Here is a 769,371-nt window from a genome sequence, read left to right on the forward strand (position 1 = left end):
CATCCCGATCAGGCCGGTCCCGCCGCCGGTCGGATAGAAGATGACGTCCGGCAGTTCCCAGCCATATTGCTCGGCCAGCTCCAGCCCCATTACCTTCTTGCCCTCGGCGCGATACGGCTCCTTGAGGGTCGAGACGTCGAACCAGCGGCCCGCCGCGGCGCCCTCGCCGACCAGCCGGCCGCATTCGTCGATCTGCCCGTCGGCGACCAGCACCCGGGCGCCATAGGCCTCGGCCTCGGCGATGTTGATCGGCGGGGTTTCCTCAGGGCAGATCACCGTCGCTTCGATCCCGGCCGCCGCGGCGTAGGCCGCCAGCGCCGCCCCGGCATTGCCATTGGTCGGAAGCGCCATCGCCGTCGTTCCGAAGTGCCTGGCCATGCTGACCGCCATCGCGAGCCCGCGCGCCTTGAACGATCCGGTCGGCAGCCGCCCTTCGTCCTTGACCATCAGCGGGCGCACCCCGGCCCGATGCGACAGGCGGGTGAGCGGAAGGATCGGCGTCTCGATCTCGCCCAGGCTGACCGGCTCGGCGCCCTCGGGCAGCGGGAGCAGTTCGCGCCATTTCCACATCCCCGGCGCACGCCCGGCAAGAATTTCCCGGCTCAATGCCTTGCCGACCCGGTCGAGGTCGTAGCGCACCAGCAAGGGCCGCCCCGCGCGGCTGAGATTGTGGATTTCGCCGGCGGCATAGGGCTCCCCGGTCAGCGAGCATTCGAGATGGGTGACGAACATGCCGGCCGACTAGCGCAAGCCACTCGACAAGACGACCCCGCCCGGCGACCAATGGCCGGCGCGACCTTGCGATGTTGTATCATCCGGCCTACGTGCCCGACAGCTTTTCCCAACCGGATCGACCTTCTTCATGTTCGAATTGCCCCTGGCCGTGCTGCTTGCCGCCACCGCCTCGCCCACCGTTCTCGCCTCTGCGCAAACGGCGGCCCAGCCGGCCGCTCGCAACAGCGACCATGACGCCACGCAGAACCAGGACATCGTGGTCACCGGCATCCGCCGCAATCGCGAGGACGTGCTCGGCGGGATCAGCGTGGTGTCGGGCGAGGAGCTTCAGCGCGACCTCCGCTCGACCATCGGCGAGACCCTGATTCGCCAGCCGGGCGTGTCGGCGACCAGCTTCGGCCCCAACGCTTCGCGTCCGATCCTGCGCGGTCTCGGCGGTGAGCGCGTCCGCGTGCTCACCGACGGCATCGGCAGTCTCGACGTATCGACCTCCAGCGTCGACCACGCCGTCGCGATCAATCCGCTGACCGCCGACCGGATCGAGGTCCTTCGCGGCCCCGCGGCGCTGCTGTTCGGAAGCTCGGCGATCGGCGGCGTCGTCAATGTCATCGACAGCCGCATTCCGCGCAGCATGCCGGAAAGCCCGCTTCACATCGACGTCCTCGGAACGCTCGGCAGTGCCGCCGACGAGCGCTCGGCCAATGCCCGTATCGACGTGCCGGTCGGCCAGAACATCGTGCTTCACGCCGATGGCAGCCTGTTCAAGAGCAACGACGTGCGCACCGGCGGCTACATCCTGTCGCCCGCCCTGCGCGCCGAAGCGGCGGCCAGTGCCGATTCCGAGATCCGCGAACTCGCCACCCTGCGCGGCGACCTCCCCAATTCGGCGGCCAAGTCCTCCGAAATCGCTGGCGGCGTCGCCTATATCGATGGCGGCTTCAACATCGGCGCCTCGATCGCTCGCTTCGACAATCTCTATGGCGCCCCGGTCCGTTACTCGCTCGATCCCGAAGCCGAGGCGGAGGAGGTTCGCCTCGACCAGAAACAGACCCGCTTCGACATCCGCGCCGAAATTCCGGTCGGCGGGTTCCTTGACCAGGTGAAGCTGCGCGGCGGCGCCGTCCGCTATCGCCATGACGAGCTGGAGGAAAGCGGCGAGATCGGCACCACTTTCCGCAGCCGCGGCGAGGAAGGCCGGATCGAGGCGGTGCAGCGGACGGTCGGCGGCTGGGGCGGCGGTTTCGGCGTCCAGCTTCTCGATCGCCGGGTCAGCGTCGTCGGCGAGGAAAAGTATCTCCCCGCCAACCGGCAGCGCCAGCTGGGCCTGTTCACCCTGCAGAATTACGAGACGGGCCCCTACCGGGTCGAAGTCGGCGCCCGGGTCGAGCGCAGCCGCCTCACGGCCGAGGCCGACGCCGACCTCGGCAATCCGGCGCTGAAGCGCAATTTCACCAGCTTGGCCGGATCGATCGGCGGCAGCGTCGCGGTCGCCCCCGCCACCCGCGCCGGGCTCAACCTTTCCTATTCGCAGCGCGCGCCCTCGACCGACGAGCTGTTCGCCAACGGCCCGCATGCCGGCACCCAGGCGTTCGAGATCGGCAATCCCGGCTTCGGCAAGGAACGCAGCCTGTCGGTCGAAGCCAGCCTGCGCCGCTCGTCGGGGCCGCTGACCTTCGGGGTGAACCTCTATCACACCCGCTTCACCGACTTCATCTACCTCCAGCCGACCGACCAGGTCGAAGACGATCTGCCGGTCTATTTCTATCGCCAGAGCGATGCCCGCTTCACCGGGTTCGAGCTCGAAGGCCGGGCACGGCTGGGGACCTTCGGCGGGGTCGAACTCGCCGCCGATGCGCAGGCGGATTATGTCCGGGCGACCGTGAAGGGCTTCGGTCCCGCCCCACAGATCCCGCCGCTGCGCCTGCTCGGTGGGCTCGATGCAAGGGCCGGTGCGCTCGACGGCCGGATCGAGGTGGAGCACAGCTTCGCCCAGAACCGCAACGCCCCGGTCGAGACCGACACCGCGGGCTTCACCCTGCTCAACGCGTCGGTGAACTGGCGCCCACTGCAGGAGCGTCCGCAGCTTACCCTCGCGCTTCAGGCCAACAACCTGTTCGACGTCGAGGCCCGCCGCCACACCAGCCTGCTCAAGGACTATGCCCCGATCGCCGGCCGCGACTTCCGCGCAACCGCGCGTCTCGCGTTCTGACGCTCAGGCGTTGCGATCGATGAAGGCGATGATCTGACTAAAACGAAGTGAAGCGAGCTCCTCGGCTCGCTTCACCTTCTCGGCAACCTGCTCCCTTTTCTCCTGCGTGCCCTCGTCAGAGTTGAGGATTTCCGACGCGACTTCCTCGAGCCTTTCCAGCGTCATGGTGTGTTGCTGGTCGACCATCCGCTTAAGCTCGATCCTGATGGCCTCATCAGGGAAGTCGGGAGCAGGACCACTCAAAGGTCGATCCCGCTGGCGATCGCCTCCAGTTTGCGGATCCGGGCCTTGAGGTCGGCCAGTTCGATCCGGTCAGTGCCGCTGGCTCCCGCAGCGGCGACCGGTTCGTCGGCCTGGGGCCGGCCGCTCGCCAGTTCCAGCTTGCGCACCTCGAGCCAGCCGAACCAGGCGCGGGAGGCGAACATCCCGGCGACCAGCAGCCCGGTCAGGACCAGGGTTCCGGTCAGTGCGATGAGGGACAAGTTGGTCATCATGCCTTCTCCGTGCGAAGCGCCTCGATCTCACGGGCAAGCGCGTCGCTTTCGCTGTTGTTGATGTGGTGGTCGATGGCCATCATCCGGCGGTCGGTGGTGTCGAGCTTTTCGCGCAGGTCCTTGACGCTGGCGCGCGGCGCCTCACCCATCCGCTCATAGTCGCTCCGCCGTCCCTTGAGCTTGCTCATGGCGGCCGCTCCGACCAGCCCGCAGATGAAATAGGCCAGCAGCGCCTGCCACACCGTGACGAAGGTCAGCAGCGGAACCGCGACAAAGGCGATCCGGACAAAGGTGGGATCGACATTCAGCGAGCGGCCGATGCCGGCACAAACACCGATGAGCTTGCGGTCGCGGCGGTCGAGGCTGAAGGCGGGGCGTTTCATGGTCGTGGTCCTCGAAAGGAGGGGGTGGGAGGCGATCAGGCTCTAGCGCTTGATCAGGTTGAACAGGCTTTGCAGGGTTCCGGCGAGCCAGATGTCGACGGTGTCGAGCACCTGGCCGACCGGTCCGAGTTCGGCCGGGGCGGCGGAGATCGGTCCGAGATATTCGAACCGGGCACCGGCCTTGGTGACGACCGGCTCAAGCATAGAAGGCGATCTTCACCGGGGCGGCGACGGCGACGCTCGCCGGGGCGATGGCGGATCCGACGGCGAGGCCACTGACCAGCAGGGCGGCGACGGCGGAGAAGAGAGTGGTCTTGATGTTCATGATCTGGCTCCTTGGATCTGGTTGCCGGCCGTTCGACCGGTCATGCCGTTCATGATGCAGCAAGCGTGCCAATCCCGGTTTTCCTTCATTCTTTTAGCGGTACGCCACTGATTGTGAGCTGGGTTGGTGGGATTTCCCACGTGGCATGGTGTCCCGTCCCAAGTTGGTCGTCGGAACCCGCGCGGCGGTCGCGCGTCATTCCCGCAACAACAGTCACAATCACACAAAGGGTGGACCATGCTGGGCAAGATCGCAGGCGCAATCATCGGAAATCGTATCGCTGGCCGCAACGACGGGGTGAAGGGCGCGCTGCTCGGCGCTGCGGGCGCTCGCCTCGCCTCGCGCGGGCTGGGGCCGCTCGGCACCGCGCTGGCGGTCGGCTACGGCGCCAAGAAGCTCTATGAGTGGAACCGCGCGCGCAAGGCCAACCCGCGCTATCCGTCGGACGCGACGCCCGCGCAGCGCTCGGTCCGCACCCACGGCGTCTGAACCTTAGGAAAAAGAAAGAAGGCGTCGCTCCGGGGTATCCGGCGCGGCGCCTTTTTCTTGTGCTTCAAGGAAGAGGAGCGAGATGCCGCAACGGCACCGCGGCTCACTTGTCGTCGGCAGCCTCGCTGTCGTCGCTCGCCGCAGCGTCACCCTCGGCGGCACGCTCGTAATAGGGCTCGACGGTTCCCTTCAATTTGATCGTCATCGGCTGACCGAACCGGTCGCGGCTCTTTCCGGCGGCGACCTTGATCCAGCCTTCGGACACCGAATATTCCTCGACGTTGGTCTTCTCGACGCCGTTGAAGCGAATCCCGACTCCGCGGCGCAGAAGCTCTTCCTTGAAGAACGGGCTGCGCGGATCGAGGCTGAGGCGGTCGGGCGGGGTATCGGTGATCTCGGACATGGGGCTCGCCCTGCCCTCGCCGCGGCCCTCAAGTCAACCGCCATGCCGCAGTGCAGGATTGCCACGCAGCCACCCTCCGGCCTAAGCGCTGCGCCGATGAGTGAGCCCGCTTCCCCGACGCTCCGCAACGCCCCGCGCCTTGCGCTGCACGTGCCAGAGCCGACCTACCGGCCCGGCGACACGCCCGACTTTTCCAAGGTCGTGGTCCCCGCCGCCGGCTCCGCGCCGCGTCCCGACAGCAGCGCCCCCTCGGCCGACAGCCATCCGCTGGTCAATCACCTGGTCCGGGTCCTCGACGAGGACGGTCGCGCGGTCGGCCCGTGGGACCCGCGCCTGTCGCCCGACATCCTGCGCAAGATGCTGGCCGACATGGTCACCGTGCGGGTGTTCGACGACCGGATGTACCGCGCCCAGCGCCAGGGCAAGACCAGCTTCTACATGAAGTGCACCGGCGAGGAGGCGATCGCGGTCGCCGCCGCCACCGCGCTCGACCGCGACGACATGTGCTTTCCGACCTACCGCCAGCAGGGCCTGCTGGTGGCGCGCGGCTATCCGCTGGTCGACATGATGTGCCAGATTTATAGCAACGCCGGCGACAAGCTCCACGGCCGCCAGCTGCCGATCATGTATTCGGACAAGCCGCACGGTTTCTTCTCGATCTCGGGCAACCTCGGCACGCAGTATCCGCAGGCGGTGGGCTGGGCGATGGCATCCGCGATCAAGGGCGACAGCCGGATCGCGATGGGCTGGATCGGCGAGGGCGCCACGGCCGAGGGCGATTTCCACTCCGCCCTGACCTTTGCCGCGGTCTATCAAGCGCCGGTGATCCTGGCGGTGGTCAACAACCAGTGGGCGATTTCCAGCTTCTCCGGCATCGCCGGGGCCGAACAGTCGACCTTCGCCGCCCGCGCGGTCGGCTATGGCATCGCTGGCCTGCGCGTCGACGGCAATGACGCGCTCGCCGTCTATGCCGCGGTGCAATGGGCGTCCGAGCGCGCCCGCGCCAACGCCGGGCCAAGCTTGATCGAGTTCTTCACCTACCGCGCCGAGGGGCACAGCACTTCGGACGATCCCACCGGCTACCGCCCGGCCGGCGAAGCGCAGCAATGGCCGCTCGGCGATCCGGTCGAGCGCCTGAAAGCGCATCTCGTCGGGCTTGGCGAATGGGACGACGAGCGCCACGCCGCGCTGGTCGCCGACGCCGACAAGGCCGTCCGCGCCGCGCAGAAGCAGGCCGAAGCGCAGGGCATCCTGCCGCAGCAGGGCTTCGACCGCATCGGCTCGATGTTCGAGGACGTCTATTCCGACACCCCCTGGCACCTCGCCGAACAACGCGACGCCGCGCTCGGCGAAGCCCGCATCTTCCTCGGACGGGACGTCGCCTGATGCCGACCAAGAACATGATCGAGGCGATCAACGACGCCCACCGCGTGACCATGGCCGCCGATCCCGACATCGTCGTGTTCGGTGAGGACGTCGGCTACTTCGGCGGCGTGTTCCGCGCCACTGCCGGCCTCCAGCAGGAGTTCGGCAAGACCCGCTGCTTCGACGCGCCTATCAGCGAAGGCGGGATCATCGGTGCCGCGGTTGGCATGGCCGCTTATGGCCTGAAGCCGGTGGTCGAGATCCAATTCGCCGATTACATCTATCCCGGCTACGACCAGATCGTCTCCGAGGTCGCCCGGATGCGTTATCGCACCGCCGGCGAGTGGACCATGCCGATGGTCATTCGCTCCCCCTATGGCGGCGGCATCTTCGGCGGCCAGACCCATAGCCAAAGCCCCGAGGCGCTGTTCACCCACGTCGCTGGCCTCAAAGTCGTCATCCCCTCGACCCCCCTTGACGCCAAGGGCCTGCTGATCGCCGCCATCGAGGATCCGGACCCGGTCCTCTTCTTCGAGCCCAAGCGCATCTACAACGGTCCGTTCGACGGCCACCACGACCGCCCGGTGACCCCCTGGGCCAGGCACCCCGACAGCGAAGTGCCCGACGGGCACTATACCGTGCCGCTGGGCAAGGCGCGGATCGTGCGACCCGGCAACGACCTCACCGTCATCGCCTATGGCACGATGGTCCACGTCGCGCTTGCTGCGGTCGAGGAGAATGGCATCGACGCCGAGGTGATCGACCTGCGCACCCTCGTTCCGCTCGACATCGCGACGATCGAGGAAAGCGTGAAGAAGACCGGCCGCGCGCTGGTGGTGCAGGAAGCGACCAAGACCAGCGGCTTCGGGTCCGAACTCGCCACCCTTATCCAGGAGCGCTGCTTCTACCACCTCGAAGCGCCGGTCGCGCGCGTGACCGGCTGGGACACGCCCTACCCCCACGCCTACGAATGGATCTACTTCCCTGGCCCGATCCGGATGCGCCAGGCTCTCGAGAAAGTGATGGCCGAGTAATGGCGACCTACCTCTTCAAGCTCCCCGACATCGGCGAAGGCATTGCCGAGGCCGAGATCGTCGCCTGGCACATCAAGGTCGGCGACCGGGTCGAGGAAGACCAGCAGTTGGCCGACATGATGACCGACAAGGCGACGGTGGAGATGGAATCGCCCGTCGCCGGAATCGTCCGCAAGCTGGCAGGCGAAGTCGGGGACCAGATCGCGATCGGTTCGGTGCTGGTCGAGATCGAGACCGACGGCGCGGCTGCCACTGCAGCCCCGGCTGCGACTGAGGAAGTGCCGCTGGCCGATGGTGCCGCCGTGCCGACCGAAGCGCAGGAAGAAGCCAACCCGACGCTGGAAGTTGCCGACGAGCCCGCTCCGGTCGCAGCGCCAGCGCCGCTGCCCGAGCCTGCCACTCCCGCCGCGCCTGCGGCGGAACACAAGACCCAGGTCCTTACCACCCCCGCTGTCCGTGCCCGCGCGCGCGACCTCGGCATCGACCTTGCCCAGGTGAAGCACCAGGGCGAGCACATCCGCCACGCCGATCTCGACGCCTATCTCCTCTACAACGGCGGGCAGGTCTCTGGACGCGCCACCGGCGCGCTGCGCGCCGACGAGCAGATCAAGGTCGTCGGCCTCCGCCGCAAGATCGCGGAGAATATGCAGGCTGCCAAGCGCCGCATCCCGCACTTCGCCCTGGTCGAGGAATATGACGTCACCGCGCTGGAGGAAACCCGCGCGATGATGAACCGTGATCGCGGCTCCAACCCCAAGCTCACTCTGCTGCCGTTCCTGATCACTGCGCTGAACAAGGCACTAGCCGACTTCCCGATGATCAACGCCACCTACGATGATGAGGCCAACGTCATCACCCGCCACGGCAGCGTCCACATGGGCATGGCGGCGCAGACCCCGAACGGGCTGATGGTCCCGGTGATCCGCAATGCCGAGCGGCTGTCGGTGTGGCAGCTCGCCACCGAGGTCGCCCGCCTGTCGGATGCCGCAAAGACCGGCAAGGCCACGCGCGAGGAGCTCAGCAACCCCACCTTCACCATCAGCTCGCTCGGGCCGATGGGCGGGGTCGTCTCCACCCCCGTCATCTCGCCCCCGCAGGTCGCCACGATCGCGGTCAACAAGGTCGAGGAGAAGGTGGTGCCGGTGAACGGCGAGCTGGAGATCCGCAAGCGGATGAACCTGTCGCTGTCCTGCGATCACCGTGTGGTCGATGGCTGGGACGCGGCAAGCTTCCTCGCGAGCCTCAAGCCGCTGATCGAGAACCCGCTGCGCCTGCTTGCCTGAGCAGAGGCTGGCGCGGCGGCCTCAATCGCGGCCGATCTCGCGCCAGCTCTTCTCCGTGACCTCGACGTCGAACTTCTTGGCCGCGGCGAGGATGCGCTTCCACGCTTCGTCGCGCTCCTTGTCGCTGACGCCCTTGACCTGATTGAAGCGCGCGATCGCGTTGCGGACGTGCTTTGCGTCCTCGATCGGCTCCTTGCGCTGCTCCTGGAAGGCGAACTGGCGGGCGGACAGGTCGTCGCGATCTTTTTGGTCGAGCTTGGCCATCATGGGTCTCCTTCGCCGGGAAAACGCCCCGGCGAAGGACCTGTGCCGTACTACGCCGCCAGCAGATCGACGTCGCGCAGCGCCTGTTCTACCGACTTGGCCTTCACTTCCGGCCCGAGGTTGATCCCGTCGGCGCGGACGAACTCGGGGACGATCCCGATGAAGCCGAAGAATGCCTTCAGATAGCTTTCGAGATGCTCGAAGTCGGCATTGCCCTGCTCGGTGCCGTAATAGCCGCCGCGCGATAGGGCGATGATCACCCGCTTCGGCCCAGCCAGCCCCTCGGGCTTGCCCTCGGCCGTGTAGCGGAAGGTGCGGCCGTTCACCGCCAGCCGGTCGATCCACGCCTTGAGCTGGCTCGGCAGCGTGAAATTATACATCGGCGCACCGACGACCACCGTGTCGGCGGCGAGGAACTCGTCAAGCACGCTCGCATCGGCGAACTGGTCGAGAGTGAGATGCGCGATCGGATCGGCGACGAGATCGCGGTCGATGACGCGCGCGTCCGGCCTGGTGGCGAGCTGCTGTTCGACGATACGGCTCGTGATCTGCCGACTAACGCTATGCTCGCCGGTGATCGAGCTGTCGACGCGAAGGATGGTGGACCCTGACATTGTATCTCCAGTCACAAATGATTACCTGGACACCATAGGTAACCAGCCGTTCGGATAAAAAAAGACGGCACATGAAGGGTATCAGGTCACATGCATGATACTGATTTCGCAGACGCTTCCGGCCAGACTCTCGAGGGGGCCTCGGGCCTCAAGGCGGCCGGCTGCCGCAACGTCACGCCGGTGCTCAATCGCATCGGCGACAAATGGTCGGTGCTGATCGTCATGATCCTCGCCCGCCGCGCGCATCGCTTCAACGAACTGAAGCGGGAGATCGACGGGATCAGCCAGCGGATGCTGACGCTGACCTTGCGCGGGCTCGAGCGCGATGGCCTCGTCAGCCGTTCGGTCGAACCGACCGTGCCCCCGCGTGTCACCTATGCCCTGACCGAGCTCGGCGTCAGCCTGATCGAGCCGGTCGAGGCGCTCGGCCGCTGGGCCTTTGCGCACATCGCCTGCATCCGCGCCGCGCAGGAGCGGTTCGACGCGGCGAATGCGCCCGAGGAACCGGCGAGGGTCGCCGTTTCGAACGACCTCGCCATGACGGCCTGAGGCCGCTAACCGCCGGCGCATGCCTACCGATCTCGCCGCCCTCGGCATTCTCGAAGAACGCCTGCGCTATTTTGCCGCCAACATCATTCACCATGCCAACCACGTCCGCAACAGCGCGGATGGGCTGAAGGTCGGCGGTCACCAGGCGTCCAGCGCGTCGATGACGGCGATCATGGCTGCGCTCTATTTCGATGCGCTGGGGCCCAACGACCGGGTGGCGGTGAAGCCCCACGCCGGCCCGGTGCTCCACGCCATACACTACCTGCTTGGGTCGCAGGATCGCGCCACGCTGGAGAACTTCCGCGGCTTCGGCGGTGCGCAAAGCTATCCCAGCCGCACGAAGGACCGCATCCCGGTTGACTTCTCCACCGGCTCGGTCGGACTTGGGGTCGCCATCACCCTGTTCGCCAGCCTGGTCCAGGACTGGCTCTCCGCTCGCGGCGCGCTTCCCGACGACCAGCGTGGCCGCTTCGTCGCGCTGATGGGCGATGCCGAACTCGACGAAGGCAACATCTACGAAGCCCTGATCGAGGGCCACAAGCATGACGTCCGCAACCTGTGGTGGATCGTCGACTACAACCGCCAGAGCCTCGACGCGACCAGCGCCGACCGCATGTTCGAGCGCTTCGACGACATCTTCGCGACCTGCGGCTGGCGGGTCGAGACGCTGAAATACGGCCGCCTCCAGCGCGACCTGTTCGAGCGTCCCGGCGGTGAAGCGCTGCAGATCTGGATCGATCGCTGCCCCAACGTCGATTATGCTGCGCTCACCTATGGCGGCGGTGCGGCCTGGCGCACTCGCCTCCAGGCCGACCTAGCGGGCAATGCCGACACGCTGAGCCTGGTCGCCGGCCTCGACGACGAAGCGCTCGGCCGGCTGATGACCAACCTTGGCGGTCACTGCCTCGAAACCCTGGTCGACGCCTTCCGCCGCAACGAGGACGACCAGCCGACCCTGTTCATCGCCTACACCATCAAGGGCTTCGGCCTGCCGTTCGCCGGCCACAAGGACAATCACGCCGGACTGATGAACCCGACCCAGTTCGCCGCCTTCCGCGACTCGCTCGGCATCGCCGCAGGCGAGGAATGGGAGCCGCTTGCCGGTCTCGGCGGCAATGCCCGCTCGGGCGTCGAGGCGTTGGTCGAAGCCACCAAGGTCCGCCGCGCGAAGGAACCTCGCAACTTCACCGGCTGGCCGGTCCCCGTCCTCCCCACCCCCTCGGGCGAAGAACAGAGCACGCAGGCGGCGTTCGGCCGCATCCTCCTCGACCTCGCCAAGTCGGGCGACCCGCTCGCCGACCGCATCCTCACCACCTCGCCCGACGTCACCGTCTCGACCAACCTCGGCGCGTTCGTGAACAGCCGCGGGCTGTTCCACCGCCGCGACATCCGCGACGTCTTTGCCGAAGCCAAGATCCCCTCGGCGCAGAAGTGGGCCGCGAAAGACGCCGGCCAGCATGTCGAGCTCGGAATCGCCGAATCCAACCTGTTCCTGATGCTTGCCGCCGCGGGCCTGTCGGGTGACCTGTTCGGCCACCGGCTCGTGCCGATCGGCACCCTCTACGACCCGTTCATCGCGCGCGGCCTCGATAGCCTCAACTACGGCTGCTACCAGGACGCCCGCTTCCTGCTGGTGGCCACCCCGTCGGGCCTGACCCTCGGGCCCGAAGGCGGCGCGCACCAGTCGATCAACCCGCCGCTGATCGCGCTCGGCCAGCCCGGCCTGCGCCATTACGAGCCCGCCTTCGCCGATGAGCTCGCGCTCTTCATGCGCGAGGCGATCCGCCTGATCGACGACCCCGCCGGCGAATCGACCTACCTCCGCCTTTCGACTCGCAGCCTGCGGCAGGAATCCCGCACCTCCGACGACTGGCAGGCCGATGCGCTCGCCGGCGGCTACTGGCTGCGCGAGCCCGGCCCGGGCGCCGAAGCCGCCATCGTCGCGATGGGCGCGATCATGCCCGAGGCGCTCGCCGCGTTCGATGCGCTCAAGGACGACGTCCCCGGTCTCGGCCTGCTCAGCGTCACCAGCCCCAACCTCCTCCACCGCGGGTGGAGCGCCGCCGAAGCCGGCCGCTGGAACAGCACCAACCAGCCGAGCCACGTCGCCACCCTGCTCTCGCGCCTGTCGCCCACAGCCCGCCTCGTCACGCTGTGCGATGCCGCGCCCGCCTCTCTGTCCTGGCTAGGCGCCGTTCTCGGCCACCGCGTCGCTCCGCTCGGCGTCGATCGCTTCGGCCAGACCGGCAATCTCCCCGACCTCTACGGCGAATATCGCCTCGACGGGGAGGCGATCACCGAAGCGATGGTGGGGCTTCTCATCGGCTGAACCGAAGCCTAAGCGTCCCCCATGCCCGGACGCCCATATGACGAGTGGAAGGAAGGCGACACCGTCGCGCACGCCCTCCGCCGCACGGTGACGGAGACCGACAATCTCCTCATCTCGACGCTGACCCACAATCCCCAGCCGCTGCACCTCGACGCCGAAGCGGCCAAGGACACCGAGTTCGGCCGCATCCTCGTCAACAGCTGCTTCACTTTCAGCCTGCTGGTCGGCGCGTCGGTCGCCGACACCACCGAAGGCGTGCTGGTCGCCAACCTCGGCTTCGACGAGGTCCGCCTGCCCTCCCCCGTCTTCATCGGCGACACGCTGCACTTCGAAAGCAGCTGCGTCTCGAAGCGCGACAGCAAGTCCCGCCCGACCGCCGGCCTCGTCACCTGGGAACATCGCGCAATCAACCAGCATGGGGCAACCGTCTGCACCATGAAACGCACCGCGCTGATCCAGAAAGCCGCCGTATGAACCGCCTGCCCCGCTCCTGGCTATTCGTCCCCACCGACAGCGAAAAGAAGATCGCCAAAGCCCTCGAAAGCGAAGCCGACGCCCTGATCTTCGACCTCGAGGACAGCGTCGCCGCCGCCAACAAGGCGCTCGCCCGCGACCTCCTCCGCAACCTCCCCGCCCGCTCCGGCGGCCCGCAATGGTGGGTCCGCATCAACCCCTTGCGCACCGAGGATCACCGCCTCGATCTCGAACTCTTGGGCAAGGCCGACATTCACGGCCTGGTCCTGCCCAAGGCCGAGAGCGGCGCCGACATCACCGAGCTTGCCCACCGCTCGGGCTCGATCCCGATCCACGCCATCGTCACCGAAACCGCCGCCTCGCTGTTCGGCCTGCTCACCTACCGCGACGTCAAGGATAGCCCCCTCGCCGCGATGAGCTGGGGCGCCGAGGATCTTTCCGCCGCGCTCGGCGCCGCCTCCAACCGGGACGGCAAGGGTCGCTACACCGCCCCCTACACGCTGGCCCGCACGCTCACCCTCGCCGGCGCCGCCGCGGCGGGCGTCCAGCCGGTCGACGGCGTGTTCGCCGACTTCCGCGACGAGCCGGGGCTGATCGACGAAGCGCTCGACGCCGCGCGCGACGGCTTCACCGGCAAGCTCGCGATCCACCCGGCGCAGGTCCGTCCGATCAACGAGGCCTTTTCCCCAACGGACGACCAACTCGCCCATGCGCGTGCGATCGTCGCAGCCTTTGCCGCCGAACCCTCGGCCGGCGTGTTGAGCGTTGACGGCCGAATGGTCGACAAACCCCATCTGATCCAGGCCCAGCGCACGCTGGCCCGCGCAGGAGAATAAGCATGCCGACTACCGCAAAGGGCTGGGGCACCGACGCCGCCGACCAGCCGCTCCGCCCAATGGAATTCGAACGCCGCGATCTGCGCGCCAATGACGTGGCGATCCAGATCACCCATTCGGGCATCTGCCATTCCGACCTTCACACCTGCCGCAACGACTGGGGCGGAAGCCGCTATCCCGTCGTCCCCGGCCACGAAATCGTCGGCACCGTCACCGCGGTCGGTCCCGACGTCACCAAGCACAAGGTCGGCGACACCGTCGCGGTCGGCTGCATGGTCGACAGCTGCATGGAATGCGACCAGTGCCTCGAGGGCTGGGAAATCTTCTGCCGCAAGGGCGCGATCCAGACCTACAACAGCAAGGATTACCACGACGGCACCGTCACCAAGGGCGGCTATTCCGACCACGTCGTGGTCCGCGACCATTTCGTCTGCAAGGTGCCCGAGGGCATGGACGTCAAGCGCGTCGCGCCCTTGCTGTGCGCCGGGATCACCACTTATTCGCCGCTGCGCCAGTACAATGTCGGTAAGGACACCAAGGTCGCCGTCGTCGGCCTCGGCGGTCTGGGCCACATGGGCGTGAAGCTTGCCGCCGCGATGGGCGCCCATGTCACGATGATCACCACCACGCCTGAAAAGGGCAAGGACGCGCGCGAACTTGGCGCGCACGACGTGATTGTTTCGACCGACCCCGAACAGATGAAGGCCGCGGCTACCCGCTTCGACTTCATCCTCAACACCATCCCCGTCAGCCATGAGATCGACGGCTATCTGCAACTCCTCGGCCGCTCGGGCAGGATGGTGATCGTCGGTGCGCTGACCCCGATGCCGGGCTTCGTCGGTGCCAACCTCATCTTCTGGAACCGCGCGGTCGGCGGCTCGGCGATCGGCGGCATTCCCGAGACTCAGGAAATGCTCGAATTCTGCGCCACGCACGGCATCTATCCCGAGACCGAGCATATCAAGATCGATCAGGTCAACGAAGCCTACGAGCGCCTGCTCAAGAACGACGTCCGCTACCGCTTCGTCATCGACATGGAGCAGAACGCCTAAATGACCCCGACCGAGCTCGCCGCGCTGCATGAGGCTCACGCCTCCGATCCCCACGCCTTCTGGCTGGAGCAAGCGCGGCGGCTCGATTGGGAGCGAGTTCCGGAGCGATCGGGGGACACGTCGTTCGATCGCTCCGACTTCCACATCCGCTGGTATGAGGATGGCAGCCTCAATCTGTCGGCCAATTGCCTCGACCGCCACCTGCCCGAGCGTGCGAACGACACCGCGCTCGTTTTCGAACCGGACGAACCGGGCGCCGGCCGCTCGGTCACCTATGCCGAGCTGCACGATCTCACCTGCCGCCTCGCCAACCTCCTGAAGGAGCGCGGCGTCGCCAAGGGCGACCGGGTGATGATCTACATGCCGATGGTCCCCGAAGCGGCGGCGGCGATGCTCGCCTGCGCCCGGATCGGTGCGGTCCATTCGGTGGTGTTCGGTGGCTTCTCCCCCGAAAGTCTCGCCGGCCGGATCGACGATTGCGGCGCTCGCGTCGTCGTTACCGCCGACGAAGGCGTGCGCGGCGGCAAACGCATTCCCCTGAAGGCCAATGTCGACGCCGCCTGTGACCTGTCTGGTGCGATCGACACAATCATCGTCGTCACCCGCACCGGCGGCGAGGTGACGATGCGCGAAGGTCGCGACCTCCGCTGGGAAGACCATTGCGAGCGCCTGTCCTCCGACTGCCCGGCCGAGCCGATGGCCGCCGAAGACCCCCTGTTCATCCTCTACACCTCTGGATCGACCGGAAAGCCCAAGGGCGTGGTTCACACCACCGGCGGCTATGCCGTGTGGGTCGCCACCACCTTCGAGTGGGTATTCGATCCGCGGCCCGGCGACCTCTACTGGTGCACTGCCGACATCGGCTGGATCACCGGCCACAGCTATACGCTCTACGGGCCACTGATGACCGGCACCCCCACCGTCATGTTCGACGGCGTGCCCACCTACCCCGATGCGAGCCGGCTTTGGGAAACCATAGACCGCTTGGGCGTCACCATCCTCTACACCGCCCCCACCGCCATCCGCGCCCTGATGCGCGAGGGCGACGAGCCAGTCCGCAAGCACCGGCGCGACAGCCTGCGCTTGCTCGGCACCGTCGGCGAACCCATCAATCCCGAGGCCTGGCGTTGGTACCATGACGTGGTCGGCGACGGCCGCCGTGCAATCGTCGACACTTGGTGGCAGACCGAGACCGGCGGCGTCCTCATGACCCCGCTTCCCGGCGCCACCTCGATGAAGCCCGGCAGCGCCACCCGGCCCCTCCCCGGGATCGAACCGCTCCTCGTCGACGCCGAAGGCCGCGAGATCCGCGGCAACGACGTCAGCGGCAACCTTTGCTTGCGCGGGTCATGGCCCGGCCAGATGCGCACCGTCTGGGGCGATCCGCAGCGATTCATCGATACCTATTTCGCCACCTACCCCGGCCTCTACTTCACCGGCGACGGCTGCCGCCGTGACGAGGACGGCGATTACTGGATCACCGGCCGGGTCGACGACGTGATCAACGTGTCCGGCCACCGCATCGGCACCGCCGAAGTCGAAAGCGCGCTGGTCGCCCACCCCCTCGTCGCCGAGGCCGCGGTTGTCGGCGCGCCCCATGACCTCAAGGGCCAGGGCATTCACGCCTTCGTTACATTGAACGCCGGCGAAGAGGGCGGCGAACACATCGTTCGCGAACTACACGCCGAAGTCCGCAAGCATATCGGCGCGCTGGCCATCCCCGAACGCATCCAGTTCGCTCGCGGCCTGCCCAAGACTCGCAGCGGCAAGATCATGCGCCGAATCCTACGCAAGATCGCCGAAGGGCAGCTCGATCAGCTTGGTGACACCAGCACCCTGGCCGACCCAGGCGTCGTCGATGCGCTTGTGCGTGACCGCTAGACTCGCCGCGCTCGCGCCGGCGCTGGCATTCGCCGGCTGCGCCCAGTCCGAACTCCCGGCCGGTTCCGCGCCGCTCGACCCGGTTGCCTTCTTCACCGGCGACAGTCGCGGCACGGGAATGCTCGATCCGGTTGTCGGCAAGACCGTACCCATCCGGGTTGAAAGCCGCGGCATCCGACGAGGCGATACGCTGAACCTTGTCCAGCGCATCACCGAAGGGAGCAAGCCGCAGCGAACCCGCGTGTGGCGGTTCCGCACTCTTCCCGGCGGCGGCTATCTCGGAACCCTTACCGACGCGCAGGGCGTCGTCGCCATGGACCTGCAGGGTCCCCGCGCCTTTGTCAGTTACACCACCCCGAGCGGGATGAAGATCCGCCAGCAGCTCGCGCTCCAGCCCGATGGCCGAACCATCCTCAACCGGTTGGAAGCGTTCAAATATGGCATCCGCCTCGCCGTCCTGAACGAGACCATCCGCAAATAGCGCCCGCCTAGCTTTGGCCGCACTTTTCGGCTAACGGCCCCGCTCCCCATGGCAACAGTACTTCCCACCCCGCCGCGCGTCGGCATGGTCAGTCTCGGCTGTCCCAAGAACCTCGTCGACAGCGAGCGGATCCTCGGTCAGCTGCGCTCGGACGGCTATCAGATGAGCGCCGACTATCAGGGCGCCGACGTCGTCCTGGTCAACACCTGCGGCTTTCTCGACTCTGCCAAGGAAGAAAGCCTCGAAGCGATCGGCGAAGCGCTGGCCGAGAACGGCCGCGTCATCGTCACCGGTTGCATGGGCCGCGAGGCCGAGGTCATCCGTGCCCGCTTCCCGAACGTCCTCGCGATCACCGGTGCCCACGCCTACGAGGACGTCGTCGCCGCGGTGCATGACGCCGCCCCCGCGCCTCGCTCGCCCTATCTCGACCTCGTCCCGCAGGCGACGCCCAACCTCAAGCTGACGCCGCGGCACTACAGCTATCTGAAGATCTCCGAGGGCTGCAATCACCGCTGCGCCTTCTGCATCATCCCGCAGATCCGCGGCGACCTCGTCTCGCGCCGCCCGGACGCCATCCTGCGCGAGGCCGAGAAGCTGCTCGCCCAAGGTACCCGTGAGTTGCTGGTGATCAGCCAGGACACCAGCGCCTACGGCCTCGACCTCAAGCACGCCGCCTGGCCGTGGAAGGGCGGCGACGTTCGCGCCCACATGACCGACCTCGCCCGTGCGCTGGGTGAGCTTCGCGCCCCCGACGGCACCCGGCCGTGGGTCCGCCTGCACTACGTCTACCCTTACCCCCACGTCGACCGGATCATGCCGCTGATGGCCGAAGGGCTGGTCCTCCCCTACCTCGATATCCCCTTCCAGCACGCGAGCCCCAAGGTGCTGAAGGCGATGCGCCGTCCGGCGAACGAGGCCCGCGTCCTTGAGCGGCTGGTCCAGTGGCGCCGCGAAGTCCCCGATATCGCCATCCGCTCCTCCTTCGTGGTCGGCTTCCCCGGCGAGACTGAGGAGGACTTCGACTACCTCCTCCAATGGCTGGCCGAAGCCCGCCTCGACCGCGTCGGCGCCTTCCGCTTCGAGCCTGTCGAGGGCGCCCCCGCCAATGATCTGCCCGGCCACGTGTCGCCCGAGGTCAAGGAAGAGCGCTACGCCCGAGTGATGGAGCTCACCGCCCGCATCTCGGCCGATAAGCTTGCCGCCAAGGTCGGACAAAGCATCGACATCATCATCGATGCGGTCGACCCCGAAACCGGCGGCGCCACCGGCCGCAGCAAGGCCGACGCGCCCGAGATCGACGGCGAGGTCCACCTGCGCGATGCCGGCCATCTCGTCCCCGGCGACTTTGCCACCGTGCTGGTCGAGGAAGCCGACGAACATGACCTGTTCGGCGTCCCCGTACAGGAGCAGGCGAATGAGGCGGCTCGAGGATAAGCTGTGCATCGTCACCGGTGCCGCCCGCGGCATCGGTCACGCCATCGCCCTGCGCTTCCATGAGGAAGGCGCCCGCCTGGTCATGACCGACGTCGATCAAGACGCCGGAATGGCCGCGGCCGAAGCGCTCGGTGGCGATTTCCTGCTGCTCGACGTCCGCGACGAAGAGCATTGGGCCGAACTCGCCCGCCTTCACCCCACCTGCGACGTGCTGGTCAACAATGCCGGCATCACCGGCTTTGAGCAGGGCGCCGGCCCACACGATCCCGAGAACGCCAGCCTCGCCGAATGGCACGCCGTCCACCGCACCAACCTCGACGGCACCTTCCTCGGCTGCCGCTATGCGATTCGCGCGATGAAGGCCAAGGGCGACGGCTCGATCATCAACATCTCCTCGCGTTCGGGCCTGGTTGGCATCCCCGGCGCCGCTGCCTACGCCTCGTCCAAGGCCGCGATCCGCAATCACAGCAAGTCGGTCGCGCTCTACTGTGCGCAGCATGGTTGGCGGATCCGCTGCAACAGCGTCCACCCCGCCGCCATCCTGACCCCGATGTGGGAAGCGCTGATCGGCGACGGCCCCGACCGCGAGGCGAAGATGGCGGCGATGGTCGCCGACACGCCGCTGCGACGCTTCGGCACGCCGGAAGAGGTGGCCGCGCTGGTCGCCTATCTCGCCGCCGACGAGAGCGCCTACGTGACGGGGTCCGAGTTCACCATCGACGGCGGACTCCTCGCCGGCTCGGCCGCCAGCCCGGGCGACTGAACAAAGCCGCTCCCTGCTTCGTAGTGGGGCCATGAGCAGCCCCGGCATCTTCCCGACCTTCTTCCTGTCCGGCTTTGAATGTTCGACCTTCGAGTGGAAAGACCGCGGCCGCCGCGACCTTTCGGCCGAGCTTCAGCATTACACCCACGCCGACGAAGACTACCGGATGCTCGCCGAACTAGGCATCGGCGTCGCCCGCGAGGGCATTCCCTGGCCGCTCGTCGACAAGGGCAATGGCGAATACGACTTCTCGTCGATCGACGTCTTCCTCGACGCCCAACGCCGCCACTGCATCCTGCCGATCTGGGACCTGTGCCACTACGGTTACCCCGACGGCCTCGATCCCTGGTCGCCGGCTTTCGTCACCCGCTTCGCTGCCTATGCCCGCGCCGCCGCCGCTTATGTCGCGGAGCGCGCCCACCACGGCCCGCTCTGCTTCACCCCCGTCAACGAGCCGACCTTCTGGGGCTATATGGGCGGCGAGTGGGGCTGGTGCGCACCGTTCGGCAAGACCGCCGAGGACCGCCGCCGCTGGACCACCCAGCTTGCCACCGCCGACATCGCCGCGGTGAAGGCGATCCGCGCCGACCACCCGGACGCGCGCATGGTCCACATCGACCCGCTGATCTGGGTCGTCCCACCGCGCGACCGTCCCGACCTTGCCGACGAAGCCCACCGCGAAAGCTACGAGGACGCCTACATCGCCTGGGACATCATCTCGGGCCTCAAGCATCCCGAACTCGGCGGCAGCCCCGAAGTGATCGATATCCTCGGCTTCAACAACTACAGCTTCGGGCAGATGGAATATGCCGGCGGCGGCAAGCCCAACCAGCCGCTCGAGCCCGACGACGACCGCATCCGAACGCTCTGCTCGCTGATCGAGGAAGCCTGGGCCAAATACCGCCGGCCATGTATCATCGCCGAGACTTCTGGCCTTCACGGTGGCCGGGTAAACTGGCTCAACGACCTGATGACGGAGGCGCTGTCGGCGGTGAAGCGCGGCGTCGATCTCCACGGTACCTGCCTGTTCCCGGCGGTCGACATGACCGACTGGAACACCGGCGAGTGGCTGCACATGGGCCTCGCGGACGTCGAGCCGCTTCCCAGCGGCGCCCTGATGCGCAAACCCTACCTGCCCTACGTCGACGCGCTCCACCGCTGGCAGGAACGGCTCAAGCGCTCGACCAAGCTCGACGAAGACCCCTTCGACACCCCAGTCGACCTAGACGACGTCCGTGATGCTGCCGAGCGGATCGCGGCCACCCCCGACGCCAACTGGCACTAAGACCTGCCTTCCTGCGCGGCGATCTTGTCGGCTAAGGCTCCTGCATGACCGATTTCGCCACCCTCCTGCGCCCCGACCGCGGCGAGCCTGCCCGCCTCCTCCACTTGGTCGATGCGACCCTGCTGCCCGAATGGCTCAAGGCCCACGCCGGCCCCCGCCGCCAGCTGGTCGAGGCCGCGCGCTTCGAGGGCAAGGCCGGGCAGTTCCTGCTGGTCCCCGGCAACGCCGCTGGCGAATGGGAAGCACTGGTCGGCGTCGCCAAACTGTCGGTGCTCACCCCATGGTGCCTCGCCACCGCCGCCGAGCGCCTGTCGGAGGGCACCTACCGCCTCGCCGGCGAGATGGTCCCCGGCGCTGCCGCGCTCGGCTGGCTGCTCGCCCAGCACCGCTTCACCGCATACAAGAGCAAACCCGACACCCCCGCCGGCCCCCGCGTCTTGCTTAGCGGCGAGCCGGCGCGGATCGACGCGATGGTCCGGCTGGCCGACGCCTCTGCACTCGTCCGCGACCTCGTCGACACCCCGGCCGCCGATCTCGGCCCGGCCGAGCTCGAACGAGCCGTTCGCGACTGGGCGAAAGGCTCGGGCGCGGAGGTCGAGGTCACCAAGGGTGACGCGCTGGAAGAGGGCTATCCCCTGATCCACGCGGTCGGCGCCGCCGCTTTGCCGTCGCGCGCCCCGCGGCTGATCGAGGCGCACTGGGGCGATCCGGCCAATCCCCGCCTTGCGATTGTCGGCAAGGGCGTGGTGTTCGACACCGGCGGCCTCAATCTCAAGCCCGGCGCCGGCATGCGGCTGATGAAGAAGGACATGGGCGGCGCCGCCCACGCCCTCGCCTTGGCCCGGTTGATCGTCGCCGAACGCTGGCCGGTACGCCTCCACCTGCTCATCCCCGCGGTCGAGAATGCGGTGGCTGGCGGTGCTTTCCGCCCCGGCGACATTCTGACCAGCCGCCATGGCCTCACCGTAGAGATCGACAATACCGACGCCGAGGGCCGCCTGATCCTCGCCGACGCGCTGTCTCGCGCCGGAGAAGAGGGCGCCGCGACCATTGTCGACTTCGCCACCCTGACCGGCGCGGCTCGGATCGCGCTCGGCCCCGACCTCCCCGCCACCTTCAGCAACGACGACTCGCTTGCAGCCGACCTGCTCGCCGCCGGGACCGAGGTTGCCGACCCCCTGTGGCGCCTCCCCTTGTGGGACGGTTATGACGACATGCTGAAAAGCGATCTCGCCGACCTGGCGAACAGCGCCGACTCGCCGCTCGCCGGCACCATTACCGCCGCCCTGTTCCTTCGCCGCTTCGTTCCCGAAGGCACCGCCTGGGCTCATCTCGACACTTTTGCTTGGCGTCCGGCGCCGCGTCCGGGGCGCCCCAAAGGCGGCGAAGCGCTCGGCCTGCGCGCGGTCCATGCCGCTCTATCCCGCCGCTTCCGTCGCGCTTAGCGACTGTTTTTCGGTCCAAACGTCGCACGGGCGCAACATTTCGGTTCCTCGCCGGTTAATCGGGCACGCTAGGCAGGCGAGGAGTTTTCCAGTCCAATGAGCGATGCATCGCTAAGCGGGTGGATGCGAGCCCTTGTCGCATACGTGAGATCCGGTGAGCCGGATCTGACGAACCGGCAGATGGCTCTGCTGATGATGGTCTATCTGACGCCTGGTCCCCATACCGTCCGCGGGCTCGCTCGTGTTCTTGGTGTTTCCAAGCCGGTCGTGACCCGCGCCTTGAATACCTTGGGTGCCCTCGGCTATCTGCGCCGCGAACGAGATCAGGACGACCGTCGAAACGTGTTCGTCGTCCGGACCAGCAGCGGGGCCGATTTCCTTGAAGGGTTCAAGCGTAACATCCGGGGCAGCGAACGCGGCGGCGACCGCGATCCCGACCGGCGGCCGGCCCTCGGGCAACTCGCCCACGCCCATCGCTGAGACTCCGGCGGGCGGTTTTCCCCTCGCCGGCCCGTCGCTCCATCCCGACCCACGTACCAGCGCCTATCGCCAGGACCTGGCCGATATCGCCCTGGCAGGGACGGTCATCGCCTCGCACTATGCCGAGCCGCTGCAATGCCACCTCGCGCATGGCGCCTCGCTGATGGCCGGCCCCTCAATTGATTCCGAGACACTGGCCGAGCTTGAGCCGGGTGCATCGATCCGGATCCTCGACAAGAGCCGCGGCTGGGCGTGGGGCTATGCCGGCGGTCTTGTCGGCTATGTGTCGGCCGCCGCGCTGCGGGCATGATCCGGCTCCTCTTCGGCGCGATCGTCGCGGGGCTGGTTGCTGCGGCCGCCGCGGTGACCTTGTTATGGTGGTCGGGCGGCTCGGCCAAGGCGGAGACGGTCACCGTCACCGAAGGCGCCACGCTCACTCGCCTTTGCCCCGAACTTGACCGCCGCGGGCTCATTGCGGGCAATTGCACCAGCTATCGCCTATTCGCGCGGCTGCTCGGTTCGCCTGACGGCATCCAGGCCGGTGAGTTCGAGATCCCTGCCGGCACCAGTGGCGCCCGATTGCTCGACATCCTCCAGCACGGCCAGCCGGTCCAGCGCCTGGTCACCATTCCCGAAGGCACGCCAAGCATCCTCGTCGCCGAGAAGCTCGCCGCCGTCCCCTACCTCACCGGCCCGGTGCCCGCGATCGCGGAAGGCTCGGTCCTTCCCGACAGCTACAGCTTCGCGCGCGGAGAACCCCGTGCGGCTGTGGCGGCGCGGATGAAGGCCGCGATGGACCGCACGCTGGCCGACCTGTGGCCCAAGCGGAAGGTCGGCACCTGTCCGGTCGCCACTCCGCAGGAAGCTGTCACCCTCGCCTCGATCGTCGAAAAGGAAACCGGCAAGCCGGCCGAGCGCCGTGCGGTAGCCGGCGTCTACTGCAACCGGCTGAAAATCGGCATGAAGCTCGATGCTGATCCGACGGTCATCTACCCGGTCACTAAGGGCAAGCCGCTTGGTCGCCGGATCCTCCGCTCGGAGCTCAACGCCGACACCGGTTACAACACCTATCGCCGCGCCGGCCTGCCGCTCGGCCCGATCGCCAATCCCGGCCGCGCCAGCATCGCCGCGGTGCTCGACCCCGAACCCCACCAGTATATCTACTTCGTCGCCGACGGCACCGGCGGACACGTGTTCGCGCGTACGCTCGCCGAGCATAATGCCAACGTCCAGAAGTGGTTCGCTATCCGCCGCGCTCGCGGCGAGATGTAGAGGCTCCGGCCTCGCCGGAGCCCGTCCGATCAGATCGCCTTCATGATCAGCGAGGCGTTGGTCCCGCCAAAGCCGAAGCTGTTGTTCAGCACCGCGGTCACCGGCCGCTTCTTGGCATGGTGCGGAACCAGGTCGACGCCTTCGGTACCCTCGTCAGGCGTGTCGAGGTTGAGCGTCGGCGGCACGATCTGGTCGCGGATCGCTAGGATGCAGAAGATGCTCTCCACCGCCCCCGCGCCGCCCAGCAGGTGGCCGATCGCCGACTTGGTGCTGCTCATCGATGCGCCGCCAAGATCGTCGCCGAACACTCGCTTGGCAGCGGCGAGTTCGATCGTGTCGGCCATGGTCGAGGTGCCGTGGGCGTTGATATAGTCGATATCGCTCGGCTCCATTCCGGCCTTGCGCAGCGCCATGCGCATGGCGTTCTCCGCCCCCGCGCCATGGGGGTGCGGAGCGGTCACGTGATAGGCATCGCCCGACAGCCCGTAGCCGACCACTTCGGCATAGATGGTGGCGCCGCGCGCCTTGGCATGCTCATATTCCTCGAGCACCACCACGCCCGCGCCTTCGCCCATGACGAAGCCGTCGCGGTCCTTGTCGTAGGGTCGGCTGGCCTGCTCGGGCCGGTCGTTATAGCTCATGTTGAGCGCGCGGGCCTGGGCGAAGCCGGCCACGCCGATTGGGCAGATGGTCGCCTCGGCGCCGCCCGCGACCATGATGTCGGCATCGTCGTCACGGATCATCCGCGCCGCGTCGCCGATCGAATGCGCGCCGGTCGAGCAGGCGGTGACCACCGCATGGTTCGGACCCATCAGTCCGTACTTGATCGACACCTGGCCCGAAATGAGGTTGATCAGCCGCCCGTGGACGAAGTGCGGCGAGACCCGTCCCGGTCCCTTCTCTGCCAGCACCAGACTCTCGCTCTCGATCCCCGGAAGCCCGCCGATGCCGCTGCCGATCGAGCAGCCGGCGCGAAGCTTCATCTCGTCGCTCATGTCGGTCAGCCCGGCATCCTCGAGCGCCTGTCCGGCCGCGTCGAGGCCGAAGATGATGAACGGGTCAACCTGGCGCTGGATCTTGTGATCGACGCGCTTGCCCGGGTCGAATCCATATGGGTGGTCGGCCGGCTTCACCTCGCAGGCGATCTGGCACTTGTATTCGGAAGCATCGAACCGCGTGATCGGCCCCGCGCCGCTCTTGGACGCAAGGATGTTTTTCCAGGCGGTTTCGACATCGCAGCCAAGCGGCGTCACCAATCCCAGACCCGTCACCACGACACGACGCATAAGCATTCCCCTTCGAAAACAAGACGAGGCCCGGATACGAGAACAGGCCCGGCAACGCCGAGCCTGTCCTTATCGCCTCGGCGAACCCGTGGGTTCGAGCTCAGCTCTGATGCTGGTCGATGTAGTCGATCGCATCCTTGACGGTGGTGATCTTCTCCGCCGCGTCGTCGGGAATTTCAACTCCGAACTCTTCCTCGAACGCCATCACCAGCTCGACGATGTCGAGGCTGTCGGCGCCGAGATCGTCGATGAAGCTCGCCTCTTCCGTCACCTTCTCGGCTTCGACACCGAGGTGCTCGACAACGATCTTCTTCACCCGTTCAGCGGTCTCGCTCATCTCAACACTTTCCTTCCGTGAAACCTTTGGCCAGTGCGTTAGCGAGACGCCCGCGCGTTGCCAAGAGCCCGCGAGTGCCAAGAGGATGTGTCCGATGTCGCCCGCACGCTGCCTGACCCGAGGCGAGATCGAGATGGCACGATCGGTGTTCGGCGACGGCGTCGATTACCCTTCCGTCCAGCTCGTCCGACGCAAATGGTGGCCCTTCCAGCCACGCGGGATCGTCATGGCGCCGTGCGGCCATATCCACTTCCATCCCGACGATCCCAATTGGCGTGACGATTTCAGCCGCGCCGACTGGGCCCTGCAGGGTCTTTTCATCCACGAGATGACCCACGTCTGGCAGACCGCCCGCGCCGGGCGCTTCTACCTGCCGCTGATGCGCCACCCCTTTTGCCGCTACGCCTACCGGTTCGAGGAAGGCCGGCCGTTCCTCCGCTATGGCCTTGAACAGCAAGCGGAACTGGTCCGTCACGCGTTTCTCCAGCGCCACGGCATCAAGCCGGTCAAAGCTGCCGACCTCGCCAGAATCGAGCCGATTCTGCCGTTTTCCGCCACTCGCGGAGTTGTTACATGAACGCAACAAGGGTGTCGCAATAGTCTCCTGAAGCGATCCTTTCCCTCGCGAATGACGTCAGTTGGCGATAGCCTCCCCGGCACAATCAGAAGGGGGATCTCCATGCGCCTGCCCGTCAGCACCACCCGAACCCTGCTCGCCACCACCGCCTGCCTCGCCTTTGCCGTTCCGGCAGCGGCGCAGACGACCGGCGAGGCCCAGGCGCAGGCCGCGAATTCGACCGCTTCCGATCCCGCCCCCGACGAGGACGAACGCGGACTTGGCGACATTATCGTGACCGCGACCAAGCGCGCGTCCACCGTCCAGGACGTCCCCTTCTCGATCAATGCCCAGACCCAGGAAGACATCCAGCGCGCCAACGCCTCGACCATCGAGGACATCAGCCGCAACGTCGCCGGCCTCCAGGTCCAGAACCTCGGGCCGGGGCAAAGCCAGGTCAGCGTTCGCGGCGTGTCCGCCGGCCAGATCGTCCGCGACCAGCCCGGCGTGAAGGAGCAGGTCGGCGTCTACCTCGACGAAAGCGTGATCTCGCTGTCGCTGTTCACGCCCGACTTTGACCTGTTCGACTTGAACCGCGTCGAAACCCTGCGCGGGCCGCAGGGCACGCTGTTCGGTTCGGGCAGCGTCGGCGGCACCATCCGCTACATTACCAACCAGCCGCGTATCGACCGCACCGAGGGGCTGATCGAGGCCAATATCAATACCCTCGCCGACGGCGGACAGGGAGGCCACCTCAAGGGCGCGATCAACCTGCCGCTCGGCCCCACCGCCGCGCTTCGAGTGGTCGGCTACGGAACCAGGTTCGCGGGCTTCGTCGATGCGGTCGGCCCCGCCGCGGGCAAGGACGTCAACGACGGCACCCGCGTCGGCACCCGCATCTCGCTGCTGTGGGAGCCCGCGCCCGGCATCCGCCTCACCCCGCGCGTCGTCTATCAGGAGATCGAGGCCGACGGCTTCAACCGCCAGGAGATCTTCAACCTCTATTCCAACCCGTTCACCGTGCCCCTGCGCGTCTATGAGGAGCGCCAGCAATACCTCCTCTTGCGCGAGAAATTCCGCGACAAGACGCGGCTTGCCGACCTCACCGCCAGCGCGGACTTCGGCGGCGTCGAGCTGACCTCGGTCACCAGCTATATCGACCGCGACATCCTGGTCAGCCGCGACGCCTCGGCGCTGACCGGCTCGGTGTCGGTCGATCTGGGCTTCCCGAACGCGGCGGTGAACCTGCCGTCGAACCTAGTCGACACCACCGACCTCAAGCAGTGGAGCCAGGAACTTCGCCTGTCCTCGACCGGAGCCGGGCCGTTCAGCTGGGTCCTCGGCGGCTTCTATTCGAAGGTCGATCGCAAATATACGCAGCGCCTGCCCACCCCCGGCTATGACGCGGCGACCGACGCCACGCTGGGCGCCGGAACCGCGGTCGCGGTACGCAACGGCTTCCCGGCCAACTCGCCCTACAACGCCGACCTGCCGTACGACATCAAGCAGAAGGCGGTGTTCGGCGAAGCCACCTACGACTTCGGCCTGGTCAAGCTGACCGGCGGCGGGCGCTTCTACGATTTCTCGGAAAGCCGCGACTTCATCTCCGGCGGCCTGTTCGCCAACGGCGACCGCCGGATCGGCGACAAGACCAAGTCCAACGGCTTCAGCCCGCGCGCCATCCTGTCGTTCGAGCCCAACCGCAACCTCACCTTCAACCTCCAGGCGGCCAAGGGCTTCCGTCTCGGCGGCGTCAACGACCCGCTCAACCTCCCGCTCTGCGACGGTGGCGCGCCAAACGGGCCGGATCGCCAATTGTTCGGCGGCTTCCAGGACTATGATGACGAAACGCTGTGGAACTACGAAGGCGGCGTGAAATTCAGCCGCGGTCCGGTCACCTTCAACGCCGCGGCCTTCTACACCGATATCAAGAACCTGCAGGTTACCCTGGACGCCGGCAGCTGCTCCAGCCGCGTGGTGTTCAACGTCGCCAAGGCCCACACCAAGGGTCTCGAGGCGGAGTTCAACCTGCGCCTGCTCGAAGGCCTGGACCTGAGCTTCGCCGGCAGCCTTCTGGAAGCCGAATTCGACACCACCATTGGCGGGGCGCTCACGGCGGCCACCGGTATCCGCGACGGCAACCGCCTGCCAAGCGTACCCAAATATCAGTTCGCTGCCTCGGCCACTTATGGCAGCCGCTTCAGCGACAGCAGCGAATGGTATGTCTCGACCAGCTGGCAGCGGGTCGGCAACCGCTACACCCAGCCGGCCGACCAGGAGAACAACCCGCGCACCTTCGTCTCGGGCCTGGCGTTCAACGGCGCTCCGGCGACCGCCTCGACCCGGGTCAATCTGCTCCTGCCGGCCTATGACCTGGTCAACCTGTCGGCGGGCATCGACTTCGACAGTGGCCTGGGCGTCCAGCTCTACGCCAACAACCTGTTCGACGAGAACGCCCTGCTGTCGTTCGACCGCGAACGCGGTGGACGCGCCCGCCTCGGCTACAACATCGGCCGTCCGCGGGAGATCGGGCTGACGTTGCGCTACAAGTTCGCCTCTCTCCGTGAGGAAGCGGCCCCGCTGCCTCCTCCTCCGCCGCCGCCCCCGCCGCCAGCTCCTCCGCCGCCGACCCAGACGTGCGGCGATGGATCGGTGATCCTCGCGACCGACGCCTGCCCGGCGCCGCCTCCGCCGCCTCCGCCGCCGCCAGTGGAACCTGTGCGGGGGTGAGTGACCCGACTCCCGTCGTGACGGTAACGCGCCGCTCGCTCCTTCTTGGAGCGGGCGGCGCTGCCGTCTCGGCCCCGGCGATCGTGCGCGCCGACAGCATCGGCTCGGCCCCGCGGGTCGTCGTGCTCGGCGCCGGGGTGTTCGGGACCTGGACCGCCGAACAGCTCCGCCGGCGCGGTGCCCGAGTAACCCTGCTCGACGCCGCGGGCCCCGCCCACAGTCGCGCCAGCAGCGGCGGCGAATCGCGCATGACCCGGGCCGGCTATGGCAAGGACGCCATCTATGCCCGCATGGCGGTCGCCAGCCTGGCCGAATGGAAGAAGCTGAGCGCGGTCGCCGGCCTCCCGATCTTCCACCCGACCGGCGTGCTGTTCTTCTTCCAGGGCGACAACCCGTACTTGACCGACAGCCTGCGCGTGCACCGCGAGCTCGGCCTGCCGACTCAAGCGCTTTCCCAAGCCGAAATGGCCAAGCGCTTCCCGATGATCGACTTCGCGGGTGTCTCGGCAGGCATGTTCGAGCCCGGCTTCGGCGCGCTGATGGCCCGCCGTTCGGTCCAGACCCTGGCCCAGCGCTTCCAGGCCGACGGCGGAGCGTTCCAATCCTTCGCCGCTGCTCCACCCCGCTCGGCAGGCGACAGGATCGAAGGCCTGCACTCCACGGACGGCAAACGCTTCGAAGGCGATCTCTTCATTGCCGCGGCCGGGCCGTGGATGCCCAAGCTGTTCCCCGACGTCGTCGGCCCGCGCATCGTCGCCACGCGGCAGGAAGTCTTCACCTTCGCGCCGCCGCCGGGCGAGCACGCCTACCGCCCCGGCGCAATGCCCGGCTGGGCCGATTTCAACGGCGGCGACGTCTACTACGGCTTCCCCGACCTCGAGGGCAAAGGGGTCAAGTTCGCCCACGACACGCATGGGCCCGACGTCGATCCGGATCGCAACGATCGCCGCTTCAGCGACGCCGCTTTGGCCGAAGTCGTCGCCTTCCGCGACCGCCGTTTCCCGGGGCTACGCGGCGCGCCGCTCGCGACCGCCGAAGTCTGTCAGTATGAAAACAGCGCCAACGGCGACTTCCTGATCGACCGCCATCCGCGCTGGAAGAACATGGTCCTGGTCGGCGGCGGATCGGGCCACGGCTTCAAGCACGGCCCGGAAGTCGGACGCCTCGCCGCCGAAGTGGCGCTCGAAGGCAAGCAGCCCGACCCGCGGTTCAGCCTCGCCGCCAAGGGGACAAAGCCGAACCGCGCCGTCATCTGAGGTCAGCCGGCCTTGTGGCCACCCCGACCAGCGCCGGACGCAGCAGACGGTCCTTGAGCACGTAACCGGCCTGCATTTCCTCGATCACCGTACCGGGTTCGGCATCCGACGGAATCTCGATCATCGCCTGGTGGCGATTGGGATCGAGCGGCAATCCCTTGGCCTCGACCCGGGTGACGCCGTTGCGGCTGAACACCGAATCCAGCTCACGCGCGGTCGCCTCGATCCCCTCGATGAAGTTCTTGAGCTCACCTTCGCGGGCACCTTCCGGAATATGCGACAGCGCGCGGTCGAGATTGTCCTTCACGCTCAGCATGTCGCGGGCGAAACCCGTGTTGGCATAGGTCACAGCCTGGGTCCGCTCCTGGTCGGCCCGGCGGCGCACATTCTGCACCTCGGCGGCGGCGTACAGTGCCTTGGCCTGCGCTTCCTCAAGCTGCGCCTGAAGCTCGGCAAACTGGTCATGTTCCTGTAATTCGGGGCTGTTCTCCGCAGTTTCCGCGCGGATTTCCTCGGCCTCGTCGTGACGATCAGTCATTCTTATCCCATCAATCTGGTGAGTGCTTGCGCCGTATAATCAACCATGGGAACGATCCGCGCATAGTTCAACCGCGTCGGCCCGATCACTCCCACCACGCCGACCACCCGGCCTTCGGCCCCGCGATAGGGCGCGGCGATCACGCTCGATCCCGACAACGCGAACATCCGGTTCTCGGACCCGATGAAGATCCGGCAGCCCTCGCCCTCGCGCGCGCTTTCGAGCAGGCGGACGATTTCCTGCCGGTCCTCCAGTTCGTCAAGCAAGCGGCGCACCCGGTCGAGATCCAGGGCCGCGGCCTCGTCCAGCAGATTGGCCTGTCCCCGGACGATCAGGATCGGCCGCGCCGGCCCGTCTTCGCGCCATTCGGCCAGCCCGGTCGCCACCAGCTCGGCCGCCGCCGCGTCCAACGCCTCTCGCCGGTCCCTGATCTCCTGCCGCAACCGGGTCTCTGCCTCGCCCAGCGTCAGCCCGGCCAGCCGCGCGGTAACATAGGCCGCGATTTCGCTCAGCGCCGAAGCGGTCAGCCCCGGCGGAAGCGCGACCATCCGATTTTCGACGCTGCCGTCTTCGCCGACCACCACCGCCAGCGCCTGCGCCGCGTTCAGGGGTACGAAGGCCAGCTGGCGAAGCCGCCGCTCGATCTTGGGCGCGACCACCACCCCCGCACAGGCCGAAAGCCCGGACAAGGCGGCGGTGGCATTGGCCAGCGCTTCCTCCAGCGGGCGATCCTTGACCTGCCCCTCGATCGCCGCCCGCTCCTCCGCGCTCGGCAAGTGCGACTGCATGATCCCGTCGACGAACAGCCGCAGCCCGGTCTCGGTCGGAAGCCGCCCGGCCGAAGTGTGCGGGTGGGTCAGCAGCCCGCGATCCTCCAATTCGGCCAGGACCGAGCGGATCGACGCCGGCGACAGGTTCACCGCCCCGCTCAGCGACTTGGACCCGATCGGTTGCCCACGCTCCAGATAGGCCTCGACCACGCGGCCAAAGATGTCGCGCATCCTGGTCGTCAGTTCGGGCAGCGGCGGGGTCATGGGTGGCATGTAGGCGGAGATGCGCCCGCTCTCAATCGCCGTGCCTCGACTTGCGCTCCCACATGCGGGTAAGGGCGCGCGAACCATTATCAGGAGTGACAAACATGCGCCCATCCGGCCGCGCCCCCGACCAGATGCGCGAATTGCGCTTCGAACCCGGCTTCACCAAGCACGCCGAAGGCTCCTGCCTCGTCAGCTTCGGCGACACTCGCGTGCTGGTTACCGCCAGCCTCGAGGAAAAGGTCCCGCCGTTCCTGCGCGGCAAGGGCCAGGGCTGGGTCACCGCCGAATATGGCATGCTCCCCCGCGCCACCCACACCCGCGGCGCGCGTGAAGCGGCCAAGGGCAAGCAGTCGGGCCGTACCCAGGAAATCCAGCGCCTGATCGGCCGCTCGCTCCGCGCCGTCACCAACCTGCAACTGCTCGGCGAGCGTCAGATCGTGCTCGACTGCGACGTGATCCAGGCCGACGGCGGCACCCGCACCGCCGCCATCTCGGGCGCCTGGGTCGCGCTTCGCCTCGCGGTCGACGGGATCATGAGCAAGCTCTCCGCCGACCCGATCCGCACCCAGGTCGCCGCAGTCAGCTGCGGGTTCCACCAGGACACCGCGGTCCTCGACCTCGACTATCTCGAGGACTCGACCGCCGGCAGCGACGGCAACTTCGTTCTCACCGCCGACGGCGCGATCGTCGAGGCACAGCTGACCGCCGAAGGCGCGACCTTCGATGAGGAAGGGCTGCTGCGCCTGCTCCGCCTTGCCCGTATCGGCTGCGGCGATATCTTCGCTGCTCAGCTTAAGGCGTGCGGGCGGTGAACGCGGTCGGGCCGAAGCTGGTCATCGCGACTCATAACGAGGGCAAGCTGCGCGAAATACGCGCGCTGGTCGCGCCGTTCGGGATCGAATGCCTCGGTGCTGCCGAACTCGACCTGCCCGAGCCCGAGGAGACCGGTACCAGCTTCGTCGCCAATGCGGAACTGAAGGCCCGCGCCGCTGCCGACCTGACCGGCCTCCCCGCCCTGTCCGACGACAGCGGCCTCAGCATCGACGCACTGAACGGCGATCCCGGCATTCACTCCGCCCGCTGGGCCGAGGATGAGGCCGGCAACCGCGACTTCGGTCGGGCGATGCAGAAGGTCGAGCAAGCGCTGCAAGCCGCCGGACCCGAGGCCGGCCGCGACGCGCATTTCACTTGCGCCCTGTCGCTTGCCTGGCCCGACGGCCGCACCGAAAGCTTCGAGGGCAAGGTGTTCGGCCATCTCGTCTATCCGCCGCGCGGGGCCAACGGCTTCGGTTACGATCCCATCTTCGTGCCGCATGGCCACGAGAAGACCTTCGGCGAGATGGAGCCGGAGGCCAAGCACGCCATGAGCCACCGCGCCAAGGCGTTCGAGCAATTGGTGCAATGGCTGGCGACCTAGCCCTCTACCTTCACTGGCCGTTCTGCGTCAGCAAATGCCCCTATTGCGACTTCAACAGCCACGTTCGCGAGTCGATCGACCAGCAGGCGTGGCGTGATGCGCTGCTCGCCGACCTCGCCTATGAGGCGGGCCTTCTCCCGGGTCGCCGCCTCACCAGCATCTTCTTCGGCGGCGGCACTCCATCGCTGATGGACCCGGCCACTGCCGGAGCGCTGATCGAGGCTGCCAAGAGCCACTGGTCCGCTTCCGACGATGTCGAGATCACGCTTGAGGCCAATCCTTCTTCGGTCGAGGCCGCGCGTTTCGCCGACCTCGCCGCCGCCGGCATCAACCGCGTCAGCCTCGGTCTCCAGTCTCTCGACGACAGCGCCCTTCGTTTCCTCGGCCGCGCCCATTCGGCGCGCGAGGGCCTGGCTGCGCTCGACGTCGCGCAACGCCACTTCGGCCGCGTCAGCTTCGATCTCATCTACGCCCTGCCGGGGCAGACCATCGCTGAGTGGCAGGCAATGCTGGACACGGCTCTCGCGCTCGGCACCGGGCACCTTTCGCTCTATCAATTGACGATCGAGCCCGGCACCCGCTTCGCCGCGCTGCACGCCGCCGGCAAGCTCGCGCCGCTCGATACCGACGAGGCGGCCGACATGTTCGAATTGACCGGCGAGGTCACTGCCGCTGCGGGCCTCCCGCTCTACGAAATCAGCAACCACGCCCGCCCGGGCGAGGAAAGCCGCCACAACCTCACCTACTGGCGCTACGCCGATTATGCCGGCGTCGGCCCCGGCGCGCACGGCCGCCGCCACGGCCAGCGCACCGTTCGCCACAAGAAGCCAGAGAACTTCTTCTCCGGCCTCGCCCGCAACGGCCACGGCATCGTCGAGGAAGCGCCGCTGTCGCCGATCGAGTCCGCCGACGAGGCGCTGGTCATGGGCTTGCGGCTGGCCGAGGGTATCGATCCGGAAGCGATCCGGTCCCGCTTCGGTCTCGACCGCCTGATCGACGATCGCGCCGTCGCCCGCCTCGTCGCCAGCGGCCACCTGTCGTGGACCGGCGACCGCCTCCACACCACGCCGGCAGGCCGGCTCCTACTCGATCACATCCTCGGCCAGATCGCCGACCCTCACCCGCCGTCGGCGGTGATCCGTTCGGCATAGCTGGCGACGTAATCCGAAATCTGCTGGTCGGCGTCGCTCTCGGCGGGCTTACGCGGCCTGCCGTTGCGCAGGTCGATCGCCACCAGCGCCGACTTGAACGCCGTCATCTGCGCCGTGCAACCGGCGCGCGCCAAGCCGTCGAAATCGGCCGATGTCTTCTTGTCCTTCTGCGCCTGCTCGACCGTCGTGCGCAGGCAGGTCACGAACGCCTTGCGCTGCACCGCCCCATCCGCCTGCATCGCTGCCGCGGCGCCGATCAGAACCAATCCTGTAAGCATCACCAAGGCCCCTCCCCAAGTGGTTGCACCTTGCAGGATGACTCGATTCGCGGGGCTTTTCCAGCCCCCCTCAGAAGCTGGTCGGCGCCGGTGAAACGAGGGTCGAACCCGATGCGGTCAGCGCCCGCACCTCGAAGGCGCGCTGCGCGACATTGTCGGAGCGGAAGCGGAAGATCCCGTCGACGCCGGCAAAGCCTTCGCGGTCGTTGATCGCCCCCAGCGGAAAGCGCCGCCCGGGCTTCCATGTGCGCGCCGCCCGTGCGGCCAGCAGGACGGCATCATAGCCAAGGCTGGCGATACGCGGCGGGTTCTGGCCGGGATAACGCGCCCTGTAGCGCCCGAGGAATTGGCTCCAGCGCCCCTCAGTCGGTGCGGCGAACCACGCACCGCGAAGCCGTGTGCTCGCCCCAGCACTACTCGTTGCCCACAATTCGGTCCCGAGGATCCGCGCTCCGGCAGGTACCCCGGGCGCGGCAAGGCCGGCCGTCCGGACGTTGTCGGCGATGAGGATCGCATCGTAAGGCCGTGACGACAGCCGCCGTACTGCCGCCCTTGAAGCGCCAAGCGAATCATAGGTTTCGACCCCGACCACCTGCCCCCCGGTCTGCCCGACGGCGGCGGCTAGCGCCTGGACCGAACGCTGGCCATATTCATTTGCCCGAGCGATCGCAGCGAAGCGGCGGCTGCCCCGCGCAGCAGCTTCCAGCACCACCCGCTCGACAGCCTGGCTCGGTGTGAAACCGAGGATGTATGTCCCCGGCGCGGTCGCCTCGCGGTCGTTGCTGAAGGCGATCAACGGCACCCGCGCTCGCTGCGCCAGCGGCGTGGCGGCGCGCACGTCGGCGCTGAGCAGGGGGCCGAGGATCAGGCCGTGATTGCTCCCGATCGCCTGCTGCGCCGCCGCAGCCGATCCGCGCTGGGCGGTGTCGAACAGCGTAAGCTCGAACGCCTTGGTGCCGGTATCCAACATCGCCAGCCGGGCCGCATTACCCAACGCGCGGCCGACGACGGCGTCGGGTCCGGTAAGCGGCACCAGCACCGCCACCCGGTTGACCCGCGAATTGCCGGACCCGGGCCGATCGAGCGGGCGGCCGGCGCAACCCGCCAGCAGCAATGCGCCAAGTGCGGCGGTAAGAAAGGTGCGGCGGCCTTGTGCCATGCTGGCGGAGAGTGCCATGACGGTGCTGCTTTCTATGAACGATCCCCTGACCCCCGGCCTCTACATCGTCGCGACCCCGATCGGCAATCTTGGCGACCTGACGGTGCGCGCCGCCGACGTGCTTCGCCGTGCAAACCTCGTGCTTGCCGAAGACAAAAGGGTGAGCTCGCGGATCATGGCGCATGTCGACGCGCATGTCCCGATGCGGACCTACAACGACCATAGCGACAGCGCCGATCGCGACGCCATCGTCGCCCGGCTGGGGCAGGAGGTCGTCGCCCTGATCAGCGATGCCGGCACCCCGCTGATCAGCGATCCCGGCTACAAGCTGGTGCGCGAGGCACGGGCTGCGGGGCATAATATCGTCACCGTCCCGGGACCGTGCGCGGCGGTAGCGGCGCTGACCCTCGCCGGCTTGCCCACAGACCGCTTCCTGTTCCTCGGCTTCCTTCCCGCCAAGGAAAAGGCCCGCGCCGACGCCATCGCCGAAGTGGCCGCGATCCGTGCGACCCTGGTCCTCTACGAAAGCGGCCCCCGCCTTGCCGCGACTTTGGGCGCGCTTGCCGGCGGTCTCGGCCCGCGGGAGGCGGCGGTGGCGCGGGAATTGACCAAGATGCACGAGGAGTGCGTGACGGGCGCCCTCCCCGAGCTTGTCGCCCGCTACGCCGATGCCCCGCCCAGGGGCGAGATCGTGATCGTCGTCGCGCCGCCGCCCGAGGCCGAAGCGCCCAGCGTCGAAGACCTGGACGAGGCCTTGCGTGCCGCGCTTGCCGCCGGGGAAAGCGCGAGCCGTGCGGCTGCTTCCGTCGCACAGCGCCTCGGGGTCAGGCGCAAGCTCGCCTACGAACGCGCACTGGAACTCGTCCGCTGACCGAGGCCCGCGCCGAAGCCGAGCGGCGGGGGCGCCGGGCGGAAGATTACGCGGCCTGGTATCTGCGCTGCAAGGGCTGGACGGTGCTTGGCCAGCGGGTCCGGACGCCGGTCGGCGAGATCGATCTCGTCGCTCGCCGCGGCAAGGTGCTGGCGTTCGTCGAGGTCAAGGCGCGCGCCACCCGCCAAGCCGCCGAACTGTCACTTGACACGCCGCGACTAAGGCGCGTCGCCGCCGCCTCAGAACTGCTGCTGCCGCGCTTCATCGGGCAGGCCGAGGAAGTGCGCATCGACGTCATCTACATCGTCCCGGGCCGCCTGCCGCAGCATCTGGTCGATGTCTGGCAAGGATGACAGGCAGTTGGCGGGTCACTAAGGCGGCGGCTCAGTCATCGTCGGAGCCTTCATGAGCCTCATCGTCGCGGTCCAGATGGATCCGCTCGAATCCATCGACATCAAAGGGGATTCGACCTTCGCGCTGATGCTGGAAGCGCAGGGGCGTGGGCACCGCCTGTACGAGTATCCGGCCGAAGCACTGACCTACGAGGACGGCGCCCTGCGCGCGCTCGCCCGGCCCGTGACGGTCAAGCGGGCCGAGGGCGATCACTTCGCGCCGGGCGAACCCGCCGCCCTCAACCTGGCCGAGGACGTGGACGTAATCCTGATGCGTCAGGATCCGCCGTTCGACATGGGCTACATCACGGCTGCGCACCTGCTTGAACGGCTCGAGGGAAAGACCCTGGTGGTCAATGACCCCGCTAACGTCCGCAGCGCGCCCGAGAAATTGTGGGTGCTGGATTTTGCCCGCTTCATGCCGCCGACCCTGATCACGCGCAGCATGGACGAACTGACTGCCTTTCATCGCCGGCACGGCGAGATCGTGATCAAACCGCTTCACGGCAATGCTGGTGCTGCGGTGTTCCGGATCGGTCGCGACGGATCGAACATGCGCGCGCTGGCTGAGTTGTTCTCCGAAACCTGGAAGGAGCCTTTCATCGCCCAGGCCTTCCTTCCCGCAGTCAGCGAGGGCGACAAGCGCATCATCCTCGTCGATGGCGATCCGATTGGCGCGATCAATCGCGTGCCAGGCGCTGGCGAGATTCGCTCCAACCTCGCCGCCGGCGGCACCGCGCACCGAACCGAGCTGAGCGAGCGCGAGCGGGAGATCTGCGAGGCGCTTGGCCCCGAACTCCGCCGCCGCGGGCTGCTGTTCGTCGGGATCGACGTGATCGGCGGCATGCTGACCGAGATCAACGTGACGTCGCCGACCGGCCTCGTCGCGCTCGACCGCTTCGAAGGGATCAACAGCGCCGGGCTGATCTGGGACGCGATCGAGCGCAAGCTTGGCAAGTGTGCCGATCATGGGTGATTGGGTCATCCGCCTGATCGAACAGACAGGCTACCTCGGCGTCGGCTTCCTGATGTTCCTCGAAACCATCTTTCCGCCGATCCCTTCCGAAGTGATCATGCCGGTCGCGGGGGTCGCCGCGGCCAAGGGGCAGATGAGCCTTGCCGGGGTCATCGCCGCGGGAACCACCGGGGCGATGCTCGGCAATATCGTTTGGTATCTCGCCGCCCGGGCGCTCGGGATCATTCGCCTCAAGCCCCTGATCGACCGGTTCGGCCGCTGGATCACGATGGACTGGAATGAAATGCAGCGCGCGGAGCACTGGTTCCGGCAGAACGGCACCTTCTTCGTCTTCCTCGGCCGCATGCTTCCGACCGTGCGGAGCCTGGTGTCGGTCCCGGCCGGCCTGCTCAAGATGCGCTTCAAGACCTTCTTCATCGCGTCGACCATCGGGACGGCAGGATGGACGTCGGCCCTCGCCTATGCCGGCTTCAAACTGCGCGAGCAGTTCACCGAGGTAGACCAGTGGCTGGGTCCCGTCAGCAACGCGATCCTGGTGACACTCGTCCTCGGCTACCTCTGGCGCCTGATCCGCTATCGCGCGACGAATTGATCCACTTCGGTTGATGTCATTAGGTAGACCTATACGAACATCCAACCGTTCCAGATCTTTAGCCCCGCGTTAACCCGCCGGGGCCTTTGTCCAAGTGGTCGAGGCGGCCGGTCAAACCCACAGCCGGTCGCCTTGACAGCTCATCGTCAGGAACGCGGGTGCGCGGTGCGCCAGACGTCGAGCATGTGCGCCGCATCCACCGCTGTATAAACCTGCGTCGAACTGAGGCTGGCATGGCCGAGCAGTTCCTGGAGCGAGCGCAGGTCAGCTCCGCCGGCGAGCAGGTGGGTGGCAAAGCTGTGGCGCAGCGCATGGGGCGTGATGCGATCGCTCAGCCCAAGCGTCCTGCGCGCCGTCGCCACCGCCCGCCGCACCACGTCGCCGCTGAGCGGCCCGCCCTTGGCGCCGCGAAACAGCGGCTGCCCGGGTTCGAGCGGCCAGGGGCATAACGCGGCGTAATTCGCCATCGCATCAGCCACCACCGGGAGGATCGCGACGATCCGGGTCTTGTTGCGCTTGCCGGTGACCCGCAGCGTTTCGCCTAGCGGGTGCGCTTCCGCCGGTAGTCCCAGCGCCTCGGAAATGCGCAGGCCGGAGCCGTAGAGTAACAACAGCAGAGCGGTGTCGCGCGCCGCAATCCACGGCTCGCGCGCCAAGGCACCAGTCTCTTCCGCGAGCGCCATTGCATCAGCTGGAGCAGCCGGACGCGGCAGGGTGCGGGGGCGCTTGGGACTGGCGATACGAGGCAGCGCCAGCGCCACCCCCTGCTGCTCCGCGGCGAACCGCAGAAAGGCCCGGACAGCAGACATTTCGCGCGCTGCGGCCGACGGACCCAGCCCCTCCCCTCTCCGCCGGGCGAGGAAGGCCCGCAGGTCCGTCGCTTCGACCTGGGTCAGTTTGGCAGGGCTCGGCAACTCGCCAAGATGCACCGCAAGAAAGTCGATCAATCGATGGGCCGTAGCGACATAGGCGCGCGCGGTGTGCGGGCTGGAACGGCGGTCTAACCGCAACTGGGCGTCGAACCTGGCGGCGAGGGACCGCGCGTCGGTGTTCAGGGGTTCAGCGTCCACCGCTGCAGCATAGCGCCGAGGCTCGCTCCGAGGAACAGCAGCAATTCGGAGCCATGATGGCCGTCGAGCGGCTCGGCCCCGCGCTGTCCAAGCAGAAGGATGGCTTCGGGCAAGGCGGCGGGCAGCCGGATCAGCGCTTCCGCCCCGATCAGGTCACAGGCCGGCCCGAACAGCGCATGGCCCCGCGCCACGCTACGGACCTCGACCGGTTCGCCGCCACTCACCCACTGGCGCAGCAATGCGGCTTCGCAATGCTGCACGCCGCTCGAATCGACCCGGAAGCCCTGCGGACCGACGACCAGGCCAAGCGCGACGGCATCGAGGCCGAGGATCAATGGCCATTCCTGCACCACGACATGCAGCAGGTGATCGAAATCGGTCGCGTCGAGGGCGGCAAGCACCGCCTGGTGGATGGCGGCAACAGCGCCCGACTGGCCGCGGGCAAAGGCGAGCAGATCCTCCCGCGCCTCTTCGGCGGCGGCCACGCGCTCACGCAGCCGCGCCAATGCATGATCCTCGAAGGAGAGGAGCTGTCCCATGGCGGCAGTGTATGCCTGGGAAGGTTAACGTCCAGTGCCTGGAGGCAACGGTCTTAGCCGATCTTCTGCCCGGTCGCTTCCCAGTCCTTGAGGAAGGCGGCTATGCCCTTGTCCGTCAGGGGGTGCGAGAAGAGCTGGCGGATGACGCTGGGCGGCGCGGTCATCACGTCGGCGCCCAGCTTGGCGCTTTCGTGAACATGGATCGGGCTGCGTACGCTGGCGACCAGGATCTCGGTCCCGAAATCGTAATTGTCGTAGATCATCCGGATGTCGGCGATCAGCTCCATTCCAGGATAGCCGACGTCGTCGTGGCGGCCGACGAACGGGGAAATGAAGCTCGCCCCCGCCTTGGCCGCCAGCAAAGCCTGGTTGGCCGAGAAGCAGAGCGTCACGTTCACCATCGTGCCATCGCTGGTCAGCGCCTTGCACGTCTTCAATCCGTCGATCGTCAACGGAACCTTGATCGTGATATTGTCGGCGATCCGGCGCAGCACCTCGGCCTCGCGCATCATCTCAGCATGGTCGAGCGCGATGACTTCGGCCGACACCGGCCCCGGGCAGATGCGGGCGATCTCGGTGACCGTTTCGATGAAGTCGCCGCCCGATTTCTTCACCAGCGACGGGTTGGTCGTGACCCCGTCAAGCAGACCGGTGTCCATCAGCTCGCGGATGTCGGCGAGGTCGGCGGTGTCGGCGAAGAACTTCATGGCGATACGATCCCAAGTGCAGTTGCCCTGCGCTTAGCGGCGCGGCACACAGGCGTCCATGACCGACCACGTCCTGCACGAGCGCCGCGGCGCCCATCTCCGCCTCTCGCTGAACCGGCCAGAGCGGCGCAATGCGATCACCGTCGCCATGTACGCGGCGCTGGCCGATGCGATTACCGCCGCGCAGGACAACCCGGACATCCGCGTCATCACGCTGGAGGGTGAAGGCGTCGATTTCACCGGCGGGAACGACCTCGCCGACTTCATGAAAGAGATGCCGCAGGACGGGCAGACCGACATCCCGGTCTGGCGGCTGTTGCGGGCGCTCGCGACGAACCAGCTCCCGTTGATCGCCGCGGTACATGGCAATGCGGTGGGCATCGGCACCACCATGCTATTCCATTGCGACCTGGTGGTCGCCGAGGAGGGTACGCGCTTCAAAATGCCGTTCACCGAATTGGGGCTCGTTCCCGAGGCCGCCAGTTCGCTGATCCTTCCGCGCCTGGCCGGCCGCCAACTCGCCGCCAAATATCTCCTGCTGGGCGAGTCCTTCGGGGTGGAGGAGGCCGAGCGCTTCGGCCTTGTCACGCACCGTGCCGCGAGCGGCGAATTGGCCGAGCGCCTGGAAGCCGTGGTCGCCACCCTCCTCTCCCGCCCGCCGGAGGCCACGCGGCTGACCCAGCGCCTGCTCCGCGGGACGTCGCACGATGAAGTGCTGGAGCGGATGGACCTAGAGAACGGTCACTTCTCGGAGCGGCTGACTTCGGACGAGGTCAGGGCCGCGATCAGCGCCTTCTTTATGTCGCGGCAGCGGGCATAGGAGCGCCGGTCACGTAGACGCGCTTGGTACGGGTGAAGACCATCACCGGACCATTCACGAAGATGAGGTTGGTCGGCATCCGGTAGATCACCTGCAGGTCGAGATACGGGATCGTTGCGGTGGAAGGACTGGGGGTGACGGTCGGCTCATCGAACGTGCCGTAGGTCGATGAGAATCGCCGCAGCTTGATGCGAGCGATGATGTCCGCATTGGACGGGCGTCGGCAGCCGGTCGCCAGAGTCGGATTGACACAGAGAGTGGCGAAGCGAGCGCCTTCGCCAAGCGCGTTCTGAATGCCATTGTTGGCATGCATGGCGAGACCGAATTGAGTGATGCCCCAGATCATCGTGAGGAGGACCGGGAGGGCAAGCGCCGTCTCGACCATCGCGCCGCCGGTTTCGTCCCGAAGAAGAGTGCGCGCGATGCTCATCATTGAACCCTCAGTGCCGCGCGTGCCTTGACGACCACCTTGCCCTGCGAGTTCGCCTGGAGCCACGGCATCTTGAATGTGGGATTATAGGCTTTTTCCAGGCTAACCTGGAGAAAGCGGCTGTATTGCACGCCTGGATCGCAGACCTTCTTGTAGTCGTCATCCATCTTGGCGAAGGTGGTGAACTGCGAGGTGCCATTGCACTCAAGCCAGTATTTCACCACGACCGCGCTGGAATCGATTCCGGCCTCGGTCGCGGCTTCGGACTTCAAGGTCGCGTAGATGCCGGTTTGCGGATCGGCCTGAACCCCCTGCATCGCCTTTTCGATCGCGCGCTGCGCGACCTGTTCGAGCAGGAGCTTCTCGTTGTAGCCCTTTCCAAGGTCGACGATGGCGAACAGCACGCCGGTCAGGATCGGCGCGATCAGCGCGAGTTCGACAACCGATGAGCCGGACTCGTCCTTCCAAGGCAGGCGAAACCAGATCACGCCACCAGCCTCACGTGACGGCCGAGGATCGCATTCGGGTCCGAGCCATCATTGCAGCTGTTGTTGATCGTGTTGGTGATCCCGCTGTTACCGGAGAACTCCACCGTCCAGGAGACAAACTGGGCGCAGGTGAACCTGAGCCCGGCGTTACCGTTGATGTTGAGGTGGGTGCGGGGAAAATACATTGCTCCGCCGAAGGTCGAAGTCGACGTGCCGTTGATATGATTCGCGTTGTTGTTCGTCGGGACGGCGCGGCGATCCTGGTAGAACAACAAGCCGCTGTAAGGGCCCGAAGACGGCGCCGTCATGTTCGCATTGGCCTGAGCGTTCATGGTCACCCGGCCGATGTCGGTCGACGTCGCGTCGCTGTTGCTCAGGATGATTGTGCAGCCGGTGCAACTGATGTTGGCGTTGGAGCCGAGATCGAAGTTGCCTCCGTCGATGTAGTAGGTCGCCGACTGCAGCTTTAATGTGCCGTTGACTGACATGTCGCTGACGCAGACGACGCTGCCAGCCGTATCGACCGTGGTGCGGTCGACATTGCCATTGTTCGGGACGTCGAGCTTGTTGGAATTGCCCTTGCAGGGTGAGACCGTCGGGGGGCTGATTCCGGCGTAGGGATCGTCCTGCTTGACCGTGAACGGCAGCAGTTCTGCGCCGTTCCAGTTGTTGCTGGCTGGCACTGCCCCCACCGCCGCGACTGGGGAGGCAAAGACGTCGGATGAACCGGTAGCGATCGCGGCGGTCAGCGACGTCGAATTGGTGATCATTCCGCAGCCGAGATTGATGTCGCCGTTACCCGTCGCGGTGATCCCGGTTGCCGCAGTGTTGACCAGGCTGACGACGCAATAGACCCCGGTGCGGATAGTCGCGGCGGTGGCGCCTGCGGAGATCGTCAGTTGCGGCAGGAACATCGACGAAAAAGCGGGGATTTGAGTGCGGGTCAGTTCGACCCTGACAGGATTGGCCCACCCGGCGGCCGCTGGGAAGCTGACGGCAACATCGGCGGCAGTCAGCGGAAGGCCCGTCGCATTGCGACTGTTGGGATTGTTGCCCGAGATATTGAGTTCGTAGTCGACTGCCTGGCTTGCGGTCTGAGACGCGCCCTGCACGGTCGCATAGACACCAGCGAGCGCGGCCGAGTCTGCAGCGCGCTGGAGCTGACGCTTGGTCAGCGCCCATTGCACGGTGTCCACGGCCAGGCCGGCCGATCCGATGATCAGCGGCATGGCGAATCCCGCCAGGATCAGCACGTTTCCGCGCTCGTTGCGCTGGAGCTTCTTCAGCAGTCGCAGCATCGAATGGCCTCAATTCCTCTGAACCGGACGAGTCTTAGACGAAGCACGGTAAGCAATTCCCTCCGGAACGAGGTTAACGACACCTTGACCCACCGCCGCCTTGAAGCGCCGCTGTATCAGCCATATCATACACTCGCTTCTTGCACCGGGGCCCAGCGGCGGCCATGTTCGCAGGCAAGAAGGGGATGAAGGATATCATGGCTACCGACCCGACCGAGACCCAGACCGCCTCGCCGACCGCGACCAAGCTGAAGCTAGACCCGCCGGCAGCGCTTCAGGCAGTCGTGCCGCAGGAAGCCGCTGGCCTGGTGCCGCTGAAGGAGACCGAGCGAACCGAGCTCGAGAAAAAGGTCGACGGCTTCGTCGATGAGCTCGTCGCGCTGGACAGCAATTCGCCTGAGTTCGGCCGGAAGGTCGATCAGCTGACGGCCATGGGCCGCAAGGAGATTTCGGAGGCGGCCGGGGCGTCGAACCGCTTCCTTGACCGGCCGGTCAAGGCGATCGACAGCGATACCGGCATCGGCGCCGACCTGACGCAGCTGCGCACCACCGTCGAGGCGCTTGATCCCAAGCGTAACGGCGCCCTGACCCCGACCAAGAAGCTGTTCGGGCTGATCCCGTTCGGCAAGTCGATCAAGAACTACTTCCGCCAGTATCAGAGCGCGCAGGGGCACATCAGCGCGATCCTGGCGCGGCTGCAAAGCGGCAAGGACGAGCTGTTGATGGACAATGCCGCCATCGACACTGAGCGTGCCAATCTGTGGAAAACGATGCACAAGCTCGAGCAGATGATCCACATCTCCAAGGCGCTCGACGGCAAGCTGGAAGAGAAGGCCGCCGAGCTCGACGCGACCGAGCCGATGAAGGCCAAGGCGATCCGCGAGACCGCCCTGTTCTACACCCGCCAGCGGACTACTGACCTGCTGACGCAGATGGCGGTGACCGTGCAGGGCTATCTGGCGCTGGACATCGTCAAGAAGAACAATGTCGAGCTGGTGAAGGGCGTCGACCGCGCGTCGACCACGACCGTTTCGGCGCTCAGGACCGCGGTGACGGTCGCGCAGGCGCTGACCAACCAGCGGCTGGTGCTGGAGCAGATCAGCGCGCTAAACACGACCACCGCGGGAATGATCGATTCGACCGGTCAGCTTCTCAAGAGCCAGTCGGCGAGCATCCACGAGCAGGCGGCGAGTTCAACCATCCCGCTCGACACGCTGCAGCGGGCGTTCCAGAACATCTACGATACGATGGACTCGATCGACAGCTTCAAGCTGAAGGCGCTCGAGAATATGAAGCAGACGGTGAATACCCTCGGCAACGAGGTGGAGAAGAGCCGCGGCTATATCGCCCGGGCGGAGGGGGCCAATAGCGGCGGCGGGAAGCTGGAAGCCAGTTCGCCTTTCGCGACGATCGAGGCCAAGTGAGCGAGACCGACGACAAGGTGTCCAAGGCGCTGGCCCGGTTCGACCGGGTGATGGCGGTGGTCGACGAAAAGCAGGGGCCAGTTGCGACGCAGGCGCGCCAGGAGCGGCAGCGCACCATCCGCCGTTATGGCAAGGCGACCCGAAATGCGGCGCTGGCGCTGCTGGCGGTCAGCATTGCGACGATCGGGCTGGGCATCGTGACGCCGATCGGGCTGTTCGGCTTTCTCGCGGCAGTGCTGCTGGCGGTGGCGATCGCCGGGCTGCTGTTCGTGTGGGGTGCGCGAGAGGAGCCGATGACGTCGGTGCCCAAGGACCTGCCCAACGGCGAGATGGTGCAGCGGTTCGGAAGCTACCTGTACCAGAACCGCCGCGCCCTGCCCGCCCCTGCGCAGGAAGTGGTGGACTCGATCAGCGGCAGGCTCGGCACGCTCAAGCAGACGCTGGAACGCACCGACCCGATGGACCCCGACGCACAGGACGCGCGGCGGCTGATGAGCATCCACCTGCCCGGCCTGATCGACCGCTACGCTAAGGTTCCGCCCGCCTATCGCGGCGAGGCCGACGGCGAGGGCAAGACCATCGACCAGCGGCTGGTCGAGGGACTGAACGCCACGCGCACCGCGCTGGGCGAAGTCAGTGAGCGCTTGGCCAAGCGCGACGTCGATGCGTTCAGCACGCAGGGGCGCTTTATCGAGAGCAAATACGGGCAGGCCGACTGAGCTCCAAGGTTGGAAAGTGTTCCTTTGCATGCACCGTTGCGGCGATCACAATAGTTTAAGTCCTAACCGCTGGTTGTGAAGCAAAGCGGATAGGCAGTCGTGATCCGCTATGGCATTTCTGCTTCGCATGACGAGTACCAGCGAGGCCCGCGCTCTGCTGAGCGAGCGAGAGAAAGCGGTCCTGCGGCTCTTGGCGAATAGTCATGATGCGAAATCGATCGCGCGCGAGCTGGGGCTGTCGGTGCATACCGTCAACGAATATCTCCGCTCGTCCCGGCGCAAGCTTGGCGTGTCCAGCAGCCGGGAAGCAGCGCGGCTGCTGTCGGCCGAGGAAGCAGGCCTGCCCAATTATGCTGTGGACAGAGAAATTGGGATCGATGAGTCCGTCGCCGCGGATAGAAACTGGGATAACCGGACTGAGCGCAGATTCACGGCCCGGCATCTCGCTTTCGCGGTTGGAGGTACGTTCGCCATGTCATTGGTTATCGCAGCAGCTTTGTTCACCTGGTTCACCGGATCGCCCGCCACCGGTCCGCTGTCCAACTGGAGCACCGCCGCCTCGGCGCCCCGATCGAAGACCGTGGTAATCAACCGGGTCCATCTCGACGGGCGGAGCCTACTGTGGAACGGGATGCCGATTTCAGAGCTTCAGGCTCGCCAGTATCTGGATATCACCACGCAGTTGTCGCCGCAGCCGCTGCTGGTCTTCAGCACGTCGCAGACCGCGACCGAAGGGGGCAGACAGCGGGCGCGAGACCTGATCGACAAGAGGTTGAAGTGCACCCCGAGCCTTTGCCTGGAGATCGTCGCCCCCGCAGCCTAGCCGGAATTCCCTTCAGGCAGGCTCGATCGTGTCGATGGTCAGGGTCTGGCCATCGGCAAGCGTGACCTCGTCGCCTTCGACGCTGCCGAGCATGGCGCGGACCAGCGGCGCGGTGAAGCCGATGCGGTTGGTATCGGGATCGGCTTCGTCGTGGCCGACGATCAGGTTCGTGCGGGTCTGGCCGTCGCGGCAGTAGGTGACGCGGGTGCCGATCGCGACCTCTTCGCCATCGGGGGTCGGCACGACCTGCGCGGTGGCGCGGCGGGCGTGCCAGTAACGAGCGTCGCGCTGGACCTTCTTGCGTGCTTCCTCTTCCATCGGCTCGGCGAGCTGCGCCTCGAGCTCGGCAACGCGCTGCTCGATCTGGGCGAGCCCGCGATCCGTGACGAGATTGGGGCCGGGCGGGATCGGCAGCTCGTACTTGGGTTCGAGATGCTCGTCGTCGCTCTCGCGGCGGAAGGCGACGCTCATGGCTGGCTCAAACGGTTGGTCATGACTTCATGAACCGCCGAGGACGGGTCTTAGTTGCCGCGGGTGGCGTCGGTGACATTACGGTCGTGGCCGCTCTTGTCGCTGAAGAAAGCGGCGGCGAACAGGCCGCAGCCGAGCAGGACCGAAATGAAGACGCCGCCAATCACCGCGACGACCATGTGGAGGTAGAGTTCGCCGGTCGCACCGAGATAGGCGAGCGCGCCCATGGTGAAGATGATCCCTGAGATGAGGATCAGCTTCATCACGCGCCGGAAATCGGCGCTGGCCTGCTGGCGTTCGGTGGACATGCAACGGCTCTAGCCCGCGCTGTCACCGCGCGCGATTGGACAGATTGTCCGACCGGTCAGCCGAGTTCGGCGAGAATTTCGTCGGTGTGCTGCCCGAGACGCGGCGGCGGGCGGTCGCTGTCCATCCGCTGATCGTCGAGGCGGACGGGGCTTCCGACGAGGCGCATGCCGTCCATCTCGCGCAGCATCGCGCGGTGGGCGGCCTGCGGGTCGGCGAGCGCTCCGGCGATGCTGTTGATCGGGCCGGCGGGGATGCCGGCGCGTTCGCAGGCTTCGTACCAGCGAGCGGCGGGAGCGGTGCGGGTGATCGCCTCGATCGCGGCGACGAGTTCGGTGCGGTGGGCGATGCGGGCGGCATTGGTGGCGAAACGCTCGTCCGTCGCCCAGCCGGGGTGGCCAAGCAGAGCGGCGAAGGCGGCGAACTGACGGTCGTTGCCGACGGCGACGATCAACGGCTGATCGGCACAGGCGAAGGGCTGGTAGGGGACGAGATTGGGATGGCTGTTGCCCTGTCGCGGCGGGCTTTCGCCGCTGACGAGATAGTTGGATGCCTGGTTGGCGAGCATGGCAAGGCCGCAGTCGAGCAGTGCGCTGTCGATCCTTGCCCCCTCCCCGATCGTGCCGCGACGGACCAGCGCGGCGAGAATGGCGTTGGCGGTGTAGAGGCCGGTGAACAGGTCGACCACCGCAACCCCGGCGCGAAGTGGGCCGCCATTCTCCACCTCGTCGGGGAGGCCGGTGATGCTCATCAGCCCGGCCTGGCCCTGGATCATGAAGTCGTAGCCGGCCTGTGCGGCGCGGGGGCCGTCCTGGCCGAAGCCGGTGATGCTGGCGTAGACGAGACGCGGGTTGCGCTGCCGCAGGGTCGCGGCGTCGAGGCCGTATTTCGCAAGCGCGCCGACCTTGAAATTCTCGACCACCACGTCGCTGCGGTCGGCGAGACGGCGGACCTGTTCGGCGCCTTCTTCGGAAGCGAGATCGATGGCGGCGCTGCGCTTGCCGCGATTGGCGGCGAGGAAATAGGCCGCGGTGCGGGTGCCGTCGTCATGCTCGATCCATGGCGGGCCCCAGTGGCGGGTGTCGTCGCCCTGCCCCGGCCGCTCGATCTTGACGACGTCGGCGCCGAGGTCGGCGAGGAGTTGGGTGCACCACGGTCCAGCGAGGACCCGGCTGAGGTCGAGGACGCGGATGCCGGCGAGGGGCCTCGTCATGCGCGGCGCTTCCACGGGCGGCGGTCGGCGAGGACGGCTTGCGCGGCGTTGTGGCCGGGGGCGCCGGTCACGCCGCCGCCCGGATGCGCGCCCGAGCCGCACAGGTAGAGGCCGGGGAGCGGCATGCGATAGTCGGCGGCGCCGATCATCGGTCGGGCGCTGAACAATTGGTCGAGACCCATCTTGCCGTGGAAGATGTCGCCGCCGACCAGACCGAAGCGGCGCTCGAGATCGAGGGGCGAATGGATCTGGCGGCCGATGACGCTCCTGGCGAAGCCGGGGGCGTGGCGGTCGACGGTGGCGATGACATGATCGGCGACCTTGTCGCGCACCTTGTCCCAATGGAGAGGCGCGGGAAGCTGGTAGCGGAAATGCTGGCAGAACAGGCTGGCGACGTGCTTGCCTTCGGGGGCGAGCGAGGGATCGAGGGTCGAGGGGATGAGCATCTCGACGATCGGCTGTTTCGACCAGCCGTCACGCTTCGCGTCGTCATGGGCGCGGTCCATGTAGGCAAGGCTGGGGGCGATGATGATCCCGCCGGTAAGATGGTCGCCGGCTTCCGGTTTGGCAGTGAAGCGCGGGAGTTCGGACAGCGCGACGTTCATCCGGAAGGTCGCGCTTTCGCAGGCCCAGTTGGTCATGTGCAAATGGGTCTGTTCGGGCACCGCGCCCGTGGGAACGAGCTTGTCGAACAGCAGGCGCGGATTGATTCCGGCGATCACCTGCGGCGCGCGCCACGCCTTGCCCTTGGCGACGACCCCGACCGCGCGTCCCTTGTCGACGATGATCTCTTCCGCCGGCGCGTTCAAGATGATGTCGACCCCGGCCTCGCGCGCGGCTTGGGCCATGGCGCGGGTGATCGCGCCCATCCCGCCGATGGCGTGGCCCCAGGCGCCCGGGACGCCGGCCGCTTCGCCGAACAGGTGGTGGAGGAGGACGTAGGCGGTACCTGGTGTGTAAGGCGAGGCGAAGTTGCCGACCACGCCGTCGAAGCCGAACAGCGCCTTGGCGAGATCACCCGTGAAATGGCGGTCGAGGATGTCGCCGGCCGAGCGGGTCACATAGTCGTGGACGATGCGGATCTGGTCGGTCGACAGGCCGACGAGGTCGCGGCCGAGGCCGAGCATGGTGGGGAGGCCGGCAAGTCCAGAGCCGGCTTCGGGCGGGGCTTTGAGGATCCACTTGCGGAGCAAGGGCACAACCGTCTCGAGCTCGGCCATGTATCGATCGTAGGCGGGGCCGTCCGCCGCATGGTGGCGGACGATCTCGCTGCGGGTCAGGCCGCCGCGGCCGCTGAGGAGATAGTCGCCGTTGTCGCCCGGCAGGAAATTGTCGGTTTTGCGCAGGACGACCTTGAGCCCGTGGCGGGCGAGGTCGAGGTCGCGGATGACCTTGGGCTGGAGCAGCGAGACGGTGTAGCTCGCGGCAGAATTGCGGAAGCCTGGAAGGAATTCGTCGGTGACCGCCGCGCCTCCGACCTGCGGCTGGCTTTCGAGGAGAAGGACCTTGAGGCCCTTCTTCGCGAGGTAGAAGCTGCAGACGAGGCCATTGTGGCCCGCACCGATGATGATCGCGTCGTAGGTTTTCACAGTGCGCGCGTAGCACTCCCCTCCCGCTTGCGGGAGGGGCCGGGGGTGGGACTGGTCGGATCAAAAGCTCGCTTCGCTCGAACCCACCCCTAACCCCTCCCGCGAGCGAGAGGGGAACAGAGCCTAGCGCATCAGCACCAGTTCTTCGGCCATCGTCGGGTGCAGCGCGAACGTGGCGTCGAAGTCGGCCTTGGTGAGCCCCGCCTTCACCGCGACCGCTGCGCCCTGCAGGATCTCGGGGGCGTCGGGACCGATCAGGTGGACGCCGACGACCTTGTCCGAGCCTTCGTCGACGACGATCTTGTAGAGCGCGCGCTCGTTGCGACCGGCGAGAACGTATTTCATCGGGCGGAAGTCCGAGGTGTAGGTCCGGATGACGCCGAGCTTGTTCTTGGCCTGGCTTTCGGTGAGGCCGACCGAGCCGATCGGCGGGTGCGAGAAGACCGCGCTCGGGATATTGTCATAGTCGACCGTGCACGGCTTGTCGCCGAACTGGGTGTCGGCAAAGGCGTGGCCCTCGCGGATGGCGACGGGGGTGAGCTGGATGCGGTCGGTGACGTCGCCGACGGCAAAGATCGAAGGGACGGTCGAGCGATATTGCTCGTCGACCTTCACCGCGCCGCGCTCGGTCAGTTCGACGCCCAGTTCCTCGAGCCCGAGCCCTTCGGTGTTGGGGATGCGGCCGATGGCGAAGAGGACCTGGTCGGCCTCGATGTCGTCGCAGCCCTTCATCTTGCAAAGGATCGACCCGTCCTCCCGCTTCTCGAGCGAGTCGAAGCCGGCGTTGAAGCGGAAGTCGATGCCCTTGGCGAGGCTGGTCTTGACCAGGCGGTCGACGATCTGCTCGTCATAGCCGCGCAGGATGGTGTCCGATCGGTTGACGATGGTGACGTGGGCGCCGAGCTGGTGGAAGACGCCGGCGAATTCGTTGGCAATGTAGCCGCCGCCGGCGATCACGACGCGCTTGGGCATCTCCTCGAGCTCGAACACGTCGTTGGAGGTGATGGCATGCTCGACGCCGGGGATGTCGGGCAGCGCCGGGCGGGCCCCGGGGGAGAGCAGGATCTTGCCGGCGGTGACGGTGCGGCCGTCGGCGATGCGGAGCGATTGGGGGCCGGTCACCACGGCGCGGGTCTTGAGCACCGTCACCTGATGGTTGGCGAGGGTTTCCCCGTAGAGGCCCTCGAGCCGGCCGACCTCGGCCATGACGTTGTCGCGCAGGACCGGCCAGTCGAATCGGCGGCTGGGGATGTCCCAGCCGAACATGGCGGCATCGTCGAGGTCCTCGGCAAAGTGGGCGCCGTAGACGAGCAGTTTCTTGGGCACGCAGCCGCGGATGACGCAGGTCCCGCCGACGCGATGCTCTTCGGCGACGGCGACACGGGCCCCGTGGCCGGCGGCGATGCGCGCTGCGCGGACCCCGCCCGAGCCGGCGCCGAGGACGAACAGGTCGTAGTCGTAGGAAGTGTCAGTCACAGGCCAGCCTTCTCGATGAGGGCGCGGGTGGAGGGGTCGAAGGCGGCGCGGGTGTCGGGATCGTCGATGGCGCGGGCCATGTCCTTGCCAAGTTCGACGCCGAACTGGTCGAACGGGTTGATTCCGAGCAGCACGGCTTCGGCGAAGGTGCGATGTTCGTAGAAGGCGAGCAGGGTGCCGAGCGCCGAGGGATCGAGCTGGTCGAGGAGGATGGTGGTCGAGGGGCGGTCACCAGGATAATTGCGATGCGGATCGTCGGACCCGCGCCCGGTCATCAGCGCGGCGCCTTGGGCGAAGCAGTTGAGCAGTAGTTCGCGGTGGTGGGCGGGGTCCTGCTCGTCGCTGGCCTCGGCCACGGCGATGAACTCGACCGGGACGAGGTGGGTGCCCTGGTGGAGCAGCTGGAACACCGCGTGCTGGGCATCGGTGCCGGTGCCGCCCCACAGGATTGCGGAGGTCTGTCCCTCGACCGGCGAACCGTCGAGGTGCACCCGTTTGCCGTTCGATTCCATCACCAATTGCTGGAGATAGGAAGGGAGCAGCCGGAGCCGTTCGTCATAGGCGAAGATCGCCCGGGTCGAGGCGCCGAAGCCCTGGGTGTAGGTGAGGTCGGCAAGCGCGGCGAGCAGCGGCAGGTTGGCGTCGGCCGGTGCCTCGGCGACATGTTCGTCGACCATCGCGGCGCCATCGAGCATCGCTTCGAACGCGTCGGCGCCGAGCGCGAGGGCAGCGGGGAAGCCGATCGCCGACCACAGCGAATAGCGGCCGCCGACGCTGGGCGCGAAGGACAGGACGCGGGTTTCGTCGATGCCATATTCGATCGCCTTGTCGGGCGCGGCGGTGATGGCGATCAGGCGGCCGTAGGGATCTTCCACCCCCGCCTCTTCGAGCCAGGCCAAGGCGGCATCGGCATTGCGGAGGGTTTCGGCGGTGGTGAAGGTCTTGGAGGCGACGGCGACCAATGTGGTGGCGGGGTCGAGCCGGCCGAGCGCCTCGTCGACCGCCTGGCCGTCGATGTTGGACAGGATCTCCACCCGGTAGCGCCGCTCGGTCCGGCCGAGCGCATCGACCAGCAGCGCGGGCCCGAGCGCCGAGCCGCCGATTCCGATGTGGAGGATGCCGGTGATGTCGCCGAACGCGCCGGCCTCGATCGCATCGACCATCGCGCGCATCCGGCCGCGGCGCTGCGCGGCGAGCGCGACGGCGTCGGGAGAGCCGAAGCCGCGTTCGGCCGGATGCTCGGCAGCGCGGCCTTCGGTCGGGTTGACCACCTCGCCGGCGAACAGGCGGGCCAGCGCGTCGTAATAATCCTCGGTTTGGAGCGCAGCGACGGCTTCGCGGGTGAGGTGGGTCTTTGACAGGTCGAAGCGGATGCCGCCGAGATCATGGCTGAAGTCCTCCGCCCGGGCCGGATCGGCGGCGAACAGGTCGGCGAGGGTGGACGGGGGGCCGGCGCCGAGGAAGGCGAGCGAAGTCGGGGGGGAAGGCATGGTGGGGACATAGCGACGGCGCCCGTGAAATCCACCCTGCCCTGCTTGACCGCGAGCCCCGCCAAAGCCCAAGGCCGTTCGCAGAATGGCACGAACGAAGAACGACAAGTCGAAACAGGAAGGCGGCGGCGGACTGCTGCGCGGCCTGCTGATGATCCTGGTGCTGGCGTGGATCCTGCGCAGCCTGATCGCGGCGCCCTTCAGCATTCCCTCGGGATCGATGCTACCGGGGCTGTATGTCGGCGACTATCTGATCGTGTCCAAATGGAATTACGGATACAGCCGGGCGAGCTTCCTGTTCGGGGTCCCGCCGATCTCGGGCCGGCTGCTGGCCAAGCTGCCCGAGCGCGGCGATGTGGTGGTGTTTCGCGGCCCGGCCGGCAACGACGTCATCAAGCGGGTGATCGGGCTGCCGGGCGACAGCGTCGGTACGATCGGCGGCCGGGTGATCCTGAACGGCCAGGCACTGGCGACCAAGCCGCTGAGCCCCGTCGGCATCCCGGTCAGCGTCAACAGCCCCTGCCGCGCGGTGCGACCGCAGATGCAAGGCAACAGTTGCATGTTCTCCGCCTTCCAGGAGACCCTGCCGGGCGGCAAAAGCTATGTCGTGCTGGACCAGGTCGACAATCCGGTGGTCGACGAATTCGCGCCGGTGCAGGTGCCGGCGGGGCACATCTTCCTGATGGGCGACAATCGCGACGACAGTGCCGACAGCCGCATCCCGCCCGAGATGGGGGGAATGGGCTTTATTCCGATCGAGTCGCTGGTCGGCAAGGCCCAGGTCACCTTCTGGTCGACCGACGGCACTTCGTCGTGGCTGCTGCCGTGGACCTGGTTCAGCGCGGCGCGGAGCGAACGGATCGGATCGTCGCACTGATGGCGGACGTCGGCGCCTTTGTCAGCGAGCGGCTTGGCCATCGTGCCAACGACCCCAAACTGTTCGAGCGGGCGCTGACCCATGGCAGCGTGGGTCGCGACAGCTATGAACGGCTGGAATTTCTGGGCGACCGGGTGCTGGGCCTGGTGATCGCGCGGTGGCTGTACGAGCGCTTTCCCGACGAACCCGAGGGCAAGATGAGCCGGCGCTACAATGCGCTGGTGGCGCGTGAAACCTGCGCCGAGGTCGGGCGAGACTGGGGCGTTCCAGCGCTGGTCAGGCTTGGCAAGCAGGCGCGCGAGGATGGCGCGCAGCTGTCCGACAATGTGGTCGGCGACGTGGTCGAAGCGCTGCTTGGCGCGGTGCTGCTGGACGGCGGACTAGATGTGGCCGAGCGGCTGGTGCGGGCGAGCTGGAGCGGGTATCTCGACGTCCAGAAGAAGGCGCCGCAGCATCCCAAGTCGCAGCTGCAGGAAGTGGCGGCGGCGCGGGGCCTCAAGGCTCCGGTCTATGAGCTGCTGGGGCAGTTCGGGCGGCACCATGCGCCGACCTTCCGGGTCAAGGTGAGCGTCGGCGGGGCCGGCGAGACCGAGGCCGAAGGCGCGAGCAAGCAGGAAGCGGAAACGGCGGCTGCGGCTGCCTTGCTGGAGAAGATCAGTTGAGCAAGCGGTGCGGCCTGGTGGCGGTGATCGGTGCGCCCAATGCGGGCAAGTCGACGCTGGTCAATGCGCTGGTCGGGCAGAAGGTAGCGATCGTCAGTCCCAAGGCGCAGACCACGCGCGCCCGGCTGATGGGGATTGCGATCGAGGGCGACAGCCAGATCCTGCTGGTCGACACTCCCGGCATCTTCTCGCCCAAGCGGCGGCTCGACCGGGCGATGGTCAAGGCAGCGTGGGAAGGTGCGGAAAGCGCCGACCGGCTGGTACTGGTGGTGGATGCGGCGGCGAGCATCGGCCAGCGCGCCGAAATGGTTTTGCAGGGAATCGAAGGGCGGCCCGAGCCCAAGATCCTGGTGCTGAACAAGGTGGATATCGCCGACAAGGGCAATCTGCTGAAGTTCGCGACCGAGCTGAGCGGGCGCCTGTCGCCCGAGCAGGTATTCATGGTCTCCGCGACCAGCGGCGATGGGGTGGCGGACGTTAAGAACCACCTGGCGGCGGCGATGCCGGAAGGGCCGTGGCATTATCCCGAGGACCAGCTCAGCGACGCGACCGACCGGATGGTGGCGGCCGAACTGACCCGTGAGCAGCTGTATCTGCAGCTGCACGCCGAGCTGCCTTATGCCAGCGCGGTCGAGACCGAGAAGTGGGAAGAGCGCAAGGACGGGTCGGCGGTGATCCACCAGCAGATATTGATCGAGCGCGACAGCCAGAAGGCGATCGTGCTGGGCAAGGGCGGGTCGAAGCTGAAGGCGATCGGGGCGGCGGCGCGCGAGGCGATCGGCGAGCATCTCGGCCGCAAGGTGCACCTGTTTCTGCACGTCAAGGTCAACCCGCGGTGGAGTGAGGACAAGGGCCTGTACGAGGATATCGGGCTCGACTGGTCGAACTAGGCGAGCAGTTTTTCCACCCAGGCAGGCACGAGCTCGGACGCTCGTCCGAGTCGCGTTTCGTCGAAGAAGATGCTGCCCTGGCTCGGGTCGAGATTGAGCTCGAGGCAGTGGGCGCCGACGTAACGGGCGGTCTGGACGAAGCCGGCGGCCGGGTAGACCGCGCCCGACGTGCCGATCGAGACGAACAGGTCGCAGCCGCGTAGCGCTTCGTCGATGCGGTCCATCTGGTAGGGCATTTCTCCGAACCACACGATGTCGGGCCGGACCTCGTCGCAGGTCGCGCAAGAGGGGCAAAGCGCCCCCTCCCCCATCGTTCCTGACCAGGCGAAGCGATCGTCGCAGGCGAGGCACCAGCCGCGTTTCAGTTCCCCATGCATGTGGATCAGGCGGGTGGAGCCGGCGCGTTCGTGGAGGTCGTCGACGTTCTGGGTGACCAGCAGGAAGTCGCCGGGCCACTCGCGCTCGAGCCGGGCGAGGGCAAGATGACCGGCATTGGGCGCGACGGCGTCGAGGTAGGCGCGGCGGGCATCGTAGAAGGCGTGGACGAGAGCGGGGTCGCGGACGAAGGCTTCGGGCGTGGCGATGTCTTCGACCCGGTGGCCCTCCCACAGCCCGTCAGCGGCGCGGAAGGTCGGCACGCCGCTGTCGGCGGACATGCCGGCACCGGTGAGGATGACAAGGCGTTCGCCATTTTGTCCGCGTTCGGCAACCATCCTGCAACCTTTTTGTTTACACTATTATCAGCAAGCGCTGATCATAGGATAATCACGCCATGTACCGCCACGAGATCGGCATCGATCCTTCCGACATCGACCACATGGGTCATGTGAACAACAGCGTCTACCTGAAGTGGGTTCAGGAAGCGGTGGTTCGCTATTGGGAGGGGGTCGCCCCGGCCGACGCGGTGACCCGGCACCTGTGGGTGGCGCTGAAGCACGAGATCGAGTTCAGGCGTCCGACCTTCCTCAACGACGTGGTCGTGGCCGATGTGATCGCCGAGCGGGTGCAGGGCGCCAAGGCGCTGTTCACGACGGTCATCCGCCGCGGCGAGGACGTCTTGGCGGAAGTGAAGAGCACCTGGTGCTGCCTCGATGCGACGTCGATGCGGCCGGCTCGCCTGGCCAAGGACATCGTGAGCCGCTTCGTCCCGGCTTGAGTCCGGTTGCTTCGGCCCGGACGCGCCGCCAAGGTGCGCCGATGCGCCCGACCTCCCAGCCGCTTCGCCTGACGCTCATCGCTCCCGAGGGAAGGATGGGGAAGGCGATCGCCGAGGCGGTAGCGGATGATCCGAGCTTCGCGATCGATCCCGACCACGGTGACGTGATCGTCGATTTCTCGGCGCCTGAAGCGCTCGCCGCCTCGCTCGATCGCGCGACCCGGGCGGTGATACCCATTCTGATCGGGACGACCGGGCTGGACGATCTGGCTGATCGGCGCATTGCCGAGGCGAGCCGATCGGTCGCCGTGCTGCGTGCCTCGAATACGTCGCTCGGGGTGGCCCTGCTGGAGGAACTGGTCGAGCGCGCGGCCCGGGTTCTGGGGAACGGCTGGGACGTGGAGGTGCTGGAGATGCACCACCGCCGCAAGCGGGATGCACCCTCCGGGACGGCGCTGACCCTCGGTGAAGCGGCGGCGCGCGGACGCGGCACGCCGATGCGGCGGGAGGACGCCCGCAGCGGGCGGCAACTGGAGCGGGAGGAAGGCGCGATCGGCTTCGCCGCCTTGCGCGGAGGGACCGTGGTCGGCGACCACGACGTGATCTTCGCTGGGACGGACGAGCGGGTGGTCTTTTCCCACCGGGCCGAGAGCCGGATGATCTTCGCTCGCGGCGCACTGGCGGGAGCCCGCTTCCTGGCCGGTCGGGCGCCCGGCCTCTACACCATGCGCGACGTTGTCGGGGCGCTATGAAGAAAGCGCAGGCGGCCGAACTCTACCTGCGCCTCGCCGAGCTCAACCCCGAGCCGAAGGGCGAGCTGGAGTGGACGAGCCCCTACACGTTGCTGGTGGCGGTGGCGCTCTCGGCGCAGGCCACCGATGTCAGCGTCAACATCGCGACGCGGCAGCTGTTCAAGGTAGCCGACACGCCGGAGACGATGCTTGCTTTGGGCGACCAGGGCATCCGTGAGCACATCACGACGATCGGCCTATTCAACACCAAGGCGAAGAACCTGGTGATGATGGCGACCCAGCTGATCGAGCGGCATGGCGGAGAGGTGCCCGCCGACCGGGACGCGCTGGAGCAGCTGGCCGGGGTGGGCCGCAAGACCGCCAATGTCGTGCTCAACATCGCCTTCGGGATGCCGACGATCGCGGTCGATACCCATGTCTTCCGGGTCGCCAACCGTACCGGACTGGCGCCCGGCAAAACCCCGCTCGACGTCGAGCGCAAGCTCGCGAAGGTCACTCCTGCCGAATACCTGCTGCACGCCCATCATTGGTTGATCCTGCACGGGCGCTACATCTGCAAGGCCCGGGCGCCCGAATGCTGGCGATGCCCGATCGTCGAGCTCTGCCGCTACCGTGACAAAAGGCTGGTGCCGCCTAAATCCAGGTCCGCTGGAAGCGCCGCCCCAGCCCCGTGAGAAGCTCGTATTGCGAGATTCCGGTTTGCAGAGCAGCCTGCTGAAGGTCGAACTCCAGATCGACCCAGTCGCCCTCGCGAAGCCCGGGAGCGGCGCTGGCATCGAGAGTGACGAGATCCATCGAAACGCGGCCAATGACGGGCAAGTCGGCGGCGTCGAATACTGCATAACCAAGTGAAGAAAATGCGCGTCGGTAGCCGTCCGCGTAGCCGATGTTGATGATAGCCACCGTCATGTCGCGCGGAGCGGTGAATGTGGCATTGTAGCCAACACCACTGCCGGCCTCGACCCGCCGCAACTGAATGATCTGAGCACGCGGTGTGCAGACCTGCTCTATCTCGGATGCGGCAGGACAAGGGATGCCGCCGTAGAGGGCCAGGCCAGGACGGACGAGGTCGAAGGCATAGTCCCGACCTAGGTAGATGCCGGCACTGTTCGCCAAGCTGTATCTGCCAGCGCTCACCGCGGTCCGAATCTCGCAAAACCGGTTGAGTTGGATCTGGTTGAGAGGATGCGTTTCGTCTGCGCAGGCGAGATGGCTGTGCAGCGTGTGGATCGTGAGGCCGTCGAGGCAATCAAGTTCCGCAAATCCAAGCCCGAGCCGGTTCATGCCGGTATCGACCATGACGTCGCACGGCTCGGAGGCCCAGGAACTGGCCTTCCACCTCGCTACCTGCGCCGGGCTGACCAGAACCGGCCGGACGCCACTGCGAGGCTCGTCGTCCGGCCCGAGACCATGCAGCACCGACAGCAAGCCCGGCTCGAGGAAGCCGAGTTCGGCCGCTTCGCGCCAAGTCGACACGAAGAAGTCGCGACAACCTTCCGCTAATAGCAGTCGCGCGACTGCTTGTACGCCAAGGCCATAGGCGTCAGCCTTTATGGCAGCCCCGGCAACTGTGCCGGAACGGGTACAAAGATGATGATAGTTGGCCGCCAGCGCACTCTTGCAAAGCCGCAAAGCGAGGGGAGAATGCATCGGCGAGCCTTAGCGTCCGCTGCTTCTCAGGTCGAGTGACCCGGCCTCGACGATCGCCGAGACCGGGTCATCATGAGTTCAGCCGCGAACCGGCTCGACAGGCGGTCGAGGCGGAGGCGGAGGCGGTGCCGGGCATGTATCGGTTGCGAGGATCACCGTGCCATCCGGGCAGGTCTGGGTGGCCGGCGGTGGCGGCGGCGCAGGTGCCGGCTCCACGACCGGCGGCAGCGGCGCGACGGGCTCGCGACCCAGATTGAAAATCAGGCTCGCCAAGATCGAATGCGAGCGGAACCGGCCTTCGAGGCTTTCGACCGCTGACAGATTGGCCGCGTCCTGCAGATCGACCTTAGAACGGAAATACCGATACTTGAGGCCGAGATCGACGTTGTAGCTTACCGGAACGCGCATGCCGGCGATCAATTGCCAGGCGAACGACCGGTCGCTGCCGCTGACACCACGACCCGCGGGCACACCCGGCCCTGAGATGACGTTGTTCAGCGCCACGCGGGCAAGCCCAACACCGCCGCCTGCATAGACCTGCAAGGCGTCATCGCTGCCAAAGTCGAGCAGGAGGTTCGCCATCGCCGACCGGACGTTGGTCCTGCCATCGATGGTCAGCGGGCCAGTGTTGTTGAACTGGATCGCTGGAGCGACTGACACGCCCGTGGGCACGGCCCGCTTCCAGCCGAGCTCCGCTTCGGCGCGTACCAGACCAAGATCATAGCCGGCGATGAAGTCGAGATCGAAGCCGGTCTTGTGCTCGATGGCGATTCCGTTCGGAACCTCCAGAGCACGCAGCTGATAGTCGAGCTTGAGCTTCTCCGGCTTTACCGCGCCCCCTTCGAAACCGACATACGGCAACCCATCGCGCGCATAGGCCGCAGATGGAGCAAGCGCCAATAAAGTAGCGGCGAGCAGAGCAGATTTAAACGGCATACGTCCCCCTCTTGGACAAGTTGGGGTCCATAATAGGAAGGCGGTCGCCGATGTTCCTATCATTGTTTTACCGCCGCCTCGAAAAGAGAGGCGTGTGGCTTTCAAGCCGCACTACGCTGATGCGATCAGACCATGGTTGCGCAAGGCCGTCAGCACCTGAGCCAGCGCACTTCGCGCCTCACTGTCGACGACATTTCCTCCTGAAATGTTTGCGATTGGAGGCTGCTGATTCCTTAGCACACGTAACCCGTCGATCTGAACCTCGCTGCCGTTGATGATCCCTGTCGACCACTGACCGGCCAGATACCGCCATGTACGGCCATTGGCTCGATCGACCAGTTGCAACCCGTCGAAGGGAGCTATGAACCTCCACCCGCTTTCCGACCAGCAAGCGATTGCATTTGGGCGACCGGTCCACACGCCACCCGGTGCGCTGCCCACGAGGTATGAGAGGCCTTGCTCTGGCGTCTGTGGTGCGGAGTTGATGGGAGGGCCTGCGCAGCAGGCATGAACAAGTGCATCCAGGAGGATCGTCGCGTAAAAGTAGACATAAGGCTTCTTAGAATAGGGATCGCGAAGGATGCTGGTCTCGGCTCGCTCGGTGATGATGTAGCCGGCCTTGAAGTTGCCAAAGGCGATCGACAGGCTGTTCGCGGCCACGTCGGGCATGTCCTCGGCCTCGATGACCGGATAGCCGAGCAGGGTCGAAGGCTGACCCGCTACCATGCCGCTCTGCCAGATGAAGGCGCCGTCCGTGGTCTTCATCTTTCGGACCAGCGCCGCAGTGGCCGAGTTCATCACGAACACGGCACCCTGGCGGTAAGGCTGGCGCAGCGACTGGACCAGATCGACCAGCTTGTCCTGCGGATTGGTCGCCGGAAAGGCTGCCGACACGCCGGTGCCGATTGTCTGCAGCGTCCCGATCGGACGAACGCCGTCCGCAGTGGTCGCGGTCGGCGAGGACAAAAATCCGAGCGGCTGGTTGGCGCCCGTCCCCTTGACGAAGGCCGACCCCTCGGCGCGGGCAAACTCGGTCGCGATTTCATTGGCAAGCCAGGCTTCGACGTCGAACATCGCATCGTCGAGCATGTGTTGCGACGCCGCCGGGTTGGCGTAGAGCTCCCCCGAGGCCGGGACGATCTCGGTAAAGGTCGGCGTAGCAGTTTCGGGCCGAAGCGCCTCGAAGCCGACCCAGCCCGCCGGCGTTCCGCCAGAGGAGATCAGCTTGCGATAATTCGAGCTACCGATCTTCACCACATTGGCGATACGGCGGATCGGGGAGATCGCTACCAGGGTCCGGTCGATGACCTCGTCGATCTCGCGGGGAATGGCGTGGCCGCCCGCGCCGACGCTCGCATTGTCGACCGACTTGCCTTCGAACCCGCTATCGCCGGTCCGGAGGAAATCGCCGAAGCCTTCCTGCACCGCGCTCTTCTGCTCGGTGCCGAGGTGCGGACGACCCGCCTCGACGAGATTGCTGCGAAGCTTCGCTTTGAGATCGTCGATCTCAGCCCGAAGCCCGCTCACGCCTTCCTGCCCCTGCAGAGCCGTGAACGACTCTGCAAGCGAATCAGCCTTAAATTCCATGCATGTTCTCCAGTGTGGAAACGTGGCTCCGCAACCAGAGTGGTTACGAAGCAACCTTGTGGACGCAGGCGAGCGGCTGCATTGGCCGCCGCACCAGACTGACTTCCAGAAGTTCTAGGTCGCGGATCTCGCGGGCCGAGGCACGCTGCTCCGCCGACCTCACCCGGTAACCGAAGCTCAGTCCCGATAACCGCCCATGTTCGATCTCGCGGGCCAGCAGTCGCCCAAATTCGTCATCGTTCAGCCGCCCGATGACCTGCAGTCCCCGCGCATCCTCGGCCAGATGTTCGATCTGGCCGACTCGCCGCCCTGCCTGGTGCTGCCACAACAGCGGCACGGTGCCGTTCCGCTTCAGCGACTGCCGAAAGGCGCCGGCGCGCACGATGTCGCCGCCCCGGTCGACGCGGTCGAACACCGACGCATAGCCGGCGAAGCGCAGCCCCTTGCGAGCTCGCTCGATGCGCATTGCTCAGTTCCTCAGCAGGTCGCGAAGGCTGGACTGGTAGGCGATCACCACCATCAGGCCGGCCAGGCAAATCCGGACCAACCACCTGGCAACCGTTTGCCAGGCCGATTTCTTGACGTCGCGCCAGGCGCCCAGCAGTTCGCGCAGCTCGTCCATGTCGCGCCGCGCCGTCTTGTCCTCCAGCCCAAGGGAGGTGAGCGCCCGGCACGCCCCCGCGTTGCTGGCCTCTTCGACCATCGCCTGCAGGATGACGAAATTGACCGGCTGACCTTCCGCGCTGGCAATCAGCTGGGCCAGCAGTTCGTCGGAATCGCGCCGGATCAACCTTGCCGCCCCCCGCGCTCGAAGCCGAGCATCTCGCGCTTTTCTTCGGCGGAGATGAAGTCGGCCTGGGCGACCATCTGCCACAGTCGCTCGCGATCCTCTGCAAGCTCGCTGATCGCATCGGTGTCGACCGCCAGCTTGACCGGCCCGACCCAGTCACGCAGCGCCTCCGACACTTCGCCCAGTATGCGCTCGGCAAGCGGCAAAACAGTCTGCCGATACAGGGCTCTCCCCGCCTCACGCATGTTGCTGTAGGCCGTATCCCCCGGCAGCCCGAGCAGCACCGGCGGCACTCCGAAGGCCAGCGCGATGTCTCGAGCGGCGGCTTCCTTGACCGCGACGAAATCCATGTCAGTCGGGCTCAGGCCCAGCGATTGCCAGCGCAATCCGCCTTCGAGCAGCATCGGGCGGCCTGCATTCAGGCTCCCGCTGAACTGCTTCTCAATCTCCTCGCGCAGCCGCTCGAACTGCGGCCCGCTCAGCGGCGCGCCGTCCGGCGGATCATAGGTCAGCGCACCCGAAGGCCGCGCCGCATTGTCGAGCAAGGCCTTGTTCCAGCGGCTCGCCCGATTGTGGATCGACGCCGCCGCGCTTGCTGCCTCCAGACAACCCAGCCCGTGCTGATCCTGCACCGGGTTGAGCGACTTGATGTGGATGAGCTGGACCCGCTCCAGCGCGTCGTGGCGATTGATCCTGACCGGCTTGCGCCCTGCCTTATAGACGTAGGCATGCGGCCAGCCACGCTCGTCGGTATCGATGGTGACCCGATCCGGCTGAAGCAGGAACAGCTCCGCCGGCGCACCAAGCGCCTCCACCAGCTGGAGATAGGCATTGCCGTGCAGCAGCAGTGAGGCCGCCGTCTGCTCGAGCAGGCTCGACCGCCCGATCAGCGAAGCCGCTGTCTCGTCGCCTTCGATCGCGTACACTTTGAGGGCGCCGACCGCTCCGGCGATCATCCTGACCGCCCGTTGACCGACCGGATTGCCAAGGAACACTTCCTTCAACTGCGCCTGATAGCCGCTGGGGAAAAGGCTGCGTTCGCTTGATGCCGGATATGACAGGAACAGCGGCGGGACGTCCGCCGACTTGCGTCCGAACCACCGCATTTCAGATCCTTTGATGATCGGACCAACCGCCTTGCGATTCGTCCCAGTGTTCACTTATGTGCCAGAACAGCGTGACGATGTCAAGTGTTTTGTGCCGTATGGGTTCGCACCTTGCTCACGCCCGGGCACGACACTTGCAAGCGAAGCCCACTTGTGCCAAAGGCCCGCGTCCGTTCCCGCAGACCTGTTTGCGTGGCGGACATCAGGAATACCGAAGACAGCCGGAGGGGCGTTCGCATGGGGCGATCGTCAGCGATCGGTCAACATGAGAGATTTGCATGCCGCTTTACGAGCATGTCTTTCTCGCAAGGCAGGATCTGGCTCAAGCCCAGGTCGACGCTCTTGCCGAGACGGCAACCAACATCATCAACGAACACGGTGGAAACATCGTCAAGGCCGAGACCTGGGGTCTTCGCGGCCTCGCCTACCGGATCGCCAAGAACCGCAAGGCTCATTACGTGATGCTCGACATCGACGCGCCGGCCGCTGCCATCGCCGAGCTCGAGCGCCAGACCGGCATCAACGAGGACGTGATCCGCTACATGACCGTGCGCGTCGACGCCCACGAAAAGGGTCCGTCGGCAATGATGCGCCGCCAGGAGCGTGACCGCAGCGAACGTGGCGACCGCGGCGATCGTGGCGACCGTGGCGACCGTGGCCCCCGCATGGACCGGGGCGATCGTCCTGACCGTGCCCCGCGCGAAGAGATGGGAGCGTAACCGATGGCCCGTGCATTTTTCCGCCGCCGCAAGTCGTGCCCCTTCTCGGGCAAGGATGCCCCCCAGATCGACTACAAGGACGTCCGTCTGCTCCAGGGCTTCGTGTCCGAGCGTGGCAAGATCGTCCCGAGCCGCATCACCGCGGTGAGCACCAAGAAGCAGCGCGAGCTGGCCAAGGCGATCAAGCGCGCCCGCCACATCGGCCTGCTCCCCTACGTGGTCAAGTAAGGAGCCTGATCGATGCAAGTCATCCTGCTTGAGCGCGTCGAGAAGCTCGGCGCCATTGGCGATGTCGTCACCGTCAAGAACGGTTTCGCCCGCAACTTCCTTCTTCCCCGCAAGAAGGCGCTTCGTGCCAACGAAGCCAACCGCAAGCTGTTCGAATCGAACCGCGCCAAGATCGAGTCCGACAATGCCGAGCGCCGCTCGGTTGCTCAGGATTCGGCCAAGGGCGTCGACGGCAAGACCGTTCAGCTCATCCGCCAGGCGTCCAATACCGGCCAGCTCTATGGTTCGGTCAGCGCCCGTGACATCGTCGACGCCCTTGAGGCCGACGGTGCCAAGGTCGCCAAGAGCCAGGTCGTCCTTGATCGTCCGATCAAGTCGATCGGCATGCACGAAGTGCGCGTCGTCCTCCACGCCGAGGTTGCAGTCACCGTCAAGGTGAACGTGGCCCGCTCGCCCGAAGAGGCCGAGCTACAGGCGCAGGGCGTCGATGTCATGGCGCAGATGTTCGAGCGTGATAACGCCGGCTTCACCGAGGCCTACGACCCTAACGCCGAGCCTGGCACGATTGCCGAGGAAGGCGAAGCGGAGGCGGAGCAGGCCCCCGAAGCCTGATCTCCACCACTGCTTCTACGGGATTGGGGCCGTCCGGTATCACCGGGCGGCCCTTTCCTTTTGTCGCAACGACTTCCGTCTGCCGCACAGCCACGGAACGCTCTTCGTCGCTGGCTATTCTCTTTCCCAAGAGCACGGGCACTCGGAGGAGACATCAGATGAACGGTGACGAACGCACTCCCGGTCAAGGCAATGGCCAGAAGAGCCCCCAGGACCGGTCCCAGCAGCAGACACAAACTGAGCAACGCGGAAGCCAAGACGGCGGTATGTCGACCGGCCAGGCCTCCTACGGCAACAGCGGCGATACCGCCTCGAGCGCGCCGAGCCAGAGCACCACGCTCGATCAGGAAAGCGACATGGGTCAGTCGGGCGGCGGCGAGCAAGGTCGTGAGACCAGGCTATTCACAGGGTCGGACGACGACATGGGTAGCAGCACCGGGACGGGTCGCAGCGGTATCGAAGGCAGCGCCGACAATCCCGACCAGCCGGACGCCGGTCTTGGCGGAAGCACCGGCCGCTCGGGTATCGCAGGCAGCCTGGACGACAAGGGTGAGGCCATCAGCCAGGACGCCGACGCCCAAAGCTTCGCCGACCAGGGTCAGGGTGCCTTGAACGAGGACCTGATGGGTTCGAGCGGCGACAGCGACAGGACCGATATCGAAACCGAACGTTCGCAAGGTCGCGAAACCGACATCGAGGGCAGCAGCTTCTAGGAGTTCTGGGGAGCGCACCCGCGTGCGCTCCCCAGAACTTTGCATCGTCACCCCTTTGGCGAGAACACCTAACGAATGCGATAATAATCCGCGACCCGGTCGAGTGCCATCTTGAGCACCAGCTTGCCCGCTCGCGCCGGCCAGCCGAGCGCCGTTTCGGCGTCCCTCATCCCCTCCCCCGCGCACACGATCCGCCACAGGATATCGGACATGCCGGTCCCGGCGGCCTGCAGGGCATCGTCGAACCTTGCCTTTGCGATCGCCTGCAATTCGGTTCGCTCCAGCTTCTGGCAGCGACCCTGTCGACTTGCCGATGCCGATGCCGGATCCCAGCGCATCGTCATGCAAGGCGACAGGTTGGCGCGCTCCCAATCGGCCCGGAGCTGTTCCCCCGCGTCGAATTGCCGGCGATCGAGGTGACCGTGACGATGAAGCCATCCAAGCGGTGACTCCACCTGATTGACGGTGACCGATCGGCGAACCCCACGGGTGACCTTGCCGCCGTCCTTGACCGCTTGTTCGACTAACAGGCGCTTGGCCATCCGAGAACTCCCCTTCCGCTTCCGAGTCGATGCCCACTTGCCAGATCGCAGCGAATGTAGGACAGAAGAAAACACCTAAAAGGTTCGCAGGGGGAAGTTCATGATCACGCGCATCCGCGAAGTTCGCAAAGCCAAGCGCATGACGCTCGATGACGTGGCGCGGGCCTGCTCGCCCGCAACGACGCCACAGACCATCGGGCGGCTGGAAACCGGCATGCGTACCGTCTCGATCGGTTGGCTCAACCGTATCGCGGATGCCTTGGGCGTTTCGCCCACCGACCTTGTCGATCATCCTGCTGCCGAGAAGCTGGAAGTCATCGCCCTGCTCAACGGCGACAGTGCGGTCGCCCCACGCAAGGCCCAGGTTGTCCTTCCCCCGCGCCCCGAACCTGCGCAGGTGGCGATCCTCGTCACCGCCAGCATCGCCGATTATCGCACCGGCGACGAATTGTGGTGTGATCGCCTGAACCCGGAGCAGTTCGGACGCGCCCTCAACCGCGACGTCCTGGTGCCAAGGCCCAGCGGCCGCTTCCAGTTCGGCCGCCTGCTCGCCCGCGAGGAAGGCAAGCTCCACCTCCTGCCGCTCGGCAGCGGTGCCCGGCAGGTGGTGGTCAATGATCCGGCCTTCCTCGCGTTGCCAGCCAGACTGGTTCGAAAGGTCGGCTGAAGTCATCTTCTACGGCATGCACCGTCTCAGGGTCGTCGCGCCAGAATAGTGAATAGGCGCAGGGAGAGTGCCTGAAGCCCCTCGCCCTCAGCCCCTGACCCAGCCGCCCCTCAGTTCTCCTCAAATAGCCGATGCGGTTGACCAGCCATCAAAAGACTGGAAAAGGCGCCGTTCCCCTGGCGTGGGGCGCTTAGCTCAGCTGGTAGAGCGGCTCGTTTACACCGAGTAGGTCGGCGGTTCGAACCCGTCAGCGCCCACCATTCTTCGCTTTCCTGGGCGCTCTATCCATTGCCAGGGTCTGCGTCAGCAGCGCCCTCGCGCCCTAAACCGCCGCCATCCCGACTTCATGGAAATAGCGACGTAGTCCGGCGCTGGTCGCCGGGGCCATCTCGATGAAGACACGCCGGCCATCATGTGGATCGTCCCGGCGCACCAGCAGGCCCCGATCGGTCATCGACTTGATCCAGCGTAGCGCCGTGGTCGCCGGCACGGCCGCAGCGATGCATAGGCTCGACACGGGGACTCGGTGCTGCACGATCTCGGCCTGCAACAGGTCCAGCAGCATGTCCCACGCCGGGTCCGCGAACAGGTCGGCTGGGAGGAAGGTGGAGCGGAGCCGCCGCGCGCGGATCATAGCCCGGAGCGCTTCGGCCGAGACGTTGGGCACGTCCGAACGCGGCGGCGCCATCGTCGCGGGGGACAGCGGCGGGCCGGCCGATGCCGTACTCAACCGCGCCAGGGTCGAGGCGATACGGCTCACTTCCTCGCTCAACTGCCGCAGGCGGGCCGCGCTGGCGTCGGAGGCGACGTCGCGCGCGGCACCGATGTGCTGCGGCTGGATCGCCAGCGAGAGGGTGGCGAGCCGTTCCATGTCGTCGGCGTTGACCAGCAGATCGACGTTCGCATCGGCAAGCTGCGCCAGCACTTCATCCACCTGCTCCAGCCGGGTCGCGACGACGACGCCGAAACTCTTGCGCGCGGCCTCCCGACCGGCTCGGTCGAGCAGGCGGCGAACGGGAAGCGTCGGCTCGTCGTCGAGCTCGATCCACAAGGCGGACAGCGTAGCCCGTTCCTCGAGTGCTTCGACCGCTTCGGCCGGGCTGAGCTCCGACAGGGTCCGAAGGCCGCTCAGCTCGGCAGTGGTGCGGGCACGCTGGCGCGCGGCGGGCGTGTCCCCAACGACCATGATGGGCGCGCGGATGGGTTCTGCATTGTCGTAAATGAAAGGAGACGTGGCAACGGTCATGACACCATCCTGTGGGAGCCAATGTAACCGAGCCCGAGCAGACTACACTGCAAATCGGCGCCATGTCAGCGAAATCTTTCTCCGCTTCGGAGATGACCATCATCGGGCAGCAATCAGAAAAGGTGTCTGGGAGAAAAAACGGCAGCTAAGGCGACGGCGACATGACCAGAAATGACAATGATGGCACGTGGTACAGAGGCACGGTCCTGATCAACCTGCGCCATGGTCTTCGCCAGTCGTCACGCCTTGCCGAAGAATTGGCGAGCGACATGATCGTCGGCAGCGAGGCGCGCGGGCTGCTCTGCCGCCTCAAAGCGATCGGTGCCGAATTGGATGATCTCGCCTTCAGCAATCCGGATGTGAGGCGCGCTCATAACGATCCGCTTTGGGAACAGCCGCCGCACCCGTTTCGCAACGCGACCTTCTAGTCCGGCATGTAAGGCGCGAGCAAAGGGCCTCGCCATCCGGAAGAAGCAGCAAAGCCGGGATTGAGGAAACTGGGCTTGCCGTAGCCGAGCGGCGAACCATCCGGCGCATCGACGCGGCCACCCGCAGCAAGCAGCACTGCGTGGCCGGCCGCCGTATCCCACTCGGACGTCGGCGACAGGCGCGGATAATAGTCGGCTGCACTCTCCGCCAGCAGGCAGAATTTGAGGCTCGATCCGACCGACACCAGTTCGGCCTCGGGGACCTCGGCCGCCAGGAAGTCACGGGTCGCCTGGTTCATGTGCGACTTGGAGGCAACCACGGTCAGCCGCTCGCCAGGGACACGTACCCTGAGCGGCTCGCGCGTTCCGCCCGCTTCCTCGACCCAGGCATCGCCGCCGACGATGCCCGCCCACAACCGCCCCTGTTCGGGAGCCAGGACCAGGCCCAGCACCGGCGAGCCCCCCACCACCAGCCCGATATTGACGGTATAATCGTCACCGCCGCGGACATATTCGCGGGTGCCGTCGAGTGGGTCGACCAGGAAGAAGGCGTCGGCGAGATCGGGAATGCGCCCCGCCGCCGCTTCTTCCTCCGCCACCACCGGGATACCCGGGGCATGTCGCGCAAGTGCCGCCAGGATGATCGCCTCGGCGGCGTGATCGGCCTCGGTCACCGGCGAAAGATCGCCCTTGTGCGCAACGTCGAAGCCGCGCCGCCGGACCGCCCGGATCGCCTCCCCAGCCTCGCGGCAGGCAAGCCCGAGCGGCTCCAGCAGTGCGGCCAGATCCACCTTACTTGGGCGCCATCCGGATGCCGCCGTCGAGCCGGACATGCTCGGCATTCATGTAGCTGCTCTCGATCATGAACACCGCGAGATTGGCATATTCCTCCGGCCGGCCGAGCCGCTTGGGGAACGGCACCTGGGCGCCCAGCGCGTCCTGCACCTGCGGCGGCATCATCGCCACCATCGGAGTCTTGAACACGCCGGGCAGGATGGTGTTGACGCGGACGCCCTCGTTCATCAGGTCGCGGGCGATCGGCAGGGTCATGGCGAGCACGCCGCCCTTGGACGCAGAATAGGCGGCCTGGCCGATCTGACCATCCTCGGCGGCGACCGAGGCGGTGTTGATGATCACGCCCTTCTCGCCGTCCTCACCCGGCTCGGCATCGACCATGCCCGCCGCCGAATGCGCGATGCAGCGGAAGGTCCCGACGAGGTTGATCCCGATCACCAGCTCGAACTGGTGGATCGGATATTTCTTTACCGCCTTGGTCTCGCGGTCGCGGCCGACGGTCTTCACCGCATTGGCGACACCGGCGCAGTTGACCAACACTCGCTCCTGACCGTGCGCGGCGCGGGCCTTTTCGAAGCCGGCGGCGACAGTGTCGTCGTTGGTGACGTCCACTTCGCAGAAGATGCCGCCGATCTCGGCCGCGACCTTTTCGCCCTGCTCCTGATTACGGTCGAAAATGGCGACCTTGGCGCCCTTGGCGGCAAGCGCCCGCGCAGTCGCTTCACCAAGGCCGGACGCGCCGCCGGTAACCACTGCCGCAATGCCGTTGATGTTCATGATCGAGCGCTCTCCCGAGAAGAAACCGATAGCGTCCACTTGTTCAGCTTCGGACGCCTGCATAACTGCAGCGCGTCTACCCAAACGCCGGGCGGTAGGACAGGATTATTCGGCCTCGACGCGCGCCAGCACGGCCTCGACCTGCACCTGCGCTCCCGCCTCGACATTGAGTTCCGCCACTACGCCGTCGAACGGTGCGAGCAGGGCATGCTCCATCTTCATCGCCTCGAGCGTCAGCAGACGCTGGCCCTTCTCGACTCGCTCACCGGCGGCGACGTCGACGCTGGTGACCTTGCCCGGCATCGGCGCGAGCAGGCTGCCACTGCCAACGCCGCCGGCATGGCTACCCCGGGCGCGGCGGTCGAAGGCATAAACCTGTCCCCCTTCGAACAGCACGACCCGTTCGTCGTCGGCAAAGCCCGACGCGGGGGCATATTCCTCGGCATCGTCGAGCAGGATGCGGCGGCGGTCGGCACCGAAGCTCAACACCGCGGAAGGCGCCGACGGCGCATTGAGCCGGAACCCCGCCAGCGTCGGCTGATCCTCGGCGGCGAGCGCAACCACCGCTGCGGCGCGCCACAGAGCATCATCGGGCTCGTTGTCCGGCACCAGCGTGTCGAGGCGGCGGGCGATGAAGCCCGTGTCGAGCTCGGCATCCTCGAAAGCCTCGTCGAGCAGGCAGTTGCAAAGGAAACCGGCGTTGGTCCGCACCGGCCAGACCTCGACCCCGTCGAGCATGCTCGCCAGCGCGTCGATCGCCTCCTCGCGGTCGTCGCCGTGGGCGACCAGCTTGGCGATCATCGGGTCGTAGAAGGGAGAGATGGCGTCGCCCTCCTCCACCCCGGTCTCGATCCGGCCTTCCTCGCCGAGATCAAAATGGTCGAGCCGCCCGGTGCTGGGCAGGAATCCGGTCGAAGGATCCTCGGCATAAAGCCGGGCCTCGATCGCATGGCCCGAGATCGACAGCTCGTCCTGGCGCTTTGGCAAGGGTTCGCCGCTGGCGACACGAAGCTGCCATTCGACCAGATCCTGGCCGGTGATCTCCTCGGTCACCGGATGCTCGACCTGCAGGCGGGTGTTCATCTCCATGAACCAGATGCGGTCGGCGCGCAGGCCCTCGCTGCCGTCAGCGATGAACTCGATCGTCCCGGCGCCCTCGTAATTCACCGCCTGGGCCGCGCGTACGGCCGCGCCGCACACCGCTTCGCGAGTCGCCGCGTCCATCCCCGGCGCCGGGGCTTCCTCGATCACTTTCTGGTGACGGCGTTGAAGCGAGCAGTCGCGTTCGAACAGGTGGACGGCATTGCCATGGCTGTCGCCGAACACCTGCACCTCGATATGGCGCGGGCTTTCGATCCATTTCTCGAGCAGCACGACGTCGTTGCCGAAGGACGAGGCCGCCTCGCGCCGGCAGCTATCGAGCGCGTCGGCGAATTCGGCAGGCGCATCGACCTTGCGCATCCCCTTGCCGCCGCCGCCGGCGACCGCCTTGATCAGCACCGGATAACCGATCGCATCAGCCTCGGCCTTGAGGCGTTCAGGCGCCTGGTCGTCGCCCATATAGCCCGGCGTCACCGGCACGCCGGCCTCGGCCATCAGTTTCTTGGCGGCGTCCTTGAGACCCATCGCGCGAATGCTGGCGGGCTTGGGCCCGACCCACACCAGCCCGGCGTCGAGCACCGCCTGCGCGAAGTCGGCATTTTCGGACAGGAAGCCGTAGCCGGGGTGGATCGCCACGGCGCCGCTCTCCTTCGCGGCGGCAATGATCCGCTCGCCGACCAGATAGCTTTCGCGTGCCGGCGAGGGACCGATGTGGACTGCCTCGTCCGCCATGCGAACATGCAGCGCCTGCGCGTCGGCATCGGAATAGACCGCCACCGTCCGAATCCCGAGCTTCTGCGCAGTTCGGATGACGCGGCAGGCGATCTCGCCGCGGTTGGCGATGAGGAGCGAGGTGATCATGCCCAATCGCATAGCCAAGCCGGTGGCCGGGTAACAGGGCTTACTCGGCCGCTTCTGCCACGCGCATCGGCTCCGCGGCCTGCATCGGCGTCAGCCCAAGCTTGGCGAACAGCGCGGCGTCCTTGCTGTCGCCGGCATTGGCGGTGGTCAGCAGCTTGTCGCCGGTGAAGATGCTATTGGCCCCGGCGAGAAAGCACAGCGCCTGGGTCGCCTCGCTCATGCTTTCGCGCCCGGCCGACAGGCGGACCATCGAGCGCGGCATGGTGAGGCGCGCGACCGCGACGGTGCGGACGAACTCGATATCGTCGATCAGTCGCTCGCCCGCGTACATGTCGCCAAGCACCGTTCCCTTGACCGGCACCAGCGCATTGACCGGCACGCTCTCGGGATGGCGCGGCAAGGTGGCGAGGGCGTGGAGGAAGCCGACACGGTCCTCACGGCTTTCGCCCATCCCGACGATCCCGCCGCAGCAGACGCTTATCCCGGCCGCGCGGACTTCCTCCAGCGTGTCGAGCCGCTCGGCGAAGGTGCGGGTGGAGATGATCTCGCCATAATGTTCGGGCGAGGTGTCGATGTTGTGGTTGTAATAGTCGAGACCGGCGGCCTTGAGTTGCCGCGCCTGCTCGCCGCTGAGCATGCCCAGCGTCATGCAGGTTTCGAGGCCCATCGCCTTCACGCCCTCGACCATGCGGCAGACCGCGGCCATGTCGCGGTCCTTGGGGCTGCGCCACGCCGCGCCCATGCAGAAGCGCTGCGAACCAGCCGCCTTGGCGTCAGCGGCGGAAGCAAGGACTGCGTCGACGTCCATCAGCTTCTCGGCCTTGAGCCCGCTCTCTGCGAACGCCGACTGCGAGCAATAGCCGCAATCTTCGGGGCAGCCGCCGGTCTTGATCGACAGCAGGGTGCAAAGCTGCACCTCGCCCGCAGCGTGATGCGCGCGGTGGGTTTCAGCGGCGCGGAACAGCAATTCGGTGAAGGTCAGGTCGAATAGCCCCGCAATTTCTGCGCGGGTCCAGTCTTGGCGGACAGTCGAGGACAAGGTGGAAATCTCCAGAAGTGTTATGGGATCAGAAGCGAACGACGGGCAGCCAGGGCTCGCCTAGCACCACCAGCGCGGTGCCGAGCGACGCCCCGATGTAGGCGCCGAGGTACCAGCGCCAGCCGAGACGCTTCTCGCGCAAGGCAAACGCGGTGAGCAGCGCGAGGAGCAGGATCACGGCCCCGAACAGGGTCCATTTGCCAAGTCCAAGCGCGATCGAAATACGCGCTTCGTCGTTGGGATAGTTGAGACTGGCGGCTGCCGCGATGAGGCGTGACGCCAAGGCGGCGAGGACGATCCCCGCAGCCAAGATCGAGCCGCGCCGCGCATAGAGGAAGGCGACTAACGCAATAGCAATGGTTACCAGCGGTCCGGCGGCCGCCATGGTCAGGCCGTCGGCGACCGAGTCGAACCGGCCCGACGCGATGGTGGCATGATTGGTGCGCACGATGACATCATAGCCCATCGCCTTGCCGGCGAAGGCATGCCCCGCCTCGTGGATGAGGTTCAAGACGACGACCACCACGAAGCCGATGAGGGCGATGAGCAGGATAGCCTGCAGCCCGGTACGCGATGACGCCACGAAAATTCCTTACAGGCTATGGAGAACGGATGTGGCCGAGGCCTACATCCGGAAGACGCCGAACCGCGGGCGCTCCGGCATCGGTGCGTTAAGGCAGGCGGCAAGCGCCAAGCCAAGCACGTCGCGGGTCTGCGCGGGATCGATGATGCCGTCGTCCCACAGCCGCGCGGTGGCGTGCCACGGGTTGCCCTGCGCTTCGTAATCGTCGCGGACGGGCTGCTTGAAGGCTTCGGCCTCCTCCGCCGTCCACTTGTCGGCGTCGCGGTGGACGGTGGCGAGCACACTTGCCGCCTGCTCGCCGCCCATCACGCTGATCCGGCTGTTGGGCCAGCTGAACAGGAAACGGGGCGAGTAAGCGCGGCCGCACATGCCGTAGTTGCCGGCGCCAAAGCTACCGCCGATCAGAACCGTCAGCTTGGGCACCTGCGCGGTGGCGACGGCGGTGACGAGCTTGGCACCATGCTTGGCGATACCCTCCGCCTCATATTTGCCGCCGACCATGAAGCCCGAGATGTTCTGCAGGAACAGCAAAGGCACGCGGCGCTGGCAGGCGAGCTCGATGAAGTGCGCGCCCTTGACCGCGCTCTCGCTGAACAGGACGCCGTTGTTGGCGAGGATCGCGACCGGCTGGCCGTGGATGTGGGCGAAACCGGTAACCAGGGTCGAGCCGTAGAGCGGCTTGAACTCGTGAAATTCGGACGCATCGACGATCCGGGCGATGACCTCGTGCACGTCGTAGGGCGCCCGGACGTCCTCGGGGACGATACCGTACAGCTCCTGCGGGTCGTGGGCGGGGTCGCGCGGCTCGACGCCTTCCAGCTCGGCATATTGCGGCGGCAGGGTGCTGACGATGTCGCGGACGATCGACAGCGCATGCTCGTCGTCGTCGGCAAGGTGGTCGACCACGCCGGACCTGCGCGCGTGGAGGTCGCCGCCGCCCAGCTCCTCGGCGCTGATCTCCTCGCCGGTCGCGGCCTTCACCAGCGGCGGGCCGGCAAGGAAGATGGTGCCCTGTTCGCGCACGATGATGCTCTCGTCGCTCATCGCGGGGACGTAGGCGCCGCCGGCGGTGCACGATCCCATGACGCAGGCGATCTGCGGGATGCCGAGCGCGCTCATATTGGCCTGGTTGAAGAAGATCCGGCCGAAATGGTCGCGGTCGGGGAACACCTCGGCCTGGTGCGGCAGGTTGGCGCCGCCGCTGTCGACCAGATAGATGCACGGCAGCCGGTTGGCCTCGGCGATCTCCTGCGCGCGCAGGTGCTTCTTGACGGTCAGCGGGTAATAAGTGCCGCCCTTCACCGTGGCGTCGTTGCAGACGATCATCACCTGCCGCCCGGACACCCGTCCGATGCCGCAGATGATCGCGGCGCCGGGCACCTCGCCCTCGTACATGTCGCAGGCCGCGAGCTGGCCGATCTCGAGGAACGGCGAACCGGGATCGAGCAGGCGTTCGACCCGCTCGCGGGGGAGCAATTTGCCGCGCGCGACGTGGCGTTCGCGGCTCTTCTCGTTGCCGCCGAGCGCGGCCTTGGCGACGTCGGCGCGAAGCCTGTCCGCCAGCGCGCGATTGTGCGCGGCGCGGGCCTGGAAATCGGCGCTGTCGGGCTGAACCCTGGTCTCGAGGCGCGGCGCGCTCATGCGTTTGGTGATCCCGTTCGTCGAAAACAACTCTCGACTCCGCGCCTAGCCGCGCCCGGGACGCTTGCAAAGCGGGGGCGACCGTCGCAGCGCGTGCCGCATCGCAATCACATACGAGGTACTCGATGGTTCGCTCGCCGCTCCTGCTCGCCGCATCCCTGCTCGCGTTGTCGCTTGGCGGCTGCAACGTCACGACCAAGGACGGCAATACGGCGGAAGCGAACACCGAGGCGGCCGCGGCCGGGACCGCGCTCGGAATCAACCCGGCGGCGCTGGACCGGTCGATCGCACCGGGTGACGATTTCTACCAATTCGCCAACGGCGGATGGATGAAGACGACCGAGATCCCGGCCGACCGGTCGAACATCGGCGCTTTCTACATCGCCGACCAGGTTCGCGAGAAGAATACCCGGGCGCTGTTCGACGAGCTGCTCAAGGCCAACCCCGACGCCGCATCGGACGGAGGCAGGATCGCCAACTACTACAAGGCGTATCTCAACACCGACGCGATCGATAAGGCGGGCATGGCCCCGGCCAAGGCCGACCTCGATGCGATCGCCGCCATCGCCGACAAGAGCGCGCTGTCAGCCGCGATCGGCTCGACCCTCCGGGCCGACGTCGATCCGCTCAACGCGACCAATTACCAGACTGACAATCTGTTCGGGATTTTCGTCACGCAGGGGCTCAACACGCCCGGCGAGACGCTGCCCTACATCCTGCAGGGTGGCCTCGGCATGCCCGAGCGCGAATATTACCTGTCGGCCGACGGCAAGATGGCCGGCCTGCGCGACAAGTATCGTGCTTATGTCCAGCAGGTGATGCAGGCCGCCGGCAATCCCGACCCGGCCGGCGCCGCGGGCCGGGTGCTGGCGCTCGACACCAAGATCGCTCAGGCCCACGCCACCCGCGAGGAGAGCGAGGACTTCAGCAAGGCGGCCAAGGTGTGGACCCGGGCCGAGTTGGAGAAGAATGCGCCCGGGATCGACTGGGGCGCGCTGCTTGGCGCCGCGCAACTGGGCCAGGCGCCCAAGTTCCAGGCCTATCATTCGACCGCGATTCCCAAGCTCGCCGCGCTGGTCGGCTCCGAGCCGCTCGACGCGTGGAAGGACTGGCTGGCGTTCCACACGCTGAACCAGCAGGCAAACGTCCTGCCCAAGCCGGTCCGCGACGCCAGCTTCGCCTTCAACAGCACCGCCCTCCAGGGCACGCCGCAGCCGCGCCCGCGCGACATCCAGGCGCTGAACGCGACCAGCAACGCGCTGCAGGACGCGGTCGGCAAGGCCTATGTCGAGAGGTATTTCCCCGCACCGGCCAAAGCCGAAGTCCAGGCGATGGTCGACAACATCAAGGCCGCCTTCGCCAAGCGGGTCGAGGCGCTCGACTGGATGGCGCCGTCGACCAAGGAAGAGGCGCTGGCCAAGGTGAAGTCGATCGTGGTCGGCGTCGGCTATCCCGACAGCTGGCGCGACTATGGGTCGGTGACGATCGCGGCCGACAATGCCTATGCCAATCAGAAGGCGGCGGGCCTTGCCGAATACAAGCATCAGATCGCCAAGATCGGCAAGCCGATGGACCGCAGCGAATGGTGGATGCCGCCGCAACTGGTCAACGCGGTCAACCTGCCGGTCCAGAACGCGCTCAATTTCCCGGCCGCAATTCTGGTCGCGCCCTTCTTCGATCCCAAGGCCGATCCGGCGTACAACTATGGGGCGATCGGGAGCGTGATCGGGCACGAGATAAGCCACAGCTTCGACAACAATGGCGCGCTGTTTGACTCGACCGGCCGCCTGCGCAACTGGTGGACCCCGCAGGACTTCGCCCGCTTCAGCCAGGCCGGTGACGCGCTCGCCAAGCAATATAACGCCTACGAGCCGCTGCCCGGGCTGCACGTCAACGGCAAGCTGACGCTGGGCGAGAATATCGCCGACGTCGCGGGCCTCGCCGCCGCCTACCAGGCCTATCACGACAGCCTCGGTGGCAAACCCGCGCCGACCATCGACGGCTTCTCCGCCGACCAGCGCTTCTTCATCGCCTATGGTCAGGCGTGGGCGACCAAGATGCGCGAGGAGACGCTACGCGGCCGGATCTCCACCGACGGGCATGCGCCAGGCCAGTATCGCGCCCAGACCGTGCGCAATCTCGATCCGTGGTACGGCGCGTTCGACGTCAAGGCAGGGCAGAAGCTGTACCTGGCGCCCGACCAGCGGGTGAAGGTCTGGTAAGTCACTCCCACTCGCTGTGCGGATGAGCTAGCGGGGCGTCATGCCGACGATCCTGCTGCTCATCTGCTCCAACATCTTCATGACCGCCGCCTGGTACTGGCACCTGAAAGGCGGGATGAGCAAACCGATCCTGCTGGTGATTTTCATCAGCTGGAGCATCGCACTGGTCGCATATTGCTTCGCCGTACCGGCCAACCGGATCGGCTATGCCAACGGCTGGACCGGCGCCCAGCTCAAGATCGCGGAGGAAGCGATCACGCTCATCGTGTTCGGCGGGTTCATGGTCACCGTGCTGGGCGAACCGCTCCACTGGCGGCACCTCGCTGCGTTCGCCTGCATCATGGCCGCTGTCGGTTTTCTGTTCGCCGGCAAGTAAGGCGCGCAACCGCGACTCCATCGCGGACGTTCACCACCCGACTCAACTTTCAGGAGACGGGCGTGTTCATCGACTTCAACCGCGACAATCAGGTGCAGGACAACGAAGCGAGCCAGGAGCAGGTCGAGAGCATCGTCAATCATCGCCTCAGCCGCCTCGACGGCAAGGTGACCAGCGCCCAGGTCCACCTCGCCCACGTTCGCGAAACCAAGTCCAGCAACCCCGATTATCGGTGCTCGATCGAGATCAGGCCTGAGAACCTATCGCCTGTCGCTGCCTCGGCCGAGGGTGCCGGGGTCGACGCCGTGGTCCGCGCAGCCTGCGACAAGGTTCTGCACGCGTATGACAAGGTGGTCGGCAAGCAGGGCGCGCGCTGAGGGTGGACCGCTTCCCTTGTCATTCCCTTAAAGGGTATTAGCCAAGAGGTATCATTGTCAGGCTGCGGCGAAGGGCGAGCATGTCTTACCGATTGCCGCACGAACGATCGGGTCCGATCACGGTCGAGGAATTCTGGAGCGCGCTGAGCCCTGCTCAGCGCCTCCTCCTCGCCGGAGCGATCGCGAACTTTTTCCTGTTCCTGCTCGGCTACCTGCTGATCGGCGGTGACGCGCTGCAGGGGCATCAGGCAGGCGGACGTTATTGGGTGGCCAACAAAGGCGATCTCAGCGAAGTCAGCAAGCTCACCTACCACTACAGCAGCCTGCACGTGATGAGCCTGCTTTTCTCGCATCCGCTCGCCCTCGGCATGATCATTCTCGGTCGAAGCCGTGCCAAAGGCGCGCGCGATGAACCAGCCGGCGACTAGACCCCGATCAACTCGCGCCCAATCAGCATCCGGCGGATCTCGTTAGTCCCCGCACCGATGTCGAGCAGCTTGGCATCGCGCATGAAACGTTCGACCGGCCAGTCCTTCGTATAGCCCGCGCCGCCCAGTGCCTGGACCGCTTCGCCCGCGACCTTGAACGCGCTTTCGCTCGCGAGCAGGATTGCGCCTGCGGCGTCGAAGCGGGTGGTCTTGCCGGCATCGCAGGCCTTCGCGACTTGGTAGACGTAGGCGCGGGCGCTGTTCAGCGCGACATACATGTCGGCGACCTTGGCCTGCATCAGCTGTTGCGACCCGATCGGCTTGCCGAACTGCTTGCGCTCGCGGACGAACGGGATGACCACGTCCAGGCAGGCCTGCATGATGCCGAGCTGGATTCCGGCCAGCACCGCGCGCTCATAATCGAGGCCGCTCATCAGCACGCCGACGCCGCCATTCTCCGGGCCCATGACCTGCTCGGCCGGGACGAAGCAATCGTCGAACACCAGCTCGGAGGTGGGCGAGCCGCGCATGCCGACCTTGTCGATCTTCTGACCGATGGAGAATCCCTCGGTCCCCTTTTCGATCAGGAAGGCGGTGATGCCGCGGCTGCCAGCCTCGGGCGACGTCTTGGCATAGACCACCAGTACGTCGGCATAGGCCCCGTTGGTGATCCAGAACTTCGTCCCGTTGAGGCGATAACCGTTGCCCGACTTCTCGGCCTTCAGCGTCATCGACACCACGTCGGAGCCTGCATTGACCTCGCTCATGGCCAAGGCGCCGACGTGCTCGCCGCTGATCAGCTTGGGAAGGTATTTGCGCTTCTGCTCGTCGTTGCCCCAGCGGCGGACCTGGTTGACGCACAGGTTGGAGTGGGCGCCGTAGCTCAGGCCCACGGAAGCCGACGCACGGGCGACTTCCTCCTGCGCGACGACATGCTCGAGATAGCCAAGACCGAGGCCACCCCATTCCTCCTCGACGGTGATACCGTGAAGGCCCAGCGCACCCATCTCCGGCCACAGCTCGATCGGGAAACGGTCGTCGCGGTCGATCTCCGCCGCCAGCGGCATGATCCGGTCGGTCGCGAAGCGCTGGGTGGAGTCGCGGATGGTGTCGGCCATCTCGCCGAGGTCGAAATCAAGCGTGGGTAAGGACATGGCCGAGCGCTAGCAGAGCCGCGGAGGCTTGGACAAGGCGGCCCGAATGCTTATTGCAGTGCAACATTCTTACACCGGAGTCCGCTTTCATGGCCACCGCATCCGATAACGTCGTCATCCTTTCCTTCGCCCGCACCCCCATGGGGGCGATGCAGGGCGCGCTGGCCGACGTCAGCGCGACCGATCTCGGCGCCACGGCGGTCAAGGCAGCGGTCGAACGCGCCGGCGTGTCGGGCGGCGACATCGACCGCATCTACATGGGCTGCGTGCTTCCCGCGGGCCTGGGCCAGGCCCCGGCGCGTCAGGCCGCGATCAAGGCGGGGCTTCCGACCAGCGTCCAGGCGACCACCGTCAACAAGGTGTGCGGCTCGGGCATGCAGACGGTGATCATGGGCGCAGAGGCAATTCTCACCGGCAATGCCGACGTCATCGTTGCGGGCGGGATGGAGAGCATGACCAACGCGCCCTACCTGCTCAAGAAGCACCGCAGCGGCGCGCGGATCGGCCATGACAAGATCTACGACCACATGTTCCTCGACGGGCTGGAAGACGCCTATGAGGAAGGCCGCGCCATGGGCAGCTTCGCGCAGGCCACCGCCAACGACTATCAGCTTACCCGCGAAGGCATGGACGCCTATGCGATCGAAAGCCTCAACCGCGCCAAGTCGGCGATCGACGGCGGCGGGTTCAAGGATGAAATCGCTCCGGTGACGGTGAAGAGCCGCGCGGGCGAGACGATCGTCGACACCGACGAGGCGCCGGGCCGCGGCCGCCCCGACAAGATCCCGCAGCTGAAGCCCGCCTTCGATAGGGAAGGCACGATCACCGCGGCGACCAGCTCGTCCATCTCCGACGGCGCCGCCGCGGTGGTGCTGGCGCGCGAATCAGACGCTTCGGCCAAGGGCCTACAGCCCGTCGCCCGGATCGTCGCCACCGCCGCACACGCCCAGGCTCCGGCCGAATTCACGATCGCCCCGATCGGCGCGATCCACAAGGTACTCGACAAGGCCGGATGGAGCATCGGCGAAGTCGACCTGTTCGAGGTCAACGAAGCGTTCGCCTGCGTCGCCATGTTCGCGATGAAGGACCTCGGCATCGGCCACGACAAGATCAACGTCCACGGCGGCGCCACTGCGCTCGGTCACCCGATCGGCGCCAGCGGCACCCGGATCATCGTCACGCTGCTGAATGCGCTGAAGCAGAAGGGCCTGAAGCGCGGCATCGCCTCGCTGTGCATCGGCGGCGGCGAAGCGACGGCAGTGGCGGTCGAGCTGGTCTGATCCAGCTCACTGCGTCGGTCAGCGCGGGCGCAGCAGCCCGCGCCGGCCGACCGCAATGAAAACCGCGAGCAGGTAGATCAGGAAGTAGCCGGCGACGAATAGCAGAGGCTCGAACATCGGTACTAGCCCGAGTTGTGCCGCGCCGGCCCAGATACCGAACACCAGGAAGATGAGGTTGGTGGTGGCGACGCCTGCGTCCTTGGCGGCGGCGCGCATCATCTCGTCACCGTGGTTACGGTGGAGGATCGACCAACCGATCAGTCCAAGTGTCGCGCCCGCCGCAACCAGCGTTGCAGTGACCGCGGCAATCATCCCGGTACCAGCCGCCGCAAGCACGCCAACCAGAGCCGCCACCAGCACGAAGCTGACCGCCCCGATGACCAGTACGGAACGCTGCTCTTCCAGCTCCTCGCGATCCTCGACATTAAGGGCGCGAGCGCCGATTCCGGGCGCCATCGCCCCGAGAAGCACGATCAGAGCCATTAGGCCATAGATGAGCGCGGTGCCGATCGCGACCGCGTCGACCGGCCTTACCTCCGCCCCGCTTCGTCCCTCGAACAAGGTCAGCGCGGCGAACATGCCGACACCGCCGCAAATTCCTCCGACGACCAGCTGGAGCAAGATCTTGCGACCCTTGCCGCCAGCGCTCAACGCATTCGTTTCGCTCATGCTTCCGGCTCCCATGCATCGAGGAACAACTGGTCGACTGGCTGGCCGAACAATTTGGCCATGCGCAGCGCCAGCGGGAGGCTCGGGTCGTATTTGTCGGTCTCGACCGCATTCACGGTCTGGCGCGAGACGCCGAGCCGCCGGGCAAGTTCGCCCTGGCTCCAGCCGCATCGTTCGCGATTGTCTTTGACCCGATTCTCCACGGGCCTTTTGTGCTGTAAAGAGCTCTTGTCAGTCAAGAACTCTTTACAGGTTCAATCCTCGACCGTCTCGCCCGGCTCCACGCCCCACAGGTCGGCGACCTTGATGTGGCCTTCGCGGTTGCCGATCTTGATGTGGCACCAGCCTTCGCTGCAGTCGTCGATGCGGCCGACGACGCCGGGCTGGGCGAGGTAGCGGACCCGGCTACCCTCGTCGGCCTTGGTGTGGACCGGACGCGGCGCGCTTCCCCGGACGATCGCGGTGCGGGTGTCGCTGAGCATGGTCCGCAGCATCCAGCCGCGGGTGCCCTCGCTGTCCTCGATCAGGCGCCAGTTTTCATGCAACTTGAGGACCCGGATCGGCAGGTCGCGGCGCTTGTAGAGCCAGATGCCCGGATAGGTGCGGGCGGGCCCCGTACGCATCATCGCCTCGCCGCTCTGGATCGACGCCCAGTAAGGCACGGGGCGGTCCTGCGCCGACGCGCTCGCCGCCAGTCCCAGCAGCGCCAAGCCGGCGAGCCGCTTCATCACGCGCCCGACCGGATCCGTTCCACGAGCTGACCGACGGTGGGGACGAAGCCGTTCGAGTAGAAAGGATCGGTCTTGAACCGGAACGCGGCATGGCCCGCGAACATCAGATTGTCGTCGACCGGTCCGCCGTGCGCGATATCCTGCAGCGTCTTCTGGATGCAGAAGCTGCGCGGATCGGCCAGCCGCCCCGTCGAATTCTTCTCATTGTCGGCCCAGCTCGAAAAGCTGCACTGCGACAGGCAACCCATGCAGTCGGCCTGGTCCTTGCGGATGATCTTTTCTTCGTCCGGCGCGACGAACACCAGCGTGTCGTCCGGCGTCTTCATTGCTTGCGTGTAGCCGGCGCCAAACCATTCGCGGGCGTGCTGCAGATCGCCCTTGGTCACCCAATAATTCTTCTTGGTGCCGATCCCGACATCCAGTTCGAAGGCGTGATCGCCGACCTGCTCGCGCGTGTAGGCGATCTGGCGCTGCGAGCGCGCCTCGAGGTTACGCAGGAACGGCGTCCGCACGGCCGAGCTATAGAAGCCGGTCGGCGAGAATTTGTGAAGCAGGACGTCGCCCTCTTCCAGCGTCGTCAGCCGCGCCTTCCATTCGGGCGGGATCGGGCTTTCCTGGGTGAGCAGCGGGCGGGTGCCGAACTGGAACATGATGCTCCCCAGCTCGGGATTGTCGATCCAGTCTTCCCACTCGTCCAGCCGCCACACGCCGCCGGCCATGACGATCGGCACGCTGTCGGGAACGCCGCATTCGCGCATCATGGTGCGAAGCTCGGCGACCCGCGGAAGCGGCGCCTGGGGGACCTTGGGATCTTCGGCATTGCTGAGGCCGTTATGCCCACCGGCGAGCCACGGATCCTCGTACACCACACCCGACAGATAGTTGGCGAACTTGGAATAAGCCCGCTTCCACAGCGCTCGGAAGGCGCGGCCGGAGCTGACGATCGGCAGGTAGGACACGCCGTAGGAGGCAGCGATCTCGGACAGCTTGTAAGGCATGCCCGCGCCGCAGGTGACGCCCGCCACCTTGCCGCGAGTGCGCTCCAGCACGCCGTGGAGGATCGGTTGCGCGCCGCCCATTTCCCACAGCACGTTGATGTTGATCGCGCCCTTGCCGTTCGACATCTCATAGGCCCGCTCGACCTGCGTCACCGCGCCGTCGATGGCATATTTGATCAGCTCTTCGTGGCGCTCGCGGCGGGTCATGCCGTTGTAAACCTGCGGGATGATCCGGCCTTCGGGGTCGTAGCTGTCGGCGTTCACCGCGCTGACCGTCCCGATGCCGCCGGCAGCGGCCCAGGCGCCCGAGCTCATGTGGTTGGTGGCCGAGACCCCCTTGCCGCCTTCGACCAGCGGCCACACTTCGCGACCGCGGTAGTTTACTGGCGACAAACCCTTGAACACGACATCACTCCTGGCTCTTGCAGTGCAGCGCCTATACTCCGGCCCACCGCAGCCCCAAACGAAAAAGGGGCTGCTGGACCAGCGCCCAGCAGCCCCTTCCCAAGCGACGCCCCTCGCTTAGTAGCGATACCCGTAATTGTAGCCATTGTTGCGGCGGTTGCAGCTGTCCTTGTCGACCTTGCGGCCGAGGAGAGCGCCTACCGCGCCGCCGATGATGGCGCCGGTCGCACCGCTGCCACCGCGGCGGTTGCCGTAATAATCGTAGCTGCGACGGCCACCGGCGATCTTGCTTCCGACCACCGCGCCGGCGACGCCCCCGACGATGGTGCCGGTGGTGCCCGAACAACGATTACCGTAGTAGGTCTGGCCGTTGTAGCCGCCCTGATAACCGCGTTGGTAACCGCGCTGGTAGTTGTTGTTGTAGCCGTTGTTATACCCGCCGTAGCCGGGATAATATTGCGCGCTGGCTGCGCCCGGAATGGCGACGAGCGAGGCGGCGGCGGCAGCGAACAGAAACTTCTTCATGAGCTGGGCTCCTTTGCGTTGGAACCCTTCTGGCCGAGTCGCGGTGTCGCTTGGCTGAACCGCGATGTTGGCGTTCGTTCAGCTAGGCGAGCGCGAAATCGAGCCCGATATCGACCGCCGGCGCCGACTGGGTGATCCGCCCGACCGACACATAAGTTACCCCGGTTTCGGCAATCGCGCGGACGGTGTCGAGCCTGACCCCGCCCGAGGCTTCCAGCGGTACCCGCCCCGCGACCAGCGCTACGGCTTCGCGCAACACCGGCGGCGGCATGTTGTCGAGCAGCAGGCGGTCGGCGCCCGCGGCCAGCGCGGGCTCGATCTGCTCGATCCGATCGACTTCCACCTGAACCGGCAGGCTGGAGCCATAGGCCCGCGCACGCGCTACGGCGGCTTCGACCGAGCCGTTCACCGCGACATGATTGTCCTTGATCAGCAGCCCGTCGTCGAGCCGCATCCGGTGGTTCTGCGCCCCGCCCATCCGCGCCGCATATTTCTCGGGCACGCGAAGGCCGGGAATGGTCTTGCGAGTGTCGAGCAGGATCGCACCCGTCCCCTCGATCGCGTCGACGTAACGGCGGGTCAGGGTGGCGATCCCCGACAGGTGCTGCAGCGTGTTGAGGGCGGAGCGTTCGGCGGCCAGCATCGCGCCGGCCCTGCCCTCGATCCGCATCAGCACCGTGCCGGCCGGAACGCGGCTGCCATCGGCTACGTCGCAATCGAGTGTCACGCCGTCGTCCATCCGGCGGAAGAAGGCGGCGGCGATCTCGATCCCCGCAACCACAATCTCCTCGCGGCAATTCATCGTCGCGGAGAAGCGTGCCTCGGCCGGAATGGTCGCGGCGGAAGTGACATCCCCGCCCTCGCCCAGGTCTTCGGCCAGGGTGCGGGTGACGTATTCGTCGAGGTCGAAGCCGTTGATCATGGCGTTGCTCATGGAGCGGGCGGCCCGCCGGCTCAAGCCTCGGCGGGATCGGCTAGCACTTCCGCCTTGTGCCAGCCGCCGTCGTCCTTGGTGAAGCGGGTCGGCTCGGCGGTCTCGAAGGCGGCGCCGGTCCACCGCTTGAGCCCGAGCGTCACCGACCCTGCTTCGACCTCGAGGATGTTGAAGCTCTGCTCCTCCTCGCGCAGCCGGACCGAGGTGGCGGTGCCGGCCTGCACCACCAGCGCCCCGCCCGCGCGGGTGACGAGATCGCGGGCCTGATGGGTCGAGGCGCGATGGTTGTGCCCGGCCAGCAGCAGGTCGATGCCAAGCTCGTTCACCACGTCGAGCGCCTTTTCCTGCCGGCCGATCGGGCGGCCGAGGATACCCTCGTCGCTGACCGGCAGCGCGAACAGCGGGTGGTGGGTGACCAGCACCTTGAGGTCGCCGACCGGCGCCTCGGCGAAATGGCTGCGGACAAAGTCGCGCTGCTCCGAATTGATCCGCCCATCCTTGATGGTCAGCGACCGCGCCGTGTTGAGGCCTAGCACCGACACGCCGTCGAGCCGGTGCCACGGGCAAAGCGTGTCATCGATATATTTCTTGTAGCGGGCCAGCGGCGACAGGAAGCGGCGGAACACGTCGTACAGGGGCACGTCATGATTGCCCGGCACCGCCAGCATCTCGTGCCCCGCATCGCGCAGCTTGGCGAGAAAGCGGCAGGCTTCCTGATATTGCTCGGTCTTCGCCCGCTGGGTGAAATCACCGCTGATGATGACGAGGTCGGGCGCAGCGGTGTCGACCTCCGCCAGGACTGCGTCGACGATCCTGTCGTCGTGCGCGCCGAAGTGAAGGTCAGAAAGATGTACGAGACGGGCCATGGAGGCTTAATGCGCCGACAGGGCGGCTTGTTTCGTGCGGCCTCGCGCTTAGGGTGCCCAGCCCATGGATCGCACCACCGCAAACACCGGCACGCGCGAGGTGTCCGAGCGCCTCCGCTTCGACGAGACCGCGCTTCAAACCTGGCTGGAAGCGCATGTCGACGGCTTCGTCGGACCGCTGACGGTCAGCCAGTTCAAGGGTGGCCAATCCAACCCGACCTACAAGCTCGACACGCCGTCGGCCTCCTATGTCCTGCGCCGCAAGCCGCCGGGCAAGACCCTTCCGGGCGCCCATGCCGTGGACCGCGAATATCGGGTGATGGAAGCGCTGGGAGGCCAGGGCTTTCCGGTCCCCCGCGTCCACGGGCTGTGCGAGGATGACGACGTGATCGGCACCGCCTTCTTCGTGATGGACATGGTGCCGGGGCGGATCGTGTGGGAAGCGCAGTTTCCCGGCCTGACCCCCGAAGCCCGCGCCGCCCATTTCGACGCGATGAACGCCACCATCGCCCAGCTCCACGGCTATGATCCGCCCGCGATCGGACTTGGTGATTATGGCAAGGCCGGTGGCTTCGTCGCCCGCCAGGTCGCGCGCTGGTCGAAGCAATATCAGGGCGACGTCGAAGCGGGCCGCAACGCCGACATGGACCGGCTGGTCGGCTGGCTGGAGACGCACCTGCCGGCGGACAGCGGCGAAAGCCGGGTGATCCACGGCGACTATCGCTGCGACAACATGATCTTCGACGCCGCCGAGCCGCAGGTGCGGGCGGTGCTGGACTGGGAGCTGTCGACCCTCGGCGACCCCGAAAGCGACTTCGTCTATCATTGCATGATGTACCGCATGCCCGCCGGGCTGTTCACCGGCCTCGCGGGGCTCGACCTGCCTTCGCTCGGCATCCCCAGCGAGGAGGATTACGTCGCCGCCTACTGCCGCCGCACCGGGCGCGAGGGCATTCCGGCGTTCGACTATCTGATGGTGTTCAACCTGTTCCGGCTTGCCGCGATCATCCACGGCATCAAGGGCCGCCTCGCCCGCGGCAGCGCATCCAGCTCGCATGCCGCGGAAAGCGCCAAGGTGCTCGAGCCGCTGGCCGCCATGGCCTGGGCCCAGGCAGAGCAGGCCCGCCTCTAACGAAAAGGCCGCCCCGGTCATCCCGGAGCGGCCCCTTCGATTTAGTTCACCGGGAAGCCCCGGCGCTTCAGCAGCGCCGTCACGTCCGGGTCCCGCCCGCGGAACTGGCGATAGGCTTCGGCCCGGTCGGTCTGGCTACCGGTCGACAGCAGGATCGTGCGGAAGCGATCCGCGATCTGCTTGTTGAACGGATCGCCGGTCTCCTCGAACGCCGCCCAGGTGTCGGCATCCATCGTCTCCGACCACAGGTAGCTGTAATAGCCCGCCGAATAGGCGTCCGAGCTGAACAGGTGTCCGAACTGCGGCAAGCGGTGACGCATCCGCATCTCCTTGGGCATGCCCAGTTCGGCCAGCGTGTCGCGCTCGAATTTGTCGGCATCGACCACCCCGCCCGGCTGCAGGTGCAGCTTCATGTCGACCAGCGCCGAGGACAGATATTCAACCGTCTGGAAACCCTGTCCGAAGGTGTCGGCCCGCTCGATCTTGTCGACCAGGCTCTTGGGCATCGGCTGCTTGGTCTTGTAGTGCAGCGCGAAGCGGTCGAGCACCGGCCGGGTCAGCAGCCAATTCTCGTTCACCTGGCTCGGATATTCCACGAAGTCGCGCTGCGACCCGTTGAAGCTCGGGTAGCGGACGTCCGACAGCAGGTAGTTGATGGCGTGCCCGAACTCGTGGAACAGGGTCGAGGCATCGTCCAGGCTGACCAGCACCGGCTGGCCGGCTTCGGGCTTGTTGAAATTGTTGTTGTTGCTGACCAGCGCCGGGTCCTGGCCGGTCAGGCCGCTCGGCAGGCGATAGCTGGTCATCCACGCGCCCGAGCGCTTGCCCTCGCGGCCATAGGTGTCGAGGTAGAACAGGCCGATGGTCTTGCCTTCGCGGGTGACCTCGAAGGTGCGGACGTCGGGGTGAAACACCGGGACCGACCCGGTATTCTCCTTGAACTGCATGCCGTAGAGCTGCCCGGCGCTCCAGAACATGCCCTGCACCAGATTATCGAGCTGGAAGTAGGGTTTGATCTCCTCTTCCGACAGGTCGTACTTGGCCTTGCGCACCTTCTCGTTGAGGAAGCGCGTGTCCCACGGCTCGACGGTCGAGATTTTCGCCGCGCGGGCGAACGGCGCCATGTCGGCGATCTCTTCCTTGGCCCGCGCGACCGCCGCTGGCCACACCCGCATCATCAGGTCCATGCCCCGCTCGGGGGTTTTGGCCATCGTATCCTGCATCCGCCAGTGGGCGTGGGTCTGGAAGCCGAGCAGCTTGGCGCGATCGGCGCGCAGCTTCACGATCTGCGCGATGAGGCCGTTGGTGTCGTTGGCATTGCCGTTGTCGCCACGATTGACGAACGCGGTCCACACCTTCTGGCGCAGCGCGCGGTTGGTGCCGAAGGTCAGCACCGGCTCGAACGCCGACCGCGTGTTGCGGATCGCGTAGGTGCCGGCAGGCAGGCCCTTGGCCTTTGCGACCGACGCGGCAGCCGCCTTGATGTCGGCCGGAACGCCGGCCATCTCGGCCTCGCTGGCTTGGGTGAAGGTGCCCTCGTCGGCCAGCAGGCGCGCATTGAAGTCGCTGAACAGCGACGCCAGCCGCTGGTTGTAGCCGCTCAGCTGCTGCTTTTGCGCCGGATCGAGCTTGGCGCCGTTACGCACCCGCGCCTCATAGGTCCGCTCGAGCAGGCGCAGCTGCACTGCGTCGAGACCGAGGCTGGCGCGATTGGTGTAAAGCGTCTCGATCCGGCTGAAAAGCTTGGGATCGAGCGTGATCTCGTCACCCGCGGCCGACAGCTTGGGACTCCACTCCTTGTCCAGCGCCTGGATTTCGGGGGTCGACAGATTGTCGGTGTAGACACCGAAGATGCTGCCCACGCGGTCGAGCCGGTCGCCGGCCTTCTGCATTGCCTCGATGGTGTTGGCGAAGGTCGGAGCCTCGGGATTATCGGCAATGGCGCGATATTCGCGGCGCTGCTCGTCAATCGCAAAGGTCAGTGCTTCCGGAAAGTCGCTGGCCTTGACCCGGTCCCACGGCGGAACGCCGCCATAGGCGCCGGTCCAGTCGGCCAGCAGAATGTTGTTCGGGACGGCCGGAGCCGCCTCGACCGGCGCCGCCTCGGCAACCGCGGCAGGGGTGGCGGCGGGCTCAGCGGCCGGCACGGTCGCGCAGCCGGCGAGAAGGATCAGGGAGGAACCGGCAAGAAGGGCAGATTTCAGCATCAAGGAACGACCTCATGGTGGTTGCGAGGGCGTCACTGCCGCCCTTCCCCGTGCCCGCCAAGGCTAAGTTCGACAGACGGGGGTGCATTGGGCCGCACAATAGGCCGTGCCGCTTAACCCAGCATGGCCAAGTCCTTGATCAGCCAAGCAGAAATGGCGCGAGGGGAAGCAGCAGCTTGACGTCGACCGCGACCCCGGCCGCGCGGCGGGCGGCGACGAAGCGAGCCAGATCGTCCCCAGCGACGAGGTGCACGGTGATGTCCTCTTCGCCCGCCACCCCGCCACCCTCGCCGATCCGGCGAACGTCATGGACGCGAACCAGGGTAAAGCTTTCGCTCAGCATGCCGGGCGAGGCGTGGAAATCGCCCAGCCGCTCGACCCTCCCGGCGGTGAAGCCGGTTTCTTCCTCCAGCTCCTTGATCGCGGTCTCCTCGACCGTGGCGCCATCGCCATGGTCGCCGACTAGCCCCGCCGGAAGCTCCAGGCACGGCCCGCCGATCGCAGCGCGGGGTTGCTCAACCAGGATCCACTTGCCGTCATGCTGGGCTAGCACCACCACCGCACGGATACCGCCGACCCGGCCGGCATATTCCCACTTGCCCTTGCGCTGGGCAGTGACGAAGCGGCCCGCCCACATCGTCTCGGGCGGTAGGTCGAGGTCGGGGTCGTGGCTCACAGTTCGATGAGTTTGTCGGGGATCTCGTTCACGTCTTCGCTGGTCTTGGGGAAATGGCGGGTCAGCACCTCGCCCACTTCCTCGACCGCCAGGGCAAGGCCATTGCCGGGCCGTCCTTCGCGAATCTCGCCAATCAACTCGGCCATTGCATCGCCCCAGCATTCGGGTGTTGTGACCTTGGTTACCGCCTCGTCGGCGACGATCTCGGCACGATGCTCGACCAGGCTAAGGTAGATCAGCACGGCGGTGCGGCCGACCGTGCGGCTCTCGGCGGCGGCGCGGAACAGGGCGATCGCCCGGCGGCGCACCCGGCGCTCCTTGGTCGCACCTGGGGTCAGCGCTAGCCGCACCGGCCGCCACTTGAACAGCAGCAGGGCAAGCAGGAAGCCGAGAACCGCAAGGACCATCGCCGAGAACAGCACCTCGCCCGCGCTGGCCGTTTCACCCCAGCCGAACAGGCCTTCCCACGCGCTCGCCAGAACGGCCGACTGCCAGGCGCAGAATGCCAGCACGCCGATCATCGCCGCCACCGCCCAGTGGAGGGCGACATCGTGATAGCTGTCGCTGTCGGCCGACACGATGGTCAGAATCTCGCCGTCGCTGGCGCGTTCCGCCGCGGCGATCGCCTCGCTCACCTTGCGGTGGTCGTCGGGTTCGAGCCGGAGCGTCACCATGATCCCGACGCTCCGCCGCCGCCAAAGCCGCCGCCCCCGCCGGAAAAGCCGCCGCCTCCCCCGAAGCCACCGCCGCCGCCGCCACCGAAGCCGCCGAACCCGCCGCCGCCCTGGCCGCCGCGGGCCGCATGGCTCAGCACGTCAAGGCCCCACAGCACGACCAGCGGATCGACCCCGCCGCCACGCCGCCGCTTGCCGCGATATTTCCGGCCCTGCCCGCGCCGCGCGAAGGACAGGAAGACGAAGCCCACCACCAGGCCCCAGAAGACGATCGGGAAGATCCCGGCGCCGCCTCGCGAACTTTGCCTCGGTGGGGCCTGCGCCTGCTTCTGCGCGGCCTCGACCGCGGCGCGCTCGGCGGCCTCGGGAGGCGCCTGCAATTGCGCAATCAGCGCGTCGGTACCAGCACCGATCCCGCCCGGAAAGTCGCCTGCCTTGAAGCGCGGAATGATCGTCTCTTCGATCACCCGGTTGGAAAAAGCGTCGGTGAGGATCGGTTCGAGCCCGGTGCCGACCTCGACCCGGACCCGGCGCTGGTTGGGCGCGACCAGCAGTATCGCGCCATTGTCGCTCTCCTTCTGCCCAATCCCCCAGGCACGCCCCAGCCGATAGCCATAATCCTCGATCTCGTAGCCGCCGAGGTCGGGCACGGTGGCAACCACCAGCTGGCGGCTCGATTGCTTCTCCAGCGCCTCGAGCTTGGCGGTCAGCGCCGCTTCCTCGGCCGGCGGAATGATGTTCGCGACATCGACCACGCGGCCGGTCAGCTTGGGAAAGTCCTGGGCATGGGCCGGCAGCGACACGCTCAGGACAAGCATCACCAGCAATCCGCGAAGCCAGCTCATGCCGCGCTCCGTCCAAGGGCCATGACCTGGTCGAGGCCGCGCGCGACGCCCGACGCCACCCGGCCTGCCTTGACCTCGGGCGAAATGGCGCGTGCGATCGCCGCGGACTGCGCGGGGTCGCTCAGATTATCGACGCGGACCGAACCCGATCCGACGTCGACCACCAGCATCATCGGCCCTTCAGTGCCGGCCTTGGGCGCGATCGCCCAGGTAACCTGCTCCATCGACTGACCCTCAGCCGGGCGAAGCAGCACGATCGTCAGCTTGCGACCGGTTGCCTCGGCGATTTCCACAATGCGCCTCGCAAGCGACGCCTTGTCGGCAGCGGAAAGGACCTTCGCCTGGTCGATCACCGCCGTGCCCTCGTGCACGGTGACGCGGCGCTCCGGCGTCACTTCCGCGCCGGTGCCGTCGAATTCGCGCACGGTCTCGCCCGCACTGCCCGGCTTGTCGCAGGCAGCGAGGGCGAGCGCCGTCAGCGCGAGGAGCGGCAGCGATCCGCGCACCTTACGACTGGTTGAAGTCGATCTTCGGCGCGACCTCGGCACCCGGAGTGACGGCCTCGAACGGCACCTTGGGCTTGGCGCCGTGGATGATCTTGGCGCCGATCGCGTCCGGGAAGGTGCGGATGGTGGTGTTATAGCTCTGCACCGCCTCGTTATAATCCTGGCGCGCGATCGAGATGCGGTTCTCGGTCCCTTCGATCTGCGCCTGCAGGTCGCGGAAATTGGCGTTGGTCTGAAGCTGCGGATAGGCCTCCTGCAGCTGGCGGAACACCACCGGCGGGGCAAGCCGGGCCTGGGCGTCGGCATAACGCTGTACCGCCGCCGGATCGGACAATTGCTCGGGTGTCAGGCGGATCGAATTGGCCTGCGCGCGCGCTTCGGTGACTTCGCGCAGCACCGTGCGCTCCTGGTTGGCGGCGGCCTGCACTGTCGACACCAAATTGCCGTACAGGTCGGCCCGGCGCTGATACTGATTCTGGACGTTGGCCCACTTGGCGTTGACGTTCTCCTCGGCCGTCGGGACCGAGTTGAGGCCGCAACCGGCGAGCGACAGGGCGGCGAGCGGCGCAAGCAGGCCGAAGCGACGAAGGGTCTTCATGGTCGGTGTTCCCCCTGAGGAAGTTCTGCTGGTGCCTTACGTAGGTGGGACACCGGCCGGCTGCAATGCTACTTCGGCCGGCCGGTATAGCCCGCCGCCTGGCGCAGCGCGTCGCCGTCCATCACGACCCCGTCGCTGACCACCGTCAGCACCCGCCGGAGCGCGCCCAGGTCCTGGCTGACGTCGCCGTCAACGAGGATCATGTCGGCCTCCTTGCCGACCGCGATCGAGCCGGTGCGCTCCGCCGCGCCGACCATCCGCGCCGGGTTGATGGTTGCGGTCTGCAGCGCCGCCGCCTTGCTGAGGCCGCCCTGCTCGTAGAGTTCGAGCTCGCGGACCAGTTCGCGGCCCTCGCCGTCGGTTCCGGCGACGATCGGGACGCCCGCCTTGTGCAGCGCGCCGGTCAGCTCGACCAGCTTGGCCATGCTCTTGCGATAATCGTCGCGGGTGAGGTTCTCGATCAACGGATGGCCGCCGGCCCGGAAGCCGCGGGCGACCAACGGCGGGACGCTGTCGGCATAGGCCGCGACCGGGGCCTGGGGCACCCCACCCTCGCTCGACAGGGTGGATTCGAACACCACCAGGCTAGGGTCGACCCAGGTGCCTTTCTGCTTCAGCTCGGCCAGCATGGCGCGCGCCTCGGCGCTGGTGAGATCGAGGTTGCGGGCATATTTGGCCGGGCCCTCGATCCGCGCCGCGGTATTGGCCTTGTCGACCACCGCCTGCGGCATCAGCTGCATGACGACGAAGTTGATATGGGTGAGCTCGTCATAGCCCGCGCGCACCGCCTCCAGCGGTCGCATCCGCGCCGGCACGTGGCCGTTGACGTGAAGACCGAGCTTCTTGGCTTCTGCCGCCGCGGGGGCGATCCAGGCCGGGTCCATCGAGGTGTAGAATTTCACCCCCCACAGGCCCTTGGCCTTGATCATCCGCACCGCTTCGACCGCCTCGGCCGCGCTTGACACGGTGGTCGCGCCCTGCGCCGCCAGCGGGTCCTTCTTGTCGACGATCGCCTGGAACCAGCCTTCGCCGCCCAGCAGGGTGCCCGCCTTTTGCGCGGCCATCAGGCGCTCAGCATCCTCGATACTGCTGCCGGGGCTGCGATAACTGGTGATCCCGGTCGCCAGATTGGCGATCAGCGCACGCTCGCTGCCGGCGTGGCGGTGGGCGTCCCACAGGCCCGGCACCAGGCTTTTGCCCTGGCCATCGACCGTACGGCCGCCGGCCGGCGCCTTGAGCGATCCGGCCCGGCCGATCCTGGCCACCTTGCCGCCTTCGACCAGCACCGCCTGCGCCGGCAGGAAGCGGCCGCGATCGGCATCGAACAGGGTGACGTTGTCGAACAGGATCGGAGCGCGATTGGCGGGGGCCAGAAAGCTCGCCGCGACCGCCTTGACCTGGCTGCGCTCAAAGTCGCGCTGGATCGGGCGAAGGATCTTGGGCGCAGCTTCGTAGCCGGCGGGAACGAAGGAAATCCACCCGATCGACCCCCACGGCTCGCCCTTCTCGTCGACCCACGCCGACGACGGCGCCATGCCGAACCCGCGGGTCTGGATCAGCCGCAACGTCTTGGGCCCCGCCGGTCCCTGGACGGTCGCGGTGACCGCGGTCTGGTCGAGATAGGCGCGGCCGACGGGCAGCAGCGGCACGCCCGCCGCTCCGTTCTTGCGCAACGCCGCGGAAAGCGCCGATTCCATCAGGAACGGCGGGGCGCCATTATTGACGTAGAAGCCATTGAGTGGCGCCGATCCGCTATCAGCGGCGGCCTTCCATGTTGCCTTGCCGTCGGGACCGACGCTCATCGTCTCCGCGGCGTCGCCCTCCGGCGACACCCCGCGCACCACCAAGGATGTCGGTAATCCGGCCTCGTTCAGACGGACGACGCCGTCGGTCTCGGTGATCCAACCGCGTAGCGACATCGAGAAGCGGCCGGCGCGGCTGCCGTCGGGCTGGTCCCACAACCAGGCATCGCCATGCTTGGCCGAATCGGAGACGACCACGAAATGCTGGGCTCCGGCGGGCGGCACCAGCAGCTTGTCCTTCGGGAGCGGTACGGTGCCGGGGCCCGGCGGATCCTGCGACAGACCGGCGTGGACCCGTCCGTCGAGTTCCTCGCCTGGGTGGGCGAGCGCGGCGCTCGAGGTCGTGATGAGCAAAGCGGCAGCGGCAAGTGCAAGGCGCATGGAATTCCCCCAGATGATGGCGAGAAGCTGGCACGGCGCGACTGCAAAGAAAAGGTGGGAGGCTTCTGTTGCCCGGTGCCTCCCGTACCGCTGGAATCCGATTCTGTTGCCCGGTTCGGTCCAACCGCGCTTAAGCTTTGTAACGTCTGACCGTTAGGCCGTCAGTTACGCAGCAATCGCGAGCGCCTCGTTATCGTTGGCACTTGTGAGAATGACGGTTTTAGGGCCTGTCCAAGCCCGCTGGCAGCAAGCACTTTACTACGCTCGTCGATCCTGTTTCGCCCCCATCAGCGAGACCGCTGGCGCTTGGCCGCGATCCCGGTGGTGGAGGCGCCGGGGTACTGCCCCCCGGGTCCGAAACGCTTATTTCTACCTACACTCTACCAGCATAGCCGGTTGCCCGGCACCGCCAATGTAGGCGCTTGCCGGATGCATTCCAAGTGATGCGTGACGGAACCGAAAGGAATAGGCTGGCGTTGGGCGCCCTCAAGCGGGTAGAGAACCGCGGGTCACAAGAACCACAAGGGGAGTACCACTATGAAGAAGCTTTCTTTCGCGCTCGTCGGCGCCGCCAGCCTCGCTCTCGCCGCTTGCGGCGGCAAGGGTGACGATTCGCTCGGCGACAACGTCAACGACAACTACGAAGCCGCTGCCGACAACCTGGAAGCCGCTGCCGACAACGCCGCGACTCCGGCTGAGGCCGCGACCCTCGAGAACCAGGCCGATGCGCTTGAAGCCGAGGGCGATCGCAAGGAAGACGCCATCGACGACGCCGACGTCAACGCCGCCAACGGCGCCGGTGCGGCTGCTGCCGTCAACGCGATGTAATCAATCGCTTTCGTAGCGATTGGGACGGGCCGGTCTCCCCTTGCGGGAGGCCGGCCTTTTCTTTTGCCCGCCCGCCCCTCATCATGCCGGGGCATGACCGACAACCCAGCCATTCCCGCGGCGACCCTGGTGGTGATCCGCGAGGTCGCGGTCGGCCCGCCCGAACTGCTGATGGTGGAGAGGCCGCGGACCATGGCCTTTGCCGGCGGGGCGATGGTGTTTCCCGGCGGGCGGATCGACCATAGCGACTGGCACGACGCCGATTCGCTGGACCAGGCCGCCGCCCGCGCCGCCGTGCGCGAAACGGCCGAGGAGACCGGGCTCCGGGTCACGCCCGGCAGCCTGCTGCCATTTGCGCGCTGGCGGCCCGACAATGTCCGCCACCGCCGCTTCGACACCTTTTTCTTCATCGCCCCCTGCCCGCCCGACGCCGGGCCCCTGCTTCCTCAGCCCGGCGAGTGCGAGCGCGCGCTGTGGATATCCGCCGCGGCGATGCTGGACGAGATCGCCGCCGCTCGGGCCAGCGCCATCTTCCCAACGATCCGCAATCTCGAACGGCTCGCGCAATTCGCCACCTTCGGCGAGATCCGCGACCATGCCGAGGCGCATCCGGTCGAGGTGATCAGCCCCTGGATCGAGGAGCGCGAGGGAACCCCTTTCCTCGTCATCCCCGACCACCTCGGCTATCCGGTTACGGCCGAAAGGCTGGACCGCGCGATGCGGGCCTGATCCGCCCCAAGCGCGTTGGTGCCGGCAATGCGCAGCGCGATCCGGATCTTCCTTGCCTTCACCGTCCTTGCCGTGCTGATCATCGAAGGGCTCGCCCTGATGCGCAGTCATTCGCAGGACCTGCCCTGGGCCGAACTCGACCTTGCCGCACCGCCCGGCCGGTTCACCGCCGCCAAGATCGCCGAACTGGGCGAGGATGCACCGCGCTGCCGCGCCCTGCTCGCCGCCGCTGGTAACCAAAGTCGTCCCGCTCCATCTCGTTCCGAAGGCGAAAGCTGCGGTTACGAGGACGGAACCCGAGTCTCGCTCGGCATCGCCCCCAGCCCCGGCGGGCTCATCACCAGTTGCCCGGTCGCGGCGGCCTTAGGGGTGTGGGAACGGCAGGTGCAGGCCGAAGCGCTACGGCTGCTCGGGACCGGGGTGAGCCGCTTCGTCCACGCCGGAAGCTATTCGTGCCGGCGGCTCTACAATCGCGGCGACGGGCCGTTCAGCGAACATGCCACTGCAGACGCGGTCGACATCCTGGAGTTCGAACTGGCCGACGGACGCCGGATCTCGCTGCTGCGCGACTGGAACGGCGCGCCGGCCGACGCCGCCTTCCTGCGCGCCGTCCGCGACGCCGCCTGCCCGGTGTTCAGCACCGTCCTCTCGCCCGACTATAACGAGGCGCACCGCGACCACCTGCACTTCGACACCGCCGATCGCGGCCGGGCCGGCTGGCGCGCCTGCCGATAGGATCGGCCACCCGGCGAATCAATCCATTTTGAGGACTGAATCGTCCCAACGAAAAAGGGCCCGCCTCACGGCGAGCCCTTCGTCAGCAGCAGCGTCCTGGCGACGCGCTTACGACAGATGCTTGGACAGGTGCTTGTTCATCTCGAACATGGTGCAGCGATCCTTGCCGAAGATTTTCTTCAGCTTGTCGTCAGCAACGATTTCGCGCTTGTTCTCAGGATTCTGCAGGTTGTTCTTGCGAATATGGTCCCACACCTTCGACACGACTTCGCTGCGCGGCAGCGGATCCTTGCCGACGATCTCCGCCAGATCTGGCGAAGGTTGAACGGGTCGCGCAAGACCGCCCCCTGCCTTACGTGCTGTCCCGCTCGCTTCCTTTGCCATACGGCCCTCCTGTTGGTTCGGTTTGGAGATAGAGCGCAAAGCGCGCCCCTCTGCAAGAGGCTGCTACGAGTGAGCGCCGCCACTGTTCCGCAGGGGGAAGGGCACGATCCGATTGCCGCTATCGTGACCGATATCGGCGCGGCCCCCGTAGGGCACCCCCGATCGCTCGCACCAGTGCCGCGCGACCGCTTCCAGTTCTGCCCCGAACGGCCGGTCATTGTCCTTGAGCTTGCACCGCCCGAGACGCAGCTGTCGCACCTTGCCGAACCCCGGTTGGCTGCTGACGTGAAACAGGAAGCGGTCGATCCGGTACAGCTCCTCGTCCACTTCCTCGATCAGCATCTCGGCCCCGCTGAAGTCGGGCTCGAGATCGGTTCCCATCAGGCTCGACAGCACCACCAGGTTGAAGGCGAAGGCGGGTCCGTCGAGGCCCGGCTCGACCCCGGCGAAATCATTCCTGGCGAGCCAGCGCAGCGTGCGCAGCACCGCCTCCTCGCCGTCCTTGCGAAGCACGTCCTGGACCATCGGCCCGTGCGCCACCGCAAGCCCGGCCTTGTGCAGCGCCGCCAGCAGGAACCCGCCGTCACTGTATCCGACCACCCGCTTCCATCGCGCGCCTTCCGGCAAGTCGCGCAAAACCTCGGCCGCGATCCGATTGGAGCCGTAGCCGCCGCGGGCGAACCAGACGGCATCGATCTCCGGATCGGCCAGCATCTCGCGCAGCGCGCCCAGCCGCACCTCGTCCGGCCCGGCGAAATGGCCGTCCTCCAGGAAGCATTGGGGGTGGATAACGAGGCTCGCGCCGACCTGTGCCGCCAGCGCCTGGACCCGCTCCGCCGCCTCGACCTTCAACGGGCAGCTTGGCGCCACCACTCCGATCCGCATGGTTCCTCCGATTGCCACCTGCCCGCCGCCTCAATAGGGGCAGCGCCATGATCTCTTCCAGCACCTTCTTCTGCGGGGTCGGGGGCAGCGGCATGCTCCCCCTGGCCTGCATCGTCCGGGCCCGCGGCGGCGCGGTCGCCGGCTCCGACCGCGCGCTCGACGCCGGGCGCCTCGGGCCCAAGTTCGCCTTCCTCCGCAAGGCCGGCATCGCCCTCTTCCCGCAGGACGGCAGCGGGCTGCAGCCGGGGATGACCCTGGTCACCTCGGCCGCGGTCGAGCCGACCATCCCCGACGTGGTTCGCGCCCGCGAGCTTGGCCTCCCCCACCTCACCCGTCCGCAGCTCCTCGCCGAGCTGCTCAACGCCGCCTCGGTCAGCGTCGCGGTCGGCGGGACCTCGGGCAAGTCGACCGTGACCGGCATGATCGGCTGGATTCTCCACCACGCGGGCCGCAAGCCGACGGTGATGAATGGCGCGGTGATGAAGAATTTCGTCTCGCCCGAAGCCCCCTTCGCCAGCGCGCTGGTCGGCGATCCCGAGCTGTTCGTCAGCGAGGTCGACGAAAGCGACGGCTCGATCGCGCTCTACCGCCCGCAAGTGGCCGTGCTGAACAACGTCTCGCTCGACCACAAGGAAATGGACGAGCTGCGCACGCTGTTTGGCGGCTTCCTCGCGGCGGCGGGCACGGCGGTGGTCAATCTCGACGACGAGGAAAGCCGAACACTTGCTCCTGCCGGCACGACCGGCTTCGCGTTCGAGCAGGAGGCCGCGGTACGCGGTTCGGGCCTGATGCTAAGCGACGAGGGCAGCCGCTTCACCGTCACGGTCGGCGAGACCTCGGCCGAGGTGCGCCTCCCCCTGCCCGGCCGGCACAACGCCGGCAATTCGCTCGCCGCAATTGCCGCCGTTCATGCACTCGGCGTGCCGCTGGTCGAGGCCGCCGAGGCGCTCGGCAGCTTCCAAGGGCTGAAGCGCCGGCTCGAGACGGTCGGCACTGCCGGAAGCGTCACGGTGATCGACGACTTCGCGCACAATCCGGACAAGATCGCCGCCACGCTGGCCACCCTGACCGCGCGGTCCGGACGCCTGATCGTGATGTTCCAGCCCCACGGCTACGGCCCGCTGGCCAAGATGGGCGACGAGCTGGCCGCGACCTTTGCGCGCGGCCTGCGGGCGGACGACGTGCTGATCCTCTCCGACCCGGTCTACCAGGGCGGCACGGTGGATCGCTCGCGCGGGTCCGAATGGCTGGTCGAGGCGGTCCGCGCCCAAGGCGGTCGGGCCGAGCATCTGCCCGAACGCCCCGCCATTGCCGCGCGCCTCCTCGCGCTTGCCGCGCCGGGCGACACGATCGCCATCCTTGGCGCGCGCGACGACACGCTGACCGAGTTTGCGGCCGAGCTGGTCGGGAACCTCGACGCGCGCGGCTGATTGACCCTGCCATGACCAATGGCTGGACCCTCGATCGCGGCGAGCGCGACACACTGCTTCGCGACCACCCGCCGCGCTATGCGGAGGTGGTGGCCGATCACGTCACCCTCGACGTCAGGGGAAGCGAGCCTCCGCATGCCGTCAAGGCCGCGATCGTCGGGCGCACTGATGACGACAGCGGAGTCGAGGCATTGGTGGTGACCATCGACGGCAGCGTCGACCGCCCCGACGGCTCGACCTATCACATCACCTGGTCGCTCGAGCCCGGCCGCAAGGCGCGCGAAAGCAACGATGTGCTGAAGGAGCGCGGCTGGAAGGAACTCGACCATCCGGTGCCGATCACCCTCAGCCCGGCCCGGCTCCGGTGAGCGACCCGAGGCTGTTCCTCGACTGTGACGGGGTGCTGGCGGACTTCGACGCCGGGGTGCGCCGCCTGCTTGGCACCGATGCAAAAACCTTCGAGGCGCAGCGCGGCAAGGGCGAATTCTGGAAGCGGCTCGCGCGCGCCGGTGATTTCTATGCCGCCCTGCCCAAGATGGCCGACGCCGACGAGCTGTTCGACGCCGTGCGGCATCTCAACCCCACAATCCTCACCGGCCTGCCAATCGGCAAATGGGCCGCCCCACAGAAGGAACAATGGGCGGCGACCCATTTCCCCGGCGTGCCGATCATCACCTGCATGGCCCGCGACAAGCACCGCCACATGGACGGCCCCGACGTGCTGGTCGACGACAGCGAGCGCCACATGGCGGCGTGGCAGGGCGCGGGCGGGATCTACATCCTCCACACCAACGCTCGCGACAGCATCGCGCAGCTGGCGGAGATCTATCCGAGCGTAAAAGCCTGACGTCGTACCGGCGCAGGCCGGGACCTCAGGCGGCTGGAAGAGGAACCCCCGCCTGCGCCGGGGCGACAAAAGGCCTCAGGCCGCGTCCGCCATGTCGACCTTCTCGACCCACTCCGGCCAGAACACCGGTTCGCGGTTCGACCAGCCGGGCGCAGTGGCGGCGCTTTCGCTGATCGACTGCAGCAGCAGGCGGCGGCGATCGGGGTGGAGGTGCGGCAGCGCCGAAGCAGCGCAGAACGCCGCCGGAAGCCACGGCCGGGCACTTGCACCGAGCAGCCGCTCGTACAGGAAGCGGAACGCCGCGAAATTGGGAATGCGATCCTGGCCAAGGTCGAACGCGGTAAGCGTGATCAGCACGCCCATGAAGGGATCGATGGTGTCCAGCCCGCTGTCGTCGGGCACCTGCATCCTCAGTGCGTCGAGCTGCTTGTAGAGCCGGCCCTGGGCACGGATCGAGGCGGCCTCGCCTTCGTCGCGGGCCCAGCATTCGAGCGCGTCGCGGCGGCCGAAGGCGATGTCGAGACTACGGCGAAGGTAGCGCTGGGTCGCCTTAGGGAACCCTGCGAACTCCTTCATCTCGCTCAGCAGCAACGCTCCACCGGCAGGCTGCGTCGAACGCGTCGTCATGACACCAGGCTCCTCACACTCGGGCTGGTAGATATGCCGATGCAAGCGTTGCGAAGTGCTTAACCATCGGCCCAACCTCGGTTCATATTCAAACCGGATCGGACGGGGATTGCACGTGCTTAATAGAACAGCCGCGAGATCACTCGCGGCTGTCGCAATCGTGCAACGGGGTGATCAACTCACCTTGACGGTCAATTCAGCGATCCGTGGCAGGAAATCCGCTCGACGGAACCGGCTCGTCGCTGCAGCCCGGCTGCGAACTCGACGGCGGGTCCGACGCATCCATCGATTCATCGCTGCCGACGTCGACCTTGGCATCGTCGTTGCCCGGATCGCGGCGCAGTTTCTTCTCCAGGTCACCATCCGGGTCGGCAATATGCACGGCCGGCGGCGTATCCTTACCCCTCACTTCGCTCATTCGATCATCCTTTCGCCAACACAACGTTTTCGCTGCCACCGGCGTTCCGCTTCGACCAATGGCCGCCGCTGTTCGGCAACCGGTGACGGCACGCTTGCGCGGCGGGTCGGCGCCCGGCACGATGCCGCGCATGAACATGCCTCTCAGCAGCGACCGGCTCGTGCTCGGCAGCAGCGCGCTGGCTCCGCGCCGCTTTGCCGACTGGCAGCTGGCGATGACGACGATCCTCGGCTTTTGGGCCATCTACAGCGTCACCGTCGTCGCCCGCGCCTTCCTTGGCGACGATCCCGGCACCATTCTCGTCAACAAGGTCCTGACGCTGACACTCGGCGTCCTGCTGACCGCCCTCCTCTACGGCGCCATCGCCACCTTCGCGCGCGGCCGCTCGATGCAGCGCAAGGCAGTGATCGCGGCCATCGGCTGCGTCGTGACATCCACCGCACTGGCCACCGCGCTGGTGCTCAGCGAAAGCCAACTCAAGACCAGCCGCGAGGAATTCCGCTTCCAGGCCCGCGAAGGCTTTGTCGTGATCCAAAAGGGCGACCAGGTCCGGATCGAACGCAATGCCGCCGACCCGGTGGTGGTCACCATGCCCAAGCTCAAGGACCTCAAGCATCGCGACCAGTTCCGGGTCGCCGCCGACACCGCCGTCGTCTGGCTGTTCTTCTTCGCCGCCTGGTCCGCCGTCTATCTTGCCGCGGTCAGCCAGCGCCAGGCGCTCGACCTCCAGAAGCGCGCCGCCGCCGCCGAGAGCGCGGCGCAGGTCGCCCAGGTCCGGGCGCTGCGCTACCAGGTCAATCCGCACTTCCTGTTCAACACGCTCAATAGCCTGTCGAGCCTTGTGATGACCGGCCGCCCGGAAGAGGCCGAGGAGATGATCCTCAAGCTGTCGACGTTCTTCCGGTCCAGCCTGTCGCTCGACCCCACCGCCGACGTCAGCCTGGCCGAGGAGATCGACCTGCAGCGGCTCTACCTCGATATCGAGCAGGTTCGCTTCCCCCGCCGCCTCAAGGTCGAGATCGACGTTCCCGAGGCCCTCGCCTCGGCCCGATTGCCGGCGCTGATCCTTCAGCCGATTGTCGAGAATGCGATCAAGTATGGCCTCGGCAAGACCCGCGACAAGGTCACCCTGCGCATCGCGGCCGAAGAGCCCCTTCCCGGCCGGCTGCGGATCGAGATCAGCAACTTCGGCGGCACGGTGCTGAAATCCCCGCGTAAGCCGGTGCCGCCGGCCGGAACCAAGGTCGGCCTCGCCAACGTCGCCCAGCGTCTCAGCGCCCGGTTCGGACGCGCTGCAGGGGTCGAGCATGGACCGCTTGACGGCGGCGGCTACCGCGTTGCCTTGACCCTCCCGACGAGCCGCACCGATGGATGATTTGCTTCTGAAGACCCTGGTCGTCGACGACGAACCGCTCGCCACCGAGCGGCTGCAGTTGTTGCTGGCACGGCTGGGCGGGATCGACCTCGTCGGCACCGCCAGCGACGGCGAGGCCGCGTGCCGGATGGCCGAAGCCCTTCGCCCCGACCTCCTGCTCCTCGACATCGCCATGCCCGGCATGGACGGGATCGACGTCGCCCGCGAACTCGGCCGCTCGGCCGGTCGCCCGGCAGTGATCTTTGTCACCGCCTTCGACCAGTTCGCGGTGTCCGCGTTCGAGGTCGAAGCGGTCGACTATCTGGTCAAGCCGGTCGATCCCCAGCGGCTCGAGCGAGCCCTCGAACGCGCCCGCGCCTATCTCAGCCGCCGCGATGCCGGCGGCGAGGAGGCCGCGCCGCCGCCGGGCAGCTATCTCGAGGAATTCTGGGCCTCAGACCTCAGCGGCCTGGTCCGGATCCGCGCGATCGACATCGACCGTATCTCGGCCGAGCGCGACTATATGCGGCTTCACGTCGGCAGCCGCAGCTGGCTGATCCACCACAGCATGGCCGCGCTCGAGGAGGGGCTGGAGCCGGCACTGTTTGTCCGCCTCCACCGCTCCGCCATTGTCCGCCGCGACTTCATCAGCGGTTTCCAGCGCAACGCGTCGGGACGCTGGATCGCGCGGCTGGCGGACGGCACCGAACAGCCGGTCGGCCGCCTTTACGCCGATTGCGTACGAGAAATTGCCGGACGCTAGGCCGCTAGCTCTTCGGCTTCGTCCCCGCGCTCCGACACCACCCCGGTCACCGCTACATCGAGCACGACGTTGCCCAGCGTGCGGAAGGTGTCGGGAATGGTTTCCAGCGCCAGCAGCAGCGCCAGCGGCTCGATAGGCACGCCCAGGGCGACGCTGATCGGCGCGATCGAGGTGACGAAGCTGACCTGCCCCGGCAGGCTGACCGCACCGATCGAGGCAAGCGCAGCCACAGCAATACCCCCGGCATAGCCCGCCGGAGTGATCTGCACCCCCAGCCAGTGCGCGACATACAGGGCCACCCCGATATTCATCGCCGGCCCGGTGGCGCGGAACAGCGCGACGGCCAGCGGCAGGGCGACGTCGGCATCCCGGCGGCGGACCCCGAGGGCATCTGCCGCGGTCAGCATGGCGGGCAGCGAGGCGAGGCTCGACCGCGTCGCCAGGGCCACCGCCGACGGCCCGCTGATCGCCCGCAGGAAGGCGCCCGGCGCAAATCGGGCAACGAAGATCGCGATCAGGAAGCCGGCCGCGGTCAGGATCAGGCCCAGCGCCGAGATGATGATCACATAATGGGCGATCGCGCCCAGCGAGGTGGCACCGGCCCCCGCGCCGAACGAGAAGGCGAGCGCGAACACACCGATCGGCGCCAGCGCGAGCACCCAGCCGATCACCAGCAGCATCGCGTCGCCGACCGCTTCGAAGAAGCCCAGCGCCGGTGCGCGCCGCTCCGCGCTCAGCCGAGCCAGCGCGAAGGCAAACAGGGCGGTGAAGATGACCAGCGGAAGGATCTGGTCCTCGGCGGCGGCCGCAACCGGATTGCCGGGCACCAGATTCTTGAAGAAGTCGCCGATCGCCGGCACCGTAACTTGGGTGGCGCTCTGGTCGACCCCGGCCAGGCCATTGCGAAGCGCTTCTGCTGCCGCCTCCGGCAACGGCCACAGCGCCAGCAGGGCCGGCGTCATGACTGCCCCGAACACCGCCGAGAAGACGTAGAAGCCGCCGAACCACAGCACCGCCTTGGTCGCCAGGCCGCCGGCCCGCGCGGCATCCGACCCACTGACGACGCCGATCACCAGCAAGGCGATGATCAGCGGGATGACGGTCATCTTGAGCGCGTTGAACCACAGACCGCCGATCAGGTCGGCGACATAGACGGTCGGCCCCTTGATCCCCTCGCCCATTCCCGCGGCGACGATGCCGAGGGCCAGCCCGACGATCAGTGCCGCCATCAGCAGCAGCGCACTCTTGCCGCCGAGGCCGGAAGAGCGCTCGGCAGGCGCAGCGGTTGCGTCAGTCATCAAGGCAAACTCCAGGCGCGAGCACGCGGGCTCTGCCTAGCGAAGCGCGGCCGGCGTGCAAGTGCCGTCAGTTGGCCATTTGCCAGCGGATACGGGCAGTAACCCGGTCCTTGGCCGGCTTACCCTTCGCATCCTTGGCAGGAACGAAGCGCGCTCGCCGCGAAATCAGCGCGCAGGTCTGCGTATCCAGGCTGGCCTGTCCGCTGGTCGCGGTGACGGTGCAGTCGGCGATCCTGCCACTCTCGTCGATCAGCAACGCGAACGCGGTCGTTCCGGACAGCGCATTGCGGATGGCGTCGGCCGGATAATCATCGTCCGTGACATAGGTGGCGAGATTTGCGGTGGCGCGGCTTCCCACACCATCCGCCGGCGGGCTCCACACCTTTTGCAGGTCGTCGACACAGGTCTTCATGACTTTGGCCAGCGCCGGCATTTCCGGGATAGCATAGTCCCGCTTCAGGGCGCCGATCCTGAACGACAGCGACGGAGACCCGGAAAGCCGCTGAAAGTCGGCCACTGACATATTGATCATGCGGATGCGTTGCGGAGGTTTGCGAGTGGTCGCCCAGAATAGGGCAGTTCCTTCGAACGCAGGGCCGGCGTCCGGGCTGACCTGCGCAACCACTTGCGTGGGAGGACCAGCAGTGCCTGGCTCGATGATTCCGAACTGGACGACGTCACCGAGTGGCGAAGCCTTGAGAAAGAGTTGCGACGCACCGTATTCCCGCGACGCCACGCATCGCGCATCGGCAAAATCGACCACCCACTTGGCGGTCGGCGTGACCGGCGCAGAAGCGCCCTCCGTCGAAGCCGTGATCAGGGCAAGGGCGACGAGAGGTTCTCTGAAACGCATGGCTGGAGACTATCAGCGCCGCTCCGCCTGGCAACAGCCGGCCTCACCCTACCTTAAATATCGCAAGCCGATCCGAACTAGTCGGGCCCGCCCTGCGTTGGCCCGCAATATTCGTTTCACTGCAAGGAGAAGCAGAATGATCGGTTCGGACAACAAGGGCGTGGGTACGCTCGAAACCCTCACCACCACGCTCATCGATAGCGTCAACGGCTATCGCGACGCGGCCCAGAACGCCGAGGGCACCAAGTTCCAGGAGCTGTTCCGCCGCAACGCCGACGAGCGCAGCCGCATCGCCGAAGAGCTTCGCGCCGAAATCCGTCGCCTGGGCGGCAATGCGCCTGACGACGGCAGCTTCCTCGGCGCCACCCACCAGCGTTTCCTCGACCTCAAGGCCGCGGTCACCGGGCGTGACGACAAGGCGATCATCAACGAGGTTGAGCGCGGCGAAGACTATCTCAAGGAGAAGTTCGAAGCGGCGCTCAACGCTACCGACATCGCGCCGGAAACCCGCTCGATCATCGAGCGCGCCTATCAGTCGGTGCGGCAGGGCCACGACCAGATCAGCAGCCTGAAGCACGGCCTGGAGGCCTGACGCCATGGGGATCTTCGACAAGATCAAGGGCGCCATCTTCGGCCACAAGGATCCGGGACCGGGCAATCGCCCGACCATCCCGGCCGGAATGGCCGGCGGTCCGCCCGCCCAGCAGCAGCCGGCTCCGCAAGCGGGTCAGCCGGTCGGCCAAGGCACCACGCAGACCCAACCCGCGCCCGCCCCGGTGACGCAGGAAGTCGACGTCGAGCAGGTTCTGGCACAGATCAGCCGCGATCGCGGCAATCCCGACCTCAACTACAAGACGTCGATCGTCGACCTGATGAAGCTGCTGGGCATCGATTCCAGCCTCGAGAACCGCAAGGAACTCGCTCAGGAACTGGGGTATACCGGCGAGCGCGACGGCTCGGCCGAGATGAACATCTGGCTCCACAAGGCGACCATGAAGCAGCTCGCTGCCAATGGCGGCCGGGTGCCGGCCAGCTTTATCGACTGAGAAGATGGAAGGGATCGGCGGGGGCGCAAGCAGCTCCCGCCGGCCTTTTCCGTTCAGCGCGGCGCCGTGTCCGCCAGCGCGGTGTAGATCACCATCCGCATCTCGCTCGCTCCTGCCGCCGTATACTGCCCGACCCTCGACCCCACTACCGAGCAGGCCCGCATCATCGGTGCGGCGAGCGGCCGGTGGTCGAGCACCGCGCACCCCACCACCTGCCCGCCCGGAGCGACCTGCAGGCGCGCCATCTCGCGCGAGACCACCCGCCGCCCCCGCTGATCCAGCACCGGCCAAGGCGCCGCCGCGTCGCGGATCAGCAGGATTTCGATCGTGACCTGCGTGGCGACACCCTTGGCTTCCTGTTTGATCGCCTCGAAATACGGGCCGCTCGGGCGCGCGTGGGTGCAGTCGGGCGACAGACGCCGCTCGGGATTCCCGTTCAGGGTTACTTCCATGCGGCAATCGGTCGTGCTGCCGTCGGCGGCGAGGGTGAAGGCGGTGGTGACCCGGTCGGGAATCGGTCGGGACAGAGGCAAGCGCCAACTGATCCGCGCCGACATGGTGTCGCTGGTCGGCTTGCGCGCACTGTCGAGGGCTGGCGTGAAGCGCGCGCGGCTGCGCATGATCCGGCAGGTCGCCGCGTCGAGCGACGCCGACCCGCTCGACTTCTCGATCAAACAGTCGGTGATCCGCCCGTCAGGGCCGATGGTCAGCTTGAACCAGGTGGTCCCTTCCTGTCTCGCTCGAATGGCGTCCGCCGGATAGTCGCTCGAGGTAACATAGCTCGCAAGGTTGGCGCGTGCCCGCGACCCGCTCAGGCCGACCTGCGGGGCCATGCCGGGGGCGACCGTCGGGGCGGGGACATCCTGAGTCCGGATAAGCGGCGCGGGCTGGGTAGCTCCGAGCAGGGCGAGCAGGAGCATGGTCATCGAACGCCCTCACGCACGCGCAAGGGCAGAACGCCGCCCGCGACGGCCCAGCCTAGCTCCGTCACGCTCCCAGACAAGCCTCAGTGCTTGGCCGGGTCGTGCCCCCAGTTCTTGAGGCTGGCCTCCCAGCGCGAGCCGTCGGAATGCGCCGGCTTCTGCTTGAGGTGGCGATGGACGTAGCTGGTGACCTTCTTCATGTGCGCCAGGTCGTCGGCATCGAGATCGGTGACCTTGGTCCGCAACAGGTCGACGATCCGCTTGCCCGACTTGTGGCCGACGCTTTCGCCCCTGCCCTTGCCGTCTTCGCCCTTCCAGCCGACTTCCTTGCTTTCGTCGGTGTCGAGCCACTTCTCGAGCTCGGAAGGGGTCATGTTGACGGCGTCGTTAAATTCCTTGCGGATGGCGGTGCGCTCGTCGGCGTCGATGGTGTCGGCCATGAAGTTTCTCCTCGTTGCCCGAAGAACGAGGATCGGCGGTCGCGGTTGCGGGACCTGCCCCAAAGGCGGCTTCAGCGCGCCGCGCCGCATCCAGGAAGCACGCCAGGCCCGTACAACAGAAATGGGGCCCGGCATTGCTGCCGAGCCCCACTGCGCCGAGCTGGGGATTGCCGGTGTTCGGTTCGTGCCGAAGGCTCCATCCCGAAGGAAGAGCTTTGGCCCTCCACGATCCTTGCGCACCCGCTCAGGCGTCGCGTCGGTCTCGATCGGCTGCCCGGTCTCCCGGGCTGCTTCCCCGGATCTCCGCTCCTGGATTGCCTTGCGGCCTCCACTCGCTTCCATCCGGCTCTGCCGTCGCTTCCCGGATCATCGGCTCCGGTCCGAAGACCCTTGCCCTTTCACCGTTCCGCTTCGGCGGTCCCGGTCCTCGCCTCCGCCTGTACGCGACCACTTTCTTGCGAAAGCATCCCGCCCAGGCTTCGGTCCAGTCCTGGACCCGCCTTCCTCACCCGGTCCTGGCAAGCCAGTTCCAGCTTCGGTCGGCCACCTACCGTCCGTTCGCGGCCCTTCTTGGGATGATCGGTCCTTCGCGCTGCCCTGACTGTCCCTTGCGGAACGGTCCGGCCTGCGGCGGCGAGACGATCACCTCTTCCGGCGCCTCTTGCCGGCTTCGCTTCGAAGATCCTTCGACCGCTCCGTCCGGGCATCCTGGGGAGGCCCGATCATCGCAGACGAATTCCACTTCGTCGCCGTGCCGGCGGAGATCGGAAGTTCCTTTCCTTTCCTGCCGTCAAACCCTTGCGGGTCCTTCGGAGGAGAGGGCCGGTTGCCCCCCGATCACCATTGAAAGATGACTCTTTTTTTGATTCGCGCAAAGCGGATTCGACAGCGCGATGGCTGTGGATAACGGGGATATCGGGTGCAATCGTTTCGCCGCCGTCCCGCTCCACGCTGTTGCCGTTCCGTTCTCCTCGCCCTAACTGCTTGATCCGTGTCCGAATCCGCTGCCCTGTCGCCCGAGCCGGCCTATCTCGCCAGCCTCAACGCTCCTCAGCGCGAGGCGGTGCTGACCACCGAAGGCCCGGTGCTGGTGCTGGCCGGCGCCGGGACCGGAAAGACCGCCGCGCTGACCGCGCGACTCGCCCACCTCATCGCGACTCGCAAGGCGTGGCCGAGCGAGATCCTGTCGGTGACCTTCACCAACAAGGCCGCGCGCGAGATGCGCGAGCGGATCAGCCGGATCAGCGGCGGCGCGATCGAGGGGATGCCGTGGCTCGGTACCTTCCACTCGATCGCCGCCAAAATGCTGCGCATCCACGCCGAGCTGGTCGGTCTGCAGAGCAATTTCACCATCCTCGACACCGACGACCAGCTGCGCCTGATGAAGCAATTGATCGTCGCCGCCGAGCTGGACGAGAAGCGCTGGCCCGCGCGCCAATTGGCCGGCTGCATCGACCGCTGGAAGAACAAGGGCCTGACCCCCGATCAGGTCGACGCGGGCGAGGCCGAGGCCTTCGCCAACGGCCGCGGCGCCGACCTCTACGCGCAGTATCAGGCCCGACTGAAGGCGGTGAATGCCTGCGACTTCGGCGACCTGCTGCTGCACATGCTGGTGATCTTCCGCACCCACGAGGACGTGCTGGAGCGCTACCGCATCCGCTTCAAATATCTGCTGGTCGACGAATATCAGGATACCAACGCGGTCCAGTACGAATGGCTGAAGCTGCTTGCCGAGCCGCGCCGCAACCTGTGTTGCGTCGGTGACGACGACCAGTCGATCTACTCTTGGCGCGGGGCCGAGGTCGCCAACATCCTCCGCTTCGAACGCGACTTCCCGGGCGCGGCGGTGATTCGGCTCGAGCAGAATTACCGCTCGACCCCGCACATCCTCGGCGCCGCCTCGGGCCTCATCGCCAATAACTCGGGCCGCCTCGGCAAGGACCTGTGGACCGAGATCGATACGGGCGAGAAGGTCAAGGTCGTCGGCGTTTGGGACGGCCCGGAGGAAGCCCGCCGCGTCGGCGAGGAAGCCGAGCAGCATCAGCGCCGCGGCAGTCTCAGCGACATCGCCATCCTGGTCCGCGCCCAGTTCCAGACCCGCGAGTTCGAAGAGCGCTTCATTGCGATCGGCCTCCCCTACCAGATCGTCGGCGGCTTCCGCTTCTATGAGCGGGCCGAGATCCGCGACGCGCTGGCCTATCTGCGCCTGGTCCAGAGCCCGTCCGACGACCTCGCCTTCGAACGGATCGTCAACACCCCCAAGCGCGGGCTCGGCGACAAGGCGATCGCCAACATCCACCGCTACGCCCGCGCCGCCGGCCTGCCCTTGCTGCTGGCGGCGGCGCAGATGCTCGATTCGGACGAGCTGACACCGCAGGCCAAGCGCAGCCTCGGCCGCTTCGTCGGAGATCTCGCGCGCTGGCGGCAGATGCACCTCGCCGCCGCCGATGCGGCGCCCTCGCCCGGCGCCCCGCCGCCCCATGCCGAACTCGCCCGCCAGCTGCTCGACGAGTCGGGCTACACCGCCGCGCTCCAGGCCGAGCGCACCGCCGAGGCCGCCGGCCGACTGGAGAACCTCGCCGAGCTGACCCGGGCGATGGAGGAATACGACAACCTCCCCTCCTTCCTCGAACATGTCAGCCTGGTGATGGACAATGACGCCGACAAGTCGGGCGACAAGGTCACCATCATGACCATCCACGCCGCCAAGGGGCTGGAGTTCCCGATTGTCTACCTCGCCGGGTGGGAAGAAGGCGTGTTCCCCTCTCAGCGCGCGCTGGACGAAGGCGGCACCGCGTCCCTCGAGGAAGAGCGCCGCCTGGCCTATGTCGCGATCACCCGCGCGCGCGAAAAGGCGACCATCTTCCACGCCGCCAACCGCCGCATCTACGGCCAGTGGACCTCGTCCATCCCCAGCCGCTTCGTCGCCGAGCTTCCCAAGGAGCATGTCGAGGAAGAGACCACCATGACCGGCGGCGAATCGCTGTGGCGGGCGCAGTGGAGCGAGAATGGCGATCCCTTCGCCCATGTCGCCGCCCAGCGCCCCGACCGCCTCGCCACCCGTGGTCCGGGCTTCGGCCGCGCCGCCCAGACCTTCACCCCCGTGCCGCAGCGGATCGTCGAGGCGCGCGCCTCGGCGGTCAGCCTCGGCAACAAGGGCCGCGACGACCTCAGCCTCGGCCAGCGCGTGTTCCACGGCAAGTTCGGCTACGGCCTGATCGCCGCGATCGAAGGCAACAAGCTGGAGATCGACTTCGAGCATGCCGGCCGCAAGCGGGTGCTCGACAGCTTCGTCAGCCTCGGCTGAGCGGAACCGGTTCCGCGCCATCCCGGTTGTCACCGGCATGTCCGAGACAGCCGAAAAAACCGACCCCGCCCTGTGGGAGAAGGTGAAGAAACGCGTCACCGCCGGCGACAAGGGCGGCGACAAGGGCGAATGGTCGGCCCGCAAGGCGCAGCTCACGGTCGCCGAATATAAGAAGGCCGGCGGCGGCTATCGAGGGGGCAAGGATCCGCACAATCATCTCGCCGAATGGACCCGCGAGGAGTGGGGCACCAAGTCCGGCAAGCAAAGCGGCAAGACTGGCGAGCGCTACCTGCCCAAGAAGGCGCGCGAGGCGCTGACTGACACCGAATACAAGCGCACCACCGCCAAAAAGCATGCCGACACGGCCAAGGGCAAGCAATTCTCGTCCCAGCCGACCGACGTCGCTCGCAAGACTGCAGCCGCCCGCCATGGCGAGCCGACCAAGGCCGAGCTGATGGCCGAGGCCCGCAAGCGCGACATCAGGGGCCGCTCGACCATGACTAAGTCCGAACTCGCGAAGGCGCTCGCTGCCAGCTAGGGTCTAGCGGCGCTCCGGCCGCGGACCGCGTGGTCCGAGTCGCGGGCGCGGCGGGCCACCGCCACCTGCATGATGCTCGTCAGGGCTGGTGCTCGGTTCGACCAGGATGCCGTCCTGCGCCATCGCCGGCGAATTCTTGCGCAGCGCCTTGACGAAGGTCTGCACCGCGCGCGGGCTGACCTCGAAGAAGCTTTCGGTCGCCGCGACCTTGATCGCGCCGATCTCGCTGCGCGGAACGTGGCCGATCCGGCAGATCAGCGGCAACAGCCACTTGGGATCGCCGCCCTGACGCCGCCCGGCGTTGATCTTGAACCAGCCCGCGCCTTCGAAGCCGCCATGCCGCGGCCCATCCTCGCCCGGACCTTCCAGCAGGTCCTCGGGCGCGGGAAGGTCGGAAGCGAGCGCCTTGACCAGCGCCGCCGCGACGCCCTCGGGCCCCAGCTCGGCCAGCAGCTCAGCGGCGAAAGCCTTGTCAGCCTCGTCAATCTCGCCCGGCTCGCGCAGTTTCTCGAACAAGCGCGTGCGGTCGCGGGCGCGGATGTCGTCGGCGGTCGGCACCGCGGTCCACTCGACCGGTATCCGCGCCAGGCGCAGCATCGATTCGACCCGGCGGCGGCGCATGTTGGGCACGATCAGCATCGCAATGCCCTTGCGCCCGGCGCGGCCGGTCCGGCCCGATCGGTGCTGCAGCGCTTCGGCGTCGCGCGGCAGCTCGACGTGGATGACCAGGCTGACCGAAGGCAGATCGATCCCGCGCGCGGCGACGTCGGTCGCGACCAGAACGCGGGCGCGCTTGTCGCGCAGCGCCTGCAGCGCACGGTTGCGATCGGCCTGGCTATGCTCGCCCGACAGCGCGACGGCGGTGAACCCGCGCTCCGACAGGCTGCCGTGCAGGCGGCGCACCGCATCGCGCGTCGCGCAGAACAGGATCGCGGTCTCGGCCTCGTGGAAGCGGAGCAGGTTGACCACCGCATGCTCGACGTCGGTCGGGCGCACGGTCACCGCCTGATAGGAGATGTCGCCATGGCCGGCGCTGGTCTCCACCGTGCTGATCCGGAGCGCGTCGCGTTGGTAGCGGCGGGCCAGGGCAACGATCGGCTTGGGCAGGGTGGCGGAGAACAGCAGGGTGCGTCGCTCGGCAGGCGCGCCGTCTAGGATCTCCTCCAGCTCCTCGCGGAAGCCCATGTCGAGCATCTCGTCGGCCTCGTCGAGCACCACGACCTTGAGGCTCGACAGGTCGAGCGCACCGCGTTCCAGATGGTCGCGCAGGCGGCCCGGCGTGCCGACCACGATGTGGGTGCCGCTCTCCAGCGCACGCCGCTCGCGGACCGGGTCCATCCCGCCGACACAGGTCAGCACCCGCCCGCCGGCATCCTGGTAAAGCCATTGCAATTCGGTCGAGACCTGCAGCGCAAGCTCGCGGGTCGGGGCGATGACCAGCGCCATCGGCGCCAGCGAATAAGGCAGCCGCTCGGCCTCGCCCAGCAGGTCGCCGGCCATGGCCAGGCCGAAGGCGACGGTCTTGCCCGACCCGGTGCGGGCGGACACCAGCAGGTCGCGGCCGGCCGCCTCGGGTGTCGAGACCGCGTCCTGGACTTCGGTCAGAGTTTCATAGCCGCGCGTTTCGAGCGCTCGGCCGAGCGCCGCGGGAAGATGTTCATGAAGCATGGCGCCGCCCATAGGCCGAATCGTTGCGAAAGACCACCGGGGTGGAACCGGGGGCCTCATCCGGGCGCTTGCCTAGTCCCCCAAGGAGACTGCCAAGCCATGCCTACCGCCCAGATCACCCGGATGGTCCTGCCCGACCATGAATGCCCGTTCGGACGCCGCGCGCTCCAATTGCTGCGCGACCACGGCTTCGAGGTCGAGGAGCATCAACTCACCACCCGCGAAGAAACCGAGGCGTTCAAGGCCGAGCATGGCGTATCGACTACGCCGCTGATCACCGTCGACGGGGTCAAGGTCGGCGGCTGCAGCGACCTGGAGAAGTTCCTGGTCGCCCACGCCTGACCAAGGGTCGTCCCGGCCCGCGCCGGGACGACCTACCCTTATTCCGCCGCGACCTTGGTTTTCTTCAGCGCCGCCAGGTGCACTTCCGGACCGTTCTTGGCGATGTCGGCTTCATAGCCCGCCTTGGCCTCCGCCAGCGTGACGCCCAGAGCGTCCATGTCGACGCCGTGGCGCTTGGCCTGGCTGAAGATGCCGGTCAGCCAGCGCTCTTCCTCGCCGACGTGATGCTCGATCTCTTCCTTGAGCACCTTGACCTTGGCCTCGGCGAAATCGTCGCCCTTGGGGCTGGCGAGGATCTCGGCGATCAGGACGTTAGCGGCGTCATGCTCGACATAGGCTTCCTTAAGGTCTGCCTCGTCGACCTTTCCTTCGCAGGCCGGATAGAAATGCTCGTTCTCGATCCGGGTGTGGACGATCAGCGAGACCGCGATCTTGTCGGCGATCTTGGCCTTGGCCGCCGGCGTCGCGGCATCCTCATATTCCTTGAACAGCTCTTCGACCGCGCGGTGGTCGTCTTTGAGCAGGGTGATCGCGTCGGGGGCGGTGTCGGCCATGGGTAAGCTCCAGCAGCAGGAATTAGCGTGCTGGGGAAACCGGGGGCCGGTGACGATTGTTCCGCTCGGGCACTGTCATCAAACTGTCACGAGGAAGGCGATGCGCGGTCTCGGTTATCTCATCTCCATCGTCAGCGTGCTGCTTCTTGGCGCCGTGGCGTGGCCCAGTCCTGGCGAGCCACGTTGGCACATGACGGCACTGCTCGCCGGCATGGCCCTGTCGATCGGCGGCATGGGCCTGCGCTGGCTGGCAAGCCGCCAGCAGAAATCCGAACTGCACTCGGTCGAACGACGCGTCGGCCTGCGCCAACCTGCCGAATAGCTCTACCGCCGGTCCCCGCTGCCGACCGTCGCGATTTCCTCGCTCGCCGGTTCGGGCGGTGGGCCGCCGACCTTGTCGAGCTCCATCCAGTCCCGGAACTCGAGCCCGTGGAGCATGTCCATCACCTCGAACTCCAGCCCGCCCGGTTGGCTGGTGTTGCTGTTCCACAGCGCCACCACACCGCTCTTCAGCGCAGGATCGAACAGGATCAGCGAGCGATAGCCGTTGACCCCGCCGCGATGGCCGATGATCCGCCGCCCGGCATAATCGTAATTGCGCCAGCCGAGGCCGTAGGTCGCCTCGCCGACCCGCTCCAGGAACTTGCGCAAACGCGCCCGCTCGCCGGGTGTCTTGACGAGCGGGGCATGGACCTTGTCGAGCAGCGCCTGGTCGAGCACCGCCGGCATGCCGCCCATCTGGGCGATCATCCACAGCGACATGTCCTTGATGTTGCTGTTGACCCCGCCCGCCGCCGGCACCCGGTAATAAGGCTCCAGCACCTCGAGCGGCCGGCGGCCCACCGTGTGCGGCCTCGCCCAGCTCTTGGCGCTGACCAGCCCTTCGCGGGTCAGCGTCGCGCTGGTCATGCCCAACGGTCCAAACAACTGCTGCCGCACCGCTTCCTGATAGGTGGTGCCAGTGGCCCGCGCGACCATGTCGCTGGCGCTGTCGAAGGCGATGTTCTGGTAGGACCAGCAGGTGTCGGGCGGGCAGATCGCGTTCAGCGTCCCCAGCTGCGCCCGCAGCACCTGCGGCGACTGACCCTCCTCCAGCTTGTTGTCGAGCGCGTTGCGGTAAAGGCCGAGGCGGTGGCTCAGCACGTCGGTGACGCTGGCCCGATATTCGTTGCCGGCCGGAAGCTTCAGTCCCGGGGCATAGTTCACCACCGGCCCGTCGAGCTGGATCTTGCCCTGCTCCGCCAGCTTGGCGACCATCGTCCCGGCGACGCCCTTGCTGACCGAGGCCCAGCGGAACACCGTGTCAGCGGTGACCTCCTCGCCCGATCCTTCCAGCGTTTCGCCATAGCCCGACAGGAAGGTGATGCGGCCATTCTCGACGATGCCGACGGCCATCCCGACCATCGTCGGCTTCTCGGCCAGCCGCTTCAGCCGCGCGTTGAGCCGGGCATAGTCGATCCGCTGCCGCGCGGTCGGCTGCACCTTGGCCAGGCGCAGGCTTGCGGCGCGCACGTCGGCCGCCTGGCTTTGCGCTGTTCCGAAGGGCTCGACGACCCGGATGCTGGCAATGGCGGCGCCCATCAGCAAGACGGCGCCCGCGCCAGCGATGACGCGTTTCTTCAGTGACCTATCCTCCCCGCAACCGGCTTGGAGGCAGCGCGGCGCAGGCTCAACTGTACTCCTCGAGTGACTGCGGCGAAACGACGGTCTTCAGCGACGAACAGGCGACGAGTCTGGCCAAGGGGCGCTGCCGTCTCTAAACCCGCTCCCATGCAGTTCCTGCGGACGCTCTTCTGGGTCGTGCTGGCCGTGTTCCTGGCGATCATCGCCCGCAACAACTGGTCGGACGTGACGATCAACCTGTGGGGCTCGCTCCAAGCCGACGTGAAGCTCCCGCTGCTGGTGCTGATTGCGGCGCTGCTCGGCTTCCTCCCGACCTTCCTGTGGCTGCGCGCGCGGCTGTGGCGGCTGAAGCGGCGGATCGCCATCGCCAATCCTCCGGCCGCTCCTGCTGCCGTGATCGAGCCGGTCGGCGCCGACGCAGGTCTGATACCATGACCAACCCGATCTACGTTGCCATCGACACCCCTGAACTCGGTCAGGCCAAGGCACTGGCCGCAGCCGTCTCGCCCCACGTCGGTGGGCTGAAGCTCGGCCTCGAATTCTTCGCCGCCAACGGACCGGCCGGGGTCGCCGCGCTGTCCGCGGCAGGCTTGCCGATCTTCCTCGATCTCAAGCTGCACGACATCCCCAACACCGTTGGCAAGGCTGTCGCCGCCCTCGCCCCGCTCGCGCCCGCGGTACTGACCGTCCACGCCGCCGGCGGCCGCGCCATGCTTGAAGCGGCGAAGGCCGCCGCGTCTCCTGGCTGCAAGGTCGTCGCGGTGACCGTCCTCACCAGCCTTGATGGCGACGACCTCGCGGCGATCGGCGTGACGTCTGACCCGGCCGATCAGGTCGAGCGGCTCGCCGACCTCGCCCGCTCGGCTGGCTGCGACGGGATCGTCTGCTCGGGCGAGGAAGTCGCCGCCGCCGCCGAGCGCTGGCCCGGTGGCACCTTCGTCGTTCCCGGCCTGCGCCCGTCCGGCAGCGACCTCGGCGACCAGAAGCGCGTGCTGACCCCCGTCGATGCTTTGGATCGCGGCGCCTCCCTGCTGGTTATCGGTCGTCCGATCACCGCCGCCGCCGACCCGGCCGAGGCCGCCCGCGCCATCGCCGCTTCCCTCCTCTCGTCCGCCGCGCTACCCGCCGGCGCCTGACGCCCATTCCAAGGACACATCATGAGCTGGCTCAGCCGGGTCCGTAATTCCATTTCCTTCCTGCCAAAGCGGCAGGTCACCGACACGCTCTGGCACAAGTGCAAGAACTGCAACGCCATGGTGTTTACCAAGGAATGGGAGGACAATCTCCAGATCTGCCCGCGCTGCGACCATCACGATCGCATCCGCGCCCACACCCGCTTTGGCCAGGTGTTCGACGACGCGCGCTACGACCTCATCGCCACGCCCGACGTGCGCGAGGACCCGCTGCGGTTTCGCGATACCAAGCGCTACGCCGATCGGATCAAGGCCGCGCGCGCCGCAACCGAGGAGAAGGACGCCCTGCTCAACGCCCGTGGGAAGATCGACGGCCGCGCCGCCGTCGTCGGCGTGCAGGACTTCGCCTTCATGGGCGGGTCGATGGGTGTGGCGGTCGGTTCGGCCTTCGTTGCCGGGGTCCAGGCCGCGATCGCCGCCCACGCTCCCTACATCATCTTCACCGCCGCGGGCGGCGCGCGGATGCAGGAGGGCATCCTCAGCCTGATGCAGATGCCCCGCGCCACCGTCGCGATAGAGCTGCTGCGCGAGGCGGGCCTGCCCTACATCGTGGTGCTGACCGATCCGACCACCGGCGGCGTCACCGCCTCATACGCCATGCTCGGCGACGTCCAGATCGCCGAGCCCGGCGCCCTGATCGGTTTCGCCGGCCAGCGGGTGATCGAGCAGACCATCCGCGAAAAGCTGCCCGAAGGCTTTCAGCGCGCCGAATATCTGCTCGAACATGGAATGATCGACATGGTCACCCACCGCCGCGACCTGCGCGCCACGCTTGGCAGCCTGATCGACTACCTGGTTCCGGCGCGGGAAGCGGCGTGATCCCCCGCCCCCTCCCGCCGGCGGGAGGGCGGCTTGGCTGACTTCGCCCGTTCCGACCATCCAGGTGTCGCCGCCCAGCTGGCGCGGCTGGAGGCGCTCAGTCCCGGCGGCGACCGGCTCGGGCTGGAGCGCATCACGGCGCTGCTGCATCGCCTCGGCGACCCGCAGGACCACCTACCGCCGGTGTTCCATGTCGCCGGGACCAACGGCAAGGGCTCGACCTGCGCCTTCCTCCGCGCCGCGCTGGAAGCGGCCGGCCACCGCGTCCACGTCTTCACCTCGCCCCACCTGGTCCGTTTCAACGAGCGCATCCGGCTCGCCGGACGACTGATTGAAGACGAAGCGCTTGCCGCCCTGCTCGAGGAAATACTCGACGCCTCGGACGACATCGCGCCAAGCTTCTTCGAAGCCACCGCCGCCGCCGCCTTCCTCGCCTTCGCCCGCATCCCCGCCGACGCCTTGGTGCTGGAAGTCGGCATGGGCGGCCGCCTCGACGCCACCAACGTGGTCGAACGCCCGGCAGTCACGGGCATCGCCGCACTCGGGCTGGACCACCAACAATGGCTCGGCACGACCCTGACCGAGATCGCGGTCGAAAAGGCCGGGATTGCCAAGCCCGGCATCCCCCTCGTGACCCTCGCCCAACCCGGGGCGGCCGCCGCCCAGCTGAGAGAGGTAGCGGCCCTCCGCAACGCGCCGCTTCTTCGGCGGGGCAGGGAGTGGCACAGCGCGCTGGCTGGCGATCGCCTCCACTACAGCGACGCGCAAGGCAGCCTCGACCTGCCGCTTCCCGCCCTCCCCGGCCCGCACCAGGCCGACAATGCCGCCCTCGCCGTCGCCATGCTGCGCCATCAGGACGCGGTCAGCATCTCCGACGCAGCCCTCGCCCGCGCCATGACAGAGGTACGCTGGCCTGCCCGCCTGCAGAGGCTCCGCCCCGGCCCGCTGATCGGCACCCGCGACGCGTGGCTCGACGGCGGCCACAATGCCCAGGCGGCCGAGCTGCTGGCGCGAAGCATCGCCCCGCTTGCCGCGGGCCGTCCGATCCACCTCGTCGTCGGTGCCCTCACCACCAAGGACGCGGCCGGGCTGCTGGCGCCGTTCCGCGGCGTAGTCGAGCAGGTTCACGCCATCGGCTTTGACCACCCGCTGGCTATGACCGCCGCAGACCTCGCCGCCACCGCGACCGCCCTCGGCCTACCTGCCGAGCCCGGTCACGACCTCCAGGCCGCCATTGCCAACGTCCCGCCGACCGCCGCCCTCCTCATCGCCGGCTCGCTCTACCTCGCGGGCGAAGTGTTGGCGCTCAATGACGAGGTGCCCGACTAGGCCGTGTCGCCTTCGGCAGCCCGCGCCGCGTCGGCCGCCGGCACCGGGCCATTGGCGCGCTCTCGCCGCCCATTCCAGCTGGTCCGCGCCCATTCCAGCGCCACGAATGCCACGGCCACCAGCCCGATGGTCGCGGTCAGGTAGAAGACCGGCGCATAGCCGACCTGGTCGATCATCTCGCCCAACGCCGCCCGGCCGAGCGAGCCGATCAGGAAGGTCAGCGAGGACAGCAGCGCATATTGCACCGCGCTGAATTCGCGGCTGGTGATCGACGACAGGTAGGCGACGAACGCGGCCCCCGCGAGGCCGCCGGCAATATTCTCACCCGAAATGGCGATCAGCAGCCGCACCATCCGCAGGTCATGGCCGAAGGCATCGAGCCCGAAGGTGCGCGCAAAGGCGTCGATATAGACCGCGCCCGAAGCAAGGTCGGCGTAAAGGAGGTTGCTTGCCGCCGCGACGATGGCGCCGACCATCAGCGTCGGCATCCGCCCCACGGTCGCGAACATGATCCCGCCGATCGCGATCCCAGCCATGGTCATGAAGACGCCGAAGATCTTGGACGCGAACGCCACCTCGTCGCCCGTGTACTTCAGCTCCTGGAGATAGAAGGGAAAGGCGAAGCTGCCCCAGATATTGTCGGTGATGCGGTAGCTGAGGATCAGTCCCAGCACGACGATGACGCCCCAGCCCATCCGCCGGACCAGCTCGGCCAGCGGCAGGATCAGCGCGCTATAAGCATGATCCGAGGCGCGCTCGAGCCCGCTCGACGCCGGCACGTCGCTTTCCAGCACATAGCCGGGGCGCGCCGCTAACCAGTTGAACACTGCAGCCACGATGGCCGGCACCAGGACCGTCGCGGCGACGATCAGCGGACCATAGCTTTTGGTGAAGTCGCCGACGCTCGGCGGCTTCCCGGTGGCCGGGTCGATCGCGCCGCCCAGCATGTTCGCCATGAAGGCGCCCACCGTCCAGATCGCCCACGCCCAGCCCAGCCCGACGATGGCCAGGCCGATCGCCCGCAGCTTGGGGGCGGTCGCCCCGGCCCGACGGAGCGCGCTCTGCTGCTCCTCCAGCGCGGTGCGGGGGGTGTCGGGGGCCATCAACGTCGCGATCAGCGTCAATGCCATGAACAGGCCCATCACCGCATAGACAGCGGGCCAGCTCATCCGCTCGGATAGCACCAGCGCCAAGGCGCCGCCGATCAGGGCCGCGATGCGAAAGCCGAGCTGGTAAATGGAGGACAGGATCTCGACCGGCGCCGCTTCGTCGGCGACGTCGATCCGCCACGCGTCGATCACCACGTCCTGGGTCGCCGAGGCAAAGGCGCCGATCACCGCAATCAGCGCAAAGGTGCCGAGCGCCAGCCGCGGATCCGACAGCGACAGGCCAAAGAAGGTCAGGGTAAGGATGACCTGGCACAGCAGAAGCCACCCGCGCCGCCGCCCCAGCCGCTCCAGCCCCGGCAGCCGCACCCGATCGACTAGCGGCGACCACAGAAATTTGAAGGCGTAGGCAAGGCCGATCCACGACAGTACGCCGATCGTGGCAAGGTCGATCTGCCACTCGCCAAGCCACGCGTTCAGCGTACCGATCAGCAAGGTGAACGGCAGCCCCGCGCCGAACCCGAATGCCAGCATCACCGCAGTCTTGCGGTTGGACAAGGCGGTCCGGATCAGCCGCCACCCCTTGGGCTGCGCCGTCACCGCCGTCTCGCCCGCTGCTGCCGTCGCCGTCGCCAAGGACCGGTTCCTCCGATTGTCGCTAGCCCATCGTCTAGCAGCAGCGCTGCGCCTGAACAGCCCGTGAGTGCTTGCGCCCGCGCGGCCCGGCGCGCACTCTGCCGCGATGGACGCACCGCTCAAGTCGACCCGCCCGACCCCGGGCCAACTCGCGCTGGCGGAGTTGCTGGCAAGCGGCGGCGAAATGCTGGGCGAAGGGATCGCCCGCCTCCCCGCCTCGCCCTACATCGACGATGACCGCTTCGTGACCGAGCAGGACCGCTTGTTCGCGCGGGCACCGCTGGTCCTCGGCCCGTCGGCCATGCTGCCCTCCCCCCGCACCGCGGTCGCGCATGACGGCTATGGCGTTCCGCTGATCGTCAGCCGCGACGGCAACGGACAGGTCCATGTCCTCGCCAACGCCTGCCGCCACCGCGGCACCCGGCTGGTCGAAGGCAGCGAGGTCGTTCCTGCCGCCCGGATCGTCTGTCCCTACCACGCCTGGGCCTATAGGCCCGACGGCGCGCTCGCTGGCCTGCCCCGCGCCGACTGCTTCCCCGGCCTCGACAAGGCCGCGATGAGCCTGCGCGCCTTTCCCGCGGTGGAGAGCGGCGGCCTGATCTGGTTCTCGCGCGATCCGCAAGCCGACTTCGCCCCGGCCCAGGCCCTTGCCGAGGATCTCGACGCCTTCGGCCTCGCGCATCTCCACCTCTACCGCCGGCGGTCGCACGAGGTCGCTGGCAATTGGAAGCTGATCGTCGACGCCTTCCTCGAAAGCTACCATGTCCAGCGGCTACACGCCGCCACCATCGCTTCGTTCTTTGCCGACGGGATCACCGTCGCCGACCGCATCGGCCCGCATCAGCGCGCGGCGGTTGGCCGGACCGACTATCTCGGCCGGATCGATCGCGGCGACTGGCGGCAGCTGCGCAAGGCGGTCACCTACACCTACCACCTTTTCCCCAACGCCATCCTGATCATGAGCCCCGATTACCTAAACCTGCTCACTTGCTGGCCGCAGGCGGCGGGCCGAACGATCGTCGAGGACATCATGCTGATTCCTCAGCCGCCCCGCACCGCGGAGGAGGAAGAGCATTGGGACAAGAGCTGGACCCTGCTCGATGCCGGCACCTTCGCCGCTGAGGACTTCCGCGCCGCGGCGCTGTGCCACCAGGGTCTCGCCAGCGGGCTTGTCGACGAGGTCACCCTTGGCACGCTCGAACATGGCGTCGCCGAGTTCCACGCGATGATCGAACGGGCCCTCGGCCGCTGAGGATCAGGCGGCGAGCGGCCGGTTGTAGAGGATCACCCCGGTCGGTGCCTTGACCTGGGCATTGCCGGCGATCAGCTCCTCGACCGCCTTCAGCGCTGCCTTGAGCCGCCCTTCGTTGTAGGGCTTGCACAGGACGCCAAGCGCATTGCCTCCCCCATCTTCGGGCGGGTTGGCGGTCGCGAAAAGCACCGGGATGCCGCGCTGCGTCGCCTCGGCGGCAAGGTCGATTCCGCTGCGCCGGCCGGTCAGCGTGATGTCGCTCAGGATGAGGTCGATTCCCCGCTCCGGAGCGCCCTCGTCCTCATCGCCCGGGTGGCCGACTTCGCGATCGAGGATTGCCAGCGCTTCACGGACGCTATCAACCGTGGCCACGACCGTGTAGCCGGCGTTGCTCACCATTGTTTCATTGTCGAACGCCACCAGCGGCTCGTCCTCCACGATGAGGATGCGCTTGACGTGACGTTCCCGTGTGCCGAACAGCATCGCTTAGCCTTGGAAGAGGAAGAACACTTGCCCCCTCAACGACCGACGGGAGGCCGCGGTCCCCGCCCGCCGCAGCAATCGCGCGATAAATCTCCACGCCGTGCTCCGCCCGCCACAGGCCCGAGCGCATCAGGGCCGCGCCCGACCGGTCCGCGCGGCAAGCCCCCGGGCCCGCCGCGTGAAAGCGGCCCGCAGCGCATCGCCAAGCTGCTCGCCCGCGCCGGGGTCGCCTCGCGCCGCGATATCGAGCGAATGATCGCCGAGGGTCGCATCGCGCTCGACGGCACCGTGCTGACTACCCCAGCCACCCTGCTCGAGGACCTGCGCGGGGTGACCGTCGACGGCAAGCAGGTGGCGCCGCCCGCCGCCGCTCGCCTGTGGCGCTTCTACAAGCCCGCCGGTTGCCTCACCGCCGCCAACGATCCCAAGGGCCGCCCGACCATCTACGACCGACTGCCCGCCGGCCTGCCGCGGGTGATGCCGGTCGGCCGGCTCGACTTCATGACCGAAGGCCTGCTGCTCCTCACCAACGATGGCGAGCTGAAGCGCCAGCTCGAGTTGCCCGCCACCGCGGTGGTCCGCCGCTACCGCGCCCGCGCGTTCGGCGATGTCACCCAGGCCCAGCTCGAGGAACTTGCCGACGGGATCGAGATCGACGGCATCCGCTACGGCTCGATCGACGCCAACCTCGAACGCCGGACCGGCCGCAACTGCTGGATCGAACTGTCGCTGACCGAAGGCAAGAACCGCGAGGTCCGCAACGTCCTCGCCCACCTCGGCCTGCAGGTCAGCCGCCTGATCCGGGTCAGCTACGGCCCCTTCGACATGCTTGATCTCGACCCCGGCCATATCGGCGAGGTCCAGCGCGAGGATCTGTTCCGCTTCCGCCAGACACTGAAGACGCCGGCTGCGAAAGAACCTCGTTCGCCTTGAGCAAAGTCGAAGGGCGCCTGCGCTGGCGTGCCTCGACTTCGCTCGGCACAAACGGAACGGTCGCGATTTGCCATTTGACCCCACCCGCGCTATGCGCCCGCCCGCTCCTGCATGGTCATCCCTGGAGGCGTGGGGAGCGTTCTACTACCTCTTTTTCAAAGGAATGCACGTATGAGCGAACAGCTTTCGCTGACCGCCGAGACGCGCGACCGGGCTGGCAAGGGAGCCTCCCGTGAGCTGCGTAACCAAGGCCGGGTCCCCGCCGTTGTCTATGGCGCCAATCAGGAGCCGCTGAGCATCCACGTCGAGGAAAAGCTCCTCGCCAAGATGCTGTCGACCGGCCACTTCATGAACTCGGTCGTGATGATCGACGCCGGTGGCAAGACGACCCGCACCTTGCCTAAGGACGTGCAGTTCCATCCCGTCAGCAGCCGCCCGGTCCACGTCGACTTCCTCCGCATCAGTGAGCACAGCAAGGTGACCGTCAACGTCCCCGTGCGCTTCACCGACGAAGAGGAAAGCCCCGGCATCAAGCGCGGTGCGGTGCTCAACATCGTCAAGCACGAGATTGAGTTCAGCTGCGACGCGGCCGAAATCCCCGACGACATCGAGATTAGCCTCAAGGGCCTCGACGTCGGCGATTCGATCCACATCTCGAACGTCACCCTGCCCACGGGCGTCGAAGCCACGATCACCGATCGCGACTTCACCATCGCCACCATCGTCGCTCCGTCGTCGATGAAGAGCGATGCCGGTGACGCCGAAGAAGACGCGGCGGAAGCTGCGACCGACGCCGAATAATCGGCTCCTCCCCTCCCGCGCCCTGCGGGAGGGGAGCTTCGCTTCATGCAAATCTGGACCGGCCTCGGTAATCCCGGCGCGCGATATGCGCTGCACCGGCACAATGTCGGCTTCATGGCCGTCGACACGATCGCCGAAATCCACGGCTTCTCGCCCTGGCAGAAGAAGCATCGCGGCTTGGTCTCGGAAGGCCGCATCGGCGGACAGAAGGTCCTGCTGCTCAAGCCCCAGACGTTCATGAACGACAGCGGCGACTCGGTTCAGCAGGCGCTGCATTTCTTCAAGCTCGACGAGACCGCCCTCACCGTCTTCCATGACGAGCTCGACCTGGCCCCGATGAAGGTCAAGGTCCGCGTCGGCGGCGGGCTTGCCGGGCATAACGGCCTGCGCTCGATCAATGCCTCCCTCGGCCCCGACTTCCGTCGCGTCCGGATCGGCATCGGCCACCCCGGCCACAAGGACCGGGTGACCGGCTACGTGCTGGGCAATTACGCCAAGAGCGAGATGGATTCGCTCTCCGATCTCCTCGCCGCCCTCGCCTCCGAAGCCGACTGGCTGGCCAAGGGCGACGACGCCCGCTTCATGAGCGACGTCGCCATGCGGCTGCATCAGGACTGACGATGCGCCAGCTGTTCGCCACCCCGCTCTACGAAGCAGATCTCGCCCTCGACCTCGCCGAGCTCGCCCACTCGATTCGCAGCCTCGCCGAAGACGATGGAGCCGGTCGTCGCTGGGCGAAGGAGCATGGCTACAAGGGCTATACCAGCTACGCCTCGCTCAACGACCTCCCCCGCCGCGATCCGGTGTTCGCCGACCTCGCCAAGGCCCTCACCCGCCACGCCGCCACCTTCGCCCGCGACCTCGCGTGGGAGGTCAAGCCGAAGCTCGACAGCCTGTGGGTCAATGTCCTGAAGCCCGGCGGCCACCACAGCGCGCACATCCACCCGCACTCGATCCTCTCGGGCACGCTCTACATCGATGTGCCCGACGGAGCCGGCGCCATCCGCTTCGAAGATCCGCGCCTGCCGATGATGATGGCCGCGCCGATCCGCGGCGCCGACGCGCCCGAGCCTCTCCGGCCCTTCGTCACCCTGCACCCCCTCCCCGGCCAGCTCCTGTTGTGGGAAAGCTGGCTGCGCCACGAGGTGCTCCCTGGCAACGCGCGCGGCGAGCGGCTGAGCGTCAGCTTCAACTTCGCTTAGGCCGCCAGCAGCAGCTGATCACGTCCGCCCTGCTTGGCGCGGTACAGCGCCTCGTCCGCCGACTTGAGTGCGGCAGCCAGGCCATCGGGACCGATCGGCGCCACGCCGCCGCTGACGGTGATCTGCACCTCGGCAATCCTGAGCGTGCCGCTCACCTCGCGCCGGATCCGCTCGCAGATTTCATACGCCTGCCCGATCGAGGTGTCTTCGAACAGCAGGCCGAATTCCTCACCGCCGATGCGCGCGAGCATGTCACCCGGGCGGGTCAGCTTGAGCGCGACTTCCGCGAACCGCTTCAACACGTCGTCGCCGGCGTCATGGCCAAAGCGGTCGTTGATGCTCTTGAACCGGTCGAGGTCGAACAGTGCCACGCAATCGGCCCCGACCGCACCGGCGGCGATCCGTCCGTCCGCGGCCCGTTCGAAGGCGCGGCGATTGTGAAGGCCTGTCAGGCTATCGGTCAGCGCAGCCTGTACCCATTCGCGCTCGTCGGCCTTGGCGCCGGTGATGTCGCGGATGTAGGACAAGAGCTCGATCGGCTCGCCATATTCGTCGAGCAGTGCGCGGCCGTGGGTCGAGAACCAGCGCTGCTCTCCGCTGCTGACTATCGTGCGATAAGCGTAGGTCCGGGGCTCGCCGCCCGCCGCGAGGGTGGCGCGATGCTCGTCCCGGACGCGCGCGAAATCCGCCGGGTCGATCAGGACACGACTATGCCGCCCAACCAGTTCGCTTGGATGATAGCCGGTAACCAACTCGACCGAGGGCGACGCGTAGAGGATTTGGCCATCGATCGAGATGCGCATGATGACGTCGGTGCAATGGTCGGCCAGCAGCCGAAATTCCGCCTCGCTTCGGCGCAGACTGCGATTGAGCTTCTGGCGATTGTGCAGGTCGGCGGCGATCGGAATGACCGTCAGAACCGTCGCCGCCAGGTAGAATTGGAAGAATTGCATCCGGTCGCCAAGCGTCGCGCCGGTTAGCGATACCGGCCCCATCCCCTTGGCGGTCAGCAGGCCCCCAATCCCGGTCAAAAGCGCAAGGCTGACCGCGGCACCGAGACGGCCGAGTCGGAAAGTGACCAGCACGACCCACATCACCGGCAGGAACAGGATTGGCCAATCCGACTGCCAGAAGGTGAAGAAGACGATCAGGCCAACCGTCGGAAGCAGCGTCAGCGCCGCCTTCTTGTGTCGCTTGAATATCCGCCGCGTCTCCTTCCGGGCGGCACGGCCGGTCATCATGTAGGCGATCGGAGTCAGCGCAAGATTGCCCAAGGCGTGGCCGATCGCGAAATGCTTCATGGTCGCAACGAAGCTTCCGTCGAAGGCCCACAGGACCGCACCGGCGACTGGGGCCATCAGGACAGGTCCGACGAGCATCGCAATCACGAACCGCCCGAACCAGCTTAGGCTCGCCATCAACTCGCCGCTGCTTCGGTCGCGCTTCAGGAGATAACCCGCGATCACCGCCTCGCCCATGTTGGCGATCAGCAGGAATGGCGCCACCGCCCAGCCGAGCCCGAGGAAGCCTGTCACGAGGAAGCCGACCACCGAGCAGGTGACAAGCGGCGCCCACCAGTTGCGCATCGAAGTGCGCACCAGCGCGGCGATCAGCAGCGCGCTCGCCCCCCACAGGAACGCGACCCCGCCGTCGAAGCGGGTCAAGGTCACCGCCAGCGCCGCTAGCAAGGCATAACCAAGGGCCAGCATCCACTGGCGGGCAAGCATCATCGTCGAACTCATCGCGTGGAGTGGTGACCGATCAGCATTAAAAACGGGTGAGGGATAATAACCATTTCGGAGGAGACGCCAGCCAACGTTGCCCGCGCGGCGGCTGCGGGCTAGAGGGCCGCCAGCTTTCCTTCACATCCGAGACACTTTCCATGGGCTTTCGCTGCGGTATCGTCGGCCTGCCGAACGTCGGCAAATCGACCCTTTTCAATGCGCTCACCGAAACGCAAGCGGCGCAGGCGGCCAACTATCCGTTTTGCACGATTGAGCCCAACGTTGGCCAGGTCGCGGTGCCCGACCCCCGCCTCGACAAGCTGGCGGAGATCGCCAGGTCGGCCAAGATCATTGCCACCCAACTGGGGTTTGTCGACATCGCCGGGCTGGTCAAGGGTGCCAGCCAGGGCGAAGGCCTTGGCAACCAGTTCCTCGGCAACATCCGCGAGGTCGACGCGATCGTCCACGTCCTGCGCTGCTTCGAGAACGACGACATCCAGCACGTCGCCAACAAGGTCGACCCGCTGGCCGACGCCGAAGTGGTCGAAACCGAACTCCTCCTCGCCGACCTCGAAAGCCTCGAGAAGCGCGTCCCCAATCTCGTCAAGAAGGGCCAGCAGGGCGACAAGGAAAGCAAGATCGCGGCCTCGGTCCTGTCCCAGGCGCTGGAGCTGCTGCGCGAAGGCAAGCCCGCGCGCTTGACCGAGCCCAAGGACGAGGAAGAAGCCCGGGTCTTTTCCCAGGCCCAGCTGATCACCGCCAAGCCGATCCTCTACGTTTGCAACGTCAACGAGGAGGATGCCGCCAACGGCAACGCGCTGTCCGAGCAGGTGTTCGCCAAGGCCAAGGCGGAAGGCGCCAATGCGGTCGTCGTCTCGGCCGCGATCGAATCCGAGCTGACCGGCATGGACGATGCCGACAAGCTGGAATTTCTCGGCGAACTCGGCCTGACCGAGACCGGCCTCGCCCGCGTGATCCGCGCCGGCTACGACCTCCTCCACCTGATCACCTTCTTCACCGTCGGCCCCAAGGAGGCCCGCGCGTGGACGGTCGAAAAGGGCGCCAAGGCCCCGCAGGCGGCTGGCGCCATCCACTCCGACTTCGAACGTGGCTTCATCCGCGCCGAAACCATCGCCTTCGACGACTATGTCGCGCTTGGCGGCGAAGCAGGCGCGCGCGACGCCGGCAAGCTGCGCCAGGAAGGTAAGGAATATGTCGTCGCCGACGGCGACGTCCTGCACTTCAAATTCAACGTCTGAACAGGCTCCGGCAGGAGCGGCACAGGGCCGCTCCCGCCCTTCACGTCAGCCGAGCCCGCTGTCCCACAGCAGGATGATCGAGGTGATCGTCAGCAGGGCGACCAGCAGCAACAGCAGCTGGTTCTTCCGGCTTGGGCGAAAGAAGCCCGGATGGTCGCCGCGAAAGCGCTCGACCTGTGTCCAGGCCGTCGGATTGGCCGACAACAGCCCCATGTCGAGCGGTCCAGTCCGCCGCAGCAATTTGCCGGCTTCGCTGACTTCCTCCGCGCTCAGCTCGGGATAGCGCATCAGCAGGCTTTCGACGCGCGTCAGGGATTGGGGGTCGTCCGCCACGCGGGCGCGACCCACCAGGTCTTGGGTAAGCATGGGTAAACTCCAGTGGCGCAGGAGCGGATTGTCGCCCGCTCCCGCGCCGTCATTCGTGAAAAGGGGAGGCGCTCGCCTAGCGGCTGAATAGCCGCCGGAAGCGCAGCCTCAGCGCCTCGCGCGCACGGCGCAGGCGGAACACCCGAAGCGCATTGGGCGTCCGCTTGCCCATCTCGCCGGACAGCGCGCGTTCGATGTCATAGCTCAGCGCGCTGAGCCGAAGTGCCTGTGTGGACATGGCATGTCTCCTTATCTGCCGGCAGCCCTCGAGGCTGCGGCATCGCTGATCGATTGGAACGTATTCGATCAGGCGGCTGGAGGAGCCCTTGCCCGATAGGGCGACGCGCCGCGCGCGGCCGCGACAGCCTGCACCGCAGCCGTCGCTTCGCCCGAAGGCCGGACAACCAGCAGGACGACCGGCGCCGGATTGGAAGGAAGCAGTGCGGGACCGGGTGTCGCGCGCTGGCCCTTGAGCGCGACCTTGCCGCCCTTGGCGGTCGCCGCGAGGATCGCGTGACCGTCGCGCACCATGCTAGCGGCATGGGGCTGGGCCTGAACCGGCATCGGCGCAAAGGCCCCGCCGGTGAGCACTCCGTAGAAGAGCGCCAGCAACAGGGCCAATCCGCGGCCCCGGGTCAGTCTATGCTCGTCGCAAGGTCCCATGGTCCCGCCATTCCAGATGGTTCGGCAACGCCGGCCCGCAACCCGGAAAAGGATCGGATGGGCCCCCAATGTGGTCGGCCGAGCCTAGTGGCCCGCGAACGCCAGCAGGCTCTGCGTCTCGATCCCGTCCGTCTGGAGCTTCGCCGCGCCGCCGAGGTCGGGCAGGTCGATCAGGAAGCGCGCGCCGGTCACCCTCGCCCCGGCCCGCCGCACCAGCCGCGCCGCGGCCAGCGCGGTCCCGCCGGTCGCGATCAGGTCGTCGGCCAGCAGCACCGCCGCGCCCGGCGCGCAGGCATCGACATGCATGGTCAGCCGATCGGTCCCATATTCAAGCGCATAATCCTCGCCGATGGTGGCGCCCGGCAGCTTGCCGTCCTTGCGGATCAGCAGCAGCCCCGCGCCGAGCTTTAGAGCCAGCGCGGTTGCCACCACGAAGCCGCGCGCTTCCATCCCCGCGACCAGGTCGGGCCGCCCCGGCACCGTCCCCGCCAGCGCCTCGATCGCCGCCGCAAAGCCCTCGGCGTGCAGCAGCAAGGTGGTGACGTCGCGGAACAGGATCCCGGGCTTGGGATGGTCCGGAATGGTCCGCACCAACGCACGAAGCTCGTCTCGCGTCATCTCGTCACTCCCAAACGAGAAAGGCTCCCGTCCGTGGACGAGAGCCTTTCCTGTTGCCTCGATTGGCGCGGATCGCTCAGCCGGCGATGCCGCGCTCGGCCTTCTGCTCGTCCATCCGCTCGCGATAGTCCGGATCAAGCGGACCGTGGGCGCCCACCTCGCGCTTCGCGTTGGCCCAGATGTTGCGATACGCCAGATAGGCGAGGACCGTCGCGATCAGCAGGAAGATGATCACGGCCCAGCCGGTCCGGTGCCGATTCTCCAGCGTCGGTTCGGCCGTCCACACCAGAAACGCCGCGACGTCCTTGGCCATCTGGTCCTTGGTCGCCTTGGTGCCGTCGGCATAGGTCACCTGACCGTCCGACACGATTGGGGCCGGCATCGCGATGTTGAGGTTCGCGAAATAGGGGTTGAAGTAGAGCCCCGGCGGGGTCGCTGCGTCCGGGAATTCCTTCAGCAATTCCTTGCCTTCGGAATTCTTATAGCCGGCCTGGTCGACGTAGCCCGTCAGCAGCGAATAGACATAGTTGGCGCCGTCGTGACGGGCCTCGGTGATCAGGCTGAGGTCGGGTGGATAGGCGTTGTTGTTGGCCGCGCGCGCCGCCGTCTCGTTCGCATAAGGCGACGGGAAGCGGTCGGAGACCAGCGCCTTGCGGGTCGCCGCTTCACCCGTGTCCGGGTTCACCGACGGCACCTCGATCGCCCACTGATTGGCGATCGCCTTCACTTCGGCTTCCGAATAGCCGAGGTCGGCCAGCTGGTAGAAGCTGACATACTTCAGGCTGTGGCAGGCGGCGCAGACTTCCTTGTAGACCTGGAAGCCGCGCTGCAGCTGCTGGCGGTCGAACTTGCCCGCCATGCCGTCGGACGGCAGCTCGGCCTCGCGCGGGTCCTTGTGGAAGTAATAATAAGCGGCGTGTTCCGGCGGGTTCCGGAAATAGTCGACGCCGTTCACGACCAGGCTGATCAGCAGGACGCCGACAAAGCCCAGCCCGACGAAGAAACCGATGATGCGGACCATGGGTCTGTGTGCTTTCTTATTCGGCCGGCTGCGGCGCGGTGGTCGGCCCGGAGGGAGCGAGGCCGTAAGGCCGGCTCTCCGCCTTCTCACCGTGGAGCACGCTCTCGGAGATGCTGTTGGGGAGCGGCCGCGGCTTCTCGAACTTCGAGACGAGCGGCAGGATGATCAGGAAGTGGGCGAAGTAATAAGCGGCGGCCAGCTGGCTGAGCGCGATATACGGCTGCTCTGCCGGCATCACGCCGCAATAACCCAGCAGCATGATGTCTGCCACCAGCACCCAGAAGAAGATCCGGTAGACCGGGCGATAGCTGGTCGACCGGATCGGCGACCGGTCCAGCCACGACAGGAAGAACAGCAGCAGGATCGAGCTGAACATCGCCAGCACGCCCCACAGCTTGGCCGGCAGGATGAAGTCCACCGTGAAGGCGCGCAGGATCGCGTAGAACGGCCAGAAATACCATTCGGGGACGATGTGCGCCGGGGTCACCAGCGGGTTGGCCTCGACGTAGTTGTCGGGGTGGCCCAGGCTATAGGGGAAGAAGAACACCACCAGCGCGAAGATCAGCAGCGCAACGCCGATGCCGAAGCCGTCCTTGGCGGTGTAGAACGGGTGGAACGGCAGCGTGTCCTTCTCGTCCTTAACGTCGACGCCCGTCGGGTTGCTCGACCCCGGGATGTGCAGCGCCCAGATCTTGAGGATGGTGACGCCCGCGATCACGAACGGCAGCAGATAGTGGAGCGAGAAGAAACGGGTCAGTGCGGCCTGGTCGGGCGCGAACCCGCCAAGGATGAACACCCGCAACGGCTCACCGACCACCGGAATGGCGGAGAAGAAGCCGGTGATGACCTGCGCTCCCCAGTAGCTCATCTGGCCCCACGGCAGGACGTAGCCCATGAAAGCGGTCGCCATCATCAGCAGGTAGATGACCAGGCCGAGGAGCCACACCATCTCACGCGGCGCCTTGTACGAGCCGTAGTACAGCCCGCGGAAGATGTGAATGTAGACGATCGCGAAGAAGAAGCTTGCGCCGTTCTGGTGGACGTAGCGCAGGACCCAGCCCGCGTTGACGTCGCGCATGATCCGCTCGACGCTGTCGAAGGCGGCTCCGGTGTAGCTGTAATAATGCATCGCCAGCACGATGCCGGTGATGATCTGGATCATCAGCGCGAGGCCGGCGAGGACCCCGAAGTTCCAGAAGTAGTTCAGGTTGCGAGGCACCGGATAACCGCCGCCGATCGCGCCATAGACCAGGCGCGGCAGCGGCAGGCGCTGGTCCATCCAGCGCATGAACGGCGAGGTGGGTTCGTAGGGCTTGGCCCAGGCAAAGCTCATTGTGTCAGTCCTCAACCGATCCGGACAACGGTGTCGCTAGCGAATTCATAGTCAGGCACGGCCAGATTGGTCGGCGCCGGGCCCTTACGAATGCGTGCCGCAGTGTCATAGTGCGACCCGTGGCACGGGCAGAAATAGCCGCCGAAGTCACCCTTGGTCTCCCCCTCGCCGATGCCGAGCGGCACGCAGCCGAGGTGGGTGCAGACGCCCAACGTCACCAACCACTGGCTCTTGCCGGGCTTGGTGCGGTCGGCAAGGCTCTGCGGATCGCGAAGCTCGCTGACCGACACGTCATTGGCGGCCTGAACCTCCTGCGGGGTCAGCTGCTTGATGAACACCGGCTGCTTGCGCCAGCTGGTCTTGATGCCCTGACCCGGCTGGATCTTGGAGATGTCGACTTCGATCGACGACAGTGCGCGGACGTCGGCCGACGGCGCGGCCTGCATCAGCAGCGGGGCGATCGCGGTGACCGCGCCGACCCCGGCGAAGCTTACCGCGGCGATATTGATGAAGTCGCGGCGACGCACGCCCGGGTCGCCGGCCTCGGCCGCGCTTGGCTCGCCGGGCATCACCGGCTGGGTTTGTTCGACGGTGGCCATCAACGGGTCCTTGAGCTCGCTTATTCGCACCGGTCGGGTGCATGACGTGGGTACCGCGCCGGCTGGGCGGAGCGGATGATCGCGCGCCTGATAGCGGGCCGTTCATCGCTCCTCAAGGGTCCATTGGTCGGTGAGGCCCCCGAAACGATCCTCCTTTGATCTCGATCATTGGCGTGTCCGGCCCGAGCCGCTAGCCTCCACCCCCATGCAAGCCCTCGACGAGCAACAATCCGCCGCCCGCGCCTGGTTCGAAACCCTGCGCACCCGAATCTGCGCCGCGTTCGAGGCGATCGAGCGCGAAGCGGGCTCGGACGCCACCTTCGACTATCTGCCGTGGGACCGCGAGGATCCGTCGGGCGAGCCTGGCGGCGGCGGCGTGCGCGGACTGATGAAAGGCAAGGTGTTCGAAAAGGTCGGGGTCAACGTTTCTACCGTCGGTGGGACCTTTTCCGAGGAATTCGCCAAGTCGATTCCCGGCAGCGCGGAAAACGGCAATCGCTTCTTCGCCACCGGGATCAGCCTAGTCGCACACATGGCCAACCCGCACGTTCCCGCCGTCCACATGAACACCCGTTTCCTGTGCACCGCCCGGCGCTGGTTCGGCGGCGGGGCCGATCTCAACCCGGCAATCCCCTACCCCGACGACACCGCCGCCTTTCACGCCGAACTGAAGGCAGCGTGTGACGCCCATGGCGCCGACTATTACGAACGCTATTCCAAATGGTGCGAGGAATATTTCTGGCTCCCGCACCGCAAGGTCGCGCGCGGGGTAGGCGGCATCTTCTACGACCGGCTGGAGGGCGACTTCGACGCCGACTTCGCCTTCACCCGCGATGTGGGCGAGGCCTTTCTCGCCATCTTTCCGCAGATCGTCCGCCGCCGCATGGGTCAGGACTGGAACGAGGCCGAGATGGACCGTCTGCTCGAATTTCGCGGCCGCTATGCCGAATTCAACCTGCTCTACGACCGCGGCACGATCTTCGGCCTCAAGACCAACGGCAACGTCGACGCCATCCTGATGAGCTTGCCGCCGCTGGCGAAGTGGAGCTGAGCTGAGCCTCAGTCGCCACCGGCGTGCGGGACCGACGCCACGGTGCCGCCGCCGGTCGCCTGGACGTAGAGCCGGCACACCACCACGACGAACAGGACCGAGACTATCGCCGCCAATCCCTGCTGGATCAGTGCGACCAGCGCGGCGCTGACGTTACCGGCCGCGATCGGGCCCAGGGCGACAAGCACGACAGTCGAAAGCGCGCTGCCGAGTCCCCAGACCAGCAGTGCGGCCACCAGCGCCATGATCAGGATCAGCCCGAGCAGCTTGAGGAAATGGCCGCGTGACAGCTGCCAGGCCTCCTTCAGAAGCGCGATGGGTCCACCGCCGCGGTCGGCGGCAAGCGGGGTCAGGAACAGCAGCCGGATCAGCACGAAGATCCCGACCAGCAGGATCAATGACACTGCCCCGGCCAGGCCCGGCGGCACCGTGGCGGGTGTGAGGTCGGCGCCCTGCGACATGCCGAGCGCGGTTAGCATCAGCGCAAACGGCAGGATCGCCAGCAGCAGAGCCCCGAACAGCGCCGGTAGGCGGCGAAAGGCCAGCGCTAGCACCTCGCCGACGGTGGCAGGGTAGCCAATGGCGATGCGACTGATCGCAATCTGGCTGGTCAGGCTGAGCAGCGCCGAGATAAGGCCGAACAGGGCGATCCACCACGGCACTTCCTGAGAGCGCAAACCGGAGGGTGAAATGGTCTCCAGGATTGCGCCCGGAAGCACCGTCAGCGCCAGCGCCACGGCGAAAATCGCCTTTCCGTCGGCCCGGAAGACGCCCTTGGCCTCGTCCCACGCCTGACCGATCGACAGCTTCATCCTTGACCCACCCTTATGTTGCATAGGGCGAGATGTAGCCGCCCTCTTGCCCCTTGGCCACTTTTCATGGCTGGGAGGGCTCATGCGCAGCATCGACGGCATCGAATGGCGGGTCAGCGACGGCCTGATCCCCTACCCCCAGGCCCTTGCCGACATGGAGGAGCGCGCCGCCGCGGTGCGCGAGGGGACCGCGCCCGAACGGGTCTGGCTGCTCGAGCACCAGCCACTGTTCACCGCCGGCACCAGCGCCGACCCCGCCGAGCTGTTCAATCCGCAGGGCTTTCCGGTGTTCGATGCCGGACGCGGCGGCCGCTACACCTATCACGGCCCGGGGCAGCGGGTCGGCTATCTGACGCTCGACCTCGCCGCGCGCGGCCGCGACATCCGCTGCTTCGTCCATGCGCTCGAAGGCTGGGTGATCGACGCGCTCGCCGCGCTGGGCGTGTCGGCGCATCGCTCGCCGGGGCGAATCGGGATCTGGACCGGCGAAGGCGCGGCCGAGGCCAAGATCGGCGCCATCGGGGTGCGGGTAAAGCGGTGGGTCACGCTGCACGGCTTTTCGATCAACATCGCGCCCGACCTCACCCACTTCGGCGGCATCGTTCCCTGCGGAATCGCCACCCACGGAGTGACCAGCCTCGCCGCGCTCGGGCTCGCCGCCGACATGGCTGCGCTCGACCGTGCGCTCGAAGCGGCGCTGCCGGTTTTCCTGTCCAGACTAGGCCGTTCGGCACCCCTCTTGGCGGAAGCTTGACTAGCCTCTACACAGCGCGGTGATTTGCGACGTGGAACTGCCACGCCAGATCTCATTTTCTAGGGAGTGAATCAAAATGCGTGCTCTGATCCTGGTCGCCACTGCGGCCCTCGCTGTCTCGGCTTGCAGCAGCAATGAAGCCGCCAACAACACCGCCATGGAAGAGAACATGGCCGTCGACACCAACGCCGTCGCCGACATGAACGCGATGGACGCCAACATGACCATGGACGCCAACATGACCATGGACAGCAACATGGCTGCCGACAGCAACATGATGATGAACGACACCAACATGATGTCGAACGACAGCAACATGATGATGAACAACGCGATGTAAGTCGCTCCGGGCTCCCTCGGGAACCCGGGAGTTCTAAGGAAAGGGGCCACCGGCATCATGCTGGCGGCCCCTTTTCTGTTGCCGCCAAAGCGGCTAGCCACGCGGCCATGTCGCGCACCCTCCTTCCCCTCGCCCTCGCCCCGCTCCTCCTGCTTGCAGGGTGCGGCGATCAGCAGCCCGCCACGGTCAATGAAAGCGTCGGCGACGCCGGGCTGGAGCAGGAGAATGTGGTGTCGGGCGACGTCACCGCGATCGACGCCGCGACCGCCGACGATGCGCGCATGGCGAACGACCTGCCCGCGCCGGACTTCGACGCAAACGAGGCCGACCTTCCGTCAAACGAATCCAACGAAAGCGATAACGAGGCCTGAGTTCGCCTCAGGCCAGGCCCACCATCTTGTGGGTCTGCAGGCTCAGCCGCCAGCGCGGTCGGTCCATCGCCACCGCGATCGCCTCCGCGACGCTTCCCTCCGGCCCGTCCATCGGCTGAATCAGCAAGTGGCGGAAGTCCCAGCCTTCGAGCTCGGCGAGGTCGATCCCCGCCTGCGGCCAGACCAGCTTCAGCTCGTCGCCCGACCGCTGCACGACCTGCGTCCCGGCCTTGGGACTGATGCACAGCCAGTCGATCCCCGGCGTCGCGGCGAGCGTCCCGTTGCTTTCCGCCGCCACCCGGAACCTGCGCCGATGCAGCGCATCGATCAGTGCGGCGTCGAGCTGCAGCATCGGTTCGCCGCCCGTCACCACCACCAGCCGCTGCTCAGGTCCCTCGCCCCACAGACGCTCGACCAGATCGGCAAGCGCTTCGGCATCGGCGAACTTGCCCCCGTTAACCCCATCGGTGCCGACGAAATCGGTGTCGCAGAAGCGGCACTGCGCGGTGGCGCGATCGGCCTCGCGCCCGCTCCACAGGTTGCAGCCGGCAAAGCGCAGGAACACCGCCCGGGCGCCGCTCTGCACGCCCTCGCCCTGCAACGTCAGGAAGCATTCCTTGATCGCGTAGGTCACGGCGCCGCCGCATAGCGGGTCGGATCGGGCAGCCCCGCCTGCTCGAAACCCATCGCCCTGAGGCGGCAGGCATCGCACTCGCCACACGCGCCGCCGTCGGGGCCCGGGTCGTAGCAGCTGTGGCTCAGCCCCGCGTCGAGCCCTAGGCGGGCCGCTTCGCGCGCGATGTCGGCCTTGGTCATGTCCTGCAGCGGCGCATGGATGGTGAACGGATCGCCCTCGACCCCGGCCTTGGTCGCCAGATTGGCCAGCCGCTCGAACGCCGCAACGAAGTCCGGGCGGCAGTCGGGATAGCCCGAATAATCGAGCGCGTTCACCCCCACGAATAGATCGCGCGCGCCGCTTGCCTCGGCCAGGCCCAGCGCCAGGCTGAGGAAGATGGTGTTGCGGGCCGGCACGTAGGTGACTGGAATGCCCTCGCCGACGCCGTCCTTGGGCACCGCGAAGTCGGCGGTCAGCGCCGAGCCGCCGAATGCGCGCAGATCGAGCGGCAGGATCACGTGGCGGTCGGCAAGGTCCGCCGCGATCCGCTTGGCGGCCTCGAGCTCGACCCGGTGGCGCTGGCCGTAATCCACCGTCAGCGCGCAGACCCGGAAGCCCCGCTCCCGCGCCAGCGCGGCGCAGACCATGGAATCGAGCCCGCCCGAAAGAAGGACGACGGCAGTGGAAGGGGTGCTGGGCATGGCGGCGCGCCCATAGGACGGGGGCGTCCGAAACGCAAAAATCGGAGGCCCTGGAAAAGAAGGGCCGCCCCGAAGGGCGGCCCAGGTTCGGGCTCAAAGGCCCGTCAGGGAGGAAAGCGTGCCGAACCATCGGTCAGGCACAAACAAGCCCTAGCAGCTTATGGTTAAACAACGCCTTAACGTCGACCGGAAATAGGACATTCTCCGACCCTTCGGGCATAAATACTGAGGTCATAAGGCTCGCCGCGGTGAAAGCCCTGCGTACTGAGCTTGAGCGATCGCGGCGTGGTGACGGTGATCTCCGAGCGACCGAAATCGCCCGGCCCGCAGTCCAGCGTCATCAACAGCCGCCGCGGCGAGTTGGCAAGGATCGTCCGTTTGCAGCGATCCCCGGCGTGGGCATAGGTCGCCAGCAATTCCATGTCGGGCAGGCAGCCGCGCCGGGCCCCGCGCCCGGTCGCGTCGCGGCTCACTTCCCACAGGCCGGGCTCCACCCCCGGCAACACGGACGGCGCCCGCGCGGCCTCGGCGAACCCGCCGGCCAGGGCCGCAAGCAGCATGAAGGGCGCGACTCTGCTCATCCCGCCGCTTTTATCACGCTTCCGTTTCAATCGAAGACCAGGGGAAAGCTGGTCGAGCAGAATTCGCAGTCGACGCGGATCACGCCCTCGTCATTCTTCATCTGCTCGCGCTCCTCCTCGGGAAAGCGGGCAATGACCGAGCGGACATAGTCGGGATCGCAGCGGCAGCCGCGCGACAGCGGGGCTCCGGGCAACACCCGCACTTCCTCTTCCTCGTGGAACAGGCGCCAGACGAGGGCATCGAGCGACAGGGTCTCGTCGGTCAGTTCCTCGGGGCGCACCGATCCCGCCAGCACCGCGACATGGTCCCAGTCGGGATGGTCGAGCCGGGTGTGCAGCCGCTCGCGCCCTTCCTCGCCTTCGGGCAGGTGCTGGAACAGGATTCCGCCCGCGACCCAGCCGTCGGCCTTCTTTTCGGCCGCCAGGCGGACGATTGAGGGAATCTGCTCGGACTGGGTGAAATAGCTTTGCGCGGCCTCGGCCAGGCTGTCGCCTTCCAGCGGAACGATGCCCTGGTAGCGCTCGTCGGTGGCGGGCTGGTCGAAGGTGATCGCCAGATAGCCTTCGCCGAACAACGTCTTGAGCGTCGGGGCGTGGGCGGCATCCGCCAGCTTGACCGGATCGTGACGAACATAGCCACGCAGTTCGCCACCTTTGTAGTCGCACACCAGCAGGTCGACCACGCCTCCTTGGGTCTGCGCCTGAAGCGTCAGCTGCCCGCCGGGATCCTTGAGCAGCGAGCCAAGCAGCGCGGTCAGCGCCAGCGCTTCGGCCAGCATCCGCTCGATCGGCGGCGGGTAGGCATGGGCGGAAAGGATGCGGCGCAGCGAAGGGCCGATCCGGGCCGCGCGGCCGCGGGCATTACGCGCCGGAACGGTCACGCCAAGCGCGGCATCGAGAGTAAGAATGTCGGGGGTCATGCAGGGGAGATAGGAAGCCCCCCTGCCGACCTCAACCGCCCGTCCCGTGTCCCGGCAAGTGCCGGGGCGGGTCGTCAGGCGGAGCGCGCCTCGCGGGCGGCTTCGTTGGCATCGCGGTGGGCGTTGGTGCGGGTCAGGCGCTCGGCCATGGCTTCCCAGGCCTCGGCGGCTTCCAGGTTGCGGCGCTTGACGTTCTCGAGGCTGGCGGCGTCGGCGTCGCGGCGGCACTCGGCGGCGCGCTCGGAATAGAATTGGAGGGTGGACATCGGGGGCTGTCTTCCTTCGCTAGGGTTGGCAGGAGAGAGAAAGAAAGCGGCCCGCACGCCATCACACAAGCGGGCCGCTCTCTCTAACTCAGGCTCAGGCGCTCTGCAGGTTCACAGCGCTCGCGCGGCCATCACGGCCGCTCTGCAGCTCGTACTGGACCTTCTGGTCGCGATCGAGCGTGCGCATGCCGGCCGCTTCAACTGCCGAGATGTGGACAAAAGCGTCGCCGCTTCCATCCTCGGGCGAGATAAAGCCATAGCCCTTGTCGGCGTTGAAGAATTTGACGGTTCCGGTGATCATGGTGGTAGTCCTTCTCGTAGCGCCACCCGAAAGCCGGGCAGCACGCTAGGAGCAGCATGGAGAGAAGGAGTAAGGAGCCGCAAAGCGCCGTAGACCGTCAAAACTTGCGACTGATAGCCATCTCCATATGCGCCCGAATGGCCGGAATTACAACTGTGGCCCCCGCGGACCTTCGCGGGCGGACCGCGCGGAGAGCAATTGAGGGCCGGGTCACAACCATGTGCCTTCTTGCCAGTCGACCCGGGCACGCGCAGTTACGTGGTTACGAAAGAATACCATGCAACAGGAGCTTCGATCCCATGCACAAGAGTCTCGCCTTCGTCGCCGCCCTCGCCCTTGCCGGCACCGCCGCGATCGCTGCTCAGCCCGCCCCGCAATCGGCCGCCGCCGCCGCCCGTTTGGTGCAGGCCGGCCGCTACACGGTCGACGCCAACCATACGCAGGTCGTCTGGTCGGTCGACCACTTCGGCTTCAGCCGCCTGTACGGCATGGTCGGAGCGATGAGCGGGACACTCAACATCGATCCCGCCAACACCCGCAACGCCAAGGTCGCGATCGACATTCCACTGTCGGGCCTGACCGTCACCTCGCCCGGCTTCGCCAAGCATCTCGCCACCGCCGACCTGTTCGACACCGCCAAGTTCCCGACCGCGCGGTTCGTGTCGCGCAGCGTCACCGTGCGCGGCACCCAGGCGACGATCGCCGGCGACCTCACCCTGCGCGGAGTGACCAAGCCCCTCACCCTCGACGCCCGCCTCCACGGCGCCGGCGCCAACCCGATGAACAAGAAGCAGACGGTCGGCTTCTCGGCTACCGCCACCCTGAAGCGCAGTGACTTCAACCTCGGCTATGCCGTTCCGGCGGTGTCGGACGACGTGAAGCTCGAGATCACCGCCGCGTTCGAGAAGTAAGGCCGCGCCCCCGCCACCTCCTTGTCCCCGCAGGAAATGACGCTATATTGCGTCAAAGGAGGTGGCACATGGGTTTGGCACAATATGCGGAAGGCGGCCTGTTCGCACCCGGCAAGATCGCGACCCTGCTGCGCACCACCAGTCAGGAAGTGGCGGCCTCGGCCGGTCTCGCGCGCGACGCCGTACAGCGGCAGGAGCGTCTCCGCTCGCCCCGCACCCAGGGCCGGCTGCGCGAGATGGTCGAGATCCTGAACAAGGTCGAGCCGCGCTTCGGCTCGCCGCTGATGGCCTTTGCCTGGTACCGCTCGGAGCCGCTGCCGGGCTTCGCCAACCAGACCGCGATGACGCTGGTCCAGCAAGGCCGCGCCGGGGACGTGCTGGCCTATATCGATGCGGTCGACGCGGGCGTGTTCGCCTGAGTGGACTGCGCTTAGGTGGACTACAGGGGCACGCTCTACCGCTCGCTCAACCCGCTCTACGCTCGCCAACCGCTTTCGGGCGAAGGCGCCGCACGGTTCGGCGGGCGCTTCAATCCGCGCGGGGTCCCGGCGCTCTACACCGCGCTGACCATTGCCACCGCCATCCGTGAGGCCAACCAGGCCGGCGATCTCCAGCCGACCACCCTGGTCGCCTATCGCGCCACGTTCACCAACCTGTTCGACTGCCGCGACGCCGCGGTGCTTGCCCGTTTCGAAATGACCGCCGAGACGCTGGCCGACCCGGCCTGGCGCGAAGCGATGCGCAAGGACGGCCGCGCCCCGACGCAGGACTTCGCTCTCGCGCTGATCGCCGCCGGCCATCCCGGAATGCTGGTCCGCAGCTTCGCCCGCGGCGCTGCCCCGGACGACCTCAACCTCGTCCTCTGGCGCTGGACCGGTGACGGGGCTCGATTATCCGTCATCGACGACGAGGCCCGGCTTGGCTGAAGCGGGGCTCTCGACGACCGGCGGAAACATCTCGTCGGCGACCTTCAGCAAAGGATCGGCAGGATCCCTCCGGCGCGCTTCGTCGAAGTCGAGATCGGCGCGGGCACAGTCCCCCGCCAGGCGATAGGCAATCCCCCGGCCCGCCAGCGGCCGTGCCTCGCCGGGCAGCCGTTCGATCGCGCGGGTCAGATGGGCGATAGCGTCCGGAAACCGCCGAAGTTCAACCTCGACCATCCCGAGCTCGAACCAGCCATCACCCCGGTCGGACTCTAATTGGGTATGGGCGAGAAACGCCTCACGCGCCTGCTCGAAGTCGCCAAGCTGCCGCATCAGCACGCCGCTGTTCCAATGCGCCGCGCTGTCGGAGGGATAGCCGCTGAGGGAATGGCCATAGGCCCCGACTGCCGCCCGCCGCAGACGGGTCGCCTCCACCTCGTCACCCACCCGTGAGAAAGCGTCAGCCTGCGCACTCATCGCCAGGCCCTTGTCGAAGGAGCTCGCGCGCACCGTCTGCAGCCAACGATTGCATGCTGCGATCGTGTCGGCCGGCGGAAGCGCGGGCTTTTCGGCCACGCAAGCGTCGCGAAACGGCTTTTCGCGCGCACTCACCCGCTCCCCCACGACCATCAACAGCCCGGCGAGGACAAAGAAGAACCCGACGACGCAATTGTAGACCAATGAAGCCGAGTATCGCCGTGGGTGAAGGCCACGGTGATAGGCTCGTTCCGGAAGGTGCGGAGGAGAGGCTTGATCCGCCCCCGCCGCAATCCAACGACGCAATAGACCAGCATGCCGGCGCCCATGCCGGCCCCGGCCAACCCGAAAAGCCAGGGCTCGAGGTCGACGCTCAAGCGGCCTCGGCCGGCACCTCATAGTCCGCCGACGCCGCGCTCAGCCCGTCGACGAAGGCGCGGATGTCATTGTCGTCGATGATCAGCGGCGGCAGCACGCGCACCACATTGTCGCCCGCCGCCACCGTCAGGATGCCGCGGGTGCGCAGGTAGCCGACGAACGCCCGGCTGTCGGTCTTCATCTTGATGCCCAGCATCAGGCCCATGCCACGCACGCTTTCGAACAGCCCGTCATGGTTGGGGATCATCTGCTCCAGCGCCGAGCGCAGGCGCTGGCCGGTGTCGCGCACCCGGGCCAGAAATTCGGGGTTGGCGACCACGTCCAGCACCGCATTACCCGCCGCCATCGCCAGCGGATTGCCGCCGTAGGTGCTTCCGTGGGTGCCGATCACCATACCGCTCGCGGCCTTCTCGGTCGCCAGGCAGCAGCCGAGCGGGAAACCCCCGCCGATGCCCTTGGCGCTCGCCAGGATGTCCGGCACGATTCCGTACTGCTCGTAGGCGTAGAGCGTCCCTGTCCGCGCGACGCCGCACTGCACCTCGTCCAGCACCAGCATAAAATCATGCTCGTCGCACGCCTTCCTGAGGCCGGTCATGAACTCCTGGCTCGCCGGACGGATACCGCCCTCGCCCTGAACCGGCTCGACCAGGAAGCCCGCGGTGGTCTCGTCGATCGCCGCCAGCGCGGCGTCCAGATCGTCGAACGGGACCACTTCGAACCCCTCCAGCAACGGTGCAAAGCCGTCGCGCAGCTTCACCTGGTCGGTCGCGCTGATGGTCGCCATGGTCCGCCCGTGGAAGGCATTGGAAAAGGTGATCAGCTTGTTCTTGTGCGGATTGCCCGCGGCATGGTGATAGCGCCGCGCGGTCTTGATGGCGCATTCCACCGCTTCGGCGCCCGAGTTGGTGAAGAATACGGTGTCGGCAAAGGTCAGCTCGACCAGCCGGCTCGCCAGCGCTTCACCCTGCGGAGACCCGTACAGGTTCGACACGTGCATCAGCGTTTCGGTCTGCTTCTGGATCGCGCCGATCAGATGCGGGTGGCTGTGCCCCAGCAGGTTGACCGCGATGCCGCTGGCGAAATCGAGATAGCGCTCGCCCCCCTCGCCGATCAGCCACACGCCCTCGCCTCGGACCGGCCGCACCTCGCAGCGCGGATAGACGGGCATGAGCGGCGTGATGGCCATGAACGGGCTCCTGGAGGACAGACAAGAAAAAGGGCGCGGCTCCCGGGTGGAAGCCGCGCCCTCTTAGCGGGAGCGGAGGGGAAGGTTAACCCCTCCGCTCGTAGCCTTAGCGGCGATAGGGGTAGCCCTCGCGGCGATCGTCGACACCGTTGCGGTTGTTGTCGATGAAGCCCTCGCGGCGATCGTCGATACCGTTACGGTTGCGGTCGACCCACCCATCGCGGTTGTCGCGAACACCGTCCCGGTCACGGTCCCGACCGCCGCCGACACCGCGGCCATAGCCGTTGCCGTAGCGGTTGTTGCCGTCACGGGCCTGCACCACGATCCGCTGCTGCAGCTGGGCGATCCGAACGTCGAGATCACGCTGCTCGCTGGCATTGATGCCATTGCGGGCATAGCTGCGAGCACGGTTCTGCAACTCGATCGCCTGGCCACGCAGACGGTCCGCCTCACGCGGGCTCAGCCGGTTGCGGCTGTCCACCTGAAGGCGAAGCTGATCGGTCCGCTGCAGGTAGAACTGCACCAGCTGCTGCTGGTTGGCGTAGCCGTAGCCCTGGTTGTAGCCATAGCCCTGGTTGTAACTATAAGGCTGCTGACCCTGATAATATTGCGCGCTGGCCGGAGTGGCGGCGGCAACGGCCGCAAGGCCGGCGGCGGCGAACAGGAACTTCTTCATGCTTACTCTCCCTCATCGAGGCTTGATGAGAGAAGTTCTAGGCGCTGCCCGAGTTCCACAGGCTGAACACGCCCGTTATCTGCCATTCACCAGCCGAAACGACCAAGTGACTGAAAAGTCTAGTTCTTGATCTTCCACCCGCTCTTCAACAGGCCATAACAGAGCGCGAACAGCCCCAGGTTGAGCACCAGCAGCAACATCGCCCCGAATAGGATAGGCGAATCGGCTTCCGACAGGAAACCATGACGGAAGCCCGAGATCACATAGAAGAACGGGTTGGCGTGGCTGATCCCGCGGAACAGCGGGCTCAGCGCCTCGACCGAATAGAAGGTGCCGCTCAGCAGCGACAGCGGCGCCACCACGAAGTTGGTCACCGCCGCCGCATGATCGAACTTCTCGGCCCAGATGCTGGTGATCAGTCCGAGGAAGCTCAGCAGCAGCGATCCCATCAGCCCGAACCAAATCACGCTCAACGGGTGGATCACCGTGACCTCGACTCCGGGCCACAGCGCCATTGCCAGCCATACCGCGCAGCCGACCAGCAGCGCGCGGGTCACCGACGCCCCGACCAGCCCGGCGATCAGCTCGCCCACCGACAGCGGCGGCATCAGATAATCGACAATCGTGCCCTGGATCTTGCCGACCAGCAGCGAGAAGCTCGAATTGGCGAAGGCGTTCTGGATCATCGCCATGATGATCAGGCCTGGGGCGATGAAAGTCGGGAACGGCACGCCCATCACCTGCCGGTTCGCCCCGCCCAGCGCGATCGAGAAGATCACCAGGAACAGCAGGGTGGTCACCGCCGGCGCCCAGATGGTCTGGGTCTGGACCTTGAAAAAGCGGCGTACCTCCTTGACATAGAGGGTCCTGAGGCCGCCCCAGTTGACGCCCCGCAGGCGCGCCTGTCCTGGCGCGGTGCGAGTGGATGAGGGCTGGTCGTTCACGCGATCAGCGCCTATCGGCTGCGGGCTGGGACGGCAACCGGTTAACCCGAAGAAGCAAAGCGACGCAAAGAATGAGCTGGACTGACGAACGGATCGAGCGGCTGAAGGCGATGTGGGCCGAAGGCAAGACAGCGAGCGCGATCGCGGATGACCTAGGCGGCGTCAGCCGCAACGCGGTGATCGGCAAGGCGCACCGCTTGGGCCTCGATTCGCGTCCCTCCCCGGTCAAGCCGGGCGAGGACAAGGGCGCCTCGGCACCCGCTGCCGCGCCAGCCCCCTCGGTCGCTCCGGCGTCCGAGCGTGCCGCCCCGTCGCGAGTCAAGGAGAAGCCGGCGATCGCCGCCATCCTCGAAAGCGCGGCGCCGATGCCCGACGACGACCTCCCCGCGGCACCGGCTGCCGCGCCGGCGCCGGCTCCTAGCACTCCGGCTCCCGCTAAGACCGGCGAAACGGTGATGGTCTATCGCTCGATCGGCCCGGGCGGCTTCGTTCGCCAGGGTCCTGGCGACCAGCAGCCGCCGATCCCGCCGGCCCCGCCGCGCCGCCTGATGCCGGCCAAGCCCGCGCCCGAAATGGCCGACAAGACCGGCCTGCTCGACCTCAACGACCGCATCTGCAAGTGGCCGATGGGTCACCCGGGCGAGCCCGATTTCCACTTCTGCGGGCAACAGGCCAATCCCGGCTATCCTTATTGCGTCCAGCATTGCGGCGTCGCCTATCAGGCGCAGTTGCCCCGCCGCGATCGCCGCCCGCCGCCGCCGCTTCCCTACGGCGGCCCGCGGGTCCGCTGAGCTCGCAAACCCGACAAAAAGGGCTCCGGAAGCATTCGCCTCCGGAGCCCTTTTCTCGTCAGCCGGAGCGGGTCAGGCCTCCGCGCCCTCACGCTCCCCGGCTGCGGCCTCGATCCGGTCGTGCCGCGGCTGGGCCGTCCCGCCGATCTCGATCCGGCGCGGCTTCATCGCCTCGGGGATCTCGCGCTTCAAGGTCAGTGCCAGCATGCCGTCGGCCAGGTCGGCGCCGGTCACGTTGACATGGTCGGCCAAGGCGAAGCGCCGCTCGAAGCTGCGGGTAGCAATGCCGCGGTGGATATAGTCGGCCCCACCCTCGTCAGCCTTGCGACCGCGGATGATCAGCACATTCTGGTGGCTGGTGATCTCGATCTCCTCGCGGCGGAAGCCGGCCACGGCGATCTCGATCCGATATTCATGCTCGCTGGTGCGAATGAGGTCGAACGGCGGGTAATTCTCGCCCGCGCCCGAGGCCGCGCTGCTTTCCAGCATGTCGAACAACCGGTCGAACCCTACCGCGCTGCGGCGAAACGGGGTGAAGTCGAATGCACTACGCATGTCTTGTCCTCCTGATGAGTTGAGCAACAAGGCGGGCGGGAGCGACAAGCTCGCAGCCCGTCACCGGGCCCTCAAGCGGCGCCCGGCAAGACACATGTTGGAAGCAGCATTTTCCGGTTCAAGAGGGGTACAGCGCCCGCAGGCCTCGATCATTTCTCCACTCAGCCCTTGGCCATTTGTCGATCGACGGATCGGCAACGCCGCTTTCGGGACCTTAGTTCGCTGGCCATCGTTCCGCCCCCGTGCCTGTTCGCCCGCCCCCGCCCCCCGCGAGGCTGCCCGCCCCCGCGAGACCGCCTGCGCACGCCTCGGCGCGGGTGCTGACCAATCGCCAGGTGCCATGGGCGACCAGCCAGCTGCAGCTGCGCCGCCGCTCGCGCTACGGGACCGCGACCCAGCTCGCCATCCGGCTGGCGATCATGGCGCTGCTGCTGGCGCTGATCATCGGCTTCCACTGGATCGAGCGCGACAGCCTCAAGGACACCCACGACGGGTCGATCAGCCTCGCGGACATCATCTACTTCACGATGATCAGTGCCACCACGACCGGATACGGCGACATCGTGCCGATCACCGAACAAGCCAGGCTGTTCGACGCGCTGGTGGTAACGCCGATCCGCATCTTCTTCCTGCTGATCCTCGCCGGAACCGCATACAGCTTCTTCATCAAACGCCTGTGGGACAAATATCTGATGCGCCGACTTCAAGCAGGTCTGACCGGCCACATCATCGTCGCCGGCTTCGGCAGCAGCGGCTCGGAAGCGGTGGCCGAACTGGTCGCCCGCGGCAGTGAGCCCTCCTCGCTAGTCGTGATCGACTGTGACGAGGAAGCCCTCACCCACGCCCACGATTATGGCTGCATGGTGCTGCAGGGGGACGCCACCCGCGACGCCACGCTGCAGGCGGTCCATGTCGAACGGGCCCGCGCGCTGCTGGTCACCGCCGGCCGCGACGACACCTCGATCCTGGTCTGCCTGACCGCCCGCCACCTCGCTCCCGACCTCAGGATCACCGTCTCCGTACGCGCGTCCGACAATGAGCTCCCAGCCAGAGCCGCCGGGGCGACCACCGTGATCAACCCGGTCAGCTTCGCGGGGCTGCTGATGGCGGGCTCGGCAGCGGGCTCGGGGGTCGCCGATTATCTTGCCGACCTCGCTTCAGCCAAGGGCCGGGTCCAGCTGCGCGAGCGGACGGTCGAGGCGAATGAGGTCGGCCGCCAGCTGGCCGAGATCGACACCGGCGTCGGCCTGCGCATCATCCGCGACGGCCAGGCGATCAGCTTCGAGGATCCCGGCGCCTGCACCCTTCAAGGCGGCGACCGGATCATCGAATTGTTCGGCGAGGGTGCACCCGGCGATCATGCGCGAACCGCGGCGGGAGCAAGTCGGGGTTCAGCCTTGCCGGTCTAGGACGCTCGACGCCATGCGCCGCCAGCTTGCCACCCCGGCCGACCGGGTCCGTTCCGTCGGCCTCGCCGCGCTGATCCACCTCGGGATCGGCTATGCCCTGCTGACCGGTCTCGGGGTCACCCCGGTCCCGGCCAAGCTGGCCGAGCCGCTGACCCTGCTCGACATCACCGAGCCGCCCGAGCCTGAGCCGCCCGCCGTCCCGATGCTCCCCGAGCCCGCGCCAAAGCCGACTGAGCGCGCCGCCGACCCCGAAGGCGCCGCCGCTCCGCCTGCGCTGAAGAACACCCCGACGCCCGTCGTCGCTCCGCCCCCGGTGGTCCGCCTGCCCGTTCCCCCGCCGCTTCCCGCGGCGCCGATCGCTGGCATCGGCACCGCCCCCAACCCCGGCGCCGCGCCGTTCGACGGCCCTGGCACCGGACGCGGCGGCGAAGGTGAGGGCCTTGGCGCCGGCCGTTCCGGCAACGGCACCGGCGGCGGAGGGTCGGGTGGGGTGGCGCAGGAGCCTGAATATCTCAGCGGGTCGATCGAATGGCGTGACGTACCGCCCGCGGTTCAGGCCCAGGGCCCCCGCGGCATCGTCCGCTTCCGCCTGCTGGTCGGGACCGACGGCCGCGTCCGCGACTGCCGGGTGACGCGCTCCAGTGGCTATCCCGGGCTAGATGCCGCGACCTGCACGGCGGCGATCCGTCGCCTCCGCTTCGCCCCCGCCCGCGATACCGCGGGCCGGCCGGTCGAAGCTTGGTCTCCTGGCAGCAATGAATGGAACCGCCGCCCCGGCGCCGACCGCTGGGTCGATCCGGTCGAGGTCCGCGACTAGAAGTTCACCGGGGCCTGGACATAGCCATACCAGCGCACTTCGGGCCGACCCTGGCCGTCGAGCGCCGGGCGGAAGCGCACCCGTTCCTCGACCAACCGGCAGGTCCACTGATCGACGATCGGATTTCCGCTCGACCGATTGACCTTGCAGTCGGTGGCGCGGCCATCGACCTGGACCCGCACCGCGACGAACACCCGCCCGCCCCGCGGCCACACCCTCAGCACCTCGCGCGGATAGCTCCGCCCGGTCAGCGTCGTCGCCTGGATCACCGACGGCCCGGCGCCCTCGCCCCCGTCCCCGCCGCCGCCCGGACCCGACCCGGCGCCGCCCGACCCGGTGCCGCTGCCCTGGCCCCCGGCCCCGCTCCCCGTACCGTCGACCGGCGCAGCGCCCGCACTCGGCGCGCTCCCGGCACCGAGGGTCGGCGCGACAATCACCGGCGGCGGTGTCGGCGGAAGTTGCACCACCGGCTCGACCTGCTTGACCGGCGAAGCCTCGGCCTTTCTTGCCGGCGGCGCGGCGGCCCCCTCCTCCTTTGGCACAGCGCGGCTCTCGACCACGACCGGCGGCGGCCGTGGCGGAACCGGCTCTTCCGGCGGCACGACGTCGAAAATCTCGAGCGGCCTTTGCAGGCTATGCGTCAGACTGGCCGACGACCCCAGGGTCAGCAGCCCGGCAAGCACCCCGGCGTGGACCAGGATCACCAGCGTGATCGCACCCGCACGGTCGCGAGAGTTGAGGGGAGAGGGCTGCATCGCCAGTGCTTTAGCGGAAAAGGTCCAACTGCTCCGTTAACCGAAAATCCAGTCGAGGCTCATCATTACCGCCAGCCCGACCATCAGCGCAAAGGTCGCGGTCCCTTCCTGGTGGTCGCGGTGCGTCTCGGGGATGATCTCGCTCGACACCACCCAAATCATTGCCCCGCCGGCAAAGCCCAGTCCCCACGGCAGCAATTCGCTCGACAGCGAGATGGCCGAGATGCCGAGAAAGCCCCCGACCGGCTCGATCAGGCCGGTCAGTACTGCGATGAAGAATGAGAACAATCGCCCGTAACCGACCGCCGCCAGGCTCACCGCCACCGCCAGGCCCTCGGGTATGTTCTGCAACCCGATCCCGAAGGCGGTGGCATAGCCGGCGGTGTGGTCGGGGCTTCCGAAACTCACCCCTACCGCCAGGCCTTCGGGAAAGTTGTGCAGCGAGATGGCGATCACGAACAGCCAGATCCGCGACAACTTGCTCTTCTCCGCCCCGCTCATCGGCCCAGAAATGAAATGCTCGTGCGGCGCGACACGGTTCAGCAAATGGAGCGTGCCGGCGCCAAGCAGGATCGCCGATCCGACGATCAGCGCGGCCACCGTCTTGTTGCCACCGTGAAGGTCGCCGGCGGCATTGAGCCCCGGAATGATCAGCGAAAAGAAGCTCGCCGCCAGCATGATCCCGGCGGCAAAGCCGAGGAAGATGTTCTGCGTGCGCTGGCTGATCCCCTTGAGGAAGAAGACCGGAAGCGCGCCGAGCGTCGTTGCCTGCCCGGCCAGGAAGCTCGCGAGCGTTCCTGCGGCGATAAGGTCGGACGCCACCTAGGAAACCAGCCCCAGCCGCAGGTCGAGACGCATCTCTTCGCCGGGCTCCAGAACCCGCAAGCCAAGCTCGCCCCAACGCTCCTCCGGCTCGTTCAGCGCGGCATTGGCGTGGGTCACCGGCTCTGCGACGAATATCCCGCCGCTTTCCGGCGAGTAGAGCTGGAAGAAGCCGGCATCCGGGCTCGAAAGACGAAGCAGCGCCGGCCATTCGGGATCAGTCAGACGGGCCTCGCCGCCCCAGCCGCCGAACCCATGGTCGAGCCCCTGCCCGCACGCCGCCCGCTCCCGTAGGTCGAAGCGACCGGTCGCCGCCACCTCGCCGGTCGGCAGCACATGCTCGTCGATCTCGAACGCGCTGCGGACCTCGGTATCGATCCGGGTCTCGGCGGTGCAGGGAAAATAGGGATGCTGGCCAAGGCCGCACGGCATCGGCTCGCGGTCGAGGTTGCGGCAGTGCAGCTCCAGCGACAGTCCGCGCTCGTAGAGCGAGACGACCTGCTTCGCTTCATACTTCCACGGCCACTCGCCGGCTTCATGCATGAAACGCAATTCGGCATCCTGCGCGCCGGCGCTCTCCACCGTCCATGGCGCCAGCCAGCCCTGGCCGTGCAGCGGCGAGATGTCGCCCGCCATGTTGGGCTTGATCACCACCTCGCGACCACGGAAGCTGAAATGTCCGTCCCGGATGCGGTTGACATAGGGCACCAGCGGGAAGCTCGCCATGTCGAGCACGCTGTCCGCCCCTTCGCGGGTCGGCCGCAGCAGCGGGACGCGGCGTCCCTCCCCGGTCCAGGTCAGGTCGCGGATCGCACCACCGAGCGCCGGGCTGAGCACCAGCTCGAGATCGCCCGCGCGGAGCGTGAGATTGTGTTCGGCCTGCAACATGAACCCGTTCTTGGCCATTTGTTCAGACCATCGCAACTGATCTGGGGATAATTACCTCCCCGGCGCTTGCGATGTTGGAATCAGGGCGCGAAACAACAGCCCCGCTCCGGGGAGGGATGCGATCATGCGCACACGGGTTAAAGACTATATCGAGGTCAGCGAGTACACCTCGCTCGACCGGTTGATCACCACGTTGAACGCTATTCGCGACAGCCTGCCCGAAACGGCCGAGCCCGAGCTCAAGATGCGCGGCGACGACGTGTTCGGTCGCCGCCTGTCGATCAGCTACTGGCGTGAGCTGACCGCCGAGGAGCAGGCCGCCGACGCCAAGTACAGCGCCGACGCCGCAGCCGGCGAGGCGATCGCCGCCATCGCTGCCCAGCTCGACGAGGTGCCGTTCGAGCAGGCGGCAAGGGCAAAGCGCCAGGCCGCCTGAACCCGGCTCGTCCCGGTCACGGCCGGGACGAAAACCTCACCATTCCGCGAAGCTGCCGTCCTTGTGGCGCCAGATCGGGTTGCGCCAGCGATGGCCTTCCTTGGCCACTTCGCGCACCTTGGCTTCGTCGATCGTCACGCCGAGGCCCGCACCCTGCGGGATCGGCAGATAGCCATCGACCGGGGTCAGCACCTCCGGATCGGTGACGAACTCCAGCAGGTCGTGGCCGACGTTGTAATGGATGCCGAGGCTCATCTCCTGGATCGCGACATTGGGCGCGTTGGCGGAAAGCTGGAGGCAGGCGGCGAGCGCCAGCGGTCCCAGCGGGCAATGCGGCGCCACCGCCACGTCATAGGCCTCGGCCATCGCTGCGATCCGTCGGCATTCCGAGATTCCGCCGGCGTGGCTGAGGTCGGGCTGGATGATATCCACCGCACCGCGTTCGAAGAACGGCTTGAAGTCCCAGCGCGAATAGAGCCGCTCGCCGAGCGCGATCGGGGTCGAGACCAATGCGGCGATGTCGGCGAGGCCCTCGGGGTTCTCGCTGAGAAGCGGTTCTTCGATGAAAAGCAGGCCGAGCGGTTCCAGCACCTTCGCCAGCTGCTTGGCCATCGGCCGGTGCACGCGGCCGTGGAAATCGAGCCCGACGTCGAGCCCGGCCGCCTGCGCCGCCTGCACCCGCTCGATCACCTCGTCGAACAGGCGTGGGGTGCCGATCCAGTCGAGGTCGGCGGTGGCGTTCATCTTGACCGCGCTGAATCCCTGCGCCTTGCGCGCCTTGGCGGCGTCGGCGATCTCGTGTGGGCGGTCGCCGCCGATCCAGGCATAGGCCCGGATCCTGTCGCGCACCCTGCCACCCATCAGCTCCCACGCCGGGACGCCAAGCGCGCGGCCCTTGAGGTCCCACAGCGCCTGGTCGAACCCCGACAGCGCGCTCATCAGCACCGCGCCGCCGCGATAGAAGCCGCCGCGATAGGCGATCTGCCAAATATCCTCGATACGCCGCGCGTCATGCCCGATGAAGCGGTCGCGGATCGCCTCGAACGCGCCGTTCACCGCTTCCGCATGGCCCTCGAGACTCGCCTCGCCCCAGCCATGCGCACCGTCGACCGTTTCGACCCGCACGAACAGCCAGCGCGGCGGTACCAGGAAGGTCTCGATCCGGCCGATCTTCAGTTCGGGAAGGGCCATCATGCCGCCTCCGGCGTCTGTTGCGACTGGTTGCCCAGCGCCAAGCCCTTGTTCTCCGGCTCGACCCGCTCGCCCGAAGGAGTGTCGCGTGGCGGCCAGCAATCCTGGCCGAGCGGCTTGACCGGCACTGCCAGGCACACCGACGAAGCGGGAAGCACATCGCGCCAGTCCTTGATCAGCTGCTTGTATGCCTTGCCGACGTTGCGGATGTTACGGTTGAGATCATACAGGCCGAGCGGATTAACGTTGCCGTTCTGCTCACGCAGCGCGGTGTCCCAGTCAACCTGGTCGGTCAGCGAATACCAGGTGAAGCCGACGGTGGGGATGCCGACGTTGCGCAGCCGCAGCACATTGGCCCATTCCTTCCACAGCCACTGCACCGCTTCCTGGCCGGTCGGACCTTCGCGCAGGTTGGTCTCGGTGTGCATGATCGGGAGGCGGTAGCGATTGTGATATTGCCGGGTGATCTCGCAATAACCGAAAGTCTCGCCTGCCGCCTCGGTCCGCCCGTTGGCGTGGACCCGGTGCTCATTGGTCCAGTAATAATCGTTGCCGAGGATGCAGTGCTGCTTCAGCCGGTTGCCGAGGAAGAAATGATATTCCTCCCGGGTCATCCCGTTATCCATCAGATATTCGTACATCTCGCTGTCGACCCGCCGCCCGTAATTGAGGTCGAGCGTCAGGAAGCGGCGGCTGTTGAGCACTTCGGCCGGACCGATCGCGGCCGGGCTGTCGGCATGGAAATATTCGGATGATTCTGACTGGATGAAGATAGCGTCGGGGCGCCGCTTCAGGATCTCCACCATCGCCAGCACATTGGCCTTCACGATGTGCTTGATCGCGGTGACGAAGCCGAGGTCGGTCTTCAGCTGCTCGTTCCACCAGCCATATTTGGCGCTGAACGCGGCGCAGATAAACATCTCGTTCACCGGCGTGTAAAGCTGGATCCACGGATAGCGTTCGGCGAAGTCTGCGGCGTAATTGGCGAATTGCTGGCTGAAATCGGGGTTCTGGAAATTGCCGATCCAGTCCGGCACGCCGAAGTGGCACAGGTCGACGATCGGGGTGATGTCGCGCCGCTTGAGGTCGTTCAGCGTAAGATCGGCGAACTCCCAGTCATATTTGCCCGGCCCGAGGAAGGTCTTGTGGATCGGCGGCCCGAAACGGAGGTAGTGGATCCCCAGATCCTCGACACAGTCGAAATCCTCGCGCCAGCGGCGATAATGGTCCGAGGCCTCCATCTGATCGACGCGGGTCTTACCGCCGTTGATCGTGGGGATGCTGTTCTCGATCCCCGTGGCAAACATGAAATTGGCGATTGTTGCCTCCTGGCAAATACGGCAGGTCGAATAACGCTGAGCGGGTTCAGCCCGCGAACGGTTGCTCCGCCAGACCGACGACGCCGGGTACCGTCATAAACAGTCCGCCGGCATAAGGTTGCGAAGCGAGTTGCTCCGCGTCGAGCCCGATGCGGGCGGAAGTGATGAAAAGACGGTCGAGCGAGCCGCCGCCGAACGCACAACTGGTCGGCCGCTGCACCGGCACGCGGAGCTCCTGCAGACGCTCACCCTTGGGCGACAGCCGGCGCAGGCACCAGCCGTCCCAGAAGGCGATCCACAGGCAACCCTCGGCATCGATCGTCATCCCGTCGGGATAGCCCTCGCCCTCGCCGTAGCGGGCAAGCTCCAGCTTGTTGAGCGGGGTGCCATCGGGCGCTAGGTCATAGCGATAGGTGACCTGCAGCGCGCTGTCGTTGGCGTACATGGTCTTGCCATCGGGGCTGAACGCCGGCCCGTTGGTGACCCGGAAGCCATCGTCGATGCGGGTGCAGGCAAGGCTCTTGTCGATCCGGTAGAAGGCGCCGCTGGCCTGCTTCTCCTCGTCGTCCATGGTCCCCGCGAACAGCCGTCCGTTGCGATCGACCTTGGCATCGTTGAAGCGATTGGTCTCCCGGTCCTCCTCGGGATCGAACAGCAGTTCGAACCGCTCGAGGTCGTGGTCGACGTGCGCGATGCCGTGCTCGGTCCCGGCGATATAACCGCCGCTGGCCCGCGGGATCAGGCTGCCGATCCGGAACGGCGTGCTGACTTCCTTAAGTTCGCTATGGCTCCGGCTCCAGCTCACGACGCCTCCCAGCAGGTTCCTGCCCTCGTGTTCGCCGCTCCAGCGGAAGAGTCGCCGGCCCTTGATGTCGACAAAGGTAAGTTGCTGACGCTCGGGGTCCCAATGCGGTCCCTCGCCCAGCAGCGCTTTGACGTCGGCTATGCAGGTGACTTCCATCGCACCGCCCAAAATACAGTGGTGAGCGCACTTGGGTAGGACCCTTGTCGCCCTTTGTCGCTTTTGTTGGCATGAGCACGGGGATGTGGACAGACGGATATATTGCGGTCGACTGGGGCACCACCAATCGCCGCGCCTGGCGGGTGGTGAACGGCGCGGTCGAACAGGAATTCGCCGACGACCTCGGCTTCACCAGCGTTCCCCCCGGCGGCTTCCCGGCCGAGGTCGCCACCATCCGCGAGCGTCTCGGCGACCTGCCGTTGCTGATGGCGGGCATGGTCGGCGCCCGCGGCGGGTGGGTGCCGGCGCCCTACATCCCCTGCCCGCTCGATCTCGCCACCCTCGCCGCCTCGCTGATCGAAGTGCCCGAGGCCCGTGCCTTCATCGTCCCCGGCGCCTCGTTCGTCGACGGCCTGCGCGGCGACGTCATGCGCGGCGAGGAAACCCAGTTCTTCGGCGCGGTCGCGGCCGGCCTGTGTCCGCCCGACGGCCTGATCTGTCACCCCGGCACGCACAACAAATGGGCGCTTATGCAAGGCGGGAACCTGGTCTGGTTCCGCACGGTCATGACCGGGGAGATGTTCTCCATCCTGAAAGCGCAAAGCCTGCTCAAGGCGTGGCTCGAAAAGCCGGCCCACCCGGGCAAGGTCTTCGCCGAAGGGGTCGCCCGCGGCCTTGAAGGGCGGGCGGTCACCGCCGACCTGTTCACCGTGCGGGCGCGCGTACTGCTCGGTAGCCTCGTCGAGGCGGACGTAGCGAGCTTCGTCAGCGGCCTCCTGATCGGGGCCGACGTTCGCACCGGGTTGAACGGCATGCCTCAGGGCGAGGTGATCGTCATGGGTCGCGGCGCCCTTACCCAGCTCTATGCGGCGGCCCTGACCCAGTTCGGCCGGCCCAATCGCCAGGTCGACGGCGAAGAAGCCTTTCTTGCCGGAACCAACGCCATCGTGGAGCGACTGTCATGACCGCCGAAGAGGACTTCACCCGCTACCTGGCCGAGTGCCCGCTGATCGCGATCATCCGCGGCGTCACCCCTGACGAGGTCGTCGCGATCGGCGAGGCGATCCTGGCCGGCGGGATCCGCATCATCGAGGTGCCCCTCAACAGCCCCCACCCGTTCGAGAGCATCGACCGCCTGGCCAAGGCGATCGGCGACCGCGCGCTGGTCGGCGCCGGCACCGTGCTCGACACCTTGAGCGTCGCACGGGTCAAGGACGCGGGCGGCCGGTTGATCGTCGCGCCCAACACTAACGCCCAGGTCATCTCCGCCGCGGTGCAGGCCGAGATGGTCGCCGCGCCTGGCTACTTCACCCCGACCGAAGCCTTTGTTGCGCTCGACGCCGGCGCCCAGGCGCTGAAGCTGTTCCCGGCCGAAGGCGCTACCCCCGCGATCCTCAAGGCACAGCGCGCGGTGCTGCCGCGCAAAGTCCCGGTACTGGTCGTCGGCGGCGTCCAGCCCGACAACATGCGGCCGTGGCTCGACGCGGGTGCCAACGGCTTCGGCCTCGGCTCGGGCCTCTACGCCCCCGGCCGCAGCGCCGACGACGTCCATGCACGCGCCAAGGCCTATGTCGCCGGGTGCCAGGCATGAAGCCGATCCGCACCGCCATCATCGGCTTCGGTAAGATCGCCGAGGACCAGCACGTCCCCGCCATCGCCGGCAACCCCCGCTTCGAGCTTGCCGGCAGCGTCAGTCGCCAGGGCAAGGGTCCCGCGCCAAATTTCACCTCCGCCGAGGACTTGCTTGCCGCCGTGCCCGACCTGCAAGCGGCGGCGATCACCACCCCGCCGAGGCCGCGCTTCGACATCGCCCGCACCTGCATCGCGCGCGGGCTTCACCTGCTGCTGGAAAAGCCGCCCTGCGCCACGCTGGGCGAGATCGAGGAATTGCGGCGCCTGGCCGAGGCTGCCGGCACCACCCTGTTCACCACTTGGCACGCCCAGCATAACGGCGGCGTCGCGGCGGCGAAGAAGCTGCTGGCCGACGCCCGCATCCGCTCGATGAAGATCACCTGGCACGAGGATGTCCACAAGTGGCACCCGGGCCAGCAATGGGTGTTCGAGCCCGGCGGTTTTGGCGTGTTCGACCCGGGCATCAACGCCTTCTCGGTCGCCACCGCCATCCTCCCCGCGCCGCTGTTCGTACGCGAAGGGACATTGTTCTTCCCCGCCAACGCCCACACCCCGATCGCGGCCGAGCTCAGCTTCACCTCGCCCGCGGCCGACGGCCCGCTCAGCGCCAGCCTCGACTGGCGCAAGACCGACGGCGAAGAATGGACCATCGACATCGAGACCGCCGACGGCTCGCGCCTGCAATTGCTCGATGGCGGCGCTCGGCTGCTGCTCAACGGTGACGAGGTGGCGACCAGCGGGATCGGCGAATATCCCGATCTCTACGCCCGCTTCGCCCAACTGATCGACTGCCGGGAAAGTCTGGTCGACGTCGAACCCCTTCGCCTGGTCGCTGACTCATTGCTGGTCGGCAAGCGCGAGACGGTGGAGGCAGTGACAGTCTAGCGCCGAATCACTGGCGCCGGCTGCGCCGAACTGGTCGGGCTCTTGCCGGCAATTTCCGGCCAGCCGCCGCGCCACTCCAGCCGATCCATCAGCATCACCCGCCGAGTATTCACGTCATCGGCGGGCTTGGTCCGCGGGCGCCGCGCGTCGACCCCATGGTAGAGGATCCAGTCGGTTCCCGCATCGTCGCGGATGACGCTGTTGTGCCCCGGCGCCACCCATCGCTCATTGGCCTCCAGCACCAGGTAGAGCGGCCTTGTCCGAACCTCGAACGGTCCGGTCGCCGACCGGCTGCGCGCCACCATGGTCGCATAATGCGCCTTGGGTCCGCAGCAATTGTCGCCCGAGAAGAACAGGTAATACCAGCCGTCGCGGACCGTCACCCACGCGCCCTCGACCAGCCGGCGATACTCGCGCGCATCCTCGGTCCTGATCACCGGCACCAGCTCGACCGGCGTGCTGCCCGGCGCGAAGGACATGCCGTCGGCCCCAAGCTCCTGCACCTTGATCGGCTCGAAGCCCGAGCCCCAGTAAAGCAAGGTCTTGCCCGTCGCTGGATCGTCGAACACGAACGGGTCGATGTTCACGAACCCTTCGCCGCACAGCAATGGCTTGCCCATGTCGGTGAACGGCCCTTCCGGCCTGCTTGCGCTCGCCACCGCCAGGCACAAGCCGCGCTTGTCGTCGCTCAGGGCCGCGTCGGGTTTGGCCGAATAAAAGAGCAACCAGCGGTCGCCGCGACGATACACGTCGGGCGCCCAGAAATCCTGCGTCCGGCTGGCCCACGCCGGCTTGACTGGCAGGACGTCGGGCAGTTGCGTCCAGGTGACCAGATCGCTCGACCGCGCCGCCTGGATGTTGCGCATCGGCTCCCCGCCCTGCGTCGCATAGACGTAAAAGCTTCGGTCGGGCGCCCGCACCACCGCGGGATCGGGAAAGTCCTGGTCGATTGCGGGATTCTGATAGCTCGCCGGGGGTGACACCGTCGCACAGGCGGACAGCAGCAGGGCTAGGCCGGGGAGGAGCATTCTCATCGGCCGCCAGCCTAGGCCCCTCCCCGCGCCCTTGCCTAGTAGGATCGCCGCCGCCATGGTCGCGCCCGATCCCAAGCTCATGGAATCAAACGAAGTGGACGGTATGGCCTTTTCGCCCGGCACCCCCCTGCTGACCTTCGCCGTCGAAGCCATCGAGGAGGGTGAGGGCTTCGCGCTCAACGTCTCGCCCAGTGACGGCAGCGGCGTTCGCTCCTATCGCGTCGAAGGACCCGAGCCCGAAGCCTTTGCCGCGATGTTCGATGCGCTGCACGCCGACTTCGGCACTCGCCGCCCTCATCATGCCGAGCCGCCGCAGGACTATCCCGCCCCGCCCTGGCGGCCGCTGATCACCGGCAACCTCCATCCCCGCATCCTGTCGGGCTATGGGGACCCGGCCGTTCTGCGCACCGACGATGGCTGGTGGCTGGTCGCCACCTCCAACGACGCGCCCGACGCCTTTCCCATCCTCCACTCGACCGATCTCGAGACCTGGGACCCGAAGGGCTTCGTGTTCGAGAAAGGCCGCACCCCCGCCTGGACCGCCGCCGGGCTGAAGGTGGGTGACTTCTGGGCGCCCGAAATCGCCCGGGTGGGCGAGGAATATTGGCTCAGCTACACCGCCCGTGCCGCCGATCGCACCCTGTCGATCGGCCTCGCCCGCGCCACCCATCCCGGCGGTCCGTGGACCGACAATGGCGAACCCTTGCTGACCGGCACGGTCATCGACAGCCACGTCCATGTCGACGCCGAAGGCACCCCCTGGCTGCTGTGGAAGAAGGACAGCAACAGCCACTGGCCGCGCCCGCTCGCCGCCCTGCTGCGCGAGAATCCCGACCTCATCCCGGTCCTGTTCGACGAGGAAGGCGACCGCCGCACCGCCGCCTTCTGCGCCGCGATCCAGCCCTTCGCCAACACCCGCCGCCCGATGGAGCGCTTCTTCCTGATGCAGCCGCTGATCCGCGCGGCGCTCGCCAATTGGCGCAAGGTCAAGTCGGCGCTGGAGGCGAGCGGCCTCGCCGCCCACGTCACCGAAAATATGGCGACCCCGATCTACGCCCAGCAGCTCGGCGCCGATGGCCGCAGCCTCGTCGGAGACCGGCACCTGCTACTCGCCAACGATCTCGACTGGGAAGGTCATCTGATCGAAGGGCCCTACCTTACCCACCGCGACGGCCGCTATTACCTGTTTTACGCCGGCAACGACTTCACCTCGCCCAGCTACGGCATCGGCTATGCCGTCGCCGACCGGATCACCGGGCCGTGGCGCAAGGCGGAGCAGCCGTTGCTCCGCTCGCATCCCGACTGGTCGGCGCCGGGTCACGCCTCGGTCTCGGTCGGCATCGACGGCGAGCCGCGGCTGTTTTTCCACGCCTTTCATCCCGGCACCGGCGGCTATAACGTGTTCCGCGCCTTGATGACCGTTGGCTTGGCGTTCAGCGGCGACGAGGTAACGCTGGTCCCATGACGGACCCGATGGGGAGAGTAAGCGTGCGGCGACTGGCTTTGATTGCGTTGATCCTGGCAAGCACAGCCGCCTCGGCCCAGCAGCAGCCGATCATGGAGCCCGTGCTGCGCGAAAACTTCCCCGACGCCTTCGTCATGGCGGAAGGCAATGGCAGCTTCATCGCCTACGCCACCAACGACGGCGCGAACGTGCCGATGGCGGTCAGCCGCGACCTCATCAGCTGGACCCCGGTGCGCGACGCTGCCGGCAAGAAACAGGACGCCATGCCGACCCTCGCCCCGTGGGTGAAGCCCGGCTTCACCTGGGCGCCTGAAGTGATGAAGGTCGGCGCCAATTACATCCTCTATTACACCGCCAATCACCGCGCCCAGGACAAGCAATGCCTTGGCGTCGCGGTCAGCGCCTCGCCGCGCGGTCCGTTCGTCGATCGTTCGGCCGAACCGATGGTCTGCCAGTTCGACCTCGGCGGCTCGATCGACGCCAACCCGTTCCGCGACAAGGACGGCAAGCTCTACCTCTACTGGAAGGCCGACGGGAACCGAATCGGCAAGCGCAGCCGCCTGTGGGGAGCCGAGCTCACCCCTGATGGCCTCAAGCTTGCCGGCGCGCCCAAGGATATCGGCCTGACCGACGAAGACCCGTGGGAGCAGCGCGTGATCGAAGCGCCGACCATGCTTCGCGTCCCCGACGGTTATGCCATGCTCTACTCGGGCGGCTATTTCGGTTGGAACGACGACCAGCGCCTCTCGCCCTACGCCATGAACTGGGGGCGCTGTTCGGGTCCGCTCGGCCCCTGCAACGACGGCGGCGCGACCCCGATCCTCAACAGCTATGCGCGCCCCGGCAAGGAAGGCTGCCTGTCAGGTCCCGGCCATCAGTCGGTGTTCCGCGCCAACGGCGGCACCTTCATCAGCTTCCACGGCTGGTCGACAACCAAGGGCTGCCGCAAGGGGGAGGGCAAGCGCTTCCTCTACGTCGCACCGTTCGGGTGGGAGAATAACGCCCCCGCCATCGCGCCGAGCCTTCGCCCGGCCCGCTAGGACGAGGGCTCCCGCAAACTACGGGAGCCCTCTCTAGCGATCAGAGGCGGGCGCGAATGCCCAGGCTGAACGTCGTCTCGTCGTAGCGCAGGAAGCGGATGTAGTCCGCTCGCGCCGCGCCATTGCGGGCCGAGCTCAGATATTCGCGATACGGCTTCTCGAGGATGTTGGTCCAGTCGCCGAATACCGTCAGGCGGTCATTGATCGTGTAGCTGGCCGACAGGTCGAGACGGCCCGACGGCTTGCCATATTGATAGTAATAATCGCCGCCGAAGTTGGCCGGATTGTTGTTGTCGCGGATGTCGATGAAGCCGAGAAACTTGCCCCGCTTGTTGTAGCTGACCCGCGCCGAGAAGCCGGCATTCTCGTACATGCCGACGAGGTTATAGGTCCACTTGCTCACCCCGTAGATCGCCCGCTGACCGATGATCGTGTTGCCATCTGTAATCTCGGTATCGAGATAGGTCAGGTTGGCCTGCGCGCCGAAGTTGCGCAGGAAGCCGGGCACGAACCCCCAGTCGAAGAAGCTCGAGAATTGCACCTCGGCACCATCGATCTGCGCCGCGTTGGTGTTGATCGGCGCGGTCAGCTCCAGCGCGCCCAAGTTGGGGTCGATGTAGCGGAGCGTCTGGTTCTGGAAGAAGCCCTTGAGGTCGCGGCGGAACACCGCGGCGGCCACGAGCCCGCCCCGCCCGAAATAATATTCGAGGCTGGCGTCATAGTTGTTCGAATTGAACGGCTGCAGGAACGGGTTACCGCCGCCGCCGCGCCGGACGCAATCGAACGGGTTGGAGGTCGTCGACTGACCCGCGGCATTGCACTGCCCGGTCGGCGCACCCGTATCCGACGCCGGATTGAGATCGCCGAAGGTCGGCTTGGTCCGGGTCTGGGTCGCCGACAGCCGCAGCTGCGCGCCCGGCAGGAAGCGCCAGCGCACCGAGGCATTGGGCAGCCAGTCGGTATACTTGTTCCCGACGTCGACCGGGGTGAAGACGTTGTTGATCCGGCTGGTGCCTTGGACCTGGCTTTCGGTTCGGACTGCACGAAGACCGATCACGCCGTCGAGATTTTCACCGAAGGCGAAACGGCCCTGCACGTAACCCGCGAGCGTGTCCTCGCTGGCGGTGTAGCGCGAGCGCGGATCGGCTGCGACGGGATCGAGGGTGTAGCTCGCGCAGCCGTTGCCGGGATCGCCCGGCAGGATGCTTGGGCAGCGGCTGATGATGAACTGCCGCAGCTCACCAAGGCTGTCGCGGACGCTGCCGTAAGTCGGGGTCAGCCAGCTGCGGAAGCCCTGCACGTCCGTCCCGCGAAAGCCCGGCCGGTTGAAGGCATAATCGATCGGAAGCGCGCTTGCCGGAATGTCGAGCGGAAGCAGGAAGGCGTAGCGATTGCCGAACCGGCGCGCGGCGTCGCGGGTGGTGTAGCGCGCACCCGCCTCAAGGGTCGGAAGGAAATCGAACCCGGTCTCATATTGCGCGTCGGCCCGGAACTGCCAGTCGTCGCCCTGCGACTTCTGGTCTTCTTCGTACAGTCCGCGGAAGCGATAGTTGGCGACATTGTCGAGGCCGGGTAGCGCGCCGTAGCTGAACTCGGGAACCTCGTTGTTGAAGTTGACGCTGAACGTTCCGGTCGGGCGGAACACGGTGTCGACCGACTCCGTCGAACCCCGGAAGGTCGAGCGGGTGCGGGCGACGTCGGCGGTCAGCCTCAACCGGCCGAGGTCGGCGCTTCCGCCGGCGGCGAATTGATAGGTGTCGGTCTTGTTGTAGGTCGCGCCCTGGAAGCTGAAGATGTCACCACCGGGATTGGTGACGGTGCCGCTGGAAAGCAGATCGGTGCCGGGGCGCAGCACGACGTTCGACAGCGTGCCGCCGTACAGTGGCTGTTCCCACTGGCGATCGCTGATCTTGTTGCGGAAGCCCTGCCACAGGCCCTCGACATAGAATTGGACGTCGGGCGAGACCTTAAGCTGGATCGCCCCGTTGATCGACGGGCGAACGCGGTTGCCGCTGCGATAATACAAGCGCTGGATGTCGGGGAAGCGCCCGGCCGGCCCGGGAGCGATGAAGTCGGTGTTGCTCGGTTCGCTGTCGAGATAATCGAGCTCGGTCCGGCTATAATTCAGCAATACGCCGATCTCACCGCCGTCACCGAAGCCCCAACGATTGGAGACCAGCAGGTTGACGTTCGGATTCCACTTGCCCGCCTGCTTTGTATACAGTCCCCAAGCCGAACCCGCGACCTCGAAACCCTGGAAGTCGAACGGTCGCCGCGAGCGGACGTTGACCTCGCCCGCCAGGCCGGCCTCGACCAGATTGGCGGTGGTGGTCTTAAACACTTCCAGCGCGGCGATGTTGGCACTTGGGAAGTCCTGCAGCGCGACGACGCGGGTTTCGGCGGTAAAGATTTCCCGCCCGTTGTAGGTGGTCGCGAAGTCGGGAAGACCGCGGACCAGCACGGTGTCGGCTTCGCCCCCGCGGCGGGTCACCTGCAGACCGGGAATGCGCGCGGCGGTTTCTGACACGGCGATGTCCGGCAGCTTGCCGATATCCTCGGCGACGATGGCGTCGATCTGCTGCTCGCTGTTGCGCTTTAGATTGACCGCCGACTGGAGCGAGCGGCGAAGGCCGGTGACGACGATCGTCTCGTCCTCGGCGGCAGCGGCGTCGGACTCCTCGGCCGTCTGTTCGACTGCGGGGTCGGCTGGCTGCTGCTGGGCGGCGGCCGGGGCGGCAACCGCCAACGCGGTAAAGCTCGCAGATGCGAGGGCGAATGTCCGGATGCGCATATGTTCCTCCCCAGGCCTCCTGGCGCTGGGAACACCCAAACGCCCCTGTTGAGGCGACGCTACACCCGCTTTCGCCGCAGCGACAATGAGAGGGGTAGTTAACTTCGGTATCGTCGGGCCGCTGTTGCAGAAAGGTGACTACTGCACCTCGGCCAGGAACTCGTTCACTCGTCGCTCGGCATCGGCCAGCGCCTGGGGCACCGGCTTCTGCCCGGTGATCGCCGCCGCCATCTCCTCGCCCACCAGCCCCTCGATCGCATTCTGCCGAAGCACCCCGTCGGGAAGCGCACGGCCGATGGTCGCGACCACTGCAAAGTTCTGGCGATGCGGCAGGGATCGGAACGCCGGACCATCCACTTGTGCCTGCACCGCCGGCAGATGCCCGGTCCGTGCCCAGTCGCCGTTGCGCGCCGCCATGAAGCGGAAGAAGTCGGCGATGGCCTGCTTCTCCGCCGCTGTCCGCTCACGCTTGGGCACCACCCAGGCGTGCCCTGACACGAACATCAGGTTGCGCGCAAAGAGTTGCGGGAAGGGCTGCACCGAATAGCTTTCGAACAACGGCCGCCCGCGGGTCTTCTCTTCGGTTTCGAACTGGCCGATCATCCAGGTTCCGGTGGCGTAGACCCCGCCCTCACCGCTTATGAATGCGGCGATCGCTGCCGGCGTATCCATGTTGCTGGTGCCGATGCCTTCGCGCGTGATCTCGCGGAACAGTTCGGCCACGCGTCGGCCTTCGGGCGTGTTGAGGCGAATGTGGCGGGGATCGCTGAACAGCGGCGACCCTTGCGCCATCATGTAGGTGTAGAGGATGCGCGCCGCCCCTGCCGGATCGCCGACCAAGCTCTGGATCAGATAGGGCTTTCCGGTCCGCTCGCGGAATTGGCGGCCCTGACGCAGCAACTCTTCCGGACTGCGCGGCAGGATCGGCCTTCCGTCCGCACCGACCAGCCCGGCCTTGCGGAACAGCGCCAGGTTGATGTGCCACAGCCCGCCGTGGGTGTCCCACGGCAGGCCGTACATTCGGCCGTTCCACGTCACCCCCTGCCGCGCGGCGGGGGTGAAGATGCCCGGCGCCAGCCCGGCCGCTGCCAGGTAAGGCTCGACCGGTTCAAGCAGCCCCTTGCCGGCATAATCGGGAACGATACCGCTGTGCATCGTCACCAGATCGGGGGGTTGGCGGGCGGCAAGTTGCGCGGTCAGCTGCGAATAGCCAGGCCACGCCACCACGTTCTGACTGACCCGCGTCTCCGGATGCGCCGCGCGGAAAGCGTTGATCATCGTCGTGACGATCCCGCACTCCCCCTCCGCTTTTGCGACGTCGGTCGCGGTACCATGGTCGCTGGTGCACTCGCCGAAGAAGCGCTGGATGTAGAGCCCCTGCCCGCGCTCGTCGGGCGAGCAACTGCCGAGCAGCAGGGCCGCGGCCAGCACCAGCGCGCGCCTCACTTTAGTGCCGTCCCGGCCATCGCCGCGATGATCTGTTTCTGAAAGATGAGGTAGACGATAAAAATCGGAAGCGAGGCGAACACCGCCTGCGCCATCAGGAAACCCAGCCCGCTGGTCTGGGCATAATTCATCTGCGCCGCCGCCAGTCCCACCGTCAGCGTGTACATGTCGCTGCGCGTGGCCGAGATCAGCGGCCACCAGTAATCGTTCCAGCTGCCGAGGAAGGTGAACACCGCCAGCGTCGATTGCGCCGGCACCGTCAGCGGAAGGATGATGCGGGTGAAGATGCGCCAGTGACTTGCCCCGTCGAGCAGCGCCGCTTCGTCCAGTTCGCGCGGGATCGCCCGCATATATTGCGTCATGAAAAAGACGCCAAAGCTGGTGGTCAGGCCGGGCAGGATCAGTCCCGGATAGCTGTTGTGAAGGTTGGCCCAGGCGAACAATTGGTGCTGCGACAGGATCACCGCTTGCCCTGGAATGGCGAGGCCCATCAGCACGAACAGGAACAGCAGCCGCCGCCCGCGAAACTCCAGCCGGGCGAAGCCATAGCCGGCCAGGCTGGTCAGGATCAGCACGCCCAGCGTCGTTCCCGCCGATACGATCAGGCTGTTCAGCAGCCAGCGCAAGGTCTGCCCATTGCCCATGATCGCGCCGTAATTCTCGAGCGTCCACGGCGGGGACAGCGCCGCACCGCTATTGCCGACCAGCGCCGCGTTGGACTTGAAGCTCAGCGCCAGCGTCCACAGCAAGGGCGCCAGCATGATCGCCGCGCCGATGCCCAGCGCGATCGCTGCCGGCAACGGCAGGCGCGTTCGGGCGGCTACCGCATCAGCGGCCACCGTCGCCCTCCCCCGCCCGGCCGGTCAGCCAATATTGGGTCAGCGTCACCACCAGGATGATCGCGAACAGCACTTCGGCGGCGGCCTGCGCATAGCCCAGCTCCCAGCGCCCGAACGCGACTTCGTTCATGAACAATACGACCGTCCGCGATGCTCCGCTCGGACCGCCCGCGGTCAGCAATTGCGCTTGTCCGAACAACTGCAGTTGCGCCGCGGTCTGCAGCATCACGACCAGGATGGTGGTGCGTTTGAGCGATGGGACGGTGATCGAAGCGAAGGTCCGCCAGCGGCTCGCCCGGTCCAGCGCCGCCGCCTCGTACAGGTCGGCAGGCACCTGCTGCAGCCCGGCCAGGAACAGCAGCATCGGCAGCCCGATCGACCACCAGATGGTGGTGATCGCCAGCGCCCACAGCGCGAGGCTGGGCGAGGACAGGAACGGTAGCGGCTCGGCCCCCAGCGCCTGCGCCGCCTCGCCCAACAGACCGGCGTCGGGCGCGAGGATGAAACGCCAGATCAGGGTCACGATTGTGACCGACAGCACCGCCGAACTGAAGAAGATTCCGCGCAGCACTGCAGCACCCCGGCTCGCCCGGTTGAGCGCCAGCGCCAGGGCCAGCGCAATCGCGGTCAGGATCGGCACCACCATCAGGGTGACGACAAAGGTGTTGATCAGGCTCTGCCCAAACACCGGGTCGGCCAGCAATCGTCCGTAATTGGCCAAGCCCGCGAACCGGCCATCACCCCAGATGTCGACGATGTGCAGCGACAGCCACATGCCGTGCAGCGTCGGCAGGATCAGGACCGCGCAATAGATGAGAAGAAACGGCCCGACGAAGGCGAGCCCTGGATCGCGGCGGACGGACCGGAGCCCGCTCACTCCGCCGCCCGGTGGAAGCCGCTGCCGTCGGGCCCGAACAGATGCGCCGACTGCCCGTCGATCGCCAGCATGATCTGGTCGCCCGTCTTGAGCGACGTGGTGCCGACATCCTCGCCGGTGATAGCACCGCCGTCGGCCAGCTTGGCATAGACCAGGCTGCGCTCCCCCAGGCGCTCGACCAGAACGACCTCTGCGGCCACCCCCTCCGGGGCGACCCGGACATGTTCGGGGCGAAGGCCGAGTTCGATCGCACCGCTTTGCGGCAATCCCGCGCGCGGCACCTGCGTCTCGATTCGCGTACCGTCGCCCAACATCACCGCCGCATATTCGCCGCCGTCGACCAGCCGCACCGGCAACATGGTCATCGCCGGCGATCCGACGAATTGCGCGACGAAGCGATTGGCCGGCCGCAGATAGATTTCCATCGGCGCTGCGACCTGCTGGATCTGGCGGTCGTGGAATACCACGATGCGGTCGGCCAGCGTCATCGCCTCGGCCTGGTCATGCGTAACCATGACGACGCCCGCGTCGACCCGGTCGCGCAGCTGCGCCAGTTCGACCCGAGTGCGCAGGCGCAGGGCGGCGTCGAGGTTGGACAAGGGTTCGTCGAGCAGGAACAGTTGCGGCTTCTTGACGATCGCGCGTCCGATCGCGACCCGCTGGCGCTGTCCGCCCGACAATTGTGCCGGCTTGCGATCAAGCAGCGGCTCGATCTCCAACACCCGCGCGGCGTCGGCGATCAGCGCGTCGATCTCGGCTTGCGGGACCTTGGCGTTGCGGAGGCCGAACGCCATATTCTCGCGCACGCTCATGTGCGGGTAGAGCGCGTAGGACTGGAACACCATGGCGACGTCGCGCTCGCCCGGGCCGAGTGTATCGATCCGGCGATCCTCCAAGATCACCTCCCCGCTGTCGGCGGTTTCGAGCCCGGCGATGATCCGCAGCAGGGTGGTCTTGCCCGACCCCGAAGGCCCAAGGAAGGCGATGAATTCGCGCGGCGCGATGTCGAGATCGACCGCCTCCAGCACCTGGGTTCCCCCAAACGACTTTGACACGCCGCGAAGCTGAAGACCTGGCACGACGGGCAACTTAGCGGTGAGTCACGTCCCTGCAACAACCATTATCGGGAAAGCAGCTCCACCGCCTGCTCAAACAGCGTTGGGGTCGCCGCCGCGACGATCGCGCCCGGCTCAAAGTCGGTTCCGCCCCGCCAATCGCCAATCACCCCGCCAGCGCCGCGCACCACCGGCACCAGCGCCGCCCAATCGTGCCGCTTCAGTCCGCTTTCGACCACTAGGTCGAGATGCCCGGCAGCCAGCCGCGCATAGGCCAGCGCGTCATACCCGTAGCGGGTCAGCCGAACCGAGCGGCGCACCCGGTCGAAGGCTTCGGCCTCGGCGCCGGAAAAGAGATGCGGATCGGTCGACGACAGTCGGGCCTGCGCCAGGCTGGTGCAGCTCGAAACCCGCACCGGCTGGCCATTGAGGGTCGCCGCGCCCGGCATGCCGATCATCAACTCGTCGAGCGCGGGCGCATCGATGAACCCGGCGATCGGCTCGCCGTCCTCCAGCAGTGCGACAAGGGTGGTCCAGCTCGGCAGGCCGCAAATCAGCGCGCGCGTCCCGTCGATCGGGTCGAGCAGCCAGCGCCGCGACGATTGCTCGCGGACGAGGCCATATTCCTCGCCCTCGATCCCGTCCTCGGGGTGCGCTGCCTCGATTTCCGCCCGCAACGCCCGCTCCGCCGCGCGGTCCAGTTCGGTGACCGGATCGTAGGCGCCCTCCCCCGCCTTGTTGTCGGCATCGGGAACCGCCGCACCGCGCGTCATCGCGCGCGCGGTTGCAGAAAGCTGGTGGAGGAAGGGAAGAAGGTCAGCCATGCGCCGGCCTTAACCCACTCCTCCGCTCTCGCGAAGCGGGCTGGCACAAGTCCTTCGGCCCAGCCGGTCAGGCCTCCCGGACCCTCAGCGTCGCAAGCGCGGCCAGCCCCATCACCGCCGCCGCAAAGGCCATGGTCCAGATCGGCTCGCCGGGGAAAAAGGCCTTCATGATCGAACCCATCACCGTCGCCACCAACAGCTGGGGCACGACGATGAAGATGTTGAACAGCCCCATGTAGGTGCCGAGCTTGGCCTGCGGCAGCGCGCTGGCGAGGATGGCGTAGGGCATGGCGAGGATCGAAGCCCAGGCGATGCCGACGCCGATCTCGGCCAGCAGCAGGTGCTGCGGATCGCGCAGGAGGAAGAAGCTGGCGTAGCCGAGAGCCCCGGCGCCGAGGCACAGGGCATGGGTTCGGGCCTTGCCGATCCGCTTCGCCAGCGCGGGCAGGACCAGCAGCGCAGCGATCGCCGCGACGCCATTGTAGACGGCGAACAGCACGCCGACCCAATTGCCCGCCTCCTGATAGAGCGCGCTGTCGGGGTCGCTGGCGCGGAAGAAGTTCTGGGCGACCACCGGGGTGGTATTGATCCACATGATGAACAGCGCCGACCAGCTGAAGAACTGGACCAGCGCAAGCTGCTTCATCACCGGCGGCATGCCGGAGAAATCGCCGACCAGGCTGCCGAGCATCCCTGAGCCGCGGCCGCGCTTAGCGGCGGCGATGGCGAAGGCCGACAGCGCGCCATAAGCGACCAGCAAGCCGCCCAGCAGGTAAACCTCTTTCTCGAGCCCGAGTTCGGGTACCAGCGCGATCACCAGCCCGCCCGCCGCGCCCCATACGAAGGGGACGAGCATCGAGCGGCTGGCCAGGGCCGCGCGGCTGTCGTCGAGCGCGTGGCCAGGCGCTTCGCCGAAGCTGAGCATCTGCTCCGGTGAATATTCGCGGGTGGTCAGCACCGTCCACATCACCGCCAGGAACAGCGCGGCGCCTCCGGCCCAGAAACTCCATTTGACCGTGTCGGGAATGGCACCACCGGCGGCGACGTTGCTGACGCCCCAATGTTCGAGGAGGTAGGGGAAGATCGAACCAATCACCGCCCCGGCGCCGATGAAGGCGGTCTGCACCGCATAGCCGGCGGTATGCTGATCGCGGCGAAGCTGGTCGCCGACGAAGGCGCGGAACGGCTCCATCGAGATGTTGAGGCTGGCATCGAGCATCCACAGCAGGGCAGCCGCGGTCAGCAGCACGGGAGCGAGCGGCATCAGCAGCAGCGACAGCGCCGCAAGCAGCGCGCCCGCAACGAAGTACGGACGGCGCCGACCGAACCGGCCGAGCCAGGTCCGATCGCTCATGAAGCCGATGATCGGCTGGACCAGCAGACCGGTGAGCGGCGCCGCGACCCACAGCGCCGGCAGGTCGTCGAGGCTGGCGCCGAGCGACTGGAAGACCCGGCTCATGTTCGCATTCTGGAGCGCGAAGCCGATCTGGATCCCGAAGAAGCCGAACGAGATGTTCCACAGCCCCGCCCAGCTCTGCCGCGGCTTTTCGAGCCGGCCCGTCACCTGATCCATGCACACTCCTCCTGGCGGCGCAGACAAGCAGGAAAGGGTGGCAGTGCCAATGCTTGGTGCAGTGCAGCAGAATAGGTATTCACAGGTGACAGGAACGTGGGCGGCGCTAGCGTCCCGGGCCAGTACCTAGGGGAGTTCGGATGGCCGTAGCCGCACCAGCAGATGTCAGCAGCAGCGAAGCCGCAGACGGCGTCGATGCGCCTGAGCTGCGCTATTTCGTCTTCGCTTTGTTCTTCATCTTCGGCGGCATCACCAGCCTCAATGACGTCATCCTGCCCAAGCTGAAGGAGCTGTTCACGCTCAACTACACGCAGGCGATGCTGGTGCAGTTCTGCTTCTTCACCGCTTATCTGGTGATCGGAATACCGGGGGCGCAGCTGGTCAAGCGGATCGGATACATGCGCGGGGCGATGACCGGCCTGCTGGTGATGATGGCCGGCTGCCTGCTGTTCATCCCGGCCTCGCGGACGGCGACCTATGGCCTGTTCCTGTTCGCGCTCTTCGTGCTGGCGAGCGGCGTCGTCGTGGTGCAAGTGGTCGCGAACCCACTGATCAGCCTGCTCGGCAAGGCGCAGACGGTGCACAGCCGCCTGACCTTCGCACAGGCGTTCAACAGCCTCGGCACGACCGTGTTTCCGATCGTCGGCTCGGCGCTGATCCTCGGTGGCTTGGCGGGCGTCAGCGCGTCGGACTTCAGCGGCGCGGAGCTCGCGGCCTATCGCACTGCCGAGACCCAGGCGATCAGCAACACCTACATCGGCCTTGCCGTGGCGCTGCTGGTCATTGCAGGCGCGGTGTTCCTGTTCCGCAACCGCCTGCCTAACGAGAGCCACGAGAAGAGCTCGCCGCTGGCCGGTTTCTCGCTGCTCGGCCGCAAGCGGTTCGGTTTCGGTGCGCTGTGCATCTTCCTCTACGTCGGCGCCGAGGTCTCGATCGGGTCGCTGATCGTCAATTATCTGCAGCAAAAGCACGTTCTTGCCCTTTCCGAGCAGGGCGCCGGCAGCCTCATCTTCCTCTACTGGGGCGGGGCGATGGTGGGGCGCTTCATCGGCAGCTGGTTCCTCCGGATCATGAGCCCGGGCCTGATCCTCGCAAGCGTGGCTATCGGAGCGATCGCCTTGCTCGCGATCTCGACCAACAGCACCGGGGCGGTTGCTGCCTACAGCCTGCTGGCAATCGGCCTGATGAACTCGATCATGTTCCCGACCATTTTCAGCCTCGCCTGCGAGAAGCTGGGCGCGCGCGCGGCGGACGGGTCGGGGATCATCAATATCGCCATCTTCGGCGGCGCGGTCATCCCGCTGCTGACCGGCATGCTGGCCGACGCGAGCGGTAGCCTGGCGATCGCCCTGCTGCTGCCAACCGCCTGTTATGCGGTGATCGCGGGCTACGGCTTCTACGCCCGGCGGCCGGCGTCAGACCTGGCGTAAGCACCCGCTTGCCGGATGCGTCAGACCTGGCTTGAGCCGCGCACCTTGAGGCTTACGGGAAGCAGTCGCGGTTCGCCGTCGCGTCCCTCGATCCGCTCGATCAGCGCTTCGACCAGCGCCGAGCCGGCGGCGCGGGCGTCCTGCGCAACGGTGGTGAGCGGCGGACTGGCATAGCCGGCGGCGGCGAGGTCGTCGAAACCGACCACCGCGACGTCCCCCGGCACCTGGCGGCCGCGCTCCTGAAGCGCCTTCATCGCGCCGATCGCGGCAAGGTCGGAGGCGGCGAACAACGCGTCATAGGCAATGTCGCGACGTTCGAGTTCGGCGACCGCGGCGCGGCCCTCCTCCTCGCTCGGTCCCGCATCGACCCGCAACCTGTCGAAGGCGGGCAGATTGGCTTCGTCATGCGCCTGGACATAGCCACGGTAGCGATCGAGGAATTCGGGATAGCCTTCGCTGACGGTGCCGACGAAGCCGATCCGGCGCCGACCCAGCGCGATCAGATGCGCAGTCGCCTCGCGCCCGCCGGCCTGGTTGTCTGAGCCGATCATCGCCCCGAATTCATTGGCGCGCGGGTTGCCCCAGCAGACGAAATGGGTGCCGCGGCGAACCAGAGCCTCGAGCCGCGGGCGATATTGGAGATAATCGCCATAGCCGAGCAGGATGATGCCGTCGGCCTTGCGGCTGTCCTCGAAATCGACGTGCCAGTCGTCGCTCAATTGCTGGAAGCTGATCAGCAGATCGTAGCCATGCCCGGCGCAGGCGCGGACCATCGATCCGACCATCGACAGGTAGAAGGGATTGATCAGCGTTTCGTCGGGGGTCGGATCCTCGAAGAACAGCAGCGCGAGCGTCCGGCTCTGCTGGCGGCGCAGGCCCGAGGCATTCTTGTCAACCTTGTAGTGGAGCTGTTCGGCGGCAGCGAGGACCCGGGCCCGAGTCTCGGCGCTGACCGCGGGATTTCCGGACAAGGCACGGCTGACGGTCGGCTGCGAAACACCCGCCAGGGCCGCGATGTCGAACGATGTCGGGCGCCGCTGCGTCATTGCGGCCACAGTGTAGCGGGCTGAATACGTATGTATAGCGGGACGGCATTCTAGCCACTCCGCCAAACCCCGCATAATCTTTCGGGATTGGTGACGTGATGCGCGCTTGTTCGCCGCGCCCGTTCGACCAGGAGGGGTGACAACAGATGACGAATTCTTCGAGCAATCGCCGATTCTGGCTTGCCGCGAGCCCGCTGGCGCTGTGCGCCGCACTGATCGCGACGCCCGCTGCAGCGCAGGATGCGACCGCCAGCAATCCGGCGGTTCCGTCCCCGATCGCGCCGGCACCAACCGCCGACCAGAGCAAGGACGAGGCCGACGCCGCGGCACAACAGGCTGCCGCCGCACCGGTCGACGACACCATCGTCGTCACCGGCCTGCGCGCCTCGATCCGCAATGCGGTCAACCAGAAGCGCAACAACAGCTCGATCGTCGAAGTGATCGCGGCCGAGGACATCGGCAAGCTGCCCGATGCCAGCATCGGCGAAGCGCTGTCGCGTCTGCCCGGCCTCACCAGCCAGCGCTTCGATGGCCGCTCCAACAAGCTTTCGGTGCGCGGCCTATCGCCGGACTTCACGACCACCACGCTCAATGGGCGCGAGATGGTCAGTTCGGACAGCAATCGCGCGGTCGAGTTCGACCAGTTCCCGTCCGAACTGCTGAACGGCGCTGTGGTCTACAAGACGCCCGACGCGGCGCTCACCAACCAGGCGATCGGCGGCACCATCGACCTGCTCACCATCCGTCCGCTCAGCCAGAAGCGCCGCACGGTGGCGATCGGCCTGCGCGGCGAGCTCAACGACAAGGGCCGCCTCAACCGCGACACGCAGGACAAGGGCTATCGCTTCAACATTGCGGTGGTCGACCAGAATGACGCCGGGACCGTCGGCTGGGCGCTCGGCTATGCCCGCATGATGCAGCCGATCCAGGAGCAATGGATCCAGGCCTGGGGCTATGGCAACAATGTCGGCGGCAACGCCGCGCTCGAGGGCATCAAGCCCTACGTCAAGTCGAACGAGCTGACCCGCGACGGCCTTGCCGGGACGCTGGAGTTCAAGCCGGTCGACAATTGGGTCAGCCGCCTCGACCTCTTCTATTCGCGCTTCAACGACGAACAGACCCTTCGCGGGCAGGAGATCGCCGGCTACACCGCCAGCAGCTTCACCCCGGTGACGACCGCCGACGGGCTGGTCACCAGCGGTCGCTGGAACGGTATCCGCACCCAGTCGCGCAACGACTTCACCGATCGCAAGGTCAACACCTTTGCCATCGGCTTCAATAACGTCGCGAGCTTCACCGACCGCTTCCGGCTCGAGCTGGACGCGAGCTACAGCCGCGCCGACCGCAAGTTCACCGCGGCCGAAACCTACAGTTCGACCGGCCGCGGACAGACCGGCCGGACCGACAACATCACTTATACGCTGGGGGGCCCGAACGGCATCAGCGTGGCGAGCGGCCTCAACTACGCCGACCCCAATCTGTGGCGGCTTGGCGACAACCTCGGCTGGGGCGGCCCGTACTGCACCGAGGCCTTCGGATTCCAGTGCGCGAGCCAGGACGGCTATATCAACCGCGAGGCGTCGACTGACGACCTGGCCGCGATCAAGCTGGCCGCGTCCTACGAGTTCGGCGGACCGATTTCCGACATCCGCGTCGGCGCCCGCTATGCCTCGCGCGAAAAGACGCAGACCAAGACCGGCGAATTCCTGACGCTGGACGTCTACCCGGCGATCCTGCCGATCCCGGCCAATCGCCTGGTCGCGCCGGCCGACCTCGGCTTCCTCGGCCTCGGGCCGACGATCGCCTATGACGCCCGCCAACTGATCGCCGACGGGGTCTATTTTCAGACCCCGAACGATCTGCTCGGCAGCGCCAAGGCCAGCTGGGACGTGTCGGAAGACATCTTCAACACCTATGCGATGGCCAATATCGACGCCGATCTCGGCGGGATGGAGCTGACCGGCAATGCCGGCGTGCAGCTGGTCCACACCGACCAGAGCAGCGTGGGCAATGTCGTCAGCTTCAACACCGCGGGCGGGCTGGTCATCACCCCGCGGCTCGATGGCGACAAATATTGGGACGTGCTGCCGAGCATGAACCTCAGCCTCGGCCTCGCCCGCAACCACAAGCTGCGCTTCGGCGCCGCCAAGGTGCTGTCGCGCAGCCGCATGGATGACATGAACGCCAGCCGCGACGTCAACTTCGTCGCCGCCAATGCGTTGTCGACCGACATCACCCGTTCGCCGTGGACCGGCGGCGGCGGCAACCCCAAGTTGCGCCCGTGGCGCGCCTGGCAGGTCGACGCTTCCTACGAATTCTACTTCGGCAACGGCGGCTACATCGCGGTCGCGCCTTACTACAAGAAGCTGCTCAACTACGTTTACACCGAGAACGTGCTGACCGACTTCAACGGCATCGTCGCGCCGGGGCCGATCCAGCCCGTCCTTCGCCAGGGCTTCATCAGCGCTCCCGCCAATGGCCGCGGCGGCCGGATCTACGGCCTCGAACTGTCGGCTTCGCTGCCGTTCGGTTCGTTCGTCCCCGCGCTCGAAGGCTTCGGCGCGATCGGCAGCGCGTCGTTCACCGACAGCAAGGTTCGTCGCACCGCCACATCGGCTCCGGAAGACCTGCCGGGCCTGTCGAGGCGCGTTCTGAACGGCACGCTCTACTTCGAGCGCGCAGGCTTCGGTGCCCGGGTCAGTGCCCGCCACCGGTCCAAGTTCCTGGCGGAAAGCTTCGCGCTTGGCCTGACCAGCGAATTGCGGTTCGCCAAGCCCGAGACGATCCTCGACGCGCAGGTTAGCTACGACTTGACCAACATCGGGTTCAACGGCCTGTCGTTGTACGTGCAGGGGTCGAACCTGACCGACGAACCCTTCATCCAATATTTCGGGGACGACGAGCGTCGCGTCCGCAACTACCACACCTACGGCCGCAACTTCATGGCCGGCGCGACCTGGAAGTTCTAAGGCCGCGCCTCAGGTCGGGACCGGTCGCGTGCGGCGGCCGGTCACCACGTCACAGGCGGAACAGGAAGCTTTCCCGTGCAGCGGATAAGCAAGGTGGTGATCGTAGGCGGCGGAACCGCCGGGTGGATGAGCGCAGCGCTGCTTGGCCGCACCTTCGGCCGCACGCTCGACATCACGCTGGTGGAAAGCGACGAGATCGGCACCGTCGGCGTCGGCGAGGCCACCATTCCGCCGATCCTCGTCTTCAATCAGGCGCTCGGCATCGACGAAGCCGAATTCCTGCGCGAGACGCGCGGCACCATCAAGCTGGGCATCGAGTTCCAGAATTGGGGCGCCCTCGGCCACCGCTACATGCATGCCTTCGGAGACGTTGGTCACTACCATGGCCTGTCGCCGTTCGTGCATTACTTCCTGCGCGCGAAAGCGGCCGGGCTGGCCGACCGGCTGGGCGACTATTCGCTGGGCGAACGGGCGGCCTATGCCGGGCGCTTCGGCCACTTGCCGCGGGTGCCCAACACCCCGCTGGCCGGATTGAATTACGCCTATCATTTCGACGCCGGTCTCTACGCGCGCTATCTGCGCCGGATCGCTGAGGGGTATGGGGTCAAGCGCCACGAAGGCCGGATCCGGTCGGTCGAGCGCGATGGCGAAAGCGGCCATGTGCGCTCGGTCACCCTGGCCGACGGATCACGCGTCGAAGGCGAGCTGTTCCTCGATTGCTCGGGCTTCCGCGCGCTGCTGATCGGCGAGGCGATGGGGGTCGGCTACCAGGACTGGACGCGCTGGCTTCCGGCCGACCGGGCGTGGGCGGTCCCGACCGAGAATGTCGGTGAGCCGCGCCCCTACACCCAGTCGATCGCGCACGAGGCCGGGTGGCAATGGCGCATCCCGCTGCAGCATCGCACCGGCAACGGGCATGTCTTTTCCTCCGCCTTCACCAGCGAGGAAATTGCCCGCGACGTGCTGCTGGCGAACCTCGAGGGCAAGCCGATCGCTGAACCGCGGCTAATCAAGTTCACCACCGGGCGGCGCGAAACGTTCTGGGAAGGGAATGTTGTCGCGATCGGGCTGTCGAGCGGATTCCTCGAACCGCTCGAATCGACGAGCATCCACCTCATCCAGTCGGCGGTGGTGAAGTTGTCGACCCTGTTCCCCGATGCCGGCTTCGAGCCCGCTTACCGCGACGAATTGAATCGCCAGATGATCGCCGAATTCGACGGCGTGCGCGACTTCATCATCCTCCATTACCACGCCAACAGCCGGACCGATGCGCCGATGTGGACCGCCTGCCGCGAAATGACGGTGCCCGACAGCCTGAAGGAGCGGATCGACCTGTTCCGCGACACCGGCCGGATCTTTCGCCACGGCCAGGAACTGTTCCATGAGGTCGGCTGGCTGCAGGTGATGCTGGGCCAAGGCATCGTTCCTGAACGCTACGACCATATGGCCGATGCGCTGTCCGAAGCCGAGCTCGACAGCTTCCTCGCCAATCTGAAGACCGTCATGGCCGGCACCGTCAGCCGCCTTCCCACCCATCGCCAGTTCCTCGAAGGAACCGGCGCCAAGCTTGAGGCCGTCGCCGCATGAGCCTGATCACCGCCCTTGCTCTCGTCGCCGCGCAGCCGGCCCCTGCCGCGGACTTCCGCACCAGGCTGCCGGAAGACGAGGTGATCTACTTCCTGCTGCCCGACCGGTTCGACAATGGCGACCGCAGGAATGATACCGGAGGGATCACGGGCGGCCCGCTGCAGAGCGGATTCAACCCGGCCCACAAGGGGTTCTACCATGGCGGCGACCTCAAGGGGCTTATCCGCCGCCTCGATTACCTGCAGGGCATGGGCGTCACCGCCATCTGGTTCGCGCCGGTGTTTAAGAACAAGCCGGTGCAGGGCGGCAAGGGCCAGGAGAGCGCGGGCTATCACGGCTATTGGGTGACCGATTTCACCCGCGTGGACCCGCATTTCGGCGAGAATGCCGACTTCAAGGCCTTCGTCGACGCCGCCCACAGGCGCGGGATGAAGGTCTACATGGACATCATCACCAACCACACGGCCGACGTCATCAAGTTCGCCGAGTGCGAGGCGGCGAATGCCTGTCCGTACCGCTCGATCGCCGACTATCCCTATCAGCGCCGCGGCGGCACGGGCGGTGCCCCGATCAACCCGGGCTTCCTGGGCGAGACCGTCCGCACGCCGGACAACTTCGCGAAGCTGACCGATCCCAATTACGCTTACACGCTGAACACCGACGCCAAGGAGCGGAACGTCAAGGTGCCGGCCTGGCTCAACGACCCCCTGCTCTATCACAATCGCGGCGACAGTACGTTCACCGGAGAGAGCTCGACGCAGGGCGATTTCGTCGGGCTGGACGATCTGATGACCGAGCAGCCCAAGGTCGTGGCCGGCATGATCGAGGTATACGGCAGCTGGATCGACCGGTTCGGAATCGACGGCTTCCGCATCGACACCGCGCGGCACGTGAATCCCGAATTCTGGCAGCAATTCGTGCCGGCCATGCTGAGCCGCGCCAGGGCGCGCGGCATTCCGAACTTCCATATCTTCGGCGAGGTCGCCAACGACGACTTCAGTCCGGGCTTCCTCGCCAAGCATACGGTCGAGGACAAATTGCCCGCAGTGCTCGACTTCGCCTTCAAGCAGGCCGCGTTGCGCAGCCTGGCCAGCGGACAACCGACCGAGATCTGGCGCGAATTTCTCAATCAAGACGTGCTTTACGCCGGCGGCAAGGCGAGCGCGCGGCAATTGCCGACCTTCCTCGGCAATCACGACCAGGGCCGCTTCGCTTTCTATGTCCGCGAAGGCAATAAGGCGGCGAGCGCGGACGAACTGCTGGCACGCGTGAAGCTCGGTCATGTGCTGATGTTCACGTGGCGCGGCGTGCCGACGGTCTATTATGGCGACGAGCAGGGCTTCGTCGGCGATGGCGGCGACCAGGATTCGCGCGAGACGATGTTCCCGTCGAATACCGCGACATATCTCGACAACAAGCTGCTCGGCACCACGCGCACCAACGCGGTCGAGAATTTCGACACCGCGCACCCGCTCTACAAGCTGATCGCCGAATTGGCCCGCATCCGCACCGGCAGCGAGGCGCTGCGCCGCGGTGATAGCCGCCTGCTCGCGGCCGAGGACAAGCCCGGGCTGCTCGCCTTCAGCCGCCGCATGGTTCCGCCGCTTGTGCGCACCGTCTCGCTGGAACCGGCCGACCGCTACGAGGAAGTCATCGTCGCGGTGAATACCTCGGCCCAGCCGATCACCCGCAATGTCGCGGTCGCCGCCGATATCAGCGGCCTCGCCTCGCTGTCGGGCCCGTGCCCCGCCGCCCCGGTCGTCCCGGGGACTATCCGCGTCACCTTGCCCGCGTTCGGCCATGTCATCTGCCGCGCCGTTCGCTGAGCCGCCGGTGCGGGCCAAGCCGGCCTCTGCCGAGCCCTGGTGGCGCGGCGCGTCCATCTATCAAATTTACCCGCGCAGCTTTTGCGACAGCGATGGCGACGGGATCGGCGATTTGCGGGGGATTACCGCCCGCCTGAGCCATGTCGCCGACCTGGGGGTCGATGCGGTGTGGGTGTCGCCCTTCTTCACCTCGCCGATGAAGGACTTCGGCTATGACGTCGCCGATTATCGCGACGTCGATCCGACCTTCGGGACGCTGGCCGACTTCGACGCGCTAATCGCCCGTGCCCACGGGCTCGGGCTCAAGGTGCTCATCGACCTCGTCTTCTCGCATACCAGCGACCAGCATCGCTGGTTCGTCGAAAGCCGGTCCAGCCGGACGGCCGAGAAAGCCGACTGGTATGTGTGGGCCGATCCCAAGCCGGACGGGTCACCTCCGAGCAACTGGCAGTCGGTATTCGGGGGGCCGAGCTGGACCTGGGACGCGCGGCGTGAGCAATATTACCATCATAACTTCCTGAAGGAGCAGCCGCAGCTCAACGGGCATCATCCGGCGGTGCAGCAGGCGTTGCTCGATATCGTGAAGTTCTGGCTCGACCGCGGGGTCGACGGTTTCCGCTTCGATGCGGTGAACTTCATGATGCACGACCGGCGGCTGACCGATAATCCTCCGGTCGCGGAGCCAAAGCAGCGGACTCGGCCGTTCGACCTGCAGCATCATTTCCATAACCAGTCGCAGCCCGAGGTCCTGCCGTTCCTCGAGCGGATCCGGGCACTGTGCGACGATCATGGCGCCGCGTTCGCACTGGCCGAGGTCGGCGGCGAGCAGGCGCGCGAGGAGATGGCGGATTATACCGCGCCCGGGCGACTCCACAGCGCTTACGGGTTCGATTTCCTGTACGCCGACCGGCTGACCCCGGCGTTGGTGGCGGAGAGCGCGCGGCGCTGGCCCGACCGGCCGGACATGGGCTGGCCAAGCTGGGCGTTCGAGAACCATGATGCGCCGCGCGCGCTGTCGCGGTGGGTCGACGAGGCCCATGCGGCGCAATTCGCCCGGACCAAGATGCTGCTGCTGGCGGCGCTCAGGGGATCGATCATCCTCTATCAGGGCGAAGAGCTTGGCCTGACCCAGGTCGAAGTGCCGTTCGAACTGCTGCAGGACCCCGAGGCGATCGCCAATTGGCCGCAGACGCTGAGCCGCGACGGGGTTCGCACTCCGATGCCCTGGTCGCGCAGCGAACCCGGGCTTGGCTTTACCGGCGGTTCGCCGTGGCTGCCTTTCGGCCAAGACCATCCCGCCTTGAGCGTCGATGCCCAGGCTGCCGATCCCGGCTCGCTGCTGCATTTCACCCGCGCGGTGATCGCGCTGCGCAATTCGCATCAGGCGCTGCGCTGGGGCTCGCTCGAGGTGATCGAGGCAAGCGAGCAAGTGCTGGTCTTCGAGCGTGTCCGTGGCAATCAACGGCTGCGTTGCACCTTCAACCTGTCGGCCTACCCTGCGGGCTTCGTGCTGGCGGGCGCTACCATCTTCTCCACCGGCGAGCGTGCCGGCGGAGAACTCGGGCCCTATGCGGCCCTGATCGAGGAACTCTGATCCTATGCGTATGCTGCTTGCCCTTGCCGCCCTGTCGCTGTCGGCGCCGGTTGTCGCGCAGACGACCGTGGCGACCGCTGCCTCACCCTCCGGCACGCTGACGCTGACGGTGACCACCAATGGCGAGGGCCGGGTCGGCTATGCGGTAGCGCGAGGGGCCACGCCAGTGATCGGCGAAAGCCACCTCGGCTTCCTGTTCAGCGACAGCCGCCAGATGCTCCGCAACATGGAGCTGAAGGGCAAGACCGAAGCCAAGGTCGACAGCACCTGGGAGCAGCCGTGGGGCGAATGGCGGCAGGTCCGCGACCACCACAATGAGGTGGCGCTGACCTTTCAGGAGAAGGACAAGCTGCGCCGCACCATGCGGGTGCGGTTCAGGTTGTTCGATGACGCGGTCGCCTTCCGCTACGAGTTCCCCGAACAGGAGAACCTCAAGACCGCCAACATCGTCGAGGAGCTCACCCAGTTCCGGGTGCTCGGGCAAGGCCGCGCGTGGTGGGCACCGGCCTATGAAAGCAACCGCGAGGAATATCTTTACAACAATACCCCGATCACCGGGGTCGGTACTGCGCAGACGCCGTTCACCATCCGCCGCGACGACGGGATCCACGTCGCGATCCATGAAGCGGCGCTGGTCGACTATTCGGGGATGAACGTCGCGCATGTGCAGGGCGGGCTGATGAAGGCCGACCTGACGCCCTCGTCAAGCGGGCCCAAGGTTGTGCGCGACACGCCGTTCGAAACGCCTTGGCGGGTGATCCTGATCGCGGCGGATGCGCCGTCGCTGTACCACGCCAACAAGGAAATCCTGAACCTCAACGCGCCCAACAAGCTGGGCGATGTCAGCTGGGTGAAACCACAGAAATATGTCGGCGTGTGGTGGGGGATGCACATCGAGACGCAGAGCTGGGCGTCGGGCCCCAAGCATGGCGCGACCACGGCCTACACCCGCAAGATGATCGACTTCGCCGCCAAGCACGGCTTCCGCGGCGTGCTGGTCGAGGGCTGGAATAAGGGCTGGGACGGCGACTGGTTCGCGACCGGCGACGAATTCAGCTTCACCGAGCCCTATCCCGATTACGACATCAGCAGCCTCGCCGCCTACGGCAAGCGCAAGGGCGTCCACCTCATCGGGCATCATGAAACCAGCGCCAACATCGCCAATTACGAGCGGCAGCTCGAGCCGGCGCTCGACCTTGCGCGTGACATGAACATGGAAGCGATCAAGACCGGCTATGTTGCCGATGCGGGCGGGGTGCAGGCGCTCGATACCAACGGCCGCAAGGTATTCGAATGGCATGAAGGCCAGGTGATGAGCCGCCACCATCTGAAGGTGGTCGAGGAAGCGGCCAAGCGCCGCATTGCGATCAACCCGCACGAGCCGATCAAGGACACGGGCCTTCGTCGCACCTATCCCAACTGGGTCAGTCGCGAAGGCCAGCGGGGCATGGAGTATAATGCCTGGGCAGAGCCCAAGAACCCGCCGCACTACGACACCGAATTGCTGTTCACCCGGATGCTTGCCGGGCCGATGGACTTCACCCCCGGCATCCTCAGCCTGATGGGCCGCGGCAACACGCCGATCCCGTCGACCCTGGCCCGCCAGCTGGCCTATTATGTGACCGTCGCCTCGCCGATCCAGATGGCGGCTGACCTGCCCGAGAATTACGAGAAGAACCCCAGGCCGTTCCAGTTCATCAAGGATGTCGCGGTCGACTGGGACGACACGCGCATGCTGGCTGGCGACGTCGGCCAATATGGCGTGATCGCCCGCAAGGAGCGGGGCGGGCCCAACTGGTTCCTCGGCGGGATCACCAACGAGGAGGGCCGCGACCTCGACCTGCCGCTCGGCTTCCTCGAGGCGGGTCGCCGCTATCGGGCGGAAATCTACCGTGACGGCGAAGGCGCCGACTTCCGCACCAACCCGCGGGCAATCGCGATCGAGAAGCGCAATGTCACTGCCGCCGACCGGATGGCGCTGCGAATGGCGCCGGGCGGCGGCTTTGCGGTGCGCTTCGTGAGGCTCGGCCGCTGATGCGCTGGCTGCTCGCCATTGCCGCGCTGATCTTCGTCCTGGTCTCGCCGGCTGGCGCACAGGGCCGCTTCGTCGAGTTCGACCAGCCGGCCGACATCGGCCAGGTCCATGTCACCGTGTGGGTCCCGCCGGGCTACGACCGCGAGCCCGGGCGCCACTATCCGGTGCTGTACATGCACGACGGGCAGAACGTCTTCTTCCCCAAGCGCTCGGGCTTCAACAAGGTGTGGGCGGCGGACAAGGCGGCGCTGAAGCTGATCGCCGCGCGCAAGGTGGCGCCGTTCATCATTGTCGCCGCCGATCATCCGGGCGCGCCGCGCTACTTGCGTTACTTCCCGACCCGTGTCGCCAATCCCGAATTCGCCAAGGGCATTGCTGGCTTCGCCAAGGGCAAGCTGGCGGGCGACGATTACCTGACCTTCCTTGCCGAAACACTCAAGCCGCGGATCGACCGGGAGTATCGCACCCGGTCGCAGCCGCGCTTCACCGCGGTCGCCGGAAGCAGCATGGGTGGCCTCATCAGCCTCTACGCGCTGACCGAGCGGGCCGACGTGTTCGGCAAGGCGGCGGCGGTGTCGACCCACTCGCCGCTGGTCGATCCCGGCCTGCTGACCCAGCAGCCGCAGATGGCCGAGATGGTGAAGGCCGACTGGCGGCGCTACCTGTCGACCCGGCTCGGCGCCCCGGGCGGGCGCAAGCTGTGGATGGATCACGGCACCGAGACGCTGGATGCCGGCTACGCCCCCTATCAGGCGGTACTGGACGAGGGCGTGGCCAAGGCGGGATGGACCCGCGGCAAGTATTTCGAAAGCCGCGTTTACAAGGGCACCGCGCATGAGGAGAATGCGTGGGCAGCACGATTGCCGGAAATCCTCGGCTGGCTGCTCGCAGACTGGAAGCGTTAGTGCCCGACCAACCTGGCAAACAGACCAAAGCGACGACCCTGATCCTGTTCGGCGCGACCGGCGACCTCGCCGCGCGCATGCTCCTGCCCTCGCTCTACGCGCTTCACCGTGACGGCCTGCTGCCCCCGGACCTGCGGATCGTCGCCACTTCACGCTCGGCGCATGATGATGCGAACTTCCGCGAGCATGCCCGCGCCGCGCTGACCGCTCATGTGCCGGCGACCTTCGTCGACGAGAGCGCGGTCGAGGCGTTCGTTGCCCTGCTGACCTACGTCACCTTGGATGCGACCGATGCCGGCGGCTACCAGCGGCTGGCCGCAGCGGTGCCCGAGGGCAGTGAGACCGCCATCTTCCTGTCGACCGCGCCGTCGCTGTTCAAGCCGACCATCGACAACCTCGAGGCAGTCGGGCTGGCCGGGCCGCACGTCCGCCTCGCGCTCGAGAAGCCGCTCGGGTCCGACCTCGCTTCGAGCCGGTCGATCAACGATGCCGTCGCCGCCGCCTTCCCCGAGGAGCGGACCTTCCGGATCGACCATTACCTGGGCAAGGAAACGGTTCAGAACCTCCTCGCCCTGCGCTTCGCCAACCTGCTCTTCGAGCCGGTGTGGAGCACTGCGCATATCGATCACGTCCAGATCACGGTCAGCGAGACCGTCGGGCTGGAGGGCCGCGCCGATTATTACGACGGTGCCGGCGCGCTACGCGACATGGTACAGAACCACATGCTGCAACTGCTGGCGCTGGTGGCGATGGAGCCGCCATCGCAACTTGACGCGACCGCGGTGCGCGACGAGAAGGTCAAGGTGCTGCGCTCGTTGCGGCCCATCAGGTCCGAGGACAGCGTCACCGGGCAATATGTCGCGGGCGCGGTCGGCGGCAAGCCGGTCCCCGCCTATGGCGAGGAGCTGGGCAAGGCGAGCGGGACCGAGACCTTTGTCGCGCTGAAGGCCCATGTCGACAATTGGCGCTGGGCCGGCGTCCCCTTCTATCTGCGCACCGGCAAGCGGCTTCCCGACCGGCGGACCGAGATCGCCATCCAGTTCCGCTCGCTGCCCCATTCGATGTTCGCGTCGCGCGGGGCCAGCGCCGCGCCCAACCGCCTGATCATCGCCATCCAGCCCGAGGAGAACATCACGCTGGAGCTGATGGCCAAGCAGCCCGGCCTCGACCGCGGCGGAATCCGCCTGCGCGAGGTCGAGCTCGACATCGAGCAGGCCGATGCCTTTGCCGACGTGCGGCGACGCATCGCCTACGAGCGGCTGCTGCTTGACCTGGTCGAGGGTGACCCCACCTTGTTCGTGCGCCGCGACGAGGTGGAAGCCCAATGGCAGTGGATCGACGGGATCCGTGCGGTCTGGGAGGGGGCCGGCACCAGTCCGCGGCCCTACGCCGCCGGCAACTGGGGCCCCTCCGCCGCGATCGCCTTGATCGAGCGCGACGGGAGAAGCTGGAATGACTAGGCTCGATCCGCGCATCGCGGCGGTGACCGATCGCGTCATCGAGCGCTCGAAGCCGGGGCGGACGCGCTACCTCGAACTGATGGCGCAGCAGGGCGAACGCGGCATTTCGAGGAGCCGGATGAGCTGCGGCAATTTCGCGCACGGCTTCGCCGCGGCGGAGGGCGACAAGGACCGGATCCGTGACCAGGCCGGGCCGAACATCGGCATTGTCACCAGTTACAACGACATGCTGAGCGCGCATCAGCCCTATGCCCGCTTCCCCGAGCAGATGAAGATCTACGCCCGCGAGGTCGGCGCCACGTGCCAAGTCGCGGGCGGGGTCCCGGCGATGTGCGACGGCGTGACGCAGGGACAGGACGGGATGGACCTGTCGCTCTTCAGCCGCGACGTGATCGCGATGAGCACTGCGGTGGCGCTGAGCCACGGCATGTTCGACGGCGCGACGCTGCTCGGCATCTGCGACAAGATCGTGCCGGGCCTGCTGATCGGCGCGCTGCGCTTCGGCCACCTGCCGATGCTGCTGGTGCCGGGCGGGCCGATGCCGTCGGGCCTGCCGAACAAGGAGAAGCAGCGGATCCGCCAGCTCTATGCCGAGGGCAAGGTCGGGCGCGACGAACTGCTGGCGTCGGAAAGCGCGAGCTATCATTCGCCGGGCACCTGCACCTTCTACGGCACCGCCAATTCGAACCAGATGATGATGGAGCTGATGGGGCTGCATGTCCCAAATAGCGCCTTCACCCAGCCGGGAACGGGCCTGCGCCAGGCACTGACCCGCGCCGCGGTGCATCGGGTCGTCGAACTGGCCGCCGCCAAGGAGCGACCCCTGGCGACGTGCGTCGACGAGCGCGCGATCGTCAATGCGATGATCGGGCTGATGGCGACCGGCGGGTCGACCAATCATGCGATCCACCTGCCGGCGATCGCACGGGCGGCGGGAATCCACATCGACTGGCAGGACTTCGACGATCTTTCCGCCGCCGTTCCGCTGCTGGCGCGGGTCTATCCCAATGGGTCTGGCGACGTGAACGACTTTCATTATGCCGGCGGGATCGCCTTCGTCGCGCGCGAGCTTGGCGCAGCGGGGCTGCTGCATACCGACATCCTAACGGCCGGCGCCGACGACTTCGGCACCTGGACCTCGCACCCCGAGATGGAGGGGGAGCAACTGGTCTGGCGTGAAGTGACGGAAAGCCGCAACGACACCATGCTCCGTCCTGTGACCGAGCCGTTCCTGGCCGATGGCGGCATGCGGCTGGTCAAGGGCAACCTAGGCCGGGCCACGCTCAAGACCAGTGCGGTGGACCCGTCGCGGTGGACGATCGAGGCCCCGGCCCGCGTCTTCTCCGATCAGAATGAGGTGCTGAGGGCGTTTGGGGCGAGCGAGCTCGACCGCGACGTGGTGGTAGTGGTCCGCTTTCAGGGCCCACGCGCCAACGGCATGCCTGAGCTCCACAAGCTGACCCCGCCCCTCGGCGTGTTGCAGGACCGCGGCTTCCGGGTCGCGCTGGTCACCGACGGCCGCATGAGCGGCGCCAGCGGCAAGGTCCCGGCCGCGATCCACGTCTCGCCCGAAGCGCTGGGCGGCGGTCCGCTCAGCCGGGTTCGCGATGGCGACCTCGTCCGGGTCTGCGCCAATCGCGGCATGCTCGAAGTGGTCGACGTCGACTTGTCCGCGCGCGAGCCGGCCCCGCCGCCGCCGCCGCCGGTCGGCACCGGTCGCGAGCTGTTCGCGCTGATGCGCGGGACTGCCGACGATGCCGAGCGCGGCGCCTCTGCGATGCTCCACGCGATGGACGCCGAAGCCCTATGACCCGCCGCATCGTCAGCGCCGACATCGGCGGCACCCATGCCCGCTTCGCGATGGCCACTCTCGATGGCGACCGCGTCGTCGCCATGGACGAGCCGGTCACGCTGCGGACCGCCGATCATGGCAGCTTCCAGCTGGCGTGGGAGGAATTCGCCCGGCTCACCGAGGAGCCGCTGCCCCCTGCCCTGGCAATCAGTTTCGCAGGGCCGGTCGGCGGCGAATTGCTGAAGCTCACCAATAACCCGTGGGTGATCCGCCCCGCGCTGATCCCCGCGAAATTGGGCGTCAGTGATTATGTGGTGGTGAATGATTTCGGCGCGGTGGCCTCGGCCGTCGCGGCGTTCGACGGCAGCGCCTACACCCACCTTTGCGGGCCCGACGAGCCGCTTCCGGACGAGGGGATGGTCACCATCCTCGGGCCCGGCACCGGGCTTGGTGTCGCCGGCCTGCTGCTGGGCAAGGGCGGCGCGCAAGTCATCGAGACCGAGGGCGGGCACATCGACTTCGCGCCGCTCGATTCGCTCGAGGACCGGATCCTGGCCGAGCTGCGCAAGAGCTTCCGCCGGGTCTCGGTCGAACGCATCCTGTCCGGGCGCGGGTTGATGAACCTCTACGAAGCGCTCGCCAGTCTCGAAGGGCGGCCGGCCACCATCCATGACGAAAAGGAGCTTTGGGGCGCCGCGATGGAGGGCCGCGACAGCCTGGCCGCCGCCGCGCTTGACCGCTTCTGCCTGACCCTCGGCGCGGTCGCTGGCGACCTCGCGCTCGCGCAGGGCGCGGTGGCAGTCGCGATTGGCGGGGGCCTTGGATACCGCCTCAAGGACCACCTGCCCCGCTCTGGCTTTCGCGACCGCTTCATCGCAAAAGGTCGATTCGAGCGACGGATGGACGCGCTGCCCGTCAAGCTCATCACCCACCCGCAACCGGGCCTGTTCGGCGCCGCCGCGGCCTTTGCGAGGAAATTCGCATGACGCTCGAAGAGGTGATGCACGCCGCGCCGGTGATCCCCGTGCTGGTGCTGGACGGCGAGCATGATCCGGTGGCGCTGGCGGAAACGCTGGTCGAGGCGGGTCTTCCGGTGCTCGAAGTCACCCTTCGAACCCCGCAGGCGCTGGGCGCGATACGTGCAATGGCGGGGGTCAAGGGCGCGATCGTCGGGGCCGGCACGGTGCTCAACGAGTGGCAATTGTTCGAAGCGCGCGAGGCGGGAGCGCGGTTCATCGTCGCGCCGGGCCTGACCAAGGGCTTGACCCGCGCCGTTGCCTCGACTGGGCTCGCCTATCTGCCCGGAGTTGCCACCGCGGGCGATATCATGCGCGGGCTCGACCTTGGCCTGACCCGCTTCAAATTCTTTCCGGCCGAGGCGTCGGGCGGCCTTCCGGCGCTCCGTGCTCTGTCCGCCCCGTTCGGGGCCGTTCGCTTCTGCCCGACCGGCGGAATCACCGAGGCGAGCGCGCCCGAGTGGCTGGCCGAGCCTGCCGTCACCTGCATCGGCGGAAGCTGGATGGTGAAGAAGGGCATGAGCCTGGCCGAGATCGGCGATGCGGCGGCACGCGCCGCGTCCCTCGCCCGGAGCTGACCGGGCAGCGCTTTCTAGCCCGCGCCCCCTTGAGCGCTCTCTCACCCTATGCTGAAAGGCGGGGGTGAACCGCTCATGGTCGTTCGCCATCGACCGGGGTGGCACCTTTACCGACGTCATCGCCACCAGTTCGGATGGCCGGCAACGCATACTCAAGCTGCTGTCAGAGCGGCCCGACCGCTATGACGACGCCGCGCTGGAGGCCATCCGGCAGGTGCTGAACGAAGAAGGCGGAAGCCTCGCCTCGGTGCGGATGGGGACCACGGTCGCGACCAACGCGCTGCTCGAGCGCAAGGGCGAACGGACGGCGCTGGTCACCACGCGCGGCTTCGCCGATGTGCTGAGGATTGGGACGCAGGCGCGGCCGGAGATTTTCGCTCGCCACATCGTGCTGCCGTCGATGCTCTATACAGCGGTGGCGGAAGTGGCCGAGCGGGTCGCGGCGGACGGCGCGGTGCTTCTGCCGCTCGACGAGGAGGCGGCGCGGGTCGTGCTCGGCGAGCTTCGCGACCGGGGCTTCGACAGCCTCGCCATCATCCTGATACACGGCTGGGCCTATCCCGCGCACGAACAGCGCCTCGCCGAACTGGCGCGGGAACTTGGTTTCGCGCAGGTGTCCGTCAGCCACGAAGTCGCGCCGCTGATCAAGTTCGTCAGCCGCGGCGATACCACGGTAGCCGACGCCTATCTGTCGCCGGTGCTGCGCCGCTACGTTGACCGGGTCGCGGCTGGGCTGGGCGAGGCTGCGGAGCTGAGCTTCATGCAATCGAATGGCGGTCTTGCCGCTGCCCACGCCTTTCGCGGCAAGGATGCGATCCTGTCGGGCCCTGCCGGCGGCGTGGTGGGAATGGTCGCGGCGGGGGCGGCGCATGGCGAAGAGCGGCTAATCGGCTTCGACATGGGCGGCACCTCGACCGACGTGTCGCATTATGCCGGCGCGCTCGAACTGGCGGAGGAAAGCCTGGTTGCGGGCGTCCGGGTCCGCGTGCCGATGATGCAGATCCATACGGTGGCGGCGGGCGGCGGGTCGATCTGCCGGTTCGACGGCATGCGCTTCCGGGTCGGACCTGAGAGCGCCGGAGCGCAGCCGGGGCCGGCCTGTTACCGTGCCGGCGGGCCGCTGACGGTGACCGACTGCAATTTGGTCCTAGGTCGGATCGTGCCCGAGCTGTTTCCCGCGGTATTCGGGCCTAAGGGCGACCAGACGCTCGACCGCGAGCACGCCTTCGCTCGCATCGAAGAGGTGGCGGAGGCGGTCCGGACCGCGAGCGGCAAGCACCTCTCGGCGGAGGAGATCGCCGAGGGTTTCCTTGCCATCGCCAACGAGAACATGGTCGCCGCCATCCGCAAGATTTCGGTCGCGCGCGGGTATGACGTCAGCCGCTACACCCTGGCCTGCTTCGGCGGGGCGGGCGGGCAGCATGCCTGCTCGGTCGCCGACCGGCTGGGGATGGAGCGGATCCTGATCCACCCGCTGGCGGGCGTGCTGTCGGCGTTCGGGATCGGACTGGCCGAGCGCAAGGTCATTCGTGAGCGAAGCTGGCGGCAGCCACTCGGGGTGAGCCATGCCGAGGCCATGGCCGAATTGACCAGCGAGGCGCGGCAGGCGCTGGAGACCCAGGCCGTCGCGCCGGACAGCATCAGGGTCGCCGAACGGGCGCGGCTCCGGCTGGAAGGCAGCGACACGTCGATCGAGCTGCCCCTTGCCGGGCAGGAGGCGTTGGCGGCGAACTTTCACGCCACGCATCGGCAGCGGTTCGGCTACACCGACGAGGGCTCGCCCGTCATCGTTGAAGCGCTGGTCGCGGAAGCGGTCGGCGGGTCGGGGCTGCCGACGGCGCTGGCGCAGCCCGCAGGTCCTGGCGCCGAAGCGACGGTTCATGGTGCGTGGTCCTGCTATCGGCGCGACGCGCTGGCCGAGGCGCAGGAGGTCGCCGGCCCGGCACTGATCCTCGATGCTTCCTCGACCACGGTGGTCGAGCCCGGCTGGGTCGCGAAGCGGGCGCATGACGGGACGTTAATCCTGTCCCGCACGCAGCCGCTGCAAGCACGCCGCACGATCGGCAGTGAGGTCGATCCGGTCCGGCTGGAGATCTTCAACAACCTATTCATGGCGGTGGCCGAGGAAATGGGCGTGGCGCTGCAGGCCACCGCCACCTCGGTCAATATCAAGGAGCGGCTCGATTTCTCCTGCGCGCTGTTCGACGCCGAAGGGGCACTGATCGCCAACGCGCCGCACATTCCGGTACACCTGGGATCGATGGGCGAAAGCATCCGCACCATCATCGAGGCGCGTGGCCAAGGCCGCGACGGTCGCGGGATCCGGCGCGGCGACGCTTACCTGCTCAATGACCCCTATCGCGGCGGCACCCACCTGCCCGACATTACCGTGATCGTGCCGGTGTTCCTGGACGAGGGCGACGCGCCGACCGGTTTCGTCGCCGCACGCGGCCACCATGCCGACGTCGGCGGGATCGCGCCCGGGTCGATGCCGCCCGAAAGCCTCTCGATCACCCAGGAAGGCGTGCTGATCGACAATGAATTGCTGGTCGACGAGGGTCGCCTGCGCGAGGCGGAGATGCTGGCGCTGCTCGGCAGCGGCGAGTGGCCGGTCCGCCGTCCCGACCGCAACATGGCAGACCTCAAGGCGCAACTTGCCGCGTGCAGTCGCGGTGCCGACATGCTGGGCCGGATCGCCGCCGACTATGGGCCGACGGTCGTCACCGCCTACATGGGCCACGTCCTCGCCAATGCCGAGGAGAGCGTGCGGCAGTTGCTCGGTGGCCTGGAAGACGGCGCGTTCGCCTACGAAATGGACAATGGCGCGGTGGTGAAGGTAGCGATCCGCGTCGACCGGGCCGCGCGATCGGCAGTGTTCGACTTCACCGGCACCAGCCCGCAGCGGCCCGACAACTTCAACGCCCCGCGCGCGATCGCCCGGGCCGCCTCGCTCTATGTCGTCCGGACTCTGATGGACGACGACATTCCCTTGAACGACGGCTGCCTCAGACCGGTCGAACTGGTGCTGCCGGAGTGCTCTATGCTGTCGCCCGAATTTCCCGCCGCGGTTGTCGCCGGCAATGTCGAAACCAGCCAGGTCGTCACCGACGCGCTGTTCGCCGCCACCGGGCGGCTGGCGCCGAGCCAGGGCACGATGAACAACTTCACCTTCGGCAACGCGCATCACCAATATTACGAAACCATCGCCGGCGGGTCGGGCGCGGGCCCGGACCATGACGGAACGGATGCGGTGCAGACCCACATGACCAACAGCCGGCTGACTGATCCCGAAATCCTGGAGACCCGGTTGCCGGTCCGGCTCGACCGCTTCGCCATCCGCCGCGGATCGGGTGGCGCTGGCCGTCACCATGGCGGTGACGGAGTGGTGCGCGAGATCACGTTCCTTCAGCCGATGCGGGCCAACATCCTCGCCAACCGGCGGCGGGTAGCACCCGCAGGGCTGGCCGGCGGCGCCCCTGCCCAGCCCGGGCGCGACTGGGTCGAGCGGGCGAACGGCGCGGTCGAACCACTCGGTGCGACGGGCAAGGCCGACATGGCACCCGGCGACCGCTTCATCATCGAAACGCCGGGTGGCGGCGGGTTTGGAGAGCGCCCATGAACTATTGGCCCCTGCTCGGCATCCTGCTGGTGGTCGCCGGCTTTGCCTTGCGGCTGAATCCGATGCTGGTGGTCACCGCCGCGGCGCTCGCCACCGGGCTACTCGCCGGACTCGACCCGCTGGCGGTGATCGCCACCTTCGGCAAGGCGTTCAACGACAACCGGATCATCGCCATTGTTTGGATCGTGCTTCCGGTGATCGGCATGCTGGAACGGTTCGGACTGCAGCAGCGCGCCGCCGCCGTGATCCGCTCCATGCAGCGGGCAACCACCGGCAAATTGCTCCTGCTCTATCTCGGCTATCGTCAGATCACCGCCGCCATCGGCCTTCATTCCACCGCCGGTCACGCCCAGACGGTCCGGCCGCTGGTCGCCCCCATGGCGCTGGCCGCGGCCGAAAAGGAGCATGGCGAGCTGGACGAGAAAACCGCCGAAAGGGTGAAGGCGATGGCGGCAGCCACTGACAACGTCGGAGTGTTCTTCGGCGAGGACATCTTCTTCGCTATCGGCTCGATCGTGCTGATCCAGGCGACCCTGGCAACCTATGGCATTGACCTTGCCCCGCTGCAGTTGGCGGTGTGGGCGATCCCGACCGCGATCCTTGCCTTCCTGGTCCACGGCGCGCGCCTGCTGCTGCTCGACCGCCGGCTGCGGAAGCCGCGGCGATGATCACGCTGCACTGGCTGTACGTCCTGGCGGGCGCGATGTTCGCAGGCTTCGCGATCCTTAGCGCCGCCGACCGCAGCAACGGCAAGAGGTGGGGCAATGCCGCCTTCTGGGGCTTGATGGCGCTGAGCCTGCTCGCCGGCGACCTGATCGGCGACCTTGGCAACGGGTTGCTGGTGCTGGGACTGGCGGCGCTTGCCGGCTTTGGCCTGGTTGGACGCGGCAATCCGCCGACCACCAGCATCGAAGAGCGCGACGCCTGGTCGGCAAAGCTCGGCAACAGGCTGTTCCTGCCGGCCCTGATCATCCCGGTGACCGCCTTGTTCGGGACCTTGCTCTACACCTACACGCCGCTTGGAGCATCCGGCCTGTTCGAAGCCAAGCGCGAAACCTATATCCTGCTGGGCCTCGGCGTGCTGCTGGCGCTGCTGACCATCTTTGTCTGGCTCCGGCCGCCGCTGCTGACCCCGCTGCAGGAAGGACGGCGGCTGATCGACTCGATCGGCTGGGCCGCGGTCCTGCCGCAGATGCTGGCCGCGCTGGGCGTGCTGTTCGCCGCCGCGGGCGTGGGTGACATCATTGGCGGCCTGACGCGCGCGGTGATCCCGGAAGGCAGCATCTTCCTGACCGCGGCTGTGTTCGGGGTCGGCATGGCGCTGTTCACGATGATCATGGGCAATGCCTTTGCCGCCTTTCCGGTGATGGCCGCAGCGGTCGGCGTACCCTTGCTGATTCAGGACTATGGCGGCGACCCGGCAGTGATCGGAGCCGTTGGCATGCTGGCGGGTTTCTGCGGAACGCTGATGACCCCGATGGCCGCCAACTTCAATCTCGTCCCCGCTGCGCTGCTGGAGCTCAAGGACCAATATGGGGTGATCAAGGCGCAGGTCGCGACCGCCCTGCCGCTGCTGGTCTTCAACATCCTGATCATCTCCGTGGCGGCCTTCCGGTGAGCGGGCTGACGCGGGAGACGGCGGCGCGGTTCGCCCGAATAGCCCTTGGTCACGTCGCCCAGGAATATCCTCACAAGCTAGATCATGTGCTGCTGAGCGACGGCGACGCGGTGCCGCCGCGCGTGCTCCACCCGATCTTCTTTGGCAGCTTCGACTGGCACAGCTGCGTCCATGGCTGGTGGACCCTGCTGACCCTCCGCCGGCTGTTCCCGGACCTGCCCGAGGCCGAGCGGATCACAATTCTGGCGGACGACAGCTTCACCGCCGACAAGGCAGCAGCCGAGCTTGCCTATCTCTATCGCCCGCAATCGGGCGGGTTCGAGCGGCCCTATGGCTGGGCCTGGGTACTGGCGCTGCACGGGGAGGCTGAGCGGCACGAGGATCGCTCCTGGGCCAGCCGCCTCGAACCCCTCGCCCGCGCCTTTGCCGAGCGTCTGAGTACCTACCTCGACAAACTGACCTACCCGATAACGGTCGGGACCCATTTCAACACCTCGTTCGCGCTGACGCTGGCGCTCGAGTGGGCGCAGTCGCACGATCAGGAGCTGGCCGAGGTGATCGGCGGCTGGGCCGAGCGCTGCTTCGCCGACGAGCGCGACTATCGCGGGTGGGAGCCTGGCGGGGACGAGTTCCTGTCCCCTGCCCTCAGCGTCGCGCTGCTGATGTCGCGAGTCCGGAGCCGGAAGGCGTTCGCGCCGTGGTTCGAGGGCTTCCTGCTCGACAACGGGGTACTCGAGGCGCGTTTCGATCCGGCGTTCGTATCCGATCGCAGCGACGGCAAGACCGCGCATCTCGACGGGCTCAACCTCAGCCGGGCCTGGGCCCTGCGCTCGATCCGCCGCAGCCTTGCTCCACATCCGTCAGAGCCCGTGCTGGAACGCCTCGCGGATGCAAACTTCGCTGCCGCCCTGCCCTATCTCAGCGGCGACTATGCCGGCGAGCATTGGCTGGCGACCTTTGCCCTCCGTGCCGTGATGGCGGGCCAGGTCGTGACGGACTAGATCGCAGGAGTGCGGCAGCGATGCTACCTTCTATCCGCGCCTGTTTGGCTGCTTATCGCACTAAGCGACACTGCCCTTATCGTGGCAATCTCTACCGTGCGGACCGCATAAGCCACCAACCTTGAGGATGTCGGCGCGGAACAGCGCCGACCGGACCTCGTTTGGCTGCTATCCGGCGCGTTCGGTCGTCAGCCAGTTCACCGCACCTTTGCAGCGCGAGGATCATGCCCTTACCCGCACCACCGACGAATCTGTTAAAAGACTCCGTCCTCTTTCTGGACTTCGACGGGACGCTCGTGCCGATTGCCGAACGCCCCGACGCGATTACCGTAGACCCCGACCTTCTTCCTCTGCTTGAGCGGCTTTGCGACAAGCTCGAAGGACGCCTCGTCCTTGTCAGCGGGCGGGCGACGGCCGACGTCAGGCGATGGCTGGGGTCCGACCGGCTGAGGGTCGTCGGAAGCCACGGGCTGGAACGCGATGGGGTCGAAATACGCCGGTCTGCCGCACTGGACGAATGCATGCCCTTTCTCCACGAAGTGGAGACGCAGCACGCCGGCGTGATCGTCGAGGAGAAGCCGTTCGGGGCGGCGATCCATTTCCGCAATGCCCCGGAGGCCGAGACGGCCTGCCGGGTGGCGGCGCTCCATGTCGCCGCGAGCGCCGACATGCGCGTGCTGCCGGGCAAGATGGTGTTCGAGATCAAGCCCGCCAATGGAAACAAGGGAACAGCCATCGTGGCGATGATGACCGAGCCCGAACTCGCAAAGCGCCGGGCACTATTCCTCGGTGACGACATTACCGATGAATTTGGCTTCGTCGCCGTCCGCGGTCTGGGCGGCGCAGGAATTCTGGTCGGGGACGAACGGGAGACGGCAGCGACTTACCGGTTGGGGGGTGTCGACCAAGTGCATCGCTGGCTCGCCGAGGCATGCGAGGAACTGCCATGACCACGCTCGATCTCTGGCCGATCGGCAACTGCCAGGTCAGCGCCCTCGTCGACCGGACGGGTGCGATGGTCTGGGCGTGCGTCCCCCGGGTCGACGGCGACCCGCTCTTTTCCAGTCTCCTCGGCGGTGAGCAGCCAGCGCAGGGACAGTGGGCCATCGACCTCGATGGGGAGGTCGAGGTCGAGCAATCCTACCAGCGCAACACGCCGATCCTCGTCACCCGCAAGACGGACGCAGTCGGCAATGCGATCGAGATCGTTGACTTCTGTCCGCGCTTCCAGCGGCTCGGACGCACCTATCGCCCGGCCGCCTTCGTGCGCCTGGTCCTCCCGGTGAGCGGCAGCCCGCGCATCCGCGTTCGGCTGCGCCCGACGCAGAACTGGGGCGAGGCGGCCGAGCCGTTGCCCGGCGGATCAAACCACATCCGCTACGACCTCCCCGCCCTCCCGATGCGGCTGACGACCGACGCCCCGGTGACGCTGGTGCGGGAAGAACGGCTGTTTCGGCTAGAACGGCCACTGGTCTTCTTCATGGGCCCCGACGAGCCGTTCACCGACGACCTGTCGCGCGCCGCCAACGAGATGCTGCGAAGTACGTCGGCCGAGTGGCAGGAATGGGTGCGCGGCCTTGCGACACCGGTCGAATGGCAGGAGGCGGTGATCCGCGCCGCCATCACCCTCAAGCTCTGCCAGCATGAGGAGACCGGAGCGATCGTCGCCGCGCTGACGACCTCGATCCCGGAGCATGCCGGATCGCAACGCAACTGGGACTATCGTTACTGCTGGATCCGCGACGCCTATTACACCGTCCAGGCATTGAACCGGCTGGGCGCGCTCGACGTCCTCGAAGGCTATCTCAGCTACCTGCGCAACATCGTCGATGAGGCGAAGGGCGGACACATTCAGCCCTTGTATGGCCTGAGCGGCGAGGCCCGGCTCGAGGAGCGGATGGAGGGAGGCCTTGCCGGCTATCGCGGCATGGGACCGGTGCGGGTCGGCAACCAGGCTTACGAGCAAGTGCAGCACGATGCCTACGGCCAGATCGTCCTGTCCAACGTACAGGCCTTTTTCGACCAGCGCCTTTTCCGAATGGCGACCGCGGAAGACTTTGCGGCGCTAGAAAAGGTCGGGGATCGCGCTTTCGAATTGTTTGACCAGCCCGACGCCGGGCTGTGGGAGCTTCGCACCCGCAAGCATGTCCATACCTATTCGGCGGCAATGTGCTGGGCGGCCTGCGATCGTCTGGCGCATGCGGCCGAAGCACTCGGGCTCGATGACAAGGCCACCCACTGGTCGGATCGAGCCGACCACGTCCGCGCCCGGATCGAACAGGCGGCGTGGCGCGAAGACACTCAGCGGATCTCGGCGACCTTCGAAGGCGACGACCTCGACGCCAGCCTGATCCAGTTGCTCGACCTGCGCTTTTTCACCCCCGACGATCCGCGCTTCAGCGGAACGCTGAAAGCCGTCGAGGAAGGGCTGCGGCGCGGATCGCACATGCTCCGATACGCCACCGAAGACGATTTCGGCCTGCCCGAAACGGCCTTCAATGTCTGCACCTTCTGGCTGATTGAGGCGCTCCAGGCGACCGGGCGGGAGGCTGACGCGCGGGTCCTGTTCGAGGAAATGCTCTCGCGCCGCACCGGCGCCGGGCTTCTGTCGGAGGATATCGATCCGCAGACCGGCGAGTTGTGGGGCAACTACCCGCAGACCTATTCGCTGGTCGGCACCATCAATTGCGCTGTCCTCCTCAGCAAACCCTGGAGCTCGGTCCGATGAGCCGCCTTATCGTCATCTCCAATCGGGTGTCCGCGGCGACCGGCGGAGCGACCGGCGCGCAGGGCGGCCTCTCGGTCGCGCTGACCTCCGCGCTGCGCGAAAGCGGCGGCCTGTGGTTCGGCTGGTCGGGCAATGTCACCGAGGAATTTTCCGGTCAGATCAGCTTCCACCGCGAGGACGGGGTCACCACCGCGACGGTCGACCTCGAGGAACAGGACGTCGAGGAATACTATAACGGCTACGCCAATCGCACCCTGTGGCCCTTATTTCATTACCGCGTCGATCTCGCCGAATACCGCCGCGGATTTGCCGACGGATATCAGCGTACGAACGAGCGCTTTGCCGAGACGGTGTTTCCCCTGATCGAACCCGACGACATGGTCTGGGTGCAGGATTATCACATGATCCCGCTCGGCCAGGAGCTGCGCAAGCGCGGGTGCGACAATCGCATCGGCTTCTTCCTGCACACGCCGTGGCCACCGCGCCGTCTGCTCCTGACCCTGCCCGAAGCCTCGGATCTGGTCGCGACGCTATTCGCCTATGACGTCATCGGCTTTCATACCGACGAGTGGCTGCAATCGTTCGTGGAATTCGTCGTGTTCGAAAGCGGCGGTGTCTACGAGGACGGCATCCTCAAGCTCGAAGGGCGGCAGATCCGCCTGATCATCTGTCCGATCGGGATCGACAGCGACGAATTCGCCACGCTGGCCACGGGGAAAACGGCGCAGCAGACCTTCCGCCAGATGCGCGAAAGCGCGAATGGCCGGGCGATGATCGTCGGCGTCGACCGGCTGGACTATTCCAAGGGACTGGAAGAGCGCTTCCTCGGCTACGAGCGTTTCCTGGTGGAAAGCCCCGAAGAGCGGAAGGAGGTCTTCCTGCTTCAGATCGCGCCGCCGTCGCGGGGAACGGTGGAAAGCTACAAGCGCATCCGCAGCACGCTGGAGGGACTGTCGGGCCGTATCAACGGGGCCCATGCCGACCTCGACTGGGTACCCATCCGGTACGTCAATCAGGGCTATCCTCGCGCTGTCTTGGCCGGCGTCTACCGGGCCGCCCGGATCGCGCTGGTGACCCCGATCCGCGACGGCATGAACCTGGTCGCCAAGGAGTTCGTCGCGGCGCAGGACCCCGAAGATCCCGGCGTCCTTATCCTGTCACGCTTCGCCGGTGCCGCCGTGCAATTGACCGAGGCCCTGCTGATCAACCCCTACAGCGCCGAAGAGATGGCGGACGCGATCCGCACAGCGCTGGCCATGCCCAAGGCCGAGCGCATCCGCCGCTGGCAGGCGATGTTCGAAGTGGTCTGCCAGCAGGACGTGCTCTGGTGGCGAGTCCGGTTCACCGATGCCCTCACGCAAGGCCATGGCACTTGAAGCTTGCTGTCCGGCGCGTCGGCATTCTGCGGAGTGGCCAATAACTCCGGAGTTGGTGCAGCCGTGAGATGCTCCTCTTGAGCAGCCACCGTTCCTGAAGCATTGCGCCGCAAGTTCAGCGACTTCGGCCGGGTTTCTGGCTTGCCCTCTTCGCCACGCCGCCTGTAGGTTCGGTGATCCTTCGCCCGGCTGCCGGGCCGGTTAGGAGTGGTTCACATGGCTAAGTTCGTCGGCACCTCCGGTAATGATGTCATCGACGGCACGAGTGGCAATGACGTGATCGAAGGCGGCCGTGGCGACGACCGGCTCTCCGGCGATAGCGGGACGGACCACATCGAAGGCGGGGACGGCGCAGACCTCATCGATGGCGGCGATGGCGGGGATTTTCTGTACAGCGCCTACGGCATGTCCTCGCCGATCATCGAATTTGTCGACGGCGCCTACCGACTATCGAGCACGGCCCGCTTCGACACGGGCACCGAGCATGATGTCTTGATCGGCGGGACGGGATGGGACCATTTGTTCGTCGGCTACGGCGATGACGCTGCGGGGGGAGACGGCGGCTATCAAGGTCCGGTCGGTCCCTTCTACCCCGACATCGACTCACTCAACATCAGCTTCATGGGTGCGTCGTCGGGGATGACCGTCGACTTCACCACCATCAACCAGACCATCGCCGGTGGGGTCATCAGCGGATTCGAAAAGGTTGCCGCGATCCAGGGGACCGGCTTCGACGATGACATCAACGCCGGAAGCACCGGTGAGGTGATCCTCGGCATGGGCGGCAATGATCGTATCCGCATCAGCGCCGAAACGCGCTACGCGGACGGCGGCGACGGCGACGATGTGCTCGATGGAAGCAACGTTCTTTTGTCCACCTACACCGGCACAACCATTGCCGGCGGCGCTGGAAACGACACCGTGCTTGGCGCACGCCTCGGCGGATTCACGGTATTCGGCGGTGACGGCGACGACCGCATTTTCGTCAAGGGCACCGTCCATGGTGGAAACGGTAACGATCATATCGAGTCCGATAATGCAACCATCTACGGCGACGCGGGCGACGACTACATCACCTACGCGGGTGAAGGCGGAAGCCTGCGTGTTGCTGGTGGTAGCGGGGCCGACACGATCATCGGTTCGCGTTCCGAAGATTATCTCTCCACGGGCGACGCGATAGAATTCACCCGCGCTCTTGGGGGGTTGGACACGGCCGTTCCGCTAGACGATCTCGGATCCGAGCATGATGTCATCAGGGCAGACGGTGGCAACGACGTCGTCTCAGGCGGCAGTGGCGACGATCTCGATGGTGGTGCCGGCATCGACCGATTGCGGCTTTCGCTCGGAGCGCAGACGACGGGTGTCGTGTTCGATGCCAATAGCATTGCCAATGGCCAGGCTGCCGTAATCCTTGGCGGGACCATTCAGGGCTTTGAAGAGCTGAGCTACCTGCGAACGTCCGACTATGACGACACTATCACGCTGGCGAGCCAGACGGGGACGGATCCCTACCGCAATTTTGCGCGCGACCTGCCGATTGAAGTTTATGCCGGCGGAGGAAACGACGTCATCACCGCCGGCGGCACGATTGCCAATGTTCGTGGCGAAGCCGGCGACGATCGCTTCGTCAGCGGCAGGGCTCCCGATTATTTCGACGGCGGCACAGGTTCGGACACGATCGATTATTCGGCCTACGATCTCGACGCCACGGTCTCGCTTGTTGCTGGCACCGGAGCCGATGGCGATCTATTCGTCAGCGTCGAGAATGCGATTGGCTCGGTGTACGACGATAGGCTGGTCGGGAGCGCCGTCGCCAACAGGCTGAGCGGTGGCGCCGGGCGCGACCTGCTGGACGGCGGGAGCGGAGACGACGAACTCGACGGCGGTTCGGGCAATGACGTCCTGATCGGCGGGCTCGGCGCCGATCGGCTGATCGGCGGGAGCGGCAATGACGAGTTCCGCGACACGATCGTCGGCCATTCGGGCGACCTGATCGTCGACTTCGAGGCCGGCGATTCGATCGTCTTCACCGACGCGTCACTGGCGACCTTCACTTACTCGGTGACGGGCAACACCCTCAGCTTTGCCGGGAGCTCGCTGACCCTTGGCGGATCGGCATCGAAGAGCTTCGTCGCCAGCGCCGTCGCCGGGGGCGGGGTCAAGCTGACGCTGGCCGCACCGGGCCAGCCGACCCCCTTCTTCCAGGCGGCGGGCAGCCCGCTTGTCGCCAATTTCAACCCGGCCAACGGCTGGGCGACGCAGACCGCCACTCCGCGCCAATTCGCCGACGTCAACGGTGACGGGCGCGCCGACCTGCTTGGCTTTGGCAGCGCCGGGCTGCTGGTATCCTACAGTTCGGCCAGCGGCAGCTACGGCCAGCCGGGACTGGTGATCGCCGACTTCGGGCGGGCCACCGGCTGGACCGACGACAATCTCTTTCACCGTCTTGCCGCTGACGTGAATGGCGACGGCCGGGCTGACATCGTCGGCTTCGGCAAGGCGGGTACGCTAGTCTCGCTAGCCAGGGCCGACGGCGGCTTTGCCGCGGTCCAGTTCGCGCTCGGCGACCTCGGCACGAACCAGGGCTGGACCAGTCAGACCGCCTTTGCCCGTCTTGCGGGAGACGTGGACGGCGACGGCAAGGCCGATCTGGTCGGCTTCGGCGCTGCCGGGGTGCTGGTGGCGCTGAGCAAGGGCAACGGCAGCTTCGAAGAAGTAGCCGCCGGACTGTCGAACTTCGGGGTCGCCCAGGGCTGGGTCGACCAGGACAAGCAGACCCGTGCGCTGGCCGACGTCAATGGCGACGGCAGCGACGACCTGATCGGCTTCGGCACCGCGGGCACCTACGTGGCCTTGTCCAACGGCGACGGGACCTTCGCTGCCGCAAAGTTGGTGCTGAGCGAGTTCGGCGCCGACCAGGGTTGGGTCTCGAACGACGCCCGCCCCCGCCTGGTCGGGGACGTCAACGGCGACGGCATCGCCGACATCGTCGGCTTCGGGCAAGCCGGAGTGGTCGTTGCGCTCGGTACAGGCGATGGCGGGTTCGCGCCGGGCCGCCCCGACGTGGCCGACTTCGGCACCGCACAGGGCTGGCGATCGGACGACGTGCAGCATCGCGCGCTGGCCGACATCAACGGCGATGGCTATCTCGATATCGTCGGGATCGGTACTGCGGGCGTTCTCGTCGGGCTCAACGCCTTTGGCCTCGTCGCCTGACGCGCACGGCGGCGGCGGGTAGGTCGATCAGCTGCTGCCTTCTCCCCTGCAGGAGAAGATGACTGAAGACGTCGGAGCGTCGTTGATGGGATCAGGCGGCGGAGAGGGTGGGATTCGAACTGGACGAGCCTCGCTCTCTACGTGATCTAGGGCAAGTGCGTGGCGCTCTCTTGCGATGCCCCCGCCAATGCCCCCAATATAGCTCCCACCCTCATTCTGCGTATCGAGCCTGAGGTGGCGGCAATGCGGCTCGTAGGATCAGGCATTGGTTTGATAAGCCCTGACGTCTGAAAGGACCCACTTGCTGACGTTCAGGGCAGCCTGCCTGCCGCCCGTAAGCGGACGATCGTTCATCAAGGCAGGGGCGGCCGGAAAGACCCACTTGCTGACGTTCAGGGCAGCCTCGCTCAAGCCCGTAAGCAGACGCTCGTTAATGTGCGCCCTAGGGCTGAAATTGGCCGTCAGGAGACCGTCCGGTTTTCGCGGCAAAGCATGGGAAGCGGCCGCTCGTTCAGCTGCCGGACTTATGTCCGTTTTCGACCCGTTGCGGACATAGCGCTGGGCTGCGACACCTCCCTGATGACCTTGATCGCTTACCTTGCAGCTGCGCTCGCCGAGATCGCCGGATGCTTCGCTTTTTGGGCCTGGCTGCGGCTCGACAAATCAGTCTGGTGGCTGGCCCCCGGCACAGCGAGCCTTTGCCTCTTCGCTTATCTGCTCACCCTTGTGGATGCGGAACACGCCGGTCGCACCTACGCTGCGTATGGCGGAGTATACATCCTTTCGGCATTGCTCTGGCTATGGGTAGCGGAGGACGTGAAGCCTGACCGTTGGGATGCAATCGGCGCGGCGGTTTGCCTTCTGGGTGCTGCGATAATCCTTTTGGGACCAAGGCCAAGCTGATGTCCGCTTTGGGTGCAAAGCGGTCTTCCTGCCATGGCTGCTTTTCGTTGAGACGTGAGCAAGCCGGCCATCTGGATTGGCTTGGTTGCCGCCCTTGCAGAAACCTAATAGGCCGCACTGAGGCTCCTATGATGGCGCGAGGTCAACGACGATGACTCCTGAACAGAGCCGCCGTTATGCGATCATAACTGCGGCACTGATCGTGCTTGGTTTCCTAGTTGCTTTCGTTCTCGGCCTGCAACGGCGAGGTTGGTGATGCAAACGGCTTCCTGTCCCGCGCGTTTCACCTAGAGCCCTAATCTAGTGCCCCATCATACGCCCCTGATCGCCACCATAGTTGCAGCTCTCGTAACCGCCTTCATCATGGGAGCGCTGGCGCAACGCCTACGCATCTCACCGATTGCAGGTTACCTGCTGGCTGGAGTCCTCGTTGGACCCTTTACACCGGGCTTCGTTGCCGATGCAGACCTTGCTGCGGAGTTGGCCGAAATCGGCGTAATCCTCCTGATGTTCGGGGTAGGCTTACACTTTTCATTCCGAGACCTGCTGTCGGTCAGGAAAATCGCTGTTCCTGGAGCCGTGGCGCAAATTGCGGCCGCTACTGCCATGGGCATGGCCCTTGCCTGGTGGCTGGGCTGGAGCCCCCTTGCTGGCTTCGTGTTTGGTCTCGCACTTTCGGTAGCCAGCACCGTTGTTCTGCTACGTGCCTTGGAGAGCCGGAACCTGGTTCAGACTGAGCGGGGTCGAATTGCCGTCGGTTGGCTGATCGTCGAGGATCTCGCGATGGTTCTGGCACTGGTGCTTCTGCCGGGTCTTGCGGCAGCTACGCAATCTCAGGGCACAGCCAGCGACATCGCCTTCACGCTTGTCAGCACGCTGTTCAAGGTTGCCGGCTTTGTTGTTCTTATGCTGGTCGTCGGTCGCCGCGTCATTCCCTGGGCGCTGCACTGGGTCGTGCACACCGGTTCCCGCGAACTGTTCCGCTTGGCGGTTCTGGCTATCGCACTTGGAGTCGCAGGTGCAGCCGCATTCCTCTTCGGCGTGTCCTTCGCACTTGGCGCATTCTTCGCGGGCATGATCCTTGGCGAGACCCAGCTCAGTCGCCGGGCCGCTGAAGAGACCCTTCCGCTCCGTGACGCGTTCGCGGTGTTGTTCTTCGTGTCGGTGGGCATGCTCTTCGACCCGGCAGTCGTGGTCGAACAGCCCCTTCCGCTACTTGCAACCGTGGCAATCATCGTTTTCGGCAAGACCGTCGCTGCCTTCGCGCTGGTTCGGGCATTTGGCCACGACAACCGCACTGCACTGACTGTGGCCGCCAGCCTTGCGCAGATCGGCGAATTCTCGTTCATCCTCGCTGCCCTTGGGACAAGCCTAGCGATCCTCCCCGCAGAGGGCAGAGATCTAATCCTGGCCGGTGCGATCATCTCGATCCTGCTCCATCCCCTCGTATTCACGCTGGTGTCCGGCCAAGCGACCAGCAAAGCGCCCCCGACCGAGAAGCAACGGGTCACGATCGAAGAAGAGCGGGAAGAGGCTCGCGCTGACCATATCATCCTGGTCGGTTATGGACGCGTCGGTAAGCTCGTTGCCGCCGGATTTCGAGAACGTCAGTGCGGCTTCGTGGTCATCGAGGATGAGCCCGACGTCGCGCGCGAAGCGGAAGCGGACGGCCTCACGGTCATTCGCGGCAACGCCACGGCACGCGACGTCCTCGCCACTGCCGGCATTGATCAAGCACGATTGCTCTTCCTAGCCATTCCAGAAGGCTTCGAGGCCGGTGCCGTCGCTGAGCGAGCCAAGCGCCTCCAGCCTGAGTTGAAGATCATCGCGCGGGCGCATTCCGATGAAGAGGTTCTGTATCTTGAACGCTTCGGTGCCGATCAGGTCATCATGGGAGAGCGAGAAATCGCCCGCGTGATGCTGAAAGCGCTCACGTAATCAGGACACCCAAGGAGGTTAACTTCCCATGCGCCGAGGCAATCCTCAATGCATTGAAGGGATGACGCCATAGGGTTTTTGCGCCCGAACGATCATTGCAGCGGTAACTAGGCACGTGCAGTCATTGCCAGCCGAACTAGATCGGAAAGCGTCTTTGCCTGCATCTTGAGCATGACGTTGGCGCGATAGACTTCAACGGTCCGGGCGCTGATGCCGAGGTCATAGGCGATGACCTTGTTGGCCGCGCCGGCGACCAGCGCGTCCATGACTTCACGTTCTCGGCCCGATAGGGTGGCGATGCGGTCGAGTATGGCTTGGCGTTCGGCCTGTGCAACCTGCCCTTCGGCTTGCTGGGCAAGAGCTTTCCGGATGGCGGATAGAAGGAGTTCGTCGTCGAAAGGCTTCTCGATGAAGTCGCTGACGCCGACCTTCATCGCTTGAATAGCTAGCGGCACGTCGGCGTGGCCGGTGATCATCAGTACTGGGACAGTGGCGCCGCGCCGTTTCAGTTCCTCGGCGAGTTCCATCCCGCTGGTACCTGGCATGCGGACGTCGGTGACGAGGCAGGCGCCGACAAGCGGCGGCCAAGCACGGAGGAAGGCGTCGGCCGAAGCAAAGGAGCGAACCTTGATGCCGGCACAATCGAGGAGGAATTCAAGCGAGTCTCGCGCACCTTGATCGTCGTCGACGACGTAGACGATGGCGTCAGCGTCCTCACTCGTCATGATGCAAATCCTCTTCACGAACGCGCTGCAGGGTAAAACCAAACTCCGCGCCTCCGCCATCGCGCGGCAATGCCCAGATGCGCCCGCCATGCGCCTCTACGATGGTTCGCGATATCGACAGGCCGACACCCATGCCGGTTCTCTTGGTGGTGATGAAGGGCTGAAACAAGCGATCTGCGACTTCGGGGTCGATACCCGGACCGCTGTCGGACACCGTGACGCGTGCCACCTCCGCATCGGCGGGTTCGATTGCAATGATCAGGTCGCGCTCGGGTGCCGAACGTTCGGACATGGCATCGACAGCATTGCGGACGAGATTGAGTACCACTTGCTGGATCTGCACCTTATCGGCGAGCACTAGGTCGACATCCGGCGCGAACGCATAGCGCACTTTGATGCCATGCTCCTTCGCGCCGACCAGCGCGAGGGCACTCGCCTCCTCGACCAGCTTGGGGAGGCTTTCGATGGTGCGCTCGGTCTCGCCTCGAGCAACGAAGTCGCGCAGGCGCCGGATGATGTCGCCGGCGCGGAGGGCCTCGCCGGCGGCCCGATCAACCGCATCGGCGACCCTAGCCTGCGGGACCTCGTCGCGGGCGAGGAGCATCCGGCTGCCCTTTAAGTAATTGGCGATGGCTGACAGCGGCTGGTTAAGCTCATGCGCGAGCGCGGAGGCCATCTCCCCGAGCGCCGTCAGCCGGGACACATGGACCAGCTCGTTCTGCAGTTCCTGGAGCCTGGCCTCGGCCTGCTGGCGCTCGGTCAGGTCGCGGATGAAACCGGTGAAGAAGCGCTCGCCACCAGCTTTCATCTCCCCAACCGAAAGCTCGAGCGGGAAGGTCGATCCATCCTTGCGCTCGCCGACAACGACCCGTCCGATGCCGATGATGCGCTTTTCGCCCGTGTCATAGTAGCGGGCGAGATAGCCGCCGTGTGCGGCACGGTGTGGTTCGGGCATCAGCAGGCTGACGTCCCGCCCTGTCACTTCGGCAGCGCTCCACCCAAACGTGCGCTCGGCAGCGGCGCTGAAGTCGCGGATTTGCCCCGCCTCGTCGATCACGACCATGGCGTCCGGCACTGTGTCAAGGATGGAGCGGAGGTGCGCCTCGCGCCGCGCTAGGCTCGCGGCGGCGGCTTCCGTTTCCCCCCGGGCTCGCTGAAACCACTCGCCCCCGGTCGCCACGGCCAGTCCAATGACGATGAAGGCAGCAGACGCGATCAGGGTGCCGCCGGAGATTGGACCTGTCAGCCAGTCGCACCACAGGCCCGCGAGCGCGCCGATGAGCGCTGCCAAGGCACCGGCCCTGACCCCGGACAAGGCGCTCGCCACCACCACGCCGGGCACGAAGAAGATGAAGGTGGCCCGCTGCCCGAGCTCGTCGGCGAACAGCAGTCGGATTGCCACCGCGCCACCAATTGCCACCAACGCAATGACGAGCGCCACCGGCACTGACAGTCGCGGCAGGAACCGGCTGGCGAAGAGCGCCGAGCGCGCCTCCGGTAAAGCCCTTAGGGGCAGTCCCGTAGGGACATCATCCAAATCGCGTCGCTCCCATCAGGCGCCTAGTGCCCACCTATCGGCGGCACGACAGACCATAAAGCCGCGAGTTGGAGAAGTTTCCATGACTGCACCGTTCATCGACCTCAGTGTCCACCATCAACCTAAGGGCGTGTCGGACCGGATTGCATACGGCTTCACGAAAGTGCTCCGCTGGACCGCCGACACCTTTTTCGCCGAGCGGTACGGCCACCGTGCAGTCGTTCTAGAAACGGTTGCGGCGGTTCCGGGAATGGTCGGCGCGACCATCAACCATCTCGCCTGCCTGCGCCGCATGTGCGACGATAAGGGCTGGATCAAGACGCTCATGGACGAAGCCGAAAATGAGCGCATGCACTTGATGACCTTTATCGAGATTTCCAAGCCCACGGTTTTCGAGCGGGCGGTGATCATCGGGGTGCAGTGGGTCTTCTACCTGTTCTTCTTCGCGCTCTACCTCGTCAGCTCCAAGACCGCGCACCGGGTGGTCGGTTACTTCGAGGAGGAAGCGGTGATTAGCTACACCCACTATCTCGCCGAAATCGACGAAGGCCGCAGCGAGAACGTGCCGGCACCCGAGATTGCCAAGCGCTACTGGAGCCTGCCGGATACGGCGACCCTGCGCGACGTGGTCCTGGTAGTCCGGGCCGACGAAGCCCACCACCGCGACGTCAACCATGGCTTCGCCAACGAGATCGCTGGCCTGCCGGTGGGGAAGATCGCCGAATGCCCGCCGCACGCCGAGCTACAGCCGAACTGGAAGCAGGCGGCCTGATACAACGACCAACGGGAGGACAGGGCATGCTGCAGACGCCAGAGATCCATCTCTTCGTCGCCGATGCGGCAGTCCTGTCCTCGCTCGAATTCGCTCTTGCCGTTCAGGGCTTCCGAGCCCTGGACGGCTCCTTGCCCGATGACGACCTCTCCACCGCGGCGGCGATCGTCATTGATGCGGCAACGGTACCGACCGCGCTTCAGCTTCTGCAAAGACTGCGCTGCCAAGGCTGCTTTACCCCCGCCTTGTTTCTTGTCACCAATCCGACAAGGCGAGACCGGAAGCAGGCGCAGGCAAAAGGCGTCGTCATTGTCGAAAAACCCCTTCTTGGTGATGATGTAAGCCGGGAGCTCCACCATCTCCTCAAGCTCGAAAAGGCCGCCTGACATGACCGATCACGTCGTCACTGAGCAGGACATCGCCCGCCTTGTCCCGGAGTTCTACGCGCGGGTCCGAAGAGATGCCCTGCTCGGCCCCATCTTCGATGGCGCCATCGACGACTGGCCGCACCATCTCGCCAAATTGCAGGACTTCTGGTCGTCGGTGATGCTGACCAGTGGCCGCTACAAAGGTCAGCCCATGGTCGCCCATGTCCGGCACGAGCAGCAGATGAGCAAGGAAGCCTTTGCGCGCTGGCTGACGATCTGGGCCGAGACCAGCCGCGAGCTACTGTCCGAAGAGGTCGCCGCCGCTTTTCAGGACCGCGCCGCGCGGATCGCGGAAAGCCTGCAACTCGGCATCCAGTTCTATCGCGATCGGAGGGCGGCATGAACGCGCTCCCGAGCGGGCTCGAAGCGTACAAACGCACTCCGCTCTTCACAGAAGAAACGGTGCCAGCGGGCCTGCTGAAGGATCATTCCACTAAAGACGGGACGTGGGGGCTGATCCACGTCGAGGAAGGATGCCTACGTTACGTCGTTACGGACCCAGCCCGTCCCCCGTCGACCGTGGACCTCGAGCCCGAAGGACCAGCAGGCGTGGTCGAGCCTACCATCGTCCACCGTGTCGAGCCTCTCGGTCCCGTGAGATTCTGGGTCGAGTTCTGGCGGTGACTAGCTCCGTGACTGCAAGATCTTAGCTGAGCGCAGAAACGCTGCAATCATTGAGCTTTGGCGCAATTACACGCTTGAGCTTCGCCCAGCTTGGTGCCCCTCGTGCGGCGAGCCGAACTGCACAGCTCAGGACTTCGCTGGACTCACCTGATATTAAAGCAGATTATTGTCCTAACGGCAGAGTCGCCACCATTCTTGCTTGGGGAAGCGAAGATGGAAGACCTCGAATACCTGCGTACGCGCCTGCGCGAAGAGAGCGAAGCAGCAAGACACTCCACGCAGGCTCGCGTGCGGCTTCGGCATCTCGAGCTTGCTGCTGCTTACGAGTTCCGCATCTCATCGATCATCCGCATGTCGAGCCCGCACATGCCGGTGCTCCATGCGATCTAGGCGTGTTTAGGATGAAGGGTGAGACTGCGGAGCAAGTCGCCGAGCGGATCCGGTCCATCGCTTCCTCGATGAGCGAGAAGGGCGATGCCGCCGAGATCGTGCGCTATGCCGATTGGCTCGTAGGGCGACGGCCTGGTGGTTCGAGCAGCGAGCCGCCCGCCTTCGGGTCATGGCCAGCCAACTCTGCGAAAGCGCCTACCGACGAGCCCTAACCCTGGTCACCGATCAGGTTGCCGCCGATCCATTCCAGTGTCGCCAATTCCTGCGTGCAGCTAGTCGCACGATCGTCGCCACGGTCACGAGACCGCCAGAAATAATGGTAGCAAGACGGATGAGGTCCTGCTCATCGCCTGCAGCCGCGTGAATGCCTGCGAGGGCCCACAGGAAGACAGCCGCATACCAAGGGTTGCCTCGACCCGGCCACAGCGTTGCAGCGGCAATCAGCCCGCCGACGATCACGACAGCCGCTGCAGCCAACCCCGCGTCGTCCAGGGTGAGGCCATGATATTTCAGGCTGGCGCTTACGTTCACGATCGTGGCTGCGGTCAGCCATGCCGCAAGAGCGCTGAGCGGGAGCGCGACGAGATACTTCTCGCCGACGGAAAGTGAGCCTGGATCGACAAGAGCCCTGAACACCGAGAGCAGGCAAAGAAGCGTGAATATGATGATTAGCGAGGAGAGCACGTCCAGTCCCGACAATTGCGCGTACAATGCCCACATGGCGTTGCCGAAAAACGCTCCAGCACTTGCCCAGCCGATCCGCGCAAGAAGCATGTTCTGCTTCTGCGAGGGCAGGATTTGGTAGATTGCGTAAGCGAAGCTGCCCGCGAAGAGCGGTCCCCAGATGGAGAACGCCCAACCGGCGGGCGTGATGAGCGTCCGGACGCGGTCGGACTGTTCACCGATCGGATCACCGACACCAATCACCGGCAGGGAGGAGAAGGCAACCTGAAGGATCGCACCAAGCAGGATCGCGCCACGCTGAAGAAGGCTACGGTAGATGTTTCCCCCTTTCACTGCAGTAGCAGTTTCTGTAATCCGCTCGCCACGCAATGGCGCGGTTGCTGGGCGATGCGCGTCATGACCTGGGCCTCTTCGGCGATGTGCCTGGACAGCAGCGCGGCAAGCGCCCCGCCGCCCGTAAGTGTGATACCGTCTTCCAGGATGTCTTCCGACAATTCTGGCGGGGTCTCGCTGAGAGCCTGCCGAACCGCGCGCCCGATCTGCTCGACCAGCTTGATCCAGACCGGCCGGCACTCTTCAGCGGAAAGCGTCAGGGTCTGCGGAAGGCCCGTGGAGGTGTCGAGGCCGCGCACGGAAACGACTGCATCCGTTTCACCAGCCCCGAAGAGCTCGGAAAGCCGCAGCTTGAACTTCTCGGCTTCACGCTCGCCGATCTGGAAGCGATGATGAAAGGCCAGATGATCGAGCAAAGCCTGGTCGAGCGCATCTCCACCGCCGCGCACCGATTTGCTGAGGCAGATCGATCCTAAGGAGATAACGGCGACTTCGGTCGTGCCGGCACCGCAGTCCACCACCATGCGGCCTCTCGCCTGATCGACGTCGAGCCCGGCCCCGATCGCCGCCAGCAGTGGCTCCGGAACCAGCTTTGGCGCACCGAAGCCTGCATCGACCGCCGCAGTCTCAAGCGCTCGCTGCTCGCTTTGCGTCGCGTCCGCCGGCACCCCGATGATGGGCTGAACAAGGTTCAGCCCACGGCGCTTGCCGATTGAACGCCGCGCGAAGTGCAGCAGCTCACGCGTCGCCCGCATGTCGCTCAGCACGCCGTTGCGAAGCGGGCGGACGATCTTCAGCGGCTTGGAAATGCGGCCGACGTATCGGCTGGCTTCGTAACCGGCGGCGATCAAACGCGGCGCAGCATCGAAGCCCTGGAAGCAGCACACGGTTGGTTGATCGAAGACGATCCCGTTACCTGCTGCGACCACGATCGTGTTGGCCGTTCCAAGATCGATGCCGATCGGCGAGGTGGAGCGTGCGTTGAAGAACATGGCTTAGGCGTAGCACATGGTACCTGCGCACCAAGGATAACATTTCCTAGCAGCGGCTCTATGCCGCCATATCAAAACTATCGGCGCGCGCGAGCTTCCATGCGGCGCTGTAGAAATCGCGATTGTGATCGTCCCTCAGCAGTTCGCCGTCCTCAAGGAAGATGTGGAGCTGCGAGAACATCCGGATCTCGGTCAGGCTGACCCGGCGGACCAGATGATGTGGGCCGATCTGGCTAGGGTGCTCAAGCCCAGCCGCAGCAAGCATGTCGGCAAGGGCGCTCAGCGTGTTGCGATGAAAGTTGAAAACGCGTTCCGCCTTCTCGGGAACTACCAGCGCTCGCTGCCGGAGAGGGTCCTGAGTCGCGACGCCGACGGGACAACGGTTGGTGTGACAGGACAAGGATTGGATGCAGCCGATCGCGAACATGAATCCCCGCCCAGCATTGGTCCAATCGGCGCCAAGCGCCATGACGGCAGCGATGTCGAAGGCACTGACGATTTTGCCGGCGGCTCCCACTTTGATCTTCTCGCGCAGGCTCGCTCCCACCAGCGTGTTGTGCACGAACAGCAGGCTTTCGCGCATCGGCATGCCGAGGTGGTCGGCGAACTCGAGAGGTGCAGCGCCAGTGCCGCCCTCGGCGCCATCGACCACGATGTAGTCGGGTAGAATGCCGGTGGCGCGCATCGCCTTGACGATGCCCATGAACTCCCATGGCTGCCCGACACAAAGCTTGAAGCCAACCGGCTTGCCACCGGAAAGCCGTCGAAGCTGTCCGATAAATTCCATCATTTCCGTCGGTGTGGAAAAGGCCCTGTGTCGCGCCGGCGAGATACAATCCTCACCCTCGGGAACGCCACGAGTAAGGGCGATCTCAGGCGTGACCTTGCTGCCGGGCAAGATACCACCGTGCCCCGGTTTAGCCCCTTGGCTCAGCTTGATCTCGATCATCTTGACCTGTGGATCGGCAGCCTGCTCGGCAAAGCGTCCAGCATCAAAGTTGCCGTCTGCCGTCCGGCACCCGAAATAGCCGCTTCCGATTTCCCAGATGAGATCGCCGCCATGTTCGCGATGATAAGGGCTGATGCTGCCTTCACCGGTGTCGTGGGCGAACTCGCCGAGCTTCGCGCCTTTGTTCAGCGCTTGGATCGCATTGGCACTGAGCGAGCCGAAGCTCATTGCCGAGATGTTGAAGATGGAAGCGAGGTATGGCTGCTTGCAATCGTCTCCGCCGATCAGCGTGCGAAAGATCGCCGGATCCGCGGCGTTGGCCGGACGCGTCGAGTGCGCGATGAACTCGTACCCATTGTCATAGACATCGACGAGCGTGCCGAACGCCCGGTCGCTGCTTTCATTCTTGGCTCGGGCATAGACAAGGCTTCGCTGTGCACGGGAGAACGGCACCTTGGCCTGATCATCCTCGATCAGATATTGGCGGATTTCAGGCCGGATCTCCTCGAAGAACCACCTCATCCGTCCGATAATCGGATAGTTGCGGCGCACCGAATGCACCGGCTGCATCAGGTCGTGAACGCCAAGGGCGCTGAGCGCCACGGCGACGACGAACATCGGAACGGCCCAGACGGCAGGCAAGTAAGCGCCAGAGACCAGCAGCGCGACGAGACTTAAGCCGAAGACGGTGAAGCGGGTAAGAAGCAATGGTTTCTCCATGCGGCACGCCTCCTCGAAGGAAGCGTAGCTGGCGCTCGGGAATTGAAAAGGTGCGTAATCGCCGAATCAGGCGGGAGGCGGCGAAGGCGGCAGATTGTCGTTCGCGGAACAAGCCACCGACCCGCCGCTAGTACCGAACACCGCCTGATGCCTCGGCGACAAAGTGTCCGCTAGCGGCGGCCTCGGGATGTTGAAACAATCTGCCAGGCTTCTCAGCAACGATCGCTCGGTCGGCCGTCGTGCGATCGAGACGCTGATGGAAGGGAAATGGCGAAGCTCGGCCGCGCAAGCTTCCGACAAGCACACTACCGTGCCTTTCCAGCAGGTCCTTTCGATCAAGCTGGCAAGCTAGACGACCTGCCTTCGGCGAGTGAACCAGAACACCGTCCACGCCCGAGTTGCCAGCTAGCAGCAGATCAGCGCCTTCGACGCACGGCTCAGTTTCGTAAACGGGTACGTGCATGGCATCGAAGCCTCGTCTAGAGAGATAGCCTGCGAAGTCGCCGGCTGGCTCGAGCGCACCGAAGTGGATGACCCGCGAACCGGATGTCGCCGAACGGAGAGCCAGCGTTTGCAAATCTGCCACCGCGCCCCCGGCGGAACGCCCTTCCAAATAGCCGCTCCGGCGCACCGCTGCTGCCGTGGTATCGCCTACGGCAAGCACGGGGACATCGGCCCATTCGCTATCGAAGGGGTGATGACGCACCCCGTGCACGCTGATGAATGCCAGCATTTCGGGGCGTGCCAGAGCCTTCTCGCAAGGCAATTGCCGCACCTCCAGCAAGGGAACCGTGATCACGTGGAAACTCATCCCCCGCAGCCGTTGGGCCGTGAGGAGGTCATAGGGTGCCGAACGCGTCACCCAGATCGAGGGAGGCTGCTTTCTCATGACTGCCGCTCAGGCACTTGCTTGAGGCGCCGGCTATGCTGCCGGGCGCGTTATTCGAGTGCGCGAGCGCGCGGGTAGATACGGCCTTCCAGCCCTTCGAAGGCAGGGTCAGAAGTGAAGAAGCGAAAGCCGCCGGTCACCCGAACGGCGACCCCAACGACATGACGATCGGCTTCGACCGCAAAACGGTCAGTCACGGCACTCTCCCGGAGGCTGTAGATAAACTTCTGCCGTCCCGCAGCGAACTGATGCTTGGAGAAGGCGAAGTCAGCCGAAGCTACGCGGAGCAGGCTGCAAGGCGCCGAATGATCGTGTCGCTTCGGCGGACACGATCAGGCGCCTAGGAGCGTGCGGTGCTGCTGCCGGGATGAAGCTCGGAACGGTCGAGGGTGAAAGTGCGAGCCATTGCTCGGCTCATCTGGACCTCCTGCAACGGAAGTCAATGGCGCCGCCCCAGCGAAGCGACGCAGGCAGTCAGATGGAGACGGGGTAACCGGTGAAGACCTTAGGCTTGCTCATGGTGACGTGGGTGATCACCCGCTCAATGGCTAGGTCGGCGCTGGTGAGATGCTCGGCCAACTTCGTCCAGGCGTTCATGTCGGGCACCGCCACCTTGAGCAGATAGTCATAGGCGCCGGTGACGTGCGTCGCTTCGACGATGGCCGGTATGTCCTGGATGGCTCGCTCAAACGCGGCGAGTTCCTGCGGCCGATGATCCTTGAGCGTGATCTCTGCAAAGATGACCAGCCCGACCGCCAAGGCGAATGGGTCGACGCGGGCGTGATAGCCCCGGATCACGCCTCGCTCCTCAAGCCGCCGTACCCTCACCAGACAGGCACTGGGCGAGAGCGCCACCCGTTCGGCGAGCGCCTGATTGGAGAGGCGCCCATCTGCCTGCAAGGCAGCAAGGATCCTCCGGTCAATCCGATCGAGCGCAGAAGCTTCGGTCATGGGCCCGAAGCTCCGCAGAAACTGCGCAAAAGGTCAAGCAGTTCAGGGGCACCTTCGCTGACATATCCATTAGAAGATCAGGCAGAAGGAGTAACAACATGACAAAAGCAAAAGCGCGGGCACCGCTTACTCGGAAAGACAAAATCGAAGGCTGGGCATTTGCCATTCTGTTCGTCGTTGTCCTTCCCGGATTGATGATGATAACCACTTGGGGCGCTCGCACGTGACATGAAGCCGTTGGCTTTCAATCGTTCTGGATGGAGAGAAGATCATGACTGAGTTTGCGATGCTCCACCCCGGCAGCAGTACCGCACGCGGGTTGAGCCCGTGGCCGGGCGATTGACGAGCCGGTCCGGCCTACGGTGAACGACTAACAGGAAACTTGCGCCCTCAATCACGGGCGCATTCCAAGAGCGGCTCGTCTCCTCACTTCCAAGGAACGAGTTCGTGTATCACGACATGCGAATGAGCAGCAGCGCGACGGCTGCCCTCCAAAACGGTGCCGCAGCCGAGGTGTCGTCCCTCCTGGCGCGCTACCCCAATCTTGGCGAAACAGCACTCGCCCGGCTGATCAATCTTTATCGCGGCCTGCCCCTGCTGGATTCCGCGTTTCTGATGACCGACCAGGCGCTCGCCCCGCGCCTGGACGCCTTCGTCGCCGATCATCGATCAGCCCTGCGCTCTCCCATTGCGGACTACGTGGCGTTGCTCCTCCTGGCGGGAACGGCGGCCGCGTTGTTGATGACGTTGGTGTTTCGCTCATGACCAGCGACATGACCCGTCCTCCCGGATGGTTTCGGTGGGCCATCTTCGCCGGCTGGTTTGCCTTCAGCATCGTCCTTGGCGCGCTTGGTGGCGCCTTCTGAGTCTGCGGCGCGAGCAGCCGACGTGTCCGCATAGCTGCGAATAGAAATGAGAATGAGATGACCCAAGAGAACCAAAATATCGGCAAGCCTTCGATTCACCTGCTTGCCTCAGAGTCCGACATGGTTGCAGACATGGCGCTGAGAATCGAACACGACCGCCCGGTCGTGGCTGCCATGCTGCTCGGCGAGCTCGAACGAGCCGATCTCCATGACCTCAATAGCCTCCCCGCGCACGCGGTCAGGATAGGCTCGACGATCGAATATCTGGACGAAACGACGCGCTGCGTTCGGACCGTGACTCTGGTGCTCCCACGCGACGCCAACATTACCGAAGGACGCATTTCGATCCTCACTCCTATGGGCGCGGCGCTCTATGGGCTGCTTGCAGGCAGCTCCATCAACTGGCCTACGCTCGATGGCGAAGAGCGCTGCCTTTCGATCCTGAGCGTTTCACCACCGATCTCGGCCGAATAAACTGCAGTGACCATGATGGAGGCGCGACAATGACGCGAATGCCCGCACTGTTCATTGGCCACGGAAGTCCGATGAACACGCTCGAAAGTAACGACTTCACCAAGGCTTGGGCGGGCATGGGCCGCGATTTTCCGCGCCCTCGCGCAGTTCTGGTGATCTCTGCGCATTGGTTCATTGGTGCAACCGCCGTTACTGCGATGGCGAGGCCCCGCACCATTCACGATTTCTACGGCTTCCCGCCGGCTCTCAATGAGTTCGACTATCCCGCGCCTGGCCTGCCGGACCTCGCATCGGAGGTAGCTGAAGAAGTGAAACCAACGTGGGTGGGCCTCGATCATGACCAATGGGGTCTCGACCACGGCACGTGGAGCGTTCTTGCCCACCTCTACCCCCAAGCGGACGTTCCAGTCGTCCAGCTCTCCATCAATGCCCTGAAGCCGATGGACTATCACGTCGAGCTTGGCGCCAAGCTGTCCGCCTTGCGGGATCGCGGCGTGATGATCCTTTCGAGCGGCAACGTCGTCCACAATCTGCGGCGCGTGCAATGGAATGATCCGGATGGCGCATTCGATTGGAACGAGCGCTTCGACCGCGAAGTCGAGCGGCAGCTCGCCTACGACCCTGCGTCCATTCTGCGGGTGACGGAACATGCTGACTATGCTGAGGCCGTGCCAACACCCGACCACTTCATACCACTGCTCTACACCGCCGGCCTTGCCGCAGAAGACGGCCAAGCCAAGGCGCTGGTTCGCGGCTACGCCATGGGTTCGCTGTCGATGACCTGCTACGGCGTAGGCGTAGATGCGGAGTGCCCCAAGGAAGCCGATGGCGCAGCGACCATCCCGAGCAACGTGCCGGCCGACCAGAGCAACATGTAGGCGCTGATCTAACGCAGAGCGCCATTGCACCCGAAAGGAGCGCCTTAACGTGACCCGCACCCTGTCCCTTCTTGTACTCGCACTTGGTGGCTGCGCCACTTTATCAGTTGGGCAGAGCAATAGTCGAACCACCTACTGGGTCTGTGGCGGAGCAACGCGGCTGGACATCGCCCACGATGGCCAGTCCGCAGTTGTCCGTAGCTCCAATGGAAAAGCGATGACGCTCCGCAGATCGGATTCTCCGCTCGGCACGCGCTACGCGGCCAACGGCATTTCAGTCCTGCGCTCCGGCGATAACTACGTCTTCACCGGGCCCGATGGCACGGCGACGAGTTGCTCGCTCCTGCAGAGATGACTTTGGTGCCTCCAGTGCAGAGGGCAGCGACAACACCGGCACGTCTACTTGTCGGTGGCGACCTTTCCTCGTGGAGCGACCGATATGGCGCTAGCCTAACGTCTGGAAGTGGCGGTCTCAGCCAAGAAAGCGCAGGAGCGGCCCTTGTAAAGAAGTCGCTCGACTAACGACTTGATCTTTCAGCCAGCAGGCCGTGCAGGGCTTGGTCAAGCCGGTTCCCACATGTCGCGAAAGCATCAGCCACAGCTTCCAGCTCCGATAGCGTCCATTGGTCGCCATGCCGGAAAAGGGCCTGCTCGCCATCGTGAGCTGTTTCCGGCTTAGCATGGACGAGGTTGTTTCTCGCGCCAACGAGAGCACGAAATTCCAATGCCCCACTCTCCAAGTCACTTTGCTTTGCAGAGTGCTCGAGACCTTGCACAAGATGCACCAGCGTATCAGCGACGCGCCCTGCGGTGCGATCTGCCAAGTCTTCCATGCTGCCGGGTTCAATCCGTTCACAGCACCAAACAGCGTTCCACTCCAAGCCTGCGAAGCAATAGACTGCCAAGCCGACGGCCGAAGCGTATTCAGCGCGTACTGGCACATCAAGCCGATCGTTCTTCATGTAAAGCAGCTCGACACGTGCAGAGCCTTACCAGCCGATGCTGAGATCAAACAGTCGAAGGTCAAGGCCTGCGGCGCAACTCGTCGCGGATCTCCGCGAGAAGCTCGACCTCGGTCGGCCCGGCGACCTCGTCCGCCCGCCTCATCACTTTGTTGGCCGAACGGACCAGCATGAAGATGATGAACGCGAGGATCAGGAAGTTGATCAGGACTGTGACGAACTGACCCCACCCCAGCACGGCTATGCCGGCGGTCTTCAGATCCGTGTAGCTGCTCGGATTGCCCTTGAAGCCGTCCGGGATCGGTCCGAGCACGGTGAAGTAGTTTGCAAAATCCAAGCCGCCGAAGATCGAGCCCACCACGGGCATTATGATGTCGTCGGTGAGGCTGGCAACAATGGTCGCAAAGGCCGCACCGATGATCACGGCTACAGCCAGATCAAGCACATTGCCCTTTGCTATGAATGTCTTGAACTCAGAAAACATGCTGGCCCCCATAACCTGAAGCAACGACAGTAACCCATCTCGAGGATTTCGCACTCTTTATCCGGTTGCTAGCGATCAACTCGCAAGAATGCTCTTCAAACCGGCAATTCGCTCGCCGACGGTGCACATCTGTGCATTCAGATCGTCCAGCTGCTCAAGGGTGAAGGCCGTTTGTGATGCTCTCAAAGAGGCGATGCCACTCTCCGAGGCATATATCACCGTTGTCCCATCTGCGGTTCTTTCCACTCCCACAAAGTGGTGGGAAATCAGGTTGCGGGTTCGGCAGAGCTGTTCCGCCAGCTTGCCAATCTCAGCCACCTCGCGGGCCGCTTCAGGGTTGCGCCGCGACTTGAGGCTGACGAGGGCACGCCACTCTGCCAAGCGCTCATTGAAAGAGCCCTGAGCTCGTGCGGTCGTCATTCCGCTGTCTCCGTCGGACAGGCGCAGCCGCTTGATGTCATCGATAACTGCGCGTTCCAGCATGCTCCAGTTCAGCAGCAGGTAGCCGAGCGCCTTCATGAGAGTGTCGGTATCGGAGTCGACATCGGTCGCTTTTTTCACGCGGTCTGATCCTTCGCCAGGCAAGCGATAGACTACATCAGCTCCAATGGCAGTGCAGCCTTCATCGTTGGAGCAAGTCGGGCTGCCGCTGGCGTTGACTTTAACACATGTTAGGCGCTCCCTCGGGGAGAAGGAGACAAATGATGGCCGTAGCCAAGACCCTCGAGATTATTTCTAGCTCCACGGAGAGCATCGAAGCAGCCGTGCGCGAAGGCATCGCCAAGGCCGGCGAGACTATTCACGACATTCAGGAGGCGTGGGTCCAGAGCACCAAAGCCTTGGTAAACGACAACAAGGTTGTCGAATGGCGAGTGACCCTGAAGATCACTTTCATCGTCAAATAGCCCTCACGGCCATTCATCTTGCAGGCACCCACAAACACGGAGCTGCCCGCTTCCGACGAGGAGAAATCACTTGGACGTCAATCAGATGCTACAGCAGACTGGCGCTGTGGAAGCTCTATCGCGTGAACTCGGCGTCGACGCGTCGACCGCTCAGGCAGGCGCCGCCGCACTCTTGCCGTCGATCCTCTCCGGATTTCAAAATCCAGTAGCAGCAAGCGCCGCCCCAGCTGCTTCTCAAGCACCTTCGGCACTTGGTGGATTGGGAGGGCTGCTCGGAACGATCGGTGGATTGGGTGGGGGCGCGCTCCTCGACAACGTCACTTCGTCACAGTCCACCGAGGTAAACAAGGGCAACGAGATCCTTGGGCAGCTGTTCGGGTCAAAGGACGGTAGTCGTGCCGTGGCCGCAAGCGCTGCGGCTCAATCGGGCGTGGAACCGTCATTGTTGAAGAAGATGCTGCCCGTTCTTGCGATGGTCGCCGCCGGCTATGTCATGAAGCAGGCGAGCCAGGGCGGAGGTGGATTGGGCGGAGCACTTGGGAGTGTGCTGGGTGGTCAGGCTTCTGGCGCCGGTAGTTCGGCATCATCGCAGAACACACAGGGTGGCGGGTCGGCCGACATCCTTGGCGATCTGATTGGAGCCGCCGGCAAGTTCTTGGGACGATAGATCAAGATACTAGGAGGCATATGCCATGAGCATTTTCGGCAAGATCAAAGACGCGATTTTCGGCAAGAAGTCGGCGCCGGCACCGGCACCGTCACCTACCAGCGGCGGAACGCTACAGCCGCCCTCTAACTCAGGCGCCGCTACAACTTCTCCCACAAGCCAGACCAGCCAACCTCAACCCCAAAGCCAAGTTGACGTTGAGCAGGTCCTGACCGGGATCGCATCGTCGAAGGGCAACCCCGATCTGAATTGGCGGACGTCAATCGTCGACCTGATGAAGCTACTCGACATGGACTCCAGCCTTGCAAATCGGAAGGAGCTCGCAACCGAACTCGGCTACACGGGTGAGAAGGACGGCAGTGCCGAGATGAACCTGTGGCTACACAAGGAAGTGATGCGGCAGCTGGCCGCTCATGGCGGCAAGGTGCCCGCCAATCTTACCGACTGACACGCGGAGTCCGCGAGGTGCCAGAAGAGGGAGACTCTACCGACTGGGTCAAGCGAGCAGATCGCGACCCTGTGTCAGTCGCTGCCTCTCTGGCACTCGCTGGGCGGCACTTACCCGTTCTGGTTACCGACGTTTCGGAAGATGGCTGCCGAATTACGTGCGAAGAGACTCTGCCAATCGGATCCGCTGTCTCGATCACGGTGGATCTCGTCACCGTTGCCGCAACAATCAGATGGTCTCTTGCCGGCAGCGCTGGACTACGGTTCGTTAGCTAGCAAATTCGAGAGAACGCCGCTTGCAAGCCGGGGGCGGTGCTGAGAACGACTGAGATGCGTTGGAAGCGGTCAATCATTGACCACGTGGCCGGCTGCCAAGCTATGAACTATTAAGTACGGCAAAGCTCCTCGGCGCCAGAGGTGATCGCGACCTCGGACCACTCCTCAGACGTCTCGCGGTGACCGTCTCCGTCGGTGCGGCGCATGATAACTCCACTCCGCCGAATGCCGTTCTCCTGAATACCCTTCGCCTGGACCGGACCAAGTGAAAGCTTTGACCCAAGTGCCACGCCGTGCGGGCTTACCTGCTTCCCAACTCGTGACCGTTGATGCTGCTGTTTCCCGGTGACCATCTCGGTGCCAGCGATGTTCACCAGATAATGGCTTTCTTGAACCCCGCCGTCTCCGCATGCGACCCTGAGGAGGCCAGCATCGAGATGACCATCAGCGTCACTATCGACACTCGATTCTAGTTCCAAGTAGCGGGTCGTGCCGTCGCTGTAGGTGCCAGTCACCGTGAAGTTCGGCGGCACAGCAATCCGATCTTTCGTGTTGCTTTTGGTCGTATTCACGATCGATTGCTGCTGCCGCGCGGAAGACGGCGTCTGTGCCTGGGCGCTGGATGCAGCAGACGCGAACGCTAGCCCTCCCAATGCAACCGTCCGCAGAAGACCCAATGCACCCCGAATTCCTGCGCCAGAATGCTTCATCGTGCGTCTCCAGTTGCGAGGATTACGCGTATACGTCTGATGCTGACCCGTCAGCAGCATGCCAAGATAACCACGGCTATACTTCTCTTCCGGCAGCGTAACAACTCGTAGCCTCCTCCTCGACGGAACGGCGAACGGCGAACGGCGAACGGCGAACGGAGGCTTTCTGCAAAATCCGCAACGACTTGGAAGAAGACATCAGCAGTCGTAGCGCAAAGTCCGGAGGTCAGGGTCGTCGGCCCGGTCGCTTGCTTGGCCTGAACAAACAGCCGCCCCTCCGCGTTTGGGGCTGCTGCAGAGCGATGGTGCTGCGTGTTGCTCCGCGCGTTCGACCATGTGAGCTCTACCGTTGCTGACAGCGGCGTCAGCTGTGGCGCTTGGAGGATCGGATGGTCTGGCACATTGCGAGGGCGGAAGCGCTGGCGGACCCGCTGGCAGCTCGCCTCAAGATCATGGAAAGGCTCAGGCGCCTAGCCGAGCTGGACGATCCTGAGGGCACCGTCGTGCAGATCCTGATCGATGCAATCATGCTGGTAGAATCTTACCGAGGGGCGCGGCATCAGATTACATTCCTTCCCGAACTTACACGAAGTATCGATGAGCTACTTCGAGAATTCGAGATTCTGGAAAAAGCGGAGAAGATGGCGACCGAGTGAAACGCTGAATTCGGAGGTTCTCGAGGTCCAGCAAGACAGGTTTGCGTGTGGTTAGGACAACTGGGCCAACGACGAAGCGTGCCATCACAAGCGAACCTAACTCTACCAGTGGCCAATGATGGCCCCGTAAGCCGACCAGTGCCCGCTCTGGAGGTAGACCTCAGCAAGAGGACTTTGCTGACGCTGTTCCACGAGACCACTGCAACATTACTTCGGTAATCAGCAGTGGCCCCACCCAAGCAAGCCAGAGCATGTCGGCTTCGATTGGTTGTAGCGCCTCGGGCGCAGACCGGGACCAGAAGCGGCAAAACACGAACGTCCACGCAGCCACATAACTCCTGATCATCCAGTCTCGATGCTGGTCGAAGCGGCGGTTACGAACCGCTCTGTATGCCATTGCAGAGAACATTAGCCAGACGACTGCCAAGACGCCGGTGGCCATGCCTGGCGAATGACCCACATCGAACGAGCGAACGAGAGCGGTCACAGAAGCCAGAGTGCCCCAAAGTAAATAGGTGTAGCCCGCCCCTTTGTGCCACCGGAACCACTCTCGGGTCATACCAATGCGCAGCGCCACCGCACCTGCGAATAGCATCACGATCCCGCCTGCTACGTGCGCCCAAAGCATCGGCACATGCCCGATGTGAGCGGCCTGCCTTGCAGGTCCGAAAGCGGGAACGGCGATCAGCCAGATAAAAACGGCAGAGGAAACGGCCGCAGCGCCGATCCAAGCGTCGACACGTGCATGCCGATAGGTGCGCTTAGTGCTAGTGGCAGGCTGATCCACGGTGCTTCCCCCGAACCGCTGACTTCGGTTTAAGCCGAAGATGCTATCGAATCTCCACCCGGGCAAATGCTTGTTTTGGTGGCAAGGTGGGCATCAGCTACTCAGCTGAACGAACGTCCTTTTACGGGTGCAGGCGGCGTTGCTCGCCATGACCGGGATGGGCGCGAAGCAGACCTCCCCTGCCCTGCGACCACTTATGGCCGCAAGGAGGCCGTCCGGTCTTCGCGACGAAGCTTGGCAAGCGGCCGCTCGTTCAGGTGCCGGCTGACATCGGCTTCAGCGTGTCTGCCTCTCGATCTTCCAACCAAGTTTGATGTGCAAAGCGCAGCAGCCGGTCCGATCTACCTGGCCCAATCAGCATTAGGACAACTCTGCGGATGCAGGGTCTAAGCGGAACGAGCGTGCCGCCTGAGGGTTTGATGACCCGGCGGATCTGCTGCTTCCATCCTCTAGCTCGAGCAGATCGTAAAGGGCGAAGGCGAAAGTTGTGCCGCGTGGCTGAACGTTCTTCTCATCTCGCTCGGCCTGCAGGTTTCGACCCTGACAACTTCATGGCTCGTCCGGCGCTTCTACGCGAGTTGATCAACATAATCGACGACGCAGTGATTGTCACTTCGCCTGACCTCGCAGAGCCAGGCCCCTATATTGAGTACGTCAACTCGGCGTTCGAGCGAATGACAGGCTATTCAGCCAACGAGGCGATCGGTCGCTCACCACGGTTTCTGCAAGGGCGTAGCACAGATCGGTCAGAGCTTGATCGTATGGGCCGCGAGCTTCCATCTACTGGGCACTTCGATGCTGAGATCATCAACTACCATAAGGATGGAACACCGTTCTTAGTCAAATGGCGCATCAAGGCGCTTCATGACGAGGCTGGTGACCTTGCAGGGTGGCTGTCTGTGCAAAGAGACATCACAGGCGAGCGTGATGCGATTGACAAGCAGCGCCGGCTCGCGCGCGAAGTCGATCACCGTACCGGAAACGCGCTTGCACTTGTTCAAGGGATAGTGCGGTTAACCTGCGCGGAAGAGCCAAAGCGCTATGCTGAAGCAGTACAAAGCCGCGTTGACGCTCTTGCAACGGCTCACGCATTGCTCTCTGAAATGAGTTGGCGTGCCGTCACACTGAAACGACTTGTCGACGCAGAGCTTGCCCGGAGCAATTCTGCCGGCAAGGCAGTAATCGCCGGAGAAGATATCGAACTGACTGCGGACCTTGTTCAGCCGGTCGCATTACTGCTGCACGAGTTAGTCTCCAATGCAGTGAAGCATGGGTCACTTAGCGCTAGCGAGGGACAGCTTCTCGTGGACTGGGCGGTGGTCAACAGCGAGCTCGTCCTCGGATGGAAGGAGAAAGATGGTCCGTCTCCTCCAGCTGAACGCCCCAAAGGTTTCGGGCTGCCGATGGTCGAAGCGATTACTGCGCGCCAGCTTGGAGGCAAGGTCAGCCTAGATTGGAGGGCTGAAGGACTTGCCGCAGAGCTTCGTGTGCCGCTCCGCAGGGCTCGATCCGAGCGCTAAGCTCGACGGGACTGCCTCAGGGAGGAGCATGGATTTCGTGTTCCGTTGCCACCCTCGATTTATGGGCAACTACTGCTCAAGCCTGTCCCGCCTTATGCGGACGGTCACAACCAACCCGCTTTTCTGCCAATCATAGGTCAGCTCGCCACCAAGCTGGCCCGAAACACTGCGGGCAATGAGCTTACTTCCGAAGCCCTCAAGAGCCTTAGCTTCGCCAATCGGAGGTCCGCCGGTCTCAGTCCAAGCTACCAGGATATAATCGCCATCCATCTTGCTTGAAACGTCAAGAAAGCCAGTGTCGACGGATAGTGATCCGTACTTTACTGAGTTCGTAGCGAGCTCGTGAATGATCATAGCGAGCGCCGTCGCCGCCTTCTCACCCACGCCCATTCGGGCGACAGCAACGCGAATGCGACCAGAGAATGCCGCCGTCTCATCGTAGGGGTTGAGAATGATCGAGATCAGGTCTCCGAGTAGCGCAGCCTTCCCTTGCTCGTTTGGCAAAGGCCGTACAAAGTCGTGCGCACGCCCAAGCGCAGTGAGCCGCTGAGTCAAGTTCCCGGCCATTTCTTCGACAGTTTTGGCGGAGCGTGCAGTGATCTGAGTTAGCCCCGTTGCGATACTCAGCAGATTTTTGACCCTGTGGCTCATCTCTCCTGCCAGCAGCTCGCTGCCTTCTTCAGCCTGCTTGCGACCTGTGACATCCAGAAAGATACCGTGCATGACACGGCCAGTGATGCCATCATCGGCACCTCTGCCCCGTGCAGCAATCCACCGCACTTCGCCTTCCAGGCAAATGCGAAAGTCGATTTCGTACGACCCCTCGATCGACCGCGTCGCGTTGAAAGCGGCCCGTACCCTGTCGCGATCAACCGGATGGATCCGAACCGACAATTCTTCGAACGTAACTTCATCAGCCTGAGGCAAGCCCCAGAGCTCGAAGGCGCGTTCATCCATTGAGAACTTGTCGGAATCGACATGCCACGCCCAGACCGCGACACATGCTGCTTCGACAGCGACCTTCAGCCGTTCCTCAGGTCCCGCTAACACTTTCGAATCGTTGGCTGCCAACGGAATGCCCCTCAGGTTGGTGACGTCATTTGGTTAGCGGATAGAAGGCGCCGTTCAAGCCCGCCTAGACGCTCAACTCGGGAGCACGCGCGCATGGGGCAACGCAGAACTGAGGCTGAGTTGAAGAGGCGTCTGCTTCGGGGGGGCGCTGCTCGTCGTCGTACTCGCGCAAGTAGGGCTAAACTTCAGGAACTTCAGGGAGAGCGCCGCGACCTGACTTGAGGTAGCTTCCGGCTTCCGAACAGCAGTCGCCCCAGCGTCGGGCGGATGAAGTATGCCAGCACGCACATCAGTAAGAGCGTCAGCCAACCGACGACGCGAGGGGGGAACCCCATCCCAACAGCCACCAAGGTAGCAAAGACCGGCACGCCGAAGGCGACGGCAACGATGGCGAGCGCTGCAGCAATACTGCGAACCTTGGGCACGATCAGACCCAAACCGCGTCGATCGCGTCCAAAACCTCACCGGGAACCGCATAATGAAACAGGTGCCCCTGGTGGGGCACTACCCGTAGTTCCCCATTTCTCAATTCGGACACGAGCCGCTCAGAATGCTTGTCCTTGTGTACGATGAGATCACCCTCGCCGGCCATCGCGATTACTCGCATCTTCAGGTCGGCGTAACGCCGGCTGAGATCAATGGCACCGGGCACCATCATCGCGGTGTCAGCAGCCGTTGCTCTGATTTGTGAAGGCCGAAACGTCATCTCCAGGGGGAACGACTTGAAGTTCTCCGAGACAGGCGCGGGATGGAAGCTCGCCTTGATTGCTCCCGGGCTCATCAAGCGACCCGAGAGTGGCGAGATGGTGTGGGCCAAGATGTCGCCGACAAAGGGTATCGCGGGGGCGGACATCGGCACCACGTCGGGCCGTGCGGTCCCATAGTAATAGCCGGACAGCAGCACGAGGCCCTGCACCAAGGCGGGCTCCTCAAGCGCGATAGCCAAGGCCACCAACGTGCCCCAGCTATGGCCGACAACCACCGCGCGCTGAACTCCAAGCTGCTGCAAGGCCTGTATGATCAACCCGCCCTGCTCGAGCGGTGTCCAGACACGCGAGCGCGGGCGATCGCTGTAGCCAAAGCCCGGCCGGTCGAAGGCGATTACCCTGTGGCTTTTCGCGGCAAGGGCGAGAACGCCGCTGGCCTTGAAGTCGTCTAGTGACACGCCGTTGCCGTGAAGCAGGACCACTACCGGCCCGTCACCCCGATCAACGTAGTGAAGCCGAACATCATCGACCTCGATGAAATTGCCCTCAGGCGGCGTATTTGCCTTCGCCTGCTTAGCAGCTGCACGGTTAAATAGTGCGGCTCCGACCAATGCCGCCGCCGCCGCGACGCCGCTTGCTGCCCAACGTCCGCGGAGGGCCGTCGAACGACCGCCAGGTTGCCCATCGGCTTGGCCGATCGCTTGGGTGGTTGGTGCGCTGCTCGTATTTGTCATGGACTACTAACCGCTGCGCGCCCGCACTAGTTGCACCGCAACATTCGCCAACAGCCTTCAACGATGACAATCGAAGCTTAGGGCTTTGGTCGGTGATCCATCTTAGCAAAGCGTTCCTTACCGACTGCCTCCGCCGCACCTTCAATGAGCCGATTGCCAGTTTCTAGAGCAGCGTCCGGTGTCAGTGCGACATCAACCCCGTCCGGCCCGTCGAGCAGGACTCTGCCTTCTTCGGTAGTCACCTCAGTGGCCTCGTCGTAGGTCTGGTTTCCTTGGTCATGCCTCAACAGCGATGGCCGTCGTTCTTGGTTCCCCCCAAAAGGATGCTTCGCGCTTGCTCGCGTCACGCCAACGATCGGCCATACAGACGCTGAGATGCCCTCATCCCGCGTGCCGCCGGCCGCCTCCCACGCCCTGGCTAATCCTTCTGACGAATGACACTGCACGGGACCTAGGCAACGCTAGCCGGGAAGATGAACGAGTGTCTGTCTATTGGCCTCGCCAGAGAGCTCTGAAAGTCCGCTTTGGGCGCATTGTCGCCGCGACGGCGGGTCTGAACCAAGGTCCGCTTCTGCCGATTGGACGCCGGCAGCGGCACTTCCGCTTCCCACCAGCAGCAGACGATCAATATTACCTCTGCAAGCCCGCAGCACCTTCGTGAACCACTACGCCGTCCACTACCGTCAGCAGGCTTACCGTTGCCGGCAGTCTATCTAGAGGCACGGTCAGGACATCTTGGCTGAGCAATGCCAAGTCTGCCTTCGCGCCGACTGCGATGCGACCCTTCTGGTGCTCCTGCCCTTCGGCGAAGGCGCCGCCGGCGGTGTACGCAGCTAGAGCCTGTTCGCGCGTCAGCGCCTCCACGGGGTTACGGTCGTAGCGGACCGCAAACATCATGTTGAGGAATGGATTGGCTGCTTCGCCGCCTGCATCCGAGCCAAGGCTTAGCGGAACTCCGGCGCGCAGCAGCGAGCGGAACAGCAGGAACCTCCGGGCACGCTCCTCGCCCAGCCTGTTCTCGAGCCAAGGCCGACCAGTCTCATCCTTGTCGGGCAGAATGTGCAACGGGTTCTGCACGACGACCACACCCAGCCGCTTGGCCGCCGGTAAGAGATCGGCCGTGATGCCGTCACCATGTTCTATGCGTACGCGCTTTGCTCGCCAGCGGGCGGCCGGCGCAATCTTCTCCATCGCCGTGAACAGCCGCTGCACCTCGGCATCTCCAACGACGTGCAGCGCTAATTGCTGCGACCCGCGTAGGCCGCCCTCAAGAATCTGACGCAACTCGGCGTCGGAATAATTGGAACGACCGCGCTGGCCTGGACGATCGGCATATGGCGTACGCTGAAACGCATCACGTTCGATTGGAGTTGAGTCCAAGATCCACTTGATGCCAGCGAGCCGCGCACTCGCTGGCATCAATGGCGGTGAAGCAAATTCCGCCCAAGCGTCGCGTGGCTGCCGCTCGGGCGAAGCCCACCCATAGACGCTCCACCTCAGCGATGGCTGTGCCGCGTGAAGCGTAGCCGTGATCTCGCCAACTCGATAATTGTGCGCCATCTGGTGGATAGTTGTTACGCCCCACTTGGCATACTGCGCAGCTGCCTCGCGAAAGGCAGTCACGCCAGCGCTGAGGGGAGCGCGCTTGGTCAACTGCATCGCGACCAGAACCTCGGCTTGCTCACGGACAAGCCCGTTGAGCGTGCCGTCGGCTCTACGGCCATACCAGCCCCCAATCGGATCAGGAGCGCGATCAGAGATACCGAGTTGACGGAGGGCGGCGCTGTTCAGAAGCGTGCCGTGTCCCCACCAGGCGCGCAAGCGGACCGGCCGTCCGCCGGCCACCGCGTCCAACTCGCTTCGCCAGTCGCGTTCGCCGCTCAGGGTGGCAGGTCCGATCGTGCCGCTGATCCAGCCGGTTCCGGAAGCAGCAGCGGCACGTACCGCTTGGATGGCTTGGGCGGCGCTCGGGCCCGGCCACATCAAAGCCGGCATCGAGACTTGCTGCCCCGGAGACTCGGGCCCGAGGTGTGTATGTGCCTCGATTAGGCCTGGCGTGAGAAGCCGTCCGCCGGCATCGATGATCCTGGCATTGGGTTGCGACCGCGCTCTAGCGGCGGTGGTGGAACCAACGAAACTGATGCGGTCTCCGGTCACCACGACCGCTCGCGCTTGCGGGTGTACGCCACTTCCCGTGAAAATTTTCGCGTTGATGATGACTACGTTGTCCGCCGACGCTGTGGTGGGGATAACCAGTGCGCACCAGGCGGAAGCCAAAAGCACGAGTGTTTTCGAGTTCATCGGACGGCTCCACCAATCTTCTGAAGAGCTAAGCAGTGCGGCTGCTGAGGGCTCACCCGGTTGGCTTCGAGGCGCCTTGGCAGCCTCGAAAACCTAGTCGAAAGCACCCTCCCTTGGCCCGGCCGTCGGCATAGCGCTTGCCACCGCGGCGAGCACTACAACTGCGAGGAGGACGCCTCCAATAATCAGCAAAGTGCTCTTCGGAATGCCTTTGCGCCTCGGCACATCTGTTTGTTCAGACGCGACCTGCTGGCTTGCCGCAAGTGAGATGCTCGCGGATGCGATCACGGGGGCTCTTACCGAAGCAAGGTCGAACTGGACTCTGGCGGGTCCTGCGGCATTCGCAGGCCTTGTGACTAGAGCCGGGCCACCTTGGGGGAGCGCCCCTAGGCATGGTTGAGAGGTAATCCCTGAAACCGCCGCAAGCGCCGCCAACCTCGTTGCAAGTTTCATCGAATGCCTTTCGACTTGCTGCCTGCCGCAAAAGTGCTGAGTAGGATTGCGAATTGGCGCCTCGCTCTGGCTTAAGTCAATAAAGTTGGTTGAGCTCTGTGCCCGCGCCCTGGCTGTCGGCTGGGATCGAACGCGAACGTAGCCCGGTCAGATGCTTGAGCACCTGAGCGCGAGACGATCTGCAACAGGCCGTCCTAGGTGCATCAAAACGCGTCTGTGTCCCCTCACCTTTTCCCTCTGCGTACGCTCTTGCGTCAAAACCGACGCGGAAAGCACGCGGGCGAGGCGCGGGGGCCAGTGCGGCGCGCCAGCAAGCACGCCCCTCCCCCATCTTCTTTGCGCCCATCTCGGTCATTCCGAGCTACGCAGCCAGAACCAGTGAGCAGACGATCCTTAAGCTAAGTACCCGATGTTCGGCTTCGGCCGAATGACAGCTCATGGGTGCCGCCTTCGTGATGAAGGAACCAGGTAGCGAGGCACTCGGAGACGCGCACAGGGCGCGTCTCTCCGGATCTGATAAACTGCGTGTTAGGCCGACTTGAGGTTCGTAGCCTTCATCTTCCCGCGTTGGTCTTGCTCTACATCGTACGACACCCGATCATTCTCGCGCAGTGTGTTCATGCCGGACCGTTCGACATCGGAAATGTGAACGAACGCGTCCGCTCCTCCATCCTCAGGCTGGATGAAGCCAAAGCCCTTGGACTCGTTAAAGAACTTGACTGTTCCTGTGGGCATATTGTGCAATCCTTATGTCATACGCCCCGAGTGCCGGGTCGTAATCAGTACGGCTAACGACACAGGCCCGCAAACGAGCCGTGTCTGAACAGCAGAAATGAGCGGCGGCACGAGATTACAGGTGAACTCGCGGTTTCGTGGCTCGATCTCCGCGGATACCTCGTTCGATGGATTCGTTGATGTGAGATGGATCAGCTTCCAAATTCGGAGGTAGCCGTCTCGCCTACTCTGGCGCAGATGGAGCAATCGCTCGTGTGATGCTGTTTGACCAAGAGCTAATTCCCGGCCTTGTCACCCGCGACGAACTGGTGACCCCCGTGGAAGAAGCGGAGCTGATCGCCCACATTACAACGCTCAACCTCACTCCGTTCCGTTTTCAGGGCTTCACCGGCAAAAGGCTGACGACCAGCTTTGGCTTGGCTTACGATTTCGAGGCTGGCCGCATCACGCGCGCCGAGCCGATCCCCGAGTGGCTCGATCCGCTGCGCCGCCGCGCTGCCGACTTCGCGGGGCTTCCGAGCGGAGACCTCGTCCAGGCTCTGGTGATCCGCTATAATCCGGGTGCGGGGATCGGCTGGCATCGCGACCGTCCGCAGTTCGGCCAGGTGGTCGGCATTTCGCTTGGTGCGCCGGCCACACTTGCCTTTCGCCAACGCACCGCGACCGGCTTTAAGCGGGTGAAGCTCCCGTTGTCTCCACGCAGCGCTTACCATCTCGCGGGCGAAGCGCGCCTCACCTGGGAGCATGGCATTTCCGCCCATGACGCGCTGCGTTTCTCGATCACCTTTCGCAGTGTCGGTGCCCACATCGACACTGCGGTCACGCAAGCAAAGGGCTGATTACATACCATGGCATCGACAAGTGACGCACTCCGCTTAGGATCTGACGCGCTCTCCGAACGGCCGAACTTGGCCGGCAGGAGACCGTCCGGTCTTCGCGGCGAAGCCTGGAAAGCGGCCGACCATTATCTGCGGGTTCACACGACTTTGGGGTCGGATCTCATCTTGACGCGCCTGTCGGATGCCATCGCCGCGATCGGACCTGATGCAGGTCTTCAGGTGCACAGGAGCTGGTGGGTGGCTCACGATGCCATTGTAGAGTTCGTCAGGTCGCAGCAACGAACCTACCTCAAGCTGAACAATGGACTGCTGGTACCGGTTGGTCGCACCTACTCGGCTGCTGTTCGCGAGCGAACAGCCCATCTTAGGGTCAAAGCTTAGCTGTCACCGCCATCACTTCCGCCCCTCCGCCAGTACTGATCGGCATGATCCCGAAGGGACAGATGAGCGCTTGCGCCCATCGTATGTCCGCTTTCCACCCAAAGCAGACATAGGCTGTGGTCAGATCATCATCATTCGGCGCATATCACTATACCCCCCGGGGCTTAACCCGGGGTCTGCCTTCGTCCGTGCCACGCGTGCGGATCGGAGGCAGGTGAATCCCGGGTCGAGCCCGGTATGACGAAAGAAGGCAGTCGGCCCTAGCGTTTGCCGCCAAGCATCCCGCCGAGGATCTGGCCGAGCGGGTTGCCGCCCGCCGTGCCGCCGCCAATCGCGCCCCCGAGCAGCGAGCCGAGCACGCCCCCCATACCCCCGCCGGCGCCCCCGCCGAGGGCCCCGCCGAGCGCGCCGCCCAGTCCGCCTCCAGAAGATCCGCCGCCGGCCGCATCGCTACCAGCCTGCTTGGCAAAATAGCCCGCCGCGAGCATCGCCACGATCGGCAGCATCTTCTTAAGCAGGTCGGGCGACTGGCCACTCGTGCCGGCGGCATGCTGCGCCACCGCGCGGCTGGTGTCTTTGGACCCGAAGATCGACCCCAGCACCTGATTACCAGGTTCGACCGGAGTCGGGTCGGGCGAGACCGCCCGGTCGAACATCCCCCCGCCGCCCATTCCGCCGAGCATCCCCGCAAGCCCGCCAATCCCCTGCGGATGCGCGCCCGCCTGATTCTGCATGCCGCCGAGCACCGCTGGCAACAACGCGGCAAGCCCCGTCTGCGCGGTCGCGGGGTCTACGCCCGTATCGCGCGCCAGCGACTGCGCGGCGCCGGCCTTCAGCAATTCGTCGAGCATCTGCATGTCGGTCCCTCTCAAAGTTTCTCGAGAAGCCCAAAGGTCCGAACCCGCGAACGTTCCCGCGACCACGCCAGCTCAATGACCCAAAGCGCCAGTTCTCGATTCTCCACCCTTCGCAGACAACTCGCGGCCCTCGTCTGCTTTCGACCCGAAGCAGACATTTGAGGGCAAGCTACCCTATCCGCTCATCGCGTTGACGCTCGCTTGGCTCCTCCACTACGGCAAGGAGGGCGAGACGTTGCCCAGGTTGCCTCTTGAGACCTCTTGGGAGGGGCTGGGAAACGAGCGCCTGCGTAACCGCTGGTCCGCGGTCAACGCTGCGACCAACGTAATCTATCTTGCGCTCGGAGAATCAAGGAGCAAGAAGCTGCAATCCTCGTTTGAGCAAGCAGCGTTGCGACAAGGCCGGGCCACAGTGGAACGCGACCCAGCATCCTAAGCGATGGACATCAGCCGACTTGGAGGAGTCGCCTAGCGCCCGAGCGACGTCGCCGCATGCTCGCGCCGACGACGCCGAAGCCAAGCAGCATTGTCAGCCAGCTTCCGGGTTCGGGGACCGGGCTGGCCACCGTTCCGCCGGGAGGCACCTCACTAGTTGGCGGGGCGCTGCCGGATGGCGGGGGCGGTGGCAGCAGGCCGCCGCCACCGATGATCGGGGACCCACCGCCGATGATCGGCGATCCGCCACCGAATGGTGGGGCGCTTGCGATCAGACTTGCGGCGTTGATGACGTCGGCAGCCGTTGGCGGGACTAGCGGGGTGACAGAAGGCATGATCTCGAGAGGAGTCGGCGGCGCGGGAATGACCACCTCCGCCAGTTGCTCTATCGGTGAGGGCTTGGGCGGGAAGGTCTTGCCTAGCGCGCGCTCACGCGGAACGAACGCCAGCCGCTTCTTGATCTTAGTCTGGGTCAACGCGCCCTGCTCGCGTTCGCCGGGCGAACGGGCATTGAGCAATGCCATCACTTTATGCGCGGAACTTACGCCTGGGATCTCAAGGCCGCGCTGGCTCATGGTGGTAAGCGCGAGGGGCGCGGATACGACCGCAATCAAACCTGCAAACCCGACCGCTACAAAACGGAGCGCAAGTGCGCGGGTCGATCCCAATCTCACTTTCCAAGTAGTCATTCCATACACAGAACAGTTAAAGCGCTATTAAGTTCTGGGCGACTTGGAGGTTTTTTTTGGTCCCTATGCGGGACGGCCGTCTCCCGAACCTTGGGAGCTGGCCGTTGCGTAAGGAAGCTGATTGCTAGCGGGCCACAACGATCATCAAAAACGCGTCGTTGTGGCCTCCCACCAGCCCGTTTCGCGCACACGCAGCTCTTTGCCACTTACGCTGTGAGGAACGGCGCGTCTTTACCGAGAAGTAAGACATCGAGGGCACTCAGGCGAAGTGACCACCTTCCAGTCTCTCGCGCTGCTCGGGATCTCGCTCATAGTTCTCAGCTCTCTTACCGCCGCGTGGCAGGTCGAGAAGCTCCGGCGAGAAGTGAGGCACGCTAATGACCTGCTCAAAAGCCTCCTCATGACGATGCGTGACCGCCTTTAAGTCGCCTCTGCCGCCTTGCTCATCTCACCGAAGCGAACGCCAAGCGTTTCGTCTCGGACCCATTTTACGGTAGCGAGGACCTCAGCTCCGAGCTCGAAGATGACAAGGGTGATCTCCTCATCTGCCGCGATGTTATCGTGAACCTTGAGTTGGCAGCCGTCATAAGAGAGATCTGACATCAGAACCCCCAAGCGCTTGCCATCCTGACGGTATGCAATAGCCGGTATCTCAACGCCGCGGCGTTCTTCTGCTCGAGCCCAATCCATGAACTTGTCGTGCATACGCTTACTCCGAGCCCCCGCTCGTACGCTCCGTTTACGCCAGATTGGTGTGCAGAGTGTAAGCCGCTAAGCTTACCGCACGGTTCACCAGCGCCCCAAAGATCGAGGGTCGCTAGTCTCAGTACGCAGCTGGAACAGCATATCCCATCGTCGGTTTCACAGCCGCGTCTCTGTGGGGGCCGCATAGTGGCGCGCTGAATGTGGGCTCGTTCGGCTTTGCTTGGGCGAGCCCACTTGCTGCTTTAATCTTCTCGATCCATGTGAAGACCGGCGGCTTGGACGGGTTGCTCCCTGCGCCGAGCCGCCAACCGGAACTTATCCGAGGTCAGACGGTCTTACAGGTACTCCCCCCAAGGATGCGTACCTGGCCCGTCTCTTCACTCGAGAGACGGGTCCTGTTTTGGTCCTGTGTGGGTGAGACCCGCATCTAACCACGGGGGGACCTCGGATCAAACGACGAGTCTCCACTCCTCAATAGCGGGCTGGCTTGTAGAGCCAACCCCGACAGTTTGGCCCATTTGTTGGCGTGTCGCTGTGGCTCGCTCGCGTATCCACCCATTGCGGACATGAGGAGGCAACGCTGCCGAATTATCTATTTGGCTGGATTCCAGGCTGACCGGACACCCCGTCCTTGGTTGAACCGCTCACGAAGCTGCCTCCTGGTGCCAAGGCCGCCAAGATGAAATCTCGATATTATCGTAGCCTTCAGCTCGCAAACGCTTCTTCAGCTCTGTCATAGTGCCGCATTCGGGCGCCAGCTCGAAGGCTCGTGGTAGCGGGCTCGACATCCGAGGATATTTACACAAGCCGCGTTAAAAACAGATGAGAGTACTGTTAAGGAAAGGCGAGGGGCCCGCCCAAGCAATGCCGGACGAGCCCACGACAGGGCGCCTCTATACGCCCCCAAAGAGACGCAGCGATGCAAGCGGCTGCAAAAAACTTGTTCCGATCCGTGGAAAATCGGTGGCTCAATCACGCCGAGGCCCAGTCCCCCTGAGGATCAGCGGCCATCGTCCGCTTTCCACCCATAGCAGACACTCAGCGCCGGACGTCTGTTTGCGACTCAAAGCGGACGTTGAGCAGCCGAGGCCAACATCGACACAGCGCCCTTTGCGGTTCTTCCGAGCTACGGCGCCTCTACCTGGAAGCGGACCTTCGCTCAGCTAAGTGCCTATGTAGAGGCGAGGCGCTAGGAGACGCGCACAGGGCGCGTCTCCACGGAACTGATATAGTGCGAGTCAGGCCGACTTAAGATTCGTAGCCTTCATCTTTCCGCGCTGGTCTTGCTCGACATCGTACGACACGCGATCATTCTCGCGCAGTGTGTTCATGCCGGACCGTTCGACGTCAGAAATGTGAACGAATGCGTCCGTTCCTCCATCCTCAGGCTGGATAAATCCAAAGCCTTTGGACTCGTTGAAGAACTTGACTGTTCCCGTAGGCATATCGTGCAATCCTTCTGTCATGCGACCCGAATGTCGGGTCATGATCAGTACGGCTAACGACACAGGCCGCCAAACGAGCCCTGATAAACCAGCAAACTCGTCCAAGTAGGGCGCTAGGCCGGCGTCCGGTGTGCATGGAGGACGTCAGCTATCCACCTGCGCTCACCCGAAAGCAGGCCTTTCGCTATCCACCGCGCCCTGATGTTCGAGTTTTAGCCACCCTGAGCGTCGGCTATTTGCCATCAGGAGACCGTCCGCTCTTGGCGGCGAAGCCCGGGAAGCGGCCACTCGTTCAGCTGCCTACCTGAGGTCCGGAATCGACCCTAAGCAGACACTTGCCGCTCTCGTCTAATGCCCTTGTTCCACGCTACTTTGTAATCCAGTCGCCCAGTAGGTCGGCGTTGAGCCTCGCTGAATTGGTGGTCGGAAAATAACCTGAGCTCCAGGAAGATCATCGCCAGCCAACATTAGTGACGAAATGATTTCCGCTGCTCAAACTGCTATCGGGGAACGCTTCGGACAGCTAGTCTTCTGAAATGTCAGCCGAACAGCGCTCGTGGGTTCAAAGGGAGAGTACGCCCGGGTCCTCTGAAAGGCATGAGAATGTCAGCCAAGGCTTGAAGCGGGCCTTTCCGGTTCCCTCGTCAGGTTCGTTTGGTGACCTCCTCGCAGCGATAGATAAAGCATCAGCAAAATCTAAGCGCTGAGCGTGCAATCAGTATCAATATCTTTGCTGCTTGTCACAGCACACCAAGTCGCCGCGAATCGAGATTTAGACGCCATCTTGCTCTGGCCACGTGACCAGCTCGCTTACTTCCTGAGCGTCCGGGTGGGCTTCCAACCAATCAGCATATAATCGAATGGCCTTGGCATCGGCAGGATTGGTCAGACCGGCTGCCACCGCCCGCATTCGATCTGCGATCTCCTTTGGCGTCTCGTTCAAACACTTCACAGCGGTCACCTCGGCTCCCCCCGCGGCATCTTCAAAATAGTAGTGGCAGCTTGCTCGCGCCTTAACCTTGGTCAACCGCTCCGTGGGATGCGTATTGCTTCTTCGGACGAACTTAGTCGGCCCACGAAGGCATGTGGGTTCGCCCGGAGAACGCCGGACGAGGTCAACCCAAGAGCGCCTCTGTGCATCCCTCAGAAGCGCTCCGAGAAAGCGACCTTTGATCTGCTCACTGCTGTTTGCCCGAGGATAAAAGCTCTCCGGCCACCAAGGACAGCACGCCGTGTTCGTCAGCAGCGATAACAGGCACCGCTACTTTCTTTGGCAAACTCCGAGGATCTGAGGGCGCAGGCTGATTGAGCGCTTGGGATTTTGACGCAGGCAAGAACGCGAAGTGGCTATGATCATTTTCGTCCAACGACTCGTGCGGTGAGTAACCCGCACGACGAAGCGCTGCCTCAATTGCTTTGTGAGTGACGCCGGCATTCCGACGCAGATCAAATGCATAACCAGCTAAGTGGTAGCTGTTGGGAACGCCACCCACCCGCCTGTTATGATCTACCGATCTTACAATGCTCGTTACCGTGCCAAGAGAGGCAACAAGCTGGATGGGACCTCTCAAATGTGGCTGAAATGCTGATTTCCTGGCACTGCTCTCCAGATTGGCTGCGCTCGACACTGCCGAGACGCCTTGCACCGGAGCAATCACGCAGAGTGTCGCAATCCCCACGTACGCCAATCGGCTGAAAGACAGTTTGATTGAGTGCATCGACGCGCAAACGCGAGGTGACTGCCACGCGTTCCGCGCGTGATCGCCGGTTCCTCATCCCAAGCCGAGCCGAATGTCTGCTCCCGACCCAAACCAGACGTTCCCGCCGACGTGCCAAGGACTGGAAAGCGGACGCTTCTTTCTCGATGACGCCCATGCTCGCAATCGAACCGGCACACGGATCGTAGGAAAAGCGGAGGCCTATAATTTATGACTGCCGAATTAGAGCGCGAGCGCGTCCTTCGGGGAGGAATGAAATTCCCCGGCAAACAATCCGCTTGCGTCGGGGTAGAGTAATTCGAGCAGCCGTTCGGAGCAGCGGCCGAGCAGGCGCTCGATCAACGCGGCAAGCTCCTCGCGTGGCATGTCCTTGGCCCGGGTCCAGATCTGGCGGATGGCATTTCGCTCGTCGTCCACCCGCTCCTGCACGGCAGCCTGCCAGCTGGTCGGGTGCTCGGCTTCTTCCCAGTCCCCGCGTCCACGACCGTAATGCGCGATCGCCAGGTAGCGAAGCAAAGCGGAGCGCACGAAGCCAGTGAAGGCTTCTTCGGACCACCGGGCAGCGTTGGTCTGTTCGCCCCGAACCATGTTGTAGCCGCGAGCTGCGCTTCCTGCACCAAGCGCGCCGAGGAGGCTCCCGATCAGCATTCCGCCGCCGAGCGTCAGACCGCCCGCCGCGAGATCGGCGGCAAGCCCTCCTGCCGCGCCCGAGGCAAGGCCGCCGAGGATCGCCGAAATGCCTTCGCGTGCCGGCGCGCTTTCGGTGTAATCCTTGCGCAGGCGAGTGAGGATCTCGTTGCTGGCGCCACCCGACAGGCCGTGGAGCCGGATCAGCGCGTCGGTGCTTTCACGGATGCGTTTGTCGAGCCGCTCGCCGAGCTTGCCGATGGCCCGCTTGCCGGCCGCCGACATCTCGCCACCGGTCGGATTGAGGACTGCCCCGGTAACTCGGTCGTGCCACTTGCGATCGCCGATCTCCTCGCGGTCGGCAACGGTGGTGGCCAGTTGCTCGGCAAGGGTCTGCATCGAACGCTTGAAGCGCTCGAGATTGCGTTCCGCCCAGGCTTCGATCAGCGCCCGCATGGCAACCTGCTTTTCGACCGGAATAAGTGGCTCGACCACCTGCAGGAGGGTCAATTCTTGGACCCAGCAGCGGGCGAAGGCGTCCAGCGTCAAGCTGCCGCGGACCAACCCGGCCGACCCAAGATGCTGGTTCCAGCGCTCCTCTTCGCTCACGCCATCGGCACTTGGTGGACCGGCTTGGTTGAGGAGCAGCACGACTGGCTTGCCGATGAAGGACAGCACCTCCATTTCGAGGGGCACATAGGCCGCGCCGACCGGATCCTCGCTGGCATTGACGAGGTAGAGGATGACATCCGCCTCGTCGCGCGCGTTGCGGACCGCCTGCTGGCTCGACCACAATGGACGGTCGCGGTAGCGGTCCCAAACCTGCCCCAGCAGCCAGCCGATCGGATTGCCCGCCAGCCGCAGGCGGCGCACCAGCCGCGCCGTGTCGCCGAAGCCGGGCGTGTCCCACAGCATCAGCGCGTCGTCGCCGGCCTGCACCATGAGGTACCCGGTCGCGACCTGGGTCACATGCGCCGCGTCGCGCACTTCGCCGACGTCCTGCTGGAGGACGGTGCGGGCGAGCGTCGTCTTGCCGGCGTTGGTGTGGCTGATCAGGCTGAGGTTGACGGTGGTCATGTCAGCGTACCGCCGCTGGGGTGCGAAGCAGGCCGCATTCCAGCGCCCGCGCCGCTTCGTCCTCGCCCGCGCCGTCCAGGGAGACCAGGGTCGGCTCGACTCCCGCGCCTGCAAGGACAGCGTTCCAGGCCTGGACGCGCTCGGCGATGCGGCGGTCGGTACTGGCGGACGCTTGGAGGCGGGCTCGCAGCGCGCGTTCCTCGAGCAGGACGATCAGGCTGGCCGGTCCGCCCGCCAGCCGCTCGCGCATGGCGCTGGCGAAGGCGCCGTGGTTCTCGGCCTCGGGGGTGGAGGACAGGCTGAACAACAGGATGAGATAGTCGCTTTCCGCCAGCGCGCCGGCGTTGTCTGATAGCCACTCGTCCTCGCTGCCGTAGGCCACCGGGACGTCGAAGCTCGGGCTGACTTTCTCGCCCAGCACGGCCCTCAGCATCCGCTCGAGGCGCTGGCGCCGTTCGCCGGTCAGATCGACGCCATAGGCGACGACACGCGCCTTGCCTGGCTCGCCCAGGGCATCCCGCAACAGGCCCCGGAAATAGAAGTCCTGCCGGATCGCCAAGCTGCGCCGGAGGAACTCGGCCCTTAGGCCGCTCAGCAGCGCCAGCAGCAGCCGGGGCAGGATCACAAACAAGGTCCCCGTCACCGCCCACAGCAGGAGCCAATTGCCGGCGTTCTGGCCGCCTCCGCGAAGCTGCAGCAATTGCTCGGCGGTCGGAAGTGGCAGCCCGGTGAGCAGGCTGGCGGGTCCGAGCACCACGCGAAGCAGGGTCGCGATCTCCCGCTCGGCTCCGGCCCAGGTCCCAGACCAGCCGGCCTCATATTCGGCCATGTAGCGCGCACGGATAAGCATGGCGGCGATCACCCCGAGGGCGAACAGGGCGGCGCCAAGGTGCAAAGTTCGGTGGAGGCGGGCGTCGGTCACCTCGCCAGACGCATCCGCCCAGTCGCCGGCGAAGCGCACCAGTCCTCGCTCAAGGGTCGGTTGGCCGGCGAGGCGGTCGCTTCTGGGCTGGGTGATGCGACGGATGAGATTGCCGAGCCATCCTTTCGCTTCCTTCTTCGGTCGCACCGCCTTGGCCAACCATTGGACAGGCAGGACGGCGAAGACCACCAGATTCCAGGAGATCAGGCCAAGCAAAGGAAAGGCGACGATGTTGAGCCGCTTTCCGGCAAAAGCGTCGGTGGACAGGCCAAGCAGCAGCGCTCCGAGGGGTATTCCGAGGCTCAGCCAGACAGGCCAGCGAATATCCGTGACATATTTGTTCAGGCTCGGAAAACGCCCTTCAAGCCGTTCAAGCGCGATGTCCGCCCGGCGGGAAAGGAAGCGTGCGGCTCCGTTCCGAGTGCCTGGCCGACCATGCAGTTCAGACTGGGCTGCATGGGAAGCATAGCGACGGTCGTCCGCCGTCAGCAGGACGGCGTCGCGGTCCTCAGTCTCAATCGCTCGAACCAGTAATAACCTGCTCGCCTTGGCTTCTCCGATGCGGATCGTATCTGGAAGCAAGTGCTGTACCCTTCGATTTCACGGGACAAACCCGCAGACGCGCATAATGATGCACGGCGCCCTTGAGCTTCTTCGCAAACATGACGCCAGGGCAGGGCAGTCTCACCTCGGGCCAGACACGATCATTTGCATGAGTTGGGTTTCAGCCTCGGCGCATATTCGGCCACGAGCCGTGCCAGGGCGACAATGGTCCAAGTTGCGCCCTCACCGGACGCTCCCGTTGGTCTCGCCGCCACCCGTGATCGGACGTTTGTTCAGCTAAGTTGCTACTGTCGGGAATCGACCCAAACCAGATCCTCAGCAGGCCAGAGTTGTGGCATTGAACACATATCTGCGCGGCCGGAGGATCTCCGGCGCGAGCATTGCAGATAAGTTTGCACCTCACTCGAAGGAGGGATCGCAGTGAGTGGCGGCGATCTCGGTGCCGAACAACATTCCGCCAAGCATAGCGAGAGCCTCGAGGATGCCGGCACCCTGAGTAAAGCTGGCACCAAACCCGATGCAGCTGGTGCCGCCAGCGACCGGTCGTGCAATTGCCGGTGAGGCAGTTGCAACCGATGCGATGAAGATCAAGGCTATGGCTTGCTTCTCGAAGCTACGCATTGAACCAACTCCCTTGGGCGCTCAATCCAACGGCGTTTCGAGGGACGCCCTCCCGGTCGATGCCGCACTCTTAGGTTTGAGAAGGACTCCTAAGCTTGAGCAAGCTGAAGAACGAATCTCGCAAGGCTCGATCGACCTTACCAGACACCCCCTCGATTGGAGAGCCACCAAGCATGTGCGCCCATTATGTCGGCTAGAGCTGGACGACCCCCACGCCCACCAAACCAAGTACCGCATTGAGCAGCCGCTTATGTCCGCTTACCACCCAAGGCAGACCTTTAAGGCTTGAGCTGGAGCACGCCAATTTGCTGTAGCTGCCGCTTCGCTGTCGCCATCCGAGCGATGCGGTATGCCGCGAAGAAGGATGATAACAGGGCTGCGAAGCCGATCATGCCAGCACCTGGAGCGTCGTCGCTCTGGCCGATGAACAGCCAGCCGACGCAGGCGAGCGCTCCCAGAAGAACGGTATACGCTGCTAGCAGATAGTTTTGGGTGATCTTCATTCCGATGGTCCATTCCAGCTATCCGGATCACTGCGATGCGCCTCATTGAGTCCCTCGGCATGACGGACAGGTGAGGAGTTTATGATCCTCCAGTGACTGAGCACTTGAAACCAGCTGCCCTCGACCAGCCACGGTCCGCTTTCCACCCAAGTCAGACACTCGGCTGTCAGCTAGGCTGCCCGTCCGGGGCTTGATCCCGGTGAGTGGCAGTGCTGAGAGGCGCTGTGCCTATCATCGTTCATCATCTCGAGAACTCCCGCTCGCAACGAGTGCTGTGGCTGCTGGAAGAACTTGAGCTCCCTTACATCGTGCAGCGGTATGAGCGCGATAAGCGCACCATGCTTGCTCCGACGGAGCTCAGGCGGGTTCATCCCCTCGGCAAGTCGCCGGTGATCGAAGACGAAGGCTTGGTCGTGGCCGAGACGGGCGCGATCATCGAATATCTGGTTGCCAAGGCGGGCGGCCGCCTGGGGGCTCCGGCCTCGCGGGAAGGTGCGCTACTTTACCGGCACTTCCTTCACTACGCGGAAGGCTCGATGATGCCGCCCCTGCTGGTCAAACTGGTGCTCGCCCGCATCCCACTCTTTGGCAAAGCCAGCCAGCGCAGGTTCCAGCCGATGATTGATTTGCACCTCGACTATGTCGAGAGCGAGCTTACCAAGAGACCCTGGCTCGCGGGAACCGAGATCAGTGCCGCGGACATCATGATGAGCTTCCCGCTTGAGGCTGCCGCCTCACGCGCCGGCGCTCGCCAGGGTCGTGATCACCTTGCTGCCTGGCTTGACCGAATCCACGCTCGTCCAGCGTACCAGGCAGCCCTCATACAAGGCGGTCCGTACGCTTACTCTTAGTGGAACGGGCGTGCTGGGAGAGCTCCATGCGTCTGGCCTGAATGTCCGGAATGGGTGAAAAGCGGACGTTGAACCTGATCGTCCAACGGCCGGAGAGCGAATACGCTGCGCTAAAACAATCGCCCGACAAAGGCGCCTGAGGGCGAGTTTGACAATCAAGTGTATTGCCTCAATAACTCACTTCATGAAGATTGTAACCCTATGAAGATGCTCCCTCTTGTGATGATGATTATCGGCGTCGTTCTGGGTGTGCTCACAGACCACATACTCTGGGGCTTTTGGGGAGGGCTGCTCACTGCCTTAACCACCATTGCCGCCCAAGTGCGGATTGCTCGACCGGGGAGTTAGCGGCATCCGCCTCTCAACTGTCCGCAATGGGTGAAAAGCGGACCTAGGCCGCTTCCTTCCATGCCTCCGCGAGCCGCGCTCGGACAAACAAATCGATGTCGGCAAGCAAGCGGAGTTCCAGGTGGTGGGTGAAACGGCCTGGACCAGGCTCAATGATCTCTTTCCACCTCAACGAGGTGTCTCGATGCCTGAGATAGACACTCAAGATGAGCGGAGCGGTTTCGCCACTGAGATACTGGCCGGGCCTCCATGTCGCAGCGAAGGGATGATGGCGGTAGAAGCCGACCTGGCTTTTCAACACCACCACTTTTGCCGGTACGATGCTCATGATGGCGGCTTCCACCTTCTTGTGTAGAGCGAGCGCCTCTGGATGGCCGCTCAAGAGGTCTTCCGCAGTCATTCGCTCCTTATCGCACGGGGTTCGGCGGCTATCCAAATGTCCGCAATGGGTGGAAAGCGGACCTACTCGTCGCGCTGCTTGGTAGCGTCCGTGACGTTCTGATCGTGTCCGCTCTTGTCACTAAAAAAGGCTGCGGCGAACAACCCGCAACCAAGCAGGACCGAGATGAAGACACCGCCGATGACAGCCACGACCATGTGAAGATAAAGCTCGCCGGTAGCTGCGAGGTAGGCCAGAGCGCCCATCGTGAAGATGATGCCGAAGACTATGATGAGCTTCATCACGCGCCGGAAGTCGGCAGCGGCGTTGTCGCGATTTGTAGGCATTTGCAGCTCCTACCAAGCGATTTGATCGATTGGCATTGGACGTAGTGTCCTAACCCTAGGGCCCAATTGTCTGCTTTGGGTCGAGAGCGGACATTAGCTACTTAGCTGTAGACGTCCGCTTTGTGATGCCGGCGGCGTAGCTCGGAATGACCGGGATGGGCGCTAAGCAGTCCTCCCCTGCCTTCGACCGTATGTGGCCGTTTTTAGCATTACTGCTAGCTGATTGACCGACGGCAGCGGTAATTCGGTCTAATCGCTTTCGCCCCGGCTCTGCGGCGAGCCTGCAACGTCGGGTGCTTCATCGGCGGCGATGTCAGCCCTGTTCGGCCGACGGCCTGATCAGATGCCGAGATTACTCATGTCGAACAAGCTACCGCTGCCGAACTGATCTAACCCTCCAGGCGTTCATCAAGATCAGAGGCAATCATGTTCGGGAGAGTTTCAACATGACCGACGAAAGGATCTACTGAGTGACACTGAGCAGCGCCGCGATCGTGCCGACGCCAAATGCCAGCCGCTACCTCCAGCAACTTTGCAAGCATTGGGCGCACAACCTCACGGTCGACTACACCTTGGATCGAGGGACGGTCGTATTCCCGAAGGACGCCCGCGGGGCAGCGTGGCCAGCGGACGCAACCTTGACGATGACGGCTCAAGCGGACGCGCTCGAGTGCAGGATTGATGCTAGCGCCAAGGAACAGCTGGAAGGTCTCAAGAGCGCACTCGCAAGACATATCGATCGCTTCGCTTTCCGGGAGGGACCTCTTAGCTTCGACTGGAGCAATGACTAGGGTCCACCGAAAACTGGCCCCGAGCTATAGCACGTCGCCTTTCTGACTACGTGGGAGTGCGCCCTAGAATGACCATTAGCACGTGCGGTTCTGGCGCCTTGGTACCCGTCGCCGCAAGGGGCAAGCACCTCGTTGTCGACATCCATTGCCATCTCGGTATCCCCGCCGCGGACGCGATCGTGCGGGCCGCAGGAACTGTGTCCACGGCTGCCATAAGCCAATTTACCAGCGCAAAGACCAGCGAAGTAAATTGCGCCATGTTCGCCAGCATGGGCAGAACTCTAAACACCGTCGATACCCGCATCGCCGACATGGACCGGCTCGGGATCGACCTTCAGGCGCTCTCGCCCAGCCCGGGTCAATATCACTACCATGCCGACCCGGAGACCGGCCGGGCCGCTGCGCAGGCTGTCAACGACGGCATTGCCGAGGCGGTGGCTGGTAATCCAGACCGCTTCGTCGGAATGGGTACGGTTCCGCTGCAAGATGTCGGGATGGCGGTCACCGAGCTACGACGCTGCGTTCGCGAGCTCGACCTGCGCGGGGTCGAGATCAGCTCCAACGTCAACGGCGTCGATCTGCACGACCCGCGATTTAAGCCTTTCTGGGCGGCGGCAGAGGAACTTGGACTGCTCGTCTTCCTACATCCGCTGGGCTTCACTCATGGTCAGCGGATGAGCGAATATTACTTCAACAATCTGATCGGAAATCCACTCGAATCAACCCTTGCAGTTGGGCATCTCATCTTCGGCGGCGTGCTCGACAGGTTTCCCGGTCTTAAGATCTGCGTAGCGCACGGCGGCGGCTACCTGCCTGGGTATTGGGGACGGATGGACCATGGCTGGCGCGCCCGCGCTGACTGCTCTGAACACTGCCTTCACGAGCCGTCGAGTTACCTGCGTCAGCTGTACTTTGACACGTTGGTGTTCGACCCCGACCAGCTAGCGAGTCTGGTGCGGACCCATGGCGCCGACCGATTGTGCCTCGGTTCGGACTACCCCTTCGATATGGCCGAACCTGACCCGGTGGGATTCCATGCGCAATTGTCCGAGGATGACCAGGCGAAGATATTGGGATCAAACGCGGCGAGCCTGCTCGGACTGACACGATCAGAGGCTTAGCCTACTCGGCTATCACTGTTGCTGATGCTTCAGCATCAACCATATCGATTTTCTATTATGACTTGGCCGCTCTACGCTCGCCCCACATCAGTTTGGGGGAGGAGAACCACATGCGAAAGCCAGCCTTGTTAGGCGTCGCCCTGTCAGCAATCGTGGCGGGCACGAGTGCCAATGCGCAATCGCAAGCCGCCGACGCAAATCCCGCTCAGCCAGCGGCACCAGCCGCCGGGAGCGACGCGTCGACGCCGGAGCAGGAGACCCAGGGTCTCACCGACATCGTCGTAACCGCGCAGCGGCGCTCGGAATCCTTGCAACGCGCGGCCATCGCGGTGACGGCGGTGAGCAGCGACACGCTGATCAACGCGGGTGTCAGCGATCCTACTCAGCTGACCAAGCTTGTCCCGGCGCTCACCGTCCAGCCGGTTGGCATCTCGTCGAGCTTCTTCATTCGCGGCGTTGGCGCAACGGCGATCAACTCCTTCCAAGAAAATGCGGTCGCTTTCTCGGTCGGCGGCGTGTTCTTTGCGCGCCCGACAGCACCCTCAGGTACGTTCTTCGATCTCGACCGCGTCGAAGTGCTGAAGGGCCCGCAGGGAACACTCTATGGTCGCAACGCCACGGGCGGCGCGATCAATCTCATTCCGCGGCGCCCGCAGCTAAACAAGTTCGGCGCCGATGCCGTGGCCGAGTATGGCAACTACGACACCTTCAAGGCTCAGGCAGCAATCAACGCACCGCTCGGCAGCATCGCTGCCATCCGCATCGCCGGGCAAGTCGTCGACCGCAAGGGCTATCTGTCCGATGGCTATGACGACGAGAAGATCCAGGCGATCCGGGGCTCGCTGCTGCTCACGCCGACCGATCGCTTCACGCTGCTGCTGAGCGCGGACTATGTGCATCAGGGCGGCAAGGGAATCGGCGCGGTGCTCGTTCCGACGCCGCAGACGCCGACCGCACCGTCGCCTAGCGAGCGGATCGGTGCGTCGGACCCGCGCATCACCACGATCCTGCAGGATCGCACCTTCAGCATCTTCCGGTTCGTGCCGCCATTTTCGTCGCTGCCGGTCAACACGATCCGCAACGTGGTCACGGTGCCCCGCGACGACGGCTTTCAGGACAGCAGCTTCTGGGGCGTTTCCGCCACGGCCGACAACGACCTCGGTTTCGCCAACCTCACGACCATTCTCGCCTATCGCAAGAGCAAGCCGGACATCCTAACCTATGCTCCGGGGTTCCCCGGACGCTTGAGGGAAGATGACGATCAATATTCGGGCGAAATCCGCCTGTCCTCGAAAGACGATACGCGGCTCCGCTATGTTGTCGGCGCGTTCCTGTTCCGGGAAATGCAGGACGGTTACAACAACTACAACCAGGGATTGCTCGCCAACACGGAATATCTGCCCAAGCTGACGACGACCAGCAAGGCGGTGTTCGGGCAGTTGACCTATTCGCTGGTGGACAGCTTCCGCCTGGTCGCCGGCGGCCGCTACACCAAGGAAAACAAGACGCTGACGGGAAGCACCCGCAACAGCAGCTTCTTCGTCCCCAATCCGCCGTCCGTCCCGATCAGCGGCGACCTCGATTTCGGCAAGTTCACCTACAAGGCCGGGTTCGAGTGGGACGCGGCGCCGCGTTCTCTGGTCTACGCAAATATTTCGACCGGCTTCAAGGCGGGCGGCTTCTATCCATCGGCCGGCCGCAACACCTACAAGCCCGAAACGCTGACCGCCTACACTTTGGGCGCCAAGAACCGCTTCCTCGACAATCGCCTTCAGGTGAACCTCGAGGCCTTTTACTGGAACTACCGCGACCAGCAGATCAGCTATGTGGGACCTATCGAAGCGACGCCCGGCAATTTTGCCCAGGCAGGTGTTACTGTGAATGCTGGCAAGGCGCGGATGTACGGCGCCGAAGCCGAACTGCTGCTGAGGGCTACGCCGCGCGATACATTCGGCGCAACGGTGCAGTACCTCAATTCCAGGTACCAGAGCCTCGTCTACAACGCGATTTCTACCAACGGCTCGCCGTTGATCACGTCTTGCGCAGTCACCAATGATACGCGGACCGCGACGCCCCCGATCCGGCTGTTCATCGTCGATTGCTCGGGCAAGCCCAGCGTCTACTCACCCAAGTGGACGGCGAACCTCAGCTATGAGCATCGCTTCTCAGTCGGCTCCGATTACGAGCTGGTGGCGGGTGCGCGCAGTCGTCTTGAAAGCTCGGCCTGGCTCAACCTCGACTATCTGGATTACCAGAAGCGCGGCGGATCGCGAACTTCGGACGCTTATCTGAACTTCTCGGCGCCGGGCAATCGTTGGTCGGTCGGTGCCTTCGTCAACAACATCGAGGACAGCACCGTCTATGCCGGCGGTCTGACCAGACCAATCATAAACGCGACGTTGCTAACGCTGCGTCCTCCGCGGACGTACGGCATCCGCGTCGGATTTCATCTTTGAGTACTGACGGGTCGGAATTTCAGCGCGGCTGGCCAGTAGTGCTGGCCGCGTCGTCCGGCGTCGGGCTCGGCATCGCCGGTCTCCTCACCTACACGGCAGGTGTCTTCGCCAAGGATCTGGCGGTCGGCATCGGGCTCAGCCGAACCGCTCTTGGCGCCGCGTTCTTTCTTTCCACCGTGGCGCTGGCGCTGGCGCTGCCGCTAGTCGGCTGGCTGATCGACCGCTTCGGCCCTCGCTGGCCAGCGATAGGCGGCGCACTTGGATTGGCGCTTGGCTTCGCTCTGCTTGGAACGGCGGTTCACTCGGTCGCAGCCTACATGCTGGTGATGACGGGCATCGGCTTCATCGCCGCCGCATCCAGTCCCGTCGCGCATACCCGCGCGGTCAATGCCGTCTTCGTCCGGTCGCGCGGGCTGGCCCTCGGCTTGACGCAGCTTGGTATCGGTCTCGCCGCGATGATCGTCCCGCCCGTCGTCGCGGCCGTCATCATCGGCTATGGCTGGCAAGCCGGCTATCTCGCACTTGCCGCCATTGCCGCCTTCGGTGTCATTCCCGCAGCGGCGCTGCCAAGCGGCCGCAATGAAACACGGCGATTGGACTCCGCCTCGTCGGCCGAGGAACTGCGCTCGCCTACCTTCCGGCTGCTGCTTCTGTCGTTCGGCATGATGGCCCTCGCCTTCGCCGGCCTGCTCCCGCACTTCGTCCCCATGCTCCGCGAAGCAGGGCTCGGTGCCGCTCAGGCAGCCGGGCTGGCATCGATCATCGGCGCCTCGGTGATCGTCAGCCGCATACTGGTGGGCTGGCTGGCAGACCGCATCTCGGCCCCATTCATTGCGGCGGCGTCGTGCGTCCTGTGCGCAATTGGCTGCCTCGCGCTTGCCTGGAAAGGCGCCGCACTTGCCTGGCTGGGGGCAATCGCGCTCGGCTCGGCAATGGGCGCGGAGGCCGACCTTATCGGATATCTCACGGCGCGTTACTTCAGGCTCGCCAACTATGGCCGGCTTTATGCGATACAGTATGCAGGGTTCATGCTCATGGCAGGCCTGGGGCCGCTGTGGGTCGGCGCGCTGGCCGATGCTACCGGAGGTTACCGCACGCCCCTGCTCGTCACGGTCGGCGGCCTGGTCGTCGCGATCGTCCTGTTCCTTAGGCTGCCCCGCGTGGAGCGCGCGTCTCAGGCCTGAACCACCAGCTGATCGAGGGTTCCGAATAGCGGCTGGCCGTCGGGCCCGACGGCTTCCATCTGGATCCGGTCGCCAAAGCGCAGGAAGTCAGTCTTAGGCGCGCCCTGTTCGATCATCTCGATTCCACGGCGCTCCGACACACAGGTTGAACCATGCGTCGCATAATCGTCGTTCGACACCGTGCCGGAGCCGATGATGGTTCCGGCCGGCAGGGACCGCGTCAGCGCCGCATGCGCGAGCAGCTCGTGAAATCCGAACGCCATCTCGCTCCCATTCGGACGGCCAAAGTCCTCGCCGTTCCAATGCACGTGCAGCGGCAGGCACACCCGTCCCTTGCGCCACGCAGCACCAAGCTCGTCCGGCGTCACTGCGACGGGAGCGACGCTGCACGCCGGCTTGGCCTGAATCCAGCCGAAGCCCGTCTTCATCTCACTCGCGGCAAAGGTGCGCAGAGACCAGTCGTTGATCTGCACCACCAACCGGATGTGATCCATCGCCGCTTCGGCCGTGACACCCATGGGAACGTCGTCGGTGATGACGCCGAACTCACCCTCGAAGTCGATGCCATGCGCTTCCGACGGCAAGCGAACGTCTGCGCAAGCAGAAAGAAAGGTGTGGGAAAGGCCCTGATACATCAGCGGCAGATCACTCTCGATCGGCGGCATCTTGAACGCCCGCTGCATCAGCGCGCCGTGACTGGTGAAGGCCGACCCGTCGAGCCACTGCCACGAGCGGGGCAAAGGTGCGAGCAGCGCTGCGATGTCAAGCTTTTCGCCCGCACCCTCGTCAAGCGCCGCAGCTGCACCACTCAGCGCATCGACGTGTGAATGCCACTCCTCCAGCAGCTGCTGAAGCGTCGCAACCGGCCCCGGCAGAAAACGCTCGTGATCCTTGGAAACGATCACCAGTCGGCCGTCACGGCTGCCGTCATCCTGTGTGGCGAACATCATGCCGCTTGGCTCTCCGTCTCGTCGTCGATGATTGCCACCGCTCGAGTCCAGCCCGCCGAAGCGCCGCGGATCTTGTGCGGAAAACAGCTTACGGTGAAGCCGTGAGCGGGAAGCGCTTCGAGATTGTGCAACTTCTCAAGGTGACAATAACCGATGTCGCGTCCGGCCTTGTGGCCTTCCCATATGAGCGACGTGTCGCCAGTTTCGGCAACCCTCTTGGCGGTGTAGCTGAACGGTGCGTCCCAGCTCCAAGCGTCGGTGCCCGTGACCCGCACGCCACGGGTCGTCAGGTACATCGTCGCCTCATAGCCCATGCCACAGCCGATGTGGACAAATTCGGGATCGCCGAGTGCTGCGCCCGCGCGGGTGTTGACGAGCACGATGTCGAGCGGGCGCAACTCGTAGCCGATGCGTTCGAGCTCCGCCTCAACATCCCCAGCGGTCGCCACATAACCGTTCTCGAACTGGCGGAAGTCCAATTTCACGCCCGGCCGAAAGCACCAGTCCAGTGGCACCTCGTCAATCGTGATCGCCCGCTTCCCGCCATCCATGGTCGGATGGTAATGCCACGGAGCATCGAGGTGCGTGCCGTTGTGCGTTGTCAGCGTCACATTCTCCGCCGCACCGAAGCCCATCCCCCCGGGCAATTGCTCGGCGGTAAGGCCCGGGAAGAAATGCTGCATGTCGGCAACGGTTTCGAGATGGGTTTGGTAGGTGATCCTGGGCCGCATGAACGGCGGGTCGGTGATCGTCTCATTGTCGAGAGTGATCGACAGATCGACGAAGCGCCGGCTCACGAACGCGCTCCGGCGGTCACTGTCCCCATTGCAGCCAAGGTTGCTCCGACCGAGATGGGCGTGACGATCATCGACAGGATGGCGGCGTAGACCAGCTTGATGACCAGTGCGGGCACTGGCTGGAGGCTGCCGACCCGGGCGAACAGCCACCAGCAAACGAAGCCGATCAACAGCGCTCCAAGAGCGAGCAGCACGGCTCGAACGACCACCGGCGGGATGCGCGCTGCGCTGCCGCGCCGCACCAGCAGACCGGGGATCAGCGCTCCCATCAAGGCCACCATGAACGACTGCGGCAGGAAGTCCTTCCCGTATGCCGCGCCGTCGATCGGACCACTCAGGCCGAACAGCGCGAAGAAGAAGCCGGCCGTGATGGCCATGTTGATGACGATGCTGACCATCGTCTCGCGAAGGATAATGACGTGGCGGTTCATGCGGTGCGTCCGCCCAGTTTTTCGGCGAACCAGTCGGCGATGTAGTCGCGCCCGAAGCTCATGTTGTCGGCACCGACATGCTCAACCCCGCCCTCACGCGCGGTGAAGATCTTGAGCTGGCGAGCGGGGCTGGAGGTCAGCTGATCGAAGCTCTGGTGGGCATAGCCAAGGTCGATCTGGCGATCCTTTTCACCGTGCGTGACAAGGAACGGCACCTTGATCCGGTCGAGCACACCGTCGAGCGTCATGCCCTGCGATTTCTCGAGAAAGTCGTCCATGCTTTCCGCGCCGAAAACCCAGTGTACGTGGGCCCAATAATGCGGAACGGGGTTCTCGCCCTCTCGGCGAAGACGTTTCTGCTGCACCTCGGCCCAATTGTGGTTCGCGCCCCACACCGCTCCGGCGGCAAAGCGCGGCTCGAACGCGACCGCGCGCGGCGCGAAATAGCCGCCAAGTGAGATACCGGTCATTCCCAGCCGGGATGCGTCGACGAAGGGCTGTGTCTCGGCCCAATCGACCCACTTCGAAGCCCATTTCTCGGCTTCAGGCGTGACGGCTAGATTGTGCAGCCGGATCGCTTCGCCGGTACCCGGCTGATCGACGCAGAGAGTCGCGATACCCCGCTTCGCCAGCGCCGCCGGAAGCCAGGAGAAATACAGCAGCTCCTTGGTGCTATCGAGGCCGTTGCAATAGATCACCAGCGGGGCCGGCCCATCGACACCCTTGGCCCGTGTCAGATAGGCCGACAGTTCGGTGCCTTCATAGGGGATGGTCACGCGGACGACATCGTCACCGCTTTGGTTCGTCCCCTTGGCGAAACTGTCGAGCGCCTTTGCGTAGGTGGCCTCGCGCCCCGGCGAGCCATGCGCCTGCATCCGCTCGGCGACGCCATAATAGAGCGAAGCGCGCTTGAGTTTCTCGCCGGCGGAGTAGGCCCGGCCGAGCTCCTCATCCTCTCCGGCGAGGTCGACCAGCTTGTCGGCCATCTTGACCCACTCGCGCATGAACGCCGGCGTTCCGGCATCCCCGCCGTTAGTGGCGGCATCGCGGATCGGCTGACACATGTCGACAATCTCGCCAATGCGACCTCCGCTTTCGAGGGCGATCGCGACGCTTAGATTCCAGATGTAATTGGGAAAGGGATCGAAGAGCGCCATGGATCAGGCGCTTGCCGGCTGGAACAGGCCTGCGTCTGCTTCAGGATGCGGCATCGTCTGCGGCCCGCCGACGCCAACGCCCCACTGATCCATCACGCCCGGTCCCGGCGGATGCACCTTGTCCTCGTGCGTGTCGAAATCGACCTCGTCGAGCTCAGACGAATACTCGACGGCAAACCCATTCGGCGTTGTGAAATAGCTGAAGGTGTTGTTGCCTGCTGTATGACGCCCCGGTCCCCAGCGAAGGTCGGTGCCATGCTTCTTGAGGCGCGAGATCCCAGCCATCATGTCGTCAAGCGACAGCATGTCGTAAGCGACATGGTTGAGGCAGGGCGGCCCAGGCAGGATTGCCAGCCGGTGATGCGCACTGTTGCAGCGCAGGAAGCACATAAAATCGCCCAGCCAGTCCGACACCTTGAAGCCGAGCACGTCGACGAAGAAGGCAACCATCGCCTTGTGGTTGGGCGAGTGCAGGACGATGTGGCTGATCTTCTGCGGCACCGCTTCCCAGCGGACCATCTCGCGGGCCTGACCTCGCTTGACGTCGCTGGAGACTTCGAACGGCAGTCCATCTGGCGAGAAGAAGCGAAAACCATAGCCGCCGCCTACAGATTGGAGCTCGCACGGGCCGAAGATCATGCGGCATCCGGCGGCGACGACCTGCTCATGAAGCTGATCGACGTCTGCGCGGTCGGTAGCCGCCAGCGCGATGACATCGATCCGGCGATCCTCGGCGGGGCGCAACCGCACGACGTGATGCTCGTCATTACCGTGACAGGCGAAATAGGCCATTTCGTCCTGCTCGCCGACCTCGCGCAGGCCCCAGACGTCACGATAGAAATCCCGCTCCGCGGCGAAATCTGGAACACCATATCCGACATAGCGGATGTCGTTCACTCGAGCCATTTCAGTACCTCCGGGATATTCAGATGGGTTGGGACACGACTTCAAACATGTCCTTGGTCGCGGTTGCCTGATCGACTCGGGTGCCAGAAAGCTGCGCCTCGCAGATCCTGACCGACGCCTCGACGATGTAACGGCAGCGCTCGAAGCGCCGGTGGTGAAATGCGGTCAGCGCGGCCTCGATGGCGCCGCCCTTGGCAAGCTCGTCGGCCAGCACCAGGCTGTCCTCGACCGCCATTCCTGCGCCCTGGCCGAGATGCGGGGTCGTGGCGTGCACGGCGTCCCCAATCAGCACCACGCGACCACGATGCCACGGGCCAGCGACGAAGATCACTTCGAGTGGCTTGTAGACCACGCCGTCATCGTCGGTGATCTCGCCGGCGAGTTCCTGGATCTGCGGGGCCGGTACGCCGCGAAGCTTGTCGCGCATCACCTTGGCCAGCCCTTCGCGTGGATAGCGAGGGCAACCCGGCTCCGGCGTCGTCACGAACATGTACATCTGGGTCGGCGACGTTGGGACCAGGCCTAGCCCCGTAGGCCCTTCGAAGACGGACATGCTGCCGACGTCACCCGACAGCGGGAAGTTGTAGCGCCATACGCCCTGGCCGACAAAGCGCGGATCTGCGGCGTCGGGCATAATGCTTTGACGTACCTGCGAATATAGTCCGTCGGCCCCGATCACGAGATCGTAGCGCTCCGTCATCCCATCGGAGAAGGTGACGTCCACCCCTTCCCCGTCGTCGTGCCACTCGGTCGCGGTGACACCCAGCCGGACGCTCGCCCCCGCCGCACGGGTCCGATCGCCCAACACCTTGTGGAGCGCAGGTCGGCCAATCCCGACGTTTGCCGGATAGCCATCGATCAGCTTGGGCGTGGGGACCGAGGCTACCTTCTGCCCGGTAGGGATATAAACGTCGACGCGGTCGAACGCGCAGGCCGCGTCGAGGTAATCATCGAGGATGCCCAGTTCCGCCATAGCGCGAATGACATTAGCCTGTTGGATGATCCCAACGCCGTAAACGGACCAGTTCGGGTCACGCTCGATCACGTCAACCGCGAAGCCTTTTTGCCGAAGCGCGATCGCAGACGTTAGCCCGCCGATGCCCCCGCCAATGACCAAGACCCGCATCACGCGCGCGCCCTTCGAAGCCTGCCACCCATGTCGCCAATCTCCTCCTCAGCCATCCTATCTGTCGACAGGAACTCCGAGAAGTTGATTATACTGATGCCTTGGTATCAGCTTCGCTTATACTGTGCCCGTCCGTCTTCGATGAGGATTTTCAAGAATGCGGTTCAAGGGCCTCGACCTAAATCTAGTGGTCGCGCTTGATGCGCTTCTCGAAGCCCGTAGCGTGTCCCGCGCGGCCGAACGTCTGCACCTAAGCCAACCTGCGTTGAGCGCCGCCTTGGCGCGACTGCGTGTCTATTTTGCCGACGATCTGTTGGTGCCACTTGGCCGGACGATGGTTCCAACCCCGCTGGCCGAGGAGCTTCAGCCGCTCGCTAGACAGCTCATGGAAGACGCGACGGTCTTCATCGGTACGTCGAACGTCTTCGACCCCACAACCTCCCGCCGGCGGTTCCGGATCGGCACTTCGGACTATATTACAACCGTACTGCTCAGTCCTGCCCTCCGCGCGATGCAGAGTTGCGCTCCGCACATTCAGATCGACGTCTACCCGACAGGCCCGGGAATCCAGGACAAGCTCGATCGCGGTGAAGTAGACCTCGTCATCGGCCCAGAAATCTACCTACCCACAGGTGCTTCGGCCGAACTTCTGTTTGAGGAACGCCATGTCGTGATCGGCTGGAACGGCAACCCGGCCTTGAACCAGCCGCTGACGCTCGAGGCTTTTCTCGATCTCGGTCAGGTGGCCGTCAGGATCGGCATGGATCGGGCTCTCTCCTTTGCCGAAGACCATATGCGCCGGTTCGCCGACCAGCGAAGGATCGAGGTTACCACCACTCAGTTCACCTCCGCTCCAATGATGCTGATCGGCACTTCTCGAGTGTCGGTCCTACAGAGCCGCCTGGCGAGGACTTTCGTCGAGCAGCTACCCCTAGCGATGCAGGAGCTTCCTTTCGAAATGCCTGCGCTAAAGGAATTCGTGCAGTTTAACAGAACCAGGCAGGGTGACACCGGCATCCGCTGGTTGATGGACCTTCTCCGAAGGCTGAGTTCAGCGGGATGACGACCTTACTAATTCAAACGAGAAAGTGTCCAGGCAAGAGTAAGTCGCTCCATGGCATTCGCCAATTCTCGGATAAAGATGCGATAAACTGAGTTGACGCTCTCTCTGTAGCGGAGCTGAAACCAAGCAACTTAGATAGATTAGCGTCCGCTTACGGGTGCTTGCGGAACGCGTGGGATCGTCCGGAATGGGCGCTAAGCAGACTTTCCCTGGTCTAGGGCTGCTTGTTGCCGTCACGGGACGGTCCGGTCTCACACATTGCATCGAAGAGCCGACGACGCTTGTCGTCACTTAGACCCTCGCGCCTCAGAACGTCTGCCGAGCCTCTCAGTGCTCAGCAAGCGACGTGGCGAAGGATCTCAGGCAGCCGCAGGAATCACGCGGAAAGCCCGCCGACTAAGACGCCGTGCGCCTCCTCAGAATTACTAGGAACGCGATTTCGATCGAGCAGTTGATTCCGCGTCATTATGGAGGCGACGATGGCTCAGAAGGGTGCGGGTGGAAACGCGGGTGCTGTGACGAAAAAGGGCGGCGACAAGGCAAGCGGAAGTACTGGGACTGGCCGCGGCGGAGGCAACAAGGGCAACGCCTCTAAGAAAGGCTAATTGCTCGTCGGAGCCCGTCAACGCAGCTGGCTCCTTCTGTTCTGCCTGCTGAGGATGTCTCATGCGTGCCATGAATTATCGCGGACCGTATCGTGTTCGCGTCGATGAGAAAGCAATGCCTCGTATCGAGCACCCCCGCGATGCGGTGGTGAAGGTGACAAGGAGCTGCATCTGTGGCTCCGACCTCCATCTCTACCATGGCATGGTGCCAGACACCCGTGTTGGCCAGACCTTCGGTCACGAGTTCTGCGGCATCGTTGAGGAGGTCGGGCCCGAGGTGGAGAATCTCAAAGCCGGCGACCACGTGCTCGTGCCCTTCAACATCGCCTGTGGCCAGTGCCATTTCTGCAAGCAGGGTTTGTTCGGCAACTGCCACGAGTCCAACCCACAGGCGACGGCGGTCGGTGGTATCTTCGGCTACTCGCACACTGCTGGCGGCTATGACGGCGGGCAGGCCGAATATGCCCGTGTTCCCTATGCCGACTTCGGCCCGACGATCATCCCCGACTGGATGGATCCGGACGACGCCGTTCTCCTCACCGACGTGGTGCCGACGGGGTACCAAGCCGCCGAGATGGCCGGCATCCAGAAAGGCGACACAGTCGTCGTGTTCGGCGCTGGGCCGGTCGGCATTCTGGCCGCCCGCAGTGCCTGGCTGTTCGGCGCAGGCCGCGTCATCGTTATCGACCACATCGACTATCGGCTTGAGTCCGTGAAGAGCTTCGCTCCGGCCGAAGTTTACAACTTCAAGGAGCTGGATGACGTCGTCGTCTTCATGAAGAAGACGACCGATGGGCTCGGCGCCGACGTGTGCATCGACGCTGTCGGAGCCGAGGCGACCGGCAGCATGCTGCAGACCATTCTGGGCAAGCGTCTCAAGCTCGAGGCCGGCTCGGCAATAGCGCTCCACTGGGCGATAAATTCCGTCAAGAAGGGCGGCGTGGTGTCGATCGTCGGGGTTTACGGCCCGACTGGTAACATGGTCCCGATCGGCAACGTCGTGAACAAGGGCCTGACCATTCGAGCCAACCAGGCGAGCGTAAAGCGGCTGCTGCCAAAGCTCATCGAGCATGTGAGGACTGGCAACATCAACCCGAAGGCGATTATCAGCCACCGGGTGCCACTCGATGACATCGCGGACGCCTATCACATCTTCTCCGACAAGCTCGACGAGTGCATCAAGCCCGTCCTGCTTCCCTCGGGCGCCTGAGGAGCATGGGCATGAGTGACACCAACCTTGCACTGCGGATCAGCAATCCGTCGAAAGCAGTGGACACGCAGTCGATCGTTGGCTGGGGCGTGGACGCCGATCCCCAGAACGACCCCACATACCCCTATCGCAATCGCACGGAAGATAATCACAGCGGCGAGTGGCGGCGGCCGACCCAGCAGGAGGCTCAGGTCGAGCTCCTCAAGTCGGTTGAGCACAAGTGGCTGCCGGCCGTCTTCGGCACCGCCAGTCCACCCAGTGGCGTTAGCGGGTCGATGCGCCGCCTCGCCTTTCGCTGGAGCGAGTCTAACTGGGCACATTGGCTGCTGCTTATCGCCGCCGACCGCGTGAACATGATCGAGGGCTTGGTTGAAGACCTAGGCCGAGGCCACGTTCCAAATATCCCGAAGGAGATGGGGGTGCCGGCCGAGTGGCGCCACAACAAGGCCGGCCTCCTGAAGAAGCTCGCGGTGGCTGCAGCGATCGGCGGCACGGTTACGGGGCTGATCGTTGCCAAGAGGAACGCTGGGAAGCGCGAGCCGTCAGCCAGCTGAGGATCGTTGATGTGCAACGATTACGCCAATCGCGTCGCCTTCGCCGAGTACCAGGCCGCTTTGCGCGATGCCGGCATGCCGATCGTCTCGCCGCTCGGCCCTCCGAACCTCGAGCCGCGCGACGACATCTGGCCGAGCGAGAGTGCACCAGTGTTCCGCGCGGCAGAAGGAGGCGTCGAGCTGGCGCCGCTGACCTGGGGCTTCGAACCGAGCTCCCCCAAGGGCCGGCGGGTGATCAACTTCAAGTCAGAGGGCCGTTCCTTCGCGAACAGCAAGCGTTGCCTCGTTCCTGCTTCGCACTTCTACGAGTTTAAGGGCTCCAAGCCGCCTAAGTCCAAGTACAAGTTCAGCCTGGTGGGCGAGCCCTGGTTCTGTTTCGCCGGGCTCTGGCGGAGCGGCGATCAAGAAGGTGCAAACAGCTCATTCACGTTGCTGACCACTGCACCGGGCCTTGACGTTGCTCCTATTCACGGCCGGCAAATGGTCGTGCTTCGGCAGAGCGATTGGAGAGCCTGGCTGGAGCTGACCAAACCAGAGGCCGAACTGCTCGCGCCACTGCCGGCAGGATCTCTCCACGTCGAGCAGGTCCGCTAGGGGCTCGGACTGCATGTAATCAGCACCGGTTACGCCGGGCCGCTTGGTCGGTAACCTGACAAGTCGTCTGCTCTGCATTCCGCGCCGATGTCCGCATTGGGTGCATAGCAGACATGGCGCGCCAGCTAAGCTGATTGGCGAGATGCTTGCCCCAAGGATGCCGCAGCCTCGGTACCAATGATGTGCAGCTGGAAGAGAGTTAAGCCACTCTCGTCCGCAACGCTGAGTAGCCACTCCTCGCGGTCCCAGAACGCATTGGCAGCGTCGCAGATGTGTCGAGAAGCGAAATCCAGTGCCTCGCACTTGGCAGCAGCCAAGTCAGGGAGATCAAGCCCTTGCTCGTCGCGCTCACCATCAAGATGGAAGTGGAACTTTGGCATCGTTGGTCCTCGTGGCAGGCGGGAGCGCGAAGGTCTCTCTGTCGTCGGAAGCCTGCGGGCATGTTCAACGATATGTCGCCTCTACTACATAGCACCCTTGATGTCTGAGGTTGTTTCGCCTGCAGGTAAAACGCCTGAATGCATGGCATCATGGCCCTCTACTTGCAGCGCGCTTTGCGCCAGCTGGAAGCCGTAGGCATCTCCCCCTGCCTGAGCTACAGGCTTGTTGCTCGTGAACCATGGGCAGTTCACCACTCATGAAATGGAGCGGCAGTGTTCGCAGGAGACTCCCCGCTTCAGGTTTGGGGCCCTGACCATCTTCGTCTGGCGGTAGATGCCGCTTGCGTGTCGCTATGGTCGTGGAACTTGGCCGACGACCGGTTCGCCATGGACGAGCGAGCCTTTCAGCTGTGGGGCATGCCCTGGGCTGAAGCTGTGAACTTTGCAGACCTTTCCGCGCATATTCATCCGGCTGATCGCGACCGTGTGCAGGCGGCTTTCACAGCCACTAGGTCGGTGCCAGGTCCGTACGAGATCGACTTTCGCATCATGGTTGGCGCTGACATCCGCTGGATCTCGGCAAGAGGTCAGGCTGCAGAACTCGAGGAGCCGGACGCGCCGATGTTTGGCATCTTCCTGGATGTTACTGGCAGGAAGCAGGCCGAGGAAGGCAGCGAGTTGCTTGCCGGTGAGATGAGCCACCGGGTCAAGAACCTGCTGGCGATCGCAGCCGGCCTTACTCAGATCACCTCGCGCTCCGTTTCTTCGGTCGAAGAAATGACCGGCCAGCTGACCCAGCGGCTCATCTCACTTGGACGCGCACATGACCTCGTGCGCCCATTGCCCGGAGAGCAGGGAAAGGCCGCTCTACTTGGTGACCTCATGGCGATCCTGCTTTCACCTTATGAAGACACTGGAGCCTTCTCCGGGCGCATTCGAGTTGCCGTGCCGCGAATGGGGGTCGGTGAATCGACAGCCACCACTCTTGCTATGGTGGTGCACGAGTTAGCGACTAACTCGGTCAGGCATGGTGCGTTATCGGCATCAGCGGGAACCTTGGACGTCAGCGGTCGCACTGAAGAGGGCGAGGTGCACATCACGTGGGCAGAGACAGGTGGTCCAGAAGTCTGCTTCCAGCCTGAAATGACCGGCTTCGGAAGTCAGATGATTCAGCGCAGCGTAGTTTCGCAGCTTGCTGGATCCTTATCCTACGACTGGCAGCCATCCGGCTTGGTTGCGACATTGGTCATGCGAAAAGATCGTATGGGCCGCTAAGGGAGCCGAAGGTACTCTTAAGGCTCCTGTACTTCGGCCTGGTCACTAAAGCAGGGAGGTGTCCGTGACACGCGATGATCTGATTGCTCAGGAGCGACAGGCGTTGAACCTACTGGCGGCTTACGAAGCAGGTAGCCTCATGAATCTCAGTGACGAGCCCGCCGGCGATCTAAACAACCAGCACACCGAACAGAGTATCGTGGTACTGAGAAGTAGGATCGCTGAGCTTCAGCGTCGCATTGCCGGCCATCCTGACGCTGGCGACAAGAACTGATCGTGAGACGTCGGGTACCGCTCTAAGGCAGACATCCGGACAGAGAAGGCTGCTGCCCTACGCTTCCAAATTCGCGATGCTGACAGTGACTAGTCGTCGAGCCACCACACGGACCTCATCGGAAATCACCACCTCGATATGTGGTAAGCTCTCTCCACTCTTGAGCAGCTCTTTAGCGAAATCGAGAGAAGCAAAGACTGCAGCGGAGGTAGCTTCCTCCACCGACTTAAACTCCACACCATCGTCAATCGAGTCCGCAACCGCATTGATCAGGCGGGTGTAGTAGCAAGGCATGGTGAGCGCCGGTACCGTGTCAGCATCAAAGCTACAGCAACATGTGTTAAGCCGGTTTCCAGGACTTCTGCCTGCCGCGGCTAAGGTGAGAAGTAGCTCCTCTCTCCGTCTAGAAACCGAAGAAGTCGTAGGAGCTCAACGTCCGCTTTGCGTTGGAAGCGAACATTAGCCACTTAGCTGAACAACCGTCCGCTTACGGGTGCCTCCGTTGTAGCCTGGAACGACCGAGATGGGCGCATAGCGGACGACCCCTGCCCTATTTCCGTTTGTGGCCGTCAGGAGACCGTCTGGTCTTAGCGATAAGGCCTAGAAAGCAGCCGATGGTTCAGCCTTCAGGCTAATGTCCGCTTTCGACCCAAAGCAGACATACAGCAGGGAAAGGGATGAGTCGGCTTAGCCCCCAAAGCAGCCGCTAGTACGAGCCGGTGAGCTTCCCAACAGCGGACACTAACGCGCAGGCAGGGCTCGTGCGGCCGCACGCGCTTCGCGAATCTCGCTACGATCCGCATCGCCGCTTCTCGTAAGCTGCACGAGACGGGCGTAGTAATCGCGTGCTTTTGGCTGATTTCCAGCAAGGCTCGCCGCTCGTGCGGCACCAGACAAGCCATTAAGGCGCAGCGGGGTACGCTTCAGCGACGCCTCAAACTCTAGGAGCGCTTCGGCGGGCCGTCCCAAGTCGAGCAGCAGTTCGCCAAGCTGTTCACGCGCGGGGAGGATCGCGCCCGGTGTCACCGGATGCTTCTCCACAGCGTCGTCAAGTGTTGCCGCTCCGTGCATTAGCCGCAGCGCCTCGTCGTTTCTGCCGTCGGCCCGTGCAAGCCAAGCGGCAGCGATCTGACGGCTGACCCCGACTTGGGTCTTCCAGTCATAGCTACCGGGAGGAACCTGCAGCTTCTGCTCGATGTCGGTCAGCTTCGCTAATTCAATCTTTGCCGCGGCGGTATCGCGGCTGCGCGCAGCCCCAAGCGCACGTGCAAAATGGACGTGCGCTGCAGCCCACTGGAAGCTTTCCAGCGGAGCAAGCTTCATGACGTTTGCCGGCAGTTCGAGATTGGCTGCCTCTTTCCACTGCCGCCGCTCGAGGACGAGCCGTGCTGGGATAGCCGTTGCCGCATAGGCAACGGAAAAGATCGGTTCATCGACGCTGTGCATCGCATTCAGCTTAGCGAGCACTTTCCTGGCCTTAATGTCCTGCCCTGTCTGCAGGTAGGCGTAAGCCAGATAATCCATCGCGTGCAGCTCTTCGCGCGAACCGCCCAGGAAGTTCTTACGCCGCATCAACGCTCGGGCTGCCGCTTCCGACTTTAGGTTGGAGGCAATAGATTCCTCCCACATGCCGAGACGCGTGAAAATGTGGGAAGGCATGTGCTGGGCGTGCGCAGAAGCCGGCGCGAGGTCAGCATAGCGCTTTGCGGATGGGACGGCGAGCGCGGCCAGCGACGGATAGTCGAAGCTGTGAATCAGATAATGCGCGACGCCGGGATGATCAGGTTCGGCCGCAAGGACCGCATTAAGTATCTTGGCCGCGCTCTTCTCGCGGGCAAACGTCGGGTCCGTATCCAGGGTCCCCACAGCCGTTTGCGACAAGGCGTAGAAGACGGCAGCTTCGCGATCGGCAGGATAGCGCTCGTGAAGCGCCTTCATCGCCGAGTTATAGGCTAGCGCGCGCGTCTTGTGGTCGAGCTTGTGGGAGTCGCGGTAGAAGGCAGCGATTGCGTCCACATAGTCCTTCTCGCGCTGGGTCTTTGCCGGCGTTTCGAGCGCCCGTGCAACAGCGGCCCGTGCCTTCGCGAGCTCTGCGGGAGTCGGCGGTGCCCATAACGGGTGGTAGAGGCTCATGGCGACGCCCCAGTGCGCTATCGCACAGGATGGATCAGCGGCGGCAGCTTGGCTGAACTTCGCTTCTGCCTGCTCATACTCGAACGAGTGCAACCACCCGATACCCTGCAGGAAGCTCGGTTGCGCCGCGAGGCTACAACTCGTCTGGAACGCCACAGTGCCGAGCTTGTCAGAATGCGCCTCGTGTTGATGCTGCGCGGGCTGAGCAAGCGAGAGAGCCGACACGAAGATGAGCGTTTTCATGGGAGCAGCCTCCTGCCACCTTCAGTATCACAGCGGCAGCGGATTGTCCTCGTGCGCATGCAGCGGAGCGTCAAACCCTCGCCCGGTGCCGGCACCGGCCGTCCAGAGATGACCTCTGCTTACGGCCACACGCATCTCGGAGCAGGCTACGTCCGCTAGGCGCCCAACCCGGTCATTCCGAGCACCGTTCTGTTCACTCGCATGCGGTCGTTCGTTCAGCTAAGTAGCTTATGTCCACTTTCGACCCAAAGCAGACAGAGAGCTTTCAGCCTTGGGACGCTGATCCCTCACCGCGATGAATGAGAATTTCCTCACGAGCGACGCGCGTGAAACCGGAAATGTCGGCTGTCATGAGAACCCCGCGATCCCTCCACGCACCTCCAAGCGCTTCCGCCGCCCGCTGCTGCAACATCTCATCGACTGTGGGGTCCCGTGCCATCGCGATCAGATCGGGGAGAGCTTCGTCGAGGGTTCCGATCATCAGGGCAGCACAGTCCCGCTCCCAATCCTCCGCCTCCGGACTGCGGAACACTTCAAGCGCCTCCCTTGGCGTCCGTGGCACTGGTAGCATCGGAACATCTCCTCCGGGTCCTAGCGCTATCCTGTTCCGCCTTCTCACTTTGGTCATGCTGTCTTGCAACGTCAGCTTTTGACCCATTGCGGACATTCGCTGGGTTGCTAGATCCACCAACTTACAACTCGTCCGAACGCTTGGATGCTGTGACCTAAGAACAGTACGGCCCATGATGGAAGCCATATATGCAGATGTTCGATGACGAGTTTGTCGGCGGCACGATCTACTCTGCGGTCGCGCCTGTTACCGCCGAGTGGCTCGCTCGGGTTGGGGATGCTCTCGACTGTGCTGGAACATGGCGACCGACACGTGGCGGGGGGCGTGATCCTGGACGCTCGAAAGTGTCTAGCACCTCAGTCGCGCTGACGGAGTGGTTCGATAGCTGGATCACTAAGCGTGATGGCATGTGGTTCTACAGTGACGAGAAGAACGAGATCACCGGACGGATTGATGCCTTTGCAATCGACCCCAGTTGCTCGCGGCGCCCACTTTTCCAGCAGATCAAGTTCAACGCTCAAGAGACATTGTTCAGAGATCCCAATGCTTGCAATCATTACGCCAGCACCTTCGCCGCCCTTTGCGATGCTTCCGATGCCTTCCTCGGATGGGCCGCTTATACCCCGATGCTGCGTCGATCGGTGGAGAACTCGATGCGTCTGCGACAGACCAAGGGTGCCGCTCCCGCCAAGGTAGCCGAAGACGCACATCATCTTGAGTACAGATTGCCGGATGTGCGTTGGCTCAACTACTTCGGTCCTTCTTTCATCGAGCGCTACGGGCCCGGCATCAAGGGCTTAGGGGTTCGGTGCGACCGAACGGCAAACGGCGGCGCCATGGTCTGGGCTACCCCGACTCCATTCGTGTTTGAGGAGGGTGCTACAAGTTTCGGCGACTATCCTTGGAAGCGCCCCTTCTACGATGCTCTCGGCGCGGCCTTCGTGAGTGACGATGCGGTGCCAGGTGGTCGCGGCGAGCATGTGCCCAGCTACGCCGACCACCTTCGCCACTTGTCACTTTGACTGCGGGCCAGCCAACGTCCGCTTCCCACCCATCACGACATTTCCACCGAGCCGGGGCTTGAGCAATTGTAGAGCTCGCCCGTCGTTTGCATGTCCTACCGGATTGCAAGCCAGGCCTCGCTGCAGACCATTATGAGCTCCCGTCTTGCCGCAGGTATCTTCAAGTGTTCCTCAACCGCACTTCGATCTTCTTCTGCTAATCGCCGAATAATCGCTGCGACGCTGCGGCACTGACCTGATCGGGCAAGAGCAAACGCACGTTCAACAGGTGCAGGCCTCGTCATGAGCCAAGCCTAGCTCAGCGCGACGCTCGATGCGAATGTCTGCTTACGACCCAAAGCAGACATTGGCCGGATTCTCTACGGAGCCGTCAAGGCGGCCATCAGTGGGCCTGTGTCGACGGCCTCCCAATCCGCCCATAACTTTCCGCCGCAGACCTGATGCACAATCATAATGGGGAGCTTCGCAATTCGACCGGTCGCTTTTTCACCGGCGATGCTTCCCCGGTGCGTGCCTGAACCTTCAATGACAACAACAACTTTGTCTCTTTCAGCTATTGTCTGCATGATCACGTTGCGCCAGTCTGGGAAGGCGGTCCGCAAGTGCTTGTTCCCGCGCTTGAATGCGTCCCAAGTAAGGGCTCGGAAGCCATCGGTTCCCGTCACGTAATGGCGGTAAGCGGCACCAACGAAAGCATCCGCTGCCTCCCAATCTTGGCGGTTGATCGCGTCGTGGAAGCGCCGCACCAATGCGGTGTTTGCCTGCTCCACTCGTTGGTAGCCTCGCGGATTCGAATGGCTGGGGCATTTTGGTGGGGCCTCGGCGGGCGCTGCAGATGGGAAGATCAGAAAAGCTCCGGCGACCATCGCGAGTAGGCGCAACTACTATCTCCCTCGGTTGGGCCGGACCCTCGCGGGAACCGCTCGGAATGTAAACGTCGCTTGCGTCCGCTTTTCCAACCTTTTGCGGTCGGGGCCCCTTCGACTCGTTGCGGACATTCGGGAAAACTGTGTTACCTTCCCGGCGGGGGCGTCATGGCAACAGTAGCTGGCAAGAGCCGAACGGGTCTGACTTGGGGTCGAATGGGCACGACGCTGGCCGTCGCGGTTTTCCTCGTTCTAGTCGGAATATTTCTTAGCTTCAGCCTCGGCAATATAGGGCGACACGGCGACGAAGCGTGGCTCTATTGGCTGCACATTGCCGGAGGTAGCATAGTGCTACTTCTTGGACCATTTCAGTTCATTGCGAGCATCCGAAATCGATTTCGGCGCTATCACCGTTTAGCGGGTTACTGCTACGTTGCTGGGTCCGCAGCCGCCTTCGTCGGTTTCTGGGCCATACAGCCTACCATCCCCGACGTTTTCTTTTTGAGCCAAGCGACAGCCATTACGCTCTGGATGCTCGCGTTGATTGCAGCGGTAGCAGCCGCACGGCGCAAACGGATGCTGACGCACCAGCACAATATGACGCGATCCTTTGTGTTGGCGGCTTACTTCGTCGTGGTGCGACTGGTGGACCAATACGGACTGGTGATGCTTGAGCCTTTTTCAAGCAACGAAGGCGCGCGGCTGGCCCACAGTGATTGGCTTGCTTGGGTCGTGCCACTTGCGATGGTGGAGGCATACTACGGACGGAAGTGGGATAAGCTCCTGCGCAAACGCGCCGCTCCCTAATGTCTGCTTTCCACCCAAAGCGGACATTAGCCGAAAGCAAAAGGGGGCTGCCGGGGATCAGGGCACGGCAGTCATGCTGTTTGTTTGCTCGTCAAGGAGCACGATGATCTTCGCAACGGGAATGGTGAACACACCTCCCCCGGCACGCTGCCACTCTGCGAAGCCTTCCTCGAAGTCGGTCGTTGGAAAGTTGCGCGAAGAGAGCTTGGTTACGCTCTCATCAAGGGTCGCCCGAGAGACCGGTGCGTGCTGCAACACACCGGGGATGTCGCGACGACGCATGCCCAGGCCAATGACGCTCACGTGATAGACGACTTCAGGCCCAAGGTTACTGATCCGTTGTATCTTCAGCAGAGAGCCAGTGTCCTGCGAACGTGTCCGATACTCCCACACCTGCCCCTCAGAGTAGGTCGGCTGGTCGGCATGCGAAGGCGAGCCGATCGCAGCGACGAGGGCGGTGAGGGTTGCGGGCAGCCACTTTGGTATCATCGGCTGTGACTGGCACAGGGAGCGCCAGCAATCCAATCAAAGCAGACATCCGAGGAGCAGCGGCGCGTTCTGGCAACACCTTAGAAGTTCTTTGCCTTGAAGATCGATGAGCCCTTCCAAGAGGTCGCGTCCTCACTAGGTCAGGCTCATGAGCCTCCGGTGCCTCTTCGATGTTCATCGACCGATGCTGACCTCCATCGTCCGCAGGACAGACCGATTCACCGCGCTTAGTGACGAGTGCGGCTTGCTAATCGAGCGCTCGGACGAGAGCCGATGGGCAAGATCCGAGCCACTGGCGTCCACGCGTAGCCAGGTGGCACTGGCAGACCGCTCCTAGCTCAACTGGATAGAGCGTCGGGCTTCGAACCCGAAGGTTGGGGGGGTGAACGCCAAACCATCCGAAGCATGTCGCCCGCTTCATCAGCACCAGTCCGTGGACGTGCACCGAGTTATCGCTGCCGCTAAGGAAAGGCGCATGTAAGACGGCCAGCACCGGGACGCCAACCCGCTCCACATAGTGCTCCCACAGCCAGGCGCGGGCCTGCTGCCAGGGACTGTGCAGGTTCGTAGCATTCGGGAATTGCAGGGTTACCTGTGCGAAGGCCGCAGTCTCGTCCGCCGGGAGCTTCGACATGTAGCTCTCAGCCAGGAACAGCGGGTCGGCATAGTCCTGCGGGACGTCGCCGCGCAGCAGAACCTCGCATGCTGCGGCCTTGTCCTCGTCGCTCCCCTTGCTCCCCGGCCAACACTTGGCCTTGAAGTGAGGCAAGATGCTCTCGCGGAGGCCTTCACCTTTCGACCAGTAGAACCTGGTCGTGGAGACCGGATCATCCGGCTGGTTGTGGTAGAAGGCCTTGAGCGGCCGCATGGTCAAAGCCGCGACCGAGGCGCCCTCCAGCGCTGCCGGCTTCTTCTTGCCCGGCATCAGAACCATCCCTTCACGGCAATCGAAAGATACTCGGCGCCGGCCTTTAAACCGCGATAGGCGTCTATCTCATCGTCGAAGGGGGCTTCGAGTGAGAGCTCGAGGCCGAGGCCGTCGAGACGGATGAAGGTGCGCTCAGCTCCCGTTGGCACCAGCCAGGCGCTGCCGAGCGGCTGCCGCATCCACAGGCGGTAGCCGAGGAACGGCCGCTTCAAATGACGAAGCAGGACGTCGAAGGTCGCATGCTTGGGCTCGTCGGCGGCGCGGACGATGATGGCGTCGCGATCCACCGCGCGGGCGATGTTCCCGACCTCGCGGCAGACGAGCGGACGACGGCAGCGCGTTCCGGCAAGAACGATATCGGCCCCGGGCACCACCATCGAGTGCAGCAAAGCAGGATGCCAGGACTGGGGATCTTGCTCGATATAGCCGTCGAGAATGGTCCCGAGCGCCAGCATCAGGCGGCGAATCTGCACTGGTGGCTCGGGAATGGGGTCCAGCACGAAGCCGAGGGACGGGACGGGTGCAGTCTTCATGTATTCAGTCTCACTTGGGAGGCGTTGGTGACGTCGATCGAACCTTCAGATTTTCATCTCTTGCGGTTCAATCACCCTCTCCTCCGAACTCATTGGAGCCGCCCTCCGCGCGGCTCCCTTCCACCTTCACGCCGTCCGCAGGCGGCGGCGCTTGCGCAATGATCTTCTGGATGTCGCGTGGGCTGATCCGCTGGCTTCGGCCGGAATACCAGGCGCCCGACTACCAGGCTCCGGTCGCCGGCACCCTCGACCTCGGCGAAGCCACCGTCGCGCTGCCCGACAACGTCATTCCATGGCCCAGCACCCTCCCCGAGGCAGGTACGCGCCGTCCAGTCGATCCTCGCTTCCTCGCCGTCGCCCCTCGCGCCGCAGGATGTCGCCCGCGCCTTCAAGGGCAAGCGCGCCGCCACCGTCCGGCCGGTCCTCGACGCTCTGGCGAGTGTCGGCATGGCCCGCCGCCTCGGCAACGGCCGGTACGCCGCCTGACGGCGATAAAGCGGGATGGACGCACGCTAACGCCCTTGAGCAGCAATCTGCGCGAGCTGCGCCTGCAATCTTCTGACCTCCTCGTAGGAGAGATCGTCTTCGCGCGAATTCACCAGGGAAGGAGTCTCCAGCTTCTTCTTCACAGGTCGGTCCTTCAGCTTTTCTCGGACCCGCCTAGTCATCTCCAGGAACTCGGCGTCCCGGGAGGCGACTTCCGCTAACGCTCGATCGTTGCCGACCGGCGACAGGACGGCAAGTATCTCAGCGTCGCCATAAGGCAGCGGCCCGTCGCAACGACGTTCAAGCTCAACGGCCCAGTCATCGATTCTCTTCTGCTGGCGCTGCTGCAGATACTTCTGCACGAGTGGATCGAGGTCGAGGATGGTGACCTCTTCGAGCCGAGGATCGTAGCGATCGGCAACAATCTGGAAGGGACCTGTCCTTCCGGTCAGCTGATTGTCGCCTGCCGCCGCTCGTCGGCACACGCGCAGGTCAGGGAGATCATCCAAGGTCTTGAGAGCACGGCGGACCTGCAGCGCCCTCATTTCTTCGGGCGATCGTTGGCGCGGTGCGGGCACGCTCACGACCTCTGCTTCGGCGTTGGACTTCGTCCTAGCGTCGACCTGCGTATCCGGGGACTGGGGCGCAGGCGCCTCAGCATCATAGATAACCGAGATGCCGAGAGCTTCGGCGCGCTGCGCCGCCAAGGCGATGAAGGCCGCTGACCCGGTCAGCCGCAACGTTCCCCACCTTTCCGCCGCAAGCGCAAGAGCCTCGTCGACTGCGGCAACCTCGTCGGCTGCATGGATGATGATGAAGGCACGGTGGTCGGCGAAGAGCGTGCGACCATCTCGATCGAGATAGTCCGTGTGGTAGCGGTGAGCCTTCCTGCCGGATCGATCCGCCAGCTGCGTGCTGAACTCCTCACCTCCGGAGAGCGGAAGGATCAAGGATGGGGAGCTGACTGGCGTTAGCATGGCAGGCTCACCAGACTGCCGCCACTGATCCTCGTTCATGCGCTGACGCGTGCCCCGGCTGATGGCCTCGGCGAATGCCTTCTGAATGGCCTTGGTCGCGGCGGCCCCTTCCTGCTGCACCAGCGGCGCCAGCATCTTCCGCTTGTCGCCAGGCATCTCGGCGACACGCGCCTTTACCCATGCATCAACGGCATCGACTTCCTCGTCGCGCTTCTGGCGAAGGTGATCGAGCTGGTCCTGCACGCTGACCCGGTAGGCTTCAAAGCCTGTATTCAGCCGGGTCAGGTCGCGTTCGAAGAGGCCGAGCCGCTTCTCCAGCTCCGGACGCGAAAGGCTGGAGTGGACTTCGGAAGCCTTGGCTGATTGCGTCTCGACGGCGATCCGAGCACCGCTTCCGGCCTTGTCATACGTTGCGTCAAGGGCCTTCAAGCGCTCGTGCAAGTCCGCCCAGCTGGACGCCTCTGCTGCCGCCTGGACGAGGGCTCCGCGCGCGTCCCGAATAAGGGAAGGCAAACGCGTCCGCTTCTTGCCGGTGGCCTCCCACCACTTGGAAACAAACGTCCCATCAGCGTCGCGGACGAGGGCGCCAGTCTCTACGTCGAAGATGGCACCCTCTTCAGCGCGGTAAAGGGCGTTAGGTTCGCGGATCCGATCCTGCCTCTCCTCGATGAGAGCAAGTCCCTGATGCAGATCGTCGATCAGCCAGTCGGTTCCTGCGGCTGAACCTGTCGTAGGATCGACACGCAGGACCGCCAGGTGAAGATGCGGGTTCCTGGTGTTGGAGTGCTCGGCCCAGATTGTCTGGCATCGTTCGAGACGGAGAATGCCCAACATGATCGTGATCGCTTCTTCGCGCTGCTGCGGCGACCACGTTTCGCCTTCGTGAAGGCTCAGGATGATATGAACGACGTGGTTCTTGACGGTCGTCGCGCCTACCGCCGTGGCCAGCATCTCGGCCTGCCACTCGGCGAGATCACGGCCAAGCAGGTTTAGCTTGCCCGACGCCTCGACTTTCTCGCCCGGCTCGATGCCAGCATGCCGGACCGCAAGGGCGTAGTCAGTAATCGACAGGACATTCTCAGCCGCCACTGCAGCAAGTGCGTGCGGATCTGCGTCCACGACGTACCGGGTCAGCGCCAGGACTGAGCTCTGCAGCCGAGCGACCCGCTGCTCGGTCGAGGGACGCTGATGCCGGTTCATCCTGATGATCTTGCCAATCATCAGACGAGCCTGTGCCGAACGGCCTTGGCAAGGACCGGGATCAACTCGCGGAGCGTCGTGTTCAGCTCGCCGCATTCCTCTCTTGCCTGAACAAGACCATGAATCTGGATCAAGCGGCGGAGCGCCGCGAGGCCGGCGTCGGAAACGACTGGCCTGCCCCGCAGGAGGAAGCGGATGTACTCGGACCTGTTCATCAGGCTAGCCTCCGCAGCCCGGTCCAGTTCGCCTGCTTCATCCCGCGGCAGGCGGAAGGTAACCTCCACCATGCCGGCGCTGTCGTCCTCAGAATTCTTCTTCAACTACTCTCTCCAATGCGAGAAGGTTCTCCGCCGAGCATCACGGCCGTATACGCGGCCCATCCTGCTCGCTTTTTCCTCGTGCTTTTTCCGGCGAGCGGAGCGGCAGCCGGCCTGCAGAAAACCGGCGCGGTAGCGACACTCAAAGTGAGTTCAAGCCTGTCGCTCGGCCCGCAGCTGTGATGACGATTGGGCCTCTTTGAGGGGTCAGGCGTGACGATCGTTGTTCCGCGTCCGGCGGCGGCAGCAAGCCGACCGGCAATCCGGCACCGATGCCCGCATTCACCCTCTTCCGACGTGCCACCTGCGTGCTGCGAAGCCCGCGAAGGTGGCGACATCAAAAACGACAGCTCACGGGCAGGAATACCTGCGTTCGTCGGGCTTGGAGAGCAATCGAGAGGGAGCCCAAGAGGCTTCGAAACCACCCACCGATGGGCAACAGCAAGCGAAGCAAACCTGGCGCTTTGGGCGCAGATGCATTGGCGACAAGTTCGGGTCAGGCTCCCGGACGATGTCCGGCCCGCCATCCACTGATTGTGCCGACACGCAGATGGCCGGCAGCCAGCAGCTGCCCACCAATCGGGGTCCCCAGCGACCGAGACCTTGACCGATCCATGTGGATCAACTGAGGCTTCGAGAAGCCAACATTCCCGCGTCTCTAGAAGCTGCGTCGGCGGTAGCCCGCACGGGCCGCCTGGGCCTTCGACATTCCAACCGAAGTCCGACGTCATCATCTCCAACGTGCGGCTCGTCGCGGAGACACCTCAGCGCCACTCAGCCAAAAAACCGGTGCGACCCAGCGCTTTGCCGGCTTCATGTCGGAGATACCACTGGCGTCATGCATGTAGTGCCCGGAACATCCAGAGAGCAACAGGTCAATACAAAAGTATTGCATATGCAATCATTGGATATCAGATGATTGCAGATATCGTCATTTGCCTCCGACCACTTCATGTAGTGCGTGCCAGGCGTTACTTCGGACACCCTGGAGGTGACGATGACGATTAGCTGTAAGTGGCGTAAGAAGGCTGACGAGTTGTTGGCTGCGCCTGTCCACAAGAAGCGCGATATTACATCCGTCGCAGGTAAGGTCGATGATCGCTTCGAGGCCATCTATGCTGCCAGACAGCGCGGCATGGCTTGGAAGCCTATCGCGCTCGCCCTTGAGGATGGCGCGCCGATCAAGGTCGATGCTGTCGAGAGCGCGTTTACCCGCATCTGCAACGAGCGGGGGGTTGCCCCGCCGGTGAAGGCGGGCTCCCGTCAGCGCAAGGCGGATGAGATCGACAGTCCCGATCGATCCAGTGCCAAGGGCGCGGAAACGCAGCAGGAAGGTCCGCCCCAGGACGACGACACGTCTTCGAAAGCCGAAGTGAACGTGGCGGATCGCGGCGGCGAGGTCGACAAGCCCGCGACCGCTCAGTCCAACCTGTTCAACGGAAACGCTCGGTGGGTCGACGATGGTGAATGATCCTCAGGCTCCGGCAGGCACTATTTGCGCAAAGGAAACCAGCTCGAAGCTGCCCCTGACCGTTTACGCGATCACGACGGTCAAGGGTGGAGCGGGCAAGACCGAGTTGGCGGAATGCCTCGAAGCCACTCACACCCTTAGTGGTCATCGCACCACGCTGGTCGACGTGGATGATGGAAACCGGGGCCTCGTTCGCCGGGTAGGCGCAACGAATGTCTTGAAGGTGGAGTGGTGCACGTCGGTGCTGGCGGCACCGGATTGGGTGGCCCGGCACTCCGCCAACACTGACACGATGATCTTCGATCTCGGTGCTGGCATCGACAGCTCTGATCTGCCGGTCATGGCATTCCTCGAGACTGCTTGGCGGATGCTTGCCGACCGCGGCGCCCGCATCATCATCTGCGCGGTCGTTTCCACCAACGCACCGACCTCCAACTTCGTTGAGCGCCTTGAACGTCGGTTCGGAGCACTGGGCGAGGTCGTCGTCGTCTGCAACAATCAGGACGGCTCTGAAGCTTACCCGGCTGAAATCGCCGCATTGACGCAGCAGAAGATCCACTTGGCACGTTTGCAGAGCGGAATTCAGGCGGTCCGGCTGAGCCGGCGCGAGCGGTTGAGCTCGGTTATCCGCACTCCGCATACCGGTCACTTTATGGCTTGCGCCCTGATGGCTAAGCGCATCCTGGAGGTCGCGAACCAAGCCTTCTTCAAGAGCTTGCCGATCACCCAGGGTCTCGAGGAACTGAAGCGCTTGGCGCAGGAGGCACCGAAGCAGTTTCACTACGCGATCGATCGGCGCTCGCACGCGACTGACGAGATCATCGGACAGAATGCTATCCTCGCCGTAGCAGAGATTGCTCTCCGTCGCCGGGGCTTGATCGACGATGATATCCTCGCAGCTGCAAAGAACTACAGGCTGCAGCATGACCGCTACATCGAACTCACGCGGGCCGCACCGAAGTAGATGGTTAACGGTTCTCCGGCATGAGCATCGGTGGGCAAAACACCGATACAGGAAGAACGTGACAAGCAACTATGAGCTGCGGAAGCGCAGTGTTGATCCAAACGCCGCCGCAATCATCTTTTCACAGGACTTCGCCACGAAGGCCTTTGAGGAAGGGTTACATAATAGGAGACCATCTGAGGCCAAGGCCAATCGCCCGCGCTTGCCTGCCGATGTCGTAAGTTGGATCGCCGTAGAAGGCCGGCAGACACTTGCGTACGCTTGCCTTGCATACCTCTTCGCCTTCGAGATGAAGACGGATGTGTCCGAAGACCGGTCGTTCGTGGGGCTGATCAGGCAGGTACGGGACGGCGCCAAGCAGATAGCCGTCGCTGCCGATACCCTGGCTGATCAGCTGCAACGCCATCATCGGGAAACCGGGGCGATAGATCCCGTGCGAAACCGGGCTCTCATCGAGCTTGCTGCCAGCCTGAACGCAGAGGTTCTCAGTGCGGAAGATCTTCTGCCATCGCCCGAAGGCGGGTTCCTCCACGGCGTCACCCTGAGGCACGGCTTGCGGAATTGCCGACGATTGGCCGACCATGCCGATGACTTCCTCGACCGATATCGAACATATGCCGAGATAATGCGGGCCGAAGGCAAGAAGGCGCTAGAAATGCAGACCGGCAATCGGACGGATGCAGACCGGGACGCCTTCATCGAAGATCTTGCGGCAATCTATAAACAGGCGATTGGCAAAGACGCGAAGGCAAGAGAAGGGTCAGGAACGACTGGGCATGCCCCAGCACCCTTCGTCAGGTTCGTCCGCTATGTGTTCTCTGAACTGAGAAATATCTGCTCCCAGATCGGCGCCTGTGAGTATCTGGAAACGCCTTCGTCACACGTGATCAGGGCAGTCGTGGAACGCTCCGCCGCTGTTGTCTGAGCATCCTCGCAAGTGAAAATCATTCTCCCCTGTTTCTGACAAACGCGGAAGACAGGAAACTGAGTTCATCTGAAACGATGGAGTGTCGGATGAACAAGTTGCCGAAGTTTATCACCACGAAAGGCGTCGCAGCCATCGGCCACGTTAGCGTGGCTACCGCGTGGCGTTACTCCCGACGGCCGGACTTCCCCAAGCCGCGCTACTTCAGCCCCAAATATCCGGTCTGGATCGAGGATGAAGTGCTCGGGTGGTACATGAGCCGTCCGCAGACGCGGGTGGCCTAGTCCGGATGGGCGTCGCCTTGCTTAGCATTGGCGACGCCCAAGCTGGCACGACAATCAGCGCCGACGCTTGCGGCGTGTCGGTGACGTGTCTGCAGCCAGAACGGCAGATCGGAAGTTGACCGCAGTCGCATTGAACGGCTGTCCAGCGAGCACTTGCGTCAGCAAAGACCCACTCTCAGACACTCAGGCTTGCCAGCCAGCCTCCCGTAAGCGGACGATCGTTCATCGCGGGCGGCTGGAGGCCGAGGAGACCCACTCTCAGACGCTCAGGCTTGCCTGCCTGCCTCCCCTTAGGCGGACGATCGTTCATCGAGGCGAGCGGCGGCAGGAAAGACCCACAGTCAAACCCTTGGAGGTCCTCATGAGAGTTTCCACATCGGACATCCGTCATCGGTCCCGGCACAGAAAACCCAGATACTGACCCACAGAGCTACTTCCCCTGTTCGCACCAAACGTACCTTTATCGTGCCATGCAGACAATCAACGGACCTAGTGCGTTGCCTGCTTTTCGGGCGCGATCCGTCTATCGCTTACATCGAAGGTCCAGCTTCGCGGACCATCGGATCCGAACTGCGCTCAGCGCCACGTCAATGGCATCGCCAACGCCGACATTCCATCACGTGGCTGGCCGCCGGGCGTCAGCAGCAAGCCGACGGTGTATGTAAGGGCAAACTTCGGGTCATTAGTATCACGCTGCGGACACTAACAGTCCGAACGGTTTGCGTGAATCACGCTTGATTAGCTCGCAACTGATGTTTGAGCGCTGCCCTTCTGCTCGTGGCCGGGCCCATCGTCTGAGAGGTCTAGAACCTTTGCGATCGCGGAGGAGAGCGCATCGAGCGAGAAGGGTTTGCTTAGGATCATGACGTCCTGCGGGCGGTCGCCAATTTCATCCGAGTCCGCATAGCCGGTGATCAGCAACGCCGGCAGTCCGGGCCGATCGTTTCGCATGAGCTTGACCACCTCGGTGCCGCTGAGGTGGGGCATGGCGTAGTCACTGATGAGAAGGTCGATGGGTGGCTTGGCCTGTTTGGCGAGTTGCAGCGCTTCTGCTCCTGAGCTTGCCTCTAGGATCCTGTGATTGAGATCTTCGAGCAGTCCGACAGTCGTCATCCTGACCTCAGGATGATCATCGACTACTAAGATGTTCAAGCTGGGCACTGAAATTGGCAAATTTTCGACGTCGGCCCGGGCGCCGATGTCCTGTTCAGCCGCTTCCGGAAGCCAGATCTCAGCGGTCATTCCTGCGTTCTGATTGTTGAATAGCCGGAAGGTGCCGCAGGACTGCCGAGCGAAACCATAGACCATGCTGAGGCCAAGCCCGGTCCCCTTGCCCACCGGCTTGGTCGTGAAGAACGGCTCCAGCACCTTGTCGATCAATTCGGGTGGAATACCCGTTCCATGGTCGGAAACCCGCACGATGACGTAATTGCCGGCAGGGAGGTGGTCACCGGATTTTCCAGAAACGGTTCGACGATCGGTCGAAATGGTGATGGTGCCGCCATCCGGCATGGCGTCACGGGCGTTGATGATGAGGTTCATCAGCGCGAGTTCGAGCTGTGATTGATCGACCAGCGCAGACCAGCGATTGCCGGGTAAGTGCCAGTCGAGCTCGACAAGGCCGCCAAGGGTGTGACTGAGAAGATCGTCCACGCCCTTGTGAAGGTCGGCGAAATTAACCGCAACTGGCTGCAACTGCTGCTTGCGGGCGAACGCCAGCAGGCGCCGCACCAACTCGGATCCTTGGTCGGCGGCACGCCTAGTCATGTCGAGGATCTTGCGATGCTCGTCATCCAGCTGTGCCCGACGCTCGAGGAGGCCGAGGCCACCTAGGACGGCTGCAAGCAGATTGTTGAAATCATGCGCAATCCCGCCCGTGAGCTTGCCAATTGCATCCATCTTCTGGGCATGCACCAACTGGCTCTCGAGCGCGCGACGTTCCGTCACGTCAGTCAGCGTGCCGGCATATTCCAGCGGATTGCCATCGGCATCGCGAAGCAGGACCGCCTGATCGTGGAAGTGCTTGAAGCTGCCGTCCTTGCAGCGCCAGCGATACTCGACCGAAAGCCTTCCTGAAGCCGTGCGTTCGCCGATAGCCCGAAGCACGCGGTCGCGGTCTTCGTGGTGAAGTTGCTCCGACCAGAGCGTCGGCGTCTCGAACACGTCGGGCAGAGTATAGCCGGTCATCGCCTCGAAGTTTCCGCTGACGAAGGTCGGGCAACGTGGGTCGCAGACAAGCGGTTCAAGGTAGAGCAGGATCGGCAGCGATCCGATGATCGCGGCCTGCCGCTGTTCCGCCCGGCGCAACTCCTGCTCGGCACGTAGCAGCTCATTGTTCGCCTGGAGGTTGGCGTCGAGCAACGCTTGCTCATGCTTGGCCTTGCGCTCGATCTCACGGGATTTGGCGAACAGGTCCACGAAGACGGCGACCTTGGACCGCAGGATCATCGGGTCGACCGGTTTGAACACATAGTCGACCGCACCCATGGCGTAGCCGCGGATAAGGTGTTCGGCCTCCTTGTTGACCGCCGAGAGGAAGACGATCGGAATGCGCTTAGTTTGTTCGCGGCTGCGGATGATTCCGGCCGTTTCGTAGCCATCGAGGCCCGGCATGTAGACGTCGAGCAAGATGACCGCGAAATCGCCCTTGAGGAGGTGGCGAAGCGCTTCTTCGCCCGACCGCGCAATCACAATGTCACCGACGTCTTCCAGCACGGTCTGGATGGCGAGCAGGTTGCGTTCGTCATCATCGACCACCAGCACGCGAGGGCGGTCGGCCTCACCTTCGGGAATGGCGGCGGGGAATTCAATCTGCGCCTTCTGAACGCCGGCAGCTTCGACCATGTTATTCAGCAGCCTCGACAATGTCGTGGCTGACAGGGGTCAACTCACGGTTACGTGCTATCCATACGCGCAGGAGGGCGAGCAGCAATTCGATGTCGACCGGTTTTGCGATGTAATCGGACGCACCAGCGTCGAGGCACTTCTGGCGATCGCCCTTCATCGCCTTGGCTGTCACTGCGATCAGCGGCACTTCGGCGAGTTGCGGACGCTGGCGAATCTGCCGCATCGTCTCGTAGCCGTCCATTTCCGGCATCATGATGTCGATCAAGGCCGCATCGATGCCATCCGTCCGCTCGAGGATACCGATGCCTTCCTTGCCGCGTTCGGCGTGCAGAACCTCGACACCGTAACTTTCGAGCACGCTGGTCAACGAGAAGATGTTGCGGATGTCGTCATCAACGATGAGGACCTTGGTGCCCACCAGCTCGGCGACTTCGCGAGGCGGCTGGCTGGTCGACGAAGCTGGCGCGCGCTTGCGCTTGCCCTTCTTTGCCTCGCTCAGCAGGTTGCGGAAGACCTTGCCCAGCTCGTCCTGATCAGCCGGCTTCTCTGTAACGCCCACCGCCCCCATCGCCAGCACAGAGGCGCTGCGATCTGCGCCGGAGATAACGTGGATCGGCAGATGCGTCGTATCGGGATCGTGCTTCAGAAGATCGAGCAGAACGAAACCATCGATGTCGCTGAGCCCAAGATCGAGAGTGATGGCGTGGGGCTTCAGCTTGCGGGCAAGCGCCAGCGTGCCGGACCCGGCGGCGGAGACCACGCCCTTGAGGCCGGCTTCGCGCGCCTGATCCAGCAGGATGGCGGCAAAGGCGGTATCGTCCTCGACGATCAGGACAAAGGGATCCTTGCCCAGGTCATCGCGGTCGTCCTGGACTTCGAAGCCTGGAAGCGCCGTCGGGACGCTTGCGCCGCTATTTTCGTAGCGGGCACTGGTCCCGCCCCCAGCGGCTGCAGCGTTTAACGGCACGGCATCGAGCGGCACGAAGAGCGTGAAGGTCGACCCGACTCCGGGCTTGGAGCGAACCTGCAGTTCGCCGCCGAGCAAGCGAGCTATCTCGCGGCTGATCGATAAACCAAGGCCGGTGCCGCCATATTTACGGCTGGTCGTCCCGTCGGCCTGCTGGAAGGCTTCGAAGATGAGCTTCTGCTTGTCTTCGGGAATACCGATCCCCGTGTCGGTGACCGCGATTGCAATCGCACGATCGCCATTGCGGAGCACCGGGTGAGTCGGGCTCCACCCCTTGGTCGCCGTGCTGACGTTGAGGGTTACGCTGCCGCGGGCGGTGAACTTGAAGGCGTTGGACAGCAGATTGAGAACGATCTGCTGGAGCCTCTTCTCGTCGGTACGAATGGCCTCGGGCAGCGTCGCTTCGAAGTTGACGTCGAACTCGAGGTTCTTGTCTGCCGCAAGCTGGCGGAAGGTTCGCTCCATGTGCTGCTTGAAGCTGACGAGCGGAAGTTCTCCGACCTCGATGCTGACGGTGCCGGATTCGATCTTCGACAAATCGAGGATGTCGTTGATGAGGCTGAGAAGATCGGAGCCGGCCGAGTGGATCGTCCGGGCGAACTCCACCTGCTTGTCGTTGAGATTGCCCTGTTGGTTGTCGGCCAGAAGCTTGGATAGGATCAGCAGTGAATTGAGCGGCGTGCGCAGTTCGTGGCTCATGTTCGCCAGGAATTCGGACTTGTACTTGGACGTGAGCGCCAGCTGCTCGGCTTTCTCCTCGACAGCCCGGCGGGCCATGTCGATCTCGATATTCTTGGCCTCGACCTGCTTTTTCTCATTCTCAAGCAGCTGCGCCTTCTCCTGCAGCTCCTCGTTGGTCGCGTGCAGCTCCTCCTGCTTGGTGGTAAGCTCGGTCTGGCGGGCCTGAAGTTCCTGCGTTAGCAGCTGTGACTGCTTTAGCAGACCCTCGGTACGCATTGTGGCCGCGATCGTGTTGAGCACGATGCCGACCGATTCCATCAGCTGGTCGAGGAAGCTCTGGTGCGTTTCGTTGAACTCGCTGAACGAGGCGAGCTCGATTACGGCCTTCACGTCATCTTCGAAGAGCGCAGGCAAAATGTTGACGTTGGCTGGCTTGGCGTGGCCGAGGCCTGAGCCGATCCGGATGAAGTCATTCGGGACGTCCTTGAGCAGGATCGGACGGCGGTCAGCGGCAGCTTGGCCGACCAGGCCTTCGCGGAGCTTGAACTCCTTGCGGAGGTGGTCGGGGCTTTCCGCGCCGTAGCTGGCAACCAGCTCCAACTTGGTTTCCTCTTCCTCGCGCTTGGTGACGTAGAAGACGCCATATTGCGCGTTCACCAGCGGTGCGAGTTCCGACATGATGAGGTTGGACACGGTGGCAAGGTCGCGTTCGCCCTGCAGCATTCGGCTGAAGCGCGCGAGATTGGTCTTGAGCCAATCCTGCTCCGCATTCTTCAAGGTCTGTTCCTTGAGGTTGCGGATCATCTCGTTGATGTTGTCCTTGAGCGCGGCCATTTCGCCCGAGGCCTCCACCGCGATGGAGCGGGAAAGGTCGCCCTTGGTAACGGCGGTGGCGACGTCCGCGATCGAGCGCACCTGGTTGGTCAGGTTAGCGGCGAGCTGGTTCACGTTGTCGGTAAGGTCGCGCCACAGGCCCGCTGCGCCAGGCACGCGGGCCTGACCGCCAAGCTTGCCCTCGATGCCGACCTCGCGGGCCATGTTGGTGACCTGGTCGGCAAAGGTCGCAAGCGTATCGATCATGAAATTGATCGTTTCCGCAAGCGCGGCAATCTCACCCTTGGCGTCCACCGTCAGCTTACGCTTGAGGTTGCCCTGGGCCACGGCGGTCACGACGTCTGCGATGCCGCGCACCTGGTTGGTGAGGTTGGTCGCCATCAAGTTCACGTTGTCCGTAAGATCCTTCCAGGTGCCGCCGACGCCCGGCACCTGCGCCTGACCGCCAAGTTTGCCTTCGGTCCCCACCTCACGCGCCACGCGGGTCACTTCGGAGGCGAAGCCGTTCAGCTGGTCGACCATGGTGTTGATGGTGTTCTTAAGCGCGAGAATTTCGCCCTTCACGTCGACCGTGATCTTCTTGGACAAATCACCCTTGGCGACCGCAGTTGTCACGTCGGCGATGTTGCGGACCTGGCCAGTCAGATTCGCCGCCATCAGGTTCACGTTGTCCGTGAGGTCGGCCCAGGTGCCCGCGACGCCCGGAACCTGAGCCTGACCGCCGAGCTTGCCCTCGGTTCCGACTTCGCGCGCCACGCGGGTCACCTCGGACGCGAAGGAGTTGAGCTGGTCAACCATCGTGTTGATAGTGTTCTTAAGCTCGAGGATCTCCCCCTTCACGTCGACGGTAATCTTTTTTGATAGGTCGCCCAGCGCCACGGCGGTGGTCACTTCGGCGATGTTGCGCACCTGACCAGTCAGGTTGGCGGCCATGGCGTTCACATTGTCGGTGAGGTCCTTCCACGTGCCGCCGACGCCTGGCACCTGGGCCTGGCCTCCAAGCTTGCCCTCGGTCCCCACTTCGCGGGCCACACGGGTCACTTCGGACGCAAAGCCATTGAGCTGGTCGACCATGACGTTGATGGTGTCCTTGAGCTCAAGGATTTCGCCTTTCACGTCGACCGTAATTTTCTTGGACAAGTCGCCGCGGGCGACGGCAGTGGTCACCTCGGCGATATTGCGGACCTGACCGGTCAGGTTGCCAGCCATGAGGTTCACGCTCTCGGTTAGATCGGCCCAGGTGCCGGCGACGCCTTCAACCTGCGCCTGCCCGCCTAGCTTGCCTTCGGATCCCACTTCGCGGGCGACGCGCGTCACTTCGGACGCAAAGCCGTTGAGCTGATCGACCATAGTGTTGATGGTGTTCTTCAGCTCAAGAATTTCGCCTTTCACCTCCACGGTGATCTTCTTGGACAAGTCGCCGCGCGCCACGGCGGTGGTCACTTCGGCGATGTTGCGGACCTGCCCAGTCAGATTGCCGGCCATCAGGTTCACGCTGTCCGTAAGATCGGCCCAGGTACCGCCGACGCCGGGCACCTGCGCCTGACCGCCAAGCTTGCCTTCGGACCCCACTTCGCGGGCGACGCGGGTCACCTCGGAGGCGAAGCCGTTAAGCTGGTCGACCATGGTGTTGATGGTGTTCTTGAGTTCGAGGATTTCGCCGCGCACGTCGACGGTGATCTTCTTGGAAAGATCGCCCTTGGCAACGGCGGTGGTCACTTCGGCGATGTTGCGGACCTGGCCCGTCAGGTTCGCAGCCATCGAGTTCACGTTGTTCGTAAGATCGGCCCAGGTGCCTGCGACGCCCGGCACCTGCGCCTGACCGCCAAGCTTGCCCTCGGTGCCGACCTCGCGCGCCACGCGGGTCACTTCGGAGGCGAAGCCGTTGAGCTGGTCGACCATGGTGTTGATGGTATTCTTGAGCTCGAGGATTTCGCCGCGAACGTCCACAGTAATCTTCTTCGACAGATCGCCCTTGGCGACAGCGGTGGTCACTTCGGCGATGTTGCGGACCTGGCCGGTAAGGTTGTCGGCCATAAGGTTCACGTTGTCCGTGAGATCCTTCCAAGTTCCGGCGACGCCTTCGACCCGGGCCTGACCGCCAAGCTTGCCCTCAGTACCAACCTCGCGCGCGACGCGGGTCACTTCGGAAGCGAAGCCGTTCAGCTGATCGACCATCACGTTGATGGTGTTCTTCAGCTCGAGAATTTCGCCCTTCACCTCCACGGTGATCTTCTTGGACAAGTCGCCGCGGGCCACAGCGGTGGTCACCTCGGCGATGTTGCGGACTTGCCCCGTGAGGTTGGTCGCCATCGCGTTCACATTGTCGGTGAGGTCCTTCCAGGTGCCGGCAACGCCGCGCACGTTGGCCTGTCCGCCGAGCTTGCCCTCTGTGCCGACTTCACGCGCCACGCGGGTCACCTCGGCCGAAAAGGAGCCGAGCTGCTCGACCATGGTGTTAACCACCTTGCCGATACGCAGGAACTCGCCCCTAAGTGGACGACCGTCGATCTCGACAGTCATCGTTTGGGACAAGTCGCCCTTGGCCACGGCACCGATGACGCGCGCGACCTCGGCAGTCGGCTGCACCATGTCCTCGATCAGCTCGTTGACCGAGCGAATGGCAGTTTCCCAACCACCGCGCGCGTTCTTCACACGGCCGCGATGATTGATCTTGCCTTCCTTGCCGACCACTCGTGAGAGACGCTCGAATTCCTGAGCCATGTCCTCGTTTAGCGAAACGACTTCGTTGAAGAGCGTGGCGACTTCCTCATCAATGCCGTCACCTTCTTCCGGCATGCGAACGGTGAAATCGCCGCGTCGAAGCGCACGAAGCGCCGAAACGAGCTGGCGGCGATCGAGAAATTCGCGAGATGCTTGAGCGTTCACTTATCTCTCCGTGGTCGTCTCTCCCCCCGCTCACAGTTCAGCACGCGGCCCCCCGACCATGTTCGATGCGGCAGTAAGAACCCTAACCTCTACACGCCGTAAAGTGCGATGCCCATGGCTCCATTGGTAAAAGGGGCTTGCGGCTACGGACGCGCCGCTGGTAGCGGGTCCGCTCCTCTTGCCGAGAGACCTGCCACCATCGATGCCTGCTCCCGAGGCTCTGAAGCGATTCATCGCAGCTTCTTTCAAATCCGTGTGGTCACTTGAATTGCTTTTGCTGCTGAAGCGCTCGCCGGGGCTGCATGATCGCAGCGAGCTCATCGCTCAATTGCGAGCAAGCGAGTTGGTCGTGCAGCAAAGCCTCGACGGCCTGGTTGCGGCGGGCCTCGCCCTTTTCGACGTTGACGGCCGCGCCGAATTCAAACCCGCCTCACCGGACCTGTTGACGCGGATAGAGGAAGTAGAAGAACTTTATGCTAAGAAGCCGGACGCCGTGCGTCGCATAATTGTTGGCGGCAGTACGAGCGGTCTTGATGCCTTCTCGAACGCCTTCCTGTTGAGAGGGAATTAAGGTGGACGGAGTTCTTGCTTCGGCCGTCTACGCGCTCTGCTTTCTGACGAGCAGCGCTTGTGCCTTCCTTTTAGCCAGGGGTTTCCTCCGTTCGGGCGCCCGGCTGCTGCTGTGGAGTTCGCTCTGCTTCGTCTTCCTGGCCGCAAGCAATCTCCTGCTGGTCGCAGATCTCCTCTTCTTGGCCGAACAGGATCTCAGCGTCTCCCGAACGCTCCTCGCCTTAATCGGCGTAGGCACCTTGCTGTTTGGGTTTGTCTGGGACCTGGAGGAAGAAGCGTGACGCTTTACGTGTTCCTGTCCGGCGCGGCGAGCACTGGATTTCTTCTGGCAGCCCTCTTTTTTCTGCGCTTCTGGAAGCGGACGCACGATCCCCTGTTCTCTGCCTTCTCCCTGGCGTTCGCGCTGATGGCGCTCGCTCAGGGATTGCTGGCGCTATCCGGCGTTCAAGGGGAAGACCGAGCTTGGATCTACTTGGTCCGGCTAGCCGCCTTCTTGATCATCCTTGCCGCAATCTACCGTAAAAATCGTTACGGACGAGCGCGCTAGCGTCGCAGCATCAATCACGATTGGATCGCCTGCGGTCAGCAGCGAATCGGTGGCTGAGCAATGCGGTCAAGAAGAAGCGCAGTCCGTGATGCCCTGTTCTTGCCTTACTGATTCTAGGTTTCAGCTTTGACCGGCAACATCGCATTTCTTGATTGGAGCTTGCGTCGAGCAGTTCGCTGACGGCGTGTGAAGCTTCTGAGCACAGGGAGCAACTTGCGCCGCGGCCGTATTTACGACTCGTGCGGCTTGGTGGCTTCTCGCGGTAAGCAGACATGGCCTTCTTGGGTGATTATGCGTCGGCTTTCCGCCCCTGCTAACCTGAAAGCTGCCATTCCGCTTTCCACCAGGAGCAGTCGCCGGGTGCAGCCTGCCTGAATGCAGTTGGCTTCATTTAGATCGCCCAAGCGGAGAGATCGGGCTCGCTGCCTATAAGGGCTAGGCCGTGAGCAATGGATGTGAGCTCATTGCCGCTCGCAATGCGATCAGCCCCGAAGCGCTCAGAGAACAAGTGGCGCACACGAGGGATAAGCGAGCTTCCGCCTGTCAGAAAGACCCGGTCGATCTCTGCAGTACCGATACCTGCGCGCGATAAGGCGAGATCTACAGCTTCTTCGATACGGGCGAGGTCTGGGGCAATCCAGCGCTCGAAGTCCGCCCGCGTGACTTCCGCCTCGATCGAGAGACCTCCGCCAGAAAAGCTGAAGTTTGCAATCTCAGCCGAGGAGAGTGCACGCTTCACCTTTCCGACCGCCTCGTACAGCGCATATCCAAGTTCCTGCTCGATGATGGAGACCATCCTCTCAATCGGCACAGGATCGATTGCCGAACGCTGCAGCTTGGCGAGTTCCGCAAGGGTCTTCCGATTTCGCATAAAGGCTAGCCGGGACCAGTCGGCAAATTCGGCGAACCATCCGGACGGGATCTCGAGCACCTTGTCGAAGGACCGATACTGCCCGCCCTTGCCGAGTAGTGGCAGCACCACGTTATCAAGAATGCGGCGGTCAAAACGATCCCCTGCAATGCCTACGCCAGCGTGGCTCAGCGGCGTGCAGCGCTTAACTCGGCCAGGTTCCTCGATCCGTACAATCGAGAAGTCGCTTGTGCCGCCACCGAAGTCCGCAACGAGAACAGTTGCGGCGTTACGGAGCTCAGAGGCGAAGCTGAAGGCAGCGCCGAGGGGCTCGTAGACATAGGATATGTCGGCACCCAGCCCAGCAAAGACGGCATTGTAGCGTTCTCGGGCAAGCCCTTCATCCGGACGGTGCCCTGCAAACACGACCGGACGGCCTACAATTACGCGCCTGTCTCGCTGCTCCATCGCACCGCCGGATCGCTGCATCATTTTCTCCAGGAACAAGGCACCCAGATCTTCGAAGCGGTAACGGCGATCGAAGATGCTCGCGTGAAGAAAGTGGGATGAGGCGGCGACCGTCTTGAACGATTGTATGAACCGGCTCCCCTCAGGGTACGCTAGGTACTCGTCCACGGCCCACGGACCCGCTTCCACAGCGATACCGCTTTCATCTTCCCAGAAGCAAAGCGCAGACCGGAACACGGGATCGGCACCCTCCGGCCCTCGGAGTGGGATAAGTGAGGCGACGCCATCAACGGCAATGGCAGCGACCGAGTTGGTCGTGCCGAAATCGATGCCAAGGACGGCAGGCTGGATGGGAAGGGTCATGGAGCGCACGTCCCTACCGGCGCGTGGCATAGTGACAAGACATTGCCTGTTCTCAGCTCTGCAGACCTACAAGCGTCTGCTTTTCGCCTGTCTTGCCCAGAAGCTGCCGGTCCGCTTTCCACCATCGACCGACGTTGCACTAGCTCGACGAACTCGTGCCTATGGGCGTGCGCAAGGCGGCCGAGCGGGAAACCTTCAGAGTCGTCGCCGCCTTCTGCCTTCGAGCAGCGCACTCGCTGCAGGAGCGTCGCTAAACAGCATGCTTACCCAGAGGGCAGATAGCTCGCGGCGCCTGTCGATGAAGGCAGCTCGATTGTACTTGAGCTCGGTTGCCGAGATGCCCGTCGGCAGGTGAGCAAGCATCAGGTCAATAATCATCCGGTCCTGCTTGCGTCCATTGCTCAAGGCCCACTCGTTCATGACGGTCGAGAAGGTGCTTCGCCATCCATGCGGAACGTGGCGCCCGCGAAGTCCCTCTCTCAAGTAAAGGTAGTTGAGCGCATTCTCGCTGATCGGCTTCTTGACCGATCGCGCACCAGGGAAGACGAAGGCGCTGCCCGAACTGATGGCATGGCAAGCTCGCAGGACTTCGACAGCTTCGGCGACCAGCGGCACAGGATGAGCGAATTCATCGTTGTGTCGCAGCGAGAGCTCCTGCTTCATCTTTGCCGCTGGAATCCACCAGATTGCGTCGGGGCACTCGCCCTCACTGCTGAGATCCAGGTGATGAAGCTCATCCCACCGTAGCCAGCGGATCATGCCCGGTCTCTGCGCCGTGATGGCTTGCAAGCGCGACGCAAGTTTTAGCGTTGGCGAGACCTCGGCATTATCGCTCAAGCTCAATACCGCGCGGGCGTCCTCGATCGTCCTGACGGCTGGCCACCGTTTCCCGGTGGGTTTCGGTTGCAGTGCTTTGCCCAGCGTGGACGCTGGATCAGCCGCGACTCGCCCTCCTGCAACCCCGTACGCGAATATCGCCGAGATGCGCTGACGAAGCCGGTGAGCGGTCTCGACGGCTCCTCTCTCCTGAACTTTCTTGAGTGTGGCGAGGATAATGGGTGCATTGATCGTCTCGAGCGGCAGCCGCCCAAGGTCCGGGAAGACATCACGCTCAAGGCTGGTCAGGACATCGGCCGAGTGCACCGCCGTCCAGCGCATCTTTTGGTCGCTATACCATTCCCGAGCCAGAACCTCGAAGGTGTCGGCAGCGATCACACGAGCGCTGAGCTGACGCCGAGCGGCTTCGATAGCCGGGTCGATCCCTTGAGCTAGAAGACGTTTGTCCTCATCCCGGAGCTCCCGGGCCTCTCTAAGGCTGACAGTCGGATATGCTCCGTAGACCCGCTGCTTCTCCTTGCGTCCAAACCTATATTTTAAGCGCCACGACTTGTGACCGGTCGGTGTGACAAAGAGAAAAAGCCCGGCACTGTCTGACAGCTTGTACGGCTTTGTGCTGGCTTTGGCACTCTTGCACTTAGCATCACTCAACACGTTTCATTCCCCTGTTACTAACAACTTAGTCCCAGGACTTCGCATTCATCTACTGGAGCCGATGTACTTGCATCGCCTTGATATCAGCTGAGGCCAAATGATGATCTCTTGAGTGATCTCCAGACTGTATGCGCTAGCCGGCCGAACTGCAGTGATCGCTATGCCAGTGCCCCCAATCTGCTTGTTCGATCCCCCCACCCGTGCCCCCACCTGACGATCTCAAATGAGACGCAATGATGGCAACTGCTCAGCGTAGAGGTGCTTGAAACCGTCGATTTCGGGTGCAGTTGATTGCATCTGACACGGTCTGAACGAGGTAAGTGGCGGAGAGGGTGGGATTCGAACCCACGGTACCCGTGAAGGCACGCCGCATTTCGAGTGCGGTGCTTTCGACCACTCAGCCACCTCTCCGCGAGGAACAAGACGTGGGCCCGGCCAGCAGCCGGGGGTCGCGGGCGGTCCCCTAGCAGCGCATCCGGGGCTTGCCTAGCGACAAAAGGGCCCAAGGGACCAGCTTGGCGCCAAAGCGGCGGCGCGGCAGTGGACGGGGCCATGGATACCATCGTCATCGGCGCGTCGGGCGGGATCGGCGCGGCGCTCGCCGACTGCTTCGAGGCAGGGGGCGACCGGGTGCACCGATTGTCGCGCGCGGCCGGGAGCATCGACCTTGCCGACCCGTCAAGCATCGCGGGGGCGGCCGCCGCCCTTCCCTTCGCTGCCGTGCAGCGGCTGGTGGTCGCGACCGGCCTGCTTCACGCCGAGGGGCTGGCGCCCGAACGCTCGCTGCGCGACCTCGATGCCGAGCGGCTCCAGCGCAGTTTCCTGGTCAACACGATCGGGCCGGCACTGGTGCTGCGCCATTTCGCCCCGCTTCTGGCGCGGCAGGGCCGGGTCGAGGTCGCGATTTTGTCCGCGCGGGTGGGGAGCATCGCCGACAACCGGCTCGGCGGCTGGTACGGCTACCGGGCGAGCAAGGCGGCGCTCAACCAATTCGTGCGGACCGCGGCGGTGGAACTGGCGCGGACCCGCCCGGACAGCGTGGTGGTGGCGCTCCACCCCGGAACCGTCGACACCGCGATGAGCCGGCCGTTCCAGGCCAATGTCCCGGCCGAGCGACTTTTCACGCCTCGACAGTCGGCCGAACATCTCGCCGCCGTCCTCGCCCGGCTGCTGCGCACCGACAGCGGCGGCTTCTTCGACTGGAAGGGCGATCCCATCCCCTTCTGAGGCTTTCCCTTGCGGACAGCCGCCGAAGCCTTAAGTTGCAGCCATGCCGGTTCAGACGCGTTCCCTCTCCATGGACGAGATCACAGCTCCTCCGATGGCCTGTGCCCGCTTCGGCATCGGCGAGGTGGTCCGCCACCGGCTGCTCGATTTCCGCGGGGTGATCTTCGACGTCGATCCGGTCTTCGCCAACAGCGAGGAATGGTATCAGGCGATTCCGATGGAAATCCGGCCGTCCAAGGACCAGCCCTTCTATCATCTGCTCGCCGAGAATGGCGAAGGCAGCTACGTCGCCTATGTGTCGCAGCAGAACCTCGTCGCCGATGAGGAGGACGAGCCGGTCGATCATCCGGCGATCGCCAACCTGTTCGAAGCGTTCGAGCCCGGCCGCTACAAGTTGAGGCCGCAGCACCGGCATTAGGCTTGGTCGCCGGATCCAAGATACAAGAAGGGCGCCTCCCCCATCGCGGGAGAGGCGCCCTTTCTGCGTCAGTCAGAAGTCGATGCTGGCCCGGCCGTAGAGGTAACGGCCGTTGAAGCCGAACGGCGAGAAGCTGCTGAACGGCAGGAAGTAGTTGTTGGCCGAATAGTTGCGCGCGAGGCCGGTATCGGGATCGATGCCGCGGCCGGTCAGGAGCTTGGTCGGGTAGACATCGAAGATGTTGTTGCCGCCAAGCGCCAGCGACAGCCGGTCGCCGAGCGGCTTGAACCGCAGCTCGAGGTCGGTGATCGTCTTGGCGTCGAGATTGACGTCGTTGAAGCGATCGGCGCCTGCCGCCAGCACCTTGCCGTAACGGGTGGCGCGGAGGGTGGCCCCGAACCACTGGCGATCGAAGTCGAGCGACGCGTTGATCTTGGTCCGTGGCTGGCCCTGCTCGAGGCGCAGCGACTCCTGCCGTCCGAACAGGATGAGCCCCGGAATGGTCGAGACTGAGCCCTGGTTGGCGGCGTTCCGGGTGATCTTGGTCTTGTTGTAGTTGAAGCCACCGGTGAGGTTGAGGCGACCACCGATGAAATCGGCGATCCGATAGGTCGTCACGAAATCGAGACCGCGGGTGCGGGTGTCGACGCCGTTGAGGAAGAATCGGGCAGCAGTGACGGTCGGGAAGCCTGCGGCGGTCAGTACTTGGCGGACGGCGGCATTCTGGGCCGCCGATCCGAACGCGCCGAGGTTTTCCGTGACCACGATGCGGTCGTCGATCTTCACCTGGTAGATGTCGATGGTCACGTTGAGGCGCGGAATGGCGCTGAACACCAGCCCGGCCGAATAGCTCTGGCTCTGCTCTGCCTTCAGTTCCTTGGCACCCAGCGCCTGCGCGGCCGGATTGTTGACCGGTAGGGTCACGGTGTCGAGCAGCACGCCGCTGACGTTCTGGGTCGAGGCGGCGGCGAAGAACTGCTGCTGAAGCGACGGTGCGCGGAAGCCGGTCGAGGCTGAGGCGCGCACGGCGATCCCGTTGACCGGCTCGAACCGGCCGGCGAGCTTCCAGTTGAGGTCGGAGCCGAAATCCGAATAATCTTCGTAGCGCAGCGCTCCCTGGATGTTCACCGCATCGGTGATGTCGCTATCGATTTCGGCATAAAGCGACTTGTTGTTGCGGCTGTGCGGCTGATCGACCCGCTGGCCGGCAATGGTCGGCTGGAAACCCGGAAACACCTGAGCGCCGGGCGAACCGCCAAACGAGCCGTTGGCGTAGGATCCGATCTCGCCAGCGCGAATGTCGAACTTCTCACGGCGATATTCGGCGCCGAGCGACAGGCTGGTCTTGCTGGCGAAGCCGAGCGCGAGATCACGGGTCACGTCGAGGTTGGCGAGTGTCTGGCCGTAACGCAGCCCGCCGCTGTCGAACTGGGTCGGCGAACTCGGTCCGAACGAGCGATTGAGGGTATTGGTGATGAAGAAGTCGGTCATGTTGCGACCGTATTGAAGCGAGACGTCCCAGCGCCATCCCGAGGCGTCGCCGCGCAGGCCGACCGTTCCCGCCTGGTCTTCGGTCTTGGTGTTGATCAACGGCAGGAAGCCGTCTGGATAGATGGAGGCGATGTTGTTGCCGTTGAGGGGCTGCCGGAAGAAGCCGGCACTCTCGCCGTTGCGCTGGTTCAAGTTGCCGAACAGGTAGAGCTCGGCGGCACCGATCGGATGATCGGCATTGACCCAGAATTTATAGTCGACCGTGCCGGCGTCGCCGTAGCGGTGGCTGAAGCGATTGATGGACTGTTCGCGCGGATCGAGAGCGGTCCCGATCAGGTTGTACTGGCGCCGCGGATCCGCGCCGGTGCGATTGGTCGGATTGCGGTCCTGCCACTCGGCAGCGAAGTTTACTTGTCCCTCGGCATTGAGCGGAACGGCGACTACGCCGGCAAGCGTCACTGTCCGTCCGTCGCGCCGCCGGCGCTCGTCACCGCTGTAGTTGAGCGTCAGGACGCCGTCCGGGGTCAGGACGGGCGAGCCATCGGCATTGGTCTGGACACCATTGTAGGTCTGCACGCCCTGCACGTCGGTGTAATATTTGCCATAGGTGACGCTGGCCTTGCCGCCCTGCCGGGCGCTGCGCAGCTGGAAGTTGATGACCCCGGCGATCGCATCCGAGCCATATTGGGCGGCGGCGCCGTCGCGCAGCACCTCGACCCGGCTCAGCGCGATGGTCGGGATCATGTTGATGTCGACCGCGCTGGTTCCGCGTCCGACCGAGCCGTTGATGTTGAGCAGCGCGGCGCTGTGGCGGCGCTTACCGTTGATCAGCACCAGGGTCTGATCTGGCCCGAGGCCGCGCAGGGTGGCGGGACGGATCACGTCGGTGCCGTCAGTGATCGACGGCTGCGGGAAGTTGAAGCTCGGCACCTCCTGGGTCAGCGCGCGGTTGACCTCGGTGAAGCCGGTGTTGCCGAGGGATTCGGCCGAGATGACATCGACGGGAACCGGCGAGTCGGCCACGGTCCGGTCGGTTCGGCGGGTACCGGTGACGACGATGGTCGACTGATCGGGGGTGTCGCCCTGGGCCGCGGCCTGGCCGACATTCGCCTCCTGCACCGCTTCCTGGTTCTGCTGCGCCACAGCAGGTGCGGAGGCCAGAAGCGCAAGCGGGCTGATGGTCAGGAACAAGGCGCTGGTACGGCGAGTGGTCATGTGTCGAACCCCCAATGGATGACGAAGCTGACGTCCCGATGACGCCGTTAACCCATCGATGACCATGACAATGGACGAAGTCGGGCTGTCGCCAAGAACTTCGAGTCGCAACAGCGCGGTTTGCCGAACCAATGTAGTATTGCTGCAACATTGCGGCCCACGTGAGACACATAGCGGACGCGAAAGAGCCCCGGCGGAAGGGTCTTCCACCGGGGCGAGTTCTCTCAAGGAAGCGAAAGGCTATTGGCCGGCCGCCACGACAGGAGCCGAGGCGGCCGGCCATCCCAAGTTGGAATAATCTTGCGTGCTCTGATCAAGACAAGTCCGCTCGGAACAGCTTGGAATTTGCCCTCACGAACGAGGGCTCGCAAGGGGGTGGCAGGAATAACAAGCGCGGTGCGCGGCGGCTTGCAATGTTGCAAGTTCATGCTCAAAAACCGTCCATCATGAAAATGGATCATACCGATCGCCGGATTCTCGCGATTCTCCAGGAAGACGCGACCTTGCCGGTTGCCGACATCGGCGCGCGAGTCGGGCTGTCGCCGACCCCGTGCTGGCGGCGGATCCAGAAGCTGCGCTCGGCCGGGGTGATCGAGCGGACGGTTGCGCTGGTCGATCCGCGCGCGCTCGGGCTCGGGCTGATCGTTTTCATCGAGGTCGAGGCGCGCGATCACAGCCCCGAGTGGCAGCAGCGCTTCCTGGCCGGGGTGTCCGTCCTTCCCGAAGTGCTGGAAGTGGTGCGCATGGCGGGTGAAACCGACTATTGGCTGCGGGTGGCGGTTCGCGACATGGCGCATTTCGACGATTTCTACGGCAAGCTGATCGCCGCCGGTCCGCTCAAGAACGTCACGTCCAAGTTCGCGATGGAACGCTGCAAGAGCTCGACGGCTTATCCCGTCACGACCGACCCTGCTGGTTGACCTTTCGGCCATCCTCTCTTAGGGGCCACGCTTTCCCGCGCGGGTCGGCGCCACGCTGTCGCATGGGTCAAGAAATCAACGTTGTTGAGCAAAAGAAAAGAGAAGAGGCCCATGTTCGCTATCGTGCGCACCGGCGGCAAGCAGTATCGCGTGTCACCGGGAGACAAGATCGTCGTCGAGAAGCTGGCCGGTGAAGCCGGTGACAGCATCACCTTGAGCGACGTGCTGCTCGCGGGCGATGGCTCGGACCTCAAGGGGACCGATGGCCTGACCGTGGCCGCAGAGATAATCGCCCAGGCCAAGGGTGAAAAGGTCGTCGTTTTCAAGAAGCGTCGCCGCCACAACTATCGCCGCAAGAACGGCCACCGCCAGCAGCACACGATCCTGAAGATCGTGTCGGTCGGCGGCCAGGGCCAGCAGCAGCAGGCTGCGGCGGCTGACGGCGAGAACCCGGCCAAGGCGCCGAAGAAGGCCAAGGCCGCTCCGGCTCCGGCCGAGATCGACGAACATCAGGTCGCTTCGAGCGAGGGCGTGGTTCCGGCCGATGCCGGCACCGAGGCCACGCAGGACGTGACCAACTCGACTCAGGATGCTGCGCCTGCTAAGGGCAAGGCCAAGAAGACTCCGAAGGCGTAACACACCATGGCACATAAGAAAGCAGGCGGCTCGTCGCGTAACGGCCGCGATTCCGAGGGCCGGCGCCTCGGCGTGAAGAAGTTCGGTGGCGAATCGGTCGTCGCTGGCAACATCATCGTGCGTCAGCGCGGCACGCGCGTGTACCCGGGTGCCGGCGTCGGCCTCGGCAAGGATCACACCCTGTTCGCGCTGACCGACGGTAAAGTCGAGTTCCGTGACGGCCGCCAAGGCCGCAAGTACGTCCACGTAGCGGCGCTTATTAACGCGCCGATGGCGGACGCAGCCGAATAGGGGGTTGGTCGATAACGGGCCGCCCCAAGAGGGGGCAGCCCGGTACAGGACCAACTAACAAGCGGGTTCTGAAAGGGAGAAGAGGGAAGCCCCCTCTTCTCCCTTTCTTTTTCTTCTCCCGAAACTGTCACGCGGTCCTGCCAAGGGGCCGCCGAGGGGAAGGAAGACGACCATGTTCGCGCGGACCGAAAGATTGCTGCTGAGACCCGGCTGGGCCGAGGATGCACCTGCCCTGGCGCAGGCGATCGCCGACGAAGCGATCGTCCGCAACCTGGCGCTGGCGCCGTGGCCCTATGGGCTGGAGGAGGCGAAGAGCTTCCTCGACGCGCCCAAGGATCCGGTGCTGCCGACCTTTCTGCTGTTCCGCCGCACCGACGGCGAGCCCGAGTTGATCGGCGGCGCGGGCTTTGCGCGCACACCCGGCGGCGGGGTCGAACTCGGTTACTGGATCGCCCGCGCGCATTGGGGAAATGGCTATGCGCTGGAGGCCGGCCGGCAGCTGATCGAGATCGCACGGACGCTCGGCCTGACGCGGCTCGAGGCCGGGCACTTCGTCGACAACCCCGCCAGCGGCCGGGTGCTCGAGAAGCTCGGCTTCCGGCCGACCGGCCGCACCGTGCCGCGGCACAGCTGCGCGCGGGGCAGCGAGGTGCCGTGCCGGCTGTTCACGCTGGAGCTGGCCGCGGGCGAGGAAATGCTCGCGGCGTGACCCCCGTCAGGCCGCTCGCCGTACCTTCCGGGCGGGCGGGTCCTGGCGATAGTCGTAGGTCGCGTCCCAGCCCGCGATGAGTTCCCGGTCGTCCTCGTTCCAGGGGTGGAAGCGGGGCAGGAAGTAGCTCAGCCAAGCGGCGCCGACTTTGCGGAACAGGCCGGGCTTGCCCCACATCGCCCACAAGGCGCCGGCCCAGGCGCGAAGGCCGGTGATGCCGTCTTGGCGAAGCAGTTCGAGCACGCCCTCGGTCCGGTGCTGGACGAAGTTGCGGGTGACCAGCAGCATCAGGATGCTCTTCACCTTCCAGCGCTTGTAGCGGGTCCAGTCCTTGGTCGCGGCGAGCCAGGTGTCGTAGGCGACCCCCTTGTGCTCGATCTCCTCCACCGCATGCCAGCGCCACAGGTCGGCGGTGGCCTGGTCGGCATTGGCGAGGTGGCGCGGGTTGGCGAGGAGTTCGTGGGCGATGATCGCGGTGAAATGCTCCAGCGCCATCGTCGCGGCGAGGTCGAGGATCGGCGGCCGGCCCTTCAACAGGTCGAGGCTTTCCTGGACCTTCCGTTCAAGCGGAGCGAGGTCGTAGCCCGAGTCCGCGGCCCGGCGATTGAAGGCGACATGCTCGCGGCTGTGGATCACTTCCTGGGTGGTGAAGGCGCGAATCTCGCCCGCCAGCTTGTCGTCGGCAGCATCGCGAAAGGCGCGGATGCTTTCGATGAAATAGGCCTCGCCCTTGGGGAAGGTCGCCGACAGCGCATTGAACAGCGCGGTCTCGTAGGGCGAATCGTTCAGCCACCAGCGCGGGGTCTTGTCCTCACGGCCGAAACGGCGGTCGCGCGGGGTGATGGTGAGGTCTGTCGGGGTCACCGAAACTCGCTCGACACTTGCCACGCTCACTATCGTCCTCCACTCCTTTGAGCATCACAACTGGCGATTGCTTACAAGAATGTCAATAAAGCCGCTGTTGCGGAAAAGGGTCTCTCCGGAAGAGAGCCGCGCTGCGGCCGTCGCGGCGGCGCGCGAGCTGCTCAAGAGCGAGGGCGCGGCAGCGGTAACGCTGCAGGCGGTCGCCGCGCGGGTCGGGCGGACCCACGCCAACCTGCTCCATCACTTCGGCTCCGCGGCCGGGCTTCAGCGCGCGCTGGCCGAGGACATCGCGCAAACCGTCGCCGCCTCGATCGAAGGGGTGATCAAGCAGCGCCGCGCCGGCACCGCCACCGAGCGCGACGTGGTCGACGCGATGTTCGAAGCGTTCCGCCGCGAGGGTGCGGGCGAGCTGATCGGCTGGGTCGCGCTGACCCGCCAGCGCGAGGCGCTGGAGCCGGTGATCGCCACGATCGAGCGGATCATCCGCACCATGCGCGCACTGGGTGACCCCCGCCCGGTCGACCGGATGACCCTGGCGCTTACCCTGCTGGCGATCGGCGACAGCCTGGCGGGCGAGGAAATCGCACGCGCCTGCGGACTCGATCGCGGTGCGATTCGCGAAGTCGCGGCGACCACCATCGAGGCGCTCGCCGGAAGCCCATTGCGGGACTGATTCAGGGCTTGCGTTCGAACGGGATGGTCCGGCCGTTCTGGTGAAGCACCACGCGGACGACCTTGCCGTCCACTTCCTCGAACATCATCCGGGCGTCGATGCCGACGGTCCGCAACTCGCGTCGGCCGGTCGCGGCAAGTGCGATGGGTTGCTGCCCGGTCAGCTGGCCGGTCAGACCCGTCCCGGTGTCGGCGATGGTCATAGTCACCGGACCCATCGCGTAAGTCCCGGCCATCGCTGCACGATCGGCGGGGCTGAGCGTGACCGACGCTGCCTCGACCGGTGCGGCGCCAGTCCACATTCCCTGTTCCGCCTTGATCGCGCCATTGGGATGGAAGCGCATCACCGCCTTGCCGTCGGCGCCGCGGGTGAGCTCGAAATAGCTGAGAGACGACAGCCCGTAGAAATAGCGGCCATTGCCGGCCGGAGAGACTTCGAGCGCCTCGCTGCCGGTACGCTGGGTGAACAGCTTGCCGTCGCGCAGCAGCAGACGCCGCTCGGCTTCGGGAAACTTGTAGACGCCGAGGAAAGGCTCGACAGCTTTCGTGTCCAGAGCCTGCGCGGTCATCATCGGAAAGGGCACACCGGCAGCGCTGGCGAGCAGGCGGCGGGCGGTGGTGTCGGCACCCGGCTCACGCGTGTCGCTGTTGCTCAGCACCGCCACGAACAGTTTCGTGTCGGGGACGTAGAGGCTTTCGGTGTTGAAGCCGAAGATTCCGCCATTGTGACCGATGGTCTGGAGTCCACGCACCTCGCCTCGCGAAAGGCCGAAGCCGTAGCGCTCGGCAGCGCCGCCGGGCAGCTGCGGGGCGATCATTGCCTGGTAGGTGGCGGGCTTCAGCACCTTGCCGCCGTGCAGCGCCGCGGCCCAGCGGGCGAGATCGCCGACATTGCCGACGAGGGCCCCTGCCCCGCTTGGAAAACTCATGTCGATCTTCTGCGACAGGCCATTGCCTCGGGTATAGCCGGCGACCTCCGCCGCTCCCGGCTCACAGCCGCAGTGGATCGAGCGCAGCCCGAGCGGACCCGTGATCTTTTCCCGCAGCGCGGTGTACCACCGCTTGCCGGTGACCTTTTCGACCAGCGCGGTCAGGAGGACATAGCCACTGTTGTTGTAGCGGAAGGCGGTCCCAGGCGCGAAGTCCATCGGCATGTCGCGGGTAGCGTCGATCAGCCCCTGGGTGGTGATCGACCGGGAGGTCGCGGCTTCGGCCATGAAGCCCGGCTTGGCCGTGTAGCTCGGGATGCCCGAGGTGTGATTGAGCAGCTGGCGGACGGTGACCGGGTGCCACGCCGCCGGCGTTTCGGACGGCAGCAGCTTGCCGAGCGTGTCGTCGAGCGACAGCCGGCCTTCGTCGACCAGTTTCAGCGTCAGGGCAGCGGTGAACTGCTTGGTGATCGAGGCGTAGCGGAAGACGCTGTCGGGCGAGAGCGGAGCCTTGGTCGCAAGGTCGGCGCGGCCGGCGGCTCCGCTCCACACAATCCGCCCATTCTCGCTAATCACCGCAGCGACGCCCGGGCCGTCGACGGGCACGTCCTGGGAAAGGATCGCCGCGGCGCTGCTTTGGAGGTTGGCCGGAGCTGCCGGAGCAGCGGACGCCACCGACGCCAAGAGAATCGCAACAGATACGCGCATGACCCATACCCCCAGGACGACTGGGGTGTGTTAAGCCAATAACACAGATGGGGTCAAGAGAGGCGGGGTGGCCGCCGCCGCGAAGCGCTGGTCCAAGGGGGGAAGACCGTAACGGTATCACGCGGCGGCGGCCTAGAGCGGTCCAACAGGGGAACCAGATCGCTCCGTATAGTTCCATATGGGGGCTTGGCGTTGAACAATCAAATGACTTAAGGCGGCTGTATTGATCGATTGGACCGATGACCACATTCCTTCCCACCCTCCGCCAGCTCCAATATCTCGTCGCCCTTCATGACCACGGTCACTTCGGTCGTGCGGCCGAGAGCTGCTTCATCACGCAGTCCACGCTGTCGGCTTCGCTGCGCGAGCTGGAGACCTTGCTGGGATCCTCGCTGGTCGAGCGCTCAAGGCGGGTAACCCGCTTCACGCCGCTAGGCAGCCGCATCGTCGCCAAGGCGCGGCTGGTCCTGCGATCGGCGGAAGAACTGGCCGAGATGGCCGAGGCCGAGCGCGAGCCGCTGACCGGCGAGCTTCGCATGGCGGTGATCCCGACTATCGCGCCCTTCCTCCTCCCGCCGCTATTGCCTCGGCTGCGGGCCGAGCATCCCAGCCTCAAGCTGTTCCTGCGCGAAGAGCCGAGCGGAGCGGCCTGCGACGGGCTTCAGCGCGGAGCGGTCGATTGCGCGCTGCTGGCGCTGCCGTTCGAGTGCGGCGACATCGCGTATGAAATTCTCTTCGAGGATCGGCTGCTGGTCGCCTCCGCACCGGGCGAGGTCAGCGGGGACACGGTCCGCGCGGACGAGATCAGCGCCAGCCGCCTCCTGCTGCTGGAAGATGGGCATTGCCTCAAGGACCATGCGCTGGCGGCGTGCAACCGGCCCGAGATGCGGGCCTCGGCGATGATGCTGGGGACCAGCCTGCACACGCTGGTGCAGATGGTCGACAATGGGCTGGGCGTGACGCTGGTGCCGCAGATGGCGGTGGAAGCGGGGCTGCTGGACGGGACAAGTGTCGAGGTCCGGCCGCTGGTGTCGGACCAGGCCAATCGCGACATCGCGCTGATCTGGCGCCAGGGCAGCGCACGCGAGGCGGAATTCCGGCTGCTCGCGGCGGAGTTGAAGCGGCTGCGATAGAAAATTGTCCCGGCGCAACACGATGCCGCGCCGGGACAGAGCAGAGATTACACCCCGGTGTTGGTGCCGTCGCCGGCTTGGTCGGCCGAAACCTCGTCCGCCGACAACAGGTCGAAGCGGTCGGCGTTCATGACCTTGACCCAGGCGTCGATGAAGTGGCGCACGAACAGCTGTTCGTTGCCCTTTTCGGCATAGACTTCGGCGGTGGCGCGAAGCTGGCTGTTCGACCCGAAGATGAGGTCGGTACGGGTCGCCCTCCACTTCTCGATCTTGCCGCCGCGGTCGTAGCCGATGAACTCCTCGTCAGCCGACGTGTCGACGACTTCCCAGAAGGTGTCGTTGTCGAGCAGGTTGACGAAGAAGTCGTTGGTCAGCTGGCCGACGCGGTTGGTCAGCACGCCTTCCGGTCGGTTCTGGTAGTTGGCTCCGAGCACGCGCAGGCCGCCCATCAGCACCGCCATTTCGGGCACCGACAGACCGAGCAGCGAAGCCTTGTCGACCAGCAGCTCCTCGGTCTTAACGCTGTGCTTGGTCTTGAGATAGTTGCGGAAGCCATCGGCCGCCGGTTCCATCACAGCAAAGCTCTCGGCGTCGGTCCAGTCCTGCGTCGCATCGCCGCGGCCGCCCTGGAACGGCACGGTGACGTCAAAGCCGGCATCGCGGGCCGCCTTGCCGACGGCCGCCGAGCCAGCCAGCACGATGGCGTCGGCCATCGACAGCTCGCCGCGCAGTTCCTCGATCTCGGCCAGGACGCGGGACAGCTCCTCCGGCTCATTGACCTCCCATCCGCGCTGCGGATCGAGGCGGATGCGAGCGCCGTTGGCGCCGCCGCGATGGTCCGTCTTGCGGTAGCTGGAGGCCGAAGCCCAAGCCGCCTTGACCAACTGACCCACGGTCAGGCCGGACCCAAGGATTGCCTTGCTGAAGCGCTCGACCTCGGCCGAGGTCGGGTCCTTGCCGGCGGGAACCGGGTCCTGCCAGATGAGGTCTTCGGCAGGCACTTCCGGCCCGAGGTAACGGACCTTGGGACCCATGTCGCGGTGGGTCAGCTTGAACCAGGCGCGGGCAAAGGCGTCCTTGAACGCTTCGTGATCGTTGCGGAACTTCTCGCTGATGGCGCGGAATTCCGGATCGACCTTGAGCGCCATGTCGGCGGTGGTCATCATGGTCGGGACGCGGATCGAGGGATCGTGCGCGGCCGGCGCCTTGTCCTCTTCGCGCTGGTTGATCGGCTGCCACTGCTGGGCCCCTGCGGGCGAGCGTACGAGCTCATACTCATAGTCGAGCAGGAGTCGGAAGTAGTTCTCGCTCCACTCGGTAGGAGTGTTCACCCACGCACCCTCGATGCCGCTGGTGATGGTGTGCTCGCCCATTCCGCTTTCGTGGGTCGAGGTCCAGCCCATGCCCATCATCGCGATGTCGGCGCCCTCCGGCGCATCGCCGACGAGGCTGGGATCACCTGCGCCATGGGCCTTGCCGAAGGTGTGGCCGCCAGCGGTCAGCGCGACGGTCTCCTCATGGTTCATCGCCATGCGCTCGAAGGTGATCTTGATGTCGCGCGCGGACTGCAGCGGGTCGGGATTGCCGCCCGGGCCTTCGGGATTGACGTAGATCAGGCCCATCTGGATCGCGGCGAGCGGATGCTCGAGCTCCATCTCACGCTCGGGCTGGATGCGGGTTTCCTCGGCGGCGACCCACTGCTCCTCGGCGCCCCAATAGATGTCCCGCTCAGGCTCGAACACGTCGCGGCGACCGCCGCCGAAGCCGAACACCGGTCCGCCCATGCTTTCGATCGCGACATTGCCGGCGAGGATGAACAGGTCGGCCCAGCTGATGTTTTTGCCGTACTTCTGCTTGATCGGCCACAGCAAGCGGCGAGCCTTGTCGAGGTTGCCGTTATCCGGCCAGCTGTTGAGCGGAGCGAAGCGCTGCTGCCCGCTATTGGCGCCGCCGCGCCCGTCGGCGGTGCGGTAGGTGCCGGCGGCATGCCAGGCCATGCGGATCATGAACGGGCCGTAGTGACCATAATCCGCCGGCCACCACGGCTTGCTGTCGGTCATCAGCGCGGTGAGGTCGGCCTTGAGCGCGGCATAGTCGAGCGCGTTGAACGCCTCGGCATAGTTGAAGTCGGCGCCCATCGGGTCGGGCGACAGGCCGCCCTGGGTAAGGATGTCGACCGGCAGCGCTTCGGGCCACCAATCCTTGTTCTGCCGTCCGATCAGCGAGCGTGCCTTGACCTCGTGATTGAAAGGGCAGCCGCCGGAAAGTTCGCCGGTTTTTGCGTCCATGATGTTGAGCCTCCTGCCGAGTCTTTTGGAATTCTGATGATCCCCTAGCTCTCCTTGGTTGACGACCCAAACAAATCATTCTCGCCGGACTGACCGCATTTTCCGATCATTCGAAGCCGTGCGGTCGGGGAACCGCCGGGCCGTCGACGTTGTTACCACTGCGCAATGACCGCGACCCCTGACCAGCGCCGCGCCCGCATGACGGCGCTTTGCGGCGGGCTGATCCTGCTGCTGGCGCTTGGCGCCCTGCTGCTGCCCGAGGTCGCCGCGTCGAGCGGCGCGCTGGTGGTCGGCGACCTGCTACTGGTCGCCGGGCTGCTGGAGGTGATCGCAGCTACCGGACGACGGGCGGCGCGGCTTCCCGCCACCCTGGCTGGGATCGTCACGCTGGCCGCCGGGTGCCTGTTCCTGGCGCGAGAGGAAACGCGGTTCCTGCCCAACATCACGGTGATGACCTTCTGGCTGCTGCTGCGGGTGGCGATGCTGGCCTGGGCGACGCTACAGGCGGGGGGATCGGCGGTCCGGCGCTGGACCGGGATCGCTGCCGCAACCGATCTTGCGCTGGCCGCGATCCTGATCCTCGGCCTGCCGCTGGCCAGCATCATCGTCGCCCTGTTCGGCACCACCAGTGAACTTATCGCCAGCTTTGCCTGGGTGCTGGCGCTCAGCTTCCTGGCGACCGGCGCGATGCTGCTGCAGATTTCGATCTGCGAGCGCGAAGGAGCGGATTGAGTGCCTAGTCGAGCGCGGCGCGGGTGACGACGAAGCCCTTGCCCTCGAGCCGCTGGACCAGCGCCTCGATCGCCTCGGCGTCGCGCGCTTCGCATTCGACCTCGATCACCGTGTCCTTGGCCGGCAGCTTGGAGAAGATGCGCTGGTGATTGGTCTCGATGATGTTGACCCCAGCCTCGTGGAAGCAGGCGGTGATGGCGGCGAGCGCGCCGGGGCGGTCCTGCGCGCCGATCCGCAGCCGGGCGATCCGGCCGCAGCGGACCAGCTCGCGGATCAGGACATTTGCGAGGAGGTGGGTGTCGATGTTGCCACCGCACAGCACGGTGCCGACCTTGCGGCCCTTGTAGGCTTCGGGCGCGCCAAGCAGGTGGGCGAGGCCGGCGGCCCCTGCCCCTTCGACCACCGTCTTCTCGATGGCGACCAGCAGCGCCACTGCATGTTCGATATCGCGTTCGGAGACGAGTTCGATCCGGTCGACCTTGTCCTTGATGATGGCGCGGGTGAGCTTGCCCGGTTCCTTGACCGCAATGCCCTCGGCCAGGGTATCGCCGCCGATCGCCTGGGTGCCGCCTTCGACGACGTTCTTCATCGACGGGTAGAGTTCGGCCTCGACACCGACGATCTCGACCCCCGGCTTCAGCGTGCGGGCGGCGATCGCCACCCCGCTGATGAGGCCGCCGCCGCCGATCGGGATGACCAGAGTGTCGAGCTCGGGAACTTCGCTCAGCATCTCGATGGCGATGGTGCCGGTGCCGGCGACGATGGCTGGGTCGTCGAACGGGTGAACGAAGATCAGTCCCTCAGCCGCCTCGATCTCGCGGGCGCGGGCGTAGGCGTCGTCGAAGCGGTCGCCGTGGAGCACCACCCGCGCGCCATGCTCCTCTGTCTGAGCGACCTTCATCAGCGGAGTCGATGTCGGCATGACGATGGTGACTGGGATGCCGAGCCGGCGACCATGATAGGCAACCGCCTGGGCATGATTGCCGGCGCTGGCGGCGATCACCCCGCGGGCGCGTTCGTCGTCGCGCAGCTGAAGCAGTTTGTTGAGTGCGCCGCGCTCCTTGTAGGCGGCGGTGAACTGGAGGTTCTCGAACTTCAGCCAAACTTCGGCGCCGATGATCTCGGACAAGGTGCGGCTGAGGAGGAACGGGGTGCGGACCACGGCACCGGCGATGCGATCGGCGGCGGCGCGGATGTCGTTGATATCGGGCGGTGTCATGCGGGGCAAAGCGCTAGCCCTTCCCTCGCGCGGCGACAATGCTAGGCCGTGCCCATGAAGACGCTGCTATCGGGCGCTGCCGCCCTCCTCCTCTCCGCCACGCCGGCCGCCGCCGCCGATCTCCTCGTCACCAACGTCAAGGGCGTGAAGGTGACCGCCGACCGCAAGGTGGAGCGCTTCACCGGCCTGCTGGTGGGCGAGGACGGCAGGGTGAAGCGCGTGCTCCACGGCGAAATGTTCAAGCTACCAACAGGGACGCGGGTGCTGAACGGAGGCGGCCAGGTGCTAATGCCGGGGCTGATCGACGCCCACGGCCACGTCATGGGCTATGGTCTTGCGCTGGGGCAGCTCGACCTCACCGGCACGCGCAGCCTGGCCGAGCTGCAGCAACGTCTCCGCGACTATGCCGCGGCCAATCCAGACCTGCCGTGGATCACGGGACGCGGCTGGAACCAGGAATTGTGGGCGGACAAGAAGTTTCCAACCAGCGCCGACCTCGACGCGGTGGTCGGCGACCGCCCGGTATGGCTGGAGCGGGTCGATGGCCATGCCTCGGTCGGCAACAGCGCGGCGTTGCGGGCGGCGGGAGTGACCGCGACGACCAAGGCTCCGGCCGGCGGCGAGATCCGCGACGGGCTCTTCGTGGACGCGGCGACTGCGCTGGTCGACCGTCACGTGCCCGCGCCGACCCCGGCGATGCGGGCGGCCGCGCTCGACCGGGGCCAGGAAGCTTTGCTGTCGCGCGGTCTGACCGCGGTGGCCGACATGGGCACCAGCCTTGCCGACTGGCAGGCGATGCTGGCGGCTTATGGAGCGGGCCGGCAGAAGCTGCGGATATTCTCCTATGCGGCGGGAAGCGCCGAGCTTGCCAAGCTGCAGCAGGTCGCGAAGCGCGGGTCGCAGTTTGACGACTGCCTATGGCTGTCGGGGGTCAAGCTCTACGCCGACGGCGCGCTAGGCTCGCGCGGGGCGTGGCTGAAGGCGCCCTACGCCGACGCGCCGCACACGCGCGGACTGCCGCTGCTCAGCCCAGCCGAACTGCGGACGCAGGGTGGTGTCGCAGTGCGGGATGGCTTCCAGGTCGCGGTGCACGCGATCGGCGATGCGGCCAACGACATGGTGCTGGGCGGCTTCGCCGCGATCGGCTGCGGTACCGGCGATCGGCGTTGCCGGGTCGAACATGCGCAAATCGTCGATGTACGCGACCTCAACCGGTTCGCGGCGGGCAAGGTCATCCCGTCGATGCAGCCGGTGCACCAGACCAGCGACCGGCTAATGGCCGAAGCGCGGCTGGGACCGAACCGGCTCGGCGGGGCCTATGCCTGGAAGACGCTGGCCAGGACCGGCGTGCGCCTGCCGCTCGGTTCGGACTTTCCGGTCGAGGATCCCAACCCCTTCCCCGGCCTCGCCGCGGCGGTCAGCCGGCAGGGGCTGGACGACCAGCCGGCTGGCGGCTGGCGGCCGCAGGAGCGACTGAGCTTCGGCCAGGCACTGGCCGGCTTCACCCGCGACGCGGCCTATGCGAGCTTCGCCGAGGCGAAAATGGGCGGGCTCGACGTCGGGCATTATGCCGACTTCATCCTGGTCGACCGCGATCCGGCAGCAGTCTCGGCCCACGACCTCGCGCGGACCCAGGTGCTGGAGACCTGGATCGCCGGTCGGAAGGTGTGGGAGAAGACGCCGACGGTGACGCCCGAACGGGGCTGATTAGCGCCGCGTGGCGGCGGCACGCGCGATTAACGTGTCGGGGGTCAGCACCTGCGGCAGTTCCTCGGGCTCGGCGGCGCCCGGCGCGTACCACAAGTAAAGCGGGATCGCGCCGCGGCCGCGGCTGTCGAGAAACCGGGTGATCGCCGGGTCGGCATTGGTCCAGTCGGCTACAAGCACTTCGGCGTTGGCGGCTTTCAGCGCGTCGCGGACCGGCTCGCGGTCGATGGTGCTGGCTTCGTTGACCTTACAGCTGAGGCACCAGTCGGCGGTGAAATAGACGAACACCGGGCGGCCGACGGCGCGGGCGGCGGCGACCTTGGCCTCGCTCCATGCTTCGCCGGCGTTGCCGCGGGTGGTCACCGCCATCTCGCCGCGGCCGATGCCAAGCAGTGGCACGGCAACCAATAGCAGCAGTGCGACCACCGGGGCACTTAACGCGGGCTGGCCACTGGTCTGGCGGCGGCCAGCGAACAGCAGGGCGGCGACAAGCAGGACGGCGGAGACGAGGCCGAGCAGCAGCGCGCTGGTCCCGCCCTGGCGCCACAGCAGCCACAAGGCGGCCAGCGCTGACAAGGCCATCGGTATCGCGAGGATGCGCTGCAAGCGCGCCATCCACGGGCCGGGCCTCGGCAGCCGCTTGCGCAGCGTGGGCACGAAGGCGAGCAACAGGAACGGCAGCGCGAGGCCAAGGCCAAGGCCGGCGAACACCAGCAGCGCGCCGGCGGCCGGCAGCAGCAGCGCGGTGCCGAGCGCAGCGCCCATGAACGGACCGGCGCAGGGAGTGGCGACGAAGGCGGCCAGCGCCCCGGTGACGAAGCCGCTGCGCGGATTGCCTTCGCCGCCCAGCACCGGAAGCTTGAACATCCCGAGCAGGTTGAGAGTGATTGCGACTGCCAGCAGGAACAGCAGCAGGACGGTGCGCGGGTCCTGCAGCTGGAACGCCCAGCCGGCGGCGCTACCTCCGGCGCGAACGAGGAGCAGGACCGCGCCGAGCGCGCCGGTGCCGACGATCGCGCCGGCCGTGTAGCCCAGCGCGTCGGCCCGCGCCTCGCGCTCTTCGCCGCCGGCACGGGCCAGCGCGAGGGCTTTTAGCGCAAGGATCGGGAACACGCAGGGCATGAGGTTGAGGATCAGCCCGCCGGCCACCGCGCCGAGGAAGGCGAACAGGAGCAAGCGCCAGGTCTCCCCGCCGCCGACTGCCTTACCGCCTTCGGGCACGGCGCCTGGTGCGGCAGTGAAGCGCAGCGCGCGGCCGGTGCCGAGGTCGATCACCCCTTCGAAGCTGGCGGCGGGGGCCTGGGCAAGCGGAAGCTCGGCGATCAGGCGGTCGTCGGTGCGGCGGAAGCTCTGCGCTTCGGCGTAGCGCACGGTGTCGCCGGTGATGGCATAGAGGTAGGGCGACGTGACGGCGACGGTGTCGGGCAGCGGAATGGCGACCTGGAGGCGATCGCCCGCAACTGCAAAGGTGGCGGGAGTGCCGAGCGGCTGGGGCAGTTTGCCGCGCCAGGCGTCGAAGCGGGTGTCCGTCGACCCGCTGCCCACCGGCAAGTCGAGCGACACCTCCCCGCGTTCGGGGACGCAGACTTTGTCGGTGCACACGAGGTAGTCGAGGCTGGCGCGGATCGGCAAGGTGCCGCGGGCGCCGGCGGGGACCTTGAGGCGGGTGAGCACCGCGTAAGGCCCCTTGAACACATGGTTCATCAGGCCAGCGACTGTAAGGCGGGTCGGAACCGGGTAGCGAAGCGGGCCGGCCGTCGCGCCCGGGGGCAGCCGCCATTCGACGGTCATCGGCTTACCTGCGTCGCCCGGGTTCTCCCAATAACCGTGCCAGCCTTCCTCGGGCACCATCACCAGCGCGAGCTCGACTTCCTGCCCAGGGATGGCGGGACCTTCGGCGACCAGCGCAAGACCCATGTGCTTCGGCCCTGCGCCGAGCTGGGAGGCGGCAGGGACGGCAAGGATCAGAGCGAAGAGAAAGGTGAGGAAACGGAGCATTCGCCCGCTCTCTACGTCATTGCAAGTCGCAGGCGAAGCGATCCCCTTGGCCGTACGGGAATCGCTTCGCTTCGTTCGCAATGGCGCGCGTCAGTCGAGGTTGGGGCGCAGCCAGCGGGCGGCGGTATCGATGTCGACGCCGCGACGGGCGGCATAGTCGTCGAGCTGATCCTGGCCGATTCGGGCGACGCCGAAATAGGCGCTGTCGGGATGCGCGAAGTAGAAGCCCGACACCGCCGAGGCGGGCAGCATGGCGAAGCTTTCGGTCAGGCGGATCCCGGCTGCATCGGACCCGAGAAGCTCCATCAGCAGCTGCTTGAGGCTGTGCTCCGGACAGGCCGGATAGCCCGGCGCCGGGCGGATGCCGCGGTAGCGCTCCTTGATCAGGTCCTCGTTCGAGAGGTTCTCGTCGGGCGCATAGCCCCACAGCTCGGTGCGGACATGCTGATGGAGGCGTTCGGCAAAGGCTTCGGCGAGGCGGTCGGCGAGCGATTTCAGCATGATATCGCTGTAATCGTCCTTGTCGGCCTGAAAGCGCTCGAGGTGCGGTTCGATACCGTGGATCGCGACCGCGAAACCGCCGAGCCAGTCGTCAGCCTCGGCGATGAAGTCGGCGAGGCACATGTTCGGCCGGCCCTCGCGCTTGCGGACCTGCTGGCGGAGCATCGGCAGGCGCTTGTCCGCGGCGACAATATCGTCCCCCTCGCGGTGCGCGGGCCACAGGCCGACGGTGCCGCGCGCCTGCAGCCAGCCGCCTTCGATAATCTGGTCAAGCATCGTCTCGGCATCGTGGAACAGGCTGCGGGCTTCCTTGCCGACGACCGGGTCGTCGAGGATCGCAGGGTAGACCCCGTGAAGCTCCCAGGCGCGGAAGAACGGGGTCCAGTCGATCACCCGCCGCAGGTCGGCGAGATCCCAGCTATCGAAAGTGTGTAGCCCGGGGCGGAGCGGTTTGGGCGCGGGGCCGGCGCCGTCGCCGTCGAAGCGGTTCGAGCGCGCTTCGTCGAGGGTCGCGAGATCGCTCTGCCCCCTGCCCTCACGCTGTTCGCGCAGCTGCTGATAATCGCTGGCGGTGCGGCCGATCAGTTCCTGGCGTTGCGGGCCATCGCTGACCAGCGACCCGGCGACGCCGACCGCGCGGCTGGCGTCGAGGACGTGGATCACCGGGCCGGAGTACTTCGGCGCGATGCGCAGCGCGGTATGGGCGCGGCTGGTGGTCGCCCCGCCGATCAGCAGCGGGCGGGTCATGCCGGCGCGCTCCATCTCCTCGGCCACCGTGACCATCTCGTCGAGCGAGGGGGTGATAAGACCCGAAAGACCGATGATGTCGGCGCCATTCTCGTTCGCCGCTTCGAGGATCTTGGGCCAGGGCGTCATCACGCCGAGGTCGATCACCTCAAAGCCGTTGCAGGCAAGGACCACGCCGACGATGTTCTTGCCGATGTCGTGAACGTCGCCCTTGACGGTGGCCATCACGACCTTGCCCTTGCCGGCGCTTTCCCCGGCGACCTTCTCGGCCTCGATGAAGGGCAGCAGGTGGGCAACCGCCTTTTTCATCACGCGAGCGGACTTCACCACCTGCGGCAGGAACATCTTGCCCGACCCGAACAGGTCACCGACGATGTTCATCCCGTCCATCAGCGGCCCCTCGATGACTTCGATCGGGCGCTTGACGGTGTGGCGGGCCTCTTCGGTGTCGTCGACGACGTGGGCGTCGATGCCCTTGACCAGCGCATGGGCGAGGCGCTCGCGCACCGGCCAACTGCGCCATGCAGCCTCGCGCACCTCGACAGCCGCATCGGTGCCGCGGAAGCGCTCGGCGAGCGTGATCAACCGCTCGGTCGCGTCCGGCCGGCGGTCGAAGATGACGTCCTCGCAGGCGTCACGAAGCTCGGGGTCGATCGCGTCGTAAACATCCAGCTGGCCGGCATTGACGATCGCCATGTCCAACCCGGCGGGAATGGCGTGGTAGAGGAACACCGAGTGCATCGCGCGGCGCACCGGCTCGTTGCCGCGGAAGCTGAAGGACAGGTTCGACAGCCCGCCCGAGAAGTGGACGTGGGGGCAGCAGCGCTTGATCTCGCGCAGCGCCTCGATGAAGTCGATGGCGTAGCGATTATGCTCCTCGATCCCGGTCGCGACGGCGAAGACGTTGGGATCGAAGATGATGTCCTCGGGCGGAAAGCCGATGCCGGTGAGCAGCTTGTAGGCGCGCTCGCAGATTTCGATCTTGCGCTGTGCGGTGTCGGCCTGGCCCACCTTGTCGAAGGCCATGACCACGACCGCGGCGCCATAAGCCATGCAGGCGCGGGCCTGGGCGAGGAACGGCTCCTCACCTTCTTTCATGCTGATCGAATTGACGATCGGCTTGCCCGACACGCATTTGAGGCCGGCCTCGATCACGCTCCACTTGGAGCTGTCGATCATCACCGGCACCCGCGCGATGTCGGGCTCAGCGGCGATCCGCTTGAGGAAGGTCGTCATGGCGAGTTCGCCGTCGAGCAGCGCCTCGTCCATGTTGACGTCGATCACCTGCGCGCCATTCTCGACCTGATCGCGCGCGACTTCCACCGCGGCGTCGTAATCGCCCGCGAGAATCAGTTTCTTGAACTTGGCGGAGCCGGTGACATTGGTCCGCTCGCCGATGTTGACGAAGGACGAACCGGAAGAAACGGAATTCACGCGGCGATCACCATGGGTTCGAGACCGGCAAGCCGTGTCTTCACAGTCAGTTGGGGGAGCGAGCGCGGGGGAAGATCGCGCACGAAGTCGGCGATGGCGCGAATGTGCTCGGGGGTCGAGCCGCAGCAGCCGCCAAGGATGTTGACCTGGCCGTTCCGGGCCCATTCTCCGACGAGGCTCGCGGTGGTTTCCGGCAGTTCGTCATAAGCGCCGAGGTCGTTGGGCAACCCGGCGTTGGGATAGACCATCACCAGCGCGTCGCAATTGTCGGCGAGCGTTCGGACGTGCGGTCGGAGCTGCTCGGCGCCGAAGGAGCAGTTGAGACCGATCGTCACGGGCCGGGCGTGGCGGACGGCGTGCCAGAAGGCCTCGACGGTGTGGCCCGACAGGTTGCGGCCGCTAAGGTCGGTGATGGTCATCGACAGCATGATCGGTAGGTCGCGGCCCAGGGCTTCGCCGGCTTCCAGCGCGGCCTTGATTCCGGCCTTGGCGTTGAGCGTGTCGAAGATGGTCTCGATCAGAATGAAATCGACCCCGCCCTCGACCAGCGCATCGATCTGCTCGCGGTAGACGTCCTTCAGCGTGTCGAAGTCGATCTCGCGGAAACCGGGGTCGTTGACCTGCGGCGACAGCGATAGCGTCTTGTTGGTCGGCCCGATCGCGCCCGCGACGAAGCGGCGGCGGCCATCGCGAGCGATGAACTCGTCGGCGACGCGGCGGGCGATGCGGGCGCTTTCGAGGTTGATTTCGCGGACCAGATGCTCAGCGCCATAATCGGCCTGGCTGATCCGGTTGGCCGAAAAGGTATTGGTCTCGGCGATGTCCGCGCCAGCCTCGAAATAGGCGCGATGGATCGCTTCGGGGACGTCCGGGCGGGTCAACGCCAGGATGTCGTTATTACCCTTCTGGTCATGGCCGAGCCCGAGGGTGCCGGCATAGTCGGCCTCGGCCAAGCCGCGGTTCTGGATCTCGGTCCCGAAGGCGCCATCGATAACGAGAATCCGTTCGGCGGCCGCCGCGATCAGGTCGTCACGCGCGCTCATTTGATCGCCGCGGCGGCTTCGCACGGCGCACGGACGCCGAGCAGATGGCAGATGGCATAAGCGAGTTCGGCCCTGTTCAAGGTGTAGAAGTGGAAGTGGCGGATGCCGCCGGCGTAGAGCTGGCCGCACAGTTCGGCGGCGACGGTGGCGGCGATCAGCTGGCGGGCGGCGGGAAGCGCGTCGAGCCCTTCGAACATCTCGTCCATCCAGGCCGGAATCTCGGCCCCGCACAGGCCGGCGAACTTGCGGGTCTGGGCGACGTTGCTGACGGGAAGGATGCCCGGCACGATCTCGGCGTCGATCCCGGCTGCGGCAGCGCGATCGCGGAAACGAAAGAAATTGTCGGCCGAAAAGAAGAACTGGCTGATCGCGCGAGTCGCACCGGCGTCGATCTTGCGCTTCAGATTGTCGAGATCGCTGTCGGGACAGTCGGCCTGGGGGTGGACCTCGGGGTAGCAGGCAACGCTGATCTCGAATGGCGCGATCTTCGTGAGTCCGGCGACGAGGTCGGCGGCATTGGCGTAGCCGTCGGGATGCGGCGCATAGTCGCGGCCCTCCTCGGGCGGATCGCCGCGCAGGGCGACGATGTGGCGCACCCCGGCGTCCCAGTAAGCGCGGGCGATCTCGTCGATCTCGGCCTTGCTGGCATCGACACAGGTGAGATGCGCGGCCGCGGCCAGCCCGGTCTCGCGGACGATCCGGGCGACGGTCTGGTGGGTCCGCTCGCGGGTCGTGCCGCCTGCACCGTAGGTGACCGAGACGAAGCGCGGCGAGAGCGGCTCGAGCATCTGGATCGAGCGCCACAGCGTCTCATTCATCGGGTCGGTCTTGGGCGGGAAGAATTCGAAGCTGACGTCGATGTCGCCGCGGGCATGAGCGAAGAGCGGCGGCGGTTCGGCAGCCGGAAACGGCACGGGGGCGCTGCTCATGCAGCCTTCCTTTCCTGGTCGAGGCGGGCCGGCCGGATACCGGCCCAGAGGGTGACGGTCAGCTCCCCGCCCTTGAGATGGCGGACGACCTTGCCCTCGAGCCCGGCGGCGGCGAGCCAGCCGACCACCGCCTCGTCGGAGAAGCCGAGTCGGGCATGCTGGGCGGTGTCGCGCAATTCCTCGCGCTCATGGGGGGCGAAATCGATGATCAACAGCCGTCCCCCGGCCCGCAGCAGGCGAGCGCCCTCGGCGACCGCAGCGGCGGGGGAATGAGCGTAATGGAGGACCTGATGGAGCAGCACCACGTCGGCCTCTGCGTCGGGCAGCGGAAGCGCGTACATGTCGCCCTGCCGGAGCGAGACGGCCTCGACTCCGGCCTGCTCCAGCTTGACCCGGGCCAGGCGCAGCATTTCGGTCGAGCGGTCGATGCCGATGCTGCGGGTGGCGGCGGTGCCGAACAACTCGATCATCCGCCCGGTGCCGGTGCCGATGTCGACTAGCTGGCCGATCGGGCCATCGCCCAAGGCTTCGCGGATCGCTTCCTCGACCTGTGCATCGGCGACGTGGAGCGAGCGGATCTGGTCCCATTCGGCGGCGTGGGCGGCGAAATAGCGGGCCGCGGCCTCGGCCCGGTCGGCCCGCACGGCGGCGAGGCGGGCGCGGTCGGAGGCGAACTGGCGGGTGGTGATGGGATCGGCGGCGGCGGCCCACAGGCCGGTCAGCGCATCGACCAGCCCCGGGTCGCCCAGCTGCAGGAACACCCAGCTGCCTTCCTTGCGCCGCTCGACCAGATGGGCATCGGCGAGAATCTTGAGGTGGCGACTGACCCGCGGCTGGCTTTGCGCCAGGACCTGCGCCAGCTCGCCAACGGTCAGCTCCATCTCCTTGAGGAGAGCGAGCAGACGCAGCCGGCTGGGGTCGGCCAAAGCCTGGAACAGGTCGGCCAGAGGAAGCGGAACGGTCATGACATAACGATATAAAGATATCTTTATATCTACAAGCGTTTGCGTGTCCGATTTCGGTTCGTCGCAAAAGAGAATTGCGTCGACGCCTCCTCTCACCTAAATCCGCGCGCTGGCCAGACCCAAATATGGGCCGGTCGCTTGGGGACCCGAGCTCGTCTCAAGGGAGCGACGGACCCGAAAACATAGGGATGGAAACCGATTATGAAGAAGATCGCTATCGCCGCCGTTGCGGTTCTGGGTCTCGGCCTCGCCGCTTGCCAGGACAATGCTGCTGACAACGCCGTCTCGACCGAGAACACGATCGAGACCGAAGCTGCGGCTGACACCAATGCCGCCATTGCCGGCACCGAGAACCTCGGCGCCGCTGCGGACAACGCCCTCGACGCTGCTGGCAACAGCCTGTCGAACGCCGGCAACTCGATCGAGAATGCCGCTGAGGACGTCGCCAACGGCCAGGACAACGTTGCGGGTCAGTAAGACCTTCGACGCCTGACAAGGCATCAAGGGAGGGCCGTCCGGGAGACCGGGCGGCCCTTTCTCATTGGAAGGAAGCGGAGCGGTGAGCGACGACGATTACGTCTATCACGAGGAAAGCGGCGAGTGGCTGCCGGCGACCGAAGTGGCTCGGCGCGACGCTGTAGCGGCGACGGTCGAGGTGCGCGACGCGGTCGGCAACCTGCTTACCGACGGCGACCAGGTGACGCTGATTAAGGACCTCGAGGTCAAGGGCGCGGGGCAGACGCTCAAGCGGGGAACGCTGATCAAGTCGATCCGCCTGACCGGCGATGCGCAGGAGATCGACTGCAGGTTCGACGGGATCAAGGGGCTGGTCCTCCGCGCCGAGTTCGTCCGCAAGCGCTGAGAGGCGCTGGCGTTGGCGCCGGGGGCCGGTCATGGTGCGGAGGATGAAGCATTTCCTCGACCGTGAGTGGCTGGCGCCCAACGTGATGCGGGTGGCGATCGATCCGGCCGTCGCCGCAGGCTTCGCCGACCTTGCGGCCGAGATCGTTCCCGCCGCCTATCACGTCGAGCGGCCGGACTGGAACAGCGACATCCGCTGGATCTCGGCGGCCGAGGAAGCGAGCTTCGCGCGATTCCAAGCGGCGTTCGATGCACTTGAGGTGGCGCGGCACGTGACCGACTACGTCGCCGTCGACCACGCCATCCGGCTGTACCAGGGCTTCGTGGTGGCGCGCAGCCACTGCCGCGAGCCCGACTTCCACGTCGACTGGGACGCGACCGGCAACCAGGCCTTTACCCTGGTCACCCCGATCGGGACCCCGAAGCCCGGCTTCGGGTTGCTCTACAAGACGCTGACCGGGGAGACGCGCAGCTATGATTACCGCGAGGGCGAGGCGGTGATCTTCGGCGACCAGTTCCTGCACTCGACCCAGCCCGGTTGCTCCGATGCGCCGACCGCGCTGCTGAGCTTCACCTTCGGCACCGACCGGATGGAGGACTGGCGCGCGATCCGGAGGACCGCCGGTTTCCAGGGCGGGCGGGTGCGACGGCCGGACGGAATGCTGGTCTAGCGGCACAAGAAAAGGGCCCCGGCATATGCTGCCGAGGCCCTTCCCGTTTCTTCGCGATGAAGTGGCGGGACTTAGAAGTCCATGCCGCCCATGCCGCCCATGCCGCCGGGCATGCCGCCGGCCGAGGGCTTGTCTTCCGGGAGCTCGCTGATCGCCGCTTCGGTGGTGATCAGCAGGCCGGCGACCGAAGCCGCGTCCTGGAGGGCGGTGCGGACGACCTTGGTCGGGTCGATCACGCCGGCCGACACCAGGTTCTCGTAGGTGTCGGTCTGGGCGTTGAAGCCGAGGTTGGCATCGTCGCCCTCGAGCAGTTTGCCCGAGATCACCGCACCGTCATGACCGGCGTTGGACGCGATCTGGCGGACCGGCGCGTAGAGCGCCTTGCGGATGATATCGACACCGCGGGTCTGGTCGTCGTTGGCGCCCTTGAGGCCTTCGATCGCCTTGGTGGCGTACAGCAGCGCCGTACCGCCGCCGGGGACGATGCCTTCCTCAACCGCGGCGCGGGTCGCATGCAGCGCGTCGTCGACGCGATCCTTGCGCTCCTTGACCTCGACTTCGGTCGAACCACCGACCTTGATCACGGCCACACCGCCGGCGAGCTTGGCGAGGCGCTCCTGGAGCTTCTCACGGTCATAGTCGCTGCTGGTGACTTCGATCTGCTGGCGGATCGCGCCGACACGGCCTTCGATCCCGGACTTGTCACCGGCGCCGTCGACGATGGTGGTGTTGTCCTTGTCGATAGTGACGCGCTTGGCGGTGCCGAGCATGCCAACCGTGACGTTCTCGAGCTTGATGCCGAGATCTTCCGAGATCATCTCGCCGCCGGTCAGGATCGCGATGTCCTCGAGCATCGCCTTGCGGCGATCACCGAAGCCCGGCGCCTTGACGGCCGCGACCTTGAGGCCGCCGCGCAGCTTGTTGACGACCAGGGTCGCCAGCGCTTCGCCTTCGATGTCCTCGGCGATGATCAGCAGCGGACGACCGCTCTGGACCACGGCTTCGAGGATCGGAAGCATCGCCTGCAGATTGCTGAGCTTCTTCTCGTGGATCAGGATGTACGGATCGGCGAGTTCGACCTGCATCTTCTCCGGGTTGGTGATGAAGTAGGGCGACAGGTAGCCGCGGTCGAACTGCATGCCTTCGACGACATCCAGCTCGAACTCGAGACCCTTGGCCTCCTCGACGGTGATGACGCCTTCCTTGCCGACCTTGTCCATGGCTTCGGCGATCTTCTCGCCGACTTCACGGTCGCCGTTGGCCGAGATGATGCCGACCTGGGCAACTTCCTGGCTGTTGGCGACGGGCTTGGAGCGGGCCTTGAGGTCCTCGACCACCTTCTGGACGGCGAGGTCGATGCCGCGCTTCAGGTCCATCGGGTTCATGCCGGCGGCGACCGACTTCATGCCCTCGCGGACGATCGCCTGGGCGAGCACGGTGGCGGTGGTGGTGCCGTCGCCGGCGATGTCGTTGGTCTTCGAGGCCACTTCGCGCAGCATCTGCGCACCCATGTTCTCGAACTTGTCCTTGAGCTCGATCTCCTTGGCGACGGTGACGCCGTCCTTGGTGATGCGCGGTGCGCCGAAGCTCTTGTCGATGACGACGTTGCGGCCCTTCGGCCCCAGCGTGACCTTGACCGCATCGGCGAGGATGTCGACGCCGCGAAGAATGCGCTCACGCGCGTCGCGGCTGAATTTCACGTCCTTGGCTGCCATGTGGCTACCCTTTCAGTTTTGAAGAATTGTGAGAAAAGAAAGTCGATTTTCCGAGCCGGCTGGCGTCAGTCAACGATGCCCAGGATGTCGCTTTCCTTCATGATGATCAGGTCTTCGCCGTCGACCTTGACCTCGGTGCCCGACCACTTGCCGAACAGGATGCGGTCGCCGGCCTTGACCTCGAGCGGAGTGACCACGCCCTGGTCGTTGCGGGCGCCGGTGCCGACCGAGACGACTTCGCCCTGCTGCGGCTTCTCTTGCGCCGTTTCGGGAATGATGATCCCGCCGGCGGTCTTTGCTTCTGCCTCGACCCTGCGGACGAGGACTCGGTCGTGAAGCGGCCTGAAAGCCATGTGCTAGCCCCTCTTGGTTGCTAAGGTGAATGGTTCCGCTGGCACTCACTTGGGGAGAGTGCCAGCGTCGGCCGGCATATGGTTGGAGGCCGACGGAACGTCAATGGGCGGCGGCGGAAACTAGTCCCAGCTTCTCGCGCCGCGACCAGCGCCACAGCATCAGGACGGCGACGATGGCCAGGCCGAGCGCAAGTCCGATCCAGATCCCGCGCCCGCGCAGCGGTGTCTCGAACGCCAGCCAGGCGCCGACCCCGATGCCTACCGCCCAATAGCCGAAGGCGGCGAAGAACATCGGCACCCGGGTGTCGTGCAGTCCGCGCAGGATCGAGGCCCCCACCACCTGCGCCCCGTCGGCGAACTGGAACACGGCGGCGATCAGCAGGAACTGCACCGCCAGCGCTAGCACGGCCGCGCTGTCGGGCTTGCTCATGTCGAGGAACAGGGCGGCCAGCCATCCCGGGAACAGCCACATAATGGCGGCCGAAGCGAGCGAGAATACGAGTGCGAAAGCGATCGCGACCCGCCCTGCCCTGGTGACCCACAAGAGGTCGCGCGCGCCATGCCCGTAGCCGACCCGCACCGTCGCCGCCTGGGATAGGCCCAGGGGCACCATGAACATCAATGCCGCAAGCTGCAGCGCGATCACGTGCGCCGCCACGCTGGTGGTGTCGATCAGTCCCATCAACACGACAGCAGCGCTGAACACGCCGACCTCGAAGCTCCAGGTCAGGCTGATTGGAATGCCGAGCTTGGCCAGTTCCTTGAACCGTGGCCAGTCGGCGCGCCACCAGTGACCGAACAGGTGCATCATTCGAAGTCGCGGCAGGCGCGCGGCGGCGAGCACCATCAGGGCGAGCATGGCGATGTTGGTAATGACCGTGGCGAACGCGCTGCCCTCAAAACCGAGCCTCGGCAGGCCGAAGTGGCCAAAGATCAGGCCGTAGTTAAGGAAGGCATTGAGCGCGACGCCGCCCAGTGCCACCACCAGCGGCACCCAGGCGCGGCTGAAGGCGGTCAGCAGGTTCCGCATCAGGAAACCGAGCAGGGTCGGCCACAGCGCCCATTGCAGCACGTCCATGAACTCGCCGGCGTCGCGGCTGAGCTTCGGCTCCTGCCCGAGCAGGAGGAACAGAGGCTCGGCAAAGGCCAGCAGGGCGGTGGCGATCGTAGCGTAGAAGGTGACCAGCCACAGGCCCATGCGGAAGCTGCGGCGACTGTCCCGCGCCGCGCCCTTGCGGCGGCCGAGCGCGCCCGCGATCATCGGCGAGATGGCGACCGACAGTCCGACCCCGGTCAGCAGCAGCAGATTGTAGAGGTTCACGGCCAGGGCGGCGGCGGCCAGCGGTTCGGGCCCCAGCCGGCCGAGCATCAGCACGTCGGTGGTGGTGATGGCGTTGGCGGCGAGGTTGGACAGGATCAGCGGCCAGGCCAGCGCAAAGGTGGCCGCGGCTTCCTCGCGGGTCGAACGGGGTGCGGTAGGAAGCGTCGGCATCGGCGCCGCTTAGCCGCGCGGCGGGCGGAGCGCGAGTGGCTAGAGGAACTGACTGGGCGCGCCTAGGAGCAGTCGCGCCCCTTCGTGGAAATGATCGACGGCGGGGGATTTCAGCCGGAACAGGCGCAGCCGCTGCTCCCCGGGGACGGCATCGAGGCGAAAGTTACCGGCTTCGAGCATGTCGGCGATCCAGCCGAGGAAGCCTCCCAGCGATGGCGCCAGCACCACCTTCACGTCCTCGTCGCGGCCGTAGAGAATGACCTGGCCGACCCGGCCGCCGGGCCAGGGATCGAAGTCGAGGCCGATATTGTTGCCCGACCCGTCGGCGGTCAGCGGGACCCGGGCCGGACTGATGTAGGCGGGATCGACCGCCCCGGCGGGCCAACCGGCGCCGGGGAGGGCGTAGCGATCGCCCTTGAACGACACGAGCAACTGCTGCCACGCCTGCCAGTCTCCGGCGGCATGCTCGAGCGAGAGGAGCGGCAGGCCGTAGATATGACCCCAGCGGTCGTCATTCTCGCCATTGTGCCACCCGTATAGCTGGCGCCACGCCCTGGGCATCGTGCGGCGGACGGCCCTCTCGAAAGCGACGATCTGCGTCTCTGTCGCAGGCGGGTTCCACCTGTACTTGTCCGCCGGAAGATGCGCTGCGCTCCAGGCGTCGAGGCGGGCCAGGATCGGTCCGATATCTTCGTTCAGCATCGGCGCCGGCTGGCCTGCCGGACGGCTTGGCGCCCCCTTCGGCACGCCAGCCGGCCCCCTCGTCATATTGCGCATCGCGCAGGCGGTGGGTGCCAAGCCCGCGGCGAGAGCGGCGCCTGCGATCGATCCGCCGATCAGCAGGCGGCGCCGGTTGCGGTCAGGTTCGTCCATCCGTCCGGCTGCTTACCGGATCAGGTCCTAACGTCTGCTTGCCCGCTGCCGCGGACCGCCCAGGGCGCCGGACCGGTTTCCCGCCGCCCTCAGCGCGGACGGACCGGAGTGGCGTCGGCGGTGCGCAAAGGCCGTGGCGTGGCCTCGGCACGCTGTTCGGCAAGAAAGCGCGCACGGACCTCGGCCCGGCACGCCTTAGCCAGGCGCTGGCCTTCGAGATCGGTGTTGGACACGCTGCAAAGGTCGGCAACGCGGTCCTGCAGCGAAGCAGGCGCGGCGGCAGCGGCGGGCGCCGCGAGCAGCGTCGCGGCAAGCGTGATCGGAATGCTGTTCTTCATGTCATCCACCTGTCGGTTGACGGGTTGCTAGGATGACGCCGGCGTCTGGACCCTCATGTAGGCGCTTGACCGACCGGGCGTGAGCATTGTTGTCGCCGACCGGTTCGTCACTTTTGCATAACCGCCAGCGCGCGAGATGCGGTAGAAGACGGCATGACGCGCGAACCGGAATGGAGCGACTGGCGGGTGTTCCTGGCGGTGGCCAGGCATGGCAGCACGCTGGGCGCGGGCAAGGCGCTGCGAATGAGCCAGTCGACCGCCGCACGGCGGGTGTCAGCGCTGGAGGAAGCGCTGGCGGTGCGCTTGTTCGAGCGGCGCGCGCAAGGCTACCGCCTGACCGACGCCGGCGAGGCTGTACTGCCGCTGGCCCATGCACTGGAAGCTGCCGCGCTATCCGCCGAGGAACGCGCCAGGGCCCAGGCACGGGCGCTGGGCGGGACTGTCCGGATTACCTCCGAGGAGGTGTTCGCGGTGACCCTGCTGACGCCGTGGCTGCGCGAACTGCACCTCGCCCATCCCGAGGTCAGAATCGAGCTCGACTGCACCCGCGAGCTTCGCGACCTGGGGGCGGGCGAGGCCGACATCGCGCTGCGCTCGACCAGCAAGGCGCAGCCCGAGGGACTGGTCGGGCGGGTCCTGCAGGACGATGACTGGGCACTCTATTGCAGCCGCGACTATGCCGCACAGCAGGGGCTACCCGCGAGCCGGCGCGATCTCCTCCACCACAACATCATCGGCGGCGGCGGCGGCGGGCTGTGGCGGGTCTATTCGGGGTGGCTGGAGGAGATGGGCCTGCTCGACCGGGTGACGATGCAGTATGACGGGAGCAACGGCCTGCTGTCGGGGATCAAGTCGGGCCTGGGCGTCGGCGTGCTGCCCTGCATCGTCGCGCGGGCCGATCCCGACCTGCTGCAATGCCTTCGCCCGATGAGCCAGCACGAACGCAAATTGTGGCTGCTGACGCACGAGCGGGTACGCCACAATCCCAACGTCCGGCTGGTGACCGACTTCCTTTACGAGCGGCTGATGCGGCACATTCGCGCCACCGATCCGGAGCTCAGTCCTCCGCCGGAACCGCTTCTTCGCGCCGTCCCTTGAAGCCCTGCGCGACAACATACCATTCGCTCGAATCCTTGCGGCTGGCGGGCGGCTTGGCGTGCTTCACCGTGGTGAAGTACTTCTTGAGTTCGGCCAGCAGCTGGTGGTCGGTCCCGCCCGCAAGCACCTTGGCGACATAAGCGCCGCCTGGCTTCAGCACATCTTTGGCGAATTCGAGGCCTAGCTCCACCAGCCCCATGGTACGCAGGTGATCGGTCTGGGGATGGCCGACGGTATTGGCCGCCATGTCGGACAGCACGATGTCCGCCTCCCCGCCGAGCGCTTCCTTGAGGCGCGCGTCGGCATCCTCGTCGGTGAAATCCATGTGGAGGATGGTGACGCCGTCGAGCGGCGTGACCTCGAGGAAATCGATCCCCACCACCGCTGCCGCCGGGCACTTCTTGCGCACCACCTGGCTCCACCCGCCCGGCGCGATGCCGAGGTCGACCACGGCCTTCGAGCCGCGCAGGAATTTGAACTTCTCGTCCAGTTCAATGAGCTTGTAGGCGGCGCGGCTGCGATAGCCCTCGGCCTTGGCCTTCTTGACGTAGGGGTCGTTCAACTGGCGCTGGAGCCACTTGGTGGAGCCGACCTTGCGGCCCTTGGCGGTCTTGACGCGGGTGTTCATCGCAGGGCGCTCCGGTTGGTGGGGTGGGCGCTGCTCAAAGAACGTGTCCGTCGCGGGCCATCAGGCTGCGCAATATGCCTTCGCGGATCCCGCGGTCGGCGATGCCGAGGTGGGCGGCGGGCCAGATGTCGAGGATCGCTTCGAGGATCGCGCAGCCGGCGACCACCAGGTCGGCCCGCTCCGAACCGATGCAGGGCAGCGCCGAGCGGCCCTGAAAGTCCATCTCCGCGATGCTGGTGGAAATCTCCCGCATCGCCGCAATCGGCACGTGGAGGCCGTCGACCGCCCGGCGGTCGTAGCTCGGCAGCGCGAGGTGGACCGAGGCGAGCGTGGTGACTGTGCCGCTGGTGCCGAGCAGACGGATGTTTTCGGTCCGCTCGGGCAGCATTTCGGTGAAGCGGTCGAAGGCCCGCGACGCCCGAGTCCGCATCCGGGCATAGGCCGCGACCCGGTCCGGCCCCTCGATCGCCGCCCTGCCCTCGCTCTCGGTCAGCGACACGACACCCCACGGCGCGCTCCACCAGGCCTTGATCCGGGGGTTGCCGTCAGGTCCGCCGGGTTCGACCAGCACGAGCTCGGTCGAGCCGCCGCCGATGTCGAAGATGATCGCCGGCCCGTCGCCGGGCTCAAGCAACTTGTGGCAGCCGAGAACGGCTAGGCGGGCTTCCTCCTGGGGAGCGATGATCTCCAGCGCGATGCCGGTTTCCTCGCGCACCCGCTCGATGAAGTGGCGGCCGTTGGCGGCGCGGCGGCAGGCTTCGGTGGCGACCGATCGGGCGAGGCCGACGCGGCGGCGGCGCAGCTTGTCCGAGCACACGCCAAGCGCCTCGACCGCGCGATCCATCGCATCCTGAGTCAGGCGACCGCTGGAGGCGAGGCCTTCACCCAGCCGGACGATGCGGGAAAAAGCGTCGACGACGGTGAAGCCGCCGGAAGACGGGCGCGCGATCAGCAGACGGCAGTTATTGGTGCCCAGATCGATCGCGGCATAAGGCTGCTGCGGCGGCGGGTTCGCCACGGCGGTGCGATTTCGCTCTCGGTGCCCGGCCGGACGATCCGGCATCGGCGCGCTGGCAAGGTGGGATGCCATCGCAACTGTTCCATCAACTCTGCACCGCCCGAATGAACCCCGAACGGCTGACTTGCCGGCAGGCTTAAGCCAGATTGCATCACTGGCGCAAGTTGCCGCAAAGACGTTGACAGCTTGGGACCGGCCCCCTAGCTGCGCCCTGTCGTCGCGGCCAGGCGCGTGATGCCCGATCGTCTAATGGTAAGACTACGGACTCTGACTCCGTCAATCGTGGTTCGAATCCACGTCGGGCATCCATATTTCCCTTTGGCACCGTCCCTTCAGGGAACTGGTCGCGTCCCCGTCTCTCTTTGGCGGCAAAGGTAATCCTGCGTTAGAACCTCGGCATCCTCCGGTTGTTTACCCACGTGAACAGTCCATCGGAGAACATCTATGACCATCCGTTTTGCCTCCAGGCTTGTCCTTCCGCTTGCGATTGCGCTTGCAGTGCCCGCGATTGCAGTCGCGCAGGCCGCTCCAATCACGCCCGGCATGCAGGTGGTCGATCCCAGCGGCGGCGTGGTCGGTACGGTTTCGTCGGTCAGGGGCGACCAGCTGGTGGTCAAGACCGATCGGCTTGAGGTGCTGCTGCCGGCCACTTCCTTCACACCGAACCAGGGCAAGCTGCTGTTCGCGCTGACCCAGGCACAGCTGAATGCGCAAACCGAAGCTGCGCAGGCCGCCGCTAATGCCAAGCTGGTCGCCGGCACCAGCGTCTACGGCCCGAACGGAACGCTGGCCGGAACGATCGACTCGATCGATGCCGAGACCGTCACGCTCAAGCTCACCTCCGGCAAGCTGGTGAAGATGGCGCGAAATTCGATCGCGCCGAGCGAGCAGGGTGCGGTGCTCGGCGTCAGCGCCGCCGAACTCGAGCGCCTGGCGGGCGGCGCCAGCTGATCTGATAGGATGAGGGCAGGTAGCGAGCCGCCCCTGCCCTCATCCCGTAAGAAGCAAGAGCCAGCGGTTCAGTGCCGCTGGCTCTTCACGTTCAGTCGTAGCTGTCCTGAATTAGTTCGCTGCCGCCAACAGGGCGTCGCCACCTGAATCGAGGCCATAGACGTCGGGAGCATAAGCGAGCGTGCCGTCGGCCTCCGGGCGCACCGTCAGGTAGGTCAGGTAGACCGGCACCGGAGTCGGAAGCGCGACGTTGAGTTCCGGGCGGTCGCTGGCCGCTACCGGCTCACGCCCCAGCAGCCAGCGGCCGAGCCGGGCGGCGTCTTCGAGCCGGACGCAGCCCGAACTGAAAGTGCGCTCGGCTTCCGCGAACAGTTGGCGGTCGGGGGTGTCGTGAAGGTAGATGCCCTTGTCGTTGGGGAATTCGAACTTCATGTCGCCCATCGAATTGCCCCGGCCCGGGCGCTGGCGGACGCGGGCCTCGACGGTGCCGGCGGCGACCGCCTTCCAGTCGACCGAGGCAGGGTCGACCACGGTCGCCGCCGCATCCCATTCCGACAGCACTTCGTAATTGCGCGAAGTGAACCAGCCGAGTCCGTTCTTCAGCACATTCTGCGCGATGTTCGTGGCGGCAAGGTCGACCGGCACGTTCCAGTAAGGATTGAAGGTGACTTGGCGCAGCGTGCCCGCCAGCAGCGGGGTCTTCATCGCCGGCTTGCCGACGACGACCTTCATCCGGTCGACGATCTCGCCGCCGTCGATCATCATCAGCTGCTGGCTGGCAACGTCGACCAAGACGAAACGTCCCGCCGACGGCAGCAGGCGCGAGCGTTCGAGACTAGCCTTCAAGGCGCGGGGCGGCGTGCCGAGCAGGCCGATGTCGCGGATCGCGGCATTGCGCAGGGCGGCATGGATCGGGTTCACCGCAACCGTCTGGCGAACGTGCGCGGCAAGGTCGGGCGCCGCAGCGGCAGCCTCGAGCACCTCGGCCGGGGTCGGGACGCGCGGGCTGAGCGAAGGGTCGGCGTAGATCATAGTCGCGCGGCCCGGCCATTTCAGCGCCTGAGCGTGAAGCACGAAGGCATTGCTCATCAGCTGCTCGGCCTCACGATCGGCGCCGGGGATGCCGTATTGCGCCTCGCCCAGCACGCGTTCGATGCTGGCGGCGAGGTCGGGACCCTGGACGAAGCCGTCGACTTCCGAGGTACGGAGCGCATGGATCAGCTCGCGCACGGCTTCGGGCGAGCGCAGCCACAAGGGCTGCTGGCGGGCGTCGTAGAAGCGCGCGACGGCGCTTGCCGCCGGCATTCGGTCGCTAGTCGTCGCGGCGTTGGCGGCGGATGCCGGGATGGCTCCGCCGAGCGCCGCTGCCAACAGGGCAGCGCCGAGAAACAGTCGATGCGGCACAGCGAAATATCCGTTTAATCAGTTGCTTGCCCGTTTAACGAACAGTTGACCCCAAGGTTCAATGGGCGGCGCCGCTGATCCAGCGCTCGAGTCTCGCTTTGAGACCCTGCCGCTCGGGAAGCGCGGCGCTGACCGGCAGCGGCTCGGGCTCCTCGTCGGGTTCGAACAACTGGAGATTGCGGGGCAAGCGGGGGCGCAGTGTCTCGCGGCCGCGCATGACGTCCTCGGCCAGCGCCAGGGCGCGGTGGACGTCGTTACCGGTGAAGGGCTTGAGCAGGATGCCCAGCGCCAGGTCGGGCATGGCGAAGCCAGGCGGGCGCCCGGTGACGAACAGGCACGGCACGCCGGCATCGTTGAGGCGCACCGCGACCGAGAAGCCGGTCGACCCGCGGGCGAGGTGAAGATCGACCAAAGCCAGGTCGGGCTGGCCGTGTTCGAGCAATTCGAGCGCGGAGGGCAGATCCTCGGCGATGCCGACCACCCGGTAACGCGGATTGTCCTCGACCAGATAGCGAAGCGTTTCGGCCAATGGCCGCTCGTCCTCGACGATCAATATCTTCAACACCTTGCACCCTCCCGGCGGCAAGGCCGCCCGGAATTAAGGGTTGCAGTGCGGAAGGCGAAAGCGAATCCCGCGTTGAGCAGGTTATCGCCGAAACGAGTGGGTACGGAGGCGAGACGCCATGACGTCAGCCTTGACGCCCCTTAAAGGGCGCCGCGGCGACTCAGCTGGCGCGATAGAAGATGTGGGCGCCGATCTTTTCGACCTTGGCCAGGCGTCGGCCCCAGCTCGGTGCGACATAGTCGGCATGGTACCACAGGACGTCGCCCGGCAACGCGTCGGCGAAATGGCCCACCGCGATGCGGGTGATCGCCTGAGCATAGGCCCAGGCCGCGCTGTCGCGGCGAACGGCGGGCATGTGGCCGGTACGGGGATTGACGAAACTGAACTGCCACGGCTGCTTGACCACCTGGCACCAGCCGGCCGGATAACGGCCCGAGGCGGCGCGGTTCATGATCACTTCGGCAACCGCCAACTGGCCACTAAGGGGCTCGCCGCGGGCTTCATGATAGACGGCGATGGCGATGCACTCCTCCTGCTCGGACAGCGCGGCGCCGGTCTGCTTGGCCCACACCATCGGCCACAGGCCGGTGTGGGTGACGGCGGGGCGGACATCGGTGGTGCCGGTGGGCGGGGTGGTGCCGGTAACCGCGCGCGGGACCGTCGAGAGAATCGCGGCGCGGCCGGGAACGACTGGCTGGAGGACGCCGGCGGGGGGGGGCGGGGTGACCTGAAGGATCGGGGCGGAAGCGATGGCGGCGGGATTGCTGGCCGGGGCAGTAGTGACTGCGACCGGAATGGCGGTGGTCGCTGACACTGGAGTGGCTGCGATCGTTGCGACCTGGGCCGCTGCGGGAGCAGCAAAGCCGGACACCGATAAAAGCAGTGCAATCGCGGGCACAGGGCCCAACGCCAAACGCTTGGTCAATTCATTCTCATATCCATGCGGTCGAGGGGTTTTGGCCGCGCTACACACCGCACCCCTCGGGTGCACCGGCCACTGCCCTCGTCCGACTTGCCTTGGCGCCCCGAAAATCGTGGGAAGCACCGTCGCTCTCGTTGTTGTGAGCGTCAGATATGGGAGATGCTGGCGCAGCACACCTGATAATGGTTGAGCCGGGCCTCGCACGGGACGAGTTGCCGGAACGGTTCCCAATTCGGGACGGGAGGCCGGTCAGGCCGAGCCGATCAAGCGGCGAACCGAAAATGGCTAGAAGGGAGCAGCGTCGCGAATCGACCTGACCGCCAAACTAGAAGGGCCCCGACTTGCCGTCGGAGCCCTACTGTTTCGTCGTTACGCGGCCTCGGATTTGCGCGACTGGCGCCGGCGCTCGTGCGGATCGAGGTGACGCTTGCGCAGCCGGATGACCTTGGGGGTCACCTCGACCAGTTCGTCGTCCTGGATGTAGGCGATCGCCTGTTCCAGCGTCATCCGGCGCGGCGGGGTCAGGCGGATGCCCTCGTCCTTGCCGCTGGCGCGGAAGTTGGTCAGCTGCTTCGACTTCAGGGGATTGACCTCGAGGTCCTGCGGCTTGGCATTCTCACCGATGATCATGCCTTCGTACAGCTCGTCGTTGGGGGCGATGAACAGCACCCCGCGCTCTTCCAGCATGTTGAGCGCATAGGCCTGCGCCTTACCCTTCTCCATCGAGATCAGGACGCCGTTCTGGCGGCCGGTGATGACGCCCTTGTAGGGGCCATACTTCTCGAACAGGCGGTTCATGATGCCGGTGCCGCGGGTGTCGGACAGGAATTCGCCGTGATAGCCGATCAGGCCGCGCGACGGGGCGCTGAAGGTCAGGCGGGTCTTGCCCGCGCCCGACGGCCGCATGTCGGTCATCTCCGCCTTACGCTGCGCCATCTTTTCGACGACCGTGCCCGAATGTTCGTCGTCGACGTCGATGACCACCGTCTCATACGGCTCCTCGCGGCCGTTGGGGCCGTCCTGGAACAGCACGCGCGGCCGGCTGATCGACAGTTCGAAGCCTTCGCGGCGAAGCGTCTCGATCACCACGCCGAGCTGCAGTTCGCCGCGGCCGGCGACTTCGAAGCTGTCGTTGTCGTGGGCGATGGTGACGCGGATCGCGACGTTGGTCTCGGCCTCGCGCTCGAGCCGTTCGCGGATCACGCGGCTCTGCACCTTGTCGCCGTCACGCCCGGCATAGGGGCTGTCGTTGACCGCGAAGCTCATCGCCAGCGTCGGCGGATCGATCGGGCGGGCCTTGATCGGGGTGGTGACCATCGGGTTGGCGATGGTGTTCGACACAGTGGCGTTCATCAGGCCGGCGATGGCGATGATGTCGCCCGCCTGGGCCTGCTCCACCGGTACCCGGTCGAGACCGTGGAAAGCGAAGATCTTGGTCGCGCGGCCTTCTTCGACGCGGGCGCCGTGGACGTCCAGCGCGCGGATCGGCTGATTGATGTGCAGCGTGCCCGATTCGACGCGCCCGGTCAGGATGCGGCCGAGGAACGGGTCGCGGTCGAGCAGGGTGACGAGCATCTTGAACTCGCCTTCGATCGGCAGGCCCGGCTCGGGAACGTGCGACACGATGGTCTCGAACAAGGGCGTCAGGTCGCCGTCTCGGACGGTGTCCTCACGGCCGGCGTAACCGGCGCGGCCCGAAGCGTAGAGCACCGGGAAGTCGAGCTGCTCGTCATTGGCTTCGAGGCTGAGGAACAGCTCGAACACTTCGTCGAGCACTTCGGCCGGGCGCGCGTCGGGGCGGTCAATCTTGTTGACCACGACGATCGGCTTGAGACCGAGGCCGAGCGCCTTGCCGGTGACGAACTTCGTCTGGGGCATCGGGCCTTCGGCGGCGTCGACCAGCAGGATCACGCCATCGACCATCGACAGGATGCGCTCCACCTCGGCGCCGAAATCGGCGTGGCCCGGGGTGTCGACGATGTTGATCCGCGTGTCGTTCCACTCGACCGAGGTACACTTGGCGAGAATAGTGATCCCGCGCTCTTTCTCGAGGTCGTTCGAATCCATCGCGCGCTCTTCGATGCGCTGGTTTTCGCGATAGGTGCCGGACTGGCGGAAGAGCTGGTCGACGAGCGTGGTCTTGCCGTGATCGACGTGGGCGATGATCGCCACGTTGCGGAGGGTCATTGCGATTTCCTTGGGAGAAGTTGGCGCGCCCTTAGCCGAATTGGTGCGTTGCAGCAATGGCAGAGAGGAGAGTGAAATGCCGCAGGGTGACAAGAGCGCCTATACCGACAAGCAGCGCCGCAAGGCCGCCGAGATCGAGAAAAGCTATGAGTCGCAAGGCCGTCCGGCGAAAGAGGCCGAGCGGATCGCCTGGGCGACGGTGAACAAGATGGATGGCGGCGGCAAGGAAGCCGGGTCTGGCCGATCGAGGAGTCGCAGCGAGGCCGCGAAGAAGGGCTGGGAGACGCGCCGGAAGAAGGCCGTTAAGTCGTAAAGGTGAACGCCGCCGGCTCCCGCCCCCGCCTCCCCCGCTCGGTCTGGGTGCTCGGCTTTGTCAGCCTCTTCATGGACCTGTCGAGCGAGATATTTCACGCGTTGCTACCCCTATTCGTGACGGTGACGCTGGGGGCCAGCGTGGCGGTGCTCGGCGCGATCGACGGGGTGGCCGAAGCGACCGCGAGCTTCGCCAAGCTGGCCGGCGGGCGACTGAGCGACCGGCAGGGCAAGCGCAAGCCTTGGATCCTCGCCGGCTACGGAATGGCGGCACTGACCAAGCCGCTGATGGCGCTGGCCGGATCGCCGCTGGCGGTGCTCGGTGCACGGCTGGTCGACCGCACCGCCAAGGGCCTACGCGGGGCCCCGCGTGACGCGCTGATCGCCGACGAAACGCCGCGCGAGAATCGCGGGGCCGCTTATGGGCTGAGGCAGAGCCTCGACACGGTCGGTGCCTTGCTGGCGCCGCTGGCCGCGGCGGGGCTGATGATCTGGTTGGCCGGCGACATCCGCAGCGTGTTCTGGATCGCGGTGATTCCGGCCTTCGTGTCGGTCGCTATCGCCTTGTTCTTCCTGCGCGAGCCCGCGCGCGAGGGCCCGGCACCCGCTCGCCAGCCTGTGCTCGGAAGCTTCCGCGACGTCGACAGAAGCTGCCGGCGGATCATCCTGGTCGCCTTTCTATTCACGCTGGCGCGCTTCTCCGAAAGCTTCCTGGTTCTGAAGGCGGTCGAGGCGGGACTTAGCCTGACCCTCGCGCCGCTGGTGCTGGTGGTGTTCAACCTGTCCTACGTCCTGTTGTCTTACCCGGCCGGCGCCTTGTCCGACCGGCGCGATCCGCGCGCGATCCTGACGGTCGGGATCGCGCTGCTGGTGGTCGGCAATGTCGTGCTGGCGACGACCGGCGGCCTGGCCGGGCTGGCGATCGGGGTCGGGCTGTGGGGCGCGCACATGGCGCTGACCCAGGGCCTGTTCGCGAAGCTGATCGCCGATGCCGCCCCGGCCGAGCTGCGCGCCACCAGCTTCGGCCTGTTCCACGTCGCGACCGGCGCGGCGCTGCTGCTGGCGAGCCTTGCCGCCGGGATGCTCTGGGATCACGAGGGCTCGGCGGCGACCTTCCTGGCGAGCGCGGCGGTGGCGGCCGGGGCCGGTGTGATGCTGTGGCTCCTCCCGAACCGCGACGCGGCTGCGTGACGCGGGCGGCGCGTTCCCAGCAACGGGCGGCTGCGTTATGGTGACGAGGGATTTCACGGGGGAGACTGAAAGATGACGGACGTGACGCTTGGCGCCGAACGCAGTCCGACGCGCGGCTATTGGATCGGGGCCGTGCTCTCGGCCCTATGGATGGCGATCGGCTGCACCATGTACCTGATCGAGGTGACCCTCGACCCGGCGACGCTTGCGCCCGACGTGCGCGCGATGACCGAGGCCATTCCCGAGTGGATGTGGGCGGCCTTCGCCCTGTCGGTCTGGGTCGGGCTCGCCGGCGCGGTCATGCTGCTCCTCCGGCGCCGGCTGGCGGTGCCACTGATCGGCTTTTCGGTGCTTGCCGAGCTGGTGCAGAATTCGGCCTATGTGGTGGATCCCGAACTCAAGGCGGCAACGCCGGACGGCTCGCTGATCCTTCCGCTGGTTATCACCGCCATCACCATCTGCGTGTTCCTGTTCGCCCTGAATGCGAGCCAGCGAGGAATCCTGCGTTGAGCACCTTTACCCTCGACACGGCGACCAGCCGCGCCACTCCGTCACCCGTTCCCGGCAAGCGGATGACGGTGCCGGGGATCAAGGGTCGCAAGAAGGACGGCACGACCGAGCGGCCGATCGTGATGCTGACCGCCTACACCATGCGGACCGCGCAATTGCTCGATCCGCATTGCGACCTGTTGCTGGTCGGGGACAGCCTTGGGCAGGTGATCTACGGCCTGCCCTCCACCGTGCCGGTGACGCTGGAGATGATGTGCGCTCATGGCGCCGCGGTGGTGCGCGGCAGCTGGCATGCGCTGGTCGCGGTCGACATGCCGTTCGGAAGCTATGAAGCGAGCCCCGAGCAGGCCTTCGCCAGCGCCGCGCGGGTGATGAAGGAAACCGGCTGCGCGGCGGTCAAGCTGGAGGGCGGCGAGGCGATGGCGCCGACCATCCGCTTCCTGGCCGAGCGCGGGATCCCGGTGATCGCCCATGTCGGGCTCACCCCGCAGGCAGTGAACGCGCTCGGCGGCTATGGCGCACGCGGGCGAAGTGAGGCGGAAGCGGCGAAGATCCTGCGCGATGCGCAAGCGGTGGCCGACGCCGGCGCCTTTGCCGTCGTGCTGGAAGGCGTGATGGAGGATCTGGCGACCGAAATCACCGGCAAGGTCGCGATTCCGACCATCGGCATCGGTGCCTCGGCGGCCTGCGACGGGCAGGTGCTGGTGACCGAGGACATGCTTGGCCTGTTCGAGCGCACACCGCGTTTCGTGAAGCGCTACGACGACCTTGCGACCCGCATCGGCGAAGCGGTGGAGCGCTATGCCGGGGAGGTCCGCGACCGCAGCTTCCCCACCGCCGACCAGACCTACCGGCCGAAGACCTAGCCGCTTCGCCCAAAACTGGTTAGGGAGCCCGATCTTCAAGCTCTCGTTCATCGGGCCCAGCCAATGAGCGTTTCACTGCATCGACACGAGGACTGACTTGGCACTAGCGCCCGGAGAAACCAGCGACACGTTCATCCGCGAGGTCGACGAGAGCCTTCGTCGCGACCAGGCGGAGGCGGTGTTCAAGCGCTACGGCACGTGGATCATCGCCGCGGCCGTGCTGCTTCTCGTCGCCGCCGGGGGCTTCCTGTTCTGGAAGAACCAGCAGGCCGAGCAGGCCGCCGTCAACAGCGAGCAGTTTTCTGCGATCCTGACCGAGGTCGGCGAGGGCAAGAGCAGCGACGACATCGCGCGCAAGCTCGACGTGTTGGCGGCCGAGGGCAACGGCTCGATGTCGGGCGCAGCGCGCCTGACCCGCGCCGCGCTGGCACTGCAGAAGAGCGATCGCGCGGCCGCCATCGCCCAGTATCGCGGGCTGATGGACGACGGCGACGTGCCGCAGACGGTGCGCGACACCGCGTCGATCCGCCTGACCCAGCTCGAATTCGACAGCCTCCAGCCGCAGCAGGTGATCGAGCGCCTGGCCCCGCTCGCGGTCAAGGACAGTGCCTGGTATGGCTCGGCCGGCGAACTGACCGCGTTGGCGATGATCAAGGCTAATCGCCGCCGCGAGGCCGCCAGCCTGCTGACCGGCATTGCCGCCGACACCAACGTTCCCGCTTCCCTTCGCGCCCGCGCCGAGCAGCTCGCCGCGGGCCTTTCCATCCCGGCCGCCCCCGCGGCGGCCCGTTGAGGACTGATCTAGCCCGATGATCCGCAAAGTCGTAACCCTCGCCCTCGCCGCCAGCATGCTGGCCGGATGCGGCATAGTCGGTAAGTCCCGTCCCAAGACTCCGGTCGTCGGCGACCGCGTGTCGGTGCTGTCGACCGACCCCGACGTGCAGGTCGATCCGGCCACGGCCGCCCTGCCCTTCTCCATCCCCGAAGCGGCGGTGAATCCGAGCTGGAACCAGCCGGGCGGCACCCCGTCCAAGTCGGCCGGGCACCCGGCGCTGGGTGCCAGCCTGGCCGAAGCGTGGAACGTGTCGATCGGCCAGGGCACCACGGTCGATTCGCGCCTTGCCGCGCCGCCGGTGATCTCGGGCGGCACCGTCTACACCGTCGACACCAGCGCCACCGTCCGCGCGTTCGACGCCGCGACCGGGGGCCAGCGCTGGGCGGCTCAGTTCGGAACCGAGCGCGGCAACAATGCCTCCCTGTTCGGCGGCGGAGTCGCGGTCGAAGGCGACCGGGTGTTCGCGACCAACGGGCTTGGCTTCGTCACCGCCCTCAGCACCGCCAACGGCGCCAAGCTGTGGGAGGTGCGGCCGGGCGGTCCGCTTCGCGGCGGGCCGACGGTGGTCGGCGACACGCTGTACGTGATGAGCCAGGACAACCAACTCTACAGCCTCAAGACCGCCGACGGCGGGACCAACTGGTCGGCGACCGCTGCTGTCGAGATCGCCGGAGTGTTCGGCACCGGGGCCCCGGCGTTCGAGCGCGGCACGGTGGTGGCCGGCTTCTCGAGCGGCGAACTCAACGCCTATCGCTTCGAGAACGGCCGCCTGGTGTGGCAGGACGCGCTGTCGCGCACCTCGATCTCGACCAGCGTTGCGACGCTGAGCGACATCGACGCCTCGCCGGTGATCGACAATGGCCAGGTGTTCGCGCTCGGCCAGGGTGGACGGATGGTCGCGCTCGACCTGGTCAGCGGGCAACGGATCTGGGAACTGAACCTGGCCGGCATCGCCACCCCGTGGATCGCCGGCGAGTGGCTGTTCGCGGTGACCGACGACGCCAAGCTGATGGCGATCAGCCGCAACAACGGCAAGATCCGCTGGATCAACCAGCTGCCCGCGTTCGAGAATCCCAAGGGCAAGAGGGGTCCGATCAGCTATGTCGGCCCGGTGCTGGCCGGCGGGCGGCTGATCCTGGCCGGGAGCAACGGCGTGATGGTCAACATCGACCCCGCGACCGGTGCGTTCCAGAGCCAGACCAATGTCGGTGCCTCGGTCAGCCAGGAGCTGTCGGTCGCCAACAACACGCTCTACGTGCTCGACGACAGGGGCCGGCTGCACGCCTACCGCTGAGCGGGAGGCGCGGGCGTCAGGCTCGCATTGAGACAGGTCTTGGGCTAGGCGCACGCCATGCCCCAACCCATCGTTGCCATCGTCGGACGTCCCAACGTCGGCAAATCCACCCTATTCAATCGCCTCGTCGGCAAGCGCGTGGCGCTGGTCGACGATCGTCCGGGCGTGACCCGCGACCGGCGGATGGGCGACGGGCAGCTGCTCGGGCTCGAGTTCCAGGTGATGGACACCGCCGGTTTCGAGGACGAGGATCCGGCCAGCCTTCCGGGCCGGATGCGGCGCTCGACCGAAGCTGCGGTGCGCGAGGCTGACGCGGCGCTGTTCCTGATCGACGCGCGCGAAGGCGTCACCCCGCTCGACGAGGAGATCGCCCGCTGGTTGCGTCAGGAAGACACGCCGGTGATCGTCGCTGCCAACAAGGCCGAGGGACGGCAAGGCGAGAGCGGACGCTTGGAAGCCTTTTCGCTCGGCTTCGGTGAGCCGATCGCGCTCTCCGCCGAGCATGGCGAAGGTCTGGTCGACCTGTTCGAATCGCTCCGCCCGCATGTCGAGCGCGAGGAAGTGGAGGTCGAGGAGGTCGATCTCGAGGACCCGTTGCGTCCCCTGCATATGGCGGTGGTCGGACGTCCGAACGCGGGCAAGTCGACGCTGGTCAACAAGATGCTGGGCGAGGACCGGATGATCACCGGGCCCGAAGCCGGGATTACCCGCGATTCAATCAGCACCGACTGGGAGTGGACCTCGCCCGATGGTGAGACCCGCAAGGTCAAGCTGGTCGACACCGCGGGCCTGCGCAAGCGCGCCAAGGTCGACGACAAGCTCGAGTGGCTTTCGGCGCAGGACACCCGCCGCGCGATCGACATGGCCGAGGTCGTCGTGCTCCTGCTCGACGCCACCCGCGGGCTGGAAGTGCAGGACCTCAAGATCGCCAGCGCGGTGATCGAGGAAGGCCGGGCGCTGGTCGTCGCGGTCAACAAGTGGGACGTGGCCGAGCATGCCTCGTCCCTGTTCAACGGGATCAAGGCGGCGCTGGAAGAGGGCCTGAGCCAGCTCAAGGGCGTGCCGGTGCTGACCGTGTCGGCGGTGACCGGCAAGGGTATCGACCAATTGATCGGCGCGGCCTTCACCTTGCGCGAGGGCTGGAACCGGCGCGTGTCGACCGGCGAGCTCAACCGCTGGTTCGAGGGCGCGGTCGAGCAGAACCCGCCCCCGGCGCCAGGCGGCAAGCGGATCAAGCTGCGCTACATCACCCAGATCAAGTCGCGCCCGCCGACCTTCGTGGTGTTCGGGACCAGGGTCGACCAGCTGCCCGAAAGCTATCGCCGCTACCTGCTCAATTCGCTGCGCAAGCAGTTCGATCTGGGCGCCGTTCCTCTACGCATGACCCTGCGCGCGACCAAGAATCCGTTCGACCAAAAATAACCTCGCCTTTACTCCTCCGCAGCTAGACCCTCCGGATGCAGCATGAGGTGAACAACTTGCCCGAGGGTAGCGCCGACGTCGTCGACTGGGCGCATTTCGAGAAAGCGCGGGGCGAACTCGGCCCCGGGTTCATCCGCATCCTGTCCTATTTCCGCGAGGACGGGGTGAAGTCGGTCGCGGCGATCGAGCAGGCGATGCGCGAGGCGAACACCGTGGCGCTGGTGATGCCCGCCCACACCATCAAGGGCGAGGCCCGCCAGTTCGGGGCCGAGCCGCTGGCCAAGGCCGCCGAGCTGATCGAATCGACCGCCCGGCTGTGCATCGAAACCCAGCGGTTTCCGGATGAACTGGTCGCCGACGTGGTGAAGCTGCGCAGCTTGTTCGACCAGACGATCCAGCTGTTCGACCAGGCCACCAATCCTTTGCTCAGCCGCGGCGGCGGGGCCGGCGGGTTCGGCCGCAAGTCGGCCAATCAGGGCTTCGGCCGGATCTAGGCCCGGTCGAGCCGCCGCAGCGGTTCGACCCGCCAGTTGGTCAGGCTGCGCCAGGCCCATTCGAGCGGGCCGTAGCGGAAGCGCTCGAGCCACGGCTTGCTCCATAGCAGCATGACCGCCCAGGCGGCGATCACCACCAATAGCAGCTCCACGCGGCCGAGGCTGGCGTAAAGGCCAAGGCCCCACCCGTAGAAGATCCCCGTCATCACGATCGAGGTGCCGAGGTAGTTGCTGAACGCCGCGCGGCCGGCGGCGGCAATCCGCTCGACCAGCGGGCCGCCGTTGCGGGTCGCGAGGATGATCAGGCAGGCGAAGGCGGTGACCATCAGCGGGCGCACTGGCGCGGCCGCGGCGAAAGCCCACATGAATACGGCCGACGCCGCCCATTCCGAGCGGAACAGGAAGCGCAGGGCGACGAGATAGACCGGGAGCGCGACGGCGAGGCAGATCAGCGCCCACTTCAGCAGGCGGCGATTGTCCCATGCGCCGGTCAGCAGACCGGTCTTCAGTGCGGCCATGCCGAGCAGCATGTAGGCGAGCGTTTCCCACCCGAAGGCGAAGATTCCGACCACCGGGAATATGGCCTTCTCGGTAACCTGGTGATGGACGAGTGCGGTCCAGGGGCCTCGATAAAGGGCGATCGCCTCGGCCCGTCGCGCAGTGCTCGGCATGATCGTGTCGCGGGTCAGCTCTTCCCAGGACTTGAGCTGCTCGGGCGTCGCGGTACCTGCAAAAACGGGTCCCTGCAGGTCGAAAGAATAAAACGTCATGGCGGCGAAGATGGCGAACTGGACCGCGACAAGGATCACCGCCGTGACGATGAGTGCGCGGGGGCTGGCACTGCGGAAGGCGAGCGCAAGGAAGCCGATCGCCGCATAGGTGATGAGGATGTCGCCCCACCAGATGAGGAAGAAGTGGGCGGCCCCGAACAGCAGCAGCCAGAACAGGCGGCGGCGGACCCGGCCCAGCGCCATGGTCTCGCTCATCAGCAGCAGCGAGGCGCCAAACAGGAAGGAAAACAGCCCGCGCATCTTGCCGTCGAACAGCAGGAAATTGCCGGCATAGGCGAGTAGGTCGCCGGTGCGCACCGCCACGGTCTGCGCCAGCGGATTGAAATAAGCGGCAGGCACGTCGGCAAAGGCGACGATGTTCATCGCGAGGATGCCCATCACCGCGACGCCGCGCACGATGTCGAGGGTGGCGATGCGTTCGCCCGTACCGATTGTCATGCGCTGTCCCCTGCCCTTGCCGGCAGAAGGGCGGAAGGCGGTCCCCGGGTCAAGCCCGAGGAGACAAGGATCAGTGCGCTTCGGCCGCCTTGCTGTGAAGCTGGATGTAGTTCTGCAGGCCCATGCGGGCGATCATCTCGAACTGGGTTTCGAGGAAGTCGATATGCCCCTCCTCGTCGCGCAGCACTTCGACGAACAGGTCGCGGCTGACATAGTCGCGGATCGAATCGCAATATTCCGCGCCCTCGCGATACATCTTGGCGGCTTCATATTCCGCCTCGAGGTCGGCCTTGAGGATCTCCTCGACCGTTTCGCCAATCCGCAGCCGGCCGAGCATCTGGAAGTTGGGCAACCCTTCGAGGAAGAGGATGCGTTCCGCGAAGCGGTCGGCATGCTTCATCTCGTCGATGCTCTCATGCTTCTCGTAATCGGCGAGCTTATGCACCCCCCAATTGTCGAGCATGCGATAGTGCAGCCAATATTGATTGATGGCGGTCAGTTCCGCCTTGAGCGCTTCGTTGAGCAGCTCGATGACCTTGGGATCGCCCTTCATGGCTCCGCTTCTATCAAGGTTGCAGGATCAAACGAAGCGCGAACGACTTGCAAGAGTCGTTCGCAGTTAGGCGGCGACCTTGGCCGGATTGGCAGCGAGTGCGTCGCATTCTTCGGCGATGATCGCGCGAGCGAACGGAAGGCAGCTGCCGCACTTCACCTTGCATCCCTTGCGGGCATAGGCCTGGCCGACGCTGCAGGCGCCGGTGCGCGCGGCTTCCCGCACCTCGGTTTCGCGAATCGCGTTGCAGCAGCAGACGATCATGCTCATCTTGCTAATGGTAATGCGAAGCGTTCGCAAGTTGATTCGACGCGGTTAAGCCGCCTGCACCATCCGCGCATGGTAATTGGCATCGCCGAACAAGGCGTCGAGCACCTTTTCGCGCTTCATGTAGAGGCCGATGTCATGCTCGTCGGTCATGCCGATGCCGCCGTGCATCTGCACCGCTTCCTGCACCGCCAGCGCCGAGACGCGGCCGGCCTTGGCCTTGGCGACATGGGTCATCACCCCTGCCCGCTCGTCGCCACGGTCGAGCAGTTCGGCGGCCTTGAACGTCGCGGCGCGGGCGATCTCGATCTCACCGAATAGATGGGCAGCGCGGTGCTGGAGGACCTGGAACTCGCCGATCAGCTTTCCGAACTGCTTGCGCTGCTTGAGATAGTCGACCGTCATCGCCGAGGCGCCCGCTGCGACCCCGACCAGCTCGGCCGCTGCGCCGGTACGGCCGGCGCGCATCGCGCGGCGCAGCGGCTCCCAACCGCCGTCGACCTCGCCGATCACCGCATCGGCATCGATCTGGGTGCCTTCAAAGGTGATCCGTGCTGCCTTGCTGGCGTCGGCCAGCGCGACATTCTCGACCGTCATGCCGGCCGCGTCGCGAGGCACCGCGAACAGCGTAAGGCCCTTGCTCTCACCTGCCGAGCCGCCGGTACGCGCGGCGACAATCAGCAAGTCGGCCGACGCACCGTGGACCACGAACTGCTTGGAGCCCGACAGCGCGAAGCCGTTGCCCGAGCGCTTGGCCTCCAGCGCGATCTGGCGGGGGCGATGGTGCGGCCCCTCATCGATTGCGAAGGCCGCGATCGTGTCGCCCGACAGGATGCCCGGAAACCAGCGCTTGCCCTGCTCGCTGCCCTTCAGCGCCTCGACCGCGACGATCGACGTCGTCAGAAACGGGGAAGGCGTGAGGTTACGGCCGACTTCCTCCATCACCAGTGCGGCTTCAGTGGTGCCAAGGCCGAGACCGCCCTCTTCCTCCGGGATGGCGAGGCCGGTCAGGCCCAGCTCAGCCATCTGCTTCCACAGGCCGTGGCCGAACCCGTCCTTGCAGCCGATGTCGCGCCAGTGGCGCAGCTGCTTCTTGATGGTGCCCTCTTCGCCCATGAAGGTCCGAGTCATATCGGCGAGCTGGCGTTGGTCGTCGGTAAGGATCATTCGGGTGCTTTCGTTTTGTTCGTGTGCGCCGCTCAGGCTCCCGGCAGCCGCAGGATGTGCTTGGCGACGATCCCGAGCTGGACCTCGCTGGTACCGCCCTCGATCGAATTGGCTTTGGTCCGCAGCCATTCGCGCGCCGCCTTGCCGCCACGCGATCGCTCGCTGTCCCATTCGAGCGCATCCGATCCGCCCGCCGCCATGATCAGCTCGTGGCGCTTCTTGTTCAATTCGGTCCCGGCATATTTCATCATGCTGGGCATGGCGGGATGCGCCTCGCCGGCCTTCAATTGGTCGATGAAATGCTCGCTCATCGCGGCAAAGGCGAGTGCGTCGACGTCGAACAAGGCGACGTCGGCAGCCAGCACCGGATCGTCGATCTCGCCCAGGCTCTGCGCCAGGGTCCGGCTCGAGCCCGATCCGAGGCCCATGCCGCTGATCATCTCGCGCTCGTGGCCGAGGAGGTACTTGGCGACGTCCCAGCCCTTGTTGACCTCGCCGACGACCTGATCCTTGGGGACCTTCACATCGTCGAAGAAGGTCTCGCAGAAGGGCGAATAGCCGCTGATCAGCAGGATCGGCTTGGTCGAGACGCCTTCGCTCTCCATGTCGAACAACAGGAAGCTGATCCCGCCATGCTTGGTCTCGGTCGAGGTGCGGACCAGGCAGAAGATCCAGTCGGCCTGGTCGGCATAGCTGGTCCACACCTTCTGGCCGTTGACCAGCCAATGGTCGCCCATATCCTCGCACTTGGTCTGCAGACCGGCGAGGTCGGAGCCGGCGCCGGGTTCGGAATAGCCCTGGCACCAGCGGATCTCGCCGCGTGCGATCTCGGGCAGGAAGCGGCTCTTCTGCTCCTCGGTGCCATATTTGAGCAGCGCCGGCCCGAGCATCGAGATGCCGAAGCTCGAGAGCGGGCTGCGAGCACCGATTGCGCGCATTTCCTCTTTCAGCACCTTGGTCTCGGCCGCAGAAAGGCCACCACCGCCATAAGCCGCGGGCCAGTCGGGCACGGTCCAGCCCTTCTCGCCCATCACCCGCATCCAGCGTTCCTGCGCCTCGCTCTGGAACTTGAAATGGCGCCCGCCCCAGCAGGCGTCGTCCTCCGAACGCATCGGCGTGCGCATCTCAGCCGGGCAGTTCACTTCCAGCCAGGCGCGGGTGTCGGCGCGGAATTGAGCGAGATCACTCATGCACTTGTCTCCTCTTGGTCGCCGTCCTAGCGCATCCGTGAAACAAGAAAAGTGGAGAGCGCCCCAGTGGACTTCGACCTGACCGAAAGACAGTCCCACTTCCGCGACCGGGTTCGCGCCTTCATCGAGCGGCATGTCCGTCCCGCCGTTCCGGGCCTCGCCGCCGAACTCAACAGCGGGGACCGCTGGCATCACCTCGAAGGATTGGAGCCGCTCAAGGCCAAGGCCCGGGCCGAGGGGCTGTGGAACCTGTTCATGCCGCCAGGCGGCGCCTTGCAGCATGTCGACGAGAGCTTCGCCTTCGAGGGCGAGCAGCTGACCAACCTCGAATATGCTTTGTGCGCCGAGGAGATGGGCCGGGTCGGTTTCGCCTCGGAGGTGTTCAATTGCTCGGCGCCCGACACCGGCAACATGGAGGTGTTCCACCGCTACGGCACCCGCGAGCAGAAGGAGCAGTGGCTGGCGCCGCTGATGCGGGGCGAGATCCGCTCGGCCTTCCTGATGACCGAGCCAGGTGTCGCCAGCTCGGACGCGACCAACATCCAGTGCGAGATCCGCCGCGAGGGCGACGAATACGTCATCAACGGCAAGAAGTGGTGGAGTTCGGGTGCGGGCGATCCGCGCTGCAAGGTCGCGATCCTGATGGGCAAGACCAATCCCGAGGCGCGCAAGCATGCCCAGCAGTCGATGATCTTGGTGCCGATGGACGCCGCCGGGATCACGGTCGAGCGCGCGCTGACAGTTTATGGCTATGACGATGCGCCGCACGGGCACATGGAGATCAGGCTGGAGAACGTGCGAGTGCCGGTCGACAACCTGCTGCTGGGCGAAGGTCGCGGGTTCGAGATCGCGCAGGGGCGGCTGGGGCCGGGCCGCATCCACCATTGCATGCGCACCATCGGCGCGGCCGAGGAAGCGCTGGAGCTGATGGTCGGTCGCATCCAGTCGCGCACCGCGTTCGGCAAGCGGATCAGCGAGCATAGCGTGTGGGAACAGCGCGTCGCCGAGGCGCGGATCGAGATCGACTGCACCCGCCTGCTTTGCCTCAAGGCCGCGGACCTGATGGACAAGTCGGGCAACAAGGCGGCCAAGGCCGAAATCGCGATGATCAAGGTCAAGGCGCCGCGGATGGCGTTGAAGGTGATCGACGACGCGATCCAGGCGTTCGGCGGCGCTGGGGTCAGCCAGGATACCAGTCTGGCGCATAGCTGGGCCGGCATCCGCACGCTGCGGCTGGCCGACGGTCCGGACGAGGTGCACAACCGCTCCATCGCGCTGATGGAATATGGCAAGCACCCGCCGATCGATCCGCAGGTGCCTTGACCCGTCAGACCAGACTTCGTTCGTGCTGCGAAGTCGAAGCACGTTAGCGCAAGCGCCCTCGACTTCGCTCAGGGCGAACGGGAGAGTGGATGTTGACCTCGCTTTTCGACCTTACCGGCAAGACCGCCATCGTCACCGGTTCCTCGCGCGGGATCGGGCAGGCGATCGCCGAGGAAATGGCTGCGCACGGCGCCAACGTCGTGATCTCGAGCCGCAAGCAGGACGCCTGCGAGGAAGTGGCGGCGGCGATCAATCAGCGCGGCAAGGGTCGCGCGATAGCCATCGCCGCTTCGATCTCCGACAAGGAGGCGCTGCGCGAGCTGGTCGAGCGGACGCGGGCCGAGTTGGGGCCGATCGACGTGCTGGTCTGCAACGCCGCCTCCAATCCCTATTACGGGCCGATGGGCGGAATCAGCGACGATCAGTTCCGCAAGATCATGGACAACAACGTCCTGTCCAATCACTGGCTGACCAGCTTCGTCGCGCCCGAGATGGTGGAGCGCAAGTCGGGCTCGATCATCATCGTGTCGAGCGTCGGCGGGCTGACCAGCTCCACCGTGATCGGCGCCTACAATATCTCCAAGGCAGCCGACCTGCAGCTGGTCCGCAACCTGGCCGCGGAGTTCGGGCCGTCGAACGTCCGGGTCAACGCCATCGCTCCGGGGCTGGTGCGGACCGACTTCGCCAAGGCGCTGTGGGAAAATCCGGAGATCCTGAAGAGCGTGACCAAGGTCGCTGCGCTCAAACGCATCGGCGAGCCGCGCGAGATCGCCGGCGCAGCGCTGTTTCTGGCCAGCGAGGCAGGCAGCTTCGTTACCGGGCAGACCCTGGTGGTTGATGGCGGCAGCACCTTCGGCGCGGGGTTCTGAGGCGATGAGCGTCGAAAACGAGCACCGTCATCACCCGCGGCTTGAAGGCAAGGTCATCATCGTCACCGGGGCCGGCTCCGGCATCGGCAAGGCCAGCACCGAACTGTTCCTCAGGCATGGCGCGACAGTAATCGCTGCCGACCTCCACGGCGCGCAGCATGTCGCCGACGCCGGCCGCGAGGAAGATGTCGTGCGGCTGGTTGAGACCGCCAAGCACCAGCATGGCGCGCTGCACGGCTTCTTCGCCAATGCCGGGGTGTCGGGTGGGCTGGCCTCGATCTTTGAGCAAACGGTCGAGGATTGGGAGCAGATTCTGCGGGTCAATCTGATCGGACCGTTCCTGGCGATCAAGCATGCCGCGCCTTTGATCAAGGAGCAGGGCGGCGGATCGATCATCTGCACCGCCAGTGTCGCCGGCCTCCGCTCGGGCGCGGGCGGACCGGCCTATAGCGCCAGCAAGGCCGGGGTGATCAGCCTGGTCAAGACCGCCGCGCAGCAGCTGGCGGGGTCGAACGTGCGGGTGAATGCCATTTGCCCCGGCCTGATCGAGACCGGCATGACCGAATTCGTCTACGAGCGGGCGCGGGCCAAGGGGCAGGAGGACCGGCTTGGCCACCTCAACCCGCTGCGCCGCGGCGGGGTGCCGGACGAGATCGCCAAGGCGGCGCTGTTCCTGGCGTCGGACGAGAGCAGCTACGTCAACGGCCATGCGCTGGTGGTCGACGGCGGGCTGTCGAGCTCGCATCCGTTCAATCGCCAGGATTACGGGCGGACCGCGATCTAGCCCCTCTTTTCTTTCCCGGGCTCCTGCTTAGGGAGCTTGCTCACAACATTGTCAGCGAAGGACCCCCCATGACCTCGCCCATCAGTACCAGCCGCCACGGCCACGTCCTTGTCATCTCCTCCAACAACCCGCCGGTGAACGCGCTCGGCCATCCTGTCCGCGAAGGCCTGGTGAAGGGCATCGAGGAGGCCGACGGCGACGAGAACATCAAGGCGGTGGTGATCATCGGCGAGGGCGCGACCTTCTTCGCGGGCGCCGACATCAGCGAATTCGGGACGCCCAAGGCGTTCGCCCAGCCGATGCTGCCGCAGGTGGTCGACATCATCGAGAATTGCACCAAGCCCGTGGTCGCCGCGATCCACGGCACGGCACTCGGCGGCGGGCTCGAGGTGGCGCTGGCCTGCCACTATCGTGCGGCGGTGGCGTCGGCCAAGCTGGGTGTGCCGGAAGTGAAACTCGGCCTGCTGCCGGGTGCCGGCGGAACCCAGCGCCTGCCGCGCGTCGCGGGGGTCGAGAAGGCGCTTCAGATGACCACCAGCGGCAATCCGATCGGCGCGCAGGAGGCGTTCGAGATCGGGCTGGTCGACCGGATGATCGAAGGCGACCTGCTCCAGCACGCCGTCGCCTATGCGACCGAAGTCGCCGACATCCGCCCTGCCCCTAAATCGTCCGAGCGCCAGAACAAGATCGAGGAAGCCAGCCCCAGCGTCTTCGACGATTTCGTCGCCGCCAACCCGCGGGTGTTCAAGGGCTTCGACGCGCCGCGCAAGAACCTCGAAGCGGTCCGCGCCGCGACCCAGCACCCTTATGCCGAAGGCGTTGCCATGGAGCGCCAGCTGTTCATGGAGCTGATGAGCGGCACCCAGGCCAAGGCGCAGCAATATTTCTTCTTCGCCGAGCGCAAGGCGGCGAAGATCGAGGGAATCGATGAAAACGTGCGCCCGCGCGAGATCCGCAAGGTCGGCGTGATCGGAGCCGGCACCATGGGTGGCGGCATTTCGATGAACTTCCTGTCCGCTGGGATCCCGGTAACGATTGTGGAAACCAGCCAGGAAGCGCTCGACCGGGGCACGGGCGTCATGCTCAAGAATTATCAGGCGAGCGCCAAGAAGGGCCGCTTCACCGACGAGCAGGTCGGGCACATGATGGGTCTGCTCAACCCGACGCTCGACTTCGATGCGCTGGCCGACTGCGACCTCATCATCGAGGCGGTGTTCGAACAGATGGAGATCAAGAAGGACATCTTCGGCCGCTTGGACAAGATCGCCAAGCCGGGCGCGATCCTCGCGTCCAATACCAGCTACCTCAACGTCGACGAGATCGCCGCCGCGACCAGCCGCCCGCAGGACGTGGTCGGCCTGCACTTCTTCTCGCCCGCCAACGTCATGAAGCTGCTGGAAGTCGTGCGCGGGGCCAAGACCGCCGACGACGTGCTGGTCACCGCCATGGCGCTGGCCAAGAAGATCAAGAAGGTCGCGGTGGTGGCGGGCGTTTGCTACGGTTTCATCGGCAACCGCATGTTGATCCCGCGCCAGACCGAGGCGACCAAGCTGCTGCTGGAAGGCGCCACCCCGGCGCAGATCGACAAGGTCCATGTCGATTTCGGGATGCCGATGGGGCCATTCCAGATGGCCGACCTCGCCGGGGTCGACATCGGCTGGCACCGCGACGTTAACCGGATCGAGAACATCCGTGATGCGCTCTGCTCGGCCGACCGCTGGGGCCAGAAGAAGGCCGCCGGCTTCTACGATTATGACGAGAAGCGCCGCCCCTCGCCCAGCCCCAAGGTGCAGGAGATCATCGAGGAGTTTCGCGCCAAGGCCGGCGTCACCGCGCGCGAGATCAGCGACGAGGAAATCATCCAGCGCACGCTCTACACCATGGTCAACGAGGGGGCGAAAATCCTCGAGGAAGGCATGGCCCAGCGCGCGTCCGACATCGATGTGGTGTGGGTCTATGGCTATGGCTGGCCGGTCTATCGCGGCGGGCCGATGCATTGGGCCGACGCCGAGGGCGTGCAGAAGATCGTCGATGGGCTGAAGGCCGCAGCGCCGCACATGGGCGAGGATTTCTCCTTCTCGCAGCTGCTTCTCGACAAGGCGGCCAAGGGTGAGAAGTTCACCGGCCGCTAGCGTGTAAGTGGAGGCGGCTCGCAGCGGCAGCGTTGCTGGCCCCTCCTCTTTACAAATCATCACGATCCGAAGAACTTCGCCGGGCCAGGCAGGGCTGGCGGGGATTGCGGGATGATTGTCGATCAGGCTGTGCGTGAGGCCGAGCTGGCCTTTCTCAATGCACCTTTCACGGGCGAGGGCTGGCAACTCGCCATCCGCAATCTTGCGGAATCGACCGGAAGCTTTCTGGTGCAGATGTGCGGTGGCAGTCCGGCTCCTGCCCAGGACTTCAATATCTTCAGCCACGATCTTGGCGACCCGTATGGCCACCTGATCAATCCCGACCTCTACGGCCCGCAGAACTGGCGTCTAAACTCGGCCCTGCAGGCTCCGGGGAGCATCCAGTATGAGCAGCATTATGCGACCTACCGGGGGGCGCGAAAATGCGAATATTATGATGACGCGTCGAGCGATCTCGACCTGCGGTTCGGCTGCCAGTCGCCCTTGTTGTTCGACAATGCGGGGCTGATCGGACTGTGCCTCCTCCGCTCCGGTCGCGACGGTCCTTGCACGAGCGAGGTATTGGACGCTTTCTCCAGTGTCGCACGCCAGGCGCAACGGGCGGTGCGAGTCCAACTGGCGCTCGGCCAGGAGCAGGGCGAGACCATGCTGGAGGGGGTCGCGAGTTCGGGTGAAATGACCCTGCTGCTCGACGGTCAAGGCAGGCTGGTGGCGATGACGGAGGCCGCTGAAATCCTGTTCGACCACCCGGCCGGACTGCGCCTCGACGGGCTTTCGGTCCGGCTCTCCGACCGCGCGGAGGATCGGTCCCTCCAGGCGGCGGCGGGGCGCCTGCTCGCCAGCGACGGCGTGTGGGGGCCCGTCCTGCACGAGGCGGTTGCAGGGCGATGCGCGGCTGCACCGCAGGGACAATGGCGCTTGTTCCTGACCCGCCTGCCGGAAGGAACCGACCTGCTGCAGGTCGGTCCGCAACTGGCGCTGACGCTACGGCCCGCGGCTGGCACGGCGAGACTAGCCTGACGAACCTCTCGCCACTGGACAATTGATCCCTTTCGGCAGAAATCTGCGCCGTCGGGCGAGTCCGGCGGGGAAGCCGAGATGTTGGTAGATCGGACAGTGCGTGACGCCGAGTTGGCGTTCCTCAATGCGCCTTTCGAGGCTGACGGCTGGCTGACCGCCCTCCGACAGCTGTCGCACGCCACCGGAAGCGCCATCACCCAACTATGCGGCGGAGGCGCGGGGCCGGGCCTCACCTTCAACTACTTCAGCGAGGACCGCCACGATCCGCACGGGCACCTGGTCAATCCCCAGCTCTACGGACCGGAGAATTGGCGGATCAACTGCTCCACCGGCGTGGCCCGTTCGATCCAGTACGAACGCCATTATGCCGCCTATCGAAGCGCCAACCCCTGCGGCTTCTACGACGATGCGGTAAGCGACCTCGACCTGCCCTATGGCTGTCAGTCCCCGCTGATCTTCGAAGCCGACGGAGCGCTGGTCGGCCTGGCCCTGCTGCGCTCGAGTCGCGACGGCCCCTGCTCGCCCGAAGTAGTCGACTTCTTCGCCCAGGTCGCGCGGCAGGCCCACCGGGCGGTGCGGGTCGAGATCGCGCTCGGCCAGGCGCGGGGAGAGGACATGCTGGCGGGACTTGCGAGCAGCGGCGAGATGACCTTGCTGCTCGATCGCAATGGCCGGCTGGTGGCAATGACCGAATGGGCCGAGGCGATATTCGATGCCCCGTTCGGGCTCCGCCTCGACGGACTCGCCGTGCACCTCGCCGATCCGCGCGAGGACAACAGCTTCAAGGCCGCGATGATGCGACTGCTGGGCGGCGACGAGCTCGGCGGGCCGGTGGTCCACGAAGGCCGCGCCGGGCGCAGCGAGGAACGGCCGGACGGGCTGTGGCAACTGTTCCTGACCCGTCTCCCCAACAGGCACGACCTGCTGGGGGTGGAGGCGCAGCTGGCCCTGACCCTGCGCCCCCTGCTGCCCGCTTAATTGGCCTTGTAGAGCACTTCGCCGCGACGGCTGCTGAGCAGCATCTTGAAGCTGACGGGGTGGAAATAGGCCTCAACCCGGCGGCCCTGCGGATCGGTCCCGTAGACTTCGTAGCAGCCGCCATCGACCTTCGACTTGCGCACTTCCCAGCCGTCCTTCTTCAGCTTCGATTCGAGGCTGCCGAGGGTCTTCCAGCTCTTTTGCGGGGCGTTGCAGGTCATCTTGCCGGTGGCGGCGGCTGGGGTGGCGATCGCGGCCGAAAGGGCGGCGGCGGCAGTGAGAAGCAGGATACGCATCAGGCAAGACTCCGTGGTGTGGGTGAGGAAAACAGGCGCACCAGTCGCACGGCCTGAAGCAGGGCGAGCGGTACGAAGTGAAGGAGGGCGGCGGCAAGGCCGTCGTGGACCAGCGCCCAGTGGACGAGGGTCAGGATCGCCGCCGGATAGGCGAGCCGCTGGAGCCGCTTCCACCCGCCGCGGAGCGCGCGCATCGCGGCATCGTTGCTGGTAAGGCCGAGCGGCACGAGGATCGCCAGCGCGGCCCAGCCGGTCCAGATCGACGGCGCACCGACCTCCGCCAGCATTTCGGCGAGAGTGACCATGTCGAGCACGTAGGCCGCGGTATGAGCCAGCGCATAGAGAAAGCCCGCGACCCCGAGCGCGCGGCGATGACGGGCGAGGAAGCGCACGATCCGCGCCTGCGGCCACAGCTGCCTCAGCGGGGTGACCATCAGCGCAAGGATGATGAAGCGCGCCGACCATTCGCCCGTCGGGTGGAGCAGGTCGCCCGGATAGGCGTCGGGCGTGAGCGCGAAGCGGACCAGCGCAAGGGCCAGCGGCAGGGCCAGGATCAGCCAGAAGAGAGTGGAACGGCACGAGGTCACCGCCACTTGTTAGTTAAACTGCGAACGCTTCGCAATAGCAGAAACTGTGTGAGGCGGAGCCTACCCCTCGATCACCACCTCGGTGCCCATCTGGGTTAGGCCGTAGAGCTTCTTGGCGAATTCGACCGGCAGGCGAACGCAGCCGTGGCTGGCCGGGTAGCCGGGTAGCGCGCCGCCGTGAAAGGCGATGCCCATTTCGTCGTACATCTGCATGTAGGGCATCGGTGCATTGTCGTACTTGCGGCTGAAGCCCTTCACCTGCTTGCGAAACACCTTCCAGTAACCGAGCGGCGTTTCCTTGCCCTTCTTGCCCGACGAGATGGTGCTGACCCCGACCAGCTGGTCGCCCTTGTAGACGAACATCAGCTGCTGCATCCGATCGATCACCACCTTGGCCGGGGCCTCGGGGATGGTCGCGGCCCAATGATACTGGCCGGGCCGAAGCGCGACGGTACCGAACAGTGCCTTGGCCTGCTGGGTCGCCTTGGGCGCGTGGCCGTTGGTCCATTCGTACGGCAGCTGGGCGACAGCCGGCGCAGGGCGCGGCGCCTCGGTGACCTTGACCGGGGCGGTGGCGCAGCCGGCAAGCAGGGCGACGGCAAGCGCGAGAGGGGCAAGGCGAAGAGTCGGGGCGTGGTCCATGACGACTGCCTTGGCAATTGCCGAGGGGGCGTCAAGTCACCGGTATATCGGATGTTAAGCGGCGCCTGCCGCTATCCTCCGATGCCCGTGGCGGGTGGCGGGGGCGCGTTGACGTGGCTCCAGATGGCGCTGACCACTACCGACCCTTCACCGACGCTGGACGCTACCCGCTTGACCGACCCCGAACGGACGTCCCCGACCGCGAAGATCCCGGGGCAGGAGGTGGCGTAGCTGCTTGCGGCACCAACGTCGCTGCCGGTGCGGACAAAGCCCGCGCGGTCAAGCTCGACCAGGCCCGACAGCCAGCCGGTATTGGGCGCCGCGCCGATCATGATGAACAGCGCCCGGCAGCCGACGCTCCACTCCCCCTCGGGGCTCGACACGGTGACGTTCTCCAGGTGCTCGCCGCCGTAAAGCCGCGCCAGCTTGCTCCCGGTGTGGATCTCGATCCTTGGGTCCGCCTCCAGCCGTTCGCGCAGATAGGCACTCATCGTCTCGGCAAGGCCGGCGCCGCGGACCAGCACGTGCACCTTTCGCGCGACCCGCGACAGGTACATGGCGGCCTGGCCCGCGCTATTGCCGCCGCCGACCACGATCGCCTCGGTGTTCGTGCAGAAGCGCGCTTCCATCTCGGTCGCGGCATAATAGATGCCCGCGCCCTCGAAGCTTTCCAGTCGCTCAATCGGCAGCCGGCGATACTGTACCCCGGTCGCGACCAGCACGGCGCGGGTGCACAATTCCTCGCCGTCGTCGAGCGTGACGCAGAAGCCGTCGCCGCGCTCCACCAGCCCCTCGACCCGCCGCGGCATGGCGAAGCAGGTGCCGAACTTCATCGCCTGCACCTGCCCGCGAAAGGTCAGGTCCGCGCCCGAGATGCCGGTCGGAAAGCCCATGTAATTCTCGATCCGGCTGCTGGTCCCCGCCTGCCCGCCGATCGCATTGTCCTCTACCACCAAGGCCCGCAGCCCCTCGGACCCGGCATAGACGGCGGCGGCGACCCCGGCCGGTCCGGCACCGACGATGATCAGGTCGACCTCCTCCCCCGGTCGCGCCTTGAGATCGAGCCCGAAATGGCGGGCGATCATGCGCGGGGTGGGATCGGCAAGCTCGACGCCGTTGATGCTGACCCCCGCCGCCCCGTCGGCGAGTTCGCGGAACGGGAGGCGGTTGCGGCTGAGGAAGCTGGCGATCCGGGCGATCGCGGGGTCATGGCCCGAGCCCGAAACGAGGATCGAGCTGTCGCCTTCCTCGAAGATCCGGCGGCGGCGGGCGGCGAAGACGGTCAGGATATGATCGCCGATCTCGGGCACGTCGCTCATCAGCCGCAGCATGGCGGGACGCGGCACCTCGATCGTCCGGGTGTCGACCGCGGCGCGCATGGTCAGGGTCATCGGACCGCCGTTGAGGAACGCCAGTTCGCCCATGAACTGGCCGGGGTGAAGCGTGGCGTCGCGGATGCGTTCCCCGGTGACCGGGTCGGCGACCTCGATCTCGCCTTCTTCGACCAGCACAAAGCGATCCTGCGGTGCACCGGCGTCGAGCACTGCCTCTCCGGCGCGATAGCTTTGGGCGGATGCGATAGCGCGGATCGCCGCCATCTGATCGTCCGCGAACGGCCGCGGGGCCATGGTGTCGAGATCGCCGCCAATGGAGTCCATGACGGCGAATGTAATCACCCGGACTACAGAAGCCAGCAGCCTCCTTACGGCGCTGATAGGCACCGTTTCATCCGATGGCCGCAAAAAGTCTCTTGGGCCTCTGCATCCGAGACCCGCCCCAGAACGTAGTTAATTTCGGTTAACCCAGCGTTCACGCCCCCGTTGAACGTCACCCTCGAGGAAGGATGTTCCATGCGACACGTTTTTGCCGCTTCCCTGTTGATCACCGCATCACTCGCCGCTGCGCCGGCATCAGCCGAAACTGTATTCGGGCTGACCTCTTCGCGGATCGTCACCTTTGACACGAGCAGTCCCGGAACCGTCCTGTCGAGCAGCCCGATTACCGGTCTGACCGGCAACGTGTCGCTGCGCGGAATCGATTTCCGCCCGGCCGATGGCCAGCTGTATGCCCTTGGTACGAACGGCAACCTCTATCGTCTGACGCTTAACGGCAACACCTACCAGGCCGCCGACCTCGGTGCGCTTTCGACCCAGCCGCAAGGCAGTTCGTTCGGGTTCGACTTCAATCCCACGGTCGACCGGATCCGCGTCACCAGCGACACCAACCAGAACCTTCGGCTCAACCAGACCACGACGCCGCCGGGCGTGACCGTCGATGGCGCGATCACCCTGAACGGCAGCAGCAATGTCGACCTGCTGGGTTCGGCCTACACCAACAGTTTCGCCGAAGCGACCAGCACGACGTTGTATGGCCTTGACGCCTTTACCGATGCCCTGGTCCGTTCGACCGACGCCAATGCCGGTACCTATGTCAGCACCAACACCAGCGGAGTCGCGTTCGGCCCGCTCGGCGTGACCTTCGGTGCCACCGACCAGCTCGGTTTCGATATCTCGGGGATCACCAACGGCGCCTTCTTCAACCTCAACGACGGCTTCTACAGCGTCAATCTGACGACTGGAGCGGCCACCCGCATCGGGACCATCGGCGCCGGGAGCCTGATCGGCCTCTCGCTCGCTCCCGCGGCTGCCGTGCCCGAGCCCGGCACCTGGGCGATGATGCTGCTTGGCTTCGGCGCGATCGGAGCGACCATGCGTCGCCGTCGCTCGGTGACGGCCAAGCTGGCGCAAATGGCCTGAAATCAGAGGTAGCGAGCCCGCAGGTCCTGTTACCCCCTGCACCTGCGGGCTCGTTCAATGGGTCTGACGAGGCCGCAAGCGTCCCACGGATGCTTGCGGCCTCAGCTCATTCCCACTCGATCGTGCCGGGGGGCTTCGACGTATAATCGTAGACCACCCGGTTGATGCCGGCGACTTCGTTGACGATGCGGGTCGCGGTGCGGCCCAGGAACTCGGCGCTGAACGGATAGACGTCGGCGGTCATGCCATCGACGCTGGTCACCGCGCGCAGGGCGCAGACGCTGTCATAGGTGCGTGCGTCGCCCATTACGCCCACGGTGCGGACCGGCAGCAGCACCGCGAACGCCTGCCAGATCGCATCGTACAGCCCGGCATTGCGGATCTCCTCGAGGTAGATGCTGTCGGCCTTGCGCAGGATGTCGCATTTCTCCCGCGTGACCTCGCCCGGGATGCGGATGGCGAGGCCCGGCCCCGGGAACGGGTGACGGCCGACGAACGCCGGCGGAAGCCCAAGCTCGACCCCAAGCTCGCGCACCTCGTCCTTGAACAATTCGCGCAGCGGTTCGACCAGCTGCATGTTCATCCGCTCGGGCAAGCCACCGACGTTGTGGTGGCTCTTGATCGTCACCGACGGCCCGCCGGTGAAGCTGACGCTTTCGATCACGTCGGGGTAGAGCGTGCCCTGCGCGAGGAAATCGGCCCCGCCGATCTTCGCTGCCTCGGCCTCGAACACCTCGATGAAGGTCTTGCCGATGAACTTGCGCTTGGCCTCGGGGTCGGTGAGCCCGGCCAGACCCGACAGGAACAGCTCCTCGGCGCGGACATGGACCAGCGGGATGTTGTAATGGCCGCGGAACAGCGAGACGACCTCGTCGGCCTCGGCGGTGCGCATCAGGCCATGGTCGACGAACACGCAGGTCAGCTGCTCGCCAATCGCCTCGTGGATCAACACCGCGGCGACCGCGCTGTCGACCCCGCCCGACAGGCCGCAGATCACCCGCCCGGAGCCAACCTGTGCGCGGATGTCGGCGATCTTCTGGTCGCGATAGGCCGCCATCGACCATTCGCCCGAACAGCCGCAGATGTGCCGGGCGAAATTGGCCAGCAGCTTGCCGCCATCGGGGGTGTGGACCACCTCCGGGTGGAACATCAGGCTGTAGCGGCGGCGCTCCTCGTCGGTGGCGATGGCAAAGGGTGCGCCTTCCGATGCCGCGACGATCGAGAAGCCGGGCGCAAGGCTTTCGACCCGGTCTCCGTGGCTCATCCACACCTGGTGCCGCTCGCCGACCTGCCACAGGCCGTCGAACAGCGCCGACGGCGCCACTACCTCGATGAAGGCGCGGCCGAATTCCTTTTGGTCGGAAGTGACGACCTTGCCGCCCAGTTGCTGATGAAGGGTCTGCTGGCCGTAGCAGATGCCGAGCAGGGGAAGGCGGCTGTCGAACAGCACTTGCGGCGCGCGCGGTGAATCTTCCCACGTCACCGACGATGGCCCGCCCGAGAAGATGATGCCCTTGGGCTTCAAGCGCTCGAACGCTTCCTCGGCCGCGTTGAACGGGGCGATCTCGCAATAGACCCCCGCCTCACGGATGCGGCGGGCGATCAGCTGGGTCACCTGGCTGCCAAAGTCGATGATGAGCAGGGTTTCGGCCGGTTGCATGAGGCGGCTGGGCTCCGTTCGCGGACACAGGAAAAGGCGCCGAAGCCCTATGGCTCCGGCGCCTTCCTGTCCACCGCGGCGGACGTGTCAGCGGTTAGGCGCGATTGATCTTGAGATCGCTGATTCGGCCGTTCCGGTCGTATTTGCAGTCGAAGCGCACATTCGCTCCGGCCCGGTTGTAGCCGCCGCCATAGGGCTGGTTGTATGCACCGTAATAAGGCTGGCCGTAATTGCCCTGGTAGGCGCTGGCGCTGGCCAGACCATAGACGCGCATGTTGCCGTTACGGGTGCGGTTCACGCGATCGATCTGGACCACGCGATAGCCGCCGGCCTGGTTGTAGCCATAGCCCTGGTTGTAACCGCCATAGGCGCCCTGGTTGTAATAGCCGCCGCCGTAGCGACCGCCATTGATGCGCTGCTCGGCCGCGACCGCGCACTGCTGCACGGCGTAGCGTTCGAGGTCATAGTCGCTGCGCCCATAATAAGCGTTGCCGCCATAAGGGTTACCGCCGCGCAGGATGTTGCCGAGGATGGCGCCAGTGATCACGTCACCGAGGCCGCCGCCACCATAGCCGCCGTAACCGGGGTAATATTGGGCCGCGGCCGGGGTCGCCGCCGCGCCGAGGGAGATGGCCGCAACCGCAGCCGCACTCGTCAGGATCTTTGAAACAGCCTTCATGGCCACTGCCTCCTTTTCAAGACTCAGGCAGATTCTCGCCTGTTGCGGACCCTTGTGGACGAGGTCGACTGCATTGCTTCTGAATGCGTCGTTTTCCGCCGTTCACGTTGGTTGCCTGAGCGTTTCGATTGGAAGGGGTAACGACATCCGGAAAGAAATGTTGCAGTCCCAGAAATAAACACTTGACTTCGATACGGAAGTCATTTCGGCGCCATCGAAATTCGGAACCCGTGCTCCGCTATGTCGTTTAGCGGTCAAACGGAGTCTTGAAGAATGAAACGCTTAGCAACCTTGGCGGCAGCCATTGCCGTCGCGGTGGCGACCCCGTGCGCCGCCGTTTCATCGACCTCACTAGGGCCGGACGAGAGCCCAGCCGCGCTGATGGCCGCCTCGGTCGCGGTCGCCGAAGCCCGCGATCATGCCGCCGACGCGATCGCAGGCAAGCAATTGAAACCCGGCGGCTTCTGGTGGGCTTCCAATGCGCCGAGCGACGGCAACCTCGAAGTGGTGGTCAGCCTCGAGGACCAGCAGGCCTACGTCTATCGCGCCGGCGAATTGATCGGCGTGTCGACCATCTCGAGCGGCAAGCCCGGCAAGGACACGCCCCCGGGCATCTTCCCGATCCTCGAGAAGAAGAAGCTTCATCACAGCCGCAAGTATGACAATGCGCCGATGCCCTTCATGCAGCGGCTCGACCAATATGGCATCGCGCTGCATGCCGGCATGATTCCCGGACGTCCCGCCAGCCACGGCTGCGTGCGGTTGCCGAGCGCCTTTGCCGCCAAGCTGTTCGCGATGACCGAGATCGGCGACCGGGTGGTGATCGGTTGATGCCTTAGGCCGGCGAGGGTTTGCACCCCTTCCCTCGCCGGCCGACTGACTGGTCCTACTTGATCGGCAGACCCGTGAACTTCGCCATGAACGCGGTCACGTCGCTGGCTTCTTCGATGATCTTGTCGGTCGGCTTGCCCGAGCCGTGTCCGGCACGGGTCTCGATCCGAATCAGCTGCGGGTTGCCGGTCGGATGCGCATTCTGCAGCGCCGCGACATATTTGAAGCTGTGCCCCGGGACCACGCGATCATCGGTGTCAGCGGTGGTCACCAGGATCGCCGGATAGGACACGTTCGCCTTGACGTTGTGATAGGGCGAATAGGCCAGCAGGGTGCGGAAATCGGCTTCCTTGTTGGGGTAGCCATAATCGTCGACCCAGTAGCGCCCGGCGGTGAACCGGTCGAAGCGCAGCATGTCCATCACACCGACCGCCGGATTGGCCGCGGCGAACAGGTCGGGACGCTGGTTGACCACCGCACCAATCAACAGGCCGCCGTTGGAGCCGCCCTGGACCGCCAGGCCGCCCTTCGGCGTCACGCCCTGCGCGATCAGCGCTTCGCCCGCGCCGATGAAATCGTCGAACACATTCTGCTTGTTGGCGAGACGGCCGGCGTCGTGCCACGCCTTGCCATATTCGCCGCCGCCACGGATGTTCGCCAGCACATAGGCGCCGCCCTGTTCCAGCCACGCCAGGCGCGTCGCCGAGAAGCTTGGCGTCAGTGAGACGTTGAAGCCGCCATAGGCGTAGAGCAGCGTCGGCACCGGGCCGGTGATGCCCTTTTTGCGGACGATGAACATCGGCACGCGAGTGCCGTCCTTCGAGGCGAAGAAGCGCTGTTCGACGGCGAAGTCGTCGGGGTTGAACAGCAATTTGGGTTCGAACCAGGCGGTGCTGGCGTTCGACCCGACGTTGTAGCGGTAGATGGTGGTCGGGCGGTTGAAGCTGGCGAAGGAGAAGAAGGTCTCCGGATCGTCGAGATCGCCGGAGAAGCCGCCGGCAGTGCCGAGGCCCGGAAGCTCGATCACCCGCTCGCGCGCGCCGGTCAGGCTGTGGACCCGCACTTCGGTCGCCGCATCCTTGAGGTAGGAGGTGATGAGCTTTCCGCCGACCAGACTCGACCCGCTCAGCGTTTCGGCCTGCTCGGGCACGATCGTCCGCCGGTTGGGCCGCGCGGCGTTGACGTCGATCGCCACCACCTTGAGGCGGGGGGCGCCGTCGTTGGTCTGGAAATAATAGGTCGAGCCGCGATTGCCGATGTAGCTGTAATCGTGGGTGAAGCCGGGGATCAGCACGCGGCGGGTCGGCTTGGCCTTCTGCCAGTCGACCAACGTCACTTCATAGCGCTCGTCGGTGCCGCTGGACGAGGTCACCACCAGCGTCGAGCCATCGTCGCTGACGGTCGCGGTGTTGCTGAGTTCGGGCTTGTCGGGACGGTCGAACATCAGCCGGTCGGCGCTCTGCGGCTGGCCGAGGCGGTGGTAATAGACCGCCTGATTCTTGTTAAGCGACTGGAAGTCTTGGCCTTCGCGGCTTTCGGGGAAGCGCGAGTAGAAGAAGCCGCGATTGTCCTTGGACCAGCTGAGGCCGGAGAATTTCACCCACTTGATCTCGTCGGCGACGACCTTGCCGCTAGCGACGTCGAGCACCTTGAGCGTCCGCCAGTCCGACCCGCCATCCTGGATCGCGTAAAGGAGGTAGCGGCCGTCCTCGCTCGGCACCCATTCGGCCAGCGCGGTGGCGCCGTCGGTGCTGAAGCTGTTGGGGTCGATCAGCAGCCGCTCGGGGCCGTTGACGCTGTCGCGCACGTACAGCGGCGACTGGTTCTGCAGGCCCGTGTTCCGCTGGTAGAAGTAGCGGCTGCCCTTCTTCACCGGGTTTCCGACCCGCTCGTAATTGAACAGCTCGGTCATGCGCTTCTTGAGGATGTCGCGGCCGGGCAGCGTGTCGAGGAAGGCGTCGGTGACCTTGTTTTGTTCGGCCACCCAGGTCGCGACCGCCGGGTCCTTGCGGACGTCATTCTCGAGCCAACGATAAGGGTCGGCGACTGCGGTTCCGAACTGGGTGTCCACCACATCGCCGCGCGCGGTCTGCGGATAGGTCAGCGCAGCCGGCGCCGGAGCCGCCTCGACAACGGCGGGGGCCTCGGCTTGCGGCGGGGCGGGGAGCGGTCCGGCGGGCGGGGTGGTCGAGCAGGCGGCGATCGGAAGGGTCATTAGAATCAGGCTCTTACGCATGGGGGATCTCTACTCGATTACAAAGCGGCGAGACGCTAGCAGCGCGGCCGAAAGAGGCAAGCAAACACTCAGACGGCTTGCCTACTGTCAGGAACAGTAGCATCCGAGGCCCATGACCCTCGTCAACACCGACTTTCACGCCGCCGCCGAGGCCGAATATGACGCGATGGTTGCGCTCCGCCGCGCCATCCATGCCGATCCGGAGCTCGGGCTGCACTGCACCCGCACCACCGCAAAGCTGAAAGCCTCGCTCGACGGCCTCCCGCTGGAGATCCGCGACTCGAAAAGCACCAGCGGCTTCGTCGCCATCCTGCGCGGCGCGCGGCCCGGCCGCACCGTTCTGCTGCGCGGCGACATGGACGCGCTTCCGATCCATGAGGAGACGGGGCTCGAGTTCGCCAGCCAGACCGCCGGCAAGATGCATGCCTGCGGGCACGACAGCCATTCGGCGATGCTGTCGGCCGCCGCGCGCATCCTGTCGGCGCAGCAAGCCAGCCTTGAAGGCACGATCGTCTTCATGTTCCAGCCGGGCGAGGAAGGCCATCACGGCGCCCGCTTCATGATCGAGGACGGGCTGCTCGACGATCCGGCGCCCGATGGGGCCTTCGCGCTGCACATCTGGCCGACGCTGAAGGGCGGTCAGGTCACCAGCCGCGCCGGTGCCCTGCTCGCCTCGACCGACGCCTTGAACGCGACCATCCGCGGCCGCGGCGGCCATGCCGCCATGCCCTATCAGGCGCTCGACCCGATTCCCGTCGCCTGCGAGGCGGTCGGCGCGCTGCAGCAATGGATCGCTCGCTCGGTACCCTTTTTCGATGCGGCGGTGATTTCGATCACCCAGATCCAGGCCGGCACCGCCTATAACATCATCCCCGAGACGGTGGAGCTGAAGGGTACCCTGCGCACCCTGTCCGACACCCGCCGCGAGGCCGGACGCGCCGCGTTCGAGCATATCCTCAAGGGCGTCGCCGCGACCCACGGCTGCACGGCCGAGGTCCGCATCGACCAGGGCTATCCCGCCACCCGCAACGATCCCCGCGCGGTGACGATGGTCGAAGCGCTCAGCACCGACCTGTTCGGCGAAGGCAGCTTCGAGGAAATGGGCAGCCCGATCATGGGCGGCGAGGATTTCGCTTATGTCCTGCAAAAGATCCCGGGCTGCATGGCCTTCCTTGGCGTCGCGCCGGAGGGCCATGAGGATCCCGAAAGCCGCCCCTCACTCCACCACGCCCAAATGACGCTGGAGGAACAGTGGCTGAGCCGCGGAGTCGCGCTGCACTGCGCCTTTGCGACGCGTTTCCTCGCGCGCGGCTGGGAGTAAGCGATGCGTGAACTTACCCTTCGCGGGATCCTGCTCGGCGCGATCCTGACGCTGCTGTTCACTGCCGCCAACGTCTATCTCGGGCTCAAGATCGGACTGACCTTCGCCACCAGCATCCCGGCCGCGGTGATATCGATGGCGGTGCTGAAGGCGTTCCGCGACACCACCATCCAGGAAAACAATATCGTCCAGACCATCGCCTCGGCGGCGGGCACGCTGAGCGCGATCATCTTCGTCCTACCCGGCCTGGTGATGATCGGCTGGTGGACGGGCTTCCCCTACTGGTTGTCGGTCGCGGTGATCGCGATCGGAGGCGTGCTGGGCGTAATGTATTCGGTGCCATTGCGCCGCGCGCTCGTCACCGGTTCCGATCTTCCCTATCCCGAAGGCGTCGCGGCGGCCGAGGTGCTGAAGGTCGGCGCGGGGGTCGGCGGTGCGGAGGAGAACCGCAAGGGCCTCGGCGCGATCATCCTCTCCAGCCTCGTCAGCGCCGGCTATGCGCTTGCCACCCAGCTCAAGCTTGTCACTGCCGAGGCGGCTCGCACCCTGCCGGTGGGGGCGGGCGGGACCACCCTGTCAGGCAGTCTCAGCCTTGCCTTGATCGGGGTCGGGCATCTGGTCGGCCTCGGGGTCGGGATCGCCATGGTGGTCGGCCTGGTCATCAGCTGGGGCGTGCTGGTGCCTTGGCTGACTGCCCTTACTCCGGCCGCGGCGGGGGTCGAACTCGGCGACCATGTCGGCACCATCTTCCGTTCCGAAGTGCGGTTTATCGGTGCTGGCACTATCGGCGTCGCCGCGATCTGGACCCTGCTCAAGATCCTGCCAGCCATCAGCCGCGGCATCACCGGCGCGCTTGCCGCCAGCCGGCAACGCGAAGGTGGAGGCCAGGAGAGCCTGCCGCTGACCGAGCGCGACATCCCGATCAAGCTGATCGGCATTTCGATCCTGCTACTGATGCTGCCGATCGCCGGGCTACTGGCATATTTCGTCAGCGGCACCGACCTCCACACGCACGTCGCCGCGCTAATCGGCTTCAGCCTCGCCTACATCCTCGTCGCCGGCATCATTATCGCCAGCGTCTGCGGCTACATGGCCGGCCTGATCGGCGCCTCGAACAGCCCGATTTCAGGCGTCGGCATCCTCGCCGTGCTCGGCATCAGCCTGATCCTCGCCGCGCTGTTCGGAGGCGAATTGACGCCCCAAATGACCCAGACGCTGGTCGCGTTCGCGCTGTTCGTGACCGCGGTGGTGTTCGGCATCGCCACCATCTCCAACGACAACCTCCAGGACCTCAAGACCGGCCAACTGGTCGGCGCCACCCCGTGGCGGCAGCAGGTGGCACTGGTGCTTGGCGTGCTGTTCGGCGCGCTGGTCATCCCGCCGATCCTCGACCTGCTGAACGGCGCTTTCGGCTTCCAGGGCGCGCCGGGCGCAGGCGAGAATGCGCTGGCCGCGCCGCAGGCCGCGCTCATCTCCGCCATCGCGCAGGGCGTGCTCGGTGGGAACCTGCGCTGGGACCTGATCGGCATCGGTGCCGGCATCGGTGCGGTGGTAATCGTCATCGACGAACTCCTCCGCCGCACCGGCAAGAAGAGCCTGCCCCCGCTCGCGGTCGGCATGGGCATCTACCTGCCGATGGCGCTGACCCTGCTGATCCCGATCGGGGCGCTGCTTGGTCACCTCTACAATCGCTGGTCAGCACGCTCCGGCAATTACGAGGTGAAGGAGCGGCTCGGCGTGCTCATGGCGACCGGCCTGATCGTCGGCGAAAGCCTGTTCGGGGTCGCCTTCGCCGGCGCCGTCGCGGCGACCGACGACGACACGCCGTTGAGCCTGTTCCCCGACAGCTTCGAGCCGAGCGTGCTGCTGAGCATCGCCGTGTTCGTGGCGGCCGTGCTCTATCTCTACCACTCCACCCGCCGCAGCGCCGCCGCCTTGCCGGACGTGCCGAGCGAGCCGGGCATCGAGCAAGAAGCGACTTACCGATGACCCCCAAATATCTCGGCCAGAACAGCGGCCTACCCGCCTCGCCGGAGGAAGCGGCGCTCGATTACGTGCCGAACCCGCGCGCCGGCAGCCTGTATCTCGTCCGCTTCGCCGCGCCCGAATTCACCTCGCTTTGCCCGGTCACCGGCCAGCCCGATTTCGCGCACCTCGTGCTCGACTATGCGCCGGGCGAGACCATCGTCGAATCGAAGAGCTTGAAGCTGTTCCTCGGCTCCTTCCGCAACCATTGCGGCTTCCATGAAGACGTGACCGTCGGCATCGGCCAGCGGCTGTTCGACGAGATGAAGCCGACGTGGCTGCGCATCGGCGGCTACTGGTATCCGCGCGGCGGCATCCCGATCGACGTCTTCTGGCAGTCCGGTCCGCCGCCCGAAGGCCTGTGGGTGCCCGACCAAGGCGTGGCGAGCTATCGCGGGAGAGGGTGATGGACGATCTGGTCTCGGTATCGTGGTTGGCCGCCAATATGGGTTCGGCCGACGTGGTCGTGCTGGACGCAAGCTGGCACCTTGATCCCAAGCGCGATGCCCGGGCCGACTATGACAAACGACACATCCCAGGTGCGCGCTTCTTCGACCTGAAAAGCCTGTCCGACCCCGCCGCCGGCTCGCCCCACATGCTGCCGAGCGCCGACGCCTTCGGCCAGGCGATGGAAGCGCTTGGCGTCGCCTCCGACGACCGGATCATCGTCTATGACGACAGCGCGATCCACACCTCGGCCCGCGCCTGGTTCATGCTGCGCCACTTCGGCGCGAGCCAGGTCGCGATCCTCGATGGCGGGCTCGCCTGCTGGGTGGCGGAAGGCCAGCCGGTCAGTGCCGAGCCGCCGCTCGATCGCCCCGCCCAGTTTTACGCCCGGATCGGCCATCCCGAGGCCGTGGTCAGCAAGGCCGATATTCTGCGCGGCACCGGCATGGCGATTGCCGACGCCCGCTCGGCCGAGCGCTTTGCGGGCACCAGCCCGGAGCCGCGCCCTGGGCTCGAGTCTGGTCACATCCCCGGCGCCCGCAACCTGCCGATAACCGCGCTTTACGCTGTCGACGGCCGCTTCCGCCCGCCGCACGAGCTTCGCCAGACGTTCGTCGAGCATGGGATCGACCCCGAACGGCCGTTCGTCGCCAGCTGCGGGTCGGGGGTCACCGCCAACAGCCTGATCTTCGCCGCGCGCCTGCTCGGCAATCGCGACACGCGGCTATACGACGGCAGCTGGAGTGAATGGGGCGCCGATCCGCTGACGCCCAAGGAACGCGGCTAAGAGGTTAGGCGCGGCCTGCGAACAGGGCTTCGATTCCGGCCAGGTCGCGGCGCAGCGTGTCGCTTAGAGCTTGCAATGCCGCGGGGTGGGTCGTCTCGCCCGCGCCGTCGGCACCGATCAGCGCCTCGATCCCGGCCGCCGCCGCACCCGCCGCACCGACCGAGCGCTGGTCGGCGCAGGCTTGCTGGGCCGGGGTGGCGAGGGGGAGAAGGGCTTCGAAGGTGATGTCGTCGACATCGCGCCGAGGCCGGCCCTCGAACATCTCGACCAGACCGAGTGCCTTGCGGACACTGCGCAGGCGATTGACCGCATCGGCGTAAGGCGCGGCGTGGCCGGTTTGCTCGGGCTGGAAATGGATCATGCGACTCGAAGTAAAGCCGCATGGTTGAGAAGAGGTAAAGACGCCGCCAGGCCTCAGGCCGGGGTCGCCTCCAGGTCGCGCAGGATCCAGCCGCGCTGCGGAATGGTCTCGATGAACTCGGCCCCGCCGCTCGACAGGCGCAGCTTCTTGCGCAGCTTGGAGATGAACACGTCGATGATCTTGGGCTGCGGCTGATCGTCGGCGCGGCGATAGAGATGCTTCAGCAGCATGGTTCGCGTGACCACGTTGTTGCGGGCAAAGGCCAGCAGCTCGAGCACGCGATATTCCATCTCGGTGATGGCGATCGGATGGCCGTCGATACGGATCAGCCGCTGGACCTGGTCGACCGCCATCCGTCCGCCGCACAGCGTCGGGGGAAGCTCCGAGCCCTGCGCCTTCAAGCTGGCGAGGAGCTTGGACGCGACATCGTCGGCATCGTCGCGCGCGCCTAGATTGACCGGCGCGCCGATCAGCTGCTGCTGCAGCTCGCTGACCAGGGCATGCGCTTCGTCGGCGAACTTGGTCCCTTCCTCGAAGCGCTTGCGCGACTTCTCGAGCAAGGCCTCGACCTCGACCAGCCGGGCGGAAATCGTATCGTCTGCCATTCGTCCCCCGTCCCTCTTCGTCTAGCTTACGGCGTCTGGACCGACGCGGTCTGACCGTCGCCGGCCGGCGCGGACAGGATGGCCTGGGTCAGCGCGCCCTTGTCGACCACCGCGGTGTCGGGGCTTCCGGCGACCGAGCGGGCGCCGAGCGCAGCGCGATCGGCACCGGCCTTTTCGAGCAGCCCGGTCTCACTCGACGAGCGCGGCGCCGGGCCGCCGAACAGGGCGCCGATCGCCTGCTGCTGGGCACCTTCGGCCGACAGGCTGGCGGTGCCGGGGCGCGGCGGGGTCAGGCTGTAGTCGGGCGGGATCACCAGCGGCGCGTTGCGGGCGACGCGGAATTCGTCGAGCTTGGAACCGCCACTCCCGCCGCCGCCGAACAAGGCGCAGCCGGACAGGGCAAGGCCCGTGCCGAGGATGGTGAGTAGGGAAAGCTGCTTACGCATTGTCAGGCTCTTTCGTCATCGAAGGCTTGGGTTCGCGGACCAGGAAGGCGCGCAATATCAGGATCACGACGCCGATGCTAATGCATGCGTCGGCGACATTGAAGACCAGGAAGGGTCGAAACTCGCCGATGTGAAGGTCGGCGAAGTCGAATACGTATCCAAGCCGGGCGCGGTCGACGATATTGCCGAGCGCGCCGCCCAGCACCAGGCCGAGCGCCAGCTGGTCGCCGCGCTGCTTCTCGCGGGTCAGCCACCAGGCCACCACCCCAGCGATCACCGCGGTCATCGCTACCAGCAGCCAGCGCGCATTCTCCGATCCCGCGGTCAGCAGGCCAAGCGAGATCCCGCGATTGTGGACCCGGGTCAGGTCGAAGAAGGGCAGCAGGTGGATGTTCTGGCCAAGCTCGGTCAGCCCGATCGGCCCGGCCACCAGCCATTTGGTGAACTGGTCGAGGACGAACATGGCGCCGGCCAGCGCAAACCCGGTCTTGCCCTTCACGCCACCACCTCTTCGCAGCGGGCGCACAGGTCGCCGTCCTCGTCCACCTCGGGCAGGTGCCGCCAGCAACGGCCACACTTGTGGAGGTCGGTGCGGTGGGCGATCACCGCCGGCCCCTCGACCACGCTGCCGGTGTCGAGCAGTACTTCGGAGACGATGAACAATTCGGCCAGTTCGTCCGCCGACAGCATCGGGCGGTCGGCGCTGTCGGGCAGCCCGATCGCAACCTGGGCCTCGAGGCTGGAGCCGATCACCTTTTCGCGCCGCATCGGTTCGATCTCGGCCGTGACCTGCTCACGCAGCGCGCGGTAACTTGTCCAGATCTCCAGCAGGCGGCGATCGGCGCCGTCGGGCAATTCCGGCCAGTCGCTTAGGTGGACCGACGCCGCGTCGGGGTAGCGGGTCGCCCACACTTCCTCGGTCGTGAATACGAGGATCGGGGCGAACCAGCGGACCAGGGCGTGGAACAGGGTATCGAGCAGGCTGCGATAGGCACGGCGCTTCGGGTCGCCGGGCGCGTCGCAATAGAGGCAATCCTTGCGGATATCGAAGTAGAAGGCCGACAGATCGTTGTTGCAGAAATCGCTGAGCGCACGGGCGTAGCCGTTGAAGTCATAGGCATTGAGCGCCGCCTTCAGTTCCTCGTCGAGCTGGCTGAGCAGCGCTGCCATGTAGCGCTCGAGCTCGGGCATCTCGGCCAGATCGGTGACCCGCTCGGCTTCCTCAAACCCTTCCAGCGCGCCGAGGAGATAGCGGAAGGTGTTGCGGATCTTCCGGTAGCTGTCGGACACGCCGGCGAGGATCTCCTTGCCGATGCGGTGGTCCTCGGTGAAATCGACCGAAGCGACCCACAGGCGCAGGATATCGGCCCCGGTTTCCTTCATCAGGTCGAGCGGGTTGACGGTGTTCCCAAGGCTCTTGGACATTTTCATGCCCTTGGAATCCATGGTGAAGCCGTGGGTCAGCACCGTGTCGTAGGGCGCCCGGCCGCGGGTCGCGCAGCTTTCCAGCAGCGAGGACTGGAACCAGCCGCGATGCTGGTCAGAGCCTTCGAGATAGAGGTCGGCAGGCCAGCGCTGCTCGGGCCAGTGGCCGCTTTCCAGCGTGAAGACATGGGTGCAGCCGCTGTCGAACCAGACATCGAGGATGTCGGTGACCTGCTCGTAATCGTCGGGATTGCGGCCGTCGCCTAGGAAGCGCTGAGCGGCGCCTTCGGCGGTCCAGGCGTCGACGCCCTTGTCGCGGATGGCGGCGACGATGCGGGCGTTCACCTCCGGATCGACCAGGTACTTGCCGCTCTTACGGTCGACGAACAGGGTGATCGGCACGCCCCAGGCGCGCTGGCGGCTGAGCACCCAGTCGGGTCGGCCCTCGACCATCGAGCCGATGCGGTTGCGACCCTTGTCGGGGACGAAGCGCGTGTCGGCGATCGACTGTAGCGCCAGTTCGCGCAGCGTCGGTGAGCCGGCGTGCGCCTCTTCATCGATCACGGTGTTGCCGCCCTCGCCTTCCCAGCGCTGTTCGGCGCGCGACAGGGCCGGCAGGTGTGACAACGGGCGGTCCATCGCCACGAACCATTGCGGTGTGCAGCGATAAATGACGCGGGCCTTGGAGCGCCACGAGTGCGGATAGGAGTGGCGGAAATCGCCCGCGCTCAGCAGCGCGCCGGCTTCGCGCAGGTCGGTGCAGATCGGACCGTCGGGACCGTTGAACTTGGTGTTGATGACCGAACCCTGCCCGCCCAGCCACAGCCAGTCCTCGCGATACTTGCCGTCGCCCTCGACTGCGAAGACGGGGTCAATGCCGACCGCCTTGCACGCCTCGAAATCTTCCTCGCCATGGTCGGGCGCCATGTGGACGAGGCCGGTGCCGGCGTCGGTGGTGACGTGCGGCGCCGCGATCAGCGGGCGCGGCCTGGCGAAAAAGCCGCCGAGGTGATGCATCGGGTGGCGGGCGATGGTGCCGGCGAGTTCGGAGCCCTTAATCTTGTGAGCAGCCATCCGTTCGACGACATTTTGGTGGACTTCACCCTCACTGGCACCGGGCCAAGTAAGATGTAGGCCTGTTCGCTTCTCGAACTCGTTTTTGAGCTCGAAGGCCAGCAGTATCCGACGCCCGTCTGCCAAGTGCCAGACGAAATATGGGATGTCCTCGCCAAAGGCGATCGCCTGGTTGACCGGAATGGTCCACGGCGTCGTCGTCCACACCACCGCGTGTGCGCCGACCAGCTCGGGCACCGGGCTCTCGACGATCTCGAACGCGACGTCGATCTGGGTCGAGGTGACGTCCTCATATTCGATCTCGGCTTCGGCCAGCGCGGTCTTTTCGACCGGGCTCCACATCACCGGCTTGGCGCCGCGGTAGAGCTGGCCGCTCTCCGCCACCTTGCACAATTCGCCGACGATGGTCGCCTCGGCGCTGAAATCCATCGTCAGATAGGGCTTGTCCCATGCCCCAAGGATGCCGAGCCGCTGGAACTGTTCGCGCTGCACATCGACCCAATGCTGGGCGTAGGCGCGGCATTCGGCGCGGAACTCGGCCGGCGGGACCTCGTCCTTGTCGCGCTTCTTTTTGCGATACTGCTCCTCGACCTTCCACTCGATCGGCAGGCCGTGGCAGTCCCAGCCGGGCACGTAAGGCGCGTCCTTGCCCAGCAGCGACTGGGTGCGGACGACGAGGTCCTTCAGCGTCTTGTTGAGGACGTGGCCGATGTGGATGTCGCCATTGGCGTAGGGCGGGCCATCGTGGAGGATGAACTTTTCGCGGCCTTCGCGCGCCGTGCGGAGCTGGCCGTAGAGGTCGGCCTCCTTCCAGCGGGCCAGGATCGCCGGCTCCTTCTGCGGCAGGCCGGCCTTCATCGGAAAGCCGGTCTTGGGCAGGAAGACGGTGTCGCGCCAGTCCCTCTTCTCAGAGGCGTCGCGCTTGGTTGGGGTTTGCTCGTCGGACATGTCGCGCGGGCTCTAGCGGGGGCAGCCTAGAGCAGCAACCGCCGGGCCTCGGCCTCGTCGCTGCGCATCTGTTCGGCCAGCGCCTCCATGCCGTCGAACCGCCGCTCGGGCCGGAGGAAATGGTGCAGCGCGACCTCGATCTCCTGGCCGTAGAGGTTACCCGACCAGTCGAACAGATAGGCTTCGAGCAGCTCGACCGGAGGCTCGAAGGTCGGGCGGATGCCGACGTTGGCGACCCCCGCCGCCTCGCGCCCGTTGGGCAGGCGCACCCGCACCGCATAGATACCGTAGGCCGGGCGCTGGTAATCACCCAGCGTCAAGTTAGCGGTGGGATAGCCAAGCTCGCGCCCGCGCTTGTCGCCGTGCCCGACAGTTCCGCGGATTGCGAAGGGACGGGTCAGCAGGCGGGTGGCGGTACCCGGATCGCCCGCCGCCAGCGCCTGGCGGATTCGGCTGGAGCTGACCGGCTCGTCGCCTAGCGCTACCGGGGACACCGCCTCGGCGGCGAGGCCGTGGGCGGCGCCGAGTTCACGCAGCACCGCGGCATTGCCGCCGCGCCGTGCGCCGAAGGTAAAGTCCTCACCGGTCACGACAGCCGCCGCGCCGACCTCGCCGGCGAGCAGTTCGACGAAGTCCTCGGCGCTAGTCGCGGCCAAGGCGGCATCGAAATCGAACACCAACATCGCATCCGCGCCGGCCGCGGCGAACAGCGATTCGCGCTGGTCGAGGCTAGTCAGCCGGAACGGCGGAGCGTCGGGCTTGAAGAAGCGCACCGGATGGGGATCGAAGGTGGCGACCACCGCCGGGCGCCGCTCATGCGCCGCGCGTGCGACGGCGCGCCCGACCACCGCTTGGTGGCCGAGGTGAAACCCATCGAAATTGCCGAGTGCGACGACCGAATTCCGGAAGGCTTCCGGAATGCCGTCGCTCAGGGAGAAGCGCTGCATGTTGTCCCCGGCTGTAAGGGAGGAAGGCGCGCACGGCTAGTGACCGGTTGACTTGGGAGTGCCCACGACATATCTGCGCCCAATCCCGTTCCTCCGGTGTCCGGCGGCGCTCTCGTTGCGTCCGCCGTTTTGGCGTTAGCCAGGGATTATCGGAATGCGGGGTGCAAGCGACGAGATGGGGCGGCACTTCGCCGGCCTGTGGAGCTAACACAAGGAAGAACGCACCTTCATGGCACGTATCGCCGGGGTCAACATCCCCACCAACAAGCGCGTCGAAATCGCGCTGACCTACATCCACGGCATTGGTCGCACCAAGGCCAAGGAAATCGCCACCAAGCTGAACATCGCTTCCGAGCGTCGCGTTCAGGACCTGTCGGACCAGGAAGTCCTGCAGATCCGCGAAGCGATCGACGCCGATCACACGGTCGAGGGTGACCTCCGCCGTGAGACCGCGATGAACATCAAGCGGCTGATGGACCTCGCCTGCTACCGTGGCCTGCGCCACCGCAAGGGCCTTCCGGTCCGTGGCCAGCGCACGCACACCAATGCGCGCACCCGCAAGGGCAAGGCCAAGCCGATCGCGGGCAAGAAGAAGTAATTGAGCTGAGGCGCTCGGCGCCACGCTTCATGCGTGGGGACGACCGCCTCGCTGCTGCTTCAATCCGCGCAACGCAAATCAGCCTTCGGGCTTGGACGTAGGAACTAGAAATATGGCACGCGAACCTCAGCGCCTTCGGCGCCGTGAGCGCAAGAACATCTCGGCGGGCGTCGCCCACGTGAATGCAAGCTTCAACAACACCATGATCACCATCACCGACGCGCAGGGCAATGCGATTGCCTGGTCGAGCGCCGGCATGATGGGCTTCAAGGGCAGCCGCAAGTCGACCCCGTACGCCGCGCAGGTCGCGGCCGAAGACGCCGGCCGCAAGGCCGCCGACCACGGCGTCCGCACCCTCGAGGTCGAGGTCAAGGGACCGGGTTCGGGCCGCGAAAGCGCGCTTCGTGCGCTTCAGGCGGTCGGTTTCCAGATCACTTCGATCCGCGACGTGACCCCGATCCCGCACAATGGTGTCCGTCCGAGCAAGCGTCGCCGCGTCTAACCGACGCCGACCTTCTCGACCCACCTGATACTCCAGGGAGCCGGACGCGGCTCCCGCTGCCAAGGAAGACAAATGGCCGTCAACGCAAAGAACTGGCAGGAACTGAAGAAGCCCAACGCGCTCGAGCGCAAGGTCGGTGGCGATGCCCGCCGCAAGGCCGTGTTCGTGGCCGAGCCGCTGGAGCGCGGCTTCGGCATGACGCTCGGCAACTCGCTGCGCCGCGTGCTTCTGTCCAGCCTGCAGGGCGCCGCGATCACCTCGATCAAGATCGAAGGCGTGCTGCATGAATTCTCGAGCCTCGCCGGGGTTCGCGAGGACGTCACCGACATCGTCCTCAACACCAAGCAGGTCGCGCTGAAGTTCGAAGGCGAAGGCCCCAAGCGCCTTCACCTGACCGCCACCGGCCCGGGCCCGGTCACCGCCGGCCAGATCCAGACCAGCGGCGACATCGAGATCACCAACCCCGAGCTGGTCATCTGCCATCTTGACCAGGGCGCCACGCTCAACATGGAACTGACCGCGGACGTCGGTAAGGGCTATGTCGCGGCCGCCGCCAACCGTCCGCTCGACGCGCCGATCGGCCTGATCCCGATCGACTCGCTCTACAGCCCGGTCCGCCAGGTCGCCTACAAGGTCGAGAACACCCGCGTCGGCCAGGAACTGGACTATGACAAGCTGACCCTGACCGTCGAGACCGACGGCACCGTCAGCCCCGAGGAAGCCGTCGGCTATGCCGCGCGCATCCTCCAGGACCAGCTCGCGCTGTTCGTCGGCTTCGACGACCAGAGCTACCGTGCGGCCTCGCCGATGATCGGCCAGGCGGCGCCTGCCGCTCCGATGGCGGGCGGCGCGGTGCCGGAGACCACCGACACCAACCAGCTCAACCGTTACCTCCTCAAGAAGGTGGACGAGCTGGAATTGTCGGTCCGTTCGGCCAACTGCCTCAAGAACGACAACATCATCTACATCGGCGACCTAGTCCAGAAGACCGAGGCCGAGATGCTCCGCACGCCGAACTTCGGCCGCAAGAGCCTCAACGAGATCAAGGAAGTCCTTGCCTCGATGGGCCTGCGCCTCGGCATGGACATCCCCGGCTGGCCGCCGGAGAACATCGAAGAGATGGCCAAGAAGCTTGAGCAGGAAATGCTCGGCTGAGGCGCCGCCCCGGCTTCGGCCGGGGCGCATCAAGGGTAAGGGCGGTGCCCTCAATCACCGCCTGGCTGGACCTACCTCACACGGGGTCCTGACGAACGGAAGAAGGAAAGACACATGCGACATCGCGTTGGCCATCGTAAGCTGCAGCGGACCTCGGCCCACCGCGCGGCCATGTTCCGCAACATGGCGGCTGCGCTCATTAAGCATGAGCAGATCACCACCACCCTCGCCAAGGCGAAGGAGCTTCGTCCCTACACCGAGAAGCTCGTCACGCTCGCCAAGAAGGGTGGCCTGTCCAACCGCCGCCTGGCCCACGCCCGAATCCTCGACGACGCGCAGCTGGTGAAGCTGTTCGACGTCCTGGCCGAGCGCTACGCCGGTCGCAGCGGCGGCTACTGCCGCGTGGTCAAGGCCGGCATCCGCATGTCGGACGCCGCGCAGATGGCGATCATCGAATTCGTCGACCGCGACGTCTCGGCCAAGGGCCAGGATTCGGGCCCGGTGATGATCGACGACGAGGACGATCAGCTGGCCGCCTAAGCCGCGCCACTGACCCAACAGAAAGGGCCGCTCCGGACATCTCCGGGGCGGCCCTTTTCTTTGGTTTGAAAAAAAACAGCCCCTTAGCGGCGTGGATAGCCGGGCTGCGGAATGTTGGCAGTGGCCCGCTCGATCTCCTCGCCGGCCTTGTTCAGCGCCTCGCGGATGACCGGAAGCGAGCGTGCGACGGCCCGGCCGCCGGCGACGACCGTCCCCTTCCCTTGCTCGATGCTGGACGTGATCTCACGCTCGTCGGTGCCGGTCACCGAGCGCACGGTGCGGCCGCGATCAGCGCGGGTGACAGGACGATTCTCGACCGCTGCTTCCAGCTCGCCCACCGGGAGGTCGAGTAAGGCCTTGGTCAGCGCGCCGACCATCGAGCCAATCTGATCGACCATGCGGCCGTCGGTGATCTCCGGCGGCAGTTCGGACTGGCGCGGCGCCTCGTACGGTCGTGGAGCGACCTGCGCCGCGGCCGGGGTCGCGACGGCGGCAAGGATGACGAGCGGGAGGAGTGTACGCATGACAAGGGTTCCTCGGCTGTAAAAAGCGAATCTGCCAACCCTATAGCAGCTAAGGCCTAAGCCTGCCTGAACGGCTGTTCAGCGCAGCGTGAGCCAGGCCAAGGCCGCCGCGCCGGCGACGATGCGGTACCAGGCGAACGGCGCGAAGCCGTAGCGGGTGACGAACCCGACGAACAACTTCACCACCACGATCGCGACCACGAAGCTGACCAGACTGCCGATCAGGATGTTGCCGACCATGTCGGGCGCGATCCGGTCATGGTGCTTCAGCAGGTAGTAAGCGGTGGCACCCGACAGGGTCGGCATCGCCAGGAAGAAGCTGAACTCCGCCGCGGTCTTGCGGTCGACGCCGAGCGCCATCGCACCCAGGATGGTCGCGCCCGAGCGGCTGACCCCCGGGACCATCGCCAGGCACTGCACCGCGCCGATCATCGCGGACTGCCGCAGCGACAGGTTCTGGACGCCGTTGCACTCCTTTGGGCGGACAACCTTTTCGAGGATCAGGATCGCCACCCCGCCGATGATCAGCGCCCAGCACACCACCACCGCATTGCCCAGCAGCTTCTCGATATGATCGCCGAACAGCAAAGCCAGCACCACCGCCGGCACGCAGGCGACCACCAGGTTGCGGACGAACCGCCACGCGCCTGCTTCCTTGCGGAACAGGCCGGTGAAGACGTCCCAGAAGGTCCGCCAGTAGAGCACCACGATGGCGAAGATCGCGCCCGGCTGGATCGCGACGTTGAACGCCTCCCAATCTGCAGCCCGGAAGCCGAGCAACTCGGTCGCCAGGATCAGGTGACCGGTGGAGGAGACCGGCAGATATTCGGTAAGCCCCTCGACGATGCCGAGGATGACGACCAGCCAGAGAACGGGCATCGAAGCTTAGCCGGCCTTGGCCTGGGCGCGGCGATTGGCGAAGCGGCCGCCTTCGTTGAAGCGGTCGAGCCACTCGGGCGCGACGGCGGCGAGCGGCGTCGGCTGGATCCCGAAGGCCTCGAGCCCGGGCCCGGTCGCGACATTGTCCTTCTGCAGCATGATCCACTGGTCGCGGGTGATCGGCGCGCCAGGCAGGAAGCCGAGCCGGCTCATCGCATCGCCGACGAAATTGGGCAGGTCCACCAGGCCCGGCTTGCGGCCGGCGGCCTGGGCGATGACGCGGTTCAGTTCATGCATGGTGAGGACGTCGGGGCCGCCAAGCTCGAAGGTCTGACCGGCGAAGCGCTCGGGCTCCTGCGCCGCCTTGGCGATGGCGGCACCAAGGTCGCGGACGAAGATCGGCTGGAAGCGCGTGCTGCCACCCAGCACTGGCACCACGGGCAACCGGCTCATGCCGGCGAAGCGGTTGGTGAACTGGTCTTCCTGGCCGAACACCACGCTGGGCCGGATGATGGTGGCGGCGGGGTAGGCCGCGCGGACCTTCTCCTCGCCCTCGGCCTTGGTCCGGGCGTAGAAGGAGACGCTGTCCTTGGCGACGCCGATCGCGGAGACATGCACCAGGCTCGCGGCACCATGCTGCGCTGCCAGCTCGGCGATCCGGCCCGGCGCATCGCCATGCACCGCGCCAAGCTTGCCGCCGAACGCCCCAACCAGGTTGATCACGCCCCAAGCGCCCTCGACAGCGGCTTCGAGGCTGTCGGGCCGGGTGAAATCGGTCCGCACCAGGTCGAGCTGCCCGACCGATGCAAGCGGCTGCAGGAAGAAGGCATTGCGGGGCGTGCGCTGGGCGACGCGGACCCGGACGCCCGTCTTGAACAAGGCCTCGCAGACGTAGCGGCCGATAAAGCCGCCGCCGCCGAAAACCGTGATGATCCGCTCTTGCCAGTCGCTCGCCGTCATGGCCCCGCCCTAGCCGCGCGGGGCGCAGGCGACAAGGCGGCGCAAGGCGCGGCGAGAGGGGTGTTGACGCCCTGCGCTATGCCCCCTAGAGGCGCCCTCCTACCGGCGAGACTTCTCGCGAACAGCTCCTGTGCCCAGGTGGCGGAATTGGTAGACGCACCAGCTTCAGGTGCTGGCGATCGCAAGGTCGTGGAGGTTCGAGTCCTCTCCTGGGCACCATAGCTGACGGCCATTTCGGTCCTCCCCGCGCTCTTCGTTTTTCCGATGGCGCGGGTCGCACGGAACCCTCTACCCGCGCCCTGCATTCGGCAGCTGAGCTTCGCCTGACGGAGCGTAAGCAATTCCTCGGTTCCCACTCGCCGTTCCGTTTCCGGATGAGGCCGATGCGCAAGGAGGCTTCATGGCCAGCACGACCGCGCCGCGACGGGTGATCCACCCGGTGCACGCCTTATTCCTCGCCTGCAGCCTTCCCTTGTTCCTCGGCGCGATGCTGGCCGACTGGGCCTATTCCTCCACCCAGTCCGTGCAGTGGATCAACTTCGCTGCCTGGCTGAACGCCGGGGCGCTGGTGTTTGCCGGGGCGGCGCTGCTGTGGGCGGCGATCGATTTCCTGCGCGCCGACGTCCGGCGCGACGCCCGCTCCGCGCTTTATCTGCTGGTGCTAATTACGACGCTGGTCGTCGGCTTCATCACCGCGCTGGTCCACGGCAAGGACGCGTGGGCGGCGATGCCCGCCGGCCTTACCCTCTCCGTCATCACCTTCCTGCTCGCGCTGGCCGCGGTGTGGTTGGGCTTTTCGACCCTTCGTGCGGGAGTTGTCCGGTGAACCGCCTTCCCCTGCTCGCCCTGACCCTTGCCCTCGCCTCCTGCGGCGGAGACCCTGAGGTCACGCAATACGGCCCGCAGCCGGACCTGCCCAAGCCCCAGCGCGGGCTGATCCCGACCATGACCATCGCCAGTCCCGCAGGCTGGGGCGACCGCCGCCCCGCAGTGCCCGAGGGCTATCGGGTGACGCCGATCGCCACCGACCTCAAGATCCCGCGCCAGACCCTGGTGCTTCCCAATGGCGACATCCTGGTCGCCGAAGGCAAGGGCGGCGGCGATGCTCCGATCCTCCGCCCCAAGGATCTGATCGCGGGTTATTTCAAGCGAAAGGGCACGAGTTCGGTCAAGGGCGGCAACCGCCTGACGCTGCTGCGCGACGCCAATGGCGACGGTATATACGAGGGACGCACGGTGTTCGCCGAGAACCTCAACGCCCCGTACGGCCTGGCGCTGGTCGGCAACAGACTGTTCGTCGCCAACCAGGATTCGTTGGTCCGCTTTGACTATCAACCTGGCCAGACCCGGGCGAGCAGCCCGCCGGTATTGGTCACCCGCCTTCCGGCCGAGATCAACCATCACTGGACCAAGTCGCTGGCGGCGAGTGCCGACGGGCGGTTCCTGTTCGTCGGCATTGGCTCCAACAGCAATATCGGCGAGCGCGGGATGTCGGTCGAGGAAGAGCGCGCGATGGTCTGGCAGATCGATGCCGAGACCGGCGCCCACCGCCGCTTTGCCACCGGGATCCGCAATCCCACCGCGCTCGCGGTCCAGCCGGGCAGCGGCCAGCTGTTCGCGGTGGTCAACGAGCGGGACGAACTCGGCCCCAATCTCGTTCCCGATTACCTGACCTCGGTCCGCGCCGGCGCCTTTTATGGCTGGCCCTATGCCTATTGGGGCCCCAACCCCGATCGCCGCGTGCAGCCGTTCAAGGCGGAGATGGTCAGCCAGGCGGTCCGCCCCGACTATTCGCTGCAGTCGCATACCGCGCCGCTCGGCCTTGCTTTCTCGGGCGCCGCAATGGGCGCGCGCTTCGCGGACGGTGTGTTTGTCGGCATGCACGGCAGCTGGAACCGTGAGCAGCCGGTCGGCTACAAGGTGGTGTTCGTGCCGTTCCGCGGCGGGCGGCCGTCAGGTGCGCCGGTCGATTTCGTCACCGGCATGCAGGCGGACGGCAAGACCTTCGGACGGCCGGTCGGCGTCACCGTCGATCCACGCGGCGCGCTGATCGTGGCGGACGATCTTTCCAACACGCTCTGGCGGGTCTCTCCCACCGAGGCTCCGGCGCGGGTCGCATCGGCAGGGTAAGCCCGACCGTCGGTTTAATATTGCACGGTGATGATCACAGTGTCGCCGTAGGTGCCGCTCGCGACCCACTGGCTGGCCGGAACGCGGGCATAGACGGGTGCAACGGTGCTGAAGAACAGCAGCCCGTTGAGCGGGGTGGTGATGGTGGTCGTGCCGCCGGTGCCGTCGGCCAGGACCTCGGTCCGGGCCGAATTGGCGAAGAGATTGTACCTGAGGGTGCTGCCATTATGCTCCATGGTACGCTGGAGCGCGGTGCCGGACGTTCCCGCACTGGCACGTATCTCGACCAGGCCGAACAACGACACGAGACCCGTGCAATTGATCGACACCGAGGCGCTGGCATCGGTCGGGCTCGCCGTGACCGGACTGTAGGACCCGAAGCTGAGGGCGGTGGTCGACGCCGTGCAGGAACACAGGGTGCAGGCCTGCGCCGCCGCGGGGATCATCGCTGCAGCAAAGGCCAGCAGGCACCATCGGAGGAGGCGGAACGGTCCGGTCACTTCTGCTGCTCCATTCGTTTGGCAACGATGCACGGGTAAGGTCCCGCGATCCCGTCGGACGAAGGCACGATCCGGGCCGGTAGCCGGGCCTCGCAGCGCTGTCCTCCGGCCGAACCGACCGCCACCGCGCCGCCCTTGTCGGCACCCTTCAGGAACACCAACCCATCGAGCCCGGTGAGGCCTGCCCGCGCGCCGTTCAGAAACACGTCGAGCCCTGCGGCAATGCTGTTCCCGGCCCTGTCGACCAGCCTAGCCGTCAGCGGCATCGACAGACCGGCGCGGCCGAAGCGGACCATCGCGGCTTGCCGGAATCCTGGGACTGCCGCCTTCTCATCCTCGTCGAGCTCGACGTCGAGTGGCAGGTCGTCGGTCCGGATGGCGATGCGGTTGACCGCATAAGGCTGCAACCCGGTCAGCACCACCGTCCGCCCGGCACCGGCACGCACCGCGACCGGTCGCCCTTCGCGGAAGACCTGCACTTCGCGGTCGCCGGCGACCTCGACCACCGCCAGGCCATTCTCGATCTGCGCGGTCCGGATCAGGCGATCCTTGATGAACACCAGTCCGCCATGCACGCTAGCCCGTAGGTCGTAGCCGTGCGGCGAGCGAGCCGCCTGCAGTTCGAGATCTCCCCCACCGCTCCTGGCAATCAGGTAGCCGTTGAATCGGTCGCCACCCTGGCCCCGGGTGGCGGCAATCCCGAAATTGAGCCCGCCGTCGCTCTGCCCGCTTTGCTGGAAGCTGGTCGTCACTTGCCCCTGTTCCGCGGTCACGGCCGCACTCCGGCGGGTACCGAGCGCACGGCTCACCGACAGGAAGAACCCCCGGTCGGTACCCTGGGCGAAGCGGGACGAGCGCAAGCTCGCGAACAGGTACAGGTTCCGGAAGGTCGCCGAATAGGACAGCGTCCGCAGCTGGAAGCCGGTACCGTCGCGCAACCGGGCGTCGACCAGCCCCACACTGACCTCCCCCACCGGCAAAGTCAGCCCGGCCGTCGCGCTCAAGTCATGGCGCCCGTGACCGCGGCGGGTCGCGATGACGTCGCCGACCTGGGCGAAGGCGGCGCTACTTTGGCGATAGCTGGCGGTAAGCGCCCCCCGGCGTCCGCGCCGCTGGAACTGGGCACGCCATTGCCGGCCGCTCCCGAGCGGGTTGCGCGACGCGACCGCCGTCACGGCGACTTCGGCTAGGTCCAGCGGGGTCGCGACCAAGGTCATTCCGGCCATCGCGTTCACCCGGCTCGCCTCGATCCGCGCGCCGGCGGTGAGCCACTGGCTAAGTCCGCGCCGCCAGCTTGCGGCTGCGAAGGCATCGCCATAGGCAAAGCTGCGCAGGCCGTAGCGGCGGCGCAGCAAGCCTGCCTCCAGCGAGAAATCGTCGAGGCCCGGGCGCAGCAATTTGGCACTCGAATAGAAATTCTGGCGCAACTGGCGGACCGCGCCGGTGGCATCCTCGATCGTTACCGTGACCTCGCCCGCGCCATTGATCGTAGGGGGGGCGTCGATCAGGAACCGGCCCGCGCCGACCTGGTGCGTCTGCCGGCCGCTTGCGGCGAGCAATTCCACCGTCGAAGGGAGCAGAGCAGAGCCGGAGACGATTGGCACCGGAAAATTGATCTCGCCAGGCGAGAGCGAGAAATCAGTGCCGAGCCGGATCCCGCCGTAGCGCACGGCAGTGTTGAAGTCGCCGCCGCGGGTGAAGGTATCGCCAAGCACCAGTCGCAGCCGCCGCGCCGGCAGGTCGCGTCGCAGGCTGCTTTCAAGCCGGACCGGGCGGCCGGCGCCGGGCTGCAGGAGCGCGGTGGTGCCGACGACACCCCACCGCCCCGATGTACCGAGATCGAGCAGGCCGCCCGCTCGCAAATGGCCGACCGTCCCGGCCAACGACAGGTCGTAACCGAGGAACGCCGTCGGTACCACCGGCCCCACGGCAGGCGGCGGTTTCCTGCCCATCCGCCTGAGCAGGGTCGGCTTGAACGCTTCAAGGCTGGCGGACAGCGACACCATGCCCGCGTCCTCGTCGAACTGTCCCGACAGTCCCGGCACCGCGCCCACCCGGGCAAAGACCTGTCCCTCGAGGGTAACGACGGGCAGGTCGGTCGGGATCAGCAGCCCGATCGCCAGAAGGTCGTCGCGAAGGACGAGCAGCTCTCCCTCGATGATCCCGGCAAGGCTCGGCCGGTCCTGCGCAAGCCCGTTCAGGACCAGTCCGACCGGTTTCAGGCTGGCCGCTTCGGCGACTGAAATCGACGCGCCTTCGTACCGCCCGTAAGCCGGAGCAGCCGCCTGCGTCCCCGACACAAGCGTCACCGCGGCCAACAGGGAAGGCGACATCCCGCGTCGTCGCCCCGAAGCTGTTCGACAGGGAGTGCCGGGCACGAAACTATTCGGGGAGCTTGGTGACGGCCTTGAGCTGTCCCTCGCCAGTGACCGCTTCGACCTTCGTGATCTCGCCCCGAACGGAGGTCAGGGGGATGTTCCGCTGCTTGCCGGCTAGGAGGTAGAACCCGCGCTCCACCGTTTCGACCGGCTGGCCGACGCGGCTCACCACCAGCTTGCCGACGACCGCATGGCGCTGTCCGGTATTGAGCAATTGGAGCGCTCCGCCGGGGCCGGCCTGCCAGTGCAACGACGGCGCCGCACCGGCTGGCTTGCGGAAAATCGGCAGGCTGATCCGCAGCAAGGTGCGCATGGTGCCGGGCTGGGGATCGCCCCGCGGCAGTTCGTCGACCAGCAGCCGGTAGGAACTCTCGTTCGGGCCGCTGTGTGCCGGCAAGCTGCAACGCACCAGCCTTTTCTCACCCGGCTTCAGCTCGAAGATCGCGGGATTGACCCGGATGTCGGCGGCTCCAAGTTCCTCGCTGCCATCGGAGGCCTGCGACCAGGCGAAGCCGCGGACCTGGATGGCGACCTCGTCCGCCCCCTGGTTGCTGACGTGCAGCGAGCAATATTTCGCGCCCGGCGCGAGTTCGATCCTGATCGGGACGACCGCGATATTCGCCGCCATCGCGGGGACGGCCACGATCAGGGCCGCAACCGCCGCGCAGGCGGCGCGCAACAGGTTGCCCCACTCGGCCATCTAGTAGGTGACCGTGATGGTGACCGTGTCGGCATAGGCGCCGCCCGGCACGTTCTGGTTGGCCGGGATCTGCCCGTAGACCGTCAGCACGCTGGGCGAACCGGTCGCCGTGATCGGCGCCGGCGTGTCGAGCCCCGGCGTGTTGCCCCAGTTGCTCGACCGCGCGGCGTCGCTGAACAGGCTGTAGTTGAGGCGGTGCGCGGCATTGGACATCTGTCGCGCCGCGACCGTCGCCCCGGCGGCATTGCCGGCGTTCAGGCCGACCACGAAGCTGGTCCCCGTCGTGCAGGTCACGGTGACCGCGCTGGTACCGTTGGTCACCGCCGCCCCGACCGGATCGTAATTTCCGAACAGCATCGGCGAGGCACTGACCAGACAGGAATTCTGCACCGTGGCCGAGACGTTCATCGTGGTCTGAGCCGTCCCGGCCTGAGCGCTTTGCCCGAGCGGAATAAACGCAGCGGCGAGTGCGAACGCGGTGGCGCTTAGTTTTTTCATGATTGTTTTCCTTGGTTTCACGCCAAGTAAACCGCCTGCCTCAACACCAACTTGACGATCACTCCGATGCGGATCGGACCCGGCCGCGAGCAGCACGTCATGCCCCGCTTCGCAGCGAAGGGGAGGAAAACTAACTGTTGAAGTTCCGATGTAACTGGATAAGCTGGCCTTCGGCAGCGATGGGCTGCCCGCAGATGGAGGATCTGTGCCGAAGAGGAGCGCCACCCGGTATCCCGGCGGCCTGTTGGTCGCGTCGCTGCTGGCGTGCGCACCGCTGTCGGCAGAGGTCGCGGACCCGCAGGTCCAGCGCAGCTCGCTTTATGTCCCGGTGCGCGACGGCACCCGGCTGGCGGTCAACATCTATCGCCCGGCGACCGCTTCGTCCGCGCGCCACCCGACGATCTTCGCCTTCACCCCGTATCGCGCCCGCTATTACAAGGACGGCAAGATTGAGGAGACCTTTGACCAGAAGATCTTCGGCTTTCGCGACCTCGTCCGCGCCGGCTATGCGGTGGTCATCGCCGATATTCGCGGCAAAGGCGCCTCGTTCGGTGCCCGCCGCGGTTTCCTCGACCGGACCGAGGCGATGGACGGCCACGACCTGGTCCAGTGGGTCGCGCGGCAGCGCTGGTCGGACGGCAAGGTCGGGCTGACCGGCTGCTCCTACCTTGGCGGGACGACCATGCTGATCGCCGGCACCCGACCACCCGCCGTGCGCGCGGTGTTCAGCGCCGCGACCGATCTCGACAAGTACAGCTTCGTCCGCAACGGCGGGATAACCGCGCAGTTCAACACCCGCCCCGACGAGCCCCTCAGCGTCGATGCCGCCAGCGTCCCGGTCGATGGCGACACCGGCGGCGCGCTGCTGAAGCAGGCCGTCGCGCAGCATGCCGCCAACACGCCGATGGCGAAATTGTGGGCGCAGATGCCGTTCCGCGACAGCGTCTCGCCGCTGGTCGGCACCCGCTTCTGGGAGGAAGTCGGGCCCTACACCCACCTCCTCGCGCTGCGCGATCCCAGGATCGCCTGGTACTTCTGGAGCAATTGGGAGGACGAGCCGACCGAGCAGATGATCCTCGCCGCCGAGAACATCCCCGGCAAGCTGATCGTCGGGCCCGGCAGCCATTGCGAGGCGCCCAGGCAGTTCGACATCGCGGGCGAGCAGCGGCGCTTTTTCGACCATTATCTGCGCGGCGCCCCCAACGGCATCGAGCGCGAGCCGCGCTACAGCTGGTGGCAAGAGAATGGCGCGGGCGGGACCATGGTCCGCTCCAATCGCCTTCCCGGGGTCGGCGTGCGGCGGCTACCGCTCTATCTGTCTGGTAGCGCGACCCTGGCGCCAGTCACCGCGCGTCCCGCGAAGACCAGCTTCCGGGTCCGCTACGACCTCGACACCGGTTCCTACTTCGCCTTCTGGCCGGCGCCGCTGACCGGCTACGGGCCGGCCTGGACCAGCCCGCCGCTGGCCACGCCGGCGGTCATGCAGGGCTATCCGATCGCGCGGATCCGGGCGGCGCTCGACCGCTCCGACGGCATCCTGTTCGCCTATGTCGAGGATGTCGCACCCGACGGGAAGGCAAAGGTCATCTCGCACGGTCGGCTTGCCGCCTCGCACCGCAAGCTGTCGGCGCCGCCCTATCGCCGGCTCGACCTGCCTTATCATTCGGGCCTCAAGCGCGACGTCGCGCCGATGGCCCCCGGCGTGCCCGCCGAACTGGCGTTCAGCCTGTCGCCGCGCGCCTACACCTTTGCCGCCGGACACCGAATACGGGTCACCCTGACCGGGGCGGATCCGCGTCAACGCAACCTGGCTGAACTCAAGACCGATCCAGCACCTGTAATCGACGTGCTGGCCGGCGGAACGGGAGGATCGCGCGTCGACCTCCCCTTCCTTGCCGCGCCTCGGTGGAAGCCAGCCAGAACAGGGGGAAATTGAACCATGAAGACTGTCCACGCTGCCCTTCTCGCAACGACCGCCTTGTTCGCCGTCCCGGCCGCGGCCCAGACCGCCCCTGCCGGTCCGCCGGTGGCCCAACCCCCGGCCGCCGCGCCGGTCACTCCGCTCTCGCCGCCGCAGGATGGCGGCGCGCCTGCCGACGCCGGCCCGACCCCGGTCACTCAGGAGGATGTGGCGCCGGACATCGTCGTCACCGGCAGCCGCGTGCGCGGGGCCGCCCCGGTGGGCTCGACCGTCATCTCGCTCGGGCGCGAAGACGTGATCGCCTCGGGCGCGGTCACCACCGACCGCCTGATCAAGCAGATCCCGCAGGTGTTCGACCTCGGTGTCAGTGAGAATTCGCGCGGCCAGTCGGGCGGCAACGGCAACATCACCTACGGCAACAGCGTCAACCTGCGCGGCATCGGGCCCTATGCGACCCTGATCCTGGTCGATGGCCACCGCGCAGTGAACAACAGCCGCGCGTTCGATCCCTCGGTCATCCCGACGCTCGGGCTCGAGCGGGTCGAGGTCGTCGCCGACGGCGCGTCGGCGATCTACGGGTCGGACGCGGTGGCGGGCGTGGTCAACCTCATCCCGCGCCGCTCGCTCAACGGGATCGAGGCAACGGGCCGCTACGGCACCGCCGACGACTTTCACCAGTGGCAGATCGGCGCGGCGGTCGGCAAACGCTGGGGCACCGGCCAGGCGATGCTCGCCTACGAGCATGTCTATCGTTCGAACCTCAACGGCGACGACCGCGACTTCTTCCGCTCCGACCAGCGCGCGTTCGGCGGCAACGACTATAGCGTGACTCGCTGCGCGCCAGGCACCCTCGTTGCCGGCGGAATCAGCTACGCCATTCCGGCCGGCGGCCTGACCCCCGCCAATGCCGGGTCGCTGGTCGCGGGCAGCAGCAACCGCTGCAACGACCTGCAGGGCCAGGACCTGATCCCCGAGCAGCAGTATGACTCGGCCAACATGACCTTCACGCAGGAGATCGGCGACCGCTTCACCGTCTTCGCCGACGGCTTCTATTCGAAGCGCAAGTTCCTGCGCTTGCCCGCCTCGCAATCGGCGACTCTGACCGTGCCGCAGACCAACGCCTTCTTCGTGCGGCCGGCGGGTTTCACCGGCACCAGCTACACGATCGCCTATAATTTCATCAACGACCTGCCGATCAATCGCAATCCGGGCAGTGCCACCAACTGGCAGATCACGCCGGGCGTCCGGGCCAAGCTGTTCGGCGATTTCGAAGCCGAGGCCATCTACACCTATGGCAAGGGCGACGACCAATCGAACACCTACCGCGGGGTGACGACCGCCAATCTGAATGCGGCGCTGGCCAGCAGCGATCCGGCGCTGGCGTTCGATCCCTATGGCCTCGGCCGGACCACCCCGGCGACGCTGGAGCGGATCAGCAACAGCATCTTCCTCGCCCCGACTCTCAATCGCTTCCAGGGCTATGAAGCGCGGCTCAATGGCACCCTGTTCACGCTACCCGGCGGCGGGGTGAAGCTGGCGACCGGCTATGAGGGCCAGGAGATCCGCACCATCCTTGGATCGGCGCGCGGCGTGGTCGGCACGCCGATTACCTACAGGAACTTCAAGCGCCGGGTCGATTCGGTTTATGCCGAAGTGCTGGTGCCGGTGTTCACCTCGGCCAATGCCAGCCCCGGCTTTCAACGGCTCGAGTTCAATGCCGCGGTTCGCTACGACGACTATAGCGACGTCGGCCAGACCACCAATCCCAAGTTCGGCGTGACCTATTCGCCGACCCGCGGCGTGTCGTTCCGCGGCAGCTACGGTACCTCGTTCCGGGCGCCGCTGATCTCGCAGATCTACGGCAACTCGAACAACCTGTTCGTCCAGACCTACCAGAACCCCTCGGGCTCCCCGATCGTCGGAGTCGCGCTGTCGGGCGCCAATCTCGACCTCAAGCCCGAAGAGGCGACCACCTGGTCGGTCGGCACCGACGTGGAGGTCGGGCGCCGGCTCCGGCTCAGCGCGACCTATTTCAACGTCGAATATACCAACCAGGTCGAAGCCTATCTGTCCGACCTTGCGATCCTGTCACGCGAGCAGCAGTTCGCCGGACTGGGGATCATCACTCGGGGAACCGATGCGGCGGCGCGCGTGGCTCAGTTGATCGCGTCGGGGATCGGAGTGGTCGGAAGCCTGCCGCCCGCCGTCACCCTGTTCGTCGACGGCCGCAACAACAACCTTGGCAAATCGCAGACGCGGGGCATCGACTTCGTCGCCAATTACACGCTCCCGACCGACAATGTCGGGACGTTCCAATTCAATCTCAGCGGGACCTACCTGACCCACTACAAGGTCGCGATCACCGAGAATGCGCCGCTGATCGACCGGCGCAACACCATCTTCTTCCCATTGAAATTCAAGGCGCGCGGCGCGATCTCCTGGGACCTCGATCCGGTCAAGCTCTACGTCCAGGCGACCCACGTGAACGGCTACACCAACAATGCGGTCGCCATCCCGCAGAAGGTGAAGAGCTACACGCCGGTCGACGCCAGCATCTCGTGGGATGTCGGCGGCCGCAACGGCGCCGGTATGTTGTCGGGGCTGACGTTGGGCGCGGAAGTGCGCAACCTGTTCGACACCAAGCCACCGTATGTGAATCTGGCGCCCTCGGGCAACGGCAGCGGCGGCTATGACGCGACGGTGGCAAGCCCGATCGGGCGCGAATTCGCGGTCACGGTCCGGGCCAAATACTGATCGGACGGGGCGGTTCGCGGACCGCCCCAAGCCTTCAGCGGAAGGAAGGCGCCAGGCCGGCCGCGCGCAGGCCGCGCCAGTGCTGCCGGGCCTCCAGCAGGTAGCGGCGCTGCTGGAGATCGCCGCGCGGCGGGCCGCCGGTGCGGACGCAAGCAATCGCCTGCGCCATCCGGTCGAGCATCTCCCCTTCCGACAAGGCCGGTCCGTGCGTCATCGCCATGTGCCTAACGGCTTTACCTGGGCCCATCAAGTTCGTACGTAAGACATACGGTTCTTTGGAGGAAGCTGATGGCGTCGTCAGGTCGCAAGCAAGCGGGTATCGATCCCCTGGCGCTGCTCGATCACTGGTCCATCGAGATCACCGCCAAAGACGTCGACGACCTGGTCCGCGCGGCGCCCCTCATTCCGGAGGGGACCAAGATCCCGGTCACCTTTCTGCCGAACGAAACCTTTGACGCCAGGGTCGCGGCGGCGGCGACGGTCCGCCGCCTGGGTTTCATCCCCATCCCCCACCTCTCCGCCCGCCGCATCCATTCGCGCGAGGAGCTGGAGGGCTTTCTGTCAGCGCTGCAGCGCGAGGCCGCGATCGATCACGCCTTCGTGGTCGCGGGCGATCCGCCCGAGCCGATGGGCCCGTTCGCCGACGCACTGGCGCTGATTCAGTCCGACCTGCTCGCCGCGCATGGTGTGACCCGGGTCGGCATTTCCGGCTATCCCGAAGGACATCCGGAAATCGGTAGCGAGAAATTGTGGGACGCTGGCCGCGACAAGCGGCTTGCGCTGCAGGAACGCGGCCATGACTTCGCCATCGTCACCCAGTTCAGCTTCGACGCTGGGCCGGTGCTGGAGTGGATCGCCCGCCAGCGAGCGGAAGGGATCAATGCCCTGATCCGGGTCGGCGTGCCGGGACCGGCCAGCGTCAAGACGTTGCTCCGCTTCGCCGCGCGCTGCGGGGTCGGTGCGTCGGCCAAGGTGATGAGCCGCTACGGCCTGTCGATGACCCGGCTGCTCGGCACCGCCGGGCCCGACCGGCTGATCGAGGACCTCGCCGCCGGTCTCGAACCCGCGATCCACGGCGATGTCCGGCTGCACTTCTACCCGTTCGGCGGGATCGAAAGCACCGCCGCCTGGATCCGCGGCTATGGGAAGCGTCGCGGCTGACGGACGCGAAAAAGGGGTGCCACGCTCGACCAGCGCGGCGCCCCTGTCTTATTGCAATCAGGCGACCGTCTCGGTCCGCCAACCCTGCTGGTAGGTCTCGCGCGCCACTCGCGAATAGGGCACCGGGCTGACCGTCGCGCGAACCTTGATCTGCTGGTGCGGTTCGACGGTGGTCTTGCGCGTGCCGCCATCGGGCTCGCCCCAGGTCACGGTCACTTCGCTGCCGATCTCGACCGACGGGTCGACCGTCGCAAGGCTAAGCGCGGTCTTCTCGTTGTAGCTGTAGCCGGTGAACATCGACAGGCCGACCGGCTTGCCCGAAGCATCGCGCACCTCATCGTAATTGGACGAGGCATAGTTGGCGAGCGGCAGGTCGAAGAACTTGTAGGGCGTCCCGTCGGGCTCGAACATCGAGCGGAAGATCGCCGCCATGTCCTCGGGGTTCCAGGCCAGAGTCACCTTGCGGCGCTGCGCCGCGGGATCGACCTGCTCCAGCGCCTCGCGGCCGTGGAAATCGTGGTCGAACTTGACGAACGGCCCATAGCCGAGCTCCCACGGGTTGAGGTAATAATCCTCGATATTCTCGGAAACGAAGCTGCCGCCGATCGACCCGGTCGCCTCGTAGCTGTCGTCGCCAAGCCACTCGCGATAGCTCCGCAATTTCTCGCCGGTGTAGATCGCCGGCAGCGGCGAGGGGATCCACCCGGATTCGAGCGTATTCGACGGATAGGCGCGGCTGCCGCACGGCACGATGCCGAACTCCTTGCCGGCCTCGAGGATCGCCGAGCGGATTTCCTCCTGCTCCTCGTACGGCCCCCAGATCTCAAGCCCCGGCGCGCCCGACATGCCATGGCGCAATGTGCGCACCTTGTGACCGGCGATGTTCATCTCGCTCATGTTGAAGAACTTGAGCTGCTCGAGCGGTCCGCCGTGCAACTTTTCGATCACCGACCAGGCATTCGGCCCCTGGATCTGGAAGCGCCAGTTGATGCGCCTGACCGGCTTGCCCATGGGCCGCGACGGGCTGCGGTCGTCCTTGACGATCTCGACGTCGTAGCCGCCGGTTTCAGCGTGGAACATCAGCCAGTTCGCTGCCGGCGCCCGGCCGACGTACACGAACTCTTCTTCCGCCAGGTAGAACAGGATGCCGTCGCCGATGACGTGCCCATACGGCGTCGTCGGCACATATTGCTTGGCTTGGTTGATGCGAAAGTTCTTGGTCGAGTTGATCGCGGTATCGCTGATCAGCCGCAGCGCATCCTTTCCGCGGATGAACAGGTCGACCATGTGGTGCGACTGGTCGAACAGGACGGCGCTATGCTGCCACGCCCATTGCTCCGACCGCCAGTTGTGAAATTCGGCCGCGACGACCGGATAGACATAGGCACCAAGCTGCGAATTGCGCAGCATCTCGACCGGGTTGCCGGCACCCTGAAGAACTTGTTCCAGATTCGTCGCCATGGGGATCTCCTCACTAGATGAGGCACCATGACATTCGTACGTGCTACATACAATATCCGACCTGCCACGAAGTGCGGCGGTTGCGACGAATGTCAGACGCCGGTCGGCCCGTGGATCCGCGTCAACAGCTCAACCAGGGTCCGCACCTCGGCCGGTGAGAAACGATCCTTGAGCCAGGCTTCATGCTGTTCGATCGCGGTGCGCGCCTGCGCCAGCGCCGTCCGTCCCGAATCTGTCAGCGTCAGCGTCTGGCGGCGACGGTCGACCGCGGAGGCGCCGCGCACCAGAAGCCCTTTGGTCTGCAACCGATTGACGATCGCCATCACCGTCGCGCGGTCCATCTGCAACGAGCGGCCAAGGTCGGCCTGCGCCATGCCGGGATGATCGTGTACCAGCCACAGGACCGACACCTGCTTCTGGGTCAGGTCGAGATCGCTGAACGTGTCGGTGAAGTGCCGGTACACGACCCCGTGCGCCAGCCGGATATGGAAGCCGAGGATGTCGCCGATCGCGCCCAGACCCTCCGGCAATGTCACCGCGTCGCTCACCCCCGGATCCTCACTTCTCATCCATCGCTGGTAGCCGAGATGGCGCAGGGTTCAAGCGCGTCGGACATTGTATGTTGCACAAACGTTTTCTCCGCGCTTACACTTGGCTCCGAACAAGCGAGAGGAGAAGCGGCATGGGACGAATGGTGCTGACATTGTCCTGCGGGGACCGGCCGGGAATCGTTGCCGCGGTGAGCCATCGATTGTTCGCAGACGGCGGCAATGTCGTCGAGGCGCAGCAGTTCAACGACAAGTCGAACGACCGCTTCTTCATGCGCATCCTGTTCGACACCGAGCGCGACGCGGGCGAGTGGCGCGACAGCCTCCAGCCGATCGCGGGGGAGTTTGATTTCGACTGGCAGATCCGGTCGGTCGACGTGCCGCGCAAGGTCCTGCTGATGGTCTCGAAATTCGATCACTGCTTGGGCGACCTGCTCTACCGCTACCGGCTCGGCGAGTTGCCGATGGAGGTGGTGGCTATTGTCGGCAACCACCCGCGGGAGGTGCTGACGACCTCGCTGATCGGCGACATCCCCTATCACCACCTACCGGTCACCGCCGCCACCAAGGCCGAGCAGGAAGCCGCCGTGCGCCGCATCGCCGAGGAGAGCGGGACCGAACTGGTGGTGCTGGCTCGCTACATGCAAATCCTGTCCGATGAATTCTCGTCATGGCTGTCAGGGCGCTGCATCAACATCCATCACAGCTTCCTGCCCGGCTTCAAGGGCGCCAAGCCCTATCACCAGGCGCACGAGCGTGGGGTGAAGATGATCGGGGCCACCGCACATTACGTCACCGCCGACCTCGACGAGGGCCCGATCATCGCCCAGGATGTCGAGCAGATCAGCCACGCCGACACGCCAGCCGACCTGGTCCGCAAGGGCCGCGACATCGAGCGCCGGGTGCTCGCCACCGCGGTCCGCTTCCACCTCGAAGACCGAGTCCTCCTCAACGGCTCGCGCACGGTGGTTTTCCGCTAGTCGTGCAAGCGCTTGCAGCCCGGTGCAGGGTTGCTATGCTGAATGACTAATTGCGGGAGTGAGACGATGCTTCGGTCTGTGCTTGGGTATTCCGTCGGCATCGTTTCCTCGGTCGCGGCTGCGCCCGCCGCGGCCCAGAACGACCCTTCGGTGGTCGAAACCTCGCGCTATCTCGAAAGCTTCGACGGTACGCGCATTGCCATCACTATCCTTCGCCCGGCGCAGGCCGGCCGGGTCGTCACGACCCCACTGCCGGTGATCGTCACCCAGGATCGCGGCCAGGAGGGGTCGGAGCGGGTCGCCGCCGCCCGCCGCTTTTTCCTCGGGCGCGGGTACGTCATCGTCGCGCAGGACCGGCGCGGGGTCGGGGCCTCGTTCGGGGTCCAGAAGGGGTTCGTTAACGCCTTCGACGCCGAGGACGCCAAGACGGTGATCGAATGGGCCGGCGCGCAGTCGTTCAGCAATGGCCGGGTGGTGTCCTGGGGCTGCTCCAATCAGGGCGCCTGGCAATATCTCGTCGCGGCGCTCAAGCCCCGGCACCTGGTCGCCATCGCCCCATCCTGCGCCAGCCCGCAATTCTTTGATCATGGGGTGATGACCAACGGCGTGCCGACCTTTCCAGCCGGCACCGCGCCGTTCGACGGGAATTGCGGCAAGGCGCCGGCCGAACGCTTTCCGGCCAAGCCTGTCAGCGAGGATCGCGACGGCACCCTTCTGAAAGAAGCGCGGAAGAATCGCGGCTGCAATGCGCCGATGCTCGGCCAATATTGGCGGACCATGGCGCGCGACGGGCTGAACCCGGTCACCGGGACCCGCCCCGGCCTCGACGACAGCAGCATCACCCACTGGCAGGCGATCCGCGATTCAGGCATCCCGATGCTGCAGATCGGCGGCTGGTACGATGCCGCGGTGATCGGCCAGATGCAGGGTCAGCGGCTGTGGGGCGGCCGGGTGATCATGGGCCCGTGGGTCCACGGCAACGGCCTGCCCGCGGGCGCCACGTTCGCGAACGCGACGCGCGACCTGATCGAAGAGACCGGCCGCTGGTTCGACCATTATGCCAAGGGCGTCGCCAACGGCGCGGAAGTGCCGGGCGTGACCTATTACACTGTCAACGCGCCCAAGGGCCAGGAATGGAGCCGGCGCGCCAGCTGGCCGGCGGTGACCGAAGGGCAGACCAGCTTCTACCTGTCGGCGACCGGCCTTTCCCGCGCACCGGCAAGAGCTGCGGCACCCGCCACCTATGCCGAGCAGCCCTTGTCCTGGTTCGGCGGCCGCTACGAGCCGCTGTCGCACTGGTGGAACGGCGACATGGCGGAGGATGACCGCAAGATGCTCGGCCACCAGTCGGGTCCGCTCGCCGCCGACACGCGGATCACCGGCACCCCGGCGCTGCGCCTGTGGCTGAGCGCCGACACGCCCGACGCCAACCTGTTCGCGGTGCTCGAGGATGTCGCGCCTGACGGGCGTTCGACCTATGTCACCGATGGCCGGCTGCGCGTCGCGTCACGGAAGATCACCCTCGCGCCCTTCCCCAACTCGATCCAATATTGGAAGCCGAACTACGGCTCCGACCAGCAGCCGCTGAAGCCCGGCGAGGTGGCCGAGGCCGCATTCGAATTCTATCCGATCTCTTACGTGTTCAAGCGCGGCCACCGCATCCGGCTGAGCATCGCGACGGCGATCGGCAAGGACTATCACGCGCCGCCGCTCAACCGCGGCAAAGCCCCGACCATCACGATTCGGCGCGATGCGGCGCACCCCTCGCGGCTACTGCTGCCGATCGTTCCCAACCGCTAGCGGCGGGCCCGGTAGTGGGTGACCTCACCTTCCAGGAAGGCGACGATCCGGGCGTCGACGTCGGCCGCATCGCTGCTTTCCTGGTTGTAATTGTCGAGGTCGAGCGCAAGCACCGGCACCCCCGCCCGGCGCAGCGCGCGGAGCACGAAGGGATCGGCGTCGGACAAGGCGATCGCGCCGTCGACCCGGTGAGTCTCGGCTTCCTTTACGTGCCACGCCCCGGCCCAGGTCGGCATCCGCAGTTCGTCGCCCATTGTCACGAACCGCGCCGCCAGCGCGCGTAGCGGGTCCTGGCCGGGCGCGGAGCGGCGGATGTAGCCGTCGGCGGCAAGCGCGAGATACATCGACCAGACGAACACCGCGCCGTGGCTTTCCTCCCAGCGCTGGTAGAAGCCCATGTCGCTCCACATCCCCCGCCCGATCCACATCAGCCGCAGCTTCTCGTCGGCGCAGGGCACATCGCCGGCCGCATCCCGCGCCGCCACTTCCTCGTAGAACGACCTGGCGGCATCGCGCGCCCAAACCGTGCCGCGATGCCATTGGGGGACCATGGTCGCCGGCATGGTGTCGCTGATCGATACCGGTGCGCGGGGGGCGGATGCGATCAGGTCGCGGGTGCGGCGGTAATAATCCTCCTGCTCGTTCACCAACTCCATGATCTCGGCGAAGCGATCCGGATCGAAGCGATGACCGCTCGCCGCCTCCATTCGCTCGATTAGCGCATGAAGCTCGGCGGTCATGAGGTCGAGCCGCTCGGGCTCGATCGTTTCTTGCCACCGGTCCTGCAGGCTGTCCCACCAGTCGATCGGGAAGTCCTGCCGGGTCTCGGCGCTGCGTTCGAACAGGAACAGGTCGGCGCCTGTTTCGCGCGACCAATGGTCGAAGATGCGCGGGGTGGCGTCTGTGCCCAGCACCGCCTGCACGAAGGCCGGCCTGGGCAGCCCGCCCCATGGGGCTTCGGTCTCGCTGGTGTCGAACGCGGAGGCGATCCCCTGCGCGCTGTAAGCTTCGACGTCGCTTGGATAGCCGTGGTTCTGCAGCAGCCCGAAATAGCGCCCCGACTGCTGCTTGGCGGCGACGATCGAAGCCCACCATTGATTGACCACGAACGGGATGCCCATCGCCCGCAGCACTTCCTGCGGCGAGTTGGCGTTGACGACTGCCAGTGGTTCTCCCCGCGCGGCGGCGTCACGAATTTCACCGAACCAGCCGCGCTGGAAGCTGCCGAAGCTGGCGATCGACGCCAGCGACTTGCGGCTGCGCTGACCGCCGGCGCGAGCCGGCCGCGGTGCATCGAGGCTCGGCGGCGGCGTATCGGTAAAGTCGCCGATTACCTCGACCTTGTGCCCGGCCGCCTTCAGTCCGTCGCGCAAAAAGCCGCTGTCCCAGGCGGTCGCTTCCTCGCCATGGCTTTGCACGATCAGCACGTGATCGAGGTGCAGCTCGGCCATCCGCTCCAGAACCGACGCCAGCCTGTCCTCGACCCGGACCAGCATGCGGGGAGCGAGGCGCGAGGGATCGGCCAGCCCTGCCAGCGTGTCGGGACTGCCCGACCAGGCCGCCAGCAAGGGATCGCCCCAGTCCTGGTCGTCAGCGACGGTGACGAATTGCTGCTTTTCGAACTCGCGCTGCCGGGCGGTGGAAAATTGGGGAGAGCCGAGCACGAATGTGCGCCGGCCATTGGGATGCGATTCCGCGAGCGCCGCCACCGCCCGCGCCCAAGCCTCGGGCTTGAGCGCGTGAGCCGCCCCGATCGCAGCGATGCGAGCAACGCCGGCCAGCGGCTCGACCGTCGCGGCCCGGGCGCGTTCCGCCGCCGCTTCGCGCGCGAGAGCTCCGTCCTCGGTCCGTCCGCCAAGCCCGTCTAGCCACTCGCCCAACTGGACCAACCGCCGTTCGTTATAGGACCGGCTAGACGGCCTTGGCAGGTGCAGGAGGTCGAGCAGGTGGATCGGCCGCGGCGGCAGGTCGCCCTGGCGGATCAGCTCGCGCACAGCGGCGAAGATCTGCGGCAGGTCGCTGTCGGCCCGGGTGAACAGGATCGGGTCGCCCGAGGTATCGGCGGCGATCTGCTGCAACAACGACTGGCCGCGCTGCGACAGCAGGCCCGCGCCGGCGAGTGCGTCGGCCTCGGGGGTCGGACCCGGCCGCGGCACCATCCGCACCGGGGCGAGGCCGTGGGCACGAAGCAGGGCGTACGGAGCATCCTGGCCCAGCACGCGAACCACGCGGCGGCCCTGCCCGCGCAGCTCGTCCGCGATCTCGCCGGGATGGTCGCATGCGTGGACCAGCCGGCGAAGCGCTTCAACCATCAGATCACGCCCTTGGCGCGAAGCTCCGCGATGCGTGCTTCCGAATAGCCGAGCGTCTGCGCCAGCACCCGGTCGTTATGCTCGCCAACGTGGATCGGTAGCACGTCGTCGAAGCCGGTGTCGGCATCGGAGAAGGTGATCGGGATGCCCGCGGTGCGTAGGTCGTCGACCGCTTCATAGGCGGGATGCGCGACCGGAACCGCCTCGTGGCGGGCGATCACGCGCGGGTCGAGCAGGGCCTCGTCGGGATGGCGGACGGGCGCGACCGGCACGCCCTCGCCTTCCAACAACCCCACCGCCTCGCCGACCGTGATCGTCTGCGACCAAGCGTTGATCTGCCGCTCCAGCTCGGCGGCGTTGGCGACGCGGGTATCGCGCGACGCGAAGCGGGGATCCTCGCCCAACTGCGGCTGTCCCATCGCCCGGAAGAGACCGCGGGCGAGCTTCTCGTGCACTGCGACCAGCGCGATATAGCCGTCGGCGCATTCGAACACCCCGAACGGAGACAGCCGCTGAACGGTCAGCCCGGTGCGCGCCTGCATCCCCGCCGCGGCCATCGCCGACCAATTCTCGATCGCGACGAAGCTGGTCAGCGCACCCAGCATCGACACGTCGATATGCTGGCCGAGCCCGGTGCGATGGCGCTGCTCGAGCGCCGAGAGGATGCCGATCACCGAGAAGACCGGGGCCAGCATGTCGGCGATCGGGATGCCGATGCGGACTGGGGGCTCGTCGGGCCCGCCGCTCGCATACATCGCCCCCGACAGCGCCTGGATGATGATGTCCATCGCCTTGCCCCCCTCGGGCGCGGTCGCGCCGAACCCCGACAGCGAGCAATAGATGACCCGCGGGTTGGCGGCCTTGGCCACCGCGTAGCCGATGCCGAGGCGGTCGGCGGTGCCGGCGGTGAAGTTCTCGACTACGATGTCGGCGGTGCGGACGAGGTCGGCGAACACCCCCGCAGCCTCGGGCGACTTGAGATTCAAGGACATCCCGAGCTTGCCGCGCGCCCGCGTGAGGTGCGAGATCGAGATGTCGTCGTCATGGGTCTTTTCGACCGTGATGCCGTCGCGCCCGACGTAGGGGCTGTTGTCGCGCGCTAGGTCGCCGCCGCGCGGATCCTCGACCTTGATCACCTCGGCACCGAGCCCGGCCAGTAGCAAGGTGGCGTAGGGTCCGGCCAAGGCGCGGGTCAGATCAATGACACGCAGCCCTTCGAGCGGGCGATCGCGGGTGAACTCAGTCAAGCGATGGTTCCTTTGAGCGCGGTGATCTGGTCGTCGGATAGCCCGAGACCGGACAGGATTTCGTGGGTGTCGGCGCCGGGCGGCGAGGCCGCGGCGCCGGCCGGCTGCTGGCCTTCGAGGCGGACCGGACTGCCGATCTGCAACGCGGTTCCGCCGCCCGGCAGCGCCACCTCGAGGGCCATGCCGCGAGCACGGTTGTGCGGATCGTCGAGTGCTTCGGCGATGGTCAGCACCGGGGCATATTGGGTGTCGGCGGCAGCGAGGATGTCGAGCCATTCGGCGCTGGTCTTGGTCGCCATCACGGCGGCGATGCGCCGCTTCATCTCAGGCCAGGCCGCGCGGTCCATCTGGCGGTCGGCAAGCTCGGGAAGGCCAATCGCCTCGACGAACAGCCGCCAGTAGCGCGGCTCCATGTCGGTGGTGACGAGGTGCAGCCCGTCGGCGGTGCGCCAGATGCCACTGTCGGCGCGATGCATGCCCTTGGGCGGGGCCTTGGCGAGATCCGGATTGCGCGAGATGACGTTGGCAACCAGCGGCAGCGAGGCGTCACTCATCGCAATGTCGAGCCGCTGGCCTTTGCCGCTGTTCGTCCGCGCCAGCAGCGCGCCGAGGATGGCGATCGCCCCGTTCGACCCGCTCAGCAGATCGGCGACCGGCACCCCGGGGAATGACGGCCGCTCGGGATCGTCGCCGATCCGCGACAGCGCCCCCGAGATCGCCAGCGCGACCGGGTCGTGGCCGGGACGGCGGGCATAGGGCCCGGTCTGGCCGCACAAGGAAATCGAGCAATAGACGAGGCCCGGGTTGAGCGCCGCCATCTCCTCGGTGCCATAGCCCATCGAGGCCATTACGCCGGGGCGATAATCCTCGACCAGCACGTCGGCGGCGGCGATCAGGCGATGGATGGCTTCGCGCCCGCCGTCCGAGCCGGGATCGATCAGCACGCTCTTCTTGCCACGGGCGAAGATGTCCTGCGCACGGAGGCGGGCATTCTCTCCCTCGGTCAGCTTGTCCCAGCCGAACACCTTGCGCTGCTTGGCCAGCTCGCGCGGGTTCTCGATGCGGATCACCTCGGCGCCCATCTCGGCCAGCAGCCAGGTGCAATAGGGTCCCGGCAGGAACTTGCTGAAGTCGACGATGCGGATGCCCGAAAGCGCCGTCATGGCCGGTCATCCAGCGAGGAAAGCCACAAGGGACCGGGCAGCTTCACGCCGTCGACCTTGCGCCACAGGCCGCGGGCGGCGAGATGCTCGCTCGCCAGCGCATCGTCGGGGGTGTCGATGTACGACAGGCCTAGGGCATTGCGCGAGGACAGCTCGCCGAGTTCGGCGCGAGTGTGGGTGAGGAAGAAGGCGGCGACGACCTCCTCCCACTCGATCAGCGTCTCGCGGTCAATGTCGGCGACCAGCACCGTGTCCCAGTCGACCGCGGCCAGCGGTCCGGCGAGGTCGCCGAGCAGTTCGACCATCGCCCGCATCATCGGCGGGTTGTCTACCAGCGCCCAGGTTACCCAGCCGTCCTTGCACGGCCACACCTGCCGCACGCCCGACTTGCCGCGGATCAGCAGGTTGCCGGTGCGCTTGCCAATCCGCCCGGTCCAGCCCCAGGTCAGCGGCTCGCGGTAGTTGGCGAGCACCGCCGATTGGTAGGCCGAGACCTCGACGAGCTGCCCCCGCCCGCTCGTGGCGCGGGCCCGAAGTGCGGTCAGCGCGCCGATCACCGCCTGGATTCCGGCCAGCGCGTAGGCTTGTTGCCCGGGCAAAGTGAGCGGCGGACGGTCGGGATCGCCGACGATGGTCATCAGCCCCGACCGCGCCATCAGCGTAAGGTCGGTTTCCGGCCGCTCGCTGTTAGGACCGCCCGGCAGGAACGGCGCGATCACCACGTCAATCAGCTTCGGGTTGGCCGCAGCGACGGCCTGATTGTCGAGCCCGGGGCCGCGCAGCACGATGTCGGCCTTTCCGAGCATGACCTGAGTCTCGCTCGGATCGAGTGGCTGCTTGCCATGATTCCAGGCGGCCGCGCCGCCCGCCGGCCGCCGCACCTCGGCGCCAAGCTCCGCCAGCATCCGCCCGGCAATCGCGCCGAGCTCGTCGGTGAGATCGACGACCAGCAAGTGGGACAAGAGCACGCTCATGCCAGCGCTCCTGCTGCGATCAGTTCCTCGACCTCGGCTTCGGGCAGCCCGAGCAGGTCGACGAACACCTCGCGATTATGCTGGCCGAGGTTGGGCGGCGGGCCGACCCGCACGTCGCTTTCCGAGAAGCGCAGCGGCGGCGCCGGCATGTCGCAGGTGCCGAGCTTGTCGTGGGTGATCGAACGGAAATGGCCGCGCTCGACCAGTTCGGGATCCGTGAAGACGTCGCGCCCGTCGGCGACCGCCTCTGCCGGAATGCCGGCCGCGGCGAGGCGATCGGCGAGGATGTGCGCGTCGTGCAGCACGGTCCAGCGCCCCAGCGCCTCCTCCAGCGCCTCCTCATGTTCCTTGCGCCCGGCCAGCGTCGCGAAGCGGGGATCGTCGATCCCGCTCAGTCCCTCTAGCCGCGACCATTCGGCATCGTCGCGCACCGCGATCGCAATCCATTGGTCGCTCCCGCGCGCCGGGAAAGCGCCATGCGGAGCCATGCTCGCCGAGCGGTTGGCCGGCTTGCCGCCCTGCCCCTGCTGCAACGCCTCGAACTGGTCGGCCATGACATGCACCAGCGGTTCGACTTGGCTGATGTCGATATGCTGGCCCTCGCCCGTCCGGCCGCGATGCTCGAGCGCGGCCAGCATCGCCACCGTCGCGAACATCGGCGCTACCACGTCGCCATAAGCGAACGGCGGCATGTGCGGACCGCGATCGTCCCAGCCCGACAGCGCCGCCATGCCCGACAATGCACCGGCCGAGTTGCCATAGCCGCGCATGGTCCCGAGCGGCCCCGCGCGCCCGGCGACGCTGACGCTGACCTGGACGATGTCTGGCTTGATCGCCTGCAACTCGGCGAACGACAGGCCGACCCGGTCCATGTAGCCGTGGCTGAAATTCTCGACGACGATGTCGGCCCAGGCGACCAGCTTCTTCGCCACCGCCACCCCGCGCGGATCGCCGAGGTTGATGGTGACGCCCATCTTGCTGGTGTTGGTGATCGCGAAGAAGGTCGAGGCGTCGGGATCGCGTCCGCCCCCGGCGAACGGCCCGCTCAGCCGCCCGAGGTCGAGCCGCTTGCGCGATTCGATCTTGATCACGGTCGCGCCGAGATCGGCGAGGTCCTTGGTCGCGCGCGGACCCGCCCCGACCCAGGAGAAATCGGCGACCTTCACCCCGGCGAGCGGAAGCGTCATGGCGTAGGCCCCTTCGGGCATTGCACCTGCGGCTGGGCGAGCAAGCGCTGCGCTTCCTCGTAGATCGGCAGCGCATCGATCCCGACCGACTTCAGCCGGACCGCCTGATCGCGGGCATCCTGGTTGTAGAGCCCGTCGAAGCGCTGCTGCTCGGCCGGGGTCAGGTCGGAGAAGCTGATCCCTTCTTCCTTTCCGTACTTGATCCCCGCCGCCTCGGCCTTGAGCAACTCGCGGTTGAGCGCGGCTTCCCACCGCGGCTTGCCCTCCACCATGATCTGCTGGAGGTCGGGCGGAAGCCGCTTCCATGCGCGGTCCGACATCGCCCGCGCGGGATAAGCGCCGCGGCTGAAGCGGATGGTGGTGAAATGCTTGGCGACCTCGGCGAAGTGAAGGCTGCGGATGGTGTCGGCCGGCGCCACCACCCCGTCGATCACGCCCTTGGCGAGCGCGGAATAGACCTCGCCCATCGGCATATTCACGGGGTCCGCGCCAAGCTGCTTCAGCACGTCGATCGCGTCGGTCTGGGCGCGCAGGCGAAGCCCGCGGAAATCGGCGAGGGTGCGGATCGGGCGGTTGATGGTCAGCACGCCCGGGAAGTTACCGCCCTGCACCGCCAGCACGTGCAGACCCTCAAGCTCGTGCCCGAACGCCGGGAAGCGAGCGGCCAGGCAGTCGTAGACCGTGACCTGGTCGGGGATGTCCTTGACCCCGCCGTAGAAGGCGGCCTGCCCGCGCAGCAGATGGGCCCCGCCGCGCGAATAGATGGGGGTGATGAGGCCGATGTCGGCGATGCCGTGGCGGATCTCCTCCATGCTCATGTCCGACGACAGCAAGGCGCCCGACCAATAGGGCTTGAATGCGATCCGCCCGCCGCTGCGCTGCGACACCCACTTCATCCACTCCTGGTCCGCCAGTCCGAACGGATGCGTCGGCGGATAGGGGCTGGCGTAGGTCAGGACATGGGTGCCGGGGGCCGGCTTCTCGGCATTGCAGCCGCCGAGCAGCATCGCGGCCGCAAGCAGGGCGAGACGCTTGATCATGCCAGCAGCTGCGGCAGCCAGAGGGTGACGATCGGAAAGGCGATCAGCATCGCCAGGTGGAAGAAATCGGCGACCAGGAACGGCACGATCCCGCGGAAGATCGCGCCCAACGGGATGTCCTTACCGATCGCCTGGATGACATAGACGTTGAGGCCGAGCGGGGGGTGGACGAAGCCGATTTCCATCGTGCGGACCAGGAAGATGCCGAACCAGATCGGGCTGTAACCGAGCTCGACCGCGATCGGCAGGAAGATTGGCGTGGTCAGCAGCATCAGCGCCAATCCGTCGAGAAACGAACCCAGCAGCAGCAGGATCAGCGCCATGGCAATGATCGCGATGACCGGGCTGGTGTGGAGGTCGCGGACGGTCTGGCTCATGAGGTCGGCAAGCCCGGTAACGCTGACGAAGGTCGCGAACAGGATCGCGCCGAAGATGATTAGGTAGATCATGCCGGTGGTCGACAGCGTCTTGGCGAACGCCTCCCCGATCGCCGCGCGGTTGAAGGTGCCGCGGAAGGCGCACAGCAGGAACGAGCATATCACGCCGACCGAGGCGGCTTCGGTCGGGGTGAACCAGCCGATCATCAGGCCGCCGATGACGAACACGACCAGCAGCAGGACGTCGATCACGCCCAGCAGCCCCCGCATCCGCTCACGCCATGGCACTCGCTCCGACGGGGGACCCAGTTCGGGCTTGAACCAGCACATGATGGCGATCGCGACCATGTAGAAAAGCGCCTGGCTGAGCCCGGGGATGACGGCGGCGATGAACAATTTGCCGATCGATTGTTCGGCGATGATTCCGAACACGATCAGCGCGCCCGACGGCGGGATCAGGGCGCCGAGCGTCCCGCCAGCGGCCAGCGCGCCGGCCGCAAAACCCGGTTGGTAACCCGCGCGGCGCATTTCCGGCAGCGCGGCCGAGCCGACAGTGGCGACGGTGGCGAGGCTCGATCCGCTGATTGATCCGAACCCCGCGCAGCCAGCGATCGAGGCCAGGCCAAGCCCGCCCCGCCGATGGCCGACGAAGCGCGCTGCGACGTCGAAGAAGTCGCGGCTCGCTCCCGCCGCGAAGCACAGGTGCGCCATCAGCAGGAATAGGGGCAGCACCCCCAGTTCGTATTTGGTCGACACCTCGAAGATGACCACGCCCGCCTTGGCGATTCCAGCCTCGGGAGAGAGCATGACGGCAAGGCCGCCGATCCCCGCCAGCGCCAGGCTGATGCCGATCGGCACGCCCAGCGTCAGCATCGCCAGCAGGGCGAGTATGCCGATCAGGCCGATGAACTCAGGTGTCACGTTGCCTCCACGCCAGCCAGGCCTGGCGAAGGAAGGCGATGGCAACCACGCTCAAGGCAAGGGTCATCAGCAGGCGCAGCACCCGCAGCGGGATGTGGAGCAGCTCGGATCGCTCGTAGCCGTTCCACAGGTCGGCAAGGATCATCGTCGATCCGATCACCAGCACCAGCACGGTCAGGGCAGAGGCGATATCCGCGGCGATCGCCAGCCGGCGGCGCGGCAGCGGCTTCAGCCGCTCGGTCAGAATGTGCACCCCGGCATGGCCGCGGGCCAGCGTCACGCTGACTAGCGAAGACGCGGCGATCAGGACGATGGCCGCCTGCACCACCTCGATCGCGCCGAGCAACTGGAAGCCGGCATGACGGCCCAGCACCGCGATGGAATCGGCGGCCGTGGCCAGCAACAGGCCGCTGCAACCGACCAGGAATGCGATCCTCGCGACCGGTCCGGCCGTGCTCGGCGCCGGAGCGTCGGCGTCGCTGCTATCGGTCGAGGTCGCCATCTCCTCCGCCATGCGATCGTCCTCCCCGATTGACAGGCACCCGCTGGACCACTTTAGTGATCCCAACGGCTAAACCGTAGAAAATATCAACCATCTGTCAACAGGGCCTTCTCGTGAAAGCAGACGAAAAGCGGCGGGTGGCACGGCCGGCGGGAAAGCCGTTGGACGGCGACGGTGCGACCGGGCTCAAGCTCGGCCGGCTCGGCAACTATGTCGGCTTCCGCATGCGCCGGGTCCAGAACCAATTGTCCGGGCTGTTCGCGGCGGCGACCACCCAATATGGCATCCGCTCCGGCCTGTTCTCCTCGCTCGCCCTGATCGAGGCCAATCCCGGCATCTCGCAGCAGGAATTGTCGAGCACGGTCGGCCTCGACAAGTCGATCACCGTCCAGATCGTCGACGAACTGGAAAAGCGCGGCTGGGCCAAGCGCGAGCGCTCCACCGTCGATCGCCGGCGCCATTCGCTGACCATCCTGCCGGGCGGCGAGAAGACGCTCGACGAACTGTTCGCAATCATGGTCGATGTCGAGGCCAAGGTGCTCGCCCAGCTCGACGCCGAGGAACGACCGATGTTCGATGCCGCGCTCGACCGGATGTACGGCGTGTTCCACCGCTAGAAGGTGGCGGCGGCCTGTCGCCGGGCCTCCGCCTTCTGGCGCCGCGCTTCGGGCGCGCGCAGCCATCTGGCCCCGACCAGCGCGTCAATCGCCGCATCGAAGCGGTGCAGATAGTCCGCCGCGCCGCCCGGATAGAGCTGCCGCAACCTTTCGCGCGACAGCGGCACCCGGCGCATCGGGATGGCCGGGCTTCCAATCCCCGGCGCGGTCGGGTCGCAATTCGCACCATCCGGCGCCTTGCCGTAGCGCGCCAGCGGCACACTGATCTGGGCCGGGCGGATGTCGCCCAGCGTGTTGCCGTCGACGTCGCTCAACTGCACCAATGCGCGATGCTGGAGCCGGGCGGCGCGCGGCGGCGGCACGCCCTCCCGCGCCCAGCGCTCGAGGTTGGCATGGGCGGCACGGGCATAGTCCGCGATGTCGATGTCGCTCGCCGGATAGGGACAGGCATCGACCGGCGCCGTGAACCGCTGCTTCAGCCGCCAGGCGATCTGCCGCTCGGCAAGATAGGTGCGGGTGCCGCCCGATCCGTGGGTCGTGCCGGGCAGCTCGTACAAGCGGTGCGCGCCGGGCCCGCGGTCGCGATCGGGGGTCTGCGGCTCGCGATTGGTGATCGCTTCATTCTCGCTTTGCAGCTCGATCACCGGGACGTCGATCGCGCGATTGGGCCGCCGCGGGTCGTCCACCCCCGGCACCGGCAGGCGGCTGTTGAGCGGAAGGTAGCCCGAGCGGAAGCTGAATCCCGAAATGCCGATCAGATAGCCGTCGATCAGCGGTTTGCCCGATCCCTGCCGCGCGCGATCGTGGAAGCCTTCGTTGATGAAGGTGCGCAGCAGGCTGCCAGTGAACGACCAGCCCGAGGCGAAGACCCGGCGCACCGCCAGCCCCCGTAATGGCCCGGCCGGATCCCGCAACAGCCGCGCGGTGTCGGTCAGCACGTCCCAGCGGATGCCATCCTCCTCCGCCGGCCAGCGGATCGGAGCGTAGCGCGCCGGATTGAACCAGCTCAGCGTCAGCGGCGCCATCACCGGGGCGGGCCCGGCCCTGGCCCGCCGCGTATTCTCGTCCGCGCCGCTCATCACCGACACGAACGCATCGCCGCGCTCCAGGACATAGGGCGCGAGGGTCTGCCAATTGTCGTTGCCGCGGAACGGGTGAGCGGGGTTGAGCTGCACCGTGCCGCTGAACCGCCGCGGGTTGCGCGGACGGATCACGATCAGCCGGGTGACGTAGTGGACGCCGCGCTGCACCACCGCAAGCCCGTCGCCATAGACATTGGCCGTGCCCGATTGAAACCACTCTTCACGGACGTAGCCAGCCCGGCGCAGCGCGACCTCGGCGGCGGAGCCCGGCTCGGCCGGATCGAGCCACATCGGCGAGGCGGCGGTCGCTTCGGGCGCGCGCCGGACCTCGGCCGCCTCCACCTTACCGGGCGCGAGCGACAGGAGGGCGAACAGCCACAGCAAAGCAACAGTCGGCAGCTTCATGGCAGATCGATCCTCGCCATCGCGTCACATTCGATTTGACCGCCCCCGCAAAAAATGGCTTCCAGCCGCGCATGGCAGCGAACCACAATCCTCACGGCGCCCTCAGCCAGCTTACCGGCTACCATCTCCGGCGGGCCTCCTCGGTCTTCGCGGCGGACTTCGCCCGCGCGATGGACGGCACCGGCCTGCGCCAGGTGTTGCTGGGTATCCTGGCGGTGGTGTCGGCCAATCCGGGGATCAACCAGGGGTCGGTCGGCCGCCTGCTCGGCATCAAGCGCGCCAACATGGTGTCGCTGATCAACGAATTGATCGATGCCGGACTGGTCGACCGCGAAGTGGATTCGAGCGACCGCCGCGCCTTCACTCTGAAGGTCAGCCGCCGCGGCGCCGCCGCCCTCAAGGACGCGCTGGCGCGGATCGAGCGGCACGAGCAGCAGTTGTTGGCGGGCTTCACCGCGGACGAGTCCCGCATCCTGCTCGACCTCCTCGCGCGGATCGAGCGGCACGAGCCGGCGGTCGACTAGAGACCAAGCAGCCCGGCCGCATTGCCCTTGAGGATGCGGTCGCGCAGCTCGGGCTTGAACCCCGCCTCGTCATAGGCGGCGATCCACTTGTCGGGGGTGATCAGCGGAAAGTCGGACCCGAACAGGAATTTGTGGCCGAGCTGCCCGTTTGCATAGCGGACGATCTGCGGCGGGAAATATTTGGGGCTCCAGCCGGACAGGTCGATGAACACGTTGGGCTTGTGCAGCGCCATCGACAGGCTTTCGTCGGTCCACGGCCAGCCGGGATGCGCAAGGATGATCTTGATATCGGGAAAGGCGACCGCGACTTCGTCGACCAGCATCGGCTGGCCGTAGCGCAGGCGGATCCCGCCGCCGCCCGGCATTCCGGTGCCCATGCCCGAATGACCAGTGTGGAAGATCGCCGGCAACTTGTAATGGTTGATCAGCTCGTAGAGCGGCCAGACCATCCGGTCCGACGGATCGAAATCCTGCAGCGGCGGGTGAAACTTGAAGCCCTTCACGCCGTGCTTCTCGACCAGGTCGCGGGCCTCGATCACGCCCAGTTTGCCTTTGTGCGGGTCGATCGAGGCGAAGGCCATCATGATGTCGCTGTTGGCGGCGGCGGCTTCGGAAATCTCTTCGTTGCGGATGCGGCGGATGCCGGTGCCCGCTTCCATGTCGACGGTGAACATGACGAACCCGATGTCCCGCTCGCGATAATGCGCGATGGTCTCGGGGATGGTCGGCCGCCGGCGGTCGGTCTTGAAGTAGCGCGTACTGGCGTCGAGGAAGTCGGCGAAGATCGGGTCTTCGAGGTCGTGGCACGACACTTCCGCGTGGACGTGAATGTCGATCGCCTTGAGCCTTGAAACGTCCATCCGCCGCCCTCCTAGTCCGCGAGGATCAGCGCATCGAGGGCGACCACGCCTTCGCCTGCGGGATAGACGATCACCGGATTGAGATCGATCTCGCGGATCGACGGCGTGCCGGCGAGCACTTGGCCGAGTTTCTCGATCAGCGCTGCGACGGCATCGACATCGAGCGCGGGCGAACCGCGATAGCCATCCAGCAATGGTCCCTGCTTGAGCGCACGAAGTTTGGCGAGGATCGCTTCGCGCGGCAAGTCGATCGGGAGGAGGCGCACGTCATGGAGCAACTCGGCGGTGACCCCGCCAAAGCCGACCAGGATGACGGGACCCCAGTCGGCGTCGTTGCGCGCGCCGATGATCAGCTCGACCCCGCGTCGGCCCATCGCCTCGACCTGCCCGCCGTCGAGCGCGATGGAGCGGTCGTACTTGGCGACATTGCCGTACAAGCGGGTCCACGCCGCTTCGAGCCCGGCATCGTCGACGATCGACAGGATCACGCCGCCGGCATCGCTCTTGTGACTGAGGGCGGCGGACTGCGCCTTGAGCGCGATCGGGTAACCGACCCGTGCGGCGATCGCCTTGGCTTCCTTGGTCGAGGCAGCGAAGCCGCCTTGCGGAAAGGGAATGCCGATCGGCGCAAGGAGCTGCTTGGCGCGATATTCGGGGATCACGCCGGACGGCACGTCGAGCGCAATCGGCTCGGCCTGGCTACGCGCGTCGGATCGGGCCGCAGCCTTCGTCAGGTGACGCAGCGCCCGGAACGCGCGATCGGGCGAGGGGAAGTAGGTCACGCCCGCCGCGCGCAGATCGGTGACATACTCAGCCGGCACCTCCGCACCCTCGTCGAGACCAGCGAAGACGACCGGCTTGTCGGGCTTCAGCGAGGTGATCGCGTCGGTGATATGCGGGAATTTGCGTGAGGCGGTGGCGGGGTCGGTCTGGATGATCCCGAACACCAGCGCCGCGTAGGCGTCATCGGCGAGCAACGGGACAAGCGTGCGGCGGTATAAGTCCGGATCGACCAGCGCCTGCGCGGTCAGGTCCATCGGGTTCGAAACCGGAATGAAGTCGGGGATCGCGTCGCGCAGCGCCTGGGCGGTCGCGCCGCCCATTTGCGGCAAGTCGAGCCCGATCTGCTCGGCAAGGTCGAGCGTCAACGCCTTGAACGCCCCGCTCTCGGTCAGCACCGCGGTGCCGCCTGCCCTGACCTTGCCCGCGCGGACCGCAAGTTCGGTCACGTCGCCGAGCGCCTCGAGGCTGTCGACCAGGATCGCGCCGGCCCGCTCTACCTTGGTCTTCATCAACTGCCAGTCGCCGGCCATCGCCCCGGTGTGGGTCGCCGCGCTCTCCCGCGCCGCGCTGGAGGTGCCGGGGTGGAGCAAAACGATCGGCTTGCCCATCGCTCGTGCCTTTGTCGCCAGCGCGAGGAAGCGCTGCGGCTGGCGGAACTGCTCGACGATCATGGCGATCGCCTGCGTCGACGGATCATCGAGCAGATGCTCGACATAATCCTCGACACCTGATGCCGCCTCATTGCCGGTCGACACCGACAGGGTGAGGCCGAGGTCCTTGGCCATCAGCGTGGTGCCCAGCACCACCGCCATCGCACCCGACTGGCTGACGATCGCCACCTGCGGCTTGCCCGCGCTGTCGAGCACGGGTGCTTCGATGAAGGTCAGCGGCACGCCCGCCGCATAATTGACTAGCCCGAGGCAGTTGGGGCCGAGCACGATCATGTCGTGATCGCGAGCGATCCGCGCGACTTCGGCCTGCGCGGCCAGTCCCTCGTCGCCGCCCTCGGCGAAGCCGGCGGAAAAGATGATCGCCCCGCCCGCCTTGCGCTCCGCCAGCGCCCGCACCGCCGGAAGGACCGCCGGGCCGGGGATCGCCAGTATGGCGACGTCGACACCGTCGGGCAGCGCCTCGATCGAGGGCAGGCAGGGGCGCCTGTCGATCTCGTCCCGCTTGGGATTGATCAGGTGGACGTCACCCGAAAAGCCATGCCGCACGAGATTGCGCATCACCGAATTGCCCAGCGCGCCAAGCGTCGGCGACGCCCCGACGATCGCGACCGAACGCGGGGTGATGAGGCGGGAAAGATCGGGCATCGCTCTGCTCTCCAGCCGAACGCTCAGGCCTTGACCCGATCCTTGTCATAGGCCGCAAGTCCGGGCTTGTAGCTCTTCTCGTCGATGAACTGCCGAATGCCTTCCTTGCGGCCTTCGTTGTCATAGCTGTTGGCCGCTTCCTGCGCGCGGACGAGATAATCCTCGGCCTCGTCGTAGGTCATCGGCCCGACCCGCTTCATCGCGTCCTTGGTTGCCTTGAGCGCCACCGGATTCTTCGCAAGCAGCACGCCGGCGACTTCGGTCACGCGATCCTTGAGCTGGGCCAGCGGCAGCGCTTCATTGACCAGGCCCCAGGCTTCGGCCGTCTTGCCGTCGATATTCTCGCCCATCATCGCGTGATACATCGCCTTGCGGAACGGCATCAGCTCCTGCGCCACCTTGGTCGCGCCGCCGCCGGGCAGGATTCCCCAATTGATCTCGGACAGGCCGAACTTGGCCTCCTCGGCGGCAAAGGCGAGATCGCAGGCGAACAGCGGGCCATAGCCGCCGCCAAAGCACCAGCCGTTGACCATTGCGATCGTCGGCTTCTGGTACCAGCGCAGGCGCCGCCACCAACCATAGCTTTCGCGCTGCGCCTTGCGGGTGCCGGCAAGGCCGTCCTTCTCGGTCTCGCGGAAATATTCCTTGAGATCCATGCCCGCAGTCCACGCCGGACCTTCGCCCGTGAGCACCAGCACGCCGACGTCGTCGCGGAACTCGAGGAGGTCGAGCACTTCCATCATGTCGCGGTTGAGCGTCGGGCTCATCGCATTGCGCTTGTCGGGCCGGTTGAACCGCACCCAGGCGATCCGGTCGACGACATCATAGGCGACAACGCCGTTGCTGCTGGTCTCGCTCATCTTCTTGTCCTTCGCTCCCCTCCCGCTGGCGGGAGGGGCTGGGGGTGGGTGCCCGCATGTCGCTGGCGATATTGCTGGGGAGAGGAAGGCCCACCCCCGCCCCCTCCCGCAGGCGGGAGGGGAGAAAAGTCAGATCGGATAATGGCCGGGCTGGGTCTCGATCGTGATCCAGCGCAGCTCTGTGAAGGCGTCGATCCCGGCCTTGCCGCCGAAGCGGCCGTAGCCCGAGGCCTTGACCCCGCCGAACGGCATCTGCGCCTCGTCGTGCACGGTTGGCCCGTTGATGTGGCAGATGCCCGACTTGATCTGCCGCGCGACCTTGAGGCCGCGGGCGGTGTCGCGGGTGAAGACGCTTGCTGACAGTCCATATTCGGTGTCGTTGGCAAGCTCGATCGCATGCGCCTCGTCGCGGGCGCGGATGATCCCGACCACCGGTCCGAAGCTTTCGTGGCGGAACAGCTTCATTTCGGACGTGACCTTGTCGACCACATGCGCAGGCATCAGCACGCCATTAGAGTCGCCGCCGGTGACCTGCACCGCGCCCTCGGCAACCGCGTCCGCGACCAGCGAAGTGCACCAATCGACCGCCTTGCGATCGACCACCGCGCCCAATGGGGTCTTGCCCTCGCGCGGATCGCCCACCGCCATGGTCTTCACCTTGGCGCCAAACTTCTCGACGAACGCTTCGGCGACGCTGTCGACCACGATGATCCGCTCGGTCGACATGCAGATCTGGCCCTGGTTCATGAACGCCCCGAACGCCGCCGCCTTGACCGCCTCGTCAAGGTCGGCGTCCTCGAGGACGATCAGCGGCGCCTTGCCGCCAAGCTCGAGCAGCACCGGCTTCAGATGCTCCGCCGCGCGCTTGGCGATGATCTTGCCGACCCCCGTCGAGCCGGTGAAGTTGATCCGGCGGACCTCGGGATGATCGATCAGCGCGCCGACGATCTCGGCCGCATCTTCAGGCGCATTGGTGACGATCGACACCGCGCCGGCCGGCAGCGCTTCATTGAAGGCTTCGGCGATCAGGCTGTGGGTGCGCGGGCATTGCTCGCTGGCCTTGAACACCACCGTGTTGCCGCACGCCAGCGGCACAGCGACCGCGCGCACGCCGAGGATGATCGGCGCATTCCATGGCGCGATGCCGAGCATCACGCCGACCGGCTCGCGCAGCGCCATGGCGATGCAGCCGGGCTTGTCGGACGGGATGACTTCGCCGCCGATCTGGGTGGTCAACGCCGCAGCCTCGCGGACCATGCCGACCGCCAGCATCAGGTTGAAGCGCGCCCAGCCCTCGGTCGCGCCGATCTCGCCCATCATCGCGTCGACGAATTGGTCCGCCTTGCCGGCCAGCGCGTCGGCGGCGGCGTTGAGCTTGGCGCGGCGGGCATTGGGACCCAGCACCGACCATTCGGGAAAAGCCGCGGCGGCGGCATCCACGGCCGCATTGGCCTGCTCGACCCCGAACGCGGGAGCGGTGGTGGCGGTCTCGCCGGTGACCGGATTCAGGCGGGTAAAGCTGCGATCGCTCGCAAGCGCTGCGGTAGCCATAGTTCCTCCTCAAGAACTGTTATGCAATATACCTAAACATCATATTTCGGGCGGTCAATCGAACAATTCGGCAATCGGCGTGCTCAGTGAACCGTCGAGAATGGCCGAGCAGAAAGCCTGGGCACGAGTGGCCGACCAGGGCTCGGTCGCCAAGGCCGCACATCGGGCAAACTTGGCATCGAGGTCACTGTCGCTCAGCGGCCGACGCGGATCGCCCGCAGCGATGGCGATTTCCGCCGCTTCGGTCCGGCCGCCGGTAAGGTGAAAGGTCAAGGATCCCGCTGCTGCCTGCTCTCGTCCCCAAGCAGGATTACACCGTTCGCCGACCTTGTGCGCAAGCGCTCGAATCGCGGGGTCGGCGAGGCGCTCGGGGGTGAAGCTCAGCAGCGTCACTTCGCCGTGGAGCAGCGCGGTGGCGACGGTGAAGGGGATGCTGAACTTGGCGTCGCCGGCATGCTGGGGATCGTGGCGCATCAGCATCGCCTGGATCGGCCCGGTCTCCGCTTCGATCCGGTCGATGTCGGCCAAGGCGACCGTGCCGCGCAGCTGCAGCGCTGCCTCGATATAGGGGTGCGTCCCGCGGCAACTCGGCCAGGGTTTGAAGCTGACTTCCTCGCCATAGAAGCGCTCGCCCAGCCTCTCCAGCAGCGCTTCGCCCGAAGCTCCGCCGCCATAAACGGCGAAGAAGCCCGCACGGCCCTCCAGCGGCTCGGCGAATGCCCGGGCACCATTCGCGGCCAGCAATGCCGCATCAACCGCGCCGCGCGCGGCAAAGGCTTCGCGCACCCCGCGAATGGGCGAGCTCGCATCATATTTGATCTCGCCCGGAAACGCCCCTTGCACCATCGCCAACCCCATGGCGGCGCGGATCCCGTCGGCGTCCAGGCCCAGGAACCGCGCGCAGGCCGCGGCTCCGGCGATGAGGTTGACCAGCGGCGGAGGGTACCAGCCGCCCTCCTCGAATGGCCGGACCGGCGCCAGCGACAGCCGGCAGGCAAGATCGCCGCCCAGCGCCAGCGCTTCTAGCAACTCGCCCAAGGTCGCCGAAGGTCGCTCGGACGCGAGCGCCAGCAGCGCCGGGACCAGCGCGGCGTGGGGATGCGCCGGCCCCGCATCGAAGGTGTCACCATAGTCGAGCGCATGCGCCAGCGCGCCGTTGGCCAGCGCGGCGCGCGATACGCTGCTGGTCCGCAGCGATCCGATCAGGCGCGCGGGGCCGACTTCGCTCTCGGCCAATACTCGATAGGGGAGCACATCCTCGCTCAGGCCCGTGGCGCCCAGCATCACGCCATAGGCATCGAGAAGGGCACGGCGCGCGGCTTGGATAGCGGAGCGCGGAATCCGGTCGCCCGGCATTGCCATATGCGCCGCAATATCGTCCGAGATTGCTTTACCGGAAAACATTCTTGCAAGGGCTTTCATCAGCGCTACGAAAGAAGCAAGCGAAAAGCCGATGGAGGTCCGTAAGATGTTGTCCTGGCTGGCGCTCGCCGCCGTTTCTGCGCAGTCCGCGCCTGCATCGGCCGCTGCTCCCACCGCCGTCTACAGCCTCGACGAGCGCACCCGCTGGGCGGCCGCCATGCCCCCGCGCTGGAACGGCACTCTGCTGCTCTACAGCCGCGGCTACTCGCCCGCCCCCGGCAAGCCCGAACCCGGCTCCCCCGCACAGCGCCAGGCGCTGCTCGATGCCGGCTATGCGATCGCCGCCTCCGACTACGGCAGCGGCGGTTGGGCGGTCGAGCAGGCGGTGCCGGCGCAGCGCCGGACCATCGCCGCCTTCGCTGCACAATATGGCAAACCGCGCCGGGTGATCGCCTGGGGAAGCTCGATGGGCGGGCTCGTCACCACCGCGCTGGCCGAGCAGCCGGGCAGCGGAATCGACGGCGCGCTGGCGGTGTGCGCGTCGATCGGCGGTTCGCTCGGCATGATGAACATGGCCCTGAATGGCGCCTATGCCTTTCGCACTTTGGTCGCTCCGGACGCCGGAATCCAGCTGGTCCGAATCAAGGACGATCGCGCCAATGGCGGGCGGGTCGATGCCGCGCTGGCCGAAGCGGTGAAAACCCCCGCCGGACGTGCACGAGTCGCGCTCGCCGGCGTGCTCGCAGGTATCCCTTCATGGACCAGCCCCGACCGGCCGCGTCCCGCCGACGGCGACCATGACGTGCAGGCGGCCGAAATGGCCCGCTCGTTCGTGAGGGGCGTGTTCCTGCCGCGCAGCGACCAGGAGCAGCGCGCGGGCGGCGTTTTCTCGTGGAACGGCGGCGTCGACTATCGCCAGCAGCTTGCCGCCTCCGGCCGCCGTCCGCTGGTGGAGGCCCTGTACCGCCGGGTCGGGCTGGACCTCGACCGCGATCTCGCGGCCCTCAAGCGCGGCGAACGGGTCCGCGCCAATCCGGCCGCGGTCGCGTACATGCGCGCCCATTATGCGCCGAATGCGCGGCCGCTGGTGCCACTGGTCGCGCTACAGACGGTCGGCGACGGCCTGACCTCGCCCACCATGCAACGCGCTTATGCCGATGCGGCCGGCGCGGCGCGGGTGCGCAGCCTGTTTGTCGACAAGGCCGGCCACTGCACCGCGCCCCCGACCGCCATCCTTGCCGCCATCCGGATGGTCGAAGCGCGGGTCGCTACCGGCCGCTGGTCGGCGCCCGCGCCCGGCGTGTTCACGCCCTACCGCCCGACCCCGATGCTGCGCTCCTGCTTTCGCAACCGCCGCTGCAGCTAGGCGCTTTCGCGGGCGATCACCCGGAAGCCGACATCGATCATCGGCTCGATCGGCTCCCCCGCCGCGCGAGCCCGAAGCGCGCGTAGCACCTCGCGCGCGATCCGCGCGCCGTCGACGTCGACCGAGGTGATGGTTGGCCGCATGTCGCCGGCCATGCGCAGGTTTCCGAACCCGACCACCGCCAGCTGGTCGGGCACGCGGACCCCGGCGGCGGTCGCCTCGACGATCAGCCCCTGCGCGATCCAGTCCGAACCGCACACTACCACGTCGGGCTGCTCGGCCAGGTCAGCGAGCGCGCGAAAGGACAGCCGGCCCTGACCGAAATGGCTCGGCACATTGACCTCCATTCGAGTCGGCGTGGGGCCACCGTCGTGCACCCAGCGGGTAGTAAAGCCCGTCGCGCGCCGCTCCGCGCGGGTCGAGCGCGGCACCACCAGATGCGGGCGGCGATAGCCCCGGGCGCGCAGGAACCGCGCCAGCTCCTCCCCCACCGCGCGGTGCGAGAAGCCGACCGCAATATCGATCGGGTCCTCGGGCATCCCCCAGGTCTCGACAACCGTGATCCCGGCCGAGCGCAGGCGCTGGCGGGTTTCGGGCTCGGAGACAATCCCGGTCAGAATGATGGCGTCGACCCGCCGCGCCAGCGCCATGTTGATCTCGCGCGTCAGGCCGCGATTGTCGGCCCCGGTCAGCGCCAGCATCACGCTGTTGCCGTCGCTCGCCAGCTCCTCGATCATCGCTTCGACCGTGTCGTTGAAGATCGACTGCGCGATGTCGGGCACCAGCGCGGCGATGATCCGGCTGCGGCTGGTCGCCAGCGCTCCGGCCGCCAGGTTCTGGACATAGCCGGTCGCCTCGATCGCCTCACGGATGCGGACGCCCGTCGCCGCCGCGACCACCGACGGGTTGTTGAGGAAGCGCGACACGGTCGCGGCCGACACGCCGGCCATGGCGGCGACATCGTCGAGACGGGGGTTGCGGTTCGCCATGGCGACGTTCTGGCGCAAAACCGGGCCCGCTGCAAAAGTGCTTGCAAGCGCTTTCATTGAACGATAGCCATTTGTTATGTCGAATGACTTTGACCCGCTTGTCGCCGAGACTTTCGATAGCCCGCATGTCGATTATGCGCGGCTGCGCCAGCACTGCCCGGTGGCCCATAGCGAGGCGTGGGGCGGGTTCTGGGCGCTGACCAAGCACGACGATGTCGCCGCCGCCGCCGCCGATTGGCGGACCTTCACCACCTCGAAGCAGAATGTCGTCCCCAAGGTCGCATTCACCGGCCGCCGCCCTCCGCTCCACCTCGATCCGCCCGAGCATACGCCCTACCGCCGCGCGCTCGCGCCGCTGCTGGGCGAAAAGCAGGCCGCGCGGCTGGAGCCCGTGATCCGCGAAACCAGTCGCCGCCTGCTCGCCGCCATGATGACACGCGGTGGCGGCGACATCGTGGCCGACTTCTCGGCACCGATGCCGATCGCCACCTTCGCCCACTGGATGAACCTTGCCCCGGACGCGGTCGAACAGCTGACCGAGGCCGGGCGCCGCTACAATATTGCGGTCCAGTCGAACGACGTGGAGGCGACCAAGGAGACTAGCCTCTATCTCTACGACATGGCGCGCGGCGTGATCGCCGACCGCCGGGCCAACCCGATGCCACCCGAAGAGGATGCGACCAGTGCGCTCCTCGCCGCGCGGGTCGATGGCGAGCCGCTGCCGGACGAGATGATCGTCGGCACCATCCGCCAGGTGCTGGTGGTCGGCATCATCGCCCCCAGCGTGATGATCGGGTCGATCGCCGTCCACCTCGGCCGCGACCGTTCGTTGCAATCGCAGCTTCGCGCCGATCCCTCGCTGGTGCCCGCCGCGGTCGAGGAATTTCTGCGCCTCTACACACCCTATCGCGGCTTCGCGCGCACGCCGCTGCACGACGTCACCATTCGCGGTCGGACCATCCCCAAGGACGCGCCGATTGCGCTGATCTACGCCTCCGCCAACCGCGACGCTGACGTCTTCCCCGATCCCGACGAATTCCGCATCGACCGCCCCAACATCCGCGACTCGATCGCCTTTGGTCGCGGCCCCCACATGTGCGTCGGCGCGCCGCTCGCAAGGCTCGAGGTGACGGTCGCGCTCGAGGAACTGCTCGCGGCCGCGCCCGGCTTCGCGCTCGACGGCGAGCCACGCCAGACCCGCTTTCCCGAGATCGGCGCCCTGTCGGTCCCGGTGCGCTTCGAGCGCGCGGCGTGACCCACGTCCTGCTCGCCGCCGGCGACCTCGCCCCCGATCGCGACGATTATGATGAAAGCTATGTCGCCACTCGCAGCGTGCTGAAGGCCGCCGACGTCACCTTCGGCCAGCTCGAGACCAGCTTCGCCACTAAAGGCGCGCGCCTGCCCCAGGCCCGGCACGCAGTGCTCGCCCGCCCCGACGGCGCCGCCGCCCTCGCCCGCGGCGGGTTCGACGTCATCTCGATGGCCGGCAACCACGTCCTCGACTGGGGCAACGACGCCTTTTTCGAGACCAGGGACAACCTCCAGGCGGCCGGGCTGCAGGTCGTCGGCGCCGGCGCCGACATCGCCGAAGCGCGCCGCCCGGTCCGGATCACGCTGGGCGACGGCACCCGCATCGCCATCCTCGCTTATTCGAGCATCTTGCCGCACTCCTATTGGGCGGACGAGCGCCGCCCCGGCTGCGCGCCGATGCGGGCCCACACTTTGTACGAGCAGATCGAGCACGACCAGCCGGGCACCCCCGCGCGGGTCCACAGCTTCCCCCACCGCGAGGACCTTGCCGCCTTGGAAGCCGACATCCGCGCCGCCAAGGCCGAGGCCGACCTGGTCTTCGTGTCGCTCCACTGGGGCATCCACTTCGTCCGCGCGGTGATCGCCGACTATCAGCGTGACGTCGCCCGGGCGGCGGTGGCGGCGGGGGCCGACGCCATCCTCGGCGGTCACGCCCACATCCTCAAGGGCTGCGAGCTGATCGACGGCACGCCGGTCTTCTATTCGCTGTGCAACTTTGCGACCGACCTCAGGATGGACCCGGTCCACGCCGCGTCCAAGAGCTTCAACGAGATCCGAGTCCTCGCCGAGGAGTGGGAGCCCGACTTCGACAGCCTGTACAATTTCCCGGCGGCCTCGCGCCTGTCGATGGTCGCCCGGTTTGAGATCGAAGGGGGCAAGATCGTCCGCAGCGGCTTCCTCCCGCTGACCATCGGCACCGACGCCGTCCCCCGCTTCGCCCAGCCGGGCAGCGCCGAACACCACGAGGTCGTCGCCTACATGGACGCCATCACCCGCGAGGCGGGGCTCAACGCCCGCTATCGCACCGGCCAAGACATGGTCGAGCTGGAGCAGGCCGCATGACCGGCCGCGCCCTTCCGCTCGAGGCCTACGTCTTCCTCTACCTCTGCGCCTACCTGCCCAACGTCATCGTGACCAAGCTGGTGACCAGCCAGCCCCATCCCGGCCTCGGCCGCCCGCTGACCGGGCTGGAAACGCTGCCCGCCTCGCTGATCATCAGCACGGTCATCACCTATCTCTTCATCTGGCTCTCTGGCTGGCACAAGGACGCACACGGCGTGATGCTGCTCGGCCGGCGGATCCCGGTTCCGACCAAATATACCCTGTGGTCGGGCCTGGGCACCGCGCTGGTGCTGTTCACCGTGCCCCTGTCCTTCACCTTCCAGGGCGTCAGCATCCCCTTCATCCAGCTGCTGATGCGCGGCGACATCCTGATCATCGCGCCGCTGGTCGACCTCGCCTTTGGTCGCAAGGTGCGATGGTGGAGCTGGATCGCCCTATTCATGGTGTTGGTGGCGCTGATCATCACCATCGGCGACCGCGGCGGCTTCAATCTGCCGCCGCTCGCGATCCTGACGGTGGTGCTCTATACGGTCGGCTACTTCGTCCGCCTCGCGGTCATGACCAAGGTCTCGAAGACCGGCGACCCCGCCTCCGTCCGGCAATATTTCGTCGAGGAAAAGGTGTTCGCCCTGCCGCTGTCGGTGGCGATCCTCGCCGCCATCTCGGCTTCGGGCTTCGGCAGCCAGTCGGGCGCGCTCAGTTGGGGCTTCGTCGAGGTCTGGACCGACCCCGTCATCCTGCCGTTGCTGGCGATCGGCGTCACGCTGACCATCATCTCGGTATTCGCGATCATCATCCTGCTCGACCCGCGGGAGAACGCCTATTGCGTGCCGCTGGAGCGCGCCGCGAGCCTGATCGCGGGCATCGGCGGATCGCTGATCCTCGCCTGGGTGTGGGGCCTGCCCCACCCGCGGCCGGCCGAGCTGGTCGGCGCCGCCATTCTGATTGCTGCCATCGTCCTCTTGTCGCTCGCACCGCGCTTTGCCGAATCCAAGGCACGCGCGGCCCGGGCGGAGGCGAACTGAAACACGTCCCGGGGCCGGTCGCGATCCGCCGGCCCCGGGACATTCGAGGAGGGAAAAGATGATCGAACAAATCAACGGGGGGCGCTTGCCCCGACTGCTCGGTCACGCTGCGCTCGGCGCGATGGCCATGTCCCTGCTGGCGGTGCCGGCCTCGGCCCAGACCGCCGAGCCGGTGGTCACCCCCGCCGGCCCGGACGAGCCGCCGACCACCCCGGGAGGCGAGCCCACCACGCCGGCCGCCGACGGGTCGGGCGACACCACCATCACCGTCACCGGCAGCCGCATCCGCGGCATCGCCCCGGTCGGTTCGGCGGTCATCGCGCTCGACGCGCAGAAGATCCAGGATGAGCCGGTGATTTCCACCAACGACGTCCTGCGCCGCGTGCCGCAGGTCGTCTCGCTCGGCGCCAACCGCGCGGGTGGAAGCGCGCAGAACGGCGCCGCCAACGCCACCCGCGGCGCGGGCATCAACCTGCGCGGTCTGTCGACCAACGCGACCCTGCTGCTCTATGATGGCCGCCGCTTCCCGCCGCAGGGAACGCAGGGGCAATTCACCGATCCCTCGGTCATCCCGTCGATCGCGCTGGCCCGGGTCGAGGTCGTCGCCGACGGCTCGTCCGCCATCTACGGTTCGGACGCGGTCGCGGGCGTAGTCAACCTCATCCTGCGCCGCAATTTCTCGGGCCTCGAAGCGCGCGCCCGCTACGGCCTGACCGACGGCGACTATCGCGAAAAGCAGATCGCTCTGCTCGGCGGCCAGCGCTGGAACGGCGGCTACGTCACCCTCGCCGGCGAATACTCCCAGAACAATGCCCTGCTCGGAAGCGAGCTCGACTTCTTCCAGAACGACAATCGCCCGCGCGGCGGACGTGACCTGAGGGTCGCCAATTGCGCGCCGGGCACCATCACCAGCGGCGGCGTGGCCTATGCCATTCCGGCCGGCGGCGTCACCGCGGCCAACGCCAGCGCTCTGACCCTCGGCACCAACCGCTGCTTCTACGACCCCGCGCTGGCGGTCATCCCCAACCAGAAGCGCTACAGCGTCGTCGGCAATGCCAGCCACGACTTCGGCGGCTTCCGCCTGTTCGTTGACGGCTTCTGGTCGCGGCGCAACGGCACCCTGCCGCTGCTCGCCAACGTCAATGCCACGGTGCCGAGCACCAACCCCTTCTATGTCGCTCCTCCCGGTTCCACCCCCGGGCTGTGCGCCGCCAGCGTCGGGGTGCCCGCCGGCACCCGCTGCGTGACCGTTGCCACCTCGCTGTTCCCCAGCATCGGCACCATTTCGCGGCCCTATCACGCCAAGAGCTGGAACGGCTCGGCCGGGATCGAGTTCAAGCCGTTCGGCGACTTCCGCGCGGTCGGTTATTTCGCGCTCGGCCGTGCCGAGGAAGTGGACGATCGCCGCCGCAACGGGGTCAATGCCGGGGCGCTCCAGGCGGCCCTCAACAGCACCGATCCGGCGACCGCGTTCAACGTCTTCGGCGGGCCCAACAACCCGGCTACCATCGCCAATATCACCGACAACCTCTTCGTCATCACCGGCCGCACCCGCCTCAGCGTCTTCAACGCGCAGCTTGACGGCTCGCTGTTCGAGATCCCCGGCGGCAGGGTTCGCATTGCGGTGGGTGCCGAGCATCGCAACGAATATACCTTCACCGAATTGCTGAGCGGACGTTCGGCCTCGCCGATGCGGGTCGCCGATGCCGGCAGCCGCGACGTCGACGCGGTGTTCGGTGAATTGTTCGTGCCGGTCGTCGGCGCGGGCAACGCCATGCCAGGGATCGAGCGGCTGAACCTCAGCCTCGCGCTGCGGCACGAGAATTACAGCGACTTCGGGAGCACCACCAATCCCAAGATCGGGCTGACCTACCAGCCGTTCGGTGGCGTGGTCCTGAAGGGGACCTACGGCACCTCCTTCCGTGCGCCGACCTTCACCGAAGTGTCAACGGTCGCGGGCGGTGCGGGCCTCTACTTCGACACGCTGCCCGGCCCCAACGGCAACCTGCAGGGCATCGGCATCGCCGGCGGCAATCCGGGCCTCAAGCCCGAGACCGCCAAGACCTGGTCCGCCGGTGTCGAGCTTTCCCCGCGCGCACTGCGCGGGTTCGTCGCGACCCTCAACTATTTCCACATCGATTATACCGACCAGATCCAGGCCCTGCGCGGGACCCCGGGCCTGCTGACCAACCCGCTCTACAGCCAGTTTGTGCAGTTCAATCCGACCGCGGCGCAGGTCGCGGCGCTGGTTGGGTCGGGCCTGCCGATCAACAGCGCGATCAACCAGAGCCTGGTGACCTTCATCGCCGACGGCCGGCGCCAGAACCTCGGCACCACGAAGCTGCGCGGCGTCGACTTCACCGCCACTTACAAGTGGAAGCTGGGCGCGGCCGAATTCGATGCGGGCGTTCAAGGCACCTATGTCACCGATTATCTGTTCGAAGCGGTGCCGGGTTCCGGTCTGGTAGACGTGCGCAACACCATCGGCTTCAACCAGAAGTTCCGCAGCCAGGCCGACATTGGCGCACGGCTCGGCGGGGCGCGCGGCCGTGTGACCTGGAACCACCTCAACGGATATTACAACACCACGGTCACGCCGCGGCAGCGGATCAGCGCCTACAACACGATCGACCTGCTGCTCGGGTACGACATCAACGAGCGGATCGGCCTGACCTTCGACGTCCGCAACCTGCTGAACGAGGACCCGCCGTTCGTCGACACCACCGGCGGCTACGATCCGCAGGCTTCCAACCCCGTTCCGCGCCTTTACGCGCTGACCGCGAACGTGAAGTTCTGATGAGCCTGTTGCTGCTCCTCGCGTCGGCGGGTGCCTGCCCGGCGCTGGCCGGCGCGCGGGACGGCAATGTGGTGATCACCTCGGCGCAGCGGGTGGTGCCGGCGCCGACGTGGAAGGTGGACGACGCCCGAAGCCAGCCGGTGACCGTCCCCTTCTGCCGCGTGCAGGGCCGGATCGAAGGCAATATCGGCTTCGAGGCGTGGCTGCCCGACAAGTGGAACGGGCGGATGCTCGGCGCCGGAGTCGGCGGCGACGCGGGCGTGTTCAACTTCGGCGACATGAGCCGGCGGATTGGCGAAGGCTTTGCCACCGTCACCACCGACAACGGACACAAGGTGAGCGAGGCGCGGTGGATGGCGAATGCCAAGGCGCGGGTCGATTACGAACACCGCGCGGTCCACCTCACCGCGGTCGCGGCCAAGGGGCTGATCGCCGACCTCTACGGCAAAGCGCCCGACCGCAGCTACTTCACCGGCTGCTCGGGCGGTGGTCGCCAGGCGCTCAAGGAAATGCAGAATTATCCCGGCGACTATGATGGCGTGCTGGCCGGCGCGCCAGGGCCCTACATGCCGCTGCAATCGGTGCGGATGATGTACTTCTCGCTGCTTCAGAAGCAGCAACCGCACGCCGCCTTGAGCGATGCCGACTGGAGCCTTTACGAGGCCCGCGCGACCGCCGCCTGCGACGCCGGCGACGGGGTGGCCGACGGGATCATCGGCACCCCGATGAGCTGCCGCTTCCGCACCGCCTCGCTACTGTGCAAGCCGGGGCAAACCCAAGACTGCCTCACCGCTCCAAAGCTCGCGATGCTCGACACCATCATCGCGCCGATGAAAGACGAGCGTGGCCTGGCGATGGACAGCGGGCTGCTGCCCGGTGTCCGCACCCGTCCCGGCCCGCCCTCGCCTCTGCTGCGCGCGATGTGGGCCGATGGCGTTTACAACGACCCTAAGTGGGACGAGAATCGCTTCCAACGCTCCGCCGACCTCGCGGCGGCCAATCGCATCATGCCCGAACTGCGCACCGACAAGGTCGCCATCGCCCCCTTCCTCAAGCGTGGCGGCAAGGCGATCCTCTATCAGGGCTGGGCCGACCCCTCGACCAACGCCGGTCCGACCATCGACTATGTCGCCGCGGCCGCTCGCAAGCAGGGCGGGATGACGCGCCTTAGCCAGGGCCTGCGGCTGTTCATGGTGCCCGGCATGTACCATTGCTCGCGCGGGCCCGGCGCCGACCAGTTCGGCGGCTCGGGCCAGCAGCCTTGGCCGGGCGATCCGCAGCGCGACGCCCTGTGGGCACTGATCCATTGGGTCGAGAAGGGCCGCGCCCCCGAAACGCTTGTCGCGACCAAGCTGGAGGGCACGGCGGCCCGCTTCACCCGCACCCTGTGCCCCTATCCGCTCGCCGCACGCTATCGCGGCAAGGGCAACACCAATGCGGCCGCATCCTACGTCTGCGCGCCCGATCCGGTGCTGACCCGCTCGCTGTCGAGGCCTACTCTGGTCGGATCCTGATATCGACGCGGCGATCGACCGGTGAGTTCAGCCCGTCGAAGGCGGCGGCGACAAATGGGCCGGGCAGGCGCTCGACGATCCGCACCCGTTGCGCCGGGATGCCGCGCAGGATCAGCGCCTTGCGCACCACCTCGGCCCTGCTGCGGGCCAACGCGGCATCTTCGGCCAGCCGGACTCCGGACACCATTGCCGGCCTTGTCTGCGCGGTCCCGGCGATCTCGATCACCGCCGGCTGCACGTCGAGCGCGTAGTTGATCGTCGCGTCGAGATAATAGTCGCTGATCTGGTAGCTGATGAAGCTGCTGCGATAGTCGAACGGGATGGTGAACCGGCCCTCGACGAACGGCTTCTGCTGCTGCTTGCGCGCCTGGTAGAGCGGGCGGACGTTGCGCTCGGGCAAGGCGAAGCGGCGGCCCTTGTAGCCCTCGGCCGGCAGCAGGTGGCGGGTGCAGGCCCCTTCCAGCACCGACACCCGCACCGGCTCGAGCACCCGGCCGCCGCAATGATCGGTCGCATCCGCCGACAATTTGCCTTCGACCAGAATCGCATGGTTCCAGTCGGGCTTGGTCGGCGCCGCAGTCACGTCGTAGCGCACGCCCGTCGCCGGGTCGGAGGTCAGCCAGCAGCCCGACTTCCGCCCATTGTCGGTGTCGCGATAAACCGGGCAGGCGACGAAGCGCAGCGGTTTCACGCTATCCTCGACCGCCGGCGCGAACGCGAGCAGCGACAGGAATGCACCCCTGATCACAGTGCCCGCATCAGGTTCACCAGATCTTGCTTCTCCTGCTCGGAATAGCCGATGGTGTAACGCCGCTCGTAATAATCGATCACGCCGCGCAGGTCGCGCGCACTGCCGTTGGAGAAATAGGGCGCCCGCGCAGACAGCCCGCGCATCGTCTGCAGCGTGATCCGCCCAACGTCGGCGCAGCGCCCGGTCGTCAGCGCATAGCCGGGATCGCTGGTCAGGATCGTCCGCCCATAATGCGGATGCGGCTTGCCGAGGCAGGTGACCCGGAACAGCGGCAGGTGCGGCGCCGGATCGGCGAACGGCTGGTTGGTGGTGCCAAGGTCGACCTGCCCCGGCGCGACGTCCATCCCCATGTACGACATGTTGTGGCAGAAGACGCAGCTGTTGCGGACCGGATTACCGAACCCGATCGGCGAGTTGATGCCGGCGGTATCGCTGATCAAGAAGGTCTTCTCGCGGAATACCCGGGCCCCGCGCGCGACGGACTCGCGGAACTTGCGGACCTCCGGCGACCACTTCGCCTTGGTCGCTTCGGGCACTTTCTCCCATGCCTCGAACTCGCTCCACACCGGCGCGCCGCCGTCGCTGCCGAGCCGGCCGGGCTGTGACACCTGAAGCGTGCGCGGGCCGCCGATCGCGCCGTCCGCATCGACCGCGCCACCCGTCCGGTCCTGCTGCTGCGCGACATACAGCCGCCGCTCGAAATCGAGGATGCGGGCAATGTCCTGCGCGTCCATCTGCTTCAGGAAACCAAGGTGGGCGCTCGCCGCGTCGCGCATCTGCGCCGCCAGGGTCGGCACCCGCCCGTCGGCCATCAGATTGCCGCTGACCGGCTTGCCCGTTTCCGGATCGACCTGCAGCGGCATCCCCGCCTTGGGATCATAAGCGAAGCCCATCGCCTCGATATATTTGAAGTTGGCGACCGGGCGCGGGCGGCGGAACACCGACAGCATCGGCGTGGCCGAGGTAAGGCCGTAGCGCGGGTCGGTGTTGCAGGTCGACGGATCGCGCACGACGTCGATCCTGAAGTCGGGCTTGATCGGCTTGCCGCCAAGGTCGCGCGGGGGCCAGTGGCGGGCGATGCGGATCAGCCCATGGTCGATCAGCAGCGAGTGCGAGGCGCGCTCGGCCTGCGGCAAGCTCGGGCAATTCGACCCGTCGCTCGCCGCGAACAGCGGATCCCTGGCGCCGTTGCGGTCCCACTGGCGACGGGCGGACTCGGCCGACAGGCTCATCGCATCGGCCGGCTGGTGGCAGGTCACGCAGGCGCGTCCGTTGGGGCCGCTGGCGGTGAAGAAGGGGTGGCCTTCGGTCTTCAGCGGCCCGCCGTCGAGCAGCAGCCGCAACGTGCCGTTCTCGTTCTGATAATCGAGCGTGGCGGGAAAGATGCGTCCTTCGCCTGGGTTCCACCAGCGATCAGGCTCCTGCCGGATCTGGGCTACGCCGACAGCGCCGACGAACACGGTCGCAGCGGCGGCAAGCAAACCCCTGGCAAGCATTATACTGCCTCCCGCGCGCGTGCTTGGCGGCGCAGCGGCAGGACCAGCAAGGCACCGGCAATGGTGATGGCCGACAAGGCGTATACCGGAACCGCGACGCTGCCGGTGGTCGCCACGCTCCACCCGATCAGCACGGGCATTACCGTGCTGCTGAGATTGCCGCACAGGTTGATCGCGGCGATCGCTCCGGGATTGCGGGCGCCGACGTAGCGGGTGGGGATGGCCCAGAACACCGACTGCGCCCCGCCGAGGCCGAACCCGGCGACGATCAGCGCCAGCAGCGCCAGCGGGCCGTTCGACAGGATCGCTGCCGCCGTCAGCATCGCCGCGGCTGCCACCACCATCGGCCAGCCGAGGTGGCCGTAACGCTCGCCAGTGCGGTCGGAATGGCGGGCGTTGACGACCATGCCGGTGCCGATCGCGATCCACGGCAGTGCGCTCAGCACGCCGACCTGCAACGGATCGGCGACACCGACCGATTTGATCGCGATCGGCAGCCAGAAGATGATCGCGTTGGCGCCGGTGATGAGAACGAACCACACCCCCGCCGCCAGCCACAGGATCGGATCGCGCAGCGCCTCGGACAGGCTGGCATTGGTGCGCGCGGTACTGACCCTGTCGGCGGCGATCGCCTCGTCGATGGCGCGGCGCTCGTCCGGGCTCAGCCAGCGCGCATCGGCCGGGCGGTCGACGAACAGGAATAGGGCGGCGATGCCGGCCAGCACGGTGATCCCGCCCTCCACCGCGAACATCAAACGCCATGAGGCGAGGCCGCCGATCTCCAGCTTCATCAGCGCACCGCACAAAGGCCCGCCGATGATCACCGAAATTGGGATGGCTAGTAACGTCCCGGCGATAGCGCGCGCCCGGTAGCGTTGCGGCAACCACTGACTGACATACCATACGACGCCCGGCGCGAACCCGCTTTCGAAGACACCGAGTAGGAAGCGGAGGACGTAGAAATGCGTCGGCGTCTGCAGCGCGGCCATCGCGGTCGCGACCAGGCCCCAGCCGATCACGCTGCCGGCGATCCACCGCCGCGGACCGATCCGCTTGAGCACTTCCGCGCTGGGCAGCTGGCACAGCAGGTAGCCGACGAAGAAGATGCCGACGCCAAAGCCATAGGCCTTGGGATCGAGGCCGATGTCCTCGTTCATGTGGAGCGCCGCGAAGCTGACGTTGACGCGGTCGAGCGAGCTGAGGATGATGCCGACGGTGAGCGGCGCCACCACCCGCGCCATCACCTTCCTGTACAGGCCAAGGTCCACGTCGTTCCTCCAGCCCAAATGCTATGCACCAGAGCATTTTTGTGTCAACGCCATTCGAGTGGAATATCAAGGCGAAGGCACGCGACATGGCTGACTATGACCCGCTCGCCCCGGAGAGTTTCGACACCCCGCACGAGGTGTTCGCCGACCTCCGCGCGCGTTGCCCGGTAGCCCGAAGCGATGCATTCGGCGGGTTCTGGATCGCCACCCGCCACGCCGACGTGAAGCATATCCTCGACCATCCCGAGCAATTCACCACCACCGTTCGCAATGTGGTGCCCGGCGCCTCGGCCACTGGGCGCCGCCCTCCGCTCCACCTCGACCCGCCCGAGCATACGCCGTACCGCCGAGCGATCGACCGCGCGCTCGGCGCCAAGCGGCTGGCCGCGATCGAGGCGCGGATCGAAGTGCACGTCGCAAGCCTGCTCGACGCCTACATCGAGGCGGGCGGCGGGGACTTCGTCGAAGGGTTCGGGAGTCCCCTCCCCGCGCTGATCTTCGCCGAGTGGTTCCAGCTCGACGCCGCGCAGCGCGAACTGTTGTGGCGCACCGCCAAGGCGTTCGTGAAGGCGTGGGAAGACTTCGATGTCGCCACCGTGTCGAAGACCAGCGAAGTGCTGTACGGGCTGGCGCGCGACCTGATCGCGGCGCGCAAGGCGCATCCGCTCGACCCCGACATCGATCCGGTCAGCAGCCTGCTGATCGCGACCGATGCAGCGGGAGAGCCCCTGCCCGAGGAGATGCTGGTCGGCTGCGTTCGGCAGATCCTGATCGTCGGCCTAGTCGCGCCGCCGGTGTTCCTCGGCAGCGTCGCGGTGCACCTCGCCCGGCACCCCGAGCTTGGACACGAACTGCGCAGCGATCCGGGCAAGCTGGAAATGGCGGTCGAGGAGTTCCTCCGCCTCTACACTCCCTATCGCGGGTTTGCGCGGACCAGCCGGGTGCCCACTACCCTCGGCGGCCGCGACATCGAAATCGGTGAGCCGATCGCGCTCGCCTACGCCTCGGCCAACCGCGACGAAGCGGTGTTCGACGATCCCCACGCCTTCCGGATCGATCGCGACAACGTGCGCGAGCACCTCGCCTTCGGGCGCGGCCCGCACCGATGCGCGGGCATGGCGATGGCCCGCACCGAATTCCGGATCGCGCTCCGCCAATTGCTCGAGCGGACCCGCAGCATCGCGCTCGACGGCGAGGTCAAAATGAGTGGGATGCCCGAGGTCGGCCCGGTCTACGTTCCGCTGAAGGTGGTCGCGGCCTGATCGACGAGAGTGCTGGCGCGGCGGGAGAAAGGGTGCCGCGCCAGACCCCCGCTCAGATCCGGAAGCGGGCCGTCGCGTAGATTTCACGCGGGGCCGCCGGGATCGCGACATACTCGCCGGTCGGTGCCAGCGTTCCCTTGTAGTAATTGTACCGCTTGTTGGTGAGGTTGGTGCCCTCGACCGACAGCTCCAGCCCCTCGATGAAGGTCGGCTCGAACGCCACCCGCGCGCCCAACAAGGTATATTTGTCCTGGAACGAGGTGGGGTCGGCGGCGGTCAAGAACTGCGATCCCTTGTGCGACAAATCGCCGCGCAGGGTGAGGTCGCCCGCACCGGTCCGCACCCGGTAGGAGGCGCCGGCATTGACCGACCAGTTGGGAATCTGCGGCACCCGGTCGCCCAGCCTGAACCCGCTCGACAGGGCGGAGGCCGACAGGGTGTCCAACTTGGCGTCGACATGGCCGACCCCGAGGTTGAGGTCGAGCCCGGCCAGCGGCCGCGCGACCAGTTCCGCTTCGAACCCCTTGATGTTCGACCCGCCGGCATTGCGGGTGGTGCGGATGTTGGCGTTGGTGATCGGATCGACCGACTGCACCGTCAGCTGGATGTTGCGGTACTTGGAATAAAAGCCGGCAATGTTGAAGGTCAGCCGGTTGTCGAACCAGCTGGTCTTCGCGCCCGCTTCGTAACTGGTCAGCTTCTCGGGCTCGTAGCGCGGCGTCGGGGTCGACGCGACGGTCGAGGCGCCGAAGCCACCTGATTTGAAGCCCTTCGAATAGCTGGTGTAGAACAGCAGGTCGCGGTTTGGCTTGAACTCTAGCGCGAGACGCGGGGTGAAGCTGTTCCACTTCGCGCTGGCGGTCGAGAACGGCACCACGATCTGACCGTTCTGCGGCCGCCGGACCGAGGTCGAATAGTCCTTCTTGTCGCGATTGATCCGCGCGCCGACGGTGACACCCAATTGGTCGGTCAGCTTCAGCGTGTTCTGCGTGAACAGGGCGTAGCTGGTCGCCTCCAGCCCAAAGGTGGTGAAGGTGTTGCCGGCATCGGCTGCAATCGGCACTTGGCCGGCGGCGATCAGCGCTTCGTAGATGCCCTCGAACGAGCGGGTGAAGACGCTGCTGTCGCCCTTCTCGCGGAAGGCATAAGCACCGACCAGGAAGTTCAGGCGATCGCCCAGCGCGGTGCCGCCAAGCTGGAATTCCTGGCTGTACTGGTTCTGCTTCAGCGCGGTGCGCGACTGTTGCAAAACGTAAGGCACCTGGTCGCCGTCGACCTCGATCAGCGCGTCGATCGCGCGCCACGCACTGATCGAGCGGAAGGTGACCGTGTCCGACAGGCGCACGTTGATCACGCCCGACACGCCGCCGATGTCACTGTCGTCCTGCTGCGGCTGAAGCGCATAGACCCGGTAGGGGTCGGGCGATTCCCACCGTGCGTCGTAGATCGACCCCGCCGGAAGGCCGAGCTGCCCGTTCACGAACGGCGCGGCGATCTGGTTGAAGCGCGCGATCTTGGCCACCGTGGGGCCGGTCGGCACGAAGTCGATCAGATAACCCGACGGCGGCTTCTGGCGCTGACGGGTGTAATCGCCGGCGACCTTGACGTCGATCGCATCGTTGACCCGCGCCTTGATTGCGCCGCGCAGGATCACCCGGCCCTCGCTGGCATAGCGCTGGTTGTCGAGCAGGCGGCGGCCATAGCCGGCGCTGTCGAGCCGCGAGACCGAGAGCTTGATCCCCAGCCGGTCCTCGATGATCGGCGTGTTGAGGAGGCCAGTCAGGTCGAACCGGCCGTAGGATCCCGCGCGCGCCTTCACCAGGCCGCTGAAATCGCCGGTCAGCCGCGGCTCCGTGGTGATGACGTTGATCGCGCCGCCGATCGTGTTGCGGCCGTAGAGCGTGCCCTGCGGGCCCTTCAGCACCTCGACCCGCTCGACATCCTCGAGGCTGAGCAGACCGCCGACGCTGCGCGCGATGTACACGTCGTCGACATAGACGCCGATGCCGGGGTCGGTCGGGAACTGGAAATCGCCGGTGCCGACGCCGCGGATGTAGCCGGCAAAGGCCGATCCACCGCCGGCCGGGCGGTTGGTCGGGTGAAGCTCGAGGTTGGGCGCGAAGTTGCTGACATCGCCAAGGTTGTCGATCCCGCGCGCTTCCAGCGCGACGTTGGACAAGGCGGTGACCGACACCGGCGCGTCCTGCAGCCGCTGAGTACGGCGCTGCGCGGTGACGACGATATCCTCGACACCCGTTTCCGCGACCCGCGCTTCGGTGGTTTCCTGCGTCGTTTCGGTGCTCGACGGCACCGGACCAGCTTGGGCCGCAGCCGGCGCGGCCAACAGCAGCGCGAGCGGCGACACCGTCGCACTCAGGACGACGAGCCGGAAGCTCCCCATGGCTTTCTCTCCTCCAATGCCACCGGGCAACACTGACCCGCCAACCGGCAATGGCTATGAAGCAAAGCTATTCTTGTCAACAATCCGGCCTGATGAAAGTTGGATGATCAGACCGGTTGTGCGGCAGCCGTGGCTTTCTGACGCAGGAACAGCAGTGCCGCCGCCGCGATCAGCGACCCCGCGCTCATCAGGATGGCGACGGTTTGCAACCCCTGCCCGGCCGCGAACAGCAGCCCGGCCAGCGCCGGCGCCAGCGCCGATCCGCCACGACCGATGCCGATCACGAATCCGGTCGCCGTCGCCCGCACCGCGGTCGGGAAACTCTGGGCGATCAGCGCGTAAAGCCCGACCACCCCGGCATTGGTGGCAAAGCCCGCGCAGGCCGCGACCAGCGACAGCCCAGCGAGATCGCTCTGCCCGCCGCCGAACAGGATCACCAGCGCGGTCGACAGCAGCATGGCGGCGATGGTCAGTGCCAGCAGCCGGACCTTGCCGGTTAGCAGCCCAAGGATCAGCGATCCGGTTGCCCCGCCGACGCTTGCCCACACCAGCACACCGGCCGCCTGGGGCGGCGGGAAGCCCATGTCGACCACGATCTTCGGAATCCACTTGAGGATGAAATAGAAGGTCATGATGTGGCTCAGGTAGGCCAGGGTCAGGACGATCGTCGGCCGGATCAGCCCGGGCGAGAAGAGGTTGACGACCGGTGCCCGTGAGCGGACCTCGCCGCCGTCGGGCTCGACCAGGGCTTCGACCGGGGCATGCCCCATCCGCCGCAGCGTGTGATTGATCCGTTCCAGCGTGTCGGGCCGGCGGCGGGTCATCTGGAACGCCACCGATTCCGGCGCACGCCACAGGACCAAGGGGATGAACAGCACGCTGCAGATCGCGCCGAACACGAACACCGCGCGCCAGTCGTAATGCGCCAGCAGGACCGCCGAGATCGAGCCGCCGATGATGGTCCCGACCGGATAGCCGGCCGCCATCAGCACCACCGCCAGCGAACGATGCTTCTCATTGGCCGCTTCCGCCACCGCCGCATTGGTCGCCGCCAGCATCCCGCCGATGCCAAGCCCGGTCAGCACCCGCCACAGCGACAAGGTGACGACGTCGTGCGAGGTCGCCGCGCCCAGCATGCCGACCGTCATCAGGCCAAGGCAGCCAAGGATGGTGGTCCGCCGCCCGAGCTTGTCGGCCATACCGCCCAGCAGCAGCGAGCCGATCGCCATGCCGATCAACTCCATCGACAGCACGAAGCCGAGCGCGGCGCGATCGATGCCCCAGTCCGCCGCAATGCCGGGCGAGGCGAAGCTGATCGACAGCACGTCGAACCCGTCCAGCGCGTTCAGGCCGACCATGATCGCGACGATGCCCCACTGGGCCCGGGTCATTGGCTCCCGGTTGATGATGACGCGCGGATCCTGACTCATGGCGTGGCCCAACCCCTCCCAAGGCTTTGTTATAAGCCGCAACATAGCCACCATTTCGCGCCGTCTACAATGGCTTGCGCAAAGCCGCCGATCCGCCCTACCCAGCGGGTCGTTTGCTTAACCTACGAATTGCCTCGGAGATCTGATGACCAAGCCGCCGTTCCGTGCCGATCATGTCGGCAGCTTCCTCCGTCCGGCCACGCTGATCGAGGCGCGTGCGGCGCATCGTGCCGGCACGGTCGACGCCGCCGAACTTCGCAGCGTCGAGGACGAGGCGATCCGCGGCGTGGTCGCTTTCCAGGAGGGGCTCGGCCTCCAGTCGATCACCGACGGGGAATTCCGGCGGACCTATTTTCACACCGACTTCCTGCTCCAGCTCGACGGCGTCGACGAGGCCGGGGGCACGCAGGTCAAGTTCCACCAGCATGGCGGCAAGGAACTCGCCTACGCCCCGCCGGTGATGAAGATCACCGGGCCGATCCGGCACGTGACCGACATCCAGCGCGCGGATTACGAATTCCTCGCTTCCTGCACCGACCGAACGCCCAAGGTGACGATCCCCTCGCCCACCATGCTGCACTTCCGCGGTGGGCGTGAGGCAATCGACGCGGCGGCCTATCCCGACCTCGAGCATTTCTACACCGACCTCGCCGCTGCCTATCGCGCCGAGATCGCCAGCCTGGCCGACGCCGGCTGCCGCTACCTCCAGCTCGACGACACCAACCTCGCCTATCTGTGTGACGACACCCAGCGCGAGAATGCCCGCAAGCGCGGCATGGACCCCGACGAGCTGCCGCGGCTCTACGCCCGCCTGATCAATGAAAGCATCCGCGACCGGCCCGAGGACATGGTGGTCGGAGTCCACCTCTGCCGCGGCAACTATCGCTCATCGTGGGCGGCCGAGGGTGGCTACGAGCCGGTCGCCGAAGTGCTGTTCAACGAGCTGGAGATCGACAGCTACTTCCTCGAATATGACGATCCCCGCTCGGGCGACTTTGCGCCGCTGCGCTTCCTCCCCAAGGGCAAGACCGTGGTGCTCGGCCTGGTCACGACTAAGCTCGGCGAGCTTGAGGAGCCGGACGATATCCGCCGCCGGATCGACGAGGCCGCGCAGTTCGCGCCGCTCGATCAGCTGGCGCTGTCGCCCCAATGCGGCTTCTCCTCGACTGTCCACGGCAACGACATCGAGATCGAGCAGCAGGCGGCCAAGATGCGGCTGGTAATCGACGTCGCGCGTCAGGTGTGGGGCGAGGCCTGACGCCCCCACTGGCGGACGAGGACCGAGGCGAACATCAGCCCGCCGATGATCGCGATCTCGGCGGGGGGTGACGGCGCCATCCGGACGGCAAGGGTCGAGAGCAACGCCGCGCCGCCCATCTGCAGCGTTCCGAAGAGGCTGGCGACACTGGCCGCCTCGCCACGCTGCCGCTCGATCGCCTCGGCGAGCAGGGCGGGACCGCTGAGCCCGCTGCCGAGCGCGACAAGGCTCATCGCGGCAAGCAGGCCGAAGATGGCGTGCGGCGCGGCGGCGACCAGGCCGAGTGCTGCCGCGCCCGCCACCATGACCGCCGATCCCATCGGCCACAGCGCGCCGGGCCGTCGCCGCACGATCGGCGGCACCAGCAAGGTCCCGAGAATGATCGCACTCGCGACGACCGAATAGAACAGCCCGGACCACGCCGGGGTAGCTCCCGCGGCGGCGAGGACGAAGGGTGACACGGCGAGGAACAGGTAGAAGCCCGCGCTCGCCAGCATGTTGGCAAGTGCCAGCGGCCAGAACCGGCCGCGCGTCGCCACCGCGCCATAGCGGCGGAGGATGGCGAGCGGGTGGATCGCGCGGGGCGGCTCGGCCAGCGTTTCGGGCAGGAATCGCCAGGCCAGCAGCAGCCCGGCCACCCCCAGTCCCGCCAACAGCCAGAACAGCATCCGCCAGTCGGCAAGCGACACCACCACACCGCCGATCACCGGCGCGAGCGCGGGCGAGACAAGGGTGACGCTGGTCAGCACGGCCAACGGCGCGGCGGCAGTCCCAGCCTTGCCGCCATCGGTCGCCATCGCCCGCGCGGTCACCAGCGAGGAAGAAGCGCCGACCGCTTGGAGCACCCTGCCCGCGAGCAGGATGGCGAGGCTTGGCGCTGCCACGCAGACCAGGGTGCCGGCGATGAAGATCATCAGCCCAAGGAGGATCACAGGGCGCCGCCCGACGCGGTCGGCGACCGGCGCCCAGCCGAGCTGTCCCGCGGCGAGGACGCCGAGATAGGCGGCGATCAGCAATTGCCCGTCTGCGCTGCTCGCGGCCAGGCTGGCGGTCACCTGCGGAAGCGCCGGGACCAGCATCTGGATGGCGAGCGACCCCAGCGCCGCGATGGCGCCGAGGAGGACGAGCCGTGGGGCCTTCAAGCCTCGTCGGGCCAGTAGAGCCGCATCGGATTGTCGACGAGCAGCTTGCGCTGAAGCGCTTCGGTTGGCGCGATGTCGGGGATCACATCGACCAGCGTGCCATCGTCGGGCAGCACGCTTTCCATATTGGGATGCGGCCAGTCGGTGCCCCACAGCACGCGGTCGGGATAGGCTTCGACCAGCGGCCGAACCGAGCGAACGAAGTCGGCATAAGGCGGGCCGGCCGGGTCGAGCCGGTCGGGACAGGTCACCTTGGTCCAGATGTCGTCGCGGCTGTCGAGCAACGAGCGGAAAGCGCGCATGTCCGCGCCGTCGGGGCCCTGTGCCACGTCGGGGCGGCCCATGTGGTCGATCACCACCGGCACGGGGATCGCGGCGAGGAACGGCCGCATCTCGTCGAGGATATCGGCCTCGAAATAGACCACGACGTGCCAGCCGAGCCTGTCGATGCGGTGCGCCACCTCCAGAAACTTGTCCTTGGGCGCATTGTCGACCAGCCGCTTGAGAAAATTGAACCGCACCCCGCGGATGCCGCCTGCGTGCAGCGCGTCGAGCTCCGCGTCGCCGATCGCCGGATCGACCACCGCCACGCCCCGCGCGGTGCCTTCAGACACCGCGATCGCATGCAGCGTGGCGCGATTGTCGGTGCCGTGGCAGCTTGCCTGGACGATCACGTTACGGCTGAAGCCCAGCTTCTCGCGCAGCGCGAACAACGCGTCGGGGCCCGCGTCCTGCGGCAGATATTTGGCGGCCGGGCTGAACGGAAACTCGGCCTGAGGTCCGAACACATGGCAATGCGCATCGACCGCGCCCGGCGGCGGCACGAAACGCGGGCGCGACGGCTCCAGCGTCCAGCTGCGGATCCGGCCCTCGTCGTCCTTCACGCGAACACCTCCCCGTCCATCAGCTTGCGCGCGGTGCGCAGCATGCCGGCGCTGACTGGCTGGCCCCCTTCGTCGAGCGAGACCACGCATTCGGTCACCCCGGTCGGGTGCTCTACCCCCAGCGTCAGCTCGCGACCTTGCCCGACCTTGGCGACCCTGGCCGCCGGCGAGCCCTCGATCAGGCAGGCGGTGGCAACGCTGACCGCGCCAAGTACGCCGATCGAGGCATGGACCCGGTGCGGGATGAGCGAGCGGACCGCGATCGCACCGCCCTCCTTTGGCGCGGCGACCAGCATCATCTTGGGCACCGACTTTTCGGCCACGTCGCCGAGGTTCATCAGCGGCCCGGCCTTGAGCCGGATTGCCTCGACCTTGGCCTTCATCGCCTCATTGGCATCGAGCGTGTCGCGGTCCTCGTAGCCCGTGATCCCGACGTCGGATGCGGCGATCACCACGCAGGGCATGCCGTTGTCGATCATCGTCACTTCTATGTCGTCGATCTCGTCCACCGCATTGCCGGTCGGCAGCAGCGCGCCGCACGACGAGCCGGCGGTGTCGCGAAAGGCGAGCGGGATCGGCGCCGCGGTGCCCGGCACCCCGCTGATCGCCGCCTCACCGGCATAGGTCACCGCGCCGCCCGGCGTCTGCACCGTGGCCACCGCGACCTGCCCGGTATTCTTCATGAAGATGGCGACCTCGGTCCGGGCGTCGGCCGCCGCGACCAGCCCGCGTTCGATCGCGAACGGGCCGACCCCAGCGAGCATATTGCCGCAATTCTGCGAATCGCTGACGATCGGCTGATCGACGAACACCTGCAGGAACAGATAGTCGACATCGACGCCGTCGCGCTCGGAGCGGCTGACCACCGCCACCTTGCTCGCCAGCGGATCGGCCCCGCCCATCCCGTCGATCTGCCGCGGGTCGGGCGATCCCATCATCCGCAGCAGGAAGGCATCGCGCGTCGCCGGGTCGGCCGGCAGGTCGTCGCGCAGGAAAAAGGCACCCTTGGACGACCCCCCGCGCATCCACATGCACCGCACGCCGTCAGACATATTTCAGACCCATCGGCTCGAGCTTGCCCCGCATGTCGTAGATGTCGAGCCCGAGCTCGCCCGCCGCGAGCCGCTTGCGCTTGTCTTCCTCCGCCGCCTCGCGTGCCTGCGCTTTCTTCAGCACCTCGGCGGCATCGGCGCGCCTGACCACGCACACCCCGTCGTCGTCGGCGACGATCACGTCCCCGGCCTCGATCGCCGCCCCGGCGCAGACGATCGGCACGTTGACCGAGCCCAGCGTGGCCTTGACCGTCCCCTGCGCGAACACCGCGCGCGACCACACCGGAAAGCCCATCTGCGTCAGGTCGCGGACGTCGCGCACACCGGCGTCGATCACGAGTCCACGGCACCCTCGGGCCATCGCGCTGGTGGCGAGCAGGTCGCCGAAATAGCCGTCGACGCACGGCGAGGTCGGCGCGAGCACCAATATGTCGCCCTCGCCCAATTGCTCGATTGCGACATGCAGCATCCAATTGTCGCCCGGCGGCGCGGAGATCGTCACCGCGCTGCCGGCGATCCGCGCACCGGGATAGATCGGCCGCAGCTGGTGGCCGAGCAGCCCGATCCGTCCCTGCGCTTCATGCACCGTGGCGACGCCGGCGGCGCCCAGCCCGTCGATAACGTCAGCGGCTGCCCGCTCGATGTTCTGGACGACGACTGCCATGCACTGCTCCTCTATATGGTCCCCGGCCTCCCGGAGGCGGGCGGACTTTGCCAATCGAAGTTGCATGGCCCCCATAAGCAAATATTATAGAAGCCATGCAGCCGTTCGACTTCAACCTGCGCCACCTGCGCGCGCTTGGCGAGATAAGGTCGCACGGCAGCCTCAACCGCGCGGCGGAGGCGGCAGGGCTGTCGCAGCCGGCGCTGACCCAAGGTCTGAGCAAGATCGAGCGGCAGCTTGGCCAGCAATTGTTTCACCGCACGCACGAGGGCATGGCGCCGACCGCGGCCGGGCTTGCGCTGTCGGAACGGGCCGAGCGCGCCTTCGCCTCGCTCGCTGCCGGTCCGCGCCGAGGCGGAGCGCGCGGTTTTGCCCGGCCCGACCGGTTGATGACCGCGACGCAGGCCTCGGCCTTTCTCCATTTCGCCGATGCCGGCGGGTTCAGCGGCGGTGCGTCGGCCAGCGGCCTGTCGCAGCCCGCGATCCACCGGGCGGTGCGCGAATTGGAGCAGATCTGGGGCGTGGCCCTTGCAGAACGGCGCGGCCGCGGGATGGTCTTGACCCCCGCCGGGCGCAGCCTCGCCCGCGCCATCCGCCTCGCCGCGCGGGAGATTGCGGCAGGCATCGAGGAAGCGCTCGGCGACACCGGCGTGGGCGGACGGATCACCATCGGCGCCATGCCGCTCAGCCGCGCCCTGCTCGTCCCCCGCGCTCTTGCCGAGTTCGTCAGGCACGCCCCGGCGACCATCGTCGACGTGGTGGAGGGCTCCTGGCGCGAGCTGATTGATCCGCTGCGGGAAGGCTCGATCGACCTGATGGTTGGCGCGATCCGGCCCGAGCCGCCGCCGGGGATCGAGCAACAGCCCCTGTTCGACGATTCGCTGTCGGTTTTCGCCCGTGCGGGCCATCCGCTTGCCGAACGTGCGAACGTCGGAATCCCGGAACTGGCGCAGCAGGCGTGGGTGGTCGGCCCGGCAGGAACCCCGCTTCGCAGCCACTGGAGCGACCTGTTCGCCGGCGCGTCGGCCCCACCGGCGGTCCCGATCGAATGCGGGTCGGTGATGGTGATCCGCGGGCTGCTGGCACAAAGCGACCTCCTTACCCTGCTGTCGGCCGACCAGGTGGCGCTGGAAGTGGAGGCCGGAATGCTGGTCCGGATCCCGATCGAACTGCCCGGAACGGTCCGCACCATCGGCATCGCAACGCGGGCCGGGTGGCGGCCGACCCGTGCCCAGTCGCGTCTGATCGGCCTCCTCCAACAAGCCAGCGGCAGCACAAGACATCAGCAAAACTGATAGCTGGCGGCGCATTTGGATTGGTGGCGGGGGTGCGTCATCCCCTAGGCGCGACGGTGTGACGGAGGCTCTGACCTTTATCGGCTTCGGCGAGGCAGGCGCTGCCTTTGCCCGTCCCGGTGCGGCCGCCTTCGACCTCAAGACCCAGGCGGCCGCCACCCGCGCCGCCAAGCTGCTCGACTATGCCACTGCCGGAGTGACCGGTGCCGACAGCGCCGCGCATGCCGTCGCGAGTGCGCAAGTCATCCTGTCGCTCGTCACCGCGGACCAGGCGCTGGACGCGGCAAGCCAGTACGCCCCGAGCATGCCGGTCGGTGCACTCTACCTCGACATGAACAGCGTCGCGCCCTCCACCAAGCGTGCCGCAGCAAAGGCCGTGACGGCCGCCGGTGCGCATTATGTCGACGTGGCAATCATGTCGCCGGTGCTTCCCGCGCGCCACGCGGTCCCCCTGCTGGTCTCCGGCGATCGCGCGCAGGACGCCGCCGAAGGCCTCCGCGCCTATGGCTTCACCGACGTCACCGTGGTCGGCAATCGGATCGGCGACGCTTCTGCAATCAAGATGATCCGCTCGGTCATGGTCAAGGGCATGGAGGCGCTCACCGCCGAATGCCTGCTCGCCGCGCATCGTGCCGGGGTCACCGAGGCGGTCCTCGCCTCGCTCGACTCCTCGCGCGACCAGGCCGGCTGGACTTCTCGCGCCGACTATAATCTCGACCGGATGCTGGTCCATGGCCTGCGCCGTGCCGCCGAGATGGAGGAAGTGGCGCGCACCCTCGACGATCTCGGGGTCGAACCGGCGCTGACCCGCGGCACGATCCGGCGCCAGCGAGAACTTGGCCGTCTGGGGATCAGCCCCGCCGCCGGCCTCGCCGCCAAGCTCGAACAGATCGACCCCGGCCGGGCAGAGGAAGCCGCATGATCATCGACTGCCACGGCCACTACACCGTGCTTCCGCAGGCGCATGACAGCTGGCGCGAGGCGCAGGTCGCCGCCTTTAAGGCCGGCGAGCCCGCCCCGCCCTATCCCGACATCTCCGACGAGGAGATCCGCGCCACCATCGATGCCAACCAGCTGCGCTTGATCCGCGAGCGCGGCTCCGACCTCACCATCTTTTCGCCGCGCGCCTCGGCGATGGCCCCGCACGTCGGCGACGAAGCGGTGGCGATCGAGTGGGCGACCCGCTGCAACGACCTGATTGCCCGCGTCGTCGGCCTCTATCACGAGACCTTCGCCGGCGTGTGCATGTTGCCGCAAAGCCCCAAGGCCGACATGGTCGGCTCGATCGCCGAGCTTCGCCGCTGCGTCACCGAGCTCGGCTTCATCGGCTGCAACCTCAACCCCGATCCCGGCGGCGGCCACTTCACCCACCCGCCGCTGACCGACCGCTACTGGTATCCCTTCTACGAGGAGATGGTCGGGCTCGACGTGCCGGCGATGATCCACGTCTCGGGCAGCTGCAATCCCGCCATGCACGCCACCGGCGGCTATTACATCGCCGCCGACACCGTCGCCTTCATGCAATTGCTGCAGGGCGACTTGTTCGCCGACTTCCCGACCTTGCGGTTCATCATCCCCCACGGCGGCGGCGCGGTGCCCTATCACTGGGGCCGTTACCGCGGGCTCGCCGACATGCTGAAAAAGCCGGCGCTGGGCACCCACCTGATGAACAACATCTTCTTCGACACCTGCGTCTACCACCAGCCGGGCGTCGACCTGCTGGCCGACGTCATCGACAACAAGAACATCCTGTTCGGGTCGGAGATGGTCGGCGCGGTGCGCGGGATCGATCCGACCACCGGTCATTATTTCGACGACACCAAACGCTATGTCGACGCGCTGGACATCAGCGATGCGGAGCGCAGCGCCATTTTCGAAGGCAATGCCCGCCGCGTCTTCCCGCGCCTCGACACCCTCTTGAAGGAACGCGGCTTATGACCGAACCACGCGACATCCACGCCTATCTGGCGGAGTTCGAGGACATCCCCGGCACCCGGGTTTTCACCGCCGCCCGCGCGCGCCAGGGCTATCACCTCAACCAGTTCGCGATGAGCCTGATGAAGCCCGAGAATCGCGAGAAGTGGAAGGCTGACGAGGCCGCCTATCTCGACGAGTGGCAGCTTACCGACGAACAGAAGCAGGCGGTGCTGGCGCGCGACTACAACCAGCTGCTGGACCTCGGCGGCAACATCTATTTCCTCGCCAAGGTCTTCTCCACCGACGGGCAGAGCTTCGTCCAGGCGGTCAGCACTATGACCGGCGTGTCGGTCGAGGAATATCAGGCGATGATGAACGCCGGCGGCCGCTCGCCGCAGGGTGTTCGCTCCAAGAAGGACAGCAACTAATGGCTCGCATCACCGCCGGCGTCGGCTCCAGCCACGTTCCCCTGCTCGGCGTCGCGCACGACCAGCAAAAGGACCGCGACGCCTATTTCGCGCCGATTTTCGAAGGCTTCGACTGGACCCGCGAGTGGGAAAAGACCGAGAAGCCCGACGTCGTGATCCTGGTCTATAACGACCATGCTTCGGCCTTCGACATGAAGATCATCCCGACCTTCGCGATCGGCTGCGGCGAACGCTACAAGCCCGCCGACGAAGGCTGGGGCCCGCGCCCAGTGCCCGACGTCCATGGCCACCCGGACCTTGCCTGGCACATCGCGCAGAGCCTGATCCTCGACGAATTCGACATGACCATCATCAACGAGATGGAGGTCGACCACGGCCTTACCGTGCCGCTGACCATGATGTTCGGCGACGTGGCCGAATGGCCGGTCAAGGTCGTGCCGCTGGCGGTCAACGTCGTCACCTATCCGCCGCCCTCGGGTAATCGCTGCTGGGCGCTGGGCGAGGCGATTGCCCGCGCGGTGGCGAGCTTCCCGGAGGATCTGAACGTCCAGGTGTGGGGCACCGGCGGCATGAGCCACCAGCTCCAGGGCCCGCGCGCGGGCCTGATCAACAAGGAATGGGACAACGACTTCCTCGACGGGCTGGTCGGCGACACCGACCGCCTGCGCAAGGTCCCGCATATCGAATATCTGCGCGAGACGGGCAGCGAAGGTATCGAGATGGTGATGTGGCTGATCATGCGCGGTGCGCTGGGCAAGCGCACCAAGGCGATCCACCGCCACTATCACGTGCCGTGCAGCAACACCGCCATCGGGCACATCGTGCTGCGTCCCGACAATGGCGAAAGCTTCGACACACGCGACAGCACCGCGGCCTCGGACGCTCCGCTGACCGCTTGAATCAGACCGAAAGACAAACCCATGAAGATCGCACTCGCGGGCGCTGGCGCCTTTGGCGAAAAGCACCTTGACGGCCTCCGCAACATCGACGGCGTCGAGGTCGTCTCGGTGGTCGGCCGCACGCTTGAGCCGACCCAGGCGGTGGCCGACAAATACGGCATCCCTCACGCCACCATCGAGTTGAGCGAAGCGCTCGAGCAACCCGGCCTCGACGCAGTCATCCTCTGCACTCCGACCCAGCTTCACGCCGAACAGGCGCTGCAATGCTTGGATGCGGGCAAGCACGTGCAGGTAGAGATTCCGCTCTGCGACAGCCTAGCTGACGGTGAACGGGTTCTCGCCAAAGCGCAGGAGACCGGACTCACCGCGATGGTCGGCCACACCCGCCGCTTCAATCCCAGCCATCAATATCTGCACGACCGGATCGCGGCCGGCGACCTTTCCATCCAGCAGATGGACGTCCAGACCTATTTCTTCCGGCGCAAGAACATCAACGCCAAGGGCGAGCCGCGCAGCTGGACCGACCACCTGCTGTGGCACCACGCCGCGCATACGGTCGACCTGTTCGCCTATCAGGCCGGCCCGATCGTCCAGGCCAATGCAATTGAGGGACCCAAGCATCCCGAACTCGGGATCGCGATGGACATGTCGATCCAGTTGAAGGCGGAGAGCGGTGCGATTTGCACCCTGTCCTTGAGCTTCAACAACGACGGGCCGCTCGGCACCTTCTTCCGCTACATCTGCGACAACGGGACCTGGATCGCCCGCTACGACGATCTCGTCACCGGTCGCGAGGAGCCGGTCGACCTGTCGCAGGTCGCGGTCTCGTCCAACGGTATCGAGCTTCAGGATCGTGAATTCGTCGCCGCCATCCGCGAGGGCCGCGAGCCCAATGCCAGCGTGGCGCAGGTCATGCCCTGCTACCGCGTCCTCGATGCCCTCGAGAAGCAGCTAGCGACGCACTGATGAAGACCGCGGTCGCGATCATCGGCGCGGGGCCGTCGGGGCTGCTGCTCGGCCACCTGCTGCGACAGGCCGGGGTCGACTGTCTGATCGTCGAGCGGCAGGCGGCGGACTATGTCCTCGGCCGGGTCCGTGCCGGGGTGCTGGAAACGGTGACCACCGGACTGATGGAGCGGCTCGGCCTCGACGATCGGCTCCAGCGCGAAGGATTGGTCGAGGAAGGCTTCAACCTCGCCACAGACGACCGGCTGATCCGCATCGACGTCAAGGCGCTGACCGGCAAGCATGTCACCGTCTACGGCCAGACAGAGCTGACCCGTGACCTGATGGCGGCGGCCGAAAGCCGCGGCCTGCAGGTGATTTATGAGGCCAAGGACCTCGTCCTCCACGACGTCGACGGCGACGAGCCGTTCCTGACCTATCATAAGGACGGGGTCGAGCAGCGGATCGAAGCCGACTTCATTGCCGGTTGCGACGGCTATCACGGCCCCTCGCGCAAGGCGATCCCGGCGCCCAAGTTGCGCGATTACGAACTGGCCTATCCCTTCGGCTGGCTCGGCATCCTCGCCGACGTGCCGCCCTGCCACCCCGAACTCATCTACGCCAATACTGAACGCGGCTTCGCGCTCGCCTCCATGCGCTCGGAGACCCGCAGCCGCTATTACATCCAGGTCCCGCTGACCGACCGGGTCGAAAACTGGAGCGAGGACAAGCTGTGGGACGAACTCGCGCTCCGCTTCGATCCCCTGAGCGAGCACGGCGTCACCCGCGGCCCGGCGATCGAGATGTCGATCGCGCCCCTGCGCTCCTACGTGTGCGAGACGATGCGCCACGGCCGCCTGTTCCTGGCCGGCGACAGCGCCCACATCGTGCCGCCGACCGGGGCCAAGGGCCTCAACCTCGCCGCCTCCGATGTCCATTATCTCGCCGACGCGCTGATCGCCTTCCACGCCACTGGCGACGAGAGCGGCCTCACGGGTTTCGAAGCTCGCGCGCTGGCCCGGATCTGGAAGGCCGAGCGGTTCAGTTGGTACCTGACCAAGCTGATGCACCGTTTCCCGACTGACGGCAGCTTCGAACACAAGATGCAGGCGGCCGAGCTCGACTATGTCGGCAGCTCGGAAACCATGCAGCGGTCGATCGCCGAAAATTACGTCGGCCTGCCGATCTAGCCTTCACCCACGACCAGGGCCGCCGCCCGCTCGGCAGTGGCGAGCGCATAGGTCCAGCCGAGCCCACCGTGCCCGATATTGACCGTGATCGCGCCGCGCCGCGCGACGATCGGCAGGCTGTCCGGCGTGACCGGTCGAAGCCCCGCCCACCCTGCCCTCGGACCCTCGTAATCGGCCGCCTCGGGCAGGCTGTCGCGCGCCGCTTCGGCCAGCGCCTGCAGGCGGAGCGGATCGACCGCCGCGTCCGAGAAACCGACGTCGGCCAGGCCGGCAATCCGCATCCGCTCGCCCAGGCGACAGAACACCAGCTTGCGCGCCACGTCGGTGATGCTGACCCGCGGCGCTTGTCGTCCCGGCGCCAGCGTCAGCGAATGGCCGCGCACGGGCACGATCGGCACGCGCCATCCCAGCGGCCGCAGCAGGGCAGCCGCCTGCGGTCCGGCCGCGACGACGAGGTGACGCGCCTCCAGCCGTTCGCCCCCGGCCAGCCGAACCGCCGACCCGGGCCCCTGCTCGATGCCTTCGACCGCCGCGCCGAAACGGGTTTCGAGACCCTCGCCGGTCAGCCGCTCGGTCAGCGCGGTGCAGAAGAGATGCGGGTCGCCGACCGCATCGCCCGGCGCAAAGATTCCGCCGGCAAGACGGCTGCGAATGCCCTCCAGCGCCGGCTCGACCCCAACCGCTTCCGCTGGGGTCAGCGCCCGAACCTCGATTCCCGCCCGCCGCTTGGCCTCGGCATGCGCCGCCGCCGCGCGAAAACCATCGGCATCCTCATGAAGCAGCAACTTGCCCGGCACCGCATGCGCGAACTCGAGGGGATAGCGGTCGAGCAGCTCCTCCATCAGCGCGCGGGAGCGCAGTGCCATCTCGAGCCCGGCCAGGCTGTTGGCCGCGAACCGCCCCGCGCTGCCGTTGCGGAAGAAGGCCAGGCACCAGCGCAGGTAGGCGGGGTCGAACCGCACCGCGACGCGGAACGCCGGGTCCGTCGCGGCGAGGATTCCAGGCAGCCGCTTGAGCAAGCTCGGCGAGGACAAGGCGTCGGTGTAAGAGTAACTCAGCTGCCCGCCGTTGGCGAAGCTGGCGCCGTTCCCCGCCTCCGCTGAGCGATCGACCAGCGTCACTGACAGCCCGCGCCGCATCAGTGCCTCGGCCGTCGCCACGCCGACCACGCCAGCGCCCAGCACCAGGACATCCTTGGTCACAAGAGGGGCAGATCGGTCGGCATGACGGGCGGGAGCCTAGCAGCCTCGGTTGCACTCCTCCACGCGGCCCTTATCGTCCGGCCCCATGACGAATATGCATCGACGCCAAGCCCTCACGAATCTTGGCGCGGCGGGGCTGGCGCTCGGCCTGCCCCTCCCGGCCCTCGCCGCCCCGACCAGCCGCAAGCCGCCGCGCCTGCGTGCGGGCGACCGCGTCTCGATCGTCGCGCCGGCCGGCTTCTATGCCGACGGGTTCGACTTCCAACTGGTGACCGAGGCGATCACGGCGATGGGGCTGGTGCCCGTCCCGGGGTCGCACTGGAAGGACCGCTTCGGCTATCTCGCCGGCACCGACCGCGACCGCGCCGCCGATTTCAATGCCGCCTTCGCCGACCCCACCACCCGCGCCGTGCTGGCGATGCGCGGCGGCTGGGGGTCCCAGCGGATCCTGCCGCTGCTCGACTGGAAGACGATCGCGGCCAATCCCAAGCTGCTGGTCGGCTTCAGCGACATCACCGCGCTCCACCTCGCGATCCAGGCCCGCGCCGGCTTTCCCACCATCCACGGCCCGACTGCGGGGAGCAGCTGGAGCAAGGTCAGCTATGCCGCCTTCCGTGACCTCGCCTTCGACGGCAAGCTGCCGACCTATCGCAACACGCCAGGCGACCAGGACAGGCTGGTTCAGCGGCAGGGCCGCTACCAGACCCTCCGCCCGGGCAAGGCCAGCGGCAAGCTGCTCGGCGGCAATCTGACGGTCCTCACCAGCCTCGTCGGCACCCCGTGGCTGCCCGACTTCAGCGGCGCGATCCTGTTCCTCGAGGATACCGACGAAGCTCCTTATCGCATCGACCGCATGCTGACCCAGATCGGCCAGGCCGGGATCCTGCGGCGGGTGGCGGGCGTGGTGTTCGGCCAGTGTACCAACTGCAAACCGTCGGACGGCTCGACCAGCCTGTTCACCCTGAACGAAGTCTTCGACCAGCATCTGAAGCCGCTTGGCGTCCCGGTCTACACCGGCGCGATGTTCGGCCATATCGAGGACCAGTTCAGCCTGCCGGTCGGGTGCCGGGCCGAGATCGACGCCGATGCCGGGACGATCCGATTGCTGGAAGCCCCGGTCGCGTGAGGCGCGGCCTTGGCCTCCTTCTCGCCCTGCCGCTCGCCGGCTGCATGACCGCCGATCGTCCAGCTCCGTATGCGCCGCCGTCCGAAGTCGCCTGGGCCTGGGCACGCTTCGACGCGTCGGCCGTGCGCGGGCAGGATGCCGGTGGCCTCGCCGACCGCCGCACCGGCCGCCGCATGACGCCCGACGACCCGATCCGCGTCGCCTCTGTGTCCAAGATCGCCACCGCGCTGACCGTCATGCGGCTGGTCGAAAAGGGCAAGCTCGACCTCGACGCCGACGTCTCGACCATGCTCGGGTGGCCCCTCCGCAATCCCGCCTTCCCCGACCGCGCCATCACGCTGCGCATGCTGCTCAGTCACACCGGCAGCTTCCGCGACAATGGCGAGAATTACGTCGTCCGCCTCGGCAAGACGATCCGTCCCGAGGCGCAGGACCCCGGCTCGTTCGACCCGGCCCACGCCCCCGGCACCTTTTTCCGCTACTCCAACCTCAACTTCGGCCTGGTCGGGACGATCATCGAGCGCGCTACCGGCGAACGCTTCGACCGTGTCGCCCGGCGCGAGGTACTCGAACCACTCGGCCTCGACGCCTGCTTCAACTACGCCACCTGCAGCCCGGCCGCCGCGGCCCGCGCGGTGGTGCTCTACGACGAGGATGGCTCGGCGATACTCGACGATCTGCGGGGCAAGCTGCCTGCCTGCCCGGTCTTCACCGAGCCCGGCACCCCCTGCAATCTCGACACCTACCAGCCCGGCACCAACGGCGCCCTGTTCTCGCCCCAGGGCGGATTGCGCATCTCCGCTGCCGGACTGACCGTGATCGGCCGTATGCTGCTGAATGACGGCCGGCACGGCGGGCGGGCGTTCCTGTCCCCGGCCAGCGTCCGCACTGTGACCGCGCCGCAATGGACCTTCGACGGCTCCAATGGAGCGACCGACGACGGCTTCTACTGCTCCTACGGGCTGGCGATCCAGCTCCTGCCCACGCCCGCCGCGGGTTGCCGCGACGACCTCACCGGCAGCGGCCGACGGCTGGTCGGTCATGCCGGCGAGGCGTACCGCGTCCGCTCCGGCCTGTGGCTCGACCCGGCCACCCGCACCGGAATCGCCTTTGTCGCCGCCAACAACGGCAAGGACCCGCCCGCCGGCCGCTCGGCCTTCAAGGCGGTCGAGGAATGGCTCGCCGCCAACCTCCGCTAGGCCAAAGTAAAGGGGACCCGACCAAAGGCCGGATCCCCTTCCCCCCTGTGTCTCCGGGCGATCGCCTAGAACAGCTTCCAGTCGAGATTGAGCGTGAATGCCCGGCCCCGCGGGTCGGCGACACGCGGCTCCCAGCTCGATCCCGCGCCGGTGTTGCTGTCATAGGTGATGGCGAACGGCGGATCCTTGTCGAACAGGTTCTTCACGCCCGCCGTCAGCCTCAGGTCCTTCCACGGCTCGAAGCTCACCGCCGCATTGTAGGTCACGTAATTGCTGACTCGCGGATTGTAGAGCGGCCGCGCGGCGCTGCCCGGCAGCGCGAAGTTGCGATAGCCGTTGCGGAAGATCTGCGACACGTTGAACGTCCAGGCGCCGGTGCGGTAGCCGATGAAGGCATTGTGCTTCCACTTCAGGCCCAGGTCGCCGGTCAGGCTGAACACCCCGATGAGGTCGGTGTAGGCGAGGCTCGGAAGCAGCTTCTCCTTCTTGGTCAGCAGCCGCGTGCCGTCGAGCCCCGCGGTCAGCTGGCCTCCGAACAGGTCGGTCCCGGCGCGCGCCGCGACCTCCAGGCCCTCGGTCCGCCGCGAACCGAAGTTACCGGTGCGAAGGTCGACCCCGGTGATGATCCCGTTGGTCCGCGCGATCCGGTCTGGGAAGGCGCCGATGTTGGCGAGCAGCTGCGGGATGGTGATCGACCCGATCGTGTCGTCGACCGCGATGTTCCAATAATCGAGCGACAGGCTGAACCGCCGCGCCGGCTCGATCACCACGCCGACGGTCCACTGCTTGCTGGTCTCCGGCCCGAGGGCGAGGTTGCCGCCGGTCAGCGAATCCGGGGTGATCGGCGCGCAGCCCGGCTGCGGCCCGTTGACGGTGCCTTGCGGACAGAGCGTCGGGTCGACCAGCGAGTTGCCGGGGTTGGGCGAGATGGTCGTTCCGTTGAAGATCTGGTTGAACGACGGCACCCGGAAGCCGGTGTTGTACGATCCGCGGAACATCACCGGGTCGATCGGCCGGTACTTGGCCGAGATCTTGGGGTTGGTGGTCGTGCCAAAGCCGGTGTAATCGTCGACCCGGATCGCGCCGGTGACTTCCAGCCGGTCGCCCAGCGGCACCAGCACTTCGGCATAGGCCGCCTTCACGGTCCGCTTCTTGGGCGTGAGTGCGTTGACGTTGTCGAACGCCGCGAGGAAGATCACCGGAGCGGTCGCCGCCGCTGCCGCCGAGCCGTTGAACGAATAGGTTTCGCGGCGATAGTCGACGCCGACCGCGGCCTGCACGCGATTGCCGAACAGGTTGAACAGCGGGCCCGAGACCGAGCCGTCGAACTGCTTCACCTCATACTGGCCGCCGTACAGCGTCGCGCCCTCGGCGGAGACCGACTGCAGCGCGGCCAGGCCGGCTTCGGTCTGGGTCACGCTGAACGGGTTCAGCAGTCCGCTGTTGAGCGCTCCGACCAGCCCGTAGGTACCCGGCGCCCCGGCGACTTGCGGCGCGGTGGTGTCGTAGGCGCCGGTGGCTGTCGTGCCACGGTAGTAATAGCCCGAGCCCAGCACCGACGCGCTCTCGCTCTTTGCGTAGGAAGCGCCGGCGCGGTAGTCCCAGCGCGCGAACAACGGACCCTCGGCGCCGACCGTGGCGCGGATGGTGTCGGTCTTGGTCTCATATTCGCGCGGACCGCAGGCGATGCAGCGCCAGCGATAGGCGATCGGACGACCAAAGCGCGCGTCGAGCGCGGCAGCGCTGGCCGGGAAGGCCGCCTTCAGCTTGTTGAAGATGTCATCGTAGGTCGCCGCCGTGATCGGATTGCGCGGGTACAGGAACGAGCTGTTGGTGGTGTTGCCCGACACCTGCGCATTGGAGAATTGCTTGGAGCTGTCGGCGCTGGAGCCGGTGACCTCGGCGAAGATCTCGTGATCGCCGCCGACCCGGACCACGCCGCGGGTGTAATAGGTCAGCGTGTCGATCGGCTGCTGGATGACGGCCGCCCGGCCGGTGTCCCAGGCGCAGGCATATTGCGCGGTGGCGGTTGCCCACAGCACTTCGTCATAGGGCATGCCGCCGTCGACCGACGAGCAGCCCGCGCCGCCCGGAAGGTCGAGGATGTTGATCCCGCCGCCGGCACCGTTGGCGCCGTTCGGAAGGGTCAGCGTCAGGCCTTGCGTCAACGTGCCCTGCGGCGCCTGGACGGCGGCGATGGCGGTGTTGAAGATGGTCGCGATCGGGGTCCCGCGAGTGTCGATCGACAGGCCGCGCTCGGGCTGGTTGCCGTTGACGAAGTCACGCTGCGACCCGCGCAGGATGCGGTTCGAGCTGTAGGCGACCGCGCCCATGATGTTGAAGCCCTGTTCCGCCAGGTCGCCATAGCCGGCGATCCCCGACACGCGGTAGATGTTGCCCCCGCCGGCTTCGGTGACGTCGGCGAAGCCCTGGACGCCGAGGCCCTGATAATCCTTGCGGGTGATGAAGTTGATCACGCCGCCGATCGCGTCGGTGCCGTAGATGGCCGACGCGCCGTCCTTCAGCACCTCGACCCGCTCGATGGCCGCGAACGGGATCTGGTTGACGTCGACCGCCGAGCCCTGGAGCCCGTGGGCGGCGACGCGGCGGCCGTTCAGAAGCACCAAGGTCGACGCACTGCCCTGCCCGCGCAGATTGGCCGACGACAGCCCGTTGGTGCCGCGCTGGGCGCCCGACACGACGTCGGAGTTGGACGCGAGATTGTCGGCGCCATTACCGTTGGTGCTGAGGTAGCTGATCAGCTGCTCGGGATTGGAGATCCCCTCGCGGACCAGTTCCTGCGTGGTGATGATCTGCAGCGGCAGCGGGCTGTTGTTGGGGTCGCGGCGGATGCGCGAACCGGTGACCACGATTTCGCCCGAGGCATCTTCGCGGTTGCCGGCATTGGCCGGCGACACGGGGGTCTCCGCCCCGGTCGGGGTGGCCGCCGGCTCGGTGGTGTTGCCGGTCGTGCTCTGCGCCGCGGCCGGCGACGCCAGCATCAGCCCAAGCGCCATCGCGCTGCCCATCGAGAGCATTGCTGCCCGTGTCCCCAATTGACCCATGTTTTGCCCCTTGCCCCGAAACGTCATTTTTCTGTGCGCGGGATAGGAGGCAAAGCCCCGCATTCTTGCCAGTCTTTTCTTTGTCACACGGGCCCTTCGAGCCAGCTTTTCCGCCAACAGGGCCAACGCTGTTGCGGCGGCGCAACAGCAGCGGCGGTCAGCGGCTGGCGGCGACCAGTTCCAGCGCGCCATCCATCATCGCGGTGGCGCGCACATCCTCGGGGACGTCGCTGGCGAGGGCGGAGAACACCAGCGTCTCGCCGCGCGCGGTCAGCAGGTAGCCCGACACGGCGCTGGCCGCGGTCAGCGACCCGGTCTTAGCGAACAGCCGCCCCTTCAGCGCGCCGCTGGCGAAGCGCCGGCCGAGCGTCCCGTCGACCCCGCCGATCGGCAGGCTGGCCCGGAAGGCGGCGCCCCACGGCCGCCCCGCCGCCCAGCGCAGCAGGGTCACCACCCCGCGCGGGGACACACGATTGTAGGGCGACATGCCCGATCCGTCGGCCAGCGTCGCCGCCCGCTCGGGCACAGACGCGCGGTTCAGCACCTCGCGCACCGCTTCCAGCCCGCCGGCGACATTGGGCTTGCCCCGCGCCGCGCCCAGCCGGCGCAGGAGCAACTCGGCATGGACGTTCTGGCTGACCTTGTTGATGGTGGCGATATCCTCGCCCAGCGGCCCCGGCTCGGCCCGCGCGACCTCGACCGCCTGCGCTACGGCAGGGCTCGGCTGCGGCTGGTAAAGCGAAGCCACCGCACCGCCCACGCGTACCCCGCGCTCCTCCAGCATCCGCGCCAGGCGCCACGCCGCATAATGCGCCGGGTCGTCGACGCCGAGCCGGAGCACCTCCTCCGCGGCGCCCGCCACGACCGTCCCCGACAGGCGGACCTGGCGGCTGCCGGGCAGGCGCGTCACTTCCAGTGCGCTTTTCCCTGCAGCGACCGTCACCGCTTCGTTGACCACCTCCATATAGCCGCCGCCGACTACCCGCGGCGGCTGGCCTGCGGTGACGGGAGCAACCCGTAACGCCACCTCATTGCCGTCGATGATCAGCGCCCCGAGCCCCGTTCCCGACCGGGTCGGGATGTTGTTCCAGCTCATCCCGAAGCTCCACCTTTCGTCGAGGAAGGCACGGGAATCGCCGATCACCGCACCCACCCGGCGGGTGCGGGCGGCAACCGCGTCGGCCAGCGTCGCCAGGCAGTCGGTTTGGCAGTCGGGCGCGCTCGACAGCCGGGCATCGCCGCGGCCTTCCAGCATCACGTCGGGCGCCTTGCCTCGCACCGGCCGCAGCAGCACCCGCGTCGCGCCGTCCCGGTCGGGCTGGTCGAGGCCCGGTAGCAGCTCGAAAGCGGCCAGCGTCGTGAACAGCTTGGTGTTGGACGCCGGGACGAACCGGCCGTCGGGGTTAAGGCTGACAATCTCCCGCCCGTCGAGCGTCGCCACTACCAGTCCAAACCGCACCCCCGGCCCGGCTTCCGCCAGCTTCGCCTCGACCTGCTGCTGCAGTGTGAGTGGCGCCTGCTGCGCGATCGCCGGTGAAGCCATCAGCAGCGCGGCGAGCAGCAGTGCCCTCATTGCGATGCCCCCTCGCCGCCCGCCAGCTGCCGCATCAGCCGCGGCCAGAAGTCGAAAGCCTCGTACAAGGCGCGGTCGGGGATGCGCTCGTTCAGGCCATGGACGCCCGCTACCTCCCCGCCGACGGTGAAGTCGGCGCTGAAGCCGTATGTCGGGATGCCGCGCGCGCGGAAATGCTTCCCGTCGGTCGCGCCCGGCGTCATATAGGTGACGATCGGAATGTCGGGCGCCTGCGGGGCCACCGCCGCCTTCACCGCCGCGAACAGCGCCGGATTGGCGGGCGAGGCGGGCGCTCCGAACGGCTCGCCGACGATCTTCCACTCCGCCGCCGCATTGCCGCCCAGCGCCGCCAGCGTGCGCCGTACCTCCTCGATCTCGACCCCCGGAAAGATCCGGCAGTTGATCGTCGCCGTGGCGCTTTGCGGCAGCGCATTGTCGGCGTGGCCGCCTTCCAGCAGCGTCGGAACGCAGGTGGTCCGCACCGCATGGCCAAGCCGCGGTTCCGCGCCGACCTCGGCCAGCAAGGCGTCGTCGTCCGGCTTCGCCTCCAGCGCCGCCACCTTGGCCTTCAGGCTTTCGCTGGCGCTGCTCGCTGCCGCAGCATCCCGCAGCATGGCGCGGGTCAGGTCGCTGTTCACCAGCGGGAAGGTGTAACCACGCACCCGGCCAAGCACCTCGCCCAGTTCGTAGATGGCATTGTCCGCGCGCGGCCTAGCACTGTGCCCACCGGCATTGCGGATCGTGACCGAGATATTGGCAAAGGTCTTCTCCGCCACCTGTACCGCGAACGAGGTCGGCTTGCCCGACGCGTCGGCGCGCCCCCCGCCCGAGTCCGAATTGATCGCATATTCGGGCTTCGCCGCCGCCAGCCGCTCGGCCAGCACCATGCTCGACTTCATGTCGGTTTCCTCGTCCCCGGAAAAGCCGAGGATGAGGTCGCGGTCGGGGCGGAAGCCCACTTTCTTGAGGGTAATGAACGCCGCGACCAGATGCGCGACGCCCAATTTGTTGTCGCTGGTGCCGCGCCCGTAGAGGAAGCCGCCTTCCTCGTGCAGCTTGAACGGATCGCGCTCCCAGTCGGCGCGCTTGGCCTCGACCACGTCCATGTGCGCCAGGAACAGCAGGGGCGCCCGCGCCCCGGTCCCGCGATAGCGTACGATCAGCGAAGCGGTCTCGCCGACCGGCAGGATCTCGATGTCACGCGCGGCAAATCCCGCCTGCCGCAGCCTGGCCGACAGCAGCCGAGCCATCCGCGGCACCTGGCCGCGTCCCGTCACCGTCGGGATCTCGACGATCGACTTGAACAGGTCGTGGAGCAGCCGGCCATCGGCGCTGTCGCGGGGCGCCGCCCCGGCCGGCGCGGCCGCCGCCAAAAGGGCGAGCGCGCCAAGGAATCGCATGGACATGGCGGCACCAAAGCAGCAGCGCGGGGGCAAAGTCCACCTCGCGCCGGGCCTCGAGTCAGCGCATGTAGTCGACCAGGCTCAGCTTCGACAGCCGCGAGAAGACGGTGTAGCTCGCCTCCAGCGTGGACTGGCGCTGGACCAACTGGCTGGCGACTTCGGCCAGGTCGGCGTCCTCGTTTCGCGACACCAGCCGCTCGACGATCAGGGTCCGCTCGGCCGCGCGGGTGGTCAGTCCCTCGACCTGCGCCTGGCGCCGCCCGTTCTCGGCGTGGATCGCACGCAGGTTGGTCATCCCGTCGTTTATCTGCCCGATCGCCTGGCTCATCGCGGCGGTCTGCGCCGGGGTCGGAGTCAGGCCGATCGTGCCCGCCTCGGCCAGCGTGCGGAACGCCTCGAACAGCTTCGATCCCATTTCGCTGGCAGTCGCGCCATAGGTGACATCCAGCCCGTCGGCGACCCGCGCTTCCGCCATCACCGCATCGTTGCGAAAGGCGTTGGCGGTCGGCACCCCGGCGCACGAGGCGAGGGTCGGCGGCACGAACGGCGCGGTCGCCGTCTGCGATCCGGCGAACAGATATTGCCCGGCCTCGTCGCTGTTGAGCCCGGTGCGGAAGCGCTGGAACGCCTCCTCCACTACTTCCTGTAGGCCGTCGGCGCGGCCCGTACCGACAGCCGACAGCAGCCCGTCGCGCAGCTTGCCGAGCGATTCGACGATCCCGTCCATCTGCGAATCCATGATCGACAGCGTGGTTCCGATCCGATTGCCGACCGCGGCATGGGCCTCCTGCCGCGCCAGCAGGGTGCGAGCCGACAGGTTGCGCATGGTCTCGATCCCGAGGCTGGCGAAGTCGGGCGCCTTCTTGCCGGTCGCCATCTGCTGCTGCACCTCGGCCAGCTTGCGCTGCGACACCGCGATGCTTTCGAACAGGGTACGCTGCATCGGCACGCTGGCCACCCGGTTGAACCCGCTCATCGTCCCACCATCCCGATCAAAGTGTCGTACATCTGCGTCGCGGTGGTCATGATCCGCGCCGCCGCCGAATAGCTGTTCTGCAAGGTCACCAGGCTGGCCAGTTCCTCGTCGATATTGACCCCCGAATAGCTGTCGCGGCGGTTGATCGCGTCCGACCTGCGCCCCTCCATGTCGGCCAGCCGGTCCTTGGCCCCGGCGGCGTCGAGCCCGGTCTGGCCGAGCACGAAGCTGGCATAGCTTTCCATTCCCGACACCCGTCCGCGGCCAAGGTCGACCGCCGCGCGCAACTGGTCGACGAAGGCGTTGGCGCCGCGGCTGTCGCCCGGTCCGACCGCCTTGGTCCCGACCGTCGCCGCGGTGTTCAGCCGGGCCAGCGGAAGCGCCCGCCCGGTGGCGGCGATGTCGGGCCTGAGCTTGGCCCCGTCGAGGCCCGTCTCGCGGCCCGAGGGCAGCAGCAGGGACGACAAGGATCGGTCGGTGCCGAACCGGCTGGTGGTGTCGGACACCACCGACAGGCTGGCGGTCGGCAGGTTGGCGACGGGGGTAAAGGCCAGCCGCCCGCGCCCGTCCAGCGCGACGCTTCCGAACGCGCTGAGCGGCCCGGCGTTGAGCGAAGTGACGAGGCCGCCGAAAGTCCCTCCGGCGGCCGGCGCGATATTGTCCTGCGCCAGCACGCGGCCATCGGGCCCGCGCAGCACGAACTCGACCGCCTGGGGCGGCGCGGCGCCGTGCGGATCGCTCGCCGCGAACCCGGCCGGGCCGTAGCTCCGCGATCCGCTGATGAAGTCGTTGAGGCCGAATTGCTGGGCGAATCCCATGCCGACCCGGCTGCTCGGCGCGGCGGGGTCCTGCGCGACCGCGACGCCGAGGCTGCCCGATCCCTCGATCGTCAGCCTCCCGTTCGAGAAGCTGGCGGTGGCGGTGCCGCCAAGCCCGGCGTTGATCGCGTTCACCGCATCCTGGATGGTGGCGCTCGGCCCCAGCGCGTCGAAGTCGAGGATATAGCTCGCCGCCAAGGTTCCGTCCGGCTGCAGCGAGGCAATTACCGCCCGCCCGGTGAAGCCCAGCCGGTCGCTCGACCCAAAGCCCGTCAGCGCGCCCTCCAGCTTGTCCGGCGCGGGCACGGTGGTGCCGGCATTGCTGACCGCGTTGAGGCTTTCGGCGAGGCCTCCGAACAGGCTTCCGATCTCTTCGGCAAAGGCCGGCAGCCGACGGTCGCGCAGGTCCATCAGCCCGCCCAGCCGGCCACCGGCGGCCGACGACTCCAGCCGCTCGCCGGTCTCGGCCCCGACGCTTCCGTCCGAATTGACGAACCGCAGCTTGATCGCGGGGTAGAGAGGCTGGAGCGACCCGTCGCTCGGCGGATAGTCGAGCTGCCGCAAGCGCCGGTCGAGCAGGGTCGCCCCGCCCGCGGTGTCGATGGTCAGCCGCCCGTCCTCGCCCTCGCGCACCTCGATCTTGATCAGCCCGGCCAGTTCCTCGACCGCGCTCATCCTTTGGTCGATCGCGCCATTGCTCGCCCGGCCGCCCGCCGCCTGCCGCGCGACGCTGTCGTTGAGGCCGTCGATCCGGCCCAGAAGGGTGTTGATGCTGTCGACCGTGTAGCTGAGCTCGCGCTCGGCATCGACGCGCAGCGCGGCGACATCGCTGTCGAGCGTCTGCAGCGCGGTCAGCGCCTGCCCGACCGCGCCGACGAACCCGCGCACGGTCGGCTCGCTCGCCGCCGCCCCGGTCATCGCCACCGCCGCCGCCCCCACCGCGTCGAGTCGGGCGGGAAGCCCGCTGTCGTCCCCCGGCGCCCCGAGCAGCGCCTGCAGCCGGTCGAGCGAACTCGCCACCGCCTCGGCCTGGCCCCAGTCGCCCGCGCGGCGATAGACGGTGGATTCGAGAAAGCGGTCGGCGACCCGCGCCGCTTCGCTCGCCCGGACCCCGCTGACCTGCCCCGCGGTGACCCCGGTCTGCAGCGGCACCCGTTCGCGGGCGTAGCCGGGGGTGTTGACGTTGGCGATGTTGTTGGACGCCGAACGCAATCCCGCCTGGGCCGCGTTCAGCCCCGACAGGGCAGATCCGAGGATGTCGGACAGGCTCATCGCCTATTGCTTCCTCACCGCTTCAGGTTGGACAGTTCCTGCAGCATGTCGTCGACCGTAGTGATGATCTTGGACGACGCGCTGTAGGCCCGCTGGAAGCGAATCATGCTGGTGAATTCGCTGGCGAGGTCGACGTTCGACCCTTCCAGCGATGAACTGGAGATCATCCCCGATCCGAGAGCGCCCGGCGGATTGATCGCCACCGCGCCGCTCGCGCTCGACAGTGCGAAGGCATTGCCGTTGAGCCTGGTCAGGCCATCGGGGTTGAGGAAGGTCGCAACCGGCAACTGGAACACCTTGCGCGAGGTACCATCGTCGAAGATCGCGCTGACCACGCCCGTCTCGTCGACCTCGATCGAGGCGAGGTTGCCGAGCACGCCGCCATCGACGCTCGAACTGATGATCGCGCTCGGGCCACTGAACTGGATCAACCCGTCGAGCTTGCCGTCGGTCCCCAGCTGGAGGTCGATCGGCTGCGCGCCTGCGCCATTGGTCCAGGTCGGGGTCAGGTCAGCGAACAGCGCAGCCGACGACCCGGCAAGGTCGAGGCTTCCATCTGGATTGAACTTGACCGTGCCGCTGGCCAGCAGGCCGTCGGTCGCGGTCACGTCGGTCGCCGGCACCGCGAAGATTTCGGCCTGCCATTCGTTGGGCGCGGTCTTGACGAAGCCCATGCTGATCCGGTGCGCCGACCCCTGCGCGTCATAGATGTCGAAGCTGCGCTGGAATTGAGGGGTGACGGTGCCTGTCGCCAGGTCGCCGGCGGTGTACGGACCGGCCAGCACCGCCGCATCGGACTGGAGGTTGGCGCGCAGCCGCAGTTGCGAAGTCGGACTGGCCGAACCAGTCAGGTCGCTCACCCGCACCGCCTGGAGCGAATCCAGCCCGGTATCGGTGAAATTGCCCGCGGCATCGAGCCGCCAGCCCTGCAGGTAATAACCGCTGGTATTGCGCAGGAAGCCCTGGACGTCGGGCTTGAAGGCACCGGCGCGGGTGAACGCCACGTCGCTGTCGGCGCCGGTCCCGGTGCGGACCACGAAGAAGCCCGCTCCGTCGATCGCCAGGTCGGTCTGGCTGCTGCTCGCCTGGATCAGGCCCTGCTTGCTGATCAGCGCCTGCGGAGCCGCCGCGACTCCGCCGGCCGAATAGGACGAGCTCAGCCCGCCCGACGTCACCAGCGTTCGGAACTCGGTCGACACTCCCTTGTAGCCGATGGTGTTGATGTTGGTGATGTTGTCGGCGACCCCCGCCATGGCGGAGGACTGGGCACCGAGGCCGGACACACCGGCGTAAAGGGCGGAATAAAGGCTCAAGGGTTGCTGGCTCCCGGTTCGGACTGGCCCGCTGCCGGTCCTTTCCTCCCTTATAGAATGGCTTCGCCGGCCGGCCCGGACACGGCAAGATTTGCCGCTCGACGCTCCGCTCTGTCGCCCGCCCGTCTAGGATGAGGGCACAGGCAGATCAGTGGAGTTGGCGCGATGACGCTCAGGATTTCTCTTCGTGACGGTGAAAAGGTGGTGATCAACGGCGCCGTCATCCGTTCCTCCGGCCGCACCGACCTTGCGATCGAAAGCAAGGTCAGCATCCTTCGCGGGCGCGAGATCATGTCCCCGGCCGAAGCCACCACCCCGGCCCGCGCGCTCTATTTCCATACCATGATGGCCTATCTCGATCCGGACGGCATCGCCCACCATCACCGGGCGATCCTCGAGGCTCTCGCCGCGGTCGGTCGGCTGACCTGTTGCGAAACCGGCCGGGAGGCGGTGGCGACCTTTGCCGCCCGCGCCGCCCAGACCGATTATTACCGCGCGCTGGGTGAATGCCGCACCCTGATGAGGCTCGAACATGACGCCCTGGCCGAGGTCGCGGAGGAGCCCGCCTGACTGCGCTCGCCGCCTTGATCGAACTGGCGCAGCGGGTCCGTGGTGCCGATCCGCACCGCCGGTTCGGGACCCTGACCCGGGTCCAGGGCGCCTGCCTCACCATCGCCGGCCTCGGCGGTGCTGCCCGGATCGGCGCGCGCCTGCACCTGGCGGGCGAAGTCGGCCCGGTCGCCGCCGAAGTCACCGCGCTCGACGGCAGCAACGCCACTGCAATGGCCTTTGCCCCGACCGAAAGCCTGGTCACCGGAACCCCGGTCGAACTGGTCGCCGCAGAGGCCTGCCTGCGCCCCTCACCGGCCTGGCTCGGCCGGGTGATCGACGGCCTTGGAACACCGCTCGACGGGCTCGGCCCCCTTCCCCAAGGCCTCCAGCCCGCCCCGCTCCGTGCCTCCCCGCCCCCGGCGGCGGAACGCAACCGGGTCGGGTCGCTGCTGGCCACCGGGGTCCGTGCGCTCGACCTGTTCGCGCCGCTCTGCGACGGACAGCGGCTCGGCCTGTTCGCCGGCTCGGGCGTCGGCAAGTCGGTGCTGCTCTCGATGCTCGCGCGCTGGGCCGACTGCGACGTCGCGGTAATCGGGCTGATCGGCGAACGCGGCCGCGAAGTGCAGGAATTCATCGCCGACGACCTGGGGCCCGACGGCCTCGCCCGCTCGGTGGTGGTGGTCGCCACCTCCGACGCCCCCGCCCTGATGCGGCGCCAGGCGGCCTTCGCTACCCTTGCCGTAGCCGAGCATTTCCGCGCCCAGGGCCTTCGCGTCCTGTGCCTGATGGACAGCGTTACCCGCTTCGCCATGGCCGGGCGCGAGATCGGCCTAGCCGCTGGCGAGCCGCCCGTCACTCGCGGCTACCCCCCATCGGTGTTCGCCGATCTCGCCCGCCTGCTCGAACGCGCCGGTCCCGGCCGCGCCGGCGAAGGCAGCATCACCGGCCTGTTCACCGTGCTGGTCGACGGCGACGACCATGACGAGCCGGTGGCCGACACCGTCCGCGGCATCCTCGACGGCCACGTGGTGATGAGCCGCCGCATTGCCGAACGCGGCCGCTATCCCGCGATCGACCTGCTGAAATCGGTCAGCCGCACCCTGCCCGACTGCCTTCCGCCACCCGACAATGCGCTCCGCCTCGAAGCGCGCCGAATCCTCTCGACCTATGCCGACATGGAAGAGCTGATCCGTCTCGGCGCCTATGCTCCCGGCGCCAGCCCCGAAGTCGATTGCGCGATCGCCGTGGCGCCCGGGATCGAGGCGCTGCTGAACCAGACGAAGGAAGACCGCGGCGATCCGGGCGCATCGTTCGCTGCCCTCGCCGGGCTGCTGGCGGCCGGGCTGGTCGCATGACCGGGCTTGCCGCCGCCATTCGCCTGCGCCGCCGTCAGCTCGACGTGCTGGCGATGACGCTGGCGGCCGAGCAGGCGACGCTCCACGCCCTCGCCAACGACGCACAGCGCCTCGAGCGGCAAAGCGTCGCCGAGCGGCATCTGGCGTCGGTCGCGCCGCTCGCCTCCGACGCCTGGTTCACCCACGGCGCCCGCCGTCTGACCGCACTGGCCGACGCCCGCACCCGGTCCGAGCGGACACTGGCCGACCTGCGCGAACAGGTGGTGCAGGTCCGCGCGCGTCTGCAATTGCTCGACGATGCCGCCGCCGAGGCGCGCCGTGCCGCCGACCGCCGCCGCGAGGCCAAGGCCGCGGCTGCCCTCGACGACCGGATCGCCGCCGGGTGGAGTCGCCTGTGAGCAGCGCACCGCCCTCGCCGCTGGCCCCGCTTCCGCCCTCGGTCCGCGCCGACCTCCTTTATCGCGCGGCCCGGTTCGAGCTCGACGGGCGCCTGTGGCAGGCCGCGCTCGGCATTGGCGGCGAGACCCCAGCGACCCCCATCGCCGAACGGCCGTCGTCGGGCCTGTTGCGCCTCGACACCCTGATCGAGGCGCTGGCCGCCGACGACCGGCTCCAGCCGGTCCTGACTCCCGAGCCAGTTACCCTGCCGCCGGCGGACCAGCCGACCGGCCCGCTCGCCCTTGGTTCCAACCAGGCGCTCGCCCCGGCGCTTGAGCGCGCGGCCGCCCGCACCGGACTCGATCCCGCCATGCTCGCGTCGATCATCGATGCCGAGGCGGCGCGGCGGCGCGACGGCAGTTGGGATCCGGCCAGCCGCAATCCGCGCTCCTCCGCCGCCGGCCTTGGCCAGTTCCTGTCCGGCACCTGGATCGACGAAGCGCGGCGGCCGGGAAGCTGGTTGCACGGCATCGCCGACGCGCAGGGCTGGCTGGCGCGCGACGGCTCGGTCAGGGCCGAGGCGCGCCCGGCCCTGCTCGCGCTGCGCACCGATCCCGCCGCCTCGATCGAAGCGATCGCCGATCACGCCGCCGCCAACCTCCGCCGCCTTGGCGCTCGCGGGTTTGCGCTGGCCGGCCGCGCCGAGACTGCCCGCGCCGCCTATCTCGCCCATCACCTCGGGCTGGGCGATGCGATGCGCTATCTGGGTGGCGGGCTGGGCGACGATCGCGCCGGCCGCTTGCTCGCCGCGCAGGTTGGCGAGGCCGCCGCCGAACGCCGCATCGCCGCCGCCGGCAGCGCCTCCGGGGCGCATCGCCAGTGGCTCGACCACTATGTCGACCAGCGCATCAGGCCGGCTCGTTTCCTGGCCGCCTGACGGGGTCATTTACCTCCGTTACGGAACGGCCGCGCCCGAACGTCACCATTCCCCTCTCCGTAGCAGCGCGATTAAATCCGCTCCGGATGGACAGGTCCATCCGGAATAACGGCCCCGGGCGCTTCCTCATCGGGCCGGGCGACAAGGGGATCATCCCCTCGCCCCACCGGGGGAATGCCAATGTCCAAGATCACGGCTGCGCTGGAAGCAGCTGTCTCCGAGATCAAGCAGTTGCAGGCAGGGACCGACGGCCGCCCGACGGCGCGCCAGCGCCGCGACGGCGACCTTGCCTTCTGCCGCCTGCTCAAGCTGCTCAGCCCGCGGTTCCGCCACTTCATCCGGCAGTACGGCCTCGGCGCCCATTGGGACGATGCCGAACAGTGCTGCGCCATTGCGGTGCACCGGGCGATCGAAGCCTATGATCCGGAAAAGGCCCAGTTCACCACCTTCGTCAACTGGCAGATCCGCGGCGAACTCCAGTCACTCCGCTTCCGGGTGATGACCGACCAGCGCCCCTCGGCGCAGAAGGTCTCGGCCACCACCGTCTCGCTCCACAATGTCACCGCGAGCGCGGACGGCGAGGAGGTCTCGCTCGAGGCCCTGATCGAGGACGAGGATGCGCTCGCCCGGACCGAGGCCTCGGCCAGCGACTACCTCGCCCGCGCCGCCGCCCAGTGCCTGATCGATGAGTTCGTCAACAAGGGCCGCCACGCCGCGCTCGAAGGCCTGCGCCGCAAGCAGCCCAAGCGCGAACTCGCCAAGGCCCTCAAGGCCGGCGGCAAGGCCGGTCTCGACGAGGAAGCGGTGGACGCGATCGAGGCCCGCCTTACCCGCGACCGCGAAATCCTGTCCGCCCGGGTGTTCGGCGAATTGGCCGACTATGACGCCCCCGAAGGCAGCGGCCTCAGCCGCGAGCAGGTCCGCCAGATCGGCAAGCGCGCCGCCAGGGTGATGGCCGAGCTCGCCGAGGTGAACCCCAACTTCCGGATCATGGCCGAGTATGGCCCGACCATCGCCAGCCGCCGCGCCCGCAGCGAGGAGCCGGTCGGCCTGCTCCCCGGGACCGCAAGCGCCGGCGGCACCCGGGTGGTCAGAATCGACGCCATCGATGCCGCCCCCGCAGCCTCCGAGTCGCCGTCCGCGAACCCGCGCCGGGGCCGGGGCCGTCTCGCCGCCTGAACCAACCCACCACCTGCGACAAGGCCTCGCTGCTCGAGCCCGTGCAGCGGGGCTTTTGCTTGGCTGACGCTGCCCCTTCCCCAGACAGCAAGATGGCCCGGCAGCACCGTGCTGCCGGGCCATCACCAGCCCAGTTAGGGGAGCTTGGGCTGGATCCCTAGAATTCGTTCCAGTCGGCCTCGATCGACCGGGTCAGCGCCTTGACCGCAGCCGCCGGAAGCGGCTTGACCGGCGACTGGTAGACGCCTTCCTTGCCAAGCGTCGGCAGCTTGGCCGCAGGCCTGACAGCAGGCGCCGTCGCAGGAACCTTGGCCCGCGCCGCCGCCCCGTCGCAGCGGAACCGCCCGGCCTGCTCGGCCAGCCCGCTGACCTCGCTCAACAGGTTGCGCGCGGCGGCCGAGGTTTCCTCCACCATCGCGGCATTCTGCTGGGTCGACTGGTCCATGCTGGCGATCGCCGCATTGATCTCGGTGATCGCGGTCGCCTGGGCCTGGTTGTCGGACGCGATCCGCCCGAGCAACTGGTGCACTTCGCCGACGTCGGCCGAGATATTCTGCAGCGCGGCATCGACCTCGCCGACCGCCTCGACCGCGGTGACGATGTCGGTCTGGGTCACGGTCAGCTGGTCGCGCGCGCGCTTGGCCTCTTCCTCGGCCCGCATCGCGAGCGCGCTGACCAGGTCGGCGACTACCGCGAAGCCGCGCCCGGCCTCGCCCGCCCGTCCGGCCTCGACCGCGGCGTTCATCGCCAGCACCCGGGTCTGGAAGGCGATCTTGTCGAGCCCCTCGATCACGCTGTCGATGCCCTTGGCGCTTTCGCTGACCCGGCCCATCGCCTGGACCGCCTGGTCGGCCACTCCGCGCCCGCCGCCGACGGTGGCGATCGCCTGGTCGGCCCGCCCGACCGTCTCGGTCGCGGCCCCGGCGGTGGCCTTGAGCCGGCCGTCCATCTGCGAGATGGCGGCGCTGGTCTCCTCGAGGCTTGCGGCGTTGCTTTCGGTGCGCCGCGCCAGGTCTTCGCTGGCCTGCGCGATTTCGCTGCTCCCGGTGCGAATTTCGGCGGTGCTCTCGGCGACCGAGCGGATCAAGGCGCCGAGGCTCGTCAGCGCGGCGTTGAAGCTGTCGCGGACCTGCGCATAGCTCGGCGGAAATTCCTCGCGGATGGAGGCGGTGAGGTCACCGCCCGCAAGCAGGTCGAGGTGGCGGCCGATCGTCCCGACTACCCGTTCCTGCTCGGTCTGGGCGCGCTGCTTTTCGGCTTCGAGGCCCGCCCGCTCCTCCGCCCGGTCGCGGAACACCGCCACCGCCCGGTTCATGGTCCCGATCTCGTCCTTGCGGTCGGTCCCTTCGATGCTGATGCGGTGATCGCCATCGGCCAGCACCCGCATCTTGTCCTGCAGGTCGAGCAAAGGCCTGACGGTCGTCGTCGAAATGATCCGGTGGGCAAGCAGCAGGGCCGCTAGCGTGCTGACGATGCTGATGGCGAGCGACCAGAGGATGTTACTCTGCACCGCCGCGCTCAATTCGGCCGACTCCCGCGCGGCCGCCTGCATCCGGACATCGTTGCGCTTGACCGAATCCTTGATGAAGGCGGCCAACCGATCGTCGGCTTCGGCAATGTCGCGCAAGGCCGCCGCGCCCTGTCCCCCCGCGCCGCGCCGGAGGGCATCGGTCAACTGCTGGTGGGCGGTCGACACCGTCGCGCGATAGTAACCGGCCCGGCTCGCCAGCTCGGGGTTGAGCTCGACCGCATGGTCGAAGCTTTCGAGCGCCTTGCGGTGATCGACATCGACGTTGCGAGCCGCGTCGCGAGCTTGGACGCTGCCTGGTGCGGCCGTCACGGTACGATAGGCTGAACGCACCATATCGGTACTGAGACGAAGACCGCGAACGAGCTGCGTGATGCTCGGCAGATGGTGATCGACCAGTACGGAGTAGCGCGCATTCACCGAACGCATCGTCCAGGCGTTCACGCCGGCGGTGACGATCGCCATCCCGCCCAGCACCAGCATCAGCGCCAGCATTTTCTTCATGATGCCGATATCTTGCAATAGCCGGTGCATCCGCCTGCCCCCCGTTCCTGAAACCCTGGGCGCTACGCGGACCCGGCCGGCGCGGCCCGTTGATGCCTCCTTATAGAGGCCGCTCGCCGCCACGCCGGACGAGCGGCGACAAACAGCCGGTCGGAAAGGGAGAAAGCGCCCGCCCCGGCTCGTTCAGGCGGCGATGGACAGGGTCTCCGCCCCAGCAACGCCGGCCCGCGCCTGGCGCCCCAGGCGGGTGCTGATCACTCGCGCCGCCCGCGACCATGCCCATGGCCGCACGATCGCCGATCGCGCCGCGGCGCTCGGCATCCCGGTCACCGAACTGTCGGGCAACCAGCTCCGCCTCGGCTCATCGGAGGACGAGCGCCGCGCTTATGCCGAGGCCAAGTCGACCTTCGCGGTGGCCGTCGCTCCACCGTCAAAGCTCCGCCTGCAGCCGATCGCCCCCAGCGCCGACTGGCGCGTCGACCTCGCCGAAGGCTGCCCGGCGCATTGCGCTTATTGCTACCTCGCGGGCTCGCTCAAGGGCCCGCCGATCACCCGCGTCTACGCCAACCTCGACGAGATCACCGCCACGCTCCCGGCCTATCTCGGCCAGGGCACGATCACCTCGCGCTCACGAACCCGCGCCCACGAAGGCACCACGTTCGAGGCCAGCTGCTATACCGATCCCCTCGCCCTCGAACCGCTGACCGGCAGCCTGGGCGAAATGATCCGGTTCTTCGGCGCGTGGGACGCCGACGTGCAGCTGCGCTTCACCAGCAAGTTCGCCGACGTCTCCTCGCTGCTGGACCTGCCTCACGGCGGCCGGACCAGGATGCGAGCCTCGATCAACCCGCCCGCCTACCACCGCTTTGAAGGCGGCACCGACCGCGTCGCCGCCCGCCTCGACGCGCTCCGGCAGATGGCCTTGGCCGGCTACAAGGTCGGGCTGACGGTCGCCCCGATCATCGCCGCCGAGGGCTGGCGCGAGGCCTATGCCGACCTGATCGCCGCCGCCGCCGCCGCGCTGCGCGGAATCCCCGGACTCGACCTCACCGCCGAGCTCATCACCCACCGCTTCACCCCCGGCAGCCGCGCGGTGCTGACCAGCTGGTATCCCGGCTCCGACCTCGAAATGGACCCCGCCCTGCGCGCGGAGAAACGGACGAAATTCGCCGGCACCAAATTTGTCTATCCGCCCGAACTGATGAAAGAACTGAAGAGCTTCTTCTACGAACAGCTGGCCGCCCGACTTCCCGAAGCCCGCATCCTCTACTGGACGTGAGGCAGCAGGCTTCGGCGCTTGCTTAACAGCAGCCGCTCAACGCAAGGCTCGGCGCTTCCGTGTCATCGAACGGTAGGGACCTACCGCAACCGGCGAAGACGCCGTAATGCTGCCTGAAATCTCCGCTGAAGTCGAAATGCCGAGCCAACCGGGTGTCCGCCAGCATCTTCCATGTATTGCCGCACACGGGAAACACCCGGCCAGCCTCGATGTGGTGGTGCTTGTCGAGGGTGAAGAGGCGTTCGGCGCCGGGGATGGTGCCGCGGTATCGGACGGCCTGGCCGTAATCCTCGCATTGCGGTTCGAGCCCGTCGAGCTTGAACAGGCGGTAGGTCGCCGAGAAGAAGCGGTGGCCGGCGACCTTCTCGGCGACGGCTGGATCTCCGATTCCGAGCGGTCGGTCGGTCACCAGGCGAGGGTCGGCGAACCCTGCTGCTTTGGCCAACGCGTCGAAGTCGCCCCAGTAGAGCGCCCCGGCAAGGCATTCGCCGTGCAACACGGGGTCGGCAAGCAGCGCCGGCGCGACCCTGCGGTCGGCATAGACGTCGGAGAAATAGAGCTCGCCGCCGGGCTTCAGCAGGCGGTGGGCAGCGCGGAACACCGCCGCCTTGTCCGCCACCAGGTTGATGACGCAGTTGGACACGATCACGTCGAAGGACGCATCGGCGAGGCCGAGATCGTCCAGCCGCTCGATGTCGCCGTGGAGGAAGCGCGTATTGGCGAAGCCGAAGCGGTCGGCGTGCCAAGCCTGATGACGCTGGGCGACCTCCAGCTGCTCGGGCGTGGCGTCGATCCCCGTGACGCTGCCGCGCGGACCGACCATCTGCGACAGGAGATAGGCATCCTGGCCCGACCCCGACCCCAGGTCGAGCACCGCGCATCCTTCGATCGCATCCGGGACGACCAGTCCGCAACCATAGTATCGGGCTCGCACCTCTTCGTGCACATTTGCGAGCGCCGCTCGGACGGCGGGCGGCGGGGCATCCGTGGTACAGCAGGCGTCGGTCCTGAGGTCGGCCGAGCCGGATAGCACCTGCCCATAATAGTTGCGGCTGTTCTCGAGATTCACGGGGTCAGTCCCTTTAAGGATTGGGCGGTGCTCATCAGACCGGAGCGTCGGGGAATAGCCGGCTCGCGACGCATGAACCCGCCACGGCACCCGCCGGTTGCGCCATCACGAAGCCCGGAACGTCACCCGGCGAAGCCCGGAGAAGCAGTCGCTCAGCGAGCGCGCCACAGTGATTGCGGGAGATGGTAAACCAGTAAGAGAGCCTCAATTTGCTTATTCCAAGTCAGTGACTGAGTGTCCACCGATGCGCGCGCTTTGGGTCACGTAACGAGAGTCCGCTTTCGACCCATTGCAGACATTAGGCCGCCCGACATATCTTCTTCGCATGAAGCGAGGACAAGGATTGTCTCGGGCCGTCGCGCCTATGTCGCCACAAGAGCTTGAGGCGCTCCCTACTGGTGCTTTACTCGCTCGTATGAAGCGGCTGCGCTGGTGCGAGGAAAGCCGAGAAAGCAGTGACTTGTCCGAAGATGAGGTAGCGTCAGCCGAACACCTCATCTTGTTTAAGGGTGATGCTTCTTGGCGTTCGGCACATGCCGACCTCAAGGCGATCCTTTCACAGCGTGAGCATGTCGAGAACAAGTCCTGAAGCGGTAACTGACAACGTCCGCTTTCCATCCATCGCGGACGTCCTTCGCAGTCTAATGCCTCATTGAGGAACCGAAGTTCCGCTTGGTCGCAAGGAGCCGAGTAGAGCCCTCGCTTCAGAGGAAACTTGTTCAATCATCTCAACGTCCTCGGTGAGATGGCACTTCTCCAGAACCAACGCGAACTCGGAAAGCCGCTCTGCCTCTTCAGGGTAGATGATTATGCCGACAAGGTGGAACGGCGACTTCGTGAGGTAGTCGTCAAGGAAGAACCTCACGAAAACATCGTCGCTAACCGACCAATCTCCTTCAGCGAGTTCTTCCAAAAGAGCGACCATTTCGGTTCGGGACCAAGGCTGAGTAAGCTGCGGCCAGTTGTCCATGCTGCACTCCCATCGGGCACTTGAGCCTTCCGTTCGGGGTAGCATGTGAACGTCCGCTTTCCGCCCGTTGCGGCCATTCGCGGCCCGTCATTACGTGGCTCATTGACGGTCAAAAGCGGACATTGCCTATTCCCAACGACAATTGAACAGCGCTTCCTGCCGTTAGGTCTTCTCACCGCACCAGCCAGCCCTGCTGCTGCAGAGTCCGCCGCCACGCCTTCTCGAAACACCCGGTCCCGGCCGACGGGCCGATATTGCTGCAACTGCCGATCCCGCTGTCTCCGTGCGAGATCCACCCCATCCGCTCGGTCATCACGCCCTTGACGTTACCGGCCGGGTCATAGGGCGCGGCAGGGTCGGTCACCTGGTAGAGGTTGCGCTGTTCGCGGCGGCCGCAGACGGTGATCACCTCGGCCTCGTCCTTCAGCCGGCATTCCTGCCGCGCGACCTCGCGCCGGGCAGCCTCGCCAAGATCGGGCCCGAAGGCGAACGCCATCATCAATAGCATGGGGCGAAGCATGCGCCCGCACCGTCCCGGCCGCAAGCACAACCGCGACGGACCTGCCAGCCCCCAAGAATTCGCTGTCCTACAACGAGCCAATTGGGTTAGCTTTCTTCGACTCGGTCCGATCAAGCCGCTGGAGCCGCCCATGACTGACGATCCTTCGAAACACAGTGTCGAACAGCTGATCGACGAACTGATCGAGCGCGAAGGCGGCTATTCCAACCATCCCGCCGACCGGGGTGGACCAACCCGTTATGGAATAACCGAAGCGGTTGCCCGCGCCCATGGCTATTCGGGGCCGATGTCGCTCCTTCCGCGGGCCGAGGCGGCGGCCATCTACCGCCGGCTCTACTGGCTCCGTCCGCGTTACGACCAGGTCGCCCGCCGCTCCGCCCGGATCGCGGCCGAACTGTTCGATACCGGCGTCAACATGGGGCCGGGGGTCGCCACCACCTTTCTCCAGCGAGCGCTGACCGCGCTCAACCGTCGCGCCAGGGATTTTCCCGATCTGGTTCCCGATGGCCGGGTCGGACCGGCTACCCTCGGCGCGCTCGACGCCTTTCTCGACCTGCGCGGCAAAGGCGGCGAGGTCGTCCTGATGCGCGCGCTCGAGGCGATGCAGGGCGAACGCTACCTGCGCCTGGCGGAGAAGCGCCCGGCCAACGAGTCATTTCTCTACGGCTGGCTCGCGAACCGTATCGGTCAGGCCGACTGACCCTGCCCACCAGTGACCTTTGTGACCTTGTTCATCTTCGCACCCTCTACAGGACGCTCCGCATGCCCCTCATCGATGCCATCATCAGCCCGCTCGGCAAGCTCATCGACAAGATCATTCCCGACCCCCGCGAACGCGATCGCGCGAAGCTCGAACTGCTCAAGCTCGAAGGCGATCAGGAAGCGGCGCAGATCGGCCAGCAGATGCAGGCGATCATCGCCGAGGCCAATAGTCACGATCCGTGGACCAGCCGCGCCCGGCCGAGCTTCCTCTACGTCATGTACGTGCTGATGCTGTGGTCGATCCCGATGGGGCTGATCGCCGCGGTCGATCCGGCCAAGGCCACGGCCATTTCCGCCGGCATGACAGCCTACCTGCGCGGGCTGCCCGACGAACTCTACACCCTCTTCGGCACCGGCTATCTCGGCTACACCGCCGCCCGGACCTGGGGCAAGGTCAAGGGCGCCGAGCGCTGACCGTCCCTACCTCCCCGGAGGAGTGACCGCCTAAAGCGCTTGCATCGCTCCGCCTCTGGAACGATCCTTCCTTTCCGCACTTCTGCATGAAGGCGGACAGGAGGGATCGTTTTCGTGGGGCCAAAGCTCGAACCGGGTCGTAATTGCTGGCGGATCGAGCAGGCCGGCCGGGCATCGGTGATCGTCGACGCCGCCGATTATTATCACATCATCCGCCATATGATGGAGCGCGCCGAGCGGCGCATCCTGATCATCGGCTGGGATTTCGACCCCCGCATCCTGCTCGACCGCGACGACAGTCGCGAAAGCCTTGGCGACTTCCTGCTCGGTGTCGCCAAGAAGAAGCCCGGCGTGGACATCCGGATCCTCAAGTGGGACCTCGGCGCGCTGAAGCTGCTGGTGCGCGGCAAGGCGCTTGCCTGGCTCGCACGCCTCGCATGGCAGAAGTCGATCAAGTTCACCCTCGACCACGCCCACCCAGCCGGCTGCAGCCACCACCAGAAGATCGTGGTGATCGACGACAGCTTCGCCATCTGCGGCGGGATCGACATGACCGGCGACCGCTGGGACAAGTCCGAACATCGCGACAAGGAACCCGGCCGGGTCCGCCCCAACGGCAAGCCCTATGGACCGTGGCACGACGTCACCATGGCGGTCGACGGCCCGCTCGCCCGCGCTCTTGCCGAACTCAGCCGCGACCGCTGGCGCCGCGCGACCGGCGAGGAACTGCCCGAGCTCGAGCCACGCGACGACCTGTGGCCCGACGAACTCGACCCCCATTTCACCGACGCCCGCTTCGCCATTGCCCGAACGCAAGCCGCCTACAAGGAATGGGAAGACGTCCGCGAGGTCGAGGGGTTGTTCGTCGACGCGATCGAAAGCGCCCGCCGCTTCATCTACATCGAGAACCAGTATTTCACCTCGCCCCGCATCGCCGCCGCCATCATGCGCCGAATGGAAGCGCCCGACCCGCCCGAGATCGTGCTGGTCACGCCGATCACTGCCGACGGCTGGCTCGAGCAGGTGGCGATGGACGCGACCCGGCTGCGGCTGATGAAGATCATCGGTGCGGTCGACCCGGAGGACCGCTTCCGCATCTATACGCCCAAGACCAAGGGCGGGCAGGACATCTACGTCCACGCCAAGGTGATGATCGTCGACGACGCCTTTCTCAAGATCGGCTCAGCCAACATGAACAACCGCAGCCTCGGTCTCGACAGCGAATGCGATCTCGCCCTGATCGACGAGGAAGAGCACCGCGCCTGCGTCCGCGCCGTGCGCGAGCGGCTGATGGCCGAACATCTCGGCGCGACTGAGGAACAGGTCCGTCATACCTTCGAGCGGACCGGCTCGCTGCGTGCCACCATCGCGGAACTGACCCAACCCGGCGAGCGCCGGCTCGATCCGCTCCCCTACGAAAAGCCCGAAGGCGCCGCCTCCTTCATCGCTGAAACCGAACTGCTCGATCCCAAGAGCCCTGATGCGATGTTCGAGGGGATGACCCGTCGCACCCTGTTCGATCCCCTACGCGGTCGCTTCAAGGCGCTCCGCCGCCGGGGGCAGAAGCTGCCGGTCTGATGCCTCGCTCGCTTCAGCGTCGTCGCTGGCGCAACATCCCCCGTGTCGCCGCCGAGCTGGTCGACCGCTTCGGGTGGAGCCCGGTGGCGCTGCTCAACACCATCGACCGGCTGACCCCCGGCCGCGGCGACCGCGCGCGCAAGGTCGGCGACGGGATCGCCTACGGCCCGCTCGGCCGCCACAAGCTCGACGTCTGGTCCCCCTCGCACCCGGACAACGCCAGGCTGCCGGTGATCATCTTCTTCTACGGCGGCGGATGGCATGCTGGCGAGCGCGGCGACTATGGTTTCGCCGCCGCGGCCTTCGCCGGCCAAGGCTTCATTGCCGTGCTTCCCGACTACCGCCTGGTGCCCGACGTCCGCTTTCCAGGCTTCCTCGAGGACGCCGCTCTGGCCGTGCGCTGGGTGGCCGCGCACGTCGCCGAATATGGCGGCGACCCCGGCAAGATCAGCGTCGCCGGGCACAGCGCCGGCGCTTATATCGCCGCCATGCTGGCGCTCGACCCGCGCTGGCTCGGCACTGTCCAGCTCCGGCCAGAGACGATCCGCGCCGGCGTACTGCTGTCCGGCCCGTTCGACTTCGCCCCGTTCCGCGAATGGCGCGGCCGGGCCACCTTCGGCGCCTACCACGACCCGGCCGACACACAGCCGATCAATCATGTCCGCGCCGACGCCCCGCCGCTGCTGCTCCAGCATGGCTCGTCGGACCGGCTGGTCTATGCCAAGAACAGCCGCAGCCTCGACGCCGCGCTGACCCGAGCCGGCGCGCCGCATGAGCTGCGCATCTACAAGGGCTGCGACCATGCCGGCACCGCAGTGGCGTTGTCCCGTCCGTTCCGCGGGCGCCATCCGGTGCTTGCGGATGCCACCCGTTTCTTGCGCTCGGTGCTGGGGCTTCCCACTTCTCCGCCAACAGCATGAGCGGGACAGTAATGGAACAATGGCACGGCACCACCATCATCGGGGTGCGCAAGGACGGCCGCACGGTGATCGCCGGCGACGGCCAGGTAAGCATGGGCAATACGGTGATGAAGCCCAACGCCCGCAAGGTGCGGCGGCTGGGCAAGGACGGCAAGGTGATCGCCGGATTCGCCGGGGCGACCGCCGACGCCTTCACCCTGTTCGAGCGGCTGGAGAAGAAGCTCGAGACCCATCACGGTCAATTGCTCCGCGCTGCGGTCGAGCTGGCCAAGGACTGGCGCACCGACAAATTCCTGCGCAATCTTGAAGCATTGATGATCGTCGCCGATGCCGACACCTTGCTGGTGATTACCGGCAATGGCGACGTGCTCGAACCCGAAGCCAGCAACGAGACGATCATCGCGGCGATCGGCAGCGGCGGCAATTATGCCCTGTCGGCGGCCAAGGCGCTGGTCGATTACGAACCCGACCCCGAAAAGCTCGCCCGCAAGGCTATGGCGATCGCCGCCGAGGTGTGCGTCTTCACCAATGACCGCGTGGTTGTCGAGACGGTCTGAATCGCAAAGGATTTCCCATGCTTTATTCAAGGCTCGGCACGTCCGGCCTGATCGTCTCGCGCCTGAGTCTCGGGACGATGACCTTCGGCACCGGCGGCGGCAATCAGGCCATTGCCAAGACCGACCCGACCGCAGCCGGTCGGATCCTCGACCGGGCGATCGACGCCGGGGTCAATTTCATCGACACCGCCGACGTCTATTCCGAGGGCCAGTCGGAAGAGATGCTCGGCCAGCTGATCCGCGACAAGCGCAAGGATCTGGTGGTCGCGACCAAGGCCGGGTGGCGCAGCGGCAAGCCGCTCCATCGCAGCGGACTGTCGGCGGCCCATCTTCACGCGTCGATCGATGAAAGCCTGGCCCGGCTCGGCACTGACTATACCGACGTCTACATCGCCCACCGCAACGACGATCAGACCCCGCTCGAGGAGACGTTGCAGGCGCTCGACGCGATCGTGCGCTCGGGCAAAGCGCGCTACCTTGGCGTGTCTAACTGGGCGCCGTGGAAGGTCGCCGCCGCGCTCGAGCTGCAGCGCGCCAATGGCTGGGTGCCGTTCACCCACGTCCAGATGATGTACCACCTGCTCGGACGCGGCATCGAGCAGGAGATGACCGGGATGCTGGCGCATTACGGGCTCGGCCTGACCGCATGGAGCCCGCTGGCGGGCGGTTTCCTGTCAGGCAAATACACCCGCGAGAACCTCGCCGACCCGAACTTCCGCTTGTCGGGCTTCGACATGATCCCTTTCGACAAGGAGCATGGTTTCGCCCTGGTCGAGCAGATGCGCGGCATCGCCGATGCGCACGGCGTCAGCGTGGCGCAGGTCGCGCTGGCCTGGCTGCTTTCTAAGCCAGCGGTGTCGAGCGTCATTGTCGGCGCGTCGAAGATCGAGCAGATTGACGACAATCTCGCCGCGGCGGACCTGGCGCTCAGCGCTGACGAGCTCGCCGCACTCGACAAGGCGACCGCGCCCAAGCCCGATTACCCGGCCTGGGTGACCCGCGTCGTCGACCAGCCCATCACTAACGCCCTCGCCGCCAAGCCTGGCGAGCGCCCGACTCTCGAGGCCCCCAACGTCGTATGAACGAGAACCTGACTCCCAAAACAATTGTCGCTGCGCTGGACGATCACATCATCGGCCAGACCGATGCCAAGCGCGCGGTTGCCGTGGCGCTCCGCAATCGCTGGCGGCGTCAGCAGCTGGGTGACGAACTGCGCGACGAGGTCACGCCCAAGAACATCCTGATGATCGGGCCGACCGGGTGCGGCAAGACAGAGATCAGCCGCCGCCTGGCGAAGCTGGCCGACGCGCCGTTCGTCAAGGTCGAAGCGACCAAGTTCACCGAGGTCGGCTACGTCGGCCGCGACGTCGAGCAGATCGCCCGCGACCTGGTCGAGGAAGCCGTCCGCCTAGAGAAGGAACGCCGCCGCGAGCGCGTCCGACAAGCCGCCGAGGAGGCGGCGATGGAGCGGCTGCTCGACGCACTGACCGGCAAGGGTTCCAGCGAGGCGACCCGCGCCTCCTTCCGCCAGCGCTTCGCCGACGGCAGCCTCGACAGCGCCGAAGTCGAGATCGAGGTGACCGAAGCGCCCTCCGCGCCATTCGATCTGCCGGGCCAGGGTGGCATCGGGATGATCAACATCAGCGAGATGATGAGCAAGGCGATGGGCGGCGCCCCCAAGAAGCGGCGCAAGCTCAAGGTTCCTGCCGCCTTTGCCAAGCTGACAGACGAAGAGGCCGACAAGCGTCTCGACCAGGACGACGTGACCCGCGCCGCGCTGGCCGATGCGGAAGCGAACGGCATCGTGTTCCTGGACGAGATCGACAAGATCGCGGTCAGCGACGTGCGCGGCGGCTCGGTCAGCCGCGAGGGTGTGCAGCGCGACCTGCTGCCGCTGATCGAGGGCACCACCGTTGCGACCAAGTACGGGCCGCTCAAGACCGACCACATATTGTTCATCGCGTCAGGCGCGTTCCACGTCGCCAAGCCGTCCGACCTGCTTCCCGAGCTCCAGGGCCGCCTGCCGATCCGGGTCGAGTTGAAGGCGCTGACCGAAGATGACTTCGTACGGATCCTGTCGGCGACCCGGGCCAGCCTGACCGAGCAATATCGGGCCCTGCTGGCGACCGAGGAAGTGACCATCGAGTTCGCCGAGGACGGCATCCGCGCGCTGGCCCGGATCGCGGCGGAGGTGAACGAGAGCATCGAGAATATCGGTGCCCGCCGCCTCCAGACGGTGATGGAGAAGCTGCTCGAGACCATCAGCTTCGAGGCCGAGGATCGCCGCGGCGAAAGCCTGATGGTGGACGCCGCCTTCGTCGAAGCGCAGCTCAGCGACCTCGCCCGCAACACCGACCTATCGCGCTACGTCCTCTAGCTCGACCCGGCGGTAGCGCCACATAAGTCCGGTCGCGAACGGGGTCCAAGCGCTGGTCTTCACCCCGGCGAGCCTGAGCCGGTCCGCCACCCACTGGTTGCAGGTCTGCACCGCGCTGGCCCTCCCCCGCGCCTCATAGAAGGCGTCGTCGGGACCATAGCCCGGATGATCGATGCGCCGCGGCTGGCCGTCGAACTCGGCCCTGATCGCCGACCACAATCGGCGATATTCCTCCGGCCGCAACCGGATCGCCCTAAGTTCGAACCCGGGCTTGGCGGTCTGGTCGACGTGCAGCACCCGCTCTCCACTGCTCAGCGCCGCCCAAACGGTGCGGGGCGTGAGATCGCCCCAGGTCGGCGTCTCCAGATAGACCCGCCGCTCTCCCGCACCGAAGCCGTACCAGCGGACAGGCAGGGGCGGGTCCGCCACATCGCTCGGGGGCAGCACAGTGCTCCAATCCAGGCCCTGCGCGCGCGCGGGCATGACGATGTCCACGTGGATACCATTGGAGCGCAGGTAGATTGTGGTGCCTTCCGCTGGCTCCTGCCAACCGCGATTGACCGGCAGCAGGCTCCCAGCCACCGCAGCGAGCAGATAGGCGAGCGGAAGAGCGGCAAGCGCGAGCCAAAGTCGCCTCCCCAGGCCCCTTTTACGGCCTCGCCGCTTTGCCCCTCGTGTCACTGCGGCCAAACCCTGCCTTGCCTAATCGGTCCACCCCAACTATCTGCGCCGCACGTCGCCTGCTAGCCAGCGCGGCACCGGTCGGGGCGTAGCGCAGCCTGGTAGCGCATCACACTGGGGGTGTGGGGGTCGCAGGTTCGAATCCTGTCGCCCCGACCATTTTTCTTCCTTGAAGCAGGAAAAGAGCCGCGACGCCGATGCCCGAGTTGAGCCTGACCCTCGCAGCCGCAGCGCCTGGAGCGCCGGGCGGTGCCGCTGCCTTCATCATGCAGATCTTCCCGTTCCTGCTGATCTTCGTGATCTTCTACTTCCTGATGATCCGGCCCCAGCAGAAGAAGGTGCGCGAGCACCAGACCATGATCGGTGCGGTCAAGAAGGGTGACGAGGTGATCACCGCCGGTGGCATCCGTGGCCGCGTGACCCGCGTCGTCGACGAGCGCGAAGTCGAAGTCGAGATCGCACAGGGCGTGAGAGTCCGCGTGGTCCGCTCGACCCTGTCGCAGGTGCTCAACCAGACGCCCAAGGGCGCGAACGACTGATGTTCGACCTCCCGCGGTGGAAGATCTGGGGGATCTTTCTGGCGATCGCGCTGGGCATCGCCTTCGCTATCCCGAGCTTTTTCCCCAAGAGCCAGGTCGCGACTTGGCCTAGCTTCGTCCCGCGCACCCAGATCGCGCTCGGCCTCGACCTTGCCGGCGGCAGCCAGCTGCTCCTCGAAGCCGACCTTGCCGACGCCGAGAAACAGCGCCTCGCGGCGATGGAGGACAGCGTCTCGCAGGAACTGCGCCGCGCCCCCCGCATCCAGGCCGGGGACATCTCGACCTCGGGCGGTCGGATCAATTTCATCCTGCGCGATCCGACCCAGCTCGACGCCGCGGTTGAGCGCCTGCGCACCCTTACCGCCGGGGTCGGCCTGACCGGCACGCGGACCTGGAACGTCAGCACCGCCGACGGCAACCGGGTCATCATGACCCCCACGCCCGAAGGCGCCCAGCAGGCGGTCAAGGACGCCATGACCGTCGCCCGCGACGTGGTGCGCCGCCGGATCGACCCGTCGGGTACCCGCGAGGTCACCGTCATCAATCAGGGCGCGAACCGTATCCTGGTGCAGGTGCCGGGTGTTGACGATCCCGAGGCGCTGAAGCGCCTGATCGGCCAGACCGCCCGCCTCGAATTCAAGTTGGTCGACCAGCGCGCCGACCAGAACCAGGTCGCCCAGGGCCGCGCGCCCGCTGGGAGCCAGGTCCTTCCGATGATCGACGGCTCCGGCGCGATCGCGGTCCAGCGGCGGGCGATGGTGTCGGGCGAGAATGTCAGCCAGGCGACTCAGGCGTTTGACCAGCAGACCGGCGCACCGGTCGTAACCATCCGCTTCGACACCGCGGGTGCCCGCCGGTTCGCGCGCGCCACGACGGAAAACGTCAACAAGCCGTTCGCGATCATCCTCGACAACAAGGTGCTGTCCGCCCCCAACATCAACGAGCCGATCATCGGCGGCACTGCGCAGATCAGTGGTAACTTCACCGTTGAAACCGCCAGCGAACTCGCCGTGGCATTGTCGTCGGGCAAGCTGCCGGTGAAGCTCGACGTGATCGAGGAGCGCACCGTCTCGGCCGAGCTCGGACGCGACTCGATCGAGAAGGGCCTGATCGCCTCGGCTGCCGCGGTTCTGGCCGTGATGATCTTCATGATCGTCACCTACGGCCGGTTCGGGGTCTATGCGAACATCGCGCTGCTGGTGAATGCGTTCATGATCCTCGCGATCATGGGGATCTTCGGCTCCGCGCTGACCCTGCCCGGTATCGCCGGCTTCGTGCTGACCATCGGTGCGGCGGTGGACGCCAACGTGCTGATCAACGAGCGCATTCGCGAAGAACAGAAACGTGGTCGCAAGCTGCTCGACGCGATCGACACCGGCTACAAGGAGGCGTCGACCGCCATCTTCGATGCGAACATCACCAACACCATCGCCGCCGCGCTGATGTGGTATTTCGGCTCGGGCCCGGTGCGCGGCTTCGCCATCGTGCTGCTGATCGGCATCATCACGTCCGTATTCACCGCGGTGAACTTCACCCGCCTGCTGGTCGCCCTGTGGGTGCGCGCCAAGCGGCCGCGCGAACTGCATATCTGAGGCCGATGCCATGAAGCTGCTGAAGCTCGTCCCCGACAACACCAACATCGACTTCATGAAGGTGCGCAATATCGCCCTTATCCTGTCGATCCTGGTGACGGTCGCCAGCCTTGCGCTGGTCGGCATCCGCGGGCTCAACCTGGGCGTCGATTTCATCGGCGGGCAGGTGGTCCGGACCACCTTTGCGCAGCCGGTCGGGATCGAGGACCTGCGGAGCCGCGTCGATGCATTGGACGTCGGTGAAGCCAGCATTCAGGAATTCGGCGACGGCAAGACCTACCAGATCCGCCTGCCCCGTCCCGACGGCCCCGAATCGCAGGCCGCCGCGATCACCGGGAAGGTCCGGACCATGCTCCAGACGAACTATCCGGGAGTCACGGTCGGCGCCGCCGAAGCGGTATCGGGCAAGGTTTCCGACGAACTCGCGCGCGACGGCTTCTTGGCGATCACGCTCGCCATGCTCGGCGTCGCCATCTACATCTGGTTCCGGTTCGAATGGCAATTCGGCGTCGGCGCCCTCGTCACCCTCGGCCACGACGTCGCGCTGATCCTCGGCTTCTTCGCGCTGACCCAGTTGCAGGTCGACCTCAATATCGTCGCCGCCTTCCTCGCGGTGGTCGGCTATTCGCTCAACGACACCGTGGTGATCTACGACCGCATCCGCGAGAACCTTCGCAAGTATCGCAAGATGCAGATCGTGCCGATGCTCAACCTGTCGCTGAACGAGACGCTGTCGCGGACAATCGTCACCTCGGGTTCGATCATGCTGGCGTTGGCGACCCTGCTGATCTTCGGCCCGGACGTGATCTTCGGCCTCACCGCCGCGATCCTGCTCGGCACCTTCATCGGCACCTATTCGTCGATCTACATCTCGGCCCCGATCTTGGTCTGGCTCGGGATCAAGCCCGACAGCTTCCTCAAGGTCGAGGACAAGGCGCCGAACCTGGCGGGCAGCGACGGAGCGGTGGTGTAAGGAGCGGTTCAGCCGCCCTCCCCCATCAGCGCTTGGCCTCCCTCCCCGACTGCCCTAGAAGGCCGCCCATGCCCAAGACCAATCGCCTCCTTCTTCTCGCGCTGAGTGTCGCGGTGGTCCTCCCCGCCGCCGGCTGTGCCCGTAACCGCGCCAAGTCCGACACCGCCTATGTCGCGCGCGACGTCAACACGCTGTACGCGCTGGCCAAGGGCCGGCTCGACAAGGGCGACTACACCACCGCCGCCAAGACCTTCGACGAGGTCGAGCGCCAGCATCCCTATTCGGTCTGGGCCCGCCGCGCCCAGCTGATGAGCGCCTTCAGCTATTATATGGCGAAGACCTATCCCGACGCGATCAGCTCGGCCCAGCGCTTCCTGACCATCCATCCGGGCAACAAGGACGCGCCCTACGCGAACTATCTGATCGCGATGAGCTATTACAACCAGATTGCCGACGTCACGCGCGACCAGAAGATCACCACCCAGGCGAGCGATTCCTTCCAGGAACTGATCCGCCGCTATCCCGAAAGCCGCTATGCCGCCGATGCGCGGTTGAAGCAGGATCTGATCAACGATCAGCTGGCCGGCAAGGAAATGGAAGTCGGTCGCTATTATCAGCGCTCGGGCAACTGGCTGGCGAGCGTCAATCGCTTCCGCGAAGTGGTCGACAAGTATCAGACCACCACCCACGCCCCCGAGGCGCTGATGCGGCTGACCGAAAGCTACCTCGCGCTCGGCACCCCGGACGAGGCGGTCAAGTCGGCCGCGGTGCTCGGCCGCAACTACCCCGGGACGGTTTGGTACGAGCGCGCCTATGCGCTGATCCAGCGGCACGTCCCGAACGCACCGCGACAGGCGGCTTGAGGACAGAAGCCGAGCCGACATGCTGAGGCAACTCGTCATCCGTGACGTGGTGCTGATCGATCGGCTTACCCTCGACTTTGGCGACGGCTTGGGCGTGCTCACCGGCGAGACCGGGGCAGGCAAGTCGATCCTGCTCGATTCGCTCGGCCTGGCGATGGGCATGCGCGCCGACAGCGGGCTGGTCCGCTCGGGTCAGGATAGTGCCTCGGTCACGGCCGAGTTCGACCTTCAGGGTAGCCATCCCGCCCTTACCGTGGTCGAGGATGCCGGCATCGAGAGCGAGGCCGGCGAACCCCTGATCTTTCGCAGGACGTTGAAGGCCGACGGCGGAAGCCGCGCCTTTCTCGGCGGCGGCGCGGTCCCGGCGGCGGTGCTGCGCGAGGCGGCCGGCACATTGGTCGAGATCCACGGCCAGCACGATGATCGCGGCCTGCTCAATCCCAAGGGCCACCGCGCCCTGCTCGACAATTTCGGGCGGATCGACCTTGCGCCGGTCGCCAGAGCGTGGACCCGCCTCGCCGACCTGCGGAGCGAACTCGATGCGCTGCGGCGGGCGGCCGCCGACGCTGACCGCGACCGCGACTTCCTCGACCACAGCATCGATGAACTGGCCAAGCTCGGGCCCGAGGAGGGCGAGGAGCAGAGGCTGGCCGAAAAACGCGCCGCGATGAAGCAGTTCGCGCGGGTGCAGGACGATCTCGACGGCTTGGCAGGCCTGTTCACCGGCTCGGACGGCGGGCTGTCGCAACTGCGCCAGGCGGCGCGGCGGCTCGAGCGGGTCGCCGAGGCCCATCCGCTGCTGGCCGAGGCGCTGGGTGCGCTCGACCGGGCCCTGGTAGAGGGCGGTGAGGCGGAAGAGAAAGTGATCGCCGCGCAGCGCGACCTCGCTTTCTCCCCCGAGGAGCTGGACGAGGCCGAAGCGCGCCTGTTCGAGCTTCGTGGCCTCGCCCGCAAGCACCGGGTCGAACCCGACCAACTGGCCGAACTGCTCGACCGGATGCGCGACCAGCGGCAGGCGGTCGATGCCGGGGAAAGCCGGATCGCCGAGCTGGAAAGGGCATTGGCGGTCGCGCAGAGCGATTTCACGGCTGCGAGCGAGGCGCTGACCGCGGCCCGGGTCGTTGCAGCGAGTCGGCTGGATGCGGCGGTTGAGGCCGAACTTGCGCCGCTCAAGCTGGAAGCCGCGCGTTTCCGCACTGTGGTGGCGGCGGGCGATCCCGGCGTTTCAGGCAGCGACCGGGTCGAATTCGAGGTCTCGACCAATCCTGGCGCCCCGTTCGGCGCCTTGACCAAGATTGCATCGGGCGGCGAATTGTCCCGCTTCATTCTGGCGCTCAAGGTCGCGCTGGCGGAAGAAGGCGGCGCGTCGACCATGATCTTCGACGAGATCGATCGCGGGGTCGGCGGCGCGGTAGCGAGCGCGATCGGCGAGCGGCTGGCCCGCCTGGCCACCCGCAGCCAGTTGCTGGTCGTGACCCACAGCCCGCAGGTCGCGGCGCGGGCGAGCCGCCATTACCGGATCGAGAAGAGCCACGGCGACGAGGGAACGCGCACCACCGTCCGCCTGCTCGACGCCGACGAGCGGCGCGAGGAGATCGCGCGGATGCTGTCGGGTGCGGCGGTCACCGAGGAAGCGCGCGCCCAGGCCGCGCGCCTGCTCGAAACCGCCTGAAGGCTCAGTCGGCAGCCGTCAACTGCCGCCGCCCACCCATCTTGTAGACCTGCCCCCACTTCATCACGAACCCGACATTCTCGAGCAGGCGGATGTTGGCGAGCGGATCGCCTTCCACCGCCACGATATCGGCGTCCTTGCCCGCTTCGATCGTCCCGGCCACCGCCGATACGCCCAGCAGGTCGGCGGCATTCACCGTCGCCGCCTTGATCGCATCTGCCGGGGCCATGCCGTTCCTGACCATCAGCGCGAACTCCTCCGCATTCTTGCCGTGCGGGCTGACCGCGCTGTCGGTGCCGAAGGCGATCTCCACCCCTTCGCGGATCGCGCGGGCGAAGCTCTTTTCGGCGTTGCCCTTGGCCGCCGCCGCCTTTTCAAACTGGGCCGGGGTCAGCGCGCCGCGTTCACCGTCCTTGTAGGCGGCGGCAGGGGCGAGCAGCGTCGGCACGTAATAAGCGCCGGTCTGCTTGTAGAGGCGGAAGCTCTCGTCGTTGGCGAAGGTGCCATGCTCGATCGAACTGACCCCGGCCCGCAGCGCGGCGTTGATCCCGCTGGTGCCGTGGGCATGCGCCGCGACCTTGCGGTCGAACGAGCGGGCGGTATCGACCACCGCCTTCATCTCGTCGTCGGCCATCTGCTGGTTTAGTCCGCCAGCGACATTGCTGAGCACTCCGCCGGTAGCCGCGATCTTGACCACGTCGGCGCCGTCGCGGATCTGCTCGCGGGTGGCACGGCGGCAATCGTCGACGCCGTTGCAGACGTTGGTCTGATGATCATGGCCGATCTCGGCCAGCTCGCGGTTGACGCCGTTGACCGGATCGCCGTGCCCGCCCGAGACCGAGATCATCCGCGCCGCCATGACGATGCTCGGCCCGACAAAGGCGCCGCTGTTGATCGCACCCTTGAGCGCGCGAATCGCGGGCGGGTCGCCGCCGAGGTCGCGGACGGTGGTGAAGCCGGCCGCCAGCGTCTTCTTGGCATTGGTCAGCGCGGTGTACGCCTCGTCCTCCTCGTTGCGGACCGGCGCCTGGAGCCGCGCCTGAAGCCGGTCGTCGAGGCCGCCGAGGTGGACATGGCTGTCGATCAGGCCCGGCATCACCGTGCTGCTGCGAAGATTGACGACGCGGGCGCCGGGCACGTCCGCGAAGCCGCTGCGAACTTCGACAATCTTGCGGCCCTGGATAATGATCGAGGCATTGCGCTTGGGCGTCCGGCCGGGAACGTCGATCAGCGTGCCGGAGTGAATGACAATGACGGGCTGGGTGGTCTGCGCCGCCTGGACGATGGCGGCGACTGCGATAAGCGAAAACATGATGGTCCCCCTGGAGAATTTTCCCCAGCTTAGCCCGGTGCCCGCTCCTGCCAATAGCGGAATGCCTGTTGCTGCAGCTTGTCGATCAGGCGGTGCGCCTCGGGGCCGGTCCATTCGCCGGTGAAGCGATGCTTCTCCCAACTGCCGGTCCACCAGCCCTGGCCGGGCAAGCCGTCCGACTGGCGCACCACCAGCACCGCAAGCTCGGGCTCGCCATCGGCTTCGGCCGCATCATCGACCGCCGCGAGGGTCTTGCAAAGGGCCCGCATCCTGGGGCGGCTGAACGGGTGGCCGAGCCGTCCGAGCAGATCGGAATAGGTCAGGGGATGCCCGGCGGCCGCGGCGGCGAGGAGATGCTCGCGGACCGCCGCCGGATCGGCGATGCTCACCGCTTGGGCTGGTCGGCGACCGGCGTCAGTTCGAACACCTCGAGCTTGGCGCCGGAGCGGGGATTGGGAAGCACGAGGCGCCAGCGCATCGGGCCGATCCGCTCCATGAAGCCGGCCATGTCGCGGGTCTGGTCGGCGCCATAGGGTTTGGGCCGCGCCTCGTTGCCGAGCGCGACTGTGCCGAGGAAGACCAGGCGGGTCGCGACATCATCGTCCCACAGCCGCCCCGCGGGGCGCTCGGAGCCGGTCTGCTTGACGACCGTCAGCAGGTCGTCCTCGACCTCGACGTAGCAGAAGAAGGGCTTGAACTGGACAAACGCCGGTGAACGTCGGTCGGTGCTGCCGAGGCGGACAAGGCGGCAATTGTAGCTGCCGGGCGTCGGCGCGGGGCGAGCGAGCGCAGCGTCGGGACGGAGCAGGTCGCCTTCCTCGCGGACCGCCGAAGCGTACCGGACGCGCGCGTCGCGTAGCCCGTCGGTCCAGGCGAAGGGCAAACGGCGCAGGCGATCGGTGTCGGGCGCGGTCGCGACGGTGAGCCAGCGCTCGGCCTTGCTTGGCGGCTCGGCAACCGGGGCGGGCGGCGCGGGGAGCGGTTGCGGCGTCGCCATCATGCATCCGGCCAGGATCAGCGACAGGGCAAGGATGGATCCAGGGCGCGCAATCATCATGGTCCTCCTCCCGCTAGCACAGCGGTGCAGGCGGTCCACACGGTCAAAGGGCCCAAAGGGTTAACAAATCCTTGCGACTGCGCTGCCTCGGCCCCAAGGCGCGGCGGATGGATGCTGCCCGCTCGACCCCTGCCCCCACCCTGTCCCGCGCCGGCCTCGGGCTGGGGATTGGCGCCTACACGGCTTGGGGGCTGATGCCCCTCTATTTCAAGCTGCTGCTCGGCGTGCCGGCGGTGGCGATCGTGGCGCATCGGATCGCCTGGTCGTTCCTGCTGCTGGGCGGACTGATCAGCCTGCAGCGGGCGTGGCCGGCGGTGCGGGCCGCGATGGGCGAGCCGCGGACGGTGCGGCTGCTGCTGGCGACGGCGGGGCTGATCGGGATTAACTGGCTGCTCTACGTCTATGCGGTGAATAGTGGGCACATCCTGGCCGCCAGCCTCGGCTATTATCTCAACCCGCTGGCCAACATCCTGCTTGGCCGGTTCGTGCTGGGCGAGCCGCTGAGCCGGCCGCAGTGGGTGGCGGTGGCGCTGGCCGCGGTGGGGGTGTCGATCCTGGCGGTGGGGGCGCTGTCGCACCTGTGGATCAGCCTGGCGCTGTGCGTCAGCTTCGCGCTCTACGGCCTGCTCCGCAAGGTCGCGACGGTGGACGCGACCGCGGGGCTGGGGATCGAGACCGCGCTGCTGCTGCCGGTCGCGGTCGGGTGGCTGGCGTGGGCGAGCCTGGCCACCAATATGCCGGTATGGGGCGAGAGCGGCAGCGATACCGTTCTGCTGGTGTTGGCGGGGATCGTCTCCACCGTGCCCCTTCTCCTGTTCACCGCCGCCGCCCGGCTGCTTCCTTATTCGACCCTCGGCATCCTCCAGTTCATCGCCCCGACGCTTCAATTCCTGGTCGCGGTGTTCCTGTTCGGCGAGCCGTTCACCACCGCCCAGGCCGCCGCTTTCGCCTGCATCTGGACCGCCGCCATCATCTATCTCGTCGCCGCGCTACGAAGCAGTCGACAGACGGCCTGACGCAGCACTGGAAATCGGCGGGCGGCTCCCCGACATAAGGGGTATGTTGAACCTCATCTCGCTGCTGATCGGCCTCGTCGCCCTGGTCAGCGCCGCCGTCGCCTTCATTCCCCTGCTCGGCTGGGCCAACTGGTTCATCCTGCCGCTGGCGGTCATCGGAGCCGGGATCGGCGCGCTCAGCCCCGGGTCCAAGGCCGGGCGCAACCTGTGCATCTTCGTGATCCTGGTCGGCGCGCTTCGGCTGATGCTGGGCGGCGGTATCTTCTAGCGCGTTCGGACGTAGCGGCCGGGGGCGTCCTCGATCGCTTTCAACTTGCCCTTGCCGGGCACGCGGGCTCCGGTCGCCGCGACCTTCTTGGCCGCGCGCTCGGTCAGCCAGGCGAGCCAGTCAGGCCACCAGCTGCCCTTATGCTCGGTCGCGCCCTCGATGAACGCGTCGAGGTCCCTGGGCTCGCCCTCGTTCAGCCAATACTGATATTTGCCCGCGCTCGGCGGATTGACGACGCCGGCAATGTGGCCCGAGCCCGCAAGCACGAATCGCTTGGGGCCGGGGACATGGTCCATGATCTTCCACACGCTCTGCGGCGGAGCGATATGATCCTCGCGCCCGGCCTGGATGTAAAGCGGGGTCGCGATCTTGCCGAGGTCGATCGGAGTGCCGTCGACGGTGATCCCGCCCTCCTCGACCAGCTTGTTCCCCTTGTACAAGGTCTCGAGATAGTCGCGGTGCCAGCCGGCCGGCAGGTTGGTGACGTCGCCGTTCCAGTGGAGCAGGTCGAACGGCGGCGGCTCCTTGCCCAGCAGGTAATTGTTGGTGACGTAGTTCCAGATCAGGTCGCGGCCGCGCAGCAGGTTGAAGGTCGAGGCCATCACCCGGCCATCGACGATTCCCGTATCGGCCGACAATTGCCCGAGCAGCCCCATGGTCTCGTCACCGAGGAACAGGCGGAGGTCGCCGGCCTGTTCGAAATCGACCTGCGCGGTGAAGAAGGTGGCCGAAGCGACTTTGGCCGCCTCTCCGCGCGCGGCGAGCAAGGCCAGCGTCGCGGCAAGCGTGGTGCCGGCGACGCAATAGCCGATGGTGTGGACCGACTTGACGCCAAGCAGGTCGCGAACGGTGTCGATCGCATCGACCTGCCCGCGCAGGACATAATCGTCGAGGGTGACGTCCTTGATGCTCTCGTCAGCCGACTTCCAGCTGACCATGAACAGGGTGATGCCCTGTTCGACGCACCAGCGGACGAAGCTCTTCTCCGGCGTCAGGTCGAGGATGTAGAAGCGGTTGATCCACGGCGGGAAGACGATCAGCGGTGTTTCCAGCACCTTGTCGGTCGTGGGCGTGTACTGGATCAACTGGTAGAGCGGGGTTTCGTGGATCACCTTGCCCGGCGTGGTGGCGAGGTTGCGGCCTACCTCGAAATGGCCCTTAGCGACATGGGTCATCTGCCCCGCCTTCATGTCGTCGAGCATGTGGCGCAGGCCGGTGAGGAGGTTCTCGCCCCGGCTGTCCATCGTCGCTTTCAGCACTTGCGGATTGGTCAGGGCGAAATTGGACGGGCTCATCGCATCGACGAAGCTGGCGGTGAGGAATTTCAGCCGCGCATGCGCCTCGGCATCGAGTCCCTCGGCCTCGTCAGCGGTCTTGGTCAGCTGGTCGGAAATGGCGAGGTAGGACTGGCGGATGGTGTCGAACAGCGGGTTGTCGCGCCATTCGGGGGCGGCGAAGCGCTTGTCCTTGCGGTCGGCGGCGGCGGCCATTCCGCCCAGCATCTGGCCCCAGGCTTCGAGGCCCTTGCCCCACGCCTCGGCACCGGCGGTCAGCAGCGCCATCGGATCGGGGGTGTTGGGGGGCTTGAGCCCGGGCGCGGGATCGCCCGACTTCCAGCTGTCGGCCCAGGTTTCCAGCATCATCTGCTGCGCCCGGCCCATCACCTGGGTCCAGTGCTGCCAGTCCTCGAGCGTCGGGAAGGCCGGTGCGGCGGTGTCCGATTCGGTGCTCATCGTGTCTCCCTCCGGGGCGCGCGAACCTGAACAAGGTCACAAAGGTCACTGGTGGCGGCCCGTCGAAGCAACGCTCGAACCTGAACAAGGTCACAAAGGTCACTGGCGGCGGGGGTTTGTTCGCTAGCCCTGCTTCTAGGGACCAGAACGGTCGTGGCGGAGGGCGCGAGTGTCATCGCTGCACCATGGCATGAAATCGAGGCTGTAGGACAGAGGCGGCGGCGACGGGGCCAGGTCCCTCGACTTCGCTCGGGACGAACGGTTGGGCGTCCGCGGTCCGGGCCAGGCGTTGTCGAGGGACGCAGGAGCAGGCATTGCTTCGTCGCCCGGCTCCTCGCAATGACGACGATGACATGACCCCGCCGCTGCCCATCCCTGCCCTGCCGCTGGCGATCCAGGCGATCGACCTGTTCGGGATCGCGGTGTTCGCGGTGTCGGGGGCGCTGCTCGCGGCGGAGCGGCGGCAGACGTTCGTCACCTTCCTGTTCTTCGCGGTGGTGACGGGGGTCGGCGGGGGCACGCTGCGTGACCTGCTGATCGGGGCGCCGGTGTTCTGGGTCCAGGGCAATGAGGTGCTGCTGATCTGCTTCGGCGCGGCAACCCTGGTGTGGATCGCGAGCCGGCGGTGGTTCGCGGGGTCCGCCCTGCTGTGGTTCGACGCCCTCGGCCTCGGCGCCTACGCCACCTATGGCGCGGCCAAGGCGCTGGCGTTCGGCATCGCCCCGGTCCCGGCCTTTGCGATGGGAGTACTGACCGCCTGCGCGGGCGGGATCATCCGCGACGTGCTGGCGGGCGAGCCGTCGATCCTGATGCGGCCCGAACTATATGTCACCGCCGCCGCGCTGTCGGCCGGGCTGCTGGTGGGGCTGGCGCTGCTGGGACTGACCGGCTGGGCGGCGGCGCTGACCGCGGCGCTGGCGGGCTTCGCGCTGCGCGGCTTGGCGATCGCCCGGGGATGGAGCCTTCCGGCCTATCACCACAAGTGATTGCATCGGCGGCGCAGGCTTGCGAGATACCGCGCCGCAACCTTCAGGGAGTTTCCCGTGCGCCTTCGCCCCCTCTCCCTCACCCTCCTCGCCCTGTCGATCGCAGCTTGCGGCAAGCAGGGGGCCGACTCCAATGCCGTTGGAGGCGAGGTCGCCGCCAACACGAACGCCAATGTCGCACCCCCGCCTGGCGGTGACTGGACACAAGTGGTCAGCAGCACCGGTGACGGGATCGCGATGGGCAATCCCAATGCCAAAGTGAAGCTGACCGAGATCGCCTCGCTCGGCTGCCCCTTCTGCAAGCGGTTCGAGGACGAGGGCGTGCCCGAGGTGATGAAGCTGGTGAAGGCGGGGCAGGTCCAGTGGGAATTCCGGCCGTTCATCATCCACGGCCCGGTCGACGTCGCGGCCAATCTGATCGCCCGCTGCAACGGGCCGCAGGGCTTCTTCCCGATGAGCGCGGCGCTGTATCGCGAGCAGGCAAAGTGGATGGGCCAGTTCGAGAAGGCACCGCAGGACCGCGTCGCGCGGATCCAGAACCTGCCGCCGACCGAGGCTTTTGTCGAAGCGGCCACCCTGGCCGGGCTGCAGGACGTGGCGGCGCAGAACGGACTGCCGAGCGCCAAGGCCAATCAGTGCCTGGCCGACCAGGCCGCGGTCGACCGCGAGGTCGCGGCGACCGCCAATGCCGGAAGCCAGTTCCCCGAGTTCAAGGGCACCCCGGGCTTCGCGATCAACGGCCAGTTCGTGCCGGACGCAAGCGCCTGGGCAGAAGTGAAGCCGGCGCTGGAAGCGGCTCTCCGCTAGTCGAAAAATGACGCCCTGCCCGCAGGATAAGCGGGCTGCACCGGCGGCAACCTTGGGCTAAGGGCTGGCGAATGGGCTTGGCCTATCCCCTTCCGACGCAGGACGTCGACCTTCCGGTCCGGTCTGTCCGGCGCAAGCCGCGGGGGCAGCGGCTGGCGGGGCTGTTCGCGGCGCTGGTGCTGGAGGCGCTGGTCGTGCTGGCGCTGCTGACGCTTGGGTCCGGGCGGATGGCGGAGATGGCCAAAGAGGGCGTTCCGCTCAAGACCTTCGACCTTGCCGCGCCGTCGCCCGAGCCGATGGTCGAGGTGAAGCCGCCCGAGAGCAAGGCGGTGACGAAGCAGGTGGTGGCGCAGCCTAGGGCCGCCGACCGCCCGCAGGTCCCCGCCCCCGCGACCCCGGCGCCGCAGGTTCCGGCGGCACCCGAACCGGTCCCGACTCCGCTGGTGCAGCTTAACAGCAAGGACCTCGCCTCGGCCGACCTTCGCTCGTTCCCTTCGCAGTCCAAGGCGGCGGCCGTATCGGGGCCACCGGCGCCGAGCACCGCGTCGGATACGCCGCTGGTCGACGGCAGCGGGCCGAATGGCGAGAAGCTCTACGCCGCCGCCTGGCAGCGCGAGCCGTCGGAGAGCGAATTGCGCGGCTATCTGTCGACCGCGCAGCCGGGCTGGGCGCTGATCGCCTGTCGCACCGTCGCCAACTATCGCGTCGAGGATTGCGTGTCGCTGGGCGAAAGCCGGGGCTCGCAAATGGCCCGCGCGACGCTTGCCGCGGCGTGGCAGTTCCGGGTCCGCCCACCGCGGATCGGCGGCCGACTGCAGGTCGGCGAGTGGGTGCGGATCCGGATCGACTATGGCGTCCGCCAGCGCGCGTCGTGGGAGCGCAACTGACGGACGGGTCGTTCAGGCGTCGGCGGGTTCCTTCGCCAGCGCCTCCAGCAGGGCCTCGGCAGCGGGTTCGCTCGACGGCGGGTTCTGGCCGGTGATAAGCAGGCCGTCGGTGACGACATAGGGCTTGAAGGTGCCGCCCTTGCTGTAGTCGCCGCCAAGCCGCTTCAGTTCGTCCTCGAGAAGGAAGGGCACGACTTGCGTGAGGCCGACCGCTTCCTCTTCCTCGTTGGTGAAGCCGGTCACCTTGCGGCCCTTGACCAGCGGGCTGCCGTCGGGGGCGGTGACGTTCTTGAGCACGGCGGGGGCGTGGCAGACGAGGGCGACGGGCTTGCCGTCGGCAAGGGTCTGTTCGATCAGCGCCTTGCTGTCGGCGTCGGTGGCGAGGTCCCACAGCGGGCCGTGGCCACCGGGGTAGAAGACGGCGTCGAAGTCATCCGACTTCACGTCAGACAGCTTGCTCGTCGAAGCGAGATCGGACTGCGCTTCCTTGTCGGCCTTGAAGCGGCGGGTGGCGTCGGTCTGGGCGTCTTCCTCGTCGCTCTTGGGATCGAGCGGGGGCTGGCCGCCCTTGGGGCTGGCGAGGGTGATGGCGTGGCCGGCGTCCTTCAGCACGTAATAAGGCGCGGCGAATTCCTCCAGCCAGAAGCCGGTCTTCTTGCCGGTGTCGCCCAGCTGGTCGTGGCTGGTGAGGACCATCAGGATGTTCATGGCGCCGTGTCTCCGCTTCGCGTTTCGTTTTGCTACGAACAGCGATGGCGGGCCGAGGTTCCGAGGCCGCTTGCCGCGGTGCAGCAAAACCGTACACTCGCCCCATGCACACCGACTTCTACCGCATCGAGCGGCTGCCGCCCTACGTCTTCGCCGAAGTGAACGGGATGCGTGCGGCGATGCGGGCGGAGGGGCGCGACGTGATCGACCTCGGGATGGGCAATCCCGACAGCCCGCCCCCGGCGCATGTCGTCGCCAAGCTGGCGGAAGTGGCGGCCAAGCCCGATGCGCATGGCTATTCGGCGTCGAAGGGGATCCCGGGGCTAAGGAAAGCGCAGGCGGCTTATTACCAGCGGCGGTTCGGGGTGGAGGTCGATCCCGACAGCGAGGTGATCGTCACTCTGGGCTCGAAGGAGGGGCTGGCCAACCTCGCGCAGGCGATCACCGCGCCGGGTGACGTGATCCTGGCGCCCAATCCGTCCTATCCGATCCACAGCTTCGGCTTCATCATCGCCGGGGCGGCGATTCGCTCGATCCCCGCCGCGCCGGGGGAGGAGTTCTTCGAGCGGCTGCGGATGGCGATGCGCTACACCGTGCCGCGGCCCAAGGTGCTGGTGATCGGCTATCCGAGCAACCCGACCGCCTATGTCGCGGATGTGGCGTTTTACGAGAAACTGGTCGCCTTCGCGCGTGAGCATGGGATCTGGATCATCTCCGACCTCGCTTATGCCGAGATCTATTTCGGCGACACGCCGACCCCGTCGATCCTGGCGGTAGAGGGGGCGAAGGAGGTGGCGATCGAGTTCACGTCGATGAGCAAGACCTATTCGATGGCCGGGTGGCGGATCGGGTTCGCGGTCGGCAACCGTGAACTGATCGCGGCGCTGACGCGGGTGAAGTCGTACCTCGATTATGGCGCGTTCACGCCGGTCCAGGCGGCGGCGGTGGCGGCGCTGAACGGGCCGCAGGACTGCATCGCCGAGACTCGCGCGCTCTACAAGAAACGGCGCGACGTGCTGGTCGAGAGCTTTGGCCGGGCCGGGTGGGATATTCCGGTGCCGCAGGCGAGCATGTTCGCCTGGGCCCCGATCCCCGACGCGTTCCAGGCGCTCGGCAGCATGGAATTCTCCAAGCGGCTGCTGGCCGAGGCGGGGGTGGCGGTGGCGCCGGGGGTCGGCTTCGGCGAGGAGGGCGAGGGCTTCGTCCGGATCGCGCTGGTCGAGAACGAGCAACGGCTGCGGCAGGCGGCACGAGGCGTGAAGAAGCTGCTCAAGTCGGGCTGACCGACCCTTTCGCGCCCCCGTGCGTTGACGGGGGATGAGAATGACCAGCCTTGCCCCCGCCCCGCTTGCGGCCGCCATCGTCCTGCTCGGCGGATGCGCCACCACCGGTCCCGTCGGCGGACCGGGGATCGACCCGTTGCTTGCCCGCGGCGAGCAGCCGGGCTGGCAGCTGACGGTGACGCCGGCACGGATCGTCTTCGCCACCGACGACAACAGCCTGGTGGTCGATGAGCCGAACACGGGCGGCATGGTGCCGAAGAACGGTCGCCTGACCGGGCAGCGGATCCAGGTCGAGACGAGGACCCAGCCCTGCGCGCTCACCTCGGCCAATTATGCGCAGACGGTGCGGGTGACGGTCGACGGGCAGGTCCGCAGCGGATGCGGCGGCGACCAGTCGCGCGGGCTGAGCCTTGGCGCCGGGACCTGGACGGTACTGTCGGTCAACAACCGCCCGACCCCGCTGGACCGCCCGTTCACTGCGCAGTTCGAGCGCGGACGGCTGAGCCTGCAGCTTGGCTGCAACCGGCTGAACGCGCCTTATGCGCTGGCCGGACGGGTGCTGAGCACTGGGACGGTGGCCAAGACCCGCATGGCCTGCACCGATCCGAGCTTCGAGGAAGCGGCGGAAAAGGCGCTGGCCCTGCCGTTCGACGTCGAGGCGATCGGGAGCGAGCAGCTGGTGCTGCGCAACCCGCTTGGCACGCTCAACCTTGCGCGCACCCGCAGCTGAGGGCGGCCTAGAAGATCAGGTAGCCCGCGACGTAGCGCCCGACCAGCGCGGTCAGGACGACCGTCGCCCAGCGCCGGCTGCGGACGATCATCGCGGCGACCAGCAGCACCGCCAGCAGCGAGGTCATGACGAGCGAGGCGGGCGCCAGCAGCCGCGGCAGGATCGCCGGGACCGAGGCGTAGAAGATCATCTGCACCACCAGCAGCACGAACAGGATGCCGAGCACGATCCAGCGGATGCGGAAGAAATGGTCGTCGAGGTCGGTGAGCTGGGCGAGGTCGCGGGGAAACACCAGCCGCGCCGCCAGATAATAAGCGCTGGCGAAGGCGGTCACCAGCATCAGGCTTTCGCCGGACACCCGGACCAGCGAGCGAACGCCCCAGGCGGCGTTCCAGAAGGACAGGAGGTCGAGCAGGACGAAGGCGGCGAGCAACGGGCAGAGCCAGCCGATCCGTAGCGTGGGGCGGGACTGCAGCCGCTCCTCGATGCTTCGGGCAAGCCCGCTCAGCACTTCGGCGATCGAAAGGCCGAGCATCAGCCCGTAGAGGGCGAACAGAAATTCGAAGTCGTTCATGATCAGGGCGGATCATGTCCGGCGCCCGGCGGTTTGACTAGAGCCACCGCCGGCTTCAGGACGTGAACCCATGCCGCGGATGCGCAAGAAGTCCGATCTGCCGACCAAGCTGTGCGCCGCCTGCGGGCTGCCGTTCGCGTGGCGGAAGAAATGGGAACGGGACTGGGATCAGGTGAAATTTTGTTCGGACCGGTGCCGCTCGGCAGGAGCGCCCAAGGCATGACCCTTCCGGTCACCCCCGACGATGCCTCGGCCGTGGCGCGGATCATCGGCCAGGCGGTGGCGCCGGTGTTCCTGCTGGCGGGCATCGGCGCGTTCCTCAACACGCTGACCGGGCGGCTGGCGCGGATCGTCGACCGCGGCCGCGCGATCGAACCGCTGCTGCTGGAAAGCGTCGGAATCGAGCATGAGCGGCTGGTGCGCGAAATCAACACCGTCGACCGGCGAATGCGGCTGATGAGCAGTGCAATCACCTCCACGGTGACGAGCGCAGTACTGGTCTGCGCGGTGGTGGTGCTGCTGTTCGCCGCGGCGCTGATCGACCTTCATGCCGGCAACGCCATCGCCCTGCTGTTCATCGCCGCGATGGTGACGCTGGCGGCGGGCTTCTTCATCTTCCTGATCGAAACCCGCGTGGCCGCGCGGGCGATCCGGGTCCGGCCGGCGCTGCTGACCCACGAGGTGGACGAGGCAACGGGCGATGAAGGCTAGCCCGGGCGCAGCTCAGTCCGGCCGGGGAACCTCCGCGCCGGCGGTGGACCATTCCTCCACCTGGCCATTGCGGCGCAGCCCGGCGCGGAAGGCGTGGCCTTCGGGATCGAGCACCAGCCAGGCGTCGGGCGCCTCCGCCACCATATATTTGCCGCGACGGGTCAGCGGCCCGGCCGCCATCATCGCATTGCGATAGGCCTTGGCCGAGGCACCCAGCCTGGCGTTGAGATCGACGCTGATCGTGCTGGTGTCGATGAGGCCGCTTTCGGACGGGCGCCGGCCGACCATTCCGTCGAGCGCTGTCCAGTCGCCCGGCGCTTCCGCCATCTGGTTGAGCGAAGGGGTGACGGAATTATCGGCCCATTTGTCCTCGCCCGAGCAGGCCGATAGGGAAACGACGAGGAGGAGCATGGGGAGGCGGTGCATGCGGCGACAACGCCGGGAGAGACGAATTCGCTGCCGACTTTGTTGAGGCGGCGGAACAAGCCCTTCACGCCGGTGCTTTGTTGATCGAGTCGCCGACCGCCGGTAGGGCGTGGTCGAAGGCGAACAGGAGGAACACCGCACCGTGATTCAGGCATCCAACATTCTCGACCGCGTCCTTGTCCTCGAGATGGTGCGGGTGACCGAAGCGGCCGCAATCGCCGCCTCGACCCTGATCGGGCGCGGCGACGAAAAGGCAGCGGACGCGGCGGCGGTCGAAGCGATGCGCGCGGCGCTGAACGAGCTGCCGATGGACGGCACGGTGGTGATCGGCGAAGGCGAGCGCGACGAGGCGCCGATGCTGTTCATCGGCGAAAAGGTCGGTTCGGAGCAGGGCACGGGCCCCAAGATCGACATCGCGCTCGACCCGCTGGAAGGCACCACCATCACCGCCAAGGCCGGGCCCAACGCGCTGGCGGTGCTGGCGATCGCCGAGGCGGGCTGCCTGCTGAACGCCCCCGACGTCTATATGGAGAAACTAGCGATCGGGCCGGGCTATGCCCCCGGGCTGGTCGGCCTTGATCGCTCTGCGACCGAGAATGTCACCGCGCTGGCCAAGGCCAAGGGCGTGTCGCCGAACGAGATCATCGCCTGCGTCCTCGATCGCCCGCGCCATGCGCAGGTGATCGCCGAACTGCGCAGCATAGGTTGCGGGATCATGCTGATCCCCGACGGCGACGTCGCGGGCGTGATCGCGACCACCAATCCCGACACCACGGTCGACATCTACATGGGCTCGGGCGGGGCGCCGGAAGGCGTGCTGGCGGCCGCGGCCCTGCGCTGCGTCGGCGGGCAGATCGAAGGGCGGCTATTGTTCCGCAACGACGACGAGCGCGGGCGGGCCCATCGCTGGGGGATCGAGGACCTCGACCGGATCTACCGGCTGGAGGACATGGCCAAGGGCGATTGCATCTTCGCCGCCACCGGGGTCACCGACGGGTCGCTGCTGAAGGGCGTCAAGCGCCGCCGCGACTTCATCTCCACCGAGAGCATCGTCATGCGCGCGTCGAGCGGCACGGTGCGGCGGATCGCGGGCGAGCATCGCAGAACCCACGCTTGAAGCCGGGCCCCGCTGCTGTATCATGCAGCTATGACAGTGAGTGCGGGCGGGGCTGAACAATCGATGATCGAAACGGCGAAGACGGAGGCCCCGGCGAGGCCTGACGGCCTGCAGCCGGTCGAGCGCTCCTACCAGCAGGTGATCCGGGTCCGCACCCTGCTCGCCTGGCTGCCGGTGGTGATCGGGGCGGTGGTGCTGGACCGGCTGGTCCTGGCCCACACGCCAGTCGGCGGGCTGCTCCTGGTGGCGGCGCCGCTGCTGGCGCTGCTGACCGCCGTCACCGCTCCGCCGCGGATCTGGGGGCGGCTCGGCTATGCGCTGGAGCCGGCGATGCTGCGGGTGGTGCGCGGGTGGCTGTTCCACATCGACACGCTGGTGCCGCTGGTCCGGGTCCAGCACCTCGACGTCGCGCGCGGGCCGCTCGACAAGATGTTCGGCACCGCGACGCTGGCGATCCACACGGCCGGCACCCACAACAGCATCGTCAGCCTGCCCGGCTTGTCGCCGGCCCGCGCGGCAGAATTGGCGGCGGCCATCCGCACCCACATCAAGGCGGATCTCGACTGACGTGAGCGAGGCTGCGCTGACCGCCGACGAGGCGCCGCCCGAGCGGCTGCACCCGCTCGCCCTGTTGAGCGGGATCGGTCGGGCGGTGCGCAACGTCGTCGGCGGGATCGCGGCCGGCGGCTTCGTTGCGGCCCAGGGGCGGATCGGGGTCGCCCTGATGATCTTCGCAGGAATCGCGGTGGTCACCCTGGGCGGGCTGTTCCTGCACTGGCGGCGCTTCTCCTTCCGGGTCGGCAGCGACGCCATCCGCATCGACAGCGGGATCCTCAGCCGCAACCAGCGCACCATTCCCTTTGACCGGGTCGCCGACGTCAGCATCGCCCAAGGGCCGGCCCAGCGAGTGTTCGGGATCGCCCGGGTTACGATGGAGACCGGCGGGTCGGGCGCGGGCAAGGAGGAAGGGGTGCTGGACGGCATCGCCCTCCACCGCGCCGAGGCATTGCGCGAGCATGTCAGGACCATGCGGCTGGGGACGGGCGGCGTCGCTGTCGAGGCGGCCCCGACCGACGCCGCCGCCGTCAGTGACGAGGCCCCTCCCCTGTTCGCGATGGACCTGCGGCGGCTGTTGACGCTCGGGCTGTTCAACTTCAGCCTGGCGATCTTCGCCGGCCTGTTCGGCGCCAGCCAGACCGTCGGCGACGCCCTCAACATCGACCCGTTCGAGCGGCGGTTCTGGCGGCCGATCCTCGAGCAGAGCGGGCTTGGCGGCTGGCTGCTTGCCCATCGCATCGGCCTTGCCGTTGCGGGAGTATTGGTGCTGGTGCTGGCGGGAATGGCCACCGGGGTCGTGCGGACGGTGCTGCGCGACTTCGGCTTCCGGCTCGACCGCACCGGCAATGGCTTTCGCCGCCGCCGCGGCCTTCTCACCAGGACCGACGTGTCATTGCCCGCGCGGCGGATCCAGGCCGGGCTGATCGCCACGGGACCGGTGCGCGACCGCTTCGGATGGCGCGCCTTCAAGGTGCTGAGCCTGGCCGGGGAAGGCGGGCAGCCGGGCAAGGAAGGCCGCGACGATCATGTCCTGGCGCCGCTCGCCACCGATGCCGAGATCGCCCCGATCGCCGACGCCATCCGCCTGTCGCTGCCGCGGGAGGACACGCCGTGGCAGCGGGTGTCGCACGGCCATCTGACCAGTTTCCTGGCGGTGGCCGGGTCGTACATCCTGCTGGGCGCGGTGGCGGGACTGCTGTTCCTTGCCGCGCTGAATGCTCCCGCGGCTCCCTATGCAGGTCCACCTGCGATCGCCGTCGCTGTCTTCCTCCTGCTCGGCCTGCTGCGCTGGTTCGAGTGGCGGCACACCGCCTATGCGCTGGAGGATGGCCGCCTGCTCGTCCGCACCGGCTGGTGGAGCCGGCGAACCCTGCTCATCCCGCTCCGCAACGTGCAGAGCGTGACGCTCAAGGAAAGCAGCCTGTCGCGCCGGTTCGGGATCGCCAGCCTTGCGGTGGATATCGCCGGAGGCCGCTCGGGCGGGCAGATTCTCCCGTCATTACCGCGAGATCAGGCGAGTCTTCTGCATCGGGAACTGCTATCGGCGCAGCCATGAACGCGCTTGGAGTTACACGGTCGCTGTCGGGTCAGGCCTGGCGCTGGCGGCGGCCGCAGTCGGAAGAGAAACTGGGGACCGCCCTGCTCGACGAGCTGCTGCTCGGCCGCGGGGTGAGCCCGCACGAGCTCGACCGCTATCGCAATCCGACCCTGCGCGACCTGCTGCCCAATCCCAGCCAGTTCCGCGACATGGACGCGGCGGCGGAGCGCATCGCCGATGCGGTCCAGGCGCACGAAACCGTCGCGATCTTCGGCGACTATGACGTCGACGGCGCGACCAGCAGCGCGCTGCTGGTGCTGCTGCTGCGCCAGCTCGGGATCGAGGCACTGGTCCACATCCCCGACCGCCAGGCGGAGGGCTACGGCCCCAACCTGCCTGCATTGCTGGCCCTCAAGGCCCGCGGGGCGAGCCTGATCGTCACCGTCGACTGCGGCGCGCAGGCGTTTGAGCCACTGGCCGGCGCGCGTGAGGCCGGGCTCGACGTGGTGGTGGTCGACCATCACCAGTGCGCTGCCGCGCTTCCGTTGTGCCACGCGCTGGTTAATCCCAACCGGCTGGACGAGGGCGAGACCGGGCTGTCGCACGGCCATGTCGCGGCGGTCGGAATGGCCTTCCTGCTCGGCGTCGCGCTGGTCCGCACCCTGCGCGGCCGGGGGTTCTTCGACGCCCGGCCCGAGCCGAAGCTGATCGAACTGCTCGACCTCGTCGCGCTCGGCACGGTGGCCGACGTCGCCAAGCTGCACGGCCTCAATCGGGCGTTCGTGACCCAGGGGCTGAAGGTGATGGCTGGCCGCCGCAACATCGGCCTGCTGGCGCTGGCGGAAGCGGCGCGGCTGACCAAGCCGCCGACCTGCCGCGACCTCGGCTTCGCCCTGGGGCCGCGAATCAATGCGGGCGGGCGGGTCGGGCGCGCAGATCTTGGCGTCCGGCTGCTGACCACCACCGACCCCGAGGAAGCGCGCGCCATCGCCGGCGAGCTCGACCGGTTGAACGAGGAGCGGCGCGGGATCGAGCAGGTCGTGCTCGACGAGGCGATGGCGCAGGCGCTTGCGCGGGAAGGCGATCCGGTCGTCACCGTCGCCGCCGAGGGCTGGCACCCGGGCGTGATCGGCATCGTCGCCGGACGCATCAAGGAACGGTTCGGCAAGCCGGCCTTCGTGATCGCGGTCGGCGAGGACGGGATCGGCAAGGGCTCGGGCCGGTCGATCGGCGGCGTCGACCTTGGCGCGGCGGTGCTGGCCGCGCGGGAAGAGGGCCATGCCGCGGGCGGCGGCGGCCATGCGATGGCGGCGGGCGTGACCCTGGCGCCGGGCAGCGTCCCCGCCTTCCGCGACTATCTCAGCGGCCGGCTGGCGGAGGATGTGGCAAAGGCCACCGCCAATCGCGCGCTGGTGCTCGACACCATGTGCGCGCCGCGCGGCATCGGCGGGAGCCTGTGCGATTCGCTCGACCAGGCGGGGCCCTACGGAGTCGGCTGGCCGCAGCCACGGGTCGCGGCTGGCGAAGCGCGGCTGCTGCGGGTCGGAGTGGTTGGTAACGGCCACGTCCGCGGCATCGCCAGCGGGGCGGATGGCGCCAGCTTCAAGTGGATCGCCTTTCGCGCCGCCGACACGCCGCTTGGGGCGGCCCTGTTGGCGATGCCGGGTGACACCAAATTGTGGCTCGCAGGCACGGTCCACCGCGACACCTGGAACGGCGGCGAGGCGGCCGAACTCCACCTCGAGGATGCGGCGCTCGCCTGACCCAAATCCCTGGTCCGTGTGACTTGACCCCCCGCCCACCTTCGCCTAGCAGCGGCCCGCCCAGACGGCCCCTTCGTCTAATGGTTAGGACACTGCCCTTTCACGGCAGCGATACGGGTTCGAATCCCGTAGGGGTCACCACCTTCCGATCTGGTCAGCTCCCAAGCTCTAAAGCCCCCGTGTCGATCGGCGCAGCCCGAATGCCCGTGTTCGGGATGAGCGCTCCTGCGTTACCCGCCAGCCGGCGCAGGCCTTGCCTGGCTTCCTCTTCCCGCGCGGACGCTCCGCGCCTGCTGCCCCAGGCTCATGCAAAAAAGCCCCGCTGGCGATCACCAGCGGGGCCCCTTGCGCCGTCCGGGCGGCAGGATCTGACTCCGGCCGCCCCCGGGGCTACTCAGGCGAGGTAGGTGGTCGCCAGCCAGGAACTGCCGAGCAACTGGACGTCGGCGCCTGCTGAATCGACCCGTGACGAATACTGACTGCCAAAGTCGAAATCGTCCGCATCCACCTTGGCCGTATTGAGCAGGATGATCGCGAAGTCGGCCGGGCCGCCGTTGGTGTTGCCGTACACCACCGTCACCGGACCGGCGATGTCGCTGGCGCCCGGATTGCCGTCGATGTCGAACCCGAGTGCGTTCTCGGCACCATTGACGCTGGTGTAGGTCTTGTAGGTGATATCCCCAGCGTTCTTGTTGGCGGCCGTGCCCTTGAAGCTGAAGAACGTGCTCAGCCCGCCGAGGTCGATCACGTCGTCGCCGAGCGCATCGAAATCGGTGATGATGTCGACCGACATCGTACCGGTCTTCAGCGCGACCTTGGTCGTTCCGACTTCCGCCACGAAGCTGTCGTTGCCGCCGCCCAGCGTCACCACGTCGAGACCGTTACCCCCCGCGATGCGGTTGGCGTTGGCATCGCCGATGATCCGATCGGCGAAGCCCGAGCCGATGACATTCTCGATATTGCGCAGGGTGTCATTGCCTTCGCCGGTGGCCGTGCCTGCAAGGAGGTTGGCAATGATGCCCTGCGTGGCCCCGGAGAAGACCGCGGTATCGACACCTTCTTCGCCGTCCAGGACGTCGTCGCCGGCGCCGCCGACGAGCAGGTCGTTCCCGGCGCGTCCCAGCAGCGTATCGTTGCCGGCATTGCCGGTAAGAACGTTGCCCACGGCATTGCCGAGCAGCATGTCATTGCCGCTGCCGCCGGTGGCATTTTCGATCACCACGCCGTTGGCGATGGTGAAGCCGCCCTTGATCGTGCGAACGAACGACAGCACGCCGCCCCCGGTCGGGGAATAGTCGAGCGTCGCCGCCAGCAGATCGATCGTGGCGTTCTTTGCGCCGGTGTAGGCAATCGTATCGATGCCACCCGTGTCGTAGATGGTCTCGTAATAGGTGCCCACACCCTGGGTGTCATCGAGCGTGTAGGTGGTGTCGCCGGTCGCATAGTCCGGGCGAACATTATACTTCTTCTGGAGCATGGCGATGTCGAACGCACTGAGCGTTCCCGACCAGCCATTGCTGATGCCGCTGATCGTGAAGGGCGATGGCCCGTCGGGATGCTTCTGCCAGGCGTCATTGTAGGACATGACGGTGTAGACGCCCTGGTTGAGATCGAACACGCCGAGCGTGCCGGTCGCCGAACTGACCCCGGCAAGGATTTCCGATCCGCCACCACGATCGTGCGGATGGGCGAGGCCATGGCCGTGGCCCATTTCATGCAGGATCACGGCATAGGAGTAGCCGCCCTTGGTCAGGCTGACCTGATTGCCGGGAAGATCCTGGGTCGATACGCCGGCTTTGTCCCAGCCGCCGCTGTTGACGTTATAGGCCGAAACGCCTTCCTGCGTTCCGTAGGCGGGATCCTGCGGATACATGTAGGCGCCGTAGGTTACGCCCGCACCGGCAGTCGTGATCAGCCGGAACTCGGCTTCGGCGGAGACCGTGGTGATCTCGTAGGTGATGCCGAGGATCTTGGTGAATTCCTTCAGCGCATCCATCACCGCGGCTTTTTCGGTATCGTTCCAGCCGTAGGAAGTGATCGGATTGGCGCCGGTCCGCTCGCCGAAAGTCTCCCCCGCAGCCGCGAAATAGACCTTTGCCGTGCGGACGCCGTTGATGACGGTCGTGTCGATGATGTCCGAAGACTTCCAGTCGATCGCGTCGAGCGGATTGAGTTCGGCGAGGGACTTCGCGACCACATCGATCGTGTAGCCGCCGGTCGCTTCGGGCCCGGGGTCGTTGGCGAAGTTGGTGAGCGGCTCGGCACGCAGATAGTAGGTACCGGCTTGCGCGACGAAGAAGGAGATGGTGGTCTCCCCGCTCGAGTTGACGCTCAGGCCGACCTGCGTCGCGCCCGCGGCATTGTACAGCGCCAGCACGCCGACGCTTTCACCCGGACCACGCGCATCGCCTGCAAAGAGGCCGCCGTTGTAGGTGAAGGAGTAGAGCGTGTTGGCGTTGAGCTGGATGGAGTAGAAGTCGACGTCGTTCGCCTGTTCGAGATATTCGTAGTTGGTACCGACAGTGATCGAACGGCCGGACGTCGCGATGGTGCTTCCCGCATCGTGCCCGGCCTGCGGGCTCCATTGCGCGATCGAATAGGAACCATTGTCCTGATAGTCAGGCGCCGTCGGATCGGCCTGGTACCAGGAGGTCGCATTCAGATAGTAGGTGCCGCTGACCGTCGCGGTGTAGGTGATCTGCGACGAGGCACCAAGGCCGCCATCATCGTCTTCGGCAAGGACCGTGGTGCCGTCCGCAGCGAGAAGCCTCAGGTAGGGATCGCGTATTCCGTTGGATCCAGCCGGACGATAGGCCCAGCTGTATGTCTGTCCGGCGACCAGATCGACCTGGATCCTGTCGCCGGCATCCTCATTGTCGAGCGTCCCGGTAATCGTTCCGCCATTGGCGTGACTGGCAACTTCGCTGGATGGCGAACCATCACCGTCTTCCAGATGGCTCAGGTCGACATACTTGCCGTAGAGACCGCCAACGATCTGACCATTTTCGTCAAACTCGACATAAGGTGAAGCCATCCGGAGAATTCCCTGTTTTGCTGGGCTGAAGCATCGTGGACTCGCGTTTCGAGTTACGATCCCACGCGAAGAAAAACATGGTTTCTAATTAGTTGCAAACTTTCTTTGTCTTTTTTGGCCGCAGGAAGTAGCTACCGATTCCTCGACAGGAGATGCCCGAGTTGGCTCAGATTCTTGGCAGATTGATGTTGGTCGTCTCACTCGGCGCGACTGCTCCGGCCTGCGGCTCTCCGCTGCGTGTGCCTGACTCGGCCGGGGGCGGAACGGCGATCAAGGGCAAGGGAGCTACCGTGACCGATTCGTCATTGCCGATAAACAGGCGCTTCAAGACGCTTGACGCCTATCTCGCCTACCTCGAGCAACATGAAGCGCCGATCGACAAGCCCTGGTACAAGCAGGTCCGTCCGAACGTGTTCGAGCTGCAGACCGGCAACCTCCGCGTCCTGGGCTCCGGCGAGGAGGAAAAGCGCACCTTCACTCGTGAGGAACTCGAACGAAAGTTCGGTTTCCGCTGACATGGTGCGTTAGGGCAGAGGCCGCGTGGCGCGGCCTTGGTTCTCTGGGCGCAGAAAGGTCGAGAGATCATCGACCTTTGTTGGGCGTGACGTAGCGGACCGTCCGGCTCAGCCAGCGCTTCGAACTGCTCAATTTTTTTGATGCAAGCTGGCGCAATTGCAGGTGTACGTCTGCCCGAGGTCGGGTGGATTATGTCGCAGTAAAACCAAGGTTCTGGATTAAGCCGTGCTGAGCGGCTTGTATTCTTGGCCGCAAACCAGTTTCGAGGCAAAACCGCCGAAGCAGTAAAGCACGAGCTCCCCGCGTTCGATAAGGTATCAGCTACTCCAGTGCGTCAACCTAGACGAATGTACGACCGTAGACATTCGCCAGACGTCCGGCCGCCGCTCCGCCGGACACAAAAGCAAGCATATTATAACCTCGCGACGAGTCGGTCTTCAAGGCACTAAGACGATGCAAATTCTCGCCCGTTATGAACTCTATGGAGCCATCGTCGGCTAAAAATGCGGTGCCGAAGCCGCGCTCGAGCACGAAGGCCGTCACATGATTCTGCTCGCTACCGTGGTCTTCGTAGAGCAGCGCTAAGTCACCGTGATCTGCTGGATCTAAAGTCGCGAAGATCTTCCGCTCCATCCCTTCAATATCGAGCTTGACGAAGATCAGCGCGTCGTCCGCAGTCCGCAGGATCCTTTGCTCGGCAACCAGATCGAGGAGGCCAACGGTTGTGACTATTTCTTCCTTTGAATCTTCGGGACGCAGCCCTTGAACCATCGTCGCCGAGGCGTGATCTCCGACACTCGCAAAGAATGATACACGCTCGCCTGAAATCTCGCCCACCGCTCGGTGCAAGGTAGTGAAGGAGCGGTCGTTTGCCTCCCAATTGCGCTCCAGTTGTGCGAAGGTGCGGCTTCCGGCTTCGACAGCCACGACCCGCCTTGCATCATCGATCACTCGAGAGACAGCGATGCTCCAGAGGCCAAGGTTCGCTCCGCAATCGAGGAAGGAATCCTTTGCCCGCAGAACACGTGTGAGAAAATGGTCGAGGTCGTTCTCGTAATTTTTAAGCAAAAGTAAGTACGTCAGCCAATAACGATCATCGGTACGGACCATAAAGACACCGCCCCCGCGCAGCCGGAAGTCTAGCTGACCGTCCTTGCCGATCGATCTCGCCGCGAGCGTGCAACCGAGGCCGACACCTCTGCCACTTGTAAGTGCCTTCAAGGCACCAGCGGAGACGCGCAACATCGAGGGCACTAGCCGTTTCCAGAAGGTCGGCGACGTCCCCGGCGCTGCGAGTGCAACGGGACTGACAAGTAACTTTCCACTCACAGCTTTGTCTTTCGATTGCGTTCGTGAATCTCCGCAAGGAAGTCGCGATACAATTTGGCAATGGTGGTCCATGAGAAGCGTTCTGCAGCGCCCGGAGCGAGGCGAGACGCCTCCAAGGGCCCTTGTTCGATCGCGTGTGTAACGGATTTCGCGATTGCTGAAAGATCAGCCGCGTCGACGAGGCCGGAATAGTGGTCGCCAAATATCCACCGGGTAACGCTATAATCATGAGCCACGACTGGAATGCCCACTGCCATGGCTTCTGCGTAAACGTTTCCAAAAGATTCATGAAAGGTTGGATGCAACATGACGTCGGCGGAGCGGTAAAGATCGGGCATTAGATCAAGCGGAATGGTCATACGTTGGAAGCGACCGGGCATGAGCGTTGCGCCGAGATCGTCGAACTCATTCCTCAGCGGACCATCCCCGGCAACAACCAAGTGCAGACCGGGTATCTGAGCGATCGCGCGCATACCTTCGAGTACCCGCTTGCTTTCGACCAATGCGCTTACCATCAGCACGACGGGAGCCTCGGTTGGCAAATTAAAACGTGCCCTCGCCCCCGGACCGGGCGCGAACCGTCCCGGGTCAACGCCATTCGGGATGAGAGCTGACGGCCAGCGCTCCCGATTGCGCTCGAAGTAGAGCGGATTGGTGCACACCAAGCCATCGCATTTGAAGAAATTATATTCCGCCTTGTCGGAATAGGCTGGCCAGTCACCGTTTTGCGTCACGAACACGTGAGCCGGCCGGCGCCCAATTAGCGGCCAGCGCGTCAACATCCAATTCACGAACGGATAGCTGCAGGTTATAGTGACGTCGGCCTCACTTGGGCGGTACCGCCTTAAGTAATTGGCAGTCCAGGTAGCTTCCTCACAGATGTATTCAGAACGGAATGGCGGAATCCTCGGCAATCGTTCAAATCGTTCGCGTGGCACCATGCCGGATTGCTGGAACCGGTAAGGACGATCCGTATTCGGAGGGCCAGATCCGAACAGCGTTACTTCATCAAGTCCAAGGTTCGATATACCGCTAGCGATGGCCTCAAAGGCTACTTCAGCGCCGCGATGTACGCGATGGAGGCCGGGCAGGATGAAGTGAATGCGCATTGCGGGCCTCAATGATCCTTTTCAAAGCCAAGTGCGCCGAAGATCAACCCCGCGCCTCCAGCGCAACAGGCCGCCGCATAACGCCATTGGGGACTCTGTAGGCGCAGCAAGCGTGTGAAGGGACGGAAGATGCCCTGGGCTGTCATCTTCCCGCCGCGCAATAACAGCCTAATTCTTCTCTCCCCGAAGTAGCTGTTAGTCACGAACATCGAATTCCCAAGCCAGAAGCGGTATTTAAGCTGATGCGTGAAGGTTGCACGCTCTGGCGGCTCGTTGCCCCAAATTCCCGCGAGACGGGCAAAACGGATCTTGAGGCCGGCCGCGCGCGCCGTACGGTAAAACACCATGTCTTCGCCCCCCAGCTTGCCTAGTTCTGGAAGGAAACGAATCTCGGGATGATCTCTTAAAAAAGAGGAGCGGATTATGCTATTGTTGGTTGCCGCAGTTTCCATTGGAGAGGTATCTGCAAGGTCGAAGCGCACGTCGTCGAAGAACGGTTGGTCGCAGAGCCATCGCGGCGATCCGGCGGGCACTCGAAGGTTCATAGGCCCTGTGGCGCAATCTGCGTCCGTCGCCTCCAGCACATCCAGATAGGCGCACAACCAATCTGGCTCCGGCTCGCAATCATCATCAATCATCGCGACCCAATCAGACATTTTGCAAGCAGCATCCACACCGATGTTGCGGGCGATCGAAATGTTGCCCTTGCCCGAGGTGAGATAATCTAACTTAAGGGTGAAGCACTCCCTGAACTCGTCAGCAACGCCGCGGGCCCGCTGATCGAGATTGTCGTCGACAATTATAACGCCGATTTGCGCCCGCCCGCGCGTCGCCTCGGCAACCCGAACAAGCGCCGACAATAGGGTTCGTAGCGGCTCATTGCGCTTATAGGTGCAGATCGCAACGACGATCCTAGGAAGATTGCTCATACCGCTTGCTAGAGGACGTTCCTTGCGAAGTCTTCAATGCCTTTTGACCGCTCGGCGCATGCGAGTTCGTTTCGACGTAGCCGTGCTCGGCTGGCGCTAAGTCCTTCCTTTTTACTCCTTACGGACGTGCGGTCTCGGTAGCAGTGCCCAATAGTCACGCCAAATGATACTCGACAGCTTTGTCACGCTCTTCAAAGGATGCGAGATTGATGGCAAGACTACGCCAAAGGCGTCTCTCTCTTTTATTGTGCGAGCGAGATGTAGAGTAAGCAGGTATCCTCCGTAACCCCTGTTGAATCACTTGGGTCGACGACCACTTTCCACCCAGTACCGACTTTGGCATGCCGCTGTTTCGATGACTGTCTTCGGCCGATTTGGGTCGCCAACTGGGCGATACTGTGGGCATCAGAGATGCACCGTTCCCTATTCTTAGTACGCGCCTGCCACGGCTTTCGCTGCTCTCGTTGTAGGAGCGGGTTGGCGAATTCAACTTGTGGGCTGCCTTCTCAATCCTGGTTCTCTCTTTTCTCGTAGTTTGCAGCGTGCTCTGCCACGTGCTCTTTTAGAAGCCTCTATCTTGATGCTTCCAGCACGACACCGAACACCGGGTCCGCACCGCAAGGTATCAAATGTGACGATCTCCTTCTTCCCGTTGTCGTTTTTTCAAACGGCTCGAGTCCGGAATGGAGAGGGTCTCATAAGCGCGCTGCCAATGCGATCGAATTCCAATTTGCTTCTGAGCTAAGCGAAACTGCCATCAACAAGATGTTGCCGTCATCAAAGCCATGCGGCAGGAACGAAAGTGATCATCGGTGTCGACTTCGGCGCCACCAACCATTTCGAAGGAAGTAGATGCAAGTGGCAAATCGTACGGAGATCATGCAGCGAGTGACTGAAATCGTTGGCGAAGTGCTCGGCATCCCGGACTTGAAGCTAACCGACGAAAGCACCGCGAGGGATGTGCAGGGCTGGGACTCCCTAACTCACGTGCAGATTATCATTGCGGTGGAGAGCGAATATGGCTTCACCTTCAGTTTCTCAGAAGCGGCGCAGCTGGAAAATGTAGGTCAGTTCGTCGACGCAATTTATCAGAAAACCCAAGGCGCTTAATCACCTTACGGAGCTGATGTGATGACCGATATGCTGGCCAGCAATCTTGGCGCGATGCTTGTTTCAGTCGCACGGAAACATCGCTCCCTGAACGCGCTGTGGTGCAAGGGGACGTACACTACCTACGAAGAATTGTTTTCGAATGCGATCAGCATCGCGGCGAGCATTGCGCAGCATTGCCCGGTAGAGCCATATGATCGGATCGCCATCTTCGCTGAGAAAGAGACCCCGGCTTATACGGCAATCATCGCGTCACTGCTGGCGGGCGGCGGTTACGTTCCGCTCAACCCTCGTTTCCCGCTGGCCCGCAATCGCGACATCCTGATCGAGTCCGGCGCGCGCGTCCTCATCTGCGACGAAAAGCATCGGTCTGAGCTGGAAGAACTGCTTCAGGGCGACAATCAGGTCGAACTGATCCTGCTGCCCGACAGCGTCGAGCATGCCGCGGTCGATCTACCCCAACAGCTACGCGGCGATATCGAACTGCTGACACTCGACGCGCGATCCGTCGGCGAAGGGCGGGACGGTGGCCTCGCTTATTTGTTCTTCACGTCCGGCAGCACGGGGAAACCCAAGGGCGTGCCGATCACGCACTCCAATGTCTTTGCTTATCTTCAGGGTATCCGCTCGTTCTGCGCGTTCGAATCGGACGATCGAGTGCTTCAATTGTTCGACCTGTCGTTCGATCTTTCGGTCCACGACCTATTCCTGACGTGGATGGCCGGAGCTTGCCTCTTCAGCGCCCCTGAGAATTCCGTCCTTCTCTCCACCCGCATCGTCAAGGAGTTTGGGATTACTGCCTGGACTTCGGTGCCGTCCACCGCCGGGTGGCTCAAGCAGTCTAAGCAGCTTGGCACTGATGCTCTTCCCTCACTCAGGCACAGCTTCTTCTGCGGTGAAGCCCTGCCCGGATCGGTAGCGCAGGCGTGGGCCGAGGCGGCGTGCAATTCGGATGTCTACAATATCTACGGGCCGACGGAAGCCACCGTGGCGATCAGCTGGTTCCTATTCCAGCGCTCGGACAATCCTCCTGCGGTCGTGTCGCTAGGGTTTCCTCTGCCCGGGCAGCAGCTTGGCCTTTACACGGAGGAGGGCAAGCAAGCCGGCGAGATGGGCGAGATATGCCTGTCCGGATCGCAAGTGATGAGCGGGTATTGGCAGAACCCGGAACTGACCTCGAAGCGCTTCTTCGAAGCGGACGGCGCACGCTGGTATCGTACTGGTGATCTTGGCCGCTTCGATCCTACCGAAGGGTTCCTCTACGCTGGCCGTGCCGATCACCAAGTCAAGATTCGCGGCTATCGTGTCGAGCTCCAGGAAATCGAGCATGTGGTGCGCGAGCTCGCCGGCGCGGACCTCGTTGCCGTCCTTCCCTGGGCAGCGGAGGAAGGAGCAATGCCCAAGGGCTGCATCGCCTTCGTTCGCGACCTCGGTCGCCCCGATCAGGCGTTGATCGAGGAAGCTCGTCTTCGGCTTCCTGAATATATGGTGCCGCTAAAGGTGGTATCGGTCGACGACATGCCGACGAATACCAATGGCAAAATCGATTATCGGGCTCTCGCCGCCCACCCAGTGATGGCGCAGAAACATTGAAGTCTGAGGCTCAAGACGGTGCCGTTCGTGCAAGCGAGTTGACGCCCGGCGCCAGGCTGAAGGCTGCGCGGCTCATCCAGTCGGCCTTGCCGGGCTATTATGAGGCGATGGGGCTCGAAGGTGCGGATGCGGTCGTCACTTCCGAATTCGGTGCTTCCGGCTGCGAACTTGAAAATTGCGACGCCTTTATCGACGCTGGTGCGGTGCTCGGCGTCCTTTGCACCTATCCTATGACGGAACTGGCGGAGCGTCAGTATCGCAGCGTGCAACTGGTCGCGCGAACGCTGAGCGGCGACCAATATCGAAGCTTTGCTGCCAACCTTCGCGACCTGCGTTCCGGCCTCCCCGCCGTCGAGGGCGATGGCACGTATTTAGCCTTCATCGCGGTCGCCGCCGAAGCGAAAGGATCCGGACTTGCCAATCGCGTGATGAACACGGCGATCTCTAGTGCTGGCGAGGGCCCGCTTCTCCTGACGGTACGGAATGACAATGCGCGCGCCCAGGCGTTTTACGCCCGTCATGGCTTTGCCGTCGCAGCGAAGGGAGAACGCTTCAGTCTGCTCAGACGCGATGGCAACCCTGATGGGTTGACCGCAACCGCATGACGCCCGGCTACGATATTGCGGTCAACGGGCTCCTTTTTTGGGGAGTCGCCATTGCAGCCATTGTCATCCTCAACCTCTGCACCACGCAGAGGACGAAGACCTGGGCCTTTGCCGCGGTCAATTTGGCGTTTCTGTGGTTCCTCCTTGGCGCGACCACGCTGGCAGTGCTCGGAGCGATGGGGCTGTTCTACGTCTGCCTGCGATTGGCGGCGAGCGATCGGGAGGCTGCCTTCCTGCTTACGGCGGTGGGGCTGGTCCTGTTGGCCTTGTTCATCGTCAACAAGCTTCAGGCCCGCATCGACTCGTTTGCCACTGTCGGCAAGCTGCTGTCGCTGGTCGGCTTTTCGTTCATGGTCCTTCGCTGCATCGATGTGCTTCGGGCGGTCCGGACCAAGCGGACACCGGTGCCTAAACCGCTCGACCTGGTGAACTATCTGGCGCCGTTCCACATGCTGGCGGCCGGGCCCATTGCAAGTTTCGAGGACCATGCCCGGAAACCGTTCGATTTCGCCCCTCTTGCTTTCGAGCGAGTGATACAAGGCGTGGAATTGATTACCCGCGGCCTCTTCAACAAGTTCGTCGTCTGCTACATTCTCGACAAGTTGTTTTTCAACGATTTCCAATCGACTGGTCCAGCGTTCGTGCTGGAGATGCTGGTCTTCACGCTCTACTCTTACCTCGATTTCAGCGCCTACAGCATGATCGCGCTGGGTATCGGCTACCTTGCCGGCGTCCCGACGCCGATCAACTTCAGAAACCCGCTGATCGGTCGCAACCTAATCGACTTCTGGGATCGCTGGCACATCTCGCTGTCGAACTTCGTCAAGAACAACGTGTTCATGCCGATCTACATCACACTGATGCGCCGGCCGGGGCCTTCCCGCCCGCTGTTCTACGCTTCCATCGCAACTATGGTGTCGTTCGTGCTCGTCGGACTGTGGCACGGGTTGAGCCTGGGCTGGTTCGTGTGGGGGTCGCTTCACGCCGTCGGTTTGGTCGTCGTGCGATATTATGGCCAGTTCCTCCAGCAGAAATTGTCCCCCGCAGCCCTTGCCTCTTATCGCAAGAGTCCGGCCATACGGGTGGTCGCGACTGTCGTGACGTACGCCTATGTCACCATGGCATTCTATCCCGTGGCCGTACTCAGTCAGGTGAAGCAGTGACGAAAACGCGCGAGACGATCGAGGGACGGACCAACTACCTCGCGGCGGCCTTCCGAGTGGCGGTCGTGGCGCTGAAACTGCTCTGCGTGTACGCCTTGTCGCAGCAGGATGCTGCCTTTTTCTATCAGCAGTTCTGATGCGCGACCGTTTAGCCCGCTTCGCTCCTTTTGCCGCGGTGGGGGCGATCCTCTCGGGTTGGCTGGTCGCAATCAATCTTTCGTTCGCGGCCTTGAACGACAGCAGATTGCTGTCCTGGATTCCCGACCGCACGAGCGGCATCGGCTATCTTCTCGAGAGCAAGCAACGCGTCACGTCGGCCGAGCAGGTCGTGCGCTCAAGCAGGGCCGAGGCAGGCCGCGACCTGATTGCCGTCGTCGGCATCTCCGACGTTCGCGAAGGCACCCGACTCGATGTGCTTTCGAGCAAGGCCGGAGCGTGTCGGCGGTTCCTGGGAATTGCCGGCGCCGGAGCGGGGTTCGCAAGTGTTAAGGAACAGGCTTCGCTTATCCTGAACAGCAGTCTGCGACCCAAGATCGTCCTGCTCGGCATCTCGCCGATGCAGATGATCGAGGCGAGTGATCTGGAGCGCGGCGCGGCGGCTACGGCACAGGCGGGAGCAGCCGGCATGGTCGGCAATGCCAAGGCCGCTATTCGCGAATCTTTGTGGTTCGTCCAACGCCGGTCCGACCTGGTTGGCTGGCTCGATCGTGTGCTGCTCGAAGGGCGCGGCGACATCGATGCCGCCCTAGGACAGGAAGCGGCGATCGACCCGCGAAGTCCGTGGCGTCCGCTGCTCAGAACGCTGGGCGTCGAGCATTATCCCGACGGCGTGTTGCGAGACAGCCTTGCTGTCGTTCGGGGTTCGGGTGCGACCAATGTTGCCACTTACGAACGCAGTCGTCGTTCGTTCGACGAAGCCGGTGAACTGATCCGGCAATTCCAGGCGCGGGGGGCCACGGTGATGGTTATGTTCATGCCTCGCCACCCGTGGCTGGAATCCAGCCTCCCGCCGCAGATCGACCCATTGATCGCGTCGAGACTTCGCGGCGCGTCGGCAAATCCGGCCTTGCAGGTGCTGGACTATTCGAATCTTGTTCCGGCCCAGGGTTTCATTGATCTGGTGCACCTCAACACAGCCGGGGGACAGACGTTCAGCGACCGGTTGGCGGCCGATCTGCCAAGGCTCAGCCCCGGGCGGCAGGACGGCGTTGAGGCGTGCGGCAAGTTCCCTGCCGAAGTCGCTCCGGCAAACAGGTAGGACACCGCTCCCCGGAGGGAGCAGTGCGAGACCTCAGGCGAACTGGGCGATGTGGGTGGTGCGGCGGCGGCGCATGGAGACGCCGACTGCGCCGAAGCCGACCAGCATCAGGGCCCAGGTGCCGGGCTCCGGAACCGCAGCGGCGACGCCACCGAGGCGGACCTGGCGGAGGTCGACGACGCCGCTTCCGTTGGTGTCGAAGGCGATCGACCTGATCGTGTCGCCACCGGTGGCCGAGAAGCCGAAGAAGTTCTGGCCGTTCCCGATATTGAAGATCTGCGCCACGCCGTTGACGATGATCGACACCGAACTGGTGTCCGCCGCGGCGTTGAAGAGGTTGAATTCGGCCGAGGTGAGGGTGCCGCCGGCGGTCAGGGCGATGGTCGCCTGATCGAGCGCCGAACCGTCTGCCGCGCTGAAGCGCGACTGGCCATTGGACGTCGTCGACGTGATCCTCTCGTTCGAGGTGATGCTGACCGACGTGTTGGTCTGGTTGGTGTTGCCGGTGACGGTGGTTCCGGTCGCGCTGGTATTGGCCAGCACGTTCTCGGCCGGCTGCACCGCACCCGGCGAAGCGGTCACGGTGATGGCGGCCGAGGCCGGGGTGGCCACCGCGACGGCAAGCGCCGAGGTAGCAGCAAGGGTCTTAAGGATCTTCATTGCAAGCTTCTCCGATACGCGACACGGCGATTGCGCAGAAGCAACCTCTCTGTCCGAAGCGCTGGACGAACGCGTTAACCTTCTTGTTCCGAGGCCCGCCAAATAAAGTTAATTATTTCTAAACCATGACGTCTTGTGTCCCGCGGCGGGTCACTCAGCCCTGCTCGGCCCGGCCATAGACGTCGTCGAACCGCACGATGTCGTCCTCGCCAAGATAGGTGCCGCACTGCACTTCGACCAGGTGAAGCGGGACCTTGCCCGGGTTGGCCAGGCGGTGGACGGTCCCGGCACTGATGTAGGTCGATTCATTCTCTTGCAGCAGGAAAGTGCGCTCGCCGACCGTGACCTCGGCGGTGCCGGTGACCACCACCCAATGTTCGGAGCGGTGATGGTGGAGCTGGCTGGAGAGCTTTCCGCCCGGGCGGACGATGATGCGCTTGGTCTGGAACCGGGCATCGCGGTCGGTGGTCTGGTAGGAGCCCCAGGGGCGATGGACGACGCTGCCGAGGTCGGCGTTCGAGTCGCCCGTCGCCTTGAGCGCCTTGACCACCGCGCCGACGTCCTGGACCCGGTCGCGGGCGCTGACCAGCACGGCGCCATCGACCGCGACCACCACCACATTGTTGAGACCGAGGGTAGCGACCGTTGTGTCCCCGCCGGCGATGACCAGCGAATTGGCGGTGTCGAGCGTCAGCGCACTGCCCTGCAGCGCATTGCCTTGGTCGTCATGGTCCGATCGGCTCCAGATCTCGTTCCACGAGCCGAGGTCCGACCAGCCCATGTCGACCGGCACCACCGCCACCCGGCGCGAGCGCTCCATCACCGCATAGTCGACCGAGATCGGCTCGATCGGCGCGGCGTCATTGTCTTCGGCGGGGCGGAAGAAGGGTCCGTCGGATGCGCCGCCCTCAACCGCGGCCTTGGCCCAGGCCGCGATGCCGGGGGCATGGTCGGCGATCTCGGCGAGGAAATCCTCGGCCCGGAACAGGAAGATGCCGGCGTTCCAAAAGTGCGCGCCCGAGGCGACATAGGCTTCGGCCTTGTCGAGCGAAGGCTTTTCCACGAACTCAGCGACGTCGATCACAGAGCCGGCTCCGGGCGCCGCCGAATCGACCCGGATGTAGCCATAGCCGGTGTGGGGCGAGGTCGGGCGAACGCCGAAGGTGACGATCTTTCCGCGCGCGACATGGGGAAGCGCTTGCCCGATCGCCGCATGAAAGGCCGGCACGTCGTCGATCACATGGTCGGAGGGAAGCACCAGCATGACCTCGCCCGGGGCGCGGTCGGCCAGCCACTGGGCGGCGACGGCCAGCGCGGGCGCGGTGTTGCGGCCTTGCTGTTCGAGGATGATGCAGCTGGGTTGCGCCCCAGCATCCTCGACCTGGTCGCGGACCAGGAAGCGCTGGTCTTCCGCCGTGATCAGCAGCGGCGCTTCGAATAGGGGCCCGGAGGCGCGAGTCACCGTGTTCTGAAGCAGCGAGGGCCCGCCGTCGAAACTGGCCAGCTGCTTGGGGAATTGCGCGCGGCTGAGCGGCCACAGCCGGGTGCCGGCGCCCCCGCACAGGATAACCGGCCGGATCGCGGCAGGCACGGATGGGGCGAGGGACTGTTCGGGTTCGGTCATGCCCATTCCTTAAAGCCTCCACTCGTCCCCGTCGCGGGCCAAAACATATTAACCACAGACTGTTCCGATCCGACGCATCCCCCTCGCTTCGCCTTCACACTCCCGCGGCGATGAGGTACACCGGAAACTTAACGGGGCTTTAATTGTTCTTGTTGGGAAACGATTGTGCGGAGAAGCCGTGTGCTGAAAGTTAATGCTGCGAAATCGCGCATGACCGTCGCGGCCGCCGTGTGCCTGGCCGCCATTGCTTCCGCGCCGCTCGCCGTGACCAGCCTGGGATCGCAGGGGATCGCGGTTCCGGGACTTCAGTCGGCGCAGCAATTGATGGCGATGCTCGATGCCCGTTCTCCGGGCGAACGGGAAAAGGGCGAGCTGGCCCAGACCAAGATCAAGAAAAGGCTGGCCTCCGTTCCGCGGGAGCGCGCGTTGGGCAAGACATTCCCGCCCAAGCCGTCGCCGGTTGAGCAACTTGCCAACGTTGTGGTTCCGGTCCCGCCGCCCGTGCCGACGGTACCGCCGATCGCTCCGCTGATCCCCCCGACGGCGTCAGACATCATCAATCCCGCGACCTTCATCGCCAGCGCGCCTCCGTTCGGCGGGGGCCCGTCGATCATCGGTGGCGGCGGCGGCGGCATTGGCGGCGGGGGATCGCCTCCCCCGTCATCGGGCACTCCGCCGACCAGCGAGGTACCGCCCGGTGGCACGGTGGTGAGCCCGGTTCCCGAACCCGGCACCTGGCTTACCATGCTGCTCGGGTTCGGGATGATCGGATCGGCCATGGGCCGCCGCCGGCGCACCCGCGCGCGGGTTGCAGTAGCCTGAGATCAGTCCACATGCGCTGGTTGTTCCTGACGCTTGCCGCGGCGTCGGCGGGTGGACTTTACGCCAGCCAGTATCCGGCGCACCCAAAGGCCCCGGTCATGGCCGCGGCGAAGGCGCGCACCAATTCGCCACCCGTAGCGCCGCTCACCGATAAAAAGCGCCTCATCCTGACACCGCAACAGCAACGCGAGGCATCGGCGGACGGCGGATTTCGGCAGGTGCCTAAGTCGCTGCTGCGAATCGATCGGCGGATGCACTATGGCGAGTTCGAATGGGACGAAGCCGGTGTTCCACCCGGCCCCATCACCGTCCGGGTCGATCTTCGCACCCAATTGATGAGTGTCTTTCGCGGCGGTCACGAGATCGGAACCGCGGTTGCGCTCTATGGCGCCGACAGCAAGCAGACCCCGCTGGGCAGTTTCCCGATTCTGTGGAAAGGCCGCAATCATCGCTCCAGCCTGTACGACGCGCCGATGCCCTTCACCCTGCGACTGACCGGCGATGGCGTGGCAATCCATGGCAGCAACGTCCGGTGGGGCGCTGCCACCCACGGCTGCGTCGGGGTTCCGACAGAATTTGCCGAGCGCCTGTTCGCGGAGGCCAAGGTCGGCGATATCGTGACGATCGTTCGCAGCGCTTCGGCTGCCGCCAAGGCAACCAGCTAACTCAATCTTTACCGCCGACAAGGCATGGCGTGACCCGAGAAAGGGCTCACCATGCACGTACGGCGACAAGGCCTTGGCAAGCTGCTCCTCCTGCTGACGGCAGCCCCGGCGCTGATCGGGAGCCTCGGCCCACGGAGCAACTTCGATGAACGCCTACTGGCGGCTCACAACCGCGAGCGCACCGTCATGTCGGTTCCTCCCCTTCAATGGGACCCGGAGCTCGCGGCGAAATCGGGCGAGTGGGCGGACCATCTGAGCCGCACCGGAATGTTCGAGCATTCGCCCGACGACCCCGAGGGGGAAAGGATCGGCGAGAATATCTGGGGCGGAACGCCGGACGCCTATCAGCCGGAGATGATGGTCGGGCTGTGGATCGACGAGAAGAAACACTACAAGGCAGGCACCTTTCCCGACAATAGCCGATCGGGCAGGGTCGAGCAGGTGGCCCATTACACGCAGGTCATATGGCGCTCGACGACGCACGTCGGCTGTGCGGCCCGACGGGTCGGCGCAGAAGAAGTCATGGTGTGCCGTTATAGGACAGCTGGCAACATCTACGGTCAAAGCGTTGCATAAGCGCGACGAACTGAGGAAATCGTCAAAAACGGCCTGCCGAAACGAGGAACTTAAAAGGTTACCGTCCCGTTAACGACCCTGCGGTGGAAGTAGCTTTCACCGACTCTTCCACTCGTTAGGGGACTGTTATGAACTCGTTGAAATTCGGTGTTGCTGTGGCCATTGCCGCGGCAGCTATTCCTGGGACCGCAGAAGCTGCCCAGATCGTCACCACCGGCACCAATGCCACCACCGTTCAGGTTGCCAACCTCGATGCCGGTACCAACAACAGCTTCACCATCGGCTTCAGCGATGCCAATCTGGCGAACCCCTTCAATGAGCTGCTGACGTTCACCACGGACGTTGCCGGCATGCTCAACATCCTCGTCGGAACGGTTGGCGCGTCCGCAGAAAACAATGTCACCTTCAACAACGTATTCCTGACCGGCACCGGCCTGCCCAACCCGAATGGCGTGCCGCTGTCGCAGGTGCTGTTCGACCCGAACGACACCTTCGTCCGCAACATGATTTCGGTCGGACCGGGCACCTATACCCTGAACATCCAGGGCACTCCGGGCACCCAGAACGGCTCGCTGTCGGGTAACGTTGCCTTCAATGCCATCGCCGCCGTTCCCGAGCCGGGCACGTGGGCGATGATGCTCCTCGGTTTCGGTGCCATCGGTTTCTCGATGCGCCGCACCCGCCGTCACGCTGCGCACCTCTATCAGGCCGCGTAACTAGCCTCGTAGGTACGACGGAAAGAGTTAAGGGTCCGGCCGCCCCGCCGGACCCTTTTTCTTTGATTAGGATGGCGATCAACGGGTTTAGCGTCGTTCAGACGCACGACGTGACTTGAAGTCCGGTGGGCTAGCGGTTCACAACGACGCATGACCCTCCGCATCGCTTATCTCACCAGTCAGTATCCGGCGACGTCACATACCTTCATCCGGCGGGAGATCAGTGCACTCCGCTCGATCGGGGTCAAAATCGACACTTTCAGCGTGCGCGCTCCCGCAACGAGCGAGCTGAAAAGCCAGACGGATCAAACCGAGGCGGCGCGCACCTTTACTCTACTGCGCCAGTCTCCAATCGCCATTCTGTCGTCGCTGCTGGGTGAAGCACTGCGGAGACCCATGCGCACATTCGGCACCCTGAAACTGGCGCTTCGCCACCGTCCGCCGGGTGCGAAGGCGGCGTTGCTGTCGCTCGCTCATCTAGCCGAGGCCATGACGCTGGTAGCCGAGTTGCGGCGGCGTGGGATCGCGCACCTCCACAATCACTTTGCGAACAGTGGCGCGACGGTCGGACTGCTCGCCAGCCGGCAGGCGGGGATAAGTTGGAGCTTCACGATCCACGGCATTTCGGAGTTCGACTATCCGGCCGGGCTGCTCCTGGGTGAGAAAATCGCTGCCGCGTCGTTCGTTGCCTGCGTTTCCTATTTCGGACGGGCGCAGGCCTATCGCCTGGTCGATAATCGCGAATGGGAGAAGCTGTCGGTCGTACGCTGTGGTCTTGAGCTTTCTGAATTGCCATCTCCCGAGACTGTCGCGCGGCCAAGGCTGCGCCTGATTCTGGTGGGACGCCTGTCGCCTGAAAAGGGCATCGGCGGTCTGCTGCGGGCGCTTGCGGCGGTCCCGGCCACTCAACGCCCGGATCTGGCAGTTGTAGGTGACGGGCCGATGCGCGCGGAGCTCGACGCTCTGGTCGCCCAGCTTAGTCTAGGTGACTGGATCCACTTTCTCGGTCGCCTGCCTGAAGCCGAAACCCTGACCGAAATGGCCCGTAGCGATGTCCTCGTTCTTTCGAGCTTCATGGAGGGATTGCCCATCGTGCTGATGGAGGCGATGGCGCTGGGCAAGCCGGTGATTGCTACCCGCGTTGCAGGTGTTCCCGAGCTGGTGACCGACGGGGTCGATGGCCTGTTGTTCACTCCGTCCAATTGGGACGAGCTGGCCGAGAGAATCGCCATGCTCGCGACCGACGATGCGCTTCGTCAGCGGCTAGGTGCTGCAGGTCCTGCCCGCATCGCCTCGGAGTTCGATATCAACTTGTCGGCGGAGGCGCTTCGCCGCCTGTTTCTCCAGGTCGCTCCGTCCGCTGCCATTGCTTCGGAGCACCGCAGCGGGCCAATTTCAGGTACATCGGCAACTTCCACAGCGGATAGAGCGGCAGGCGGATCAGCGCCGCAGGGCTAAGGAAAGCGCGCCCTTCGCGCCACCAGGCGAGTAGCAGCACCAACGCCGCGACACAGCCGATCGCAGCGAGCAGGATCGCGGGCAGCCACGAAATGACCCCGATCGCCGCCAGAACCACGGCGACGCCCAGCGCGACGATGTTGAACAGGGCGAGGAGGGCGAGCGGCGGCACCAGCAGGTCGAGACCCGCGATCAGCGTGCTCGGCGAGACGGTGGCAAGGCCGCGCCCGATCAGGCTCGGCGCGGTGGCACGGGCCAGCGCAAGGTAGCCGCCTTCCCAGCGGCTGCGCTGGCCAAGCGTATGCGCCTGGTCGGCATGCGGCGACCACACCACGGCTTCCTCGATCAGGCGCGGATGGCTGCCGCTGCGCGCGAGTTCGATCCCCAACCGCATGTCCTCGACGATGCTGGAGGTGGCGAGGTCGGCTGAATCGAACTGGGACCATGGCAAACACATGCCGGTCCCGGTCAGGTGAACGCTGCCGGCCAGTCGCTGTAGGGCACGCTGGCGAACCAGGTTCTTGATCAGGAAGGCGAAGGAGGAGACCTGCACCAGCGGGCCCGCCGTCGGGGAAGGCTCGAGCAGGTTTACGGCCTGCGCCGGCGCCCCGATCCACTGGCTGGCCCCGGCCAGCGCGTGCAGGCTGTCGCGGTCGGTGCGGCAATCGGAATCGAGGACGATCACCGAATGCGGCGGATCGGCGCGCATGTGGGCGCGGGCGAAGGCGAGCGCAAAGCCCTTGCCGCGGCGTTCGGGATCGGTGCGCTCGGTCACCTCGACAGGGAAGGCACCGGCCATCGCGGCGGTGCCGTCGCTGCAATTGTCGGCCACGACCAAGATGTCGAAACCGTCGTCAGCCGCGGCGGTCAGCGCCGCAAGCGTGCGACCGATAACTGCTTCTTCATCGTGCGCGGGCAGGATGATGACCGTTCGACCGATGGGGGCGGGCCATTGCTGCCGGCGCCGTCGGGAAACCCCAGCTGCCACTTCAAGGGCGAAGACCGAATTGATGAGCAACAACGGCGCGAACAGGACCAGAACAATGACGGTAATCATGCGCCCCAAGTCACTCCATCCGGGCTCTGCGTGGCAACGATTGCCATGCCCCCGGCTTGAGACTAGCGTCTTGGATCAATTTACTTCTTCTGCCAACGCAGATTAGGACGGGTAAGTAGTGCTGCTTGTAAGGGAACGAGAAAAGGCGTCGGGGCTGGCTGGCTGGCAGCTCTCGCATTTCGTGCTGATCGCCGCGTTCCTGTTGTTCGTCGTTCCCCCGATGATCGAGGTCGCGCGGTTCAACTGGACCACCGAGCAGGGTGGGCACGGACCGATTGTCATGGCGACGGGGCTGTGGCTCCTTTATCGCGAATACACCAAGGCCAAGCACCTCGCTGCGCCCGGCAACCGCTTGCTTGGCTTCGGCGCCTTGCTGATCCTGGTGCCGCTATACATCGTGGCTGGCATTACCGGCATCCTCGAACTGCAGGTATTCCTGATGTACGCGGCTGTCGTCGCCGCCGCCTACCTGCTGGTCGGCGGCGCGGTGTTGAGGGCCTGCTGGTTCCCGATCCTGTATCTCGCCTTTGCACTCCCGCCACCCGACCAGGTGGTCGCGGTTCTGACCCAGCCGGTGAAGATCGCCATTTCGGGCGCTGCGGTGAAATTCCTCTACGCGCTCGGCTATCCGATCGGCAGCTCGGGCGTGATGATCCAGATCGCGCAGTTTGAACTTCTGGTGGCGGCGGCCTGTTCGGGACTGAACTCGTTGCTGACCCTGTCGGCAATCTGCATGTTCTACGTCTATCTAAAGAACAAGCACGACAGGGCGCTGTTCATCGGTATGGCCTTCCTCGTCCTCCCGATCGCGGTGCTGGCCAACTTCATCCGAGTCCTGATCCTGATCCTGATCACCTACTATGCCGGCGAAGCGGCGGCGCAGGGATTCCTTCACGACTTTGCCGGGCTCCTGACATTTGCTGCCGCGCTCGCGACCCTGATGGCGATCGAGGCGCTGGTCACCAGCCGTCGCAAGACGAAACCTGCCGCGGAGCGAATCGATGGCTGAGCGCGACCTTGCCGAGCATCGTCCGGTCCCTTCGCTCGATCGGCGACGCTTCCTCATCGGCGGCCTGCTCGCGGCGGGCGCAGCGACTGCTTACGCCCGCAAGCCGAGCCAGGCTATCAACTACCTCGGAGATCGCAAGCTTGAGGATTTGGTCCCCAAGAAGATCGGGTCGTGGGAATACCTGACGAGCAGCGGTCTGGTAGTCCCCACCGAGGATGCGCTTTCCGCCGCGCTCTATTCGCAACTGGTCACGCGGGTGTACACCAACGGCACAGATGCACCGATGATGTTGCTGGTCGCGCAGGGCGGCGGACAGAGCGGGGTGCTGCAGATCCACCGGCCCGAGTTCTGCTATCCGGCCGGCGGATTCGAATTGTCCGCGATCGTTCCGGTGCCCTTGCCCGTGGCAGGCAGCGCCATCGACGTGAACCGGCTGACGGCGACCCTCCCCGGGCGGGCCGAGCAAATCGTCTACTGGACTCGAGTCGGCAACCACATGCCGGTGACGTGGGCGGAGCAGCGGATGGCCGTCGCGATGGACAATCTGAAGGGCCTGATCCCCGACGCCGTCCTGACACGCATCTCGACCATCGACACTGATGGGGATGCCGCATTCGCACGGCTGGCGGATTTCGCGGAACAACTACTGGTGAGAATGGGCGAGGCCAGGAAAATCCTGATCGCTTGAGATCAGTCGGCGCGAGGCCAGCGAAAAGGTTTCAGATAGTGGAACACGAAAGCCAGCGTTCCGACAATCGCAAGGACGGCGAGCAGGTGCTGGCCTTCGTTGCCGACGTAATTGGCCAGCGCGCATCCGACCCCGGCCGCAAGGTACATCCATAGGGGATCGTCCACATCATTGCTCTCGCTGGTCGAGCGCTGCATGAAGAGAACGATCAGTCCGGCAAAGATGCCGACGGTAATCCAGTCATATGGCGTTTCCACGAACAGCAACTCCTCCGCCTGTCTGGTCACCTCCTAGCATCGATGCTAGCCTCCAGAAACAGCAGTTCTCGAGGCATCGCATTCTATGAAACATCGTACCCTTGTCGCGCTTCTCCTTCTCGCCACCTGCACGGCTTGCCAGAAGAAGGCGGAAGGTCAGACAGTCGCGGTGGTCAACGACGAGGAGATCACCTCTTCCCAGCTGAATGCCGAACTTGCCAACGCCAACATCCCCGAAACTGCCGACAAGAAGGCGGTCACCAATCGTATCCTGCAGGGGCTGATCGACCGTCGCCTGCTTGCCGAGCAGGCCCGCAAGGACGGGATCGACAAGTCGCCCGACTTCATCTCGCGCCAGCAGAAGCTGAACGAGGAGCTGCTGATCGGCATGCTCGCCAACCGCTCGATGGATACGAGCAAACTACCTTCCGACGCCGAAATCGCCGCCTTCCAGGCCAAGCAGCCGCAGGCCTTCGCCAATCGCGAAGTGTGGAAGCTTGAGCAGCTGCAATATGACACGCCGACCGACAAGGCGGTGCAGCAGCGAATCGCCGGGACCAAGACGTTGCCGGAGCTCGCCGCGTTGCTGACCTCAGCGCGGATTCCGTTCCAGCGCGGAAACAACCAGCTGGTGACCAGTGTCATCCCATCCGAACTCTATCCGCAGCTGGCGCGCCTGGCGCCGGGCGAACCGTTCATCGTGCCGGCTGGCAACAAGTCGGTGGCGAGCGCGATCGCTTCGCGCGAGCCCAGTCCGCTGACCGGTCCGAATGCGCGGACCGAAGCGGTCAACGCCATGCGGCGGCAGACCAGCACTACCGCACTTCAGCAGCGGCTCAAGGAACTGCGGACCGCTGCCAAGATCGAATATAAGGAAGGCTTCGCGCCGCCCGCGAAGCAGTAAGCGATTTGCGACAGCGCTGAGCGCCGGTGACTAGATCCTAGTCGTCGCGCTCGGCGCCGTAGCCGGTCGCATAATAGCTCTCGACGCCATAACCGTCGCTGAGCACACCGCCCTTGAATTTGTTGAGCACAACCCCGGCGAGCTTCTGGCGGCCGAGCGCTTCGACCGAATCCTTGATCTCGCGCTCGGTCGTCAAGCCTTCCTCCGACACCAGGATATAGGCGTCGAGATAGGCCATGGTTGCGACCGCGTCGTCATTGGCGAAGACCGGTGGCAAGTCGCAGACGAAGAGATAATCGGGGTTGCTCCGGCGCATTGCCTGGAACATGCCGCGAGCCCTTGCCGAGGCCAGCAGTTCGGCCGAGTGGACCATGCCGCCGCGGGTCGGAATGATGGTCAGCGCCTCCCCATCCAGCAGGTAGGTCTCGAACCTGCCGCCACCGGCCAGATATTCGTTCAGGCCATTTTCCGGAATGATTCCGAACTGCGAGCTGAGCGAACCGCGGCGAAGGTCGAGATCGACGGCATAGGTGCGGATCTGCGGGTCACGGCTGAGGCTTGCGCTGATGTTGGCGGCAACGAACGACTTGCCGACATTGGGCGTGGCCGAGACCACGCCCACCAGCCGCATGTTGCGGCTGCGTTTGAGCTCGAGCAGACGTCCGCGCACCAGATTGAAGCTGCGCGAGCGCGGATCGATGCTGTTGAAGCCGTAGATGCCTCCGGACAGCGCCCGCTCCGGGCTCCAGCCGAGCACCTCGGGACGATCGAGTGCATCGGCGACGAACTGGTCCGGCGTCGAGTGACGATCGGCAGCATCGCCCGGAATCTGATTGATGGAGCTATGCAAAGCGCGGACTCTTTTTCCGGAAGAGGGCGAAGCGCGAACGCTTCTTCTTGGCCCCAAGGAGCGGCACGACACCCAGGACCGGGAAGCCTAGGCTTTCGATCTGCGACGGGCTGCGCAGCGGACGCCGCAGGAACTCGACAGCAAAGCCGAGCAGGATCCCGAGCACAAGACCCAAGATAGCGCCACCTGCAATCAGCAGCGGACGGTCGGGCGAGTAAGGCGTGTCGGGCAGGTTGGGCGGTTCGACCAGCGACAGCCGCTCGGCGCGCTGCTCATTGGCGAGACGGGCACCATTCTGCGCCTTGAGGAGATCGTCCGCGACCTTGCGATACTGCTCGCGAAGGCCTGTCGCCTGATTCTCGAGCTGCATCGCCTGCTCGAGAATGGCGGGGGCCCGGGCCGAACCGGCGACGGCTGATTGCGCCCGCGCCATGGCCGACGCCCGCGCCGCCTGTAGCGAGCCGATCGCCTGGTTGTTGGCGGCGATCTGACCGCGCAACAATCCGGACTCATCCTGCGAAGGGTTGGCGCGTGCCATCTGCTGCACCGCCCGGAGCCGCTCTCGGGCGGCCGCGACGTCCGGGTGATTATCATTGTACAGCGCCTGCGCCGCGGCCAGCGTGGCTTCAGCACTGGCGACTTGCGGATCCTTCCTTGGAACACGGTTGACCTGGGCGAGCAGCTCGCGGTTCTGGCTTTCGAGGCTGGCGATCTGGCTCGAGTAGCTGCCGAGATCCATCATCGGCGGCGCATTCTGCGCCAGCGCGGCCCCGTTTCGGGCTTTGAGCGAAGTGAGCTGATTCTCAAGGGTGCTGATCTGCCCGCGAAGGCGATTGGCCTGGTCTTCGAGGAAGCGAACGCTCAGGCGCGCCTGCTCGGACACATCCTCTGAATCCTGCGCAAGGAAGTCGTCGACGTAGCTTTGCAGCACTTCCTGCGCCTGGCCCGGATCGGGATAATCGAAGCTGATGTCGATCGCGATCGTATCGGCGGCACCGCCGGATGAGCCACCGAGGTCGTTGGTCTGCGCCCCCACCGTGGTGGCCTTACGCATCTTGTCGACGATGGTGGACAGCGGCTTGCTCTGCCGCTCGTCAGGATAGAGATTGTTCTGCTCGATCAGCCGGATCAGGTCGCCACGACTCAACACCCGCTCGCGGATACGGGCGATGCGCTGCTCGATGTCGCCGGAGGTCGGCGCCTCGACCACGCTGTTGGGCAGGTCCTGTGACTGCACCAGCAGGCTGGCAGTCGAGCGATAAAGGGTAGGCAGCGCGAACGCCGCAATCGCCGCCGCCACGGTGACGATCACGAACGGCCAGATCATCCAGTGCCGGCGTTGCCACATGATGGTGGGCAGGTGGTTGAAGAACCACCCGATTCCGCCACCCTGCCCGGTTTCCACTTCGTCCATCAGCGCACGCTTCCAAATCGATTGCGAATGAACAGGGAGCCACCAATGTCGGCCTTTGGATCAGGTCCTCCGATGGTCAGCTTGCGCGCTGCAACGTTCACACCTGCCGACAGGCGCGGGCTGATCTTGCGATCGAACGCCCCTGAGAGCGAATAGAAATTCTGCCGCCCAATGGCAAAATTGCCGCCGGCGTCGGTCGTAGTGCCGGCAATCGCAAGCTGGATTTGGTCTCGAGCATTCAACCGTCGCGAATAGTCGGCAGTGAGGCTTGAGGAGGTCGGTGACGCGCCAATCGAATCGCTTTGTGTCCGACGGGCAATCCGGGCACACATCCGCTCATATTCAAGATCGCGGCATACCGATGCATCGAAAGCGAGGTCGGTCGAATTGTCATTGCCAAGCACTCCGAGGTCGCGCTCGGTCCTGACGAAGCCGATCGCTCCGCCAGCACGCAAGGTTTCGTTGAGCTTGAGTTCGGCCGTCAGCTGCGGCCCATAGGTGAGAACCGATCGGCCAAGCTCATAGTCAGTCTTGCTAGCGATCACCCTAATCCCGCCCGACAAGCGCTCATTCACTTGACGCTGCCACGCCAATGACGTGTCGTACTGATTGTAGTCCAGAAGGCCGGAAGCATTCCCCTTGAAGAAGAGCCGCTGCGCCCCAACGGTTCCGATAAGGCTATCGCGCGGCGACAAAGTATAGCTCAGACCCGCATTGCCAAAGATGCGATACTGTCGCTGCGAAAGAGCGGCCAGATCGGGATTGACGACAATAACCGAGCCTTCGGGAATCACCGGATTGACCGGAGTCGTGTTTACGGGCGCACCGAAGAAGCGCGAGCTGAGCTGAGCACCATAGTCTCCGCTGAACCCTGCGCTGCCGAAAACGGTTACGGTCTCGCTGACCTGGGTGCTGTTATTGCCCTGCACGGAAAACAGCTGACGATTGCCGTAACGCCGGAAAAAGGTGCTGTTCTCGACATAGGCCGAAATATTGGACCGGCTCCGCTCGGTTCCCCAACCGTGATAGCCATAGGCCGAGACCCGGCCGAAGGCACTGCCGACACCATCACGGCGGAGGTCGGGATTGGTGGAATAGCCCAGCCCCGCTTGCAGATCGAGATAGGTCTCGGTCTGGGCCTGAGCCTGAGCAGGGGCAGCCGCTAACAGCGGCAGCAGGCTGGCGCCCGCGAGAGCGCGCAGCAAATGCGTGCCGGCGATCATGGAACCACCAATGTGTCGCCGCTCAAAATCTGCGGTATGTCGTTCGAGTTCAAGCGCCCTCCGCTTCCCCTTAGCGCGTCCACTATTCGCACACGGATCGTCAACAGATCGCTACCAGACTTGCGGATAATGCGAATATTTCCGAGATCCGCGAATTCCGTCGCGCCGCCGGCAATGCTCAACGCCTCGAGCGCATTGACGTAGCGCCCCGGGGTGAAGGTGCCTGGTCCTTTGACCTTCCCGACCACCGAGAACTGGAAGCCGGTAGGATTCTTGACGGACACGGTGACTTGCGGGACCGAGCCGCGATACTGCGGCTGGAGACCGGCGGTGATGATCCGCTCCAGTTCGGAGGGGAGACGACCCGCGGCGACGACCTGCCCGACCAGCGGGAAGGCGAAGGTACCATCGGGAAGGACCCGGACGCTGCGCTGCAGCCGTTCGTCACCCCATACCAGCACATCGATCTCGTCACCCGGATTGATCCGGTAGGCGACCCCGGTGGGAGCAGCCTGGCTTGCCTGCTGCGCGTTCGCCGTGTTGCCGAAACCGCCGAAGGCGATTGCAAGCAGCAGGGCAAGGTAGATGTTAATGCGAGCCATGTTACTCCTGCTCAAATCGGGGTATTGGAAGGTGTTCGGTGTTCTCACTCGACTCTTCTGGTCAGAATCCGCTCAAAGGTCTAGTCGAACCCGTTTATGAACCACAAGAACAGGTTGAGCGATATTCTGCTCCCGTCCCTGATCATGCTTGCTTCGCTGAGCGCCTGCGACAACCGCCAGGAAAAGGCCCAAAAAGCCTATACCGACTATCAGGCCGCGGTCGTGGCAGGCGATCTCCGTACGGCCAGGCAAGCCCTGGGCAAGCTGGTCGCGGCCGATGATTCAAACGCCGACTATTGGATCGAGCTTGGGAAGATCTCCGTGCAGTTGTCCGATTATGGAACAGCTTATGACGCCTTCCAGCGTGCACATGAGCTGAACCGCGGCAATGTCGAAGTACTTTCGATCATGACCCAGCTTGCGCTGCGCGGGGGCAATCTCGAGGTCGCCACCGATAATGCCCGTCAGCTCGAACTCGTCGCGCCGACCAACTCGGCGGTTCCGCTGACCAAGGGCTACGTGGCGCTGCGGCGAGGCGATTATGCCGAGGCAGAGCGGCAGGTCGCGGCGTTTGCGGCCCTTGCTCCCTTCGATCCCAGCGGAAAGATCCTGCAATCGCGGATTTTCATGGCTCAGGGGAAGCAGGACGACGCCATCACACTGCTTCGTTCGCAGGTCACTCAACAGCCTTCGGATGCGATGAGCCTGCGTGCGCTCGCCAGCATATACGAACTGCGCGAAGAATGGCGTGAAGCGGCCGCCGCGCTTCGAGCTTATCTTGGCTGGCAGCCGACCGATCAGCAGGCTCGTGTGCGGCTTGTTGATTCGCAGCTACGCGCCGGTGAGATCGATGCGGCTGCCACCGTCACGCTGAAAGGCTTGGAAAGCGAAGACATCGACGCCTTGGTCGCGCCATGGATCGCGCTGGGTCAGCAGGACAAGGTCGCCGACCGATTGTTTGCATGGGCTCAGAGTGCCAGCACCGGCCGCCGCATTGCCGTCGCCCGCTTCCTGACCTTTACCTCTCAGCCGACGCGCGCGATCGCATTGACCGAGAGGGAAGCGAGCCTGCCGGTCCGCCCTAACAATATTTTCGCCAATGCGATTTATGGCACGGCTCTGACGCAGAGCGGCCGAGCCCGTGAGGGACTGTCGCGCCTCGACGCCGTGATTGCGCTCGACGGCAAGAATCGTGAAGCACTGCGTGCCCGAGCGTTGCTGCGGAGCAGGGCTGGACAACATCGAGAAGCGATCGAAGACGCCCAGAAACTGGTCGCTGCAGACCGGGATGCCGCCCCCGCGCGTCTGCTGATGGCGCGCATCTACGCAGCCTCAGGGAATGCAGATGGCGCGCGGCGGACCTTGTGGGAGGCGTTTCACGACATCGGCGGAGATCGTTCCATCTACGATGCTCTGAAGCCACTTGTGGCAAAATCCGACGGCGCGGACGCGGCGCAACGACTCTCTCAAGAATTTTACGATAAGCGAAACGAACAGATAACCCGGAGCTTTGCGTGATCGCCCCCCCGGACGAGGACATCCTGTTGGAAGAGGCAGCGCCCTATGCGGCGGCGGCGGCGCGACCACGCGCGCCCAACGTGACGGCGACCGGCACGAGGTTCACGTCGAACATCGTCGGCCCGCTCCTGTTCCTGCGCGACATGCTGTGCTTCCTGCTCGCGTTCCCGGCGGCGCTGTTCATCTATGACGGGCTGTTCGCGCAGTCGCTGGTGCCCTCTGTCCACTTCTTCGCGGCGACGGCGATGCTCGGGAGCTTCATCCTGCTGCGAGTATCAAAGGACAGCTATCTCCAGAACCTGTTCACGCTCAACGAACGCGGCGACAGCGCGGTATTCGACGCGCTGCTGGGAGGGCTGGTCGCCACGGCGCTCGTCTTCCTATCGGGCATGGTGGAGAACTTCTCCCGCGGCGTGAGCGTCCTCTACGTCGCTGCCACCGTGATCTTCCTGGCAGCGTCTCGCTGGCCGTTCCATCGCATGCTCGACCGGATGGCGAACCGCGGCGTGATCGGGCAGCGAATCGCCTTTTACGGTGCGGATCCGGGGTCGATCGAGGCCATCCGCAAGGTGCTGGCGGCAAGCAACCTTAGCCACCTCCACTTCGTCGGCGTGGCCGACGACCGCCCCAAGCTGCCAGATATCCCCGAACTTCGCTTCATTGGCGGAAGCGACGAGCTGGCGACCATGGCCCGCGCCGGCGAGGTCGACCAGGTCCTGATCAGCGTCCGCAATCTCCCCCCTGCCCGCCTCCACGAGATCATGGAGCGGCTGAATTCCGTGTGCGTCGACATTTCGTTGATCCCCGACCAGGCGATCGACCTTGCGCCCGATTATCGGGTCCGCCTGATCGGCACCTTGCCGGTCCTGACCGTGTGGCAGCGCCCGTGGCGGGACGTCAGCGGAATGCTCAAGCGGACCGAAGATGTGATCCTCGCCGTGCTGGCGCTGATCGCGGTGTCGCCGATCATGCTGATTTCGGCCCTGCTGATCCGGCTGACCAGCGCCGGGCCGGTGCTGTTCGTGCAGCCGCGGGTCGGGTTCAACAACGAGGTCATCCACGTCCTCAAGTTCCGCTCCATGTATGCGGCGCAGACCGATCTGGTGGGCCTTCAGACCACCACCAAGGCAGACCCGCGAATCACATCCGTCGGAAAGATTCTGCGCCGCCTCAGCATCGACGAGCTGCCGCAGCTATTGAACGTCCTGCGCGGCGACATGTCGATGGTCGGTCCGCGCCCGCATGCGACCCACATGCGGGTCGGCGACCTGTTCTACCAAGAAGCGGTCAAGGGCTATGCCGGGCGCCACCGGGTCAAGCCGGGGATCACCGGGCTGGCCCAGGTCAAGGGCCTGCGGGGCGAGATCCGGACGCTCGAGCGCGCCCGCCGGCGGGTCGAACTCGACCAGCAATACATCAATCAATGGTCGGTGTGGCTCGATCTGTGGATTCTGATGCTGACCGTCAGGGCCGTATTCCTCGATGCCGATGCCTACTGAACGGGTGCCGTTCGTCGGCGTAGGGTTCGACCGGCTGACCATGGCCGAGGTGCTGGCGCGCCTGTCGGCCGTCACGAGCGCCACGCCCTATGGCTATGTGGTCACGCCCAACGTCGACCATGTCGTGCGGCTGGACGATTCGGCGCAGGCGGCGGAGCTTGAGCCGCTCTACCGGGGGGCCGACCTCAGCCTGTGCGATAGCCGGATCATCGCGCATCTGGCGCGCGCCCGCGGGTTGTCGCTTCCGGTCGTCCCCGGCAGCGACCTGACGCCGAGCCTGTTCGAGCAGGTCATCCGGCCGGGCGACCGGATCGCCATCGTCGGCGGGGACAAGGAGATGGTCGCCGACCTGGGTCGCCGCTATCCGGGCGTCGAACTGGTCCACTACGAGCCGCCGATGGGCCTGCGCCGCAACGCTGTTGCACGGACGGAAGCCGCACGCTTCATCGCCGAGGCCCGGGCGCGGTTCACCTTCATCGCGGTAGGATCGCCACAGCAGGAGATGATCGCGGGTGCGGTTCGGGCCTTCCCGCAGGCGACCGGAATGGCGCTGTGCATCGGCGCCTCGCTCGACTTTATCACCGAGCGGCAGCGCCGCGCGCCGCGGATCATGCAGCGGCTGAGCATCGAGTGGGTCCATCGCCTCGCCTCCGACCCCAAGCGGATGTGGCGGCGTTATCTGGTCGAGGGTCCGCGGATTTTCCTGCTCGCTGCCCGTCATCGCGGAGGCACCGCAGTTCGTTGATCGAGACCGTTACCCCGACCGGAGCACGGCACCTGACCTTGCCGGGTGCCTCGCCCGGCCGCCTTCGGGCGCGTCGTCAGCGCAGGCTGGCGATCATCCTGCTGGTCGCGGTCGCCCTGTTGCTGGCCGCAGCCATCGCCGCCGGGCTGCATTTCCAGCGAAGCTCCGCTGCCGCTGCCGGTGAACGGGAAGCGGTCAGGGCAAGCGCTGCTGCGGCTGCCGCTGCCATTCCCGAGCTTCCGCCGCCCGACCTGTACCGCCCGCTCAGCCCGGAAGAAGCGCAGAAGCTCAATGCCGAGCGCCCGGTCGAGGCCCCCACCGCGACCCCCGCCCTGCCCTTCAAGCTGCGCGCCGACGAAATCAGCCGGCTGCGGGCGATCGACTGCCTGACCCAGGCGATCTACTACGAAGCGGCCTCCGAAGGCGTCGATGGCGGCCGCGCGGTGGCGCAGGTCATTCTCAACCGGGTTCGCCACGGCGGCTATCCGAACAGCGTCTGCGGGGTGGTCTACCAGGGCAGCCAGCGCGTCACCGGCTGCCAGTTTACCTTCACCTGCGACGGCTCGCTGGCACGGACCCCGGTCGCCTATCTGTGGTCCCGCTCACGGCTGATCGCCAGCGAGGCGTTGGCCGGACGGATCTTCGCCCCGGTCGGTTACTCGACCCATTATCACGCCGACTATGTGGTGCCCTACTGGGCCGCGTCCCTCGACAAGGTGGCGGTGGTCGGGCGACACATCTTCTACAATTTCCGCGGTTCGGCCGGCTCGAAGGCGGCATTCCGCCAAGGCTATGCCGGGGTCGAACCGTCGGTCCAGCTGCCGATGGCGGAGGTCATCAGCGACAGCCTCGACACCCTCGACAATGTCACCGCGCCAAGCGAGTTGCCCGCCGAGGTCAAGGTCGAGGAAGACCGGGTCGAAGCGCTCGCTCCTGCGCCGCAGATCAAGTCGCAGGACAGCAGCCCGCTCGAAGCCGATCTAGCCCGCGGTCAGCTGATCCTCGGAGAGGCGACACCGGGCGCGACGCCTAAGCCGAAAGCCAGCGCCGAGCCGACGTGCAGGAGCGGGCCGGTGCAACAGGTGCGCGCAGTGGAATCGGCGGTGAAGCGGGTGGGAGCGAACGGGGTCGGTTGCTGAAAAAGTTCCACTGAACGCCAGTCGCCGGCAAGTGTCGGTGATCGCCTGATGGACGCTTTAGCGGTGCCGTTACGCACAGCCGACGATCAACTTGATCGGTTGATCATATGGGCCTGCTGCTAATGGCTCGGACGCAGCAAGCGCGCGCACTCTTGATAAAGTGGATGTCGTAGCCTCATCAGCAGGAGCGCCCAGCAGATCACCCCGAGAAATATCGTCCCCGCGAGTAGCAACAAAGGTGTTGCCGGCGAAAACCCGAACCAGACCATCAGTACGAACGCCGGAAGCACCGCGACCGACGTTATGAGCAGCGCCTCAAGATATATTCGGCGCAGCGCTCCGGGTGGACCGCCGACCATCTCGATCATCGGCCTGCGATAGAGAAAGTAGGCGAACAGCGCTTCTGCGACTTTAGCCACCGCAGCCAGCGTGAGGCTCAGCGTCGCTCCTGCCGCGAAGGCGGTGTAACCGAAGATTGCCCTCCAGGTCTCGATCCTTACCTGTTGCTTGGTGCGGTGCCGAAGGATGTGAATTTCCGCGGTCATCCCGATCGCCACCGTGATTGCGGCTGCGATGGTCAATAAAGAGAGCGGAACTGCTGCAGCCTGCCACTGATGTCCATATAGGGTTGCGATGATTGGCTCCGCCAGGACGGCAATGCCGACCATCATCGGCCAAAGCACTCCCAGCAGAAGCCGCATGAAGCGAAGGTAGGTTTCATGGAAAGTACCAACTTCCCGCAGGTCATTCGAAAGGCGGCTGAAGACGACATTGCTGCCTGCCCCGAAAACGTTGCTGTAAATGGTCGCAGGCAATCCGGCCGCACGGGTGTACACCCCCAGCGTTCCCAAGCCCAACAGCGATCCCATCGTCATCTCGCCGAGCCGCGTATTGAGCTGGGTAATTCCACCGATGCCGATCATTTCGAGACCGAACTTGGCGATGTTCCTTATTCCAACAAATCGCAGTTTCCAGACATCTGGACGCCAAATGGCGATGTTGAAGGCGATAGCAGTCACCCCAAACGTGATCACCTGCGCCCAAGCGAAGCTCATGTACGCAAAGCCGAAAAGGGCAAGCGCAATGGTCGAGCCCGCAAGGACAATCACCCGCAAGATAGCTAATGCGGATATCAAGCCGAACCGCATTTCCCTTGCGGCGAGCGCAGAGGGAATGAATTCCATCATTGCGAGAATTGGGAAGATCGCGAACACCAGCAGGAAGTTCGCCACCTCCTCGGAGTTTGCAAAGAAGCGGGCCACTGCCGATCCAACAAGTATGGCGAGGCAGTAAAGCAAGGTCATGAAGAAGTTTACGGTGAACAGAGATCTCAGGAGGTCGCGGCTGAGTTCCGCCTCGCGCATGATATACTTCGCGAGGCCCAATTGCATGAAGACGTTCATGATGGTCGTTGCAGCGACGGCCATCGCATAGATACCGAAGTCGCGAGGCGACACGAGACGGGCTACAATGACCGACGAAAAAAAGGTGATCAGGAACGAGGTTAAATGTGCGCCGTAGGTCCAAAGCAGCGAGCGTCTGACCGACATATCAGAAAGCAAGACCTGAGAAGCTGCGTATGAATCGTTTCGTCAATATGACGGAACTTTCTTGGGCTTCAGCGTCATTCAACGACATCACTAATTTCATGTTCGTAGAATTTTCGCTTGATACGGATTTGGCTGTCCTTCTTCACGAAAATCATGTCGCACTGGAATAATGCACGATCTTCATGACGTCGCATCATGTCACCGATATCGTAAGGAACGAAGCCACGTTCCGAGAGGTAAGCAATGACTTCCGAGATTAAAGGAGCGCCCTTGTTGTATTCCAGCAGGGCGACTTCAGCCATAATAACTTCAACATTCTTCAACGTTTCTTGCGCGCCGGCGAGGACTTGCAATTCATAACCCTGAACGTCGAGCTTAAGGAGAAGAGGGCCCGAGAGGCCAACTTGCAGATCGTCCAGACGGCGCATCGGCAGTGCCAGTTCGTCCCGGTCGAAAGCGGTCACTTCTTCGAGCACCGAAGCACCGGTTGGCCAGACGGGGTCGACATGAAAGGGGACCGCTGCCGCCTGCTCGGCACCCAGCAGGCATAGGGTGTAGGGAAAGCCGGCAGCTTCCAGATCAGCCCGCAGTGCTTCCTGTGCTTCCACCATATGAATGGGTACGCCGGTAAATATCTTGCTGGCTTTGAGAGCCCAATGACCCTTGTGCGCGCCGATATCAATGATGCCGCCCGGCCGGAAGTAGCGGGCCAGATTCGAAAGGCTTCCCCATGTTGATGGATAGCCAATTCTGAATAGCGAAGGGTCGCCGACGTGCCTGAGCCCCTTGCCGATAACTCGCGACAGCATGTCCTTACTTCCTTGCAAGTCTGATTACTTCAGCGGTGGAGCCTCCTGTCCGCGGGTGCAAGACAGGCTTTCAATTTAGGCGACTTCCAAGGCCGTCGCCTGACCGACTCTGGTAGGCGTGGCCCCGAAGCTGGGCTTCGCTTTCAAATCGATTTGCGATTTTCTGATGAGGTAGCTTCGAAGTCCCACGATCAATCCCAGGTTTGCTGCGAAGACATATTGGACGACGTAGACGGCGAACATCCACTCAGCCAGTGCGTGGAGGCAAATGGCGAGCAGGCCGCAGCCCATACCGATAAGAATGTCCGCCTCGGGCTCTCTTCGAAATCTGATCGCAGTCGCGAATGCGTACCAGAGGGAAGAAGCGAGCAAGGCGATCATCGCGAAAAGACCGAAATAACCCGTTTCCGCCGCAACTAGGAGGTAGGATTCGTGGACGTGTGCCGCACGATTGCCCGCAGACCAATTGACGCCGGCCCGGTCTGCATAACCCTCTGTGATCGAGACGAAGACATAGTGATTGGGCCCAATACCCATTGGGTTTTCCGACACGATCAGCCTAGCGGCGCGCTCGAAAGCGACCCGCTGTTCATCTTTTTCGGTCAGCCCGGCCGCCTGGGATGCCATCCGTTTTTCAATCGCTGAAAAGGCAAACGGCGCGCTTGCAGTCAGCAAGACAAATCCGCCGATGGCTAGCGCAATCTTCTGCCCGCTGAAGCGGATGACTGTCGAAAGCAGGATAGTGAGTGTGAGCATTGAGGCTGCGAGGAGGATCGTTGCCCGAGAGCCAGTAAGAATGACCACGATGATACCAGCACAGACACCAAGCAGAGCGCGGATGGGGGCACGCCTGGCCAGGACCATTCCCAGTGCGGGCATGAGCGCCATGTGGGAGACGAAACCAAGCAGATTCTGGTGTCCCAGCGAACCGCCCGTTTGAAAGACCCCATTCGCACGGTCCCACGAAGCGTAGCCGGCCTGTATGGATATCCCGGCGACCAGCCCGGTCAGGAGCGCTTTCTGGCCGTCCTGTGTCTGCGCCACTCGGGCGGCCGCCAGGAAGACCAGGAATACCCTGAGGAACTGGATCGGGTAGGCTAGGGCATACATGGGGAAGCGGGCCTGGATGACGGCTAGAGTGATCGCCACGAGATAGGCGATGAACGGCAGAACCAGAGCCATCTTTGGCCATCGCCCCCTCATTCCGAGAAGAATGCCCAAAGCCACAGCGTCGACTAGACTGACTTCCCAGCCTTTGACGTATCCGGCCCACATCGGGATCGCATAGGGAGCGATGATGAGGTGAAACGGATCAAGAACGAACGGAAGAAGCGTAAGCAGGCTCCAGGCCAGATGGGCTTGCCGAGGATTCGTCCGCAACCACCCGGTCAAGGCGACTACGGTGAAGAGGATCAATACCAGCGCTGCCCACTTCAACGTGCTCTCTCCTTCTCGTCACGGGCTTTGCGGTCATGGGTTGCATGGAGCAAGCTCGAAAGATTTGCGAGCCTTTTGAAGGCATCGAATTCAATGCTAACGCTGTAGTTTGCGACAAAGCCTTTACAGCTGGCAGCTCCAGCGAAGGTGAATTACTCGAAACTTGGGCGCCTGGAGAACAACGGTTGGATCGCAGGACTGCTCTGAAAGGCTTGGTTGCCGCTACAGGCGCGGGAGCCACATTTGGCTGTAGGAATGACGTGCTTGGCGCGACCAACATCGCATCTCCTGACAACGCGGCAATTGCCCAACCGTCGTTGCGACTCCCGAAAACCGCAGACTTCAAGTCTGTCACTCAAGCTCAAGTACCGATAGGCGCCGGCGGCTTCGTCAGTGGTATCGATATGAGCGCGGACGGTGACTTGGTGGCATGCAGGACGGACGTTACGAACGCCTACCTGCGCCGCCGATCGGATCGTCATTGGGCGCCGCTGTTTGCCCCCGAGACGATGCAAAAGCGCGATTATGACCCGCTTCCCGACTACGGCGATAAGGCCGACGGCATCGGCGTAGCCGGGATACGCATCGCTCCGTCCGACAAGAACATCATCTATGCGAGTTTCTGCGGCTATTTGTGGAAGTCGAAGGATGGCGGAAGGACAGTTCTCCGCACCGGGCTGAAACAACTCAAAATGCTTGCCAATTCCGGCGTGCAACGCCTGTACAACCGGACGATCGACGTTCACCCGACCGACCCGAATATCATTGTCGTAGGGAGTTGGGGCGAGGGAGCCTGGATTTCTCTTGATGGGGGCGATCGCTGGAAGCAGTTGACACTTCCGGCCTCGCTCCCCTCTGGCGACGGTCATCCGGGCATATACCTTGTTGCCTTCGACCCTACCAGATCCGGGCGCCTGAACATCTTCGTCACCGGGCGGGGACTGTATCGCTGCGACGATGTCAGAACCGGGGAATTCCGGCTCATACCAGCCGGTCCGACATTCTGCACCTCTCTGGTATCGGCAGCCAATGGCAACACCTACGTTTGCGAAAAAACAGGCCCCGGGCAGGGCGGGAGGCTGTGGCAATATTCGAGAACCGGATGGAGCGTCGCTCTTACTGAGCGCGAGGGACAGGCTTTTGCATACCATCCAGACTGTTCCGGCAAGGCCGTACTGATTGATCCGAATGGCTTTTTCATGATCTCTCTGGATCACGGAAAGAGTTTCACTTCGGTGGGGGATGGGCAATGGACCGCCTCGGGAAGTGAAATTCCTTGGATGGGCGGGTTATCGCTAATGTTCCCCGCCGAGGTCTTGTTCGATCCCCTGGAAGTCGATCGCTTGCTGGTCGCACAAGGGGTGGGGGTCGCGAGTGTCAAAACGAAGGGTTCACGCTTCCCGGTCCGGGATTGGTCCGCCGGGATCGAAGAACTTTGCGCTGTCTCAGCCGTCTGTGTCCCCGGAGGAAAGACCTACCTTTCAGCCTTTGACAAATCGTTTTGGCGAGTCGACAGCTTTGCCGGATATGCGAATGATTTTCGCTACCCGCTTCCAGCGGGCAGGAAGCACGATGCCAGCTTGGTCGCTTTCGCTTCGTACATGGACTATGTGAAGAGCGATCCCAATTTCCTGGTCGGTGTCATCGCACCCGCTGCCGATTCAGCGCCTGGATATACCGACAATGGTGGTGAGAGCTGGCACTCTTTTGCGAACGCGCCGGAGAGCGGCTGGGGAGTCGGCGGCTGTATCGCCGCCAGTACCAAGGAGAACATCATTCTCCTGCCATCCAATCGCGGCGTCGGTGTGTTCACGGTAGACGGTGGAAAGCGCTGGGAACCCGTCAAGCTCGATGGAGCCACGCCAACCGCCGGCTTTTCCGATGCCTTCTACATATTCCGCAAGAGCTTGGCTGCTGACAAGGAGCGGCCGGGCACCTTCGCTATCGTCTACACAACGTTGAAAAACGATCTCTGCGTGGAGCCCAAAGGCGGCTTGTGGGTAACTCGAGATGGCGGAAGGTCTTGGTCTCAAGTCTTCAAGGGTGTCATCGGAGAGGGTAAGTGCGCGCCGACATCAATGATCAACGCCGGAATCGATCCGCGCCAGTTCTGGCAATGCCAATTGGAGTATGTCCCGGGTCGGCCGGGAGAACTCGTCTACACTCCCTACTCAGACGCCCGTTCGGATCGATTTTATTGGTCTAGCAATGGCGGAGCGACTTGGGACCAGCTTCATCGCAGCATTCGCAACGTCCGCACATTCGGGTTTGGTCGAGCGCTGGAGCGGCAGGAGCGGCCCGCCCTCTTCTTCTGGGGTCAGGTCAAAGGTGTCGAAGGCCTGTACGCGTCCTACGACTGGTTCAGCAGCGAGCCCCGCCTGATCACCAGGCATCCGAGCCCGATGCTCGGAAAGGTTACCTGCATAGCTGGCGATCCCGATCGCCCGGGGCGATTGATCGTTGGCACGTCGTGCGCCGGTTGGGTGCGCTTCGAACTTGAGCTTTGAGATGAGACTTACATGATTGGCACTGAAAAACCGTTCGGCATGCTTGTGCCATTTTCTCTATCGCCAGCGTCCTGCAGGAGCTTTCGTTGAAATCGGTCGCCTTTGTAACGCCAACCTTTTCGCCCGATTTGGAACGGTGCGAACTCCTCGTCCGATCGCTCGACAAGTTCGCTCCCCAAACCCCTCACTATCTTATCGTCGACTCGTTTGAGATTCCCTTGTTTCGACATCTCCAATCATCGCGGACGGTGTTGCTGCCCGCGGAAGAAGTGATCGGACTGGCGCAGATCCGCCTTCACCTCCGGCAGAACTTCTGGTTGCATTGGCGCACCCTTCCGATGCGAGGTTGGATACGACAGCAAATCCTCAAGATGGCCGCCACTTCGTCGATTGATGAAGACGTCGTGGTCTGTGTCGATTCTGACGTGATCTTCGTCCGGCCTTTTCGCCAGCAGAGGTTGAGCCAAGATGGCAAGCTTGGTCTGCTGGATGTCGATTACGTTGATCCGATGGTGGAAAAGTGGACGATGACCGCCGAGCGATTGCTTGGCCTCTCTCCGGGAAGCGTGCCGAGGCGAGGACATGTCGGGCATTTGATCACCTGGTCGAAGGCGCACATGCGCGCGCTCCAGGGCCGCTTGGAAGAGGTCTCAGGCCAACCCTGGCAGGTCGCCATTGGGCGATGCCGGACCTTCTCGGAATACATTCTCTATGGCGTCTTCGTCCGAGAAATTCTGGACTACGGGCTAAGCGAGCATGCACCTTCCACTTTGGCACTGGTGCGGCAACCTTGGCACCATGACCTCTCAACAGAGCCGGGGCTGCTCAGCTTCATCGCCGAACCAGAGGAAGACAACGTCGCAGTCATGGTCCATTCAAAGTTCGGCATCTCGCCTCGCAAGGTGGCGGAGATTTTCGATGCCCTTGCTAGCGATTCCGATTTGCCGAATCGCGTTAACAGCGCGTCAATTTGATCAACATCGACTACTGCTGACAACGCTAGAGGCTCTACCAAGAGAGGAAAGGGCAACCGAAGTCGAGCTGCATTAATTTTTAGACTACCCAACTAGAAGAAACAAGCGATTACTTGTTTTTTTTGTTCCACTACTTGGCTACGCTTGCTCTCTGCTCGTCGTATATGGCGGTAATGTCCGTAGCAAAGTGGACTCAATTCTTTCACTGCGCGGTCAGGACGGGGGTGGTGTCCGGCTCCAACACTTTGATCTGAAAGAATAGTCTGCGCGGCCGAAGCAATCAGGCAGCGGTAGACGTGCTTGTCGCGGTGTCCAGACGCATACTGGATATTAATCAATTTGGACGACCCACCACTCTCACCTGCAAGCAAGCTTCTGGGATCAGCCTGGAGCGGCGATGTAAGTTCGGGAGGGCTGGATGGGAATTCTTTTCCCACGTGATACTGAATGGAAGCCAGTAACGATCGGCGCCGGTGGCTATCTCACTGGTATCGACATCGCTAAAGATGGAACCATGATTGCACGCGCCGACACTTACGGCGCTTTTATCTGGAACGGCACGGCCTGGCAGCAAATTGTCACCGCCCTATCCATGCCTGACTTCGCAAGCGGAAATGCCGGTGTCTACGAGATCCGGATCGCGCCGAGCAACTCCAATATCTTGTATATGCAGTTCGACGCCGGCATCTACAAAAGCGTCGATCAGGGCGCTACTTGGGTCAAGACCGCTTTCCGCGGCTCAACCTTTGATCCGAATGGCCAAGGCCGGATGGACGGCCAAAAGATGGCAATCGATCCGACTAACCCGAACGTGGTATTTGCCGGTACCCAGAAGGACGGCCTCTGGGTAACTCGAGACGGCGGGAGCAACTGGCAAAAGGTCGCTGCCGTGCCGCAGGGTAGCAACACCGGCGATCCGAGCATGACCGGTATTACAATCCAGGGCAGCACGATCTACGTCGGCACCGCCGGCGCCGGAGTCTTCCAGAGCAATGACCTTGGCTACACCTGGAATGCCATTGGTGGGCCTGCCGACATCTCCCATGCTACAATTGCTCCCGATGGAACCTATTACGCTACCGGCAACACCGACACCGCGCTGTGGAAGTTTGCGGGAGGAACCTGGACCAAGCTGATCGCGAGCGGCGTCCATGCGGTTGCGCTGGACCCGTTCAACCCCTTGCATCTCGTGGTCGCCGACACTGGTGGTAACCTCATCGAGAGCAAAACCGGAGGGACAACCTGGTCCGACTGGAACTGGGGGAAGCAGCTAGAATCGAGTGCTGACATTCCTTGGCTCGAGAATAGCGGCCTTTACATGTCGACTGGAGGGCTGGTCTTCGATCCCAATGTCGCTGGGAAGTTATGGCAGTCGGCCGGCGTCGGCGTGTGGAAGACGGATCTCCCGTCGAACATGCTGTGGGATACGCCTGTCGTCTGGAATTCCCAAAGCCGCGGTATCGAACAATTGGTGGCTAATGATATCATAGCGCCCCGCGGCGTGGACCCACTCTTCGCATCTTGGGATCGCGCCTTCGTCTCGATGCCGGACGTCGACAAATATGCCGCCAACTACAGCGGCGGTGCTTTCTCGATGGGCTGGTCGGTCGATTATGCCTCAAGTGACCCACGCTTCATGGTCGGCATCTCCGACTATTGGGGAACCGAGAACAGCGGCTACTCAACCGATGGCGGCAAGACGTGGACCAAATTCGCAGGTCTGCCTTCTTGGGCGAACTACACTGTCGGCGGTAGCATTGCCGCGAGCACCTCGACCAACTTCATCTGGGTGGCGACCGGCAACCAAGCACCAGCCTACACGCTTGATGGCGGCGTGACCTGGTCGAACGTCGTCATCCCTGGCGTCACCGACTGGAGTCTAGTGCATAACGCCTTTTACCTTAGCCGGACTTCGATAACGGCCGACAGGGAAGCGCCCAATACCTTCTACCTCTACGATCCAGCGACTGGACTTTACCGTTCGAGCGACGGCGGTGCGAATTGGACCAAGGTCTTTACTGGAGAAGTCTCCGATTGGTCGGTTTGGAATGCCAAGATCGAAGCTGTTCCCGGACGGGCTGGCGAGTTGTTCTTTACTTCAGGGGCTCTTGGTTCAAACACGATGGATCCCACTTTCACTGCGTTTAAGCATTCGACGGATGGTGGCGTCACCTGGACGTCGGTCGCCGGGGTTGGAGCGGCCACCTTCGGCTTCGGTGCGCCCGCCCAGGCCGGTGGCCCAGCGACGATCTATATCGTCGGTGAGGTAAACGGGGTCGACGGCATTTTCTATTCCAAAGACGACACGCAAACCTGGGTGAAAATCGGCGAGCGTCCAATGAACAGCCTTGATACGATCAAGACGATATCGGGCGATATGGACAAGTTCGGCTTGGTTTATGTGGGTTTTTCGGGATCCGGCTACGCTTATCTCGACTTCAGCGGCGCAGCCACCGCACCAGCACCAGTCCCTACACCTACCCCATCCCCCGCGCCGGTCAGTCCGGCGCCGACCCAGCTTGCCACGATCGCCAGCGCGCTTGACGATGTCGGCGGATCTTCAACCGTCGCCAACGGGGCCGTCACTAATGATGGCACGCCGACGCTGTCGGGGACGCTGTCGGCGGTGCTGGGTACCGGGCAGAAACTGTCGGTGTTCCGTGATGGCCAGCTGATCGGACAGGTGTCGCCTACCTCGACGAGCTGGAGCTTCACCGATCCGGGCGCCAGCGACGGCCAGCACGATTATGTCGTGCGGGTGGTCGATGCCGCAGGCAACAGCGGCACCGCATCTTCGGCTTTCTCGCTGAAGGTCGATACGGTGGCGCCGACCCAGGCGGTTAGCGTAACCGGTGCCGGCTCTTCAGCCAATAGCACCATGACGGCGTCGCTGGCGTCGACCACCAGCAGCGGTGGGACGATGGTCAGCGGCACGGTCGCCGGATCGCTCGGCACGGATGAAGCGCTGGTCGTGTTCCGCGATGGCGTCCGCCTCGGCACCGCTGCGGTGTCGAACGGCAGCTGGTCGTTCAATGACGGCGCCACCTCGGGCAGCGTCAAATATACCGCGCAGATCGAGGACGCCGCCGGCAACAAGGGTCAGATGTCGAACGCCTTTGCCGCGACACTGGGCATCAACGAGATTGGCGGCACCAACCGGAGTGACGTCCTGATCGGGACCGGTGGGATTGATCACATCACCGGCGTCGGGTCAGGCAAGGGGCTCGGCAAGGGGACGATCGATACTCTAACGGGCGGGGCAGGAAACGATGTCTTCGTCCTGGGCGACGGACGTGGTCGCTTCTACGACGACGGTTCGAATCGGTCGTCCGGATCGGCCGACTACGTCCGGATCACCGACTTCAGCGCCGGCGACAAGCTTCAGCTGAAGGGCGAAGCTAGCGATTATCTACAGGGTTGGATCAACAATCTCCAGGGAGCCCCCGGTACCGGAATTTATCATGATACCAATGGCAACGGCATCCTTGACGCCCGCGACGAGCTTGTCGCCCTGGTGCAGAATCACGGTCCGCTCGATGCCAGCAGCTTCATCTACGTCTGACCGGCTGGCTTTCTGAGTCTCGACGGCGTCCTTGCTACACTCAGGCAAGGGCGCCGTTGTTGCGAGTCCGGCCTATTCCCCACGCCGGGGTCGGAGCGCATTCACCCCGGGTCTAGCACCGTAACGGCCTATTAAGCATGTTCACCGATGAGCATTGCGGGTAAGCAGGGGCGCGAAGCGGCGGCCAGTTCGCGCAGCCAAGCCATTGTGGTGGGGTGAGAATATTAGATGAACGACGCGATCAGATTGGCGCTTCAGGCGTGCCGGCGACATTTCACGACGGCGATCGTGTTCAGCGCGCTGGTGAACCTGCTCTTCATCGTGCCGATGCTCTACATGCTCCAGGTGTACGAGCGCGTCGTTCCGACGCGCGGCCACACCTCGCTCTACATGCTGACGCTGGTGCTGCTGATCGGCCTCGTTACCATGGCGGCACTCGACACGCTGCGGTCGCGGTTGCTGGTCAGGGCGGGTGTCCGGCTCGACGCCGAGCTCGCCCGGACGATCCTCGAGACCACGCTTGGCCGGCCTACCCAAAGCGGTCAGCGCAACGCGCTCCAGGCGATGCGCGAATTCGACGTGCTGCGGCAGGCGATGACCGGTCCGGCCGTCCTCGCGGTGCTCGATGCGCCGTGGGTCCCGGTCTATGTCCTGATCGCCTTTCTGATCAGCCCGTGGATCGGGATGCTCGCGGTCGTCGGCGCCGTCATCGTCATCCTGCTCGCGATCCGCAACGAGCAGGTCACCCGGTCGCGCCTGCAAGAAGCCAACCAGGCGGCGGGCCTGGCCTATTCGGACTTCGAATCGACGGTCGCCTCGGGTGACGTGGTCCGCGCGCTCGGCATGCGCGATGCGATGGTCAACAGCCACCTGTCGCAGCGATCGACGATGATGCGGTTGCAGACCGAGGCCAGCCTCGCGTCGAGCGGCGTCACCGCCACCTCCAAGTTCGTTCGCCAGTTCCTGCAGTCGATGGCGCTCGGCGTCGGCGCACTGCTGGCGATCGACGGGAAGATCAGCCCTGGCGCGATCTTCGCCTCGATGTTCATCGTCGGGCGCGCGCTGGCGCCGATCGACCAGATGGTCGGCAACTGGCGGAGCATCATCCAGGCCCGCGGCGCGTGGAACACGCTCAACGGCCTGCTCGATCAGTCCGCACCGGACATCGCCATGACCCAGCTCCCCCGCCCGCAGGGTCGGATCGAGGTCGAAGGCCTGCACGTCACCTCAGAGAACGGGCAGCCAATCCTCCAGAACATCTCCTTCTCGGTGAAGCCGGGGCAGGTGATCGCGATCGTCGGGCCAAGCGGTGCCGGCAAGTCGACATTGGTTCGGGCTTTGGCGGGCGCCTTGATCCCCAATCACGGCCTGATCCGGCTTGACGGGGCCGACCAGCGCAACTGGGACCCGCAGCGGCTGGCCGAGCATGTCGGCTACATGCCGCAGGAGCCGGCGCTGTTCCGCGGCACGATCAAGGAGAACATCGCCCGCTTCCGCAACCGGATGGGCGAGGATCCTGCGCAGATCGACACCGATGCGATCGCGTCGGCGCAGATCGCCGGGGCGCATGAGCTGATCCAGCGGCTGCCCGGTGGCTACGACCAGCAGCTCGGCCTCAACGGGCGCGGGCTGTCGGCCGGCCAGTCGCAGCGGGTGGCCCTCGCCCGGGCGCTGTTCCGCGGTCCGTCGATCCTGATCCTCGACGAGCCCAATTCCAATCTCGACGCCGACGGCGACCAGGAGCTGCTGCAGTGCCTGCACCAGGCCAAGGCGCGTGGCACCACCATCCTGCTGGTAGCCCACCGGATGAGCATGATGCCGATCGTCGACGGCCTGCTGATCATCCAGGACGGGCGGGTCGCCGCTTATGGTCCCAAGGATGAGATCCTGCGGCAGATCAACGCCAAGAAGTCCGTCCCCGCCCCCACCCCCGCCCCGTCGCCGCAATCCGGAGTGGCCTGAGTGTCCGCCATGAACCTTGACCTTCCCGCCATCGCCATGCCCTCCAAATTTCCGGGCTTCGGCGGTGGAGGCGGCCGCAACCCGGCTCCCAAGGGGGTGGATGACCCGAGCTCGGACATGCGCCTCGGCTACATCATCGCCTTTGTCTTTTTCGTGCTGGTAATCGGCTGGGCTGCCCTTACCCGGCTCGACGCCGCGGCGATGGCCCCGGGCAAGCTGGTCATCGACGGGCAGCGGCAGGCCGTCCAGCACCGCGAAGGCGGCGTGGTCGGCGAAATCATGGTGCGCGAAGGACAACGGGTCGCCAAGGGCCAGGTCCTGCTCAGCCTTGCGGCCGCCGATGTCCGCGCGCAAGAGCGGGCGCTGTCGTCGCAGGCGATCACCCTGCTGGCACAGCGCGCCCGGCTCCAGTCGGAGCAGCTGGGACGCGACACGATCGCCACCCCGGTCGAATTCGCCAGCATGACCAATCCGCAGGACCGGATCGAGATCGCCCGCGCGCTCGAGGTGCAGCGCGCCCAGCTTCGCACCCGACTGGCGGTGGTCCAGGCGCAACGCGGGGCCTTCGCCCAACGCCGCGCCGGCGCGGGCAATCTGGGCCGCGGTTACAGCGAGCAGGTGTCGGCGCTCGATCAGCAGATCCGGTCGCTCGACCAGGAACTGGCGTCGCTGCGGACCGTGGCGGAGGAAGGATTCGTGTCGCAAAGCCGGATCCGCGCCCTGGAACGTGCCCGGGCCGAATTGATCGGACAGCGCGGCCAGTCCAGCGCGACCGTCGCACAGAGCCGGGACCAGGCCGGGGAAAGCCGTCTGCAGAGCCTCGAGGCGCAGAGCGACTATTTGGCCCGCAGCGCGACCGAATTGCGGGATGTCGAATCGGCGCTGAACGACGTCGTGCCCAAGCTTGCCGCGGCGCGCGACCAGCTTGCCCGGACCATCATCCGCAGTCCGGCAAGCGGCACCGTGGTCGGATTGCAGGTCTTCACGGCCGGTGGTGTCATCTCGCCGGGCCAGCGCCTGATGGACATCGTTCCCGACCGCGCGGCGCTGCATGTCGAAGGCAAGCTGACCGTCAATGACGGGGACGACGTGATGCCGGGACAGACCGCCTATGTCCGCTTCGATTCGCTGCACGAGCGCTCGTTGCCGCCGCTGGAGGGCACGGTCACGCGCGTGTCGGCCGACAGCTTCACCGACGAGAAGACGGGCGAAAGCTATTTCACCGCCGCGGTCGAGGTGAAGCCGTCGCAGCTTGCCCTGCTCAAGGACGTGCGAGGGCCCGATTTCCAGCTGCGCGCAGGCATGCCGGTCACCATCGAGATACCGGTCCGCCGCCGAACCGCGCTCCAGTATATGCTGGAGCCACTCACGGCGGCGATGCGCAAGGCCGGACGGGAGCATTGATCGGCTATTCGCCGCTCTATCGATTAACGCCGTTAACTAAGCTTGCTCTCGGACTGGTCGTGGTCCAATCTGAAGCAATGTTCTTCACCATCTGACGCGAGCCAGAGGGCGGCTCACGTCGGGGGAGCGGAAGGCAGCGAAGGGGACGGATCGTTGCGGGGGCCGAAGGAAACTTTCAGGTTCGGTGGGCGGCCTGCGGGGCTGCTGGCCAGTAGCGCCGCATTCCTGGTCTTTGCCGGCAGCGCCGCGGCCGCCGCTGACACGCTGCGCGACGCCCTTCGCGCGACGTACGACACCAGTCCCTCGCTGAATGCCCAGCGCGAGGCGCTGAAGGGCACCGATGCGAGCGTTGCGCTGGCGGTGTCGCAGGCGCGGCCGCAGATCGCCGCCACCGTCGGCCTCAACCGCGACCTGACCCGGTCGGGGGTGCTCGTCACCAATCGATCCAAGGGGCCGATCCTGTCGGGCGGGCTCGACGTCAACCTGCCGCTGTTCGCGGGCGGGCGGATCCGCAACTCGGTCGATGCCGCCAAGGCGCGGGTCGAGGCCGGGCGGGCGGTGCTTCGGGCGGTCGAGGGCGACGTCTTCGCCGAGGCGGTCGAGGCCTATATGGACGTGCTGCGCGACCGCGCGATCCTTGATCTCAACCGCAACCAGGTCCGGGTCCTGAACGAGAATCTGCGCGCCACCACCGACCTGTTCCAGGCCGGCGACCTGACCCGCACCGACATTGCCCAGTCGCAGGCGCGGCTGAGCAGCGCGTCGGCCCAGCTTGCCCTCGCGCAGTCGCGGCTGGGGGTCAGCGAGGAAGGCTACCTGCGAGTGATCGGCCGGCGTCCCGACCAGCTTGCCTCCCCGCCCCCGCTGCCGTCGCTCCCGTCCACGGCGAGCGAGGCGGCGCGGATCGCCATCGCCCGCAACCCCCGCCTGACCAACGCCCTGCAGCAGGCCCGGGCGGCCGGACTAGACGTGCGGGTCGCCTTTGCCGACCGGATGCCCAGCCTGTCGGGCGTGCTCGGCGGCGATTACGTGAACTATGTCTCCGACAACCCCGGGATCGGGGTGCCGCGTTCCGGCGTCCAGACCAGCGTCGGGCTCACGACCCGCATCCCGCTGTATCAGGGCGGCGCCCCCGCCGCGCGGGTCCGGCAGGCACGCGCGGCCGAGGGGCAGTTGCTGGAGCAGACCGTCGCGACCGAGCGGACGGTGGTCGCCACCGCCCGCTCGGCATTCATGAGCTACCAGGCCTCGCTGAAAGCGATCGCGTCGAACCAGGATGCGGTCAGCGCCAACGAGCTCGCCCTGCGCGGGACGCGGGCCGAGCGGCAGGTGGGGTCACGAACGGTGATTGAGGTGCTGAACGCCGAGCAGGAATTGCTGGCGACTCAGGTCGACCTGATCGCAGCCCGGCGCGATGCCTATGTGGCGGGGTTCCGGCTGCTTCAGGCGATGGGTCAGGCGAGTTCGGAAGACCTCAATCTCGGCGGCGGGTCGCTCTACGATCCGCTCGGCAATTACCGCGAGGTCGCAGGCGCATGGAGCGACTGGGGCGGCGCGGAGAAGCACGAGCCCCGCTCCACCCCTACCCTCAAGCTGGCAGAAGCGGCGCCCGAGCCTGTCACCGCGGAACCGCCGCAGCTGGCCTCCGCCGGGGTATCGGGGGCATCGCCACAGGTTCAGAGGGTGCTGGCGACGCCCATCGTACCGGTCCGCGCCGCGCCGGAGGTCAGGCCGGCGTCCGGCCGCTGGGCGATCCAGCTCGGCGCCTTTGCCCGGGCCGGCGCCCCGCAGGCACTGTTCGCGCGGCTGGCGGCGCGAATCGGGACGAAGGAGCCGAGTTACGTTCCGGCCGGAAGCGTGACCCGCCTGCTGGTCGGCCCCTACGCGAACCGGGAGGAGGCCGAGGCCGCCTGCCGCAGCCTGAATGCCGCCACCCCCTGCTTGCCCGTACGCCGCAACTGACGGCGGCGCCGCCGCGCTTGGCGGCAGTCCAGCCTTGACCCCGCCCCCGCACGGGACGAAGGCCCTCGCCTGCACCTGAATCCAAGCGAAGGACGTCCGATGATCGAAGCCGAATGGTGGGAATATGACAGCGTCGAGGAGATGGCCGACGCGGTCGCCGGCGACGTCGGCTTCATCATCGAAAGCGCGATCGACGCGCGCGACGCCTCGCTGCTGGCCCTTCCCGGGGGCAACACGCCGGGTCCGATCTTCACGAAGCTGGCGGCGCAGAAGCTGGCCTGGAAAAAGGTCACCATCGTCCCCACCGACGAGCGGCTGGTCGAGGTCAGCGACGAGCGCAGCAATGCGCGGCTGCTGGCGCAGAGCTTCATGAGGGCGGGCGCGCGGGTGATCCCGATCGGCGGCGAGAATGCCGACGTGGCCGCAGCGGGCAACATCGCCGATGCGCGGCTTCAGGACCTGCCGTGGCCACCCGACCTCGTCTGGCTGGGGATGGGCGCTGACGGGCATACCGCCTCGATCTTCCCCGGCGCCGACATGCAGAACGCGCTCGATGCGCCCAAGGCGCGGCGGGCGGTCGGGGTGATGCCCGACCCGCTGCCGGCCGACATGCCGGTGCCGCGGGTGACGCTGACCCGCGCCTCGCTGCTGTCGGCGCGGACCCTGATCATCACGATCACCGGCGCCGACAAGCGCGCACTGCTCGAGCAGGCGATCGCCGACGGCCAGTCGAGCAAGCTGCCGATAGGACGCGTGCTGGCCGAGGCCGAGCAGCCGATCGACATCCACTGGGCCCCGTAACGGCCCTCATTCCTTCTTTGGCGGCTCAACAGAAAGGGCGCCGGGATCTCTCCCGGCGCCCTTCCTGTTTTGCCGTGAGGCTCTGGCTTAGAAGCGGAAGCCGCCGCGCACGCCCCAACCGCGGACGTCGCCGAGGTCGACGAAGGCCGACAGCAGCGGACCACCGCCCGCACCGCCGCCGATGCCGGCTTCGATCCGGCCCCAGGTGCCGCGCTTCTGGTCGACCAGGCCGGTCGTCAGGGCACCCGACCGGACCACCAGGTCGGACGCATCGCCGAACTCATGGAAGACCTTGCCGTCGATGAACGGGGCGATCGGCGCCGCGAACGAAGCACGGGCCTGCAGGCGACCACGAGTGCTGGTGTAGCGATCGTTGTCGAATGACAGGTTGCCGAAGTTATAGTCGTCGACCCGGCTGCGGACGTAGCTGAGGCCGGCGCCGAGGTCGAAGTTCAGCGTTCCGGGGTTGCCGAAGCGGAAGCCGACTTCGCCGTCGATGCCGGTGCTCTTGCCTTCCGGGATGACGGTCAGCGCGCCGACCGAACTGTTGGTGACACGGACGTCGTAGACGTCACGCTTCAGCAACACGCCGGCATAGAGGCCCTGCTGGCCGCCGAACTGCCCGTAGACACCATAGTTATAGCCTTCGGCATCGAGGTTGGTGCCGAAGTCGGTGCCGCCCTCCGCATGCTCGTAACCGGCGGTGGCGCCGACCAGGAAGCTCGGTGCACCGAACTCGATCCCGCCCTGTGCGCCGCGACGCTTGGTCTCGAAGCGGCCCGAGGTGGTGAGCGCAGTACCGAACGCGGTGGTCGACCGGTTACGATCGCCGAAGCGCTCCTTCGAGTTGTAGAGCTGGGCCCAGATCCCGACCGGGCTCTTGCGCTCGTTGCCGAAGTCCACCCGGCGGCTCATCGCATAGGCCTGATAGGCTTCGGCCGACTGATACCAGATGTCATTGCCGAGGCGATTGACGAACAGCAGGTCGGCCGTCGCTTCATCGGGACGACCCACCAGGAACACGTCGGAACCGCGGGTTTCCAGCCCGAAGTTGACGAGGCCCGCGTTAGTCGGTCCGGCCAGCACGAACTGGCCCGCGGCCACGGTGCCGGCGTCGACCACCAGCGCACCGGTGGTGTCGATCACGACGCCGGTGAGGAAGGTCGGCAGGATGGTGGTAATGCCGGTGGTGGTGCCCGAATAGACCAGGCGATCCGCGGTGAAGACACCATTGGCGATCCCGACATCGACGCCGAGACGGGCATTGCCGGTCGCGGTGTAGTTGGCGGTGCCGAGGTTGAGCACGTCACCCGTGGCGCCATCGCGCAGGTCGATCAGACCGGCATTGTTGTTGAACGCTTCGAGGCCGGTGAAGGTCGCCCCGTTGAAGACGTTCAGCGTACCCGCCAGTGCGCCGGTGCCGGTCGTTCCGTTGTTGAACGTGTCGGTGCCGGCGCCGAAGTCAGTGGTGCCGGTGGCGTTGTAGACGCCGGTGTTGTTCACGCTGTCGTTGCCGTCACCAAAGGCGATGGCAGCGTTCTGGGTGAAGATGGTGCTGGTGTTGAAGGTGTCGTTGCCGGCACCGAAGTTTAGCGCGCCCGATTGGGTGAAGCCGGCCGTGCGGTTGTTGATGAAGGTGTCGTTACCCGCACCGAAGGCAAGCGGACCGCTGATCGACCCGGCAGTGCCGAGCGTCAGGGTCAGCGGGCCGGCGCCCGGGGCCAACACATAGCCGCTGGTTCCGGCAGTGGTGCTGTTGAGGGTGCCGTTGACGAGCAGGCTGTTGCCGGTCGCGCCGCCAAGGGTGATGGCGGTCGGGCCGGTGACGGTGACTCCCGAGTTGACGGTGACGCTGGCGGTGCCGGCCGTCTGGGCCCAGATGCCCGAACCCGCGGCGGTCGTGATGTTGCCGTTGGCGACAACCGCGACCGGGGCCGCACCGGCTGCAACCACGCGAACCGCAGCGAAGCTGGGATCGGCGGCAAGGTTGGCGGCGGTGGAGGTGACCACGCCGGTGGTGACGTTGACCGCCCCGGTGCCGGTGGTGGCGACGTCGATGCCGACGCTGTTAGCGCCGCTGACGGCGATGGTGCCGGTGTTGGTGACCGAGACGGGGCCGCCGCTGACGATCGAGATCGCGTCGGAGTTGGCACCGGTGACCGAGGCGCCGGCAACGGTTGCGGTGACCGCGCCCGCGCCGCCGGTGATCAGCAGGCCGGGGCTGTTGGCCCGGGCCGCGCTTCCGGCACCGGTGGTGAGGAGGCCTGTGGTGACGGTGATCGCGCCGGTGCTGGCGAGGGTCACGGCCGGAGCGTCAACTTCGGTGGTGGTGACCGCGCCGGTGACGAGGGTGATCGGACCGGTACCAGTGGCGATGACGATGCCGTCATTGGTGGTGCTGACCGCGCCGGTGGTCAGGTTGACCGTACCAGCGGTGCCGGTCGGCACGAACACGATCCCGCGCGAATTGATCCCGGTCAGGCTGACGGCGCCGACGGTGCCGGTCAGCCCGGCGCCGTTGACGAACACGCCGGTCGAATTGTCGCCGGTCGCCGTGATCGTGCCACCGCGCAGGTTGACGTTGCCGGTCGATACCGCGTCGACCCCGAAGGCTCCGGCGCCGCTGGCGTTGAGGCTGGTGAAGCCAGCGTCGATCAGGCCGGTTCCGGCACGCAGCTGCAAGGCGGCATCGGCGGCGCCGGTGGTGGTCACCGCGCCGGCGTTGGTGGTCACCGTGCCGGTGCTCGTGGTCGAGGCAAGGACGCCTTCGAATTGGGTGCTGCGGACTGAGGTGGTGTTCACCAGGACGTTGCCGCCCTGCGACAGGGCGAAGACCCCGCTGTTGCCGGTGGCGCTGACGGCGCCGCAATTGATGGTGACGTTACCGGCACCGCTGGTCTGGGCGAAGATCGCGCTGTTGCTGACCGCCGTGGTGGTGACGTTCGAGCAGCCGCCGATGTCGATCGCGCCGGTGGCATTGTTGAGCAGGGCGGAAATGCCGTTGCCGTTGGTGCTGGTCACGGTGCCGGTGCGGATCGTGATCCCGCCCGTGCTGCCGGCGAAGTTCTGACCAACGACGCCGAAGCCGTTGGCCGCAACGACATTGCCGACGGTCAGGTTGACCGCGCCGCCATTGGCGAGGACGCCCGAGGTCGCCGACGTGATGTTGCCGGCGCGAATGGCGTTGGTCGACGTCGTGCCCGACGAGACACTGATCGCGCGGTCGGCGGTGTTGAAGTTGCCGGCGGTGATGGAAACGTCGCCGGTCGTGGGCAGGACCGTCTGGATGCCGCGGCTTCCCGCGCCGGTGGTCGTGATGTCACCGGTGGTCAGCGTGAGGTTGCGCGCGCCGTCCACTCGCACGCCGAACGAACTGGACGAGGCAGTCGTGATCGGCGTTGCGCTGGTGCCGGTGGTGCTGATCGCGCCAACGGTGACCGTCGCGTCCTGTCCGGTGGCATTGATGGTGAGGCCGTTGGCGCTGGTGCCGCCGGTCGTCGTGATCCGCACCGGCGCGGTGGTGCCGATCGGAGTGAAATTAAGCGCCCCGCCGGTGGAGGTCAGATTGACGCCGGTGGCCGCCGTCGTGGCGATCGGGCCGGTGGCCGTGTAGCTGATGGTCGAAGGCGCAGTCGTGTTGACGGTGATCAGACCGGTGCCGGGAAGCGTCGTCGTGGTCGCGTCGGTGGTTGCGGTCAGAACCGTGGTGGTTCCGTCAACGCAGGTGACACTCGTGCCGGACTGGGAGCAGGTCGTGCTCTGTGCCGACGCCGCGCCCGGAAGGGCGAACATGGCCGCGGCGGCGGACACGGTGCTGAGCAACGCAAACTTGGTACGTGATGTCATGAATACGCTTCCTTTTCAGGAGGGCGCGCAAAGACACGGCGCCGACCCCCCTCTTGGTCTTCGAGAGCCCGCTGAACGGAGCAGAGTGATTTTTGGTTTCCCCCCAGGGCGTTAATTCGGGTTTGTGGCGCGGGGGATACGACCTAGATCAGGTTAACGCCGCTGGAGGGCAGCAGGTGTGGCGTGCGTCTAGCCAAGATGCCGAGCATGCCACTGGAGGTGGTCGGCCATGAAGGTCGAAACGAAATGATAGCTGTGGTCGTAGCCGGCCCGCACCGCCAGTTCGAGCGGCTGGCCGGCCGCCCGGCAAGCCTCCTCGAGCAATTCGGGACGAAGTTCGCGTTCGAGGAACGGGTCGGCCCCGCCGACGTCGACCTTGAGCGCCGGCAGCCGGTCGCCGCTGGCGATCAGCGCCACGGCATCATGGGCGCTCCACGCGTCGCGGTTCTCTCCAAGATAGCGCGAAAAGGCCTTTTCCCCCCACGGCACCTGGCTCGGCGCGACGATTGGGGCGAAGGCCGACACGCTGCGGAAGCGGGCCGGGTGGCGCAGCGCCACGGTCAATGCGCCATGCCCGCCCATGCTGTGCCCGGTGATCGCCTGCCGGTCGAGGTCGAGCGCCGGGAATTCGGCGGCGACGAGGGCGGGGAGCTCCTTGGTGACGTAGCTCCACATCCGGTAATGGGTCGACCACGGCGCCTCGGTCGCATCGACGTAGAAGCCGGCACCGAGGCCAATGTCCCACCCCTCCTCGTCCGCCACCCCGTCGCCGCGCGGAGAGGTGTCGGGGGCAAGGAAGGCTAGGCCGAGCTCGGCGCAGGAGCGGCGATACTCGCCCTTGTCGGTAACGTTGGCGTGGGTGCAGGTCAGCCCCGACAGGTAGGTCACCAGCGGCACCTTACCCTGCTCCGCCTGCGGCGGCAGGAACAGGGAAAAGGTCATCGGGGTGGCGGTCGCCGCACTGTCGTGCGTGACGACGAGCTGGCGGCCGCCGTGGCTGAGGACGTCGGAGCTGATCTGCATCTCGGTCATGGCCTCAGGCGTCGTTCGGCATCCGGTGCATGGCGCAGATCTTGTTGCCGTCGGGATCGCGAAGGTAGGCGAGGTAGAGGTTGACCCCCATCCCGCTGCGAACGCCGGGGTCGTCCTCGATCGGGGTCCCCCCGGCGGCGATCCCGGCCTCGTGCCAGGCGTGGGCCTGCTCCGGCCCGGTCACCGCGAAGCCCAGGGTGCAGCCGTTGCCGTGGGTCGCGGGCTGGCCGTCGATCGGCTTGGTGATGATAAAGATGCCGCCGTCCTTCAGGTACATGATGCGACCCTTGGGATCGACCCGCCCCTCGCGCCCGCCAGTGGCGGTGAACAGCGCGTCGTAGAATTTCTTGGACCGCTCGAGGTCGTTCGACCCGATCATGACATGGCTGAACATGGTGGCTCCTTCTTAGGATTGTGGCGAGGGGGACAGAGCAACTGGCGGCTGCTGGGGTGAGCCATCGCCGACATTATGGGTCCCGTTGGGCTCGATGTTGAGGAGGCGGACTTCGCCGTAGCGGGCGACGGGACGATGTTCGATGCCGCGCGGGACGGTAAAGGCGTCGCCGGCGGAAAGCGTCACCGTCCGGTCCCGAAGCTCGATATCAATCTTGCCGTCGAGGACGAGGAAAAAGTCGTCCGTGTCGGCATGGCTGTGCCACACGAATTCGCCCTCGGCTTTGACGATGCGGATGTCGTTGCCGTTGTAGCTGGCGACGATCCGCGGCGCCCAATGGTCCGAGAAGCTGTCAAAGGTGGCCGGCAGGTTGACCTTGTCCTGCATCAATAGACGACCACAGCCCGGATGCTCTCGCCCCGGTGCATCAGATCAAAACCCTTGTTGATTTCGTCAAGGCTCAGGACATGCGTGATCATCGGGTCGATCGCGATCTTGCCGTCCATGTACCAGTCGACGATCTTGGGCACGTCGGTGCGGCCCTTGGCTCCGCCAAACGCGGTCCCGCGCCAGTTGCGCCCGGTGACCAGCTGGAATGGGCGGGTGGCGATCTCCTTGCCGGCCTCGGCCACGCCGATGACGATCGAGGTACCCCAGCCGCGGTGGCAGGCTTCCAATGCGGTGCGCATGACCTCGGTATTGCCGGTGCAGTCGAAGGTGTAATCGGCGCCTCCGTCGGTCATTTCGACGATCCTGGCCACGGTCTCGTCACGGCTCATGCCCCCCGTGTTGAGGAAGTCGGTCATCCCGAATTGCCGGCCCCATTCCTCGCGGTCGGGGTTGAGGTCGACGCCGATGATCCTGTTCGCGCCGGCGAGCCTGGCGCCCTGCACCACGTTGAGGCCGATCCCGCCGAGCCCGAACACCACCACATTCTCGCCGACCTGGACCTTGGCGGTGTTGACCACCGCCCCGACCCCGGTGGTGACCCCGCAACCGATGTAGCAGCTGGTCTGGAACGGCGCGTCCTCGCGGATCTTCGCCACCGCGATCTCGGGCAGGACGGTGAAGTTCGAGAAGGTAGAGCAGCCCATGTAATGGAAGATCGGTTCGCCCTTGTAGCTGAAGCGCGTCGTCCCGTCGGGCATCAGCCCCTTGCCCTGTGTCGCGCGGATCGCGGTGCAGAGGTTGGTCTTGCCGCTGAGGCACGACTTACACTGGCGGCATTCGGGAGTGTAGAGTGGGATGACGTGGTCGCCGGGCTTCACTGAGGTGACCCCGGCCCCGACCTCGCGGACGATCCCGGCGCCTTCATGCCCGAGCACCGAGGGGAAGATGCCTTCGCTGTCGAGCCCGTCCAGCGTGTAGGCATCGGTGTGGCAGATGCCCGTCGCCATGATCTCGACCAGCACTTCGCCGGCCTTCGGCCCTTCGAGGTCGAGCTCGACGATCTCGAGCGGCTGCTTGGCGGCAAAGGCAACGGCGGCGCGGGTCTTCATGGATCACTCCTTTGCGCGCCTGTTGCCACGTCGCACCGGCTCGGCCAAGCCGCAGTATAAGGAGACGCCGAATGATCTTCGCGACTGGCAAGCATGCACTGATCACTGGCGGCGGAACCGGCATCGGCGCCGGCGCCGCACGCGCGCTCGCCGCGGCGGGGGCGAAGGTGTCGCTGCTCGGACGGCGGCGCGAACCGCTGGAGGCGGTGGCGGCCGAGACCGGCGGCCTGGCGATCGTCTGCGACGTCACCGACCCCGACGCCCAGGCCCGCGCCTTTGCCGAGGCGCGCGAGGCATTCGGCCCGCTCGACATCGTCATCCTCAATGCCGGCATCGGCGACAGCCGCCCATTCCTGCGTACGGGCCGCGACAGCTGGAACGCGATCATCGCCACCAACCTAACCGCCCTGTTCGACGGCGCCCAGCTCGCGCTGCCCGACCTTCAGGCGCCGGGCAAAAGGCTGATCATCGTCGCCTCGGTCGCCGGCCTAAAGGGGGGCGCGATGGCCGCGCCCTATGTCGCCTCCAAGCATGGCGCGGTCGGCCTGACCCGCAGCCTCGCGCTCGAGTTCGCCCGCACTGGCCTCACCGTCAACGCCATCTGCCCCAGCTTCGTCGACACCCCAATGGTCGACGACAGCGCGGCCCGCATCGCCAATGCAACCGGCAAGGGCATCGACGAGGCCCGCCAGCTGCTTGCCCGCGCCAACGGCAACGGGCGGCTGATCACGGTCGACGAGGTAACCCACGCGATCCTGCAATTGTGCCACCCCGACGCCGGCGGCGTGAACGGTGCCTGCGTGACGATCGACGGTGGGACCAGCGCCTGACGCTCAGCCGGCCGGCTTGACCGCCGTCACCCGCAGGAAGGTCGCCGGAATCTCGGTCCGTTGCGGGTCGCCGCTTCCGTTCTGCCGCTCGAACAGATCGACCAGTTCGCGCTCGAGCTCCTCTTCGCGCCCGCTGTCACGGGCGGCGGCAAAGGCGTTCATGGTCGGCCCGTAATAGTCGCGGAAATGGGCGACGAAGTCGGCTGGCGGTCCGGGGTGCCGGAACACGAAGCTGTCGCGCTCGCAGGTCACGTCCTCGATCCCCGCCGCGGCGAAGCGGGCGCGGACCTGTTCTTCCTGCCCCCACAGCATCGGGCTGACGAAGCCTTCGGGCGGCGGCGGCGAGTATGCCGCGCTGGTCTTGAGGATCTGCGCGACGAGGGTCGGGTCGCCGGGAATCCAGTTGCCCATGGTGATCGTGCCGCCTGGCCGGGTCACCCGCGCCATCTCCTTGGCGACATCCTCGGGCCGGGGCGCGAACATCGCCCCGAACACCGTCACCACCCGGTCGAAACTGGCGTCGTCGATCCCGGCGAGGTCGCTGGCGTCGCCTTCCTCGAACCGGCAGTGGTCAGTTCCGCCGCTTCGGCCCGGCGATTGCCAGCGGCGACCAGGTTGGCGGCGATATCGACGCCGAGCACCTCGGCGCCGCGCTCGGCGGCCGGAAGCGCGGTGGTCCCGTCGCCGCAGCCAAGGTCGAGGACGCGCTCGCCCGCGCCGATCCCGATCCGCTCGACCAGTTCGGTCCCGCTTTGCCGCATGGCGTCGGCGATGCTGGTGAAGTCACCCTTTTCCCAAAGTGCCTTGTTCGCGTTCATCGTTTGCTCCCGCATGCTTGCTGGACCGCCAAAGGGGGCGGTCGCCCGACGCATGAGTGAGCTGCCACTACCGAATCGGAACCCGGGGCCGCCGATGCTTAACCTAGCACAGGCCGGCGCTACTCGAACTCGACGATGACCTCGTCGACGGCAACGCTCGATCCGGCGGCGACCGGGGTGGCCTTGACCGTCGCGCTTTTCTCGGCGCGCAGGATGTTCTCCATTTTCATCGCCTCCATGACGGCGATCGGCTGGCCGGCCTCGACCTTGTCGCCGACCGCAACGTCGAGCCGCGTGACCAGCCCCGGCATCGGCGCGAGGAGGAAGCGCGACAGGTCGGGCGGGATCTTCTCGATCATGTGCCGGGCCAATTCGGCGACCATCGGGGTCATCACGGTGACCCTGTGGCTGCCGCCGCGCGTGGTCATGCGCCATGCCCGGCCCTGCTTCTCGACCAGCAGGATCCGAGCGCGGTGGCCGATACGGGCGCGGATCAGCCGCTGGCCGGGGACATAGTCGGCCTCGAACGCGAGGGGCTCGCCGCCGTCCACCCGCACCTTGTCGAGGGCAAAATGGACGCGATGCTCGGCGCCGCCATCGAGCCGGACGACATGCTCGCGCGCGGTGGGGGCGGGCGTGCCGAGTTGCTGGTCGATCTGGAGTGCTCGGGTTTCGTGCACTGTGCCGATGAAGGCGGCGAGTGCGCTGAGGTCGGCGGTCAGGGCCTCGTCCAGCGGCGCCCCGGCGAAGCCGTCGGGATATTCCTCGGCGATGAAGCCGGTTGTGATCTCGCCCGAGCGGAAACGCGGGTGCTGCATCAGCGCCGACAGGAAGTCGACGTTATGGCTGATCCCGCCGATGTCGAACCCGTCCAGCGCCTCGACCTGCGCCTCGATCGCCGCCTCGCGGGTCGGTGCCCAGGTGATCAGCTTGGCGATCATCGGATCGTAGAACATCGAGATCTCGCCGCCCTGGCGGACGCCGTCGTCGACCCGCGTGCGGGTGTCGCCCTCGATGCCGACCTTTGCCGGCCGGTAGCGGACCAGCCGCCCCGTGCTCGGCAGGAAGCCGCGATAGGGGTCCTCGGCATAGACCCGGGTCTCGACGCTCCAGCCATTCAGCTGGACGTCGTCCTGGGTGAAGCCGAGCGGCTCACCCGCAGCGACGCGGATCATCTGCTCGACGAGGTCGAGGCCGGTGATCTCCTCAGTGACCGGATGCTCGACCTGCAGCCGGGTGTTCATTTCGAGGAAGTAGAAGCTCTCGCCGGTGGTGTCGGCGCCCGATACGATCAGCTCGACCGTACCGGCGCTGTGATAGCCGACCGCCTGGGCCAGCGCGACGCACTGCTCGCCCATCGCCTTGCGCATCTTCGGCGTGACGAACGGCGACGGTGCTTCCTCCACCACCTTCTGGTGGCGACGCTGGATGCTGCATTCGCGCTCGTTCAGGTAGACGATGTTGCCATGCCTGTCGCCGAGCAGCTGGATCTCGATGTGGCGCGGGCTTTCGATGAACTTCTCGATGAAGACCCGGTCGTCGCCGAAGCTGGCGAGGCCCTCGCGCTTTGTCGCCTCAAAGCCGTCGCGCACGTCCTGCTCGCTCCAGGCCAGGCGCATGCCCTTGCCGCCGCCGCCGGCGGAGGCCTTCATCATCACCGGATAGCCGATCTCGCCGGCGATCCGCACCGCGTCATCGGTGGTGGCGATGTCGCCGAGGAACCCCGGTACGACATTGACGCCGGCAGCTAGGGCCAGCTTCTTGGATTCGATCTTGTCGCCCATCGCGGCGATCGCGTTGGCCGGCGGGCCGATGAAGGCGATATTCTCCGCCGCCAGCGCTTCGACGAAGCTGGCGCGCTCGGACAGGAAGCCGTAGCCCGGATGCACCGCCTCGGCGCCGGTCGCCTTGCACGCGGCGATGATCAGGTCGGCCTTGAGATAGCTTTCGCCGGCCGGCGGTGGCCCCAGGCGAACAGCTTCGTCAGCCAGTTCGACGTGGGGGGCGCGGGCGTCAGCGTCCGAATAAACGGCAACCGTTTTGATGCCCATGCGGCGCGCGGTGCGGATCACGCGGCAAGCGATTTCACCGCGATTGGCGATCAGTATCTTGGAGAACATGGAACAGGTGCCTAGCGCCCCCGTCGCGCCAAGCAAAGCTATCCGCCGCTAAGGCCGCCGATGAAGACCGCCATGAAGGCACCGACGCCCATGCCGAGGAAGCCGGGTGCCGCACGGCCGAGCAGCCGCGCCGTCCGCGGCACCGGCTTTCCTTCAGCTGCGGCCCGGACCAGCTGGTCGGCACCCGAAAAGGAGCAAGCGCCCGCCACGCCCAGCGCTATGACGATGATCCCGAGCGGAATGGGATCAACCTTTGCGCCGCCGGCCTGGGACAGCGATAAGGCACCGCCGATCGCCAGCAGAGACAAGGACGTCAGATGCTTGAACCAGTCGTACAGCAGGCGGTCGGCCTCGGTGACCTGGGGTGTTTCGTCCTCGTCCATGCCTTCGTTCCCCTTGTTCGGCGCCAGCCACACTCCCCTGCCTAAGCCCTGGTCGGGCCTGCGCCACCAAGATTCTGCCTCTAGTTCGCCTTCACCGGAGCGGGGCCGCAGTGGACCTCGAAGCCAAACTCGGGAGACGCGGCTTGGCCGGGCGGAAGCAGGAACTGGAGCGCCTGCGCCTCGACTTGGTGATAGATGGTGGCGTGGGTCTGATCGAGCCGCGGAGCAACGCACAGGTCGGTGCCGGCGGCCCGCGCCGCGGCGGCCACGCGGTTGGCCGCGGCGGGCTCTTCCAGCTGTTCCTTAGCGAGGGCGACATACAGGCGCTTGCCGCGCTGGGCGGTGCCGATGATGGCAGCGCGGCGGCTCAGGGCCTGCTTGTCCCACCACAAGCTGGGATCGATCGCGGCGTAACCGTCGAACAGGGTGGGCTCGACCATGTAGGTTTCGACCACGAACAGGCCGGCAAGCGACTCGCCGATCACCACGCCCTTGCCGGCCGTGCGATACTGCGCCTCGATCAAGGGCTTCACCTCGTCGCGGACAAAGGCGCGAAAGGCGCCGGACGAACCGGCAGCGGGGTACTTGCGGAGGAGCTCGGGATCTTGCGTCTTGCCGACCAGTTCGCGGCGGCGATCCTTGGTCTCGATCCCGACTACGATGGCGTCGTCCATCCGGCCCGAGATCGAACCCAGCTGGACCACACCCGCGACATGCAGCAGGTCCTGGTCAACTCCGCCGTCCAACAGGTAGATCACCGGGAAGCGGCGGTTTGCGGCCTTAGCGTAGCTGACGGGCAGTACGACGTTGATCGTTCGCTGCTCGCCCAGCGCCCTGGACTGAAGAGTGCGGCTGACTCCGATTGTGATCGGCGTGGCGGCCGCGGGAGCCTGTGCCTGCAGCGCAGCTGGAGTTGCAAGCAGCAGCGCCGCAAGCGGGACCTTCATTCGGCGGCCTGATCGATCGGCGGATTGTTGTGGCCAAGCAGGCGGAGCACTTCGTCGGCGGCGTCTGCGAGGTTGGTGCCGGGACCGAAGATCGCCTGCACCCCCGCGGCGCGAAGCTCGGCATAGTCCTGCGCCGGGATGACGCCGCCGGCGATCACCTTGATGTCGGGCGCGCCAAGGTCCTTGAGGTGCCCGATCAACTCGGGGATGAGGGTCTTGTGGCCGGCCGCGAGGCTGCTCGCGCCAACCACGTCGACCTTGGCTTCGACCGCCAGCTCGGCAGCTTCACGCGGGGTCTGGAACAGGGGACCGGCGATGATCTCGAAGCCAAGGTCGCCGAACGCCGAACTGACCAGGTTGGCTCCGCGGTCGTGGCCGTCCTGGCCCATCTTGGCGACCAGCATGCGCGGCTTGCGGCCAAGACGGCTGGTGACCGCGACGGTGCCCTGCTTGGCCTCTTCCCAGCGGACGTCGGCGCGCTGGCCGTAGATGCCGGACACGGGCTCGGGCTTGGTCGCGTAGCGGCCGAACACCCGTTCCAGCGCGTCCGAGATTTCACCGAGGGTGGCGCGGGCGCGGGCCGCATCGACGGCGAGGGCAAGGAGATTGGCGTTGTTCCGCGCGCCCTGCTCCAATGCTTCGAGCGCCGACTGAACCGCCGCCTCGTCACGAGTTGCCCGGATGCGCTGGAGCCGTTCGATCTGGCCGGCGCGAACCTTGGCGTTGTCGACCTCGAGAATGTCGAGCTCGGCCTCTTCTGGCAGGCGATAGCGGTTGACCCCGACGATCACCGCCTCGCCGGTATCGACCTTGGACTGGCGTAGGGCGGCGGCTTCCTCGATCCGGCGCTTGGGAAGGCCTTCGGTGACGGCCTTGGTCATGCCGCCGAGTTCCTCGACCTCCTGGATCAGCGCCCAGGCTTTTTCCTCGAGCTCACGGGTCAGCGCTTCGACGTACCAACTGCCGCCCAAAGGATCGGCGACGGCGGTGACTCCGCTTTCCTCGGCGAGGATCAGCTGGGTGTTGCGGGCGATGCGCGCCGAGAAGTCGGTCGGCAGCGCGATCGCTTCGTCGAAACTATTGGTGTGGAGCGACTGGGTGCCCCCCAGCACCGCCGCGAGCGCTTCGATCGTGGTGCGGACGATGTTATTGTAGGGGTCCTGCTCGGTCAGCGACACGCCCGACGTCTGGCAGTGGGTGCGCAGCAGCTTGGACTTCTCCGATTGCGCGCCGAGATCGGTCATGATCCGCCCCCACAGGGTGCGCGCCGCGCGCATCTTGGCGACCTCCATGAAGAGGTTCATCCCGATGCCCCAGAAGAAGCTGAGGCGCGGCGCGAAGGCGTCGATGTCGAGCCCCGACTTCACCGCGGCGCGGACATATTCCATGCCGTCGGCGAGGGTGTAGGCCATCTCCTGGACCGCCGTCGCCCCGGCCTCGTGCATGTGATAGCCAGAGATGGAGATCGAGTTGAACCTGGGCATCTCGCGGCTGGTGAAGGCGATGATGTCGGACACGATCCGCATCGAGGGCTGCGGCGGATAGATGTAGGTGTTGCGGACCGCGAATTCTTTGAGGATGTCGTTCTGGATCGTGCCCGACAGCGCCTTGCGGTCGACGCCCTGCTCCTCGCCCGCGACGATATAGAAGGCGAGCACCGGCAGCACCGCCCCGTTCATGGTCATGCTGACCGACATCTCGCCGAGCGGAATGCCATCGAACAGCAGCTTCATGTCCTCGACACTGTCGATCGCTACGCCCGCCTTGCCGACATCGCCGGTGACGCGCGGGTGGTCGCTATCGTAGCCGCGATGGGTAGCGAGATCGAACGCGACCGAGAGGCCCTTCTGCCCGGCAGCGAGGTTGCGGCGATAAAAGGCGTTCGATTCCTCGGCGGTCGAGAAGCCGGCGTACTGGCGGATGGTCCAAGGCCGGCCGGCGTACATCGTAGCATAAGGGCCGCGCGTGTAAGGCGAGACGCCCGGATAGCCGGGGTCGATCCCAGCCGAGTCCTCGGGGCCGTAGACGGTCTTGAGGGTGATCCCCTCGGGCGTGGTGCGGGTCAGGTCGGCGCCACGCGATTCCTTGGCGGCGAGGGTCTTCCAGGCGTCGTGATTGTCGGTGGACATGGGGCCGTGCCCTAAACCCAAGCGGGCGGCACGAAAACCCTTGGCTAGCGCCCGCTTCGAAAGCCGAGGTCGAGCAGCAGGTCGGCGGCGATGAAGAACAGCAGCACGACCATCCCGACATTGACCAACACCAGTCCCCAGAACCGCGCCTCGCCCGCTTCGGTGCGCTTGAGGCGAGTGCGATAGAGCGGCACCTCGCCGCTGCGCAGGGCGCCCGCAATCCGCTGCAGTACGAACAGACCGAGCACGGCGCACAGGGCGCCGATCAGCAGTTCCTCGCCGCGGCTGCCCATCAATGTGCCTGCTTGGGGCTTTCCATGATCTCGGTCAGAGTCCCGCCGGTGTCTTTGGGATGGAGGAAGAAGATCGGAGTGCCATGGGCGCCGATCCGAGTCGGGCCGAGGATGCGGGCGCCGACCCCTTCGAAGTGGGCGCGGGCAGCTTCGATGTCGTCGACTTCGAAGCAGACATGATGCTGTCCGCCCTGCGGGTTCTTCTCGATGAACTTCGCCACCGGGCTATCGGACCCAAGCGGCTCGATCAGCTCGATTTGGCTATTAGGTGCATCGACGAAGCACACGCGAACGCCCTGTACGGGGAGGTCGAACGGCGGCGAAGACGGCTCAGCGCCGAATAGCGTGCGATAGGTCTCGAGGCTCTTCTCGATCGATGGGGTGGCGACCCCGATATGGTTCAGGCGTCCAAGTTTCATAGCGGAATGTTGTCGTGCTTCTTCCACGGGTTTTCGAGCTGCTTGTCCTTGAGCTTGCGAAGGCCCAGCGCGACCTTGCGGCGGGTTTCCTGCGGCTGGATGACGTCGTCGATGAAGCCCATGCTCGCCGCCACGAAGGGGTTGGCGAAGCGGTCTTCATATTCCTTGGTGCGCGCGGCGATCAGTTCGGCGTCGCCCCGGTCCTGACGGAAGATGATCTCCACCGCGCCCTTGGCGCCCATCACCGCGATCTCGGCGGTCGGCCAGGCGTAATTCAAGTCGCCGCGGAGGTGCTTGGAGGCCATGACGTCATAGGCCCCGCCATAGGCCTTGCGGGTGATGACGGTGATCTTGGGGACGGTCGCTTCGGCATAAGCGAACAGCAATTTGGCGCCATGCTTGATGATGCCGTTATGTTCCTGGCCGACGCCGGGGAGGAAGCCGGGCACGTCGACAAAGGTCAGGATCGGAATGTCGAAGGCGTCGCAGAAGCGGACGAAGCGGGCGGCCTTCTTGGACGAGTTGATGTCGAGCACGCCGGCCAGCACCATCGGCTGGTTGGCGACGACGCCCACGGTGCGGCCTTCGATCCGGCAGAAGCCGATGATGATGTTGGCGGCGTGGGCGGGCTGAAGCTCGAAGAAGTCGCCTTCGTCGGCGACATTCCGAATCAGTTCGTGCATGTCGTAGGGCTGATTGGCGCTGGGCGGGATCAAGGTGTCGAGGCTGGGCTCGGCGCGGTCCCACGGGTCCTCGGTCGGGCGCTCTGGCACCGACACGCGGTTCGACAGCGGCAGGAAGTCGAAGAACTCGCGCGCCGCGAGCAGCGCATCGATGTCGTTCTCCAGCGCGAGGTCGGCAACCGACGACTTGGTGGTGTGGGTGACCGCGCCACCCAGTTCCTCCTGCGTCACGACCTCGTTGGTGACGGTCTTCACCACCTCCGGGCCGGTGACGAACATGTAGCTCGAATCTTTGACCATGAAGATGAAGTCGGTCATCGCCGGCGAATAGACCGCCCCGCCCGCGCACGGGCCCATGATGAGGGACAGCTGCGGCACCACGCCCGACGCCAGCACGTTGCGCTGGAACACCTCGGCATAGCCGGCGAGGCTGGCGACGCCCTCCTGGATGCGCGCGCCGCCCGAATCGTTGAGTCCGATCACCGGCGCGCCGACCTTCATCGCCGCGTCCATGATCTTGCAGATCTTCTGCGCGTGGCGCTCGCTGAGCGAGCCGCCGAACACGGTGAAGTCCTGCGCAAAGACATAGACCAGGCGGCCGTTGATGGTTCCGCTGCCGGTCACCACCCCGTCGCCGGGAAAACGCTGGTCGGCCATTCCGAACTCGGTCGCATTATGCTCGACGAAGGCATCGACCTCTTCGAAGCTGCCTTCGTCGAGGAGGACGGCCAACCGCTCGCGGGCGGTCAGCCGCCCCTTGGCGTGCTGGGCGTCGATTCGTTTGGCGCCTCCGCCGATGTGCGCGGCGGCGCGGCGGCGTTCCAGTTCTGCAATGGTACTGCTCATGGCCCGCTCTTCGCGCCCGCGCGGCGAGGCGTCAATCCGAGCCCGTGCCGCACCTGCGAAGACGGCCACGGAACCGAAAGGCTGAACGATTGTTCATTCTCTCAAGCGCAAGGCGAATTCCGTTTGCCGCAGCGCAGCATCACTCAGCCGAATTGAGCCGCCATCCCGCGGAACCCGAATCGGCGAACCGTTGTTTGACCGTAACTACCTAAGCTCTTGAGAGAGGTTCCTATCGCATGTTCGAGAAAGTCGGCGTAAACGACTCTGGTTCTTCTCCGGTTCGCACCGCGCAGGGCAAAGGAACGACCCTGTTGTGCTTTTCGCATCTTCGCTGGGACTTCGTGTTCCAGCGCCCCCAGCATCTGATGAGCCGGTTCGCCAAGTCGATGCCGGTCGTAATTTGGGAAGAACCGATCTTCGCCGAAGCCGGCGCCGGACCGTCGCTCGATGAACGCTCGGCCAAGGACATGGCGAACGTGACGGTGGTCACGCCGCGCATCCCCGAAGGCCTGGATGTCGATGCCGAGCGCACGATCCTCAAAGGCCTGCTCGACAGCTATTCGGCGACCCTCGATGGCCGCCTGATCCGCTGGTACTACACGCCGATGATGCTGCCCTTCTCGCGGCATCTGGATTCGGTCGCCACCGTCTATGACTGCATGGACGAGCTGAGCGCCTTCCGTTTCGCACCGACCGAACTGCTCGACCTCGAGCGTGAGCTGCTGGAGGCGGCCGACATCGTCTTTACCGGCGGCTATTCGCTGTACGAAGCCAAGAAGAAGCGGCACGGCAACGTCCACCCCTTCCCCTCTTCGGTCGATCGCGCCCACTTCGGCGCGGCCCGCGGCGGTATCGCCGATCCTGCCGATCAGGCCGGGATCGCCCATCCGCGGCTCGGTTTCTACGGCGTCATCGACGAGCGGATCGACCTCGACCTCCTCGCCAGCGTCGCCGACCTCCGGCCCGACTGGCAGCTGGTGATGGTCGGCCCGGTGGTGAAGATCAGCGAAGTTGACCTGCCCCGCCGCCCGAACATCCACTACCTTGGCGGCAAGAGCTACGACGAGTTGCCGACCTACCTCGGCAACTGGGACGTGGCGATGATGCCGTTCGCCATCAACGAGGCGACCCGCTTCATCTCGCCGACCAAGACCCCCGAATATCTTGCCGCCGGCAAGCCGGTGGTCTCGACGCCAATCAAGGACGTCAAGCGTCACTACGAGAAGCTGTCCGGCGTGATGATCGCCGCCACGGCCGCACAGTTCGTCGACGCCGGCGAGCGCGCGCATGCCCTGACTGCCGGTCAGGACGGCGAGTGGCTGGCCGAAGTCGACCTGGCGCTGGCCGACATGAGCTGGGACACCACTCAGGCCCGGATGGCCGCGCTACTCGGCGAGGTAACGAAGGAAGGCCAGAAGATCGAGCGCCCGGCATTCGGGCAGGGGCAGTACACCCACACCAAAAACAAGAAGTACGATTACCTGATCGTCGGCTGCGGCTTTGCCGGATCGGTCCTGGCCGAGCGGCTGGCGACCCAGCATGGTGCCCGCGTGCTGATGATCGACAAGCGCGATCACGTCGCCGGCAATGCCTATGACGAATATGACAAGAACGGCATCCTGTACCACAAGTACGGGCCGCATATCTTCCACGCCAACAGCGATGAGATCGTCAGCTACCTGTCGCAGTTCACCCAGTGGCGCCCGTACGAGCACCGCGTGCTCGCCAACGTCCGCGACCAGCAGGTGCCGATCCCGATCAACCGCACCACCTTGAACATGCTGTTCAATGCCGGGCTGAAGACCGACGAGGACGCCGCGGCGTTCCTGGCGGCACGGGCCGAGCCGGTGGCGGATATAAAGACCAGCGAGGACGTCGTCGTCAACGCGGTCGGCCGCGAGCTCTACGAGCTGTTCTTCCAAGGCTACACGCGCAAGCAATGGGGTCTCGACCCGAGCGAGCTCGACAAGCTGGTGACGGCGCGGATCCCGACCCGGACCAATACCGACGACCGTTATTTCACCGACAAGCACCAGATCATGCCGCTCGAGGGCTACACCCGGATGTTCGAGCGCATGCTGGACCATCCGCTGATCGACAAGTCGCTCGGCACTGACTTCCGCGACGTGCGGAACGAGATCGACGCCGCGCACATTATCTACACCGGCCCGATCGACGAATATTTCGACTGGCGCTTCGGCAAGCTGCCCTATCGCTCGCTGCGCTTCGTCCACTCGACGATCGACAAGGAGTGGTTCCAGGAGGTGGGCACGGTCAACTATCCGTCGACCGACATCCCCTACACCCGGATCAGCGAATACAAGCACCTGACCGGGCAGCAGCATCCGCGGACCTCGATCACGCTTGAATATCCAAGCGCCGAGGGTGATCCCTATTACCCGATTCCGCGGCCGGAGAACCAGGCGTTGTTCAAGCGCTACGAAGCGCTGGCGGATTCGACCGCCGGGGTGACCTTTGTCGGTCGCCTGGCGACCTACCGTTACTACAACATGGACCAGATCGTGGGTCAGGCCCTCGCCACGTTCCGCCGGATGGACGAAGTCCGCACCCGCACCGGCGCGAGTAGCCAGGAGCTTCGACTGGCCATCTAAGGCCAGTTGACGCCGCTCCATGAAAGAAGGTCACGAACGCAGCACTCCGCCCCTCGAATTATGGGGCGGAGTGGAATGCACGGTTGTTCGCCTCGGCGACCAGTATCGTGACCAGGTGGTGGAGACCGGCCATTCGGTCCGCCTCGCCGACCTCGATGCCATCGCCGAGCTGGGCATCAGGACCGTCCGCTACCCCATCGTATGGGAGCGGGTGGCGCCCGACGATCCCGACAAGCTCGACTTCGCCTGGCACGACGAGCGGCTGCGGCGACTGCGCGACCTCGGCATCCGGGTTATTGGCGGGCTCGTCCACCATGGCTCGGGGCCACGCTACACCAGCCTGCTCGATCCCGATTTCGGCGATAAGTTGGGGCGCTATGCGGCCAAGGTCGCCGAACGCTATCCGTGGATAGACCAGTGGACCCCGGTCAACGAGCCGCTGACCACCGCCCGCTTCGCCTGCATGTACGGCCACTGGTATCCGCACCGGCACAGCCTGAACGAGACGCTGCTGGCGCTCGCCAACGAATGCAACGGCTCGCTCCAGGCGATGCGGGCGATCCGCAAGGTCATCCCCCACGCGCGGCACGTCACCACCGAGGACCTCGGCAAGACCTGGTCGACCCCCGCCCTCGCCTACCAGGCAAATCACGAGAACGAACGGCGCTGGCTCAGCCTCGACCTGCTGGCGGGCCGGGTCGACGCCGACCACGGCTTCTACACGCCGCTACGCAAAGCTGGGGTGCCCGACGCGCTGCTCGACGATCTGCGTTCCGGCGAGGCGACCCCCGACCTCATCGGGATCAACCATTACCTGACCAGCGAGCGCTATCTCGACCAGCGCGCCGGACGCTATCCGGGCGAGCCGGTCGGAACCAACGGCCGGCAGAAGTACGTCGATCTCGAAGCGGTGCGGATGCCGCGCCTCGCCGGGCTGACCGGCCCTGCCGCCCGGCTGCGCGAGGCGTGGGAACGCTACGGCATCCCGCTCGCCATCACCGAAGTCCACCATGGCTGCACCCGCGAGGAGCAGTTGCGGTGGCTGCACGAAGTGTGGGCCGCTGCCGAGACCGTCAGGGACGAGGGCGTCGACGTCCGCGCGGTCACCCTGTGGTCGCTGTTCGGCAACGTCGACTGGCGCTCGCTGCTCACCCTGCGCGAGGGGATCTACGACGTCGGCGCGTTCGACACGCGCGGTGGCGGCACCCGCCCGACGCTGATCGCCAAGGCCGCAGCGGCGCTGGCGAAGGGGAGCATGCTCCAGCATCCGGTCGGCGCAGGCATGCCGTGGTGGAAGCGGCCGGAGCGTTTCTACATCGGGTCGGAGCCGTGCCCGCCCGAACGCTTCGGGAGCCAGCCCTTGCTCGTCACCGGCGCCACCGGCACGCTCGGCCAGGCATTTGCGCGCATCTGCACCCGCCGCGGGCTGGCCCACCGGGTCACCGACCGCGCCGCACTCGACATCACCGACGCCGCCAGCATCGCCAATGCGCTTGACCGGCTGCGGCCGTGGGCGGTGGTCAATACCGCCGGCTTCGTCCGCGTGCCCGAAGCCGAGCATCAGCCCGACGACTGCTTCGCGATCAACACCACCGGTCCTGAACTGCTCGCCGCCGCCTGCCACCGCCGCGGCATCCCGTTCGTCACCTTCTCGTCCGACCTGGTGTTCGACGGCAAGCTTGGCCGCGCCTATCTCGAGCCCGATCCGACCAGCCCGACCTGTGTCTACGGCGAAAGCAAGGCGCTGGCGGAGGATCGCGTGCTGGAGATCGATCCGCGGGCCCTGATCGTCCGCACCAGCGCGTTCTTCGGCCCGTGGGATCCGCACAACTTCCTCCACCACACCGTGGCGGCATTAAGCCGCGGCGAGGAAGTGCATGCCAGCGGCAATGCCATTGTCTCGCCGACCTATGTCCCCGATCTCGTTCACGCGACGCTCGACCTGCTGCTCGATGGCGAGCGCGGGATCTGGCACCTGGCGAACGTCGGAAGCATTAGCTGGCACGACCTCGCCCACGAAATTGCCGGGCGGACCAACCTGTGTCCCAAAAAGATCCGCGATTCGGGCGGCGACCGCGCCAACAACACGCTGGGCACCAATCGCGGCCAGATATTGCGCCCGCTGACCGCCGCGCTGGACGATTATGTCCGCTATGCCGAAACGCTGCCCCGCTAGGCGCGGTTGAACCTTCGCGCGCCCTCGTGCTTTGACGGGGCGAGAAAGGATCCCACCACTTGCAGCCGACAAGCCACTGGCCCCAGCGCCTGTACCTCGTCCGCCACGGCCAGAGCCAGGGCAATGTCGCGCGCGACCGCTCGGAGGCCGAGGGGCTGGCGACCATCGGAATCGACATGCGCGACGTCGACGTGCCCCTGTCCGACCTCGGCCACCAGCAGGCCGATGCCGCCGGGCGCTGGTTCGCCGTCTTGCCCGAGGGCGAGAAGCCCGAGGTGATCCTCTCCTCGCCCTATCTTCGGGCCCGCCAGACCGCCCGCGCGATCTGCGAGGCGGGCGGGCTTGCCGGCGGCCGGGCCCGCACCGTCATCGACGAACGCCTGCGCGAACGTGAATTCGGAGTATTCGACGGCCTCACCGCGCTCGGCATCCGCCAAAATTATCCCGAGGAAGCCGCCCACCGCGCCCGGCTCGGCAAATTCTATCACCGTCCGCCCGGCGGTGAGAGCTGGGCCGACGTGATCCTGCGGCTGCGCTCGGCGATGAATTCGATCAACCTCCACTATAATGGGCGGCGCGTGCTGATCGTCTGCCACCAGGTGGTGGTGCTGTGCATGCGCTACGTGCTGGAGGAGTTGGAGGAGCACGACATCCTGGCGATCGACAAAGCGGCCGACATCCTGAACTGCGGGATCTGCGCCTTCGACTTCGAGGTGCAAGAGCTCGACTGCGCACCCAAGCTGGCGCTGTGGAACCATGCCGCCCCGCTCGAGGAGCAGGGCGCTCCGGTTACCGCCGCGCCCGACCAGATGGTGGGCAGCCGGTGAGCGAGCCGGTCGAGCTCGATCCCGACACCCTGAAGCGCTATCCGCTCCCGCCGATCGCCGGCGGCGACAAGGACGAGCGCGGTTCGATCCTGATCATCGCCGGCAGCCGCGAGGTGTCGGGCGCAGCGCTGTTGACCGCGATGGGCGCCATGCGCTCGGGGGCGGGTCGCCTGCAGATCGTGACCGTCGCCAGCGCCGCGCCGGGCCTGTCGATCTCGATGCCCGAAGCAATGGTCACCGGCATGGCCGAGGGCCGCGACGGCGGGTTCGCGCCCTCGACGGTCAAGCCGATCGCCGAGCGCGCCGCGCAGGCCGACGTGGTGGTCGCCGGCCCAGGCATGCGCGGCAACAAGTCGACCGAGGCACTGGCAGAGGCGCTGGTCGGCGGCGGCCAGCCGCTGGTGCTCGACGCTGCCCTCCTCCACGCGCTTCCCGCCCGGCGCGGGGAAGTGCAGCGGGCCGAGTGCCCGACCATCCTCCTTCCTCACTCCGGCGAAATGGCCAGCCTGCTCGGGTGTGATGAAGCGGAGGTCGACGCCGATCCCGTCGCCGCCGGCCGCCGCTGCACCGAGCGTTACGATTGCCTGACACTGGTCAAGGGCGTGCAAAGCCACATCGTTGCGCCTGACGGGCGCGCGTTTCGCTATCCGGGCGGCGGGCCCGGCCTCGGCGTCTCGGGATCGGGCGACACGCTGGCGGGGATCGTCGGCGGCCTGCTGGCCCGCCGCGCCGACCCGCTGGCCGCCCTGCTGTGGGGCGTGTGGTGCCATGGCGAGGCCGGACGCCGCTTGGGCGAGAGGATCGGCACCCTCGGCTTCCTGGCGCGCGAGATACCGGGCGAGGTGCCTGGAATCTTGCGCGACGGCGGAATGCTCTAGCTCACCCCGTAGTCATCGAGTTCGTCGCCGACCACCCGAACCACGTGCAGCACGTTGGTCGAGCCGGCCGTCCCGAACGGCACGCCGGCCATGATGATCACCCGCTGACCGCCCTCGGCTAGCTTGTGGCGGAGCACCATGCGCTTGGCCTTGCCGACCATCTCCTCGAAGCTGGCGACGTCACGGGTGTGGACCGCGTGGACGCCCCACACCAGGCCCATCCGGCGCGCCACGGTGCGGCTGGCCGTCATCACCAGCAGCGCCACCGGTCCGCGCTCCCGGGCGATGCGGCGGGCGATCGCGCCGGTCGAGGTATAGCAGACCATCGCCGCGACCTTGACCGTGTTGGCGATGTTGCCCGCGCTTTCAGCCAGCGCGTCGGCGGTATTGGGCTCGGCCGGGGTGGCGGTGAAGTGCACCCGCTCGGCATATTTGGGGTCGGCTTCGACCGAGCGGCCGATCCGGTCCATCATCGCCACCGCTTCGACCGGGAAGTCGCCGGCAGCGCTTTCGGCCGACAGCATGATCGCATCGGCGCCGTCGTAGATGGCGTTGGCGACGTCGCTCACTTCGGCCCGGGTCGGGGTCGGGGAGGTGATCATGCTTTCCAGCATCTGGGTAGCGACCACCACCGGCTTGCCGAGTTCGCGGGCGCGGGCGACGATCATCTTCTGCAGCGGCGGGACCGCTTCGGCCGGAAGTTCGACGCCGAGGTCGCCGCGCGCGACCATCACCGCGTCGGCATGCTGGAGGATGCCTTCCAGCCGCTCGATCGCCGCCGGCTTCTCGATCTTGACCATCAGCGCGGCGCGGTCGCCGATCAGCGCGCGCGCCTCCTCGACGTCTTCGGCCCGCTGGACGAAGCTCAGCGCGATGAAGTCGGCGCCCTGGCTCAACGCGAACTGCAGGTCGTCGCGATCCTTTTCGGTCAGCGCCGGGATCGGCACCAGCACGTCGGGGACGTTGACGCCCTTGTTGTTGCTGACCTTGCCGCCAACCTCGACGATGGTCTCGATCCGGTTGGCGGTCACCGCCGCGACCCGCAGGCGGATCTTGCCGTCGTCGATCAGCAGCTGGTCGCCTTCGCGGACCGCTTCGAACAGTTCGGGGTGCGGAAGCTCGACCCGCTTGGCCGATCCGGGCGCCTCGTCGGCATCGAGGATGAAGCGCGCACCGGTGTCGAGCTGCGCCGACCCGCCGTCGAAGCGACCGACGCGCAGCTTGGGCCCCTGCAAGTCGAACAAAATGCAGCTCGGACGCTTGTGCTCGACCTCGAGTGAACGAATCGTGTCCACCAGCTGCGCCTTGGCGGCCTGGTCGCCATGGCTCATGTTGATGCGAAAGGCGTCCGCCCCGCACGCCATCAACTTGGCGATCATTTCCCGGCTGCTCGAGGAGGGTCCCAAGGTGGCGAGAATCCTGACCTTGCGTCCGCGCGGTCCTACCGACATCGCCACCCACACTCCCGTTTCGTTTGCTGTTGCCGCCGAGCCATAGCGGGCGACGCTGGTTGTTCAACCGCTTGGCGCTCCCCCGTCGCTGGCCTAAGGGCGCCCCCGCATACTATTCATCGGGGAGGGAGAATCATGTCCGACGGCAACGTCGCGGCCGACCAGCTGCGCCTTTTGATCGAGCGCATCGAGCGTCTGGAAGAAGAAAAGAAGGGCGTCGCGGACGACATCAAGGACGTCTACGCCGAAGCCAAGGCTACCGGGTTCGACACCAAGACGATGCGCAAGGTCGTCGGCCTGCGGAAGATGGAAAAGCATGCCCGCGACGAAGCGGATGCCTTGCTGGAGACCTATCGCAACGCGCTCGGTCTGCACTAAGGTCGGCTGACCACCAGGGGGAGCTCAAGCCAATGATCATCACCACCACCTCGACGCTCGATGGGCGGCCGGTTCGCGACTATCTCGGCCTGGTCGGGGGCGAAGTGATTGTCGGCGCCAACGTCATCAAGGACGTGTTCGCCTCGGTCACCGACTTTCTCGGCGGCCGCTCGGGCGCCTACGAATCATCGATCCAGGAAGCCCGCGCCCAGGCGATGCAGGAAATGGAAGCATCGGCCCGACGGCTCGGCGCCGATGCGATCCTGGCGGTCGACTTCGATTATGAGGTGATCGGGAAGTCGGGCTCGATGCTGATGGTCTGCGCTTGCGGCACCGCGGTGAAGCTCTGAGCCAAATGGCCGGGCAGCCGCCTTCCCCAACTTTGGCGGAACGGCTGCTCCACGCCTCCGAGATCGACATCGGCGAGGAGGAACGGCTGTCCTCGCCGCCATCGCCGCCGGCACCGCCACCAGCCGCGATCTGAATGACGAGACCACGGCCCAGTCGAGCTTCGGCGAACGGCTGTCGGACCGGGTCGCGGCGGTTGGCGGCAGTTGGGCCTTTATCATCGGCATTGCGGCGGTGCTGCTGTCCTGGATGCTGCTCAACAGCGAGGTGCTCAATCGCTTCGGGCGGGCATTCGACCCCTACCCCTTTATCTTCCTTAATCTCCTGCTCTCGACGCTGGCCGCGGTGCAGGCGCCGATCATCATGATGAGCCAGAATCGACAGGCCGCCAAGGACCGGCTGGCGGCACAGCTCGACTATGAGACCAACCTTCGGGCCGAACTCGAACTGCTGCGACTGCATCACAAGGTCGACGAGCTGCTAGCCGCCCGGGGGGAGCGCCATTTCGAGGCACTGCACCGCAAGATCGACCTGTTGCTGTCCGCCAAGATTGAGCCTGACGGCCAAGCTGGCTAGAGGCTCTGCCACATCTTCCAAGCGGGACACCCATGGCCGGCCATTCCAAATTCAAAAATATCATGCACCGCAAGGGGGCGCAGGACAAAAAGCGCTCGGGCATGTTCTCCAAGCTCAGCCGCGAGATCACCGTCGCGGCCAAGATGGGAATGCCCGATCCCGACATGAACCCGCGCCTGCGCGCCGCGGTCAATGCCGCCAAAGCGCAGTCGATGCCCAAGGACAATATCCAGCGCGCGATCGACAAGGCGAGCAAGGGCGACGCGGAGAATTACGAGGAAGTCCGCTACGAGGGCTATGGCCCCAATGGCGTGGCGATCATCGTCGAGGCGCTGACCGACAACCGCAACCGCACCGCCACCAACGTCCGCACCGCCTTTTCCAAGAACGGCGGCAATCTCGGCGCGAGCGGAAGCGTGGCCCACGGCTTCGAGCGGCTTGGCCTGATTGAATATTCCGCCGCTGTCGGCGACGAGGACAAGGTGATGGAGGCCGCGATCGAAGCCGGCGCCGACGACGTCCAGAGCGACGAGGACGGCCACCAGATCTGGACCCAGCAGGACGGGATGCACGACGTCGCAAAAGCGCTCGAAGCGGCGCTCGGGCCCGCGGACGCGGTCAAGCTGGCATGGAAGCCGACCCTCAACACCGAAGTGTCGGGCGAGGCGGTGGCGACCCTGATGAAGCTGGTCGACGCACTTGAGGACGATGACGACGTCCAGACCGTGTGGGGCAATTACGACATTTCGGACGACGAACTGGCGAAGCTCGGCTAAGCCCGGGGCGGTGATCATCCTCGGCCTCGACCCCTCGCTGTCGTCGTGCGGGTGGGGGATCATCCGGGCCGAGGGCAACCGCCTGACCCACCTCGCCAACGGGCAGATCAAGACCAAGGCCAGCCTTCCGCTGGCGACCCGGCTGGCCGAGCTGGCCGGGGCGCTGGAAGCGATCGTCCTCGAACACCAGCCGGCTGCCGCCGCCGCCGAGGAAGTATTCGTCAACAAAAACCCGGCGTCGACCCTCAAGCTCGCCCAGGCGCGCGGGGTGGCGTTGATGTGCGCGGCGCGCGGCGGGCTGGAAGTCGGCGAATATGCCCCTTCGGTGGTCAAGAAGGCGGTGGTCGGCAGCGGCGGGGCGTCCAAGGACCAGGTCCATGCGATGGTCGCGATGCTGCTGCCAGGCGCCACGATCGCTGGCGAGGATGCGGCGGACGCACTGGCGGTGGCGATCACCCACGCCCATCATCTCGCCAGCGCGCGGCGCGGCATACGTTGAAGGCTTTTCAGGCATCGTTCGTGCTGAGCGAAGTCGAAGCACCCTCGCGCTAACGCCCTTCGACTTCGCTCAGGGCGAACGAGAGGTTTGCGCTGGCTGCGACCTGTTCTAATCCAAACCGATGATCGCCCGCCTTGCCGGCACCCTTGCCGAACTTTCCGCCGACAGCGCCGTGATCGACGTGCGCGGGGTCGGCTATCTCGTGCTGGCGAGTGGCCGGACGCTGGGCTCGCTCCCGGCCGTCGGCGGCGACGTCATCCTGCTGACCGAGCTCCAGGTCCGCGAGGACAGCATGACCCTGTTCGCCTTCGGCTCGGCCGCCGAGCGTGAGGCGTTCCGCCAATTGACGAGTGTGCAGGGCGTCGGCGGCCGGCTGGCGCTGGCGATCCTCACCATCCTCTCGCCCGACGAGCTGGCCCGTGCCGTCTCGGCAGGCGACAAGGCAATGATCGCGCGCGCCAGCGGCGTCGGTCCGAAGCTCGCCCAACGCATCGCGCTCGAATTGCAGGGCAAGCTCGGGCTTCCGGCAGCGCTCGGCCCGGGCACCCCTGCTGCGGCCAATCCGGCCACCAACGACGCACTGTCCGCCCTTGCCAATCTCGGCTTCAAACCCGCCGAAGCCGCCCAAGCCGTCGCCGCCGCCGCGGAGGAACTGGGTCCCGACGGAACGCTCGACGCGCTGGTCCGCCTCGCCCTGCGAAAGGCGGCGAAGTGAGGTTCGCTGGAACCCTTGGTAACACGCGACTGGCGCTCCTCGCTTGCTACGCCCTCGCCATTGCGATCCTCCAGCTGATGGTAGGATCGCCGCAGAATCCCTCGTGGTGGCTCGCCTTCTTACCCTTCTTCGCGTGGACTATCGCGCCCATCGCCGTTCCGCTTGCAGGGCGTGGCACTGGTTGGTTCGTGACTATAGGAGTCGGACTTCTCGCCGCGATCTCGCTCTACCTGTACGGAACGACGATGCTGGGATCGGATCAAAGCTCGACCGCTGCGCTGATCTTCATCTTTCTGCCCTTGTATCTTTGGGTCGGCGTGGCGTTCGTCTTCCTCATCGACTGGCTGTCTCGAGTAGGCAAACACAATGGCGTCTGACCCCGACCGGAACGACCGGGACGAGCACCGCGCCTCCTGCCGCTGCGGCAAGCTGACAGCGGTCGCCTCGGGCGATCCGGTGCGCGTGTCGGTCTGCCATTGCCTCAATTGCCAGAAGCGCACCGGAAGCGCGTTTGCGATGCAGGCCCGGTGGCCGGGCGACCGGGTAACAACGAGCGGCAATCCAGGCGTCTTCCGCAAGGTCGGCGACAGCGGCAATTGGGCCGACTTTCACTTCTGCCCCGACTGCGGCTCCGACGTCTGGTTCGTGAATGGCGGGCCGACGCTGCACCCCGCGGCGGCCGACAGCATTGCCATCCCGCTCGGCGCCTTCGACGATCCGCATTTCGCCACCCCGCAATTTTCGGTGTTTGAGAGCCGCAAGCACGAATGGCTTGAGATTAACGGGCCAGGGATCCACCACGACTGATGGCCACCGATCCCGACCGCATCACCACGCCCGAGCGTACGGCCGAGGACGTCGACGCGGCGCTTCGTCCCAAGCGGCTCGACGAATTCGTCGGCCAGCAGGCCGCGCGCGAAAATCTGCGCGTGTTTATCGCTGCCGCCAAAGCCCGCGGCGAGGCGCTCGACCATGTGCTGTTCTTCGGGCCGCCCGGGCTCGGCAAGACCACCCTGGCGCAGATCGTCGCGCGCGAGATGGGGGTCGGCTTCCGCGCCACCTCGGGCCCGGTGATCGCCAAGTCGGGCGATCTCGCCGCGTTGCTGACCAACCTCGAGGACGGCGACGTCCTGTTCATCGACGAGATCCACCGCCTCAATCCGGCGGTCGAGGAAGTGCTCTATCCGGCGATGGAGGACCGCGCGCTCGACCTCGTCATCGGCGAAGGTCCCTCGGCGCGCTCGGTGCGGATCGACCTGCCGCGTTTCACCCTGGTCGGGGCGACCACCCGGCAGGGGCTGCTGACGACCCCGCTGCGCGACCGCTTCGGGATCCCGGTGCGCTTGAACTTCTACACCGTGCCCGAGCTCGAACTGGTGGTCCGCCGCGCCGCCAGCCTGCTCGGCGCGCCGGTCACCGAGGATGGCGCGCACGAGATCGCCCGCCGCAGCCGCGGCACCCCGCGCATCGCGGGGCGACTGCTACGCCGGGTCCGCGACTTCGCGCATGCCGCCGGGGCGGACAGCATCGACATGGCGGCCGCCGACCGCGCGCTGAGCCGCTTGGAGATCGACGCGCTTGGGCTCGACGCGATGGACCGCCGCTACCTCCACATGATCGCCGACCTCTACGGCGGCGGGCCGGTCGGGGTGGAGACCCTCGCCGCGGGCCTCAGCGAGCCGCGCGACACGATTGAGGACGTGATCGAACCCTACCTCATTCAGCTCGGCCTCATCGCCCGCACCGCACGCGGACGTTGCCTGAACGGCAAGGCCTGGACCCACCTTGGCCTGATGCCGCCTTCAGGCACCCCGAACGGACTTTTCGACTAGGGAAATCGCTGGATGTCGCTTCTGCTTGCCCCCTTGCTCCTTGGCGCCGCCCAGGCTGCCGCGGCGCCGCCCCCGCCTGTCACCACTTCGTCCGCGCTCGGCTATGGCTATGACGCCTCGTGGCTATGCCTTCCCGGCCGCGCCGACAGCTGCTCCACCCCGCTGGCGACGACTGCGCTGACCCGGCAGGGCTATGGTTCGAGCGGCCAGGTGCGGCCGGCGGCCAGCCCCAGGCTCGACTGCTTCTACGTCTATCCGACCGTCAGCCAGGATCGCGGGCTCAACAGCGACCTTGCCCCGAACGAGGAACGATCGGCGGCGGCGTCGCAGTTTGCCCGCTTCGCCAGCGTGTGCCGCCCGTTCGCCCCCGTTTATCGCCAGATGACCACCTCCGCGATCGGCGCGGCGGCGCTGGGCCGGGATATCCGCCCGGCCTTCAACGTCGCATATGGCGACGTACGCAGCGCCTTTCGCAACTTCCTCGGCCGGACCCGCGGCCGCCCGTTCGTGCTGGTCGGGCACAGCCAGGGCAGCTGGCACCTGCAGAAGCTGATTGCCGAGGAAATCGAGGGCAAGCCGGCGGCGCGGCAAATGGCGCTGGCGATCATCCCCGGCTACAATGTGCTGGTCCCTGCCGGCAAGCTGGTCGGCGGCACCTTCAAGTCGACGCCGCTGTGCACCCGCGCAGGCCAGCGCGGCTGCGTCGTGACCTACGTCTCCTACCGCACCAACAATCCGCCGCCGCCGGGCGCGCTGTTCGGCTATGCCCCGGCGTCCGGCATGACGGTGGCCTGCACCAATCCCGCGGCGCTGGGCTCGCGCGGCTGGGCCAATCTCGACAGCTATTGGTACACCCGCCTGACCACCGCCGTGCCCGGAGGCCCGATCCGCTGGTCGACCGAGGGCGCACCGCCGACCCCCTATCTGCGCACCGAGAGCCTGGTCTCGGGCCGCTGCGTCAACGACGGCCAGCGCGGCTATCTGGAGCTTCGTACCAACGTCACCCCAGGCGCCAAGTGGACCGACCGGATCGGCGGCGAGGTTGGAATTGGCGGTCTGTTTATTCCCGGCTGGGGCATGCACCTCGCCGACATCTCCGCGCCGCAGGGCGACTTGTTGCGATTGGTCGAGGCTGTCGCGGGCTAAAAACCCAGTCGCCCCAAGCGGGGTTCACGCCCGAGTCCTGCCCCGCTAGAGCCCGGGCCATGACGTCATCGTTCGACCAGCCCTATCGCGGCGGCTTCGTCGGGTCCGAGCATCGCTTCGCCCTGACGGTCTATTTCGAGGACACCGACACCGCCGGAATCGTCTATTACGCCAATTACCTGAAGTTCATGGAGCGCGCCCGCTCCGACATGCTGCGCGCCGCCGGGATCGACCAGCGCGGCACGCTGGAGGCGGGCACCGGGGTCTATGCGGTGGCAGAGGCCAACGTCCGCTACCTTCGCCCCGCCAAGCTTGGCGATGACCTGCTGATCGTCTCCACCGTCGAGGAGGTCCGCGCCGCATCCGTCCGGATTCAGCAACGAGTCATCCGGGCTGGCGAGACTCTGGCAGAGGGGCGGATTACCGCCGCTTTTCTCACGCCAGACGGCCGCCCAACACGGCAGCCGCGCGAGTGGGTCAAGCGGTTTGAGGAGATCCGCGCTGCAACAAAGGAAAGTGAATGACGGCACCCGCCGCCGATTTGATGAGCCCACTCGCCCTGTTCCTCCACGCCGATATCGTGGTGAAGGCGGTGATGATCGGGCTCCTGCTTGCCAGCGTGTGGACTTGGGGGATCATCATCACCCATGCCCAGCGCCTCAAGCGGATCAACCGGGACACCCAGGCCTGGGAAAACGATTTCTGGGCGGCGAAGGACATCGACGCCCACCACGAGGCGCGCGGCAAGGACGATGTCCCGAGCGCGCGGATCGTCACCGCCGGCCTCAAGGAATGGCGCCACAGCGTCGGGCTATCCACCACCGACCGGAGCGGCGCGCGTGAGCGGTTGACGACGGTCATGGGCGCCGAGGTCGAGCAGGAACTCGACCGCCTGTCCGATCGCCTCAACATCCTCGCCACCGTCGCCAGCTCGGCGCCTTTTATCGGCCTGTTCGGGACGGTGTGGGGGATCATGCGCAGCTTCACCGCCATTGCCGGGGCCAACAACACCAGCCTCGCGGTGGTCGCGCCGGGTATCGCCGAGGCGCTGTTCGCCACCGCCATCGGCCTGTTCGCAGCGATCCCCGCGCTGATCGCCTATAACCGCCTGACCCACGGGCTAGACCGGCTGGAAGCGCGGCTGAACCGCTTCGCCGACCGCTTCCACGCGACGCTGAGCCGCGAATTGGAGCGCGACGGCTGATGGGCGCGTCGGTCGGCAACCGGAGGCGCGGCGGACGGCGCGCGCCGATGGCCGAGATCAACGTCACGCCGTTGGTCGACGTGATGCTGGTGCTGCTGATCATCTTCATGGTCACCGCGCCCCTGCTCGTCGCCGGCGTTCCGGTCGACCTGCCGGAAAGCCGTGCCGCGGCGCTCGATAGCCAGGTCAAGCCGGTCCAGATCAGCCTCGACGGCGAGGGCCGGATCTTCATCGACGACACGCAAGTCGCCGAGCCGGCATTGGCCCAGCGCCTCGCCGCCATCGCTGCCGAGCCGGCACCCGAGGAAGGCCGCCGCATCTACCTGCGCGCCGATCGCGGGCTGGATTACGGGCGGGTGATGCGGGTGATGGGCGAATTGAATCGCGCCGGGCTCAACCGCGTCGCGCTGGTCAGCACCGCCGAGGGCGGCCAGTGAGGGTCGGCAGGTGAGAGTCGATAGCGGCGAGGCCAAGGGCACGGCTGCGGCCCTGCTGCTGCACGCCGTCCTGATGGTGGCGCTGACGACCAGCCTGGCCAAGGTCCCCAACACGCCCGAACCGCCGCCGGTCCAGGTCGAATTCGTCGACAGCGACGAGGTGGCGCTGACCGCCGCCGCCCCTACCCCCGCGACTCCGCCGCCCGCCGCGCAGGCGCCCGCGTCCGAGCCAACGCCCGTACCGCCCCAGCCGCAGCCCCAGCCGGCGCCGCTCGAGCAGGCGCCGCCGCCCCCGCTTCCCTCCCCGATGGCGCGTCCAGCGCCCGCGCCGGTGCCGCGCCCCCTGCCCCCGCGCCCGGCTCCGCCGCGCCCCACCGTGGCGCGGCCCCAGCCCGCTCGACCCGCCCCGGCCCAGCCCCGCCCCGCGCCGCCACGCCAGTCGCGGATCGGCGATGACTTTTTGCGCGGCATCCCCTCCAACCGCGACCTTGCCCCGCGCGAGGCCGCGGAAGGAGCGGCGACGTACAATGCGGCGGCCAAGGCCAGCGTCAACGACGCGATCCTGCGTCAGATAAGGCCCTGCGCGGCGCGGCAGCCCACCCTCGGCCCCGGCGCCGACCGGATCCGGGTCGTGGTCAACCTCCGGCTCGATCGTTCGGGCAAGCTGTCGCGCCCGCCGGCCCTGGTCCGCACTTCGGGGGTGGACGAGGACAATGCCAAGTTCGAGGATCTCGCCTATGACCAGGCGGTGGCGGTGTTCCGCGCCTGCTCGCCCTTGCGCCTGCCGGCGGAGCTGTACAGCACACCGCAAGGCGGCTGGGGCAACATCAACCTGACCTATGCCGCGAAATGAGGACGCCCGCGATGAAGCCTGAAATGCTGTTGGCCATGACGGCGCTGATCGCGAGCCCGGCGCTCGCCCAAAACGAACCGCCGCCGGTCGACGTCGAAGTAACCAGCGGCGGTGTCACGGGTGCGACCTCGATCGCCGTGCCGCCGATGCCGACCGAGGGCGGCGCCGAAATGGCGCTGGGCCGCAACATCGCCGGGGTGATTGCCTCGGGCCTCAGGACCAGCGGCCGGTTCGCGCCGCTCGGGCCGGGCGGACTGCCCAATTACAGCGTTCCCCAGGCCGAGGCCCCTGCGTTCGGCGACTGGCGCGGGCTCGGCGCGCAGCAGCTGGTCACCGGCTTCGTTCGCCCGGCGGGACCCGGCCAGATCACCGTCGGCTGCTATCTGTACGACGTCGGCGCCGGACGCGAACTGGTCCGCCAGGGTTATCAGGTCACCACCGACAACTGGCGCCGCGCGGCCAACAAGTGCGCCGATGCCATTTACTCGCGCCTGACCGGAGAGGGCGGGTTCCTCGACACCCGCGTGGTGTTCGTCGCAGAGACCGGCCCCAAGAACAACCGCCAGAAGCGCATCGCGATCATGGATTCGGACGGCGCCAACCTGCGCTACCTGACCGAGGGCGAGGCGACTGTAGTCACCCCGCGCTTCTCCCCCGATGGACGGCGCCTTGCCTACACCAGCTACCAGGGTCGCCGTGCGCGGGTATGGGTGCTGGACATCGCTACCGGCACCAAGCGCCTGCTGGTCCCCGGGCTGGCGCTAACCAGCGCGCCGCGTTTCTCGCCCGATGGCAATCGCATCGCCTATGCGCTGTCGGCCAATGGCAACACCGACATCTGGGTCGCCAATGCCGATGGCAGCGGGGCGCCACAGCGCCTGACCAGCGCGCCGGGGATCGACACTGCCCCCAGCTATTCGCCCGACGGACGCCGGATCGTGTTCGAAAGCGACCGCGGCGGATCGCAGCAACTGTACGTGATGGACGCCGACGGTTCGAACCAGCGGCGGATCAGCTTCGGCGGACCGGCCGGCTCACCCGCCTGGAGCCCGCGCGGTGACAGGATCGCCTTCGTTCGCGTCGGCTCGTTCCGGATCGGCGTGATGAATGCCGGCGGCGGGGGCGAGCAGACGCTGACCGACGGCTGGCAGGACGAAAGCCCGAGCTGGGCCCCCAACGGCCAGTTCGTGATGTTCAATCGCTTTACCCGTGACGGGCGCTCCAGCCTGTTCGCGGTCCCGGTCGGTGGCGGCACTGCCCGCCGCCTCCCCACCCCGCAGGATGGCTCGGACCCGAGCTGGTCCCCCCTGCAGCGCTGACAAGGAGAAAAAACCCATGCGCGCCAAACTGATCGTCGCTTCCACCCTGGCCCTCAGCCTCTCGCTGACCGCCTGCGGCCGCCGCCAGCCGCCCGCGACCACGCCTCCGGCCCAGACCGGTCCGACCGACCCCGCGGCCGGCACGGGCGCCACCAACGACGATGTCGGGTTGGTCGAACTGCCCGGCAGCCAGGCCGCGATGGTCGCCGCGGCGGGGTCGGACACCATCTATTTCGGGACCGACAAGTCGGACGTGTCGGCCGACGCGCAGGCGACGTTGACCGCGCAGGCGCGCTGGATGCTCGCCAATCCCAATGTCCGCGCCTCGGTCGAGGGCCATGCCGACGAGCGCGGCACCCGCGAGTATAACCAGGCGCTGGGTGAGCGGCGCGCGCAGGCCGCCAAGTTGTTCCTGATGGCACAGGGCGTGCCGGAAGCGCGTCTGCTGACGATCAGCTGGGGCAAGGAGCGCCCGGTCGCCAACGGGACGGACGAAAGCGCCTGGGCCCAGAACCGCCGCGCCGTGACGGTGGTGGTGCGCTGATCCTGTTCCCCTGCGAAAGCAGGGGCCAGTGTTTCAGTCCGTAGAAACGTATTTGGGATCCTACTTTCGCAGGAGAACAATCAAGCTGCTGCGCGTGCGCCGCGACCGGTGATCGCCAGCCATGCCCGCGCCGCCTTTTGCGCTTCGGCGATCTCGCGCGCGGACATCTCGACGCTGATCTCGGCGCGGCAGGCTTGGCCGCGGGTGCAGCCGCCCAGCGCGGCGAGGTTGAACCATTTGTGCGCTTCGACCAGGTCGACGTCGGCACCGTTGCCGGTCGAATAGGTCACGCCAAGCTCGAACAGCGCATTCACATCACCGCTTTCCGCATCGCGCAAACGGCTGAGAAGAAGGAACTCCGCACCCTTTTGACCAATTGCCATGTCTTGAACTCCCCTGTTTCGTTGCAGGCAAGCTCCCCCGTGCGGGCTATCAAAAGGTTAATGCGGTAATTACCATCCTACCTGTTGCTCCAAAGTGACAGGTATATTGTCGATCAGGCGCACCCCGCCGAGGCTCGCGGCGGCCAGCAGGCGCATCGGTTCGCGTGCGCTTTCAAGGGGTTCGAGGCTGTCGGCATCGACCAGCGCGATATAGTCCACACCGGAGAAGCCTCCTGCCCGCAATGCGGCCGTGGCCCGCTCCAGCGCCGCTGCGATCGGTCGACCGGCGGCGATTTCCGTGGCGGCCTCGTTCAGGGCCCGCGAAAGGGCGAGCGCCTGCCCGCGATGATCGGCTGACAGAAGCGCGTTGCGCGAAGACATCGCCAGCCCGTCTGCCTCGCGCACCGTCGGGTGGCCGAGGATCGTGACACCGATCCCAAGGTCGCTCTCGACCCGCCGGATCACCGCCAGTTGCTGCCAATCCTTTTCACCGAAGATGGCGTGGGTCGGCCGCACCGCCAGCAGCAGCTTGGCCACCACCGTCGCCACCCCGTCGAAGTGGCCCGGGCGATGCTCGCCCTCCCACCTGTCGCTCACTCCGCGCATCGAAATGCTGGTCGCGAAGCCTGGCGGGTAGAGCTGGTCGGGCGTCGGCATCCAGACGAGGTCGCACCCGGCTGCTTCCAGCTTGGCGAGGTCGGCCTCCTCCGTCCGCGGATAGCGGGCGAGGTCCTTGGGATCGTTGAACTGTAGCGGATTGACGAAGATGGTCGCCGCCACATGGTCCGCGTGGGCCCGCGCCTCGGCGACCAGCGCCAGATGCCCGTCATGCAGCGCGCCCATAGTCGGCACCAGCGCCAGCGTGTCGCCGCTGCCACGAAGCCCCGCCACCGCAGGCTTCAGCGCCGTCAGCTCACGGATGATTTGCACCGCCGATTCCCCCGGTTTACTTGGGTTGCAGAATGACGCGCCTCTGGCGCTACGCGGGGAAGAAACCAAGTGACGAGCCCACATTTCATCGTCTTCGCCAACGAAAAGGGCGGCACCGGCAAGTCGACCACGGCCGTGCACACCGCCGTGGCGCTGGCCGCCGCCGGCCATCGGGTCGCCGCGCTTGACCTCGACCAGCGCCAGCGGACCACCACCCGCTATCTCGAGAACCGCACCGCGACCGTCCGCCGCCTCGGCACCGACTTGCCGCAGCCCGTGTTCCAGGTGCTCGAGGACCAGACCGAGGAAGCGCTTGACGCTGCGATCGCCGACCTCGCTAAGGATGCCGACATCCTGGTAATCGACACCCCGGGCCGCGACGACCCGGTCGCCCGCGCCGCCATCCTCAAGGCCGACACGTTGGTCACCCCGATGAACGACAGCTTCGTCGACCTCGACCTCATCGGGCAGGTCAATCCCGACACCTTCAAGGTGACCAAGCCGAGCTTCTATGCCGAGCTGATCTGGAACAGCCGCACCGCGCGGGCCAAGACCGCGGGCAAGAGCGTCGACTGGGTGGTCCTGCGCAACCGCCTCCAGCATATCGGCAGCCACAACCAGCAGCGCGTCGGCGCGGCGATGGACGAGCTTGCCCGCCGGGTCGGTTTCCGGGTCATCCCTGGCCTCTCCGAGCGCGTCATCTACCGCGAGCTGTTCCCCAAGGGGCTGACCCTGCTCGACCTCAAGCAGATCGGCGACGCCGGGATCGCCCACATCGCCGCGCGGCAGGAGCTGCGCGAGATGGTCGCCGGGCTCGGCCTGCCCGGTGCCGAAGCCGCCAAGGCCGCCTGATCTTTCGCAAGCAGCCCGCAACCTTCCTCACCTCTCCTCGTTCGGGGGCGTAATGACCCATAGCTTCGATCCCACCATCCTCCGCGAATATGACATCCGCGGCATTGTCGGCCGCACCCTGCACGAGGAGGACGCCTATGCACTTGGCCGGACCTTCGCGGCGCAGGGGCAGGAGATGGGCGCGAAAAAGCTCGCCGTCGGCCGCGACGGGCGCGAGCATTCGCCGCGGCTGGAGGAAGCGCTGATCCGCGGCCTGACCGAAGGCGGGATGGACGTGGTCCGGGTTGGCCAGGGGCCCTCGCCGATGCTCTACTGGGCGGTGTCGGAGCTCGATGTCGACGGCGGCATCCAGATCACCGGCAGCCACAATCCGGCCGACTATAACGGTTTCAAGATGCTGCTTCCGGGCGGCAGCGTCTTCGGCGCAGCCATCAAGGCGCTCGGCGCCCGCGCCGCCGAAGGCCGGTGGAGCGAGGGCCAGGGCCAGGTGACCGACGAGGACGTGATGGACCGCTACGTCCACCGCCTCGTCGAGGACTTTAAGGGCGGCGAGTATCGGATCGGCTGGGACGCCGGCAACGGTGCCGCGGGCCCTGCGCTCGGAAAGCTGATCAAGCTGCTGCCGGGCGAGCATCATACCCTCTTCACCGACGTCGACGGCCGCTTCCCCAACCACCATCCCGACCCCACGGTCGAGAAGAACCTCGAGCATCTCAAGGCGCTGGTGCGCGAGAAGAACCTCGATTTCGGCATCGCGTTCGATGGCGACGGCGACCGGATCGGCGCGGTCGATGGCCAGGGCCGAGTCGTCTGGGGCGACCAGTTGCTGATGATCCTTGCCGGCCCGGTCCTCCAGGAGCATCCGGGCGCGACCATCATCGCCGACGTCAAGGCCAGCCAGACCCTGTTCGACCGCATCGCCGAGATGGGCGGCAAGCCCTTGATGTGGAAGACCGGCCACAGCCTGATAAAGTCGAAGATGAAGGAAACCGGCGCGCCACTGGCGGGCGAGATGAGCGGCCACATCTTCTTCAAGCACCGCTGGTACGGCTTCGACGACGCCCTCTACGCCTCGGTGCGGCTGATCGAGGCGCTCGCCGCAGCGGGCAAGAGCCTGACTCAGATGCGCGACGAGATGCCGACCTCGGTCTCCACCCCCGAACTCCGCTTCCCGGTCGACGAAAGCCGCAAGTTCGCGGTGATCGAGGAGGTTCGCGACCGCCTTTCGGCCGACGGCGCCACCGTCGACGCGACCGATGGCGTGCGGGTCAACACGCCTGAGGGCTGGTGGCTGCTGCGCGCGTCCAACACCCAGGACGTGCTGGTCGCCCGCGCCGAAGCGACCGACCAGCGCGGGCTCGACCTGCTGGTCACCGAAATCGACCAGCAGCTGGCGCTGTCCGAGATCGAACGGACCGAGGGCGATCACTGACCGACAGGCGGCTCGACTGGACTTCACCCTCGACCTGCTGCAGTTTTCCGCTACTTTCACTTAGCGAAAGGTCGGATCATGCCGGACTATGTAATCGAGCGTGACATGCCTGGGGCGGGCCAGCTCGGTCCCGCCGACCTCAAGGGCGCGTCGCAGCACAGCTGCTCGGTGATCAAGGACCTCGGCCCCGATATCGAGTGGGTTCAGTCCTACGTCACCGACGACAAGATCTACTGCGTCTACCGCGCGCCCGACGAGCAGCTGATCCGCGACCATGCTGAGCGGAGCGGCTTCCCCGCCAATCGCATCTCACAGGTGCGGGCGATGATCGATCCGAGTACCGCGGAGGGCTGACGGCCCCTCAGCTGGCTCAGCCCAGGCGGCGCGTTCGGCCGGCGGCGTCGAACAGGGTGAGATTGAGCGGGTCCTTTGCCCCGTCCGCGGTCTCCATCCCCGGCGACCCGCGCGGCATGCCCGGCGCGGCGATGCCGATGACGCCCTTGGGCCGGCGCGCCAGCAGCGTCCGGATCGCATCGGCCGGGACGTGTCCCTCGACCACCAGTCCGCCGACCACGGTCGTGTGGCAGCTCTGGGCCGCCTCGGGCACCTTCAGGCGCTTCTTGACCGCCGCCATGTCGTCCGACTCGCGAAGCGTCACCGCGAAGCCGGCCTTTCGCATGGCATCGACCCATTTGGTGCAACAGCCGCAGGTCGGGCTGCGCCAGGTGGTCATGGCGGTCGGCGCGGCGGCGAAGGCAGGCGCGGCGAGCACCGCCGCCCCGGTGGCAGTCAGTCCCAGCAGCTGGCGGCGGTTCAGCGGAGAAGCGATGTCGATCATCGCGCGACCATGACTCAACTCACCTCGCCTGTCGATGAACGGCGAGCACCCTTCAGCCATCGTCCTCGTCGTCGTCATAGCCGACCATGTTTAGTTCGCGCGCCTTGATCTGGCGGGTCATGCACCAGTGCATCAGTGCATCCTCGCGGCCGTGAGTGATCCACACCTCCTTGGGCGCAATTTCGAGGATGGTGTCGGTCAGTTCGCCCCAGTCGGCATGGTCGGAGATGATCAGCGGCAGTTCGACATTCTTCTGCCGCGCGCGCTGGCGAATGCGCATCCACCCGCTCGCCGCGGCAGTGATCGGGTCGGGCAGCCGCCGGCTCCAGCGGTCGTTGAGCGCACCGGGCGGGCACAGCACGAGGTGGCCCATCATCTCCTTCTTGTCGGTGCCGGCAACCAGCCGAAGCTCGCCCAGGTCGATACCCTGATCGACGTACAGGCTGCACAGCCGTTCCAGCGCGCCGTGGAGGTAGATCGGCTGATGGTGCCCGCGTCGCCGCGCTTCGGCGATCACCCGCTGCGCCTTGCCCAGCGCATAGGCGCCGACCAGTACGCAGCGGTCGGGATTGTCGGCCAGCCGGGCGAGCAACCGGTCGATCTCGCCTCCGGTCTCGGGATGGTGGAACACCGGCAGGCCGAAGGTCGCCTCGGTAATGAAGATGTCGCATTTGACCGGCAGGAAGGGCTCGCAGGTCGGGTCCGGGCGCCGCTTGTAGTCGCCCGACACCACCACCCGCTCGCCCTTCCAGTCGAGGATGATCTGCGCGCTGCCGAGCACATGGCCGGCCGGCACGAAGCTCACCTCCACCTCGCCGACCGTGACGCTCTGGCCGTAAGCCACCTCGCAGCCATTCTGGTCGCCGTAGCGCACCCCCATGATCGCCAGCGTCTCAGGCGTTGCCCACACCGTGCCGTGCCCACCGCGGGCGTGGTCGGCGTGGCCGTGGGTGACCAGGGCGCGCTCCTGCGGCTGCGAGGGATCGACCCACGCGTCGGCCGGCCGCACGTATATCCCCGTCGGATGGGGCACGATCCAGGAACCTAGGCGCGGCATGGCTCTTATACGGAAGTGACAGGCGGACGGTTCCGCACGCATAATGAAATGAGGGTGGCTACATGGCCGAAGGCAGCAACGTGAATTACTGGAGCCTCGTGACGATCGTCGGGCCGATCCTGCTGGTCGTGGTAATGGCCTGGGTGTTCCTCAAGAACAAGAAGAGCAAGGTTGACCCGGAGATCACCGAGCGCGGGACGCGCGATGTCTATGCCGCCGAGCAGCGCGAGCATGAGCAAGACGGCAAAAGCGGCCTCTGACCGCCCCTGACCTCCCCCCGGTTGTCTCGTCCTGGTTCGAGGGCCGGGGCTGGCAACCCCGCCGACACCAGCTGGAGATGCTCGAGCGCGCCCGCGCCGGCCGCCACGCCCTGCTGGTGGCGGCGACCGGCGCCGGCAAGACGCTGGCCGGGTTCCTGCCGACCATCTGCGAGCTGGCCGACAACCCGGCCGAGGGCCTCCACACCCTTTACATATCGCCGCTTAAGGCACTGGCGGTCGACGTCCAGCGCAACCTCCTCGACCCGATCGGGGAGATGGGGCTGCCGATCCGCGTCGAGACCCGCACCGGCGATACCCCGTCCGACCGCAAGGCGCGGCAGCGGGCGAAACCGCCGCAGGTGCTGCTGACCACGCCGGAAAGTCTCAGCCTTTTGCTGTCCTATCCCGACAGCTTCCAGATGTTTGCCGGGCTCAGGACCATCGTGCTGGACGAGATCCACGCCTTCGCCCGCGACAAGCGCGGCGACCTCTTGGCGCTCGCCCTCGCCCGGCTGCAGCGGATCGCGCCGAACCTGCGCCGGGTCGGGCTGTCGGCGACGGTCGCCGACCCCGACGCCTATCGCAGCTGGCTCGCGCCCGATGCCGACATGGACGAGGTAGACGTGGTTCTGGGAGCCAAGGGCGCCGAGCCACAGCTCGACATCCTGCTGCCCGAAAACCGCGTGCCGTGGTCGGGCCATTCGGGCCGTTACGCCGCCAAGCAGGTCATGGCCGAGATCGAGAAGCACAAGACGACCCTGGTCTTCTGCAACACCCGCGGCCTCGCCGAACTGATCTTTCAGGACCTGTGGAAGGTCAACGATGCCGGGCTGCCGATCGGGGTCCATCACGGCAGCCTGGCGCTCGAAGCTCGCCGCAAGGTGGAGGCGGCGATGGCCGATGGGCGGCTGCGGGCGTTGGTCTGTACCAGCTCGCTCGACCTCGGCATCGACTGGGGCAATGTCGACCTCGTCATCCAGATGGGCGCGCCAAAGGGATCGTCGCGCCTGCTGCAGCGGATCGGACGCGCCAACCACCGCCTCGACGAGCCCAGCCACGGCACCATCGTCCCCGGCAACCGCTTCGAATATCTCGAAGCCCGCGCCGCGCTCGACGCGGTCGAAGCAGGCGAGCTCGACCCCGAGATCTTCCGCCCCGGCACGCTCGACACCTTGGCTCAGCACATCCTCGCCTGCGCCTGCGCCGCGCCGTTCAAGGAGAGCGAGTTGCTGACCGAGATCCGCTCCGCCGCGCCTTATGCGGGCCTCACCGACGCGATCTTCGCCAGCGTGCTGAGCTACATCGCCACCGGCGGCTATGCCCTGCGCGCCTACGACAAGTTCCGCCGCCTGGTGGAGGAGCCCGCCGGCTCGGGCCACTGGCGGATCACCCGGCCCAATGTCGCGGTCCAGCACCGGATGAACGCCGGGATCATCGTCGACAATCCGATGCTCGACGTCCGCTTCAAGAATGGCCGGATGCTCGGCCGGGTCGAGGAGGGCTTCGCCTCGACGCTGAGCCCCGGCGACCATGTGTTCTTCGCCGGACTCAGCCTCGAGGTGCTGCAGTTCAAGGATAGCGACATCCTGGTCCAGGCCTCGTCCAAGGAGGCGCGGCTGGTCACCTATGGCGGCCAGCGGATGAGCATGACCACCCACCTCGCCGACCGGGTCAAGGTGATGCTGTCCGACCCCTCCGACTGGCACCGCTTCCCCGACGATGTGCGCGAATGGCTGGAGGTGCAGCAGCGCCGTTCGCGCCTGCCTCAGCCCGACGAACTGCTGGTCGAGACCTTCCCCCACGAGGGCCGCCACTATCTCATCATGTACAGCTTCGAAGGCTGGAACGCGCACCAGAGCCTCGGCATGCTGGTCACCAAGCGGATGGAGAAGATGGGGCTGAAGCCCCTGGGATTTGTCGCCAACGATTATGCGCTGTCGGTCTATGGGCTCGAGCCGATTGGCGACCCCGCGCCCTTGCTTTCCCCCGACATTCTGGAGGGCGAGTTCGTCGAATGGGTCGAGCAGTCGATGCTGCTGAAGCGCGCCTTCCGCGAGGTGGCGGTGATCGGCGGGCTGGTCGAGCGCCAGCATCCCGGCAAGCGCAAGACCGGCAAGCAGGTCAGCTTCTCGACCGACCTCATCTACGACGTGCTGCGCAAATATGAGCCCGAGCACCTGCTGATGCGCGCCGCGTGGGACGATGCGCGGGCGCGGATGACCGAGCTCGGCCGCCTCGCGCGGCTGGTCGAGCGCGCGGCGGCGCAGATGGTCCACGTCCACTTGTCACGGGTCACCCCGATGGCGGTCCCGCTGATGGTGGTGATCGGCCGCGAAGCGCTGCCGAGCGGCGCCAGCGCCGACGAGGCTTTGCTGGTCGAGGCCGAGAGCGCGATTGCCGAACTGGCGATGCGGGAGGATTAGCTCCCCTGCGAACGCAGGGGCCCAGTGCCTTTTTCGCGCTGGCCTGAAGAAACCGGGCTCCTGCTTTCGCAGGAGAACGGTTACACTCCCCCCATGCGCATCCTGCCAGTCCTGCTCCTCGCCCCAGCCCTCTCCGCCTGCGCGGTGGCGAGCACCGCGGTCGACGTCGTCACCCTGCCGGTCAAGGCCGTGTCGGCTGGGGTCGATGCCGTCACCACCAGCCAGTCCGAAGCCGACGAGAAGCGCGGCCGGGCGATCCGCAAGGAAGAGGAACGCCTCGGCCGCGAACGTCGCGAGCTCGAAGCGCGCTGCCGCAAGGGACGCGCGCGGCCCGAGGACATCTGCCCGCCGCGCTAGCGCCGGCCGAGTTTCGCCACCTCGTAGAGATAATCGACGTAGAGCATCGCCGCCTCGTCGATTCCCGCCACCTTGGGATTGGCCGAGCGGATCAGGAACCATTCGTTCGGAGCATGGGCGCCATTGCCGCGGCCGATCCCGAACTGCCCGGTCGGCAGGTTGAGCGGCGCGCCGTTGAAAACCACGCCCGGCCAGCTGCCGGCGTTGCGCGGGGTTAGCGTGTAAGGGATGCCGGCCCGCTCGAAGACCTTTTTCTGGGCCTGGATGAAGGGGCTGTTCTCGTCGGTCTGGTTTGGCCCGTAGCCGCCGCTCACCACCACCTTCACATCGTCGAACCCGCGCTTGGCGAGGTGCGCCTTCAATTTCGTGACGACCTCGTCCTCGGTCATGTCGGGGACCAGCCGGAATTCGAGCTTGGCCTCCGCCCGGCCGGGCAGCACGGTCTTGCCGCCGACCCCGGTGTAGCCGCTGACCAGCCCCTGGATGTTGACCGTCGGCTGGCTGAGGAAGCGCTCCGAGCTGGTCTGGTAATCCTCGTTGCCGATCCACTTGCCGACGCCCAGCGCACGCTTGACCTCGCCCTCGTCGGTGGCCGCGACCCGCTGCGCGATCAGTTCCTTCTGGCGGGCGGTGAGCGGCTTCACATTGGCCATGAAGCCGTCGATCGCCGGGGTGTGGCCGTCGTCGGCGACCAGGCTGTCGAGCGCCTTGACCAGCCGCCACGCTGGGCTCTCGATCCGCGCGTGATTGCTCGAATGGACGTCGAGCTTGGGATATTTGTCGCTGGTCTCGCCGCCGACGATCAGCTGGAATTCGACCGCCCCCTTGGCGCCCAGCGTGATCCCCGATTGCCCGTCCTTGTCCTGGCTGGCGGCCGGGATGAACACCCCGACGGTCTTCTTCAGCGCCGCGGCGACCTCCGGATCGGCGACGATCGCCGGGAAGTTGGGCGAGGCGATCTCCTCCTCGCCCTCGGCCACCAGCACCAGATTGACCGGCAGTTTGCGGCCGCTCGCCTTCATTGCCTGCAGCGCCGCCAGGAAGGCCATCTGCGGCCCCTTCTGGTTGACAGCGCCGCGGCCCATGATCACCTGCCCCTCGCCCGGCCGGTCGACCAGCCGGCCTTCGAGCGGCGGGCTCGACCATTCGGCGGGGTCGAACTGCTTCACATCGTACATGAAGTAGATGCCGAGCGTGACCGGAGCGCCCGCATCCAGCGTCGCAAACACGCCGGGCACGCCGCCCGACGGCACCACCCGCGCCTTTTGGAAGCCGGCGTCGAGCGCCAGCCGCCGCATATAGTCGGCGCCCTCGGCAACGTTGCGCTTTTCCGCGGCGATGGTCGGCAACGCGATCCATTCCTGCAGCGCCTTGACCGTCGCGTCGTGGCGGCTCGCCACGACCTTGGCGAGGTCGGCCCGGCCGGGGGTCTGCGCCGCAGCAGGCGCGGCAATCGCGGCGGCAGTCGCGGCAAGGCTCATCATGGTCAGGCGCATTGGTCATTCCCCCATCAGGTTTGGCGGGAGACTGGCGCGGCCGCGCTTCCTCGTCCAGAGCCTGCGCGCATGCGTTACTTCCTAGACTGCGAATTCGACGGCTTCGGCGGGGCCTTGCTCAGCCTGGCGCTGGTCCCCGACGACGACAGCGAGGAATATTATGCGATCGTCGAGCACGAACGCCCGTGCATCGACTGGGTCGAACGTCACGTCATCCCCTATCTCGACACCGTGCCGCTGGCGCTGAAGGCGCAGCCGCAGCCCGCCGCCGACGTCGCCCGCGAGCTGTCGCGCTGGCTGAGCCCGTTCGAGGAAGTCGAGATCGTCGCCGACTGGCCCGACGACATCGCCTATTTCTGCAAGGCGCTGATGACCGGCAACGGGCAGATGGTGACGGTGCCGCCGATGACCTTCCGGCTGCTCAACCTCGCCGGCTTCTCCACCGCCCGCAACAGCGCGGTGCCGCACAACGCCCTGCACGATGCGCGGGCGCTTCGCGACCATGTGGTGAACCGCGGCTACTAAGTCGTTGCCACGGAATCAGAAGTCGGGCTAAGCGGCCCGGGATGGTTCCCCTTTCGTTCGCCGGACGTGCGTTTCTCGCCGATCCCCAGGGTGCGCTGTGGTGGCCGGAGCGGCGCGCTTTGCTGGTCGCCGACCTCCATCTCGAAAAGGCCAGCTGGTATGCCAAGCTCGGCCAGTTCCTGCCGCCCTACGACAGCCAGGCGACGCTCGCCGCGCTGACCGAGGTGGTCGACCGCACGGGGGTCGAGCGGCTCTACTGCCTCGGCGACAGCTTCCACGACAAGTTCGGCTGCGACCGCCTGCCCGAAGCGGCCCGGGCGATGCTGCTGGCACTGACCGCCCGGCTCGACTGGACCTGGATCCTCGGCAACCACGACCCCGGCTTCGCCGACCATTGCGGCGGCACCCTGATGGAGGAGGTCGAGGTCGACGGCCTGATCCTCCGCCACGAGGCCGACATTCGCGATCCGCGCCCCGAGCTGTCGGGCCATTATCATCCCAAGCTTCGTCTTCATGTGCGCGGCCGCAAGGTCAGCCGCCGCTGCTTCGTCGCGAGCGGCGCCAAGCTGATCCTGCCCGCCTTCGGCGCACTGACCGGCGGGCTCGATGCCGGGCACAAGGAGATCCTGCGCAAGGTCGGCACGCCGGCCGCGGCGCTGGTGCCGATCAAGGACCGGCTGCTGAGCTTCCCGCTCGCCGCCTAGTCGGCCAGGCGCGCCTCGACCAGGCCGCGCAGCATGTTGCCGAGCAGGAACCCGCCCGCCAGGTCCTCGCGGCGCAGATCGCCCTCGACCGCCTTGCCCTCGGCAATCAGTTTGTCGCGCAGGATGCCCGGGATCAGCCCGCGGGCCAGCGGCGGGGTGACCAGCATCCCGTCGTCGCGTTTCACGAATAGCGAGGTGAAGCTGCCCTCGGTCAACCGGCCGTCGGGATCAGCGAAAATCACCTCGTCGGCACCGCTGTTGATTCGCGCCTCGTCGTAGAAGGCGCGGTCGGTGGTCTTAAACCTCAGCCGGTAATCATCGGTCGCGACCGGCAGCGGCACGATCTTGACCCTGGCGGGCTCGGTCCGGGCCCGCGGGATCGCCCGCACCTCCACCGCCATCACCCCGGTCGGCGACAGCAGGAGGCGCGCGGTGGCGGGCGTACGGCGGCCGAAGGTCGCGGCCTGCAATTCGTTGCGGGCGGCATGGCGGTTGAAGCGGAACTGCAGCGCCTCGGCCGACGCCCCCAGCCGATCGAGATGACGGTCGAGTTCGATGACGCCTTCACCGGGATCGAAGCGCATCGTCTCGATCAGGTCGATCGCCGGGCGGTCACGCGTCACGAAGGCTCCCTTGGACTGGCACTCGACCCATTCATCGGCGGCATCCGAGTCGACGACAAGCCCGGAACCGAGCCCGAGAGTCGCCTCATGCACATTTTGTGCAACCTCGAGTGTCCGGATCATGACGTTGAATGCAGCATCGCCGCCCGGCTCGATCCATCCCGCCGACCCGCAATAAGCACCGCGCGGGTGCGGCTCGAGCTCCCGCAGCGCCTTCATCGCCGCCACCTTGGGCGCGCCCGTCACCGATCCGCAGGGGAAGATGGTTCGCAGCACGTCGACCGCGTCGAGCCCGGATTGGAGCCGCGCGGTCACCCGGCTGACCATCTGGGTGACGGTCGGATAGCGCTCGATCGCGAATAGTTCTGGCACCGCTACGCTGCCCGGCTCCGCCACACGCGCCAGGTCGTTGCGGAGGAGGTCGACGATCATCAGATTTTCGGCCCGGTTCTTGGCGTCTTCGGTCAGCACCTCAGCGGCGGCGTCGGGGGCCGCTGTGCCTTTCATCGGCCTGGCTTCGATCACGCCGTTGCGCAGGGTGAAGAATTGCTCGGGGCTGAGGCTCAGCAGCCAGCCGCCCGGATGCCGGATCAGCGCCCCCCAGCCCATCCGCGACGCCCGTCGCATCCGGGCATAGAGCGCCGCCGGATCGCCGCAGAAGGGCACCTTGTTGGGAAAGGTCAGATTGACCTGGTAATAGTCGCCGGCGCGCAACTGCTCGTGGACCGTGTCGACCGCCGCAACATACTCGCCCCGGCTCCATTGCGGCTCTGGTGCGCCGTTCCAGCCACTGGCGGGTTCGGGCAACACAGCCTCCGCGTCCACCGTCTCGAACCCGTCGAACAGCCCGAACCACAGGAGGGGCCCGTCGCCCTGCCGCGCCCCGGCCAAGGCCGGGTCCAGCGCATAGCCTGCTTCGTAAGTGAGGAAGCCGGCAGCATGTTTTCCGGCCCGAACCGCCGCCTGCAGCGCGTCGAGCGCGGGCAGCACCTCCTCCAGCCGGTCGGCGCGCACCTCGCCGACCAGGCGCCGGTACAGCCGAGCGGGGCCGCCCGCCCGGGCATCGTCGAACAAGAGAAATGGCGCTTCCACGGTTCAGGCCATTGCAAGCGCCGCGCCGGTTCGTAAAGCTGGGCTCATGCGCTTCATGCCCCTCCTGCTCGCCGCTGCGAGCCTCCTCCCGGTGTCCGCCATGGCCCAGACCGCCCCCACGACCTCCGTGATCGACCCCAAGGTCAGCCAGCGGATCGACCGGATCCTCAAGCGAACCCCGCTGATCGACGGTCACAACGACCTTCCGTGGGCGCTTCGCGGCGACTTCGGAAGCAAGGTCGAGGGGCTGCAGAGCGGCACCGACAGCTGGAAGCCGCCGCTGATGACCGACATGGCACGGCTCAAGGCCGGCCGCGTCGGCGGGCAGTTCTGGTCGGTGTATATCGACGGCACCACGCTCGGCGACGAGGCGATCCGAGTCACGCTGGAGCAGATCGACACCGCCCACCGCATCATCGCCGCCTATCCCGACACTCTCCGCTTTGCCCGCAGCGCCGACGAAATGGAGGCCGCCCACAAGGCCGGCCGGGTCGGCTCGATGCTGGGGATCGAGGGCGGGCGCCAGATCGGCGGCTCGATGGCGGCGCTGCGGCGCTTCTACGACCTTGGCGCGCGCTACATGACGCTGACCCACAACCAGACCACCGAATGGGCCGACGCGGGTACCGACGAGCCCAAATATGACGGCCTGTCGCCGTTCGGGGTCGAAGTGGTGAAGGAGATGAACCGGCTTGGGATGCTGGTGGACCTCAGCCACGTCGCTCCGGCGACGATGCGCGACGCGATCGCCGCCAGCCAGGCGCCCGTGATCTTTTCCCACTCCAGCGCAGGCGGCGTGAACCCGCACCCGCGCAACGTCCCCGATGACGTGCTGCGGCTGATGCCGGCCAATGGCGGCGTAGTGATGGTGACCTGGGTCCCGAGCTTCCTCAGCCCCGCTCAGTGGAAATGGGACGGCGAGCAGGCCGCCGAGGAAGCACGGGTGAAGACCTACAACCGCGCCAATGCCGCCGCGGTGACCAAGGCGATGGAAGCCTGGGTCGCCGCCAACCCCCGCCCGGTGGTCGGGATCAAGGATGTCGCCGACCATATCGACTATGTCGCGCGGGTCGCCGGCCACGATCATGTCGGGATCGGCGGCGACCTCGACGGCATCCCGCGCACGCCGGTCGGCCTCGAAGGCGTCGAGGCCTATCCGCGCCTGTTCGCCGAACTGATCCGCCGCGGCTGGAGCGACGCCAACCTCGCCAAGCTGGCCGGCGGCAACGTGCTTCGCGCGCTGCGCGGGGCGGAGGCGACTGCGGCGAAGATGAAAGACATGCCCCCCTCGATGGCGACGCTCACCCCGCCCAAGCCCGTCAATTAGGAGCCCGACCCCATGCTGACCCGCGTCTCGTTGGCGCTCGCCGCGCTGCTCGCCACCTCCGCGCATGCCCAGACCAGTGCGCCCAAGCCTGCCGCCCTGACCGTTCAGGCGGTGCCGCCGGTTCCGGCTGAACTCGCCGCCCGCACCCGTCCCTACATGGAGCTGCGTAGCGTCAGTTTCGCCGGCTGGAACAGCAAGGATCGCTCGATGCTGATCCGGACCCGCTTCGGCAATGTCCCCCAGCTCCACCGGGTCGCAGGCCCGCTGATGGACCGCCAGCAGATTACTTTCGAGGCCGAGCCGGTCGGTGGCAGCTGGGCGCCGTCGGGCGACGTTCTCGCCGTTCAGAAGGACGTGGGCGGCGGAGAATTCTTCCAGCTCTACCGCCTCGACAGCGGCCGACTGACCCTGCTGACCGACGGCAAGAGCCGCAATTCGCTGGGGGCGTGGAGCAAGGACGGCAAGCTGCTGGCCTACAGCTCGACCCGCCGCAACGGCGCGGACACCGACCTCTACGTCATGGATCCACGCGATCCCAAGACCGATCGGCTGGTCGCCGAGGTCAAGGGCGGCGGCTGGGGCGTCGCGGCCTTCGCGCCGGGCAATGCCAAGGCGCTGGTGCTGAATTACCAGCAAGTCACCAACTCCGATCCCTATTTGCTCGACCTCGCCACCCGGCAGCTGACCCCGCTGGGCGACCACAAGAAGGACATCGCCTTCGGCGGCGCCGAATATGCCCCGAACGGCCAGCTGTGGGTGCTGTCGGACGAGGATAGCGACGTCCAGCGCCTCGGTCGGATGGACACCGCCACCGGTCGCTTCACCCCTGTGGCCAATGCCGGCCGGTGGGACATCGACAATTTCGACATCTCCGACGATGGCCGCACCATCGCCTACATGACCAACGAAGCCGGGATCACCCGCCTCTATCTGCTCGACACCGTCAGCGGGAGGTCGCAGCAGGTCACCGGGCTTCCGGTCGGCGTCGCCGGCGGGCTCGAATGGTCGCCGTGGGGCGAACTCGGCTTCACCTTCAATTCGGCGCAGGGCACCGCCGACGCCTGGTCGCTCAACCCACAGAGCGGCAAGCTCACCCGCTGGACCCAGAGCGAGACCGGCGGCCTCGACTTCTCGCGCAACCCATCGGCCCAGCTGGTCGAGGTCAGGAGCTTCGACGGTGAGCGCGTGTCCGGCTTCCTCTATCGCCCCGACCCGGCCAAGTTTCCGGGCAAGCGGCCGGTGGTGGTCGACATCCATGGCGGTCCGGAAGGGCAGGAGCGCCCCGGCTTTATGGGCCGCGACAATTACCTCATCAACGAACTCGGCATCGCCGTCTTCCTGCCCAATGTCCGCGGCTCGACCGGCTTCGGCAAGCGCTTCGTCAGCCTGGACAACGGGCCGTTCAAGCGCGAGGATTCGGTCAAGGACATTGGCGCCTTCCTGACCGCGCTCAAGGCCGACCCGGCGATCGACGCAGCCCGCATGGCGGTGACCGGCGGCAGCTACGGCGGCTACATGTGCTACGCCAGCGCGATCCGCTACGCCGCCGACTTTAAGGGTGCGCTGTGCAATGTCGCCATTTCCAACTTCGTCACCTTCCTGCAGAACACGCAAAGCTATCGCCGTGACCTGCGCCGGGTCGAATATGGCGACGAGCGTATCCCCGCCCAGCGCGCCAAGCTGGAGGAGATCAGCCCGCTGCGCCGGATCGGCGAGATCAAGGCACCGATGTTCGTCGTCCAGGGCGCCAACGACCCACGCGTGCCCAAGTCGGAGGCCGACCAGGTCGTCGCTGCCTTGAACGCCCGGCCGGGCGCCTCGCCGACCTGGTACATGGTCGGCGAGAACGAGGGACATGGCTTCGGCAAGAAGGAGAACCAGGACTATCTGTTCTGGTCGACCCTGCAATTCTGGCAGCAGACTCTTCTGAAGTAAGGATCGATTCCCAGTGAGCGTCGAAGACAATCCGCCGTTGAAGGCGATGGTGATCCCGGTCACCCCGCTGCAGCAGAATTGCACCCTGCTGTGGTGCACCGCTACCAACAAGGCCGCGCTGTGCGATCCCGGCGGCGACCTGCCCAAGATCCGCGCGGCGATCGCCCAGGCCGGGGTGACCGTCGAGAAGATCATCCTGACCCACGGCCACATCGACCATTGCGGCCAGGCCGGGCAGCTCGCGGCGGAGCTCGGCGTGCCGATCGAGGGCCCGCACCTCGACGACCTGTTCTGGATCGCCCGCTTGGCCGACGATGGCGCCGCCTATGGCATCGACGCGTCGCCATTCGAGCCCAGCCGCTGGCTGACCGACGGCGAGCAGGTGACCGTCGGCGAGCTGGTCCTCGACGTCTACCAGACCCCCGGCCACACCCCAGGTCACATCATCTTCCATCACAAGCCGTCGGCCCTGGCGCTGGTCGGCGACGTACTGTTCGCCGGGTCGATCGGTCGCACGGACTTTCCGCTGTCCGACCACCGGGCGCTGCTCGATTCGGTCCGCAACAAGCTCTGGCCGCTCGGCAACGAGACGGTATTCATCCCCGGCCACGGCCCGGCCAGCAGTTTCGAGCGCGAGCGGGCGAGCAATCCCTTCGTCGGAGACAAGGTGCTGGCCTGAGCCGCTTGCCCTTGCTTCCGCGCCCCGTTCCGCTATAGGCCGCCCGTTCGCGACGATCCTTGTCGCCGCCCCGGGGTTCGCCCCGGTGAGCCGGTGGAGGGGCGTCGCCTTCTTTTTTGACCGCAACAGCTTAGAACAGGTGCCGCAATGGCCGTCCCCAAGAGAAAGACCTCGCCCTCAAAGCGCAACATGCGCCGCAGCCATCACGCGCTGACCCCGGCGAGCTTCCAGGAGTGCCCCAACTGCGGCGAGCTCAAGCTCCCGCACAACCTCTGCCAGGCCTGCGGCCACTATAACGGCCGCGAGATCGTCTCGACCGAGGCCTGAAGAGCGTCGCTGACGTGACCCCCACACCTGCCAGTGCGCGGAGCCTCAGCGCTCCGCGGATCGCAGTGGACGTGATGGGTGGTGACGGCGGCCTCGAAGCGGTGCTTGGCGGGGTCGAGCGTGCGTTGCGCGCCGACCGCTCGCTTCGCTTCCTTCTCGTCGGCGACGAGGCGGCCATTGCCTCCCGCTTAGAGCGCATGTCGCTGCCCGCCGGCAGCGCCACCATCCTCCATGCCCCCGACAGCATCGCCGGCGACGAAAAGCCCAGCCAGGCGCTGCGCCGTGCCCGCACCACCTCGATGGGGCTGGCGATCAATGCGGTGAAGGACGGCAGCGCCGATGCGGCCCTGTCGGGCGGCAATACCGGCGCGCTGATGGCGATGTCCAAGCTCGCGCTGCGCACCATGCCCGGGATCGACCGGCCTGCGCTGACCGCGCTTCTCCCGACGCTTGGCAGCCACGACTGCGTGATGCTCGACCTCGGCGCCAATACCGAGTGCGATGCCCAGAACCTGGTCCAGTTCGCGGTGATGGGCGCCGCCTATGCGCGCACCGTGTTGGGGCTGAAGAAGCCGCGGGTGAAGCTGCTCAACATCGGCACCGAGGAATTGAAGGGCACCGGCGAGCTGAAGGAAGCCGCCGCCCTGCTGCGCGAGGCCACCTACCTTCACTTGACCTTCGACGGCTTCACCGAGGGCGACCAATTGTCGCGCGGCAAGGTGGACGTGGTCGTCACCGACGGTTTTTCGGGCAACATCGCGCTTAAGACCGCCGAGGGCACCGCCCGCTTCGTCACCGACCTGCTGCGCCGCGCCTTCACCTCGTCTCTGCGGTCCAAAGCCGGATTCGCGCTGTCCAAGCCGGCGCTGCACATGCTCAAGGTCCATCTCGACCCCAACAACCACAACGGCGCGGTCTTCCTTGGCCTCAACGGGCTGGTGGTGAAGAGCCACGGCGGCGCCAACAACAAGGGCGTCGCCAACGCCATCGCCGTCGCCGCACGGATGGTCCGAGGGGACATCGTCAACCAGGTGGTGAGCGACCTCGACGAATTCCGCGCCCATGCCTTTGCCGGAGCAAGCAGCTGACGTGACCCTGCGTAGCGTATTCCTTGGGGTTGGGTCGGCGCTGCCGGCCCGGCGAGTCGACAATGACGAACTGGCCGCGCAGGTCGATACCTCCGACGAGTGGATCGTCGAGCGCACCGGGATCCGCAGCCGCTATATCGCCGGCGAGGGTGAGACCACTGCCAGCCTGGCGACCGAGGCGGCACGCAAAGCGCTCGAACATGCCGGGCTCGAGCCGGCCGACATCGGCCTGATCATCCTCGCCACCGCGACCCCCGACCAGACCTTTCCCAGCTCGGCGACCAAGGTCCAGCACCTGCTGGGGATCAAGGACGCGATCGCGTTCGACGTCCACGCGGTCTGCACCGGCTTCCTCTACGCCCTGACGGTCGCCGATTCGATGCTGCGCGGCGGCAACGCCAAGACCGCGCTGGTGATCGGGGCCGAGACCTTCAGCCGCATCCTCGACTGGGAAGACCGCACCACCTGCGTGCTGTTCGGCGATGGCGCCGGCGCCGTGGTCCTGCGCGCCGAGGATACGGACGGCCGCGGAATCCTCGCCACCAAGCTCCACGCCGACGGCCAATTCGGCGACATGCTGTACGTCGATGGCGGGCCGTCCACCTCCGGAACGGTCGGCAAGCTCAGGATGAAGGGCCGCGAGGTGTTCCGTCATGCGGTCGTGAACCTCGCCCAGGTGCTCGGCGAGGTGCTGGCGGAAGCCGGCAAGACCCCCGAGGACGTCGATTGGGTCGTCCCGCACCAGGCCAATGCCCGGATCCTCGACGCCACCGCGCGAAAGCTCGGCCTGTCGCCCGACAAGGTGGTGGTGACCGTCGATCGCCACGCCAATACCTCTGCCGCCTCGGTCCCACTGGCGCTCGACGTCGCGGTCAAGGACGGGCGGATCAAGCCCGGCGACCTCATCGTGCTCGAAGCGATGGGCGGCGGTTTCACCTGGGGCGCGGCCTTACTTTCCGTTTAACCCTCGGACAACCATCGGCAACTTGCGGCGATTGTCTGTTTGCCGACCTATCGATCTTGGGTTATGCACCTTGATGGGGGCGCGCAAATTCAGGGGCGCCGACAGGGCGGGAGTAAACGGATGGCCGATGCAGGCGTCCCGCGTGGCGGGCAAGGAAGCGAATTGCACAGTGGCACGCTGACGCGCGCCGACCTTGGCGACGTGGTGCATCGCAAGCTCGGGCTGAGCCGGGCCGAGTCGGCCTCGATGGTCGAACGGCTGCTGCACCACATGTGTGCCGCTCTGGCGCAGGGCCAGAACGTCAAGATCTCCGGCTTCGGCAGCTTCATCCTGCGCGATAAGGGCCAGCGGGTCGGTCGCAATCCAAAGACCGGGGTCGAAGTGCCGATCGCACCGCGCCGGGTGATGACCTTCCGCGCCAGCCAGACCATGCGCGACCGCATCGCGCGCGACTGACGCTCGTGCCGGCCCAGTCCGGGACCAAGGGGTCCGGAGCCAAGGATCCCTCGGCCTTCCGTACCATCGGCGAAGTGTCCGCCGAACTCGGAGTCGCGCAACATATCCTGCGTTACTGGGAGAGCCGTTTTCCACAGCTGAAGCCGCTGCAGCGCGCGGGCAACCGCCGCTACTACCGGCCCGAGGATGTTGAGCTGGTGCGACGCATCCACTCGCTGCTGTCGCACCAGGGCTATACCGTGCGCGGCGTCCAGCAATTGCTCCAGGACAAGGCGCCCTTGCCCGAGCCGACGTCGCCGGATGAGGATCTAGTCGGCGCGCTGAAGCGGATCCGCGCCGAACTGGTCGATGCCATCGGCGGGGATTGATCCGCTTTCCGGCCCGCCGGCGCTGGCGACCCGCTCCACTGCCTGTTCCAAGGTCACCCGGCTAACCCGCACCCCCGGCGGAAACGCGGTCAGCAGCCGCGAGGGACAGGCGGCCGACAGCATCACGAAAGTGCCGCGGTCGCCTTGCCGGCGCACCAGCCGCCCGAACGCCTGCGCCAGCCGCGCCTTGACTACCCGGTCGTCATAGGCCGAGCCGCCGCCCGCCAGCCGCCGCGCTGCGTGCAGCACGGTCGGGCGCGGCCAGGGCACCCGCTCCATGACCACCAGCCGCAGCGATTCGCCCGGTACGTCGACCCCGTCCCGCAGCGCATCGGTGCCGAGCAGACTGGCGCGCGGGTCGGCACGAAACATGTCGACCAAGGTGCCGGTGTCGATCGGGTCGACGTGCTGGGCCAGCAGCGGCAGCTGCTCGCGGGCTAGGCGGTCGGCGATCCGCGCCTGCACCGCCTTCAGCCGGGCGATGGCGGTGAACAGCCCCAGCGTCCCCCCGCCCGCCGCGGTGATCAGCCGGGCATAGGCATTGGCGAGTGCCGCCAGATCGCCTTGCTTGACGTCGGTCACCACCAGCACCTCGGCCGCGGCGGCATAGTCGAACGGGCTGGCGGCATGGAAATGGGCCGGAGCGGCGGGCAGGTGCGCGGCGCCGGTGCGGGCGTCGGCCACCTCCCAATGCTCCTCGCCGCCGCGCAGGGTAGCGGAGGTGACCAGCACCCCATGCGCCGGCTCGATCACCGCCTTGGCCAGCGGGCGGGTCGGGTCGAGCCAGCGGCGCTGGAGCCCAATGTCGAGTTCGCGCCCCTCGACCCGGTCGACGTTCATCCAGTCGACGAAGTCGGGGTCCGCGCTGCCCCCGATCCGGGCCAGCAACTGGGCCCAGGCCCCGACCGCCTGCCCGCGCCAATTGAGCCCGGCAATCGCGCCCTCGACCCGCGCCCGCGCCGCCGCGTCGAGCCAGTCGGGCGCATCCTCGAGCACCGCTTCCAGCCGCAGCCGAAGCGCGGTCATCGGGCGCTGCAGCGATTCGAGCGCGACCAGCGCGGCGGCGGCGGCCTCGACCAGCGGCGCGTCGGGCTCGGCCAGTTCGGTTTCCAGGCCGTAGCCCGCATCCTCCGCCCGCGCCCGTGCCAGCACCGTCCCCCGGACCGCCGCGAACAAGGCTTCAAGCGGGCCAAGCGGCAGGCCCTCGACCACCCGCCCGAGCCAGCCGTCGCCCGGCAGCAGCCCGGCGGCCTGGACTGCGGCATCGAGCGCCAGGGCGCCCTCTTCGTCATAGGAGCAGACGTCCATCAGCCGCGCTGCCAAGCCGCGCCGCCGTCCCCGCGTGCTGCGTTCGGGCCCGACGATCCAGCGCCGAAGCTCGATCGTCTCGGCCCCGGTCAGTGCCACCGCGAAAGTCGAATCGGCAGCGTCGAACAGGTGGTGGCCCTCGTCGAACACGATCCGCTCGAGGCCCCCGCCAAGACGGCCGCGAGCGGCCGAAATCATCACCAGCGCATGGTTGGCGATCACCAGGTCGGCGCCGCGGCTCGCCCGCTCGGCCTTTTCGATGAAGCATTTCCGATAGTGCGGGCAGCCGGCGTAGACGCACTCGCCGCGGCGATCGGTCAACGCGGTGGCCCCGGCGCGGCGGAACAGGCTCGGCAGCCAGCCGGGCAGGTCGCCGCCGACCATGTCGCCGTCCTTGCTGTACGCCGCCCAGCGCCCGACCAGCTGCGCCAGCACCGCCGCCCGGCCCGAGAAGCTGCCCTGCAGCGCGTCCTCGAGGTTGAGCAGGCAGAGATAATTCTCGCGCCCCTTGCGGACCACGATGCGCTTCTTGCGCTCGGCCTCGTCGGGAACGATGCGGCGCCCTTCCGCATCCAGCTGCCGCTGGAGCGCCTTGGTATAGGTCGACACCCACACCGTCCCGGCCGCCTTTTCCGCCCACAGCGAGGCCGGCGCGAGATAGCCGAGCGTCTTGCCGATCCCCGTCCCCGCCTCGGCCAGCAGCAGGTTGGGCGCATCGCGCCGGTCGCGCGGGGCAAAGGCGTGGGCGGCGGCGGCAGCGAAGGCGCGCTGCCCCTCGCGGGTTTCCGATCCGGCGCCGGTCAGCTGCGCCAGCCGCGCTTCGGCCTCACCATCGCCCAGCCGCACGATCCGCGCCGGCGGGCGCTCGGCGGCTTCCTCCCACGCTTCGAGCCGCGAGAAGAGCATCCGCTCGCCCCGCTCGGGCCGTCGCAGCCGCTTGCCGACCAGGGGCGCCCAGGTCCAGCCGAGCCGGTGCAGCGACCCATTGACGCTCCACGCCCCCTCCCGCTCAGCCCAGCTCTCTTCCTCCAGCGTGGCGAGCAGCCGGCCGGCGATCTCCGGCAGCAGCGCCGCGGCGCTCGCTTCGTCGGCGGGCGCCTCCAGCCCCACGAACGCCGCCAGCCCCGGCACCGTCGGCACCACAAATCGCGCGGGATGCACGAACGCGAACAGCTCCAGCAGGTCGAGCCCGCTGACCTCGGCATAGCCGAGCCGCTGCCCCGCCAGCGGCGCGTTGAGCAGGATGTGCGGCGTGTCCGACACCGCCCGGATCGCCGCCCCCCGCCCAGCCTCATGCGCCCCGTCGGGCCCGACCAGCCAGATACCGGCGTGGGAAGCATGGAGCGCAGGAAGGGAGAGAGGGGTACTCACCAGCGCCTATGTGGCGGCCGGAGAACGAAAGGGCAACAAGGCCGCGCGTCATCGCTCGTGGCGTCGCGATCGAATCAGCTTAGTTTCTCAAGAAGCCGAGAAGGAGGCCCGAACAGCCGCCGATCACCAGCGCCCAGACCCACAGGGAATGCAGGGCGCCAGAGAGGAACCCAAAGCCGAGCAAGTGCCCGATAGCCATCCCACCCGCGGTAAGAACCCCTGTCTTGTAGGGCGGACTGAGGCCGTTGCGCTCGAAGAAGAGGCATGCTGGGACGGCGAGCGCCATGTATGGCAGGAAGCCGATGAGCAATCCCATGATCCAGAATGCAGCTACAGCCGCCAGCTCGATCGAACGACCAGCGGCAAGTTGGATGCCGACGGCTCCGGCCAGAGCGGCGAGAGGAAAAGGCAGCAGCAGATTTTCCTCCGAACGACCGCGCCCCACCATCTCGATCCTACCAGTAGTGCACTGACCGCAAGGGTAGAGGGCGGCGGTTAACAACCGCTGGAAGGGGATCTGCCACCCCTTGCCTTCGCACCTGCAACAACGCATTCGCTGCCGCATGACCGACGACGCGCTCCGCCAGGCCGCACTGGCCAGCAAGACCTGGGTGTATGAGGAAGCGCGCAAGCTGCTCGCCCGCTATCCGGACGGCAAGCCCAACGGCGAAGCGATCGTGTTCGAGACCGGCTACGGCCCATCCGGATTGCCGCACATCGGCACCTTCACCGAGGTCCTGCGCACGACCTGGGTCCGCCGCGCGTTCGAGACGCTGACCGGCGGCACGATCCCGACCCGGCTGGTCGCGTTCAGCGACGACATGGACGGCCTGCGCAAGGTGCCGGACAATGTGCCCAACGGCGAGGTGCTTCAGGCCGCGCTCGGCAAGCCGCTGACGCAGGTGGCCGACCCGTTCGGCTGCCACCCCAGCTTCGCGCATCACAACAACGCGCTGCTGCGGCAATTCCTCGATCGCTTCGGCTTCGACTATGAATTCGTCAGCGCGACCGACGCCTACACCTCGGGCCGGTTCGACGACGCTCTGCGCCAGGTGCTGCGCCACTTCGACGACATCCTCGGGGTCATGCTCCCGACCCTGCGCGAGGAGCGGCGGCTGACCTATTCGCCGGTGCTTCCGGTCTCGCCGACCACCGGCCGCGTGCTGCAGGTGCCGGTGCGGGTGCTCGACGCGGAGGCGGGCACCATCGCCTTCACCGACGAGGACGGGAGCGAAGTCACTCAGTCGGCGCTCGGAGGCCTCTCCAAGCTCCAGTGGAAGGTCGACTGGGCGATGCGCTGGGTCGCGCTCGGCGTCGATTACGAGATGGCGGGCAAGGACCTGATCGATTCGACGATCCAGTCGGGAAAGATCGCCCGCATCCTCGGCGCCCGCCCGCCCGAGGGCTTCAACTACGAGATGTTCCTCGACGAAAAGGGCGAGAAGATCTCCAAGTCGAAGGGCAATGGCCTGACGATCGACGACTGGCTCAAGTATGGCGGCGAGCGGAGCCTCGAATTCTACCTGTTCCGTGAGCCCAGGAAGGCCAAGAACCTCCACCTCGGCCTGATCCCGCGCGCGATCGACGATTATTGGCAGTTCCGCGGCCGCTGGTCCGAGCAGCCGGTCGAGCAGCGCCTCGGCAACCCGGTGCACCATATCCACGGTGGCGCGGTGCCGGAGCCGGGCGAGCTTCCGCTCAGCTTCGGCCTGCTGCTCAATCTCGCTAGCCTGCCCGGCGTCGCCGACAAGGACACCGCCTGGCGGTTCGTCCAGCGCTATGCCCCGGGCACTGCGCCGGAGAACGACCCGGAGCTCGACGAGCTGATCGGCCTGGCGGTCACCTATGCCGGCGATTTCGTCGTGCCGGGGCTGACCCGACGCCCTCCGAACGAGACCGAGACCGCCGCCCTGCGCGACCTCGACGCCATGCTCGGCGACCTCGCGCCCGACACCCCGGCCGACGACATCCAGAATGCGGTGTTCGAGATCGGCAAGCGCCATTACGGCAAGGAGCGACTGCGCGAGTGGTTCCAGGCGGCGTACGAGACGCTGCTCGGCTCCAGCCAGGGCCCGCGCCTCGGCAGCTTCATCGCGCTCTACGGGATCGACAACAGCCGCCGCCTGATCGCCGAGGCACTGGCAGCCTGAAACGCCGCCGCCAATCACCCAACCGCTCGTCACGCAACCGTTCGTCGAACCGCCGTCCAATAGCGGCTTGACCGCCTGCCGCCGCTCGGCTCCACACGGGGCTTCGCAGGGGGTGCGTGTAGTGCAGGCTGATCAGGCGCTGGTCCTTGACCAGGTCACCAAGAAATACGGCGATTTCACCGCGGTCGACGACCTCAGTTTCGCGGTCCGCAGCGGCGAGGTGTTCGGCTTCCTCGGCGGCAATGGCGCGGGCAAGACCACCTCGCTGCGGATGGTGCTCGACATCATCCGCCCGACCGCCGGCAGCATCTCGGTGCTGGGCCGCCCGCCGGGCCGCGAGAACGCCCCCTTCCTCGGCTTCCTGCCCGAGGAGCGCGGACTCTACCGGACCATGTCGGCTATCGACACCATCGTCTATTTCGGGCGCCTCAAGGGCATGACCGTCGGCGACGCCCGGAGCGAGGGCCTCGCGCTGCTCGACCGCTTCGGCCTGTCCGCCAACGTCAAGTCAACCGTCGACAAATTGTCCAAGGGCATGGCGCAGAAGGTCCAGCTCGCCACCGCGGTGGTGAACAGTCCCAAGCTGCTGATCCTCGACGAGCCTTTCTCCGGCCTCGACCCCGTCAATCAGGGCCTGCTGGAGGACGAGATCCGCCGCGCGTCGAATAAGGGCGCGACCGTGGTCTTCTCGACCCACGTCATGCAGCATGCCGAGCGCCTGTGCGACCGGCTGCTGCTGCTCGCCCGCGGCCGCAAGAAGTTCGAAGGCAATCTCGACGAGGCCCGCGCGCTGCTTCCCGCGCGGCTCACCGTCACCTCGCGCCAGTCGCTTGCCGGCTTGGCCGGGGTCGCCGACTGCCAGCCGCTGGGCGACGGCGAAGCGGGCTGGCGCGACTGGGCGATCACGCTCCGGCCCGGCGCCTCGCCCGGCGACCTGCTCGAACATTGCTCGGCGAGCGGGATCGCGCTGCGCCGGTTCGAAGAACGCCGCGCCAGCCTGCACGACGTCTTCCTTCACATGGTCGGAACCGAGGAACCGGGTAAATGAGCAACGTCCTCCTCGTCGCGCTGCGCGAATATCGCCAGATCACCCGGATGCGCAGCTTCTGGCTGACGTTGCTGATCCTCCCCGTCGCGCTCGCCATCGCCCCGCTGACCCAGCGGTTCATGGGGCAGGATGAAGCCGACAAGGTGATGATCGTCGATCAAAGCAGCATCGGGGCTGGCAAACAGATCGCCGATCGCCTGCGGCTGGACGAGGATCGCCGGGCGATGAACGACCTCGCGCGCTACGTGCAGCGGCACAAGCTTGCAGCCCCGGCCGACGCCCCGTGGGCACGCAACGACCGCTATTTCAGCGATGCCGAGGTCGAACTATTCGGGGCAAGGGGCGGCGTCACCGCCGCACTGAGCAGGCTCAAGCCGTCAATCCCGCCCGAAACCGCCGAGTTCGAGATACCCGACCCGCGCTTCGAGATCGTCACTCCCCCGGACGATCTCGCCCGGTTGCAGAGCCCAGCGCTTGAACAAAGGATGGAAACGCTGCTTCGACCCGAAGAGGGTAGCAGGGCCGACCCGATCGACGCCATCGTCGTCATTCCCGCCGACTTCACGCGCACCGGCACCGCGCGCTTTTCCTCCTCGGGGCGGCCGAACGCCCAGTTGCTGGGAAGCGTCCAGGACGTGCTGACCCGCTCGCTGCGCCAGGGGCTGCTGGCGCAGGAAGGCGTGCCCCTCGAGGTCGCCGCCGCCGCCGCTACGGTCACCCCCAATCTGCTGATCGCGCAGCCTGCACCGGGAAGCGGCGTGCGCGAAGCCCTGCTGGTCCGCTCGATCCTGCCGCTCGCCAGCTGCTACCTGCTAATGATGGCGCTGATGCTGTCGGGCAGCTGGATGCTCCAGGGCACGATCGAGGAGCGTTCGAACAAGCTGCTCGAGACCGTGCTGGCGACCATCAGTCCCGAGCAGTTGATGTACGGCAAGCTGCTCGGCACCGTGGCCGTGGGCCTGACCATGATCGGCGTGTGGATCGCGTGCGGCGCCTTTGCCGCCTTCGCCACGCAGGGCGCGATCGCCGAGTTCATCCGCCCCGCCCTCGCCCCGCTCAACTCCCCAATAACGATCGCGGCGATGATCTACTTCTTCATCGCCGGCTACCTCGCCATCTCGGTATTCTTCCTGGCGGTAGGCGCGATCAGCGATTCGATGAACGACGCGCAGGGCTATCTGATGCCGATCATCCTCGCGATCCTGCTTCCGATCACGATCCTGATCCAGGGCATCGTCGACGGCGGCAAAGGGATCGGGGTGACGATCATGACCTGGGTGCCGATCTGGACTCCCTTCGCGGTGCTGGCGCGGCTCGGCACCGGAATTCAGACGTGGGAGGTGATCGGCTCGGGTCTGCTCCTCGCCGCCTTCGTCGCGCTGCAGATGTTGATGCTAGGGCGCCTGTTCCGCGCCAGCCTGCTCGCGTCGGGGCAGAAGCCTGGCGTCAAGGAACTTGCGGCGCGGCTGCGCGGCAGGACCGCGCACGCCGACTAGGGCTTACGAACCCGCTTTGGTCGCCACGATCCAGCGATCGATCTTCTGTTCCAGCACCGCCAGCGGCAGCGCACCGGTGTTCAGCACCTGGTCGTGGAAGGCGCGGATGTCGAACCGCTCGCCAAGCTCGCCCTGCGCCTTGGCGCGAAGCCGCTGAATGGTCAGCGAACCAAGCTTGTAGGCCAGCGCCTGCCCCGGAATGGCGATGTAGCGCTCGACCTCGGCTGTCGCATCGGTCCGGCCCATGTTGCTGTTGGCCAGCATGTAGGCAATCGCCTGGTCGCGGGTCCAACCCTTGGCGTGGAGACCGGTGTCGACCACCAGCCGCATCGCGCGCAGCATCTCGTCCGACAGCGTCCCGAAGCGCTGATAGGGGTCCTTGAACAGCCCCATGTCGTAGCCGAGCGTCTCTGCATAGAGCGCCCAGCCCTCGGCATAGGCGGTATTTCCGCCGAACCGCATGAACGAGGGCAGCGCTTCATTCTCCTGCGCCAGGCTGATCTGGAAGTGATGCCCGGGCGACCCTTCGTGCAGGTACAGGGTGTTGATTCCCGGCGTGGTCCGGCTCGGCAGGTCGTAGGCATTGAAGTAGAAGACGCCGGGGCGTGAACCGTCGGGCGTCCCGCTCTCATACGATCCGCCGGCCTCGAATTTCTCGCGGAAGGGTTCGTAGGGCCGGATCTCCAGCCGCGCCTTGGGCATGGTGGAAAAGAAGCGCGGAAGCTCGGCGTCGACCTGCTTGCCGACCGCATAATAAGCGTCGGTCAGCGCCTGCCGGCTCCTGGGCTGGAATTTGGGATCGGTGCGCAAATACTCGAAGAAGGCGGGAAGGTCGCGCTTGAAGCCGACCTCGCGCCGGACCTTGTCCATCTCGCCGCGAATTCGCGCGACTTCGCTTAGGCCGAGCTGGTGGATTTCCTCGGGGGCGATGTCGAGCGTTGTGGAGGAGCGGACGAGATGGCGGTAGAGCTCCGGCCCACCCTTCATGCTCAACAGCCCGACTCCGTCGCGCGCGGCCGGCAGATACTCGTTGCGGAGGAAATCGCGGACGCGGGTCAGCGCGGGCCTGATCTCCCCGTCATAGGCCGCGCGATAGGCCGCGGTCAGGCGGGTGCGCTCGGCGGCGGGGATCGAATCCGGGAACTTGCGCACCGGCCCCAGATAATTGTTCTCGGCCGGGGACTGCTTCAGCTGGCCGTCGAGCTGCTCGATCATGTTGCGGACGGTCAACTTGGTATCGACCACCCCACTCCCCATCCCCTCCCGCCACCGCGCGATCGTCGCGTCGAGGTAGCGGACGTAATCCTTGTGACGCTTGAGGTTGTTTTCGTAGTCGACCAGCGTCTGGAACGGCGCCGCCCCCTGCCCGCTGGCGAAGGTCGGGTAGAAGGTGTGGGTGCCGAAGAAATGGTTCATCGGCCGCACCCGCGTCATGCGCAGCAGATCCTCGCCATAGCCGCGCAGCGTGTCCTCGGTGGTGAACTTGAACACGTCATAGGCGATCGCGTCGGTCGGGGTCAGCCGCGCCCGGTCGACCGTGGCGAGGGCGGCCAGATCACGCTCGGCAGCGCTCTTCTCGGCCGCGAAGTAGGCATCGCTGATATTGTCGCCCAGCCGATCGGCATAGCGCATGTCGCCGCGCAGCAGCGCGCTCAGCGGGTTGCGACGCAGGCTCGCCTCGTCGCTGTCCCTGAAGATCGCGAACAGCCGGTCGTGCTCCGACTGCGCCGTCGCCGCGGGCTTGACGGCCACGATCGCGGAAGGGGCGTCGGCAAGCGCGGGGCGGTCGGTGGTGGCGCAGGCACCAAGCGCGAGCAGGCTTGCGCCAAGCAGCAGAGAGCGATGGGTCATGAAAGGTTCTATACTCGCAAGGCGTGCAATGGATGAGGGCGCGACGAGAACCGCCGCGCCCTCCCTTGCAACAACGCGTCGACCGGCCGCCGGGGCCAGTCTACCAGAAGAAGTCGCGGATCCGGTCGAGTACCCGCCCAGTGCGCAGGTCCACCAGCAGCACGTCGTCATGATAGCGGATCCAACGATAGGGTCCGCTGACCGGCGGCAGGCGATAGGAATAGGGATCGAGGATCCAGTAGCGGCTCGCATAATAACGCGCTGGAAGCTGCCAGCCGATGTCATAGTCGCGATAGCGCCAGCCGAACGGATCGATGTAGACGCTGAGGTGGAAGCGCGAGCGGTCACGGTCACGGTGGCGGCGCCAGTCGTAGCGCCGGTCCTGCCGCCAGTCGCGCCGCCAGCTGTCACGCCCGGCGCGGTCGCGGCGCAGCCCGTCGGCCGCGACCCGGTCGCGGAGATTGCCCGCGGTCACGCTTCCGGGCGACACCTCTCGCGACGGCCGGGTCACCGTTACCGGCGAGGGAATCGCATTGCCATACACCGGGGAGCCGGCGCTGGGCGGCACGTCGCGGATCCGGCTTCGACCTTCGTCGTTCCCGCCCCGCCAACCTGCGCCCCCTGCCCCATTGGCGCGGCGCTCGAAGCCGGCGACATCTTCGCTCGGCCTGCCGCGATCCTCTCGGCGCGGCCTGGCGACGGCCGTCGCGGCAACGGGATCGGGCGAGGCCTGACGAGGTTCGAACCGCTCGGCGCGTTCCTCGCGCGGGGGCGGGGGCGCCTGGGGCATCACCTCGACTTCACGCGGCTGTTCGCGGCGCTCGCTCCACTCCGACCGCGCAGGCCGCGGCGAAGCGTCTGCATCGCGGCTCTGTCGTTCGGCGCGCGGCTCGGGCTCGGGCGGGCGTGGCGCCGCGGCCTGCTCGAGCGGCTCCTCGCTGGCGGGCTGGGCGGCGGCGCCCGACGCGATCGCGGCGGTGAGTAATAGCGAGGACAGCAGGGACAAACGCATCAGCGAGACCTTTCACTTCAGTGAAACGATCTTCATCCTAAGCGGCTGAGCGGCAGATTAACGCGGAGGCGAAACGATTCCCGGTGGCTGTGGAGCGGCAGGCTGGTTCGCCGATAGGTCGGGCGCACTCGCTCCCGCGACCCGTTCGATCGCCCGCCGCAGCCGCGGCTGCATCCCGCAGGCGCAGCGATTGGGAAGCGCATCGACCTGCTCGGCGGCCGGCCGCGGGCTCTGCTGGAGCAACGCCGCCACCGCACAAGTAAAGCCCGGCAGGCAATAGCCGCACCCGATCGCATCCTCGGCGACGAGCGCCAGGGTGAACGGGTGGCTGGTCAGCCCCTCGACCGTGGTGACGTCGGCCCCTTCCAGCGATCCGATCGTCACCGCGCAACTCAGCGCCGCGCCCCCGTCGATGATCACCGTGCAAGCTCCGCACTGGCCGGTCCCGCCGCAGCCCTGCTTGGTGCCGGTAAGATTGGCCGCATCGCGCAGCGCCCACAGCAGGGGGGTCGCGGGATCGAGCGCGAACTCCAAAGCCTGACCGTTGACCCGCATCCGCGCCATGGGCGTGCCTCTAGCCGCGGCGGCGTGATGCTGCCAAGTCGGGTGCGCGATGAGGGACATGCAACATATCGAAACAAGCTGGGGCCGGGTCGGCTGTTCGACGCGCGGAAGCGGGGGCGTGCCCTTGCTGTTCCTGCACGGCGTCGGCTCCGACCGCAGCGCATGGGATCGCCAATTGGACCCCTTCGGCGAAGAACGGCTGGCGATTGCGATCGACATGCCGGGCTACGGCCACAGCGATGCCGGGCACCGCGAGTTCGAAGGACGCCAGGACTTCGCCGCCTCGGCCCTGGCGGTACTCGACGCGCTCGGCCAGGAGCAGGCGCATGTCTGCGGCCTCAGCCTCGGCGGCGTGATCGCGCTGGCGATGGCGGGACAAGCGCCCGACCGCCTGGCCAGCCTGGTGCTCGCCGACAGCTTCGCCGGCCATCCCGAGGGTCCGGCGATCCTCGGGCGCTCGCTGGCGGGCGCCGAGCAACTCGGCATGGCCCGGCTGGCCGACAGCCGGGCCGACGCCCTGCTTGCCCAGCCGCCCGACCCCGCCGTCCGGCGCGAAGTGGTCGACACCATGTCGCGGATCGATCCCGCCGCTTATGCCCGCGCGGCCGAGGCGGTGTGGCTGGCCGACCAGCGGGGCGAGGCGGCGGGCGTGTCGTGCCCGACGCTGATCCTCTACGGCAGCGAGGATCGCATCACGCCCCCGGCGCTGTCGGAAGAGCTGAAATCGCTGATCCCGCATGCCGGGCTGATCGAGATCACCGGCGCGGGCCACCTCCCCAATCTCGAGCAGCCGGCGATCTTCAACCGCGTGCTGGCGGGCTTCCTCGCCGACGCGGAGCGCTAGGGAGCGGCTTTTGCTCCCCTGCGTTTCCCGTCCATGCCGTGGCAGCCGCAGCAAAGCGATCGCAAGAAGGCCATCGGGCTGGTGGTCCTGCTCCACCTTGGGCTCGGAGCAGCGCTGCTGCATGGCCTCGCCGGCGAACCGCTGCGCCGCGCGCAGGCGGCGCTGACCACCTTCGACGTGCCGCCTCCCCCGCCGCCCGCGCCCGAACCGCCGCCTCCTCAAGAAAAGGCGCCGGCCGAAGCGCGGGACGAAGGCGCCACGGATCTCGCCGCCCGGCCCGCACCGGTGGTCCAGCCGCCGCCCGAGGTCAGGCTCCCCACCCCGCCCACCTTGCGCACGGCCGACGAGACTGCCGCGGTGACGGGAACCGCGCCGAGCGCCGGGGCGGGCCGGGTCGCGGGCCCGGGCGCGGGGTCCGGCTCGGGCGGGGACGGCACGGGTGGCGGAGGGAGCGGCGGGGCGGGTGCCGGCGGGATCGGGAGCGAGGCGCGGCTGCTGTCGGGCAATCTGTCGCGCGGGGACTATCGCCGGATCCGCGGCTTCGGCGCGCCGCGCGGCTCGGCGGTGCTGGCGATCGAGGTCAGCGCGGGGGGCGAGCTGACCCGCTGCCTGCCGTTCACCTCCTCAGGCAATCCCGCGCTCGATACGGAGCTATGCCGCCTGCTCGGCCGAACCCGCTGGGAGCCGGCCCGCGACCGCGCCGGAACGCCGATCCCGGTCGCGCTGCGCTACGTCGCGACCTGGAACCGCGACTAGGCGATCAGCGTGCCGCCATCCGCGGGCGGGCGACCACGGCGTCTTTCTTGTAGATGTCTTCGTAGATCGCGAGCTCGGATCCGCTGGGGACGGCGGTGAGGTAGGTCAGGTAGACCGGCACCGGCTTGGCCAGCGGCACCTTCTGCTCGGGTGCGGCGCCCTTGGCCTTGAGCGGCTTGCCGTACAGCCAGGCCGCCAGCCGGTGCGCCGCTTCCAGCCGGACGCAGCCGCCCGAGAACAACCGCGCGGCTTCGCCGAACAGCTCGTCCTGCGGGGTGTCGTGGAGGTAGATCCCCTGCGCGTTGGGGAACATGAATTTCATGTCGCCCATGCTGTTGGCGGGCCCGGGAAGCTGGCGCAGCCGCACTTCCTTCCTGCCCGCCGCGACCGCCTGCCAGTCGACGCTGGCGGGGCTGATCACCTTGGCCTTGTCGGACCAGTCGGACAGCACCTGATAGCCCTTGGCCCTGAGGTAGGGCGTCCCGCCCTTGATGACGTTGGGAACGATACGCTCCGCCGCCAGGTCACCAGGCACGTTCCAGTACGGCCGCAGCGAGGTGTAGCGGATATAGGCCGCCATCATCGGGGTCGGATAGACCGGCTTGCCGACCACCACCCGCATCATGTCGACGGTCTGGTTGTTCTCGATCATGAACAGGCGCTGCGCCGCGACATTGACCATCACGTAGCGCCCGCCGGCCGGAAGGCTGCGGACACGGGCCATGTTCTTGCTCACCAGCGATGCCGTCGCCGGGTCGAGCCGGGCATCGGTCAGCTGGCGGCGAAGCTGGGCGTAATAGGGATGCATCCAGCCCATGTTGCGCATGTAGGCGGCAACATCGGGCGCGGCGGCGGCAGCGGCGAGCAGCGCGGCGCCGCTCGGCGCCTGCGGGCGAAGCTCGCCGTCGACATAGACGATACCGACGCTCGGCGCCCGGCGCAGGTCCTGGGCGTAGCGCACGAACAATTCGCCCAGCGCGCGGTCGGCACGGGCGATCGCCTGCGGATTGCCGCCCTCGGCGGCGCGGGCCAGGCGGGCCAGGTCGCGGCTGCGATAGCGCTTCGGGTCGAGCCCGTCGGCCCGGGCGGTCTCGGTCAGCCGGAGCAGCTCATAGGCCGCCCCCCGGGTGCCGGGACGAAAGAAGAGGGATCCGGTGGACGGACTTGCCGCCGTCACCTGGGCGGCCGCGGGCGAGGCGGCCAGCACGGGGGCGACGAGCAGCCCCGCACAAACAAGTGCCGGGCGCACGAGGCGCCCGGCACACAAGCCGATCTTAATACGCGAAAGGCTCATCTGTTCTCCTTAGCCGCGCTCACCGCTCCGGCTGGGGGCGGGGGCGGGGGCGGGCGTGTTGTAGGTCCCGGTGTTGGACTGCGCCGGGGCACCCGGATAATATTGCCCGTTCTGGACGTAGCCGTCGACCCGGCCGTCACGATCGTTGTCGGCCCAGATGGCACCGGCGAGACCGCCGACCACTGCACCGGCGACAGCGCCTTCAAGCAGGCTGACGCCCGGGATCAGCGCGCCGGCAGCGACACCGGCAACGGCGCCGATGCCGGCACCCGTGGCAACGCGGCCGAGGGTCGAGTCATAGCCGCTCGGCTGACCCTGGTAATACTGGCCGTTCTGGACATAGCCGTCGGCATAGCCGTCATTGTTGTTGTCGGCCCATACTGCGCCGGTCAGGCCTCCGATGGCAGCGCCAACGGCCGCACCGGTGATCGGGCTGACACCCGGGACGACGGCGCCGACAGCGGCACCACCGACGGCACCCACGGCTGCGCCAGTTGCGGCGTCGGCAAGGGTGTCGTTGTTGCTGGTGGTCGAGCAGGCACCGAGCGACAGCGAGCTGGCGGCCGCCAAAGCGATCAAGGTCTTCTTCATATCTTTTCTCCCGTGGTGTTCCGGTAACCTCGATCGGCCCCTTCCACCGGGGCGGAAGGTCAGGCCCTCAACACAGGCCAGTACCGATCAACGTCAGCGCCGCCCCAACGAAAGGCCGCCCCAAGAGGTTCCGGATGCGCAACAAGCACCGGAAAACCAAAGGCTTAGTCTTCCTACCGGAGCCGCACTGACCCGTCCGTGAACGGATCGATACGCAAGCGGAACGAAGCAGTGAGCGTGAACTTACCAATTAACGACGAGGCGACCCTGGCGTACCGCTGCTACGAGCCCGGCTGGACCTTTGTGCGGCACGGTTTACCGCCTTTGGTCCACCACCGTTCCACTCCCAGAACTTTTCGCCGGTAAGGGTGTTGGGGATGGCGTAGCTACTACGAAGATTGCGCACATTTGATGATCCATCGATCGCCGGGCGTCGCCACGGCCCTTGTCTTCCTCGCCCTTCTTCCGCTGCTGGGCGCCTGTTCCGGCGGCTCCGATGCCGCGGCACAGAAAGGGGGCGGCGCCGGCAAGGGCGGCGCGCGTGGCCCGACGCAAGTCGGCTTCGTTACCGTCACCACCTCCAGCGTACCTGTCGTCAGCCAGTTGGGCGGGCGCACCGTCGCCTACGAGACCTCGGAAGTGCGACCCCAGGTCAACGGCCTGGTCCAGCGCCGGCTGTTCACCGAAGGCAGCTTCGTCCGCCAGGGGCAGCCGCTCTACCAGATCGACCCGAGCCTCTATCAGGCCGCGGTCAACGAAGCGTCGGCGACCGTCGCCAGCGCGCGTGCAGCGGCCGATGCGGCGCAGGCCCGGGCCAATCGCTTCCGCCCGCTGGCGCAGATCGAGGCGGTCAGCCAACAGGAATATACCGACGCCGCGGCCCAGGCCCGCCAGGCCCGCGCCACCGTCAGCCAGAACCTCGCCGCGCTGGAAACGGCCCGGATCAACCTTCGCTTCGCCACCATCCGCGCGCCGATCACCGGCCGGATCGGCCGCTCGCTGTTCACCCAGGGCGCCCTGGTCAACGCCAATCAGGCCAATCCGCTGGCCGTGATCCAGCGCACCGACCCGATCTACGTCGACATCCAGCAGTCGAGCGCCGACCTCACCGCGCTTCGCCGCGCGCTGGCGCAGGGCGGGGTGACGCCCGGCAGCACCCAGGTCCGCCTCCTGCTCGAGGACGGCAGCGATTATGGCTTCACCGGTACCGTCCAATTCTCCGAACTGCAGGTCAACGAAAGCACCGGGACGGTCACGCTGCGCGCCAGCTTCCCCAACCCGCAAGGCGTGTTGTTGCCCGGCCAGTTCGTCCAAACCCGCTTCATCCAGGCGGTGACCCCCGGCGCGATCCTGGTCCCGCAGAACGCGGTCCAGCGTGACATCAGCGGATCGGCCTATGTCTTCCTGGTCGGTCCCGGCAACAAGGCGGTCCGCCGGGAGGTTCGAGCCGATCGCACCCAGGGCACCGACTGGGTCGTCACCGGCGGGCTCAAGGCCGGTGACAAGGTGATCAGCCAGGGCCTGTCCAACCTGCGCGACGGGGCGGAAATCCGCCCGGTTCCGGCCGGAACGCCGCAGCGCATCGCTCCGGCGCCCGCCGGAGGCGCCGGTCAGGGCAAGGCTGGCGGGCAAAGCAAGGGCGGCGGGCCCGCTTAGTGTCCCAGCTTTTCATCAACCGGCCGATCTTCGCCTGGGTCCTGGCGATCATCACCATGCTGGCCGGGATCGGCGCCATCACCCAGTTGCCGGTGGAGCAATATCCCGACGTCGCCCCGCCGCAGGTCAACATCCGCGCCACCTATCCGGGCGCCAGCGCCGAGACGGTCGAGAATAGCGTCACCCAGATCCTCGAACAGCAATTGTCGGGCATCGACGGGCTGCTGTTCTTCTCGTCCACCTCCAGCTCGCGGGGGTCGGTCGGCATCTCGGCCACCTTCGCCAAGGGCACCGATCCCGACACCGCGCAGGTCCAGGTCCAGAATGCGGTCCAGCAGGCGGTCTCGCGGCTGCCGCAGCAGGTCCAGCAGCAGGGCGTCCGGGTCACCAAGTCCAATCCCGACTTCCTGCTGATCGTCGGCGTGTTCGACGAAACCGATCGGCGCTCGAACATCGACGTGTCGGACTATCTCACCAGCAACATCCAGGATCCGCTGTCGCGGGTCGAAGGCGTCGGCGACGTCAACGTGTTCGGTTCGCAGCGGGCGATGCGGATCTGGCTCAATCCCCAGCGGCTGGCCGGCGTCGCCCTGATGCCTAGCGACGTCATCAATGCGATCCAGAACCAGAACACCGAGGTCGCTGCGGGCGAAGTGGGCAGCCTGCCCCAGCCGTCCGACCAGCTCCTCAACGCCACCGTCACCGCCCAGTCCCGCCTGCAGACGCCCGAGCAATTCGAGAACATCATCGTCAAGACCGAACCGAGCGGCGCGACGGTTCGGATCAAGGACGTCGCCCGGGTCGAGCTCGGCGCCGAAAGCTACAATGCGCGCAGCCGCATCAACGGCCATCCGGGCGCAGGCATGGCGATCAGTCTGGCGCCCGGGGCCGACGCCCTCAAGACCGCCGGCCTGATCAAGGAACGCGTGGCCGAATTGACGAGCGCGATGCCCGAGGGACTCAAGGTCGCCTACGCCAACGACACCACCGCCTTCATCAAATTGTCGGTCGAGGAGGTGGTGAAGACCCTGCTCGAGGCCGTGGTCCTCGTGGTCATCGTGATGTTCGTCTTCCTGCAAAGCTGGCGGGCGACCCTGGTCCCGGCGATCGCGGTGCCGGTGGTGCTGCTCGGCACCTTCGCGATCTTCTATCTGTTCGGCTTCACCATCAACACGCTGACCCTGTTCGGGCTGGTGCTGGCGATCGGCCTCCTCGTCGACGACGCCATCGTGGTGGTCGAGAATGTCGAGCGCCTGATGGAAGAAAACCCCGGCATGAGCCCGCGGGAAGCGACCGAAATCTCGATGAAGGAGATCCAGGTCGCGCTGGTCGCCATTGCGGTGGTGCTGTCCGCGGTCTTCCTGCCGATGGCTTTCTTCGGCGGCTCGACCGGGGTCATCTACCAGCAATTCTCGATCACCATCATAAGCTGCATGATCCTGTCGGTGCTGGTCGCGCTGATCCTCAGCCCGGCGATCACCGCGACCTTGCTCAAGGCGCGCAAGCCGGCCGAAGAGGAGGCCGCCGAGCGGCAGGACAATCGCTGGTACCAGCGCTGGGCGCACCGCTTCCAGGACTGGTTCAACCGCAATTTCAGCCGCGGGGTCGAGCGCTACACCGGGGCGGCGATTGGGGTGATCAACCGCAAGTGGCTGTTCCTCGGCATCTACGGCATCACCTGCGTGATCCTGGTGATCATGTTCCAGCGGCTGCCGACCAGCTTCCTCCCGACCGAGGACCAGGGCGCCGCCAGCATTCAGTTCCGCCTTCCCGCCGGCGCCACCCAGCAGCGCACGCTGGAGGTGCAGCGCCAGATCGAGACCTATTTGCGCGATTATGAAGCCAAGAATCTTTCGGTCGTGTTCACCGTCGCCGGCGGTGGCGGCGGTGGCGGCGCGCAGGGACAGAATACCGGACAGGGCTTCATCAACCTCGCTCCGTGGGACGACCGCAAGGGTGCGGAGAACACTGCCGATGCGATTGTGGAGCGCGCCTCGGGTGCCTTCCGCGGGTTCCGCGATGCCCAGGTGTTCGCGCTGGTGCCCGGCGCCATCCGCGGCCTTGGTCAGTCCAACGGCTTCAACCTCCAGCTGCAGAACAGCGGCGGACTCAGCCGCGAGCAATTCCAGGCCGCGCGCGAACGCCTGCTTGCCGCCGCCAACGGCGATCCGCTGCTCAGCTCGGTTCGTTTGAGCGACCTGCCCGACGTCGCCAACCTCGACGTCGATGTCGACCAGCAGCGCCTGACCGCGTTCGGGGTCAGCCAGGCTGACGTCAACAACACGCTGTCGACCGCCTGGGGCGGGCGCTACGTCAACGACTTTATCGACAATGGCCGGGTCAAGCGGGTCTACGTGCAGGGCGATGCCCCCTATCGCTCGCAGCCTTCGGACCTCAGCCAATGGTATGTGCGCGGCAATGACGGACAGATGACCCCGTTCAGCGCCTTTGCCCAAACCGGGTGGAGCACCGGCCCGAGCAGCCTCAGCCGCTTCAACGGCGTGTCCTCGTTCGAATTCCAGGGCCAGCCGGCCGCCGGCGTCAGCTCGGGCGAAGCGATGGACCGGATGATGGAGCTCGCCGCCGAAATCCCCGGCACCACCGTGTCCTGGTCGGGAGCGAGCTTCCAGGAACGGCTGTCGGCCGGCCAGGCGCCCCTGCTCTACGCGCTGTCGCTGCTGGTGGTGTTCCTCTGCCTTGCTGCCTTGTATGAAAGCTGGACCATCCCCGTCGCGGTGCTGCTGGTCATCCCGCTCGGCCTGGTCGGCGCGGTCTTTGCGGTGACGCTTCGCGGGCTGGAGAACGACGTCTACCTGCAGATCGGCCTGCTCACGACCATGGGCCTCGCCGCCAAGAACGCGATCCTGATGATCGAATTCGCCGAGCAGGCCGAACGCGCCGGCAAGAGCGTGATGGACAGCGCGATCGAAGCCGCCCGGATCCGCCTCCGCCCGATTCTGATGACCAGCTTCGCCTTCATCTTCGGCGTGCTTCCACTGGCGCTGTCGACCGGCGCCGGCGCCAACAGCCGGATTGCGATCGGCACCGCGGTGATCGGCGGCATGCTGACCGCCACCATCCTCGCGATCTTCTACATTCCGCTGTTCTTCGTCTTGGTGCGCCGCGCCGCCAAGGAGGGCATCGTCAGGGTCCGCGAGCGCCTGCGCCGCCGCGCGCCGCCCAAGGAAGCCACCACGTGAAGCGCCTGCTCATCCTCGCTCCGTTGCTGCTCGCCGGTTGCACCTCGCTCGACCCAACCTACCGCACCCCGGCCGCCCCGGTTCCGGTCAGCTGGCCAGTCGGCGATCCGTATCGCGCTGAAGCGCCGGCCCTGCCAGAGTTCAACCATCGCGACGTCCTCCGCGATGTGCGGTTGCAGACATTGGTCGCCCAGGCGCTGCAGAATAATCGCGACCTGCGGATCGCTGCCGCCAATATCGCCGCGGCCCGCGCCCAGGTCCGCATCACCCGCGCCAACCAGCTCCCCCGGCTCGATTCCGCCGCCGGGGTGGAGGTCACGCCGCGCCGAGATCAGGACGGCGACATCAATGGCGTGCGGGTCGGTGGTTCGGCCAGCCTGCTGCCCTCGTTCGAGCTCGACCTGTTCGGCCTGCTTGCCTCGCAGACCCGTGCCCAGCAGGAACGGCTGCTCGCCACGGGCGCGGCCGAGCGCGCGGTTCGCGTTGCCCTGATCGGTGACATCGCCGACGCCTGGCTGGCCTATGCCGCCGACACCTCGCTGCTGTCGATCGCGGAGAATACGGTCGCCGCGGCGGAGCGCAGCCGGGTCCTGACCGATGCGCGGCTGCGCGGGGGCGTAGCTCCGCGCACCGACCTTCTCCAGGCCCAGCAGGTGCTCGAAACCGCGCGCGCCGACCTCGCCGAACAGCGGGCCCGCCGGGCGCAGGACGCCAACCTCCTGCAGTTGCTCGTCGGTGCACCGGTCGATCCCAGCCTACTCCCCAGTTCGATCAACCAGGCGGCGGCGAGCATCGCGGCGCTTCCGGCCGGGCTGGATTCGCGCATCCTGCTGCGCCGGCCCGACGTGATCGAGGCCGAATATCGCCTTCGCGCCGCCAACGCCGACATCGGCGCCGCCCGCGCCGCGCTGTTCCCGCGGATCTCGCTCACCGGCCTGCTTGGGCTTGCCAGCCGCACGCTCGGCGGCCTGTTCAGCGGCAGTGCGTTCAATTTCTCGGGGGGCGCCGACGCCACCTACAGCATCTTCAACGGCGGCGCGGCCCGGGCCAATGTCGCCCTCGCGCGGGCCGACCAGCAGGCCGCGCTAGCCACCTACGAGCGCTCGATCCAGACCGGCTTCCGCGAAGTCGCCGACGCTTTGGCCGATCGCGGTACCCTGGGCGATCGCGTTTCCGCCAACCAGCGCAACCTGTCGGCCGCCAACGAGACGCTGCGACTGGTCACCGCCCGCTACCGCGAGGGCCTCGACCCTTTCCTCAACGTCCTCGACGCGCAGCGCTCGGCCTATGCGACCGAACGCAATGTCGTGGCGGTCCAACTGGCGGCGGCGCAGAACAAGGTGGCGGTGTATCGCGCTCTGGGCGGCGACGGCATCTAGCCAGCGCTCGCACGACGCACGCCTCCCCTCGGTGGTTCGAAGGGAAGGCGGCGACAGACTTGGGACTGGCGGAGACGGAGGGATTCGAACCCTCGGTAAGGGAATTCCCCCTACGGCGGTTTAGCAAACCGCTGGTTTCAGCCACTCACCCACGTCTCCGGATGCCTTGGCTGCGGTGCGCTTAGCGGACCATGCTGGCCGGTTCAACCTCGCAAGCCGTTGCAAACGAATAAGCCTGCGCAGACGATCGAACGTTAGACAGGCGACTGTCGGCCAGTCGACACTGAAGCTGGCCTAAGTCCTTAATTTTTCAGCTATTGCTTCCTGTCGGAACACTAGCGTAATGCTTTGCCCCGGGGCAGGCACTTGGTGCCTGGAAAGGTCACGGGGTACATGAATATACCGCTCCACATGTCGGCTGAGCCGAGCCTCGATGCTGCGTTCGCCGGCAATCGCCTGCTCGCCACCCTTTCGCAGGAGGAGCGCGCGCTGCTCGGGTCCGACATCGAGGTCGTCAACCTCGGCGTCGGCGACACCGTGCTTGAGACCGGCTCGATTACCAAGCACAGTCTGTTTCCGTTCGACGGGCTGATGATCTCCCTGCGGCGTGAACTGTCGGGTGGCCGTTCGGTCGAGGTCGCCGCAATCGGCCGCGAAGGCGCGGTCGGCGGGATCATCAGTTGCGGGGCAGCGCCTGCCTTCACCCAGGCGGTCGTACAACTGCCGGGCTCGGCCGCGCTGATCCCGATGCCGGCGGTCGAAAAGGCCAAGCTGCAAAGCGAGCACATCCGAAACCTGTTCTGCCGCTATTCCGACGCGCTGCTGGCGCAGGTCATGCAGTCGGTCGCCTGCAATGCTTTTCATCCGATCGAGGCCCGCGCCGCGCGCTGGCTGCTCCACGCCCAGGACCGCGCCGCCAGCGACCGGCTCGAACTGACCCAGGAAAGCCTGGCCGGCTTGCTGGGCGTGCAACGGACCACCGTCAACGCGGTCGCCCGCGTGCTGCAGGAGCAGGGGCTCATCGCCTATCGCCGCGGAGCGATCCAGGTGATCGACCGCCCCGGCCTGCTGCGGGTCAGCTGCGACTGCTACCAGGCGATCGAGGATCATTTCCACGCCGTGCTCGGCCCCGACGGACGCGGCGCCGCGTCCTAGACGGCGGCGAGCCTCCAGCTGAGCGTCTGCCCGGCATGGAACGGCACCAGCGACGAATCGGCGGCGGCAATCCGCTCGGGAACAGCAACCTCCGCGCGCTCAAGCGTGACCTCGCCGTCGTTCAGCGGCTGGCCGTAAAAGCGCGGTCCGTGCTCGGAGGCGAAGCCCTCGAGGCGGTCGAGCGCGCCTTCCTCGTCGAAGACCGTGGCATAGCTTTCAAGCGCATGGGGCGCGTTCCAGATGCCCGCGCAGCCGCAGCCACTCTCCTTAGCTTCGCGTAGGTGCGGTGCGCTGTCGGTGCCGAGGAAGAACTTCGGGCTGCCCGATACGGCCGCGGCACGCACCGCCAGCCGGTGCCGTTCGCGCTTCACCACGGGCAGGCAATAGGCGTGTGGCCGAAGCCCGCCGTCGAACAGCGCGTTGCGGTTGAGGTGCAGGTGCTGCGGGGTGATCGTCGCCGCCAGGTTCGAGCCCGCCCCCCGCACGAAATCGGCGCTGTCGGCGGTGGTGATATGCTCGAGCACGATCCTCAGGGCAGGAAAGTCGCGCAGCACCGGGGTCAGCACGCGCTCGAGGAACACCGCCTCGCGGTCGAAGATGTCGATCGCCGGATCGGTCACCTCGCCATGGACGCACAGCACCATGCCGATCTTCTCCATCCGCTCGAGCGCGGAGGAGATGTGGCGCACATCGGTCACGCCGCTGTGGCTGTTGGTGGTGGCGCCCGCGGGATAGAGCTTGGCGGCGATCCATACGCCCTCGCGGTACCCGCGCTCCAGTTCGTCGGGATCGATGCTGTCGGTCAGGTAGCAGGTCATCAGCGGCTCGAAACCCGGGCCGGCCGCCGTACGGATACGGTCCCGATAGGCGATCGCCGCCTCGACCGTGGTCACCGGCGGCACCAGGTTGGGCATGATGATCGCCCGCGCGAACTGCCGCGCGCTGTAGGGCGCCACCGCTTCCAGCATCGCGCCGTCGCGCAGGTGGAGGTGCCAGTCGTCGGGGCGGCGGATGGTGAGGCTTTGCGTTTGCACGGTCGGCTTCCTAGCTAAAGGCCATGCCCGCCACCACCCTCGCCGACCGCGCCCTCGTCCGCCTGTCCGGGAAGAATGTCCGCGGCTTCCTCCAGGGGCTCGTCACCAACGACGTCACCGGCGCGCTGCCGGTTTGGGCCGGCCTCCTCTCCGCGCAGGGCAAATGCCTGTTCGATTTCCTGGTGTGGGCTGAGGGGGACGACCTGCTGATCGACTGCGAGGCGGATGCGGCGGAGGAGCTTGCCAAGCGGCTGCGCATGTATCGCCTGCGCCGCCCGATCGAGATCGCGCTCGAGCCTACCCTCGCCGTTCACTGGTCGGCGGAGGGTGACGACGGCGTAGCCGATCCGCGCCTCTCCGATCTCGGTCGTCGCTGGATCGCGCCGGCGGATGAGCCTGCCAGCGGCTGGCTTGCCCACCGCCTTGGCCGCGGCGTCTGCGAAGGCCGCGCGGAGCTTGGCGACCTGCTCTGGCTCGAAGCCAATGCGGCCGAGCTCGATGGCGTGAGCTTCACCAAGGGCTGCTATGTCGGTCAGGAGAATACCGCGCGGATGAACTGGCGGCAGAAGGTCAATCGCCGGCTGGTGGTGGTTCCCGCGACCGAGCCGGGCCCGCGGACCAAGGCTTTCTATCCCGACCTCGGCCTCGCGGTGGAGCATCGCCGGGTCGACGATCTCGCAGGTGTCACCCTGCCCGCCTGGCTGAACCGTACATTGGCGGAAGCCTAGGCGACCGCTTCCACCTTCTTGCGGTTCGACGCGATGCGGATCAGGGCGACGATGCCGATCCCGGCCCAGACCACGTTCAGCACCGCCGAGGGCCAGGCCTTGAAGTAGCCCGAGTTGATGATGAAGCCGATCGCGCCGAGCACGTTCATCGCCTGGTACAACGGCGACTTCGCATCGACCTTGCCTGCCGTCAGCAGCGCATAGCCGCCAAGGATCAGCAGGGCGGCGGCCCACCCTGCGATATCCACGAAAAGGCGTTCCATCAGGCGGCGAGCTTGCGCAGCACGTACGGCAGAATTCCGCCGGCGTGGAAATATTCGAGCTCGTTGAAAGTATCGATCCGGCACCGCGCGGTGATCGTGCGGGTGTGGCCGTCGGCCTCGGTCACTTCGACCTCGACGTCCTGGCGAGGCTGGATCCCGGCGACGTTACGGATGGTGAAGCTCTCCGATCCGTCGAGCCCCAGCGAAGCCGCCGTCTCGCCTTCCGCGAACTGCAGCGGAAGCACGCCCATGCCGACGAGGTTCGAGCGGTGAATACGCTCGAAGCTTTCGGCGATGACCGCGCGGACGCCGAGCAGCACGGTGCCCTTGGCCGCCCAGTCGCGCGACGAGCCGGTCCCATATTCCTTGCCCGCCAAGATCACGAGCGGAACGCCGGCGTCCTTGTAGGCCATGGCGGCGTCGTAGATCGCTTCCTGCCCGCCGGTCAGGAGGTTGCGGGTGAAGCCGCCCTCGACCCCGGTCAGCATCTTGTTGCGGATGCGGATGTTGGCGAAGGTGCCGCGCATCATCACGTCATGATTGCCGCGCCGCGCGCCGTAGCTGTTGAATTCGCTCTTGGGCACCTGGCGTTCCATCAGCCACTTGCCGGCCGGGCTCTCGGCCTTGATCGAGCCCGCCGGGCTGATGTGGTCGGTGGTGATCGAATCGCCGAAGACCGCGAGGGTGCGGGCGTTCGAGATGTCCTCGATGCCCTTGGCGGTCATGCTCATGCCCTCGAAATAGGGCGGGTTGGCGATGTAGGTCGATGCCGCCGGCCAGGCGTAGGTATCGCCGCCGGTGACCGAGATGCCCTGCCAGCGCTCGTCGCCGCGATAGACGTCGGCGTAGCGCTTGCGGAACAGGTCCGAGTGGACGTGGGCGTCGATCAGCGCACGGATCTCGTCGTTGGTCGGCCAGATGTCCTTGAGGAACACCTTTTCGCCGTTCTGCGCGGTGCCGAGCGGCTCGGACGTGATGTCGCTGCGAACGGTGCCGGCCAGCGCATAGGCGACCACCAGCGGCGGGCTGGCGAGATAGTTGGCGCGGCAGTCGGGGCTGACGCGCCCTTCGAAATTGCGGTTGCCCGACAGGACCGAGACCGCGACGAGGTCGTTCGAATTGATCGCGGCGCTGATCGGCTCGGGCAGCGGGCCCGAATTACCGATGCAGGTGGTGCAGCCGTAGCCGACGGTGTTGAAGCCGATCGAATCGAGGTCTTCCTGCAGCCCGGCGGCGGCGAGATAGTCGCTCACCACCTGGCTTCCCGGCGCCAGGCTGGTCTTGACCCACGGCTTGCGGGTCAGGCCCAGCGCACGCGCCTTGCGGGCGACCAGGCCGGCGGCGATCAGCACGCTCGGGTTGGAGGTGTTGGTGCAGCTGGTGATGGCGGCGATGACGACGTCGCCATTCCCGAGGTCGTGACTCTCGCCCTCGACCGCGACGCGCGGGTCGTTGGCTTTCTTGTAGGTGTCGGCCAGCTCGGCGTTGAACTGATCGTCGACGTCCGAGAGGATCACGCGGTCCTGCGGGCGCTTGGGCCCGGCCAGGCTCGGCACCACGCTGCCGAGGTCGAGCTCGAGCGTGTCGGTGAACAGGGGCTCGGGCGCGTCGGCGTCGCGCCACATGCCCTGCGCCCTGGCATAGGCCTCGACCAGCGCGATGCGGTCATCGTCGCGGCCCGACAGGCGGAGGTAGTCGAGGGTGCGATTGTCGATCGGGAAGAAGCCGCAGGTCGCACCATATTCGGGCGCCATGTTGGCGATGGTGGCACGGTCTGCCAGGGTCATCGCGTCGAGGCCCGGGCCGAAGAATTCGACGAAGCGGCCGACCACACCCTTGGCGCGGAGCATCTGGGTGACGGTCAGCACGAGGTCGGTGGCGGTGATGCCTTCCTTGAGGCTTCCGGTGACGCGGAAACCGACCACTTCGGGGATCAGCATCGACACCGGCTGGCCGAGCATCGCGGCCTCCGCCTCGATCCCGCCGACGCCCCAGCCGAGCACGCCGAGGCCATTGACCATGGTGGTGTGGCTGTCGGTGCCGACCAAAGTGTCGGGATAGGCCACCTCGTCGCCCGACTGGTCGGCCGAGGTCCACACCGTCTGGCAGATATATTCGAGGTTCACCTGATGGCAGATGCCGGTGCCCGGCGGGACCACCTTGAAGTTGTCGAACGCCTGGCTGCCCCACTTGAGGAACTCGTAGCGCTCACGGTTGCGGGCATATTCGTAGCCCACGTTGGCGTCCGCCGCCTTGGGCGTGCCAAACTCGTCGACCATCACCGAGTGGTCGATGACCAGGTGCACGGGCACCAGCGGATTGATCTTCTGCGGGTCACCGCCGAGCTCTTTCATCGCATCGCGCATGGCGGCGAGATCGACTACCGCGGGGACGCCGGTGAAGTCCTGCATCAGCACGCGCGCCGGGCGATACTGGATCTCGCGGCTGATCCGCCGCTCCTTCTGCCAGTCGACCATCGCCTGCAGGTCGTCGCGGGTGACGGTGACCCCGTCCTCGAAACGCAGCAGATTCTCCAGCAGCACCTTCATCGAGAAGGGCAGGCGGCTGATATCGCCCAGCGCCGCACCCGCCTTGTTGAGGTCGTAGAAGGCGAAATTCTTGCCGCCGACGCTCAGGGTCGAACGGGTGCCGAGGCTGTCCTGGCCGGTCGGGATCATGGCTAACTCGCTGCTTGAGGTATGTGGTTGCAGCGGCCCTTAGCAAGGCTTTGGAGGAGCGGCAAAGGGCCGAGAGGACTATCCGGTCCGGCCGTCCCCGACGCGGTCGATTGCACGCTTGGCCTTTTCGCCGTCGGCGATGTCGCTGGTGCGGATCGCCGCTTGCTCGATCAGCTCCTTGGCTTCCTCGCGAAGTTCGCGGATCTCGGTCTCGTCCAGCTCCTCCTCGATCCCGGCCATCGAGTCCCGGGCGCGCTTGGTGGCATGAATGAGCTCGTCGAGCTTGGCGTGCATGGCGACATCGCGCCGACGGGCCTCGGCCTCGCGGTCATATTGGCCGTTCAGCACCATCTGGGTCAGGGTGATCGCCAGGATCGACAGCGCCGCGGTGAGGAGGTCGGTCGGCAGCCCGACCAGGAACCAGGCGCTGCAGAACAGGATGACCACGATGTGCATCACCGGATGCGCGAACGTCCGGGCGATCGCCTCTGAAAGGCGGTCACCGGCCTGCACCAGCAAGTTGCGCTTCGGGACAGACATTACGCGCCCTTAACGAACCGGTGTTCGGTTGTTTCCGAAGCGGTCCGAAACCCAACTCCCCATGCGAAAAGAATCACTTGGGCAGGGAACATCCTTGTGCCCTGCCGGTTGTTCGGGGGTTGCCAGCACCGCTGGCGCTCAGCGGGGATCTTCCATGTCGTTCACCAGCCAGGCCTTCGATCGCCGCCTTGCCGCTTTCGAGCGTGCCGAAGCCGGCCGGTCGGGACGCCCGATGGGTGACCTCAGCATGGCCCGGGTGGCGCTCGCCCGCCGGCTTGGCCGCGCCGCCGATGCCGGCATCAACGACCCCGCCGCCATGTCGTCGGGCTCGGCCTTCCTCCTCCGCGCCTAGATCCAGCCTCGCCGCTTCAGAATCCATAGTGGCAGCACCGCGCTGACCAGCATCAGCCCTAGACTCATCGGATAGCCCCACACTTCGTCAAGCTCGGGCATGTGGACGAAATTCATGCCGAAGATGCCCGCGATCAGGGTCGGCGGCAGGAACACCACCGCCATCCAGCTGAATAATTTCATCGCAGCATTCTGCTCGATGCTGATGAGGCCCAGGCTCGCATCGAGCAGGAAGGTCAGCTGCCCCGACAGGAAAGCGCTGTGGTCGATCAGCGCGGAGACGTCGGTGCTGAGGCTCGAGATGAGTTCGCGGGTCCGCTCGCATCCCGGCCCGTGAAGCCGATCCGATGCGGCAAGGAATCCCAGTGCCCGTGCGGTGCTGACCGCGGTGATGCGGATCTTGGCGATCAGCGTCTGGACCTGTCCGATCCGCCGCAGCACCGCCTCAAGCTCCTTGGTCGAGATCCGCTCATAGTCGTTGCTTCGGAAGGTATCGCGGGACAGGCCCTCGATCTCCGCCCCCGCGGCTTCCAGCTCGTCCGCCAGCCGGTCGACGATCGCGTCGAGCAGGCGGGTGAGGGCGGTGGTCGAATCCTTAACCAGGCCCAGTTCGACCCGCGCCTCGCGGCTGAACGCCAGCCACGGCTTGGGCGTCACATAGCGCACCGTCACCAGCTTGCCTTCCTTCAGGACGAAGCTGATCGGCTCGCTTTGCGGTTGCCCTTCCTGGACCCCGAACAGCACGCTAACCGTCATCACCAGCGCGCCGTCGCGCTCGAACAGCCGGCTCGACGGCTCGATCTCGACCATGTCGTCGCGGGTCGGCACCGAGAAGCCGAGAGATTGCTCGACCAGCATTTCCTCCTCGCGGGTCGGTTCCTCAAGGTCGATCCAGGTCGCCCCGGCGGGAATCTCGCCGGTGGAGGTGATGACCGACCCATCGCAATCGGGACCATAAGCGCGCAGCATCCGCCTTCTTGGCCAGCGTCCGAGCGCCTTGGCAAGCCCACCCTGCTCCCCTAGCCAGAACGGCAATGGCCACGCATTCGCATGACTTCCTCGGCGACGCCCACGATTCCAACGCCCGGCGTACCCGCTGGGTAGTATGGCTGAGTGCGACCATGATGGTGGCGGAGATCGTCGCCGGGACGCTGACCGGATCGATGGCCCTGTCCGCCGACGGCTGGCACATGGCGACCCACACGTTGGCGCTTGGCGTCAGCGCGCTGGCCTACAGCTTCGCTCGCCGCAACAACGGCGACCAACGCTACAGCTGGGGCACCGGCAAGGTCGGCAGCCTGGCCGGCTTCGCCTCCGCCCTCGGCCTCGCCGCCGTGGCGCTCGGGATCCTCTACGAAAGCGGCCTGCGCTTGGTAGAGCCCCGCTCGGTCGCGTTCGGGGAGGCGCTGGTGGTTGCGGTGATCGGCCTGCTGGTCAATCTCGCCAGTGCCGCGCTGCTCGGCCACGGCCATTCGCACGACGGTGACCATGGTCATGACCATGCCCACGACCATAATCTTCGCTCCGCCTACCTACACGTCCTCGCCGACGCGCTGACCAGCGTGCTAGCGATCGCCGCGCTCGCGGCCGGCTGGTGGTTCGGGATCGGCTGGCTCGACGCCGCGGTCGGCGTGGTCGGGGCGCTGGTGATCCTGCACTGGAGCCGCGGTCTGGTAATCGAGACCGCCGGGGTCCTGCTCGACCGCGTTCCCGACCAGCATCTGTGCGACGAACTGCGCGCCAAGATCGAGGGGCCGGGTGACGTCACCGTTCACGACTGGCACCTGTGGGCGGTCGGCCCCGGCCGCTACGCCGCCATCGTCTCCGCCACCGGAGCCACCCCCAGCGAAGTCCGCCGCCGCCTCGGCGACGACAAGAGGATCGCTCACCTTACCGTGGAATGTTCGTGAAAAAGCTTCGCCCTGCCCTCGCCACCCTCCTCGTCGTGATCGGCGCCGCCGCCATCCTGTGGCTGATGGGGCGTCCGCTAACCTACCGCGGCGGCCTGATCGAGCTATGGGGCCCGGCCGGCGCCAAGCAGAGCCAGATGCTGCTCGACTGGTACAGCGCCAGCCACGTCGTGCACGGCTTCCTGTTCTACGGCCTGCTGCATCTCGCCGCCAAGCGCTGGAAGCCGGGGCAGCGGCTGTTCGCCGCGACCATTGTCGAGGCGGCGTGGGAGATCGTCGAGAATTCGCCGGTGATCATCGACCGCTACCGCGAGGCGACCATCGCGCTCGGCTACCGCGGCGATACGGTGCTGAATTCGGTCAGCGACATCGCGATGATGATCGCCGGCTTCCTGCTCGCGGCGCGGATCCCGGTGTGGGCCAGCGTGATGATCGTGCTGGTGCTGGAACTGGTCCCGCTCGCCATCATCCGCGACAATCTGACGCTTAACGTGTGGATGCTGCTCAGCCCCAACGACACCGTGCTCGCCTGGCAGGCGAGGGCCTGACGACCCGCGACCGGCGCTACATCCGCACAATGTGATCGAGGTGGCCGCGCACCACCGGCGCCGTCGCGGCCGCAACCCCGCGCAACTGCGGCACGTCGCCGCGGCGGGCGTACCGCTCCATCAGCGCCAGCGCCTGGCGATGACTGGTGACCTGCTGGGCGCGATAGGTGGCGTCGAACGTCGCCGACCGTGCCAGCGCATCCAGCATGTCGCGATGCATCGGCCGCATCTGCGTCGGCACGCCGAAACCCGCGCTCGCCGCGGCCGCGCGCAGCTGGGCACTGGTGTTGGTGTGGTCGCGGATCATCAGTTCGGCATGCATCCGGTTCATCGGGTCACGGCTGCGCTGAAGCGCCAGCCGGCTACTCTCGATTTCGAACAGATCGGTCGACGCCGCCATGGCAATGAATGCAGGGGCGACCCGCGGGGTCTCCGTCATCCCCGGCGTGGTAGCGCAGCCGGTCAGGCTCACGCTGCCCAGTGCGGCAAGTAGGGCGAAGGGGGCAAGACGACGCATTGGAGCACTCCTGGGCAGCTTACGGGGCGACACGAGCCCAAGTGCCGGTGGCGCGTTCAGGTTCCGTCGCCTAAGCCTATGCAATCGGGCGATCTTCCCGATTTTGCCGGAGCGCTCATGAAGATTGTCCTACCGCTTGCTGCCGCAGCGCTATCCTGTCCCGCCGCCGCCTCGGCTGCCGAGCTATTCGCCGGCCTCCACGCCCATGGCGTCAAGACGCCGCTCAGCCTCAATTCCGACCGCGAGGGCGGCGCCGACATCAGCATTGGGGTCCGCGGCGGACGGATCGGCGGCACGCCGCTACAGCCTTATGCCTTCGGACAGCTCAACACCGACGGCGGCACCAACTTCCTTGCTGCCGGCCTGTCGGCGCGGTTTGGCGACCGCCTGTATGTCCGCCCGGGAGTTGGTGTCGCGGTGCATGACGGATCGGCCTCCAAGGTTGACCTTCCCGACCGCCTCGCGCTCGGCAGCCGGGTCCTGTTCGCGCCCGAGGTGGCGATCGGGGTCCAACTCAATGATCGCGTCGGGGTGGAGGCGAGCTGGGTTCATTTCAGCCACGCCCAGCTGGCGGGCAAGCAGAACCCGGGCATCGACAACCTGGGTGTGCGGCTGAACGTCCGGCTCTAACGAGTCAGCACCAGTCCCAGCGCCAGCCCGGCCAGCGATCCCGCGATGGTCAGCCCGGCGTACAGCAGCGCGGTGCCGGGCGCGCGTGACCAGAGCAGCACGGTGTCCAGCGCAAAGGCGCTCATGGTGGTGAACCCGCCAAGCAGCCCGACACCCAGCAGCAACCGCGCCTGATCGGATCCGCCGCTCCGTCCCAGCCATCCGGCCAGCATTCCCATCGCCAGGCAGCCGCCCAGGTTAACCGCCAGCGTTCCCCATGGGCTCGCCACAAGTCCGCCCAGCCACCAGCGGAGCAGTGCCCCGCCGCCGCCGCCGACGAAGACCAGAAGGGCGCTCAGTGTGCGCCCGCCTCGACGTCCGAGCCCTTTCGGCTTGGCAGCAGGCCCAGCAGCGCGACGATGACGCCGCCGACCACGATGCCTGCGACCGCGCCGCCAAGTGCATTCAGCACCCACTCCCACACCGGCACCGCGAACCCGATGCCCTCGGCGATGCTGTGGGAAGCGTCGTGGACGAAGTGAGGGATCGCCGCGGCGATGTTCAGGTCCTCAAGCCCGTGAAGCAGGATCTGCCCACCGACCCACAGCATCGCGGCGGTTCCGATCACGGCCAACGCAGCCAGCAGCTTGGGAACGCCGCGAACCAGTGCGCGGCCGAAGCTTTGCGCGAAGCTCGGTCCGCGCTCGGCCAGGTGCAGCCCGATATCGTCCAGCTTCACGATCAGCCCGACGACGCCGTAAACGCCGATCGTGATGGCGATCGCCACGACCGCGAGGATGCCGGCCTGCGCTCCAAGGCTGTTGGCTTCCACCTCTGCCAGCGCGATCGCCATGATCTCAGCCGAAAGGATGAAATCCGTTCGGACCGCGCCCTTGACCTGTCGATCCTCCAGTTCGCCCGGGTCGGCGACCTCGATCAGATCTTCAGCGGTATGGCTGTGCCCGCTGACCTTTTCCCAGATCTTGTGGGTGGCCTCATAGGCAAGGAAGGCGCCGCCGATCATCAGAAGCGGCGTGACCGCCCATGGTGCGAACGCCGCGAGCAGTAGTGCGGCGGGGAGCAGGATCACCAGCTTGTTGAACAGCGAGCCGCGCGCAATCTTGAAAATGATCGGGATTTCGCGAGCGGGGCTCAGTCCGGTGACATAGCGTGGCGTCACCGCCGTATCGTCAATCACGACGCCGGCCGCCTTCATTCCGGCGCGTCCCGCGGCGGCACCGACATCGTCGACACTGGCGGCGGCAAGCTTCGCAATGGTCGCCACATCGTCGAGCAGCGCAGCAAGTCCGGAAGGCATGGTATCCCCTTGTTCTTCGCCCGACTGCAAAGACGCAAGGCGAGTGCCGGTCAAGTCTCGGACGGTCGCAGAGGTTGCGTCAGAAGGCGCAATCGCGCATCCGCCGGGCCATGCTGGACCCCGCCTTCCTTCGCCAGAACCGCGACCTCGTCGCCCGCGCCGCAAGCCAGAAGAATGTCGCGCTCGACCTCGACGCAATCCTCGCTCTCGAAGGCGAAGTGCGCGGCACCAAGACCGAGGTCGACCGCCTCCGCGCCGAGCGCAATGCCATCTCCGCCGGATTCAAGACCGCCGCGCCGGAGGAAAAGGCCGAGCTCGGCCGCCGCGCCAAGGAAGCCGGCGCCAAGGCCTCCGAACTCGAAGCCGGGGTCGCCGACAAGGAAGCGCAGCTGCGCGATGCCCTTCTCCGCTTGCCCAATATTCCGTGGGACGGCGCACCGGTCGGGCCCGACGAGAACAGCAACGTCGTCATCCGCACCGAGGGCAGCCTTCCCGACTTCGGCTTCACCCCGCGTGACCATGTCGAGCTGTGCGAGATGAACGACTGGGCCGACCTCGGCCGCATCGTCCAGGTTTCGGGCAGCCGCCAATATTGCCTCAAGGGCCGCCTCGCCCTGCTCGAGGCCAATCTGATGGCGTGGGCACTGGGCAAGATCGCCGCCGCGGGGTTCACCCCGATCACCGTACCCGCGCTGGTCCGCGAAGAGGCGTTCGTCCGCCAAGGGCAATTCCCTGGCCACAAGGAGGAAACCTACCAGCTTCCCAACGACGACCTGTGGCTGGCCGGCACCGCCGAGGTGGCGTTGACCTCGCTCCACTCGGGCGAGATCCTCGACCTCAGCAAGGGCCCGGTCCTCTATGCCGGCTATTCGCCCTGCTTCCGCCGCGAGGCGGGCAGCGCTGGCCGCGACGTCCGCGGCCTGCTGCGCGTCCACCAGTTCGCCAAGGTCGAACAGTTCGTCATCTGCGAAGCAGACGAAGCGGTCTCAGCCGAGTGGCACGCCCGCCTACTCGGTCTGGCCGAGGAGCTGCTGACCGACCTCGAAATCCCCTATCAGGTGATCGAGACCTCGACCGGTGACATGGGTCTTGGCAAGTTCCGGATGAACGACATCGAAAGCTGGGTGCCCAGCCTCGGCAAATATCGCGAGACGCACAGCTGCTCGACCCTGCACGACTGGCAGGCCCGCCGCGCCAACCTCCGCTACCGCGATGAAGGCGGCAAGGTGCGCTACGCCCACACCCTCAACAATACCGCGCTGGCGAGCCCCCGGATCCTCGTGCCGCTGCTCGAGAACCACCAGACCGAGGACGGCCGGGTGCGCTTGCCCAAGGCGCTGCAGGGGCTGATGGGCGGGGAGTGGCTCTGAGCCGAGACGACAGCCTCGCCCCGCCGGGCTACCGCCGCTTCACCGAAGCGCTGAGCCTCGCGCCGCGGCTCCTCAACGGCTTCGGCCACCTCGGGCCGCGCGGGCCGGTCGACGGGCCGCCGGCACTGGTCATCCCCGGCTTCGTCGCCACCGACCGCACCACCCTGGAACTCCGCCGCGCCTTTGCCGAGGCAGGTTTCCGCACCCACCCCTGGGCGCTCGGCCTCAACCGCGGCGCCCGCGCCGACACGCTGGAGCGGCTCGAACGCCGGCTGGTCGAGATCGGCGACGGTGGACAAGTGCTGGTGATCGGCTGGAGCCTCGGCGGCTTGTTCGCCCGCGAGCTTGCCCGTCATCGTCCCGACCTCGTCAGCGCGGTGGTGACCCTCGGTTCGCCTTTCTCGGGCGACCTGCGCGCGAACAACGTCTGGCGATTGTACGAACTGGTCGCCGGCCACAAGGTCGACAATCCGCCGCTGCCGCGTATCCCGGACAAGCCGCCAGTCCCGACACTCACCTTCTGGTCCCGCCGCGACGGCATCGTCGCCCCTGCCTGCGCCCGAGGTCAGTCGCACGAGAGCGATGAGCGGATCGAACTCAACTGCAACCACATGGCCTTCGGAGTCTCACGCAAGGCCACCCGGGAGGTGGTGCGCGAAACCAAGCGCTTTCTGGAAGGTCTGCCCCGCTAGGCATGCTTCGCGGCAATTACGGCCAGCGTGATCCGCGACAGGCAGACCAGCTTGCCGGCCTCATCCTCGATCCGGATCGTCCACACCTGCGCCGTCCGCCCGACCGACTCGGCCGTGGCGGTGGCGGACACCCAGCCATCCCGCGCGGTGCGGATGTGGTTGGCATTGATCTCGAGGCCGACCACGCCCCACTCGGCGGGATCTACCGTCATCATGCCGGCATAGGAGGCGACCGTTTCGGCCAAGGCAACGGACGCCCCGCCGTGCAACCGGCCATAAGGCTGCACGGTACGATGGTCGACCGGCATCCGGGCCTTCAGCCAATTGTCGCCGCGCTCCACGAACTCGATGCCGAGGTGCCCAATCATGCAGCCCTCACCGATTCGCGTAGCAGTGACGGGATCGAAAGTGGAGTGGTGCCAGATGCTCATGCCGCAAAGCTAAGCAGAAGCGCTGGCCCCGCGCCAGCCTATGGCAGCGGCCCTTCCAGCGCCTCGACAATCTGCTCCATCCCGTCGGCGACCAGGTAGAGCGGCTGCATTGCATCGTGCCGGTACGGCGTCGCGACCGACGTTTCCGGCGTGAACCGCCGCCGCTCGATCGCCGGATCCTCCAGGCTCTTGGCCGCTTCCCCGAAGCTCGAGGCCAGCCCCGCGCCAAGGATGCGGGTTTCACCCTCCTCGCGCACCAGCCCGAATTCGATCGTGTGCCAGTAGAGCCGTGCGACCTTGTCGCCCTCCCCCGCCGCGATCGCCTTCACGCCCGTCTCGCCGAATTTCTGCATCGCGTCCGCGACCGCTCGGTCGGCGAGCATTGGCACATGGCCGTAGATGTCGTGAAAGCAGTCGGGCTCCTCGAGGTAATCGAGCTCGGCCCGGGTCCGGATGAAATTGCCGATCGGGAACGCCCGCGCCGCCAGCATCGCGAAGAAGGCCTCGTCGGGGACCAGCCCCGCCACCGCCACGCAGTGCCATCCGCTTAGCGGCTGCAGCTTCGCGTTCAGGCGGCCAAGCTCCGGGATGCCGCCATCGCGCAGCCCGATCAGCGCCAGCCCGTCCATGAAGCGCGACACGATCCGCCCCTCCAGCAGTTTCGTCTGGCGGTCGTGCAGGATGTCCCACGTCTCGTGGTCCTCGGCGCTGAACCGGTCCCAGCCCTGGTCAACCACATAGGCCTGCCAGCCCGGCAGTCGCGGGTTGGCTTCGGCACGATGGAATTGCTTGAACATGTTGGACGGTCCTTGAGAAACGAAAACAAAAAACCCCGCCGGGCGGTGCCTGGCGGGGTGGCGGAAAGCTGGTCCTGTCAGACGCGCGTCAGCCGATCCCCACCTCGTGGCGATAATAAGGAGCGGCGATGGCGACGTGCGCGGTCATGGGGTGAGCTTATGCGCGTTCGCACCTGAATGGAAGCCGACCCTTTTCCGCTGCCCTACCGCTCCCCATCTCGGCTGCATGGCGAGCGTCAGCGACTTTCACGTCCACCTCTACTTCGACCCGCAGGAGGTCGACCTCGCCCGCACCGTCGCGGCCGAGGTGGCCGAGCGATTCGGAGCCTCGGTCGGCCATTTCCATACCCGCCCGGTCGGACCCCACCCGCGCGGCTCGGTCCAGCTGACTGTCGCTCCCGACCGCTTCGGCGAGGTGGCTTGCTGGCTCCCGCTTCACCGCCGGGGCCTGACGGTGTTCGCGCACCCGTCCACCGGCGACGATCGTTCGGACCACACAAAGCACGTCATCTGGTTCGGGCCGAGCGAACCGCTCGCCACCGCCATGTTCGACTGAAGGAGAAGACTCATGACCGACGAAGGCAAGCGCATGGCGAAATATGCCGCAGTAGGCGCCGTGATCGGCATCCCGGCCCCGATCGTCGGGCCGTTCATCGGCGGCGCAATCGGCGCCTATCTGGCACACCGCAAGAACCAGCGGCTGACCGGCCGCAGTTACTGATCCGCAAGCCTGTCGATCACCTCCGCCAGCTCGCGATCTCGGTCGGTCACCCCGCCCGCATCGTGGCTGGTCAGGCGGAAGTCGACCCGGTTCCAGACGCTGGTGAATTCGGGATGGTGATCGACCTTCTCGGCATGCAGCGCGACCCGCGTGAGGAAGCCGAAGGCCACACTGAAATCGGCGAAGCGGAAGCTCCGATGCAGTCCGCCGTCCCGTTCTTTCCACATGCCCATTACCTCGTGCAAAGCTTGAAAAGGGACCATGCCCGGCGCAAGGGACCGGTGACAAGGAGATCCCCCCAATGGCTACCGCCACGCTCGAAAAAGGGCCGCTCGGCCTTGAGAACCCGATGGGCACCGACGGCTTCGAATTCGTCGAATATGCCGCCCCCGAACCCCAGCTGCTGCGTGACCTGTTCGCCAAGCTCGGCTTCCCGGCGGTCGCCAAGCACCGTACGCAGGACATCACCCTGCATCGCCAGGGCGACATCAACTTCCTGATCAACGCCCATGACGAAAGCCACGCCGCCGACTTCTCCAAGGAGCACGGCCCCTCGGCAGTCGCCATGGCCTTCCGCGTCAAGGACGCGGCGGCGGCCCACGCCCGGGCGCTGGAACTCGGCGCCACCAACGTGACACACAAGGGCCTCGGCTGGCCCGCGATCGAGGGGATCGGCGGCTCGCTGCTGTATCTGATCGACCAATATGGCGATCACGGTGACGCTTATGCCGACCTGTTCGATTATCTGCCCGGCCACGAAGAGGCGATGCAGGCGTCGGCCAGCCACCTCACCTATCTCGACCACCTGACCCACAATGTCCGCCGCGGGCGCATGAACCATTGGGCCGAGTTCTACGAGAAGCTCTTCAACTTCCGCGAGATCCGCTATTTCGACATCGAGGGCAAGGTCACCGGCCTGTTCTCCAAGGCGATGACGTCGCCCTGCGGCAAGATCCGCATCCCGCTCAACGAGAGCCAAGACGACAAGAGCCAGATCGAGGAATTCCTCCGCAAGTATAATGGCGAGGGCATCCAGCACATCGCGCTCGGCACCACCGACATCTATTCCAGCGTCGACATCTTGAAGTCGCGCGGCATTCCCTTCCAGGACACGCCCGACACCTATTACGACCTGCTCGACGCCCGCGTGCCCGAGCATGGCGAGCCGATGGAAGAACTGAAGAAGCGCCGCATCCTCCTCGACGGCGCGCCGACCGAGGGCCAGGGGCTGCTGCTGCAGATATTCACCCAGGAAGTGATCGGCCCGATCTTCTACGAGCTGATCCAGCGCAAGGGGAACGAGGGCTTCGGCGAAGGCAATTTCAAGGCGCTGTTCGAGAGCATCGAGCTCGATCAGATCCGCCGCGGGGTGATCAGCGCGGAATGACCGACGCCTTCATCTGCGACTACGTCCGCACCCCGATCGGCCGCTACGGCGGCGCGCTGAGCGGGGTCCGCGCCGACGACCTCGCCGCCATCCCCGTTCGCGCGCTCAAAGACCGAAACGGGGGGGTCGACTGGGCCGCGCTCGACGACATCATCCTCGGCTGCGCGAACCAGGCGGGCGAGGACAATCGCAACCTCGCGCGGATGGCCGGGCTGCTGGCGGGGCTACCGCATGACAGCGGCGGGGTGACGCTCAACCGCCTGTGCGGCTCGGGCCTCGACGCGGTGGCGATGGCTGCTCGCACCATCCGCTCGGGCGAGGGCGACCTGCTCATCGCCGGCGGCTCCGAAAGCATGAGCCGCGCGCCGTTCGTGATGGCCAAGGCGACCTCGGCGTTCGACCGCAATGCGGAGATTTACGACACCACTATCGGCTGGCGCTTCGTCAATCCCAAGATGCGCGAAGCCTATGGCGACGACACCATGCCCTCGACCGCCGAGAACGTCGCGGACGAGTTCAATGTCAGCCGCGAGGACCAGGACCTGTTCGCGCTGCACAGCCAGGAAAAGGCCGCCGCCGCGCAAGCCAACGGCCGCTTGGCCGCGGAGATCGTCGGCGTCGACATCCCCGGCCGCAAGGGCGAAGTGACGACCGTCGACAAGGACGAACACCCCCGCCTGACCCCGCTCGAAAAGCTGACCGCGCTGAAGCCGATCGTCCGCAAGGACGGCACGGTAACCGCCGGCAATGCCTCGGGCGTCAACGACGGCGCCGCCGCGCTGCTGATCGCCTCGGAAGAGAGCGCTAAGCGCTTCGGCCTCACCCCCAAGGCCCGCGTCCTCGGCTGCGCGGTGGCCGGCGTGCCCCCCCGGATCATGGGCATCGGCCCGGCCCCGGCAACCACCAAGCTGCTCGGCCGTCTCGGCCTGACCCTCGAGCAGATGGACGTGATCGAGCTCAACGAAGCCTTCGCCGCGCAGGGCCTCGCCGTGCTCCGCCAGCTCGGCCTCCCGGACGACGACGCGCGGGTAAACCCGAACGGCGGCGCCATCGCGCTCGGCCATCCGCTCGGCATGAGCGGCGCGCGCCTCGCCGGCACTGCCGCGCTGGAGCTAGCGCGTAACGGCGGGCGCTACGGCCTCGCCACCATGTGCATCGGCGTCGGCCAGGGCATCGCGATGGTGATCGAGCGGGTGTGATGCAGCCGATCTGGGACGTTCTCGCTGAAGTCGCCGACCCCGAGATCCCGGCCGTCTCGGTGGTCGAACTCGGCATCGTCCGCGACGTCTCGGAAGAGCGCGTAGTCATCACCCCGACTTACTCGGGATGCCCCGCGACCCTGTTCATCGAACAGAGCATCCGTGCCGCCCTCGACGCCGCCGGCTATCGCGGCACCGCCATTCAGACAGTGATCAGCCCGCCGTGGACCACCGAGTGGATCACGCCGGAGGGCCGCGAAAAACTGCGGCGTTACGGCATCGCCCCGCCCGAACCGTCGGGCGAAGTCCATTGCCCGCAATGCGGTTCAGCCGAGGTGGAAGAAGTCAGTCGCTTCGGCTCGACCCCGTGCAAGAGCCAATGGCGCTGCCGCGACTGCCTGGAGCCATTCGACCGCTTCAAATGCCACTAGGGCGTCAGCCGCACTGACCCCGGTGCAAGAGTTTGTGGTCGGCCAGGACCAGCGCGACCATCGCCTCGACCACCGGCGCGCCGCGGATCCCGACGCAGGGATCGTGCCGCCCGCCGATGCCGATGCTGCTGGTCGGCTTGAACGCCGCACGCAGGCGGATCGGGTGGCCGGTGGCGATCCCGCCGTCGATCCCGCTGGCCTGCATCAGCGGCAGGCTCGCCCGCCCGCTCGCTCGGCCCGCGGCGAAGCCTTCGCCGATTTCGACGCCCTTGACCGCGTTGACCCCCATCACCGCCGCCGCCAGGTCGGCATCCAGCTTGGCGTAAATGGGTGCGCCCCACCCTGCCGCCGCGCCCTCGGCGAGGCACTCGATCACCGCGCCCAGACTGTCCTGATTGCCCCGCGCCTCGTCGAGCAAAGCTTCCCACCGCTCCGGGTCCGCCTCGCCGCCGATCTCGGCCACGCGGGCGGTCACCGTCACTTCGGGAATGACCAGCCGCGCCACTGCCCCCGCCGCAACCCGCATCGCGGTCTCGCGCGCGCTCGCGCGGCCGCCGCCGCGTGGATCGCGGAAGCCATATTTCGCATCGTAAGCAGCGTCGGCATGGCCGGGACGCGGCGGCAGGCCGGCATAATCCTTGGAGCGCTGGTCGACATTGTCGATCAGCATCGCGATCGGCGTGCCCGTCGTCCGCCCCTCAAACAGCCCCGACAGGACCCGCACCCGGTCGGGCTCCTGCCGCGGCGAGACGTTCTTGCCCGTCCCCGGCCGGCGCTGGTCGAGGAAGGCCTGCACATGGTTCTCGTCGAGCGCCAGCCCCGGCGGGCAGCCGTCGACCACCACCCCGATCGCGGGCCCATGGCTCTCGCCCCAAGTAGTGAAACGGAACAGACGCCCGAAGCTGTTCCAGCTCATTCCTCCACCTCGTCGATCTTCGCCCCAAGCCGCCGCATCGCGTCACGGAAGGTTGGGAAGCTGGTCCCGATCATCTCGGCTTCGTCGACCACGATCGGTTGCTCGGCGGCGAGGCCCAGCACGAGGTGGCTCATCGCGATCCGGTGATCGCCCTCGGTCCTCACCGCGGCGCCGCCGCGGATCGCTCCGCCCCGGACCACCAGCGCATCGCCATCGGCGCGGGCATCGACCCCGCAAGCCGCAAGCCCCTCGGCCATCAGCGCCAGCCGGTCGCTTTCCTTGTGGCGAAGCTCGTCCAGACCCTCGATCCGGGTCTCGCCTTGCGCCCCGGCGGCGACCACCGCCAGGATCGGGATCTCATCCACCATCGAAGGGATTTCCTCGGCCGTGAACTCCGCCCCGAACAGCGGCCCGAACCGCACCCTCACGTCGCCGATCGTCTCGCCGCCGCGACCTCGGATATTGGCCATCGCCAGGTCCGCACCCATCCGCTGCAACGCCATCACGAACCCCGAGCGGTGCGGGTTGAGCAGCACGTCCTTCACGCTCACCTCCGACCCCGGCACGATCGCCGCCGCGCCAAGCACGAAGGCCGCCGACGAGGGATCGCCGCTGACCTCGACCAGCCGCGCCTCGAGCGTCCGCTTCGCGCCCAGCCGGGTCACCGTCCCGTCGCGCTCCACCTCGACGCCGAATTCGGCGAGCATGATCTCGGTGTGATCGCGGCTCGGCACCGGTTCGGCGATCTCGACCGGCTGGTCCGTTCCCAACCCTGCAAGCAACACTGCCGACTTGACCTGCGCGCTCGCTGGCACGTTGAGGTGGGCCAGTCCCCGCGTCACCGGCCCCGCGACCGTCAGCGGCAGGCGGTCGCCGCCCTCGATCCGGACCCCCATCGCTTCCAGCGGCCCGGTCACCCGCCGCATCGGCCGCTTCGAAAGCGAGGAATCGCCGGTGAAGGTCGCGCGCACGCCCTGTCCCGCCGCCGCGCCCATCAGCAGCCGCACCGCGGTGCCGCTGTTGCCACAATCGACCGGTGCCTCTGGCGAGCGCCACTGGCCCCCGATCACCCGCCAGCGACCCGGCCCGAAGCGCTCGACCCGGACCCCGAACGCGCGCAGCGCTTCGGCGGTGGCCAGCACATCCTCGCTCTCCAGCAGCCCGGCGATGACCGTCTCGCCCGTCGCCAGCGCGCCGAAGATCAGCGCCCGGTGAGACAGCGACTTGTCGCCCGGGACGGGAAAGGCGCCGGCGAGCGGGCCGCAAGGCGAGCCCCGGAGCTTCAGGCCCCGAGCGCCTTGCCGAGCTCGACCTGGCCCTGCTCCATCCCGCTCGCGGGCACGGTGGCGGTCGACAGCTCACCGATCTCGTCCAGCCGCTGCAGGATCACCGACGCAGCCTCCAGGTCGTCCAGCCCCTTGATCGAAATGCCCTTGGTCAGCGTGATATGCGCCTGCTCTACCCCCTGAGCGCCGGCCGCCAAAATGGTCCGGGTCGGCGCTTCTTCGGCGACCAGCGCCAGCAGCGCGGGGCTTACATATTCGGGGCCCAGCAGCTCCAGCGCCTGCGGGGGCAACAGATTCTCGGTCATCGCGGTGCGCGCGGTCGGGGCCAGCGCGTTGACGCGGATGTTGTTCTTGGCGCCCTCGATGGCGAGCGTCTGCATGAACCCGACCAGCGCCATCTTCGCCGCGCCGTAATTGGTCTGCCCGAAATTGCCGTACAGGCCCGAGCTCGACGTCGTCATGACGATCCGCCCGTAATTGCGCTCGCGCATGCCGTCCCACACCGCCTTGGTGCAGATGACGCTGCCGATCAGGTGGACGTCCATCACCAGCCGGAATTCGTCCAGCGTCATCTTGGCGAAGCTCTTGTCGCGCAGGATGCCGGCATTGTTGACGAGGATGTCGACCACGCCCGTCTTGGCGACCATTTCGGCCACCGCCTCCTCGTTGGTGACGCTTGCACCGAATGCCGACGCCTGCCCACCGGCAGAGCGGATTTCCTCCATCACGCTTTCGGCATTGGCGATGTTCTGCGGAATGTCGTTGACGACCACCTTCGCCCCGGCCCGCGCCAGCAGCAGCGCATGGGTGCGGCCAAGGCCCCCGCCGGCTCCGGTGACGATGGCGGTGCGACCTGAAAGCGAAACGGCCATGTGTCTTCCCTTTGACTAGTTCGACAGGCCAGTAGCGCCCTTGAGGGCGGTGACAAGTTCGCCGAGCGCGTCGGCATCCGCCCCGCACTTCACCAGCGCCGATCCCGCGATCACCCCCGCCGCCCCGCTGGCCAGCGCCTGGCGGACCTGCTCGGGTGTGGAGATGCCGAAACCCAGCACCGGTGGCGGCGCTCCGGCTTGGGCCAGTCCGGCGATCAGCGCGTCGTGGTCGAGCGCCAGAGTGGTGCTGGTCCCGGTCACTCCGGCCCGCGCCACGCAATAGGTGTAGCCGCCAGACAGCGCCGCGATCCGCTCCAGCACTGGCTGGTGCGTGTTGGGCGCGGCGATCATCACCAGCTCAAGCCCGGCCGCCTTGGCCGCCTCGCTATAGGGGACCGCTTCCAGGCTCGGCACGTCGGCGACCAGGATCGAGTCCGCTCCCGCCTCGGCTGCGTCGGCGAAGAACTTCTCCCGCCCGCGGGCGTGGAGGATGTTGGCATAGGTGAGGATTCCGATCGGCACCGCCGGGTGCCGCGCGCGAAGGTTGCGGATCAGGTCAAAGCTGTCGTCGACCCGCATCCCCGCCGCCAGCGCCCGCTCGGACGCGGCCTGGATCACCGGCCCGTCGGCGACCGGATCGCTGTAGGGAATGCCGACCTCGATCATGTCGGCGCCGGCCTCGACCACGGTGTCGAGCAGCCTTGCGCTGGTCTCCTTGTCCGGATCGCCGAGCATCAGGAAGGCCCCGAACGCACCCTCATTGCGCTGCTTCAGCCGCTCGAACATCTGTGCGTAGCGGCTCATTGCGCAGCCTCCGGCTTCAACAGCTTGACCGCGCTTGCCATGTCCTTGTCCCCGCGGCCCGACAGATTGACCAGGATGATCGTGTCCTTCGTCGCCCGCTCCGCCTCGGCCAGGGCAAAGGCGATCGCGTGGGCGCTTTCGAACGCCGGGATGATCCCCTCCGACCGCGACAGCGCCTGGAAAGCCGCCAGCGCATCGGCGTCGGTGATCCCGACATATTCCGCCCGCTCGCTTTCCTTCAAGAACGCATGCTCCGGCCCGACGCCGGGATAATCGAGCCCGGCCGACATCGACCAGGTGTCGGCGATCTGCCCGTCGCTGTCCTGCAGTAGCAGAGTTTCGGTCCCGTGCAGGATGCCGGGCGTGCCCTTGAGGATGGTCGCGCCATGCTCGTGCCCGTGAAGCCCCTTGCCGGCCGCCTCGCACCCGACCAACCGCACGTCCTCATCCGCGACGAAGTCGGCGAACATGCCGATCGCGTTGGAGCCGCCGCCGACGCAGGCCGTGACGATGTCAGGCAGGCGGCCTTCGATCTCCAGCACCTGGGCCCGCGCCTCCTTGCCGATCACCCGCTGGAACTGGCGAACCATGGTCGGGAACGGGTGCGGACCGGCCGCGGTGCCGAGGAGATAATGGGTGTCGGCGAAGGTCGCGGTCCAGTCGCGCAACGCCTCGTTGACCGCATCCTTCAGCGTCCGGTCGCCGGCGGTCACCGGCACCACCTTGGCCCCCATCAGCTCCATCCGGAATACGTTCAGCTGCTGGCGGGCGACGTCGTCGGCGCCCATGAAGATCTCGGTCTCCAGCCCGAACAGCGCCCCTGCCAGCGCGGTCGCGACGCCATGCTGGCCCGCGCCCGTCTCGGCGATCAGCCGGCGCTTGCCCATTCGCTTGGCAAGCAGCGCCTGGCCGAGCACCTGGTTGGTCTTGTGCGCGCCGCCGTGCAGCAGGTCCTCGCGCTTGAGATAGATGCGTGCCTGCGTCCCCTTGCCGAGGTTGCGACAGCGGGTCAGCGGGGTCGGGCGCCCGGCATAGGTGGTAAGCAGCTCCTGCAGTTCGGCCTTGAACCCATCATCCTCTTCCGCCTCGAGGAACGCCGCTTCCAACTGCTCCAATGCGGGAACCAGGATTTCGGGCACGAAGCAGCCCCCGAACCGGCCGAAACGTCCGTCATGCTTCATCAGAAATTCTCCGGTCGGGAAGTCGCAGCGCGTCGAACAGCGCCCGTATCTTGTCGTGATCCTTGATGCCCGGCGCTGCTTCCAGCCGCGAGCTGGCATCGAGGCCGTAGACCCCGGTCCGCTGCGCCGCGCGGGCGTTGTCGGGGCCAATTCCGCCGGCCAGGAAGGCGCTCGCTTTGGCCGGGTGCGCAGAGACCGCCGCCCAGTCGCAGGTCGCGCCGGTCCCGCCACCCGGCGAATCGAATAGGAGCCGGTCGCCGCCGCGCTCCTCGAAGCCCGCAGTCCAAATCTCGCCCGCGAACGCCTTGCGCAATTCGGCGACGTCGTCCGCCGGTTCACTTCCATGCAATTGTACGGCGGCAAGGCTGAGCGCTTCGGCGACCTGAGCAACCTGGCTCCGCCGCTCGTCACGAAAGACCCCGACCGGCTTCAGTCCGGCGTCTCGCATGGCCTTGGCCAGCTCGCCTGCCCGCGCGGTTTCAACGAAGCGCGGCGTGCCCTCCACCAGGATGATTCCGCCATGCGTCGCGCCCGCCGCAGCGGCTGACGCGATATCCTCCTCGCGGGTCAGTCCGCATATCTTCACCCGCCCGAACACCAGTGCCCGTGCCGCCTCGCCGACATCGTCCGCCGCCATCAGTGAGGATCCGACCAGAAACGCATCGGCATGGCGCCCCAGCCGCCCGACATCGGCCCGCGTCGCCACCCCCGATTCGCTGACCAGCGCCACGCCTTCCGGCACCAGCGCGGCCAGCCGCTCGGTCACTGCAAGGTCGGTCTTCAGCGTCTTGAGGTCCCGATTGTTGATCCCGACCAGCGTCGTGCCCAACGCCAGTGCACGAGCCAATTCCGCCTCGTCATGCACCTCGACCAGCACGTCCATGCCCAGCCGATCGGCCTCGGCCATCACCGCGCGGGCCTCCTCGTCGCGCAGCACCGACAGCATGCACAGCACCGCGTCCGCGCCATGCCGCCGCGCCTCGCCGACCTGTGCCGGCACGACCACGAAATCCTTGGCCAGCAGCGGCCCGTCGAATCGTGCGCGGACTGTCTCCAGCGCGGCGAACGATCCCCCGAAAAAGCGCTCGTCGGTCAGGCAGCTGACCCCGTCCGCGACGCCCGCATAAGCGCCGATCGCCGTCTCGACCGAATGTGGCGAGTGATGCCCGGAGGGCGAGGCGCGCTTCACTTCCATCAGGAAACGCGCGCCCGGTCGGCTCAGTGCCGCGCGCAGACTGCGCGTGGTCGGCGCGATCCCGCTGGAGTCGAACCCGCGCAGCCGCTCGGCCACTTCGCGCCGCTTGTGCGCGACGATCTCGCCCAGCACGTCAGCCATGGGTCGCCTCGATGAACGCGTCCAGCGTGCGCCCGGCTGCGCCCGAACCGAGCAGCTCCATCGCCGTCGCGGCACCGTCGGTAAAGCTCGGCGCCAGTCCGGCGGTCCACAGCAACGCGCCGGCGTTCAGCGCCACCGCCTGATTCTCCGCCTGGGCGCCGCGCCCGTCCAGCAGCGCCCGCAGCCGCGCCGCATTGTCACTCGGATCGCCGCCCTCCAGCGCGTTAAGCGGCATCCGCTCGAACCCGGCCTCCTCGGGGGTCAGAACCAGTTCCTCCAGCTCGCCGCCGTCGAGCCGGATCGCCCGCGTCTCGGCGTGCAACGCGACTTCGTCGAGACCCGACCCGTGCACCACCAGCGCCTTGTCGACGCCGAGCGCCTGCAGCACCTGTGCGATCCGCCGCAGCATCTTCGCGTCCGCCACCCCCAGCAACTGCACCGGCGGTCGCGCCGGATTCACGCACGGCCCGAGGAGGTTCATCACCGTCCTGACGCTCAACTGCCGGCGCACCACCGCGGCATGCTTCATCCCCGAATGGTAGGCCGGCGCGAACAGGAAGGTGAAATCGGTCTCGTCGAGCACAGCCCGCGCGCGCGCCGGGTCGAGCCCGATCTTCGCCCCAAGCGCTTCCAGCACGTCGGCCGACCCGCATTTGCTCGAGACCGAGCGATTGCCGTGCTTAGCGACCTTAAGCCCGCCCGCCGCCGCGACGAAGCCCGCCGCGGTCGACACGTTGATCGTTCCCGACCCATCGCCGCCGGTACCGCAGCAGTCGGCGAACAGCCCGTCGGGCCGCTCGAACGGGGTCGCCGCCGCCAGCAGCGCCTGCGCCGCGCCGATCATCTCCTCGGGCGTCTCGCCCTTCATCCTCAGCGCGATCAGCATCCCGCCGATCTCGCCCGGCTCGAGCCGCCCCAGCACCAGCCGCTCGAACAGGTGCTGGCTGTCGTCGGCGCTGAGGTCCTCGCCCGCCAGCAGCCGCGGCAGCGGGTTGGGGACGGGGCCGGCATCGACCGGCGGAGCGGACGGGATGACGGCGGTATAATGGGCAGTCGGAGTCATGAAAGCGGCCTCACGGAACAACAAAAAACCCGCCGGGTGAGGGCGGGTCGCATCTGGTTTGGTCAAGCTGGTGGAAGGTGCAGGTGGCCTACCGCCAGCGCCATCGCGCCGCCGTCTGGATGTCTTGCCAGCGCTGCCAGGTCGGGGTCATGCCCCGTCTTTCCGGCAGGGCGTCCGCCTTGTCAACCTGGGTGGGAGGGGGCACCACTCGGCTCGTGGCCGAAAAGATCGTCATCGCGGGGGCCGGCAGCATCGGCTGCTTCATCGGCGGCCTGCTCGCACTCGGCGGCGCCGACGTGGTGCTCCTCGCCCGCCCGCGAATCGCCGCGGAGCTTGCCGCCGACGGCCTTAACCTCACCAGTTTCGAAGGGTGGAGCGAGCGGCTGGAACCCGGCCGGATCGGGGTCGAGACCGATCCCGCGGTTGCGCTCAGCGACGCCGGCGTCGTCCTGGTCACGGTGAAGAGCGGCGCCACTTCGGAAATGGCCGCCCTGATCGCCGCCCACGCGCCAGCCGGCGCCGAGGTGACCAGCCTCCAGAACGGTCTCGGCAATGCCGATCTGCTGCGATCAACGCTGCCCGGCCGCCAGGTCCACGCCGGGATGGTCAGCTTCAACGTGCTGCATCAGGGCGGGGGCCGGTTTCATCGCGGCACCTCCGGCCCGCTGGTGATCGCGGCCGGCGCACCGCCCCTGATCGCTCCGCATCTCGACATCCTCGCCCACGACAACATGACCGCCGTCCTCGCCGGCAAGCTCGTCTACAACCTCAACAATGCGCTGAACGCGCTGTCCGGCCTGACCTTGCGCGAACAGCTCGGCGACCGCCGCTGGCGCCTCATCCTGGCCTCCGCGCAGGACGAGGCGCTGGCCGTGCTGCGCGCCGAGCGAATCACCCCGTGGAGCCTCGGCAAGATCCCGGTGACCCGCTTCCCCCGCCTGCTGCGCCTGCCCGATTTCCTGTTCCGCCTCGCCGCCAGCCGCGGCGTGAAGATCGATGCGGCCGCCCGCTCCTCAATGTGGGAAGACCTGCAGCGCGGGCGGATGACAGAAATCGACGAATTGCAGGGCGCCGTGGTCGCGCGGGCGGCCGCGCTCGGCCTTCCCGCGCCGGTTAATCGTGCCATCGCGGAGGCGATTCGCGCTGCCGAACGCGCCGCGGCGGGCAGTCCGCGGCTCGATCCCGACCGGTTCCTGCCCCGGCTTTCTTAACTCCGTCTCAACCCAGAAGTCCTAACTCCGGTTCGTCCAGGAGTCTTGACGAGCCGATGTACGAAGCCCCCGACCGTTACAAGCGTATGATCGCCGCTCGGCTTCCCGACGGCGAATCGGCCGGATTTTCCCGCGAGAGCGGTTCCGCGGCCTCCCCGCTGAAGGATGTGCAGCTGATCGCCCGCGGCCAGCTTGCCCCCTTCTTCGCCCTCACCAACATCGCCGCCGCCTGCCTGTTCGTCGCCGCTTTGTGGGGCTCGACGTCGCCCGTTCTGCTGCTCGGCTGGGCCGGCCTCGTCGCGGCGGTCAACTACCTTGCGATGCGCTGGAGCCAGAGCCAGGCGGTGACCTGCGTCGGCCGCGCCGGCCAGTCGGTCCCGCTGGGAATGATGATCGGCGATGTCGCGATCCGCGCCGCCCTGTGGCTCAGCCTTCCGCTCTACCTCTTCCCGACCCTGTCCAGCAGCGGGCAGATCATTACCGGGACGCTGCTCGCGGGGGTCGGCGTTGCCGGCCTTGGGCTGGTCGTGGTGTTCGCCTGCGCGGTCGCCTGGGTCGGCGCGTTCACGCTCGGGCTGTGCGTGTCGCTGATCTTCATGCATTCGACCATCGCCCTCCAGCAGGTGATTGCCCTGCTGCTTGTGCCCGGCGTGTCGAGCGCCGGGATCCTGATCGTCGCGCGGTGGGCGGCGGACCAGCTCAAGACCAGTGCCGACATGGGCTCGCAGTCGGAAAGCGCGTCGCTCCTGCTCGGTGAATATGAGCAGCGCGGCGTGGGCTGGCTATGGCAGGTCGATGCCGAAAATCGCGTCACCTACATCTCCAGCCGGATGGGCTCGCTGATCGGCAAGCCCTCGGCCCAGATTCTCGGCCATTCAATGCCCTCGCTGCTCGGCGGGCACTCCGACCTCGGCCAGATCCTGCTCGACAAGCAGACTTTCACCAACCTCGAGATGGAGCTGCGCACCAACCGCGGCAACCGCTGGATCTCGCTGTCGGGCGACCCGATCATCGACACCGCCGGTCGGTTCGAAGGCTTCCGCGGGGTCGGGCTCGACATCACCGACGTCCGCCACACGCAGGAGCGGCTGACCCATCTCGCCAATGTCGACGTGCTGTCGGGCCTGCCCAACCGCGGCCGGGTCCGCCAGCTGCTCGGAGACGCGCTGCGCGGCGCGACCGCCGGCAACGTCCCCTGCGCGATCATGTTCCTCGACCTCGACGGCTTCAAGCCGGTCAACGATACCTTCGGCCATCCCAAGGGCGACGCAGTGCTGCAGGCCGTCGCCAAGCGGCTGTGCGACGAAGTCGCGGCCGATGGCCATGTCGGGCGCCTCGGCGGCGACGAATTCGCGATCGTCATTCCCGACGGTCAGAGCCGCCGCAAGGTCGAGCAGCTCGCCGACCGGATCATCGTCGCGATCGCCGAGCCTTATTCGATCGACGGCACCGAGATTCGCATCGGAGTCTCGGTCGGCTGCGCCTTCGGCCCGATTGACGGCGCCACGGTCGACGACCTCATCCTCAAGGCCGACCTGGCGCTGTACCAAGCCAAGGACGCCGGCCGCGGCGTGGTCCGCTACTTCAGCTCGGAATTGCAGAGCGAGCAGGAAGACCGCGTCCGGCTCGAGGCCGACCTGCGCGCCGCGCTCGAGCTGCGGCAATTCTATCTCGCCTTCCAGCCGCTGGTCAGTGCCAAGAACCAGAAGCTGGTCGGGTTCGAGGCGCTGGTCCGCTGGAACCACCCGCGCCGCGGCTTCGTGCCGCCCAACGTGTTCATCCCGGTGGCCGAGGAATGCGGGCTGATGGGCCCGCTCGGCGAACTGATCATCGAGGAAGCCTGCCGCGCCGCCGCGACCTGGCCTGCGCCGATAACCGTCGCGCTCAACGTCAGCCCCAAGCAGATCATCCTGCCCAACCTGCCCAACGTGGTCAGCCAGGCGCTCGCCCGCCACAAGTTGCCTGGCAACCGGATCGAGCTGGAAGTCACCGAAGGCGTGTTCCTCGACAGCTCCAGCCGCAGCCTCGACATCCTCGGCCGCCTGCGCGCGCTGGGCGTCGGGATCGCGCTCGACGACTTCGGGACCGGCTACTCCTCGATCGGCTATCTGAACAAGGCTGTGTTCCACAAGCTGAAGATCGACGGCAGCTTCGTGCGCGATGCCGGCACCCGCCCGGGCAATGTCGCGATCATCAAGTCGATCGTCCAGCTCGCCAAGGATTTCCGCATGTCGGTCACCGCCGAGGGCGTCGAGACCGCCGAGGATTTCGAGCGAATGCGCGAACTCGGCTGCGATACAATCCAAGGTTATCTGTTCGGCAAGCCGCTGTCCTATGACCGCGCCAACCAGCTGGTCATGGGCCTCGACGCCCGCAAGCTCGCCAGCTGACACGCGCGGTCATCCGTGCCGCCGTCACGGAAGCGACAATGGGCTGCCACGGAACCGCTCGAAAGCTGCAACCGACCTGTCGCACGACCATCCTAAGCTGCTGTCGGCGGCCAAGCGGGCTGCTTGGGGAGCTCCGACCGTCATGAACAAGCCGGCTTCGAACGTCTTCAGGACAATTCTCTTCGCGCTTGTCACTGATCCCGCTCGACCGCTTCTCAACCGGCCTGGGGTCAAGCAGGCGCGGCGCTGATCAAGGCGCGCTGATCGGTACGAGAAACCTCAGGGTCCGCTCAGTACCTTGCGGACGCAGGCGGCCAGCGCCTCGGTCCGGAACGGCTTGGCCAGCAGGGCGGCGCCCGGCGCGGCGGCGCGGATCGCGTCGGTCTCGCTGTAGCCCGACACGAACAGGATCCGCTGCTCGGGCGCGTCCTGGCGGATCTCGCGGGCGACCTCCGCCCCCGACATTCCCGGCATGAGATAGTCGAGCACCACTAGGTCGGGGGTCTCGCGGCGATATTCGCTCAGCGCCGCCGCGCCGTCGGCCGCTTCGGCGACCTGGTAGCCGAGGTCCTCGAGGCTGGCGACGACGAAGCCGCGGACGTCAGGATCGTCATCGACCACCAGCACCCGCGCCGCCGGCTCGACGGCCCGGCTGTCGCGCTCCTCTGCAACCGCCTCCTCTTCCAGCTTCGCCTGCGAGCCCTCGGCATGGCGGAAATAAAGCCGGACGGTGGTGCCCTCGCCTGGCCGGCTGTCGATCCGCGCGGTGCCGCCCGATTGGCGCGCGACTCCATAGACCATCGACAGGCCAAGCCCGGTGCCCTTGCCCACTTCCTTTGTCGTGAAGAAAGGCTCGAACGCGCGGGCGACCACCTCCTCGGGCATGCCCGATCCGGTGTCGCCGATGCTCAGCTCGATATAGTCCCCCGGCTCCAGCTCGGGATCGTCGCTGACCGTGACCGGCGCGGTGGTGATGGTCAGCAGCCCGCCCTCGGGCATCGCGTCGCGGGCGTTGATCGCCAGGTTGAGCACCGCCAGCTCGAGCTGGGTCGGATCGGCCAGCACCGGGATCGCCGCCTCGTCAAGCTCGATCCTCTTCTCGACCCCCGGACCCAGCACGTTGCGCAGTAGCGGCCGCATGTTGGAGATCAGCGGCGCCACCAGGGTCGGCCTGACCTCCAGCCGCTGGACCCGGCTGAAGGCCAGCAACTGCGCGGTCAGCCGCGCCCCGCGCTCGGCCGCTTCGAGCGCATTCCTCGCGTAGCGGCCCAGCTTGGGATCCTCGGCCCGGCGGACGATCAGGTCTAGCCCGCCGACCACCACGGTCAGCAGATTATTGAAATCGTGCGCGATGCCGCCGGTCAGCTGGCCCAGCGCTTCCATCTTCTGGCTTTGCCGAAGCTGCTCTTGCGCGGCCTTAAGTTCGGTGACGTCGCGCGCCTCGAACAGGATGTACAGGACCGCCCCGTCCTGCCCGGCGACCGGGCGGAAGGACACGTCGAGATAAGCCGTCGGCGAGCCCGCCCGCTCGAGGATGATGTCGCGAGTGACGGGTACGCCGGTCGCCGCCAGGGCGATGGCGCCGCTGACGGCCTCCTTATGCTCGGGGTAGGCGGAAAGGGTCGGCGCTTCCCACAATTTCTTGCCGATCGCCTCGTCCGCGCGCTTGTCGCGCCAGCTCGCCTCCGTGCGGTTGAGCTGGATGACAGTGCCGTCGGGCTCAAGCAGCACCACCACTTCGCGCACGCTGTCGAAGATGGCGCGGAGCCGGACCTCGCTTTTGCGGACCTCGGCCGTGCGCTCGTCGACCTGCTGCCTCAGCTCGCTCTCGGCTTCCTTGGCCACCGTGACGTCGAACGCCGCACCGATGAAGCCGATCAGCTCGCCGTCGGGCCCGAACCTGGGCGAGGAGACCGAGCGCAGCCAGCGATAGGCCCCGTCCGCCCGTTTGTAGCGCGCTTCCAGGCTGAACGGCCGCCGCGACGCTTCGCCGGCCATGCTTTCAACCACCACCCGCTCGAAATCGTCGGGATGGATGAAGTCGCGCCATTCGTGCGCATTGACCTGGTCGCGGGCCACGCCGGTAAAGCTCAGATACTCGTCGTTGACGAACTCGCGGTGGCGGTCGAGCCGGGTCACCCACATGATCACCGGCGCACTGTTGGCGATCCGCCGGAACCGCGCTTCGGATTCCCGCAAGGCCCGCTCGGCGACCCGTTGCTCGGTCACGTCGGTCACCAGGATCACGATTCCCGAAATCGAGCCGTCGGCCTCGCGCTGCGGCAGATACTGCGTCTGGATCGCGACCGTGCCGCGGCTCGGATGATCATATTCGGCGGCGAACCATTGCCGCTCTCCCTGAAGCGCGGCAGCGATCAGCGGCTTGCGGATGTCATAGGCCGCCTTGCCGATCACCTCACCGATCGGCCGCCCCAGTATCTCGGTCCGCGGCCGCTCGAGGAAGTCGGCCAGCGCTTGGTTGCAGAACAGGTAGCGCTCGTGGCTATCGATCAGCGACAGGGGCATCGGCAGGGCATCGGCAATGCCGAGGATCCGCTTGAAGTCGAACCCTCCAAGCGCGTCGGTCAGCACATCCCCGCCCTTGTTCGCCATGGCCGCAATCTACCGCACATGGGTCCGGCGGCAACCACCACCGTCCCGCCTAGTGGACGAACCGCGCCACCACGTCGCGATAACTGCGGCTGACCTTCACCTGCGCGCCCGAATTCAGGACCAGGAAGCATTCGCCGTTGGTGTGCGGCTTGACCTGCCGGACGAGGTCAAGGTTGACGATGGTCGACCGGTGGACCCGCTGGAACCGGCGCGGGTCGAGGCGCTTCTCCAGATCCTTCATCGTCTCGCGCAGGATCAGCGTATTGTCGCCGGTCTGGATGCACATATAGTCGCCGGCGGCATCGATCCGCTCGATCGTGTCGACATCGACCCGGAAGATCTGCCCCTGGTCCTTGATGTTGATCATCTTCTCGAACCGGCCGGATTCGGGCGCCGCGGCCGGAGCATTCTCGCCCAGTTCCTCCGCCGCTTCGGGGGCATGCTCGGCCAGCGCCTCGGCCAGCCGCTCGGCATGCTGCTGCGCGCCGCGTTCTGCCATCCGCTGGCGGACCCGTTCCATGGTTGTCGCCAGACGGTCCTCAAGCACCGGCTTTTCGAGATAATCCACCGCCTGGACCTCGAACGCACGCAGGGCATGCTCCGAATAAGCGGTTACGAACACGAACAGCGGCGGATCGACGTCCATCAAGCCCTGGATTACCGAAAATCCGTCGAACCCCGGCATCTGGATGTCGAGGAAGACGAGGTCGGGCTTGTGGGTCTTGATCGCCCGGATCGCCTCGCGGCCGTTGCTGGCGGTGCCGATCACCTCGACGTCGTCATGCGCCTGGAGCCGAAGCATCAGCCCCTGGGTGGCCAGCGGCTCATCGTCGACGAGGATGGTGCGAATGGTCATGCAGGTCCTTCTTGAATGGGCGGCCGGTCAGAGCCCGAGCGGCCGTGCATCGAGCGGAATCTCGACGATAACGCTAAATCCCCCTTGTTCGTTCTTGCGTGTCGCGAAACGGTGTCGCTCGCCATAGGCTTGCGCCAGACGGTCCCGGGTGTTCGCCAGACCGACGCCGGTCGACTGGGTGGCGACCAGCGCATCCTGTCCCCCGGCGCCATTATCCGCCACTTCGATCCGCACATTGTCCCCCTCGGGGATGGCGGTGACCCAGATGTCGGCCCCGGTCTCGCTCGGGGTAACCGCATATTTGATCGCATTCTCGACCAGCGGCTGCAGCAGCAGGCTCGGCAGCCGCACCCCGATGGTCTGCGCCTCGATCCGGAAGTGCGGGCGAAGCCGATCCTCGAACCGCATCTTCTCGATCTCGAGGTACAGTTTCAGCGTCTCCACCTCCTGCGCCAGCGTCACTTGGGCGGTCGGCTCATTCGCCAGCGTGTAGCGCAGGAAGCTGCTCAACCGCGCCAGCATCGCATTGGCCCGCTCGGTCTGCTTCAAGAGCACCAGGGTCGAGATGCTGTTGAGCGTATTGAACAGGAAATGCGGATTGAGCTGGTAGCGCAGCATCGCCAGCTGCGCGCTCGACGCTTGGCTTTCCAGCCGGGTGCGCTGGTCGATCTCCTCTTCCAGCAGCAGATAATAGTTGATCCCGTAGTAGAGCGCCGACCACGCCGCCAGCAGCGCGAAATTGAGGAGGATCGGCCCCAGTAGCTGGACCCCGACCGGATTGGCCCCGGGCCTGACAAAGGTCGCATGGCTCCACGTCTCGATCACCGAGAAGCAGCCCGACGCCAGCCCGACCGCGGCGAGGCTGAGGATCACCGTGTAGATCGCCCGCATGGTGATGAGGCGGCGGTACAGGCTCGCCAGCAGTAGGGTCAGCGAATAGCCGGTGGCGGTCAGCAGCAGGGTGTGCACCACGAACATCGCCGGCACCGCATTGGCGATGCCCGACAGCGTCCGAAGCATGAAATAGCCGACCCAGCCCGCCGACTGGAGAACCCAGAAGGCGCGGTTCTTGTCGGCGAAGAAGGGCGCATCGAGCCCGACCGTCCGCGCGATCGGCCCCGACCGCGGCGTTAGCGCCCGCGCCTTGCGGCGCGGCTGTTCGGTCAGGAGGGCGCTGTCGGTGGCCATGGCTGCGACATATAGCCGTGCACGGCCGCCATTGCGAGCAGACCAGCGTGTCGGAATGCCACCCGGGTGCTTCCCGGGCTGTTCAGCGGCAGTTACAGCGCGGGCAACAAAAGGAATTGCCATGACCCGCATCGCCCTTCTCCTCGCTTCTGCCTTGACCCTCTCGGCCTGCCAGACGGTTGCTGGAGGCACCGCAACGGCGCCCGCGACTTCGCCGGTCCTGGCTACCGCCGACGCCGCCGACCCGCACAGCTTCGCCCGCCCGCTCGAAGCGCGAGTGATCCATGTCGACCTCGACCTCGCCTTCGACTTCGCAGCCAAGGCGGTGACCGGCACGGCCACCCTCGACATCGACCGCCAGCCGACCGCGCGCGAGATCGTCCTCGACAGCGATGGCTATCAGGTCAGCGCGGTCACCGACGCCGCCACCGGCGCCCCGCTCGCCTTCGCTTATGGCGCAGAACAGGCGGCGCTCGGCCGTCCGCTGACGATCCAGCTCGGCGCCGGCACCCGCAAGATCCGCATTGCCTACTCGGCCCGCGACGCCGAGGCGCTGCAATGGCTGACCCCCGAGCAGACCGCCGGCAAGCGCCAGCCGTTCCTGTTCAGCCAGGGCCAGGCGATTCTCAACCGCAGCTGGATTCCGACCCAGGACAGCCCCGGTATCCGCCAGACCTGGTCGGCCAAGGTCACCGTCCCGGTCGCGCTGACCGCGGTGATGAGCGGCCTTCGCTCCGATGAGGTCACCGTCGGCACCGGTGGTACGCGGACCTACCGCTTCCACATGGACAAGCCGGTCGCGCCCTATCTGATCGCGATCGCGGTCGGCGACCTCAAGTTCCAGCCGCTCGGCAGCCGCACCGGGGTGTGGGCCGAGCCCGCAACCCTACCCGCCGCGGCGCGCGAGCTCGAAGACACCGAGAAGATGGTCGAAACCGCCGAGCGGCTGTTCGGCCCCTATCGTTGGGGCCGCTACGACATGATCGTCCTGCCGCCCTCGTTCCCGTTCGGCGGCATGGAGAATCCGACCCTCACCTTCCTCACCCCGACATTCATCGCCGGGGACAAGAGCCTGGTCAGCCTGATCGCTCACGAACTGGCACACAGCTGGTCGGGCAACCTCGCCACGAATGCGACCTGGGCCGACTTCTGGCTCAACGAGGGGACCACTACCTACGCTACGTCGCGGATCGTCGAGGCGGTCTACGGCAAGCGTGTCGCCGACCAGCAGATCGCGCTCGGGATCGACAGTCTCGACGGCGAGCTCAAGAATTTGCCGACGGCCGACACAAGGCTGGCGATCGATTTGCGCGGCCGCAGCCCCGACGACGGGCTGACCGACATCGCTTACGAAAAGGGCGCCGCCTTCCTGCGCATGATCGAAGCCAATGTCGGGCGTGAGCGCTTCGACCCGTTCCTGCGCAAATGGTTCGACGACCATGCCTTCCAGCCGGTGACCAGCGCGCAATTCCTCGCCGCCGTCCGCCGCGACCTGGTCCGCGGCGACGCCGCGCTGGAGCAGAAGCTGCAGCTCGACCGCTGGGTCTACCAACCCGGCCTGCCCACCAACGCGGTGCCGGCCAACGCTCAGGCCTTTGCCGAGGTCGATGCGGCGGTGAGGGCGCATGCCGCCGGCACCCTGCCCACCGCGGCCTGGGCGCGCTGGACCACCGACGAGCGCCTGCGCTTCCTCAACCGCCTGCCGCGCGAGCAGAGCCGCGCCCGGCTCGACGCCCTCGACCGCGCCTTCGGCCTCGACCGCGTCGGCAACATGGAGGTCAAATACGCCTGGCTCAGCCTCGCGGTCGCCAATCGCTACGACCCGGCGATTCCCTCGCTCGAAGCGTTCCTCGCCACCCAGGGTCGCCGCAAGTTCGTCCGTCCCCTCTACCTCGCACTCAATAAGGACGCGAGCTGGGGCCGCCCGATCGCTCGGCGCGCCTACCCGGTCGCCCGCCCGATCTACCATCCGCTGGTCACTGGTGAGTTGGACAAGCTGTTCGGGCGCTAACCAAACGCATCTCGCTCCGGACATTCACTCGTAAGAGAATTAGGATTGCAAGCGGTGCCAAGTTGCGGCACCTTCCTCTCCATGGCGCGTGTTCGCGCCACCTTGGAGGAGGGAAACATGGGGATCCGCAATCGCCTGATCGGCGCGTCGATGGTCGCAATCGCCTGGACGGGCACCGCCACGGCGCAGACACCCCCGCCGGCCGATCCCGGTGCCTCGACCGAACAGGCTGAAGCCCCCGCACCGACCCAGGGCGAGATCATCGTCACCGCCCGCCGCCGCAGCGAGAACCTCCAGCGCACGCCGCTGTCGGGCTCGGTCCTGTCGGGCACCGACCTCGCTGAAAAGGGCATCAGCAACGTCGACGCACTGCAGTTCGGTACCCCCAGCATCGTCGTCAACAACTTCGGGCAGGGCATTGACTTCAACGTCCGCGGCATCGGTAAGGGCGAGCACAACACCCAGACCGCGACCGGCGTCATCACCTATCGCGACGGCGCACCGACCTTCCCCGGCTACTTCCAGCTCGAACCCTATTACGACGTCGCCAACGTCCAGGTCCTGCGCGGCCCGCAAGGCACCATCGTCGGCCAGAATGCGACGGGCGGCGCAGTGTTCGTCAATTCGAACGACCCGATCATTGGCGGCGGCAACCGTGGCTATGTGTCGGGCAACATCGGCAATTATTCGCAGGCCGGCTTCGAAGGCGCGGTCAATCTGCCGGTCAGCGACACCTTCGCCGCCCGCGCCGCGGTCTACGGCCTGCGCCGCGACGGTTTCTACAAGATCACCGGCCCGGGCGGTGCGCCCTATACCGGCAATAACGGCGACCAGCGCCACCTCGCCGGCCGCCTCAGCCTGCTGTGGAAGCCGTCGAGCCAGCTGACAGTGCTGTCCAAGACCGACCTCGTCTATCTCGACATGGGCGGTTACCCGGCGACCCCGTTCCGCGATTATTACAAGAATTTCCCGATCGGATCGTCGACGCCCAACCCGACCTATCGCGACCTCTACGACATCAGCCTCAACTCGCCGCAGGAGGCCCGCGACAAATTCTATCGCACCATCCTGCGGATCAATTACGAATTCGCAGGCGGCATGCAGCTGCGCTCGGTCAGCGGCTTCTCCAAGGGCAACACCAAGTATCGCGCCGACCTCGACGGCACCGCCGCGCTGACTCCGGTCACCGCCGACCGGACCTTCTTCGACAGCGTGGACGAGCGGCAGTTCAGCCAGGAAGTGACTCTGATCTCGCCCGACACCGAGCGCTTCACCTACCTGATCGGGGCGTTCGGCGCCTGGAACAAGTATAACTTTAAGGCCCCGTTCCAGTTCGTCAGCGACAACAGCTCGGCCCCGGGAGCGGCCAGCGAATATCGCCTGCAGGGCATCAATCCCAACCGCTCGCTCGCCGCCTTCGGGCAGATCGGCTTCGCGTTTACCCCGCAGCTGAAGGTCGAGCTCGGCGGTCGCTACACCGCCAGCCGCAGCCGTAACGACGTTGACATCCTGCAGTTCGGCGTTCCGCTGGTCGCTGAGCAGCTCACCAAGTCCGACGACTTCTCGTACAAGGCGTCGCTCGGCTGGGAAGCGAGCCGCGACCATTATCTCTACGGCTTCATCGCCACCGGCTTCAAACCCGGCGGCCTCAACGTGCCCGTCGGCTTCGGGACCCCGGCGCCGTTCGGGCCGGAGACCGTCACCTCCTACGAGCTTGGCTGGAAGGGCTATTTCGCCAATCGCCGGGTCCGCACCACCGTCGCGGCCTTCCACAACAGCTACAAGGACTTCCAGGTCATCATCGGCAACCCGACGCTGCCGGTGTTCGGGCTGGAAGTGAACGTGCCGGGGACCACCAAGATCACCGGTATCGAAGGCGAGATCGAGGCCCGCTTCGGCGCCCTCACGCTTGGGCTCGGCGCCAACGTGCTGAAAAGCGAGATCGGCGACTTCTTCGCCCTCGATCAGCGCGGAACGCTGAGCCTGTCACCCTGCCTGCCCGAGACCGGTCCGGCCACGCCGCTGTGCCGCAACCTTGGCGGCAACGATCAGACCTATGCGCCCAACTTCACCTTTAACGCCAATGCCAGCTACGACTTCGCCCTCGGCAGGGATATGGTGCTGACGCCGCGGGTCAACTTCGGGCATATCGGCAAGCAGTGGGCGACCCTGTTCCAGGACCCCACCCGCGGTGATCGCATTCCGGCCCGCAACATCGTCAACGCCCAGCTCGCGCTGCGCACCGGGACCCTGACGGTCACCGCTTATTCGACCAACCTCACCGATCAGCATTATCCGGCGGCGCTGAACAGCGGGCTCTATTTCGCGGGGTCGCCGCGGCAATATGGCCTGAAGATTCAGAAGGGCTTCTAAGCGTTACACTCTTCGGGATGCGCCACCTCCCGGCGCATCCCGATCCTCCTGCGGACAAGCATCATGCAAGACTATCCGCTGACGGTAGATCGCTTCCTGGCGCACGCCGCCAAATGGTCCGGCACGCGCGAAATCGTGTCCGCTCGCCCCGACGGCTCGATCGAGCGCACCACTTATGCCGAGGTGCACAAGCGGGCCAACCGCCTGTCGGGCGCGCTTGCCGGCCTCGGCGTTGTCGAAGGCAGCCGGGTCGCCTCGCTGGCGTGGAACAGCCGCCACCATTTCGAGCTCTACTTCGCGGTGATGGGGATGGGCGCGGTGTGCCACACCCTCAACCCGCGCCTGACCGCCGCGCAGCTCGCGGCGATGGTTACCGAGGCCGACGACATGGTGCTGGCCGTGTCCGAGGATCTCCTCCCGCTGGCCGACGAACTGATGGCGCTCTGCCCCGGGCTCCGCGACCGCCTCCTGCTCGACACCGACGGGCCTTCCTCGGTCGAGGAACTGCTGGAGCGCTCCGGCGCGCCCTACCCATGGGGCCGCTTCGACGAGCGGACGATGGCCGGGCTCTGCTACACGTCGGGCACCACCGGCGCGCCCAAGGGCGTCCCCTACACGCACCGCTCCAACTACCTCCACACGCTGCGCGCGCTCGGCGCCGATGTCGTAGGCCTGACCGCCCGCGACAGCCTGCTGCTCGCGGTGCCGATGTTCCACGCCAACGGCTGGGGCCTGCCCTTCGCCGCCCCTGCGGTGGGCGCCAAGCTGGTCCTTCCCGGGCGCCAGCTCGACGGCGCCAGCCTGGCCCGCCTGATGGCCGAGGAAGAGGTCACGGTCGCGGTCGGCGTCCAGACCGTATGGCTGGGGCTGCTCGATCATCTCGAGCGCAGCGGGACCACGCTTCCAAAGCTGGAACGCGTTCTGATCGGCGGCTCCAACTGCCCCGAAGCGCTGCTCCGCCGGCTCGAGCAAGGTCTTGGCGCGCGGGTGCAGACCAGCTGGGGCATGACCGAGCTATCGCCGATCGGGACCATGTCGCCGCCCGGCGAAGCGGCGACCCCCGGCACCTCGGGGCGTCCCGCCATCGGCCTCGATCTCAAGCTCACCGACGAACATGGCGCGACGCTGGCCGAGCAGCGCGGGGTGCAGGGCCACCTCAAGGTCCGCGGCGCCAGCGTCCTCGATTGCTACCTCGGCGCCGAGCGCGACGCGTTGGACGAGGAAGGTTTTTTCGATACCGGCGACCTGGCGTTGATCGACGAGGCCGGCAACCTGGTCATCTGCGGCCGCTCGAAGGATTTGATCAAGTCGGGCGGCGAGTGGATCAACCCGGCGGAGATTGAGGCGATCGTCGGCGATCATCCGTCCATCCGCCACGTCGCCGTCATTGGACGCAGCGACCCCAAGTGGGGCGAGCGTCCGCTGATGGTGGTCGAGCGCTCGGCCGGCGGTGACGCAGCCGAACTGCTCGCCCTGCTCAAGGGCCGGGTCGCCGACTGGTGGATTCCCGACCGGGTGATCGAGGTCGCCGCGATGCCGCTCGCCACCACCGGCAAAATCGACAAGCAGCGCCTGCGCGCCGACTACGCCAGCGCGGCTTGAGCTCAGCAGCCCGCGACGGGCGGCGCGATCTCCGGCGCGAGCAATCCGACGTTCCAGTTCCACCCGTCCTTCCCCGCCGCGCGCCGGCGGCACACCACCGTCTCGTTGAACTCGAACATGCCCGGGAACAGGTCGCTCCTAGGGACCGGCCCTTGCGCGAACCAGACATAGTTCTGCGCTGAACCATAAGGCGCCCAGGCGGGCGCACCCCGGGCAGCCGGCTGTCCAGTCCGCACGAAGCTGGTCCAGTAATCGATCATGGTGTCCGACAGGCGCCGTTCGGCGGCCGTCGCCGGCACCTTGGGCCAGCGCGGCGGAGTGCCGTCGAACGTGCCCCAGGTGTAGGGCAGCTCGGACGCGTGGAAGGCATGCAACCCGGCCTCGTCCGCAGCCGGATAGCCATGATCGAACAGGTAGAGATAAGCGCGCTGACCGACTGCGGTCTGCTTGCGCGCAAGCCGCTCGGAGGTCCAGCCGTACAGGCTGTCGCGGGTCGCGGCGATCGTGCTCTCGGCATGGTCGGCACTCGGGTAGAGCCGGAGGAAGGCGGGCGCGAGGTCGCGGTAACGAGTGGTGATCTCGCGCTCATAGTCGGCCGGACTGGCGGCGGTCCTCGGGGCCAGCATCCGCAACGAGCGGATTTCGCCCTGGTTGAAGCCGGCCAGCACCGGCACCCGCGCTTGTTCTCCGCGGTCGAAGGCGTCGACCATCTGCCGCGGCAGCGCCTCGCCATCGACCACGCCGAACGGGAAGAAGCCCGCCTTGGCCGCCGCGCCGGTCAGCGCCGCCGGGTCCAGTTTGCGCATCTGCGCGATGGATGGGGCCTTTAGCGCCTGGCCGAGCAACTGACCGCCGACCTCCCACGACGGAAGCCCGAAGCGCGCGCGCTTCAGCTCGGGCATGGAGATCATGTAGGAGCTTTGCGCGATCGCCCCGCGAAACAGTCCGCGCGCCTGCGGCGAGGTCATCAGGTAGAGCGCGCTGAGGCCGCCCGCGGATTCGCCCGCAATCGTCACCTTGGCCGGATCGCCGCCGAACGCCGCGATGTTTTTCCGCACCCAGCGCAGGGCCGCGATCTGGTCCATCAGCCCGTAATTGCCCGACCGGCCGGTCGCATTCTCCTTGCCGAGGTCGGGATGGGCGAGCCACCCGAGCACGCCGAGGCGATAATTGATCGAGACTACCACGATGCCGCGCTCGGCCAGCCGCTGCCCGTCGTACAGCGCCTCGCGGCTGCTTCCGGTCAGCAGCGATCCGCCGTGAATCCACACCATCACCGGCGCGTTGCGGGCCTTGGCCGGGATCCAGATGTTGAGCGACAGGCAATCCTCGCTCATCGGCAAGGTGACGCCATTGTAGATGTTGGGCGCACCGCCCGACGGCTGCACGCAGGCCGGTCCGAAGGCGGTCGTGGCACGCTCGCCGCTCCACCGCTCGAGCGCCGCGGGCGGGCGCCAGCGCAGGTCGCCGACCGGCGGCTTGGCATAGGGAATACCCTTGAACACGCGAAGGCTGCCCGAGGTCGTGCCGCGCACGGTCCCGGCCGGGGCGTTCACGACCTGCGCCGCGGCAGGAGTCGCGGCGATCATCGCGAGGGAAAACAGCAGCTTGCTCATGCCCGGGCTTCCTCTTGCCGCCCAAGAGTTCGTGCGAGGCGCAGGAACAAGGCGATGGCGATCACGTAGAAGGGTGTCAGCGTGTACAGCGCAAGCTGCAGGCTGTTGGTGGACCCGCGCGCCGCGAACCAGTCGCTCGCCGCGCCCACCCAGGTCGGCCCGAGCCCGAGGCCGATAAAGTTCATCACCAGCAGCAGCAGGGCCCCCGCCAGCACCCGCTGGTTGGGCGCGCTTTCCTCCTGCACCAGCGTCACCGAGCAGCTCAGGTAGAAATAATTGAAGAACATCACCACGGTCAGCAGCAGAAGCGCGAGCGGCCACGACGGCGCCCACACGAAGGCCAGGTAGAAGGGCATGGCGATAGCCAGCGAAGCGGCGGGCAGGATGGCGAAGCCGCGGCGGCTGGCCCGGGTCACCTTGTCGATGATCCGCCCCGACACCAGCATCCCGCCGCCCATGCCGACCACGATCACCAGCGCATACCAGATTGCGACTTCGGACAGGGTCATGCCCTTTTCGCGCATCAGGAAGAGCACCGCGAAATTGCCCAGGCCATAGGTCACGAACTGGGTCGCCCCGCTGCCGAACGCGGCCAGGCTCAGCACCGGATTGGCGAAAAAGGCCTTTACCGTTCCCCAGAAGGGCGCATGGCCCATCGCCTCGCCGACCCGGCCATCGGTCGCGCCCTTGGCCGGCTCCGGCACCAGGAACGGCAGCGCCAGCGCAGTGACGATCCCGACCACGCCGATCCCGATGAACGCATCGCGCCAATTGAACGCGGCGGCGATCGACGCGCCCAGCGCGATCCCCAGCGCGGCCCCGATCGGCGGCCCCAGGTTGTAGATCCCGAACGCCATGCCGCGGCGGCCCGGCGGGTAGGTATCGGTGATCAGCGCATAGGAAGGCGGCACCCCGCCGGCTTCACCGAATCCGACCGTCATCCGCGCCAGCGCCAGCTGCGGATAGGTCCGTGCCAGCCCGCAGGCGATCGTCGCCGCGCTCCAGATCCCGCAGGCAAGGCTCAGCACCGCGACCCGGTTGGTGCGGTCCGCCACCCAGCTGACCGGAATGGCGATGAAGCAATAGAACATCGCGAAGTAGAGCCCGCCGAGCAGCCCCAATTGTCCGTCGCTGATCTGCAGTTCGTCCTGGATCGGCTTGGCCAGGATCGCCAGCAGCTGCCGGTCGAGGAAATTCAGCACGTAGACGAAGGTGAGGGTGATCAGGATCACGCTCGGGCTTCGGCGCCGGGCCGGTGCCGCGCCTGTGCTGACTTGCTCCGCCCGAACCGTCATAAGCCGCCGACGCCTCCACTGTCCTCACGCGATAATGGACAGCAGCCGACTGCCTAAGTCAATGCACGCTCACTCGCGTGTGAATATCTTTTGCAGCTGCTCAGGCGGCTTGACGCATGCTGCGGCGCAGCACAGGACAGGGGCGTGACCGAGGCAGTGAAACCCGTTCGCCGCACCCGCAAGGCCGAGCAGCGCGCCGAGACGATGGAGGCCATCTACGATGCCGCCGAGGATCTGTTCTCAAAGCATGGCCTGCACGGCGTTACGCTGAAGGACGTCGCCAAGCAGGTCGGGGTCCACCACACGCTGCTCAACTATTATTTCAGCGACAAGAAGGCCTTGTTCGACGCGGTCTTCGCCCGCCGCGCGGTGGTCACCAGCGACCGCCGGATGAAGGCACTGGACGATTACGAGGCGGCGGCCGGCGACAGGGTCACGGTGGAAGGCGCGCTCCACGCCTTCCTCGATACCGACCTCGACACCTATATCAGCGGCGGCGAGGGCTGGCGCAATTACGCCAAGCTCGGCGCGCAGGTCGCCAACACCCCCGAATGGGGCGCCGACCTGATGGATCAGCATTTCGATCCGGTCGTCCTGCGCCTGATCGATCTCCTGCAGCGCGCGCTGCCCGGCTGTCCGCGCGCCGACATCTTCTGGGGCTATCACTTCGTCACGGGCGCCCTGATGCTCACGCTCGCCCGCACCGGGCGCATCGACAAATTATCGGGCGGGCTATGCCGCTCCGACGACTTTCACGCGGTCAAGGACCGCATGGCCCGCTTCATGGCCGCCGGCTTCCGCGAGATCTGCGGACTCGAATAAAGCTGCTGCGCATACTGGCTCGACCGGCATCCGCCGCGATCGCGCAGCCACGCCGTCGTTGGGAGTCAGACCTGCCAGCCGCCACCGAGCGCCAGGAAAAGGCTGACGAGATTGTTCGAAAGCTGCGCTTCGGCCTGGGCCAGGGCGCTGTCGGTCTGGGCGAGCGAGCGTTCGGCCTCGAGCACGATCTGGAAGGCTTCCCGGCCAGCCCGGTAGCGGAGGCGGGCGATCCGGGCCGCTTCGGCGCTGTTCGCGCGGGCTCGGCGAAGCGCCTCGATGCGCTCCTGTTCGCGCGAGTAGCGGGTCAGCGCACTTTCGGTTTCTTCCAGCGCGCCGAGCCAGGTTCCGTCGAACCGTGCAAGCGAGGCCTGGGCCAACGCTTGGGCCTGGGCGATGCGCGCGCGGGCGGCACGGGTGTTGGGAAAGGTCCAGCTGATCAGCGGCCCTAGCCCGATCCGGAACCCGCGCGACGACGCCAGGTCTCCGACCGAAGTGGCGGTCGAGCCGACCGACAGGCCAAGCCGGATGTCGGGGTAGAGGTCGGCCGTGGCGACGCCGATCCGGGCGGTGGCGGCGGCGAGCTCGCGCTCGGCCTGGCGCACATCGGGGCGACGGGCGAGCAGCGTCGCGCCATTGCCGGTCGGGATCGGCCGGCTGAGCGCCGGCGGCGTGCTGCAGGCGGCGGCCTGCGGTGAGATCTCGGACGGTGGCCGGCCGGTCAGGACGGCCAGCCGGAACAGGGCCGTCTGACGCTGCGCTTCAAGGGTCGGAACGGTGGCACGGGTCTGCTCGAGCAGCGAGCCGGCCTGGCCGGTGTCGAGCGCGGTGCCTCGCCCGCCGGCGACCAGTCGGCGGGTGAGGTCGAACGTCTGCTCCTGCAGGCGAACCGTCTCGCGAGCGACGTCGAGCTGGCGCCCGGCGCTGCAGGCATCGGCATAGGCCCGCGCGGTCTCGGCCGCGACCGACACGCGGGCGACGTCGAACGCCGCCTGCACCGCTCCGACATCGGCCCGGCTGGCCTCGCTGGCGCGGCGCAGGCGACCGAAGAGATCGACCTGGTAGCCGACGTCGAGCCCGACATCGAAGGTCGTGTCCGAGGGCAGCGGATCGGGTCCGTTGGCATAGGTGGCGCTGCTCGACCTGCCAGTCGACGGCAGCCGGTTCGAACGGGTTTCGCGCAGGACGGCGCGGGCGCGGGCAAGGTTGGCGGCAGCCACCCGCAGGTCGGTGTTGGCGGTGAGCGCCTGCTGCACCAACCCATCCAGCGCGGGATCGTTGAACAGGCTCCACCAGCGGCCCGGGGGCTCGTCGCCGGTGAAAAGCGGCGACGCCGTGCTCACGAACGGCTTTTGCGCCTGCGCCTGCACCTGGGGAGCGGGCGAGCGATAGTCGGGACCGACGGTCATGCAGCCGCCGAGGGCCAGCAGGCTGGCCGCGAGGGGGAGAAGGCGTTTCATGAGTTTGCTCCATCCGCGGCAAGCGGCGGCTGTGCGGCTTCCTTGCGACGGACGAGCCGCGTGCGGACCTTGCGCAGCCGATCGGGAAGGCCGCGCATGACGACGTAGAAGACGGGGGTGAAGATCAGGCCGAACACCGTCACGCCCAGCATGCCGAAGCTGACGGCGGTGCCCAGCGACTGGCGCATCTCGGCACCCGGGCCGACGGCGATCGCCAGCGGAATCACGCCGAAGATGAAGGCGAAGCTGGTCATCAGGATCGGACGCAGCCGCTGGCGGGCGGCGGTGACGGCTGCTTCCAGCGGAGTGGCGCCACCCTCTTCCTCGGCCTGCTTGGCGAACTCAACGATCAGGATCGCGTTCTTGGCGGCAAGCGCGACCAGCACCACCAGCCCGACCTGGGTCAGGATGTTGTTGTCCATGCCCCGCAGCATGACCCCGAACAAAGCGGCCAGGATGCACATCGGAACGATCAGGATCACGGCCAGCGGCAGGGTCAGCGCTTCATATTGTGCGGCCAGCACCAGGAACACGAACAGCACGGCAAGGAGGAAGATCAAGGTCGAACTGCTTCCGGCCGACTTTTCCTGATAGGCAAGACCGGTCCATTCGTAACTCATGCCCTGCGGCAGCGACGTGGCGGCGAGTTGCTCCATGGTCGTCAGCGCGTCGCCCGAGGACACGCCGGGCGCGGCCTGCCCCTGCAATTCCACTGCCGGGAACATGTTGTAGCGGACCACCCGCTCGGGCCCGCTGTCGTTCCGCAAGGTCGCGACGGAGGCCAGCGGAACCATCTCGCCGCCTGCCGAGCGGACCTGCAACTGGCCGATGTCGGCGAGGTCGTCTCGGGCAGTGGGTTCGGCCTGCGCGGTAACGCGGAAGGTGCGGCCAAGCAGGTTGAAGTCGTTGACGTAGGTCGAGCCCAGGTAGGTCCCAAGGGCCTCGTAGATCTGCGACGGTTGCACGCCGAGCAACTGGGCGCGGTCGCGATCGATATCGGCGTCCACTCGCGGCGAACCGGTGTTGAAGGTCGAGAAGACCTGGGTCACCTTGGGCTGCTGCGCGGCGGCGCCCATCATCGCCATGGTGGCCCCTTCCAGCGCCTTGTAGCCGGCGCCCGTGCGGTCCTGAATCATCATCGTGAAGCCATTGCCCGTGCCGAGGCCGGGGACCGCCGGCGGCGCGATGATGAAGACGTTGGCTTCCTGGATCTGGCCGGCGAGCGCGCCGGTCAGCGCCTGGGACAGGTCATTGGCGGACAGGCCCTTGCCGCCGCGATCGCTCCAGTCCGACAGACGGATGAACATGGTCCCGGCGTTGGAGGCTTGCGAAAAGCTGGCACCATCGAGGCCGGCAAAGGTCGCGGCATCGACCACGCCTTCCTGCTTGCGGACGATGCCGTAGGCGCGGTTGAGCACCTCGGTGGTCCGGTCGAGCGAGGCGCCGGGCGGCAACTGGACGACGCCGATCAGCACGCCCTGGTCCTGCTCGGGGATGAAGCCGGTCGGCGTTGAGGCGAGCTGCAGTCCGGTCAGCCCCAGGAAGCCGGCGTAGATGACGAGCATCAGCCCGGTCTTGCGCACCAGCTGGCTGGTCAGGCGACCATAGCGGTCCGACAACCAGTCGAACCCGGCGTTGAACTTGGTCGCGGCGAAGCGCAGCGGCCGGGTAAGCCGTGACCCGCCCTCGGCATGGGTCTCGACGTGCGGCTTGAGCAGCAGTGCCGCAAGCGCCGGAGAGAGGGTTAGCGAGACGACCAGCGAGATCAGCGAGGCCGCGGCGATGGTCACCGCGAACTGGCGATAGAAAATGCCCGGAATGCCCGACACGAAGGCAGTCGGCACGAACACGGCGGTCAGCACTAGGCCAATAGCAATCAGTGCGCCCGACACTTCCTGCATGGTGCGGTGCGCCGCCTCGCGTGGGCTCAAGCCTTCGCGGATGTGTTTTTCAACCGCTTCGACGACCACGATCGCGTCGTCGACCACGATGCCGACCGCGAGCACGAGGGCGAAGAGCGATAGCGAGTTGATCGAGTAGCCGAGAGCCAGCTGCACGGCGAATGTGCCTACTAGCGCGATCGGAATGGCGAGGATCGGGATTACCGCCGCGCGCCAGGTTTGGAGAAAGACCATGACGACGATGATGACGAGGATCACCGCTTCGAGCAGGGTTTCCTGCACGGCCTCGACCGAGGCGGAGACATATTCGGTGGGATTATAGGGAATCGAATAAACGATGCCCGGCGGGAAATCCTTGGATGCGGTCTCGACTTCGTTGAGGACCAGCTCGGCCGCGTTCAGGGCGTTGGAGCCCGGCTGCTGAATGACAGCCAGCGCCACGCCGCTCTTGCCGGTAAACGAGCCACGGATGCCGTAATCCTGGCTCCCGAGTTCGACCCGGGCGACATCCCTGACACGGGTAATCGCACCCGATGCGTCGGTCTTGATCACCACGTCCGCGAACTGCGCCGGATCGCTGAGCCGGCCCTTGACCTGGACCGGCAGCTGGAAAGCAGGGTTGCCGCCGCCGTACGGAGGCTGGCCAAGCGCGCCGCCGGCGACCTGAACGTTCTGGCTACGCAAGGCCGCGACGATCTCGCCGGCGGTGAGATTGCGGGCAGCGGCGCGGGACGGATCGATCCACACGCGCATCGAGTAATTGCCGCCGCCGAACACCTGCACGCCGCCGACACCTTCAAGGCGCAGCAGCCGGTCGCGCAGGTTTGTATTGGCGTAGTTGCCGATATAATCGACGTCGAGGTTCGGATCGTTCGAAGTCAGCGCCACGATCATCAGGAAGCCGGTGGACTGCTTGCTAACCGTCACACCAACCTGGCGGACCTGATCCGGAAGCCGCGGCTCGGCGAGGGCGACGCGGTTCTGCACCAGCACCTGAGCGGCATCGAGGTCGGTGCCAGGCTTGAACGTGACCGTGATCTGCGCCGCGCCGCCCGTTGAAGACGACGACATGTAGAGCATGTTCTCGACGCCGTTGATCTCCTGCTCGAGCGGAGCCGCAACGGTCTCGGCCATCGTCTCCGACGACGCGCCAGGATAGGCGGCCTGGATGCTGATCGTCGGCGGCGCGATCTCGGGATATTGCGAGAGCGGCAGCTGCGGATAAGCGAACAGGCCGATCAGGGTGATGAACACCGCCAGGACCGACGCGAAGATCGGTCGTTCGATGAAGAAGCGCGAGATGTTCACAGTGGTGAGGTCCTTCAGGCGCCGACGGGAGTCGCGGTGGACGACGGGTTCGCCGCCGGTGCGCGCTGGGTCGCGGGCTCCGGACCGGTCTGCACCCGGATCTGCCCGGGCTGCGGTTTGACCTTCTGTCCAGGCCGCGCGCGCTGAATGCCGTTGATGATGACCCGATTCTGGGGCGAGATGCCGCGGCGGATCACGCGCAGGTTGCCGGTCAGCGGTCCAAGCTCGACCGGCCGAGCGAGAACGGTGCCTGCCTTGTCGACGATATAGACCACCCGGCGAGCAGCGTCGGTCACGATGGCCTCGTCGGGAACCAGTAGCGCCTGATAAGGCTGCGACGCCTCGAGACGGAGGTTGCCGAACATGCCTGGCTTGAGGAAGCCCGAAGGATTGGGAACAATGGCGCGCGCCCGGACGGTACCGGCAGCGCTGTTCACCACCGGATCGATGAAGTCGAGGCGGCCGGCGTGGACATAGGAGGTTTCATCGCCAAGCCGGATGCGGACCTGCGTGCCTTCGTTATTTCCGGCGTTCTGCCGCTGATACTTGAGCAGCAGCGCTTCGGAGCCGTCGAAGGTGAATTGCAGCGGGTTGCTCGACACGATGGATGTCAGGACCGTCTGGTCGGCAGTGACCGAATTGCCTGCGTCGACCCGGCGATCGGAGATCATGCCCGAGATCGGTGCCAGCACCCGCGTGAAGCCGACATTGAGCTGCTGTGCCCGGATCGCGGCGCGGGCCGCGGCGACGTCCGCCTCGGCGGTCCGCAGGGCAGCCTGGCGCTGTTCGACTTCTTCCGTGCTCGCCGCCTGCTGGGCGGCCAGCGCACGCGAGCGCGCCAGTTCGGTGCGAGCATTGGTGAGGGTCGCCTGAGCTCTCGCCAGCTGCGCCTGCGACTGGGCCAGCGCCGCCTGCGAGGGCCGCGCGTCGATGGTGAACAGCAGTTGCCCGGCGCGGACATATTGTCCTTCGCGGAAGTGCACCGACTGAAGATAGCCCGTGGCGCGCGGCCTCACCTCGACGTTCTGCTGTGCCTCGAAGCGGCCGACGAACTCGTCCCAATCCACGACCTGCTGCTGGATCGGCTGGGCGACCGTGACCGGCATGACCGGCGGGGCTGCCGGCTGCTGTTCCGACTCCGAGCAGCCTCCGAGCAGCGCGAAGACAAGAAGCACGAAGGGTGCGAGGCGCGACCGGACACGAAGAAGGGGCATCAGGCGATCTTTCCGAGAACGTTCGAATCCGAAGCGGTCGCCGGATTCGGCCCACAGCGGCATTCACCCGCCGTCAACACTTGTAGACTTACAAAGTCAATAGCTGTTGACATTCGGTTCGTGCGGCCGCGATGAGCAGTCCCTGGAGACGCAATGCCACCGATCACCCGTAACGCTGCCGCCACCCGCGACCGACTCCTCGACTGCGCGCGCAAGTGTTTTGTGCAGGAGAGCTATGACGCCGTCAGCCTGCGTGAGATTGCGGGAGCGGCAGGGGTCGATGTCGCGCTGATCGGCCGATATTTCGGTTCAAAGGAACAGCTGTTCCAGGCAGCGTTGGCGACCGATGACAATCGCTGGGAAGAACTTGCCCAGGCCGACGACTTGCCGACTTACCTGGCCTCCATGGTCGCGACCGACGATTCGAAGGACGCCGAGCATATCGAACGCCTGCTGATCATGCTTCGCTCGGCCACGTCGCCAACCGCTTCGATCATCGTTCGCTCGACCTTCAAAAACGAAGTGCTCGCGCCCTTTGCCGACGTGCTCACCGGCCCCCAGGCGGAACGGCGGGCGGCAATGGCGCTTGCGGTGCTGATGGGCACCACGATCGTACGCACCATCCTGAGGGTGGATCATGGCGGCGGCTGTGAGGACGTTGCGTTTACCCGGAAATTGTCGGGCATGTTGAGGATCGCTCTCTCTCCTGACGTCGCAGCGTCCGAGGGCGTCGCAGAATTGGCACTCCAGCGCTGAGCATGTCCGTGCCACAAGCGCGTGCACCCTAGCTCCGAGACGTTTTCGGCCCCCGACTACAACTTGAGGGCACCTGCAATGTCCGCCTAGATCGAGCGCAGAGTTGCCCCCGACCTCGAGGGCAGTCGGGCCGTGCGGACCCATGCCGGTGCAGGGAGTGGCGGAGCGGGAGGGATTCGAACCCTCGATACGGTTTTGCCGTATACTCACTTTCCAGGCGAGCGCCTTCGACCACTCGGCCACCGCTCCGCACTTCGTTGTGCCTGGATGGGCGGGCTCTTAGGGGCTTGCGGGCCGGGTAACAACCCGCTTGGCAGGTCGTGACGAAGCGCTACACCACCGCCATGCGCGCATTCGGTCCTGCCCCCAGCCTCGGCGACATCGAAGCGCTTGCCCGCGCGGCGCTGGGTCGCCTGCCCGAACCGTTCCTCGCCACCGCGCGCGAGGTCGTCCTGCGGGTCGAGGAGTTCGCCGACAAAGACACGCTGCGCGAGATGGGGATGGAAGATCCTTACGAGCTGACCGGCCTCTACGTCGGCCGCCCGCTGACCGAGCGAAGCGTCGACGAGTCCGGCCGCTTCCCCGACCAGGTGTTCCTCTTTCGCTCGCCGATCCTGCTCGAATGGAGCGAAAGCGAGGAAACGCTCGAACATCTTGTCGCACACGTCCTGATCCACGAGATCGGGCATCACTTCGGGCTCAGCGACGAAGACATGCACGCGCTCGAGGAAGCCGCGGGTTGAGCCTGCTCGCCTTGCACAATGTCGCCTGCTGGCGCGGCGGGCGGCTGTTGTTCGAAGGGTTGAACGTCGAACTGGGCGCGGGTGAGGCGATGCTGGTTACCGGCCCCAATGGCACCGGCAAATCGAGCTTGCTGCGGCTTGCAGCCGGACTGCTCCGGCCGCTCGGCGGGACGGTCGAGGTCGCCCCCTGCGCGCTTGCCGACGAGCGTCCCGCGCTCGATCCCGAATTGCCGCTCGCCAGGGCGATCGCCCTCTGGACTCCAGTTGGCGGAGATATCCCGGCCGCCCTCGTCGCCACCGGCCTCGAAGCGCTCGCCGACGTCCCCGTCAGGCTGCTGTCGACCGGACAGCTGCGGCGGGCTTCGCTGGCCCGGGTCAGCCTCAGCGCTGCGCCCTTGTGGCTGCTCGACGAGCCGGCGAACGGCCTCGACACCGCCTCGCTCGACCTGCTGACGGCTCTGGTCTCCCGCCACATCGCGTGTGGCGGCGCGATCCTCGCCGCCTCGCACCAGCCGCTTGGCGGGGCGCAGTGGCGCACGCTGGAGCTGGCGCGATGATCGGCAGGCTGATCCGCCGCGACCTGCGCCGCACGTTCACCGGCAGCGCGCTCCTGCCGATCCTCTTCTTCCTGCTGGTCGCGGCGATGATGCCGTTCGCCGTCGGCCCCGACGGCAAGCTGCTGGCGCGGGTCGGGCCGGGGCTGCTGTGGGTCGCCGCGCTGACCGCCGCGCTGCTGCCGATCGAGCGGCTGGTCGAACCCGACCGCGCTTCGGGCCACCTCGATCAGCTCGCGCTGGCGGGGCTGCGGATGGAAGAGGTCGCGCTGGCGCGGATCGTCGCCCACTGGCTCGGCTTCGGACCGCCGCTGCTGCTAGCCGCCTTTCCTGCCTCCGCCCTGCTCGGCATGTCCGGCGAAGCGCTGGCGCGGACCTTGCTGACGCTGGCGATCGGAACTCCCGGCCTCGCCGCCCTCGCGGTTGCCGTCGCCAGCATCACCGCCGGGCTGCGGCAGGCCTCGGCATTGGGCGCGCTGCTGCTGCTGCCGCTTGCCATCCCCCTGCTGATCTTCGCCGCGTCCGCCGCCGGCGACCCCCGCGCGGGCGCGCTTCAGCTGGAAGCCGCGGTCAGCCTGTTCCTGGTGGTCGGGGCGCCCTTCGTGGCCGGAGCGTCCCTCCGGGCAGCGCGAACCTAGTCGCGCACCCAGCGCGCGAACAGCGCGGTCGGCAATAGCAGCCCGCGGGCTTCCTCGCGCATCGCCATCTCGCCGATCTCGATCCGTCCGCCGAGATGGCCGAATTTCTGCTCGAGCAGCACGCCGAGGCTAATCGCGCTCATCCGCACGGCATAGACGGTCAGCACCAAGAAGCGGCTGTCAGTGTCGAGCAGGGCCCCGCAATCCGCGACCAGGCCGGGCAAATGTTCTTCCAGCCGCCATACTTCGCCGGTGGGCCCGCGCCCGAACTTGGGCGGATCGAGCAGGATGCCGTCGTAGCGCCGCCCGCGGCGTACCTCGCGCGCGGTGAACTTGGCGGCGTCGTCGATCATCCAGCGGATCGGCCGCTCTTCCAGTTCGGACAGGTGGGCATTGTTCTTGCCCTGCTCGACGCTCTTCTTGGAGGCGTCGACATGGGTCAGCCTGGCCCCCGCCTCGCTCAGCAGCAGGGTACCGACGCCGGTATAGCCGAACAGGTTCATGATCTCCGCGCCCTCGGCCCGCGCCCGCATCCAGTCCCATTGCGGAGCCATGTCGGGAAAGAAGGCGAGGTGGCGGAAGGGGGTCAGGCTGGCTTCGAACCGGACGCCGTCGCGGCGCAGCGGCCAGCTGCGCGGGACTTGTCGATGATGGACCCAGCGCCCGCCGCCTTCCTCGTCGCTGCCGGGGACGAAGGTCGCGTCCGGATCCCAATCGTCGCTGGCCGGCGCCCACATCGCCTGCGGCTCGGGCCGGACCACGCGGATGTGGCCATAGCGCTCATATTTGGCGCCGTTGCCGCTGTCGATCAGGCCCCAGTCGGCCCACGGCTCGGCGATGATGGTCTGGAGCTCTCTCATGCCGCCTTCGCCGCCGCCATGCCGAAGGTCGCCCGCGCCGGCGTGCCCGCCAGCATCCGCGCGCCCGCCGCGCGGACCTGGTCGACGGTCAGCGCCGCCAGCCGCGCCACCAATTCCTCGCGTCCGATCAGCCGGCCGTGCACCAGCCACTGGCGCGCGGCCTGCGCCGCCTGGCCCCACGGGGTTTCCAGCGCCATTGCCTGGCCGGCGCGGATCTGGATCCGGGCGCGGTCGAGTTCGCGCTGCTCGAGCCCGGCGGCGGTTTGCTGCAGCACTTCCTCGATCAGCCCCTGCGCCGCGCGGGCCTGGGCGCGAGCGGTTGCGGCGTGGATGTGGAGCAGCCCGACCTCGTCATGGCCGTGCAGCCCCGCGCTGACGGTGTAGGCCAGCCCGCGCTCCTCGCGCACCGCCTGGAACAGCCGCGACGACGCGCCGCCGCCGGCGATGTCGGCGAACAGCCGGGCGGCGAGATAGTCGTCGTCCTTCTGCCCCGGCCCGGCATAGGCCAGCGTGATTTGCGCCTGGTCGGCCTTGGCCTTTTCGTGCCGGGCCGCGGCGGTGAAACGCGCTGCGGCGGCATCGGGTGCTGTTCCGCCGCCCAGCTTACCAAGGTGCTGCTCGGCCAGCGCGACCACCGCCTCATGCTCGACCGCTCCGGCGGCGCTCAGCACCATCGAGCCGCCGCGATAATGGCGGTCACGCCAGGCGAACAGGTCGGCTTGGCGGATCCCACGGACGCTGGTTTCGCTACCGAGGATCGAGCGGCCGAGTGCCTGGCCGGCGAAGGCCTGGCTCCACAAATGGTCGAAGATGATGTCGGACGGGGTGTCCTCCGCCTCGGCCAGCTCCTGCAGCACCACCTCGGCCTCGCGCTCCAGCTCGGTCGCTTCGAACGCCGGACGGCTGATCAGGTCACCGATCAGCTCGACCGCCAGGCCGACGTGATCGCCCAGCACCGCGGCGGTGAAGCTGGTCTGGTCGCGCTCGGTGCAGGCGTTCAGTTCGCCGCCGACATCTTCGATCGCTTCGGAGATCTGCCGCGCCGAGCGCCCGCCTGCGCCCTTGAACACCATATGCTCGAACAGGTGGGCGAGGCCGTTCAGCCTTTCCTCCTCGTGGCGTGAGCCGACGTCGGCGAACAGCGCGATGCTGGCGGTCTCCAGCCCTGGCATCGGGCGGGTGATGACGGTCAGGCCGTTGGCGAGATGCGCGATCTGCGTCACTGCGCCCGCCTCCGCAGGGCCAGCACGTAGATGACGAGGGCAATCGCGGCAAAGGCGAACCATTGCACGGCATAGCTGCGATGGTTGTTGGGAATACCCTCGAGGTCGGCGGGAGGATTGGCGGTTAGGCCGGCGAGCGGCGGGTTCGCCACCACCATTATCCCCGCGGGGCTGCGATCGAACAGCTGGCGAAGCAGCGAGCGGCTGTCGGGCGCCTGCGCGAGATAGCCGAGGACCGTTCCGCCCGCCCAGGCCGCGGTAGGCGCGGGCTGGCGCACCGTGCCAAGCTGCACAGGTAGCGGCGCGGCCAGGCCGGCATCGCAATCGCCGATCACCCGGAACCCGAACTTGCCGGCCCCCGCCAACCGTGTCGGGGAGCCGCCCCTGCAGACGACCCGCACTGGGCGAAACAGGTTCGCCTGCAGGTCGAGATTGCGGGTCACCGCGACCGGGGCGGCCTGCACGTTGGCGGCGATGCGAAGGATGGCGGCCTCCTTCTCGTCAGCGCGGCCGAGCTGCCAGATCCCCAGCCCGACCATCGTCGCGACGGCGACCAGCACGACCAGGGTGGCGAAGATCGGCACGCGCTTCACTTGGCCAGCCGCCCTTCGTGGGCGGCGTTGCGATATTCCGCCCCGATCAGCCACGCCTTGGCCAGCCGCAGACCGCCGACCGTCAGCGCGGCGCCGACCGGCAGCCAGACGAGATGCACCCACCACACCGGTTCGAACGTCGCGTCGACCACCAGTGCGCCGATCACCAGCAGCGCCCCGACGACCAGGATCAGGAATGCCGCGGGCCCGTCGCCGACGTTGAATTGGGAAAAATCGAGACCGCACTGGTTGCAGCGCTCCGCAAAACGAACAGGGCCGGCGAACAGCCGGCCCTTCTCGCAAGCGGGGCAGGTCCCGGCGAGCCACTGGCCCGCCGGTCCGCCAGGGCTGATCAGCCGTGCCACTCGGCGCCCCAGCCACCCCACAGGTAGATGGAGACGAACAGGAACAGCCACACCACGTCGACGAAGTGCCAGTACCAGGCAGCCGCTTCGAAGCCGAAATGCTTCTGCGGGGTGAAGTCGCCCTTCACCGCGCGAACGTAGCAGACGATCAGGAAGATGGTCCCGATCAGCACGTGCGCGCCGTGGAAACCTGTCGCCATCATGAAGGTCGAGCCATAGACGTTGCCGCCGCTCTCGCTGACGAAGCCGAACGGCGCGTGGGCATATTCATAGGCCTGAATGGCGCTGAAGATGACGCCCAGCGCGATCGTGGCGAGCAGGCCGTTCTTCAGCCCCTGGCGGTCGCCGTTGATCAGGCTGTGGTGGGCCCAGGTCACCGTGGTGCCCGAGCAGAGCAGGATCAGGGTGTTGAGAAGCGGGAAGCCGAGCGGGTTGATGACCGGCATGTCCTTGGGCGGCCACACGCCGCCGACGCTTTCCACCGCGCTGGGGAACAGGGCATTGTCGAAGAAGGCCCAGAACCAGGCCAGGAAGAACATGACTTCCGAGGCGATGAACAGGATCATGCCGTAGCGCAGGTGAAGCTGCACGATCGGGGTGTGATCGCCGGCATGGCTTTCATGCACGACGTCGCGCCACCAGCTGAACATGGTCAGCAGCACGCCCGCGAGGCCCGCCAGCAGGACGAACTTGCCATAGGGATTGTCGTGCATCCACAGCACGCCGCCGGAGGCCAGCGCGAGCGCCGAAAAGCTTCCGATCAGCGGCCAGAGGCTGGGCGGAAGAATATGGTAGGGATGGTTGCGGGTGGCGGCCATGGGTCCTCGAAAGCTTGTCGCTTAACTGATGATGGACCGCGCTCTAGCGGGCCTCTGCGCGCTTTTCCACCGGGTAAAAAGTGTAGGAGAGCGTGATCTCCTCGATGTGGCGCGTCGCGGGGTCGGTGCGGATCTTGGGATCGACGAAGAACACCACCGGCATCTCGACCTTTTGCCCGCCGTGCAGCGTCTGTTCGGTGAAGCAGAAGCATTCGAGCTTGCTGAAATATTGCCCGGCGATGGCCGGCGTCACGTTGAAGCTGGCAGTGCCGGTGCTTTCGCGCGCGGTCAGGTTCTTGGCGGTGTAATAAATGACGATCCGGGCGCCCGGGACGACCTTGGTCTTGTTGGTCTCGGGCTTGAACGACCACGGCAGCGCCGAATTGACGTTGCCGTCGAAGCGCACCCCGACCGGGGCCAGCGCGGCCTGCGCGCCCGGTGCCGCATCGGCCCGCATCGGAGTCCCGCCGAACCCCGTCACCTGGCAAAAGATCCGGTACAGCGGCACGCTGGCATAGGCGAGGCCGACCATGAACAGGACGAACAGCACCGCCCGCCCGGCGACCTTGCGGTTCTTGGCGGCAAGCTCGATCCGGTCGATCGACGTCGCCGTCACTGGTTGACCGTCAGCTTGGCGATGGTCACCGCAAAGGTCAGCGCGATGAACGCGAACAGCAGCATCGCAGTGATCCGCGCCGCCTTGCGCTGGCGTGCGCGCACCACTTCGTCCTCCGGCAGGCTCATGCGAAACGATCCACGACCAGGGCTCCGAACAAAGCGAACAGGTAAAGGATGGAGAATTTGAATAGCGCCCGCTCCGGACCCATCGCCGCCGGTTCGGTCGCCTTGTTGGCGAGGACCCGCAGGCTTAGAAGCAGGAACACCGCGCTCAGCACGGTTGCCAGCACGCCGTACAGCGGGCCGGTCAGCCCCAGCGGCCACGGCGCGATCGCCACCGCCGCCATCGGCACGGTGTAGAACGCGATCTGGCGCCGGGTGTTCACTACCCCGTGGGTCACCGGCAGCATCGGCACCCCGGCGTTAGCGTAATCGCTCTTCACGAACAGGCTGAGCGCCCAGAAATGCGGCGGAGTCCACAGGAAGATCAGGCTGAACAGCAGCACCGGCAGGACGTCGATGCTGCCGGTCGCCGCGACCCAGCCAATCAGCGGCGGGAACGCCCCGGCGGCGCCGCCGATGACGATGTTCTGCGGGGTCCGGCGCTTCAGCCAGGCGGTGTAGATGATCGCGTAAAAGAAGATGCTGAACGCCAGGATGCCGGCGGCCAAGTGGTTGGCGGCGAGGTCCATCAGCACCACGCTGCCCAGGCACAGCCCGACCGCGAACTGGAAGGCGGTCTCGGGCTTCAGCCGTCCGCCCGGCAGCGGCCGCTTGGCGGTGCGCTTCATCTTGGCGTCGAGGTCGGCCTCGTACCACATGTTGAGCGCGCCCGCCCCGCCCGCGCCGACCGCGATGCAGAGGACGGCGGTGAACGCCAGCACCGGGTGCATCGAGCCCGGCGCCGCCAGCAGGCCGCACAGGCCGGTGAACACCACCAGTGTCATGACGCGCGGCTTGGTCAGCGCGAACAGGTCGCGCCAGTCGGCCGGAAGGTCGTGGGTTTGGACAGCGGTGCTCATGATGCAGGCGCCTATAGGCCTCTTTGCTCTCCTGCGGAAGCAGCTAGACTAGAGGCTATGACCAACCGAATCATTCTTGCTTTCAGCGCCTTGGCGCTTCTGGCCGCCGTTCCTGCCACAGCGCAGACCGCGGGCGCGCCGGCCCCTGCCGCCCCTACTCCGGCGGCCGACCTGGTCCAGGTCCGGCTCGATACCGCCAAAGGTACGATCCTGCTCGCGCTCGACCGTGGCCGGGCGCCGCTGACCGTCGCCAACTTCCTCCGCTACGTCGACGCCAAGCGCTACGACGGCATCAATTTCTACCGCGCCATGCCCTATGGCGAGGGCAACGGCCTGATCCAGGCCGGGATCACCAAGGACATCCGCCTGCTGTTTCCGCCGATCGCGCACGAGCCGTCGAGCAAGACCGGGATCAAGCACGAACCCGGCACCATCCTGCTTGCCAACGCCGGCCCCGGCACCGGGCGCAGCGACTTCTTCATCACCCTGGGCGCGATCCCCTTCGGCGAGGATTTCGCCCCGTTCGGCCGGGTGGTCGAGGGCATGGACGTGGTGAAGGCGATCTTCGCCTCGCCGGTCGATCCCGACAAGGGCGCCGGCCCGATGAAGGGCCAGATGCTGACGCCTGCGATCCCCATCAGGACCGCGCGGCAGGTCGCGCCCTAACCCGCCTCCCCGGCTGGCATAGCCTTCGAGTCGATCGTCACGGTCGGCGGCGGTACCGGCTCGATTGGGGGAATCGCCGAGGTAGCGGCGAAGATGATGAAGGTAACGATCAGGGCCAGGATCAGGATGCTTGCCCTGATCTTGTGCGGCGGCGACTCGATCTCGATGATCGTGGCCTTGGGCCCTGGCGGCTGCCAGCCGGCGCCGCGCGGCGGGGACCATTGCCCGGCGGTAAAGTTGGGTCTGGGCCGCGAACGCGGAGCCTCGCGCTGGCGGTCGTAGGCCGCGCGCTCGTCGGGATCCTTGAGGCAGGCATAGGCCTCGTTGATCGACTGGGCTTGAGCCGCCGCCTCCTCGGCGCGATTCACGTCGGGGTGATAGCGCCGCATCAGCTTGCGATACGCCAAACGGATCGCCGCATCGTCGGCGCTGCTGTCGACCCCGAGGACCGTATAGTAACAGCCGGAAGCATCCATTCTTCAGCAGGATAGCGCCCGGCGCCGCCGGCTCCAATACCTCTTAGCGGCGGTCTCCGGCGCTCGCTGCCCGAGCGGTCGCAAAGCCCGATCCCGGGTTCCAGTTCGGCCACGCCTCGCTGTCCGCTACCATCTGCCCGACGCGATAGGCCGCAAGCGCTTCCTGCGAAGTTCCCGCAAAGTCCCAGCCGGGCGCGAATTCGTCGCACGGCTGGTGGTAGCAGCGCTCGTTATAGGCGCCGACGATCCGCTGCCCGGCCCGCACTCCGCCGACCTTGAGGTCGCGCCCGGCGCGGAACGCCAATGCCGGAACCCCGCGCTGGGCGAAGGGATAATGGTCGGAGCGGAAATACCAGCCGGCCTCGGGGCTCGGCTCGGGATCGACCCGCAGCCCCTGCTCGCGCGCCGCCGCGACCAGCAGCGCCTCGAGGTCGGTCTGCCCTGGCCCGATCAGCTCCAGGTTGCGGGCGGCGGGCAGGACCACATGCGGATCGAGGTTGATCACCGCCGCCGTCTTGCCCAGCGGATAGAGCGGATGCTGGGCATACCATTCGGCGCCGAGCAGCCCCTTCTCCTCCGCCGTCCACGCCGCGAACACTACCGATCGTGCCGGGCGCCGGCCCGCGGCAAAGGCCCGCGCGACCTCCAGCAGCTCGGCGGTGCCGGTGGCATTGTCGACCGCTCCGTTGCGGATCGTGTCGCCGGTGCGATCGGGGCCATTGTGGCCGTTGGCGTCCCAGTGGGCGCCGTAGAGCACGAACTCGTTCGGCCGCGCCGCGCCGCGCAGGACGCCCACGACATTGTGGCTGACCACCTCCCGCGCTCGGTTGGTTGCCGACACGCTCACCGTCGCCTCCAGCGGAAAGGCCCTGAACTCAGCGGAACGCGCGCGTTGCTTCAGCGCCGGCAGGGTCAGGCCCAGCCGCGCCAGCACCGGCAGGATCGCCGGCCCCCGCACGATCCCGCTGAACTGCAGCGGGTTCGGCTTCAGCGGCGCGTAGGAAAAGCTCGGCACCCGGATGCTGTCGCCGGCCTGGGCATAGGGCCAGCTGTAGGCAGCGGTCTCGTGAATGAAGAGCACGCCCAGCGCGCCGGCCTTGGCCGCCGCCGCGGTCTTCGTCCCGCCGCGCCCGCCAACCACCAGCGCCCGGCCGCCGAAGCCCAGGTCCTTGCCGCCTTCGAAGTCGGGGTCGCCGGCCAGCATCACTACCACCTTGCCGCGCACGTCGACGCCTTGGAACGCATCCCATCCCCGCGCCGGATCGGGGGCGCCCCAGCCGGCGAACACCAGCGGCGCGTCGCGCACGTCGGTCACTCTGGCATTGGTCGGGTTGATGTCCATGTCGGGCCCGTCGCGCAGCACGCTCGCCTGGCCCGCGGCCCTCAGCGTCGCGCTACCGCCTGGCAGCGTGTCGAGCCGGACCAGCGGCACCTTCTGCAGCCAGCCGCCATTCTCGCCACCTGGCGCCAGCCCAGCCGCCGCCATCTGCCGCGCCAGGAAGGCGATGGTCGCCGCTTCGCCCTTCTCACCCGGTCCGCGCCCGTCGAAGGCGTCGGAAGACAGGGTCCGCACATCGGCCTTGATCCGCGCGGGGTCGATCGGACCGGCGGCGGTGAGGGCGAGGGCGGCGAGCGGGAGCAGGAGGATGCGCATCGGCCCAGCATGGCGGCACCCGCGCCCATCGCCAAGCGGCTTCGTCGCGCGGAGCCTCTCTCGCTCCCCGTCCGTTGATCCGGCCGACCCCCTCAGGAGACCAATCATGCTACCCTCAATCCTCATCGGCGCCTTGTCGGGCCAGCGCGCGCTGACCCCGATCGCCGCGGTCGCGATCACCGCCGCCCGCGACCGGCTTCCCGACGGCAGCAAGGCCGTGCCGCTTCTTGATAACAAGCTGGTCGCGGGTGGGCTGCTCGCCGTCGCGGTGGCCGAGATGGTCGGCGACAAGTGGCCGAAGTCGCCCAACCGGACCGTGCTGTCGGGCAGTACCGCCCGCTTCATCACCGCCGCCGCGGCCGGCGCTTCGCTCGCCCCGCGCGACCAGCGTGTAGCGGGCGGGCTGCTCGCCGCGCTGACTGCTGTCACCACCGCGCATCTCGGCCTCGCCGCGCGGCTGCGCTCGATGCAGCGCTGGAGCCAGGCCCGCACGGGTTTCGTCGAGGATGCGCTTCTGCTCGCCGGCACCGCGCTGCTGATCCACCAGGTGGCAAGGCCGGCCCGCGCCGCCGCCTGACCGCCCAACGAAGAAGGCCCGCCCTGCTGGTGCAGGACGGGCCTCTTCATTTGCGAACGTGGCGCCCGATCAGTCGATCTTCGGCAGCACGTCGAACTGGTGGTACGGCGGCGGGCTCGACAGCGTCCACTCGAGCGTCGTCGCGCCTTCGCCCCAGGGGTTGTCCGGCGACTTCTTGCCGCTGGCGAGCGACAGGAAGACGTTGACGAAGAACACCGCCATCGAGGCTACCGTCACCATGTAGCCGACGGTGGAGATGTAGTTCCAGTACGCGAAGGCGTCGTTATAGTCCGGGATACGCCGCGGCATGCCGTCGAGACCCAGGAAGTGCTGCGGGAAGAAGATCAGGTTCACGCCCGCGAACATCACGAAGAAGTGAACCTTGCCGAGGAACTCGTTGTAGAGCTTCCCGGTCATCTTCGGGAACCAGTAGTAGAAGCCCGCGAACAGGCCGAACACGGCGCCCAACGACAGCACGTAGTGGAAGTGCGCCACCACGTAATAGGTATCGTGCATGTAGGTGTCGACGCCGCCGTTGGCGAGCACGACGCCGGTCACGCCGCCGACCGTGAACAGGAAGATGAACCCGATCGCGAACAGCATCGGCGTCGGGAAGGTGATCGACCCGCCCCACATGGTCGCAATCCAGCTGAAGATCTTCACGCCGGTCGGAACCGCGATGATCATCGTCGCGGCGGTGAAGTACATCTTCACGTTCACGTCGAGGCCGACGGTGAACATGTGGTGCGCCCAGACCACGAACCCGACCACGCCGATCGCGACCATGGCGTAGGCCATGCCGAGATAGCCGAACACGGGCTTGCGGCTGAAGGTGGCGATAATCTGACTGACGATGCCGAACGCCGGCAGGATCATGATATACACTTCGGGGTGGCCGAAGAACCAGAACAGGTGCTGGTAGAGGATCGGATCGCCGCCGCCCGACGCGTCGAAGAAGGCGGTACCGAAGTTGCGGTCGGTCAGCAGCATAGTGATCGCCCCCGCCAGCACCGGCAGCGCCAGCAGCAGCAGGAAGGCGGTGACCAGGATCGACCACACGAACAGCGGCATCTTGTGCAGGGTCATCCCCGGCGCGCGCATGTTGAAGATGGTGGTAATGAAGTTGATCGCGCCGAGGATCGAGCCGGCACCCGCAAGGTGAAGCGCGAAGATGGCGAAATCGACCGCCGGCCCGGCCGAGCCGCTGGTCGACAGCGGCGCATAGACGGTCCAGCCGGTGCCGGCGCCGACGCCGGTGCCGCCGCTGGTCACGGTCGAAAGGAGCAGCGAGCAGAAGCCGGCCACGGTCAGCCAGAAGCTGACGTTGTTCATCCGCGGAAAGGCCATGTCCGGCGCGCCGATCATGATCGGCACGAACCAGTTGGCGAAGCCGCCGATCAGTGCCGGCATGACCATGAAGAACACCATGATCAGGCCGTGGCCGGTGATCAGCACGTTCCAGTGGTGATAGGCCTCGTCGATGTTGGCGCTGCCGGCGCCGATCGGCCAGGCGCGAGTCAGATACTGGATGCCGGGCTCCATCAGCTCGGCCCGCATGATCCCCGACAGCGCGCCGCCGACGATCCCCGCGATGATCGCGAAGATCAGGTACAGCGTCCCGATGTCCTTGTGGTTGGTCGACATGAACCAGCGGGCGAAGAAGCCCGGCTTGTGGTCATGATCGTCATGCGCATGGGCATGGGCATGACCGGACTCCGTCGGGGTCAGGTTCAGCGTGTCTGCGGTGGTGGCCATGATCGATCCGTGCCTGTCTTAATTGGAGCCGTCGGTCGCGCGGTTGGCGACGGAGGGAGTGGTGTTGCCGGGTGCCGCGGACTGGGGCGCGGTGGGCGGAGCGGCGGTCGCGGCGCCGGCGGCGGGCGCCGGGGCGGTGACCGCAGCCGGGCTGACCTGGGTCGCCGCGGTGCTGTCGGCCGGAGCGACCGCCGGTGTGGCGCCCGGCATCGTGCCGCCCTTGGTGCTCACCCACTGGGCAAAGCGCTCGGGCGCGACAACTTCGATCGCGATCGGCATGAAGGCGTGACGCGCGCCGCACAGTTCGGAGCATTGCCCGAAATAGACGCCCGGCTTGTCGACCTTGACCCAGGTTTCGTTGAGGATGCCCGGGTTGGCGTCGGTCTTGGTCCAGAAGGCCGGCATGGCAAAGCTGTGGATGACGTCGTTGGAGGTGACGATGAACTTCACCACCTTACCCGCCGGGATCACCAGCCGCTCGTCGACCGCCAGCAGGCGTGGGCCGTCGGCGTCGGTGCGGAAGCGGGCACCGGCCGCGACTTCGCCGCGCTCCTTGAGCATGTTGGAGACGATCTCAAACCCGCCATTGTCGGGATACTGGTAGCTCCAATACCACTGGTTGCCGATTACCTTGATCGTCAGGTCGGCGGGCGGCGGGCTGTACTGGTGGCGGATCAGGCGGATCGACGGCACCGCAATGGCGACCAGCACCAGCACGGGGACCAGGGTCCAGACCACCTCGACGAAGGTGTTGTGGCTGGTCCGGCTGGGGGTCGGGTGCGCGCTGCGACGATATTTGACCATGGTCCACAGCAGCAGCACGAGAACCAGCAGGCTCATCGCCGCGCACAGCGCCAGCAGCCAGTTGTCGTGGAACGCCGACGCCTCACGGCCGACCGGGGTGAACTGATCCTGCAGGCCCATCCGGCCGTCGGGCATGCCAACGCCCTTGACCGGAACCGCATGATCGAACGCCGGGGCGGCCAGGGCGCCGCCCGGGGCGACTGCACTGGCGCCCGTCGCATCGACGCCCGCAGCCGGGGTCGCGCTGGCATTGGCGGCGGCAGCGTTCGGACCGGCCGGTGCTCCGGTCGTCGCGGCCGGCGTCGCAGCTTGTTCCTGCGCCGCAGGTGCAGCTGGAGTCGCCGCCGTTTGTCCTTGCGCCGCCATCGGGATCATCCCCACGGCAGCAAGCGCGATCAGCCCAGTTTTCAACTTCATCACGACCCCGGTCACAGGTTCAAGTCACAGGAAGGGCCCGGCCGGGCCGCCTGAAAGTGGCGGCCTTATAGGCAGGGGTGTCCGCCTTCTCAAGCGCTTGTCTCTGCTCCTCTTGCACGGCACGGGATAGGTCGTCCAAAGACCAGCAGACAAAGGGGCAAGCGCATGACCGAGCAGGAGATATTGGCCGAATTCCGGGCCGCCGAGGCGCTTCTGGAAGGGCATTTCATTCTCTCCTCAGGCCTCCGCTCCTCGCGCTACCTGCAATGCGCTCGGGTACTGATGGACCCGGCCCGGGCCGAACGCCTCGCCCGTGCGCTCGCCGATCGGATCGACCCCTCCGTCCGCGCCCGCCTCCAGGCGGTGGTCTCGCCCGCGATGGGCGGGGTCATCATCGGCCACGAGATGGGCCGCGCGCTGGGCTTGCCCGCGATGTTCGTCGAGCGGCCGACCGGCACCTTCGAGCTGCGCCGCGGCTTCCGCCTCGATCCCGGCACCCGCGTGCTGATGGTCGAGGACGTGGTCACCACCGGCCTGTCCAGCCGCGAGGCGATCAAGGCGATCGCCGACGCGGGCGGCGAAGTGATCGCCGCCGCCTCGCTGGTCGACCGCTCGAATGGCGGCGCCGACCTTGGCGTCCCCTTCACGCCGCTGATTCGCCTCGACGTCCCGACCTACGCCGCCGACGCCCTCCCCCCTGAACTCGCCGCCCTGCCCGCGATCAAACCCGGCAGCCGCGCCGCCACCTGATTGAAGAGTAGGATTGCAAATGCCATGTCCGCATCATGAGGCTGAACAGATCCTGGCAGAATGAGGCGGGCTGTAGGTCACAGCGTGTGACCTTTGGTTTCGCGCCTCCACGGAGGAGAAAGGCACCCTGCGCCGCCAACGCCCCACCAGTGACCTTCGTGACCCCCGCGGCATGACCGTTCCGCTGCGACTCGGCGTCAACATCGACCATGTCGCGACCATCCGTAACGCGCGCGGCGGCGACTTTCCCGATCCGGTCCGCGCCGCCCACGTGGCGGAAGCCGCCGGCGCGCAGGGGATTACCGCTCACCTCCGCGAAGATCGCCGCCACATCCGTGACGACGATCTCGTCCGCCTCAAGAATGAGATCGCGCTTCCCCTCAACCTCGAAATGGCCGCGACCGAGGAGATGCTGCGGATCGCGCTGGCGACCCGTCCCCACGCCGCCTGCATTGTCCCCGAGAAGCGCGAAGAGCGCACCACCGAGGGCGGGCTCGACGCAGCGGGCCAGTTCAACCACCTGCGCCGCTTCGTCGACGAGCTGGGCGCAGCAGGGATCCGCGTCTCGCTGTTCATCGAGCCCGACGCCGCCCAGATCGACGCCGCCGTGCGCCTGCGCGCTCCGGTGGTCGAGCTTCACACCGGCCGCTACGCCCACCTCCCCGAGGACGGCCGCGAGGCCGAATTGAAGCGCCTCGCCGACGCCGCGGCGCTCGCCGCCAAGAACGGGATCGAGCCCCACGCCGGCCACGGCCTGACCTACGCCAACGTCGTGCCCATCGCCGCCGTGCCCCAGTTCGCCGAGCTCAACATCGGCCACTTCCTGATCGGCGAGGCGATCTTCGTCGGCCTCGAGGCCAGCATCCGCCGCATGCGCGACCTGATGGACAGCGCGCGTTGATCGTCGGCCTCGGTTCGGACCTCTGCAACATCGAGCGGATCCAGAATTCGGTCGACCGGTTCGGTGACCGCTTCCTCCGGCGCGTTTTCACCGAACGCGAGCAGGCCAAGGCCGCGCGCCGCCCGTTCACCGCCGCCGGGACGCTCGCCAAGCGGTTCGCCGCCAAGGAAGCCTTTTCCAAGGCGGTCGGCACCGGCTTCAAGCGCGGCGTGTTCATGAAGGATATCGGGGTGGTCAATCTGCCAAGCGGCGCACCCACTCTACAACTGACCGGAGGCGCGGCCGAGCGCCTTGACGCGCTCACCCCTCCGGGCCACGCCATGCGGGTGCATCTGACGATGACCGACGACCATCCCTGGGCGCAGGCTTTCGTCATTCTCGAAGCCGTGCCGATTGCGGAGACTTAAGTGAGCGAGACCGTCCTCAACCAGGGCCAGGCGCCCGACACTCCGGCCGCGCCGCCCGCTGAGGCCAAGAAGGACTCCGCCCTGTGGCGTGAGATCAAGGGTATCTTCTGGGTGCTGGTCGCGGTGCTGCTGTTCCACAGCCTGGTCGCCAAGCCGTTCTACATCCCGTCGGAGTCGATGATGCCCGGCCTGCTCAAGGGTGATCGGCTGGTGGTCAGCAAATATGCCTATGGCTGGTCGTGGGTGTCCCCCAGCTTCCACCTCTGGCCCGAACAGAAGGGCCGCCTGTGGGGCAGCCTGCCCAAGGCCGGCGACGTGGTCATCGTCACTCCGCCGGGCCTGCGCGAAGACTATATCAAGCGGGTGATCGGCCTGCCCGGCGACACCGTCGAGGTGCGCGGCGGCCGCCTGATCCTGAATGGCATTCCGGTCCGCCAGCAGCGCCTGCCCAATCGCTTGGTCCCGGTCGACGACAATGCGCCGTGCGGCGTCGAGCAGTTCGCCGGCCGCCTGGTCCAACAGCCGGGCGGCGGCTTTGCCTGCTCGCTTCCGATCGTTCGCGAGACTCTGCCCAACGGCGCTGTCTACGACACCGTCGACCTCGGGCCGAGCGTCGGCGACGATTATCCGCCGGTGAAGGTGCCCGCCGACCACGTCTTTCTGATGGGCGACAATCGCGACCGCAGTGCCGACAGCCGCTTTGCGCTGGGGCCGGTCGAGAATGGGCTCGGCGGGCCGGTGCCCTATGAGAATATCGGCGGCCGCGCCGAGTTCATCACTTTCAGCCTCGACGGCTCTGCCAGCTGGTGGAACCCGATCAGCTGGCTGACGTCCCTGCGCGGTGGACGCGCAGGGACCAGTCTCCGCTCGGGGGTTTAGCCCTTACTGGCCCCGTTCGGGGGCCGGACCCGGCGGCGGGGGAACCTCGGCGCCCGGCGGGAGCGGCTGGGCACCCTGCGCACCAAGCTGCGCCGCCGCGTTCTGGACCACGCGCTTGATCGTGATGTCGAAGTCGAGCGGGCTGTTGGCCGGGATCGGCGAGCCCGGAGGCGGGTTGGCGCCATAGGCCAGCTCGCCTGGGATGCGGACCTTGTAGCGGCCATTCGGCTGCATGTTCTGGAGCGCTTCGGCAAAGCCCGGGACGACCTGCTGCACCAGCAGCGGCGCATCCTGCGCTTCGTCGAACTTGGTCCCGTCCGGCAGTGTCCCGACATAATCGATGATCACGCCGTCCTGCGGCCCGATGATCGCGCCCTCGCCGGCCTTGATCGTGCGGATCTGGACGCCGGTGGCGGTGGTCTTCGGACCCATCTGCCCGGCCCCGGCAAAGGCCAGCGCCGCGCCGGCGATCACCAGCAGGATGAGTCCGAAGGCAAGCCGCAGCCGGGTAGCGCTGGCGACGGGGCGAATGGGAACCTGGGTGGCGCTCATCAGATGATCATCCTGTGGCGGAGGGCACAAATGGAAAGGCCGCCCGGTAAGGGGCGGCCTCCGTATGGGTCAAGGAAAAGCGTCTCGGCGCTCTTACCGTGCACCCTCGCGCTCGGCGCGCTTGCGCTCGAGCTTGCGGGCGCGGCGGATGGCGGCAGCGCGCTCGCGGGCGCGCTTTTCCGACGGCTTCTCGTAGTGACGGCGCAGCTTCATCTCGCGGTAGACGCCTTCGCGCTGCAGCTTCTTCTTGAGCGCGCGCAGCGCCTGATCGACATTATTGTCGCGAACGATGATTTGCATAAAAGGTCCGTCACTCCATTGTCTCTAGGTTGCGCCCACGCCGCCCCATAAGAAAGGCGGCTAGGCATCGCACTGCTGTTCCCGGGGGAATATGCTGCAGGCGACCAAAGCGGCTCCTCGCGCAACCAGGGTCGCGCCGGAAGTGGGAGCCCCTAACAGCGGATGGCCGATTCGACAACCCACGGGGCCCTCATGCGACGAAGCGACTGCCCGGTGCGCCCGGAATGGGCAATGGTTATCGCCTGTTAACCTATTGCCGTGTATAGGCTTTTCCTGTTCCCGGATTCAACAGGAGGGCCTTGGGTGACCATCAATCGCCGTGACATGCTGCGCCATTTGGGTCTTGGTGGCGGCGCTGTGCTCCTATCCGGAGCCGCGCTGGCCGCTGACCTGCCCGGCCTGCTTGCCGGGCCGAAGCCGCTGATCGGCGAGCCGCTGATGCCGGTCGCCCCGGTTGCACCCATCGCCACGGTGTCGAGCAGCCCGGTCGGGCCGATCGGCGTCGATCCGCAGCTGTTCGCGCGGGCCAGGGCCGCGCTGGAGCGGCACCGGACGACGCTTCGCCATACCGACCGGATCGGCATCGCGGACTTTTCCTCGCCCAGCCGCGACCCGCGCTTCCACGTCGTCGACATGGCCACCGGCCAGGTCACCAGCCACCGCGTCGCCCACGGCCGCGGCTCGGATCGCGGCCACACCGGCTTCCTCGAGCATTTCTCCAACGATTTCGGAAGCAATGCGACGTCGAACGGCGCCTATTCGACCGCCGACTTCTACCACGGCAAATACGGCCTCTCGATGCGGTTGAACGGGCTCGATTGGAGTAACAACAATGCGCTCGGCCGCGCCATCGTCGCGCATCAGGCCTGGTATGCCGAGCCCGACATGATCGGGATCCACGGCAAGCTCGGCCGCTCTGAAGGCTGCTTCGCCTTCGGCCGCGACAGTCACTTCGAGGTGATGCGGACGCTGGGCGACGGGCGGATGATCTACGCGGACAAGTTGGCCTGATCGGGCTCCGGCCAGCGGTTCACCACAGCAGTTCTGAGAAAAAGGGAGCGCCGGCCAGCCAGCCGGCGCTCCCTTTATCGTATCAGCGTGCGGCTGAACGGACCGGCGGCTTGGCGCCACCGTCGCGGTCGTTGAGCGCTGCCCGGACCGGCGCGTCGCGCTTGTAGAGGTCGGTGTACTTGACGATGCTGCCGTCGGTCAGCGCGGCGACCGAGAAATAGACGATATAGACCGGCACCGGCTTCACGAAGGTCGGCATGACCGTCTTTTTGCTGTCCAGCGCCGCGTCGATCTTGGCCCGGTCCCAGTCGCCGCCATCGTCGCTCAGCAGTTCGGCGGCGAGGTCCAGGACATTCTCGGTCCGGATGCAACCGTGGCTGAAGAAGCGGTTCTGCGAATCGAACAGCCCGCGATTGTTGGTGTCGTGGAGGAAGATTGCATGCTCGTTCGCCATGGTGAACTTGATCTTGCCCAGCGCATTGCTCGGCCCCGGCGGCTGGCGCCAGCGCTGGACCTTGCCGTCCTTGCCCTTGACCGCGACATAGCCCGCCTTGCCCGCGACGCTCGCCGACAAGCTCTTGGGCACTTCCCACCAAGGATTGAGATGCACACCGGTGGCCAGCACCGACAGCTGCGGTGTCGGGGTCTTGGGAGCGCCGGCGATCGCGCGGTGCTTCCAGCGGGTGACGCTGTTCTCGACCAGGGTCGCATGCTCGCCCGGCACGTTGACGATGATGTAGCGGCTGCCAAGGTCGCGCGGCAGCCAGCGCCAGCGGTCCATGTTGAGCCGGATCGCGCCGACCGTGCCGGCGTCCTTCTTGTCGGCCATGGCGAGCGCGTTCTTGAGCGACCCATATTGCGGATGGGTCGGGAGCAGCCCGTTCAGCGTCGCGGTAACGCTGCCAGCGGCAAGCGCGGCGTCGAGCAGCTGGCGGCTGCGTCCTTCCGGCAGGTCGGGGTCGCGGACGAACCACTGGACCCGAGCCGCGCCGCGGACATGGCCAAGCGCCAGGTCGCGGACGACCAACGGCCAGACGGTGTTGGCGGCCGCGCTGATCTGCGCGGAATCGCCAGTCTTGAGCGCGGCCTCGAGTAGCGCCGGGCTATAGTCGCGCGGGTCCAGCCCCTCGCTGCCGATCGCGCGGACGAAGCTGAGCAGTTCCGCCGCCGGGGCCGCCGACCATATCGCTGGCGGCAGTTCGGGGACTGGCTGGGGCGCAAGCGGCTCGGCGGTGGTGGCCGGCGGCGGAGTGAGCGCGGGAGCGGGAGCGGGGGTGGCGGCGCGAGGCGCGAGCGGGTCGACCGCTGGCTGCACCTGCACCGCGGTGCCGAGCGGGGTGGCGGGTGCAGTGCTTACCGGACGGGTCTGTGCCCCGGCCGTTCCGGCACTCACCATCAGCAAAACCAAGATCGCCGCTCGACCGCTCATCGCCCGTTTACCCCTAACCACTTCGCCAGGCTCTCTGCCCTCCTCTCCTGTTACCGAAGATGAACGCTTTTCTCCAGTGTCCGCAGGGCAACAAAAGCACATCCTTCGACGCGCTTTGTCCAGTAACACCCACGACTTAGCCCGGTCTGGCGTTTCGCTTCCAGATGCTCCATAGCGCCCAGCCGGCCGGGCGGTTGAACCCCGGGCCAGCCCTCCAGGAGTATAGTGACGTGCCGATCGATGCCCGCATCGCAAAAGACCCGTCGGGTGCCGAGCGCCGCGGTCAGCCGCGTTCGGCCGTCGAGCTCGACGCGCACGTCCGCGAAATGGGCACCACCGGCACCGAAGCCCGCGTGCTCAACATCTCCAGCGACGGCTTCATGGCCGAGACCAGCACCGAGCATGAGGTCGGCGCGCGGGTGTGGTTGATCCTGCCGGGACGCGAACGCGCCAGCGCCATCGTCCGCTGGACCGCCGCCGGCAAGCTTGGCGCCCAGTTCGCCGAACCGCTGAGCGAGGAATCGCTGGCGCAGATCGGCGGCTGACTGGTCCTCAGCGCTGGGTTGGGCCGATCTTGGCCAGCGCCCGTTGTACGGTCGGCATGATTCCCGTCACCATCCGCTTGATGCCTTCGAAATTGGGATGCACCCCGTCGCCTAGAAGCAGCGCGCGATTGCCGACCACGCCCTGCAGGATGAACGGGTAAAGCTCCGCATCATATTTGCGCGCGAGCGTAGGGAAGATCGCCTCGTAGCGCTGGCGGTAGTCGGGGCCGAGGTTCGGCGCCGCCAGCATGCCGGCGACCAGTACCGGGATGTCCTGCCGCTTCAGTTCGGCCAGGATCGCATCGAGATTGGCCTCGGTGACCTTGGGATCGACCCCGCGCAGCATGTCGTTGGCGCCCAGTTCGACGATTGCGAGATCGGGCTTCGCGCCCATCCGCTGCAGCGTCCAGGCAAGCCGGGCCCGGCCGCCCGCGGTGGTGTCGCCCGACACGCCCGCGTCGCGCACCCGCGCCTTGACGCCATGACGCCTCAGCGCATCCTCCAGCTGGGGCGCGAAGCCCAGTCCGCGGCCGAGGCCATAGCCGGCGGTCAGACTGTCGCCGAAAGCGAGGATCAGCGGACCTTCGCTATTCGACGAAGGGACCTGTGCGCTCGCCGGAACGGCGGCAAAAAGGGCGGGGAGAAGGAGCCAGCGGAGCATCCCTGACCATCTAGGCCATTGTGGCTCCCCTTCAAGCTTCCTAGCTGCTGCGTCTGATGACCCAACCGCTGATCCAACTCGACGAGGTTCGCCTCACCCTTGGCCAAGGCGCTGCCCGTACCGAGATCCTTCGCGGGATCTCCCTCAGTATCGAAGAAGGCGAAACCGTTGCCGTGCTGGGCGCCTCGGGTTCCGGCAAGAGTTCGCTGATGTCGATCATCGCCGGGCTCGAAAAGGCTTCGGCGGGCAGCGTGCGCGTGCTTGGCGAGGACATGGGCGCGCTGGGCGAAGACCAGTTGGCGAGGCTCCGGGGCCGGTCGATCGGCGTGGTGCTGCAGGCCTTCCACCTGCTTCCGACGATGACCGCCCTGCAGAACGTGATGGTGCCGATGGAACTGGTTGGCGCGCCTGACCCGCGCGACCGTGCCCAGGCCGAGCTTGCCGCGGTCGGTCTTGCCGCCCGCGAAAATCATTATCCGGCGCAATTGTCGGGCGGGGAGCAACAGCGCGTTGCCATCGCCCGCGCCACGGCGCCGGCGCCCAAGCTGCTGCTGGCGGACGAGCCGACCGGCAATCTCGACGCCGCCACGGGGGCCAAGATCATCGACCTGCTGTTCGACCGGGTCGCCGCGGCGGGCGCGGGGCTGGTAGTGATCACTCACGATCCCGCCGTCGCCGAGCGCGCAGGGCGGGTGCTGCGGATCGCCGACGGGCGACTGGCCGCGTGAGCGCCGGCCTCAGGCTCGGCCGCCGCGACCTGACGCATGGGGTCGGCGGCCTGTGGCTGCTGCTGGCCTGCCTGACCATCGCAGTCGCGGGGCTGTCGGCGGTGACCAGCCTGTCGAGCGCCATTCAATCGACTATCGAGGGCCAGGCCCGCGAACTGCTTGGCGGTGACCTGGCGTTGAGTGTCGCGCAGCGTAGCGCGTCGCCGGAGGAGCGCGCGGCCATCACCCGGCTCGGCACGGTGCGCGAAAGCGTGACATTGCGCAGTACCGCGCAGGTCGGCGGCCAGACCGCGCTGGTCGACCTGTCCGGGGTGGACCAGGGCTGGCCGGCAGCCGGGCGGGTTAATCTGTCGTCCGGGCGGCTGCCGTCTGCCGCCGGCGAGGCCGCGATCGGGCGCGAGCTTGCCGAGCGTTTCTCGCTGGGCATCGGGAGCGCGCTTCGCATGGGGTACGCCGATTACCGGGTCAGCGGGATCATCGACAAATTGCCCGCTCCGTCGGGCTTCGCGCTTGCACCGCCGGTGCTGGTCAGCCGCGCCGGGTTGGACGCCTCGCGGCTGGTCCAGCCCGGAAGCCTCTATACCAGCAGCTACCGCGTAGCGCTCGCCCCCGGGGCCTCGTCGGACGGTATTGGCAGCAGCTTCCAGAAGCGCTTTCCCGAAGGCGGCTGGCGGGTCACCGACAAGAGCGAAGCCGCGTCCGGCACCCGCCGTTTCACCGAGCGCGCCGGGCAGATGCTGCTGCTGATCGCACTCGGCGCGCTGGGAATCGGCAGCATCGGCATCGCTTCGGCCGCCAGCGCCTTTGCCGCCTCGCGCCGGTCGACCATCGCCATCCTCAAGGTCCACGGCGCCCGCACCCGCGATCTGGCGCTGATGCTTGGCACCAGCGTCACCCTGCTTGCCCTGGTCGCGATCGTGCTCGGGACGCTGGTCGGCGCCACCGTGCCCGCGATCGTCGGCCGTGCCGCCGCCGACCTCCTGCCGGTCGCCCCCGACCCCAGCCCGCAATGGGGCGCGCTCGGCCAATCGGCGTTGTTCGGGCTGCTGGTCACCCTCGCCGCGGCGTGGGTCCCGCTGGCACGTGCGGCGCGAGCCCGTCCGGCCGCCGTCCTGCGGGGCGATGTCGGGGAAGGCGGCGCCGACAAGCGCGACCTCCTCGTCCCCCTGCTCGCCGCGGCTGCAGTCGCGGCGTTGGCGGTATTCACGTCGGGCAACCGGGCGGTCACCGCCGCCACCCACACCGGCGGGGTCGCCCTCGCCTTCCTGTTCGCCGGAGCGGGCAAGTTGCTCGCGCTGGCCGCCCGCCGCCTCGGGAGCCGCGGCGGTCCGGTCATCCGGCTGGGCCTCGCCGCGCTCCACCGCCCCGGCGCCGCCACCGTCCGCCTCAGCGTCGCACTAGGCCTGGGGCTTGCCTTGCTCGTGGCGCTGGCCGGAATCGGCGGTAGCGTCCGCGCCGAGCTTGCCGGCAACATCCCGGCCAAGGCCCCGGCCCTGTTCATGCTCGACATCCCAGCGGCCGAGGAAGCCCGCTTCCGATCGCTTGCCGCCCGGACCCTGCCGGGCGCCGACCTGCGGCTGGTGCCCTCGCTCCGCGGGCCGGTGACCGCGCTCAACGGCCAGCCGGTGTCGGCGCTCAAGGCCATTCCCGAAGGCGCCTGGATCCTCCGCGGCGACCGCGGCCTGACCTTCGCCCGCGAGCTTCCGGAAGCGAATCAGGTGGTCGAGGGCAAGTGGTGGCCGGCCGATTATGCCGGACCGCCGCTGGTCAGCCTCGACATCGAGGCGGCGCGGGCGCTGAACCTCAAGATCGGCGACAGCATGACCATCGCGGTGCTGGGAACCCCGATCGAGGCGCGCATCGCCAGCTTCCGCACCATCGACTGGCGCAGCCTGGGGTTCAACTTCGCGATCATCTTCGCGCCCGGCACGCTGGAGCAGGCGCCCTACACGCTGATGGCGACCGCCTCGGCCGAGCGTGGGACCTCGACCCTTGGCTTCGAACGCGCGCTGGCCGCGGGGCTGCCGATGGTCAGCACCATCCGCGTCAGCGACGTGGTGGCGCAGGTCTCCACCATCCTCGAAGGGCTCGACAATGCGATCCGCCTGGCGACCCTGGTTGCGATCGTGATCGGGGTGACGGTGCTGGCCGGCGCGGTTGCCGCCACCCGCCGTACCCGGACCCGCGAAAGCGTGCTGCTGAAGCTGGTCGGCGCCACCCGCGTGCAGGTTCTGGCGGCGCAGGGGATCGAGTTTGCGGCGATGGCCGGGGGAATCGTCACCCTCGCTTTCGTCACCGGCACGGCGGCGGCCTACGGGGTGGTCACCTGGCTGTTCGAGTTGCCATTCCTGCCCGACTGGCCAAGCCTCCTCGCCTTGCCCCTGGCCGGCATGGCGGTAGCGGTGCTGACCGCTCTGGCGGCGGCGTGGCCCGCCCTTCGCGCCCGTCCTGCGAGCGCGCTTCGGACCATCTGATCCGGCGCTAGACCGCTCCGATCAAACGGAACCTTCGCCGCCGCATCGCCGTTATGCCGGGCTGAAAGGATTGCCTGATCATGACCAATTTCCCGACCCTCGGAGAGCTGGGCCTGAAGCACGACCCCAAGGGGCGCGGCTACCATGCAGTCTATCGCGAGCATGAGGTGAATCACTGCCCCGGCTGCGGCCGGACCCACTGGCTGATCGGCCGCGTTTCGGCGGAATGCGCGTTCTGCGCAACGGCCTTGCCGCTCGCCGAAGCCAGCACCCGCCACCACAACGGCCCTGCGGTGATCCAGCATCGCAACCGGAATCACGGACACGCCTGGGCGGCGTAACCCCACGTCCTCACCGGCACGACAGGAACGGGGCGCAGCTTGCCGCCGCGCCGCCGGATGGGGACGACTAACGCGAGGATGAAGGCGCCGGTGTCCGTCTGACGGGCACCGGCGCATTGCATAGGTCGACACCGCCGGCCGGAATATTGAAGAACGCGTCCCGGCGATTGGCCCGCGCCCGGACGTAGGCCGAGAAGGTCGCGCTGTCGGTCTTCATCACCTGGAAGCGCGGCCGTTCCGCCGCCGGCAGTGCCGAGGCGAGCCGGATATTCGCGATCAGCCGTGCCACCGTTCCCGCCTTGTAGATCCCCAGCGCCTCGGTCCCGCGAGGAAGCGCCGACATCTGCTCCATCCCCTCGACCACGCGTCCGACCAGCGCGATGTTGCGGTCGAGGTGGCGCGGGGCATGGCCGATCACCGCATACAGCTCGCCGCCCATGCCGGTGTCGGGTGCCATGTCGCGGCCGACCCCGACCATCCCGTAGCAATGGGTCAGGTTGCCGCGGCCGGTCGCCGGGTTCCAGGCGAACGGCCAGCCCTGGGCGTGGCCGACCCGCGGCGCATAGGCGTCGGAATAGCCGAGCGGGCGGATCGTCAGGCCCCTCACCGCCCGGTCATATTCGGCCGGCGGCTTCTTGACGACCGTCGCGGGGATTGGCGGGCCGCCCTCGTTGACGCCCCATTGGGTGACGTAATTGTCCTGCACCCGGTAGATGCTCGACCCGCGCCAGTAGCCGGCAGCCGCCAGCGCGCGGATGTTGGCGACGTGGACCGGGGCAAAGGCCGGGGCGAGCTCGATGATCGTCCGCGCGCCCCCCTGATAGTCGATCACCAGCAGGTCGTCAGGACTGACCTCGCTCCACGCTGCGGCGGGCGCCTGAGCGACGATCTCGGACGGAGTCAGCGGCTTGGCGGCGGGGGCCTGGGCGGCGGCGGCTAGGGCGAGGAGGATGCTCATGGAGCCAGCCTATCGCGTCATGCGCGCTTGCGGTAGGCACTTGTCCCATGTTCCTTGCCAAGCTCATGCTGCTGGGGTCGGGCGAGCTCGGCCGCGAATTCGCGATCGCCGCCAAGCGTATCGGCTGCGAAGTCGTCGCCTGTGATCGCTACCCGCAAGCCCCCGCCATGCAGGTCGCCGATGCGTTCGAGGTCTTCACCATGCTCGACGGCACGGCGCTGCGGGCGGCGGTCGAAAAGCACCGCCCCGACTTCATCGTGCCCGAGATCGAGGCGATCGACACCGCGACGCTGGCGGCGTTGGAGAGCGAGGGCTGGCACGTGGTGCCGTCCGCGAAGGCAGCGCAGCTGACCATGAACCGCGACGGCATCCGCCGCTTCGCTGCCGAGGACCTGGGGCTCACCACCAGCCGCTATCGCTTCGCCGAGACCGAGGAGGAGGCGCTGGCCGCGGCCGAGGCAGTCGGGCTGCCCTGCGTGATCAAGCCGGTGATGTCCTCGTCGGGCAAGGGCCAAAGCACCGCCACCACCGAAGCCGAGGTCCGCACCGCCTTCGCCTATGCGATCAACAAGATGCGCGGCGATCGGCCGATGGCGATCGTCGAGGAATTCATCCGCTTCGACAGCGAAATCACCCTGCTGACGGTTGCCGCCGCCGACGGGATCCACTTCTGCGCGCCGATCGGCCATCGCCAGGAAGCCGGCGATTATCGCGAAAGCTGGCAGCCGGCGGCGCTTGATCCAGCGGTGCTCGAGGACGCCCAGCGGCAGGCGGCGACGATCGTGCAGGCGCTTGGCGGACGCGGGCTGTTCGGGGTCGAGTTCTTCATCGCCGGCGACCGCGCGATCTTCTCCGAACTGAGCCCGCGCCCGCACGATACCGGCATGGTCACGCTTATCGGCCAGGACCCTAACGAATTCGAGCTTCACTTGCGCGCCATCCTCGGCCTGCCGATCGGTCCCATCTTCCAGCGTGGGCCGAGCGCCTCCGCAGTGATCCTCGCCGACCGGCAAAGCCGCCGCTTCCGCTTCCAGGGGGTCGCCGAAGCGCTGGCGACAGGAGCCGTGGAAACCCCGGTCGACCTTCGACTGTTCGGTAAACCGGAAACCCTTCCGGGTCGGCGCATGGGCGTCGCACTGGCGAGGGCGGCGAATGTCGAGGACGCAGTGGGCGGCGCCAAGGCCGCCGCGGCGAGAGTGACCATCGCCTATGACGAGGAGAAGTGAGAATGCGTCTGCTGCTTGTCGCCCTGCCGGCCCTGCTGCTCACCGCCTGCGGGGGGAGCGGAAGCGAGCAAGCCGCGACCAAACAGCCCGAGATCGCCGTCCGCAGCGAGGAGCAGAATGCGCTCCACCAGCTCGACGAGATGAACCGCAACATCGCGCTCAAGCGCGCGATTCTTGCAAGCGGCCTGCGCTGCCGGCGGGTCGAGCGATCCGGCTACGTCACCGAATATAAGAAACTGTCGATGTGGTCGGCGGACTGCGACGACAAGCGCAGCTGGGGGATCTTCGTCGGGCCCGACGGCACCGCGCAGGTCCGGCCGTGCAGCGACAATCAGCGTTTCCAGCTACCCGAATGCAAGATTGCCGACGATCCGACCGGGCGCACGGCACGCGGGATCGCCAAGACGTCCTGAGTTCAGCCAGCGGCGCTGACCCTCAGCGGGTCAGTCGCAGCGGCGGCTTTCCTTGAACTCGCCGTTGGCGGTCTTTTCGCGGACGACGATGCAATTGCCCTGCTTGGATTCCTCGCGCCAGCCGCCACCGGGGCTGGCGACGCGGTTGCCGGGCTTGGGCACGCGCTGACCGTTGCAGATCATGTAGTTCATGCCCGGCGGCGAGACGCAGCCCTGGCCGGTCGACTGGGTGGACGCCGCACCCGGCACAGCGGCAAGACTGAGCCCAACCGCGGCAATCGCGGTGGCAATGGTGGCAGGCACGAACACGCGCATCGAATCGGCTCCTATGAGAAGCCTATTTAGTGCAAAGGACATGAACCGTAGATGACGACGGACCGCCCTATCCTGACGATGAAGCGAACCGTCCCGTTCGGGTACGGTTCAGCGGGCTCAGCCCTGCCGCGCCTTGAAGCGACGGTTCGTCTTGTTGATGACGTAGGTCCGGCCACGACGACGGATCACGCGGCAATCCCGGTGACGATCCTTGAGGCTCTTGAGCGAATTGCGAATCTTCATGGCGGGTGGACCCGTCTCTCTAAAATCTGGTTGTCAGCTGACGCCCTTCGGGCTTCGGCCAGCGCCCCTATGGGAGGGGCGGCTTCGAGTCAAGTTTCGCATCCCATTTCACCGGCTTTACACCGAGCGCTAGGGCGATCCTGAAGCCGATCCACGAACCGGCAGCGACGGAGAGCACCATGGCCAGGGTCCGTCCGCGGCTTGATCGGGCAATCAACCAGTCGAGCGACCAGCGCCGCGCCGCCCATTCGACGACGATATCCAGGGTGAAGATGATCACCAGGCAGAGCAGGACGACCAGCAACAGGTCCTTCCAGTCGAGGACCGCCGGTTCCTGCCCCTCCTTCATCGGTTAGCGCGAAAGCCTTGGCTGGCCGGCGCCAAAGGTCCGCCCGAAATAGCTGTCGGCATACCAGCGCGGGCGCTCGGGCGCGTCGGCCAGCCGGCGGGCGATCCGATAGTTGAGCTCGCCGAAGCGCGCTGCCGCCTCCCAGTCGATCCCTTGCCCGACTTCGTCGCAGGGATGGTGATAACAGCCGCCGAGGAACTTCTTCCACTGCGCCTCGCCGCCATTGGCATAGCCGGTCATCAGGAACACGCTCGGCACCCCGCGGGTGACGAAGCGATAATGGTCGGAGCGAGTGAACAGGCCCTGTTCCGGCATCGGGTCGGCCGTGGTGCTGACCTGCATCGCCCGCCCGGCTTCGTCGACCGCCTTGACGATGTTGCTATGCTCGGCCCCGAAGGCGATGACGTCGCGGAAGGGGTAGAGCAGCAGCGGCATGTCGAGATTCACCAGCGCGGCGATACGCGGCAGCGGAACGGTCGGGTTGGTCGCGAAATAGTCGGCGCCGGTCAAACCCACTTCCTCGCCGGTCACCGCCAGGAACAAGAGGCTACGCTTGGGCGCCTGGCCCGACGCGGCGAACGATCGCGCGGTCTCCAGCAAGGTCGACACGCCGCTGGCATTGTCGAGCGCGCCGTTGTTGATCGCGTCTTCGCCCGGCTTGGCACCCTTGCGTACGCCGATGTGATCGAGGTGACCCATCAGGGCGACATATTCCCCGGACAGCTTCGGGTCGGTGCCGGGAAGAACGGCGACCACGTTGGGGCTGGTGAAGTCCTCCCATTTGCTGGTCGCGTCCACGCGCAGCTGTCCGTTCAGCGCGAAGCCCTTGGGCTGTCTCCCGGCCGCGGCCTCGGCCTGCGTGGCGGCCAGAGTCTGGCGGGCACCGGCGAACAAACGCTCCGCGGTCGCCTTGGTGAAGCTCATGCGCAGCAACGGGGCGGCCCGGCCCTGCCCGGATCCGCCCTTGCCTTCGGCCCAATTGGTCAACGGGCGCGCAGCGCTCGCCGTCAGCGGGCCCCAATTGCCGAGCGGATTAGCGGGGATCTCGACATAGCCGACCGCACCGCGAGCGGCGGCGGTCTGCGGCTTCACCTGGCCGAGGTGCGCAGACACGTCGCTGCGCAGCCCCTTGGGGGTGCCGCTGAACGCCACCACGATCTTGCCCCTGGCGTTGACGCCGCGATAATCGTCGATGCCCAGCACCGGATCGGAAATGCCGTAGCCGACGAACACCAGTCCGGCGTTCACCTTCATGTTCCGGGTGACCAGGTTCGGCCGTACCGTGACGTCGGCGCCGTGGGTCAGCGGCATCGAGCCGCCCCGGCTGGTAAAGCCAATGGTCGGCACACCATCCAGCGTCGCCCGCCGGTAGGGCACCTGCTGGTACCAGCTGCCTTTTTCCCCGCCGGGCTTCAGGCCAAGCGCCTGCAGCTGGCTGACAACATAGCTCGCCGCAATTACATGGCCGCGGCTGCCGGTGTCGCGGCCTTCAAGGAGATCGCTGGAGAGGAAGGTGACATGCGCCCGCACCCGCTCGGCGGCGGAGGTCGGCGGAAGGGTGGTGGAGGGCTGGGCTGCGCCGATCAGCGCGAAAGCGAGCGGCAGGACGGCGAAGGTGATGGAGCGCAACGATGGTTCCTCAGCTGGCGAGGCGACGCTCCCATTCGAGCGCGCTCCGGACGATGGTCGCGGTATCGGCGAAGCGCGGGGTCCAGCCGAGCCGTTCGACCAACCGGCGGTTGGAGGCGACCAGTTGCGGCGGATCGCCGGCGCGGCGTTCGCCCATCACGCGCGCCACCGGGCTGCCATTCACCGCGTCCAGCGCGTCGAGCATCTCCAGCACCGAGGTGCCGCGCCCATAGCCGCAGTTGAGGGTAAAGCTTTCCGACGGGCTGTCGATCAGGGCCTCCAGCGCCAGCACGTGGGCGGCAGCGAGGTCGGAGACGTGGATATAGTCGCGGATGCAGGTGCCGTCGGGGGTCGGATAGTCGGTCCCGAACACGTCGACATGGCTGCGCTTGCCGACCGCCGCCTCGCAGGCGACCTTGAGCAAGTGGGTTGCGCCCTTGCTGGCCTGGCCCGAGCGGCCCTGCGGATCGGCGCCGGCGACGTTGAAATAGCGCAGCGCGCCATAGTTGAAGGCGCCGGTGGCCGCGATGTCGCGCAGCATCTGCTCGGTCATCAGCTTGGACCATCCGTAGGGGTTGATCGGGCGGGTCGGGTTGTCCTCGTCGAGCGGCACCGTCTCGGGCGCGCCATAGGTGGCGGCGGTCGAGGAGAACAGGATGTGCTTGATGCCCGCCTTCATCGCCGCGCCGATCAGGGCGTGGCTGGCGACGGTGTTGTTGCGGTAGTAATAATGCGGGTCGGTGACGCTGTCGGGGACCACGATCGAACCCGCGAAATGCATGATCGCGGCGATCGGGTGAACGGCGAACAGGTCGGCCATGGCGGCCGCGTCGCCGACGTCGACCTCGACCAGCGGCACGCCGTCGGGAATGGCCTCGCGGCGGCCGTTGGAGAGATTGTCGGCGACCACCACCGGCCAGCCGGCGTCGTGGAGGGCAAGGACGGCGTGGCTGCCGATGTAGCCGGCACCGCCGGTGACGAGAATGGTGGGCTTGCTCATTCCATGCCGCTAGCGGGACGGTAGACCCATGGAAAGCCTAGGTCAGCCGACGCGGGTCCAGATCTGGGTCTTGCAGACGATCCCCATGAAGCAGCCCGAAACCTTCATCTGGTTGCGCGAGGCGATGGTGACCGTGCTGCCGACCTTGCGGCCAAGCTTAGGGACGTAGACCTGCCCCTTCCAGCGGTTGGCGCCGGCTGGACGAAGCCCGCTCAGCATCCGCTCGCCTTCGAGCTCGTCCATTCCGTATTTGACGGCCTTGGCTTCCTCGCGGGCATTGGCCTTGATCACCTCGCCGCACCAGGCCGGCCCGCAGGGCGCGACCCGGACCACCACCGACTTCTTGGGGTTGGTCCACAGCCCCTCGATCGGGCTCGCGGCCAGGGCCGGCGCCGGAATGGCCAGCGTCGCGGCGGCGGCAAGCGAGAGAATCATGGTGCGCATGAGAAGCCCTCTAGCCGTTCTACCCTTGCCCCAAGCTTGCTCAAGAATGGCAGGATTGTGGCGATGGCGACCGCGAAGGTCACAAAGTTCTCGCAGTTCGCACAGGGGCCGGCCCTTTCACGCGCAGCCTGCCGCCTCCTCGTGGCTGCTTGCCGCCGGACCTGTGAACCAGCCCAAATCCTACTTTGCAAGCGCGACCGGCCGCGCGCTCGTCAGGTCGGGCAGTCGATCACCCGCGCCTTGGGGATGACCTCGGCATCGCGCGGGTGGCGGGCCATCGGCGGGCGGCTCGGCCCCGCGCCATCGCCGCGGCCGACCCGGGGGTCGAGCGTCTGGCCGTCGTTCAGGTCACGCAGCCGCGCGCTGTCGTCCTCCAGCCGGCTGGCGATCAGGTGGCACACCGCCTCGTCATGCTGGACCAGCCCATGGACCACCATCAACCGCGCCCCCATCACGATCCGGCGCTGGGCGGCGAAGGCGTCGGGCCAGACCACGAGGTTGGCGGTCCCGGTCTCATCCTCCAGCGTGATGAAGCAGACCCCCTTGGCGCTGCCTGGCCGCTGGCGGATCAGCACCAGCCCGGCAAGGCTGACCCGCTTGCCGTAGGGGATCGCGCGAAGGTCCGCGGCCCGGACGAACCCGCGTGCCGCATAATGGTCGCGCAGGAACTGCATCGGATGCGCCTTCAGGCTGAGGCGCACGGTCTGGTAGTCGCTGACCACATGCTCGGCGAGCGGCATGGCGGGAAGCACGGCCTTGTCCCGCTCCTCCCCTTCCTCACGGGTCCGGGCGGCGGCGAACAGCGGAAGCTCGGGCACCGGGCGGAGCGCGCGGGCGTCCCACAGCGCCTGGCGGCGGTCGAGGCCCATGGAGCGGAAGCAATCGGCCTCGGCCAGCTTGACGATGGCATGGGGCGGGACACCGCCGCGACGATGCAGCTCCTCGACGGTCCTGTAGGGCGCGCCGGCGACCACCCGGGCGGCGTCCATCGCGCGCAGGCCCTCGACCTGGCGGAGGCCGAGGCGAAGGGCCGCTCCGTTAGTCCCGAGCGACGTCGAGAGACGGGTGCCTCGACTTCGCTCGGCACGAACGGAGGGTTGGTCCTGCGTCCTTCGACTTCGCTCAGGACGAACGAGATGTTGTTCGTTAGCTACCTCTCGTTCGTCCTGAGCGGACCCCGGACCTGATCCGGGGGCAGTCAAAGGGTGCTGGTGCTCCAGTGAACAATCCCACCCGCTCTCGTTCACGTCCACCGCCAGCACGGTCACCCCATGCACCTGCGCATCCTTCACGATCTGCGCCGGGGCGTAGAAGCCCATCGGTTGGCTGTTCAGCAGCGCGCAGGCGAAGGCGGCGGGATAGCGCCAGCGCAGCCAGCTCGAGACATAGACCAGGTGGGCGAAGCTGGCGGCATGGCTTTCGGGGAAACCATATTCGCCGAAACCGCGGATCTGGTGGAAGCAGCGTTCGGCGAATTCGCGATCGTAGCCGCGGGCCACCATCCGCTCGACCATCTTGTCCTGGAGGAGATCGATGGTGCCGCGGCTGCGGAAGGTGGCCATCGCCTTCCTCAGCTGGTTGGCCTCGGCGCTGCTGAACTTCGCCGCATCGAGCGCGATCTTCATCGCCTGTTCCTGGAACACCGGTACGCCCAGCGTCCGCTTGAGGATCCGTTCGAGTTCGTCGGGCGGGCCGTGGTCAGGCGACGGACGGGGATATTCCACCTTCTCCTTGCCCTGCCGGCGCTTGAGGAAGGGATGGACCATGTCGCCCTGGATCGGGCCGGGGCGGACGATCGCGACCTCGATCACCAGGTCGTAGAAGCAGCGGGGCTTGAGGCGCGGCAGCATGTTCATCTGCGCCCGGCTCTCGATCTGGAACACGCCGAGCGAATCGCCGGTGCACAGCATGTCGTAGACCCGGCTTTCCTCGCGCGGGACGGTGGCGAGGTCGAGCGGGCGGCCGTGCACCTTGTCGATCAGGCCGAAGCATTTGCGGATGCAGGTCAGCATGCCGAGCGCGAGCACGTCGATCTTGAGGATGCCCAGATCCTCGATGTCGTCCTTGTCCCATTCGATGAAGGTGCGGTCGGGCATGGCGCCATTGCCGATCGGCACGGTCTCGATCAGCGGGCGCTCGGTCAGGATGAAGCCGCCGACATGCTGCGACAGGTGGCGCGGCATGCCGATCAACTGCTCGGCAAGCTTGACCGTGCGGGCCAGGTGCGGGTCGGTGAGGTCGAGGCCGGCTTCCTGGACATGGGTCTCGGTGACGTCCTCGCCCCAGCCCCAGATGGTCCCGGAGATGGCGGCGCAAATGTCTTCGGACAGGCCCATCACCTTGCCCACCTCGCGAATCGCCGAGCGCGGGCGATAGTGGATCACGGTGGCGCACAGGCCGGCGCGGTCGCGGCCGTATTTCTCGTAGATGTGCTGGATCACCTCCTCGCGCCGCTCATGCTCAAAGTCGACGTCGATGTCGGGCGGTTCCTTGCGCTCCTCGGAGATGAAGCGTTCGAACAGCAGGTCGGTGTCGGCGGGATCGACCGCGGTGACCGCCAAGCAATAGCAGACCGCGCTGTTGGCGGCCGAACCGCGGCCCTGGCACAGGATCGGCGGCTCGCAACTGCGAGCGAAATCGACGATCGAGTGGACCGTCAGGAAGTAGCGGGCGAAATCCAGCTTCTCGATCAGCCGCAGTTCGTGGCGAAGCTGGGCCGCGACCTTGTCCGGCACGCCCAGCGGATAGCGCGTCTCCGCCCCGGCCCAGGTCAGCACCTCGAGGTGGGCCTGGGGACTGCGGTCGTCGGGCACGCTTTCGCGGGGATATTCGTATTTGAGCTCGTCGAGGCTGAACCCGAGCGCATCGGCAAAGTCGCGGGTGGCAGCGAGCGCATGGGGCCAGCGCGCGAACAGCCGGGCCATCTCCTCCGGGCCCTTGAGATGGCGCTCGCCATTGGCGTGGAGCCGCAGGCCCGCTTCCCTCAGCGTGGTCTTTTCGCGGATGCAGGTCAGCACGTCCTGCAGCGGGCGCTTGGCCGGCGTGTGATAATGGACATCGTTCGAAGCGAGGATGGTCCCGCCGAACGATCGGGCGAGACGGTCGAGCCGCTCGATCCGGGCGAGGTCGTCGCCGCGGTAGAGGTGGGTGGCGGCGACGTGGCGAAGCTCGGGCAGCGCGGCGCGGATCGCCGGCAGCTGGGCTTCGAACCGGTCGAGGTCGTCGTCCGGCCAGGCGATGAAGGCGATCCCCTCCCGGTGCCCGGCGACATCGGCGAGGGTGAGGTGGCACTCGCCCTTGATCGCACGACCCTGGCCCAGCGAAAGCAGGCGCGACAGGCGGGCATAGCCTTCGCGGTTGACGGGGTAGGCGAGGAGCTGGACCTGCTCATCTCCCCTCCCGCTTGCGGGAGGGGCCGGGGGTGGGTCTGTCGTAACCAGCCTTAGCCCCTGCCCCGCCTGCCACCCCCCGTCCCCCTCCCGCGAGCGGGAGGGGGTGCAATCCACCACCAGCCGGCAACCGATCAGCGGCTTCAGCCCCGCCGTCTTGGCATTGCTGTGGATGCGCACCACGCCCGCCAGGGTGTTGCGGTCGGCGACCCCGATCGCGTCCATGCCGAGGTCCATCGCCGCCGGAATCAGTTCCAGCGCGTCGGACGCCCCGCGGAGAAAGGAAAAGGGGGTGGTGATGCCAAGCTCGACGAACGACGCGCGGGGGATCGGCGGCAGCGGGCCGTCGCGAAGCTCGAGCCGGCGGCGGGCATGGCCTTCCTGTTCAGGCATGACGCGGCCTCCTCACGCGAACAGCCCGTGGACGAACCATTCGGGCGCGCCGCCGCGACCGTCGCCGATCACCCCTTCGCGGAAGATCCAGAAGCGCCGGCCGTCGCTGTCCTCGACCTTGTAATAGTCCCGCAGCCGCGCGGTGGAGCGTTCGCGCCACCATTCGGGCGACACCCGCCGCGGCCCTTGCGCGCGGGAAATGTCATGGATCCGGCGGCGCCAGACGAAGCGGCGGGGGAGCCCTTCGGGGGTCGCATAGATGACGGTGATCCCCTCGGGCCGGTCGAGCAGGCGGGTAGGGTTTTCCCCTTCCGGTTGCGCGAGGGGAGCCGTTCCGGCGACCCCCTCCACCCAGCCCGCGGCGCGCTCCGGCAGGTGGCTTTCCACGGCGAGCGGCCGGCGCACCTTGGCCGGGCCGAGGCGGACGCTCAGCCGGTCGACCAGCGCCGCCACCGCCAGCTCGCCCGGGGCGTCGCCGAGCAAAGCGTCCTGCGCGGAATCGAGCCGTTCCCACGAACGGACCTCGAGCGCGAAGGCGTCGATCCCGAAGCCGGGGTCGATCCCCTGCCGCTCGAGGATACCCGACAGCAGGCGGTGGAGGTGCGCCGGTTCGCGGGAGGGAATCGAGGTCGCGACCTCGACCTCGCCGAGGCTGCCGTCGACCCGGAAGGCGGTGAGCGCGAGGTAGCGGGCGCCGAGCTTGCGGCGCTCGAGCTCGACGGCGAGGCGGGGGACCAGCTGGCGCAGCGCCTCGGCCGGCGCTTCGGGGTGGACCACCGGTTCCTTGATTGGAAGCAGCGCGCGCGGGGGCGGATCGTCGGGCAGCGGCGTCAGCGGTTCGGGCTTGCGGCCGAGCGCACGGTCGAGCGCGTCGAGCGGATGCTCGTCCTTGGGGAAGCGGCGGGCGAGCGACTTGCGGGGCACCCCGGCAAGGTCGACCACCTGCTTGAGGCCGAGCCGCACCAGCATGTGGACCGCTTGCGGCGACAGGCGCAGCGCGGCGACCGGCAGCGGGGCGAGGATGCGGTGCAGTTCGTCGCTGCCGGCAAGGCGCTGCTGGCGGCCGTAGCGAGCCAGCGCCCAGGCCGCGCCGGCGGTCGGCGCGATCGCCGCCTGGGCGCTGATCGCCATGCCGGCGAAGCGCGCTTCGATGTCGGCGAGCAGCGCGGCCTCGCCGCCGAACAGGTGGGCAACGCCGGTGACGTCGAGCCGCAGCGCGTCGGTGCCGTCGACCTCGACCAGGGGCGACCAGCGGCTGGCCCAGCGCGCGGCGGCGCGGAGCCAGGCGGCTTCCCCGGCGAGGTCGGCCGCTTCGGCTTCCAGCGCGGGATCGAGCGCGCGGGCGTCGGCCAAGCGGGCGCCGACCCACGCGCCCCGCTCGGAAGCGGCAGGGGTGGTGGCGTGGATCAGCTGGCCGTGGCGGCCCTCAACCGTGAGGACGAGGGGGCGGGCAAGCGCCTCCCTTCGACGCTGCTCGGGACGGGCCTCAGGCGCGTTGCTGCCACCCGCCCAGCGCTCGATCGCCAGGTTGGGCAGCCACAGGGAGCAGATTCGCCGGGTCATCGCCGGTGTCTTCCGCGCCGACCAGCCAGCTTGCCGGTGCCCGATGGCGCGAGCGGAACAGCTCGGCCGCCCAGCGTGGGCTCCCGGGGGCCTTGGGGTCGAACGGGTGCGGGGCGCTCGGCGCGCTCGCCAGCCGCCAGCGTTCGCGGGCGCCGCTGAGGTTGGCCTCGCCCCCAAGTCGGATCAGCCAACAAGCGACTTGGCTGCGCTCCGCCGCCACCGCCAGCCGCCGGCTCGCGGTGAAGTCGAGCGCCTGGGGATCGCCCCACAATTCGCCGATCACGCCGCCTAGCGCCGAGCATCGCAGGCCCTCTTCCATCGCCCACAAGGCGACCTTGGAGTCGCGCGCCTCGACATGGATGAGGCCGGGTCCGAGCGGTCCCAGGCCCGCGGGGTGGACCCGTCCCGCCTCGAGGATCGCCATCCGTTCCTGCACCCACAGCAATGGCCTGGCGGGGGAGAGATGACGGAGGACGAAGCCGATCCATCCGGCATCGCGCGGCAGGGCGGGAAAGAGTTCGGAGAGGATGCTTGCCGGCTCGGTGATCGGGGCATGCAGGGAAGGCACTGGCCCCCTGCCGTCACAGGGGACCAATGGTTCCTCAGCCGCACGGGAACCCCCGCCGGCGACGAGATGAAGACCTCGTTCCACACGACTCGCAACGCTCTTGTTCTGCTTTTGTTCTTATTCGCGCGAGTTCGCGAGCAGAGTCAATCGGGCGACTCGACGAGCCGCCCGGAGCGTGGCAAGGGTGAGCGGCCTAGCGCCCGATCATCGTCTCGGGGCGGACCACCCGGTCAAAGGTGTCGGCATCGACCAGGCCTAGTTCGAGCCCGGCCTCCTTCAGCGTCTGCCCCTTCTTGTGGGCGTGCTTGGCGATGGCCGCGGCATTGTCGTAGCCGATCTCGGGCGCCAGCGCGGTGACCAGCATCAGCGACCGGCCGACCAGGTCGGCGATGTGATCCTCGTTGGCGGTCATCCCCTCGACGCAGCGTTCGGCGAAGCTGACCATCGCGATGCTCAAGAGCTCGACCGAGCGCAGGACGTTGGAGCCGATCAGCGGCATGAACACGTTCAGCTCGAAATGGCCCTGCATGCCGCCGACGGTCACCGCCTGGCCGTTGCCGATCACCTGGGCGCAGACCATCGTCAGGCTTTCGACCTGGGTCGGATTGACCTTGCCCGGCATGATTGAGCTGCCGGGCTCGTTCTCGGGCAGGCTGAGCTCGCCGAGGCCCGAGCGCGGGCCGGAGCCGAGGAAGCGGATGTCGTTGCCGATCTTGGTCAGCGCGACCGCCAGCGTGGTGAGCGCGCCGTGGAAGAAGACCAGCCCGTCACGCGCGGCCATTTCGGCGAACTTGTTGGGGGCGGGCTCGAACCGGCTGCCTGCGATGTCGGAGATGGCGGCGGACATGTCGTCGGACCAGCCGGCGGGCGCGTTGAGGCCGGTGCCGACCGCGGTGCCGCCGATTGCGAGCTTGCGGAGATTGCCTTCGAGCGCGCCTTCGATCCGGGCGCGGCAGCTCTTCAATTGGGCGGCATAGCCCGAGAATTCCTGGCCCAGCGTCAGCGGGGTCGCGTCCTGGGTGTGGGTGCGGCCGATCTTGACGATCGAGTCCCACGCCTTGGCCTTGGCCTCCAGCGCGGCGGTCAGTTGATCGAGCGCGGGATAGAGCTGCTGCTCGGCCGCCAGCACCGCCGCGACGTGAAGCGCGCTGGGGAAGCTGTCGTTAGAGCTCTGCGACTTGTTGACATGGTCGTTGGGGTGGACCGGGCTCTTGCCGCCCTTCGTTCCCGCCAGCGCCTCGTTGGCGATACCGGCGATGACCTCGTTGACGTTCATGTTGGTCTGGGTGCCGCTGCCGGTCTGCCAGATCGACAGCGGGAACTGGTCGTCATGCTGGCCAGCGATGATCGCGGCGGCGGCGCTTTCCATCGCGTCGGCCAGTTTGGCGTCGAGACCGTGTTTGCGGTTCACTCGCGCCGCCGCCCGCTTGACGATCGCCTGGGCGTGGACCAGCCGGATCGGCATCCGCTCCCGCTCCCCGAACGGGAAGTTGCCGAGGCTGCGCTGGGTCTGCGCGCCCCAGTAGCTGTCGCCGGGGACCTCGATCGGCCCGAAGCTGTCGGTTTCGGTGCGGGTGTTGCTGGTCATGAGCCTCCGTCACCCCGGACCTGATCCGGGGTCTGCCTGTTTTCGGGCGTCGTAAAGAAGGAAGGCGGATGCCGGGTCAAGCCCGGCATGACGGCTTTGGCGAGCCGCTACTTCTTGCGGGTGAAGTCGACCGAGACGACGTTGGAGCCATCTTCCACCGGCACCGCGGCCGGGACGTCGTTCTCGGCGTCGTCATGGTCTTCGTGGCCGTCGTTCTCCGCCCCATTCGCCTGGAACTTGAGGCTGAAGTCGACCGCCGGATCGACGAAGTCGGTGACCGCCGCGAACGGCACCCGAAGCATCGCCGGCACCCCGCCGAAGCTCAGTCCCACGGTGAAGAAGTCGGGCGCGACGTGGAGGTCCCAGTAGCGGTGCTGGATGACGATCGTCATCTCGTCCGGGAACCGCTGGGTGAGATGCTTGGGAATCTCGACCCCCGCCATCCGCGTGCGGAAGGTGATGTAGAAATGATGGCCGCCCGGAAGCGAGCCGCCCTTCTCGACCGAGGACAGCACCCTGCCGACCACATCACGCAGCGCTTCCTGCACGATCTCGTCATAGGGAATCAGGCTTTCTGGACTCTCGTCGGCCATGCGTCGAACTGGTAGCGAGGCGCCCAACAGGGTCAACCGGGAAACGCGTTCATGCCAATTGATCACAAGCAGCCGTACGACGAGGGCAACATCTTCGCGCGGATCCTGCGCGGCGAGCTGCCGTGCCGCAAGGTATTGGAAACAGACCATGCCCTGGCCTTTCACGACATCAATCCGGTGGCCGCGGTGCACGTGCTGGTGATCCCCAAGGGCGCTTACGTCAGCTGGGACGATTTCGCGGCCACCGCCCCCGAAGCCGAGATCGCCGGTTTCGTCCGGGCGATCGGCGAGACCGCGCGGCTGGTCGGGGCCGAGCCCGGTGGCTACCGGATCCTCGCCAACAGCGGCAAGCGCGCCGGCCAGGAAGTGCCGCACCTCCACGTCCACCTGTTCGGCGGCCAGCCGCTGGGACCGATGCTCGCGCGGTGAGCCGCCCCTTGTGGCGGGCATGTGACAGAGGGATTGCGCCACCGGAACAAGCCGCTAGGCTCCGCGCCGATCTCACATCCAAGTTCTCGGGGGAGCCTTCATGGCCAGTGTAGCGCCAAAGAAGACACTGATTGGGCGAATGTTTGCCCGCAAGTCGATTGCCCAGGTCCAGCAGGAGTCCGCGTCGAGCGAGCTCAAGCGCACGCTCGGCAAATGGAACCTGCTGCTGCTCGGCGTCGGCTGCATCATCGGCGCGGGCATCTTCGTCCGCACCGGTAGCGCCGCCGCGCTTCACGCCGGGCCGGCGGTGCTGCTGTCGTTCGTCGTCGCCGGCATCGTCTGCGCCTTCGCCGGCCTGTGCTACGCCGAACTGTCCTCCACCCTTCCGGTGTCGGGTTCCGCCTACACCTATGGCTACACCACGCTGGGTGAGTTCGTCGCCTGGATCATGGGCGCGCTGCTGCTGCTCGAATATGGCCTGGCGGCGTCGGTCGTCGCGGTCGGCTGGAGCGGTTACGTCGTCAGCCTCCTGGCTGACTTCGGCCTCGTCATTCCGCCGCAGTTCACCGGCCCCGCAGGCTATACGCTGATGCGCGATGGCGCGCCGGTGTTGGTCAACGGCGCCGAAGTAACCACCTTGTTCAACCTTCCCGCCTTCCTCATCTGTCTCGCGCTTGCCGCCCTGCTGGTGGTCGGCGTGTCGGAATCAGCCAAGGTCAACAACCTGATCGTGTTCATTAAGGTCAGCGTCCTTGCCGCCTTCATCGTGGTCGGCGGCGCGATCGTTCTGAGCAACCTGCCGGCGCTGATGGAAGCCAACTGGACCCCGTTCATTCCGGAGAACACTGGTCCGGGCGAGTTCGGCGTCGATGGCATCATGCGTGCCGCCTCCATCGTCTTCTTCGCCTACATCGGCTTCGAGGCGGTCTCGACCGCCGGCCAGGAAGCCAAGGATCCCAAGCGCGACATGCCGTTCGGGATCATCGGTTCGCTGATCGTCTGCACCGTCATCTACATGCTGGTGGCGGCGATCATGACCCTGCTGGTGCCCTACAACACGCTGAACGTGCCCGACCCGGTCGCGGTCGTCGTCGATGCCTTCGGCCCGCAGTGGAGCTGGCTCGCCAAGATCATCAAGATCGGCGCGATCATCGGCCTGACGTCTGTGGTGCTGGTACTGATGTATGCCCAGACCCGCATCTTCTACACCATGGCCCGCGACGGCTTGCTGCCCAAGGTCTTCGCGCGGGTTCACCCGCGCTTCCAGACCCCGCACATCAACACCATCCTGGTCGGCCTCCTCACCGCCGTCGCAGCCGGGTTCCTCGACATCAACGTGCTGGGTGACGCGACCTCGGTCGGCACGTTGGCAGCCTTTGCCATCGTCTGCCTGTCGGTGATTTACCTACGCCGTTCGGCGCCCGACCTGCCGCGCGGGTTCAAGGTGCCGTTCTATCCGGTGCTGCCGATCCTCGGCATCCTGTCGTGCCTGTACCTGATCACCACCGTGCCGGCGCACATCCTGATGTATTTCGGTATCTATATGGTGATCATGACCCTGCTCTACTTCGTGTACGGCATGAGCCATTCGGAGCTGGGCAAGGGCCACACGGTCACCGCCGATGGCGAGATGCCCTACTTCCCGGAGGATAATCCGGACGGTGGCACCGTCACCCGCGACTGATCCTCACGGGCCTGACGCCAAAAAGAAAGGGCCGGCGCAGCGATGCACCGGCCCTTTCTTTATGTCCGTCGTCCCGGCGGAGGCCGGGACCTCAAGCGACTGAGGCGTCCAATCGAACGAGGTCCCGGCCTTCGCCGGGACGACGCATTTTCAGAGCAGGTCGCCGGCCAGCGCCTTGAGATCCTTTTCGGGCCGCGCGCCATAATGCTGGATCACCTCGGCCGCGGCGATGGCTCCGAGGCGGAGCGAGGCTTCGAGGCCGAGCCCGCGGGCCTGTCCAGCGAGGAAGCCGGCGGCGAACAGGTCGCCCGCACCGGTGGTGTCGACCAGCCGCTCGATCGGCTCGGCCGCGACCGAGGCGCGCTCCGACCCGGCGACGGCGACCGCGCCCTGCTCGCTGCGCGTTACCGCAAGCACCTGGACTTTGGCCGAAAGAGCGGCAAGGCCCGCCTCGAAGTCGCTCTCACCCGTCATCGCTGCCAGTTCGGCCTCGTTGGCGAAGAGAATATCGACCTTCTTCTCGTCGAGCAGGCGGTGGAAACCGTCGCGGTGGCGGTCGACGCAGAAGGTGTCGCTCAAGGTGAAGGCGACCTTGCGGCCGGCCTCGCGCGCCGCGGCGATCGCGGCTTCCATCGCGGCCCGCGGCACTTCGGGGTCCCACAGATAGCCTTCGAGATAGAGGATCCCGGCGTCGCGCACGGCGCCCAAGTCGATGGCGTCGGGCGACAGCTGCTGCGCGGCGCCGAGGAAGGTGTTCATGGTCCGCTGCGCGTCGGCGGTGACCAGGATCAGGCAGCGCGCGGTGGCGCCGACATCGCTGCGGGCCGGGGTGTCGAAGTCGACGCCCAGGCTGCGGATATCGTGGCGGTAGATGGCGCCGAGCTGGTCGTCGGCAACCTGGCCGATGAAGGCGGTCTTGATGCCCAACGCGGCGAGACCCGCGGCGGTGTTGCCGGCCGACCCGCCGCTCGCTTCGCGGCCCGGACCCATCAGGCCGTACAGCCGCTCGGCCTCGGCCTCGTCGATCAGCCGCATGCTCGCCTTGTCGAGGCCCTGCGCCTGCAGGAAGGCATCGTCGGCATCGGCGATCACATCGACGATGGCATTGCCGATGGCGAGCACGTCGTAGCGGGGAGCGGTCATGGAATGTCCTGATAGTTGGGAAGTGGCGCGCGCCCTACCGCCATCCGGCCATTCAGGGAAGGTCAGGGTCGGCAACGCCATGGATTGCCTCGCCCCACCGAGGATGACAAAGCCCCACCATGCGTCGCCTGTTTCCGCTTGCCGCCCTGTTCGTTGCCGCCTGCGCCACCACACCCCGACCCACCCCAGCGCCGATACCCAGCGGGCCGGCGCCGGCGGAAGTGCGGACCAACCTCAGCGGCCTGTCCGAGGCCGAATTGCTGGCGCGGTTCGGCCCGGCGCCGTTCCGGGTGCGCGAGGGAAGCGGGCTCAAGCTGCAATGGCAGAACGCCGCCTGCGTCCTCGACACCTACCTCTACCCGCCGGCAAACGGAGCGGGCGCTGCGACGGTGCTCCACGCCGATGCGCGGCGACCGGGGACGGGCGAGACGGTGCCGGTCGAGGGGTGCGTGGTCAGCCTCGCTATTCTTCCCCGTTAGTCCTGAGCGGAGCGCCGCAGGCGCGTAGTCGAAGGGCGATTCCGGCAAGATCGACCGGTCCTTCGACTTCGCTCAGGACGAACGAGAGGTTTGGCCAAGGCGCGCAAACGCCCACTCCGCCGCTTCCGCCACCACCGGATCCTCGTTGCCGCACAGCGCTTCGACCCGCGCCGCCAGCGCCGCATCGCCGCTGTTGCCCGCCGCGATCAGGCAGTTGCGGAGGAAGCGCCCCACCCCGATCCGCTTGATCGGGCTGCCCGAGAACAGTTGGCGGAAGCTCGCATCGTCGAGCGCGAGCAGGTCGGCCAGCGCCGGAGCGACCAGTTCGGCGCGGGGCAGGAAGGCGCGGTTGGCCTGCGCCTGCTGCGCGAAGCGGTTCCACGGACAGGCGGCCAGGCAATCGTCGCAGCCGTAGATGCGATTGCCCATCGCCTCGCGAAACTTGAGCGGGATCGGGCCCGAATGCTCGATCGTCAGGTAGGAGATGCACCGCCGCGAATCGAGCCGCCGCGGCCCGTCGATCGCCCCGGTCGGGCAGGCCGCCATACACGCGCTGCAGCTGCCGCAATGGTCGCGGCCCGGCGGGTCGGGCTCCAGGTCCAGCTCGGTAAAGATGACGCCGAGGAACAGCCAGTTGCCATGGGTCCGCGACAGGAGGTTGGTGTGCTTACCCTGCCACCCGATCCCGGCTGCAGCCGACAGCGGCTTTTCCATCACCGGGGCGGTGTCGACGAACACCTTGAGCTCGCTCGGGACCGCTTCGACGATGAAGCGGGCAAGCGCCTTGAGCGCCTTCTTGACCGTCTTGTGATAGTCGGCGCCCTGGGCATAGACGCTGATCCGGCCGAGCGACGGCTCCGCTTCCAGCGCCCGCGGGTCGCCGTCGGGCGCATAGCTCATCGCCAGCGCGATCACGCTCTTCGCCTCGGGCCACAGCCCCTGCGGCGAAACCCGCTGCCCGGCGCGTTCTTCCATCCAGCCCATCGAGCCGTGGCGCCCCTCGGCCAGCCATTCGCGCAACCGCTCTGCCGCCTCCGGCACCGCATCGGCGCGGGCGAAGCCGCACGACACGAAACCCAGCCGCTCGGCCTCGGCGCGTATCCGTTCCTTAAGGCTTGCGGGTTCAAGCACCGGCGCTCACTACAAGGGCACGTGCGGGGAGGCCAGTCGAGTGCAGCGTGAAGCAGAGGCCGCGGTCGAAGCGCGCGACCTCGTCAAGATTTTCGGGACCAAGCGCGCGGTCGACGGGGTTAGCCTGGAGGTGCCGAGGGGCAGCATCTTCGGCCTGCTCGGCCCCAATGGCGCGGGCAAGACCACCACGCTGCGCATGCTGCTGGGGATCATCGACCCCGATAGCGGCACGCGCTCGCTGCTCGGCCGTTCGGCTCCGCTGACCGCCGCCAACGAGGTCGGCTACCTGCCCGAAGAGCGCGGGCTCTACCCTTCGATGACCGCGCGCGAGGCGATCGCCTTCATGGGCGCGCTGCGCGGACTGCCGATCGCCGAAGGCCGCCGCCGCGCCACCGCCCTGCTCGCCGATCGCGGCCTGGCCGAGTGGGAGAAGAAGCCGATCCGCACCCTGTCCAAGGGCATGGCGCAGACCGTCCAGCTGCTAGGCACCCTCGTCCACAAGCCGCGCCTGATTGTGCTCGACGAGCCCTTCTCTGGGCTCGACGCGATCAACCAGGAGAAACTGGAAGCGCTGATTCGGGCCGAGGCCGAAGCCGGCGCGACGGTGATCTTCTCGACCCACGTCATCGCCCACGCCGAGCGCCTGTGCGAGCGGATCGCGATCATCGCCGCGGGCAAGGTCGCGTTCGCGGGGGCGGTCGACGAAGCGCGCGACCGGCTGCGCCCGGTGGTCAGGCTACAGACCCGCGCCGGCGACGGAGCGTGGCGCGCCGCGCTTCCGGCCGGGGCACGGCAAGTCGGCCGCGAATGGCGCTTCGAGCTTCCCGAAGGCGGCCCCGAGCCGCTGCTGCGCGCGCTGATCGACGGCGGCGCCGGCATCGACACGCTTTCGATCGAGCGGCCCGGCCTGCACGATGCCTTCGTCGCCATCGCCGGGGCATCGGCCGCGGCCGAAATGGGCAAGGAAGTGCCGGCATGACCCGCCACCTCAACAAACTCGAGGCCGCGTTCGTGATCGCCCGCCGCGACTACACCGCGACGGTCTTCAGCCGCGCCTTCCTGTTCTTCCTATTGGGGCCGCTGTTTCCGATCCTGCTTGGTGTGCTGTTCGGCGGGATCGGCGCCAAGGTGGCGAGCGATTCAGAGCGCGTCCGGCTGGCGGTGATCGCCGCACCGGCCGACTTCGCCCGCCTCGACCGAGCGCGCGGCGAACTCGCCGCCTTGCCCGGGGCGAGCCAGTTCCCGCTGCTGAAACCGATGCCGCGGGGCACGAACAACAGGAGCCTGCTCGCTGCCGAGGCTGAGCCGGTGATCGCCGTGCTCGACTATGAAGCCGGCATGGCCTCGCTGATGGGCAAGGTCGGTCCGGGCGACCCGCTGGTCGGGCAGGTGCGATTGATGGTCGACCGCGCCCGGGTCGGCTCCACCCCCATCCCCGAGATCGGCCTGATCCCCCTCCGGCAGACCGCCGGCGCGACCCGCAACGCGCGCGAGATCACCGCCCGCGCCGGCCAGGCAATGCTGTTCCTCCTCACGCTGCTGCTGTCCGGAATGCTGCTGAGCCAGTTGATCGAGGAGAAATCGAACAAGGTGATCGAGGTGCTGGCGGCCGCCGTCCCGGTCGAATCGATCTTCATCGGCAAGCTGTTCGCGATGCTGGCGATGAGCCTGACCGGGATCGCGGTATGGATGACCGTCGCGATCAGCTTTCTGCTGCTGTTCGCACCCGGGCTGTTCGCGGTGCTTCCGGTGCCGGCGATCGGCTGGCCACTCTTCCTCCTGCTGGGCGCGCTCTATTACGGGATGAGCTACCTGTTGATCGGCGCCGCCTTCCTCGGGATCGGGGCGCAGGCCAGCACCGCGCGCGAGGTGCAGACGCTTTCGATGCCCGTCACCATGGGCCAGGTCGGGCTGCTGCTGCTGGCCAATTTCGCGATCAGCGATCCGCACGGCTCGGCGGGTATTGCCGCGGCGGCTTTCCCTCTGTCCTCGCCGTTCGCGATGATGGCCAGGGCTGCGCTCGACGGGTCGGTCCTTCCGCACGTCGCGGCCTTGCTGTGGCAGGGACTGTGGGTTGCGCTGATGCTGAAGCTGGTCGCGGCCTGGTTCCGGCGCTCGGTCCTCAACAGCAGCGGACCGCGTCGACGCTGGTGGAGACGCGCCCGCAAGGTCGGCGAAGCGCTGCCTTAAGCGGCGGCCTTCTGCTCGTACATTGCGCGGTCGGCGCGGACGAGCACGCTTTCGGGCGTGTCGTCGCCGCGGATCTCGGCAATCCCGATCGCCGCCGACAGCGGGATACACACTCCGCCGAAGCTGAAGTTGCTGCCGGCGATCCGGTCGGTCAGCCGGGTCGCGGTTTCGGTCGCCTGGTCGAGGTCGACCCGTTCCAGCAGCACCGCAAATTCGTCGCCGCCGAACCGCGCCACCGTGTCGCTCTGGCGCACCCCCCCGGTCAGCAGTTCGGCGATGTGAATCAGCGCGGCATCGCCGGCATCGTGCCCGAAGCTGTCGTTGACGAACTTCATCCCGTCGACATCGACGAACAGCAGCGCCCCGACGTCGCCATAGCGTTCGGTGCGGTCGATCAGATGCGCCAGTTGGCGCTCGAACCCGCGCCGGTTGGGCAGCGGGACAAGGGGGTCGTGGTGGGCCAGACGGTCGAGCTCACCGACCTGCCGTTCGAGCTTGGCCACCGTCGCCCGCAGGCGTGCGATCTCCGCCCACATTACGGTGGGGTCATCGCTGTTAACCTCATTCCCCTCGTTCATGCCGTACAAACCATTCCGCTGGCGGTCCGACCGAGCATAACGCAGATCAACCTGTTTGGGGAGCGGGTGACATAAAGCTGGCGCGCCCTTAGGGAAGTGGCCGTTCGACCGGGGAGCGATGCACGAATGGACGTCGGGATCATCATGGGCAGCCAGTCCGATTGGGAAACGATGCGACATGCCGCGTCGATCCTGGAGGAGCTTGGCATTCCCCATGAAGCAAAGGTCGTCTCGGCGCACCGCACCCCGCAGCGACTGTACGATTATGCGACAGGCGCAAAAGCGCGTGGATTGAAGGTGTTGATCGCCGGCGCGGGCGGCGCGGCACACCTCCCCGGCATGGCCGCGGCGATGACCCCGCTGCCGGTGCTCGGCGTACCGGTCGAGAGCAAGGCGCTGTCCGGGCTCGATAGCCTGCTGTCCATCGCCCAAATGCCCGGCGGCGTGCCCGTCGGCACGCTGGCGATCGGCAAGGCGGGGGCTATCAACGCCGGCCTGCTCGCCGCCGCGATCCTTGCCCTGTCGGACGAGGCGCTGGCCGGGCGGCTCGAGGCGTGGCGGTCGGCGCAGACCGATTCGGTCGCCGAGACTCCTGAATGATCGCGCCTGGCGGGACGATCGGGATCATCGGCGGAGGCCAGCTCGGCCGGATGCTGGCGCTCGCCGCCGCGCCGCTCGGCTACAAGGTCCACGTGTTCGATCCACACGATCGGCCCTGCGCCGCCGACGTCGCCGCCGACTTCACCTGTGCCGAGTTCGACGATGTCGCCGCGCTCGAACGGTTCGCCGCGGCCTGCGACGTCGTCACCTACGAATTCGAGAATCTGCCGGTGGGACCGTTGGCGACCATCGCCGGCAAGCTTCGCCCCGGCACCGCCAGCCTCGCTATCGCCCAGGATCGCTGCGCCGAAAAGGCGTTCGTGGAGAGCGCCGGTGCACGGCCCGCGGCCTGGCGCCCGGTCGATGGCCCGGCCGACATCGACGCAGCGGTCGAGGCGCTCGGCCTGCCGCTGGTGCTAAAGACCCGCCGCGACGGCTATGACGGCAAGGGACAGGCCTGGCTGCGCACGGCGGACGACGTCGCGAACGCATGGGACGCGCTTGGTGGCCGCCCGCTGGTGGCCGAGCAAGCGATCCGGTTCGAGGCTGAATTCTCGGTCGTGCTGGCGCGCGGCGCCGACGGAGGCCTCGTTTTCTACGATTCGACCCGCAACACCCACGAAGACGGCATCCTGCGGCGGTCGGAGCTGCCCGCGGGGGCGCTGATCGAAAGCCAGGTCGTGCAGGCGCGGCAGCAGGCCGGTGCGATCGCCGAGCGGCTCGGTCACGTCGGCGTCCTGACCGTCGAGTTCTTCGCCTGCGCCGACGGCCCGCTGGTCAACGAGATCGCGCCGCGTGTCCACAACAGCGGCCACTGGACGATCGAAGGCGCGGCCACCTCGCAGTTCGCGCAGCATATTCGCGCCATCGCCGGGCTTCCGCTCGGCAGCACCGCGCTGCGCAGCCCGCGGGTGGTGATGGACAATCTGATCGGCGACGAGATCGACGATTGGTCCGCGCTTGCCGCCGACCCGGCCGCCGCGCTGCACCTCTACGGCAAGGGCGCCGCCCGCCCGGGCCGCAAGATGGGCCACGTCACCCGCCTCGGCTGAAGCGCCACGAAAAAAAAGGCCCGGAGCATCGCTGCCCCGGGCCTGATTTCGTTGCTTGGCTTAAGCCTTACTTGGGCTCGATCACCTGCACCGGATAGCCGAGCTTATCGAGCTGCGGCTTCACCTTGGCGGCGTCGCCGACAACCAGCCAGGTGAACCCCTTGGGATCGATCGCGCCGCGCAGCGCGGTGTCGATGCCGCCCTGGTTCAGTGCGCGGTAGCGGACCGCCAGCTGCTCCTGATAATTGTCCGGCCGGCCCAGCAGGCTGTTGGACATCATCGCGCCCAGCACCGCGCTCGAAGTTTCGAACCGGCCGGGCAGCGTGTTGACGTTGTTGCTGACGACACGCTCCAATTCTTCGCCGGTGACGCCCTTGCTTCCGAGCAGGTCGTTCACCTGGCTGTTCAGCGCAGCGATCGATTCGCCGGTGCGGTCGGCTTGGACCGGCGCGGTGATGGCGTATCCGACGCCTTCACGAGCGATGTCGAAGTTGCTCCGGACACCGTAGCTCCAGCCCTTGGTTTCGCGCAGGTCCATATTGATGCGCGACAGGAAGTTGCCGCCCAGCACCTCGTTGCCGGCCTGCGTAGCGATGATGTCGCCGCGCGGATCGACGCCGGTGTGCTGCGCCGCGACGATTACCGACTGGGGCGCGCTGGGCACGTTCACCAGATAGATGGTCGGCGTCGCGGGGCGGGCCGGGGCAGCACTGAACTGCTTGGTGCCCTTGGCGACGGACGGCGCTGCCCAGTTCCCGAACCGACGCTCGAGCTGCGGGGTCAACTGCGCCAGCGGCAGGTTGGAGACCACGAAAATCTCGGCATTGTCGGGACGCAGCCACTTCTGCTGGAAGCCGACGATGTCGTTGCGGGTAAAGCCCTTCACCGCCTCGGCCGATCCGTTGCCGACGATTGCATACGGGTGATTGGCACCCCAGATCAGGCTCGGAATGATCCGGGCAGCGATGCCGTTAGGGTCACGCTGCTGCGCGGCGATACCGGTCAGCGCCTGGGCGCGAACCCGCTCCAGCTCGGCCGGAGCGAAGGTCGGTTGCTCGACCACCGTCTCCAGAAGATCGAGGCTGGGAGCAAGATTGGCCGAGAGCGCGGACAGGGTCACCATGCTGCGGTCGAGCGACGCACTGGTGCCGATGTTGGCGCCCAGCTCTTCCTGGCGTTCGGCGATCTGCTGGCTGGTGAGGTTGCCCGCACCCTCTTCCATCAGCCCCATGGCAAGGCCGGCGAGGCCGCGCTGGTTGGGGACCTCGGCTGCTTGGCCAGCATCGAACGAGAGCGCCATGGTGGTCACCGGGACCGCGGTGCGCTGCGCATAGTTGATGCGGATGCCGTTCGACAGCGTGGCGCGCTGAACGTCCGGGAAGTCGAGCGCGGCGAAGTTGCCAACCGGCGGCACTTCGCGCTTGGTCGGCGGCGGCGGGGTGCCGACACCCTTCTGCGCGGTCGGGCCCTTGGGCTCGATCGGCGCGGGGCGCTCGCCCGGCTCGAGCCGGATCTTGAGCGGCGGACGGGTCAGATACTGACGGAACGCGGCTTGGACCTGCGCCGGGGTGACCCGGGCATATTCGTCCAACTGCTTGCGGAACCAGTTGGGGTCGCCGGCATAGAGCTGGCCCTGGGCCAGCGCGACGGCCTTGCCGCCGAACCCGCCGACCTGCTCAAGCCCGCGGATGGTACCGGCGACTTCGCTGGTCGCGGCGCGGCTCAGTTCGGCGCGGGTCGGACCGGTGGCGACGAACTCGGCCATCAGTTCATCGAGGCGCTTCTCGACCTGCGCCGGGTCGACGCCAGGGCGGACGACGGCCTGGACCTGGAAGAGGCCCACGCGATGCTGCGGCGAAGCGCCGGCCGAGACCTGGACCACCAGCTTCTCGTTGCGGACCAGCGCATTGTCGAGGCGCGAGCTGGCGAGACCGCCGAGCACCGAACCGCCCAGCTCCAGCGCGGGGGTCTGCTTGTCGAGCATGCCCGGAATCGCCCAGGTGCGGATAAGGGTGGTCGCGGGAACGCGGTCCTTCATCACGATCGTCTTGCCGTTGGCAGGCGGCACCGCGGCCATTGCCGGGGTGTTCACCGGACCGCGCTTGATCGCGCCGAAATACTTCTGGACCAGCGGGCGGGCCTCGGCGGCGTTGATGTCGCCGGCCAGCACCAGAACCGCATTGTTCGGGCCGTAATTGTCGGTGAACCACTTCTGGACGTCGGCCAGGCTGGCGGCGTCGAGGTCGGCCATCGAGCCGATCGGGGTGTGGTGATAGGGGTGGCCGGCCGGGAACAGGTTGCCGAAGATCTCATATTGGGTGAGGCCGCCCGGACGGTTGTCGCCCTGGCGCTTCTCGTTCTGGACGACGCCGCGCTGGTTATCCAGCTTGGCCTGCGTCACCGCGCCGAGCAGGTAGCCCATGCGGTCCGATTCCATGAAAAGCGCCTTGTCGAGCGCGGCCTTGGGGACGGTCTGGAAATAGTTGGTGCGGTCGAAGCTGGTCGTGCCGTTGAGATCGGTCGCGCCGATCTGCGTGGTGTACTTGAAATAGTCGTCGGGCAGGTTCTCCGACCCGTTGAACATCAGATGCTCGAACAGATGGGCGAAGCCGGTCTTGCCGGTCGGCTCGTCCTTGGAGCCGACGTTGTACCATACGCTGACCGCGACGACCGGCGCCTTGCGATCCTCGTGGACCACCACGGTCAGGCCATTCTGCAGCTTGAAGGTCTGGTTGGGGATCTTCACGTCCTTGACCAGCGTCGGCAGCGGCGCGGCGCCCTGGGCCTGCGCGGCGGCGGGGGTAGCGAGCGCTCCGAGCGAGGCTCCGGCAAGCAACAGCGAAAGGCGAACGGAATCACGCATGGGATTGAGGCTCCAAGAGAATCTTCGGCGGATTGAGTGAGCAGAAAACGCGAAGTGAACGCTCGTTCATCTACCAACGGCGGCTGGGCTTCGACGGGCGGCGGTGCCCGCCACGGAACCGGGCAGCTTCAGGCGGATCGTGGATTGAGCCTGACGATCCGACAGTTGAGCCACGCGGCAAAGCTAACCCAAAGCAGGTAGGGCAGGATCAGCAGGCTCGCCTTTTCCGAGATCGGCGCCAGTCCGACCACCAGCGCGACCAGCGAGACCCATAGGAACACCACTTCGACCAGTGCCCAGTCGGGCCGCTTCCATTTGAAGAACAACGGGCTCCACAACAGGTGCAGCAACGCGTTGGCGCCGAACAGCAGCACCACCAGCCGCCGCTCCCCATCGGTCGCCGCCGCGTTCCACGCGATGCTGGCCGACCAGGCGGCAAGCCCGAGGATGACCGTCCAGGCCGGCCCGAACAGCCAGTCGGGCGGGTTGAGGCGCGGCTTGCGCAGGCCGTGGTACCAGCATCCCACCTCGGTCAGGAGGCCGCCGGCGATTCCCAGCAGGATCGCGACGCCGAAGCAGATGATGACCGGCGTGCTCATGCCGCTGCTTGTGGCACGATGGCGGGCCGGAGGTCCAGATGACAGGAGGCCCCGCCCCTGCTAGCGGCTCCCCCCGACATGACCGACCTTTCCCACATCCGCAATTTTTCGATTATTGCCCACATCGACCATGGCAAATCGACGTTGGCCGACCGATTGATCCTGCGCACCGGGGGGCTGACCGAGCGCGAGATGACCCATGGCCAAGTCCTTGATAACATGGAGATCGAGCAGGAGCGCGGGATCACCATCAAGGCGCAGACGGTGCGCCTCGCCTACACCGCCAAGGACGGCGAGACCTATACCCTGAACCTGATGGACACGCCGGGCCACGTCGACTTCGCCTACGAGGTCAGCCGCAGCCTCGCCGCGTGCGAAGGCGCGCTGCTGGTGGTCGACGCCGCGCAGGGGGTCGAGGCGCAGACGCTGGCCAACGTCTACCAGTCGATCGAGCACGACCATGAAATCGTGCCGGTCATCAACAAGATCGACCTCCCCGCCGCCGAGCCCGACAAGGTCAAGGCCGAGATCGAGGAAGTGATCGGCCTCGACGCCAGCGACGCGGTCCTGACCAGCGCCAAGGCCGGGATCGGGATCGAGGAAGTGCTCGAAGCGATCGTCACCCGCATCCCCCCGCCCAAGGGCGATCCCGACGCGCCCCTGAAGGCGATGCTGGTCGACAGCTGGTACGACCCCTACCTCGGCGTGGTCATCCTGGTGCGCGTGATCGACGGCTATATCCGCAAGGGCCAGGAGATCGTCTTCATGGCGGCGGGCACCCGCCACCTGATCGACCGCGTCGGCTGCATGAATCCCAAGCTCCAGCTGCTGCCCGAGCTCGGGCCGGGCGAAATCGGGATCATCACCGCGCAGATCAAGGAAGTCGCCCAGACCCGCGTCGGCGACACCATCACCGACGCCAAGCGCCGCACCGCCGAGCCGCTGCCGGGCTTCAAGGAAGTCCAGCCCGTCGTCTTCTGCGGCCTGTTCCCGGTCGACGCCGCCGACTTTGAGAAACTGCGCGAAAGCATCAGCAAGCTGCGCCTCAACGACGCCAGCTTCAGCTTCGAGACCGAAAGCAGCGCGGCGCTGGGCTTCGGCTTCCGCTGCGGCTTCCTCGGCCTGCTTCATCTCGAGATCATCCAGGAGCGGCTGACCCGCGAATATGATCTCGACCTCATCACTACCGCGCCGAGCGTCGTCTATACCCTGCACCTCAGCCACTCGAAGACCGAGGACGCGCAAACCATCGAGCTTCACAACCCGGCCGACATGCCCGATCCCAACCGGATCGCCAGCATCGAGGAGCCGTGGATCGAGGCGACCATCTACGTCCCCGACGAATATCTCGGGCCGATCCTCAAGCTGTGCCAGGACCGCCGCGGGATCCAGAAGAACCTGACCTACGTCGGCGGCCGCGCGCAGATCACCTACGAGCTTCCGCTCAACGAGGTGGTGTTCGATTTCTACGACCGGCTGAAGAGCATGTCGAAGGGCTATGCGAGCTTCGACTATCACCAGATCGGCACCCGCGAGGGCGACCTCGTCAAGATGAGCATTTTGGTCAACGAGGAGGCGGTCGACGCCTTGTCGATGATTGTTCACAGGGGCACCGCCGAACAGCGCGGCCGCGGCATGGTCGAGCGCCTCAAGGAGCTGATCCCGAGGCACATGTTCAAGATCCCGATCCAGGCCGCGATCGGCGGCAAGGTCATCGCCCGCGAAACGCTGAGCGCGCTGCGCAAGGACGTGACGGCGAAGTGCTACGGCGGCGACGCCACCCGCAAGCGCAAGCTGCTGGAGAAGCAGAAGAAGGGCAAGGCGAGGATGCGGGAATATGGCAACGTCAGCATCCCGCAGGAGGCGTTTATCGCCGCGCTCAGGATGGGGGATGAGGGGTGAACGCCCGCTCGTGAGAGAGTGCGAAGTGCTACGGACTCGATCCGGCGCGCATTGGGCGCGGGCGACTGACGGATGGGATGCCTCATAAGCCCGCCGCAAATCGTATGGCAAAATAGCCCCTCGGTCTTGATGCTAGATCATATTCCAGCAATCCTCGTTTGGCCGAACGAGGATAACTGATGAACGACGAGAGAACTTTTCGCTGGCTTCACTTGAGCGACCTACATGTCGGCATGAAGGAGCAGTCGTCCCTCTGGCCTAACGTTAAATCCGCGCTTCTGGCAGACTTGCAGTCTCTGTTGAAGAGAACGGGAACTATCGACGTAATTATCTTCTCGGGGGACATGACGAACCGTGGCAAGCCAGACGAGTTTGCAATCCTTCAGAACATCCTCACGGAAATACGAGACGTCGCCAAACTGTACGGCCCTTCTCCGCAGTTCCTCTTCGTTCCAGGAAACCACGACTTACAAAGGCCTCGGAAATCCGCGGCACCGCATCTTGTCCTTAAGCGCTGGTGGGACGAGCCCGCCGCGCAAGAGCAATTTTGGGAACCCAGATCCGATCTCCAGCGAGCTGTGACAAAATCCTTTCTGCACTACAGCAACTGGACGGCGTCAGGCTCAGCCCTGCACAGCTTGAGTACTCATTCGCGCGGCATTTTGCCGGGCGATTTTTCGGGAAGCTGGCAGGGTCCTGGAATCAAAGTGGGAATTGTAGGCCTCAATAGCACGTGGCTTCAGCTCGACGCAGGAGACTACGAAAAGAAGCTTCACGTCGATCTGAGACAAATACTTGCTGTCACAAATCATGCACCCGAAGAGTGGTGTGCCAAGAATGATATAAACCTTATTGTCACACACCACCCACCCAGCTGGTTACACCCCTCTAGTTTGGCTACATGGGAATCCGAGATCAATCCCCCCGGAAGATTCGATGTCCATTTCTTCGGACATATGCATGTTCCAGATGCGCAAACAATCTTACAGTCTGGCAGTACGGGGCGCACCACTGTTCAAGCGGCATCGGCTTTCGGTCTGGAAAGCTTAGGGAACGGTCAAAGCAGAGTGCACGGCTTCAATGTCGGAGAGATTCGGCTAGACAAGACCAAAAAGTATCGAAGAATTTGGCCAAGAGTTCTAAAGCGACATACGAGTGGACGAATGCGATTTGTAGCTGATACTGATTTCGAACTTAATGAAGGGAATTACTTCGAAGAACAGTATGGTTCAGCACCTGACAGGCAGCATGCCTTAGATAGCCTGCCAGCAACCCTAGCTACTAAGAAAATCTCGCCGGGTGAAGGTACTAGTGCTGAGGAACTCGAGGCAGTTCGCTACAAACTTCTGCCGGCTACTTCACACAGAAATGTCAGACTGCCAGAGCAGGAAGCGTGCATAGGTTACCTCAAAACCACCCGCACTGCTTGGATACAAGCGGATTGGGGCCTTGGTAGCGACGGTTTCGTTTGGTCTGTTCTCCAAAGACGGGGACATCTTGAGGGCACAGTCTACCGGTTTGACTGCAGTAACTACGAGAGCCGTGATCGCTTCCTTGACGGCGTGCGACGCCTTGCAGGAATTAGTTTTGAGAAACTCTGCGAAGTGATTTCGCGTCAGTCGAATGCTTACATTCTATTCGACAATGTCAATCCAACTTGTACTGACGAGAATGGGCATTCGATTGCATACGACATTGCAGAGCTTATGCTTGTCGTTAACGATTATTGCCCTGAGGCGTCAGTGCTTGTGCGGAGTCGTGGCGCTCCCCCAGCCGAGATACCGTCAGTGCGCCTTAGGGCACTCGATGAGCCAGATATTGCGGTCTATGTATCAGATTCACCCTATTCAGCTCAAGCGCTGAAGTCTCCTGATTTCCCCTCTAAACTTCACAGACTTACTGATGGCACGCCAAGTCGCCTAGACCGGGCACTGCGCGAACTTAATGTTGTCGGAATATCCGATTTGGTAGCTTATAATTCAGACTACGTCCCGGCATTGACAACGCAATCTTCTGCCCCAGCGACCTTGGTGCAAGCTATAACGGTTCTCTCACAATCCGACGACATCGCAGAACAACGCGCGTTGTCTCTATTGCAGGTTCTATCTACATTTCCCCAAGGGGAAGAGCTTGAAGGCATTAGACGGTTCAATGTCACGTATCAGTTCTTTGCGACCAGTGCCACGCTACTGCACGATCAAGGCCTGATCGACTCCAATTCCCTATCCGAGGTCTCAGGCAAAACAAGCGGTCGCGATGTACGGGTTCTCAGTGTTGCTCGTGACGTTCGCGACTACATCCGCGCCACAATCGGTGACGAGTCAGCGGAACGGCTCCACAACAGAGCCATGGAACTTTATTTTGGCTCGGACTGGCGGAATGGCCTGCTTAAAACAAAGTCTGGCCATCGCTATGATGAGCCTCTGCAGTTCGAATTTCGCATCTCGAATGCAAGCGCATTGCTTTTGCGACATATCGCAAGCCTTCAGAGTAGCGGAGATGATATTGCTATTCGAAGCAGCTTCCGGTTGCTGACCACTTATCTAGGATCGCTGGTTGAAGGCGCCCATTACAGAAGCGTTGTTGCCTTATCTTCTGATCTTGAGCCGTTTGTAAGTATGGCGAGCGCAGTCGAAAGAGATCTAATTGCGTACCAAAATGCAAAAAGCCTTCGCATGCTCGGTGAGGGGGAGAGAGCAAGAGAAGTGCTTGAAGGCATAAATTCAGCCTTGCTGACTAAAGATTTACGAAGAAGTACTCTTCTCAATTTGGCACTCTGCTACCAATCGTTAGACGACCCGAGGGCAGTTTCAACCGCCGAGAAAGTCATCTCTATGGGCAAAGCTGAGTCTTCAGCAGTGCAGGCCGAAGCAATCATCATTCGCTCTGCTTATACAGGTGACGAGAGGCGAAAGCGTCTCCTCGATCTAGAAAACACTGCTAAGCGCAAGAAGTTTGATCAGATGGTAAATACCATCGCTTTAATCAGGGCGGACGACATGAGCCTTGATGAAGTCCAGAGGACGCAGATTCTTGACGAGGTGCTAGATCGATCGCGTAACAAGAAAGATTTCTACAATGGCGTTCGGGCCTTGATCAAAATCTGTGCCGCAAAGATTGCGAAGGGTGAATATCTTACCGAGCGTGACAGATCCCATCTAATCGATGCCTATCACTTCCTTTACAATGAGCGTCTTTCCGCCTTGTTCGAAGAATGTAGCGATACACTTTGGGCAGACTTTGAGCGCACAGGCGATGTCGGTAATCTGCTTAGGCTGTTTAGGCATAGCTCGTTCATCTGGCGCCTGCTCGGACGGGAGCAGAAAGAAAAAGGATATATCAAACGCCTTGCAAAGAGGGCGCCGAAGCTCGGTGTTTCCGTCGAGTTAGAGCGAGAGCGCGCTTATTATCTAGCACGAGCAAGCGCGACAATTGCTTCCAATGATGAGCTGCCAAGAAAAATTGAAAGGTAAGTTCGCCTGATCACGCCGAGTCTTCATCCTCCACCCCCGGCGGCTCCCGACACACCCGGCCGTCGAGGCTCACCGGCCGCGCCAGCCTTGGCAGCATGCTTTCCTCCTGATCCTCCAGCGTCAGCCAGTGGGCGTAGTCGCTGTTGAGGGTGAAGGTGCGCAGACCCTGGCCGCCCTCCTCGAAATCCTTGGGTTCGCGCATGGTTATTGGGCCTTTCGCCGGCGGGGCTTGGGTTTGGGCGTGGGCGCCGAAGCCGCCGCCATCTCCTCGCGCATGCTCGCCAGCACCGTGTCGATCTCGGCCTGGCGGGCGAGGCCTTCTTCGTCGAGGTTGCGCCAGTCGAGCTCGCCCTCGCCGCCGTGGTGGTAGGTGCCGGTGTCGTCCTCGCCCCCGCCGAGCTCGAGCGCGTTCGTGACCTCGTCGGCGCGCAGGTAGGGGACGGCGGGGTCGAATTCGGGCTGGTGCTCGAGGGCTCGGCGGGAGGCGGCGGCGGCGCTGAGGAGCTGTTGCAGGGTCTCGATCTGATCGAGGCTGAGGTGGACGGGATCGAAGTGGCGGATGAGCTCGGCCTGGTCGTCGGTGCGTTCGGACTCGGTGGGGGCGAGGGGTTCTGAGACCTGGGGGAGCGGCTGCGACGCGACGCCGCTGAGGCGGGGGGCGCTCGCGTCGAAATAGGTCTGGCTGTAGCGGCGGCCGTCGGGGGCCTTGGCGTTCATGCGGAGGCAGAACATCAGCAGGCGGTCGTTGGTCTTGCGGCGGTAACCGACGAGCTTGCCGAAGCTCATCACCGGGACGAGCTCGCCCTCGATCGCGCGTTCGAAGGCGAGGTCACGCAAGCGCTGGACGCCGAAGTCGAGCGCGGCTTCCCACGCGCGGCGGAAGCTTTCGGCGCCGGCCTGGCGGCGGAGGTAATAGGCGCCCTCCGGGCTCATGTTGACCATCGTGGCGGCGCGCGAGACGCTGCCGGTGTCGGCAAGGGCGGCGATGAAGGCGCGCTGGCGTTCCGGGGTCCAGCCGTCGTGGCGATATTTGCGCTCGACCGGCTGGAAGTCGGGCAACGGCTGGGTGCGGGGAGCGGGGGTGCGGTTCTGCATGAGGCAGATCGAACCATAAAGGTTCGCTGTAGGACAGCGGAATCTTCGCGCGGCCGTGCGGTCAGAATCCATCCCTGGCTAGCCGGGCGCGGTCAAACGCACCTCTCCGCTCGCTCCGTTATGGCCCCAGTTCCGCGTGCGTGGCCGCAGGGCACCACCTCTTCACTTTTTGCTAACCACGAGAAAAACCGTCCGGAACCAACGCGGTGGAGGGCCGTTGCGCGACTGAACATGCTGGAATGTGGTTGAGCTTCCCGATCGGGACGCCGGCTCGTTCGAGGAGGCGTTTCGCAGTGTATCGCGACCATCCCGTTCCGGCATCGGCGGCTCGTCCGCTCCTTCCGCAGCGCCGCGAATTCGCTGCACACTCCATCCGATCGGCTGGCCGGCCGTGAGCGGGCGTCTCGCTCCTCCGCCGCAAGCGCATTCAAGCCGCGCATCCGCGCGCAACAACCAGCCGTATCTAGTCTGGATCATCCCTGAAGGAGTGTGCACGCATGCAGGAAGAACTGGCGCTTCACGCGCTTGAGAGCCGTGAAAAGAGACGCACCGAGCGTCGCGATTTCTTCCGGCTGGCGGCCACGGCGGCGGTCGCCGCGCCGCTCGCGCTGACCCTCGGCGGTCAGCCGGTCACCGCCCAGACCGCGGTCACCGATGCCGACATCCTCAACTTCGCGCTCAACCTCGAATATCTCGAAGCGCAATTCTACCTCTACGCCGTGACCGGCGCCGGGCTTCCCGACGGGCTGACCACCGGCACGGGGACGCGGGGCGCGGTGACCGGCGGCAAGCAGGTGACCTTCACCGATCCTCTCGTACGCGAATATGCCAACGAGATCGCGTCGGACGAGCAGGCCCACGTCGCCTTCCTCCGCAACGCGCTCGGCACCGCCGCGGTGGCGCAGCCGGCGATCGACATCGGGACCGATCCCAACGGCGCCTTTTCGACGGCAGCGCGGGCTGCCGGTCTGGTCGGGCCGGGGCAGAGCTTCGATCCTTACCTCAATGACGAGAACTTCCTCCTCGGCGCGTTCATCTTCGAGGACGTCGGGGTCACCGCCTACAAGGGCGCTGCGCCGCTGATCACCAACAAGACCTTCCTCGAGGCCGCCGCCGGAATACTCGCGGTCGAGGCCTATCATGCGGCGCTGGTCCGAACGACCCTGTTCCGCAAGGGCATCCAGACCCCCGCGCTGGTGCAGGCAACCGAGGCGATCTCCAACGCCCGCGACAGCCTCGACGGGTCGGCCGACAAGGACCAGGGCATCGCGGTTCGCGACAATGCCTCCAACATCGCCCCGCTCGACGGCAACGGCCTCGCCTATAGCCGCTCGGCGGGAGAGGTGCTGAACATCGTCTACCTGACGCAGCTGGCGCGCACGCAAGGCGGGTTCTTCCCGGCCGGCGTGAACGGCAACATCCGCACCAGCCAGGCCAATTAAGCTCAGGACATCAGCCCCTGACGGGGCCGGAGACGCATCATGATCGAACAGGATACCTTGAACGAAGTGCTCGAAGCCTGCGACAAGAGACGCGACGCACGCCGCGCCTTTCTTCGCGGCACCGGAACCGCGGCGATGCTGGTCGGCGCCGGCGCGCTCGCCAGTTGCGGCGGCGGTGGCGGTGGCGGCAATGACGACCCGCTGATCCAGGTCCCCGGGACGCCGGGCACCAACCCGCCGACGGGCACCACGCCTCCGGGTACCATCTCGGACGGCGACATCCTCAACTTCGCCCTCAACCTCGAATATCTCGAGGCGCAATTCTACTCGTTCGCGGCGTTCGGGACCGGCCTTGCGGCCAACCTCCTGACCGGCACGGGCACCCAGGGCGCGGTCACCGGCGGCAAGCAGGTCACCTTCACCGACCCGGTCGTCGGCCAATATGCCCGCGAGATCGCGGTCGACGAGCGCCAGCACGTCGCCTTCCTCCGCTCGGCCCTCGGCAGCGCCGCAGTCGCCCAGCCGGCGATCGACATCAGCGCCACCGCGACCAGCGCCTTCTCCAACGCTGCCCGGGCCGCCGGCCTGATCGGTCCGGGGCAGACGTTCGACCCCTATGCCAATGACGAGAACTTCCTGCTCGGCGCGTTCATCTTCGAAGACGTCGGAGTGACCGCTTACAAGGGAGCTTCGCCGCTGATCACCAACAAGACCTTCCTCGAGGCTGCGGCCGGCATCCTTGCCGCAGAATCCTATCACGCGGGGCTGGTCCGTACGGTGCTCTACGCCAAGGGGCTGCAGACGCCCTCGCTGCGCACCGCGACCGAGTCTATCTCGGACGCCCGCGACAGCCTCGATGGACCGACCGAGGTCGATCAGGGCGTGGCGATGCGCGGCGCGGCATCGAACATCGTGCCGACCGACAACAATGCGATCGCCTACAGCCGGACGCCGGGCGATGTGCTCAACATCGTCTACCTGACCGCGGCCGCGGCGCAGCAGGGCGGGTTCTTCCCGGCCGGCGTCAACGGCAACGTCCGGGTCAGCACCGCAGGATAATTGAATAGGGGAGCCCGGTTGCGCAGGGCCGGGCTCCCCGCCGTCTCAAGACAGGGGTTCACCATGAGAAAATTCCTACTGGCCAGCGCCGTGCTGATCGGCATCGCCGCTCCGGCCCAGGCCCAGAACAGCGGCGGTTACTTCGGGGTCGAGGGCGGCATCATGTCGGCCAAGACCAACCGCGCCGACGTGTTCGCCGACTTCACCACCGTGCAGACCCCGGCGACGCCGGCCGGCCCGGCGTTCGTCGCCGACGTCCTCCTGCCGGGCGCGATCCGTGCCGACTACAAGCGCGGCTACGACTTCGACGCGATCGCCGGCTATGACTTCGGCTTCATTCGGACCGAGCTCGAGCTCGGCTACAAGCGGGCCAAGCTCAACAGCTATCGCATCGGCGACACCGAACTGGCCACGCTCAGCACCGCGCTGAACCGGCCGTCGGCGGCCCCCGATCCCTTCGCACCGGGCCTCGGCGCGCTGACCACCAGCGAAACCAGTGGGCGGATGACGATCTATTCGGCGATGGCCAACGCCCTCCTCGACCTCGGCAACGAGCGCTTCTCGGTCTATGGCGGCGGCGGCTTCGGCCGGGCCCGGGCCAAGCTGCTCGGCAACCGCGACGATGCCTGGGCGCACCAGCTGATCGCCGGCGCCCGCTTCGCGGTCTCCGAGAACATCGATTTCGGCCTCAAGTATCGCTACTTCCGCACCAACCGGCTGAACCTCGGCGATGCCGAGACCACCGTGATTCAGGGCAACCCCGACCTGCTCAATCTTGGCACCACCGCTTCGCCGGTGTTCGTCGAGCGGCGCACCAGCGCCGCGCTCGACACGCAGTTCAACGAGCGGTTCCGGTCGCACAGCCTGCTCGCCAGCCTGATCTTCAACTTCGGCGGGCGGGATGTCGCGCCGCCGCCGCCACCCCCACCGCCGCCGCCAGCGCCGGTCGAAGTCGCGCCCCCGCCGCAGACCCAGACCTGCCCCGATGGCAGCGTGGTGCTGGCGACCGACGTCTGCGCGGTGCCGCCGCCGCCGCCCCCGCCGCCGCCGGTCGAACCGGTTCGCGGCTAAGCAAAGGGGGCCGCTCTACCTCTCGCTGAGGTAGTAGCGGTCCACCTTCTGCCCATTGTCGTCCAGCTCGTAGACGATCGGCTGTCCGGTCGGGATTTCGAGCCCGGTGATGTCGGCATCGGAAATGCCCGACAGATGCTTTTCCAGCGCGCGCAGGCTGTTGCCGTGCGCCGCCACCAGCACCCGCTCGCCGCGCTTCAGCGCCGGCGCGATCTCCGCTTCGTAATAAGGCAGCACCCGCGCGATCGTGTCCTTGAGGCTCTCGCTCGCCGGCACCGCGATCCCGGCATAGCGCCGGTCGTCCTGCAACGCGGCATACGGACTGTCGCCGTCGAGCGGCGGCGGAGGCACGTCGAAGCTGCGACGCCAGATGCGGACCTGCTCCTCGCCGACCTTGGCCACCGTCTCGGCCTTGTTGAGCCCGGTCAGCCCGCCATAATGGCGCTCGTTCAGCCGCCAGTCCTTGATCATCGGCAGCCAGATCCGGTCCATCGCCTCCAGCGCCAGATTGGCGGTGCGGATCGCGCGCTTCTGGACCGATGTGAACACCCGGTCGAGGTCGATTCCCTTGTCGACCAGCAGCTGCCCCGCGGCCCGCGCTTCGGCCTCACCCTGTTCGGTGACGTCGACGTCCCACCAGCCGGTGAAGCGGTTCTCGAGGTTCCACTGGCTCTGGCCGTGGCGCAGCAGGATCAGGGTCGGCATCGCTTACTTCGCCTCCAGCTCGGGCAGGATCTGGTGCAATGCGTCGAGGCAGGAATGCGCCAGCCGCTTGGACCGCTCCGGGCTCCAGCCGTGGACCGCGTCAGCCAACGGCGCGTGATCCTTGAACGGCATTTCCAGCGTCATCGACACGCAGCCATAGCGCTCGGCCAACTGGGTGGTGCTCATCGACAGATTGGCCTCGCCCGGGCGCGACAGTTCATAGCCCTGCTTGGTCTGGAAATCGGGGCAGATCCGCTCGAGCGTGTTGGCGAACAGGTGGTACATTTCCTCCTGCCGCGGCTTGAGGCTCGGGATACCCTCGAAGCCCGCGAGGAAGTTGGCGGCGATCGCCTCGTCCCCGTGAATATCCATCGCGAACACCGGCTTGGCCGCGTCCATCGCGTTGCGGACGCACAGCACTTCGGGGCTGCGCTCGGCCGACGGCGCGTGCCATTCGCGGTTGAGGTTCACCCCCACCGCATTGGTCCGCAGATGCCCGCGCGCCGACCCGTCGGGATTCATGTTGGGCACGCAGTGGAAGGTGCAGCGCGCCCGCAGCGCGCGGGCGACGGGATCGTCGGGATCGACCAGCTTTTCCAGCGCACCTTCCATCCACCATTCGGCCATGCTCTCGCCCGGATGCTGGCGGGCATAGAGCCACACGGTCAGCGGCCCTTCGCCGATTGTCAGGCAATCGATCGCCTGCCCGTCGAGGCTGACGCCCAGCTCGCGGTGGGTAACCTGCGCAAGCTCGGCCAGCGCGGCGACCAGATCGTGGTGCCGCTCCATCGAATAAGGCGCGAAATAGGCCACCCACAGCAGATCGCTGTCGACCGCAGTGCGGATCGTAAGTACGCCATTGTCGTAGGACGTGTCGGCCTGCACCCAGGTCTCGCGGTCGGTCGACACCCGCGCCTGATAGCCGGGCCAGCCCATCGGATAGGCCGACTTGGCGCAATTGGTCAGCCGCAGTGTCAGATCCTGCCCGCGCACCCCCGACAGGCGGAAGTGGAACCACTGGTAGAAATCGGACTGGGTGTCGTTGACGATCTCGAGGTCGAGGGTCGACCCCTCTGCCTTGACCAGCCGGATGTTGCCGCTGTCGAAGGCGCTGTTGACGGATATGGACATGGGGCCGCGCCTTAAGGGCTCAACGGCCAAGATGAAAGCCGCCGCTCATCCGCCCTTCCAGCACCGCCGTCTGCAGCGCCGCCATCTCGTCCGCCCAATAGCGGTCGGCCTCGAGGTGCGGGCTGATCGCGCGCACTTCGCCATGCAGCGCGGCGAGCGTCGGGGAGGTCGCCAGCGGGGCATGATAGTCGACCCCCTGCGCGGCGGTGATCAGTTCTACCGCCACCACGCCGGCGGCGTTGCGCGCCACGACCGCCGCCTTGCGCGCGGCGATCGGCGCCATCGAGACATGGTCCTCCTGCCCGGCCGAGGTCGGGATCGAATCGACCGACGCCGGGAAGGCCAGGCTGCGATTTTCCGCGACCAAGGCGGCGGCGGTGACCTGCGGGATCATCAGCCCGCTGTTGACCCCGCCATCGTCGGTCAGGAACGCGGGAAGCCCGCTCATCTTGGGATCGACCAGCACCGAAATGCGGCGTTCGGACAGGCTTGCGACCTCGCACAGCGCCAGGGTGATGGTGTCGGCGGCGAAGGCAACGGGCTGGGCGTGGAAGTTGCCCCCCGAGATGGCGTCGTCGCCCTCCTCGCCGGAAAACAGGATCGGATTGTCGGTCACCGCCGCCGCCTCGATGGTCAGCGTGCGCGCGGCATTCTCCAGCAGGTCGAGCGCGGCGCCCATCACCTGCGGCTGGCAGCGGAAGCTGTAGGGATCCTGCACCCGCCCGCAGCGATGGTGCGAGGAGACGATCGCCGACCCGTCGAGCAGGCGGCTGAGTTCACCCGCGACGCGGATCTGCCCCGGCTGTCCGCGCAGCGCCGAGATGCGCGGGTCGAACGGCTTGACGCTGCCCTTCAGCGCATCGACCGCCAGAGCGCCCGCCCCCAGCGCCGCCCCGAACACCCGCTCCGCCGCGAACAGCGCATCGAGCGCGACCGCGGTGCTGAACTGCGTCCCGTTGATCAGCGCCAGCCCTTCCTTGGGCCCAAGTTCCAGCGGCGCGCGCCCCATCCGCTCCAGCGCGGCCGCGGCCGGCAGCCGCTCGCCGGCAAGGTCGATCCAGCCATGCCCCATCAGCGCCGCGGTCATGTGCGCCAGCGGCGCCAGGTCTCCGCTCGCACCCACGCTCCCCTGCGAGGGGATGACCGGCATCGCGTCGCCGTCGAGCAGCGCCTGGAGCGCGTCGGTCACCACCCGCCGCACCCCCGAATGCCCGCGCCCGAGCCCGAGCAGCTTGAGCACGATCATCAGCCGCGTCACGTGCCGCGGCGTCGCCTCGCCCAGCCCGCAGCTGTGCGACAGGATCAGGTTGCGCTGCAGCTCCGCCAGCCGCTCGCCCGGGATCCGGGTCTGCGCCAGCAGGCCGAACCCGGTGTTGATCCCGTACACCGTCTCCCCCGACGCCACGATCCGCGACACGGCGGCGGCGGAGGCATCGATCCGAGCCAGCGCGGCTTCGTCAGGGCGGGCGGGCGCGCCGCTCCACAGCTGGCGAAGGGTGGAAAGGGTGATGGCTTCGGGATCGAGGATGAGCATGGGCGCGCCTTAGAACGGAACCCCGCCGAGCGGGAGAGGCACGCTCCCCCTTTCGCTAACCCTTTCGATAGAGGACCGAGCTACTCTAATGATCCTTGCCCACAAGGCAGGCTAGCAATTTCGACGGACCGGATACGCGATGCTCAGCAGGAATTTAGACCGGGATCGAGCACTCCGCATCGCCATGATGATGCTGATTGCTTTTGTCTCTGTCACGCTTTGGCAGACATCGCTTGGGCGTATTCTCCTGTATCCGTTCACCATCTTGGCGACTTGGTTTCACGAGTTCGGGCACGGCCTTGCTGCCTTGCTGACCGGCAACGCCTTCCATCAATTGCTGATCTTTCCTGACGGGTCCGGCCTCGCGTTCGCAGGCGGGCGGACAGGTGCCAATCGCCTTACCCAAGCCCTAATTCCCGCGGGCGGCCTGTTCGGACCTCCCATTGCCGGCGCGCTGCTCATCATTGCCTCGCGTAGCCGTGAAGCAACGCAGGGCGGCCTCAACCTGCTCGGGATTCTGTTGATCGCCTCGACCGCGATCTGGGTGAGAACCCTTGTTGGATGGTTGATCCTGCCAGCGATGGGCGCAATCATTCTCGTGATCGCGCACCGCGCGTCTCCCGCCGTCCAGCGCCTCGCAATCCAATTACTCGGCGTGCAAGCCGTCATCAGCGTATGGGCGCAGCTCGACTATCTTTTCATGTCCGAGGCCACGGTTGCCGGTGAAGTCAGGCGCTCGGATTCGGCCGCCATCGCCGATGCGCTTTTTGCCCCCTATTGGTTCTGGGGCGCCGCCATCAGCGTCGCGAGCTTCGCGCTGCTCTGGTGGAGTTTGAAGGTCGCCATGCGACGCTGACGAGGCGCTTGGGAAGCAGGATTTCGGCTGCTCACCATACTTTCGTGGTCTGCTGCCAAGCCTTGACGGCGTCGAGCATTTCGCCCCGTGCCTACCTTTCCGACTGCACTTCGCAGATCAGGGAAGGGGGCGCTCGATTGCCGGCGACCCGCTACGCGACGCGTCATGGTCCACGAGATCGATTCCGCTGTCGGCCGTTGCCAATCTAATTCGCAAACCGGATTATTGACTCGCGTTGCGAAAAGAGTCCCTATCATCTGCCGGCTACCCCGCCGGCAAAGAGGGGAAAAACCATGCTCAAGACTCAGCTCTTAGTTGCGTGCACCTTGCTGGCGGCGACACCTGCCGTGGCTCAATCACCCTTCGACGGCACCTGGAAGATGGATGCCAGCAAAGCCAAGTGGACCGACAAACCTGCCGAGGCGGTCCTCGCAGGCGGCATGTACGAGTGCGTGACCTGCACGCCGGCCTATAAGATCAAGGCAGACGGTACTTATCACAGCCGTCCGGGCGGCGGGGTGGACGAAACGTCCGTGCAGATCATCAACGACCGTTCGGTCAAATTCGCGTCCCGCAAGGCGGGCACCCTGGTCGGCGAGTCGCTGGTGACGATCTCGGCCGACGGCAACACCCGCACGGTCGAAGCGGCGGACTATGCCCCCAATGGCATCGTGACTCGCTACTCCACCACCCAGCGCCGCGTCGGTGCGGCACCGGCCGGTGCGCACCAGGCTTCGGGCAAGTGGCTGATGGACCGGATCAACAGCGCCAGCGACGAACAGATGCTGATGACCTTCAAGGTCGACGGCGACAAGCTGAACATGAGCACGCCCGACGGCTATTCCTATGCCGCGCAGTTCGGCGGAGCGGCGGTTCCGGTCGGCGGGGATCGCTTCGGCGGGAAGGTCCAGTTGCGCAAGCTGTCGGCCAACAGCTTCGAGGAGATCAACCTGCGCGACGGCAAGGTTCGGTCGGTGTCGACCATCACCCGCACGCCCGAGGGACGCCTTCATATGAAGTCGGAAAACAAGCTCAATGGCGCTGTCGAAGAGTTCGAATTCGCTCCGCAGTGAGTGCACCGTCCTGCCTGCCGACGCTGGTCACTGCGGAGGCAGGCAGGACAGGCTTCGAGAAGCTAAGGGTTCAGCCGAGGCTCGGCAGGTCCAGCCCCTGCTCCCGTGCGCAAGCCGCCGCGTCCTCATATCCTGCATCGGCGTGGCGCATGACCCCGGTGGCGGGGTCATTCCACAAGACCCGCTCCAGCCGCCGCGCGGCTTCGGGCGTGCCGTCGGCGACGATCACCATCCCGGCGTGCTGGCTGTAGCCCATGCCGACCCCGCCGCCGTGGTGGAGCGACACCCAGGTCGCGCCGCTGGCGGTGTTGAGGAGGGCGTTGAGCAGCGGCCAGTCGCTGACCGCGTCGCTGCCGTCCTTCATCGCCTCGGTCTCACGGTTGGGCGAAGCGACCGAGCCGCTGTCGAGATGGTCGCGGCCGATCACCACCGGGGCCTTCAATTCGCCGCTCGCCACCATCTCGTTGAAGGCGAGGCCCAGCCGGTGGCGCTGCCCCAGCCCGACCCAACAAATCCGCGCTGGCAGACCCTGGAAGGCGATCCGCTCGCGCGCCATGTCGAGCCAGCGGTGGAGGTGAGGATCGTCGGGGATCAGCTCCTTCACCTTGGCGTCGGTCTTGTAGATGTCCTCGGGATCGCCGCTCAACGCGACCCAGCGGAACGGCCCTATCCCGCGGCAGAACAGCGGCCGGATGTAAGCGGGGACGAAGCCGGGAAAGTCGAAGGCATGTTCTACCCCGGTGTCGAAGGCCTCCTGGCGGATGTTGTTGCCATAGTCGAAGACGGGGATGCCCTCGGCCTTGAAGCTCAGCAGCGCCTCGACATGCCGGGCCATCGAGATGCGCGCGGCGGCGGCGGTGACTTCGGGGTCACGCTCGCGGCGTTCGATCCACTCGGCGACGGTCCAGCCCATCGGGAGGTAGCCGTTGACCGGATCGTGCGCGCTGGTCTGGTCGGTGATCGCATCGGGGCGGATGCCGCGGGCGAGCATTTCGGGGACGATTTCGGCGGCATTGCCGAGCAGGCCGACGCTGGTCGGTTCGGTCGCTTGCGCGATGATCTCCAGCGCCTCGTCGATGGTCGCGGCGCGGCGGTCGAGATAGCGGGTTTCGAGCCGCTTCTCGATCCGGCTTTCCTGGCATTCGATGGCGATGCAGTGGGCGCCGGCCATCACCGCCGCCAGCGGCTGCGCCCCGCCCATGCCGCCGAGCCCGGCGGTGAGGATCCACTTGCCGCTGAGGTCGCCGCCGAAATGCTGGCGGCCCATTTCGGCAAAGGTCTCGTAGGTGCCCTGAACGATGCCCTGTGTGCCGATGTAGATCCAGCTGCCGGCGGTCATCTGACCGTACATCATCAGCCCGGCGCGATCGAGCTTGTGGAAATGCTCCCAGGTCGCCCACTTGGGGACTAGGTTCGAGTTGGCGAGCAGCACGCGCGGAGCGTCGGCGTGGGTGCGGAAGACGCCGACCGGCTTGCCCGACTGGACCAGCAATGTCTCGTCGCCCTTCAGACGCTCGAGCGTCTCGACGATACGGTCGAAGCTCGCCCAATCGCGCGCGGCCCGGCCGATGCCGCCATAGACGACCAGGCTCTGCGGGTCCTCGGCGACCTCGGCGTCGAGGTTGTTCTGGAGCATCCGCACCGCGGCCTCGGTCTGCCAGCTCCTGGCGACCAGCTCCGGCCCGCGGCGGGCCCGGATGATGCGCTGGTTGTCGCGGCGGTCGTTCACTGATCCATTCCCCCGAAGATTCGTCGTTCCGGCACCAGGCCGAGCCAGTAGCCGAGCTCGGCCGGCTCGGCGATATTCCACACCGCAAGGTCGGCCGCCTTGCCCGGCTCGATTGAGCCCACCTCCCCCGCCAGACCCAGCGCGCGGGCGGCGTTGATCGTCATGCCGGCGATCGCTTCCTCCGGCGTCAGGCCGAACAGGTTGCACGCCATGTTCATCGCTAACTGCGGCACCAGGTTGGGCGAGGTACCGGGATTGCAGTCGGATGCGACGGCCATCGCCACCCCATGCTTGCGAAGCAGATCGACCGGCGGCTGTTTGGTTTCGCGCAGGGTGTAGAAAGCGCCGGGCAGCAGCACCGCCACGGTCCCGGCCGCCGCCATCGCAGTCGCCCCTGCCTCGTCGAGATGCTCGAGATGGTCGGCCGACAGCGCGTGATGGCGGGCGGCCAGCGCGGCACCGTTCTGGTTGGACAGTTGCTCGGCGTGGAGGCGCACCGGCAGGCCGTGCTTGGCAGCAGCCTCGAACAGGCGCTCGGTCTCGGCCGGCGTAAAGGCGATCCCCTCGCAAAAGGCGTCGACCGAGGTGGCGAGGCCGAGCCGGGCGACGGTCGGCAGCAGTTCCTCGATCACCCGCTCGACGAAGACGTCACGGTCGGCCCCGGCCGGCAGCGCATGCAGCGCCAGGAGGGTCGGCACCACCCGCACCGGTTCGGACCTGGCAAGGGTCCTGATGACGTTGAGCAGGCGAAGCTCGGAAGCGGGGTCGAGGCCGTAGCCCGACTTGATCTCCACCGTGGTGACGCCGCCCCGCATCAGGGACTGCAGCCGCGCCCGGCTCTGCTCCAGCAATTCGGTGACGCTGGCGGCGGCCGTGGCACGGACGGTCGAGGCGATGCCCCCGCCGGCGCGCGCGATCTCTTCATAGGTGGCGCCGGCGCGGCGGGCGGCGTGCTCCGCGGCGCGCGTCCCGCCGAACACCAGGTGGGTGTGGCAATCGACCAGCCCGGGCGTCACGAACGCACCGCCCAGCGGCACGACCTCGGCGGCGCGGGTCCCGGCCAGCTCGGTCCGGCGGCCGACCCGCACGATCCGCCCGCCATGGATTCCGATCGCGGCATTGCCGATGAGGCCGAGCGGATTGCCGGGCGATGGCACCATCGTCAGGACATGGCAGTCGGTCAGCAGGCGGTCCCACATGCGACAAGCCTGTAGGCGGCTGCTACAGGAGCGGCAATGACCAGCGCCTGGCCCAACCTGTCCGATCTGATCTTCCCCGCCGATACCGCGGCGCCGATCGGGCTGGTCGGGGCACCGCTCGGCGCGGGATCGGTGACGCCGGGGCATTGCGACCTGGCGCCGGCGGCGCTTCGGGGCGTGCTGAAGCGCATCGGCCTGTACGATGTCGACAGCCGGAGCGAGCTGTCGGCCCGGATCGCCGACCATGGCGACTTGGCGCTTGGCGGGCTCGACATCGCAGGCGCGACGGGTCCGATCCGGGAGGCGGTGCGGGCCTCGGTGCGGCGCCATGACCTGACCGTGCTGGTCGGCGGCAGCAATGCGGTGACCCGGCCCGGACTGCTCGGGATGGCCGAGGCGCTTGGCCTCGACCTGGCGGAGGTCGGGCTGATCACGCTCGACGCGCATTTCGACATGCGCGGACTGGAGGCGGGCCTCAGCAACGGCAATCCGGTGCGAGCGCTGCGCGAGGACGGCTTGCCGGGCCGCAATATCGTGCAGATCGGGCTGGCGCCGTTCGCCAATGCGCGGACGATGCACGAGGATGCGCTGGCCGGCGGCCACCTGGTGATCACGCTCCGCGACCTGCTCGAACAGGGCACGATCGAGGCGCTGGAGGCGGCGGTCGAGCGGCTCGAGGGGGTAAAGGCGATCTTCGTCGATTTCGACATCGATGTGATCGACCGCAGTCAGTTCCCGGGGGCGCCGGGAGCGCGCGCAGGCGGCATGCTGGCCGAGGAATTTTTTGCCGCCGCACGCTGGCTGGCCAGCCAGCCCCAGGTTCGGGCGATCGACCTCACCGAGTGGGACCCGCCGCTCGACCCTGGCGACCTCAGCGCGCTCACCGCCGGGCGCTGGCTGGCCGAGGTCGTGGCCGGGGTCGACGACCGGCTCAGTCGATAAGCGCGTCGATCGCGGCGGCGAGCGCGCCGGCGCTGACCGGCTTCTTGAGGATCCTCACCCGGCCGTCGACCGCGCGGTCTATTGCCTCGCTGTCGGAATAGCCGGTCAGGAATAGCAGTTTGACGTCGGGCCGCATCTCAAGGGCAGTGGCTGCGACCTGCGCCCCGTTCATCCCAGGCATCGCAAAGTCGAGCAGGAGCAGCGACGGGCTCCATCGCTCCAGCTCAAGCAGGGCCTGGGGACCATTCTCGGCCTCGGTGACCTGGTGGCCCTGCTTGCGCAGCATGTCGGCAATCGTCTGGCGCACCTCACGGTCGTCGTCGACCAGCAGGATGTCGGTCAGCCGTGCCGGTCCGTCGCGAGGTGACTTTTCACGACCGGTACCGGCCGCCGACCGGATGATCTCTTCGCGCGGCAGATAGAGGGTGACGGTGGTACCCTTGCCCGGCTCGCTGTCGATCCGCAAGTCGCCGCCCGCCGCCCTCGCCACGCCATAGGCCATCGACAGGCCAAGCCCGGTGCCACGCCCGGGTCCCTTGGTGGTAAAGAAGGGCTCGAGCGCGCGCTCGACGACTTCCGGCGTCATGCCGACACCTTCGTCGACGATCCGCACCGCGATCCGATCGGGCGCGTCTGTCGCTGCCTGGACCAGCAGGCGTCCGCCCTGAGGCATTGCATCCCGGCTGTTGATGGCAAGATTGAGGATCGCAAGCTCGAGCTGCGTCGCGTCGGAGCGAACGGCACCAAGACCGGGCGCGATCTCGACATCCAGCTCGATCGTCGGACCGACCGAGTTGCGGAGAAAATCCGACATGTCGTGGAGCAGGCCGCCGACGTCGACCGCGGTCGCTTCAAGCCTTTGGCGCCGGGAAAAGGTCAGCAGCTGACCGGTCAATCGCGCGCCGCGCTCGGTGGCCTGCGCCGCATTGCCTGCCCAGCGCACGACCTTGTCGCGATTGTCGGGTGCCATCTGGATCAGCTCGAGGTTGCCCGAGATCGCCTGCAGCAGATTGTTGAAGTCGTGCGCGATGCCGCCGGTCAGCTGTCCGACCGCTTCCATCTTGTTGGCCTGGACCAGCGCGGCTTCCGCCCGTTCCCGCTGCGCCACCTCGCCGCGGAGCTGCTCGAGCGCAGAGTCCCGCTCGGCGAGGGCCGCGGCAAGCTCGTCATTCTTCTTCTGGAGCATCGACGGACTGGGGATCGCAAGCGCGCGGGGCAGCAGCGGCCAGAGCAGGATGGCGGTGGGAACGCTGGCGATGGCGGTGATCGCCTTGATTGTCGCCTCCGCCGCATAATCGCCATGCCACAGGTTCCAGATGCCCATGACGTGGGTCAGCCCACACGACAGGATAAACAGTGCGAACAGCCAGAACATCTTGCCGAACTCGACGTCGGGGCGCTTGCGGACAAAGGTGACCAGCGCGATCGGGATCGAGAAATAGGATGCGGCGATCAGGGCGTCCGACACGACGTGGGTCCAGATCAGCTCGGGCTGCCACAGCAGGCAATAACCGTGAGGCGCATAGTCGCCGGCAAAGAAAGCCCTGGCGGATTCAAGCATAACGGCATCCTGCACGGGGCAGGCAGGAATGCCCGCCGAGTCAGCTAGACTACGTTCCCGACCGACGATTGCCAATCACTGTTCAGCCGTTGTGGAGCAGCTCCGCCAGACCGGCCGTCGAAAGGGGATGCCGGAGCTGCTCGCAGCGGCACTGGTCGGCGCCCTTGTCCGGGCGTCGCCTGAGCAGCCGGGCACCATGCCGGAACCGCCCGTTGGTGACCTGGTCGTAGAGCACTTCCACTACCAGTTCGGGACGCAAGGGCACCCACTCGCTGGTCCGCTCGCGCGACCAGCGGCTGGCCTTGTCGGGGCGGTTGCCGGAGAACCCCTCGCCGCCTTCCAGCGGGGCCAGTTCGCCCGCCCAGGCGCGCTTTTCGGCGGCCTTGAAGCCCGAGCAGAAGCCGACGTGGTGGAGCAGGCCGTCGTCGCCATAAAGACCGAGCAGGAGCGAGGCGACGCCGCCGCCCTTAGCATCGCTACGGTAGCCGCCGACTACGCAATCGGCGCTGCGATAGCGCTTGATCTTGAGCATCGCGCGCTCTCCGGCGCGATAGGGTTCGTCACCCTTCTTGGCGACCACGCCGTCGAGCGCACCGCCGCTGCGTTCCAGCCAGCGGCGTGCCGTTTCTATATCGGCGGTCTGCGGGGAAAGGAGCAGCGAGGGCGCCTTAGCCTGGGCAATCAGGCGTTCGAGCGCCCCCCGCCGCTTGGCGAGCGGAGCCGTTGCCAGCTCGTCCTGTCGCCAGCGCAGGAGATCGAAGGCCATGAACAGCGCCGGCGTCTCGGCCGACAGCTTGCGGACCCGGCTTTCCGCGGGGTGGAGGCGCTGCGACAAGGCGTCGAAGCTGAGGCCGTCCTGGGTTTCGATGATCAGCTCGCCGTCGAGGGTGAAGTCGCCTGCGGGCAGCCCGCCGATCAGTGCTTCGACCTCGGGAAAATAGCGACCGAGCGGCTTGCCCGAGCGCGACCACAGCTGCACCTCGCCGTCGGTTCGCACCGCGAGGCAGCGGAAGCCGTCCCACTTGGGCTCGTAGCGCCACTCGGGGCCGGACGGCAGCTCCTCGACCAGCAGCGCCTCCATGGTCGCGGGGGCGGTCATTTGAGCGCGATCCAGACGGGCGCGTGGTCGCTGGTCTTGGGCAAGGCGCGGGCGGAGCGATCGACCCCGGCTGCCTTCAGGCGCTTGGCCGCCGCCGCGTTGAGCAGCAGGTGATCGATGCGCAGCCCGGCGTCGCGTGCGAAGGCGTTGCGGAAATAGTCCCAGAAGGTGAACACCTGCTCGTCGGGGTGAAGGTGGCGAAGCGCGTCGAGCCAGCCGGCACCGGTCAGCCGCTCGATCGCCGCCCGCACGTCGGGCACGAAAAGCGCGTCTTCGGTCCAGCGCTCGGGCTTGTAGACGTCGCGCTCGGTGGGGATGATATTATAGTCGCCGGCCAGCACCACCGGCTGGTCGAGGGGCAGAAGGTCGGCGGCGAGCGCCTCGAACGCGGCGATCCACCGCAGCTTGTAGTCGAACTTGGGACCGGGGCGCGGATTGCCGTTGGGAAGGTAGAGACAGCCGACCAGCACGCCGTTGACCGCCGCTTCCAGGTAGCGGCTCTGTGCCGGGTCGGGATCGTCGGGCAGCCCGCGCCGGGTCTCGACCGGAGTGCAGCCGCGGGCCAGGATGGCGACCCCGTTCCAGCTTTTCTGGCCATGCCAGATCGCGCCGTAACCGGCTTCCTCCAGGGCCTTGAGGGGAAACTTCTCCTGCGGCGCCTTCAGCTCCTGCAGGCACACCACGTCGGGGCTGGTCGCGCCGAGCCACTCGAGGAGTACCGGCAGCCGGCCGTTGACGCCGTTCACATTGTAGATCGCGATCCGCACAAGGCTTGAACCGCCAGCGGAGGGTGAAGCTCCCTGCGACCGCCCACTCCGCCCGATCGGCGCAACAGGCTTTACGGAAGCTTTACGCCAATCGCCCGCTCTTCACATGGCATTGTAACGGCCACGACCGCCATCTCGCTCCCCGACGGGCCCCTGCCCTGCGGAGTTTGCGATGCGCGTTTTCGATCTGCTCACCACGGCTGCAATCCTTGCCGCCGCCTTCCCGGTTCGGGCTGCCGCCCAGGAGGCGCCTGCGCCTGCCTTTGCCGTTAGCGGCGGGACGACCCTCGTCAGCCGGTATCGCTTTCGCGGAATCGGACTGTCGGACGAGATGCCGACCGTGCAGGGCACCATCAACCTGGCGCATCGCAGCGGCGCCTACGTCGGCGCCTGGGCCTCGGAGCTCGACGGGTTCGGCGAGCTGGGGGGGACCAATCTCGAGCTCGACCTCTATGGCGGCTACAAGCTGCCCGTTGGCAAGGCGACCCTCGACGCCGGCCTGCTCTATTACGCCTATCCGGGCAGCAAGGGCGGCAAGTTCGAATTCTTCGAGCCCTACGCCAACCTCAGCCTGCCGGTCGGCCCCGCCACCGCCAAGCTCGGGTTCGCCTTCGCGCCCGAGCAGGCGGCGATCGGCGGGAATAGCAATGTCTACCTGTTCAACGACAACAGCCTGCCGCTGAAAGGCACGCCGCTCACGCTCACCAGCCATGTCGGATGGTCGCGGGGCCGCACCACCCTGACTCCGGGGGGCGACTATCTCGACTGGTCGCTCGGCGCCCAGGCGAGCTGGCGCAATCTCACCGCTGGCGTCGCCTATGTCGACACCGACATCTCGCGCCGCGATGCGCTCGCCGCCGGAGCGACCAAGGGCATCGTCGACAGCACCGCCGTGCTCTCGCTCGGGGCAAGCTTCTGATGTCCCCAATCAACTCCGCCGTCGGGTCGCATCGCCCATGACCCTCGACCTGTGGCTCGGCGCGCTGACCGCGCTCGGCCTTCTCCTTTACCTGCTGGTCGCCCTGCTGCGGCCCGAGCGCTTCTAGGAGGCCGCGACCCATGGCCCATACCACACTCGCCGGCTGGCTGCTGATCGTCGGGTTCATTGCCGCCACCTTCGGCATGGCGCGCCTGTTCGGCCCCTGGCTGTTCGCCGTCTACGAAGGCCGCCCCCCGCGCCTGCTCGCCGCGTTCGGCCCCGTCGAGCGCCTGCTGACCGGGGCCGGCGGCCGCGCCGCCCGCGAGGAGCAGGGCTGGCGTGCCTATGCGATGCACCTGCTGGTCTTCAACGGCGCGGGCATCCTGCTGCTGCTCCTGCTTCAGCTGCTGCAGGGCATCCTGCCGCTCAACCCGCAGGGTTTCGCGGCGGTGCCGTTCGGGATCGCCCTCAACACCGCGGTCAGCTTCGTCACCAACACCAACTGGCAGAGCTATGCGGGGGAGACGACGATGTCGAACCTGACCCAGATGCTCGGCCTGACGGTGCAGAACTTCCTCTCCGCCGCGACCGGGATCTCGGTCGCCTTCGCGGTCATCCGCGGTTTCGCGCGGCGGGAAAGCGGCACCCTCGGCAACTTCTGGGCCGACCTGGTGCGGGTGACGCTCTACCTGCTGCTCCCGGCCTGCCTCCTCTACGCCCTGGTCCTGGTGGCGCTTGGCTTGCCGCAGACGCTGGCGGGCTCGACGGTCGCTCAGACCCTCGAAGGAACGCGCCAGGCCATCGCGCTGGGGCCGGTGGCGAGCCAGGAGGCGATCAAGATGCTGGGCACCAACGGTGGCGGCTTCTTCAACGCCAACAGCGCGCATCCGTTCGAAAATCCGGGAGCGCTCAGCAACCTCCTGCAAATGCTCAGCATCTTCGCGTTGGCCGCGGGGCTGACTTGGTGCTTCGGCAAGGCGGTCGGCAATGTCCGCCAGGGCTGGGCGATCCTTGCCGCGATGATGCTGCTGTTCGCCGGCCTGACGAGCGTGTCCTATATCGCCGAAGCGGGCGGCAATCCCATCCATCATCATGCCGGGGTCGATCCGTCGGGCGGCAACATGGAAGGCAAGGAGGTCCGCTTTGGCATTGCCGCCAGCGCCCTGTTCGCCAGCGTCACCACCGCCGCCAGTTGCGGCGCGGTCAATGCCATGCACGATAGCTTCACCGCGATCGGTGGGATGGTGCCCTTGTTCAACATGCACCTTGGCGAAGTGATCGTCGGCGGGGTCGGCGCCGGGCTCTACGGGATGCTGCTCTACGTCATCCTTGGCATCTTCATCGCCGGGCTGATGGTCGGCCGCACCCCCGAATATGTCGGCAAGAAGATAGAGGCGCGTGAGGTCAAGCTGGCGGTGATCGCGATCGCGGTCCTGCCGCTGTTCATCCTCGGCCTGACCGCAAGCGCGCTGGTGCTCCCGTCCGGCCTCGCCGGGTTGCAGGAAGCGGGCCCGCACGGGCTGACCGAAGCGCTCTATGCCTACACCTCGGCGGTCGCCAACAACGGCTCGGCCTTCGCCGGGCTGACCGCCACCAACGACTGGTGGGCCTACAGCTTGGCGCTGGCGATGCTGGTTGGCCGGTTGGCGGTGATCGTTCCGGTGCTCGCCATCGCCGGCAGCCTGGCCGCCAAGAAGACCACCCCCGAAGGCGCGGGCAGCTTTCCGACCACCGGGCCGCTGTGGATCGGCCTCCTCGCCGGGCTGATCGTCGTCCTCGGCGGCCTCACTTTCCTGCCCAGCCTCGTGCTCGGCCCCATCGCCGATCATCTCGCGATGATCTCCGGCCAGACCTTCTAAAGGGCGCCGCGTCATGACCCGTCACGAACGACCCTCGACCTCGATTTTCTCGGCCGCCCTGGTGCTGCCGGCGATCGGGCAATCCTTTCGCAAGCTCGATCCCCGCCAGCTCGCCCGCAATCCGGTGATGTTCACCACCGGGGCCGTCGCGTTGCTGCTGACCGGCCTGCTGATCGCCGGGCACGGAGTGGGCAGCCTCGGCTTCCAGATCCAGCTGGTCGCCTGGCTGTGGCTGACCGTCCTGTTCGGCAATTTCGCCGAGGCGCTGGCCGAGGGCCGCGGCAAGGCCCAGGCCGAATCCCTTCGCGACACTAAGTCGCAGCTGTGGGCCAAGCGCCTGCTCGGCGTCGGCGAGACCTACGGCAAGGTTCCGGCGACCCAGCTGCTGGTCGACGAGATCGTGCTGGTCGAGGCCGGCGACCTGATCCCCGCCGACGGCGAGGTGATCGCCGGCGTCGCGTCGGTGAACGAGGCCGCCATCACCGGCGAGTCCGCACCAGTGATCCGCGAGGCGGGCGGCGACCGCTCGGCGGTGACCGCCGGAACGCGCGTCATCTCCGACTGGATCAAGGTGCGGGTGACGCAGGAAGCAGGCCACGGCTTCCTCGACCGGATGATCGCCTTGGTCGAAGGAGCTTCGTGCCAGAAGACCCCGAACGAGACCGCGCTGACCATCCTGCTGGTCGGGCTGACCATCATCTTCCTGATCGCGGTCTCCACCGTCCCCGGCTTCGCGGCGTATAGCGGCGGGCAGATCGGGACGCCGCTGCTGGCCGCGCTGCTGATCACCCTCATCCCGACCACCATCGCGGCGCTGCTGTCGGCGATCGGCATCGCCGGCATGGACCGGCTGGTTCGCTTCAACGTCCTGGCCAAGTCGGGCCGCGCGGTCGAGGCGGCGGGCGATGTCGACGTCCTGCTGCTCGACAAGACCGGCACTATCACCGTCGGCGATCGCCACGCGACCGAGTTCCGCCCGCTGTCGGGCATCAGCGAGGCGCAGCTGGCCGAGGCCGCCTACCTCGCCAGCCTCGCCGACGAGACACCCGAAGGGCGTTCGGTCGTGGCCCTTGCCCGCGAACGCTATGGCGTCGCCGAACAGGCGCTGCCGGCCGATGCCGAGATCATCTCCTTCACCGCCCAGACCCGTCTCAGCGGCCTCAAGCTCGGCGAACGCAGGATCGAGAAAGGCGCGGTCGACAGCCTGCTGCGCGCCGCGGGCGGCACCGACAACCGCCAAGCCGCCGAGCTGAAGCGCATCACCGACGAGATCGCCCGCGCCGGCGGCACCCCGCTGGCGGTCGCCGAGAACGGCCGGCTGCTCGGGGCGCTTCACCTCAAGGACATCATCAAGGCCGGGATGCGCGAACGCTTCGCCGAGCTGCGCCGGATGGGCATCCGCACGGTGATGATCACCGGCGACAATCCGCTGACCGCCGCCTCGATCGCGGCCGAGGCCGGCGTCGACGACTTCCTCGCCGAGGCTACTCCCGAGGACAAATTGGAGCTGATCCGCAAGGAACAGGCCGGCGGACGGTTGGTCGCGATGTGCGGCGACGGCACAAATGACGCCCCCGCTCTCGCGCAGTCCGACGTCGGAATCGCGATGAACACCGGCACCCAGGCCGCGCGCGAGGCCGGCAACATGGTCGACCTCGACAGCGATCCGACCAAGCTGATCGAGGTGGTCGGCCTCGGCAAGCAGTTGCTCATGACCCGCGGCGCGCTGACCACCTTTTCGATCGCCAACGACGTCGCCAAATATTTCGCGATCATCCCGGCGATCTTCGTTGCGCTCTATCCCTCGCTCGGCGTGCTCAACGTCATGAACCTCGGGTCGAGCGAAAGCGCGATCCTCAGCGCGATCATCTTCAATGCGCTGATCATCCCGGTGCTGGTACCGCTGGCGCTGAAGGGCGTCCGCTACCGGCCGGCACCCGCTGGCGACATCCTGCGCCGCAACCTCGCCGTCTACGGCCTCGGCGGCCTCGTCGCGCCGTTCGTCGGCATCAAGCTCATCGATCTCGCCGTCACCGGCCTGCACCTCGCCTGAGGAGTTTTCCATGCTTTCCGACATCCGCAGCGCGCTTCGCCCCGCATTCGCCCTGCTCCTCCTGCTGAGCCTGCTGACCGGGATCCTCTACCCCCTGGCGATCACCGGCGTCGCCCAGCTTGCCATGCCCTACCAGGCGAACGGCAGCCTAGTGCGCGACGGCGACCGGGTCGTGGGCTCCACGCTGATCGGGCAGGCCTTCACCGGCGCCAATTACTTCCACGGCCGCCCATCGACCGCCGGCGAGGGTTATGATGCCTCGGCCTCGTCCGGCTCCAATTTCGGCCCGACCTCCGCCGCGCTGGAGACCGCGATCGGGGAGCGCGTCGCCGCGGCACGGGCGGAGGGCGTGACCGGCCCCGTCCCGGCCGATCTCGCGACGGCCAGCGGCTCGGGCCTCGACCCACATATCTCGCCGGCCACTGCGCTGGCGCAGGTCCGCCGCGTCGCCGCCGCGCGCCGCCTGCCCGAAGCCCGGCTCCGCGCGCTGGTCGAGCGGAACGTCGAGCATCCCGCACTCGGCCTGTTCGGCGAACCCCGCATCAACGTCCTGGCCCTTAATCGACAAGTCGCTCGCTTGGCGCCACAGACAGGGAGGTGAACCCCGCCGAGCCGCCTCGTCCCTCCCCCGACGCGCTGCTGAACCAGGCGCGACGGGAGGGGCGCGGCCGGCTCAAGATCTACCTCGGGGCCTCGCCCGGGGTCGGCAAGACCTATGAGATGCTCTCGGACGGAGGGGTTCTCCGGCGTTCGGGCGATGATGTCGTCATCGGTGTGGTCGAGACCCACGGCCGCGCGGAGACTGCGGCGCTGGTCGAAGGGTTTGAACTGATCCCGCTTCGGCCGGTCGCCTACGGGGGCCGAACGCTGAGCGAGATGGATGTCGACGCCCTCCTCACCCGCGCGCCGCGCCTCGTCTTGGTTGACGAACTCGCTCACACCAATGCGCCCGGCAGCCGTCACGCCAAGCGCTATCAGGATGTCGAGGAATTGCTGGACGCGGGGATCGACGTCCACACCACCGTCAACATCCAGCACCTCGAAAGCCTCAACGACGTCGTCGCCTCCTTTACCAAGGTGCGGGTGCGGGAAACGGTGCCCGACAGCTTCCTCGAAGGCGCCGAACTGGAGGTGGTCGACCTTCCGCCCGACGAACTGATCGAGCGGCTGAAGCAGGGCAAGGTCTACGTCCCCCATGAAGCCTCGCGCGCGCTGGGCCACTTCTTCTCTCGTTCCAACCTTTCGGCGCTGCGCGAACTGGCCTTGCGACAGGCAGCTCAGCGGATCGACCGGGACATGCTGGTCGACGTCGCCGCGGCCGGGCTTGGCGGCAATTGGGCGGCTGGAGAGCGGGTGCTGGTGGCAGTCAGCGAACTGGCCGGTTCGGACAATCTCGTGCGCGCCGCCAAGCGCCTGGCCGACGCCCTCCGCGCGCCGTGGGTCGCGCTTCACGTCGAAACGCCCCGTACTGCGGGTTTCGGCGACGAGGAACGACAGCGTCTCGCCGCCACCCTGCAACTGGCCGTCCGGCTCGGCGCCGAAGTCGCGACCATTCCTGCGACCGACGTTCTCGACGGCATCACCCGCTACGCCGCCGACGCCCGCACCACCCAGATCGTGGTCGGCAAGTCCGCCCGCTCGCGCTGGTTCGAGCTGCGCCACGGGTCGGTGGTCGACCGGCTGGTTCGCGACACTCCGGACATGGCCGTCCACGTCCTTCCGATGAGTGGCCAGCCCGCCGCCAGGAGCGCGCCGGTCAATGCCGGCAGCTGGGGCAAGCCGGGCAATTACCTCTGGTCGCTGCTGGCCATCGGCGCGGTCACCGTCCTTGGCGTGGTGCTCGCCAATTTCGTCCAGCTCAGCAATCTGGCTTTGCTCTATCTTATCCCCGTGCTGTTCGCGGCGACCCGCTTCGGACTGCGCCAAGGCATTGCGACCGGCGTCGCGTCCGGCCTGGCCTACAACTTCTTCTTCCTGCCGCCGCTCTACACCTTCACCATCCAGGATCCCGAGAATTTGGTGACCATGCTGGTCCTGATCGGGGTGGCGGTGGTAGTCAGCCAGCTCGCCTCCAGGGTCCGCGCCCAGGCCGCCATCGCCCAGGCCAGTGCGACGCAGAACAGCGCACTGGCCGGCTTCGCGCGCAACCTCACTGGAGTGGCCGACCGGCGCCAGCTGAGCGAGGTGCTCGCGCGTGAGGTCGCCCGGCTCCTCGGGCTCGATGCGGTGGTGCTCCAGCCGGAGAAAGGCGGGCGGCTCGCCGTCGTCGCCGGAGAGCCGCGGCTGCCGGCGCTCGACCTCATCGACCATGCCGCGGCCGACTGGGCGTTCGTCCACGCCCAGCCCGCCGGCAGCGGCACGGGCACGCTCGCCGCCAGCGACTGGCGTTTCCATCCCTTGAGCGCGGGCGGGCGACCGCTGGCGGTGCTCGGCCTGGCACGCTCGGGCGGCCGCGAAGTGCTGCGATCCGACCAGCATCAACTGCTGGTCAGCCTGCTCGACCAGGCTTCGCTTGCGCTGCAGCGGGTCGGGCTCGAAGAGGAGATGAGCGAAGTCACGCAACTGCAGCAGCGCGACCGCCTTCGCGCGGCCCTCCTGTCGTCGGTCAGCCACGACCTGCGCACCCCGCTGACCACGATCCTCGCCGCCGTCGCCGAACTCAAACGCCAGGGAGAGACCGCCAACGTCGCACTGATCGAGGCGGAGGCCCTGCGCCTCAATCGCTTCGTCACCAACCTGCTCGAGATGGTGCGGGTCGAAAGCGGTGCCATCGACCTGCGGGTGGAAGCGGTCGACCTGACCGATGCGGTGGGAGCGGCCGCTCAGGATCTGCGAGCGAGCCTGGCTGACCACCCGCTTCGGCTCGCCGTGCCCCCCAATCTCCCCTTGGTCCGGGCCGACGAACGACTGCTTCATCAATGCCTGGTCAACCTGATCGAGAACGCCGCCAAGTTCAGCGAGGCAGGCACCCCGATCACGGTGCAGGGCCGGCGCCTGCCCGGTGAACTGCGGCTCGAGGTCCTCGACGAGGGGCCTGGGCTGCCTCCGGGCATGGAAGCGCATGCCTTCGAGACCTTCGCCCGGCTGGAAGGATCAGATCAGGTCGGGGGGACCGGCCTGGGCCTGGCCATCGTGCGAGGGTTCGCGCTTGCCATGGGCCTGACCGTGTCGGCGGCCAATCGCACCGACCGGCCGGGGGCGCACTTCACCATCACCTTTCCGGACACTCTGGTGATCAGGACCGAAGCGCCATGAAAAGCCGCATCCTGGTGATCGACGACGAGCCCGCCATCCGGCGCCTCCTCCGCAGCGCGCTCCAGCGCGACGGGCACGAGGTCGTCGAGGCAGGCGATACGCGGGCCGGGCTGGGCACGCTCGACATCGACAAGCCCGACCTGGTGCTGCTCGACCTCGGCCTGCCCGATCGCGATGGGCTGGAGGTCATCCCCCTGATCAAGGCGCGGGGCATTGCCGTGCTGGTGATCAGCGCCCGCGAAGCGACCGACGAAAAGGTCGCCGCGCTCGATCTTGGTGCCGACGACTACGTGACCAAGCCGTTCGATACCGACGAGGTCCTCGCCCGGGTCCGGTCCGCCCTGCGCCGGCAGGCGGTCGGCCTAGCCCCCGCACCCAGCGTCGAGATCGGTGCCATCACGATCGACCTCGAAACCCGGCGGGTGACCCGGGACGGCGCGGAAGTGCACTTGCGGCCCAAGGAATATGCCCTGCTGGCCGAACTTGCGACGCAGCCGGGCAAGGTCATCACCCACGTCCACCTGCTCCGCACCGTGTGGGGACCGGCGCACGAGCGCGACCTCGAATATCTCCGGGTCGCCGCGCGCAGCCTCCGCCTGAAGCTTGAGGCGGACCCGGCGTCGCCCGCATTGATCATCAACGAACCGGCGGTCGGCTACCGCCTCGCCATGCCCTCACAACCTTTCCCCATGCGATCGTCGGCCGGCAGGCAGGCCTGAGGCCGAGGCAATGCGATGAAGCGCAGCCTGGTCTGACTTCCGCAAATCCTGCCTGGCCGGTCCGCAAACAGGCTGCTCGACTTCGGACGCGACTTCACCTTTGGATTCGTCAAGACCAGACCGATCTGGTAAACCTTGGTTAAGCAAAGTTTTTGGGCGTCGAATCACCAGAAAAGCTGAATCTTTGAGCAGAGGTGCGATTTGGCCGGGCGCGATATCTTCATTTCCTACAGTCGTGACGATCGCGCCGCCGCCCGGCACTTCGCCAAGTGCCTCGAGGAAGACGGCTTCACCGTCTGGTGGGATGCCGCGCTCCATTCGGGCGAAAGCTTCGACCAGGTCATCGAACGTGAATTGCGTGCCGCAGCGGCGGCGATCGTCCTGTGGTCCCCGCGCTCGGTCGCCTCGCGCTGGGTCCGTGCGGAAGCGACGCTGGCCGACCGCCAGGGCAAGCTGATCCCCGTCATCATCGAACAATGCGAACGCCCGATCATCTTTGAGCTGACGCACACCAACGATCTTGCCGACTGGATCGGCGACAAGAACGATCCGCGGTGGAAAGGGCTGGTCGACGACATCGCCCGGCTGGTCGGTGATCGCCGCGCAAGGACCGCAGGTCCGGCCGCTGAAAAGCCTGCTGCGCAGCCGGTGCCTTTCGCTGCCGCGCTTCCCCTGCAGCGCGAACAGCAGGCGCCACCGCACCAGCCGGCGATGGTCCCGCCGCAGGACAATGACGATTCGCAGGCCACGCAATTTTTCGTCGGCGCCGACTGCCAGGACATTTTCCACTGCCTCGAGATCAGCACCGAGGAGCATGGCGAGCGCCGCTATATCGTCGCGCCGCAAGGGCTGCGGATCGGACGCTCCCCACCCGCCGACATCATCCTTTCGGATCGGCAGGTGTCGCGGTCGCACTGCCTGGTCGAACTGGACGGAAACGCGCTCAGGATCACCGATCTCGGCTCGACCAACGGCACTTATGTCGATGGAAAGCGGGTCGAGCGCTCGGCGTCGTTGGCCGTCGGATCGGTCCTGACCGTCGGAACGGTGAGCATGCGGCATCAGGTGCGCAGCGCGCGGGTGATGAGCCAACGGAGATACGCCGTCGGTTGAGCCCGGCGCGCGAAGGGGGGTTTTCTGGAAGTTGCTCATCCGCCGCGGCCGCGGCTCACGCTCAATGTCGGCATCACAGGGCATCGGGCTTCCATCCTTCCCACCGACCTGATCGACGATCTGGTCCCCGTCGTCGACGAGGTGTTCCGCCAGCTGGCAGCGGGGATGAACCGCCTGCATGCGCGGGAACGAGCCTTGTTCGATCCCGCTCCGCCCCAGCTGCGGCTGCACACGCCGCTCGCGTCGGGCGCCGATCAACTGGCGGCCCGGGGCGCGCGGGCAAGCGCGTTCGAGATCCGTGCCCTGCTGCCCTTCGCCCCCGACGACTATCGCGCTGACTTCACCGGACGGGCCGAGCGCGCCGACTTCGAGCGCGAGCTGAGTGCCGCCGACCAGTTGTTCTCGCTTCCCGGACAGCGGTCCGACGAAGAGGGCGCCTATGTCCTGGTCGGCAAGGCCGTCGTCGCCGCGGCCGATATCCTAGTCGCAATCTGGGACGGCGGCGCCGCGAACGGGCCTGGCGGGACCGGGCACGTGGTCGACCAGGCGCTCGCCAACGGCGTGCCGATCATCCATCTGCTGGTCGATCGCGACGGCGGGCAAAGCGGCACGCTTCGCCTGCTGTCCGACGGCGAAGTCGGCGCCCCTAGGGTCAGCCCCTTCGGCACGCCGGACACCTATGACGCGCTGCTTGGCGATACCCTGCTTCCGCATACGGCCGACGAACGACAGCACATCACCGATTATTATGCCGAGACCACCCGGCGCCATAACTGGCGGCTGGAATATCCCCTTCTGCTCACCACCCTGTTCGTGAAAAGCCTGCCCCGCGCCGCCTGGCGCGAGGCGCCGCCCCCCGCCTCCGACCGGGTCCGCCGCCCCGATCTCGCGACCTATGCCTGGGCCAATCTGCTCGCCATCCGCTACGCCCAGATGTTCCGCAGCGGGCATGTCGCCAATTACGTCCTGTCCGCATCGGCGGTGCTGCTGGCGCTGGTCGGGCTGCTGCTTCCCGCGGCCAAGGTGTATCTGGTGATCGCCGAACTGGGCGCCATCGCCCTGCTGTTCCGCAACACACGTGCGGGGACGGAGGGCGACTGGCACCGCCGCTGGCTGCAGTACCGGCACTTGGCGGAGTCGCTGCGTCCGCTCTACTTCCTCAAGGGCACCGGCCTGATCAGCACGCCGTTCCGAAGCGACTTCGTCCGCGGCAATGCCCACTGCGAGACCGGCGCCGACTGGACCCGCTGGTATGCGGCGGCAGTCTGGCGCGAGATGGACAGCCCGACCGGATCGATCGGCCCATCCGAGACGGCCACCTTGGCGCGCCAATTCAGCGAAGAACAGATCATCCCGCAGGCCGAGTATCACCGCATCAACGCCGCGCGGATGAGCAAGCTCGACCACCGCCTGCACGAGGTCGGAAACTTCCTGATCGGCGCGGTGATCTGCGTCTGCTGCCTCTACCTCGTCGGCTATGTCCTCATCCACGACGTCGCCAAGTCGCTGACCAACGCCTTCATCTTCCTCACCGCAGGCCTTCCAGCCGTCGGCGCCGCCATCTTCGGCCTGCGCGGACACGGCGAGCATCTGCTTGCGGCCAGCCGCTCGGTCAGCTCCGCCACCGCACTCGATGCTTCCGCGGCGCGGCTCGGCAAGGTATCCGACGCGGAAGGCCTGTCCCGAGAGTTCGAGCATGCGGCATCGATCATGCTCGCGGATCTCAACGAATGGACGATCGCCTATCGCGAACGCTCGCTGGAAATCCCCGCCTGATCAGATCTTCTCGCCCGGGCCCTGGCGCCCCCACAGCCGCTCCATGATCAGGTAGGTGAAGGACGCGCTCCAGGCGACCAGCACCAGTCCGTTTAAGGCCTCGAGACCAGCGACGATCCGGATGTTGCCATGCGGTAGGATGTCACCGATGCCGAGCGTCGTGTAGGACGCGATCGAGAAATAGAAATGGTCTGCGAACCAGCCGGGCCCGCCGACGATCGCACCGGTCAGTTCGCCCTCCCCTGCCCAGTCCAGCAGCGATAGGCCGAGCGCGTAGAGGACCACCTCCACTAGGTGCGCCAGGAAGATCACGGTGAGGATGATCGGAAACGGGTGACGTATCTTGTCCTGGCGCCGGTAGATCCAGCGACCGAGGCGTTCGAGCGTCCATAAGTGGATCAGGAAGCAGCCGCCGATCAGGCCGATCGCCACCACGAAGGTCAGCAGCATCGTTGGTCCTCTGCGAAGGGTGCGTGAAGTACCGCGCCGATTATTGCGCTTGGGTCTGCTTGACGAGGAACACGAGATAGGCCCGGGTACGCTTGGCACTCGTGATGATGGTGTCGGCCTGTGCGTTGGTCGTCGCCGTTCGCGCGGACCGCTTCAGCACCTTCAGATAATCGTCATAGCCGCGCGCCAGGCGGCCATTCTCGCCGCGATCGGCCCGCATCACCTGCCGCGCCATGCCGCGCGCTTCGTCGATGATGCCGTTCATCTCGCCCAGCTTCGCCGCCGACGCCGCTCCGGCCGCGCTCGCAACCGGCGCTGCAGTTGTCGGCGCGGCCGGCTTCGCAGTCGATGTGGCCGCGGCGACAGCCTTTGGCAGGGCGGCGGCCCTGGCCGGGGGCTCCCGCTCGACCTTCGTCTGCACCGCTGCCAACTTGGCGGTCGGGACGCTGGCCAGTGTCGCCCGCCAGGCGCGATACCTGCCCAGCATCTCACGCGCCGCGGCGGACGAGGCGGCCGCGTCCGCCGCCCCGTTCACTGCCTGCGCGGCGGTCTGGAACTCCCCCGACTGGCCGTTCAGGCGCGACAGGTAGGACCGTTCCGCCGAACTGCTCGGGACGGCAGTGCCGCCCGGATCGGTCCACGGAGCAGCGCCCGCCAGTCGCTGCCGCCGCAGCGTCGCATCCTCGGCCAGCACGGCCGCAAAGGCCTTGTCGGCGGTCAGCGCAGCCTCGTTCATCGAGGCCTGCAAGGCGGCCGCCTCGCCTGACCGGGCCGGATCGCCGAGCAGCGTCTGCACCTGCGCCTGGTCACCGGCCAGCTTCTCGCTCGCCGCAGTCAGTGCCGCGATCGCGCTGTCCGGCGCGCCCGCCGCGCGAGCCTCTTCGGCCAGCGCCTTGAGGCCGGGCGCGAGCATTCCCGTATCCGGTCCCGAGTAAGTGGCAACAGCTGCAGGAGCGCCGGTAGCCGGTCCCGCAGGCGCGGTCAGCGCGTCCGTGTTGGTCCTCGGCATCAAGCTCCAGCCAGCCGCGCCGACCGCCACGACCGCGGCGACGGCTGCTGCGATCAAAGGCCCCTTCTTGCGACCCGCAGCCGCAGGCGAGGGCACAGGCGCGGCAGCGGGCTTGCGGACCGGCTCGGCTAGCTTGGCCGGCGGCTCCTCCTTGACTACCGCCGGGACGACAGGCTCCGCGGACTTGCGCGCGACGCCCGTCTCGTGGCCGGCGCGCTTGAACCTGGCTTCGCCCGGCGTGTCCGGGACATTGGTCTCGATCGGCACGTCGGCCACGTCGGCGGGCGGCGCGACCGGAACGATCTCCTGCACCGCCACCTCGTTGATGGTGAAGCGCGTGCGCTCCTCATCCTCGCTGTCCGCGCCGGCCGCCGCCCCTTGCGGGAACAGCGCCAGCCATTGGGTGATCGATTGCGGCCGCTCCTCGGGCTTGATCGTCATCGCGGTGTCGATCGCGGCCAGGAACTTCTTGCTGTAGCCGGGCCACTTGCCGGCGCCGAGCGGCTGCCCCTGCCCGCCATGAAGCCGCTCCAGCACCTCGGGCGGTTTGGTCCCGGTGACGCACTCGTAAAGCACCACGCCGAGCGCGTAGATGTCGGTCCACGGGCCCTGCTGGTAGGTTTTCACATATTGTTCGATCGCCGCGTAGGGCGGGGTGTGGAAGGTGACCTGGGTGCTGGTCGCCTCCGCGGTGTCGAACCGGGCGGAGCCGAAGTCGATCAGGACCGACCGGCCTTCGGGGGTGATCAGGATGTTTGGCGGCTTGATGTCGCGGTGGAGCACGCCGACCCGGTGCGCCCGGTCGAGTCCCTCGGAGATCGGCGCGATGATGTCCCACAGGCTGCGCTCGTTGAAGCGCCCGCCGTTCTTCAGCAGGCGCGACAGCGAGGTCCCGTCCTCGAAGTCCATCACCATATAGGCGGTGCCGTGAATCTCGAACAGGCTGCGAACGCTGACGATGTTGGGGTGCCGGCTGGGGGTGGAGAGGTTCCACAGCAGCTTGGCTTCCTCAACGAACTTCTTCAGGCCGAGCGCATGGACTTCCTCGGCATCGGAATCGATCGGGACGACCGTCGCTTCCTCGTCGCGCTCGCTGATCGAACTCGGGAAATATTCCTTAATCGCGACCAGTTCGTTGAAGTAAATTCCGCGCGCCTTGTAGACGATGCCGAAGCCGCCGACTCCAAGCACCTCTTCCAGCCGCCACTCGCGAAGCACGGTCCCCGGCGGCAGGGCCTTGTTCGAATACGCCTTGCTCATGCGCGACCAGCCCCCACGAAGCTGTTAACCGGGATCGCATAAACGGCTTGCAAATGCTAGTCACCCGGACGCGGCAGCGGGGTGCACTCCATGGGCTTTCAATGCGTCAGTCGGACCCACGTGGGACTCAAGCGCCGGATCAACGAGGATGCGCTTATGGTCCGGACCGAGCGCGGCCTGTGGGCGGTGGCGGACGGCATGGGCGGGCACGAGGCCGGGGATGTCGCCAGCAGCAAGACCGCCCAAGCCCTGCAGCAACTTCCGATCGTCTACGACATCGATGAACTGGTCGATGCCGCCGCCGCCGCACTGTTCAAGATCAACCACGAACTGATCGTCCTCGCGCGCGGTGAAGGCCTGCCCCGAACGATCGGCAGCACGGTGGTCGGCCTCGCCATCGCCGGCCCCGAGTGCAGGTGCTTCTGGGCCGGGGACAGCAGGGCCTATCGCCTGCGCGCCGGCAAGCTGGTCCAATTGTCGCGCGATCACAGCCTGGTGCAGGAACTGGTTAGCGCCGGGATGTTGCGCCCCGACGAGGCGCTGGATCATCCCCAGTCCAATGTCGTCACCCGCGCGGTCGGCGTAACGGAGGAACTAAGGCTGGAGATCGTCTCGGGTGATGCACAGGACGGCGATCTCTTCCTGCTCGCCAGCGATGGCCTGACCCGGGTGGTCCCCGACGACGAGATAGCCGACGAGCTGTCTGGCAGCTCGCTCGACGCTGTTGCCGATCGGCTGATCGAACTGGTGCTGCATCGGGGCGCTCCCGACAACGTGTCGCTGATCCTCATCCGCAAGGACTGATACGCGCCTCTTCAGCCCTGCGATTGCGACTGCCAGTTTCCACCCCGGCCCTGCCGCTGCGATTGGCGCTTGAGCGCCGTGCGGGTGACCTGGACTTCGACCGTCATGTCCTCCTGGCCGCCACCGCGCCGGGTGCCGACGATCGGCGACACGTCGGCGAAGTCCAGCCCGGAAGCGACACGCACATAGGCATCGTCGGCGCAGATGCCGTTGGTCGGGTCGAACGCGACCCAGCCGAGGTTGTCGACCCACGCTTCGGTCCAGGCGTGGCTGGCAGGCTGGGTGCCGGCCCCGTCGCGGCGATAGAGATGGCCGGACACGTAGCGGGCGGGAATATTGCCGGCGCGCGCCGCGGCGATGAAGATGTGGGCGTAATCCTGGCACACCCCGCGCCCGGCGGCCAAGGCATCGGCGGCACTGGTCGAGACGACGGAAGTCGCCGCATCGAACGTCATCCGCTCGGCCAGGCTGGCGCTGAGAGCATGGAGGCGATCGAGCGGTGACGAAACCCTGGCCGCGACTTCCTTCGCAAAGGCACGGATCGCGTCATCGGGCATAGTCAGCGCCGTCGGGCGCAGGAACACCCCCGGCGGAAGATCGCTCGATAGGCCCGAGACCACCCCGGCGCGATCGTCGGTCACCACCTGCCCCTTGGCGGTGATCGTCAGGGTGGTGACCGGCTGGTCGACATACAGCGCGGTCAGGCAATTGCCGTAGCCGTCGCGCGATTCCCGCAGGCGGGCGTCGCAGTCGACGTCGATCCGCCAGTCGAGCACCGTCTGGTTGAGGCAGCTTTGCGGTGTCAGCCGAAGCATCTGCACCGCCGCGGCCAGCGGCCGGGTGAAGCGATAGCGCGTGCGATGGCTGATCGTCAGGTGCATCAGGGAAACCGGAACTGCTGCGAGATGGCGGTATCGACCTGTGCATTCTCGTCGATGCTGTCCTTCAGGAATTCGTGAAGGCCGTTGCGGAACACCTCGTCGATGTTGGTTTCGGACAATCGCGAATGCCGCAGGCGCGCCAGGCGGTCGGCCTCACCCTGCCGCCCCGTCCGGCCCCCGATCTCGGCCAGCAGGTCGACGACCTCGGCGGCCGAGCCGGTGATCGAGCGCGGCAGCTCGCTGCGGAACAGCAGCAGGTCGGCGACCAGCCACGGCTTGGGCGTGTCGTGATAGAACAGGCGGTAGGCGTTGCGCGCCGAGACCGTCTGCAGGATCGCAGTCCACTGGTCATGGTCGAGCACGCCGCCGACCTTCTGCCCCTTGGGCAGCAGGAGGTAATATTTGACGTCGAGCAGGCGAGCGCTGTTGTCCCCGCGCTCGATCGCCGAGCCGAGGCGCATGAACCAGAAGCCTTCGTGACGCAGCATGCGCGCCAGGGCGCCCTCGAACCCGCGGCTGTTGGCCTTGAGGGTTTCGACCAAAGCCAGGGTATTCTGGATTCCGCCTGGGCTGGTGCGGTCGCCGACGTCCAGCCAGGCCCGGTTGATCGCCTGCCACACCTCCGAAGACAAGGCGTTGCGCGCCGACCGTGCGTTGTCGCGGGCCCGCGAAAGGCAGGAGCGGATCGAGTTGGGGTTTTCCATGTCGAGCGCGAGCGTTCGGCAGACGTTGAACGTCGTCGCGCCGGGCGATGCGGTCTCTCCCGGCGCAGGCCCGCGGCCGACCACCGCGAGCGCGCTTTCCCAGGTCGCGCTGGCGGCGTCGGCGCCATAGGATAGCGACGACAGGCGCAGGGTCGCCTCGATCAGCCGGGTGGTGAATTCGGCGCGCTCCATGTAGCGCCCGATCCAGTAGAGGTTAGCCGCCGTACGGGAGAGCATGTTGCTCCTCCTCGTCGCCATTGGCCGGCGGCGCGGCGATGATCAGGCTGTCCTTGGTGCCCCCGCCCTGGCTCGAATTGACGACCAGCGATCCCTCTTCCAGCGCAACCCGGGTGAGGCCGCCGGGAACGATGGTCACGCGATCGGCGCCGCTCAGGATGAACGGCCGGAAATCGACATGGCGCGGTGCGATTCCGGCGTCGGTCAGCGTCGGCACCGTCGACAGAGCCAGCGTCGGCTGCGCGATATAGCGCTGCGGTTCGGCTGTCAGCGCGGTCCGGAAGTCGGCAATTTCCTGTTTCGAAGCAGTCGGACCGACCAGCATCCCGTAGCCGCCCGATCCGTCGACTAGCTTCACCACCAGCTGCTCGAGATGGTCGAGCGTATAGCGCAGCGCCTCCGCCTCGCGGCAGCGGAAGGTCTCGACATTGGGGAGCAGCGCTTCACCGCCCATGTAATAGCGGACGATCTCCGGCATGAAGCTGTAGACCGCCTTGTCGTCGGCGATTCCCGTGCCCGGCGCGTTGACGATGGTCACGTTGCCTGCGCGATAGGCCGCCATCAGTCCGGGGACGCCAAGCCCGCTGTCCGGCCTGAACACCAGCGGATCGAGGAAGGCGTCGTCGACCCGGCGATAGATGACGTCGACCCGGACCGGCCCCTCGATCGTGCGCATGTAGACGATGTCGTCCGCGACCTCGAGATCGCGGCCCTCGACCAGCTCGATCCCCATGCTGTCGGCAAGGAAGCTGTGCTCGTAGAAGGCGCTGTTGTAATGGCCCGGGGTGAGAAGGACGCAGACCGGATCCTGCGATCCGCGCGGCGCGACCGAATAGAGCATGTCGCGCAAGAGGTCGGGATAGATGTCGATCGGCTGCACTGCGAGCTGCGCGAACAATTCGGGGCAGAGCCGCAGCATCGCCTCGCGATTCTCGAGCATGTAGGACACGCCGGACGGCGTTCGGGCATTGTCCTCGAGGACGAAGAAGTCGTCGGCGCCAGTGCGGACGATGTCGATCCCGCAGATGTGGGTGTAGATGCCGTGCGGCGGCGCGGCGCCGTTGGCAGGAACGCAGAATTGCGGATTGCCGAGGATGACGTCCTCTGGGACAACCTTGTCCTTGAGGATGTGCCGCGGCCCGTAGACGTCGGCGACAAAGGCATTAAGCGCACGGACCCGCTGCTCGAGCCCGCGCGACAATTTGTCCCACTCGGCGGATGTGAACAGCCGCGGGATGATGTCGAACGGTATGATCCGCTCCCCCGCCTCCTCATCCCCATAGACATTGAAGGTGATGCCGAGATTGCGGAAGGCGGCTTCGGCGGTGGCCTGGCGCCGGGCCAGTTCCGTGACCGGAGTATTCTTTACCCAGTCGCCAAGCTGCTCGAACCCGGCACGCGCGGTCTCGCCGCGGCCCTGCCCCCACAATTCGTCAAAGGCCTTGCGCGCCGCCATCGTCAGGCCAGGCAGCGAGCGCGCAACAGCGCTGCTTCATCGGGCTCGCGGCCGCGGAAGGCAGTGAACGACTGCATCGGATCGCGCGCGTCCCCCTGCGCCAGGACCTCGCGCCTGAGGCGGTCGGCAAGCTCGCGGTCGAACAGGTTGCCTGTCGCGGTAAAGGCCTCGAACACGTCGGCGTCGAGCACCTCCGCCCACAGGTAACTGTAGTAGGCGCTGGCGTAGCCACCGTCGAAGACATGGGTGAAATAGGCCAGCCGGTGACGCATCCCGATCGCCTCGGGCATGTGAAGCGCGGCAAGCGTATTGCGTTCGAAGCCGGCGATATCGCTTGGCGGCGGCTGCGTTTCGTGGAGCTTCAGGTCGACAATTGCCGAGGCGAGGAACTCGATCGTGGCAAATCCCTGCCCAAAGGTTTCCGCGCGTGCGACGGCATCGGCGAGGTCGGCGGGAATGCCGAACCCGCGCAACGCTTCGGGCGAGGCGACCCAATGCTCCATCAGCTTGCTTGGGAATTCGACGAAGTCGCGGGCGACGGCCGTCCCGGCGAGGCTGGGATAGGTGACGTCGGATAGCAGGGCGTGGAGCGCGTGCCCGAATTCGTGAAACAGCGTGCGCGCCTCGTCGAGCGACAGCAAGGTATCGTCTTCGCGCTCGGCCCGGGTGAAGTTGGCGACCGTGTAAACGATCGGCCGCACGGGATGATCGATCTTCTCCTGCACGCGAAGGCTGCCCATCCAGGCCCCGCCATGCTTTTCGGGCCGCGCGAGATAGTCGGTGAACAGCAGGCCCAGCGGCGTGCCGTCGTCATTGTCGACCGACCAGGCGACGACATCGGGATGGTAGACCGACACGTCGGGGCGGCGGGTGAAGCGCAGCCCGTAGAGGCGCTCGGCAGCGGCGAAGACGGCCGCACGGACCTTGCCCAGCGACAGCTTCGAGCGGATCGCGCCGGCATCATAGGAAAATCGCTCGCGCCGCACGCGGTCGGAGAAATAGCGCCAGTCCCAGGCCGCCAGCCTGAAGCCGCCGCCGTCGCGGTCGATGATCTGCTGCAGTGCTTCCGCTTCGCGTTCGGCCTGCAGCAGGCCCGGCTGCCAGACCCGGTCCATCAGCCCCGCGGCGGCGGCGGGAGTCTTGGCCATCGCATCTTCCAGTGCGAAGTCGGCATAGGAAGCGTAGCCGAGCAACCGCGCCTTTTCGGCGCGCAGCGCGACGATCTCGGCGATGATCGGGTAGTTGTCGTGGGGCCCAGACTGGCAGCGCGAGGTGAAGGCACGCCAGACCTGCTCGCGCACGTCTCTGCTGTCGGCGAAAGTCAGCAGCCCCTCGTAAGTGCCGCGGTCGAGCCCGAACAGCAGCTGGCCGGCCAAGCCCCTCGCCGTGGCAGCAGCGAGAGCGACCGCGCGCAGATCGTCGGGGATGCCTCCCGCATCGGCCTCTGGGACGACGATCTCGGTGGCATTGGTCGCGGCAAGGACATTCTGTCCGAAGCAGACCCCAAGCGCGCCGAGCCGTTCGTCGATCTCGGCCAGTCGGCGCTTGGCTTCCGGGTCGAGCGCCGCGCCGCCGGCGATGAAGCCCTTGTAGCTGTTGTCGACCAGCCGCGCCTGCTCGGGTTCGAGCCGATCGCGCATCTGCCACACCGCGGCGACGCGGGCAAACAGCGCGGCATTCTGGCTGACCTCGGTGCCCCAAGCGGTCAATCGCGCCGACACTTCGGCCTCGATCGCATGGATGTTCTCGTCGGCCTGGGCCGAGGCGAGCATCCAGAAAATCCGCCGCACCCGCGCCAGCGCGGCGCCCGAGCGCTCCAGCGCGGCAATCGTATTGTCGAAGTCGGGCGCGGCAACGTTATCGGTGATCGCGGCAAGCTCGGCCCGGCTTAGCGCAATGCCGAGGTCGATCGCGGGCAGGAACTGGTCGGCGCGAACCGCACCGAAATCAGGTGATCCCGCCGGCCCGCCCCACTCCTCGAGCAGCGGATTAGTCAATGCTGTCGACCTGGTCGGTATGGACGTCGAACCCGGTCAGGATCGCCGAGCCGAAGGCGGTGGTCAGCGCGCAGTCGGTGGCGTCCCGGCCGCGGGCCATCAGGATGCGGCCGATCCGCGGGAAATTGTGCCGGGCATCGACCGTGTGCCATTCGCCGCCGAGATAGGCCTCGAACCAGGCCGAGAAATCCATCGGCGCGTCTGCCTTGGGAACGCCGATCTCGCCCAGAAAGCCGGTGCAGTAGCGCGCCGGGATGTTCATGCAGCGGCAAAGCGCGATTGCGAGGTGGGCATAGTCGCGGCACACGCCCCGCCGCTCCTGATGCGCATCCCAGGCGGTCTTGGTCGACCGAGCGTGCTGATAGCCGAACTCGATCTGCTTGTGGGTGAAGTCGAGGATCGCCTGGAGCCGGGTCCAGCCCGGTTCGACATGGCCGAACAGCCCCCAGGCGGTATCCGACAGGCGGTCGGTCTCGCAGTAGCGGCTGCCCAGCAGATAGACGAGAACCTCGTCCGGAAGGTCCTGCACGGGATGCTGGATCGCGCCGGGGGAGACGCGGTCGGGCTCGCCGCTGTCCTCGATCACGAAGCTGTTGGACAGCAAGGTCTCGCCCTCGGGCAGGACGAAGCGGGTGGCGATATTGCCGAACCCGTCCTTGTAGTCGTGCATCGGGATGGCGGGATCGCTCACCAGCCGGGGCTGGGTCTTGAGATATTGGTGGCGCGATTCATGGACCCCCAGAAGGGCCATCATCGGCGTCGGCTGGCGGCAGGTGAAACGGATATCGTAGCCGGCGCGGATCAGCATCGTGGTTTTACTTTCTTGAAACAGCGGCGGGGATCGCCGGAATGACGGGCTCGACTTGCTCATCGAGCGCGACGTCGACGGTGACTTCCATGCCGAGGTCGCTGGCGGGAAAGCCGCTCCACGTGCCGGATATGGGGATGGCCTGGGCGGGATCGCGGGCGACGGCGACCCGGATCAAGCCAGAATTCCCGACGATCCCGTTGGTCGGATCGAATTCGACCCAGCCCGATCCGGGCAGGAAAATCCGCACCCACGCATGTGTACTGCCACCCCCGATGCGACCCGAAGTTCCTTTAGGATTATACAGATAGCCGGAGACGAAGTGGGCGGCGAGTCCCAGCGCACGGCAGGCTTCGATCATCAGCACCGCAAAATCGCGGCAGGTGCCCTGGCGCTTGTGCAGGGTTTCGATCGGCGACTGGGTGCCCTTCTCGGCGCGCGACAGATAGGTGAAGTCGCGGCGGATCGCGTTGGTCATCGCGCTCAGCATGGCCAGCGTGTCGGTCTCGGCGCTCTTCTTGACGAAGCCGCGGGCCCAGTGGTCGAGAATCCGCTCGGGATCATGGTGCTGCCGCTCCATCGAACGCAGCAGATCGGGAAGTTCGTCGGGCGAGTAGCCGAAGGGATAGCGCCGGGCATAGGGCTCGATCTCGACCTCGCCGCGAAGCAGCGGGCTGTGCTTGAGGCGGATCCAGCTGTCGATCCGGAGTTCCTTTGCCCGCCGGTCGAAGGTCGCGAGCGCGAGCGAATTGCCGAACACGTCCTGAGTCCAGCGCAACTCCGCCGGCTTGGGACTGATATCCAGCCGCGCTTCGAGGAGATGCTGGTCATAGCTTTCGCGGGGGCGGACAAATATACGATGCTCCCCGAACGACACGGGCTGCCGGTAGGTGTAGCGCGTCACATGAGAAATGGTCAGGATCGTCATGCAAAATCGGCCCACCGCGGCAGTGTCACCCGTTTCTCCTATCTTGGCCGCCGATGAGCCGCCACCCGTCAATGTGCTGAACCCCGGGGCACCTTCCCCGTTCCTGCTGATCGGCGATCATGCCGGCAACCGCATCCCGCGCGAAATGGCCGAGCTCGGCCTCGACGAGGCGGAGCGGACCCGGCACATCGCCTGGGACATCGGGATCGCCGCCCTCGGCACCGCGCTCTCCGCCCGGCTCGACGCGACCTTCATTCACCAGACCTATTCGCGGCTGGTGATCGATTGCAACCGGCGACCCGGAGCGCCCGACTCAATCCCGCCGGTCAGCGACGGCACCGCGATCGCCGCCAATGCATCCCTCGACGAAGCCGGCGCAGCGGCCCGGGCGACGGCCATCCAGGCGCCTTACCAGGCGGCGATTGGCGCGGACATTCAACGCCGGCTCGACGCGGGCCAGGAGACCATCCTCATCGCGTTGCACAGCTTCACCCCCTCGATGCGCGGCATCGACCGGCCGTGGAAGGTCGGCATCCTCCACGATGCGGGCGACAACCGTTTCGCGCGCGCCATGCTCGCCTTCTTCGCCAGGGACCCGGAGCTGGTGGCGGGCGACAACGAACCCTATGCGATGGACACCATCGACTTCACCATCCCCTTCCACGCCTACCCGCGCCGCCTGCCCTATGCCGAGATTGAGATCCGCCAGGACCTGCTCGCCGACGCGACCGGCGTTGCGGCCTGGTGCGACCGCGTCGAGCAGGCGCTGAATTTCGCTTACAGGGAGTATGCGAGCCTTTGACCTTGAGGTCAGTCGCCCTCCCTGAGTTCGCAAGTTCGTTTGGAAGAGTCAGGGGGCTCCGCTGGTACCCGCCGTCGCGCATGACACGGCGGCAATCGACGGCCATCTGCCCTTCAAAACATTCGAAAGAGGCGGGAGCAGGCCTTGCACGGACGCTGCGGCCAAGCGGTTCGTATCCAGCGTTTAAGGGTACGAACCGCTTGCCCGTGTCAGGTCTCGATCAGATGAGCGAGCCATAATCGAGATTATAGCCGACAAGCACGCCCGTCTGTCCGAAGCCGACGATGTCGATCGCCCCATCATTGTCGATGTCTGCCAGCTCGCGATGGTAGATGTTGTCGCTGGTCCAGCCCTGGTTGGCGCCGAAATTTGCGACATCGAGGCTGGCCTGCGTGAAGCTGCCATTGTCGAGGCCGTAGGCGACATAGGTGCCGGCGAGCCCGAACCCGACGATATCCGCATTGCCGTCGCCGTTCACGTCGGCAACCTGGCGTGCAAAGCTGTCCTGGGTCGACCAGCCCTGGCCCTTCCCGAAATTGTTCAAGGCCAATGTCGTGGCGCTGAAGGTGCCGTCGCCCTTTGACAGCGCCACCAGCGTTCCCGCGGTGCCAAAACCGATGATGTCGTCGAACCCGTCGGCGTTGACGTCCGCCACCGTGCGGTGAAACTGGTTGTCGCTGGTCCAGCCCTGCTGGTTGCCGAAGTCGCCTAGGGTCAGCCTGGCAGCGCTGAAGGTGCCGTCGCCGTTGCCGAGCGAAACAAAGGTGCCGGCGACACCGAAGCCGATGATGTCGGCCCTGCCGTCGCCATTGACGTCACCGGTGACCCGGGCAAAGCCATCCTGCGTCGACCAGCCCTGGTTGGCGCCGAAGTTGGCGATCCCGGTGATCGGATCGCTAAAGCTGCCGTCGGCGCGCCCGAACGACACCAAAGTCCCGGCGGTGCCGAAGCCGACGATGTCGGCCCGGCCGTCGCCATTGACGTCGGCAAGCTCGCGGTGGAACTGATTGTCGCTCGACCAGCCCTGCGCCTGTCCGAAGTTTGCCAGCACCTGCCCCGCGCCCGAGAAGCTGCCGTTGGCCGAGCCGAACGAGACCAGCACGCCCGACTGACCGAAGCCGACGATGTCGGTGTAGCCGTCGCCGTTCACATCGGCGATGTGCCGCGGATAGCTGTTCTGGCTCGACCAGCCGCCGGCACCGACCGCGAAGTTGCTGACCAGGACCCCGCTCGGACCCGCGAACTGGAACGAGTAGAGTCCATCGCTGAACTGGATCCGCTCGATGCTGGTCAGCGTGTCGATGCCTTCCGCGCCGGCCTTGACGGTGACCGTGCCATTGGCGTTCAACACCACCGACGCCTGCGCCCGGCTGATCTGGTAGACCGCGGTGTCGATGCCGCCGCCGCCGTGGATGGTATCGTCGCCCGCGCCGCCTTCGAGGATGTCGTTGCCGCCGACCCAATCGGGGTCGATGAGAAACCCCGGCGCGGCATTGTCGTCGAGGTTGAAGGTGCCGTCGCCGGCCAGGATGTCGTTGCCGCCGCCGCCACGCAACGTGTCGTCGCCCTGCGCGCCGGCGAGGATGTTGGCATTGCCATCACCGGTCAGGCGATCGGCGCCGAACGATCCACCGAGATTTTCGATGTTGGTGAGCGTCCAGTTGCCGATTCCAGTCGCCTGCGCGGTACCCTGGAGCGCGAGCGAGACGGTTATTCCGGCGGACGTATAGGCGGGCTGGAAGGCGAGATCGTAGACTTCGATCGTATCGTTCCCGCTGCCGCCATCGGCGATCTTGTCGCCAAGGCCGACGGTGAAATAGTCGTTCCCGCCATTGCCTGACAGCGTATCGGTTCCGCTAAAGGTCCAGAACCAGTTGTCGGCCTCGTTCCCGATCAGCGTGTCGTTGCCGTAGTTGGAGGTGATGTGTTCGATACCGATAAAGGTGTCGATGCCCATCGACCCGGTGTTCTGCGCGGTGGTCAGGCGAAGATCGACCGTGACCCCGGGGCCGAAGGAAGTGAACAGGCTGACCCGGTCGTTGCCCTCACCGCCATCGTAGAGGTCGTTGCCGAACGGGCCGTTGTCGCCCGAGGCTTCGGACAGGAAGTCGTTGCCGGCCCCGCCGTAGAGTTTGTCGTTGCCGAGTCCGCCACGCAGCGTATCGTCCCCGTCCTCGCCCCGCAGTTCGTCATCGCCAGCGCCCCCTTCGATGACGTCGTCGCCGGCCCCGCCGAGGATCACGTCATTCCCATCGAGCCCGCGCAATGTGTTTGCGTTGACGTCGCCGGTGATGCTGTCGTTGAGGTTGGAGCCGGTGACGTTCTCGATCTTGAAAAGTTGATCGGTCGAGATGCGATCGTCGTCGGCGTAGATATCGTTTCGGGTCTGTGAGGTGGCGCCGGGGGGAAAGGAGAAATATACCTGCGGGCTGGCGCCGGAGGCGGCCTGGACCGAGGATTCGGTCGCGAGGTTCACGGTCATCGCGCCGCGGGCGGAAGAATAATCTACGGTGTCGATCCCACCCCGGCCGTCGACGATGTCGTCGCCTGCACCCGGTGTGATGACATTGTCGAGATCGTTGCCATACAAAGCGTCGCCAAGCCCGGTGCCGACGATATTCTCGAACCCGGTAACGATGTCCCGGGCGAGACGCGGCGTATCGGAGTTGATCGTCCCGGACGCCGCCCGGACTTCGATCATCCCGGGCGTCTCGAT

738 protein-coding genes, 9 tRNA genes, 1 other RNA gene and 3 pseudogenes (2 of these 751 running past the window's edge) are annotated in these 769,371 nt (G+C 66.3%); 385 read left to right on the forward strand and 366 right to left on the reverse strand.

Annotated elements, in window-relative coordinates:
• On the reverse strand, nt 1-732 hold the 5' portion of the coding sequence (locus M1K48_RS05705; protein ID WP_249504878.1) for a threonine synthase. It extends 471 nt beyond the left edge of the window; the window shows 732 of its 1,203 coding nt (coding positions 1-732); it begins with the start codon at nt 730-732; the stop codon falls past the left edge of the window.
• Between the two features lie 130 nt (nt 733-862).
• On the opposite strand from M1K48_RS05705, the gene M1K48_RS05710 reads away from it, so the two are divergent.
• Nucleotides 863-2,944, forward strand: coding sequence for a TonB-dependent receptor (locus tag M1K48_RS05710; RefSeq protein WP_249504879.1), 2,082 nt, complete (start codon nt 863-865; stop codon nt 2,942-2,944).
• Nucleotides 2,945-2,947: 3 nt separating this feature from the next.
• Here M1K48_RS05710 and M1K48_RS05715 read toward each other — a convergent pair whose 3' ends face one another.
• The 5 genes from M1K48_RS05715 to M1K48_RS14300 are packed head-to-tail and all read right to left on the reverse strand — an operon-like array spanning nt 2,948 to nt 4,146.
• On the reverse strand, nt 2,948-3,187 hold the full coding sequence (locus tag M1K48_RS05715; protein WP_249504880.1) for a hypothetical protein: 240 nt from the start codon (nt 3,185-3,187) through the stop codon (nt 2,948-2,950).
• Nucleotides 3,184-3,438, reverse strand: coding sequence for a hypothetical protein (locus M1K48_RS05720; protein ID WP_319941205.1), 255 nt, complete (start codon nt 3,436-3,438; stop codon nt 3,184-3,186). Before M1K48_RS05720 ends, M1K48_RS05715 begins: the two co-directional genes overlap by 4 nt.
• Nucleotides 3,435-3,821 carry a PspC domain-containing protein gene (locus M1K48_RS05725; protein WP_249504881.1) on the reverse strand — a complete coding sequence of 129 codons (387 nt, stop codon included), beginning with the start codon at nt 3,819-3,821 and terminating at the stop codon, nt 3,435-3,437. Before M1K48_RS05725 ends, M1K48_RS05720 begins: the two co-directional genes overlap by 4 nt.
• Nucleotides 3,822-3,863: 42 nt before the next feature.
• Nucleotides 3,864-4,025, reverse strand: coding sequence for a hypothetical protein (locus tag M1K48_RS05730; RefSeq protein ID WP_249504882.1), 162 nt, complete (start codon nt 4,023-4,025; stop codon nt 3,864-3,866).
• Nucleotides 4,018-4,146, reverse strand: coding sequence for a hypothetical protein (locus tag M1K48_RS14300; RefSeq protein WP_257794173.1), 129 nt, complete (start codon nt 4,144-4,146; stop codon nt 4,018-4,020). The genes M1K48_RS05730 and M1K48_RS14300 overlap by 8 nt, the downstream gene beginning before the upstream one ends.
• Before the next feature lie 237 nt (nt 4,147-4,383).
• On the opposite strand from M1K48_RS14300, the gene M1K48_RS05735 reads away from it, so the two are divergent.
• Nucleotides 4,384-4,635 carry a hypothetical protein gene (locus M1K48_RS05735; protein WP_249504883.1) on the forward strand — a complete coding sequence of 84 codons (252 nt, stop codon included), beginning with the start codon at nt 4,384-4,386 and terminating at the stop codon, nt 4,633-4,635.
• 103 nt (nt 4,636-4,738) lie between these two features.
• Here M1K48_RS05735 and M1K48_RS05740 read toward each other — a convergent pair whose 3' ends face one another.
• Nucleotides 4,739-5,029, reverse strand: a complete 291-nt coding sequence (locus M1K48_RS05740) for a DUF3297 family protein (protein ID WP_249505196.1) — start codon at nt 5,027-5,029, stop codon at nt 4,739-4,741.
• Nucleotides 5,030-5,134: 105 nt separating this feature from the next.
• Between M1K48_RS05740 and M1K48_RS05745 the strand changes: the two genes are divergently transcribed.
• The 3 genes from M1K48_RS05745 to M1K48_RS05755 are packed head-to-tail and all read left to right on the forward strand — an operon-like array spanning nt 5,135 to nt 8,720.
• Complete coding sequence (locus tag M1K48_RS05745) at nt 5,135-6,424, forward strand: thiamine pyrophosphate-dependent enzyme (RefSeq protein ID WP_249504884.1); 1,290 nt, start codon at nt 5,135-5,137, stop codon at nt 6,422-6,424.
• Nucleotides 6,424-7,437: an alpha-ketoacid dehydrogenase subunit beta gene (locus M1K48_RS05750; protein WP_249504885.1), complete on the forward strand. Its 1,014-nt coding sequence runs from the start codon at nt 6,424-6,426 to the stop codon at nt 7,435-7,437. The genes M1K48_RS05745 and M1K48_RS05750 overlap by 1 nt, the downstream gene beginning before the upstream one ends.
• Nucleotides 7,437-8,720, forward strand: a complete 1,284-nt coding sequence (locus M1K48_RS05755) for a dihydrolipoamide acetyltransferase family protein (RefSeq protein ID WP_249504886.1) — start codon at nt 7,437-7,439, stop codon at nt 8,718-8,720. The genes M1K48_RS05750 and M1K48_RS05755 overlap by 1 nt, the downstream gene beginning before the upstream one ends.
• Before the next feature lie 21 nt (nt 8,721-8,741).
• Here the strand turns inward: M1K48_RS05755 and M1K48_RS05760 are convergent, their stop codons facing one another.
• Together M1K48_RS05760 and M1K48_RS05765 are read right to left on the reverse strand one after the other, a co-directional pair.
• Nucleotides 8,742-8,987 carry a DUF6582 domain-containing protein gene (locus tag M1K48_RS05760; protein ID WP_249504887.1) on the reverse strand — a complete coding sequence of 82 codons (246 nt, stop codon included), beginning with the start codon at nt 8,985-8,987 and terminating at the stop codon, nt 8,742-8,744.
• A 47-nt stretch (nt 8,988-9,034) separates the two neighbouring features.
• The gene (locus M1K48_RS05765; protein WP_249504888.1) at nt 9,035-9,598 is read right to left on the reverse strand and encodes an FMN-dependent NADH-azoreductase; all 564 of its coding nucleotides are present in this window, start codon (nt 9,596-9,598) and stop codon (nt 9,035-9,037) included.
• Nucleotides 9,599-9,688: 90 nt separating this feature from the next.
• Between M1K48_RS05765 and M1K48_RS05770 the strand changes: the two genes are divergently transcribed.
• From M1K48_RS05770 to mltG, 14 genes are all read left to right on the forward strand, one after another.
• Nucleotides 9,689-10,147, forward strand: coding sequence for a winged helix-turn-helix transcriptional regulator (locus M1K48_RS05770; RefSeq protein ID WP_249504889.1), 459 nt, complete (start codon nt 9,689-9,691; stop codon nt 10,145-10,147).
• Between the two features lie 19 nt (nt 10,148-10,166).
• On the forward strand, nt 10,167-12,476 hold the full coding sequence (locus M1K48_RS05775; RefSeq protein WP_249504890.1) for a transketolase: 2,310 nt from the start codon (nt 10,167-10,169) through the stop codon (nt 12,474-12,476).
• A gap of 21 nt (nt 12,477-12,497) precedes the next feature.
• Entirely contained in the window at nt 12,498-12,950 is a 453-nt protein-coding gene (locus M1K48_RS05780) for a MaoC family dehydratase (RefSeq protein ID WP_249504891.1), read from the forward strand.
• Nucleotides 12,947-13,786 (forward strand): HpcH/HpaI aldolase/citrate lyase family protein, encoded by an 840-nt coding sequence (locus M1K48_RS05785; RefSeq protein WP_249504892.1) that lies wholly within the window; start codon nt 12,947-12,949, stop codon nt 13,784-13,786. The genes M1K48_RS05780 and M1K48_RS05785 overlap by 4 nt, the downstream gene beginning before the upstream one ends.
• Nucleotides 13,787-13,788: 2 nt before the next feature.
• Complete coding sequence (locus M1K48_RS05790; protein ID WP_249504893.1) at nt 13,789-14,838, forward strand: NAD(P)-dependent alcohol dehydrogenase; 1,050 nt, start codon at nt 13,789-13,791, stop codon at nt 14,836-14,838.
• Nucleotides 14,839-16,719, forward strand: coding sequence for an acetate--CoA ligase (gene acs / locus M1K48_RS05795; RefSeq protein WP_249504894.1), 1,881 nt, complete (start codon nt 14,839-14,841; stop codon nt 16,717-16,719).
• On the forward strand, nt 16,709-17,200 hold the full coding sequence (locus M1K48_RS05800) for a DUF3833 family protein (protein WP_249504895.1): 492 nt from the start codon (nt 16,709-16,711) through the stop codon (nt 17,198-17,200). The genes acs and M1K48_RS05800 overlap by 11 nt, the downstream gene beginning before the upstream one ends.
• Before the next feature lie 48 nt (nt 17,201-17,248).
• A complete protein-coding gene (rimO, locus tag M1K48_RS05805; RefSeq protein ID WP_249504896.1) occupies nt 17,249-18,634 on the forward strand; it encodes a 30S ribosomal protein S12 methylthiotransferase RimO in 1,386 nt (461 codons plus the stop codon).
• On the forward strand, nt 18,615-19,397 hold the full coding sequence (locus M1K48_RS05810) for an SDR family oxidoreductase (protein ID WP_249504897.1): 783 nt from the start codon (nt 18,615-18,617) through the stop codon (nt 19,395-19,397). The genes rimO and M1K48_RS05810 overlap by 20 nt, the downstream gene beginning before the upstream one ends.
• 31 nt (nt 19,398-19,428) lie before the next feature.
• Complete coding sequence (locus M1K48_RS05815) at nt 19,429-20,682, forward strand: glycoside hydrolase family protein (RefSeq protein WP_249504898.1); 1,254 nt, start codon at nt 19,429-19,431, stop codon at nt 20,680-20,682.
• A 44-nt stretch (nt 20,683-20,726) separates the two neighbouring features.
• On the forward strand, nt 20,727-22,127 hold the full coding sequence (locus M1K48_RS05820) for a leucyl aminopeptidase family protein (RefSeq protein ID WP_249504899.1): 1,401 nt from the start codon (nt 20,727-20,729) through the stop codon (nt 22,125-22,127).
• A 123-nt stretch (nt 22,128-22,250) separates the two neighbouring features.
• On the forward strand, nt 22,251-22,607 hold the full coding sequence (locus M1K48_RS05825) for a MarR family winged helix-turn-helix transcriptional regulator (RefSeq protein WP_249505197.1): 357 nt from the start codon (nt 22,251-22,253) through the stop codon (nt 22,605-22,607).
• Nucleotides 22,507-22,917 carry a hypothetical protein gene (locus M1K48_RS05830; protein ID WP_249504900.1) on the forward strand — a complete coding sequence of 137 codons (411 nt, stop codon included), beginning with the start codon at nt 22,507-22,509 and terminating at the stop codon, nt 22,915-22,917. The genes M1K48_RS05825 and M1K48_RS05830 overlap by 101 nt, the downstream gene beginning before the upstream one ends.
• Nucleotides 22,914-23,879, forward strand: coding sequence for an endolytic transglycosylase MltG (gene mltG / locus M1K48_RS05835; RefSeq protein WP_249504901.1), 966 nt, complete (start codon nt 22,914-22,916; stop codon nt 23,877-23,879). The genes M1K48_RS05830 and mltG overlap by 4 nt, the downstream gene beginning before the upstream one ends.
• 29 nt (nt 23,880-23,908) lie before the next feature.
• Here the strand turns inward: mltG and fabF are convergent, their stop codons facing one another.
• On the reverse strand, nt 23,909-25,165 hold the full coding sequence (gene fabF, locus M1K48_RS05840) for a beta-ketoacyl-ACP synthase II (RefSeq protein ID WP_249504902.1): 1,257 nt from the start codon (nt 25,163-25,165) through the stop codon (nt 23,909-23,911).
• A 100-nt stretch (nt 25,166-25,265) separates the two neighbouring features.
• The gene (locus M1K48_RS05845; protein WP_168070376.1) at nt 25,266-25,502 is read right to left on the reverse strand and encodes an acyl carrier protein; all 237 of its coding nucleotides are present in this window, start codon (nt 25,500-25,502) and stop codon (nt 25,266-25,268) included.
• Nucleotides 25,503-25,596: 94 nt separating this feature from the next.
• Between M1K48_RS05845 and M1K48_RS05850 the strand changes: the two genes are divergently transcribed.
• From M1K48_RS05850 to M1K48_RS05860, 3 genes are all read left to right on the forward strand, one after another.
• The gene (locus M1K48_RS05850; RefSeq protein ID WP_249504903.1) at nt 25,597-26,079 is read left to right on the forward strand and encodes a vgr related protein; all 483 of its coding nucleotides are present in this window, start codon (nt 25,597-25,599) and stop codon (nt 26,077-26,079) included.
• Between the two features lie 102 nt (nt 26,080-26,181).
• On the forward strand, nt 26,182-28,788 hold the full coding sequence (locus M1K48_RS05855; protein WP_249504904.1) for a TonB-dependent receptor: 2,607 nt from the start codon (nt 26,182-26,184) through the stop codon (nt 28,786-28,788).
• On the forward strand, nt 28,785-30,044 hold the full coding sequence (locus M1K48_RS05860) for an FAD-dependent oxidoreductase (RefSeq protein WP_249504906.1): 1,260 nt from the start codon (nt 28,785-28,787) through the stop codon (nt 30,042-30,044). The genes M1K48_RS05855 and M1K48_RS05860 overlap by 4 nt, the downstream gene beginning before the upstream one ends.
• Here the strand turns inward: M1K48_RS05860 and grpE are convergent.
• Together grpE and hrcA are read right to left on the reverse strand one after the other, a co-directional pair.
• On the reverse strand, nt 30,037-30,582 hold the full coding sequence (gene grpE, locus M1K48_RS05865) for a nucleotide exchange factor GrpE (protein WP_249504907.1): 546 nt from the start codon (nt 30,580-30,582) through the stop codon (nt 30,037-30,039). The genes M1K48_RS05860 and grpE overlap by 8 nt on opposite strands.
• Nucleotides 30,583-30,584: 2 nt before the next feature.
• Nucleotides 30,585-31,616 (reverse strand): heat-inducible transcriptional repressor HrcA, encoded by a 1,032-nt coding sequence (gene hrcA / locus M1K48_RS05870; RefSeq protein WP_249504908.1) that lies wholly within the window; start codon nt 31,614-31,616, stop codon nt 30,585-30,587.
• A gap of 104 nt (nt 31,617-31,720) precedes the next feature.
• On the opposite strand from hrcA, the gene rph reads away from it, so the two are divergent.
• From rph to hemW, 3 genes are read left to right on the forward strand one after another with little or no spacing between them, the layout of a single operon-like run.
• A complete protein-coding gene (gene rph, locus M1K48_RS05875) occupies nt 31,721-32,431 on the forward strand; it encodes a ribonuclease PH (RefSeq protein ID WP_249504909.1) in 711 nt (236 codons plus the stop codon).
• Nucleotides 32,428-33,036: an RdgB/HAM1 family non-canonical purine NTP pyrophosphatase gene (rdgB, locus tag M1K48_RS05880; RefSeq protein WP_406697240.1), complete on the forward strand. Its 609-nt coding sequence runs from the start codon at nt 32,428-32,430 to the stop codon at nt 33,034-33,036. The genes rph and rdgB overlap by 4 nt, the downstream gene beginning before the upstream one ends.
• Nucleotides 33,021-34,187 (forward strand): radical SAM family heme chaperone HemW, encoded by a 1,167-nt coding sequence (gene hemW, locus M1K48_RS05885; protein WP_249504912.1) that lies wholly within the window; start codon nt 33,021-33,023, stop codon nt 34,185-34,187. Before rdgB ends, hemW begins: the two co-directional genes overlap by 16 nt.
• Here the strand turns inward: hemW and M1K48_RS05890 are convergent.
• Together M1K48_RS05890 and M1K48_RS05895 are read right to left on the reverse strand one after the other, a co-directional pair.
• Nucleotides 34,154-34,465, reverse strand: a complete 312-nt coding sequence (locus M1K48_RS05890) for a hypothetical protein (protein ID WP_249504913.1) — start codon at nt 34,463-34,465, stop codon at nt 34,154-34,156. The genes hemW and M1K48_RS05890 overlap by 34 nt on opposite strands.
• A 70-nt stretch (nt 34,466-34,535) precedes the next feature.
• Nucleotides 34,536-35,642: a penicillin-binding protein activator gene (locus tag M1K48_RS05895; protein WP_249504914.1), complete on the reverse strand. Its 1,107-nt coding sequence runs from the start codon at nt 35,640-35,642 to the stop codon at nt 34,536-34,538.
• Nucleotides 35,643-35,658: 16 nt separating this feature from the next.
• On the opposite strand from M1K48_RS05895, the gene rsmI reads away from it, so the two are divergent.
• From rsmI to M1K48_RS05915, 4 genes are read left to right on the forward strand one after another with little or no spacing between them, the layout of a single operon-like run.
• A complete protein-coding gene (rsmI, locus tag M1K48_RS05900; protein ID WP_249504915.1) occupies nt 35,659-36,495 on the forward strand; it encodes a 16S rRNA (cytidine(1402)-2'-O)-methyltransferase in 837 nt (278 codons plus the stop codon).
• Nucleotides 36,492-36,848 carry a YraN family protein gene (locus M1K48_RS05905; RefSeq protein WP_249505198.1) on the forward strand — a complete coding sequence of 119 codons (357 nt, stop codon included), beginning with the start codon at nt 36,492-36,494 and terminating at the stop codon, nt 36,846-36,848. The genes rsmI and M1K48_RS05905 overlap by 4 nt, the downstream gene beginning before the upstream one ends.
• 52 nt (nt 36,849-36,900) lie before the next feature.
• Nucleotides 36,901-37,863, forward strand: coding sequence for a glutathione synthase (gene gshB / locus M1K48_RS05910; protein WP_249504916.1), 963 nt, complete (start codon nt 36,901-36,903; stop codon nt 37,861-37,863).
• Entirely contained in the window at nt 37,856-38,455 is a 600-nt protein-coding gene (locus tag M1K48_RS05915; protein WP_249504917.1) for a DedA family protein, read from the forward strand. Before gshB ends, M1K48_RS05915 begins: the two co-directional genes overlap by 8 nt.
• A gap of 146 nt (nt 38,456-38,601) precedes the next feature.
• On the opposite strand, the gene M1K48_RS05920 is transcribed toward M1K48_RS05915, so the two are convergent.
• The 3 genes from M1K48_RS05920 to fsa are packed head-to-tail and all read right to left on the reverse strand — an operon-like array spanning nt 38,602 to nt 40,771.
• On the reverse strand, nt 38,602-39,525 hold the full coding sequence (locus tag M1K48_RS05920; RefSeq protein WP_249504919.1) for a tyrosine recombinase XerC: 924 nt from the start codon (nt 39,523-39,525) through the stop codon (nt 38,602-38,604).
• Nucleotides 39,507-40,064, reverse strand: coding sequence for a DUF484 family protein (locus M1K48_RS05925; protein ID WP_249504920.1), 558 nt, complete (start codon nt 40,062-40,064; stop codon nt 39,507-39,509). Before M1K48_RS05925 ends, M1K48_RS05920 begins: the two co-directional genes overlap by 19 nt.
• A gap of 53 nt (nt 40,065-40,117) precedes the next feature.
• Nucleotides 40,118-40,771: a fructose-6-phosphate aldolase gene (gene fsa, locus M1K48_RS05930; RefSeq protein ID WP_249504921.1), complete on the reverse strand. Its 654-nt coding sequence runs from the start codon at nt 40,769-40,771 to the stop codon at nt 40,118-40,120.
• A gap of 58 nt (nt 40,772-40,829) precedes the next feature.
• Between fsa and M1K48_RS05935 the strand changes: the two genes are divergently transcribed.
• Nucleotides 40,830-41,591, forward strand: coding sequence for an enoyl-CoA hydratase-related protein (locus tag M1K48_RS05935; RefSeq protein WP_249504922.1), 762 nt, complete (start codon nt 40,830-40,832; stop codon nt 41,589-41,591).
• Here the strand turns inward: M1K48_RS05935 and M1K48_RS05940 are convergent.
• Genes M1K48_RS05940 through M1K48_RS05950 form a run of 3 tightly spaced genes read right to left on the reverse strand, consistent with a single transcriptional unit; the run spans nt 41,569 to nt 43,807 of the window.
• Nucleotides 41,569-42,024, reverse strand: a complete 456-nt coding sequence (locus tag M1K48_RS05940; RefSeq protein WP_249504923.1) for a TadE family protein — start codon at nt 42,022-42,024, stop codon at nt 41,569-41,571. The genes M1K48_RS05935 and M1K48_RS05940 overlap by 23 nt on opposite strands.
• Nucleotides 42,021-42,509, reverse strand: coding sequence for a TadE/TadG family type IV pilus assembly protein (locus M1K48_RS05945; RefSeq protein WP_249504925.1), 489 nt, complete (start codon nt 42,507-42,509; stop codon nt 42,021-42,023). Before M1K48_RS05945 ends, M1K48_RS05940 begins: the two co-directional genes overlap by 4 nt.
• Nucleotides 42,506-43,807, reverse strand: a complete 1,302-nt coding sequence (locus M1K48_RS05950) for a pilus assembly protein TadG-related protein (protein ID WP_249504926.1) — start codon at nt 43,805-43,807, stop codon at nt 42,506-42,508. The genes M1K48_RS05945 and M1K48_RS05950 overlap by 4 nt, the downstream gene beginning before the upstream one ends.
• 197 nt (nt 43,808-44,004) lie before the next feature.
• On the opposite strand from M1K48_RS05950, the gene M1K48_RS05955 reads away from it, so the two are divergent.
• From M1K48_RS05955 to M1K48_RS05965, 3 genes are all read left to right on the forward strand, one after another.
• Complete coding sequence (locus tag M1K48_RS05955) at nt 44,005-45,231, forward strand: toxic anion resistance protein (RefSeq protein WP_249504927.1); 1,227 nt, start codon at nt 44,005-44,007, stop codon at nt 45,229-45,231.
• Nucleotides 45,228-45,950: a hypothetical protein gene (locus tag M1K48_RS05960; RefSeq protein ID WP_249504928.1), complete on the forward strand. Its 723-nt coding sequence runs from the start codon at nt 45,228-45,230 to the stop codon at nt 45,948-45,950. The genes M1K48_RS05955 and M1K48_RS05960 overlap by 4 nt, the downstream gene beginning before the upstream one ends.
• A 109-nt stretch (nt 45,951-46,059) precedes the next feature.
• On the forward strand, nt 46,060-46,773 hold the full coding sequence (locus M1K48_RS05965) for a response regulator transcription factor (RefSeq protein WP_249504929.1): 714 nt from the start codon (nt 46,060-46,062) through the stop codon (nt 46,771-46,773).
• A gap of 12 nt (nt 46,774-46,785) precedes the next feature.
• Here the strand turns inward: M1K48_RS05965 and M1K48_RS05970 are convergent, their stop codons facing one another.
• The 6 genes from M1K48_RS05970 to pgi all read right to left on the reverse strand — a co-directional run bounded on the left by M1K48_RS05970 (nt 46,786) and on the right by pgi (nt 53,318).
• Nucleotides 46,786-47,244: a GreA/GreB family elongation factor gene (locus M1K48_RS05970; protein ID WP_249504932.1), complete on the reverse strand. Its 459-nt coding sequence runs from the start codon at nt 47,242-47,244 to the stop codon at nt 46,786-46,788.
• Between the two features lie 50 nt (nt 47,245-47,294).
• On the reverse strand, nt 47,295-47,552 hold the full coding sequence (locus tag M1K48_RS05975) for a hypothetical protein (RefSeq protein WP_249504933.1): 258 nt from the start codon (nt 47,550-47,552) through the stop codon (nt 47,295-47,297).
• Between the two features lie 56 nt (nt 47,553-47,608).
• Entirely contained in the window at nt 47,609-48,763 is a 1,155-nt protein-coding gene (locus M1K48_RS05980; protein WP_249504934.1) for a CaiB/BaiF CoA transferase family protein, read from the reverse strand.
• Entirely contained in the window at nt 48,760-50,352 is a 1,593-nt protein-coding gene (locus M1K48_RS05985) for a phytoene desaturase family protein (protein WP_249504935.1), read from the reverse strand. Before M1K48_RS05985 ends, M1K48_RS05980 begins: the two co-directional genes overlap by 4 nt.
• A gap of 123 nt (nt 50,353-50,475) precedes the next feature.
• Nucleotides 50,476-51,828 (reverse strand): glutathione-disulfide reductase, encoded by a 1,353-nt coding sequence (gene gorA / locus M1K48_RS05990; RefSeq protein WP_249504936.1) that lies wholly within the window; start codon nt 51,826-51,828, stop codon nt 50,476-50,478.
• Nucleotides 51,825-53,318 carry a glucose-6-phosphate isomerase gene (pgi, locus tag M1K48_RS05995; protein ID WP_249504937.1) on the reverse strand — a complete coding sequence of 498 codons (1,494 nt, stop codon included), beginning with the start codon at nt 53,316-53,318 and terminating at the stop codon, nt 51,825-51,827. The genes gorA and pgi overlap by 4 nt, the downstream gene beginning before the upstream one ends.
• Nucleotides 53,319-53,403: 85 nt before the next feature.
• Between pgi and lepB (M1K48_RS06000) the strand changes: the two genes are divergently transcribed.
• The 3 genes from lepB (M1K48_RS06000) to era are packed head-to-tail and all read left to right on the forward strand — an operon-like array spanning nt 53,404 to nt 55,747.
• The gene (gene lepB / locus M1K48_RS06000) at nt 53,404-54,195 is read left to right on the forward strand and encodes a signal peptidase I (RefSeq protein WP_249504938.1); all 792 of its coding nucleotides are present in this window, start codon (nt 53,404-53,406) and stop codon (nt 54,193-54,195) included.
• On the forward strand, nt 54,195-54,857 hold the full coding sequence (gene rnc, locus M1K48_RS06005) for a ribonuclease III (protein ID WP_249505199.1): 663 nt from the start codon (nt 54,195-54,197) through the stop codon (nt 54,855-54,857). The genes lepB (M1K48_RS06000) and rnc overlap by 1 nt, the downstream gene beginning before the upstream one ends.
• Nucleotides 54,854-55,747 (forward strand): GTPase Era, encoded by an 894-nt coding sequence (era, locus tag M1K48_RS06010; protein WP_249504939.1) that lies wholly within the window; start codon nt 54,854-54,856, stop codon nt 55,745-55,747. Before rnc ends, era begins: the two co-directional genes overlap by 4 nt.
• Here era and M1K48_RS06015 read toward each other — a convergent pair.
• Nucleotides 55,744-56,460: an NAD-dependent deacylase gene (locus M1K48_RS06015; RefSeq protein ID WP_249504940.1), complete on the reverse strand. Its 717-nt coding sequence runs from the start codon at nt 56,458-56,460 to the stop codon at nt 55,744-55,746. The genes era and M1K48_RS06015 overlap by 4 nt on opposite strands.
• 59 nt (nt 56,461-56,519) lie before the next feature.
• Here M1K48_RS06015 and M1K48_RS06020 point away from each other — a divergent pair, with 59 nt between their 5' ends.
• From M1K48_RS06020 to nth, 3 genes are read left to right on the forward strand one after another with little or no spacing between them, the layout of a single operon-like run.
• Nucleotides 56,520-56,903, forward strand: a complete 384-nt coding sequence (locus M1K48_RS06020; protein ID WP_249504941.1) for an acyl-CoA thioesterase — start codon at nt 56,520-56,522, stop codon at nt 56,901-56,903.
• 41 nt (nt 56,904-56,944) lie between these two features.
• The gene (gene dapB / locus M1K48_RS06025; RefSeq protein ID WP_249504942.1) at nt 56,945-57,655 is read left to right on the forward strand and encodes a 4-hydroxy-tetrahydrodipicolinate reductase; all 711 of its coding nucleotides are present in this window, start codon (nt 56,945-56,947) and stop codon (nt 57,653-57,655) included.
• Nucleotides 57,652-58,329, forward strand: a complete 678-nt coding sequence (nth, locus tag M1K48_RS06030; protein ID WP_249504943.1) for an endonuclease III — start codon at nt 57,652-57,654, stop codon at nt 58,327-58,329. The genes dapB and nth overlap by 4 nt, the downstream gene beginning before the upstream one ends.
• On the opposite strand, the gene M1K48_RS06035 is transcribed toward nth, so the two are convergent.
• From M1K48_RS06035 to M1K48_RS06065, 6 genes are all read right to left on the reverse strand, one after another.
• The gene (locus M1K48_RS06035; RefSeq protein WP_249504944.1) at nt 58,289-59,305 is read right to left on the reverse strand and encodes an alanine racemase; all 1,017 of its coding nucleotides are present in this window, start codon (nt 59,303-59,305) and stop codon (nt 58,289-58,291) included. The genes nth and M1K48_RS06035 overlap by 41 nt on opposite strands.
• A 78-nt stretch (nt 59,306-59,383) precedes the next feature.
• Complete coding sequence (locus M1K48_RS06040; protein ID WP_249504945.1) at nt 59,384-60,346, reverse strand: outer membrane protein; 963 nt, start codon at nt 60,344-60,346, stop codon at nt 59,384-59,386.
• A 6-nt stretch (nt 60,347-60,352) separates the two neighbouring features.
• On the reverse strand, nt 60,353-61,768 hold the full coding sequence (locus tag M1K48_RS06050) for a phage major capsid protein (protein WP_319941206.1): 1,416 nt from the start codon (nt 61,766-61,768) through the stop codon (nt 60,353-60,355).
• Nucleotides 61,769-61,871: 103 nt separating this feature from the next.
• Nucleotides 61,872-62,294, reverse strand: a complete 423-nt coding sequence (locus M1K48_RS06055) for an HK97 family phage prohead protease (RefSeq protein ID WP_249504947.1) — start codon at nt 62,292-62,294, stop codon at nt 61,872-61,874.
• Nucleotides 62,295-62,297: 3 nt separating this feature from the next.
• On the reverse strand, nt 62,298-62,618 hold the full coding sequence (locus M1K48_RS06060) for a DUF6127 family protein (protein ID WP_249504948.1): 321 nt from the start codon (nt 62,616-62,618) through the stop codon (nt 62,298-62,300).
• Entirely contained in the window at nt 62,615-63,724 is a 1,110-nt protein-coding gene (locus M1K48_RS06065; RefSeq protein WP_249504949.1) for a phage portal protein, read from the reverse strand. The genes M1K48_RS06060 and M1K48_RS06065 overlap by 4 nt, the downstream gene beginning before the upstream one ends.
• Nucleotides 63,725-64,002: 278 nt before the next feature.
• Between M1K48_RS06065 and rpsF the strand changes: the two genes are divergently transcribed.
• The 4 genes from rpsF (at nt 64,003) to M1K48_RS06085 (ending at nt 65,996) form a co-directional block, all read left to right on the forward strand.
• On the forward strand, nt 64,003-64,443 hold the full coding sequence (gene rpsF / locus M1K48_RS06070; RefSeq protein WP_249504951.1) for a 30S ribosomal protein S6: 441 nt from the start codon (nt 64,003-64,005) through the stop codon (nt 64,441-64,443).
• 3 nt (nt 64,444-64,446) lie between these two features.
• Entirely contained in the window at nt 64,447-64,671 is a 225-nt protein-coding gene (rpsR, locus tag M1K48_RS06075; protein WP_168070454.1) for a 30S ribosomal protein S18, read from the forward strand.
• A 12-nt stretch (nt 64,672-64,683) separates the two neighbouring features.
• Nucleotides 64,684-65,283 carry a 50S ribosomal protein L9 gene (gene rplI, locus M1K48_RS06080; RefSeq protein WP_249504952.1) on the forward strand — a complete coding sequence of 200 codons (600 nt, stop codon included), beginning with the start codon at nt 64,684-64,686 and terminating at the stop codon, nt 65,281-65,283.
• A 158-nt stretch (nt 65,284-65,441) separates the two neighbouring features.
• On the forward strand, nt 65,442-65,996 hold the full coding sequence (locus tag M1K48_RS06085) for a hypothetical protein (protein WP_249504953.1): 555 nt from the start codon (nt 65,442-65,444) through the stop codon (nt 65,994-65,996).
• Between the two features lie 68 nt (nt 65,997-66,064).
• Here M1K48_RS06085 and M1K48_RS06090 read toward each other — a convergent pair whose 3' ends face one another.
• Nucleotides 66,065-66,538 carry a DUF6456 domain-containing protein gene (locus tag M1K48_RS06090; protein ID WP_249504954.1) on the reverse strand — a complete coding sequence of 158 codons (474 nt, stop codon included), beginning with the start codon at nt 66,536-66,538 and terminating at the stop codon, nt 66,065-66,067.
• 100 nt (nt 66,539-66,638) lie between these two features.
• Here M1K48_RS06090 and M1K48_RS06095 point away from each other — a divergent pair, with 100 nt between their 5' ends.
• Both M1K48_RS06095 and M1K48_RS06100 read left to right on the forward strand, forming a co-directional pair.
• Nucleotides 66,639-67,205: a helix-turn-helix domain-containing protein gene (locus M1K48_RS06095; RefSeq protein ID WP_249504955.1), complete on the forward strand. Its 567-nt coding sequence runs from the start codon at nt 66,639-66,641 to the stop codon at nt 67,203-67,205.
• 184 nt (nt 67,206-67,389) lie between these two features.
• Nucleotides 67,390-67,465: transfer RNA gene (locus M1K48_RS06100), tRNA-Val, on the forward strand.
• Between the two features lie 62 nt (nt 67,466-67,527).
• On the opposite strand, the gene M1K48_RS06105 is transcribed toward M1K48_RS06100, so the two are convergent.
• Nucleotides 67,528-68,451, reverse strand: coding sequence for a helix-turn-helix domain-containing protein (locus M1K48_RS06105; RefSeq protein ID WP_249504956.1), 924 nt, complete (start codon nt 68,449-68,451; stop codon nt 67,528-67,530).
• Nucleotides 68,452-68,612: 161 nt separating this feature from the next.
• On the opposite strand from M1K48_RS06105, the gene M1K48_RS06110 reads away from it, so the two are divergent.
• Nucleotides 68,613-68,879 (forward strand): hypothetical protein, encoded by a 267-nt coding sequence (locus tag M1K48_RS06110; protein WP_249504957.1) that lies wholly within the window; start codon nt 68,613-68,615, stop codon nt 68,877-68,879.
• Here the strand turns inward: M1K48_RS06110 and cysQ are convergent.
• The 6 genes from cysQ to M1K48_RS06140 all read right to left on the reverse strand — a co-directional run bounded on the left by cysQ (nt 68,876) and on the right by M1K48_RS06140 (nt 75,676).
• On the reverse strand, nt 68,876-69,670 hold the full coding sequence (gene cysQ, locus M1K48_RS06115) for a 3'(2'),5'-bisphosphate nucleotidase CysQ (protein ID WP_249504958.1): 795 nt from the start codon (nt 69,668-69,670) through the stop codon (nt 68,876-68,878). The two genes, M1K48_RS06110 and cysQ, sit on opposite strands and share 4 nt — an antisense overlap.
• Before the next feature lies 1 nt (nt 69,671).
• The gene (locus M1K48_RS06120; protein ID WP_249505201.1) at nt 69,672-70,451 is read right to left on the reverse strand and encodes an SDR family oxidoreductase; all 780 of its coding nucleotides are present in this window, start codon (nt 70,449-70,451) and stop codon (nt 69,672-69,674) included.
• A gap of 105 nt (nt 70,452-70,556) precedes the next feature.
• Nucleotides 70,557-72,413, reverse strand: a complete 1,857-nt coding sequence (locus M1K48_RS06125) for an acetyl/propionyl/methylcrotonyl-CoA carboxylase subunit alpha (RefSeq protein WP_249504959.1) — start codon at nt 72,411-72,413, stop codon at nt 70,557-70,559.
• Between the two features lie 40 nt (nt 72,414-72,453).
• Entirely contained in the window at nt 72,454-73,452 is a 999-nt protein-coding gene (gene bioB, locus M1K48_RS06130; RefSeq protein ID WP_406697255.1) for a biotin synthase BioB, read from the reverse strand.
• A 28-nt stretch (nt 73,453-73,480) separates the two neighbouring features.
• On the reverse strand, nt 73,481-74,035 hold the full coding sequence (locus tag M1K48_RS06135; RefSeq protein ID WP_249504960.1) for a hypothetical protein: 555 nt from the start codon (nt 74,033-74,035) through the stop codon (nt 73,481-73,483).
• A gap of 42 nt (nt 74,036-74,077) precedes the next feature.
• Nucleotides 74,078-75,676 carry a carboxyl transferase domain-containing protein gene (locus M1K48_RS06140; RefSeq protein ID WP_249504961.1) on the reverse strand — a complete coding sequence of 533 codons (1,599 nt, stop codon included), beginning with the start codon at nt 75,674-75,676 and terminating at the stop codon, nt 74,078-74,080.
• A 125-nt stretch (nt 75,677-75,801) separates the two neighbouring features.
• On the opposite strand from M1K48_RS06140, the gene M1K48_RS06145 reads away from it, so the two are divergent.
• The 4 genes from M1K48_RS06145 (at nt 75,802) to M1K48_RS06160 (ending at nt 79,079) form a co-directional block, all read left to right on the forward strand.
• Nucleotides 75,802-77,898: a M13 family metallopeptidase gene (locus tag M1K48_RS06145; RefSeq protein ID WP_249504962.1), complete on the forward strand. Its 2,097-nt coding sequence runs from the start codon at nt 75,802-75,804 to the stop codon at nt 77,896-77,898.
• 40 nt (nt 77,899-77,938) lie between these two features.
• On the forward strand, nt 77,939-78,274 hold the full coding sequence (locus tag M1K48_RS06150) for a DMT family protein (RefSeq protein ID WP_249504963.1): 336 nt from the start codon (nt 77,939-77,941) through the stop codon (nt 78,272-78,274).
• Nucleotides 78,275-78,336: 62 nt separating this feature from the next.
• Nucleotides 78,337-78,651, forward strand: a complete 315-nt coding sequence (locus tag M1K48_RS06155; RefSeq protein WP_249504964.1) for an HPF/RaiA family ribosome-associated protein — start codon at nt 78,337-78,339, stop codon at nt 78,649-78,651.
• Nucleotides 78,652-78,731: 80 nt separating this feature from the next.
• Nucleotides 78,732-79,079, forward strand: a complete 348-nt coding sequence (locus M1K48_RS06160; RefSeq protein ID WP_249504965.1) for a hypothetical protein — start codon at nt 78,732-78,734, stop codon at nt 79,077-79,079.
• On the opposite strand, the gene M1K48_RS06165 is transcribed toward M1K48_RS06160, so the two are convergent.
• Nucleotides 79,076-80,233: an isovaleryl-CoA dehydrogenase gene (locus tag M1K48_RS06165; protein WP_249504966.1), complete on the reverse strand. Its 1,158-nt coding sequence runs from the start codon at nt 80,231-80,233 to the stop codon at nt 79,076-79,078. The genes M1K48_RS06160 and M1K48_RS06165 overlap by 4 nt on opposite strands.
• 89 nt (nt 80,234-80,322) lie before the next feature.
• Between M1K48_RS06165 and M1K48_RS06170 the strand changes: the two genes are divergently transcribed.
• A complete protein-coding gene (locus M1K48_RS06170; protein ID WP_249504967.1) occupies nt 80,323-81,513 on the forward strand; it encodes a thiolase family protein in 1,191 nt (396 codons plus the stop codon).
• Between the two features lie 18 nt (nt 81,514-81,531).
• On the opposite strand, the gene M1K48_RS06175 is transcribed toward M1K48_RS06170, so the two are convergent.
• The 7 genes from M1K48_RS06175 to M1K48_RS06205 all read right to left on the reverse strand — a co-directional run bounded on the left by M1K48_RS06175 (nt 81,532) and on the right by M1K48_RS06205 (nt 86,641).
• Entirely contained in the window at nt 81,532-82,182 is a 651-nt protein-coding gene (locus M1K48_RS06175) for a hypothetical protein (RefSeq protein WP_249504968.1), read from the reverse strand.
• Nucleotides 82,179-82,385 (reverse strand): helix-turn-helix transcriptional regulator, encoded by a 207-nt coding sequence (locus tag M1K48_RS06180; protein ID WP_249504969.1) that lies wholly within the window; start codon nt 82,383-82,385, stop codon nt 82,179-82,181. Before M1K48_RS06180 ends, M1K48_RS06175 begins: the two co-directional genes overlap by 4 nt.
• A gap of 51 nt (nt 82,386-82,436) precedes the next feature.
• Nucleotides 82,437-82,910, reverse strand: a complete 474-nt coding sequence (locus M1K48_RS06185) for an SH3 domain-containing protein (protein WP_249504970.1) — start codon at nt 82,908-82,910, stop codon at nt 82,437-82,439.
• Nucleotides 82,910-84,316, reverse strand: a complete 1,407-nt coding sequence (locus M1K48_RS06190; RefSeq protein ID WP_249504971.1) for an NAD(P)H-dependent flavin oxidoreductase — start codon at nt 84,314-84,316, stop codon at nt 82,910-82,912. Before M1K48_RS06190 ends, M1K48_RS06185 begins: the two co-directional genes overlap by 1 nt.
• A gap of 117 nt (nt 84,317-84,433) precedes the next feature.
• On the reverse strand, nt 84,434-84,841 hold the full coding sequence (locus tag M1K48_RS06195) for a glycine zipper 2TM domain-containing protein (protein ID WP_249504972.1): 408 nt from the start codon (nt 84,839-84,841) through the stop codon (nt 84,434-84,436).
• 82 nt (nt 84,842-84,923) lie between these two features.
• On the reverse strand, nt 84,924-85,775 hold the full coding sequence (gene nadC, locus M1K48_RS06200; RefSeq protein WP_249504973.1) for a carboxylating nicotinate-nucleotide diphosphorylase: 852 nt from the start codon (nt 85,773-85,775) through the stop codon (nt 84,924-84,926).
• A gap of 20 nt (nt 85,776-85,795) precedes the next feature.
• Complete coding sequence (locus M1K48_RS06205) at nt 85,796-86,641, reverse strand: metallophosphoesterase family protein (protein ID WP_249504974.1); 846 nt, start codon at nt 86,639-86,641, stop codon at nt 85,796-85,798.
• Nucleotides 86,642-86,705: 64 nt separating this feature from the next.
• On the opposite strand from M1K48_RS06205, the gene M1K48_RS06210 reads away from it, so the two are divergent.
• On the forward strand, nt 86,706-87,773 hold the full coding sequence (locus M1K48_RS06210) for a phosphotransferase family protein (protein ID WP_249504975.1): 1,068 nt from the start codon (nt 86,706-86,708) through the stop codon (nt 87,771-87,773).
• Between the two features lie 41 nt (nt 87,774-87,814).
• Here the strand turns inward: M1K48_RS06210 and M1K48_RS06215 are convergent, their stop codons facing one another.
• From M1K48_RS06215 to ssrA, 8 genes are all read right to left on the reverse strand, one after another.
• Nucleotides 87,815-89,980: a M3 family metallopeptidase gene (locus tag M1K48_RS06215; RefSeq protein WP_249504976.1), complete on the reverse strand. Its 2,166-nt coding sequence runs from the start codon at nt 89,978-89,980 to the stop codon at nt 87,815-87,817.
• A gap of 139 nt (nt 89,981-90,119) precedes the next feature.
• Nucleotides 90,120-90,656, reverse strand: a complete 537-nt coding sequence (locus M1K48_RS06220; RefSeq protein ID WP_319941207.1) for an NUDIX hydrolase — start codon at nt 90,654-90,656, stop codon at nt 90,120-90,122.
• Complete coding sequence (locus M1K48_RS06225; RefSeq protein WP_249504977.1) at nt 90,653-91,330, reverse strand: TPM domain-containing protein; 678 nt, start codon at nt 91,328-91,330, stop codon at nt 90,653-90,655. The genes M1K48_RS06220 and M1K48_RS06225 overlap by 4 nt, the downstream gene beginning before the upstream one ends.
• On the reverse strand, nt 91,324-92,175 hold the full coding sequence (locus M1K48_RS06230) for a TPM domain-containing protein (protein ID WP_249504978.1): 852 nt from the start codon (nt 92,173-92,175) through the stop codon (nt 91,324-91,326). The genes M1K48_RS06225 and M1K48_RS06230 overlap by 7 nt, the downstream gene beginning before the upstream one ends.
• Nucleotides 92,172-92,681 carry a TPM domain-containing protein gene (locus M1K48_RS06235; protein ID WP_249504979.1) on the reverse strand — a complete coding sequence of 170 codons (510 nt, stop codon included), beginning with the start codon at nt 92,679-92,681 and terminating at the stop codon, nt 92,172-92,174. Before M1K48_RS06235 ends, M1K48_RS06230 begins: the two co-directional genes overlap by 4 nt.
• A 1-nt stretch (nt 92,682) precedes the next feature.
• A complete protein-coding gene (locus M1K48_RS06240; protein ID WP_249504980.1) occupies nt 92,683-93,279 on the reverse strand; it encodes a LemA family protein in 597 nt (198 codons plus the stop codon).
• A gap of 68 nt (nt 93,280-93,347) precedes the next feature.
• On the reverse strand, nt 93,348-95,462 hold the full coding sequence (locus M1K48_RS06245; RefSeq protein ID WP_249504981.1) for an amidohydrolase family protein: 2,115 nt from the start codon (nt 95,460-95,462) through the stop codon (nt 93,348-93,350).
• 92 nt (nt 95,463-95,554) lie between these two features.
• Nucleotides 95,555-95,906: a transfer-messenger RNA gene (gene ssrA / locus M1K48_RS06250) on the reverse strand.
• Between the two features lie 93 nt (nt 95,907-95,999).
• Here ssrA and M1K48_RS06255 point away from each other — a divergent pair.
• From M1K48_RS06255 to M1K48_RS06265, 3 genes are all read left to right on the forward strand, one after another.
• Nucleotides 96,000-96,290 carry a hypothetical protein gene (locus M1K48_RS06255; RefSeq protein ID WP_249504982.1) on the forward strand — a complete coding sequence of 97 codons (291 nt, stop codon included), beginning with the start codon at nt 96,000-96,002 and terminating at the stop codon, nt 96,288-96,290.
• 93 nt (nt 96,291-96,383) lie between these two features.
• Nucleotides 96,384-97,019 (forward strand): NUDIX hydrolase, encoded by a 636-nt coding sequence (locus tag M1K48_RS06260; RefSeq protein WP_249504983.1) that lies wholly within the window; start codon nt 96,384-96,386, stop codon nt 97,017-97,019.
• A gap of 27 nt (nt 97,020-97,046) precedes the next feature.
• Nucleotides 97,047-97,754 carry an extensin-like domain-containing protein gene (locus M1K48_RS06265; protein ID WP_249504984.1) on the forward strand — a complete coding sequence of 236 codons (708 nt, stop codon included), beginning with the start codon at nt 97,047-97,049 and terminating at the stop codon, nt 97,752-97,754.
• A gap of 108 nt (nt 97,755-97,862) precedes the next feature.
• Here M1K48_RS06265 and M1K48_RS06270 read toward each other — a convergent pair whose 3' ends face one another.
• Together M1K48_RS06270 and M1K48_RS06275 are read right to left on the reverse strand one after the other, a co-directional pair.
• Nucleotides 97,863-98,138, reverse strand: coding sequence for an SWIB/MDM2 domain-containing protein (locus tag M1K48_RS06270; protein WP_249504985.1), 276 nt, complete (start codon nt 98,136-98,138; stop codon nt 97,863-97,865).
• 63 nt (nt 98,139-98,201) lie between these two features.
• Nucleotides 98,202-99,041 carry an LD-carboxypeptidase gene (locus tag M1K48_RS06275; protein WP_319941208.1) on the reverse strand — a complete coding sequence of 280 codons (840 nt, stop codon included), beginning with the start codon at nt 99,039-99,041 and terminating at the stop codon, nt 98,202-98,204.
• Nucleotides 99,042-99,070: 29 nt separating this feature from the next.
• On the opposite strand from M1K48_RS06275, the gene M1K48_RS06280 reads away from it, so the two are divergent.
• From M1K48_RS06280 to M1K48_RS06290, 3 genes are read left to right on the forward strand one after another with little or no spacing between them, the layout of a single operon-like run.
• Nucleotides 99,071-100,453, forward strand: a complete 1,383-nt coding sequence (locus tag M1K48_RS06280) for a UDP-N-acetylmuramate--L-alanine ligase (RefSeq protein WP_249504986.1) — start codon at nt 99,071-99,073, stop codon at nt 100,451-100,453.
• A gap of 11 nt (nt 100,454-100,464) precedes the next feature.
• Nucleotides 100,465-100,821, forward strand: a complete 357-nt coding sequence (locus M1K48_RS06285; protein ID WP_249504987.1) for a hypothetical protein — start codon at nt 100,465-100,467, stop codon at nt 100,819-100,821.
• Nucleotides 100,818-101,300: a 5' nucleotidase, NT5C type gene (locus M1K48_RS06290; protein WP_249504988.1), complete on the forward strand. Its 483-nt coding sequence runs from the start codon at nt 100,818-100,820 to the stop codon at nt 101,298-101,300. Before M1K48_RS06285 ends, M1K48_RS06290 begins: the two co-directional genes overlap by 4 nt.
• A 75-nt stretch (nt 101,301-101,375) precedes the next feature.
• Here M1K48_RS06290 and M1K48_RS06295 read toward each other — a convergent pair whose 3' ends face one another.
• Nucleotides 101,376-101,927 (reverse strand): hypothetical protein, encoded by a 552-nt coding sequence (locus tag M1K48_RS06295; protein ID WP_249504989.1) that lies wholly within the window; start codon nt 101,925-101,927, stop codon nt 101,376-101,378.
• Between the two features lie 196 nt (nt 101,928-102,123).
• The gene (locus M1K48_RS06300) at nt 102,124-102,477 is read right to left on the reverse strand and encodes a hypothetical protein (RefSeq protein ID WP_249504990.1); all 354 of its coding nucleotides are present in this window, start codon (nt 102,475-102,477) and stop codon (nt 102,124-102,126) included.
• Between M1K48_RS06300 and M1K48_RS06305 the strand changes: the two genes are divergently transcribed.
• Nucleotides 102,476-103,720: a sensor histidine kinase gene (locus tag M1K48_RS06305; RefSeq protein WP_249504991.1), complete on the forward strand. Its 1,245-nt coding sequence runs from the start codon at nt 102,476-102,478 to the stop codon at nt 103,718-103,720. The genes M1K48_RS06300 and M1K48_RS06305 overlap by 2 nt on opposite strands.
• Entirely contained in the window at nt 103,713-104,462 is a 750-nt protein-coding gene (locus M1K48_RS06310; RefSeq protein WP_249504992.1) for a LytR/AlgR family response regulator transcription factor, read from the forward strand. Before M1K48_RS06305 ends, M1K48_RS06310 begins: the two co-directional genes overlap by 8 nt.
• Here the strand turns inward: M1K48_RS06310 and M1K48_RS06315 are convergent.
• Together M1K48_RS06315 and M1K48_RS06320 are read right to left on the reverse strand one after the other, a co-directional pair.
• Nucleotides 104,459-105,760: a dicarboxylate/amino acid:cation symporter gene (locus M1K48_RS06315; protein ID WP_249504993.1), complete on the reverse strand. Its 1,302-nt coding sequence runs from the start codon at nt 105,758-105,760 to the stop codon at nt 104,459-104,461. The two genes, M1K48_RS06310 and M1K48_RS06315, sit on opposite strands and share 4 nt — an antisense overlap.
• A gap of 67 nt (nt 105,761-105,827) precedes the next feature.
• Complete coding sequence (locus tag M1K48_RS06320; RefSeq protein ID WP_249504994.1) at nt 105,828-106,613, reverse strand: energy transducer TonB; 786 nt, start codon at nt 106,611-106,613, stop codon at nt 105,828-105,830.
• Nucleotides 106,614-106,749: 136 nt separating this feature from the next.
• Between M1K48_RS06320 and M1K48_RS06325 the strand changes: the two genes are divergently transcribed.
• Both M1K48_RS06325 and M1K48_RS06330 read left to right on the forward strand, forming a co-directional pair.
• Nucleotides 106,750-107,205: a ferritin-like domain-containing protein gene (locus M1K48_RS06325; protein WP_249504995.1), complete on the forward strand. Its 456-nt coding sequence runs from the start codon at nt 106,750-106,752 to the stop codon at nt 107,203-107,205.
• A gap of 4 nt (nt 107,206-107,209) precedes the next feature.
• Complete coding sequence (locus tag M1K48_RS06330; RefSeq protein WP_249504996.1) at nt 107,210-107,659, forward strand: DUF3597 domain-containing protein; 450 nt, start codon at nt 107,210-107,212, stop codon at nt 107,657-107,659.
• 53 nt (nt 107,660-107,712) lie between these two features.
• Here the strand turns inward: M1K48_RS06330 and M1K48_RS06335 are convergent, their stop codons facing one another.
• Nucleotides 107,713-108,585 carry an energy transducer TonB gene (locus M1K48_RS06335; protein ID WP_249504997.1) on the reverse strand — a complete coding sequence of 291 codons (873 nt, stop codon included), beginning with the start codon at nt 108,583-108,585 and terminating at the stop codon, nt 107,713-107,715.
• An 80-nt stretch (nt 108,586-108,665) separates the two neighbouring features.
• Complete coding sequence (locus M1K48_RS06340; protein WP_249504998.1) at nt 108,666-109,022, reverse strand: DUF3140 domain-containing protein; 357 nt, start codon at nt 109,020-109,022, stop codon at nt 108,666-108,668.
• A 991-nt stretch (nt 109,023-110,013) separates the two neighbouring features.
• On the opposite strand from M1K48_RS06340, the gene M1K48_RS06345 reads away from it, so the two are divergent.
• Nucleotides 110,014-112,329 carry an ATP-dependent helicase gene (locus M1K48_RS06345; protein ID WP_249504999.1) on the forward strand — a complete coding sequence of 772 codons (2,316 nt, stop codon included), beginning with the start codon at nt 110,014-110,016 and terminating at the stop codon, nt 112,327-112,329.
• Between the two features lie 37 nt (nt 112,330-112,366).
• Nucleotides 112,367-112,867: a hypothetical protein gene (locus tag M1K48_RS06350; protein WP_249505000.1), complete on the forward strand. Its 501-nt coding sequence runs from the start codon at nt 112,367-112,369 to the stop codon at nt 112,865-112,867.
• A 3-nt stretch (nt 112,868-112,870) separates the two neighbouring features.
• Here M1K48_RS06350 and M1K48_RS06355 read toward each other — a convergent pair whose 3' ends face one another.
• Complete coding sequence (locus tag M1K48_RS06355) at nt 112,871-114,535, reverse strand: DEAD/DEAH box helicase (protein ID WP_249505001.1); 1,665 nt, start codon at nt 114,533-114,535, stop codon at nt 112,871-112,873.
• Between the two features lie 99 nt (nt 114,536-114,634).
• Here M1K48_RS06355 and M1K48_RS06360 point away from each other — a divergent pair, with 99 nt between their 5' ends.
• Nucleotides 114,635-114,877: a glutaredoxin domain-containing protein gene (locus M1K48_RS06360; protein ID WP_168070544.1), complete on the forward strand. Its 243-nt coding sequence runs from the start codon at nt 114,635-114,637 to the stop codon at nt 114,875-114,877.
• Nucleotides 114,878-114,915: 38 nt separating this feature from the next.
• On the opposite strand, the gene M1K48_RS06365 is transcribed toward M1K48_RS06360, so the two are convergent.
• Nucleotides 114,916-115,431, reverse strand: a complete 516-nt coding sequence (locus M1K48_RS06365; RefSeq protein WP_249505002.1) for a hemerythrin domain-containing protein — start codon at nt 115,429-115,431, stop codon at nt 114,916-114,918.
• 100 nt (nt 115,432-115,531) lie between these two features.
• Here M1K48_RS06365 and M1K48_RS06370 point away from each other — a divergent pair, with 100 nt between their 5' ends.
• On the forward strand, nt 115,532-115,753 hold the full coding sequence (locus M1K48_RS06370) for a hypothetical protein (protein ID WP_249505003.1): 222 nt from the start codon (nt 115,532-115,534) through the stop codon (nt 115,751-115,753).
• 2 nt (nt 115,754-115,755) lie between these two features.
• Here M1K48_RS06370 and M1K48_RS06375 read toward each other — a convergent pair whose 3' ends face one another.
• Nucleotides 115,756-117,012: a serine hydrolase domain-containing protein gene (locus M1K48_RS06375; protein WP_249505004.1), complete on the reverse strand. Its 1,257-nt coding sequence runs from the start codon at nt 117,010-117,012 to the stop codon at nt 115,756-115,758.
• 189 nt (nt 117,013-117,201) lie between these two features.
• On the opposite strand from M1K48_RS06375, the gene M1K48_RS06380 reads away from it, so the two are divergent.
• The 4 genes from M1K48_RS06380 to M1K48_RS06395 are packed head-to-tail and all read left to right on the forward strand — an operon-like array spanning nt 117,202 to nt 120,395.
• Entirely contained in the window at nt 117,202-117,489 is a 288-nt protein-coding gene (locus tag M1K48_RS06380) for a lipopolysaccharide assembly protein LapA domain-containing protein (protein ID WP_249505005.1), read from the forward strand.
• On the forward strand, nt 117,486-118,190 hold the full coding sequence (gene pyrF / locus M1K48_RS06385; protein ID WP_249505006.1) for an orotidine-5'-phosphate decarboxylase: 705 nt from the start codon (nt 117,486-117,488) through the stop codon (nt 118,188-118,190). Before M1K48_RS06380 ends, pyrF begins: the two co-directional genes overlap by 4 nt.
• Nucleotides 118,191-118,211: 21 nt before the next feature.
• Nucleotides 118,212-119,066: an acetyl-CoA carboxylase, carboxyltransferase subunit beta gene (accD, locus tag M1K48_RS06390; protein ID WP_249505007.1), complete on the forward strand. Its 855-nt coding sequence runs from the start codon at nt 118,212-118,214 to the stop codon at nt 119,064-119,066.
• Between the two features lie 33 nt (nt 119,067-119,099).
• Nucleotides 119,100-120,395, forward strand: a complete 1,296-nt coding sequence (locus M1K48_RS06395) for a bifunctional folylpolyglutamate synthase/dihydrofolate synthase (RefSeq protein WP_249505008.1) — start codon at nt 119,100-119,102, stop codon at nt 120,393-120,395.
• Here M1K48_RS06395 and M1K48_RS06400 read toward each other — a convergent pair.
• On the reverse strand, nt 120,392-122,137 hold the full coding sequence (locus tag M1K48_RS06400) for an AmpG family muropeptide MFS transporter (RefSeq protein WP_319941209.1): 1,746 nt from the start codon (nt 122,135-122,137) through the stop codon (nt 120,392-120,394). The two genes, M1K48_RS06395 and M1K48_RS06400, sit on opposite strands and share 4 nt — an antisense overlap.
• Before the next feature lie 67 nt (nt 122,138-122,204).
• Between M1K48_RS06400 and M1K48_RS06405 the strand changes: the two genes are divergently transcribed.
• Nucleotides 122,205-123,389, forward strand: coding sequence for an aromatic ring-hydroxylating oxygenase subunit alpha (locus M1K48_RS06405; protein ID WP_249505009.1), 1,185 nt, complete (start codon nt 122,205-122,207; stop codon nt 123,387-123,389).
• Between the two features lie 3 nt (nt 123,390-123,392).
• Here the strand turns inward: M1K48_RS06405 and M1K48_RS06410 are convergent, their stop codons facing one another.
• Nucleotides 123,393-123,872, reverse strand: coding sequence for a response regulator (locus tag M1K48_RS06410; RefSeq protein ID WP_249505010.1), 480 nt, complete (start codon nt 123,870-123,872; stop codon nt 123,393-123,395).
• A gap of 27 nt (nt 123,873-123,899) precedes the next feature.
• Here M1K48_RS06410 and M1K48_RS06415 point away from each other — a divergent pair, with 27 nt between their 5' ends.
• From M1K48_RS06415 to M1K48_RS06430, 4 genes are all read left to right on the forward strand, one after another.
• Nucleotides 123,900-124,805, forward strand: coding sequence for a pseudouridine synthase (locus M1K48_RS06415; protein WP_249505011.1), 906 nt, complete (start codon nt 123,900-123,902; stop codon nt 124,803-124,805).
• 171 nt (nt 124,806-124,976) lie between these two features.
• A complete protein-coding gene (locus M1K48_RS06420; RefSeq protein ID WP_249505012.1) occupies nt 124,977-125,606 on the forward strand; it encodes a 50S ribosomal protein L25/general stress protein Ctc in 630 nt (209 codons plus the stop codon).
• A 45-nt stretch (nt 125,607-125,651) separates the two neighbouring features.
• Nucleotides 125,652-126,224 (forward strand): aminoacyl-tRNA hydrolase, encoded by a 573-nt coding sequence (gene pth / locus M1K48_RS06425; protein WP_249505013.1) that lies wholly within the window; start codon nt 125,652-125,654, stop codon nt 126,222-126,224.
• On the forward strand, nt 126,221-126,808 hold the full coding sequence (locus M1K48_RS06430) for a TIGR02466 family protein (RefSeq protein WP_249505206.1): 588 nt from the start codon (nt 126,221-126,223) through the stop codon (nt 126,806-126,808). Before pth ends, M1K48_RS06430 begins: the two co-directional genes overlap by 4 nt.
• Here the strand turns inward: M1K48_RS06430 and M1K48_RS06435 are convergent.
• A complete protein-coding gene (locus M1K48_RS06435) occupies nt 126,805-128,538 on the reverse strand; it encodes a sensor domain-containing diguanylate cyclase (RefSeq protein WP_249505014.1) in 1,734 nt (577 codons plus the stop codon). The two genes, M1K48_RS06430 and M1K48_RS06435, sit on opposite strands and share 4 nt — an antisense overlap.
• Nucleotides 128,539-128,690: 152 nt before the next feature.
• Between M1K48_RS06435 and ychF the strand changes: the two genes are divergently transcribed.
• Nucleotides 128,691-129,791 carry a redox-regulated ATPase YchF gene (ychF, locus tag M1K48_RS06440; protein WP_249505015.1) on the forward strand — a complete coding sequence of 367 codons (1,101 nt, stop codon included), beginning with the start codon at nt 128,691-128,693 and terminating at the stop codon, nt 129,789-129,791.
• A gap of 45 nt (nt 129,792-129,836) precedes the next feature.
• On the opposite strand, the gene M1K48_RS06445 is transcribed toward ychF, so the two are convergent.
• The 7 genes from M1K48_RS06445 to petA all read right to left on the reverse strand — a co-directional run bounded on the left by M1K48_RS06445 (nt 129,837) and on the right by petA (nt 134,391).
• Nucleotides 129,837-130,157 carry a hypothetical protein gene (locus M1K48_RS06445; protein WP_249505016.1) on the reverse strand — a complete coding sequence of 107 codons (321 nt, stop codon included), beginning with the start codon at nt 130,155-130,157 and terminating at the stop codon, nt 129,837-129,839.
• A 76-nt stretch (nt 130,158-130,233) separates the two neighbouring features.
• Nucleotides 130,234-130,395 (reverse strand): hypothetical protein, encoded by a 162-nt coding sequence (locus M1K48_RS06450; RefSeq protein ID WP_249505017.1) that lies wholly within the window; start codon nt 130,393-130,395, stop codon nt 130,234-130,236.
• Between the two features lie 68 nt (nt 130,396-130,463).
• The gene (locus M1K48_RS06455) at nt 130,464-130,778 is read right to left on the reverse strand and encodes a hypothetical protein (RefSeq protein WP_249505018.1); all 315 of its coding nucleotides are present in this window, start codon (nt 130,776-130,778) and stop codon (nt 130,464-130,466) included.
• A gap of 126 nt (nt 130,779-130,904) precedes the next feature.
• Nucleotides 130,905-131,438: an adenine phosphoribosyltransferase gene (locus M1K48_RS06460; RefSeq protein ID WP_249505019.1), complete on the reverse strand. Its 534-nt coding sequence runs from the start codon at nt 131,436-131,438 to the stop codon at nt 130,905-130,907.
• Between the two features lie 76 nt (nt 131,439-131,514).
• Nucleotides 131,515-132,459, reverse strand: a complete 945-nt coding sequence (locus tag M1K48_RS06465) for a cytochrome c1 (protein ID WP_249505020.1) — start codon at nt 132,457-132,459, stop codon at nt 131,515-131,517.
• A gap of 16 nt (nt 132,460-132,475) precedes the next feature.
• Nucleotides 132,476-133,792: a cytochrome b gene (locus M1K48_RS06470; protein ID WP_249505021.1), complete on the reverse strand. Its 1,317-nt coding sequence runs from the start codon at nt 133,790-133,792 to the stop codon at nt 132,476-132,478.
• 11 nt (nt 133,793-133,803) lie between these two features.
• Nucleotides 133,804-134,391 carry a ubiquinol-cytochrome c reductase iron-sulfur subunit gene (gene petA / locus M1K48_RS06475; RefSeq protein ID WP_406697275.1) on the reverse strand — a complete coding sequence of 196 codons (588 nt, stop codon included), beginning with the start codon at nt 134,389-134,391 and terminating at the stop codon, nt 133,804-133,806.
• 205 nt (nt 134,392-134,596) lie between these two features.
• Between petA and hemF the strand changes: the two genes are divergently transcribed.
• Entirely contained in the window at nt 134,597-135,442 is an 846-nt protein-coding gene (gene hemF, locus M1K48_RS06480) for an oxygen-dependent coproporphyrinogen oxidase (RefSeq protein ID WP_249505022.1), read from the forward strand.
• 8 nt (nt 135,443-135,450) lie between these two features.
• Here hemF and M1K48_RS06485 read toward each other — a convergent pair whose 3' ends face one another.
• On the reverse strand, nt 135,451-136,254 hold the full coding sequence (locus M1K48_RS06485) for a hypothetical protein (protein WP_249505023.1): 804 nt from the start codon (nt 136,252-136,254) through the stop codon (nt 135,451-135,453).
• 82 nt (nt 136,255-136,336) lie between these two features.
• Between M1K48_RS06485 and lipB the strand changes: the two genes are divergently transcribed.
• From lipB to M1K48_RS06500, 3 genes are all read left to right on the forward strand, one after another.
• Nucleotides 136,337-137,008 carry a lipoyl(octanoyl) transferase LipB gene (lipB, locus tag M1K48_RS06490; protein WP_249505024.1) on the forward strand — a complete coding sequence of 224 codons (672 nt, stop codon included), beginning with the start codon at nt 136,337-136,339 and terminating at the stop codon, nt 137,006-137,008.
• A 76-nt stretch (nt 137,009-137,084) separates the two neighbouring features.
• Nucleotides 137,085-137,348: a hypothetical protein gene (locus M1K48_RS06495; protein ID WP_249505025.1), complete on the forward strand. Its 264-nt coding sequence runs from the start codon at nt 137,085-137,087 to the stop codon at nt 137,346-137,348.
• A gap of 107 nt (nt 137,349-137,455) precedes the next feature.
• The gene (locus M1K48_RS06500; RefSeq protein WP_249505026.1) at nt 137,456-137,719 is read left to right on the forward strand and encodes a hypothetical protein; all 264 of its coding nucleotides are present in this window, start codon (nt 137,456-137,458) and stop codon (nt 137,717-137,719) included.
• 7 nt (nt 137,720-137,726) lie between these two features.
• Here M1K48_RS06500 and queE read toward each other — a convergent pair whose 3' ends face one another.
• The 6 genes from queE to M1K48_RS06530 form a co-directional block, all read right to left on the reverse strand.
• The gene (queE, locus tag M1K48_RS06505; RefSeq protein ID WP_249505027.1) at nt 137,727-138,353 is read right to left on the reverse strand and encodes a 7-carboxy-7-deazaguanine synthase; all 627 of its coding nucleotides are present in this window, start codon (nt 138,351-138,353) and stop codon (nt 137,727-137,729) included.
• Nucleotides 138,350-139,036, reverse strand: a complete 687-nt coding sequence (queC, locus tag M1K48_RS06510; protein ID WP_249505028.1) for a 7-cyano-7-deazaguanine synthase QueC — start codon at nt 139,034-139,036, stop codon at nt 138,350-138,352. Before queC ends, queE begins: the two co-directional genes overlap by 4 nt.
• A gap of 176 nt (nt 139,037-139,212) precedes the next feature.
• Nucleotides 139,213-139,617, reverse strand: coding sequence for a DUF3617 domain-containing protein (locus tag M1K48_RS06515; RefSeq protein ID WP_249505029.1), 405 nt, complete (start codon nt 139,615-139,617; stop codon nt 139,213-139,215).
• Nucleotides 139,618-139,643: 26 nt separating this feature from the next.
• Nucleotides 139,644-140,537, reverse strand: a complete 894-nt coding sequence (hslO, locus tag M1K48_RS06520; RefSeq protein WP_249505030.1) for an Hsp33 family molecular chaperone HslO — start codon at nt 140,535-140,537, stop codon at nt 139,644-139,646.
• Nucleotides 140,538-140,611: 74 nt separating this feature from the next.
• Nucleotides 140,612-140,803: a hypothetical protein gene (locus M1K48_RS06525; protein WP_249505031.1), complete on the reverse strand. Its 192-nt coding sequence runs from the start codon at nt 140,801-140,803 to the stop codon at nt 140,612-140,614.
• Nucleotides 140,804-140,897: 94 nt separating this feature from the next.
• Nucleotides 140,898-141,104: a cold-shock protein gene (locus M1K48_RS06530; RefSeq protein ID WP_168067087.1), complete on the reverse strand. Its 207-nt coding sequence runs from the start codon at nt 141,102-141,104 to the stop codon at nt 140,898-140,900.
• A 299-nt stretch (nt 141,105-141,403) separates the two neighbouring features.
• Here M1K48_RS06530 and M1K48_RS06535 point away from each other — a divergent pair, with 299 nt between their 5' ends.
• From M1K48_RS06535 to M1K48_RS06545, 3 genes are all read left to right on the forward strand, one after another.
• Complete coding sequence (locus M1K48_RS06535; RefSeq protein WP_249505032.1) at nt 141,404-142,015, forward strand: YceI family protein; 612 nt, start codon at nt 141,404-141,406, stop codon at nt 142,013-142,015.
• 68 nt (nt 142,016-142,083) lie between these two features.
• Entirely contained in the window at nt 142,084-142,434 is a 351-nt protein-coding gene (locus M1K48_RS06540) for an antitoxin Xre/MbcA/ParS toxin-binding domain-containing protein (RefSeq protein ID WP_249505033.1), read from the forward strand.
• Nucleotides 142,435-142,449: 15 nt separating this feature from the next.
• Nucleotides 142,450-142,941 carry an RES family NAD+ phosphorylase gene (locus M1K48_RS06545; RefSeq protein ID WP_249505034.1) on the forward strand — a complete coding sequence of 164 codons (492 nt, stop codon included), beginning with the start codon at nt 142,450-142,452 and terminating at the stop codon, nt 142,939-142,941.
• Here M1K48_RS06545 and M1K48_RS06550 read toward each other — a convergent pair.
• The 4 genes from M1K48_RS06550 to M1K48_RS06565 all read right to left on the reverse strand — a co-directional run bounded on the left by M1K48_RS06550 (nt 142,906) and on the right by M1K48_RS06565 (nt 146,599).
• Nucleotides 142,906-143,514 carry a tetratricopeptide repeat protein gene (locus tag M1K48_RS06550; RefSeq protein ID WP_249505035.1) on the reverse strand — a complete coding sequence of 203 codons (609 nt, stop codon included), beginning with the start codon at nt 143,512-143,514 and terminating at the stop codon, nt 142,906-142,908. The two genes, M1K48_RS06545 and M1K48_RS06550, sit on opposite strands and share 36 nt — an antisense overlap.
• Nucleotides 143,515-143,788: 274 nt before the next feature.
• On the reverse strand, nt 143,789-144,979 hold the full coding sequence (locus M1K48_RS06555) for an aspartate aminotransferase family protein (protein ID WP_249505036.1): 1,191 nt from the start codon (nt 144,977-144,979) through the stop codon (nt 143,789-143,791).
• 106 nt (nt 144,980-145,085) lie between these two features.
• Nucleotides 145,086-145,655: a hypothetical protein gene (locus M1K48_RS06560; protein WP_249505037.1), complete on the reverse strand. Its 570-nt coding sequence runs from the start codon at nt 145,653-145,655 to the stop codon at nt 145,086-145,088.
• Nucleotides 145,656-145,774: 119 nt separating this feature from the next.
• On the reverse strand, nt 145,775-146,599 hold the full coding sequence (locus tag M1K48_RS06565) for an ABC transporter permease (RefSeq protein ID WP_249505038.1): 825 nt from the start codon (nt 146,597-146,599) through the stop codon (nt 145,775-145,777).
• Between the two features lie 71 nt (nt 146,600-146,670).
• Here M1K48_RS06565 and M1K48_RS06570 point away from each other — a divergent pair, with 71 nt between their 5' ends.
• Nucleotides 146,671-147,390 carry a GcrA family cell cycle regulator gene (locus M1K48_RS06570; RefSeq protein WP_249505039.1) on the forward strand — a complete coding sequence of 240 codons (720 nt, stop codon included), beginning with the start codon at nt 146,671-146,673 and terminating at the stop codon, nt 147,388-147,390.
• 72 nt (nt 147,391-147,462) lie between these two features.
• Here M1K48_RS06570 and M1K48_RS06575 read toward each other — a convergent pair whose 3' ends face one another.
• Nucleotides 147,463-147,945 (reverse strand): Hsp20 family protein, encoded by a 483-nt coding sequence (locus M1K48_RS06575; protein WP_249505040.1) that lies wholly within the window; start codon nt 147,943-147,945, stop codon nt 147,463-147,465.
• Nucleotides 147,946-148,265: 320 nt separating this feature from the next.
• Between M1K48_RS06575 and M1K48_RS06580 the strand changes: the two genes are divergently transcribed.
• The gene (locus M1K48_RS06580) at nt 148,266-149,354 is read left to right on the forward strand and encodes a potassium channel family protein (RefSeq protein ID WP_406697343.1); all 1,089 of its coding nucleotides are present in this window, start codon (nt 148,266-148,268) and stop codon (nt 149,352-149,354) included.
• Nucleotides 149,355-149,367: 13 nt separating this feature from the next.
• Nucleotides 149,368-150,171, forward strand: coding sequence for an energy transducer TonB (locus tag M1K48_RS06585; RefSeq protein WP_249505042.1), 804 nt, complete (start codon nt 149,368-149,370; stop codon nt 150,169-150,171).
• Here the strand turns inward: M1K48_RS06585 and M1K48_RS06590 are convergent.
• From M1K48_RS06590 to M1K48_RS06600, 3 genes are read right to left on the reverse strand one after another with little or no spacing between them, the layout of a single operon-like run.
• The gene (locus M1K48_RS06590; protein ID WP_249505043.1) at nt 150,168-150,926 is read right to left on the reverse strand and encodes a TonB family protein; all 759 of its coding nucleotides are present in this window, start codon (nt 150,924-150,926) and stop codon (nt 150,168-150,170) included. The genes M1K48_RS06585 and M1K48_RS06590 overlap by 4 nt on opposite strands.
• A 36-nt stretch (nt 150,927-150,962) precedes the next feature.
• Complete coding sequence (locus M1K48_RS06595) at nt 150,963-151,748, reverse strand: ZIP family metal transporter (protein ID WP_249505044.1); 786 nt, start codon at nt 151,746-151,748, stop codon at nt 150,963-150,965.
• Nucleotides 151,749-152,636 carry an aldose 1-epimerase gene (locus M1K48_RS06600; protein ID WP_249505045.1) on the reverse strand — a complete coding sequence of 296 codons (888 nt, stop codon included), beginning with the start codon at nt 152,634-152,636 and terminating at the stop codon, nt 151,749-151,751. It lies immediately after the preceding gene.
• Nucleotides 152,637-152,760: 124 nt separating this feature from the next.
• Between M1K48_RS06600 and M1K48_RS06605 the strand changes: the two genes are divergently transcribed.
• The gene (locus M1K48_RS06605) at nt 152,761-153,072 is read left to right on the forward strand and encodes a hypothetical protein (protein ID WP_249505046.1); all 312 of its coding nucleotides are present in this window, start codon (nt 152,761-152,763) and stop codon (nt 153,070-153,072) included.
• A 36-nt stretch (nt 153,073-153,108) separates the two neighbouring features.
• Here M1K48_RS06605 and dgoD read toward each other — a convergent pair whose 3' ends face one another.
• From dgoD to M1K48_RS06620, 3 genes are read right to left on the reverse strand one after another with little or no spacing between them, the layout of a single operon-like run.
• Nucleotides 153,109-154,266, reverse strand: coding sequence for a galactonate dehydratase (gene dgoD, locus M1K48_RS06610; RefSeq protein ID WP_249505047.1), 1,158 nt, complete (start codon nt 154,264-154,266; stop codon nt 153,109-153,111).
• Nucleotides 154,263-155,570: a family 1 glycosylhydrolase gene (locus M1K48_RS06615; protein WP_249505048.1), complete on the reverse strand. Its 1,308-nt coding sequence runs from the start codon at nt 155,568-155,570 to the stop codon at nt 154,263-154,265. Before M1K48_RS06615 ends, dgoD begins: the two co-directional genes overlap by 4 nt.
• A 58-nt stretch (nt 155,571-155,628) precedes the next feature.
• Nucleotides 155,629-156,543, reverse strand: coding sequence for an SMP-30/gluconolactonase/LRE family protein (locus M1K48_RS06620; RefSeq protein WP_249505049.1), 915 nt, complete (start codon nt 156,541-156,543; stop codon nt 155,629-155,631).
• 83 nt (nt 156,544-156,626) lie between these two features.
• Between M1K48_RS06620 and M1K48_RS06625 the strand changes: the two genes are divergently transcribed.
• The 3 genes from M1K48_RS06625 to M1K48_RS06635 are packed head-to-tail and all read left to right on the forward strand — an operon-like array spanning nt 156,627 to nt 159,060.
• Nucleotides 156,627-157,508: a 2-dehydro-3-deoxygalactonokinase gene (locus tag M1K48_RS06625; protein ID WP_249505050.1), complete on the forward strand. Its 882-nt coding sequence runs from the start codon at nt 156,627-156,629 to the stop codon at nt 157,506-157,508.
• Nucleotides 157,505-158,134 (forward strand): 2-dehydro-3-deoxy-6-phosphogalactonate aldolase, encoded by a 630-nt coding sequence (locus tag M1K48_RS06630; protein WP_249505051.1) that lies wholly within the window; start codon nt 157,505-157,507, stop codon nt 158,132-158,134. The genes M1K48_RS06625 and M1K48_RS06630 overlap by 4 nt, the downstream gene beginning before the upstream one ends.
• Complete coding sequence (locus M1K48_RS06635) at nt 158,131-159,060, forward strand: Gfo/Idh/MocA family protein (RefSeq protein WP_249505052.1); 930 nt, start codon at nt 158,131-158,133, stop codon at nt 159,058-159,060. The genes M1K48_RS06630 and M1K48_RS06635 overlap by 4 nt, the downstream gene beginning before the upstream one ends.
• Here the strand turns inward: M1K48_RS06635 and M1K48_RS06640 are convergent.
• On the reverse strand, nt 159,057-160,094 hold the full coding sequence (locus M1K48_RS06640) for a glycoside hydrolase family 43 protein (RefSeq protein ID WP_249505053.1): 1,038 nt from the start codon (nt 160,092-160,094) through the stop codon (nt 159,057-159,059). The genes M1K48_RS06635 and M1K48_RS06640 overlap by 4 nt on opposite strands.
• 31 nt (nt 160,095-160,125) lie before the next feature.
• On the opposite strand from M1K48_RS06640, the gene M1K48_RS06645 reads away from it, so the two are divergent.
• Together M1K48_RS06645 and M1K48_RS06650 are read left to right on the forward strand one after the other, a co-directional pair.
• Complete coding sequence (locus tag M1K48_RS06645) at nt 160,126-161,559, forward strand: glycoside hydrolase family 43 protein (protein ID WP_249505054.1); 1,434 nt, start codon at nt 160,126-160,128, stop codon at nt 161,557-161,559.
• A 47-nt stretch (nt 161,560-161,606) separates the two neighbouring features.
• Nucleotides 161,607-162,599, forward strand: coding sequence for a glycoside hydrolase family 43 protein (locus M1K48_RS06650; protein WP_249505055.1), 993 nt, complete (start codon nt 161,607-161,609; stop codon nt 162,597-162,599).
• 40 nt (nt 162,600-162,639) lie between these two features.
• Here the strand turns inward: M1K48_RS06650 and M1K48_RS06655 are convergent, their stop codons facing one another.
• From M1K48_RS06655 to M1K48_RS06685, 7 genes are all read right to left on the reverse strand, one after another.
• Nucleotides 162,640-165,390: a TonB-dependent receptor gene (locus M1K48_RS06655; RefSeq protein ID WP_249505056.1), complete on the reverse strand. Its 2,751-nt coding sequence runs from the start codon at nt 165,388-165,390 to the stop codon at nt 162,640-162,642.
• Nucleotides 165,391-165,528: 138 nt separating this feature from the next.
• Entirely contained in the window at nt 165,529-166,836 is a 1,308-nt protein-coding gene (locus M1K48_RS06660) for an ABC transporter substrate-binding protein (RefSeq protein WP_249505057.1), read from the reverse strand.
• Nucleotides 166,833-167,675, reverse strand: a complete 843-nt coding sequence (locus M1K48_RS06665; protein ID WP_249505058.1) for a carbohydrate ABC transporter permease — start codon at nt 167,673-167,675, stop codon at nt 166,833-166,835. The genes M1K48_RS06660 and M1K48_RS06665 overlap by 4 nt, the downstream gene beginning before the upstream one ends.
• Complete coding sequence (locus M1K48_RS06670; protein WP_249505059.1) at nt 167,665-168,552, reverse strand: carbohydrate ABC transporter permease; 888 nt, start codon at nt 168,550-168,552, stop codon at nt 167,665-167,667. The genes M1K48_RS06665 and M1K48_RS06670 overlap by 11 nt, the downstream gene beginning before the upstream one ends.
• A complete protein-coding gene (locus M1K48_RS06675; RefSeq protein WP_249505060.1) occupies nt 168,549-169,607 on the reverse strand; it encodes an ABC transporter ATP-binding protein in 1,059 nt (352 codons plus the stop codon). Before M1K48_RS06675 ends, M1K48_RS06670 begins: the two co-directional genes overlap by 4 nt.
• A gap of 65 nt (nt 169,608-169,672) precedes the next feature.
• Nucleotides 169,673-170,431, reverse strand: coding sequence for an inositol monophosphatase family protein (locus tag M1K48_RS06680; protein ID WP_249505061.1), 759 nt, complete (start codon nt 170,429-170,431; stop codon nt 169,673-169,675).
• 67 nt (nt 170,432-170,498) lie between these two features.
• Nucleotides 170,499-172,004, reverse strand: a complete 1,506-nt coding sequence (locus M1K48_RS06685) for an MFS transporter (RefSeq protein ID WP_249505062.1) — start codon at nt 172,002-172,004, stop codon at nt 170,499-170,501.
• Nucleotides 172,005-172,144: 140 nt separating this feature from the next.
• On the opposite strand from M1K48_RS06685, the gene M1K48_RS06690 reads away from it, so the two are divergent.
• Complete coding sequence (locus M1K48_RS06690; RefSeq protein ID WP_249505063.1) at nt 172,145-173,434, forward strand: sugar MFS transporter; 1,290 nt, start codon at nt 172,145-172,147, stop codon at nt 173,432-173,434.
• A 20-nt stretch (nt 173,435-173,454) separates the two neighbouring features.
• On the opposite strand, the gene M1K48_RS06695 is transcribed toward M1K48_RS06690, so the two are convergent.
• A complete protein-coding gene (locus tag M1K48_RS06695; RefSeq protein WP_249505064.1) occupies nt 173,455-174,480 on the reverse strand; it encodes a LacI family DNA-binding transcriptional regulator in 1,026 nt (341 codons plus the stop codon).
• 146 nt (nt 174,481-174,626) lie between these two features.
• Between M1K48_RS06695 and M1K48_RS06700 the strand changes: the two genes are divergently transcribed.
• The 20 genes from M1K48_RS06700 to ybaL all read left to right on the forward strand — a co-directional run bounded on the left by M1K48_RS06700 (nt 174,627) and on the right by ybaL (nt 206,641).
• A complete protein-coding gene (locus M1K48_RS06700; protein WP_249505065.1) occupies nt 174,627-177,449 on the forward strand; it encodes a TonB-dependent receptor in 2,823 nt (940 codons plus the stop codon).
• A 75-nt stretch (nt 177,450-177,524) separates the two neighbouring features.
• Entirely contained in the window at nt 177,525-179,036 is a 1,512-nt protein-coding gene (locus M1K48_RS06705) for a tryptophan halogenase family protein (RefSeq protein ID WP_249505066.1), read from the forward strand.
• Nucleotides 179,033-180,862, forward strand: coding sequence for an alpha-amylase family glycosyl hydrolase (locus tag M1K48_RS06710; RefSeq protein ID WP_249505067.1), 1,830 nt, complete (start codon nt 179,033-179,035; stop codon nt 180,860-180,862). The genes M1K48_RS06705 and M1K48_RS06710 overlap by 4 nt, the downstream gene beginning before the upstream one ends.
• Nucleotides 180,837-182,456 (forward strand): alpha-amylase family glycosyl hydrolase, encoded by a 1,620-nt coding sequence (locus M1K48_RS06715; protein WP_249505068.1) that lies wholly within the window; start codon nt 180,837-180,839, stop codon nt 182,454-182,456. The genes M1K48_RS06710 and M1K48_RS06715 overlap by 26 nt, the downstream gene beginning before the upstream one ends.
• A 4-nt stretch (nt 182,457-182,460) precedes the next feature.
• Nucleotides 182,461-184,491, forward strand: coding sequence for a glycoside hydrolase family 97 protein (locus tag M1K48_RS06720; protein ID WP_249505069.1), 2,031 nt, complete (start codon nt 182,461-182,463; stop codon nt 184,489-184,491).
• The gene (locus tag M1K48_RS06725) at nt 184,491-185,396 is read left to right on the forward strand and encodes an alpha/beta hydrolase (protein ID WP_249505070.1); all 906 of its coding nucleotides are present in this window, start codon (nt 184,491-184,493) and stop codon (nt 185,394-185,396) included. Before M1K48_RS06720 ends, M1K48_RS06725 begins: the two co-directional genes overlap by 1 nt.
• Nucleotides 185,396-186,856, forward strand: a complete 1,461-nt coding sequence (gene zwf, locus M1K48_RS06730) for a glucose-6-phosphate dehydrogenase (protein WP_257794174.1) — start codon at nt 185,396-185,398, stop codon at nt 186,854-186,856. The genes M1K48_RS06725 and zwf overlap by 1 nt, the downstream gene beginning before the upstream one ends.
• Entirely contained in the window at nt 186,849-188,666 is a 1,818-nt protein-coding gene (edd, locus tag M1K48_RS06735) for a phosphogluconate dehydratase (RefSeq protein WP_249505071.1), read from the forward strand. The genes zwf and edd overlap by 8 nt, the downstream gene beginning before the upstream one ends.
• Nucleotides 188,663-189,634: a glucokinase gene (locus M1K48_RS06740; RefSeq protein WP_249505072.1), complete on the forward strand. Its 972-nt coding sequence runs from the start codon at nt 188,663-188,665 to the stop codon at nt 189,632-189,634. The genes edd and M1K48_RS06740 overlap by 4 nt, the downstream gene beginning before the upstream one ends.
• Nucleotides 189,631-190,242 (forward strand): bifunctional 4-hydroxy-2-oxoglutarate aldolase/2-dehydro-3-deoxy-phosphogluconate aldolase, encoded by a 612-nt coding sequence (eda, locus tag M1K48_RS06745; RefSeq protein ID WP_249505073.1) that lies wholly within the window; start codon nt 189,631-189,633, stop codon nt 190,240-190,242. The genes M1K48_RS06740 and eda overlap by 4 nt, the downstream gene beginning before the upstream one ends.
• A 64-nt stretch (nt 190,243-190,306) precedes the next feature.
• Nucleotides 190,307-193,861, forward strand: a complete 3,555-nt coding sequence (locus M1K48_RS06750) for a hydantoinase B/oxoprolinase family protein (RefSeq protein ID WP_249505074.1) — start codon at nt 190,307-190,309, stop codon at nt 193,859-193,861.
• Nucleotides 193,858-194,529 (forward strand): DUF969 domain-containing protein, encoded by a 672-nt coding sequence (locus tag M1K48_RS06755; RefSeq protein WP_249505075.1) that lies wholly within the window; start codon nt 193,858-193,860, stop codon nt 194,527-194,529. Before M1K48_RS06750 ends, M1K48_RS06755 begins: the two co-directional genes overlap by 4 nt.
• Complete coding sequence (locus tag M1K48_RS06760) at nt 194,526-195,479, forward strand: DUF979 domain-containing protein (RefSeq protein WP_249505076.1); 954 nt, start codon at nt 194,526-194,528, stop codon at nt 195,477-195,479. The genes M1K48_RS06755 and M1K48_RS06760 overlap by 4 nt, the downstream gene beginning before the upstream one ends.
• Nucleotides 195,476-196,480, forward strand: coding sequence for a DUF2891 domain-containing protein (locus tag M1K48_RS06765; RefSeq protein ID WP_249505077.1), 1,005 nt, complete (start codon nt 195,476-195,478; stop codon nt 196,478-196,480). Before M1K48_RS06760 ends, M1K48_RS06765 begins: the two co-directional genes overlap by 4 nt.
• A gap of 224 nt (nt 196,481-196,704) precedes the next feature.
• Complete coding sequence (otsB, locus tag M1K48_RS06770; protein ID WP_249505078.1) at nt 196,705-197,430, forward strand: trehalose-phosphatase; 726 nt, start codon at nt 196,705-196,707, stop codon at nt 197,428-197,430.
• On the forward strand, nt 197,427-199,208 hold the full coding sequence (locus M1K48_RS06775) for a glycoside hydrolase family 15 protein (protein ID WP_249505079.1): 1,782 nt from the start codon (nt 197,427-197,429) through the stop codon (nt 199,206-199,208). The genes otsB and M1K48_RS06775 overlap by 4 nt, the downstream gene beginning before the upstream one ends.
• Nucleotides 199,205-200,584 (forward strand): alpha,alpha-trehalose-phosphate synthase (UDP-forming), encoded by a 1,380-nt coding sequence (locus M1K48_RS06780; protein WP_249505080.1) that lies wholly within the window; start codon nt 199,205-199,207, stop codon nt 200,582-200,584. The genes M1K48_RS06775 and M1K48_RS06780 overlap by 4 nt, the downstream gene beginning before the upstream one ends.
• 216 nt (nt 200,585-200,800) lie before the next feature.
• Nucleotides 200,801-203,800, forward strand: a complete 3,000-nt coding sequence (locus M1K48_RS06785) for an FG-GAP-like repeat-containing protein (RefSeq protein ID WP_249505081.1) — start codon at nt 200,801-200,803, stop codon at nt 203,798-203,800.
• 579 nt (nt 203,801-204,379) lie between these two features.
• Nucleotides 204,380-204,703, forward strand: coding sequence for a YnfA family protein (locus tag M1K48_RS06790; RefSeq protein WP_249505082.1), 324 nt, complete (start codon nt 204,380-204,382; stop codon nt 204,701-204,703).
• 303 nt (nt 204,704-205,006) lie between these two features.
• Nucleotides 205,007-206,641, forward strand: coding sequence for a YbaL family putative K(+) efflux transporter (gene ybaL / locus M1K48_RS06795; RefSeq protein ID WP_249505083.1), 1,635 nt, complete (start codon nt 205,007-205,009; stop codon nt 206,639-206,641).
• 107 nt (nt 206,642-206,748) lie between these two features.
• Here the strand turns inward: ybaL and fixJ are convergent, their stop codons facing one another.
• The gene (gene fixJ / locus M1K48_RS06800) at nt 206,749-207,366 is read right to left on the reverse strand and encodes a response regulator FixJ (protein ID WP_249505084.1); all 618 of its coding nucleotides are present in this window, start codon (nt 207,364-207,366) and stop codon (nt 206,749-206,751) included.
• Nucleotides 207,356-208,807: a sensor histidine kinase gene (locus M1K48_RS06805; RefSeq protein WP_406697299.1), complete on the reverse strand. Its 1,452-nt coding sequence runs from the start codon at nt 208,805-208,807 to the stop codon at nt 207,356-207,358. The genes fixJ and M1K48_RS06805 overlap by 11 nt, the downstream gene beginning before the upstream one ends.
• 178 nt (nt 208,808-208,985) lie before the next feature.
• Here M1K48_RS06805 and M1K48_RS06810 point away from each other — a divergent pair, with 178 nt between their 5' ends.
• The 5 genes from M1K48_RS06810 (at nt 208,986) to M1K48_RS06830 (ending at nt 211,117) form a co-directional block, all read left to right on the forward strand.
• Nucleotides 208,986-209,675 (forward strand): alternative oxidase, encoded by a 690-nt coding sequence (locus M1K48_RS06810; protein ID WP_249505085.1) that lies wholly within the window; start codon nt 208,986-208,988, stop codon nt 209,673-209,675.
• Nucleotides 209,676-209,701: 26 nt separating this feature from the next.
• Nucleotides 209,702-210,061, forward strand: a complete 360-nt coding sequence (locus M1K48_RS06815) for a histidine kinase (protein ID WP_249505086.1) — start codon at nt 209,702-209,704, stop codon at nt 210,059-210,061.
• A 1-nt stretch (nt 210,062) separates the two neighbouring features.
• On the forward strand, nt 210,063-210,446 hold the full coding sequence (locus tag M1K48_RS06820) for a group III truncated hemoglobin (RefSeq protein ID WP_249505087.1): 384 nt from the start codon (nt 210,063-210,065) through the stop codon (nt 210,444-210,446).
• Nucleotides 210,443-210,727, forward strand: coding sequence for a DUF1971 domain-containing protein (locus M1K48_RS06825; protein ID WP_249505088.1), 285 nt, complete (start codon nt 210,443-210,445; stop codon nt 210,725-210,727). The genes M1K48_RS06820 and M1K48_RS06825 overlap by 4 nt, the downstream gene beginning before the upstream one ends.
• A gap of 213 nt (nt 210,728-210,940) precedes the next feature.
• Nucleotides 210,941-211,117 (forward strand): hypothetical protein, encoded by a 177-nt coding sequence (locus M1K48_RS06830; protein WP_249505089.1) that lies wholly within the window; start codon nt 210,941-210,943, stop codon nt 211,115-211,117.
• Between the two features lie 225 nt (nt 211,118-211,342).
• Here the strand turns inward: M1K48_RS06830 and M1K48_RS06835 are convergent, their stop codons facing one another.
• From M1K48_RS06835 to M1K48_RS06850, 4 genes are all read right to left on the reverse strand, one after another.
• Nucleotides 211,343-212,134 carry a hypothetical protein gene (locus tag M1K48_RS06835; RefSeq protein WP_249505090.1) on the reverse strand — a complete coding sequence of 264 codons (792 nt, stop codon included), beginning with the start codon at nt 212,132-212,134 and terminating at the stop codon, nt 211,343-211,345.
• Nucleotides 212,131-213,126, reverse strand: a complete 996-nt coding sequence (locus M1K48_RS06840; RefSeq protein ID WP_249505091.1) for a rod shape-determining protein — start codon at nt 213,124-213,126, stop codon at nt 212,131-212,133. Before M1K48_RS06840 ends, M1K48_RS06835 begins: the two co-directional genes overlap by 4 nt.
• A 58-nt stretch (nt 213,127-213,184) precedes the next feature.
• Entirely contained in the window at nt 213,185-214,795 is a 1,611-nt protein-coding gene (locus M1K48_RS06845) for an FMN-binding glutamate synthase family protein (RefSeq protein ID WP_249505092.1), read from the reverse strand.
• A gap of 127 nt (nt 214,796-214,922) precedes the next feature.
• A complete protein-coding gene (locus M1K48_RS06850) occupies nt 214,923-215,684 on the reverse strand; it encodes a uroporphyrinogen-III synthase (RefSeq protein ID WP_257794175.1) in 762 nt (253 codons plus the stop codon).
• 35 nt (nt 215,685-215,719) lie between these two features.
• Between M1K48_RS06850 and M1K48_RS06855 the strand changes: the two genes are divergently transcribed.
• Entirely contained in the window at nt 215,720-216,028 is a 309-nt protein-coding gene (locus M1K48_RS06855) for a hypothetical protein (protein ID WP_249505094.1), read from the forward strand.
• A 130-nt stretch (nt 216,029-216,158) separates the two neighbouring features.
• Here the strand turns inward: M1K48_RS06855 and M1K48_RS06860 are convergent, their stop codons facing one another.
• Complete coding sequence (locus M1K48_RS06860; protein ID WP_249505095.1) at nt 216,159-216,635, reverse strand: Lrp/AsnC family transcriptional regulator; 477 nt, start codon at nt 216,633-216,635, stop codon at nt 216,159-216,161.
• 447 nt (nt 216,636-217,082) lie between these two features.
• Here M1K48_RS06860 and M1K48_RS06865 point away from each other — a divergent pair, with 447 nt between their 5' ends.
• From M1K48_RS06865 to ygiD, 3 genes are all read left to right on the forward strand, one after another.
• Complete coding sequence (locus M1K48_RS06865; protein ID WP_249505096.1) at nt 217,083-217,400, forward strand: hypothetical protein; 318 nt, start codon at nt 217,083-217,085, stop codon at nt 217,398-217,400.
• 158 nt (nt 217,401-217,558) lie between these two features.
• Nucleotides 217,559-217,975 (forward strand): GreA/GreB family elongation factor, encoded by a 417-nt coding sequence (locus M1K48_RS06870; protein WP_249505097.1) that lies wholly within the window; start codon nt 217,559-217,561, stop codon nt 217,973-217,975.
• Between the two features lie 38 nt (nt 217,976-218,013).
• Entirely contained in the window at nt 218,014-218,853 is an 840-nt protein-coding gene (ygiD, locus tag M1K48_RS06875; RefSeq protein ID WP_257794176.1) for a 4,5-DOPA-extradiol-dioxygenase, read from the forward strand.
• 518 nt (nt 218,854-219,371) lie between these two features.
• Here ygiD and M1K48_RS06880 read toward each other — a convergent pair.
• The 3 genes from M1K48_RS06880 to M1K48_RS06890 all read right to left on the reverse strand — a co-directional run bounded on the left by M1K48_RS06880 (nt 219,372) and on the right by M1K48_RS06890 (nt 220,860).
• Entirely contained in the window at nt 219,372-219,815 is a 444-nt protein-coding gene (locus M1K48_RS06880; protein WP_249505099.1) for a hypothetical protein, read from the reverse strand.
• A 61-nt stretch (nt 219,816-219,876) separates the two neighbouring features.
• Nucleotides 219,877-220,299 carry a large conductance mechanosensitive channel protein MscL gene (mscL, locus tag M1K48_RS06885; RefSeq protein ID WP_249505100.1) on the reverse strand — a complete coding sequence of 141 codons (423 nt, stop codon included), beginning with the start codon at nt 220,297-220,299 and terminating at the stop codon, nt 219,877-219,879.
• Nucleotides 220,300-220,374: 75 nt separating this feature from the next.
• Nucleotides 220,375-220,860 (reverse strand): hypothetical protein, encoded by a 486-nt coding sequence (locus tag M1K48_RS06890; RefSeq protein WP_249505101.1) that lies wholly within the window; start codon nt 220,858-220,860, stop codon nt 220,375-220,377.
• A gap of 140 nt (nt 220,861-221,000) precedes the next feature.
• On the opposite strand from M1K48_RS06890, the gene M1K48_RS06895 reads away from it, so the two are divergent.
• From M1K48_RS06895 to M1K48_RS14405, 4 genes are all read left to right on the forward strand, one after another.
• Nucleotides 221,001-221,204: a dodecin family protein gene (locus M1K48_RS06895; RefSeq protein ID WP_249505102.1), complete on the forward strand. Its 204-nt coding sequence runs from the start codon at nt 221,001-221,003 to the stop codon at nt 221,202-221,204.
• A gap of 70 nt (nt 221,205-221,274) precedes the next feature.
• Nucleotides 221,275-221,871: a DUF937 domain-containing protein gene (locus M1K48_RS06900; RefSeq protein WP_249505103.1), complete on the forward strand. Its 597-nt coding sequence runs from the start codon at nt 221,275-221,277 to the stop codon at nt 221,869-221,871.
• 25 nt (nt 221,872-221,896) lie between these two features.
• Complete coding sequence (locus M1K48_RS06905; protein WP_249505104.1) at nt 221,897-222,319, forward strand: DUF3597 domain-containing protein; 423 nt, start codon at nt 221,897-221,899, stop codon at nt 222,317-222,319.
• A 17-nt stretch (nt 222,320-222,336) separates the two neighbouring features.
• Complete coding sequence (locus M1K48_RS14405) at nt 222,337-222,594, forward strand: PilZ domain-containing protein (RefSeq protein WP_406697307.1); 258 nt, start codon at nt 222,337-222,339, stop codon at nt 222,592-222,594.
• Nucleotides 222,595-222,704: 110 nt separating this feature from the next.
• On the opposite strand, the gene M1K48_RS06910 is transcribed toward M1K48_RS14405, so the two are convergent.
• Nucleotides 222,705-223,304 carry a hypothetical protein gene (locus M1K48_RS06910; protein WP_249505105.1) on the reverse strand — a complete coding sequence of 200 codons (600 nt, stop codon included), beginning with the start codon at nt 223,302-223,304 and terminating at the stop codon, nt 222,705-222,707.
• Nucleotides 223,305-223,693: 389 nt separating this feature from the next.
• Here M1K48_RS06910 and M1K48_RS06915 point away from each other — a divergent pair, with 389 nt between their 5' ends.
• Nucleotides 223,694-223,960, forward strand: a complete 267-nt coding sequence (locus M1K48_RS06915; protein WP_249505106.1) for a hypothetical protein — start codon at nt 223,694-223,696, stop codon at nt 223,958-223,960.
• Nucleotides 223,961-224,120: 160 nt separating this feature from the next.
• Here the strand turns inward: M1K48_RS06915 and M1K48_RS06920 are convergent, their stop codons facing one another.
• Nucleotides 224,121-224,747 carry a DUF2306 domain-containing protein gene (locus tag M1K48_RS06920; RefSeq protein WP_249505107.1) on the reverse strand — a complete coding sequence of 209 codons (627 nt, stop codon included), beginning with the start codon at nt 224,745-224,747 and terminating at the stop codon, nt 224,121-224,123.
• Between the two features lie 494 nt (nt 224,748-225,241).
• Between M1K48_RS06920 and M1K48_RS06925 the strand changes: the two genes are divergently transcribed.
• Nucleotides 225,242-226,267: an HWE histidine kinase domain-containing protein gene (locus M1K48_RS06925; RefSeq protein ID WP_249505108.1), complete on the forward strand. Its 1,026-nt coding sequence runs from the start codon at nt 225,242-225,244 to the stop codon at nt 226,265-226,267.
• A 69-nt stretch (nt 226,268-226,336) separates the two neighbouring features.
• On the opposite strand, the gene M1K48_RS06930 is transcribed toward M1K48_RS06925, so the two are convergent.
• From M1K48_RS06930 to M1K48_RS06950, 4 genes are all read right to left on the reverse strand, one after another.
• Nucleotides 226,337-227,338 (reverse strand): sensor histidine kinase, encoded by a 1,002-nt coding sequence (locus tag M1K48_RS06930; protein ID WP_249505109.1) that lies wholly within the window; start codon nt 227,336-227,338, stop codon nt 226,337-226,339.
• Between the two features lie 427 nt (nt 227,339-227,765).
• Nucleotides 227,766-228,779, reverse strand: coding sequence for an alpha/beta fold hydrolase (locus M1K48_RS06935; protein ID WP_249505110.1), 1,014 nt, complete (start codon nt 228,777-228,779; stop codon nt 227,766-227,768).
• 630 nt (nt 228,780-229,409) lie between these two features.
• Entirely contained in the window at nt 229,410-231,080 is a 1,671-nt protein-coding gene (locus M1K48_RS06945) for an amidohydrolase (protein ID WP_249505112.1), read from the reverse strand.
• 981 nt (nt 231,081-232,061) lie between these two features.
• Nucleotides 232,062-232,268: a cold-shock protein gene (locus M1K48_RS06950; protein WP_249505113.1), complete on the reverse strand. Its 207-nt coding sequence runs from the start codon at nt 232,266-232,268 to the stop codon at nt 232,062-232,064.
• Nucleotides 232,269-232,525: 257 nt separating this feature from the next.
• On the opposite strand from M1K48_RS06950, the gene M1K48_RS06955 reads away from it, so the two are divergent.
• Nucleotides 232,526-233,107: an alpha-ketoglutarate-dependent dioxygenase AlkB gene (locus M1K48_RS06955; protein WP_249505114.1), complete on the forward strand. Its 582-nt coding sequence runs from the start codon at nt 232,526-232,528 to the stop codon at nt 233,105-233,107.
• 9 nt (nt 233,108-233,116) lie between these two features.
• Nucleotides 233,117-233,488: a LytTR family DNA-binding domain-containing protein gene (locus M1K48_RS06960; protein WP_249505115.1), complete on the forward strand. Its 372-nt coding sequence runs from the start codon at nt 233,117-233,119 to the stop codon at nt 233,486-233,488.
• 260 nt (nt 233,489-233,748) lie between these two features.
• Here the strand turns inward: M1K48_RS06960 and M1K48_RS06965 are convergent, their stop codons facing one another.
• From M1K48_RS06965 to M1K48_RS07000, 9 genes are all read right to left on the reverse strand, one after another.
• Nucleotides 233,749-234,345 (reverse strand): DUF937 domain-containing protein, encoded by a 597-nt coding sequence (locus tag M1K48_RS06965; protein ID WP_249505116.1) that lies wholly within the window; start codon nt 234,343-234,345, stop codon nt 233,749-233,751.
• A 446-nt stretch (nt 234,346-234,791) separates the two neighbouring features.
• Complete coding sequence (locus M1K48_RS06970) at nt 234,792-235,304, reverse strand: PEPxxWA-CTERM sorting domain-containing protein (protein WP_249505117.1); 513 nt, start codon at nt 235,302-235,304, stop codon at nt 234,792-234,794.
• Between the two features lie 585 nt (nt 235,305-235,889).
• Entirely contained in the window at nt 235,890-236,174 is a 285-nt protein-coding gene (locus tag M1K48_RS06975) for a PilZ domain-containing protein (RefSeq protein ID WP_249505118.1), read from the reverse strand.
• A gap of 1,238 nt (nt 236,175-237,412) precedes the next feature.
• A complete protein-coding gene (locus M1K48_RS06980) occupies nt 237,413-237,619 on the reverse strand; it encodes a cold-shock protein (RefSeq protein WP_249505210.1) in 207 nt (68 codons plus the stop codon).
• A 1,178-nt stretch (nt 237,620-238,797) separates the two neighbouring features.
• Complete coding sequence (locus M1K48_RS14410; RefSeq protein WP_406697313.1) at nt 238,798-239,337, reverse strand: D-Ala-D-Ala carboxypeptidase family metallohydrolase; 540 nt, start codon at nt 239,335-239,337, stop codon at nt 238,798-238,800.
• Between the two features lie 222 nt (nt 239,338-239,559).
• Nucleotides 239,560-241,041, reverse strand: coding sequence for a DUF3482 domain-containing protein (locus M1K48_RS06985; protein ID WP_249505119.1), 1,482 nt, complete (start codon nt 241,039-241,041; stop codon nt 239,560-239,562).
• A 1-nt stretch (nt 241,042) separates the two neighbouring features.
• Nucleotides 241,043-242,545 carry a DUF2868 domain-containing protein gene (locus M1K48_RS06990; RefSeq protein WP_249505120.1) on the reverse strand — a complete coding sequence of 501 codons (1,503 nt, stop codon included), beginning with the start codon at nt 242,543-242,545 and terminating at the stop codon, nt 241,043-241,045.
• Nucleotides 242,546-242,926: 381 nt separating this feature from the next.
• On the reverse strand, nt 242,927-243,148 hold the full coding sequence (locus M1K48_RS06995) for a hypothetical protein (RefSeq protein ID WP_249505121.1): 222 nt from the start codon (nt 243,146-243,148) through the stop codon (nt 242,927-242,929).
• Between the two features lie 278 nt (nt 243,149-243,426).
• A complete protein-coding gene (locus tag M1K48_RS07000; protein WP_249505122.1) occupies nt 243,427-243,651 on the reverse strand; it encodes a hypothetical protein in 225 nt (74 codons plus the stop codon).
• 224 nt (nt 243,652-243,875) lie between these two features.
• Here M1K48_RS07000 and M1K48_RS07005 point away from each other — a divergent pair, with 224 nt between their 5' ends.
• Entirely contained in the window at nt 243,876-244,502 is a 627-nt protein-coding gene (locus M1K48_RS07005; RefSeq protein WP_249505123.1) for a glutathione S-transferase family protein, read from the forward strand.
• A gap of 391 nt (nt 244,503-244,893) precedes the next feature.
• On the opposite strand, the gene M1K48_RS07010 is transcribed toward M1K48_RS07005, so the two are convergent.
• Together M1K48_RS07010 and M1K48_RS07015 are read right to left on the reverse strand one after the other, a co-directional pair.
• Nucleotides 244,894-245,250 carry a DUF5655 domain-containing protein gene (locus tag M1K48_RS07010; protein WP_249505124.1) on the reverse strand — a complete coding sequence of 119 codons (357 nt, stop codon included), beginning with the start codon at nt 245,248-245,250 and terminating at the stop codon, nt 244,894-244,896.
• A gap of 62 nt (nt 245,251-245,312) precedes the next feature.
• Nucleotides 245,313-245,576 carry a hypothetical protein gene (locus tag M1K48_RS07015; protein ID WP_249505125.1) on the reverse strand — a complete coding sequence of 88 codons (264 nt, stop codon included), beginning with the start codon at nt 245,574-245,576 and terminating at the stop codon, nt 245,313-245,315.
• A gap of 470 nt (nt 245,577-246,046) precedes the next feature.
• Here M1K48_RS07015 and M1K48_RS07020 point away from each other — a divergent pair, with 470 nt between their 5' ends.
• The 4 genes from M1K48_RS07020 (at nt 246,047) to M1K48_RS07035 (ending at nt 251,128) form a co-directional block, all read left to right on the forward strand.
• The gene (locus tag M1K48_RS07020) at nt 246,047-246,367 is read left to right on the forward strand and encodes a DUF2218 domain-containing protein (protein ID WP_249505126.1); all 321 of its coding nucleotides are present in this window, start codon (nt 246,047-246,049) and stop codon (nt 246,365-246,367) included.
• 68 nt (nt 246,368-246,435) lie between these two features.
• Nucleotides 246,436-247,488 carry an amidohydrolase family protein gene (locus tag M1K48_RS07025; RefSeq protein ID WP_249505127.1) on the forward strand — a complete coding sequence of 351 codons (1,053 nt, stop codon included), beginning with the start codon at nt 246,436-246,438 and terminating at the stop codon, nt 247,486-247,488.
• A gap of 110 nt (nt 247,489-247,598) precedes the next feature.
• The gene (locus tag M1K48_RS07030; protein ID WP_249505128.1) at nt 247,599-249,944 is read left to right on the forward strand and encodes a TonB-dependent receptor; all 2,346 of its coding nucleotides are present in this window, start codon (nt 247,599-247,601) and stop codon (nt 249,942-249,944) included.
• Nucleotides 249,941-251,128 (forward strand): MFS transporter, encoded by a 1,188-nt coding sequence (locus tag M1K48_RS07035; protein WP_249505129.1) that lies wholly within the window; start codon nt 249,941-249,943, stop codon nt 251,126-251,128. Before M1K48_RS07030 ends, M1K48_RS07035 begins: the two co-directional genes overlap by 4 nt.
• On the opposite strand, the gene M1K48_RS07040 is transcribed toward M1K48_RS07035, so the two are convergent.
• The 6 genes from M1K48_RS07040 to M1K48_RS07065 are packed head-to-tail and all read right to left on the reverse strand — an operon-like array spanning nt 251,119 to nt 256,495.
• The gene (locus tag M1K48_RS07040) at nt 251,119-252,078 is read right to left on the reverse strand and encodes a fumarylacetoacetate hydrolase family protein (RefSeq protein WP_249505130.1); all 960 of its coding nucleotides are present in this window, start codon (nt 252,076-252,078) and stop codon (nt 251,119-251,121) included. The two genes, M1K48_RS07035 and M1K48_RS07040, sit on opposite strands and share 10 nt — an antisense overlap.
• A complete protein-coding gene (locus M1K48_RS07045) occupies nt 252,075-252,875 on the reverse strand; it encodes a cyclase family protein (RefSeq protein WP_249505131.1) in 801 nt (266 codons plus the stop codon). Before M1K48_RS07045 ends, M1K48_RS07040 begins: the two co-directional genes overlap by 4 nt.
• Nucleotides 252,872-253,306 carry a hypothetical protein gene (locus tag M1K48_RS07050; RefSeq protein ID WP_249505132.1) on the reverse strand — a complete coding sequence of 145 codons (435 nt, stop codon included), beginning with the start codon at nt 253,304-253,306 and terminating at the stop codon, nt 252,872-252,874. Before M1K48_RS07050 ends, M1K48_RS07045 begins: the two co-directional genes overlap by 4 nt.
• Nucleotides 253,303-254,463 carry an alpha/beta hydrolase family protein gene (locus M1K48_RS07055; RefSeq protein WP_249505133.1) on the reverse strand — a complete coding sequence of 387 codons (1,161 nt, stop codon included), beginning with the start codon at nt 254,461-254,463 and terminating at the stop codon, nt 253,303-253,305. The genes M1K48_RS07050 and M1K48_RS07055 overlap by 4 nt, the downstream gene beginning before the upstream one ends.
• 3 nt (nt 254,464-254,466) lie before the next feature.
• On the reverse strand, nt 254,467-255,369 hold the full coding sequence (locus tag M1K48_RS07060; protein WP_249505134.1) for a VOC family protein: 903 nt from the start codon (nt 255,367-255,369) through the stop codon (nt 254,467-254,469).
• Between the two features lie 19 nt (nt 255,370-255,388).
• A complete protein-coding gene (locus M1K48_RS07065; RefSeq protein WP_249505135.1) occupies nt 255,389-256,495 on the reverse strand; it encodes an FAD-dependent oxidoreductase in 1,107 nt (368 codons plus the stop codon).
• 157 nt (nt 256,496-256,652) lie between these two features.
• Here M1K48_RS07065 and M1K48_RS07070 point away from each other — a divergent pair, with 157 nt between their 5' ends.
• The 4 genes from M1K48_RS07070 (at nt 256,653) to M1K48_RS07085 (ending at nt 260,521) form a co-directional block, all read left to right on the forward strand.
• A complete protein-coding gene (locus M1K48_RS07070) occupies nt 256,653-257,558 on the forward strand; it encodes a LysR family transcriptional regulator (protein ID WP_249505136.1) in 906 nt (301 codons plus the stop codon).
• Nucleotides 257,559-258,224: 666 nt separating this feature from the next.
• On the forward strand, nt 258,225-259,373 hold the full coding sequence (locus M1K48_RS07075) for a zinc-dependent alcohol dehydrogenase (protein WP_249505137.1): 1,149 nt from the start codon (nt 258,225-258,227) through the stop codon (nt 259,371-259,373).
• Nucleotides 259,374-259,384: 11 nt separating this feature from the next.
• A complete protein-coding gene (locus tag M1K48_RS07080) occupies nt 259,385-259,927 on the forward strand; it encodes a hypothetical protein (protein WP_249505138.1) in 543 nt (180 codons plus the stop codon).
• A gap of 9 nt (nt 259,928-259,936) precedes the next feature.
• Entirely contained in the window at nt 259,937-260,521 is a 585-nt protein-coding gene (locus tag M1K48_RS07085) for an SOS response-associated peptidase (RefSeq protein WP_249505139.1), read from the forward strand.
• Between the two features lie 125 nt (nt 260,522-260,646).
• Here M1K48_RS07085 and M1K48_RS07090 read toward each other — a convergent pair whose 3' ends face one another.
• A complete protein-coding gene (locus M1K48_RS07090; protein WP_249505140.1) occupies nt 260,647-260,901 on the reverse strand; it encodes a DUF6894 family protein in 255 nt (84 codons plus the stop codon).
• Between the two features lie 366 nt (nt 260,902-261,267).
• Between M1K48_RS07090 and M1K48_RS07095 the strand changes: the two genes are divergently transcribed.
• Nucleotides 261,268-262,176, forward strand: coding sequence for a sensor histidine kinase (locus M1K48_RS07095; RefSeq protein ID WP_249505141.1), 909 nt, complete (start codon nt 261,268-261,270; stop codon nt 262,174-262,176).
• A gap of 64 nt (nt 262,177-262,240) precedes the next feature.
• On the forward strand, nt 262,241-262,450 hold the full coding sequence (locus M1K48_RS07100; RefSeq protein WP_249453878.1) for a hypothetical protein: 210 nt from the start codon (nt 262,241-262,243) through the stop codon (nt 262,448-262,450).
• A gap of 57 nt (nt 262,451-262,507) precedes the next feature.
• Here M1K48_RS07100 and M1K48_RS07105 read toward each other — a convergent pair whose 3' ends face one another.
• Nucleotides 262,508-262,744: a hypothetical protein gene (locus M1K48_RS07105; RefSeq protein WP_249453880.1), complete on the reverse strand. Its 237-nt coding sequence runs from the start codon at nt 262,742-262,744 to the stop codon at nt 262,508-262,510.
• 447 nt (nt 262,745-263,191) lie between these two features.
• Nucleotides 263,192-264,826, reverse strand: a complete 1,635-nt coding sequence (locus M1K48_RS07110; protein WP_249453882.1) for a hypothetical protein — start codon at nt 264,824-264,826, stop codon at nt 263,192-263,194.
• 759 nt (nt 264,827-265,585) lie between these two features.
• On the opposite strand from M1K48_RS07110, the gene M1K48_RS07115 reads away from it, so the two are divergent.
• Nucleotides 265,586-266,419: a hypothetical protein gene (locus tag M1K48_RS07115; RefSeq protein ID WP_249453884.1), complete on the forward strand. Its 834-nt coding sequence runs from the start codon at nt 265,586-265,588 to the stop codon at nt 266,417-266,419.
• Nucleotides 266,420-266,778: 359 nt separating this feature from the next.
• On the opposite strand, the gene M1K48_RS07120 is transcribed toward M1K48_RS07115, so the two are convergent.
• On the reverse strand, nt 266,779-267,300 hold the full coding sequence (locus M1K48_RS07120) for an ester cyclase (protein ID WP_249453886.1): 522 nt from the start codon (nt 267,298-267,300) through the stop codon (nt 266,779-266,781).
• A gap of 201 nt (nt 267,301-267,501) precedes the next feature.
• Between M1K48_RS07120 and M1K48_RS07125 the strand changes: the two genes are divergently transcribed.
• A complete protein-coding gene (locus tag M1K48_RS07125) occupies nt 267,502-268,092 on the forward strand; it encodes a DUF2306 domain-containing protein (RefSeq protein ID WP_249453888.1) in 591 nt (196 codons plus the stop codon).
• A 57-nt stretch (nt 268,093-268,149) separates the two neighbouring features.
• On the opposite strand, the gene M1K48_RS07130 is transcribed toward M1K48_RS07125, so the two are convergent.
• Nucleotides 268,150-268,581 carry a hypothetical protein gene (locus tag M1K48_RS07130; RefSeq protein ID WP_249453890.1) on the reverse strand — a complete coding sequence of 144 codons (432 nt, stop codon included), beginning with the start codon at nt 268,579-268,581 and terminating at the stop codon, nt 268,150-268,152.
• Between the two features lie 335 nt (nt 268,582-268,916).
• On the opposite strand from M1K48_RS07130, the gene M1K48_RS07135 reads away from it, so the two are divergent.
• Nucleotides 268,917-269,010, forward strand: a tRNA-Arg gene (locus tag M1K48_RS07135).
• 495 nt (nt 269,011-269,505) lie between these two features.
• Here the strand turns inward: M1K48_RS07135 and M1K48_RS07140 are convergent.
• From M1K48_RS07140 to M1K48_RS07150, 3 genes are all read right to left on the reverse strand, one after another.
• Nucleotides 269,506-270,042, reverse strand: coding sequence for a hypothetical protein (locus tag M1K48_RS07140; RefSeq protein WP_249453892.1), 537 nt, complete (start codon nt 270,040-270,042; stop codon nt 269,506-269,508).
• 512 nt (nt 270,043-270,554) lie between these two features.
• Entirely contained in the window at nt 270,555-272,726 is a 2,172-nt protein-coding gene (locus M1K48_RS07145; RefSeq protein WP_249453894.1) for a relaxase/mobilization nuclease domain-containing protein, read from the reverse strand.
• Nucleotides 272,726-273,025, reverse strand: coding sequence for a plasmid mobilization protein (locus M1K48_RS07150; protein ID WP_249453896.1), 300 nt, complete (start codon nt 273,023-273,025; stop codon nt 272,726-272,728). The genes M1K48_RS07145 and M1K48_RS07150 overlap by 1 nt, the downstream gene beginning before the upstream one ends.
• Before the next feature lie 988 nt (nt 273,026-274,013).
• On the opposite strand from M1K48_RS07150, the gene M1K48_RS07155 reads away from it, so the two are divergent.
• From M1K48_RS07155 to M1K48_RS07170, 4 genes are all read left to right on the forward strand, one after another.
• Complete coding sequence (locus tag M1K48_RS07155; RefSeq protein WP_249453898.1) at nt 274,014-274,493, forward strand: hypothetical protein; 480 nt, start codon at nt 274,014-274,016, stop codon at nt 274,491-274,493.
• Entirely contained in the window at nt 274,483-275,457 is a 975-nt protein-coding gene (locus M1K48_RS07160; RefSeq protein WP_249453899.1) for a P-loop NTPase family protein, read from the forward strand. The genes M1K48_RS07155 and M1K48_RS07160 overlap by 11 nt, the downstream gene beginning before the upstream one ends.
• A 58-nt stretch (nt 275,458-275,515) precedes the next feature.
• Complete coding sequence (locus tag M1K48_RS07165) at nt 275,516-276,382, forward strand: hypothetical protein (RefSeq protein ID WP_249453900.1); 867 nt, start codon at nt 275,516-275,518, stop codon at nt 276,380-276,382.
• An 89-nt stretch (nt 276,383-276,471) separates the two neighbouring features.
• Complete coding sequence (locus M1K48_RS07170; RefSeq protein ID WP_249453902.1) at nt 276,472-276,666, forward strand: helix-turn-helix transcriptional regulator; 195 nt, start codon at nt 276,472-276,474, stop codon at nt 276,664-276,666.
• Nucleotides 276,667-277,404: 738 nt separating this feature from the next.
• Here M1K48_RS07170 and M1K48_RS07175 read toward each other — a convergent pair.
• On the reverse strand, nt 277,405-279,510 hold the full coding sequence (locus tag M1K48_RS07175) for a response regulator (RefSeq protein WP_249453903.1): 2,106 nt from the start codon (nt 279,508-279,510) through the stop codon (nt 277,405-277,407).
• Nucleotide 279,511: 1 nt separating this feature from the next.
• Nucleotides 279,512-284,884, reverse strand: coding sequence for a HAMP domain-containing protein (locus tag M1K48_RS07180; protein ID WP_249453906.1), 5,373 nt, complete (start codon nt 284,882-284,884; stop codon nt 279,512-279,514).
• A 202-nt stretch (nt 284,885-285,086) separates the two neighbouring features.
• Here M1K48_RS07180 and M1K48_RS07185 point away from each other — a divergent pair, with 202 nt between their 5' ends.
• From M1K48_RS07185 to M1K48_RS07195, 3 genes are read left to right on the forward strand one after another with little or no spacing between them, the layout of a single operon-like run.
• Nucleotides 285,087-285,455, forward strand: a complete 369-nt coding sequence (locus M1K48_RS07185) for a hypothetical protein (protein ID WP_249453908.1) — start codon at nt 285,087-285,089, stop codon at nt 285,453-285,455.
• Nucleotide 285,456: 1 nt separating this feature from the next.
• Complete coding sequence (locus M1K48_RS07190) at nt 285,457-285,735, forward strand: DUF5985 family protein (RefSeq protein WP_249453910.1); 279 nt, start codon at nt 285,457-285,459, stop codon at nt 285,733-285,735.
• A complete protein-coding gene (locus M1K48_RS07195) occupies nt 285,732-286,001 on the forward strand; it encodes a DUF5985 family protein (RefSeq protein WP_249453911.1) in 270 nt (89 codons plus the stop codon). The genes M1K48_RS07190 and M1K48_RS07195 overlap by 4 nt, the downstream gene beginning before the upstream one ends.
• A gap of 391 nt (nt 286,002-286,392) precedes the next feature.
• Here the strand turns inward: M1K48_RS07195 and M1K48_RS07200 are convergent, their stop codons facing one another.
• From M1K48_RS07200 to M1K48_RS07210, 3 genes are all read right to left on the reverse strand, one after another.
• Nucleotides 286,393-287,682, reverse strand: a complete 1,290-nt coding sequence (locus tag M1K48_RS07200; protein WP_249453912.1) for an Hsp70 family protein — start codon at nt 287,680-287,682, stop codon at nt 286,393-286,395.
• Nucleotides 287,683-287,877: 195 nt separating this feature from the next.
• Nucleotides 287,878-289,173, reverse strand: coding sequence for a tyrosine-type recombinase/integrase (locus tag M1K48_RS07205; protein WP_249453913.1), 1,296 nt, complete (start codon nt 289,171-289,173; stop codon nt 287,878-287,880).
• A 321-nt stretch (nt 289,174-289,494) separates the two neighbouring features.
• Nucleotides 289,495-289,584: transfer RNA gene (locus tag M1K48_RS07210), tRNA-Ser, on the reverse strand.
• 141 nt (nt 289,585-289,725) lie between these two features.
• Here M1K48_RS07210 and M1K48_RS07215 point away from each other — a divergent pair.
• On the forward strand, nt 289,726-290,400 hold the full coding sequence (locus M1K48_RS07215; RefSeq protein WP_249453914.1) for an SDR family NAD(P)-dependent oxidoreductase: 675 nt from the start codon (nt 289,726-289,728) through the stop codon (nt 290,398-290,400).
• A 70-nt stretch (nt 290,401-290,470) separates the two neighbouring features.
• On the forward strand, nt 290,471-290,818 hold the full coding sequence (gene hspQ, locus M1K48_RS07220; RefSeq protein ID WP_249453915.1) for a heat shock protein HspQ: 348 nt from the start codon (nt 290,471-290,473) through the stop codon (nt 290,816-290,818).
• Between the two features lie 72 nt (nt 290,819-290,890).
• On the opposite strand, the gene M1K48_RS07225 is transcribed toward hspQ, so the two are convergent.
• Nucleotides 290,891-293,524: a TonB-dependent receptor plug domain-containing protein gene (locus M1K48_RS07225; protein ID WP_249453916.1), complete on the reverse strand. Its 2,634-nt coding sequence runs from the start codon at nt 293,522-293,524 to the stop codon at nt 290,891-290,893.
• 446 nt (nt 293,525-293,970) lie between these two features.
• Here M1K48_RS07225 and M1K48_RS07230 point away from each other — a divergent pair, with 446 nt between their 5' ends.
• The 4 genes and pseudogenes from M1K48_RS07230 to M1K48_RS07245 all read left to right on the forward strand — a co-directional run bounded on the left by M1K48_RS07230 (nt 293,971) and on the right by M1K48_RS07245 (nt 296,080).
• Nucleotides 293,971-294,444: an Lrp/AsnC family transcriptional regulator gene (locus M1K48_RS07230; RefSeq protein WP_249453917.1), complete on the forward strand. Its 474-nt coding sequence runs from the start codon at nt 293,971-293,973 to the stop codon at nt 294,442-294,444.
• 111 nt (nt 294,445-294,555) lie between these two features.
• A pseudogene (gene rplU, locus M1K48_RS07235) lies at nt 294,556-294,942 on the forward strand (50S ribosomal protein L21); the annotation flags it as partial.
• Nucleotides 294,943-295,086: 144 nt separating this feature from the next.
• The gene (rpmA, locus tag M1K48_RS07240; protein WP_168067136.1) at nt 295,087-295,371 is read left to right on the forward strand and encodes a 50S ribosomal protein L27; all 285 of its coding nucleotides are present in this window, start codon (nt 295,087-295,089) and stop codon (nt 295,369-295,371) included.
• A gap of 172 nt (nt 295,372-295,543) precedes the next feature.
• On the forward strand, nt 295,544-296,080 hold the full coding sequence (locus M1K48_RS07245) for a GNAT family N-acetyltransferase (RefSeq protein ID WP_249453920.1): 537 nt from the start codon (nt 295,544-295,546) through the stop codon (nt 296,078-296,080).
• A 6-nt stretch (nt 296,081-296,086) separates the two neighbouring features.
• On the opposite strand, the gene M1K48_RS07250 is transcribed toward M1K48_RS07245, so the two are convergent.
• Nucleotides 296,087-296,944, reverse strand: coding sequence for a metal-dependent hydrolase (locus M1K48_RS07250; protein ID WP_249453922.1), 858 nt, complete (start codon nt 296,942-296,944; stop codon nt 296,087-296,089).
• 97 nt (nt 296,945-297,041) lie between these two features.
• On the opposite strand from M1K48_RS07250, the gene M1K48_RS07255 reads away from it, so the two are divergent.
• Complete coding sequence (locus M1K48_RS07255) at nt 297,042-297,617, forward strand: TetR/AcrR family transcriptional regulator (protein WP_249453924.1); 576 nt, start codon at nt 297,042-297,044, stop codon at nt 297,615-297,617.
• A 1-nt stretch (nt 297,618) separates the two neighbouring features.
• Here M1K48_RS07255 and M1K48_RS07260 read toward each other — a convergent pair whose 3' ends face one another.
• A complete protein-coding gene (locus tag M1K48_RS07260; protein WP_249453925.1) occupies nt 297,619-299,253 on the reverse strand; it encodes a serine hydrolase domain-containing protein in 1,635 nt (544 codons plus the stop codon).
• Between the two features lie 239 nt (nt 299,254-299,492).
• Here M1K48_RS07260 and M1K48_RS07265 point away from each other — a divergent pair, with 239 nt between their 5' ends.
• Entirely contained in the window at nt 299,493-300,386 is an 894-nt protein-coding gene (locus M1K48_RS07265; protein ID WP_249453926.1) for a hydrogen peroxide-inducible genes activator, read from the forward strand.
• Between the two features lie 47 nt (nt 300,387-300,433).
• Here M1K48_RS07265 and katG read toward each other — a convergent pair whose 3' ends face one another.
• Nucleotides 300,434-302,674, reverse strand: coding sequence for a catalase/peroxidase HPI (gene katG, locus M1K48_RS07270; RefSeq protein ID WP_249453927.1), 2,241 nt, complete (start codon nt 302,672-302,674; stop codon nt 300,434-300,436).
• Between the two features lie 165 nt (nt 302,675-302,839).
• Here katG and M1K48_RS07275 point away from each other — a divergent pair, with 165 nt between their 5' ends.
• Nucleotides 302,840-303,406 (forward strand): hypothetical protein, encoded by a 567-nt coding sequence (locus M1K48_RS07275; RefSeq protein ID WP_249453928.1) that lies wholly within the window; start codon nt 302,840-302,842, stop codon nt 303,404-303,406.
• 4 nt (nt 303,407-303,410) lie between these two features.
• Here the strand turns inward: M1K48_RS07275 and M1K48_RS07280 are convergent, their stop codons facing one another.
• Nucleotides 303,411-304,625 (reverse strand): threonine ammonia-lyase, encoded by a 1,215-nt coding sequence (locus M1K48_RS07280; RefSeq protein WP_249453930.1) that lies wholly within the window; start codon nt 304,623-304,625, stop codon nt 303,411-303,413.
• Nucleotides 304,626-304,679: 54 nt separating this feature from the next.
• On the opposite strand from M1K48_RS07280, the gene M1K48_RS07285 reads away from it, so the two are divergent.
• A complete protein-coding gene (locus M1K48_RS07285; protein WP_249453932.1) occupies nt 304,680-306,332 on the forward strand; it encodes an amidohydrolase in 1,653 nt (550 codons plus the stop codon).
• Here M1K48_RS07285 and M1K48_RS07290 read toward each other — a convergent pair whose 3' ends face one another.
• The 5 genes from M1K48_RS07290 to M1K48_RS07310 all read right to left on the reverse strand — a co-directional run bounded on the left by M1K48_RS07290 (nt 306,333) and on the right by M1K48_RS07310 (nt 313,949).
• The gene (locus tag M1K48_RS07290) at nt 306,333-308,330 is read right to left on the reverse strand and encodes a protein-disulfide reductase DsbD family protein (protein WP_249453934.1); all 1,998 of its coding nucleotides are present in this window, start codon (nt 308,328-308,330) and stop codon (nt 306,333-306,335) included.
• Nucleotides 308,331-308,420: 90 nt separating this feature from the next.
• Entirely contained in the window at nt 308,421-311,012 is a 2,592-nt protein-coding gene (gene metH, locus M1K48_RS07295; protein ID WP_249453936.1) for a methionine synthase, read from the reverse strand.
• Nucleotides 311,009-312,055, reverse strand: a complete 1,047-nt coding sequence (locus tag M1K48_RS07300) for a homocysteine S-methyltransferase family protein (protein ID WP_249453938.1) — start codon at nt 312,053-312,055, stop codon at nt 311,009-311,011. Before M1K48_RS07300 ends, metH begins: the two co-directional genes overlap by 4 nt.
• The gene (metF, locus tag M1K48_RS07305; protein ID WP_249453940.1) at nt 312,052-312,984 is read right to left on the reverse strand and encodes a methylenetetrahydrofolate reductase [NAD(P)H]; all 933 of its coding nucleotides are present in this window, start codon (nt 312,982-312,984) and stop codon (nt 312,052-312,054) included. Before metF ends, M1K48_RS07300 begins: the two co-directional genes overlap by 4 nt.
• On the reverse strand, nt 312,981-313,949 hold the full coding sequence (locus M1K48_RS07310) for an ArsR/SmtB family transcription factor (protein ID WP_249453942.1): 969 nt from the start codon (nt 313,947-313,949) through the stop codon (nt 312,981-312,983). The genes metF and M1K48_RS07310 overlap by 4 nt, the downstream gene beginning before the upstream one ends.
• Before the next feature lie 201 nt (nt 313,950-314,150).
• Between M1K48_RS07310 and M1K48_RS07315 the strand changes: the two genes are divergently transcribed.
• The 3 genes from M1K48_RS07315 to M1K48_RS07325 all read left to right on the forward strand — a co-directional run bounded on the left by M1K48_RS07315 (nt 314,151) and on the right by M1K48_RS07325 (nt 315,481).
• Nucleotides 314,151-314,426, forward strand: coding sequence for a hypothetical protein (locus M1K48_RS07315; protein ID WP_249453944.1), 276 nt, complete (start codon nt 314,151-314,153; stop codon nt 314,424-314,426).
• Nucleotides 314,427-314,508: 82 nt separating this feature from the next.
• Nucleotides 314,509-314,811 carry an alkylphosphonate utilization protein gene (locus M1K48_RS07320; RefSeq protein WP_249453946.1) on the forward strand — a complete coding sequence of 101 codons (303 nt, stop codon included), beginning with the start codon at nt 314,509-314,511 and terminating at the stop codon, nt 314,809-314,811.
• Between the two features lie 43 nt (nt 314,812-314,854).
• Nucleotides 314,855-315,481 carry a hypothetical protein gene (locus tag M1K48_RS07325; protein ID WP_249453948.1) on the forward strand — a complete coding sequence of 209 codons (627 nt, stop codon included), beginning with the start codon at nt 314,855-314,857 and terminating at the stop codon, nt 315,479-315,481.
• A gap of 71 nt (nt 315,482-315,552) precedes the next feature.
• Here the strand turns inward: M1K48_RS07325 and groL are convergent, their stop codons facing one another.
• From groL to M1K48_RS07350, 5 genes are all read right to left on the reverse strand, one after another.
• Nucleotides 315,553-317,196 carry a chaperonin GroEL gene (gene groL, locus M1K48_RS07330; RefSeq protein WP_249453950.1) on the reverse strand — a complete coding sequence of 548 codons (1,644 nt, stop codon included), beginning with the start codon at nt 317,194-317,196 and terminating at the stop codon, nt 315,553-315,555.
• A gap of 65 nt (nt 317,197-317,261) precedes the next feature.
• Nucleotides 317,262-317,549, reverse strand: a complete 288-nt coding sequence (gene groES / locus M1K48_RS07335) for a co-chaperone GroES (protein WP_249453952.1) — start codon at nt 317,547-317,549, stop codon at nt 317,262-317,264.
• 100 nt (nt 317,550-317,649) lie between these two features.
• On the reverse strand, nt 317,650-319,041 hold the full coding sequence (locus M1K48_RS07340; RefSeq protein ID WP_249453954.1) for an MATE family efflux transporter: 1,392 nt from the start codon (nt 319,039-319,041) through the stop codon (nt 317,650-317,652).
• A 39-nt stretch (nt 319,042-319,080) separates the two neighbouring features.
• On the reverse strand, nt 319,081-319,914 hold the full coding sequence (locus M1K48_RS07345; protein WP_249453956.1) for an SMI1/KNR4 family protein: 834 nt from the start codon (nt 319,912-319,914) through the stop codon (nt 319,081-319,083).
• Nucleotides 319,915-320,003: 89 nt separating this feature from the next.
• On the reverse strand, nt 320,004-320,252 hold the full coding sequence (locus M1K48_RS07350) for a hypothetical protein (RefSeq protein WP_249453958.1): 249 nt from the start codon (nt 320,250-320,252) through the stop codon (nt 320,004-320,006).
• Nucleotides 320,253-320,405: 153 nt separating this feature from the next.
• Here M1K48_RS07350 and M1K48_RS07355 point away from each other — a divergent pair, with 153 nt between their 5' ends.
• Nucleotides 320,406-321,350 carry a LysR family transcriptional regulator gene (locus M1K48_RS07355; RefSeq protein WP_249453960.1) on the forward strand — a complete coding sequence of 315 codons (945 nt, stop codon included), beginning with the start codon at nt 320,406-320,408 and terminating at the stop codon, nt 321,348-321,350.
• Here M1K48_RS07355 and M1K48_RS07360 read toward each other — a convergent pair.
• Together M1K48_RS07360 and M1K48_RS07365 are read right to left on the reverse strand one after the other, a co-directional pair.
• Entirely contained in the window at nt 321,310-321,978 is a 669-nt protein-coding gene (locus tag M1K48_RS07360) for an RlmE family RNA methyltransferase (protein WP_249453962.1), read from the reverse strand. The genes M1K48_RS07355 and M1K48_RS07360 overlap by 41 nt on opposite strands.
• Before the next feature lie 34 nt (nt 321,979-322,012).
• A complete protein-coding gene (locus M1K48_RS07365) occupies nt 322,013-323,068 on the reverse strand; it encodes a Ppx/GppA phosphatase family protein (RefSeq protein ID WP_249453965.1) in 1,056 nt (351 codons plus the stop codon).
• Between the two features lie 163 nt (nt 323,069-323,231).
• Here M1K48_RS07365 and M1K48_RS07370 point away from each other — a divergent pair.
• Nucleotides 323,232-323,305, forward strand: a tRNA-Gln gene (locus M1K48_RS07370).
• A 135-nt stretch (nt 323,306-323,440) separates the two neighbouring features.
• Nucleotides 323,441-323,947, forward strand: coding sequence for a DUF2171 domain-containing protein (locus M1K48_RS07375; RefSeq protein WP_249453967.1), 507 nt, complete (start codon nt 323,441-323,443; stop codon nt 323,945-323,947).
• A gap of 111 nt (nt 323,948-324,058) precedes the next feature.
• Here the strand turns inward: M1K48_RS07375 and M1K48_RS07380 are convergent, their stop codons facing one another.
• From M1K48_RS07380 to typA, 4 genes are all read right to left on the reverse strand, one after another.
• On the reverse strand, nt 324,059-325,351 hold the full coding sequence (locus M1K48_RS07380; RefSeq protein WP_249453968.1) for a L,D-transpeptidase family protein: 1,293 nt from the start codon (nt 325,349-325,351) through the stop codon (nt 324,059-324,061).
• A 58-nt stretch (nt 325,352-325,409) separates the two neighbouring features.
• On the reverse strand, nt 325,410-325,916 hold the full coding sequence (locus tag M1K48_RS07385) for a LytR/AlgR family response regulator transcription factor (RefSeq protein WP_249453970.1): 507 nt from the start codon (nt 325,914-325,916) through the stop codon (nt 325,410-325,412).
• 160 nt (nt 325,917-326,076) lie between these two features.
• On the reverse strand, nt 326,077-326,730 hold the full coding sequence (locus tag M1K48_RS07390) for a cell wall hydrolase (RefSeq protein ID WP_249453972.1): 654 nt from the start codon (nt 326,728-326,730) through the stop codon (nt 326,077-326,079).
• A gap of 477 nt (nt 326,731-327,207) precedes the next feature.
• On the reverse strand, nt 327,208-329,025 hold the full coding sequence (gene typA, locus M1K48_RS07395) for a translational GTPase TypA (RefSeq protein WP_249453974.1): 1,818 nt from the start codon (nt 329,023-329,025) through the stop codon (nt 327,208-327,210).
• 76 nt (nt 329,026-329,101) lie between these two features.
• Here typA and M1K48_RS07400 point away from each other — a divergent pair, with 76 nt between their 5' ends.
• The 8 genes from M1K48_RS07400 (at nt 329,102) to M1K48_RS07435 (ending at nt 335,949) form a co-directional block, all read left to right on the forward strand.
• Nucleotides 329,102-329,338, forward strand: coding sequence for a plasmid stabilization protein (locus tag M1K48_RS07400; RefSeq protein ID WP_249453976.1), 237 nt, complete (start codon nt 329,102-329,104; stop codon nt 329,336-329,338).
• A gap of 2 nt (nt 329,339-329,340) precedes the next feature.
• Complete coding sequence (locus M1K48_RS07405; protein WP_249453978.1) at nt 329,341-330,528, forward strand: MFS transporter; 1,188 nt, start codon at nt 329,341-329,343, stop codon at nt 330,526-330,528.
• A gap of 72 nt (nt 330,529-330,600) precedes the next feature.
• Entirely contained in the window at nt 330,601-331,038 is a 438-nt protein-coding gene (locus tag M1K48_RS07410; protein ID WP_249453980.1) for a hypothetical protein, read from the forward strand.
• Complete coding sequence (panB, locus tag M1K48_RS07415; RefSeq protein WP_249453982.1) at nt 331,035-331,904, forward strand: 3-methyl-2-oxobutanoate hydroxymethyltransferase; 870 nt, start codon at nt 331,035-331,037, stop codon at nt 331,902-331,904. Before M1K48_RS07410 ends, panB begins: the two co-directional genes overlap by 4 nt.
• Nucleotides 331,905-332,001: 97 nt before the next feature.
• A complete protein-coding gene (locus M1K48_RS07420) occupies nt 332,002-332,697 on the forward strand; it encodes a tetratricopeptide repeat protein (RefSeq protein WP_249453984.1) in 696 nt (231 codons plus the stop codon).
• Between the two features lie 16 nt (nt 332,698-332,713).
• Nucleotides 332,714-334,033: a PQQ-like beta-propeller repeat protein gene (locus M1K48_RS07425; protein WP_249453986.1), complete on the forward strand. Its 1,320-nt coding sequence runs from the start codon at nt 332,714-332,716 to the stop codon at nt 334,031-334,033.
• Nucleotides 334,034-334,090: 57 nt separating this feature from the next.
• The gene (gene der, locus M1K48_RS07430; RefSeq protein WP_249453987.1) at nt 334,091-335,455 is read left to right on the forward strand and encodes a ribosome biogenesis GTPase Der; all 1,365 of its coding nucleotides are present in this window, start codon (nt 334,091-334,093) and stop codon (nt 335,453-335,455) included.
• Between the two features lie 47 nt (nt 335,456-335,502).
• A complete protein-coding gene (locus M1K48_RS07435; RefSeq protein ID WP_406696476.1) occupies nt 335,503-335,949 on the forward strand; it encodes an Hpt domain-containing protein in 447 nt (148 codons plus the stop codon).
• Here M1K48_RS07435 and M1K48_RS07440 read toward each other — a convergent pair.
• The 5 genes from M1K48_RS07440 to M1K48_RS07460 all read right to left on the reverse strand — a co-directional run bounded on the left by M1K48_RS07440 (nt 335,946) and on the right by M1K48_RS07460 (nt 340,355).
• On the reverse strand, nt 335,946-337,178 hold the full coding sequence (locus tag M1K48_RS07440) for a DUF418 domain-containing protein (protein WP_249453989.1): 1,233 nt from the start codon (nt 337,176-337,178) through the stop codon (nt 335,946-335,948). The genes M1K48_RS07435 and M1K48_RS07440 overlap by 4 nt on opposite strands.
• A gap of 70 nt (nt 337,179-337,248) precedes the next feature.
• On the reverse strand, nt 337,249-337,731 hold the full coding sequence (bfr, locus tag M1K48_RS07445; RefSeq protein ID WP_249453991.1) for a bacterioferritin: 483 nt from the start codon (nt 337,729-337,731) through the stop codon (nt 337,249-337,251).
• A 66-nt stretch (nt 337,732-337,797) separates the two neighbouring features.
• The gene (locus M1K48_RS07450) at nt 337,798-337,995 is read right to left on the reverse strand and encodes a (2Fe-2S)-binding protein (RefSeq protein WP_249505212.1); all 198 of its coding nucleotides are present in this window, start codon (nt 337,993-337,995) and stop codon (nt 337,798-337,800) included.
• Between the two features lie 51 nt (nt 337,996-338,046).
• A complete protein-coding gene (locus M1K48_RS07455; RefSeq protein WP_249453993.1) occupies nt 338,047-339,165 on the reverse strand; it encodes an acyl-CoA dehydrogenase family protein in 1,119 nt (372 codons plus the stop codon).
• A 32-nt stretch (nt 339,166-339,197) separates the two neighbouring features.
• A complete protein-coding gene (locus M1K48_RS07460) occupies nt 339,198-340,355 on the reverse strand; it encodes an acyl-CoA dehydrogenase family protein (RefSeq protein WP_249453995.1) in 1,158 nt (385 codons plus the stop codon).
• Nucleotides 340,356-340,421: 66 nt separating this feature from the next.
• Here M1K48_RS07460 and M1K48_RS07465 point away from each other — a divergent pair, with 66 nt between their 5' ends.
• The 6 genes from M1K48_RS07465 to M1K48_RS07490 all read left to right on the forward strand — a co-directional run bounded on the left by M1K48_RS07465 (nt 340,422) and on the right by M1K48_RS07490 (nt 347,461).
• Nucleotides 340,422-341,678: an acyl-CoA dehydrogenase family protein gene (locus M1K48_RS07465; RefSeq protein WP_249453997.1), complete on the forward strand. Its 1,257-nt coding sequence runs from the start codon at nt 340,422-340,424 to the stop codon at nt 341,676-341,678.
• 89 nt (nt 341,679-341,767) lie between these two features.
• A complete protein-coding gene (locus M1K48_RS07470) occupies nt 341,768-342,547 on the forward strand; it encodes an SDR family NAD(P)-dependent oxidoreductase (RefSeq protein ID WP_249453999.1) in 780 nt (259 codons plus the stop codon).
• A gap of 4 nt (nt 342,548-342,551) precedes the next feature.
• The gene (locus tag M1K48_RS07475; RefSeq protein WP_249454001.1) at nt 342,552-343,331 is read left to right on the forward strand and encodes an SDR family NAD(P)-dependent oxidoreductase; all 780 of its coding nucleotides are present in this window, start codon (nt 342,552-342,554) and stop codon (nt 343,329-343,331) included.
• A 68-nt stretch (nt 343,332-343,399) separates the two neighbouring features.
• On the forward strand, nt 343,400-345,463 hold the full coding sequence (locus tag M1K48_RS07480) for a 3-hydroxyacyl-CoA dehydrogenase NAD-binding domain-containing protein (RefSeq protein WP_249454003.1): 2,064 nt from the start codon (nt 343,400-343,402) through the stop codon (nt 345,461-345,463).
• Between the two features lie 111 nt (nt 345,464-345,574).
• Complete coding sequence (locus M1K48_RS07485) at nt 345,575-346,483, forward strand: hypothetical protein (RefSeq protein ID WP_249454005.1); 909 nt, start codon at nt 345,575-345,577, stop codon at nt 346,481-346,483.
• Between the two features lie 96 nt (nt 346,484-346,579).
• A complete protein-coding gene (locus M1K48_RS07490) occupies nt 346,580-347,461 on the forward strand; it encodes a hypothetical protein (RefSeq protein ID WP_249454007.1) in 882 nt (293 codons plus the stop codon).
• On the opposite strand, the gene M1K48_RS07495 is transcribed toward M1K48_RS07490, so the two are convergent.
• The 4 genes from M1K48_RS07495 to M1K48_RS07510 form a co-directional block, all read right to left on the reverse strand.
• Entirely contained in the window at nt 347,458-347,757 is a 300-nt protein-coding gene (locus M1K48_RS07495; RefSeq protein WP_249454009.1) for a PepSY domain-containing protein, read from the reverse strand. The genes M1K48_RS07490 and M1K48_RS07495 overlap by 4 nt on opposite strands.
• Nucleotides 347,757-348,344 carry a protein-methionine-sulfoxide reductase heme-binding subunit MsrQ gene (locus M1K48_RS07500; protein ID WP_249454011.1) on the reverse strand — a complete coding sequence of 196 codons (588 nt, stop codon included), beginning with the start codon at nt 348,342-348,344 and terminating at the stop codon, nt 347,757-347,759. The genes M1K48_RS07495 and M1K48_RS07500 overlap by 1 nt, the downstream gene beginning before the upstream one ends.
• A 60-nt stretch (nt 348,345-348,404) precedes the next feature.
• On the reverse strand, nt 348,405-348,986 hold the full coding sequence (locus tag M1K48_RS07505) for a L,D-transpeptidase family protein (RefSeq protein ID WP_249454013.1): 582 nt from the start codon (nt 348,984-348,986) through the stop codon (nt 348,405-348,407).
• A 71-nt stretch (nt 348,987-349,057) separates the two neighbouring features.
• Entirely contained in the window at nt 349,058-350,644 is a 1,587-nt protein-coding gene (locus M1K48_RS07510) for an FAD-dependent oxidoreductase (RefSeq protein WP_249454015.1), read from the reverse strand.
• A 192-nt stretch (nt 350,645-350,836) separates the two neighbouring features.
• Here M1K48_RS07510 and M1K48_RS07515 point away from each other — a divergent pair, with 192 nt between their 5' ends.
• A complete protein-coding gene (locus M1K48_RS07515; protein ID WP_249454017.1) occupies nt 350,837-351,742 on the forward strand; it encodes a DUF4394 domain-containing protein in 906 nt (301 codons plus the stop codon).
• 106 nt (nt 351,743-351,848) lie between these two features.
• Here the strand turns inward: M1K48_RS07515 and guaA are convergent, their stop codons facing one another.
• Both guaA and M1K48_RS07525 read right to left on the reverse strand, forming a co-directional pair.
• Nucleotides 351,849-353,402, reverse strand: coding sequence for a glutamine-hydrolyzing GMP synthase (gene guaA / locus M1K48_RS07520; protein WP_249454019.1), 1,554 nt, complete (start codon nt 353,400-353,402; stop codon nt 351,849-351,851).
• Between the two features lie 94 nt (nt 353,403-353,496).
• Nucleotides 353,497-354,081: a hypothetical protein gene (locus tag M1K48_RS07525; RefSeq protein WP_249454021.1), complete on the reverse strand. Its 585-nt coding sequence runs from the start codon at nt 354,079-354,081 to the stop codon at nt 353,497-353,499.
• Nucleotides 354,082-354,354: 273 nt separating this feature from the next.
• Between M1K48_RS07525 and M1K48_RS07530 the strand changes: the two genes are divergently transcribed.
• Nucleotides 354,355-354,912 (forward strand): L,D-transpeptidase family protein, encoded by a 558-nt coding sequence (locus M1K48_RS07530; RefSeq protein WP_249454023.1) that lies wholly within the window; start codon nt 354,355-354,357, stop codon nt 354,910-354,912.
• A 55-nt stretch (nt 354,913-354,967) separates the two neighbouring features.
• Here the strand turns inward: M1K48_RS07530 and M1K48_RS07535 are convergent, their stop codons facing one another.
• Entirely contained in the window at nt 354,968-357,148 is a 2,181-nt protein-coding gene (locus M1K48_RS07535) for a prolyl oligopeptidase family serine peptidase (RefSeq protein ID WP_249454025.1), read from the reverse strand.
• A gap of 112 nt (nt 357,149-357,260) precedes the next feature.
• Here M1K48_RS07535 and M1K48_RS07540 point away from each other — a divergent pair, with 112 nt between their 5' ends.
• From M1K48_RS07540 to sseA, 4 genes are read left to right on the forward strand one after another with little or no spacing between them, the layout of a single operon-like run.
• Entirely contained in the window at nt 357,261-358,469 is a 1,209-nt protein-coding gene (locus M1K48_RS07540) for a M20 metallopeptidase family protein (RefSeq protein WP_249454027.1), read from the forward strand.
• A gap of 3 nt (nt 358,470-358,472) precedes the next feature.
• Nucleotides 358,473-360,458, forward strand: coding sequence for an OPT family oligopeptide transporter (locus M1K48_RS07545; RefSeq protein WP_249454029.1), 1,986 nt, complete (start codon nt 358,473-358,475; stop codon nt 360,456-360,458).
• On the forward strand, nt 360,455-360,901 hold the full coding sequence (queF, locus tag M1K48_RS07550; protein ID WP_249454031.1) for a preQ(1) synthase: 447 nt from the start codon (nt 360,455-360,457) through the stop codon (nt 360,899-360,901). Before M1K48_RS07545 ends, queF begins: the two co-directional genes overlap by 4 nt.
• Nucleotides 360,901-361,728, forward strand: coding sequence for a 3-mercaptopyruvate sulfurtransferase (gene sseA / locus M1K48_RS07555; RefSeq protein ID WP_249454033.1), 828 nt, complete (start codon nt 360,901-360,903; stop codon nt 361,726-361,728). Before queF ends, sseA begins: the two co-directional genes overlap by 1 nt.
• 4 nt (nt 361,729-361,732) lie before the next feature.
• Here sseA and M1K48_RS07560 read toward each other — a convergent pair whose 3' ends face one another.
• From M1K48_RS07560 to M1K48_RS07585, 6 genes are read right to left on the reverse strand one after another with little or no spacing between them, the layout of a single operon-like run.
• Entirely contained in the window at nt 361,733-362,089 is a 357-nt protein-coding gene (locus M1K48_RS07560) for a hypothetical protein (RefSeq protein ID WP_249454035.1), read from the reverse strand.
• Nucleotides 362,090-362,142: 53 nt separating this feature from the next.
• The gene (locus M1K48_RS07565; protein WP_249454037.1) at nt 362,143-362,694 is read right to left on the reverse strand and encodes a winged helix-turn-helix domain-containing protein; all 552 of its coding nucleotides are present in this window, start codon (nt 362,692-362,694) and stop codon (nt 362,143-362,145) included.
• 26 nt (nt 362,695-362,720) lie between these two features.
• The gene (locus M1K48_RS07570; RefSeq protein ID WP_249454039.1) at nt 362,721-363,140 is read right to left on the reverse strand and encodes a DUF3035 domain-containing protein; all 420 of its coding nucleotides are present in this window, start codon (nt 363,138-363,140) and stop codon (nt 362,721-362,723) included.
• Nucleotides 363,133-363,603: a signal peptidase II gene (gene lspA, locus M1K48_RS07575; RefSeq protein WP_249505213.1), complete on the reverse strand. Its 471-nt coding sequence runs from the start codon at nt 363,601-363,603 to the stop codon at nt 363,133-363,135. The genes M1K48_RS07570 and lspA overlap by 8 nt, the downstream gene beginning before the upstream one ends.
• Before the next feature lie 32 nt (nt 363,604-363,635).
• Nucleotides 363,636-366,587: an isoleucine--tRNA ligase gene (ileS, locus tag M1K48_RS07580; protein WP_249454041.1), complete on the reverse strand. Its 2,952-nt coding sequence runs from the start codon at nt 366,585-366,587 to the stop codon at nt 363,636-363,638.
• Between the two features lie 26 nt (nt 366,588-366,613).
• Nucleotides 366,614-367,534 carry a bifunctional riboflavin kinase/FAD synthetase gene (locus M1K48_RS07585; protein WP_249454043.1) on the reverse strand — a complete coding sequence of 307 codons (921 nt, stop codon included), beginning with the start codon at nt 367,532-367,534 and terminating at the stop codon, nt 366,614-366,616.
• Between the two features lie 229 nt (nt 367,535-367,763).
• Here M1K48_RS07585 and rpsM point away from each other — a divergent pair, with 229 nt between their 5' ends.
• The 4 genes from rpsM (at nt 367,764) to rplQ (ending at nt 370,329) form a co-directional block, all read left to right on the forward strand.
• Nucleotides 367,764-368,132, forward strand: a complete 369-nt coding sequence (rpsM, locus tag M1K48_RS07590) for a 30S ribosomal protein S13 (RefSeq protein WP_168067198.1) — start codon at nt 367,764-367,766, stop codon at nt 368,130-368,132.
• 112 nt (nt 368,133-368,244) lie between these two features.
• Nucleotides 368,245-368,634 (forward strand): 30S ribosomal protein S11, encoded by a 390-nt coding sequence (gene rpsK / locus M1K48_RS07595; protein WP_029941296.1) that lies wholly within the window; start codon nt 368,245-368,247, stop codon nt 368,632-368,634.
• Between the two features lie 72 nt (nt 368,635-368,706).
• Nucleotides 368,707-369,789, forward strand: coding sequence for a DNA-directed RNA polymerase subunit alpha (locus M1K48_RS07600; RefSeq protein WP_249454045.1), 1,083 nt, complete (start codon nt 368,707-368,709; stop codon nt 369,787-369,789).
• Between the two features lie 114 nt (nt 369,790-369,903).
• Complete coding sequence (gene rplQ / locus M1K48_RS07605) at nt 369,904-370,329, forward strand: 50S ribosomal protein L17 (RefSeq protein ID WP_249454048.1); 426 nt, start codon at nt 369,904-369,906, stop codon at nt 370,327-370,329.
• A gap of 83 nt (nt 370,330-370,412) precedes the next feature.
• Here the strand turns inward: rplQ and M1K48_RS07610 are convergent, their stop codons facing one another.
• The 3 genes from M1K48_RS07610 to M1K48_RS07620 all read right to left on the reverse strand — a co-directional run bounded on the left by M1K48_RS07610 (nt 370,413) and on the right by M1K48_RS07620 (nt 372,692).
• A complete protein-coding gene (locus tag M1K48_RS07610; protein WP_249454050.1) occupies nt 370,413-370,853 on the reverse strand; it encodes a hypothetical protein in 441 nt (146 codons plus the stop codon).
• 78 nt (nt 370,854-370,931) lie between these two features.
• A complete protein-coding gene (locus M1K48_RS07615) occupies nt 370,932-371,732 on the reverse strand; it encodes an undecaprenyl-diphosphate phosphatase (protein WP_249454052.1) in 801 nt (266 codons plus the stop codon).
• A 6-nt stretch (nt 371,733-371,738) separates the two neighbouring features.
• Nucleotides 371,739-372,692 (reverse strand): complex I NDUFA9 subunit family protein, encoded by a 954-nt coding sequence (locus M1K48_RS07620; protein WP_249454054.1) that lies wholly within the window; start codon nt 372,690-372,692, stop codon nt 371,739-371,741.
• Between the two features lie 132 nt (nt 372,693-372,824).
• Here M1K48_RS07620 and M1K48_RS07625 point away from each other — a divergent pair.
• From M1K48_RS07625 to M1K48_RS07635, 3 genes are all read left to right on the forward strand, one after another.
• Nucleotides 372,825-372,911: transfer RNA gene (locus M1K48_RS07625), tRNA-Leu, on the forward strand.
• A gap of 181 nt (nt 372,912-373,092) precedes the next feature.
• A complete protein-coding gene (locus tag M1K48_RS07630) occupies nt 373,093-373,518 on the forward strand; it encodes a DUF2231 domain-containing protein (protein WP_249454056.1) in 426 nt (141 codons plus the stop codon).
• Complete coding sequence (locus tag M1K48_RS07635) at nt 373,515-374,822, forward strand: PQQ-dependent sugar dehydrogenase (protein WP_249454057.1); 1,308 nt, start codon at nt 373,515-373,517, stop codon at nt 374,820-374,822. Before M1K48_RS07630 ends, M1K48_RS07635 begins: the two co-directional genes overlap by 4 nt.
• A gap of 14 nt (nt 374,823-374,836) precedes the next feature.
• Here M1K48_RS07635 and M1K48_RS07640 read toward each other — a convergent pair whose 3' ends face one another.
• From M1K48_RS07640 to M1K48_RS07655, 4 genes are read right to left on the reverse strand one after another with little or no spacing between them, the layout of a single operon-like run.
• On the reverse strand, nt 374,837-375,322 hold the full coding sequence (locus M1K48_RS07640) for a Csu type fimbrial protein (RefSeq protein WP_249454059.1): 486 nt from the start codon (nt 375,320-375,322) through the stop codon (nt 374,837-374,839).
• Nucleotides 375,319-377,655 carry a fimbria/pilus outer membrane usher protein gene (locus M1K48_RS07645; RefSeq protein ID WP_249454061.1) on the reverse strand — a complete coding sequence of 779 codons (2,337 nt, stop codon included), beginning with the start codon at nt 377,653-377,655 and terminating at the stop codon, nt 375,319-375,321. The genes M1K48_RS07640 and M1K48_RS07645 overlap by 4 nt, the downstream gene beginning before the upstream one ends.
• A gap of 49 nt (nt 377,656-377,704) precedes the next feature.
• Nucleotides 377,705-378,400: a fimbrial biogenesis chaperone gene (locus M1K48_RS07650; protein WP_249454063.1), complete on the reverse strand. Its 696-nt coding sequence runs from the start codon at nt 378,398-378,400 to the stop codon at nt 377,705-377,707.
• Nucleotides 378,401-378,898 carry a Csu type fimbrial protein gene (locus tag M1K48_RS07655; RefSeq protein WP_249454064.1) on the reverse strand — a complete coding sequence of 166 codons (498 nt, stop codon included), beginning with the start codon at nt 378,896-378,898 and terminating at the stop codon, nt 378,401-378,403.
• 205 nt (nt 378,899-379,103) lie between these two features.
• Between M1K48_RS07655 and M1K48_RS07660 the strand changes: the two genes are divergently transcribed.
• Both M1K48_RS07660 and M1K48_RS07665 read left to right on the forward strand, forming a co-directional pair.
• On the forward strand, nt 379,104-380,834 hold the full coding sequence (locus tag M1K48_RS07660; protein ID WP_249454066.1) for a CocE/NonD family hydrolase: 1,731 nt from the start codon (nt 379,104-379,106) through the stop codon (nt 380,832-380,834).
• A 3-nt stretch (nt 380,835-380,837) separates the two neighbouring features.
• Nucleotides 380,838-383,573 (forward strand): TonB-dependent receptor domain-containing protein, encoded by a 2,736-nt coding sequence (locus M1K48_RS07665; RefSeq protein ID WP_249454067.1) that lies wholly within the window; start codon nt 380,838-380,840, stop codon nt 383,571-383,573.
• 34 nt (nt 383,574-383,607) lie between these two features.
• On the opposite strand, the gene M1K48_RS07670 is transcribed toward M1K48_RS07665, so the two are convergent.
• Nucleotides 383,608-383,793 (reverse strand): hypothetical protein, encoded by a 186-nt coding sequence (locus M1K48_RS07670; protein WP_249454069.1) that lies wholly within the window; start codon nt 383,791-383,793, stop codon nt 383,608-383,610.
• Between the two features lie 68 nt (nt 383,794-383,861).
• On the opposite strand from M1K48_RS07670, the gene M1K48_RS07675 reads away from it, so the two are divergent.
• A complete protein-coding gene (locus M1K48_RS07675) occupies nt 383,862-384,734 on the forward strand; it encodes a methylenetetrahydrofolate reductase (RefSeq protein ID WP_249454071.1) in 873 nt (290 codons plus the stop codon).
• A gap of 57 nt (nt 384,735-384,791) precedes the next feature.
• Here the strand turns inward: M1K48_RS07675 and ligM are convergent, their stop codons facing one another.
• Entirely contained in the window at nt 384,792-386,195 is a 1,404-nt protein-coding gene (ligM, locus tag M1K48_RS07680; protein WP_249454074.1) for a vanillate/3-O-methylgallate O-demethylase, read from the reverse strand.
• 92 nt (nt 386,196-386,287) lie between these two features.
• A complete protein-coding gene (locus tag M1K48_RS07685; protein ID WP_249454076.1) occupies nt 386,288-386,743 on the reverse strand; it encodes a MarR family winged helix-turn-helix transcriptional regulator in 456 nt (151 codons plus the stop codon).
• Nucleotides 386,744-386,877: 134 nt separating this feature from the next.
• On the opposite strand from M1K48_RS07685, the gene purU reads away from it, so the two are divergent.
• Nucleotides 386,878-387,723: a formyltetrahydrofolate deformylase gene (gene purU, locus M1K48_RS07690; RefSeq protein WP_249454078.1), complete on the forward strand. Its 846-nt coding sequence runs from the start codon at nt 386,878-386,880 to the stop codon at nt 387,721-387,723.
• 66 nt (nt 387,724-387,789) lie between these two features.
• Nucleotides 387,790-389,523, forward strand: a complete 1,734-nt coding sequence (locus M1K48_RS07695) for a CocE/NonD family hydrolase (RefSeq protein ID WP_249454080.1) — start codon at nt 387,790-387,792, stop codon at nt 389,521-389,523.
• On the opposite strand, the gene M1K48_RS07700 is transcribed toward M1K48_RS07695, so the two are convergent.
• The 8 genes from M1K48_RS07700 to M1K48_RS07735 are packed head-to-tail and all read right to left on the reverse strand — an operon-like array spanning nt 389,520 to nt 399,258.
• Nucleotides 389,520-391,835: a 2-hydroxyacyl-CoA dehydratase family protein gene (locus tag M1K48_RS07700; RefSeq protein ID WP_249454082.1), complete on the reverse strand. Its 2,316-nt coding sequence runs from the start codon at nt 391,833-391,835 to the stop codon at nt 389,520-389,522. The genes M1K48_RS07695 and M1K48_RS07700 overlap by 4 nt on opposite strands.
• The gene (locus M1K48_RS07705; RefSeq protein WP_249454084.1) at nt 391,835-393,082 is read right to left on the reverse strand and encodes a CaiB/BaiF CoA transferase family protein; all 1,248 of its coding nucleotides are present in this window, start codon (nt 393,080-393,082) and stop codon (nt 391,835-391,837) included. Before M1K48_RS07705 ends, M1K48_RS07700 begins: the two co-directional genes overlap by 1 nt.
• On the reverse strand, nt 393,079-394,245 hold the full coding sequence (locus M1K48_RS07710; protein WP_249454086.1) for a CaiB/BaiF CoA transferase family protein: 1,167 nt from the start codon (nt 394,243-394,245) through the stop codon (nt 393,079-393,081). Before M1K48_RS07710 ends, M1K48_RS07705 begins: the two co-directional genes overlap by 4 nt.
• Complete coding sequence (locus M1K48_RS07715; protein WP_249454088.1) at nt 394,242-395,219, reverse strand: CoA transferase; 978 nt, start codon at nt 395,217-395,219, stop codon at nt 394,242-394,244. The genes M1K48_RS07710 and M1K48_RS07715 overlap by 4 nt, the downstream gene beginning before the upstream one ends.
• Nucleotides 395,216-396,406, reverse strand: a complete 1,191-nt coding sequence (locus M1K48_RS07720) for a CaiB/BaiF CoA transferase family protein (protein WP_249454090.1) — start codon at nt 396,404-396,406, stop codon at nt 395,216-395,218. The genes M1K48_RS07715 and M1K48_RS07720 overlap by 4 nt, the downstream gene beginning before the upstream one ends.
• Nucleotides 396,403-397,446, reverse strand: a complete 1,044-nt coding sequence (locus tag M1K48_RS07725; RefSeq protein WP_249454091.1) for a C4-dicarboxylate TRAP transporter substrate-binding protein — start codon at nt 397,444-397,446, stop codon at nt 396,403-396,405. The genes M1K48_RS07720 and M1K48_RS07725 overlap by 4 nt, the downstream gene beginning before the upstream one ends.
• Nucleotides 397,443-398,744: a TRAP transporter large permease gene (locus tag M1K48_RS07730; RefSeq protein WP_249454093.1), complete on the reverse strand. Its 1,302-nt coding sequence runs from the start codon at nt 398,742-398,744 to the stop codon at nt 397,443-397,445. The genes M1K48_RS07725 and M1K48_RS07730 overlap by 4 nt, the downstream gene beginning before the upstream one ends.
• The gene (locus tag M1K48_RS07735) at nt 398,734-399,258 is read right to left on the reverse strand and encodes a TRAP transporter small permease subunit (RefSeq protein ID WP_249454095.1); all 525 of its coding nucleotides are present in this window, start codon (nt 399,256-399,258) and stop codon (nt 398,734-398,736) included. Before M1K48_RS07735 ends, M1K48_RS07730 begins: the two co-directional genes overlap by 11 nt.
• Before the next feature lie 101 nt (nt 399,259-399,359).
• On the opposite strand from M1K48_RS07735, the gene M1K48_RS07740 reads away from it, so the two are divergent.
• Nucleotides 399,360-399,863, forward strand: coding sequence for a MarR family winged helix-turn-helix transcriptional regulator (locus M1K48_RS07740; protein WP_249454097.1), 504 nt, complete (start codon nt 399,360-399,362; stop codon nt 399,861-399,863).
• Here the strand turns inward: M1K48_RS07740 and M1K48_RS07745 are convergent.
• On the reverse strand, nt 399,860-401,350 hold the full coding sequence (locus M1K48_RS07745; RefSeq protein WP_249454099.1) for an alpha/beta hydrolase domain-containing protein: 1,491 nt from the start codon (nt 401,348-401,350) through the stop codon (nt 399,860-399,862). The genes M1K48_RS07740 and M1K48_RS07745 overlap by 4 nt on opposite strands.
• A gap of 71 nt (nt 401,351-401,421) precedes the next feature.
• Between M1K48_RS07745 and M1K48_RS07750 the strand changes: the two genes are divergently transcribed.
• Entirely contained in the window at nt 401,422-401,874 is a 453-nt protein-coding gene (locus M1K48_RS07750) for a MarR family winged helix-turn-helix transcriptional regulator (RefSeq protein WP_249454101.1), read from the forward strand.
• Here M1K48_RS07750 and M1K48_RS07755 read toward each other — a convergent pair.
• The 5 genes from M1K48_RS07755 to M1K48_RS07775 all read right to left on the reverse strand — a co-directional run bounded on the left by M1K48_RS07755 (nt 401,871) and on the right by M1K48_RS07775 (nt 408,648).
• Complete coding sequence (locus M1K48_RS07755; protein ID WP_249454103.1) at nt 401,871-402,734, reverse strand: amidohydrolase family protein; 864 nt, start codon at nt 402,732-402,734, stop codon at nt 401,871-401,873. The genes M1K48_RS07750 and M1K48_RS07755 overlap by 4 nt on opposite strands.
• 11 nt (nt 402,735-402,745) lie before the next feature.
• Complete coding sequence (locus tag M1K48_RS07760) at nt 402,746-404,833, reverse strand: acetate--CoA ligase family protein (RefSeq protein ID WP_249454105.1); 2,088 nt, start codon at nt 404,831-404,833, stop codon at nt 402,746-402,748.
• Nucleotides 404,834-404,856: 23 nt separating this feature from the next.
• The gene (locus tag M1K48_RS07765; protein ID WP_249454107.1) at nt 404,857-405,693 is read right to left on the reverse strand and encodes a p-hydroxycinnamoyl CoA hydratase/lyase; all 837 of its coding nucleotides are present in this window, start codon (nt 405,691-405,693) and stop codon (nt 404,857-404,859) included.
• A gap of 129 nt (nt 405,694-405,822) precedes the next feature.
• The gene (locus tag M1K48_RS07770) at nt 405,823-407,244 is read right to left on the reverse strand and encodes an aldehyde dehydrogenase (RefSeq protein WP_249454109.1); all 1,422 of its coding nucleotides are present in this window, start codon (nt 407,242-407,244) and stop codon (nt 405,823-405,825) included.
• 54 nt (nt 407,245-407,298) lie between these two features.
• Complete coding sequence (locus M1K48_RS07775; RefSeq protein WP_249454111.1) at nt 407,299-408,648, reverse strand: MmgE/PrpD family protein; 1,350 nt, start codon at nt 408,646-408,648, stop codon at nt 407,299-407,301.
• Nucleotides 408,649-408,712: 64 nt separating this feature from the next.
• Between M1K48_RS07775 and M1K48_RS07780 the strand changes: the two genes are divergently transcribed.
• Nucleotides 408,713-409,972, forward strand: coding sequence for an alpha/beta hydrolase family protein (locus tag M1K48_RS07780; protein ID WP_249454113.1), 1,260 nt, complete (start codon nt 408,713-408,715; stop codon nt 409,970-409,972).
• On the opposite strand, the gene M1K48_RS07785 is transcribed toward M1K48_RS07780, so the two are convergent.
• Nucleotides 409,969-410,961 carry a LacI family DNA-binding transcriptional regulator gene (locus M1K48_RS07785; RefSeq protein WP_249454115.1) on the reverse strand — a complete coding sequence of 331 codons (993 nt, stop codon included), beginning with the start codon at nt 410,959-410,961 and terminating at the stop codon, nt 409,969-409,971. The two genes, M1K48_RS07780 and M1K48_RS07785, sit on opposite strands and share 4 nt — an antisense overlap.
• Nucleotides 410,962-411,037: 76 nt before the next feature.
• On the opposite strand from M1K48_RS07785, the gene M1K48_RS07790 reads away from it, so the two are divergent.
• The 5 genes from M1K48_RS07790 to M1K48_RS07810 are packed head-to-tail and all read left to right on the forward strand — an operon-like array spanning nt 411,038 to nt 418,670.
• Complete coding sequence (locus M1K48_RS07790) at nt 411,038-412,216, forward strand: cytochrome P450 (RefSeq protein WP_249454117.1); 1,179 nt, start codon at nt 411,038-411,040, stop codon at nt 412,214-412,216.
• Nucleotides 412,213-413,334: a CapA family protein gene (locus M1K48_RS07795; protein ID WP_249454119.1), complete on the forward strand. Its 1,122-nt coding sequence runs from the start codon at nt 412,213-412,215 to the stop codon at nt 413,332-413,334. Before M1K48_RS07790 ends, M1K48_RS07795 begins: the two co-directional genes overlap by 4 nt.
• Entirely contained in the window at nt 413,331-414,359 is a 1,029-nt protein-coding gene (locus tag M1K48_RS07800; RefSeq protein ID WP_249454121.1) for a hypothetical protein, read from the forward strand. Before M1K48_RS07795 ends, M1K48_RS07800 begins: the two co-directional genes overlap by 4 nt.
• Nucleotides 414,360-414,417: 58 nt before the next feature.
• Entirely contained in the window at nt 414,418-417,156 is a 2,739-nt protein-coding gene (locus tag M1K48_RS07805) for a TonB-dependent receptor domain-containing protein (RefSeq protein ID WP_249454123.1), read from the forward strand.
• Nucleotides 417,156-418,670: a tannase/feruloyl esterase family alpha/beta hydrolase gene (locus M1K48_RS07810; RefSeq protein ID WP_249454124.1), complete on the forward strand. Its 1,515-nt coding sequence runs from the start codon at nt 417,156-417,158 to the stop codon at nt 418,668-418,670. The genes M1K48_RS07805 and M1K48_RS07810 overlap by 1 nt, the downstream gene beginning before the upstream one ends.
• Here M1K48_RS07810 and M1K48_RS07815 read toward each other — a convergent pair.
• The 3 genes from M1K48_RS07815 to M1K48_RS07825 are packed head-to-tail and all read right to left on the reverse strand — an operon-like array spanning nt 418,651 to nt 422,185.
• Nucleotides 418,651-419,418: an OmpA family protein gene (locus tag M1K48_RS07815; protein ID WP_249454126.1), complete on the reverse strand. Its 768-nt coding sequence runs from the start codon at nt 419,416-419,418 to the stop codon at nt 418,651-418,653. The genes M1K48_RS07810 and M1K48_RS07815 overlap by 20 nt on opposite strands.
• Nucleotides 419,415-420,917, reverse strand: coding sequence for a hypothetical protein (locus M1K48_RS07820; protein WP_249454128.1), 1,503 nt, complete (start codon nt 420,915-420,917; stop codon nt 419,415-419,417). Before M1K48_RS07820 ends, M1K48_RS07815 begins: the two co-directional genes overlap by 4 nt.
• Complete coding sequence (locus M1K48_RS07825; RefSeq protein WP_249454130.1) at nt 420,917-422,185, reverse strand: MFS transporter; 1,269 nt, start codon at nt 422,183-422,185, stop codon at nt 420,917-420,919. The genes M1K48_RS07820 and M1K48_RS07825 overlap by 1 nt, the downstream gene beginning before the upstream one ends.
• 86 nt (nt 422,186-422,271) lie before the next feature.
• Here M1K48_RS07825 and M1K48_RS07830 point away from each other — a divergent pair, with 86 nt between their 5' ends.
• A complete protein-coding gene (locus M1K48_RS07830; protein WP_249454132.1) occupies nt 422,272-423,447 on the forward strand; it encodes a cytochrome P450 in 1,176 nt (391 codons plus the stop codon).
• 52 nt (nt 423,448-423,499) lie between these two features.
• Here M1K48_RS07830 and M1K48_RS07835 read toward each other — a convergent pair whose 3' ends face one another.
• Both M1K48_RS07835 and M1K48_RS07840 read right to left on the reverse strand, forming a co-directional pair.
• The gene (locus M1K48_RS07835; protein ID WP_249454134.1) at nt 423,500-425,848 is read right to left on the reverse strand and encodes a TonB-dependent receptor; all 2,349 of its coding nucleotides are present in this window, start codon (nt 425,846-425,848) and stop codon (nt 423,500-423,502) included.
• Nucleotides 425,849-425,955: 107 nt separating this feature from the next.
• The gene (locus tag M1K48_RS07840) at nt 425,956-427,278 is read right to left on the reverse strand and encodes an MFS transporter (protein ID WP_249454136.1); all 1,323 of its coding nucleotides are present in this window, start codon (nt 427,276-427,278) and stop codon (nt 425,956-425,958) included.
• Nucleotides 427,279-427,423: 145 nt separating this feature from the next.
• Between M1K48_RS07840 and M1K48_RS07845 the strand changes: the two genes are divergently transcribed.
• Entirely contained in the window at nt 427,424-428,536 is a 1,113-nt protein-coding gene (locus M1K48_RS07845) for a 5-methyltetrahydropteroyltriglutamate--homocysteine S-methyltransferase (RefSeq protein WP_249454138.1), read from the forward strand.
• Here M1K48_RS07845 and M1K48_RS07850 read toward each other — a convergent pair.
• Genes M1K48_RS07850 through M1K48_RS07865 form a run of 4 tightly spaced genes read right to left on the reverse strand, consistent with a single transcriptional unit; the run spans nt 428,515 to nt 432,278 of the window.
• On the reverse strand, nt 428,515-429,678 hold the full coding sequence (locus M1K48_RS07850) for an MFS transporter (protein WP_249454140.1): 1,164 nt from the start codon (nt 429,676-429,678) through the stop codon (nt 428,515-428,517). The two genes, M1K48_RS07845 and M1K48_RS07850, sit on opposite strands and share 22 nt — an antisense overlap.
• Complete coding sequence (locus M1K48_RS07855; RefSeq protein ID WP_249454142.1) at nt 429,675-430,562, reverse strand: amidohydrolase family protein; 888 nt, start codon at nt 430,560-430,562, stop codon at nt 429,675-429,677. The genes M1K48_RS07850 and M1K48_RS07855 overlap by 4 nt, the downstream gene beginning before the upstream one ends.
• Nucleotides 430,559-431,614 (reverse strand): 4-oxalomesaconate tautomerase, encoded by a 1,056-nt coding sequence (locus M1K48_RS07860; RefSeq protein WP_249454143.1) that lies wholly within the window; start codon nt 431,612-431,614, stop codon nt 430,559-430,561. The genes M1K48_RS07855 and M1K48_RS07860 overlap by 4 nt, the downstream gene beginning before the upstream one ends.
• A complete protein-coding gene (locus tag M1K48_RS07865; RefSeq protein WP_249454145.1) occupies nt 431,607-432,278 on the reverse strand; it encodes a 4-carboxy-4-hydroxy-2-oxoadipate aldolase/oxaloacetate decarboxylase in 672 nt (223 codons plus the stop codon). The genes M1K48_RS07860 and M1K48_RS07865 overlap by 8 nt, the downstream gene beginning before the upstream one ends.
• Before the next feature lie 95 nt (nt 432,279-432,373).
• Between M1K48_RS07865 and M1K48_RS07870 the strand changes: the two genes are divergently transcribed.
• From M1K48_RS07870 to pobA, 7 genes are read left to right on the forward strand one after another with little or no spacing between them, the layout of a single operon-like run.
• Nucleotides 432,374-433,573, forward strand: a complete 1,200-nt coding sequence (locus M1K48_RS07870) for a LysR family transcriptional regulator (RefSeq protein WP_249454147.1) — start codon at nt 432,374-432,376, stop codon at nt 433,571-433,573.
• Between the two features lie 58 nt (nt 433,574-433,631).
• Entirely contained in the window at nt 433,632-434,495 is an 864-nt protein-coding gene (locus M1K48_RS07875) for an NAD(P)-dependent oxidoreductase (RefSeq protein ID WP_249454148.1), read from the forward strand.
• A complete protein-coding gene (locus M1K48_RS07880) occupies nt 434,492-435,511 on the forward strand; it encodes an amidohydrolase family protein (RefSeq protein WP_249454150.1) in 1,020 nt (339 codons plus the stop codon). Before M1K48_RS07875 ends, M1K48_RS07880 begins: the two co-directional genes overlap by 4 nt.
• Complete coding sequence (ligA, locus tag M1K48_RS07885; protein ID WP_249454152.1) at nt 435,508-435,918, forward strand: protocatechuate 4,5-dioxygenase subunit alpha; 411 nt, start codon at nt 435,508-435,510, stop codon at nt 435,916-435,918. The genes M1K48_RS07880 and ligA overlap by 4 nt, the downstream gene beginning before the upstream one ends.
• On the forward strand, nt 435,918-436,817 hold the full coding sequence (locus M1K48_RS07890) for a class III extradiol dioxygenase subunit beta (protein WP_249454154.1): 900 nt from the start codon (nt 435,918-435,920) through the stop codon (nt 436,815-436,817). The genes ligA and M1K48_RS07890 overlap by 1 nt, the downstream gene beginning before the upstream one ends.
• Nucleotides 436,818-436,838: 21 nt before the next feature.
• Entirely contained in the window at nt 436,839-437,783 is a 945-nt protein-coding gene (locus M1K48_RS07895; protein ID WP_249454156.1) for a Gfo/Idh/MocA family oxidoreductase, read from the forward strand.
• Nucleotides 437,783-438,952 (forward strand): 4-hydroxybenzoate 3-monooxygenase, encoded by a 1,170-nt coding sequence (gene pobA, locus M1K48_RS07900; RefSeq protein WP_249454158.1) that lies wholly within the window; start codon nt 437,783-437,785, stop codon nt 438,950-438,952. The genes M1K48_RS07895 and pobA overlap by 1 nt, the downstream gene beginning before the upstream one ends.
• Here pobA and M1K48_RS07905 read toward each other — a convergent pair.
• Entirely contained in the window at nt 438,949-440,154 is a 1,206-nt protein-coding gene (locus M1K48_RS07905; RefSeq protein WP_249454160.1) for an FAD-dependent oxidoreductase, read from the reverse strand. The two genes, pobA and M1K48_RS07905, sit on opposite strands and share 4 nt — an antisense overlap.
• Nucleotides 440,155-440,239: 85 nt before the next feature.
• On the opposite strand from M1K48_RS07905, the gene M1K48_RS07910 reads away from it, so the two are divergent.
• Both M1K48_RS07910 and M1K48_RS07915 read left to right on the forward strand, forming a co-directional pair.
• On the forward strand, nt 440,240-441,280 hold the full coding sequence (locus M1K48_RS07910; RefSeq protein ID WP_249454162.1) for a S66 peptidase family protein: 1,041 nt from the start codon (nt 440,240-440,242) through the stop codon (nt 441,278-441,280).
• On the forward strand, nt 441,277-442,479 hold the full coding sequence (locus M1K48_RS07915) for a serine hydrolase domain-containing protein (protein ID WP_249454164.1): 1,203 nt from the start codon (nt 441,277-441,279) through the stop codon (nt 442,477-442,479). The genes M1K48_RS07910 and M1K48_RS07915 overlap by 4 nt, the downstream gene beginning before the upstream one ends.
• Before the next feature lie 65 nt (nt 442,480-442,544).
• Here the strand turns inward: M1K48_RS07915 and M1K48_RS07920 are convergent, their stop codons facing one another.
• The 6 genes from M1K48_RS07920 to flgE form a co-directional block, all read right to left on the reverse strand.
• Nucleotides 442,545-445,544, reverse strand: coding sequence for a TonB-dependent receptor domain-containing protein (locus tag M1K48_RS07920; RefSeq protein WP_249454166.1), 3,000 nt, complete (start codon nt 445,542-445,544; stop codon nt 442,545-442,547).
• Nucleotides 445,545-445,701: 157 nt separating this feature from the next.
• Nucleotides 445,702-447,117, reverse strand: a complete 1,416-nt coding sequence (dacB, locus tag M1K48_RS07925) for a D-alanyl-D-alanine carboxypeptidase/D-alanyl-D-alanine endopeptidase (RefSeq protein WP_249454168.1) — start codon at nt 447,115-447,117, stop codon at nt 445,702-445,704.
• Nucleotides 447,114-448,523, reverse strand: coding sequence for a M20/M25/M40 family metallo-hydrolase (locus M1K48_RS07930; RefSeq protein WP_249454170.1), 1,410 nt, complete (start codon nt 448,521-448,523; stop codon nt 447,114-447,116). Before M1K48_RS07930 ends, dacB begins: the two co-directional genes overlap by 4 nt.
• Nucleotides 448,524-448,578: 55 nt before the next feature.
• A complete protein-coding gene (locus M1K48_RS07935; RefSeq protein ID WP_249454172.1) occupies nt 448,579-449,496 on the reverse strand; it encodes a flagellin in 918 nt (305 codons plus the stop codon).
• Nucleotides 449,493-451,586: a flagellar hook-associated protein FlgK gene (locus M1K48_RS07940; RefSeq protein WP_249454174.1), complete on the reverse strand. Its 2,094-nt coding sequence runs from the start codon at nt 451,584-451,586 to the stop codon at nt 449,493-449,495. The genes M1K48_RS07935 and M1K48_RS07940 overlap by 4 nt, the downstream gene beginning before the upstream one ends.
• Nucleotides 451,587-451,600: 14 nt before the next feature.
• Complete coding sequence (gene flgE / locus M1K48_RS07945) at nt 451,601-452,899, reverse strand: flagellar hook protein FlgE (protein WP_249454176.1); 1,299 nt, start codon at nt 452,897-452,899, stop codon at nt 451,601-451,603.
• A 165-nt stretch (nt 452,900-453,064) separates the two neighbouring features.
• Here flgE and M1K48_RS07950 point away from each other — a divergent pair, with 165 nt between their 5' ends.
• From M1K48_RS07950 to M1K48_RS07970, 5 genes are all read left to right on the forward strand, one after another.
• Nucleotides 453,065-453,469: a flagellar biosynthesis repressor FlbT gene (locus M1K48_RS07950; protein WP_249454178.1), complete on the forward strand. Its 405-nt coding sequence runs from the start codon at nt 453,065-453,067 to the stop codon at nt 453,467-453,469.
• A 14-nt stretch (nt 453,470-453,483) separates the two neighbouring features.
• Nucleotides 453,484-454,806, forward strand: a complete 1,323-nt coding sequence (locus M1K48_RS07955; RefSeq protein WP_249454180.1) for a FliI/YscN family ATPase — start codon at nt 453,484-453,486, stop codon at nt 454,804-454,806.
• Nucleotides 454,803-455,204 (forward strand): hypothetical protein, encoded by a 402-nt coding sequence (locus M1K48_RS07960; RefSeq protein ID WP_249454181.1) that lies wholly within the window; start codon nt 454,803-454,805, stop codon nt 455,202-455,204. Before M1K48_RS07955 ends, M1K48_RS07960 begins: the two co-directional genes overlap by 4 nt.
• Nucleotides 455,201-456,121 carry a peptidoglycan-binding protein gene (locus M1K48_RS07965; RefSeq protein ID WP_249454183.1) on the forward strand — a complete coding sequence of 307 codons (921 nt, stop codon included), beginning with the start codon at nt 455,201-455,203 and terminating at the stop codon, nt 456,119-456,121. Before M1K48_RS07960 ends, M1K48_RS07965 begins: the two co-directional genes overlap by 4 nt.
• Nucleotides 456,122-456,301: 180 nt before the next feature.
• A complete protein-coding gene (locus M1K48_RS07970) occupies nt 456,302-457,300 on the forward strand; it encodes a sigma-70 family RNA polymerase sigma factor (RefSeq protein WP_249454185.1) in 999 nt (332 codons plus the stop codon).
• A gap of 157 nt (nt 457,301-457,457) precedes the next feature.
• Here M1K48_RS07970 and M1K48_RS07975 read toward each other — a convergent pair whose 3' ends face one another.
• A complete protein-coding gene (locus tag M1K48_RS07975; RefSeq protein ID WP_249454187.1) occupies nt 457,458-459,332 on the reverse strand; it encodes a methyl-accepting chemotaxis protein in 1,875 nt (624 codons plus the stop codon).
• Between the two features lie 193 nt (nt 459,333-459,525).
• Between M1K48_RS07975 and M1K48_RS07980 the strand changes: the two genes are divergently transcribed.
• Complete coding sequence (locus tag M1K48_RS07980; RefSeq protein WP_249454189.1) at nt 459,526-460,611, forward strand: SPL family radical SAM protein; 1,086 nt, start codon at nt 459,526-459,528, stop codon at nt 460,609-460,611.
• 22 nt (nt 460,612-460,633) lie between these two features.
• Here M1K48_RS07980 and M1K48_RS07985 read toward each other — a convergent pair whose 3' ends face one another.
• From M1K48_RS07985 to M1K48_RS07995, 3 genes are all read right to left on the reverse strand, one after another.
• Nucleotides 460,634-461,680, reverse strand: a complete 1,047-nt coding sequence (locus M1K48_RS07985; RefSeq protein ID WP_249454191.1) for a methyltransferase domain-containing protein — start codon at nt 461,678-461,680, stop codon at nt 460,634-460,636.
• A 649-nt stretch (nt 461,681-462,329) separates the two neighbouring features.
• A complete protein-coding gene (locus M1K48_RS07990) occupies nt 462,330-462,650 on the reverse strand; it encodes a hypothetical protein (RefSeq protein ID WP_249454193.1) in 321 nt (106 codons plus the stop codon).
• 172 nt (nt 462,651-462,822) lie between these two features.
• Nucleotides 462,823-463,170 (reverse strand): hypothetical protein, encoded by a 348-nt coding sequence (locus tag M1K48_RS07995; protein ID WP_249454195.1) that lies wholly within the window; start codon nt 463,168-463,170, stop codon nt 462,823-462,825.
• 130 nt (nt 463,171-463,300) lie between these two features.
• On the opposite strand from M1K48_RS07995, the gene M1K48_RS08000 reads away from it, so the two are divergent.
• The 7 genes from M1K48_RS08000 to hslU all read left to right on the forward strand — a co-directional run bounded on the left by M1K48_RS08000 (nt 463,301) and on the right by hslU (nt 469,778).
• Entirely contained in the window at nt 463,301-463,870 is a 570-nt protein-coding gene (locus M1K48_RS08000) for a glycoside hydrolase family 108 protein (RefSeq protein WP_249454196.1), read from the forward strand.
• Nucleotides 463,871-463,932: 62 nt separating this feature from the next.
• Complete coding sequence (locus M1K48_RS08005) at nt 463,933-464,346, forward strand: holin family protein (RefSeq protein ID WP_168067270.1); 414 nt, start codon at nt 463,933-463,935, stop codon at nt 464,344-464,346.
• Nucleotides 464,347-464,460: 114 nt separating this feature from the next.
• A complete protein-coding gene (locus M1K48_RS08010) occupies nt 464,461-465,924 on the forward strand; it encodes a phospholipase D-like domain-containing protein (protein ID WP_249454198.1) in 1,464 nt (487 codons plus the stop codon).
• Nucleotides 465,924-466,844 carry an alpha/beta hydrolase gene (locus M1K48_RS08015; RefSeq protein ID WP_249454200.1) on the forward strand — a complete coding sequence of 307 codons (921 nt, stop codon included), beginning with the start codon at nt 465,924-465,926 and terminating at the stop codon, nt 466,842-466,844. The genes M1K48_RS08010 and M1K48_RS08015 overlap by 1 nt, the downstream gene beginning before the upstream one ends.
• A gap of 11 nt (nt 466,845-466,855) precedes the next feature.
• Nucleotides 466,856-467,401, forward strand: coding sequence for an ATP-dependent protease subunit HslV (gene hslV / locus M1K48_RS08020; protein ID WP_249454202.1), 546 nt, complete (start codon nt 466,856-466,858; stop codon nt 467,399-467,401).
• Between the two features lie 17 nt (nt 467,402-467,418).
• Nucleotides 467,419-468,483, forward strand: a complete 1,065-nt coding sequence (locus M1K48_RS08025) for an aldo/keto reductase (protein ID WP_249454203.1) — start codon at nt 467,419-467,421, stop codon at nt 468,481-468,483.
• The gene (gene hslU, locus M1K48_RS08030; protein ID WP_249454204.1) at nt 468,480-469,778 is read left to right on the forward strand and encodes an ATP-dependent protease ATPase subunit HslU; all 1,299 of its coding nucleotides are present in this window, start codon (nt 468,480-468,482) and stop codon (nt 469,776-469,778) included. The genes M1K48_RS08025 and hslU overlap by 4 nt, the downstream gene beginning before the upstream one ends.
• Here the strand turns inward: hslU and M1K48_RS08035 are convergent.
• Nucleotides 469,758-470,459: a TIGR02117 family protein gene (locus M1K48_RS08035; protein WP_257794138.1), complete on the reverse strand. Its 702-nt coding sequence runs from the start codon at nt 470,457-470,459 to the stop codon at nt 469,758-469,760. The two genes, hslU and M1K48_RS08035, sit on opposite strands and share 21 nt — an antisense overlap.
• Nucleotides 470,460-470,541: 82 nt before the next feature.
• On the opposite strand from M1K48_RS08035, the gene M1K48_RS08040 reads away from it, so the two are divergent.
• The 6 genes from M1K48_RS08040 (at nt 470,542) to recN (ending at nt 476,098) form a co-directional block, all read left to right on the forward strand.
• Nucleotides 470,542-470,618: transfer RNA gene (locus M1K48_RS08040), tRNA-Pro, on the forward strand.
• A 38-nt stretch (nt 470,619-470,656) separates the two neighbouring features.
• Complete coding sequence (gene yajC, locus M1K48_RS08045; protein WP_249454206.1) at nt 470,657-470,998, forward strand: preprotein translocase subunit YajC; 342 nt, start codon at nt 470,657-470,659, stop codon at nt 470,996-470,998.
• Entirely contained in the window at nt 470,998-472,590 is a 1,593-nt protein-coding gene (gene secD, locus M1K48_RS08050) for a protein translocase subunit SecD (protein ID WP_249454208.1), read from the forward strand. The genes yajC and secD overlap by 1 nt, the downstream gene beginning before the upstream one ends.
• 10 nt (nt 472,591-472,600) lie before the next feature.
• Entirely contained in the window at nt 472,601-473,563 is a 963-nt protein-coding gene (secF, locus tag M1K48_RS08055) for a protein translocase subunit SecF (protein ID WP_249454210.1), read from the forward strand.
• Between the two features lie 68 nt (nt 473,564-473,631).
• On the forward strand, nt 473,632-474,426 hold the full coding sequence (locus M1K48_RS08060) for an outer membrane protein assembly factor BamD (RefSeq protein WP_249454211.1): 795 nt from the start codon (nt 473,632-473,634) through the stop codon (nt 474,424-474,426).
• Between the two features lie 19 nt (nt 474,427-474,445).
• Nucleotides 474,446-476,098 carry a DNA repair protein RecN gene (gene recN / locus M1K48_RS08065; protein ID WP_249454213.1) on the forward strand — a complete coding sequence of 551 codons (1,653 nt, stop codon included), beginning with the start codon at nt 474,446-474,448 and terminating at the stop codon, nt 476,096-476,098.
• A gap of 4 nt (nt 476,099-476,102) precedes the next feature.
• Here the strand turns inward: recN and M1K48_RS08070 are convergent, their stop codons facing one another.
• From M1K48_RS08070 to M1K48_RS08080, 3 genes are read right to left on the reverse strand one after another with little or no spacing between them, the layout of a single operon-like run.
• Complete coding sequence (locus tag M1K48_RS08070) at nt 476,103-477,410, reverse strand: metal-dependent hydrolase family protein (protein ID WP_249454215.1); 1,308 nt, start codon at nt 477,408-477,410, stop codon at nt 476,103-476,105.
• Between the two features lie 29 nt (nt 477,411-477,439).
• The gene (locus M1K48_RS08075; RefSeq protein WP_249454217.1) at nt 477,440-477,799 is read right to left on the reverse strand and encodes a ribose-phosphate pyrophosphokinase; all 360 of its coding nucleotides are present in this window, start codon (nt 477,797-477,799) and stop codon (nt 477,440-477,442) included.
• Nucleotides 477,796-478,467, reverse strand: a complete 672-nt coding sequence (locus tag M1K48_RS08080) for a DUF4893 domain-containing protein (protein ID WP_249454219.1) — start codon at nt 478,465-478,467, stop codon at nt 477,796-477,798. Before M1K48_RS08080 ends, M1K48_RS08075 begins: the two co-directional genes overlap by 4 nt.
• 71 nt (nt 478,468-478,538) lie before the next feature.
• Here M1K48_RS08080 and rarD point away from each other — a divergent pair, with 71 nt between their 5' ends.
• Nucleotides 478,539-479,483: an EamA family transporter RarD gene (gene rarD / locus M1K48_RS08085; RefSeq protein ID WP_249454220.1), complete on the forward strand. Its 945-nt coding sequence runs from the start codon at nt 478,539-478,541 to the stop codon at nt 479,481-479,483.
• 43 nt (nt 479,484-479,526) lie between these two features.
• Nucleotides 479,527-479,751 carry a hypothetical protein gene (locus M1K48_RS08090; protein ID WP_249454222.1) on the forward strand — a complete coding sequence of 75 codons (225 nt, stop codon included), beginning with the start codon at nt 479,527-479,529 and terminating at the stop codon, nt 479,749-479,751.
• Here M1K48_RS08090 and M1K48_RS08095 read toward each other — a convergent pair.
• The gene (locus M1K48_RS08095; protein WP_249454224.1) at nt 479,748-481,484 is read right to left on the reverse strand and encodes a PHA/PHB synthase family protein; all 1,737 of its coding nucleotides are present in this window, start codon (nt 481,482-481,484) and stop codon (nt 479,748-479,750) included. The genes M1K48_RS08090 and M1K48_RS08095 overlap by 4 nt on opposite strands.
• A gap of 353 nt (nt 481,485-481,837) precedes the next feature.
• Here M1K48_RS08095 and M1K48_RS08100 point away from each other — a divergent pair, with 353 nt between their 5' ends.
• The 3 genes from M1K48_RS08100 to M1K48_RS08110 all read left to right on the forward strand — a co-directional run bounded on the left by M1K48_RS08100 (nt 481,838) and on the right by M1K48_RS08110 (nt 484,164).
• On the forward strand, nt 481,838-482,470 hold the full coding sequence (locus tag M1K48_RS08100) for a trimeric intracellular cation channel family protein (protein WP_249454226.1): 633 nt from the start codon (nt 481,838-481,840) through the stop codon (nt 482,468-482,470).
• A 57-nt stretch (nt 482,471-482,527) separates the two neighbouring features.
• Nucleotides 482,528-483,277, forward strand: a complete 750-nt coding sequence (locus tag M1K48_RS08105; RefSeq protein WP_249454227.1) for a DsbA family protein — start codon at nt 482,528-482,530, stop codon at nt 483,275-483,277.
• Nucleotides 483,278-483,348: 71 nt separating this feature from the next.
• Nucleotides 483,349-484,164, forward strand: coding sequence for a hypothetical protein (locus M1K48_RS08110; protein WP_249454229.1), 816 nt, complete (start codon nt 483,349-483,351; stop codon nt 484,162-484,164).
• 12 nt (nt 484,165-484,176) lie between these two features.
• On the opposite strand, the gene M1K48_RS08115 is transcribed toward M1K48_RS08110, so the two are convergent.
• On the reverse strand, nt 484,177-484,872 hold the full coding sequence (locus M1K48_RS08115) for a type 1 glutamine amidotransferase domain-containing protein (RefSeq protein ID WP_249454230.1): 696 nt from the start codon (nt 484,870-484,872) through the stop codon (nt 484,177-484,179).
• Between the two features lie 104 nt (nt 484,873-484,976).
• On the opposite strand from M1K48_RS08115, the gene M1K48_RS08120 reads away from it, so the two are divergent.
• Entirely contained in the window at nt 484,977-486,155 is a 1,179-nt protein-coding gene (locus tag M1K48_RS08120; protein WP_249454232.1) for an LL-diaminopimelate aminotransferase, read from the forward strand.
• A 40-nt stretch (nt 486,156-486,195) separates the two neighbouring features.
• Complete coding sequence (locus M1K48_RS08125; protein WP_249454233.1) at nt 486,196-486,885, forward strand: META domain-containing protein; 690 nt, start codon at nt 486,196-486,198, stop codon at nt 486,883-486,885.
• Between the two features lie 7 nt (nt 486,886-486,892).
• Here the strand turns inward: M1K48_RS08125 and M1K48_RS08130 are convergent, their stop codons facing one another.
• Nucleotides 486,893-487,459, reverse strand: coding sequence for a hypothetical protein (locus tag M1K48_RS08130; RefSeq protein ID WP_249454234.1), 567 nt, complete (start codon nt 487,457-487,459; stop codon nt 486,893-486,895).
• 70 nt (nt 487,460-487,529) lie between these two features.
• Between M1K48_RS08130 and M1K48_RS08135 the strand changes: the two genes are divergently transcribed.
• Together M1K48_RS08135 and M1K48_RS08140 are read left to right on the forward strand one after the other, a co-directional pair.
• Nucleotides 487,530-487,682: a DUF2256 domain-containing protein gene (locus tag M1K48_RS08135; protein WP_249454236.1), complete on the forward strand. Its 153-nt coding sequence runs from the start codon at nt 487,530-487,532 to the stop codon at nt 487,680-487,682.
• Nucleotides 487,679-488,170, forward strand: a complete 492-nt coding sequence (locus M1K48_RS08140; RefSeq protein WP_249454237.1) for a DUF2721 domain-containing protein — start codon at nt 487,679-487,681, stop codon at nt 488,168-488,170. The genes M1K48_RS08135 and M1K48_RS08140 overlap by 4 nt, the downstream gene beginning before the upstream one ends.
• Before the next feature lie 12 nt (nt 488,171-488,182).
• On the opposite strand, the gene M1K48_RS08145 is transcribed toward M1K48_RS08140, so the two are convergent.
• The gene (locus tag M1K48_RS08145; RefSeq protein ID WP_249454239.1) at nt 488,183-488,581 is read right to left on the reverse strand and encodes a hypothetical protein; all 399 of its coding nucleotides are present in this window, start codon (nt 488,579-488,581) and stop codon (nt 488,183-488,185) included.
• Between the two features lie 157 nt (nt 488,582-488,738).
• Between M1K48_RS08145 and glpX the strand changes: the two genes are divergently transcribed.
• The 5 genes from glpX to M1K48_RS08170 all read left to right on the forward strand — a co-directional run bounded on the left by glpX (nt 488,739) and on the right by M1K48_RS08170 (nt 493,712).
• Nucleotides 488,739-489,713 carry a class II fructose-bisphosphatase gene (gene glpX, locus M1K48_RS08150; RefSeq protein ID WP_249454241.1) on the forward strand — a complete coding sequence of 325 codons (975 nt, stop codon included), beginning with the start codon at nt 488,739-488,741 and terminating at the stop codon, nt 489,711-489,713.
• A 63-nt stretch (nt 489,714-489,776) separates the two neighbouring features.
• The gene (locus tag M1K48_RS08155) at nt 489,777-490,280 is read left to right on the forward strand and encodes a PH domain-containing protein (protein ID WP_249454243.1); all 504 of its coding nucleotides are present in this window, start codon (nt 489,777-489,779) and stop codon (nt 490,278-490,280) included.
• A gap of 1 nt (nt 490,281) precedes the next feature.
• Nucleotides 490,282-491,826: a PH domain-containing protein gene (locus M1K48_RS08160; protein ID WP_249454245.1), complete on the forward strand. Its 1,545-nt coding sequence runs from the start codon at nt 490,282-490,284 to the stop codon at nt 491,824-491,826.
• Nucleotides 491,823-493,571 (forward strand): single-stranded-DNA-specific exonuclease RecJ, encoded by a 1,749-nt coding sequence (recJ, locus tag M1K48_RS08165; protein WP_249454247.1) that lies wholly within the window; start codon nt 491,823-491,825, stop codon nt 493,569-493,571. The genes M1K48_RS08160 and recJ overlap by 4 nt, the downstream gene beginning before the upstream one ends.
• A gap of 66 nt (nt 493,572-493,637) precedes the next feature.
• Nucleotides 493,638-493,712 (forward strand) — tRNA-Glu (locus tag M1K48_RS08170).
• Nucleotides 493,713-493,965: 253 nt separating this feature from the next.
• On the opposite strand, the gene M1K48_RS08175 is transcribed toward M1K48_RS08170, so the two are convergent.
• On the reverse strand, nt 493,966-496,605 hold the full coding sequence (locus M1K48_RS08175) for a M10 family metallopeptidase C-terminal domain-containing protein (RefSeq protein ID WP_249454249.1): 2,640 nt from the start codon (nt 496,603-496,605) through the stop codon (nt 493,966-493,968).
• Nucleotides 496,606-496,766: 161 nt separating this feature from the next.
• Here M1K48_RS08175 and M1K48_RS08180 point away from each other — a divergent pair, with 161 nt between their 5' ends.
• Nucleotides 496,767-497,120 carry a hypothetical protein gene (locus M1K48_RS08180; protein WP_249454251.1) on the forward strand — a complete coding sequence of 118 codons (354 nt, stop codon included), beginning with the start codon at nt 496,767-496,769 and terminating at the stop codon, nt 497,118-497,120.
• Nucleotides 497,121-497,460: 340 nt separating this feature from the next.
• Here the strand turns inward: M1K48_RS08180 and M1K48_RS08185 are convergent, their stop codons facing one another.
• From M1K48_RS08185 to M1K48_RS08195, 3 genes are all read right to left on the reverse strand, one after another.
• On the reverse strand, nt 497,461-498,366 hold the full coding sequence (locus M1K48_RS08185; protein ID WP_249505214.1) for an FkbM family methyltransferase: 906 nt from the start codon (nt 498,364-498,366) through the stop codon (nt 497,461-497,463).
• A gap of 80 nt (nt 498,367-498,446) precedes the next feature.
• Nucleotides 498,447-499,559, reverse strand: coding sequence for a glycosyltransferase family 4 protein (locus tag M1K48_RS08190; protein ID WP_249454253.1), 1,113 nt, complete (start codon nt 499,557-499,559; stop codon nt 498,447-498,449).
• An 8-nt stretch (nt 499,560-499,567) separates the two neighbouring features.
• On the reverse strand, nt 499,568-500,488 hold the full coding sequence (locus tag M1K48_RS08195; protein ID WP_249454255.1) for a glycosyltransferase: 921 nt from the start codon (nt 500,486-500,488) through the stop codon (nt 499,568-499,570).
• A gap of 858 nt (nt 500,489-501,346) precedes the next feature.
• On the opposite strand from M1K48_RS08195, the gene M1K48_RS08200 reads away from it, so the two are divergent.
• The 6 genes from M1K48_RS08200 to M1K48_RS08225 are packed head-to-tail and all read left to right on the forward strand — an operon-like array spanning nt 501,347 to nt 506,217.
• The gene (locus tag M1K48_RS08200; protein ID WP_249454257.1) at nt 501,347-501,598 is read left to right on the forward strand and encodes an acyl carrier protein; all 252 of its coding nucleotides are present in this window, start codon (nt 501,347-501,349) and stop codon (nt 501,596-501,598) included.
• Between the two features lie 21 nt (nt 501,599-501,619).
• A complete protein-coding gene (locus M1K48_RS08205; protein WP_249454258.1) occupies nt 501,620-503,191 on the forward strand; it encodes an amino acid adenylation domain-containing protein in 1,572 nt (523 codons plus the stop codon).
• Between the two features lie 38 nt (nt 503,192-503,229).
• The gene (locus M1K48_RS08210; RefSeq protein WP_249454260.1) at nt 503,230-503,796 is read left to right on the forward strand and encodes a GNAT family N-acetyltransferase; all 567 of its coding nucleotides are present in this window, start codon (nt 503,230-503,232) and stop codon (nt 503,794-503,796) included.
• On the forward strand, nt 503,793-504,959 hold the full coding sequence (locus M1K48_RS08215; RefSeq protein ID WP_249454262.1) for an MBOAT family O-acyltransferase: 1,167 nt from the start codon (nt 503,793-503,795) through the stop codon (nt 504,957-504,959). The genes M1K48_RS08210 and M1K48_RS08215 overlap by 4 nt, the downstream gene beginning before the upstream one ends.
• Complete coding sequence (locus M1K48_RS08220) at nt 504,956-505,096, forward strand: hypothetical protein (protein WP_249454264.1); 141 nt, start codon at nt 504,956-504,958, stop codon at nt 505,094-505,096. The genes M1K48_RS08215 and M1K48_RS08220 overlap by 4 nt, the downstream gene beginning before the upstream one ends.
• Nucleotides 505,096-506,217 carry a hypothetical protein gene (locus M1K48_RS08225; protein ID WP_249454269.1) on the forward strand — a complete coding sequence of 374 codons (1,122 nt, stop codon included), beginning with the start codon at nt 505,096-505,098 and terminating at the stop codon, nt 506,215-506,217. The genes M1K48_RS08220 and M1K48_RS08225 overlap by 1 nt, the downstream gene beginning before the upstream one ends.
• Nucleotides 506,218-506,250: 33 nt before the next feature.
• Here the strand turns inward: M1K48_RS08225 and M1K48_RS08230 are convergent, their stop codons facing one another.
• Both M1K48_RS08230 and M1K48_RS08235 read right to left on the reverse strand, forming a co-directional pair.
• On the reverse strand, nt 506,251-506,877 hold the full coding sequence (locus M1K48_RS08230) for a PEPxxWA-CTERM sorting domain-containing protein (RefSeq protein ID WP_249454274.1): 627 nt from the start codon (nt 506,875-506,877) through the stop codon (nt 506,251-506,253).
• Nucleotides 506,878-507,031: 154 nt separating this feature from the next.
• Nucleotides 507,032-508,501: a mannose-1-phosphate guanylyltransferase/mannose-6-phosphate isomerase gene (locus M1K48_RS08235; RefSeq protein ID WP_249454276.1), complete on the reverse strand. Its 1,470-nt coding sequence runs from the start codon at nt 508,499-508,501 to the stop codon at nt 507,032-507,034.
• Nucleotides 508,502-508,711: 210 nt separating this feature from the next.
• Between M1K48_RS08235 and M1K48_RS08240 the strand changes: the two genes are divergently transcribed.
• The 5 genes from M1K48_RS08240 to M1K48_RS08260 all read left to right on the forward strand — a co-directional run bounded on the left by M1K48_RS08240 (nt 508,712) and on the right by M1K48_RS08260 (nt 512,738).
• Nucleotides 508,712-509,323, forward strand: a complete 612-nt coding sequence (locus tag M1K48_RS08240) for a PEPxxWA-CTERM sorting domain-containing protein (RefSeq protein ID WP_249454280.1) — start codon at nt 508,712-508,714, stop codon at nt 509,321-509,323.
• An 11-nt stretch (nt 509,324-509,334) separates the two neighbouring features.
• Nucleotides 509,335-509,988: a L,D-transpeptidase family protein gene (locus M1K48_RS08245; RefSeq protein ID WP_249454282.1), complete on the forward strand. Its 654-nt coding sequence runs from the start codon at nt 509,335-509,337 to the stop codon at nt 509,986-509,988.
• 51 nt (nt 509,989-510,039) lie between these two features.
• A complete protein-coding gene (locus M1K48_RS08250) occupies nt 510,040-510,564 on the forward strand; it encodes a CAP domain-containing protein (RefSeq protein ID WP_249454284.1) in 525 nt (174 codons plus the stop codon).
• 128 nt (nt 510,565-510,692) lie between these two features.
• Nucleotides 510,693-511,280: an FxDxF family PEP-CTERM protein gene (locus M1K48_RS08255; protein WP_249454286.1), complete on the forward strand. Its 588-nt coding sequence runs from the start codon at nt 510,693-510,695 to the stop codon at nt 511,278-511,280.
• A 150-nt stretch (nt 511,281-511,430) separates the two neighbouring features.
• Nucleotides 511,431-512,738 carry a glycosyltransferase family 4 protein gene (locus M1K48_RS08260; protein ID WP_249454291.1) on the forward strand — a complete coding sequence of 436 codons (1,308 nt, stop codon included), beginning with the start codon at nt 511,431-511,433 and terminating at the stop codon, nt 512,736-512,738.
• 79 nt (nt 512,739-512,817) lie between these two features.
• Here M1K48_RS08260 and M1K48_RS08265 read toward each other — a convergent pair.
• A pseudogene (locus M1K48_RS08265) lies at nt 512,818-513,795 on the reverse strand (glycosyltransferase family 2 protein); the annotation flags it as partial.
• A gap of 118 nt (nt 513,796-513,913) precedes the next feature.
• Here M1K48_RS08265 and xrtV point away from each other — a divergent pair.
• Nucleotides 513,914-514,804 (forward strand): exosortase V, encoded by an 891-nt coding sequence (xrtV, locus tag M1K48_RS08270; protein ID WP_249454293.1) that lies wholly within the window; start codon nt 513,914-513,916, stop codon nt 514,802-514,804.
• On the forward strand, nt 514,797-515,492 hold the full coding sequence (gene epsI / locus M1K48_RS08275) for an exosortase-associated protein EpsI, V-type (RefSeq protein WP_249454299.1): 696 nt from the start codon (nt 514,797-514,799) through the stop codon (nt 515,490-515,492). The genes xrtV and epsI overlap by 8 nt, the downstream gene beginning before the upstream one ends.
• Before the next feature lie 2 nt (nt 515,493-515,494).
• On the opposite strand, the gene M1K48_RS08280 is transcribed toward epsI, so the two are convergent.
• A complete protein-coding gene (locus M1K48_RS08280; RefSeq protein WP_319941166.1) occupies nt 515,495-515,779 on the reverse strand; it encodes an XrtV sorting system accessory protein in 285 nt (94 codons plus the stop codon).
• A gap of 55 nt (nt 515,780-515,834) precedes the next feature.
• Between M1K48_RS08280 and M1K48_RS08285 the strand changes: the two genes are divergently transcribed.
• Complete coding sequence (locus M1K48_RS08285) at nt 515,835-516,653, forward strand: EpsD family peptidyl-prolyl cis-trans isomerase (protein WP_249454301.1); 819 nt, start codon at nt 515,835-515,837, stop codon at nt 516,651-516,653.
• A 37-nt stretch (nt 516,654-516,690) separates the two neighbouring features.
• On the opposite strand, the gene M1K48_RS08290 is transcribed toward M1K48_RS08285, so the two are convergent.
• Genes M1K48_RS08290 through M1K48_RS08305 form a run of 4 tightly spaced genes read right to left on the reverse strand, consistent with a single transcriptional unit; the run spans nt 516,691 to nt 520,742 of the window.
• Nucleotides 516,691-517,503 carry a CpsD/CapB family tyrosine-protein kinase gene (locus M1K48_RS08290; RefSeq protein WP_249454303.1) on the reverse strand — a complete coding sequence of 271 codons (813 nt, stop codon included), beginning with the start codon at nt 517,501-517,503 and terminating at the stop codon, nt 516,691-516,693.
• Nucleotides 517,496-518,917 (reverse strand): GumC family protein, encoded by a 1,422-nt coding sequence (locus M1K48_RS08295; RefSeq protein ID WP_249454305.1) that lies wholly within the window; start codon nt 518,915-518,917, stop codon nt 517,496-517,498. The genes M1K48_RS08290 and M1K48_RS08295 overlap by 8 nt, the downstream gene beginning before the upstream one ends.
• Nucleotides 518,917-520,140 (reverse strand): hypothetical protein, encoded by a 1,224-nt coding sequence (locus M1K48_RS08300; protein WP_249454307.1) that lies wholly within the window; start codon nt 520,138-520,140, stop codon nt 518,917-518,919. The genes M1K48_RS08295 and M1K48_RS08300 overlap by 1 nt, the downstream gene beginning before the upstream one ends.
• Nucleotides 520,137-520,742 carry a polysaccharide biosynthesis/export family protein gene (locus M1K48_RS08305; protein WP_249454309.1) on the reverse strand — a complete coding sequence of 202 codons (606 nt, stop codon included), beginning with the start codon at nt 520,740-520,742 and terminating at the stop codon, nt 520,137-520,139. Before M1K48_RS08305 ends, M1K48_RS08300 begins: the two co-directional genes overlap by 4 nt.
• A 96-nt stretch (nt 520,743-520,838) precedes the next feature.
• Here M1K48_RS08305 and M1K48_RS08310 point away from each other — a divergent pair, with 96 nt between their 5' ends.
• From M1K48_RS08310 to M1K48_RS08325, 4 genes are read left to right on the forward strand one after another with little or no spacing between them, the layout of a single operon-like run.
• Entirely contained in the window at nt 520,839-522,260 is a 1,422-nt protein-coding gene (locus M1K48_RS08310) for a tetratricopeptide repeat protein (protein ID WP_249454311.1), read from the forward strand.
• Nucleotides 522,257-523,759: an exopolysaccharide biosynthesis polyprenyl glycosylphosphotransferase gene (locus M1K48_RS08315; protein WP_249454315.1), complete on the forward strand. Its 1,503-nt coding sequence runs from the start codon at nt 522,257-522,259 to the stop codon at nt 523,757-523,759. The genes M1K48_RS08310 and M1K48_RS08315 overlap by 4 nt, the downstream gene beginning before the upstream one ends.
• Entirely contained in the window at nt 523,743-524,504 is a 762-nt protein-coding gene (locus M1K48_RS08320; RefSeq protein WP_249454317.1) for a WecB/TagA/CpsF family glycosyltransferase, read from the forward strand. Before M1K48_RS08315 ends, M1K48_RS08320 begins: the two co-directional genes overlap by 17 nt.
• Nucleotides 524,501-525,643, forward strand: coding sequence for a cell wall hydrolase (locus tag M1K48_RS08325; RefSeq protein WP_249454319.1), 1,143 nt, complete (start codon nt 524,501-524,503; stop codon nt 525,641-525,643). The genes M1K48_RS08320 and M1K48_RS08325 overlap by 4 nt, the downstream gene beginning before the upstream one ends.
• Before the next feature lie 119 nt (nt 525,644-525,762).
• On the opposite strand, the gene M1K48_RS08330 is transcribed toward M1K48_RS08325, so the two are convergent.
• From M1K48_RS08330 to M1K48_RS08340, 3 genes are all read right to left on the reverse strand, one after another.
• The gene (locus tag M1K48_RS08330; protein WP_249454321.1) at nt 525,763-527,205 is read right to left on the reverse strand and encodes an oligosaccharide flippase family protein; all 1,443 of its coding nucleotides are present in this window, start codon (nt 527,203-527,205) and stop codon (nt 525,763-525,765) included.
• 62 nt (nt 527,206-527,267) lie between these two features.
• On the reverse strand, nt 527,268-528,002 hold the full coding sequence (locus M1K48_RS08335) for an FkbM family methyltransferase (protein WP_249454323.1): 735 nt from the start codon (nt 528,000-528,002) through the stop codon (nt 527,268-527,270).
• 75 nt (nt 528,003-528,077) lie between these two features.
• A complete protein-coding gene (locus M1K48_RS08340) occupies nt 528,078-529,439 on the reverse strand; it encodes an O-antigen ligase family protein (protein ID WP_249454325.1) in 1,362 nt (453 codons plus the stop codon).
• 44 nt (nt 529,440-529,483) lie between these two features.
• On the opposite strand from M1K48_RS08340, the gene M1K48_RS08345 reads away from it, so the two are divergent.
• The 7 genes from M1K48_RS08345 (at nt 529,484) to pgl (ending at nt 542,611) form a co-directional block, all read left to right on the forward strand.
• On the forward strand, nt 529,484-531,946 hold the full coding sequence (locus M1K48_RS08345; protein ID WP_249454327.1) for a WD40/YVTN/BNR-like repeat-containing protein: 2,463 nt from the start codon (nt 529,484-529,486) through the stop codon (nt 531,944-531,946).
• Between the two features lie 86 nt (nt 531,947-532,032).
• On the forward strand, nt 532,033-532,920 hold the full coding sequence (locus tag M1K48_RS08350; protein ID WP_249454329.1) for a DUF6492 family protein: 888 nt from the start codon (nt 532,033-532,035) through the stop codon (nt 532,918-532,920).
• A gap of 418 nt (nt 532,921-533,338) precedes the next feature.
• Nucleotides 533,339-536,482: an Ig-like domain-containing protein gene (locus tag M1K48_RS08355; protein ID WP_249454331.1), complete on the forward strand. Its 3,144-nt coding sequence runs from the start codon at nt 533,339-533,341 to the stop codon at nt 536,480-536,482.
• 228 nt (nt 536,483-536,710) lie between these two features.
• Nucleotides 536,711-538,444 carry a type I secretion system permease/ATPase gene (locus M1K48_RS08360; protein WP_249454336.1) on the forward strand — a complete coding sequence of 578 codons (1,734 nt, stop codon included), beginning with the start codon at nt 536,711-536,713 and terminating at the stop codon, nt 538,442-538,444.
• Between the two features lie 9 nt (nt 538,445-538,453).
• Nucleotides 538,454-539,848 (forward strand): HlyD family type I secretion periplasmic adaptor subunit, encoded by a 1,395-nt coding sequence (locus M1K48_RS08365; RefSeq protein WP_249454338.1) that lies wholly within the window; start codon nt 538,454-538,456, stop codon nt 539,846-539,848.
• A 153-nt stretch (nt 539,849-540,001) separates the two neighbouring features.
• Nucleotides 540,002-541,810 carry a TolC family outer membrane protein gene (locus M1K48_RS08370; RefSeq protein ID WP_249454340.1) on the forward strand — a complete coding sequence of 603 codons (1,809 nt, stop codon included), beginning with the start codon at nt 540,002-540,004 and terminating at the stop codon, nt 541,808-541,810.
• Nucleotides 541,811-541,909: 99 nt separating this feature from the next.
• Complete coding sequence (gene pgl / locus M1K48_RS08375) at nt 541,910-542,611, forward strand: 6-phosphogluconolactonase (RefSeq protein ID WP_249454341.1); 702 nt, start codon at nt 541,910-541,912, stop codon at nt 542,609-542,611.
• A gap of 87 nt (nt 542,612-542,698) precedes the next feature.
• On the opposite strand, the gene M1K48_RS08380 is transcribed toward pgl, so the two are convergent.
• From M1K48_RS08380 to M1K48_RS08400, 5 genes are all read right to left on the reverse strand, one after another.
• Nucleotides 542,699-546,457: a hypothetical protein gene (locus M1K48_RS08380; protein ID WP_249454342.1), complete on the reverse strand. Its 3,759-nt coding sequence runs from the start codon at nt 546,455-546,457 to the stop codon at nt 542,699-542,701.
• A 189-nt stretch (nt 546,458-546,646) separates the two neighbouring features.
• Nucleotides 546,647-547,480 (reverse strand): S-formylglutathione hydrolase, encoded by an 834-nt coding sequence (gene fghA / locus M1K48_RS08385; protein ID WP_249505216.1) that lies wholly within the window; start codon nt 547,478-547,480, stop codon nt 546,647-546,649.
• A 13-nt stretch (nt 547,481-547,493) separates the two neighbouring features.
• Nucleotides 547,494-547,883, reverse strand: a complete 390-nt coding sequence (locus M1K48_RS08390) for a VOC family protein (RefSeq protein WP_249454345.1) — start codon at nt 547,881-547,883, stop codon at nt 547,494-547,496.
• Between the two features lie 12 nt (nt 547,884-547,895).
• Nucleotides 547,896-548,270 carry a cupin domain-containing protein gene (locus M1K48_RS08395; RefSeq protein ID WP_249454346.1) on the reverse strand — a complete coding sequence of 125 codons (375 nt, stop codon included), beginning with the start codon at nt 548,268-548,270 and terminating at the stop codon, nt 547,896-547,898.
• Nucleotides 548,270-549,382 (reverse strand): S-(hydroxymethyl)glutathione dehydrogenase/class III alcohol dehydrogenase, encoded by a 1,113-nt coding sequence (locus tag M1K48_RS08400; protein WP_249454348.1) that lies wholly within the window; start codon nt 549,380-549,382, stop codon nt 548,270-548,272. The genes M1K48_RS08395 and M1K48_RS08400 overlap by 1 nt, the downstream gene beginning before the upstream one ends.
• Nucleotides 549,383-549,453: 71 nt before the next feature.
• Between M1K48_RS08400 and M1K48_RS08405 the strand changes: the two genes are divergently transcribed.
• Nucleotides 549,454-550,212 (forward strand): SDR family NAD(P)-dependent oxidoreductase, encoded by a 759-nt coding sequence (locus M1K48_RS08405; protein ID WP_249454350.1) that lies wholly within the window; start codon nt 549,454-549,456, stop codon nt 550,210-550,212.
• Between the two features lie 3 nt (nt 550,213-550,215).
• Here M1K48_RS08405 and M1K48_RS08410 read toward each other — a convergent pair.
• The 8 genes and pseudogenes from M1K48_RS08410 to M1K48_RS08445 all read right to left on the reverse strand — a co-directional run bounded on the left by M1K48_RS08410 (nt 550,216) and on the right by M1K48_RS08445 (nt 558,850).
• Nucleotides 550,216-551,084 (reverse strand): annotated as a pseudogene (locus tag M1K48_RS08410) (class I SAM-dependent methyltransferase).
• 65 nt (nt 551,085-551,149) lie between these two features.
• Nucleotides 551,150-553,150, reverse strand: a complete 2,001-nt coding sequence (locus M1K48_RS08415) for an acetyl-CoA carboxylase biotin carboxylase subunit (RefSeq protein WP_249454352.1) — start codon at nt 553,148-553,150, stop codon at nt 551,150-551,152.
• 38 nt (nt 553,151-553,188) lie between these two features.
• Nucleotides 553,189-553,533: a hypothetical protein gene (locus M1K48_RS08420; protein ID WP_249454354.1), complete on the reverse strand. Its 345-nt coding sequence runs from the start codon at nt 553,531-553,533 to the stop codon at nt 553,189-553,191.
• A gap of 80 nt (nt 553,534-553,613) precedes the next feature.
• Nucleotides 553,614-554,480: an alpha/beta hydrolase gene (locus M1K48_RS08425; protein WP_249454356.1), complete on the reverse strand. Its 867-nt coding sequence runs from the start codon at nt 554,478-554,480 to the stop codon at nt 553,614-553,616.
• Nucleotides 554,477-556,609, reverse strand: a complete 2,133-nt coding sequence (gene scpA / locus M1K48_RS08430) for a methylmalonyl-CoA mutase (RefSeq protein WP_249454374.1) — start codon at nt 556,607-556,609, stop codon at nt 554,477-554,479. Before scpA ends, M1K48_RS08425 begins: the two co-directional genes overlap by 4 nt.
• A 44-nt stretch (nt 556,610-556,653) precedes the next feature.
• The gene (locus M1K48_RS08435) at nt 556,654-556,902 is read right to left on the reverse strand and encodes a hypothetical protein (protein WP_249454376.1); all 249 of its coding nucleotides are present in this window, start codon (nt 556,900-556,902) and stop codon (nt 556,654-556,656) included.
• Complete coding sequence (gene mce / locus M1K48_RS08440; protein WP_249454378.1) at nt 556,902-557,321, reverse strand: methylmalonyl-CoA epimerase; 420 nt, start codon at nt 557,319-557,321, stop codon at nt 556,902-556,904. The genes M1K48_RS08435 and mce overlap by 1 nt, the downstream gene beginning before the upstream one ends.
• A complete protein-coding gene (locus tag M1K48_RS08445; protein WP_249454382.1) occupies nt 557,318-558,850 on the reverse strand; it encodes an acyl-CoA carboxylase subunit beta in 1,533 nt (510 codons plus the stop codon). The genes mce and M1K48_RS08445 overlap by 4 nt, the downstream gene beginning before the upstream one ends.
• Before the next feature lie 311 nt (nt 558,851-559,161).
• Between M1K48_RS08445 and glf the strand changes: the two genes are divergently transcribed.
• Genes glf through M1K48_RS08465 form a run of 4 tightly spaced genes read left to right on the forward strand, consistent with a single transcriptional unit; the run spans nt 559,162 to nt 565,343 of the window.
• Nucleotides 559,162-561,462, forward strand: a complete 2,301-nt coding sequence (glf, locus tag M1K48_RS08450) for a UDP-galactopyranose mutase (protein ID WP_249454388.1) — start codon at nt 559,162-559,164, stop codon at nt 561,460-561,462.
• Nucleotides 561,463-561,481: 19 nt separating this feature from the next.
• Complete coding sequence (locus tag M1K48_RS08455) at nt 561,482-563,638, forward strand: family 1 glycosylhydrolase (protein WP_249454390.1); 2,157 nt, start codon at nt 561,482-561,484, stop codon at nt 563,636-563,638.
• A 59-nt stretch (nt 563,639-563,697) separates the two neighbouring features.
• Nucleotides 563,698-564,465 (forward strand): histidine phosphatase family protein, encoded by a 768-nt coding sequence (locus M1K48_RS08460; protein ID WP_249454392.1) that lies wholly within the window; start codon nt 563,698-563,700, stop codon nt 564,463-564,465.
• Complete coding sequence (locus M1K48_RS08465) at nt 564,462-565,343, forward strand: NAD(P)H-hydrate dehydratase (protein ID WP_249454396.1); 882 nt, start codon at nt 564,462-564,464, stop codon at nt 565,341-565,343. Before M1K48_RS08460 ends, M1K48_RS08465 begins: the two co-directional genes overlap by 4 nt.
• On the opposite strand, the gene pyk is transcribed toward M1K48_RS08465, so the two are convergent.
• Nucleotides 565,340-566,794: a pyruvate kinase gene (gene pyk / locus M1K48_RS08470; protein ID WP_249505217.1), complete on the reverse strand. Its 1,455-nt coding sequence runs from the start codon at nt 566,792-566,794 to the stop codon at nt 565,340-565,342. The genes M1K48_RS08465 and pyk overlap by 4 nt on opposite strands.
• Nucleotides 566,795-566,929: 135 nt before the next feature.
• On the opposite strand from pyk, the gene M1K48_RS08475 reads away from it, so the two are divergent.
• From M1K48_RS08475 to pal, 17 genes are all read left to right on the forward strand, one after another.
• Complete coding sequence (locus M1K48_RS08475; RefSeq protein ID WP_249454399.1) at nt 566,930-567,172, forward strand: DUF2312 domain-containing protein; 243 nt, start codon at nt 566,930-566,932, stop codon at nt 567,170-567,172.
• A gap of 32 nt (nt 567,173-567,204) precedes the next feature.
• On the forward strand, nt 567,205-567,522 hold the full coding sequence (locus tag M1K48_RS08480; RefSeq protein ID WP_249454401.1) for a YbjQ family protein: 318 nt from the start codon (nt 567,205-567,207) through the stop codon (nt 567,520-567,522).
• Between the two features lie 5 nt (nt 567,523-567,527).
• Nucleotides 567,528-567,656: a hypothetical protein gene (locus M1K48_RS14415; protein WP_406696541.1), complete on the forward strand. Its 129-nt coding sequence runs from the start codon at nt 567,528-567,530 to the stop codon at nt 567,654-567,656.
• A gap of 98 nt (nt 567,657-567,754) precedes the next feature.
• Nucleotides 567,755-568,096, forward strand: a complete 342-nt coding sequence (locus tag M1K48_RS14420) for a DUF1003 domain-containing protein (protein ID WP_406696543.1) — start codon at nt 567,755-567,757, stop codon at nt 568,094-568,096.
• Between the two features lie 32 nt (nt 568,097-568,128).
• Nucleotides 568,129-568,872, forward strand: a complete 744-nt coding sequence (locus M1K48_RS08490; protein WP_249454403.1) for a YebC/PmpR family DNA-binding transcriptional regulator — start codon at nt 568,129-568,131, stop codon at nt 568,870-568,872.
• 10 nt (nt 568,873-568,882) lie between these two features.
• Nucleotides 568,883-569,371 carry a crossover junction endodeoxyribonuclease RuvC gene (ruvC, locus tag M1K48_RS08495; RefSeq protein ID WP_249454407.1) on the forward strand — a complete coding sequence of 163 codons (489 nt, stop codon included), beginning with the start codon at nt 568,883-568,885 and terminating at the stop codon, nt 569,369-569,371.
• Nucleotides 569,372-569,492: 121 nt separating this feature from the next.
• Nucleotides 569,493-570,086 carry a Holliday junction branch migration protein RuvA gene (gene ruvA, locus M1K48_RS08500; protein ID WP_249454409.1) on the forward strand — a complete coding sequence of 198 codons (594 nt, stop codon included), beginning with the start codon at nt 569,493-569,495 and terminating at the stop codon, nt 570,084-570,086.
• A 188-nt stretch (nt 570,087-570,274) separates the two neighbouring features.
• Nucleotides 570,275-570,463, forward strand: coding sequence for a hypothetical protein (locus M1K48_RS08505; protein WP_249454410.1), 189 nt, complete (start codon nt 570,275-570,277; stop codon nt 570,461-570,463).
• Nucleotides 570,453-570,893, forward strand: coding sequence for a GFA family protein (locus tag M1K48_RS08510; protein ID WP_249454418.1), 441 nt, complete (start codon nt 570,453-570,455; stop codon nt 570,891-570,893). The genes M1K48_RS08505 and M1K48_RS08510 overlap by 11 nt, the downstream gene beginning before the upstream one ends.
• Entirely contained in the window at nt 570,893-571,918 is a 1,026-nt protein-coding gene (gene ruvB / locus M1K48_RS08515) for a Holliday junction branch migration DNA helicase RuvB (RefSeq protein WP_249454420.1), read from the forward strand. The genes M1K48_RS08510 and ruvB overlap by 1 nt, the downstream gene beginning before the upstream one ends.
• Before the next feature lie 12 nt (nt 571,919-571,930).
• A complete protein-coding gene (locus M1K48_RS08520; RefSeq protein ID WP_249454422.1) occupies nt 571,931-573,064 on the forward strand; it encodes a DUF3089 domain-containing protein in 1,134 nt (377 codons plus the stop codon).
• 59 nt (nt 573,065-573,123) lie between these two features.
• Nucleotides 573,124-573,588 (forward strand): YbgC/FadM family acyl-CoA thioesterase, encoded by a 465-nt coding sequence (locus M1K48_RS08525; RefSeq protein ID WP_249454432.1) that lies wholly within the window; start codon nt 573,124-573,126, stop codon nt 573,586-573,588.
• Nucleotides 573,585-574,268, forward strand: coding sequence for a protein TolQ (tolQ, locus tag M1K48_RS08530; protein ID WP_249454434.1), 684 nt, complete (start codon nt 573,585-573,587; stop codon nt 574,266-574,268). Before M1K48_RS08525 ends, tolQ begins: the two co-directional genes overlap by 4 nt.
• Complete coding sequence (gene tolR, locus M1K48_RS08535) at nt 574,268-574,705, forward strand: protein TolR (RefSeq protein WP_249454436.1); 438 nt, start codon at nt 574,268-574,270, stop codon at nt 574,703-574,705. Before tolQ ends, tolR begins: the two co-directional genes overlap by 1 nt.
• A 10-nt stretch (nt 574,706-574,715) precedes the next feature.
• A complete protein-coding gene (locus M1K48_RS08540) occupies nt 574,716-575,558 on the forward strand; it encodes a hypothetical protein (protein WP_249454438.1) in 843 nt (280 codons plus the stop codon).
• Between the two features lie 11 nt (nt 575,559-575,569).
• Complete coding sequence (tolB, locus tag M1K48_RS08545; protein WP_249454442.1) at nt 575,570-576,877, forward strand: Tol-Pal system beta propeller repeat protein TolB; 1,308 nt, start codon at nt 575,570-575,572, stop codon at nt 576,875-576,877.
• Between the two features lie 16 nt (nt 576,878-576,893).
• On the forward strand, nt 576,894-577,421 hold the full coding sequence (pal, locus tag M1K48_RS08550) for a peptidoglycan-associated lipoprotein Pal (RefSeq protein ID WP_249454444.1): 528 nt from the start codon (nt 576,894-576,896) through the stop codon (nt 577,419-577,421).
• A gap of 80 nt (nt 577,422-577,501) precedes the next feature.
• Here pal and M1K48_RS08555 read toward each other — a convergent pair whose 3' ends face one another.
• On the reverse strand, nt 577,502-577,804 hold the full coding sequence (locus tag M1K48_RS08555) for an SEL1-like repeat protein (RefSeq protein ID WP_249454446.1): 303 nt from the start codon (nt 577,802-577,804) through the stop codon (nt 577,502-577,504).
• 69 nt (nt 577,805-577,873) lie between these two features.
• Nucleotides 577,874-578,734 (reverse strand): pantoate--beta-alanine ligase, encoded by an 861-nt coding sequence (gene panC / locus M1K48_RS08560; RefSeq protein WP_249454449.1) that lies wholly within the window; start codon nt 578,732-578,734, stop codon nt 577,874-577,876.
• 69 nt (nt 578,735-578,803) lie between these two features.
• Between panC and M1K48_RS08565 the strand changes: the two genes are divergently transcribed.
• The 3 genes from M1K48_RS08565 to M1K48_RS08575 all read left to right on the forward strand — a co-directional run bounded on the left by M1K48_RS08565 (nt 578,804) and on the right by M1K48_RS08575 (nt 581,372).
• Nucleotides 578,804-579,586 (forward strand): division plane positioning ATPase MipZ, encoded by a 783-nt coding sequence (locus M1K48_RS08565; protein WP_249454451.1) that lies wholly within the window; start codon nt 578,804-578,806, stop codon nt 579,584-579,586.
• A 52-nt stretch (nt 579,587-579,638) separates the two neighbouring features.
• On the forward strand, nt 579,639-581,018 hold the full coding sequence (pgmG, locus tag M1K48_RS08570; RefSeq protein ID WP_249454452.1) for a phosphoglucomutase/phosphomannomutase PgmG: 1,380 nt from the start codon (nt 579,639-579,641) through the stop codon (nt 581,016-581,018).
• Between the two features lie 78 nt (nt 581,019-581,096).
• Nucleotides 581,097-581,372 (forward strand): DUF4242 domain-containing protein, encoded by a 276-nt coding sequence (locus tag M1K48_RS08575; RefSeq protein ID WP_249454457.1) that lies wholly within the window; start codon nt 581,097-581,099, stop codon nt 581,370-581,372.
• A gap of 16 nt (nt 581,373-581,388) precedes the next feature.
• On the opposite strand, the gene M1K48_RS08580 is transcribed toward M1K48_RS08575, so the two are convergent.
• Both M1K48_RS08580 and M1K48_RS08585 read right to left on the reverse strand, forming a co-directional pair.
• Nucleotides 581,389-581,874, reverse strand: a complete 486-nt coding sequence (locus M1K48_RS08580) for a DUF411 domain-containing protein (RefSeq protein ID WP_249454459.1) — start codon at nt 581,872-581,874, stop codon at nt 581,389-581,391.
• Between the two features lie 34 nt (nt 581,875-581,908).
• Nucleotides 581,909-582,913: a ligase-associated DNA damage response exonuclease gene (locus tag M1K48_RS08585; protein WP_249454462.1), complete on the reverse strand. Its 1,005-nt coding sequence runs from the start codon at nt 582,911-582,913 to the stop codon at nt 581,909-581,911.
• 62 nt (nt 582,914-582,975) lie between these two features.
• Here M1K48_RS08585 and M1K48_RS08590 point away from each other — a divergent pair, with 62 nt between their 5' ends.
• The 3 genes from M1K48_RS08590 to M1K48_RS08600 all read left to right on the forward strand — a co-directional run bounded on the left by M1K48_RS08590 (nt 582,976) and on the right by M1K48_RS08600 (nt 585,953).
• Nucleotides 582,976-583,173 carry a hypothetical protein gene (locus M1K48_RS08590; protein ID WP_249454464.1) on the forward strand — a complete coding sequence of 66 codons (198 nt, stop codon included), beginning with the start codon at nt 582,976-582,978 and terminating at the stop codon, nt 583,171-583,173.
• Nucleotides 583,170-585,596 carry a ligase-associated DNA damage response DEXH box helicase gene (locus M1K48_RS08595; RefSeq protein ID WP_257794179.1) on the forward strand — a complete coding sequence of 809 codons (2,427 nt, stop codon included), beginning with the start codon at nt 583,170-583,172 and terminating at the stop codon, nt 585,594-585,596. The genes M1K48_RS08590 and M1K48_RS08595 overlap by 4 nt, the downstream gene beginning before the upstream one ends.
• Nucleotides 585,597-585,689: 93 nt before the next feature.
• Nucleotides 585,690-585,953: a hypothetical protein gene (locus M1K48_RS08600; RefSeq protein WP_249454470.1), complete on the forward strand. Its 264-nt coding sequence runs from the start codon at nt 585,690-585,692 to the stop codon at nt 585,951-585,953.
• Here the strand turns inward: M1K48_RS08600 and M1K48_RS08605 are convergent.
• Complete coding sequence (locus tag M1K48_RS08605) at nt 585,950-587,449, reverse strand: M20/M25/M40 family metallo-hydrolase (RefSeq protein ID WP_249454472.1); 1,500 nt, start codon at nt 587,447-587,449, stop codon at nt 585,950-585,952. The two genes, M1K48_RS08600 and M1K48_RS08605, sit on opposite strands and share 4 nt — an antisense overlap.
• A gap of 69 nt (nt 587,450-587,518) precedes the next feature.
• Here M1K48_RS08605 and M1K48_RS08610 point away from each other — a divergent pair, with 69 nt between their 5' ends.
• Together M1K48_RS08610 and pdeM are read left to right on the forward strand one after the other, a co-directional pair.
• The gene (locus M1K48_RS08610; RefSeq protein WP_249454475.1) at nt 587,519-587,974 is read left to right on the forward strand and encodes a 3'-5' exoribonuclease; all 456 of its coding nucleotides are present in this window, start codon (nt 587,519-587,521) and stop codon (nt 587,972-587,974) included.
• Between the two features lie 41 nt (nt 587,975-588,015).
• Nucleotides 588,016-588,678 (forward strand): ligase-associated DNA damage response endonuclease PdeM, encoded by a 663-nt coding sequence (gene pdeM, locus M1K48_RS08615; RefSeq protein ID WP_249454477.1) that lies wholly within the window; start codon nt 588,016-588,018, stop codon nt 588,676-588,678.
• Here pdeM and pabB read toward each other — a convergent pair.
• Entirely contained in the window at nt 588,675-590,393 is a 1,719-nt protein-coding gene (pabB, locus tag M1K48_RS08620) for an aminodeoxychorismate synthase component I (RefSeq protein ID WP_249454479.1), read from the reverse strand. The two genes, pdeM and pabB, sit on opposite strands and share 4 nt — an antisense overlap.
• Nucleotides 590,394-590,439: 46 nt before the next feature.
• On the opposite strand from pabB, the gene M1K48_RS08625 reads away from it, so the two are divergent.
• From M1K48_RS08625 to M1K48_RS08660, 8 genes are all read left to right on the forward strand, one after another.
• A complete protein-coding gene (locus M1K48_RS08625) occupies nt 590,440-591,720 on the forward strand; it encodes a dipeptidase (RefSeq protein ID WP_249454481.1) in 1,281 nt (426 codons plus the stop codon).
• A gap of 12 nt (nt 591,721-591,732) precedes the next feature.
• Nucleotides 591,733-593,655, forward strand: coding sequence for a S9 family peptidase (locus M1K48_RS08630; protein ID WP_249454485.1), 1,923 nt, complete (start codon nt 591,733-591,735; stop codon nt 593,653-593,655).
• A 46-nt stretch (nt 593,656-593,701) separates the two neighbouring features.
• Nucleotides 593,702-594,334, forward strand: a complete 633-nt coding sequence (locus tag M1K48_RS08635; RefSeq protein ID WP_249505218.1) for an MBL fold metallo-hydrolase — start codon at nt 593,702-593,704, stop codon at nt 594,332-594,334.
• A 147-nt stretch (nt 594,335-594,481) separates the two neighbouring features.
• Entirely contained in the window at nt 594,482-594,661 is a 180-nt protein-coding gene (gene rpmF, locus M1K48_RS08640) for a 50S ribosomal protein L32 (protein WP_029941941.1), read from the forward strand.
• A gap of 14 nt (nt 594,662-594,675) precedes the next feature.
• Nucleotides 594,676-595,749, forward strand: coding sequence for a phosphate acyltransferase PlsX (gene plsX, locus M1K48_RS08645; protein ID WP_257794139.1), 1,074 nt, complete (start codon nt 594,676-594,678; stop codon nt 595,747-595,749).
• A gap of 1 nt (nt 595,750) precedes the next feature.
• Nucleotides 595,751-596,713 (forward strand): beta-ketoacyl-ACP synthase III, encoded by a 963-nt coding sequence (locus M1K48_RS08650; protein WP_319941167.1) that lies wholly within the window; start codon nt 595,751-595,753, stop codon nt 596,711-596,713.
• 120 nt (nt 596,714-596,833) lie between these two features.
• The gene (locus M1K48_RS08655) at nt 596,834-597,169 is read left to right on the forward strand and encodes an integration host factor subunit alpha (RefSeq protein ID WP_249454487.1); all 336 of its coding nucleotides are present in this window, start codon (nt 596,834-596,836) and stop codon (nt 597,167-597,169) included.
• Between the two features lie 5 nt (nt 597,170-597,174).
• The gene (locus M1K48_RS08660; RefSeq protein ID WP_249454489.1) at nt 597,175-597,537 is read left to right on the forward strand and encodes a MerR family transcriptional regulator; all 363 of its coding nucleotides are present in this window, start codon (nt 597,175-597,177) and stop codon (nt 597,535-597,537) included.
• Here M1K48_RS08660 and M1K48_RS08665 read toward each other — a convergent pair.
• Together M1K48_RS08665 and M1K48_RS08670 are read right to left on the reverse strand one after the other, a co-directional pair.
• Nucleotides 597,478-600,216, reverse strand: a complete 2,739-nt coding sequence (locus M1K48_RS08665) for an ATP-dependent DNA helicase (protein WP_249454491.1) — start codon at nt 600,214-600,216, stop codon at nt 597,478-597,480. The two genes, M1K48_RS08660 and M1K48_RS08665, sit on opposite strands and share 60 nt — an antisense overlap.
• Before the next feature lie 79 nt (nt 600,217-600,295).
• Entirely contained in the window at nt 600,296-600,664 is a 369-nt protein-coding gene (locus tag M1K48_RS08670; RefSeq protein ID WP_249454493.1) for a hypothetical protein, read from the reverse strand.
• A gap of 115 nt (nt 600,665-600,779) precedes the next feature.
• Between M1K48_RS08670 and M1K48_RS08675 the strand changes: the two genes are divergently transcribed.
• From M1K48_RS08675 to M1K48_RS08685, 3 genes are all read left to right on the forward strand, one after another.
• Nucleotides 600,780-602,366 (forward strand): lysine--tRNA ligase, encoded by a 1,587-nt coding sequence (locus M1K48_RS08675; protein ID WP_249454495.1) that lies wholly within the window; start codon nt 600,780-600,782, stop codon nt 602,364-602,366.
• 121 nt (nt 602,367-602,487) lie between these two features.
• Nucleotides 602,488-603,414: an ABC transporter ATP-binding protein gene (locus M1K48_RS08680; protein WP_249454497.1), complete on the forward strand. Its 927-nt coding sequence runs from the start codon at nt 602,488-602,490 to the stop codon at nt 603,412-603,414.
• Nucleotides 603,411-604,910, forward strand: coding sequence for an ABC transporter permease (locus M1K48_RS08685; protein WP_249454500.1), 1,500 nt, complete (start codon nt 603,411-603,413; stop codon nt 604,908-604,910). The genes M1K48_RS08680 and M1K48_RS08685 overlap by 4 nt, the downstream gene beginning before the upstream one ends.
• Nucleotides 604,911-604,913: 3 nt before the next feature.
• On the opposite strand, the gene M1K48_RS08690 is transcribed toward M1K48_RS08685, so the two are convergent.
• The 3 genes from M1K48_RS08690 to M1K48_RS08700 form a co-directional block, all read right to left on the reverse strand.
• On the reverse strand, nt 604,914-606,761 hold the full coding sequence (locus tag M1K48_RS08690) for a DUF885 domain-containing protein (RefSeq protein ID WP_249454505.1): 1,848 nt from the start codon (nt 606,759-606,761) through the stop codon (nt 604,914-604,916).
• Between the two features lie 100 nt (nt 606,762-606,861).
• Nucleotides 606,862-607,773, reverse strand: coding sequence for an RcnB family protein (locus M1K48_RS08695; RefSeq protein WP_249454507.1), 912 nt, complete (start codon nt 607,771-607,773; stop codon nt 606,862-606,864).
• Nucleotides 607,774-607,830: 57 nt separating this feature from the next.
• A complete protein-coding gene (locus M1K48_RS08700; RefSeq protein WP_249454509.1) occupies nt 607,831-608,397 on the reverse strand; it encodes a (2Fe-2S)-binding protein in 567 nt (188 codons plus the stop codon).
• Between M1K48_RS08700 and M1K48_RS08705 the strand changes: the two genes are divergently transcribed.
• On the forward strand, nt 608,396-609,181 hold the full coding sequence (locus tag M1K48_RS08705; protein ID WP_249454511.1) for an alpha/beta fold hydrolase: 786 nt from the start codon (nt 608,396-608,398) through the stop codon (nt 609,179-609,181). The two genes, M1K48_RS08700 and M1K48_RS08705, sit on opposite strands and share 2 nt — an antisense overlap.
• A gap of 33 nt (nt 609,182-609,214) precedes the next feature.
• Nucleotides 609,215-609,937: an energy transducer TonB gene (locus M1K48_RS08710; protein WP_249454513.1), complete on the forward strand. Its 723-nt coding sequence runs from the start codon at nt 609,215-609,217 to the stop codon at nt 609,935-609,937.
• Nucleotides 609,938-609,941: 4 nt separating this feature from the next.
• Here M1K48_RS08710 and M1K48_RS08715 read toward each other — a convergent pair whose 3' ends face one another.
• Nucleotides 609,942-611,231, reverse strand: coding sequence for a L,D-transpeptidase family protein (locus M1K48_RS08715; RefSeq protein WP_249454515.1), 1,290 nt, complete (start codon nt 611,229-611,231; stop codon nt 609,942-609,944).
• Between the two features lie 9 nt (nt 611,232-611,240).
• A complete protein-coding gene (locus M1K48_RS08720; RefSeq protein ID WP_249454517.1) occupies nt 611,241-611,822 on the reverse strand; it encodes a YMGG-like glycine zipper-containing protein in 582 nt (193 codons plus the stop codon).
• 411 nt (nt 611,823-612,233) lie between these two features.
• On the opposite strand from M1K48_RS08720, the gene M1K48_RS08725 reads away from it, so the two are divergent.
• Genes M1K48_RS08725 through M1K48_RS08735 form a run of 3 tightly spaced genes read left to right on the forward strand, consistent with a single transcriptional unit; the run spans nt 612,234 to nt 618,057 of the window.
• Nucleotides 612,234-613,478, forward strand: coding sequence for an efflux RND transporter periplasmic adaptor subunit (locus tag M1K48_RS08725; protein WP_249454519.1), 1,245 nt, complete (start codon nt 612,234-612,236; stop codon nt 613,476-613,478).
• Nucleotides 613,478-616,678: an efflux RND transporter permease subunit gene (locus M1K48_RS08730; RefSeq protein ID WP_249454521.1), complete on the forward strand. Its 3,201-nt coding sequence runs from the start codon at nt 613,478-613,480 to the stop codon at nt 616,676-616,678. The genes M1K48_RS08725 and M1K48_RS08730 overlap by 1 nt, the downstream gene beginning before the upstream one ends.
• Nucleotides 616,675-618,057, forward strand: a complete 1,383-nt coding sequence (locus tag M1K48_RS08735) for an efflux transporter outer membrane subunit (RefSeq protein WP_249454523.1) — start codon at nt 616,675-616,677, stop codon at nt 618,055-618,057. The genes M1K48_RS08730 and M1K48_RS08735 overlap by 4 nt, the downstream gene beginning before the upstream one ends.
• A 66-nt stretch (nt 618,058-618,123) precedes the next feature.
• Here M1K48_RS08735 and M1K48_RS08740 read toward each other — a convergent pair.
• Nucleotides 618,124-618,216, reverse strand: a tRNA-Ser gene (locus tag M1K48_RS08740).
• 234 nt (nt 618,217-618,450) lie between these two features.
• Here M1K48_RS08740 and M1K48_RS08745 point away from each other — a divergent pair.
• Nucleotides 618,451-619,212 carry a Crp/Fnr family transcriptional regulator gene (locus M1K48_RS08745; RefSeq protein ID WP_249454525.1) on the forward strand — a complete coding sequence of 254 codons (762 nt, stop codon included), beginning with the start codon at nt 618,451-618,453 and terminating at the stop codon, nt 619,210-619,212.
• Here the strand turns inward: M1K48_RS08745 and pyrC are convergent.
• Entirely contained in the window at nt 619,209-620,246 is a 1,038-nt protein-coding gene (gene pyrC / locus M1K48_RS08750) for a dihydroorotase (protein WP_249454527.1), read from the reverse strand. The genes M1K48_RS08745 and pyrC overlap by 4 nt on opposite strands.
• Before the next feature lie 23 nt (nt 620,247-620,269).
• On the opposite strand from pyrC, the gene ygfZ reads away from it, so the two are divergent.
• Nucleotides 620,270-620,974, forward strand: coding sequence for a CAF17-like 4Fe-4S cluster assembly/insertion protein YgfZ (ygfZ, locus tag M1K48_RS08755; RefSeq protein ID WP_249454529.1), 705 nt, complete (start codon nt 620,270-620,272; stop codon nt 620,972-620,974).
• Here the strand turns inward: ygfZ and M1K48_RS08760 are convergent.
• From M1K48_RS08760 to M1K48_RS08770, 3 genes are all read right to left on the reverse strand, one after another.
• Nucleotides 620,971-621,237: a CBU_0592 family membrane protein gene (locus tag M1K48_RS08760; protein WP_249454531.1), complete on the reverse strand. Its 267-nt coding sequence runs from the start codon at nt 621,235-621,237 to the stop codon at nt 620,971-620,973. The genes ygfZ and M1K48_RS08760 overlap by 4 nt on opposite strands.
• A complete protein-coding gene (gene acnA / locus M1K48_RS08765) occupies nt 621,237-623,915 on the reverse strand; it encodes an aconitate hydratase AcnA (protein WP_249454533.1) in 2,679 nt (892 codons plus the stop codon). Before acnA ends, M1K48_RS08760 begins: the two co-directional genes overlap by 1 nt.
• 78 nt (nt 623,916-623,993) lie before the next feature.
• On the reverse strand, nt 623,994-624,455 hold the full coding sequence (locus tag M1K48_RS08770) for a low affinity iron permease family protein (protein WP_249454535.1): 462 nt from the start codon (nt 624,453-624,455) through the stop codon (nt 623,994-623,996).
• 154 nt (nt 624,456-624,609) lie between these two features.
• On the opposite strand from M1K48_RS08770, the gene M1K48_RS08775 reads away from it, so the two are divergent.
• Complete coding sequence (locus M1K48_RS08775; protein ID WP_249454537.1) at nt 624,610-624,807, forward strand: hypothetical protein; 198 nt, start codon at nt 624,610-624,612, stop codon at nt 624,805-624,807.
• Here the strand turns inward: M1K48_RS08775 and M1K48_RS08780 are convergent.
• Nucleotides 624,804-625,775, reverse strand: a complete 972-nt coding sequence (locus M1K48_RS08780) for a magnesium transporter CorA family protein (RefSeq protein WP_249454539.1) — start codon at nt 625,773-625,775, stop codon at nt 624,804-624,806. The two genes, M1K48_RS08775 and M1K48_RS08780, sit on opposite strands and share 4 nt — an antisense overlap.
• Before the next feature lie 65 nt (nt 625,776-625,840).
• On the opposite strand from M1K48_RS08780, the gene dmeF reads away from it, so the two are divergent.
• A complete protein-coding gene (dmeF, locus tag M1K48_RS08785; protein ID WP_249454541.1) occupies nt 625,841-626,716 on the forward strand; it encodes a CDF family Co(II)/Ni(II) efflux transporter DmeF in 876 nt (291 codons plus the stop codon).
• Nucleotides 626,713-627,264, forward strand: a complete 552-nt coding sequence (locus M1K48_RS08790; RefSeq protein ID WP_406696563.1) for a DUF2585 family protein — start codon at nt 626,713-626,715, stop codon at nt 627,262-627,264. Before dmeF ends, M1K48_RS08790 begins: the two co-directional genes overlap by 4 nt.
• Nucleotides 627,265-627,280: 16 nt before the next feature.
• On the opposite strand, the gene M1K48_RS08795 is transcribed toward M1K48_RS08790, so the two are convergent.
• Nucleotides 627,281-627,781, reverse strand: a complete 501-nt coding sequence (locus tag M1K48_RS08795) for a DUF4142 domain-containing protein (RefSeq protein ID WP_249454543.1) — start codon at nt 627,779-627,781, stop codon at nt 627,281-627,283.
• A 117-nt stretch (nt 627,782-627,898) separates the two neighbouring features.
• On the opposite strand from M1K48_RS08795, the gene M1K48_RS08800 reads away from it, so the two are divergent.
• Nucleotides 627,899-628,411: an acyloxyacyl hydrolase gene (locus M1K48_RS08800; protein WP_249454545.1), complete on the forward strand. Its 513-nt coding sequence runs from the start codon at nt 627,899-627,901 to the stop codon at nt 628,409-628,411.
• Here M1K48_RS08800 and M1K48_RS08805 read toward each other — a convergent pair.
• Complete coding sequence (locus tag M1K48_RS08805; protein WP_249505222.1) at nt 628,408-628,749, reverse strand: FluC/FEX family fluoride channel; 342 nt, start codon at nt 628,747-628,749, stop codon at nt 628,408-628,410. The two genes, M1K48_RS08800 and M1K48_RS08805, sit on opposite strands and share 4 nt — an antisense overlap.
• Nucleotides 628,746-629,708, reverse strand: coding sequence for a DUF808 domain-containing protein (locus M1K48_RS08810; protein WP_249454547.1), 963 nt, complete (start codon nt 629,706-629,708; stop codon nt 628,746-628,748). The genes M1K48_RS08805 and M1K48_RS08810 overlap by 4 nt, the downstream gene beginning before the upstream one ends.
• Nucleotides 629,709-629,818: 110 nt before the next feature.
• On the opposite strand from M1K48_RS08810, the gene serS reads away from it, so the two are divergent.
• Nucleotides 629,819-631,078, forward strand: coding sequence for a serine--tRNA ligase (serS, locus tag M1K48_RS08815; protein WP_249454549.1), 1,260 nt, complete (start codon nt 629,819-629,821; stop codon nt 631,076-631,078).
• Complete coding sequence (locus tag M1K48_RS08820) at nt 631,069-631,770, forward strand: alpha/beta hydrolase family protein (protein WP_249454551.1); 702 nt, start codon at nt 631,069-631,071, stop codon at nt 631,768-631,770. Before serS ends, M1K48_RS08820 begins: the two co-directional genes overlap by 10 nt.
• Here the strand turns inward: M1K48_RS08820 and M1K48_RS08825 are convergent.
• Both M1K48_RS08825 and M1K48_RS08830 read right to left on the reverse strand, forming a co-directional pair.
• Nucleotides 631,767-632,138 carry a hotdog fold thioesterase gene (locus M1K48_RS08825; protein WP_249454553.1) on the reverse strand — a complete coding sequence of 124 codons (372 nt, stop codon included), beginning with the start codon at nt 632,136-632,138 and terminating at the stop codon, nt 631,767-631,769. The two genes, M1K48_RS08820 and M1K48_RS08825, sit on opposite strands and share 4 nt — an antisense overlap.
• 101 nt (nt 632,139-632,239) lie before the next feature.
• On the reverse strand, nt 632,240-632,998 hold the full coding sequence (locus M1K48_RS08830; protein ID WP_249454555.1) for a phenylalanine 4-monooxygenase: 759 nt from the start codon (nt 632,996-632,998) through the stop codon (nt 632,240-632,242).
• Nucleotides 632,999-633,224: 226 nt separating this feature from the next.
• On the opposite strand from M1K48_RS08830, the gene M1K48_RS08835 reads away from it, so the two are divergent.
• Nucleotides 633,225-633,554 carry a DOPA 4,5-dioxygenase family protein gene (locus M1K48_RS08835; RefSeq protein WP_249454557.1) on the forward strand — a complete coding sequence of 110 codons (330 nt, stop codon included), beginning with the start codon at nt 633,225-633,227 and terminating at the stop codon, nt 633,552-633,554.
• Nucleotides 633,555-633,566: 12 nt separating this feature from the next.
• The gene (locus M1K48_RS08840; protein ID WP_249454558.1) at nt 633,567-633,719 is read left to right on the forward strand and encodes a hypothetical protein; all 153 of its coding nucleotides are present in this window, start codon (nt 633,567-633,569) and stop codon (nt 633,717-633,719) included.
• On the opposite strand, the gene M1K48_RS08845 is transcribed toward M1K48_RS08840, so the two are convergent.
• A complete protein-coding gene (locus M1K48_RS08845) occupies nt 633,713-633,946 on the reverse strand; it encodes a 4a-hydroxytetrahydrobiopterin dehydratase (protein WP_249454560.1) in 234 nt (77 codons plus the stop codon). The two genes, M1K48_RS08840 and M1K48_RS08845, sit on opposite strands and share 7 nt — an antisense overlap.
• Before the next feature lie 74 nt (nt 633,947-634,020).
• Between M1K48_RS08845 and hppD the strand changes: the two genes are divergently transcribed.
• The 3 genes from hppD to paaD are packed head-to-tail and all read left to right on the forward strand — an operon-like array spanning nt 634,021 to nt 636,736.
• Nucleotides 634,021-635,106: a 4-hydroxyphenylpyruvate dioxygenase gene (hppD, locus tag M1K48_RS08850; RefSeq protein ID WP_249454562.1), complete on the forward strand. Its 1,086-nt coding sequence runs from the start codon at nt 634,021-634,023 to the stop codon at nt 635,104-635,106.
• Nucleotides 635,103-636,305 (forward strand): 3-oxoadipyl-CoA thiolase, encoded by a 1,203-nt coding sequence (gene pcaF / locus M1K48_RS08855; RefSeq protein ID WP_249454564.1) that lies wholly within the window; start codon nt 635,103-635,105, stop codon nt 636,303-636,305. The genes hppD and pcaF overlap by 4 nt, the downstream gene beginning before the upstream one ends.
• Nucleotides 636,305-636,736, forward strand: coding sequence for a 1,2-phenylacetyl-CoA epoxidase subunit PaaD (gene paaD, locus M1K48_RS08860; protein ID WP_249454566.1), 432 nt, complete (start codon nt 636,305-636,307; stop codon nt 636,734-636,736). The genes pcaF and paaD overlap by 1 nt, the downstream gene beginning before the upstream one ends.
• Before the next feature lie 4 nt (nt 636,737-636,740).
• On the opposite strand, the gene M1K48_RS08865 is transcribed toward paaD, so the two are convergent.
• Genes M1K48_RS08865 through trpD form a run of 7 tightly spaced genes read right to left on the reverse strand, consistent with a single transcriptional unit; the run spans nt 636,741 to nt 644,194 of the window.
• A complete protein-coding gene (locus M1K48_RS08865; protein ID WP_249454568.1) occupies nt 636,741-637,652 on the reverse strand; it encodes a chorismate synthase in 912 nt (303 codons plus the stop codon).
• A complete protein-coding gene (gene aroA, locus M1K48_RS08870) occupies nt 637,649-638,938 on the reverse strand; it encodes a 3-phosphoshikimate 1-carboxyvinyltransferase (protein ID WP_249505223.1) in 1,290 nt (429 codons plus the stop codon). The genes M1K48_RS08865 and aroA overlap by 4 nt, the downstream gene beginning before the upstream one ends.
• A complete protein-coding gene (locus M1K48_RS08875; protein WP_249454570.1) occupies nt 638,935-639,810 on the reverse strand; it encodes an SDR family NAD(P)-dependent oxidoreductase in 876 nt (291 codons plus the stop codon). Before M1K48_RS08875 ends, aroA begins: the two co-directional genes overlap by 4 nt.
• A 15-nt stretch (nt 639,811-639,825) precedes the next feature.
• Complete coding sequence (gene trpA, locus M1K48_RS08880) at nt 639,826-640,614, reverse strand: tryptophan synthase subunit alpha (protein ID WP_249454572.1); 789 nt, start codon at nt 640,612-640,614, stop codon at nt 639,826-639,828.
• The gene (gene trpB / locus M1K48_RS08885) at nt 640,611-641,795 is read right to left on the reverse strand and encodes a tryptophan synthase subunit beta (protein ID WP_249454574.1); all 1,185 of its coding nucleotides are present in this window, start codon (nt 641,793-641,795) and stop codon (nt 640,611-640,613) included. The genes trpA and trpB overlap by 4 nt, the downstream gene beginning before the upstream one ends.
• Complete coding sequence (gene trpCF, locus M1K48_RS08890; protein WP_249454576.1) at nt 641,785-643,131, reverse strand: bifunctional indole-3-glycerol-phosphate synthase TrpC/phosphoribosylanthranilate isomerase TrpF; 1,347 nt, start codon at nt 643,129-643,131, stop codon at nt 641,785-641,787. Before trpCF ends, trpB begins: the two co-directional genes overlap by 11 nt.
• Complete coding sequence (gene trpD, locus M1K48_RS08895; RefSeq protein ID WP_249454578.1) at nt 643,124-644,194, reverse strand: anthranilate phosphoribosyltransferase; 1,071 nt, start codon at nt 644,192-644,194, stop codon at nt 643,124-643,126. Before trpD ends, trpCF begins: the two co-directional genes overlap by 8 nt.
• Before the next feature lie 215 nt (nt 644,195-644,409).
• Here trpD and M1K48_RS08900 point away from each other — a divergent pair, with 215 nt between their 5' ends.
• A complete protein-coding gene (locus tag M1K48_RS08900; protein WP_249454580.1) occupies nt 644,410-645,405 on the forward strand; it encodes a 2-dehydropantoate 2-reductase in 996 nt (331 codons plus the stop codon).
• Nucleotides 645,406-645,461: 56 nt separating this feature from the next.
• Nucleotides 645,462-647,795 carry a putative bifunctional diguanylate cyclase/phosphodiesterase gene (locus M1K48_RS08905; protein ID WP_249454582.1) on the forward strand — a complete coding sequence of 778 codons (2,334 nt, stop codon included), beginning with the start codon at nt 645,462-645,464 and terminating at the stop codon, nt 647,793-647,795.
• 279 nt (nt 647,796-648,074) lie between these two features.
• Here M1K48_RS08905 and M1K48_RS08910 read toward each other — a convergent pair whose 3' ends face one another.
• From M1K48_RS08910 to M1K48_RS08920, 3 genes are read right to left on the reverse strand one after another with little or no spacing between them, the layout of a single operon-like run.
• Nucleotides 648,075-650,408, reverse strand: a complete 2,334-nt coding sequence (locus M1K48_RS08910) for a PAS domain-containing protein (RefSeq protein WP_249454584.1) — start codon at nt 650,406-650,408, stop codon at nt 648,075-648,077.
• Nucleotides 650,409-650,457: 49 nt separating this feature from the next.
• Nucleotides 650,458-651,264, reverse strand: coding sequence for a LytR/AlgR family response regulator transcription factor (locus M1K48_RS08915; RefSeq protein ID WP_249454586.1), 807 nt, complete (start codon nt 651,262-651,264; stop codon nt 650,458-650,460).
• Between the two features lie 27 nt (nt 651,265-651,291).
• Nucleotides 651,292-652,452: a sensor histidine kinase gene (locus M1K48_RS08920; RefSeq protein ID WP_249454588.1), complete on the reverse strand. Its 1,161-nt coding sequence runs from the start codon at nt 652,450-652,452 to the stop codon at nt 651,292-651,294.
• 121 nt (nt 652,453-652,573) lie between these two features.
• Here M1K48_RS08920 and M1K48_RS08925 point away from each other — a divergent pair, with 121 nt between their 5' ends.
• From M1K48_RS08925 to M1K48_RS08935, 3 genes are all read left to right on the forward strand, one after another.
• On the forward strand, nt 652,574-654,463 hold the full coding sequence (locus M1K48_RS08925) for a M1 family metallopeptidase (protein ID WP_249454589.1): 1,890 nt from the start codon (nt 652,574-652,576) through the stop codon (nt 654,461-654,463).
• Nucleotides 654,464-654,580: 117 nt separating this feature from the next.
• Nucleotides 654,581-656,836 carry a TonB-dependent receptor gene (locus tag M1K48_RS08930; RefSeq protein ID WP_249454591.1) on the forward strand — a complete coding sequence of 752 codons (2,256 nt, stop codon included), beginning with the start codon at nt 654,581-654,583 and terminating at the stop codon, nt 656,834-656,836.
• Nucleotides 656,837-656,899: 63 nt separating this feature from the next.
• The gene (locus M1K48_RS08935; RefSeq protein WP_249454593.1) at nt 656,900-658,438 is read left to right on the forward strand and encodes an AMP-binding protein; all 1,539 of its coding nucleotides are present in this window, start codon (nt 656,900-656,902) and stop codon (nt 658,436-658,438) included.
• Nucleotides 658,439-658,440: 2 nt separating this feature from the next.
• Here M1K48_RS08935 and M1K48_RS08940 read toward each other — a convergent pair whose 3' ends face one another.
• On the reverse strand, nt 658,441-660,054 hold the full coding sequence (locus tag M1K48_RS08940; protein ID WP_249454596.1) for a carboxylesterase/lipase family protein: 1,614 nt from the start codon (nt 660,052-660,054) through the stop codon (nt 658,441-658,443).
• The gene (locus M1K48_RS08945) at nt 660,051-661,286 is read right to left on the reverse strand and encodes a spinster family MFS transporter (RefSeq protein ID WP_249454598.1); all 1,236 of its coding nucleotides are present in this window, start codon (nt 661,284-661,286) and stop codon (nt 660,051-660,053) included. The genes M1K48_RS08940 and M1K48_RS08945 overlap by 4 nt, the downstream gene beginning before the upstream one ends.
• Before the next feature lie 207 nt (nt 661,287-661,493).
• Here M1K48_RS08945 and M1K48_RS08950 point away from each other — a divergent pair, with 207 nt between their 5' ends.
• Nucleotides 661,494-662,171 carry a TetR/AcrR family transcriptional regulator gene (locus M1K48_RS08950; protein ID WP_249454600.1) on the forward strand — a complete coding sequence of 226 codons (678 nt, stop codon included), beginning with the start codon at nt 661,494-661,496 and terminating at the stop codon, nt 662,169-662,171.
• Between the two features lie 65 nt (nt 662,172-662,236).
• Here the strand turns inward: M1K48_RS08950 and M1K48_RS08955 are convergent, their stop codons facing one another.
• Genes M1K48_RS08955 through M1K48_RS08965 form a run of 3 tightly spaced genes read right to left on the reverse strand, consistent with a single transcriptional unit; the run spans nt 662,237 to nt 668,051 of the window.
• Entirely contained in the window at nt 662,237-663,628 is a 1,392-nt protein-coding gene (locus M1K48_RS08955) for an efflux transporter outer membrane subunit (protein ID WP_249454602.1), read from the reverse strand.
• Complete coding sequence (locus M1K48_RS08960; RefSeq protein WP_249454603.1) at nt 663,625-666,837, reverse strand: efflux RND transporter permease subunit; 3,213 nt, start codon at nt 666,835-666,837, stop codon at nt 663,625-663,627. The genes M1K48_RS08955 and M1K48_RS08960 overlap by 4 nt, the downstream gene beginning before the upstream one ends.
• A gap of 14 nt (nt 666,838-666,851) precedes the next feature.
• Complete coding sequence (locus M1K48_RS08965) at nt 666,852-668,051, reverse strand: efflux RND transporter periplasmic adaptor subunit (protein ID WP_249454605.1); 1,200 nt, start codon at nt 668,049-668,051, stop codon at nt 666,852-666,854.
• A 153-nt stretch (nt 668,052-668,204) separates the two neighbouring features.
• Between M1K48_RS08965 and M1K48_RS08970 the strand changes: the two genes are divergently transcribed.
• Complete coding sequence (locus M1K48_RS08970; protein WP_249454607.1) at nt 668,205-668,807, forward strand: TetR/AcrR family transcriptional regulator; 603 nt, start codon at nt 668,205-668,207, stop codon at nt 668,805-668,807.
• A gap of 158 nt (nt 668,808-668,965) precedes the next feature.
• Here M1K48_RS08970 and M1K48_RS08975 read toward each other — a convergent pair.
• Nucleotides 668,966-669,056: transfer RNA gene (locus tag M1K48_RS08975), tRNA-Ser, on the reverse strand.
• 95 nt (nt 669,057-669,151) lie between these two features.
• Here M1K48_RS08975 and M1K48_RS08980 point away from each other — a divergent pair.
• Genes M1K48_RS08980 through M1K48_RS08990 form a run of 3 tightly spaced genes read left to right on the forward strand, consistent with a single transcriptional unit; the run spans nt 669,152 to nt 670,742 of the window.
• Complete coding sequence (locus M1K48_RS08980) at nt 669,152-669,550, forward strand: metallopeptidase family protein (protein WP_249505224.1); 399 nt, start codon at nt 669,152-669,154, stop codon at nt 669,548-669,550.
• A complete protein-coding gene (gene ccmA / locus M1K48_RS08985; RefSeq protein ID WP_249454609.1) occupies nt 669,547-670,107 on the forward strand; it encodes a heme ABC exporter ATP-binding protein CcmA in 561 nt (186 codons plus the stop codon). The genes M1K48_RS08980 and ccmA overlap by 4 nt, the downstream gene beginning before the upstream one ends.
• Entirely contained in the window at nt 670,104-670,742 is a 639-nt protein-coding gene (locus M1K48_RS08990) for a heme exporter protein CcmB (protein ID WP_249454610.1), read from the forward strand. Before ccmA ends, M1K48_RS08990 begins: the two co-directional genes overlap by 4 nt.
• Here the strand turns inward: M1K48_RS08990 and M1K48_RS08995 are convergent.
• From M1K48_RS08995 to M1K48_RS09025, 8 genes are read right to left on the reverse strand one after another with little or no spacing between them, the layout of a single operon-like run.
• Nucleotides 670,739-671,602 carry a class I SAM-dependent methyltransferase gene (locus M1K48_RS08995; RefSeq protein ID WP_249454612.1) on the reverse strand — a complete coding sequence of 288 codons (864 nt, stop codon included), beginning with the start codon at nt 671,600-671,602 and terminating at the stop codon, nt 670,739-670,741. The two genes, M1K48_RS08990 and M1K48_RS08995, sit on opposite strands and share 4 nt — an antisense overlap.
• Nucleotides 671,599-672,825 (reverse strand): M16 family metallopeptidase, encoded by a 1,227-nt coding sequence (locus tag M1K48_RS09000; RefSeq protein ID WP_249454614.1) that lies wholly within the window; start codon nt 672,823-672,825, stop codon nt 671,599-671,601. Before M1K48_RS09000 ends, M1K48_RS08995 begins: the two co-directional genes overlap by 4 nt.
• Nucleotides 672,822-673,418: an SURF1 family protein gene (locus M1K48_RS09005; RefSeq protein ID WP_249454616.1), complete on the reverse strand. Its 597-nt coding sequence runs from the start codon at nt 673,416-673,418 to the stop codon at nt 672,822-672,824. Before M1K48_RS09005 ends, M1K48_RS09000 begins: the two co-directional genes overlap by 4 nt.
• Nucleotides 673,415-673,783, reverse strand: a complete 369-nt coding sequence (locus tag M1K48_RS09010; RefSeq protein ID WP_249454618.1) for a DUF983 domain-containing protein — start codon at nt 673,781-673,783, stop codon at nt 673,415-673,417. The genes M1K48_RS09005 and M1K48_RS09010 overlap by 4 nt, the downstream gene beginning before the upstream one ends.
• Entirely contained in the window at nt 673,771-674,601 is an 831-nt protein-coding gene (locus tag M1K48_RS09015; RefSeq protein ID WP_249454620.1) for a cytochrome c oxidase subunit 3, read from the reverse strand. The genes M1K48_RS09010 and M1K48_RS09015 overlap by 13 nt, the downstream gene beginning before the upstream one ends.
• A gap of 43 nt (nt 674,602-674,644) precedes the next feature.
• Complete coding sequence (locus M1K48_RS09020; protein WP_249454622.1) at nt 674,645-675,217, reverse strand: cytochrome c oxidase assembly protein; 573 nt, start codon at nt 675,215-675,217, stop codon at nt 674,645-674,647.
• Nucleotides 675,214-675,345 (reverse strand): hypothetical protein, encoded by a 132-nt coding sequence (locus tag M1K48_RS14305; RefSeq protein WP_257794140.1) that lies wholly within the window; start codon nt 675,343-675,345, stop codon nt 675,214-675,216. The genes M1K48_RS09020 and M1K48_RS14305 overlap by 4 nt, the downstream gene beginning before the upstream one ends.
• Nucleotides 675,342-676,241: a heme o synthase gene (locus M1K48_RS09025; RefSeq protein ID WP_249454624.1), complete on the reverse strand. Its 900-nt coding sequence runs from the start codon at nt 676,239-676,241 to the stop codon at nt 675,342-675,344. Before M1K48_RS09025 ends, M1K48_RS14305 begins: the two co-directional genes overlap by 4 nt.
• Nucleotides 676,242-676,298: 57 nt before the next feature.
• Here M1K48_RS09025 and M1K48_RS09030 point away from each other — a divergent pair, with 57 nt between their 5' ends.
• Nucleotides 676,299-676,907, forward strand: coding sequence for a peptidylprolyl isomerase (locus tag M1K48_RS09030; protein ID WP_249454626.1), 609 nt, complete (start codon nt 676,299-676,301; stop codon nt 676,905-676,907).
• Here the strand turns inward: M1K48_RS09030 and M1K48_RS09035 are convergent.
• On the reverse strand, nt 676,904-677,383 hold the full coding sequence (locus M1K48_RS09035) for a J domain-containing protein (RefSeq protein WP_249454628.1): 480 nt from the start codon (nt 677,381-677,383) through the stop codon (nt 676,904-676,906). The genes M1K48_RS09030 and M1K48_RS09035 overlap by 4 nt on opposite strands.
• 43 nt (nt 677,384-677,426) lie before the next feature.
• Nucleotides 677,427-679,037 carry a M28 family peptidase gene (locus M1K48_RS09040; protein ID WP_249454630.1) on the reverse strand — a complete coding sequence of 537 codons (1,611 nt, stop codon included), beginning with the start codon at nt 679,035-679,037 and terminating at the stop codon, nt 677,427-677,429.
• 106 nt (nt 679,038-679,143) lie between these two features.
• On the opposite strand from M1K48_RS09040, the gene M1K48_RS09045 reads away from it, so the two are divergent.
• Entirely contained in the window at nt 679,144-679,614 is a 471-nt protein-coding gene (locus M1K48_RS09045) for a DUF4126 domain-containing protein (protein WP_249454632.1), read from the forward strand.
• Nucleotides 679,615-679,683: 69 nt separating this feature from the next.
• On the opposite strand, the gene ctaD is transcribed toward M1K48_RS09045, so the two are convergent.
• On the reverse strand, nt 679,684-681,369 hold the full coding sequence (gene ctaD / locus M1K48_RS09050) for a cytochrome c oxidase subunit I (RefSeq protein WP_249454634.1): 1,686 nt from the start codon (nt 681,367-681,369) through the stop codon (nt 679,684-679,686).
• Nucleotides 681,370-681,387: 18 nt separating this feature from the next.
• Nucleotides 681,388-682,590, reverse strand: coding sequence for a cytochrome c oxidase subunit II (coxB, locus tag M1K48_RS09055; RefSeq protein WP_319941213.1), 1,203 nt, complete (start codon nt 682,588-682,590; stop codon nt 681,388-681,390).
• Between the two features lie 165 nt (nt 682,591-682,755).
• On the opposite strand from coxB, the gene pyrE reads away from it, so the two are divergent.
• The 4 genes from pyrE (at nt 682,756) to lepB (M1K48_RS09075) (ending at nt 685,527) form a co-directional block, all read left to right on the forward strand.
• Nucleotides 682,756-683,340: an orotate phosphoribosyltransferase gene (gene pyrE, locus M1K48_RS09060; protein ID WP_249454638.1), complete on the forward strand. Its 585-nt coding sequence runs from the start codon at nt 682,756-682,758 to the stop codon at nt 683,338-683,340.
• Nucleotides 683,341-683,512: 172 nt separating this feature from the next.
• Nucleotides 683,513-684,241, forward strand: coding sequence for a pyridoxine 5'-phosphate synthase (locus M1K48_RS09065; RefSeq protein ID WP_249454639.1), 729 nt, complete (start codon nt 683,513-683,515; stop codon nt 684,239-684,241).
• Entirely contained in the window at nt 684,238-684,648 is a 411-nt protein-coding gene (gene acpS, locus M1K48_RS09070) for a holo-ACP synthase (protein WP_249454641.1), read from the forward strand. Before M1K48_RS09065 ends, acpS begins: the two co-directional genes overlap by 4 nt.
• On the forward strand, nt 684,649-685,527 hold the full coding sequence (lepB, locus tag M1K48_RS09075; protein ID WP_249454643.1) for a signal peptidase I: 879 nt from the start codon (nt 684,649-684,651) through the stop codon (nt 685,525-685,527).
• Between the two features lie 3 nt (nt 685,528-685,530).
• Here lepB (M1K48_RS09075) and M1K48_RS09080 read toward each other — a convergent pair whose 3' ends face one another.
• Nucleotides 685,531-686,079: an FKBP-type peptidyl-prolyl cis-trans isomerase gene (locus M1K48_RS09080; RefSeq protein ID WP_249454645.1), complete on the reverse strand. Its 549-nt coding sequence runs from the start codon at nt 686,077-686,079 to the stop codon at nt 685,531-685,533.
• Nucleotides 686,080-686,172: 93 nt separating this feature from the next.
• The gene (rpsU, locus tag M1K48_RS09085) at nt 686,173-686,379 is read right to left on the reverse strand and encodes a 30S ribosomal protein S21 (protein WP_029941857.1); all 207 of its coding nucleotides are present in this window, start codon (nt 686,377-686,379) and stop codon (nt 686,173-686,175) included.
• Between the two features lie 303 nt (nt 686,380-686,682).
• Between rpsU and M1K48_RS09090 the strand changes: the two genes are divergently transcribed.
• Nucleotides 686,683-687,390, forward strand: a complete 708-nt coding sequence (locus M1K48_RS09090; protein ID WP_249454646.1) for a murein L,D-transpeptidase catalytic domain family protein — start codon at nt 686,683-686,685, stop codon at nt 687,388-687,390.
• A gap of 82 nt (nt 687,391-687,472) precedes the next feature.
• Here M1K48_RS09090 and M1K48_RS09095 read toward each other — a convergent pair whose 3' ends face one another.
• Entirely contained in the window at nt 687,473-688,819 is a 1,347-nt protein-coding gene (locus M1K48_RS09095) for a L,D-transpeptidase family protein (protein ID WP_249454647.1), read from the reverse strand.
• Nucleotides 688,820-689,049: 230 nt separating this feature from the next.
• On the opposite strand from M1K48_RS09095, the gene M1K48_RS09100 reads away from it, so the two are divergent.
• Entirely contained in the window at nt 689,050-689,364 is a 315-nt protein-coding gene (locus tag M1K48_RS09100) for a PilZ domain-containing protein (RefSeq protein ID WP_249454648.1), read from the forward strand.
• A 7-nt stretch (nt 689,365-689,371) separates the two neighbouring features.
• On the opposite strand, the gene M1K48_RS09105 is transcribed toward M1K48_RS09100, so the two are convergent.
• Nucleotides 689,372-690,025, reverse strand: a complete 654-nt coding sequence (locus M1K48_RS09105) for an arylesterase (RefSeq protein WP_249454650.1) — start codon at nt 690,023-690,025, stop codon at nt 689,372-689,374.
• A 56-nt stretch (nt 690,026-690,081) separates the two neighbouring features.
• Here M1K48_RS09105 and M1K48_RS09110 point away from each other — a divergent pair, with 56 nt between their 5' ends.
• The 3 genes from M1K48_RS09110 to M1K48_RS09120 all read left to right on the forward strand — a co-directional run bounded on the left by M1K48_RS09110 (nt 690,082) and on the right by M1K48_RS09120 (nt 693,568).
• On the forward strand, nt 690,082-690,753 hold the full coding sequence (locus M1K48_RS09110) for an ABC transporter ATP-binding protein (protein ID WP_249454652.1): 672 nt from the start codon (nt 690,082-690,084) through the stop codon (nt 690,751-690,753).
• A complete protein-coding gene (locus M1K48_RS09115) occupies nt 690,750-693,227 on the forward strand; it encodes an ABC transporter permease (RefSeq protein ID WP_249454654.1) in 2,478 nt (825 codons plus the stop codon). Before M1K48_RS09110 ends, M1K48_RS09115 begins: the two co-directional genes overlap by 4 nt.
• 80 nt (nt 693,228-693,307) lie before the next feature.
• Nucleotides 693,308-693,568, forward strand: a complete 261-nt coding sequence (locus tag M1K48_RS09120; RefSeq protein WP_168067049.1) for a hypothetical protein — start codon at nt 693,308-693,310, stop codon at nt 693,566-693,568.
• Nucleotides 693,569-693,635: 67 nt separating this feature from the next.
• Here M1K48_RS09120 and M1K48_RS09125 read toward each other — a convergent pair whose 3' ends face one another.
• Nucleotides 693,636-694,526 (reverse strand): peptidylprolyl isomerase, encoded by an 891-nt coding sequence (locus tag M1K48_RS09125; RefSeq protein WP_249454656.1) that lies wholly within the window; start codon nt 694,524-694,526, stop codon nt 693,636-693,638.
• A 47-nt stretch (nt 694,527-694,573) separates the two neighbouring features.
• On the opposite strand from M1K48_RS09125, the gene purT reads away from it, so the two are divergent.
• Both purT and M1K48_RS09135 read left to right on the forward strand, forming a co-directional pair.
• Nucleotides 694,574-695,752: a formate-dependent phosphoribosylglycinamide formyltransferase gene (purT, locus tag M1K48_RS09130; protein ID WP_249454658.1), complete on the forward strand. Its 1,179-nt coding sequence runs from the start codon at nt 694,574-694,576 to the stop codon at nt 695,750-695,752.
• 2 nt (nt 695,753-695,754) lie between these two features.
• Nucleotides 695,755-696,165, forward strand: coding sequence for a hypothetical protein (locus M1K48_RS09135; protein WP_249454660.1), 411 nt, complete (start codon nt 695,755-695,757; stop codon nt 696,163-696,165).
• 30 nt (nt 696,166-696,195) lie between these two features.
• On the opposite strand, the gene M1K48_RS09140 is transcribed toward M1K48_RS09135, so the two are convergent.
• The 11 genes from M1K48_RS09140 to M1K48_RS09190 all read right to left on the reverse strand — a co-directional run bounded on the left by M1K48_RS09140 (nt 696,196) and on the right by M1K48_RS09190 (nt 708,239).
• Complete coding sequence (locus tag M1K48_RS09140; RefSeq protein WP_249454661.1) at nt 696,196-696,480, reverse strand: hypothetical protein; 285 nt, start codon at nt 696,478-696,480, stop codon at nt 696,196-696,198.
• A gap of 117 nt (nt 696,481-696,597) precedes the next feature.
• Entirely contained in the window at nt 696,598-696,723 is a 126-nt protein-coding gene (gene ykgO / locus M1K48_RS09145) for a type B 50S ribosomal protein L36 (RefSeq protein WP_029941846.1), read from the reverse strand.
• A 67-nt stretch (nt 696,724-696,790) separates the two neighbouring features.
• Nucleotides 696,791-697,072, reverse strand: coding sequence for a hypothetical protein (locus tag M1K48_RS09150; RefSeq protein ID WP_249454662.1), 282 nt, complete (start codon nt 697,070-697,072; stop codon nt 696,791-696,793).
• A gap of 3 nt (nt 697,073-697,075) precedes the next feature.
• Nucleotides 697,076-698,701, reverse strand: a complete 1,626-nt coding sequence (locus M1K48_RS09155) for a M28 family peptidase (protein ID WP_249454663.1) — start codon at nt 698,699-698,701, stop codon at nt 697,076-697,078.
• A 10-nt stretch (nt 698,702-698,711) separates the two neighbouring features.
• On the reverse strand, nt 698,712-699,701 hold the full coding sequence (gene galE, locus M1K48_RS09160; protein ID WP_249454664.1) for a UDP-glucose 4-epimerase GalE: 990 nt from the start codon (nt 699,699-699,701) through the stop codon (nt 698,712-698,714).
• 42 nt (nt 699,702-699,743) lie between these two features.
• Nucleotides 699,744-700,145 carry a DUF2147 domain-containing protein gene (locus M1K48_RS09165; RefSeq protein ID WP_249454666.1) on the reverse strand — a complete coding sequence of 134 codons (402 nt, stop codon included), beginning with the start codon at nt 700,143-700,145 and terminating at the stop codon, nt 699,744-699,746.
• Between the two features lie 212 nt (nt 700,146-700,357).
• Nucleotides 700,358-703,927 carry an error-prone DNA polymerase gene (locus tag M1K48_RS09170; protein WP_249454668.1) on the reverse strand — a complete coding sequence of 1,190 codons (3,570 nt, stop codon included), beginning with the start codon at nt 703,925-703,927 and terminating at the stop codon, nt 700,358-700,360.
• A 12-nt stretch (nt 703,928-703,939) separates the two neighbouring features.
• Nucleotides 703,940-705,490: a DNA polymerase Y family protein gene (locus M1K48_RS09175; protein ID WP_249454670.1), complete on the reverse strand. Its 1,551-nt coding sequence runs from the start codon at nt 705,488-705,490 to the stop codon at nt 703,940-703,942.
• Nucleotides 705,414-706,058, reverse strand: coding sequence for an ImuA family protein (locus M1K48_RS09180; protein WP_249454672.1), 645 nt, complete (start codon nt 706,056-706,058; stop codon nt 705,414-705,416). Before M1K48_RS09180 ends, M1K48_RS09175 begins: the two co-directional genes overlap by 77 nt.
• 193 nt (nt 706,059-706,251) lie before the next feature.
• Nucleotides 706,252-707,646: a class II fumarate hydratase gene (gene fumC, locus M1K48_RS09185; RefSeq protein ID WP_249454674.1), complete on the reverse strand. Its 1,395-nt coding sequence runs from the start codon at nt 707,644-707,646 to the stop codon at nt 706,252-706,254.
• Between the two features lie 107 nt (nt 707,647-707,753).
• Nucleotides 707,754-708,239, reverse strand: a complete 486-nt coding sequence (locus tag M1K48_RS09190; RefSeq protein WP_249454676.1) for an SspB family protein — start codon at nt 708,237-708,239, stop codon at nt 707,754-707,756.
• Between the two features lie 51 nt (nt 708,240-708,290).
• Between M1K48_RS09190 and M1K48_RS09195 the strand changes: the two genes are divergently transcribed.
• Both M1K48_RS09195 and M1K48_RS09200 read left to right on the forward strand, forming a co-directional pair.
• A complete protein-coding gene (locus M1K48_RS09195; protein WP_249454678.1) occupies nt 708,291-708,668 on the forward strand; it encodes an HIT domain-containing protein in 378 nt (125 codons plus the stop codon).
• A 139-nt stretch (nt 708,669-708,807) separates the two neighbouring features.
• Nucleotides 708,808-710,352 (forward strand): amino acid permease, encoded by a 1,545-nt coding sequence (locus M1K48_RS09200; RefSeq protein WP_249454680.1) that lies wholly within the window; start codon nt 708,808-708,810, stop codon nt 710,350-710,352.
• A gap of 150 nt (nt 710,353-710,502) precedes the next feature.
• On the opposite strand, the gene M1K48_RS09205 is transcribed toward M1K48_RS09200, so the two are convergent.
• Nucleotides 710,503-711,495: an adenosine kinase gene (locus tag M1K48_RS09205; protein ID WP_249454682.1), complete on the reverse strand. Its 993-nt coding sequence runs from the start codon at nt 711,493-711,495 to the stop codon at nt 710,503-710,505.
• A gap of 119 nt (nt 711,496-711,614) precedes the next feature.
• Here M1K48_RS09205 and M1K48_RS09210 point away from each other — a divergent pair, with 119 nt between their 5' ends.
• Nucleotides 711,615-711,974 (forward strand): hypothetical protein, encoded by a 360-nt coding sequence (locus tag M1K48_RS09210; protein WP_249454684.1) that lies wholly within the window; start codon nt 711,615-711,617, stop codon nt 711,972-711,974.
• Nucleotides 711,975-712,046: 72 nt separating this feature from the next.
• On the opposite strand, the gene queG is transcribed toward M1K48_RS09210, so the two are convergent.
• Nucleotides 712,047-713,105 (reverse strand): tRNA epoxyqueuosine(34) reductase QueG, encoded by a 1,059-nt coding sequence (gene queG, locus M1K48_RS09215; protein WP_249454686.1) that lies wholly within the window; start codon nt 713,103-713,105, stop codon nt 712,047-712,049.
• Nucleotides 713,106-713,145: 40 nt separating this feature from the next.
• Between queG and M1K48_RS09220 the strand changes: the two genes are divergently transcribed.
• Complete coding sequence (locus M1K48_RS09220; RefSeq protein ID WP_249454688.1) at nt 713,146-714,084, forward strand: ABC transporter ATP-binding protein; 939 nt, start codon at nt 713,146-713,148, stop codon at nt 714,082-714,084.
• Nucleotides 714,081-715,295 carry an ABC transporter permease gene (locus tag M1K48_RS09225; protein WP_249454689.1) on the forward strand — a complete coding sequence of 405 codons (1,215 nt, stop codon included), beginning with the start codon at nt 714,081-714,083 and terminating at the stop codon, nt 715,293-715,295. The genes M1K48_RS09220 and M1K48_RS09225 overlap by 4 nt, the downstream gene beginning before the upstream one ends.
• On the opposite strand, the gene M1K48_RS09230 is transcribed toward M1K48_RS09225, so the two are convergent.
• Nucleotides 715,292-715,873 (reverse strand): GGDEF domain-containing protein, encoded by a 582-nt coding sequence (locus M1K48_RS09230; protein ID WP_249454690.1) that lies wholly within the window; start codon nt 715,871-715,873, stop codon nt 715,292-715,294. The two genes, M1K48_RS09225 and M1K48_RS09230, sit on opposite strands and share 4 nt — an antisense overlap.
• 126 nt (nt 715,874-715,999) lie before the next feature.
• On the opposite strand from M1K48_RS09230, the gene purE reads away from it, so the two are divergent.
• Together purE and M1K48_RS09240 are read left to right on the forward strand one after the other, a co-directional pair.
• Entirely contained in the window at nt 716,000-716,473 is a 474-nt protein-coding gene (gene purE / locus M1K48_RS09235; RefSeq protein ID WP_249454691.1) for a 5-(carboxyamino)imidazole ribonucleotide mutase, read from the forward strand.
• On the forward strand, nt 716,470-717,525 hold the full coding sequence (locus M1K48_RS09240) for a 5-(carboxyamino)imidazole ribonucleotide synthase (protein ID WP_249454692.1): 1,056 nt from the start codon (nt 716,470-716,472) through the stop codon (nt 717,523-717,525). Before purE ends, M1K48_RS09240 begins: the two co-directional genes overlap by 4 nt.
• Before the next feature lie 67 nt (nt 717,526-717,592).
• On the opposite strand, the gene M1K48_RS09245 is transcribed toward M1K48_RS09240, so the two are convergent.
• Nucleotides 717,593-720,388, reverse strand: coding sequence for a M16 family metallopeptidase (locus tag M1K48_RS09245; RefSeq protein WP_249454693.1), 2,796 nt, complete (start codon nt 720,386-720,388; stop codon nt 717,593-717,595).
• A gap of 128 nt (nt 720,389-720,516) precedes the next feature.
• The gene (locus tag M1K48_RS09250; protein ID WP_249454694.1) at nt 720,517-720,987 is read right to left on the reverse strand and encodes a TspO/MBR family protein; all 471 of its coding nucleotides are present in this window, start codon (nt 720,985-720,987) and stop codon (nt 720,517-720,519) included.
• 78 nt (nt 720,988-721,065) lie between these two features.
• On the opposite strand from M1K48_RS09250, the gene lepA reads away from it, so the two are divergent.
• Both lepA and M1K48_RS09260 read left to right on the forward strand, forming a co-directional pair.
• The gene (gene lepA / locus M1K48_RS09255; protein WP_249454696.1) at nt 721,066-722,889 is read left to right on the forward strand and encodes a translation elongation factor 4; all 1,824 of its coding nucleotides are present in this window, start codon (nt 721,066-721,068) and stop codon (nt 722,887-722,889) included.
• A 179-nt stretch (nt 722,890-723,068) separates the two neighbouring features.
• Nucleotides 723,069-726,362, forward strand: coding sequence for a metallophosphoesterase family protein (locus tag M1K48_RS09260; protein WP_249454697.1), 3,294 nt, complete (start codon nt 723,069-723,071; stop codon nt 726,360-726,362).
• A gap of 10 nt (nt 726,363-726,372) precedes the next feature.
• Here the strand turns inward: M1K48_RS09260 and M1K48_RS09265 are convergent, their stop codons facing one another.
• Both M1K48_RS09265 and M1K48_RS09270 read right to left on the reverse strand, forming a co-directional pair.
• Nucleotides 726,373-726,564, reverse strand: coding sequence for a hypothetical protein (locus M1K48_RS09265; RefSeq protein WP_249454699.1), 192 nt, complete (start codon nt 726,562-726,564; stop codon nt 726,373-726,375).
• Between the two features lie 2 nt (nt 726,565-726,566).
• On the reverse strand, nt 726,567-727,457 hold the full coding sequence (locus tag M1K48_RS09270) for a hypothetical protein (protein WP_249454700.1): 891 nt from the start codon (nt 727,455-727,457) through the stop codon (nt 726,567-726,569).
• Nucleotides 727,458-727,954: 497 nt separating this feature from the next.
• Between M1K48_RS09270 and M1K48_RS09275 the strand changes: the two genes are divergently transcribed.
• The 3 genes from M1K48_RS09275 to M1K48_RS09285 all read left to right on the forward strand — a co-directional run bounded on the left by M1K48_RS09275 (nt 727,955) and on the right by M1K48_RS09285 (nt 731,029).
• Nucleotides 727,955-728,899, forward strand: a complete 945-nt coding sequence (locus M1K48_RS09275; RefSeq protein WP_249454702.1) for a ferritin-like domain-containing protein — start codon at nt 727,955-727,957, stop codon at nt 728,897-728,899.
• Nucleotides 728,900-728,938: 39 nt separating this feature from the next.
• Nucleotides 728,939-729,958, forward strand: a complete 1,020-nt coding sequence (locus M1K48_RS09280; RefSeq protein WP_249454703.1) for a ferritin-like domain-containing protein — start codon at nt 728,939-728,941, stop codon at nt 729,956-729,958.
• A 63-nt stretch (nt 729,959-730,021) separates the two neighbouring features.
• On the forward strand, nt 730,022-731,029 hold the full coding sequence (locus M1K48_RS09285; RefSeq protein WP_249454704.1) for an outer membrane protein: 1,008 nt from the start codon (nt 730,022-730,024) through the stop codon (nt 731,027-731,029).
• Nucleotides 731,030-731,044: 15 nt separating this feature from the next.
• Here M1K48_RS09285 and gpmA read toward each other — a convergent pair whose 3' ends face one another.
• Genes gpmA through hutH form a run of 3 tightly spaced genes read right to left on the reverse strand, consistent with a single transcriptional unit; the run spans nt 731,045 to nt 734,399 of the window.
• The gene (gene gpmA, locus M1K48_RS09290; protein WP_249454705.1) at nt 731,045-731,734 is read right to left on the reverse strand and encodes a 2,3-diphosphoglycerate-dependent phosphoglycerate mutase; all 690 of its coding nucleotides are present in this window, start codon (nt 731,732-731,734) and stop codon (nt 731,045-731,047) included.
• 3 nt (nt 731,735-731,737) lie between these two features.
• A complete protein-coding gene (locus tag M1K48_RS09295; RefSeq protein WP_249454706.1) occupies nt 731,738-732,865 on the reverse strand; it encodes a M14 family metallopeptidase in 1,128 nt (375 codons plus the stop codon).
• 19 nt (nt 732,866-732,884) lie between these two features.
• A complete protein-coding gene (gene hutH / locus M1K48_RS09300; RefSeq protein WP_249454707.1) occupies nt 732,885-734,399 on the reverse strand; it encodes a histidine ammonia-lyase in 1,515 nt (504 codons plus the stop codon).
• Nucleotides 734,400-734,583: 184 nt separating this feature from the next.
• Between hutH and M1K48_RS09305 the strand changes: the two genes are divergently transcribed.
• Nucleotides 734,584-735,255, forward strand: a complete 672-nt coding sequence (locus M1K48_RS09305; RefSeq protein WP_249454708.1) for a M50 family metallopeptidase — start codon at nt 734,584-734,586, stop codon at nt 735,253-735,255.
• 347 nt (nt 735,256-735,602) lie between these two features.
• Nucleotides 735,603-736,328 (forward strand): hypothetical protein, encoded by a 726-nt coding sequence (locus tag M1K48_RS09310; protein WP_249454710.1) that lies wholly within the window; start codon nt 735,603-735,605, stop codon nt 736,326-736,328.
• Between the two features lie 70 nt (nt 736,329-736,398).
• On the opposite strand, the gene hutU is transcribed toward M1K48_RS09310, so the two are convergent.
• The gene (hutU, locus tag M1K48_RS09315) at nt 736,399-738,057 is read right to left on the reverse strand and encodes a urocanate hydratase (RefSeq protein ID WP_249454711.1); all 1,659 of its coding nucleotides are present in this window, start codon (nt 738,055-738,057) and stop codon (nt 736,399-736,401) included.
• Complete coding sequence (gene hutI, locus M1K48_RS09320; protein WP_249454713.1) at nt 738,054-739,256, reverse strand: imidazolonepropionase; 1,203 nt, start codon at nt 739,254-739,256, stop codon at nt 738,054-738,056. Before hutI ends, hutU begins: the two co-directional genes overlap by 4 nt.
• Nucleotides 739,257-739,292: 36 nt before the next feature.
• On the opposite strand from hutI, the gene M1K48_RS09325 reads away from it, so the two are divergent.
• Nucleotides 739,293-740,198: an arginase family protein gene (locus M1K48_RS09325; RefSeq protein WP_249454714.1), complete on the forward strand. Its 906-nt coding sequence runs from the start codon at nt 739,293-739,295 to the stop codon at nt 740,196-740,198.
• On the opposite strand, the gene M1K48_RS09330 is transcribed toward M1K48_RS09325, so the two are convergent.
• The 3 genes from M1K48_RS09330 to xth all read right to left on the reverse strand — a co-directional run bounded on the left by M1K48_RS09330 (nt 740,188) and on the right by xth (nt 743,625).
• Nucleotides 740,188-741,759 carry an ATP-binding protein gene (locus tag M1K48_RS09330; RefSeq protein WP_249454715.1) on the reverse strand — a complete coding sequence of 524 codons (1,572 nt, stop codon included), beginning with the start codon at nt 741,757-741,759 and terminating at the stop codon, nt 740,188-740,190. The genes M1K48_RS09325 and M1K48_RS09330 overlap by 11 nt on opposite strands.
• 82 nt (nt 741,760-741,841) lie before the next feature.
• On the reverse strand, nt 741,842-742,858 hold the full coding sequence (locus M1K48_RS09335; RefSeq protein WP_249454716.1) for an ATP-dependent DNA ligase: 1,017 nt from the start codon (nt 742,856-742,858) through the stop codon (nt 741,842-741,844).
• The gene (xth, locus tag M1K48_RS09340; RefSeq protein ID WP_249454717.1) at nt 742,855-743,625 is read right to left on the reverse strand and encodes an exodeoxyribonuclease III; all 771 of its coding nucleotides are present in this window, start codon (nt 743,623-743,625) and stop codon (nt 742,855-742,857) included. The genes M1K48_RS09335 and xth overlap by 4 nt, the downstream gene beginning before the upstream one ends.
• 172 nt (nt 743,626-743,797) lie before the next feature.
• On the opposite strand from xth, the gene M1K48_RS09345 reads away from it, so the two are divergent.
• From M1K48_RS09345 to M1K48_RS09385, 9 genes are all read left to right on the forward strand, one after another.
• Nucleotides 743,798-744,544: a TorF family putative porin gene (locus tag M1K48_RS09345; protein ID WP_249454718.1), complete on the forward strand. Its 747-nt coding sequence runs from the start codon at nt 743,798-743,800 to the stop codon at nt 744,542-744,544.
• A gap of 37 nt (nt 744,545-744,581) precedes the next feature.
• Nucleotides 744,582-744,671 carry a K(+)-transporting ATPase subunit F gene (kdpF, locus tag M1K48_RS09350; RefSeq protein ID WP_249454719.1) on the forward strand — a complete coding sequence of 30 codons (90 nt, stop codon included), beginning with the start codon at nt 744,582-744,584 and terminating at the stop codon, nt 744,669-744,671.
• A gap of 13 nt (nt 744,672-744,684) precedes the next feature.
• Nucleotides 744,685-746,403 (forward strand): potassium-transporting ATPase subunit KdpA, encoded by a 1,719-nt coding sequence (gene kdpA / locus M1K48_RS09355; RefSeq protein ID WP_257794141.1) that lies wholly within the window; start codon nt 744,685-744,687, stop codon nt 746,401-746,403.
• 13 nt (nt 746,404-746,416) lie between these two features.
• Complete coding sequence (gene kdpB / locus M1K48_RS09360) at nt 746,417-748,456, forward strand: potassium-transporting ATPase subunit KdpB (protein ID WP_249454720.1); 2,040 nt, start codon at nt 746,417-746,419, stop codon at nt 748,454-748,456.
• Nucleotides 748,457-748,466: 10 nt separating this feature from the next.
• Nucleotides 748,467-749,057 carry a potassium-transporting ATPase subunit KdpC gene (gene kdpC / locus M1K48_RS09365; protein WP_249454721.1) on the forward strand — a complete coding sequence of 197 codons (591 nt, stop codon included), beginning with the start codon at nt 748,467-748,469 and terminating at the stop codon, nt 749,055-749,057.
• Nucleotides 749,054-751,711 carry a sensor histidine kinase gene (locus M1K48_RS09370; RefSeq protein ID WP_249454722.1) on the forward strand — a complete coding sequence of 886 codons (2,658 nt, stop codon included), beginning with the start codon at nt 749,054-749,056 and terminating at the stop codon, nt 751,709-751,711. The genes kdpC and M1K48_RS09370 overlap by 4 nt, the downstream gene beginning before the upstream one ends.
• Nucleotides 751,708-752,430 carry a response regulator gene (locus M1K48_RS09375; protein ID WP_249454723.1) on the forward strand — a complete coding sequence of 241 codons (723 nt, stop codon included), beginning with the start codon at nt 751,708-751,710 and terminating at the stop codon, nt 752,428-752,430. Before M1K48_RS09370 ends, M1K48_RS09375 begins: the two co-directional genes overlap by 4 nt.
• A 201-nt stretch (nt 752,431-752,631) precedes the next feature.
• On the forward strand, nt 752,632-753,543 hold the full coding sequence (locus M1K48_RS09380; protein ID WP_249454724.1) for a TIR domain-containing protein: 912 nt from the start codon (nt 752,632-752,634) through the stop codon (nt 753,541-753,543).
• A 165-nt stretch (nt 753,544-753,708) separates the two neighbouring features.
• Nucleotides 753,709-755,319, forward strand: a complete 1,611-nt coding sequence (locus M1K48_RS09385; protein ID WP_249454725.1) for a hypothetical protein — start codon at nt 753,709-753,711, stop codon at nt 755,317-755,319.
• Here the strand turns inward: M1K48_RS09385 and M1K48_RS09390 are convergent, their stop codons facing one another.
• A complete protein-coding gene (locus M1K48_RS09390) occupies nt 755,320-755,769 on the reverse strand; it encodes an ion channel (protein WP_249454726.1) in 450 nt (149 codons plus the stop codon). It lies immediately after the preceding gene.
• Between the two features lie 40 nt (nt 755,770-755,809).
• Nucleotides 755,810-758,038: a serine/threonine protein kinase gene (locus tag M1K48_RS09395; RefSeq protein ID WP_249454727.1), complete on the reverse strand. Its 2,229-nt coding sequence runs from the start codon at nt 758,036-758,038 to the stop codon at nt 755,810-755,812.
• Between the two features lie 120 nt (nt 758,039-758,158).
• Between M1K48_RS09395 and M1K48_RS09400 the strand changes: the two genes are divergently transcribed.
• Nucleotides 758,159-758,842 (forward strand): PP2C family protein-serine/threonine phosphatase, encoded by a 684-nt coding sequence (locus tag M1K48_RS09400; RefSeq protein WP_249454728.1) that lies wholly within the window; start codon nt 758,159-758,161, stop codon nt 758,840-758,842.
• A gap of 11 nt (nt 758,843-758,853) precedes the next feature.
• Here M1K48_RS09400 and M1K48_RS09405 read toward each other — a convergent pair whose 3' ends face one another.
• From M1K48_RS09405 to M1K48_RS09430, 6 genes are read right to left on the reverse strand one after another with little or no spacing between them, the layout of a single operon-like run.
• Nucleotides 758,854-759,723 carry a transglutaminase family protein gene (locus tag M1K48_RS09405; RefSeq protein WP_249454729.1) on the reverse strand — a complete coding sequence of 290 codons (870 nt, stop codon included), beginning with the start codon at nt 759,721-759,723 and terminating at the stop codon, nt 758,854-758,856.
• Nucleotides 759,723-760,664 (reverse strand): alpha-E domain-containing protein, encoded by a 942-nt coding sequence (locus tag M1K48_RS09410; RefSeq protein WP_249454730.1) that lies wholly within the window; start codon nt 760,662-760,664, stop codon nt 759,723-759,725. The genes M1K48_RS09405 and M1K48_RS09410 overlap by 1 nt, the downstream gene beginning before the upstream one ends.
• Nucleotides 760,642-762,120, reverse strand: a complete 1,479-nt coding sequence (locus M1K48_RS09415; RefSeq protein ID WP_249454731.1) for a circularly permuted type 2 ATP-grasp protein — start codon at nt 762,118-762,120, stop codon at nt 760,642-760,644. Before M1K48_RS09415 ends, M1K48_RS09410 begins: the two co-directional genes overlap by 23 nt.
• Nucleotides 762,121-762,122: 2 nt before the next feature.
• Nucleotides 762,123-764,117 (reverse strand): M3 family metallopeptidase, encoded by a 1,995-nt coding sequence (locus M1K48_RS09420; RefSeq protein ID WP_249454732.1) that lies wholly within the window; start codon nt 764,115-764,117, stop codon nt 762,123-762,125.
• Nucleotides 764,110-764,925, reverse strand: coding sequence for a transglutaminase-like domain-containing protein (locus tag M1K48_RS09425; RefSeq protein ID WP_249454733.1), 816 nt, complete (start codon nt 764,923-764,925; stop codon nt 764,110-764,112). Before M1K48_RS09425 ends, M1K48_RS09420 begins: the two co-directional genes overlap by 8 nt.
• 7 nt (nt 764,926-764,932) lie before the next feature.
• Nucleotides 764,933-765,853 (reverse strand): transglutaminase family protein, encoded by a 921-nt coding sequence (locus M1K48_RS09430; protein ID WP_249454734.1) that lies wholly within the window; start codon nt 765,851-765,853, stop codon nt 764,933-764,935.
• Here M1K48_RS09430 and M1K48_RS09435 point away from each other — a divergent pair.
• Nucleotides 765,852-766,655, forward strand: a complete 804-nt coding sequence (locus M1K48_RS09435; protein ID WP_249454735.1) for an N-formylglutamate amidohydrolase — start codon at nt 765,852-765,854, stop codon at nt 766,653-766,655. The two genes, M1K48_RS09430 and M1K48_RS09435, sit on opposite strands and share 2 nt — an antisense overlap.
• A 220-nt stretch (nt 766,656-766,875) precedes the next feature.
• Here the strand turns inward: M1K48_RS09435 and M1K48_RS09440 are convergent, their stop codons facing one another.
• On the reverse strand, nt 766,876-769,371 hold the 3' portion of the coding sequence (locus M1K48_RS09440) for a calcium-binding protein (protein WP_249454737.1). 954 nt of this gene lie beyond the right edge of the window; 2,496 of the gene's 3,450 nt are visible here — the last part of the coding sequence; its start codon lies off the right edge, out of view — the gene reads right to left on this strand; it ends in the stop codon at nt 766,876-766,878.

It is taken from the genome of Sphingomonas glaciei (assembly GCF_023380025.1).
GTDB classification, from domain to species: domain Bacteria; phylum Pseudomonadota; class Alphaproteobacteria; order Sphingomonadales; family Sphingomonadaceae; genus Sphingomicrobium; species Sphingomicrobium glaciei.

Excerpts from the sequence above, each read along its gene's own strand:
- M1K48_RS05710 (WP_249504879.1), top strand. The coding sequence starts at position 863 with ATGTTCGAATTGCCCCTGGCCGTGCTGCTTGCCGCCACCGCCTCGCCC.
- M1K48_RS05720 (WP_319941205.1), bottom strand. The coding sequence starts at position 3,438 with ATGATGACCAACTTGTCCCTCATCGCACTGACCGGAACCCTGGTCCTG.
- M1K48_RS05725 (WP_249504881.1), bottom strand. The coding sequence starts at position 3,821 with ATGAAACGCCCCGCCTTCAGCCTCGACCGCCGCGACCGCAAGCTCATC.
- M1K48_RS05730 (WP_249504882.1), bottom strand. The coding sequence starts at position 4,025 with ATGCTTGAGCCGGTCGTCACCAAGGCCGGTGCCCGGTTCGAATATCTC.
- M1K48_RS14300 (WP_257794173.1), bottom strand. The coding sequence starts at position 4,146 with ATGAACATCAAGACCACTCTCTTCTCCGCCGTCGCCGCCCTGCTGGTC.
- M1K48_RS05735 (WP_249504883.1), top strand. The coding sequence starts at position 4,384 with ATGCTGGGCAAGATCGCAGGCGCAATCATCGGAAATCGTATCGCTGGC.
- M1K48_RS05745 (WP_249504884.1), top strand. The coding sequence starts at position 5,135 with ATGAGTGAGCCCGCTTCCCCGACGCTCCGCAACGCCCCGCGCCTTGCG.
- M1K48_RS05750 (WP_249504885.1), top strand. The coding sequence starts at position 6,424 with ATGCCGACCAAGAACATGATCGAGGCGATCAACGACGCCCACCGCGTG.
- M1K48_RS05755 (WP_249504886.1), top strand. The coding sequence starts at position 7,437 with ATGGCGACCTACCTCTTCAAGCTCCCCGACATCGGCGAAGGCATTGCC.
- M1K48_RS05760 (WP_249504887.1), bottom strand. The coding sequence starts at position 8,987 with ATGATGGCCAAGCTCGACCAAAAAGATCGCGACGACCTGTCCGCCCGC.
- M1K48_RS05765 (WP_249504888.1), bottom strand. The coding sequence starts at position 9,598 with ATGTCAGGGTCCACCATCCTTCGCGTCGACAGCTCGATCACCGGCGAG.
- M1K48_RS05770 (WP_249504889.1), top strand. The coding sequence starts at position 9,689 with ATGCATGATACTGATTTCGCAGACGCTTCCGGCCAGACTCTCGAGGGG.
- M1K48_RS05775 (WP_249504890.1), top strand. The coding sequence starts at position 10,167 with ATGCCTACCGATCTCGCCGCCCTCGGCATTCTCGAAGAACGCCTGCGC.
- M1K48_RS05780 (WP_249504891.1), top strand. The coding sequence starts at position 12,498 with ATGCCCGGACGCCCATATGACGAGTGGAAGGAAGGCGACACCGTCGCG.
- M1K48_RS05785 (WP_249504892.1), top strand. The coding sequence starts at position 12,947 with ATGAACCGCCTGCCCCGCTCCTGGCTATTCGTCCCCACCGACAGCGAA.
- M1K48_RS05790 (WP_249504893.1), top strand. The coding sequence starts at position 13,789 with ATGCCGACTACCGCAAAGGGCTGGGGCACCGACGCCGCCGACCAGCCG.
- acs (WP_249504894.1), top strand. The coding sequence starts at position 14,839 with ATGACCCCGACCGAGCTCGCCGCGCTGCATGAGGCTCACGCCTCCGAT.
- rimO (WP_249504896.1), top strand. The coding sequence starts at position 17,249 with ATGGCAACAGTACTTCCCACCCCGCCGCGCGTCGGCATGGTCAGTCTC.
- M1K48_RS05810 (WP_249504897.1), top strand. The coding sequence starts at position 18,615 with ATGAGGCGGCTCGAGGATAAGCTGTGCATCGTCACCGGTGCCGCCCGC.
- M1K48_RS05815 (WP_249504898.1), top strand. The coding sequence starts at position 19,429 with ATGAGCAGCCCCGGCATCTTCCCGACCTTCTTCCTGTCCGGCTTTGAA.
- M1K48_RS05820 (WP_249504899.1), top strand. The coding sequence starts at position 20,727 with ATGACCGATTTCGCCACCCTCCTGCGCCCCGACCGCGGCGAGCCTGCC.
- M1K48_RS05825 (WP_249505197.1), top strand. The coding sequence starts at position 22,251 with ATGCGAGCCCTTGTCGCATACGTGAGATCCGGTGAGCCGGATCTGACG.
- mltG (WP_249504901.1), top strand. The coding sequence starts at position 22,914 with ATGATCCGGCTCCTCTTCGGCGCGATCGTCGCGGGGCTGGTTGCTGCG.
- fabF (WP_249504902.1), bottom strand. The coding sequence starts at position 25,165 with ATGCGTCGTGTCGTGGTGACGGGTCTGGGATTGGTGACGCCGCTTGGC.
- M1K48_RS05845 (WP_168070376.1), bottom strand. The coding sequence starts at position 25,502 with ATGAGCGAGACCGCTGAACGGGTGAAGAAGATCGTTGTCGAGCACCTC.
- M1K48_RS05850 (WP_249504903.1), top strand. The coding sequence starts at position 25,597 with ATGTCGCCCGCACGCTGCCTGACCCGAGGCGAGATCGAGATGGCACGA.
- M1K48_RS05855 (WP_249504904.1), top strand. The coding sequence starts at position 26,182 with ATGCGCCTGCCCGTCAGCACCACCCGAACCCTGCTCGCCACCACCGCC.
- grpE (WP_249504907.1), bottom strand. The coding sequence starts at position 30,582 with ATGACTGATCGTCACGACGAGGCCGAGGAAATCCGCGCGGAAACTGCG.
- hrcA (WP_249504908.1), bottom strand. The coding sequence starts at position 31,616 with ATGACCCCGCCGCTGCCCGAACTGACGACCAGGATGCGCGACATCTTT.
- rph (WP_249504909.1), top strand. The coding sequence starts at position 31,721 with ATGCGCCCATCCGGCCGCGCCCCCGACCAGATGCGCGAATTGCGCTTC.
- hemW (WP_249504912.1), top strand. The coding sequence starts at position 33,021 with ATGGCTGGCGACCTAGCCCTCTACCTTCACTGGCCGTTCTGCGTCAGC.
- M1K48_RS05890 (WP_249504913.1), bottom strand. The coding sequence starts at position 34,465 with ATGCTTACAGGATTGGTTCTGATCGGCGCCGCGGCAGCGATGCAGGCG.
- M1K48_RS05895 (WP_249504914.1), bottom strand. The coding sequence starts at position 35,642 with ATGGCACTCTCCGCCAGCATGGCACAAGGCCGCCGCACCTTTCTTACC.
- rsmI (WP_249504915.1), top strand. The coding sequence starts at position 35,659 with ATGAACGATCCCCTGACCCCCGGCCTCTACATCGTCGCGACCCCGATC.
- gshB (WP_249504916.1), top strand. The coding sequence starts at position 36,901 with ATGAGCCTCATCGTCGCGGTCCAGATGGATCCGCTCGAATCCATCGAC.
- M1K48_RS05915 (WP_249504917.1), top strand. The coding sequence starts at position 37,856 with ATGGGTGATTGGGTCATCCGCCTGATCGAACAGACAGGCTACCTCGGC.
- M1K48_RS05925 (WP_249504920.1), bottom strand. The coding sequence starts at position 40,064 with ATGGGACAGCTCCTCTCCTTCGAGGATCATGCATTGGCGCGGCTGCGT.
- fsa (WP_249504921.1), bottom strand. The coding sequence starts at position 40,771 with ATGAAGTTCTTCGCCGACACCGCCGACCTCGCCGACATCCGCGAGCTG.
- M1K48_RS05935 (WP_249504922.1), top strand. The coding sequence starts at position 40,830 with ATGACCGACCACGTCCTGCACGAGCGCCGCGGCGCCCATCTCCGCCTC.
- M1K48_RS05940 (WP_249504923.1), bottom strand. The coding sequence starts at position 42,024 with ATGATGAGCATCGCGCGCACTCTTCTTCGGGACGAAACCGGCGGCGCG.
- M1K48_RS05950 (WP_249504926.1), bottom strand. The coding sequence starts at position 43,807 with ATGCTGCGACTGCTGAAGAAGCTCCAGCGCAACGAGCGCGGAAACGTG.
- M1K48_RS05955 (WP_249504927.1), top strand. The coding sequence starts at position 44,005 with ATGGCTACCGACCCGACCGAGACCCAGACCGCCTCGCCGACCGCGACC.
- M1K48_RS05965 (WP_249504929.1), top strand. The coding sequence starts at position 46,060 with ATGGCATTTCTGCTTCGCATGACGAGTACCAGCGAGGCCCGCGCTCTG.
- M1K48_RS05970 (WP_249504932.1), bottom strand. The coding sequence starts at position 47,244 with ATGAGCGTCGCCTTCCGCCGCGAGAGCGACGACGAGCATCTCGAACCC.
- M1K48_RS05975 (WP_249504933.1), bottom strand. The coding sequence starts at position 47,552 with ATGTCCACCGAACGCCAGCAGGCCAGCGCCGATTTCCGGCGCGTGATG.
- M1K48_RS05980 (WP_249504934.1), bottom strand. The coding sequence starts at position 48,763 with ATGACGAGGCCCCTCGCCGGCATCCGCGTCCTCGACCTCAGCCGGGTC.
- pgi (WP_249504937.1), bottom strand. The coding sequence starts at position 53,318 with ATGCCTTCCCCCCCGACTTCGCTCGCCTTCCTCGGCGCCGGCCCCCCG.
- lepB (WP_249504938.1), top strand. The coding sequence starts at position 53,404 with ATGGCACGAACGAAGAACGACAAGTCGAAACAGGAAGGCGGCGGCGGA.
- rnc (WP_249505199.1), top strand. The coding sequence starts at position 54,195 with ATGGCGGACGTCGGCGCCTTTGTCAGCGAGCGGCTTGGCCATCGTGCC.
- M1K48_RS06015 (WP_249504940.1), bottom strand. The coding sequence starts at position 56,460 with ATGGTTGCCGAACGCGGACAAAATGGCGAACGCCTTGTCATCCTCACC.
- M1K48_RS06020 (WP_249504941.1), top strand. The coding sequence starts at position 56,520 with ATGTACCGCCACGAGATCGGCATCGATCCTTCCGACATCGACCACATG.
- dapB (WP_249504942.1), top strand. The coding sequence starts at position 56,945 with ATGCGCCCGACCTCCCAGCCGCTTCGCCTGACGCTCATCGCTCCCGAG.
- nth (WP_249504943.1), top strand. The coding sequence starts at position 57,652 with ATGAAGAAAGCGCAGGCGGCCGAACTCTACCTGCGCCTCGCCGAGCTC.
- M1K48_RS06035 (WP_249504944.1), bottom strand. The coding sequence starts at position 59,305 with ATGCATTCTCCCCTCGCTTTGCGGCTTTGCAAGAGTGCGCTGGCGGCC.
- M1K48_RS06055 (WP_249504947.1), bottom strand. The coding sequence starts at position 62,294 with ATGCGCATCGAGCGAGCTCGCAAGGGGCTGCGCTTCGCCGGCTATGCG.
- M1K48_RS06065 (WP_249504949.1), bottom strand. The coding sequence starts at position 63,724 with ATGCGGTGGTTCGGACGCAAGTCGGCGGACGTCCCGCCGCTGTTCCTG.
- rpsF (WP_249504951.1), top strand. The coding sequence starts at position 64,003 with ATGCCGCTTTACGAGCATGTCTTTCTCGCAAGGCAGGATCTGGCTCAA.
- rpsR (WP_168070454.1), top strand. The coding sequence starts at position 64,447 with ATGGCCCGTGCATTTTTCCGCCGCCGCAAGTCGTGCCCCTTCTCGGGC.
- rplI (WP_249504952.1), top strand. The coding sequence starts at position 64,684 with ATGCAAGTCATCCTGCTTGAGCGCGTCGAGAAGCTCGGCGCCATTGGC.
- M1K48_RS06085 (WP_249504953.1), top strand. The coding sequence starts at position 65,442 with ATGAACGGTGACGAACGCACTCCCGGTCAAGGCAATGGCCAGAAGAGC.
- M1K48_RS06090 (WP_249504954.1), bottom strand. The coding sequence starts at position 66,538 with ATGGCCAAGCGCCTGTTAGTCGAACAAGCGGTCAAGGACGGCGGCAAG.
- M1K48_RS06095 (WP_249504955.1), top strand. The coding sequence starts at position 66,639 with ATGATCACGCGCATCCGCGAAGTTCGCAAAGCCAAGCGCATGACGCTC.
- M1K48_RS06105 (WP_249504956.1), bottom strand. The coding sequence starts at position 68,451 with ATGACCGTTGCCACGTCTCCTTTCATTTACGACAATGCAGAACCCATC.
- M1K48_RS06110 (WP_249504957.1), top strand. The coding sequence starts at position 68,613 with ATGACCAGAAATGACAATGATGGCACGTGGTACAGAGGCACGGTCCTG.
- M1K48_RS06120 (WP_249505201.1), bottom strand. The coding sequence starts at position 70,451 with ATGAACATCAACGGCATTGCGGCAGTGGTTACCGGCGGCGCGTCCGGC.
- M1K48_RS06125 (WP_249504959.1), bottom strand. The coding sequence starts at position 72,413 with ATGATCACCTCGCTCCTCATCGCCAACCGCGGCGAGATCGCCTGCCGC.
- M1K48_RS06140 (WP_249504961.1), bottom strand. The coding sequence starts at position 75,676 with ATGAGCGCGCCGCGCCTCGAGACCAGGGTTCAGCCCGACAGCGCCGAT.
- M1K48_RS06145 (WP_249504962.1), top strand. The coding sequence starts at position 75,802 with ATGGTTCGCTCGCCGCTCCTGCTCGCCGCATCCCTGCTCGCGTTGTCG.
- M1K48_RS06150 (WP_249504963.1), top strand. The coding sequence starts at position 77,939 with ATGCCGACGATCCTGCTGCTCATCTGCTCCAACATCTTCATGACCGCC.
- M1K48_RS06160 (WP_249504965.1), top strand. The coding sequence starts at position 78,732 with ATGTCTTACCGATTGCCGCACGAACGATCGGGTCCGATCACGGTCGAG.
- M1K48_RS06165 (WP_249504966.1), bottom strand. The coding sequence starts at position 80,233 with ATGTCCTTACCCACGCTTGATTTCGACCTCGGCGAGATGGCCGACACC.
- M1K48_RS06170 (WP_249504967.1), top strand. The coding sequence starts at position 80,323 with ATGGCCACCGCATCCGATAACGTCGTCATCCTTTCCTTCGCCCGCACC.
- M1K48_RS06175 (WP_249504968.1), bottom strand. The coding sequence starts at position 82,182 with ATGAGCGAAACGAATGCGTTGAGCGCTGGCGGCAAGGGTCGCAAGATC.
- M1K48_RS06185 (WP_249504970.1), bottom strand. The coding sequence starts at position 82,910 with ATGAAGCGGCTCGCCGGCTTGGCGCTGCTGGGACTGGCGGCGAGCGCG.
- M1K48_RS06195 (WP_249504972.1), bottom strand. The coding sequence starts at position 84,841 with ATGAAGAAGTTTCTGTTCGCTGCCGCCGCCGCCTCGCTCGTCGCCATT.
- nadC (WP_249504973.1), bottom strand. The coding sequence starts at position 85,775 with ATGAGCAACGCCATGATCAACGGCTTCGACCTCGACGAATACGTCACC.
- M1K48_RS06205 (WP_249504974.1), bottom strand. The coding sequence starts at position 86,641 with ATGGCCCGTCTCGTACATCTTTCTGACCTTCACTTCGGCGCGCACGAC.
- M1K48_RS06210 (WP_249504975.1), top strand. The coding sequence starts at position 86,706 with ATGGATCGCACCACCGCAAACACCGGCACGCGCGAGGTGTCCGAGCGC.
- M1K48_RS06215 (WP_249504976.1), bottom strand. The coding sequence starts at position 89,980 with ATGCTGAAATCTGCCCTTCTTGCCGGTTCCTCCCTGATCCTTCTCGCC.
- M1K48_RS06225 (WP_249504977.1), bottom strand. The coding sequence starts at position 91,330 with ATGGTGACGCTCCGGCTCGAACCCGACGACCACCGCAAGGTGAGCGAG.
- M1K48_RS06230 (WP_249504978.1), bottom strand. The coding sequence starts at position 92,175 with ATGAGCTGGCTTCGCGGATTGCTGGTGATGCTTGTCCTGAGCGTGTCG.
- M1K48_RS06240 (WP_249504980.1), bottom strand. The coding sequence starts at position 93,279 with ATGAAGACCCTTCGTCGCTTCGGCCTGCTTGCGCCGCTCGCCGCCCTG.
- M1K48_RS06245 (WP_249504981.1), bottom strand. The coding sequence starts at position 95,462 with ATGCGCCTTGCACTTGCCGCTGCCGCTTTGCTCATCACGACCTCGAGC.
- M1K48_RS06255 (WP_249504982.1), top strand. The coding sequence starts at position 96,000 with ATGAAGAAGCTTTCTTTCGCGCTCGTCGGCGCCGCCAGCCTCGCTCTC.
- M1K48_RS06260 (WP_249504983.1), top strand. The coding sequence starts at position 96,384 with ATGACCGACAACCCAGCCATTCCCGCGGCGACCCTGGTGGTGATCCGC.
- M1K48_RS06265 (WP_249504984.1), top strand. The coding sequence starts at position 97,047 with ATGCGCAGCGCGATCCGGATCTTCCTTGCCTTCACCGTCCTTGCCGTG.
- M1K48_RS06270 (WP_249504985.1), bottom strand. The coding sequence starts at position 98,138 with ATGGCAAAGGAAGCGAGCGGGACAGCACGTAAGGCAGGGGGCGGTCTT.
- M1K48_RS06280 (WP_249504986.1), top strand. The coding sequence starts at position 99,071 with ATGATCTCTTCCAGCACCTTCTTCTGCGGGGTCGGGGGCAGCGGCATG.
- M1K48_RS06285 (WP_249504987.1), top strand. The coding sequence starts at position 100,465 with ATGACCAATGGCTGGACCCTCGATCGCGGCGAGCGCGACACACTGCTT.
- M1K48_RS06295 (WP_249504989.1), bottom strand. The coding sequence starts at position 101,927 with ATGACGACGCGTTCGACGCAGCCTGCCGGTGGAGCGTTGCTGCTGAGC.
- M1K48_RS06305 (WP_249504991.1), top strand. The coding sequence starts at position 102,476 with ATGAACATGCCTCTCAGCAGCGACCGGCTCGTGCTCGGCAGCAGCGCG.
- M1K48_RS06300 (WP_249504990.1), bottom strand. The coding sequence starts at position 102,477 with ATGCGCGGCATCGTGCCGGGCGCCGACCCGCCGCGCAAGCGTGCCGTC.
- M1K48_RS06310 (WP_249504992.1), top strand. The coding sequence starts at position 103,713 with ATGGATGATTTGCTTCTGAAGACCCTGGTCGTCGACGACGAACCGCTC.
- M1K48_RS06315 (WP_249504993.1), bottom strand. The coding sequence starts at position 105,760 with ATGACTGACGCAACCGCTGCGCCTGCCGAGCGCTCTTCCGGCCTCGGC.
- M1K48_RS06320 (WP_249504994.1), bottom strand. The coding sequence starts at position 106,613 with ATGCGTTTCAGAGAACCTCTCGTCGCCCTTGCCCTGATCACGGCTTCG.
- M1K48_RS06325 (WP_249504995.1), top strand. The coding sequence starts at position 106,750 with ATGATCGGTTCGGACAACAAGGGCGTGGGTACGCTCGAAACCCTCACC.
- M1K48_RS06330 (WP_249504996.1), top strand. The coding sequence starts at position 107,210 with ATGGGGATCTTCGACAAGATCAAGGGCGCCATCTTCGGCCACAAGGAT.
- M1K48_RS06335 (WP_249504997.1), bottom strand. The coding sequence starts at position 108,585 with ATGACCATGCTCCTGCTCGCCCTGCTCGGAGCTACCCAGCCCGCGCCG.
- M1K48_RS06340 (WP_249504998.1), bottom strand. The coding sequence starts at position 109,022 with ATGGCCGACACCATCGACGCCGACGAGCGCACCGCCATCCGCAAGGAA.
- M1K48_RS06350 (WP_249505000.1), top strand. The coding sequence starts at position 112,367 with ATGTCCGAGACAGCCGAAAAAACCGACCCCGCCCTGTGGGAGAAGGTG.
- M1K48_RS06355 (WP_249505001.1), bottom strand. The coding sequence starts at position 114,535 with ATGCTTCATGAACATCTTCCCGCGGCGCTCGGCCGAGCGCTCGAAACG.
- M1K48_RS06360 (WP_168070544.1), top strand. The coding sequence starts at position 114,635 with ATGCCTACCGCCCAGATCACCCGGATGGTCCTGCCCGACCATGAATGC.
- M1K48_RS06365 (WP_249505002.1), bottom strand. The coding sequence starts at position 115,431 with ATGGCCGACACCGCCCCCGACGCGATCACCCTGCTCAAAGACGACCAC.
- M1K48_RS06370 (WP_249505003.1), top strand. The coding sequence starts at position 115,532 with ATGCGCGGTCTCGGTTATCTCATCTCCATCGTCAGCGTGCTGCTTCTT.
- M1K48_RS06375 (WP_249505004.1), bottom strand. The coding sequence starts at position 117,012 with ATGGGCGCCGCCATTGCCAGCATCCGGGTCGTCGAGCCCTTCGGAACA.
- M1K48_RS06380 (WP_249505005.1), top strand. The coding sequence starts at position 117,202 with ATGCAGTTCCTGCGGACGCTCTTCTGGGTCGTGCTGGCCGTGTTCCTG.
- pyrF (WP_249505006.1), top strand. The coding sequence starts at position 117,486 with ATGACCAACCCGATCTACGTTGCCATCGACACCCCTGAACTCGGTCAG.
- accD (WP_249505007.1), top strand. The coding sequence starts at position 118,212 with ATGAGCTGGCTCAGCCGGGTCCGTAATTCCATTTCCTTCCTGCCAAAG.
- M1K48_RS06410 (WP_249505010.1), bottom strand. The coding sequence starts at position 123,872 with ATGCTGTTCGGCACACGGGAACGTCACGTCAAGCGCATCCTCATCGTG.
- M1K48_RS06420 (WP_249505012.1), top strand. The coding sequence starts at position 124,977 with ATGAGCGAACAGCTTTCGCTGACCGCCGAGACGCGCGACCGGGCTGGC.
- pth (WP_249505013.1), top strand. The coding sequence starts at position 125,652 with ATGCAAATCTGGACCGGCCTCGGTAATCCCGGCGCGCGATATGCGCTG.
- M1K48_RS06435 (WP_249505014.1), bottom strand. The coding sequence starts at position 128,538 with ATGATGCTTGCCCGCCAGTGGATGCTGGCCCTTGGTTATGCCTTGCTA.
- ychF (WP_249505015.1), top strand. The coding sequence starts at position 128,691 with ATGGGCTTTCGCTGCGGTATCGTCGGCCTGCCGAACGTCGGCAAATCG.
- M1K48_RS06445 (WP_249505016.1), bottom strand. The coding sequence starts at position 130,157 with ATGCTTACCCAAGACCTGGTGGGTCGCGCCCGCGTGGCGGACGACCCC.
- M1K48_RS06450 (WP_249505017.1), bottom strand. The coding sequence starts at position 130,395 with ATGTCCACACAGGCACTTCGGCTCAGCGCGCTGAGCTATGACATCGAA.
- M1K48_RS06460 (WP_249505019.1), bottom strand. The coding sequence starts at position 131,438 with ATGACGCGAGACGAGCTTCGTGCGTTGGTGCGGACCATTCCGGACCAT.
- M1K48_RS06465 (WP_249505020.1), bottom strand. The coding sequence starts at position 132,459 with ATGGTCCGCATCATCGGTTTCTTCGTCGGGCTGGGCTTTGTCGGCGTC.
- M1K48_RS06470 (WP_249505021.1), bottom strand. The coding sequence starts at position 133,792 with ATGAGCTTTGCCTGGGCCAAGCCCTACGAACCCACCTCGCCGTTCATG.
- petA (WP_406697275.1), bottom strand. The coding sequence starts at position 134,391 with ATGGCCACCGTCGAACAAACCCAGCCGGTGATGCCCGGCGAGCCAAGC.
- hemF (WP_249505022.1), top strand. The coding sequence starts at position 134,597 with ATGCAAGCCCTCGACGAGCAACAATCCGCCGCCCGCGCCTGGTTCGAA.
- M1K48_RS06485 (WP_249505023.1), bottom strand. The coding sequence starts at position 136,254 with ATGAAGCTGTCGATCGGTCAGGCGTGGGACGAGGCCAAGGGCGTCTTC.
- lipB (WP_249505024.1), top strand. The coding sequence starts at position 136,337 with ATGCGCAGCATCGACGGCATCGAATGGCGGGTCAGCGACGGCCTGATC.
- M1K48_RS06495 (WP_249505025.1), top strand. The coding sequence starts at position 137,085 with ATGCGTGCTCTGATCCTGGTCGCCACTGCGGCCCTCGCTGTCTCGGCT.
- M1K48_RS06500 (WP_249505026.1), top strand. The coding sequence starts at position 137,456 with ATGTCGCGCACCCTCCTTCCCCTCGCCCTCGCCCCGCTCCTCCTGCTT.
- queC (WP_249505028.1), bottom strand. The coding sequence starts at position 139,036 with ATGCCCAGCACCCCTTCCACTGCCGTCGTCCTTCTTTCGGGCGGGCTC.
- M1K48_RS06515 (WP_249505029.1), bottom strand. The coding sequence starts at position 139,617 with ATGAGCAGAGTCGCGCCCTTCATGCTGCTTGCGGCCCTGGCCGGCGGG.
- hslO (WP_249505030.1), bottom strand. The coding sequence starts at position 140,537 with ATGACCCCCGACATTCTTACTCTCGATGCCGCGCTTGGCGTGACCGTT.
- M1K48_RS06525 (WP_249505031.1), bottom strand. The coding sequence starts at position 140,803 with ATGTCCACCCTCCAATTCTATTCCGAGCGCGCCGCCGAGTGCCGCCGC.
- M1K48_RS06530 (WP_168067087.1), bottom strand. The coding sequence starts at position 141,104 with ATGATCACCGGAACCGTCAAATTCTTCAACGCCGACAAGGGCTATGGC.
- M1K48_RS06535 (WP_249505032.1), top strand. The coding sequence starts at position 141,404 with ATGCACAAGAGTCTCGCCTTCGTCGCCGCCCTCGCCCTTGCCGGCACC.
- M1K48_RS06540 (WP_249505033.1), top strand. The coding sequence starts at position 142,084 with ATGGGTTTGGCACAATATGCGGAAGGCGGCCTGTTCGCACCCGGCAAG.
- M1K48_RS06555 (WP_249505036.1), bottom strand. The coding sequence starts at position 144,979 with ATGGCCATCACGCCGCTCATGCCCGTCTATCCGCGCTGCGAGGTGCGG.
- M1K48_RS06560 (WP_249505037.1), bottom strand. The coding sequence starts at position 145,655 with ATGAAGAAGTTCCTGTTCGCCGCCGCCGGCCTTGCGGCCGTTGCCGCC.
- M1K48_RS06570 (WP_249505039.1), top strand. The coding sequence starts at position 146,671 with ATGAGCTGGACTGACGAACGGATCGAGCGGCTGAAGGCGATGTGGGCC.
- M1K48_RS06575 (WP_249505040.1), bottom strand. The coding sequence starts at position 147,945 with ATGCGTAGTGCATTCGACTTCACCCCGTTTCGCCGCAGCGCGGTAGGG.
- M1K48_RS06585 (WP_249505042.1), top strand. The coding sequence starts at position 149,368 with ATGCGCCGCCAGCTTGCCACCCCGGCCGACCGGGTCCGTTCCGTCGGC.
- M1K48_RS06590 (WP_249505043.1), bottom strand. The coding sequence starts at position 150,926 with ATGCAGCCCTCTCCCCTCAACTCTCGCGACCGTGCGGGTGCGATCACG.
- M1K48_RS06600 (WP_249505045.1), bottom strand. The coding sequence starts at position 152,636 with ATGTTGCAGGCCGAACACAATCTCACGCTCCGCGCGGGCGATCTCGAG.
- M1K48_RS06605 (WP_249505046.1), top strand. The coding sequence starts at position 152,761 with ATGCGCACACGGGTTAAAGACTATATCGAGGTCAGCGAGTACACCTCG.
- dgoD (WP_249505047.1), bottom strand. The coding sequence starts at position 154,266 with ATGATGGCCCTTCCCGAACTGAAGATCGGCCGGATCGAGACCTTCCTG.
- M1K48_RS06615 (WP_249505048.1), bottom strand. The coding sequence starts at position 155,570 with ATGTTTGCCACGGGGATCGAGAACAGCATCCCCACGATCAACGGCGGT.
- M1K48_RS06620 (WP_249505049.1), bottom strand. The coding sequence starts at position 156,543 with ATGGAAGTCACCTGCATAGCCGACGTCAAAGCGCTGCTGGGCGAGGGA.
- M1K48_RS06625 (WP_249505050.1), top strand. The coding sequence starts at position 156,627 with ATGTGGACAGACGGATATATTGCGGTCGACTGGGGCACCACCAATCGC.
- M1K48_RS06630 (WP_249505051.1), top strand. The coding sequence starts at position 157,505 with ATGACCGCCGAAGAGGACTTCACCCGCTACCTGGCCGAGTGCCCGCTG.
- M1K48_RS06635 (WP_249505052.1), top strand. The coding sequence starts at position 158,131 with ATGAAGCCGATCCGCACCGCCATCATCGGCTTCGGTAAGATCGCCGAG.
- M1K48_RS06640 (WP_249505053.1), bottom strand. The coding sequence starts at position 160,094 with ATGAGAATGCTCCTCCCCGGCCTAGCCCTGCTGCTGTCCGCCTGTGCG.
- M1K48_RS06655 (WP_249505056.1), bottom strand. The coding sequence starts at position 165,390 with ATGCGCATCCGGACATTCGCCCTCGCATCTGCGAGCTTTACCGCGTTG.
- M1K48_RS06680 (WP_249505061.1), bottom strand. The coding sequence starts at position 170,431 with ATGGCTGACCTTCTTCCCTTCCTCCACCAGCTTTCTGCAACCGCGCGC.
- M1K48_RS06685 (WP_249505062.1), bottom strand. The coding sequence starts at position 172,004 with ATGGATCAGGTGACGGGCCGGCTCGAAAAGCCGCGGCAGAGCTGGGCG.
- M1K48_RS06690 (WP_249505063.1), top strand. The coding sequence starts at position 172,145 with ATGGCCGTAGCCGCACCAGCAGATGTCAGCAGCAGCGAAGCCGCAGAC.
- M1K48_RS06695 (WP_249505064.1), bottom strand. The coding sequence starts at position 174,480 with ATGACGCAGCGGCGCCCGACATCGTTCGACATCGCGGCCCTGGCGGGT.
- M1K48_RS06700 (WP_249505065.1), top strand. The coding sequence starts at position 174,627 with ATGACGAATTCTTCGAGCAATCGCCGATTCTGGCTTGCCGCGAGCCCG.
- M1K48_RS06710 (WP_249505067.1), top strand. The coding sequence starts at position 179,033 with ATGAGCCTGATCACCGCCCTTGCTCTCGTCGCCGCGCAGCCGGCCCCT.
- M1K48_RS06715 (WP_249505068.1), top strand. The coding sequence starts at position 180,837 with ATGTCATCTGCCGCGCCGTTCGCTGAGCCGCCGGTGCGGGCCAAGCCG.
- M1K48_RS06720 (WP_249505069.1), top strand. The coding sequence starts at position 182,461 with ATGCGTATGCTGCTTGCCCTTGCCGCCCTGTCGCTGTCGGCGCCGGTT.
- M1K48_RS06725 (WP_249505070.1), top strand. The coding sequence starts at position 184,491 with ATGCGCTGGCTGCTCGCCATTGCCGCGCTGATCTTCGTCCTGGTCTCG.
- edd (WP_249505071.1), top strand. The coding sequence starts at position 186,849 with ATGACTAGGCTCGATCCGCGCATCGCGGCGGTGACCGATCGCGTCATC.
- M1K48_RS06740 (WP_249505072.1), top strand. The coding sequence starts at position 188,663 with ATGACCCGCCGCATCGTCAGCGCCGACATCGGCGGCACCCATGCCCGC.
- eda (WP_249505073.1), top strand. The coding sequence starts at position 189,631 with ATGACGCTCGAAGAGGTGATGCACGCCGCGCCGGTGATCCCCGTGCTG.
- M1K48_RS06755 (WP_249505075.1), top strand. The coding sequence starts at position 193,858 with ATGAACTATTGGCCCCTGCTCGGCATCCTGCTGGTGGTCGCCGGCTTT.
- M1K48_RS06760 (WP_249505076.1), top strand. The coding sequence starts at position 194,526 with ATGATCACGCTGCACTGGCTGTACGTCCTGGCGGGCGCGATGTTCGCA.
- otsB (WP_249505078.1), top strand. The coding sequence starts at position 196,705 with ATGCCCTTACCCGCACCACCGACGAATCTGTTAAAAGACTCCGTCCTC.
- M1K48_RS06775 (WP_249505079.1), top strand. The coding sequence starts at position 197,427 with ATGACCACGCTCGATCTCTGGCCGATCGGCAACTGCCAGGTCAGCGCC.
- M1K48_RS06780 (WP_249505080.1), top strand. The coding sequence starts at position 199,205 with ATGAGCCGCCTTATCGTCATCTCCAATCGGGTGTCCGCGGCGACCGGC.
- M1K48_RS06785 (WP_249505081.1), top strand. The coding sequence starts at position 200,801 with ATGGCTAAGTTCGTCGGCACCTCCGGTAATGATGTCATCGACGGCACG.
- M1K48_RS06790 (WP_249505082.1), top strand. The coding sequence starts at position 204,380 with ATGACCTTGATCGCTTACCTTGCAGCTGCGCTCGCCGAGATCGCCGGA.
- fixJ (WP_249505084.1), bottom strand. The coding sequence starts at position 207,366 with ATGACGAGTGAGGACGCTGACGCCATCGTCTACGTCGTCGACGACGAT.
- M1K48_RS06810 (WP_249505085.1), top strand. The coding sequence starts at position 208,986 with ATGACTGCACCGTTCATCGACCTCAGTGTCCACCATCAACCTAAGGGC.
- M1K48_RS06815 (WP_249505086.1), top strand. The coding sequence starts at position 209,702 with ATGCTGCAGACGCCAGAGATCCATCTCTTCGTCGCCGATGCGGCAGTC.
- M1K48_RS06820 (WP_249505087.1), top strand. The coding sequence starts at position 210,063 with ATGACCGATCACGTCGTCACTGAGCAGGACATCGCCCGCCTTGTCCCG.
- M1K48_RS06825 (WP_249505088.1), top strand. The coding sequence starts at position 210,443 with ATGAACGCGCTCCCGAGCGGGCTCGAAGCGTACAAACGCACTCCGCTC.
- M1K48_RS06830 (WP_249505089.1), top strand. The coding sequence starts at position 210,941 with ATGGAAGACCTCGAATACCTGCGTACGCGCCTGCGCGAAGAGAGCGAA.
- M1K48_RS06840 (WP_249505091.1), bottom strand. The coding sequence starts at position 213,126 with ATGTTCTTCAACGCACGCTCCACCTCGCCGATCGGCATCGATCTTGGA.
- M1K48_RS06845 (WP_249505092.1), bottom strand. The coding sequence starts at position 214,795 with ATGGAGAAACCATTGCTTCTTACCCGCTTCACCGTCTTCGGCTTAAGT.
- M1K48_RS06850 (WP_257794175.1), bottom strand. The coding sequence starts at position 215,684 with ATGAGAAAGCAGCCTCCCTCGATCTGGGTGACGCGTTCGGCACCCTAT.
- M1K48_RS06855 (WP_249505094.1), top strand. The coding sequence starts at position 215,720 with ATGCTGCCGGGCGCGTTATTCGAGTGCGCGAGCGCGCGGGTAGATACG.
- M1K48_RS06860 (WP_249505095.1), bottom strand. The coding sequence starts at position 216,635 with ATGACCGAAGCTTCTGCGCTCGATCGGATTGACCGGAGGATCCTTGCT.
- M1K48_RS06870 (WP_249505097.1), top strand. The coding sequence starts at position 217,559 with ATGACCCAAGAGAACCAAAATATCGGCAAGCCTTCGATTCACCTGCTT.
- ygiD (WP_257794176.1), top strand. The coding sequence starts at position 218,014 with ATGCCCGCACTGTTCATTGGCCACGGAAGTCCGATGAACACGCTCGAA.
- M1K48_RS06880 (WP_249505099.1), bottom strand. The coding sequence starts at position 219,815 with ATGAAGAACGATCGGCTTGATGTGCCAGTACGCGCTGAATACGCTTCG.
- mscL (WP_249505100.1), bottom strand. The coding sequence starts at position 220,299 with ATGTTTTCTGAGTTCAAGACATTCATAGCAAAGGGCAATGTGCTTGAT.
- M1K48_RS06895 (WP_249505102.1), top strand. The coding sequence starts at position 221,001 with ATGATGGCCGTAGCCAAGACCCTCGAGATTATTTCTAGCTCCACGGAG.
- M1K48_RS06905 (WP_249505104.1), top strand. The coding sequence starts at position 221,897 with ATGAGCATTTTCGGCAAGATCAAAGACGCGATTTTCGGCAAGAAGTCG.
- M1K48_RS06910 (WP_249505105.1), bottom strand. The coding sequence starts at position 223,304 with ATGAAGCATTCTGGCGCAGGAATTCGGGGTGCATTGGGTCTTCTGCGG.
- M1K48_RS06915 (WP_249505106.1), top strand. The coding sequence starts at position 223,694 with ATGGTCTGGCACATTGCGAGGGCGGAAGCGCTGGCGGACCCGCTGGCA.
- M1K48_RS06935 (WP_249505110.1), bottom strand. The coding sequence starts at position 228,779 with ATGACAAATACGAGCAGCGCACCAACCACCCAAGCGATCGGCCAAGCC.
- M1K48_RS06945 (WP_249505112.1), bottom strand. The coding sequence starts at position 231,080 with ATGAACTCGAAAACACTCGTGCTTTTGGCTTCCGCCTGGTGCGCACTG.
- M1K48_RS06950 (WP_249505113.1), bottom strand. The coding sequence starts at position 232,268 with ATGCCCACAGGAACAGTCAAGTTCTTTAACGAGTCCAAGGGCTTTGGC.
- M1K48_RS06955 (WP_249505114.1), top strand. The coding sequence starts at position 232,526 with ATGCTGTTTGACCAAGAGCTAATTCCCGGCCTTGTCACCCGCGACGAA.
- M1K48_RS06960 (WP_249505115.1), top strand. The coding sequence starts at position 233,117 with ATGGCATCGACAAGTGACGCACTCCGCTTAGGATCTGACGCGCTCTCC.
- M1K48_RS06965 (WP_249505116.1), bottom strand. The coding sequence starts at position 234,345 with ATGCAGATGCTCGACGAATTGCTGAAGGCCGGCGCCGCGCAGTCGCTG.
- M1K48_RS06970 (WP_249505117.1), bottom strand. The coding sequence starts at position 235,304 with ATGGCATTGCTCAATGCCCGTTCGCCCGGCGAACGCGAGCAGGGCGCG.
- M1K48_RS06975 (WP_249505118.1), bottom strand. The coding sequence starts at position 236,174 with ATGCACGACAAGTTCATGGATTGGGCTCGAGCAGAAGAACGCCGCGGC.
- M1K48_RS06980 (WP_249505210.1), bottom strand. The coding sequence starts at position 237,619 with ATGCCTACGGGAACAGTCAAGTTCTTCAACGAGTCCAAAGGCTTTGGA.
- M1K48_RS14410 (WP_406697313.1), bottom strand. The coding sequence starts at position 239,337 with ATGCACTCAATCAAACTGTCTTTCAGCCGATTGGCGTACGTGGGGATT.
- M1K48_RS06985 (WP_249505119.1), bottom strand. The coding sequence starts at position 241,041 with ATGACCACCGTCAACCTCAGCCTGATCAGCCACACCAACGCCGGCAAG.
- M1K48_RS06995 (WP_249505121.1), bottom strand. The coding sequence starts at position 243,148 with ATGCGTAGCTTCGAGAAGCAAGCCATAGCCTTGATCTTCATCGCATCG.
- M1K48_RS07000 (WP_249505122.1), bottom strand. The coding sequence starts at position 243,651 with ATGAAGATCACCCAAAACTATCTGCTAGCAGCGTATACCGTTCTTCTG.
- M1K48_RS07010 (WP_249505124.1), bottom strand. The coding sequence starts at position 245,250 with ATGACTGCGGAAGACCTCTTGAGCGGCCATCCAGAGGCGCTCGCTCTA.
- M1K48_RS07015 (WP_249505125.1), bottom strand. The coding sequence starts at position 245,576 with ATGCCTACAAATCGCGACAACGCCGCTGCCGACTTCCGGCGCGTGATG.
- M1K48_RS07025 (WP_249505127.1), top strand. The coding sequence starts at position 246,436 with ATGACCATTAGCACGTGCGGTTCTGGCGCCTTGGTACCCGTCGCCGCA.
- M1K48_RS07030 (WP_249505128.1), top strand. The coding sequence starts at position 247,599 with ATGCGAAAGCCAGCCTTGTTAGGCGTCGCCCTGTCAGCAATCGTGGCG.
- M1K48_RS07040 (WP_249505130.1), bottom strand. The coding sequence starts at position 252,078 with ATGATGTTCGCCACACAGGATGACGGCAGCCGTGACGGCCGACTGGTG.
- M1K48_RS07050 (WP_249505132.1), bottom strand. The coding sequence starts at position 253,306 with ATGAACCGCCACGTCATTATCCTTCGCGAGACGATGGTCAGCATCGTC.
- M1K48_RS07055 (WP_249505133.1), bottom strand. The coding sequence starts at position 254,463 with ATGGCGCTCTTCGATCCCTTTCCCAATTACATCTGGAATCTAAGCGTC.
- M1K48_RS07060 (WP_249505134.1), bottom strand. The coding sequence starts at position 255,369 with ATGGCTCGAGTGAACGACATCCGCTATGTCGGATATGGTGTTCCAGAT.
- M1K48_RS07065 (WP_249505135.1), bottom strand. The coding sequence starts at position 256,495 with ATGCGGGTCTTGGTCATTGGCGGGGGCATCGGCGGGCTAACGTCTGCG.
- M1K48_RS07070 (WP_249505136.1), top strand. The coding sequence starts at position 256,653 with ATGCGGTTCAAGGGCCTCGACCTAAATCTAGTGGTCGCGCTTGATGCG.
- M1K48_RS07075 (WP_249505137.1), top strand. The coding sequence starts at position 258,225 with ATGCGTGCCATGAATTATCGCGGACCGTATCGTGTTCGCGTCGATGAG.
- M1K48_RS07080 (WP_249505138.1), top strand. The coding sequence starts at position 259,385 with ATGAGTGACACCAACCTTGCACTGCGGATCAGCAATCCGTCGAAAGCA.
- M1K48_RS07085 (WP_249505139.1), top strand. The coding sequence starts at position 259,937 with ATGTGCAACGATTACGCCAATCGCGTCGCCTTCGCCGAGTACCAGGCC.
- M1K48_RS07090 (WP_249505140.1), bottom strand. The coding sequence starts at position 260,901 with ATGCCAAAGTTCCACTTCCATCTTGATGGTGAGCGCGACGAGCAAGGG.
- M1K48_RS07105 (WP_249453880.1), bottom strand. The coding sequence starts at position 262,744 with ATGCCTTGCTACTACACCCGCCTGATCAATGCGGTTGCGGACTCGATT.
- M1K48_RS07110 (WP_249453882.1), bottom strand. The coding sequence starts at position 264,826 with ATGAAAACGCTCATCTTCGTGTCGGCTCTCTCGCTTGCTCAGCCCGCG.
- M1K48_RS07115 (WP_249453884.1), top strand. The coding sequence starts at position 265,586 with ATGCAGATGTTCGATGACGAGTTTGTCGGCGGCACGATCTACTCTGCG.
- M1K48_RS07125 (WP_249453888.1), top strand. The coding sequence starts at position 267,502 with ATGGGCACGACGCTGGCCGTCGCGGTTTTCCTCGTTCTAGTCGGAATA.
- M1K48_RS07130 (WP_249453890.1), bottom strand. The coding sequence starts at position 268,581 with ATGATACCAAAGTGGCTGCCCGCAACCCTCACCGCCCTCGTCGCTGCG.
- M1K48_RS07140 (WP_249453892.1), bottom strand. The coding sequence starts at position 270,042 with ATGAAGACTGCACCCGTCCCGTCCCTCGGCTTCGTGCTGGACCCCATT.
- M1K48_RS07145 (WP_249453894.1), bottom strand. The coding sequence starts at position 272,726 with ATGATTGGCAAGATCATCAGGATGAACCGGCATCAGCGTCCCTCGACC.
- M1K48_RS07160 (WP_249453899.1), top strand. The coding sequence starts at position 274,483 with ATGGTGAATGATCCTCAGGCTCCGGCAGGCACTATTTGCGCAAAGGAA.
- M1K48_RS07170 (WP_249453902.1), top strand. The coding sequence starts at position 276,472 with ATGAACAAGTTGCCGAAGTTTATCACCACGAAAGGCGTCGCAGCCATC.
- M1K48_RS07175 (WP_249453903.1), bottom strand. The coding sequence starts at position 279,510 with ATGGTCGAAGCTGCCGGCGTTCAGAAGGCGCAGATTGAATTCCCCGCC.
- M1K48_RS07185 (WP_249453908.1), top strand. The coding sequence starts at position 285,087 with ATGCCTGCTCCCGAGGCTCTGAAGCGATTCATCGCAGCTTCTTTCAAA.
- M1K48_RS07200 (WP_249453912.1), bottom strand. The coding sequence starts at position 287,682 with ATGACCCTTCCCATCCAGCCTGCCGTCCTTGGCATCGATTTCGGCACG.
- M1K48_RS07215 (WP_249453914.1), top strand. The coding sequence starts at position 289,726 with ATGGATACCATCGTCATCGGCGCGTCGGGCGGGATCGGCGCGGCGCTC.
- hspQ (WP_249453915.1), top strand. The coding sequence starts at position 290,471 with ATGGACGAGATCACAGCTCCTCCGATGGCCTGTGCCCGCTTCGGCATC.
- M1K48_RS07225 (WP_249453916.1), bottom strand. The coding sequence starts at position 293,524 with ATGACCACTCGCCGTACCAGCGCCTTGTTCCTGACCATCAGCCCGCTT.
- M1K48_RS07230 (WP_249453917.1), top strand. The coding sequence starts at position 293,971 with ATGAAAATGGATCATACCGATCGCCGGATTCTCGCGATTCTCCAGGAA.
- rpmA (WP_168067136.1), top strand. The coding sequence starts at position 295,087 with ATGGCACATAAGAAAGCAGGCGGCTCGTCGCGTAACGGCCGCGATTCC.
- M1K48_RS07245 (WP_249453920.1), top strand. The coding sequence starts at position 295,544 with ATGTTCGCGCGGACCGAAAGATTGCTGCTGAGACCCGGCTGGGCCGAG.
- M1K48_RS07260 (WP_249453925.1), bottom strand. The coding sequence starts at position 299,253 with ATGCGCGTATCTGTTGCGATTCTCTTGGCGTCGGTGGCGTCCGCTGCT.
- M1K48_RS07265 (WP_249453926.1), top strand. The coding sequence starts at position 299,493 with ATGACCACATTCCTTCCCACCCTCCGCCAGCTCCAATATCTCGTCGCC.
- katG (WP_249453927.1), bottom strand. The coding sequence starts at position 302,674 with ATGGACGCAAAAACCGGCGAACTTTCCGGCGGCTGCCCTTTCAATCAC.
- M1K48_RS07275 (WP_249453928.1), top strand. The coding sequence starts at position 302,840 with ATGACCGCGACCCCTGACCAGCGCCGCGCCCGCATGACGGCGCTTTGC.
- M1K48_RS07280 (WP_249453930.1), bottom strand. The coding sequence starts at position 304,625 with ATGACACCGCCCGATATCAACGACATCCGCGCCGCCGCCGATCGCATC.
- M1K48_RS07285 (WP_249453932.1), top strand. The coding sequence starts at position 304,680 with ATGAAGACGCTGCTATCGGGCGCTGCCGCCCTCCTCCTCTCCGCCACG.
- M1K48_RS07290 (WP_249453934.1), bottom strand. The coding sequence starts at position 308,330 with ATGCTCCGTTTCCTCACCTTTCTCTTCGCTCTGATCCTTGCCGTCCCT.
- M1K48_RS07300 (WP_249453938.1), bottom strand. The coding sequence starts at position 312,055 with ATGAGCGCGCGTGACGACCTGATCGCGGCGGCCGCCGAACGGATTCTC.
- metF (WP_249453940.1), bottom strand. The coding sequence starts at position 312,984 with ATGAGCAGCGCCCCCGTGCCGTTTCCGGCTGCCGAACCGCCGCCGCTC.
- M1K48_RS07310 (WP_249453942.1), bottom strand. The coding sequence starts at position 313,949 with ATGACCGTTCCGCTTCCTCTGGCCGACCTGTTCCAGGCTTTGGCCGAC.
- M1K48_RS07315 (WP_249453944.1), top strand. The coding sequence starts at position 314,151 with ATGAAGAAGATCGCTATCGCCGCCGTTGCGGTTCTGGGTCTCGGCCTC.
- M1K48_RS07325 (WP_249453948.1), top strand. The coding sequence starts at position 314,855 with ATGAAGCATTTCCTCGACCGTGAGTGGCTGGCGCCCAACGTGATGCGG.
- groL (WP_249453950.1), bottom strand. The coding sequence starts at position 317,196 with ATGGCAGCCAAGGACGTGAAATTCAGCCGCGACGCGCGTGAGCGCATT.
- groES (WP_249453952.1), bottom strand. The coding sequence starts at position 317,549 with ATGGCTTTCAGGCCGCTTCACGACCGAGTCCTCGTCCGCAGGGTCGAG.
- M1K48_RS07340 (WP_249453954.1), bottom strand. The coding sequence starts at position 319,041 with ATGCCGACGCTTCCTACCGCACCCCGTTCGACCCGCGAGGAAGCCGCG.
- M1K48_RS07345 (WP_249453956.1), bottom strand. The coding sequence starts at position 319,914 with ATGGACGAACCTGACCGCAACCGGCGCCGCCTGCTGATCGGCGGATCG.
- M1K48_RS07350 (WP_249453958.1), bottom strand. The coding sequence starts at position 320,252 with ATGAAGAACAGCATTCCGATCACGCTTGCCGCGACGCTGCTCGCGGCG.
- M1K48_RS07355 (WP_249453960.1), top strand. The coding sequence starts at position 320,406 with ATGACGCGCGAACCGGAATGGAGCGACTGGCGGGTGTTCCTGGCGGTG.
- M1K48_RS07360 (WP_249453962.1), bottom strand. The coding sequence starts at position 321,978 with ATGAACACCCGCGTCAAGACCGCCAAGGGCCGCAAGGTCGGCTCCACC.
- M1K48_RS07365 (WP_249453965.1), bottom strand. The coding sequence starts at position 323,068 with ATGGCATCCCACCTTGCCAGCGCGCCGATGCCGGATCGTCCGGCCGGG.
- M1K48_RS07375 (WP_249453967.1), top strand. The coding sequence starts at position 323,441 with ATGACCATCCGTTTTGCCTCCAGGCTTGTCCTTCCGCTTGCGATTGCG.
- typA (WP_249453974.1), bottom strand. The coding sequence starts at position 329,025 with ATGACCCTCCGCAACGTGGCGATCATCGCCCACGTCGATCACGGCAAG.
- M1K48_RS07400 (WP_249453976.1), top strand. The coding sequence starts at position 329,102 with ATGCCGCAGGGTGACAAGAGCGCCTATACCGACAAGCAGCGCCGCAAG.
- M1K48_RS07410 (WP_249453980.1), top strand. The coding sequence starts at position 330,601 with ATGACGGACGTGACGCTTGGCGCCGAACGCAGTCCGACGCGCGGCTAT.
- M1K48_RS07425 (WP_249453986.1), top strand. The coding sequence starts at position 332,714 with ATGATCCGCAAAGTCGTAACCCTCGCCCTCGCCGCCAGCATGCTGGCC.
- der (WP_249453987.1), top strand. The coding sequence starts at position 334,091 with ATGCCCCAACCCATCGTTGCCATCGTCGGACGTCCCAACGTCGGCAAA.
- M1K48_RS07440 (WP_249453989.1), bottom strand. The coding sequence starts at position 337,178 with ATGACAATCGGTACGGGCGAACGCATCGCCACCCTCGACATCGTGCGC.
- bfr (WP_249453991.1), bottom strand. The coding sequence starts at position 337,731 with ATGAAGGGCGATCCCAAGGTCATCGAGCTGCTCAACGAAGCGCTCAAG.
- M1K48_RS07450 (WP_249505212.1), bottom strand. The coding sequence starts at position 337,995 with ATGATCGTCTGCTGCTGCAACGCGATTCGCGAAACCGAGGTGCGGGAA.
- M1K48_RS07455 (WP_249453993.1), bottom strand. The coding sequence starts at position 339,165 with ATGATCCTTACCGACGACCAACGCCAGCTCGCCGATATGACTCGGACC.
- M1K48_RS07460 (WP_249453995.1), bottom strand. The coding sequence starts at position 340,355 with ATGAGTGATCTCGCTCAATTCCGCGCCGACACCCGCGCCTGGCTGGAA.
- M1K48_RS07470 (WP_249453999.1), top strand. The coding sequence starts at position 341,768 with ATGTTGACCTCGCTTTTCGACCTTACCGGCAAGACCGCCATCGTCACC.
- M1K48_RS07475 (WP_249454001.1), top strand. The coding sequence starts at position 342,552 with ATGAGCGTCGAAAACGAGCACCGTCATCACCCGCGGCTTGAAGGCAAG.
- M1K48_RS07480 (WP_249454003.1), top strand. The coding sequence starts at position 343,400 with ATGACCTCGCCCATCAGTACCAGCCGCCACGGCCACGTCCTTGTCATC.
- M1K48_RS07485 (WP_249454005.1), top strand. The coding sequence starts at position 345,575 with ATGATTGTCGATCAGGCTGTGCGTGAGGCCGAGCTGGCCTTTCTCAAT.
- M1K48_RS07495 (WP_249454009.1), bottom strand. The coding sequence starts at position 347,757 with ATGCGTATCCTGCTTCTCACTGCCGCCGCCGCCCTTTCGGCCGCGATC.
- M1K48_RS07505 (WP_249454013.1), bottom strand. The coding sequence starts at position 348,986 with ATGGACCACGCCCCGACTCTTCGCCTTGCCCCTCTCGCGCTTGCCGTC.
- M1K48_RS07510 (WP_249454015.1), bottom strand. The coding sequence starts at position 350,644 with ATGGACTCCATTGGCGGCGATCTCGACACCATGGCCCCGCGGCCGTTC.
- M1K48_RS07515 (WP_249454017.1), top strand. The coding sequence starts at position 350,837 with ATGCGACACGTTTTTGCCGCTTCCCTGTTGATCACCGCATCACTCGCC.
- guaA (WP_249454019.1), bottom strand. The coding sequence starts at position 353,402 with ATGCAACCGGCCGAAACCCTGCTCATCATCGACTTTGGCAGCCAGGTG.
- M1K48_RS07525 (WP_249454021.1), bottom strand. The coding sequence starts at position 354,081 with ATGAAGGCTGTTTCAAAGATCCTGACGAGTGCGGCTGCGGTTGCGGCC.
- M1K48_RS07530 (WP_249454023.1), top strand. The coding sequence starts at position 354,355 with ATGAAACGCTTAGCAACCTTGGCGGCAGCCATTGCCGTCGCGGTGGCG.
- M1K48_RS07535 (WP_249454025.1), bottom strand. The coding sequence starts at position 357,148 with ATGCGTAAGAGCCTGATTCTAATGACCCTTCCGATCGCCGCCTGCTCG.
- M1K48_RS07540 (WP_249454027.1), top strand. The coding sequence starts at position 357,261 with ATGACCCTCGTCAACACCGACTTTCACGCCGCCGCCGAGGCCGAATAT.
- M1K48_RS07545 (WP_249454029.1), top strand. The coding sequence starts at position 358,473 with ATGCGTGAACTTACCCTTCGCGGGATCCTGCTCGGCGCGATCCTGACG.
- queF (WP_249454031.1), top strand. The coding sequence starts at position 360,455 with ATGACCCCCAAATATCTCGGCCAGAACAGCGGCCTACCCGCCTCGCCG.
- sseA (WP_249454033.1), top strand. The coding sequence starts at position 360,901 with ATGGACGATCTGGTCTCGGTATCGTGGTTGGCCGCCAATATGGGTTCG.
- M1K48_RS07560 (WP_249454035.1), bottom strand. The coding sequence starts at position 362,089 with ATGATCCATTTCCAGCCCGAGCAAACCGGCCACGCCGCGCCTTACGCC.
- M1K48_RS07565 (WP_249454037.1), bottom strand. The coding sequence starts at position 362,694 with ATGGCAGACGATACGATTTCCGCCCGGCTGGTCGAGGTCGAGGCCTTG.
- M1K48_RS07570 (WP_249454039.1), bottom strand. The coding sequence starts at position 363,140 with ATGCGTAAGCAGCTTTCCCTACTCACCATCCTCGGCACGGGCCTTGCC.
- lspA (WP_249505213.1), bottom strand. The coding sequence starts at position 363,603 with ATGTTCGTCCTCGACCAGTTCACCAAATGGCTGGTGGCCGGGCCGATC.
- ileS (WP_249454041.1), bottom strand. The coding sequence starts at position 366,587 with ATGTCCGACGAGCAAACCCCAACCAAGCGCGACGCCTCTGAGAAGAGG.
- M1K48_RS07585 (WP_249454043.1), bottom strand. The coding sequence starts at position 367,534 with ATGCAGCGCTTCTCCCTGAGCGACGGCATTCCGGAAGCCTTCCGGAAT.
- rpsM (WP_168067198.1), top strand. The coding sequence starts at position 367,764 with ATGGCACGTATCGCCGGGGTCAACATCCCCACCAACAAGCGCGTCGAA.
- rpsK (WP_029941296.1), top strand. The coding sequence starts at position 368,245 with ATGGCACGCGAACCTCAGCGCCTTCGGCGCCGTGAGCGCAAGAACATC.
- M1K48_RS07600 (WP_249454045.1), top strand. The coding sequence starts at position 368,707 with ATGGCCGTCAACGCAAAGAACTGGCAGGAACTGAAGAAGCCCAACGCG.
- rplQ (WP_249454048.1), top strand. The coding sequence starts at position 369,904 with ATGCGACATCGCGTTGGCCATCGTAAGCTGCAGCGGACCTCGGCCCAC.
- M1K48_RS07610 (WP_249454050.1), bottom strand. The coding sequence starts at position 370,853 with ATGCGTACACTCCTCCCGCTCGTCATCCTTGCCGCCGTCGCGACCCCG.
- M1K48_RS07615 (WP_249454052.1), bottom strand. The coding sequence starts at position 371,732 with ATGCCCGTTCTCTGGCTGGTCGTCATCCTCGGCATCGTCGAGGGGCTT.
- M1K48_RS07620 (WP_249454054.1), bottom strand. The coding sequence starts at position 372,692 with ATGACGGCGAGCGACTGGCAAGAGCGGATCATCACGGTTTTCGGCGGC.
- M1K48_RS07630 (WP_249454056.1), top strand. The coding sequence starts at position 373,093 with ATGGCCAGCACGACCGCGCCGCGACGGGTGATCCACCCGGTGCACGCC.
- M1K48_RS07645 (WP_249454061.1), bottom strand. The coding sequence starts at position 377,655 with ATGTCGCCTTCCCTGTTGGCCGCGGTGACGCTTGTGTCGGGGACGCAG.
- M1K48_RS07650 (WP_249454063.1), bottom strand. The coding sequence starts at position 378,400 with ATGGCCGAGTGGGGCAACCTGTTGCGCGCCGCCTGCGCGGCGGTTGCG.
- M1K48_RS07655 (WP_249454064.1), bottom strand. The coding sequence starts at position 378,898 with ATGAAAAAACTAAGCGCCACCGCGTTCGCACTCGCCGCTGCGTTTATT.
- M1K48_RS07665 (WP_249454067.1), top strand. The coding sequence starts at position 380,838 with ATGAAGACTGTCCACGCTGCCCTTCTCGCAACGACCGCCTTGTTCGCC.
- M1K48_RS07670 (WP_249454069.1), bottom strand. The coding sequence starts at position 383,793 with ATGGCGATGACGCACGGACCGGCCTTGTCGGAAGGGGAGATGCTCGAC.
- M1K48_RS07675 (WP_249454071.1), top strand. The coding sequence starts at position 383,862 with ATGGCGTCGTCAGGTCGCAAGCAAGCGGGTATCGATCCCCTGGCGCTG.
- ligM (WP_249454074.1), bottom strand. The coding sequence starts at position 386,195 with ATGGCGACGAATCTGGAACAAGTTCTTCAGGGTGCCGGCAACCCGGTC.
- purU (WP_249454078.1), top strand. The coding sequence starts at position 386,878 with ATGGGACGAATGGTGCTGACATTGTCCTGCGGGGACCGGCCGGGAATC.
- M1K48_RS07695 (WP_249454080.1), top strand. The coding sequence starts at position 387,790 with ATGCTTCGGTCTGTGCTTGGGTATTCCGTCGGCATCGTTTCCTCGGTC.
- M1K48_RS07700 (WP_249454082.1), bottom strand. The coding sequence starts at position 391,835 with ATGGTTGAAGCGCTTCGCCGGCTGGTCCACGCATGCGACCATCCCGGC.
- M1K48_RS07710 (WP_249454086.1), bottom strand. The coding sequence starts at position 394,245 with ATGACGGCGCTTTCGGGCATCCGCATCGTCGACTTCAGCAAGTTCCTG.
- M1K48_RS07715 (WP_249454088.1), bottom strand. The coding sequence starts at position 395,219 with ATGAGCGTGCTCTTGTCCCACTTGCTGGTCGTCGATCTCACCGACGAG.
- M1K48_RS07720 (WP_249454090.1), bottom strand. The coding sequence starts at position 396,406 with ATGACGCTTCCGCTCGCCGGGGTGAAGGTCGCCGATTTCTCCTGGGTC.
- M1K48_RS07725 (WP_249454091.1), bottom strand. The coding sequence starts at position 397,446 with ATGATCAAGCGTCTCGCCCTGCTTGCGGCCGCGATGCTGCTCGGCGGC.
- M1K48_RS07735 (WP_249454095.1), bottom strand. The coding sequence starts at position 399,258 with ATGGCGGAGGAGATGGCGACCTCGACCGATAGCAGCGACGCCGACGCT.
- M1K48_RS07745 (WP_249454099.1), bottom strand. The coding sequence starts at position 401,350 with ATGAAGCTGCCGACTGTTGCTTTGCTGTGGCTGTTCGCCCTCCTGTCG.
- M1K48_RS07750 (WP_249454101.1), top strand. The coding sequence starts at position 401,422 with ATGGCAGCGAACCACAATCCTCACGGCGCCCTCAGCCAGCTTACCGGC.
- M1K48_RS07755 (WP_249454103.1), bottom strand. The coding sequence starts at position 402,734 with ATGGACGTTTCAAGGCTCAAGGCGATCGACATTCACGTCCACGCGGAA.
- M1K48_RS07760 (WP_249454105.1), bottom strand. The coding sequence starts at position 404,833 with ATGCCCGATCTTTCCCGCCTCATCACCCCGCGTTCGGTCGCGATCGTC.
- M1K48_RS07765 (WP_249454107.1), bottom strand. The coding sequence starts at position 405,693 with ATGAGCGAGACCAGCAGCAACGGCGTTGTCGCCTATGATGTCGTCGAC.
- M1K48_RS07770 (WP_249454109.1), bottom strand. The coding sequence starts at position 407,244 with ATGGCTACCGCAGCGCTTGCGAGCGATCGCAGCTTTACCCGCCTGAAT.
- M1K48_RS07775 (WP_249454111.1), bottom strand. The coding sequence starts at position 408,648 with ATGTTTTCCGGTAAAGCAATCTCGGACGATATTGCGGCGCATATGGCA.
- M1K48_RS07780 (WP_249454113.1), top strand. The coding sequence starts at position 408,713 with ATGTTGTCCTGGCTGGCGCTCGCCGCCGTTTCTGCGCAGTCCGCGCCT.
- M1K48_RS07785 (WP_249454115.1), bottom strand. The coding sequence starts at position 410,961 with ATGGCGAACCGCAACCCCCGTCTCGACGATGTCGCCGCCATGGCCGGC.
- M1K48_RS07790 (WP_249454117.1), top strand. The coding sequence starts at position 411,038 with ATGTCGAATGACTTTGACCCGCTTGTCGCCGAGACTTTCGATAGCCCG.
- M1K48_RS07800 (WP_249454121.1), top strand. The coding sequence starts at position 413,331 with ATGACCGGCCGCGCCCTTCCGCTCGAGGCCTACGTCTTCCTCTACCTC.
- M1K48_RS07805 (WP_249454123.1), top strand. The coding sequence starts at position 414,418 with ATGATCGAACAAATCAACGGGGGGCGCTTGCCCCGACTGCTCGGTCAC.
- M1K48_RS07810 (WP_249454124.1), top strand. The coding sequence starts at position 417,156 with ATGAGCCTGTTGCTGCTCCTCGCGTCGGCGGGTGCCTGCCCGGCGCTG.
- M1K48_RS07820 (WP_249454128.1), bottom strand. The coding sequence starts at position 420,917 with ATGCTTGCCAGGGGTTTGCTTGCCGCCGCTGCGACCGTGTTCGTCGGC.
- M1K48_RS07830 (WP_249454132.1), top strand. The coding sequence starts at position 422,272 with ATGGCTGACTATGACCCGCTCGCCCCGGAGAGTTTCGACACCCCGCAC.
- M1K48_RS07835 (WP_249454134.1), bottom strand. The coding sequence starts at position 425,848 with ATGGGGAGCTTCCGGCTCGTCGTCCTGAGTGCGACGGTGTCGCCGCTC.
- M1K48_RS07840 (WP_249454136.1), bottom strand. The coding sequence starts at position 427,278 with ATGAGTCAGGATCCGCGCGTCATCATCAACCGGGAGCCAATGACCCGG.
- M1K48_RS07845 (WP_249454138.1), top strand. The coding sequence starts at position 427,424 with ATGACCAAGCCGCCGTTCCGTGCCGATCATGTCGGCAGCTTCCTCCGT.
- M1K48_RS07860 (WP_249454143.1), bottom strand. The coding sequence starts at position 431,614 with ATGTCTGACGGCGTGCGGTGCATGTGGATGCGCGGGGGGTCGTCCAAG.
- M1K48_RS07865 (WP_249454145.1), bottom strand. The coding sequence starts at position 432,278 with ATGGCAGTCGTCGTCCAGAACATCGAGCGGGCAGCCGCTGACGTTATC.
- M1K48_RS07870 (WP_249454147.1), top strand. The coding sequence starts at position 432,374 with ATGCAGCCGTTCGACTTCAACCTGCGCCACCTGCGCGCGCTTGGCGAG.
- M1K48_RS07880 (WP_249454150.1), top strand. The coding sequence starts at position 434,492 with ATGATCATCGACTGCCACGGCCACTACACCGTGCTTCCGCAGGCGCAT.
- ligA (WP_249454152.1), top strand. The coding sequence starts at position 435,508 with ATGACCGAACCACGCGACATCCACGCCTATCTGGCGGAGTTCGAGGAC.
- M1K48_RS07890 (WP_249454154.1), top strand. The coding sequence starts at position 435,918 with ATGGCTCGCATCACCGCCGGCGTCGGCTCCAGCCACGTTCCCCTGCTC.
- M1K48_RS07895 (WP_249454156.1), top strand. The coding sequence starts at position 436,839 with ATGAAGATCGCACTCGCGGGCGCTGGCGCCTTTGGCGAAAAGCACCTT.
- pobA (WP_249454158.1), top strand. The coding sequence starts at position 437,783 with ATGAAGACCGCGGTCGCGATCATCGGCGCGGGGCCGTCGGGGCTGCTG.
- M1K48_RS07910 (WP_249454162.1), top strand. The coding sequence starts at position 440,240 with ATGACGAATATGCATCGACGCCAAGCCCTCACGAATCTTGGCGCGGCG.
- M1K48_RS07920 (WP_249454166.1), bottom strand. The coding sequence starts at position 445,544 with ATGGGTCAATTGGGGACACGGGCAGCAATGCTCTCGATGGGCAGCGCG.
- dacB (WP_249454168.1), bottom strand. The coding sequence starts at position 447,117 with ATGAGGGCACTGCTGCTCGCCGCGCTGCTGATGGCTTCACCGGCGATC.
- M1K48_RS07930 (WP_249454170.1), bottom strand. The coding sequence starts at position 448,523 with ATGTCCATGCGATTCCTTGGCGCGCTCGCCCTTTTGGCGGCGGCCGCG.
- M1K48_RS07935 (WP_249454172.1), bottom strand. The coding sequence starts at position 449,496 with ATGAGCGGGTTCAACCGGGTGGCCAGCGTGCCGATGCAGCGTACCCTG.
- M1K48_RS07940 (WP_249454174.1), bottom strand. The coding sequence starts at position 451,586 with ATGAGCCTGTCCGACATCCTCGGATCTGCCCTGTCGGGGCTGAACGCG.
- M1K48_RS07950 (WP_249454178.1), top strand. The coding sequence starts at position 453,065 with ATGACGCTCAGGATTTCTCTTCGTGACGGTGAAAAGGTGGTGATCAAC.
- M1K48_RS07960 (WP_249454181.1), top strand. The coding sequence starts at position 454,803 with ATGACCGGGCTTGCCGCCGCCATTCGCCTGCGCCGCCGTCAGCTCGAC.
- M1K48_RS07970 (WP_249454185.1), top strand. The coding sequence starts at position 456,302 with ATGTCCAAGATCACGGCTGCGCTGGAAGCAGCTGTCTCCGAGATCAAG.
- M1K48_RS07975 (WP_249454187.1), bottom strand. The coding sequence starts at position 459,332 with ATGAAGAAAATGCTGGCGCTGATGCTGGTGCTGGGCGGGATGGCGATC.
- M1K48_RS07980 (WP_249454189.1), top strand. The coding sequence starts at position 459,526 with ATGGACAGGGTCTCCGCCCCAGCAACGCCGGCCCGCGCCTGGCGCCCC.
- M1K48_RS07990 (WP_249454193.1), bottom strand. The coding sequence starts at position 462,650 with ATGGACAACTGGCCGCAGCTTACTCAGCCTTGGTCCCGAACCGAAATG.
- M1K48_RS07995 (WP_249454195.1), bottom strand. The coding sequence starts at position 463,170 with ATGCTTCGCCCCATGCTATTGATGATGGCGTTCGCCTTCGGGCCCGAT.
- M1K48_RS08000 (WP_249454196.1), top strand. The coding sequence starts at position 463,301 with ATGACTGACGATCCTTCGAAACACAGTGTCGAACAGCTGATCGACGAA.
- M1K48_RS08005 (WP_168067270.1), top strand. The coding sequence starts at position 463,933 with ATGCCCCTCATCGATGCCATCATCAGCCCGCTCGGCAAGCTCATCGAC.
- M1K48_RS08015 (WP_249454200.1), top strand. The coding sequence starts at position 465,924 with ATGCCTCGCTCGCTTCAGCGTCGTCGCTGGCGCAACATCCCCCGTGTC.
- hslV (WP_249454202.1), top strand. The coding sequence starts at position 466,856 with ATGGAACAATGGCACGGCACCACCATCATCGGGGTGCGCAAGGACGGC.
- M1K48_RS08025 (WP_249454203.1), top strand. The coding sequence starts at position 467,419 with ATGCTTTATTCAAGGCTCGGCACGTCCGGCCTGATCGTCTCGCGCCTG.
- hslU (WP_249454204.1), top strand. The coding sequence starts at position 468,480 with ATGAACGAGAACCTGACTCCCAAAACAATTGTCGCTGCGCTGGACGAT.
- yajC (WP_249454206.1), top strand. The coding sequence starts at position 470,657 with ATGCCCGAGTTGAGCCTGACCCTCGCAGCCGCAGCGCCTGGAGCGCCG.
- secD (WP_249454208.1), top strand. The coding sequence starts at position 470,998 with ATGTTCGACCTCCCGCGGTGGAAGATCTGGGGGATCTTTCTGGCGATC.
- secF (WP_249454210.1), top strand. The coding sequence starts at position 472,601 with ATGAAGCTGCTGAAGCTCGTCCCCGACAACACCAACATCGACTTCATG.
- M1K48_RS08060 (WP_249454211.1), top strand. The coding sequence starts at position 473,632 with ATGCCCAAGACCAATCGCCTCCTTCTTCTCGCGCTGAGTGTCGCGGTG.
- recN (WP_249454213.1), top strand. The coding sequence starts at position 474,446 with ATGCTGAGGCAACTCGTCATCCGTGACGTGGTGCTGATCGATCGGCTT.
- M1K48_RS08070 (WP_249454215.1), bottom strand. The coding sequence starts at position 477,410 with ATGTTTTCGCTTATCGCAGTCGCCGCCATCGTCCAGGCGGCGCAGACC.
- M1K48_RS08080 (WP_249454219.1), bottom strand. The coding sequence starts at position 478,467 with ATGATGATTGCGCGCCCTGGATCCATCCTTGCCCTGTCGCTGATCCTG.
- M1K48_RS08090 (WP_249454222.1), top strand. The coding sequence starts at position 479,527 with ATGTTGAACCTCATCTCGCTGCTGATCGGCCTCGTCGCCCTGGTCAGC.
- M1K48_RS08095 (WP_249454224.1), bottom strand. The coding sequence starts at position 481,484 with ATGAGCACCGAATCGGACACCGCCGCACCGGCCTTCCCGACGCTCGAG.
- M1K48_RS08100 (WP_249454226.1), top strand. The coding sequence starts at position 481,838 with ATGACCCCGCCGCTGCCCATCCCTGCCCTGCCGCTGGCGATCCAGGCG.
- M1K48_RS08110 (WP_249454229.1), top strand. The coding sequence starts at position 483,349 with ATGGGCTTGGCCTATCCCCTTCCGACGCAGGACGTCGACCTTCCGGTC.
- M1K48_RS08115 (WP_249454230.1), bottom strand. The coding sequence starts at position 484,872 with ATGAACATCCTGATGGTCCTCACCAGCCACGACCAGCTGGGCGACACC.
- M1K48_RS08120 (WP_249454232.1), top strand. The coding sequence starts at position 484,977 with ATGCACACCGACTTCTACCGCATCGAGCGGCTGCCGCCCTACGTCTTC.
- M1K48_RS08125 (WP_249454233.1), top strand. The coding sequence starts at position 486,196 with ATGACCAGCCTTGCCCCCGCCCCGCTTGCGGCCGCCATCGTCCTGCTC.
- M1K48_RS08130 (WP_249454234.1), bottom strand. The coding sequence starts at position 487,459 with ATGAACGACTTCGAATTTCTGTTCGCCCTCTACGGGCTGATGCTCGGC.
- M1K48_RS08135 (WP_249454236.1), top strand. The coding sequence starts at position 487,530 with ATGCCGCGGATGCGCAAGAAGTCCGATCTGCCGACCAAGCTGTGCGCC.
- M1K48_RS08140 (WP_249454237.1), top strand. The coding sequence starts at position 487,679 with ATGACCCTTCCGGTCACCCCCGACGATGCCTCGGCCGTGGCGCGGATC.
- M1K48_RS08145 (WP_249454239.1), bottom strand. The coding sequence starts at position 488,581 with ATGCTCCTCCTCGTCGTTTCCCTATCGGCCTGCTCGGGCGAGGACAAA.
- M1K48_RS08155 (WP_249454243.1), top strand. The coding sequence starts at position 489,777 with ATGATCGAAACGGCGAAGACGGAGGCCCCGGCGAGGCCTGACGGCCTG.
- recJ (WP_249454247.1), top strand. The coding sequence starts at position 491,823 with ATGAACGCGCTTGGAGTTACACGGTCGCTGTCGGGTCAGGCCTGGCGC.
- M1K48_RS08175 (WP_249454249.1), bottom strand. The coding sequence starts at position 496,605 with ATGGCTTCACCTTATGTCGAGTTTGACGAAAATGGTCAGATCGTTGGC.
- M1K48_RS08185 (WP_249505214.1), bottom strand. The coding sequence starts at position 498,366 with ATGTTGCGCGTCTCCGCTGGTGCCTTGAAGGCACTTACAAGTGGCAGA.
- M1K48_RS08190 (WP_249454253.1), bottom strand. The coding sequence starts at position 499,559 with ATGCGCATTCACTTCATCCTGCCCGGCCTCCATCGCGTACATCGCGGC.
- M1K48_RS08195 (WP_249454255.1), bottom strand. The coding sequence starts at position 500,488 with ATGAGCAATCTTCCTAGGATCGTCGTTGCGATCTGCACCTATAAGCGC.
- M1K48_RS08205 (WP_249454258.1), top strand. The coding sequence starts at position 501,620 with ATGACCGATATGCTGGCCAGCAATCTTGGCGCGATGCTTGTTTCAGTC.
- M1K48_RS08215 (WP_249454262.1), top strand. The coding sequence starts at position 503,793 with ATGACGCCCGGCTACGATATTGCGGTCAACGGGCTCCTTTTTTGGGGA.
- M1K48_RS08225 (WP_249454269.1), top strand. The coding sequence starts at position 505,096 with ATGCGCGACCGTTTAGCCCGCTTCGCTCCTTTTGCCGCGGTGGGGGCG.
- M1K48_RS08230 (WP_249454274.1), bottom strand. The coding sequence starts at position 506,877 with ATGAAGATCCTTAAGACCCTTGCTGCTACCTCGGCGCTTGCCGTCGCG.
- M1K48_RS08235 (WP_249454276.1), bottom strand. The coding sequence starts at position 508,501 with ATGACCGAACCCGAACAGTCCCTCGCCCCATCCGTGCCTGCCGCGATC.
- M1K48_RS08240 (WP_249454280.1), top strand. The coding sequence starts at position 508,712 with ATGACCGTCGCGGCCGCCGTGTGCCTGGCCGCCATTGCTTCCGCGCCG.
- M1K48_RS08245 (WP_249454282.1), top strand. The coding sequence starts at position 509,335 with ATGCGCTGGTTGTTCCTGACGCTTGCCGCGGCGTCGGCGGGTGGACTT.
- M1K48_RS08250 (WP_249454284.1), top strand. The coding sequence starts at position 510,040 with ATGCACGTACGGCGACAAGGCCTTGGCAAGCTGCTCCTCCTGCTGACG.
- M1K48_RS08255 (WP_249454286.1), top strand. The coding sequence starts at position 510,693 with ATGAACTCGTTGAAATTCGGTGTTGCTGTGGCCATTGCCGCGGCAGCT.
- M1K48_RS08260 (WP_249454291.1), top strand. The coding sequence starts at position 511,431 with ATGACCCTCCGCATCGCTTATCTCACCAGTCAGTATCCGGCGACGTCA.
- epsI (WP_249454299.1), top strand. The coding sequence starts at position 514,797 with ATGGCTGAGCGCGACCTTGCCGAGCATCGTCCGGTCCCTTCGCTCGAT.
- M1K48_RS08285 (WP_249454301.1), top strand. The coding sequence starts at position 515,835 with ATGAAACATCGTACCCTTGTCGCGCTTCTCCTTCTCGCCACCTGCACG.
- M1K48_RS08295 (WP_249454305.1), bottom strand. The coding sequence starts at position 518,917 with ATGGACGAAGTGGAAACCGGGCAGGGTGGCGGAATCGGGTGGTTCTTC.
- M1K48_RS08300 (WP_249454307.1), bottom strand. The coding sequence starts at position 520,140 with ATGATCGCCGGCACGCATTTGCTGCGCGCTCTCGCGGGCGCCAGCCTG.
- M1K48_RS08305 (WP_249454309.1), bottom strand. The coding sequence starts at position 520,742 with ATGGCTCGCATTAACATCTACCTTGCCCTGCTGCTTGCAATCGCCTTC.
- M1K48_RS08310 (WP_249454311.1), top strand. The coding sequence starts at position 520,839 with ATGAACCACAAGAACAGGTTGAGCGATATTCTGCTCCCGTCCCTGATC.
- M1K48_RS08320 (WP_249454317.1), top strand. The coding sequence starts at position 523,743 with ATGCCGATGCCTACTGAACGGGTGCCGTTCGTCGGCGTAGGGTTCGAC.
- M1K48_RS08335 (WP_249454323.1), bottom strand. The coding sequence starts at position 528,002 with ATGCTGTCGCGAGTTATCGGCAAGGGGCTCAGGCACGTCGGCGACCCT.
- M1K48_RS08345 (WP_249454327.1), top strand. The coding sequence starts at position 529,484 with ATGGAGCAAGCTCGAAAGATTTGCGAGCCTTTTGAAGGCATCGAATTC.
- M1K48_RS08355 (WP_249454331.1), top strand. The coding sequence starts at position 533,339 with ATGGGAATTCTTTTCCCACGTGATACTGAATGGAAGCCAGTAACGATC.
- M1K48_RS08360 (WP_249454336.1), top strand. The coding sequence starts at position 536,711 with ATGAACGACGCGATCAGATTGGCGCTTCAGGCGTGCCGGCGACATTTC.
- M1K48_RS08365 (WP_249454338.1), top strand. The coding sequence starts at position 538,454 with ATGAACCTTGACCTTCCCGCCATCGCCATGCCCTCCAAATTTCCGGGC.
- pgl (WP_249454341.1), top strand. The coding sequence starts at position 541,910 with ATGATCGAAGCCGAATGGTGGGAATATGACAGCGTCGAGGAGATGGCC.
- M1K48_RS08380 (WP_249454342.1), bottom strand. The coding sequence starts at position 546,457 with ATGACATCACGTACCAAGTTTGCGTTGCTCAGCACCGTGTCCGCCGCC.
- fghA (WP_249505216.1), bottom strand. The coding sequence starts at position 547,480 with ATGCAGATCAGCTCCGACGTCCTCAGCCACGGCGGCCGCCAGCTCGTC.
- M1K48_RS08390 (WP_249454345.1), bottom strand. The coding sequence starts at position 547,883 with ATGTTCAGCCATGTCATGATCGGGTCGAACGACCTCGAGCGGTCCAAG.
- M1K48_RS08395 (WP_249454346.1), bottom strand. The coding sequence starts at position 548,270 with ATGCAGGACAAGGTCAACCTGCCGGCCACCTTTGACAGCTTCTCGGAC.
- M1K48_RS08400 (WP_249454348.1), bottom strand. The coding sequence starts at position 549,382 with ATGAAGACCCGCGCCGCCGTTGCCTTTGCCGCCAAGCAGCCGCTCGAG.
- M1K48_RS08405 (WP_249454350.1), top strand. The coding sequence starts at position 549,454 with ATGATCTTCGCGACTGGCAAGCATGCACTGATCACTGGCGGCGGAACC.
- M1K48_RS08415 (WP_249454352.1), bottom strand. The coding sequence starts at position 553,150 with ATGTTCTCCAAGATACTGATCGCCAATCGCGGTGAAATCGCTTGCCGC.
- M1K48_RS08420 (WP_249454354.1), bottom strand. The coding sequence starts at position 553,533 with ATGGACGAGGACGAAACACCCCAGGTCACCGAGGCCGACCGCCTGCTG.
- M1K48_RS08425 (WP_249454356.1), bottom strand. The coding sequence starts at position 554,480 with ATGAAGGTCCCGCTTGCGGCGCTGCTGCTTGCAACTCCAGCTGCGCTG.
- scpA (WP_249454374.1), bottom strand. The coding sequence starts at position 556,609 with ATGTCCACCGACAATCACGACGCCTGGAAGACCCTCGCCGCCAAGGAA.
- M1K48_RS08435 (WP_249454376.1), bottom strand. The coding sequence starts at position 556,902 with ATGGGCAGCCGCGGCGAGGAACTGCTGATCGGCGCCCTGTGCGCCGTG.
- mce (WP_249454378.1), bottom strand. The coding sequence starts at position 557,321 with ATGAAACTTGGACGCCTGAACCATATCGGGGTCGCCACCCCATCGATC.
- M1K48_RS08445 (WP_249454382.1), bottom strand. The coding sequence starts at position 558,850 with ATGAGCAGTACCATTGCAGAACTGGAACGCCGCCGCGCCGCCGCGCAC.
- M1K48_RS08455 (WP_249454390.1), top strand. The coding sequence starts at position 561,482 with ATGAAAGAAGGTCACGAACGCAGCACTCCGCCCCTCGAATTATGGGGC.
- pyk (WP_249505217.1), bottom strand. The coding sequence starts at position 566,794 with ATGTCGGTAGGACCGCGCGGACGCAAGGTCAGGATTCTCGCCACCTTG.
- M1K48_RS08475 (WP_249454399.1), top strand. The coding sequence starts at position 566,930 with ATGTCCGACGGCAACGTCGCGGCCGACCAGCTGCGCCTTTTGATCGAG.
- M1K48_RS08480 (WP_249454401.1), top strand. The coding sequence starts at position 567,205 with ATGATCATCACCACCACCTCGACGCTCGATGGGCGGCCGGTTCGCGAC.
- M1K48_RS14415 (WP_406696541.1), top strand. The coding sequence starts at position 567,528 with ATGGCCGGGCAGCCGCCTTCCCCAACTTTGGCGGAACGGCTGCTCCAC.
- M1K48_RS08490 (WP_249454403.1), top strand. The coding sequence starts at position 568,129 with ATGGCCGGCCATTCCAAATTCAAAAATATCATGCACCGCAAGGGGGCG.
- ruvA (WP_249454409.1), top strand. The coding sequence starts at position 569,493 with ATGATCGCCCGCCTTGCCGGCACCCTTGCCGAACTTTCCGCCGACAGC.
- M1K48_RS08510 (WP_249454418.1), top strand. The coding sequence starts at position 570,453 with ATGGCGTCTGACCCCGACCGGAACGACCGGGACGAGCACCGCGCCTCC.
- ruvB (WP_249454420.1), top strand. The coding sequence starts at position 570,893 with ATGGCCACCGATCCCGACCGCATCACCACGCCCGAGCGTACGGCCGAG.
- M1K48_RS08520 (WP_249454422.1), top strand. The coding sequence starts at position 571,931 with ATGTCGCTTCTGCTTGCCCCCTTGCTCCTTGGCGCCGCCCAGGCTGCC.
- M1K48_RS08525 (WP_249454432.1), top strand. The coding sequence starts at position 573,124 with ATGACGTCATCGTTCGACCAGCCCTATCGCGGCGGCTTCGTCGGGTCC.
- tolQ (WP_249454434.1), top strand. The coding sequence starts at position 573,585 with ATGACGGCACCCGCCGCCGATTTGATGAGCCCACTCGCCCTGTTCCTC.
- tolR (WP_249454436.1), top strand. The coding sequence starts at position 574,268 with ATGGGCGCGTCGGTCGGCAACCGGAGGCGCGGCGGACGGCGCGCGCCG.
- tolB (WP_249454442.1), top strand. The coding sequence starts at position 575,570 with ATGAAGCCTGAAATGCTGTTGGCCATGACGGCGCTGATCGCGAGCCCG.
- pal (WP_249454444.1), top strand. The coding sequence starts at position 576,894 with ATGCGCGCCAAACTGATCGTCGCTTCCACCCTGGCCCTCAGCCTCTCG.
- M1K48_RS08555 (WP_249454446.1), bottom strand. The coding sequence starts at position 577,804 with ATGGCAATTGGTCAAAAGGGTGCGGAGTTCCTTCTTCTCAGCCGTTTG.
- pgmG (WP_249454452.1), top strand. The coding sequence starts at position 579,639 with ATGACCCATAGCTTCGATCCCACCATCCTCCGCGAATATGACATCCGC.
- M1K48_RS08575 (WP_249454457.1), top strand. The coding sequence starts at position 581,097 with ATGCCGGACTATGTAATCGAGCGTGACATGCCTGGGGCGGGCCAGCTC.
- M1K48_RS08585 (WP_249454462.1), bottom strand. The coding sequence starts at position 582,913 with ATGCCGCGCCTAGGTTCCTGGATCGTGCCCCATCCGACGGGGATATAC.
- M1K48_RS08590 (WP_249454464.1), top strand. The coding sequence starts at position 582,976 with ATGGCCGAAGGCAGCAACGTGAATTACTGGAGCCTCGTGACGATCGTC.
- M1K48_RS08600 (WP_249454470.1), top strand. The coding sequence starts at position 585,690 with ATGCGCATCCTGCCAGTCCTGCTCCTCGCCCCAGCCCTCTCCGCCTGC.
- M1K48_RS08605 (WP_249454472.1), bottom strand. The coding sequence starts at position 587,449 with ATGCGCCTGACCATGATGAGCCTTGCCGCGACTGCCGCCGCGATTGCC.
- M1K48_RS08610 (WP_249454475.1), top strand. The coding sequence starts at position 587,519 with ATGCGTTACTTCCTAGACTGCGAATTCGACGGCTTCGGCGGGGCCTTG.
- pdeM (WP_249454477.1), top strand. The coding sequence starts at position 588,016 with ATGGTTCCCCTTTCGTTCGCCGGACGTGCGTTTCTCGCCGATCCCCAG.
- M1K48_RS08625 (WP_249454481.1), top strand. The coding sequence starts at position 590,440 with ATGCGCTTCATGCCCCTCCTGCTCGCCGCTGCGAGCCTCCTCCCGGTG.
- M1K48_RS08630 (WP_249454485.1), top strand. The coding sequence starts at position 591,733 with ATGCTGACCCGCGTCTCGTTGGCGCTCGCCGCGCTGCTCGCCACCTCC.
- M1K48_RS08635 (WP_249505218.1), top strand. The coding sequence starts at position 593,702 with ATGGTGATCCCGGTCACCCCGCTGCAGCAGAATTGCACCCTGCTGTGG.
- rpmF (WP_029941941.1), top strand. The coding sequence starts at position 594,482 with ATGGCCGTCCCCAAGAGAAAGACCTCGCCCTCAAAGCGCAACATGCGC.
- M1K48_RS08655 (WP_249454487.1), top strand. The coding sequence starts at position 596,834 with ATGGCCGATGCAGGCGTCCCGCGTGGCGGGCAAGGAAGCGAATTGCAC.
- M1K48_RS08670 (WP_249454493.1), bottom strand. The coding sequence starts at position 600,664 with ATGGTGGGGCGCGGTCGTTCGGAGGAAAATCTGCTGCTGCCTTTTCCT.
- M1K48_RS08675 (WP_249454495.1), top strand. The coding sequence starts at position 600,780 with ATGACCGACGACGCGCTCCGCCAGGCCGCACTGGCCAGCAAGACCTGG.
- M1K48_RS08685 (WP_249454500.1), top strand. The coding sequence starts at position 603,411 with ATGAGCAACGTCCTCCTCGTCGCGCTGCGCGAATATCGCCAGATCACC.
- M1K48_RS08690 (WP_249454505.1), bottom strand. The coding sequence starts at position 606,761 with ATGACCCATCGCTCTCTGCTGCTTGGCGCAAGCCTGCTCGCGCTTGGT.
- M1K48_RS08695 (WP_249454507.1), bottom strand. The coding sequence starts at position 607,773 with ATGCGTTTGTCCCTGCTGTCCTCGCTATTACTCACCGCCGCGATCGCG.
- M1K48_RS08705 (WP_249454511.1), top strand. The coding sequence starts at position 608,396 with ATGCAACATATCGAAACAAGCTGGGGCCGGGTCGGCTGTTCGACGCGC.
- M1K48_RS08700 (WP_249454509.1), bottom strand. The coding sequence starts at position 608,397 with ATGTCCCTCATCGCGCACCCGACTTGGCAGCATCACGCCGCCGCGGCT.
- M1K48_RS08710 (WP_249454513.1), top strand. The coding sequence starts at position 609,215 with ATGCCGTGGCAGCCGCAGCAAAGCGATCGCAAGAAGGCCATCGGGCTG.
- M1K48_RS08715 (WP_249454515.1), bottom strand. The coding sequence starts at position 611,231 with ATGAGCCTTTCGCGTATTAAGATCGGCTTGTGTGCCGGGCGCCTCGTG.
- M1K48_RS08720 (WP_249454517.1), bottom strand. The coding sequence starts at position 611,822 with ATGAAGAAGACCTTGATCGCTTTGGCGGCCGCCAGCTCGCTGTCGCTC.
- M1K48_RS08725 (WP_249454519.1), top strand. The coding sequence starts at position 612,234 with ATGATCCATCGATCGCCGGGCGTCGCCACGGCCCTTGTCTTCCTCGCC.
- M1K48_RS08745 (WP_249454525.1), top strand. The coding sequence starts at position 618,451 with ATGAATATACCGCTCCACATGTCGGCTGAGCCGAGCCTCGATGCTGCG.
- ygfZ (WP_249454529.1), top strand. The coding sequence starts at position 620,270 with ATGCCCGCCACCACCCTCGCCGACCGCGCCCTCGTCCGCCTGTCCGGG.
- M1K48_RS08760 (WP_249454531.1), bottom strand. The coding sequence starts at position 621,237 with ATGGAACGCCTTTTCGTGGATATCGCAGGGTGGGCCGCCGCCCTGCTG.
- acnA (WP_249454533.1), bottom strand. The coding sequence starts at position 623,915 with ATGATCCCGACCGGCCAGGACAGCCTCGGCACCCGTTCGACCCTGAGC.
- M1K48_RS08770 (WP_249454535.1), bottom strand. The coding sequence starts at position 624,455 with ATGTCTGTCCCGAAGCGCAACTTGCTGGTGCAGGCCGGTGACCGCCTT.
- M1K48_RS08775 (WP_249454537.1), top strand. The coding sequence starts at position 624,610 with ATGTCGTTCACCAGCCAGGCCTTCGATCGCCGCCTTGCCGCTTTCGAG.
- M1K48_RS08780 (WP_249454539.1), bottom strand. The coding sequence starts at position 625,775 with ATGCTGCGCGCTTATGGTCCCGATTGCGATGGGTCGGTCATCACCTCC.
- dmeF (WP_249454541.1), top strand. The coding sequence starts at position 625,841 with ATGGCCACGCATTCGCATGACTTCCTCGGCGACGCCCACGATTCCAAC.
- M1K48_RS08795 (WP_249454543.1), bottom strand. The coding sequence starts at position 627,781 with ATGCGTCGTCTTGCCCCCTTCGCCCTACTTGCCGCACTGGGCAGCGTG.
- M1K48_RS08800 (WP_249454545.1), top strand. The coding sequence starts at position 627,899 with ATGAAGATTGTCCTACCGCTTGCTGCCGCAGCGCTATCCTGTCCCGCC.
- M1K48_RS08810 (WP_249454547.1), bottom strand. The coding sequence starts at position 629,708 with ATGCCTTCCGGACTTGCTGCGCTGCTCGACGATGTGGCGACCATTGCG.
- serS (WP_249454549.1), top strand. The coding sequence starts at position 629,819 with ATGCTGGACCCCGCCTTCCTTCGCCAGAACCGCGACCTCGTCGCCCGC.
- M1K48_RS08825 (WP_249454553.1), bottom strand. The coding sequence starts at position 632,138 with ATGATTGGGCACCTCGGCATCGAGTTCGTGGAGCGCGGCGACAATTGG.
- M1K48_RS08830 (WP_249454555.1), bottom strand. The coding sequence starts at position 632,998 with ATGTTCAAGCAATTCCATCGTGCCGAAGCCAACCCGCGACTGCCGGGC.
- M1K48_RS08835 (WP_249454557.1), top strand. The coding sequence starts at position 633,225 with ATGGCGAGCGTCAGCGACTTTCACGTCCACCTCTACTTCGACCCGCAG.
- M1K48_RS08840 (WP_249454558.1), top strand. The coding sequence starts at position 633,567 with ATGACCGACGAAGGCAAGCGCATGGCGAAATATGCCGCAGTAGGCGCC.
- M1K48_RS08845 (WP_249454560.1), bottom strand. The coding sequence starts at position 633,946 with ATGTGGAAAGAACGGGACGGCGGACTGCATCGGAGCTTCCGCTTCGCC.
- hppD (WP_249454562.1), top strand. The coding sequence starts at position 634,021 with ATGGCTACCGCCACGCTCGAAAAAGGGCCGCTCGGCCTTGAGAACCCG.
- pcaF (WP_249454564.1), top strand. The coding sequence starts at position 635,103 with ATGACCGACGCCTTCATCTGCGACTACGTCCGCACCCCGATCGGCCGC.
- paaD (WP_249454566.1), top strand. The coding sequence starts at position 636,305 with ATGCAGCCGATCTGGGACGTTCTCGCTGAAGTCGCCGACCCCGAGATC.
- M1K48_RS08865 (WP_249454568.1), bottom strand. The coding sequence starts at position 637,652 with ATGAGCTGGAACAGCTTCGGGCGTCTGTTCCGTTTCACTACTTGGGGC.
- M1K48_RS08875 (WP_249454570.1), bottom strand. The coding sequence starts at position 639,810 with ATGGCCGTTTCGCTTTCAGGTCGCACCGCCATCGTCACCGGAGCCGGC.
- trpA (WP_249454572.1), bottom strand. The coding sequence starts at position 640,614 with ATGAGCCGCTACGCACAGATGTTCGAGCGGCTGAAGCAGCGCAATGAG.
- trpB (WP_249454574.1), bottom strand. The coding sequence starts at position 641,795 with ATGAAGCATGACGGACGTTTCGGCCGGTTCGGGGGCTGCTTCGTGCCC.
- trpCF (WP_249454576.1), bottom strand. The coding sequence starts at position 643,131 with ATGGCTGACGTGCTGGGCGAGATCGTCGCGCACAAGCGGCGCGAAGTG.
- trpD (WP_249454578.1), bottom strand. The coding sequence starts at position 644,194 with ATGACTCCGACTGCCCATTATACCGCCGTCATCCCGTCCGCTCCGCCG.
- M1K48_RS08905 (WP_249454582.1), top strand. The coding sequence starts at position 645,462 with ATGTACGAAGCCCCCGACCGTTACAAGCGTATGATCGCCGCTCGGCTT.
- M1K48_RS08910 (WP_249454584.1), bottom strand. The coding sequence starts at position 650,408 with ATGGCGAACAAGGGCGGGGATGTGCTGACCGACGCGCTTGGAGGGTTC.
- M1K48_RS08915 (WP_249454586.1), bottom strand. The coding sequence starts at position 651,264 with ATGACCATTCGCACCATCCTCGTCGACGATGAGCCGCTGGCCACCCAG.
- M1K48_RS08920 (WP_249454588.1), bottom strand. The coding sequence starts at position 652,452 with ATGGCCACCGACAGCGCCCTCCTGACCGAACAGCCGCGCCGCAAGGCG.
- M1K48_RS08925 (WP_249454589.1), top strand. The coding sequence starts at position 652,574 with ATGACCCGCATCGCCCTTCTCCTCGCTTCTGCCTTGACCCTCTCGGCC.
- M1K48_RS08930 (WP_249454591.1), top strand. The coding sequence starts at position 654,581 with ATGGGGATCCGCAATCGCCTGATCGGCGCGTCGATGGTCGCAATCGCC.
- M1K48_RS08935 (WP_249454593.1), top strand. The coding sequence starts at position 656,900 with ATGCAAGACTATCCGCTGACGGTAGATCGCTTCCTGGCGCACGCCGCC.
- M1K48_RS08940 (WP_249454596.1), bottom strand. The coding sequence starts at position 660,054 with ATGAGCAAGCTGCTGTTTTCCCTCGCGATGATCGCCGCGACTCCTGCC.
- M1K48_RS08955 (WP_249454602.1), bottom strand. The coding sequence starts at position 663,628 with ATGAAACGCCTTCTCCCCCTCGCGGCCAGCCTGCTGGCCCTCGGCGGC.
- M1K48_RS08965 (WP_249454605.1), bottom strand. The coding sequence starts at position 668,051 with ATGCCCCTTCTTCGTGTCCGGTCGCGCCTCGCACCCTTCGTGCTTCTT.
- M1K48_RS08970 (WP_249454607.1), top strand. The coding sequence starts at position 668,205 with ATGCCACCGATCACCCGTAACGCTGCCGCCACCCGCGACCGACTCCTC.
- M1K48_RS08980 (WP_249505224.1), top strand. The coding sequence starts at position 669,152 with ATGCGCGCATTCGGTCCTGCCCCCAGCCTCGGCGACATCGAAGCGCTT.
- M1K48_RS08990 (WP_249454610.1), top strand. The coding sequence starts at position 670,104 with ATGATCGGCAGGCTGATCCGCCGCGACCTGCGCCGCACGTTCACCGGC.
- M1K48_RS08995 (WP_249454612.1), bottom strand. The coding sequence starts at position 671,602 with ATGAGAGAGCTCCAGACCATCATCGCCGAGCCGTGGGCCGACTGGGGC.
- M1K48_RS09015 (WP_249454620.1), bottom strand. The coding sequence starts at position 674,601 with ATGGCCGCCACCCGCAACCATCCCTACCATATTCTTCCGCCCAGCCTC.
- M1K48_RS14305 (WP_257794140.1), bottom strand. The coding sequence starts at position 675,345 with ATGAGCCTGCCGGAGGACGAAGTGGTGCGCGCACGCCAGCGCAAGGCG.
- M1K48_RS09025 (WP_249454624.1), bottom strand. The coding sequence starts at position 676,241 with ATGAGCACCGCTGTCCAAACCCACGACCTTCCGGCCGACTGGCGCGAC.
- M1K48_RS09030 (WP_249454626.1), top strand. The coding sequence starts at position 676,299 with ATGACCAACCGAATCATTCTTGCTTTCAGCGCCTTGGCGCTTCTGGCC.
- M1K48_RS09035 (WP_249454628.1), bottom strand. The coding sequence starts at position 677,383 with ATGGATGCTTCCGGCTGTTACTATACGGTCCTCGGGGTCGACAGCAGC.
- M1K48_RS09040 (WP_249454630.1), bottom strand. The coding sequence starts at position 679,037 with ATGCGCATCCTCCTGCTCCCGCTCGCCGCCCTCGCCCTCACCGCCGCC.
- M1K48_RS09045 (WP_249454632.1), top strand. The coding sequence starts at position 679,144 with ATGCTACCCTCAATCCTCATCGGCGCCTTGTCGGGCCAGCGCGCGCTG.
- ctaD (WP_249454634.1), bottom strand. The coding sequence starts at position 681,369 with ATGGCCACCACCGCAGACACGCTGAACCTGACCCCGACGGAGTCCGGT.
- coxB (WP_319941213.1), bottom strand. The coding sequence starts at position 682,590 with ATGAAGTTGAAAACTGGGCTGATCGCGCTTGCTGCCGTGGGGATGATC.
- pyrE (WP_249454638.1), top strand. The coding sequence starts at position 682,756 with ATGACCGAGCAGGAGATATTGGCCGAATTCCGGGCCGCCGAGGCGCTT.
- M1K48_RS09065 (WP_249454639.1), top strand. The coding sequence starts at position 683,513 with ATGACCGTTCCGCTGCGACTCGGCGTCAACATCGACCATGTCGCGACC.
- M1K48_RS09080 (WP_249454645.1), bottom strand. The coding sequence starts at position 686,079 with ATGAGCGCCACCCAGGTTCCCATTCGCCCCGTCGCCAGCGCTACCCGG.
- rpsU (WP_029941857.1), bottom strand. The coding sequence starts at position 686,379 with ATGCAAATCATCGTTCGCGACAATAATGTCGATCAGGCGCTGCGCGCG.
- M1K48_RS09095 (WP_249454647.1), bottom strand. The coding sequence starts at position 688,819 with ATGAGCGGTCGAGCGGCGATCTTGGTTTTGCTGATGGTGAGTGCCGGA.
- M1K48_RS09105 (WP_249454650.1), bottom strand. The coding sequence starts at position 690,025 with ATGCTCCGCTGGCTCCTTCTCCCCGCCCTTTTTGCCGCCGTTCCGGCG.
- M1K48_RS09110 (WP_249454652.1), top strand. The coding sequence starts at position 690,082 with ATGACCCAACCGCTGATCCAACTCGACGAGGTTCGCCTCACCCTTGGC.
- M1K48_RS09120 (WP_168067049.1), top strand. The coding sequence starts at position 693,308 with ATGACCAATTTCCCGACCCTCGGAGAGCTGGGCCTGAAGCACGACCCC.
- M1K48_RS09125 (WP_249454656.1), bottom strand. The coding sequence starts at position 694,526 with ATGAGCATCCTCCTCGCCCTAGCCGCCGCCGCCCAGGCCCCCGCCGCC.
- purT (WP_249454658.1), top strand. The coding sequence starts at position 694,574 with ATGTTCCTTGCCAAGCTCATGCTGCTGGGGTCGGGCGAGCTCGGCCGC.
- M1K48_RS09135 (WP_249454660.1), top strand. The coding sequence starts at position 695,755 with ATGCGTCTGCTGCTTGTCGCCCTGCCGGCCCTGCTGCTCACCGCCTGC.
- M1K48_RS09140 (WP_249454661.1), bottom strand. The coding sequence starts at position 696,480 with ATGCGCGTGTTCGTGCCTGCCACCATTGCCACCGCGATTGCCGCGGTT.
- ykgO (WP_029941846.1), bottom strand. The coding sequence starts at position 696,723 with ATGAAGATTCGCAATTCGCTCAAGAGCCTCAAGGATCGTCACCGGGAT.
- M1K48_RS09150 (WP_249454662.1), bottom strand. The coding sequence starts at position 697,072 with ATGAAGGAGGGGCAGGAACCGGCGGTCCTCGACTGGAAGGACCTGTTG.
- galE (WP_249454664.1), bottom strand. The coding sequence starts at position 699,701 with ATGAGCAAGCCCACCATTCTCGTCACCGGCGGTGCCGGCTACATCGGC.
- M1K48_RS09165 (WP_249454666.1), bottom strand. The coding sequence starts at position 700,145 with ATGCGCACCATGATTCTCTCGCTTGCCGCCGCCGCGACGCTGGCCATT.
- M1K48_RS09170 (WP_249454668.1), bottom strand. The coding sequence starts at position 703,927 with ATGCCTGAACAGGAAGGCCATGCCCGCCGCCGGCTCGAGCTTCGCGAC.
- M1K48_RS09175 (WP_249454670.1), bottom strand. The coding sequence starts at position 705,490 with ATGACCCGGCGAATCTGCTCCCTGTGGCTGCCCAACCTGGCGATCGAG.
- fumC (WP_249454674.1), bottom strand. The coding sequence starts at position 707,646 with ATGACCAGCAACACCCGCACCGAAACCGACAGCTTCGGGCCGATCGAG.
- M1K48_RS09190 (WP_249454676.1), bottom strand. The coding sequence starts at position 708,239 with ATGGCCGACGAGAGTCCAGAAAGCCTGATTCCCTATGACGAGATCGTG.
- M1K48_RS09195 (WP_249454678.1), top strand. The coding sequence starts at position 708,291 with ATGCCAATTGATCACAAGCAGCCGTACGACGAGGGCAACATCTTCGCG.
- M1K48_RS09200 (WP_249454680.1), top strand. The coding sequence starts at position 708,808 with ATGTTTGCCCGCAAGTCGATTGCCCAGGTCCAGCAGGAGTCCGCGTCG.
- M1K48_RS09205 (WP_249454682.1), bottom strand. The coding sequence starts at position 711,495 with ATGACCGCTCCCCGCTACGACGTGCTCGCCATCGGCAATGCCATCGTC.
- M1K48_RS09210 (WP_249454684.1), top strand. The coding sequence starts at position 711,615 with ATGCGTCGCCTGTTTCCGCTTGCCGCCCTGTTCGTTGCCGCCTGCGCC.
- M1K48_RS09225 (WP_249454689.1), top strand. The coding sequence starts at position 714,081 with ATGACCCGCCACCTCAACAAACTCGAGGCCGCGTTCGTGATCGCCCGC.
- M1K48_RS09230 (WP_249454690.1), bottom strand. The coding sequence starts at position 715,873 with ATGAACGAGGGGAATGAGGTTAACAGCGATGACCCCACCGTAATGTGG.
- purE (WP_249454691.1), top strand. The coding sequence starts at position 716,000 with ATGGACGTCGGGATCATCATGGGCAGCCAGTCCGATTGGGAAACGATG.
- M1K48_RS09240 (WP_249454692.1), top strand. The coding sequence starts at position 716,470 with ATGATCGCGCCTGGCGGGACGATCGGGATCATCGGCGGAGGCCAGCTC.
- M1K48_RS09245 (WP_249454693.1), bottom strand. The coding sequence starts at position 720,388 with ATGCGTGATTCCGTTCGCCTTTCGCTGTTGCTTGCCGGAGCCTCGCTC.
- M1K48_RS09250 (WP_249454694.1), bottom strand. The coding sequence starts at position 720,987 with ATGAGCACGCCGGTCATCATCTGCTTCGGCGTCGCGATCCTGCTGGGA.
- lepA (WP_249454696.1), top strand. The coding sequence starts at position 721,066 with ATGACCGACCTTTCCCACATCCGCAATTTTTCGATTATTGCCCACATC.
- M1K48_RS09260 (WP_249454697.1), top strand. The coding sequence starts at position 723,069 with ATGAACGACGAGAGAACTTTTCGCTGGCTTCACTTGAGCGACCTACAT.
- M1K48_RS09265 (WP_249454699.1), bottom strand. The coding sequence starts at position 726,564 with ATGCGCGAACCCAAGGATTTCGAGGAGGGCGGCCAGGGTCTGCGCACC.
- M1K48_RS09270 (WP_249454700.1), bottom strand. The coding sequence starts at position 727,457 with ATGCAGAACCGCACCCCCGCTCCCCGCACCCAGCCGTTGCCCGACTTC.
- M1K48_RS09275 (WP_249454702.1), top strand. The coding sequence starts at position 727,955 with ATGCAGGAAGAACTGGCGCTTCACGCGCTTGAGAGCCGTGAAAAGAGA.
- M1K48_RS09280 (WP_249454703.1), top strand. The coding sequence starts at position 728,939 with ATGATCGAACAGGATACCTTGAACGAAGTGCTCGAAGCCTGCGACAAG.
- M1K48_RS09285 (WP_249454704.1), top strand. The coding sequence starts at position 730,022 with ATGAGAAAATTCCTACTGGCCAGCGCCGTGCTGATCGGCATCGCCGCT.
- gpmA (WP_249454705.1), bottom strand. The coding sequence starts at position 731,734 with ATGCCGACCCTGATCCTGCTGCGCCACGGCCAGAGCCAGTGGAACCTC.
- M1K48_RS09295 (WP_249454706.1), bottom strand. The coding sequence starts at position 732,865 with ATGTCCATATCCGTCAACAGCGCCTTCGACAGCGGCAACATCCGGCTG.
- hutH (WP_249454707.1), bottom strand. The coding sequence starts at position 734,399 with ATGCTCATCCTCGATCCCGAAGCCATCACCCTTTCCACCCTTCGCCAG.
- M1K48_RS09305 (WP_249454708.1), top strand. The coding sequence starts at position 734,584 with ATGATGATGCTGATTGCTTTTGTCTCTGTCACGCTTTGGCAGACATCG.
- hutI (WP_249454713.1), bottom strand. The coding sequence starts at position 739,256 with ATGTGGGACCGCCTGCTGACCGACTGCCATGTCCTGACGATGGTGCCA.
- M1K48_RS09325 (WP_249454714.1), top strand. The coding sequence starts at position 739,293 with ATGACCAGCGCCTGGCCCAACCTGTCCGATCTGATCTTCCCCGCCGAT.
- M1K48_RS09330 (WP_249454715.1), bottom strand. The coding sequence starts at position 741,759 with ATGCTTGAATCCGCCAGGGCTTTCTTTGCCGGCGACTATGCGCCTCAC.
- M1K48_RS09335 (WP_249454716.1), bottom strand. The coding sequence starts at position 742,858 with ATGACCGCCCCCGCGACCATGGAGGCGCTGCTGGTCGAGGAGCTGCCG.
- M1K48_RS09345 (WP_249454718.1), top strand. The coding sequence starts at position 743,798 with ATGCGCGTTTTCGATCTGCTCACCACGGCTGCAATCCTTGCCGCCGCC.
- kdpF (WP_249454719.1), top strand. The coding sequence starts at position 744,582 with ATGACCCTCGACCTGTGGCTCGGCGCGCTGACCGCGCTCGGCCTTCTC.
- kdpA (WP_257794141.1), top strand. The coding sequence starts at position 744,685 with ATGGCCCATACCACACTCGCCGGCTGGCTGCTGATCGTCGGGTTCATT.
- kdpB (WP_249454720.1), top strand. The coding sequence starts at position 746,417 with ATGACCCGTCACGAACGACCCTCGACCTCGATTTTCTCGGCCGCCCTG.
- kdpC (WP_249454721.1), top strand. The coding sequence starts at position 748,467 with ATGCTTTCCGACATCCGCAGCGCGCTTCGCCCCGCATTCGCCCTGCTC.
- M1K48_RS09375 (WP_249454723.1), top strand. The coding sequence starts at position 751,708 with ATGAAAAGCCGCATCCTGGTGATCGACGACGAGCCCGCCATCCGGCGC.
- M1K48_RS09385 (WP_249454725.1), top strand. The coding sequence starts at position 753,709 with ATGAACCGCCTGCATGCGCGGGAACGAGCCTTGTTCGATCCCGCTCCG.
- M1K48_RS09390 (WP_249454726.1), bottom strand. The coding sequence starts at position 755,769 with ATGCTGCTGACCTTCGTGGTGGCGATCGGCCTGATCGGCGGCTGCTTC.
- M1K48_RS09395 (WP_249454727.1), bottom strand. The coding sequence starts at position 758,038 with ATGAGCAAGGCGTATTCGAACAAGGCCCTGCCGCCGGGGACCGTGCTT.
- M1K48_RS09405 (WP_249454729.1), bottom strand. The coding sequence starts at position 759,723 with ATGCACCTGACGATCAGCCATCGCACGCGCTATCGCTTCACCCGGCCG.
- M1K48_RS09410 (WP_249454730.1), bottom strand. The coding sequence starts at position 760,664 with ATGCTCTCCCGTACGGCGGCTAACCTCTACTGGATCGGGCGCTACATG.
- M1K48_RS09415 (WP_249454731.1), bottom strand. The coding sequence starts at position 762,120 with ATGGCGGCGCGCAAGGCCTTTGACGAATTGTGGGGGCAGGGCCGCGGC.
- M1K48_RS09425 (WP_249454733.1), bottom strand. The coding sequence starts at position 764,925 with ATGCTGATCCGCGCCGGCTACGATATCCGTTTCACCTGCCGCCAGCCG.
- M1K48_RS09435 (WP_249454735.1), top strand. The coding sequence starts at position 765,852 with ATGCAAAATCGGCCCACCGCGGCAGTGTCACCCGTTTCTCCTATCTTG.
- M1K48_RS09430 (WP_249454734.1), bottom strand. The coding sequence starts at position 765,853 with ATGACGATCCTGACCATTTCTCATGTGACGCGCTACACCTACCGGCAG.